A 905,247-nucleotide genomic window follows, 5' to 3' on the forward strand; every position below is an offset into this window, starting at 1 on the left:
TGTTCGATCTGGGCGTCTCGTCGCTGCAGCTCGACGTCGCCGACCGCGGGTTCGCGTACGCGCAGGACGCACCGCTCGACATGCGCATGGACCAGTCGGCGGGCACGACGGCCGCGGACATCCTCGCGACGTACGGCGAGGGCGACCTCCGCCGCATCTTCGAGCGCTACGGCGAGGAGAAGCTCGCGGGCCGCTACGCCCGCGCGATCATCGCGGCCCGCGCCCAGGCGCCGATCGAGCGGTCCGGCCGGCTCGTCGAGATCCTGCAGGCGGCGACTCCGGCCGCCGCCCAGCGTACCGGCCACCCCGCCAAGCGCGTGTTCCAGGCGCTGCGCATCGAGGTCAACCGCGAGCTGTCGGTGCTCGAGCGTGCGGTGCCGTCCGCGCTCAGCATCCTTCCCGTGGGCGGCCGCATCGTGGTGCTCTCGTATCAGTCGCTCGAAGACAGGCTCGTCAAGCGCGCCCTCGCGGACGCCTCGGCGTCGACCGCACCGAAGGGGCTGCCGGTCGAGCTGCCCGAGCATGCCCCCAAGTTCCGGCTGCTCGTCAAAGGTGCCGAGCTCGCCACCGACGAGGAGCGCGCGGTCAACCCGCGCGCCACGCCGGTGCGCCTCCGAGCCGCGGAGCGCGTGCGGCCCGAGCACGCGGAGGGAGCCTGATGAGCACGATCGTGAACACCACCACCGCTCGCCTGAGAGGTGCCGCGGCCCCGGATCGATCGGATGCTGCGCGCCGCCGCCTGCGGGTGCTCGACGCGCCGGCCCGCCGGCGTCGCCCGAAGCTCTTCTACGGCATCGTCGCCGTGATGGGGGCGTTCCTCATCGCCGCCGCCCAGATGTCGCTGTCGATCATGACGACGCAGGGCACATACGAGATCGCGGCCCTGACGAAGGAGCAGCGAGACCTCACCTATGAGAAGCAGATCCTCTACGACGACGTCGCGGGGCTCAGCTCGCCGCAGTATCTGGCCGCGAACGCGGCGGCGCTCGGCATGGTCATCAACGAGGCGCCCAGCTACCTGCGGCTGAGCGACGGCGCGATCCTCGGTCCGTCCGAGGTCGCGATGGGCACGTCGTCGGTCGATGCGATCGGCCGCGGATCCGTGCCCAACGCGCTCATCACGAACACGCCCCTGGTCACGGTGCCCGACGCGACCATCGACGGACTGCCGGTGGAGGTCGCCCAGACGCCGGACGGCGGAGTCGGCAACACTCCGCCGCCGCTCACGGACGGACTGCCCACCCCGAGCACACACTGAAGCGACGACGCCGAGCCGAGAACCGATCGAGACGCCCCACTGCCCGAGGCGCAGAGCACGAGACGCAGATGACGACACGAAGCACGAGAAGTCCCCGCCGCCGAACCGTCGTGGCCCTGGCCGTCGTCCTCGCGGTGCTCGCGGGGTTCATCGTCCGCCTCGTCGACATCCAGGTCGTGAACGCCGACGACCACATCAAGGACTCGCTCGACGTCGCCTTCGCAGGAGGCCAGACGCTCTACGGCACGCGCGGTGCGATCGTCGACACCAACGGGCAGACGCTGGCGGGCAGCATCCTTCGCTACGACTGCCAGCTGTCTCCGCTCCTCATCACCCAGATCGACGAGCAGGTGCTCGCCGGAGAATCCGACGACCGGCTGTGGGCGGACGTGTCGAACGACGTCGCCGAGATCACGGGTCAGACGCCCGAGGAGGTCCGCGCCATCGTCGGCACCGCTCTCGCCGAGGATCCGAACTCGCAGTACGCGGTGCTGAAGAAGGGCGTGTCGACAGAGCAGTTCCGGGCGCTGGCCGACCTCAAGACGCCGTACATCGCGTGCGTCTCGCACCCCGCGCGCACCTACCCCGACGGAGCGGTCGCCGGCAACCTCATCGGCTTCCTCGGCTCCGACGGCACCCCGCTCGAGAGCCTCGAAGCATCGCAGAACGCCTGTCTCGCCGCGACGAACGGCGAGCGCACATACGAGCAGGGCAAGGACGGCGTCGTCATCCCCGGCACCGAACGGGAGACACCCGCGACGGACGGCGGCACGTTGCAGCTGACCATCGATCGCGACCTGCAGTGGTACATGCAGCAGCTCATCGCCGAGCAGACGCAGAGCATGGCCGCGCAGCGCGGCGGGATCCTCGTCTACGAAGTGAAGACGGGCAAGGTGCGCGCGGCCGCGGAGTATCCGACCGTCGACCCCAATGACTTCGCCAGCGCCGAGGTGAAGGATCGCACGAGCAGCATCTTCCTCGGCACCTTCGAGCCAGGCTCGACCTTCAAGGGCCTGACGGCCGCGACGGTCATCGATGCCGCGGGGCAGACGCCGAACTCCACCGTCGTGGCGTCGAGCCTGGAGAACTTCGACGGCGGCGCGCGGGTGCGCGACTCGTTCCAGCACCCGGCGTACACGTACACGCTCACCGGCGTGCTGATCGATTCGTCGAACGCCGGCATCTCGAAGTTCAGCCAGAAGGTCGACAAGCAGACGCGCTACGACTACTTCACGCGGTTCGGGATCGGCGAGGGCACGGCTTCGGGGTACCCCGGCGAGGGCCAGGGGCTCCTCTACCCGGCGGACCAGTGGGGCGCGCAGACGACTCTCAACACGTCGTTCGGGCAGGGTGTCACCACGACCATGCCCGAACTCGCGCGCGCGTACGGCGCGATCGTGAACGGCGGCGTCAAGATGCCGCTGCAGATCATCGAGTCGTGCACCAAGCCCGATGGCACGGTCGTCGAGCCCGAGGTGGACGAGCCGGTGCGGGTCATCAGCGAGGGCACGTCGGCGCAGATGCGCGAGATGCTCGAGAACGTGTTCCTGCAGGCGCCCTACGCCAAGACCGTCGCGATCCCCGGCTACCGCCTCGGCGGCAAGACGGGTACGGGTGAGAAGAGCGACGGCCAGGGCAACTACAAGCAGGGCGTGTACTACACGACGATGGTCGGCTTCGCGCCCGCCGACGACCCCGAGTACGTCGTCGTCGTCACCCTCGACGAGCCGACGAAGGTAACATCGTCTGCGGCCAACGCGACCGCGTTCCAGAAGGCCATGACCCAGGTTCTCAAGACCTATCGCGTCATGCCCTCGACGACGTCGCCGGAGCTGCTGCCCAAGTTCGGGTAGTGACCCGAGCTTCCGGAGTTCCCCACATGATCGCGCTCAACATCGCCCAGATCGCCCGTGCCGTTTCTGGCGACATCCACCTCGAGAACGGCGACACCCTCGACACCGTCGTGTCGGGGACGGTCGACACCGACTCCCGCCTGATCGAGCCCGGCGGCATCTTCGTCGCCAAGCCCGGAGAAGAGACCGACGGGCACCTGTTCGTCGACGCGGCCGTAGAGAAGGGTGCCGCCCTCGCGCTCGTCGAGCGGCGGGTCGCAGCATCCGTGTCCCAGATCGTCGTGGCCGACGTCGTCGAGGCGATCGCGGCGCTCGCGCGCGAGGTCGTGAAGACGGTTCGGGATGCTGGGGACCTGCGCGTCGTCGGGATCACCGGGTCGAACGGCAAGACGACGACGAAGAACCTTCTCGCCCGCATCCTCGAGGGGGAGGGCGAGACCGTCTCGCCGAAGGCGTCGTTCAACAACGAGGTCGGTGCGCCGCTGACGATGCTGCGCGTGACCGACACCACGAAGTACCTCGTGAGCGAGTTCGGGGCGAGCGCGCCGGGCGAGATCGCCCGACTCGCGGGGCTCGTCGACCCCGACGTCGGCGTGGTCCTCATGGTCGGCATGGCCCACGCGGGCGGCTTCGGCGGCATCGAGGCGACGTTCCACGCCAAGTCCGAGCTCGTTCGCGCGCTGAGCGCCGGGGGAACGGCCGTGCTCAACGCCGACGACGCGCGTGTGGCCGCGATGGCGCCCATCGCCACCGAGCAGGGCGCGAGCGTGCGCTGGTTCGGCCGCGGCCCCGCGGCCACCGATGTGCGTGCCGACGACGTCGTGGTCACGGCAGCCGGAACCTCGTTCACCGTGACCGCGGACGGCGTCTCGCTGCCGCTGCGCCTGCGGGTGCTGGGCGAGCACCACGTCATGAACGCGCTGGCGGCGATCGCCGCCGCGACGACGCTCGGAGTCTCACTCGCCGACGCCGTGGCGCGCCTCGAGACCGTCGAGATCGCGGAGCGGTGGCGGATGCAGCCCCTGGGATCGGAGCGCGTGCGCATCATCAACGACGCGTACAACGCGAGCCCGGACTCGATGGCGGCGGCGCTGCGCACCCTCGCCCAGATCACGGGGCCCGGAGAGCGCACCGTCGCCGTGCTCGGCGCGATGAGCGAGCTCGGCGAGTACGCCGAGGAGGAGCACGACCGCGTCGGCCTCTTGGCCGTGAGGCTCGGCATCCAGCGCATCGTCGTCGTGGGCGACCCCGCCCGGCGCATGTTCCTCGAGGCCGTCGCGCAGGGCTCGTGGGACAACGAGGCCGTCTTCTTCTCGACCGCCGACGAGGCGTTCGACTATCTGCAGGGCGAGCTGCGCGACGGCGACCGCGTGCTGGTGAAGTCGTCGAACTCCGCCGGGCTCCGGTTCCTCGGCGATCGTCTGGGAGAATCGTTCTCGTGAGATCACTCCTTACCGCGGCGGCGATCTCGCTGGCATTCACCCTCTTCCTCACTCCCGTGTTCCTGCGGCTCTTCCGCAAGTGGGGCTGGGGCCAGGTGATCCGTACTCCCGAAGACATCCGAAACCCCAACCACCAGACCAAGCGCGGCACGCCCACGATGGGCGGCACGATCTTCATCGTCGGCACGATCGTCGGGTACCTGGTCGGGTGCTACGTCGGCAACAACCCGCCGACGGTCTCGGGCCTGCTGGTGATCTGGATGATGGTCGGTCTCGGTGCGGTCGGCTTCATCGACGACTACATGAAGGTGCGTCAGCAGAAGTTCATGGGTCTGAGCGGCTGGCGCAAGGTCGCCGGACAGGTCGCCGTCACCGTGCCGTTCGGCATCGTCGCGCTGAACTTCCCCAACCAGTTCGACCAGACGCCGGCGTCGCCGTTCATCTCGGTCTTCAGGGACGTGCCGGCACTGGGGTTCATGACCCTCGGGCTCATCGCCGGCTGGATACTGTACCTCGCGTGGATCACGTTCATCGGCGTCGCGTTCTCCAACAGCACGAACGTGACCGACGGCCTCGACGGCATGGCCGCGGGTGCGGCGATCTTCGTCGTCGGCGCGTACAGCCTCATCGCGTTCTGGCAGTTCAACCAGGCCTGCTGGGGAGGCGACACGCTGTCGGCGGCGGCGAAGGCCGCGTGCTACCCGACGCGTGACCCGTTCGACCTCGCGATCATCTCGGCGTCCTTCGTCGGCGCGCTGGTCGGCTTCCTCTGGTGGAACGCGCCCAAGGCCAAGGTCTTCATGGGCGACGTGGGCTCGATGGCCATCGGCGGCGTCATCGCCGCGATGGCGATCCTCACCCGCACCGAGCTGCTCGCGGTTCTGGTCGCCGGCGTCTTCATCATCGGCCCGGGCTCGGTGATCCTGCAGCGCCTCTACTTCAAGATCACGCGCGGCAAACGCCTCTTCCTCATGAGTCCGTTCCACCACCACCTCGAGCTGCGGGGCTGGTCGGAGGTCACGATCGTCGTGCGCATGTGGATCATCGCGGGCCTCCTGGCGGTGTCGGGCGTCGGATTCTTCTACGTCGAATGGCTCTCTCGCACATGACCTCGGATCGCCTCCGCGCCCTCACCAGCTGGAACGCCGACTGGAAGGGCCTGCGGGTCGCCGTGCTCGGCCTGTCGGTCACCGGCTTCTCCGTCGCCGACACGCTCGCCGAGCTCGGCGCCGACGTCCTCGTCGTGACCGAGAAGGCCGACGAAGAGTACGAGCGCCTGCTGCCCGTCATCGGCGCACGCCTGTGGACGGGATCGCTCGAGTCGGTGCCCGCCGAGCTCATCGAGTTCGCGCCCGAGGTCGTCGTGGCGTCGCCGGGCTTCGCGCCGCAGCATCCGCTCATCTCCTGGGCGCGGGAGAACGGCATCGCGCTGTGGGGCGACATCGAGCTCGCGTGGCGCGTGCGCGACAAGGTGGTCCGGGCGGACGGCACCCCCGCCGACTGGATCCTCATCACCGGCACCAACGGCAAGACCACGACCACGCGCCTCACGGCCACGATGCTCGTCGCGGGCGGCCTGCGCTCGGCGCCCGTCGGCAACATCGGCACCCCGGTTCTCGACGCGGTGCGCGACCCCTCGGGGTTCGACGCGCTCGTGGTCGAGCTGTCGAGCCACCAGCTCTGGTACCTCGGGCTGCAGGACTCGCCCGATCCCGTGTCGCCGCACGCCGCGGTGTGCCTGAACCTCGCCGACGACCACCTCGAGTGGCACGGGTCCTTCGAGGAGTACCGCGCGGCGAAGGCGCACGTGTACGACAACACGCGCGTCGCCTGCGTCTACAACAAGGCGGATGCGGCGACCCAGGCGATGGTCGAGGACGCCGAGGTCGTCGAGGGCGCCCGCGCCATCGGCTTCGACCTGGGTGTGCCGGGCCCGAGCGACCTGGGCGTCGTCGAGGGCATCGTCGTCGACCGCGCGTTCCTCGAGGACCGGCACAAGAGCGCGCTCGAGCTGACCACGGTCGAGGAGCTCGCCTCCCTCGGGCTCGCGGCTCCGCACATCGTCGCGAACATCCTGGCCGCATCGGCGCTCGCGCGATCGCTGGATGTCGCGCCCGCGGCGATCCGCGACGCGCTGCGCGGGTTCCGTCTCGACCCGCACCGCATCGAGGTCGTCGCGCGCCACGACGGCGTCACATGGGTCGACGACTCCAAGGCCACCAACCCGCACGCCGCGGCCTCGTCGCTCGCGGCCTACCCGGGGGCCGTGTGGGTCGTCGGGGGACTCCTCAAGGGCGTCGACATCGCCGAACTCGTCTCGGGCCGCGGCGCCGGGGCGAAGGCGGCGATCGTCATCGGCCTCGACCGTACGGCGGTCGTCGCCGCGTTCGAGCGACACGCGCCGGCGGTGCCCGTGTTCGAGGTGGACGCCGATGAGACTGAAGAGGTCATGGCGCAGGTCGTCGAACTGGCGGCAGGGGTGGCGCGTGACGGGGACGTGGTTCTGCTCGCTCCCGCTGCCGCATCCTTCGACCAGTTCGCGTCGTACGCGGACCGCGGCCGCAGATTCGCTGCGGCGGTGAGGGAACGGATCGGAACGGGGGACCCGGGTGACCACGACGCAGCCGCCTCGGGCCCGACCGACGCGCCCCGCCGCGACGACAGTGGCGACGACGAGCGAGGCTGACAAGCCCGCGCGCCGCGGCCTCGCCGCCCGTGTATCGCTCGGGCGTGTGTTCGCGCCCGTGCCGAGCGAGTTCCTGCTCATCGCCTCGACGGCGCTGCTGCTGACGGTCTTCGGGCTCGTCATGGTGCTGTCGGCGACCTCCGCGACGGCGACGGCCGCGGGCGAGGCGCCGTGGGAGATGGTGCTCAAGCAGGTGGTCTTCGCGGTCATCGGCATCCCGCTGATGTTCATCGCCAGCCGCCTGCCGGTCGCCTTCTGGAAGAGGGTCGCGTGGCCCGCGCTGATCTTCGGCGTCGCCTTCCAGCTGCTGGTCTTCACGCCCCTCGGCCACGGCGCCGACGGCAACCGCAATTGGATCACGATCGCGGGCTTCCAGGCGCAGCCGTCCGAGTTCCTCAAGCTCGGCCTCGCGCTCTGGGTCGCGTTCGTGCTGTTCCGCAAGCGGACCCTGCTCACCAAGTGGCAGCACGTGTTCATCCCGCTCGTGCCCGTGGCGGGCCTCGCGATCGCGACGGTGCTCGCCGGGGACGACCTCGGAACGGCGATGATCCTCGTGCTCATCGTGCTGGGCGCGCTGTTCTTCTCCGGCGTCAAGCTGCGCATCTTCGTGCTGCCCGCGATCCTCGCCGCGGGCGCCGTGGCGTTCCTCGCGGTGACGAGCCCCGACCGCATGCGCCGGTTCATGAGCTTCCTGAACCCGAACTGCCTCGACGACTACTTCAACGACTGCTATCAGCCGCTGCACGGTATCTGGGGTCTCGCAAGCGGCGGGATCTTCGGCCTCGGTCTCGGCAATTCGCGCGAGAAGTACGACTGGCTCCCCGCCGCCGCGAACGACTACATCTTCGCGATCGTGGGGGAGGAGCTCGGGCTCATCGGCTGCGCGGTCGTGCTGGCGCTGTTCGCCCTCTTCGCGGTCGGCGCATTCCACGTCATCCGCAAGACCGACGACCCGTTCGTGCGCATCGCCGCCGGCGGCATCACGGTGTGGATCGTCGGCCAGGCGCTCATCAACATCGGCGTCGTGCTGCGGGTGTTCCCGGTGCTCGGCGTGCCCCTGCCCTTCATGTCGCAGGGCGGTACCTCGCTGCTCTCGGTGCTGCTGGCGTGCGGGGTGCTGCTCGCGTTCGCGCGTTCGCTGCCCGCGTCCGTGGCCCGTCGCGAGGCGGCCATCGCGTCGGCCCGCGCCGCGCGCGAGCGCGCGAAGCTCCGCGCCGTCCGCTGAGACGGGGTTCGCCGTCAGGGGAACCCGGGTTTGGGGCGCGATTTCTTCATTGGGGCGGAGTTTCTGCGCCCCGACGGACGAAACGCGCCCCAAGCCCGAATGACCCGGGCTTTGGGGCGCGTCCCGTGCGGTCGTGGTGCGCCCCGAACTTGGTGGGCGACCCCGGGTAGGCTCGGGGAGTGACGACGTACCTTCTCGCCGGCGGTGGCACCGCCGGCCACGTCAACCCGCTCCTTGCCGTCGCTGACGCGTTGCGCGCGCGCGACCCCGAGGCCGAGGTGCTCGTGCTCGGCACCCGTGAGGGGCTCGAAGCGCGGCTCGTTCCCGAGCGCGGCTACGAGCTGCTGTTCGTCGACAAGGTGCCGTTCCCGCGCCGCCCGAACAAGGCGGCGGCCGCGTTCCCCGCACGCTTCCCGCGGGCGATCTCGCAGGTGCGGGCGCACATCGCGCAGCGCGGCGTCGACGTCCTCGTCGGCTTCGGCGGCTATGCGTCGGCACCGGCCTACGTCGCGGCCCGGCGCGAGAACGTGCCGTTCGTCGTGCACGAGGCGAACGCCCGCCCGGGACTCGCGAATGTGCTCGGCGCCCGCAGGGCGGCCGGTGTGGGCGTGGCGTTTGAGGGGACTCCGCTCAAGCGCTCGAAGGTCGTGGGAATGCCGCTGCGCCGCGAGATCGTGGCGCTCGACCGCGACGCGCTCCGCGAGGAGGCCGCCGCGTACTTCGGGCTCGATCCGGCGAAGCCGGTGCTCCTGGTCTTCGGCGGCTCGCTCGGCGCCCAGCGCCTGAACGCCGCCTTCGGCGAAGGTCACGACGAGGGCTGGCGCGCGGTCGTCGACGCCGGGTGGCAGCTGCTCCACGTCACCGGCGAGCGCTCCGAGCTCGTCGATCCCGACGCGCCCGGGTACGCCGTGCGCCGCTACGTCGACCGCATGGACCTCGCGTTCGCCCTCGCCGACTTCATCGTGTCGCGCGCGGGCTCGGCCACCGTCAGCGAGATCAGCGCCCTGGGCATTCCAACCGCCTACGTGCCCTACGCAGTGGGCAACGGCGAGCAGGCGCTGAACGCCTCCTCCGCGGTCCGTGCGGGCGCGGCGATCCTGATCCCGGATGCCGAGTTCACGGGCGACCGTGTGCGGTCGGAGGTCGTGCCGCTCCTGACCGACGAGACCCGCCGCGCGGCGATGGCGGCGGCGGCAGCATCCGTCGGCACCCGCACCGGAACCGAGAACGTCGTCGCCATGATCGACGACGCGCTGCGCGCCTGAGACGATCTCACTCACGACCGCAGGGGACCGGGGGGACGGATGGCGGGTGCGACGAGGTGGGCGACGGCGGTGCTGTTGGCGGGCATCAGCGCGCTCGCGCTGAGCGGCTGCGTCACGTTCGGTCCGGGCGAGCCGAAGGGCGGCCCGACCCCGGCAGCGTTCCTCGATCGGGAGGAGCTGCCGTCGTGCGGCGCCGTCGAACTCGATCAGGGCGAGGAGATCCCGACCGGCGACATCGCGTGCCTCGAGGAGGCGACGCTCGCCGGCGCGGAGCTGGCGGTGACCCGACCGACCACGGAGGGCGACCCGTTCACGGCGTACTACCGCGTCCTTCCGGGCGGCGGCTGGGAGATCTACACCGACATGACGAAGGATCGCTACGGCGAGGGCTGGTGGCTCGACGAGTGCCCCGACGCCCTGTCGATGACACAGCTGGGGGAGTGCACGAACACGCGGCTGTGATCGGGCTCAGGCCGTCGTGGCCCCTGGGGCGCGCAGCGCGGCGGTGACGACGGCGAGGGCCTCCTCGGCGTCGAGGTGCAGGTCGCGCACCTGTGCGGCGAACGCCGCGGCGGCACGCTGCAGCTGCTGACGGGCGGGGTCGGCGTCGAAGGCGACGAACGTGCCGTTGCGGCCCCGCGTCTCGATGATCCCGGATGCCTCGAGCTCGCGGTACGCGCGGGCGACTGTGCCGGGCGCGACCCCCAGGTCCTCGGCGAGGCGGCGAACCGTGGGCAGTCGCGCGCCCGCGGCGAGCTCGCCGGACGCGACCGCGTCGACGAGGCCGGTGCGCAGCTGCTCGAACGGCGGGACGGCGGAGGACGGGTCGACGACGATCATGCGGGTGCTCCTCCCGTGGACGCGGGCGCGGGTTCGGGCGCACCGCGAAGATACTCCGGATACAGCCTCGCGGGCAGCCTCCCCGAGGCGAGGGTGTAGGCGACCTGGATGAACGGGATGCCGAACCAGGGGAACGTCTGCAGAACGCGCGACACGCCGGGGTCGGCGAAGCCGAGCGCGGCGAGGAACAGGGCGCACACCGCGAGCCCCAGCGGGAGCCACGCCGCCATCGCCGCGCTCATCCGCAACGCGCCCAGCGCGTCCGCACGGAAGAGGTCGTCCCAGCCGAGCTCGAGCGTGTTCGTCGCCGGCTGGGGCTGCGCCAGCACGCGCCGCTCCGCCACGCGGCAGACGACGGCGACGACCAGTGCGAAGGCCAGAGCGACGACCGTCGTCGCGGCGGTGGTGGGGGAGATCGCGCCGGTGAGCGAGACCGCGGTGACGACCGCGCCGCCTGCGGCTCCTGCGCCGAGCAACCACCGCGGGAGCTGCGAGGCCCACCCCGGAAGATAGTCGCGGGTCGCCAGTGCCGAAGGACGCGCGATACGCACGGCCGTCGGCGCCGGCGAGAAGAGGCGCTCGCGAACGCCGACGATCGCCGACGCGACGCCGAGGACGCCGATGACGAGCGTGAGCGTCAGGATCCACAGGGCGAACGGCGACGACCCGAGGGGCGTCCAGACGAGCAGGGCCGCCATGAGGGCGACGCTCACCAGCAGGCCCCACATGTTCGCGCCGACCAGTGCGCGCGACCGATCGCGGATGCTGCGCCACATGTCCCACGACTCGATCGGGAGCTTCGCGCGCACCGACATCCGGTAGACCACGGTGGTGCCCCAGGATTCGCGGCGGACGACGAACAGCATCACGATCGGCACTCCGGCGAACAGCGCGAGCAGGACGGCATTGAACGCTTCGAACGACATCTCGAACCCTCCGGCCATATGCCCGATTGTGTCGCCATCTGTATCAATGTGTCAACACAAAGCAGCGCTCCCGCGCCGAGCCGGCCCAGCGCGCCGGGGGCGCAGCATCCGTCGCCCAACTTAGACTTGACCGGTCATGATCAGACCCGATCTCAGTCTTCCCATTCCCGACGACATCACCGCCGCCCACTTCATCGGAATCGGCGGGTCCGGCATGTCGGGACTCGCCCGCATGTACCTGGAGCGCGGGATCCGCGTCTCGGGCTCCGACCGCGCCGACAGCAAGGCGCTGCGCGAGCTCGCCGAGCTCGGCGCGACCGTCTTCGTCGGGCACGACGCCGCGAACCTCGCCGACGACGTCGACACCGTCGTGCACACCGGCGCGATCTGGCCCGAGAACCCTGAGTTCGTGCTCGCCAAGGAGCGCGGCGTCCACGTGATCCACCGGTCCCAGGCGCTGTACTGGCTGATCGGCAGCCGCCGGCTGGTCTCCGTGGCCGGCGCCCACGGCAAGACCACGTCGACGGGAATGATCGTCACCGCGCTGCGCGACCTCGGCGTCCAGCCGACTTTCGTCAACGGCGGTGTGATCGCGCAGCTCGGCGTCTCCAGCGGCAGCGGCGATGACGACCTCTTCGTCATCGAGGCTGACGAGTCGGACGGCACCTTCCTCCTCTACGACACGTCGATCGCGCTCATCACCAACGTCGACCCCGACCACCTCGACCACTGGGGCACGCGCGACGCGTTCTACGCCGCATTCGCCCGGTTCGCGAACGAGGCGCGCGAAGCCGTCGTCATCTCGTCCGACGACGCGGGCGCGCAGCTCGTGACCGCGCAGCTGACCCACCCGAACGTCGTCACGTTCGGCGAGGCCGAGGGCGCCATGGTGCGGGTCACCGACATCGTGACCGATGGACCCGTCTCGTTCCGCCTTACGCACCAGGGCGACGCGGTCGACGCGCAGCTGCCGGTGCCCGGCGCCCACAACGCGATCAACGCCGCCGGCGCGGTCGCCGTGCTGCTCACGCTCGGCCACGACCTCGAGCCCGCGGTCCGCGCGGTCGAGGGCTTCGCCGGCACCGTGCGCCGCTTCGAGCTGCACGGCGTCGAGCGGGGCGTCAGCGTCTTCGACGACTACGCCCACCACCCGACCGAGGTCGCCGCCGCCCTTGCGGCCGCGCGTTCGGTCGTCGGCGACGGACGCCTCATCGCGATCCAGCAGCCGCACACCTACTCGCGCACGCAGGAGATGTACCGCGAGTTCGCCGAGGTGCTCGAGCGGTACGCCGACCACACGGTCATGCTCGACGTCTACGGCGCCCGCGAAGACCCGGTGCCGGGAGTGACGGGCGAGCTCGTGAGCGGCGCCTTCGCCGACCCGTCTCACGTGCACTACGTGCCCGACTGGCAGGAGGCCGCCGACTACACGGCGACGGTCGCCCGTGACGGCGACTACGTCATCACGCTCGGCTGCGGCAACGTGTACCTGATCATCCCGCAGGTGCTCGAGGCCCTCGGCCGCGAGGACGCCGGAGCCTAGGCCCGCATGCGCCGCCCGTCGCCGTTGCCGCAGTCGCCGGTCGCCTCGCGCGGCGCGGCGGAGAAGGCCGCGCCGGCGCGCCCCTCCCGTCCCACTGAGGCGGCCGCTCTGCGCGCCACGGAGCGCGAGCCCGTCGAAGCGACGCCCGCTGAGAACCCCACCGCGCCCGTCATTCCGCTGGCGTCGCCGACACCGCTGCCCGACGCGAAGCCCGCGTCCGACGATGCGACCACGGGGGACGGAACGGATGCTGCGGACGTGGGTTTCCGCGACGTCTGGAAAGCCGCCCGTGCCCGGCGCAAAGCGCTCCGTGCCGAGATCCGCCGCTTCACCGTGCGCCAGCGACGCCGGCGTGCAATGTGGCTCGGGGCGGCAGCATGCGTTCTCCTGCTCGCCCTCGGCACGCTCGGCGCCGCGTACAGTCCGCTCTTCGGCGTGGAGAAGATCACCGTGGTCGGCGCGCAGCAGCTCGCCGAGGCCGACGTCGCCGCCGCCCTGTCAGGGCAGCTCGGCAAGCCGCTGCCGCTCGTCGACGAGAGCGCGGTCAAGGCGGCGCTCGTCGCCTTCCCGCTCATCGAGACCTACGCCCTCGAGGCGCGTCCGCCTCACGAGCTCGTGGTGCGGCTGGTCGAGCGCACGCCGATCGGCCTCATCGAGACCCGCGCCGGCTACACCCTCGTCGACGCGGCCGGCGTCGCACTGTCGACGTCCGCCACGCCCAGCCCCGGCACTCCGGTGCTCACGATCACGGGCGGTGTCGACTCGGACGCGTTCACGGCCGCCGGGCAGGTGATGCGGTCGCTGCCGGACGACATCCGCGCGCAGGTGACCGGCGTGACCGCGTCCACCTCCGACGACGTCACCCTCGACCTCGGGGGTACGAACACCCAGGTCGTGTGGGGGAGCGCCGACGACTCGGCCGACAAGGCGCTCAACCTCGCCAAGACGATGGCTGCCCGGCCGCCGTCCGAGGTGTCCACGTACGACGTGTCTTCGCCCGATGTCGTCGTCGTCCGCTGACTCGTCGACGGCTTCCGACACGACTTCCTGTACGAGATGCGGCGACACGCCGACTCGGTCCGAGCGCGCGCGCGGCATCCGCCTACTTTCGTGACAAAGGAATTGCATACCGGGCAATTCTTTATACCTCTACTAGAGGTTGAAGGTTTAGACAGGTCCAGGGCTACGGAGGCCGGCATGAGCCAGAACCAGAACTACCTCGCCGTCATCAAGGTGGTCGGCGTCGGCGGCGGCGGAGTGAACGCGGTCAACCGCATGATCGAGCTCGGCCTGCGGGGCGTCGAGTTCATCGCCATCAACACCGATGCCCAGGCGCTGCTCATGAGCGACGCCGACGTCAAGCTCGACGTGGGGCGCGAGCTGACCCGAGGGCTCGGCGCGGGCGCCGACCCCGAAGTGGGTCGCCGTGCCGCCGAGGACCACGCCGAGGAGATCGAGGAGGCGCTGCGCGGCGCCGACATGGTCTTCGTCACCGCGGGCGAGGGCGGCGGCACCGGCACCGGCGGGGCTCCGGTCGTCGCGAAGATCGCGAAGTCGATAGGAGCACTCACGATCGGTGTCGTGACGAAGCCCTTCTCCTTCGAGGGTCGTCGTCGCCAGCAGCAGGCCGAGTCGGGCGTCGCACGGCTGAAGGAAGAGGTCGACACCCTCATCGTGGTGCCGAACGACCGCCTGCTCGAGATCAGCGACCGCGGCATCTCGATGATCGAGGCGTTCGCCACGGCCGACCAGGTGCTCCTCGCCGGTGTGCAGGGCATCACCGACCTCATCACGACCCCCGGTCTCATCAACCTCGACTTCGCCGACGTCAAGTCGGTCATGCAGGGAGCGGGGTCGGCGCTCATGGGCATCGGCTCGGCGCGGGGAGCGGACCGCGCCATCAAGGCCGCCGAGCTCGCCGTCGAATCGCCCCTGCTCGAGGCCTCGATCGAGGGTGCGCACGGCGTGCTGCTGTCGATCCAGGGCGGCTCGAACCTCGGCATCTTCGAGATCAACGACGCGGCGCAGCTCGTCAAGGAGGCCGCCCACCCCGAGGCGAACATCATCTTCGGCACCGTCATCGACGACACGCTCGGCGACGAGGTGCGCGTGACCGTCATCGCGGCGGGATTCGATGGCGGCGAGCCGCAGGCCCGCATCGAGCCGATCACGGCCGCCCGCGTCGTCTCGACTCCCGCGCTGCCGGTGACGCCCGCCGACGAGGCCGCCAAGGACCGCGACGTCGTCGAGACGCCCGTCGCTGTTCCGGTGGCGGTCGGCGCGGTCACCGAATCGTCGTACGACACCGCCTTCGGCGACGACGACCTCGACATCCCCGACTTCCTCAAGTAAGTGGGCGACCTCGCCGACCGTCTTGCGGCGATCGATGAGCGGATCGCGGATGCTGCGCGCGCGGCGCACCGCGATCCGTCCGAGCTCACCCGCATCGTCGTGACGAAGTTCCACCCCGCGTCGCTCGTGGAGGAGCTCTACGGGCTCGGCGTGCGGGACGTGGGGGAGAACCGGCAGCAGGAGTTCACCCGCAAAGCCGCCGAAGTCGGACACCTCGAAGGTCTGCGCTGGCACTTCATCGGGCAGGCGCAGACCAACAAGGCTCGAGCGATCCGGGCCGCAGCATCCGTCGTCCATTCCCTCGATCGCGCCCGGCTCGCGGATGCGCTCGACGCCGCCGCCGAGCCGGGCGACGCCGTCCTCGACGTGCTGCTGCAAGTGAACCTCACCGACGACCCGGGTCGGGGCGGTGTCGCGCCGGACGACCTCGAGGCCCTCGCCGTCCGTGCGGCGGGGCTGCCTTCGCTGCGCGTACGAGGGGTGATGGCGGTCGCGCCGCTGGACGAGCCGCCTGCGCCCGCCTTCGAGCGTCTGAGCGGTCTGTCGGGGGTCGTGCGCTCGGTCGTCCGCGACGCGGACTGGATCTCCGCGGGCATGACGGCAGACTTCGCCGAGGCCATCGCGGCCGGCGCGACACACCTACGCATCGGTTCGGCAATCACCGGACCCAGACCAGAACGCGGTTAGCCTCGGAACAGATGAGCACTACGGAGGATCAGATGTCGAACCCGCTCAAGAAGACCATGGTGTACCTCGGACTCGCGGACGAGGAAGAGGTCTACGAAGAGCCGGCCCCTCAGCCGCGTGCTCGCACCTCCGAGAAGGTGGTCGACAAGCCGGCAGCGCCGGTGACGCCGATCCACCGCCCCGCGGTCGTCCGTCAGCCGGCGCCCGCGGCGATCAACGAGATCCTCACGGTGCACCCGAAGCAGTACCGCGATGCCCAGATCATCGCCGAGAACTTCCGTGACGGCATCCCCGTCATCATCAACCTCTCGCAGATGAGCGACGCCGACGCGCGGCGCCTCATCGACTTCGCGAGCGGCCTGTCGCTCGGCCTCTACGGACGCATCGAGCGGGTCACCAGCAAGGTGTTCCTGCTCTCGCCCGAGAACGTCGCCGTGTCGGGCGACGGAGCCGTCGCGCAGGCGGATCCGGAGTCGGTTCCGTTCGCGCAGCCGTAGTCTGGCTACGTGGCAGTCGTCCAACTCATCGCAGCGATCCTCAACCTCGCGCTGCTCCTGTATGTCTTCGTATTGCTCTCGCGGCTGGTCCTCGACTGGATCCCGTTCTTCAACCGCGAGTGGCGCCCGCGGGGCGCCGGCCTCGTCGCCGCGGAGATCATCTACACCGTCACCGACCCGCCGATCCGGCTGTTCCGGCGCTTCATCCCGCCGCTGCGCGTGGGTGCCATCGCGATCGACTTCGGGTTCGCACTGACGATGCTGCTGTGCTTCATCCTGCTGAGCATCACCCGCACCATCGCGGGCTGAACCGAGTCACTCCGACTCGGTCGCCGGCTTCGACACTCTCAGAACCGATGACTATGCTTTGCTGATACGAACGGCCGCCAGCCGGCGGCCGCCCCGACATCGGCCAGCGACCAGACGCTCGAAAGAGGAATCACCATGGCATTGTCCCCCGATGACGTCGTCACCAAGCAGTTCCAGCACGTCCGCTTCAAGGAGGGTTTCGACCCGGATGAGGTGGATGACTTCCTCGACGAGATCGTCGTGGAGTGGCGCAAGGCCCTCACCGAGAACGAGGAGCTGAAGGCCAAGCTGGCGGCGTACGAGTCGGGTGCTGCCGCGCCTGCTCCCGCTGCGCCCGCCCCGGCGCCCGCCGCCGAGGCCGCCCCGGCCGCGGGTGCCGCCCCCGCCGCGAGCGCCGGCATCATCGAGCTGGCTCAGCGCCTGCACGACGAGCACGTCGCCGAGGGCATCGCGCAGCGCGATCAGCTCATCTCCGACGCCAAGGCGCAGGCTGCGTCGATCGTGTCCGAGGCCGAGACCCGCGGTCGCGAGGAGCTCTCGAAGCTCGAGCGCGAGCGCACGACGCTCGAAGGTCGCATCTCCGAGCTCCGCAACTTCGAGCGCGACTACCGCGCGCAGCTGCGCTCCTACATCGAGGGCAAACTGCGCGACCTCGAGACCACGGCGACGGCGTCCGGCGCACAGCCGGTCTCCGCGCTGGGCCTCTAGGCCTTGTCGCGCCGACCTCCCCTTCGTCAGGCGGCGGCCGGCACCATCATCGCGGTTCTCGCGGTGCTGGTGCTGGCCGCCGACCAGTTGGCGAAGTATCTCGCACTCGAGAACCTGCCGTACCAGGAGCCGGTCGAGGTCCTCGGTGACTTCCTGAGCTTCTACCTGACCCGCAACCCCGGTGCCGCCTTCTCGCTCGGCGAAGAGGTGACCTGGATCTTCACGATCGCGCTGGCCGCCGTCGCCGTCGTCATCGCGTGGCTCGCCGCGACGCGGGTGCGTTCGCGCCTGTGGGCGGTCGCCCTCGGGCTCCTCCTCGGCGGCGTCCTGGGCAACCTGACCGACCGGCTGTTCCGTGACCCCGGGTTCGGTGTCGGGCACGTCGTCGACTTCATCAACACGCCGTGGATGTGGTTCTTTCCCGGCATGTCGCCGGCGATCTACAACGTCGCCGACATCTTCATCGTGTGCGACATGATCGCGATCGCACTCTTGGTACTCGTGGGGGTTCACATGGACGGTACGCGCGACCACGGCCGCAAGGACGAGAACGAGAATGAGGGCGACGAGACGCTCCTCGGCGCCGAGGGCGACCAGTTCGCCTCGGGCGGCACAGTAGAGGGCTTCGGTGATGAGTTCCCCGTCGCCGACCCGGATGCCGGCATCCCGGCCGCCGAGCGCGGCCTGCCGCCGCTCAGCGATGCCGAGCAGCGCGAGGTCGAGGAAGAAGCCGAGCGCGAGGCGGAGGAGTACGAAGCAGAGCACGAGGAGGGCCACGATCCGAAGCGGCCCGAGTCCGGCGCCCAGCTCTGACGTGGACTCGCGCAGCCTTCCCGTTCCCGACGGCCTCGACGGCACCCGCGTCGACGCGGCCCTGGCCAAGATGCTCGGCTTCTCCCGCACGTTCGCGGCCGAGGTCGCCGAGGCCGGCGGCGTGACGATGGACGGGCGCACGCTCGCGAAGTCCGACAAGCTGCGCGGCGGTGCGTGGCTCGACGTGTCGTGGGCGCCCAAGGAGGAGCCGCGGGTCGTGCCCGTGGAGGTTCCCGATCTCGGGATCGTCTACGACGACGACGACATCGTGGTGGTCGACAAGCCCTCGGGTGTCGCGGCGCACCCGTCCCTCGGATGGGAGGGGCCGACCGTGCTCGGCGCCCTCGCCGCCGGCGGCTACCGCATCGCGACGACCGGCGCCGCCGAGCGCCAGGGCGTCGTGCATCGACTCGACGTCGGCACGAGCGGTCTCATGGTCGTCGCCAAGACCGAAAGCGCGTACGTCGCGCTCAAGCGCGCCTTCAAGGAGCGCGAGGTCGACAAGATCTACCACGCCGTCGTACAGGGGCACCCCGACCCGCTCGCGGGCACGATCGACGCCCCGATCGGGCGGCATCCGTCCCATTCGTGGAAGTTCGCGGTGACCCCGGAGGGCAAGGACTCGGTCACGCACTACGAGACCCTCGAGGCGTTCCCCGGTGCGTCGCTGCTCGAGATCCATCTCGAGACCGGCCGCACCCACCAGATCCGCGTGCACATGGCCGCGCACCGGCACCCGTGCGTCGGCGATCCGCTCTACGGCGCCGACCCGACGATGTCGGCGCGGCTGGGCCTCACGCGCCAATGGCTGCACGCGCACGAGCTCTCGTTCGCGCACCCCGCGACGGGGGACTGGGTCACCTTCACGTCGGACTATCCGGCCGACCTGGCCCACGCACTGAGCGTGCTGCGCGGCGACTGACCCCTGAAACTGTCAGCGGCCGCCTTCGAACCGCGCGGGCTCGTCCTGCAGGGCCGACGCGATCCGGCGGTGCATGTCCGGCTGCTCGAGTTCGGGCAGAGCCTGGAGGTCGTACCAGCCGACCTCGGTCATCTCGCCGTCGACCGGGTAAGGCTCGCCCGACACCCAGCTGCAGCGGAACGTGAGGTCGAGGTAGTCGCTCTGGTCGCCGTTCGGGTAGGTGACCCGCGGGATCTGGTGCACCCAGGCGAGGCGGTCGACGTGGCACACGACGCCTGCCTCTTCGAGTGTCTCGCGCACCGCGGCGTCGGCGGGCTCCTCGCCGGGATCGACGATGCCGGTGATGGGCGTGAGGTGACCGTTGTCGCTGCGGCGGCCGAGCAGCACGCGGCCGTCGTGCACGACGACCGCCGTCACGCCGACCAGCGGCAGCGGGTGCGTGCCGACCATCTCACGCAGCTCCAGGATGAAGTCCGGGGTGGGCATGCTCACACCCTATGCGGCAGGCCGGCTCTCGATCGCAACCGCCTGGACGATGTCGGATGTCCCGGGCAGAGTGTGGCCATGTCGATCGAGGTGAGACCCGCGACGGTGTACGAAGACGTCGCGACCATGGTGGGTCCGAAGAATCCGGCGTCCAACGTCTGCTTCTGCCTGAGTTACCGCATCCCTTCGAAGGAGAATCTCGCGCTCAAGGGTCCGGAGCGTGGTGAGCGGGTCCGGCGGCTCATCGACGAGGAGGGGCCGATCGGCGTGCTCGCCTACGACGGCGACGAAGTCGTGGGGTGGGCGGGGGTGGCGCCCCGCGAGCGCACGCACTTCGCGACCTTCCGCAAGATCCCGCACGTCGACGATCAGGCTGCCTGGTCGGTGTGGTGCTTCCGTGTGCGGCCGGGTCATCGCAAGAAGGGCGTGATGCACGCGCTCATCGACGGCGCCGTCGAGTTCGCGCGCGACCGGGGCGCCCCGGTGCTCGAGGGCTACCCCGTCGACAACGGCGGCGAGAAGGTCGATCTGACGATGGCGTACGTCGGCACGCGCCGCCTCTTCGAGCAGGCGGGGTTCGTCAAGGCGGCCGACACCGAGTCGGTGCTGTCGGGGTTTCCCCGCGTGCTCATGCGACTCGACCTCTAGCGTGGACGCGTGAACGAACTCCTGCGCCGTCGCCTCTCCCGCGCCAACACCCTCTACCTCGACTTCGTCGACGCGGTGTCGTCGGAACAGCTGGCCTCGCACCTCGCCGACCTGCCGTCCGACACGGTCGGCCACCAGCTCTGGTGCGTCCTCGGAGCGCGCGAGAGCTATCCGCGCGCGGCGCGCGCGGGCCAGTGGCAGGGCTTCACGAGTCCCGTCACGGGCGCGCAGGCGACGGATGCCGTCGCCCTGCGTGCGGCCTTCGCGCAGACCGCTTCGGATGTCGACGACTGGATCGCGGGGCTCGACGCGGCGGACGAGGCATCCTTCACCTATGCACTCGCCCTGCTCGAACACGAGACCCAGCACCACGGCCAGCTGATCCGCTACCTCTACGGCCTCGGCATCGAACGCCCCGAGTCGTGGCAGCAGCAGTACGCCCTCGACGAGGAGTTCTGAGCGCCGGACCTTCACGCTCGAGTCGAGGGTGAAGGGACCTCGCGGCGGGAGTCCGCGACTCACGACGGATCCCGCGGCCGGTGTCGGCGGCCGAACCTAGACTCGATGCGTGGCATCCGATTCCTTCGTCCATCTGCACGTGCACAGCGAGTACTCGATGCTCGACGGGGCGGCCAAGATCAGTGCGATGACGCAGGCGGCGGCCGAGTACGGCATGCCGGCCATCGCCGTCACCGACCACGGCAACACGTTCGCGGCGTTCGAGTTCTACCGGGCGGCACAGGCCGCCGGCATCAACCCGATCATCGGACTCGAGGCGTACGTCACGCCCGGCACACACCGCAGCGACAAGTCGCGCGTCGCATGGGGCACGCCCGAGCAGAAGAGCGACGACGTCTCGGGCTCCGGTGCGTACACGCACACCACACTGTGGAGCGAGACCACCGAGGGCATGCACAACCTGTTCCGGCTGAGCTCGCTGTCGAGCATGGAGGGCTACTACTTCAAGCCGCGCATGGATCGCGAGCTGCTCCAGACGTACGGCAAGGGACTCATCGCGACGACCGGCTGCCCTTCGGGCGAGGTGCAGACGCGCCTGCGGCTGGGCCAGTACGACGCGGCCCGCGCGGCGGCCGCGGAATTCCAGGACATCTACGGCAAAGAGAACTACTTCGCCGAGATCATGGACCACGGCCTCTCCATCGAGCGGCGGATCATGACGGACCTTCTGCGGCTCGCGAAGGATCTCAGCATCCCGCTGGTGGCCACCAACGACTCCCACTACACCCACCAGCACGAGGCCGACGCCCACGCCGCCCTGCTGTGCGTGCAGTCGGGGTCGACGCTCGACGACCCGAACCGGTTCAAGTTCGACGGCGACGGGTACTACATCAAGACCGCGCAGGAGATGCGCCAGCTGTTCCGCGACCACCCCGAAGCGTGCGACAACACGCTGCTGATCGCCGAGCGGTGCAAGGTCGAGTTCAACACCGCGGCGAACTACATGCCGCGCTTCCCGGTGCCCGACGGCGAGACCGAAGACAGCTGGCTCATCAAGGAGGTCGAGCGCGGCCTCCACTACCGGTACCCGGGCGGCATCCCCGACAAGGTGCGCAAGCAGGCGGAGTACGAGACGGGCATCATCCTGCAGATGGGATTCCCCGGCTACTTCCTCGTGGTCGCCGACTTCATCAACTGGGCGAAGGACCACGGCATCCGCGTCGGTCCCGGCCGAGGCTCCGGTGCGGGCTCAATGGTCGCCTACGCGATGAAGATCACCGACCTCGACCCGCTCGAGCACGGCCTCATCTTCGAGCGCTTCCTCAACCCCGACCGCGTCTCGATGCCCGACTTCGACGTCGACTTCGACGACCGTCGCCGCGGCGAGGTGATCGACTACGTCACCGAGAAGTACGGCTCCGAGCGCGTCGCGCAGATCGTCACGTACGGCACGATCAAGTCCAAGCAGGCCCTGAAGGACGCGGGACGCGTCCTCGGGTTCCCGTTCAGCATGGGGGAGCGCCTGACGAAGGCGATGCCGCCGCCCGTCATGGGCAAGGACATGCCTCTCGACGGAATGTTCGACCCGCAGCATCCGCGGTACAAGGAGGCTGTCGAGTTCCGCACGCTGATCGAGACCGACCCTGAGGCGAAGACGGTGTTCGACCGTGCGCTCGGGCTCGAGGGACTCAAGCGGCAGTGGGGCGTGCACGCGGCCGGCGTGATCATGTCGTCGGAGCCCCTGCTCGACATCATCCCGATCATGCGCCGCGAGCAGGACGGCCAGATCGTCACGCAGTTCGACTACCCGTCGTGCGAGACCCTCGGCCTCATCAAGATGGACTTCCTCGGGCTGCGCAACCTCACGATCATCTCGGACGCGCTCGACAACATCCGCCTCAACCGCGGGGAGGAGCTCGACCTCGAGCACCTGACGCTCGACGACCGTCCCGCCTACGACCTGCTGACCCGCGGCGACACGCTGGGTGTCTTCCAGCTCGACGGTGGGCCGATGCGCTCTCTGCTTCGGCTCATGAAGCCCGACAACTTCGAAGACATCTCGGCCGTCATCGCCCTCTACCGCCCAGGCCCCATGGGCGCGAACTCGCACACGAACTACGCGCTGCGCAAGAACGGGCTGCAGGACATCACGCCGATCCACCCTGAGCTCGAAGAGCCCCTGAAAGACATCCTCGACACGACCTACGGCCTGATCATCTATCAGGAGCAGGTCATGGCCATCGCGCAGAAGGTCGCCGGGTTCTCGCTCGGCCAAGCAGACATCCTGCGCCGCGCGATGGGCAAGAAGAAGAAGTCCGAACTCGACAAGCAGTACGAGGGCTTCTCCGGCGGCATGAAGGAGCGCGGGTTCGGTGAGGCGGCGGTCCAGGCGCTGTGGGACATCCTGCTTCCCTTCTCGGACTACGCCTTCAACAAGGCCCACTCCGCGGCGTACGGACTGGTGTCGTATTGGACGGCCTATCTCAAGGCCCACTATCCCGCCGAGTACATGGCTGCGCTCCTCACGAGCGTCGGCGACTCGAAGGACAAGATGGCGGTGTACCTCAACGAGTGCCGTCGCATGGGCATCAAAGTGCTCCCACCGGACGTCGGGCAGTCGATCCGCTACTTCGCGGCTGTCGGTGAAGACATCCGCTTCGGCCTGGGCGCCGTGCGCAACGTCGGCGCCAACGTGGTCGACGGCATCGTCGCCGCCCGCGCCGATGCGACCTACACGAGCTTCCACGACTTCCTCTCGAAGGTGCCGGTCCACGTCGCGAACAAGCGGACGGTCGAGTCGCTCATCAAGGCCGGCGCTTTCGACACGATGGGCTCGACACGTCGCGCGCTGATGGAGATCCATGAGGACGCGACCGAGGCCGCGGTGCTCGACAAACGTCGCGAGGCCAACGGCGAAGTCGGCTTCGACTTCGACTCGCTCTGGGGAGACGACGAGCCCCAGCAGGCGGCCAAGGTCCCCGAGCGACCCGAGTGGACCAAGAAGGACAAGCTCGCGTTCGAGCGCGAGATGCTCGGTCTCTATGTGTCGGATCACCCGCTGGCGGGCCTCGAGATCCCGCTCGCGAAGCACGCGTCGACCAGCATCCACGACCTGCTCGCCTCGGAGGACATCGGCGACGGCGACCAGGTGACGATCGCGGGCCTCGTCACGAGCGTCCAGCACCGCGTGGCCAAGCAGAGCGGCAATCCCTACGGCATGATCACCGTCGAGGACTTCGACGGCGAGATCACGGTCATGTTCATGGGCAAGACGTACACCGAGTTCCAGCACATGCTTCAGGCCGACTCGATCCTCGTGGTGCGGGGCAGGGTCTCACGGCGGGACGACGGCATGAACCTGCACGCGCAGTCCGCGTTCTCGCCCGATCTCGGCAGTATGGACGAGTCCAGCTCACTGGTGCTGATCATCCCCGAGCGCCGCGCGAGCGAGGCGCTCGTCGGTGAGCTCCTGCAGACGCTGAACCGCCACGCCGGCGACACAGAGGTGTCGCTCAAGCTCCACAGCGGCACCGTCGCCAAGGTCTTCGAGGTGCCGCACACCGTGCGGATCACTCCGGATCTGTACGGCGAGCTCAAGGGCCTTCTCGGGCCGCAGTGCCTGGGATGAAAGCGGGGCGCGCGAGCGCGGACGCATGTCGCCGCGCGTCGCGCCGTCTCATCGGCGTCTCATACGCCGTGGGTAATATCGGGTCGACGCGAGCCTCGGGAGCTCGCCGGAAGGAAACATCGTGACGGACGAGAAGCAGGACACCGGCATCGACGGGGCGGTCGTGGCCGAAGAGCAGCCGCAGTACGGTGTCGGACCGTTCTCCATCCGCGAGGTCGCCCTCGCGGGCACCTGGATCGTCGCCTTCGTCGTGTCGTTCTTCCCGATCTACGGCCCGTTCGAGTCGGCCCCCTCGGTCTGGACCAGCGGCATCGACTGGGTCCTCACGATCGGCGTCCCCACTGTCGCGGTGTTCCTGATCGCGCTGCGCCGTCTCTCGCCGCAGGGCATCCGTCGCGTCGGATCCCTCGGGATCGACCAGTTCGCGTCGGTCGCCTTCTCGGTCTCCACCGTTCTGTGGCTGTCCATCCTGTGGAACTCGTTCGTCCGCCTCTCCGTCGGGCAGGGCTTCCTCGCCTCGTGGGTCGTCTGGGTGGAGTTCTTCCTCATGCTCGCGGGCGTCGTGCTCACGGTCGGCGCGCCGTTGATCGCGCCGTTCGCGCAGGACTTCCGCGATCGTCCGGAGATCCCGGCGCACCGCAGCGCCCGCCCGGTGCGGCGTGTGTCGCCCCGTCCCGCCCCCGTCCGCCCCGAGCCCGAGCCGGAGCCCGAGCCCGAATACACGCCGTACGCGGTCGCCGAGGCGGGCGCCGAGGCTGCGGCGTCGCCCGAGCCCGTGGCGACCGACGAGTTCGCCACCACCGTGATCCCGCTCGAGGAACAGCTCGCCCCGGCGGAGGAACCGGCACCCGCCGCCGCGAACGAGCCCGCTCAGGCTCGCGAGTCCTTCGAGCACGTCGAGAACCCGACGTCGACCGTCGAACCCGCGGCCGCCACCGCGCCGCAGCACCAGGCCTTCTGGGCGCTCGTGCCGGAGGAGCGCGACATCGTCGACGAGATCGGCATCCCGGTGTTCCGCATCGGCCCGGGCGCGTGGGCTCTCGTGATCGAGGACCGCGGCGAGGTGTTCGTGGTGCGTCACGAGGACGGCCGCATCGGCTACCTGCACGACGTCTCGGGCGTCACGCGCGGCTGACGCCGACACCGCTCGCGGTACCGTAGACGGATGCTCCGGACGATCGACCTGCGCGGGCGCACGCTCTCACCCGCAGAACTCCTCGCGACCGTTCCCCGTGCCGAGGCGGCACGCGAAGAGGCACTGGCCACCGCCGCGCACATCGTGGACGACGTCGCCGCGCGCGGCGAGGCCGCCCTCCGCGAGCAGGCGGAGCGGTTCGACGGCGTGGCGGGACACGACATCCGCGTTCCCGCCGCGCACCTCGACCAGGCACTCGAGGCGCTCGACCCCGCCGTGCGCGCAGCGCTCGAGCAGGCGATCGAACGCGTGCGCGAGGCATCCGCCGCTCAGGTGCCCGCGCCGACGGTGACCGAGCTCGGTCCCGGTGCCCGGGTGACGCAGCGGTGGCAGCCGGTGCGCCGCGTCGGCCTGTACGTGCCCGGCGGCAAGGCCGTCTACCCCTCGAGCGTCGTGATGAACGTCGTGCCCGCGCAGGTCGCGGGAGTGTCCGAGATCGCCGTGGCCTCCCCGCCGCAGCGCGAGTTCGGCGGCCGCGTGCACCCCGTGATCCTCGGCGCCGCGAAGCTCCTCGGGGTGACCGAGGTGTACGCGATGGGCGGCGCCGGCGCGATCGGCGCCCTCGCCCACGGTGTCGCGTCGCTCGGGCTCCAGCCGGTCGATGTGGTGACCGGTCCCGGTAACAACTTCGTCGCGGCCGCCAAGCGCGCCGTGGCGGGTCTCGTCGGAACGGATGCCGAAGCCGGCGCGACCGAGATCCTCGTGGTCGCCGACGACAGTGCCGACGCGCGCCTCGTGGCCGTCGACCTCATCAGCCAGGCCGAGCACGACGAGCAGGCGTCCGCCGTGCTCGTCACGACGTCGGAGCGGCTCGCCGCCGACGTACAGGAGGCCCTCGCGCCGCGCGCGGCCGCGACGCGGCACGCCGAGCGCGTCGCCGCCGCTCTTGCCGGGCCGCAGTCCGCGATCGTGCTGGTCGACGACCTCGCGGCGGCGACCGCGTTCAGCAACGCCTACGCGCCCGAGCACCTCGAGCTTCACCTCGCCGACCCGCGGCCGGAGGAGTTCGTGCACGCGGGCGCCGTGTTCGTCGGCGCCGACTCGCCCGTGAGCCTCGGCGACTACCTCGCCGGCAGCAACCACGTGCTGCCGACCGGGGGACAGGCCCGCTACTCGGCCGGCCTCTCCGCGGCGACGTTCCTGCGCCCGCAGCAGATCATCGAGTACGACCGCGACGCCCTCGCCGCCGTCCACGACGCCATCGTGACGCTGGCCGAGGCCGAAGCGCTCCCCGCCCACGGCGAGGCCATCACGGCCCGCTTCGAGGACTGAGTCCGGATTCCCGGCGTAGGCTGTCTCTGCCATGCACTGCCCGTTCTGCCGCCACGCCGATTCGCGCGTCATCGACTCGCGCACCAGCGACGACGGTCTCAGCATCCGTCGCCGTCGTCAGTGCCCCCAGTGCGGAGGCCGCTTCACGACCATCGAGACGGCGAGCCTCAACGTCATCAAGCGCTCCGGCGTGATCGAGCCGTTCAGCCGTGAGAAGGTCATGTCGGGCGTGCGCAAGGCGTGCCAGGGGCGGCCGGTGACCGAGGCCGACCTCGCGGTGCTCGCGCAGACCGTCGAGGAGAGCATCCGCCAGACCGGCGCGTCGCAGCTCGACGCGAATGAGATCGGCCTCGCGATCCTCGGCCCGCTGCGCGACCTCGACGAGGTCGCCTACCTCCGCTTCGCGAGCGTCTACCAGGCCTTCGACTCGCTCGAGGACTTCGAAGCCGCGATCGATCAGCTGCGCGCGGACCACGGCCGCGCGCCCGCGCGTGACGAGCCCGCGACAGCCGCCTCGGAGTGACCGGATAGCCTAGGAGGGATGTATCCCCTCCTCTTCCGCACCGTCCTGTCGCGCATGGACCCCGAGTCCGCCCACCATTCGGCGATGGTCGTGATACGGATGCTGGGGGTCCCGCCGTTCTCGTGGGCCGCGCGTGCGCTCACCCGCCCTGCACCGGAGCTCGCGACCACCGCGCTGGGGCTGTCGTTCGAGTCGCCGTTCGGCGTGGCGGCGGGATTCGACAAGGACGTGAAGGGGGCATCCGGGCTCCACGCTCTCGGCTTCGGTCACGTCGAGGTCGGAACCGTCACCGCGATCCCGCAGGACGGCAACCCCCGCCCGAGGCTGTTCCGGCTGATCCCGGACCGCGCCGTCGTGAACCGCATGGGCTTCAACAACCACGGTGCCGAAGCCGCGGCCACGCGCCTGCGCGCGCTCCGCAAGCGCTCGCGTCGCACGGTGCTGGGCGTCAACATCGGCAAGAGCAGGGTGGTCGACGTCGCGGACGCGACCGCCGACTACGTCCGCAGCGCGACGTTGCTCGCGCCGCTCGCCGACTACCTCGTGGTGAACGTCTCGTCGCCCAACACGCCGGGGCTGCGCGGTCTGCAGGCGGTCGAGACCCTGCGCCCGCTGCTCGACGCGGTGCGCGACGCCGCGGGCGCGACGCCGTTGCTGGTGAAGATCGCCCCCGACCTCCCCGACGACGAGATCGTGGCGATCGCGCAGCTCGCGGTCGACGCCGGCCTCGCCGGCATCATCGCAACCAACACCACGATCTCGCGCGAAGGACTCGTCACCGATTCAGCGACGATCGCCGCGGCCGGCGACGGCGGGCTGTCGGGCGCGCCACTGAAGGCGCGCGCTCTCGAAGTGCTGCGGCTGCTGCGCCGGGCGGTGCCCGCCGAGTTCGCGGTGATCTCCGTCGGCGGCGTCGAGACGGCCGCCGACGTCGAGGAGCGGTTGGATGCCGGAGCCACGCTGGTGCAGGGCTACACGGCCTTCCTCTACCGCGGCCCGCTGTGGGCGCGGCAGATCAACCGGGGTCTGGCGAAGCGGGGCTGAGGCCGGCTCAGGCGGGCTTGTGGCCGCGCTTGACCTGCGGCTTCGGAAGACGGAGGAAGCGCATCTGCACGGTGCGCATGGCGGCGTACCAGCCGAGGCCCTTCTCGACCTTGCCCTCGCCGAACTTCTTCTTGACGGCGCGCTTGACGGTGATCGACGTGAGGACCATGTCGCCGATGACGAAGAAGATGAAGATCCAGAGGCCCACGAACGCGTAGTACTGCAGCGCCGCGATCGGCAGGAACGTCGCGAGGATGACGAGCACCATCGCGGGCATGACCGCCTCGCCGAGGTGCCAGCCGGCGTCGACCCAATCGCGCACGAACTTGCGCTGCGGACCCTGGTCGCGGGCCGGAAGGTAGCGCTGGTCGCCGTTGGCCATGCCGACGCGGGCCTTCTCGCGCTGCGCGGCGAGATCCGCCTTGGCGCGCGCCTTCGCCTCCTTCGTGTCGGGCACGAGGGGACGCTTGCGGGCGGCCTCCTGCTCGGCCCGCGAGGGCGTGGCTCGGCCCTTGCCGGCGGGGGTGCCGTTCAGGACGGTGCCCTCGGAAGGGGCGTCGTTCGGCACGGGGTCGGTGTTCTTGGCCACGGGTGATCCTCAAGTGCGGAGAAGGGGTGCACTTAAGATTACCCGCATGACCTCTGACCTCTCCCGACAGGATGCTGTGCGCGAAGCTGCGGCCTCCGGCATCCCTTCCGCCCTCGCCGATCTCGGCACTCTCGTGCGCATCCCGTCCGTCGCCTTCCCCGGATTCGACCCCGCACACGTGCAGCGCAGCGCCGACGCCGTCGCCGAGCTCGTGCGCGAGACCGGGCTGTTCGAGACGGTGGAGATCCGCACGGCGATGATCCCGGAGACGGGGGAGCGGGGCAACCCCGCCGTGCTCGCCACACGCCCCGCACGCAACGGCCGCCCCACGATCCTGCTCTACGCGCACCACGACGTGCAGCCGGCGGGCGACGAGTCGCTCTGGGAGTCGTCGCCGTTCGAGCCCACCGTCCGCGGCGGCCGGCTGTACGGCCGGGGCGCCGCCGACGACAAGGCCGGCATCATGGCCCACCTGGCGGCGCTGCGCGCGCTGAAGGAGGGCATCGGCGACGACTTCGACCTCGGTGTCGCGCTGTTCTTCGAGGGAGAGGAGGAGGCGGGCTCGCGGTCGTTCGCGCAGTTCCTCTCCGACAACGCCGACGCGCTGCGTGCCGACGTGATCGTCGTCGCCGACTCGGGCAACTGGGACGACAAGACCCCCGCCCTGACGGTGTCGCTGCGCGGCAACACGCGCTTCACGCTCCGCGTGCGCACGCTCGAGCACGCCTCGCACTCCGGCATGTTCGGGGGAGCGGTGCCCGATGCCATGATGGCGACCGTCAAGCTGCTGTCGACGCTGTGGGACGACGACGGCGCCGTCGCGGTGGCCGGGCTGACGGAACGGGATGCCGAAACCCCGGCGTACAGCGAGGAGACGCTGCGCGACGAGGCCGGGCTGCCGGCGGATGTCTCGCCGATCGGCCGCGGCACGATCCTCAGTCGCATCTGGAACAAGCCGTCGATCACCGTGACGGGCATCGACGCCCCGAGCGTCGTGAACGCCTCGAACACGCTGAGCCCCGAGATCGCGGTCGTCATCAGCGCCCGCATCGCGCCGGGACAGCCGGCTCGCGAGGCGTACGCGGCCATCGAGGCCCACCTGCGCGAGCACGCGCCGTTCGGGGCGCAGCTGACCTTCACCGACCAGGACTACGGCGACGCCTTCCTCGTCGACACGTCGGGCTGGGCCGTCGAGGCGGCGCGGGAGGCGCTGCGGGAGGGCTATGGCGTCGAGTCCGTCGACATCGGCGTCGGCGGGTCGATCCCGTTCATCGCCGACCTCGTCCGCGAGTTCCCGGGCGCCCAGATCCTGGTGACCGGCGTCGAGGACCCGCATGCCAAGGCACACAGCCCGAACGAGTCGCTGCACCTCGAGACGTTCCGAAACGCCGTGCTGTCCGAGGCACTGCTGCTCGAGAAGCTCGACGCGCGCGCGTCGCAGGGGTGACCTCGTGATTCCGGGATCGGTGCGAATGCGCCGGTCCCGGAGCCTTCTGCCAGCGGGCACGCGTAGAATCGACGCGACCCGCCGCACGTGGATGATCGATCCGGGGCGGCCCTTCCGGAGGAGTGCCATGACCGACACCGCACTGACGACCGAGCAGACCGCCCGCGAACACGGTGTGCTGCTGACCGACGCCGCCGCCGGCAAGGTCAAGAACCTGCTCGAGCAGGAGGGACGCGACGACCTGCGCCTGCGCGTCGCCGTGCAGCCCGGCGGGTGCAGCGGCCTGATCTACCAGCTCTACTTCGACGAGCGCTACCTCGACGGCGACAAGACTGTCGACTTCGACGGCGTCGAGGTGATCGTCGACGACATGAGCGTGCCGTACCTCGACGGCGCCACGATCGACTTCAAGGACACCATCTCGGAGCAGGGCTTCACGATCGACAACCCCAACGCGGCCGGCTCGTGCGCGTGCGGCGACAGCTTCCACTGATCGCTAACGATCCGATACTTTTCCGGCGGGTCCGGTGCGCTCCGATTAGCGCCCGGGCCCGCCTTTTTCTGTCCCTGCGACACGATCCAACCTGAGCAGATGGCCTGAATCGCCTGGGCGGTTGCCCTAGACTTACGAGAGTCCTGTTCGTGATCGGAAAGGTGCACCGTGCCTTCGAAACGCCGTATCCGCTGGGCCGTTCTCCCACTCGGGATCGCAGCGGCTGCAGTCCTCGCCGGATGCACCCCGACCGAGCTGCACGGCTTCCTCCCCGGGTTCACCGAAGACGGCCAGCCGGCCACGAACCACGTCGACATGGTCGCCGGTCTCTGGGTCAACTCGTGGATCGTGCTGCTCGTCGTCGGTGTCATCACGTGGGGCCTGATGGGATGGGCGGCGATCGCCTACCGGCGTCGCAAGGGCCAGATGGGTCTTCCCGTCCAGCTGCGCTACAACATGCCGATCGAGATCTTCTACACGATCGTCCCGCTCATCCTCGTGGTCGGCTTCTTCGCCTTCACCGCGCGCGACCAGGCGATCCTCGAGACGCAGACCGAGAACCCGGACGTGTCGATCACGGCGATCGGCAAGCAGTGGTCGTGGGACTTCCAGTACGACGGCGCCAGCGACGACGAGACCGTCTGGACGATGGGCGTCCAGGCGCAGACCGACGAGCGCGGCGACGTCATCAGCGAGCTGCCGACGCTCGTCCTCCCGGTCAACGAATCGGTGAAGATCAAGCTGCAGTCGCGTGACGTCATCCACTCGTTCTGGATCATCGACTTCCTTTACAAGAAGGACATGTACATCGGCAAGGACAACTACTGGTCCTTCACGCCGACGCGCGAGGGCGAGTACGCCGGCAAGTGCGCCGAGCTCTGCGGCGAGTATCACTCGATGATGCTGTTCAATGTCAAGGTCGTCAGTGCGGCGGAGTACGAGGAGTATCTCGACACCCTGCGCGAGGCCGGGCAGACCGGCGACATCAATGACGCTTACGACCGACTTCAGAACCTTCCCGGCACGGGCGGGTCGATCGATGAGAACGTGGAAGAGGTGGACCACTGATGGCGACGACGCTCCCTCTGCAGGAGACGTCCCAGGGGCGTCCGACGACCCTGCCGCCGCGGCAGGCGGCCCTGCTCAGCGCTACGCGCGTCGAGCAGAAGGGCAACATCATCGTCAAGTGGATCACCTCCACCGACCACAAGACGATCGGCTACCTGTACCTCATCTCGTCCGTCATCTTCTTCCTTCTGGGTGGAGTGATGGCGCTGATCATCCGTGCGGAGCTCTTCGAGCCCGGGATGCAGATCATCCCGACCAAGGAGCAGTACAACCAGCTGTTCACGATGCACGGCACGATCATGCTGCTGATGTTCGCGACGCCACTGTTCGCGGGCTTCGCGAACGCGATCCTGCCGCTGCAGATCGGTGCGCCTGACGTCGCGTTCCCGCGTCTGAACGCGTTCGCCTTCTGGCTCTTCCTGTTCGGCTCGACGATCGCCGTCGCGGGCTTCCTCACCCCGCAGGGTGCAGCGTCGTTCGGCTGGTTCGCGTATCAGCCGCTCGCCAACGCCAGCTTCTCGCCGGGTGCCGGTGGCAATCTCTGGATGCTCGGCCTCGGCATGAGCGGTTTCGGCACGATCATGGGTGCCGTCAACTTCATCACGACGATCATCACCATGCGCGCTCCGGGCATGACCATGTGGCGCATGCCGATCTTCTCGTGGAACACGCTGGTCACCAGCATCCTGATCCTGATGGCCTTCCCGGTGCTGGCCGCCGCGATCCTCGCGGCCGCGGCAGACCGCATCCTCGGCGCCCACATCTACGACCCGGCCAACGGCGGCGTGCTCCTGTGGCAGCACCTGTTCTGGTTCTTCGGCCACCCCGAGGTGTACATCATCGCGCTGCCGTTCTTCGGCATCGTCTCCGAGATCTTCCCCGTGTTCAGCCGCAAGCCGATCTTCGGGTACAAGACGCTCGTCTACGCCACGATCGCGATCGCCGCGCTGTCGGTGGCCGTGTGGGCCCACCACATGTACGTCACGGGCGCCGTCCTGCTGCCGTTCTTCGCTCTCATGACGATGCTCATCGCGGTGCCCACGGGCGTGAAGATCTTCAACTGGATCGGCACGATGTGGCGAGGGTCCGTGACCTTCGAGACCCCGATGGTCTTCGCCCTCGGCTTCCTGGTGTCCTTCGTGTTCGGTGGTCTCACCGGTGTGATCCTCGCGTCGCCGCCTCTCGACTTCGCCCTGTCGGACTCGTACTTCGTCGTAGCGCACTTCCACTACGTGGTGTTCGGCACGGTCGTGTTCGCGATGTTCGCCGGCTTCTACTTCTGGTGGCCGAAGTGGACCGGGCGCATGCTCAACGAGCGCCTCGGCTACGTCCACTTCTGGATGCTGTTCATCGGCTTCCACATGACGTTCCTCATCCAGCACTGGCTGGGCGTCGACGGCATGGTGCGCCGCTACGCGGACTACTCCGAGGCCGACGGCTGGACCTGGCAGAACCAGGTGTCGACGATCGGTGCCATCATCCTCGGTGCGTCGATGATCCCGTTCCTGTTCAACGTGTGGATCACGTCGCGCAAGGCGCCCAAGGTGACCGTCAACGACCCGTGGGGCTACGGCGCGTCGCTCGAGTGGGCGACCTCCTGCCCGCCGCCGCGTCACAACTTCACGTCGATCCCGCGCATCCGCAGCGAGCGGCCCGCATTCGACCTGAACCACCCCGAGGCTGGTATCCCGGTCGGTGTCGGTCCCGCGAAGGACGCCCCCGAAGCCCCGGTCTCCGACCTCGCCGATGGAGAGGTGAAGTAAGGTGCGTACGAACACCGGACTCTGGTGGCTGCTGGCCGCCTTCTTCCTGCTGGTCGCGATCATCTACACCGGCTGGAGCATCATCGCCCACCCCGACCTGCCGTGGTACAACGGCATCGAGTGGGTCGGCAGCGTGGCGCTGCTCTTCACGGCGCTGATGGGTGCGCTCATCGCGTTTTACATCGGCAAGGTGCACAAGGCACAGGGCGGGGAGCTTCCCGAGGACGTCCTCACCTCCGACATCGACGACGGGGACCCCGAGCTCGGTGAGTTCAGCCCGTGGTCGTGGTGGCCTATCGTCCTGGCATTCTCGGCCTCGCTCGCCATGATCGGCCTCGCGGTCGGCGCATGGCTCATGCCCATCGGCATCGCCGTCTTCGTCGTCGCGATCGTCGGCTGGGTCTACGAGTACTACCGCGGCTACTTCGCCCGCTGATCCGGCACTGCCGGCTCGCATTGCTCATTGCCTGACGCGCACGGGGACCCGTCTGTGACGGGGCCCCGTGCGCTTCTGCGTGCGGCCGCGTGCTCCGACATCGGCCCGCACCGCGCGACCAACCAGGACGCCGCGTTCACGGCCGCGTCGGGCGCCGCTGTGGCGGACGGCGCCGGAGGAGGACCCGCCGGCGACTTCGCCTCGGCGGCATTCATCCACCGGTGCAGGCGCTCGTCGATAGAGCGATCGTATCGATCACGGATGCTGCGTCCCACCCGCGTCGCAACCTCATCACCGCGTCGCTCAGCGGGGCGGAGCGCGATGCCGCTGCGGTGACCGCGTTCGACGCGCAGTTCGGCGACCGGTGGCTGCTGTGCAGGGACGGCCTCACGGACTACGTCCCGGATGACGAGATCCGCGCGCTCCTTCTGGAGTTCCCGCACGCAGGGACAGCGGTCGAGGCGTGTGCGGCGGTGGCTTTGGAGGCCGGTTCCCGAGACAACGTCACCGTGGTCGTGGCCGACGTCGTCGACGCGGCCGACGCGATCGGCGGCGGACCCACGCAGACGTCGTTCTACGGGGCCGCCGCCGAGCGGTTCATGGAAGGGCTGGAGTCGGCCTGAGGTCTGCCGCTCAGCCGGCGACAGGAGCGCGGACGACCGTCACCTGGGCGTCGAAGACGCGGGGGAGCTCGCCCTCGTCGTTCTCAGTGGGCTGCCCCTCACGCACCCAGTACTCGTATCCGCCGATCATCTCCTTGACGGCGTAGCCGAGCTTGGCGAACTCGACCGCGCCCTTCGCACCGGCGTTGCAGCCCGGGCTCCAGCAGTAGACGACGACGGGGATCGAGGGGTCGATCTCGCGTGGGGCGCGATCGGCGATCTCGCGGTACGGCATGTGGATCGCGCCGCGGATGCGCCCCTGACCCCACGCCTCGCCGCCGCGGACGTCGACGAGGACGAACCTCTCGCCGGCCTTCTGGGCGGCGTACACGTCCGAGGAATCGGTCTCGAGGGCGAGCTTGGCGGAGAAGTACGAAAGCGCATCTGTCATGCCTCCACGCTACGTCGATGGGGGAGCCCCGAAGGCCGGGTGCGCGGTCAGACCTCGTCCGATTACTGCCTATCCGGGGGAGCGGCGCGGGCGCGTTTGCGCCCGAACGACGGATGCCCCGGCGCGATCGTGAGGATCGTGCCGGGGCATCCGTCTGCGAAGTGCGGTGACCTACTGGTCGGACTCCTTCTCGCGGTTGCGCGGGGCCTTCGTTCCGGGCTCGGGCTCGGGCACGATGACGTTCGACGGGCGCACGGGCACCTCGCCGTGCTTGCCGTCGTCGATCGGCTTGTGCGGAGCGTCGGGCACACCGGCGCGCTCGTGAGCCGCCTGGATCTCGAGGTCCTCCTCGGCCGCGATGTGGTCCAGGTCGTGGTGCTGGTGGGCCAGCGCCGCGTCGAGCTCGGACTGGGTCACAGCGGTGAGGCGGTCCTCGAAGAACCAGCGCGAGATCGACGCGCGGAGGTTCTCGTGCCAAGGAATCTGACCCTTGGCGTTCGGGCGCACCACGAGCGGCTCGTAGGTCTCGAAGTAGGCCAGCTTGAAGCGCTCGTAGTCGTCGACGGGCTGGTGCACCTCGATGTACTCGCCGCCGGGCAGGCGGACGATGCGACCCGACTCGTAGCCGTGCAGCGCGATCTCGCGGTCCTTCTTCTGCAGCGCGATGCAGATGCGCTTCGTGACGAAGTAGGCGATCACCGGGCCCAGGACCAGCAGCGCCTGGAGCGTGTGGATCACACCCTCCATCGTCAGCCAGAAGTGCGTCGCGATGATGTCGGAGGCTGCCGCCGCCCACAGCACCGCGTAGAACGTGACGCCGGCGGCGCCGATCGCCGTGCGCGTCGCCGCGTTGCGCGGACGCTGGGCGATGTGGTGCTCGCGCTTGTCGCCGGTGACCCACGACTCGATGAACGGGTAGATCAAGACGAGGACGATGAACAGACCGAGCACGACGAGCGGCACGATGATGTTGAACGACCAGGTGCGGTCCAGGAACACGAACTCCCAACCCGGCGGAACCAGACGCAGGGCGCCGTCCGCGAAGCCGATGTACCAGTCAGGCTGGGTACCGGCGGAGACGGGCGACGGGTCGTAGGGGCCGTAGTTCCAGATCGGGTTGATCGTGAACAAGGAAGCGATCAGCACGATCACGCCGAACGTGATGAACAGGAAGCCGCCCATCTTCGACATGTAGACCGGCATCATCGGGTAGCCGACCACGACGCTGTTCGTGCGGCCGGCGCCGGCGAACTGGGTGTGCTTGTTGATCACCATCAGCATGAGGTGGACGACGAGCAGACCGACGAGGATCGCGGGCAGCAGCAGGATGTGCAGCGTGTAGAGGCGGCCGACGATGGCGTCGCCCGGGAACTGTCCGCCGAACAGCAGGAACGAGGTCCAGGTTCCGATGATCGGAATGCCCTTGACCATGCCGTCGATGATGCGGAGGCCGTTGCCTGAGAGCACGTCGTCGGGGAGCGAGTAACCGGTGAAGCCTTCGCCCATCGCGAGGATGAACAGGATGAAGCCGATCACCCAGTTGAGCTCGCGCGGCTTGCGGAACGCACCCGTGAAGAACACGCGCAGCATGTGCACGCCGATGCCGGCGACGAACACGAGGGCGGCCCAGTGGTGCATCTGGCGGACGAGGAGACCGCCGCGCAGATCGAACGAGATCTCGAGGGTCGACGCCATGGCGGCCGACATCTCGATGCCTCGCATCGGCAGGTACGCGCCGTTGTAATGCGTCTCGGTCATCGACGCCTGGAAGAAGAACGTCAGGAACGTGCCCGAGAGGAGCACGACGACGAACGCCCACATCGCGATCTCGCCCAGCATGAACGACCAGTGGTCGGGGAAGATCTTGCGGCCGAGCTCCTTGACGAAGCCCGACAGGCTCGTGCGCTCGTCGATGTAGTTGGCGGTGGCGCCGATGAAGCGCCCGCCGAGCGGGCGGTCACCGTTGCGTGAGACGGGAGCCGCCGGAGCCGCAGGCTGCTCAGTGACGGTTGAGGTGCTCAATGACGCTCCCAGAAGCTCGGGCCGACGGGTTCGAGGAAGTCGCTGCGGGCGATGAGATAGCCCTCGTCGTCGACGGTGATGGGCAGCTGCGGCAGCGGACGGGCCGCCGGGCCGAAGATGACCTTCGCGTGGTCGGTCACATCGAACTGCGACTGGTGGCACGGGCACAGCAGGTGGTGCGTCTGCTGCTCGTACAGCGCCACCGGGCAGCCGACGTGCGTGCACACCTTGGAGTACGCGACGATGCCGTTGTACGACCACTCCTTGCGCTCCTCGGACTCCGTGAGCTGCTCGGGGAGCATACGGATGAGGAGGACGATCGCCTTGGCCTTCTCGTCGAGATAGCCCTCGCTGTGAGAGACGTCGGCGAGTGCTTCGGGGATGACGTGCACGGCGGAGCCGAGCGTGAGGTCGGCCGCCTTGATGGGCTCGCCCGACGGGTCGTGCGCCAGGCGCATGCCCTCTTTCCACATGGTGTGCTCGAGGAGGTACACCGGGTCGCCGGCGTGCGGCTTCTCCGGCGAGTTGAAAGGCGCGAGACCACGGAAGAGGACGACGCCGGGCACGACCGACGCCACGAGGGCGGCGATCAGCGAGTTGCGGACCATCGCGCGACGACCGAAGCCCGAGTCGGCGTCGGCGTCGGCGAAGGCCTTGATGGCGGCCTCACGCGTCGAGTCGCGACCACGGGTGGCGTGGCGGGGCTCGACGAACTCCTTGTCGGACATGACGGCCTTCGACCAGTGGATCGCGCCGATGCCGATGGCGAGCAGCGCGAAGGCGATGCCGAGTCCGATGAAGAGGTTGTTGTTGCGGATGTCGACGATCCGCCCGCTCTCGATCGGGAACAGCATGTAGGCGGCGATCGCCCAGATGCTGCCGGCGATCGACAGGTAGAAGAGCGTGTAGATCCCCCGGACCGCCCGCTTCATGGCAGCGGGGTCCTTGTCGGTCATCCGCTCGCGGTGCGGGGGGAGGCCAGGGTTGCTCACCGGGTCGGTGACCGCGACGGCGAGCCCGGGGGAGGGCTTCCAGGAAGCCCTCTCGTGCTCTAGCGGGTCGTCCTCGTGGGCCATGCTGCTCCTCGTCAAGTGTTGCGTGTGTCGTGCGTCGATCAGTTGGACTTCGCCGTGATCCACACGGTGATGGCGATCAGCGAGCCGATGCCGAAGATCCAGATGAAGAGGCCCTCGGAGACGGGGCCGAGCGAGCCGAGCGAGAATCCGCCCGCGGACTCGTTGTCCTGCAGGTAGAGCAGGTAGGTGATGATGTCGCGCTTCTCTTCGGTGGTCAGCGTCATGTCGTTGAACACCGGCATGTTCTGCGGGCCCGTGACCATCGCCGCGTACATGTTGAGCGGGGTGGTGGTGTGCAGGGCCGGGGCGTACTTGCCCTCGGTCAGCGCACCACCGGCGCCGGCGACGTTGTGGCACATCGCGCAGTTGATGCGGAAGAGCTCGCCGCCCTCGGACGCGCTGCCTTCACCGTCGAGGACTTCGTCGTCGGGGTAGGTCGGACCGGGCGCGATCGACTGGATGTAGGCGCCGATCGCGGTGATCTGCTCCTCGGTGAACTGCGCCGGCTTCTGCGGAGCCTGCGGCCCCTGCATCTGCAGCGGCATGCGTCCGGTGCTCATCTGGAAGTGCACCGCCAGCTCGCCCACACCGTAGAGCGAGGGGCCGTCCTCGGTGCCCTGCACGTCGAGGCCGTGGCAGGTGGCGCAGTTGGCCTGGAACAGCTTCTTGCCGTCCTCGACGGTGAGCGCGGAGTTGGTGACCGTGGTCTCGGGCGTCGTGGCCGCCATCGCCGCGGAGGCGCCGGCGTAGACACCGCCCGTGATGAGCAGGCCGATGCCGATCAGTGCGGCTGCGGCCCAGGGGCTCCGGCGGCCTTTCGAGCGGCGCGTGGTCTCTCGTGCCATTTCGGGTTTCAGCTCCGCTCTCACTTGAGGAAGTAGATGACGAGGAAGAGGGCGATCCAGACGACGTCGACGAAGTGCCAGTAGTACGACACGACGATGGAGGAGGTCATCTCTTTGCGCCCGAAGTTCTTGACGGCGTACGCGCGTCCGATGACGAGGAGGAAGGCGATGAGGCCTCCCGTCACGTGGAGGGCGTGGAAGCCGGTGGTGAGGTAGAAGGCCGACGCGTAAGAGTTCGCGCTGATCGGCAAGCCCTCGGCGACGAGCTGGGCGTACTCCCACACCTGGCCCGACACGAAGATCGCGCCGAGCGCGAACGTCAGCCAGAACCACTCGACCATGCCCCAGCCGAGCCAGCCGCGCTTCTTCGTCGAGTAGGGCTGGAAGCGCTCGGCGGCGAACACGCCCATCTGGCACGTGACCGAGGACAGCACGAGGATGATCGTGTTGACGGTCGCGTACGGGATGTTCAGCAGCTGCGTCTCCTGCGCCCACAGTTCGGGCGAGGTGTTGCGCAGGGTGAAGTAGATCGCGAAGAGGCCCGCGAAGAACATCACCTCGCTGCCGAGCCACACGATGGTTCCGACAGCGACCGGATCCGGCCGCTTGACGGACCGCATGGCCTGGGAGTAGGTCGCTGTGGAGGTCGTCACGCTCCCCATTATGGCCGATTCGAAGCCGCGATTTTCGCATCGGAGGCCATGTCTTGGCCTCGATGCTGACTTAGGGGAACCTAAAAGGACCCTGCGACTCTGCCGTGAACACGTGGTGAAGACGCAGAATCCCACGAACCGGTCCCTCGTGTCACGAAACGGTTCCGATTCCCGCGCCCGGCTAGGCTTCTCGGTTATGGCGGAGCTGTACACCTGGCCGGGGATCCTCACCACGCTGCTCGAGCGGCGCGACCTCAGCGTCTCGGAGTCCACGTGGGCGATGCGGCAGATCATGTCGGGCAGCGCCACCCCCTCTCAGCTGGCGGGGTTCCTGGTCGCGCTCCGCTCGAAGGGTGAGACCGTCGACGAGATCGTCGGCTTTCGTGACGCGATCCTCGAGGCCGCGCTGCCGCTTCCCGTCGACGCCGCGGTCCTCGACATCGTGGGCACCGGCGGCGACCGCTTCGGCACCGTCAACGTCTCGACGATGTCGGCGCTCGTGGCCGCAGCATCCGGGATCCCGGTCGTCAAGCACGGCAACAAGGCCGCCAGCTCCTCGTCGGGTTCGTCCGACGTGCTGGGCGCGCTCGGCGTCGACCTGGCGCTTTCGCCGGACGCCGTGGCCGAGACACTGTCCCGTGCGGGCATCACCTTCGCGTTCGCGGGCGCGTTCCACCCCGGCTTCAAGAACGCCGCGGCGACGCGCAGCGAGCTGGGCGTGCCGACCGTCTTCAACTTCCTCGGGCCGCTGTGCAACCCCGCACGAGCCGAGGCGAACGCGGTCGGCGTCGCCCACCTCGACCGCGTGCCGCTCATCACCGGCGTGTTCCGCACGCGCGGCGCGACGGCACTGGTGTTCCGCGGCGACGACGGGCTCGACGAGCTCACCACGACCGGGCACAGCCGGCTCTGGGAGGTCAGCCGCGGCGACATCCACGAGCATGACCTCGACCCGCGCGACCTCGGCATCCCGCTGGCAGACATCGACGACCTCCTCGGCGGTGACCCCGCCCACAATGCGGACGTGGTGCGCCGTGTGCTCGACGGCGAAACGGGTGCGGTGCGCGACATCGTGCTGCTGAACGCGGCGGCGGGAATCGTCGCCTACCGGCTGTTCCGCGACGCCGGCCAGGTGCAGCGGCCGATCCTGGAGCGCCTCGCCGAGGCGCGCGACGCCGCCGCCGCCGCGATCGATAGCGGGGCGGCGACCGCCACGCTGGATCGCTGGGTCGAGACCACGCGCGCACTCGCGTCCTGAGGCGCGCGACGCGCCGGGTCTTCTCCGGCGCGCGCTCTTCCGCGGCGCCGCGCGGCGCCGCTAGCGTGTGGCTCAACGACCCGCATCCGAGGAGGACGCATGAGCGAGGAAGAGCCCCGCACCACCGACGTGATCGAGCCCCCCGAGAAGAAGGTCGGCCTGGTGAAGGCGGTCGGGATCCTCGGGATCATCGGCGGCGTGCTGCTGATCGTCGTCGGCATCATCGCGTGGATCGGCGTGACCACCCAGCTCACGGCCGAGAACATCACCATCCCCGACGACGCCGCGGCGTTCCAGGGTCAGCAGGTGACCGGACCCTTCACCGCCTACGTGCAGGCCGACATCATCAACACCCACGCGCTCGAGGCGTCGGGCGGCAAGACGTATGCCGAGCTCGACCAGGACGACCCGGTGCGGGCGACCGTGATGCAGGCGTCCTTCCTGCGTGCCTCGCTCTTCACCTCGGTCGTGGCCTACGGCGTCGCGCTCTTCGCGGCGGGCATGGGCGTGCTGGCGATCCTGTTCGGCTGGGCGATACACCGCCTGGCGAGCGTGCCCGTGGTGATCAGGCGGTCGAACGTCTACTGATCCGGCGGCCTCTTCGCCCGTGAACCCCTACGACGCGCTCACCGAGATCGCCACGCTCCTGGAGCGTGAGCGCTCGTCACGGTACAAGTCGAAGGCGTTCCGTGCGGCGGCCGACGCGATCGAAGGCCTGAGCGACGCCGAGCTGCGGGACACCGCGGCTCTGCGTCGCCGCAAGGGGATCGGCGATTCCACTCTCTCCGTGATCCAGCAGGCGCTGGCGGGGGAGGTGCCCGGCTACCTCGTCGACCTGCGCGAGCGCGCCGGCGTGCAGCGCACGTCGACGCTGCGGCCGCTGCTGCGCGGCGACCTCCACTCGCACAGCGACTGGTCGGACGGCCTCACCTCGATCGACCTCATGGTCGACGCGGCCCGAGCCCTCGGCCACGAGTATCTCGCCCTCACCGACCACTCGCCGCGGCTGCGGGTCGCGAACGGCCTCTCGCCCGAGCGCCTGCGCTCGCAGCTCGAGGTCGTCGCGGGCATGAGCGGCGACGGATTCACCCTGCTGTCGGGCATCGAGGTCGACATTCTCGAGGACGGCGCGCTCGATCAGGAGCCCGACCTGCTCGCCGAGCTCGATGTCGTGGTCGCTTCCGCGCATTCCAAGCTCCGCATGGAGCGCGGCCCGATGACGCGGCGCCTGGTCGCTGCGGTGTCGAACCCCCACATCGACGTGCTCGGCCATGTCACCGGCCGGCTCGTCGAGGGTTCGCGCGGAACCCGGCCGCCGTCGACCTTCGACGCGCGGGCGGTGTTCGAGGCGTGCGAGGCCCACGGCGTCGCGGTCGAGATCAACTCCCGGCCCGAGCGGCAGGATCCGCCCGACGAGCTGATGGCGCTCGCGCTGGAGATCGGATGCCTCTTCTCCATCGATTCGGATGCTCATGCGCCGGGCCAGCTCTCGCTGCTCGACTACGGCGCCGAGCGTGCCGAGCGCATCGGGGTGCCGGCTGAGCGCATCGTCACCACGTGGCCGCTGGACACGCTGCGCGCGTGGACCGGACGCGACCGCGACGCCTGAGCCCGCGCTGACGGCCCGGCGCCGCAGCTGGGTCGGCGGCCCTTACTGAGCGGCGTTGGCGCGCAGCACCTCGAGTCTCGCGCGGTACTCGGTCTCGTCGATGTCGCCCTTCGCGAAGCGCTCGGCGAGGGTGGTCTCGGCCTGGCGGGCGGGGTTGCGGCCGTACGGTCCATAGCCGTTCTCCGCGGCTGCGCGCCGCCACCGTCGTCCGAAGATCGCGAAGAGGATCGCGAACAGCGCGATCCAGAACAGCGGGATCAGCAGGAACCACCAGCCGAACCCCCAGGGCCCTGCGAAGTGAGCGGCCACGATTCCCGTGGCCAGTGCAGCGGACATGCGGAATCCTCTCTCGGAACCGGCCGCGCCGGGACGGGCGACCGGATGCCTCGAGTCAACGCGGGTGGCAGCATCCGTGAATCCGACCGTCGGAGTGATCTCGACTGCTCTCAGCGGAGTAGGCCGGAGCGGACCGGGCTAGACCGGTCGCGAGCCGACGAGCCCGGATTCGTACGCGATGATGACGAGACGCACGCGATCGCGGGCGTGGAGCTTCTGCATGATGCGCGACACGTGCGTCTTCGCGGTGAGGGGCGACAGGTGCAGCCGGGCGCCGATCTCGTCGTTCGTGAGCCCATCCGCGACGAGGCGCAGCACGTCGACCTCGCGCTCGGTGAGCGTCTCGAGGAGCCGCGGATCGGGCACCGCGCGCAGGCCTGACGCGGCGCGATCGAGCAGTGTGCGGGTGACGCCGGGGGAGAGGAGCGCGTCGCCGGCGGCCACGGCGCGGACCGCGCGAATGAGGTCGGCGGGCTCGGTGTCTTTCACGAGGAACCCGCTGGCGCCGGCGAGCACCGCGCGGATCACGTACTCGTCGAGTTCGAACGTCGTCACGATCACGACGCGCACGCCCGCCAAGGTGGGGTCGGCGGCGATCTGCTCGGCGGCCCAGAGTCCGTCGCCGTCGGGCATGCGGATGTCGACGAGGGCGACGTCCACGTCGGTCTCGCGCAGGGCGCGCAGCAGCTCCTGGCCGCCGGATGCCTCGGCGACGACGTCGATGTCGGGCTCGGAGTCGAGCAGCGCCCGGAATCCGGCCCGCACCAGCTGGTGGTCGTCGGCGAGGGCGACGCGGATCATGCCGCGCCCCGCCAGGGCAGGCGCGCGACCACCGCGGTGCCGCGGGTGCCGCTGTCGACGCTCAGCGCGCCGCCGGCCAGCTCTGCGCGCTCCCGCATGCCGCGCAGGCCCCCGCGCTCGGACGCCGTCGCGGGGATGCCGGCGCCGTCGTCCGCGACCGTGAGGACGAGGTCGTCGGCGTCGTGCTCGACGGTGACGGTGGCGTGCGAGGCCGCGGAGTGGCGCACCACGTTCGTGAGGGCCTCCTGCGCGATGCGGTAGGCCGTGGTCTGCACGGCGCTCGGCGGGACGTCGCCGGCGAGGCGGTCGTCGAGGGCGACGGTGAGCCCGAGCCCCGTGCGTCCGGCGACGAGGCCCGGCAGCTGCGCGAGCTGCGGCTGCGGGGTGAGCGGCGCCGTGGCGGGCGCGCCGACCTCGTCGCCGCGCAGGAACGCCAGCACGCCGCGCACCTCGTCGAGGCCCGTGGCGCTGAGCGTCCGGATGTTCGCGAGGGCCTCCCGCGCCCGCTCCGGCTCACGGTCGAAGAGGTGCAGCCCCACGCCGGACTGCACCGCGATCTGGCTCAGCGAGTGCGCGAGCACGTCGTGCAGCTCGCGGGCGATGCGGGAGCGCTCCTCCTGCTCGGCCGCGCGGCGTCGCGCCGCCAGTTCGGCTCTGCGCTCTTCGGCGCCGCGGATGCGCGCGCGGATGCCTTCGCCGACCACGAAGCACAATGCGAGGCCCAGGGTCCCGAACGCGATGCGGGCCGGGTGCCAGTCCACGCCCACGAAGTCGGCGCCGACGACGACGCCGAGCCACGCGATCCCCACCGACACGAGCGCCCAGATGCGCGCGCCGCGCACGACGGCGCCGATGATCGCGAAGACCAGCGCGACGGGCGGCGGCCCGCCCACGGGCGGGATCAGCAGGTCGACGGCGCAGAGCGCGGCGACGACGGCGACGGTCGGGCCCGGCAGTCGGCGAGCCGCGAGCAGGACGAGAGCGGATGCTGCGGCCAGCACCAGGCTCGTCACTGCGGCGGCGAGGGGCGCCCGCTGCCACCACGACAGCGCGATCGTGCCCGGCACCTGCACGAGGAGCGAGACGAACACCGGGACGAGGAGCACGACGGCCGCCGGGGGACGGAAGCGCGGTCCGAACTCGTCGGCGGCGGGGGTGCGCGGCCGGAGGCGGCTCGCGCTCGAGTCGTCACGCATGGGCCCGGGCATGCGCACGATCGTACGCCGCGCCCCTCTGTGAGGAATCTGACCGCGGGAGCCCGTCGCGTACTCCCGGGGGAGTAGTCGACGCCTGCGCCGCACGTCGACGAGTGCGCGGCGACGAGTGCGCGGATCAGACGGTGTCGAGGGCGTCGATGATGCGGTTCATCGACGCACCGAGCGCCCACTGCTCGGCGAGGGCCGCAGCATCCGTCTTCCCCTGCTCGGTGAGGGGGCGCAGGCGCGGGTCGGGCACGTCGAGCGGGAGGTCCCGGACGACTGCCACCACCTGCGGCGCGACGGCGAGGTACGGGAGACCGGCGAGCACCTTGGCGCGCACGCCCGCGGACATGCCCTCGCCGAGCTCGGCCGCGGCGACGATCCCGAGGAGATCGCCGTGGGTCGCCAGGAGCCCTGCGGCGGTCTTCTCGCCGATGCCGGCGACGCCCGGGAGGCCGTCGGACGAGTCGCCGCGGAGAGTGGCGAAGTCGGCGTACTGCGACGGCAGCACGCCGTACTTGGCGACCACCGACGCATCGGTGAGCACCTCGAGGTTGCTCATGCCCCGCGCGGTGTAGACGACGCGGACGTCGCGCGCGTCGTCGACCAGCTGGAAGAGGTCGCGGTCGCCGGTGACGATGTCGACCGGCATGGTCGCGGTCGTGGCGAGGGTGCCGATGACGTCGTCGGCTTCGTGGGCGGCGGCGCTGACGACGCGGATGCCGAGGGCGTCGAGCACGTCGCGGATGACGGGCACCTGCACCTCGAGCGGATCCGGCACCACCTCGACGTCGGGCCCGCCGGCGACGACCTCGGCGACGCGATGCGTCTTATAGGTCGGGATGAGGTCGACCCGCCATTGCGGGCGCCAGTCGTCGTCCCAGCACGCCACGAGATGCGTCGGGCGATAGGTGGTGACGAGCCTGGTGATGATGTCGAGGAACCCGCGGACCGCGTTGACGGGCGTGCCGTCCGGGGCGCGCACGGTGTCGGGCACCCCGTAGAACGCGCGGAAGTACAGGGACGCGGAGTCGAGCAGCATCAGGCGGTCGGTCACGCGTTCATCCTGGCATGCACCGCCGACGCGCACCCCGGGCATGTGAACGCCTCAGCTCATCGCGTGCGCGTCGCGCCGCGGCATCCGGCGTCTCGCAACCCGCCGTTCACCTGCCGGACCGGCGCCGGTCTCACGGCGGGACCCATCGCGTTCACGTCCGGCGCCCACCGTGGGGAGACAGCCCCGGGCCCGATCGTGAGCCCGGCCGAGAGGAGGCGCCGCATGGGTCGCGAGGATGTGCTGGCGTGGGTCGAGTCGCCGCTGCAGCTCGTCGGCGCCGCGGAGTGGGCGGCCGCCCACCGGACGACCGTTCCCGTCGCCGGCCGGCTGACTCCGCAGATCTCGGCCACCGCCGACGAGCTGCTGTCGCGCGGCGCACGCTTCGGCGAGCTCGCGCCCTATCTCGGCATCCCCTGGAGCCTGCTGGCGCGCCACGGCCACTGGCTCGTCGGCGACGGCTTCTCGGGCCAGTTCCGGCTCGCGGCCGCGGTGCTGCGCCCGCATCGCATCACCTTCCTCGATGACGGCGCGCACGCGATCGCGTACGCCGACACGCTCCTGGGCCGGCGCCTGTACGCCCGTCCGAACATCGACGAGCGCGGACTCACGACCGTCGTCGCCCCGTTCGCCGCCGAACTCGTCCACCGTCGCGCGACCGCACGGCGTGCCGGGATGTTCACGGCGTTCGACCTCGGCGCCGACCGCCTGGACGCCCTCGCCGACCACGGGTTCGGCATCCGTCGCCACGACTTCTCCTGGACGCGGCAGAGCGCGCCCGCCGCGCCGGAGCTCGGTCGCCGTGTCGTCCTCGGCAGCGCCCTGCCGGTCGACGGACGGATGCTGCTGCTCGACTACGTCCGGTGGGTGCGGGATGCCGCGGCCGGCGGCGCCGTGTACCTCCCTCACCGTCGCGAGACAGCGCAGCAGCTGGACGCCGTCGCGACGGCGCCCGAGCTGCGGATCCACGAGACCGGGCTGCCCGTCGAGCTCGTGCTCGCCGGCGCCCGGGGTCCGCTGGACGTGCACACCCTGCCTTCGAGCACTACGACGACCCTCCCGCTGGTGCTCGCGGGCACCGGTGCGACCGTCCACACCGGCCGCGTGCGCCGCTCGGCCCGGACGGCGGCGGCATGAGCGAGGTCGTCGCCATCATCCCCGCGCGCGGCGGCTCCAAGGGCGTGCCGCGCAAGAACCTGCAGCGCGTCGGCGGCGTGCCGCTGATCGCGCGCGCGGTCGAGGCGGCCCGGCGCTGCCCGGCGATCGACCGCGTCGTCGTGACCACCGATGACGTCGACATCGCCGCCGTCGCCGCCGAATGGGGTGCGGAGGTCGTCGAGCGGCCCGCAGACCTCTCCGGCGACCTGGCGAGCAGCGAGAGCGCGCTCGTGCACGCCCTCGAGACGCTCGAGGCGCGCAAGGTCGACGTGGGCGTCCTCGCGTTCCTGCAGGCGACCTCCCCGTTCATCGACGTCGACGCGCTCACCGCTGCCGTGCAGCTCGTTCGCTCCCGCCGGAGGGACAGCGTCTTCTCGGCCGTCGAGACGTACGGGTTCCTGTGGGAGAAGGGCGTCGGCAGCGCGGCCGAGCCCGTCAACCACGAGATCGACGTGCGCCCGCGCCGGCAGGACCGCGAACCGCACTACCTCGAGACCGGCGGCTTCTACGTGATGCGGGCGGCGGGCTTCCGCGCGGCGAACCACCGCTTCTTCGGCAGCGTCGGCATCGCCGAGGTCGCCCCGCGCACCGCGATCGAGATCGACACCCTCGACGAGCTGGAGCTCGCGCGCGCGCTCGCGCCCCTCGTCGACCGCGCCGCGTTCGGCGCCCACGCGGGCACGATCCCCGTCGACGCGGTCGTGACCGACTTCGACGGCGTGCACACCGACGACACCGTGCACGTCGACCAGAACGGCGTCGAGTCCGTCACCGTGAGCCGATCGGACGGCATGGGGGTCGGGATGCTGCGAGCCGCCGGCATCCCCTTCCTCATCCTCTCGACCGAAGCGAACCCGGTGGTGGCGGCCCGCGCGCGCAAGCTCGGCGTCGACGTGCGGCAGGCCGCGGTCGACAAGGCGGCGGTGCTGCGCGAGTGGGCGCGGGAGCAGGGCATCCCGCTCTCGCGCATCGCGTACCTCGGCAACGACGTCAACGACCTCGGCTGCCTCGAGCTGGTCGGCTGGCCCATCGCGGTGCCTGACGCCCACCCCCTCGTCCTCTCCACCGCGCGCGTCGTGCTCGACCGCTCCGGCGGAGCCGGCGCCGTGCGCGACCTCGCCGAGCGCGTGCTCAGCGGCAGGTCCGCCACGGCCGCCGCCGATGCGCTCCGGCCGGCCGTGACGCCGGTGCGAGCCGCAGCATCCGATCACCCCACTGCACCACAGGAGGCCTCATGACCGTCACCATCGGATCCCGCGTCGTCGGGGGCGGACGCCCCGCGTACGTCATCGCCGAGATCGGCCTGAACCACAACGGCGACGTCGACATCGCCAAGCGCCTCATCGACGTGGCGGCCGACGCCGGCGCGGACGCCGTCAAGTTCCAGAAGCGCACCCCCGAGATCGCCACGCCCGAACACATGCGCGACATGCCGCGCGACACCCCGTGGGGACGCGTGACGTACCTCGACTACCGGCGCCGCGTCGAGTTCGACCGCGAGCAGTACATCGAGATCTCGGACCACGCGCTGCTCCGCGGCCTCGAGTGGTTCGCGTCGCCATGGGACGTGCCGAGCGTGGCGTTCCTCGAGGATCTCGGCGTCGTCGCGCACAAGGTGGCATCCGCGTCGCTCACCGACGTGGAGCTGCTCCACGCGCTCCGCGACACGGGGAGGCCGGTGATCCTGTCGACCGGCATGTCGACGATCGAGCAGATCGACGCCGCGATCGACATCCTCGGCACCGACCACCTCGTGCTGATGCACGCCACGTCGACGTACCCGATGGAGCCGGAGGAGGCCAACCTCCGCATGATCCCGGCGCTGCGCGACCGCTACCCGGGTGTGCCGGTCGGCTACTCGGGCCACGAGCGCGGCCTGCAGATCTCGCTCGCGGCCGTCGCCCTCGGCGCGGTCGCGGTGGAGCGGCACATCACGCTCGACCGCACGATGTGGGGTTCCGACCACGCCGCGTCGCTCGAGCCGGCCGGTCTGCAGCACCTGGTGCGCGACATCCGCGTCATCGAGGCGGCGCTCGGCGACGGCGTGAAGCGCGTCTATCCTGGCGAGCTCGCCCCCATGGCGAAGCTGCGCCGCGTCCCCGCGTGAGTCCCCGCGGGACGGACGGCGGGCGGCCGCGGGTCGTCGCCATCGCCGACACCGACTCCTACGTGAAGTGGGCGGCGGCACTCCTCGGCGGCGTCGGAGAGCGATGGGATGCCTCGCTCCTGGTGCTCGAGACTCCGCTCGTGGTCAGCGACACCCAGCTCGCCTCCGCGTTGAGCGGGAGCGGGCTGGAGCCGGACCGCGTCGAGCGGATCGCGTACGGCGCGCTGGCGGCCCGGCTCGCCGAGCTGCACGCGGACGCCGTCGTGATCGGTGCTCGCGGACCGCTCGTGCGCGTTCTCGCGCGCGACCTCGCGGCGCTGGAGCCGCGGCCGGTCGTGGTGACGGGGCTTCCGGGCATCTCGATCCCCGCGACCCGCAAGGCTGTCGTGTACCGGCTGCAGTCCGACCTGTTCGTCGTGCACTCGCGCCGCGAGGTGCGCGAGTTCGGCGCCTTGTCGGTCCGCACCGGGTATGCGCACCGCTACGCCCTCGCCAGGCTGCCGTTCGCGCGCGGGGCGGTCACCGCCGGGGGAGGAGCGCGCCCGGACGCCGAGGGCACCGACCTCGTGTTCGCGACGCAGGCCAAGGTCCCCGCGGAGCGGGAGGACCGGCTCCGCGTCGCGCGCATGCTCGTACGGGCCGCCGAGGCGGACCCGTCGCGGCGCGTCGTGGTGAAGCTGCGGGCCGCATCGGGCGAGCATCAGACGCACGCCGAGGTCGACGGCTACCCCGAGCTGCTCGCCTCGCTCGGGCCACTTCCGGCGAACCTCGTGACCTCGACCGCGTCGATGGGCACCGCGCTCGACACGGCGGAGGGGCTCGTCACAGTGAGCTCCACGGCGGCGATCGAGGCGATCGCGCGCGGCATCCCCGTGATCGCGCTCGACACGTTCGGCGTCTCGCCGCGCCTCATCAACGAGACGCTCGCCGACGCCGACCTGATCGCGGGCGAGGACGATGTCGTCGCACGCCGGTTCCGGCATCCGGATCCCGAATGGCTCGACGAGAACTACTTCCACGCCCCTGAGGCCGACGACTGGACCGCCCACGTCGAGGCGCTGCTCGCGCAGCGGTCGGCAGGGCGGCTTCCAGCGCGCGCCTCGGTGGCACGCCGGGGCGGGGCGCTGCGCGACGCATGGGAGCGCAAGGTCGCCCTCGGACGCAGCGACACCTCCGCGTCAGGTGCTGTGGCTTACGCCGTCGGCGTGCCGCTGCGCTCGGTGGTGCGGCTCACCAAGCGCGCGCGCCGGTCGCTCGTCGGCGCGGTTCAGCAGCCGGGCCCGGTCGGATCCTCCACGCAGGTGCGGTCCACGAGCGCGGTGCGCACCTCGACGACGCGCACGCCGTAGCCGGCCGCCTCGGCCCGGACCACGCCGGGCACCGGCCGCCACGTGCCGCTGCCGAAATCGACGGATGCCTCGTACTCGACGGTCACCGAGACCGGATACGTTCCGCGGGCTCGGTACGCGTGGCTCGTCGCGGTCGGCGTGAACTGCCCCTGTCCGAGGGCCGCCCACGAAGCCCCGCCGGTGGCGGCGCGCGTGGTCGTGCCGTCGCCGTTGTCGAACACGTACGCGACCGGCACGAACCGCACGGTCACGTCCCATCCGAGGACCGTTCCAGGGATGCGCTGCTCGGATGCCGAGGCCAGCAGGTTCGTCGGCATGCCGACGACCCCGAAGCCGGCCGGCTCCCCGGCGAGCGTCGGCTGCGCGGGTCGGAACGACGCGATGTCGGCGAGCGTCACGTCGGGGACCCCGATGACGCTGTAGTCGATGCAGCGGTTGAGCGGCCCGCAGTCTTCCGCGCTTGGGGCGGAGTTCGGTTGCGTTTGCAGGGCTGGTGGGCCACCATCTTTCGGTTCGGAGCTTGAATTCGCCCCTCGGTCGCTCAGAGAAACATCGACCTGCGTTTTCTGATTCGATACTTCGCAGTTCCCGGTCCAACCACCTGCGTCGCACTCCGCGGCGAAGCTACTGGGCCCGCTGACCAGCACGACCACCAGTCCCACCACTGCGGCCGCACTAGCCACCACTAGCTTGCGCATTCGGCTCCGTCGTCGCGTCCATCAATCTCAGCAATTGCGAAACCCGTGGTCGTCGTCGTGGACGGCTCGATGGTGACGCGCATCGACTGAATATCGCGCCGATCCTCGGCCACCACCGAGACTCCTTGAGAGTCAATGACCGTGACTTGAGAGACGTTGAGACAAACGTCTAGTGTCACGTTTCCCGGGCTTGATTGAACCGCGCTCTTCTCCAACAAGTCCACGGTCGTGGGGCCGTCGACGACCAAATCATCTGCGTGCATCTGGGTGAAGGTCTTCCGCGCGCCAGCGTTCGCGTCACCCGTCGTCCAGCCGTACACGGCCTCGAACGTCTCCGGGTCGCTCAGATCCACCTGGTTCAGCGCATCCACGTAGGCCCGGTACGTCTCCTCCGCCGCCGCGAACGCCTCTTCCTCGCTCGAGAATCCGGGCGTCGGCGTGGGTACCGGCGCCGGGGTGGTGCACCCGGCGAGCGCGAGCACGAGCAGTCCGCTGAGCGCCGCCGCTGTCACCCGAGTCCTCACGCCCCCACGCTAGCCGCCGGCGTCGACGCCCGACGGAGTTATCCACAGCGTGCACGCGAAGAAGCCGGCGATCGCGTCCGGGGGGTGTCGCAGATCGCCGGCTCCGGGCGGGTCGGTGAGACCGCCCCTCGTGCCCTCCGGGGTCGGGCACGAGGGGTGGTCCCGGGCGACGCATCGCCTGCAGGGGTTTCGCGGAGGGGATCGGGATTCCCGTCACCGCGATGCCTCCAGGCTTCCAACCCGACCTGGGAGATCCCTATCGCCCCACCACACGAACGCCGGGCGCTGGCCGTGCAGCCGCTGTGCTGTCATCATGACGCCATGCGCATCGTCGGACCGACCGTCTCGCTCGTACTCGTCGCCTCGATCGCCGCGCTGAGCGGCTGTGCGTCGTCTCAGCCCGTGATCGCACCGGTCACCCGTGACGTGGGCGACCTTCAGGGTGAGACCGTCGAGCTCGAGGTCGGGCAGGTGCTCAACATCGACACCGGTGACCTCGCCGTGGACAGCTACAGCGGCGTCGTCTCCGATCCGTCCGTCGCGAAGTTCACGGCGGGTCGCGAAGAGGGCGGCGCGACGTACAACCCCGGGGTCGAGGGGCTCGCCGAGGGAACGACGAAGGTCGTGCTGTCGAACGACGACGGCGGCATCCAGGACGTCACCTTCACCGTGGACGTCTCGGGCTGATCCGGCACGGTGCGGCCGGGATGCCGCTTCCGGGCGTAGTCTCATGCGATGACCTCAGCGGCGAGCCGGACAGAGCTGCGAGCGCTCCTCGACGAGCTGCACGACGCCGCTACCGTGCGCATCGCGGCGATGGACGAGACCCTCGAAGAGCTCCGCGCGGATCGCGGCTCCGACGTCGCCGACGACGAGCACGACCCCGAGGGCGTCACGCTGTCGGGGGAGTGGTCCCGGGCGGTGGCCCTCGAAGAGGCCGCCCGCCGCGAGATCGCCGAGATCGACGAGGCCGTCAAGCGCTGGGAGGCCGGCACCTACGGCGTCTGCGTCGACTGCGGCCGCGGCATCCCGATCGCGCGTCTTCGCGTGCGTCCCTTCGCGACGCGGTGCGTGTCGTGCGCCGAGAAGGCCGGCGCCTGACGTGTCGTTCGGCGACGCCGCATCCCGTGCCGCCCGCGACGGCTTCCCGCGTGTCGCGGACGCGGATCCGTGCCCGTGCGGCAGCGGTGAGCGCTTCGACGGATGCTGCGCCCCCGCGCTGCGCGGAACCCCGGCGCCGACCGCCGAGCGCCTGATGCGCTCGCGGTACACGGCGTTCGTGATCGGCGACGCGGTGTATCTCCACGACACGTGGCATCCGGGCACGCGGCCCTCGGAGCTGACGCTGGACCCCGAACAGCGATGGACCGGGCTCGAGATCGCCGACGTCGAGGACGGCGGCGAGGGCGCCACGCGGGGCGTCGTCGAGTTCCGTGCCGCCTGGCGCCACGGCCGCGATCACGGCGTCCTGCACGAGCGCAGCCGTTTCGTGCAGCGGGGCGGCCGCTGGTGGTACCTCGACGGCCAGATCGATCCGCGCTGACCGGTCCACACTGCTCCGAGCGCCGATAGCGTGGCAGACATGACCACTCAGGCAGAGAAAGCACAGACCCTCGCCCGACTGCACGCCGCCCCCGAGATCCTGCGCGTGGTGAACGTGTGGGACGCGGTATCGGCCCGCACCGTCGCCGCCCTCCCCGAGACGCGCGCCATCGCGACGGCGGGCCACTCGATCGCCGCGACCTTCGGCTACCCCGACGGCGAGATCCCGCTCGAGACCACGCTCGACATGGTCGGCCGGATCGTCGAGGCCGTGGGCGACCTGCCGGTGAGCACCGACCTCGACGCCGGCTACGGCGACCCGGCCGAGACCGTGCGTCGCGCGATCGGCAAGGGTGTCGTCGGCGCCAACATCGAAGACCGCCTCGTGCCGCTCGCAGAGGCCGTGGCCAATGTCGAAGCGATCGTCGCGGCCGGAGCGGCCGAGGGCGTGCCCATCGTCCTCAACGCGCGCACCGACGCGTTCGTGCGCGCCGGCAAGCGCCCCCTCGAGGAGTCGATCGCCGACGCGATCGAGCGCGGCCGCGCCTACCTCGCCGCCGGCGCCGACCTCGTGTTCGTGCCCGGCATCCTGAACGCCGACATCACCCGGCAGCTGGTCGAGGGGATCGGCGAGCGCAAGATCAGCGTGATCGGCCTGCCGGGCGCGTTGTCGGCGGGGGAGTACGAGGCGCTGGGCGTCGCCCGCATCTCGTACGGCCCCATGACGCAGCGCGTCGCGCTGACGGCGCTCCAGGATCTCGCCGCCGACCTCTACGCGGACGGCGTCATCCCCGCCTCCACACGCAGCCTCAATTGAGGACGCGACGCGTGACGGCGGACGCCGCCGTCACGTGTCGTGCTCGAGCGGCGCGTGATCCTCGCGGTGATCGTCGACGGCGCCGGAGGGATAGTGGTCGACCTCGGGCCGGCGGCGGAGCAGGAGCACGCTGGCGATGAGTCCTCCCCAGACGATGACGATCGCCAGGATGAGGAATATGACGGCGATCGGGGTCATGACCGCTCCTTCCCCTCGCTCGCCGGCACCGGGCTGCCGGACTGGGCATATTCCGGCCACGCGGTGAAGTCGTCCGGCGACGCCCGCCAGCGCAGCAGTGTCATGACGACGGCCGCGACCACGAGGAAGGCGATCGTGCCCCATCCGAAGACCATCAAGTACCACCCCGGCATATCCGCATACCCGTCGACCAGCAGTGTCACGATCCGCGAGACGAGCATGTAGCCCAGCACGATCGGCGCGAGCACGCCGACGAGGGCGATCCACAGCCTTCCGACCTTGAACGTCGAGACCGCGTTGAGATGGAACCGCAGTTCGGGGCCGCGCCGGAGCACCCAGATGACGAGGATCGTCATCATCACCGCCGATGCCACGATCCCGATGTTGTTCGCCCACTGATCCGTCACATCGAGCGCGAGAAGGCCCGTCGTCGTCGAGAAGAACAGAATGGACAGCACCGCGGAGATCACGCCGAGGCCCACCGCCGCGGCGCGCGTCGACAGTCCGAACTTCTCCTGGATCGCCGCCGACACCACCTGCAGCACGGAGATCAGCGACGTGAATCCCGCGAGGGCGAGCGATCCGAAGAACAGACAGCCGAAGAGGGGGCCGCCGGGCATCTGCGACACGATCGCGGGGAACGTGATGAACGACAGTCCCACGCCGGTGAGGCCCTCGAGCTCCGCGACGGCGACGCCCTGCTGGAAGGCGAAGAAGCCGAGGGTTGCGAAGACACCGATGCCGGCGAGGATCTCGAACGACGAGTTCGCGAAGGCGACGACCAGACCCGGCGTCGTGAGGTTGGACCGCCGCCGGCGGTACGAAGCGTAGGTGATCATGATGCCGAAGGCGATCGAGAGTGAGAAGAAGATCTGGCTGTAGGCGGCGATCCACACGTCGGGATTCGCCAGCGCTCCCCAGTCGGGGGTGAACAGCGCGGTGAGGCCCGCCGCTGCACCGTCGAGGAACAGCGCACGGACGACGAGGATCAGGAAGGCGATCACGAGAAGCGGGAGGAACACGACGTTCACCCGCTGGAGCCCCTTGACCACACCGGCGGCCAGCACGGTGATCGCGGCGATCCAGACGATGGCCAGCGGGATCAAGACGCCGGGCACGAACTCGAAACTGACCCCGGGGTCGCCGACCTGCAGGTACTCGCCGGTGAGGAAGTCGGCGGGATCCTCACCCCAGCGCAGATCGAACGAGAAGACGAAGAAGCTCAGTGCCCACGCGATCACCGCCGTGTAGTAGAGCGCGATCACGAACGCGATCGCGACCTGGAACCACCCGAGCGACTCCGTCCAGCGACCCCACGCGCGACCGACGCGGCGGAACGCGGTCGGCGCGGCTCCGCGGAAGCGATGACCGAGTGCGTAGTCGAGGAACAGGATCGGGATGCCGGCGGTGAGCAGGGCGACGAGGTATGGGATGAGGAAAGCCCCGCCGCCGTTCTCGTACGCAACCCCGGGAAAGCGCCAGATGTTGCCGAGGCCGACGGCCGAGCCGATCGCCGAGAGTATGAAGCCGATCTGGCCGGTCCACTCCTCGCGCGGCCTCGGCTGCGTCGTCGAGCCTCCCGTGTTCGGTGCGGTCACGTCGTCGTCCCTTCGCCGGTTCTGCACGGTATCAGTCCTCGCGCGCGGCGACCAGCGGGCGGGCGGGAATCCGGGTGACGAGGGTGACGTTGCACGTGTGCATGGAGCCCGCACCCGTCGACGTCGTCGTGATCGGCGCCGGCCAGGCGGGCCTCTCGGCCGCCTATCACCTCCAGCGGCGCGGATTCGTCCCGCTTCATCGTGCGACCGGCGCGGACCAGACGTTCCTCGTCGTCGATGCGAATCCCGTGCCCGGGGGAGCCTGGCAGCACCGCTGGGCGTCGCTGCGGATGGCGACGGTGAACGGCATCCACGAGCTGCCCGGGTTCGCGGTGCCGCCGGCCGATCCTGCCGCGGCGAGCCGCGACATCCTTCCCGCGTATTTCGCCGACTATGAGGACCGCTTCGCCCTCGACGTGCTCCGGCCCGTGCAGGTGAAAGCCGTGCGCCGCGCCGACGACGACCCGCGCGGCCGGCTCGCGGTCGAGACCGATCGCGGCACGTGGGCCGCGCGCTTCGTGATCAACGCGACCGGCACGTGGACGCGTCCGTTCTGGCCGAGGTATCCGGGGCAGGAGCGCTTCCGCGGGCGCCAGCTGCACGTCGGCGACTACGTCTCGGCCGAGGAGTTCCGCGGCAAGCGCGTCGTCATCGTCGGCGCCGGGATCTCGGCGGTGCAGCTCCTCGATGAGATCTCGCACGTGGCCGACACGTTCTGGGTGACGCGGCGCGCGCCGGAGTGGGTCGAGGACGATTTCGACATCCCGGCGCGCGTCGCCGCCATCGCCGGCGTCGAAGACCGTGTGCGCCGCGGCCTGCCGCCCGGCAGCGTGATCTCGGTGACCGGCATGCACTGGACGCCGTGGGCGCGGGCCGCCGAGGCACGGGGCGTGCTGGTGCGGCACCCGATGTTCGCCTCGATCGAGGAGGAGGGCGTGCGCATGCCCGACGGAACGCTCGAGCGCGCCGACGTCATCCTGTGGGCCACCGGCTTCCGGCCCGCGCTCGACCACCTCGCGCCGTTGCGCCTGCGCACGCCCGAGGGCGGGTTCCGGGTGGAGAACGGGCGCTCGATCGACGAGCCGCGACTGTTCCTCATCGGCTACGGCCCGTCGCAGTCGACGGTCGGCGCGAACCGAGCCGGCCGCGACGCTGTCCGCGCCATCGTCGCCGACCCCGTCGCGCTCGCCGCCTGACATCTCACGAGGGCGTGAGCGCGTCCAGCAGCAGGTCGAGCGCCCCGTGCGCCGCCCCGCGGGCCCGTGCGTCGCCCGGCCGGTCGGCGAGCCACAGCGCCGCCTCGTTCATCGCCCCACTCAGCTGCTGGGTCACGGCCTCGACGAGGTCGCCGGGAACCGTCCCGAGCGCCGCGACCGCCTCGCGCAGCTCCCTGCCCGAGGCGGCCGCGTCGAGCTCGCGCCAGCGGCTCCAGCCGAGCGCCGCGGGCGCGTCGACCAGCAGGATGCGCGCGGCCCGGTCGTCGGTGATCGCGTCGAGGAACGCGTGGCTTCCGGCGCGCAGCTGGGACGCAGCATCCGTCTCCTCCTCCGCCGCGGTGACGACGCGCGCCGCGATCTCGGTCTGCAGCTGCTCGGCGACCGCCGAGAACAGTCCGAGCTTGCCGTCGTAGTGGTGGTACACCGCGCCGCGCGTGACGCCCGCCTGCCGGGCGATGTCGTCGACGGATGCTGCGGCGAAGCCGTCCGTCGCGAAGCGATCACGCGCGACCTCCCACACGCGGCGGGCGGTCTCGGCGGCGACGGCGGCGCTGGTTCGAGGCATGGCGTTCCTTTACGTGCGCGATGTATGTATAGTGAGGTTTACAGACACAGTGTACGTAAAGAGGGGGATGAGATGGAGAGCCTCACGAGCTTCTACCCCGTGGTGATGACGACGGATGCCGCCGCCTCCGCCCGCTTCTTCGAAGACCACTTCGGCTTCGCGCGGACGTTCGCCGCAGAGTGGTACGTGAGTCTCGTGCGCGACGGATCGGAGCTGGCGTTCCTGGCGAGCGACCACGAGACGATCCCTGCCGGCTTCGGCGCGCCCGCGCGCGGCGTGCTGCTCAACGTCGAGGTCGACGACGCCCGCGCGGCCCACGAACGCCTTGTGGTGGACGGCGGTCTGGAGTGCGTGCTGCCGCTGCGGGACGAGTCGTTCGGTCAGCGCCACTTCATCCTCGTGGCGCCCGGGGGCGTCCTCGTCGACGTCATCGAGCCGATCGAGCCGTCCGCGGAGTTCGCCGCGGCCTTCGCGTGATGCGCGAGTCCTCGAGCGCGGCGTAGCGTGGAGGGCACGACGAAGGGGGACCCATGGCCCGCATCCTGATCTTCGGCGGCCACGGCAAGGTCGCGCTGCTGCTCGAGCCGCTGCTCGTCGCGCAGGGGCACACCGTGACCGCGGTGATCCGCAACGCGGACCACGAGGCCGAGGTCGCGGCGACGGGCGCGCAGCCGCTCGTCGCGGATGTCGAGGCGCTCGACCTCGACCAGCTTGCGAACATCGTCGCCGGCAACGACGTCGTGGTGTGGTCGGCCGGCGCCGGCGGCGGGAACCCGGCGCGCACGTACGCGGTCGATCGCGATGCCGCGATCCGCTCGATGGACGCGGCTGCGGCCGCCGACGTGCTGCGCTACGTGATGGTGTCGTGGGTGGGATCGCGTGCAGACCACGGCATCGCGCCCGACGCCTCGTTCTTCCCGTACGCCGATGCGAAGTGGGCCGCCGACGCCCACCTGGCCGCGAGCGCGCTCGACTGGACGATCCTCGCGCCCGGCACGCTCACGCTCGATCCGCCGACCGGCCGCATCGCCCTCGATCCGGACGACGCAGGCGCCGTCGCCCGGGCCGATGTGGCCGCGGCGATCGCGGCGACCATCGCGGACGACACCACGATCGGGCGGACCATCCGGTTCGGCGGCGGCGACGAGGTCATCGGCCACGCGATCGCGGGCTGAGCCTCAGTCCTCGCTGGAATGCAGGCCGCGGCGCGCCGACAGCAGCGTCACCTCGGGGTGATCGGCGACCAGGCGCTCGGCGTGGTCGAGCACGTCGCGCACGTGCGACGACCCCGACGCCACGATCGAGACGCCGATCCTCGCGCGGCGGTGCAGGTCGTGCTCGCCGACCTCCGCGGCGGCCGCCTCGGTGCGCCGGCTCAGGTCGGCGATGAGCGGACGCAGCACGCTGCGCTTCTCTTTCAGCGAGCGGACGTCGCCGAGCAGCAGGTCGAACTCGATCCACCCGATCCACATGGCTCCATCGTGCCAGCGGCCGCCGGCGCCCGCGGGCGCGCCTAGGCTCGTGTCATGCTCGCCACCGTCATCCATGCCGCCCGCGACATCCGCGTCGAGAACGTCCCCGATCCCGTGCTGTCCACCGGCGCCGACGCGATCGTGCGCGTGGTCGCCGCCTGCGTGTGCGGTTCCGACCTCTGGCCCTACCGCGGCGTCACGCCCACGCACGAACCGCACCGTATCGGTCACGAGTTCGTCGGCATCGTCGAGGAGGTGGGCGTCGACGTCGAGATCGTGCGCCCCGGTGACTTCGTGATCGCGCCGTTCTACGTGTGCGACGGCACCTGCGCGAACTGCCGCAACGGCGTCAGCACGTCGTGCCTGACTGGCGGCTGGTGGGGCAGCGATGACCGCTTCGGCGGCTTCGCGGACGGCGGTCAGGGCGAGCGCGTGCGCGTGCCGCTCGCCGACGGCACCCTCGCCGTCGTGCCCGGACCGGTCGCGGATGACGAGATCCCTGGCCTGCTCACCCTCAGCGACGTCATGGGCACGGGCCACCACGCCGCGGTCTCCGCCGGCGTGGGCCCGGGCGATTCCGTCGCCGTGGTGGGCGACGGCGCGGTCGGGCTGTGCGCCATCATCGCGGCGAAGCGCCTCGGCGCCACCACGATCATCGCGATGTCGCGTCACCCGCAGCGCCAGGCGCTCGCGCGCGAGTTCGGCGCCACAGACGTCGTCGAGGAGCGCGGCGATGCCGGCGTCGACGCGGTGCGCGCGCTGACCGGCGGCATCGGTGCGGACCGCGTGCTCGAGTGCGTCGGCACGAAGGAGTCGATGGACCAGGCGCTGCGCTCGACACGTCCCGGCGGCATGGTCGGCTACGTCGGGGTTCCCAACGGCGGGCCGGAGCTGCCCGTGCGGCAGATGTTCAACCGCAACGTCGGCGTCAACGGCGGCGTCGCGCCGGTGCGCGGCTACATCGAGGAGCTCCTGCCCGACGTGCGCTCGGGTGCGATCCAGCCCGGCCGCGTGTTCGACCTCGAGCTCCCGCTCGAAGACGCCGCCGAGGCGTACGCTGCGATGGACGAGAGGCGCGCGACGAAGGTGCTGCTGCGGCCGTGAGCTCGCCGCACGGCGCGCCCGAACCCCGGCTCCGCGATTCGCGACGCGCCGCGCGCCTGCGCGCGACGGGGTGTTCGTGGGGTAGAACAGCAGGAAGTCGAAGGGAACCCGAACCGTGAAGCTCGTCAAGCGCATCGTCGTGGTGCTCATCATCGCGTTCGCGGCGTTCTACCTCATCACCCGGCCGCAGGACGCGGCGAACGCCGTGCAGGGCGCCGTCGGCGCCGTGTGGGGCGCCGGGGTCGCCGTCGTCGACTTCTTCATGGCGCTCGTCCAGGGCTAGGACCGAGATGTTCGATCCGCGGATCGAGAAGCACCTGATCTCGGATCAGGGGGAGCACATCGTCGACGAGGTCCGAAAGCACTGGGCCGCCACGGTCTCGGCGGTGCTCGAGCTCTTCGGCGGCATCGTCGTCGTCCTCCTCACGTTCTTCGTTCCGCCGCAGGCATGGTGGGTGCCGGCGCTCCTGGGGGCCGCGGTGACCGTGCACGCGATCTGGCGGATCTTCGAGCAGCACACCGACCGCTTCGTCATCACCAACATGCGCGTCTTCCGGGTGCACGGCATCCTCTCGCAGCGCATCGCGACCATGCCGCTCGCGCGCATCCTCGACATCTCCGTCTACAAGCCGCTCGTCGGCCGCATCTTCGGCTACGGGCACTTCGTGTTCGAGTCGGCCGCACAGGAGCAGGGCCTCCGCGAGATCCGGTACGTCGGCGATCCCGACCGGCGCGGCCTCACGATCCAGCGCGTCATCCAGCAGGCCGGCCTCCGCGGTGCGGCCGGGCGCTCGGGGGTGGATCCGTTCGCCGGGGCACCCTTCGCACACCCGCCGCAGCCGCAGCCGGAGGCCGCAGCATCCGTCACCGTCGCCCCTGCCGCCGACGACCGCCACGCGACCGCCCCGGTTCCGGACGTGCGACGCGGCTCGACGTCGGGGTGGGACTGGCTCGCCGACGCGCAACGGCGCGAGGACGAGCGGCTGGCGCAGCTGCGCGGCGAGGCGGCGCCGTCGCCGGCGCCCTTCGATCCCGACCGTACGAACACCGCGCCGATCGAGCTTCCTCGCTGACCGGAACGGCTGACCGGAACGGATGCCGCACCCCTCGATGACGGGAGATTTCGGGTCCGCCGGGAACATCGCAGGCGACCCGGCCGTTCTGTTACCCTGGAGTGTCACTCGTGTGGCTGTTTCGCCACGCCTGTGTTCCGGTTCGCGCCGGTGATCGGTCTCCCGTCAGGGTCCGAGTGACATCGCTGGAAAATCCGCTTCGCCTCGGTTCGAGGCATCCGTTCGCCCTCGTGCGGCGGAAGCCGCTGAAAGCCGGGGCCCGACACCAAACCCCAACAAGGACAACCCACTACATGACTACCGCAACGACCGCCCCGGCCACCAAGCAGGTCGCGATCAACGACATCGGATCTGCCGAGGACTTCCTGGCCGCGGTCGAGAAGACTCTGAAGTTCTTCAACGACGGCGACCTCATCGAGGGCACCGTGGTGAAGATCGACCGCGACGAGGTGCTCCTCGACGTCGGTTACAAGACCGAGGGCGTCATCCCCTCGCGTGAGCTTTCCATCAAGCACGACGTCGACCCCAACGAGGTCGTCAAGGTCGGCGACGAGGTCGAAGCCCTCGTTCTCCAGAAGGAGGACAAGGAAGGCCGCCTCATCCTCTCGAAGAAGCGCGCACAGTACGAGCGTGCGTGGGGCGACGTCGAGAAGATCAAGGAGAACGACGGTGTGGTCACCGGCTCCGTGATCGAGGTCGTCAAGGGCGGTCTGATCGTCGACATCGGCCTGCGTGGCTTCCTCCCCGCATCGCTCATCGAGCTCCGCCGCGTCCGCGACCTCACGCCGTACCTCGGGCAGGAGATCGAGGCGAAGATCCTCGAGCTCGACAAGAACCGCAACAACGTCGTGCTGTCGCGCCGCGCCCTGCTCGAGCAGACGCAGTCCGAGTCGCGCACCACGTTCCTCAACAACCTCCACAAGGGCCAGGTCCGCAAGGGCACGGTCTCGTCGATCGTCAACTTCGGTGCGTTCGTCGACCTCGGTGGCGTCGACGGTCTCGTCCACGTCTCGGAGCTCTCGTGGAAGCACATCGAGCACGCGTCCGAGGTCGTCGAGGTCGGCCAGGAGGTCACCGTCGAGATCCTCGAGGTGGACCTCGACCGTGAGCGCGTCTCGCTGTCGCTCAAGGCGACGCAGGAGGACCCGTGGCAGGTCTTCGCCCGCACCCACGCGATCGGCCAGGTCGCGCCGGGCAAGGTCACCAAGCTGGTTCCGTTCGGTGCGTTCGTGCGCGTCGCGGACGGCATCGAGGGCCTCGTGCACATCTCGGAGCTGTCGGGCAAGCACGTCGAGCTCGCTGAGCAGGTCGTGTCGGTCGGCGAAGAGGTCTTCGTCAAGATCATCGACATCGACCTCGAGCGTCGCCGCATCTCGCTCTCGCTCAAGCAGGCGAACGAGTCGGTCGACCCGCACGGCACCGAGTTCGACCCGGCCCTCTACGGCATGGTCACGGAGTACGACGAGCACGGCGAGTACAAGTACCCCGAGGGCTTCGACCCCGAGACCAACGCATGGCTCGAGGGCTTCGACGAGCAGCGCGAGAAGTGGGAGCAGGAGTACGCCGCCGCCCACGCTCGCTGGGAGGCCCACAAGGCTGCCGTCACCAAGGCTCTCGAGGCCGAGGCGAACGCGCCCGTCGAGACCGGCTCGTCCAGCTTCTCGTCCGACAGCAGCCCCCTGGGCACGCTGGCCGACGACGAGGCACTCGCAGCTCTGCGCGAGAAGCTCTCGGGTCGCTGATCCTGAGCTGAGCCGCCCGGTTCGCTGAACCGCCTGGTTCGAGAGGCCGTCACCACCGCTTCGGCGGGGTGGCGGCCTCTCGCGTACCCGGCACGTCGGAGGTCGCCGGTACCGTCGCCCTGTGCCAGTGTTTCCTCCCGCCGCGCGATGTCTTGTGGACGATGACCGATGCCGCGGCCCCGTGCCGGCTGACGCTCCGGTCGCGCTCTGCGAGGCGCATCTCGCCGTCGCGGGGGAGTGGGCGGACGCCCAGTACGGTGTCACCGACGCTCTGCCCTCGCCGTGCCGGCTGTGCGGTTCGCGGCTCGGTGTCCGTTATCCGTCGGGCTGGCTGTGCGCGGCGTGCGAGTGGCGCTACGGCGATCTGCCCGACGACGACATCGCTCCACCGCGGGTCGACGTCGTGTACTACCTGCGCTACGACGATCGCGTGAAGATCGGCACGAGCGCGAATCCGCGGCAGCGCTTCGGGGCCATCTGGCACGACGAGCTGCTGGCGTTCGAGCGCGGCGGGCGCACGCTCGAGCAGCGGCGGCACGCGCAGTTCGCCGCCGATCGCTTCCCGGGCACGGAGTGGTTCCGCCGCTCCGACGTCCTCACCGCGCACATCGCCGTGCTCGCCGCCGGTGTCGACGACCCGTGGCAGCTCCACGCCCGCTGGCTGAGCGAGGCGCTCGCGGCGCGCGGGTGAGTCCGTACGCTCTGCGAGAACGGCCGCGGATCCTCCAGCAGCTTCCGAGGAAACACGCCTAGTTTGAGGTTCGACCCGCCCACGCAGACGACGGAGCAGCACATGGGATTCCTCGACCGACTGTTCGGAGGCACGGATGACGCGCGCCAGGCGCCGCCCGTTCCGCAGAACCGCTACGGCGCCCAGGGGCCGGGCATGCAGCCGCCCCGGAGCGAGGACGAGATCGCGATCGAGCGCTACCGGTACCTGTTGAAGACCGCGCCGCCCGAGACCATCGAGCAGGTCCATGCCGAGGCCTTCGCGAAGCTCACGGAGCCGCAGCGGCAGCAGGTGCTCGCCGAGCTCTCGGCGGGGCTCCCGCCGCAGGAGCAGCCGCGCTCGACCGATCCGCAGGCGATGGCCCGTGCGGCGACCCGCGCCGAGTACACCAACCCCGGGTTCATGGAGCGCACCCTCGGGCCGCAGCGCCAGGGTCCCTCGTTCGGCTCGATGCTCGGGTCGTCGATCCTCGGCACCGTGGTCGGCTACGTCATCGGCTCGGCACTGGTGAGCTCGTTCATGGCGCCCGGCCTCGCGTACGACCAGGGCTACGAGGACGGCTCCGCCGCCGACAACGGCTCCGGCGAGAGCGGGGCCTCCGGCGAGACCGGCGCTGCGGAGGCCGGCGCCGACTCGGGGGCGGGGTGGGGCGGCGACCCGGGCTCGGGCTGGGGCGGCGATGCCGCGGCCGGAGACATGGGCGGATTCGGGGACTTCGGCGACTTCGGGTTCTGATCCGAGGTCCGACCCCACCGAGCCGCTGACAATCCCGGATCGCGGCGGGACACCGCTCGGCGCGTGGTTTCTTCCCGTCGACGGGGTTTCTCGGCGCAGGCGGGCTCGGCGGCCCGGGAGGGCGGCGGCGAGCGCGCCGTTCGGGCACGGGGCCGCAGCATCCGTTATTTTCGCGGTATGACCGCCGCGACACCGGGCGAGCCGGGCAGACCCGCGGCGCGTGCCCGCACGGGCGGGACCGCGCCGGACGGCGCCGATCGCACGCGCGGTCGTACGGCGACGCTGAACCAGCTGCTGCTGGCCGCGGTGGTGTTCGTGCTCGGCGTCCTCGTGGCGGTCGGGCCGTTCGGCGGCGAGCCGGTGCTCTTCTTCCTCGGCGTCGTCATCGTGGTCGCGGTGACCGCCGTCACGCTCGTCGTGCCCTGGGGCCGCTTGCCGTACGGGTGGGTCGCGGTGGTGCCCGCGATCGACGTCGTCGCGATCACGCTGATGCAGATCGCGGCCCCCGACACCGCGCTCGGGCTCCTGTGGATCTTCCCCGCGACGTGGCTCGCGGGCGGCTTCGGGCTGCTCGGCCTGTTCGGCGTGATCGTCGCGATCGCGGGCATCGTGAGCGTGCTCACCGCGCTCAGCGCCACCGAGGTCACGTACCGGACCTTGCTGCTGCCGCTCGTGATCATCGCCGTCGCCGTCACCAGCCACCTCAACGCCCGCAGGTCGGACGCCCAGCGCATGCTGCTGGCGAAGCAGTCGCAGCTGCTCGCGAGCGTGCTCGCGCGCTCCAGACGCCAGGAGCAGGTCGTCACGGAGGTTCTCGACGCCGTCGACTTCGGCGTCGTGCGCATGGGTGCGAGCGGCCGCGTCGCGGTCACCAACGAGGCCCACGGCAAGCTCCTGCAGGGATTCGAGCTCGAATCCGACGGCACCGGGGTGCCGGCGTTCCGCGACGACGGCACCTCGCCACTGCCCCTCGACGAACTGCCGCTGGAACGTGCGCGCCGCGGCGAGGCGTTCGATGACCAGGTGGTGTGGTTCGGGGACGAACCCGGACCCCGCCGAGCACTCACGGTCACGGCGCGTCGTCTCACCGACCCCGACGGCGGCGACGCCGGCGCGGTGGTCGTCTCGCGGGACGTGACGGCCGAGCTCAACGCCCTCCGCGCCCGCGACGACCTGGTGGCCTCGGTGTCGCACGAGCTGCGCACCCCGCTCACCTCGATCCTGGGCTACCTCGACCTCGCCATCGAGGACCCCGACACACCCGACGCGGTGCGGGCGAGCCTCGACGTCGCCGAGCGCAACGCGGAGCGCCTGCTGCGCATCGTGGCCGACATCCTCGCGGCGTCGAGCTCGTCGCCGTCGGCGGTCGAGTCATCTCTCGCCCCGCAGCTCCTCGATGCACGCGACCTCGTGCGCGCCGCCGCGGCCGACGCGCTGCCGAGGGCCGCCGCCCGTGCGATCATCATCGACGAGACGGGCCTCGAGCCGGCGACCGCGTGGGCCGACCCGCTGCGGCTGCGGCAGGTCGTCGACAACCTCGTGTCGAACGCCATCGCCTACAACAAGGACGGCGGCACCGTGTTCGTCGGCACCACGACCGACGGCACGTCGAGCTGGATCCTGGTGCGCGACACCGGCGTCGGCATCTCGGACGCCGACCGCTCGCGCCTCTTCCAGCGGTACTACAAGGCGGGCGGCGAACGCCGCGCAGGAACCGGCCTCGGCCTCGCGATCACCCGTGACATCGTGCGCGCCCACGGCGGCGACCTCGCCCTGCACAGCGCCCCCGGCGTCGGGTCGACCTTCATCGTGAAGCTGCCCGCGATCGGCCCAGATGGAGAAGAAGGATGAACCTCGATCTGCCGAGCGTGCTCATCATGACCGCGCTGGTCGTCAACGTCAGCGGCGTGCTGTTCATCCTCGAGACCCTGCTGCGTCGGGACGAAGGCGCAGGGCGGATCTGGTCGGTCGCGTTCCTCGCGGCGATGCTCACCACCCTCGCCTACACGATCTGGGCGCAGTCGGACGGCGCCTGGTGGGCGATCGCCGTCGGCAACGCGGCGTTCGTCGCGGGCACCGGATGCATGTGGCTGGGATGCCGCCGCTTCAACCGGCGCGACATGCGCTGGTCGTCGGTCCTCGTCGCCGGTGCCGTGGCGATGGCGGTCATCGCGGTCGCCGTCGACCGCGAGGCCGGCGACTGGGCGGGTGCGCTGTGGATGTTCGTGCCGCTGCTGTGCTTCGCCGGCGCGGGCGCCGTGGAGTGCCTCCGCGGCGACATGCGGGAGTCGCGGACGGCGTGGGTGCTCGGGGCCGTCCTCGGATTCCAGTCGCTGTACTACGTCTCACGCACCACCGCCTTCGTGACCTCCGGCCCCGACAGTGCATTGTTCCAGACCGCCTTCGGGACGATCAGCACCAGCTATCTCACCGTGACGCTGACGATCGTGGCCGTCGTCGTGACGTCGGTGCTGCGGGCGAGCCGCGCGCCGATGCGCGGCTACCTGCGTGAGGCCCGCGCCGTCGACGACGAGCAGGGCATCCTCAGCGACGCGTCGTTCGCCGCGGTTCTCGAGGGCCTCTGCCGGCGCGCCGAGCGGCGCTTCGAGCCGATCGCGGTGACGGCCGTCCGCCTCGACGACCTCGACCAGATCTCGACCGCGTTCGGAAGCGATGTCGCGGGAGCGGTGGCGGCGGCCTGGCGGACCGGGGTGCGTCATCACGCGCCCACGAACGCCGTCGTCGGCCAGGACGGGCACACCGGGCTCGTGATCGGCCTCGCGGTCGCGTCCCCGCAGGAGGCGCGGCGGCAGGCGGGCGCGATCTACCGCGGCCTCTTCGACGACCTGGGCAAGGTCGGCGGGGGCGTGATCCCCGTGGTCGGGGTCGGCGTGGCGCTGAGCGAGTCGGCGGGGTATGAGCCGGCGGAGCTCATGCGCGTCGCCCGTGAGGCCGCGAGCCGTGCCGCGGCGAACGTCGAGACGTCGGTCCTCGTCGACGAGGGCGAGTAGCGGCATCCGTCCGCCCTCGCGCAGCGCGCGTCAGGCGGTGAGCCGGTAGCCGACGCCGCGCACGGTCTCGATCCACCGCGGCTGCGCGGGCGACTCGCCGAGCTTGCGCCGGAGGTTCGCCATGTGCACCTCGATCGCGCGCGCATCGCTGTCGGAGACGAAGTCGCTGACCGCATACTGATCGCCGCGCAGCATGAGGGCGAGGTCCGACTTCGCCCGCACCCGCCGGCCCGCCACGAGCAGGTCGGCGAGGATGTCGAACTCGCTGCGCGTCAGCTCGACGTCCTGGTCGTCCACGGTGACGAGGTGGGTCGAGGCGTTGAGGCGCAGGCCATGGTGCTCGAGCCAGACGTCGTCGGACGACCCGTTCTCGCCCACGTTGTCGGGGTCGGCCGGCGCCACGTGCCGCGGCCGACGCAGCATGGCATCGATGCGGGCGCGCAGCTCGCGCGGGCGGAAGGGCTTGGCGACGTAGTCGTCGGCCCCCGCCTCGAGACCCTGCAGTGCGTCGATCTCCTCGGTGCGGGCGCTGAGCATCACGATGTACGTCGAGCTGATGGCCCGGATGCGCTTGGCGGTCTCGAAGCCGTCCATGCCGGGCATGTTGACGTCGAGCGTCGTGACGAGCGGGCTGTGCTCCCGCACCAATTCCACGCCGTCGGCGCCGTTGGCCGCGCCGTGCACCTCGAAGCCTGCCTGGGCGAGCACGGTCGACAGGAGAGAACGGATGTCTTCCTCGTCCTCGATCACGACCGCGACGCGCGCTTCTTCCACCGGTGCACCCTCCGGGTCCGGTGCTGTCGACGGACCCTGGACGTCGGTCATGATATCCCAGAACGCGACGCGGAACTGGTGCGGCAAGCCGTCTATCACAGGATGCGACCGTATGCGAGGCGGGCCGTGGAGCACTGCTCGCGTGCGTCCGCCACCCCGCCGGTGCGGCGGGCCGCGCGGAGGGCGGGAGCTGTCCCCACATCCCGCCCTGCGCGCGTCCTCCGTGCACGGACCGTCACCGCTGTCGTCCCCACGCGTGCGGCTGTCCGTACCCCCGGACGATTCGGCTGGTGCAGCGGGGCGGTGTCGCGTCGGTGGCCACGATCTCGGGTCCGGCGTGCATCTCCCGCCCTCCCCAGTGCTACACGGGTGAATCTGTCCTTCGGGTGCCCCGAGGCTACCTCCGGTGCCTCAATGCCCGCTCAGGCCCGCCTCAGGAACCGCGCAAGGCTTGCGGGCGTCCGCGGCGACCCGGTCGGTCGCGGCGTGGCATGCTCGAACCATGCCGCTCGTCGCCCTCACCGGAGGCATCGCCTCGGGAAAGTCCACGATCGCCCGTCGCCTCGCCGAGCATGGCGCGATCGTCGTCGACGCCGATCAGCTCGTCCGCGAGGTGCAGCAGCCCGGCGCGCCGGTGCTGGCCGCGATCGCCGAGACCTTCGGGGAACGGATGCTGCGTCCCGACGGATCCCTGGACCGCGCCGCCCTCGGCAGCCGAGTGTTCGGCGACGACGCCGCGATCGCGCAGCTCAACGCGATCGTCCACCCCGCCGTCCGCGCCGAATCCGCGCGCCGGTTCGAGGAGGCCTTCGCGGCGGATCCCGACGCGGTGGTCGTCTACGACGTGCCGCTGCTCGTCGAGGCGCGCGTCGACGACCCCTGGCAGCTCATCGTGGTGGCGCACGCCCCCGAACACGTCCGCCTCCGGCGTCTCGTCGAGCTGCGGGGGATGACCGAGACGGATGCTGCGGCTCGCCTCGCGTCTCAGGTGCCCGACGAGGCCCGCCTGCGGATCGCCGATGTGGTCATCGACACCGCGGGCTCGCTCGAGAGCACCGAGCGCCAGGCCGACGAGCTCTGGGCCTCGCTCGACGAGCACGTCGCGCAGCGCGCTGCGCGAACGTAATCTGGAAGCGGAGCGAGGAGGTCCCTCATGGCCGTGTTCTCGAGGTTCCGCCGGCGCAGGACGCCGTACGGTGCGACGACCGAGGAGGAGCGCATCGCGCGCTACGTCTACCTCCTCAACACCCTGCCCGCGTCGGTGATCGAGAGCGCGCACGCCACGGCGTTCGCGGACCTCCCGCCGGAGCGCCGGCGCGAGATGTTCGAGCAGCTGCGGCCGTTCCTCGCCGACTCGGAGCGCGACGCGGCCGCCGAAGACCCGACGGTGATCGCGCGGCTGGTCCGGCGCGCCGAGGAGCACAAGGCACGGCGCGCCGCGGAGGCGGATGCGGCGGCACAGGCGGCGGCGGACCCCGCCCGGACCGCCGTCGACGATCGCGACCCGCGCGACGGCGTCGACGCACGCGCGATGCTGATGAACGTCGGCGTGATGACGATCGTGGCGAACCAGTTCCTGGTGTCGAGCTCCATCGCCGCGTACTTCACGGTGGGCGCCGGATCCCTGCAACTCGGCGACAGCCCCGCGTGGATCGGCGAGACCTACGACCCCGGTTCCGGCGGGTACGACGGCGGCGCAGGCGGCGGATACGACGGCGGGGGCGGCTTCGACGGGGGAGGCTTCGGCGGCGGGTTCGACGCCGGGGGCTTCGGCGGCGGGTTCGACGGAGGCGGGGGATTCGGCGGCTGAACCGCGCACGGGCACAGGGCCGCAGCATCCGCTGATCGCGAACGCCGCCCCGATGTCGGGGGCCGCGCCTACGCTGGATTGGTGCAGACCACTCGATCCGTGCGGCCGTTCGAGGTCGTGAGCGAATTCGCGCCGTCGGGCGACCAGCCGCAGGCGATCGCCGAGCTGGCGGCGCGCATCAACGCCGGTGAGACCGACGTCGTCCTGCTCGGCGCCACCGGTACCGGCAAGTCGGCGACGACCGCCTGGCTCGTCGAGGCCGTGCAGCGACCGACGCTCGTGCTCGCGCACAACAAGACCCTCGCCGCGCAGCTGGCGAACGAGTTCCGCGAGCTCATGCCGCACAACGCGGTGGAGTACTTCGTCAGCTACTACGACTACTACCAGCCCGAGGCGTACGTCCCGCAGACCGATACGTTCATCGAGAAGGACTCGTCGGTCAACGCCGAGGTCGAGCGGCTGCGCCACTCGACGACGAACTCGCTGCTCAGCCGACGCGACGTGATCGTCGTCAGCACCGTGTCGTGCATCTACGGCCTCGGTGCGCCCGACGAGTACCTGCGTGCCATGGTGGCGCTGCAGGTGGGCGAGGTCTACGACCGCGACGCGCTCATCCGCAAGTTCATCGCGATGCAGTACAACCGCAACGACGTCGACTTCTCGCGCGGCAACTTCCGCGTTCGCGGCGACACCATCGAGATCATCCCGGTGTACGAGGAGTACGCGATCCGCATCGAGATGTTCGGCGACGAGATCGAGGCGCTGTTCATGCTCCACCCGCTCACGGGCGACGTGGTGCAGCGGCTCGACGCCGTGCCGATCTTCCCCGCGTCGCACTACGTCGCCGGCACCGAGACGGTGCAGCACGCCATCGGCACGATCGAAGACGAGCTCGCCGACCGCCTGAAGGAGCTCGAGTCGCAGAACAAGCTGCTCGAGGCGCAGCGCCTGCGCATGCGCACGACGTTCGACCTCGAGATGCTGCAGCAGCTCGGGTTCTGCTCGGGCATCGAGAACTACTCGCGTCACATGGACGGCCGCGCCCCGGGCGAGCCGCCGCACACGCTCCTCGACTTCTTCCCCGACGACTTCCTCATGGTGATCGACGAGTCCCACGTCACCGTCCCGCAGATCGGCGCGATGTACGAGGGGGACGCCTCGCGCAAGCGCACGCTCGTCGAACACGGGTTCCGGCTGCCGAGCGCTCTCGACAACCGCCCGCTCCGCTGGGACGAGTTCAAGGACCGCGTCGGCCAGACCGTGTACCTGTCGGCGACACCCGGCCGGTACGAGATGGGCATCGCCGACGGCGTGGTCGAGCAGATCATCCGCCCGACGGGCCTCGTCGACCCCGAGATCGTCGTGAAGCCGTCGAAGGGCCAGATCGACGATCTGCTCGAAGAGATCCGCATCCGCGTCGAGCGCGACGAGCGCGTGCTCGTGACGACGCTCACCAAGAAGATGGCCGAAGAGCTCACCGACTTCCTCGGCGAGCACGGCGTGCGCGTGCGCTACCTGCACTCCGACGTCGACACGCTGCGCCGAGTCGAGCTCCTCAGCGAGCTGCGCGCCGGCGTGTACGACGTGCTCGTGGGCATCAACCTCCTGCGTGAGGGCCTCGACCTGCCCGAGGTCTCGCTGGTGTCGATCCTCGACGCCGACAAGGAGGGATTCCTCCGCAGCGGCACATCCCTCATCCAGACGATCGGTCGCGCGGCCCGCAACGTGTCGGGTCAGGTGCACATGTACGCCGACACCGTGACCGACTCGATGGCCAAGGCGATCGAAGAGACCGACCGGCGTCGCGAGAAGCAGATCGCCTACAACACCGCCAACGGCATCGAACCTCAGGCGCTGCGCAAGCGCATCGCCGACATCACCGAGGTGCTCGCCCGTGAGGCATCCGACACCGATCGGATGCTGCGAGGCAAGGCCGCGGCGAAGACCAAGTCCGGCGTCGGCAAGAGCCCGACCCCGCAACTGCGGCGCGAGGGCATCGCGGCCGAGGGGGCTGAGCAGCTCGAGGCGACCATCGCCGACCTGAGCCAGCAGATGCTCGCGGCGGCGGGCGAGCTGAAGTTCGAGCTCGCCGCGCGGCTGCGCGACGAAGTCCAGGACCTCAAGAAAGAGCTGCGCGCCATGGAGCGCGCGGGCCACGCCTGAGCCGGCCGCCCCGCGACATCTCTCGGTGCCCGCCAGGGCTAGGGGCAGTGCATGAGGGGCTTCGGTCCCGAGCGGTCGAACGTGTGCTGCGAGATCGGTGCGCCGCACAGCGGGCACGCGCGCTCGGCCCGCTCCGCCTGGCTCGGCGGGGGAGTCGTCTCGTAGGGTCCGACGGCGGCGGGGCCGGCGACGCGGATGAGGTGGGAGTTGAGGAACGCGTACCAGCCGCCGGCTTCGCGCACGCGCTCGCGGAGCGGACGACGGTCGGGGGCGGAGGCATCCGTGTCTGGCATGTTCATTAGTGTACTAACGATTAGTGCGCGATAGGATCGTCGCGTGTCAGATGCCGAACTCAGCCCCGACGACCTGCTCAAGCTGGACAACCAGGTCTGCTTCGCGCTGGTGACCGCGGCGCGCAACGTCGTCGGACTGTACCGGCCGATCCTCGAGCCTCTCGGCCTCACGCACCCGCAGTACCTCGTGATGCTCGCGCTGTGGGAGAGGTCCCCGCGGTCGCTGCGCGAGCTGGCCGCCGAGCTCGCCTTGGAGCCCGCCACGCTCTCCCCGCTCGTGAAGCGCCTCGAGGCGCAGGATCTCGTCACCCGCTCGCGCCGCGACGACGACGAGCGGGTGCTCGACGTCCGTCTCACGCAGGCCGGAACGCGTCTCCGCACGCAGGCGCTCGAGGTGCCGGGCAAGGTGATGGCGAGCGTGGGGACGGATGCCGCCGCGCTCCTGGCGCTCCGCGACGCGCTGCAGCCCTTCGCCGGCGCCCGCTGATCCCGGGCGCACGGTATGCCTCGTCTTCGCGCACGGCGAACGGCTCCCAGCCCCCGTGTCGGAGGCCCCACCTAGACTTGTCGGGTGCCCATCGTCCCTGTCGCCCTGCCCGGAAATCTGACCGGAAACTCTGTCGGCGGTACCAGCGGAAAGCTCAGCGTCCGCGGTGCCCGCGTGCACAACCTCAAGGACGTCGACCTCGACATCCCGCGCGATTCGCTCGTCGTGTTCACGGGCCTCTCGGGCTCGGGCAAGTCGAGCCTCGCGTTCGACACGATCTTCGCCGAGGGCCAGCGCCGCTACGTCGAGTCGCTGAGCGCGTACGCCCGGCAGTTCCTCGGTCAGGTCGACCGCCCCGACGTCGACTTCATCGAGGGGCTGAGTCCCGCCGTGTCGATCGACCAGAAGTCTACGAACCGCAACCCGCGGTCGACCGTCGGCACGATCACCGAGATCCACGACTACATGCGCCTGCTGTGGGCCCGCATCGGCGTGCCGCACTGTCCCGAGTGCGGCGAGATCATCCAGCGGCAGACCGTGCAGCAGATCGCCGACCAGCTCATGGAGCTGCCCGAGCGCACGCGGTACCAGGTCGTCGCTCCCGTCGTCACGCAGAAGAAGGGCGAGTTCGTCGACCTCTTCAAGGAGCTCGGCGCGAAGGGCTACGCCCGTGCGATCGTCGACGGTGAGCTCATCCAGCTCGCCGAGCCGCCGACCCTCAAGAAGAGTTACAAGCACGACATCGCGGTCGTGGTAGACCGACTCGTCGCGGCCCCCGGCATCCTCGATCGCGTCACCGACTCGGTCGAGACCGCGCTCTCGCTCGCCGGCGGTGTCGTGCAGGTGAACTTCGTCGACGAGGAGGGCGACGCTGCGTGGCAGTCCTTCTCCGAGAAGCTCGCGTGCCCGAACGGCCACCCGCTCCAGCTGACAGAGATCGAACCGCGGACGTTCTCATTCAACGCGCCGTTCGGCGCCTGCCCCGCGTGCTCGGGTCTCGGCACCCGCATGTCGGTGGACGTCGAGCTCATGCTGGGCGACGAAGACCTCTCGATCCGCGAAGGCGTCCTCATCCCGTGGACGACGCAGGGCAAGGGGCTGTTCCAGTACTACGAGCGACTGCTCGAGGGGCTCGCCAACGACCTCGCCTTCTCGCTCGACACGCCGTGGAAGAGGCTTCCGTCCGAGGTCCGCGAGGCGGTGCTGCGCGGCGAGAACTACAAGGTCACCGTGCGGTGGAAGAACCGCTACGGCCGCGAGATGCGATACTCGTCCGGCTTCGAGGGCGTCGTGCCCTACATCGAGCGCCAGTACACGCAAGCCGAGTCCGACACGCAGCGCCAGCGCTGGGCCGAGTATCTCCGCGAGGTGCCGTGCCCGGTCTGCGACGGCGCCCGGCTCAAGCCCGAGGTGCTGGCCGTGCAGGTGCACGGGCATTCCATCGCGGATGCCTCGCGCCTGAGCCTCGGCGAGGCGCGCGAGTACTTCGCCAAGCTGACGCTCACCGATCGCGAGGCGACGATCGCCGCACAGGTGCTGCGCGAGATCCGCCTGCGACTGGACTTCCTCATCCGCGTCGGCCTCGACTACCTCAGCCTCAGCCGCGCCGCGGCGACACTGTCGGGCGGTGAGGCGCAGCGCATCCGGCTCGCGACCCAGATCGGCTCCGGCCTCACCGGCGTGCTGTACGTGCTCGACGAGCCGTCGATCGGCCTGCACCAGCGTGACAACCGCCGCCTCATCGAGACCCTCGTGGCGCTGCGCGACCTCGGCAACACGCTCATCGTGGTCGAGCACGACGAGGAGACGATCCACGCCGCCGACTGGGTCGTCGACATCGGACCCGGCGCCGGCGTCAACGGCGGAGAGGTCGTGCACTCGGGGCCGATCGGCGAGCTCCTCGCCGACCCCGACTCGATCACCGGCGACTACCTGTCGGGTCGGCGCTCCATCCCCACCCCGAAGAAGCGCCGCAAGATCGACAAGAAGCGACAGGTGACGGTCGTCGGCGCGCGCGAGAACAACCTCAAGAACGTCACGGTCGACTTCCCGCTCGGTGTGCTCACCTCGGTCACCGGGGTCAGCGGTTCGGGCAAGTCCTCGCTGGTCAACGGCATCCTGTACCAGGTCCTCGCGACGCGCCTCAACGGCGCACGCCGGGTCGCCGGCAAGCACACGCGCGTGACCGGACTCGACAACCTCGACAAGGTCGTGCACGTCGACCAGGCGCCGATCGGCCGCACGCCGCGGTCGAACCCGGCGACGTACACGGGCGTGTTCGACCGCATCCGCACGCTGTTCAGCGAGACGCCGGAGGCGAAGGTGCGCGGCTACCAGCCGGGCCGGTTCAGCTTCAACGTCAAGGGTGGCCGCTGCGAGGCGTGCTCGGGCGACGGCACGATCAAGATCGAGATGAACTTCCTGCCCGACGTGTACGTCGACTGCGAGGTCTGCCACGGCAAGCGGTACAACCGCGACACGCTCGCGGTGCACTACAAGGGCAAGAACATCGCAGAGGTGCTCGAGATGCCGATCGCCGAGGCGGCGGAGTTCTTCGAGCCGATCCAGGCCATCCACCGCTACCTGAAGACGCTCGTCGACGTCGGCCTCGGCTACGTGCGACTCGGGCAGTCGGCCACGACGCTCTCGGGCGGCGAGGCGCAGCGCGTGAAGCTCGCCACCGAGCTGCAGCGGCGCACCAACGGCCGATCGATCTACGTGCTCGATGAGCCGACCACGGGTCTGCACTTCGAAGACGTCCGCAAGCTGCTCGAGGTGCTGAACGGCCTGGTCGACAAGGGCAACACCGTCATCGTCATCGAGCACAACCTCGACGTGATCAAGTCCTCGGACTGGGTGATCGACCTCGGTCCCGAGGGCGGGTCGGGCGGCGGCCAGGTCATCGCGACAGGCACACCCGAGCAGGTCGCCCGCGTGGAAGACAGCCACACGGGCACGTTCCTCGCCGAGGTCCTCGGGCTGCGCGCCCCCACGCACGCGGTCACCGAGCTCGTCGAGGCCCGCAAGGCCGGCTGAGCCGCATGGCGCGCTCCGCTCCCACCGTCCCGTACAAGCCGAAGCCGGGCGAGATCCCGACGAATCCCGGGGTCTACCGGTTCCGTGACCGCGACGGGCGTGTGCTGTACGTCGGCAAGGCGAAGAACCTCCGCGCGCGCCTGTCGAACTACTTCGCGCCGCTGCACACACTGCACGAGCGCACGCGGCGCATGGTGACGACCGCGGCCTCGGTGGAATGGACGGTCGTCGCGACCGATGTCGACTCCCTGCAGCTCGAATACCAGTGGATCAAGGAGTTCGATCCGCCGTTCAACGTCCGCTACAAGGACGACAAGTCCTACCCCTTCATGGCGATCACGCTGGCTGACGAGGCGCCGCGCGTCATCGTGACGCGCAATCGGCGCATCCCTGGAGCCAAGTACTTCGGCCCGTACCCGAAGGTGTGGGCCGTGCACGACACGATCGATCTGATGATCAAGGTGTTCCCGATCCGCACCTGCAGCGACTCGTCGTACAAGAAGGCGATGGCGACCGGGAGGCCGTGCTTCCCCGGGCAGATCGGACGCTGCGGGGGCCCGTGCTCGATGAAGGTCACGATCGAGGAGCACCGCGCCATCGTCGACGACTTCATCGCGTTCATGTCGGGCGGCGATCAGCGCTTCACGCGGGAGCTCACCGCACGCATGCGCGAGGCCTCGGCCGCGATGGACTACGAGGCGGCCGCCGTCTACCGCGACCGGCTGCAATCCATCGACGCGGTGCTGAACCGCAGTGCCCTGGTGCTCGCCCCCGACACCGACGCCGATCTCTTCGGCATCGCCGAAGACGAACTGGCCGCCACGGTGCAGCACTTCGTGATCCGCGGCGGCCGCGTGCGCGGCGTGCGGGCGACCACGATCGAGAAGGAGCTCGACATCACCGGCGGTGAGCTCGTCGACCAGGTGCTGCAGCGCACCTACGGCAACGCCGCGGGCGTCGACATCCCGAAGCAGGTGCTGGTGCCGGCCATGCCCGACGATGCGGCCGACCTCGAGGAGTGGCTGCGCGGGCGCCGCGGCAAGGCCGTGACGATCCAGATCGCCCAGCGCGGCCGCAAGGCCGACCTCATGCGCACCGCGACCCTCAACGCGCAGCAGGCGCTGATGCTCCACAAGACCCGTCGCACCAGTGACTACGTCGCGCGCAGCCAGGCCCTCACGGATCTGCAGGAGGCGCTAGACCTCGCCGAGGCACCGCTGCGCATCGAGTGCTTCGACGTGTCGCACCTGAGCGGCACCAACGTCGTGGCCTCGATGGTGGTGTTCGAGGACGGGCTGCCCCGCAAGGACCAGTACCGCTCGTTCGGCGTCGCCGAGACCACCGACGACACCGACTCGCTCTACCAGGTGCTCACGCGCCGGCTCGCGTACCTCGATCGTCCGGAGGAGAACGAGCCGGATGCCGCGCCCGACCCCACCGCGGACGGGGAGGTCGTGACCGAGCGGCGCCGCCCGCGCTTCGCGTACCGGCCGCAGCTGCTGGTCGTCGACGGCGGCCAGCCCCAGGTCGAGGCCGCGGCGCGGGCGCTGCGCGACGCGGGACACGAGGAGATCGCGCTGTGCGGCATCGCCAAGCGCCTCGAGGAGGTGTGGCTGCCGGGGGAGGAGTACCCCGTCATCCTGCCGCGCACGTCGGAGGCGCTGTACCTGCTGCAGCGGCTGCGCGACGAGGCCCACCGCTTCGCGATCACGCACCAGCGCAAGCGCCGCCGCCGCGACATCCAGAGCGTGCTGGCGGAGGTGCCGGGCCTCGGCGACGCCCGCATCAAAGCGCTGCTGCGGCACTTCGGCTCGGTGTCGGCGCTGAAGAAGGCGACGCCCGAAGAGATCGCCGAGCTCCCCGGAGTCGGCCCGAAGCTCGCCTCGGCCATCCACACCCACCTCGCCGAGCCCGCCGTCCTCTCCGACGCGCCATAGCGCCCGTCGCGCCGACGAGCGGCCGTCCGGTATGACTAGGCTTGTCAGGACGGGGGTGGTCATGGGCGAGGCGACGCGTCACGACGTCGGAGAAGTGCTGATCGTCACGGGTATGTCGGGTGCCGGGCGGTCGACGGCGGCGAACGCGCTGGAGGATCTCGACTGGTACGTCGTCGACAACCTCCCTCCGCAGATGCTCAAGCCGCTGCTCGATCTCACCGAGCTCGCCGGCGGAGTGCTGCCCCGGGTGGCCGTGGTGGTCGACGTACGCGGACGCGACCTCTTCTCAGACCTCCCCGACGCGATGCGCGCGCTCCGCGAGCGCCGGCAGATCCGGCTGCTGTTCCTGGATGCCTCGGATGAGGTGCTCGTCCGGCGCTTCGAGGCGGTGCGGCGCCCGCACCCGCTGCAGGGGGACGGCACGATCCTCGACGGCATCCGTCGCGAGCGTGCGCGCCTGGCGGCCGTCCGCGAGAGCGCCGACGTCATCATCGACACGTCGTCGTACAACATCCACCAGCTGGCCACCAAGGTCGCCGACCTCTTCAGCGAGGAGGGTGCGGCACGGCACACGCTGACGCTTCAGAGCTTCGGCTTCAAGTACGGTCTGCCGCCCGACGCCGACATCGTCGCCGACATGCGGTTCCTCCCGAACCCGTTCTGGGACGAACGGCTGCGTCCGTTCACGGGGGAGGACGAGGAGGTCCGCGAGTACGTGCTCGGCCAGGAGGGCGCGGAGGAGTTCCTCGACGCGTACAGTGCGGCGCTGCGTCCGGTGCTCGAGGGCTACCAGCGGGAGAACAAGAGCCACTCCGTCGTCGCGATCGGCTGCACGGGCGGGAAGCACCGCTCGGTCGTGATGGTCCGCGAGCTCGCGCAGCGCCTCGCGAGCGTGCCCGGCGTCGCGGTCCGCGTGACGCACCGCGATCTCGGGCGCGAGTGACGGGGCCGCCCGGCCGGAGCGGCCGGGTAGGCTTGACGGTCGTTCCCGCAAGACCCATGAAGGAGACCCGTGTCGCTGACCGCTGACGTGAAGGCCGAGCTGATCACCGTGCGAGACCCGCGCCCTACGGCACGGGTGGCCGAGCTCACGTCGCTGCTGCGATTCTCGGGAGGCCTGCACTCGATCGCCAACCGCGTCGCTGTCGAGGCCGAGCTGGACTCCGACACCCTCGCGCGCCGCACCGCTCGCGACCTCGTCGAGCTCTACGGCGTGCGACCCGAGCTCGTCCACGTGCAGGGCTCCGGAGCCCGGACCGGCAGCCACTACGCCGTCCGCGTGATCGAGGGCGGCGAGACGCTCGCCCGGCAGACCGGCCTCCTCGACCAGCGCCGCCGCCCGGTCCGCGGTCTCCCCAACAAGCTCACCACCGGCTCGCGCGGCGACCTCGCCGCCATCTGGCGCGGCGCGTTCCTTGCTGCCGGCACGCTCAGCGATCCGGGCCGCTCGGCCGCGCTCGAGATCACCTGCCCCTCATCCGAGGCCGCGATGGCGCTCGTCGGCGCCGCGCACCGCCTCGGCATCGCCGGCAAGGCACGCGAGGTGCGCGGCATCCCGCGCGTCGTCGTGCGCGAGGGTGAGGCGATCCGCGCCGCCCTCGCAGCGATGGGGGCCGTGCGCGCCGCCGCCGAATGGGACCAGATGCGTCAGCGCCGCGAGGTGCGCGCCGGCGTCAACCGGCTCGTCAACTTCGACGACGCGAACCTCCGCCGCTCGGCCCAGGCCGCCGTCGCCGCCTGCGCGCGCGTCGAGCGCGCGCTCGAGATCCTCGGCGACGAGGTGCCCGACCACCTCCGTCAGGCCGGCGACCTCCGCCTCGCGCACCGCGACGCGAGCCTCGACGAACTCGGTCACCACGCCGACCCGCCGCTCACCAAGGACGCCGTCGCCGGCCGCATCCGCCGCCTGCTCGCGATGGCGGACAAGAAGGCCGATGCCGAGGGCCTTCCCGGCACCGAATCGGCCGTCCCCGCCGGCATCGAAGACTGAGAGGCGTGTCCGGACGCTGCGGGCCGCAGCATCCGTCTTCCACACGTCACAGACGGAAGCAACCCCGCCGCGCGTGCGTTGCCGCTCAGTAGGATGAATCCGTCACCCTCGCTGCGCCGGGGATTTCGGCGCGCGCCGACAGGAAGAAGAGAACATGGCGAAGTACACCTTGCCCGACCTCCCTTACGACTACGCCGCACTCGAGCCGCACATCAGCGGCAAGATCATGGAGCTGCATCACAGCAAGCACCACCAGGCGTACGTGACCGGTGCGAACACCGCACTGGAGCAGCTGGCCGAGGCGCGCGAATCCGGCAACCTCGCGAACGTGAACAAGCTCGAGAAGGACCTCGCGTTCCACCTCGGTGGCCACGTCAACCACTCGATCTTCTGGACCAACCTGTCGCCCGAGGGCGGCGGCGAGCCCGAGGGTGAGCTGAAGGCCGCCATCGACGAGTTCTTCGGCGGCTTCGACAAGTTCCAGGCGCACTTCACCGCCGCGGCCAACGGGATCCAGGGCTCGGGCTGGGCCGTCCTCAGCTGGGACCCGATCGGCGAGCAGCTCATCATCCAGCAGCTGTTCGACCAGCAGGGCAACACCGCACAGGGCACGATCCCGATCTTCCAGCTCGACATGTGGGAGCACGCCTTCTACCTCGACTACCTCAACGTCAAGGCCGACTACGTCAAGGCGGTCTGGAACATCGCGAACTGGCAGAACGTCGCGCAGCGCCTCGATGCCGCCCGTCAGAAGACCTCTGGCCTGCTGGTACTGTCCTAGTTAGCGCGGCCGTCCCGGCGGGACAGCCCGCCGGGACGCCGTTGTCCTCGTTCGCATCGCAACAACCGCGCATTCGCGCACGACACATCTCAGGAGAAACTCCGTGACTGTCAAGATCGGCATCAACGGCTTCGGCCGAATCGGACGCAACTTCCTTCGCGCAGCCCTCGCGCAGGGTGCGGACCTCGACATCGTGGCGGTGAACGACCTCACCGACAACAAGACGCTTGCGCACCTGCTCAAGTACGACTCGGTGGGCGGCCGTCTCGACGCCGACGTCTCGTACGACGAGGACTCGATCACCGTCAACGGCAAGGCCATCAAGGTCTTCGAGGAGCGTGACCCCGCCAACCTGCCCTGGGGCGAGCTCGGTGTCGACGTCGTCATCGAGTCGACCGGCCGCTTCACCAAGGCCGTCGACGCCAAGAAGCACCTCGATGGCGGGGCCAAGAAGGTCATCATCTCGGCCCCCGGCACCGACGTCGACGGCACGTTCGTCATGGGCGTGAACGAGGACACCTACGACCCGGCGACGATGAACATCATCTCGAACGCGTCGTGCACCACGAACTGCCTGGCGCCGCTGGCGAAGGTCTTCAACGACGCGTTCGGCATCGAGCGCGGCTTCATGATGACCGCGCATGCGTACACGGCCGACCAGAACCTGCAGGACGGCCCGCACAGCGACCTGCACCGCGCCCGCGCAGCGGCGATCAACATCGTCCCGGCCTCGACCGGCGCGGCCAAGGCGATCGGCCTCGTGCTGCCCGAGCTCAACGGCAAGCTGAGCGGCTCGTCGTACCGTGTGCCGGTTCCCACCGGCTCCATCGTCGACCTCACGATCGTCACCAACACCGAGGGGCTCACAAAGGAGGCGGTCAACGCCGCGTACGAGGCCGCCGCCGCGGACGGACGCCTGGTGGGCTACCTCAAGTACAACGCCGACCCGATCGTTTCCAGCGACATCCAGCTCGACCCGCACTCGTCGGTCTTCGACGCCGAGCTCACGAACGTCAGCGGCAACCTGGTGAAGGTCTCGGCCTGGTACGACAACGAGTGGGGTTACTCGAACCGCCTGGTCGACCTCACCGAGTACGTCGCCGAGAGCCTGTAAGTCGCAGCCATGGCCCTGCGCACCCTCGATTCGCTGGGTTCGCTGGCCGGCAAGCGCGTCATCGTCCGTGCTGATCTCAACGTCCCTCTCCAGGGCGGGATCATCACGGACGATGGCCGTGTGCGGGCCACGCTCCCTACGCTCAACGCCCTGATCAACCAGGGCGCCCGCGTCGTCGTCTGCTCGCACCTCGGCCGGCCCGACGGTGCCCCCGATGCGAAGTACAGCCTCGAGCCGGTCGCCCAGCGACTCTCGGAGCTCCTCGGCAAGCCCGTCGCGTTCGCGCGCGACACGGTGGGGGAGTCGGCCCGCGAAGCGGTCGCCGCCCTCGAGGACGGCGACGTCGCGATCATCGAGAACCTCCGGTTCAACCCTGGTGAGACCGCGAAGGACGACGCGACCCGTCGCGCGTTCGCGGAGGAACTCGCCACGCTCGGCGACGTGCTCGTCTCCGACGGGTTCGGCGTCGTGCACCGCAAGCAGGCGTCGGTCTACGACCTCGCCGAGATCCTGCCGTCGGCCGCCGGGTTCCTCATCGAGAAGGAGGTCGACGTCCTCGACCGCCTGACCGAGAACCCCGAGCGCCCGTACACGGTCGTGCTCGGCGGCTCGAAGGTCAGTGACAAGCTGGGCGTCATCGACCATCTGCTGCCGCGCGTCGACCGCCTCCTCATCGGCGGCGGCATGCTGTTCACCTTCCTCGCCGCGCAGGGCCACAAGGTCGGCTCGAGCCTCCTCGAGGCCGACCAGCTCGACACGGTCCGCGAGTACATGCGGCGCGCCGAGGAGTCGGGTGTCGAGCTCGTGCTCCCGACCGACGTCGTCGTCGCCTCCAAGTTCGGCGCCGACGCGGAGCACGTGGTGACCAGCGCCGACGCGATCGAAGACACCGCTTTCGGCGCCTCCGGCCTCGGACTCGACATCGGCCCCGACACCGCCGAGCGCTTCGCCGCTCTCGTGCGCGACTCCCAGACGGTGTTCTGGAACGGCCCGATGGGTGTGTTCGAGCTCGCACCGTTCGCCGCGGGCACCAAGGCGGTCGCCGAGGCCCTCACCGAGGTCGACGGCCTGTCGGTCGTCGGCGGCGGCGACTCCGCCGCGGCGGTCCGCCAGCTCGGATTCGCCGACGACGCCTTCGGTCACATCTCGACCGGCGGCGGCGCCAGCCTCGAGTTCCTCGAGGGCAAGAAGCTCCCCGGACTGGAGGTCCTCGGATGGCACTGAGCAGCCGCACCCCGCTCATCGCGGGCAACTGGAAGATGAACCTCGACCACCTGCAGGCGGTCGCCTTCGTGCAGAAGCTGCACTGGACCCTCAAGGACGCCAAGCACGAGGACGGCTCGGTCGAGGTCGCGGTCTTCCCGCCCTTCACCGACCTGCGCACGGTGCAGACGCTGCTCGATGCCGACAAGATCCCGTTCGCCCTCGGCGCGCAGGATCTGTCGGCGCACGACTCCGGCGCCTACACCGGCGAGATCTCGGGCGCGTTCCTGGCCAGGCTCGACGTGAAGTACGTCATCATCGGCCACTCCGAGCGCCGGCAGTACCACGACGAGACGGACGAGATCGTGGGCTCGAAGGTCAAGGCGGCGCTCAAGCACGGCCTCGTGCCCGTGATCTGCGTCGGCGAGACCAGCGAAGACCTGGAGAAGTTCGGCGCGAGCGCCGTGCCCGTCAGCCAGCTCTCCGTCGCGCTGGAGGGTCTGAAGGCCGACGCCGACATCGTCGTCGCCTACGAGCCCGTCTGGGCGATCGGCTCCGGCCAGGCCGCGACGCCCGAGCAGGCGCAGGACGTCTGCGCGAAGCTCCGCGAGGTCATCGGCGAGAAGCTCGGCGCGGACGCGGCAGCGCGCACGCGTGTGCTCTACGGCGGGTCGGTGAAGTCCGCGAACATCGCGAGCTTCATGCGCGAGCCCGACGTGGACGGCGCCCTGGTCGGCGGTGCGAGCCTCGTCGTCGACGAGTTCGCGGCGATCATCCGCTACCAGAAGCACGTCGGGGTCTGACCCCGCGGCCGGCGGGCGGTGAGGATTCCTCACTGCCCGCCGGCCTACACGTATACTTGACCCTTGTGCGATCGGCGAACGATCGCAGCGAAAGGCTTCAACGACTGTGCAGATCCTCGAGTTCGTCCTGCAGGTGCTTCTCGGCATCACGAGTCTCCTGCTGACTCTCCTCATCCTGCTCCACAAGGGGCGCGGCGGCGGGCTGTCCGACATGTTCGGCGGCGGTATGACGTCGGCGCTCGGCTCCTCGGGCCTCGCCGAGCGCAACCTCAACCGGTTCACCGTGGTCCTCGCCCTGGTGTGGTTCGCCTCGATCGTCGCCCTCGGCCTGATCACGAAGTTCCAGGCCCTCTGATGGCCACCGGAGGCAACGCGATCCGCGGTACCCGCGTCGGTGCGGGCCCGATGGGCGAGCAGGACCACGGCTTCCACGCCGAGCGCGTGGCCGTCTCGTACTGGGACGCCCTGGGCAACGAGACCGTCCGCTACTTCGCGGCGGGCATCCCCGAGGAAGAGATCCCCGACACGATCGACTCCCCGCATTCGGGTCTGCCGGCCGGCCGTGACAAGGAGAATCCTCCCGCCGTCGCGAAGACCGAGCCGTACAAGACGCACCTCGCCTACGTGAAGGAGCGTCGCACCGAGGAAGAGGCCGAGACCCTCCTCGACGACGCCCTCAAGCAGCTGCGCGAGCGTCGCGGCCAGGACTGAGTCCACCACAGACAGACGAGAAGAGCGGATGCTGCAGCATCCGCTCTTCTCGTCTGTCAGAGGTCCGTCGGCCGAGCCGCGTCAATACTCCCGGTCGATGAGGTCCGGCGGCACCTGGGCGGCGGCGGCCTGGTCGACGAAGAACGTCGTGCGCGTGCGGCCCTTCGCGCCGGCAGCCGGCACGCTCGCGTAGCTCGCGCCGGCGAGGGCGAGCCCCAGCGCGGCCGCCTTGTCGGTGCCGGCGAGGACGAGCCACAGCCGCTTCGAGCTGTTGATCACCGGGCGCGTCATGGTGATGCGCTCCGGCGGCGGCTTGGGGGCGTCGCGCACCGGGACCACCGAGCGGTCCGTGATCTGGATCTCGGGGCGGTCGGGGAACAGCGACGCGATGTGCCCGTCGGGTCCGACGCCGAGGAAGCAGACGTCGAACGACGGCCATGCGCCCTCGTCGCTCGGGAAGCGCGCCAGGTCCTGGGCGTAGGCGGCGGCCGCGGCATCCAGGTCGACGCCGTCGCCGGGCCCGAGGGCGGCGTGGACGTTCTCCGTCGGGATGTCGAGACCGTCGATGAACGCCTCGCGCGCCTGGCGATCGTTGCGGTCGGCGTGGCCGAGTGGCACGAACCGCTCGTCGCACCACCAGAAGTGCACGCGCGACCAGTCGATGCGCTCCGCGCGAGGGTTGCGTGCCGCGGCGCCGAGCACGGCGGCGGTCATCCAGCCACCGGTCAGCGCGACGTGGGCGAGCTTGCCCTCGTCGACCCGCGTGGCGACGCGACGCAGGAAGCGCGGGGCGACCGACTCGGCGAGGGCGGCGGGATCGGGATGGATGATGACGCGTTTCTCTGCCCAGCCTTCAGGCATCCTGCGTCCTGTCCGTCACCCGCGCACCGCTCATCAGGCCTGCGTCTCCTTCGTCACCGGGGGGTCGAGCAGATCCCAACCCTCGGTGATGACTCGACCATACAGGACGTCCGGGTCGAGCCGACGGAGCTCCTCCGCGAGGCATTCGCGGAGCGTCCGGCGGGGGAACGCGAGGTCGTGGGTCGGCTGGCCGGGCTGCGTGAGGATGGCGACGCCGGGCGTCGGGCGCTCCAGCAGAACCTCGCCGCTCGGGCGCACCAGCGCGACGGACTTGATGCCGTGCGGCCACTCGTCCGCGTCGAGGTACGCCCAGTCGACCGGCACGTCGAGCGTGAGACGCAGCCACGCGGCCAGAAGCGCCGTGGAGGGCGAGTCGGAGGCCCCGCGCACGCGGACGCCCACGACGGGCTCGTACGGGGGCTGGTCGAGGATCGCGGCCAGCTGCTCGCGCCAGCGTGTCAGGCGCGTCCACGCGAGGTCGGTGTCGCCCGGCGCGTACTGCTCGCCGAGGCCGGCGACCCAGGCCGACGGGTCGGACTTGGTCGCGGCATCCGTGATCCGGCGCTGCGCGATGCGGCCGATCGACGTCCGCGAGATGTGTTCGGGAGTCCGATTGGGCCACCACACCACGACGGGGGCGTCGGGGAGGAGGAGGCCGGTCACGAGGCTCTCGAGGTTCGAACGGCCGGCGTCGCCGAACGCGCGCAGCGTGACGACCTCGCTCGCGCCGGCGTCGCCGCCGACACGGATCTGCGCATCGAGGCGGGACTCGCCGTCGCCGGAGTCGGGGATCATGAGCACGATGACGCGCATCGGGTGCTCGCGGGACGCGTCGTTCGCGGCCTCGATCACCTCTTCGACAGCGCCCTCGCGCGTCAGGATGACGAGTGTCAGCACGCGGCCGAGCGCGACCGCTCCGCCCTCCTCGCGCACGTTGACGAGTGCACGCGAGATCTTGCTGACGGTGGTGTCGGGAAGGTCGACGATCACGGGCGCCTCCAGGTGCGACCATCGCGGGAGAGCATCTCGTCCGCGGAATCCGGGCCCCACGACCCGGGCGAGTACTGTTCGAGCGGTCCGCCCTGGGCTTCCCAGAACTTCTCGATCGGGTCGAGGATCTTCCACGACAGTTCGACCTCTTCGTGCCGCGGGAACAGCGGCGGGTCGCCGAGGAGCACGTCGAGGATGAGGCGCTCGTAGGCCTCCGGGCTCGCCTCGGTGAACGCGTGGCCGTAGCCGAAGTCCATCGTGACGTCGCGCACCTGGGCGCCGGCCCCGGGCACCTTGGAGCCGAAGCGGATCGTCACGCCCTCATCGGGCTGGACGCGGATCACGAGGGCGTTCTGGCCCTGACCCGAGGTCTGGCTGCGCGAGAACAGCAGCTCGGGGGCGCGCTTGAACACCACGGCGATCTCGGTGACGCGGCGGCCGAGGCGCTTGCCGGTGCGCAGATAGAACGGAACGCCGGCCCAGCGGCGCGTGTTCACCTCGAGAGTGACGGCGGCATACGTCTCGGTCGTGGACTGCGGGTTCATGCCGTCCTCCTCGAGGAAGCCCAGCACCTTCTCGCCGCCCTGCCATCCGCCGGCGTACTGACCGCGGGCGGTCGAACGCGCGAGATCCGCCGGGAGGGTGACCGCAGCGAGCACCTTCTCCTTCTCGGCGCGGAGGTCCTTCGCGTCGAACGAGATCGGCTCCTCCATCGCGGTGAGCGCCATCAGCTGCAGAAGGTGGTTCTGGATGACGTCGCGAGCGGCGCCGACACCGTCGTAGTAGCCGGCGCGGCCGCCCACCCCGATGTCTTCCGCCATCGTGATCTGCACGTGGTCGACGTAGTTGCGGTTCCAGATCGGCTCGTACAGCTCGTTCGCGAAGCGCAGCGCCAGGATGTTCTGGACCGTCTCCTTGCCGAGATAGTGGTCGATGCGGAAGATCGAGTCCGTCGGGAACGCCGATCGCAGCACGTCGTTGAGAGCGCGTGCCGACTCCTGGTCGTGGCCGAACGGCTTCTCGATGACGACGCGGCGCCAGCGGTCCGGCTGGTCGGCGGTGTCGTCGACGAGGCCCGACGCCTTCAGCTGCTCCGCGACGAGGGGGAACGCCTTCGGCGGGATCGACAGGTAGTACGCGTGGTTGCCCATCGTGCCGCGCTCGGTGTCGAGCTTGTCGACGGTCTCCTTCAGGCGGCGGAAGGCCTCCGGGTCGTCGAACTCGCCCGAGACGAAGCGGATGCCCTGGAGCAGCTGCTGCCACGTCTCGTCGCGGAACTCGGTGCGCGCGTGCTGGCGCACCGCGTCGTAGACGACCTTGGCGAAGTCCTGGTCCTCCCAGTCGCGCCGCGCGAAGCCGACGAGCGCGAAGCCGGGAGGCAGCAGCCCTCGGTTGGCGAGGTCGTAGACGGCGGGCATGAGCTTCTTGCGGGAGAGGTCTCCCGTGACGCCGAAGATGACGAGCGCGCTCGGGCCGGCGATGCGGTTGAGGCGACGGTCTTCGGGGTCGCGCAGCGGGTTGTGCCCGCGCGAGATCTCGACGGTCATGTGGGGATCGAACTCCTACTGTGCCGCTTCGAAGAGCGAGAGCACTTCGATCTGGGGGTCGGTGAGGGTCAGGGTCACGACCGGACGGCCGTGGACTTCGGCGAGCACGGCCGCGTCGCCCGCGGCCTGCGCCTGGATCAGCTGGCCGAACGTGAACGGCCGGCCGGGGATCTCGAGGTCGGTGTCGGTCTGCTCGAGGATCTGCAGGAACACGCCGTTCGCGGGGCCGCCCTTGTGGAACTGCCCCGTCGAGTGGAGGAAGCGGGGTCCCCAGCCGAACGTGGCAGGGCGACCGGAGTCCGCCGCGACGAGTTCGCGGAGGCCCGCGAGCTGGCCGAGCTCGAGGCGGTTGACGTACGCCTGGATCGCGACGTAGCCGTCGCCGGGAAGTCGAGCCCAGAGCGCGTCGAGCACGCCTGCCACGGTTCCGGATGCGGCGAGCTCCGGGTCCGAGACCCGCACTTCGACGCCCTCCACGGCGAACGCCGGAGCGGTGGGCTCGGGACGCGCGTCGAGCAGACCACGGGCCGCGACCTTGGCGGATTCGACGTCGGGCTGGTCGAACGGGTTGATTCCCAGCATCCGTCCCGCGATCGCCGTCGCGTACTCCCAGACCACGAACTGCGCACCGAGCGAGCCGCTCACGAGGATCTCGCCCTCGTGGTGCTCGAACAGGTGGAACTTCTTGGCCTCGTCGACGAAGCGGACGATCTGCAGATCGGCAGGCTTCGCGTCGACCTCGGGGGAGACGGGAAGCAGGACGACGGGCAGGATCCCGGTTCCCTCCTTGCCCGTCGACTCGGCGACGAGCTGCTCGATCCAGTCGGGGAGCCCGACGATGTGGGTGCCGTCGGTGATGAGGCCGAGCTTGTCCTTGCGGGGCTCACCGCCGGCGATCGCCGCGGCGAGCACGAGCGCGGGGTTGTCGGGGCTGTCGATCGAGACCTCGAGCAGTGACGCCTCGGCCTCGTCGAGGAGCTCCGAGATGTCGGCGCCGGCGAGTCCGGCCGGCACGAGCCCGAACGCCGTGAGCGCGGAGTAGCGGCCTCCCACGGTCGGGTCGGCGTTGAACACGGTGTACCCGTCGGCGCGGGCCTCCGCGTCCAGCGGCGAGCCCGGATCGGTCACGACGATGATCCGCTCGGAGGGGTCGATGCCGAGGTCGCGGAAGGCGGCCTCGAACGCGCGCTTGGCCGAGTCCGTCTCGACCGTCGACCCCGACTTCGACGACACCACGAGCGCGGTGCGCGTGAGGTCGCCGGCCTGCGCGTCGCCGTCGATGGCGGCCAGCACCTGGCCCGGCGCGGTCGAGTCGAGGATCACGAGCGGCGCACCCGACGTCTGCGCGATGACCTCGGGCGCGAGCGACGAGCCGCCCATGCCCGCGAGCACGATTCGGGTCACGTTGCGGGCGCGCAGGCGCTCGCGCAGCGCGAGGATCTCGGGGACCAGGGGGCGCGAGACGCTCACGGCCTCGGTCCACCCGAGCCGACGGGATGCCTCGTCCTCCGCCTCGGGACCCCACAGCGACGAGTCGCCGCCGGTGATCCCCGACGCCACCAGGCTCGCGACGAGCCCGGGGAGCGTCGCCTCGACGACCGACTTGACGTGCCCCGACAGGTGGATGTCGAAGCTCATCGGGTGGCCTGGAGTGCGTCCTCGAGGGCCGTCTTCACGGTGCCCTGCAGGTCGTGCCAGGAGGCGATGAACTTGCTGACGCCCTCGTCCTCGAGCACCTGGGTGACGTCGGCGAAGTCGACGCCGACGGCGGCGAGGCGGTCGAAGACCTGGTGCGCGGCCTCGTAGGTGCCGGTCACGGTGTCGCCGGCGACCTGGCCGTGGTCGAACGTCGCCTCGAGCGTCTTCTCCGGCATGGTGTTGACGGTGCCGGGGGCGACGAGCTCGGTGACGTACAGCGTGTCGGGGAGGTTGGGGTCCTTGACGCCGGTCGAGGCCCAGAGCGGACGCTGGGGGTGGGCGCCGGCCTCCGTCAGCGCCGTGGCGCGGTCGGTGGCGAACTCCTTCTCGTACAGCTCGTACGCGAGGCGGGCGTTCGCGACGCCGGCGAGCGACTTCAGGCCCTCGGCCTCGTCGGTGCCGATCGTGGCGAGACGCCTGTCGACCTCGGTGTCCACGCGCGAGACGAAGAACGACGCCACGGAGTGGATCTGCGAGATGTCGTGGCCGTTCGCCTGCGCCCGCTCGAGACCGGCGAGGAAGGCCTCGATGACCTCGGCGTAGCGCTCGAGGCTGAAGATCAGCGTGACGTTGACCGAGATGCCCTCGGCCAGCACCGCCGTGATGGCCGGCAGGCCGGCCTTCGTGGCGGGGATCTTGATGTGCACGTTGGGGCGGTCGACCTTCGCCCACAGCTCCTTGGCCTGCGCGATCGTCGCGTCGGTGTCGTGCGCGAGGTCGGGGGAGACCTCGATCGACACGCGGCCGTCCACGCCGCCCGTGGCGTCGTAGACGGGACGGAAGATGTCGGCCGCGTCGCGCACGTCGTCGGTCGTCGCCGCGAAGATCGCGTCGTCGACCGACGCGCCCGCCTTCGCGAGCTCGGCGAGCTGGTCGGCGTACGCGTGTCCGCCGCCGCCGATCGCGCCCTGGAAGATCGTCGGGTTCGTCGTGACGCCTGAGACGTTGCGCGTCGAGATGAGCTCGGTCAGGTTGCCCGACGTGATGCGCTCGCGCGACAGGTCGTCGAGCCAGATGCTCACGCCTTCAGCGACCAGCTTCTCGGTGGGGGTGCTCATTCTGCCTTCTCCTCGTGCTTACTTCGCCGCGGTGAGTTCGAGTGCTGCCGTGGCCGCGAGGGACTCGCGGGCGGCCTCGACGACGGCGTCGGCGGTGATGCCGAACTTCTGGAACAGGGTCTTGTAGTCGGCCGACGCGCCGAAGTGGTCGATCGCGACGGAGCGGCCGGCGTCCCCCACGATGCCGCGCCAGGTGAGCGCGGAGCCGGCCTCGACCGACACGCGCGCCTTGACGGCGGCGGGGAGGACCTTCTCGCGGTACGCGGCGTCCTGCTCGTCGAACCACTCCAGCGACGGGGCCGACACGACGCGGGCGTTGATGCCCTCGGCGGCGAGGGTCTCGCGGGCGGCGACCGCCAGCTGGACCTCGGAGCCGGTCGCGATGAGGATCACGTCGGGGGTGCCGCCAGGCGCCTCGGCGAGGATGTACGCGCCCTTGGCGACGCCGTCGGTCGACGCGAACACGTCACCCGATGCCTCGCCGGTGCCGCGGGCGAACACCGGGATGTTCTGTCGAGTCAGCGCGAGACCTGCGGGCCCGCCCTGGCGGCGGACGATCTCGAGCCACGCGGCCGAGGTCTCGTTCGCGTCGGCCGGGCGCACCACTGTGAAGTTCGGGATGGCGCGCAGCGTCGCGAGCTGTTCGACCGGCTGGTGGGTGGGGCCGTCTTCACCGAGCGCGACGGAGTCGTGCGTCCACACGAAGATCGACGGGATGTCCATCAGCGCGGCCAGACGCACCGACGGGCGCATGTAGTCGCTGAAGATGAGGAACGTGCCGCCGAACGGACGCGTCGGGCCGTGCAGCTTGATGCCGTTGACGATCGCGCCCATGGCGTGCTCGCGGATGCCGAAGTGCAGCACGCGGCCGTACGGGTCGCCCGACCACTCGTGGGTGGACCACTCGGCGGGGATGAACGACTTCGCGTCCTTGATGGTGGTGAGGTTCGACTCCGCGAGGTCGGCCGAGCCGCCCCACAGCTCGGGCAGCACCGCGGCCAGCGCGTTGATGACGGTGCCCGATGCGGCACGGGTCGAGACGTCCTTGCCGGCCTCGAACGAGGGGAGCGCGGATGCCACATCCGCGGGCAGCTCGCCGGCCTCGAGCCGGTCGAACAGCGCCTTGCGCTCGGGGTTGGCGGCGGCCCACGCGTCGAACGACTCCTGCCACACCGCGCGCTCCTCGGCGGCGCGGTCGGCGAGGGCCCGGGTGTGCGCGATGACGTCGTCGGCGACGACGAAGGACTGCGCGGGGTCGAAGCCGAGGACCTTCTTGGTGGCGGCGAGCTCGTCGGCGCCGAGCGCGGAGCCGTGGATCTTGCCCGTGTTCTGCTTGCCGGGCGACGGCCAGCCGATGATGGTGCGCAGGATGATGAGCGACGGCTTCGCGGTCTCGCCCTTCGCGGCCTCGAGCGCGCCGTACAGCTCGGCGACGTCTTCGACGTACTCGCCGGTCTTCTTCCAGTCCACGACCTGCACGTGCCAGCCGTAGGACTCGTAGCGCTTGGCGACGTCCTCGGTGAACGCGACGTTGGTGTCGTCCTCGATGGAGATCTGGTTCGAGTCGTAGATCGCGATCAGGTTGCCGAGCTCCTGGTGGCCGGCGAGCGACGACGCCTCGCTGGTGACGCCCTCCTGCAGGTCGCCGTCACCGGCGATCACATAGGTGTAGTGGTCGAACGGCGACGTGCCCGCGGGGGCCTCGGGGTCGAACAGGCCGCGCTCGTAGCGGGCCGCATACGCGAAGCCCACCGCCGACGCGAGACCCTGGCCCAGCGGGCCGGTGGTGATCTCGACACCCTTGGTGTGGCCGTACTCGGGGTGACCCGGGGTCAGCGAGCCCCACGTGCGCAGCGCCTTGAGGTCGTCGAGCTCGAGCCCGAATCCGCCCAGGTACAGCTGCACGTACTGGGTGAGCGACGAGTGGCCGGCCGACAGGATGAACCGGTCGCGTCCGACCCAGTGGGTGTCCGTGGGATCGTGGCGCAGCACGCGCTGGTACAGCAAGTAGGCCGCGGGCGCCAGGCTCATCGCCGTGCCGGGGTGGCCGTTGCCGACCTTCTCCACGGCGTCCGCTGCCAGGACGCGGGCGGTGTCCACCGCGCGCCGATCGATCTCATCCCAAGCAAGTTCCGACACCGGGCCGCCTTTCGTTGGAGGTGCGCCCAGGAATGTGGCCGGCTCGCGGCCCTTGTCCGGACGGAGAAGGGGGAATCGGCGACGGGCGCGCGTGTTTCTCAGCATAGCGAAGGGGTATGCCACCCAGGCCATGCGAGCCGTCTATGTGACAGAGTCTTGCGAACCTCAGGTCGCCGCCGGTGACGTCCCGGTGTCGCGGGAGTCACGTTCTGCTCACGCCCGCGGATCGCGCGATGTGATCAGCCGGGCACCGCTGCACGTGCCCGGCGGGCAGGGTGCGACACGCCGATGCCCTAGACTTGGGAGGATTCTGCAGGCAGCGATTGCGGGGGCCATGGACAGCACGAAGACGGCCGGGACCGTCGCATCCGTCGACGGATCGAGCCGGGCTCCGCAGACCTTCGGTCGCACCGTCCGCGCGTACATCGCGCTGATGAAGCCGCGCGTGCTCGAGCTGCTGCTGGTGACCACCGTCCCGGTCATGATCCTCGCGCAGGGCGGCTTCCCCGACGTGTGGCTGGTCGTCGCGACCGTCATCGGCGGCACCGCGAGCGCCGGATCGGCCGCGGCGTTCAACATGTACCTGGACCGCGACATCGACGCGCACATGCAGCGCACGGTGAACCGCCCGCTCGTCACCGGCGAGGTCTCGCCGCGCGGCGCACTGATCTTCGCGTGGACGCTCGCGGTGTTCTCGACCGTGTGGCTGTGGCTCACCACGAACTGGCTGGCCGCGACGCTGTCGGCCGCCGCCATCTTCTTCTACGTCGTGATCTACACGATGATCCTCAAGCGCCGCACCGAGCAGAACATCGTGTGGGGCGGCATCGCGGGCTGCTTCCCGGTGGTGATCGGCTGGACCGCGGTGACCGGGTCCCTCGCCTGGCCGCCCGTCATCCTGTTCGCGCTCGTGTTCCTGTGGACGCCGCCGCACTACTGGCCGCTGTCGATGAAGTACAAGGATCAGTACGAGGAGGTCGACGTCCCCATGCTCGGCGCGACGCGTGCCGGCTCGCAGGTCGGCCTCCAGGTGATCCTCTACGCGTGGGCGACGGTCGTGTGCTCGCTGCTGCTGATCCCCGTCGCCGACATGGGTCTCGTCTACACGGTGTCGTCCCTCGTCTTCGGCGGCTGGTTCATCTACGAGTCGCACGTGCTCTACAACCGCGCCGTGCGGGGGACGGAGCCCCGCCCGATGCGCGTGTTCCACGCGTCGATCACGTACCTCACGCTGCTGTTCGTCGCGATCGCGGTCGACCCGCTGCTGCCGTTCTGATCTGACTCGACCCACGAAAGAGGCCGCCCGGCGAACCGGGCGGCCTCTTACGTTCGTGCGTGGGGCGCGTCAGCGGGCGACGGATGCCTCGACCTCGGCGTCGACCGGCTCCGCGGTCTCGGCGGGGGTGGCGTCGGCCTTCGGGGCCTCGGGCTCGTCGGCCGCGGTCTCGGCCTCCGAGGTCCAGTCGATGGGCTCGACGACCTCGACGGCCGGATACGGGCGGAGCGTCGAGACGGCGGCGACGCCGAGCGCGAGCAGGACGCCGATGACGCCGGCGCCGATGAGGATCGAGCCGAGCTGCGCGATCGACTGGCCGACGTACACGTCGACGCCGGTCGCGGTGCCGTCGGTCAGGGTCGTGGTCATCGAGCCGAGCTTGTCGGTGGTGATGTACCAGCCGCCGGCGATCGTCGCCACGGAGACGACGACGAGGCCCCAGAAGGGGATGCTGCGGACGAGACGGGGGCGGGTGGGCATGTGTCGATCACTCCTCGGGATGCGCGACCCGGGTGGTCGCGGCATCCCACCCTCGCAAAGGAGTCCGTGCGACGCCAATCCGGTTGCTATGGATCAGCTGTGCGCGACCTCTGCCCCCGGCGCCTTCAGGTGCAGGACGACGACCGTCATCGTCGCCGCCGCGAGCGCGGCGAGGACCATGTGCACGCCCACCGCGAGCTCGGGCAGGCCGTTGCGGGCCTGGTACAGGCCCACGGCGATCTGGACGAGTTCGACGCCGAGCAGGACCACCGTCCAGCGCATCAGCGCCGGGGCGGTGGTGCGCGCCCGCCATGCGGCGAACACGAGCGCGACGGTCAGGCCGAACAGCGCATAGCCCGGCCACGCGTGGACGTGCTCCAGAAGCTCGGCGTTGAAGCCGTTGCGGCCGGCGTCCGCGTCACCCGAGTGCGGGCCGGCTCCCGTCGTCAGCACACCGAACGCGATCGTGAGCGCCATCGCCACCGTCGTGACGTGCACCAGCACCGCGTGCCACCGGGGAACGAGGAGCGTGCGGGGTCCGGCGGGCTGCGACATCCGCACCAGGAATGCCGCGGTGACGCAGACCAGCGCCAGCGACGAGACGTAGTGGAACCCGACGATGAACGGATTGAGGCCGGTCAGGACCGTGATGCCGCCGACGATCGCCTGCGCCGCGACCCCGCCGAGCACGACGACGGCGAGCACGTAGAGGTCGCGCCGCTCCTTGCGGATCTTCAGCACGAGGATCCAGACGGCCAGGGCGATGAGACCCACCACACCGGTCATGAGCCGGTTGCCGAACTCGATGAGGGAGTGGATGCCCTCGTCGATGCCCGGGGTCGGCACGAGCGACTCCGGGGTGCAGAGCGGCCACGTGGGGCAGCCGAGGCCTGAGCCGGTGAGGCGGACCGCGCCGCCCGTGCCGATGATCGTCACCTCGGCGATGAACGACAGCCACGCGAACACGCGGATCCGCTTGTCGACGCGATTGGGGAGCCATGCCCAGAAGCGCTGCCGGATTCCCGGGGCGGTGGTCGTGGACTGTGGCACGGACATGCGGGGGTCGCCTCCTGGGGCAAGGCTCCCGCGCGGTGCGTATGACGTCACGGGCGCGTCCGCGGTGGGGTGGAGCCTGTAGAATCGAGGGGTCGGTTGCGCACGTGCTTCACAGCACCGCGCACCACTGACAGTCTAGGCGCGATGGTCGGCGCCGCTGAGAGGGCCCGAGAAGCGGCATCCCTTTCCGGTATCTCCACCGGGGAGCACGGATGCCGGGACGGATCACACCGCCAGGACCCGGAGGAGAACGACAATGTCTGATGTGCTGATCGATCGCCCTGAGCTGGAAGGCCTGGGTGTCTACGAGTTCGGCTGGCACGATGCCGACGCCGCGGGAGCAAGCGCCAGGCGAGGCCTGAGCGACCTCGTGGTGCGCGACATCTCGGCGCTGAAAGCCGAGCCGGAGTGGATGCTCAAGACCCGCCTCAAGGGTCTGCAGCTCTTCGAGCGCAAGCCGATGCCCACGTGGGGTGCGGATCTCAGCGAGATCGACTTCGACAACATCAAGTACTTCGTGCGGTCGACGGAGAAGCAGGCCGGCTCCTGGGAGGAGCTGCCCGAGGACATCCGCAACACGTACGAGAAGCTCGGCATCCCCGAGGCGGAGCGTCAGCGCCTCGTCGCGGGCGTGGCCGCCCAGTACGAGTCCGAGGTCGTGTACCACCAGATCCGCGAGGACCTGGAGCAGCAGGGCGTCATCTTCATGGACACCGACACGGCGCTGCGGGAGCACCCCGAGTTCTTCGAGGAGTACTTCGGCACCGTCATCCCCGCCGGCGACAACAAGTTCGCCGCACTGAACACCGCGGTGTGGTCGGGCGGCTCGTTCGTCTACGTGCCCCCCGGCGTGCACGTCGAGATCCCGCTGCAGGCGTACTTCCGCATCAACACCGAGAACATGGGCCAGTTCGAGCGGACCCTGATCATCGCGGACGAGGGCTCGTACGTGCACTACATCGAGGGCTGCACGGCCCCGATCTACAAGAGCGACTCGCTGCACTCGGCCGTCGTCGAGATCATCGTGAAGAAGAACGCCCGCGTGCGCTACACGACGATCCAGAACTGGTCGAACAACGTCTACAACCTCGTCACCAAGCGCGCCGTGGCGCACGAGGGCGCGACGATGGAGTGGATCGACGGCAACATCGGGTCCAAGGTCACGATGAAGTACCCGTCGATCTTCCTGATGGGCGAGCACGCCAAGGGCGAGACCCTGTCGGTCGCCTTCGCGGGTCCCGGTCAGCACCAGGACGCCGGCGCCAAGATGATCCACATGGCGCCGTACACCCAGTCGTCGATCGTCTCGAAGTCGATCGCCCGGGGCGGCGGCCGCGCCGGCTATCGCGGCGAGGTGCGCGTCGATGCGAACGCACACCACTCGGCGAACACGGTGCGCTGCGACGCGCTCCTGGTCGACACGATCTCGCGCTCCGACACGTACCCCGCGATCGACATCCGCGTCGACGACGTGCAGCTCGGCCACGAGGCCACGGTCTCGAAGGTCAGCGAGGAGCAGCTCTTCTACCTGATGAGCCGCGGCATGCCCGAAGACGAGGCCATGGCCATGATCGTGCGCGGCTTCATCGAGCCGATCGCCCGTGAGCTGCCCATGGAGTACGCGCTCGAACTCAACAAGCTCATCGAGATGGGCATGGAAGGATCCGTCGGCTAGATGAGCCCCACCACCGAGGCCCCCACCGTTCCCGGCGCGAAGGGCCACACCGATGGCGCCGGTGCTTTCGTGCCCGTCCAGACCCGCTCCGAGCGACCCTGGTCGTTCGACCCGAACGCCTTCGAGGCGCCGACGGGCCGCGAGGTCAACTGGAAGCACACGCCGATCGCCCAGCTGAAGCCGTTGTTCACCGATGAGGCCGGACCCCACGGCGTCATGGAGGTCGACGTCGCCGGACCCGAGGCGCTCGTCCAGGATCGCCTCGACGTCGGCAGCGCTCCCCGTGGGGAGATCTTCCAGCCTGAGGACCTGCCCAGCGCGATCGCGTGGAAGCAGGAGTCCGAGGCGCCGCTGCTGCGCATCCCGGCCGGCGCGGAGTTCTCCGAGCCGATCGTCGTGTCGCTGAAGGGCACCGGCGGCCTGGCGCACGCCCACGTCGTGGTCGAGGCGCAGGCGAACTCTCACGCGACGGTGGTCTTCCACCACACCGGCACCGCGCACCACGCGCAGAACATCGAGATCATCGTCCGCGACGGCGCCCACCTCGAGCTGGTGACCGTCCAGCGCTGGGACGACGACGCCGTGCATGTGGCGTCGCACCAGGCCCGTGTCGAGCGCGACGCGACCCTGCGCCACGTCGTCGTGAGCTTCGGCGGCGGCGTCGTGCGCGTCAACCCGAGCGTCGAGCTCGCGGGCACCGGCTCACGCGCCGAGCTCTACGGCCTCAGCTACTCCGACTCGGGGCAGCACCTCGAGAGCCAGGTGTACCTGCACCATAAGGGCGCCGAGACCTCCGGAGACGTGCTGTACAAGAGCGCCCTGCAGGGCGCCGCGGCGCGCACCGTCTGGATCGGCGACGTCCTCATCGGGGCGGATGCCGTGGGCACCGACTCCTACGAGGCCAACCGCAACCTCGTCCTCACCGAGGGCGCGCGCGCCGAGTCGATCCCCAACCTCGAGATCGAGACGGGCGACATCCGCGGCGCGGGCCACGCGAGCGCCACCGGGCGATTCGACGACGAGCAGCTGTTCTATCTGCAGGCCCGCGGCATCACCGAGGACGAAGCGCGACGCCTCGTCGTGCTCGGCTTCCTCGCCGAGATCGTGCAGAAGATCGGTGTCGAAGACCTCGAGGCGGAGCTGTTCGCCGCGATCGAGGAAGAACTCGCCAAGGAGGCCGGCCTGTGACCGCTCAGCGCGTGTGCGCCCTCAGCGACCTCGTCCAGGACGAGGCCCGCCGCGTCGAGGTGGACGGCGTCGCGATCGCCCTCGTGCTCGACTCCAACGGCGAGGTCCACGCGATCGGCGACGTCTGCACCCACGGCGACATCTCGCTGTCGGAGGGCTTCGTCGACGGCGAATCGCTCGAGTGCTGGGCCCACGGTTCGGCGTTCTCGCTGCGCACCGGCAAGCCCCTCAATCTCCCCGCGTACGAGCCGGTCCCGGTCTTCGCGGTCACCGTCGACGGCGATGACGTGCTCATCGACGCGACCGTCAAGCTCGAAGTGAACTGAAGAAGGTACTGAAGAATGTCTGTTCTCGAGATCCGCGACCTCCACGTGACGGTCGAGACGGATGCCGGCACCACGCCGATCCTCAACGGCGTGAGCCTCACGATCCGCAAGGGCGAGACCCACGCGATCATGGGCCCCAACGGCTCCGGCAAGTCGACGCTCGCCTACACGATCGCCGGACACCCCAAGTACACCGTCACGAGCGGCTCGATCTCGCTCGACGGCGAGGACGTCCTCGCGATGTCGGTCGACGAGCGTGCGCGCGCGGGACTGTTCCTGGCGATGCAGTACCCGGTCGAGATCCCGGGCGTGACCGTCACCAACTTCCTGCGCACCGCGAAGACGGCGATCGACGGCGAGGCGCCCTCGATCCGCACGTGGACGAAGGACGTCAAGGCGTCGATGAAGAACCTGCGCATGGACCCGAAGTTCGCGTCGCGCAACGTCAACGAGGGCTTCTCGGGCGGCGAGAAGAAGCGCCACGAGATCCTCCAGCTCGAGCTGCTCAAGCCGCAGATCGCCGTGCTCGACGAGACCGACTCCGGCCTCGATGTCGACGCACTGAAGATCGTGTCGGAGGGCGTCAACCGCGCCAAGGCCGAGACGGACCTCGGTGTGCTGCTGATCACGCACTACACCCGGATCCTGCGCTACATCGCTCCTGATTTCGTGCACGTCATGGTGAACGGGCGCATCGTCGAGGAGGGCGGTCCGGAGCTGGCCGACCGCCTCGAGGACGAGGGCTACGACCGCTTCCTGCCCGCGGGCGAAGTGGAGCCGGCCGAGGCCCCCGTCGGCAGCGAAGCGTAGGATCGATCTTATGACGGCGACGCTCACCCCCGAGAAGTACGACGAGGTGACCGAGGCTCTCAAAGACGTGATGGACCCCGAACTGGGCATCAACGTCGTCGACCTCGGCCTCATCTACGATCTCGCGTGGGACGACGAGAACGACGCGCTGGTCATCCACATGACCCTCACGTCGGCCGGCTGCCCGCTCACCGACGTGCTCGAGGAGCAGACGGCCCAGGCGCTCGACGACATCGTCGAGCGGTTCCGCATCAACTGGGTGTGGATGCCGCCGTGGGGCCCCGAGCGGATCACCGACGACGGGCGCGACATGATGCGCGCGCTCGGCTTCGCGATCTGAGGCTTCATACGAGGACGCACAACGGCGGCGGTCCGCCCGTGCTCGTTACGCTTTTCGGGTGAGCGTCACCGTCACCCCCCTCCGAGCCCTGCCCATCGACGAGCTGCGTCAGCGCACGAGCACGAAGTGGCGCAAGTACGGCGCAGAGGTGCTGCCGTTCTTCGTCGCCGAGACGGACTACGCCCTCGCCCCGGCCATCACCGAGGTGCTGACGCGTGCCGTGCAGCTCGGCGACACCGGCTACACCCCGCCGGAGCCCGGCGTGCGCGAGGCCTTCGTGGGCTTCGCCGAGCGGCGCTGGGGCTGGAACGTCGACCCGTCCCATGTGTTCTGGACCGGCGACGTGATGATGGGCGTGGTCGAGATCCTGCGTCGCGTCATCGAGCCCGGTGACCGTGTCGTGGTCATGCCGCCGGTGTACCCGCCGTTCTACGACACCGTGGAGGAGGCGGGCGGCGTCGTCGAGCGCGTTCCGCTGGTCGCCGGCGACACCGGGTGGGTGATCGACCTGCTCGGCGTCGAGGCCGCTCTCGCGGGCGGCGCGCGGGCCGTGCTGCTGTGCAACCCCCACAATCCGACCGGCACGGTGCACGCACCCGAGACGCTGGCGGCACTGGCCGACATCGCGGAGGGCTTCGGCGCGACCGTGATCAGCGATGAAATCCACGGCCCCCTGACTTACGCGCAGAAGCCGTTCACGCCGTTCCTCGCCGCATCCGATTCCGCGCGGCGCGTCGGCTACGCCGTGACGAGCGCGAGCAAGACGTTCAACCTGGCCGGTCTCAAGTGCGCCGTCATGGTCGGCGGCGGCGACGTCCAGGCGAAGCAGCTCCGCGCCCTGCCGTGGGAGGTGGAGTGGCGCACGGGTCTGTTCGGGGCGCTCTCGAACGTCGCCGCGTACTCGGCCGAGAGCGACGAGTGGCTCGAGAGCCTGCTGGCAGCCCTCGACGCCAACCGGCTCCTCCTGGCCGAGCTGCTCGCGGAGCATGTGCCGCAGGCGCGGTACCTGCCCCCCGACGCCGGCTTCCTCGCGTGGGTCGATCTCTCGGCGTACGGCTGGGGTGACAATCCCGCCGTGAAGGTGCTCCGTGAGGCGAAGGTCGCCCTGCACCATGGGCCTCTCTTCGGCACCGAGGGCAAGGGGTACGTGCGCATCAACTTCGGCTGCGATCCCGACCTGCTTCGCGAAGCGGTGCAGCGGATCGGGGTGCTGGCCCGCGGCTGACCGCACGTCGGCCGCTCGGCCCCGGTCCGTCCGCCGAAGGGGTTAGCCTGGCCGGATGACCTCTCCGGCCGCCGTCGACGCAGAAGCCTCCGGCATCTGGGGCGCGCGGTTCCTCTGGGTGACCGTCGGCGCCGTCGCGCTGATCTTCCTGGCGGCGATGCAGTCGCTCGCCGTCACCACGGTGATGCCGGTGGTCAGCGCCGACCTCGAGGGTGAGCGCCTCTACGCCGTGGCGTTCGCCGGAACGCTGGCGACGAGCGTCATCGGCATGGTGGCGGTGGGCGCCTGGTGCGATCGCGGCGGAGTGCTCGCCCCGCTCACCACTGCGGTCGTGCTCTTCGTCGTCGGGCTGCTCATCGCCGGCCTCGCCCTCACCATGCCGGTCCTCGTCGCCGGCCGGCTGGTGCAGGGTCTCGGCACCGGCGGGCAGACCGTGGCCCTCTACGTCGTCGTGGCCCGGGTGTACCCCGCAGCGTTGCACGGCCGCGTCTTCGCCGCGTTCTCGGCGGCGTGGGTCGTGCCGTCGCTCATCGGCCCCTTCCTCGCCGGCGCGGTGACGGAGTTCCTGCACTGGCGGTGGGTGTTCCTCGGCGTGGCGGCGCTGACGGTCGTCGCGTTCGTCCTCGTGGTGGCACGTCTGCACGGGCTTGCACTGCACACCGACGAGCCCGCGACCGAGCGCATCGCACCGCGCCTCGCGTGCGCGGTCGCGGTGGCCGTCGGCGCCCTCGGGCTCAGCCTGGCGGGCGAGCTCGGTGCGTGGGCGTGGGCGGCGGTGGCAGCATCCGTCGTCGTCATCGGGCTGGCGTCGCGACCGCTGCTGCCACGCGCCACGCTCGTCGCCGCGAGAGGCCTGCCGAGCGTCGTGCTGATGCGCGGACTCATCGCGGGCGCCCTGTTCGGCGCCGAGATCTACGTGCCGTACCTGCTGATCGACGGCTACGGCTTCTCGCCGACGTGGGCAGGACTCGGGCTCACGGCCGCCGCGCTGGCGTGGGCGGTTGCCGCCGACGTGCAGGGGCGCGTCGGCGATCGCATGGGGAACACCCGCATCACCCTCGTCGGCACCGCGCTCCTCGTGACCGCGCTGCTGATCGCTGCCGCGACGGCGTTCCTCGGTCTGCCGGCGGCGGTCCTCATCGCCGGGTGGGGCCTCGCGGGCGGCGGCATGGGGCTCATGTACCCGCGCCTGACCGTGCTGACCCTGGCGTACTCGACGCCGCAGAATCAGGGATTCAACTCGTCGGCGCTGTCGATCTCGGACGCCGTCGGCTCGGCGTCGTCGATCGCGGTGATGGGTCTCGTCTTCACCGCGCTGGTGGGGACGGATGCCGGCTTCCCGGCCGTCTTCGCGATCGCCGTCGTGCTCGCGCTCGGCGCGCTGGTGCCGGGCCTCCGGCTCGGCCATGCGCATGAGGCGCCACGACGGGCCTGAAGCTGCCGGAGCGCGTCAGTTCTCGGCTCGTCCGAGGCGCCAGTAGCCCATGAACGCGACGGCGCGACGGTCCACGCCGCGCTCGGCCACGAGGTGGCGGCGCAGGGCCTTGATCGCGCCGGCCTCGCCGGCGAGCCATGCGTAGACGCGGGCGCTCTTCAGCGCCGCACCGCCCTTGGCTGTACGCGGCACCTCCCAGAGGATGTCGGTGTCGATGTCGACCTCCTCGACGTCCGCGCCGGCGCCCGCAGGCACCAGGCGGGCCGCAGCATCCGTCACCGACTCCACGAGGTGCGCGTGACGCTCGCCGTCCGCGCGTGCCCCGATGCAGTACTCGAACCCGGGGTGCTGCGGGAAGTAGGCGGCATCGTCGGCGTGCGGCAGCTCGACCGCGACCACTCCGCTGGCGTCGCGGGGGAGCTGCTCGAGGATCGCGGCGATCGCGGGCGCGGCGGTCTCGTCACCGGCGAGCAGGATCGAGTCGACGCGGGCCGGCGGCACGAAGTCGATGCCGAAGCTGACGCCGCTGTGGGCCGTGGTCGGCGCGAAGATGAGCACCTCGTCGCCCACCTGGGCGCGATCGATCCAGTCGGAGGCGGGCCCGATCACGTCGTGCGCGACCATGTCGACGTCGACCTCGCTGAGGTGGTTGCGGACGTAGCGCGTGGTGTACGTGCGGAACGGCAGGCGCTGCTCTTCGGGCAAATCGCGCCACTGCGTGTACCAGTCGTCGCCGAGAGGCATCGCATCGAGGCCGAGCGTGCGCGTGGGGAACACGATCTTGATGCGCTGGTCGAGCCCCGGGTCGCCGTAGTCGGCGAGGTCGTCGCCGCCGAAGGTGAAGCGGCGGAAGCTGGGCGTCACGTCGGCGATCGCCGTGACGTGCGCACGGAAGAAGCGGGAGGGCACGTCGGCATCGGTCATCTTCAGGCTCCTGTCGGCTGGGGGGTGGGGGTCGCCGCGAGCGGAGCCGCGGCGACGGGACCCTGGGGCGACACGTGGTGCCGGCCGCGGGGAAGGACGATGGGAGAGCCCGACACGGGGTCGGGCACGACGAGCGCGTCGAGGTCGAAGACCTCGCGGATGAGCTCGCCGGTCATGACGTCGCCGGGGGCACCGCTCGCGACGACGCGGCCGGACCGCAGCGCGAAGAGGTGGTCGGCGTAACGCGCAGCGAGGTTCATGTCGTGCAGCACCATCACGATCGTGGTGCCGCGGTCGCGGTTGAGGTCGGTGAGGAGGTCGAGCACCTCGACCTGGTGCGCGACGTCGAGGAAGGTGGTCGGCTCGTCGAGCAGCAGGATGTCCGTCTCCTGCGCGAGCGCCATCGCGATCCACGCCCGCTGGCGCTGCCCGCCCGACAGCTCGTCGACCGACCGGTCGGCCAGCTCCTCGATGCCGGTCGAGGCGAGGGCCTGCGCGACGACCTCGTAGTCGTGCGAGCTCCAGCGCGCCAGCAGCTTCTGATGCGGGTGGCGTCCGCGGCCGACGAGATCGGCGACGGCGATGCCCTCCGGCGCGATGGGGCTCTGGGGGAGAAGTCCGAGCGTGCGCGCGATCTCCTTCGTCGAGCGTCCGTGCAGCGCCTTGCCGTCGAGGATCACCTGGCCCTCACGCGGCGAGATGAGACGCGCGAGCGCGCGCAGGAGGGTGGACTTGCCGCATCCGTTGGCTCCCACGATCGCAGTGATGCGGCCGGGCGGGATGACGAGGTCGAGGCCCTCGACGATGGTGCGATCGCCGTACGACAGCGTCAGGCCCCGCGCCGACAGTCTGTGGGATTCGGTCATAGCGAGCCTCCGGAGCGGTTCGTCCTGATGAGGAGGTAGATGAGGAACGGGGCACCGAGCACGCCGGTGACGACTCCGACCGGGTATCGGCTGTCGAACGCGAACTGACCGAGGAGGTCGGACAGCTGCACCAGAAGTGCGCCGACGAGAGCCGACGGCAGCAGCAGCGAGCCGCCGGGCCCGACGATGCGCGCCGCGATGGGGCCGGCCATGAACGCGACGAACGCGATCGGTCCGGTGGCCGCCGTCGCGAAGGCCAGCAGGGCGACGGCCGCGACGATCACGATCACGCGGGTGCCCGGCAGACGGATGCCGAGACTCGCAGCCGCGTCGTCGCCGAGGCGCATGACATCCAGGTCGCGACCCTTCGCCAGCAGCGCCGGCACGAGCACGACGCTCGCGATCGCGAGCGGGAGCACGGTGGACCACGTCGCGCCGTTGAGGCTGCCGGTGAGCCAGCGCATCGCGGCCTGCAGATCGTACGCCGGGGCCTTCGACAGCACGTAGGTGACCGCCGCGTCGAGCATGGCGGCGACGCCGATGCCGATGAGGATCAGCCGTGTCCCGGCGAAGCCGCCCTTGTTCGAGAGCAGGTAGATGGCGAGCGCGGTCGCGAGGCCGCCCACGACGGCGAGGACGGATACGGCGGTCTCGCTGAGCGACAGGATGACGATGCCGAACACCGCCGCCGCACTCGCACCGGCGGTGATGCCGATGATGTCGGGCGACGCGAGCGGGTTTCGCAGCATCGTCTGGAAGGTCACGCCCGCGATGCCGAACGCGAATCCGGCCAGGATGGCGAGCACCGCGCGTGGAAGGCGCAGCTCGCCGACGGTGAACGAGGCGCCGGGCACCGTCTCGCCGAGGATGACGCGGACGACCTCGTCGACGCCGTAGAACGTCTGCCCGATCATGAGCGACGCGACGAAGACCAGCACCACGCCGACGGCGAGGGCGATGGTCACGACGGTGCGTCGACGGCTGCGGCGCCGTCGTCCGGCGACGACGGTCTGCGCCGTGGGACGGAGGACGGTGGCGGCGCTCACAGTTCGCGCACCTTCTGCCTGCGGACGATCCAGATGAAGAACGGGGCGCCGATGAGCGCGGTGAGGATGCCGACCTCGATCTCGTCCGGGCGCGCGATGAGGCGCCCGACGATGTCCGCCGCGACGAGCAGCACCGCCCCCGCGACCGCGGAGAACGGGAGCAGCCATCGGTGGTCGGTGCCGACCAGCAGGCGGCACAGGTGCGGGATGATCAGACCCACGAAGGCGATGGGGCCGGCGATCGCCACCGCCGCCCCGCACAGGATCACGGCGCCCGCCGACGCGATGAGCCGCGTGCGCAAGACGTGCTCGCCGAGGCCGGTCGCGACGTCGTCGCCTAGTGCGAGCGAGTTCATGCCGCGCGCGCACACGAGGGTGATCACGGCGCCCACCGCCAGGATCGGGAGGATCGTGGCGATGCGATCCCAGGTCGCGCCGCCGACGCCGCCGATCTGCCAGAACCGGAAGGTCTCGAGCAGGTCGACGCGGGGGAGGAGCACCGCGCTCACGAGCGACATGAACGCAGCCGAGGTCGCCGCGCCGGCGAGCGCGAGTTTCAACGGGGTCGCACCACCACGACCGAGGGAGCCGACCGTGTAGACGAACACCGCCGCACCGCCCGCGCCGATGATCGAGGCGGCGATGAAGGCGTACGGGTCCGACATCCCGAAGAACGCGATGCCGATGACGACTGCGAGCGCGGCGCCGCCCGAGATCCCGAGGATGCCGGGGTCTGCCAGGGGATTGCGGGTGACCGCCTGCATCGCCGCGCCCGACATCGCCAGCGACGCCCCGACGAGGATCGCGAGCACGGTGCGCGGCACCCGCTGCACCACGGCCGCTTGCGCGACTCCGCCGGTATCGCCGCCGAGGCCGGCGAGGATGTCGCTCAGCGCCACGTCGCGCACGCCGAACGCGACGCTCGCGACGCACAGTGCGGCGAGCACCGCGAAAGACACCGCGAGCCACGCCAGCCGCACCGCCGCCGGACGCCGCAGGGTTGCGGCATCCGGCAGCGGCATACGCGTCTCGGTGACAGTCACCCGATCCAGCTCCTGGACTCCGTCAGTCGGCGAGGGCGTCGTTGAGCAGCGCGAAGTACTGGTCCACGCCCCAGCCGATCGACAGCGGCGAGGGGTTGGCGGACGCCGCAAGCGGAGTCGACTCCTCGAGGATCGCGATGCGGCCCTCGGCGATCGCGGGGATCTGCGACAGCAGCGGGTCGGCCTGCAGCTGCGCGATGATCGAGCCGCTGGCGTCGCCGTAGGTGACGAACACGTCGACGTCGGCGAAGCGGTCGGCCTGCTCCGCGCTCACCGAGGTGTAGAACTGGACGCCGTCCGACTCCTCCTCGACGACGGCCGGCACCGGGAAGCCGAGGCCCTCGAGGAACCCGGGGCGGGTGTCGAGGCTCGTGTAGAAGCCCACCTGGCTGAAGTCCGACGGGTCGATGTACGAGAAGAGCACCTTCGAGTCGGCGAGCTCGGGGTAGTCGGCGAGCGCCGCGTCGACCTCGCCGTGCAGCTCCTCGATGAGGGCGTCGCCCTCCGCCGCGAGGCCGAGGGCCTGCGAGTTGAGGCGGATCATGTCCTCGTAGGAGGTGCCCCACGCGACCTCGGGGTAGGCGACGACCGGGGCGATCTTCGACAGCGTGTCGTACTCCTCCTGCGTGAGGCCGGAGTACGCGGCGAGGATGACATCGGGCTGCGTGTCGGCGACCGCCTCGAAGTCGATGCCATCGGTCTCGTCGAAGAGCACGGGCGTCTCGGCGCCGAGCTCCTCGAGCGCGTCCTCGACCCACGGCAGCACGCCATCGCCGTCGTCGTCGCCCCACGTGACCTCGGCCATGCCGACCGGCACGACGCCGAGGGCGATCGGCACCTCCTGGTTGGACCAGGCGACGGTCGCCACACGCTCGGGCTGGGACTCGATGACGGTCTCGCCGTAGGCGTGCTCGATCGTGACGGGGAAGCCGGCGCCCGACGAAGCGGCGGCTGCGGTGTCGTCGGTGTTGTCGGCGGCCGCGCTCGCGCAACCGGCGAGGGTGATCGCAGCGACGGCGAGCATCGTGGTGGCGGCGGCAGGACGGTTGAGACGCACGGAATCCTCCGAGGAAGTGTTAGGTAAGGATGCCCTTAGCAACGGCTAGGTAAGGCCAACCTTACCCAGCCGTTTCCCAGAGTGCGAATCCGCCGCGTCATCGTTCCGCGGGAGTGGTCGCAGGAGACCGGGCCGTATACTGGGAGGCTGGCCGTTCGGCCACCTCCCCATCTCCATCGACGGATCGGACTTCCGCTGTGCTCGCCGTGCACGACCTCGAGATCCGCGTGGGCGCCCGCGTGCTCATGTCAGACGTCTCCTTCCGCGTGTCGGACGGCGACAAGATCGGTCTCGTCGGCCGCAACGGCGCCGGCAAGACGACGCTGACCAAGGTGCTCGCGGGCGACCTCATCCCTGCCGACGGCAAGGTCGAGCGCTCCGGCGAGCTGGGGTACCTGCCCCAGGACCCGCGGTCGGGGGACCCCGAGATGCTGGCGCGCACGCGGATCCTCGACGCCCGCGGGCTCGGCACGCTCGCGATCGGCATGCACGAGGCATCCCTCGCGATGGGCGATGCCGACGAGGCGGTCGCCGCGAAGGCGATGCGCAAGTACGCGAACCTCACCGAGCGCTTCGAGGCGCTCGGCGGCTATGCAGCCGAGGCTGAGGCGGCGTCGATCGCGCACAACCTGTCGCTGCCGGACCGCATCCTCGACCAGCCGCTCAAGACCCTCTCGGGCGGTCAGCGCCGACGCATCGAGCTCGCGCGCATCCTCTTCTCGGATGCGCAGACGATGATCCTCGACGAGCCCACCAACCACCTCGACGCCGACAGCGTCGTGTGGCTGCGCGAGTTCCTCAAGGGCTACAAGGGCGGGCTCATCGTCATCTCGCACGACGTCGAGCTCGTCGGCGAGACCGTGAACCGCGTCTTCTATCTCGACGCGAACCGCCAGGTCATCGACGTCTACAACATGAACTGGAAGAACTACCTGCGCCAGCGGGTGGCCGACGAGGAGCGCCGCAAGAAGGAGCGCGCGAACGTCGAGAAGAAGGCCACCGTGCTGCAGCAGCAGGCGGCCCGGTTCGGCGCCAAAGCCTCCAAGGCGGCCGCCGCGCACCAGATGGTGGCGCGCGCCGAGAAGATGCTGGCAGGCCTGGACGAGGTGCGCCAGGAGGAGCGCGTCGCGAAGCTGCGCTTCCCGAAGCCCGCACCCTGCGGCAAGACGCCGCTCATGGCGTCAGGCCTGTCGAAGTCGTACGGCTCGCTCGAGATCTTCACCGACGTGGACCTCGCGATCGACCGCGGTTCCAAGGTCGTGATCCTCGGCCTGAACGGTGCCGGAAAGACCACCCTGCTGCGCATCCTCGCCGGCGTCGACCAGCCCGACACAGGGCAGCTCGAGCCTGGCCACGGCCTCAAGATCGGCTACTACGCGCAGGAGCACGAGAACCTCGACGTCTCGCGCTCGGTGCTCGACAACATGATGTCGGCGGCGCCGAACATCACGGCGACCGAGGCGCGCAAGGTGCTCGGCTCGTTCCTGTTCACCGGTGACGACGTGCTGAAGCCCGCCGGCGTCCTCTCCGGCGGCGAGAAGACGCGACTGTCGCTCGCGACACTCGTCGTGTCGTCGGCGAACATGCTGCTGCTCGACGAGCCCACCAACAACCTCGACCCTGCCTCCCGCGAAGAGATCCTCGGCGCGCTCGCGCACTACGAGGGCGCCGTCGTGCTCGTGTCGCACGACGAGGGGGCCGTCGAGGCTCTCAACCCCGAGCGCGTGCTCATCCTCCCCGACGGCGTCGAAGACATCTGGGGCCGCGACTACGCCGACTTGGTCACGCTTGCGTGACCAAGAAGTACGGTGGTTGAGTAACCGCGGCTTCAGCCGCGGCGTATCGAAACCCGTCTCGCTCGCGTAGGCGGGTTCCGACGGCGTGTCAGCGGCCGGCGGCGTCGAGCAGCGCGTCTTCGTCCTCGGCGTCGCGATCGCGGCGACGGCGCGGTGCCGGCGGCGCAGGGGTGGCAGCATCCGTTCCGCCGTCCTCCGAGCGCGCATCCTCGGCGTCCTCGCGGCGATGACGGCGCTCGGTGCGGATGACGTAGCCGATGAAGACGAACCCCATCACGGCGAACAGGATCCACTGGATCGCGTACGAGAGGTGGGGTCCGGGGTCTTCCGAGGGCGGCTCGAGGGCCGTCGGCGCGGTCGCCGGCGCCGGGTCCTCCGACATCATGACGCCGTAGGCGCTCTGCTCGAGGGCGTCGCCCGCGGCGGGGGAGAGCGTGTCGGCGACGAGACCGAGGTTGATCGTGGGCACCTGACCCTCGGGCGCCGAGCGGCCTGACGACGGCAGGGCCTCTCCCGGTCGCAGCCGCACGATCACGGTCGCCTCGCCGGTCGGGGGCGCGGGGACCGCGTCGGGAACGGGCTGATCCTGGCCCGGGGGGACCCAGCCGCGGTCGACGAGCAGCACGCGGCCGTCGTCGAGGCGGAAGGGCACGAGCACCTCGAAGGCCGAGGTGCCGCCGTGGGGGCGGTTGCGCACCAGGAGCTGCTCGCCAGCGAGGTACGTCCCGGTGAGGATTACCGGGTGCCATTCGTCCTCCGGCGAGAACTCGCCGTCGGCGGGGATGAGGTCGGCCAGGGGCACCGGCGTGGCGTCGTAGTTCTCGGCGACGAGCGCGAGTTGCCCCGAGCGCTCCTGGTTGCGCGTGAACTGCCAGTTCGACAGGAAGGCGCACGCGATGGCGAAGACCGCGGCGAGGGCGATGTAGATCGCCCATCGGCCCGCGCGCGGCAGGTTCTGCATGCTGACGGCGCGGGGGCTCATCGTGCGGCCTCCGTCGAGGTGAGCGGGGCGACGGTCACCGGGAAGTCGCGCGCAGCCAGGAACTCTCGGAGATACCCCACGTGCTCGTCGCACGCGACCCACGTCTTGCGGCGATCCTCCGAGTGGATGCGAGGATTGCGCCAATCGATGCGCCAGCTCGCCGTGGCGCGGCATCCTGCGCGCGAGCAGACCGCGTCGGCGACCTGGTCGGGTCCGGCGTCGCTCATACGGTGGGATCCGCCTCGTCGTCGGTTCCCGGTCGCTTCTCGTCCGTGCGCTTCTCGTCGGCCGGGAGCGCGCGGGTCTCCTCGATGCGGATCACCCGGGTGTCGGTCGCGGCCGAGACCGACGCAGCGGCGGGAAGCGCAGGCTCCGGGTCCTCGCGACGGTTGCGCCGTGCCTCCTGCCCGACGTTCGCGGAGACGACCGCGATGTAGGGGAGGAAGATCGCCGCCGCGCCAAAGACCCAGGTGTACCAGCCGTACGGCGTGATGACGACCATGAGGATGAAGCACACGACGCGGATGCCCATCGTGACGAGATACCGGGTCGAACGCGCGTCGATCTCGTCGCGCGGTGAACGCGGCAGGGATGTCGCCGACGGGGCGTGGCTGGAACTCTTCACGGTACTTCCAGGGTACGCCGGTTGCGCCGCCGGATCGCCCCGGGAACGGGTCCCGGGGCGGAGCGGCTCAGGAGTATGTGCCGTACTGCTGGTACATCGAGGCGAAGAAGGCGAAGAACGCGATCGCCGCGATGATGCCGAGGATCGAGAGCCCGAGTCCGACCCACCCGACGATGGTGCCGGCGAGCGCCATGCCGCGCCCCTGCTCACCGCTCGTCTTGAGCTGGTTCAGCGACATGTGGCCGGTGATGACGCCCACGATCGAGCCGATGAACGGGAGGATCACGAAGCTCGAGATCGATGCGATGAGCGACACGATCGCGAGGGTGTTGGTCTTCGCCGGCGCGCCGTACCCGTAGCCGGGTGCGGCGCCGTACGCCGGGGCCGCGCCGTACGCGGGAGCGCTGCCGTACGCGGGGGCCGCGGGGGCGCCGTAGGCCGGCGGGGGATAGGCGCCCTGAGCGGGCGGCGGATACGCGCCGGCGGCCGGCTGGGCGGGCTGATCCGCCGACGGAGCGGGCGGAACCGGCGGGTATGCGCCGGGCTCCGGGGCGGGGTTCTGCGAGGTGTTGTCGCTCACGGCGAGGCCTTTCTTCGGTGTCTCGGACCAGAGTCCCAGCGGCGTGGCGGGGGTGTCAAACAGGCGGGCCCGACGGGACCGCGCCGGTAGGCTGGTGCGGATCCGCCACAACCCCGGGAGTGCCACCATGTCCACCGATCGCGTCGTCCTCGTCACCGGCGGAAACCGCGGCATCGGCCGCGCCATCGCGGAGCGCTTCGTCGCCGAGGGGTACAGGGTCGCCGTCACCGCACGCTCCGGCGAAGGCCCCGAGGGCACTCTCACCGTGCGAGCGGACGTGACGGATGCTGCCGCCGTCGACGCCGCGTTCACCGAGGTCGAGAACACCCTGGGCCCGGTCGAGATCGTCGTCGCGAACGCCGGCATCACGAAGGACACCCTCCTGCTGCGCATGACCGAGGACGACTTCGACAGCGTCGTCTCGACCAACCTCGGCGGTGCGTTCCGCGTCGTCAAGCGCGCCTCCAAGGGGATGCTGCGCGCCCGTTGGGGCCGCGTCGTGCTGATCTCGAGCGTGGTCGGGCTCTACGGCTCGGCAGGCCAGATCAACTACGCCGCCTCCAAGAGTGCGCTGGTCGGATTCGCCCGCTCGCTCACCCGTGAGCTCGGCGCCCGTGGCATCACGGCGAACGTCGTGGCGCCCGGCTTCATCGAGACCGACATGACGGCTGAGCTCTCGGACGAGACGCAGGCCGAGTACAAGAAGAGCATCCCCGCCGGGCGCTTCGCTTCCCCCGCCGAGGTGGCGGGTGTCGTGACGTGGATCTCGTCGGACGACGCGGCCTACATCTCCGGCGCTGTGATCCCCGTCGACGGCGGCCTCGGCATGGGGCACTGACCCCGCGGCCGTCCGTTTCGACAGGCTCAGCCCGCTCCGACAGGCTCAGCGACCGGTCCGGCCGCTGAGCCTGTCGGCGTTCAGCCGATCGCCTGGAGGATCGCCTCGGCGACGGCGCCAGGCCGCGAGAACTGCGGCCAGTGGCCGGTGGGGTCTCCGGGTGCACCGAGCTCGATGATGTCGAGGTGCTCGAGCGCCGCGAGCTCGGCCGCCCACGGCGGCGCCGCCGCGATGATCTCGCGGACCTGCGCCGCCGGCACCGTTCCGGTGATCATCGTCGCCGGCACCGTGCGCCGCTTCTCGTCGGTGAGCCGGATCGGATCGGTCGGTACCTTGGCCGGCACCGACTTCGCCCGGGCCGCGGCATCCGCCCGCGTCTGCGGATCGAGATCGGCGACGTCGGAATCGTCGAAGAAGTCCCACCCGGGGAAGGGGATCACGCCGTCGACGACGGGGAACTCGGAGATCGAGCCGCCGTCGCCGGGCGGGAACGTGTCGAGGAACACGACGTGCGCGACCCGGTCGGGTCGGGCATCCACGGCGCCATAGACGACGTTGCCGCCGCCGGAGTGCCCGACGAGCACGACCGGCCCGTCGAGACGGTCGATCTGGGCGACGGTCGTCGCCACCCAGTCCGCGATGCCGATGCCGGCGGATTCGGTGCCGGGCGCGCCGACGCCCGGCATGGTGAGCGCGTGCGTGCGATGGCCGGCGGACTCGAGAGCGGGGTCGACGTCGCGCCAGGACGACGCGTCGAGCCACAGCCCGGGAACGAGGATGATGTGCATGCTCCGACGCTATCGACGGCGCCCGACATCGGAACACCCCGTGCGCGGAGCGGGGGAGCCCTCTACGGCAGCAGCGGGATGACCTCGGCGAGGTCGACCGGGCCGACGACCAGGTCGGCGCGCTCGCGCACCGCGGGCTTCGCGTTGAAGGCGACGCCGAGCCCGGCGACGGCCATCATCTCGAGGTCGTTCGCGCCGTCGCCGATCGCCAGCGTTCGGCTGAGGGGCACGCCGCGCTCATCGGCCCATTCCCGGAGGGCGGCGGCTTTGCCCGCAGCATCCACGATCCCGCCGTCGACGGTGCCGCTCAGCACGCCGTCGCTCGTCGCGAGCCGGTTGGCACGCCACACGTCCACGCCGAGGTCGGGGGCGACGGTGTCGAGGATCTCGTGGAACCCGCCCGACACCACGCCGACGGCGCCGCCGCGCTCGTGCACGGCCGCGACCAGCTCACGCACGCCCGGCGTCGGCTCGATGCGCGCGAGCACGCGCGCGAACGCGGTCACCGGCACGCCCTCGAGCGCCTCGACACGCGAGCGCAGGCTCGTCGCGAAGTCGACCTCGCCGCGCATCGCGGCCTCGGTCGCCGCGGCGACCTCGGCGCCGCGTCCGGCCTCGTCGGCGATCAGCTCGATGACCTCGTTGCGGATCAGCGTGGAGTCGGCGTCGAGCACGACGAGGAAGCGGGCGGGGGCGACAGGCATGCTCCCACGCTAGCGGGAGCCGGATGCCGCCCCCGCCGTGTGTCAGCGCTCGACGCGGAACCCCTTGCCGACGACGGTGATGCCGCTGTCGGTGATCGTGAAGCCGCGCGCGAGGTCCTTGTCGCGGTCGACGCCCACGGTCGCGCCGTCTTCGAGGACCACGTTCTTGTCGAGGATCGCGCGGTGCACGCGGGCGCCCGCGCCGACCTGCACGTGGTCGAACAGCACCGAGTCGGTGATCGTCGACCCGCCGCCGGCCAGCGTCCACGGGCCCACCACGCTGCGCTCGAGATGCGTGCCCGACAGCACCGAACCGAGCGACACGATCGAGTCGATCGCGTTGCCGATGCGGCCGACCGAATCGCGCACGAACTTCGCCGGCGGGGAGTTGACCGACTGCGAGTGGATCGGCCAGTCCATGTTGTACAGGTTGAACACCGGCAGCGTCGAGATGAGATCGCGGTGCGCGTCGAAGAACGAGTCGATGGTTCCCACGTCGCGCCAGTAGTAACGGTCGCGGTCGGTCGACCCCGGCACGTCGTTGCGGTTCATGTCGTAGACGCCCGCCTCGCCGCGGTCGACGAAGTAGGGGATGATGTCGCCGCCCATGTCGTGGTTCGACGTCGGGAGCTCCCCGTCGGACTCGACGGCCTCGATGAGCGCGTCGGTGTCGAAGATGTAGTTGCCCATCGAGGCGAGCACCTGGTCGGGCGCATCGGTCAGGCCGACGGCGTTCTGCGGCTTCTCGAGGAACTCGCGGATGCGCACCGGGTCCTCGGAGTCGACGTCGATGACGCCGAACTGGTTCGCGAGCGAGATCGGCTGACGGATGCCGGCGACCGTCGCCCGAGCGCCCGATTCGATGTGGGCGGAGAGCATCTGCCGGAAGTCCATGCGGTAGACGTGGTCGGCGCCGATCACGACGACGATGTCGGGCTGCTCGTCGTTGATGAGGTTGAGGCTCTGCAGGATCGCGTCCGCCGATCCCGAGAACCAGCGCTTGCCGAGGCGCTGCTGCGCGGGGACCGAGGTGACGTAGGAGTCCAGGAGCGCCGACATCCGCCAGGTCTGCGAGATGTGGCGGTCGAGGCTGTGGGACTTGTACTGCGTCAGCACCACGATCTGCCTGAGACCTGAGTTGATCAGGTTCGAGATGGCGAAGTCGATGAGCCGGTACTGCCCCCCGAAAGGGACGGCGGGCTTGGCGCGATCCGCGGTCAACGGCATCAGCCGCTTCCCTTCGCCGCCGGCGAGGATGATTCCGAAGACCTTGGGTGCAGCTGGCATGCGACCCACACTATGACGCGTTCCGGCCCGTGTACTAGCGTTCGACACATGCGAGTCGACATCGTCACCAAGGAGTACCCGCCGGAGATCTACGGCGGCGCCGGTGTCCACGTGACGGAGCTCGTCAAGGCGCTCCGCTCGAGCATCGATGTCCGGGTGCGCGCGTTCGGCGCCTCCCGCGACGAGGAGGGCACCGCGTCGTACGGCGTGCCCGCGGAGCTGTCCGCCGCGAACGCCGCGGTGCAGACGCTCGGCACGGATCTCGAGATCGTGACCGATGTCGCCGGCGCCGACGTCGTGCACAGCCACACCTGGTACGCCAACTTCGCCGGGCACCTCGCGTCGCTGCTGCACGGGATCCCGCACATCGTGACGGCCCACAGCCTCGAGCCGCTGCGGCCGTGGAAGGCCGAGCAGCTCGGCGGCGGGTACGCGGTCTCGAGCTGGATCGAGAAGTCGGCGTACGAGAGCGCCGCGGCCATCGTCGCGGTGAGCAACGGCATGCGGGAGGACATCCTCCGCAGCTACCCGTCGCTCGACCCCGACCGTGTGCGGGTGATCTACAACGGCATCGACGTCGAGGCGTGGCACCCCGTCGAGGATCCGGCGCTCCTGGCGGAGCTCGGGATCGACCCGGCGAAGCCGTCGGTCGTCTTCGTCGGACGCATCACGCGGCAGAAGGGCCTGCCCTACTTCCTCCGCGCCGCAGAGCGCCTTCCCGCCGACGTGCAGGTGATCCTCGCCGCCGGTGCACCCGACACACCGCAGATCATGGCGGAGGTCGAGGGGCTCGTCCGCGGTCTGCAGGAGACCCGCGAGGGCGTGGTGTGGCTGGATCGGATGCTGTCGCGGCACGAGCTGTGCACCATCCTGAGTGCGGCGACGACCTTCGTCTGCCCGTCGGTCTACGAGCCGCTCGGCATCGTGAACCTCGAGGCCATGGCGTGCGGCGCCGCCGTCGTCGGGACGGCGACCGGCGGCATCCCCGAGGTCGTCGTCGACGGCGTCACCGGCCGTCTGGTGCCGATCGAGCAGGTGCAGGACGGCACGGGCACCCCGACCGACCCCGAGCAGTACGTGTCGGATCTCGCCCGGGTGCTGACCGAGGTCGTGAGCGATCCGGACCGCGCGCGCGAGTACGGCGTCGCCGGTCGCAAGCGCGCGACCGAGGACTTCAGCTGGCAGCGCATCGCCGATCAGACGGCCGCCCTGTACGCGGAGGTGGTCGCCGGCGGCCGATAGGCTGTCAGCATGCCCCAGGTGCTCGAGTTCTCCGACGTCGTCGTCCGCCGAAACGCCCGGAACATCGTCGATCACCTGAACTGGACCATCAACGACGACCAGCGCTGGGTGGTGCTCGGGCCCAACGGCGCCGGCAAGACGACCGTGCTGCAGATGGCCGACACGCTGCTGCACCCCACGTCGGGTGTCGTGAGCGTCCTCGGTGAGCGCCTCGGCCGCACCGACGTCTTCGAACTGCGGCCCCGGATCGGGTTCGCCTCCTCGGCGATGGCGCGTCGCGTGCCGCCGGAGGAGACCGTGCTCAACGTCGTCCTGACGGCGGCGTACTCGGTGCTCGGCCGCTGGCGCGAGGACTACGAAGACATCGACGAGCGGCGCGCGCTGCGCGTGCTCGCGGAGTGGAAGCTCGACCATCTCGCCGACCGCACGTTCGGCACGCTCAGCGACGGCGAGCAGAAGCGCGTCCAGATCGCCCGCGCCGTGATGACCGACCCCGAACTGCTGCTCCTCGACGAGCCGACGGCCAGCCTGGACCTGGGTGCCCGCGAAGAGCTCCTCATCCTGCTGGGCGGCTACGCGCAGGCGCCCACGACGCCGGCGATGATCATGGTCACCCACCACGTCGAAGAGATCCCCATCGGATTCACGCACGTGCTGCTGCTTCGCGACGGGCAGGCGGTGGCGGCCGGTCCCATCCGCGAGACCCTCACCGCCGAGGCCCTGACCGACACCTTCGGCGTTCCGATCCGCCTCAGCGAAGAGGGTGGCCGCTACGCCGCGCGCGCCGCGCACTGAGCCGCGAGCCGGTCGGTTCGGCGTCCGCGCCGGAGACTGGTAGAATTTCTCTTTGGTGCATTCGCACCGCAGACTTTGACCGCCCTGGCAAAATCCAGGGCACCATCCTCAAAGGACCATCATGAAGACTGACCTCCACCCGGACTACCAGGCCGTCGTGTTCCGTGACCTCGGCTCGGGCGAGACCTTCCTCACCCGCTCGACGGTGACCAGCGACAAGACGATCGAGCTCGACGGCGTCGAGTACCCCGTCATCGACGTCGAGATCTCGTCGGCCTCGCACCCTTTCTACACGGGCAAGCAGCGCATCATGGACTCGGCCGGTCGTGTCGAGAAGTTCAACCAGCGCTTCAAGAACTTCGGCGGCTCCAAGTAAGCAGCCGCCCGGAAGGCCCCGCTTCGGCGGGGCCTTCTGCGTTTCCGGGACGAGTGGGGACGCCCGTCAGCGGATCGGCCAGCGCCCGTCGAGACGGTCGTCGGGGTCGATCCGCCCGATGCGGATGAAGTACTCGGTGAGGCTCTCGGCCTGCGCCCGGGCCCAGCCGATCTGGCGCGTGTGCAGCTCGTGCACGGTCTCGGGCAGCCACGGCGCGAAGCGCTCGGCGAGCGCCTGGGCGACGCGGCCGGCCGCGACCGCGTCGGCCGACGCCTCGTGCGCGGCGTCCAGCCGAACGGCGTAGTGGGCCGCGACCACTTCGAGGGTGCGTTTGCCCTTGCGCCACCGGTCGTACGCCTTGTCGACCACGAGGGGATCGATGACGGGCGACGGGTTCTCGATCGGCGTGACGCCGTGCCGCAGCGACTCGTACTTCAGCAGCGAGAAGTCGAACGGCGCGTTGTACGCGACCACCGGGATGCCGGCGTCCAGAAGTGCGCGCACGGCCGCGACGACTTCCCCCACGACCTCGGCGGCGGGCCGGCCGTTCGCCCGTGCGTGCTCCGTCGAGATGCCGTGGATCGCACTCGCGCCCTCGGGGATCTCGACGCCGGGGTCGGCGAGCCAGTCGCGGGCACGGATGACGCGGCCGGCGGCATCGAGAAGGCCCACGTGCGCCGTCACGATGCGGTCGGCGGTGACGTCGATACCGGTGGTCTCGAGGTCGAACACGCCGACCATGCGCACCCAGTCCGGCACATCCCACAGCGGAAGCTGTTCGGGATGCGGGTGACTCATGCCGTTCACGGTATGCGTCGCCTCCGACATCGGACCGGAGGCGCTCCGCGCACAGCCGAGCCCCGGGGAACGCCTCGTAGACTCGACGGGTGACTACGCCGAACCCGTACGCTCCGCTCCTCGACGAGATCCCCGTCGAGCGGCGCGAGGTCGATGTGCTCGGCGGCACGACCGCGTACTGGGTATACGGGCCCGCCGACGCGCACACGACCATCGTCGCGGTGCACGGCTTCCGCGGTGAGCACCATGGGCTCGAGCCCGTCGTCGCGCACCTGCCGAGCGTGCGGGTCATCTCGCCCGACCTTCCCGGCTTCGGCGAGACAGCGCCCGTCCCCGGGCGCACGCACGACCTCGACCTCTACGCCGACTGGCTGCGTGCGTTCGCCGCGGCGGTCGCCCCCGCCGCGGTGATCCTCGGCCACTCGTTCGGCTCCATCGTGGTCTCAGCCGCCGTCGCGGGCGGCCTCGAGACGCCCCGGGTGATCCTCGTGAACCCGATCGGCGCGCCCGCGCTCGAGGGCCCGCGGGGCATCCTCACTCGGCTCGCGGTGTTCTACTACTGGGCCGGCGCGAAGCTCCCGAAGAGTCTGGGCGAGGCGCTGCTGCGCAACGGCCTCATCGTGCGGGTCATGAGCGTCTCGATGGCGAAGACCAAGGATTCCGGCATCCGTCGATTCGTGCACGATCAGCACGACACCTACTTCTCGCGCTTCGCGGACCGTGACGTGCTGCGCGACGCGTTCGTCGCGTCCGTGTCGAACGACGTGCGCGCGTTCGCTCCTCGGATCGCGCAGCCGGCGCTGCTGGTCGCCGCCGTGAGGGACGACATCACTCCGATCGAGGCCGAACGGAAGCTCGCGACGATGTTCCCCGCCGCGGAGCTGGTGGAGATCCCCGACGTCGGGCACCTCATCCACTACGAGACGCCGGCGGCCGCCGCCGACGCGATCACGCGGTTTCTCGCGCCTTCCGACGCCGATACGCGTTGACGTTCATGCGGTTGCCGCAGTTGCCGGTGTCGCAGTAGCGCTTGGAGCCGTTCTTCGAGAAGTCGACGTACACCCCGTCGCAGTCGTCGGCGGCGCACACGCGCACCCGGTCGTACTCGTCGGCGCGGATCACGTCCACGAACGCCAGCGCCGCCTCCACCAGAATGCGGGTCGCGAGCGGCGCGTCGTCGCTGGTGGCGTGGATGTGCCAGTCGAAGTCGTCGTGGATCACGAGGCGGGGGAGCGCGTGCCCGTCGCGGAGCATCTCGTTCACCAGCGGGACGGCGCCCTCGCGGTCGACCTCCCACAGCTGGCGCAGTCGCGGGCGGACGGCGCGGACGGCTGCCAGCTCGGCGTCGTCGCGGCGGATGGTGCCGGTATAGGGGTTGACCCGGAGGTAGTCCTCGAAGTCCGAGAGCGTCGCCAGAGTGTCTTCGCCGTCGAATCCGGCCATGGTGTTGACGAGGTACGACGCGGCGCGCAGATTCTGCTCCGTGTCATGAATGAAAACCACGTTGACTCCTGACATTCCGGTCCGCTACTGTCACCAGTGTAAGCACTCTTCACTCCTGACAGTCGGATGCCGCCCATGACCGCCTCGACCGCGTCCCTCTCCATGATCGCCCCGGGCAGCGCCTTCGCGTCCAGCGCGCGGATGCGCACCTCCGGACTGATCATGGGCGTCGCATCGGCCCTGGCGTTCTCGTCGAGCGGGCCCTTCGTGAAGCCGCTCCTCGAGGCCGGCTGGTCACTGGGTGCCGCGCTGCTCGTGCGCATGGGGATCGCGGGTCTGGTGCTCTCGCCGGCGCTGTTCCTGGCGATGAGGCGACAGCGTGGGTTCCTCACGCGGCACTGGCGGCTCATCGTCGGCTTCGGCCTGATGCCGGTGCTCGGCTGCCAGCTCTTCTTCTTCTCGGCCATGCAGCGGATGCCGGTGGCCGTGGCTCTGCTGATCCAGTACCTCGCGCCGGTCATGCTCGTGGCGGCGGTGTGGGTGCGCACGCGCAAAGCGCCGTCGGCGCTCGTGCTGTGGGGCTCCGCGGTCGCGATGGTGGGCCTCGTGCTCGTCGTCGACATCTCGGGTGCCTCGTTCGACCTGATCGGAACGCTGCTCGCCCTCGCCGCGGCCGTGTGCGTGTGCGCCTACTTCGTGATCTCGGAGCGAGCCGGCGACGACCTGCCTCCGCTCGCGCTGGCCGCGAGCGGCCTGCTGACCGGTGCGATCGTGATGGGGGTCCTGTGCCTCACCGGCATCATGCCCTTCCAGGCGCCGGCGGTCGACGTGGTGCTCGCGGGCGTGGCCGTGCCGTGGTGGATGCCGCTTCTCTGGGTCGCCGCGATCGCGACGACGCTCGGCTACGCGCTGGGCGTGATGGCGGTGCCGCGCATCGGCTCGCGTGTGGCGTCGTTCGTCGGGCTCTCGGAGGTGCTGTTCGCCCTCATGTTCGCGTGGATCTTCCTCGCCGAGGTGCCCGCGCCCATCCAGTTCGTCGGCGGAGCGCTGATCCTCGCGGGCGTGGTGCTCGTGCGCGCGGACGCATCGTCGACGGCCAAGCCCAAGGGGCAGGAGGTTACGACTCCCGCCGTGCCAGCTCCATAAGTGGTGTCACGCGGTGGGCGATGACCTCGCCCATGACGAGCGAGGTCTCGGTGCGCTCGACGCCCTCGATCGCGAGGATGCGGGCGTCGGTGTCGAAGAGGTGCTGGGTGTCGCGGCATGCGACCCGCACCAGCAGATCGACCTGACCCGACAGTCCATGGGCCTGAACGACCTCGGGGACGCGGGCGAGTTCGACGGCGATGCGGGGCAGGTCCGCCTGCCGAACGATGACGCTGATGAAGGCCTCGATCGGGAACCCGAGGGAGGCGGACGAGATGGCTCGCTCGTACGACAGGAAGACGCCCGCCTTCTCCAGCCGCGACATGCGCGCCTGGACGGTGTTGCGCGAGAGGCCGAGTCGTTCGGCGAGTGCGACGACGGTCGCGCGCGGGTCGGCGGAGAGCGCTGCGAGCAGCTCCAGGTCGACGTGATCGAGTGCACTCATAGTGCGCAACGTTAGCACGGCATTCCTGTGCTTGAGTTGTCAACATGCTCAAGAAGTCTTCGAATGCTTGAGCGAGGTGCGACGCAGACGTACCGTTGAAACAGTCGACGAAGAGGCCGGCGCACGCCAAGCGGTCCCTCACGAGGGGGCCGGCAAGAGGAGTGATGACGATGACGCACACCCTGACACCCACAGCGGATCTCGCCACCGACATCGAGGATGTCGCGCGACTGCTGACCCCCGACGGCGAGCGCATCGCCGACCCCGAGCTCGATCGCTGGGTGGCCGACGTCGACGCCGCGACACTGCGCGGCCTGTACCGCGACATGGTGCTCCTGCGGCGCATCGACACCGAGGGCGTCGCCCTGCAGCGGCAGGGTCAGCTGGGCCTGTGGCCGCCGTGCCAGGGCCAGGAGGCGACCCAGATCGGCACCGCTCGCGCCCTGCGCGCCGACGACTTCGCCTTCCCGAGTTACCGCGAGACCGGCGTGGTCTACGCTCGCGGCGGCAAGCCCGCGGACTTCGTGCTCGCGTGGCGCGGCGAGGAGCACTCGACCTACAACCCTTACGACATCAACACCGCTACGCAGCAGATCATCATCGGCGCGCAGGCGCTGCATGCGGTCGGCTACGCGATGGGCGTGCAGCGCGACGGCACCGACCAGGTGTCGGTCGCCTACTTCGGCGACGGCGCGTCCAGCCAGGGCGACGTCAACGAGGCGATGGTGTTCGCCTCGTCCTTCCGTGCTCCCGTGGTGTTCGTGTGCACCAACAACCAGTGGGCGATCTCGGAGCCCGTCACGGTGCAGGCGAAGTTCCCGATCGCCGGGCGCGCGCCGGGCTTCGGCATCCCGAGCATGCGCGTCGACGGCAACGACGTGCTGGCGTGCTTCGCGGCGATGCGCTGGGCGCTCGACAACGCGCGTCGCGGCAACGGCCCCGCCTTCATCGAGGCGGTCACCTACCGCATGGGTCCTCACACCACCTCCGACGACCCGACCCGCTACCGCGACAAGGAAGAGGTCGAGAAGTGGCGCCGCCGTGACCCGATCGCACGCGTCGAGGCGCTGCTGCGATCGCGCGGCGAGTTCGACGACGCTTTCGTGGCGAGCGTCGAGGCGGACGCCGACGCCCTTGCGGCGTCCGTGCGCGAGGCGGCGATGACCGCCCGGACCCGCGACCCGCTGACCGTGCTCGACAATGTCTACGCCGAGCCCCACTCGGGCCTCGCCGAGCAGCGCGAGTGGTTCGGCGCCTACCTCGACGGGTTCGCCCCGACGGCCGAGGGGGTGTGACGATGGCGCAGCTGACGATGGCGAAGGCCATCAACGAAGGACTCCGCCGCGCGATGGCGGACGACGACAAGGTCCTCGTGATGGGCGAGGACATCGGCAAGCTCGGCGGCGTGTTCCGCATCACCGACGGTCTGCTGGACCAGTTCGGCGCGCAGCGTGTGATCGACACCCCGCTCGCGGAGGCCGGCATCATGGGCACGGCGGTCGGGCTCGCGTTCCGCGGCTACCGGCCCGTCGTCGAGATCCAGTTCGACGGCTTCGTGTACCCCGCGTTCGACCAGATCGTGTGCCAGGTCGCCAAGCTCCACTACCGCACGCGCGGCAACGTGAAGATGCCGATCACGATCCGCATCCCGTGGGCGGGTGGCGTCGGCGCCGCGGAGCACCACTCGGAGTCGCCTGAGGCGTACTTCGTCCACACGTCGGGTCTGCGCGTGATCGCGGTGTCGAACCCGCAGGACGCGTACGTCATGCTGCGGCAGGCGATCGCGTCCGACGACCCGGTGGTCTACTTCGAGCCGAAGCGGCTGTACCACACCAAGGGCGAGGTCGATCTCGACGTCCAGCTCGCGGACGCCCCGCCGATGGGGCTCGCCCGCGTGGCTCGAGAGGGCAGCGACGTGACGCTGCTCACCTACGGCTCGCAGGTGCTGACGGCGCTGGATGCCGCGACCGCCGCCGAGGACGACGGCGTCTCGATCGAGGTCATCGACCTCCGCTCGATCTCGCCCGTGGACTACCGCACGGTCACCGCGTCGGTGCGCAAGACCGGCCGGGTCGTCGTCACCCACGAGGCCGCGCGCGAGGCGGGCGTCGGCGCCGAGCTCATCGCGAGCGTCACGGAGCGCTGCTTCAACTATCTCGAGGCGGCGCCGCAGCGCGTCACCGGGCACGACATCCCCTACCCGCCCGCCAAGCTCGAGAAGCACCACCTGCCCGACCTCGACCGGATCCTCGACGCCGTCGACCGCGTGATGGACCGGCCCAACAGCCTGAGCGGGGTGCTGGATTCATGACGCAGGACTTCACACTCCCCGACCTCGGTGAGGGCCTTCCCGAGGCCGAGCTCGTGCAGTGGCTCGTCGCCGTCGGCGACACGGTGAAGCTCAACCAGACGATCGCCGAGGTCGAGACCGCGAAGGCCGTCGTCGAGCTGCCGTCGCCGTATGCCGGCACCATCACGGCGCTCCACGCCGAAGCGGGCGACATCGTCGCGGTCGGCTCGGTGCTGATCTCCTTCGACATCGGGGACACGGATGCTGCGCCCCCGGCGCCCTCGACGCAGGCCCAGGCTTCCGCCCCCGAGGCCGTCCAGAGCGTCCCCGCAGAGCCGGCGAAGTCCGAGCCCAACCTCGTGGGCTACGGCGCCGCGCCGAAGGGGGCCGGGCGCCCGCAGCGCCGCGCGCGTGTCGCGGGCGCGGTGGCCGCAGCATCCGATACCGCCGTCCTCGAGGCGGCGCCGCACGACGCGATCCACCTCGCGGACGTCGTGGAGCGTCCCGTCGAGCGCCCGCGCTCGACGCCGCCGGTGCGGCTGTTCGCGAAGCAGCTGGGCATCGACCTCGCGCTCGTCGAGGCGAGCGGGGCGTCGGGCGTCATCACCCGAGCCGACGTCGAGGCGTACGCGACCCGCGTGGGTGCGACGGCGGGCGCACCTGCGGCGGCCGAGCCGGCCGAGACGTTCGAGATGCCGATGCCGGCCGCGGCGGGGGAGCGCGCGACGCGCACGCCCATTCGCGGGGTGCGGCGCATGACGGCCGATGCGATGGTGCGCAGCGCTTTCACCGCGCCGCACGTCACGACGTTCCTGACCGTCGACGTCACGGCGACGAGCGAGCTCATCGCCTCGCTGAAGGGCGACCGCGACCTGCAGGAGCACAGGATCGGGATCATGGCCGTCGCCGCGAAGGCCGTGTGCCTGGCGCTGGGTCGCCACCCGGGCCTCAACTCGAAGTGGGACGACGCCGCAGGCGAGATCGTCGAGCACCACTACGTCAACCTCGGCATCGCGGCGGCGACCGGGCGCGGGCTCGTGGTGCCGAACATCCGCGACGCCCAGGAGCTGACGCTGGTCGAGCTGGCCGACGCCATCCGCGGGCTCGCCGAGACCGCGCGCGCGGGCAAGACGTCGCCGGCCGACATGATGGGCGGCACGTTCTCGATCACGAACGTCGGCGTGTTCGGCGTGGACGCCGGGACGCCGATCATCAATCCCGGGGAGGCGGGCATCCTCGCGCTCGGCGCGGTGCGGCGCCAGCCGTGGGAGCACCGCGGCGAGATCGCGCTGCGCGACGTCATGACGCTCGCGCTGTCGTTCGACCACCGCCTGGTCGACGGCGAGCAGGGGTCGCGGTTCCTCGTGGACGTGGCGGACATCCTCCGCGAGCCCGGACGGGCGATGCTGCTGCGCTGAGAGGCCGCTGATCGGCCGGCACCTTCGGGGCCGGCCGGTCAGTCCTTCTTCGGGTAGAACAGCCCGAGACCGTGCTTCTGCAGCACGTCGTACGCCTCGGCGTAAGTCTCGGGCTCCGTCGAGCCGGCGGCCGCGTACCGGGCGAGCAGCAGCCCCAGCAGGCCGCGGCCGGGCGGGCTGAGCGGCTTGTTCCGGTGCGGGCCGTCCTTGAGGTCGGTCAGTTCGTCCTCGGCGGGGTTGGGCGGCACGTACATCGGGTGCACCACGGGCCACGTCGCCGGATCGCGGGGCGTGTCGAGGTTCACGACCGAGAACAGGTCGCGCGCCTCGGCGTCGCGCCGGGTCAGCGGACGCAGCCCGTGCAGACGCGCGAGCGTCGCGGCCACCGCCGCGTGATGCATCTCGTCGTGCACGATGGTGCCGGCGCGGGTGTACGCCGACACCGCGATCGCCGGCACGCGCACACCGAGGCGGTCGAACGCGAACCCCATCTCGCCCGGCTCGTCGTCGGCGACGGGCGGTGTCGCCGCCGGCGGCGGCACGTGGTCGTACGTCCCGCCGTGCTCGTCGAACGTGATGAGCAGCAGTGTGTTCATCGCGTTCGAGCCGTCCGGCGTCGCACTCGACTTGATCGCGTCGTAGACGTCGGCCACGAGCTTCTCGCCGGCGCGCACGTCCGACACGGCCGAGTCCGCCACCACCGAGCCGTCGACCGCGCTCTCGCGGAGCGCGCCGAACGGCGGGTGGAAGTCGTTGTGGTTGTACACCAGCCGCGGCTCGATGAACGCATAGGCCGGGAGCGTGCCCGCCTTCGCGTCGTCGAAGAACTCCGTCATGTGCCCGAAGCGCCCGGTTCGCCAGTACTTCTCCAGCACCGGCGCATGCAGGATGCCGGTGAGCGACACCAGCTGCATCTCGTCGAAGTAGACCTTCCACGGGATGCCGGCCTCTTCCAGTCGGTTGAAGATCGTGGGTGTCGGCGCCGCGTCGAGCCACTTGTCGTAGCCGCCGCCGTGCTTGTTCGTGACGAAGCCGTGGGATGTCGAGGCATGGAAGAACGACCGGTTGCAGTAGGTCTGCGACGGCACCGCGGCGAACCACGCGTCGAAGACCGCGAAGCCCTTCGCCAGGGTCGACAGCACCGGAAGCTGCTCGGGGGAGAAGCCGCCCATGATGTGCGACGCCTCGTCGATCGTCGGCTCCTTGCCGTGGCGCAGCCGCGTGATGTTGTTCCAGTAGTCGTGGAGGAATCCCTCCATCGTCGGCGCGGTGCCGGGCGGCGGGGCGTTGAACGGTGCGCTCATGTCGCCCACCTGGCTCGCCGCGTTGACCCGCGGGTCGACGACGCCGAACAGCTGGGTGTTGACGTGCGGGAACTCCTCGCCGGGATCCGGGTCCGGCCGCGCCATCACGTCGTCGGTGGGGCCTGAGTAGGCGTGGACCGCGACGCGCTCGCCGGAGGGGGCGGTGTTGGCGTAGTCGCCGAACGCGAGCCCGTCGAACGTGGCGCCGTCGGGCAGGTTCTCGGGCGTGTACAGCCAGCCCAGGAGGTTGTCGAACGAGCGGTTCTCGCCCATGAGGACGACGACGTGGTCGAAGCCGGGCTCGGATCGCGGTGGTACTGCGCCGAAGTCGACCGATCCTTCGCGGTAGCCGATCGTGCGGCCGATGGACGCGCCGGCGGCGGCGCCCACCGCACCGCCCACGACGAGGCCGGCGGCGGCCATCCCGCCGAGCTTGAGGAAGTCCCGACGCGAGCTCGCGTCGACCGGTGCGGGCGCAGAGGAGTCACCGGACGTATCGGTGCCGTCGACGCGCCCCGCCCCGGCGTCGTCCTGCAGGCCATGCCCCGTCATGGTCCGTCCAGACTAGGCCCTCGCCCGGGTCACGCGGTCAGCGATGCGCGGGCCATCGTGCGGAGGATGCCGCGCACATCGCGCTCCCCGGGACGTGACCGCGAGGCCCGCACGGTGTGGGGGGTCGAGTTGATGAGACCGAAGCATGCGTGCGCACGCACGCGGAGGTCGTCGGCGTCGCGCTCGGGATGGACGGTGGAGAGGATGCCGATCCACACCTCCACGTACTCGCGCTGCAGGCGCCTCACCGTGTGGCGGTCGTCGTCGCTGAGGCTCGCGAGGTCGCGGTCCTGCACGCGGATGACGTCGGCGTCGCGCAGCGCGAACTCCACGTGGAAGGCGATGATCGCGTCCAGCTGCTCGTCCGCATCCTGGTGGGTCGCCAGCACCGCGCGGCCCCCCGCGAGGAGTCGCTCGCTCACCTCGACGAGGATGGCGCCGAGCAGCGCCTGCTTGTTGGCGAAGTGACGGTAGAGGGCGGGGCCGCTGACCCCGACCGCTCCGCCGATGTCTTCGAGGCTGACACCGCTGAAGCCGCGCTCGGCGAAGAGGGCGGCCGCCTCGTGGAGGATCGCCGCGTGGCGGTCGGCCTTCGCACGATCGCGGTCGGTGACACCGTTCGTCATCTGATGCTCCGCTTGTAAATCCAGTTAAGGCTCGCTAACCTGAACCTCAGTTAGTGAACACTAACCAATCCGATCGCGTCCAGACAACGGACGTGATCCGATCGTGACGTCGAGGAAGATGCGCGGGAGATCCGGATGAGCGTGCTGAGCACCGCCGCAGTGCACGACGAGGCCTTCGCGCGCTCGCGCGACGCCCAGCGGGAACTGGCCGAGAGGCTGCGCGAACGGCTCGCCGCAGCATCCGTCGGCGGACCGGCCGCGTCGCGCGAACGGCATGTCGCCCGCGGCAAGCTGCTGCCGCGCGACCGGGTCACGCGCCTGCTCGACGAGGGGAGCCCGTTCCTCGAGGTCGCGCCCCTCGCCGCCGAGGGTCTCTACGACGGCGACGCTCCCGCCGCGGGCGTGATCGCGGGGATCGGACTGGTGCACGGCCGCCACGTGATGGTGGTGTGCAACGACGCGACGGTCAAAGGCGGGACGTACTACCCGCTGACCGTCAAGAAGCACCTGCGGGCGCAGGAGATCGCCCTCGAGAACCGTCTGCCCTGCGTCTACCTCGTCGATTCGGGCGGCGCCTTCCTGCCGATGCAGGACGAGGTCTTCCCCGACCGCGACCACTTCGGCCGCATCTTCTTCAACCAGGCGCGTCTCTCCGCCGCGGGTATCCCGCAGATCGCGGCGGTGCTCGGCTCCTGCACCGCGGGCGGCGCCTACGTGCCGGCCATGAGCGATGAAACGGTGATCGTCAGGAACCAGGGCACGATCTTCCTCGGCGGCCCGCCCCTGGTCAAGGCGGCGATCGGCGAGGTCGTCACGGCCGAGGAGCTCGGCGGGGGAGAGCTGCACGCCCGGCGCTCGGGCGTCGTCGACCACCTCGCGGAGGACGACGAGCACGCCCTCGAGATCGTGCGGGACATCGTCGCGACCCTGCCCGCGCCTGCCGAGCCCGCGTGGGATGTCGTGCCGGTCGTCGCCCCCGTGGTCCCGGCATCCGATCTGTACGGAGTCGTGCCGGTCGACGTCAACCAGCCCTACGACGTCCGCGAGGTGATCGCGCGCCTGGTCGACGGCAGCGAGCTGCACGAGTTCAAGCGCGAGTACGGCGACACGCTCGTCACCGGGTTCGCGCGCATCCACGGGCACCCGGTCGGCATCATCGCCAACAACGGCGTGCTGTTCAGCGAGTCTGCTCAGAAGGGCGCCCACTTCATCGAGCTGTGCGACCAGCGCGGGGTGCCGCTGGTTTTCCTGCAGAACATCTCGGGCTTCATGGTCGGACGCGATGCCGAGGCCGGCGGCATCGCGAAGGACGGGGCCAAGATGGTCACCGCCGTCGCCACCACGCGCGTGCCGAAGCTCACCGTCGTCATCGGCGGGTCGTTCGGCGCCGGCAACTACTCGATGTGCGGTCGCGCGTACTCGCCGCGGTTCCTGTGGACGTGGCCGGCGAGTCGCATCTCCGTCATGGGCGGCAACCAGGCGGCGTCGGTGCTCTCCACCGTCAAGCGCGACCAGCTCGAGGCGCGCGGCGAGGAATGGTCGGCCGACGACCAGTCGGCGTTCGAGGCCCCGATCCGCGCGCGGTACGAGGAGCAGGGCGACCCGTACTACGCGACGGCCCGCCTGTGGGACGACGGCGTCGTCGATCCGCTCGACACCCGCGACCTCCTCGGCCTCGCGCTCGACGTCGTCTCGCGCACCCCTCTGCCCGAACCGCGCTTCGGCGTCTTCCGGATGTGAGGGGGAGGAGTGCGAAGCATGCCCCCGGTCATTGAGCGAGCGAAGCGAGACGACATGCCTCTGCCCGATCCCGCCGAAGGGTTCGACACCGTCCTCGTCGCCAACCGCGGTGAGATCGCCCGCCGGGTGATCCGCACGCTCCGGCGCCTCGGCATCCGCTCGATCGCGGTCTACAGCGACGCGGACGCCGACGCGCCGCACGTCCGCGAGGCCGACGAGGCGGTGCGCATCGGGCCCGCCTCGGCCGCGCAGTCGTACCTCGACATCGACGCCGTCGTCGCCGCCGCCGTCGGCGCCGGCGCGCAAGCGGTGCACCCGGGCTACGGCTTCCTCTCGGAGAACGTCGCCTTCGCCCGCGCCTGCGCGGAGGCGGGCATCGTCTTCATCGGCCCCGGCGAGCGCGCCCTCGAGGTGATGGGAGACAAGATCCGTGCGAAGGAGCACGTCTCGTCGTACGGCGTGCCGACGGTGCCCGGCTTCAGTGCGGCCGGAATGACGGATGCTGAGATCTCCGCGTCCGCGGAGAGCACCGGCTTCCCCTTCCTGGTGAAGCCGTCGGCCGGCGGCGGCGGCAAGGGCATGCAGGTGGTGCGCTCGGCCGCGGAGCTGCCGGACGCCCTCGCGACGGCACGCCGCATCGCCGCGGCGGCGTTCGGCGACGACACCCTCCTGCTCGAGCGACTCATCGAGCGGCCGCGTCACATCGAGGTGCAGGTGCTCGCCGACGCGCACGGCACCGTGGTGCACCTCGGCGAGCGCGAGTGCACGCTCCAGCGCCGGCACCAGAAGGTGATCGAGGAGGCACCGTCGCCGGCGGTCGACGCCGACACCCGCGCGCGCCTGGGCGCGGCCGCGTGCGCGGCGGCGGCGTCCGTGGACTACCGCGGTGCCGGCACGGTCGAGTTCCTCGTCGCGGCCGCTCGGCCGGACGAGTTCTTCTTCATCGAGATGAACACCCGCCTCCAGGTGGAGCACCCGGTCACGGAGCTCGTGACCGGCTTCGACCTCGTCGAACAGCAGTTGCGGATCGCCGCGGGGGAGCCGCTCGCGTTCTCGCAGCACGACGTGCGCCTGGACGGCCACGCGATCGAGGCGCGGGTGTACGCGGAGTCGCCCGAGCGCGGGTTCCTGCCCGCGACGGGGGAGGTGCTGGCGTGGCGGGCCGCCGCCGGCGTGCGCACCGATTCGGCCGTCGAGACCGCGAGCGTCGTGACCGCGGACTACGACCCGATGATCGCGAAGGTCATCGCGCACGGCGCGGATCGCGCGGAGGCGCTCGCGCGTCTGGACGGCGCGCTCGCCGAGACGGTGGTTCTCGGGATCGACACCAACATCGGCTTCCTTCGCGCCCTCCTCGCCGAGGACGGCGTGCAGACCGGGGACATGGACACCGGACTCATCGATCGCATGCCGCCGTACGCGGCGGGGGAGCCGAGGCCGGCCGTGCTGCGGGCCGCCGCGTCGCTGGACTCGCGCCGCATCGGTGCCCGGCGCCCCGTACGCAGCGGTGCGGTCTGGCGCGAGCTCGAGGGGTGGCGCGCGGGCGCGCCCGCCGTGCCGGCGGTGGTGCAGATGCTCGACGAATCCGGTGTCGTGCACGCGACCACGCCTGGCGGAGGGGGCGCTTCCGGACGCCTCGGCGCGCCCTCCGCGGCCACACCGGCCACCTCGATCACCGCCTCACCGGCGCGGATGGCGGTCGACGCCGACGGCTGGGTCTGGGTGCACGCCGACGGCGCGACGCATCGCCTCCGCCCGCTCACCCGCCGCGCCGCGATGGAGCGGCGCCTGGCCGCCCGCCAACGCGAGGTCGCGGCATCCGATCCGGAACTCCGCGCCCCGATGCCGGGGGCGGTCGTCGCCGTGCACGTGACCGACGGCGCGCCCGTCACCGCGGGCGACCGCATCGTCACCATCGAGGCGATGAAGATGGAGCACCCTGTCCTCGCCCCGCACGACGGCGTCGTGCGGGTCGACGTCGCCGTCGGCGAGCAGGTGCGCCGCGACCAGGTGCTCGCGCACGTCTCGCTCGCCGACGCGGCGGCCGCAGCATCCGATTCTCCCGACGACTCCACCGTGGACGCCCACGAGGCGCCCGCGCCGACCTCCTGACACCCGAGGAGCAGCAATGGACAGCTACGACACCTACGACCTCTCGGGCGACGAGCGCGAGCTCGCCGCGCTGGTGCGCCAGTTCGCCGACGAGGTCGTCGCGCCCGTCTCGTACGAGGCCGACCGCACGCACACCCTGCCGATGCACGTCGTCGCGCAGATGGGGGAGCTGGGGCTGTTCGGCCTGCCGTTCCCCGAGGAGTACGGCGGGCAGGGCGGCGACTACTTCGCGCTGTGCCTCGCCATCGAGGCGCTCGGCCGCGTCGACCAGTCGCTCGCGATCACGCTGGAGGCGGGCGTCAGCCTCGGCGCGATGCCGGTGTTCCGCTTCGGGACCGAGGAGCAGAAGCAGGAGCTCCTGCCCGACCTGCTGGCCGGCACCGCGCTCGCCGCGTTCGGGCTCACCGAGCCGGAGGCGGGATCGGATGCCGGGGCCACCCGCACCACCGCGCGCCGGGACGGCGACGAGTGGGTCATCAACGGCTCGAAGCAGTTCATCACCAACTCGGGCACCGACATCACGCGCTTCGTCACTGTCACCGCAGTGACGGGTGAGACCGACGGGCGCAAGGAGATCTCGACCATCGTCGTGCCCCACGGGACGCCCGGCTTCACCGTCGAACCCGGCTACGACAAGGTCGGCTGGCGCGCCTCCGACACGCACCCGCTCACCTTCCAGGATGTGCGCGTGCCCGCGGGCAACCTGCTCGGCACCGAGGGGCGCGGGTTCGCGAACTTCCTCCACATCCTCGATGAGGGACGCATCGCGATCGCCGCGCTCGCCACGGGAGCGGCCGAGGGATGCCTCGACGCCGCCGTCGACTACGCCAAGAAGCGGACGGTGTTCGGCGACGCGCTGTCGACGCGGCAGGGGATCCAGTTCCTCCTGGCCCGCATGCAGCAGCGCGTGCACGTCGCGCGGCTCGCGTGGCACCACGCGGCGCGCCTGCGGGACGCCGGCAAGCCCTTCAAGACGCAGGCGGCCATGGCGAAGCTCACCGCGAGCGACGCCGCCATGGACAACGCCCGCGACGCGACCCAGATCTTCGGCGGCAACGGCTTCATGAACGAGTACCCCGTCGCGCGGCACTACCGCGACTCGAAGATCCTCGAGATCGGCGAGGGCACGAACGAGGTGCAGCTCCTGGTGATCGCGCGGGCGCTCGGCGTGGCGTGAGGGTAGCGTGACAGACGTGACTCCCGACGCCTCCGAGAACGCGGCTGTGGCCGACGTGCGCGAGATCGTGCAGCGCGGACTGTACTACGACGAGCTCGAGGTCGGCGGGCGGTACCTGCACCGCCCCGGCCGCACGGCGACCGAGGCCGACAACGTGCTGTTCTCGTCGATCACGATGAACACGCAGGCGCTGCACCTGGATGCCGCGTTCTCCGGGTCGCAGCCGTTCGGCCAGCGCCTCATGAACTCGATGTGGACGCTCGCCACGATGGTCGGGGCCTCCGTCTCGCAGATCACGCAGGGCACGCTCGTCGCCCAGCTCGGTCTCACCGACGTCTCGTTCCCGGCGCCGCTGTTCCACGGCGACACGCTGTACACCGAGACCGAGGTGCTCGACAAGCGCCTCTCGGCGTCGCGCCCTGGTCAGGGGATCGTGACCCTGCGCCACACCGGCCGCAACCAGCACGGCGATGTCGTCGCGCTCGCCACACGGACCGCGCTCATGTGGTGCGCGCCGGAGACCCCGGAGGAGACGTCGTGAGCTTCGACCTCGGCCCCGCGCTGCTGTTCTGCCCGGCCGACCGCCCCGAGCGGTACGCGAAGGCGTTCGATCGCGCCGACGCGGTGATCCTCGACCTCGAGGACGCGGTGGCACCCGCCGACAAGACGGCGGCGCGCGGGCACCTCATCGAGTCCGAACTCGACCCGGCGCGGGTCATCGTGCGCGTGAACTCGCCCGAGACCGACGCGTTCACCGCCGACCTCGCGACGCTGTCGCAGACGGACTACCGGCGCATCATGGTCGCGAAGTCCGACTCGCCCAAGCGCATCCGTCGCATCGACGCCCGCTTCGAGGTGGTCGCGCTGTGCGAGACGGCGAAGGGCGTCGCGCAGGCCGACCGCATCGCCGCCCTCGACAACGTCGTCGCGCTGATGTGGGGCGCGGAAGACCTCGTCGCGAGCATCGGCGGCACCTCGAGCCGCAAGCCGAACGGCCGCTACCGCGACATCGCGCGCTATGCGCGGTCCCGCGTGCTGCTGGCCGCCGGTGCGCGCGGCAAGGCCGCGATCGACGCCGTGCACCTCGACATCGAGGACGCGAAGAGACTGGCGATCGAGGCGGCGGATGCCGCGGCATCCGGTTTCCGTGCCACCGCCTGCATCCACCCGAGCCAGGTGGCCGCCATCCGCGCCGCCTACCGCCCCGACGAGAAGACCGTGGCGTGGGCGCGCGCCGTGCTCGCGGCCGCCGACGGCGAGCGCGGCGTGTTCTCGTTCGAAGGACGGATGGTCGACGAGCCGGTGCTGCGCCACGCGCGCGGCGTGCTGGCGCGAGCGGACGGCTGAGCGGAACCCGGCCGGCGCTTCAGCCCGCCGAGTGGCGCACCCGCTCGTCCGCGATCTCGCGCGCGACGCGGCCGATGAGCGCGTACGGAACGTCCTTCGCGTGGGGGAAGACGACGGAGTCCTTCTCAGCGCGGTAGGGCGCGATCTCCGCCTCCAGCGGCTCGGGCAGCGTCGGCACGGGGTAGAGCCCGATGTGCTTCTTCCAGCCCGCGAAGTGGAGCGCGTATCGCCCGCCGAGCATGACGGCCGCGATGCCGTAGCGCACCTTCTCGTCCGGCCTCGTCCCGGAGGCTGCGGTGACGGCGTCGACGATCTCCGTGCGGACCCGGGTGAGTCGCTCGGCGACCTCGGGCGGGAACCCCGCGATGTACTCGTCGACGGTGGCGGGTGCGGCCATGGCGCCGAGCCTAGGCCACCAGGCCCGCGTAGGTCACGAGCCGCAGGTGATCGCGCTCGTAGACGAAGTCGTGCGTGGCGCCGTTGGCGAGGCGCTCGCCCTCGAGCGGCAGCTCGCCGGCGGTCGCGTGGCGCATCACCTCGCGGATGAGCGCGCCGTGGCTCACGACGATGAGCGAGGCCGCGGCGGGGGCGGTCGCGCGGCGGTGCTCGCGCACGACGCCGCCGAGGGCCGCGATGGCGCGGCCGCGCACATCGGCCCACGGCTCGGCCCCGGGTACCTCCGCCGTGTACCAGTCGCCCCAGCGGGTGCGGAACTCCTCGATGCCGATACCCTCGGCCTCGCCGTACGCGCGCTCGCGCAGCCCGGCGTACGTGCGGGGGGCGGCGAGACCGAGCTCGTCGGCGATGATCTCCGCCGTCTCGCGGGCGCGGGCGAGGTCGCTCGACACGATCGTCACGGGCACGGCGACGTCGAGGCGCTCGCGCAGCGCCTGCGCCGTGGCTCGCGCCTGCGCGCGTCCGGTGTCGTTGAGGGGGATGTCGGTCGTACCCTGGATGCGCCGGTCGCGGTTCCAATCGGTCTCGCCGTGGCGGATCAGGGTGAGCGCGGTCATGCTCTCGACCCTACCCGCGCCTCCTGGACGTCAGCCGCTCAGGCGAGGGCCGGAAGTCCGTCGGCGAGCGCCCGCAGCACCTCGCTGGTGCCGGCGTCGATCTTGACCGTCGCGCGGGCGTCGGCACGCGTCACGCCGCGATTCACGATCACGACGGGCAGGCGGCGGCGGCGCGCCCGCTCGAGCAGCCGGATGCCGGAGTTCACCACGAGCGACGACCCCGCCACGATGAGTGCTTCGCTCGTGTGCACGAGCTGCTCGGCCTCGCGGAACTTCTCGGCGGGGATGAACTCGCCGAAGAACACGACGTCGGGCTTGAGCATCCCGCCGCACACGCTGCAGTCCGGGATCGTGAAGCCCTCCGTGCTCTCGGGGAGCACATCGCCATCGGGGCCGAGCGCGACGTTCTCGGGCACGCGGATCCACGGGTTGTCGTCCTCGACGCGCCGCGCGAGGTCGCGACGGTCGAAGACCTGGCCGCACTGGGTGCAGAAGATGCGGCGCATCGTCCCGTGCAGCTCCACGACGCGGCGGCTGCCGGCGCGCACATGAAGCCCGTCGACGTTCTGGGTGACGACCCCGGTCGCAAGGCCGCGCGCCTCGAGGTCCGCGAGGGCGCGGTGCCCCGGGTTCGGTTCGGCCGACGCGAACGCGCGCCACCCCAAGTGGCTTCCCACCCAGTAGCGGCGCCGCGACGCATCGCTCGAGAGGAACTGCTCGACGGTCATCGGGGTTCGCACCGGGGCGCCCGCGCCGCGATAGTCGGGGATGCCCGAGTCGGTCGAGACGCCCGCACCCGTCAGCACGGCGATGCGTCGGCCCGAGAGTGTGGCGATGGCCTGGGCCACTGCATCCGTCGTCCGGGCGTCCATTCCGGTCGCGATCGTCGTCACGGCGCACCCCCTTCGCGTCGAGTGTAGGCCCCGTGGTTTTCAGGGATGTTACGGCGCAGTCAGGCGTGCCAGGATGACCCCGTGGGCAGCTTCGGTGGTGTCAGCGCGGAAGCGTATGCGCGCTTCATGGGCCGCTTCTCGACCCCGCTGGCGTTCGAGTTCGCGACCGTCGGCCTCGAGGGCGTCGCCGCGGACGCTCGGGTCCTCGACGTCGGCTGCGGACCCGGGATGCTGACGCTCGAGCTCGTGGAACGTCGCGGACCTGCGGCGGTCAGCGCCGCGGACCCGGAACCGGCATTCGTCGAAGCGACCGAGGAGCTGTGTCCCGGCGTGGACGTCCGGGTCGCAGAGGCCGAGCACCTGCCGTTCGCCGACCGGGAGTTCGGAGCGACGCTCGCCCAGCTCGTCGTTCACTTCATGTCGGACCCGGTGCGCGGAGTGACGCAGATGGGCCGTGTGACCGCGCCGGGCGGCCGCGTCTCGGCGTGCGTGTGGGACCACGCGGGCGACGGCGGACCGCTCTCCACTTTCTGGCGCGTGGCGCGCCGACTCGACGACGGGGTGCGTGGCGAGGCCGGGCTCAGTGGCGCCGCCCCTGGCCAGCTCGTCGACATCTTCCGGCGCGCGGGCCTCGCCGACGTCGCGCAGACGGTGGTCGAATGCACCGTCTCGTTCCGTGACTTCGCGGACTGGTGGGACCCGTTCCTCCTGGGCGTCGGGCCGGCCGGCCGCTACATCGCCACACTCGAGGGGCAGGACGCCGCACGCCTCGAGGCGGCGCTGCGCGACGAGCTCGGCGACGGGGCCTTCACGGTGACGGCGCGCGCCTGGACGGCGGTCGGCACTCCGGCCTGAGCGCCGTGCGACGATGGGACGCGATGCACGCGATCCAGATCACCGACGCCTCCGACGAGCGGCTCACGGATTACCGCGATCTCACCGATGTCGCCCTGCGGCGCGTGATCGAGCCCGAGGGCGGCCTGTACATCGCCGAGTCGGCGAAGGTCATCGGACGCGCGATCGCCGCCGGCCATCGCCCTCGATCGGTCCTCGTGCAGGACAAGTGGCTCCCCGACATCGAGGAATTGGTGACGGATGCTGCGGTCCCGACGTACGTCGTCACCCCGGAGATCGCCGAGTCCCTGACCGGGTACGCCGTGCACCGCGGTGCGCTGGCGTCGATGCACCGGCCCGAGCTCCCGCCCGTCGCCGAGGTCGTCGCGGACGCGGGGCTCGTCGTCGTGCTCGAGGACATCGTCGACCACACCAACGTGGGGGCGATCTTCCGCGCTGCGGCCGGTCTCGGGGCCGACGCGGTGCTGATCAGTCCGAGGTGCGCCGACCCGCTCTACCGGCGCAGCGTGCGGGTGAGCATGGGCACGGTGTTCCAGGTGCCGTGGACGCGGCTGCCCGAGTGGGGCGAGGCGCGCGGGGTGCTGCGCGACGCGGGCTTCGAACTCGCGGCGCTCGCCCTGTCGGACGAGGCCGTCTCGCTCGCCGACTACAGCGCACGCCGCCCGGAGCGGGTCGCGCTCATGCTCGGCGCCGAGGGCGACGGGCTGTCGCGCCGGGCGCTCGAGGCGGCCGACACCGTCGTCACGATCCCCATGGCGGGCGGCGTCGACTCGCTCAACGTCGCCGCGGCGAGCGCCGTCGCACTGTGGGAGCTGCGGGCGCGCTGATCCCCGGGAACGATCGATCGGGCGTCAGGCGCCGGGGCGGACCATCATCTCGGTGAGGTCCGCGTCGCGGGGCAGGTCGAGGGCCGCCAGGATCGCGGTGGCGACCGATGCCGGATCGATCCACTGCGACGCGTCGTAGTCCGCGCCCTCCTGCTGGTGCACCTTCTCCTGCATCGGCGTCGCCGTCCGGCCGGGGTACACCGTCGTCACGCGCACGCCGTTCGCCCGCTCCTCCTCGCGGAGGGCGTCGGCGACGGCCCGCACGGCGAACTTGCTCGCACCGTAGGACCCCCATTCGGGGCTCACGCGCAGGCCGGCGCCGGAGTTCACGAAGACGACGCGTCCGCGCGCGGTGCGCAGGGCCGGAAGCATCAGGCGGGTGAGCTCCGCCGGCGCGACGGCGTTGACGTTGAGCTGGTGCTGCCACGTCGCGACCGGCGTCTCGCCGATCGCGCCGAGCTCCACGACGCCCGCCACGTGGATGAGCGAATCGAGCTGCGGCGGCACGCTCTGATGGCTGAACGCCCACGACAGGCGGGCAGGGTCGGCGAGGTCGCCGACGAGCGTCTGCGCGCCGGGGAAGCGCTCGCGCAGCTGCGCGGCGCGGCCGGCGTCCCGCACGAGGAGCCAGAGGTCGTCGCCGCGCGCGACGAGCCGCTCGGTCAGCGCGGCGCCGATTCCGGAGCCCGCGCCGGTCACGAGGTGCGTCGCCACGTCAGACCTCCTCGCCGCGCTGTGCCGAAGCATCCGTTCCCGGGGCGATCGTGATCACCGGCAGCGGGTCGGGCCGCTTGGCCGTGACGTGGTCGCCGGAGGACTGGTGGCGCACGCGGCGCAGCACCCACGGCACGAGGTATTCGCGTGCCCACACGATGTCGACGGCGCGGGCCTGGCGCCAGGTGCGCAGGGGAAGCGGGTCGGGCTGCATCGGCTGCAGCTCGTTCGGCACGTTCAGCGCGCGCAGCACCATGCGTGCGACTTCGTGGTGGCCGAGCGCGTTGTAGTGCAGGCGGTCGTCGTCGAAGAAGCGCATGTCCTGCACCTCCTTGAGCGCCCACTGGTCGGCGACGATGCAGTCGTACTTGTCGGCGATCGCCCGGATGTTCTCGTTGTAGATGGCGACCTTGCCGCGTATGCCGCGGAACACCGGGGTGAATGCCGTGTCGATGCCGGTGAACACGACCACGGTCGCGCCGTCGCGTGAGAGTCGCACGACGGCGTCCTCGAAGAGCTGGGCGACGTGGTCGGGGTCGCCGCTGGGACGGATGACGTCGTTGCCGCCGGCCGAGAAGGTCACGAGGTCGGGCTTGAGCGCGATGGCCGGCGCCACCTGCTCGTCGACGATCTGGCCGATGAGGCGCCCGCGGATCGCGAGGTTCGCGTAGGCGAAGTCGTCGACCTGCTCCGAGAGCACCTCGGCGACGCGGTCGGCCCACCCGCGGAACCCGTTCGGCGCGGACGGCTCCGGGTCGCCCACACCCTCCGTGAAGGAGTCGCCGATCGCGACGTAGCGGCGCCAGGGGTGCGGCCCGGCGTTCGCGACGTAGGGGCTGCGGGGATCTTCTCTCGTGGACATCCGTCTTTCCCTTCGTCGGCTCGTGACCGACAGTCAGGCTATCGCGGCGAGGGACATCACCGGATGCCGCAACCCGGCGACGCCTCGGCCCGCCGATGTCGTGCGGGTCGTCTATCGTGGTGACTCGTTGTCTACGGGGGAGGTGTGATCGGTGACGGACGAAACCACGATCGAATCGCGGCCCGCCCCACCCGAAAGCCTCCTCACCGAGTCGTCCGCAGGCCGGCTCGCCACCGGCCCGCACGGCGCCGAGCCGCACATCGGCAGCTTCGCTGCCGAGCACCTGTCGCCGACCTACCCGCAGCGCGCGCCGTGGGGAACCGCCCAGCGCCTGCGCGCGTGGCAGGCCGAGGCGCTCGACCTCTACTTCGGGCTGGACGGCCCCGACGGCCCCGGCGGCGGACCCCGCGACTTCCTCGCCGCGGCGACCCCGGGCGCCGGCAAGACGACGTTCGCCCTCCGCCTCGCCAGCGAGCTGCTGCGGCGCCGGGTCGTCAACCGCATCGTCGTCGTCGCTCCGACCGAGCACCTCAAGACGCAGTGGGCCGACGCGGCCGCGCGGGTGGGCATCCGCCTCGACCCGGCGTTCAGCAACCGCCACTTCGCGCCCGCGCGCCAGTACCACGGCGTCGCCGTCACCTACGCGCAGGTCGCGGTCAAGGCATCCGTCCATCAGCGACTGACGATGGATGCGCGCACGCTGGTGATCCTCGACGAGGTGCACCACGGCGGCGACGCGCTCAGCTGGGGTGACGCGCTCCGCGAGGCGTATGCGCGGGCGACCCGCCGGCTGCTGCTCAGCGGAACGCCGTTCCGCAGCGACACGGCGCCCATCCCGTTCGTCGAGTACCACCCGGATGCCAAGGGCATCCGTGTCTCCCGCACCGATTACGCCTACGGCTACCGTCGTGCACTCGAGGACGGCGTCGTGCGCCCGGTGCTCTTCATGGTCTACGCCGGCCAGATGCGCTGGCGCACCAAGACCGGCGAGGAGATGGAGGCGCAGCTCGGCCAGGACAACACGAAGGACATCACCTCGCAGGCGTGGCGTACCGCGCTCGACCCCGAAGGCGACTGGATCCCCGCCGTCCTGCGGTCGGCCGACCGTCGGCTCACCGAGGTGCGAGAGCATGTTCCGGATGCCGGCGGCCTGGTGATCGCGACGGACCAGACCGCTGCGCGCGCCTACGCCGCGATCCTGCACGACATCAGCGGCGAGGCCCCGACCGTCGTGCTGTCGGACGAGGCGGAGGCCTCGAGCCGCATCGAGGAGTTCTCGAAGGCGACGACCCGCTGGATGGTGGCGGTGCGCATGGTGTCAGAGGGTGTGGACGTGCCGCGCCTCGCTGTCGGCGTGTACGCGACGAGCGCGTCGACGCCGCTGTTCTTCGCCCAGGCCATCGGACGCTTCGTGCGCGCCCGCCGCCGCGGCGAAACCGCGAGCGTGTTCCTGCCGAACGTGCCGCAGCTGCTCGCCCTCGCCAACGAGATGGAGCGGCAGCGCGACCACGCGCTCGACCGCGACTCCGACGGCGAGGACGAGTGGAACGCCGAAGAAGACCTGATGAACGCGGCAGAGCGTGAGGACAAGGCGTCCGATGCGCTCGAGGAGGAGTTCTCCTACCAGGCCCTCGGCTCGCTCGCCCACTTCGACCGTGTGCTCTTCGACGGCCAGGAGTTCGGCCAGCTCGCCGTGCCGGGCACTCCCGAGGAGGAGGAGTTCCTCGGGATCCCGGGCCTGCTCGAACCCGACCAGGTGCACGACGTGCTCATGTCGCGGGTCTCGCGGCAGTCGCGACACCGGAGCGCCCGCGAGGCACAGGAGTCGACGGCGCCCGAGGAGGAGCCCGCGCTGCCCCAGGCGCTGCACCGCACGCTCAAAGAGCAGCGCCAGCTGCTCAACAGCCTCGTCGGCCTCTACGCCCGCCAGACGGGCGAGGCGCACGGCCTCGTGCACGCCGAGCTGCGGCGCATCTGCGGCGGCCCCGCCGTGTCGCACGCGACGGTCACGCAGCTGCAGTCCCGCATCGACGTCCTGCGCAAGCGCGTGCGCTCCTGACACGAGCCGGCGGAGGCTCCTGCTGCCGCCAGAAGGCCGGTGAGGTTCGGAAACCCGAAATGCTGGCAATCCTTGGTTTTCGCGCTTCCCGGCTCGCGGCGGTGGCTAGCGTTGACGGGTCCCGCACCCCTGACTGGAGGCCCGAGTGAGCACGCCCGCCGCACCGACCGACCGCGATCGACGCCGCTGGGCGCAGTACCTCGTGAACGAGCGCGCGGAGGCGCACGTGTACCGCGAGCTCGCCGGACGGCGCACGGGGGAGGAGCGCGAGATCCTTCTGGCCCTCGCGGAGGCCGAGGGGCGCCACGAGGCCCACTGGCTGCAGCTGCTTCGAAGCGAGCCCGCGCGACTTCCGCAGGCCGACGTCCGCACGCGCATGCTCGGCTGGATGGCCACGCGTTTCGGCTCGATCTTCGTGCTCGCCCTCGCCCAGAACGCCGAGGCCCGCTCGCCCTACGACGACGAGCCCTTCGCGACCCCGACGATGGCGGCCGACGAGCGGATCCACCACGAAGTCGTGCGCGGGCTCGCCGCCCGCGGACGCCGTCGCCTGTCGGGCACGTTCCGTGCCGCGGTCTTCGGTGCGAACGACGGCCTCGTCTCGAACCTCGCGCTCGTCATGGGCATCGGCGCAACCGGCGTCTCGAGCCAGTTCGTCCTCTTCAGCGGCATCGCGGGCCTGCTCGCGGGCGCGTTGTCGATGGGGGCCGGCGAGTTCGTGTCGGTCCGCTCGCAACGCGAACTCCTGGCGGCCACCGAGCCGAGCGACTACGCCGACGGTGCGATCCCGCACCTCGACATCGACGCCAACGAGCTGGCACTGGTCTACCGGACCCGGGGGATGCCCGAGGCTGAGGCATCAGCGCGCGCCCGCCGCGTCGTCGAAGCCGCACACGCGCTCGGTCAGGGACGCGCCGACACCGGCCCGATCTCGGTCGCCGACCACGGGGAGGTCGTGGGAAGCGCCTGGGCTGCGGCGCTGTCGAGCTTCCTGTTCTTCGCGTCCGGCGCGATCATCCCCGTGCTGCCCTGGATGTTGGGCCTGTCCGGCCTCACCGCCGTCGTCGTTGCCCTCGTGCTGGTCGGTATCGCGCTGATGTCGACCGGTGCCGCTGTCGGCCTGCTGTCCGGCGCTCCGCCGCTCAAGCGCGCCCTGCGTCAGCTCGCGATCGGCTTCGGCGCCGCCGCCGTGACCTACGTCCTGGGCCTGTTGTTCGGGGTTTCGATGGGATGACGCGCCCGGGCGTCCGTCGATTCGTTGAACCTCCGGTGACGTGGTAATGTCATTCCTCGGTTGCGAAACCGAAAACCACCTGCGCGGGTGGCGGAATAGGTAGACGCGCTAGCTTGAGGTGCTAGTGCCCGTATAGGGCGTGGGGGTTCAAGTCCCCCCTCGCGCACAGTGAAGAAGGCCCCCGAAAGGGGGCCTTCTTCGTTGCGAGTTCTCGCGGGTCGACCACGGCATTCGGAAACGGACGGGAAACCAGTGACGGCTAGGTTGGAACGCGTGCCCTCATCCGATGCCGAACTGCCCGAAGTCGCCGCGCTCGCGCGGGATCTCATCCGCTTCGACACGACGAACCACGGCGGCGGCCGCGCCGCCGGAGAGCGGGAGGCCGCGGAGTACGTCGGCGCGTACCTCGAGACGCTCGGCGTGACGCCCGAGTTCTACGAGCCGCTCCCGCGCCGTACGAACGTCATGGCACGCGTTCCGGGCCGCAAGCGCGACAAGCCCGCGCTCGTGCTGCACGGCCACCTCGACGTCGTCCCGGCCATCGCCGAGGACTGGAGCGTCGACCCGTTCGAGGGCGTGGTGAAAGACGGGATGCTGTGGGGCCGCGGCGCGGTCGACATGAAGGACATGGACGCCATGATCCTGACGTCGGTCGCCGACATCCTGCGCGCCGGCGAGCAGCCCGAGCGCGACCTGGTCCTGACGTTCTTCGCCGACGAGGAGAACGGCGGTGTCGAGGGGTCCGCGCTGGTGGTCCGCGACCGTCCGGAGTGGTTCGCGGGCGCCACCGAGGCGATCAGCGAGGTCGGCGGGTACTCGATCCCGATCGGCGACCGCCACGCGTACCTCCTGCAGGTGGGGGAGAAGGCACTCATCTGGATCCGTCTCGTCGCGCGCGGACGCGCCGCGCACGGCTCCAAGCTGCACGACGACAACGCCGTGACGCGGCTCGCCGAGGCCGTCGCGGCGCTCGGCCGCACCGCCTGGCCGGTGACCCTCACCGACACCTCGCGCGAGATGAGCGAGCGGCTCGCCGCGCTCACCGGCCAGGGCGCCGCCGACCCCGACGCCGTCGCGGCGGCCACGGGCGCAGCATCCGGATTCCTCCGCTCCACGCTGCGGACGACGACCAATCCCACCGGTCTCGTGGCCGGGTACAAGCACAACGTCATCCCCGACCGGGCCGAGGCGCTCATCGACGTGCGGGCGCTCCCCGGCACCGAGGAAGCCGCCCTGGCCGACATCCGCCGCATCGTGGGCGACGACGTTGAGGTCGAAGTCGTCCACCAGGACATCGGCCTCGAGGTCCCCTTCTCGGGCGACCTCGTCGACGCGATGGTCGCGGCGCTGGGCCGCCACGACCCGGGCGCGCCCGTCGTGCCGTACCTCATGGGCGGCGGCACCGACAACAAGGCGCTGGCCACCCTCGGCATCGCCGGCTACGGCTTCGCTCCGCTGCGCCTGCCGTCCGACCTCGACTTCACGGGCATGTTCCACGGCGTCGACGAGCGCGTCCCGATCGACGCGCTCGTGTTCGGCCAGTCCGTCCTCACCGATCTGCTCCGCACCTACTGAGAACCGAGCGGATGCCGCGCCCCGCGGCATCCGTCATGGCACGGCTGAAAGGCGCCCATGCTTCTCGAAGCGATCATCCTCGGCTTCGTCCAGGGACTGACCGAGTTCCTCCCGATCTCGTCGAGCGCGCACCTGCGCATCCTCGGTGAGTTCCTGCCGTCGGCCGAGGATCCGGGCGCGGCCTTCACCGCGATCACCCAGATCGGCACCGAGGCTGCCGTCGTGGTCTTCTTCTGGCGCGACATCGTGCGCATCATCGGGCACTGGTTCCGGGCGCTGTTCGGTCGCATCCCGCCGGGCGACCCCGACGCGAAGCTCGGCTGGCTCATCATCGTCGGGTCGATCCCCATCGTGGTGCTCGGCCTGCTGTTCCAGGACCAGATCGAGACGGTGCTGCGGTCGCTCTGGATCACCGCCGGCATGCTGATCTTCTTCGGCGTGCTGCTCGGCATCGCCGACCACGTCGGCGCCAAGAAGCGCAAGCTGCAGGACATCACGATCGGCCACGGCGTGATCTACGGCTTCGCGCAGTCGCTCGCGCTCATCCCGGGCGTGTCGCGCTCAGGCGGAACCATCACCGCCGGCCTCTTCATGGGCTACGAGCGGGCGGCCGCCGCCCGCTATGCGTTCCTGCTCGCGATCCCCGCCGTCTTCGGCAGCGGCTTCTTCCAGCTGTTCAAGAGCCTCGACGAGCCCGGGGTGTTCACCCTCGGCGAGACCGCGGTGGCGACCGCCGTCGCGTTCATCGTCGCCCTCGGAGTGATCGCGTTCTTCATGAACTGGATCTCCAAGCACAGCTTCCTGCCGTTCGTGGTCTACCGCGTGGCGCTGGGGTCACTGCTGCTGGTGCTGCTCAGCATGGGCGTCATCAACCCGTAGGACCCGCGGCCGGTCCGCAATGCGCCCGGCGGGTGGCTGAGCCTGTCGACGGGCGCTCAGCGGCGCGGGTCGTCGCGGCCGGGCTTGCTCGGCCCGTCGCCCGGCTTGCCGTCCGTACGGCGCAGGTACCGCTCGAACTCCTGCGCGATCGCGTCGCCCGAAGCCTCGGGGGAGTCCCACGTGTCGCGGGTGCGCTCGAGCTGGTGGATGTACTCGGTCATCTCCTCGTCGTCGGCCGCGGCCGCGTCGATGGAGGCCTCCCACGCCGCCGCCTCCGTGGCGAGGTCGCCGCGCGGGACGGGAGCGCCGGTGATGTCTTCGAGCCGGTCGAGGAGCGCCAGCGTCGCCTTGGGCGAGGGCGTGTGACCCGCGACGTAGTGCGGCACGCTCGCCCACAGGCTCGCCGTCGGGATGCCTGCGCGCTCGGCGGCGTCGCCCAGCACGCTGAGGATGCCGACCGGGCCCTCGTAGGTGCTGCGCTCGAGCTCGAGCGCCGTCCGCAGGTTTTCGTTGTCGCTGCCGGAGAAGACCGAGATCGGCCGGGTGTGCGGCACGTCCGACATCATCGAGCCGATCGCGACGAACCCCGTGATGTCTTCGCGGAGCGCGACGTCGATGAACTCCGACGAGAACGCCTGCCAGGCGCGGGCGGGCTCGACGCCGGTGAGCAGCCACAGCTGCGTCCCCCGGGTCGCCTGCGCGGGGCGCAGGAGCGTGGCCTCGGGCCAGCGCAGGGTGCGGCTTCCGTCGCCGTCCGCGCCGATGTGCGGACGCGTGTACTGGTAGTCGAAGTACAGCTCGGGATCGACCGAGAACACCGTCTCGTACGAGCCGCCTTCGCGCAGCTGCGTGATCGCGGACGACGCGGCTTCGCCCGCGTCGTTCCAGCCGTCGAACGCTGCGACGAGAACACGACGACCCAGTCCGTCCACGAGACCCCCTTCGCCCGCATCGGCTGCGGGTTCCTTCCAGGATAGGCCCCCGCCCCAGGGGAGGGCCGGAGCCCCCTCGGTAGGATTGCACGGTGAATGCGCCCCGACTCGCCGCCGTCCTGTGGGACATGGACGGCACCCTCGTCGACACCGAGCCGTACTGGATGGCGGCGGAGACGCCTCTCATCGAGAGCTTCGGAGGGACGTGGTCCCATGAGCAGGCCCTCGGCCTGGTCGGCCTCGGACTCGAGGACTCGGCTCGCATCCTGCAGGGCACGGGTGTGCGCATGAACACCGACGCGATCATCGACCACCTCACCGACGACGTCATGCGCCAGCTGTCGGCGACCGGCGTGCCGTTCCGGCCCGGCGCCCGCGAGCTGCTCGCGAGCCTGCGCGAGGCCGGCATCAAGACCGGGCTCGTGACGATGTCGATGCGCCGCATGGCGCAGACCGTCGTCGATCTCATCGACTTCGACGCCTTCGACGTCGTCGTCGCGGGCGACGACGTCACCCGCCCGAAGCCCTTCCCCGACCCGTACCTGCAGGCGTGCGAGGCGCTCGGCGTCGCGCCCGACGAGACCGTCGCCATCGAGGACTCGCCCAACGGGCTGCGCTCGGCGGTCGCCTCGGGCGCGTCGGTCATCGGCGTGCCGCTCATGGTGTCGCTCACCGGCGCCGGCGCCCACACGATCTGGGAGAGCCTCGAAGGACGCACCGCCGCCGACGTCGCCGAGTTCCACGCGGCGCACCGCGCCCGCGTCCACGCCCCCCACCCCGCCGAGGAGACCGCCCGATGACCGACGACAACCTGGAAACCGCGGGCGCGCGCCCGAGCGGCCCCTTCCGCCTCGGCGACCGCGTGCAGCTCACCGGTCCCAAGGGTCGCCTCCACACCATCACGCTGCGTGAGGGCGGCGAGCTGCACACCCATCACGGCGTGCTGCGGCACTCGCAGCTCGTCGGGCAGCCCGACGGGTCCGTCGTCGCGAACAGCGGCGGGCACGAGTACCTGGCGCTGCGCCCGCTGCTGCGCGACTTCGTGATGTCGATGCCGCGTGGAGCGGCGATCGTGTACCCGAAGGACGCCGCGCAGATCCTTGCGGAGGCCGACATCTTCCCCGGCGCCACGGTCGTCGAGGCCGGCGTGGGCTCGGGGGCGCTGTCGCTGTGGCTGCTCCGCGCGATCGGCAGCGAAGGGCGGCTCGTCTCCTTCGAGCGCCGGGACGACTTCGCCGCGGTCGCACGGGCGAACGTCGAGACCTTCACGGGGCATGTCCCGGCGAACTGGGACGTGGTCGTGGGCGACCTCGCCGAGGAGCTGAACGACACGGTGGCCGAGGCATCCGTCGATCGTGTCGTGCTCGACATGCTCGCGCCCTGGGAGTGCATCGACGCGGTGGCCGAGGCGCTCACGCCCGGCGGAGTCGTCGTCTGCTACGTCGCGACCGCGACCCAGCTGAGCCGTGTCGCGGAGTACATCCGCGGCACGGGGCTCTTCACCGAGCCCGACGCCAACGAGACCATGGTGCGCGGCTGGCACGTCGAGGGCCTCGCGGTGCGCCCCGATCATCGCATGGTCGCGCACACCGGCTTCCTGGTGTGGGCACGCCGGCTCGCTCCGGGCGCGATCCCGCCCGAGGTCAAGCGCCGCGCGTCGAAGTCGAGCTACGGCGACGAGGACGTGGAGCTGTGGACCCCGGGCGCCGTCGGCGACCGGCAGATCACCGACAAGAACCTGCGCAAGCGGGTCCGTGAGGCCGAGCGCGCGGCCGAGGGCGCACGCCGGGCGGCCGGACGGTCCGGCGCGCCCGACGAGTCCGCCTAAACTAGCCCGGTGCGCAAGATCCCCGCTGCCCTGGTTGTCCTGGGACTGGTGACCGTCGGCCTGGCCGGATGCTCGCTGCCCGGCTCGTCCACCTCCGACTGCTCGCGTCCCGACGTGTCGAACCCCGACGTGATGGACCTCATCACCGTCACCGGCGATGTCGAAGACGAGCCCGAAGTCGACCTGTACACGCCGGTGAAGGCCCCGGAGCTCGCCTACCAGGACGTCGTGACGGGTGAGGGCACCGCCATCACCTCCGTCAACCAGCCCCTCGTGCTGGACGTCGCACTGTTCAGCGGCACGACCGGTGAGCTGCTCGCCGCGACGCCGTACGACGGCGACCTGTCGCGGGTCGGCTCGGTCGCGCAGTTCGCCAACTTCCCCGGCTTCGAGGATGCACTGCACTGCGCCACCGAAGGATCCCGCGTGGCCATCGCGCTGTCGCCCGACGACCTCGGCGACGGCGTCGCCGAGCAGGCGGGCCTCGATGACGGAGACGCCCTCGTCGCCGTCATCGACCTCCGCAAGGTGTACCTCGCGGCCGCCGACGGCCAGAACCAGTTCAACAGCGGCTTCGGGCTGCCGAGCGTCGTGCGTGCGCCCGACGGACGCCCGGGCCTCATCATCCCCGACGGCGCGGCGCCGAGCGAGCTGACGATCCAGACGCTCAAGAAGGGGGACGGCGAGGAGGTCACCGGCGAGCAGCCGGTGCGCGTCCACTACACCGGCGTCGTCTGGGGGGCAGACGAGACCTTCGACACGACGTGGGACGGCGAGCCCGCATCGCTCACGCTCGACGGCGTGGTCCCGGGCTTCGCGCAGGCGCTCGAGGGTCAGACCGTCGGTTCTCAGGTGCTCGTCGTCGTGCCGCCCGACCAGGGCTACGGCGACCAGGCGCAGGGCGGCATCCCGGCCGGTTCGACCCTGGTCTTCGTGATCGACATCCTGGGTCTCGACGCGGTGGCGGCGGAGTAGCCCGAGGTCCGGCGACCCTGACGCGGGCGGCCATAGGATAGGCGGGTGCCTGCCACTCCCGCCGCGAAGATCCCGCCCGAGGAGCGCCTGGTGAACCTCGTGGTGGCGCTCATCGCGACGGATCAGGGTCTCACCAAGGACACCATCCTGACCTCGGTCGCGGGCTACCGCGAGCAGAGCGAGGCCGGCGCGTCGAAGGACGCGCTCGAGAAGATGTTCGAGCGCGACAAGGAATCGTTGCGCGGGCTCGGCGTGCCGATCGAGACGATCGGCGACTGGGCCGACCCCGACGACCTTCGCGAGGCGCGGTACCGGGTCCCGAGCGCCGAGTACGAGCTTCCGGAGGACATCGAGTTCACGCCGGCCGAACTGGCGCTGCTGACCCTCGCCGGCGGAGTGTGGAGCGAAAGCTCCCTGTCGGACGACGCCCGCAGCGGCCTGCGCAAGATCCGTGCTCTGGGCGATCTCGTCGACGAGCCCATCATCGGGTTCTCACCGCGCCTGAGCCTCCGCGATCCCGCGTTCCCGGCGCTGCAGCAGGCGATCGAGTCGAGCCGCGTCGTGACCTTCCCGTACCTCAAGCCGGGCGAAGCCGCACCCCGCACCCGACGCGTGCAGCCCCTTGCGCTCGTCGAGTACGAGGGGCGGTGGCACGTGTTCGGCATCGACCTCGACGTCCAGGCGGACCGCACATTCCTGCTCGCGCGTATCGTCGGGCCGGTCGCCGTCACCCGCGCGTCCTTCGACCCGGCGCTGCGTGAGGGAGCGGGCGAGCGCGCTCTGGCCGGCCTCGACGAGGTCGCCGCGCGCAATTCGGCGCTGCTCGAGGTGAACCCCGGCACCGAGGCGGCACTGCGCCTCGCGCGGCGAGCGCAGCCGGCCGAGCAGGGGATCCGCGTGCCGTACGTCGACGCGCACATCTTCGCCGACGAGCTCGCCTCCTATGGTCCCGAGGTGCGGGTCGTCGAGCCGGCCGATCTGCGCGATCGCGTCATCGAGCGGCTCGCGGCGACCCGCGACCTCCACGGGGGGATCTCATGAGCGTCCGGCGCCAGCTCGTCGCGACCGATCGCGCGGCCCTCATGCTCCAGCTGGTTCCCTATCTGATCGGCAAGGGCGAGGTCTCGCTGGCCGAGGCGGCCGACGAGTTCGACGTCTCGCCCGAGCAGATGCGATCGATGGTGGAGAAGCTCACCGTGATCGGCCTTCCCGGTGACCGCGGCTACTGGCAGATGGCGAACGATCTGTTCGACATCGACTGGGACCTGCTCGACGAGCGCGACCTCATCGTCATCACCAACTCGGTGGGCCTGGAGCGCGCCCCCAAGCTCACGGCCCGCGAGGCGGCGGCGCTGCTCGCGGGCCTGCAGCTGGCGCGGTCGATCCCCGGTGTCGGCGACACCGCGCTCTACGCGGGTCTGCTCGCGAAGCTCGCCCGGGGCGCGTCCGGCATCCCGGCCGAGGTGATCCTGGCCACGGAGCCCGTCGACGTCGTGCGCGACCTCGTGTCCGATGCGCTTCGGCGCGGCGTCGCCGTGTCGTTCACGTACAAGGCGCCGGATGCGGCGCCCACGACGCGCACGGTCGACCCGGTGAAGGTCCACATCGCGAGCGGGCAGTGGTACCTGCAGGGGTGGTGCCACCTTCGCGAGGCGATGCGCACGTTCCATCTCGACCGCGTGAGCGACCTCGAGCTCACCGGCATCCCGAGCACGCACGCCGGCGAGCAGGCACCGGACTGGTTCGACACCGACGCGGGCGACGTGGTCGCGCGCATCCGCTTCGCGGAGGACGTCGCGCCGCTCTTGGGCGACTACCTCGACCGCGCGTCGCTAGAGACCTCCGACGGCCTGACGGTCGCGACCATGCGCGTCGCCGACGAACTCAGCCTCCGCCGCCTCGCGGCACGCCGGGGCGGTCTGGTCGAGGTGCTCGAGCCCCCGGCAGCCCGCCGTGCCGTGGCCGATTGGGCCGAAGCGGGGTTGGCGCAATACCGGTGACGGCCGTTCCGGGCCCTCGTCGTCAGGTTAGACTGTTCGCACATCCCGCACCGACAAGGAGATTCCGCATGGGCGCATTCGGATGGCCGCACCTTCTGATCATCCTCGCGGTGATCCTGCTCCTTTTCGGGGCTGCGAAACTGCCGGCTCTGGCCAAGAGCCTCGGTCAGTCCGCCCGGGTCTTCAAGGGAGAGATGAAGGCGATGAAGGAGGACGACTCCACGGCGAAGCCGAAGGCCGAGAACGTGGCGTCCGAGACCCCCAAGGCCGACACCCCCGCGAGCTCGAGCAGCACCGCAGACCCGTCATCCTGACCCACCGTGGTCACCACGGATCCACCGCGCATCGAGGAGCCTGAGCAGCCTCGGCGCGACAAGCGCATGTCCCTCGGCGGGCATCTGCGCGAGCTGCGTCGGCGATTCTTCATCGCCGCGGCCGGCCTGGTGGTCGGCATGGTCGTCGCGTTCATCATCAGCGGCTGGGTCATCGACCTGCTGGCGCAGCCGATCGTGCAGATCGCGACCGAGCGGGGCGACCAGTACATCGCGCTCAACTTCACGACGGTCTCCAGCGGTTTCGACCTGCACATGCGGATCGCGTTCGCGATCGGCGTGCTGATCTCGGCGCCCATCTGGCTCTGGCAGATCTGGGCGTTCATCATGCCCGGGCTCACGCGCAAAGAGATCAGCTACACCGTCGGCTTCCTCGCCGCGGCGATCCCGCTGTTCGTCGCGGGACTGTACGTCGGCTGGCTGATCATGCCCCACATGGTCGTGCTCATGGCGAACTTCGTGCCGAACGACCAGGGCGTCGCGCAGTTCTACGACTACGCCACCTACTACGACTTCGTCTTCAAGCTGCTTCTGGTGATCGGCGTCTCGTTCGTGACGCCGGTGTTCCTGGTGGCGCTGAACCTGGCCGGCGTCGTCTCGGGGCGCGGCATCCTCAAGGGCTGGCGTGTCGCCATCATCGTGATCACCGTGTTCGCGGCCGCCGCGACGCCCGCGGCCGACGTCACGTCGATGCTGCTGCTCGCGGGCATCCTGTGCGTGCTCTATTTCGCCGCCGTCGGTCTCTCGATGCTGTTCGACCGTCGCAAGGCCAAACGGGACCGCGCGGCCGGCCTTCTGCCGCCTGAGGTGTCGTGAGCGAGTCCGCTCCCGCCGACCGCTACGCCCGGGCGACAGCGTCGGCACGCCTCGATCGGACCCACCCGATCACGGCCGCGTTCGCCGCCTCCCAGCGGTTCACGCTCGATCCGTTCCAGATCGAAGGATGCCGCGCCCTCGAGGAGGGCCGGAGCGTCCTGGTCGCCGCGCCCACCGGGGCGGGCAAGACGATCGTCGGCGAGTTCGCGGTGCACCTGGCGATGCGCGAACCAGGCGACAAGGCGTTCTACACCACGCCGATGAAGGCGCTCTCGAACCAGAAGTTCCGCGAGCTGCAGGACGTCTACGGCGAGGGCGAGGTGGGCCTTCTCACCGGCGACACCAACATCAACGGCAACGCGCGCATCGTCGTGATGACGACCGAGGTGCTGCGCAACATGCTGTACGCCGACTCGCCGGCGCTGCGGGGCCTCCGGTATGTGGTCATGGACGAGGTGCATTACCTCGCCGACCGCTTCCGCGGCGCCGTGTGGGAGGAGGTCATCATCCACCTCGCACCCAGCGTGCGGCTGATCTCGCTGTCGGCCACCGTCTCGAACGCCGAGGAGTTCGGCGACTGGCTCGACACCGTGCGCGGCGGAGGCGCCAAGGGGGGTGAACCTGCGGTAGAGGTCATCGTGTCGGAGACCCGCCCGGTGCCCCTCGAGCAGCACGTGCTCGTGCGCGGTGACCTGCTGCCGCTCTTCGACGACCGCGCCGGCATCGCGACCGCACAGGTCAACCAGGAGCTCATGCGCATCCGCTCCTTCAAGGGCCAGAACTTCGAGCGCAACCATCGGGTGCAGGCGTCGAACAGTGCGCGGCAGGCGGGGTACGAGGCATCCGGTCGCCGTCCGAACCGCGGGGGCAAACGACCCGTGCGGTCGGCGAACGTGCAGCGGATCGAACGTCTCGACCGCCCCGATGTCGTCGAGCTGCTGTCGCGGGCCAACCTGCTTCCGGCGATCTTCTTCATCTTCAGTCGCGCGGGCTGCGACGCCGCGGTGCAGCAGGTGCGCCGCGCGGGCGTGCGGCTCACCTCGCAGGAGGAACGCCACGAGATCCGTGCCGTGATCGAGGAGCGCACGCGCACCCTCCTCGAAGAGGACCTCGCCGTGCTGGGCTTCTGGGAGTGGCGCGAGAACCTCGAGCGCGGTGTGGCCTCGCATCACGCCGGCCTGCTGCCGGCGTTCAAAGAGGTCGTCGAAGAGCTGTTCCAGCGCAAGCTGGTCAAGGTCGTGTTCGCCACCGAGACCCTCGCTCTCGGCATCAACATGCCCGCGCGCACCGTGGTGCTCGAGAAGCTCGAGAAGTTCAACGGCGAAGCCCGTGTCGCCATCACGTCGGGGGAGTACACCCAGCTCACCGGGCGTGCCGGCCGGCGCGGCATCGACGTCGAGGGGCACGCGGTCATCCAGTGGACCGAGGGTCTCGACCCGCAGGCCGTCGCCGCCCTCGCCTCTCGGCGCACGTACCCGCTCAACTCGAGCTTCCGGCCGACGTACAACATGGCGGTCAACCTCATCGACCAGTTCGGCCGGGCCAAGGCGCGCGAGATCCTCGAGTCGTCGTTCGCCCAGTTCCAGGCCGACCGCGCGGTCGTGGGGCTCGCCCGGCAGGTCAAGGAGCAGGAGGAGTCGCTCGCCGGCTACGCGAAGGCGATGTCGTGCGATCGCGGCGACTTCGCCGAGTACTCGCGCATCCGTCGTGAGCTGAGCGACGTCGAGAAGCTGAACCGCAAGGACGCGAACGCCTCGCGGCGCACCCGCGACGAACGGCTGCGCCACATCGCGAGTCTGCGCACGCAGATGCAGCGCCACGCGTGCCACCAATGCCCCGATCGCGAGCACCACGCCCGGTGGGCCGAGAGGTACTGGAAGCTCAAGCGCGACGTCGACAAGCTGCGGCGGCAGATCGAGACCCGCACCGGCACGGTCGCCCGCATCTTCGACCGCGTCGTCGATGTGCTGGGCGCGCTCGAGTACGTCTCGATCCAGGACGACGGCTCGACGACGCTGACGCCCGCGGGTCGTACGATGCGCCGCATCTACGGCGAGCGTGACCTCCTCGTCGCCGAGGCGCTGCGCCGCGGCATCTGGACGGACCTGGATGCCGCGTCCCTCGCCGCGCTCGCCTGCTCGCTCGTGTACGAGCCGAGGCGGGACGACGGCGGCCCGGGTGAGCGGGGACTGCCGCGCGGCGCGTTCCGGCCGGCGTTCGAGGCGACGCTCACGCTCTGGCAGGAGCTCGACGACCTCGAGCAAGCGCACCGGCTCCCCGGCACCGAGCGGGTCGCGGCCGGCCTCGCGCAGGCGATGCACACGTGGGCGCGCGGCGGCATGCTCGACCGCGTGCTGATCGAGGCCGACATGGCGGCCGGCGACTTCGTGCGCTGGTCGAAGCAGACGATCGACCTGCTCGACCAGCTGTCGATCGTCGCCGACCAGCCGATCGCGGGCACAGCCCGTAAGGCGTTGGATGCTGTGCGCCGCGGCATCGTCGCGTACTCCGGCGTCTAGCGGCGCCGACGCGGCGAGGGAACGCCGCTCTGCTCGCCTAGGCTGAATCCGTGCCAGCTCGCCCGATCCTGCCGCTCTGGGCGGCGGTTCCGCTCTCAGTCCTGGCCGGAGTGCTGTTCGACCTGGCCTTCCCCTCGGTGGCGTGGTGGCCGATGGCTTTCGTGTCGGTCGCGCTGGCGCTCGTGACGCTCATCGGGCGCAGGATCGGCAGCGCCTTCCTCACCGGGCTCGCCTACGGTCTCGCCTTCTATCTGCTCAACGTCGACTTCACCGCCGAGTGGGTCGGGCCGCTTCCGTGGCTCGCGCTCTCCCTGCTGGAGGCGCTGTTCGTCGCGGGCGGCGCGGTGCTGATCTCGCTGGCATACCGGTGGGTGCCCGTGGTGGTGCCGCGTCGGGGTCGGATCCTGCTCACCTCGGCGCTCGTCGCAGGGCTGTGGACCGCGAAAGAGGCGGTGATCGGCGGTTTCCCGTATGGCGGCTTTCCCTGGGGGCGGGTCGGAACGTCACAGGTGAACGGACCGTTCGCCGAGGTGGTCTCGTGGACGGGAACCGCCGGACTCACGTTCCTGATCGTCGCGCTCGTCGCCGCATCGGTGGAGCTCGTCCGGGCTCCGCGACGCGCGCGGGGGAGCAGCATCCGTCCGCTTCTCCCGGTCGGGGTGCTCGTCCTCCTCGCGACGGCCCTTCTTCTCGTCCCGGCGTGGGCGACGACGCCCTCGGGCACGATGCGCGTCGCGAGCGTGCAGGGCAACGGCCCCGCCGGCTACTTCGACGCGCGGGAGCCGGGAGACATCCTCGCGTCCCAGTACGAGGCCACGAAGCCGCTGTTCGGCGCGGAGGGCGTCGATGTGGTGCTGTGGCCCGAAGGGAGCGTCGACGTCGACCCCGACGCGTCGCCGGTCGTCGCGGCCGCCCTCGATCGTGTGGCGCGGCAGGTGGGCGCACCGCTCGTCGCCAACCGCATCGACAAGCGGGGCGACGAGTACTTCAACATGTCGTTCCTCTGGCGCGAGGGCGCCGGCATCGAGCAGACCTACGACAAGCGCAACCCGGTGCCGTTCGGCGAGTACGTGCCCGACCGGGAGTTCTACGCGTCGATCGCACCTGACCTGATCGGCATGATCGGCCGGGATTACACGCCCGGCACCACCCCGCCGGTGTTCGACATCGACGGCACGATCGCCGGTCTCGCGATCTGCTTCGACGTCATCTACGACGCACTGATCTGGGAAGGCGCGCGCGACGGTGCGGAGATCTACCTCTTCCAGACCAACAACGCCGACTTCCGGGGCACCGACGAGAACCTGCAGCAGCTCGCCGTCGCCCGATTGCGTGCGATCGAGACCGGGCGCTCCGTCGTCAACCTCTCGACGGTGGGCACGAGTCAGGTGATCGCGCCCGACGGGTCCACCATCGACGGGCTTCCGGCCGACGAACCGGGCCACATGCTCACCGACGTGCCGCTGCGGACCGGCCTGACACCGGCCGTCATCATCGGGCCGTGGGTGAACGCGCTCGTGGCGTGGGGAAGCGTCATCGTGCTCGCCGGGCTCGGGATCGCGGTGCGCCGTCGCTCGCGCGGGAACGCGAAAACGCCGGCCCCGTAGGGCCGGCGTCGCGCGGAGCGCGGGTCAGGCGCTGAGCTTGTCCACCGTCACGGCCTCGCCGGCGCCGCGGCGGGCGCGGACGTACGCGAGGCGCTCCTCGAGCAGCTCTTCGAGCTCGGGGATGCTGCGGCGCTCGAGGAGCATGTCCCAGTGGCTGCGAGGCGTCTTGTCACCGGAGTGGTCGACGGTCGCGGTGCCGTCGCCCACCCGCAGCAGCGCCTCGGCACCGCACGTGCGGCACTCCCAGGCGGGCGGAACCTCGGCGTCGGCCGCGAAGGTCAAAGTCGTGTCACGTCCACACGACGTGCACGAGTAGATGTGCTGTGCGCGCTCATGGAACACGACGCCCTCTTCGCTCTGTAGGCTCTGGGCGCCGAGTCGGATGCCGCGCAGGCTGCGGTCTGCCATTTTGTGGTCCTCTCGTCGCTGTACAGGTATAACGAAGTGACCTGAGCGGATCATCCGAAGGGGCCCTGTTCATCGACCTTTCACAGTGGATGCACAGCGGAGGGTGGGACCGGCCACCGTCGGGTGCTAGCGGAGCGCGGCGAGCGCGACGTCGGCGCGGTCGGTGACGAGGCCGTCGACGCCCATCTCGACCAGGCGGACCATGTCGTCGGGGGCGTTGACGGTCCACACGTGCACCTCGACGCCGTGCCGGTGCGCGGCCGCGATGAGCCGGGGCGTGACGATCCGTAGGCGGCCCTGCCGCTCCGGCACCTGAAGCGCGTCCACGCCGGCGAGAGCCCGCGCGACCAGGCGATCCGAGCGCGCCGCCACCGCCGCCAGCACGCGCGCGATGGTGCTGCGACCCCCTGATGTCGCGGGACGGATGCGGCGTCCCGATGCCTCGCTCACGACCTGAGCAGCGATCAGTGCAGCGCGCCGTCGTTCGTCGGAGAAGCTCGTCAGCAGCACCCGGTCGGCGAACGGGGCGATCGCGGTGCCGACGGCGGACGCGGCATCCGTCGCCTTCACGTCGAGGTTGAACCTCACGGTGGGAAACGACGACAGGGCCTGCGCGAGCGTGATGAGGCCGCCCCGCGCGGCCATGAGGTGCTCGAGCTCGCGCACGGTCACGTCGGCGATCTTGCGGGGATCGCCGGTCACGCGCGACAGGTCGTCGTCGTGGAACAGCACCACGACGCCGTCGGCGGTGCGGTGGCAGTCCGACTCGACGTAGTGCGCACCCGCCGAGTGCGCGGCGGCGACGGCGGCGAAGGAGTTCTCGACGATGCCGCTGCGCTCGGCGTCGGGCGTGACGAGACCGCGGTGTGCGAGCACGCGGGGTGTCGCGGCGCCCTCGAACCAGGGGTGGGTCACGGGGTGGGCGGGGTGACCGCGGGAGGCGGACCGCCGATCGCGGGCCCGCCGGTGACCGGGCCGCTCGATGAGGCGCCGCCGGTGGTGATGCCGCCTGCCGCGGGCGTGCGACCCTTTGCCGCAGCATCCGCCATCACGCCCGCGAAGGAGCCCGTCAGGCCCTTGAGCGCCTCGGTGAACTCGCTGGGGATGATCCAGAGCTTGCTCGAGGCGCTGTCGGCGATCTTCGGCAGGGTCTGCAGGTACTGGTAGGCCAGCAGCTTGTCGTCGGGGTTGCCCGAGTGGATCGCGTCGAAGACCGTCTGGATCGCCTCGGCCTCGCCCTGTGCCCGCAGCACAGCCGCCTGCTTGTCACCCTCGGCCTTGAGGATCTCGGCCTGCCGGCGGCCCTCGGCCTCGAGGATCTGCGACTGCTTCGAGCCCTCGGCGGTGAGGATCGTGGCGCGACGCTCGCGCTCGGCGCGCATCTGCTTCTCCATCGAGTCCTGGATCGAGTGCGGCGGATCGATCGCCTTCAGCTCGACGCGGGAGACGCGCAGGCCCCACTTGCCGGTCGCCTCGTCGAGGACGACGCGCAGCTGGCCGTTGATCTCGTCGCGGCTCGTGAGCGCCTCTTCGAGGTTCAGGCCGCCGACGACGTTGCGGAGCGTGGTGGTGGTCAGCTGCTCCACGGCGCTGAGGTAATTGGCGATCTCATACGTCGCCGCGCGCGCGTCGGTGACCTGGAAGTACACGACCGTGTCGATGGACACGACGAGGTTGTCCTCGGTGATCACCGGCTGCGGCGGGAACGAGACGACCTGCTCGCGCATGTCCATGAGCGGCCGCAGCCGGTCGATGAAGGGCACCAGGAGGTTCAGGCCGGGGCTGAGCGTCTTGTGATACCGCCCGAGGCGCTCGACGATCCCCGCGGTCGCCTGAGGAATGATCCGGATGGACCGGAAGATGACGACCAGCACGAAGATGAAGACCGCGATCGCGAGGATCCACCCGATCGCCGTCGGGATGGCCGAGGTGAAGTCGTTCATGCGAGCGGGTCCTCCGGTGCGGGGGCAAGGAGTTCGGGGGAGTCGGAGCGCACCACCGCGGTCGCGCCCTCGATGCGGCTGACGCGCACGCGCATGCCCGGCTGAAGGTCGCCGGACTCGGTGCGCGCGGTCCAGATGTCGCCGTTGGCGAGCTTGACCTGGCCGCCGTGCGCACCGACCGACGAGACGACGGTGCCGCCCAGGCCGATGAGGGCGTCGACGTTCGACGGCGTCGGGTCTTCGCCGCGGCGAAGGCGTCTCAGCAGCGGTGGCCGGAGCAGGAGCACGAGGGCGGCGGCGACGCCGGCGGCGATGATCACCTGGAGCCAGATCGGCGCGCCGAGGAGGTCGGTCACCAGGCCGGCGAGACCGCCGATGCTGAGCATCAGGAACGTGAAGTCGAGAGTCAGCATCTCGATCACGAGGAACACCAGGATCAGCACCAGCCAGCCGATCCATGCCCACTGTTCGACGACCTCGATGAGCTCCACGGTGCGCCTCCTCAGCTCGAACCTAGCAGGTAGGGTCTACACGTGACTCAGACTCTGAACCCGCTTCCCGAGAGCTCGCTGAGCGGCAAGACCGCACTCGTGACGGGCTCGTCCCGCGGCATCGGCGCCGACACGGCCCGCTACCTCGCGCAGGCCGGAGCGAACGTCGTCATCAACTACCGCAACAAGGCTCCGCGCGCCGAGAAGCTCGCCACCGAGCTGCGCGAGCTGGGCGTCCAGGTGCTCGTGGTCGGCGCCGACCTCACCGACCCCGCATCGGTGCAGGCGATGTTCGATGAGGTCGCGCGCACGTTCGGCTCGCTCGACATCCTCGTCCTCAACGCGTCGGGCGGCATGGAGTCCGGCATGGCCGAGGACTATGCGCTCCTTCTCAACCGCGATGCGCAGGTGAACGTGCTCGAGACCGCGCTCCCGATCCTCGGCGAGGGCTCGCGCGTCGTCTTCGTCACGAGCCACCAGGCGCACTTCATCCGCACCACCCCGACGATGCCGGAGTACGAGCCGGTCGCGCTGTCGAAGCGCGCGGGCGAGGACGCCCTTCGCGAGCGCATCCCCGCGCTCACCGAGCGCGGCGTCGAGTTCGTCGTCGTGTCGGGCGACATGATCGAGGGCACGATCACCGCCACGCTGCTCGAGCGGGCCAACCCGGGCGCGATCGCCGCGCGCCGCGAGGACGCGGGCAAGCTCTACAACGTGTCGGAGTTCGCCGCCGAGGTCGCGCAGGCGGCGCTCGACCCGGTGCCGGCCGACAACACCCGCCTGGTGGGCGACGTCTCGTCGTTCGGCGCGGAGTGACCCGATGAAGGCGAACGACATCGAGACCCTCGTCTCGGTCGGGCGCCCCGAGATCGCCGCCGACGGCTCGTTCGCCGTCTTCGCGACCTCGCGCCCCGATCTCACGGCCAATCGCGGCGTCGGCCAGGTGTGGCGCGTCGACCTCCCCGACGCCGCGCCGCGCCGCCTCACCCGCGGCACCGCCGACGGCGCACCCAAGCTCTCACCCGACGACACCCGCATCGCATTCGTGCGCGGCGACGCCAAGGGCAAGCCGCAGGTGCATGTCGTCGCCGCGGCCGGCGGCGAGCCGGTGCAGGCGACCGACGCGGTGCTGGGTGTCGAGGACTTCGCCTGGTCGCCCGACGGCGCGACCATCGCGTTCATCGCCCGCGTGCCCGAGAAGGGGCGCTACGGCAGCGTGGAGGGATTGGATGCTGCGGCCGAGGCGCCGCGGCACATCACCGGTGTGCGCTGGCACGCGAACGGCCTCGGCTACATCGGCGACCGCCCGGCCCACGTCTTCGTGATCGCCGTGCCCGAGGTCGACGCGGAGCCGTTCTACGAGCCGGCCGCAGCGGTGCGCCCCGACGACGAGGCGCCGCCCAAGAAGACGCTCGTCGCCGCCGACGCACGCCAGCTCACCGAGGGAACGGCATCGCACGGCGGGGTCGTCTTCACCGCGGACGGGCGCGAGGTCCTCACCGTGCCCGACGAGATCGAGTCGGACCGCCGAGACCTGCGCGACCGCATCGTCGCCGTGGCGGTCGACGGCTCCGGGCAGCGTGAGGTGCTCGGCACCGATGCGGGCATCGCGGTCTACGAGGCGGTCGCCGCTCCCGACGGCACGATCGCCCTCCTCGCGCACGAGGTCGGCGACGGCGTCGACTTCATCGCCCCCGGCGTCGGCCTGTGGCTCGTGGAGGGCGGCAGCGCCCGCCGCATCACCGACGCCGACGAGCTGAACCTCGGCGAAGGACACCTGCGCGCGGACGGCGACGGGTTCGTCGTGCAGGACGCCGCGCGCGGTCGCGTGCGGCTGCTGCGCGTCGCGCGCGACGGTGCGGTCACCGAGCTCCTCGGCGGAGATGTCGAGGTCGGCGGCCACGCGACCGGCGGCGGTCGCGTCGTGGCCTCGGTGTCCCGGCCCGACTCATTCGGCGAGCTCGTCCTCATCGAGGACGGTACCGCGCGGACCCTCACCTCGTTCGGGGCCCGGGCCGCGGCATCCGGGATCGTCCTTCCTCGCGAGCTCACGGTCACGGGCCGCGACGGCTACCCGGTGCACGGGTGGGTCGCGACGCCGGAGGGCGAGGGCCCGTTCCCGGTCATCCTGCAGATCCATGGCGGTCCCTTCGCCTCGTACGGCGTGCACCTCTTCGACGAGACGCAGGTGCTCGTCGACGCGGGCTACGCGGTGGTCTACTCGAATCCGCGCGGCTCAGCGGGGTACGGGCGGGCGCATGGGCGCAGCATCCGTCAGCAGATGGGCACGGTCGACTTCGCCGACGTCATCGACTTCCTCGAGGGCGCGATCGCAGACGACGCCCGCCTGGACCCAGACCGGGTCGGCGTGCAGGGCGGGTCGTACGGCGGCTACCTCACGGCATGGGTCATCGCGCACGACCACCGGTTCGCCGGCGCGATCGTGGAGCGCGGCTTCCTCGAGCCGCTCTCCTTCCAGGGCACGAGCGACATCGGCTCGTTCTTCGGCGACGAGTACGTCGGCGTCTCGGCCGAAGACATCGCGCGCCAGAGCCCGATGGCCGTCGTCGGCCAGGTGAGGACCCCGACGCTCGTGATGCACTCCGAGCTCGACTTCCGCTGCCCGCTCGAGCAGGCGACGCGCTACTACGCGGCGCTCAAGCGCCAGGGCACCGAGGCCGAGCTGCTGGTGTTCCCCGGCGAGAACCACGAGCTCACGCGCGCCGGTCAGCCGCGCCACCGCGTCCAGCGCTTCGACGCGGTGCTCGACTGGTGGAGCCGGCACCTTCCCGTCGGCTGATCGGACGGCAGACATGAGTCGGCCCCGGAAGCATTCGCTCCCGGGGCCGACTCTTCTTCAGGTGCGGATCAGAGGTCGCCCTTGAAGGTGAAGGCGCGCACGATGTTGATGATGCCGAGCACGACGAGCGCGATGCCGAGGATCCACCAGAGGATCGCGACGCCCCACACCGGTGCGAACAGCACGACGATACCGGCGATGATGCTCAGGATGGCGAAGAAGATCGACCAGCCCTTCGACGCGGCGTCACCGAGCGTCGACAGCGCCACGATGCCTTCGACGATCCACATGATTCCGATGAGGATGCCGAGGAACAGCGCGAGCCACGCCGTCGTCTGGCCGAGGTTGAACAGCGCCACCACGCCGGCGATGATGAACAGGATGCCGAGCGCGATGTGGCCGACGCGGGCCCAGCCGCCCTTGGTCTTCGAGAAGATCCCGAGACCGGCGTAGACGAGTCCGGCGGCGATCGCGTAGATCGCGATGATCGCCGTGATCACCGCGGCGGTCTTGCCCGGCCAGACCAGGATCAGGATGCCGACGATGACAGCGAGGACACCGCCGACGCCCAGCGCCGTGCGGATTCCGTTGACGGCCGACTTCTCGGCTTCGGATGCAGTGGACATGAGGGGCCTTTCTGAGAATTCCCTGTACGTGGTGCGGCTAAAGCTTAGACCCCAGATCGAACATGCACGCGACCGACAACGTGTGTTGCCCGATGCCCATCGCTTCGAGGGGCCGTGCCGCGCTAGCGTGTGCGTGTCCGTACCCGCGACGTGCGCGCCTCCAGGCGGCGTGCAAGAGGAGGTTTCGATGGCCGTCGTGTCGAGAGGGTTCGGAGCGCGTCGCCGCGAGAGCGATCCGCGGCTCCCGCCCGGGCAGTACCTGACGGAGGACTTCCCGGTGCTGTCGGCTGGACCGACGCCGCGGATCGAGCAGGACGACTGGCGATTCGGCATCCGCACCGAGGGCGGCGACGCGGTGTCGTGGACGTGGGACGAGTTCATGGCGCTGCCCATCGAAGACGTGCACACCGACATCCACTGCGTGACGCGGTGGTCCAAGCTCGGGACGTCGTGGCGTGGCGTGTCGCTCGACACCCTGCTCGAGACGGTCGAGACCGACGCCGAGTACGCGATGGCCCACTCCTACGGCGGTTACACGACCAACGTGCCGATGGAGGATCTGCTCGGAGGCCAGGCGTGGGTCGCCTTCGAATTCGAGGGCGAACCACTCGACCCCGAGCACGGTGGACCGGCGCGCCTGCTGATTCCTCACCTGTACTTCTGGAAGAGCGCGAAATGGGTGCGCGGACTCACCCTCATGCAGGACGACGAGCCCGGCTTCTGGGAGCAGAACGGGTACAACATGCACGGCGACCCCTGGACCGAGGAGCGGTATTGGTGACCGTCGGGGGCTGGCGGCCCGGGCGGGTCGTCGAGGCCGTGCCTGCGTCGCCGTCGGCGCGCATCCTGCGACTACAGGTTCCGGGCTGGCCGGGCAACGACGCCGGCCAGCACGTCGACATCCGGCTGACGGCCGAGGACGGCTACCAGGCGGTGCGCTCGTACTCGCTCGGCTCCTACGGCCCCGCGGACACCATCGAGCTCGCGATCGACGAGATTCCTGACGGCGAGGTCTCGCCGTACCTCGTCGAAGACGTGCTCCCCGGCGATGAGCTCGAGGTCAAGGGTCCGCTCGGCGGCTATTTCGTCTGGCGGCCCGGGGGAGCGGCGCCCGTGCAGCTGATCGCCGGCGGGTCGGGAATCGTGCCCCTGATGGCGATGGTGCGGGCCGCGACGGATGCCGGGGCGGCAGCATCCGTCCGCCTGCTCTACTCCGTCCGCACCGCGGAGGACGCGATATATCGCGATGAGCTCGCGCAGCTGACCGGAGGCGGGGGAGTGGGGCTCACCTGGCGGTACACCCGCGCGGCGCCCGACGGCTGGCCGGGATCCGTCGGACGAGTCGACGACGAGGCGCTGCGCGCGGCCACGTGGGAGCCCGGCCACGAGCCGATCGTGTACGTGTGCGGACCCACGGGGTTCGTCGAACACGTCGCCGACGCGCTCGTCGGGTTGGGGCATGAGCCTGCCCGGATCAGGACCGAACGGTTCGGAGGTGCATGATGCGTGCTGAGAACGCCGCGAGCGTCGTCGACGGCAATGCGGCAGCGGGGATGCTGTGGGACGTGTTCGGCGCGGACGTCACCGCGCTGGTCGGCGTGTGCGGCGGATGCGGCGACGCTTCGCCCGTCGCCGAGGCGGTCGTCGAACTCGACGAGACCGCGGCGATCGTCCGCTGCCGTTCCTGCACCCATACGCTGTTCACGGTGCTGCGCGAGGGGGAGCAGGTGCGGCTCGTGCTGGGCATGCTGCACGAGATCGTGCGGCCATGACCGCGTGACCCGCGTCAGCCCAGCAGCAGCGTGACGAGGATCAGCACGGGGACGCAGCCGATCGTCGTGAGGAACACGGTGTCGCGGGAGATCGTCTCGCCGACGTCGTAGCGCTGCGAGTAGTTGAAGACGTTCTGAGCCGTGGGCAGGGCGGCGAGCACAGTGACGATGAGCACGTCGTGCGCCGAGAGGCCGAACACGAACTCGGCGACCGCCCAGGCGATCACTGGCATGGCGACGAGCTTCAGCGTCGTGGCGAGGACGATGTCGCGCCGGCGACCCGACGCGCCCAGGACGCGCTGCCCGTGCAGGGAGATGCCGTACGCGATCAGGAGGATCGGCACGCACGCGTTCGCGATGAGCATCGCCGGCTCCATCACGATGGGCGGGAGTTCGATTCCCAGCACCGAGACGAGCGTGCCGAGCACCGAGCCGACCACGATCGGGTTGGTCGCGACCCGGGCCACGGCGCGCCAGAGCGATGCGCGGGCGGTGGTGACAGCATCCAGGATCGCCATCGTGATGGGGGTGAACACCAGCAGCTGCATGAGAATCACCGGCGCGGGATACGCCGCGCTGCCGAGCAGATACAGCGACAGCGGGATGCCGATGTTGTTCGAGTTGACCTGACCCGCGCTGAGGGCGCCGATCACGGTCTCGCCGGCGGAGCGCCTCCAGATGAGGCGTGCGACCAGCGCGTAGACGAGGATCACCGCCACCGCGGCGATGGCCGACACCGGCAACAGCGCCGAGAAGAGGGTCTGGACGTCGGCCTGCGCCAGGACGACGAACAGCAGGAACGGCGAGAGCACGAAGAACGTGAGGCGTGCGAGCACGGGCCGCGCGTGCTCGCCGAGGAGGTCGATGCGCCCGAGGATCCAGCCCACGAGGATCGCCACGCCCACCACGACGAACCCGGTGAGCGACTCCAGCATGCCTCGAGCCTAGGAAATCGTTCTCTGGGGAGCGAATCGCGCGGCGTCGGGTGACAGACTGGCACGCGCCCAACCAAAGGAGTAGCGGATGCCTGAACCCCGTGACCGCGCAACCCGCAAGGCGGATCTGCACTCGGCGCTGACGTCTCCGGCGGCCGACGTGTGGGTGGCGACCGCCTCGCCGGCGGCGGCGCCGCACCTCGTGCCCTTGTCGCTCGCCTGGATCGGCGACCGGATCGTCATCGCGTTGGAGGACCGATCGGTGACCGCCCGCAACATCAGCGCGTCCGGGGTCGCGCGCCTCGCTGTCGGCCCGACTCGCGACGTGGCGATGATCGATGTCGTGCTCGAGCGGTCTGCGGGCGTGGACGACGACGCGCCGCTCGGCGAGGCGTACGCGGCACAGGCCGACTGGGACCCGCGCGGGCTTGCCGGGTATGTGTTCTTGGTGCTGCGGCCGACGCGGATCCAGGCGTGGCGCGAATCGAACGAGCTGGCCGGCCGGGTGCTCATGCGGGACGGCGACTGGATCGTCTGAACGACAGCGGTGTCACACGAGCAGGGAAAGTCATCCGGTTGACTTCGTCGGATCTTCGTCGGATCGCGTCGTGTCGGAGGATGCGGGCGCCGGCCGACGTGTGAATTCGGACTTCTCTGGGGGACCCCTTCCAGGCGCCCCTTCCGGAGAGCGGCCCACAGAAGGGGCTCGATCAGGTGGTTCGGCTTCGCGCCGATAATGCACATTATGTCAGCTCGAACACGACATCTTCGCGTCTGATGCGAATCGGCCTCTCCCCTCGACCTCCCTTATGTGGCGCCGAACGAGCCCACTCATCGGTGACTACTCCCGCAGCGTGCGGTCGCTGTGGACGGCCGAGGATCGGACCAGGTCGATGTGAAACGAGCCATCGGGTGCGATCGCGACGGCCTCAATGGGAACGATCGGTTCGAAGCTCCGCGCCCCATTGGCGTCGAGTCCTAGCTCCGAACTGGGAAGCGATCCCGACCCCACGCGCATGCGAAGCGTGCCCTCCCGGGTGAGGTAGTCCACTCCAGATTCGGTGAACACCGACATGCCGTCGGACGCCTCCTGATCGGCACTGGCCGGGCGGTCTCGAGATGGGAATCCAAGACAGCAGCCTGCGCCTCGCTCGCCTTGTCGCAATCGGCTCCGGCATCCACAGCCGCCTTCCTGGACGCGGTTACGTGCTCACGATGTGACCATCGACCATAGCAAGACGTCCACCTGGTGCCCGTGGTTCATGGCCGGAGTTCCCGACCTGAGTGCACGGGGTCGGCGATGAGAATCGGCTCGCCTGGGATCCGAATCCGGGATCAATGTGGATAGTGCGTTCGGAAATAGTCGATGATTCACTTGCTAATAATCGAAGAAATCTACTACCATGGATCCATGGAACCCGTCTCGCCTACCCTCGAACGCGTCGGTGACGAGTTCGTTCTCAGAGAGATGTTCTGGGATGCCGAGTCAGCGCAGTTCGAGATGAATCGCCGCGCGGCCCGGCAGGGCGAGTATCTCGCTGACGTGCTTGACTTTGCGCGCGCCCACGCCGAGCTCTATGTGAACGTGGACTTCGATCCGCGCCTGGCCCGACAAGGACCACCTCTCGGTGGGGATGCGGCGCTCGCAGAGCGGTGTGCGGTTCTGGAGGCGTCTTCGCGGCTGCGGCTGACCGAGGGTGAAGTGCGGTCGTCTGCGGCGGTGGCACAGCAGGCGCGCGCCGAACTCCCCCACGTGTGGCAGGCGGCGCGCGATGGGCTCATATCGATCGCACACGTGAAAGCCGTGCTTGCCCAGTTGCCCCTCTTCGGAGGTGTTCCCGATGTCATCGGCGGCTTTGATGAGCTGATGCGCGATGTCGCACGGGCGTCCACCGTCGCAGGCACTCGCCGCCAGGCTCGCCTGGTCGCCGACCGACTGACCGCGTCCACGCGAACCCAGAGGCATGCCGCTGCCTTCGCTCGTCGCACGGTGTACGTCGAGGACGTCGCCGATGGCATGTCATGGGTGTACGCGATGGTCACGACAGATCGCGCACACGCGTTCGATCGTGAACTCTCGCTCACGGCGAAGCAGATGACCGCGGAGCAGCGCGACGGTCGCACGACAGGCCAGATCCGTGCCGACCTGTTCGCCGACGTGCTGCGCGGCCGCGACGTCAACCGGGTGAAGGCGAAGGTGCTGGTGACCGTTCCGCTCGACCGGCTCGCCCCTGAGGCGCGGGCGAGCGTGCGGGACGCGCGTGCGGGCACGCCGATGGCTGGCCTGGATCTGAACAGCGACTGCCTGATTCCCGGCGTCGGGCCGATCGACGATGCCACGGCCCGGCAAATGCTGCTGGATGCCGGCGCATTCACGAGGGTGATCACCGACCCTGTCACCGGCGTCATCCTGGACATGGAGCGGCGAGCCCGCAAAGCCACTCGCGCGCAACGCGAGTGGCTGGTCTTGGTGCACGGCACCTGCGCGCGAGACGGCTGCGACCGCCTCGCGATCGATGGTGACATCGATCACCACTGCGCTTATCACGGCCCCGGACGCGGCCAAACCGACATCGCGAACCTCGATCCCCTGTGCGACCCCGACCACGCCGTCAAAGACACCACGCTGCTCCGATATCAGAGGCGAGAGGACGGGAGTATCGAGGTTGAGTTCCCGAGTGGGCATCGCACGACGGACCCATTCGCGGGTCTGCGCGAACGGGTTCGTGCGCTTCTCGACCAGATTGCGGAACCACCGGAGGACCCGCCCTTCTGACATTCGTACGGCACGATCGATTCGAACCGCGATAGTCGGGTGCGCGCGTTCGCGGCCGACGAGACTCGATGTCGAAGGAGGAACCGTGATCGCGATTCTCAACCGGGTCATCGAGCTCGTCGAGCTCGACCTGTCGGACGACGTCGACCTTGCCTCTGTCGCGGTAAACGTGGGCACGACCGAATATCACGTGCGTCGGATGTTCTCGTCGCTCGCGGGTATGCCGTTGTCCGAGTACGTCCGACGTCGCCGGATGACGGTTGCCGCCGCCGACCTGCTCGGGGACGGAGTGCTGCTCGAGATCGCCGTGCGTCATGGCTACGGCTCGACGGAGGCTTTCAGTCGTGCGTTCCGGACGGTGCACGGCGTCAGTCCTGCTGACGTGCGCCGCGATGGTGGTCCCCTTCGCTCGCAACCACAGCTCAGGTTCCGCCTGACCGTAGAAGGGAACACACCCTTGGACACCCGCATCACCGACCGACCGGCATTCCAGCTCGCCGGCCACGCCGCGAGAGTGCCCCTCATCCACGAGGGCGTCAATCCGCACATCCAGGCGCATATCGCCGCACTGCCCGTGAGCGAGCACGAAAGGCTGAAGGAGCTGAGCAGCATCGAGCCGGCCGGACTCCTTCAGGTGAGCGCCGACGTCGACCCCGACTACACGGAGGGCAGCGAGCTGACCTATCTCCACGGCGTCGCAGTCGGTGAGGACGCGTCAGTTCCCGACGATCTTGACGTGATCGCGGTTCCGGCCGGCACGTGGGCGGTGTTCCGCACGCAAGGTCCCTACCCCGCCGCGCTCCAGTCGACCTGGGCGGCGACGGCGAGCGACTGGTTCCCGTCGAACCCCTGGCGGCTGCGGCCGGGACCGTCGATCGTGGCGGTGCTCGACCGCGCTGAGGACTTCAGCACCGCGACCTGTGAGCTGTGGCTGCCAGTGGAACGCGAATGACAGAAATGCCGCTCCCCACGGGTCAGAGGGACGCCGCGAGGATCGACTGGACGAACTCCTCCACCGTGTCCTGATCCGGAAGGGCGCCCGCCCCGCCGGCAGACAGCAGATAAGCACTTCCGGTGAGGGCCAATGCCAGAACCGGGACATCGGCGTCCCTCCGGATCCACCCCACCTCACCCCCGGCGGCCAAGACGTCGGCGACCGCCGTCGTCGCATCGCCGAGCAGCGGAATGCCACAAGAGCCGTCGCTCACTCTGCGTCGCACGCCGTCGCGGCCGATCGCCAGGCTCACGAGCCCGAGCATCGTCGGGGTGAACACCTGCTCGATCACGTCCGCGACTGCCGCCGACGCGGAATCCGCCGCGCGCGGCTCGATCTCACGGATGCGGACGACCTCACCCACAACGAGCGCCGCGATGTAGGCATCGAAGTCCTCGAAGTGGCGATGCAGGACGCCTTTCGCGACACCGGACGCCTCGGTCACCGACCGGCTCGTCAGCGCGCGCGCCCCGTCCTCGGCGAGAATGCGACGGCCCGCCTCCAGCAAGAGCCCGCGGGCATCGTCGAGTGCGCGTCCGGTAGGCATCGATCCTCCAAATGGGCAGTCGCCCATTGAAAGTGGGCGCGCGGTCACTCTACCCCGCGATCGCCGCGTCTGGCAGACTTCCGGGATGCCGCACACCGACGCGCTCGCCCGCCTCTGGCCCGCCTCCGCTGTGTCGGTGAAGGCGGGCGACCTCGAACTGCGCTGGATCGACGACGAAGTGCTGGTGCATCTGGCGGAACTGGCGGGTCGAGGCATCCATGATCCCGAGGTCATGCCGTTCGAACACCCGTGGTCGCGCGGCACGGCGGAGGAAGTCGCGCGGAGGGTCCTGACGTACCAGTGGGGCATCCGCAGCCGCGTCTCCCCCGACGCGTTCGCGCTCGAGTTCGCCGTTCTGCACGATGGCATCCCGGCCGGCGTTCAGGGGCTCACGGCGAACGAGTGGCCGGTGCTGGGCCGCGTCACCACCGGCTCGTGGCTGGGCCGCGCTCATCAGGGACGCGGGATCGGCACCCGCATGCGGATGCTCGCGCTGCACCTCGCATTCGAGGGTCTCGGTGCCCGTGAGGCGACGTCGGGCGCTTTCGTCGACAACGGCCCGTCGAACGCCGTGTCACGCCGAGTGGGCTACGAGCCCGACGGTGCGTTCCATGTCGCCCGCGAGGGCGTTGCGGTGCTGCACAACCGCTTCGTGATGTCGCGAGACCGCTGGGAGTCGCTCCGGGGTGACCATGCCACGGCGCTCGGCGCCCCGATCGAGATGCGCGGGGTCGGCGGCTTCTCCGCGACGATCAGCTCCACGCCCAGGGACAACTGAACTACGACCGCGAGAGCCGCAGCTCCCGCGGTCGCAGGGTCCTTCAGAGTCCGGCGGCGTCGTCCGTCGAGCTCGAGCTCCGGCGCGTGACCTGCTCGTTGACGTTCGGGTCGACCGCGGTCCGCGTGACGGACTCCGACCGGCGGCGGCGCGCCAGCAGAACGATCCCGACCAGGAAGATGAGGGCTCCGGCACCCATCAGGATGTAGCCGATCATGTCAAGATTCACCCACTCGACCTCCACGTTCACCGCGAACGCGAGGATCGCTCCGATGGCGAAGAGGGCGATGCCTGCTCCGATACTCATGCGAGGTGTCCTTTCCGGGGCACGGCGATGGGCCCTCCCCTGTCGTGGGACATGCCGTCCCGCTCATACGTTGCCGGTCTGGCCATCGTCGCGGGAGGGGCTTGACATGGTCCATCGCGGTGTCTTCGTGGTGATGAGCCAGCTGAGGCCGTAGGCGAGGATGTGTGTCGCGTCGATCCTCTGTGCCTCGGCCACGTATGCCATCGCGACCGCGCGCTTGCCGCGTGCCCACTGCAACCAGGCGATGGCGCACAGCAACGGCGGCCGCGCAGTGTCGGGCACGAGCGCGAGAACACTTCGCAGCAGTGCGACACCCCGGGTCATTCGGTCCGGATCCGGGATCCGTCGCGTCTCACCATGGAAGAGCCGGACGAGCTTGCCGCGCGGCAGTTCGCCTGCGACGTCGAGTTCGGCCACATAGTCGTCGACGGTCACGCCGCGACGCGCTGCCCGAGAGAACAACCGGGCGATGTCGCGGATCTGTTCCTCTCCGATGCTCCTGCCGAAACCCACCTGCATGGCGATCGTCTCGGGAACCGACGGGAACATCGAGAGGAACGCCAGCTGTGCAGCGAGAGCCGGTGCGAGGTCGACGCTTTCGAGGCAGGCTTCGATCAACGGGACGATGAGGATGAAAGCCTCGCCATGACTCACGACGTCGTCGGCGTCGAACAGCGCGGCCTCGTCGGCGGAGCGGGCGCCGTCGAAGTCCGGCAGCTGGTCGAGCAGACTCAGCAGGTGCGCCAGGGTGGCGACGCGCATGTCGGGATCTGCGGGAGCGAACTGCAGGCCCTCGCTGGAACGGGCTGAGATGGATCCGATCACCTGGTGCATCCCGCGAGTCTGCTGTGTCGCACGGATGCGCGAAGACCGCTCGCGTCAACATGTGAGCAGCTCGCGGCGGCTCCATTGTGTGGAGGAGAGGATGCCGCAGGCCGAGGCATCCGTCGCGGTGACTACTGTGGAATGGTGCCCAGCCTGTCCCGCCCCCGCGCGACGGGGCCGGGAGCATACGCCTGGGTGATCTGGACGGTGGGCGTCGCCGGATACGTCCTCGCGATCACGAACCGCTCGTCGTTGAGTGCGGTGGGCGTCGACGCGGCGGCACGGTTCGACGCCGACGCTGCCACGCTGTCGCTCTTCGCGGTGGTGCAGCTCGCGGTGTACGGCGGCATGCAGATCCCGATCGGCGTGCTGCTCGACCGTTACGGTGCACGGCCGATCATGACGGTCGGGATGCTGCTGATGGCGGTGGGGCAGCTCACCATGGCGGTCTCCCCCAGCGTCGGCGTCGCGATCCTCGCCCGCATGCTGCTCGGCGCCGGCGACGCGGCGATCTTCCCGGGCGTGCTGCGACTCATCGCGACGTGGTTCCCCGCGCAGCGCGGTCCGATCATGGTGCAGCTCACCGGGATCGTCGGACAGGCCGGCCAGCTCGTCGCCCTGATCCCCCTCGCGGCGCTGCTGCACGCCACGTCCTGGTCGATCACCTTCGGCAGCATCGCCGGACTCGGCGTGCTGTTCGCCATCCTCGTGTTCCTCTTGATCCGCAACCACCCGGCAGACCGCGACGAGGACGTGTCGGTCGACACCGACACCGGCGCGATCCGCGTCGTGACCTCTTCGGTCGACACCGGCGTCGGCATCCGCGCGGCGTGGGCGCATCCAGGGACGCGGCTCGCGTTCTGGTCGCACTTCACGACGCCGTTCGCGGGAACCGCGTTCGTGCTGCTGTGGGGCATGCCGTTCCTCACCGCCGGAGAGGGCCTCAGCACGGCCGGAGCCGCGTCTGTCATGTCGCTGTACGTCGTCGTGGGCATGGCGCTCGGCCCGATCATGGGTGAGCTGTCGCGGCGCAATCCGCACCTGCGGTCACGGGCGCTCGTGCTGCCGACCGTCGCCGTGCAGGCGGTCGCGTGGCTCGCCGTGATCGCCTACCCCGGCCCCGCACCCCTGTGGCTGCTGATCGCGCTCGCCGTCGCCCTCGCGACCGGCGGACCCGCGTCGATGATCGCCTTCGACCACGCCCGCACGCACAACCCCTCGCACCGCCTCAGCACCGCGACGGGGGTGACGAACGCCGGCGGGTTCCTCGCGGCGCTGGTCGCGATCCTGCTCATCGGCCTGGCGCTCGACCTGCAGGGCGCCGGCACGCCCGCGACGTACAACCTCGACGCGTTCCGCCTGGCGTTCCTCATGCAGGTGCCGCTGTGGGCGCTCGGCAGCGCGTTCATCGTCATCGAGCGCAAACGCACGCGCATCCGCCTGGGGATGGACCCGCCCAGGGCGCCGCGTCGCCCGCGCCGCTGAGCGCCGGCAGCGCACGGCTCGAGCCCGCGCGTCGGGCGGGGCGGCAGCATCCGCTCGATACTGTGTCCCTATCCGGGCCGGATGAGGTGCTCGGATCGAAAGGATGCCCGTGTCCGATCCCCTCGTCATCGCCCCGGAGGTGCGCGAAGCCATCGCCGCGGGCGATCCCGTGCTCGCGCTGGAGTCCACGATCTTCACGCACGGCCTGCCCCGACCGCGGAACGTCGCGGTCGCGCTCGAAGCGGAGGCCCGCGTGCGCGCGCTGGGAGTCGTGCCCGCGACGATCGGCATCGTGGGGGGCCGACCCGTCGTGGGCCTGTCGCCCGACGAGATCGAGCGCCTCTCGACGACGGACGGCGTCGTGAAGGCGAGCGTGCGCGACGTGCCCGTCGCGGTGGTCAAACGGCTCAGCGCGGGCACCACCGTCGCGGCCACGGCGCACCTCGCGGCGCGAGCGGGCGTGCGGGTCTTCTCCACCGGTGGACTCGGCGGTGTGCATCGAGGTGCCGCGCAGACCTTCGACGAGTCCGCCGATCTGCCGACCCTCGCCGGACTCCCGCTCGTGGTGGTGAGCGCGGGCGTCAAGTCGATCCTCGACATCGCGCTGACCCTCGAGCGCCTCGAGACCTTGAACCTCACCGTGGTCGGCTACCGCACCACCGACTACCCCGGGTTCTACGTCGGCGACTCCGGCCACGACGTCGAGTACTCGGTGGACTCCCCCGCGGAGATCGCCGCGATCGCCCGCACCCGCGATGCCCTGGGGATCTCGTCGACGCTGCTCGTCGCGAATCCCGTGGCCGCGGATCGCCAGCTCGACCCTGCACTGCACGATGACGTGCTCGCGCGGGCGCTCGCTGCGGCCGACGCCGCGGGAGTCTCGGGGCACGACACGACGCCGTTCCTGCTCGACTTCTTCCAGCGCGAGACGGGCGGACGCAGTCTCGACGTGAACGTCGCCGTGTACCGCGGCAACGTCGACCTCGGCGCGCGCATCGCCCAGGCTCTCGCCGGCGACGCCTGATGCTCGTCGTGATCGGCGACCTCGTGGCCGACCTCATCGTCCTCCGCGGCGCGGCGCTGGAGCGTGGCACCGACAACCCTGCGGAGGTGCGCCTCACGCGGGGCGGAAGCGCCGCGAACGTGGCGGTAGCGGCGGCGGCGCAGCATCCGTCCCGCTTCATCGGCCGTGTCGGCGACGACACCCTCGCCCGCGCGCTCGTCGGAGAGCTCGAGGCCGCCGGCGTCGACGCGAAGGTGCAGCGGCGCGGCCGCACCGGCTCGATCGTGGTGCTCGTCGACGCCGTGGGCGAGCGCACCATGATCACCGATCGGGGCGCGGCAGCCGAGCTCGACGACATCGATCCGGCGTGGCTCGCCGGCGCCGACTGGGTGCACGCGCCGCTGTACGGCTTCGCGTCGGCGCGCTCCGCGCAGGCGGTGACGGATGCTGCGACCCGGGCCGCTGCGCAGGGCGCCCGGGTGAGTCTCGACCTGTCGAGCGTGGCGACGATGCGCGCGCTCGGCGGTGAAGGGCTGCGACGCGTGCTCGCCGAGCTGAGGCCGCACGTCGTGTTCGCCAACGAGGACGAGGCGCGGACGGCGGCCGCGCTCGGCGTCGGACCCTTCGCGGTGTACGTGGTCAAGCGCGGCGCCGAACCCGTGCTGGTCACCGCGGACGGCCGGACGAGCGAGGTGCCGGTCGAGAAGGTGGACGACGTGCTCGACTCGACCGGTGCGGGCGACGCGTTCGCCGCGGGATTCATCGTGGCGGCGCTGGAGGGCGCCGACGCGCGTCAAAGCGCCCGGGCGGGCAGCGTTCTCGCGATGAGTGCGCTGCGCCGCCCGGGCGCTCTGTGACGGCGTTCAGGCGGTCCGGAGGCTCTCCAGCACGCGCTCGATGTCATCGATGAACGAGTTGTAGCCGGCGATCGTCGCGGCCACCTGCTCGTCGGTGAAGTCGCTGCGGTCCTGACGGATCGTGAGCACGGTGCCGTCGCCGGAATCCTCGAGGTCGAACAGCACGGGAAGCCCCTCGTCGTCGCCGGGCTGGTCGGTCAGCGTCATCGCGAGGTGCGACGGCGGCTCGACGGCCTTGTACTCGCCCGCCCAATCGATTCGGTTGCCGTCGGGCAGCAGCATGACGGCGCGGAACGCACCCCCTGGCCGCACATCCATCGTGAGGCTGTCCTGCGGCACCTCGACGGCCGCGGTGCCGAACCACACGGCGAAATGCTCGGGCTTCGTCAGGGCCTCGAACACCAGCTCACGGGGAGCCTGCAGGGTGCGCGTGATGGTGAAGTACTCAGTCATGGTCGTTCTCCTTCTCGGTGGGTGCGGCGGGGCCGCCGGTCGGTGTGGTGCGGGGCGCCCCGAGCTGCTGCAGGGCGTGGAGGTACTGATCAAGGGCGCCGAGGCTGTCTTCCCAGAACTGCGCGTAACCGCCGATCCAGTCGGATGCCGCCGCCAGGGGTCGCGCGTCGAGCCGGGCGGGGCGGTATTGGGCGTTGCGGCCCCGGGTGACGAGCCCCGCTCCCTCGAGGACGCGCAGGTGCTTCGACACGGCGGCGAACGTCATGTCGAACGGCGCGGCAAGCTCCCCCACCGTCGCCTCGCCTTCGCTCAGCCGCGCGAGCATCGCGCGACGCGTCGGGTCGGCGAGTGCCGCGAACGTGCGGCTCAGTGCGTCGGTCATCTCGCCTCCTGTATTCAACTGATCAGTACAGTACTACTTGGTTGAATAACCCGTCAAGACTTTGTCCGAAGTGCGCGCTACCGTGACCGCATGCCCCGCGTCGTCTTCTACACCGCCACCACGCTCAACGGCTTCCTCGCCGACGACCACGACTCTCTGGAATGGCTGTTCGCCGCTCCGGGCGGCGAGGGTGGCGACGAGGACTTCCAGCGCTTCCTCTCGGGCATCGGCGTGCTCGTGCAAGGCTCGTCGACGTACCGATGGGTGCTCGAGCACGAAGATCTGCTCGCCCATCCAGAGAAGTGGCCGTCGTACTACGGTGACCGTCCCACCTGGGTGTTCACGAGCAAGGACCAGCCGGTCGTGCCCGGCGTCGACATCCGCTTCGCCTCCGGCGACGTCCGCGAAGCGTGGCCGCAGATCCGCGACGCGGCGGGCGACCGCGACGTGTGGATCGTCGGCGGTGGCGACCTTGCGGGTCAATTCGCCGATGCGGGACTTCTGAACGAGATCCGCGTGTCGATCGCTCCCGCCACGCTGCCGTCGGGCAAGCCGCTCCTCCCCCGCAGCCTGGGAGCCGATCGGCTCGAGCTGAGGGCCGTACGACAGGCGGGCGCGTTCGCCGAGCTGACCTATGCGGTCACCGGCGGCGCCGCGTGAGTCGGCGGTGACGGCCGCTCAGCGGGCCGTCGGGGCGATCTCGCTCCACTGACCGAACTTCGGCTCGCGGCCGTCGCCCGATGACGTGCCCGTGAGGCGACGCCTCACCCACGGGCCGACGTGCTCGCGATAGTACGCCGCGCCGCGCGGTCCCATCGGCGGAAGAGGCGGCTGCGACCACCACTCCGGCACCGGCTCGACGCCGAGTGCGCTGAGCACGCGGGCAGCGACGCGGTGGTGTCCGCGGGAGTTCATGTGCAGGCGGTCCTCCGACCAGTACGGCGGCGTCGCCAGCTCCTCGTCGAACCAGTTGTAGGCCTGCACCACGTCGGTGCGGGCGGCCAGACGCGCCTCGACGGCGTACGACAGCAGGTCGCCGCGTCGCTGGATCACCCGCTTCAGCGGCAGCTGCGCCGTCGGATTCGCCCCAGAGAGCACGATGAGCCGGACGCCCTCCTCGTCACAGCGGCGCAGCACCGTCTCGAACGCCGCGAGCACGTGTGCGACGCTCGTGCGCGGGCGCAGCATGTCGTTGCCACCGCCGTTGAAAGACAGGTGCGTCGGCTTCAGAGCGAGCGCCGGCTCGAGCTGCTGCTCGACGATCGGCCACACGAGCTTTCCGCGGATCGCGAGATTCGCGTACTCGACGCCCTCACCGGTGGCGTTCGCCCACCCCTGCGCGACGAGGTCGGCCCAGCCGCGCACGTGTCCGTCGGGGAGCTCGTCGCCCACGCCCTCGGTGAAGGAGTCGCCGATCGCGACGTATCGAACGGATGCCACGAGCTCAAGCCTACGACCGGTGCGCAGGGCGTCCGGCCACCGCTCAGCGGTCGTCGAGGGCGACACCCCGGCGATCGACGAGTCCCCACGCGGCGGCCGCGGCGACGGCGAAGAAGGCCGCGAACACGACGAACAGCACGGGCGCGCCGCCGGCGACGAGGAGCGCCGGCACGACCAGGGGTGCCACGATCGACGCGATGCGCCCCACTCCCGCCGCCCAGCCCGAGCCGGTGGCGCGCAGAGACGTCGGGTACATCTCGGGAGTCACGGCATACAGCGCACCCCAGGCGCCCAGGTTGAAGAACGAGAGCGCCATGCCGGCGGCGATGATCCCGCCGGGGCCGGACGCTGTGCCGAAGAAGATCGCCGACACCGCCGAGCCGAGGAGGAAGACCGAGAGCGTCGCGCGGCGCCCCCACACCTCGATGAGCCAGGCCGCCACCGCGTACCCGGGCAGCTGCGCCAGCGTGATGATCAGGGTGAAGCCGAAGGACCGCACGAGGTCGTACCCCTGGGCGACGAGGATCGAGGGGATCCAGATGAACGCGCCGTAGTACGAGAAGTTGACGCAGAACCACACCAGCCACAGGCACGCGGTGCGGACGCGGAACTCGGCCGACCACAGCGTGCCGAGCCGCTGCCCCAGCGACGTCGCGGCGGCCGGCGGCGCCGTGTGCCGCCCGGCGGCGGGCGCCGCGGGTACACGGGCGGCGTCTTCGAACGAGCGCACGACGGACTCCGCCTGGCTGAACCGCCCCCGTCGCTCGAGCCAGCGCGCCGACTCGGGCAGGCCCCAGCGCACGATGAGCGCGTACAGTGCGGGGATCGCGCCCAGCGCGAACGCCCAGCGCCAGCCGTCCTCGGAGGCCGGGATCACGAAGTACCCGATGAGCGCCGCGAGGGTCCAGCCGACGGCCCAGAAGGCCTCGAGGATCACGATCAGACGCCCCCGCATGCGCGCGGGAGCGAACTCGCTCACGTAGGTGCTCGCGACCGGCAGTTCGGCGCCCAGTCCCAGACCCACGAGGAACCTCAGCACGAGGAGCACCGCGAGCCCGCCGACGAGCGCGCTCGCACCGGTCGCGAGCCCGTACACGAGGAGTGTCAGGGCGAACACCTGGCGGCGTCCGAACCGATCGGCGAGCAGGCCGCCGACGCTCGCGCCGATCGCCATGCCGACGAAGCCGACCGAGGCGATCCAGCTCGCCTCGGTCGGGGTGAGACTCCACTGCGCCGCCAGCGCCGCGATGATGAACGAGATGAGCCCGACGTCCATCGCGTCCAGCGCCCACCCGATCCCCGAGCCGGTCAGCACGCGCAGGTGCTTGCGGGTGAAGGGCAGGCGGTCGAGACGCTCCGAGAGCGTCGACGACGCGCGGGTGGCGGCATCCGTCATAGCGTCATGCTACGGATGCTGCAGCCGTCGCGGGTCTCACGACAGCATGTCGCGCACGCGAGGGGCCACGTCGGTGCCGAACAGCTCGATCGAGCGCATCATCTTCTCGTGCGAGAGCGTGCCGGTCGAGAACTTCATGTCGAAGCGGGAGGCACCCAGCGTCTGCGCGGTCGCGGCGATCTTGCGGGCGACCGTCTCAGGCGAGCCGACATACAGCGCGCCCTCGGGTCCGACGTCGTGCTGGAAGCGGAGCCGGTTGTAGGTCGGCCAGCCGCGCTCGCGGCCGATCGAGTTGTTCATCGCCTCGAAGCCCCCGTACGCCTCATCCCAGGCCTGCTGGTCGGTCTCGGCGACATGTCCCGGCGAGTGCACCCCGACCGGCAACTGCGGCTGCTCGAACGTGTCGAGCGAGCGACGGTACAGCTCGGCGAACGGCGCGAATCGCCCGGCGGGCCCGCCGATGATCGCGAGCATGAGCCCGTAGCCGTATCGCGCTGCGCGCACCGCCGACTCGGGTGTGCCGCCTACGCCGACCCAGGCTCGTAGACCGTTCTCGGTCTTCGGGAACACGTCGGCCTCGTCGAGGGACGCACGGAGCGTCCCGCTCCAGGTGACGGGCTTCTCGGTCAGCAGCTGCGAGAAGAGATCGAGCTTCTCGTCGAACAGCGCCTCGTAGTCGCGCAGGTCATACCCGAACAGGGGGAACGACTCGATGAAGGACCCGCGGCCGAGGATGACTTCGGCGCGCCCGTTCGAGACCGCGTCGAGGGTCGAGAACCGCTCGAAGACGCGCACGGGATCGTCGCTCGAGAGCACCGTCACCGCGGTTCCGAGGTGGATGCGCTCCGTGCGCGCCGCTGCGGCGGCGAGCACGATCTCGGGGCTCGACACCGCGAACTCGCGGCGGTGGTGCTCCCCCACCCCGAAGAACGACAGGCCGACCCGGTCGGCCAGCACCGCCTGTTCGACGACGTTGCGGATGGTCTGGGCGCCGCTGATCAGCTCGCCGGAGGCGTCGCGCGTCACGTCGCCGAAGGTGTCGAGTCCGAGTTCGATCGTCGAGGGGTCGACAGAGGTCATGTGCGTCTCCTTCTATGCATCTGCATGAACCGGTGGCGCAGCGACGGCATTCCCGAGACGGCCACGCCACGCGAGCGTAGCGTGGAGGCATGATCCCGTTCGCGGATCGCCGGTCCGCCGGGCGCGAGCTCGCCGCAGAGCTCGAACGATGGCGGGGAACGGATGCCGTGGTCCTCGGCATTCCGAGAGGCGGCGTCGTCGTGGCCGCGGCGGTCGCCGAAGCGCTCGGGCTCGAGCTCGACGCGGTCGTCGTGCGCAAGCTGGGCGCGTCGGGCCACAAGGAGTACGCGGTCGGTGCGATCGCGGAGGGCGTGCGCATCGTCACGCCGGGCGCGATGCGGTGGGCGGGCATGTCGCCGGAAGATCTCGAGCGCGTCGAGGCGGCGGAGCGCGACGAGCTGGCACGGCGGACGGATGCCTTCGGCTCGGCGTCCGTGGAGCTGTCGGGGCGCACGGCCATCGTGGTCGATGACGGCGTCGCGACCGGCGCGACCGCCATCGCCGCGTGCCGGGCGCTGCGCGCCCGCGACCCCGAGCAGGTCGTGCTGGCCGTGCCCGTCGCGCCGGAGCAGTGGGAACCGCCGGCCGACGCCGTCGATGCCTTCGTGTGCCCCTATCGTGAAGCCGACTTCTGGGCCGTGGGCCAGTTCTACGACGACTTCCGGCAGACGACGGACGCCGAGGTCGTGGCGCTGTTGCGCCACGACCTCGGCGATTGATCAGCGCGTGAGCGCGGACCGCAGGGTGTCGAGGCCGACACCACCGAGGTCGAGTGCGCGCTTGTGGAACTGCTTGATCGAGAACGCGTCGCCCTCGCGCTCGGCGACCTCGTCGCGCAGCTGCTCCCAGATGCGCTGGCCGACCTTGTACGACGGCGCCTGGCCCGGCCAGCCGAGGTAGCGGTTGACCTCGAACTTCACGAACTCGTCGGGCATGTTGACGTTGCGCAGCATGAACTCGAGTGCGAAGTCGGCGTCCCACGCGCCCTGACCGTCGGGACGCGGCTTCTCGAGGTGCACGCCGATGTCGAGCACGACGCGGGCGGCGCGCATGCGCTGGCCGTCGAGCATGCCCAGCCGGTCGGCGGGGTCGGACAGGTAGCCCAGCTGCTCCATCAGGCGCTCGGCGTAGAGCGCCCACCCCTCGGCGTGACCCGACGTACCGCCGAGGAGGCGGCGGTACGTGTTCAGCTGTGCGCGGTTGTACACGGCCTGCGCGATCTGGAGGTGGTGGCCGGGGACCCCCTCGTGGTAGACGGTCGTGAGCTCGCGCCAGGTGTCGAAGTCCTCGACGCCCTCGGGCACCGACCACCACATGCGGCCGGGACGCGAGAAGTCGTCGGTCGGTCCCGTGTAGTAGATCCCGCCTTCCTTGGTGGGCGCGATCATGCACTCGAGCTTGCGGATCGGCTCTGCGATGTCGAAGTGCGTCTTGCCGAGCTCGGCGACGGCGCGGTCGCTGGTCTCCTGCATCCACTTCTGCAGCGCGTCGGTGCCGTACAGCTTGCGTTTCGTGTCCTGCTCGAGGAACGCGACCGCCTCCTCGACCGAGGCGCCGGCTTTGATCTCGTTCGCGATCGCCTCCTGCTCGGCGACCATGCGCGCAAGCTCCTCGACGCCCCACTCGTAGGTCTCGTCGAGGTCGATCGTTGCGCCCAGGAAGCGCCGCGAGTGCAACGCGTACAGCTCGCGGCCGACGGCGTCCTTCTCGAGGGCGACGGGGGCGAGCTCATTCGAGAGGAACGCGGCGAGCTCGTCGTAGGCGACGCGCGCGGCGTTCGCGTTGTCGGCGAGGTCGCGGGCGAGGGAGGCGGGGAGCTGGCCTTCGTCGGGGGCGGCCTCGGCAGCGAACGTCGCGAAGAAGCCGCCGTCGGCGGTGTAGCGGGCGACCTGCGTCGCCACCTCGGTGACCTGCCGGCGAGCCGGCACCACGCCCTGCGAGATGCCCTCGCGGAGCGTCTCCATGTAGCCGCCGACCGCGCCTGAGACGGCGCCGAGACGCTTCGCGATGACGGACCAGTCGTCGCTCGTCGCGGTGGGCATGAGGTCGAAAGCGGACCGGATGTTCTGCGCGTGCGAGGCGATGACGTTGAGATCGCGAAGGTGCCACTTGGCGTCGTGCAGGTCGATCTCCAGCTGGATCTCGCGAGAGAGATCCTCCTTCGTCACGACGTCGACGTCGTCGTCGGCGGTCGCGGCGTCGAGCGCGGCGAGTGTCTTGCGGCCCTCCTCGACCAGCCGCTCCTGGCCGGCCGGACTGTAGTCGCCGAACCGGTCGTTGTACTCGGAACGACCAATGTAGGTCGCGAGCGTCGGCTCGAGTTCGGCGAGGGTGTCGACCCACGCATCAGCGATCTTGTCGATCTGCGTGGGCGTGCGGGTTTCGTCTGTCATAGCACCGAGCCTAGGCATGGGACGCGGTGCCGACAAACAAGGATCCCGGTGCCGAAGGTGCCGTTCGGGCGTACGCCGATCAGTGGCCGGCGACGTCCCAGTTGTCACCGCGACCGATCTGCACGTCGAGGGGCACCGACAGCTGTGCGGCATCGCCCATGCGGGTGCGCACGATGTGCTCGGCGGCATCCCACTCTCCCGGCGCCACTTCGATCACGAGCTCGTCGTGGATCTGCAGCAGCACGCGCGACCCCAGTTGCTGCGCGGCGAAGTCGTCGTGGATGTGGAAGAGGGCGATCTTCATGATGTCGGCCGCACTGCCCTGGATCGGCGCGTTGAGGGCGGCTCGCTCGGCGTTCTCACGCAGAACCCGGTTAGGGCTGGCGAGGTCGGGGAACGGGCGCCGCCGGCCGAAGATCGTCTCGGTGTAGCCGTCGATCCGCGCCTGCTCGACCGACGAGCGCAGGTAGTCGCGCACCGCACCGAAGCGCGCGAAGTACTCCATCATGAGCTGCTTCGCCTCGGACTGCTCGATGCGCAGCTGCTTCGACAGGCCGAACGCCGAGAGCCCGTAGACGAGGCCGTACGACATCGCCTTGACCTTCGTGCGCATCGCCGCGGTCACGTCTTCCGGGGCGACGCCGAAGACGCGTGAGCCGACGAAGCGGTGCGTGTCTTCTCCGGAGTTGAAGGCCTCGATGAGGCCCGGATCCTCGGAGAGATGCGCCATGATGCGCATCTCGATCTGCGAGTAGTCGGCGGTGAGCAGCGTCTCGTAGCCCTCGCCGACGGTGAAGGCCGAGCGGATGCGGCGGCTCTCCTCTGTGCGGATCGGGATGTTCTGCAGGTTCGGGTCGGTGCTCGAGAGTCGGCCGGTCTGGCTTCCGGTCTGCACGTAGGTGGTGTGGATGCGGCCGTCGGCGCCGCTCGTGCGGTCGCCGCCGATGGCGCTGTCGAGCGACTCGATGATCTGCCGCAGCTTCGTCGCCTCGCGGTGCTGGAGCAGCAGGTCGAGGAACGGATGAGGGTTCGTCTCCTGCAGATCGGCGAGGACCGCGGCATCCGTCGAGTAGCCGGTCTTGGTCTTGCGCGTCTTCGGCAGCTGCAGCTCTTCGAAGAGCACCTCCTGCAGCTGCTTCGGCGAGCCGAGGTTCACCTCACGGCCGATCGCGGCGTACGCCTCCTGCGCGAGTGCGTCGGCGCGGGCGCCGAGCTCGCCGGAGAACTGCGACAGCGTCGCGTGAGACACGGCGACGCCCGCGAGCTCCATGTCGGCGAGGGTGTGCAGTGTCGGCAGCTCGATGTCGGTGAGGACGGCGCCCACGCTCTCGGGGAGCTCGGCGCGGACGGCGGTCACGACGCGCATCAGGTACCACGACAGCTGACCCGTCGTCGCGCCCTCGGTCTCGGGCACGAGCTGCGTCGGGTCGGACTCGGGCAGCTTCTCGTCGAGGTAGCGGTCGACGAGATCGGCCAGCGTCTTGTCGGGGAAGCTCGGGCGCAAGAGCCACCCGGCGAGGATCACGTCGAACGCGAGTCCGCCGAGGCGCAGGCCGGCCCGTCGCAGGGCCTTCACCTGCGGCTTCGCGTCCGCGAGGACCTTGGGGGCGTCGGAGGTGATCCACGGCCCGATGGCCGTCGCCAGTTCGGTGGTCCACGAGGCCTCGGCCGCCGCATCTTTCGTGGCGACGCCGATGCGCGCCGGGAGGCCGCCCTCGACCGTGATCGTCACGCCGAGCTCACCGGTCGCGCCCTCGAGCCACGCGGCGAATTCCGCGGGCGCGAGCTCCTTGGCGACGGGTGCGAGCTCGGCGGCCGCCGACGTGACCGCGGCCATCTGCTGCTCGATGCCGGCGAGCTCCGCCACGCGTGGGATGAGGGTCTTGAACTCGAGGCGGGAGAAGATGTCGCGCACCGCCTGCGCGTCCATCGGCTGCACCTCGAGGTCGTCGGGGCCGAGCGGCAGGTCGACGTCGGTCAGGAGGCGATTGAGCCGTCGGTTGCGACGGACGTCCTCGATGTGTTCGCGCAGGTTGCCCCCGACGACGCCCTTGATCGAGTCGGCGCCCTCGAGCAGCGCATCGAGCGAGCCGAACTGAGTGAGCCACTTCACGGCGGTCTTCTCGCCGACCTTCGGGACGCCGGGCAGGTTGTCGCTCGTCTCGCCCACGAGCGCCGCGATGTCGGGGTACTGCTCGGGCGGCACGCCGTAGCGCTCGATGACGGCGTCGCGGTCGTACCGCTTGAGCTGCGAGACCCCCTGCACGTTCGGATACAGGAGCGTGATGTCATCGTTCACCAGCTGGATCGTGTCGCGGTCGCCCGAGCACACGAGCACCCGGAACCCCTGCGACGCGCCCTGCGTGGCGAGCGTCGCGAGGATGTCGTCGGCCTCGATGTCTTCCTGCTGGAGCACCTGGATGCTCATCGCCGCGAGGCAGTCCTGCAGGAGCGGGATCTGCCCCTTGAACTCGGACGGCGTCTCGGAGCGGTTGGCCTTGTACTCGGTGTACTCGCGGGTGCGGAAGGACTGCCGCGAGGTGTCGAAAGCCACCGCGAGGTGCGTCGGCTTCTCCGCCTTGATCAGGTTGATCAGCATCGCGAGGAACCCGTAGATCCCGTTCGTGTGCTGGCCGTCCTTCGTCGAGAAGTTGTCGACGGGAAGGGCGTAGAAGGCCCGATATGCCAGCGAATGGCCGTCGACGACGAGAAGGGTAGGCTTTGCGGAGTCCGTCACCCTGCAAGCCTAGTCAGGGCCGGCGACACCCGATCTCCCGCCCCGCACCCCCGAAGGCGACGCATGCCCGAGCACTCCCCCTCCCCCGTCGACGGCCTCGCGTGGGCGGCGAATCGCGGCATGGGCGCCCTCGCCGAGAAGATGGGCATCGTCTTCACCGAGTTCTCCGTCGAGCGCGCCGTGGCCACGATGCCGGTCGAGGGCAACACCCAGCCGGTGGGGCTGCTGCACGGCGGCGCGTACGTCGTGCTGGGCGAATCACTGGGCTCGATGGCGGCGAACCTCTACGCGGGCCCCGGCCGCCTCGCGGTCGGCGTCGACATCAACGCCACGCACACGCGCTCCGCGACGACGGGCATCGTCACGGGCGTCTGCACGCCCGTGCACCTCGGTCGCACGCTCGCGGTCCACGAGATCGTCGTCACCGACGAGGACGGCCGCCGGTGCTCGACCGTGCGCATCACGAACCACATCAAGGACCTGCCGCCCGTCTGAATCCGGGCGGGAATGAGAGAAGCGGATGCCTCGTGACGAGGCATCCGCTTCCGACGTGGGTCGTTGCGCTTGTCGAAACGGTCAGCCCTTCTTGGGCGCCAACTGCTCGATGATCGCCTTCGCGACGTCCTGCATGGTGAGCCGGCGGTCCATCGACGCCTTCTGGATCCAGCGGAACGCCTCGGGCTCGCTGAGGCCCATCTTCTCGTTGAGGAGACCCTTCGCGCGGTCGACCAGCTTGCGGGTCTCGAAGCGCTCGACCATGTCGGCGACCTCGGCCTCGAGCGTGATGATCTGCTCGTAGCGCGCCAGTGCGATCTCGATGGCGGGCAGCAGGTCGTTCGGGGTGAAGGGCTTCACGACGTACGCGAGAGCGCCGGCCTCGCTCGCACGCTCGACGAGCTCCTTCTGGCTGAAGGCGGTCAGCAGCACGACCGGGGCGATGTGGTTCTTGCTGAGCTTCTCGGCGGCCGAGATGCCGTCCAGCTGCGGCATCTTGACGTCCATGATCACGAGGTCGGGACGCAGCTCGGTGGCCAGGGCCACCGCGGTCTCTCCGTCTCCGGCTTCTCCGACGACGTCGAATCCGTTGTCGCGGAGGATCTCGACGATGTCGAGCCGGATGAGCGACTCGTCTTCGGCGACCACGACGCGGCGGGGGGTGGATGCCGTCGATGCGGCGGTCTGCTCCTGCTCAGTCACCATTGAATCCTACGGTATCGTCAAACGCGGACGCGCGGCACGGCGCGCGGGCCGGTGTGGCGGAATGGCAGACGCGACCGACTCAAACTCGGTTGCCCGCAAGGGCGTGTGGGTTCGACTCCCACCACCGGCACTCCCCGACTTCTCTCAGAGCGGATGCCTCGATTCGAGGCATCCGCTCTTCTCGTTCTCCGCTCCCCCGAAGAATTTTGGTATTCGGTGTTGCTAAGTACTGGTACCTAGTGTTACTTTCTACTGGTAGTCAACAACACTGAGTAGTCAGAAGGAGGTGCGCCATGGGCAAGCAGGAGACCGAGATGCTCAAGGGCACGCTCGAGGGAATCGTGCTCGCGATCCTCTCCGGCCGTCCCGCCTACGGGTACGAGATCACCTCGTGGCTGCGGGACCAGGGCTTCTCCGACATCGCCGAGGGCACGGTCTACGCCCTGCTGGTCAGGGTCGAGCAGCGCGGCCTCGTCGACGTCGAGAAGGTCCCGTCGGAGAAGGGGCCGCCGCGCAAGGTGTACTCCCTCAACGCGCAGGGCCGCGAGCAGCTCGCGGAGTTCTGGAGGACCTGGAGCTTCCTCGCAGAACGCATCGAACAGCTCCACCGCGAACACGCAGACAGCACCGCCAACCCCCAGGAAGAGGACTGATCATGGCCGCCAAGTGGTACGAAGTCGTCACCGGCTCGCTCGAGCAGAAGAAGCAGTACCGCCAGTACAAGGCGCGCATCGAAGCGCTGCCCGAGCCCTACCGCGGCGCCGCCAAGGCGCTGGACCGGTACTTCATGACCGTCGGCGGAATGACCGACGGCGTCACGATGATGCAGATGCTCGGCGACTCCGCCGATCTCTGGGAGCGCGCGGCAGCCGACGGCACCCCCGTGCGCGACATCGTCGGCGAGGACGCCTCGGCGTTCGCCGAGGAGTTCACCGCCGCCTACTCCGGCAAGCAGTGGATCGACAAGGAGCGCGCCCGCCTCAACAAGGCGATCGACGACGCAGAACGAGGAGACCAGAAATGACCACCGACACCGCCATCCAGGTCCAGGGGCTCGAGAAGTCCTATAAGGACCTGCATGTGCTGCGCGGCGTCGACTTCGACGTGGCACGGGGCAGCATCTTCGCGCTGCTCGGCTCGAACGGCGCGGGCAAGACCACGGTCGTCCGCATCCTTTCGACGCTGCTGAAGCCGGATGCCGGCACCGCCGCGATCGCGGGGTTCGACGTCACCGCCCAGGCCCAGAAGGTGCGCCAGACGATCAGCCTCACCGGCCAGTTCGCCGCGGTGGACGAGGTGCTGAGCGGGCGCGAGAACCTCGTGCTCATCTCGCGGCTGCGCCACCTGCCCGATCCGGGTGGGATCGCCGACGCCCTCCTCGACCGCTTCTCGCTGACGGATGCCGGCTCCCGCAAGGTGTCGACGTACTCCGGCGGCATGCGGCGTCGGCTCGACATCGCGATGAGCCTCATCGGCGACCCGCCGGTGATCTTCCTCGACGAGCCCACGACCGGCCTCGACCCCGCGGCGCGCCTCGAGGTCTGGGACGCCGTCCGGGAGCTGGCGCGGGGCGGCACGACCGTGCTGCTGACCACGCAGTACCTCGAAGAGGCGGAGCAGCTCGCCGACCGCATCGCGATCCTCCACAAGGGCCGGATCATCGTCGACGGGACCCTCGAGGAGCTCAAGAAGCTCCTGCCGCCGGCGGAGGTGGAGTACGTCGAGAAGCAGCCGAGCCTCGAGGACGTCTTCTTCGCCCTCACCGGCGAGGAGCAGACCGCAGAACCCGGCGACGCCGCCGACGCCTCCGGGCGAAAGGGCCCCGCCACGACACGGAAGGAAGGACGATGACCACGCACATCATCGGCGACACCGCCGTTCTCACCAGCCGGTCGCTGCGGCACATCCTCCGCAGCCCCGACACCATCATCACCACGGCGGTCACCCCGATCGCGCTGATGCTGCTGTTCGTCTATGTGTTCAGCGGGGCGATCGACACCGGCGGGGCGAAGGGGTCGTACATCGACTACATGCTCCCCGGGATCCTGCTCATCACGATCGCGTCGGGCATCGCCTACACCGCGTACCGGCTGTTCCTGGACATGCAGAGCGGCATCTTCGAGCGGTTCCAGTCGCTGCCGATCGCGCGGTCGGGAGTGCTGTGGGCGCACGTGCTGACGTCGCTCGTCTCGATCCTCGTCTCGCTGGCCCTCGTCATCGGCGTGGCTCTGCTGATGGGGTTCCGCACCGGCGCGAGCTTCGGGGCCTGGATGGGGGTGATCGGCATGCTGGTGCTGTTCACGCTCGCGCTCACATGGCTCGCGGTGATCCCGGGCCTCACCGCGAAGACGGTGGACGGAGCGAGCGCGTTCTCGTACCCGCTCATCTTCCTGCCGTTCATCAGCTCGGCGTTCGTCCCGACCGAGAGCATGCCGGGCCCGGTGCAGTGGTTCGCCGAGAACCAGCCGGTGACCTCGATCGTCGACTCGATGCGGGCGCTGTTCGCCGGCGACCCGGTCGGCACCGACATCTGGGTCGCCATGGCATGGCTGGTCGGCATCCTCGTCGTCGCGTACATCGCGTCGATGGCGATCTACCGCAAGAAGATCAGCTGACGCCGACACACCGATACACAGCGCAAGAGCGGATGCCTCGAATTCGAGGCATCCGCTCTTGCGCTGTGCATGGGCTAAGCGCCGAAGTACTGGTTGCCGAGCGCCTTGCTCTTGAGGGCGTCGAACTCGCCCTGCGAGATCGCTCCGGCGTCGAGGAGCGCCTTCGCCTGTGCGATGTCCTCTGCGGGACTCGACGACGCAGACGGACGGTAGTCGTCCGACTCGGCCACCACTCCCCCGCGCGCGGCCTGTGCTCGCGTGGCCATGCCCTTTCCGCGGGCGATGATGTAGATCAGGGCAGTGAGGAACGGCACGAAGACGAGGGCGATGATCCACAGCGCCTTGAGCCAGCCGTTGAGGTCGTCATCGCGGAACAGGTCCGTGATGATCACGATCACCACGTACAGGTACGCGATGAAGTAGAAGCTCCACAGCAGGAACCACCAGAAGTCACCGAAGAACATCGGCGTCACACCTTTCTCGAAAAAGCCGTACGGCTGCGACCACAGTAGTGGTCGCAGCCGTACGGATGAGGGACATGTCAGTCCCGTGTCTTGTAGATCGGCGCCTTGCCGTGCACCGCGTCGCCCACCTTGTGGATGCGGATGTCGTTCGTGGAGCCGATGATTCCGGGAGGGGATCCCGAGATCACGACGACCTTGTCGCCGACCTTCGCGAGCTCGTTCGACAGCAGGTAGTCGTCGACCTGGATGAACATCAGGTCGGTGTGCGCGACGTGCTCGACCAGCGTCGACTGCACGCCCCAGGTGAGGGCCATGCGGCGACGGATCGCCGGCTCGGGGGCGAACCCGATCATGGGGATGCGGGGGCGCAGCCGAGACATGCGGCGCGCGGTGTCGCCCGACTCCGTGAAGATGCAGAGGAACTTGGCGTCGACGAACTCGGCGACCTCCATGGCCGCCAGCGTGATCGCGCCACCCTGCGTGCGGGGCTTGGTCGTGAGCGGCTGGATGCGGTCCAGGCCGTGCTCCTCGGTCGAGTCCACGATGCGCGCCATGGTCTCGACGACCACGACCGGGTACTTGCCGACGCTGGTCTCGCCCGAGAGCATGACCGCGTCCGCGCCGTCGAGGACGGCATTGGCGACGTCGCTCGTCTCGGCGCGCGTCGGCACCGGGTTCTCGATCATCGACTCGAGCATCTGCGTCGCGACGATGACGGGCTTCGCCATGCGGCGGCAGAGCTCGACCGCGCGCTTCTGCACGATCGGCACCGCTTCGAGGGGCAGCTCGACGCCGAGGTCGCCGCGGGCGACCATGATGCCGTCGAACGCGTCGATGATCTCCTCGAGGTTGTCGACGGCCTGCGGCTTCTCGATCTTGGCGATGACGGGCACGTGGCGCCCCTCCTCCGCCATGATGACGTGCACGCGCTGCACGTCCTTCGCGTCGCGCACGAACGACAGGGCGATGATGTCGGCCCCGGCGCGCAGACCCCAGCGGAGGTCGGCCTCGTCCTTCTCGGACAGCGCGGGGACGTTGACCGCGACGCCGGGCAGGTTGATGCCCTTGTTGTTCGAGACCGGGCCCGCGACGATCACCTTGGTGGTGACCACGGTGCCGTCGGTCTCGACGACCTCGACGCGGACCTTGCCGTCGTCGATGAGGAGGAAGTCACCGGGCTTGACGTCGTTCGGGAGGCCCTTGAACGTCGTGCCCACGATCTCTTTGGTGCCGAGGATGTCTTCGGTGGTGATCTTGAAGATGTCGCCGACCGCCAGCTCGTGCGGTCCGTTCTCGAATTTGCCGAGACGGATCTTCGGACCCTGGAGGTCGACGAGGATCGCGACCGCCCGTCCGGCGTCGTCGGCGGCCTTGCGCACGTTGGCGAAGTTGTTGTCGTGGACCGAATAGTCCCCGTGGCTCAGATTGAAGCGGGCGACGTCGACGCCGGCATCGATGATCGCGCGGACCATCTCATACGACGACGTGGCGGGCCCCAGGGTGGCGACGATCTTGGCGCGTCTCATCCGTGGTTTTCTCCGGGTGGGTTGAAGGTGGCGAGTGCCTCGGCCAGCCTACGCGGGCTGCAGGCCGATGGCGACATCGGTGGGGCGGACCGGAGCGGGCAGCTGGGTCTCACCCATGAGGAAACGGTCGACGCTGGCTGCGGCGGCGCGTCCTTCGGCGATCGCCCACACGATGAGCGACTGGCCGCGGCCGGCGTCGCCGGCCACGAACACGCCCGGGGCGGTCGTCTGGTAGTCGTCCTCGCGGCGGACGTTCCCCCGCTCGGTGAAGCGGGCGCCGAGCTGGTCCTCGAGCAGAGCCCGCTCCGGGCCGGTGAAACCCATCGCGATCAGCACGAGATCGGCGGGGATCTCGCGCTCGGTGCCGCTCTTGGGCACACGGCGGCCGTCGACGAACTCGGTCTCGGCGACGCGCAGGGCACGCACCTCTCCGGCGTCGTTTCCGAGGAACTCGACGGTCGAGGCGAGGTAGGCACGCTCGCCGCCCTCTTCGTGCGCGGACTGCACTTCGAACACCGTGGCGTCCATCGGCCATGGCTGGTGCTCGGGACGCTCGCCCGGAGGGCGGCGGCCGATCGCGAGGTTGGTCACGCTCAGCGCACCGTGACGGTGCGCCGTGCCGATGCAGTCGGCACCGGTGTCGCCGCCGCCGATGACGACGACGTGCTTGCCCTCGGCCGTGATCTGGTTGGCCACCGCGTCGCCCGCGACGGCCTTGTTCGACTCGACGAGGTACTCCATCGCGAAGTGCACGCCGGCGAGATCGCGTCCGGGGATCGCGAGCTCGCGCGGCACGGTGGCGCCGGTGGCGATGACGACCGCGTCGTACCGCGCGCGGAGGTCGGCCCAGGAGATGTCCTTGCCGATCTCCACCCCTGCGCGGAAGCGGGTGCCCTCGTCCTGCATCTGGCGCAGACGCGACTCGAGGTGCTTCTTCTCCATCTTGAAGTCCGGGATGCCGTAGCGCAGGAGGCCGCCGATGCGGTCGTCGCGCTCGAACACGGCGACCGTGTGGCCGGCGCGCGTGAGCTGCTGCGCGGCCGCGAGGCCGGCGGGCCCCGAGCCGACGACGGCGACCGTCTTGCCGGTGAGGCGTCCCGGGGGCTCCGGCTCGATCCAGCCGTTCGCGAACGCCTCGTCGACGATGGAGACCTCGACCTGCTTGATCGTCACGGCCGGCTGGTTGATGCCGAGCACGCAGGAGCTCTCGCACGGCGCGGGGCACAGCCGCCCGGTGAACTCCGGGAAGTTGTTCGTCGCGTGCAGACGCTCGCTGGCGGCGCGGCCCTCGCCGCGCCACGTCAGGTCGTTCCACTCCGGGATCAGGTTGCCGAGCGGGCAGCCCTTATGGCAGAACGGCACACCGCAGTCCATGCAGCGCCCGGCCTGCCGGCGCAGCACCGCCGCGTCGCCCGGCTCATAGACCTCTTTCCAGTCCATGATGCGCACCGGCACCGGCCGCCGCGGGGGCAGCTCGCGCTCGGTGACCTTCAGAAAGCCCTTCGGGTCAGCCACCCGTCACCTCCAGGATGCGGTTCCAGACGACGTCGCCGTCGGGGTCGAGCCCCTCGGCGACAGCCTCCTGGCGGGTCTGCAGCACCGCGGCGTAGTCGCGCGGCAGGACCCGGACGAAGTTCGCCAGCTCGGCCTCGAAGTCGTCGAGGAGAGCCTGGGCGAGAGTCGATTCGGTTTCGGCGACGTGCTGTTCGAGCAGGTCGCGGAGGATCTCGGCGTCGCCGGAACCCAGCTCGCCGAGCTCGAGCTCGCCGGACGCGAGCGCCTCGCGGTTCACGAGCTTGCGGTCGAGCCTGTACACGTAGGCGGTACCGCCCGACATGCCCGCGCCGAGGTTGCGCCCGGTCGCACCGAGGATGACCGCGAGACCGCCGGTCATGTACTCGAGCGCGTGGTCGCCCACGCCCTCGACCACCGCGGTGGCGCCGGAGTTGCGGACGAAGAAGCGCTCGCCCACGACGCCGCGCAGGAACATGGTCCCGAGCGTCGCGCCGTAGCCGATCACGTTGCCCGCGATGACGTTCTTCGACGCGTCGAACGTGGCGCCGCGCGGCGGGCGGACGACGATCTGCCCGCCCGAGAGGCCCTTGCCGACGTAGTCGTTGGAGTCGCCCTCGAGGCGCAGCGTGATGCCCGCGGGCATGAACGCGCCGAAGGACTGGCCCGCCGAACCCGTGAGGTTGACGACGATGCTCCCCGACCGCAGGCCGTTCTCGCCCCGTGCCCGGGTCACGTGGTGACCCAGGAGCGTCCCGACGGCGCGCTCGGTGTTGCGGATCGGCAGATCGATCGTGACCTCGCCGCCGTTCGCGATGACGTCCTGCGCGCGCTCGATGAGGCCGACGTCGAAGTGCTCGTCGAGCTCGTGCAGCTGCGCGGTGGTGTTGCGGCGCGGCTCGTCCTCGGCGAAGACCGGACCGTCGAGCACCGGGCCGAGGTCCAGGCCGTTCGCCTTCCAGTGCGAGACCGCCCCGTCGACGTCGAGCAGGTCGCTGCGGCCGATCGCCTCGTCGAGCGAGCGGAGGCCGAGCGCCGCGAGGTACTCGCGCACCTCTTCGGCGATGAACTCCATGAAGTTCACGACGAACTCGGGCTTTCCGTTGAAGCGCTCCCGCAGGACCGGGTTCTGCGTCGCGACGCCCACGGGGCACGTGTCGAGGTGGCAGACCCGCATCATGATGCAGCCCGAGACCACGAGCGGCGCCGTGGCGAAGCCGAATTCCTCTGCGCCCAGCAGCGCGCCGATGATGACGTCGCGGCCGGTCTTGAGCTGGCCGTCGACCTGCACGACGACGCGGTCGCGCATGCCGTTGAGCATGAGCGTCTGCTGCGTCTCGGCGAGTCCGAGCTCCCACGGGGTGCCCGCATGCTTCAGCGAGTTCAGGGGGCTCGCGCCGGTGCCGCCGTCGTGGCCCGACACCAGGATGACGTCGGCCAGCGCCTTGGCGGTGCCGGCGGCGACTGCGCCGATGCCCGACTGGCTCACGAGCTTCACGTGCACCCGCGCACCGGGGTTGGCGCGCTTGAGGTCGAAGATCAGCTGCTTGAGGTCTTCGATCGAGTAGATGTCGTGGTGCGGCGGCGGCGAGATGAGGCCCACGCCGGCGGTGGCGTGACGCGTGCGCGCGACCCACGGGTACACCTTGGTCGGCGGCAGCTGACCGCCCTCGCCGGGCTTGGCGCCCTGCGCGAGCTTGATCTGGATGTCGTCGGCCTCGGTCAGGTACAGGCTCGTGACACCGAAGCGGCCCGATGCGACCTGCTTGATGGAGCTGCGCCGCTCGGGGTCGAGCAGGCGGTCGACGTCCTCACCGCCCTCACCCGTGTTCGACTTGCCGCCGATGCGGTTCATCGCGATGGCGAGCGTCTCGTGGGCCTCGCGCGAGATCGAGCCGTAGCTCATGGCGCCCGTCGAGAAGCGCTTGACGATCGACGCGACCGACTCGACCTCGTCGATCGGCACGGGCGTGCGGCCCTCGGTCTTGAGCGCGAACAGGCCGCGCAGCGTCTTCAGCTCGTTCGCCTGGTCGTCGACGAGCTTCGTGTACTCGCGGAAGATGTCGTAACGGCGCGTGCGCGTCGAGTGCTGCAGGCGGAACACCGTGTCGGGGTTGAACAGGTGCGGCGACCCGTCGCGGCGCCACTGGTATTCGCCACCCGTCCAGAGCCGCTCGTGCGCCCGGACCGCGGCATCCTCCGGGTACGCGTACGCGTGCCGGGCGGCGTTCTCGGCGGCGATGACGTCGAGTCCGACGCCCCCGAGCTTCGACTCGGTGCCGGTGAAGTAGGTGTCGACGAAGTCCTGCGACAGGCCCACGGCCTCGAACACCTGCGCGCCCGCGTACGACGACACCGTCGAGATGCCCATCTTCGACATGATCTTGAGCACGCCCTTGCCGAGCGCATAGATCAGGTTCTTGACGGCCTTCTCGGGCGCGATGCCGGTGATGAAGCCGGCGCGCACCAGATACTCGACGGTCTCCATCGCCAGGTACGGATTGACGGCGGATGCCCCGTACCCGATGAGCGTCGCGATGTGGTGCACCTCGCGCACGTCGCCGGCCTCGACCACGAGACCGCACTTCATGCGGGTCTGCTTGCGGATGAGGTGGTGGTGCACGGCCGCGAGCATGAGCAGCGACGGGATCGGCGCGAGGTCCTTGTTGGAGTCGCGGTCCGACAGCACGATGAACTCGGCGCCGTCCTCGATCGCCTGGTCGACCTCCTGGCACATCTGCTCGAGGCGCTTCTTCATGCCCTTGTGGCCGGCCTCGACGCGGTACAGGCCGCGGATCGTGACCGACGTGCGACCCGGGAGCGCCGTGTCGATGTGCTGGATCTTCGCGAGCTCGTCGTTGTCGATCACCGGGAAGTCGAGCGTCACGACGCGCGTGTGCTCGGGTCCCCACTCGAGGAGGTTGCGCTCGGGGCCGAGACCCAGGCCGAGCGACGTGACGACCTCTTCGCGGATGGAGTCCAGCGGCGGGTTGGTCACCTGCGCGAACTGCTGCGTGAAGTAGTCGAACAGCAGGCGCGGGCGCTCGCTCAGGACGGCGACGGGCGTGTCGGAGCCCATCGCGCCGAGCGGCTCGGCGCCGGTCTGGCCCATCGGCGTGAGGAGGATCTTGACCTCTTCCTCGGTGTAGCCGAACGTGCGCTGACGCCGGGTGATCGAGGCGATGGGGTGCACGATGTGCTCGCGCTCCGGGAGGTCGGCGAGGCGCACGCGGCCCGCGTCGAGCCACTCCTGCCACGGCTCCTGGTCTGCGAGCTGGGCCTTGATCTCGTCGTCCTCGATGATGCGGCGCTCGGCCGTGTCGACGAGGAACATGCGGCCGGGGCGCAGGCGGCCGCGGCGCTTGATGCGCTCGGGCTCGAAGTCGAGCACACCGGTCTCGCTGCCGATCACGATGAGGCCGTCGGTGGTCTCGGTCCAGCGACCGGGGCGCAGACCGTTGCGGTCGAGCGTGGCGCCGACGAGCGTGCCGTCGGTGAAGATCAGCGCGGCGGGGCCGTCCCACGGCTCCATCTGCATCGAGTGGAACTCGTAGAACGCCCGCAGCTTCGGGTCGATGTCGGCCTGCTTCTCGTAGGCCTCGGGGACCATCATCATGATGGCGTGCGGGAGGCTCCGGCCCGTGAGCGTGAGGAGCTCGAGCACCTCGTCGAACGAGGCCGAGTCGCTGGCGCCGGTGGTGCAGATCGGCAGCAGCGGCTGGATGTCGCCCAGCAGCTCGGACTCGAGCTGCGACTGGCGCGCGCGCATCCAGTTGCGATTGCCGTTGACGGTGTTGATCTCGCCGTTGTGCGCGAGCATGCGCAGCGGCTGCGCGAGAGGCCACGACGGGAACGTGTTGGTCGAGTAGCGCGAGTGCACGACCGCGAGCTCGGAGGCGAAGCGCTCGTCCTGCAGGTCGGGGTAGAACGGCTCGAGCTGGAGCGTCGTGACCATGCCCTTGTAGCCGAGCGTGCGCGACGACAGCGAGACGAAGTACGCGTCGAGCTCGGTCCGCGCGCGAGCCCGCAGTCGGTACGCGCGGCGGTCGAGGGCGATGCCCGACAGCGCGGCGCGCTCGCCCGACGCGGGGTGCGAGATGAAGAGCTGCTCGAAGACCGGGCGCGCCTCGAAGGCCAGCTTGCCCAGGTTCTCGTCGGAGGTCGGGACGTCGCGCCACCCGAGAACTGTCAGACCCTCGGATGCTGCGATCCGCTCGATCCCGCTCTTCTGGGTCTCGCGGGCCTCGGCGTCGCGCGGCAGGAACACGAGGCCTGCGGCGTACTCCCCCACGGGCGGAAGGTCGAAGCCGGCCACGGCGCGCAGGAACGCGTCGGGCATCTGCGTCAGGATGCCCGCGCCGTCGCCGGTGCCGGCGTCGGAGCCGATGGCACCGCGGTGCTCGAGGTTGCGCAGGGCGGTGAGGGCCAGATCGATGATGTCGTGGCCGGCCTCACCCCGGAGCGTGGCCACCATGGCCAGGCCGCAGGCGTCCTTCTCGAAGGCAGGGTTGTACATCCCCTGCTTCTGAGGGAATCCGGCGCGGCCGGACGAAGCGGGGAAGTTCGCCTCCGCAGAGGCGACGGAACGGGGGCTCGAAGCCATACCTACCGTCCTCACGTTGATAGTCAAGATGGGACGACGTCGGCCCTGGGCGCGCTCTTCGGGGGGAGAGCAGCGTTACTTGTTGGCAGGAGTGCTTGTGGCGCTGGCCCCTTCGGCCTCGGACGTCGGGGGTTCGCTGACGTCGACGAAGTCGTCGGTGTCCTGCGATTGTACAGCCTGTCCGGCCTTCCACTCGCGGCCGGACACATAGGGCGACGGCTCGAGGCCGGGGTGACGGCGCTTCTGCACGAAGAAGATGGCGAGACCGATCACGACGCCGAAGATGGCCGCCCAGACGTTGGTGCGCAGGCCCAGGAAGATGTCGCTCGGGTCGATGCGGATCGATTCCCACACGATGCGGCCGGCGCTGTACCAGACGAGGTACAGGCCGAAGAGGCGTCCCCACTGCAGGGTGAAGCGGCGCCCCACCCACACGAGGAAGAGCACGCCGAGCGTGTTCCAGATGACCTCGTACAGGAACGTCGGGTGGAAGAGCGTGCCCTCGGGCAGGCCTATCGGCCACGCCGGGTTCGGGTAATCGATCTCCAGGCCCCACGGCACGTCGGTGGGCAGGCCGAACAGCTCCTGGTTGAACCAGTTGCCGAGACGGCCGATCGCCTGCGCGAGGAGGAGACCGGGGGCCAGGGCGTCGGCGAACGTCCAGAAGCGGATGCCGGTCCACCGGCAGCCGAGCCACGCACCGACGGCGCCGCCGATGAGCGCGCCGTAGATGGCGATGCCCCCCTCCCAGATGAACAGCGCCGACCAGGGGTTCGCGCCCTCGCCGAAGTAGAAGTTCCAATGCGTGAGCACGTGGTAGATGCGCGCCGTGATGATCGCGAGCGGCACGGCGAGGAGGGCGATGTCGATGACGACCCACGGCTCGGCGCCGCGCTTGGTGAGGCGGGCGTTGGTCCACAGCACCGCGACGATGATGCCCGTGATGATGCACAGCGCGTAGATGTGGATCCGCAGGGGGCCGATGTCGAAGTAGCTGATCGACGGGCTCGGGATGCTGGCGACGACGCTCGCGGCGGCGTTGATCATGGGAGAACCGTGTCCTTGCTGGATCCGTGCTGGGGGTCGCGGCGGTGGCCGCCGACCTCAGAAGTCTAGTTCGCGCCGCGGGCGGTGCCCGCGGCGAGGCTGCGCGCGGTCTCGGCGAGACCGTCGAGGCCGCCGTCGCGCAGCGCGCGCACGAGCGCGGTGCCGACGATCGCGCCGTCGGCGTACTCGAGCACACCTGCGACCTGCTCGGCGTTCGAGATGCCGATGCCGACGCACGCGTGCTCGACCCCGTGCTCGCGCAGGCGGGCGACGAGCGTGCGGGCCGCAGCATCCAACTGCGCGCGCTCGCCCGTGATGCCCATGGTCGAGACCGTGTAGACGAAGCCGGTGGAGTTCCGGGCGATGAGCTCGAGACGCTCGTCGGTGGAGGTCGGCGCGGCGAGGAACACGCGGTCGAGGCCGGTGCGCTCGCTGGCGGCGATCCACTCGGGTGCCGCCTCGGGCGTGATGTCGGGCGTGATGAGCCCTGCTCCCCCGGCGGCGAGCAGGTCGTCGGCGTAGCGGTCGACGCCGTACTGGAGCACCGGGTTCCAGTACGTCATGACGAGCACGGGGATGTCGACGCGACGCGTGATCTCGCGCACGGCCGTGAATGTGTCGCGCAGTCGGAAACCGCCGGCCAGAGCCGCCTGCGTCGCCTCCTGGATGACCGTGCCGTCCATCACCGGGTCGGAGTACGGCGGGCCGAGCTCGAGGATGTCGGCGCCGTTCTCAGCCAGTGCGACGGCGGCGTCGATGCTCGCCTTCAGGTCGGGGAAACCCAGCGGGAGATAGCCGACGAACGCACCGCGACCCTCCGCGCGAGCGGCGTCGATCGCGGCGGCGACGCGCGAGGTCATAGCTTCTCCCCTTCGCCGTGGGCGGCGTCGTCGTGCGGCGCGGAGGCGGCGGCCGCGGCATCCGTGCCCTTGTCGTACAGGTCGAAGTACCGCGCGGCGGTGTCCATGTCCTTGTCGCCGCGGCCCGACAGGCACACCGCGAGGATGGCGTCCGGTCCGAGTTCGCGGCCGATGCGCAGCGCCCCGGCGAGGGCGTGGGCCGATTCGATCGCCGGGATGATGCCCTCGGTCTCGGAGAGCAGGCGCAGCGCCTGCATCGCCTCGTCGTCGGTCGCGGGGATGTACTCGGCGCGGCCGATCGATGCGAGCCACGCGTGCTCGGGGCCGACGCCCGGGTAGTCGAGGCCAGCCGAGATCGAGTGCGACTCGATGGTCTGGCCGTCCTCGTCCTGCAGCACGAAGGTCTTCGCGCCGTGCAGCACGCCGGGGCGTCCGCGCTCGATCGAGGCGGCGTGACGCGGCGTGTCCACGCCGTCACCGGCGGCTTCGACGCCGTAGAGCTTGACGCCGTCGTCGTCGAGGAACGCGTCGAACATGCCGATGGCGTTCGAGCCGCCGCCGACGCACGCGAGGACGGCGTCCGGCAGGCGACCGGCCTCGTCGAGGAGCTGTGCGCGCGCCTCTTCGGAGATGACCTTCTGGAAGTCGCGGACCATCGCGGGGAACGGGTGCGGACCCGCCGCGGTGCCGAAGATGTAGTTCGTCGTCTCGACGCTCGCGACCCAGTCGCGGTAGGCGTCGTTGATCGCATCCTTGAGAGTGCGCGAGCCGGTCGTGACGGGGATCACCTCGGCGCCGAGCAGGCGCATGCGGGCGACGTTGAGCGCCTGGCGCTCGGTGTCGACCTCGCCCATGTAGATCGTGCACTCGAAGCCGAAGAGCGCTGCGGCAGTGGCCGTCGCGACGCCGTGCTGGCCGGCGCCGGTCTCGGCGATGACGCGCGTCTTGCCGAGGCGCTTCGTGAGCAGCGCCTGGCCGAGCACGTTGTTGATCTTGTGCGAGCCGGTGTGGTTGAGGTCCTCGCGCTTGAGGAAGACGCGTGCCCCGCCGGCGTGTTCGGCGAACCGGGCGACCTCGGTGATCGGCGACGGGCGACCGGCGTACGAGTGCAGCAGCCGCACGAACTCGGCCTGGAACGCCGGATCGGCCTTCGCGGCCTCGTACTCCGTCGTCAGCTCGTCGATCGCGGCGATGAGGGACTCGGGCATGTATCGCCCGCCGAACTCGCCGAACAGGGGCCCGGGAGCCTCACGAAGACTCATGCGCCTGCCTCCAGGAATGCGCGCAGGGTGGACACGGGATCGTTCGTGACGAGGGCCTCGCCCACGAGCACGACGTCCGCGCCGTCACGACGGTAGTGGGCGACGTCCTCGGGTGCGAGCACGGCCGACTCGGCGATCTTGATCGCCCCGGCCGGGATGCGCTCGGCGAGTCGGCCGAAGAGGTCGCGGTCGAGCTGGAAGGTCGACAGATCGCGGGCGTTGACCCCGATGAGCTGCGCCCCGAGGTCGACGGCGCGGTCGACCTCGTCGGCGGAGTGGGTCTCGACGAGGGCCGTCATGCCCAGCTCGCGCGTGAACGCGTAGAGGCGGGCGAGCACGTCCTGCTCGAGCGCGGCGACGATCAGGAGCGCCAGGTCGGCACCAGCCGCACGGGCCTCGAGCAGCTGGTACTCGGTCGCGATGAAGTCCTTCCGCAGCACGGGGAGAGACACCGCGGCCTTCACCGCCTCGAGGTCGGCGAGGCTGCCCTTGAACTTGCGTCCCTCCGTGAGGACCGAGATCGCCGACGCGCCGCCCTCTTCGTAGCGACGGGCCTGGAGGGCCGGATCGGGGATGGTGGCGAGGTCGCCGCGCGACGGGCTCGCGCGCTTGACCTCGGCGATGATCTTCACGCGGTCGGAAGGAGCGAGCGAGGCGAGGACGTCGAGAGCGGGACGCTGCGCGAGAGCAGCGGACTCCACCTGTGCCAGGGGACGCACCGAGGCGCGTGCCTCGGCATCCTCCACCGCGCCGGCCGTGAGGTCGGCGAGCATGCTCAGTGCTCTTTCGCCGCGACCTTGGAGCCGCCGACGCCGTAGCCGGCGCGCTTCATGATCCAGCCGACGAGAAGGCCGATCACCAGGAGGACCGCCGACGCCCACACGAAGATCGGCATGTCGAGGAAGAAGAAGAAGGTGCCGATCGAGACCGCGATGAGCATGATCACGACGGCCGTCCAGGCTGCGGGCGAGTGTCCGTGGCCGGGGTCGCCGATGTTGTTGCTCATGGATATCTCCTCGTGGAACCTGGGCGGGATGCCGCCAGTCTAGCGGTCAGGCGGTCGGATCCTCGCCACGCGACAGGTCGTCCCAGTCGTCGATGGCGCGCGATCCGGCGGCGTCGTGGGGGCGTGAGCCGTCGCCGGCGCGCGCGGGTGATCCGGAGGCAGAAGGGGCCTTCGCCGCCTCGTCGGTGCGGTAGCGCCGGCCCGTGCGCGACCAGGAGTGCGCCGTGGCGAGCACGAAGACGCCCGCCGCGATGAGCACCGCCCACACCACCAGGGTGACCGCGGGCCATGCGGTCGCATCGATCGAGGCGACGAGCTTCGCGACCGACTCCTCGCCCGCGATGCCCGTCGACTCGGTGACGACCGACGCGACGGCGGAGACCGGATGCTCGAACACGACGCGGGCGGTCAGCCAGGCGAGCACGGCACCGACGAAGAACGCCAGCACGCCGAAGACATAGCGCAGCACCAGCCCGACGATCGACAGCGCGGCGCCGAGCGCGAGCACGGCGAGGCTCAGCGGCGCCAGCACCGGCACCGCCGAGGCGCCCGGCACATCGAGGACGTGCTGGGCGGCGTCCTGGAGTTCCACCGTGAGCCAGGTCTGCGTCGACGAGATCACGCCGAGCGCGCCGCACAGCACGATGACGACGACGGAGAGCAGTCGCGCCCTGCGGATCACGCGACCGGCTCCGGGCCGCGGACGGCGCCGAGATCGCGCCCGTCGAAGCACGTGCGGGTGCCGGTGTGGCAGGCGGCGCCGATCTGATCGACCTCGACGAGGATCGTGTCGCCGTCGCAGTCGAGGCTCGCTCCGCGCACGAGCTGGATGTGGCCGGAGGTGTCGCCCTTGCGCCAGTACTCCTGCCGCGAGCGCGACCAGAACGTGACGCGGCCCTCCGTGAGCGTGCGGCGGAGGGCCTCGGCATCCATCCATCCGAGCATCAGGACCTCGCGCGTGTCCCATTGCTGGATGACGGCGGCGACGAGGCCGTCGCTGTTGAAGGTGACGCGCGCGATGCGCTCGTCGAGCGTCTCGGTCATACCGTCACCTCCCGCACGGCGATGCCCTGGGCCCGCATGGCGGCCTTCACGTCGCCGACCGTGAGCTGGCCGGAGTGGAAGACGGATGCGGCGAGCACGGCGTCCGCGCCGGCCTCGATCGCGGGGCCGAAATCCTCGGCACGGCCCGCGCCGCCCGACGCGATCACGGGCACGCTGGCCACCTCGCGCATCAGGGAGACGAGCTCGAGATCGAAGCCCTGCTTGGTGCCGTCGGCGTCGATGGAGTTCACGAGGAGCTCCCCCGCGCCGCGTTCGATCGCCTCGCGCGCCCATTCGAGCGCATCAAGGGTCGTCTCGGTGCGGCCGCCGTGCGTGGTGACGACGAAGCCGGAGTCGGTCGCGGGCGAACGCTTGACGTCGAGCGACAGCACGAGCACCTGTGCCCCGAAGCGGTCCGCGATCTCGTCCAGCAGGGGCGGACGCGCGATCGCGGCGGAGTTCACGCCGATCTTGTCGGCGCCCACCGACAGCAGCCGGGCGACGTCGTCGGCCGAGCGCACTCCCCCGCCCACCGTGAGCGGGATGAAGACCTCTTCGGCCGTGCGCCGGACGACGTCGTACGTCGTCGAGCGTTCGTCGACCGTCGCGGTGACGTCGAGGAAGGTGATCTCGTCAGCGCCCTGGCGGAAGTACTCCCGCGCGAGCTCGACCGGGTCGCCCATGTCGCGCAGGTTCTGGAAGTTCACGCCCTTGACGACGCGGCCGGCGGCGACGTCGAGGCACGGGATGACGCGGCAGACCAGGCTCATCAGAGTCTCGCGTTGTGGATCGCGGTCACGAGGATCGCGCGGGCGCCGATCGCGTACAGCGCGTCCATGACCTGGTTCACGCCCTTGCGGGCGACCATCACGCGCACCGCGACCCACGCCGGGTCGCGCAGCGGCGCGATCGTCGGCGACTCGATGCCCGGAGCGATCTTGACCGCGTCGTCGACGAGGTCGGCGGGCAGGTCGTAGTCCACCATGACGTAGCGTCGGGCGACCATGACGCCGCGCAGGCGCCGCAGCAGCGTGTCGGTGCCCTCCGCCTGGGTCGGCGAGGTGATCAGCACGGCCTCGGACTGCAGCAGCACGGGGCCGAAGATCTCCAGGCCCGCCTGGCGCAGCGTCGTGCCGGTCGACACGACGTCGGCGACGGCATCCGCCACTCCCAGGCGCACGGCCGATTCCACGGCGCCGTCGAGCGGCACCAGGTCGACGGCCACGCCGTGCTCGTCGAGGAACGCGTCGACCAGGCCCGGATAGGCGGTCGCGACGCGCGATCCGTTGAGGTCCTGCACGGACGTGAAGCGGCCGGGTGGGCCCGCGAAGCGGAACGTGGAGTCGCCGAAGCCGAGCGCCTCGATCTCGCGCGCGCCCGGCATGCGGGCGTCCAGCAGCAGATCGCGGCCGGTGATGCCGACGTCGAGTGCGCCCGAGCCGACGTACGTGGCGATGTCTTTCGGACGGAGGTAGAAGAACTCGACCTCGTTCTGGGGGTCGATGACGTGGAGGTCCTTGGGGTCGCGACGACCGATGTAGCCCGCCTCGTGGAGCATCTCGGAGGCGGTCTCGGCGAGCGAGCCCTTGTTCGGCACGGCGATTCGCAGCATGGCAGAGGGGCTTTCGGGTTCGAGGACGGGTGGCAGCGCGCGCTCAGAGATGTCGGTAGACGTCCTCGAGGCTCAGCCCCTTCGCGAGCATCAGCACCTGCAGGTGGTACAGCAGCTGCGAGATCTCCTCGGCTGCGGCATCCGTCGATTCGTACTCCGCCGCCATCCAGACCTCGGCGGCCTCCTCCACGATCTTCTTGCCGATCGCGTGGACGCCCGCGTCCAGCTGCGCGACGGTTCCCGATCCCTCGGGGCGCTCAACCGCTTTCGCGGCGAGCTCGGCGTACAGCGTGTCGAACGTCTTCACCATGCCAGGGTATCGAACCGAACGGATGCCTCGGCGCCGCGTGACGAGAGGCTCAGTGCCCGTGGTGCTCGGCGGCGGTGGCGCGCAGGCCCGCGATGGCGTTCGCGGGGTCGCTCGCGCCGAACACGGCGGAGCCGGCGACGAACGTGTCGGCGCCGGCCTCGGCGGCCTGCAGGATGGTCGACTCGCCGATGCCGCCGTCGACCTGCAGCCAGACCGACGATCCGCGACGGCGGGCCTCGTCGGCCAGGCGGCTGAGCTTCGGCAAGGTCTCGGGCATGAACGACTGGCCGCCGAAGCCAGGCTCGACGGTCATCACGAGGATCTGGTCGAAGTCGTCGAGGAGGTCGAACAGGCCCTCCACGGGGGTCGCGGGCTTGACCGCCACGCCGGCGCGCGCCCCGATGTCGCGGAGGCGGCGCGCGAGTGCCACCGGCTCCTTCGCGGCTTCGAGGTGGAAGGTGACAGACGCCGCCCCGAGCTCGGCGTAGCCGGGTGCCCAGCGATCAGGATTCGTGATCATGAGGTGCACGTCGAGGGGCACGGGGCTCGTCGCCTGGATGCGCTCGACCATCTGCGGGCCGAACGTCAGGTTGGGCACGAAGTGGTTGTCCATGACGTCGACGTGGACGAAGTCCGCCGACGCGATGCGTGCGAGTTCCGACTGCATGTTGACGAAGTCGGCGGCCAGGATGCTGGGGTTGATGCGGATGCCGGTCTGGCGGGCGGTGTCGTCGATCGGTGGCACGCGTCCATTATGGTCGAGCCGTGGATCCGATCACGGCGCTGCTGCACGACGTCCTCGAAGACATCCGCCCGCTCGACGGCGGCGCGCCGGCGGGCTACATCCCCGAACTCGCCGCCGCGGATCCCGAAAGGCTCGCGCTCGCGGTCGTCGGCCCACGCGGACGGGTTCGCGCCGTCGGCGACGTCACGCACGAGTTCACGATCCAGTCGATCTCGAAGCCGTTCGTGCTCGCGCTGGCCCTCGCGGACCGTGGCCGTGACGCGGTGCTGCGGAAGGTCGGCGTCGAGCCGAGCGGCGAGCCGTTCAATGCGATCAGCCTCGAACCCGGCACCGGGCGGCCGGCGAACCCGATGGTCAACGCCGGGGCGATCGCGACCTCCGCCCTCATCCCGGGCGACGGCGTCGACGACCGCATGACGCGTATCGTCGAGGGACTCTCCGCGTTCGCCGGGCGGTCGCTGTGGGTCGACGAGCAGGTGTACGCCTCGGAGTCGGCGACCGGCGATCGCAACCGCGCGCTGGCGCACCTGCTGCGCTCGCACGGGGTCATCGAGGGTTCGGTCGAGATCGCCGTCGAGACGTACTTCCGGCAGTGCTCGCTGCTCGTGACGGTGCGCGACCTCGCGGTCATGTCGGCCACCCTCGCGTTCGGCGGGCTCAACCCCGTCACCGGCGAGCGGGTCGTCTCCGAGGCGGTGGCCCGCGACGTGCTGTCGATCATGGCGAGCTGCGGAATGTACGACTACTCCGGCGAATGGCTGCTGCGCGTCGGCCTGCCGGCGAAGAGCGGCGTGAGCGGCGGTCTTCTCGCCGTCGCCCCGTCGCAGTTCGGCATCGCGGCCTTCAGTCCCCGGTTGGACGAGCACGGCAACTCGGTGCGCGCCATCGCCCTCCTCGAGACGCTCGGCGAGCGGTTCGGCATGCACCTGCTCGAGTCGCACGAGAGCGTCGCGGTGCCCGCGTTCACGGTCGAGGACACCGACCAGGGGCGCGTGCTGCGCCTGGCGGGCGAGCTCGGGCTCGCCGGCACCGAGCGTGTCGTCGCGGTGCTCCGAGAGATCGCCGAGGCTCTGCCAGAGGGCGCCGAGGTCATCGTCGACGCCCGAGACCTCGCGCGCGCCCACAGCGCCGCGCTGGTCGCGCTGCGGGTCGAGTTCGAGCAGATGCCCCACGGCATCCGTCTGCGGGAATGAGCTCGCGAGCGGGGAAGGATGCTGCGGCCCCGCCCGATTCGGCAGCTCAGACGCGCCGCAGCAGCGAGATCGACATCGCGTCGGTGTTGTGACGGTGCGGCCACAGCTGCGCGCGGCCGCTGCCGTCGGCTTGCGGCGGCAGGCCGGGGTCGGCGTCCGACAGTGACGTGATGACATCCCGGGCGGAGATCTCCTCGAGCGCCGCACCCCACTCGCGGCGGATGTCAGCGACGACGCCCGACGTCTCGGCGAGGTGCGGCGAGCACGTCACGTACGCCACCACGCCGCCGGGCTTGAGGGCGCCCACCGCCTCGGTGAGAAGCTCCCGCTGCAGCTCGGTGAGCGCCGGCACATCGCTGGGCGCCTTGCGCCAGCGCGCCTCGGGACGCCGGCGCAGCGCGCCGAGCCCGGTGCACGGAGCGTCGACGAGGATACGGTCGTACGTCTCGGGCGCCTCCTGCGCGCGGACGCGGCCGTCCTCCTCCGACACCGGCACCTCGAGCGGGACGCCTGCGAGAGCCTGACGGACGAGCCCGGCGCGCGCCGGCGAGATCTCGTTGGCCTCGAGCACGGCCCCGCCCACCCGCGCCTCGGCGGCGAGCACGGCGGTCTTGCCGCCGGGGCCGGCGCACAGGTCGAGCCAGCGCTCGCCCTCGGCGATCGGCAGCGCGCGGGTGAGTGCCAGGGCGGCGAGCTGCGAGCCCTCGTCCTGGACGCGGAGGCGGCCGCGCGAGGTGCGCACCAGCGAATCGGGGTCACCACCGCCCAGGCGGAAGCCGATCGGCGAGAACGGCGTACGGCGCGCGTCGTCGGGGACGCCCGCGAGGTCGGGCAGGGCCGCCATCGTGACGCGGGGCGAGGCGTTGTCGGCGGTGAGGAGCGCCTCGAGCTCTTCGACGCGGCCTTCCGCCGCCAGCGCCCGCCGGAAGGCGCGCACCACCCACACGGGGTGGGAGAACAACAGGCCGAGCTGCTCGTCGTCGGAGCGCGCGCTCGCGGCGACGTGAGTCATCCAGTCGCCGGGGGTGTCACGCGAGACCCGTCGCAGCACGGCGTTGGCGAACCCCGCGGCGCCGCGTCCGCCCGCCCCGCGGGCGAGCTCGACGGACTCGTTCACCGCGGCATGGGAGGCGACCCGCGTCGACAGGAGCTGGTGCACGCCCAGCCGCAGCGCGTCGAGCACGGCGGGATCGATCTCGGAGACCGGGCGGTCGGCGGCGATCGCGATCACCGCGTCGTACGTGCCCTGGCGCCGGAGCGTGCCGTACGTGAGCTCGGTCGCGAGCGCGGCGTCGGCGGTGGTCAGCCCGGCGCGGGAGATCGCCGTCGGCAGCAGCAGGTTGGCGTACGCGTCCGACTCGTGGACGGCCCGCAGCGTGTCGTAGGCGACGCGGCGCGCCGCGACCGTGCGGCTCACGATCCCGCCACCAGGGTCGTCTCGCGGAGTCCTCGCCACCAGTCGGCGGCACGCATCGCGCCTTTGCCGGCGGGCTGCACCGTCTGGAGGACGATCGGCGAGGAGGCCGTGCCGGCGATCACCTGCTTGCCATGCAGGGCGAGCGCCCCCGGCGCGAGCGAGGGGGCGTCGCCGGGAGCGGGGGCGGCGGCGAGCACCTTGAAGCGGGCGCGGTCGATCGTGGTGTGCGCACCGGGCTCGGGCGTGACGCCGCGGATGCGGCCCAGCACGACGTGGGCGGGTTCGTCCCAGCGGATGCGGCCGTCCTCGTCGCCGAGCTTCGACGCGTAGGTGGTCTCACCCTGCTGGGCGCGCGCGACCGCCGTGCCGGCGGCGATCGCGTCGACCACGTCGCACAGCAGTCCGGCGCCTTCGTCGGAGAGCGAGGCGAGGAGGTCGCCGGCAGTGGCGTTCGCGGGGATCTCGACCGCGAGCTCTCCGAACACGTCGCCCGCGTCGAGCTCGGGCACGAGCTGGAACACGCTCGCCCCGGTGCGTGCGTCGCCGGCGATGAGCGCGTGCTGCACCGGGGCGGCGCCGCGCCAGCGCGGCAGCAGCGAGAAGTGCAGGTTGATCCAGCCGTGGGCCGGCGTCGACAGCAGCGGCTCGCGCACGAGTCCGCCGTAGGCGACGATCACGCCGAGGTCGGGCTCGAGGGCCGCGATCTCGGCCGAGACCGCCGCATCGAGACGGTCGGCGCGGATCACCGGGAGTCCGAGCTCCTCGGCGGCTGCCGCGACGGGCGACGGCGTCAGCACCCGCTTGCGCCCGAGCGGGGCGTCCTGGCGGGTGACGACCGCGGCGATGTCATGAGCGGATGCCGCAAGCCGGCGCAGCGACGGCACAGCCGGCGCGGGTGTGCCGGCGAAGACGAGACGCATGACTCTCCCGGAAGTCGAGGGTCAGAGATCGAGGTCGGGAACGTCGACCCGAACCTTCAGTGTATGGGCGGGTCCGGGTGTGCGACCCTTCGCCGGGCGGCGTCCCTTCACCGCGTGGCCGACGACCGACGCGCGCAGACTCTCGGTCACGCGGGCGCCGAGGCCGTAGTCGAACCGCACCAGCGCACGCACCGACTCGTCGTGCGCGATCGGACCGAGGACGGCGTCCGCATCGAGTTCGGGGACGGCGGTGCGCAGTTCGGCGATCGCGGTGTCGACCGCTCGGCGGGGTCCGTCGACGGAGGCCACGCGGACGGTCGGCGGCATGCGCAGCGGGGCGCGGTCGGCCAGCTCGGCACGGGCGTAGGCGGCCTGCGTCCACGTTGCGAGCGCGCGGGCGACCTCTCCCCCGACGCCGACGAGGTGCACGGGGGCCCCGGGCGCCGCGAGGGCCGCCGCATTCGACCACCAGCGCAGACACGATTCGCCGATGCGCAGGTCGTCGGCCATCAGCATCCGATCCCCGTCCAGCAGGATCACCGCGCGGAAGCCCCCGGCCGCGAGCGGCTCGGCGCCGCGCGTCGCCACCACGAGCGCCGGGCGCGCGTCGACCTCGGCGACCGGATGATCGCCGTCGGCGACGATCACGCGCGTGCCCGGGAATGCGCGTCCGAGTTCGTCGGCGGTGCGCTCGCTGCCGGACGAGGCCATCCGCAGCATGGTCGAGCGGCACTCGGGGCACGCCCACGCGTTCGCGGCGCGACCGCACCACGTGCACGTCGGCACGGCGCCCTGTCGGGCGGCATGGAGCGGGCCGCCGCAGTGCGCGCAGCGCGCGGGGTGCCGGCATTTCGCACACACGAGCACGGGGGCGTACCCGGGGCGCGCCACCTGGACCAGCACCGGACCTTCGGTGAGCGCCTCGCGTGCGGCGGCGAACGCCGACGACGGCACGCGGGCGGCGCGCGACTCCCCCTCGCGGTTCGCGCTCAGCACCACCCGCGGGCTCACACGACGCGCTGCGGGGAGATCGCGCACCCAGCCGACGGCGACGAGACGCTCGACGTCGGTGGTGCGGGTGTGCCCCGCGAAGACGAGGGATCCGCCGTGCAGCTCCTGCCGGAGCAGCGCGGCGTCGCGGGCGTGCACGCCGGGGCTGAGGGGCTCGCCCAGCAGCGGGTCGCCGTCGTCCCACAGCGCGACCAGTCCGAGCTCGGACACCGGCGCGTACACCGTGGAGCGGTTGCCGATCACGACGCACGGCGCCTCGGCGAGGGTGCGCAGGAACGCGGTGTACCGGGTCGGGCCGCTCTGCTTCGCGTCGTCGCGGACGAGGGCGTCGGCGGGGATGCGGGTCGCCAGCGCCGCTTCGAGCTGGGCGCGGTCGCGGTGGTCGGGCACGGCGATCACGGCGCTCCGCCCCGAAGCCAGCGTGTGCGTGGCGGCGGCGGCGAGGAGGATCGCCCACGACCCGACGACGGTGCCGTCGTCGAGGGTCGCGGGCACAGGCGGTGCGTCCAGCGCGAGACGTTCGCCACTGTCGAGCGCCTCGGCGAGCCCGGGGTACACGCCGAGCACGCCGTCGGCCCACGCGCGATCCGGATCGTCGATCACCGGCCGCTCCGGGGGGTCGGCCGCGAGCCACGCCTTCTCGGCGCGCACCATGCGCTTCGGGATCGCGAGACGAAGGATGTCGCCCGCCGATCCCGCGGCACGGTCGGCGGCGCGCCGCGCCAGCGCGTAGAGCGGCGGCGTCAGCACCGGCACCGGCGACACGACCGCCTCCAGCTGCGAGAGCGGGCGGTCCGAGGCATCCGGCTCCCCCACTTCGACGAGGAGCGCGTCGACCACCCGCCCGGCGCTGCGCAGGGGCACACGCACGCGCACACCGGGCACGGCGTCGGCGGCGAGCTCTGTCGGGATCTCGTAGTCGAAGAGACGGTCGAGCTGCGGCAGTGGTGAGTCGATCAGCACGCGCGCGACGCGGTGGGAGCGCCGCGGCCGATCGCCCAGGTCGGGTTCGTCGTCGTGCACCGCGGTCACGCGGCCGGCGTCAGAGCCCGGCTGCCGCGCGCAGCGCGTCGGCGCGGTCGGTGCGCTCCCACGTGAAGTCGGGCAGCTCGCGGCCGAAGTGGCCGTATGCCGCGGTCTGCGCGTAGATGGGCCGGAGCAGATCGAGCTGGTCGATGATCGCCTTCGGGCGCAGGTCGAACACGTCGAGGATCGCCTGGGTGATCACGTCGTCGGCCACGCGCCCCGTGCCGAACGTCTCGACGTAGAGCCCGACGGGCTTGGCCTTGCCGATCGCGTACGCGACCTGCACCTCGAGGCGGTCGGCCAGCCCTGCGGCGACGGCGTTCTTCGCCACCCAGCGCATCGCGTACGCGGCCGAGCGGTCGACCTTCGACGGGTCCTTGCCGCTGAACGCGCCGCCGCCGTGGCGCGACGCCCCGCCGTACGTGTCGATGATGATCTTGCGGCCGGTGAGGCCGGCGTCGCCCTTGGGGCCGCCGATGACGAACGGCCCGGCCGGGTTGATGTAGAAGTTCACGTCGGGCAGCTCGAGTCCGGTCGCCTCGAGCACCGGGTCGATGACCTCGGCGCGGACGGCCGCGCGCAGCGCCTTCTGCGAGATGTCGGGGTGGTGCTGTGTCGAGAGAACGACGGACTCGACGGTCTTCGGCGTCGCACCGTCGTACCCGAGGGTGACCTGGGTCTTGCCGTCGGGGCGCAGGAACGGCAGTTCGCCCGAGCGTCGCACCTCCGCGAGGCGCTCGGCCATGCGGTGCGCCGTCCACGCGGCCATCGGCATGAGCTGCGGCGTCTCGGTCGTCGCGTAGCCGAACATGATGCCCTGATCGCCCGCGCCCTGCAGATCGTGCGGGTCCTCGGAGCCGTCCTCACGGCGCTCGAACGCCTTGTCGACGCCCGCGGCGATGTCGGAGGACTGCGCGCCGATCGAGACGCTCACGCCGCAGGAGTCGCCATCGAAGCCGGTCTCGCTCGAGGTGTAGCCGATGCGGTTGACGACGTCGCGGACGATCGCCGGGATCTCGACGTACGCCGAGGTCGACACCTCGCCGGCGACATGGACGAGACCGGTGGTGACGAGGGTCTCGACCGCCACGCGCCCGTTCGGGTCGGCGTCCAGGATCGCGTCGAGGATCGAATCCGAGATCTGGTCGCAGATCTTGTCGGGGTGGCCCTCGGTGACGGATTCGGACGTGAACAGACGCAGGTCGGTCATCGGTACTCCAGTTGTCGTGGCTCCGGTCGTCGAGGCGTCCGGCCGCCGAGGGGGCGGACACCAGTATGCCCCCGAGGACGGACAGGGCCGTCCTCGGGGGCATCGAGGCTGTGTCGGATTACTCCGCGCGACGAAGGCGCAGCTTGTCCTCGTGGATCTCGTGCATCGCGATGGTGAGCGGCTTGTCCTCGACGGTCGAGTCGACGAGCGGACCCACGTTGTCGAACAGGTTGCCCTCGTGGAGGTCGGAGTAGTAGTCGTTGATCTGACGCGCTCGCTTGGACGCGAAGATCACGAGCTGGTACTTCGAGTCGACCTTCTCGAGCAGGCTGTCGATGGGGGGCTCGATGATGCCCTGGTTCGTTCCGGCCATGGCGAAACCTCCTGGATCGGATGGAAAAGAGAGTCTGCGGAGCCTCGGGGTGCCGAGGCATCCCACCATTCTACGTGACGGGACGGCGTCAGCGCGCGAGGCGGGCGACCTCGTCCGCCGCGCGGGCGACGTCGTCGTTCACGACGCGGTAGTCGAACTCGCCCTGCGAGGCGAGTTCGGTCTTCGCGGTGCGCAGGCGCCGGGCGCGCTCGGCGGCGTCTTCGGTGCCGCGGCCGACGAGACGCTGCACGAGCTCATCCCAGCTGGGCGGCAGCAGGAACACGAGCGTCGCCGACGGGTCGGCGTCCCGCACCTGGCGGGCGCCCTGCAGGTCGATCTCGAGGAGCACCGTGCGCCCTTCGGCGAGGGCCTTCTCGATCGGACCACGCGGAGTGCCGTAGCGGTACGCGTTGTGGACGGTGGCGTGCTCGAGCAGCTCGCCGTCCCGGACCATGCGGTCGAACTCGGCGTCGTCGACGAAGAAGTAGTGCTCGCCGTCGACCTCGCCCGGCCGCGGCGCGCGCGTCGTCGCCGACACCGACAGCAGGATCTCGGGGTGGTGCTCCTTGATGTGCGCGGCGACGGTGCCCTTGCCCACCGCGGTGGGACCGGCGAGCACGACGAGGCGGCTCCGGCCGGCGCGGGGCTCGGCCTCGGGCCACCGCGTGTCGAGGAAGTTGCGAAGGTCCTCCCGCTGGCGCGAGCCGAGGCCGCCCAGACGCTTGACCGGCGAGATCTCGAGGTCCTGCAGGATGCGGTCCCGCTTGCCCTCGCCGATCGCGGGGATCGCGGTGAGGAACTCGGGCACGCGCATCGCGCCGGCCGGTGACGTGGGCTCGGCGAGGGCACGGCGCAGCAGCTCCTGCGGCGTGATCACCCGCATCGCGACGTCCTTCTTGAGGGCGGCGCGTTCACGACGGGCGGCGACGGCGCGACGAGAGGCGGCGACACGGTCGACCTCAGGGGGCCTCCCCTGCGTGCCGGGGGCGTGGGGCGGGGCCTCATCAGGGGTTTCCTGAAATGGTCGCGCCTGCGCGCCGGGGGCGTGGGGCGGAGCCCCATCAGGCAGGGTTCGCGAATCGGGCATTTCAATCACCACGGTAGAGAAGGGCGCGCTCCGAGATGCGCGCGGCGAGCCGGTCGGGTCCGGCAGCCAGGATGCTGCGGCTCTCAGACGCTACCACCGCTTCCTGCAGGACGCCGAAGCGCTCACCGAGATGATGCGGTTCCGCGCCCTGGTGGCCGAAGCCCGGGCCGAGGATCGGCGCCACCGGAGAGAACTCCTGGAGGCCCGCATCTCTCCAGTCCACGGTGCCGCCGATGACGAAGCCGAGGCTCCCCCACTCGCCGTCGGTAGTGGTGCGCGCGTTGCGTTCCGAGACCTCGCGCACGATCCCGGCCGAGACCGTGTCGCCGTCCGCGTGGTGTGCGCGCTGCAGCCCGAGCGCCTCGGGGTTGCTCGTCGCGGCGAGCACGAACACGCCCTTGCCGTGGCGCAGCGCGAGCTCGAACGTGCCGTCGAGCGCGCCGACGCCGAGGAAGGGGCTGACGGTGAGCGCATCGGCTTCGAGCGACGAGCCGGGCGTGAGCCAGGCCTGCGCGTACGCATCCATCGTGGTGCCGATGTCGCCCCGCTTGGCGTCGGCGATCACGAGGAGGCCGGCGTCGCGGGCCGCCGCCAGCACGTCTTCCAGGGCGGCGAAGCCCGCGGACCCGTACACCTCGAAGAACGAGACCTGCGGCTTGACGACGGCGACCCGGCCGGAGGCCGCCTCGACCACGCGCAGGCCGAACTCGCGCGCACCCGCGGCCGAGGCATCCAATCCCCACTCCGCGAGGAGATGGGCGTGCGGATCGATGCCGACGCACAGCTGGCCGTGCGTCGCCATCCCCGCGCGGATGCGCTCACCGAATGAGGTCATGCGCCCACCCGGTCGGCCGCGTACTCCTGCAGGCTCTTGACGTCGAAGCCGTTGCGCAGCACCGGCAGCGCGCTCACCGCGGCACCCAGGACCGCCATCGTGGTGAACAGCGCCTTGTCGCCGGCGACGGCCGCGGCGCGGATCTCGTAGCCGTCGGCGCGGGTGGCGCCGCCGGACGGCGTGTTCACGACGATGTCGATCTCGCCGGCGTTGATGAGGTCGACGATGTTGGTGTCCCCCGAGCCCTGCGTCTCGGAGTACTTGCCCACGACGCGCACGTCGATGCCGTTGCGCGAGAGGATCTCGGCGGTGCCCTCGGTCGCGACGAGGTCGAAGCCGAGCTCCTGCAGGCGGTGGGCCGGGAGGATCACGGCGCGCTTGTCGGCATCGGCGACCGAGATGAACACGGTGCCCGACTGCGGCATGCCGCCGTACGCGGCCTCCTGCGACTTCGCGAACGCGGTCGGGAAGTCCCGGTCGATGCCCATGACCTCGCCGGTCGAGCGCATCTCGGGACCGAGCACCGAGTCGACGGTCTGGCCGTCGCGCGTGCGGAACCGCTTGAAGGGCAGCACCGCCTCCTTGACGGCGACGGGGGCGTCGAGCGGCACGCGCGAGCCGTCCTGCTCGGGCAGCAGCCCTTCGGCCTTCAGTTCGGCGATCGTGGCGCCGGCCATGATCCGCGAGGCCGCCTTCGCGAGCGGGATGCCGAGCGCCTTCGACACGAACGGCACCGTGCGGCTCGCGCGGGGGTTCGCCTCGATGACGTAGAGCACGCCGGCCGAGATCGCGAACTGCACGTTGAGCAGGCCCCGTACGCCCACGCCCTCGGCGATGGCGCGCGTCGCCTCGCGCACGCGGTCGATGTCGGTGCGGCCGAGGCTCACCGGCGGCAGCGTGCACGACGAGTCACCGGAGTGGATGCCGGCCTCCTCGAGGTGCTCCATGACGCCGCCGATGTAGAGCTCGTCGCCGTCGTACAGCGCGTCCACGTCGAGCTCGATGGCGTCGTCGAGGAAGCGGTCGACCAGCAGCGGGAGTCCCGGGCCGATGATCGCCTCGCCCGCGACGCGTACGAAGTAGTCGCGCAGCGCCTCGGTCGAGTACACGATCTCCATGCCCCGGCCGCCGAGCACGAAGCTCGGGCGGACCAGCACCGGGTAGCCGATCTCTTCGGCGACCGCGACGGCGCCCTCGACGTCGATCGCGGTGCCGTTGCGCGGCGCGACGAGACCGGCGTCGTCGAGCAGCCGCGAGAAGAGCTCGCGCTCCTCGGCGAGGTCGATCGCCGCGGGCTTGGTGCCCAGGATCGTGTACCCGGCCTCCTCGATGCCCTTGGCGAGCGCGAGCGGCGTCTGGCCGCCGAGCTGGCAGATGACGCCGAGGATCTTCCCCGACTGCGCCTCCGCGTGCAGCACCTCGAGGACGTCCTCGAGGGTCAGCGGCTCGAAGTACAGGCGGTCGGACGTGTCGTAGTCGGTCGACACGGTCTCGGGGTTGCAGTTGACCATGACCGTCTCGTAGCCCGCGTCCGACAGCGCGAACGACGCGTGCACGCACGAGTAGTCGAACTCGACGCCCTGTCCGATGCGGTTCGGGCCCGAGCCGATGATGACGACCTTCGTGCGCTCCGACGGCGTGACCTCGGTCTCGACGTCGTAGCTCGAGTAGTGGTAGGGCGTCAGCGCCGGGAACTCCCCTGCGCACGTGTCGACCGTCTTGTAGACGGGACGGATGCCGAGACCGTGACGGATGCCGCGCACCTGCGTCTCGCTGTCACCGCGCAGCTGCGCCACCTGGGCGTCGCTGAAGCCGTGCTCCTTCGCGATGCGCAGGGTGGCGGCATCCAGCTCCCCCGCCGTGGCGACGAAGTCGGCGACCTCGTTGATGAGGACGATCTGGTCGAGGAACCACGGGTCGATCTTGGTGGCCTCGAACGCCTGCTCGACCGTGGCGCCCTTGCGAAGCGCCTGCTGCAGCACGACGATGCGGCCGTCGGTCGGGGTCTTCGCGATCTCGAGGAGCTCCTCCACCGAACGGGGCTCGTCGCCCCAGTGGAAGCTCGAGCCGCGCTTCTCGAGCGAGCGCAGCGCCTTCTGCAGCGCGGTCGCGTAGTTGCGGCCGATCGCCATCGCCTCGCCCACGGACTTCATGGTGGTGGTGAGGGTGGTGTCGGCGGCCGGGAACTTCTCGAAGTTGAAGCGCGGCACCTTGACGACGACGTAGTCGAGCGTCGGCTCGAAGCTCGCCGGCGTCACCTTGGTGATGTCGTTGGGGATCTCGTCGAGGCGGTAGCCGATGGCGAGCTTCGCGGCGATCTTCGCGATCGGGAAGCCGGTGGCCTTCGACGCGAGCGCCGACGAGCGCGACACGCGCGGGTTCATCTCGATGACGATGATGCGCCCGTTGGTCGGGTCGACCGCGAACTGGATGTTGCAGCCGCCGGTGTCGACGCCGACGGCGCGGATGATGTCGATCCCGATGTCGCGCAGCTTCTGGTACTCGCGGTCGGTGAGGGTGAGCGCCGGGGCGACCGTGATGGAGTCGCCGGTGTGCACGCCGACCGGGTCGACGTTCTCGATCGAGCAGACGACGACCGTGTTGTCGGCGGTGTCGCGCATGAGCTCGAGCTCGTACTCCTTCCACCCGAGGATGGACTCCTCGAGCAGCACCTCGTTCGTCGGCGAGTCGTGCAGGCCCGCGCCGCCGATGCGGCGCAGGTCCTCCTCGTCGTACGCGAAGCCGGAGCCGAGGCCGCCCATCGTGAACGACGGGCGCACGACGAGCGGGTAGCCCAGCTTCTCGGCGCCGGCGAGCAGTTCGTCCATGGTGTGGCAGATGACGGATGCCGCGACATCGGCGCCCGCTGCGAGCACGAGCTCCTTGAAGATCTGGCGGTCCTCGCCCTTGTTGATCGCCTCGAAGTCGGCGCCGATGAGCTCGACGCCGTACTTCTCGAGGATGCCGTGCTTGTGCAGGTCGATCGCCGCGTTGAGGGCTGTCTGACCGCCGAGCGTCGGCAGGATCGCGTCGGGCTTCTCCTTCGCGATGATCGTCTCGATCACGCGCCAGTTGATGGGCTCGATGTAGGTCGCGTCGGCGAAGTCCGGGTCGGTCATGATCGTCGCCGGGTTCGAGTTCACGAGGATGACGCGTACGCCCTCCTCGCGGAGCACGCGGCAGGCCTGGGTGCCCGAGTAGTCGAACTCGCACGCCTGACCGATGACGATCGGGCCGGAGCCGATGACCAGGACGGAGTTGATGTCGTCGCGCTTGGGCATTACTTCGCGTCCTTCGTGGAGTGGTGGGCGACGACCAGGTCGCGGAACCGGTCGAACAGGTAGTTGGCGTCGTGGGGGCCGGCAGCCGCCTCGGGGTGGTATTGCACCGAGAACGCCGGGATGTCGAGCGCCCGCAGGCCTTCGACGACCTGGTCGTTCAGGCCGACGTGGCTGACCTCGACCTTGCCGTAGCCGTTCGGGCTGTCGAACGAGCCCTCGACGGGTGCGTCGACCGCGAAGCCGTGGTTGTGCGCGGTGATCTCGACGCGGCCCGTGGCCTTGTCGAGCACGGGCTGGTTGATGCCGCGGTGGCCGAACGGCAGCTTGTACGTGCCGAGGCCGAGGGCGCGGCCCAGCAGCTGGTTGCCGAAGCAGATGCCGAAGAAGGGCAGGCCCGCGTCGAGGACGCCGCGCAGCAGCTCGACGTGGGCGCCCGATGCGGCGGGATCGCCGGGGCCGTTCGAGTAGAACACCGCGACCGGGTCGATCGCGCGGATGCCGTCGATGGTGACGTCCTGCGGGAGCACGTGCACCTCGAAGCCGCGGGCGGCGAGGTTGTCGACCGTCGCCTGCTTCACGCCCAGGTCGAGCACCGCGAGGTTGCCGATGCGCTCGCCCAGGGCCGGCGTGATCTCCGCGGCGGCCACCGAGACCCGGGCCGAGAGGTTCTGGCCCGCCATCTCGGGCGCCTCGCGCACGAGGCGCAGCTGCTCCTCGGGGTCGATCCGTGCGGCCTCGCCCGAGAAGATCGCGCCGCGCATGCTGCCGGCCGAGCGGATGTGGCGCGTGACCGCGCGCGTGTCGATGCCGCTGATGCCGACCACCCCGTCGTTCACGAGCGCGTCGTCGAGTGACTCGTCGGCGCGCCAGTTCGAGACCACGCGCGAGGGATCGCGAACGATGTAGCCCGACACCCAGATGCGCCGGGACTCGGGGTCCTCGTCGTTCATGCCGGTGTTGCCGATGTGCGGTGCCGTCTGCAGCACGATCTGGCCCGCGTACGACGGATCGGTCAGCGTCTCCTGGTAGCCGGTCATGCCGGTGGCGAAGACGACTTCGCCGATGGTGGTGCCGAGGGCGCCGTAGGCGCGTCCGACGTGGCGGGTCCCGTCCTCGAGCACGAGGACGGCCGGGTCGGTCTGGAACAGGGAGGTCATGCGTCGGTTCCCGTCTGGGTCGGGGGAAGGATGCCGGCCACGGCGTCCGCGAGGGCGCGGGCCGAGGCATCCTGGGGTCGGAGATAGGAGTCGACGACGGTGCCGTCGTCGAGGCGCCACGCGAGGCGCACGAGGCCGTCGGGCTCGACCACGCGGTCGATCGCCACCGTCGCCTGCGCGACGTCCTCGATCCGGTCGGCCGCGAGGAACACCCGCGGCTTGCCCGTCAGGTCGAGTGCGAGCCCGGCGTCGGTGACCGTCACGTCCGAGCGCGAGCGGAAGGCGAGGCCGCCGATGGCGAGCCGCTCGAGCGGGTCGCCGTGGCGCGTGGTCGCGACGTAGAGCGTCGGGAACGCCGAGAGCGTCGCCGCCCCGGCGGGGATCTCGCCGACGGGCGCGACCAGTGCCGCGTCGCGCCGGGTTCGTCGCCACCAGGCCCACACCAGCACCCCGAGGAGCGCGATCGTGACCGCGACGATCACGCCGAGCGCGCCCTCGCGGGTCATGCGTGCGCTCCCGGCGTGTCGAGGAGCGTGCCGTCGGCGACCGTGACGGTGCCCTGGTGCAGCGTCCAGCGGACGTCACCCGGGAGTTCGCGGCCGAGATACGGCGAGTTCACGCTGCGGCCGCGCAGGTCGTCGGTCGTGAAGGTGCGGCGCGGTGACGGATCGTAGAACGCGAGGGATGCCGGCTGGCCCTCCGTGAGAGGGGTGCCGTGGCCGGCGAGGCGCCCGATGCGGGCGGGCTCGCGCGACATCACCCGCGCGACGTCGCCCCACGTGATGAGGCCGGTGTCGATCATCGACTGCTGCACGACCCGCAGGGCGCTCTCGAGTCCGACCATGCCGTTGGCGGCCGCGTGCCACTCGCACGCCTTCGCCTCCGTGGGGTGCGGCGCGTGGTCTGTGGCGACGATGTCGATCGTGCCGTCGGCGAGGCCCTCGCGCACGGCGAGCACGTCCTCCTCGCGGCGCAGCGGCGGGTTGACCTTGAAGCGGGCGTCGTAGTCTCGCACCAGCTCGTCGGTGAGGAGCAGGTGGTGCGGCGTGACCTCCGCGGTGACGTTCACGCCGCGGCGCTTGGCCCACCGGATGATCTCGACCGATCCCGCAGTGGAGAGGTGGCAGACATGCAGGCGCGAGCCGACGTGCTCGGCGAGGAGAACGTCGCGGGCGATGATCGACTCCTCGGCGACCGCGGGCCAGCCGGCGAGACCGAGCTCGGCCGACACGGCGCCCTCGTTCATCTGCGCGCCCTCGGTGAGGCGCGGGTCCTGTGCGTGCTGCGCGATGACGCCGTCGAACGCCTTCACGTACTCGAGCGCTCGCCGCATGATGAGCGGATCCCACACGCAGAAGCCGTCGTCGCTGAACACGCGGACCCGGGCGCGCGAGTCGGCCATGGCGCCGAGCTCGGCGAGACGCTCGCCCTTCTGGCCCACCGTGACGGCGCCGATCGGCTGCACGGTGACGTAGCCGGCGGCCTCGCCCAGGGCGAGCTCCTGCTCGACGACGCCCGCGGTGTCGGCGACCGGGGACGTGTTGGGCATCGCGAACACGGCGGTGTACCCGCCGGCCGCGGCGGCGCGCGATCCGGTGAGGATGGTCTCGGATGCCTCGTACCCGGGCTCGCGCAGGTGCGTGTGGAGGTCGACCAGGCCGGGCAGCAGCACGAGTCCGTCGACGTCGATCTCGGTCGCGCCGGCGCGGCTGACGCCCGTGCCGATGGCGGCGATGATGCCGTCTGCGACGAGGACGTCGGCGGCCGTGGATCCTTCGACCAGTGCGCCGCGGAAGAGAAGGGTCTCGCTCATCGGGTGTTCTCCTTCTCTGTGGCGTCCGGGGCGTCCGCCGCCGTCGGGTTCTCGGCCGGGGTGCGCTCCGCGCCCGCCAGCAGCAGGTACAGCGCGGCCATGCGCACCGAGACACCGTTGGTCACCTGCTCGAGGACGGTCGAGCGCGGCGAGTCAGCGGCCTCTGCGGAGATCTCCAGGCCCCGGTTCATGGGTCCGGGGTGCATGACAATGCTATCCGCTCCGAGTGCCTGAAGTCGGCGGGCGTCCAGGCCCCAGCGGCGTGAATACTCCCGTTCAGTGGGGAAATACGCCGCGTTCATCCGCTCCAGCTGGATGCGCAGCATCATCAGTGCGTCGGGGCCCTCGGCGATCGCCTCGTCGAGGCCGTACCGCACGTCGACCGGCCAGTTCGTCATGTCCTGGGGCACGAGCGTGGGCGGCGACACCAGCGTCACGCGCGCGCCGAGGGTGTTCAGCAGCCACACGTTCGAGCGTGCGACCCGTGAGTGCAGCACGTCGCCGACGATCGTGACCTTGACGCCGGCGAGGTCACGACCGCGGCTGTCGCCGGCGAACCGGCGCTTGCGGATCGTGAACGCGTCGAGCAGCGCCTGGGTCGGGTGTTCGTGCGTCCCATCGCCGGCGTTGACGACGCCCGCGCTGATCCAGCCGCTGGTGGCCAGGGTTCTCGGAGCACCGGACGCGCCGTGGCGGATGACGACGGCATCCGCGCCCATCGCCTCGAGCGTCTGCGCGGTGTCCTGCAGGGACTCGCCCTTCGAGACGCTCGAGCCCTTTGCGGAGAAGTTGATGACGTCGGCCGAGAGCCGCTTCGCGGCCGCCTCGAACGAGATGCGGGTGCGCGTGGAGTCCTCGAAGAAGAGGTTGACGACCGTCTTGCCGCGCAGCGTCGGGAGCTTCTTGACCTCGCGCTGCTGCGTGTCGGCCATGTCCTCCGCGACGTCGAGGATGCGCAGCGCGTCCTCGCGGGAGAGGGTCTGGGTATCGAGCAGGTGCCTCATGACTCGATCGTCACCTCCTCGACGCCGTCGGTCTCGGCGAGGCGCACGTTCACGCGCTCGTCGCGGGCGCTCGGCAGGTTCTTGCCGACGAAGTCCGGCCGGATGGGCAGCTCGCGGTGCCCGCGGTCGACCAGCGTCGCCAGCCGCACGGCGGCGGGACGGCCGATGTCCTGCAGGGCGTCGAGAGCGGCGCGGATGCTGCGACCCGAGAAGAGCACGTCATCCACGAGGACGACGACCTTGCCGTCGATGCCGCCGGCCGGGATCTGCGTCGGCTGCGGCGCGCGGGTCGGATTGCGGTGCAGGTCGTCGCGGTACATCGTGACGTCGAGCGATCCGACCGGGACGGGGGCGCCGCCGAACTGGGCGACGAGCGCGCCGACGCGGTGGGCGAGGGTGACGCCGCGAGTGGGGATGCCGAGGAGGACCAGTCCTTCAGGGCCCTTGTTGGACTCCAGGATCTCGTGGGAGATCCGAGTCAGGGCCCGGGCGATGTCGGCCTCGTGCAGCACGGTGCGCGTGCTCATCCGCCGCTCCCTTCTCCGCCTCACGGGACGGTGTTAAAGGTTGCTGTGATCGTCGTCCAGTCTACGACACGGCGAAGGCCGGACCCGAACCGGGTCCGGCCTTCGCCGTGTCGTGCGCCGCCGGTCAGCGGCGCACGGGTCCGCGCAGCACGCGGGACGCCACGACGAGCGCCGCTGCGATCAGCACCGCGTTCTTGAAGATGTACTGACCGGTGAGCGTCGGACCGACCGGACCGAACACCTCGGCCGGCAGCAGCACGACCGGTGACAGGATGCCGACGAACGCGAGCGCGAGCACCGCGAGGCCGATGCGGGCGAAGGCGCCGCCGGCGATGAGCAGCGCACCCGCGGCGACCTCGATCACCGCGGTGGCCACGAGTGCGACGTGACCGCTGACGAGTCCGAGGGTGAGCTTCTCCCACGTGCGGCTGACGAGCTCCTCGACCGGGCTCACGCCGGGGAAGAACTTCAGGGCGCCGAAGACGAGGAAGACGGCGCCGAGCGAGACCCGCAGCGCGGGGATGCTCCAGCGCTGCAGCGAGGCCTTCACCGCGGCCTCGGCGCGCGTCTCCCACGCGAGCAGGGTGGTGAGCGGGGCAGGGCGACCGGTGGACGCGGGGACGACGCCGCCGGCGCCGTGGACGGGAACGGTGGTCATGGCGTGATTCCTTCGGTTCTGATCGCCCGCGATCGCGGGCACGGTGATCAGGACTCGCAGGGGCCGCAAGATGATACGAAGCGGCGCAGATCAGCGTCGACCCTACAGAGCACCCGACCACGGAACGCCGGCTTGTTGTGGATGATCCACAACAAGCGGGCGTTCCGTGGTCGTCAGGCCGCGGGGGTCGTCGCCGCGCGGTACAGGTCGTCCTCGACCTGAGACGCCCGGATCGGGTGCCCCTGGCTCGTGAGGCACTTCCCGCTCGCGAGGTCCCACTTCCAGTCGTGCAGCGAGCACGTGAGGACGCCGTCCTCGATCTTCCCGGTCTTCGTGAGGTCGGCACGCAGATGCGGGCAGCGGCGCTGAACGATCCAGTCGCCGAGCTGGGCGTCCTCGGTCTGGTCGGTCTGCTCGGCGTACCAGTTCTCGACGTACTCGATGCGGTCGCGCGACAGGCACTTGAGGAAGGTCGTGAGGAACTCGTTGAACTTGCCGCTGCGGCCGACCTCGAACTGCATCGAGAGGAAGATCGAGTTCGACCAGTCGATCTCGTGGTCGGCGATGTTGGTCGAGACGAGGTCCGCGGGGATCGTGTACCAGTAGATGCACTCGTCGCCGTCGGCGTACTCGCGCACCTTGGCCTTCGGGAAGTCCACGACCATGTCGAGCTCGCCGATGCGGAAGCGCACGACGCCGCCCACGCCGTTTCGGATGGTGCGGGCGCGGCGCAGCAGCGGCTCCCACCACTCCTTGATCGCAGCGAGCATCTCGTCGGGCGGCAGCACGGCGGCGCGGGTCGCCTCCTCGGCGCGCACCTCGTCCTGGCGCGAGTCGCGCTGCTCGGCGAGGTACGCCCACTTGTCGTCGAAGATGCGGTCGATCTCGGCCTGGGTGTAGAGCGTCTGCGTCACCGCGATCTCGCCGCCGTTCAGCTCCACGACCGTGCCAGGCACGAACTCGTAGCCCTTCTGCTCGGGACGCAGCTGCGCCATGTGCGCGAGGAACTGGCGCTGATCGGTGAAGATCGAGTCGTCGTCGATGCCGTAGCCGTTGAACTTGAAGAGCTCTTCGCGGAGGAACATCGGCGGTCCCGCCATCGGGAAGACGTGTTCGGCGTCGACCTTCTCGATGTAGTACATGGCGCGCTTGTTCTGCGCGTCGCGCTTGAGCTTCGCGAAATTCTGCTTGGCGTCCTGGGGCAGGTCGTAGACCATCGGCCACCAGATCGCGCCCGACACCTGTGTGAAGTACGCCTCGGGCTTCGAGAATGACATCAGCTTCTCGAGGTCGAGCGGGTGCGAGTCGTTCTGGTTCAGGATGCTCGCGGTGCCGTCGTCGACGCTCAGCGACGAGTCGCCGATCGGTCCGTCGCTGGGGGCGCGCAGCGGCGTCACCATGATCTTGAGGTCGCCGAACTCCAGCGGCACGCCGGCCTGCGTGTAGACGATGTTGTCGTACCCGAGCCCCCGCAGATCCTGCTCGAGGTCGTCGGTCGGGTAGTCCGGCAGCAGCACCTTGATGCTCTTCGGCACGTGCTTGTGCATGAGCGCCGGGTCGAAGTGGTCGCGGTGCCGGTGGGAGATGTACAGGAAGTCGGCCTTGCCGTACCTCTCCCAGTCGAGCGCACGGTTGTCGGGGAACGGGAACCACGACCCGAAGAAGGTCGGCCCGATCACCGGGTCGCAGAGGATGCTTCCTCCCGCCGTCTCGATGAACATTCCGGCGTGGCCGAGGCCCGTGATGCGCATGGGGTTGCCCTCCTGTCGAACCAGACGAGTCTAGGCGAGGCCCGGCGGGTGGACCGGCCCGCCCGCCGTGCAAAACCCGATTCGCTCGACCGGGACGGGGCGTCACTCCTCGAACAGCCCACGGATGTCGTCGGCGGTGAGCGCCTGCCCGAACAGCGCGTCGTCGTCCATCACCGAACGGAAGAGCCGCGCTTTGCGCTGCTGCAGCGCCATGACCTTCTCCTCGATCGTGCCGTTCGCGATGAGGCGGTAGACCATCACGCTGCGGTGCTGACCGATGCGGTGCGCGCGGTCGACCGCCTGCGCTTCCGCGGCGGGGTTCCACCACGGGTCGAGCAGGAACACGTAGTCCGCCTCGGTCAGCGTCAGGCCGAACCCGCCGGCCTTGAGGCTGACCAGGAACACGGGTGCCTCTCCCCCGCGGAAGGCGGCGACGGCGGCATCGCGGTCGCGCGTCGATCCGTCGAGGTACGCGTAAGGGATGCCGCGTGGCTCGAGCTGCTTCGCGACCAGACCCAGGAATGACGTGAACTGGCTGAACACGAGCGCGCGGTGCCCCTCGGCCAGCGACTCGTCGAGCTGCTCGAAGAGTGCGGCGAGCTTGCTGGGAGCGATGCTCGCGTGCGCGGGGTCGACGAGCTCCGGGGCCAGGCTCAGCATGCGCAGCAACGTGAGTGAGCGGAACACGATGAACCGGTTGCGGTCGAGGTCGTCGAGGAGTCCCAGCACCTTCTGCCGCTCGCGCTGCAGCACGGTGTCGTACAGGGCGCGATGTGCGGCACCCAGCTCGATGCGCACTTCCTGCTCCTGCTTGGCAGGCAGGTCGGCTGCCACCAGCTCCTTGGTGCGCCGCAGCACCAGTGGGCGGATGCGGCGTCGCAGCCGCGCGAGACGGCCGGCGCGGTACGCCCCGCCCTCCCGGTTGTCGGGCACCTTGCCCTTCTCGATCGGGCCGACGTACTCCTCGCGGAATCTCCGGCTCGAGGCGAACAGCCCGGGCGCCGTCAGCGACAGCAGCGCCCACAATTCGGTGAGGCTGTTCTCGAGGGGCGTGCCGGTGACGGCGAACACCACGTCCGCCGACAGGTCGCGCGCCGCCCGGTAGGCCTTGGTCTGGCTGTTCTTCACGAACTGCGCCTCGTCGAGGATCAGGCCCGCCCAGGCCACGGCACCGAACTCGCGCTCGTCGAGGCGCAGCAGCGTATACGACGTGACGACGATGTCGGCCGTGGCCGCAGCATCCGTCACCGTCGTTCCGCGCTTCGCGCGCGTCGCGTCGATCACGGCGACCCGCAGATCGGGCGTGAACCGGGCCGCTTCGCTCCGCCACGTCGACAGCACCGAGGTCGGCGCCACCACGAGGAACGGCCGCCCCTCGCCGTGCTCGCGCGCGTGGGCGACGAGCGCGAGCAGCTGCAGCGTCTTGCCGAGACCCATGTCGTCGGCGAGGATGCCGCCGAGGCGGTGCTGCCACAGGAAGGCGAGCCAGTCGTAGCCGACGCGCTGGTAGGGCCTGAGGTCCGCGTGGAGCGCCGACGGCAACGGGGCGGACGGCACGCCGTCGGCGTCGCGCAGGGCTTCGACGGTCGCGCGCCACGACACCGCGGGCTGCGCCTCGTCGGCGAGGTCCTCGAAGTCTGCCCAGAGCGCTGTCTGGTAGCGGCTGATGCGGGGCCCCGTCTCCCACTCGTCGAGCTCTCCGGCTTCGTCGATCAGGTCGCGCAGGCGCTGCAGCGACGGATGCGACAGCGTGAAGTAGGCGCCGTCGCTCAGGAGGATCTTCTTACGGCCGCGCGACAGCGCGGTGAAGAGCGTGCCGAACGGGATGCGGCGGCCGTCGATCGTCACGACGACGCCGAGGTCGAACCAGTCCGGATCGTTCGTCTCGACCGTGGTGATGTCGATGCGCGGATCGCCGGCGAGCTCGCGGTACTGCGGGCGCTCCCCCGAGATCTCGACGCTCACGTCGGTGTCGGCTTCGAGAAGGGGCAGCAGCCGCGACGCGAACTCGGCGGCGTCGAGGCCCGACAGCGTGTCGGCGGAGGCGAAGTCGACGGGGGCGTGGTCGCGCCACAGCGACTCGACGCGACCGCGGATGGCCGACTCCCCCGCCGCATCACGGTCCTCGCCGGTCGAGTCGAGTCCCAGGAGGTCACCGTCGCCGTAGCGCCACGACAGCGTGTACACGAGACGGTGATTCGGCTCGAAGTGCACGAGCACGACGAGCTGCGGCCGCGGCGGCGGGGCGAGGTCGAGTCCGGGGGCGTCGACCTCGACCCGGCGGGCGATCCGGGGCAGATGATCGCGGACGAACTCCTCGGCCTCAGCGCCTGGGACGACGACGACCTCGCGCGCCGTGAGGAGCGCGGGAACCGGGTCGGGCAGGACGACGGCGGCGAGCACGAGGTCGATGCGCTCGCGCTCGACCGTGAAGCGGTACACGCCGGTGCGTCCGACGGGGCGGAGGGACGCGGCATCCGCTCGCTCGCCGTCGATCGTGACGAGGGGCACGATCTCGAGCCCACGACCGGTGCGATGCGCGCCCACCGAGACGGTCGCCGAGGACGCCAGGGCGACGGTCGCGGTGCGTTTGGTCGGGACGAACGGGATGCCGCGATCCGCCGCGGCTGCGAGGTGCGGCCAGAGCAGGCTCGACTCGATGTCGTCGAGCGTCAGCCACTCCGAGACATCGGAGAAGGCGCCGAACGAGCGGACGTCACGGCCGATGCTGTGCAGCTCCGCGAACCAGCGCGCCTGCGCGGGGTCGTAGGCGGTGGTGGGCCGCCGCAGCGCGTCCCACGAGACGCCGCCCTTGATCCAGGCGTCCGAACGGGCCGAACGTTCGAGGGGGCGCAGGCCCACGAGGACGTCGGCTCCGTACTGGTGCAGACCGCGCGGTGTCGCGGACTCGACGCGAGCGGGCGCCCACGTCGATGCTCCGCGCCGGATCCGCTGCCGGAGCTCGACGCCGAGGGCGAGCGGCGTCCGGGCGCGCTCCGCCGGCGCGGCCGGTGTGAAGACGTCGCGCCACGAGGAGCGGTGGTCTGTCGCGGGCGTGGCGGCGGCGAGCCGGTTGCTCGCGAGCAGAGTCGCGACCGTGTGCTTGCAGTCGAACTGCACGGGGCACGTGCAGGAGGTCGCCGCGATGGGGTGATCGACGCGCTGCGGGTCGAGTCGCACGCGACAGCGGTACGCGCGTCCGCCGCTGCCGGCGACGACCGCCTCGATGACGGAGGTGAGCGGGTCCCATTCGACGCGTTCGACGGCGCCGTCGGCGAAGTACCCGACACCGCGCTCGTACGTGCCGCTGTCGGCGAACCGGCGGATGTGCCCCGGGTCGACGAGCGGAGGGGGTCCGGCGGACGGCGGGGTCACGGGATCCATCCTGCCCGCTCCCGCCGACACCCGGACGGGCGCCCGCTCGTCGTCAGCTCGCGCGGGCGATGCGGGCGAGGACGCCGTGGACGAAGGGCCCCGACTCGTCGGACGAGAACTCCTTGACCAGCTCGACCGCCTCGTCGATCGCGACCGCGGTGGGGACCTCGTCGTTGAAGAGGATCTCCCACGTGCCGATGCGCAGCACCGCACGGTCGACCGCGGGCATACGGGCGAGCGTCCAGTCCTTCGCGAACGTCGTGATCTGCTCGTCGATGGCGTCCTGGTTGTCGATCACGCCGTCGACGATCTCGCGCGCGTACAGCCACGAGGCCTGACGCGCCGGCTCGCCCGCCGCACGCTTGGCCTCGGCCGCCAGAACCGTCGCGGGCTCGTCGCCGCGCACGTCCGCCTGGAACAGGATGTCGAGCGCGCGCTTGCGCGCCTTCGTACGGGCACTCATCGGTCAGCTGCCCCGGGCGTCAGTTGACGCGGCCGAGGTAGTCGCCCGTGCGCGTGTCGACCTTGACCTTGGTGCCGGTCTCGACGAAGAGCGGAACCTGGATCTCGTAGCCGGTCTCGACGGTGGCGGCCTTGGTGCCCGCCGACGAGCGGTCGCCCTGGAGGCCCGGCTCGGTGTAGGTGATCTCGAGGACGACGGATGCCGGCAGCTCGACGTAGAGCGGGTTGCCGTTGTTGAGCGCGATCTGCACCTGCTGGTTCTCGAGCAGGAAGTGCGCCGCGTCGCCGACGGTGGCGGCGCCGACGTTGATCTGGTCGTAGTCCTCGACGTCCATGAACACGAAGTTGTCGCCGTCGTTGTACAGGTACGTGAAGTCGCGGCGGTCGACGTTCTCGATGTCGATCTTCGCGCCGGCGTTGTAGGTGCGGTCGACGACCTTGCCCGAGACGACGTTCTTCAGCTTCGTGCGGACGAAGGCCCCGCCCTTGCCCGGCTTGACGTGCTGGAACTCGATGACGTTCCAGAGCTGGCCGTCGATGCTGAGGACGACGCCGTTCTTGATGTCTGCGGTGGAAGCCATGGGGTACGAATCCGTTTCGTTGAAGTGCGTGGAGGCGGACGCTCCCCCGTGAACCAGCTCAGGGGTCGGACCTGCCGACGTTCGATTCTACGGGATGCCTGGTCCCCGGCCGATTCGTCAGCCCTCGGCTTGCCCGGTGATGATGTCGATGAGGCGCGCGACAGCCGTCTCGTACCCGGGGACGCCCTCGCCGATCACATGGACGACGGCGACGTCGGCGACATAGGAGTGGTGACGGAAGTCCTCGCGCGCCATCACGTCCGAGATGTGCACCTCGGCCACCGGCAGTCCGACGCCCGAGAGCGCGTCACGGAGCACGACGGACGTGTGTGTCAGGCCGCCGGGGTTGATGACGATGCCGGCGCAGTCCTGACGGGCGTCGTGGATCGCGTCGAGGAGGACTCCCTCGTGATTGCTCTGCACGGCCCGCACCTCGAAGCCGCGCCGGGCGGCAGCATCCGTCGCCAGGCGCACGACGTCCGCCAGCGTCGCGGTGCCGTAGATCTCAGGCTCGCGGGTGCCCAGGAGGTTCAGGTTGGGGCCGTTGACGAGCAGCAGGCGACGAGGGGCGGTCATGCTCGCACGATATCAGCGCGCGCGTCGCCGGCTCGCTGCGCCGAGAGCCTGACGGGCGCGTTCCCGGCGCCGTACCCGTCGTACCGGCCGCGGCGCTCGACGAACTCGCAGAACAGATCGCCGACCGTCGCGGTGTAGAAATGCAGGTACTCGCCCTGCGCGTCGCGATCGAAGACGAGGTCGAGCTCCCGGAGGGTCGTGAGGAAGTCGTCGTCGAGGTCGAACCGCGCCGCGAGGTCCTCGTAGTAGTTGCGCGGGATCGCGAGCGGCCGGAGCCCCTTCGCCCGCGCGGCACGCGCGAGCGCGACGATGTCGTCGCACGCGAAGGCGACGTGCTGGGGCGAGGCCCCGGGGCGGCCCGACAGGATCGGCGGCGACACGTTGAGCGGGATGCGGATCGCGCCGTCCGGCGACTGGATGACACGGCTCTGCACGAGGCCCTGCGGGCTCGCCACCTCGGTCGAGCTCGCGGTCGGGAGCTGGAGCACCGAGGAGAAGAACAGGATCGCCTCGTCGACGACCTGCCACGGCTGGCCGAGGCTCACGTGATCGACGGCGATGATGGGGCTCTCCCGCAGAGGTTCGCCGTGCTCGAACTCGGCGGCCCACTCCGGTTCGACGCCGGTGCCGCGCGACGACCAGAAGACCTCGGTGCCGTCGGGTGCGGTCGCGCCGTCGAGCAGCTGCTCCCCCGCGTACGTGCGTCGGTAAGCGAACGGCGTTCCCAGCTCGGCGGCGCGTGCGGTGAGCGCGGCGGCATCCGGAACGTCGAGCCCGACCGCCGCGATGTGCGGATCGAGGTCGCGGGCGTGCTGCTCGTTGAGCACGACGCGGGCGTCGCCGGCCGTCCACAGCGTCACGGGCTTCGTGCGGTGCTTGCCGCGCGGAGTGAACCCGACTGTCGCGAGGAGCGCCTCGATGCTCGAGGTGTCCTCGGCCCTGATCTCGACGAAGTCGAACCCGAGCGGCGTCCCGCTGTCGGCGAGCGTCTCGAAGCCGGCGGGCGCGGCGGGCCCGAACTCCCGGGCGACGGCGTCCTCGAGCCAGCGCAGAGACCGGCGCGCGTGGACAGCGGTCCCTCGCACGTCGACCTGCCGGAAGGTGTCGTTGAACACCTCGAGCGAGACCGGGCCGTCGTAGCCTGCGCGCACGACATGGGTGAGGAAACGTGTGAGATCGAAGCTCCCCTCGCCGGGAAAGAGCCGGTGGTGGCGGCTCCACGAGAGGACGTCCATCGAGAGCGCGGGCGCATCGGCGAGCTGCAGGAAGAAGATGCGGTCGCCGGGGATGTCTTCGATCGCTCGCGGATCGTGGCCCCGCGACAAGATGTGGAACGAATCGAGGCAGACGCCGACCGCGGGATGGTCCGCGAGCTGCACGATCCGCCATGCGCGGCGGTAGTCGTCGACGTACTTCCCCCAGGCCAGCGCCTCGAAGGCGATCCGCACGCCGTACTCCTGCGCGAGATCGCCGAGCCGGCGCAGCTGGGATGCCGACACCGCGTCGTCGTCGATCGTGGCGGTCGCGACGTTGCTGCAGCACAGCACGACGTCGATGTCCATCCGCCGCATGAGGGAGAACTTCGCCTTCGCGCGCCGCAGGACGTCCTGGAATGCCTCCTCGTCGACGCCCTCGACGTCGCGCATCGGCTGGTAGAGGTCCAGCGTCAGCCCGAGGCGCCCCGCGAGCGCGCGGATCTCCTCGGGGCTCTCCGGCGCCGACACGAGGTCGGGCTCGAAGATCTCGACGCCGTCGAAACCCGCCGCGGCTGCCGCGTGGAGCTTCTCGACGAGGGTTCCGCTCATGCACACCGTCGCGATGGAGGTCCTCATGGCGTCACAATGTACCAGTTGGTACATTGTGACGCACCCCCTGCCTCGCCGGCGGCTCGAGCAGCGCCGACTATTCTGACGATCGTGCCTCCCGTATCGCGCGACGCGGAGCGGACGCGAGCAGAACTCCTCGCGGTCGCCACCGAGGTGTTCGCCGAGGAAGGGTATTCCGGTGCCCGCGTCGACGACATCGCCGAGCGCACGCGCACGACGAAGCGGATGATCTACTACTACTTCGGCGGCAAGGAGCAGCTCTACCTCGCGGTGCTCGAGAACGCGTATCAGGGCATCCGGGAAGCCGAGCGGGCGATCGACGTCGACCACACGGATCCCGTCGCGGCGATCCGCCAGCTGGCCGAGCTCACGTTCGACCACCATGTGACGCACGACGCCTTCATCCGGCTCGTGGCCATCGAGAACATCCACCGCGGCGAATTCATCCGGCGGATCGACTCGCTCCGCACGCTCGCCCAGCCCGCCAAGACCCTCCTCGACGAGATCCTCGAGCGAGGACGCGACACGGGCGCCTTCCGCGCCGACGTCGACGCGATCGACGTCCACCTCGTCATCAGCGCCTACTGCGTGTTCCAGATCGCCAATCAGTACACGTTCGGCTACCTCTTCGACGTGTCGTTCACCGACCCCGATCGCCGCCGCCACCTGCGATCCCTCATCGGCGACGTCGTCGTCGGCTGGCTCACGAACACCCCGCGATAGCGGGCGCCTTCGGCGTGGCTCCGCTCGGTCGGGCGAGCCGTTGTGGGGCGCCGGCCGGTGGTCGCGGCATCCTTTCGTGCTTGACATCGACGATCTGTCGTGGTTTTCTCTGAACGTACCAGTTAGTACATTGACGTACCGGTCGGACGAAGGAGTGCCATGGACCAGACCTCGCCGTTTCTCGTCGGGCTCGTGGGCACGGGCGTGACCCCTTCGCTCACGCCGGCGCTGCACATGGCCGAAGCCCGCTCTCTCGGCATCGACTACGTCTACCGCACGATCGATCTCACCGAGCTCGGCCTCGCTCCCGATCAGCTGCCCGACATCCTGGCGTGGGCGCGCCGGCTCGGCTTCGACGCCCTCAACGTCACGCACCCCTGCAAGCGCCTCGTCGTCGAATACCTCGACCGGATCGACCCGCTCGCCCATGCTCTCGGCTCCGTGAACACGGTGCTCTTCACCGAAGACGGACTCGCCGGCTACAACACCGACACGACCGGGTTCGAGACCGCCTTCCGCACAGGTCTGCCGGGCGCGGCCGTCGACGACGTCACCCTGCTCGGCGCGGGCGGCGCAGGCTCGGCGGTCGCCGACGCCCTGCTCCGGGTGGGGACGAGGCACCTGACGGTCGTCGACATCGACGCCGAGCGCGCCGAGGAGCTCGCGGACGACCTCGCCCGACGCCACGGCGTCGAGGTCGGGCACGCCACTACGGACGAGCTCCCGAGTCTGCTCGCGTCGGCGTCCGGACTCGTGCACTGCACGCCCACCGGCATGAAGGAGCACCCGGGCACGCCGTTCGCCCCCGAGCTGCTGCGACGGGAGATGTGGGTCGCCGACATCGTCTACCGGCCCCTCGACACCGCGCTCCTGCGCGCCGCCCGAGATGCCGGGTGCGCGACGCTCGACGGCGGTCGGATGGCGGTCCACCAGGCCGTCGACGCCTTCCGCCTGATCACGGGCCACGAGCCCGACCCTGCCCGCATGACCCGCCATTTCCACGACCTTGTTGCGCCGGACCACGTTCCGGCATGACACTCACCAGAGAAGGACGACCGATGACATCCACCGCAACGACGCGGAAGACCCCCGTGAAGGCGGCTGTCGCCAGCTTCATGGGCAGCGCCGTCGAGTACTACGACTTCTTCCTGTTCGGCTCCGCCGCCGCGCTCATCTTCCCCACCGTCTTCTTCCCCTCCGACAACCAGGCGGCACTCGTGATGTCGTTCGCGACATTCGGCTTCGCCTACATCGCGCGACCCGTCGGCGCGGTCATCCTCGGGCACTTCGGCGATCGGATCGGTCGTCAGAAGGTGCTCATGTTCACGCTGCTGCTCATGGGCATCTCGACCTTCACGATCGGGTGCCTTCCCGGGTACGAGCAGATCGGCTGGGCCGCTCCGGCGCTCCTCGTCCTGTGCCGCCTCATGCAGGGCCTCTCGGCAGCGGGCGAGCAGGCCGGCGCTTCCTCGCTCACGCTCGAACACGCACCGGACGACCGCAGATCGTTCTTCACCTCGTGGACGCTCACGGGCACGCAGGGCGGCCAGATCCTCGCCGCGCTCATCTTCATCCCGGTCGTGGCACTCCCCGACGAGATCAAGTACACGTGGGGCTGGCGCGTGCCGTTCTGGCTGAGCGCGATCGTGGTTCTCGTCGCCTTCTTCATCCGGCGGACGCTGCATGAGACCCCCGAATTCGAGCAGGCGAAGGCGGACGGACGCATCGCACGGATGCCCCTCATTCCGCTCCTGCGGGACCACTGGCGTGACGTGCTCCGGGTGATCTGCTGCGCGTTCATCGCCGCGGTCTCCACGGTGTTCGGCAATCTCGCCATCGCCTACGGCGTGGAGGTGGGACTCAACGCCGCGATCACACTCTGGCTGGTGGTCGTCGCGAACTTCGTCGCCCTCGGCACGCAGCCGCTGTTCGGCGCACTCGCGGACCGCATCGGCCGCAAGCCGGTGTTCATCTACGGCGCGCTGTCGTCGGCGGTCTTCATGCCCTTCTACATGCTGTCGATGGGCGCGGGGAACGAGTTCGTGACGTTCTTGCTCGCCGTGCTCACGTTCTCGTGCGGGTACGCGGCCGCCAACGCCGTGTGGCCCTCGTTCTACGGCGAGATGTTCAGCACGCGCGTGCGGTTCTCGGGCATGGCGATCGGCACGCAGCTCGGATTCCTCATGGCGGGCTTCGCGCCGTCCATCGTCACGGCGCTCGGCGGCGTGCAGGAGGGCGGCTGGGTTGTCATCAGCGTCTTCACCGCGGTCATCTCGCTCATCGCGACGGTGAGCGCCCTCACGGCACGCGAGTCGAAGAGCATTCCGACGGCAGAGCTCGGACTGCAGTCCGAGAAGCGGGAAGAGCTCGCGCCGGCTGTCTGACGAGCGCGGTCATCGCCAGACCCCGTCCCGCTGTGCGGGGCGGGGTCGTCGCGTTCACGGCAACGGGCGTGCCATCACGATCTCCGGGCCGATCACGCTCGTGAACGTCTCACCCGTCGGCGTGAACCCGGCCCTTCGATACGCCGCCTGGGCGCGGAGGTTCTCCCGGTGCACGTCGAGGCTGAGCCGGGTGAGCCCGAGGGCGCTCACCCACTCCGCGGCGGCGGCGAGCAGGAGGTCGATCGCCCCCGTTCCGCGATGCGCGGGGTTGACGTAGACCCCGACGACATCCGCACGGCGGTCGTCGACGAAGCGGCCCAGGTGATCGGTCTGACCGGTCGCACGGACGAGCACGGAGAGGCTTCCCACCCAGACGTCGTCGACCAGCGCCACGAACTGCGCGGCGGTCTCGCTCTCGGCGGCGAGTTCGGCGCGGTCGCGCCAGAACTGCTCGGGACGGGCCGCGACCTGCTCCGGCGTCTCGAGGAAGGCGATGTTCGCGTCGGGATCGCTCGTCGACTCGAGCCGCAGCTCGCGCACCGCCGCCCACTCGTCTGAGCGGATGCGGCGCACGGCCACGGTGCTCACCCGGCGACCTCCTGGTACGCCGCGAACAGGAGTGACTCGTCGGGTGCCTGCAGCACGGTGGGCTTGGCGATGTCGTCGAGCACGATGAATCGCAGCATTCCGCCGCGGCTCTTCTTGTCGCGCTGCATCGTCGACAGCAGCTGCGGCCACGCGCCGGGGCGGTAGCTCGTCGGCAGGCCGAGCGTCTCGAGGATCTCGCGGTGGCGCTGGGCGGCGGCATCCGGAAGCCGGCCCGCGAGGCGCGAGAGCTCGGCGGCGAACACCATGCCCACCGAGATCGCGGCGCCGTGGCGCCAGCGGTAGCGCTCGGCGTGCTCGATGGCGTGCCCGAGGGTGTGCCCGTAGTTCAGGATCTCGCGGAGGCCCGCCTCGCGGAGGTCCTCCCCCACGACGCGCGCCTTCATCCCGATGGCGAGCTCGATGGTGCGGCGGAACGCCGCGCTCTGCGGGTCGACGGCGTTCTCGGGATCGGCCTCGATCAGGTCGAGGATCTCAGGTGCCCAGATGAAGCCGGCCTTGACGACCTCGGCGTATCCTGCGACGCGCTCGTTGCGCGACAGCGTGTCGAGCAGGTCGAGGTCGCAGATCACGGCACGCGGGGCCCAGAACGCGCCGACGAGGTTCTTGCCCTCGGCGGTGTTGACCCCGGTCTTGCCGCCGACGGCGGCGTCGACCATGCCCAGCACCGTCGTCGGCACCTGCACGACCTCGACGCCGCGCAGCCACGTCGCGGCCACGAAGCCGGCGAGGTCTGTCACCGCTCCCCCGCCGAAGCCGACGACGGCGTCGGTGCGGGTGAAGTCCGCCTTGCCCATGACCTGCCAGCAGAACGCGGCGACCTCGATGCGCTTGCCCGCCTCGGCGTCGGGGATCTCGGCGAGCAGCACCTCGCGGTCGGCCATGAGCTGCGCGCGGAGGCGCTCCGCCTCGGTCGCGAGGGTCGGCGGGTGGATCACGAGCACCTTGCGGGCGGCGGGCGGAAGCGCCTCGCCGACGGACGACAGGATGCCGCGTCCCACGGTGATGCCGTAGCTCGCATCTCCGCTCACGGTGATGGTCGTGGCATCGGTCACTTCGACTCGCTCCGCTCGCTCAGTACGTCGCATGCCGTGTGCTCCTTGTGCTCGTGGCCGGCGGAAGCCGGCGGATCGACGACGCCGCCGCGCACCCAGGCGACCAGCGCATCGACGACGTCCTGCACCGGACCGGTGGAGGTGTCGAAGGTGATGTCGGCGAGTTCCTCATAGATGGGCCGGCGCTCTTCGAAGATCGCCGTCCATCGCTCGATCGCATCTTCGCCGCCCTGCAGCAGCGGCCGATTCGAGTCGCGGACACGGCCCGCGACGACCCGCGGCGAGACGGTGAGCAGCACGACGCGATGACCGGCGAGGTCGGCGCGCGTCTCAGGGTTCAGCACGGCCCCGCCGCCCAGCGAGACGACGCCGCCGGTGGCGAGCCCCTCGACCACGGCGGCGCGCTCCGCGGCGCGGAAATGCGCTTCGCCGCGTTCGACGAACAGCTGATCGATCGGTCCGTGGTCGCGGACGACCGCGGCGTCCGTGTCGAAGAACGGCAGGTCGAGCGCGCGCGCGACCTTCTTGCCGATGCTCGTCTTGCCGGCCCCCATGGGACCGATGAGCACGACGGCGTCAGAGGGCGAGGTCATGGTCGGCGAGACCGGAGTCGCTCTCCGCCGCACTGCGCAGCGCGTCGGGGATCGCCGCGAGGTAGCCCTCCAGGTTGCGGCGGGTCTCGGCGACGCTGTCGCCGCCGAACTTCTCGAGCACGACGTCGGCGAGCACGACCGCCACCATGGCCTCGGCCACGACACCCGCAGCGGGAACGGCGCAGACGTCGGAGCGCTGGTGGTGCGCGGACGCGGCGTCGCCGGTCGCGACGTCGACCGTGCGGAGGGCCTTCGGCACGGTCGCGATCGGCTTCATGCCGGCGCGCACGCGCAGCACGGTGCCGGTCGACATGCCGCCCTCGGTGCCGCCCGCCTTGTCGCTCGAGCGCGTGATCCCGTCGCCGGCGACGAACAGCTCGTCGTGGGCGGCGGAGCCGCGCCGGCGCGTGGTCTCGAAGCCGTCGCCGACCTCGACGCCCTTGATCGCCTGGATGCTCATGAGCGCCTGCGCGAGTTTCGCGTCGAGGCGGCGGTCCCAGTGCACGTGCGAGCCGAGCCCGGGCGGCAGTCCGTAGGCGAGCACCTCGACGATGCCGCCCAGCGTGTCGCCGTCCTTGCGGGCGTCGTCGACCTCGGCGACCATCGCCGCACTCGTGGCGGGGTCGAAGCAGCGCAGCGGGTCGGCGTCGAGCGTGTCGACGTCGTCGGGCGTGGGGAGCGCCGAGCCCTCGGGGACCTGCACGGGTCCGATCGACAGGGTGTGGCTGACGAGACGGATGCCGAGCTCGGCGAGGAAGGCGCGTGCGAGCGCGCCGAGGGCGACGCGGGCGGCCGTCTCGCGGGCGCTCGCGCGCTCGAGGATCGGACGGGCCTCGTCGAAGCCGTACTTCTGCATGCCGACGAGGTCGGCGTGGCCCGGGCGGGGACGGGTGAGCGCCGCACCGCGGCCGCGGGACTTCTCGGTGAGATCCACGGGCTCGGCGCTCATGACCTCGACCCACTTCGGCCATTCGGTGTTGCCGATGCGCAGCGCGATCGGGCTGCCGAGGGTCGTGCCGTGCACGACGCCGGACGAGATCGTGAGCTCGTCCTCCTCGAATTTCATGCGCGAACCGCGGCCATAGCCGAGCTTGCGGCGCGCGAGGTCGGCCTGGATCGCGGCGCGGGAGACGGGGACGCCCGCAGGCAGGCCCTCCATGACGGCGACGAGTTCGGGGCCGTGCGATTCGCCGGCCGTGAGCACGCGGAGCATTGGTCCAGTCTCCCATGCCCCGGGAGGCCGTTACGCCGTCGCGGGCTCCTCGAGCACGCGACGCATCGTCTCCAGCGCCTCCGTCTCGCGATCGAGCGGTGTGTCGGCGTCGCCGTGCTGGAAGATGCGGATCTGCAGGAGAGCCTGGTGCAGCAGCATCCCGAGTCCCGACCGCGCGGTTCCGCCGACGCGCTCCCACCCCGCCGACAGCGCCGTCGGCCAGTGGCCGTAGACGACGTCGAGGAGGAATCCGCCGGAGCGGGCGAGGGCGTCGGCCGCGGCATCCGGGACCGGCGCGTCACCGGGAAGGGTCGCGATCGTGAGCGGAACCTGGTCGTGGACGGATGCTGCGAACGACATCGTCGTCACCGTGATGCCGATCCGGTCGCCGAGGGCGGCGAGCGGCACGACTGCTTCGGGGCGGCGGGCGACCACATCGACGTCGCGCGCGCCGAGCTCGGACAGGGCGACCATCGCCGAGGTCGCGGTGGCGCCGGCGCCGACGATGCGCGCCCGCGGCACGTGCGTGACGCCGTCGTCGGCGAGTGAGCGGACGATCCCGCCGACGTCGGTGTTGAAACCGCGTGCGCCCGCGGGATCCAGCAGCAGCGTATTGACGGCGCCGGTCAACTCCGCCCGGCGGTCGAGCGACGAGGCCGCCGCGAAGGCGACGCCCTTGAGCGGCATGGTGAGCGACAGGCCGCGCCAGATGTCGTCCAGCCCGGCGAGCTCGCTCCCGAATGTCGCCTCGTTCACCTGGCGGCGCCCGTAGGTCCAGTCGAACCCGAGCACCTCGTACGCCGCGGCATGCAGTTGCGGTGAACGGCTGTGTGCGATCGGGTCGCCCCAGACCTCCAGACGCGACGCGGAGGGGCTCAGCACCCCGAGTCCGCGGTGTCGCGACACCACTGCTGCCACTGTGCGACGGCGCGGTTGTGGTCGGCGAGGTTGCTGGTGAATGTGGTCTCACCGGTGTGGAGGTTGACGGTCACGAAGTACAGCCAGTCGCCGTCGGCGGGGTGCATCGCGGCGTCGATCGCCACGTCGCCGGGGTTGGCGATCGGCCCGACCGGCAACCCGGCGTGCACGTAGGTGTTCCAGGGGTTGTCGTCGGCGAGAGCCTCGGCTGACGAGCTCACGGTGCCGTCGTGCATCTCGCCGTACCCGTACTGGGCCGTCGAGTCCATCTGCAGCAAGCCGAACGTCTCCTGATTGCTCGGGTTGAGACGGTTCTGGATGACTCGCGAGACCTTCTGCATGTCGGCCTCGTAGCGCGCCTCGCGCTGGATGATCGAGGCCGTCGTGAGGATCTCCTGGCGCCGCTCCTCCGGCACACCGGCCGCGTCGAGCGACTGCTTCGTGCGATCCACGAGCGTCTGGATGGCCGACTGCGCTGTGACGCTCGGGTCGAACGTGTAGGTCGCCGGGAACAGCCAGCCTTCGAGCGGCTGCCCGCCCGCCGCGACGATCGCCGGATCGGCGGTGACACCGTAGGCAGCCGAGTCGGCCGCGGCGGCAGTGAGCTCCTCGAGCGGGATGCCCGTGCCCTCGGAGACGCGCTGCAGCGTCCCCTCGACGGTGAAGCCCTCGGGGATCTGGGCGGTGAACTCCTGCTTGTTGGCGGGATCCAGGAGCATGGCCAGAGCAGCCTCGCTGGTCATCTTCGTCTGCAGCCGGTAGACGCCCGGCTGGAATGTGGGGTTCTGCCCGCTCGTGATGAGGTAGTCGTAGAAGGCATCGGGCGTCTTCGTCACGCCCGCGTCGTAGAGCGACTGCGAGATCGGAGAACCGGTGTCGCCCTGCGCGATCGTGACGAACGCTTCGCCGGTCGCAAGGCCGGCTTCGTAGTCCTTGGGCTCTTCCCAGCCCATGACCTCGCGGATCTTGTCTTCGTACGTGTTCCACACGTAGAGGCCGCCGGCGGCGATCCCGCCGAGGATCAGCAGCACGACACCGAGGGCGATCCAGCCGCCGATGCGCCGGCGCTTCTTGTTCGGGGCCGGGGGCACGTATCCGATGTCCTCCGTGGACGAGGAGCCGCTGAAGAGATCGTCGAGCGTGGGCGTCGTCGGACGCCCCTTGCTCTGCTCCGGCATCTCGGTCAGCGTCGCCGTACGAGTCGCGCTGGCGGCCACCGTCGCGGTCGCGCCGGTGTTGCCCCGACTGTAGGGCATCGCGGGCGCGGTGTCTCCCGAGAACAGCCATGGGTCGTTCTCGGGGGTGGAGTCGACATCGGTGCGCGTCGGGCGGGGAGCGCGAAGCGGCACGGGCTGGAATCCGCTTCCCGGGGTCTCGGCCTGCGGCGTGTCGGCATCCGCAGCGGGCGCGGTGGGAACGCTCTCTACGATCGGCGTGGACCCGGTGATGAGCGAATCCCAGGTGGCCGCAGGGGCTGCGGGCGCGTTCGCCGCTCCCGGCCCCGGCGCGGCAGCAGCGGCGGGCGTCGTCGGCGTCTCCCCCGTCGCCGCCTGTCGCGCGGCGGCCTCGCGGGCGGCGCGGCGCGACTGGGGAACGGCTTCGCCGTCGGGCGATGAGTCGGGCATCAGGCGGGCTCCTGGGGGACGGGGGTTCCGGGAGGTCGTCCGGTGTTCTTCTCGACGTCGAGCGCTTGCTGAAGCAGGACGACCGCGGCGACCTGGTCCACGATGTTACGCGACGAACGCTGGGTTCTGCCCGAACTGCGCAGCGCCGCGTGTGCCGAGACGGTGGAGAGACGCTCGTCGACGAGGCGCACCGGGAGCCCGGACGCCGCCGCCAGGGCCGCGGCGAAGTCCCGGGCGTCCTGGGTCGACGCGGTGTCCTCGCCGCGCATGTTCAGCGGCAGCCCGACGTACAGCTCGACCGCCGAGTACTCGTCCGAGAGCGCCACGATGCGCGTCACCGACGCGTCGTCGCGCGTCACGGTCTCGACCGGTGTGGCGAGCAGGCCGTCGGGGTCGCACGTGGCGACCCCGACCCGGGCCTTGCCCACATCGATGCCGAGCCGCGTGCCGCGCCGGAAGCCGCTCACGCGCCGAGCGCGTCCTTCACCGCGGTCAGCGCCGCGGGCAGGGCTGCGGCATCCGTTCCTCCGCCCTGCGCGACGTCGTCGCGGCCACCGCCACCGCCGCCGAGCACGCCGGCGGCGCCCTTCGCGAGGACGCCCGCCTTGGCGCCCGCGGCGCGGGCCGCGTCGTTGGTGGCGACGATCACGACCGGACGGTCGTTCACGACCGCGCCGAGCGCGACGACCGCGGCCTCGGAGCCGAGGCGCTCGCGCACCTGCAGCGCCAGCGAGCGGACGTCGTCGGCGGATGCGGCGCTGCCGAGCGATTCGGCCACGACGACCGTGTCGCCGACCCGGGTGGCCGTCGCGGCGAGGGCGGGGAGGCGGTCGCCGAGGGCCTTGGCCTCGAACGCGGCGATCTTCTTCTCTGCGGCCTTGAGGCTCGCCTGCAGCTCCGCGATGCGCGCGGGCAGCTGCTCGCGCGGCGCCTTGAGTGAGGTCGTCAGCTGCGACACGAGGGCACGCTCAGCCGCCAGCGAGCGGAAGGCGTCGAGACCGACCAGCGCCTCGACGCGGCGGTTCGACGCGCCCACCGAGGACTCGCCGACGAGGTTGATGAGCCCGATCTCAGCGCTGGTGGAGACGTGCGTGCCGGCGCAGAGCTCGCGCGACCAGGGGCCGCCGATGTCGACCATGCGCACGGTGTCGCCGTACTTCTCGCCGAACAGCGCCATCGCGCCGAGCGAGCGCGCCTCGTCGAGCGGCAGCACGCGCGTGGTCACCTCGAGGTTGTCGCGCACCGCGTTGTTGGCGATCTCCTCGATCTCGGTCTTGGTCTCGTCCGACAGCGACTGGCCCCACGAGAAGTCGAAGCGCATGTAGCCGGCGCGGTTGAGCGACCCGGCCTGCGTGGCGGTCTTGCCGAGCGTGTCGCGGAGCGCGGCGTGCACCAGGTGCGTCGCGGAGTGCGCCTGACGGGCGGCGCGGCGGTTCGCGGCATCCACCACCGTCGTCGCGGCCTGACCGACACCCACCTCGCCCGTCGACACCTCGACGGTGTGGCTGATGAGCCCCGGCACCGGCTTCTGCACGTCGAGCACCTCGAGCTCGTAGCCCGGGCCGACGATGACGCCCTTGTCGGCGACCTGGCCGCCGGACTCGGCGTACAGCGCGGTCTCGGCGAGGATCACCTCGGCGATCTGGCCGACGCTCGCGCGGTCGACCGAGACACCGTCGACGAGGATGCCGAGCACCTGCGACTCCGCCTCGAGGTCGGTGTAGCCGGTGAAGACGGTCTCACCCTGCGCCCGCAGATCGCGGTACACGCTGGTGTCGGCGAGCTGGCGCTTACGTGCCCGCGCGTCGGCCTTGGCACGTGCGCGCTGCTCCTGCATGAGGCCGTCGAACGCGGCGCGGTCGACGCTGAGCCCCGCCTCTTCGGCGATCTCGAGCGTCAGGTCGATCGGGAACCCGTACGTGTCGTGCAGCAGGAACGCCTCGGCGCCGGTCAGCGTCGTGCCGCCCGCGGCCTTGGTCTCGGTGAGCGACTCGTCGAGGATCGACTCCCCCGCCGCGAGGGTGCGCAGGAACGTCGCCTCCTCCGCGAGGGCGTACTGCGAGATACGGGCCCAGTCGGTCTGGACGACCGGGTAGGCGTCCTTCATGGCGTCGCGCGAGGCCGTGAACAGCACCTCGAACGTCGGCCCGTCGACGCCGAGCAGGCGCATCGAGCGGATCACACGGCGCATGAGGCGGCGCAGGATGTAGCCGCGGCCGTCGTTGGAGGGCGTGACGCCGTCCGACATGAGCATGAGCGACGAGCGCACGTGGTCCGCGACGACGCGGAAACGCACATCGTCGTCGTGGTTGGCGCCGTACGTGCGGCCCGAGAGCTCGACCGCCTTGTCGAGCACCGGGCGCACCTGGTCGGTCTCGTACATGTTGTCGACGCCCTGCTTGATGAACGCGATGCGCTCCAGGCCCATGCCGGTGTCAATGTTCTTGTTCGGCAGCTCGCCGACGATGTCGAAGTCGTACTTCGAGCGCACGTTCGTGATCTCGTACTGCATGAATACGAGGTTCCAGATCTCGACGTAGCGATCGTCGTCGGTCGCGGGACCGCCGTCGATGCCGTACGCAGGTCCTCGGTCGAAGAAGATCTCCGAGCAGGGGCCGGCGGGGCCGGGAAGACCGGTGCTCCAGTAGTTGGTGTCCTTGCCGAGGCGCTGGATGCGCTCCTCGGGCAGGTCGGTCAGCTTCAGCCAGAGGTCGTGCGCCTCGTCGTCCTCTTCGTAGACCGTGACCCACAGGTCCTTCTGGTCGAAGCCGAGACCACCCTCGGACTCGGGGCTGGTCAGCAGATCCCACGCGTAGCGGATCGCGCCTTCCTTGAAGTAGTCGCCGAACGACCAGTTGCCGAGCATCTGGAAGAAGGTGCCGTGGCGCGGCGTCTTGCCGACCTCTTCGATGTCGTTGGTGCGGATGCACTTCTGGTTGTCGGCCGCGCGCGGATACGGCGCGGGCACGTCGCCCGACAGGTACGGGATGAAGGGCACCATGCCGGCCACCGTGAACAGCAGCGCCGGGTCGTCGGTCACCAGCGATGCCGAGGGGACGATGGTGTGGCCGTTCTTCTCGAAGTAATCGAGGAAGCGCTGTGCGATCTCGGCGGTCTTCATGCGGGTCCTTGCGTGTGCGTGCGAATGCGTGTCGGGGCACGCCGACTCCCCGGCGCTGCCGGTGAGCGGTGTGCGTCTGTCAGTCGCCGAGCGTGTCGGCCGCGCTCTTGGCGGCGTCCGCGACGGCGTCGGCGGCGTTGGATGCTGCGGCCTTGGCGGTGCCGGCGACTTCGGCAGCGGCATCCCGCACGTCGTCGACGATGCCGGCGAAACGGGCCTCCTGCTCGCGGTAGGCGTCGCCGATGCGGTCGGTGAACTCGGTGATGCGCGCGTCGACATCGGCGAGGATCTCGTGACCGCGCGGGTCTTTGTTCATGAAGTGCGCCGCGACGAATCCTCCGGCGATGCCGAGCAGGAACCACACCAGGTTCTTCATGTCACCACTTCCTCGCGGGCCGCGGGGCGCGGCATCCCTCCATCGTAAGGGGAAACGACGAAGGGCGTCGGGTGACCCCGACGCCCTTCGCGTGTTCGCTGAGTTTACCGCGCGGCGTAATACTCGACGACGAGCTGGACGTCGCCGACCACGGGGACCTCGGCGCGCTTGGGGCGACGCACGAGACGGGCCTGGAGCTTGTCGAGCTCGACCTCGAGGTAGCCCGGAACGGGCGGCAGGACCTCGGCGTGACCGCCGAGCGCTGCGACCTGGAAAGGCTCGAGGGCCTCGCTCTTGGCCTTGACGTGGATGAGCTGACCCGGCTTCACACGGAACGACGGGCGGTCGACGAGCTGGCCGTCCACGAGGATGTGGCGGTGCACGACGAGCTGACGCGCCTGTGCGGTGGTGCGGGCGAAGCCGGCGCGGAGCACGAGGGCGTCCAGACGCATCTCGAGGAGCTCGACGAGGTTCTCACCCGTCAGGCCCTGGGTGCGGCGGGCCTCGTTGAACGTGTTGCGCATCTGCTTCTCGCGGATGCCGTACTGCTCGCGCAGGCGCTGCTTCTCGCGGAGACGGACGGCGAAGTCGCTGTCCTGCTTGCGCTTGGTACGACCGTGCTCGCCGGGCGCGTAGGGACGCTTCTCGAGGTACTTGGCTGCCTTCGGGGTGAGGGCCACGCCGAGAGCGCGGGAGAGACGGACCTTGCGGCGGTCCTGGGACTTCGTTGCCACGAAGTATTCCTTTCGATGACGCGGCCGTGTGCTTCACGGCTCGCGGACGTATCGCCCTGTCTTCGCCCTGTCCGGACTGCACGCCGGGGCATGCCGGAAGGTAGGTCAGGAAGAAAGGGGATGCCCGAAAACTGCGTTTCGAGCCGCTCAAGTCTACCAGACGCGCGGCGGGGCCTTCATGAGAGGGCGATGACCAGCGTCGCGGCGCCGAGCACCACGCACACCGGGGTCATCGTGAGGCGCTCGGCGCGACTGCGCGAGATCGCGTTCATGACGATCCCGAAGGCGAAGTACGCGACGAGCAGCCACGTCAGGATGCGGATGAGAAGGCTGTCACCGCCGGGCAGGATTCCTGCGCGGCTGAGCAGCAGTGCGGCGAAGCCGGCGTAGAGCAGGACGGAGGCCGCGCTGGCGATGCGCAGCCGCCGGGGCAGTACGCGATGCGCCCCGCCCCAGACGAACCGCCCCCATGGCGCGCCGGCCGCGACGCAGATCTGCAGCACGGCGAGGGCGCCGAGCACGAGGCACGCGACGGTGGCGGCGACAGGAGCGAGAGTCACCGACGCTACCTCCACAGGAACACGGCGATGAGGAAGACGGCGTACGAGACCCCCGCGGCGATCGCCACCCCATTCGACAGCCGGCTCCACCGCGCCCGCACGGCGGCGATCGCGAACGCGATCGTCAGCAGCACCCACACCAGCGTGTGGCCGCCCTCGATCACCACGGCGCGCAGTCCTGTCGCCTCGGCGACTTCGACCCCGTCGCCGACGGTCGCGAAGACGACGGCCACCAGGAGCGTGACGGCCGTAGCCGCACCGTACAGCGCGCGCACCCGGGCCGCCTGCTGCTTCTCGCTCATCCCCGCTCCTGCACTTCCTCGATCCACTCGCTCATCAGGGCGTGCGAGCGCAGCCCGTAATCGAGGGTCGCGCGCTGGAACGCGAAGATCCGCCGCGACGCATCGTCGAGGTGGGCCGCCTGCGCATCCACCTGAGTCGCCAGCAGTTCCAGCACCCCGCGCGAAGCTTCGACGTGCTCGCGGATGCTGCGGATCGCGTCCTTGCGGTCCTCCCGTGCGCCGAGCCGGCCGAGCAGATAGACCTTCGCGAGCACGATGGTCTCCGCATCCGTTCCTGCGGGGATCGGAGCCCGCATCCACGCGCGCCAGCGTTCGCGCCCCTGGTCGGTGATCCGGTGCACCTTGCGGCCGCGGCGGTTGCGGTCGGCATCGGCGACGATCACGGAACCGTCGTCCACGAGATGCTGCAAGGCGCGCTGAATGCTGCCGGAGCTGGCGCTGTAGAACAGCGATATGCCGGCGGCGAACCGCTTCTGCAGGTCGTAGAGCGACAGCGGCCCGTCGAGCAGCAGGCCGAGGATCACGAACTGCATGGGCACCCCCCGGCGTGACGGGGATTGATATCCCTCTGAGGGATATCAATCTACCTCGGAGGGATATGCGCGTCAACGGTCGCGGTCAGCCGCCGTCGAGGATGCGCCTGATCTTCTCGAGTCGGGCCTGGACGTCGCGCTCGGCGCCGAGCGCCTTGGGCTCGTAGTACCGCCGGCCGCGCAGTTCGTCTGGCAGGTACTGCTGCGGGGCGATGCCGATCTCGGCGTCGTGGGGGTACACGTACCCCTTGCCGTGACCCAGGCGCCTGGCCCCCGGATAGTGCGCGTCGCGCAGGTGGATCGGCACGCGGCCGAAGCCGCCCGCGCGCACGTCGGCGATCGCCGCGTCGATCGCCAGGTAGGCGGCATTCGACTTCGCTGTGGTCGCGAGGTAGGCGGTCGCCTCCGCGAGCGGGATGCGGCCTTCGGGCATGCCGATGAACTGCACCGCATCGGCCGCGGCCACGGCGATCGGGAGCGCCTGCGGATCGGCCAGGCCGATGTCTTCCGCGGCCGAGATGATCAGGCGCCGCGCGATGAAGCGCGGGTCCTCGCCTGCCTCGATCATGCGGGCGAGGTAGTGGATCGCGGCGTCCACGTCCGAGCCGCGGATCGACTTGATGAACGCGCTGATGACGTCGTAGTGCTCGTCGCCCTGGCGGTCATAGCGCAGCAGCGCCCGATCGACCGCCTGTGAGACGTTATCGGCCGAGATCTCGGGGATCGCCGCGTCGTCGTCGTCCTCATCTTCGGGAAGGGCGAGGGATGCTGCGGCTTCGAGTGCGGTGAGAGCTCGCCGCGCATCTCCCGAGGCGAGTCGCACGAGGGCGGCGCGCGCCTCGTCGCCGAGCACGACGCTGCCCGACAGCCCACGGGCGTCGGACACGGCACGGTCGAGGAGCATGCCGAGGTCGTCGTCGGTGAGCGGCTTGAGCGTCAGCAGCAGTGATCGGGACAGGAGCGGCGAGATCACCGAGAACGACGGATTCTCCGTCGTCGCCGCGATGAGCACGACCCAGCCGTTCTCGACGCCGGGCAGCAGGGCGTCCTGCTGGGCCTTCGTGAAGCGGTGGATCTCGTCGAGGAAGAGGATCGTGGACTGGCCGTAGAGATCGCGCTGGGTCAATGCCTCCTGCATGACCTCGCGCACGTCGCGCACGCCGGCGGTCACCGCCGAGAGTTCGACGAACCGACGCCCGGACGAGCGGGCGATCGCCTGCGCGAGCGTCGTCTTGCCCGTGCCGGGAGGGCCCCACAAGATCACTGACGTCGCAGCACGGGCCGCGGCATCCGGATTGGCGAGTGTCACCAGCGGCGAGCCCGCACGCAGCAGGTGCGATTGCCCGGCGACCTCGTCCAGCGATGTCGGTCGCATGCGCACGGCGAGAGGCGTCAGCCCCTGGAAGAGCGCAGCAGGACCGGTCACCACACCAGGCTATCCCGGGCCGGCGACACGGGATCCGTCGTGGTTTGGCGGGCGGGGTGCGGGCCCGTAGGATCAACCCGCCCGGGCGCTGCCTGGCACCAGGCGGACGAGCCTGACACGAACGGAACGGGGAGGTCACGTGGCGACCGGTGGCAAAGACCGCGACGCGCGCGCTGCGCGGGAGCGCACGCGGCTGTACGAGGCGCGACGTCAGTTCCACGAAAGCCAGGCGCACCGTCGCACGCGAGACAACCTGATCGCCGGCATCGTCGGCGGCGTGCTCGTGCTCGGTCTGATCGGCGCGCAGACGCTGTACTTCGTGGCCGGCCCCGGCGCGCCCGAGCCGTCGCCGTCGTCGACACCGACCCCGACCGCGACGCCGCAGCCGACGCCGTCGGCGACGACGACGCCGGATCCGAGCGCGACGCCCACGCCGACGCCCTGACATCCGGCCTCTCGCGCCGGAACAGCACCTCTGGCGAGGCATCCGCCGTACTAGGCTGTGAGCCGTCCTACTCCCTACAGACGGCGCGAGCCGCGATGAGGTGCAACCCGTGACTGCCGCAGCAGACTTCCAGCCCGAGACCGACGCCCCCGAGACCACCGGGGCCGACGACAACGAGACCGCGGCCGTCGCCGACGACGCCGCCGCCCCTGCCGATGACACGACGGACGCGGATGCCGCGACCGCCGTGGACGACACCGCAGAGGCCGAATCGGCCGAGCCCGCGGAGGACGGCCCCGCCGGTGACGCGGCGTCCGAGCAGACGCCGGACGAGGGCGCCTCGGGAGGATCCGACGCCGCGGACGTGGAGGTCGACGTCGTCGAGATCGACGTCGTGGAAGTCGTCGAGGATTCCGAGGTCGTCGCCGCCGAGGTGATCGGCGTCGCCGAGGTCGTCGAAGACGGCGACGTCGTCGCGGTGGAGGTCGTGGACGTCGTCGTCGAGGCCGCGCCCTCCGCCGACGAGCCGTGGGGCCGCGTCGACGAGGACGGCACCGTTTCGGTCCGCGAGGCCGACGGCTGGCGCGTGGTCGGTCAGTACCCCGACGGTTCCGCCGAGGAGGCGCTCGCCTACTTCGAGCGCAAGTACAACGACCTTGCGAGCGAGGTGACGCTCCTCGAGGTGCGCCATCGTCGCGGCGGCGCATCCGCGTCCGATCTGCGCTCGACCGCGCGCACCATCAACGGAAAGCTCGACGGAGCGGCCGCCGTCGGCGACCTCGCGAGCCTCGTGGCCCGCGTCGCCGCTCTCACCGAGACGCTCGCCGCCGAGTCCGCGACCGAGGCCGTCGCGGCGCGCGAAGCCGTCGACGACGCGGTCAAGGCGCGCACCCAGCTGGTCGAGAAGGCCGAGGCGCTGGCGGCACGCGACCCCCGCACCGTCCAGTGGAAGCAGGCCACGGCCGACCTCAACGCGTTGTTCGACCAGTGGCAGTCGCAGCAGCAGAACGGCCCGCGCCTGCCGAAGTCGACGGCCCAGCAGCTCTGGAAGCGATTCCGCGACGCGCGCGCCACCGTCGACAAGCACCGCCGCGCGTTCTACGCCGAGCTCGACGAAGCCCACAAGGGCGTCCGCGACCGCAAGACGCGCCTGGTCGAGAAGGCCGAGGCCCTCGCCCCCAAGGGCGAGGACGGCATCCCCGCGTACCGCGAGCTGCTCGATCAGTGGAAGACCGCGGGACGCGCCGGCAAGAAGGTCGACGACGCCCTGTGGGCCCGGTTCAAGGCCGCCGGCGACGCCCTCTACGGTGCGCGGATCGAGCGCGAGGCGGCGGATGCCGAAGCCTCGCGCGAGAAGATCGACCTCAAGCGCGCACTGCTCGAGGAGGCGAAGGCGGTCGGCGACGAGCGCGACATCGCGAAGGCCCGCTCGGTCCTCACCGGCATCCAGCGCCGCTGGGAGGAGATCGGCCGCATCTTCCCGCGCGACACCGAGCGGTCGCTCGACGACGAGCTGCGTCGTGTGGAGAACGCCCTGCGCTCGCGCGAGGACGCCGACTGGAAGCGCAACGACCCCGAGCAGAAGGCGCGCGCGAACGACATGACGCGCCAGCTGAACGACGCGATCCAGAAGCTCGAGGACGAGCTCGAGGCCGCGAAGAAGTCGGGCGACAAGAAGGCGATCGCGAACGCGACCGACGCCCTCGAAGCCCGTCGCACCTGGCTCAAGGCGCTCGGCGGCTGATCGGCCGCGCCTGAGCAGTGTCGAACCCGGTCGTCGCATCTGCGGCGGCCGGGTTCTCCACAGTGGGCGGGCCGCAGCATCCGTGCACTGTCTGGAGTGCGGCAGACTGCCCCCGTGGGATCGCCCTTCCTCTATTTCGCCGATGAACGTCTCTCGCGCGCCGAGCTCACGGCCGCGTGCCTCGATGGCGACCTCGTCGCCCTCGGCGACGCTTACATCCCGGCCGACGCCGTCGAGACGGCGGCGCTGCGCGCGGGTTCGCTCACCGAGACCCTGGGCGACACGCTCGCGGCGACTCACCTGTCTGCGGCGTGGGTGCACGGCGGCCTGCCGGTGCCGCCCTCGCGGCACACCGTGCAGCGCGCGGTTCCGCGACGCCTGCACGTCCGGCCGGACCGCCGCGTGGTGTACCGCGACCTGCAGGTGCCTCCCGACGACCTCCAGGTCGTCGGCGGCGTGCTCGTGACGACTCCCGAGCGCACGCTCGCCGATCTCGCACGCGTAGGCGACGCCGAGCACATGGCGGCGGCAGGCCTCCTCGCGGACGTCGACACGGATGCTGCGGACCGGGCGATCGCGCGGCTCGAGGCGGGGGCGCTCCCCCACAAGCGCTCGGCGCTCGCGTGTCTCCGGGCGATCGTCGCCGGGCGTCAGGACGACGTGACGCGGTAGACGTCGTAGACGGCGTCGATGCGCCGCACGGCGTTGAGCACACGGTCGAGGTGGACGATGTCGCCCATCTCGAAGACGAAGCGGCTGAGCGCCAGGCGGTCGTTGGAGGTCGAGACCGTCGCCGACAGGATGTTGACGTGGTGCTCGCTGAGCACGCGCGTGACGTCGCTCAGCAGGCCGGAGCGGTCGAGCGCCTCGACCTGGATCTGGACCAGAAAGACGCTCTTCGTCGTGGGCGCCCACTCGACCTCGATGAGGCGCTCCGGGTCCTCCATGAGCGACTTCACGTTCGTGCAGTCGGCGCGGTGCACCGAGACGCCGCTGCCGCGCGTGACGAACCCGACGATCTGGTCGCCCGGCACCGGGGTGCAGCACTTCGCGAGCTTGACGAGGATGTCGGGGGCGCCGCGCACCAGGATGCCGGAATCGCCGTTGCGCGGCGCGCGGGCCCGGCCGACGACCGGCAGGTCGATCGGGCCGGTGGTCGTGTCGTTGGCTGCGACGAGCGCGGTGACCTTCTCGAGGACCGACTGGGTCGAGACGTGCCCCTCGCCGACGGCGGCATACAGCGCCGAGACGTCCTCGTAACGGAGCTGGTGGGCGACCTCGGTGAACGAATCCTGGCTCATCAGGCGCTGCAGCGGCAGATTCTGCCGGCGCATCGCGCGGGCGATCGACTCCTTGCCCTGCTCGATCGCCTCTTCGCGGCGCTCCTTGGTGAACCAGCCGCGGATCTTGTTGCGGGCCCTCGTGCTGCGCACGAAACCGAGCCAGTCCTGGCTCGGGCCGGCGTCGGGGTTCTTCGAGGTGAACACCTCGACGACATCGCCGCTCTTGAGCTCGGACTCGAGCGGTACGAGCCGTCCGTTGACCTTGGCGCCCATCGTGCGGTGGCCGACCTCGGTGTGCACGGCGTACGCGAAATCGACGGGCGTCGCTCCCGAGGGAAGGCCGATGACGCGGCCCTTCGGGGTGAAGACGTAGACCTCTTTGGCGCCGATCTCGAACCGGAGCGAGTCGAGGAATTCGCCAGGGTCCGCGGTCTCGGCCTGCCAGTCGGAGATGTGGGCGAGCCACGCCATGTCGGTGTCGACGGACTTGGAGTCCGTCTTGCCGCCGTTCATCTGCTCTTTGTACTTCCAGTGGGCCGCCACGCCGTACTCGGCCTGCTGGTGCATCTCGTGCGTGCGGATCTGGATCTCGACGGTGCGGCCGCCCGGGCCGATCACCGTCGTGTGCAGCGACTGGTAGAGGTTGAACTTCGGGGTCGCGATGTAGTCCTTGAAGCGCCCGGGCAGCGGCGTCCACCGAGCGTGGATCGCGCCGAGGACGGCGTAGCAGTCGCGCACGCTGCCCACGAGCACGCGGATGCCGATGAGGTCGTAGATGTCGTCGAACTCGCGGCCGCGGACGACCATCTTCTGGTAGACGGAGTAGAGCTGCTTGGGCCGCCCCATCACCCTGCCGCGGATGCGGAGCTCCCGCAGGTCGCTGTCGACCGCGTCGATGACGTTCTGCACGTACTGCTCGCGCTGGGGCGTGCGCTGCTTGACGAGACTGTCGATCTCGGCGTACAGCTTCGGGTGCAGCACAGCGAACGACAGATCCTCGAGTTCGGACTTGATCGCCTGGATGCCGAGACGGTGTGCGAGCGGCGCGTAGATCTCGAGCGTCTCGGTCGCCTTCTTGCGCGATTTCTCCGGCGGGACGAAACCCCACGTGCGGGCGTTGTGCAGGCGGTCGGCGAGCTTGATGAGCAGGACGCGGATGTCGCGCGACATCGCGACGATCATCTTGCGGACCGTCTCGGCCTGCGCGCTCTCGCCGTACTTGACCTTGTCGAGCTTGGTCACGCCGTCCACGAGCATGGCGACCTCGTCGCCGAACTCGCTCGTGAGCATCTCGAGTGAGTAGTCGGTGTCCTCCACGGTGTCGTGGAGGAGCGCCGCCGCGATCGCGCGAGGCCCGAGTCCCAGATCCGCGAGGATCTGCGCCACCGCGAGCGGGTGCGTGATGTACGGCTCGCCGCTCTGGCGCAGCTGCCCGGTGTGCGCGGTCTCGGCGACCGAGTAGGCGCGCTCGACGATCGACAGGTCGCCCTTGGGATGGTGCGTGCGCACCGTCCGAAGGAGCTGCTCGACGTCGTCGCGGCGGGCTGACCTCGAGAAGATCCGAGGGACCAGGCGCCGCAGCGAGGAGGATTGCGCGGCAGGGACGGTCTCGGTCACTCGATCCCCTCCCCTCCGCTGGACCTCACAATCCTACGCCCGCGCGACGGACGCTCAGGCCGGGGTGCCCGCCAGCTCGCGTGCCGCCACGACACGCGCATCACGCGACTTGATGGCCGGCTCGTTCTCGCGCAGGAGCGAGTAGAGCGGCGCCGCGACGAAGATCGTCGAGTACGCGGCCACGATCGTTCCGACGAAGATCGACAGCGACAGATCGGTGAGTGTCTGCGCGCCGGCCCACACGAGGCCGATGAACAGGATCGCGCCGGTCGGCAGGATCGCGACGACGGTCGTGTTGATCGAGCGCACGAGCGTCTGGTTCACCGCGAGGTTCACCGACTCGCCGAACGTGCGCCCCGACACCTCGCCGTCCTCGCTGGTGTTCTCCCTGATCTTGTCGAAGACGACCGTGGTGTCGTACAACGCATACGAGAGGATCGTCAGGAAGCCGATGACGGCAGCGGGCGAGATCTCGAAGCCGAACAGCGCGTAGATGCCGATCGTGATGATGAGCACGTCCACGAGGCCGATGATCGCCGAGAGGGACATCTTCCAGGTGCGGAAGTACAGCGCCAGGATGATCGCTGTCAGCGCCAGGAAGATCGCGAGACCCCAGAGGGACTGGCGTGTGACGTCCGCTCCCCAGCTGGGACCGATGAACGCGTAGCTGACTTCGCTCTCGGGCACGTCGTACGCCTCGGCGAGGGCGGCCGAGACCTCACGGCTCTCGGCATCCGTCATCTGGTCGGTCTGGACGCGCACCGCGTCCTCGCCGATCGTGACGACCTTCGTCGTGGCTTCCGGGACCACCGAGTGAACGGCGTCGGTCGCGAGCGACTGGTCGACTGGCGCGGTCACACCGCTCACCGTGAACTGCGAGCCGCCCGTGAACTCGATCGAGAACTGGATGGGGCGAAACAGCGGCACCAGGGCCGATCCGAGGACGAGGATCGCTGCGATGAGGAACCACAGGCGGCGACGGCTGACGAAGGGGAACGACGTCTTGCCCGTGTAGAGGTCGTTGCCGAACTGGCTCATGGAGCGCATCAGTCGTCTCCCTCCTTGGCGGTCGTGCCGGGTTTCGTGCTGTCGGCGGCGGCCAGCTCGGCCTGCTTGCGCTCGGCGATGGTCTGGCGACGCGCGGCCTCACCGCGTGCCTTGGCGGTGCGGCGACCCGCGGCGCCGGTCGCGAGCACCGGCTCGCGGAACTGCGCGCGGCCGCGATAGACGGCGCCCAGCGCGGTGGGGTCGAGTCCGGACAGCGGATGCCCCGACCCGAAGAAGCGCGTGCGTGCCAGGAGCTGGAGCACCGGGTGCGTGAACAGGATGAAGATCAGGACGTCGATGGCGGTCGTGAGCCCGAGCGTGAACGCGAAGCCCTTCACCGTCGAGTCCGCGAGGATGTACAGCACCACGGCGGCGAGGATGTTGATCGACTTCGAGATGTAGATCGTGCGCTTCGCGCGGCCCCAGCCGTCCTCGACGGCGGCGGTGATCGACTTGCCGTCGCGCAGCTCGTCTCGGATGCGTTCGAAGTAGACGATGAACGAGTCGGCCGTGAAGCCGATCGTCACGATCAGACCCGCGACACCGGCGAGCGACAGGCGGAAGCCCATGCGCCACGCGAGGATGCAGAGCGTGACGTAGGTCAGCACCGCCATCACCGCGAGCGAGGCGATGATGATGAACCCCAGCGCGCGATACACGATGAGCGAGTAGATCGCGACCAGGAGCAGACCGATGAGACCCGCGATGAGGCCGATCTGCAGCTGCTGCGAACCGAGCGTGGCGGAGATCGAGTTGGAGCTCTCGACGGTGAAGCTGAGCGGCAGCGCGCCGTACTTCAGCTGGTCGGCCAGCACCTTGGCGGTCTCCTGCGTGAAGCTGCCCGTGATGCTCGGCCTTCCGTCGAGGATCTGGGCGTTCATCGACGGCGCGGACAGCACGTAGCCGTCGAGTACGAATGCGAACTGGTTCAGCGGAGGCTGCGCGCCGAACAGGCGCTGGCTGATCTCACCGAAGGTCTGGGTTCCCTCGGCGTCGAACGCCAGATTGACCGCCCACAGGCCGTTGTTCTGCTGTACGCCGAAGGTCGCGTCGTCGATGGACGAGCCGTCGAGCTCGACGGGGCCGAGGATGTACTTCACCGTGCCGTCGGCGTCACAGGTGATGAGCGGCTCGTCGGCGGGGGCGTTGGCGGGGTCGTTCGCCGGGTCGGCGCAGTCGTAGGCGAGGAACTCGGCCTGGAGCGCCGGCGTGATCCACGCCGGGTCGCTGCCGTTGGTCGGCGCGGTCGTCGGGGTCGCCTGGAGCGTCGGGTCGGGCGTGGGGTACGGCGTCTCGTTCCCGTCCTCGCCGACGAAGGTGTTGGCCGGCGCGCCCGTGTAGAGCACGGCGCGCAGCTGGAGCTGCGCGGATGCCTCGATGCGGTTGCGGGTCTCCCCGTCGGCCTGTCCCGGGATCTGCACGACGATCTGGTTACCGGCCTGCGTGGTGACCTCGGCCTCGCCGACACCCGAGGCGTCGACGCGCTGACGGATGATCGTCACGGCCTGCTGCATCTGCTCGGCCGACGGGTCGGCGCCGTCCTCGGTCTGCGCCTCGAGGACGATCTGCGTGCCGCCCTGGAGGTCGAGCGCGAGCGCGGGGGTCCACGAGCTCTGCCCGAACACGTACACGCCGAGCGCGTTGATGCCGAACAGGAGCGCCGTGATCGCGAGGAGTCCGGTCAGCGCGCGCCATGCATGCCGGACGGGGGTGGATGTCGCCACGTCTTTGCTTTCTTGAGAGCCCGAACGGGCGAACGGAGGGCGTCAGCCCTGCGACTTGGTGCCGGCCTCGGTGTCGGGGTCGGTCTTGTCCTTGCCCGCAGCGGTGCCCTGGTCGTCGCTGATCGAGGTGATGTCGCCGTTCGCGACGCCCTCGGCATACTCGGCGTGGCTCTCTTCGGCGGCGAGGTACTCGTCCTCGGTGACCGAGTGCTCGCCCGGGTTGACGACGCGCAGGATGGCCTGGCTGTGGACCTTGATCTCGACGCCGGGCGCCAGCTCGACGATGGCGGGCTGGTCGAGGTTGTCGGCGTCGTAGGAGACGATCGTGCCGTACAGGCCGCCCTGAAGGAGAACCTCCGAGCCGGGCACCGTCTGACGCGCCTTCTGCTCCTGCTCCGCCTTCTGCTTCTGCATACGGCGGCGGGAGCTCCAGAACATGAAGACGAGGAGCACGACCAGCAGGATGATGAGGCCGTAGTTGCTCAGGAAGGCAGCGAAGTCCATGGAGCGGGAAGCACCTTTCAGGTGAGGCACGCGCCGAAGGGCGGCGCTGCCTTGCAGGAGGGGGTGGGTGTAAACCTCCAGCGATTATAGGACATCGATTCCCAGCACCGAGTCGGCGACCGGCACGCCCAGGTGGGCGTACGCCTCGGGCATCGCGATGCGTCCGCGCGGCGTGCGCCCCATGAAGCCGATGCGCACGAGGTACGGCTCGACGACCGACTCGATGGTGTCGGGCTCCTCGCCGACCGCGACGGCGAGTGTGCTGAGGCCCACCGGGCCGCCGCGGAACCGCCTCACCAGCATGTCGAGCACCGCGCGGTCGAGCCGATCGAGCCCGATCCGGTCGACGTCGTAGAGGTCGAGCGCCGCGTCGACCGCCGCGATGTCGGCTCCGGTGCGGCCGTGGACGACGAGGTAGTCGCGCACGCGCCGCAACAGCCGGTTCGCGATGCGGGGCGTGCCCCGCGAGCGTCGTGCGATCTCGGCGCGGGCGGCGGGCGGCAGCGACACCCCGAGCATCACGGCGGAGCGCTCAATCACCCGCTCGAGCTCTTCGGGCTCGTAGTACTCGAGGTGGGCGGTGAAGCCGAAGCGATCGCGCAGCGGGTTGGGCAGCAGACCGGACCGGGTCGTTGCGCCGACCAGGGTGAACGGCGACAGGTCGAGCGGGATGCTCGTCGCGCCGGCGCCCTTGCCCACCATGATGTCGATGCGGAAGTCCTCCATCGCGAGGTAGAGCATCTCTTCGGCGGAACGCGCCATGCGGTGCACCTCGTCGATGAACAGGACCTCGCCGGGGGTGAGGCTCGACAGCAGCGCGGCGAGGTCGCCGGCGTGCTGGATCGCGGGGCCGCTGGACAGCCGCAACGGGCGCCCGCTCTCATAGGCGACGATCATCGCGAGCGTGGTCTTGCCGAGTCCCGGGGGCCCGGAGAGCAGGATGTGATCGGCAGGCCGCTGCTGGATGCGGGCCGCGTCGAGCAGCAGCTGCATCTGACCGCGCACCTTCTGCTGGCCGACGAACTCCGCCAGTGACGTCGGGCGCAGCGCACCCTCGATCGCGAGCTCGGACTCGTCGACGGGCTCTTCGGCTTCGCGCACGTCAGCCACTCACGGTCTCCTTCCGGGCGGGGCCGAGGGTTGTGAGTGTGAGGCGCAGCAGCGCCGGCACCGACGATCGATCGGACTCGGGCGCGTCGGCCGCCACGTTCTCGACGGCTTCGACCGCCACCCGCTCGGACCAGCCGAGGCCGACCAGGGCCTGCACGACCTGTGCCGGGATCGCGGCCGAGGGTGCGGCATCCGCTCCCCCGGACCCGGAGGGGCGCGTCACCGCGATCTTGCCCGCGAGCTGCACCACGATGAGCTTCGCCGTCTTCGGGCCGATGCCCGAGACGCGGCGGAACGGGGCGTCGTCGTCGGCGGAGACGGCATCGGCGATCTGCGGGACGGTCAGCGTCGCGAGCACGCCCAGCGCCGACTTGGGGCCGACGCCGGTGACGCCGAGCAGCTGGCCGAAGACGACCAGCTCCTCGCGTGACGCGAAGCCGAACAGCGACAGCGCGTCTTCGCGGACGATCAGCGAGGTGTGGAGGGTGACGGTGTCGCCCGGGTGCGTGGTGCGTGCGATCTGCGGCGTCACGGCGACGTGGAGACCGACTCCCCCGACCTCGACGACGACCGCATCCGCATCGACATGCACGGCCGTGCCGCGGACTGAGGAGATCATGCGTCGAGCCTACGGGGCGGTTCGGACGTTTGTTCGAGCGACACGCACGGCGACGCGCGGGATCATCGTCGGGCGAGTCGCTCCGCGTCGGCCCAGGCGCGCTGAGCCGGAGTGAGCGGACCGGATGCCGTGGCCTGGGCGGGCGCGCCGCGCCACGCGTGGCACAGCGCCAGGGCGAGGGCGTCCGCCGCGTCGGCCGGCTTCGGCAGCTCGTCGAGGCGGAGTACGCGCGCCACCATCGTCTGCACCTGCCGCTTGTCGGCGTTGCCGTACCCGGTGATGGCGGCTTTGACCTCGGACGGGGTGTGGGTGGCCGCAGCCAGGCCCCGCTCGCCGGCGACGAGCAGGGCGATGCCGCTCGCCTGCGCGGTCCCCATCACCGTCGCACGGTTGTGCTGGGCGAAGACGCGCTCCACCGCGACGACGTCGGGCTCGTGGGCGTCCAGCACGGCGCGCAGCCCGGCGGCGATCACCGCGAGCCGCTCCTCGATCGGGGCCCCGGGCTCGGACCGCACGACTCCCACGTGGACCAGCACGGCGGATCGGTCGGGGGCGACGTCGACGACGCCGACACCGCAGCGCGTCAGGCCCGGATCGATTCCGAGCACGCGCAGTCGACCGCGGGAGGATGCCACTCCCCCACGCTAAGCGAGGAGGACGGATGCTGCGGCCAGGCGCGCGCCGGGCCGCAGCATCCGTTCATGCCGTCAGTCCTCGTCGTTCTCGAGCTCGGCCTGCACCTCGGCGGTGAGGTCGAAGTTGCTGTAGACGTTCTGGACGTCGTCGCTGTCTTCGAGGGCGTCGATGAGGCGGAAGACCTTGCGCGCCGTGTCTGCGTCGACCTCGACCTTGAGGTTCGGGACGAACTCGACGTCCGCCGACTCGTACTCGATGCCCGCGTCCTGCAGGGCGGAGCGGACGGTCACGAGGTCGGTCGCCTCGGTGATGACCTCGAAGCCCTGCGCGTGCGGCTCGACCTCTTCGGCCCCGGCCTCGAGCACGGCGAGCATCACGTCGTCCTCGCTGGTGCCCTCGCCTGCGACGACGATGACGCCCTTGCGGGTGAAGTTGTACGCGACGCTGCCCGGGTCGGCGAGCGTGCCGCCGTTGCGGGTGAGCGCGGTGCGCACCTCGGCCGCGGCACGGTTCTTGTTGTCGGTCAGACACTCGATCATGAGGGCCACGCCGTTGGGGCCGTACCCCTCGTACATGATCGAGGCGTACTCGACCGACTCGCCGCCGATGCCGGCTCCGCGCTTGATCGCGCGGTCGATGTTGTCTTTCGGGACGGACGTCTTCTTCGCCTTGAGCACGGCGTCGAACAGGGTCGGGTTGCCCTGCAGGTCGGGTCCGCCGAGCTTGGCGGCCACTTCGATGTTCTTGATGAGCTTGGCCCACGACTTCGCACGGCGCGCGTCGATGACGGCCTTCTTGTGCTTGGTCGTCGCCCACTTGGAATGCCCGGACATGGTCCTCCTGAATTCACGCTCGTCGGGTGCGGGCGTGTGAACGCCTCGCCCGACGGACTAGTTTATCCCCGCGCTACAGCGCGAACTCGAAGCCGAACCGCGACGACAGCAGCGCGACGAGGTCGCGCGGCACCTTCGTGAGGTACGCGGGCGCGGGGGCGAGCGTCTCGGCCGAGCCGATGAAGGGGAAGTAGACGGGGCCCTCGGTGAGCCCTTCCACGCGGTCGCGCACGGTGACGATCTCGCTGCCCACGCGGCGAAGGCTCGGCAGGGTGATCGGCGACGCGAGCCGCAGTGTGTCGCTGATCGGCATGCGCCAGTGGGGCAGTTCGTCGCCGCGGCGGTCCCGGGTCTCCTCGCCGAGCGGGCCGAGCACGCGGCCCCACGCGGCGATGCCGGGCACCGGCAGGGTCCGGTCCCACACGAACAGCGTGTCGCCGGGCTCGGTGAAGCCGACGAGCTCATGGGACCACTCGAACCGGCGCTCGTCCTGGGCCTTCGGCGCCGAGAGGGCGTCGCCGACGATGCCGCGCGACGGGGCGATCATCCAGTAGCGCTCCTCGGGGTGCTCGCGCCACCAGTCGTTGATCGTCATGATCCAGAATCTACCCCGACGCATGGCGTCTGCCCCGTCACCGCACCCGCTCGCGGACCATGTCGAGGAACAGTGCGTGGAAGCGGTGCTCGCCGGTGACCTCGGGATGGAACGAGGTGCCCAGGAGCGCGCCCTGCCGCACGGCGACGACGCGGCCGTCGTCGAGGGTCGCGAGCCGTTCGACACCTTCGCCCGACTTTTCGACGAGCGGCGCACGGATGAACACCGCATGGACGGGCGGCGCGCCGAGCGCCGGGATGTCGAGGTCGACCTCGAACGAGTCCACCTGGCTGCCGAACGCGTTGCGGCGAACCGTGACGTCGAGGCCGCCGAAGGTCTGCTGCCCCTCGATGCCGTCGGTGATGCGGTCGGCGAGGAGGATGAGGCCGGCGCACGTCCCGTACACCGGCATCCCCGCCGCGATCGCGTCGCGCACGGGTTCGCGCATGCCGAAGGCGCGGGAGAGCTTGTCGATGACACTGGATTCGCCGCCCGGGAGCACGAGCCCGTCCACCTCGGCGAGCTCCTCCGGGCGGCGGACCGTCGTCACCTCGGCGCCGAGGTCCGTGAGCACGCGCACGTGCTCACGGACGTCACCCTGCAGCGCCAGGACGCCGACGCGTGGCGGTGTCGTCACCAGCCGCGCTCGGCGAGGCGGTGCGGCGCGGGCAGATCGGCGACGTTGATGCCGACCATGGCCTCGCCGAGGCCGCGCGACACGTCGGCGATGACCTTGGGGTCGTCGTAGAAGGTCGTCGCCTTGACGATGGCCGCGGCCCGCTCGGCGGGGTTGCCCGACTTGAAGATGCCGGAGCCGACGAACACGCCGTCGGCGCCCATCTGCATCATCATCGCGGCATCCGCGGGGGTGGCCACACCGCCGGCGACGAAGAGCACGACCGGGAGCTTGCCGGTCTCGGCGATCTCGGCGACGAGGTCGTACGGCGCCTGCAGCTCCTTCGCGGCGACGTAGAGCTCGTCCTTGGTCATCGAGCGCAGCACGTTGATCTCGCTCGTGATCTTGCGGATGTGCTTGGTGGCCTCCGACACGTCGCCGGTGCCCGCCTCGCCCTTGGAGCGGATCATCGCCGCGCCCTCGTTGATGCGGCGCAGCGCCTCGCCCAGGTTGGTCGCGCCGCAGACGAACGGCACGGTGAAGTTCCACTTGTCGATGTGGTTGACGTAGTCGGCGGGCGAGAGCACCTCGGACTCGTCGATGTAGTCGACGCCGAGCTCCTGCAGCACCTGCGCCTCGACGAAATGGCCGATGCGCGCCTTCGCCATCACCGGGATCGAGACGGCCTCGATGATGCCGTCGATCATGTCGGGGTCGCTCATGCGCGACACGCCGCCCTGCGCGCGGATGTCGGCGGGGACGCGCTCGAGGGCCATGACGGCCACGGCGCCGGCATCCTCGGCGATCTTCGCCTGGTCGGGCGTGACGACGTCCATGATGACGCCGCCCTTCAGCATCTCGGCGAGGCCGCGCTTGACGCGGTCCGTTCCCGTGTCGGCAATGGTCACGAGCTTTCCCTTCGTTCTGAGCGCGGACGCGCAACGGGTGAGGACAATGCGGGTATTGGCCTAGGCCAAAAGATAGCATGGGCTGAGCCCCGCACTCGGCGGGGCAGGACTTCACGGAAGGGCGGGCATGGATCTCGACATCAGCGGCCGATCCGCCTCCGAGATCGCCGACAGTCTGCGGGCGCGCATCGAGCGCGGCGATCTGCATCCCGGCGACATCCTGCCGCCCGTGCGCTCCCTCGCCGACGATCTCGGCGTGAACCGCAACACCGTGGTCGCCGCGTATCGCCAGCTCACGCAGGCGGGCGTGATCGTCACGCGGGGCCGGGGCGGCACGCGCGTCGCCGACCTCTCCCCCGTCGCCCAGGAGGGCTTCGCGGCCGGCAGCGTGCTGCGCGACGTCGGCACCGGCAACCCCGACCCCGAGCTGATCCCCGACCTCTCCGGCGCGCTCGCGGCGATCGCCGGGCGGCCCGTCCTCTACGGCGAACCGGTGATCGATCCCGGCCTCGAGCGCTGGGCGCACGAGTGGATGCGCGACGGGCTCGCTCCTGCCGACGCGGACATGCGCCTCACGATCACGAGTGGCGCCGCGGATGCCGTCGAGCGGCTGCTCGCTCAGGCGCTCACGCGCGACGACGCCGTCGCGCTCGAGGACCCCTGCTTCCTCACCAGCATCCACACGGTGCGGATCGGCGGCTACCGCCCTGTGCCCGTGCCGGTCGACGACGAGGGCATGACGGTCGAAGGACTGCGTGCCGCCCTCGACCAGGGGGTCCGCGCGGTCGTCCACACGCCCCGCGCCCAGAACCCGACCGGAGCGAGCCTGTCCGCGCGCCGCGCCGGAGAGCTTCGGGCGGTGCTCAGCGATCACCCGTACGTGCTCGTCATCGAGGACGACCACTTCTCGCTCCTCTCGCGGCGGCCGTTCCACTCCCTCATCGCCCCCGCGCATCGCCGCTGGGCGCTCGTGCGGTCGGTGTCGAAGTTCCTCGGACCCGACATGTGCCTCGCGGTCACGGCATCCGACCCCGAGACGGCCGAGCGGCTCGCGATGCGCCTCACCCCCGGCACCACCTGGGTGAGCCACCTGCTGCAGCGGCTCACCCTGGCACTGGTGACGGATGCCGCGACCATGGCCGCGATCGAACGCGCCGGTGCGCACTATGCTGCGCGCAACGCCGCCTTCATCGAGCGGCTGACCGCCCAGGGCGTGCCGGCGGACGCCGGGGACGGGCTGAACCTGTGGATTCCGCTCCCGGTCCCCGCGAGAGCGGTGTCGGAGCAGCTCATGCGGCGCGGCTGGCTGGCGCGCGCGGGCGACGACTTCGTCCTCGGCGACGGCGGGCCCTCGCGCCGCCTGCGCCTCACGGTTCACGACCTCGACGACGCCGACGCCGAACGGCTCGCGGTCGATGTGGCGGCGGCCGTGGCTGCGGCCGGTGGACGGCTCGTCGCGCGCGAAGTGGCATGATCGAGCGGTGAAGATCCTCTCGATCCAGTCCGCGGTCGCCTACGGCCACGTCGGCAACTCCGCCGCCGTCTTCCCGCTGCAGCGCATCGGCGTCGAGGTCATGCCGGTGTACACCGTGAACTTCTCGAACCACACCGGCTACGGCGCGTGGCGCGGCCCGATGATCAGCCCCGACGACGTCCGCGACGTCGTCGCCGGCATCGAGGACCGGGGTGTCTTCCCGCAGATCGACGTGGTGCTCTCGGGCTATCAGGGCGGTGACGGCATCGCGGACGTCATCCTCGACACGGTCGCGCGTGTCAAGCAGGCCAACTCCGCCGCGATCTACGCGTGCGACCCCGTGATGGGCAACGCGAAGTCGGGCTGCTTCGTGGCCCCCGCGATCCCGGTGCTGCTGCGCGACCGCGTGGTGCCCGCCGCCGACATCATCACGCCCAACCAGTTCGAGCTGGGCTTCCTCACCGAGACCGACCCGTCGGACCTCGACTCGACGCTCGCGTCGGCCGACGCCGCCCGCGCCATGGGTCCGAGCACCGTGCTCGTGACGAGCGTCGAGCGCCCCGATCGCGCCGAGGGCACGATCGAGATGCTCGCGGTCACCGACGACGGCGCGTGGATCGTTCAGACCCCGCACATCCCGATGAAGGCCAACGGCTCGGGCGACGTCACGGCGGCGCTCTTCACGGCGCACTACCGCCGCACGGGCGATGCCGCCGACGCGCTCGCCCGCACGACGTCGAGCGTCTACGACCTCCTCGAGCGCACCCACTCCTCGGGTGAGCGCGAGCTGCAGCTCGTCGAGTCGCAGGACGCCTACGCGAACCCGCGCCTGCAGTTCGAGGTCACCCAGGTGCGCTGACGGATGAAAGAAGACGGATGCTGCGGGCCGCAGCGTCCGTCTCCCTCAGGTCATGCGCGCCAGGCGTCGGAGATCGCGCGGCGCACGTCGCCGAGCAGCTGCGGCAGAGCCTTCGTCTTCGCGATGATCGGAAAGAAGTTCGCGTCGGAACCCCACCGCGGCACGATGTGCTGGTGCAGGTGCTCGTCGACGCCCGCGCCGGCGACATGACCCTGGTTCATGCCGATGTTGAAGCCGTCGCAGCGCGAGACCTGGCGGAGCACCCGCATGCCCTGCTGGGTGAGCAGCCCGATCTCGGAGACCTCTTCGTCGGTCGCCTGGTCGTAGGTCGCGATGTGGCGGTACGGGCACACGAGCAGGTGTCCGGAGTTGTACGGGAAGAGGTTCAGCAGCGCATACGCGGTTCGGCCGCGGAAGACGATGAGGCCGTCCTCGTCGGACTTGCGCGGCGCCTCGCAGAACGGGCACTCCTTGCGCAGCACCTCGGGTCCGGCCTGGATGTACGCCATGCGGTGCGGCGTCCAGAGACGCTGGAACTCGTCGGGGACCCCCGCCAGCGTCGCCGCGTCGACGAGCGCCGGGTCTGCAGCATCCGTCTCCGGAGTGCCCGACCCGGCCTCGTCGACGGGAGTCAAGAGAAGTCCTCCGCCGTGTTGACCAGCGCGTGCGAGCCGATCGCGTTGCGGACCCGCCGCACCGCGTCGGCGATCGGCACGCCGTTCTCCTGCGAGCCGTCGCGGAAGCGGAACGACACGGTACCGGCGGCCTGGTCCTGCGCGCCCGCGATGAGCTGCAGCGGGACCTTCTGCGTGGTGTGCGTGCGGATCTTCTTCTGCATGCGGTCGTCGGAGTGGTCGAGCTCGGCCCGCACGCCCTCGGCCTTCAGCTGGTCGATGACCTCGCCGAGGTAGTCCGCGAAGTCCTCGGCGACCGGGATCCCGACCACCTGGACGGGCGACAGCCACACCGGGAACGCGCCCGCGTAGTGCTCGAGCAGGATCGCGAAGAAGCGCTCGATCGAGCCGAACAGCGCGCGGTGGATCATGATCGGCCGCTTCTTCTGGCCGTCGCGGTCCGTGTACTCGAGCTCGAAGCGCTCGGGAAGGTTCGGGTCGACCTGGACGGTCGACAGCTGCCAGGTGCGGCCGATCGCGTCACGGGTCTTGAGGTCGATCTTCGGGCCGTAGAACGCGGCCTCGCCGGGCACCTCGGTGAGCTTCAGGCCGCTCGCGACCGCGACGTTGCGCAGGGCGTTGGTGGAGTAGTCCCAGAACTCGTCCGAGCCGATCCACTTGTCCTTCTCGTCGTCGCGCATCGACAGCTCGAGCTCGAAGTCGTCGAGGCCGAAGTCGCGCAGCATCGAGATGACGAACTCGAGGACGCGGGTCGCCTCTTCCTCCAGCTGCTCGGGCGTGACGAAGAGGTGCGAGTCGTCCTGCGTGAAGCCGCGCACGCGGGTGAGGCCGTGCAGTGCGCCCGAGAGCTCGTTGCGGTACACCGTGCCGTTCTCGGCGATCCGCATCGGCAGGTCGCGGTAGCTGCGCGCGCGCTCCTTGTAGATCAGGATGTGCATCGGGCAGTTCATCGGCTTCAGGTAGTAGTCCTGGCCGTGCTTGACGATCTCGCCGTGCTCGTCGCGCTCCTCGTCCATCACGATGGGCGGGAACATGCCCTCCTTGTACGTGACGAGGTGGTTCGAGGTGAGGAACAGGTCCTCCTTCGAGATGTGCGGCGTGTACACGTAGGTGTAGCCGCCCGCGATGTGGCGGCGACGCGCGTGCTGCTCCATCTCGCCGCGGACGATGCCGCCGCGCGGGTGCCACACCGACAGGCCCGAGCCGATCTCGTCGGGGAAGGAGAACAGGTCGAGGTCCTTGCCGAGCTTGCGATGGTCGCGCTTGGCGGCCTCCTCGAGGCGGGTCTGGTAGGCGCGCAGCTCGTCTTTGGTCGGCCATGCGGTCCCGTAGATGCGCTGGAGCTGCGGGTTCTTCTCGCTGCCGCGCCAGTAGGCACCGGCGATGCGCTGCAGCGCCCAGCCGTTGCCGATCATGCGGGTGTTCGGAAGGTGCGGCCCGCGGCAGAGGTCCTTCCAGACCGTCTGGCCGTCGCGGTCGACGTTGTCGTAGATCGTGAGCTCGCCGGCGCCGACCTCGACCGAGGCGCCCTCGGTCTTCTCCGCTCCGCCGCCCTTCAGGCCGATGAGCTCGAGCTTGAACGGCTCGTCGACGAGCTCGACGCGCGCCTCCTCGTCGCTCACGACGCGGCGGACGAAGCGCTGGCCCTCACGGATGATGCGCGCCATCTCCTTGTCGATGGCCTTGAGGTCCTCGGGGGTGAAGGGCTGCTCCACGCCGAAGTCGTAATAGAAGCCGTCGGTGATGGGCGGACCGATGCCGAGGTTGGCCTGCGGGTTGATGCGCTGGACGGCCTGGGCCAGGACGTGCGCCGTGGAGTGACGCAGGATCGCCAGACCGTCGGGGCTGTCGATGGTGACGGGCTCCACAGCATCCGTCTCCTCCACCACCGTCGCGAGATCTTTCAGCTCGCCGTTGACGCGAAGCGCGACCACGGAGCGGTCGGGGAACAGGGCGAAGCCGTCGGCGGGATAGGGCACAGCGTCAGTCACGGAAACTCTCCTGGGAATGGCTCGGATTCAAGGCTACTCAGCTTCGGGCGCACGACGCGCCCCGCCCGCTCAGGCGCCGAGCGTTCGCGTGTCGGCCTGCACTGCCGTTGCGGCGGTCGACCAGACGAGTTCCACGCGACGAGTCTAGCCAGTGGTTCTCGGACGCCGGGTATCAGGGGTGCCCGATGCGGCTCCTGAAGTTCGTGACGAGAGCGCATGCCGGGCAATATGCTGACTCCGTCGTCGCCCGTGGGCCCGTCCCGCCTCGCCGCGACGCTCTCCGTACGGCTGACGCTGGGGGGTCGAGATGAGCGAGCACCAGACCGCTTCGACGGCGATGGATGACTCGGAGGAACGCGTTCGACGGCCACTGCGCTGCGGCGAGCCGACGATCCATGAGTTCCCCACCGAAGACGGGGTGACGCTGAGGCTCACGCGGTTCGAGGGCGGGACCAAGGGGCCGGTCATCCTGACACCCGGGTTCGGCACGTCGGCGTTCGCCTACACGATCGACACGACCGACACGAACTTCCCCGAGTACCTCTACGAGCACGGCTACGACGTGTGGGTGCTCGACTACCGCGCGAGCCCGGCTCTGCCGTCCGGCGGCACGCAGTTCACCCTCGACGACATCGCCCGATACGACTACCCGGCCGCGGTCGCGAAGGTGCGCGAGCTGTCGGGAGCGGAGTCGGTGCAGATCGTGGCGCACTGCGTCGGGTCGCTCACGATGCTGATGGCGCTCGGGCTCGGCCTCCCGGGTGTGCGGTCGGCGGTGGCCTCGCAGGTGACCCTCCACCCGCGCGGCGGCACGCTCAACGAGCTGCGCGCCGGCATCTACGCCGGGAACATCCTGCAGGCACTGGGCTTCGACACCCTCACCACCGAGTTCGACGACGATCCCTCGTGGGGCGAGACGCTGTACGACAAGGCGCTCGCGCTCTACCCCGCCGGGGACGAGCCCTGCGACCGCCCCTTCTGCCGCCGGGTGATGTTCATGTACGGCGAGGTGTACGACCATGCGCAGCTGAACGAGGCGACGCACGACCATCTCGAGGAGGCGTTCGGCGTCGCGAACATGACGACGCTGCGTCACATCACCAAGATCCTCCGGGAGGACCATGCCGTGAGCGCCGACGGCGAGCACGACTACCTCGACGACGTGTCGGGACTGGCGCTGCCGATCGCCTTCCTGCACGGGGCCGACAACCGCCTGTTCGTCCCCGAGGGCAGCGAGATCACCTACGACGTGCTCCGCCGACGCAACGGCGACGAGTACTACACGCGGGACGTCATCCCCGGGTACGCCCACATGGACTGCTTCATCGGGAAGGATGCCGCGCGCGACGTCTATCCCGTGATCACCGCCCGGCTCGACCGGCACAACTGATACGAGAACGAGGAGAGCGCCATGACATCGATCGACCCGTCCCCGGCCACCGACGCCACGGCGACTGCCGTGCACCCGGCCCTCGCCGATCTCGCGGCGTACCCGTTCCTGTCGGCGCTCACCGAACGGCGCACGAGGCGCATCCCCCGGGGCTTCTCGGTGAACGCCGGCCCGCTCAGCCACGAGAGCCACAACGCACCCGCGCCGCTGAGCAAGCTCGAGGAGGCGATCCTCATCACGTGCGTGACGGGGATCACCGGCATCACGACCCACGACGGGCCGCTCGTCGAGAACAACGGGCTCAACGAGCTCGGCACGCCGTTCCTCAACATCATGGCCCGCACCGGCAGCAGCGCCGACAACGCGCAGGCCACGCACTTCTTCATGATCAACGACGACGGCATCTTCCTGCTGCGCAGCCCCCGCGGCGAGCGCGCGCTCGAGCTGCTGAAGGACCTCCCGCCGAAGTGGGGCGACTGGACGGAGGCCGACTGGATCGGCGCCGCCGACGAATGCCTCGTGCGGGTGTCCGACCGTCGCCTCGACTTCCCGCGAGAGTGGCCCTACTACCTCGGATGGAACAACCAGGCCTCCAACACCCCGGGCACGACGGTCTTCTTCCCCGTCGTCGACTGCACGTGGCAGTACATCAACGCGATCCTCATCCTCCTCACCGAGCCGGGCGGCATGCGACCGCTCTTCCTGGACGACTGGCGCACGTTCCACCCGAAGAACGCCGTCGAGTGGATCGCCAAGATCGGCAGCGGCCTCGGGATCGGGCCGAAGATCCCGTACCACCCGATCGGCGGGCTCGACCGCGTGCGCAGCGGCTACCTCAACAAGGCGAGCCAGGCGCCCCTCGGCTTCGGCAACACGCTGCGCACCGATTACGAGGCGTTCTTCTACTTCCAGAACCTGATGCTCCTCGGCCAGGCGATGGGTCTCGGGGGCTGGATCCACGGGTCGGTGTTCCCGCCGTACATCTGGCAGCAGGATGACGCGAAGGGCTGGCACGGGCTCGGCTTCCGGCTCCAGGAGCCGAAGAAGCACCACAAGTGGCCGCCGGTGCCCGCGTCGCAGCCGAACCCCGTCGGGATCGACGGGATCCTCGAGGGCCTCACTCCCCCGTATGTGTCGTCGATGGACGAAGCAGTGGACCGGGTGGTGGAGTCCAAGTACAGCGCCACCGGACCGGCCTACGGCAACGAGAAGGTCTTCTCGAGCCCCTACCGCAACTCCGACGACGCGCGCGCCTTCCTCGAGAAGGGCACGCGATTCGGCCCCGAGGAGATCGCGTACACCAAGGAGATCTGCAACTACATCTGGGACACCTACGGCCGGTTCCCCGCCCACGTGGACGCGTTCTATACGCCGGGCATGTGGCTGCAGTTCTCCCACCTCGAGCTCGAGTACTACGACCGCTTCTTCGACCCGCGCCAGTACACGCGCCAGGCCGCCCACGACGGGCTCTGGCACCCCTGACCCGGTGATCGGGTGGCCGCGAACGGATGCTGCGGCCGCCCGCTCCCGCTCGTCAGAGGTGCGCCGTGAAGAAGCCGACGACGTCGTCGACCTCGTTGCTCACGTACTGGTACCCCTCGTAGCGTCCCGTCGACGGGTAGCGGACGACCCCGAGCGAGTGGGGCGTGACCGACGAGAACTCCTCGACGACGCCCATCTCACCCCACGGATCGCCGGTGCCCTGCACGTACTGCACGACGGTGTCGCCGAGCGCGCGTGCCGGCACCCCGGGATCGTGACGGCTCGGCAGCGGGGCGCGCAGCAGCACGTAGACGAGATCCGTGCTGGCCGCCTCAGCCGGGCCGAGCGGACCCAGCACGTCGCGCGCGAAGTTGCGGTTGAACACCGGCAGACGGGTCGGCTGAACGGCCAGGAGCGCCTTGACGGGCGGCCCGTCGGGGATCGCGTACATGACCGTGTTCGCGCCTGCCGAGGTGCCGAGCGCGCCGATGCGGGCGGCGTCGACGTCGGATCGGGTTCGCAGGAACCCCACCGCGCCGTTGAAGTCGCGCGCCTCCCATCGCCCCATCGTGAGCGGGGGTCGCCTGCCGCTCTGGCCGTGGTTGGACAGGTCGAACAGCAGCACGTGGTATCCGGCGTCGTGGAGCGCCTTCGTCGCAGGCAGGAAGTCGACATCACGGTCGGTGAACGGCACGCGCCCCGCGGCGTTTCCGGTGCGGTTCCACAGCCAGCCGTGCACGAACACGACCACGGGGCCCTTCTGCGCGCCGGACGGGACGAACCATCCCTCGAGCGGCACGCCGTCGGTCGCCGCGAAGGCGACCTCCTCGAAGGCCAGCCCGTGGTCGGCCGGAGTCCGGGTGAGGGGCTGGCGGTCGCCGAGCACCATCAGCCGCGTCAGGTGCATGAGCTTCTTGAAGCCCCGCTCCTGCGTGACGTCCGTGACCTCAGTGCGCGATCGGGACATGCTGCCGGAAGTCCACGCGCAGTCCGCTCGCCGGCAGCGGGAACAGCTCGTTGGTGAGGGTGAGGTCCTGCTCGGGGATGGACCACTCGGCCTTGCGCAGCAGCAGCGTGAGGTACACCTTCACGGCCACCGTCACGATGTTCTCGCCCGGGCACCGGTGGTGCGTGCTCTGGCCGTCCCCGTGCGGTACGTAGCTTCCCGGTGGGAGCGCGGCCTCCCGCTTCGGCTCGAAGCGGTCGGGGTCGAAGCGGTCGGGGTCGGGGAAGACATCGGGGTTGCGCATGTTGATGTGGATGCCGCCCATCGCCCCCCAGCCCTGGGGGATGCGGTAGCCGCCCACCTCCATATCGGCCTGGACGCGGCCGAAGAACGTCGCCGAGTTCATGGCGAAGTAGCGACGCACCTCCTTCGAGATCTGCTCGAGGTACTCCATCCGCTCGATCTGCCCCATCGTGATGGGCCCGTCGGGAGAGACGGCGAGCACCTCCGCGCGGGCGCGCTCCATGATGTCGGGGTGCTGGCCGACGATCATCGTGGTGAGCGTGAGCGGGACGAAGTAGCCACCCTGTCCGGCGAAGATCAGGTGGCGGATGTCACCGCGCAGTGCGTCGACGGGCAGGTCGGCGTCGTGGGCAGCGTCGATCATGCGAGACACGATGTCGTCGTAGCCGCCCTGCTGATGTCTCTCGAGCGCTTCGCCGATGATCTCGTCCATGCGTTTGCGGCCCGCGATCGCCTTGCCGTACTTCGTCCCGGGGATCGGCACGGGCAGCGTCATGAAGGCATCGCGCATGTTCGCGAGGTGGCGGTCGAGTTCGGCCGCATGCTCCTCGCTGCGGTCGCCGGTGTAGAGGGCGCCGGTGAGCCGCGCGGCGAAACGCTGCAGCTCGGCCCGGACGTCGCCGCCCGTGCCGCTGGTGAGCCACGGGTCGATCGTCTGCTCGAGCAGCTCCTGCATCGTCGGCAGGTAGGACGCGATGGCCGACCGGAAGCCGACGGCCCGCAGCATGACCGCCTTGCGGGTGTGGTGCTCCACGCCGTCGATCAGGGCGAGCGAGTTCATGAAGATCTGCTCCGCCGAGATCGGGTCCGCGTCGCCCCGCACGATCCGCTCGTCGATCGCGAAGGTGTGGAACGCCTCGTGTCCGGAGAAGACCACGAAACTGTTGCCGAAGAGCCGCGTCTTGAAGATCGGTCCGTACTTCTCGATGCGGTCCTGGTAGAACCCATGGTTGTTTCGCAGGATCGAGAGGGTCTCGCCCAGCCAGGGCAGCCCGAATCTTCCGGGCGGGAGCGGCTTCTGCTTGTGCGTCGACTTCGCCATCGTCAGGTCGTCTTCTTCAGCTTCTGGGGAAGCAGCTTCATCGTCCAGCCGAACCAGCGCGACGAGCGGAAGACCCAGTTGATCATCTGCTGGTTCCACTCGTGGAGCCAGTACTCCTTGATGAGATGGTTCTCGTCCAGGATGAAGATCCCCGTCGCGCGCCCGTGGAGCGTCTTGATCGGCATCCGGATCTCGTATTTCAGGATGACGGTGGTGAAGGTCTCACCGGCGGTGATGTCGAGGACCTCCCCCACGAACATGCCGTCCTTGATGAACTGCGTCAGCCGGGTGTAGAGCCCGACGATGTCGTCGGTGGTCGTGTAGTCGCCGGACATGTGGTTCTGGCCGGGATAGTGGATGACGGCGTCCGGGGCGAGGAGCCTGCGGAACGCCACCATGTCCGCAGCCATGAGCACGTCCCAGTACGTGCGGATCAGGGTGAACCGCGCTTCGCGGTCCGCCTCGGTGACCGTCATGATGCTCCTCCCTGTCCCGCGGCGCTCGCCGCGGCCGATGCCGTCGTGGTGGAGCGCGCGGCATCGGGGCCCACGACGTTCCACGGCGCGAACGCGTTCTTGACCCCGTCGAGCGACGGCGCCAGCTGCGGGTAGTGGCGAAGGAGCACCGAGGCCATCGTGTTGTCGGCGATCCACTGCATCCCGGTCTTCGTGTAGTACTCCTCGGTGTAGCAGTCGGTGATGAACCGGTCGCTCTTGAGACGCCGGCTGGCCATCAGGATGAACACGCGGAAGGCGGTGTCGCTGAAGCCGAATCCCGGCGGCGGCGTCTCGGCGTGCATGCCGACCTGCAGATCCACCTTCTCGACGTCGCCGTACATCGCCTCGAGCTCCCGGGCCCACGTCGGGTTGTCGGTGAGCTCGTCGAACGTCGCGGCGGGCTTCAGATGCAGCTGGCGCCGGAACTCGTTGTACCGCGGCACGCCGCGCTCGCGGTCGCGCATGACGTCGAGGGCTGCGAGGTCGAGGCGCAGCCCGTCGGGCAGGGTGATGTCCTGCATCCAGCGCGGGAAGTTGTGCAGCTGCACGGCACCCGGATGCTGCACCCCGAACGAGTACCAGAGGTCTTGGACCTTCGCGCCAGAGGTGAGCACGCGGTGCGCGTTGAGGAGGATGATCTCCGGGAAGTCCATGCTGTCCACGAGCGTGCCGTCGTCGAGCGAGTGGACCTCGAGCGTGTCGGGCAGGAGTGGGTGCAGACGGTAAACCGCCGCGAACTCCTCGGTCAGCTGGTACGGCGACCCGTGGTGGTCGAACGCGGACCCCGGGATGCCGCTGATGACCTCGCTCCTGCTCAGGCGCCCGAACATGCGGTGGAGCTTCTCCTCGGCGAGTCCCCACCAATTGGCGCGCATGGCGACCTTGAGGACCGGGTGCGCGATGATCGCGGGCGTCCATTCCACCGTGTGGATCTTGGCGAGGAGTGCCGAGACGACCAGCTGGGCGGTGCCGAAGAGCTCGTCCTCGGTCATCCCCGGATAGTCCTTCTTCAGCCGATCGCAGATCGCGTTGTGCTCGAGGGTGAAGAGGGTGTGCAGCAGGCCGAGGCCCACCCACCAGTTCTCGCTGAAGCCGGTGAGCGCGACGCCCGTCGCCGGGTCGAGAGGCAGGTTCCCGTCCTTGAGTACGAGCTTGCCGTCCACGTGACTTCGCACCTGCTCGCGCCGCTCGGGGGTGCTGCCGTAGATCGACGACGCGTCCCACCAGTGCGAGTTGCTGTTGAGGAACGTCGGCGGCAGGTCGCGGTCCGCGTCGGTGCGGGTGTTGTCGACCTTGGTGCGCGGAATCCTCATGGGCTTCTCGAACCAGTCGTCGCCGTCTTCGATGTCGATCTCGAGGACGTCGACGGGCTCCCGGCCGTGCGCGAACCAGTCGTGCGTCTGGAACTGGATCCACGCGGCGGCGAGGAGGTTGATCGACGTCGCCGGAGTGAACGTCTCGCGCCGCATCAGCGTGCGGCTGATCTCGCGTGGGTTGGGCGTCATCAGTTCGTCGCCTTCGGCTGGCCACGCGTGCGCCAGCGGCACGTTGCGCGCGAACCGTGTGCCGGCGCGACCCATGTCGGGGTCGCCCAGATCGTTGTACGAGCCGTCCGCGGTGCGGAACCGCCGGCGCTCGTCGCCGGCCGTGGCAGGCGTCACGCCCGGCGTCCGGCTCGCGCCGCCAGGCGTGCGGGTGTCGACGAGGTTGTCCTCTCGCAGCTGCTCACGCAGCGCTATGAGGTTGAACAGACCGAGCAGGAACGGAAGCCGATACCACGGCCTCGTGCGGTTGATCCGTGCATAGAAGCGTCTGAGCACCGTTGGTCTCCTCGTAGCCGGCGGTTAACGCGGGAGGGCAGGTCCGTGGATCTGCCCGAATCATAGTGAAGAGAGCATGCACGGGCCATCCTTCGTACATGCGACGCGCAGATGTTCCGGACGACGTGCTGCGCGGCTCTGCAGAGAGGTGCGGCATCCGTTGCGGCGTCGCCGGCGGGATCACTAGTTTGAGTGCCGAGGGGGTGGTTCCGGGGCGACGTATCTTCTGCGGCGCGCGGGACTCCTCCGGTGTACGACCGTCTCCACCGAGTGTGTCGCCGAGCCCCGCAGAGAGGGAGTCGATGATCCGTACGCAACACGAGAACGACCCGAGGTACGCCGCTTTCCGCCGGGAGGTGGCGTGAGATGCCGGCTGCAGAGCACGTCGACGCGGTCGTCGTGGGTTCCGGATTCGGGGCATCCGTCAGCGCCTACCGTCTCGCTGAGGCGGGCCGCTCCGTAGTACTGCTCGAGCGCGGTCGCGCGTACCCGCCGGGAAGCTTCGCGCGCAATCCGTACGAGATGAGCAGGGCGTTCTGGGAGCCGAAGGACGAACTGCTGGGCCTGTTCGACGTGCGGTCGTTCCGCAAGCTCGAAGGCATCGTGTCGGCAGGGCTCGGCGGCGGCTCGCTCATCTACGCCAACGTGCTGCTGCGCAAGGACGAGCGCTGGTTCGTGCACGATTCTCCGTTGCCGGGCGGCGGCTACGAGCACTGGCCGATCGGCCGGGGCGACCTGGACCGACACTACGACGCGGTCGAGGCGATGATGACACCGGTGCCGAACCCCTACCCCGACCTCCCCAAGGCGCGCGCCTTGCGCGACGCCGCCGACACGCTGGGGCTGCAGGCCTTCTCTCCCCCGCTCGCGGTGTCGTTCTCCTCGCGGCCGGGAGCCGAGGCGATCCCGAAGCAGGTCGTCGACCTGCCGTCGTACGGAAACCTCCACAACGCGACACGGCTCACGTGCCGCCTGTGCGGCGAGTGCGACATCGGCTGCAACGAAGGCTCGAAGAACACGCTCGACCACAACTACCTGTCCGCGGCGGCCGCCCACGGCGCCGACTTGCGCACGCTGTGCGAGGTGACCGGTGTCACGCCGCTCGACGGCGGCGGGTATGAGGTGCGCTACGTGCGCTACGGCGACCCCGATGCGAGCGGCCGTCACGAGCGGACGCACCTGCGCATCACGTGCGACCAGCTGTTCCTCGGCGCCGGCACCTTCGGCACGACCGCGCTGCTGCTGCGCAACCGCGTGGCCCTGCCCGCACTCGGACGCGCCCTGGGCACCCGCTTCAGCGGCAACGGCGACCTGCTGACCTTCTGCTTCGGTGCGCAGTCGACGACCGAGGCGGGGCATACGCGCATGATCGACCCGGCCTACGGCCCGGTGATCACGACGGCCATCCGCAGGCCCGACGGATTGGACGAGGAGGGCCAGGGGCGCGGCTACTACGTGCAGGAGGCCGGCTTCCCCGAGTTCACCAGCTGGCTCGTCGAGACCGCTCAGGTCACCGCGTCGATGCGGCGCGCGGCGAGCGTCGTCTCTCAGATCGTCGCCCATCGGCTGACGAACAAGAACGAGTCCACGATCTCGGCCGAGGTGGCCAAGCTCGTCGGGCAGGGCCGGCTCACCTCGAGCTCGCTCCCGCTGCTCGGCATGGGCCGGGACACCCCGGACGGGCGGATCACGCTGGTCGACGGCGAGATCGAGGTGGAGTGGACCACCGCCACGAGCAAGGCGTACTTCGACGCCATGCGCGAGACGATGCGGGGCATCACCGAGGCGCTGGGCGGCACGTTCCGTGACAACCCGCTCTGGTGGACGAAGCGCGTCGTCACGGTGCATCCGCTGGGCGGCACCCCGATGGGGCGTGCGCCGCAGGAGGGAGTGGTCGACAGCTGGAACGAGTCGTTCGGCCACCCCGGACTCTTCGTCGTCGACGGCTCGGCGGTTCCGGGGCCCGTCGGCCCCAACCCGTCGCTCACGATCGCGGCGATGGCCGATCGCGCCGTCGAGCACGTGCTCGAGAAGCCGAAGCCCAAGCGGCGGCGCAGGGCGACGGAGTCCGCCCCGGCGATCGTCATCGAGACGCCTGCTGATCCCGTCGCAGGCCGCGGCATGGAGTTCACCGAGAAGATGAAGGGGCATCTCGCACTCGGCGAGACGGATCCTCTCGCGGGCTGGGAGCTCGGGCGCCAGCTCGCCCAGCGCTTCATGTTCCGACTCACGATCACCGCACCCGATGTGGAGCGCTTCGTGGCCGGCGACGACCACACCGCGACCGCCGAGGGCTACGTCGACTGCGACCTGCTCGGCGGAACCCTGCCCGTGCAGCGCGGGTGGGCGAACCTCTTCGTGGCCGCCGATTCCGCCCTCACCCGCGAGATGCGCTACCGGCTCTGGTTCAGCGACATGTCGGGTCAGCCGCTCACGATGTACGGCTACAAGATCGTGCGCAACGATCGCGGTTTCGACATGTGGACCGACACCTCGACGCTCTACATCACGCTCATGCTCGGGCATGTCCCGCCCGGAGAGAACGGCGCTCAGGATGCCCCCGCCGACGTGGTCGGCGCCGGCATCCTGCGGATCCTCCCGCTCGACTTCGCGCGTCAGCTGACGACGTTCCGCGGGTCGGGTTCGGGTCCGCTCAGCTCCATCGCCCGGTTCGGCGCCTTCTTCGCCGGTTCGATGAAGGACGTCTACCTGCGCCCCGGGCCGCCCCCGCCGGACGCCGCCCCGGCGTCGTCGTCGGCGGCGCCGCGGGAGGAGGGATCGTGAGGGCCGCGGCACGATGGCGTCACCATGACGAGGTCTACTTCCTCGACGCCGGCGACGGCGTCACGATCACGCTGATCCGGGTGCGCACCGACACCGAACCCACGAAGGGGCCGGTGCTCCTGCTGCACGGCGTGGCGATGCGGGCGGAGTCGTTCCGACCACCTGTCGCACGAACGCTCGTCGATGTGCTCCTCGACGACGGCTGGGACGTGTGGATGCTCAACTGGCGGGGCTCGACCGACCTCGACCCGCGGCCCTGGACGCTCGACGACGTCGCGCTCCTCGACATCCCTGTCGCCGTCCGCCACGTGCTCGCACAGACGGGTGCATCTTCGCTGAGGGCCGTGGCGCACTGTCAGGGGTCGACGGCCCTCAGCATGGCCGCGGTGAGCGGGCTCCTTCCCGAGGTGGACGTGATCGTGTCGAACGGCGTATCGCTGCATCCGGTGATGCCCCCGTTCGCGCGCGTGAAGCTGCACGCGCTGCGACCGCTCGTACAGCGCACGCAGTCGTTCGTCGACGTCCCCTGGCGCGACGGACCGGAGGGGGTGCTCCCCCGCGTGACCCGCAACGCCGTGCGCATGTGGCACGCCGAATGCGGCAACGCGAGCTGCAACATGGCGAGCTTCGCGCTCGGGTCGGGGCACCCCGCACTCTGGCGGCACGCGAATCTGGATGCCGCGACCCACGACTGGGTCGCGACGGAGTTCGGCCGCGTGCCGATGAGCTTCTACGCGCAGCTCGCCGCCTCCGACCGTGCCGGGCAGATCGTACCGATCCGGGCGAAGGGCGGTCTGCCCGCCAGGATCACGGCGGCGGCGCCGCAGACGCAGGCGAGGTTCGCGCTGTTCGCAGGTGCGGAGAATCGTGCGTTCCTGCCGGAGAGCCAGAAGCAGACCTACGCTTACCTCGAACGGCATCAGCCCGGTCGTCACTCGCTCACCCTGCTCCGCGGATACGGTCACGCCGACGTCTTCCTCGGGGCGCGCGCCCACATCGATGTCTATCCGAGGGTCCTCGCCGAGCTGAACGCGTGATTGCGGCGCGGCGTAGCCTGAAGCCGTGCGACGACACCGTATCGATTCCGCTGCGATCGCGTCGGCGGGGTACGACGCCGACACCGCCGTTCTCGAACTCGAGTTCACGTCGGGCGACGTGTATCGCTACTTCGCGGTGCCGCCGTCGGTCCACCGCGCACTCCGCGAGGCCGACAGCGCCGGGAGGTTCTTCCAGGAGAGGATCAGGGAGGTGTATCCCTCGGAGCACATCCGCTGACGTGCACCAGAATGCGAAAACCCCCGCCGAGGCGGGGGTTTCAGGTGGTGCGCGATACTGGGATCGAACCAGTGACCTCTTCCGTGTCAGGGAAGCGCGCTACCGCTGCGCCAATCGCGCCCGTGAAGGGCTATTCAGTTCGAGTGGAGGTGGCGACGGGATTCGAACCCGTGTAAACGGCTTTGCAGGCCGGTGCCTAGCCGCTCGGCCACGCCACCGCGTGTGGTTTGACCCCACGTGCCGTGATCCCTGGAAGGGATCCCTGCACTCGAGCGGATGACGAGACTCGAACTCGCGACCCTCACCTTGGCAAGGTGATGCGCTACCAACTGCGCTACATCCGCATTTCGTTCCCGGCTTGTTCACCCGGGCACTTGAAAGACTCTAACCGATCCTGGGCGTCCTGCAAAACCGAGTGCACCCCGCGCGTGTCACGTCGATGTGGTTCGAGGCACGCTCCCGCATCCGGTAAGGTTGTTACTCGTCCCCCTCGGGGAACGGGCGATTGGCGCAGTTGGTAGCGCGCTTCCTTCACACGGAAGAGGTCATCAGTTCGAGTCTGGTATCGCCCACCATCACCGAAGGCCCGGTCACGAAAGTGATCGGGCCTTCTTGGCTCAGTTGCCGACCTCCCAGCCGTAGCGGCGGTGGAGGGCGTCGGCAACGCGCACGAACCGTTCCAGGTCGAGAGCGGATGCCTCGCGCCGCATGCCGTCGCGATGCACGCTGTAGAGCTGGTCGATGTCGAGCCACGAGGGTCGGCCCTGCGAGTCCCACTCCCCCGTGCCCAGGGCGAGGAAGTCGCGGTCGCCGTCGTGGGACTTGCTCGTGAGGCGGACGGCATACACCCGCTCGGCGCTCTGGCGCGCGATCACGAGGAGCGGGCGATCCTTGCCGCGCCCGTCGTTCTCCTCGTACGGCACCCACGTCCAGACGATCTCGCCCGCATCGGGATCGCCGTCGTGATCGGGGGCGTAGGTGATCCGCAGCGCTCCTCTGCCGGGCGGCGCCACCTCCCCGGTGGCCGTCGGCCCGCTGCGGCCGTCCTCGGGCGCATTGTCGAAGGAGGGGCCCGTGGTTCGGCGGGGCCGGAGAATGCTGTTCAGGATGCCGCGCAGCCCGCTTCGCTGTGTCACAGTCGCCATCCTAGGATCGCCGGGGGTCGGCGCCAGGAACGCCGAAGGGGCACCGCGGTTGGGGGGAAGACCGCGACGCCCCTTCGGAGCAGATGCCGTGTGTCAGGCGCGAGTGCCCTCGAGCACGTAGCCCTCCTCGCCGTGGACGACGGTGTCGATGCCGGCGACCTCGTCCTCGTTCTTCACGCGGAAGCCGATCGTCTTCTGGATGACCCAGCCGATGGCGTAGGCCAGGACGAACGAGTAGATCAGGACGGCGAAGGCGGCGATGGCCTGCACCAGCAGCTGCGTCCCGTTACCGGTCCAGAAGAGACCGGTGGTCGACGCGAAGAAGCCGAGGTAGAGCGTACCGATCAGACCACCGACGAGGTGGATGCCCACAACGTCCAGCGAGTCGTCGAAGCCCCACTTGTACTTGAGCTCGATCGCGAGGGCGCACACGGCGCCGGCGATGAGGCCGAGCACGATCGCCCAGATGGGGTCGAGCGAGGCGCAGGCCGGGGTGATCGCGACGAGACCGGCCACCGCGCCCGAGGCGGCGCCGACAGAGGTCGGCTTGCCGTCCTTGAACTTCTCGACGACGAGCCAGGCCAGCAGGGCTGCGGCGGGAGCGGCGATGGTGTTGACGAACGCGAGTGCGGCGGTGCCGTCGGCGGCGAGTTCCGAGCCGGCGTTGAAGCCGAACCAGCCGAACCACAGCAGGCCGGCACCGAGCAGCACGAACGGCGGGTTGTGCGGGACGTGGACGCCCTTCTGGAAGCCGACGCGCTTGCCCAGCACCAGCGCGAGCGCGAGCGCCGCAGCACCTGCGTTGATGTGAACGGCCGTGCCACCGGCGAAGTCGATAGCGCCGACGCCGAACCACTCCTGCATGCCGTAGGTGATCCAGCCCCCGTACGCGAAGCTGCCGTCCTCGGCGAGGCCGAAGTTGAACACCCAGCTCGCGACCGGGAAGTACACGATCGTCGCCCAGATGGCGGCGAAGATCATCCAGGACCCGAACTTGGCGCGGTCGGCGATGGCACCCGAGACCAGCGCGACGGTGATGATTGCGAACGTCGCCTGGAACGCGACGAACGCGAGCGGCGGGTAGGCGGCGCCCTCGGGCGTCTCGAGCAAGCTCTGCAGGCCGATGGCCGACCAATCGATCGCCCACGGCGCGACGAGTCCTTCAGCACTGGGGAACGCGATCGCATAGCCGTACAGAACCCAGAGCACGCCGACGAGGCCCAGGGCGCCGAAGCTCAGCATCATCATGCTGATGACGCTCTTCGCCTTGACGAGACCGCCGTAGAAGAAAGCGAGTCCGGGAGTCATCAGCAGCACGAGCGCTGCGCATATGAGCATGAATGCGGTGTTGCCTTGATCCATCTCTATGGAGAACCTCTCTGCGGGGACGCAGGTATAGCGTCGGGTCCACTCAGTGTGTCGACGCTCCGTTTCCGGAGCGGGACGACCCGTGTTTCCCGTTCGTTACGCGAGGTGTGCGCACGTAAACATCGTGTTTCGGCGGGCCGAGGGCGCGCCGCGAATCGGCGGCCACGCCGGCTCGTCGTCACGCGAGCGTCGAGGCCACCAGGCGCGAGATGGCGCGGAGGTACTTCTTGCGGTAGCCGCCCGCCAGCATCTCTTCGGGGAAGACGAGGTCCAGCGACGTGCCCGTCGCACGGATGGGCAGCTGCGCGTCGTAGACGCGGTCGATGAAGGCGACGAAACGCAGTGCGGCCGACTGATCCGAGAACGGCTCCACGTCGCGAAGTCCCACCACCGCCAGATCCTCGATGAGGCGGATGTAGCGGGACGGGTGCACGTGGGCGAGGTGCCCGACGAGGGCGTCGAACGTGTCGTCCGACGCGAGTCCTGTGGCCGCGGCATCCGCGATCGCAGCCTCGTACTGCGGCTCCTCGAGCACAACGGCATGCCCGTCGACCGCCCGGTGGCGGAAGTCGGTGCCGTCGATGCGGATCGTCTGGAAGCTCGAGGCCATCGCGTGGATCTCGCGGAGGAAGTCCTGCGCCGCGAAGCGTCCCTCGCCGAGGGCGTTGGGAGGGGTGTTGGATGTCGCGGCCAGCCGTGTTCCGGAGTTCACGAGTTCGCCGAGAAGACGCGTCATGACCATGGTGTCGCCCGGGTCGTCGAGTTCGAACTCGTCGATGCAGAGCAGATCCGCGCCGCGGAACAGCTCGACGGTGTTCTGGTAGCCGAGTGCGCCGACCAGCGCCGTGTACTCGATGAAGGAGCCGAAGTACTTCCGGCGTGCCGGCATCGCGTGGTACACGGAGGCGAGCAGGTGGGTCTTGCCGACGCCGAAGCCGCCGTCGAGGTAGACGCCGGGTTTGAGCTCCGGGCGCTTCGAGCGGCGGAATAGCCCGCCCTTGGCGGGCGCCGCGGCGCCGCAGAACGCCTGGAGCAGATCCTTCGCCTCCTGCTGCGACGGATAGGCCGGGTCGGCGCGGTATGTGTCGAACGTCGCGTCGGCGAACTGGGGCGGCGGGACCAGCGCGGCGACCATCTCGGCGCCGGCGAGCTGCGGAGCGCGCTCCACGAGGTGGACGACGCCGGTGCGGGTGGCGGAGACGGTCATGCGGATCCTGTGTCGGTGTCTTACGGAGGGGCTGTGGTGCCCCGCCCGGGAATCTAGGGTGGAAGACGACGGTTCAACCCTAACCGTCAGCCGCGTGCGCCTGCCCTCGCTTGGCACCGCATGACAGCCGCTCGACCTCGCCCCCGAATCCAGGAGACGCCATGACCGTCGCGACCGACACCTCGTCCCAGAAGTTCGCCGAGTACTCCGAGCCCGGGCGGCTCGTGACGGGCGACTGGCTGCAGGCGCACCTGGGCGAGCCGGGGCTGGTCGTCGTCGAGTCCGACGAGGACGTGCTGCTGTACGAGACCGGCCATATCCCCGGTGCCGTCAAGGTGGACTGGCACACCGAGCTCAACGACCCCGTCGTGCGCGACTACATCGACGGCGCGGGCTTCGCCGAGCTCCTCGGCCGCAAGGGCATCTCCCGCGACGACACCGTCGTGATCTACGGCGACAAGAACAACTGGTGGGCCGCGTACGCGCTGTGGGTGTTCTCGCTGTTCGGTCACGAGGACGTCCGCCTCCTCGACGGCGGTCGTGACAAGTGGATCGCCGAGGGGCGGCCGATTACGACGGAGGCCTCGACTCCGGCGCCGACCGACTACCCGGTGATCGAGCGCGACGACTCCGTGCTGCGCGCGTACAAGGACGACGTGCTCGCGCACCTCGGCCAGGGGCCGCTCATCGACGTGCGCTCCCCCGAGGAGTACGACGGGTCGCGCACGTCGGCCCCCGCGTACCCCGAGGAAGGCGCGCTGCGCGGCGGGCACATCCCCTCGGCGCAGAGCGTGCCGTGGGCGCGCGCCGTCGCCGAGGACGGCGGCTTCAAGCCCCGCGCCGAGCTGGACGCGATCTACCGCGGCGAGGTCGGGCTCGACGACGGCGACGCGATCGTCGCCTACTGCCGTATCGGCGAGCGGTCGAGCCATACGTGGTTCGTGCTCAAGCACCTCCTCGGCTTCGAGGACGTCCGCAACTACGACGGGTCGTGGACCGAGTGGGGCAGCGCTGTGCGTGTGCCGATCGTGGCGGGTGCCGAGCCCGGCGAGGCGCCGCAGCGCTGAGCCGCAGCATCCATCACGTGGGAAAATGGCGGAGATGACTGAAGCCGTCCTGCCTTACCGTCTCGCCGAGATCCGCGACGAGTTCCTCGAGCTGCCCGAGCCGGACCGGCTGCAGCTCCTGCTGGAGTATTCCTACGAGCTGCCGCCGGTGCCTGCGGAGTACGAGGGGCACCCCGAGCTGTACGAGCGGGTGGTCGAGTGCCAGTCGCCGGTGTTCATCGTCGTCGACGTCGATGCCGACGGCACCGTTGCGATGCATGCGACGGCCCCGCCCGAGGCTCCGACGACCCGTGGGTTCGCGAGCATCCTCGCGCAGGGCCTCACCGGCCTCACGGTCGCCGAGGTGCTGGCGGTGCCGGGCGACTTCCCGCAGACGCTGGGTCTCACGCGGGTGGTGTCGCCCTTGCGCATCTCCGGGATGACCGGGATGCTGCTGCGCGCCCAGCGTCAAGTGCACGCCAAGTCTGCCGTGTGATCCTCCCGGGAGCCATCAGTCGGCGATGATCCCGTGCGCGGCGAGCCACGTGCCGATGCTGGCGCTCCAGCGCTCCTGGTCGTAGTTCCACAGCTTCGTGTGGCGTGCGACCTCGAACACCTGCATCTCCACGAGGTCCGGACGCGCGGCGACGAGGTCGTGCGAGGCGTCCGACGGGACGAATCCGTCGTCGTCGCTGTGGAGGATGAGGATCGGATGCCTGAGCTCCGCGGCCCGTGCGACGACGTCCAGCTGGTCGAGACGGATCGCGGCGCCGGTGCGGGTGAGAGGCGAGGCCCACTCGGCTTGCAGCGCCTCGATCGCGAGACGGCTGACCGCGCCGGGCACGCGCTCCGCCCGGGCCTGGTAGTCGAGCACGATGCGCCAGTCGACGACGGGCGATTCGAGGACGAGCCCGGCGATGACATCGCCGTGCGCCGAGTTGAGCGCGAGCTGCAGCGCGATCGCGCCGCCCATCGACCAGCCCATGACGATGATCCGGCGCGCTCCGCGCCGCCGCGCGAATCCGACGGCCGCGTCGACGTCGCGCCACTCGGTGGCGCCCAGCGCGTAGGTGCCGTTCCGGCTGCGGGGCGCCTCGCCGTCGTTGCGGTACGACACGACGAGCGACGTGATGCCGAGGGCATGGAACACGGGCACCGCCCGAAGGCACTCCGCCCGGGTGGTGCCGCGCCCGTGCACCTGGATGACCCAGGTGTCGCCGTCTCCGGCAGCGAACTGCCATGCCGGGCACGGGCCGACGGTGGAGCCGATGAGCTCCGGCGTGAACGGCAGGTGCAGTTGCTCGGGATGGTCGTAGTACCACCCGCTGAACGCCGCCTCGGGGGCGAGGCTCGCATCCGCCGGGATGTGCGTGAGGAGCTTGCGCTTGACGCTCGAGGCGTCCTCCGAGAGCACCGAGCCGAGCTTGATGTAATCGGACGTGCCCGACGTGAACAGCCCGTAGCGACCGGGGAGCTCCGTGTCGGCCGTGCGCGACAGGGTGATCGTCTGCGCGGCGGTGTCGAGCGCGAGGATGCGGGTGTCGGCCTGTCGGCGGGCGGGGGTGACGACTTTTCGGGCCATCACCACGGAGCTCGCCGTGAGAGCGCCGAGCACAGCGGCCAGCGCCACGCTCAGCACCGTGAGCGCGGCCTTCACCCCGGCGACGAGGGCGGGCGTCCTGCGCCTGCGACGAGGAGCGAGAGCCTTCGGCCCTCCCGGGTAACTGCGTGCGCCGTCCCATGCGGCGCGCCTGGAGGCGACCATCGAGGCATCAGCCTAGTCTGTCCGCGTGACTGACCAGCGTCCCCCGGCGGCACCGGGCTCTTTCGAGCAGGCCGCCGAGGCGGTGCGTGCGATCTCCTTCCGCGACGACCTCACGGTCCGCGAGATCGCCGCCCCGCAGGGCCTCGCACCGAACGCCTTTGCGATCGCGGGCGACGTGCGTCCCGAGCCTGACGCCACCGACTCCCCCTACGGCACGGGCCGGCTGGTCCTGCTGCACGATCCGGAGGAGCCCGCGCCCTGGAACGGTCCATGGCGGATCGTGTGCTTCGCGCAGGCTCCGCTCGAGCCCGAGATCGGGGTCGATCCGCTCCTCGCGGACGTCGCGTGGACCTGGCTCACCGATGCGCTCGAGTCACGACGCGCCGCCTTCCACTCGGCATCCGGAACCGCGACGAAGACCCTCTCCAAGGGGTTCGGCGCGCTGGCCGCGGAGGGCGACGGAGCGCAGATCGAACTGCGGGCTTCATGGTCTCCGGAGGGCGCGATCGCTCCGCACGTGGAAGCATGGGCGGAGTTGGTATGCATGCTGGCGGGTCTCCCGCCCGGCTCGGAAGGGATCGCGATGCTCGGTTCGCACAGGTCGCCACGTGGCTGAATACGACGTGATCGACGAGGTCGCACGCGTCGGAGAAGCCGCGCGGCGCCTGGCAGACGGGGAGGGCCCCGTCGCCGTCGACGTCGAGCGCGCCTCAGGATTCCGCTACTCGCAGCGGGCCTATCTGGTGCAGGTCTACCGGCGCGGTGCGGGCGTGTTCCTCTTCGATCCCCCGCCGATCGGAGACTTCAGCGCGCTCGAGGATGCGATCGGCGCCGAGGAGTGGGTGCTGCATGCCGCGAGCCAGGACCTGCCGTCCTTGCGCGAGATCGGGCTCGAGCCGGCCTCGATCTTCGACACCGAGCTCGCCGCGCGCCTCCTCGGTCATGAGCGGGTGGGCCTTGGCGCCGTCGTCGAGGACACGCTGGGCATCACCCTCGCCAAGGCGCACTCCGCGTCGGACTGGTCGACGCGGCCTCTCCCGCAGTCGTGGCTCGAATACGCCGCACTCGACGTCGAGCACCTCGTCGACGTCCGCGACAAGCTGGTCGCCGAGCTCGAGGAGCAGGGCAAGACCGAGTTCGCGGCGGAGGAGTTCCGCGCCGTGCTCGAACGCGAGCCCAAGCCTCCCCGGGAAGAGCCGTGGCGCCGCCTGTCGGGCCTGCACACCGTGCGCGGCCGCAAGGCGCTGGCCGTCGCCCGCGAGCTCTGGACCGCCCGCGAGGAGTACGCGAGGGAGGAGGACGTCGCCCCCGGGCGCCTCGTCCCCGACCGCGCTCTGGTCGCCGCGGTGCTGGCGGACCCCAAGACGAAGAGCGCCCTCGCCGCGGTCAAGGACTTCACCGGCCGCGCGAGCCGGTCGCAGCTGGACCGCTGGTGGGCGGCGATCGAGAGCGGACGTGCCGTCACGCAGCTCCCGATGGAACGTGCGACCGGCGGCGACACGCTGCCGCCGCCGCGGGCGTGGGCCGATCGCAACCCCGAGGCCGACGCCCGTCTGAAGGCGGCTCGCCCCGTCGTCGAGCAGCGGGCCGAGGAGCTGCGCATGCCGACCGAGAACCTCCTCACGCCCGAGTCGCTGCGACGCGTCGCCTGGAATCCCCCGCAGCCGCTGACCGCAGAATCCGTCGGCGAAGCGCTGTCGGCGCTGGGCGCCCGATCCTGGCAGATTGCGCAGACCGCACAGCTGATCGCCGATGCCTTTGTGGGATCCGTGCAAGCCGTGTCGGAAGCGTCGGAACCGGCTTCGTAGGTTTCCCCCACCCGATTCCGACCGCTCCATGCGCCCTCCTAGGCTGGCGACATCCCTACTTTTGGAGGCAGAGTGGCCGAGATTTCGGACGTCTTCTTCGTCGATGGAATGCGCACCCCGTTCGGGCGCGCCGGCGAGAAAGGCATGTACTGGAACACCCGCGCGGACGACCTGGCCGTCAAGGCGACGATCGGGCTCATGGAGCGCAACCCCGGCGTTCCCAAGGACCGCATCGACGACGTCGCCATCGCCGCGACCAGCCAGACCGGTGACCAGGGGCTGACCCTCGGCCGCAGCGTCGCGATCCTCTCCGGGCTCCCCCAGACGGTTCCGGGCTTCGCGATCGACCGCATGTGCGCGGGCGCGATGACGAGCGTCACGACGATGGCAGGGTCCATCGGCGTCGGCATGTACGACCTCGCCCTCGCGGGCGGGGTCGAGCACATGGGCCACCACCCGATCGGCGGCAACGCCGACCCGAACCCGCGTTTCGTGGCGGAGAAGATGGTCGACCCCGGCGCGCTCAACATGGGCGTGACCGCCGAGCGCATCTTCGACCGGTTCCCGCACCTCACCAAGGAGCGTTCGGACCGCTACGGCATGCTGAGCCAGCACAAGGCGCAGGCGGCGTACGACGCCGGGAAGATCCAGCCCGACCTCGTCTCGGTCGCCACCAAGGACGCCGACGGCTCCTGGGGCCTCGCCACCGAGGACGAGGGCCGCCGACCGCAGACCACGATGGAAGACCTCGCCGGTCTGAAGACGCCCTTCCGCCCGCACGGTCGGGTGTCCGCGGGCACCTCGTCGCCCCTCACCGACGGCGCGACGATGTCGCTGCTCGCCGGCGGCGGCGCCGTCAAGGAGCTCGGCCTGAAGCCCAAGATGAAGCTCGTCTCGTTCGCCTTCGCCGGCGTGCAGCCGGAGATCATGGGCATCGGCCCGATCCCGTCGACCGAGAAGGCGCTGAAGAAGGCCGGCCTCGCCATCGACGACATCGGCCTGTTCGAGCTGAACGAGGCGTTCGCCATCCAGGTGATCTCGCTGCTCGACCACTTCGGCATCGCCGACGACGACCCCCGGGTCAACCAGTGGGGCGGCGCCATCGCGCTCGGCCACCCGCTCGCCGCCTCCGGCGTGCGGCTCATGATCCAGCTCGCGGCCCAGTTCGCCGAGCGCCCCGACGTGCGTTACGGCCTGACCGCGATGTGTGTCGGCCTCGGCCAGGGCGGCTCGGTCATCTGGGAGAACCCCCACTTCGACGGCAAGAAGAAGCGCTGAGGCATCGACGAATGACGAACTACGACGACATCGACTTCTCCCCCATCCTCGCCGTGACGGAGGGCGAGGTGATCACGCACTCGCGGGTGCGCGACATCCGTCTCGCCTCCGGCAAGGTGCTTGCTCTCGTCACGCTCGACAACGGCCGCGACCACACGCGCCCGAACACGCTGGGTCCCGCGACGATGTTCCAGCTCGGCGAGACGCTGGACGCGCTGAAGGCGCGCGCGGCCGCCGGTGAGATCCAGGCGGTCGGCATCACCGGCAAGCAGTACATCCTCGCCGCCGGCGCCGACCTCAGCGACATCAGCAAGGTCGGCTCGAAGGACAACGCGCGCATGGTGGCCCAGCTCGGCCACAAGGTGTTCGGAAAGCTCTCCGATCTGGGAGTTCCCACGTTCGCCTTCGTGAACGGGCTCGCGCTCGGCGGCGGGCTCGAGATCGCGCTGAACAGCACGTACCGGACGGTGGATGCCTCGGCCGCCGCGATCGCGCTGCCCGAGGTATTCCTCGGCATCATCCCCGGCTGGGGCGGCGCGTACCTGCTGCCGAACCTCATCGGCATCGAGAACGCGCTCGAGGTCGTGATCTCGAACCCGCTGAAGCAGAACCGCATGCTCAAGCCGCAGCAGGCGTTCGATTACGGCATCGTCGACGCGATCTTCCCCGCCGCGAACTACCTCGAGGACTCGCTGGCCTGGGCCGACGGCGTCCTCGGCGGAAAGATCAAGGTCGACCGCAAGAACGAGCCGGGCAAGATCGAGCGTCTCACCAAGTGGCCGATCGCCATCAAGATGGCGCGCGGCATGCTCGAGTCGAAGATCGGCACCGTGCCGAAGTCGCCGTATGTGGCGCTGGACCTGCTCGACAAGGCGCGCAACGGCTCGAGGGCCGAGGGCTTCGCGCGTGAGGACGAGGCTCTCGCCGAGCTCGTCACGGGCGACCAGTTCGCGGCATCCATGTATGCCTTCGATCTGGTGCAGAAGCGCGCCAAGCGTCCGGTCGGCGCTCCCGACAAGGAGCTCGCGAAGAAGGTGACCAAGGTCGGCATCATCGGCGCAGGCCTCATGGCGAGTCAGTTCGCGCTGCTGTTCGTGCGGAAGCTGCAGGTGCCGGTGCTCATCACCGACCTCGACCAGGCGCGTGTCGACAAGGGTGTGGCGTACATCCACGACGAGATCGGCAAGCTCGAGGCGAAGGGGCGCCTCGACGGCGACTCCGCGAACAAGCTGCGCGCGCTCGTCACGGGCACGACCGACAAGAGCCTGTACGCGGACTGTGACTTCGTCATCGAGGCCGTCTTCGAAGAGGTCGGCGTCAAGCAGCAGGTGTTCGGCGAGATCGAGCAGATCATCGCCGAGGACGCGATCCTCGCCACCAACACCTCGTCGCTGTCGGTCGAGGAGATCGGCGCGAAGCTCGCCCACCCCGAGCGTCTCGTCGGTTTCCACTTCTTCAACCCGGTCGCGGTGATGCCGCTCATCGAGATCGTGAAGACGCCGCAGACATCCCAGGCCGCGCTCTCGACGGCGTTCGTCGTCGCGAAGAACCTCGGCAAGAACGCGGTCCTCACCGCCGACGCGCCAGGATTCGTCGTGAATCGTCTGCTGGCGAAGGTCATGGGCGAGGCGGCGCGTGCCGTGTACGAGGGCACGCCGGTCGCCGACGTCGAGAAGGCGTTCGCCCCCCTCGGTCTGCCGATGGGGCCGTTCCAGCTCATCGACCTGGTCGGCTGGAAGGTCGCCGCGCACGTGCAGGACACCATGGTGCGCGCCTTCCCCGAGCGGTTCTACGCGAACGAGAACTTCCACGCGCTCGCTGAGCTCCCCGAGGTCGTCGAGAAGGACAAGGGCGGCCGCGTGACCGGCTGGACCAAGGCCGCGGAGAAGGTGCTGAAGCCCGCCGTGGGCTCGTCGCCGGCTTCTGCCGACGACATCCTGCGGCGCGTTCAGGACGGGCTCGCACAGGAGATCAGGATCATGCTCGACGAGGGTGTCGTCCCCGAGGTCGAGGACATCGACCTCTGCCTCATCCTCGGCGCGGGCTGGCCGTTCATCGACGGTGGCGCATCGCCGTATCTCGACCGCGAGGGCGCGTCCGAGCGCGTCTTCGGCGACACCTTCCACCACCCGGTGATCAAGGGCATCGCCGGCTGACGCGCGAACACCGAAAGGGCGCATTCTCAGCTGAGGATGCGCCCTTTCGCCGTGGGTGCGTCGCGAGGCCGCAGGTCTAGCGGCGCTCTTCGCGCGACAGCGTCGGGATCACCGGGATCTCGCGGGTCTCCGCGCCCCGCGCGACGGGGATGCGCGTGCCGAGCACCTGCGCGACGACATCTTGAGCGATCTTCGCCGGGGTGAGGCCGGCGTCCTCGAGGATCTGCTCGCGGCTCGCGTGGTCGATGAACTCGTCGGGCACGCCCAGCTCGTCGACCGCCGTGTCGACGCCCGCCTCGCGCAGCACCTGGCGCACGCGTGTGCCGATGCCGCCGACACGGATGCCGTCCTCGATCGTGATGACCAGGCGATGGGATGCTGCGAGCTCGACGATCGACGGCTGCACCGGCACGACCCACCGCGGGTCGACGACGGTGGCGCCGATGCCCTGCGCACGCAGGCGCTCGGCGACGTCGACGGCGATGTGCGCCATCGGGCCGATGCCGACGAGCAGCACATCCTGGGCGTCGGAGCGCACGAGGACGTCCACGCCGTCCTCGAGGCGCTCCAGCGCAGGGATCTCGGGGCTCACGCCGCCCTTCGGGAAGCGGATGACGGTGGGCGCGTCGTCGACGGCCACGGCCTCGTGCAGCTCCTCGCGGAGGCGCGTCTCGTCGCGCGGCACGGCGATGCGGATGTGCGGCACGATCTGCAGCATCGCGAGGTCCCAGATGCCGTGGTGGCTCGGGCCGTCGGGGCCTGTCACGCCGGCGCGATCGAGCACGAAGGTGACGCCGGCGCGGTGGAGCGCGACATCCATCAGCACCTGATCGAACGCGCGGTTCATGAACGTCGCGTAGATCGCGACGACCGGGTGCAGGCCGCCGAACGACAGGCCCGCCGCGGAGGCGACGGCGTGCTGCTCCGCGATGCCGACGTCGTAGACGCGGTCGGGGAAGCGCTGCGCGAACGGCAGGAGCCCGGTGGGGCGCAGCATGGCCGCGGTCATGGCGATGATGTCGTCGCGCTGCTCGCCCACGTGCACGAGCTCGTCGGCGAAGACGTCGGTCCACGCGGTGCCGCCGGCCGAGCCGAGGGACTCTCCCGTGATCGGGTCGATCTTGCCCACGGCGTGGAACTGGTCGGCCTCGTCCTCGAGGGCGGGCGCATAGCCCCGGCCCTTCTCGGTGATCGCGTGGACGATGACGGGCGCGCCGTACTCCTTGGCGAGCTCGAGCGTCTCGATGAGCGTCGGCAGGTCGTGGCCGTCCACCGGTCCGAGGTACTTGATGTCGAGGTTCGAGTACAGCGCGGCGTTGTTCGTGAAGCGCGACAGGAACCCGTGCGTGCCGCCGCGCACGCCGCGGTACACGGCGCGGGCGGCGGGGCCGAGCTTGCGGAAGAGCGTGTCGGAGCCGCGGTGAAGGTTGCGGTAGGAATCCGCCGTGCGGACACGGTTGAGGTAGCGCGCCATCCCGCCGATGGTCGGGGCGTACGAGCGCCCGTTGTCGTTGACGACGATGACGAGGTTGCGGTCGTTGTCGTCGGAGATGTTGTTGAGCGCCTCCCACGTCATGCCGCCGGTGAGCGCGCCGTCGCCGACGACGGCGATCACGTGCCGATCCTTGCGGCCGGTGCGGGTCAGAGCTCGCGAGACGCCGTCCGCCCAGCTCAGCGAGCTCGAGGCGTGGGACGACTCGACGACGTCGTGCGGGCTCTCGGACCGCTGCGGGTAGCCGGCGAGCCCTTCGCGTGCGCGCAGCTTGGTGAAGTCCTGACGCCCGGTGAGGAGCTTGTGCACGTACGACTGGTGCCCGGTGTCGAAGATCATGGGATCGTTCGGCGAGTCGAACACGCGGTGCAGCGCGATCGTCAGTTCGACGACACCGAGGTTGGGGCCCAGGTGGCCGCCTGTGCGTGCGACGTTCTCGACGAGGAATCCGCGGATCTCTTCCGCGAGCTGATCGAGCTGATCGAGGCTCAGTGCGTCGAGGTCGCGGGGTCCGGTGATGGACGACAGCAGCGACATCCCCGCTCCTTTCCAGCCCCGGAAGGGCTCTGCAAGTCTACCCGGGCATGAAGGGGGGACCGGATGCCGCAGCATCCGGTCCCCGTGAATCAGCTGTCAGACCAGCGAACGCAGCACGTACTGCAGGATGCCGCCGTTGCGGTAGTAGTCGGCCTCACCGGGCGTGTCGATGCGGACGACCGCGTCGAACTCGACCGTCTGCTTGCCCTCGGGCGAGAACTCGCTCGGCTCGGCGGTAACGCGCACCGTCTTCGGCGTGACGCCCTCGTTGAGCTGCTCGAGACCCGAGATCGAAACGATCTCGGTGCCGTCGAGGCCCAGCGACTTCCAGCTCTCGCCGGCCGGGAACTGCAGCGGGACGACGCCCATGCCGATGAGGTTCGAGCGGTGGATGCGCTCGAAGCTCTCGGTGATGACCGCCTTCACGCCCAGCAGGCTCGTGCCCTTCGCCGCCCAGTCGCGCGACGAGCCGGAGCCGTACTCCTTGCCGCCGAAGATCACGAGCGGGGTGCCGGCCGCCTGGTAGTTCTGGCTGGCGTCGTAGATGAAGGACTGGGGTCCGCCGGCCTGCGTGAAGTCGCGCGTGAATCCACCCTCGACCTCGGCGCCGTCGTTGACCTCGCGGACGAGCTGGTTCTTCAGGCGGATGTTCGCGAACGTGCCGCGGATCATCACCTCGTGGTTGCCACGGCGCGAGCCGTAAGAGTTGAAGTCCTTACGGTCCACGCCGTGGGCGGCCAGGTACTGACCGGCCGGGCTGTCGGCCTTGATGTTGCCGGCAGGGCTGATGTGGTCGGTCGTGACCGAGTCCAGCAGCGTCGCCAGGACACGCGCACCCGAGATATCGCCGACCGGAGTCAGCTCCATCGTCATGCCGTCGAAGTACGGGGGCTTGCGCACGTACGTCGAGGCCTCGTCCCACTCGAACACGTCGCCGGTCGGCGTCGGGAGGGTCCGCCACCGCTCGTCGCCCTCGAAGACGCTCGCGTACTGGTGGGTGAACATCTCCTTGTTGATCGACGAGTCGATCGTGGCCTGCACCTCGGCCGAGTCCGGCCAGATGTCGCGCAGGAACACGTCGTTGCCGTCCTGGTCGGTGCCGAGGGCGTCGACCTCGAAGTCGAAGTTCATCGAACCGGCGAGCGAGTACGCGATCACGAGGGGCGGGCTCGCGAGGTAGTTCATCTTCACATCGGGGTTGATGCGCCCCTCGAAGTTGCGGTTCCCCGACAGCACCGCGGTGACCGCGAGATCGTTCTCGTTGATCGCCGCGGAGACCTCCTCGATGAGGGGACCGGAGTTGCCGATGCACGTGGTGCATCCGTAGCCGACGGTGAAGAAGCCCAGGTCTTCGAGGTCCTTGGTGAGACCAGCCTTCTCGTAGTAGTCGGTGACGACCTTCGAGCCGGGTGCGAGGGTGGTCTTCACCCACGGCTTGGCCTTGAGGCCCTTCCTGACCGCGTTGCGGGCGAGGAGGCCGGCGGCGAGCATGACCGACGGGTTCGACGTGTTGGTGCACGACGTGATCGCGGCGATCGTCACGGCACCGTGGTCGAGCACGAACTTCTCGCCACCCTCGAGGGTCACCGGGGTGGGCTTCGAAGCCGTCGCCGGCGCGTGGCTGTGGTGGTGATGCTCGTGGAGGCTGTACTCGTCCTCCGGCGAGTTCCCGGGCGGGTCGGACGCCGGGAACGACTCCGAGCCCTCGAGATCGACGAGATCGTGGTCGATCTCGGCGTAGTTGGTGAGGTCGCTCTCGAACTGCTGCTTCGCCTGCGAGAGGACGATGCGGTCCTGCGGGCGCTTGGGCCCGGCGATCGAGGGGACCACCGTTGAGAGGTCCAGCTCCATGTACTCGCTGAACACCGGCTCCCGCGTGGCGTCGTGCCAGAGCGTCTGCTCCTTGGCGTACGCCTCGACCAGCGCGAGCTGCTGCTCGTCACGACCAGTGAGGCGCAGGTAGTCGATGGTCACGCTGTCGATCGGGAACATCGCGGCGGTCGAGCCGAACTCCGGGCTCATGTTGCCGATGGTCGCCCGGTTCGCGAGCGGGACCGATGCCACGCCCTCGCCGTAGAACTCGACGAACTTGCCGACCACGCCGTGCTTGCGCAGCATGTCGGTGATGGTCAGCACGACGTCGGTCGCGGTGACGCCGGTCGGGATCGCGCCGGAGAGCTTGAAGCCCACGACCTTGGGGATGAGCATCGAGACAGGCTGGCCGAGCATGGCCGCCTCGGCCTCGATACCGCCGACGCCCCAGCCCAGCACACCGAGCCCGTTGACCATGGTGGTGTGCGAGTCCGTGCCCACGCAGGTGTCGGGGTAGGCGCGGAGCACGCCGCCGACGGTGCGGTCGTAGATGACCTTCGCGAGGTGCTCGATGTTGACCTGGTGGACGATGCCGGTGCCCGGCGGGACGACCTTGAAGTCGTTGAACGCCGTCTGGCCCCAGCGCAGGAACTGGTACCGCTCGCCGTTGCGCTCGTACTCGATCTCGACGTTGCGCTCGAGGGCGTTCTCGGTGCCGAAGAGGTCCGCGATGACGGAGTGGTCGATGACCATCTCGGCCGGAGAGAGCGGGTTGATCTTGGTGGCGTCGCCACCCAGTGCGGCGACCGCCTCGCGCATGGTGGCGAGGTCGACGATGCAGGGAACGCCGGTGAAGTCCTGCATCACGACGCGAGCCGGCGTGAACTGGATCTCGGTGTTCGGCTCGGCCGCGGCATCCCACGATCCGAGAGCCTCGATCTGCTCCTTGGTGACGTTCGCGCCGTCCTCGGTGCGCAGCAGGTTCTCGAGCAGCACCTTGAGGCTGAACGGGAGCTTCTCGTAGCCCGCGACCGTGTCGATGCGGAAGATCTCGTAGTCGGTGCTGCCGACCGTCAGGGTGCTCTTCGCACCGAAGCTGTCAACCGTGGACACGTCTGTCTCCTTCGTCGGCGGCGGGGATCGTGCCGGAGTCCGGCATCCCCATCTTCCCCCGCACCGAAGCCCTCGGCTAGTGAGGTCGCCCTAACGGTTCGGAGGAAATTTATCTTGATGTCGAGATAAATGTATCACTTCGGCGCGCGCGGATAGAGCGCGCGCACGGCGAGCCATGTGACCGCGACCATGGGCGCGAACAGCGGCAGCCCCATGATCAGCTTCACGGTGCCGAGCGCTGCGACGTCGCCCGCGAAGTAGAGCGGCACCTGCACGAGCAGGCGGAGCGCGAACAGCCCCGCCCACGCGATCGACAGCCAGAAGAAGACGCGCCGCTTGCGCTTGTCGGCGCGCCACGCCGTGCCCTCCCCCATGAGGAAGCCGACGGCCAGGCCGATGAGCGGCCACCCGACGAGCGCCGAGACGAGGAACGCGGTGCCGTACAGCGTGTTGGTGAGGAAGCCAGGGATGAAGCTGTCCTCTCCCCTGCCGGTCCACAGCGACAGGCCCGCCGCCGCGGCCGCCGCGATCAGGCCGCCGATGGCGGCGCTTGCGGATTGCCGCTGAATGAGGCGGACGACGGTGAAGACGGCGGCGAGGCCGACCGAGAGCCCGAGGCTCAGCAGAAGGTTGCCGGAGCGGACATCCGGGTCGGGGTTATACGTCGCCGTCCACGCGACGAGGAACACGACGCCCGGAAGGACGGACTCGAGGATGCCGCGCCAGCCGCCCATCGCGGCCCACACGACGTGACCCGTGCTCTTGCCCTCGGCCGGGTCGAGTCCGGCGCGGCGCGCGGCGCCGCCCAACGCGGCACCGAGCACCTCGGAGGCCGAGGGCGCGGCCTGTGTGGTCCCGTCCGTGTCGCCGGCGGGAGAGTTCGCGGCGGGCTCGGCCGCCGCGTCATCGGGGCGCGAGGAGTCGCTCACGCCGAGCCCGGCGTGGCCGGCATCTTCAGCGGGATGAGGTCGCGGGGTGGCATCGGCGAGCCGCCGCGGACGACCACGATCGACCGGAAGAGGTCCTCGACGGACGCCGCCGCCTCGACATCGGCCGTCGCGGCGCCGCCGATGACGCCGCGCAGGAACCAGCGGGGTCCGTCGACACCGACGAAGCGCGCGAGGCGCTTCCCGGCCGCGCCGTCGGGCCCGGCGATGACGGGGACCTCGGCGAGGAGCTCAGGACCCAGCGGTCCCTCCCGCTCCTCGACGCGGCCGCCCTGCTGACGGATCTGCTGGCGGATCTGCTCGCGCGTCTCCTCCCAGAGCCCCGCTGAGCGCGGCGCCGCGAAAGGCTGCACCTGGAGGGTCGAGCCGGCGTAGTCCAGACCGACGGCCACGATGCGCTTGGTCTGCTCCTCGACCTCGAGTCGCAGGTTCAAGCCCTCGCGGGGCAGGATCTTGATCCCGCCGAGGTCGATGTACGGGCGGACCGGGTTGGCCTCGGACTCGTCGAACGGGCCGGTGGTGGCGCGGTCGTCGGGTGCGACCTTGCGCAGGCCGTCGACGGATGAGGGATCGGTCATGCGAGGACTCCATCCTTTTCGTCTTGGTCGCGGGGAGCCCCCCGCGAGAACTCGCCGTCGCTCGTCGGCGGCTCCGCCGCGCCCCCGTGATAGCCCGTGGACCCGAAGCCGCCCTCGCCGCGCACGCTGTCGGGCAGGGTTTCCACGGGGATGAATACGGCACGCGGGACCGGCATCACGATGAGCTGGGCGATGCGGTCGCCGACGGCGATGTCGTGCGCCTTCGTCGCATCGGTGTTCAGCAGGATCACCTTGATCTCGCCGCGGTAGCCGGCGTCGATGGTGCCCGGCGCGTTGACGACCGTGATCCCGTGCTTGGCGGCCAGGCCGCTGCGCGGCACCACGAACGCGACGTGGCCTGCGGGCAGTGCGATTCGCACGCCGGTGCCGACGAGGGCGCGCTCACCGGGTTCGAGACGCACCGCCTCGGCGGCGACGAGGTCGGCTCCGGCGTCCCCCGGGTGCGCGTACACCGGGACGTCGGGGGCGATAATGGGGACGTCCACCGTTTCAGTCACCCAACGAGGGTAATGCAGAACTCAACGCCTCACGCCGGTGCCCGGACCGGCCGTGCCGACGGCTATCGCGAGCGGCTCGCCCCTTCACTGTGGATCCTGGTCGCGGCAGGGATGGCCGCGCCGATGGCGGCGCTCGTCGTCACGCCGATCGACACGACGGTCGCGCTCGTCGTGGGCGCCGTCGTCGGCATCCTGCTGATCGCATTGCTGATCCTGGCGGCGCCTGTCGTCGAGGTCCGGGACGGCGAGCTGCGAGCGGGACGCGCGCACATCGGCGTCGAGTTCCTCGGTGACGGGGAGGTTCACCTCGGAGACGATGCGCGCCACGCGCGCGGTGCGGGACTCGACCCGCGTTCGTGGCATCTCATCCGGGGCGGGATCGACGGAGTCGTCGTATTCGCCGTGACGGATGCCGATGATCCGACGACCGCGTGGGTCATCTCCTCGCGGACGCCGGACCGGCTGGCCGCCGCTGTGCGGCGGGCTCAGATCACGCGGCGCACTCAGTACAGATAGGGCCGTCGGCGGTCTCGTGATCGAGCTGCGAGCGGTGCTTCACGAGGAAGCAGTTCGAACAGGTGAACTCGTCCTCCTGTGCGGGGAGAACGACGACGTCGAGCTCGAGGTCCGACAGGTCGGCGCCGGGCAGCTCGAAGCCCGACGGGTTGTCGGCGTCCTCCACATCGACCGAGCCCGAGAGCTTGTCGGGAACGCGCTCCTTGAGCGCCTCGATCGACTCGCTGTCGTCCTCGGTCTTGCGGGGGGCGTCGTAATCGGTGGCCATGCGTGAAGATCTCAACTTCCGGGTATTCGCGGTTGCGCTCGCCCTTGCGGGCGGCGATAGTTTGCACGACCATTCCCCTTTTCGCAAATGCGATCGGGCGCCGTCCTGACCGTGCGTTCGCGTGAAACTCGCGGCACGCGCGGGATATTCCCGGCCCTCGTGGTGCCCTATGACACGATGGGGCGGACAGGCGGGCTCTGAAGCCGTGAAGTCCGCCGGACCAGCGCAGCCAAGAGCCGGCACGAGAAGCAGGGAGCGTCCGCATGGAACAGCTCAAGGTCATCGGAACCGAGGACGACAAGCTCATCCTGGCGACGGAGTCCGGCGAGAGATTCACGCTCGACGTGGACGACGTGCTGCGCGGCGAGTTGCGCAAGGCGCGTCGTGACCGCGAGGCCGACGCGCAGACCCCGCGCCCCAGCCCCCGCGAGATCCAGGCCCACATCCGCTCAGGCCTTTCCGCGCGCGAGGTGGCCGAGCTCCTCGGCGCCCGTGTAGAAGACATCGTGCGGTTCGAAGGGCCTGTGCTGGCCGAGCGCGAGCACATCGTCGGCCAGGCGCTGGCCGTCCCCGTGCTGCTCGGGGGCGACTTCGAGGGTGACGGGCAGACGACCTTCGGCTCGGCGGTGCGCGCCAAGCTCACCGAGGCGGGTGCGATCGGCGAACGCTGGACCAGCTGGAAGGAGCCGACCGGCTGGACCGTCAAGCTGGAGTTCACCTCGAACGACATCGGCCACGACGCCCGCTGGGGGTTCGATCCCCGACGCAGCACGCTGTCGCCGCTGAACGCCGACGCCATCCAGCTCTCTCGTCAGGGGTCGCTTCCCGAGGGGCTGATCCCCCGGTTGCGCGCCCTCGACGCGGTCGCCCCGAAGGATGACTCCCGCTTCGACAGCGGGGCGTTCGGCCCGCGCCGCCTCCCCGACGCGGACATCGAGTCGCCCGAGATCCCGGGCCCCGCAGCCCCCGCGGTCCAGGAGGCCGCCATCAAGCGCGCCAGCGAGCCCGCCGTGGTGACCTCGGCCGAGACCGCCGACCTGCTCGAGGCGCTGCGTCGTCGTCGCGGTCAGCGCGAGCCGCTCCCGGGTGCCGAAGAGGTCGCGTCGGCTCCCCGCTCGCCCGCGCCCGTCGCGCTCTTCGACGCGCTGGAGCCGGGCTACGAAGAGTCGTCGTCCGAAGACGAGCCGCCCGCATCCGACTATCAGGCGCCGACTCCGGCCGCGGTCGCCGAGGCAGGACGTCGCAAGGGACGCACGTCGATGCCGTCGTGGGACGAGATCGTGTTCGGCGCGCGCTCCGACGACTGACCCCTCAGGCTCCGGCGAACGCGCCGAGCCGGATGAGCGGGACGATCCGCTCCTCGTCGGTCAGCGAGCCGTGCTGGCCGATCATCTTCTGCGGCGCCTTGTCGGCGAGCCGGTCGTCGTAGTACGCGATGCCCGCGCGCGCCGCGACGACCACGTCGCCGAGGCGCGCATGCACGTCGGGGTCGACGCGGCCCACCAGGCCCGACGCCTCGAGCTCGGCGCGGGAGAAGACCCACGAACGGGATGCCTCGGCCTCGCGCCACCGCGCGAGCACCGCATCCGCCGCACCCGGCTCCGCGTACAGGTGGAGCATCCGCGGCTCGCCGCCGATGAGCCGGACGCCGTCCAGAAGGTCGTCGCCCGCCTCCAGAAGAAGATGGCGATGCCGCGGCACGTCGATCATGCCGTGGTCGGACGTCACCACGACGCCGGTGCCGCGGTCGAGAGATGTCGAGAGCATGCGGGCCGCAGCATCCACCCTCTCCAGCCCGGCGACCCATTCGTCCGACTCCCAGCCGCGCTTGTGACCGATCGCGTCGAGATCGGGGGCGTAGAGATAGATGAGGGAACCCGGATGCTGCGCCGCCAGGTCGGCGGCGAGGCTCACGCGCTCGTCGAGGTCGTCGGCGCCGTGGAACTCGGCGTCGCCGAGGGTGGCCGCCGTGAAGCCGGTGCCCGCGTACTCGTTTCGCGAGACGGCGAAGAACGGTCTGCCGAGCGTCGCGGACAGCGGGGCGGCGCGCTGGAACTCCAGCGGGAGGCCGTCGGTGTCCCAGCCGCGGAGCAGATTGATCACGTCGTCGGTGCCGGGCACGCGGGCCCGATACCCGACGATGCCGTGCTCCCCCGGCAGCGTGCCAGTGAGAAGACTGGTCAGCGCGGCGGCGGTGGTCGACGGGAACACCGTGCGCGCGACATCCTTCTTCGTCCGAGCCTCGCTGAGGAAGCGGGCGTGTCCGGCTCGGGCGGAGAGGTTGGAGACGCCGAGCCCGTCGAGCACCCAGACGATGCCGCTGCGTGCCGGGGCGAACCACTCCGAGCCGCCGTCCAGCGCCGCCGACATCTCGGTCACGACACGGGTGAGGCTCCGGGCGCGGGGCGGGTCCACGGGTAGGCTGAGGGTCATCGGGGCCAGTCTCGCACACGCGGCCGCGCCCCCTCGCTCCCCGCCGTCACCCGAGGCTTCATCGACACATGCCCGCTTCCCGCACCGATTCCTCCCCCGCTGACCACGGACGCATCGAGGACGTCGACGTCTCTTCGGAGATGCAGACGTCGTTCCTGGAGTACGCGTACTCGGTCATCTACTCGCGCGCACTTCCCGACGCGCGCGACGGGCTCAAGCCGGTGCAGCGGCGCATCCTCTTCCAGATGGCCGACATGGGCCTGCGGCCCGACCGCGGCCACGTCAAGAGCGCGCGCGTCGTCGGCGAGGTGATGGGAAAGCTGCACCCCCACGGTGACGCCCCCATCTACGACGCCCTCGTCCGTCTTGCACAGCCGTTCTCACTGCGCGTGCCCCTCGTCGACGGGCACGGCAACTTCGGCTCGCTCGACGACGGTCCCGCCGCCCCCCGGTACACCGAGGCGCGGCTCGCGCCGCCCGCGCTGGCGCTGACGGAGAACCTCGACGAGGACGTCGTCGACTTCATCCCCAACTACGACGGTCAGTTCCAGCAGCCCGAGGTGCTGCCGGCCGCCTTCCCCAACCTGCTCGTGAACGGCACGACCGGCATCGCGGTCGGCATGGCGACCAACATGGCGCCGCACAACCTCATCGAGGTCGTCGGCGCGGCGACCCATCTGCTCGAGAACCCCGAGGCGACGGTCGACGAGCTCATGGAGTTCGTGCCCGGCCCGGACCTTCCCGGCGGCGGCATCATCGTGGGTCTCGACGGCATCAAGGACGCCTACACGAACGGCCGCGGCAGCTTCCGCACGCGCGCGAAGGTGTCGATCGAATCGCTCGGCCCGCGCCGCACCGGGCTCATCGTGACCGAGCTGCCGTACCTCGTCGGTCCCGAGCGCGTGATCGAGAAGATCAAGGACGCCGTAAACGCGAAGAAGCTGCAGGGCATCGCCGACGTCACCGACCTGACCGACCGTCACCATGGCCTGCGCCTGGTCATCGGCATCAAGACCGGCTTCGACCCGCAGGCGGTGCTCGAGCACCTCTACCGGCTGACGCCGCTCGAGGACTCGTTCAGCATCAACAACGTCGCCCTCGTCGACGGGCAGCCGCAGACCCTGGGCCTGCGCGAGCTCCTGCGCGTGTACCTCGACCACCGCATCAGCGTGGTCACACGCCGCAGCCGCTACCGCCTGGAGCGCCGCAAGGAACGCCTGCACCTCGTCGAGGGCCTGCTCATCGCGATCCTCGACATCGACGAGGTCATCCAGGTCATCCGCACGTCCGACGACAGCGAGCAGGCCCGCACACGCCTGATGAGCGTGTTCGACCTGTCCGAGGCGCAGTCCGAGTACATCCTCGAGCTGCGACTGCGTCGCCTCACGAAGTTCTCGCGCATCGAGCTCGAGACCGAGCGCGACAACCTCAAGAAGGAGATCGCGCAGCTCGAGGAGCTGCTCGGCAGCGACGTGCTGCTGCGCGCGCAGGTGGCGCACGAACTGGATGCCGCCGCCGAGGCGTTCGGCACCCCCCGGCGCACGCTCCTGCTCAACGGCGGCCCGGTCCAACCCCGCTCGCGTGCGGCTGCGGCGACCGCCGACCTGCAGATCGCGGATGCGCCGTGCCGCGTCTTCCTGTCCGCCACCGGGCGCATGGTGCGCGCCGAGCTCGTGGCCGACGCGCCCGGCGGAGGCATCGTCGCCCCGGCACGACGCTCGAAGCACGACGCCGTCCGCTCGGCGGTGGACGCCACCACGCGCGGCGACCTCGGCGCCGTGACCAACCTCGGCCGACTGGTGCGCTTCTCCCCCGTCGACCTGCCCTCCGTTCCCGCCAACTCGGTCCAGCTGGCGGCCGGCACGCGTGGTGACCAGTACCTGGGTCTCAGTGGCGGCGAGCACATCGTCGCGCTCGTGCCGCTCACCGACGCCCCGCCGATCGCGATCGGCACCGCGCAGGGCATCGTCAAGCGCGTGGCCGCCAGCGAGATCGCGAACAAGCACGATATCGAGATCATCGCCCTGAAGGACGGCGACAGGGTCGTCGGTGCGGCACTCGCCTCGGATGGCGCCGAACTGGTGTTCGTGGCGAGCGACGCGCAGCTGCTGCGCTTCGATGCCTCGTCGGTGCGTCCGCAGGGCCGCTCGGCGGGGGGCATGGCGGGCATCCGTCTCACCGACGGCGCACAGGTCATCGCGTTCGACGTCGTCGGGCCGTCGGAGTTCGACGCCGTGGTGGTGACGATCGCCGGTTCGACCACGGCGCTGGCCGGCACCGACGCCGGCAGCGCCAAGGTGTCGCTGTTCAGTGAGTTCCCCGCCAAGGGCCGCGCGACCGGCGGCGTCCGCGCTCAGCGCTTCCTGCGCGGCGAGGACGCGCTCACGATCGCCTGGGTGGGCACCGACCCGCGCGCCATCGGCTCCGACGGCGCTACCCGCGCGCTGCCCGCCGCGGGCGCGAAGCGCGACGCGTCGGGCACGGCTCTCGACGGCGTCATCGGCGCCGTCGGCACCGGCATCCGCTGAGTTCCCTGACCGGTTCGCCTCGCCGTCGCGGCGGGGCGAACTCGCAGGTCGGCGGTCAGGCGTCGATGCGCTCGCGCACCAGCCGGTCGCTGGAGTCGATGATGAACTCCTTGCGAGGCGCCACATCGTTGCCCATGAGCAGTTCGAAGACGGATGCCGCGGCCTCGGCATCCTGCATGCGCACGCGTCGGAGGGTGCGGCCACTGCGGTCCATGGTGGTCGTCGCCAGCTGGTCCGCGTCCATCTCGCCGAGACCCTTGTAACGCTGAACGGGTTCCTGCCAGCGTTTGCCCGCCTTGGTGAGCTTCGTGAGGAGTCCGTGGAGCTCTGCCTCGGAGTACGTGTAGATGGTCTCGTTCGGCTTCGACCCCGGGTTCATCACGACGACCCGATGCAGCGGCGGGACGGCGGCGTAGACGCGACCCTCGTCGATCAGCGGCCGCATGTAGCGGAAGAACAGCGTCAGCAGCAGCGTGCGGATGTGGGCGCCGTCGACATCGGCGTCGCTCATCAGGATGATCTTGCCGTAACGAGCGGTGTCGAGGTCGAACGAGCGGCCGGAGCCGGCTCCGATCACCTGGATGATGGCGGCGCACTCGGCGTTCGACAGCATGTCGCTGATCGACGCCTTCTGGACGTTGAGGATCTTGCCGCGGATCGGCAGCAGCGCCTGGAACTCGCTGTTGCGAGCGAGTTTGGCTGTTCCGAGCGCCGAATCGCCCTCGACGATGAACAGCTCGGACTCGGCGACGTCGTTCGACCGGCAGTCGGCGAGCTTCGCCGGCAGCGACGAGGATTCCAGGGCGTTCTTGCGGCGCTGGGTCTCTTTGTGCGTGCGCGCGGAGATGCGCGCCTTCATCTCGGAGACCACCTTGTCGAGCAGCAGCGACGTCTGCGCCTTGTCGTCGCGCTTCGGCGAGGTGAACCGCGCGGTGAGCTCGCGGGTGACGACGTTCGACACGATCTGGCGGACCGCCGGGGTGCCGAGGACCTCCTTGGTCTGGCCCTCGAACTGCGGCTCGGGAAGACGCACCGTCAGCACGGCCGTGAGCCCGGCGAGGATGTCGTCCTTCTCGAGCTTGTCGTTTCCGACCTTGAGGCGACGCGCGTTCTGCGCGACCTGGTCGCGCAGCACCTTCATGAGGCCCTGCTCGAACCCCTGCTGGTGGGTGCCGCCCTTGGGAGTGGCGATGATGTTGACGAACGAGCGCGACACCGTCTCGTAGCCGGTACCCCACCTGACTGCGATGTCGACGTGGCACTCGCGCTCGACCTCGGTCGGGACCATCGCTCCCGAAGGCTGCAGCACCGGTACGGTCTCGGTGAACTTCCCCTCGCCGCTCAGACGCCACGTGTCGGTGACACCGGAGTCGGGCGCGAGGAAGTCGGCGAACTCCGAGATGCCGCCGTCGAACCGGTAGCTCGTCTCGACGGGCTCGCCCGACTCGGTGCCGGGGCGCTCGTCGCGGATGACGATCTCGAGGCCCGGGACCAGGAACGCGGTCTGGCGGGCGCGCTGCTCGAGCTCCTGCAGGTTGAACGCGGCGTCCTTCGTGAAGATCTGCCGGTCGGCCCAGTACCTGATGCGGGTGCCGGTGACGCCTTTCGCGGCGCGGCCCGCGACGCGCAGTTCGCTGCGGTCCTCGAAGGGCGTGAACGCCGAGTCGGGGCTGCCGTTCGAGAAGACGCCGGGCTCGCCCCGGTGGAACGACATCGCCCACGTCTTGCCGCCGCGGTCGACCTCGACGTCGAGGCGCTCCGAGAGCGCGTTGACGACGGATGCCCCGACGCCATGCAGACCGCCGGACGCGGCGTACGAGCCGCCGCCGAACTTGCCGCCGGCGTGGAGCTTCGTGAAGACGACCTCGACGCCCGACAGCCCCGTGCGCGGCTCGATGTCGACGGGGATGCCGCGGGCGCGGTCTCGCACCTCGACGCTGCCGTCGGCGTGGAGGACGATGTCGATGCGCGAGCCGTGGCCGGCGAGGGCTTCATCGACGGAGTTGTCGATGATCTCCCACAGGCAGTGCATGAGGCCGCGCGAGTCGGTCGAGCCGATGTACATGCCGGGGCGCTTGCGGACCGCTTCGAGCCCTTCGAGCACCTGGAGATGATGGGCGGAGTACTCGGCGGTCACAATCTCCCATCGTAATCGGGGCACCCGACAGCCCCGCACAGACACGCTTCAGGGCCGGGAAGGGTACGCGCTCAGCGAAATGTCGTCAATTCGCGGCATTCTCGAAACATGGGCGTGGTTGTATTTCATGACCGCCAGAGAGTTCTACCAGTACGAGGAGGCACCGAGATGAACACGCTATCGACACCGACCGAGACCGGCGCCGTCCTCGAGCACCGCCTCACCGCCATGGATCGCTGCGATTCGTGCGGCGCACAGGCGTACATCGCGGCCGAGGTCAACGGCAGCGAACTCCTCTTCTGCGCCCACCACGGTCGCAAGTACGAAGAGAAGCTCCGCGCCATCGCGACCTCTTGGCACGACGAGACCGCTCGCCTCGCCGAGTAGGCGCCCGGCTCGGCAGACTCGCACCCGTCGCTCTCAGCGGCGGGTGTATCTGCGTTCCACAAGTGGTGAAACGCGCAGCGCGATCTCTTCGCCGATCGTGCCGATGAGCTCGGCGAGATCCGTCGCGCTGACTTCCCCCGCGGCGCCGGGACCGTAGATCGTGACAGTGTCCCCGGCAACTGCTCCCGGCCAGGCAGCGACCAGCAAGTCGGAGTCCCCCACGGCGACGAGCTGCCGGCTCCCGGCGGGCGTGCCGACCGTCGCGCGCGCACGCAGCGACGAAGGGATCCCGTCGAGTGCCCCGAGGCCGATCCGAACGGCTTCCTCGCCGACATCGATGACGTCAGCCTCGAGCGTTCCGATCGGCGTGAGGCCGAGGTCGTCGGCGGAGGGGCCGCCCGCTGAGCGGATGCCGTAGCAGAAGGCTCCGACCCGAACCATGTCGTAGCGGAACTCCGGGCGCGCGAAAGAGGCGGCGCTAGCGGCCAGATGGCGCATGACCGGGCGGAGGCTGACGGCCGCGGCCTGCTCCAGCGCCCACTCGTACACGCCGCGGGCGTCGTCGTCCTCGGCGTCCGACGCCTCCGCGATGTGGCTCCAGACCCCGACCACGTCGATCACGCCCTCCGCCTGGAGCGCCGCCGCGCGCGACACGAACGCCGGCCACTGCTCGGGCCGCACGCCGTTGCGGTGCAGGCCGGTGTCGATCTTGAGGTGCACGCGCATCGCTGCGCCGTCCGCGCGGGCGGCCTCCGCGAGCTCCTCCAGCAGGTCGGCGTCGCCGACGCCCAGGTCGATCCGCGCAGCGACGGCGGCGTCGAGGTCGTCGCGTGACGCGGCGATCCAGGCGAAGATGCGGGCGTCGTCGCCCACGGCCTCGCGCACCGCGCAGCCCGTCCGCACATCGAAGGCGCCGAACCAGGTAACCCCGGCGGCGGAGGCGGCCCGAACGACGGGCTCCAGTCCGTGGCCGTAGGCGTCGTCCTTGACCACGAGCATCAGGGCGGCGGGAGACACCGTGTCGCGCACGCGCGAGATGTTGGCCGCGAGGGCACCGAGGTCGACGTTCAGGCGCGCGGTCACCGTGCCTCCTGGCGGATGGCGCGGAGCCCGACCATGGTGACGAGCTCCCCGGCGGTCAGTCCCGTCGCGCGCACCCACTCGTCGAGAGACGGCTCGTCTTGCGCCGGGTCGCCGAGGAACAGGACCTCCTCGCCGCGCCGGACCGCGGCATCCGTGATGTCCATCACGCACACGTCCATCGCGACGCGCCCCACGACAGGATGCCGCTCGCCCGCGATCGCCACGTCGACCGCGCCACCGAGTGCGCGCACGATGCCCTGTGCGTAGCCTCCCGTGACGAGCGCGACGCGGGTGTCGGCGGACGCCCGGTACGCGTAACCGTACGACACGCCCTCGCCCGCGCGAAGGTCCTTCACCGAGAGAACGGTGCCCGTGAGCCGCAGGGCGGGCACGGCAGGATGCTCGGCATCCGGCAGTCCGAAGAAGTCGGCAGGAGACAGCAGCACCGGATGCCCGTCCCGCGGGCTGCTCGGGCTGGCATTCCGCGGCTCGAGTCCCTCTGCCGCGAGCACGGCGCGCACGAGCGCCTCGCCGTGACCGTACGCGTCCGCGTCGAGCAGCGAAGGATCGTAGGAACGGATGCCGCGTTCCCACGCGGTCCGGGCGTTCGAGGTCAGCGCGGCCTGCGAGATGCGTGCGACCGGAGCGCTGCGGGGGCCTGATCCCGGCGCGACGTGGTCGTGCCCAGGGATCGCGGAACTCACGCCTCTAGACTATCGGGGTCCCCGAACCGAACCCGGAGCACGCATGTCTTCTCAGGGCCTCGCCCTCTCGAACCGCCTTCGCTACCTCGCCTGGCGTGTCCGTCGCATCGATGTCGGCTCCGTGCTGGAGCGCGCGAAAGAGACCGCGCACGCGCACGGCAAGTGGACCCCCGCCGTCGTCGTCGACATGCTCTGGTCGGCCGGGTTCAAGCAGGTCGGCTTCCAGGACTACGTCGACTACGACTTCGCGATCCTCAGCCGCGCCGAGCGCGCGACCTACATGACCCACCCGGTCTCGAACGAGCTGTCGCAGAAGTACGACGACCCTGCCTACCGTGGCCAGTTCCAGGACAAGGTCGAGTTCGACCGCACTTTCAGCGACTTTCTGCGCCGCGACTGGATGGTCGTCGAGGAAGGCAACGCCGACGCGGTGCGCGCCTTCGCCGAGAAGCACGGGACGATCGTCACGAAGGAGCCGGTGGGCCAGGCGGGCACGGGTGTGCACCGTTACCACGCGGCGGACATCTCCGATTGGGACGACTTCCACCGCGGTCTGCTCTCGCGCGGCGAGCTGCTCATCGAGGAGGTCATCCGCCAGCACGCCGACCTCGCGGCGGTGTGCCCCGGAACCGTGAACACCACGCGCGTCACCGCGTTCTTCGACGGCGAGAAGACCCACATCCTGGCGATGGCGCAGAAGTTCGGCCGCGGCGCCGTGAGCGATCAGATGACCTTCGGCGGCTTCTACACGATGCTCGACGAGAACGGCCATTCGGTCGGCCCGGGCTACGACTCCCACGCCCACGTTCACGAGAAGCACCCGGACAGCGGGTTCGTCATCGCCGACTTCCAGCTGCCGATGGTCGACGAGGTCAAGGCGTTCGTCGACCAGGTCGCGCGGGTCGTGCCCCAGATCCAGTACGTCGGCTGGGACATCGTGGTCTCTCCGGACGGCCCGGTGCTCGTCGAAGGCAACTGGGGCGCCGGCGTGTACGAGAACAAGCCGAGCGTCACCGGCATCCGCACCGGCCACAAGCCCCGCTACCGCGAGGCGATCGGGTTCTGAAACGACGCCCCCGCCTACGCGAAAGGCGCGGCATCCGCGAAGGATGCCGCGCCTTTCTGCGTCGGAGGGTTCAGATCGTCCGGACGATGCCGAGCGGCGTCGACTGGTGGCCCTGACCGAGCGGGTTGTCCTTGAGGATCGAGACGAGGCGCTTCTCCCCCGCCTTGTCGAGCGTCGAGCCGAGGATGTTTCCGCCCAGGTCATTGATGTCGACCACCGCCACCTCGGGCACGCCGCCGAGCAGCGCCTTGAGATGCGTCGCGACTTCGCGCGGGCGCTCGGGTCCGAGCACGACGGCCTTGTTGTACGGCGGGATCGTGCCCGACGTCGGTCCGTCGATCGCCCGGGCCTTGTCGCCGGCGATGCGGTAGAAGTCGCCCTTGCGGCCGAACAGCTTGGTCACGGCCGAGACGGCGGCCGCGAACAGGATGCGGATCGTGCCGCACTCGCGGAGGGCCATCTCCATCGTCTCGGGCATGCCGAGTCCGATGCCGTACGGCGTGCGGGTGACGTACTTCGAGAGGAAGAGCGCGAGCTTGCGGGGCTTGATGTCCTCCACGAGGTACGAACGGCCCTGCGTGATCGCCACGATCTTCTCTGTGACGAAGAGCAGGTCGCCCTCGCGGACGACGTCCGCCGCGTACTCCTTCACGAACGAGTCGAGGTCGTCGCCCGGCATGACGACCCGCGTGCGGATCGGGATGCGGGCGAACGAGGAGCCCTCGACCTGGACGGTGAGCGCCTTGCCGGCGTTGGCCTCGGTCACTCGAGGTAGTCCCGCAGCGACTGCGAACGCGACGGGTGCCGCAGCTTCGCCATCGTCTTGGACTCGATCTGACGGATCCGCTCGCGCGTGACGCCGAACGTGTCGCCGATCTGGTCGAGGGTCTTCGGCTGGCCGTCGCCGAGGCCGAAGCGCATGCGGATCACACCTGCCTCCCGCTCGGAGAGCGAGTCGAGGAGCGACTCGAGCTGACGCTGCAGCATCGTGAAGCCAACGGCGTCGGCGGGGACCACGGCCTCGGTGTCCTCGATCAGGTCACCGAACTCGCTGTCGCCGTCCTCACCGAGCGGCGTGTGCAGCGAGATCGGCTCGCGGCCGTACTTCTGCACCTCGATGACCTTCTCGGGGGTCATGTCGAGCTCGCGGCTGAGCTCCTCGGGCGTGGGTTCGCGACCGAGGTCCTGCAGCATCTGGCGCTGGACGCGCGCGAGCTTGTTGATGACCTCGACCATGTGCACGGGGATGCGGATGGTGCGCGCCTGGTCGGCCATGGCGCGGGTGATGGCCTGACGGATCCACCACGTCGCGTACGTCGAGAACTTGAAGCCCTTGGTGTAGTCGAACTTCTCCACCGCGCGGATGAGACCGAGGTTGCCCTCCTGGATGAGATCCAGGAACTGCATGCCGCGGCCGGTGTAGCGCTTGGCGAGCGAGACCACGAGGCGCAGGTTGGCGCCGAGGAGGTGGCTCTTCGCGCGCTGACCGTCGCGGGCGACCCACTGCAGGTCGAGCCCCAACTGCGAGGTCTTCTCGGCCGCCGACATGTGCGACAGCTTCTCTTCGGCGAACAGACCCGCCTCGATGCGCATCGCGAGCTCGACCTCTTCGGCCGCGTTCAGGAGCGGCACCTTGCCGATCTGCTTGAGGTAGTCCTTGACCGGGTCGGCGGTCGCGCCCGTGATCTGGGTCGAGTAGACGGGGACGTCGTCCTCATCGCTCGACGAGATGACGATCGCGCCGGTGGGGAGAGGCTCGGTGAACGCCGGCTTGGTGCTCTCCTCCTCTTCCTCCTCGTCCTCGGTGGCGTTGGCGTCCTCACCGGAGGCCTTCGCACCCTTGGCCGGCTCGCCGGCGTCTGCTGCGTCGCCGTCGGCGTCGTCGCTGTCGTCCTCGAGTTCGACGTCGTCGTCGAGCTCCTCGACGTCGTCCTCGAACTCGTCGTCCGACTTCTTCGCGCGCTTTGACGCGGTCTTCGGTGCGGCCTTGGTCTTGGCGGCGCCCTTGGCTGCGGGAGCCTTCTTGGCGGCCGCCGTCTTCGTCTCGTCCGTCTCGGTGTCCTTCGCGGCCGAGCGAGCCTTGGTGTTCGTGCCTGGAGTCACGTTTCGCCTTTCACCGGTCGAAGCGCCGTGCGCCTCTCCGGTCGGTTTCGGACACTAGTAAGACCCTTGTCAAGTCCACATCTTCGAGGAGATGCCCCACGAAGACGGTTGACAACGGGTCAGAGCGTCTAGTATCTCATACTTGCCGTGCGCCGCCAGCATCGCCCTGCCGGGATCGGCGCACCTCCATCTGCTGATGTCAACACCCCGCTCGGGCGCGGAATTCCGCCGACGCGCGGGTGGTGCGATCAGGAGCCGCGCTTGTCGTCCTCCGCGGGACGCGTCGCCAGGAAGCGCTCGAGTTCCGCCGCCAGCTCGTCGGCACTGGGCAGGTCGCCGGTGTGGATCATCGGGGTCGCCAGCGTGGATCCCGCCATGTACGCGTCGTAGCGCTCTTCGAGGCCCTGCACCATGCGCGCGAGCTCGTCACTGCCCTCGATCTGCTCGGTGACCTTCTCGAGGTACTCGCGGTTCTCCTCGCGCAGCTCGTCGCCCGCGAACACGAGTCCGGTCGCGACGGTGAGGCTGTCGAGCGCTGCCAGAGCGGCGGCGGGGTACTCGGTGTCGCCGAGATAGTGCGGGATCAGCAGCACGAAGCCGGCGACGCGCACGCCCGCCGCGGCGAGGCGGTATTCGAGGAGGTGACCCGCCGTGGCCGGCACCTGCGTGTGGGGCTGCCACACCGAGTGCGCTTCGGTGAGCTCCGACCGCGTTCCGCTGACCGTCGTGCCGATCGGCCGCGTGTGCGGAACGGGCATCGGGATCGCGTGGACCCACGTCACCGTCGACACGCCGTACAGCTCGGTGAATTCGAGGACCGCCTCGGTGAAGGCGTCCCACGCGAAGTCCGGTTCGTAGCCTGCCAGCAGCAGGAACGGCTGCCCGAGGGCGTCGTGGGCGAACGAGAGCTCCAGACGTGACGGACGGTAGTCGGTGAGATGGTCCTTCTCGAACGACACGATCGGGCGGCGTGCCCGGTAGTCGAGCAGCGTGTCGTTGGAGAACACGGCGAGCGGCGAGGGCGAGAGATCGTCGCGGAAGTAGTCGATCACACGGCTCACGGCGCTGCCGGCATCGGTGAACCCGGTCAGGGCGATCACCAGCGGCAGCCCGCGCGGCACGGGCGGCGCTGACGCCGCACGCTCGAACAGCGGGCCGGGAAAAGGCATGCACCCATGCTACGAGCCGACCGCGGGGGTCGGGTCGTGACGGTCGCGCTCAGAGCGAACAGCCGTCGTCCCTAGGATGGAGACCATGTCGTTCCCCGACCTCGAGTACCGCACTGCACCCGTCCGAGAGTCCGACGCCGACCTTCTCCTCCTCGCGCTCCCCCCGCTCGACGCCGAGGGATCCCCGGATCTCTCCGACTGGCCGGGCCTGCGTGAGGCGCTGTCGGGGGTGGGTTTCACCGGTGCCGCCGGCGCCTGGGTCCGCGTGTACGCGCCGGAGGCGACGAACCTTCCGCTGGCCGTCGTGGGGACCGGTTCGGCTCCGGATGCCGCGGCCCTGCGCGATGCGGTCGGTGGGGCGATCCGCGCTATCACGGGATTCGAGGCCGTGGCCGTGGCCGCGCCGTTCGCCGAACCTTCGCTGTGGACCGCCGCGGCGGAAGGTGCCGCGCTCGGCGGCTATCGCTTCGAGGGGTACAAGACGGAGGCGCCGAAGCCCCGCGCACAGCGCGTGGTCGTCCACGGCACCGCCGAGCCGGACGACGCGGCGCTGAAGCTGATCGTCGAGACCGCGGCATCCGTCGCCCTCGTCAAGGATCTCGTCAACACCCCGGCGGAATGGCTCGGACCGGCCGATGTCGCCGCGCGTGCCACCGAGTCCGTCGCGGACCTGCCCGTCACCGTCGAGGTGCTCGACGAGGAGGCGCTGCGCGAGCAGGGCTTCGGCGGGATCCTCGGCGTGGGGCAGGGCTCGGATCGGCCGCCGCGCCTCATCCGTCTCGAGTACGCGCCAGAAGGTGCCGCCAGGCACGTCGCGCTGGTGGGCAAGGGCATCACCTTCGACACCGGCGGCCTGTCGCTGAAGCCCGCCGCCTCGATGGTGGGGATGAAGTACGACATGGCCGGCGCCGCCACGGTGCTCGGCGTGCTGCGGGCCGTGGCATCCGTGGGCGCTCCCGTCAAGGTGACGGCGTGGCTCTGTGTCGCCGACAACATGCCGTCCGGCCGCGCCACGCGCCCCGGCGACGTGCTGCGCCTGCTCGACGGCACCACGGTCGAGGTCCTCAACACCGACGCCGAGGGACGCCTCGTGCTCGCCGACGGCCTCGTCGCCGCCAGTCGCGAGAACCCCGACGTGATCGTGGACGTCGCCACCCTCACCGGTGCGATCCTCATCGCCCTCGGCACGCGCCACACCGGCGTGATGGGCGACGACGACGCCGTGGCCGCCTATCTCGCCGCGGCCGCCGAGACCGGCGAGCCCGCGTGGCAACTGCCGCTCCCCGCCCACATGGTGGAGGAGCTCGACTCCCCCATCGCCGACCTGCAGAACGCCAAGATCGGCGACCCCGCGGGTGGCTCGCTCTTCGCAGGACTCTTCCTGCGTCACTTCGTCGGCCGCAGCGCCGGCGAAACCGATGCACCCCGAATCCCCTGGGTGCATCTCGACATCGCCGGCAGCGGGACCCACAAGGGCGCGCCGTACGGCATCACCGACAAGGGACCGACTGCCGCTACCGTGCGCAGCCTGATCCGCTTCGTCATGACTGACCTCGATGAGGAGGCACGATGACCGACCACTCCTTCGATCTCGTCGTTCTCGGCGGCGGAAGCGGCGGCTATGCGGCCGCGCTCCGCGCTGCGGAACTCGGCAAGACCGTCGCCCTCGTGGAGAGGGACAAGGTGGGCGGGACGTGCCTGCACCGCGGCTGCATCCCGACGAAGGCCCTCCTGCACACGGCCGAGGTGGCCGACACGGCACGGGATGCTGCGGCCATCGGCATCCGCGCGACCTTCGAGGGCGTCGACCCGGCGGGCGTGCGCGCGTACCGCGAGGGCATCGTGGCGAAGAAGTACAAGGGACTCGAGGGTCTGGTCAAGGCTCGCGGAATCACCGTCGTGAACGGGGAAGGACGCCTCGAGGCGGGCCCGGCCGTCCGCGTCGGAGACGACCTCTACCGTGGCACCGACGTCGTGCTGGCCACCGGCTCGTACAGCCGGACGCTGCCGGGGCTCGAGATCGGCGGCCGCATCCTCACCAGTGAGCACGCACTCGAGCTCGACGAGATCCCGGGCAGCGTCGTGATCCTCGGGGGCGGCGTCATCGGCGTCGAGTTCGCCAGCGTGTGGCGTTCGTTCGGCGCCGAGGTGACCATCGTCGAGGCGCTCGACCACCTCGTGCCCAACGAGGATCTGGCGCTGAGCAAGGGCCTGGAGCGCGCGTTCCGGCGCCGCGGCATCCAGTACTCCCTCGGCGTGCGGTTCCAGAGTGCATCGCAGACGGCGGATGCGGTGACCGTGACGCTCGAGGACGGCAAGACCTTCACAGCCGACCACCTGCTCGTCGCCGTCGGGCGCGGACCGGCGACCGCGGGCCTCGGCTACGAGGAGGCGGGCGTGACGATCGATCGCGGTTTCGTCATCACCGACGAGCGGCTGCGCACCGGCGTCGACCACGTGTGGGCGGTCGGCGACATCGTTCCGGGTCTCCAGCTCGCGCACCGCGGGTTCCAGCAGGGCATCTTCGTCGCCGAGGAGATCTCCGGGCTCTCGCCCGTCGTCATCCCTGACGTCCACATCCCCAAGGTCACGTACAGCCACCCGGAGGTCGCGTCCGTGGGCCTCACCGAGGCGCAGGCGGCCGACGCGCACGGTGCGGACGGCATCGTGGCGTACGAGTACAACCTCGCAGGCAACGGCAAGAGCGAGATCCTCGGCACGAGCGGGATCGTCAAGGTGGTCCGCGTGAAGGAGGGGCCGGTGCTCGGCGTCCACCTCATCGGCGACCGCGTCGGCGAGCTCATCACCGAGGGGCAGCTCGTCGTGGGCTGGGAAGCCCACCCCGAAGACATCGCGCCGTTCATCCACGCGCACCCGACACAGTCCGAAGCGCTCGGCGAGGCTTTCCTCGCCCTCGCAGGCAAGCCGCTGCACGCCCTGTGACCCTTCGGGCCGCGCCCCATCACTAAGCTAGATCCGATATTTCTTCAGAAGGAGACATCCTCATGAGCACATCCGTGGTCCTCCCCGCTCTCGGCGAGAGCGTGACCGAGGGAACGGTCACCCGCTGGCTCAAGAACGTCGGCGACACGGTCCAGGCGGACGAGGGCCTGCTCGAGATCTCCACGGACAAGGTGGACACGGAGATCCCCTCGCCGGTCAGCGGCGTGATCGAGGAGATCCTCGTGCAGGAGGACGAGACCGTCGAGGTCGGCGCCGTGCTGGCGAAGATCGGTGACGGCTCGGGCGCCCCCGCTGCCGCTCCGGTCCCCGAGGCCGCGGCCGCCGAGGCCGCGCCTGCCGCGCCCGCCGAAGCTCCGGCCGCAGAGGCCCCCGCCGCCCCGGCCGAGGCCGCCCCGGCCGAGGCTGCCCCGGCGCCCGCCGCCGAGCAGCCGGCCGCGCCCGCAGGCGGCGGCAAGGACGTCGTCCTTCCCGAGCTCGGCGAGAGCGTCACCGAGGGCACCGTCACCCGCTGGCTCAAGCAGATCGGCGACGAGGTCGCCGTGGACGAGCCGCTCCTCGAGATCTCGACCGACAAGGTCGACACCGAGATCCCGTCGCCGTTCGCCGGTGTGCTCACCGAGATCCTGGTCGCCGAGGACGAGACCGTCGCCGTCGGCTCGCCGCTCGCCCGCATCGGCGAGGCCGGTGCGGCGCCCGCCGCGGCGCCCGCGCCCGCTGAGGCTCCGGCCGCGGCGCCCGCACCCGCTGAGGCTCCGGCCGCTGCGCCCGCTCCGGCCGCTGCGCCCGCTCCGGCCGCTGCGCCCGCTCCAGCGGCGGAGCCGGCTCCGGCGGCTGCAGCTCCTGCGCCCACTGCCGCGCCTGCCCCGGCCGCCGCGCCTGCCCCGGCCGCCGCGCCTGCCCCGGCCGCCGCGCCTGCCCCGGCCGCCGCGGCGCTGGTCGCGGAGGAGGACGGGATCACCTACGTCACGCCCCTGGTGCGGCGTCTCGCTCAGCAGCAGGGCGTCGACCTCGGTTCCGTGAAGGGAACGGGCGTCGGCGGTCGCATCCGCAAGGAGGACGTGCTCAAGGCCGCGGAGGCCGCCTCGTCGGCGCCCGCCGCTCCCCCCGCTGCGGCCGCACCCGCGCCGCTCGAGGTGTCGCCGCTGCGCGGCACCACCCAGCCGATGTCGCGTCTGCGCAAGGTGCTCGCCTCGCGTGCCGTGGAGTCGATGCAGTCGACCGCGCAGCTCACCACGGTGGTCGAGGTCGACGTCACGAAGCTCGCGACATTCCGCGACAAGGTGAAGAACGACTTCCTCGCCAAGACGGGGGACAAGCTGTCGTTCCTGCCGTTCTTCGCGTTGGCCGCCGCTGAGGCGCTCCAGGCGTACCCCGTCGTCAACTCGACCGTGGACGGCGACCAGATCGTCTACCCGGCGACCGAGAACCTCTCCATCGCGGTCGACACGGAGCGGGGCCTGCTGACCCCGGTGCTGCGTGATGCGGCGAGCAAGAACCTCGCCCAGATCGCGCACGAGATCGCCGACCTCGCCGCGCGCACGCGCGACAACAAGCTGAAGCCCGACGAGCTCGCCGGCGGCACGTTCACGCTGACCAACACCGGTTCGCGCGGCGCGCTGTTCGACACCCCCGTCGTGTTCCTGCCGCAGACCGCGATCCTCGGGACCGGCGTGGTCGTCAAGCGTCCTGGCGTCGTGACGGTCGACGGCAAGGACGCGATCTCGGTGCGCTCGTACGTGTACCTCGCGCTGTCGTACGACCACCGCGTGATCGACGGTGCGGACGCCGCGCGCTTCCTCGGCGCCGTGAAGACGCGTCTCGAGGCCGCCGCGTTCGAGGGCAACCTGGGCATCTGATCAGGGGCGGCTCCCGCTCCTAGGGCTGCTGCGCGACGTCGGAGACGTCGCGCAGCAGCCATTTCTCGTCTCTGCGCAGGATCACGACCATCTGCGACGGGGTGGACGCGTCGCTCGCGTCGACCCGGAGCACCGCGATGTCGCCGAAATCGTCGAGGAGCGTCACCGTGCGTCCGGTGGCGCGTCTGTCGACCGCGCCACCGGTCAACGGCGCCGCATCCACGACCACGGTCGCGAGGCAGGCGGCGTCCCCCGCGCAGGCGATCCGGGCGTCGAGCAGCTCGCCCGTGATGCGAGCCAGGTCGGCCGGCTCCCCCGCCGCCGCCCCGCTCTCGGGCGTCTCGGCACCCGCCGGAATGGATGCTGTGGGCCCCGGCTTCGCCGTCGGCGTCGCGCCCGCTGCGTCATCGGTTGCGACGCCGCTCGCGGTCGGCCACAGCGCACCGCCCGCGAAGACGGCGACCGCGATGGCTCCGCCGACGAGCCACGGCGCACGACGGGATCGGGTCTGGGGAGGCTCCTGCGTACGTCGCAGCCGCCGCCACACCGCCGTCGTCGCGCGCGACACGGTGTCGGCGAGGTCGTCGTCCACGCCAGCGACGAGCGTGTGCCACATCGACCGCGGAGCAGGTTCGTGCGGCACGTCGAGCGCGCGGCGTGTCTCCTCATGCGTGCGGGCGACGCCCTGGGTGGCGCTCCGCGGGCTCAGGCTGACCGTGCTGAGCGGCTCCGCCTCGGCGACCGCGAACAGCGCCTCCTCGGCCGCCTCGAGCTCGTGGACCGAGATGCGCTGTGCGGTGACGGCGCGCAGCGCGGTCTGCCACGTGCGCTGCGCGGACGCGTCGACGCCCACCTGCTCGAGCACGGCCGCCGACGCCTCGAAGGCGCGCCGGGACGCGGCATCCGTCGCCAGCACCGGCCTGCCGGCGTCGTCGAGCCACCAGTCGCCCGCGGCGTCGGGCTCGCGCGCGATCTGGACGCAGCCGCGCAGCACGCTCACGCCGAGCGTGACGGCCTCACCGAGGCTGAGCGGCATCCGCGCCGCTCGACGGCGCACGAAGTCCTCGAGGCGCTCGGCGCACACCGGCAGCACCACGTCGTGTCCGTCGACGCGACGCACGATGTCGACGGGAGCCAGCACATGGCCGTCGGGTGGGGCATCCCATCCCCGCCAATCCGGGCCGAGGACAGCGGCGTCGACGAGCACCCACCTGTCGCCCTCGGCGGTGCGGACCAGAGTGCCCGGCCACGGTCCGTCATCCCGCGCCCGCACCGCCCGGATGGCGCGGTACGGGCTGCGGAGCGAGCCATCGGCGGTCGTCATGACGCCAGTCTCCGGCGGCGCGCCCCGTCGTCGCCGCGCCCCGGTGGCGTCTGTGGACGGATGGCGTCCGCCCTCGACTGTGGAGGAGCCGAGCAGGAGCGCGCGAAAAGGTACGCTGGAGGGTATGGCCGCGCGCAGTTCCGCCCCCGAAAAGGGCCCGGGATTCTTCTCCCAGATCCGTACCCTCTACACCTTCACCCAGAAGGAGTTCCGCTGGCTGCCGTTCCTGCTGATCGGCCTCGTCGTCCTCGGCATCGCCGTGGGTGTGGGCATCGGGTTCCTCATTCCGCCGGTCGCCGTCTGGAGCGTCATCCTGTGGGGCGTCACCGGTCTCATGCTGGGTGTCCTCGCGTCGATGATGACGATGACCCGGCTGTCGACCCGCGCGATGTACAAGAAGATCGACGGGATGCCAGGGGCCACCGGCCACGTCCTCTCGACGTCGCTCGGCCGCAAGTGGCAGGCCAGCGAGATGCCGGTGGGCATCAACCCCAAGACGCAGGAGGCCGTCTACCGCGCGATCGGTCGCGGCGGCGTCGTGATCGTGGGCGAGGGCGCCCGGGGCCGTCTCACCCGCCTCGTGAACGATGAGCGCTCCAAGGTCCAGCGCGTGGCCGCGGGTGTTCCCCTCACCGTCCTGTATGTCGGTCATGGCGAGGGTGAGACGCCGATCTCGAAGCTCGCGCCCACCATCAAGGCGCTGCCCACGAAGATCGACCGCGCCACGATGTCCGCGGTCATCAAGCGCATCGAGTCGGTCTCGCAGTCGCTCACCTCGCTGCCTATCCCGAAGGGCATCGACCCCACGAAGGTCCGCGCGCCGCGACCGCGCTGAGCAAGAGCACCCGAACCCGGTCGGCGGAGACGCCGGCCGGGTTCGTCGTCTCAGGAGCGGATGAGCACCGTGCCCGCGGCCTTGTCATGGAGGCCCCGCTGGTCGGCGTCCCAGATGACCGCCGGGATCGCGAGGATCAGGAGCGCGGTCCGGAGGACGGGGCGCCACAGGCCCACCCACGCGCCGTCCAGGCGCACGAGCCGCAGGCCGAAGATGCGATGGCCGGGGCTCCCCTGGAGGGTGGGCAGGAACACGATCTGGATGGCAGCGAAGATCGCCAGGATCGCGAGCGGATCCCATCCGAAGAACCCCGAGATGAGGTACGCGGCACCGTAATCGAGAAAGAGAGCACCGACGCGGCGGCCCAGACGGCCGATGGATCCGGTGCCCTCGCGGGGCAGTCCGAGGCGTTCGCCGGGATAGTCCTGGGTGCTCTGCGTCACTTCCCCAGCGTACCCAGGTCGCCGTAACATCCCTGAAACACAGGTGATACTGGAGGGCAATGCCCTGCGGGTACCTTGCCAAAGTGCCCGGCCCGTACGGGCGCATCCGAATGCCCTACCTCTGGAGTCTTCATGTTCAAAGATTCATCCGAGGTGCTGAAGTTCATCAAGGACGAGGACGTCAAGTTCCTCGACATCCGTTTCACGGATCTTCCTGGCGTGCAGCAGCACTTCAACATCCCGGCCTCCACCGTCGACGAAGAGTTCTTCACGGTCGGCCAGCTGTTCGACGGCTCCTCCATCCGGGGCTTCGCGAACATCCACGAATCGGACATGCAGCTGATCCCGGACGTCTCGACGGGCTACCTCGACCCGTTCCGCGAGGCCAAGACGCTCGTCATGGTCTTCGACATCTACAACCCGCGCAACGGCGAGATCTACTCGAAGGACCCCCGCCAGGTCGCCAAGAAGGCCGAGAAGTACCTGGCGTCGACCGGTATCGCCGACACCGCGTTCTTCGCGCCCGAGGCCGAGTTCTACATCTTCGACGACGTCCGCTACGAGGTGAAGCAGAACTCGAGCTTCTACTCGGTCGACTCCGAAGAGGGCGCGTGGAACACCGGCCGCGCCGAAGAGGGCGGCAACCTCGCCAACAAGACCCCCTTCAAGGGCGGCTACTTCCCGGTCTCGCCGGTCGACAAGACGGCCGACCTGCGCGACGACATCAGCCTGCGCCTGATCGAGTCGGGTCTGCACCTCGAGCGCGCCCACCACGAGGTGGGAACCGGCGGCCAGCAGGAGATCAACTACCGCTTCGACACCATGGTCCACGCGGCAGACGACATCCTGAAGTTCAAGTACATCGTCAAGAACGTGGCGAACGAGTGGGGCAAGGTCGCGACCTTCATGCCCAAGCCGCTCTTCGGCGACAACGGCTCGGGCATGCACACGCACCAGTCGCTGTGGCTCGACGGCAAGCCCCTGTTCTACGACGAGAAGGGCTACGCTCAGCTCTCCGACGTCGCCCGCTGGTACATCGGCGGCATCCTGGCGCACGCGCCGGCGCTCCTCGCGTTCACCAACCCGACGCTCAACTCGTACAAGCGCCTCGTCAAGGGCTACGAGGCGCCGGTCAACCTGGTGTACTCGGCCGGTAACCGTTCGGCGGCCATCCGCATCCCGATCACGGGCTCGAACCCGAAGGCCAAGCGCATCGAGTTCCGCGCCCCGGACGCCTCGGGCAACCCGTACCTCGCCTTCGCCGCCCAGCTGATGGCGGGCCTCGACGGCATCCAGAACCGCATCGAGCCGCACGAGCCGGTCGACAAGGACCTGTACGAGCTTCCCCCCGAGGAGGCGAAGAACATCCCCCAGGTGCCGAACTCGCTGCTCGACTCGCTCGAGGCGCTGCGTGCCGACCACGAGTTCCTGCTCAAGGGCGGCGTGTTCACGCCCGAGCTGATCGAGACGTGGATCGAGTACAAGATCGAGAACGAGATCCAGCCGCTGAACGCGCGTCCGCACCCGTTCGAGTACGAGCTGTACTTCGGCGTCTGACGTTCCAGCACCGCAGGCGGGCCCCGGGAGACCGGGGCCCGCTTCTGTGTTCGCTGGGAGTCGGATGCTGCGGCCCGAGGCGCGGCCTAGGCTGAACGAGCGAATCCGCGCCCGCTCCGACAGAAGGCGAAGACCATGCCCACCCGCACCAGCGCGACGACACGACGGCGCTCCACGCGCCGGTCGCCGGCGGCGCGCAGGCGTCGGTCGCAGCATCGACACGCCCGTCGGCGTGGAGGGCGTACGGGCGTCGCGCTGGCGATCGCCGTGCCGGTGATCCTCTTCGCCGCCTTCCTGATGGGTGCCGGGGTCCTCGCGGGGAGCTTCCGCATCTCGTGGGCGGACGACCTCGCACTCGCCCCGGACGATCGCGGACCTGTCCCGCCGCCGATCATCGAGCCCGCCGTCGCGGGGTACCGGTTCGAGCAGCTCACGAACGCCTGCACGATCCTCGCCGCGGGCAGGGACCTCGGATTCGATGCGCGGGACCAGACGATCGCGGTGATGACGGCGATGGGCGAATCGTCGCTGCGCAACATCGACTACGGCGACTGGGAGACGAGCGGCGTCACCAACCCCGACGGCTCACGCACCACCTCGATCGGTCTGTTCCAGCAGCAGGACTCCTGGGGCACGCGGGAAGCGCGCCTCGATCCGTACACGGCCGCGACGGTGTTCTACCAGGCCATGGCGGAACGCGTCCCCGACCGCGCGGCTCTGGAGCCGACCCTCGTCGCGCACCGCACGCAGGTGAACGCCGACCCGAACCACTACGCCCGCTACTGGGATCGCGCGGTCCGCGTCGTGGCCGCCGTCACCGGAAGCCCGCTGGAGGGCGACCGCATCGACGGGATCCCGCGCTGCCCGAGCGTGTGAGCGGCGGCGGGCCGCAGCATCCGGTTCAGCCGTAGAAGAGCTTCTCGAACACGCGACGCGCGCGGCGAGTGGTCCCGAGGTAGTCCTCCTCGACCTGCGTCGCCGATCGCGGCGGGTACTCGAGGAGCCGGCCGATGCCGTCGAGCTTCTTGCGGTCGACCGGAAGCACGTCGCTGGTCTGGCCCGACAGCAGCGTGTTGGCCGAGCGCAGACGGCTCGCGAGGCGCCAGGCCTCAGCGAGGCGGTCCGCGGCGCTCGCGGGGATGAGTCCGGCGCTCTCGGCGGCGCGGAGCGCCCCCAGCGTGGACGTCGTCCGCATCTCGGGTACGGCGTGGGCGTGCTGCAGCTGCAGGAGCTGCACGAGCCACTCGACGTCGCTGAGCGACCCGGGACCGAGCTTGAGGTGCCGCGACGGGTCGACGCCCTGCGGCAGCCGCTCGCTCTCGACGCGGGCCTTGATGCGCTTGATCTCGCGTGTCGCTGCGAGGTCGACGGTCGAGGGATACCGCACGCGATCGGCGAGAGTCATGAAGTCGCCGATGAGCTTGACGCTACCGGCGACGCCGCGGGCCCGCAGCAGCGCTTGCGCTTCCCAGGACAGCGCCCAACGGCGGTAATACTCCTCGTACGCCTCGAGCGAGCGTGCGAGCGGGCCGTTGCGGCCTTCGGGGCGCAGGTCGGCGTCGAGCTCGAGCGGGACGCGGTGGTCCTCGGAGTGGGTGCGCAGGGCGGCGACCAGCTTCAGGGCGAGCTGGTGGGCGCGCTGGGGGTCGACCCCGTTCGGGCGGTAGACGTACATGACGTCCGCGTCGGAGCCGAAACCGAGCTCTGCGCCGCCGAAGCGTCCCATCGCGATGACCGAGAAGTCGAGGGCGGCGTCCTCGGCGGGCACCACTTCACGCCGCACGGCGCGCAGGGTGGCCTGGATCGTGACCTCTGTGATGGTCGTGAGCGCGTCCGCGACCTCCTCGATCGTGACGCTCCCGAGAATCGCGCCCATCGCGATGCGCAGCTGCTCGCGGCGCCGCAGCGCCCGCACCGCGCGCATCGCATCGAGCACCGTGCTGTGGCGGGTCTGGATCGCTCGGGCCTCCTGCTGCAGCGCCCGGCCCGACCGGGGGCGCAGCAGTTCGGGGTCGTCCAGCCACGCGGCGGACTCGGGGATCCACTCGATGAGCTCCCCCACGTAGCGGGAGCCCGAGAGCACGTGGGAGAGGCTCTCCGCGGCGCCGGATGAGTCCCGCAGCATGCGCAGGAACCAGTGCGTGTCGCCCAGCCGCTCGCTGAGCCGGCGGAAGGCCAGCAGGCCGTAGTCCGGATCGACGCCGTCGGCGAACCAGCGGATCATGACCGGCATCAGATGCCGCTGGATCGTCGCCTTGCGACTCAGGCCGGTGGTGAGCGCGGCGATGTGGCGCAGGGCTCCGGCGGGGTCGGCGAAGCCGATGGCCGCGAGCCGGTCGTGGGCCTGCGCCGTCGACAGCACGCGCTCATCGGCCGGCAGCGCCGCCACTGCCGACAGCAGCGGCCGGTAGAAGAGCCGGACATGGATGTCGCGCACCTCGCGCTTGACAGACTCCCACAGCTGCCAGATCCCGTCGCCGGTGTCGGCGAGGCCCGTCGCGCGCGCGAGGACGCGGAGCTCCTCCGGACGCGAGGGCATGAGATGCGTACGGCGCAGCTGACGCAGCTGCACGCGGTGCTCGAGGAGCCTCAGGACGCGGTAGTCCCGAGAGAAGGCGGACGCCTCGGCCCGGCCGATGTATCCCTCGGCGACGAGCGCATCCAGCGCTTCGAGAGTGCCCCGCTGCCGGATGCGGTCGTCCGAGAGGCCGTGCACGAGCTGCAGGAGCTGGACGGTGAACTCGATGTCACGGATGCCGCCAGGACCGAGCTTGAGCTGATACGGCACGTCTGCGGGCGGGATGTGCTCAGTGACGCGCTCGCGCATGCGCTGCACGCTGTCGACGAAGTTCTCGCGAGCGGCGCTCGTCCACACCTTCGGCTGGACGGCCTCGATGTACGCCTGTGCGAGTCCCTCGTCACCGGCGATGGGCCGCGCTTTCAGCAGCGCCTGGAATTCCCAGCTCTTCGCCCAGCGGTCGTAGTACGCCAGGTGCGAATCGAGCGTGCGCACCAGCGCACCCTGTTTGCCTTCGGGGCGCAGGTTGGCGTCGACCTCCCACAGCGGAGGCTCGATCTCGACGCCGGAGATGCCGCGCATCGTCTGGACCGCCAGCCTGGTCGCGATGTCGACGATGCGGCTCTCTCCGAGCTCTTCGACGGCGTCGTCGTCGCCGCCTCCCACGAAGATGACATCCACGTCGCTGACGTAGTTGAGCTCGCGGGCGCCGGTCTTGCCCATGCCGATGATCGCGAGCTTCGTGCGCGCCACCTGTTCGTGCGGGAACAGCCCCGCTCCGACCGCACCTCCCGACACGCGGGTGCGGGCGACCGCGAGGGATGCCTCCAGCGCCGCGCCCGCGGCATCCGCGAGCCGCGCCGATACGGCGGCCACCTCGTCGACCGGTGCCGGGCTCAGGAGGTCGTACGCGGCGATCCGCGCGAGCATCCGGCGGTAGCGCACGCGCAGGGCGACCCAGGCGCTCTCGCCGCCGTCCGCGGCGAACCCGTCGACGGCGTCGATCGACGCCAGCAGCTCCGAGCGCAGCTCCTCCGGCGTGGGCAGCTGCTCCCCCGCGTCGGCGAGATGGTCGACCTCTGCGGGGTGCCGGAAGAAGAACTCGCCGAAGCCGGTGGACGCGCCGAGCAGCGCCCACAGAGCGCGCCAGGCGGCGGGCCGTTCGCCGGCGCGGCGCACGGGTGCGGCGTCCCGCCGCGCGAGACGCGCCAGGGCGTGCAGCGCCTCATCGGGATCGGCCGCGTCGACGGCTCCCGCGAGGAGTGCCTGACGGGGCGCGTCGAGGAGAGCGGAGAGCTCGTCGAGCAGCGCCTCGGCGTCGGTCAGGCGGCTGAAGCCCAGGCGGGCGAGCGGGGTGAGGGAACCCAGCCGGTCGCTCGCAGACATGCGTCAGCCGGTCTCAGAGCAGCTCGATGTTGCTCTTGAGCTCGAACGGCGTGACCTGGGAGCGGTACTCCTGCCACTCGCGGCGCTTGTTGAGGAGCACGTGGTTGAAGACCTGCTCCCCCAGCGTCTCGGCGACGAGCTCGGACTCCTCCATGAACTCCAGCGCATGGTCGAGGCTTGCGGGCAGCGGGGCGTAGCCCAGAGCCCGGCGCTCAGCATCCGTCAGCGACCAGACGTTGTCCTCCGCCTCCGGCGGGAGCTCGTACTCGCTCTCGATGCCCTTGAGGCCCGCGGCCAGCATCAGCGCGTACGCCAGGTAGGGGTTGGCGGCCGAGTCGAGGGCACGGTACTCGACTCGGGACGACTGGCCCTTGCTGGGCTTGTACAGCGGCACGCGCACGAGCGCCGAGCGGTTGTTGTGGCCCCAGCAGATGAAGCTGGGCGCCTCATCGCCGCCCCAGAGCCGCTTGTACGAGTTGACGAACTGGTTCGTCACGGCGGAGATCTCGTTCGCGTGGCGCAGCAGGCCGGCGATGAACTGACGGCCGACCTTCGAGAGCTGGTACTGCGCGCCCTCTTCGTAGAACGCGTTGACGTCGCCCTCGAACAGCGACATGTGCGTGTGCATGCCGCTGCCGGGCTTGCCGGTCATCGGCTTCGGCATGAACGTCGCGTAGACGCCCTGCTCGATCGCGACCTCTTTGATGACCGTGCGGAACGTCATGATGTTGTCGGCGGTGGTGAGGGCGTCCGCGTAGCGCAGGTCGATCTCGTTCTGACCCGGGCCGCCCTCGTGGTGGCTGAACTCCACCGAGATGCCGAGGTCTTCGAGCATGCGCACCGACCGGCGGCGGAAGTCGTGGGCGGTGCCGCCGGGGACGTTGTCGAAGTAGCCGGCCGAGTCGACCGGTTCGGGACCCTCGGTGCCGAACGACGAGGACTTCAGCAGGTAGAACTCGATCTCGGGGTGCGTGTAGAACGTGAACCCCGCGTCGGCGGCCTTCGCGAGCGTCCGCTTGAGGACGTGGCGCGGGTCGGCGACGGCCGGCTGCCCGTCGGGCGTGGTGATGTCGCAGAACATGCGCGCGGTCGGGTCGATCTCGCCGCGCCAGGGCAGGGTCTGGAACGTGGTCGGGTCGGGGTGCGCCAGCAGGTCCGACTCGTACGAGCGCGTCAGACCCTCGATCGCGGAGCCGTCGAATCCGAGGCCCTCGCTGAAGGCACCCTCGACCTCGGCGGGGGCGATGGCGACGGACTTCAGCGTGCCGATCACGTCTGTGAACCACAGCCGTACGAACTTCACGCCTCGTTCTTCGATGGTCCTCAGAACGAAGTCACGCTGCTTGTCCATCGCGTCCTCTCCGGTGCCGGATCGCCCGAGGTGTCAATACGACCGCGGTGAAAGCCAGACTACTGGTCGTCGCCGCCATCGCCGGACACCGTGTCGGCGCCCCACGAGTCCTCACGCGCTTCCTCCGCGGCCCATGCCCGCGAGCGCTCCTTGATCACCTCGGGAGCCTTGGCCGCCTCCTCGGGAGTGTCGAAGGGGCCGGCACGGTCGGGCGCGGGCGATTCGAAGCCCTTCTCGACCTCGCCGGTCTTGAGGTTGTACCAGTACTTCTCGCTGCCGCTCGTCATCGTGCACCCTCCTCGCATCGCGGGCTGGTCGCCCTCAGCTCGATCCTACTGACGCCCGCCTCGGCGACGGCGTCGGCGTCGATAGGCTGTCGACATGGCATCTGACGCGGCACGCGCCGTCGGCGTGGACATCGGCGGCACCGGCATCAAGGCGGGGATCGTCGATCTCGATAAGGGCGAACTCGTCAGCGATCGGGTGAAGGTCGCGACTCCGGCCGGGGCGCACCCGCCGGACGTGCTGGCCGCGGTCACCGAGGTGCTCTCGACTCTCGGCGTCGCCGACGACCCGTCGGTGCCGCTCGGCGTGGCATTCCCCGCGATCGTGAAGAACGGCTTCACGCTGTCGGCGGCGAACGTGTCGGAGGAGTGGATCGACTTCGCCGCCGAGAAGTTCTTCGAGGATGGCCTGGGCCGCGAGATCCACTTCGCGAACGATGCGGACGTCGCGGGCGTCGCGGAGGTCCGCTACGGCGCCGCGAAGGACAAGCCCGGGCTCACGATCCTCACCACGCTGGGCACCGGGATCGGCTCGGCGCTGCTGTACAACGGCGTGCTGGTGCCGAACTCGGAGCTCGGTCACGTGCAGCGCGCGCGGCACGGGAAGGACGCGGAGGCCTACGCCGCGTACTCCGCGATGGAGCGCCATCACCTGTCGTGGGAGCAGTGGGCGAAACGGCTGCAGTGGTACTACAGCCACATCGAGTTCCTGTTCAGCCCCGACCTGTTCGTCGTCGGCGGGGGCGTGTCGAAGCATTCGGACAAGTTCCTGCACCTGCTCGACCTCAAGACGCCGATCGTGCCGGCGGTGCATCGCAACAACGCGGGGATCATCGGCGCCGCCGCGCTCTCGCGGGGCTGACGCGCCCGGCCCGCGCTTCGCGGCGTGGTGCCTCGGCGCCCGGTGGCGCGGCGGAGAGGGCGAATGGGCCGGCCTGTACGCCGGGTTCTGTCCGGGGGCGTGAGCCCCGTGGACGGTCATCTCTCTCGGCGACACGTTGCCGTGCCGCTCCAGCGGCCTACCCGGGGACTCGGCGGGCCGCGTCGTCATCCCCTGTCTGGCCTTGCTCCGGGCGAGGTTTACCGTGCGGGTCGTGTCACCACGACCCCGGTGGTCTCTTACACCACCCTTTCACCCTTACCCGGCCGAAGCCGGGCGGTCTGCTCTCTGTGGCACTGTCTCGCGGATCGCTCCGGGTGGGTGTTACCCACCGCCCTGCCCTGTGGAGCCCGGACGTTCCTCGGCGCGGGGCGGCGAACCGTCCGCGACGCGACCGTCCAGCCGACCCATTCGCAACGGCCAGTTTATCGCCGGCTGCCGGGTGCAGCCGCGCGGTCAGTCCTTGAGGGCCGTCTCGGCGATGCGCACGTCGAGCCGGAAGTCGAGCGGGAAGCCGCCGAACAGGAGGCGCCCCGCGCTGGCCGCGGCTTCCGCGATCGCCTCGGCCGCAGCATCCGCATGCTCCTCCGGGGTGTGCACGATCACCTCGTCGTGGAGGAAGAAGGCGAGATGCGGTCGGCGGGCGAAGGCCGGCCCCGAACGCGGCGCCCCGCGCTCGGGAGCCACCGGCGCGAGCGCGGCGAGGCGCCCGCGCAGATCGGCGAGCCACGCGAGCGCCCACTCGGCGGCGGTGCCCTGCACGACGAAGTTGCGGGTGAAGCGTCCGCGATCGCGCGCCCAGCGCCGGGCGCGGTTCTCCTCGGCTCCGGATGCCTCCGCCTCGGTCGCGCGCGACTGCGCGGCCGACCACTCCGGCGACGGGGCGGGCGACGTGCGGCCGAGCCACGTGGAGACGACGCCGCCGTCCTCGCCGGTGCGCGCCGCGTCGTCGACGAGCCCCATCGCCCGCGGGTACGCGCGTCGCAGGCGCGGTACCAGCCGCCCTGACTCGCCCGTCGTGGCGCCGTACATCGCGCCGAGCATCGCGATCTTCGCCTCCTGCCGGGTGGCCACCGCGCCGCTGTCGACGATCCCCGTGTAGAGGTCGCGGCCGCGTGCTGCCGCGGCGAGGGCGGTGTCGCCCGACATCGCCGCGAGCACACGCGGCTCGAGCTGCGCGACGTCGGCGACGACGAGCCGCCACCCCGGGTCGGCGCGGACCGCCTCGCGGAGCTGACGAGGCAGCTGCAGCGCTCCCCCGCCGGACGACGCCCAGCGCCCCGTGACCACGCCGCCTGGAACGTAGACCGGGCGGAACCGGCCATCGGCCACCCACTCCGACAGCCACGTCCAGCCGTTCGTCGACAGCAGTCGCGACAGCTTCTTGTACTCGAGGAGCGGCTCGATGACGGGATGCCGCTGCTCGGCGAGCTCCCACCGGCTGGTGGACTCGACCAGCACTCCGACGCGGTGGAGAGAGCGGAGCAGCTTCGGCTGCGAGTCGAGGCTCGCGGACGGATCGCCGAGCGCGGCCCGGACCCGCTCCGCCGCCGCCGCCAGCTTCACGGGCTGCGCGCCGCCGGGGCGGCGCTCCCCGAGCGTCTCGACGAGGATCCGGTCATGTGCCTCGGCGTCCCACGGGAGCCCTGCCGCGCGCAGCTCGGCGGCCACGAGCGCGCCTGCCGACTCCGCGGCCGTCAGCAGCCGCAGGCGACCGGGCTCGGTGCTGCCTGCGACCGCGTCCCGCTGACGAGCGAACTCGGCGAGCGCCGCGGCGACGTCGGCGGGCGGACCGGAGCCTCGCGTGACGGCGTCCAGCTCGAACAGCGTGGGCGCGGTGTCCTCGGGGTCGATGTGCGGTCCAGCGTCCCATTCCCGTGCCCGCCGGACTGCCGCCGTCCCGGCGACCAGCGCGGAGTCGCGCAGGATCGCGTGGCAGAGGCGCAGGTCGTGGCACCGGGCGACGCGGACCCCGTCGGCGAGCAGTGCGGCGTACCACTGCGGCGTGTCATGCCATACCCATCGCGGCGCCCATCGGGCCTCCGCGTCCGAGATCCACGACGACAGTGCGGCATCGTCGACCTCGTCGCGGTCGACCTCGTCGGCGTTCGCGTCGAGAAGGATGGCGGCGGCACCGTGCGCGGTCCGTCCGAGGACGATCCAGCCGGGGGCGTCAGCCACGCCCGCCACGGCACTGCCGGGCCGCGGTCACAGCCCGGATTCGTCGTCGCGCACGAGGATGCAGCCGCACTCGGGGCACGTCACGACGTCGTTCTCGCCTGCCTGGCGGAGCACCTGCAGGTCGGTGCCGGCGAGCACCATGTGACAGCCCTCGCACGTGCGACGGCGCAGGAACGCGGCGCCGGCGCTGCGGACCGCGAGGCGGTCGTAGAGGGCGAGCAGGTCGGCGGGAACGCCGCCCGCGATGGCCGCGCGGTCACGGGTGGCTCCATCGAACGCGGCCGTCGCCTCGGCGACGGCACGCTTGCCTTCGGCGCTCAGCTCAGCGCCTTCGGCGTTGATCGCCGCGATGAGGGCCTCCTGCTCGGCGACGGCGGCGTCGGCGAGCTCCAGGCGCTCCATGACGGCGAGCTCCGCGTCTTCGAGGTCGCTCTTGCGGCGCGCGAGCGCGCCCAGCTCGCTCTCGAGTCCCTGGGCCTCCTTCGAGTTCGTCGAGGCGGCGAGGCGGCCCGCGTCACGTGCCGCGCGCGCGTCGACGACGGCGACATCGGACTCGATGCGCGACAGCTCGGTACGCAGATCGTCCCGAGTGCCCAGGCGCGTCGCCAGCTCTTGCGAGAGCTCCTGACGCCGGCCCAGCAGCTCCTGCACGCGAGCCGCCTGGGGCGGGTTCTTGCGGGCGTTGTCGGCCTGGCGGATGCGGGCGTCGAGCTGGGCGACCTCGACGAGGCGGCGCTGGTCTGCGGGGCTGGCGTTCACGTCACCAACCTACCGTGGGGCATCGACGGCGCGAGCGGCGCAGAGGGGGTACCAGGAGTTCGCGCTGCCGTATGTCGTCTCGCACCAGCGCGACGACGGCGATCAGCACGGCGACGGGTATGCGCGGGCAGAGCGGCCCTGAACGACTTCGGTGGGCCCTGCCGGGATCGAACCGACGACATCCACGGTGGAATCAGGACGGTTGGCGCCCGTTACGCCCCTCTTCGAGGCGACTCCCGCGCACGAGGCTAACGACGTCGACGCCCGTCCCGAGGTCGCCGCGCCGGCTCCCCGTCACCTCTACGCGGTCGGAGCGGGACGATGACTATCGCGACGACCGTCACCCCGTTCGACCACCAGCACGGCGGCGACTTCCCCGGTAGCCGCGGCGTCGTGATGGACACCGAGCGCCCCGGCCCGGGGTTCGCGTACTCGACGTCGCTCCCGAGTCTCTTCATCAGCGACAACGACGAGGTCTCGCTCGACGAGTACCGCGTGCCCGCTGACGACATGCTCGCGTGGTTCGAAGCAGCCGCCGAAGCCATCCGCTCTCGCCGCGAGATCGCGTCCTCAGCTTCGCGCTGATGAGACCCGCGGTTTCGTAGATATGCCACGAGAGCATGTTCGATTTCTCATCGACGCTCGTGGGGCGTCAATATATCGCTGACGCGGTAAACAGGCCGCGCCACGCCGAGGGTGTTGCAGCTTGGATGCTCCCAATCTCCCTCCCATTTCCTCGCGGTGTCATGCTCGGCGGTTCCCACCATGGGTAGCGTCGTCCCCTTCGAACGGCGCTATTCGTCGCGCCCTGAAAGCACCGCTTCCATGCCAGATATCCACAGCCTGGATCTGTTCGCCGCCTACCAGAGAGGAAAGAACCTCGCCGACAACACCATCCGCAACCGACACAGCATCCTGACAACGCTCCGCGCGACGACAGGTAAGACCCTGTTCGAGGTGACGACCCTCGACCTCCGCCTGTTCGTCGGCCGGCAGGGTCTCAAAGCGGGAAGCCGCCGCACGTGTCGGCAGGCTCTCGTCGCCTACTTCAGGTTCGCGCTCGAGGAGGGGTTCCGGGACGACGACCCGGCCGCTCGGCTCGCGAGCGTGCAGGTGCCCAAAGGTGAGCCGCGCCCGTTCTCCCCTGAACAGGTGGATGCGATGCTGCTTAGCGGCGCCTACCGGAAGACGCGCGCGATGATCCTGCTCGGGTATTACCAGGGGTTCCGGGTCTCGTCGATCGCACCCGTGCACGGTCGCGACATCGACCTTCTCGCGCACCGGATTCGCACCGTCGGGAAGGGTGGCAAGATCCGGTCCCTGCCGCTGCACCCGGTGATCGCCGAGCTCGCCGAGACGATGCCGAAGGACGACTACTGGTTCCCCGCTAGGAAGGGACAGACCGGGCACATCAAGCCGGCCGCGGTGACGAACCTCATCACGAAAGCCAAGAAGCGGGCAGGTATCACCGACCCGGAGCTGACCCCCCACAGCCTCCGGCACGCATTCGGCACCGATCTGGTCGAGGCCGACGTCGACATCCGTGTCGTGCAGGAGCTGATGATGCACGAGTCGCTGTCGACGACGCAGATCTACACGAGGGTGAGCGAACGCAGGCAGCGTGAGGGGATCCGCGCGCTGCAGCCTCGCGAGATCCCGCAACACTCCGGCCGTCACGCCTCCCCCCAGGGCTCAGCGGCGTAGCGAGAGAGACCCTCCACCATGTCGGCCAGGGAACGCGCAGAGCGCGAGGTCGACGCCGAGATCGGGCAGAGGGTGCGCGCGCTGATGTGGGATCAGCACGTGACCCAGGCGGATCTCGGAGCGCAGCTCGGAGTCGGCCAGTCAGGACTGGCTCGCCGGCTCCGGGGCGAACGCGGGTGGAGCGCGTGGCAGTTGCGCACCGCAAGCCGTGCTTTGGGAGTCACGGTCGGATACCTCTTCGGAGAGAGCGCGCTGCCACAACGCAGGAAAGACCCTCCTCCCAGGCGTGGTCCTGGGAGGAGGGTCTAACCTGTCGACGTGAACGTGACGCCGGCCTACGACATGTGGGTCGCCCGGATCCGCGACGAGGGCGCGGTGCACATGCCCCTCGACGAGGTGCCGGGCGAGCTTGTCACGTTCCGTCGCGAGCTGCGACGGGCGGTGAACGCGGCAGGGATGAAGCTTCGGACGTCGACGCAGCACGGGAGGTTCGTCGCGTGGGATCCGGATCACGTCGTCAGCGAGACGCGGATGCGGAACGCGCTCGAAGCGCTCTCGCTCGACCTGCCCGCGACGGATCCCGACTGCCCGAACTGCGGCACCCGCACCACGCCCCGAGGCCGCGCATGGTGGTGCCACCACTGCGACATCGCAGTGCTCGGCGTCGGCGGCGTCGTCGACAGTGCATGACGTCGTGCCTTCGGCGTAGCCTGAAGTCCTCGGCCGGAGGAAGGATCCCGGCCAGACATGACCAAGAATCGCCGATACGAGGCGCGCTACGACGCGATGAACGACCGCAGGATCGCGGAGGCATCGCCACCGCCGACGACGCTTCCATCGAGTGCGTACGGTCCTCAGCCGCTCGAGTGGGTTCCGCGCGGGCAGTCGAAGCCGGCGGTCTGGGCGTGGATCTCTTGGCGCGACCGACCCGCCGAACGCATCGCCGCGTTCGCGAAGGCGTGGAACGATCGGGTCGTCATCGTCACATGGGACGGCGTCGGCGGTGCGATCGACACCGTCGTCTGGCGTAACGCCGTCACACGGCGAGCACCGGCGAGACCCGGCGCTTAGGGTGGCCCAAGCAGCGACCTTCGGGACTACCCCTCCCCCGTCCCGGGGGTCGCTGCCCGTTCGCCCCCGTAACGCAGGAAACGCCCCGCATCCCACCCGAAGGTGAGACGCGGGGCGTCCGGGGTTAACTGAGGTCTATAGGTGCAGGTCAGGCGTTGGAAGATACCCGGTCGTACTCGGCGTCACGGGGAATTGTCAGGCGATCAGGTCAGATAGCCTGAGCGCATGTCCCCGACGATCGACCGGAGCACGGTCCTCAAATGGGCCGCGCTAGTCGGCATCGCGGTAGCCACGGTCATCGGCATGAACGGCCTCTTCGACATGTGGCAAGGGTGGGTGATCATCCTTGGCGGGATCGCCCTTGGAGCCCTCGTTGGTGCGATCGTCGAACTCGTTCGACTGTCGCGAGGGTCGGACAAATGACGCACTCGCGCTGCGGTGATCTATGAGCGCCACACCTCTCGGACTGATCTTCCTCGCCCTGACCGCCGTCGTGCTCTTTCGGCGTGCGTGGATTCCGTGGCTGCTCGCCGCCACGATGCCATTCGTTCAGACGAGCGGCCTCATCTTCGGCGGGAACGACGTATCCCCGTTCTTTATCGCCGCCGTGCCCGCACTGATCTGGTGCATCGGTGACGCGCTCAGCGGGAAGCGCCTCCGCTACGCCGGTTTCTCACTGTTCGTCACTGCCGTGTTCGTTCTGTCGGCGGTCACGCTGCCCGTCATTTTCGAGGGCACGCCTGTCCTCGTCCCACGGGGCGGGATCGACGATCAGGTGATGGCACCGGGTGCGCTCGAATTCAGCATCTCCAACCTGGCGCAGGCCGGATACTTCGTGTTGTCCGTCGCGGTGATCCTGTACATCGCGAACAACCCGCCGAAACGCCCGCACTTCCTCGCCCTCGGGTTCGGGATCGGAACCGTGCTTAGCGTGTGGGCACTCGCGGCGACCTATCTCGGCGTGTTCTTCCCGCAGGCATTCTTCCGTCCCACGACTGCCGAGACGTTCGATAGCTACTACGGAGGTGCGCAGCGGCTGCGAGGGATCTTCGCGGAGCCGTCCTATCTTGCGACGTTCTCCGTCGCGGCGCTGGCGTTCTTCGTGTTCCTATTCCTGCGAGTGAAGAAGCGCCGGCTACTGGTCGGGGCGGCGATTGTCGCCAACGCGGCGGCTGCGTACTTCTCGTTCTCCGGGACCGCGATCGCTGGGCTCGTGGCGCTGGGCATCGTCGTAGCCCTGGTCTACGGGGCCCGGTTCCTGGTCATGGGAGGGAAGGTGCCGCCGCTCGCGGCCGTCGCCGGGTGCCTCGCCGCCGTGCCGCTCATCCTCATCTCGCCGCGGATCATCGCGTACGTGAGCGACTTCGTCGCCGGCAAGCTGGGATCGAGTTCCGGGTCCAACCGCGACGCGTCCAACGTCTTCTCTCTCGATATCCTCGGCGACACTTACTTCCTCGGCGTCGGCCTCGGAAGCAGCCGACCGTCGAGCTTCCTCTTCATGATGCTGTCGACGGTCGGTGTCATCGGTTTGGCGCTTTATGTGATCTGGATCGTGCGTCTACTCCGACCAGCCGCACGCAATCCGGAGTACCACCCCGAACTGTGGGCGACGATCGCAGTCATCATCTGCAAGGTGATAGCCGAACCGAACCCGTCGAACCCCGTGATGATCCTGTGTCTCGCCGCGGCGGCTGCCGCCCCGGCGATAGTCGGTGGTGACGCGAAACGACAGTCGCCGTCGCGCGTCACCACCGCTGCCTAAGCGGCAATCGTGCCGTAGCTCTTCCACGTTCCCGGCGTGCCGCCGGCGGTGCAGATCCACCCGAGGTTTCCCGACGCGGCCGGCGACCCCTGCTCGACAGTCTGCCCCTTCGCCCACTGCCCCTGGGTCGGGGCCGCGGTCGACAGCAACGGGTGGCTGAAATCGAACGTCGGGCGCACGTCGGCGTACGGCGCGACGAACAGCCAGATCCCCTCGAACGTCAGATCCAGCCCCGATGCCGCAGCACCGTAGTTGTGCCAGAGCCGCAGCGTCGGCGGGTTGTTGAACGCGTCGGCCGCGTCGTACGCGGCGATCGAGTGAATCCACCGCTGCTGACCAGCCTGGTAGTCCCGCGCGCTGTGGAACTCGTTGATCCCGATCCGCCGGTTCGTGAGTCCCGCGATCGCCCACGAGAAAAGGTTCGCCGGCGCGTCAGCCTTCGCCAGCATCAGCAGATGAGCAACCCCACCCTTGGCGAGCGCAACCTCCCGGCTGAGCGGGATACTCAGCCCGCCGAACGAGTTCGTTGTGGCCGTGATCCGGTAGCGGGACGGCGCGACCAAACCCCCGGCCTCGACCGTGGCCGTGGTGTCGGTGGCCGTGAGGCGCGGATTCAGCGCGCCGTCAGGGCCTGCGATGTTCCAGCCCCGGATGGTGTTGATCATGGGCGCGTTGGCGGGGAACTTGCTCGGCGACCGCTCGGTGACGACGGCCGGCGCATACGTCGCATTCCCGCGTGTCACGGTCGGCACGCGCGCCGCATCGCGGAATCGCGCCTCGACGGTGCGAGCGCTCCACCCGCTGTCTGAGGTGTCCACGTAGACGTCGCTCGTGTCGTTGGTGCCGAACGACACCCGCCCGGTGAACTGCACGTCGATCGCGTTGAGCAGCGCGATCGCGTACCCGCCCGTGCTCCACCCGCCCGAGATCGCCGGCTGGATGGTCGAGTCGATCGCGAGGCCACCATCAAGGTCCAGCTCACCGAACTTGCCATCCGACGACGACACCGTGAGGCACGCGTTCGTCACGACCCGCGTCGGGGTGCCCTGGTCGTATCCGACGATCGTCCCGTCAGGCAGTCGCCCGGGCTTGCGGACGTACACCTTGTCGAACGTGAAGCGCCGGTTGTGGGGGTTGATGAACACACCACGGTAGGCGCTGGACTGCACGACGAGCTCGCGGCAGTAGAAGTCCTCGCTCGCTTCGAGATACGGGCCAGCGATCACCGCCTCGAGCTGGAACGCGTCGTACCGCAGGGTGCCGAGGACTTCCAGCCGCCCCTCGATCCGAGTGCGGCGGTGCACGCCGAACAAGTGGGGACCGGCGGTGAGGTTCGGGCCGACCTTGCTGTCTCCGATGATCCGGAAGTCCTCGGTGGTGTCGGTGCTGCTCGACTCGTTCGCGACGACCGAGATCGTCTCGGAGACGCCGTCCATGTCGACGCCGCCATTGAGGGTGAATCCCTTCGAGCGGTAGTCGCGGAAGCCGCAGATGCCGTTGTTCGTCGCGAGCGACGACATCGACCCGCGGACGTGCAGCTTCCCGAGGATGCCCGCGCCGTGCGCACGCTCGGCGAGGAACAGCACGCGGAGGCTCGTGCCCGATCCGTCTCGCTCGCCCCAGAACTTCACGCCCGGCGACAGGCGCAGCTCGACCCCCGCGGGGATCTTGATCGCGACGCCGCCTGTGCTGCCCTCGGTGGTGGTGCTCGGCACCAGCACGCGGAAGAACTTGCCCGCGTCCTCCGGCGCGCTGATACGAACGGCCTTGATCCCGAGCGACGCCGCTGTGTTCAGTGCATTCTGGATCGCGGAACGGTTGTCGGTGCCGCTGCCGTTGGTGCCGTCGCTGTCCGCGACCGCCCCAAAGCTCGCAGCGTTCAGCTCGGAGGTCCCTGCAACCACACCCGCATCAATCGTGCCTCTAAGGTGCCCTGCGAATGCGGAGTCCTCGTCGGCGGCGACCGTGGTCATGACGGTGTCGTTGGTCGTCCCGACCGCCTCGGCCGCGGCCTGCGCTGCGAGAGCCGCATCACGCGCAGCCTCGGCGGCGGGAGCTGCAGCGATCGCGAGGGCGATCTCGTCGGGGTCGAACCCGGCATCCTTGAACACGCCGAGACGCGACGTGAGCTTGGTCACGAACGCGCCCGACTTCAGGATCACCTGCTGCGGCTCGCCGGCCACACGGAAGTCGGGCAGCACACCGATGTTGCTCGACTGCAGGGTGGTGATTGCGGCTCCCGACACAGGGTCGGTGAGCGGCAGCGGCGTCGAGTACGAGGCGTCGTCGACGGCGTACACCTGGAACGCGGCGCCCGCGACCAGCTCCTCGTTGTCGGGGTTGTAGGCGATGAGCGAGTCGAAGTAATCCTGGACGGCCATCTCGGCTCCTTTCGGGGGAGGACGGTCAGACGTTGTGGGCGCCGAGGTGCTTCGGCTCGGGAGGCAGGGAGGAGACGTCGTGCACCTCGTCGTCGCCCTCGGCGTAGATCGCGGCGATGGGAGGAGTCGGGTCGTTCGGGAGGGTCGCCAGAATCAGTCGCAGCAGGGACACGAGAGCGGCGAGAGCAGATGCCTGCAGGACAACGCCCCACTCGACGTCAGTCAGGAGGACGGCGCCGAGCAGACCGGCAGCGAGGGCCTGTCCGAACGTCTTCACGACACGCTCGACTGCGGCGAGCCACCACGGCAGGTCCACGCCCTCGACCTCGGGCAGGCCGGCGACGGACGTCGCGAGGGAGGCGACAGCGCCGAGCGCGCCGGCCGAGATGACGGTGAGCCACGACACCTCGGCGACGAGCTGCGTTGCGGCGAGGTACGGGAGCGCGATCGCGACGGCGGAGTACAGGGCGCGGAGGCCGGCGTCCTTCCACCAGAGCGCGGAGGCGAGGTTCGAGAGCGCGAGCTTCGCGCGAAGTGAGATCTTCATGATGTGTGAGGCCTTTCGGGTTGTGTGAGGGTCAGTCCTCGAGGTCTGCTTCGGGGTCGGTGCGGTCGAGCGCTTCCCATATCGACTCGTCTTCGCGCGCCAGAGCGGTCAGCTGACGGTCGACGTCATCGACGCGACCATGCAGACCGACGACGCCCTCCTCGAGGCGTTCGGTGGTCTTCTCGACCCGGTCGACGGCGTCCTTGATGGACGACCCGTCGTTCTTGTGTGTCTCGTGGTGGATCGACGCGACCTGGTCCTTCATCGCGGCGACCTGCTTGAGCAGGGCGGGCAGCTGCACGAGCGCGTCGACGATCGCCACAGCGTTCTTGATGAACGGCCACAGCTTGATCGCGATGCCGATCAGCAGCGCGACCGCGACGAACCAGAGCACCGCCTGCAGGAGTGTCACGTCGGGAACGATCTGTGTCCAGTCCGGCATCAGCGCCCCCCGAGGAGCGGGAGCGCCCATGACAGCTCCCACGCGAGGAAGCCCATCCCGGTGAGGAGCAGGATCGTCGGAGGCCACGGCCCGCGCCACCACGACCGGGTGGGGTGCAGGCCGAAGGCCCGGCGCGCCTCCGTCTGGCGGGCGCGCCGGGCCTCCGACTCGTTCACAGAGCGGCCCAGTTCTCGGTGTCGGCCTTGCTCAGCGCCGCACGCATCACGGGACCGGGGACGTCGTTCCCGCTGTACCGCTTCGTCTCGCGGAGCCACCGCGCGATCGCCGCCCACATGACCGGCCCGAGCACGTCGTTGCCGACGTACCCGTACTTCCGGCGCAGGAACTGCGAGAACCCGTGCATCGACGTCGGCCCGAAGTTCTGATCGAGCGCCGTCTTGCCGAACCCACCATGCGGGAGGTAGAGGTTCGCGACCTTCTGCAGACCGCCCGTGTATGGGATGCCGAACGGGTTCGGCCCGAGCACGCCGGCCACCGATCCCCCGGCATCCGTCACGGCCGGAGCCGGAGCCGGAGCGGGCGCGGGTGCCGGAGCAGCCTCAGTGAGGCGACCGGCCGCAACGCGCTTGATCTCCGGGAGCGGATCGAGGAAGCCGCCCCCGACGCGCTGCTGCTCGATGTGCACGCACGAGCCCGACGTCGCGCCGGAGTTGCCCTCGTGGAGGATGATCTTCCCCTGTGGGATCCACTCGCCGACGACCTGCTGCGACGCCCACGGTCCGTGTGCGTAGGTGAAGTCGAACTCCATCCCGTCGAGGACGGAGCGGACGATGATCCCGTAGCCGAAGCCGTGGGTCTTCGACGGCGCGAGCTTGCCGACAACGCGGCCGGCGTGCAGCGCGGGGACCGGGACTGTGCCCGGCTTCGTCGAGTGCGAGATGTCCTGGCCGCGGTGCTGCCGCTTGCCGCCGTCACGCGGCGCTCCGAACTGCCCGCCGTTGGTGTTGATCCCGCCGGAGTAGTAGTCGCTCTGCGCGCTCACGAGGGCACCTCCTCGGGGTCGTCGTTGCGGGTCGGGTTCTTGGCGTCGCCGAGGGAGTCGTCGCCCTCGAGCTGCCACTCCTCGTCGTCCGGCGAGATCTCGTCGGGGACGGGGTTCGTGTTCTTCTGGTCGGTCATGGGTAGGGCCCTTCATGACGAGAGCCCCGGCGGGATGCCGAGGCTCGAGGTGATGCGGAGGCGCGCCGAGGCGAGAGGCCGCGACGCGACGCGCCCGTGACGGACGCGTGCGAGATCAGGTGGGAGGACCGAACGAACCGGACTTGCCGACGCTGATCGTTGGGATGCTGAACGCGTTGCTCTTGCCGGCGCGCAGCTCGGCGACGGGGAACGCTCCGGCTTTGCCTGCGCGGATGCCGGACAGGGTGCGCGCAGTGACGTAGCCGGAGAATGGCCCCCAGCCAGCGCTGTTGTGAGATCTCACGCGCACGCGGTATTCGACGCCAGGGGTCAGCGCGAGGCCGACGCCAGCGGGTGACGAAAGTCCGTTCGGGTTGCCGGCCGGGCCGACGCCGAAAGGTGCGTCATCCCACACCACGACACCGTCCGAGACGCGCGACCACTCGGCGTGGTCCTGGTCGATCGCCGCACCGTTGTTCGCGCCCCGGCTGTATGACACCGCGAACGACGTCAGTGTGATGTTGCTGACCGTGAGGCTGTGTGGCGCGGCGGGTGGCGTCGCGGGCGGCGGCGGCGCTTCACGGGTGATCGTCATCGTGAGCGTCGTCGGTCCGCCGAGGCCGCTCGTGCCGGTCGCGTTCAGGGTGAACGAAACGGTCTGTGTGCCGTAGTTCGCCGTCCACGCGCCGAAGAGGAGGCCGGGCGCAGGCTTCGAGCCGGTCGACCACGGCTGAGAGCCGCCGACAGCGGCACCGTTCACAACGCCGCTCCACCCGAGCCCGCCGGAGTTGGTCGTCGAGTAGCCGCCGTAGACGTAGAAGCGGACCGTCGTCCCGTCGAAGTCGATCCGCAGCGCGCCGGCCTGGCCGGTCGCCTTGTCGACGAAAGCCATTACGGCTTCACCCAGAGCAGATTCTCGGCGTAGGGCGGTGCGGTCGAGCCGACGTACACCGAGTCAGGGACCCATGTCGGGAGTCCGAGCGAGTTGAACCCGAGAACCCACGTGATGCCCTGGATCCACACGCGCGTGCCGATGCGAGTCAAGAAGTCCCGGACGAGGAGATCCTTCGCCGCCACTCCCCCGTCACCGTGCCAGCAGCGGAGGTCGACGACCTCCTGCGGCGCGGTCTGCCCGGCCGCAAATCGCACGAGCGCGAGCGGCTGGTCGTCGGTCGACCCGGGCTCGTCCTCACGTGTCGCGGGGATCGCCTTCGTCGCTGCTCCCTGGATGAGCACCGGCACGGTCTCCGATGTGGTCCAGTCGCGCCGCAGCGCGATCAGGTCCCACCGCGAACCAGATCCCACGCTCGCGCCGACCAGCGACACCGGAGCATCGGAGGTGTCGAGGATGCCCTGACCCGCGGCGCGACCGGGCGCGACGATCACCTCACGGTCGGCCGCGCCGAACGAGACTCCGAACGAGTCCGCGCCGAAGACCGAGTACTGCGCGCCGAGATGGCTCGTCAGCAGCGCCCAGTCGGCGTAGTTGACGGTCCCCTCATAGCCCTTCGAGACGATGGTCACGGTTACCTCTTTTCCAGACCGCGGACGGCGGTCGCGACGTTCTTCACGAATCCGACGAGACGCTCTGTCGGGTCCTCGGTTGCGAGCCCGACCTTCGGCACGACGACGAACCCGCCGTTCGTGTCGTGCGTGATGTCGACCTGAGAGATGACGTCCTCGACGTCGAGCGCACCGACCTGTACGCGGACCTTGTCGCCCAGCTCGTAGCCGTCGGCGAACCGGAACCATGACGTCTCGCGGAGCGTCGCCGTCAGGCCGGCCTTCCCGCGATGCTTCGCCAGCTCGGCCCACCCGTACGGCGCCAGGTCCGCGCCCTCCTCGGCGTTGCGCGCGTCGACGTAGATCTCGAGCGCAACGCCGAGCTCCGCCTCAAGAGCCGTGTCGACGACGAGCGCGAACTGCCGCGCCGTGCCTTCGCCACGTCCGCCGACGACGGCGCGCGTCGCGGTCGGGGGTTGCTTGACCCACGACCAGCGCGACAGCACGCCGGACTGCGGAGTGATCGGACGCGGGAACACCTCGCCCTCGCGGACGTCGACGAGCGAGCGGCCCGTCAGATCGTCGTGCTCGAGGGTGAGCTGCAGTCGGTCCGCGATGAGCGGCTCGACCACCGACTCGCCGAGCGTGTGCATCCGCAGCTCGAGCGGAGCCGTGTCCGGGTTCCCCCGGCCGAGCGACGGCGCGACATCCCACGGACGCCCGAGGCGCGCGACGTTCGCGGCGATTGCCGCCTTCGCGTTGTCCTCAGACGTGCCCGTGTATCGCGCATACTCCGCGCCGCTCTGCGACCCGATAGCGGAGCCCGGCACCTGCCAGCCGAGGAGCGTCGCGAGATCCCCCCAGTCGTCGACGACCGGGACCCGGACGGCCCCGTACGGTGCGTCCTCGCCGGCGAGCGTGCCGACACGGCCGCGCAGGAGCCGCCGCTTCGTGAGCGTGCCGCCGTCGATGGTAACCATCCACACGGCGCAGCGCACGCCCTCCTCGCCCGCGAGAGTCGGGATGATCGCGTGGTTGTCCGGAAGGGTGAGATACGCCGACGAGGCGGCGTTCCATCGGAGCGTCGCCTGCGTCTTGGCGGGCGCGACCTGGCGGATGAACCCGTTCTCCGCGTCGAGGAACTGCGACACGATGAACCGACGGCGGACCACTAGAACGCCCTCCAATACAGCGGCACCAGCTCCGCGCGCACCCGGCCCGCGCCAGCCGCGGAGATGACCAGCGGCGACGTGCCCCGAGCGGGAACCGGCGCGAACATCTGGAACCCGAGCTCGCGGGTGACGTCGATCCCGTCGAGGGTCGCGTACTGCCCGGCCGGATCCGTGTCGATGATGAGCGTCGAGCCCTCTGGGATCGGGAACGGAACCTCGATGATCGCGCCGCCGACGCCGAGCTGCACCTCCGACGCGGGACCCTGCACCGTCCACACGAGATATGCGGGCTCGTTGCCAGGGTTCGAGATCTCGGCCGACTGGAACGTCGCCGATGGTGAGACATAGAAGTCGGGAGCGCCGGTCGGCGGGATGAAGTCCTGTCCCTCGTCGGCGCCGAACTCCTGCGCCACCGGACGCCCCCGCCACAGCGGCCGAGGAGCCTCGAGGGTGATTCCGATCTTCGCCCATCCGGTGATGAAGGGATCGTTCGCGAACGAGTACGCCCCGTCGAATCGTCCGGTCAGCGGGAGGGTCCGCGCGGCGCGTCCCTCGCCGACCGTCCACACGCCGGTCTCGACCGGATGGAACGAATCGAAGAACGCGGCGTGATCCGCCTCCCACTCGTCGATCGTCGACGCGCGGAACAGCAGCGGCCAGTACACCTCCCGCTCGGGGAGCGAGTAGCCCATCAGCTCGACGCCCGCGACGAGCGGGCTCGACGATTTCTGCACGTCCATGCGCGGCATGTGCAGGCCCTGCACACCCGGCGCAAGCCGAGGATTCTCGGCCTGCGGCCGGGTGAGCGGCCACACCGAACCGTCGAACCCCGTCCACGTCATCCGCCGGGGACGACGGATGCCGGCGATGTCGTCGGGCGACGCGCCGGGAGCGGCGAAAACGATCGGCATGTGGGAACCCCCTAGCTCGGCGGCAGAGCGTCGAGCGCACGGGTGAGCCCGAGCCGCTGCTCACGCTCGATGTCCCGCGGGTCGTACGCGTAGTTGTCGCCGTTGTGGATGACTTGAATCGGCGGCATGCCTGACGGCCCAGGACCGGTCGGCGCGGCGGCTCCGGCGAGCCCCTCGGGACCGCCCGGCATCCGCCGGATCGCCTCGAGGATCAGCGCCCAGGAGCGCGCCGAGCCATCGAGCGGCGCGTACAGCTCGGGGACGTCCCCGCGATCACCGACCACGCGCCATGTGTTCGCGGGGACGATGTCCGCGAGCGACGACATCGGCGTCAGCCCGGGGATGCCGCCGTTCGCCATGAACTCGAGGACGCCGCCCTGAGCGTTGAATCGAACGTTGCTCCCCTGCACCTGATAGGTGCGGCCCCCGACCGCATCGACGTACACATTGATGCGCCGGCCGTTCGCGCCCATGATGAAGCCCTCGAGACCCGCTCGCGCCGGACCCGTGTCCGCGTCGATCGTCACCGTCCCGTCCGGGAGGGTGATGATCCGATCTGCGAGAGACTGCACCTTGCCCTGCTCGGCCTGCGCGTTCGACGAGAACTCCGTCGTCGCGGACTCCGGGGTCTGCAGGACGGTGTCGATGAGCGCGCGCGCCTGGTCCTCGGTGAGGCCCATCTGCGTGAGCTGCGAGACGAGCGCCGACGTCGCCGTGTTGTACCGGCCCGCGAGCTCCTCCTGCGATTCGCCCGCCGCCGACGCCGCCGAGATCTCGTCGCCGAGAGCGGCGACCGCCGAGCGCACCTGATCCTCAAGGAGACGCCCCGACTCAGACGCGCGGATGTTCGCGAGGTCAATCCCCTCGAGCCCGATCCGCGACCCGTCGGCCGCGTACCCGACCCCGGCGACAGCGTCCGCGAGACGCAGGCTTGCGTCGTTCAGGAACCCCATCGCGACCGCAGGCTCGCCGAACTGGTTCAGCTTCTCCCGCGCGATGTCGAGCGCGTTCCCCATCTCGGTACGCATGGTGTCCGCCGCCGACTGCGCGGTGTCATCGAACCCGCGCATCTGCTCAACCGCCTGGTCGAGCCCTTCGCCGGCCTCCTTGTCGAAGAACCCGACGAACCCGGCGAGCCCCTTCGTGAGATCGGCGAGCGGACCGGCGACGAAATCGCCGACCCCCTCGGTCCCGGTAGCGAGCGACTCGACGACGGCCTCTCCGAAATCGAGAGCCCCGTTCGCGAGATCGAGGAAGAACTGCAGGACTGGCCCCCGGTTCTGGGAGATCCAGTCCGCAGCCTCCCCGAGAGGATCCGCGAACGCCGACGCGAGAGCACCCTTGATGCCGTCCGCCGCGACCTCGATGTTCCGCTGAGCCCGCTCGATCCGGTTCGAGTCGTTGTCCGCGAGCGTGTCGAACATGCGACGCGCTGCGCCCTCGACACCGTTCAGCTCGTCGACGGCCGTCGAGAGATCCATCGCGAACAGCGCCTCGCCGAGATCCTCGGCCTGCGTGCCGAACAGCGCGACGGCGGCGGCGTTCCGTGCGACGGGGTCCTCCATCGACCGCAGCCGGTCGAGGACGACGTCGAGACCCTCGCGGGCGGACTCCCCGCCGGCGGCGATGCGTGCCGTCATCTCCTCGGCGTTGAGGCCGAGCATCTCGAACCCCTGCGCCGACAGCTCCGACGCGTCGGTCGCGCGGATCTGGAACTCCTTCAGCGCGTCGGCTGCGATGTCGCTGTTCCGCGCCCCGGCCGTCAGCCCCTGGTTGATGAGGCCGAGCATCTCCTTGCCGGAGATCCCGAGCCGCTGCAGGACGGACGGGTACTCAGTGAAGGTGTCGAGCATGTCCTCCGACCGGTTCACACCCTCACGGGCGCCGGTCGCGAGGATGTCGAACGCCTCATCGGCCGATGCCGCCATGCCGGTCTTGAGTAGCGTCGTGACCGTCGTCGCCGCCCGTGAGACGTCCTCCTCGAGCACGTCCGCGATCCCGCCGAGATTCTCGACGACCCGCTGCGTGTCGCGCGCGGTCGCGTCCGGGTCGATGATCCGGAACTGCAGGGCGAGCCGCGTCGTGTTCATGTTCGACTCGATGGACTCGCCGAAGTTGTTCGCGTACGCCTCGCCGGCCGCGCGCGCGAACCGGGACGCCGACGCCTCGTCGATGCCGGTCAGCGCCTGCAGTCGGTCCTGCCGGACCTCGACCTGCAGCGCCGACTGGAACTCAGACACGAGGTTGTCGGCGATGGTCTCTCCGACCTTCGCGATCGCGCCCACGATGGGGATCGACGCGAGGCCCGCGACGATGCCGGTCACGAGTGCCTTACCGGACCGCTTGCCGCCGTCGTCGCCCGCGTTCTCGGCGTCGTCCGCCAGGTCGTCGAGCGCGTTCTCAGCGGCCGATGTATCGGCGTCGATCTCGACCTGAGTCCGCGCCGACCGGAGCCCGCTCAGCGTCCCCTCGAGGCGGCGGATCTGAGCCTCGGCGCGACGCACATCGGCGTCGACGTTCAGCCCGCCCTCGGCGCGGAGCGACAGATCCTCGAGCCGGTTCTTCGTCGACTCGAGCCGCTTCTCGGCGGACTCGATGTCGGCGTCGAGCTTGAGCACGGCGCGCTCGGAGACGAGCCGCTTCGCGGACTCCTCGACGCGGTCCATGCCCGCGACGGCGTCCTTCGTGTCGGCGTCGACCTTCTTGGTGATCGGGTTCTTCTCGATCCGCTCACCGCGCGCCTTGATGTCCTTCTCAGCCCGCGCCGCGTCCTTGTCGTCGACGGTCAGCAGAACCTCGACCTCGCCAGCGCGATACGCCATGAAGAATCACCTCCGGATGATGAGCGCCTTCCGCAGCCGGGAATCAGACCCGGCCTCGAGCAGCGTGAAGATCAGCGTCCGGATGCCCGGCCACGGACGAGCCCGGACAGCCGGGTCCCACAGGTCGATCCCGTGGTCGAGCAGATCGGCGACGACGAGCCGCCAATTCGTGAGGATGCCGAGCCACGACGTGTCGATCTCCGGCGGCGGCGTCGACTCGACGTCAGCGACCGGCGTCGGCGGCGCGAGCAGCTCCTGCGGGACCGGGCGGTAGTCGGCATAGATCGGGACCCCGTCCTCGTCGAACTCGACCGGCTCCCCGATGCCGTAGGGAGCCCAGTCCGCGAGGGTCTCTAGCCTTTTGGGCGCGTCTCACCACCGCCTGCGGGAGCGTCCGCGACCGGCTCGCGCTCTGCCCACAGCAGGGTCGCGAGGTTGTCGGCGTACTCCTTGCCGCGGGCCCAGTAGAAGATCGCGTAGTACGCGGCCCGGTCGATGGTCGCGGCCGAGATCCCGGCGTCGCGCATCTCGTAGAACGTCGCGCCGAGCGCCGGGTGCGCGTCGGGACCGATGGACTCGATGACCTCGAGCATCTCGGCCGGGAGCCGTGTCCCCTTCGGGACGACGCCGAGGTTCACCTCGCCGCGCGCCGCGAGAGCGAGCACCTTCGCCGAGTCCCCGACCGACGGGGGACGCACGCTGAACGTGCGCCCCCCGCGGCCCTCGGCGTCTGCCCCGAGGTTGCGGAACACGAGATCCGGCGCCGCCCACTCCGTGAAGTCGACAGCGCTCACGGTCAGGCCCCGCGCGTGTAGGTGAACGCCGGGGACGGACCGCCCGGCGTGGTGACGATGATCGCCACGTCGCCAGCGTCGCCGGTCGGCATCTGCGCGATGACCGTCGCACCGTTGACCGGCACGAACTCGACGGACGTCCCGCCGATGGTGACGCCGGTCGCGTCGAGCAGACCCTCGCCCACGATGGTGATCAGCTCGCCGTCCCCCGCCGCGACCTCAATCACGGCCGAGACCTTCGGAGCCGTCGCGGACCAGCCCGTGAACGGGTTCGCGATCTCCTCGTATGCACCCTTGCCCGAGAGCGAGAAGCCGAACATCTCGATCTCGCCACCGGGACCGATGTTCTGACGGGTCTTGGCGACGGTCGCAAGACCGCGGCCCGCGTCGTTCGGGTTCGGCGTGCCCTCCGCAGGCTTGTGATACCAGCGGACGTCCGCGACCGCGAGCTCGCCGACCGAGTGCGGGCGGGTGCGGTCGAGGAGGTACTCAACCTCCGGCAGGAACAGACCGGTGTTGAGGAACCGGTGCACCTGCACGTTGAACGCCAGACCCCAGCCCCATCCGGTGACGTCGTTGTTCGGTGCGCCCTGGTCGTCGTAGGTCTGCGCGTCCTGCGTGGTCGGCGTGTCGGTCGGCTGGTAGCCGAGCAGACGACGGATCGACTGCCACAGCGGGTCGGCGTACGTGCCGAGGTTGACGTCCACGCCGTACTCGAAGCTCTTTCCGAGCGTCGTGCCGGCGGGGAGGATGACCTTGTTCATTGGATTGCCTCCGGGTTGTCGAGGATTATCTGGTAGTTGTCGGACCGCTCCTCACGGCCCTTGCTGTCGGCCCCGAGAGGCCCACCTGAGATGCGACGGATGTCGCTGATCCCTCCCACCCGGGAGAGTTCGTGCAGCACCGTGAACGCGATCCCCGCCATCCGGTCGGCGTCGTCGATCAAGCGCTGTCGGCCGCGGCTTCGGAGCTGCACACGGCGTACGAGAAGGTCGGTGTCGGAGATCGGCCCGTAGACGCGGACGCCGATCGCGCGGTCGGGTCCGTCCTGGATCGGCCCGTACCAGATCGCGGTCGAGTCCTTCGGGTACGGCGGCGACTCGGGATCCGGCCACCACTCCCACCCCGGGATGCCGCCGAGGATCTCGCAGATCGTCCGCGTGAGCTGAGCGTCATCCACCGCCGAGCCTCGCCTTCACGTGATTGGCGACCGGCTCCGCGAGCGGGTACTCGATGGCGGCGTTCTCGAGGTAGTGAGCTTCGCCCCCGTTCGGGTGCTGGTACTCCTCTTTCTCGTGCTGTAGCCACGCGTGCGGTGCGGTGAAGCGCACGATCGCCTCAAGCTCGTTCTGCGAGTACCCGCCCGAGTTGCGGAGCTCGGCGTCGTCGACGGGGACCCGCCGCTTCGCGTCTCGCGTGACCTCGCGTGCGCCCTCGCGCAGACCAGCCGCCGCCGCCTCGGCGATGGGATCCCGGATCGGATAGAGCTTCATCTCGCCCTCCTCACTCGAGCGACAGCACGAGCTGAGACCCGAGCCCGTCGCCGTTGTCCTGATACGCCGTCGCGATGACGGCCGCCGTGCGCTCGACGCCGGCGCGACCCGGCCACAGCGTGACCTCGGATCCGAGCGGCGCGACCGTGTCGAGCGGGACGGTCACCCGCGCCGACGACATCACCTGCACCGAGTCGGCATCGCGGATCATCCGCTGCGAGTCGTCGACCTCCGCGTCGGCCTCGGTCGTCGACGTCGCGAGCCGCGGGCCCATCCCGCCGCCGGCGAGGAGCGGACGGATCAGCACCTTGTGCGGCCACCAGAACGGATCGCCCCAGCTCACGTCGGATACCTCTCCGGCCACACGCCCGACAGCGGACGCTCCTCCGGGAAGCTCCCGACCGGCGTCGGCGTCGCGGGCGCCGAGCCGCAGAGCGCACGGAGCGCGGCGCGGTCCTCGAGGGTGAACGCCGACTCGTACGCATCGAGCGACCGTGAGGTTCCGTTCCGCGACTGCGACCGCACACGCCGCGACCCAGGCTCGGGAAGCTCGAGCGCCGCCGCCTGCAGGATCGCGATCGCGTTCGCCTTCTCCTCCCCCGTGAGGGAGTCGAGGCATGGCACGAACGTGCGCGCGATCTGCAGGATCCGCCGCGCTTTGAACTCCGTGATCCCCGGGATCTGGTTCGGCCCGACGCCGACGATATCCGCGAACACAATCGCCATGAGCGACCCCCTGCTCTCTGAGCGTGCAAAATGTCATGCCCGTAGGACAGGCTGTACGCCCCGTAGAGCGACGACACCCCCGTTTGGTCATCGCCATATCGGGGAGGTCGAATTCGTCGATCCTGCGAGATCGGGTCTGCGCCGCGCCTCACGCCCCCTAGGAGCGACGCAGACCCCATCCAGCAGTCCGACAGCCACCCGCGCATTTCGACGCGCGAGCGAGGCGCACAGCGTTTGCGCGCCTGGATGGAGCGACCGGCCCCCGACGCTGCAAGAGCAGTCGGGAGCCGGTCGATCTATGTCCGATCCGAGCGGATCAGGACTGCTTGGCGTCGTCCGCGACGAGCGCGGCGACGATCTCGGCGCGGTTGCCGGGAGCGGCGGGGACGATCTTGTCGGCCTCCGCGCGGTCGGCGTTCCGCTTCTCGATCTCGGCGTTCAGCTCCGGGATCGTGACGCCCTTGTACGGCTCCTCGCCGGAGGCGGGCGCGCTGCCCGAGTCGGAGTCCTCGTCGGACTCGGACTCGCCGGTCTCGACCTCCTCGATGAAGCCGCGCTTCACGAGGTCGGCGAGCTGCTCCTCCGACACGCCCTCGGGGACGATGTCCCCACGGCGCAGGAGAGACGCGACCTTGTTCCCGGCGGCACCTCCGATGGACACCTTCGCGGCGTTCCGGATGACGACGTGAGTCATGATCACGCCGCCGTTCCGGTCAGACGCCACGCCGCCTGCGGGTTCACCACGAGCGGCACGTGCGGGTTGCGAGCCTGCAGGATCGTCGCGTCCTTCCGCTCACGGAACGAGGCGACCTCGACGCCCGTGTCGCCGCCGACGGGACGGTACTCCGGCGAGGGGATGTTCTCGCGAGCGATGCCGCCGAGGCGACGACGGTCGAGGAACAGCGGGTCGGTGAACTCGTCGTCGTCCGACGCAACCCACGTGATGCCCGAGATCGTCGGGAACGAGCCGGTCAGCGCGACGTCGCTGTCCTTCGGGAGGACGTCGAGCAGCTCGGGGAGAACCTCCGCGTACTGCTCGCCGTTCATGACGACGGTGTCGAGGTTGAACCCGAGCTTCAGCTTCCGCGCCGCCGCCTGCACACGCAGTGCGTCGCGGAAGATCTGCTTCCCGTTCGACCAGACACCGCCAGCCGCGAGCGACTGCGTCACGGCCGAGTCGATGACGCCGAGCGCGAGCTCGTTCGCCGAGAACACCAGCTCGGTCTGCAGGAACAGCATCGCGTCGTCGAGCGGCGCACGCAGACGACGACCGACCGACTCGTCGGTGACCTCCGTCGCGATGCCGTCCTTCGCGGCCGTGTACACCTCGTACACGCCCTCGTCGATCGCCGTCAGCTTGTACTCGGCGCCGGGCGCGACCGTCTCCGACCGGCGGTCGGTGCGGATGATCTCGGACGCGGGGACCGCGATCGAGCCGCCCTGGATGTCGTACCGCCCCGAGAGGAGGAAGTACCCGAGGAACTGCTGCGCGTTGAGGATCTCGCCGAGACGACGCGCGATCAGCGTCGGCGACTTGAGGAACGCGATGATCTCCGTCGCGCTCGCGGCCGAGATCTGGCTCGGCGTCAGGGGATAGGTGAGCATCTGTCGGATCTCCTTGTCAGATCTGCAGAGCCTCGACGGAGGCACCGTCGGCGGCGGACGTGAGAGCGATGTACACGGCGGTACCCGCCGCGAGGGTGCGGACCGCGCCGGCCGCAGCCGTCTCGAGCCGCTGACCGCGGGTGATGGCACCCGACGCCTTGAGGAGGTGCACCGGCTTGCCGACCTCGACGGTCGCCTTGTCGCCGATACCGGCGTCGTGACCGACGACGCCGACCACCTTCGCCGAGGCGGCGGCGGCGGGCGCGATCGAGCGGTCGGCCGTGCCGACCTCGACGACCTGGCCTGCGGTGACGGCGGTCGTCACGTTGAACGTGACCTTGTCGCCGGGACGGAAGAGGGGAAGGTACGACTTGGCCATGATCAGGCTCCTGCCTTCTCAGCCGTCGGGTAGACCGACGAGTACGTGGACGCCTCGGCCGTGTCGACCGGGTCGCCCGCGTTGCCGATCTCCTCGACGGGGATCTTGTTCTTCGGCATCCCCTCGAGGATCGCGGTCGCCCGCTGCTCGCTCTCGGAGAGGTTCTCGATCCACAGATCGCGCGACGCAGCGGTGATCCGCCCGTCGGCGACTGCGGCGTCGACGATGCGCTCGCGGCGCGTCTGGTCCTGCTCTGCGCGCGCCTGAGCGCCGAGAGCAGCGTCGCGACGCAGATCCGCGAGGGTCGCCTCGTCGACGACGACGGCGCCCTTCGGGAGAGCGTCGGTCGGTGCGCCGGCGGGTGCCGTCGCGGTTGTGTCGGCCTGCTCCTCGAGCGTCTCGTCGAGAGCGCTCAGCAGCGTCTCGTCCGAGGCGTCGGCATCGGTCACACCGAGCCGCTTCGCGAGTCCAGCCTTGAGGTCGCTGTAAGCCACAGCTTCGTCCTTTCGGTGGGGTTCACCCGGCCCGGTCGAGCTCGGGAGCTTGGAGACCGCGCGCGCAGTGGGTGCTGCGGACGCGATGATGACGAGGCGCGCGGCCGAGTTGGTCGGCTCGTCCTCGTCGGGGATCAGGAGCGTCTCGTCGTCGGCGCCGACCGTCGACGGCTCGCCCGCGTCGGGGATGACGGCCTCGCGGTCGACGAGGCCGATGTCGACCGCTTCCTTCGCGGTGAGCCAGGTCTCGTCGGCGAGGAGCTGCGCCCAGTCCTTCTCCCCCGCCTTCGCTGTGTAGATGTCGATCAGCGACCGCTCGATCGTGTCGAGCACCTCGGCCTGCTTCCGGAGGTACGTCGCATTCCCCCAGGCGATGACAGACGGTGAGTGAATCATCATCTGCGTGCCGGGAGACATCACGGTCTCGTCGGCGCCCGACGCGATGACGGATGCCGCCGACGCGGCGAGCCCGTCGACGACGGCCGTCACCGTCGCCTTGTGCGCCCGGAGCATGTTCAGGATCGACACGCCCTCGAACACCTCGCCGCCCGGCGAATTGATCCGGAGGATGATCTGGTCGACCGAGTCCGGGAGTGCGTCGAGAACGGTCCCCATGTCCTTAGCCGATACGCCCCAGAACCCACCCCACGAGTCGATCGGCCCGTACAGGCGAATCGTCGCGATCGAGCCGTCGCCGGTCGGCGCCGGGGTCGTTACGGCGTTGAAGAACTCGGCCTTCGACTCGGGGACGGGGAGCTTCCCCCAGTACCGACTGTCGCGCTTCGTCATGCTGCTGCCTCCTCGGCCGGGTTGTCGGATGCGGGGTCGAGCGTCATCCCCGCGTCGCGGAGGAGATCGCGCGCCTCGCGGCGGGTGAGCGGCGGCGCGTCTGCCGCGAGATAGACCTTCTGTGCGGTCTCGGCCGCGAACCTTGCCGCCTCGCGCGCGGCCTCGACCGGGACGCCCTTCGCGGCCAGCTCTGCCGCGAGCGAGGGGAGTCCCCACAGCTCGCGCAGGTGCGCCTCGAGCCCGGGGTCCTTCGACAGCGCGCCGCAGTCGATCAGCGCCTTGATCGCCTCGGCCGTGACCGGGTGCTCGGCGCCGATGGGAGCGGGGACGAGACGCGGCGCGCGCTCATTCGGCCCGTAGTTCAGATCGACGAGATCCTCGATCACGTGCTGCTGAGTGACGTCGGCGATGTGCTGCGCGACGGCGTTCAGCGACTCGGTGAAGAAATTCGCGAACGTCGAGCCGAGCGCCCACGAGCCCGTCTCGGTGCCGAGGTTCAGGAAGTGCGCCAGGACCGCGCGCGCGATCTGCTCGTCGTAGTACCTGATTGGAGCGTCCGTGTCGGGGAGCTTCCCGGACACGCCGAGGAGCTGCAGGGTCGCGCCGTGCGGGAGCGATGCGCCCGCCGCCTCGCCGGCCTTGAAGTCCTTCGCGAGCTTGAGTCCGGCCTCCTGCTCCGACTTCTCCCACGCCTCGCGGTCCGTGCCGGTCACGCCCTCGGGGACCTCGGCACCGGTGTACACCGGGACGCCGAGACCGTTCCGCTCGATGGTCAGCGCCTGCGCGCGCAGCACCCGATCCTTGAGGAGCCACATCTTGTACGCCTGCCGCAGGAGCGAGCGCCCGGTCCAGTTGGCACCCTCGCGCTCGTTGACGTACATCACGAGCCTGTCGACCGGGATCCGGACTGTCGTCTGCCCGCCGATGCCGTACTGCTTGAGCGCGACGAGCCCGCCGTCGCGGGCGACCTCGATGTCGGAGATCGAGCGGGGCGGACGCCACGCGAGCTTGTGCAGTCGGTTGAGGTTCCCCTCGACGCGGTACACCTGCTCGAACGGCGAGTGACCGTAGCGCAGCTCGAGGAGCGCGAGACGCAGGTGATCAGTCCACGAGAACCGGCCCTTCATCCGCAGCGGCGCGACCGGGTCCTTCCCCTTCTCGGGGAGACCGAGGTCCGCCGCGACGTGCTCGACGACGTTCGGCCGGCATCCGGTCCCGTCGATCATCCACGTGGTCCGGAGGATCGGGAGCGTCACCGCACGGAGCACCGAGCCCACCTGCGGATCCTCGTTCGCCATCCGGTCGTAGACCTCGAGCGACTTCGGCCACAGAAGGTCCGGGTTCGTCTCGTTCGCCTCGGCGGCGATGGTCCCCCACGAGGAGAGTCCCCCGGACTGGTAGCCGATCTCGGACATCTGTCCTCCGTTCAGAATGCAGCGGTCGCGAGGTTCACGTCCTCGGCGACGGAGTAGTCGGTGCGCGCGACCGACGCGGCCTGCGGCGGCGGCGCGGGAGGCGGCGGCTTCTCTGCGGGGACGAACGCCTCGAGCGCGACGAGCGCGTTCGTGACAGCGACGGCCGGCGAGATGTCGACAGGTGCGCCGAACCGATCCCAGACCGGCATCCCGGCGAGATCCTTCGCCGTGCCGTTCGCGATGGCGAGGTTCAGCGGACCCTGCGACCGGTGCCGGATCTGGTCGGCCGCGATCCGCTTCCGCAGCCGGTCGGCCGAGGTGAGCAAGATCGACCCGGAGATCGACACGATGTCGAACCCGGCCTCCTTGAGCGGCTCGACGAGATCCGCCGCGGCGCATCCCTTCGTCTGCAGAGCCACCTGATTGATGCCCGTCTTCTCCCGGACAGCGATCGCGTACTTCACGACCCAGGACATGCCCGTGCGCTGCGCGATCAGCTCGAGGTGTCGACGGCCGTCGGCGCGGTAGCCAGCGACGCCGATCACGCTCGACGTCGTGCGCGCCGACGAGTACACGTCGATGCCCATCGTCATCCGAGACGAGTCGGCGATGGTCGAGCCGAACTCGATCACGTTGTCGTCGTCGTCGAGCACGGGACCGTCTGCGGAGTCCGCCCAGCCCTCGCCCTGCAGGAACGGCTCCGCGCGGGAGACGACCCAGTCGCAGAGGATCTCGGTCCGCTTCGTCGCCTCCGGCTCGTCGCCGAGAAGGTCCGACCAGATCGAGTCGAAGAACATCGGCTTGTAGCCGACCGACGGGTTTGCCTGCAGGATCCCCTCGATGTCCATCAGGGGGCGCCCCGGCGTTGCCGACCACTCGAACAGAGCGGTCGCGACGTCGTGCGTGTTCGCGAACTCCTCGAGGGTCTGCAGGCCCGTCTCGACGTACTGCTCGTACTCGCGGATCGTCTTGATCGCGCCATCGCGCAGCGTCGCCAGGACGACCGACTTCGCGTCGCCCGCCGACGAGATCCCCCAGAGCTGGGAGTTGAAGATCGCGTTCTTCGTCTTCGACACCGAGCCCCAGATGTCCCACGTCTGCTGCTCGCGCATCTCGTCCATCACGACGCGCGCGGCCGACTTGCCTCGACCGCCCATGCGCGACGCGGCGCGCGGCTCGTACTTCGCGTTGTTGCGGAGCCGCAGCGACTTCTTGCCGTTCGTCTTGACCGGCTTCCGCGTCTCGGCCGCCAGATCCGCGACGACGTACTCCTCGTCGTCCTCGTCCGGGTTCGGGTCGCACCGCTTGAGCGCACCGTTCCATGCATCCTCGGCGATGTCGAGGTTCTGCGCCGTGCCGAGGATCAGGAAGTCCTTCGCCGGCAGATGCTCCGGGAACGAGTCAGCGTCGACGAACAGCCACCACAGCGCCAGCACCGTGAGGAGCGTCGTCTTCCCGTTCTGCCGACCGACGAGGACGAACACCTTCCGGAACCGGTAGGTCCCGTCCTCGTTCAGCTCGAGCGCCCGGATCAGCAGCGCCTTCTGCCACGGGTACAGCCGCACCCCGAGCACCTCGAGCGCGAACTCGATCACCGAGTACCCGTGTGACGTCTCCGGCGTCAGCGGCCGGAGAGGCTGAGTGCGGAGACGCGGCTCCGTGATCCCGACGTGCTTCCCGTACCGCTTCGCGTCGGCGTACACCGTCTCGGTGTAGATCTCCGGCTCATCCAGTCGCGCGAGCTGCGGCCTCGGCCTTTCGTCGACGGATACGGTCAAGAGGCTTCTCCTCCACGATCGCGAGCGACGGCGGCGACGTCGGCTCGACCGACTCGCTCGCCTCGCTCTCGCCCCCACCTCGACCCGATCTCGGAACCGGCTTCGGAGCCGCCGCACGCTCGAGCTTCGTCAACGCCGAGTCGTACAGCCGGAGGAGGTTCAGCGGCGCATCCTCAGCGCCGACCTTGTCCACCCGACGCGCGAGATTCCGCGCCATGTCGATGAGCGCAGCGTGAACACCGTCCTCCTCAAGCCCCGCGGCCCGGATCGTGCGATTCACCGCCACCAGGCACTGTCGAGACGCCATCGCACCTCCTCGGAGTGACGGGAACCGCGCGACATGCCCGGGGGGAGAGGACTCGTCCCCCGGTGGTGGTCCGCCCCCGTGGCCGGGTGGCTGGATTTTTCAGCGGATCGCGTCGGGGCGGATCATGCTCTGCGGCTGGATCTGCGGCGCGAGCTCGAGCGGCATGTCTTCGCAGGCGATGGTCGTCCCGGTCTCCGGGTGCACCCATGCGTGCCGGAGTCCGTCGTGCTGGTAGTCAGGCGACATCGGCGGTCTCCTCCCCGACTGGCTCCGCGTCGGGGACGCTCGGCTCCTCTGTCTCCGTCCCCCCGCGTTCGACGGCGCGGAGTGCGTTGATCCCCTCGGTGAGCTGGTCGACCTTCCCCTGCAGGAAGTCCCGGCGGGACTGCAGCATGCTGCGCCGCTCATCGAGTGAGGCGATCTCGGCATCCGTCGCGGCGAGGTCGTTCGTCGCCTTCGTGCGTTCCCCCTGCAGTGAGAGGCGGGATGCGCTCAGACCCTCGCTCATGCGTGCACTACCTCCGTGCCTTCGACCGTCAGGCGGGTGAGCGCGTCCGGGTGGACGTGCGCGTATCGCTGCAGGTACACGGCGTCGAGCCGGATCCGCGACAGCCGGAGGCGGGTCTCCCCCGCCGACAGGAAGAGGATCGTCCCGCCGTTCTGCGTGCGGATCGCCTCGAGCCCGTTACGCCGGACGACGCGGAGGTCGAGTGCGTCGACCCCCTCGTCCTCTCCGACGAACGTCGCGGCCGACTGCAGGACGCCGTCGAGCGTCGGCACGACCTCGGCGCGCTCCTGCGTCACCACGGCGATGAGCTTCCCGTCGAGCGCCTCGGCGAGGAGGCCGAGCGCTGCGAACCGGTTCACGGTCACGCGCCCGCACCGTACGTCGAGGACCACACGTGCGCCCCGCCGTCGGCGTGCTCGATGGTCTCCCCCGGCCAGCCGGCCATCGTCGCGCCGCATCCCGGCTCCGCACAGCGCAGCAGGACCGCGCCGGGCGCGAGATCCCCCGCGAGGTCGACCGGCTCAGGGTCGGGCATCGCGGGATCGAAGCGGTCAGCGATGCCGCGCAGCGCCCCCGCGATGGCGGCACCGAACGCGTCCGGAGCGACCTCGAGCACGGCGCGCAGCTCTCCCGGTGCTGAGCCCTCGACGCGCGCGGCGACGGGGACCTCGACGGAGCCGACCTCCTGCGCCGGAGCCGCGCCCACGGCGAGCGAGAGCGTGACCGTGACGGCACCCACCGAGGCGGTCATGCGCGCGCCGGCCACTGGAAGCGGCGCTCACCGTCGCCGACCGAGACCGACGTCACCCAGAGCGTGTCGTTCCCGTCGAGCAGCACCTGCCCGTTGACCGACGACGTCGGGGTCGTGCCCCACACGCGGACGATGACCATCGGGTACACCTCGCCCGCGTTGACGCGGTTCCCGATGTGCACCTGCTTGCCGGTCGCCTCGGGGTTGAGCTTGTTCCGGTGCGCGGTCTCGACCGCGTCGTCGCGGCGCTTGTTGATGCGCGCGGCGTCGTCCTCGGAGAGCGTGTAGTGAACGATGCGGCCCAGCGTGGGGACCGGTGCGGTCGCGTTGATGTCGGACATGACGCCTCCTCGGCGGTTGATGCGGTGTTACCCAACCCGTGCGATGGCGCCGGGAAGCTCTGTGTCGGTCACGCCCACTGGCGCGACGGGATGCCGAGGTCGACGACCGGTGCGCCGTTCCCTCGCTCCCGGTTACAGCCGGCGTGTGACGGCCGCTTGTTCTCCGGGTCCTCCTGCAGGTGCGGATGCGTCGAGACCGGCCAGAAGTGGTCCTCCTGAAACCGGTCGTCGTTCCCGTAGTCGTCGTACGCCGCCGCGTAGTCGATGGGGAGGTCGCAGATCCAGCACGGGCGCCCGACCGAGCCGTCCGGCTGGATCTCGCTCTCGCACTCGGCGCGGAAGTCTTTCCGCTGCGTGTGCTGACGGCGCGTGTTCGTTCTGACGCCCATCGGCACCCCCTCGGGAAGTGTGCGGCCGGTCGGCACGACGGCGTCCTGAAGGGAAGGGAGGACGCGGCATCAGCCGACCGGCCGGGAGTGCGATTCTGTGGACTCCCCCGAGACACTGATCGCAATGATCAACCTAGGGAGTGACAGCACTCGCTCGTCAAAGAGCCCGAGGTGATATCACCTGCGCGGCGGGTTCGATCCGGCGAGCCCGTAGTCCTCCGGGCCGAGCTCCCACGCCTCCCCGGTGCGGCGGTCGAGGACGGAGTCGTGCCCGCACCCCGTGCAGCGGAACGCGACGAGATCCCGGATGCCGCGGCGCTTCCCCCAGCACATCGGAGCCGCGATCGACGACCGGCCGCAGCCGGCGCAGATCGACTCCCACACCCGGCGACGCGGGGAGCGGTCGCAGATGATCAGCGGGATCGACGGCTCCCACAGCCCCCAGTCGACCGGCTCGCCATCCCACGAGACCGGGAGCGGTCCGAACACCTCGCCGACGTTCACGAGCGCGCCGCCGCGTCTGCTCGTGCCGCCGCGATGCAGTCGGAGCACGTCACGGCTTGCGGCTCCTTCCGCGGGTCGACGCGCTTCGCCTTGCTCCGGCCGCAGTATGAGCGCCCCTCGCCGGCCGGACCGCCCGACGCGCAGACCCGAGCCGCGTCCGTCGTCGACACCCGCACCGGAGCGTGCGACTTCCACCACTGCGAGATCGGTCCGTTGCTCATCGGCGGTACCACCGGATCCGCTGCGTGCGCTCGCGCGGCGGCTCGTCAGGAGCCATTACGCGCGCCGAGAAGTGCTGACGGCCGCGATGCTTGCCGCGCTCTTGCACTCGCACCGTGAGCACGTCGTACCGGCGCCCCGCCTCGGTTTCGACGACGTCGCCGACCTCGAGCTGCTGGCGCGAGTCGATGTACAGCTTCACGACAGCCCCGATCGGCGCGCTCACGGCTTGCATCCCTCGTGCACCACGAACCCGTCGACGGTCTCGACGAAATCGGCCTCGCCGATCGGCTGACCGCAGCCGGCGCAGTGCCGCGGGCTCACCACTCCCCCTCGTCGGCCAGCTTCGTCCCCGGGCGTGCCCACCGCCGCCCGCGGTGTAGCCCCCGCTTGTAGCAGATCCCCGCCGTGAACCCCGGGTAGTCCGGATCGGTCGGGTCGTCATAGACGCAGTCGTGCCCGAACCCGAGGCGGCACCGGATGTCGTGCCAGCCGTTCGCGACCTCGAGACGACGGAAGTAGAGCCAGCGCCCCGCGTCCCACCGCAAGAGGCGACGGAACGGCCGCTCGAGGTGCACGCGGAGTCGGAGCCACGCGACCGCGAACTCGTCGCACGTCCAGTCCGGCGCCGTGACGACCGGGATCCCGGTCACGGTCTGGATGTCGACCCCCGTCGGTCGTGTGAGCTGCGCTCTCGCGTAGTCGCGCATCACGGCGTAGTCGGACTCCGACACGACGATGCACCGTGCCGAGGTGCTTCTCGATCTGATCCCAGTCACGCATCGCGCGTCTCCTCTCGCGGCGGGATCAGCGCGTCGAGCGGCGACGGCTTCCCCCTCTGCGCCTCGAGCTGCTCGATGTGAGCCCGGATGATCGCGCCGAGGTCGACGATGCGCCCCGGCTTCCCCTCGGCGTCCGCGCGTCTCTGACGCTCTGCTCGTTCACTGCTCGACATCGGTCGACTCCTCTTCGGTCTCGGTCTCGCAGGACGGGCACCCGCGCATCACGCGGCCGTCCGGGTGGATGTGCAGCACCGTCTCGGCCCAGCCGCACGAGCACGGGTCGTCCGTGATCGCGGCGACGATGCCGGTCTCCTCGTCGCGATGCGTGACGTACAGAACGGTCATGATGCGTCCCTTGCGGCTTCGAGAGCGGCGCGCATGTCCGCCTGGTGTTCCTCGGCATAGTCGTCAAGGTTGTCGGTCGCGAATCGTGGGTCGTATGCGTTCAGCGCAGCGAGCAACTGTGCGTCGGTGATCGGTCCCTGTCGGCGGAGCATGGCAACCACCACACGGCAGTCCTCGTGGTGATCGCGCAGTCCCGGGAGAGGGTTGGTCACCATCGCAACCCACTGAGACAGCCGATCCAGCGCCTCGCGCTCGTCGTCGGTGGGAGGGGCGGCGTTGCGGATTCGGTGCAGTTCCGCCTCGTCCGCGCGGAGCAAGCGCACCTGGTCTGCCCAAGTCTCGTGCTCAGCGATCAGGGCGTCGAACGCGGCCCGAGCCTCCTGCAGCGCCAGGACGTCGCGATCCATCTCCCGGTGCATCGACACGCCGAGGCGAGGCAGGGCGCACCGTGCGTCCACCTTCGCCCGAGCCGCGCGGGCGACCTCTACCACCGTCTTGCCTTCGTTCTCGCTCATCCCTGAATCCCTTCTCGTTGCTTCCTCATCCGGTACTGATGCGCCGGATCTGCCCTGAGTCGCTCCCGGAACCATCCGAGGAGCACCGTCTCGTCGACGACGCGCATCCGCTGTCCGTCGCGGGTCTCCCACCCCATCGGCATCCCGCCGCGCCGCCACCGCTTGATCGTGCGGATCGACCGGCGCACCCGCGCCCCGGCCTCCCGATACGTCAGACCCACGTCGACCCCCTCGCCCGCAGGATGTGCACCGGCACGCCCACCGAGTAGAGCGACGTCGTGCGGTCGTCGTGGCAGTCGCACCTGCAGAGCAGCGACTCGCACGAGGAGTGCGCGGCCTCGGCGCACGGCTCCGACCTCGGCGGGTTCGACGTCGAGCGGTGCTCGGAGTGCCCGCAGTACCCGCACTCCGCGACCTCCTCCGTGAGGGAGAGCCACTCGACCGCGACCGACGGTGCGCCGCAGAGCGTGCACGCCCGGACGGCTCGCGGCTTCACCCGGTCGGAGGTGTACCGGCCACGCAGGCGCCGGATCTCGGCGAACAGCGACCCCTCGAGGTCGTCGAGGTCTGAGTGCTGCGCGACGTCGGCGACGTGCTCGACGAGCCACACGACGATCTCGTACGCCTGCAGTCGGGCGGTCTCGGGATCCGTGCCGGAGCGGAGCCCGCCGGCCGCACCGCGCGTCCAGAGCGCGTCGAGAGCCGCGGGTCCGCCGCCGATCCGGGAAGCGACAGCCCGGCCGTACTCGACGAGCTCGCGCCAGAGCCCGTCGGCGTCGTCGACGACCTCCTCGCGGAACGGGAGCGGCACGCCCTCGCGGGACGAGTCGACCCGGTCCCGGTCGTACACGACGGCGCGGATCCCGGATGCCGACTCGCGCATCGCCTCGAGCAGCCCCGGCGCCTGGTCGAGATGCCAGGTGAAGCGGCCGATCCAGCGCTTCCACTCCTGCGCCGAGATCTCCTCTGCCGTGATCTCCCCGTTCACGCGGGCACCGCCGCGCCGGTCAGGAACTCAGCGACCGAGAATCCGAGATCACGAGCTGCGGGCGGAGTGACGGCGTTCCCGGCCTGCTTGACCTTGTCGCGCTTCGACCCGAGCAGCAGATAGTCGCGAGCGAACCCCATCCCGGCCTGGATCTCGTGCGGCTCGAGCATCCGGAATCCGGCGTCGTCGACGTCGAGCGAGACCGGCGCCGACGGGGCGATGAGCGACTGATGCCCGTGCGTCGTGAGCGCCCGCATCGGCTCGACGACCGGCGTCGACATCTCGGCGCCGCCCTCGTTGTTCCGCATGAGTAGCGCGTGATGGTTGCCCTCGGCGCTGACCGTGTCGATCGGGTCCGTGACCGGCTTCGCGACGCCGTGATTGCGGAGCGGGACGACGAGCGCAGTCTCGGCGCGGGTCGACTGCGTCCGCATCGGGTCGAGCGCGGATGCCGCGACCTTCCCCTCGCGACCTTCGACCGGGACGAGCAGCGACGCGTGCGTGCCGCCGGCGACGAGCGACGGGAGCACCTCGTCGACGAGCGTCGTCCGTGAGGCATCCGCACCGCTGACGTTGTTCACGATGAGCGGCGGGATCGCGAGACCGTGCTCGGCCGACGTGGACTGCGTCGGGAGCACCTCGACGAGCTCGGAGACCCGCAGGTAGTTGCCCGGCTTCCCGGATGCCGAGTCGTACGTGTTCCCCGCGGCTTTGACGACCAGCGGCGACCAGTGCCGCTCGATCCCCTTCCGGATCCGCTCGCGCGTCTTGTCAGCGAGAGGCTTCGAGCGGTCGCCGATGCGCTGCGCCGGGAGCGCCCAGTCGATGATGGACAGCGCAGGGAGCCATGCCGGCTCGATCGCGATCCCGCACTTCGGGCACCGGTACACGTACTGCGCCCGGTAGCGGCCCCAGCGCTCCGACTTCTTGAACGACTGCGTCGCGCGGACCTCCCCATGCTCGGCGCACATCGCGAGCGGGCGCGTCCACCGCTCGAGGTTCGGCCGGCCCTTCTGCTCCTTGCGCCAGAACACGATGTACATGCGGTCGCGGGACTGCGGCGCGGGGAGCCCGCCCTGCTGCGCGTGCATGCTGTTCAGCCACACGATCTCGTGCCGGTATCCGAGGAGCTCCATCGCCTGCAGCCACGCCGGGAACATGATCCACCGGTACGCGTCGACGACGTTCTCGATGATGATCGCCCGGTACTGATGCACCTCGGCGAACCGAGGGACGTCCCACATCGTCGCCCGCGAGCGGTTCGCCGCGGCGTCGTCGAGCGGGCGGGTGCCGTCGAGCTCGAACAGCGCCTCGTTCAGCGCACGCTGCCGCTTCACGCCCTTTGCGATCGAGTGGTTCGTGCACTCCGGAGACGCCCACAGCACGTCGGTGCGCGGGAAGTACCGCGGGTCGACCTGCGAGATGTCGGCCTGCGAGTGATCCGTCTCCGGGTGATTCACCTGATGCGACTCGATCGCGAGCGCCCAGTGATTCGCCGCCATCATCACGCGGTAGCCCGCCTCCACGAGTCCCGACGACGAGCCGCCGGCGCCGCAGAAGAGGTCCGTCACCGTGAGCCCGTTCCACGGGACGGTCGGCTGCTGGTATCCGATCGGGGTCGTCATGAGTCCTCTTCCTCACATCCGCATGCGCCGTTCAGCGCGATCTGCATGAAGCACGTCGGGCAGACCGGGCGCGGCTCCTCGCGCTTCCAGCACGCCCGGTGCACGAGCGCTCCGTCGTCGTACTGCACGACGTCGCCCGGCCGGATCGTGTCGAACCCGAGCGGGCACGTCCCGTGCCAGTGGGTCGCGGTGAACACGACCGGTGCAGGTGCCGCCGCGCTCACGACGTCGTCCTATCGAGGAGGAGTGCGACCGGCTCGAGCCCGCACCCCGGCTCGTGCGGCCCGCCGACGCCCGACTGCCCGCACGTGCAGCGGTCGGTCGTCTCGACGAGCCACTTCCCCGCGATGTCGAACGACGTCTTCCGGAGGCCGAGGTTCCCTCGGTACGGGATCGGCTCGTCGAGCGCGCGCGGGTTCGCGAACACGTGGTGATGCTCGAGCCACTCGGCCCACGGCGAGCACGGCTTGCCCTCGTCGTCGTCGTGCACGTCGGTGAGGTCGGCGACGCCGAGGATCACACCGAGCGGGAGCTGCGAGTGCGCGTCCTGCCGGAGCGCGAGAGCGTCGCGGAGCGCCGGCCAGGATGCACGGTCGCGCGCCTCCTCGTCGAACGCCTTAGCCGCGTGGATGAGCACCGGCCCGCGGTAGTGACCGAGCGACCGCGAGCGGTTCTCGACGTCCTTCCCGCCGTGGATCAGCGCCCACGCCCACGGCTGACGCACAGTCAGGATCGGGATCACGCGATGACCTCCCCTCGAGTGCGCGCATCGCGGAGGATGTTCCGGACCGTCTGGTAGTGCACGCCGAACGTGTCCGCGATCTGCTGATGCGTGAGGTTCTCCTTGGAGCGGAGACGCACGACCTCGAGCCGCTGCTCGTCGGTCAGCTGTACCGATGCCTTGCGGGCGCGGGTCGGCTTCTGCGGCGATGGAATCGGCTCGGGGTCCGCGGGTGCCTCGACGGGTTCCGGAGCGCTCACAGCGGGCGCAGGCGGGCGGACCACGGCGGCATCCGCGAGACGCGACAGCATCTCGCCGACCGTCGTCCCCGACCGCTTCGCCTGACGCTCGAACACCTGGAACGTCGACGGGCGCAGGAGTGACCGGATCGGGACGGCCGGGTCGTCGCCGATCCGGAACCCGATCTCGTGCGGCTTCTCGCTGCAGGTGTGGCAGAGCCCACGCGAGTGGTGCATGACCGTGCCGGGGAACTGCTCGAGCGACGTCCCGTGCGCGCGCATCGGACGCTCGCACCGGCCGCACTTCAGCTCGGTCTCCTCGACCACTGCGACGCTCACGACCGACCCCCTGCAGGCAGGACGGCCTCGGCACGCATCGCGCCGGCCGCGATGATGCACAGCGCGCCGACGAACTCCTCGACCTCGTCACGCGAGCGGACGGCCGCGAGGATCCCGAGCTGCCCCGGGGCGTCCTCGTTCATCTGCATGGTGATGAGCTGACCGGCGTCGCGGACCACCTGCTCGACGTCGTCGTGGTGAACCGGCGACCAGACGATCTCCTCGTCGTCGCCCAGCTCGGCGCGCGTGACCCGCTCGAAAGCCGTCGCCGCCATCGACGCGACCGTGAGTGCCAGGTCGTCCCACGCCGCGTCATCGACGCCGACGTGGTCGATGACCCACATAGCGATGCCGAGCTGGTCGGCATCGATGATGTCGTGCATCAGCTCGACGAGCTGCTCCTCTGACCACCTCACAGCACGCCCTCCCCACGGAGAACGGCCTCGGCCTGCATGACCCGCGCGAACACCTGCGCGTCACCGCCGACGATGTCCGGGTGCGCGATCCGCTTCGCCCGGCGCACGGCCGCGGGCACGTCGAGCATCCCGCCCGCGATGAAGTGCGGCTCGATCAGCGAGTAGATCCACGACTTCGCGGCATCCGCCGACTCGAACGCGGTCGGCGCCGATGCGGGAGCCTCGATGGCGAGGAACCCTCGATACTGCTCGCCGCGCTTCGTCACGCCGTAGCGGTCGACGCGGCGCAGCGACTCGAGCGACAGCGCAACAGCGCGGAGGTTCGCCTGCCACGTGGAGAACGTGTCGCACGGGTACGAGAGATGCCCGACCGAGGAGTCGAACGAGAGGATCACTCCCGGGTGCTCCTGCTTCGCGTTCGCGCGGGGACGGCCGTCGAGGCGGAAGTCCTCCGGGCGGACCGCGACGAGCAGCTCGGCGTCCTTCGCGAGGAGGTGCGCGAGCTCCCGGCGCAGCAGCCCGAGGGTATCGGACCACGACGCCGAGAACGGCGACCGCGTTCGCTGACGCTCAGGAGTGAGGACGCCCGGCCACTCGCCGATGGGCGCCACGGTGAGACCTGCAGGCCAGTCGCTCATGCGTCCGCTCCAATCACGACGTGGTCGACCCGGGAGCAGCCGCACGGCAGCTCGAGGAGAAGGTTCGGGTGCGCCGGGTTCGAGCCGTCGAGGAGCGCGATACCCGTGCACGCGGTGTGCTTCCGCTCCTGGCACTCCCGGCAGATCGGCGCGACGTCGAACCCGTGCGACGCGCGCACCTCGGCGACGGTGTCCGGATCGAGGATCGGATAGTCCTCCTCGAGCATCCGGCGCGCGTCGTCGAGAGCGTCCTGCAGCTCAGCGATCAGAGCCTCGGTCTGCGAGTGCGTGAACGGCGTGTCGAGATCCGTCACGGTCAGCAGCACTCGATAGTCCTCGGCGACCTCGACGGTCGCGAGGGTGATGATCTGCTCCTCTTCGATGCTCACAGCCCGAGCCCCTCTCGGATGTCTTCCCGCAGGGCGACCGACGAGAGCCCTGTCGCCGTGGCGACTGCGTGCTGTGCGAGGCGCGATCCGTCCGCGTTCTTGTACATGCCGAGCGCGATGAGGTTCGCGATCCTCTGCTGCTCGACGAGCGCGAGCGTCGCGTGCGCCTGCGCCGCGGCGATCAGCCGAGCCGCCGTCGCTGGCTGTGTCAGGTCGTACGCGCTCGCGTCGATGAGAAGCTCCTGCGCCCGCTCCTCCCGGTCGATGCGTGCCTCAGCCATTGCTCTGCTCCTGATTCATGTCGAACTGCCCCCTCTTGATGCGATCGGCGAGCCCCGCGTAAATCGCCTTCGTGAGCGGGTTCTTCATCCGCTCGATTCGCTCCGCGCAGAACGCGAGAACCGCGTCCCCGTCGATCGGCTTTGCCATCGGTTCCCCCTCGTTCACAGCGTCTTTTCCCACGGCCAGAGCTGGCCCTGCGCGAGCTTCGTCGGCCACGCGCGCAGCTCTCGGTCTCCTCGCCAGCGGACGAGGCTCGTCACCTTCCGCCCGTGGTTCTCGGCCTCTTTCCGCAGACCGAACCCGAACTCCGGCCAGCCGAGGAGAGCCGACGAGCCACGCGGACGGAGGTCCCGCTCGCCGCCCTTCCCCGACGTCGTGTGCCCGGCGTGCGCCTCGATCAGGAGCGCGACGTTCCGCTCCCGCAGGTTGTCCAGCGCGGCCAGCACGGGCGCCGCGTCGTCGTCGTCCTTGATCGCGCGAGGAACGAGCTTGTACAGCGGCCCGATCAGGAGCACGTCCGGCTCGGCCTCGTCGATGAACTCGTGGATCTTCCCGAGATCCCCGGCGCGGGTGATGTCGAGCTGCTTCTCGATGCACTCGAGCGCGATCTGCGACCGAGGGTCGGCTGATCCCCGCAGTCGCGCGTTGTCGGCCATCGTGCGGACCGCGCGCCGCCACTGCCGCTCGCTGTTCTCGACGTCGACGACGAGCACCTTTACGGGCGGCATCGGGTAGAAGCTGAACGGGTGGATCCCCGCCGACGACAGGACCGCGATCTGCCGGAGGAACGTCGACTTGCCGCCGCCCTCCGTGCCCGTCAGGAGGAGCCGGTCGCGCTTCTCGATGAGGTCCGGGACGACCCACTCGTACGAGTCCTCGTCCTCTGGAACGTCGAGCACCTCGCCGAGCCACTTCACGCCGCGCGACATCGACACGCTCTCCCGGTCCCGGAGATCCTTGAGCGCCTCGAGCCCGGTCGTCAGCGCGAGCGCGGGCTCCGTGCTCTCGGCGAGCGAGCGGCCGATCTCACGCAGTCTCCGAGCGACTGCGGCGTCTCGGACGATCCCGGCGTGGAACGGCGCTGAGCGCGGCGCGTGCGCCTCGTCGACCCACCGCGAGAGATCCGTCAGATCGACGTTGCGGACGTTCCACCCGTCGAGGTGCTGCCAGACCGTGACGTAGTCGATCTCCTTCCCCTCGGCCGCGAGCCGGACGATCCCGGCGTAGATGTCCCCGAGCCGCCCGTCGGCGAAATCGCGAGGGATCAGACCCTCCTCCTGCACCGGCCGGACCATGCGCGGGTCGGCGAGCATCGCCCCGATCACGTACCGCTCGGCGACCGTCGACGGGGACGGACCCTCGGCGTACGGATCCGCCGGCGGGACCTCGTCGTACATGACGTCGCTCACGAGCCCGCTCCGATCGCCAGGAGCCCGCGCACCTCGAGCCGACGCTGAGCCGCGAGAGCCCGCACGTCCGCGCCGAGCGCGTTCCCGAACGCGTCCCGAGGATCCGCGACGGCCGCGACGATCCGCTCAGCCGCCGAGATGATGTCGGCCGGGTAGATCCACCGGGGAGACTCCGACCGGTGCAGGGTGAGCGCCTCGTCGGCGACCCCATACGACAGGTGCCCGATGTACAGGTGCCACTCGCGGATCACCTCCTCGTCGACACGACGCCCGTCGACGAGCTGGATCCGCGCGAGCAGAGTCGCGACCTCGCTGTACGACATCACGACGCACGCCCCGCGGTCTGGTCGAGGCGGCGCCCGATGTCGACGACCGACGCGGCACGCGCAGCCGGTGCGGTCCGCTGACGCTTCGCGGCGTCCCTCTTCGCGTTCGCCACGAGCTGCGAGAACTTCTCCCGGAGCGTCGACATCGAGCGGATGTTCGCCGACCAGAACTCGTCGGCCGTGGCCCACCGGATCATCCACTCGATCTGCTCGACCGTGTACCCGTCGATCCGGATCAGCCGGTCGCAGGACTGCCGCCACCGGAGACCGACAGTCTCGACCTTGTGACCATTCGCTCGCACGAGCTCGGCGAGGAGATCACACAGACGACCGATTTCGTCGTCGTCGTCGCTTGCGACGTTCGACGTATCTACGTCACTTACGTCTATACGTATAAGAGAGGTGTGCTCGTCGGGTTTGACACCGAATCCGGTCGCGTTTGACACCGAATCTTCGCCGGATGACACCTCATTTTCGTTCGGTGTCAGATTGACACCGGATTTCTGAGACCACGGAACGAGGACCCGGAACTCGTTCGGCTTCCCCTTGACGCCCTTCGCCTGCTCGATGAGACCCGCATCCCGCAGACCCGAGATCAACCGGATCAGCGTCGACCGCGAGACCCGAGCCTTATCCGCGAGCGACTCGTACGTCAGGTCGTCATCGTCGGCGAGGTACCGGCACCGGCCGTTGTCGTCCGCGACGTCGGCCAGCGCCAGGAGGAGGATCATCGCGTTACCCGCGAGCCCCGCCGTCTCCTCGCCGTGCCAGACCCAGCTACTTACCTTGACGCTCATCGCGTCGCCGTCCTTCCACTCAGCCCGGGGAGCGGTCCGCCTGAGCGCCGCTCGAGCTCGTCGACCCACCGGTCCCACTCGGACCCGTAAGCCCGGCGCATTGCCTGATGTGCGTCCCGCGTCTGCAGGATCCGCACGCCGCCGTCTGCCGTGAGCTGCGCCCAGAGTCGGAGCGGCCTGTTGAACACCGGCACCGCGCCGGCGTCGGAGATCCAGCGGCGGACCTTCCAGCCGTAGGCGAGCGCCTCGGTCTGCCCGGCGTGCTCGAATCCCTCGTTGCACCAGAGGCACGCGGCGACGCCGTCGACGAACGTCGGGACCGTGCGCGACCCGCCCATGCCGTCGGCCTGCCGGTGCTGGTACGTGATGCTGTTCTTCCCGCAGCGGATGCACCGCCACTGCTCACGGCGGTACGTGCCCTGACGCACCTCGTCGGTCGGCTTCGTCATGACGGCCTCCTCTCCTCGAATCCGTCGCAGTGCGCGCTGTGCACGCACCCCTCGTTGCATGGCTCGCCCTCGTCGTGACGGTGCGAGCAGTAGATGAACCGGATCGCGCTCGGCGCGTAGGCGACGCCCATCAGAACGGCCCCCGCTTCGTCCCCGGCGTCGTGCTGTACGTCAGCTCGACTTGCTTCCCGATGGACTGCACGCGGCCCGTGTAGTCGGACAGGAGATTCCCGATCCGACGCGCGTACTCGAACGCCGCGACCGCGACGTCGTACTCGTCCTGCTCCTCGACCGTCGCGAGGACGATCTGCGCCGTCTGCTGCGTGCTCGGGAGCTTCGCGTGATCGAGCCGCGCCTGAGCCTTCGCCCGCGCGAGCTTCGTCGCCGCCTGACGCTTGAGCGTCTCGGCGTTCATGATGACCTTCACCATCCGCGACGCATGCCGGGAGACGAGCGCCAGCTCCGTGATCACCCAGTCGGGAGTGCGGATCTGGTCGTCCTCGAACAGCGCCGCCGCGACGAGCCGAGACTCCTCCGCGAACGCCTCGACGGATGCCGCGTCGACGACCTCACCGTTCGGCCACGTCGCCACCTCGACGACGTCGACCTCCTGCTGCTCGCTCATCCGAACGCCCCCGCCTCGACGACGTGCACGAGGTCGTCACGGTGCATCTCGTGCACGACCTCCGCGCCGCCGGCGGTCTGCACCGTGAAGTGCATCACCCCGGGGAACAGCGACTCGCGCGGCTTCGCCTGCACGGTGCCGCGCAGACCGCGCACCTGCACGACGTCGCCCGGCTCGACCGCCGACACGGGGACCGCCCCCGGGACGACGACGCCAGCCGCCGCCATCCCGGGGACACGGCGCCAGTCGACGCCGAGGATCGCGCCGTGGCGGTCGCGCACGAGCGGAGCCTGATCCGTGGTGCTCATGACTCGGCGACCTCCGGCCAGATCCGCCGGCCCGACGTCACGTCCTGCGGCCGGATGTATCCGCCGTCGCGGCCGTCGAGGATGTCGAAATGACCCGATGCGACCTTGACGGCCGCGATCTCCCCGATCCCATCGCGCTCCGCAGCGACGACCCAGACCTCGCCGAGCTTCGCCTCGGTCCACGGCTTCGGACAGTGCTCGGGATGCGCCTCGAAGAACGCCCACGCCGCCCGCTTGTACGCCGCCGCCTTGTCGCTGAGCACGTCGCCGTGGTTGCGCGCGTCGCGGAAGTGGAACTGGTTGAACGTCCCCTGCCTGCCGACGCTCTGCCAGAACTCGGTCTCGTGCACGACGACGACCATGTGCTCGCCGATGTACTTGACCAGCCACTCCGGGTTTGCCGGCCACCGCCACCGGCCGAGGTTCGCGTCGCGCTCGTCCCGGAAGAACTCGCGCAGCGCGTCGACGTGCTCACCGGCCGCAACCGTCGCCGGGTACGTGTGGTCCGCGTTCTCGACGATGAGTCGTCCGTCGGCCGTCAGCGTGACGGGGATCCCGTTCGACGCAGTGAAGCCGCTCACGACGTCGCCTCCGATCCGGGGATCGGCGCGACAGCCCAGCCGGAGACGTCCTCGCCGACGACCGGGTCGTCGGGGTCCGGCTCGTCGTAGACCTCCGGCTCGTCGATCTCGGCGACGACGACCGTCTCCGGCTCGTCGACGACCGGCGCCTGCGGCTCGGGAACGGGCGCGAGTTGTGCCACGCGAGACCGTGCACCGGCCGGAGCGTTCCCCGACTCCTGCACCTCGAGCACCTCGCCCGAGATCCCGCCGCGCATCTCGTCGTCCGTGTACAGACCCGACAGATCCTGCGGGAATGCCTTCCGCATCGCGAGCGACTCCGCGCACTTCGCGAGCTGACCCGGTCCGCGCTGCTCCCACATCGAGGTCGGCGACCCGTCGCGTTTCGTCTGCACGTACTCGTCCCACGTCGCGATCCCGGTCATCGGCCGATCCCAGTCGTGCCGGTAGACGCGGACCCGAGCGGCGAGCGGGTGCGCCCCGTGCTTCGCCTTCACGAACGCCTGCACCCACTCGCCCGACTCCGTCAGCCACTCCGGGTCGTCCTGCCCGGCGTAGAGCTTCGACCGCTCCGCGATGACACGGAACCCGTCGATACCGGTCTGGATCGACCACTCGATCCCGTCCCGACCCGCACGGCCGATGCAGTAGATCTGCCGTGCCAGCGGGTCGAGCCCGGTCCGCTCGCACGTGTGGAAGAACCGCGCGATCACCGGCCGAGGAGCGAGGACGCGCGCGCCCTTGCTCTCCCCGTACTGATGGATGAACACGAGCCCCGCCGCCTCGATAACGGCGCGCTCCTCCTCCGACCAGTCCTCCCGGTTCGTCGACGTCGGCAGACCCGCGACCGGTGCCTTCTCGATGACGTCACCCATCAGGCACCCACCAGCTCGAGCTCGGCGCGCTCGTTCTCGGCCGCGTACCACGACGGCGCGGGGAGATCGAGGATCCCCTCGTCGCCGACGCCCGGCCACACACCCGACGTCGTGCACTCTGCGAACATCCGGATCGCCTCGCGCATCTTGCGCCAGCCGCCGTCCTGCCACTCCTCCGTCAGGCGGACCACGCGCACGTCGTACGGCGGCTCCTTCTCGACGCAGATCAGCACCGCCGGCTGCGCGACCGTCCCGGTCGTCAGCTCGTACAGGAACCGGTAGTTCTCCATCGACAGGTCGTACGAGTACGAGTTCACGTCGCGGATGATCGCCCGGAGGCTGATGTCCCGCAGCCACTTGAGGTCGAGGATCTCCCCGTCCTCCGTGACCGCGTCGGCACGACCCCGCAGGCGGACGCCGGTCTCCGGGTCGGTGCCGAACATCGACACCTCACGGTGCCCAGCCTTCGCGAGCAGCGGTCCCGCGGTCGGATGCTTGAGCACGGCATCCGACGCGTCGACGACCTTCCGGTACTCGGCAGGCTTGAGCGGCGTCTTACCCTCCGCCTTCTGCTTCGCGACCCAGTCCTTCGCCTCCTGCTTCGAGATCGCGACCACACCATCGGCACGCACCGTCAGGAGGTGCGACGGGATCTGCACCGCCTCCTGACCGACGCCAAAGATCCGCGCATGGATCGCGTGACCCATCTCGTAGACCCGCTTCTCGACGCGAGGCGCGAGCTGGAAATGCTTCGGCGAGTGGAGGATCAGCTTCATCTGCGACGCCGACAGCGCCGAGTGCGAGAAGTAGTCCGCCTCCGGCATCCCGAGGAGGTACTTCGGAGCATCCGTCGTCGGCGTCATGACTGCGCCGCCTTCGCCGCCGCCGCGCGAGCACGGAGCTGCACCTCGCGACGCTCCTCGAAGATCTCCCGCGCCGACATCCCGTACTGCGCCAGGATCCGGAGACGGTCGGTCTGCACCGCAGGCGACGGGCGACCCTTGAAGATCCCGCGCGCCATCAGTCGGCGTCCCCGAGGTCGAGGGTCTCCGCACCCGTACGCGCCGAGTACGCCCGCTCGAGGATGGCCTGCGCCGCCTCGACGTCCTCCGCCGCGACCGGCTCGATACGCGCGAACCGCACGACCGGATACCCATCCTTGTCGTCCGGGAGGACCCGCTTCGCCCGACGAACCACGACGACCGCGATCACGTCCTCGGCGTCCGCCTTCATGAACGCGTCGTGCAGATCCTCGAGCCCGTTCAGCTCCTCCGACGGACGCTGACCGCTGAAAGTAACAGCCATGATGAATCCCCTCATCCCTTCCGGACGGGCACGAGCCCGCCCATCTCCGGCCACGAGACGTTCTCGTGCGCCGAAACCTGAGCGGCCGTGTAGTCGGCCGGCATGCCGAGCGCGTGCGCCCCGGCGTAAGTGAGAGCCACCGCATCGGCGACGTTGTGATCCGCGATCCGCGCAGCGGGGACCATCGCCCGCACCGCCGCCAGGACCGGAGCCTTCGCCTGATCGGACGTCTCGCCCTTCTTGCGTCGAGGCATCCCCTTGCCCCACGCGAGCACCGCGCGCGTCTGCGGGTCGACGATGACCACAGGACCGCGGGCGCAAAGCTGATTGATGAGCATCCACCGGAGACCCGACCGCTCGTCGGCCTTCCCCGAGTGCTTCGCCCGAGTCGCCGGACCCTCGATCACCGAGAGGTCGACCCGACGCGGCACGTGAGCGAGAGTGCGCGAGATCATCTGCACGAGGCGACGGTTCTCCCTGGCGACCGACGTCGGCGCCGGACCCTTCACGATCGCGCGAGCCGTGAACCACTCGACCGCCTGCAGGACACCCTCGGCGTCACGCTCGAGGTCGACCCGGGAGACACCGGTCGTCGACAGCGACGTGTCGAACCCCATGACGACGATCACGCGATCACCGCCAGCCCGACCGCCAGCTCGACGAGCCCGGCCAGGACCAGCGCGACGGCCGCGACGTGAGCGATCCACGTCCGCGACTGCGGCGCGTACTCGATGACGTCGTGCAGACCGACGGCGCGACGCGTCGACAGCGGACGGCGCGCGGAGAGGTGCGTTCCCCGGACGCGGGGACGACGACGGATCACGGGCGGACGCCCATCTGACGGAGCGCACGGAGCGCGAGAGCGTGACCCTCGTTCGAGAAGCGGAGCGCGTACATCCAGAACCCGAGCACCGGGTACGCCTCACGCAGGATTCGGAAGTTGCCCTCGTCGGCACGCTGGAACGCCTGCATCAGCGCACCCGTGAAATGACCCGGCTCCTCGGCACCCGCGAGCCCGTACTGCCAGAGCACGTGACGGACGACGTCCTCGCGGAGCATCGCGGTCGGGATGCCAGCCTGCGCGACCGGCGCGAGGCGCGGCGTCATCGCCGACGTCGACTCGGCGCGGACCGGCCCGAGGTAGTCCTCGATCTGCGCGATGTTCTGCTCGCCGCTCATCGGGTCGCCTGCTTCACCGCGAGGCGGTACCCGCCGTAGATGATCACGAGCGCAGCGAGCACACCAAGGAGCGAGACCCCGTCGAACCGGCCGAGCTGGTACGAACGGATCAACGCGCCGATGATCGCGGCGAACACGAGGGAGACCACGACCGCGCCCACGACGGCGAGGCGGATCAGCGACCGGCGCGGCATCAGCGCACGCCCCCGGCGCGGGCACGCTCAGCCTCGGCGACGAGCCGAGAGGCGCGGATCTTGAGGAGCCGGGCGGTCGCGTCCAGCTCGGCGAGGTCGAAAGGGACCTCACCCGAGAGGCGGCGCGCGACGGCCGGCTGTGACAGGTGGAGTGCTTTCGCCAGCTCTGCCTGCGTGATGCGCTGGCGAGCCATCTCGGCTCGGACTGCGTCGGCGACGCTCAGATTGAACTTCATGCGAGACAGTTTGCACGCTGAGCGAGCAAACGCCGAACGACACGCACCGAGTTCTTTTCTCGCTGAGCGAGTGAATCCCATGTATCAGCGGGTAAAAACGCCGCTCAAAGGATGACATGAGAGCGAATAACCGATACGGTGACCGTATGGCAATCCAACACATTCCGACACCCGCTGGGGACTCCGGCGGAAACCGTGCACGTGTGGCTGCTGAAGTACGAGCAGCGCTCGCCCGGGTCCGGATTCCCGTCTACAAGATCGCCGAACTCATCGACGGCACGAGCCGCGCCTACTGGTCGCGCCGTGTGAACGGAGAGATCTCATTCGACATCGACGACCTCTCGATCATCTCGTCCCTCACAGGGACGCCTATCACCGACCTTGTGCGGACGACCGAGGTCGCCCCGCCCCCGACCCCTGCGCCTCGTGCAGGCGGCGGCGCTGGTCGACGGAACATCGTCTTCATCGACACCTTCCGAGTGGGCCCTGCCGGGATCGAACCGACGACATCCACGGTGTAAACGTGGCGCTCTACCAGCTGAGCTAAAGGCCCTCGCGGCCAGTCTACGAGGTGCGTCCGGAGCGTCTCGAACTCGCTAGGCTGGCAGTCGGTGCGTTTGTGCAGGGCAGACAACGCCCGCGCCGCTCCCGTAGCGATTACCTGGCACGATCTGCCAGACGACGAAAGGTCTTCTGTGACTGTCAACGATCAGGATCCGTACTCGCAGGAACCCCTCGACAGCGATCCCGATGAGACCTCCGAGTGGCAGGAGTCCCTCCAGCAGCTCGTGCAGGCGAAGGGCCACGGACGTGGCCGCGAGATCATGCTGAGCCTGCTGCAGACCTCCCACGAACTGCAGCTGAACGTTCCGCAGGTTCCCACGACGGACTACATCAACACGATCGCCCCCGAGAACGAGCCCGAGTTCCCCGGCGATGAGGAGCTCGAGCGCCGGTACCGCCGATGGATCCGCTGGAACGCCGCCATCACCGTGCACCGCGCGCAGCGGCCCGGCATCGGCGTCGGCGGCCACATCTCGACGTACGCCTCCTCGGCGTCGCTGTACGAGGTCGGCTTCAACCACTTCTTCCGCGGCCTCGACGACCCGACCGGCGGCGACCAGATCTTCATCCAGGGCCACGCCTCCCCCGGCATCTACGCCCGCTCGTTCCTCGAGGGGCGCCTGAGCTCCGAGCAGCTCGACGGCTTCCGCCAGGAGAAGTCGAAGGCGCCGAACGCGCTGCCGTCGTACCCGCACCCGCGCCTCATGCCCGAGTACTGGCAGTTCCCGACGGTGTCGATGGGCCTCGGCCCGATCAACGCCATCTACCAGGCGATGTCGAACAAGTACCTGACCAACCGCGGGATCAAGGATCTCTCGAACTCGCGCGTGTGGGCGTTCCTCGGCGACGGCGAGATGGACGAGGTCGAGAGCCGCGGTCAGCTGCAGGTCGCGGCGAACGAGGGCCTCGACAACCTCACGTTCGTCGTCAACTGCAACCTGCAGCGACTCGACGGCCCGGTGCGCGGCAACGGCAAGATCATCCAGGAGCTCGAGAGCTTCTTCCGCGGGGCCGGCTGGAACGTCATCAAGGTGGTCTGGGGCTCGGGCTGGGACGAGCTGCTCGCGAAGGATACCGACGGTGCCCTCGTCCACCTCATGAACACCACGCCGGACGGTGACTTCCAGACCTACCGTGCCGAGGACGGCGCGTTCATCCGCGAGCACTTCTTCGGGCGCGACGAGCGCACGGCCGCTCTCGTGAAGGACTGGTCCGACGACGACATCTGGGGCAAGCTCCGCCGCGGCGGCCTGGACTACCGCAAGGTCTACGGCGCCTACAAAGCCGCGACCGAGCACAAGGGCCAGCCCACCGTGATCCTCGCCAAGACGATCAAGGGCTACGGCCTCGGGCATCACTTCGAGGGCCGCAATGCGACCCACCAGATGAAGAAGATGACGCTCCAGGACCTCAAGTACTTCCGCGACTCGATGCGGATCCCGGTCTCGGACGCGCAGCTCGAAGAGAACCCCTACCTGCCGCCGTACTACAACCCGGGTCCGAACGACGAGACGATCCAGTACATGCTGGAGCGCCGCCGCGACCTGGGCGGCTTCCTCCCGGAGCGCCGTTCGCACCACGTCGGCCTGCAGCTGCCCGGCGACGAGGCGTACGCGCTCCCGAAGAAGGGGTCCGGCACGCAGGAGATCGCCACGACGATGGCGTTCGTCCGCCTGCTCAAGGACCTCCTCCGCGCGAAGGACTTCGGCCACCGCATCGTCCCGATCATCCCCGACGAGGCGCGCACGTTCGGCATGGACGCCTTCTTCCCCTCGGCGAAGATCTACAACCCGCACGGCCAGAACTACACGTCGGTCGACCGCGAGCTGCTCCTGGCCTACAAGGAGAGCCCGCAGGGCCAGATCGTCCACGTCGGCATCAACGAGGCCGGCGCCGTCGCCGCATTCACCGCAGCGGGCACCTCGTACGCCACGCACGGCGAGCCGCTCATCCCGGTCTACGTCTTCTACTCGATGTTCGGCTTCCAGCGCACCGGCGACGCGCAGTGGGCGGCCGGCGACCAGATGGCACGCGGCTTCATCATCGGCGCCACCGCCGGACGCACCACGCTGACCGGTGAGGGCCTCCAGCACGCCGACGGCCACTCGCTGCTGCTGGCGTCGACCAACCCGGCGACCCTGTCGTACGACCCCGCCTACGGCTACGAGATCGCGCACATCGTCCGCTCGGGCATCGAGCGCATGTACGGCGGGAACCACCCGGACCCGAACGTCATGTACTACCTCACGGTGTACAACGAGCCGCTGGTGCAGCCGGCCGAGCCCGAGGGCGTGGACGTCGACGGCATCGTGCGCGGCCTCCACCGCGTCTCGACCGCCGAGGGCGACGGCCCCAAGGCCCAGCTCCTGGCGTCGGGCGTGGGCGTTCCGTGGGCGCTCGAGGCGCAGCAGCTGCTGCGCGACGACTGGGGTGTGCAGGCCGACGTCTGGTCGGTCACCTCGTGGAGCGAGCTGCGCCGCGACGGCCTCGCTGCCGACGAGCACAACTTCCTCCACCCTGAGGAGGAGCCGCACACCGCCTATCTGACCGAGAAGCTGAAGGACGCCGCCGGCCCCGTGGTCGCGGTCAGCGACTTCATGCACGCGGTGCAGGACCAGATCCGTCCGTGGGTGCCGAACCGCTTCGCGACGCTCGGTGCGGACGGCTTCGGCTTCTCCGACACGCGCGCCGCGGCCCGTCGCTTCTTCAAGATCGACGGCCCGTCGGTCGCGGTCCGCACGCTGCAGGCTCTGGCCGAAGAGGGTGCGGTCGACCGCAGCCTCGCCGCCCAGGCCATCCAGAAGTACCGCCTGCATGACGTGACCGCCGGTACGAGCGGGAACGCGGGCGGCGAGAGCTGACCTGCGAATGGGCAAGTCCACCGAGGTGATGGACAAGGTCGAGACGCTCGCCTGGCTGCGACGCATCTCGGGTGATCTCGCGACCGTCACCATCAAGCGCCTCGAAGAGACGCTGCCCTGGTATGCCGAGATGCCGCCGGCCCGACGCTCCGCTGTCGGGCTGGTGGCTCAGGCCGGCATCACGTCGTTCATCTCGTGGTACGACGAACCCGGCTCCACGCCGTGGATCGCATCCGACATCTTCGCCGCGGCTCCGCGCGAGCTTCTCCGCAGCGTCAGCCTGCAGCAGACGCTGCAGCTCATCCGCGTCACGGTCGAGGTGACCGAGGAACGTGTGGCAGGCAAGGGCGAGCACCTGCGCGAGGCGATCCTGCTGTACTCGCGCGAGGTGGCCTTCGCCGCGGCGGACGTGTACGCCCGCGCCGCCGAGGCACGGGGCCTCTGGGACGCACGCCTCGAGGCGCTCGTCGTCGACTCTATCCTCACGGGCGAGGCCGACGAGGAGCTGCCCAGCCGCATCGCAGCGCTCGGCTGGCACGGTCACGGTGAGGTCGCGGTGCTCGTCGGCACGACTCCCCCGCAGTTCGACGTCGATCAGCTCCGGCGTACGGCTCGCAAGCTCGGCGTCGACGTGCTGATCGGCGTACAGGGCTCTCGTCTCGTGCTGGTGGTCGGGCGTGCCGAGCCGTCGGCCGTCGCCGACGACGCGGTGACCGACCTTCCCTTCGGCGAGATCGCGCGTCGCCTCGAGCCGGGATTCGGTGGGGGGTACCTGGTGCTCGGCCCGACGGTGCCGGCACTCGTCGACGCCAGCCAGAGCGCCCGCGCCGCGCTCGCCGGGTTCGCCGTCGCGCGCGCCTGGCGCCACGCGCCCCGGCCGGTGGAGGCCGACGACCTCCTCCCCGAGCGCGCCCTCGCCGGGGATCCTCTCGCCAAGCTCACGCTGGTCGAGAGGATCTACCGACCGCTCCAGTCGCACAGCGCCGACCTCGTGTCGACGCTGTGGGCCTACCTCGACAACGGCCGTTCGCTCGAGGCCACCGCCCGCGAGCTGTTCGTGCACCCGAACACGGTGCGCTACCGCCTGAAGCGCGTGTCGGAGGTCATCGGCTGGGACGCCACCGGTCCCCGTGAGGCGCTGATCCTGCAAACGGCGCTGATCCTCGGATCGATCGGGACGGATGCCTCGCGTCGCCGTCCGCCCGCACGGCGCAACCCGGCTTGATCCCCCTGTCAGTGTGGGCTCCGCACAAAGCAGCGCGTGATTCTTGTGACGGTGTCGCCAGAACGACCTTTCTGATCCTTGACAGGATGGAACGGTGAGAATCGCGGTCTTCCCCGGGCAGGGCTCCCAGTCCCCCGGCTTCCTGACTCCCTGGCTCGAATCGGACGGCGCGGCGGACCGCCTCGCTCGGTACTCCGAGTGGTCCGGCGTCGACCTCGTCGCGGCCGGCACCGAATGGGACGCCGACCAGATCCGCGACACCCAGGTGGCGCAGCCGCTCATCGTCGCGGCCAGCCTGCTGTCGTGGAACGCGCTGCCTGACCGTGAGCACATCACCGGCGTCGCCGGGCACTCCGTCGGCGAGTTCGCCGCCGCCGCCGCGGCGGGTGTCCTTTCCGAAGAGTCGGCGCTCACGCTCGTCGGCATCCGCGGCCGCGCGATGGCGGAGGCCGCAGCGGCGGCCGAGACCGGCATGAGCGCCGTGATCGGCGGGGACGAAGCATCCGTCCTCGCCCGCCTCGAAGAGCTCGGCCTCTCTCCCGCGAACTACAACGGCGGCGGGCAGCTCGTCGTCGCCGGCGCGCTCGACGCCCTCCAGGCCCTCGCGGCCGCGCCGGTCGCCGGCACCCGCGTGGTCCCGCTGCAGGTCGCGGGCGCCTTCCACACGCGCTACATGGCGCCGGCGGTCGAGGCCCTGCGTGCCGCCGCGACCGATCACGACGTCTCGGACCCCGGGGTGACGCTGTGGACCAACCGCGACGGCTCCACGGTGACGTCGGGTCAGGGGTTCGTCGACCTCCTCGTCGCTCAGGTCGCGTCGCCGGTGCGCTGGGACCTCTGCATGGCGTCTTTCGCGGACGCCGGTGTTTCCGGCATCGTGGAGCTGTCCCCCGCGGGCACGCTCGTCGGGCTCGCGAAGCGAGCGCTCCGCGGAGTCCCCGCCGTCGCCGTCAAAACGCCCACCGACCTGGAGGCCGCCACCGCGCTGGTGGCCGCCGACGCCTGACCGGAGTACCCCGCATGACCCGCAGCCTCATCCAGCCCACCGGTGCCGCCCACACGCGCATCTATTCGTTCGGCGCCGCACGCGGCGAGATCGCGGTTCCCAACGAGGATCTCATCGGCCCGATCGACTCCAGCGACGAATGGATCCGCCAGCGCACCGGCATCGTGACCCGCACGCGTGCGGTGCCCGAGACCGACGCCATCGACCTCGCGACGGACGCCGCCCGCGAGGCGATCGAGCGCTCCGGGGTGGACGCGTCGCAGGTGGACGCCGTCATCGTGGCGACGATCAGCAACCCGAAGCAGAGCCCGTCGGTCTCGGCGATCGTCGCCGACCGCGTCGGCGCGAACCCCGCCGCCGCGTACGACGTCAACGCCGCGTGCGCGGGCTTCGCCTACGGCGTGGCCCAGGCCGACGCGCTCATCCGGGCCGGTGCGGCACACTACGCCGTGGTGATCGGAGCGGAGAAGCTCAGCGATATCGTCGATCCCGCCGATCGCAGCATCTCGTTCCTGCTCGGCGACGGCGCGGGAGCGGTCGTGATCGGCCCGAGCGACACTCCGGGCATCGGTCCCACTGTCTGGGGCTCCGACGGCTCGAAGTCCGACGCCGTCGGCATGAACCACACCCTGAACGAGTTCCGCGACGGCGTCGCGCCGTGGCCGACGCTTCGCCAGGAGGGCCCCACCGTCTTCCGCTGGGCTGTCTGGGAGATGGTGAAGGTCGCGCGCCAGGCACTCGAGGCCGCGGGGGTCGAGGCATCCGATCTCGCCGCGTTCGTCCCCCACCAGGCGAACATGCGCATCATCGACGAGTTCGCGAAGCAGCTCGGCCTCCCCGACACCGTACTGATCGGCCGCGACATCGAGACCACCGGGAACACCTCGGCCGCCTCCATCCCGCTGGCCGCGCACCGTCTGCTCGAGGAGCACCCGGAGCTCAGCGGCGGACTCGCGCTCCAGATCGGCTTCGGCGCCGGACTGGTTTTCGGCGCGCAGGTGGTCGTCCTTCCCTGACGCGGCGAACCGCGACCCTAGACTGATTCCCGGCCCGCTCGGGCACGCCTACCCCTAACAAACAGGAGAATCCCATGGCATTCACCAACGACGAGGTCCTCGCGGGACTCGCGGAGCTCATCACCGACGAGACCGGTATCTCGGCCGACGAGGTCGCGCTCGAGAAGTCGTTCACCGACGACCTGGACATCGACTCGATCTCGATGATGACGATCGTCGTCAACGCCGAGGAGAAGTTCGGCGTCACCATCCCGGACGACGAGGTCAAGAACCTCAAGACCGTCGGCGACGCCGTCACCTTCATCACGTCGAACCAGGCGTAGGACCATCCCGGTGGGGGCCGCGGCCCCCACCGGCCAGCACGCGAGGACTCTGATCCATGAGCACACCCCGTATCGTCGTCACCGGCATCGGCGCGTCGACCCCCATCGGCGGCACCGCGCCCGAGAGCTGGTCGGCGCTGCTGAGCGGCGCGTCCGGCACGCACAGCATCGAGCAGGACTGGGTGCAGGAGTTCCAGCTCCCCGTCACCTTCGCCGCCGAGGCGCTCGTCCGGCCCGACACCGTGCTGGAGCGCCCCGTCGCCAACCGCCTCGACCCGTCGGCGCAGTTCGCGCTCGTGGCCGCGTTCGAGGCATGGGAGGACGCGGGCAAGCCGGAGGTCGAACCGGAGCGGTTCGCCGTGGACTTCGCGACCGGCATCGGGGGTCTGCAGACGACCCTCGCGGGCTGGGACACGCTCAAGACCAAGGGTCCGCGCCGGGTCATGCCCATGAGCGTCCCGATGCTCATGCCGAACGCCCCCGCCGCGGCCGTCTCGATGCACCTGAACGCCCGCGCCTACGCGCGCACGGTCGCGTCGGCGTGCGCGTCGAGCACCGAGTCGCTCGTCAACGCCTTCGAGAGCCTTCGCGAGGGTCGCGCCGACGTCGTCATCGCGGGCGGCGCCGAGGCGGTCATCCACCCGCTCACGATCGCCGCGTTCGCCGCCATGCAGGCGCTGTCCAAGCGCAACGACTCCCCCGAGACGGCGTCACGGCCGTACAGCGTCGACCGTGACGGCTTCGTCATGGGCGAGGGCGCGGCCGCCCTGGTCCTCGAGACCGAGGAGCACGCCAAGGCGCGTGGCGCCAAGATCTACGGCGAGATCGTGGGCGGCGGCGTGACTGCTGACTCGTACCACATCACGGCTCCCGAGCCCGAGGGACTCGGCGCGTCGCGCGCCGTCCGCCTGGCGCTCGAGCAGGCCGGCGCCACGCCCGACGAGGTCACGCACATCAATGCGCACGCCACGTCGACCCCGACCGGCGACATCGCCGAGTACAAAGCGCTCCTGAGCGTCTTCGGCGACCGCGTCCACGAGATCCCCGTCTCGGCGACGAAGGGCGCGACCGGTCACCTGCTGGGCGGCACCGGCGCGCTCGAGGCGATCTTCACGCTGCTCGCCTTGCGCGAGCGTCAGGCGCCGCCCACCATCAACGTCACCACGCAGGACCCCGACATCCCGCTGCGCATCTCAGACGCGCCCATCGCCCTCGGCGACGGCGACCAGCTCGCGATCAGCAACTCGTTCGGCTTCGGCGGCCACAACGCCGTCGTCGCCTTCCGCTCGGTCTGACGATACGAAGACGCCCCCGGTGAAGCCGACCGGGGGCGTCTGTCGTGTCAGGCGGCGGTTCGCGGTCCCGCGACCCGGGATTCATGGCCTCCGAGCCTCGGTAGTGGCGCCTCGCGCCGCCTGCGTCTGTGGGATTGTTCAGCCGACCTTGTGCAGCCAGACCACCGGGGCGTCGTCGCTCGCGTGCCGGAACGGCTCGAGCTCCTCGTCCCACGCGGCGCCCAGCGCGACGTCGAGCTCGCGCTGCAGCTCGAATGCGTCGCCACCGGCGATCTCCATCGCGTAGCGGATGCGGTCCTCGCCGATCACGACGTTGCCCGCAGTGTCGGTCTGGGCGTAATGGATGCCGAGTCCCGGCGTGTGCAGCCAACGACCGCCGTCGCTGCGCGGGGTGGGATCCTCGGTGACCTCGAAGCGCAGGTGCTCCCAGCCGCGGATCGCCGTCGCCAGCGCGGAGCCAGTCCCGGCGGCGCCCTCCCAGTAGAACTCGGAGCGCCGGCTGCCGGTGAGCACCGGCTGATCCGCCCAGTCGAAGCTGACGGCGCGGCCGAGGGCCCGCCCGACTGCCCACTCGAGGTGGGGGCACAACGCCCGTGGCGCGGAGTGAATGAAGATCACCCCACGCGCCTTTTGTGTCGCCATGATCTCTCCGTTCGTCAGGTGCGTCTTCCCCTACGACCTGTGACGGTGTCATGACGTGCTGTTCGGTTGTGCTGCCGCCATTATCGCCGAGAGGGCCCGAAAATCACAAGACTGTGATTCCCGGGCCCTCTCCGATCAGCTGGGCGGTGCTCAGGCCTCGCTCATGGCCTGGACCTCGGCCTTGCCCTTCGCGGCGTAGTACGCGGCGCGCGCGGCGTCGCGGCGGGCCTGCTCGGCCTGACCGGCGTCGAGCACCTCCTGCGCGACCTCGAACTGCGGCGCCGTCGGCACCGCGTTGTACTTCTCCATGTAGGCGTCGAGTTCGGGGCCGGACTCCCACGACGTGATGAGGCAGTACCGCGGCTCGGTGCCGTCGTGGTGCACGGCGTGCCACAGGCGCTGCGTGTCGACGATGAGCTGGGCACCGGCGGGAAGCGCGACGCGGTACTCGATGCTCGGGTCGGTGCGGTTCTCACGCAGCACGAAGTAGCTGGTCTTGTCGTCGGTGAGGTTGAAGAAGCCGCGCACGACCCACCCGGTGCCGTCGGGGTTGAGGCGGTTGTTGTCGTCCTGGTGGAGGTTGTACAGCGCGTCGGCGTACGTGTTCGGCTGCAGCTCGATGATGCGGCAGCGGCCGACGTTGGCACCCGGCTCCTGCGCGCGACGGGTCAGGGTCGGCGCCTTCTCGGTCTGCTCGGGGATCCAGACGCCGTCCTTGTCGGTGCGCGGGGGCGTGTGGTTCCAGAACCCGTTGCACTCGATCTCGCCCTTGGCGGACGCGAGCGGCGCGAAGCGGGTGTCGCCGGACGACTTCCAGTCGACGTACTCGATCGAGAGCCACTCCTGCGGGTCGACCTCCTCACCGTAGGAGTCGAGCACCACGAAGCCGGTCTCGTCGAGAGCGGCGGACTTGATGTAACCCATGACGAATCATGCCTTTCGGTCAGTGAGCCAGCACGTTTTAACAGGCTCAACTTAGGTAAGCCTACCTCGGGGGTCTGAGGGGCTCCGGAGACGGCGCCGTGAATAACCGGCGGCGTCGTGCGCCCGCTCCGCGGCGAGGCGCCCGGCCTAGACTGGACGGGCCATGGTCACTGCCACGAACGTCGATGCCACTGCTGTCAACACCATCGGCTGGCTCTCCGCCGCGGACTGGACGATCGTCGTCCCCGTGTATCAGCGGCAGTACCGGTGGGACATCGGCGGGTGCGAGCAGCTCCTCTCCGACATCCGCGCAGTCGCGGATCTTGACGATCACCGGATGCACTTCATCGGCTCCATCCTCTCCTCCGCGAGCGGCGAGGGCTCCGACGCCGAACTCGTGCTGATCGACGGCCAGCAGCGGACCACGACGCTCATGCTGCTCGTCGCGGCCCTGCACCACACCGTGCGCGAAGCGGATCCCGACCTCGCCGATCAGCTCCAGCGCGTGCTCGTGCACTCGCACGACGCCGCGCGCACGAAGCTGCGTCCGCACCGGGCGTGGGCGTCGGTGTTCGAACGCGTCGTGCTCGACCTCCCCCTCGCGCAGGGCGAGCACCGCGACTCGCGGTTCGACGACAACTACGCGTTCTTCCGCAGCCAGATCAGCCTCGACGAGGCGCCGCACATCTGGCGGGGGCTCCAGAAGCTCGAGCACGTCGCGATCACGCTCGGCACCGGCGCCAACGCGCAGCAGATCTTCGAGAGCCTGAACTCGACCGGCGAGCCGCTGCGCGACCACGAGCTCATCCACAACTACGTGCTGATGGGACTCAACCACTCCGAGCAGCTCGAGATCGAGGCCGAGTACTGGCAGGCGATCGAGCAGAACACCGGCGATTCGATCGCGGAGTTCTGGCGGCAGTATCTCGTCATGCGGACCGGGCGCGAGGTCACCGTCGTCGGCGGTCGCGGTGTGTACGACGCGTTCCGTCATGAGTTCCCGCGGCTCGACTTCGACGACCTGGTGCGTCACGCCGACGAGTGGCGCGAGCTCTCCCGCGTGTACCGCATCCTCCTCCGGCCGAGCGAGGCCCCGGATGCCGAGATCGCGCGTCACCTCGCCTACCTCGGCACGTTCGGCACCGGCATGTACCCGCTCGTGATGCGGGCGTACCGCGACTTCGAGCAGGGCTCGCTCGGCCGCGACGAGCTGATCGACACGCTCGAGATGGTGCAGTCGCTGCTCGTGCGGCGCGCCGTCGTCGGCACCGGCGTCGACCGTCTGGTCGCGCGGCTGTGCCGCGCGCGCGAAGAGGGAGCGGAAGCGCTCGTCACGGCGATCTCGCGCATCACGCCGTCCGACGAGCGCATCGCCGTGGCCCTCAAATACTCCGAGCTCCCGCACGCGGCCTATGTCCTCGGCCGCATCTCGGGGGTCGACGGCGTCGGCGGCCTCGACGTCGAGCACATCTTCCCGCTCGCCCCCGGCGACGGATGGTCGGGCGACGGCATCCGCGAGTGGGCGTCGTACAGCGACGATGAGCAGAACAGCCATCGTGCCCTCGCGAACACGATCGGAAACCTCACCGTCCTCGAAGAGGATCTCGCTCTCCGCGCCTTCGACCGGTCGTTCCCCGAGAAGCGGGCGCTCTATGCCCGCAGCGCCGTGGCGACCACGGCCGAGCTCGCGGACCTGCCCTCGTGGGGCACGGCGGCGATCGCCGAGCGATCGATGCGGCTCACCGATCGGTTCGTCCAGGTCTGGAAGCGTCCGGGTGGTCCCGCGATCGACGACGACGGCCTGACCCCGATCCTCGACGCCGTTCGGCGCCGCGGATGGCCGCCGGGCTGGCACCGGGAGTGGGCGTACGTCGAGTACTGCGGCGAGCACTGGGAGGTGCCCGACGTCAAGTACCTCTTCAATCGCATCTTCAAGCGGCTCTGGGCGGACTCCCGCGAGTCGGTCGTCGCATACAGCGCGCGCCGTGGCGGCCCGGTCTACACGGCGCAGTCTTGGAACGGCCAGTGGGACCGCCTCGACGACGAGCACTCGCTCTACATGGGCTGGGACTCCAGCTACATGCTGAGCGCCGTGCAGGGCGTCCTCGAAGAGGCGGGGCTCGCCCCCGAGGTCTTCGTCAAGTACTCGTACATCGGCAACGCGATGTGAGAGCGGGACGGATGCCTCGGCCCCGAGGCATCCGTCCCGTTCATCGTGGCCGGGAGGCGGGCGTCACTCGAAGGTGACGGTGGCGTTCTCGTTGTTGAGCACGATCACCGGGGTGATCGAGGGGTGGCCGGCGGCCCGGATCCTCGCGAGGTCGAAGCGCAGGAGCGGCGTGCCCGCCGTGACCTTCTGGCCCTTCTCGACGAGAGTGTCGAAGCCGTCGCCCTTCATGCCGACCGTGTCGATGCCGACATGGATGAGCAGCTCGGTGCCGTCGTCGAGGACGAGCGCTACCGCGTGGCTGCTGTCGAACGTGGCGCCGATCGTGCCGTCGGCCGGCGCGACGACCGTGTCGCCGGTCGGTTCGATCGCGATGCCCGGGCCCATGATCCCCTGCGCGAACGTGGGGTCCGGAACCTCCGACAGCGGCACCACCTTGCCCTCGAGCGGCTGGCGGAGCCGGACGGCCGTCGCCGGCGGGGTGTCGGTCAGGACCGCCGTGCCGGTCGCCGCCGGCGCGATGGCCGGCTCCGGTGCGGCGGGCGTCGGCGCCTCGGCCTGCCCCGACATGATCTGCTCCATCGCGTCCTTCACGAACTGCACGTTGGTGCCGTAGATCACCTGCACCGACTTGCCGCCCGGCTTCATCGTGCCGGCCGCACCGGCCCGCTTGAGCGCGGTCTCGTCGACCTTGCTCGGGTCGTCGATCTCCATGCGCAGCCGCGTGGCGCAATTCTCCAGTTCGAGGATGTTGGATTTGCCTCCGAGCGCCTCGATGAAGCGGCCGCCGGTCACGAGGTACTTGTCGTCGGCAGCGTGGGTGTCGTACTCGGTGCCTTCGCCGAGGATGTCGTCGTCCTCGCGCCCCGGCGTCTTCAGGTTGAACCGCTTGATGAAGAAGTAGAACACCGCGAAGTAGATGAAGAACCAGAAGACGCCCATGACGGGGATCAGCCACGGGTTCTGCGCCATCGGGTTCATCCAGCCGAGGACCAGGTCGACGAAGCCACCGGAGAAGCCGAAGCCCATGCGCACCGGCAGGATCTGGCTGATCGCCATCGAGATGCCCGTGAAGACCGCGTGGACCAGGTACAGCACCGGCGCCAGGAACATGAACGCGAACTCGAGCGGTTCGGTGACTCCGACGAAGAACGACGAGATCGCACCACCGAGCAGGATGCCGTATGCGAGCTTCTTGCGCGTCGTCTTGGCCGTCAGGTACATCGCGAGGGCCGCGCCCGGCAGGCCGAACATCATGATCGGGAAGAACCCGGTCATGTACTGACCCGTGACACCGTACGTGCCGGTGCCGTCCAGGAAGTTGTTCAGGTCGTTGATGCCGGCGACGTCGAACCAGAACACCGAGTTCAGGGCGTGGTGCAGGCCCACCGGGATCAGGAGGCGGTTGAGGAAGCCGTAGATGCCGGTGCCGAACGCGCCGAGCGTCACGATCCACTCGCCGAACCCGACGAGCCCGGTGTACACGAACGGCCACACGAAGAACAGGATGATCGCGAGCACCAGCGAGATGCCGGCCGTCACGATCGCGACCGACCGCTTGCCCGAGAAGAAGGACAGCGCGTCAGGGAGCTTCGTGTCCTTGAACCGGTTGTAGCAGAACGCTCCGATCAGGCCGCAGACGATGCCGACGAAGACGTTCTGGACGCGCAGGAAGGCGGGGTCCACCTCGTTGACGTTGTCGACGCCGGTGAACAGCAGCACGGTCTCGGGCTTGAGCAGCGTCGTGACGACGAGCCACGAGACGAGACCCGCGAGCGCGGAGGTGCCGTCCGGCTTGTTCGCCATTCCGATCGAGACGCCGACCGCGAACAGCAGGGCGATGTTGCCGAGGAGCGAGCCGCCCGCCGCGTCGAGGAAGATCGATACGAGGTTGGGGCTCTTTCCGCCGTTGCTGATCCAGAAACCGATGCCGGACAGGATCGCAGCCACCGGCAGCACAGCCACCGGGAGCATGATCGACCTGCCGAGCCTCTGCAGGAACTTCATTGTTCGCCTCCATCAGGAGCCAGGGGACAGTTGATGTGGCTGACGCTACAGCCAAATCGAGTCGCGCGTCACGGGGTCCCCCTCCGAAAGTTAGGGGTATGAACGAATTTCTCATCCGTCCGTGATCAAAGGCCGGGACGAGGAGAGGTCCGTCGCAACCGCGGGGTTGCGACGGACCTCGATCCGTAGGGCGGGTGGGACTTGAACCCACGATCGTCGGGTTATGAGCCCGCTGCCTTGACCAGCTTGGCCACCGCCCCCTGCGCGTGGCGCGCGCTGACGAGCCTACCTGCCCGTCCTGCCTTCGGACCCGTCGGCGGGGTCCTTCACTGGCGGCTCGGGCCACACCTTGGCGACGGCCTCGGTCACCTTGATGGACGCGGTGTGCGGGTGCGCGGCATCCGGCTCCCGTCCGCTGCTGCCCCGCTGGATCGGGAGCTCCTGGCTCTCGCTGAGCACCTGGGGATGGTGCCTGGCGAGCTGGAACACGCCCCACACCGCGACGGCGCCGACCACCGCGAAGGTGATGTAGACCCAGAGCGGCGCGCCGGCGGCCTCTTGCAGCACCGTCAGGCCGATGAAGATGGCGACGATGGGGTCGATGACGGTGAGGCCCGCGACGACGAGGTCGGGCGGCCCGGAGGCGTACGCGTTCTGCACGAAGTACGCGCCGACGATGGCTCCCGCGATGAGAGCGGCGAGGCACGTGAAGGTGAGCCAGTTGAAGTCGCTCGCCTGGATGCGAACGATCACCACCTTGGCGAGGGTCGCGACGAAGCCGTAGATGACTCCCGCGGCGATGATGTAGAACAGCGCCCCCATGCGCGAGCGCAACCAGATCCACAGACCCGCGAAGACGACGGTGACGACACCGAGCAGCACCAGGATCGTGATGAGCTGTCCGTTCGACACCGGCTTCTCTGTCGCGAAGAGCGCCGCGATCGTGACGAAGACGAAGATACCGCCCACGCACGCCGCGATCGCGATGAGGGAGCGCTTCGTCGGCTTGTGCCCGCTGATCTGGGCGTTCAGCAGCGTCGTGATCACGAGGGCGATCGCTCCGAGGGGCTGAACCACGATGAGCGGGGCGAAGGCGAGTGCCCACAGCTGGCACACGATGGCGAGCCCCAGCATGACGGTGCCGATCACCCACGACGGTCGTGCGAGGAGCTTCAGCAGGTGGTTCGCGCCCAGCCCGCCGTTGGTCTGGGAGCCGTAGAGACGCTCGACCTTCGTCACGCCGCGGTGCTGGTACTGTGCGCCGAACGACATGAACACGGCGCCGAGGAGTGCCAGGGGAATGCCGATGAGGATGTTCGGGTTCTGGAACACGCCGACCAGCTGATCGCCGATGTCCTCGAGTTCCACCGCAGTCCACACCACGTATCGACACTAGCCGCAGGTGCCTGTCGATAGGCTCAAGGGCGTGGCTGTTCTCCCGATTCGCATCATGGGCGATCCCGTCCTGCACTCCCCCGCGTCCGTCGTTGAAGAGATCACCGACGAGATCCGCACGCTGGTCGCCGACATGTTCGAGACGATGGATGCCGCGCCCGGCGTGGGTCTCGCGGCCCCGCAGGTGGGTGTGCCGCTGCGCATCTACACGTACACCTACGCCGACGACGACGGCGAGCCCTGGCGCGGCGTCATCATCAACCCCGTGCTGTGGATGAAGCCCCTCGAGCCCGGTGCACCCGACCCCGACGAGGAGTCGGAGGGCTGCCTGTCGTTCCCCGGCGAGCGCTTCGCGCTGCGTCGATCCGACGAGGTGCTGGTGACCGGCACGGACCTCGCGGGCGAGCCCGTCCGCATCCAGGTCGACGGCTGGCGCGCGCGCATCATGCAGCACGAGTTCGACCACCTCGACGGCATCCTCTACGTCGACCGCCTGGACGACGGTGACTGGAAGACCGTGCAGAAGATCGCGCGCAAGCGCGGCTGGGGCCGGCCGGGCAGCTCCTGGACCCCGGGCGTCGACGACCTCGACGCCTGAGCGGGCGCTGATTACCGCTATACCCTCGGGGGGTATCGCGGTAGACTCGTCGAGACGCTGACAGGCGTCCCGACGTCGAGGAGGTGCACGGATGCCGCCGCTGCAGCGCGAACCCCGCTCGACGCGCGTCGGGCTCGGTGTGCACGCTGTCATGATCGCGGTGATCGTACTGGGGCTTCTCGGCATGCACGTGCTCGTTTCGCCGGGATCGCATGCCGCGCACGGATCGTCGATGACCGTGGCGTCGGTCGAGTCCGGCACGGCGCAGCATCACGAGCACCAGGGCTCGATGACCGAGAGCGCCATCACGCCGGCGGAGCCTTCCCATCCCAGCGTCTGGACGGTGGTCTGCGTCCTCGCGCTCCTCCTCGCTGCACTGTTCGTCGCACCGTCCGGCTCGTCGTGGTTGCTCGGGCGGCGCGAGCTGTTCTGGAGCGCCGCCACCGTCGGCGTGCCCGTCGACGGTGCGCCGCAGCATCCACCCTCTCTCACTGTTCTCTCCGTCAGCCGGACGTGAGCGGTCCAGCGCCCGCCTGGTCGGGCGCTTCACCGCCACCCCAACGACAGAGAGAAGAAGAAATGAACCACCACCGCACGCGCGCACTCGTCGCCCTCCTCCCCCTCGCCGTCGCCCTCGGGCTGGCCGGGTGTGCGAACGGGGCCGCCGGGCCGGGTTCGATGCCCGGGATGGACCACGGGTCGCAGAGGCCCTCGAGCTCGGCGTCATCCGTCGTCATGGCTGACCAGATGTTCGTCGTCATGATGATCCCCCACCATGAGCAGGCGATCGAGATGTCCGACGCGGTCCTCGCGAAGGAAGGGGTGGATCCCCGCGTCGTCGAGCTGGCGGAGCGGATCAAGGCCGCCCAGGGGCCGGAGATCGAGCTCATGGAAGGCTGGCTCGACGACTGGGGTGTCCCTCACGACCCCGACGCCTCGAGAGGCATGGACCACGGCGACGGGATGATGTCGGAGGCCGACATGACTGCGCTGCGCGAAGCCGACGGGTCCGAGGCGAGCCGCCTCTTCCTCGAGCAGATGATCGTGCACCACGAGGGTGCCGTCGAGATGACGCAGGCGGCCCTCGCCAACGGGCAGGACGCGGACGTGCTCGCTCTCGCCCAGCGCGTGATCGACGACCAGACGGCCGAGATCGCCGAGATGCAGCAGCTGCTGACGACGCTCTGAACTCGCGTCGCCCGAGCCGCGGGCCGGGTCGTCCATACGATCCGGCCCACGGCTACGGCCGTGGTCAAGCCGGGGTCGGAGCGCTCCGGCGGTTCTGGCGTTCGACCCAGCGGCGGAGCTCCGCGTCGGCTCCGGGCGGTGCCTGTGCGATGACGTTCATCCCCTGGCGCACAAAGGTGGTCCCCGTGCTCATCGGGCCCCAGACCCGGGCCGTCGAGAGCTCGCCGGTGTCGATGTCGCGCACCTGCACCTGCGTCGTGTCGGTGGTCTTGCGCGCCCGCGCCTTGCCCGCCACGTTCTGCACGACCAGAACGGGAAGCCCGTGCGCTGCAGCCGTGGCGATCACGGAGTCGAGATCGTGGGCCGCCCACTGACTGCGGATGCCGCGCACGGTCCACAGCGCGACGAGCACGACCGCGATCGTCGCGATGCCTGTCGGAACGAGCCATACGCTCACCAGGGAGAAGGCGAGCGACCACAGCGCAATGCCGCGGACGGCGAGCAGGATCGCGACGACGGACGGGACGAGCGCGAGGAAGAGCCACGGCGCCGGCGCGGAGATCGGGAACATCCACGGTTCGCCGCCGACGAGGACGACGAGCCCGACCCACAGAACGGTGACGCCGAACACTCCCAGCGTGAGCAGGAGCGCCACGGAACGGTAGATGGGCGCCGGGGCGGGGACGCCGCCCGCGACGGCGAGACGCGGCGAAGGCTTCGCTCGAGCCGCCATGTGCACTCCTCGATGTGGTCCCCGGAGACGAAGAAAGCCTCGGGGGTGGAGCCCCGAGGCTTTCGCTCCCCCACTTGGACTCGAACCAAGAACCTATCGGTTAACAGCCGATTGCTCTGCCAATTGAGCTATGGAGGAATGTTCCGCACTCTCGTGCGGGCAACCAGACCATACTAGCAAAGCTCAACCCGTGCTCATGACCACGGAGGCTCCTCAGGAGTTGACGACGCGTCGATCAGCCTGGCCATCCGGCGTCCACAGCAGATCCTGCGTGCCGTGTCCGAAGGCGACGGCGTGGCCTGCCCGCAGGACGAGGACGTCCGCGTCGAGCTCGCGCACGACCTCCGGCTCGTTGGTCACGACGAGGGCGGCCATGTCGAGCTCGTGCCGCCGGCGGAGCACCGCCTCACGTGCCGCCTTGCGCACCTCGACGTCCATGTTGGCGAAGGGCTCGTCTGCGATCAGCACGCGGGGCTGGAGCACCAGCGCCCTGGCCAGCGCCACGCGCTGGCGCATGCCGGCGCTGAGCTCGTACGGGTATTTCGCCGCGGCGCCGAGGGGCAGCATCAACTCGTCGAGGAGCGATGCCACGCGCACCGCGAGTGCGCGCGGACTGACGCGACGGTCGCGACTTGTGATCGGCTCTCCGATCACCTCGGCGACGGTGAGGCGCGCCGGCAGGTGCGCGCCGGCGGACTGCGGGACATAGCCGGCGTAGTACGTGAGGTAGCGATGGGCGCGACCGGGACGTCGCACCGGGACGCCTTCGACGAGACCGCGGCCCCCCACGACGGCGAGGCCAGGTTCGTCCGCGCCCGCCAACACCGCCGCGAGCGAGGACTTGCCGGAGCCGGTCGGCCCCATCACCGCGAGGATGCCGCCGTGCGGCAGCCGGAACGACACGCCGTCGACCACACGCTGGGCGGGGCCCCCGCGGCCGGATCGGGCGATCGACAGATCGGAGCAGTCGATCGCGACATCCGCATCTCGTCGGCGAGCCATGTCCTCATCCTGCCTGCTGACCGGCGCCGACGCCAGCCGACGGGACCCGATCAGGATCCCTCGTCGGCCAGCGCCTGCCGCTGGGCATCGAGCTCGCGCAGGCGCAGCCGGATCGTCCGGCCCTCTTCCGAGTCCGCGGGCACCCGCTGGATCGCGCCGAGCAGCTCCGCCTTCTCACGGTCGAATCCGCGCATCACCAGGCGGCGGGCGAGGTCGCTCGCCGAAGAGACCGCCTCGTCGTCGCTCAGAGCGGGGAAGTCGGCGGCGAGCAGCTCGGCCGCGAGCGACCGGTAGGGCTCGCGGACGGTGGCGACGGCATCAACCGCCCACCCCGGACGCTGCATGCCCGGAGCGTCGCGCACGGCGACGCGCACGGCGTCGAGAGCCGGATGCCGGAAGGGCAGGTCGAGCGCGCGCGCGACGAGCGACGGGTCCATGCGGTGCCCGAACTGCAGCACGCCCATCAACGCGCCGCGCTCGATCCCGACGTCGGGCGTGCGCGGTAGGGTCGCGAGCGTGACGCGCAGGGCACCGTCGTCGAGGGGCGGCTCCGCCGGCTCGGCGGTGCTGGGCGCGGTGTCGCGCCGCCCGCCCCCGTTGCTCCGGCCCGCGCGCTCGACCTCACGGCGGACATCCTCGGTGTCCATGCCGAGTCGCCGAGCGAGCACGCGGACATACTCCGGCTGCAGGAGCGGGTCGCGAAGCTCCGCGACGACCGGGGCCGCCGTCCGAAGCGCGCCGACGCGCCCTTCGACGCTGCGCAGGTCGTAGCCCGAGATGCGCTGGTCGAGCACGAACTCGACCATGGGCACCTTCGTCTCGAGGAGCGCCCGGACGGCGCCGTCGCCGCGGGCGAGGCGCAGGTCGCACGGATCGAGGCCCTCGGGGCCGGTGGCGACGTACGTCTGCGCGTTGAATCGCTTGGCATCGGCGAAGGCGCGCAGCGCCGCCTTCTGCCCCGCGGCATCCGGGTCGAAGGTGAAGACGACCTCGCCGGCGGTCGAGTCGTCGCCCATCACACGCCGGAGCACCGTGATGTGGTCGGAGCCGAACGCCGTGCCGCACGTCGCGATCGCGGTCGTGATCCCTGCGAGGTGGCACGCCATGACGTCGGTGTAGCCCTCGACCACGACGACCTGGTGCTGCCGGGAGACCTCGCGCTTGGCGAGGTCGAGCCCGTAGAGCACCTGCGCCTTCTTGTAGATCGTCGTCTCGGGCGTGTTCAGGTACTTGGGACCGTTGTCGTCGTCGAAGAGCTTCCGCGCCCCGAAGCCGATCACCTGCCCTGTCACATCGCGGATCGGCCAGACCACGCGTCCGCGGAAGCGGTCGTAGACCCCGCGCTGCCCCTGCGACACGAGTCCGGCGGACGACAGCTCCTCGTCGGTGAAACCCTTGGCGCGGAGCGCATGGGTCATGCCCTCCCAGCCCTTCGGGGCGAATCCGACGCCGAAATGGGCAGCGGCGCCGGCGTCGAAGCCACGCTGGCCGAGGAAGCGCCGCGCGATGTCGGCCTCGGGCGTCATGAGCTGCGCGCGGAAGAACTCCGCGGCCGCCGCGTTCGCGGCGTACAGGCGGGCACGGCCGGTGTGCTCCGGAGCGGCGCCGCCGTCCTCGTAGTGCAGCGCGTAGCCGATGCGGCCGGCGAGCCGCTCGACGGCCTCCGTGAAGGTCACGTGGTCCATCGCGCGCAGGAACGAGTAGACATCGCCGGACTCGCCGCAGCCGAAGCAGTGGTAGAAGCCGGCCTGCGGGCGCACGTTGAAGCTCGGGCTGCGCTCGTCGTGGAACGGGCACAGGCCCTTCATCGAGCCCACGCCCGCGGACTTGAGGGCGACCCGCTCCCCGATGATGTCGGCGATGTTCGTGCGCGCCTTGACCTCGTCCACGTCCGCCTGGCGGATGCGCCCCGCCATCAGCGCGCCTCGGAGGCGCGGAAGGCGCGGGAGGCCGTGTCCATGGGGCGCCCGCCCGGTGCCCACACGCCGACGGATGCGGCATCCACCGGCCCGACGAGCGAGGTGTGCCACGCGATCGCCAGCTGGTCGGTGAGGCTGGCGACCTGGTCGACGACGACACGGCGGCGCGCGGCATCCGTCTGGGCGCCGGCGAAGTCCTCTGCGTGGAGCGGATCGAGCGACTCGGGGTGCTCCCACAGGGCCGTGGCGAGGCGCTTGAGGACGCGACGCTGTTCCTTGTAGAGGTCCTTGCGTCCTTCGATCGAGACGACCGCAGCGCCGATGATGCCCTTGAGCACCGCCATCTCTGCCTCGACGATGCGGGGCACCACGAGGTGCCCGCGATAGCGCGTCAGCACGGAGGTCGGATACGCCTCGCGTGTCGCGGTGGTGGCGGCCCTGGCGAAGCGGCCGATGAGGTCGGAGGTGAGGTTCTTGAGCCGTGCCAGCGCCGCTCGCGTGCCGTCGAAGGAATCGATCCACTCGGGCATGCGGGTGAGCCGGAACAGCGCGTCTTCGAGCTCGTCGCGGGCGAAGTCGAACCCGACCCAGGACTGGATCGCGGTGAGGAGCCATTCGTGCTCTCGCGGGTCGACCAGGCGGGCCGGGTCCAGGTAGCCGTTGACGATCGCGTCCTCGAAGTCGTGGACCGAGTAGGCGATGTCGTCGGAGAGGTCCATGACCTCGGCCTCGATGCAGCGCAGCCGCCCGGGCGCACCGGCGCGGACCCAGCGGAACACGTCTTCGTCCTCGGGGTAGACGCCGAACTTGAGCCGGCCGCCGGGGTCGGGCAATGGGTGGTCGGCCGTCCAGGGGTACTTGCAGGCGGCGTCGAGGCTCGCCCGGGTGAGATTCAGCCCGAAGCTGTGCCCGTCGGCGTCGATGACCTTGGGCTCGAGCCGCGTGAGGATGCGCAGGGTCTGCGCGTTGCCCTCGAACCCGCCGAAGTCCTCGGCCCATTCGTTGAGCGCCCGTTCGCCGTTGTGGCCGAACGGCGGGTGCCCGAGGTCATGGCTGAGGCAGGCGGTATCGACGACGTCGGCAGCGAGGTCGAGTGCGGTCGCCAGCTCGCGGCCGACCTGGGCGACCTCGAGGGAGTGGGTCAGGCGGTTCCGAGCGAAGTCCGCGGGGCTTGCGGGGCTCAGCACCTGGGTCTTGGCGGCCAGGCGGCGCAGGGCGGCCGAGTGCAGCACGCGGGCGCGGTCGCGCGCGAAGTCGTCGCGCTGCGATCGGTGGCGTTCGGCGTGGAAGCGGGCGGCGTCGGCATCGTCGTACCCCACCGGGCGCTCCGATGCGCCGGCCAGGTCACCCGCCACTGTGGTCGAGTTCCGCTTCGGCGATGGCGGTGGATGCCTCGGCACTGAGCTCGCGGGATTCCAGCCAGCGGTCGGGCAATGCGGGGCGCTTCGGGGTGCCGGCACGACCGCGCTGGCCTTCGGCCGCCGCGCCCGGATAGGGGGCGTCGGCGTCGAGGGTGGCGAGGAGATCGTCGATCTCGGCGAGGCTCGATGCGGTGGCAAGGCTCGCGCGGAGCTCACCGCCCACCGGGTAGCCCTTGAAGTACCAGGCGACGTGCTTGCGGATGTCGCGGCAGCCGCGGTCCTCGTCCTCGAAGAACTCCACGAGCAGCTCCGCATGACGGCGGAACGCGCGGGAGACGAAGCCGAGGGTCGCGTCGACGGGCTCGGCCGGTGCGGCACCGGGCCCGCCGAGCGCGCGGGCGAGGTCGCCGAACAGCCACGGGCGCCCGAGGCATCCGCGTCCGACGACGACGCCGTCGCAGCCGGTCTCGGCCATCATGCGCACGGCGTCGTCGGCCGACCAGATGTCGCCGTTGCCGAGCACCGGAACGCTGGTGACGGCCTCTTTGAGCGCGGCGATCGCCGACCAGTCCGCCTCGCCCGAGTAGAACTCGGAGGCGGTGCGCGCGTGCAGCGCGACCGCGGCGACGCCGGCATCCTCGGCGATACGGCCCGCATCGAGGAAGGTGAGATGGTCGGCATCGATGCCCTTGCGCATCTTGACGGTGAGCGGGATGTCGCCGGCAGCGCGGGCCGCGCGCGTCACGATGTCGCGGAACAGACCGAGCTTCCACGGGAGTGCCGCTCCGCCGCCCTTGCGGGTGACCTTGGGGACGGGGCATCCGAAATTCAGATCGATGTGATCGGCGCGATCCTCCTCGACGAGGAGGCGTACGGCCGCCTCGGTCGTCGCCGGGTCGACGCCGTACAGCTGGATCGAGCGCGGCGTCTCGGATTCGTGGTGCGTGATCAGGCGCATCGTCGTGGCGTTGCGCTCCACGAGAGCGCGCGTCGTGATCATCTCGCTGACGTAGAGACCCGCTCCGTATTCGCGGCAGAGGCGTCGGAAAGCCGTGTTGGTGATGCCCGCCATCGGCGCGAGCACCACGGGGGCGTCGAGTTCGATGGGCCCGATGCGCAGCGTCGGCGCGGGGGCGAGGGCAGTCGTCACGCCTTCCATTCTCTTACAGGAATCCGTTCCTTGGCTGAACGGCCGCTCCCCTGTGCAGAGGGCTTAGCCTGGGACGATGACCGAGGCCACGCTCACCGACCTGCGCGAGATCCCCTTCGACACCGCCGACGGCGGCACCGCCACCCTCTCTGATTACGGTGACCAGGTTGTCCTCGTGGTCAATGTCGCCTCGAAGTGCGGCCTGACCCCGCAGTACGAGCAGCTCGAGCAGCTGCAGCGTGCCTACGCCGACCGTGGCTTCACGGTCCTGGGCTTCCCGTGCAATCAGTTCATGGGCCAGGAGCCGGGGTCGATGGACGAGATCCTCGAGTACTGCTCCGTCACGTGGGGGGTGACGTTCCCGGTCTTCGACAAGGTCAAGGTGAACGGCCCGGGCGCCGCCCCGGTGTACAAGGCACTGAAGAAGTCGCGCGATGCCGAGGGCAAGAAGGGCCCGATCGTCTGGAACTTCGAGAAGTTCGTGCTGACGCCGGGAGGCGACATCCATCGCTTCCGTCCGAACGTCAAGCCCGACGACCCGGCGATCGTCGAGGTCATCGAGGCGAACCTGCCCCGCTGATCCCACAGACACCTGGGCCCGCCGCGATTCCTCGCGACGGGCCTGTTCTCGTTCAGGTCTCAGGCGTCGACGTCGGCGGGTTCGCGGTGCTCGGACCACACCTGCCGCACGATCTGCGCGAAGGCCTCGGCGGGCTGCGCCCCCGATACGCCGTACTTGCCGTCGATCACGAAGAAGGGCACCCCGTTGATGCCGTAGGCCGCGGCCTGCGCCTGGTCGGCGCGCACCGCGTCGAGGTAGCGGCCGCTCTGCAGGGCCTCGCGCGCGGCGTCGGCGTCGAGTCCGGCGTCCGTCGCCAGGTCGACGAGCTCGTCCTCGCGACCGAGGTGGCGCCCCTCGCTGAAGTACGCGGACATCAGGCGCTCCGCGAGCTCGAGCTGTCGCCCCTGCTCCTTCGCGAAGTGCAGGAGCTCGTGAGCCTTCACGGTGTTGGTGTGCTTGAGGAGGTCGAAGCGGTACTCGAGGCCCGCGTCGGCGGCGACACCGGTCACGCGCTCGAGCATCTGCTGCACCTGGGCGCGCGGCATGCCCTTGTGCTTCGCGAGGAAGTCGAGCTCATCGCCTTCGAAGTCGACGGGCGTATCGGGCGACAGCTCGAAGGAGTGGTACGTCACCTCCACGGCGGGGGCGTCGTCGTCCGCGGATGCCGCGGCCAGCCCGTTCTCGAGATTCCGCTTGCCGATGTAGCACCAGGGGCAGGCGATGTCGCTCCACACGTCGATCTTGATGGCGTCCGTCATGCTCAGGACAACCGCGCGTGTCCGCGCATCTATTCCGTCGAATGCGTCGGCGCGGTGCGGATCCTCAGGGAGTCGGCGGGTCGGCGTCGGGCACGAAGCGGAACCGCACCCGGACGTCGTCGTACGGCACGACCAGGGTCGAGGCATCCGGCGACCACGAATCGGGCACGAGGTACAGGCGTCCGCCGCCCTGTGCGAGCAGTCGAAGGCCGAAGTAGCGGTACCCGAACGTCTGCGGCGCGGCGGCAGGATCTTCGACGGATGCCTCGTCCCCGAGTTGCTGGAACGTGATGTCGTCGTTGCCCGGGTAGAGCCGCTCGCGCGTGTCGAGCACGACGGCGGGAAGCGTCGTCAGGTCGGCGGCGAGGGAGCGCGCTTGCCCGAGCCCCCACCACTGCGCGATGGTCGCGGTCGACCAGAACGTGCCGGCGATCATCACGAGCACGAGCAGGACGACGACGCCGCGCCCGCCGCTCGAGGGGTCGAGCGCGCGCACCGTGGCGGAGGCGTAGGCGGCGAGCCCGGCGCCGATCGCGAGGAACAGCGGGGTGAGGAGCTGCCCGTACGTCCAGCCCGGGAGGAACGGCACGAGGAAGGCCAGGACGAGGCCGGCGAGGATGAAGCCGATCCCCGTCCACGCGAGGATGCCGATCACCCGGCGCTGCGCCGGGCGCTGCTGCGCGAGCAGCCACTTGCGGAGGGCGCGATGACCGAGGATGGCAGCGGCCGCGAGCAGGGTGAGCACCATGACCGGGATGAAGAGCGCGCCGGGACTGCGCATCACGAACTCCTGCGAGCTCAGGCCGATGATGTCGACGTCGACCCCGAAGTACCGGAAGAACTCTCGGGTCGAGACGTAGCCGAAGTAGAAGAGCAGGGCGGTGACCAGCGTGAGCGGAGCCACGAACGAGGAGAGGAAGCCCATCCACTTCTCGAAGCCCAGGCCGGGCTCGATCGGGCGCGGCTCGACGCGCGGCGGCGTCTCATGCTCGGGCGCCGACGGCTCGGAAGGCGTGATCGCCGGGCGATCGGTCATCCGCTCTCCTCCCCTGGCGGCGGCGACTGTCCTGTATCGGGCGACTCGGTCGGCTGCTCCTCGTCCGGTTGCTCCTCTTCCTGCTGCTGCGGCTGCTCCTGTTCGGCGGACGGCTCCGGGTCGTTGACGATGATCGGCGGGCCCGGTGCGACCTCGCGCGCCGCGACCTGGTCGCAGATCTCGGCGGTCGGGCACTCGAGCGTGCCGCGGAACGTGATCGCGGTGCCGTCCTGGAACTCGCTGCCGGGGCGCAGGAGGAGACTGCAGAAGATGCCGGACTCGTTCGCCCGGACCAGCATGCCGAGGCACGAGCGATCCGCACCGCGGGTGCCGCAGACGCCGCCATCCACCTGGAGGCCGGGCCGATCGGGCACGGCGTTCTCGAACGTGAAGCCGACCCCCTCGGGTATGGGCTCGGTGCCGCCCCAGAACACTGCGATCGTCTTGCACCAGAGCCCGGCCTCCAGGACTTCGGCCGTGCCCTGATCGCCGTAGGCGGGACCCCCGTACTGGGCGACGGGGCCCGTGCGGACGCGGTCCTGGGCGGGATCCTCGCCGCCGTCGGAGTCGATCTGCCGCGGGTCGTCGGCGTCGCGGTCGGTCTCGCCGTCGGGGGCGCCCTCGTTCGTCTCCTCCGCGGGCGGTGACGGGCTCGCCGTCGTGGTGCGTCCCGCCTCCTCCGCGGTCACGGTCGTCCCGCATCCCGCGAGGGCGAGGACGACGACAAGGCTCAGGATCGCGGTGAGGCCCACCCGGGGCCCTGACAGCGCCATGATGCGCCTCCTGACCGGCCGCATGCGCGGCTCACGTCAATGATGAGGGCGCGAACGCTCGCTGGATACCCCGCCGGCCGCGGGTGCGGTTCAGGACGTCGAGGCGTCGGGGGCGTCCACGGCGCCGCCGAACCGGCGATCACGACCGAGGTACGTGTCGATGCCGTGCCACAGGTCTTCGCGCGTGAAGTCGGGCCACAGCGTGTCGAGGAACACGAACTCCGCATACGCGGACTCCCACAGCAGGAAGTTCGACGTGCGCTGCTCGCCGCTCGACCGGAGGAACAGATCGACATCCGGCATGTCGGGCCGGTACAGCCGGCGCTGGATGAGCTTCTCCGACACGGCCGACGGCTTGAGCCGCCCCGCGGCGACGTCGTCGGCGATCGAGCGCATCGCGTCGACGAGTTCGATGCGGCCGCCGTAGTTCACGCACATCGTCAGCGTCAGCACGTCGTTGCCGGTGGTGAGCTGCTCGGCGAACTGGAGCTCCTTGATGACGCTCCCCCACAGCCGCGGCTTGCGGCCGGCCCACTGGATGCGCACGCCCCACTCGTTGAGCTGGTCGCGGCGCCGGTGCAGCACATCGCGGTTGTAGCCCATGAGGAAGCGGACCTCGTCGGGTGAGCGCGACCAGTTCTCGGTCGAGAAGGCATAGACGGAGAGGTGCTTCACACCGGCCTGGATCGCGCCGGCGACGACATCGAGCAGCGCCGCCTCCCCCGCCTTGTGCCCCTCGATGCGGGTGAGACCCCGGCGGTTCGCCCAGCGGCCGTTGCCGTCCATGACGATCGCGACGTGGTTCGGCACGGCGCCGCGGGGGTACTCCGGGGGGTAGACCCCGGTCCAGTCGAGCGGGCGGTACGGCACCGCGTCGCGGTGCGTGTAGGGCTTCGGAGTCACCTGGGGCCTTCCTGCGGGGCTGCCGAGACGTGGGAGAGCGAACGGATGCCGCGCTCGAGGTGCCACTGCGCGTAGGCGGCGATGAGACCCGACGCGGCTGCCGTAGACCCCGGGGACGCAGCATCCACCACGTCCCATTCCCCCGCCATCAGCGACTGCAGGAGCGACACGGTGGCGGCGTCGACGCGGGCGGCGCCGGTCGGAGCGCAGTCACGGCAGACGATGCCGCCCTGCTGGGCGACGAAGGCGTCGTGGGGGCCGCGGCGCCCGCACAGCGCGCACTCGCCGAGACCGGGCGCCCAGCCCGACAGCGCCATCGCACGGAGCAGGTAGGAATCCAGCACGCTGCGCGCGGCATGCTCGCCGCGCGACAGGGCACGCAGCCCTCCGACGAGGAGCAGGTACTGCTGGGGAGTCGCCTCGGCCTCGTTGAGCCGGTCGGCCGCCTCGACCATCGCATGCGCGGAGGTGTACCGGTCGTAGTGGGCCACGATCTCGGCGCCGTACGAGCCGAGGGATTCGGCCTGTTGCACGATGTCGAGCGATCGGCCCTGGTACAACTGCACGTCCGCGACCATGAACGGCTCGAGGCGGGCGCCGAAGCGCGACGACGTGCGACGCACGCCCTTGGCGACGGCGCGCAGCTTGCCGTGGCGGCGGCTGAGCATCGTGACGATCCTGTCGGCCTCCCCCAGCTTGTGGGTGCGCAGGACCACGACTTCATCGCGGTAGGTGGGCACGCGTCAATTATCCCTGTGCTCCCGTGCGATCGGGCGGCGCGGCGCCGCGGGTGACGCCGCGCCGGCCGGTGGCACTCCTGCATCACTGCCGGCAGGGTGACGGTGTCGTGTAGTATATTCACTATGTCCGGTACTCAGATTCTCGACACGCTGCTCGCGCTGTCCGGCGTGCTGGGGGCCGATCAGGAGCGCGAGCTCGACCGCCGGGGCCTCACCCCCGCCCGCACCCACGTGCTGTGGCTCGTCTTCCACGAGGGCCCGCGCACCCAGGCCGAGCTTGCGGCCGCGCTCGGGGTCACGCCGCGCAACGTCACCACCCTCGTCGACGGGCTCGAGGCCACCGGCTTCGCGCGCCGCGCGCCGCACCCGCATGATCGCCGGGCGGTGCTCGTCACCCTGACGCCACGCGGTGAGGAGGCCATGCACGTCATGGACGCCGAGCACACCGAACTCGGCGCGCAGCTCATCGACGGCCTCGACGAGGCCACGGCGCAGGCGACTCTGCGGGGACTGACGCACGTCCTCGACCGCCTGAACCGGCTCATCGCCGAGCACGAGGCGCGCACGCACGAGGGCGACCCGTCGTGAGCGCCGTCGACACGCCACGCGGACGTCAGCCCCGACCGGAACCCACGCCCGACGTACCCGCACCGCCCGCGTGGCGGGCGAAGCTGGTCACGTTCGCCCGGCGCGCGTGGATCATGGAGCTCGGCGTCTACCAGAGCATCTACCGCTTCGTCTTCCGCCGCCCGCGGGTCCCCGCGGGTGCCAGTGCGTTCCGCTACCACTCCCCCGTGCTGACCCTGCTGGTGATCTTCATCGTGCTGTCGGCGATCGAGATCCCCATCGTGGATCTCATCGTCCACCGCTGGGTCTGGGTGCGCATCCCGCTCCTCCTCCTCGGCATCTGGGGCGTGACGTGGATGCTCGGCCTCCTGTTCGGCTACCTCACCCGACCCCACGCGGTCGGGCCGGCCGGCATCCGCGTGCGACAGGGCGCAGAGCTCGATCTCGATCTGCCGTGGGACGTCGTGGAATCCGTCGAGCGCTCCCCCCACCGGGTCGAGAAGGCGCCCGCCGTCGTGGACGAACCGGGGGGCCGCACGTTCGCCGCGCGCATCGCCGGCGAGACGAACGTGCTCATCCGCCTCGAGCACCCGCTCGACGTGAGACTTCCGCAGGGTCGCGACCGCATCGAAGCGGTGCGGCTGTGGACCGACGACCTCGACGGATTCCTGACGGCGGTGCGCGCCCACATCCCCTGATCCCCCGTCGACAATGGAGGGGTGAACGCGTCGGTCTTCGTGATCCCCCTGTGGGCGGATCTCATCGCCGTGGGTCTGGGCGGCATCCAAGGCGCCCTGTTCGCCTCCGGCTTCCGCGGCGAACGCCGGCTCGACCTGCTCGGAGTCGCGATCATCGGCATCGTCATGGGCATGGGCGGCGGTCTCATCCGCGACCTGCTTCTCAACGTCGCGCCGACCACCCTGCAGAGCAACTGGTACCTGCTCACCGCTGCCGGCGCTGCCCTGTTCGGGATGCTGCTGGCCGGCCTCTTCCAGCGACTCAACGCCGTCATCGTCGGCTTGGACGCCCTCGTCATCGGCCTGTTCGGCGCGTTCGGCACGAGCAAGGCGCTCGTGCTCGGTCTTCCGCTCGTGCCCGCCGTGTTCGTCGGTGTCTGCGCGGCCGTCGGCGGCGGCATCCTCCGCGACGTGATCATGGGGCTGCCGGTGGCGATCCTGCACGTCAGCTCGCTGTACGCGGCAGCGGCGGGCATCGGATGCCTCGTCCTCGCGATCTTCGAGCAGCTCGGCGCGAGCGTGGTCGTGGCGGCGGTGATCGGCGTCGGTGTGACGACGGTGATCCGCCTGCTCGCGGTCATCTTCGACATCTCACTGCCGGAGCAGCGCGCGCTCTACCGGCGCAAGGTCGCCGTGGAGACGTCGACGATCCCGATCGTCAAGCCCTGAGGCGTTCCGTTTCGACTCGCGGAGACCCGCACTGAGCGAGCGCCAGCGAGCCGAAGTGTCGCTCAACGACCGGCGGCGGTGAACACCGACGGGTGCGCGCGGGATCAGCCGCGCACACCCGTCGACGGTTCGCGTTCAGACGCCCGCGAGGGCTCCGGAGCGCTGCCGCGTGCGGATGGCGCGGTTGACGCCCGACACGATCGCTTTGAGCGATGCGGTCGAGATGTCCGAGTCGATGCCGACACCCCAGAGGCGCTCGCCATCGACCTGGAGTTCGATGTAGGCGGCCGCCTGCGCGTCGCCGCCTGCGCTCAGGGCGTGCTCGACGTAGTCGTAGAGCGTCACGTCGAATCCCTGTGCGCGGATGATCTCGAGGAATGCGGCCACCGGGCCGTTGCCGCGACCGGATGCCTCGAAGCGGTCGTCGCCGTCGCGCAGGGTGATGTCGAGCGCGACGTCGCCCGACAGGTCGCTGCGGGTGCTGGTGGCCAGCAGTTCGAAGCGACCCCACCGCTCGTCGGCGACCTCAGACGGCAGGTACTCGTCGGTGAAGATCTTCCAGATCTGGTCGCTCGTCACCTCGCCGCCCTCGGCGTCGGTCTTTGCCTGCACGACGCCCGAGAAGTCGATCTGCAGCTTGCGCGGCAGATCCAGCGAGTGGTCGGTCTTCAGCAGGTACGCGACACCGCCCTTGCCCGACTGCGAGTTGACGCGGATGACCGCCTCGTACGAGCGACCCAGGTCCTTCGGGTCGATGGGCAGGTACGGCACGGCCCAGTCGATCTCGTCGACCGTGACGCCGTCGGCTGCGGCGCGGGCCTCCATCGCCTCGAAGCCCTTCTTGATGGCGTCCTGATGCGAGCCGCTGAATGCGGTGAACACCAGGTCGCCCGCCCACGGGCTGCGCTCGTGCACCGGCAGCTGGTTGCAGTACTCGACCGTGCGCTTGACCTGGTCGATGTCGCTGAAGTCGATCTGCGGGTCGATGCCCTGCGTGAAGAGGTTGATCCCCAGGGCCACCAGGTCGACGTTGCCCGTCCGCTCGCCGTTGCCGAACAGGCAGCCCTCGATGCGGTCGGCACCGGCCATGTAGCCGAGCTCGGCCGCGGCGATCGCCGTGCCGCGGTCGTTGTGGGGGTGCAGCGAGAGGATGACGTTCTCGCGGTGGGCCAGGCGACGGCTCATCCACTCGATGGAGTCGGCGTACACGTTCGGCGTCGCCATCTCGACAGTGGCGGGCAGGTTGATGATGACCTTGCGCTCGGGGGTCGGCTCGAAGATCTCGATGACCTGGTTGCACACGTTCAGCGCGAACTCGAGCTCGGTGCCGGTGTAGCTCTCGGGCGAATACTCGTAGAAGACCTTGGTCTCGGGGATGCGCTTCTCGAACTCGCGGCACAGGCGCGCGCCCTCGAGGGCGATGTCGATGATGCCCTGCTCGTCGGTGCGGAAGACCACCTCGCGCTGCAACGTGCTCGTCGAGTTGTACAGGTGCACGATCGCCTGCTTCGCGCCCGCGATCGACTCGTAGGTGCGCTCGATGAGGTGCTCACGGGCCTGCGTCAGCACCTGGATCGTGACGTCGTCCGGGATGAGGTCCTCTTCGATCAGCTGACGCACGAAGTCGAAGTCGGTCTGGCTCGCCGAGGGGAAGCCGACTTCGATCTCCTTGTAGCCCATCTTCACGAGCAGGTCGAACATGATGCGCTTGCGCTCGGGGCTCATCGGGTCGATGAGCGCCTGATTGCCGTCGCGCAGGTCGACGGCGCACCAGCGAGGGGCGGTCGTGATGCGCTGGTCGGGCCAGGTGCGGTCGGGCAGATGCACGGTGATCTGCTCGTGGAACGGCCGATACTTGTGGGTCGGCATGCCCGAGGGCTTCTGGGTGTTCTCCATGATGTCGTCGCTTCTCTCGTGTGGTCCGAGCCTCAGCCCGATCGGGGCGGCTCAGTGCCTGATGATGCGGGCCAACACAAAGCTCCGCGACGAGGAAGGCCCTAGAACGAGGTCTCGTCGCGGCGGCTAAGAAGGAGAAGCCCGCCGAAGCGCATGTCATCAGGCTACACCCCGTTTCGGGCGGAGAGCGCACAGATGACGAACGGATGCTGCGGCACGAGGTGTCTGAGACGATCGGGGTCGATGCGACACCATCGGGATATGAGAGGTCTCCGTCGCTGGCTCGGCATCGCGGCCACCGCCATCGTCGTCCTGCTCGCCGCCGCCGCGTGCGCGAGCGCGAATCCCGCCGTGACGCCCGCGCCGGCATCGTTGGGGGCGTTGACCCCGGTCCCTCCCGACGGCGAGGTCGTCGCCACCGGCACGGTGCTCGACACCGCAGGCGTGGTGGAGCTGTGCCTGGGTGCGGTGGCGGAGTCGTATCCCCCGCAGTGCTCCGGCGTCCCGCTGGAAGGCTGGACGTGGGACGGGATCGAGGGCGCCGAGTCCTCGGGAGACGTCACGTGGGGCGCCTATGCCGTCCGCGGCACTTACGACGGCGAGACGTTCACCTCGAGCCGGCCGCCGATCCTCCTCGCGCTGTACGACCCCATCCGGCCGGAGGATCCCACGGGCGGGCAGCCCGGCGCGGGCGACGAGGCGACGCTCGCGGCCATCCAGGACGAGCTGCCCGACAGGCTGGGCGACGCGTACCTCGGCTCGGGTGCGCAGGACGGCTGGCTGTGGGTGGACGTGGTGTGGGACGACGGGAGCTTGCAGGAGGCCGCGAACGCGGAGTACGGCGCCGACACGGTCGTCATCCGCTCGGCGATCACCGAGATCGACGGCTGAGCCGCGTCAGAATCCCAGGCGACCGAGCTGCTTGGGGTCGCGCTGCCATTCCTTGGCGATGCGCACGTGCAGCTTGAGGAACACCTTGGTGCCCACGAGGGGTTCGATCTGCGCGCGGGCGCGGGCGCCGACGTCGCGCAGCCGGGAGCCCTTGTGCCCGATGATGATGCCCTTCTGGCTGTCGCGCTCGACGACGATGTCGGCGTAGATGTCGGTGAGGTCGGAGTCCTCGCGAGGCGTCACGTCCTGCACGACCACTGCGATCGAGTGCGGCAGCTCGTCGCGCACGCCGTCGAGGGCGGCCTCGCGGATGATCTCGGCGATGCGGTCCTCGGTCGACTCGTCGGTGACGACGCCCTCGGGGTACAGCGCGGGTCCTTCCGGCATGAGGGTGAGCAGCTCGTCGCTCAGCACGTCGAGCTGGTCGCGCGTGAAGGCGGACAGCGGGATGACAGCGGCCCAGTCGTCCCGGAGCTGGTCGACCTCGATGAGCCTCTCGGTGATCTGCTCGCGGGTGGCGGCATCGGTCTTGGTCACGATCGCGACCTTCTTTGCACGCCCGTAGCCGTTGAGCGACTCGGCGATGCGGCGGTCGCCGGGGCCCACCTTCTCGGTCGCGGGCACGCAGAAGCCGATGACGTCGACATCGCCGAGCACCTGTTCGACGAGGTCGTTGAGGCGCTGCCCGAGGAGCGTCCGGGGCTTGTGGAGTCCCGGGGTGTCGACGATCACGAGCTGGCCGCCGGGGCGGTTCAGGATGCCGCGGATCGCGCGGCGCGTCGTCTGCGGCTTGTCGCTCGTGATCGCGACCTTCTCGCCGACGAGTGCGTTGGTCAGGGTCGATTTGCCGACGTTCGGCCGGCCGACGAACGTGACGAAGCCGGAGCGCCCTTCGACGGGCTCCGGGACCTGGGAGGGCGCGGAGCCGGGCTCGGCTCCCGGCGTGGGCTCGTGCTCGGTCATGACGTCTCTTCCTTCCGAGGCAGCCGGATCTCGCCGGTGCGGGGGCTCACGATGCGGATCTCGCCGGTGCGTGGCGAACGCCCGACGTCCGCTGCGGGGTCGCCGCGCTCGACGAACACCGTCGAGATGCCGCGCCCGCGCCCGCGGGAGGCTCCGCCGGTGAGCACGAGGCCGGCGTACTCGGCGGTCGCGCCCGGCTGCGGGACGCGGCCGAGGGCCTTGCCGAGGAGTCCGCCGATGGAGTCGACGTCCTCATCCTCGAGCTCGAGGCCGAACAGGTCTCCGACCTCGTCGAGGCCGAGGCGGGCGCTCACGCGGTAGTGGCCGGGCTCGAGCTCCGTGACCTCTTCGCCGCGCGGGTCGTACTCGTCCGAGATGTCGCCGACGAGTTCCTCGATGAGGTCCTCCAGTGTCACGAGGCCCGAGACCCCGCCGTACTCGTCGACGACGAGGCACACGTGCACGGCGTCGCGCTTCATCTGCTGGAGCAGAGTCTCGGCCTTCATCGACTCGGGCACGAACACCGCGGGGCGCGCGATGCGGCTGATCGGGGCGTCCCGCCAGCCGGTCTCGTCGAGGAAGCCGAACTGCACGAGGTCCTTGAGGTACAGCACGCCGACGACGTCGTCGGCGTCGTCGTCGACGATCGGCACGCGCGAGACGCCCTTCTCGAGGAAGATCCTCATCGCTTCACGCGTCGAGGTGGAGGCATCCACCGTCACCATGTCGGTGCGCGGCACCATCACGGCGCGCACGAACGTGTCGGTGAAGTCGAACACCGAGTGGATCAGCTCGCGATCGTCCTCCTCGATGAGCTCGTTCTCGGCTGCCTCGTCGATGATGCTGAGCAGCTGCTCCTCGGACGCGAACGACGATCCGCGGGAGGCCCCCGGAGTGATGCGCGTACCGAGGGCGACGAGGCCGTGGGCGAGCGGCCCGAGGATGATGCGCACCCCGCGGATGACGGGGGCGGCGCCGCGCAGCAGGCCCTTCGCGTGGAGCCGGCCCACCGTGCGGGGGCTCGCTCCCACGACGACGTACGAGATGCCGGTCATGAGCACGGCGGCGGCGAGCATGGCCCACCAGATGCTGTTGAAGAGGTCCACGAACGCGACGGTCACGAGCACCGCGGCGGTCGTCTCGGCGAGCACCCGAATGAAGATCACGGCGTTGGCGTGCGCATCGGGGTCGGCGGCGATCTTGCGCAGCGACGCCGCGTTGCGACCGCCGGCTCCGAGCTCGGCGAGGTCTGCGCGGGAGGTCACGCTGAGCGCCGCGTCGATCGCGACCATGAGGGCGCCGAAAGCGAGCAGGAGCGCCGCGGCGACGAGGAGGAGGGCGGCGGTCATGCGCGAGGTCGTCGGCGTTCGGACGCCTGGAACGAGGTGATGAGCTCGCGCTGCAGTCCGAACATCTCCCGCTCCTCCTCCGGCTCGGCGTGGTCGAAGCCGAGGAGATGCAGCAGGCCGTGCGTGGTGAGGAGGATGAGCTCGTCGAGGGTCGAGTGCTTGGCGGCGACCGCCTGCGCCTCGGCGACTTGCGGGCACAGCACGATGTCGCCCAGGAGCCCCGCCGGCGTCGGGGCGTCCTCGGTGCCCGGGCGCAGCTCGTCCATGGGGAAGCTCAGCACGTCCGTCGGGCCGGGCTCGTCCATCCACTGGACGTGCAATGCCTCCATCGCGCCTTCGTCGACGAGGAGGATCGCCACGTCGGCGTCGGGGCTGACGTGCAGCTCTGCGAGGTTGTGCTCCATGAGGCGCAGCAGGACCGTCTCGTCGACGGCGATCCCCGATTCGTTGCCGATCTCGATGGTCATGGGCGTCCTCGCTTCGGAAGGTGGTCACGGGGGCCGCCGCCGCGCACGGTGGCGGCGCGGCGCTCGGCGCGGTTGGCGAACTCGGATGCCTCGTCCCGCTCGCGCCGCGCGGCGATCCGGCGCTCGTCGTACTCGCTGTAGGCGTCGACGATGCGGCCGACGAGGGTGTGCCGCACCACGTCGTCGCTCGTCAGGTACGAGAAGTGGATGTCGTCGATGTCGCCGAGTACCCGGGTCACGAGCCGCAGGCCCGACGCGCCCTGCGGCAGGTCGATCTGCGTGATGTCGCCGGTGACCACCATGCGCGTGCCGAAGCCGAGGCGTGTGAGGAACATCTTCATCTGCTCGGGCGTGGTGTTCTGCGCCTCGTCCAGCACGACGAACGAGTCGTTCAGGGTGCGGCCGCGCATGTACGCCAGCGGAGCGACCTCGATCGTGCCGGTCGCCATGAGCTTGGGGACGAGCTCCGGGTCCATCATCTCGTTGAGCGCGTCGTACAGCGGCCGCAGGTAGGGGTCGATCTTGTCGGTGAGCGTGCCGGGGAGGAAGCCGAGCCGCTCCCCCGCCTCGACCGCCGGCCGCGTCAGGATGATGCGGCTGACCTCCTTGCGCTGCAGCGCCTGGACGGCCTTCGCCATCGCGAGGTACGTCTTGCCGGTGCCGGCGGGGCCGATGCCGAACACGATCGTGTTCTCCTCGATCGCGTCGACATACGCCTTCTGGCCGAGGGTCTTCGGGCGGATGACCTTGCCGCGCGACGAGAGGATCGCCTCTCCCAGCACCTCCGACGGGCGGGGTCCGCCCTCGCTGCGCAGGATGCGATTCGACGAGGCGACGTCGTCTTCGCCGAGCGACTGGCCCGATCTCGTCATCGCGACGAGCTCGTCGACCAGCGTCCGCGCCGCCGCGACGTCAGGCGCCTCGCCCGTGAGGGTGATCTCGTTGCCGCGCACGTGCACGTCGACACCCGGATGCTCCTTCTCGACGACCCGCAACAGGCGGTCCTGCGGACCGAGCAGCTGCACCATCGCGACGCCGTCGACCTCGACGTGGTCGCTCACGGTCTCATGGGAAGGTTGATCAGGCACCGAGACTCTTCTCTTCGAGGCCTCCCGCGAGCACGTGGGCGTGAACGTGGAAGATGGTCTGGCCCGCGTGGGGGCCGGTGTTGAAGACGAGGCGGAAATCCCCGTCGGAGTGCTCGGCGGCCACCGTGTTCGCGAGGCCCACGAGCTCCGCCATGAGGTCCGGGTCGCCGGCGGCGAGCTCGACGACGTTGCGGTACTCCCCGGTCTTGGGGATCACCAGGAGGTGCACGGGTGCTTTCGGGGCGATGTCGCGGATGGCGAATGCGTTCTCGGTCTCTGCGATGATCTCGGACGGGATCTCGCCGTCCAGGATGCGCGTGAAGATCGACGGTTCACTCATGTCGCAAGTCTACCGACGGGGGTGCGCGCGGGGACGGCTGCGGCCCGCCGCCCCGCCGCCAGGCTCACCAACGGCCGAGGGCGGTGCTGACGACGGCCAGCGCCGCGGGACCGGCCGTAGAGGTGCGCAGCACGGTCTCGCCGAGACGCACGAGCCGCGCGCCCGCGGCTCCGAGGGCGTCGAGCTCCTCCGGGGCGATGCCGCCCTCGGGTCCGACGACCAGCACGATGTCGCGGTCCTCACCCGGGTCCACGCTGAGAGCGCTGAGCCGCTCGGACGCCGTCGGCTCCAGAATCAGGACGACGGATGCTGCCGCCCGGCGCGCGAGCGCCGCGGTCGTGGTCAGCTCCGCCACCTCGGGCACCCACGTGCGGTGCGCCTGCTTCGCGGCTTCGCGGACGATGGTCGCCCAGCGCGCCCTGCCCTTCGCCGCCTTCGCCGCGTCCCAACGCGAGACGCTGCGGGCGGCCTGCCACGGCACGATCTCGTCGACGCCGAGCTCGGTCGCCGCTTGGACGGCGAGCTCGTCGCGGTCCCCCTTGGCCAGCGCCTGCACCAGCACGATGCGGGGGCGCGGGGGCGCAGCATCCGTCCGTCCGTCGATGCGTACGACGACCTCGCGCGGCGCGACCGACTCGACGCTCCCAGTGAGCCAGACGCCCCGGCCGTCGCCGACCGTGACCTCCTCGCCGACCCGCACGCGCCGCACGGTCGCGGCGTGGTGCGCCTCGGTGCCGCTGAGCGTCACCGTCTCACCGGGAACGGCGTCGACGGGCGGGTCGAGGAGGAAGTGCAGGGCCACGGGTCAGACGTTCCGGAAGCGGTCGCGGAGCTTGGCGAACAGACCCTGGTGGAACTCCGCGAGCTTGGGCGAGGGCGCCTTGGTGCGCTTGGCGAACTCCTCGATGAGGGCGCGTTCCTTGTGATCGAGGCGCGTGGGCGTGACCACGTGCACGCCGACCTTGAGGTCGCCGCGCTGCGAGCCGCGCAGCGGCGTGATGCCGCGGCCCTTGATCGTCAGGATGTCGCCGGCCTGCACGCCCGCCCGCACCTCGAGGTCGACGGGGCCGTCGAGCGACTGGATCGTCGTCGTCGTGCCGAGGATGGCGTCGGGCATCGACACCTCGAGCGTCGCGAGCAGGTCGTCGCCGTCGCGGCTGAAGACCTCGTGGGGCTGCACCGTGACCTCGATGTACAGATCGCCGTTGGGGCCGCCCGCCGGGCCGACCTCGCCCGAGCCGGGAAGCTGCAGGCGCAGTCCGGTCTCGACGCCGGCGGGGATGTCGAGCGACACGGTGCGGCGTGCGCGCACCCGGCCCTGACCCTGGCACGTGGCGCACGGGTACGGGATCGTCGTGCCGTAGCCCTGGCAGACGTTGCACGGCTGCGTCGTGACGACGTTGCCGAGAAGGCTCCGCACCTGGAGCTGGACGTTGCCGGTGCCGTGGCAGATGTCGCACGTGACCGGGCTCGTGCCCGGCTGGCAGCACGATCCCTCACAGGTCTCGCACACCACGGCGGTGTCGACCTCGATGTCGCGATGCGTGCCGAACACGACATCGCCGAGCTCGAGCGTGACGCGCACGAGCGCGTCCTGGCCGCGTTCGCGGCGCGACCGCGGACGCCCGCCGCGCGAGCCGCCCGCGGCGCCGAAGAACGTCTCGAAGATGTCGTTGAACCCGCCGAAGCCGCCCGCGCCGCCGCCGAAGGGCGAGTCGCCGCCACCCATGTCGTAGCGGGCACGCTGCTCGGGATCGCTCAGCACGTCGTAGGCGTGGGTCACGAGCTTGAAGCGCTCGGACGCCTCCTCGCCCGGGTTCACGTCCGGGTGCAGCTGTCGGGCCAGCTTGCGGTACGCCTTCTTGATCTCGTCGGTGGTGGCGTCGCGTGAGACGCCGAGGACCTCGTAGTGGTCAGCCACATTCGCCTTCCTGCCGCGGCGATGCCGCGGGATCGTGGGTGCACGCGTGCGTCAGCGGGAGCTGTCGTCCTGCTCGAGCATGCGCGTGAGATAGCGCGCGACGGCTCGGACCGTCGCGAGGTTCGTGGGGTAGTCCATGCGCGTCGGGCCGAGCACGCCGACACGGGCGAGCGAGCCCGTCGCGTCGTAGTCGCTGGCGACGACGGATGCCTCGGCCAGGCCGAACGCCTCGTTCTCGCGGCCGATGCTCGCCGAGAGGCCGTGTTCGTCGGCGACCATCTCGCCCATCAGCCGCAGCAGGGTCACCTGCTCCTCGATCGCCTCGAGGAGCGGGTAGATGCTGCCGCGGAAGTCGGACTCGCGGCGGGCGAGATTGGCGCTGCCGGCCATCACGAGCCTGTCCTGGCGGAACTCCTCGAGTTCCTCCGCGACGGCGCGGACGATCTCGTCGGTCGCGCGCTCGTGCGCCGGAGCCTGCGCGTCGGGATCCTCGAGCCGGTCCGCGATGCGCTGCAGCCCCTCGCGCACGGGGCGGCCGACCAGAAGGGTGCCGAGTCGGGCGCGGATGTGCGCGAGGTCGGAGTCGTCGAAGTCCTCGCCGACGAAGGTGAGGCGCTGCGATACGCGGCCGGTGTCGGTCACGAGGATCACCAGCATGCGTCCGCCACCCAGCTGCACCAGCTCCACGTGGGTGATGGTCGCGCGGGCGAACGAGGGATACTGCACGATGGCGACCTGGCCGGTCAGCTGGGTGAGCGCCCGGACGGTGCGCACGAGCACATCGTCGAGATCGCCCGAGCCGTCGAGGAACGTCGCGATGGCGGCGCGCTGAGCCGGCGAGAGTGGTCGCAGCTCGGCGAGGTGATCGACGAAGACGCGATAGCCCTTGTCGGTCGGCACCCGCCCCGACGAGGTGTGCGGCGCCACGATGAGCTCTTCGTCCTCGAGCAGCGCCATATCGTTGCGGATCGTCGCCGCGGACACGCCGAACGCGTGGCGCTCGACGATCGCCTTGCTGCCGACAGGCTCGCGCGTGTCGACGTAGTCCTGAACGATCGCGCGCAGTACCTGCAGTCCTCGCTCGCTGACCATCCCGCCTCCTCACGCCGCAGCTGGCACTCGCATGACTGGAGTGCCAATTCTATCCGATGCCTCTGTCCGCATCGTCGAGCGACGCAGGTCGGGTTGCCGTCGCGGCCGGGCGCGCGTGCGGCCGGCCTCAGTCGGTGAGGGCGCGGACCACGGCGTCGGCGAGGAGGCGGCCACGGCGCGTGAGCACGACCCTCCCCCGCAGGGCGGCGTGCCCCTCGATGAGACCGTCCGCGATGAGCGCGGCGACCGCGTGACGGCCCTCGCCGAGGAGCTCCTCGACGGGCAGCCCCTCGCGGATGCGCGTGCGCAGCAGCACGGCCTCGAGGGTGAGGGCCGCAGCATCCGGGATCTCGCGTCCTGCAGCCGGCGACTCACCCGCCGCGAGCCGCTGCGCGTACGCCGCGGGATGCTTGACGTTCCAGAACCGCACGCCCGCGACATGGCTGTGCGCGCCGGGGCCGAACCCCCACCAGTCCGCCCCGACCCAGTACGCGAGATTGTGTCGCGAGCGGTGCGCGTCCCCGCGCGCCCAGTTCGACACCTCGTACCATTCGAACCCGGCGGCAGCGAGCGTGTCGTCGGCCAGTTCGTACATATCGGCCTGCAGATCGTCGTCGGGCGCGGCGACCTCTCCTCGGCGTATCTGACGCGCGAGCTTCGTGCCGTCCTCGATGATGAGCGCGTACGCCGAGACGTGATCGGGTTCGAGTGCCACCGCGGCCTCGAGCGATGTGCGCCAGTCGTCCAGCGACTCGCCCGGGGCGCCGTAGATCAGGTCGACGCTCACGTCGAGTCCGGCGCCACGCGCCGCCGCGACCGCAGTGCGTACGTTGTCGGGGTCGTGGGTGCGATCGAGCGCGGCGAGGACGTGCGGGACCGCCGACTGCATGCCGACCGAGAGACGCGTGACACCGGATGCTGCGAGCTCGGCCGCGACCGCGGGGGTGACCGTGTCGGGGTTGGCCTCGACCGTGATCTCGGCGCCCTCGGCGATGCCGAACGTGTCACGGACACCTGCCAGCATGCGCCCGAGGTCGCCCGGCGGCAGGAGCGTGGGCGTGCCGCCGCCGAAGAACACCGTCGACGCGGGACGGATGCCCCCGGCGCGTTCGAGCACGGGTGCGGCCAGCGCGAGCTCGCGCAGCAGCGTGTCGGCGTACTCGTCCTGGCGGGCGCCACGGAGCTCGGACGACGTGTAGGTGTTGAAGTCGCAGTAGCCGCAGCGGACGCGGCAGAACGGGACGTGCAGATACACGCTGAAGTCGGTGGCCGGATCGATGCGCGTGCCCGAAGGCAGCGAGCCGTCCGAGGGAACGGGCTCGCCGAGCGGAAGAGCGGAGCCCATCAGCGCCTCACGCGGGGGTCGTGTACAGCGGCGAGATCGCGCGCAGGTAGCGCGTGAACAGTTCGCGCCGACGGCGCCTCGTGAGGCCGGGAAGCATCCGGTAGAGCACCGCGCGCGGCGCGTCGAACGCGCGGACAGTGAACCAGACCTCGTCGTTGTCGTACCAGTCGAGCATGAACGACTCCTCGCCGCTCACGACCGAGTCGCTCACGGTGCCCAGCGCGAAGCCCACGCGGCGAGGCTCCTCCACCGCGAAGATGACGCGGAGCTCCGCATCGGCGCGCAGCCCCTTGATGCGGCCGTTGACGCGGATCGTGGTGCCGGGGCCGACGAAGGGGGTGCCGTCGGCATCGAACCGCTGCTCGGCCTCCGATCGACTCGGCGCGACCGGGTGGCCTTCGGCGTCGAAACTCACACCCGAGTACATGGGGCCGGACGCGGGACGCACGTCGGTGAGCTCGAGCCCCGCACCGCGCTGCGCCGTCCACGACATGAGCGCCTCGCTCGCGGCACGGAAGCGGGCCTCGCCGCTGCCGATGCGCCAGGACTGCTCCGCCGGGATGCTGCGCTCCGGCGGGTACTGCATCAGATCCGGCGCCTGGGTCGCCCCGACAGCGGCATAGTCGACGGTGTCGTCCCGGAAGGTTCCTCGACGCATGGATTCCAGCCTACTTCGCGAGTCGGGTCACTTCTTGGCAGGACCCTCGACGTCCCCTGAGAGCGCGGCGATGAACGCCTCCTGGGGGACCTCGACGCGACCGACCATCTTCATGCGCTTCTTGCCCTCCTTCTGCTTCTCGAGGAGCTTGCGCTTGCGCGAGATGTCGCCGCCGTAGCACTTCGCCAGGACGTCCTTGCGCATCGCCCGGATGTTCTCGCGCGCGATGATGCGGGCACCGATGGCGGCCTGGATCGGCACCTCGAACTGCTGGCGCGGGATGAGCTTTCGCAGGCGCTCGGTCATCATCGTGCCGTAGGCGTAGGCCTTCTCGCGGTGCACGATCGAGCTGAACGCGTCGACCTTGTCTCCCTGCAGCAGGATGTCGACCTTCACGAGGTCGGCGGTCTGCGACCCGGCGGGCTCGTAGTCGAGGCTCGCGTAGCCCTGGGTCTTGGACTTCAGCTGGTCGAAGAAGTCGAACACGATCTCGCCGAGGGGCATGTGGTAGCGCAGCTCGACGCGGTCCTCGCTGAGGTAGTCCATGCCCAGGAGCGATCCGCGGCGGGACTGGCAGAGTTCCATCACGGTGCCGACATAGTCCTTGGGCAGCAGGATGCCCACCTTCACCACCGGCTCGGACACCTCGGCGACACGGCCGTCGGGGTACTCGCTCGGGTTGGTGACGACGACGGTCTCGCCGGTGTCGGTCGTGACCTCGTAGGTCACCGAGGGCGCCGTCGTGATGAGATCCAGGTCGAACTCGCGCGAGAGACGCTCGGTGATGATCTCGAGGTGCAAGAGGCCCAGGAACCCGCAGCGGAAGCCGAAGCCGAGCGCCACCGAGGTCTCGGGCTCGTACTGCAGCGACGCGTCCGACAGCTTGAGCTTGTCGAGCGCCTCGCGAAGGTCGGCGTAGTCGCTCTGGTCGATCGGGTAGATCCCCGAGAAGACCATGGGCTTGGGGTCGGTGTAGCCGGCGAGCGGCTCGGTCGCGGGCTTGCGCTGATTGGTGATCGTATCGCCGACCTTGGACTGGCGAACGTCCTTCACGCCGGTGATGAGGTAGCCCACCTCGCCGACGCCGAGTCCCTTCGTGGGCACCGGCTCAGGGCTCGACACGCCGATCTCGAGGAGATCGTGGGTCGCCTTGGTCGACATCATCTGGATGCGCTCGCGCGGCTCCAGCTTGCCGTCGACCATGCGGACGTAGGTCACCACGCCGCGGTAGGAGTCGTACACCGAGTCGAAGATCATGGCGCGGGCCGGGGCGTCCGGGTTCCCCTTCGGCGCCGGGATCTGCTCGACGATGCGGTCGAGAAGGGTCTCGACGCCCATGCCGGTCTTGCCGCTCACGCGCAGCACGTCGTCGGGCGAGCCGCCGATGAGGCCGGCAAGCTCCGCGGCGTACTTCTCGGGGTCGGCCGCCGGCAGATCGATCTTGTTGAGCACGGGGATGATGTGCAGGTCGTTCTCGAGCGCGAGATAGAGGTTCGCGAGGGTCTGCGCCTCGATACCCTGCGCGGCGTCGACCAGGAGGATCGCCCCCTCGCAGGCGGCGAGCGAACGTGAGACCTCGTACGTGAAGTCCACGTGACCGGGGGTGTCGATCATGTTGAGCGCGAAGGTCTGGTCGGCGGTCGCCCAAGGCATGCGCACGGCCTGCGACTTGATCGTGATGCCGCGCTCGCGCTCGATGTCCATGCGGTCGAGGTACTGCGCGCGCATGTCGCGGTCGGCGACGACGCCGGTGATCTGCAGCATCCGGTCGGCCAACGTCGACTTGCCGTGGTCGATGTGGGCGATGATGCAGAAGTTGCGGATCAGCTCGGGCGGCGTGGCAGAGGGCTCGAGGGGCTTCAGGGCGCGCGGTGACATGTCCAGACGATTGTACGGGTGCGCGCCGCTCGACGAGCCCCGGCGAAGGCGCCGGGGTCAGGCAGGTGCGGGGATGCGGCCGAGCCCTTCGAGCAGCTCGCCGCGGTCGCTGGCCACGCACACGCGGATCCAGCCCTCGCCCGAAGCGCCGAAGGCGCTCCCCGGAGCCACGGCCACGCCCTCCTCGTCGAGGAACCGCTCGCACCACGCCACGACGTCGCCTGCGGACACGTGCGACACGTCGATCCAGAGGTAGAAGGCGCCGGTCGGGTCGAGGTAACGCAGACCCTGGGCGTCGAGGAGTGCCGTCGCCGCGGCGAGGTTGTCGCGGTAATGCGCCGCGCTGTGCGCGACCGCGCGCTGGTCGCCGGTGAGCGCCTCGGCGGCCGCCCGCTGCGACGGCTCGTCGACGCAGCTGACCACCGATTCCTGGACGCGCAGCATCGTCTGCCGCCACCCCGGAGGGGTGATGAGCCAGCCCACCCGGGCTCCGGTCATCGCGTACGTCTTCGACATCGAGAACACCGACAGCACGCGGCCGTCGGTATCGAGCGTCGCGGGGCTCACGTGCGGCTCGCCCCAGGTGAAGCGCTCGTACACCTCGTCGCTGATGAGCCACAGATCGTGCCGGCGTGCCAGAGCGATGAGCGCCTCCAGCGTCGCCCGGTCGAACGTCGAGCCCAGCGGGTTGGAGGGCGTGTTGACGATGATCGCGCGCGTGCGCGGCGTGACCAGCGCCTCGAGCTCGCCGAGCTCCGGCTGGAAGGCGCGCTCGGGACGCAGCGCGTAGGGCACCGGCGTCGCCTGCAGGAGGTGGGCGTTCATCGTGAAGGTGGTGTAGCCGGGGTCGGGCACGAGCACCTCGTCGCCCTCCGACAGCGTGAGCGCCATCGCGAGATGCAGCGCCTGGGTCGCGCCGACCGTCACCCAGATCTGCTCGAGGTCGACGTCGAGGGCGTTCTGGCGCGCGAGCTTGTCGCGGATCGCTTCGCGCAGGGCCGGGATGCCGCCGTTGGGCGTGTACCGGATCGCGCCGTCGTGCCACGCCCGGGACGCAGCATCCCGGATCCGCTCTCCCGCGACCTCACCCGGCTCGCCCACCGCGAGGATGATCGTGCCGGGGCGGCGCAGCGCGCGCTCGAGGATGTGGCGCACGCCGGAACCGGGCATGCGCGCGATGTGCGAGGCGATCTCGGGCATGCCGCCATGCTAAGCGGGCACGCGCCGCTACCCTGGCGTCATGGTCGTCCAGGTCGTGCTCGTGCACGGCATCCGGACGTCCGCGACGATGTGGCGCGCGCAGGTCGAGTACCTGACGAACCGCGGCAACCCCGTCACCGCCGTCGACCTGCCCGGCCACGGCTCGCGGATGACCGAGGACTTCACGCTCGAGGGGGCGTTCGCGACGATCGACTCGGCGGTGCGCGGCGCCGCGGAGCGAGGCCCTGTGCTGCTGTCGGGGCACTCCATGGGCGGCCTGCTGTGCATCGAGTACGCGGGGGCGGAGGAACCGCCGCCCGTCGCGGGATTCATCGCGGCATCCTGCACCGCGATCCCTCGCGGGGTGGGGCTCGCGACCTACCGGGTGCTCGCCCGCGGGTTCGACTCGTTGCCGGATCGCGGGATGTGGCTGACCGACCGCATGCTCGATCGCATCCTCCCCGACGAGACCCGCGCCGACTTCGGCGCCGGCGGCTACGCACTGGACGCGCAGGACGTCGCATTGCGCAGCCTCTCGGTGCTCGATCTGCTCGCCGCCCTGCACCGCATCGAGGTGCCGCTGTGGTTCGTCAACGGGCAGTGGGACCAGCTTCGCGTGAACGAGAAGCTGTTCATGCGGGTCGCCCAGCACGCCGAGCTGATCGTCGTGCCGCGGACGACACATCACGTGACGGTGATGCGGCCGCGCGTGTTCGACGCGCTCCTCGAGGTCGCCCTCACGACGCTGGAGGCGTCACACCGCTGAGGACGCGCGCTCGCGGCTGCGGATCGCGTAGGTCATGAAGCCGCCCGCGATCGACAGGACGCCCCCGACGAGGAACAGCAGCCAGAAGCCCCCCACGAGCGCGACCAGGCCCGCGCCGAGGAGCGGGCCGATCAGCTGGCCGAGGCTCGCGGACACGTTCACGAAGCCGAGGTCGCGCGCGTGGTCCTCCGGATGCGGCAGCAGGTCCGTGCCGAGCGCGAGGCCCACCGACATATACGCGCCGTAGCCGACGCCGAGGAGCGCGGCCGCGATCATCGCGGTCGTGAGTGACGGCGCCACCACGAGGAGGATCGACGCGAGCCCCTGGACGACTGCCGACCACACGACGAAGGGGATGCGTCGTCCGGTGCGGTCCGAGATCCACCCCGACGCGATCGAGGACACGACGACGAACAGCGTGTACACGAGGATCAGCAGGAGCAGCTCGTCCTCCGCCGTCGCGGGATCGCGGTGCAGCCCGTAGAGCAAGAAGAACAGCAGCAGCCCGGTGCCGAGCGCGTTGCCGACGTTCACCGTGAGGCGTCCCGCGAGCAGCCACGCGAAGTCGCGGTCGCGAAGGGCTGCGAGCCGCTCGCCGAGCGTGCGCACCTCGCGCGCGACCGCCACCTCGGCGCGCGCCGGCGGGTCGGGCAGGAGGAGCGCCGCAGCGGTGCCGACCACCGCGAGGAAGCCGGCGAGCACGAGGTAGCCGACCACGACGCCGAGTTCGAGCAGCACGATGACGCCGACACCCACGACGATCCCGAGTGCCTGAGACGAAGAGACGGCGGCGGATGCTGCGCCCCGCTGCGTCGTGAGCTGATCGGCGATGAGCGCGGTGAAGGCGGCGGAGGCCACGGCGATGCCGACCGAGACGCCCACCCAGGCGAGCCCCACGCCCCACGGACCGGACGCGAGGGCGATCGCGGCGAGGGACGCGGTGGCGAGCCACACTCCCCCGAGCGCCCAGGGGCGCCGGCGTCCCATCCTGCCTCCCGTGCGGTCGGACAGTCCGCCGGCGACCGGGGCCGCGATCACCCCGGCCATGCCGCCGATCGCGAGCACGAGGCCCGACGACACGACTCCCGACACCCACCCGTCCGCGTCGTCGGGAGTGTTCAGCTGCAGCGGGATGAGCAGCTGCAGCGGCGTCAGCTGCACCGTCCACAGCGCGAGCCACGCGAGCGTGAAGAGGGTGAACCAGCCCGCGCCGACCTTGGCGCCCCGCTGGGCGGTCACGCGCGTGCCTCCGCGATGAGGGTGCGGTACCAGTCGAACGACGCCTTGGGCGTGCGAGCGGCCGTGTCGAAGTCGACGTGGACGAGCCCGAACCGCTGGGACCAGCCGTCGGCCCATTCGAAGTTGTCCAGGAGGGACCACACCGTGTACTCGCGCACGTCGACACCGGCGCGCGCCGCCGCACCGACCGCGTCGATGTGGCCCGCGAGGTACGAGATCCGGTCCGCATCGGCGACGGGGCCCGCGACCTGGTCGGGCTCGGGGAACGACGCGCCGTTCTCGCCGATCACGAGCGGGGGCAGGCGGTCGCCGTAGCGCTCCCGGAAGTCCAGAAGGAGGCCGGTGAGCGCCGTCGGCACGATCGGCCACTCCGACCCGAAACCGGTGACGGGCGCGCCGGGAGTGAGCACGATCTCGAACGGCACCGGGCTGCCCTGGGGCGCGGCGGCCACGGTCGTCGGGTTGTAGAAGTTGATGCCGTAGAAGTCTCCGGGCGCCGAGATCAGCTCGAGATCGCCGTCCTCGACCGGCATCGGCGGGATGCCGAACCGTTCGAGGTCGGGGTAGGCGCCCGTGAGCACGGGGTCGGCGAAGACCCGGTTGTGGAGCAGGTCGTACACCGCTGCGGCGCCGAGGTCGGCATCCGTCTCCCCTGCCGGCAGGACGAGCGTGTGGTTGTTGACGATCCCCACCTCCTCGGCGCCGGCGGCGCGGAGCGTTCGCAGCGCGAGGCCGTGCGCGAGCAGCTGGTGGTGAACGGTCGGCAGGGCGCCGAAGAGGAGCTGTCTGCCCGGCGCCAGGGTGCCGACGGCATAGCCCTGGAGCGAGGTCGAGACGGGCTCGTTGAGGGTGTACCAGTGACGGATGCTGTCGCCCAGCGCCTGCGCGACGATCTCGGCGTACTCGCCGAAGCGCAGCGCGGTGTCGCGGTCGAGCCAGCCGCCGCGCTCTTCGAGGACGCTCGGGAGGTCCCAGTGATACAGCGTCGCGAAGGGGGTGACGCCCGCGTCGCGCAGGTCGTCGGCGAGGCGCCGGTAGTAGTCGAGGCCGGCTTGCAGGACCGGACCGCCGGGTTCGGGCTGCACGCGCACCCACGAGATCGAGAAGCGGTAGCGATCGACCCCGAGCCGGGCGAGCAGCGCCACGTCCTCGCGGTGCCGGCGGTAGCTGTCGGGGCCGGGGTCCGCCGTCGCCCCGTCGCGCACCGCGCCGGGAGTGCCGACGAAGTCGTCCCAGATCGACCGACCGCGTCCGTCCACGGCGCGCGAGCCCTCCACCTGGAACGCCGCGGTCGCCGCCGACCACCGGAAGCCCGGCGGGAACGGTGAGAGATCGACGGACGGATGCTGCGGCACGGCGGACTCCTTCGTCAGTGAGCGCGCGTCCCCAGCGACGCGCGCACCCACGCGTAGATCATGCATCATGGGAGGGCCACGCCGTGCACGCCGGCGCGTGTCCAGGGCCCATCGGTTCACCTGATAGAATCCTTGTTTGGCTTGCGTGTGGGTTCGCCCTCACGACCGCCGCGAAGCGCCCCTCTCTCGCTGACCGGCACATCAATCCGATTCACCTTCGAACGAAAGAACGTCGACACGTGGCGAACATCAAGTCGCAGATCAAGCGCAACAAGACCAACGAGAAGGCGCGCGAGCGCAACAAGGCCGTCAAGAGCGAGCTGAAGACGCACGTCCGTCGCACCCGCGAGGCGATCGCGGCCGGCGACAAGGCTGCTGCCGAGAAGGCGCTGGGCACGGCGACCAAGAAGCTCGACAAGGCCGTCAGCAAGGGCGTCATCCACAAGAACCAGGCGGCGAACCGCAAGTCGGCCATCGCCAAGCAGGTCGCCGCTCTCTGAGCCTCTGAAACGCTCCGCGACCCCGCGTCGCGCGAAGGCCCGTCCCGCGAGGGGCGGGCCTTTCGCATGGGGTTGAGGGCGACGTGTCAGGCGCCGTACGGCGCGCGCGTGGCGATCACCGTGATCATGCGCTCGAGGGCGAAGACCGCGTCGCGCGAGCCGCCCTTGACCTCGGCGTCCGCCCGTGCCGTCGCCTGGATCGCGCGGCCCAGGCTCTCCTCGTTCCAGCCGACCAGATCACGGCGGGCGCGGTCGACCTGCCAGTCCTTCATGCCGAGGCGTGACGCCAGGGCCGCGGCCGGCTCGCGATTGCCCGCGACGCGCGCCATCGTGCGCAGCTTCATCGCGACCGCGGCGACCAGAGGCACCGGGTCGGCGCCGGACGCCAGCGCGTGGCGCAGCGCGATGAGCGCTTCACCGTAGCGCCCCGCGATCGCCGTGTCGGCGACCGTGAAGGCCGACGTCTCGACGCGGCCGCCGTAATACCGCTCGACGACGTCATCGGTGACGTCGCCGGGGACGTCGGCGATGAGCTGCTGGCACGCCGCGGCGAGTTCGGTGAGGTCGTCCGCGAAGGCGGAGACGAGCGCGCGCAGCGCCGTGGGGACGATGCGCTTCTTGGCCGCCTGGAACTCCCCCGCGGCGAAGTCGAAGCGGTCGGAGTCGCGCTTGACGGCGGGGCACGCGATCTCGACGCCCGACCCCTCGCCGGCGCGGATCGCATCGAGCAGCTTCTTGCCGCGCACGCTCGCACCGGTGTGGCGGAGCACGACGGTCGCGCCGTCCTGCGGGGCGGCGAGATAGGCCACGGCCTCCGCGAGGAACGTGTCGGAGCACTTCTCGACGCCGCTCACGCGGACCAGCCGCGGCTCGCCGAACAGCGACGGCGACGTGACGCCCAAGAGCGTCCCGGCGGCGTAGTCGTCGGCACGGATGTCGGACACCTCGAGCGTCGGGTCCTCGGCGCGGAGGTAGTCGCGTACGCCGGCGATCGCCCGCTCGGCGCAGACCTCCTCCGGTCCGGAGACGAGCACGATCGGCGCCGGCTGCGGCGCCCGCCACGAGAGCTGGGGAATGGCGCTGCGCGCGGCCTTCGCGGGTGCTCGGCGTGCGGGGGAAGCCATTCCCCCAGCCTACCGACGACCACCGACGGCGGTCGTTCGCCTTCACCCGCCGCGGTCGCGCCACAGCGACACTGTGCCCGCGTCCGACCACAGGGCGATCGCGCCGTCGCGGTCGGTGCGCACGATCCGCGCGCCGACCTCATCCAGGATCGCGAGGGCCTCGTCGCGCGGATGCCCGTAGTCGTTGTCGGCGCCGACCGTGACGAGAGCGATCGACGGTCGTGCGGCGATGTAGAGCCCCGCATCCTGGTCGGCGCTGCCGTGGTGCGCGGTCTTGACGATCACGTACGGCGGGTCCAGCACGCCGGATGCCGTCAGCGCCCGCTGCGGGGAGGCCGACAAGTCGCCGAGGAGCAGCATCGGCGGGATGCCCCCGCCCCGCATATCGAGGACGACGCTGGCGTCGTTGCCCGGCTCGAAGGCGCGGCTGCCGGGCTTCGGCCACAGCACCCGCCATCGCGCGCCCCCGAGTGAGCCGGTGAGCCCCACGGCCGCCTCCGTGGCCCGTGCTCCCTGCGCCGTCAACGAGGCGATCGCCGTCTGCGCCGAAGCGTCGCCGGGCCCGTGCAGCACCGTTCCGACACGTCCGCGAACCGCGTCGAGCCCGCCGACGTGGTCGAGGTCGAAGTGGGTGAGGACGAGCAGGTCGATCCGGTCGAGCCCCGCACGGGTGAGACAGGAAGCGAGCGGTTCGGGGTCGGGCCCGGTGTCGATCAGCGCGACGGCACCCTCCGACCGCAGCAGGACGGCGTCGCCCTGACCAACGTCGCACGCCAGCACCGACCAGTCGGTGGGCAGGGTCCACCGGCCGGCGACCGTGGTCAGGGCCGCCGTGCCGAAGCCTGCGCCCACCAGCACGGCGACGACGGCGACCGACACGCCGCGTGTGAGGCGCCGCGCCCGGGATCCGCCGCGGTCGAGGGCGATCGCGCACCCGATCGACACCCCGACCCCGGCGAGGGCCAGCGTGCCCGGCACGCCCTCGAGCCAGGGCAGCGCGTTCGCGGGGAGCGCGGCAGCGGTGGTCGCGGTCCCCGCGATCCACGACGCCGGCAGCCAGGCGAGCGCCGCGAGACCCGATTGCAGCCACGGCAGCGGCGCACTGAGACAGGCCGCGAGTCCGAGCACGGTCGCGGCCGGTGCGGCGGGGCCCGCAAGGAGGTTCGCGAGCACACCGTACACGGGCACGGTCGGCTCGATGAGGATCAGGAGCGGCCCGCACGCGAGCTGGGCGGCGAGCGGCACCGCGAGGGCGAGAGCCAGCGGCCGCGGCAGGATCCGGCCGAGGCCGGCGGCGAGCGGACGCACCCACAGCAGCAGCGATCCCGTCGCGACGACCGACAGTGCGAACCCGAGCGAGGCCGCGAGCCACGGGTCGAGGACGAGCAGCAGGGCCACGGCGAACGACAGGAGCGCCATCCCGGCGCCGGCGCGACCGAGCAGCACGGCGAGCATCGCGATCGCTGCCATCGCCGCGGCGCGCACGACGCTCGGCTCGGGCGTGACGAGCAGCACGAAGCCCCCGAGCACCGCCAGTCCGACGCCGACCCGGAGGCCTCGCGAGGCGCCGAGCGCCGCGGCGAGGGCGAACGCGATGCCGACGACGAGCGCACAGTTGGCACCTGACACGGCGGTGAGGTGCGAGAGCGAGGATTCCTTCATCGCCGCGTCGAGCGACGGCGACACGACCGACGTGTCGCCGACTGCGAGACCGGGGACGAGCCCCGCGCCGTCGCCGGGCAGACCCTCGACCGCCGCGACGAGGCCGCGGCGCAAGTCGCCGGCGCCCGCGGCAGCGCCGGCCGGCGGGTTCAGGACCTCGACACCGCGCGAGGCCCAGAGCTCGAGCACCGCCCGCTCCCCCGGCCGTCCGGGCTTCGCGGTGCCGTGGGCGACGACGGTCGCGCCGACGTCCAGCAGCCACGGGCTGTCGACCTCGGCGGATGAGACGCGCACGGTGATCTCCACATCCGCCGTGTGACTCTCGCTGCCGATCGAGACCCGCGCCGCCCGGGCATCGAACGCGAGCGCCCCGTCGGCGCGACGCTCGATCTTGCCGACGACGTCGGCACGGACGGCGACGGCCCGGCCGCCGTCGAGGGCGAGATCGGCGACCGCGGTCCGTGCCGGCTGCGCCAGGGCGACGTGAGACGCCGCGGCCGCCGCGACCGCGCCCGCGAGCACCACGACCACGAGCGTGGGGCGCACCGCGTGCCGGGGCATCCGGAATCGGGTCCGTGAGGTGGTGCGCCGCGACGGAGGGCCTGCGGACCGGCTCACGGCCCGCGCGACGACGGTCAGGGAGATCACGAGCGCCCACAGCGTCAGGGCGATCCAGGGCGCCGCCGCGGGCGCGAGGATCGCTGTGGCGGCGACGGCCCAGCACGTCCCGGCCACGGGGACCAGCCGCAGGCCGCGTCGGCGTCGCACGTCACACCGTCACGAGGTCGCGAAGGGACTCGAGCATCTTGTCACCGATTCCGGGGACGGCGAGGAGGTCCTCGATGCTCGTGAACCCGCCGTTGTCGTCGCGCCACGTGATGATCCGCTCCGCCAGCGCGGGTCCGATGCGCGGAAGGGTCTCGAGCAGTGTCGCGTCGGCCGTGTTGAGGTCCACGCGCCCGTCGCGGGACGACGCGGAGCCGGTGCCGGCCGCCGCCGCGGGCGGCACCTCGCCCTCGCGTGGGACGGGCAGCTGCTCGCCGTCGTCGAGGGTGCGGGCCAGGTTGACAGCGTCACGGTCGGCGTCGCCGGCGAAGCCGCCCGCGGCCGCGACGGCGTCGACGACGCGCGAGCCGGCGGGAAGCACGTAGAGGCCGGGCGTCTGCACCGCACCGGAGACGTGGACGTACAGCTCGCCCGCCGACGTCGGCGTTGCCGCGGGCGTCTGGTCGACGACGACCTCATCGACCGGGGCCACCGCACCGCGGAGGATGCCGATGCCGACGGTGATCGCGAGCGCGGCGATCACGAGTACGACGACGGCGCCGATCCCGAGACGGCGGCGCGCGGCCGGTGGCTCGGCCGATGTGCCATCGGAGCGGTCGCCGGCTGTCACCACCCCACGCTAGGAGGTGCGTGGCGCCGCAGATGCGGCGGGTCCCGAGGATGTGCATACCCCCGGGACCCGGACTTCCTGTGGAGGAGGGTCAGTGCGTGCTGAAGCTCACGACTTTCGGCGGGCGGACGACCACGCGCGTGATCTCGCGGCCCGCGAGCGAGCGGACGACCTTCTCGTCGGCGCGGGCGAGGCGCTCGAGCTCGGCGGCGTCGATGCGCGCAGGCACCCGCAGAGTGCCGCGCACCTTGCCGTCGATCTGCACGACCGCCGTCACGCTCTCCTCGACGAGGAGGGTCGGGTCGGCGTTGCGCCACGGCACCAGGCCGACGAAGCCGTCGTACCCGAGAACCTCCCACATCTCCTCCGCGAGGTGCGGAGCGAACAGATCGAGGATCATCGCGGTGGCTTCGGCGGATTCGCGCACGGCGGGGTCGGCGGGGCCCGCGCCCGTGTCGATCACCTTGCGCGTCGCGTTGACCAGCTCCATGAGGCGGGCGACGACCACATTGAACTTCGTCTGCTCGACCAGCCCCGGTGCGTCCGCGAGGAGGCGGTGCGTCACGCGGCGCAGCGACGCGTCGCCCTCGGCCCACACCACATCGGGGTCGCTCGCGACGTCCGTCGCGACGCGCCAGGCGCGCGCGAGGAACTTCTGGGCGCCGGTGGTCGACACGTCCTCCCAGTTGATGTCGTCCTCGACCGGGCCCGCGAACGCGATGGCGGTGCGCACCGCGTCGGCGCCGGGGTCGATCATGCTCGACGCGAACTCGACGAGGTTGCCCTTCGACTTCGACATCTTCGAGCCGTCGAGGAGCACCATGCCCTGGTTGATCAGGCTCGAGAACGGCTCCGTGAAGTCGATGAGCCCCATGTCGAAGAGGACCTTCGTGATGAAGCGCGCGTAGAGCAGGTGCAGGATCGCGTGCTCCACACCGCCGATGTACGAGTCGACGGGCGCCCAGCGGTCGGCCTCGCGCGACGGGAACGCCTCGTTCGGGTCGTTCGGCGCCAGGAACCGCAGGAAGTACCACGAGCTGTCGACGAACGTGTCCATCGTGTCGGCGTCGCGCTGGGCCGGCTCGCCCGTCTCGGGGTCGGTCGTCTTCATCCACTCGGTCGCGCCGCCCAGTGGCGACGTGCCCTTGGGCGCGAGATCGAGACCGTGCGCGTCGGGCAGACGCAGCGGCAGCTGGTCCTCCGGGACGGGCACGATGCGGCCGTCCTCGGTGTGGATCATCGGGATCGGCGTGCCCCAGAACCGCTGGCGCGAGATGAGCCAGTCGCGCAGGCGGTACGACTTCGCCGCGCGCCCGGTGCCGGCGGCCTCGAGCTGCTCGATGATGCGCGCGATCGCGTTGCGCTTGGACAGGCCGTCGAGCGAGCCGGAGTTGATGACACGGCCGTCTCCGGTCAGCGCGATGCCGGTGGTCGCGGGATCGAGGTCGGCCAGGGTCTCGACGGGGCCGGGATCGATCGGCACCCCCTCCTCGTCGAGCTCGATGACGGGGATCGCACCGGTGATCGGGGCTGTGGTGTCGACGACGACCTTGACGGGCAGGTCGAAGGCGCGCGCGAAGTCGAGGTCGCGCTGGTCGTGCGCGGGCACCGCCATGACGGCGCCGTGCCCGTAGTCGGCCAGCACGTAGTCCGCGGCCCAGATGGGCAGGCGCTCGCCGTTGACGGGGTTGATCGCGAACCGGTCGAGGAACACGCCCGTCTTCGGGCGGTCGGTGCTCTGACGCTCGATCTCGGTCTCGCGCTGCACGCTCTCGAGGTAGTCCTGGAAGCGCATGCGCACGTCGGCCGACGAGCCGGCGGCGAGCTCCGCGGCCAGGTCGCTGTCGGGCGCGACGACCATGAAGGTCGCGCCGTGCAGCGTGTCGGGACGAGTCGAGAACACGGTGACCTTCTCGTCCCGGCCCTCGATCTCGAAGTCGATGTCGGCGCCCACCGAGCGGCCGATCCAGTTCCGCTGCATGCGGATGACCTTCTGCGGCCAGAAGCCCTCGAGCTGGTTGAGGTCGTCGAGCAGCCGGTCGGCGTACTCGGTGATCTTGAAGTACCACTGCGTGAGCTTCTTCTTGATCACCTCGGCGCCGCAGCGCTCGCAGTGTCCGTCGATGACCTGCTCGTTCGCGAGCACCGTCTGGTCGACGGGGCACCAGTTGACCGGGCTCTCCTTGCGGTAGGCCAGGCCGCGCTCGTAGAGACGCTGGAACAGCCACTGGTTCCAGTGGTAGTACTCCGGGTCGCTCGTGTGGAGGATGCGGCTCCAGTCGTACGACGAGCCGTACTCGCGGAAGCTCTTCTTGTGCTGCTCGATGTTCGCGTACGTCCACTCGCGCGGGTCGGCCCCGCGCTGGATCGCCGCGTTCTCGGCGGGCAGGCCGAACGAGTCCCACCCGATCGGGTTCAGGACGTTGTAGCCGCGGTGGCGCCAGAACCGCGCCACGATGTCGACGTACGCGTAGCTCTCGGCGTGGCCCATGTGGAGGTCGCCGGAAGGGTACGGGAACATGCCGAGCACGTACTTTCGAGGGCGCGTGTCGTCGGCGCCGCCGGCGCGGAACGGGTCGGCCTCGGCCCAGCGCGCCTGCCACTTCTGCTGGATCGAGTAGGCGTCGTAGCCCTCTGTGGGCGCAGAGGTGTCGGGGGTTTCGGTCTGACTCACGTGGAAAGTGCCAATCATGGAAGCCGGAAAGCGCGCGCAGCGCGCGAAGCGCGTCTTCCAGGTTAGCGGAACGGGCGGTTCACCAGCCCGGCGGCAGTGCGGCGCCCAGCGCGGCGAGGGGCCCGCGGGCCTTGATGCCCACCTCGGCGACCTCGGCCGCGGCATCCGATCGCCACGTGATCCCGCCCCCCGCGCCCACGTACGCGCTGTCGGGGCGGACGACGATCGAGCGGATCACCATCGCGAGATCGAGCGCGCCGTCATCGCCGACCCATCCGAAGCAGCCGGAGAAGACGCCGCGCGGTGCGCGTTCGAGGCCGTGGAGGATCGTCATCGCCGAGAGCTTCGGCGCGCCCGTCATCGAGCCCGCGGGAAAGGTCGCCGCCAGCAGGTCGTCGACGGTCGTTCCGGCGGCGAGCCGGCCTGACACCGTGCTCACCAGCTGGTGCACCGCGGGATACGACTCGACCTCGAGCAGGGCATCGACGCCCACGGTGCCATCCGCGCACACGCGCGAGAGGTCGTTGCGCATGAGATCGACGATCATCACGTTCTCGGCGCGCTCCTTCTCGCTCGCGCGCAGCTCGGCCGCCAGGGCGGCATCGGCGGTCGGGTCCGTGCCGCGCGGCCGGGTGCCCTTGATCGGCCGCGTGCGCACGACCGCGCCGCCGTCCGAGCCGTGGTCGACGTGCAGGAACTGCTCCGGGCTCGCGCTGAGCAGAGCGATGCCGCCCGACCGCACGAATCCCCCGTGGTGTGCGGGCGTCGCCGCGCGCAGGCGGGCATAGACCTCGACAGGATCGACGGATGCCTCGACCTCGAAGCGCGTCGTCAAGCACAGCTGGTACGCGTCGCCCTCGCGGATCGCTCCGCGACAGCTTTCGATGAGCGCGGCGTACTCGTCCGGGCGGTGGCGAGCGTGCGCGGCGCCGAGAGCTTCGGCGGGTGAGGGGTGCGCGGGCGGGGCGGTCGCCGCGGCGGCCGCGGTGACGAGCGCGTGAAGCTCATCGGCAGGCGCGTACACGCGGACGAGACGCCGCGCGTGGTCGAACGCGACGAAGCGGTCGACACGCAGCCAGAGGTCCGGCGGGACGCCATCGGCCTCGCCGTACGCGGGCGCCCCCGCGCGCGCGGCGGCATCGTCGTACCCCGTCCAGCCGACCCAGCCGCCTCGGAACGGGCTCCCTCCGTCGGGCCGCGATGCGGCGATGCACGCCGTCATCTTCACGCGCGCCGGGTCGTCGGGAGTCCCCGCGCCGATCCAGCTCCACCCTTCGCGCGCGTCGGGTCCGGCATCGAGCCAGAAGCAGTGCGGCTCGCTCTGGAAGACGGCGGCGAAGACGAATGCCGGATCCACCCAGTGCGCGACGTCCGCGGCGGCGAGGGGCTCCGTCATCTTCCCAGGTTAGAGGGGACCGCGGACCTCTAGGCTCATGGCGTGAACGAGTTCCTGACGTGGCTGCTCGACGCCGTCCAGAGCGTCGACCCCATCGTCAGGACGCTTCTCGCCGGCTTCGCGATCATGCTCGAGACCAGCGTGCTGATCGGACTGGTGGTGCCCGGCGACACGATCGTGATCGTCGCCGGAACCGCGGTCTCGTCTGTGCTCGAGGGTGTGATCCTCGGGATCGCGGTGGTCATCGGCGCCCTCATCGGCGAGAGCATCGGCTTCTGGCTCGGACGCTACCTCGGCCCGCACATCCAGCACTCGAGGCTGGGCCGGCGCATCGGCGAGGAGAACTGGGCACGCTCGGAGCGGTACCTGCGCCGACGCGGCGGCCCGGCCATCTTCATCTCGCGCTTCCTCCCGGTGCTCCACTCGCTCGTTCCGCTCACCGTCGGGATGAGCGGCTACCCCTACCGCCGGTTCCTCGCCTGGACGATCCCGGCGTGCGTGATCTGGTCGACGCTCTACATCTCGGTCGCCGCCGTCGCGGCAGGCACCTACCGCGAGCTCGCCGACCAGCTGCACTACGCCGGCTACATCTTCGTAGGCGTCATCGTGCTGTTCCTGGTGCTCGTGTTCGTGAGCAAGAAGATCATCGAGCGCGCCGAGCGCAAGCACCTGGAGCACGAGGGCCCGGACGAGTCGTCGGTGGCGGACGTGAAAGACTGAAGGGGTGCCCCACACCGATCCCCAGAATGTGCGCGCAAAGGTCCTGTGGTTCGCGCGCCTGGAGTACCGGTTCCACTCGTGGCGCGAACGGCGTGCGCGACGCCGCGGCCAGACGCCCACCGTCGCTCCGTTCCCCGGCTACGGCGGCCCTGACTGGGTGCGCGTCCTCGGCCGGGTGATGATCGTCCCGCCGGTCAAGGAGACGACCTCGGGCGAATACGCCGGCGTGCGCGGCTGGCGCAGCTTCGCGGCCGTTCCCATCGGCTACGCGCAGGTCACCGTGACGGTCGCGGGCGTCGACCACGAGGTGGTCGCCGACCGGGGCGGAGTGATCGACACCCGGCTCCCCGCGGACCTCGAGCCCGGCTGGCAGACCTTCACGATGTCGGTGGAAGGCGGCTCGCCGGTCGAGACGCGGGCGTACATCGTCGCACCGGACGTGCGGTTCGGGATCGTCTCGGACGTCGACGACACCGTGATGGTCACGGCCATCCCTCGCCCTCTCCTCGCCGCCTGGAACTCGTTCGTGGTGAACGAGCACGCACGCCAGCCGGTGCCCGGCATGGCGGTTCTCATGGAGCGCGTCGTGCGCGAGAACCCCGGCGCCCCGCTCATCTACCTCTCCACCGGCGCATGGAACATCGCGCCGACGCTGATCCGGTTCCTCAGCCGCCACGTCTTCCCGCCGGGTGCGCTCCTGCTCACCGACTGGGGCCCCACCCACGATCGCTGGTTCCGCAGCGGCAGAGCGCACAAGCTGTCCAACCTGCGCCGCCTCGCCGAGGAGTTCCCGCACGTGCGGTGGCTGCTGATCGGCGACGACGGCCAGCACGACGACGCGATCTACACGACCTTCACGGACGAGCACCCGTCTCGAGTGGTGGCCGTCGCGATCCGACGCCTCTCCCCCGCGGAGGCGGTGCTCGCGGGCGGGCGCACGGCGGTCAACGACCACGCGGCCGCCGAGGTGCCGTGGGTGAGCGACAGCGACGGAGCGGGGCTCTTGGAGCGGCTGGAGGATGTCGGCGTCCTCGGTGCCGCCGGCGCGCTCGAAGCCTGACCGATCCCGCCTGCACCGGTGTCCGCGCCCCCGCGTAGGCTGGCCGCATGTGCGGACGCTTCGTAGTGGCCAGTGCCGGCTCCGACCTCGTCGGGGTGCTGCGCGTCGATGTCGAGGGCGACGACCTTCCCGAGCCGTCCTACAACGTGGCTCCCACCAGCAGCGCCGCCATCGTGCTCGACTCGGCGAAGACCGAGCCGCCGACGCGCCGGCTCGAGGCGGCCCGCTGGGGCCTCATCCCGTCGTGGGCGAAAGACACCAAGATCGGTGCGCGCGCGTTCAATGCGCGGGCGGAAGAGCTCGAAGACAAGCCGATGTTCCGCAGCGCGCTCGAAAAGCGGCGCGCCGTGGTGCCCGTGTCGGGGTACTACGAGTGGAAGAACGTCGACGGCACGAAGATCCCTCACTACATCCACCCCGCCGACGGCGAGCCGCTGTTCCTCGCCGGATTGTACGAATGGTGGCGCGACAAGACGAAGGGCGAGGATGACCCCGAGCGGTGGCTGCTGAGCTTCACGATCCTCACCCGTGACTCGATCGGGCACCTCGGCTCGATCCACGACCGCATGCCCCTCTTCCTCGACCCCGACCACGCCGACGCGTGGCTCGACCCCACGACCGACAACGTGCGCGATGTGCTCGACGCGGCCATCGACGCGGCCCCGGCCCTCGCCGACACCCTTGCCGACTATGAGGTGTCGACGGCGGTGGGCAACGTGCGCAACAACTCGCCGGAGCTCATCGAACCCGTCGAGTCCTGATTCTTGCCCAGAGTGCGGCGGCGCCCCGCGTATCCTCGAACGGTGACGATCGCGCCTCCTGAAGCCCAGGTTCTGGCCGGCGGTGTCTGGCGCGAGCGTGAGTCCGCCCACGAGGAGCGCGCCCGAGCCCTCACGGCGGCGCATCGCGCGCGAGCCGCGCGCCGCGAGACGCACCCCGTCGAGGATTTCCTCTTCACGTACTACTCGTACAAGCCGGCGGTGCTGCACCGCTGGCATCCGGGCGCTGGGGTGGAGCTGGCGGATGCGGCCACCGACGCCCGCGCCGAATGGCGCTGGTACCGGCCGGGCAGGGTGCCCGGCGCGATCGCCGTCGATGGCGAAGGCTTCCGTGCCGAGCGGGGCGCGCTCGTCACGAACGTCGCGCGGATCCTCCGAGCCACCGCCGGCCGTGCTGCCGGTTTCGGGTGCTTCGGCCTTCACGAGTGGGCCATGGTGTACCGGAAGCCGGAGCACCGCCATCCCGTTCCGCTCCGGCTGGCGCAGGACGCGACCGACGCGGTGGTCGAGGCCCACGACCTCCGCTGCACGCACTTCGACGCATTCCGGTTCTTCACGCCAGCTGCCGTTCCTCGCAACCGGGACACGCCCACTCGCGAGAGTCAGGCCGAGTTGGAGCAGCCCGGCTGCCTCCACGCCGGCATGGACCTGTACAAGTGGGCGGTCAAGCTCGGGCCGCTCGTGCCGGGCGAAGTCCTGCTCGATGCCTTCGAGTTGGCGCGTGACATCCGCGTGCTCGACATGCGCGCGTCGCCGTACGACCTCGCGGAGTGGGGCTACGACGCCGTCCGGATAGAGACCGCCGAGGGCAAGGCCGCCTACGTGCGCGAGCAGCGCGGCTTCGCCGAGCGCGGACAGGTCGTCCGCGCCCGGCTCATCGAGATCGCCGGCGGCTGACTCACTCGGCAGGATCCGCGCACGTCGTGCACGGGAGCTCGCCGTCTCCGGCCTCGGCGACGGCCAGGCGCAGCTCCATCACGCGGGTCGCCGCCTCCTCCAGTCGTTCCGCGGGCACCGCGCCCGACTCCACCGCGCTGACGATGCCGTCGACGATCTGCGGCGCCGTCTCGGGTGTCGAATACACCACGGTCAGCACCATGTCGTTGCCGGCCGCGAGGGCGTCGACGGCGTTCGCGACAGGGTCGGCGTACTCGGGCAGGCCCGAGCCCTCCAGCATGCCGAGATCGTCTGTGATGGTGACGCCGTCGAAGCCGAGCTCTTCGCGCGCGATGCGGTGCCACTCCGGTGAGAGGCTCGCGGGCGCAGGGTCGACGGCGGTGTACGCCAGGTGACCGAACATGAGCAGCTCGGCGCCCGCGTCGACCCCCGCCTGGAACGGCAGCGCGTCGGTGGTGCGCCACTGGTCGAGCGGCATCGGCGTCGACGGGACCGACGAGTGGGAGTCCCCGGGCGCCGCCCCGTGGCCCGGGAAGTGCTTGAGCGTCGAGAACACGTTCCCCCTCTCGCCGCCGACCGCCGCCGCCACGTGCCCGGCGGCCGTGTCGGGCGTCGTGCCGAGGATCCGGCGATGGATGAACGAGTTCGGGTCGGCGGTGACGTCCGCGACGATGCCGAAGTTCACGGGGATGCCGGCCTGGCGGACGAGCGCCCCGCGGCCGGCGTACGCGGCCTCCACGGTGGCGGCATCGGCCTGCTGCAGGTCGAGTGGGGACGGGAAGTCGTCCCACGGCAGCCGGGACACGTCGCCGCCCTCCTGGTCGATGGCGATCAGCGGCGGCTGTGCCGGGTCGACCGTGAGCGCGGCGGTGAGCTCCTCGAGCGCCGCCTCGTCGGCGGGGATGTTCGCGCCCATCAGAATGAAGCCGCCGGCATCGGTGGACTCCATGTACGAGCGCAGGGCCGCAGCATCCGTCGTCGGAATGTGGCCCATCACGACGCTCGCCGCGCGCTCCCGCAGCGTCATCGCGGAGACGGCCTGCTCAGCCGGCGTGAGCCCCGCGGCGGCGGGCGTCGGGGTCGCCGCGGCCGACGGTGACGAGGTCGGCGACGGCTTCGCGGTGGGGGTCGCCGCGCACGACGCAGAGGCGATCGCCGCGGCTGCGACGACCGCGGCGAACAGGAGGGAACGTCGCGCCGCAGTCACTCAGACAGCCTAAGCGCGGTGGCGGTCAGTGGCGGCCGACGATGGCCGCGGCATCCGTCCCCGAAGGCAGCACGCCGTACTGTGCGCCGCGATCCTCGCCCAGCCGGGCCGTGATGAACGTATCGGCGTCGAGCCCCGGCGCGTGACGGAGCATGAGGGACGCCTGGAACGCCAGGGCGAGGTCCTCACTGAGGCGGCGGGCCTGAGCCGAAGCCTCGTCCGGATCGGCCACGAGGCGCTGCAGGAGGGAGAGGGTGCGCTCCACGTGCCGGTCGAGCACCGCCGAGACGCCGGCCGTGGTCGCGAGCTCGTCGGCGAAGGCCTCACCCGACGCGCGGTCGCGGGTGAGCGCGCGCAGCACGTCGAGGGCGATGACGTTGCCCGAGCCCTCCCAGATCGCCATGACGGGCTGCTCACGGTAGCGCCGGGCGAGCGGGAAGGTCTCGGTGTAGCCGTTGCCGCCGAGGCACTCGAGCGCCTCGTACGCGTGGTGGGGACCCCGCTTGCACACCCAGTACTTCGACACCGGTGTGGCGAGACGGCGGAGGGCGATATCGCGATCGGATGCCTCGGCCTCGAAGAGCTGCGCGAGGCGCAGGCCGGTGAGCATCGCCGCCTCGTACTCGAGGGCGAGGTCGGCGAGCACGCCGGTCATCGCGGGCTGGTCGACCAGGAGTGCACCGAACGCCTCGCGACCGCGCGCGTGCCACACTGCCTCGGCGACCGACTGCCTCATGCCCGCGGCCGTGCCCAGGACGCAGTCGAGACGCGTGCGCTGCACCATCTCGATGATCGCGCGCACGCCGCGGCCGGGCTCGCCGACGAGGAAGCCGACGGTGCCGTCGAACTCGACCTCCGCCGACGCGTTCGAGCGGTTGCCGAGCTTGTCCTTCAGTCGCTGGATGCGGAACACGTTGCGCATGTCGTGCGGGAGCATCCGGGGCACGAACACGCACGTGAGGCCCTCGTCGACGCCCCCGCTGCGCGTGTGGGCGAGCACGAGGAATCCGTCCGACATCGGCGCGGAGCAGAACCACTTGTGGCCGGTGAGCTGGTAGGCGTGCCCACCCATCGCCTCGCCGAGCGTCGTGCCCGCGCGGACGTCGGAGCCGCCCTGCTTCTCGGTCATCGCCATACCGATGAGGGCGCTGCCCTTGCCGCCGTCGACGATGAGCCGGGGGTCGTAGTCGCGGGAGTACATGCGTGGGATCCACTCCTCCGCCACCCACGGGGATCCTTCGATCGAGGCTACGGCGGCGTGCGTCATCGACACCGGGCACGCGTGCCCGGGCTCCACCTGCGCGAACAGCATGAACATCGCCGCCCGGCCGACGTGCGCCCCCGGGCGGGGGTCCGCCCATGCGGAGGTGTGCGCCCCGCGCGCGACGGCGTCCGCGATCACGCGGTGATACGACGGGTCGTACTCGACCTCGTCGAGGCGATATCCCCAGCGGTCGTGGGCGTGCGCGACGGGCGTGTGCACGTTCGCGAGATGCGCGTCACGCTGGAACGATCCCGATCCGACGAGCACGCCGGCCTCGCGGAGTCCGTCCTCGGCCCATTCCGCTCCGAACGCGCGGACCGCCGCGCCGAGCGGGACGTTGAGCGTGTACTCGTCGAGGTCGACGCGCCAGGGCGGCTGGTTCTCCACGTAGTGCGTCGCCGCACCGATCACCCGCTGCCCCCGCGCGAACGACGTCATGACGTCTCGGTCTCCCTTGCTCCGGCTCCCGCCATGGCCAGCGTGTACTGCTCACCCGGGCTGAGCGGCGCACGCGTCACGATGTCGTGGACGAATGCGAGCTTGTGTCTTACCGGCGTGACGATCGTGAACGGGTACAGGTCGCCGAAGCCCATCGACCGGTTGATGCGGTTGAACGCCTGCGACAACCACTCCCAGTCGGTGAGGAGGCGCTGAATCGGCTCGTTCTCGTACGACTCGAGTGGCACGACATCCGTGTCGCGGAGGTTGGTCACCGTCGCGTCGAGATGGATGCCGATGACCGCGGCGGTCTGCAGCGTTCCGGTGATGTGGAGGTAATGGGCGAACGTCTCGGCGAAGTCCTCCCAGGGGTGCATGGTCGCGTACTCCGAGATGAACGCCTCGTGCCAGTTCGAAGGCGCGCCGAACGTGTAGTGACGCTTGAGTGCGTCCCGGTAGCTGGTGCGTTCGTCGCCGAAGAGCTCGCGGCACCGTGCCCAGAGCTCGTCATCGGCGAGCAGGACGTTCTGGTAGTAGTGCCCGACCTCGTGGCGCAGGTGCCCGAGGATCGTGCGGTACGGCTCGCCGAGCCGGACCCGCAGCGTCTCCCGCCGGTCGTCGAGACTCTCCGCCAGGTCGATCGTGATGATGCCGTTGGCGTGCCCGATGGTGACCGGCTTGCCGTCGGAGAGGCTCGAGATCAGGTCGAAGCCGAGCCCGCCCTTCTCGACGTCCCACCCGACGATCGGCAGGCCGAGGTCGGCGAGCTGCAGGAGCAGCCGGCGCTTCGCCTCTTCGGTCTTGGCCAGCTTCTCGAGGGCTACTGTGTCGTCGGCCGCGGGGCGGCGCCGCGTGAGCCGGCACGAGAAGCAGCGGCCGGCCGGCGCGTTCTCCCACACCAGCCAGTTGCACGCCCACTCGCGGTTCGAGCAGGTGTACCAGGTCTCGCCGTCGATGACGGCCTGGCCATGGCGGACTCCGAAGAACTCACGGGTCGGGATGTGGTAGCCGATCTCGGCTTCGCAGTTCGGACACTGCAGCGTGTCCAGGTAGACGAAGTGGCGACAATGCGGACAGCGGGGCTGCGAGGTCACGGTCTCACCGTAGCGTGCCGCGGCGGCGCGGACGCGCGGTCACGGCACGGGGACGAGCTCCACCCGGAGCAGCACATCGTCGACCGCCCGCGGCGAGCCGCGGCCGTCAGTGTTGCTGGTCAGCAGCCACAGCGACCCGTCGCGCAGCGTGACCGCGTCTCGCAGTCGCCCGTGCTCACCGACGAACGCGGCGACGGGTTCGCCGCGCATCTCGCCCGCGTCGGTGTCGATCTGCCACAGCCGTTCGCCGCGGAGCCCCGCCATGAACACCGTGTCGCCGCGGGCGGCGATGCCGCTGGGGCTCGCGTCGCTCGTCGGCCACTGGGCCACCGGATCGGTGAACCCGTCGCGCCCGGCGATCCCCTCGACCACGGGCCAGCCGTAGTTCGCCCCCGGTTCGATGCGGTTGAGCTCGTCCCACGCGTTCTGACCGAACTCGCTCGCCCACATCGTGCCGTCGGCCGTCCACGCGATCCCCTGAACGTTCCGATGCCCCATCGACCACACGCGGGTGTCCCACGGATTGCCGGGGGCGGGATCGCCGTCGGCGGTCACGCGCAGGATCTTCCCGTTGAGGGCGTCGGGGTCCTGCGCGGCATCGCGCTGCTGCGCGTCCCCCGTCGTGACGTACAGGTACCCGTCCGGTCCGAAGGCGAGACGGCCGCCGTCGTGCGTGCTCGCCCGCGCGATGCCCTCGATGATCACCTCAGGCGCGCCCAGCGCGAAGGATCCCGGCTCGCCGATCAGCGGCATCCGTGCCACGCGATTGTCGTCGGCCGCGCCGAAGTACGCGTAGAGCATGGGTGCGTCGTCGGTCCCGCGGATGGCGAGTCCGTGGAGGCCGGATTCGCCGCCCGACACCACGCCTTCGATCACGCCGACCGTCCGGACCTCGCCGTCCGCGGTGAGCTCGAGCACCCTGCCGTCTCCGCGTTCAGAGATGAGTGCTCCCCCGGCCTCGAGGGGCACGACCGACCACGGGGCCACGAGTTCCGAGGCGAGCGTGCCGGTGACCTCGCCGGCCCGCCACCAGGTCTGAGCCGCCGGGCCGGCCGTGCTCGGGCCGATCGTGGGCGCCTGCGACGAGGGCGCCGGCCGCGTCGCCGGGGCGCTGCACCCGGATGCCGCGGTCAGCGCCAGGACGAGGCATCCGACCGCCGCCCACCGGGGTTCGCGTCTCATCCGTCCGCCACGGCCGCCTCGAGAGCCGCGAGGTCGATGCGCCGCATCCTGAGCATCGCCTGCACGGCGCGGTGGGCGACATCGGGGTCGGGGTGCCGGATCAGCTCCACGAGCCGGTCGGGGATGATCTGCCACGACAGCCCCCAGCGGTCCTTGAGCCAGCCGCAGGGCTGCTCCTGACCGCCGTCCGCCGTCAGGGCGTCCCAGTAGCGGTCGACCTCCGCCTGGTTGCGACACGCGACGTAGAGCGAGACGGCCTCCGTGAACGGGAACTGCGGGCCGGCATCCATCCCGTAGTAGTCGCGGCCGCCGAGCCGGAAATGCACGTGCATGACCTTCCCGCCCATGCCCGGCACTTCGTCGGGGTACCGGTCGATCGTCACGAGCTCGGAGTCGGGTATCAGGCCGGTGTAGAACGTGACGGCCTCCTCAGCGGCGTCGTCGAACCAGAGGAACGGGGTCACTGCGCTCATGCGTTCCACCCTTGTCGACGTGTCGCACCCGCGCAATGGTCGGGATCACGGATGCTGCGCCCCCAGCCGCACCGTGACGCGCAGGCCCCCTTCCGCCCTCGCTGCGAGAACGAGAGCCCCGGCGTGGGCGTCCGTGATGCTGCGGACGATCGCCAGGCCCAGCCCCACGCCGGCGTGGTCGCCGGTGCGGGCGCGCTCGCTCCCGCGCTGGAACGGCTCGGTCAGCGTCGCCACGCGCTCGGGGCTGATCACCGCGCCGGTGTTCTCGACGACGAGCGCCACCGTGGCGCCGTCTGCGGACGTGACCACGTCGACGGTGCCGTGCGCGGGGATGTTGTGGACGATGGCGTTGTGCAGCAGGTTCGACGCCAGCTGGAGCAGAAGGGCGTCCGAGCCGGTGGTCCAGGCGATGTCGCCGCTTGTGCGGACGGTCACACCTCGGGCCTCGGCCAGAGGCATCAGGGTCTCGGCCGCTTGCTCGGCGACGAGGGACAGGTCGACCGGCTCAGGGGTGAACGACCCCTGCTCCGCGCGGCTCAGCACCAGCAGCGCCTCGGTGAGGTCGATCGCGCGCGCGTTGACGGCGCGCAGGCGTTCGATGAGCTCGTCGACGTCGCGGTCGGGATCCCTTCGGGCGACGTCGAGCAGCGTCTGCGTGATCGCCAGGGGTGTCCGCAGCTCGTGCGAGGCGTTGGCAGCGAAGCGCCGCTGCTCGACGACGTGAGCTTCGAGGCGCGCCAGCATCGCGTCGAAGCTGTCCGCGAGCTCGCGGAACTCGTCCTGGCGGCCCGGGAGCGCGATCCGGTGCGACAGCGATCCGCTCGTGGCGCGGCGCGTTGCCTCGGTGATCCGCGCCAGCGGCGCCAACATCCGTCCCGCGAGGATCCAGCCGCCGAGCAGGCCGAACACCAGGAGGAAGAGCAGCGCCCAGGAGACGGCCGGTGTGAACGCGCGGATGAGGTCCGCGCGGTTCGGGACGAAGGGTCCGGGAACGGTGATCTGCCCGTCCGGCACATACCTGAGGAGGAACAGCCACACCACGGCGAGCAGGAGCGTGCCCGCCACCACGAGGAAGCCGGCGTAGCTGAGGGTGAGCTTGAGCCGTACGCTGATGCCGGGCGCCCTAGTCACGGCCGAGGCCGTCCCCGGTGTCGATCCGGTATCCGACACCCGCTACGGTGGCGATCGCCCACGGCTCGCCCAGCCGCTTGCGCAGCGCCGAGACCGTGATGCGCACTGCGTTGGTGAACGGATCGGCGTTCTCGTCCCACGCCCGCTGCAGCAGCTCCTCGGCGCTCACGACGCCGCCCTCCGCGCTCATGAGCACCTCGAGGACGGCGAACTGCTTGCGCGTCAGCGCGACGTAGCGGTCGTCGCGGTACACCTCGCGGCGGAACGGGTCCAGCCGTAGCCCCGCGAGGTGCCGCACCGGCGGCCGCCTGTGCGCACGACGGCGATCCAGCGCCCGCAGCCGCAGCACGAGCTCCTGCAGGTCGAACGGCTTCGTCAGGTAGTCGTCGGCGCCCAGCTCGAATCCGGTCGCCTTGTCGTCGATGCGGTCCGCCGCGGTGAGCATCAGGATCGGGATGTCGCTTCCCGAGCGTACGATGTGCGCGGCGACCTCGTCGCCCGAGGGGCCGGGGATGTCGCGATCGAGCACGGCGATGTCGTAGGCGTTGATGCTCAGCAGCTCCAGGGCGGTATCGCCGTCGCCGGCGATGTCGGCCGCGATCGCGTCGAGGCGCAGTCCGTCGCGGATCGCCGCCGCCATGAGGGGCTCGTCCTCGACCACCAGCACGCGCATGACCTCGATGCTACGAGCCGGCGCATATCGTCCGCGTATCCGAAAGCCGATACGCCCTCGCAACACGCGCGTGTGTCGACTGGTGGCATGATCCCCACAGCAACCGCCCCGTCGAGATCCCGGCGCGTGCTCCGGCTCGCCCTCATGACCCTCATCATCGTCGCCATCGTGATCGTCGGGGTGGCCGTGTACCGATCGGCTTCGGCGGCGATCCCGCGCGCGGACACCATCGGCCGGTCGCCCGCCGGGGTGCCGGCCGAGGGCGACGGAATGGTCACGGCGGAGGACGGACTCCTCCCCGACGGCGCGACCGCGTTCGACGAGGGGTACCCCGGGGTGGCACGACTGTCGCCCGGGCTGCTCGATGCGCTGCAGCGCGCGGCGCACGACGCGGCGGCCGGCGACATCGTGATCCGGGTGAACAGCGGCTGGCGCTCGGCCGAGTACCAGGACCGCCTCGTCCAGGAGGCGGTCGAGCAGTACGGCTCAGCGGATGAGGCCGCGCGCTGGGTGGCATCCTCCACGACGTCGGCGCACGTCGCGGGCGATGCGGTGGACGTGGGGTCGTACGACGCGGTGGAGTGGCTGGCCGACCATGGTGCCGCCTACGGGCTCTGCCAGACCTATGGGAACGAGGCGTGGCACCTCGAGCTTCGCGCGGAGGCGGTCGAACAGGGCTGCCCGCCTCCCTACACCGATCCCACCGAGGATCCGCGTCTGCACGGGTGACGCCGGGTGCCGCGGCGGTCGGGCACAGCAAAAGGCCGCCCTCATCGGGCGGCCTTTTCGGTGGACCTGAGGGGACTCGAACCCCTGACCCCCTGCATGCCATGCAGGTGCGCTACCAGCTGCGCCACAGGCCCGGACGTTGTTCCCGCTCTCGCGGGGCAACTCGTCTAGCTTACAACACTCCGAGGGGTGCTCCGTACCAGGATCACTCCTCGACGGTCGCTCGCGCGGGCAGCGTGATCGGAACCACGGGGCAGTCCTTCCACAGCCTCTCGAGGCCGTAGTAGACACGCTCCTGCTCGTGGAACACGTGCACCACCAGGTCGCCGAAGTCGATGAGGATCCACCGCGACTCCTCACGGCCTTCGCGACGCAGGCGCTTGTGGCCCGCTTCGAGCAGCTTGTCCTCGATCTCGTCGGCGATCGCCGCCACGTTGCGCTCGCTGCGCCCGGTGACCAGGAGGAAGATGTCGACGAGCGGAAGCGGCTCCGAAACGTCGAGGGCGACGAGATCCTCGCCACCCTTCGCGTCGGCCGCGGCCGCAGCGATCTGGAGCATGTCGTGGGACTGCGCACTCGCCACCATCAGAAGACTCCCGTCACGAAGGCGAGGATCAGAACGCCCACAAGGGCGAGGGCCAGCACGCCCGCGGTGATCGCGAGAGACATCATGAGCTTGCCGCCCTTCTCGGGCACTGGCGGCTTGATGACGTCGCCGGGCGCCTTCGCAGTGCTGACGGCCGCGCTGGCGGCGATCGGCGTCGGCGACGAGTGCGACGGCAGCTCGCCGTCGACCAGCGTCGCATCGATCTCCTTGCCGTCGGCGGTGCCCTTCGCGTGGCCGGTCGAGCCGAGCCCCTCCGGCAGGTTGAACGTGCCGGTGACGATGACCTCGCCGGTCGCCGTCACCGGCGCCACCAGCGGAGCGACTTCGGGCGCCTGCGACACGATGAGCGCGTTGGGGATCGCGATCGCGCCGGTGGTGCGCGTCAGGAGCTGGTCGAACGAGGGCGGGAAGTCGACAGCCGCGGGCTGGCCCGCGACCGGTGCCTCGTCGAGCAGGCTGGCGCCGAGGAGCGGGTTGACCGCCTTGGGCGCGGCGACCGGATCGTCGGCTTCGTCGTCCTCAGCAGCCTCCAGCACATCGTCGAACGAGTGGTCCTCGACCTCGGGCGCCGATGGCTGCGCCGCGAAAGCGGGAACCGCGATCGGTGCCGCGGGCGCGGCCTGCTGCCAGCTCGGCACGGGGGCCGGCGTGGTCTCGGTCTCGCGCGGGATGCCGAACAGGGCGTGCACGCCGCTGTCGGTCGACACCTGCGTGTCGTCCTGAGCGGGCGTGAAGAGCGAGGGCGCGGGCTCGTCGAACGGCGCCACGGGAGGCGGAGCGACGGGGAACGCGAAGGTCGGGGCGCCTCCGCCGGTGGCGGCGGCGTGCGCAGCGACGACCTCCGGCGTGATCACAGGCACCGACGCGGTGCGAATGCGCTCCTGCTGGCGCGCCTGGCGCCGCGTGAGCGGAGACACGCCCAGGTCGACGGCGGAGTCGGGAACCGGCGCCGGGGCCACGGCGGTGGGCTCGGACGGGCGCGGGAACGGCGCGGAGGCCGCCACCGGCGGAGTCGACGCCGCGGCATCGACCGGGGGCGCCGCGACGGCCTCGGCGGGAGACTCGGGGGCCTCGTCGGCGGCGGGGGTCGCGGTGATGACGGGAGTCGATCCCGTGTTCCGCAGTTCGCGGATCTGCTTACGTGTGAGGGCTGGCGTCGCCGGGTGCTCGGGTGTACTCATTCCTTGCTCCGGTAGAGATGGTGCTTCGCAATGTATTGGACGACCCCGTCGGGTACGAGGTACCACACGGGGTGTCCTCGCTGAACTCGGTCACGGCAATCCGTCGATGAGATCGCGAGGGCGGGGATCTCGAGCTGGCTGACGTCGTCGCTGGGCAGACCGTCGGTGTTCAGAACATGACCCGGCCTGGACACCGCGACGAAGTGGGCGAGGTCCCACAACTCATCATGGTCCCTCCAACTGAGAATTTGCGCTATGGCGTCGGCACCGGTGATGAAGAACAGCTCCGCGTCCGGCCGCTGGGCCTTCAGATCGCGGAGCGTGTCGATGGTGTAGGTGGGCCCATCGCGGTCGATGTCGACGCGGCTGACCGTGAATCGGGGATTGGATGCTGTGGCGATGACGGTCATGAGATAGCGATGCTCGCTCGGCGAGACGTCTGCCTTCTGCCAGGGCTCGCCGGTCGGCACGAAGACGACCTCATCGAGGTCGAACCACTGTGCCACCTCGCTGGCGGCGACCAGGTGCCCATGATGGATCGGGTCGAACGTGCCGCCCATGACCCCGACTCTCGGGGCTGTCGCCAAGGACATTCAGCCGCCTCAGTGGCCGTGCCCCGCTCGCTGAACGTCGTTCGCGTGAGCCTTGGCATACGCCTCGGCCTTGTGCGAGTGGCGGTTGGCCACATTGCGGTACGAGAGCGTCACGATCGCCAGAGCGGCGAAGACCACGATCGCGGTGATCCCGTACCCGACGGTCTCGAGGGCGACGTTGCCGTGGTGCTCCGACTCTTCGGCGGCAAAGGCGATGATCGTGGCGATTGTCATTCGGGCTCCGTTCGGGTTCGCCTCTGGGGCGCAGGACTGCTCAAGTCTATTCCGTTACGCGCGGACCTGCCCGGCACCCCGCGCGAGCCACTTCGAACTCGTGAGCTCAGCGAGTCCCATGGGGCCACGGGCGTGCAGTTTCTGCGTGGAGATGCCGACCTCGGCGCCGAAGCCGAACTCACCGCCGTCGGTGAACCGCGTCGACGTGTTGGCCATCACCACGGCCGAATCCACCTCGGCGAGGAATCGGGCCTCGTTGGCGGCATCCTGGGTCACGATCGACTCGGTGTGGTGGGTCGAGTATCGGCGGATGTGCTCGAGCGCGTCGTCCAGGTCGTCGACGACGCGCATCGCGAGGTCGAGGCTCAAGTACTCGGTCGCCCAGTCCTCGTCGGTCGCGGGGGTGACGCCCGCCGCGAGACGCTCGACGGTCTGGTCGCCGTGGACCGTGACGCCGCTCTGTTGCAAGGCGGCCACGACGGGACCGACGAGGCGGTCGGCGGCGCCGCGGTGCACCAGGACGGTCTCGACCGCGTTGCACACGCTCGGCCGCTGGGTCTTGGCGTTGACCACGATGTCGCGGGCCCAGTCGAGGGGTGCGGTCTCGTCGAGGACGATGTGCACGACGCCCGCGCCGGTCTCGATGACGGGGACCGAGGACTCGGTCACCACCGTCTCGATCAGCTGCGCGCTGCCGCGGGGAACGAGCACATCGACGATGCCGCGTGCGTGCATCAGTTCGCGGGCTCCCTCGCGGCCGAACTCGTCCACGGTCTGGATGGCCTCCGGGTCGATGCCCCGCTCGACCAGTGCGCCCCGCATCGCGCGCACCAGGGCCGCGTTGGTGTGCTCGGCGGCCGTCCCGCCCCGGAGGACGACAGCGTTGCCCGAGCGGAGGGCGAGGGCGGCGATGTCGACGGTGACATTGGGCCGAGCTTCGTAGATGGAGCCCACCACACCGAACGGGACGGCGACCTTGGTGAGCGATACGCCGTTCGCCAGCGTCCTCTCGTCGAGGACCCGGCCGACCGGATCAGGCAGGGCTGCGATCTCGCGCACCGCCGCGGCGAGGGATGCGACCCGCGGCTCGTCGAGGCGCAGGCGGTCCTGCAGCGCGGTCGAGAGTCCGCTCTCGGTACCGCGACGGAGGTCATCCGCGTTGGCCGCCACGATCTCCGGTGTCGCGGCCTCGATGGCGTCCGCGATCGCGAGGAGCGCTTCGCGCTTCGCGTCATCGCCGAGGAGGCCGATGCTGCGCGCAGCGTCCTTGGCGAGCAGCATCCGTTCGCGTGCCGTCGTGGCGGTGGTGGTCATCCGCCCAGTGTATCGACCGCGGTGCGCACCGGACCCGTCGCGGCGGGCGCCGTGGGCTCGGGGTTGGGCTGGAACCACGTGCCGATCTCTTCGCCGGACAGCGCTTCGCCGACGAGGTCCGCGCTCGTGACGAGCACCCCGATTCCGGATGCCGCGGCCAGCCGCGCGGCCGAGACCTTGGTGGCCGCTCCCCCGGTGCCGACGCTGTTGACCACGACCGAGCCGAACTCGAAGCCGTGCAGGTCCTCGCCGTACATGACACGCGGGATCGGCAGCGCGCCTGGCTCGTCCGGCGGACGCGTGTACAGGCACTCGATGTCGCTCAGCAGTACGAGGGCGTCCGCCCCGATCAGCTGAGCGACGAGGGCGGCGAGCCGGTCGTTGTCACCGAAGCGGATCTCGTGCGTCGCGACGGTGTCGTTCTCGTTGACGATCGGGAGGATGCGCAGGCCCAGGAGCCGCTCCATGGCGCGGCGCGCGTTGGAGCGGTGCGTCGCGTTCTCGAGGTCGCCCGCGGTCAGGAGCACCTGGCCGGCGACGATGCGGAACGGCCGCAGCGACTCCTGATACCGGTAGATGAGCACGTTCTGGCCGACCGCCGCCGCGGCCTGCTGTGTCGCGAGGTCGCTCGGGCGCTCGTCGAGGAGCAGGTAGGGCATCCCCGTCGCGATGGCGCCGGAGGAGACGAGCACGACCTCGGTGCCGCGTCCGTGGGCGGCGGCGAGGGCATCGACGATCGGCTTGATCTTGTGGGCGTTGTCGCCGCTGATCGAAGAGGACCCGACTTTGACGACGACGCGGCGGGCGAACGGGAGGTCGCTGCGCTCCCGCGCGCTCACTCGTCGTCCTCCCCGACGCGGTAGCGCTCGGCGATCCGCTCCGCCTCCAGCTCGGCGCGTGCCTCGGCCTTGGCGTCCATCATGTCGTGATACCGCTCGCGACGCTCCGACGTCGTGCGGCGGTTGTCGCGCAGGAGGCGCGGGTCGGTTCCGCGGGGCGCGGTCATCAGCTCGGCGTGGGAAGCGATCGAGGGCTCCCAGTCGAAGACGATGCCGTCACCCTCGCCGATGACGACGGTGGCGCCGGGCGTGGCACCCGCGCGGAACAGCTCGTCCTCGACGCCGAGCTTCTCGAGACGGTCGCCGAGGTACCCGACGGCCTCCTCGTTCTGGAAGTCGGTCTGCTGCACCCACTTGAGCGGCTTGTCGCCCAGGATGCGGTAGATGTTGCCGTAGGTGCCACCTTCGACGCGGACCGAGAACTCCTTCTCCGAGCCCTTCGGCCGGATGACGATGCGCTCTGGTGCGGGCGCGGCAGCCTGCTCGGAGCGGTGCTTCGCGACGATGTCGCCCAGCGCGAACGTGAGCTGCCGGAGTCCTTCGTGACTCACGGTCGAGATCTCGAACACCCGGAAGCCGCGCGCCTCGAGATCGGGACGCACGAGGTCGGCGAGATCCTTCGCCTCCGGGACGTCGACCTTGTTGAGCGCCACCAGCTGGGGACGCTCGAGCAGCGGGAGCTGCCCGTCGGGCACGGGGTAGGCGGCGAGCTCGGCGAGGATGACGTCGAGGTCGCTGAGCGGGTCACGGCCCGGCTCGAGCGTCGCGCAGTCGAGGACGTGGACCAGTGCCGTGCAGCGCTCGACGTGGCGGAGGAACTCCAGACCCAGGCCCTTGCCCTCGCTCGCGCCCTCGATGAGGCCGGGCACGTCGGCGACGGTGAAGCGCTGCTCCCCCGCCTGAACGACGCCGAGGTTCGGGTGGAGCGTGGTGAACGGGTACTCGGCGATCTTGGGTCGCGCGGCGGAGATCGCGGCGATGAGGCTCGACTTGCCCGCCGAGGGGAAGCCGACGAGCGCGACGTCGGCGACGGTCTTCAGCTCGAGGAGGACGTCGCCCTCCCAGCCGGGTGTGCCGAGCAGCGCGAAGCCCGGCGCCTTGCGCTTGGGGTTCGCGAGGGCGGCGTTGCCGAGCCCGCCGAGACCACCGGGGGCGGCGACGAAGCGCATGCCCGGCTCGATCATGTCGACGAGGACCTCGCCCGAGGCGTCCTTCACGACGGTGCCGACGGGGACGGGCAGCTCGAGCGGCTCGCCCGCTGCGCCCGACCGGTGATCGCCCATGCCGAAGCCGCCGTTGCCGCTGGAGCGGTGCGGCGAGTGGTGGTACGACAGCAGCGTCGTGACCTGCGGGTCGGCGACGAGCACGACGTCGCCGCCGTGACCGCCGTTGCCGCCGTCGGGTCCGGCGAGCGGCTTGAACTTCTCGCGCTTGACCGACACGCAGCCGTTGCCACCCTTGCCGGCGCGCAGGTGAAGCGTCACCCGATCGACGAACGTGACCATGCGGTCCCCCTCAGGTCTTCAGGTCTCCCGGCGTGCCGGGAGAGGGATAAAGGGAAGGGGCGAGCCGAAGCCCGCCCCTTCCGGAAGTCCGTGCGACTCGCTGGATTACTCCGCGACCGCCACGACGTTGACGACCTTGCGGCCGCCCTTGTGGCCGAACTCGACAGCGCCCGCGGCCAGCGCGAACAGCGTGTCGTCGCCACCGCGGCCGACGTTGGCGCCGGGGTGGAAGTGCGTGCCACGCTGGCGGACGAGGATCTCGCCGGCGTTGACGGCCTGGCCGCCGAAACGCTTCACGCCGAGGCGCTGAGCGTTGGAGTCACGACCGTTGCGGGTGGAGCTTGCGCCCTTTTTGTGTGCCATCTCTGCGTCTCCTGTGGCTTACTTGATGCCGGTGACCTTGACGCGCGTGAGGTCCTGACGGTGCCCCTGGCGCTTCTTGTAGCCGGTCTTGTTCTTGAACTTCTGGATCACGATCTTCGGGCCGCGCTCCTCACCGAGCACCTCGGCGGTCACGGTGACCTTCGCGAGCTTGTCGGCATCGGTCGTGACGGTGTCACCGTCGACGAAGAGCACCGCGGGGAGCTCGATCTTGTCGCCGATCTTCGCCGCCTGGCGGTCGAGGACGACGATCGTGCCGACCTCGACCTTCTCCTGCCGGCCGCCGGCGCGCACAACTGCGTAAACCACTTCACACCTGTTTCTTCTGGGAGCGCGCGCACGCACTCGGGGACGTCAACCAAGACTTGGTGCGGATATCTCGACGCACCAAGGGTCTACTTTACCAGATGCCGGAACGCTCCGCGAAAGCGCGCCGGGCCGTGTCGCGCCACCAGTGCGTAGGATCTGCACGTGGCGATCCTGATCGACGATCCTCTCTGGCCGGCGCACGGTCGGCTGTGGGCGCACCTGGTGACCGACACCGATCTCGAGGAGCTTCACGCGTTCGCCGCCGCGAACGGCATCCCCGCGCGCGGATTCGACCTCGATCACTACGACGTCCCCGAAGAGGCGCACGCGCGCCTGGTCGCCGCCGGCGCCCTCCACGTGAGCGGGCACGAGCTGGTGCGGCGACTCATCGCCTCCGGACTCCGGGTGCGAGGTCGCGACCGCCACTGATTCAGGAGCCGACTACAGCTCGAGCACATCGGGCGCGCGGCCCGGCCCTTCGAACGCGCGGATGGCGTGGCTCACCCGCGTGAGCGCGGCAGCCGACAGAGACTGCGCCGCCCGGGCCGGAGCCGGGGCGGCGCAGCACGCTCAGTCCTCCGAGGGCGTGTGGGGCACCGGGGTGCCCGTGAGCGCCGCGGTGGTCACGCGACGACGGGACCGACCCTGTCCCGGCGCCTTGGGCTCGGGTAGGGCGTTCAGCACCGAGTCGAGGAGGAGATCCTTCTCGGTGCGGGTCTCCTTCTTCGCGTTCTTGGCGCCGGAATCCTGCCGCTTCTTGCGCGGCTTCTTCGGACGCTCGACGGGAGCCTGCTCGACGGTGGGCTCCGGCTCGACGTGCGGCGCATCTTCGCTGTGGTGGATGGTGGATGCCGCGATCTGCGCGAGCGCCGACTTCACACCCTCTGTGATCACGTGCGTGCCGTTCGAGCCGCTCCCGGTCGCGGGCGCCGGGGTGCCGCCGCGCGGGCGGCGACCGGACGAGGGCGCGCCGCCGGCGGCGGGCACCCGGTGCTTGACGACCGGGTCGTGGTGCACGATCAAGCCGCGACCCGCGCAGACCTCGCAGGCCTCGCTGAAGGTCTCCAAGAGGCCCAGTCCGAGCTTCTTGCGTGTCATCTGGACCAGACCGAGCGAGGTGACCTCGGCGACCTGGTGCTTCGTCCGGTCGCGGCTCAGGCATTCGACGAGACGCCGCAGCACGAGGTCGCGGTTCGACTCGAGCACCATGTCGATGAAGTCGACGACGATGATGCCCCCGATGTCGCGCAGGCGCAGCTGGCGGACGATCTCCTCGGCGGCCTCGAGATTGTTCTTCGTGACGGTCTCTTCGAGGTTGCCGCCCGAGCCGACGAACTTCCCGGTGTTGACGTCGACCACGGTCATCGCCTCGGTGCGGTCGATGACCAGCGAGCCGCCCGAGGGCAGCCACACCTTGCGGTCGAGGGCCTTCTCGATCTGCTCGGTGACGCGGAAGACGTCGAACGGGTCGTGCTCGCCTTCGTAGCGCTCGACGCGCTCGAGGAGGTCGGGCGCGACGGACTCGAGGTACTTCGAGATCGTGTGATGCGCGTCGTCGCCCTGGATGAGCATCTTCGAGAAGTCCTCGTTGAACACGTCGCGGACGATCTTGACCAGGAGGTCGGGCTCCGAGTGCAGCAGCGCGGGCGCCTGGATGGTCTCGATCTGCTTCGAGATGTGCTCCCACTGATTCGTGAGGCGCTGCACATCGCGCGTCAGCTGGTCCTCGGTGGCGCCTTCGGCGGCCGTGCGGACGATGACGCCGGACGACTCGGGCAGCACCTCCTTGAGGATCTTCTTGAGGCGGGCGCGCTCGGTGTCGGGAAGCTTGCGCGAGATGCCGTTCATGTTGCCGCCCGGCACGTATACGAGGTATCGACCGGGGAGCGAGATCTGGCTTGTGAGGCGCGCGCCCTTGTGCCCGACCGGATCCTTCGTGACCTGAACGAGCACGCGGTCACCGGTCTTGAGGGCGAGCTCGATCCGCCGGGGCTGGTTGCCGGTCTCGACGACGTCCCAATCGACCTCGCCCGAGTACAGCACCGCGTTGCGGCCCCGGCCGATGTCGACGAAGGCGGCCTCCATGCTCGGCAGGACGTTCTGGACGCGGCCGAGGTAGACGTTGCCGATGAGCGACGCGTCCTGGTTGCGGGCGACGTAGTGCTCGACGAGCACGTTGTCTTCGAGCACCGCGATCTGGATGCGGCCGTTGCGCGAGCGCACGATCATGTCGCGGTCGACAGCCTCACGACGGGCGAGGAACTCCGCCTCGGTCACCACCGCACGGCGGCGGCCGGCCTCGCGACCATCGCGGCGGCGCTGCTTCTTGGCCTCGAGCCGGGTCGAGCCCTTGATGCGCTGCGGCTCGGTGATGAGCTCGACGGCACGCTGACGGGGCTGCGACGGCTCGGACGGAGCGGATGCCTCGTCCCGGCCTTCGCCGCGGCGACGGCTGCGGCGGCGCGAGGTGGTGGACGGCGCCGCGGCCTCGGGCTCCGCCTCCGGCTGTGGGCGGCCCGGGCGCGCGGGAAGCGGCGTGATCTCGGGCGCGTAGAACATCAGCTGCGTCGACACCGCCGACACGAAGACCTCGGGCAGCAGCCCCAGGGTCACCGCGGTCACGGCCTCGGGCTCTGCAGGGGCCTCGGGCTCTGCAGGGGCCTCGGGCTCTGCAGGGGCCTCGGGCTCTGCAGGGGCCTCGGGCGACGCTTCGGCCGGGGCGGCCTCTTCGGCGGGCTCGGGAGTCGCCTCGGCGCCGGGTTGCGCCGGGGCCTCTGCCGTGGTGGCTGCCGAGGGGGCCTCGACGGCGCCCTCGGCCGGGCTCTCCTCAGCGTGCGCGGAGGCCTCGGCGGCCTCCTGCGGCTCCTCGACCGGCGAATCCGCGTGATCCGCGGGCGTCGCTTCGTCGCCCGCGGGCGTCAGCGCTGCGTCCTGTTCGGTCTGAGGGGTGAATTCTGCATCGGTTCCATCAGCCATCACTGGCGTACTCCTAGCGGGGCGACACCGCGCGTCGCCCGGCGAAATCTCGTGCAGCGCCGCCCATGCCCCATTGGACGGGGCGTTGCCGCGAACTCACTCGGTCTGCAGCGGTCGTCCGGCGCTAGGCGGATGCTCGCGCTGCCAAGGGCATTCGTCGCCCTGAAGTCTTCTGGTGATGATCGCCACGGCGCGGCCGTGAGTCATCGACCCCCATTATCGCACTTCCCCCGCCAGAATGCCCATTCGCCCCGTGACCGCGCCTTCCCCACGCCGCGCATCGGCGATTTGCCACGGCGCGGGGGTGCGGCATCCGTGCAGATCTCGGTGCCATAATCCGAGGCATGCCCGAGCAGCAGACCCACACCCGGCCGTCCGGACTCGCCGTATGGCTCGTGATCGCGGGCGTGATCGGGTGGTGGGCGGCCTTCTCGCTCACGGTCGAGAAGATCGAGAAGCTGGCGAACCCCGACGCGATCGCGTCGTGCGATCTGAGCGTGCTGGTGCAGTGCAGCGCGAACCTCGATTCATGGCAGGGCAGCGTGTTCGGCTTCCCCAACCCGATCCTCGGCCTCACGGGATGGGCTGCGCCCATCGTCGTCGGCATGGCGATCCTGGCTCGCGCCCGCTTCGCCCGCTGGTTCTGGTGGTGCTTCTGGGCCGGCATCGCGTTCGCGTTCGGTTTCGTGATCTGGCTCATCAGCCAGAGCATCTACGCACCGAACCTGCACACGCTGTGCCCGTGGTGCATGGTGACGTGGGCCGTCACGATTCCGACCTTCTACGCGGTGACGTTGCACATGCTCCGGGCCGGGTTGGTCCCGGCATCCGATCGGGTCCGTGACGTGGCCGACCGCCTGATGGTCTGGGTGCCGCTGGCGGCGATCGTCAGCTACGCGATCATCCTGCTGCTGGCGCAGCTCGAGATGAACGCGGTCGTCAACATCTGGCAGACACTGTTCGGCTGACCTCGGGATCGGCCCGACGGACGTTCCCGAGGTCAGCCGACGGAGCGCTCAGCCGAACCAGATCTCGAGTTCGCGCGCGGCGGACTCGGGGCTGTCGGAGCCGTGCACCAGGTTCTGCTGCACCTTCAGACCCCAGTCGCGGCCGTAGTCGCCTCGGACCGTTCCCGGGGCGGCGGTCGTGGGGTCGGTCGTGCCCGCGAGCGAGCGGAACCCCTCGATCACGCGGTTGCCGGCGAGACGGATCGCGACCGACGGGCCCGACATCATGAACTCGAGCAGCGGTTCGTAGAACGGCTTGCCCTCGTGCTCCGCGTAGTGGCGCTCGAGGGTCTCGCGGTCGGGCTCCACGAGGCGGATGTCGACGAGGGCGTATCCCTTCGCCTCGATGCGGGCGAGGATCGCGCCGGTGAGGCCGCGGGCGACACCGTCGGGCTTGACGAGGACGAGGGTCTCTTCGATGGGCATGCGGGACCTTTCGTTACGGATCAGGCGTGGGGAGGAGTCAGTGCTCTTCGGGAGATTGGGCTGCGAGGCGCGCGTTGCGCCGGTCGAGAGCGGCCCCCTTGATCGTCGCATACCCGTACATGCCGCCGAAAATGAGCGCGACGACCGCGAGCGCGGGTACGAGGAATGCGCCGAGCAGGACGATCGCCTGCAGCGCCCAGCCGAGCACGATCCCCCAGCGGTAGCGCACCACGCGAGTCGTGAGGATCATCAGCAGCGCCACCACGGCGCCGGCGACGATGCCCCACCACGGCGCGATCGAGGCGGGCAGCGCCTTGAGCCCGTATACGACGAGGCCCCCGAGGAAGACGACGATCGACTCGAAGCCGAGCACGATCGTGGCCAGCGACTCCGCCGCACCGCGCGGGCGACGGGGCTTCGGCGGCTTCGCGTCGGTCACGCGTTTCACCCCGCCTTCCAGTCCTCGTCGGCCGCGAGGGCGAGGGCCTCGCCCGCGAGCACGACCGATCCCGCGATCACGACGGCGCGCCGATCGGATGCTGCGGCCCACGCGCGCGCCGCCTCCGCGGCGTCGGCGAGGTCGCGGTGCACGGAGACCCGCAGATCGTGCGCCTCGGCGAGGTCGGCGATCGCGTCCGCGTCCTCCGCGCGATCGGAGTCGGGAGCGGTGGCGAACACGTGCGCCGCCACGGGGGCGAGCTCCGCGACGATCCCGGCGGCGTCCTTGTCGGAGAGCACTCCGAGCACGACGCCCCACTCGTCGAAGTCGAACGCCTCCCGCAGGGCGGTCACGAGGGCTCGGGCGCCGTGCGGGTTGTGGGCCGCGTCGACGAGCACGGTCGGCGCGGCGCCGACGAGCTGGAGGCGTCCGGGCGAGGTCACCCCGCCAAGGCCGTCCGCCAGCACGTCTCCGGCGATCGGCTGGGATGCACCGCCCACGAGCGACTCGACCGCGGCGATCGCGAGAGCCGCGTTGAAGCCCTGGTGCGCCCCGTAGAGCGGCAGGTACTCGCCTTCATACGTGCCGGCGAGGCCGCGCACGGTGATCTGCTGTCCGCCGACGGCGAGTCGCTGCTCGGCGAGCGCGAACTCGGCGCCCTCGAAGGCGATCGAGGCGCCCCGCGCGGCGGCGGCGTCGCGGAGCACCGCCTCGGCGGCGGCATCCTGCCGTGCCGAGACGACCGCGGCCCCGTCCTTGATGATGCCCGCCTTGACGCTCGCGATCTCGGCGATCGTGTCGCCGAGACGGTCCGCGTGGTCGAGGTCGATCGGGGCGAACACCGCCACGTCGCCGTCGGCGGTGTTCGTGGAGTCCCACGACCCGCCCATGCCGACCTCGAGCACGAGCACGTCGATCGGCGCGTCGGCGAAGGCGACGAACGCGAGCACCGTGAGCAGCTCGAAGAACGTGAGAGCGGCATCGTCGCTCGCGGCGAGTTCGGCGTCGACCAGATCGACGACGGGTGCGATCTCGTCCCACGCGTCGGCGACCGCGGCATCGTCGATCGGCTCGCCGTCGACCATGATCCGCTCGGTGAACCGCTCGAGGTGGGGACTGGTGAACAGGCCGGTGCGCAGCCCGTGCGCGCGCACGAGGCTCTCGATCATGCGGCTGGTCGACGTCTTCCCGTTGGTGCCCGTCACATGGACGACGCGGTACGTCTTCTGCGGGTCGTCCAGCAGCTCGAGCACCCGCTTCGTGCGCTCCACGCGGGGCTGCACCCACCGCTCCCCCTGGCGCTCGAGGAGTGCCTCGTAGACGGCGTCGGCGCGCTGCCGGTCGCGATCGCTCATGCCTGGACTCCCGTCCTGCCGACCGAGACGGTGAAGGCTCCGCGGTTGGCATAGGTTCCCGCGTCGACCACCGCCTCGTATTCGATTGCGGTCTCGGAATCACCGGATGCTGCGAGCTCGGCCGCTCGGGTCCGCACGGTGTGTGCGAGGGCGAGCGTCTCGCCCGCCACATCGGCGACGTCGAAGGCGGCGGCGACGGCCTCGCCGTCGGCGTCGTCATCGAAGAGGAGGCCGAGGCGGATGCGGTCGCTGACGTCGAAACCGGCGGATTTGCGGGTGTCCTGGACGGCGCGGATCACGTCACGAGCCAGGCCCTCCGCCTCGAGCTCAGGCGTCGTGGTGGTGTCGAGCAGCACGAAGCCTTCGCCTGCCAGGAGCGAGATCGCCGTGCCCTCGGCGACGCCGCCTGCCTCGAGCGTGAGATCGTACTCCCCCGGCTCCAGGGCGAGGCCGTCGACGACCACGACACCGTCGCGCTGCTCCCACACGCCCGCCTTGGCGCCCGCGATCACATGCTGGACCTGCTTGCCCAGGCGCGGTCCCGCGGCGCGCGCGTTCACGGTGAGGCGCTTGCTGATGCCGTAGCGCTCCGAGACGTCGTCGCCCAGTTCGATGAGCTCGACCGACTTCACGTTGAGCTCGTCGCGCAGGATGCCCTCGAACTGCGCGAGGGACGCAGCATCCGGAACCGCCACCGTCAGGGTGGGAAGCGGCAGGCGCACGCGACGGCCCTCCTTCTTGCGCAGCGCGTTGGCCACGCTGGATGCCTCGCGGACGGCGTCCATCGCGGCGCGGATGTCGTCGGCAGCCGGGAAGGCGTCGGCGTCGGGCCAGTCCTGGAGGTGGACGCTGCGTCCGCCGGTGAGGCCCTGCCAGACCTTCTCGGAGACCAGCGGGATGAGGGGCGCTGACACGCGGGTGAGGGTCTCGAGCACCGTGTACAGCGTGTCGAAGGCCTCGCGGCTCTTCGGATCCTCGGACACGCCGACCCAGAACCGGTCGCGTGAACGGCGGATGTACCAGTTGGTCAGCGCCTCCGCGAAGTCACGCAGCTTCGCCGCCGCCAGCGTCGAGTCGAGCGCCTCGAGGTCGGCGGCCACGTCGCGCACCAGGTCGCCCGTGAGCGCCAGGATGTAGCGGTCGAGCACGTCGGTCGAGTCGGTGCGCCACGACGCCTGGTAGCCCTCGCCACCGGCGCCGCCTGCGGCGTTGGCGTAGGTCGCGAAGAAGTACCACGCGTTCCAGACCGGCAGCAGGAACTCGCGGACGCCCGCGCGGATGCCCTCCTCGGTGACGATGAGGTTGCCGCCGCGCAGCACCGAGCTCGACATCAGGAACCAGCGCATCGCATCTGATCCGTCGCGGTCGAAGACCTCGCTGACGTCGGGGTAATTGCGCAGCGACTTGGACATCTTCAAGCCGTCGCTGCCCAGAACGATGCCGTGGCACGACACCCCGGTGAAGGCGGGGCGATCGAACAGCGCCGTCGAGAGCACGTGCATGACGTAGAACCAGCCGCGCGTCTGCCCGATGTACTCGACGATGAAGTCCGCCGGCGAGTGCTCGTCGAACCACTGCTGGTTCTCGAACGGGTAGTGCACCTGCGCGTACGGCATCGAGCCCGAGTCGAACCACACGTCGAAGACGTCCTCGATGCGGCGCATCGTGCTCTTGCCCGTCGGGTCGTCCGGGTTCGGGCGGGTGAGGTCGTCGATGTACGGGCGGTGGAGGTCGACCTCGCCCTCCGCGTTGCGGGGAAGGCGCCCGAAGTCGCGCTCGAGCTCCTCGAGGGAGCCGTAGACGTCGACACGGGGGTGCTCCGGGTCGTCGCTCTTCCACACCGGGATCGGCGAGCCCCAGTAGCGGTTGCGGCTGATCGACCAGTCGCGCGCGCCCTCGAGCCACTTGCCGAACTGGCCGTGCTTGACGTTCTCGGGCACCCAGGTGATCTGCTCGTTGCCCGCGAGCATGCGGTCCTTGATGTCGGTGACGCGCACGAACCAGCTCGAGACGGCGCGGTAGATGAGGGGGTTCCGGCAACGCCAGCAGTGCGGGTACGAGTGCTCGTAGCTCGCCTCCCGCAGGAGGCGCCCGTCCTGTTTCAGCAGGCGGATGAGCGGACGGTTCGCATCCATCCAGAGCTCGCCGGCGACGTCCGTCACCTGCGGGAGGAAGCGCCCGCCGTCGTCGAGGCTCATGATGAGCGGGATGCCCGCGGCCTCGGTCACCCGCTGGTCGTCCTCACCGAAGGCCGGAGCCTGGTGGACGATGCCGGTGCCGTCGCCGGTCGTGACGTAGTCGTCGACGAGGATGCGCCAGGCGTTCTGCGTGCGCCAGATCGAGGCATCCGCGTAATAGTCGAACAGGCGGTCGTAGGCGACGTCCTCGAGCTCGGAGCCGACGATCGTCTGTTCGACGGCCTCACGCGCGGCCTCAGCGGAGGCGTAGCCGAGGTCCTTGGCGTAGCCGGCGAGCAGCTCCTCGGCGAGGAGGTAGCGGTGCGACTCGGCTTCCGCATGCTCGTCGTCGCGGTGCACGTCCGCGGCGCCGTTCGGCCCGCCCGGCACCACGACGTAGCGGATGTCGGGGCCGACGGCGAGGGCGAGGTTGGTCGGCAGGGTCCACGGGGTGGTCGTCCACGCGAGGGCGCGTACCGCGGTGAGACCGAGCGCCTCTGCCTTGGCGCCCACCAGCGGGAATGTGACGGTGACCGAAGGGTCCTGGCGCATCTTGTAGACGTCGTCGTCCATGCGCAGCTCGTGCGCCGACAGCGGCGTCTCGTCGCGCCAGCAGTACGGCAGCACGCGGTGACCCTCGTACGCGAGACCCTTGTCGTGGATCGTCTTGAACGCCCACAGCACGGATTCCATGTACGTGAGGTCGAGCGTCTTGTAGCCGCGCTCGAAGTCGACCCACCGCGCCTGACGCGTGACGTAGTCCTCCCACTCACGCGTGTAGGCCAGCACCGACTCCCGCGACTTCGCGTTGAACGTGGCGATGCCCATCGCCTCGATCTCGCTCTTCTCGGTGATGCCAAGCTGCTTCATGGCCTCGAGCTCGGCGGGAAGGCCGTGCGTGTCCCAGCCGAAGACGCGGTCGACCTTCTTGCCGCGCATCGTCTGGAAGCGCGGGAAGACGTCCTTCGCGTAGCCGGTGAGGAGGTGACCGTAGTGCGGGAGGCCGTTCGCGAAGGGCGGGCCGTCGTAGAACACCCACTCCTCGGCGCCCTCGCGCTGATCGATCGACGCACGGAACGTGCGGTCGGCCTCCCAGAACGCGAGCGTCTCCTGCTCGATCTCGGGGAAGCGGGGGCTCGGAACGACGGGGGCCGGCGCGGTGTCGGCCGCGGGCCCGAAGGCGGAGGGGCGGGGGTAGGTCATCTTCTCTCGCAGGTGCTCGCTCGTGTGCTTCCTGCGGGGACGACACTGCCTGGATCCGTGACCAGACGTACCGCGGTACCACCCTGCATTGACGGCGCCGAGGCGACCGCCCGCTTTCACTGCGGCTGTGACGGGCCTGCCCCGCTCGGTTCTAGTGGGAACGCCGCGTGCGTGGCGTCCTGTTCTTCCGAGAGCTCCCCGGTGATGGCCGGATCCGCGCTGGTCCCACGATTCTACCGTGGGAGTGCAAGGGGGAATGCGGAGACGACCGCGGGGGTTTCTGGACTCGTGCCAAGATCGACTCCCGTGACCGCAGCAGCACCCGACACCGCGCTCGCCCTCGAATCCGCCCCCACCCGCCGCGTGGCGTGGGCCTCGATGGTGGGCACCTCCCTCGAATCCTTCGACTTCTACCTGTTCGCGTACTTCTCGGCGTTCTTCGTCGGGCCGCTCTTCTTCGACCCGCTGGGTGAGTTCGGCGCGACCAGCGCGGCGTTCCTCACCATCGCCCTCGCGTTCGTCGTCCGCCCGATCGGCGCCGTGATCTTCGGCTACATGGGCGACCGGCTCGGCCGGCGCGCAACGCTCCTGTGGACCGTCGCCATCATGGGCGTCGCGACCGGCCTCATCGGCGTTCTTCCCACCTATGCCCAGGCGGGGTGGCTCGGAGCGATCCTGCTGATCCTCCTCCGCATCGTGCAGGGCCTGTCGCTCGGCGGCGAGTGGGGCGGCTCGATCCTCATCGCGACCGAGAACTCCGGACCGGTCAAGCGCGCCTTCTACGCTGCGGTCCCCCAGCTCGGCTCCCCCGTGGGCTCGATCCTCTCCGCCACCGTGTTCATCGTGCTGACGGCCGTCCTGCCTGCCGAGCAGATCGCCGCGTGGGGATGGCGCATCCCGTTCCTCCTCGCGGTCCCGCTCCTGCTCGTGTCGTTGTACCTGCGGTGGTCGATCACCGAGACGCCGGTGTTCGAGCGCATCGTCGCCGAGGGGCGCCGTGACCGCGTCCCGTTCCTCACGATGTTCGCGAGGCGCCCCGGAGCCATGGCGATCGCCATCGGCGCGGCTCTGCTCGGCATCGGGTCGTACTCGCTGATGAACACCTACACGGTCAACTACGGCGTGGAGCAGCTCGGCTTCAGCTTCCAGGACCTGCTCATCGCGACCACGATCGGCGGCCTGCTGCAGCTCGTCACCATCCCGCTGTTCGGCGCCTGGGCGAGCCGGGTCGGCTCCGCGAACGTCGTGGTGTGGGGCGCGCTGGGCACCCTCCTCATCACGTTCCCGATGTACTTCCTGCTCCAGTTCGCGAGCTTCCCGATCCTCGTGGCGACCATGCTCGTGGGCGGCATCCTGCCGACGATGGCGTGGGCCGCACTCGGTGGCCTCATGAACGACCTCTTCCCGGACCGATTCCGCTACTCGGCGCTGTCGCTCGCCTATGCCCTGGCCGCGACGATCAGCGGGTTCGTGCCCTACCTGACGTTCGAGCTCGGCGTGGCGACGGGCTTCGCGTGGTGGCACCCCGGCGTCATCCTCGCGATCATGTCCGTCATCACGCTCGTCTCCGCGTGGTTCGCATCACGCCGCGCCGTCGAACCGGAGCTCGCGACCGAACCCGCCACCGCGACCGCGACCGCGTGATCGGGGGACGGATGCTGCGGCCCGCAGCATCCGTCCCGCGATCCGGGTGCATCGCACCCGGGTAGAATCGAGCGACATCCCACACTCAGGCACGCTCACACAGTGCCGCACATATCGCCTCGAGGAGACGCCATGACCGACGCCCGCCCCGCACAGGGTCAGATCCCGGACAAGCCCGCGCTCGAGGGACTCGAAGAGAAGTGGGACGCCGCGTGGTCCGGTCAGGGCACGTATCTGTTCGACCGCGCCCGCGCCGTCGAGGTCGGCCGTGAGGGCGTGTACTCGGTCGACACTCCCCCGCCCACCGCGTCGGGGAGCCTGCACATCGGGCACGTCTTCTCGTTCACGCACACCGACCTCAAGGTGCGCTACGAGCGCATGCGCGGCAAGACGGTGTTCTATCCGATGGGCTGGGACGACAACGGCCTTCCCACCGAGCGCCGCGTGCAGAACTACTACGGCGTGCGCTGCGACCCGTCGCTGCCGTACGACGCCGACTTCACCCCGCCGTTCGAGGGCGGCGACAACAAGTCCAGCCGCGCCGCAGACCAGGTGCCGGTCAGCCGTCGCAACTTCATCGAGCTCTGCGAGAAGCTCACCGTCGAGGACGAGAAGCACTTCGAGGCGCTCTTCCGCCAGCTGGGGCTCAGTGTCGACTGGACCCAGACCTACCGCACCATCTCCGACGACACGATCCGCACCAGCCAGCGCGCGTTCCTGCGGAACCTCGAGCGCGGCGAGGCGTACCAGGACCTCGCGCCGACGATGTGGGACATCGACTTCCGCACCGCGATCGCGCAGGCCGAGCTCGAGGAGCGCGACCAGCCCGCCGCGTACCACCGCGTGGCGTTCCACCGCACCGATGGCGCGGGCGACGTGCACATCGAGACGACGCGCCCCGAGCTGCTGCCCGCGTGCGTGGCGCTGGTCGCCCACCCCGACGACGAGCGCTACCAGCCCCTCTTCGGCACCACGGTGCGCACGCCGCTCTTCGACGTCGAGGTGCCGGTGCTCGCGCACCCGCTGGCCCAGCCCGACAAGGGCTCGGGCGTCGCGATGATCTGCACCTTCGGCGACGTCACCGACGTCGTGTGGTGGCGTGAGCTGCAGCTGCCCAACCGCACGATCCTGGGTCTCGACGGACGCGTGCTGGCTGATGCCCCGCAGGCGATCGAGACGGATGCCGGCAAGGCGGCGTACGCGGAGCTCGCGGGCAAGACGGTGTTCAGCGCCAAGAAGCGCGTCGTGGAACTGCTGCAGGAATCCGGCGAGCTGATCGGCGACCCGAAGCCCTTCACGCACGTCGTGAAGTTCTACGAGAAGGGCGATCGTCCGATGGAGATCGTCTCGACGCGCCAGTGGTACATCCGCAACGGCGCGCGCGACGAGGCGCTGCGCGACAAGCTCATCGCGCTCGGCAAGGACATGTCGTGGCACCCCGACTTCATGCGGGTGCGCTTCGAGAACTGGACCAACGGCCTCACCGGCGACTGGCTCGTCTCGCGCCAGCGCTTCTTCGGCGTGCCGATCCCCGTCTGGTACGCGCTCGACGAGAACGGCGAGCGGGACTACGACCGCGTGCTCACGCCCGACCACGCCTCGCTGCCGATCGACCCGTCCATCGACGTCCCCGCCGGCTACACGGCCGACCAGCGCGGCGTGCCCGGCGGCTTCGAGGGTGAGAACGACATCTTCGACACCTGGGCGACCTCGTCGCTGACCCCGCAGCTCGCGGGCGGCTGGGAGCGCGACCCGGAACTCTGGGACCTCGTCGCCCCGTTCGACCTGCGCCCGCAGGGCCAGGACATCATCCGCACGTGGCTGTTCTCGACGCTGCTGCGCAGCGCCCTCGAGGACGATCGTGCGCCGTGGACGGATGCAGCCATCTCCGGCTTCATCGTGGACCCCGACCGCAAGAAGATGTCGAAGTCGAAGGGCAACGTCGTCACGCCCGCCGACATCCTCGCGCAGCACGGCTCGGACGCGGTGCGGTATTGGGCCGCCTCGAGCCGTCTCGGCACCGACGCGGCGTTCGACCCGCAGAACCCCACGCAGGTGAAGATCGGCCGTCGCCTCGCGATCAAGGTGCTCAACGCTGCCAAGTTCGTGCTGTCGTTCCCGGTGCCCGAGGGCGCCGAGGTGACCCACGCGCTCGACGCGTCGATGCTCGCCACCCTGCACGGCGTGGTGCGCGAGGCCACGAAGGCTCTCGACAACTACGACCACGCGCGTGCTCTCGAGGTGACCGAGTCGTTCTTCTGGACGTTCTGCGACGACTACCTCGAGCTCGTCAAGGAGCGTGCCTACAACCAGACCGACGCGGGGCAGGCTTCCGCCGCACTCGCGCTGCGTCTGGCGATGTCGGCACTGCTGCGGCTTCTGGCTCCGGTGCTCGCGTTCGCGACGGAAGAAGCCTGGTCGTGGTTCAACGACGGATCGGTGCACACGGCGGACTGGCCGGTCGCGCCGGAGCAGGAGTGGGGCGACCCCGCCGTTCTCGCGGCGGTGAGTGCGGCGCTGATCGGCATCCGCCGCGCGAAGACCGAGGCGAAGGCCTCGCAGAAGACCCCGGTGGCATCGCTCACCATTCGTGCCGAAGATCACACGATCGCGAACCTGCGGCTCGCGGAGGGCGACCTGCGGGCTGTCGGTCGCATCGAGAAGCTGGAACTCCTCGACGGGTGGAGCGAGCTCGTCATCGACAGCGTGGAACTCGCTCCTCAGGAGGTCTGACATGCAGCTCGGAACACGCTGGACCTCGGGAGACGAACCGCCCAAGGCCGTCCCCGCCGCGCTGGTGCGTGGCATCCGTTCCGTCGACGAGACGATCCCCGGCGACCAGCTCGGTCAGCCGCGTCCGCGCTGGACGCTCACGTGGCTGGAGGGGAAGCCGATCGCCGAGCTCGACACGGGGGTCATCGTGTCGCTGGACGCCGACGGCGAAGCCGTCGTCCGGCACGATCCGGACGACGGCTTCGCGTAAGACTCGGGCTCATTCCTCCGGCGCGTCGTGCTGCGACGCCGAGAGGAGCAGCCGCACAGCGAACAGGGTCGCGACGAGCGTCAGACCTGCGGCGATGAGGAACGGCAGTCGCAGGTCGATGCGGGCGACCCATCCGCCCAGGAGCGTCGCGAACGGGAAGATGCCCCACGTGAAGGTGCGGCTGATCCCCAGCACGCGGCCGAACATGTGGCCGGGCACGATCGTCTGACGCAGCGCGCCCCACGGCACGTTCCACACCGACACGGCGGCGGCCATGAGGCCGTAGGCGATCGTCCCCGTGATCGCCTCGGGTGCCGCCCACACCGCGGCGAGGCTGAGCGCCGCGACGACGTTCGCCGCGAGCATCACCGGGCCACGGCCGAAGGTCGCGACGAGCGAGGGTGCCACCAGCGATCCGCCGAGCGCGCCGAGCCCGATTCCGGCGGTGACCACGCCGATGGCTGCGGCGGGCACGTGCTGCACGTCGAGGAAGTACAGGTACACGGGCGCCTGGGCGAACGCGAACGCCGACCCGACGATCGAGGTGAAGATCACCATCGAGCGCAGGAACCGGTGGTTCCAGAGGTACGCGAAGGCGTCACCCGCCGAGACGTTCGGACGCGCCGCGGTCGCAGCATCCGTCTCCGCGGTCTTCTCGGCTGCTTCCTCGGAAGCGGCCAGCGGGTCACCGGCGGCCACTGCCGCCTCGGCCCGCACCGATGTGGCGTGCACATCGTGGAGGGGACGGGCCGCGGACAGCGGAAGCATCACCGCGAGCACGATCGGGATGAGGTAGCCGGCTGCGCCCACCCAGAGCGGGAGCGCGAGGGAGATCGCGAACAGCACACCGCCGATCGGCGACGAGATGAAGCTGTCGATGGTGATCTGAGCGGCCTGGAGCCAGCCGTTCGCGCGGTCGAGGGCAGGGCGCTTCACCACGCTCGGGACGATCGCGTTGGTCGCGTTGTCGAACAAGGTCTCACCGAGGCCGAACACCAGAACGCCGGCGAACAGCCACCAGATGTCGAGCGCCCCCGTGACGGTGAGGAGGGCCAGTCCGACGGCCGCGAGGCCGCGGATGCCGTTCGCGATCGCCATGATCCATCGGCGGTCGAAGCGGTCGACGATCATGCCCGTGGGCAGGCCGAAGACGAGCCAGGGCAGGAACGCCAGCGCCCCGATCGCCGCGATCGCGAGCGGATCGCGGGTGAGCGTGGTGGCGATGAGCGGCACCGCCACCCGCCCGAGGCCGTCGGCCAGGTTGCTGAAGGCGGCCGCGGTCCACAGCTTGCCGAAATCGCGGCCGAGCGGGACCCTGCGTGCCCGCCCGACCGGCGATCCGGCCCGCTGCGCCGTGTCGACGCTTTCGCTCATCGCGGCAGCATCCCCATCGCGGCGCGCGCCTCGGCTTCGCGCCGAGCGCCGCTCGCGGCGGCCTGCGCGCTCAGTGCGCGACGCTCCTGGGCGTCGTCTCGCTTCTCGACGCGTGCGACGACGTACGCGTCGAGGGCGGATGCGGCGCGCAGCAGCGCGCGGTCGAATCGGGTGGCGGATGCCCGGAACCCACGTGCCGCGAGTTCGTCTGCCGTGATGGCGGTCATGACTGTCCTCCTATTTGCGGGAGCGGGAAGAGGTCGGCCCGGATGGTGACGGGGCGGACGTTCTCGCCGGTCTGATTGCGATAGTTGTCGACGGTCTCGTCGATGAGCGCCATGATCTTCAGCGCCAGGTCTTTGCTCTGCTCGGGCGTGAGGCGAGCGGTGGCGGTGGATATCAGCGTGCCCTCCTGCCACATCGCGTCCTCGCCGCCGATCCCCCGGTTGACGAAGTCGAGCAGCTGGTCGTTGCGGTTGCGCAGGAACTCGTTCATCACGACCTGCGTCGCGGCCCGGCCCGCGGGCGTCGCCATCGCGTCGGGGTTGGCGAACGACACGCCCCCGACGGGGCGCTCCCACCAGCGCTCACGGCCGGTGCCGCGGTCCTCGGCTTCGCGGATGAGGTCCTGCTTGGCGAGAGCGCGAAGGTGGTAGCTCGTCGAGCCGCTGGACTCCCCCAGGCGCTCCGCGAGCGAGCTCGCCGTCTGCGGACCGTACTGGCTGAGGATGTCGTAGATCTTCACGCGGAGCGGGTGCGCCAGGGCCCGGAGGGCGCCGGAGTCCAGGACGCGGTCCTGGTTGTGGCGCTCCTCCGTACGGGCGGCTGCGTCGTCCGTCTGCGGTGTCTCGTTCTCTGCCATGACTCGAGATTAGCGATGCAAAGCATTCTTTGCAAGAAGTTCTTTGCAACGCGCACTTTGCAATCATGTCTTTGCAAACGTCTCTCGGCATGCCCCGCCGCGTGACTAGGCTGGACGCCATGCCGAACGACAACCCGCTCCTGTCCCCCAGCACGCTGCCGTACGGGCTTCCCGAGTATGCGGCCATTCGCCCCGAGCACTATCTGCCGGCGTTCGAGCAGGCGTTCGCGGATCACACGCGAGAGGTGTCGGCGATCACGCGCGTGCGATCGATGCCGACTTTCGAGAACACCCTGGTGCCGCTGGAAGAGAGCGGACGACTCCTGGGCGACATCGCGCGGACGTTCTACACGGTGTCTTCGGCCGACGCGACACCCGAGATCCAGGAGATCGAAGAGCAGCTGGCGCCGCTCATGTCGGCGCACCAGGATTCGATCCAGCTGGACTCCGCGCTGTTCTGGCGCATCAAGACGATCCACGATCAGCTCGACGAGCTCGGCCTGACACCCGAGCAGCGCTACCTCGTGGAGCGCCACCACACCGAGATGGCCCATGCCGGCGCCGGGCTCGACGATGAGGCGAAGAAGCGCCTCACGGAGCTCAACCAGCGACTCTCCACCCTGACGACGCAGTTCGAGAAGAACCTCCTCGCCGACACCAACGACCTGGCCGTCGTGTTCGACGATGCCTCCGAGCTCGATGGGCTCGCGGAGGGCGAGCTCTCCGCGGCCGCGCGGGCCGCCGCGGATCGCGGGCTGGAGGGCAAGTGGGTCGTCTCCCTCACCCTGTTCACCGGCCACCCCTACCTGGCGAGCCTGACCGATCGGGAGTCGCGTGCTCGCCTGCTCGCGGCATCCCGCTCCCGTGGATCGCGCGGCAACGACAACGACAACCGTGCGACGCTGCTCGAGATCGTGCGCCTGCGTGCCGAGCGGGCCGCCCTGCTCGGCTACGACTCGCACGCCGCGTACATCACGTCCGACGAGACCGCCGGCTCGCCTGCGGCTGTCCACGACCTGCTGCGCCAGCTCGCCACTCCGGCGGCACGGAACGCCCGTCGCGAGCAGGCGAAGCTGCAGGCCATCGTCGACGCCGGTCCCGCGCCCTTCGCTCTGAAGGCACACGACTGGGCGTTCTACACCGAGAAGGTGCGGGCCGCCGAGTACGATCTCGACCGCTCTGCGCTCCGGCCTTGGTTCGAAGCTGAGCGGGTGCTCCAGAACGGCGTGTTCCGCGCCGCGACGGACCTGTACGGCATCACGTTCACCGAGCGCCCCGATCTCGGCGGCTACCACCCCGACACACGCGTCTTCGAGATCCACAACCCGGACGGGTCGGCTCTCGGGCTCTACATCCTCGACCTCTACACACGCGACACGAAGCGCGGGGGCGCGTGGATGAATTCGATCGTGCTCCAGTCGGGTTTGCGCGGCACCCAGCCGATCGTGGTCAACAACCTCAACGTCCCGAAGCCGGCCGAGGGACGCCCGACGCTGCTCAGTCTCGACGAGGTGACCACGCTGTTCCACGAGTTCGGCCACGCCCTGCACGGCCTGTTCGCGACGGTCACGTATCCGCACTTCGCGGGCACCAACGTCTACCGCGATTTCGTCGAGTTCCCGAGCCAGGTCAACGAGATGTGGATCTACTGGCCCGAGATCCTCGCGTCGTACGCCCGCCACATCGACACCGACGAGCCGCTCCCCGCCGAGATCGTCGAGAAGCTCCACGCGTCAGAGGCTTTCAACCAGGGCTTCGCGACGAGCGAGTACCTCGCTGCGGCATGGCTCGACCAGGCATGGCACTCCCTGTCGGTGGACGCCGCCGCGGCAGACATCGATGTCGCGGACTTCGAGGCGCGGGCTCTCGCCGACATCGGCCTCGACAGCCCGGTCGTTCCCCCCCGGTATTCGTCGACGTACTTCGCCCACGTGTTCTCGGGCGGCTACAGCGCCGGGTACTACTCGTACATCTGGAGCGAGGTACTCGACGCCGATACGGTGGAGTGGTTCCGCGAGAACGGCGGGTTGCGCCGCGAGAATGGCGACCGGTTCCGCGCGAGGCTGCTCGGCGTGGGCGGATCGAAGGATCCGCTCGAGGCCTACCGCGACTTCCGCGGGCGGGACGCCGAGATCGAGCCCCTCCTGGCGCGGCGCGGCTTGGCGGACTAACCGATCCTCACAGCAGGTCGATCTCGCGCGCGAACGCGCGCACCCGCTCGGCCATGACGGCGGGCACTTCGGCGATCGCGAAGTGCCCGCCCTCGTCGAGTCGCTCGAACACACGCAGGTCGAGGTAGAACCGTCGAGCAAGCGATTCGGGGTAGTCGCCTTCATGACGCTGAATATGGACGGATGCGGGAACCTCGACCTGCGGCATCTCGCCGGGTTGGTCGGCGCCCTCGTAGTACGGGCGGAACGATGTGCCGATGCTCTGGGTCGTCCAGTAGATCATGGCTTCGGTCAGGATGCGGTCCCGCGAGATCCTGCGCTCGACGGCCTCCGGGTCGCCTTCGGGCGTGTCGCTCCACTCCACGAGCTTCTCCGCCAGCCACGCGAGCAGCCCTGCCGGCGAGTCGTTCAGGGCGGCTGCGAGCGTATCGGGGCGCGTCGCCTGCACGTGCCCGTACGCGCCGTTGGCACCTCCCCACCGATCGAGGCGCGCAAAGAAGGCGACCTCGTCGGGAGCGGTGAGCCCGGGACGTTCCGCGATCGACGGGAAGTGCGAGTGGGTGACCACGACTCCCGCTACCGCCTCCGGGTGCGATCCCGCGATCAGATCGTTGACGTTCGCGGAGACGTCCTCGCCGTAGGTGAGGTAGGCGGTGTAGCCGAGTATCTCGGTCATGAGGGCATGCATCGTTGCGGCCAACCGGGTCTCTGTCATCGGGCCGTCGGCATAGGGAGTCGAGTACCCGAAGCCGGGGAAGCTCGGCACGACCACGTGGAAGTCGGGCAGCAGATCGGCGAAGTCGAGCTGCAGCGCGAAGGTGTGCGGCCAGCCGTGCATCACGAGAAGCGCCGGGGCGTCGGCGCGCGCCGAGCGAAGATGCGCGAAGTGGACCGTGGTGTCGCCGATGTCGGCGAGGAACTGCGGGTGGGTGTTCAGCCACTCCTCACGTGCGCGCCAATCCCATGCGCGCCAGGTCTCGACGAGTTCCCCGAGGTACTGCGCGCTCATGCCCGAGGTCGGCCGCCGTGGTGAGTCCGGGAGCGGTCGGAACCGGACGAGACGCTCCCGCAGATCGGCGAGGTCGGCCTCGGGCACGTGGATCGAGAAGGGAAGGACCGTGGGCATGGCCCGAAAACTACTCGGCGGCTACGACACGGTTCCTCTTGACCGCGCGCATCAGCTCGCGGACGCGGGCGAAGGTCGGCACCTCGACGTTCGCGAGACCGGTGACCGTGGTCGCGGTCGGCGGGTGATGCCGGCTGGCCGCCACGACGCCGTGGTCGCCACCCACGATGATGAGGTCATCGTCATCGAGCCACACCCCTCGGCCGTAGCCGAGTCCGTCTCCGGCGTCGTCGGTGACACGCTCGGTGAGCAGTGCCACCAGCGAGGGATCGACGATGCGGCCGTTCAGGAGCGCCCGCCAGAAGCGGTGCAGGTCGCCGACGGTGGAGTGCGCTCCTCCGTCCCCCGACCCGACGACCGGGAGCTCGAACACGTTGGTGCGGCCGTCCTCCTTGTAGCCGGTTGCGGTACCGGGCGGAAGCCGGTCGGAGCGCGGGAAGCCGGAAGCGCCCATGCCCGCCGGCTCGAAGACGCGTGCCCGCACCAGGTCGGCGAACGGGATGCCCGCCACGCGTTCGGCGATGACCGCGAGCACGACGTAGCCCCCGTTGCAGTACGAGAACCGCTCCCCCGCCGGGAACTTCGTCGGGAACCCCTCCAGCGTCGGCAGGTAGGCGGGCGTGGAGTCGAGCTGCTGCACGGGCACGCTCAGGGGCGCCAGCGCGTCGATCTCTTCGTCGAGGTAGTCCCCGATGCCGGAGGTGTGGCTCAACAGGTGGTCGATGGTGACATCGTCGGCGATCAGCGGCAGGTCGCGCTCGAGGAGCTCTCGCGCGCGGGTGTCGAGACGCAGGACGCCGTCGCCGATGAGGGAGAGCGTCGTGAGGGCTGTGAAGGTCTTCGTGCCGCTCGCCAGTCCGAAGCGCGTCTCGGAGGTGTTCGGCGCACCCGATGTGCGGTCGGCAAGACCGACCGCCCAATCGCCGAGCACCTGGTCGCCGCGCCGGGCGCTGACGACACCGCAGAAACCCTCGAGATCGGGGACGACGTCGCTCACGCCTGAGCTCCCGCGGCGGTGGAACCCGGATCAGGCGCTCTTGCGCTTCTCCCGAAGCACGAGCGTCGGGGGCGCGCCCTCGTCGACGGCCGCTCGCGTGACGATGACCTTGTCGACGTCGTCGGTCGAGGGGATCTCGAACATGATCGGGCCGAGGACGTCCTCGAGGATCGCGCGAAGGCCGCGCGCACCGGTCTTGCGTGCCACCGCGAGGTCGGCGATCGCCTCGAGCGCCTCACGGTCGAACTCGAGCGCGACGCCGTCGAGCTCGAACATCCGGTGGTATTGCTTCACCAGCGCGTTCTTCGGCTCGGTGAGGATCTCCATGAGCGCCTCGCGGTCGAGCGGCGAGACCGAGGCGACGACCGGGAGACGGCCGATGAACTCGGGGATCAGGCCGAACTTGTGCAGGTCTTCCGGCTGCACGTCGCCGAAGAGGTTGAGGTCTTCGTCTTTGCGGTGCAGCGAGGCGCCGAAGCCGACGCCGTGCTTGCCGACGCGCGAGGAGATGATGTCTTCCAGACCGGCGAACGCGCCCGCCACGATGAACAGCACGTTCGTCGTGTCGATCTGGATGAACTCCTGATGGGGGTGCTTGCGGCCGCCCTGCGGAGGAACCGAGGCGACGGTGCCCTCGAGGATCTTCAGCAGCGCCTGCTGCACGCCCTCCCCCGAGACGTCGCGTGTGATCGACGGGTTCTCGGCCTTGCGCGCGATCTTGTCGACCTCGTCGATGTAGATGATGCCGGTCTCGGCGCGCTTCGTGTCGAAGTCGGCCGCCTGCAGCAGCTTGAGGAGGATGTTCTCGACGTCTTCGCCGACGTAGCCGGCCTCTGTCAGCGCCGTGGCGTCGGCGACGGCGAACGGCACGTTGAGTCGCTTTGCGAGCGTCTGCGCCAGGTAGGTCTTGCCGCAGCCCGTCGGGCCGAGGAGCAGGATGTTGCTCTTGGCGATCTCGATCTCGTCGGCGCGCTGTTCGGCCGACTGGATCGTTCCGTGCGCGCGCACTCGCTTGTAGTGGTTGTACACGGCGACCGAGAGCGCGCGCTTGGCGTCGGTCTGCCCGACGACGTACTCCTCGAGGAAGGCGAAGATCTCGCGGGGCTTCGGCAGATCGAAGTCGGCGACGACGCCGGACGACGACTCGGCCATGCGCTCTTCGATGATCTCGTTGCACAGTTCGACGCACTCGTCACAGATGTAGACGCCGGGGCCGGCGATCAACTGCTGCACCTGCTTCTGGCTCTTGCCGCAGAAGGAGCACTTGAACAAGTCGGCGCTCTCACCGATGCGTGCCATGCCGCTCCTCCTCGTACGTCGGGGGCAAGCCCCCCAGCTGTCCTCCGAGCCTAATAGCTGACGCCGACATGCGCGGGCATTGCGACGCACGTTGTGGACGACACGGAGTTCGCGGACAGAGAACCCGCGCCCCGCACGCAAGCGCCCCGCCACCCGGCTGGCCGGGCGGCGGGGCGCTCATCTGTGCCCACGGGGTGCGGAAGGCCTACTTCGTCAGAGCCTGCTGACCCCGCTTGCGCGTGGTGAGCACCTGGTCGACGAGGCCGTAGGTGACCGCCTCCTCCGCGGAGAGGATCTTGTCACGGTCGATGTCCTTGTTGACCTCGGCCTGCGTCTTGTTCGAGTGCTTCGCGAGCGTCTCCTCGAGCCACGTCCGCATGCGCAGGATCTCGGCCGCCTGGATCTCAATGTCGGACGCCTGACCGTGTCCGGCCTCGCCGACGGCGGGCTGGTGGATCAGGATGCGCGCGTTCGGCAGCGCGAGGCGCTTGCCGGGCGCGCCGGCAGCCAGCAGCACGGCGGCGGCCGATGCGGCCTGGCCGAGCACGACCGTCTGGATCTGCGGCGACACGTACTGCATGGTGTCGTAGATCGCCGTCATCGCCGTGAACGAGCCGCCGGGCGAGTTGATGTACATGATGATGTCGCGGTCGGGGTCCTGCGACTCGAGCACGAGCAGCTGGGCCATGACGTCGTCTGCCGACGCATCGTCGACCTGGACGCCCAGGAAGATGACGCGGTCCTCGAACAGCTTGTTGTACGGGTCCTGGCGCTTGTAGCCGTAGGCCGTGCGCTCCTCGAACTGCGGCAGGATGTAGCGGCTGCCGGGCATCTGGAGCGCCTGGGGCGCTGCCGCTCCGAAGGTGGGGGTCTGCATTCCGGGTTCTCTCTCTTTCGCCTTCGGGCTCAGCTGTCGGTGGCGGTGCCGCCGCCGCCGATGACGTCGGTCGCGGATTCGCGGATGTGGTCGACGAAGCCGTACTCGAGCGCCTCCTCGGCACCGAACCAGCGGTCGCGGTCGCCGTCGGCGTTGATCTGCTCGACGGTCTTGCCGGTCTGCTTCGCCGTGATCTCGGCGAGACGCTTCTTCATGTCGAGGATGAGTTGCGCCTGCGTCTGGATGTCGCTCGCGGTGCCACCGAAGCCGCCGTGCGGCTGGTGAAGGAGCACGCGGGCGTTGGGCGTGATGTAGCGCTTGCCCTTGGTGCCCGCGGTCAGCAGCAGCTGGCCCATCGAGGCCGCCATGCCGATGCCGACGGTGACGATGTCGTTGGGCACGAACTGCATGGTGTCGTAGATCGCCATGCCGGCCGTGATCGAGCCACCCGGTGAGTTGATGTAGAGGTAGATGTCCTTCTCGGAGTCCTCGGCGGCGAGAAGCAGGATCTTCGCGCAGATCTCGTTGGCGTTGTCGTCACGCACCTCCGACCCCAGCCAGATGATGCGGTCCTTCAGCAGCCGGTCGAAGACGCTGGTCGCGACAAGTGGTTCGGCCATGTGTACTCCTGTTTCCTTGGGTCGCCATCGAATCTACCGGCGCCCCGCGAACGACCCGCCCGTGTTCGCCCTGGGCAGAGCGGACGCATGACAGAAGAGGACGGATGCCGCGGCATCCGTCCTCTTCCATCAGTCGGTCAGTCGACCGAGACGAGCGTCACTTGGCGTCGGCGGCCTTCTTGGCCGGAGCCTTCTTGGCGGCCGGCTTCTTGGCCGGAGCCTTCTCGGCAGCGGGCTCACCCTCGGCGGCGGCCTTCTTCGCTGCGGGCTTGCGCGCGGGAGCCTTCTTGGCGGGCTTCTCCGCAGCCTCGGCCTCTTCGGCCTCGATCACGGCGTCGGCGTCGGCCGCGGCATCCGCGATCTCCTCCGCCTCCGCAACGACCTCTTCCTCGTCCTCCGTCGCGACGAAGCCGCTGAGGTCGACGGGCTTGCCGTTCGTGTCGACGACGTTGACCTTGCCGAGGGCGACCGCGAGGGCCTTGTTGCGGGCGACCTCGCCGATGATGGCGGGAAGCTGGTTGCCCTCCTGCAGGGCGTTCACGAAGTCCTGCGGAGCCATGCCGTACTGCGCCGCCGACTGCACCAGGTACTGCGTGAGCTCGTCCTGCGAGACCTGGACGTTGACGGTCTCGGCGATCTTGTCGAGCAGCATCTGGGTCTTGAACTGCTTCTCGCTGGCCTCGGCGACCTCGGCGCGGTGGACGTCGTCCTCGAGACGGCCCTCGCCCTCGAGGTGGTTGTGCACCTCGTCCTCGATGAGCTGCGGCGGCACGGGGATCTCGACCTGCTCGAGGAGCGTCTCGATGAGCTTGTCGCGCGCGGCGGAGCCCTGCGTGAACGCGCCCTGCTGGCCGACGCGCTCCTTCAGGCTGTCGCGCAGCTCGGCGATGGTGTCGAACTCGCTGGCGATCTGAGCGAAGTCATCGTCGGCCTCGGGCAGCTCGCGCTCCTTGACGGCCTTGACGGTCACCGAGACCTCGGCCTCCTCGCCGGCGTGGTCGCCGCCGACGAGCTTCGAGCGGAACGTGGTGTCCTCACCGGCGGTGAGCGAGTCGATGGCCTCGTCGATGCCCTCGAGCAGCTCGCCCGAGCCGACCTCGTAGGAGACGCCTTCGGCGCGGTCGATCTCGGCCCCGTCGATGGCGGCCACGAGGTCCAGCTCGACGAAGTCGCCGCCGGCGGCCGGACGGTCGACCGTCACGAGCGTGCCGAAGCGGCCGCGGAGGCGGTCGAGCTCCTCGTCGATCGCGGCCTCGTCGACCTCGACGGCGTCGACCTCGACGGTCGTGCCCTCGAAGGACGGCAGGTCGAACTCGGGGCGCACGTCGACCTCGACGGTGACCTCGAGGTCACCCGAGAAGTCCTTCTCGTTCGGCCACTCGGTGACCTCGGCAGACGGGCGGCCGAGCACACGCAGCTCGTGAGCGGCGGCGGCCTCGCGGTAGAAGGTGTCGAGGCCTTCGCTGACGGCGTGCTCGAGCACCGCGACACGGCCGATGCGCTGGTCGATGATCGGCGCGGGCACCTTGCCCTTGCGGAAGCCGGGGATCTGCACGTCCTGCGCGATGTGCTCGTACGCGTGCTTGATCGACGGCTTGAGCTCGTCGGGGCTGACCGTGATGTGCAGCTTCACCCGGGTCGGGCTGAGCTTCTCGACGGTGCTGTTCACCATGCCTGTACTTCTCCTCTATCGGACCGCGCGAGGCCGCGGCGGTTGAAGGTCTGGGTTCGGAATTCCGAATGTCGGGGCGACAGGATTTGAACCTGCGGCCTCCCGCTCCCAAAGCGGGCGCTCTACCAAGCTGAGCTACGCCCCGGGCGGGTTCGCACGCGTGCGTGCGCCTTTCGGCCCCGAGAAGTCTAGCCGACCTGCCAGAGACGTTCCTGCGCCGCCCTATATCTGCTCGACCCAGCCCGCCCGCCACTCGGGCGCCGGGAACGGCTTCGTCCAGTACGCGGTCTCCCTGGCGATGAGTCCGTCGCGCAGCTCGAAGACGAAGACCGTCTGGTACGGATCGCCGTCGCCGTAGTCGAGATCAGCCTCGAGCACCCACAGATCGCCGTCACCGGTGAGGCGCCGCGGCGAGATCGCAGGAAGCTGCGGGAACGCGCCGTAGATCGCGCGCCGGTTCTCGGCGCCGACGATGCGCTCCCCCGACTGGGGCCATTCGATGACGGCATCGGCGTGGAACACGTCGTCCATGCCCGCGACTTCGCCCGCGTTGAGTGTGGCGACGAGCGCCTCGACGACCTGCCTGCCCGTGCGTTCCATGACCGGCCCTTCGCTCGGCCGCGCGTCTGAGGGCGGGTCGGAACGGGAAGACCTTCGCGATGTAATAGGATTGGTCGGTGCCCGTCCGCGGGCGCACGGGGATGTAGCTCAATGGTAGAGCCTCAGTCTTCCAAACTGATGGTGCGGGTTCGATTCCCGTCATCCCCTCCATAGAGGAAATCTCCGATGATTCGGGGCTTCCTTCATGTCTGAGAGCCGACGCATCGCCACGCCTACGATCGAGGGGTGACCGAATCGCTTCTCGTACTCGTGGCCAATGCCGGAGATGGCAGCATCAGCACGTTCCGACTCTCGGACGGTTCACTTGAACGGCTCGCGGTGACGGAAGGACTGAACGGATGCTCCACCTTCGCGGTGGATGCGGGGCGCGACCTCGTCTACGCCGGCGTCAAGGGTGAACCTGCCGGGATCGTGACGCTCCGGCTCGATCGCGCGACGGGCCGGCTTTCTGAGGTCTCCCGCGCGGATCTGGTCGGCGGCGGCATGAACTACCTGGCGCTCACGCGCGACGGCTCCGGCCTTCTCGGGGTGTCGTACGGCGGGGGATACGGGATCGTCGCACCGGTGACCGACGGGGTCGTCGGCGAGCCGGTGTCGCGGATCGAGTTCCCCAACCTGCACTCGGTGCTGCCGAGCGCCGACGGCCGGTTCGCGTACTTCGTCTCGCTCGGCGCCGACCTGGTGGCGCAGTACGCCATCGGCGACGACTTCTCACTGCAGCCGCTCGAGCCGGCAACGGTCGCCGCGCCACAGGGCAGCGGTCCTCGCCACCTCGTGCTCAACGAGGCGCAGGACGCGGTGTACGTCCTGACGGAGTTCTCGGGCGAAGTCCTTCACTTCGCCCGTGACACCGCTGATGGAACGCTCGAGCTCGCGGGCGCAGCATCCGTGTTCGATCCGTCGAAGGGGCTCACGCACAGCCGGTTCGGCGCCGATCCGCGGGCAGAGCACCTCATCTGGGGCGCAGACCTGCACTTCGGCGCCGGCGGCCGATGGCTGTGGGCGACGGAACGCACGGAGAGCACCCTGGGCGCGGCATCCGTGTCGGCCGATGGGTCGGTGTCGGCAGCGGCGAGCTTCACGGTGACCGAGGCCCAGCCGCGCGGCTTCGCGATCAGTCCCGACGGCGCCTACTTGGTCGCGGCGGGCGAGCGCTCGACCCACGTCGCTCTCTACGCGGTGGACGAGGATCGTCTCGAGCTGCTCCAGCGGATCGAGACGGGCGGCGGGGCCAACTGGGTGCGGTTCGTCTGAGCCCAGGGCGCCTCCGCAAGCGCGGTTTCGTTCAGATCGCACGACGCGCTCCTGCGCGCCCTACTGTTCCCCGATCGCTCTGTCGCGGCAGACTGAGGGTGGAACTGTTCCATGCCCTCCAGGAGCCGCCATGAGCAGCCGTAAGCCGATCCCCGAGCCGGGCGAGCGCAAGCTCCCGCGGCGACCCGCGTCGGCACTCGCCGAGAAGTGGACGCGCATCGACGGCGTGGACGTCTTCTACCGCGAGTCGCCGAATCCGACCAAGGACGAGCGCGTCATGGCGCACGTGCACGGATTCGGACTCTCGGGCCGCTACCTCCTGCCGACGGCGGAGCGGCTCGCCGACGAGTTCCACACGTACGTCCCCGACCTTCCCGGGTTCGGGCGCAGCGGCAAGCGTCGGGACATGCTCGACATCCCCGATCTCGCGCGCGCCGCGGTCGACTTCTTCGACGACCGCGGCGTCGAGAAGGCGACGCTCGTGGGCAACTCGATGGGCTGCCCCGTCATCATCGAGTTCGCGCATCGCTTCCCGGAGCGCATCGACCGTGCGGTGCTGGTCTCCCCGGCGGGCGGGCTCTTCAACCAGCCGCTGCGCCGTGCCATCAAGCAGCTCTCACAGGATGCGCCACGCGAGCCGGTGAAGATGGCGCGCGTCGCCGTGCCCGACTATGTGCGGTTCGGCGTGCCGAGCACGATGCGGATGTTCCGCTCGCTCACCCAGTACCCGTCACTGCAGCGGCTGCTCGAGATGCGCATCCCCACGCTGGTCGTGCTGGGCCAGCGCGACCCGCTCCTCCCCCACGCGCACCGCGTCGACGAGATCGCCAGCCAGACCGACAGTCACGTGCTGGTCGTGATGCTCGAGGGCGCCGCCCACGCGATCAACTTCAGTCACCCGGGTCAGCTGGCCCACGTCATCCGTCACTTCATGGACGATCTGCCGATCGAGAACGACCCTGCCTGGCCGGGCCACGTGCGCCTGTACGAGGTGCACCGCGGCAAGCACCACCCGACCGCGCGTCCGAAGGACTGACGAGCCGTCAGGTGAGGGGCGCCGCGTCGCGGTGCTCCTCGATGTGCGCCAGGTAGTGCTCGGCGTTGCGCAGCAGCCCCGCGCGCTCTTCGTCGCTGAGCTCGCGGCGCACTTTCGCGGGCACGCCTGCGACCAGTGAGCCGTCCGGGATGTCGGAACCCTCGAGCACGACCGCACCGCCGGCGACGAGGCATCCGGATCCGATCTTCGCGCCGTTGAGCACGACCGCGCCCATTCCGATGAGCGAGCCGTCGCCGATCGTGCAGCCGTGCACGACGGCGTTGTGGCCGACCGACACGTTGTCGCCGATGACGACGGGGCTTCCCGCATCGACGTGGACCGAGACGTTGTCCTGCAGGTTGCTGTTGGCTCCCACTGTGATCGTGTCGCCGTCGGCACGGAGCACCGCGTTGTACCAGACGCTCGCGCCGGGGCCGAGGGTCACTCCCCCGACGACGCGTGCACCGGCGGCGATGAACGACGTCGGGTCGAGCGAGGGCGTCCTGCCTGCTGCGACGAGGACCGATGCTCCGGATGCGACTGTCATGGTCCGACCCTATTGGCCAGCGCCGCCTCGATGGCCTCGGTGTACCAGGGGGCGAGCGTGTCGGCGAAGGTGACCGTCAGGTGGTCCTGGTCGCGGTAGATGTTCGCCCCGCCCACGACGGGCGCACACGTCTCGGCGCCGCAGAACACGTCGGTGAAGTCGAGCAGCGTGACGGAGTCGGCACCGGATGCTGCGGCCCGCAGCGGATCGTCCTCCACCAGCACGTCCGACCGGGCGCCGTCGCACTCCGACGCGTCGCGAGTGCGCAGGCACTTGTTCGGGTCGGTCTCCCACACCGGGTTGTCGACGACGGTGACGACCGGGATGCCGCGATCGGTGACCGTGCTCCACGCATCGCGGTAGCCGGCGACGGCGGCGTCGTACGATGAGTCGTACCCCGACGACGAGTACGGGGTCGTGGCGATCGCGGCGGTGAAGACGGCGTCGAGGTCGGCGTCGTCGATCGCGTTCTGCGCGCGGTCGCGCCACTCGGTGCAGGCGGCGCCGAACGCCCCCGGCGTCGACAGCGGCGTCGTGTTCCAGGGGCAGGCGCCCTTGAACCAGGTCACGAGCTGCCAGCCGTTCTCGTCGGCCATCCGCTGGAACGTCGACAGCAGCTGGTAGGCGTGACTGTCACCGATGAGCGCGACGCGCGGGGCGTCGGGATCGTCGGAGCCGAAGGTGCACGAGACGGGGCGCGAGTCGGTGAGCTGTACGAAGCAGTCGGGGTTCTCGGGCCGGTCGATGCCGGCGAACCCCGGTGCCGGCAGGATCGTGCCGCCGAAGTCGGCGCCGGCGCACGATTCGTCGAGGACGGAAGCCGCGCCGAAGCACTCCGGCGGGTCCTGCTGCAACTCGGCGATGTCGCGCGTCCCCTGGTTGTAGAGCGGCGCGTTGACGAACCACGCGGAAGCGGCCACGAGCCCCACCACGACCATCGCGGCGAGCGACGACCACAGCGTCACACGCGCAGGGCGCGAGGTGAGCACCTTCCAGCCGCGGGCCGGGTCTTCGACGAACCGCTTCGTGAGCCAGGCGAGCACGAAGCACAGCACGAGGAGCGCGACGCGGTGGTAGATCGTCAGGCCCCAGAATGGGACCGACGGCGCGATGATGATCAGCGGCCAATGCCAGAGGTACAGCGAGTAGGAGATGTCGCCGACGAACTGCGCCGGGCGGATCGCGAGGATGCGGGTCGGGTACCACCACCGCTCGGTGTTCGACGCCGCGATGACCGCTGCCGCTCCCAGCGTCGGCAGCGCCGCCATGTAGCCGGGGAACGGCGTCTGCCCGTCGAACGTGAACGCGACGTACAGGAGCAGCAGGATGCCGCCCCAGCCGAGCACGAAGCTGCCGATCGCGTTTCTCACCCGCAGCATGGGGACCAGCGCGATGAGAGCGCCGACGCCGAACTGCCACATGCGGCCGAACGTCACGAAGTAGGCGGGCGCCGGGTTCGTGATTGTGAACACGACGCAGAACACGAACGAGACCACGGTCACGATGCCGAGCGCCCCGATGATCGCGCGCCGCCGCGCGCCGCGGAAGAACCTCACGCCGATCCATGCGGCCAGCAGCATGATGAGCGGCCACATCACGTAGAACTGCTCTTCCAGCGACAGCGACCAGTAATGCTGCACCGTGGTGGGCGAACCGGAGTGGTTGAGGTAGTCGGCGGAGTTGAGCGCCAGGTACCAGTTCTCGACGTAGAACGTCGACGCGAGGATCTCGCGAACCTCGTTCGGCAGGGCCGACGTCGGCATGAGATACGGCGACATCACGACGACCGCGCAGAAGAGCAGAACGAGCAGGGATGCCGGGAGGAGGCGTCGTGCGCGGCGCGCCCAGAACTGGCCGAGCCTGACTGTGCCGGTCGCGGTGAGCTCGCGCATGAGGTGCGCCGTGATGAGGAAGCCCGAGATCACGAAGAAGATGTCGACGCCGATGTAGCCGCCGGTGAGCCGACCGGGCCAGAAGTGGTAGAGCACCACGGCCAGGACGGCGATGGCACGCAGTCCCTGCACGTGCGGGATGAACCGCGAGGGCTCGGCGTGTTCGGGCGAGCGGTCGCGAGGCTCGCGGGTCACGGTCTGGGCGGGAGCGCCCAGATGCTGCGGTCCGAGGTCGTGATCGGCGGAAGGCACGCATCGACGTTAGCCGCTGTCGCATGGCTGGCCCGCACCGACGGCACGGATTCCCCGGTTTAGCCCAGCCTTCTCTTGCTTGCGGAATGACTCCTCGTGAGTAGCGTTGCAGTCACTGGAGGCCGAACGATGGAGACGAGAGACATGACGAACACCCAGACCACCCCCGCAACCGCAGCGAACCCCGACGTCGCCGCCGCGACGGCGCAGTTCCTCACCCCGCTCGTCCTCGGCCTGCAGGCCCTGGCCGTGAACGGAAAGCAGGCGCACTGGAACGTGCGCGGCGCGAACTTCATCGCGATCCACGAGCTGCTCGACTCCGTGGTCCTCCACGCACAGGCAGGCGCCGATCAGGCCGCCGAGCGCATCGTGGCCCTCGGACTGCCGATCGACGCCCGCGTCGGCACCGTCGCCCAGAAGACGTCGAGCGCCGTGCCCGCCGGCTTCACGCAGTGGGACGCCCTGATCCGCACCGTGATCTCCGACATGGACACGGTCATCGCCGACACCCAGGCCGCGATCGACGGACTCGACGAGTTCGACCTCACGAGCCAGGACATCGCGATCGGCATCAAGGAGTCGCTCGAGAAGGACCGCTGGTTCCTCTTCGCGCACCTCGCCGAGTGACCGGAACGTCATGACGAAAGCCCCCGGTTCTCCGGGGGCTTTCGTCATGTCACGGATGCTGCAGAAAGGCGAGCACCGCAAGGACCCGGCGGTGCTCGGTACCCGACTCCTCGAGACCGAGCTTCGCGAAGATCGCGCTGATGTTCTTCTCCACCGCTCCGACGCCGATGAACAGCCGCTGCGCGATGCTCGCGTTGCTGCGCCCCTCGGCCATGAGCGTCAGCACATCCTTCTCGCGCGGCGTGAGCGTCGCGAGCGGATCGGGCCTCGCCGAGAGGAGGCCCTGCACCACGAGCGGATCGAGCACCGTCCCGCGCTCGCGCACGCGGCGGACGGCATCCGTGAATTCGTCGAGGGAGGTGACGCGATCCTTCAGGAGGTAGCCGACGCCGCCCTCGCCGCCGGCGAGGAGCTCCTTCGCGTAGACGCCCTCGACGTACTGGCTGAGCACCAGGATGCCGACGGTCGGAACGGCCGCGCGCAGGGCCAGCGCCGCGCGGATGCCCTCGTCACGGAAGGCGGGAGGCAGACGGACGTCGAGGATCGCGACATCGGCCCGTGCCTCGCGGACGCGGGCCACGACGTCCTCGGCGTCGCCCCAGGCGCCGGCGGCGATATACCCGGCCTCGTCGAACAGCCGGACGAGGCCCTCGCGCAGCAGGACGGAGTCCTCGAACAGGACGACGCGCAGGGGCGCGGAGTCGGGCGGGGCGACCATCCCCCCAGGATAGGCATCGGTCATGGCAGGACCGTCAGCGGGATGTGCGCCCCGACCGAGGTCGGTCCACCCACCGGGCTCGTCACGACGAGCACGCCGCGCAGGCCGGCGACCCGCTCGTGCAGGCCCTCGAGCCCGTGGCCGGACGTGATGACCGCGCCGCCGCGGCCGTTGTCCACGACCCACACGTCGAGGTGCGTAGGTGCCCCGGCCGCGTTGCGTCGCAACGAGGCTCGCAGCGTCACCCCGGAGGCTCCGGAGTGCTTGACCACGTTCGTCATCAGCTCGGCGACGACGAAGTAGACGGTGCGGGCGACCTCCTGGCTGACGGCGCGGTCGATCGCGGGGTCGACGTCGACCTGCACCCACAGCGGCGACGCGGTCGCGACGGCGTCCAGGGCGGCTGCGAGTCCGCGGTCCTGCAGGAGCGGCGGGGCGACGCCGCTCGACAGCGCGCGCAGTTCGTCCAGCGCCGCCTTCGCATGACCTCGTGCCTCGCGCGCGAGGTCGGCGGCAGCATCCGTGTCTCCTGATTCGGCCCGGCGCTCCAGCGCGGCGAGGTCCATCTGCAGCCGAACCAGGCGCTGCTGCGGGCCGTCGTGGATGTCGCGCTCGAGGCGGCGGAGGGCGACGTCCTCGGCGTGCACCGCGGCGCCGCGCGCGGCAGCTTCAGCGCGCACCTCGGCGGCGAGCTCGTCCGACTCCCACCGGCCGAGCATGCCCTTCGCGACGGCGTGGTGGCCGCGCGCGAGTCCGCCGAGCACCCACGGCATCGTGAACGCGAAGAGGATGCCGGCGATCAGGTAGAGCGTGACCTCGACGGCCCAGCTCGACCAGCCGCCGAAGAGCCACGGCATCACGTCGGCGACGTAGTGCCCCCATTCCCCGCCGGAGCCGTCGGCGTCCCAGCTGCGAGGGAGGAAGAGTCCCCAGAACCAGTACGTGAGACCGCCGAGGCCGACGCTCAGCCACACCACCGTGAGGGTGAACGAGATGGTGCTGATGATCGGGTTCACGATCATGCCGTGCACGAGGTACAGCCAGTAGTGCGCGTTGCGGATGGGGCGGGTCAGCGTCATCCAGAAGCCCGTCGTGTCGGGCTTGTCGCGGTTCCACTCGGGCTCGGCGATCTCGGGCTGTCCGGTCAGCAGCAGGAGGAACCTGTCCGCGACGCCGAAGCCTCGCGCGATCAGCAGCGTGAGCACGATGAGCGGCAGCCCGATCACGAGGATCAGCAGCCCGACGCCTGTCCAGAACAGGGAGGCGAGCAGGCTCACCGAGATCATCGCGAGCACGAAGACCGCGAGCAGGTACAGCGCGCTGCCTGGGGTGCGCACCCACGACTGTCCGTAGGACCCCCAGAAGCCGGAGGCGGCGCGCGACGCTACTGGCTGGAGGGGAGCAGATTCAGTGGTGGCGGTCATCGGTGTCTCCCTCGGAACTCATGCTCCCAGCTTCAGGGCGGCGCCGGTGCCGCGGCATCCGATGTGCTCCCGAAGGGGTACGGGGGCAGACCCCCGCACCGGCGGCGGCTCACGCCACGTGGGTGAGGCGTCCGCCCAGCAGCGTCGCCGCGATCCGCATGCCGCGCAGCGTCGGCTCGTCGACGGCCAGGGGGTCGTGCTCGCAGATGGCGAGGTCGGCGATGTCCCCTGGATCGATGCGCGCGGGCTCGGCGGAGCCGCCCCGCGTCGAGGCAGCCAGCGCCGTCGCAGCGTCGACGCGCTGCGCCGGCTGCCACGGATCGCGGCCTCCGTGCGTGCGGAACACCGCGGCCGACATCGCCGCCCACGGATCGAGCGGCGAGACCGGCGCATCGGAGCCGAACAGCAGGTTCGCGCCCGTGTCGGCGAGGGCGCGCAACGGGTAGGGCTGCGCCGTCTGGCCCGCCCACACCGTGTCGGTCAGGTCGCGGTCGTCGAGCGCGTGCTCGGGCTGGACGCTCGCGCCGACCCCCAGCCGCGCGAACCGCGGGATGTCGGCGTGCGCGACGAGCTGCGCATGCTCGATCGTCCCCCATGCCCCCGTCGCCGCGAAGGCATCGAGCGCGTGCGAGTTCGCGACGTCGCCGATCGCGTGTATCGCCGACGCGATCCCCGCGGCCGTGGCGCGCGTCATGAGATCGACGAGCGTCGCGAGATCGACCGTGATCATGCCGTGGTTGTGCGGGTCATCCGGATACGCGTGGGAGCACGCGGCGGTGCGGGTGCCGAGCGAACCGTCGGTGATCACCTTGAGAGGGCCGACACGGACCAGATCGGATGCTGCGCCCCGGGCGGCGTCTCCGGTCTGGAGCCCGTCGGCGATCGCCCGGTCGAGGAACTGGGGGTAGATCCCGAACGAGACCCTCAGCGCGTCGAACCCGGCGGCCAGCCGCCGGGACCACGCGTCCTCGTTCCACGACATGTCGAGATCGACGAGCCCGACGACACCGCGGGAGGCGGCATCCTGCGCCATCCGCGCGACGAGCGGGTCGGACACCGACGCGTCGACGGCGTTGAGCCGACGCGAGATCTCGAACGCGGGCTCCTCACGGAGGAGACCGGACCCGTCCGGCTCGAACCCCTCGCGGCGGAGCGCAGCCGAGTTGAGCCACACACTGTGCACATCGGCGTTGATGAGATACGTGGGGACCTCGCCCGTCGCCGCATCGAGCAGCGCGAGGTCGAGCGTGTCGGCCCAGAACGCGTCGCGGAAGCCGCTGCCCACACGCCGCCCATCGGAGAGCGCCTCCGCGGCGCCCATGAGCGCCGCCGCGTGCGCTGCAGACGATGCCTCTCCGAGCGCCACCCGCTGGGCGGAGAGCGCCCACTGCACCGTGTGCACGTGGTGGTCCCAGAGGCCCGGGATCAGCCAGGCGCCGTCGGCATCCAGCACGCGCCCGCCGCGCGGCAACGCCCCTGCGGGCGCGATGTCGACGACGAGCCCCTCGGCCAGGTGCACATCCACCGCGTCGGCGCCGAACGGATCGGTGCGGTCGGCCCCGGTCAGACGCGCGTTCGCGATGACGTCGAGGGCTTCGCCGCGGGCCGCCGTCACCGGGCGGCCTTGCGGGTGTCGAGGTCGCGGCGCATCTCCGCCGGCAGCCGCGGGTCGGCGTACGGGCTCGCGCCGGACTCGAGCTCCACGATCACGGTCTCGACCGTCTCGTCGGGCTTGTTCTGGCTCAGCTTGCGCTTGCCGACGACCTTCGTCGGCGTGAGCCGGAAGCCCACGGTGCCCTTCTCGAGCCGCCGCACGAACTCCGGGTCGTTCGGCGGCTCCCACATCAGGCGGGGTTGCGGCAAGCCGCTCTCGAAGCGCGCGACGAGACGCTCGAGCACCTCGAGATTCTCCTCGGGCGTCAGCAGCTCGGGGGTGCCGGTGAGGTGCGCCGACACGAAGTTCCAGGTGGGGACACTCTGGACGTCGCCGTACCAGCCGGGCGAGATGTACCCGTGCGGGCCCTGCACGACCACGAGCAGCTCGTGCTCCCCGAGGCCGTGGATGAGGTCGTCGGGCTTGCCGACGTGGCCCACGATCGTGAGATCCTCGCTGTCGGCGTCGAGCAGCACGGCGTAGTGCGAGGCGACCAATCCGGACTCCGTCGACGAGACGATCGTCACCCAGGGATTCTGCTCGATGAGCCGGCGGATCTCGCCGACATCCGACATCGCGAAGCTCGGGTTCTGGCGCATGCGCCCAGCCTATTCGCGCGCCAGCTCCCCGGCCGCGCTCAGGCCTGGCAGGACGGACACCAGTAGAGCTTGCGGCCCGCGGCTTCCTCGACCACGATCGACGTGCCGCATACCCGGCACGGCAGACCCGCGCGATGGTAGACCCAGTGGCGGTCGTCGCGGCTCGCCATCGCCGCCCGGTACGCCTCGGGGTCGAGGTCGTCCATCGTCATCATCTGGCCGGTCTCGACGCCGATCGCGAGGAGCCTCACCCAGTCCCGCCAGAGGTCCCGCACGACCTCCTCGGGGACGTCTCGTCCCGGAGTGTGCGGGTTCTGACGTGCCCGGAACAGCAGTTCGGCGCGGTACACGTTGCCGATGCCGCTGACGACGTTCTGGTCCATGAGCAGCAGGCCGATGGAGGTCGGCTTGCGGCGCACGACCGAGGTGAACCGCTCTTCGCCCTCGGCGACGTCGTCGACGAGCGGGTCGGGGCCCAGCTTGGCGATGGTCGCGGCGACCTCGTCGGGCGTCTGGAGCTCGCAGGCGGTCGGGCCGCGCAGGTCGGCGCACGTCACGTCCGTGAGCAGGCGCAGGCGCACCTGGCCCACGACGGGCGGCGGCCATTCGTCGCCCTCGGCGGCGAGCCCGGTGGTCTGCTCCGACATGCGCACGTGCACGCGCGTGCGGCGCGGCGCGCCGATCGAGGTCAGCGAGTTCTCCCCCGCGCTGTCGAGGATCGGATCGTCGAGGTCGGTGCCGCGCTGGTTCGTCTGGCCCATTCGCCCGTTGGCCGACGCGATGGTCGGATCCACGAGGATCTCGCCCGCGAAATCCCAGGCGCCGTACATGCCCAGGTGCACCCGCAGCCAGAGGTCGTCGTCGAACTCGAGGAACATCTGCTTGCCGACGGCCCGCACCGAGGTCGCGATGCGCCCGCTCAGGATCTCCGCGCCTTCGACGAAGCGGCCCTGCGGGCTCGACGCGGCGACAGCACGGCCGACGAAGTTGCGGTCGAACTGGCGAGCGATGCGATGGACGGAATGTCCCTCGGGCACGGCTCAGCCGGCTTCGGGGTCGAACGAGCTGTCGTCGGCGGCGAGGACGTCGGGATGCCCGGCGGTGGCACGCGGGTCGGGCTCGAGGGTGCCGTTCTCCTCGTAGGCGGCGAGCTGCGCGATGCGCCGGGCGTGGCGCTCCTCGCCCGAGAACGGCGTGGCGATGAAGCGGTCGATGAAGGTCGCCGCCTCGTCGAACGTGTGCTGGCGTGCGCCGATCGCGATGACGTTGGCGTCGTTGTGCTCGCGGGCGAGCTCCGCCGTGGCGATGCTCCAGGCGAGGGCGGCGCGGACACCCACGACCTTGTTCGCGGCGATCTGCTCGCCGTTGCCCGAGCCTCCGAACACGACGCCGAGCGCGTCGATGCCGGCGGCCTGGTCGCGCACGACCGCCTGTGCGGCACGGATGCAGAACGCAGGGTAGTCGTCGAGCGGGTCGTACTCGATCGGGCCGTGGTCGACGACCTCGTGACCGGCGGCCGCGAGGTGGTGCTGCAGCTGCGTCGAGAACTCGAGGCCGGCGTGGTCGGTCGCGATGTGGATGCGCATGGGCTCAATCCTAGAGAGGGGGTGACGGACGGAGGAGGACGGATGCTGCGCCCGCGGCGCGCGTCGATTCAGACCGGTCGCGGGTTCACGGGGCGATGCCGGCGGCAGCAGGCTTGAAGCCGGCGCGCACGTTCTCGCAGCAGGCGGGCCGGCAGACGTCGAACCACGGTCCGAGATCGGTCGCGTGCGGCCGCTCCCCCGCGGGCGTGCCGTTAAGCCGCTCCTCGACCAGGTCGACGAGCCCCGAGACGAAGACCGGGTCGACCCCGGGCGTCGGCGTGCGCACCGCGCGGATGCCCACCTCGGCCGCGGCATCCATCGCCTCCGTGTCGAGGTCCCACAGGACCTCCATGTGGTCGCTCATGAAGCCGACCGGCACGATCGCGACGGCCTCGACGCCGGCGCCGGGAAGCTCCGCGATGGCGTCGTTGATGTCGGGTTCGAGCCACGGCTGCGTGGGCGGGCCGGAACGCGACTGGTAGACGAGGTCCCACGCGACGCGGTCGGCACCGGAGACCTCCACGGCGACGGTCGCCATGACGACCTCGGCGACGGCGAGGTGCTGCGCGGCGTAGGCGCCGCCCTCACCCAGATCGCGGTGCAGCTCGTCGCCCTCGCGCGGGCCGGAGCGCTCGGCATCCGCCGTCGGAATGCTGTGGGTCGAGAACAGCACCCGCACGGCCTCGGGTGCGATCCCGTCGGCGAGGAAGCCCGCCACCGCGTCGCGCACGCCGTCGACGAAGGGCTGCACGAAACCGGGGTGGTCGAAGAACTGGCGCACCTTGTCGATCGTGACGCGATCCTGAAGTTCCGTCTCGGTGAGCACGCGCGCGAAGTCCTCGCGGTACTGGCGGCAGCTCGAGAAGGACGAGTACGCGCTGGTCGCGAGAGCAAGGAGGTTCGTGTGACCGGCGGCTGCGGCATCCGTCACCGCCTCGGCGAGGTAGGGCGCCCAGTTGCGGTTCCCCCAGTACACCGGCAGCTCGACACCTCGTCGGGCGAGCTCAGCCTCGAGGGCGGCCTTCAGTGCGCGGTTCTGTGCGTTGATCGGGCTCACGCCGCCGAAGTGACGGTAGTGGTGGGCAACCTCTTCGAGGCGCTCGTCCGGGATGCCGCGGCCGCGCGTGACGTTGCGGAGGAACGGGATGACGTCGTCCTGCCCCTCGGGACCGCCGAAGCCCGCGAGGAGGAGGCCGTCGTACGCGACGGGCTCCTCGACGTACGGGGCGCCGGACGCGACGGCGGGAGAGGCGAACGGGACGACGTGCTGCTCGGGAGAGGTCACCCCTCCATCCTGACACCGCGCCGCCGCCGGATCCGGCGATATGATGATTTGATCATGCCACTAACACGAGCGCAGCGACCGCTGTACGAAGTCAAGGCCGGACTCTTCAAGGGCCTTTCGCATCCGTTCCGGATCCGCATGCTCGAGCTCCTCTCGGCCTCCGAAGAGCTCAGCGTGGCCGAACTCCAGGCCGAGACCGGACTCGAGGCATCCCATCTCTCCCAGCACCTCGCGGTGCTGCGCCGGCACCGCCTGGTGGCATCCGAGCGGCGCGCGAGCCATGTGTACTACCGGCTCGCCGACCCCAAGGTGGCTGAGCTGCTCGCGGTGGCACGCGCCCTGCTGCTGGACGTCCTGTCGTCTGATCGCGACCTCCTCGCCGACGCGCACGCGCTCCCGGCCCTCCCTTCGCGATGAGCAGGACGGATGCCGCGTCCCGCGCGAGCCGAACGGGGCGTGCGGCCGCGTACGCGCGAAGTCTGCTCCCCTCCTCCGAGGACTACCGCGGACTGCGCCGGACGTGGCGCGGCGACCTCGTCGCCGGCGTCACGGTCGGCATCGTGGCCCTCCCGCTCGCCCTGGGATTCGGGGTCAGCTCGGGGCTGACCGCGGAAGCAGGGCTCGTGACCGCCATCGTCGCGGGGGTGCTCGCGGCCGTCTTCGGCGGATCGCAGGTGCAGGTGTCGGGGCCGACCGGCGCGATGGTCGTCGTCCTGGTGCCCATTGTCGCGTCGCAGGGGCCGGGGGCGGTCGCGACGGTCAGCCTGCTCGCGGGCGTCCTCGTGCTCGTCGCGGGGCTGCTGCGTCTCGGCCGCGCAGTGTCGTTCATCCCGTGGCCGGTCATCGAGGGATTCACCCTCGGCATCGCCGTGATCATCTTCCTGCAGCAGGTGCCGCTGCTCGTCTCGCCGACCCTCAGCCCCGCGGGCGAACACAGCTCGAACGCGGTCGTGGCCGCGACACAGGCGATCGCGCACGCCGACTGGGTTTATGTGCCGTGGGCACTCGGCGCCGCGGCCGCGGTGGTCGCCTGCATGCTCTTCGCTCCGCGCATCCATCCCGCGATCCCCGGATCGCTGATCGGGATCGGCGTGGTCACGGTGCTGGCGGCAGTGGTGCCCGATCCCCTCGCGGTGATCGGTCCCCTCCCCTCGACGCTGCCCGCACCTGCGCTGCCGACTCTCGATCCGGCCGAGCTCGGGCATCTCGTGCTCCCCGCGGTGACGGTGGCCGCGCTGGCCGCCATCGAGTCTCTGCTGTCGGCGCGCGTCGCCGCCTCGCTCGCTGACACCGGCAGCTACGACCCCGATCGCGAGCTGGTCGGTCAAGGCATCGCCTCGATCGGCTCCGGGCTGTTCGCCGGCATGCCTGCCACCGGCGCGATCGCCAGGACGGCGGTGAACGTGCGCTCGGGCGGACGCTCGCGGCTGGCGGCCATGGTGCACGCCGCCGTGCTCCTCGGGTTCGTCCTGATCGCTGCGGGTCCGGTGAGCGCGATCCCGCTGGCGGCGCTCGCCGGCGTGCTGATGCTCACCGCGGTGCGCATGGTCCACACCGCGACCGTGCGCTCGATCCTGCGCTCCACGCGGTCGGACGCCCTCGCGTTCATCCTCACCGCGGTCGTGACGGTGTCGTTCGACCTGATCGTCGCCGTCGTGATCGGGGTCGCCTGCGCGGGCTTCTTCGCGCTGCGCAACCTCTCCCGCGCGACGTCGGTCCACCGAGAGCAGCCCTCGGGGGCCCCCGCGCCGGAGGACGTGCACATCGCGATCGTGCGCCTGGACGGCCCGCTCTTCTTCGCGGCGGCAGACCGGGTGTTCGACGCGGTGACCGGACTCACCGGCATCTCAGTGGTGATCCTGCGCATGTCCCGGCTCGAACTCGTGGACGCGACAGGTGCGCGCGTGCTCACCGAGATCGTGCAGACACTGGAGCGTCGAGGCGTCACCGTGCTCATCAAGGGCGTTCAGCCCGGGCACGAGGAGCTCTTCCGGACCGTCGGCGTGCTCGACTCGCTCCGGCACCAGAACCACCTGTTCGCCGACCTCCCGGCGGCGCTGGAGCACGCCCGCAGCCATGTCAGACGACAATCCGGCAGCCTCAGCACATAGGGTTGAACGGTTGTCATCGGTGCCAGCAGCGCTGGTGACGGCCTCCGGATCGAGCGCTCGCGCGACGAGCCGATCGACCACCTCCGTCATCCTCACCCATGGGAGCCACAGCAGTGCCTGGAGAGAACCTCACCCGCATCGAGGCGCAGGAGCGCCGCGCGATCGTCGACACGCAGTCGTACGAGATCGCGCTCGACCTGACGAAGGGCGCCGAGGTCTTCGGATCCCGCTCCGTCGTCCGCTTCACCGCGACGCCCGGTGCCGCGACGTTCATCGACCTGATCGCGCGCGACGTGCGCGAGATCACCCTCAACGGCCGCTCGATCGACCCCGCGACGGCGTTCGCCGACTCGCGCGTCGCGCTCGACGACCTGGCCGCCGACAACGAGCTCGTGATCGACGCGGACTGCCTGTACACGAACACCGGCGAGGGTCTGCATCGCTTCGTCGACCCGGTCGACGGCGAGGTGTACCTGTACTCGCAGTTCGAGGTGCCCGACTCGCGCCGCGTGTTCGCGGTGTTCGAGCAGCCGGACCTCAAGGCGACGTTCGCGTTCACGGTCACGGCTCCCGAGCCATGGAAGGTCGTCTCGAACTCCCCCACCCCCGAGCCGAAGAAGCACGGCGACGGCACCGCCACCTGGACGTTCGACGCCACGCCGCGCATCTCGTCGTACATCACGGCGCTCATCGCGGGTCCCTACGAGGCGACCTTCTCGGAGCTGACCAGCGCGTCGGGTCGCGTCATCCCGCTCGGCGTCTACGGCCGCAAGAGCCTCTGGCAGTTCCTCGACGCCGACTACATCTTCGACAAGACGCGCCAGGGCTTCTCGTACTTCGAGGAGAAGTTCGACTACGCCTACCCGTTCGCCAAGTACGACCAGCTCTTCGTCCCCGAGTTCAACGCGGGAGCTATGGAGAACGCGGGCGCGGTCACCTTCACCGAGACCTACGTCTTCCGCTCGAAGGTGACGGACGCCGTCAAGGAGCGCCGGGTCGTCACGATCCTGCACGAGCTCGCCCACATGTGGTTCGGCGACCTCGTCACCATGAAGTGGTGGAACGACCTGTGGCTCAACGAGTCGTTCGCCGAGTGGGCGTCGACGATCGCCACCGCCGAGGCCACCGAATGGACCGAGGCGTGGACCACGTTCAACGCGATGGAGAAGACCTGGGCGTACCGCCAGGACCAGCTCCCTTCGACGCACCCGGTCGTCGCACAGATCAACGACCTCGAGGACGTGCAGGTCAACTTCGACGGCATCACGTACGCCAAGGGCGGATCGGTGCTCAAGCAGCTCGCCGCGTGGGTGGGTATCGAGGCGTTCTTCGCCGGCGTCGCCGCGTACTTCAAGAAGCACGAGTGGTCCAACACCGAGGTGGGTGACCTGCTCGCCGAGCTCGAGGCCACCAGCGGCCGTGAGCTGTCGACGTGGTCGAAGAAGTGGCTCGAGACCGCGGGCGTCAACACGCTGTCGCCTGAGATCGTCACCGACGTCGATGGCACCATCACGCGATTCGCCATCGTGCAGACGGCACCGGCCGACTACCCGACGATCCGTCCGCACCGCCTCGGCGTCGGCTTCTACGAGCTCGACGGCGACGAGCTCGTGCGCGTGCACCACGTAGAGCTCGACGTCGACGGCGACCTCACCGAGGTGCCCGAGCTCAAGGGACTGAAGCGCCCGGCACTCGTGCTCCTGAACGACGAAGACCTCGCGTACGCGAAGATCCGCCTCGACGACCGGTCGCTCGAGACCGCGATCGACCACCTCGGCAAGATCAGCGACCCGCTCGCCCGCTCGCTGGTGTGGGGCGCCGCGTGGGATCAGACGCGCGATGCCGAGGCATCCGCTTCCGACTACGTGGACCTGGTGCTGCGCAACATCGGCGACGAGACGGAGTCGACCACGGTCCGCACGACCCTCGCACAGCTGCAGCTCGCCGCGAACTCGTACGTCGCGCCCGAGAAGCGCGATGTCACGCGCGCCAAGGTCGCCGACGCGCTGTGGGGGCTCGCCGAGGGCGCCCAGGCCGGAAGCGACAGCCAGCTGCAGTTCGTCACCGCGTTCGCGTCGGCCGCGGCGACCCCCGGCCAGTGGGAGAAGGTCCGTCAGGTGCGCGACGGCGAGGTGGCCTTCGACGGCCTCGCCATCGACACCGACCTCTCGTGGCAGCTGCTCGTGTCGCTCGCCGCGGGCGGTGTCGTCACGGCGGCCGACATCGACGAGGCCCTCGAGGCCGACAACACCGCGAAGGGCGGCGAATTCGCCGCACAGGCCAAGGCGGCGCTGCCGTCGGCCGAGGCGAAGGCGGCGGCCTGGTCGTCACTCGTCGACAGCGACGACCAGCCGAACACGATCGTCCGCGCCGCCGCGCTCGGATTCGTGCACCCGGCCGGGCGCCGTCTGCTCGACGGCTTCGTCGCGCGCTACTTCGAGTCGCTGCTGCCGATCTGGAACTCGCGCACGTACCAGATCGCGCAGTACCTGATCGTGGGCCTCTACCCGGCCCCGCTTGCCGATGTCGCCCTGCGCGACGCGACGCGCTCATGGCTCGAAGCGAACGCCGACGCGGCTCCGGCCCTGCGGCGCCTCGTCGCCGAGAACCTCGCCGGCGTCGAGCGCGCACTCTTGGTGCAGGACCGCGACGCCCAGTAACCCGTCACGGATCGACCGGATGCCTCGACCCTGCCTGGATCGAGGCATCCGGCGTCTTCGGCACCGTGGTACCACTCCGTCGCCCATTGTTCATCCCGAGGGCTGACGCGCACGGGCACAGCCGACTCATAGCGTGGTGGGCATGATCGTTGCAGAACAGCTCACGAAGCGCTTCGGAGACAAGACCGCGGTGTCCAACGTGTCGTTCACCGTGCAGCCGGGGAAGGTCACCGGGTTCCTCGGTCCGAACGGCGCCGGCAAGTCGACCACCATGCGGATGATCGTCGGCCTCGACCGGCCGACGTCCGGCACGGTGACCGTCGCCGGCCAGAACTACGCGCACCTGCGCTCCCCGCTGACCGAGGTCGGCGTCCTGCTCGATGCGAAGGCCGTGCACACCGGTCGCTCGGCACGCAGCCACCTGCGCGCGATGGCCGCGACCCACGGCATCGGTCGGTCGCGCGTCGACGAGGTGATCGAGCTCACCGGCATCCAGTCGGTCGCGGGCAAGCGGGCGGGCAAGTTCTCGCTCGGCATGGGCCAGCGGCTCGGCATCGCCGCGGCTCTGCTCGGCGACCCGCGCACCCTCATCCTGGACGAGCCGGTGAACGGTCTCGACCCCGAGGGCGTGAGGTGGGTGCGCCAGTGCGTGCGGCATCTCGCTGCCGAGGGGCGCACCGTGCTCCTCTCCAGCCACCTCATGAGCGAGATGGCGCAGACCGCCGACCACGTGATCGTGCTCGGTCGCGGCCAGGTCCTCGCGGACGCCGAGCTGTCGGAGCTCGTCCAGGCCTGGACGACGAACAACGTCGTCGTGCGCTCGCCCCGCCTGTCGGAGCTCGTCGCCGCCCTCGCGGGCCCGGACGTCGCCGTCACCGCGTCGTCTCCCGGCGTCGCCGAGATCTCGGGCGTCACCGCCGCAACGATCGGCGACCTCGCCGCCTCGCTCGGCATCCCCGTCCATGAGCTCACCTCCCGCACCGGATCGCTGGAAGACGCCTATCTCGCCCTCACCGGCGACGCTGTCGAGTACACCTCCAAGGAGATCGCATGACCGCCCTCGCCCCCGCCACGCGTGCCGACGCCGGCCTTCGCTCCGCCTCGCCCTACCGACTGAGCTTCGCCCACCTTCTCCACAGCGAGTGGATCAAGCTCACGACGCTCCGCTCGACCTGGTGGTCGCTGGGGATCACCGCCCTGCTGTCGATCGGCATCTCGATGATGATCGCGTCGGCGTCCGCCCAGTTCGGCGGTGGGTTCCCCGCCGTCAGCGCGATCCTCTCGCCGACGCAGTTCACGATGCTCGTCGCCGGCATCCTCGGCGCGATCGTCATCACCGGCGAGTACTCGACGGGCATGATCCGCTCCACCCTGACAGCCGAGCCGCTCCGCGGCGCGGTGGTGGTGGCGAAGGCGGTCGTGGTGAGCGTGCTCATCGCGCTGACGACCGTGGTGACCTACGCGCTCGCGATCGCGGCGACCGCCCCGTTCCTCGCGGAGGGGATCGACTGGTCGGAACCGGCGCAGTCCGTCGTCCCGCTCGCGCTGGGCGTGCTGTCGATGGTGGTCTTCACCCTCATCGGCCTCGGGTTCGGGTTCATCCTGCGCAACGGCGCCGGAGCCATCGCCGTGACCGTCGGCGTGCTGTTCGTGCTGCCCATCGTGTTCAGCCTCTTCGCGATGTTCGGCGAGAGCTGGAGCTGGATCGCCGACCTCGCCGAGTATCTCCCGATGAATGCCGCGTCCGCGGTGACCGCTCCGGGCGCTCAGGACCTCACCGTGCCGCTCCTCACGCTGGCCGCGTGGGGTCTCGTGCCGCTCGTGGGGGGCTGGGCGGTGCTGCGCAGCCGCGACGCGTAGAGTCGACCGAATGCCGCGATCCGCCAGCCAGGCCGTCGTCGGTGCCGCTCCCGGCGCCGACGACGGCCTCCTGCTGCCGAGACCACCCGGCGTCCTCCGGCGCTTCTGGGCACGGCATCCGCGATTCGCCGACGTGATCGTGGCGGTGGTCGCCTTCCTCCTGTCGGCGCCCACCGCGGCGATCCGCTCCGAGTACCCGATTCCCCCAACGCTTCCACAGACGGTGTTCGCGATCGTCGTGGTCGTCGGTGCGTGCGTCGCCCTGCTGCTCCGGCGCTCGCGGCCCCTCCTCGTCTTCGCCCTGGCCGCGCTGCCGCTGGTGATCCTGCCCCCGAGCCTCGTCCCGGCCTCCCACCTCGTCCCCGCCCTGGCGATCTACGCAGTCGCGGTGTACCGCTCCGTGCGCGCCTGCTGGATCGTCTTCGCCGCGACGACCGCGGCGATGGCGGTCTACGCGGCCGTGGCAGGCCTGGCGGCGCCCGCGACCTGGAACTATGTCCTCACCTCGCTCGTGTCGGGCACGATCGCGCTCCTGATCGGCGCGCTGATCGGGATCAACGTCGGCAACCGCCGCCGCTATCTTGAGGCGCTCATCGACCGCTCGCGCCAGCTGCTCGTCGAGCGGGACCAGCAGGCGCGACTGGGCGCTGCCGCCGAGCGCACGCGCATCGCGCGCGAGATGCACGACATCGTCTCGCACAACCTGACCGTCATCGTGGCCCTCGCCGAGGGGGCGACAGCGACGCACGACGCCGCGCGGGCCCGCATCGCCACCGCGCAGATCGCCGGCACGGCGCGCGGGGCGCTCACCGAGATGCGCGCGATGCTCGGCGTGCTGCGCGATCCCGACCTCTCCTCCGATGCGCCCCTCGCGCCGATCGAGTCGGCGTCCGTCGCCGACGCGGTCGAGTCCGCGCAGCGGGCGGGGTTCCCGGTCGTGCTGCACGTGGAGGGCCGTCTCGACGACGTGCCTGCCGAGGTGCGGTTCGCGGTGGCGCGCATCGTGCAGGAGTCGCTCACCAACGCGATGCGGCACGCGCCACTGGCCACCGCGATCGACGTGCGGATCGCCGTTCGGGCGGAAGCCGTCGAGCTCGGCATCGTCAACGACGGGGTGCGCCCGCGGACGGATGCTGCTGAACCTCCGGCACGCGCCGGGTTCGGCCTCCCCGGGCTCCGCGAGCGCGCGGCGCACGTGGGAGGGACGCTCGAGGCCGGAGCGGTCGAGGGCAGGCGATGGGCGGTGCGGGCCGCGCTGCCCCTGCCGGCGCACGCGAGCGCGAAGGCCGAACAGGAGGAGAACCCACGATGACGCCACCCATCCGCGTGCTGCTGGTCGACGACCAGGAGCTGATCCGGCTCGGCTTCCGCCTCGTTCTCGAGGCCGAGGCGGACGTCTCGGTCGTCGGCGAAGCGGCCGACGGCGACGAGGCCGTGCGTGCCGTCGCCGCGCACGCCCCGGATGTCGTCCTCATGGACATACGGATGCCGCGCACCGACGGCATCGCCGCCACCCGGTCGATCGTCGCCGCGTACCCGGCGACGCGTGTCCTCGTCCTCACCACCTTCGACCTCGACGAGTATGCGGTGGGCGCGCTCGACGCGGGGGCGAGCGGATTCCTCCTCAAGGATGCGCAGCGCTCCGAGCTGACCGCCGCGATCCGCGCCGTCCATCGCGGCGACGCCGTGCTGGCGCCCTCGGTCACGCGGCGCCTCATCGACCGGCTCCACGCGGCACCGCCGGCCGCGCCCCATCCCTCGTCGTCCGACGACCCGACGACGGAGCTCACCGACCGCGAACGCGAGGTGTTCGTCGCGATCGCCCAGGGGATGAACAACGCCGAGATCGCGCACCACCTGTACCTGAGCGAGTCGACGGTCAAGACCCACGTCGGACGCGTGCTCGCGAAGATCGGAGCGCGCGACCGCGTGCATGCCGTGATCCTCGCCCACCGTCATCGGCTCGTCGACGCTTCAGCGCCGCTGCCCTCCGACGGTGACGGGTGGTCCGCAATCTGAATGGCGTCCAGGCCGAGCGTGCCCCGACCTCGTTAGGATCGTGACGATGATGAGCGTCCCCTTCGACACCACGCCTTCCGACGAGCCGACCATCGCAGACGTTGAATTCTGGCAGGGGGTCGGCGAGTTCTTCGTCCGGGCAGGCTGGAATCTCCTCACCGTCGCCGGCATCATCGTCGGCGCGGTGCTCGTGGTGTGGATCCTGCGATTCGTGATCCACCGTGTCGTCGGCCGCATCGTCAACGGCGCCAAGAACAAGGCGAACGTCGACGACACTCAGGCCCTCGAGCGGTCGCCGCTCGCATCGGTGCGACTCGTCCAGCGCACGCGCACCCTCGGGTCGATCCTCAGCAACATCGTCAACGTGACCGTTGTGATCATCGCTCTGCTGCTGATCATCAACGTGCTCGCGCCGACCGCGCTCGGCTCGCTCACGCTCCTCACCGCGGCCATCGGCGCAGGCCTCGGCTTCGGCGCGCAGAACATCGTCAAGGACGTGCTCAACGGCATCTTCATCGTCGCGGAGGATCAGGTGGGGATCGGCGACGTCGTCGACCTCGGCCTGGCGACCGGCATCGTCGAGTACGTGAGCGTCCGGGTGACGCACGTGCGCGATGTCAACGGAACCCTCTGGTACGTCCGCAACGGCGAGATCACCCGCATCGGCAACCTGTCGCAGGGCTGGTCGCGGGTCATCCTCGATCTCTCGGTGGCGACGGATTCCGACATCGGCGAGGTCGAGAAGGCGATGCTCGACACCGCCAAGGCGCTCGCGAAGGACCCGAAGTGGCGCACGCGCATCCTCGAGCAGCCCGAGGTATGGGGCCTCGAGTCCATCTCAGGCGATGCGCTCGTCATCCGTCTCGTCATGAAGACGCGCGCGAACGCGAAGGACGACGTCGCCCGCGAGCTGCGGATGCGCCTCAAGCACACGATCGACGAGATGGGAATCACGCTCCCGGCGCTCACCGCGGTCATGCCGAGCGGCCTCGAGGGCGCCCAGCGGGTGCGCGGCGCGAACCCGCCCAAGACCAAGCCCACGCCGGTCCCCGCCACGCCCGAGCGTGCGGTGTGGAAGCCGAAGCGCACCCCCAAGAAGCCGCCGACTGCGCCCGAGGGCGACGAATCCGGCACGACCAGCGGAGGAACCCCATGAGCGACCCGGCCACCCCCCTGAGCTTCTACGACGAGGTCGGCGGTCACGACACGTTCGTGCGGCTCGTCGACGTGTTCTACCGCGGCGTCGCCGAGGATGAGGTGCTCCGTCCCATGTATCCCGAGGAGGACCTCGGACCGGCGCAGGAGCGGCTCACGCTCTTCCTCGAGCAGTATTGGGGCGGTCCGACGACGTACAGTCAGGAACGCGGCCACCCTCGGCTGCGAATGCGCCACGCGGCGTTCCACGTGGATCCCGACGCCCGCGACCGCTGGCTCGCGCATATGCGGGTCGCCGTCGACGAGCTCCACCTGCCGCCGCTCCACGAGGCGACCCTCTGGGATTACCTCCAGCGCGCCGCATATGCCATGGTGAACACGTTCGAGCCCTCGGGCATCGGACCCGCTGCCGGACCCCGGGCGGCAGCATCCTTCCCCGTCATCGCGGCGCCCCCGGCGGACGCCGACCCCGCGCGCTGAGTCGCCGACTCGGCTTCATCCCCTGCCGACGAAGGAGTCGACATGCCCTCCCACCACACCGACATCCTGGTCATCGGATGGGGACTCGCGGGTCTCGTGGCCACCGCCGAGGCGGTCGCCGCGGGCAAGCGCGTGACGATCGTCGACCAGGAGCCGCGGTCGAACCTCGGCGGCCAGGCGTGGTGGTCGTTCGGCGGTCTCTTCTTCATCGATTCGCCCGAGCAGCGCCGGCTGGGCATTCACGACTCGCTCGAGCTGGCCCGCCAGGATTGGTTCGGCAACGCCGGGTTCGACCGCGACGAAGACCTGTGGCCGCGCCGATGGGCGGAGGCCTACCTGCAGTTCGCGCACGAGGAGAAGCGCGCGTGGCTGCGCGAGAAGGGCGTCGGGTTCTTCCCGATCGTCGGGTGGGCGGAGCGGGGCGGCTACACCGCGACGGGGCCGGGCAACTCCGTGCCGCGCTTCCACATCACGTGGGGAACCGGGCCGGGGATCGTCGCGCCGTTCCAGGCGGCGGTCGAGGCCGGCGAGGCTGACGGCCGCGTGACGGTCCTGCCCCGCCACCGGGTCACGTCGCTGACCGTCGACGGCGGCGTCGTCACCGGCGCGGCCGGCGATGTGCTGGCGCCTTCCGGCGCGGCGCGGGGTGTCGCGAGCTCGCGTGAGGCCGTCGACACCTTCACCGTCACGGCGGCCGCGACGATCGTGTCATCGGGTGGCATCGGCGGCAACCACGACCTCGTGCGCCAGTGGTGGCCCGAGCGCCTCGGCACTCCCCCGGCGACGATGGTGACCGGAGTTCCCGCATACGTGGACGGCTCCATGCAGCCGGTCTCAGCGGCGGCCGGCGCACGGCTAATTAACGGCGACCGCATGTGGCACTACGTCGAGGGCATCCAGAACTGGGATCCGATCTGGCCGGATCACGGCATCCGCATCCTCCCCGGCCCCTCGTCGGTCTGGCTCGACGCGACCGGCAACCGTCTGCCGGTGCCGCTCTTCCCCGGCTTCGACACGCTCGGCACACTCGCACACCTGCGCTCGACCGGCCACGACCACTCGTGGTTCGTGCTGTCGCAGAAGATCATCGAGAAGGAGTTCACCCTCTCGGGCAGCGAGCAGAACCCCGACCTCACCGGCAAGGACGTCAGGCTCCTCGCGAAGTCCCGACTAGGCAAGGGCGCCGCCGGTCCCGTGCAGGCCTTCATGGATCGCGGCGCCGACTTCGTCGTGCGCGACAGCCTCGACGACCTCATCGCAGGCATGCAGGCGCTTCCCGGCGGTGACGTGCTCGACGGCGACCGCGTGCGGACCGAGGTCGAAGCCCGCGACCGCGAGATCGACAACGACTTCACCAAGGACGCCCAGATCGCCATGCTGCGCTCTGCGCGCGCGTTCCGCGGCGACCGGCTGATCCGCACCGCGAGCCCGCACCGGATCCTTGACCCGAAGTCGGGTCCTCTCATCGCAGTGAAGCTGCACGTGCTCACCCGCAAGTCCCTCGGTGGCATCGAGACCGACCTGTCGGCCCGCGCCCTCGGCGCCGGCGGCGAGCCCGTCCCGGGCCTGTACGCGGCGGGCGAGGCGAGCGGCTTCGGCGGGGGCGGCGTCCACGGCTATCGTGCTCTCGAGGGCACGTTCGTGGGCGGATGCCTCTTCTCGGGGCGCGTCGCCGGTCGCGCGGCTGCCGCGGCGGTATGAACGGGGGCTCGCGTCAGCTCGCCGAGCCCGTCCGCCGCACCGGGGTGAGGCCGGTGGCCACCGGCCCGCGCACCAGCACATGGCCGCGAGTGAGGCTCACACGTGTCCACGGACCGCTTGCGAACACCCGGGCGGTCTCACCACCGCTGATGAACCCGAGGCTCAGTGCCGCGAACGCGACGCCCAGAGGGAGGCCGCCCAAGTCCTCGTCGGGTGCGCCCCACACGGCTGCGCGGACGGTGCGCACGACGTCCTCACCGGCATCCGTCGGCACGGTGTCGGCGACGCGCGCGATCCCGCCCTGCGCCTTCGCCGCGAGCGTCGCGGCCTCGATGCCCGGCCGCGCGTCCCAGCCGCTGCGTGGTGGGGTGATGCCGGCCCACGCGGGCGAGAGAGCGGTCTCGGGGAGCATGAGGGCTCGCGGATCGTCGGTCGTGGCGGAAAGGGCGGATGCCTCGACGACGAGGTCGCATACGAGTTCGGGATCCGCGCCGAGTGAGCGCAGCGCGAGGACGGTGGGGGTCGGATCGCCGAAGCCCCGGGGCGCCAGCGGCGCGGCGGTCATCGCCAGAACCCCGCCGGACGCCTGCAGGCGGACGCCTTCGACAGTGAAGCGCGCAGCCCGACCCGCGAAGGTGAGGGCGTCGGCGGCGGACTCGGGATCGGCGAGCAACAGGCGCGGTGACATCGCCCTCTAAGCTACCAAGCGGACCTACGGGCGGCCGCCGCCCCGGAGAGGAGCACCCGTGGATGCCGAGCCGACCGCAGAGAGCGCGCCCGAGAAGGATCCGGTCGCGTCGATGCTGTCGGTCATCGATCTGAGCGCGTCTGACGCGCGCACCACGGAAGACATCTTCACCGGCGCATCGCAGTCGATGCCGCTCGGCCGCGTGTACGGCGGCCAGGTGCTGGCGCAGTCCATCGTCGCCGCGTCGCGGACGATCCCGGAAGAGCGGATCGTGCACTCGATGCACGGGTACTTCCTGCGCCCGGGAGATTCGGCGAAGGGGATCACGTTCGCTGTGGACCGTATCCACGACGGGCGGTCCTTCTCGACGCGGCGGACGCAGGCGTTTCAGGAGGGGGTCCCGATCTTCTCGATGATCGCGTCCTTCCAGGACGAGGATCCCGGGCTCGATCACCAGGAGCCGATGCCGGAAGGAATCCCCGCGCCGGATGAGCTCCCCGACATCGAGTCCCACCTCAGCGGCCTGCATCCGATGTCGAAGCGGCTCTTCACCGACCGACCGGTGGATCTGCGCCACATCCCAGCGCCGATCTACGTCACGGCCGACGCCGAGCAGTCGCCGCGTCAGGCGGTCTGGATGCGCATCCGACGGCCGATCCCCGACGACCCCGCGGTCCACCGGGCAGCGCTCGCGTACCTCAGCGACCTGACGATCCAGGAGTCCATCCTGCGCGCGCACGGCGTCTCCTGGGCGACGCCGGGGCTGAAGGTCGCGAGCCTCGACCATGCGATGTGGTGGCATCGCTTCGGACGGGTCGACGAGTGGATGCTGTACGTCCAGGAATCGCCGAGCGCCCGCGGTGGCCGCGGCCTCGCGTCAGGACGGATCTACGCCGCCGACGGCACGCTGATGGCCAGTGTCGCGCAGGAGATCATGGTCCGCGTCCCCGGGGCCGGAAACCTCGACGGCTGAGTCGGTGCCGGTGGGGCGCGTCAACGCCGGTGCGAGTAGGAGATCGGCTCACCGACGTACGGGCCCCACGCCTCACGCTCTTCGCGTGTGAGGCGGAGCGGGCGCCCGGTCTCGGCATCCACCTTCACGATCACCGTGGTGGCGCGTGCGTAGAGCGTCTGCCCCGCGTCGCCCGTTTCGACCGGGCTGTAGACCTCATAGCAGACCTCGATGCTCGAGCCGCCCAGCTTGCCGAACCACATCTGCACGTCGAGCGGATGCCGCTGGTACGGCACCGGGGCCAGGTACTCGATCTCCTGCCGGGCGATGAGCGTCAGCATGCCGCTGAAGATGCTCGAGTCGAGCACGGCGGTCGCGGGCGCGTCCTCGCCGGGCTCGGGCAACCAGAACGCCCGCACACGCGCCTCTTCGAGGAGCTTCAGCATCGACGTGTTGTTCACGTGGTTGAACGCGTCGAGGTCGCCCCATCTCAGGTGGACGGGGATGTGCAGGCGGCGGTCGCCTCCGGTGGCTGCGACCGCCGCATCGCCGGTGTCAGTCACGCGTGAGCTTGCGGTACGCGGTGCGGTGCGGGCGGGCCGCCTCCGCCCCGAGCCGCTCGATCTTGTTCGCCTCGTACGCCTCGAAGTTGCCCTCGAACCAATACCACTGGTCGGGGTTCTCCTCGGTGCCCTCGTAGGCGAGGATGTGGGTCGCGATGCGGTCGAGGAACCAGCGGTCGTGCGTGATGACCACGGCGCAGCCGGGGAACTCGAGCAGCGCGTTCTCCAGCGATTGGAGCGTCTCGACATCGAGGTCGTTGGTCGGCTCGTCGAGGAGCAGCAGGTTGCCGCCCTCCTTGAGTGTCAGCGCCAGGTTGAGGCGGTTGCGCTCACCGCCCGAGAGCACGCCGGCCTTCTTCTGCTGGTCGGGGCCCTTGAAGCCGAACTTCGACACGTACGCGCGGGAGGGGATCTCGGTCTTGCCGACCGTGATGATGTCGAGCCCGTCCGAGACGACCTCCCACAGGCTCTTCTGCGGGTCGATGTTCGCGCGCGACTGGTCGACGTAGCTGATCTTGACCGTCTCGCCGATCTTGAGATCGCCGCCGTCGAGGGATTCGAGGCCGACGATCGTCTTGAAGAGCGTGGTCTTGCCCACACCGTTCGGGCCGATCACGCCGACGATGCCGTTCGGCGGAAGCGTGAAGCTGAGCCCGTCGATCAGCGAGCGGCCGTCGAAGCCCTTCTGCAGCTTCTTCGCCTCGATCACGACGCTGCCCAGGCGCGGCCCCGGCGGGATGGTGATCTCTTCGAAATCGAGCTTCCGGGTGCGATCGGCCTCAGCCGCCATCTCCTCGTAACGGGCGAGGCGAGCCTTCGACTTGGCCTGGCGCCCCTTCTGGTTCGAGCGGACCCAGTCCAGTTCCTCGGCGAGGCGCTTGGCGAGCTTGGCGTCCTTCTTGCCCTGGATGGCCAGACGCTCCGCCTTCTTCTCGAGGTAGGTCGAGTAGTTGCCCTCGTAGCCGATGAGGCGCCCGCGGTCGACCTCGGCGATCCACTCTGCCACGTTGTCGAGGAAGTATCGGTCGTGCGTGATGGCGATCACGGCGCCGGGGTACTTCTGCAGGTGCTGCTCGAGCCAGAGCACGCTCTCCGCGTCGAGGTGGTTGGTGGGCTCATCGAGGAGCAGCAGGTCGGGCTTCTGCAGCAGGAGCTTCGTGAGGGCGACGCGGCGCTTCTCACCACCCGAGAGCGGGCCGATCTCCGCGTCCCCCGGCGGGGTGCGCAAGGCATCCATCGCCTGCTCGAGCTGGGAGTCGAGGTCCCAGGCATCGGCGGCGTCGATCTCCTCCTGGAGGACGCCCATCTCCGCGAGCAGCGCGTCGAAGTCGGCGTCGGGGTCGGCCATGAGACCCGAGATCTCGTTGAACCGGTCGACCTTGGCCTTGATGGCGATGCCGTCCTGGATGTTCTCGAGCACCGTCTTGGTCTCGTCCAGCTCCGGCTCCTGCATGAGGATGCCGACCGTGAAGCCTGGGCTGAGCTTCGCCTCGCCGTTCGACGGAGTGTCGAGGCCGGCCATGATCTTGAGGATCGTCGACTTTCCGGCGCCGTTCGGGCCGACCATGCCGATCTTCGCGCCCGGGAGGAACGCCATCGTGACGTCGTCGAGGATCAGCTTCTCGCCGACGGCCTTACGGGCGCGGACCATCGAGTAGATGTACTCTGCCATGCGGGTTTCTGCTCTCCTTGGACTTCAGACGTCAGCGTCCCAGCCTACCGGGCGACGCGGCGAGCGGCGTGAGCGCGACGCGCATCAGCCACCGCGCGCCCTGCGGACCGGTTCACCAGTCGATGGGGCGGGTCTGCCCGACGAGGCAGTTCCCCTCGGCGAGCACCGGGACCACGACCGTGACGGGATCTCCCGTCGCGGGACCGACCTGGCCGATGAGGCACTGGTCGTTCCAGCGCACCGAGAATTGGATGCTCTCGGCGGGATTGCCCACGGTCGACATGTCCTCGGTGACCTGCATCGCGGCCTTGTCGAACCCTGCCGCCGTGAGCGCATCGACGTACGCTCGCCCGGTCACCCGGGCATCCGTCGCCCAGACCGCCGCAGTGACCGACGCGAACAGCGGGAGGTTGTCCTCCGCTGTGCCGTCGGGCACGAGCGTGGGCGCGGCCGGTGCGGTCGGCGTAGTGCTCGGGCTCGGCGCACCGTCGGACGTCGTGGCGGTGGGCGTCGGGGTCGGCTCCGGTTCGCCAGGGCTGCAGGCCGTCAGCGCCCCGACGACCAGCACGGCGGCGATCACCCGCGGGGCGCGCGGCGAACGGATATCGAAGCGAGCGCGGGGCGGGAGGTCTCGGGCCACGGGGAGAGTTTAGGGCCGCCGGCCCCGCGCACGCTGAACGCGTCAGAAGGGCGTCTCCACATCGTCGCCTGCGGAGCCGGCACGCGATCCGACGGCCAGGAGCATGGGCTTCATGGTCTCTTCCCCCTCTCCGGCCTGGTGCGCTCCCTCGACTCCGGGGGCCGCCCACTCGTCGCCGGCGGGCGCCGTCGCCCAATTCTGCGACGTGTCGATCGTCGCGGTCCGGGAATCCTTCTCGAATGTCGTCGTTCCCCATCGCAGATCGTGGCCGATGGCGTCGGCGTCGATCTCGATCGCCGTGCCGCGACGGGTGCCGTTGTCCCACTCGCGCAACCGCAGACGACCGGTGAGGATCACGCGATCACCCTTCTGGAGCGATCGATGGGCGTGCTCCGCCAACGTGCGGAACACCGAGACGGTGTACCAGTTCGTCCCCGCATCGGTCCATCCCCCAGCCTCTCGGCTGTACCGTCGCTGACCGCTCGCCACCCGGAACGTGGTGATCGCGACTCCGGCCGGCGTCTGCTTCAGCTCCGGCGGTGTCGCGACGTTGCCGGTGATCGTGATCGTGTCGCCTGTGTCGCTCATCTCTCATCCTCTCTGTCGATCCGAGGACTGTCCTCGGTCCTGCCGGCGCCCCGTGCCCGAGGACGCCGGCAGTGGACCAAGCTTCGCTCTGCGGAAATCCTCGGACCGTCCCGGGGGACGGATCTGTGGACAGCAGCGACGCCCACGAGGTTGGGGAGGAAACGCCGGGAGATCTCGAAAACCGGAATGTCAGAACCCGTAGCTATGTTCGATGGTGAAGGAGGCAACATGTCAGCTGTCGTCGAAACACGCACCTCTCGGACCCCGCTTCTCTCACCACGGACCCGCATGCGACTCGTGGCCGCGGCGCCGTCCCTCTGGCGGGTGCTCGAGCCGGGTGGGCGCGTGATCGGTCATCTGCAGGAAGTCGCCCAGGCGGGCGGTATCCGCTTCCGTGCGCGGCGCTACAACCCCACCGCCCATGCGTTCCGCGATCTGGGCGACTTCTGGAGCGCCGACGACGCGGTCGAGTGCCTGGTGTTCGCCCGCTGACCCACGCGACGCGCCCGAGGAACCGCGGTGGACCTCAGATGACCGCGCCGACCTGCTCGACGATCGTCGACGGCGCCCCGGCCCGCACCGACGCCCAGGCGTCCGCGAGCACATCCGCAGCGCGCACCATCTCCTCGGGCGGCGCGGTGAAAGGCACCCGGAGGTGACGCTCATGCCCGCCGTCGACGGAGAACCGGGGCCCGGCGCTCAGCAGCACGCCGCGCGATCGCGCCTCGATGACCAGTGCCGAGCTGAGGGGGGCGCCGAGCTCGATCCACAGAGAGACCCCGCCGTGCACGTCGGGCAGGTGCCAGGAGGGCAGCCGCTGGCCCAGAGCCCGCACCAGCGCGTCGCGACCGGATCGCAGCAGGTCCGAGCGCTGCGCGACGACGTCGTCGAACTGCGAGAGGAGGCGGGTGGCGATCGCCTGCTCGAACTCGGGCGTGCCGAGATCGTGCGCCGGCCGCGCCGCGACGAGCCGACGGATGAGGTCGCCATCGGCGCGCACCCACCCGAGCCTCAGCCCGCCCCAGACCGTCTTTCCGAGCGAGCCGATGCGTACGATCGTGCCCGGCTCGGACGCCCCGAAACCGGGCGCGAGCGATCCACGGTCGATGTCGAGATCCGCCGTCGTCTCGTCGAGGACCAGCACCGCTCCCGATCGCTCCCCCGCCGCGAGCATCGTCTGACGCGCCTCGACACTCATGCTCCGGCCCGTCGGGTTCTGGAAGTCGGGCATCAGGTAGGCCATCACGGGGAGGGTTCGGGCGAACGCCTGCTCAGCCCGATCCAGATCCCAGCCGTCCTCGGTGGTCACCGGCACCCCCACCAGGCGGGCACCCGCGCGACGCAGCGCGTCCGCCGCGTGCGGATAGGTGGGCGTTTCCACGAGTACGCGGTCTCCTCGCCCGATGAGCACCGTCGACACGAGGTGGATCGCGCTCTGCGCGCCGGTCGTGACGAGCACCTCGTCCGGACGCGTCGGAATCCCCCGTTCGGTGTAGCGATCGGCGATCGCTTCGCGCAGATCGATGCGACCGAGCACGTCGTACCCCACGCGCGACACCAGCGCAGATGCGACGCCGGCAGTCTCGGCCATGATCCCCGCCAGTCCCGGCCAGGCGGGCGGACTGGCCTGCTGAAGGTCGATCATCCCGTCGGCGACGTCGGCGCGGCCCGGATCCCGGCGCCCGAGCGGCAGCGTGACGCTGCCCGATCCGCGCAGGCTCGCGATGTGGCTGGTCTCGCGAAGGCTCCGATAGGCCGCGGCGACGGTGCTGCGACTCACATGCAGCGCGGCGGCGAGCTCTCGCTCAGCCGGCAGTGCGGTCCGCGGCGCGAGCCGATTGTCCAGACAGAGCAGACGGATGCCGTCGGCAAGCGCCTCGTATGCGGGCTCACGCGTACGCCAGCCACCGAGTGCGGCGGCGAGGGCACGCGCGGACATGCGGGAGTCCATGAGGCCAGCCTACCTGTATTGGACTGCAGGCAACGATCCAATCATGAGATTGGATGGACCTCATGCCACGCCGAATCGTCCAACTGCTCGTCGGTCTCTTCCTCTACGGAGCCGGTTGCGCGCTCACCGTCGAAGCTGGACTGGGCGTCGACCCCTGGACCGTGTTCGCCCAGGGACTGTCAGTGCGCACGGGGATCGGCATCGGCTGGATCACCAACATCGTCGGCTTCTTCGTGCTGCTGCTGTGGATCCCGCTCCGCCAGAAGCCGGGCGTCGGAACGATCGCCAACATCCTGCTGGTCGGAACGAGCATGCAGATCGTGCTCGGCGTCGTTCCGCCCGTGTCGGGGTTCGCCCCCCAGCTCGCGACGCTCCTCGGCGGCATCGTCCTCGTGGCCGTCGCGTCCGGGCTCTACATCGGCGCGCACTTCGGCCCGGGTCCGCGCGACGGGCTCATGACGGGCATGAACGCCCGCCTCGGCTGGCCGATCTGGGTGTGCCGCGCGCTCGTCGAGGTCTCGGTGCTGCTGGTGGGCTGGCTGCTCGGTGGCACGGTCGGCATCGGCACGGTTCTCTTCGCCGTCCTCATCGGCCCGCTGGTGCACATCGCACTGCCCCTGCTGGATACGCGCCGGACGCAGGCGCGCGCCGCCGCCGAACGATCGGCGTGACGCGCGCTGCCCCATGACCGCCCGAAGCCGGCGGGCCGCGCGAATCAGTGCTCGCGGAACATGGGCCAGTCGCTGCCCGGCGTCATGTGTGCGTGGAGCGCGCTCTTCGCGATCTCCATCGTCGGATACGTGCCCGTTGCTTCGCTCGCACCGGCCATGGTGACCGTGTAGCCGTCGTCGTCCTTGCGGATGCTTCCGGCGACGCCGGATGCTCCGTAGGCGACCCAGAGAGGGTGGTGCGTCTCCGTGGTGCTCATCGGTGAACTCCTTTCGATGCCTCCGGTGCTGACGCTACGCCGAGATCCGGTCATCCGCCAGCGTCCGCGACGGCGTGGTGCGACCCGGTAGTGTGGAAGAACCCTTCCCTCCGTAGCTCAGGGGACAGAGCGAGCGGTTTCTACCCGCCAGGTCGGGGGTTCGAATCCTCCCGGAGGGGCGAACGGGTCCGGCGTGGGAGTCGGAACCCGAGTCCAGGCCCGTGGGATGTCTGGACTTGCGATAAGGATGGAGCACATGGTGGGTGCATCCGAGAACGACCGTCTGGTGTGGATCGACTGTGAGATGACCGGGCTCGACCTCGGCGTGGACGAGTTGGTGGAGATCGCTGTGGTGGTCACCGACTTCGAGCTGCGCACGCTCGATCCCGGGTTCTCCGTCGTGATCAAGCCCGACGACTCGGCACTGGCGAACATGAACGAGTTCGTCACCAACATGCATCGCACTTCCGGGCTCCTCGACGAGATCCCGCAGGGCGTGAGCCTGGCGGACGCCGAGTTCCAGGTGCTGGAGTACATCCAGCGGTTCGTCCCGCTCGAGGGCAAGGCTCCCCTCGCCGGGAACACCATCGGCACCGACCGCATGTTCCTTGCGAAGTACATGCCACGCGTCGACCGCTGGCTGCACTACCGCAACGTCGACGTGTCCAGCATCAAGGAGCTCTCACGCCGCTGGTACCCGCGCGCGTACATCCACGCCCCCGCGAAGGACGGCGGTCACCGCGCCCTGGCCGACATCCTCGAGTCGATCCGCGAACTCGCGTACTACCGCCAGGCGGTGTTCGTTCCGGAGCCCGGACCCACGAGCGACGGCGCGCGCGCAGCTGCTGCCGCCGTCGTGTCGTCGTTTGCTCCGGAGGTGTGAGAGAATCGTCTGGTTGCCCGCGCGAGCGGGAGACATGGTGGGTATAGCTCAGTTGGTAGAGCACCTGGTTGTGGTCCAGGGGGTCGCGGGTTCAAGTCCCGTTACTCACCCCAAATCGATCGAATGGGGCGCGTCTTACGCGCCCCATTCGCGTAGAAGCGGGGCATCATGATGGAGATGGATGCCGCGACCTTCGAGACGCTCGTGATCGACGAGCTGGACGCCCTCCCCGACGACATGGTCGAGGGCCTCGACAACGTCGTGTTCGTCGTCGAGGACCGACCGGAGGACGGCAGCCTCGATCTGCTGGGACTCTACGACGGCTGGGCGCTCACCGAGCGGGAACGCTACGGGATCGGGGAGCTGCCCGATCGCATCATCGTGTACCGCGAACCGCATCTGGCGGTGTGCGACGACGAGGATGAACTGCGGGACGAGGTGCACACGACGCTGGTGCACGAGATCGCTCACTTCTACGGAATCGACGACAAGCGCCTGCACGAGCTGGGGTGGGCATGATGGCCCCGCTCGCCACGCCATCGGTCGAGGAGGACATCGACCTCGCTGAGCACGTCGATCCCGCGCGCCCCTGGCAGACGGTCGTCTGGGACGACCCCGTCAACCTCATGAGCTACGTCACCCACGTCTTCCGCGAGTACTTCGGCCTCATGCGGGCCGACGCGGAACGGCTCATGCTCGCCGTGCACAACGACGGCCACGCCGTGGTCTCGCAAGGCCCCCGCGAGCAGATGGAGATGCATGCCCAGGCGATGCACGACTACGGCCTGTGGGCGACCGTGAGGCAGGAGCCCCGATGAGCGACCGGATCGTCGTGCTCGAGGTCGCCCGCCTCGAGGCGGCGCACCTCGCGGGGCTCGTCGGTCAGTTCGCCGAGTTGCTGCGCGAGTCCGCGCCCGACGAAGGCGACCCGGCGATCGCCCGGTTGGTGCCCTCGGCGTACGCGGACGACGAGGAGGCGGCGCGGGAGTTCCGCGCGCTGACGCAGGCCGACCTGCTCGGTCGACGGGAGTCGGACGCGGGCCTCGTGCTGGCGTCTCTCCAGGAAGCGGCTCAGATCTCCGAAGACCCCGACGACCCGGCGCTGCGGGAAGAGGTCGAGATCAGGCTCGATCCCCAGACGGCGCAGGCGTGGCTGCGCACCCTCGCCGCGGTCCGTCTGGTGCTGGCGACGCGACTGGGCGTTGTCGAAGAGGACGACCACGAGCACGACGATCCGCGCTTCGGCGTCTACGACTGGATCGGTTACCGGCTCGACGGCCTCGTGACGGCTCTCGACCGCGGGGACTGATCCGCGCTCACGGCACGGGGATCACGAGGGTCGCGAGGTTCATCGGATCATCACGAGTGACGTGCCGGTGCTCTTGGCGAGCCCACCGTTCCCAGTGAGGCCGGTACGTCTCGCCGTCACGGGCCAGCGCCCGCTGCTTGCGCGACGCCGGTGGCGACTCGAGCCAGACGCGGACGTCGGCGAGGCGCGCCGTCGTGGGCGTGAGGACTCCCGAGCCCTCGACGATGAGCGGCAGGGACGGGTCGATGGCGTGCGCCTCGGCGGGCTCGCCGACGGTCCAGTCCCACCGCTGCCACACCCCCACGAGCCCTTTGGCGTGCGGGGTGAGGATCAGGTCCTTCGCGAGCGCGACGCCGTCGTCCAGGCCGTCCCAGCCCGGGTAGATCGAATCGAGCGCCACGAGCTGCACCCGGCCGCGCAGCGGCCATCGTGCGACCAGAGTGCGCGCCAGCGACGTCTTGCCGGCACCGCTGCGTCCGTCGATGAGGACGACCGGATTCGAGGCCGCGACCTGCGCGATCGCCGAGATGATCTGGTCGACCGCGATACGGAGCGAGTTGCCGACGGCGTCCGGGTTACTTCTTGAGGGCGCGGATGACACGGCTGAGCGCGCGACCGGCGAAGAAGACGAACGGAATCGCGACCGTCAGGAGCGCGACGATGTTCGGCTCGAACCGCAGCCCGTCGCCCTGCCGGATGTATGCGCCGACCGGGATGGCCCAGCCGCCTCCGCCGCCACCGCCGTTGCCGGCCTCGTCCGAGCCCCCGCCGAAGCCTGACCACGTCAGCGCCACGGGGATGATGCGGACGCCGTCGACATCCTGCTGCTCGCCGTATGCGCTCTTCACGCCGAGGGAGGCGGACTGCTTGCCGAGTTCGAGTGCGATGTTGGGCATGCGTCCAACGTACCCGGCGCCGCGCCGCTGGCACAGCGCACGGGCGAACACCGGCAACCCACGATGCGCCTGATGTCTGGAGTCAGCCCTGGTCGAGTCGTGGCGCCGGCGGGCTCGAGGGAAGAGTGCCGCCGCCGCGGGTGCCGAGCAGGGTCGCGCGGGTGACCGCTCCGCGTCCGAACTTCGCGGTCGCGCCGTCCAGCGCGTCCTCGATCCGTCGCCATCCCTCGTCGTCGTCCCACAGCGTCGGCATCGCCGCGCCGGCAGGGCGCAGCTTCTCCGCCCGGACGCCGATGAGCCGCACGGGCAGGGCGCGATCCACCGACGCGAACAGCTCGTGGGCGGCGTCGCCGATGCGCTGCCCGACCGCGGTCGGCTCGGGGAGCGTCTGCGAGCGCGAGATGGTGGTGAAGTCCGCATACCGCACCTTGATCGCGACGGTGGACGCCTCCCACCCGCTGCTGCGCAGTCTCGCGCCGACCCGGTCGGCGAGGCGCCGCAGCTCGGATCGCAGGATCGCGGTGTCGTCGATGTCTTCGTGGAAGGTCTCTTCGTGCCCAACGCTCTTCTCCACGCGACCCGTGTCGACCTCGCGCGCGTCGATCCCGCGAGCCAGGTGCCAGATGCGGTCGCCCATTGCGGAGCCGAGAGCGCGATCGAGCAGTTCGCGGGGCGTGTCGATCACGTCGGCGATGGTGCGGATGCCGCGTGCCTCGAGCGCCTCGGAGGTCTTGGGTCCGACGCCCCACAGCGCGCGCACCGACCGTGGGGCGAGGAACGCGGCGGTGTCTGCCTCTGCGACGATCAGGAGGCCGTCGGGCTTGCTCAAGGTCGAGGCCATCTTCGCGACGTGCTTCGTCGCGGCGACGCCGACGCTGCAGGTGAGGCCGGTCTCGTCGAGGACGCGGCGGCGCAGCATCCGTGCGATCTCTCCGGGACTCCCCCAGAGCCGCCGCGCTCCGCGGACGTCGAGGAACGCCTCGTCGATCGACAGCGGCTCGACGAGCGGCGTCACGTCGCGGAAGATGCGCATGACCTGGGACGACATCTCGAGATACCGATCGAAGTGCGGGAGGACGATGATCGCATGCGGGCACAGTCGCAGCGCCTGGCTGACCGGCATCGCCGAGCGCACTCCGAAGCGACGGGCCTCGTACGATGCGCTCGAGACGACGGAGCGGCTCTCGGGCGCGCCGATGATGATCGCCTTGCCGCGCAGCGAGGGGTCGTCGAGCTGTTCTACCGACGCGTAGAACGCGTCCATGTCGACATGCAGGATGCCGGCGCCGGTGTCGTCGGCATCCGCCGGGGAGACGACCCGGCCGGTTCCGTCACCACGCCCCATGCGTCGATCCTCTCAGCAACCGCGGACATCGTCACGAGAGGGCGGATCCCGGTCGGGATCCGCCCTCTCGTCGAGTTCGAGCGGTCGCCCGCGTCGTCCGCTCAGGCGCCTGTCGAGCCGGCGCGCTCGAGCACGAGCTCGCGCACGCGTGCGGCATCCGCCTGGCCCTTCATCGCCTTCATGACCGCACCGATGACCGCGCCCGCGGCCTGCACCTTGCCGTCGCGGATCTTCTCGAGCACGTCGGGCTGTGCGGCCAGCGCCTCGTCGATCGCTGCGATGAGCGCACCGTCGTCCGAGACGACCGCGAGCCCACGGGCGTCGACGATCTCCTGAGGCGTACCCTCCCCAGCGATCATGCCCTCGAGGACCTGGCGCGCGAGCTTGTCGGTCAGGGTCCCGGCGTCGACGAGCGCCTGCAGCGCGGCCACGTCCGCGGGGGTCGCCAGCTCGGCCGGTTCGCGACCCTCGGCGTTCGCGATGCGCAGGAGCTCGCCCGTCCACCACTTGCGCGCCGAGGCGGGCGACGTGCCGGCAGCGATCGTGGCTTCGACCTCGGCGAGCAGTCCCGCGTTCACGACGCCCTGGAAGTCGATGTCTGCGAAGCCCCAGTCGGCCTTGAGGCGACGCCGGCGAGCCGCAGGCGGCTCAGGCAGCGCGGCGCGGAGCTGCTCGATCAGCTCGAGGGACGGCGCCACCGGCAGCAGGTCCGGCTCCGGGAAGTAGCGGTAGTCGTCGGCGTCCGACTTGGGGCGACCAGGGGACGTGGTGCCGGTGTCCTCGTGCCAGTGACGCGTCTCCTGCGTGATCGTCCCGCCGGCGGCGAGGATCGCCGCCTGGCGCTGGATCTCGTAACGTACCGCACGCTCGACCGAGCGCATCGAGTTGACGTTCTTCGTCTCGGTGCGCGTGCCGAGCTTCTCCTGGCCGCGCGGGCGCAGCGACACATTGGCGTCGCAGCGGAGGTTGCCGCGCTCCATGCGCGCCTCCGAGATGCCGAGCGCGATCACGATGTCGCGGATCGTCGCGACGTACGCCTTCGCGATCTCCGGCGCGCGGTGCTCGGCGCCGAAGATCGGCTTGGTGACGATCTCGACGAGCGGGACGCCCGCGCGGTTGTAGTCGACCAGCGAGTACTCGGCGCCCTGGATGCGTCCGGTCGAGCCGCCGACGTGAGTGAGCTTGCCGGCATCCTCTTCCATGTGCGCGCGCTCGATCGGCACGGTGACGATCTCACCGTCGGTCAGCTCGATGTCGACCGAGCCCTCGAACGCGATGGGCTCGTCGTATTGCGAGATCTGATAGTTCTTGCCGAGGTCGGGGTAGAAGTAGTTCTTCCGCGCGAACCGGCTCGACGGCGCGATCGAGCAGCCGAGCGCGAGGCCCAGACTGATCGAGTAGCGGACCGCGGTCTCGTTCACGACGGGCAACGCACCCGGCAGGCCCATGTCGACCGGCGCGACGAGCGTGTTCGCCTCGGCGCCGTGGTTCGCGGAGTTCGCGGGGTTCGCCGCCGCCGAGAACATCTTGGTCTCGGTGTTGAGCTCGACGTGCACCTCGAAGCCGAGCACCGGCTCGTAGAGCTCGAGCGCCTTGTCGAAGTCCATCAGCTTGTCCTTCGCCATCAGCGGGCACCTCCGTTCGCACCGAGGGCCGGCGCCCTGTCGAGGAGCGGGCCGCCCCACGAGTCGACGAGCAGGGACTCCAGCGCCGCACCGACGCGGTACAGACGCGCGTCCTCGTGCGCGGGGGCGAGGAACTGGATGCCGACGGGCAGGCCGTCCTCCGACGCCAGACCCGACGGGATCGAGATCCCCGGCACGCCGGCGAGGTTCGCCGGGATCGTCGTCACGTCATTGAGGTACATCTGCAGCGGGTCGTCGATCTTCTCTCCGAGCTTGAACGCGGTGGTCGGTGCCGAGGGTGTCGCGATGACATCCACCTGCGAGAACGCGTCCGCGAAGTCGCGCTGGATGAGCGTGCGCACCTTCTGGGCCGAACCGTAGTAGGCGTCGTAGTAGCCCGCCGACAGCGCGTAGGTGCCGAGGATGATGCGGCGCTTCACCTCGTCGCCGAAGCCGGCGTCGCGGGTCTTGGCCATGACGTCCTCGACGGTGCCGCCGGGGACATCGACGCGCAGGCCGAAGCGGACCGAGTCGAACTTGGCGAGATTGCTGGACGCCTCAGCCGGGAGGATCAGGTAGTAGGCGGCGACGCCGTACTCGAAGTGCGGTGCGCTGATCTCGACGATCTCGGCGCCTTGCGCCTCCATCGCGGCCAGCGCCGCGCGGAACGACTCCGACACACCGGCCTGGAAGCCGCTGTCGGGGAGCTCGCGGATGACGCCCACCTTGAGACCCCGGAGCACCTCGCCGGTCGCCCCCTCGCGGGCGGCGCCGGCGAACGACGGCCACTCGTGGGCGAGCGACGTGGAGTCGTGCGGGTCGTGCCCGCCGATGATGTCGTGGAGGAGCCCGGCGTCGAGCACCGTACGGGTCACGGGGCCGACCTGGTCGAGGCTCGATGCGAGAGCGATCGCGCCGTAGCGGCTCACGCCGCCGTAGGTCGGCTTGATACCGACCGTTCCGGTGACGTGCGCCGGCTGGCGGATCGAGCCGCCGGTGTCGGAGCCGAGGGCCAGCGGCGCCTCGAACGCGGCGACCGCGGCGGCCGAACCGCCGCCCGAGCCGCCGGGGATGCGGGAGAGGTCCCACGGGTTCCGGGTCGGACCGTAGGCCGAGTGCTCGGTCGACGAGCCCATCGCGAACTCGTCCATGTTGGTCTTGCCGAGTGGCACCAGACCCGCGGCGCGCGAGCGCGCGACCACGGTCGCGTCGTACGGCGACATGTAGCCCTCGAGGATCTTCGAGCCACTGGTCGACGGCATGTCGGTCGTGACCAGCACGTCCTTGATCGCGAGGGGCACCCCGGCGAGGGGACCCAGGTCTTCGCCGGCCGCGCGGCGGCGGTCGATGTCGGCGGCCACGTCGAGCGCATGCTCGCTGACGTGGAGGAAGGCGTGCACGTCGGCATCCACCGCGGCGATGCGGTCGAGGTGGGCCTGCGTGGCCTCCACGCTCGACACCTCGCCGGCGGAGAGCTTGTCTGCGAGCGCGGCGGCGCTCAGCTTCGTGAGATCGGTCACGTCGGGGTCCCTTACTGCTCTTCGCCGAGGATGGCCGTCACGCGGAACCGCCCGTCCGCGGAATCCGGGGCGTTCTGCAGCACCTGCGCGGGCGTCAGCAGATCACCGGGAACGTCCGAGCGGAACACGTTCTCGAGGGCGATCGGGTGGCTGGTGGCGGGGACGTCAGGCGTGGCGACCTCGGAGACCTTGGCGATGTTGTCGACGATCGCGTCGAGCTGGCCGGTGAGGCGCTCGACCTCTCCGTCGCTTAGCTGGATCCGGGCGAGCACACCGAGATGGCGCACGAGATCGGGGGTGATTTCAGACACCAGACAAGACTACCGGGGCCGCACCGCTGGCCCGTGGCATGCCCGGCGTAGGCTGTGGCCGTGACGACCTACGACCCGCCTCGCCCCTGGATCGCCAGTTACGCCGAAGGCGTCCCGGAGGACCTCACCCCCGTGACCGGCTCCCTCGTCGACATCGTCGACGCGTCGGCAGGCGATTACCCGGATGCCGCGGCACTGCAGTTCTTCGGACGCGAGACGTCGTACCGTTCGCTGCAGGAGCAGATCGAGCGCGCGGCGGCTGGGCTGCGCGACCTCGGTGTGAAGGCAGGCGACCCCGTCGCGATCGTGCTGCCGAACTGCCCGCAGCACATCGTCGCGTTCTATGCGATCCTGCGACTGGGCGCCGTCGTGATCGAGCACAACCCGCTGTACACGCCGCGCGAGCTTCGCAAGCAGTTCGAGGATCACGGCGCAAAGCACGCGATCGTGTGGACCAAGGTCGTCTCGACGGTGCAGGCCTTCCCCGCCGACCTCGCGGTGACGAACCTCATCTCGGTCGACGTTATCAAGGCGATGCCGTTCAGCACCCGCCTCGCCCTCAAGCTCCCCGTCGCGAAGGCCCGCGAGGCGCGCGAGGCGCTCTCCGAGCGCGTCTCCGGAACGGTGACGTGGGAGCAGATCGTCAGGTCGTCGCCCCTGCCTGCGTCGCACCCGCGCCCGGACACCGACGACCTCGCGCTCATCCAGTACACGAGCGGCACGACCGGCACCCCGAAGGGTGCGTCACTCACGCATCGCAACCTGCTCTCGAACGCGGCGCAGGCACGCGCGTGGGTGCCGTCGATCGTGCGCGGAGACGGATGCGTCGTCTACGCCGTGCTGCCGATGTTCCACGCCTACGGGCTCACACTGTGCCTGACCTTCGCCATGTCGATGGGCGCGCGCCTGGTGCTCTTTCCGCGGTTCGACCCCGACATGGTGCTGGACGTCACGAAGAAGCACCCGGCCACATTCCTCCCGCTCGTCCCGCCGATCGCCGACCGCCTCCTCAAGGCGGCACGCGAGAAGGGCGTGTCGCTTGCGGGCACCGAGGTCGCGATCTCGGGCGCCATGGCGCTCCCGCACGAGCTCGTGGTGCCCTTCGAGGCCGCCTCTGGCGGGTTCCTCGTCGAGGGCTACGGGCTCAGCGAGTGCTCGCCGGTGCTGATGGCGAACCCGGTCGCCGACAACCGCGTCCCGGGCACCGTCGGCCTGCCCCTGCCCGGCACGGAGTGCCGCGTCGTCGATCCCGACGACCCCACGCACGACGTGCCGGCGGGTGAGCGTGGCGAACTCGTCGTGCGCGGACCGCAGGTCTTCGGCGGCTACTACGGCAAGCCCGAGGAGACCGAGGCGGTCTTCACCGAGGGGTGGTTCCGCACCGGCGACATCGTCACGATCGACGACGCCGGGTTCGTCCGCATCGTCGATCGGATCAAGGAGCTCATCATCACGGGTGGATTCAATGTCGCCCCGACGGAGGTCGAGAACGCACTCCGCCAGCACCCGCAGGTCGATGATGCTGCTGTCGTCGGGCTGCCGAGCGAGCATTCCGGGGAGGAGGTCGTCGCGGCGATCGTCGTGTCTCCGGGTCAGGAGATCGACGTCGAAGCCGTCCGCGAGTTCGCCCGCGGCATCCTCACGCCGTACAAGGTTCCTCGGCGCCTCTACGTCGTCGACGAGCTGCCGAAGTCCCTGATCGGCAAGGTGCTGCGCCGCCAGGTGCGCGACCGCCTTCTCGCGCTGAACACCGGAGCCTGACGACTCAGTCGTCGAGCCCGTCCCGCGCCACCGCGATGCGGTAGGGGTGCAGCGACGCGACGAACACCCCTGCCGCGACCGCGGGGTCGGCATCCATGACCGCACGAGCGGCCGCCTCGTCGTCGGCCTCGAAGATGGTGATGCCGAACGTGCCCTGGGCCTCCTGGGTGCGCCCGGCGAGGATCAAGGTGCCGCGGTCGCGGAGATCGACGAGGTAATCGAAGTGGGCGCCGACGATGCGCTGCTCGTCGGGCGTGGCGTCGACGACCATCTCGGGCCGCGCGGGGACGATGCGGTAGAGCCACTGCGTCATGCGGTCATCATCCCAGGAGCTCCACCATCCGTGCACCGCTTCCGCGGGGCACGGGTCAACCCGCGTCGGGAACGAGGGCGTCGAGCGCCTCGGGACCCTGGGTGACCAGGATGTGGAACTGGGCAGCGTCGAGGATGCGGATCCCGAGCTCCTCAGCCTTCGCGAGCTTCGAACCGGCACCCGGCCCCGCCGCGACGAAGTCGGTCTTCTTCGACACACTCGAAGCCGCCTTGCCGCCGGCCTTGAGGATCGCCTCCTGCGCGCCTTCGCGGCTGTAGCCGTCGAGGGAGCCGGTCGCGACGACGGTGAGGCCGTCGAGCACGCCCCCGGTGCTGAGCGCGGCGCCCGGTCCGGGGTGTCCGGGGGTGGCGAGCTGAGCGCCGGCGGCGGCCCAACGATCGACGATCTCGCGGTGCCAGTCCACCTCGAACCACTCCCGGAGCGAGTCGGCGATGATGCCGCCGACGCCCTCGACCGCGGCGAGGTCGTCGCGCGACGCTCCATGGATCGCCTCGACCGAGCCGAACCACTGAGCAAGCGCTCGCGCCGCCACCGGGCCGACATGGCGGATGTTGAGGGCCACCAGGAACCGCCACAGCTCCTTGCGCTTCGCGCGCTCCAGCTGATCGATCAGCGTGAGCGCCTGTGCGGAGGGCTGCGCCTCGGTGATCCCCGCCTTCTTCTCCGCCGGCGTGGGGTTGCGCCGGAACGGCGCCCGACGCACGACCTCGCCCGTCTTCTCGTCGATTCGGGGCTCCCCGGTCTCGGCGTCGCGCACGACGACCTCGATCGGCACGAGCTGATCGACCGTGAGTTCGAAGAGCCTCGCCTCGGTCTCGAGCGGCGGCACCTCGGGCACGGACGGCTGCGTGAGGGCGGCCGCTGTGACCTCGCCCAGCGCCTCGATGTCGAGGGCACCGCGCGAGCCGATGTGCTCGACGCGACCGCGCACCTGCGCCGGGCACGCTCGCGTGTTCGGGCAGCGGAGGTCGATGTCGCCTTCCTTCGCCGGCGCGAGCGGGAAGCCGCACTCGGGGCAGTCAGCGGGCATGACGAACTCGCGCTCGGTGCCGTCGCGGAGTTCGACCACCGGACCCAGGATCTCGGGGATCACATCGCCCGCCTTGCGGAGCACGACCGTGTCGCCGATCAGCACACCCTTCGCGCGAACGACGTCCTGGTTGTGCAGCGTCGCCTGACGGACCACCGATCCGGCGACGCGCGCGGGAGCCATCACGGCGAACGGCGTGGCGCGACCCGTGCGCCCCACCGAGACGACGATGTCGAGGAGCTTCGTGTTCACCTGTTCAGGCGGGTACTTGTACGCGATCGCCCAGCGCGGGGCTCTGCTCGTCGCGCCGAGCTCGTCGTGGAGCGCGAGCTCGTCGACCTTGACGACGACGCCGTCGATCTCGTGCTCGACGTCGTGGCGGTGCTCGCCGTAGTGGGCGACGAACTCCAGCACGCCCTCGATGTCGTCCGCCGTGCGGAAGTAGGGGCTGGCGGGGAGGCCCCATTCTGCGAGCAGCCCGTAGGTCTCGCTCTGCGACGCCACGGGCGGATTGCGCCACGCGCCGATTCCGTGGACGAACAGGCGGAGGGAATCGAGCCGGGCATGGCCCGCCTCCCGCTCGAGGCCGTCCTTCTTGTCGAGCTGCTGACGGAGGCCGCCCGAGGCCGCGTTCCGCGGGTTGGCGAACGACGGGAACCGCCGCTCCGCGCTCAGTCGCGCCTTGGCCTCGTCGAAGGCCCGGCTGCGGGCGCGCGTCTCTTCGACGGCCCGACCGCGCATGTCGGCCTGCAGTGCGTTGAGCGCTTCGAACGCCGCCACCGGGATGAACACCTCTCCACGCACCTCGACGAGGTCGGGGTGCCCGGTGCCCTCGAGCCGCTGCGGGATGCCCGCGACGCGGACCGCGTTGATCGTGACGTCCTCGCCGGTGCGACCGTCGCCGCGCGTCGCCGCGGACGTCAGCACGCCACGCTCGTACCGCAGGCTGATCGCGAGTCCGTCGATCTTGAGCTCCGTGAGCCACCGGACCTTGCGGCCGGCCGCCGACTCGGTCTTGACGCACCAGTCGCGCAGCTCATCGAGGCTGAAGACGTTGTCGAGGCTCAGCATGCGCTCGGCGTGCTCGACCGGCGCGAACATCGAGCTCTCGGCGGCGCCGACGGTCTGCGTGGGCGAGTCCTGGCCCTGGAGTTCGGGGTGGAGACGCTCGAGCTCTTCGAGCCGATGCATCCACCCGTCGTAGGTCGCGTCGTCGACGAGTTCGGCGTTGCGCCCGTAGTACGCGTCGCGGGCGTCGATGATGCGATCCGTCAACTCCTGCGCTTCGGTGCGCGAGGCCTCCAGACCGGCGTCGGCGGGAAGGGCGTCCGCCGCATCGAGCGGCGCGGAGGCTGTCGTACCGAAGTCTTCCGTCACCGCACCAGTCTAGGAGCGGCGTCCGACACCACCAGGGCGTCGGGGCGTCCGCGGCACCCGCCGGCGCAGCATCCGTCCGCCGATTACGCGTCGATCGGAACCGCCGAGACCGTGCGATCGATCGTGAACTGCCCGATCACGCGCGTGCCGTCGTAGAGCACGGCCGTCTGGCCCGGTGCGACTCCGTCGAACGGCTCCGCCGGGACGACCGTCAGCACGCCGTCGGCGAGCGTCGCGGCCGCCGGGACGGGCTCGGCGTGCGCGCGGATCTGCACGTGGCAGGCGAACGGGCCCGCCGGCTGCGGGCGCCCGGCCCACGAGTACCGCTCCCCCGCGATCTCCGCGGTGGCGAGTGCCTCTTTCGGGCCCACGACGACGGTGTTGGACACGGGCCGCACCTCGAGCACGAACCGGGGCTTGCCGTCGGGGGCCGGAACGCCGAGCTGCAGGCCGCGGCGCTGTCCGACGGTGAAGGCGTGGGCGCCGTCGTGCGCGCCCACCACAGCGCCGGTCCGGTCGACGATGTCGCCGCGTTCGGCGCCGACCTTCTCGGCGAGCCAGCCGCGCGTGTCGCCGTCGGGGATGAAGCAGATGTCGTGGCTGTCCGGCTTGTGCGCGACGGTCAGGCCGCGCTCCTCGGCTTCGGCGCGCACGAGCGCCTTGGACGGCGTCGAACCGAGCGGGAAATACGTGTGCGCAAGCTGTTCGGCGTTCAGGACGCCGAGCACATAGGACTGGTCCTTCGCCGCATCCGACGCCCGGTGCAGCTCGAGGCCCTCCGGCCCGTCGACGAGCGTCGCGTAGTGCCCGGTGCACACCGCGTCGAAGCCGAGCTCGAGCGCGCGCTCCAGGAGCGCGGCGAACTTGATCTTCTCGTTGCACCGCATGCAGGGGTTCGGGGTGCGGCCCGCACGGTACTCGGCCACGAAGTCCTCGATGACGTCGTCGCGGAACCGCTCGGAGAAGTCCCACACGTAGAACGGGATGCCGAGCCGGTCGGCGGCTCGCCGCGCGTCCATGGCGTCCTCGATGGTGCAGCAGCCGCGGCTGCCCGTGCGCAACGTGCCACCCGCTCGCGAGAGCGCCAGGTGGACGCCGACGACGTCGTGGCCCGCCTCGACGGCCCGGGCGGCCGCGACGGCGGAGTCCACTCCACCGCTCATGGCCGCAAGGATCCTCATGGGTCCAGTCTACGAACCCCTGCCTGACCGTGGCCCGGATGCAACCCTCGCGCGCTCGACGACATCGGAAAGCACTGCGAGCACGGCGTCGACGTCGGAGTCGGCCGTGGTGCGACCGAGCGTGAACCGCAGAACCTGGCGGGCTTCGGCATCCGTCCGCCCCGTCGCCAGCACGACGTGCGACGGCTCGGGCACGCCCGCCTGGCACGCCGACCCGGTGGAGACCTGGATGCCGGCCATGTCGAGGAGGAACAGCAGCGTCTCGCCCGATGCCCCCGGGAACAGCAGGTGTGCGTTGCCGGGGACGCGGTCGATCGGGTCTCCGAGGAGTTCGGCACCGGGGATGGAGCTGCGGATACCGCGCACCAGCCGCTCCCGCAGGGCAGTGAGTCGTTCCGCCTCGGTCGCGCGCTCCGCCACCGCGAGCTCTGCGGCGACCGCGAAGGCGACCGCCCCGGGCACGTCCTGTGTACCGGCGCGCAGGCGCCGCTGCTGACCACCGCCGTGCAGGAGCGCGGTGAGCTCGGCGCCGCGCGCGACCACGAGCGCGCCCACGCCGGTCGGCCCGCCGATCTTGTGCGCCGAGATGCTCATCGCTGCGAGACCCGCGCGGCCGCGGGCATCGCCCCGCCAGTCGCGGAACGACACCGGCACGTGGCCGAAGGCCGCGACCGCGTCCAGGTGAAGCGGCACGCCGGCCCCAGCGGCGGACGCCGCCAGCGCGGCCGCGTCGTTCACGGTGCCGGCTTCGTTGTTCGCGACGAGCGCAGTGGCCAGCGCGGCACCGGGCAGGGCGGCGGCGAAGTCGTCCACCCGGATGCGGGCACGGCCGTCGATGCCGACGTGCCGCACGAGCGCGCCCTGCGCGTCGAGCCATCCGACCGCGTCGAGGGTCGCGTGGTGTTCGCCGTCCGGCAGCACCACGGCATCGGCGTCCGGTCGCCGTGCCCACCACAGGCCCTTCACGGCGAGGTTCACGGCCTCGGTGCCGCCCGACGTGAACACGACTTCGATCGGGTCGGCGTCGACCACCGCGGCGAGGCGCTCGCGCGCCTCCTCGAGCACCCGGCGCGCATGCTGGCCCGCCCCGTGGATCGATGAGGCGTTGCCCACCGCCGACGCGGCGTCGATCCACGCGTCACGTGCCTCGGGGCGCAGCGGCGCTGTCGCGGCGTGATCGAGATAGATCCGTGCATCACTCATGACCGGTCCGCCTCCTGCGCGATCGGAAGCGGCGGGCTGCGGCATCCGAGATCCGTGTCCGGTGGGACCCGGTGCCGTAACACCGTCGACTCGGACCATGGTTATGGTAGTCCGCATGATCAGCCCGGTCTCCGTCATCTCGCCCCCTGACGCGGGTCTGCTCGACCCCGCACTCGACGGACTGGGGGTCGTGCTCCTCGACGGGCAGGCACGCCTGCGCGTGTGGTCCGACTCGGCGGACGCGATCGACCTCGTCGTGTTCGACGACACAGACCTCGACTGGATCACCGCCACCGAGCCGCTCGTCGCCATCGGCGGCGGCGTGTGGGAGATCACGACGCCGCTTCTGCGCCCCGGCACGCGCTACGCCATCCGCGTCGACGGGCCGCACGGCCCGGGCAACACCTTCAACCGCGGAACGCTCCTGCTCGAGCCCTACTCACGGGGACTCGTCCGCACCGGGTACGACGGCTGGCGCTCGGCGGTCGTCGAGGGATCGTTCGACTGGGGCGGCGTCGCCAAGCCCGCCATCCCGATGGACCGGACGGTGCTCTACGAGGGCCATCTGAAGGGCATGTCGAAGCGGCATCCCGATGTCCCCGGCGCCCTTCGCGGCACCTACGCGGGCCTCGCCCACCCGGCGATGGTGCGGCATTTCCTCGATCTCGGCGTCACGAGCATCGAGCTGCTGCCGGTGCATGCGTTCACGACCGAACCGCGTCTGCTCCAGCACGGACTCGCCAACTACTGGGGTTACAACTCGCTGAACTTCTTCACCCCGCATGCCGCGTACGCGACCGAGGAGGCCCGTCGGCAGGGTCCCGAGGCGGTCCTGCGTGAGTTCAAGGGCATGGTGAAGCTGCTGCACGAGGCCGGGCTCGAGGTCATCCTCGACGTCGTCTACAACCACACGGCCGAGGAGGGCATCGGCGGTCCGCGCTCGAGCCTGCGCGGCATCGACAACCGCGCCTACTACCGCCAGCAGGAGGACGGCGCGTATATCGACGTCACGGGCTGCGGCAACGCGGTGGACACGTCGACGGATGCTGCGGCCCGCCTGGTGCTGGATTCCCTGCGCTACTGGGCGAACGACGTGCAGATCGACGGCTTCCGGTTCGACCTCGCCGCGACGCTCGGACGGGACGCGGGGCACGTGTTCACACCCGAGCACCCCCTGCTGCGTGCCATTCTCGACGATCCCGCGCTCGCGGGCGTGAAGATGATCGCGGAGCCGTGGGACGTCGGCATGGGCGGGTGGCAGACGGGCAACTTCGGCGACGGCTGGAGCGAGTGGAACGACCGCTATCGCGATCGCGTCCGCAACTTCTGGCTGAGCGACGTGGACTACGCACGTCGCGCGTCGACCTCGCCGGTCGGCATCGGCGGCTTCGCGAACCGCCTCGCGGGATCCGCGAACACCTTCGCCGACGCCCGCGGTCCGCTCGCGAGCGTCAACTTCGTGACCGCCCACGACGGTTTCACGCTGCGCGATCTGGTGTCGTACGACGTCAAGCACAACCTCGGCAACGGCGAGCAGAACCGCGACGGAGCCGACACCAACCGCTCGTTCAACCACGGCGCAGAGGGCCCGACCGACGACGAGCGCATCCTCGCGACGCGGCGCAAGGCCATGCGCAACCTCCTGGGCACGCTGCTCCTGTCGGCGGGTGTGCCCATGCTGACCGCCGGTGACGAATTCGCCCGCACGCAGCGCGGAAACAACAACGCGTACTGCCACGACTCGGTCCTGACGTGGCTGTCGTGGGAGCACGCGCCGTGGCAGCAGGATCTGTACGCCCACGTGCGCCACCTGCTGCGCCTGCGTCGTGAGAACCCGGCGCTGCGACCCAGCCGCTTCGCGCGGCTGGGTGAACGCACGCCCTCGGCGTCCGTCATGGAGTGGTACGACGAGCACGGCGAGACCATGTCGATCGAGCGGTGGACCGATCCGTCCCATCGCACGCTGCAGTACGTGGCCGCATCCACGCCCGAGTTCGAGGGCTTCAACCGGGTGCTGCTCATGGTGCACGGCACCGAGCGGCCGATCGAGGTCACGCTTCCCGACGTGGAGGGCGTGACGCGCTTCGTCTCGCTCTGGTCGAGCGCCGACGAGACGCCGTCCGCGACCGCGGAGTCCTTCGCCCCCGGAGACACCGTCTCCCTCGCCGGCACCTCGATGCGTCTCTTCCGTGCCGAGTGACCCGGAGCCGCCGATGAAATGGCGGCACCGCGGGACGTCGCTGTCATCCCGGTCGGACGCGCGATAGGTTCGAGTCGTGGTCACGAAGACGCGCTCCGTGCGCTCCCGTCCGTGGCGGAGCGCCTCGGCCCTCCCTGTCCGCAAGGTCCGCGCCTGGCAGGCGGAGGCCGACACCGCAGCGCGGCGCATCCCGCTCGCCCAGCCCTCACCCGCCGTTCCGTGGGGTGATTACCGGCCCAAGGCGTTCGTCGGAGAGGTCGTGCCGTTCGGCGTGACGTCGTTCCGGGAAGGGCACGACCGCATCGGCGTGCAGGTGCGGCTGGTCTCGCCCTCGGGCGACGAATCGCTGCATCGCCTGGAGCCTCTCGAGGACGGCCTGGACCGGTGGCGCACCGAGGTGGCGCTGCTCGAGCAGGGCATCTGGCGCTTCCGCTTCGAGTCGTTCGGCGATGACTTCGCCACGTGGGAGCACGCCGCGTCACTCAAGATCGCAGCAGGAGTGGATGCCCCTCTCATGCGCGAGATGGGCGCCCGCCTGTTCGAGCGGGCCGCTGCCGAGAGGGGCCGTCCCGCAGCCGAGCGCCAGGCGCTCGCCGACGCCGCCGCTTCTCTCCGCGACGCCCAGGTCGACGACGCCGCGGCGCTGTCGATCGTCGAGGATCCGGCGATTGCTCGATACTTCCGGCAGCGACCGCTGATGTCGCTCGTGACAGTCGGCGACGACATGGAACTGCTCGTCGAACGCGAGCGAGCCGGCGTCGGGGCATGGTACGAGTTCTTCCCGCGCTCCGAGGGCGCCCGCCGACTCAAGGACGGCACGGTCAAGAGCGGAACGTTCCGCACGGCCGCCAAGCGCCTGCCCGCGGTTGCGGAGATGGGGTTCGACGTCGCCTATCTGCCGCCCATCCATCCGATCGGAGTGACGAACCGGAAGGGTCGCAACAACACACTGGACGCGGGCCCCGGCGATCCCGGATCGCCGTATGCGATCGGAGCACCGGAAGGGGGGCACGACGCCATCCATCCCGAGCTCGGCTCGCCCGCCGACTTCCGTGCGTTCGTCCGTGCCGCACAGCGACACGGCCTCGAGGTCGCCCTCGATCTCGCCCTCCAGGCATCGCCCGATCACCCCTGGGTGACGGAGCACCCGGAGTGGTTCACGACACTTCCCGACGGCTCTATCGCCTACGCGGAGAACCCGCCGAAGAAATACCAGGACATCTACCCGATCAACTTCGACATCGATCCGGCGGGAATCTACGCCGAAGTGCTTCGGGTGGTCCGCCACTGGATCTCGCAGGGTGTCAAGATCTTCCGCGTCGACAACCCGCACACCAAGCCTCTGCAGTTCTGGGAGTGGCTCATCACGACCGTGAACGCCGAGCATCCCGACGCGATCTTCCTCTCGGAGGCGTTCACTCGACCGGCCGTCATGCAGAGTCTCGCGGCTGTCGGGTTCCAGCAGAGCTACTCGTACTTCACGTGGCGCAACACCAAGCGCGAACTGGAGGAGTTCCTCTCGTCGGTGGCGCATGACACCGCGGACTTCATGCGGCCGAACCTCTTCGTCAACACCCACGACATCCTCACCGAGTTCCTGCAGTTCGGGGGTCGGCCGGCGTATGTCATCCGGGCGGCGATCGCCGCGACGGCGGCCCCGACCTACGGCGTGTACGCCGGATACGAGTTGTTCGAGAACGTGGCTCGGCCCGGTTCCGAAGAGAACATCGACAACGAGAAGTACGAGTACAAGTTCCGTGACTGGGCCGGCGCGATCGAGCGAGGCGATTCCCTCGCCCCGTTCCTGACCCGCCTGAACGAGATCCGGCGCACGCATGCGGCGCTGCGGCAGCTCCGCAACCTCAGCGTCCACTGGAGCGACGACGACGCGATCCTGGTGTACGCCAAGCATCTCGACGCCGCACTGTCGCCCGACGGCCGCAGCGACACGATCATCGTGGTCGTCAACACCGATCCCCACTCCGTGCGTCAGACGATGGTGCACCTCGACACCCGCGTGTGGGGCGTCGAGCCGGGTACGCCGTACGAGGTCGAGGACCTCGTCACCGGTGCGCGGTGGACATGGTCGGATCACAACTACGTGATGCTCGACGCGTTCACCGAGCCCGTCCACATCCTCCATGTGAAGGAGTCCCGATGACGCCCGCCGACCAGATCCTCGATGCCGTCGCGACGGGCTCGCACCACGATCCCCACGCCGTGCTCGGCATCCATCCCGACACGGATGCCGAGGGCACCGCGACCTGGATCGTGCGCGCCCGGCGACCGCTCGCGCGCAGCGTCACCGCCGTCTTCGCCGACGGCACGCGGGTGCCGCTCGAGCACGTGCGCGGGGGGATCTGGGAGGGCACGCGCGCCGGAGGCCTGACCCGGTACGAGCTGCTGACCACCTACCCCGACGGTCCGGACTTCACCGCGGACGACCCGTACCGCCACTCCCCCACGATCGGCGAGCTCGACCTCCACCTGATCGGCGAGGGGCGCCACGAGGAGCTGTGGCGTGTGCTGGGCGCACACGAACGCGAGCACGATGGCTCGATGGGCACCGCATTCACGGTGTGGGCGCCCAACGCCCGCGCCGTGCGCGTGGTGGGCGACTTCAACGGCTGGGACGGTCAGGGCCATGCGATGCGCTCGATGGGCGCGACCGGCGTGTGGGAGCTCTTCATCCCCGGCCTCGGCCAGGGCACGGCCTACAAGTTCGAGCTCCGCGGGCGCAACGGAGACTGGGTGCTCAAGGCGGACCCGATGGCCCGGTTCGCCGAGGTGCCGCCGGCGACGGCATCCGTGGTCGTGCGTTCCTCGTACTCGTGGGGGGATGCCGCCTGGCTCGCGGAGCGCGCCAAGTCCACCCCCGTGTCGCGGCCGATGTCGGTGTACGAGCTGCATCTCGGCTCGTGGCGTCAGGGCCTGTCGTACCGCGACGCCGCCGACCAGATCATCGACTACGTGAGCGCTCAGGGTTTCACGCACGTCGAGTTCCTGCCCCTCGCCGAGCATCCGTTCGGCGGGTCGTGGGGGTATCAGGTCACCGGGTACTACGCCCCGACCAGTCGCTTCGGACACCCCGACGACCTCCGGTACCTCATCGACCGGCTCCACCAGGCCGGCATCGGCGTCATCATGGACTGGGTTCCGGGGCACTTCCCGAAGGACTCGTTCGCCCTCGCCCGCTTCGACGGCGAGCCGCTGTACGAGCATGCCGACCCCCGGCGTGGCGAGCATCGCGATTGGGGCACGTACATCTTCGACTACGGTCGCAACGAAGTGCGCAACTTCCTCGTCGCGAACGCGCTGTACTGGTTCGAGGAGTTCCACGTCGACGGTCTCCGCGTGGACGCCGTGGCATCGATGCTGTACCTCGATTACTCCCGCGAGGACGGGGAGTGGGCGCCGAACGTGCACGGCGGACGCGAGAACCTCGAGGCGATCCGCTTCCTGCAGGAGGTCAACGCGACCGCGTACAAGCGCTACCCCGGCATCGCGATGATCGCCGAGGAGTCCACGAGCTTCCCCGGGGTCACGGCCCCGACGAACCAGGCCGGCCTCGGGTTCGGGTTCAAGTGGAACATGGGCTGGATGAACGACTCGCTCCAGTACATCAAGCGCGATCCGATCTATCGCTCGCATCACGAAGGCGAGCTGTCGTTCTCCTTCGTCTACGCGTTCAGCGAGAACTATGTGCTGCCGATCAGCCACGACGAAGTCGTCCACGGAAAGGGCAGCCTCTTCTCCCGTATGCCCGGCGACCACTGGCAGAAGCTCGCGAACATGCGCGCGTTCCTCGCCTACATGTGGGGGCACCCGGGCAAGCAGCTGCTGTTCATGGGCCAGGAGTTCGGGCAGCTCTCGGAGTGGTCGGAGGGCCGTTCGCTCGACTGGTGGCTGCTCGATCAGCCCACGCACGCACAGCTCCAGCAGTTCGTCGGGGCGCTCAACCGCGTCTACCGTCAGGAGTCCGCACTCTGGGCGCGCGACAGCGACGGAGCGGCGTTCACGCGACTGGGCGCCCCAAAGTGGAACCCGAACGTGATCGCGTTCGCGCGACGGGACTGGCACGGAAACACGATCGTCGTCGCCGCGAACTTCTCCGGGAACCCGATCTCGTCTTACGAGCTCGACCTGCCCGAGACGGGCGTCTGGGACGAGATCCTCAACACGGACGCTCAGGTGTATGGCGGGTCGGGCGTCGGCAACCTCGGCGTCGTCCATGCGGGGGCCGGAGGGCGCGCGTCGCTCGTGCTGCCGCCGCTCGGCGTGCTGTGGCTGCGCCATCGGACGGACGCGCACATCCCCTCGCCGACGCACGGCTGAACGTCGTCAGACGTGAACGAGGGCTCCAGGTGCACCCGGAGCCCTCGTTCACGAGACGGCCGTGCCGCCGTCCGCTGTGCGGGTCGCTCAGAACAGCAGCGAAGCGAGGCGGCCGCGGGCCGCGATGACGCGGGGGTCGGCATCGCCGACGAGAGCGAACAGCTCAAGAAGCCGCTCGCGCACCGGGGTGCGCTCGTCCGCGGGAAGCTGGGCGAACAGGTCCAGCAGGCGCCCGTAGGCGTCCTCGACGTGCCCGCCCGCGAGGTCGAGATCGGCGACGGTGAACTGCGCGGCGACATCCTGAGGAGCGGATGCTGCGGCCGCACGCGCCGCCTGCAGATCGACGCCCTGCACGCGGTCGAGCAAGCGCACCTGGCCCAGACCGGCGCGGGCCTCGGCGTCGCGGGGGTTCTCGGCAAGGGCCTTCTCGTACGCCGTGATCGCACGGGCGTAGTCGCCTTCTTCGATGGCCGCGAACGCCTCAGCGTGGAGCGGCGGAAGCGGCGGCTCGGCCGGCTCCTCCTGGGGGGCATCACCGTCGACGGCGGCGGAGCCGGTCACGCCGTTCTGGGCCGCCAGCTGCAGGAGCTGGGCGAACACCTCGCGCACCTGCTGTTCGGGCACGGCGCCGGTGAACATCGGCACCGGCTGGCCCGCCACCAGCGCGACGACCATCGGAATGGACTGCGCGCGGAACGCCTGCGACAGCTGGGGGTTCGCATCGACGTCGACCTTGGCCAGCACGACGCGTCCGCCGAGCTCGACCACGACCTTCTCGAGGATCGGACTCAGCTGCTTGCAGGGTCCGCACCACTCAGCCCAGAGGTCGACGACCACAGGAACCGTGCGAGACAGCTCGAGCACTTGAGGGAACGTCTCGTCGGTGACGTCGAGGACGAGCGACGGGACGGCCACGCCGGCGCCGGCCGGCTCTTCCTCACCCGGAGCGGCGGGCGCCGGACGGTTGCGGAGGGAGGACAGGTCGACGGCACCGCGAAGCGAGGCGCCCAGAGTGGGATCGGTCACTACAGAATCTTCGCATCGAGGATGTCGGACGAGTAACCGAGCAGACGGATCTTCTCGTTCGATCCGGGACCCGGCACGTAGAAGAACACCTGGTCACTGAACGTGGTCGCGAAGCCGGTCTGCGACTGGTCGACGCCGGCCAGCGTCTTCACCGTCTGATTGCCGTCGACCTTGATCACGGCATCCGCGTTGGTGGGCTTCACGGTGTCGATCTCGTTGATGTTCACCGCGACGATCGCGCCGCTCTCGACCGTCTGCAGGGCGAACGGCGCCTGGACACCGGCTGCTGAGCTGAACTCCAGGCTTCCGGTCGACGAGGCGGTCTTGTTGAATTCTTCGAGTCGGCGCTGGCGGTCGGCCGCGATACTGGCTCGGAGCTGGTCGCCGTCGGCCTCGAAGAGGTCGTAGTAATCGCTCTCCTCACCCTTGTTGACGACGTCGGCATATGCGGCGGCGACCTCGTTCGGCGGCAGGAGAAGGAACGGCGAGTCCGGCTCGACCTGCGGCGCGCCGATGTAGGCAGGCGCGAGGTCGGGAAGCGAGGTCGAGGCCTCGAGGCTTCCGACGTATGACAGCTTGTAGTCGGACCACTGATCCTGCTGGGTCAGCACCATGATGCTCGACGTCTTCGATTCGTCATCGTCCGCGACGGCGATGACCGAACGCGGCCAGCCGTCGTAGGCCTGCGGCAGGATGATCTCGAGCGGCTTGGCCAGGATCGGCGCCGGCGCGGGGTAGTCGGCGACTGCCGCGCGGAGCTTGTAGTTCGTGTCGCGCGCCGCGAGCGCCGCACCCTCGAGGCGGGTGTCGGCGAGGTCTCCGTCCATCGCCGCGTCAGCGTCTGCCACCGTCGAGGCGATGCGGGTGAGGATCCGCTCAGCTTGCGCCTTCGTCACGGCCGGTGCCTGCTGGCCGTCGGGTGCGATGACGGTCGCGGTGGGCGACGGGGTCGGCGAGGAGCCGAGCTGCGGCCACGCGTCGGCCGAACAGCCCGAGAACAGCAGCGCCGAGACGGCCACCACCGGCACCACGGCGAACGCGCGGCGCCCGCCGGCGGCGACGGCCCGGCGCGTCGACGTAGAGCTGCTGATCACGCCCTTGTCGTCGTCGTGGTCGATCGCGATGTCGATCGGCTCGGTGACCGGCAGCGGGAGGCCCTTGCGGCGCGGACCGCGCTTGCGGCGCACATGGCGGATACCCAGGATGTACAGGAACACACCGACGGCCATCAGGATGCCGCCGCCGACGATGAGCGGACCCGCCCACGGCGTCGAGGTCTGCAGCGGCCAGGACACCGTCACCGTGCTCGGAGCGGGGGCGGTGCCGTCGGCGGCGACGAGCACGCTCATGCCCTCGGGAAGCTGCAGCGGCGCGATCAGGAGATCGGTCTGCTGGTACTCGTCGAGCCACAGGTCGGATCCGACCGGGCTGCGACCTGCGGTCTCGGCGGCGGCCTCTGCGGTGGCGTCATCCGCTGCGTCGTCGGCCGGCGCTTCCGCGGTGGCGTCATCTGGTGCGGCGTCATCTGCCGGCGCTTCCGCGGTGGGATCGACGGTCGCATCGACCTCGGGTTCGACGACCGCCGTCTCCAGTGCGCCTTCGTCGTCCAGAGTGACGTGGGTGTACGTGGAGTCGGAGAGCCATGCCTCCAGGTCGGCCGTGCGGCCGTAGGAGGCGAAGATGTCGCCTTCGGTCTGGGCGCGCAGCGTCTGCGTGCCGGGCATCTGGTTGAGCACGGCGCCGTCGATGAGGAGATACGGAGTCTGCTCTTCGACCGAGATCGCCGTGGTCTCGGTCTTGGGTCCCTGGAAGATCGTCCGCTGGGCGATGCCCGCACCGATCATCACGGTAGCGAGCACGAACGCCGCCACGGCCCACACGAAGCGCACGAAGAACACCTTTCCCGGGGCGCGCGGACACGGCGCGTCCCTTCGATTCGACAGTTCAGACTAGCGAACACGACCTGGGAGGCGCGTGGGAGGCTCCATTCCCGAGGCTGGACGTCGCCGATGCGTATCCTGGGCGAACGATGCATCGACGCCACGTCGATCCGAGGAGGAACTCGATGAAGCTGCACAACCCGTTCCGCACAGCGCTGCTCGCGACGCTGGGTGTCGGCCTCGGGCTGCTCCTCATCGGAAGCATCCAGAACCTCCAGACGATCCTGCTGTACGTCGGCACCGCCCTGTTCCTGTCTCTCGGCCTCGACCCGATCGTCGCGTGGCTCGAGCGGCGCAAACTGCCGCGCTGGGCGGCAGTGCTCATCACGATCCTGGGCGTGCTCGCGGTCTTCGCCGGCATCATCCTCATGATCGTGCCGATCATCGTCCAGCAGATCGGCCAGCTCGTCGCGACGATCCAGGATCTCGCCGAGAAGGGCGAGTTCGACGATCCCGTGGGTGCCATCCAGGACTGGCTGCACGCGGTCTTCCCCGCGCTCAACGTCGACGAGGTGTGGGGCTACATCGAAGACTGGTACGCCTCGCTCGATGTCGGCGCGATCGGCTCCGAGGTCGGGGGCAGCATCATCGCGATCATCGGCGCCCTCATCGCCGGGTTCGCCGGCGCCTTCATCGTGCTGATCCTCACCATCTACTTCACCGCCTCGACACCGAACCTGAAGCGCGCCGTCTACCAGCTGGTGCCGGCATCCAAGCGTGCACGGTTCATGGATCTCGGCGAGCAGATCACCGACTCCGTCGGCTATTACGTCATCGGCCAGGTCACGCTCGGTCTCATCAACGGCGTGCTGAGCGCGATCTTCCTCACGATCATCAAGGCGCCGTTTCCCGCGGTGCTCGCGGTGATCGCCTTCTTCTTCTCGCTGATCCCTCTCGTGGGAACGCTCACCGGCTCCATCATCATCGTGTTCACGTGCCTCGTGGTGGGTTCCCCCACCACGGCACTGATCGCCGCGATCTACTACCTGATCTACATGCAGATCGAGGCGTACGTGATCTCGCCGCGCATCATGGGACGCGCGGTGGCGGTCCCCGGGGCCGTGGTCGTGATCGCGGCCCTCGCCGGCGGCTCGCTGCTGGGCCTGCTGGGCGCACTGGTCGCGATCCCGGTGGCGGCCAGCATCCTGATCATCTACCGCCAGGTCGTGATCCCGCGCCAGAACGAACGGTGACGCTCAGCCCTGCACGGCGGATCCGTGCCACTCCAGCGGCAGCGGAAGAGCGTCGGGGTTGACGGCCGCCACGATCTCGGTCAGCACGCGGCGGGTCTGGTTCTCCCCCACCCACAGGTGCTTGCCCCCCTCGACCGGGATCAGGACGGCCTCCGGCACGCTCGAGAAGCGCTGGATCGCGGCATCCGGTCGGAGGTAGTCGTCGAATTCCGGGACGAGGACGACCAGACGGCGCTCATCGCCCGCCCACGCCGCAACCTCTTCGTCTGTCGCCCGGTGCAGCGGCGGCGACAGGAGCACGGCGCCTTCGACGCCGTGGTCGCGACCGTACTTGAGGGCGAGCTCCGTCCCGAACGACCAGCCCACGAACCACGGCCGCGGGAGGCCGCGCTCGCGTACGAAGTCCATTGCCGCCGCGACGTCGAACGCCTCGGCGCGGCCACCGTCGAAGGAGCCTTCGCTGGTGCCACGCGGCGACGTGGTGCCTCGCGTGTTGAACCGCAGCACCGCGAGGTCGGCGAGTGCGGGCAGGCGGCCCGCGGCCTTGCGGAGGATGTGCGAGTCCATGAATCCACCGGCGGTGGGCAGCGGATGCAGCGTCACGAGCGTCGCGACCGGGTCACGGGTCTCCGGCAAGGCGAGCTCGCCGACGAGGGTCAGCCCGTCGAGCGTCTCGAGCTCGATGTCCTCCCGTCGCGCCGGCAGCTGCATCGGTCCGCGGATCTCCATGTCAGGCCACCTTCCAGCAGTGCTGATGCCAATGCCGGCGTGCGGCGAGGTCTGCCGCGTCGCCCAGCACCCCATCCGCGCGCCACGCCACGAGATGCGCGACCCCGATGTCGATCTGACGACCGCATCCGGGGCATGTGTACGGCTTCTGCGCCTGTGCCGCGGAGACCGGCTGCACCGTCCATTCGATACCACGACGCACTTCGGTGCGCTTCCAGCCGGCGAGCAGGCGCTCGAATGAGTCGTCGCCGCTCGAGTCGTGACGGCGGCGGTTCGACCGCGGCACGGGTCAGTACCAGCCTGTGCGCTGCGAGTGGTCCCACGCACCGCACGGCGTGCCGTAGCGGCCACCGATGTAGCCGAGGCCCCACGTGATCTGCGTCGCGGGGTTCGTCTCCCAGTCGGCACCGGCGGTGGCCATCTTGCTGCCCGGCAGCGCCTGCGGGATCCCGTATGCGCCGCTGCTGGCGTTGTACGCGTTGACGCGCCAGCCGGACTCCTTCTTCCAGAGCGCGACGAGGCAGGCGAACTGGTCGTCGCCCCAGCCCCGAGCCAGCACCATGTCGTAGGCGATCGCCTGCGCGCTGCCCGGGTCGGGCGTCACGAACGGAGGACGCCATCCGCCCGATGACGTCGACGTCGAGGCCTGGACGGTCGGGGTGGGCTTCGGCTTCACGTAGACCGTGTAGTTGCCGCGATCGAGCGCGGCAGGCTCCGGATCGACCGCGGTCTCGTCGCCGGCGCGGGACTGGACGTCACCGAGCCCGCTGGCGTAGAGCGAGACCTGAGACTCGTCCTCGGGGGTCGCCTGCGCCAGTGCGAGTCCGGTCGGACCGATGTAGGCGACGACGAAGCCGAGCACCGCGAAGGCGGCGAACGCGCCGACCACACCACGCCTGCGCGACCAGCGCGGAGCCGGCTTGGGGGCGGGTGCGGAGGGCGCCGACGGAATGGATCCCGTCACGGCGACCGGCCTCGCAGACCGCGCCGCCACCTCGTGACGTCGGGCGCGTCTGGTCGGATACAGCTCGTTTCCAGAAGTCACAGTGTCCCGATTCTCGCATACCGGCGGGAGGACGTGCCATCCACGGACCCGCGCGTCTCACTTGACGGCGAGCATCACCTCGACGACGGCATCGAGCACGGCGTCGACCTGCGTCTCGCGGTACCCTCCGCGCTGCATGCGGAACGCGACAGCGCGAACCTGCTCGACGGTGACCGAGTCGCCGGTCTCGAGGAACCGGGCGAGCTTGTCGGTGACGAGATCGACCTCCGCGATGCGATAGCCGTAGCGCAGCGGCGACACGCGGTCGAAACGACCCTTCGCAGGCCGGGAGAGACGATCCAGGACCTCCTGTGCGAGCTCGCGAGTGTGGCCGACCCATGCCTTGGCGCCCGTCGCCGCCACCGCCGACGAGCGCTCGCGAGCGGCGAAGGCGTCCTCGATGCGGCCGAGAGCCGCATCCACGGACGCGATCGCGTAGCCGTGCCGCACGAGCGGGAACGCCACCTGCCGGATGTCGGCCGACGTGAGGGCGTCCGTCCCGCCCTCGAACGACGAGCGTGCCCGCGCGAGGAAATCGTCGACGGGCTGCTTGTCGTACCCCTTCTCGCGTCCTCGCGCTTCGGGGAAGGACGCTCGGGCGGTCGCCTGCGATGCCGTCATGATGCCACCAACGGAGTGAAGAGGTAGTAGAGGGTCAGCGCGGCGACGACCGACAGCAGGATCGAGTCCAGTCGATCCAGCACGCCGCCATGACCGGGCAGCCACGAGCTCATGTCCTTGATCCCGAGATCGCGCTTGATCATCGATTCTCCCAGATCGCCCACGGTGGCCGTGGCAAGGATCAGGATGCCGAACACGGCGCCCATCCACCACTCGAGGCCGAGCATGAAGAGCCCGACGAGAACGCCGGCGAGGATCGCGGCGGCCGCAGCACCCGCGAAGCCCTCCCACGTCTTCTTCGGGCTGATGCGGGGCGCCATGGGGTGCTTGCCCAGAGTGATGCCCGCCGCGTAAGCGCCCGTGTCGACCGCGACGGCGACGATGATGAACGACAGGACCCACCACTCCCCGCCGTCCTTCGCGAGCAGCACGAGGGTGAGGCTGCCGAGGAAGGCGACGTAGAGCTGGAGGAACGTCGCGATGAGCACGTCGCCGAGGACCAGACTGTACGTGCGGGCGTCATGGGACGCCATCTGTCCGACCAGTCGCCACACCACGACGAATGCCAGTGCGACGAACAGAAGAACCCAGTGCAGCCACGAGTCGACGAAGTACGCCGACAGCATCACCACCGCACCGGCGATCAGCTGCGGGACCAGATCGACCCTGCGGCCGCTCGCGATCAGAGCCCGCGAGAACTCGAAGATCGCGAGCAGGGCGGCAGCCAGCGCGAACGGAACGAACGCCCACTTCACAAACAGCAGCGACCCGAGCAGGACGGAACCGATCGCGAGTCCGATGAGGATCGCGACGATGAGATCGCGACCCGTGCGCTCCTTGATGCGCTCGTTCGCCTCCTCGAAGTCCGCGCGCGCCTGGGCGACGTGGCCCTCCAGCTCGCTGCGCGCCGCACGCAGGTGCGACTGCCGGGCGGGGCCGGCCTCGTGAGGCTCGGCGGCACGCCGAGCCTCACCCGCCTGGCGCCGCGTCTGCGGGGAGGCGGGTTCGTCGCTCCGCGGCGGGTCGGATGCGTCCGTCATGGGCAGACCTCAGACCTCGAGGAGCTCGGCCTCTTTGCGCTTGAGCGCCTCGTCGATCGCGTCGACGTGCGCGCGCGTGAGCGCGTCGAGCTCCTTCTCGCCGCGAGCGAGCTCGTCCTCGCCGACCTCGCCCTTCAGCGCGTCGATGTCGTCCTTCGCCTTACGGCGGATGCCGCGCACGTGGACCTTGGCGTCCTCGCCCTTGGTGCGCGTGAGCTTCACGTACTCCTTGCGGCGCTCCTCGGTGAGCTCGGGCATCGTGACGCGTACGAGGTTGCCGTCGTTGGTCGGGTTGACACCGAGGTTCGGGATGTCGCGGATCGCCTGCTCGATCGCCTTCAGCGCCGACTTGTCGTACGGCGTGATGAGGAGCGTGCGCGCTTCGGGGTTGTTGATCGACGCGAGCTGTGCGAGCGGCGTCGGGCTGCCGTAGTAGTCGACGAGGACCTTCTGGAACAGCTGCGGGTTCGCGCGCCCGGTGCGCACCGTGGCGAAGTCCTCCTTCGCTGCCTCGACGGCGCGGTCCATGCGCACTCCGGCATCGGCCAAGACGTCCGCGATCACAGTGTCTCCTTCGCGTAGATGGGGCTGGTCAAGTCTATCGACGCGGGGCCGGTCACGCCGTGACCAGCGTGCCGATGGTCTCGCCCAGGAGAGCCTTCGTCACGTTGCCCGCGGGCTCCATGCCGAACACGCGCATGTCCATGCGGTTGTCCATGCAGAGGCTGAAGGCGGTCGAGTCGACGACCTTGAGACCGCGCTGGAGCGCGTCGAGGTAGGTGATGCGATCGATCAGCGTGGCCGAGGCATCCTTCTTCGGATCCGCGGTGTACACGCCGTCGACCCCGTTCTTCGCAACCAGAACCTCCTGCGCGTCGATCTCGAGCGCACGCTGCGCGGCGACGGTGTCGGTGGAGAAGTACGGGAGCCCGGCGCCGGCGCCGAAGATGACCACGCGGCCCTTCTCCATATGGCGCTCCGCACGGCGCGGGATGTACGGCTCGGCGACCTGCGTCATCGAGATCGCCGACTGCACGCGCGTGGCGGCACCGGCCTGCTCGAGGAAGTCCTGAAGGGCGAGGGCGTTCATGACGGTGCCGAGCATGCCCATGTAGTCGGCCCGGCCGCGATCCATGCCGCGCTGGCTCAGCTCGGCGCCGCGGAAGAAGTTGCCGCCGCCGACGACCACCGCGATCTCCACACGGTCGACCGCTGCCGCGATCTCCTGGGCGATCTGGCTGACCACGTCAGGGTTCACACCCAGCTGGCCTCCGCCGAACGCTTCGCCGGACAGCTTCAGAAGGACGCGGCGGCGCCCGGTGTTCTCGTTGATCACTGTGGTCCTCTCGTCTACGACAAACTACCGAAGGGCATGAGAAAAGGCCCGCATCGGATTGCCGATGCGGGCCTTCTCAGAAGGTCAGGCGCCGACCTTGTAGCGGGCGAAGCCCGTCAGGGTCAGACCGGCGTCCTTCGCGACCTGCGCGACCGACTGCTTGTTGTCCTTCGCGTAGTCCTGGTCGAGGAGCGAGACCTGCTTGAAGAACGCGTTGACGCGACCCTCGACGATCTTCGGAAGGGCGGCCTCGGGCTTGCCCTCGTTGCGGGAGATCTCGGTGACGATCTCGCGCTCCTTCTCGACCTCGGCCTCGGGCACCTCGTCGCGCGACAGGTACGACGGGTTCGCGAACGAGATGTGCTGGGCGAGGCTGCGAGCCGTCTCGGCGTCGTCGCCCGAGTAGGCGAGGACGACACCGACCTGCGGCGGCAGGTCCTTGCTGGTCTTGTGGAGGTAGATCTCGAACTTGTCGCCCGAGAGCGTGTTCACGCGACGCAGCTCGACCTTCTCGCCGATGATCGCGGCCTCGTCCGAGATGAGCTCGGCGACCGTCTGGCTGCCGGCCGGAGCGGCGAGGGCGGCCTCGGCTGAGTCGGCGTGCGCTGCCGCGGCGGCGTCGAGCACCTTCTCCGCGAGGGCGATGAAGCGGTCGTTCTTGGCGACGAAGTCGGTCTCGGTGTTGAGCTCGATGATCGTGACCTGGCCGTCGACCTCCTTGGCCGCGACCAGGCCCTCGCTCGTGGAGCGGTCGGCGCGCTTGGCGTTGCCCTTCGCGCCCTTGAGGCGCAGGATCTCAACGGCCTTCTCGAGGTCGCCGTCGGCCTCCTCGAGCGCCTTCTTGGTGTCGACCATGCCCGTGCCGAGCTGCTCGCGCAGCGCCTTGATGTCGGCGATCGTGAAGTTTGCCATGGGTGGCGGCTCCTTGATTGTGTGAATTCTCGTGGATGCCTCGGCGGGACCGTCCGGACCGTTCGATCAGGGCGATCCCGCCGGGGCGGAGTATGTGTGAGCCTTACTCGGCGGGGGTCGCCTCGGCCTCGGCGACCTCGGCGACCTCAGCCGCCTCGGCACCGGCCTCGTCGGCGGCCGACTCGGTCGCGACGGTCTCGACCTCGGCGACGTCGGTCACGACGGGGGCACCCTGCTCGAGCAGCTCGCGCTCCCAGTCGGCGAGGGGCTCCGCGTCAGCGGTCTCGTCGGTGGGCTGGTGGCGCTGGATGAGGCCCTCCGCGGCGGCGTCGGCGATGATGCGGGTGAGCAGGCCCACCGAGCGGATCGCGTCGTCGTTGCCGGGGATCGGGTACTGGAACTCGTCCGGGTCGGCGTTGGTGTCGAGGATGCCGATCACCGGGATGCCGAGCTTCGACGCCTCGTCGATCGCGAGGTGCTCGCGCTTGGCGTCGACGACCCAGATGGCCGACGGGGTCTTCTGGAGGTTGCGAATGCCGCCGAGCGACTTGTGGAGCTTGTCGAGCTCGCGCTTCTTGAGGAGCAGCTCCTTCTTGGTGAAGCCGCTCGCGGCCGGGTCCTCGAAGTCGAGCTCCTCGAGCTCCTTCATTCGGGCAAGACGCTTCGACACGGTCGAGAAGTTGGTCAGCAGGCCACCCAGCCAGCGCTGGTTGACGTAGGGCTGGCCGACGCGGGTCGCCTGCTCGGCGATGACTTCCTGCGCCTGCTTCTTGGTGCCGACGAAAAGGATGGTGCCGCCGTGCGCGACGGTCTCCTTGACGAACTCGTACGCCTTGTCGATGTACGTCAGCGACTGCTGCAGGTCGATGATGTGGATGCCGCTGCGCTCCGTGAGGATGAAGCGCTTGACCTTCGGGTTCCACCGGCGGGTCTGGTGTCCGAAGTGGACGCCGCTGTCGAGCAGCTGGCGAATGGTGACGACGGCCATGGCCGTTCTCCTGTTCCGGCGCATGCGCGCCTGTTGCGGTTGTTCTCGCGCCGGCTCGTGGCCGGCGTGGCCTGGTGCCCGGCTCAATCCCGCCCCGCGCTCGCTCGAAAGCGATCGCCGGGACCGGTGGGAATGGATGCCGCGCCGCACCCTTCGTCAGACTCGGGGCTTGCGGCGCTGTGGGCACGCGGAGTCACCCCGACATGCGGAGTGCGCACCCAGTGTATCAGCAGCCGCCGGGCCGCTCCTCCTCCCCCGCCTGCCGATGGCGACGCTTGTCCACGGGAATCCGTCGCTTCGATCCACACCTCCTTCAGGCGGGGCAGGGTGTTGCCATGTCGAAGCCGGCACCGATCCCGCATCTCCGATCTCGCCGGTCACCCGCGCACCTCGCGGCCGTCGTCGCCGTGGGTGTCCTCGTCGCGCTGTCGCCTGCGGCGGCGCACGCGCAGGTCACTGAGCCGGGCCCCGACGGCGGAACCGTGTCGCTCGCGCGGGACTGGCGATGGCCTGTGCACCCGTTCCGCCTGATTCACCCATTCGTCGCACCGCCGCACGAGTATGGGCCAGGACATCGCGGTATCGACCTCCTGCCGGTCGACGACGGCGACGTCCGCGCCCCCGCGGGCGGCGTGGTCGCGTTCTCGGGTCATGTCGCGGGGCGCGGCGTGATCACCGTGGACCACGGCGACGGTCTCGTCTCGACGCTCGAGCCGGTGGACTCCCCTCTCAGCGCCGGGACACCGGTCGACGTGGGCACGACCTTGGGAACGGTGTCTGCCGGCGGCCATGCCGAGGCGGAGACGGTGCACTTCGGGGTCCGACTCGACGGTGTCTACATCAATCCGCTCGTCCTCCTGGGCGGGGTGCCGCGCGCAGTGCTGCTCCCCTGCTGCTGACGGGCTCAGGCGCGTGGGTGCGCAAGACGGTACGACGCCGTCAGCCGCTCGCTGGAGACGTGCGTGTAGATCTGCGTCGTGCCGAGGCTCGCGTGGCCGAGCATCTCCTGGACGGTGCGGAGGTCGGCGCCGCCGTCGAGGAGATGGGTCGCGGCCGAGTGGCGCAGCGCGTGCGGACCCACCTGGGCGCCGAGCTCGGGGCCCAGCCGGCGCGACACGAGGTCGTACACGGCGCGCGGCCCGATACGCCCGCCCCGGGCACCGAGGAAGAGCGCGGGATTCGGCGGGCCGTCCGCTCGCCGGGCGAGGAGCACCGGCCGGCCTCGCACGACGTAGGCGTCGATCGCGCGCAGCGCCGGGAGCCCGAACGGCACGACCCGCTCTTTCGATCCCTTACCCAGTACCCGAGCCGTGCGGCGGTCGTGATCCAGGTCGTCGACGTCGAGCCCGCACAGCTCGGAGACGCGCACGGCCGCCCCGTACAGCAGCTCGAGCATCGCATGGTCACGCAGCGCGACGGGATCGCCGTCCGCGGCCGCCGCCGCCAGGGCATCGAGCATCCCGCTCAGCGTGTCGGCAGTGGCGACCTTGGGCAGCGTCTTCCCACGCTTCGGGGCGACCAGGCGAAGGCTCGGGTCTGCGGGGATCGCACCGGTCTCGGTCGCCCACGCGAAGAAGCCCCGGACGGCCGCCGTGCGGCGCGCGATCGTGGCGCGGCTGTCGCCGCGCTGGACGGCGTGCCACAGCCAGTCTCGAAGGTGCTCGAGGTCGACGGCCGTGAGTTCGACGTCGCCGCAGGCGGCCGCCAGTCCCTCGAGGTCGGAACGGTACGCCCTCACCGTGGCCGGCGACAGGCGGCGCACTTCCGCGAGATGTCGCAGATACGCTGCGGCTCCCTCGGGGATGTCCATGCCTCCAGCATGGGCCAGGCGACGCGTCCTACCGCCGTGCGACGCACCGTGCGCCGCCTCGCCGCCGGCCCCTCACCCTCCGATCCGAGACAGCCGCCAGCCCTCGAGGCCGGATTCGACCACTCCATCGAGCGCCAGCAGACCGAGAATGCCCTCCACGGCATCGGCTGCCATGCCCGCCCGTCGCGCGATCTCGCGGGCGTCCCTCCAGACGCGGGTGCTCATGGCGTCCTTCACCCGGGTGGCGTCCCCGATGTAGGTACCGCGCGCGGCGGTGGCGGCATCCATCCCCGCAGCCATGCCCAGCAGCTCTCGAACATCGTCGGCGCTGGTGATGCACTGCGCGCCGTACTCGCGGATGAGCCGGTGCGTGCCCGCCGATGTCGCCGACGTGATCTGGCCGGGCACGGCGCCGAGCGGGCGCGACAACGCGGCCGCGTGCCCGGCGGTGTTGAGCGACCCGCTGCGCCACCCCGCCTCGACGACGACGGTGGCCGCCGACAGCGCGGCGATCAGCCGATTGCGCTGCAGGAACCGCCACTTCGTCGGCGCGGAGCCGCACGCCACCTCGCTCACGACGACACCCCGTCGCGCGACGTCGTCGATCAGCTGGGTGTGACCCACCGGATACGCGCGGTCCGCGCCGCCCGCGAGCAGTGCGACGGTGAGGCCGCCCGCCAGAAGCGCCGCTCGGTGCGCGGACCCGTCGATCCCGTAGGCGCCGCCGGATACGACGGCGATGCCGCTGCCGGCCAGTTCGGCCGCGAGCTCCCGCGCCACGTGATCTCCGTATTGGGACGCCGCCCGGGCCCCGACGATGGCGACGGATGCCTGGAGCCTCGGCAGCGCCGCGGCATCGCCCCGCACCCACAGGCACAGCGGCGCATGCATGCCGAGGTCGTCCAGCTGCGTCGGCCACTCGGGATCCGCCCGCGTCACCAGCCTGACTCCGCGTGCCGCCGCCGTCGCCAGGGAGTCGGCGACGGCGCCCGCAGACAGTCGCGGCAGCCACCGCTTGCGCCCCTCGGCCGCCTCCTTGGGCAAGAGTTCGGCCAGATCGCCACCGGCCACGACCGCTTCGAGGCTCGCGACCGGACCGCGGACGGCGATGAGGCGCCCCGCGACCGAGTCCCCCGGTTCGATGAGCTGACACCAGACTGCTGTGGCGTACCGTTCCTGCGCCGCTTCCGGGTCATGGTCGACCCCCGCGGGCGCCAACGCGCGGCGCGCCGCATCGGCGCTCAGGTCGAACGCGATCACAGCGCGATCCCCTTCTTCAGGTAGAGCGCGCGGCCGACGTGCTCCGCCCCGAGCTGGCCGCGCCCCTCGATGTCGGCCAGCGACCATGCGACCCGCAGCACCCTGTCGTACCCGCGCAGCGTGAGCGCGCCGCGGTGGAGGGCGGCGTCGAGCGGGCGTCGGACGACCGGGGACGGCGCCGCCGGTCCCTCGCGCAGCCAGGTGCCGGGTACGTCGGCGTTCACTGTCCACGGGGTCCCGGCGAGGCGGTGGCGCGCGCGTTCCCGCGCCTCGGCGACACGTGCCTTCGCAGCCGCGGTCGAGATCGTCGGCCCGGCGCCGCGCTGGGCGACCGCGACGCGGGTGAGCGTCAACTCGATGTCCATGCGGTCCAGGAGCGGCCCTGACAACCGGCCGAGGTAGCGGCGGATCGCCGCCGGTGGGCACGTGCAGGTGCCGCCCCGGATGCCGTAGTCGCCGCACGGACAGGGGTTCGTGGCGAGCACGAGCTGGAACCGCGCCGGAAACTGCGCGTGAGCGCCGGCGCGGTCGATCGTGATGGAGCCGGACTCGAGCGGCTGCCTCAGCGCATCGAGCGCGCTGGCGGCGAACTCGCCGGCCTCGTCGAGGAAGAGCACGCCCTCGCTCGCGCGCGCGATCGCCCCAGGCCGCACCACGCGTGTGCCGCCGCCCACCAGGGCGGCCACGCTCGCGCTGTGATGCGGCGCGACGAAGGGCGGAGTCCGCGACAGTTCGACGACCCGGGAACCGGCGAGGCTGCGGATCGATGCCGCCGCCAGCGCCGCGCGGTCGTCGAGCTCGGGAAGGATGCCGGGCAGGCGCCGGGCGAGCATCGTCTTCCCCGCCCCCGGCGGCCCGCACATCAGCAGATGGTGCCCGCCGGCGGCGGCGACGACGAGCGCCTCGACGGCATCGCGCTGTCCGATCACCTCCGCGAGATCGAGTGCGGGTTGGGGGGCATCCTCATCGTCCGGCAGTCCCACCGGATCGACATCGGCGACCTCGACCTCGCCGCCATGCCACGCGATCACCTGCGCGAGGTTGACCGCGGCGAGCACCTCGATGCCCTCGACGAGCGACGCCTCAGGACCGTTCGCATGCGGCACGACGACCCGTCGATGCCCCGCCCGCCGCGCCGCGACCACCGCCGGAAGGATCCCCGGCACAGGCCGGAGGCGACCGTCGAGGCCCAGCTCGCCGATGTGGACCGCGGACGCCAGAGACGCCGAGTCCATGGAGGTCTCGGTCGCGAGGGAAGCGACCGCGATGGCGACGTCGAATCCGGATCCCTGTTTGGGCAGGCTCGCGGGCGACAGGTTCACGGTGAGGCGTCGCCTCGTGAGCGGTGTGCCGCTGTTGGCACAGGCGTTGTGCACGCGCTGGACCGACTCGCCGAGCGCTTTGTCGGGAAGCCCGATGATGCGGAAGTCCGGCTGCTGGTTCGAGAGGTCCGCCTCGACCTCGACGCACTCGCCCTCGGCGCCGACGAGGGCGACCGCCCAGGTGCGCGCAACGTTCACGGCACCTCCACGTCGACGAGGTGCTCCAGGCGGGCCGTGCTCGGGTCGGGGCCGACGATGCCGACGGCATCGATGCGGAGCCGGCGCCCTTGCAGCTGCTCGCGGTGGGCGCTCGCCCACGCGATCGACAGCCGCCAGAGTCTGCCGCGCTTGCGGGCGTCGATCGCCTCGAACGGGTGTCCGAAGCGCTCGCCCCGGCGGGTCTTGACCTCGACGACGACGACCGCGGCCCGGTCGGCGACCACCAGATCGATCTCGCCGTCCCGGCATCGCCAGTTGCGGGCGAGGACGGTGAAACCCTGCGCCTCGAAGTACCGGGCGGCGCGTTCCTCGCCCGCGCGCCCCAGGACGTCTTTATCTGCCATTCCGGCATCGTCGCGCGCGGGGGCCTCCGCGCGGACGCGGGGGCGCGGCATCCGTTCAGAACTCGGTCATCGTCCCGGAACAGGCGGTCTGGGGAGGAGGCGTCGCGCCTGCTCAGGTGTCGAGCGAGAGCTCTTCGGGGAGGTGGAAATCGCGGCGCGAGAGCTCTTCGACGTTGACGTCCTTGAACGTCAGCACCCGCACCGCCTTCACGAAGCGGTCGGCGCGGTAGATGTCCCAGACCCAGACATCGGACATCGAGATCTCGAAGTAGAAATCGTGCTCGGTGTCGCGGCGCACGACGTTGACCTCGTTCGCGAGGTAGAAGCGCCGCTCCGTCTCGATCACGTACTGGAACTGCGAGACGACATCGCGGTACTCGCGGTACAGAGCGAGCTCGAGCTCGCGGTCGTAGTCTTCGAAGACCTCGTCATCCATGGTGCATCCATCCTATGGGCGCGCGCGGCCCCGGCGACCCCCGTGCGCGTGTGGCGAACGCTCAGAAGAGCGTCGGCGCCTCCGCGATCGACCAGGACGCCCGATGGTGCCGGCTGATCCCGTGCGTGCGGATCGCCTCGCGATGGTCGGGACTGGCGTAGCCCTTGTTGCGAGCCCAGTTGTACGCGGGCAGCTCGTCGTGGAGTTCGGTCATGAGGCGGTCGCGCGCGACCTTCGCGATGACGGATGCCGCCGCCGCCGACGCGCAGTCGCGGTCGGCCTTGATCACCGGCCGCACCGTGAGTCCCCACTCGCCGGCAGGCCGGATGTAGTCGTAGTTGCCGTCGAGGATGACGATGGCGTTCTCCGGCACGACGCCGTGCGCCCGCAGGTCGGCGATCGCCCGGATCGACGCGAGGCCGAGGGCGCGCATGATGCCGATCTCGTCGATCTCCTCGGAGCTCGCCCACCCGACGGCGCTCGCGGCGACCCATGACGCGGCGCGTGCGGCGACATCGGCGCGCTTGAGCTCAGGGACGAGCTTCGAGTCCCGCAGCCCCTGCGGGATCCGCTTGCGCGATCTCGGGGCGTCCACGACCGCTGCGCCGACCGCGACGGGCCCGGCCAGCGCCCCTCGCCCCACCTCGTCGCACGCGATGACGAGCGTGTGCTCCCGCAGGAGACGGCGCTCGAGCGTGAGGCGGGGCTCGGCGACGGTCACTGCCCGCCGCCCTCCAGCTCCGCGTCGGGAACCCCGGCGAACACGTCGTGATGGAAGTCGAGGAGCCCGAACCGGTCCAGCGGCCACGTCACGAGGAACGCGCGTCCGACGAGGTTGTCGATCGGGACGAAGCCCTTGCCGGGCTGATCGGTGTTGTACCGCGAGTCCTTCGAGCGATAGCGGTTGTCTCCGAGCACCCAGAGGCTTCCCGCGGGGACGGTGACGTCGAAGGGATCGCCCGAGGCCGCGGTCTCGCCCCCGGGGAGCTTGAGATAGGCGGTCTCGTCGATCGGCACGTCGTTGACGGTGATCTGGCCGATGGCGTTGCAGCACACGACGTGGTCACCGGGGAGGCCGATGATGCGCTTGACGAGGTGGTCGTCGCTGTCGGGCGCGGCCAGCCCGACGAGCGACAGCACCCACTCCACGCCCTCGACGACCGGCGGGCGCGGGGGCTCGGTGCTGGGGGGAAGCCAGCCGCCGGGATCCTGGAAGACGACGATGTCGCCGCGCTCGTAGCTGCCGAACCGCGGCGTGATCTCGTCGACGAGGATGCGGTCCTTGACGTGGAGGGTGTCCTCCATCGATCCCGACGGGATGTAGAACGACCGAACCAGGAACGTCTTGACGACGAGGGAGACCAGCACCGCGATCAGGATGATCACGACCACGTCGCGCAGGAACACCAGCCAGCCCCGACGACGCGGCTGAATGGCCGCGGCGGGCTCGGCCCCGGGCGCCGGCTCGGCCGGAGCCGACTTCTCGGTCGTCATGAGTTCCTTCACGGGTGCCGACGGTCGCAGCCACCCCGCCTTCAAGGGTCGCACACTCCGGCCCTTCCGGAGTACGACGAAGCCCCGGACCTCGCGGGTCCGGGGCTTCGTGAGAACGCTGCGGGAGGAGCGTCAGTTGCTCTCGCGCTTCTCCTTGATCTTGGCCTTCTTGCCACGGAGGTTGCGCAGGTAGTACAGCTTCGCGCGACGCACGTCACCGCGGGTCACGACCTCGATGTGGTCGATGACCGGGGAGTGCACCGGGAAGGTGCGCTCGACGCCGACCTGGAAGCTGATCTTGCGGACCGTGAAGGTCTCGCGCACGCCGTCGCCGGAGCGGCCGATGACGACGCCCTGGAAGACCTGGATACGCGAGCGGTTGCCCTCGGTGATGTTGACGTGCACCTTCACGGTGTCGCCGGCGTTGAACGCGGGGATGTCGGAACGGAGCGAAGCCGCGTCGACGGCGTCGAGGATCTGCATGATCGTCTCTCTCTGCGGCCGCCACAGGTCGACCGCGGGAAGGATGGTAAAGGACTGAGCGTGCCGCAGGCCTCCGGCGTGACGCCGGCCAGCTGGTTCCCCTGAGGCAGAACCGGTCAGGGCACAAAGATCCATTCTGCCATGGATGCCGCACCCGGCCAAACCGCGTCAGCTCGCGGGCGGAGCCTGTCTCTCCGTGATGACGATGACCTCGCGCGCAGCGGCCTCCGGCGCGTCCGTCTGCGCAGGGATGTACGCCACCCCCTCGGAGGTGTGCAGCACGAACCGCGAGGGCCGCGCCTCGCTCCACAGCTGCCACAGCTCGAGCCAGAAGAGGCCCACGCCGGTGAGGATCGCGACGACCATCACGGGCGCCCACCACGCTTCGTCGAAGAAGCCGAGCGAGATCACGAGTCCGTGCCACACCGTGAATCCGAGCACATCCCACCAGGAGACGGCACGGTGCGCCCGCACCGTACCGCGGGCTCGCACCAGCAGCGTGAGCAGGAGCTGCCAGAGGAACACGCCCGGGATGGCGAGGAAGAGCACCCAGAGGAACGCCCACCCGCCGGCGTTGAACACGGCCCATCCGACGAGGAGCCACAGCGGCAGCAGGAAGGCGGCCGGGATCAGCCAGCCGAAGAATGCGCGACGCAGCCACATGCCACCGATGGTACGCCCGTGGGCGACCACGATGGTCCGCTTCCGCGTGCCGCGGGGCATCCTCACAGCCCCGCGCCGACGGGTCAGACAGAATGGAGGGGAACGAGAGGATCCACCACATGATCGAGTTGCGCACGCCTGCCGAGATCGAGGCGATGAAGCCCGCCGGGCGATTCGTCGCCGAGACCCTCGCGACGCTGCGCGACGAGACCAAGGTGGGCACGAACCTCCTCGCGATCGACCGTCGCGCGCACGATCTCATCCGCCGCGCCGGGGCGGAGTCGTGCTACATCGACTACCACCCGTCGTTCGGCGCCCGTCCCTTCGGGAAGGTCATCTGCACCTCCGTGAACGATGCGGTCCTGCACGGGCTCCCCTTCGACTACGCCCTGCGCGACGGCGACCTCATCTCGCTCGACTTCGCCGTGGCGGTCGACGGCTGGGTCGCGGACTCCGCGGTCTCGTTCGTCGTGGGCACCCCGCGCGACGAGGACCTCGCACTCATCGACACGACCGAGCGCGCGCTGGCGGCCGCCATCGGCGCGGCGACCGTGGGCAACCGCATCGGCGACATCTCCGCCTCCATCGCCGCGGTCGCACACGCCGACGGCTACTCGATCAACACCGACTTCGGCGGTCACGGCGTGGGCCGTGAGATGCACGGCGATCCGCACGTCGCGAATGACGGCAAGGCCGGCCGCGGCTACCCGCTTCGCGCGGGCCTGGTGCTCGCACTCGAGCCCTGGTTCCTCCAGACGACCGACGAGCTCGTCACCGACCCCGACGGCTGGACGCTGCGCTCGACCGACGGCTCGCGCGGCGCGCACTCCGAGCACACCGTCGCGATCACCGAGGCCGGCCCGATCGTCCTCACCGACCGCTCCTGGCTCGGCGTCGCCTGACTTCGCTGCGCACCTGACCGGACGGCTCAGGTGCGCAGCTCCGCGCGGGGTGCGTGCGCAGGTGTCGCGGCGGCGGCGACAGCCGCGAGCGACGCCGCCACCGAGTGATCGACCTCGCGCTCGACCCGCGGGTGCTCGCTCAGCACGACGAGCGACTTCGCGGCCAGCCCGAGCGTGTCGCCGGGCTTGATGAGCGCCGAGTCGGCCCGCTCCCCCGCCGTGTCGATGACGACCTCCCAGTCGGGGCTGAACTCGACCACCGGGATCCGGAAGTCGATGACGTCGTCGCCGGCGTTGAAGAGGACGATGAAGTGTCGATCCCGGATCGGTTCGCCTCGCCGGTCCTTCTCGCGGATGCCCTGACCATTGAGGAACACGCCGACGGCGCGGCCGAAGCCGGACTCCCAGTCATCGGGCTGCATGAGCGTCCCGTCGGGGCGCAGCCAGGCGATGTCCTGGATCGGAACGCCGACGTCACGCCGCACCGGGCGACCCTCGAAGAAGCGCCGGCGGCGGAACGTCGGATGGTCGCGTCGCAGCCGGCTCATCGCTGCCGTGAATTCGAGCAGCGGGCGGTCCGCAGCATCCCAATCGATCCAGGTGATCTCGTTGTCCTGCGCGTAGCCGTTGTTGTTCCCCTGCTGGGTGCGGCCGAGCTCGTCGCCGTGCAGCAGCATCGGCACTCCCTGACTGAGCATGAGCGTCGCGATGAAGTTTCGCTGCTGACGGGCGCGCATCGTCAGCACGGCGGGGTCGTCGGTCGGCCCCTCGACGCCGAAGTTGTCGGAGCGGTTGTCGTCGGCGCCGTCACGCCCGTCCTCGCCATTGGCCTCGTTGTGCTTCTCGTTGTACGACACGAGATCGCGCAGCGTGAACCCGTCGTGGGCCGTGACGAAATTGACGGATGCTACGGGCCGGCGCCCGGAGTGCTCGTACAGGTCGCTCGACCCGGTGAGGCGTGACGCGAACTCGCCCAGCGCCTGCGGCTCGCCGCGCCAGAAGTCGCGGACGGTGTCGCGGTACTTGCCGTTCCACTCGGTCCACTGGGGCGGGAAGTTGCCGACCTGGTACCCGCCGGGACCGACGTCCCACGGCTCGGCGATCAGCTTGACCTGCGACACGACCGGGTCCTGCTGAACGAGCTCGAAGAAGGTCGAGAGCCGGTCGACGTCGTAGAACTCGCGCGCGAGGGCCGAGGCGAGGTCGAACCGGAACCCGTCGACGTGCATCTCGAGCACCCAGTAGCGCAGGGAGTCCATGATGAGCTGCAGCGAGTGGGGGTTGCGCACATTGAGGCTGTTGCCGGTGCCGGTGTAGTCGGTGTAGTAGCGCTTGTCGTCGTCGAGCTTGTAGTACGCGGCGTTGTCGATGCCCCGCATCGAGAGCGTGGGCCCGAGGTGGTTGCCCTCGGCGGTGTGGTTGTAGACGACGTCGAGGATCACCTCGATGCCCGCGGCGTGGAGTGCGCGCACCATCCCCTTGAACTCCTGCACCTGCTGGCCGCGGTCGCCGGTCGCGGCGTAGCGGTTGTGCGGCGCGAAGTACGAGATGGAGTTGTAGCCCCAGTAGTTCGAGAGACCCTTGTCCTGCAGCACTGCGTCGTCGACGAACTGGTGCACCGGCATGAGCTCGATCGCCGTGACGCCGAGCTTCGTCAGGTGCTCGATGATCGCGGGGTGCGCGACGGCGCTGTAGGTGCCCCGCATGTCGTCCGGGATCGCCGGATGCCGCTCGGTGAGCCCGCGCACGTGCGCCTCGTAGATGAGCGTCTCGGAGTACGGCGTCCCGGGGCGGCGGTCGCCCGCCCAATCGAAGAACGGATTGACGACGACGCCCTTGATCATGTCGGCGGCGGAGTCCTCGTCATTGCGCGAGTCAGGGTCGCCGAAGGTGTACCCGTACACGGGCTGGCCCCACGTGACCGCGCCTTCGACCGCCTTCGCATAGGGGTCCAGGAGGAGCTTGGCGGGGTTGAAGCGCAGACCGTTCGCGGGGTCGTACGGGCCGTGCACGCGGTAGCCGTACCGCTGCCCGGGCTGGATGTTCGGCACGTACGTGTGCCACACGAACGCGTCGACCTCCACCAGATCGAGGCGGGTCTCGGCGCCGCGCTCGCCGAACAGGCAGAGTTCGACACGCTCGGCTCCCTCGCTGAACAATGCGAAGTTCGTTCCGCTCCCGTCGAACGTCGCTCCGAGCGGATATGCCGATCCCGGCCAGGTGTGCACGAATCTCCTCCTCGCCGTCGGGTCGGTACACCTTATCGGAGCGGGGTGGCCGAGCCGCGGAGCTCAGACCCGCCCGGCGATGTCCTCGACCGGACGCGGGGCGTCCCTGAGCGTGGCGGCGGCGATGAACCGCTCCGGGGTGTCGACGGCCTGCCGGACGGCATCGACCACGCGATCGACGTCTTCGGAGGTGTTGTAGACAGCGAAGCTCACCCGGCAGCTCGCGGGCGGGTCGATGCCGAGATCGTGGTGCGCGAGCGTCGCACAGTGGCACCCGGCCCGCGACTCGACGCCCTGGGTGTTGAGCGCCCGGGCGATGTCGAACGGCGAGTGCCCGTCGACGTTGAACGCCACGAGCGGCGTCCGCTCCCTCCCCCGTGGCACTCCGTAGACGTGGAGGCCGCCGACGTCCGCGAGCCCTTCCATGGCGCGCTGGGTGAGGGATGCCACGTGCTCGGCGACGATCCCCATCGCGGCGTCGACGGCCGACGAGCTCAGCGAGTCGTCCGTGCGGAACCATGCGCGTTCCGGATCCGCGCCGACCATGTCGACCAGGAGGCGGAGCGTCTGCGCCGACGCGATGACGCCGAGGATGTTGGGAGTGCCCGCGGAGAACTTCCACGGCAGCTCGTTGTACTCCACGCGGTCCGGGAAGACCCGGCCCTCGGCGATCATGTCGCCGCCGTACAGGAACGGCGGAAGGCTCTCGCGCAGGGTCTCTTTCGCGTGGAGGACTCCCACCCCGAAGGGCGCCAGCAGCTTGTGGAACGAGAACGCGACGAAGTCGGCGTCCATCGCCTGCACATCCACGCGGCCGCTCGCGAACCGCTGGGCGGCATCGACGAGGAGCAGGGCACCACGGCGGCCGTCCGGCTGGGAGTACCCGCCCGCGTCGGCGATCGCGCGCACCGCGTCCAGCGGCGGCTTCGTCCCGAGGAAGTTCGACCCGCCCGTGCAGCACACGAGCTTCGTGCGCGCATCGACAAGGCTCGCCAGGTGCTCGAGGTCGAGCTCCCCGGTCCCGTGGTCGAACCGTGCGAGCCGGCACTCCACCCGGCGGCCGAACCGCGGCAGGATCTCACGGCACAGCGCGTGCCACGGCACGTAGTTCGAGTTGTGCTCCATCAGCGTCGTGACGACGTTGTCGCCGTCGCGGAAGTCGGCCATCAGCGAGTACATCGCCGCGTTGATCGCCTCGGTCGTGCTGCGGTGCATCGAGAGGGTGTTCCGCGACGGCGCGTTGATCCACGTCGCGATGGTGTCGAAGGATGCCTCGAACATCTCGGTGGTGCGGATCGAGGCGTCGGACTGCCCGCGGTGGACGTTCTCGTAGGTCTCCGACAGATCGCGCAGCAGCTCGAACACGGCGAGCGGTGGCTGCGTGCTCGCCGCGTTGTTCGTCACGGTGCGGTCGCGGAGCGGGAACGCGAACTGAGAGCGGATCAGCTGGAGCTCGCGCGAAGCGAGGTTCCCCATGCAGCAGAGAATCCTCCCCTTCAGACCACACGGCAAGGGCATGGGCCCGCACGGGCGTGCTCCGCGCATGCGGCAGGGGCGCAGCATCCGTCCCGTTCTTCTCACTTCCCTGCCGCCGGCGGTGTGATCGAAACGTTCGCTCGGGGTAACCACCGGCGGTCGGGGCGTGAAACACCGCGCTCGTAGCGTCAGCATCACCGAGTCGTCCGCCCCGAGGAGGAGCCATGGCCCACCGCGACCGTGTCAACAGCCGGAAACACGACGCTGACGCTGACGCAACATCACCCGCGTACCGTGACGACATGAACGACGCCCCTGCCCTCGGCACCCACGTGGTGATCGTCGGCGCGGGCATGGTCGCGCACCGCTTCGTGGAGAGCCTGCTCAGCCGGGCCGGCGAGGAGTGGCGCATCACGCTCATCGGCGAGGAGGAACGCCACCCCTATGACCGGGTGGGGCTGACCGGCTTCTTCGCCGGCGCGTCGCCGGAAGACCTCGAACTCGAGCGCGCGGTGCTCGACGACGAGCGCGTGCGGTTCCTGCGTGGCGAGGCCGTCACCCGCATCGACCGCACTGCGCGCCGCGTCACGACCCGCAGCGGCACGAGCGTGGCGTACGACCGGCTCATCCTCGCGACGGGCTCGTACGCCGCGAAGCTCTCGGTCGACGGGTTCGGCCTCGAAGGCTGCTTCGTCTACCGCACGCTCGACGACGTCGAGAAGCTCGAGCAGTTCGTCCAGCAGCGTTCAGCGGAACTCGGGCGTCCGCTCGTGGGCACGGTCATCGGCGGCGGTCTCCTCGGCCTCGAGGCCGCGGGCGCGCTGCAGGGCCTCGACGTCGACTGCACCGTGGTGCAGTCCTCCGACCGGCTGATGTCGGCGCAGCTGGATCTGCCCGCGGGCAACGCACTGCGGCGCCTCATCGAGTCGCGCGGCATCGCGGTGAAGACGGAAGCCGTCACCACGCGTCTGGACCCCGACCGGTCGGGACAAGTCACCGGTCTCGAGTTCCGCGACGGCACGTACGCGCGCACCGACGTCGTGGTGTTCACCGTCGGCGTGCGACCGCGCGACGAGCTGGCGCGCAGCGCCGGCCTCGACGTCCACCCTCGCGGCGGTGTGCTGATCGACGCCGGCTGCCAGACCTCCGACCCCCGCGTGCTGGCGATCGGCGAGGTCGCGAACTTCGACGGAATGTGCGTCGGCCTCGTCGCCCCCGGATACGCCATGGCGGAGGTTGCGGCCACGCGTCTCCTCGGGGGCGAGGCATCCTTCCCCGGTTACGACCTGTCGACCAAGCTCAAGCTGTCGGGCGTCGATGTGGCCAGCTTCGGCGACGCGTTCGCCGAGACCCCCGGCGCACTCGACATCACCTATGCCGACCCGGTGGCCGGCGTCTACAAGAAGCTCGTGCTCTCGGACGACGCGAAGACGCTGCTCGGCGGCATCCTCGTCGGCGACGCTTCGGCATACGGCTCGCTCCGGCCGCTCGTCGGCGGCGCGCTGGGCGGCGACCCGGCGGCCTACCTCATGCCCGAGGGCGGCGTCGCCGCGCCGACCGGCGACCTCCCCGACGAGGCGCTCGTGTGCTCCTGCAACAGCGTCACCGCCGGGGCGATCCGCACCGCCGTCCACGAAGAGGGCTGCACGGATGTCGCGGCCGTCAAGTCCTGCACGAAGGCCGGTGCCGCGTGCGGCTCGTGCGTGATGATGGTCAAGAAGATCGTCGGCACCGAGCTCGCCAAGTCCGGTGCGGCGCTCAGCAACGCGATCTGCGAGCACTTCGACATGTCCCGTCGTCAGCTGTTCGACGCGGTCCGCGTGTCGGGCCTTGAGACCTTCAGCGCCGTCATCGAGCGCTTCGGAAACGGCCGCGGCTGCGACATCTGCAAGCCGGCCCTCGCCAGCATCCTGTCGACGCTCGTGCGCCGCCACGTGCTCGAGGGCGAGAACGCCACACTGCAGGACACCAACGACCACGTGATGGCGAACCTCCAGAAGGATGGCAGCTACTCGGTCGTCCCCCGCATCCCCGGCGGCGAGATCACGCCCGAAGGACTGCTCGTGATCGGCCGGGTCGCGAAGGACTTCGGCCTGTACACGAAGATCACCGGCGGCCAGCGCATCGACATGTTCGGCGCCCGCCTCGAGCAGCTGCCCGAGATCTGGAAGCAGCTCGTGGACGCCGGCTTCGAGTCGGGTCACGCGTACGGCAAGTCGCTGCGCACGGTGAAATCGTGCGTCGGCTCCACGTGGTGCCGCTACGGCGTGCAGGACTCGGTCGGCATGGCGGTGCAGCTCGAGCTGCGCTATCGCGGTCTGCGCTCACCGCACAAGATCAAGCTCGGCGTCTCGGGCTGCGCACGCGAGTGCGCGGAGGCGCGGGGCAAGGACGTCGGAGTGATCGCCACCGAGGCCGGCTGGAACATGTACGTCGGCGGCAACGGCGGGTTCACGCCTCGCCACGCGGTGCTCCTCGCCGAGGGCCTCAGCGACGACGAGCTGCTCACGGCGATCGACCGCTTCCTGATGTACTACATCTTCACGGCCGACCGGCTGCAGCGGACCGCACCGTGGTTCGAGGACCTCGACGGCGGCATCGAGGGTCTGCGCGAAGTGATCTTCGAAGACAGCCTGGGCATCTGCGCCGACCTCGACGCCGCGATGGCCGCCCACCTCGACTCGTACGAGGACGAGTGGAAGGCGACTCTCGAAGACCCCGAGAAGCTCCGCCGGTTCGCGTCGTTCGTCAACGCCCCGACCACGCCCGACCCCTCGCTGGCCTACACGGCCGAGCGGGGCCAGCCCCGACCCGCCACCGAGGACGAGCGCGCCGACTCGCGCGTGCTCATCGCCGGAACGACCCTGGAGGTGCGCCGATGACCCTCGTCGACCCGCAGACGGCCGAGTACACCGCCCCCGACGGCTGGGTGCGCGTGTGCGCGCTCGACGACCTCGAGGTCGAACGAGGCCGTGCCGCCCTCCTGGGCGGCACGCAGATCGCGCTGTTCCTGCTCCACGGCCCCGACGGCTCGGCGGGCCGCGTCCACGCCGTCTCGAACCTCGATCCCTACAGCCGCGCGCACGTCATCTCGCGCGGCATCGTCGGCACCCGCCAGGACGTCCCCACGGTCGCCTCGCCGATGTACAAGCAGGTCTTCGATCTGCGCACCGGCGTCTGCCTCGACACACAGGGCAAGGAGCCGAAGAGCCTCCACGTCTGGCCCGTGGCGATCGACGACGGCCACGTCCTGGTCCGCTGGGAGGGCGAACGATGACCGGGCGGGCGAACCAGCCTATCGGGCGCGTCGACCTCATCGGCGGCGGTCCCGGGCCCATCGACCTGCTCACGCTGCGGGCGTGGCGCCTCCTGACGAGGGCGGAGGTCGTCGTGATGGACCGTCTCGGTCCGACCGACATCCGCGACCACGTCGGCCCGGACGTCGAAATCATCGACGTCGGCAAGCTCCCCGGCCACCACCCGGTGCCGCAGGACGAGATCAACGAGATCCTCGTCGCCCGCGCCCGCGCCGGCAAGCGCGTGGTGCGTCTCAAGGGCGGCGACCCCTTCGTGTTCGGCCGCGGCGGCGAAGAGGTCGCCGCCTGCCTGGCCGCCGGCATCCCGGTCGACGTCGTTCCCGGAATCTCCAGCGCTGTCGCGGTGCCCCAGGCGGCCGGCATCCCGATCACCCATCGCGGTGTCGCGGGAGCGGTGCACATCATGAACGGCCCCTCGGAAGTGACCGAGGCCACGCTCGCCGCTCTCCGCGACGACTCCGTGACGACGGTCATCCTCATGGGCGTCGGCGCTCTGCCCCGCATCGTCTCGGACGCCCTGCACGCCGGGGTGCCGGCCGACCGACCCGTCGCGATCGTCGAGCGCGGCCACCACCGCGATCAGCGCACCACCCGCAGTACTCTAGGGTCGGTCGTGGTCGACGCGGGCCTCGCCGGTGTGCGCAACCCCGCGGTCATCGTGGTCGGCGAGGTCGCTCGCGCCGGGCTGCTGCTTCCCGACCCCCAACTGGCAGGTGACATCGTCCTTTGAGCTCCACCCCACGCCCCACCCTCTCGGCCGCTCTCGACGGCTGCACGATCGTCATCGCCGTCGATCGCCGCTCGTCCGAGCTCGCCGCAGCGCTCGAGCGTCACGGCGCGCAGGTGCGCCACGCCCCCGCGCTGACGATCGTGCCCCACATCGACGACGACGCCCTGATCGCGGCGACGCGCGAACTCATCGAGCAGCAGCCTGACGTCGTCGTCGCCACGACCGGCGTGGGCTTCCGCGGCTGGATGGAGGCCGCCGACGAAGCCGGATTGCTCGACGACCTCCACGCCGCGCTCTCCCGCGCCCAGATCGTCGCGCGGGGGCCGAAGGCGCGGGGAGCGATCCAGCAGGCCGGCCTCACGGCCGACTGGGTGGCGGAGTCGGAGACCTCCGCGGAGCTGGGCGAGTTCCTCCTCGCCGAAGGCGTCGCGGGCAAGCGCGTGGCGGTCCAGCACCACGGCTCGGGGGCCGACGGCCTCGACGAGCTGTTCGAGGGCGCGGGCGCCGACGTGGTGAGCCTCACCGTGTACCGGTGGGGTCCTCCCCCCGACCCTGCCGCGGTCTCGCGCTCCGTCGTCGCGGCGGCGCAGGGCGAGGTCGACGCGGTGCTGTTCACGTCCGCTCCGGGCGCGGCGGAGTGGATCGCCGCGGGGCGGAACGAGGGCGTGCTCGACGACATCGTCGATCGCGAGGCGGAAGGACGCCTGCTCATGGCGGCGGTCGGACCGATCACCGCCGGCCCGCTGCAGGATGCGGGCCTTCGGCCGCTCATCGCCGAGCGCGGGCGCCTCGGCTCACTCGTGCGGGCCGTCGTCACGCACTACGGCGGGGGCGGCGCGGCGTCGCTGCCGACCTCGGCGGGGCGTCTCGAGCTGCGCAGCACGGGCATCGTGCTCGACGGCCGCCACATCCCGCTGTCGCGCAGCGCCACCGACATCATCGCGGCGCTGTTCGACGCTCACGGCGGGGTCGTGTCGCGGCCTCGCCTGCAGGCGGCGCTTCCGCGATCGGGCGAGAACACGCACGCCGTGGAGATGGCCGTGGCGCGGCTCCGCGAGTCGCTGGGCGTGCCCGACCTCGTGAAGACCGTGGTCAAGCGCGGCTACCGGCTCAACGTCATCGACCCCGCCTGACCCCCCGAGAAGGATGACACCGTCTCACACCGCGCGAGGCATCGTGCGACGGGCGCGCGGCATCCGTCCGCGTTCAGGCCGCCGGATCCGGCTCCTGCAGCAGGTCGGGCCGGTGCGCCCGGGTGCGCTCCAGGCTCTGCTCGTGCCGCCACGCGGCGATCGCACCGTGGTTGCCGCTGAGCAGCACCGGCGGCACTTCGTGCCCGCGCCAGTCGGCGGGCTTCGTGTAGCTCGGGTACTCGAGCAGACCCAGCTCGTGCGACTCCTCGACGAGGCTCTCGGGGTTTCCGACGACACCGGGGATCAGCCGCGACACCGCCTCGATCACCGCCATCGCGGCGACCTCTCCCCCGTTGAGCACGTAGTCGCCGAGGCTCACCAGCCGCACGCGCCCGCGCGCCGAGTAGTGGTCCACGACGCGCTGGTCGATGCCCTCGTAGCGCCCGCAGGCGAACACGAGGTGCTTCTCATCGGCGAGCTCGCGGGCCATCGGCTGCGAGAACAGCTCGCCGGCGGGCGACGGCACCAGCAGCACGGCGTCGTCGCTCAGCATCTCGTCGAGCGCCTCACCCCAGGGCTCGGGCTTCATGACCATGCCCGCGCCGCCTCCGTAGGGGGTGTCGTCGACGGTGCGGTGGCGATCGTGGGTCCAGTCCCGCAGATCGTGGACATGCATGTCGAGGATGCCGCGATCCCGCGCCTTCCCGATCAGCGAGACGCCGAGCACGTCGAAGAACGTCGGGAAGATCGTGACGATGTCGACGCGCATGCCTTCGAGTGTAGAAGCCCCGCGTGTTTCCGACGTGTGACGGCGCGTCCACCTCGGCCCGCGGCATCCGTGATCGAGAAGTGACGGAGAGGTAACCGGGTGGGCAGACGGGCCGAAACACCGCGTCCCTAACGTGGAGACACACTCACCCCCAAGTGTCCGCTCACCTCAGGGAGGCGCCATGACCACGACCGATACACCGTCGATGACGGATACCGCTGCTCCATCCCGCACCATCGCCCCGGCCGACACGCCGGTCACCCTCACCCATCGCCCCGGCCGCTGGATCGACGGCTGGAACGCCGAGAACCCGACATTCTGGGCGGCTTCGGGCCGCGCGATCGCCCGCCGCAACCTCGGCTGGTCCATCTTCGCCGAGTTCCTCGGGTTCATCATCTGGCAGCTCTGGAGCATCGTCGTCGTGATGCTGCCGGCCGCAGGATTCCAGCTCACCAGCTCGGAGTCGTTCTGGCTCATCTCGCTGCCGAGCCTCGTCGGCGCCACGCTGCGCTTCCCGTACACGTTCATGGTCGCGATCTTCGGCGGCCGCAACTGGACGATCGTGTCGGCGGGCCTGCTGCTCATCCCGGCGGTGCTCCTCGGCATCGTCGTCGCGAACCCCGAGACCCCGTTCGGCGTGCTGCTGCTCGTCGCCGCCCTCGGCGGGGTCGGCGGCGGCAACTTCGCGAGCTCGATGGCCAACATCACCTACTTCTTCCCGCAGAAGGAGAAGGGCTGGGCCCTCGGACTGAACGCCGCCGGCGGCAACCTCGGCACGTCGGTCGCGCAGTTCGCCGTGCCGATCGCGGTGACCATCGGTGCCGGCGCGACCCTCAACATCTCGCTCGCCGGCTGGATGTGGATCCCGCTCATCCTCGTCGCGATGTGGGGCGCATGGCGCTACATGGACAACCTGTCGTCGGCCAAGGCGGACTTCGGCAGCTCCGCCGCGGCGCTGCGCGAACCTCACCTGTGGATCATGGCGGTGCTCTACATCGGCACCTTCGGCTCGTTCATCGGATTCGCGAGCGTCTTCCCGAAGCTCATCGCCGACCAGTTCCCCGAGTTCTCGACGATCCAGGTCGGACAGGCGGCCGTCTCGCTGGCCTTCCTCGGCGCGCTCGTCGGCTCGCTCGCACGCCCGTACGGCGGCAAGCTCGCCGATCGGTTCGGCGGCGCACGCGTCACCGTCGGCGCCTTCTCGGTCATGGCTCTCGGCGCGCTGGCGCTCGTCTGGACGCTGCCGATGCACAACTTCGTGGTGTTCCTCGGGTGCTTCCTCGTGCTGTTCGCGGCCACCGGAATGGGCAACGGCTCGACCTACCGCATGATCCCGAGCATCTTCGCCGCCCGCTCGCAGGCGCGGGGCTACGAGCCCGGCACGCCGGACGCCACGAAGATGATCCGCAAGGCGGCCGCGGCGCTCGGGCTGATCTCGGCGATCGGCGCCTACGGCGGGTTCCTCGTGCCGCAGGTGCTCAACGCGTCCCAGCTCGCCACGGGCGGCTACCAGGCAGCGTTCTACGGCTTCGTCGCCGCGTACGTCGGGCTCCTGCTGCTCACGGTGTTCGTGTACGTGATCCCGCGGAAGTCGCTCGCGAAGCAGCGCATCTGACCGCACCTGCTCTGACGGAGAGCGGATGCCTCGACCCCGAGGCATCCGCTCTTCTGCGTGTCCGCCGGCATCGTCGTAGATGGAGTTCGTCCGTCACAGATGCACGCGACCGTCGCTGATCGGCGTACATCTGTGGCGAACGAGCGGGGGGTGAGGGCGGTCGCGAAGCGACAGTCGGTCGAGGACGCAAGGAAGAGCCGGATCTCACGCAGCGTCGGCGAGGGCTGAGCTCAGTAGACGTCGCGGACGTAGCGCTCGTCGGCGGCGAGGCCTCGCACGTACTCGGCGGCGGCCTCCTCGGAGAGCTTGCCGTGCTGCTGCGCGATCGCGACGAGGGTCGCGTCGACGTCCTTTGCCATGCGCATCGCGTCGCCGCACACGTACACGTGCGCGCCGTCGTCCTGGAGCCAGCGCCACAGGTGCGCGCCGTGCTCGACCATGCGGTCCTGCACGTAGATCTTCTGCCGCTGGTCGCGCGAGAACGCGACGTCGAGGCGCGTGAGGAACCCGTCCTCGCGCATCTCATCGAGTTCGTCGCGGTAGTAGAAGTCGCTCGCTGCGTGCTGCTCGCCGAAGAACAGCCAGTTGCGGCCGGTGTGGCCGTCGGCGCGGCGGTCGTGCAGGAACGCGCGGAACGGCGCGATCCCCGTGCCGGGACCGATCATGATCATCGGCGTGTCGCCGGCCGCCGGCGGGCGGAACGCGGGCGAGCGCTGCAGGTAAACGGGCGCCGCCGGCGCGTCGCCATCCGCGAGGAACGTCGAGCACACGCCGCCGCGCGCGCGTCCGGAGTCGGTCTCGAATCGCACCACCGAGACGGTGAGCTCCACCGTGTCGGGGTCGGCCTTGGGGCTCGATGAGATCGAGTACTGGCGGGGCTGCAGGCGCTTCAGCACGCGGGCCCAGTCGGACGCGGTGGCCCGCACCGGGAAATCGCGCACGAGGTCGACCGCCTGCTGGCTCCACAGGAACTGCTCGAGACGGCCCTTGTTCTCACGGCGCAGGAGCCCGGTGAGCATGCTGTCGCCGCTGCGCTCCGCGATGAAGCGCACCAGGTCTACGGGGGTCTTCGTGATGTCGAGCCGTGTCCGCAGGGCGTCGGCGAAGGTGCGCTCCTCGCCGTCGATCTCCACGATCTCCAGCGGGGCGATGCCGGTCGCGTCGAGCCACTCCGCGACGACGGACGGCGCGTTGGCGCAGACGACGCCGAGCGAGTCGCCGGCCTCGTACGTCGCGCCCGAGTCCGAGAGGTCGAACGCGAAGCGCCGCACCTCCTTCTGCGACCCCGGCCCGCTCAGCAGCTCGTTGCGTACGAGGGGCGCCTGCACCGGGTTGCCCCGGCTGAACAGCCGCTTCGCCGGCGGCGCCTGCACGGAGACGGATGCCGCACCCGTCGTCCCCTCCGCGGCCAGCGTGTCGAGGATCTGGGCCAGCCACGCCTCGCGCGGTTCGTCGGCGTCGGGCTCGAGGTCGACCCGGTCGAGGAGCGCCGTCGCGCCGAGCTCACCCAGACGCGTGTCGAACCGGCGGCCGTGGCCGCAGAAGTCGTCGTAGTTCGAATCGCCGAGCGCGAGAACCGCGTAGCGGAGCCCCGACAGCTCCGGCGCGCCATCGGCGTTGAGCTCGTGCCAGAGGGCGGCCGCGTTGTCGGGCGGCCCGCCGTCGCCGAACGTGGAGGTGACCACGAGCAGGCGTTTCACCGCTGTCAGGTCCGTGGCGCGCAGTTCCGCCATGCTCCGAGCACGCGCGGGGATGCCGCGGGCACCGAGCGCCGCGGTCGCCGCCGTGGCGAACTGCTCGGCGTTGCCCGTCTGCGAGCCCCACAGCACCACGACCTCGTCCAGGGCCTCGGCCGTGGCCATCCCGACGGACGTGCGCGAGAACGCCCCCGCGAGCACGCCGTCGAACCATGCGCGCGCGAGCGCGCCGAGAGGCGCCTCGGCCGGCAGTACCGGCACCTCGCCGGGCGCCAGGACCACCGACCGCACCGTCGAGAGGAATCCCGCGAGGTAGGCGCCCTCGAGATCGTTCAGCTCCGGCGGCGCGAGGGCGACGCCGGCGCTCGCCAGTGCCTGGTCGGCGGACAAGGTCGACGATCCCGGTCCCCCGACGGCCGGGCCGACCCGGCGAAGCGTGACCGCGGCGAATTTGAACTCGGGCTGCGACGACAGGGGGTCGACCGCGTCGCTGGTCACGGCATTGACGGTGACGTATTCGCCGTGCTCATCGTTCCAGTGGAAGGGCGCGAACAGTCCGCCGGGCTGCACGCGGTCGGTGAGCACCGCGGGCACGACGAACCGCCCGCGGCGCGACGCGACCTCGACCTGGTCGCCTTCCGCGATCCCGAGCCTCTCCGCATCGGACGGGTGCACTTCCACGAACGGGCCGGGGTGCAGCTTCGCGAGCTTGGCGACCCGGCCGGTCTTCGTGAGCGTGTGCCAGTGGTGCGGCAGCCGCCCGGTGTTGAGGACCCAGGGGTAGTCGTCGTCCGGCAGCTCCGCCGGGGCGACGTGCGGTCGCGCGAGGAACTGGGCGCGCCGTGAGGGCGTCGCGAAGGCGAGGCGGGGCACCGTGCCGTCGTCCTCGACGTGCAGCGACTGGCTCACCCCGTCATTGATGTACCGGATCGGATGCCGCGTCTGAGCGTCGTCCGGAGGCGCGGGCCACTGCACCGGCGTCTCGCGCAGGCGTTCGTAGGTCACCCCCCGCAGGTCCCAGCCGGTCTGCGGGTTCCAGAAGCGGCGGATCTCGTCGAACACCTCGGCGCTCGAGGCGAAGTCGAACCCGTCGAAGCCCATGGCCCGGGCGATCTGGCAGATCGTCAGCCAGTCCGGCTGCGCTTCGCCGGGGGCGGGGACGACGTCGCGCACGAGCGTCAGGGTGCGGTCGCTGTTGACCATGACGCCGTCGGCTTCCACCCACAGCGTGGCCGGCAGCAGGATGTCGGCGTACGCGGTGGTGGCGGTCTCGGTGTAGACGTCCTGCGCGATGACGAGCTCGGCGGTCTCGAGCGCCTCGATCACCGTCTTGCGGTTGGCGACGGAGGCGACCGGGTTGCTGCAGATGATCCAGACGGCCTTGATCTCGCCATCCGCCGCGCGGCGGAACATGTCGATCGTGCCCGAGCCCGACTCCGCGCGGATCGCGCCGGGTTCGAGGTCCCAGATCTCCTCCGCGAACGCGCGGTCCGGTGCACTGAACACGGCGCGCTGTCCGGGAAGCCCGGGGCCCATGTACCCCATCTCGCGCCCGCCCATCGCGTTCGGCTGGCCGGTGAGCGAGAACGGACCGCTGCCGGGCCTGCAGATCGCGCCGGTCGCGAGGTGCAGGTTGCAGATGGCGTTCGTCGACCATGTGCCGTGCGTGGACTGATTGAGGCCCATCGTCCACAGCGTCATCCACTCGCCGGCCTCGCCGATCCAGCGGGCGGCGGTGCGGATGTCGTCTTCGGCGAGTCCGGTGAGCTCTGCGACGTGCGCCGGCGGGTACTCGGCGAGGAGCTCGGCCATGTGCTCCCAGCCCTCGGTGTGAGCGGCGATGAACTCCTCGTCGATGTCGCGGGCCTCCACCAGCAGGTGGAGGAGACCGTTCAGGAGCGCGAGATCTGTGCCGGGCTGGATCTGCAGGAACAGGTCGGCGCGCTCGGCGGTGGTCGTGCGACGCGGATCGACGACGATGAGCTTCGCGCCCTGCTTCAGACGGTCGGCCATGCGCAGGAACAGGATCGGGTGGCAGTCGGCCGTGTTCGAGCCGATCACGAAGAACAGGTCGGCGCGGTCGAAATCCTCGTACGACCCGGGCGGGCCGTCGGCTCCAAGAGACTGCTTGTAGCCGGTTCCGGCCGACGCCATGCACAGCCGCGAGTTCGACTCGATGTGGATCCCGCGCAGGTACCCCTTGACGAGCTTGTTCGAGAGGTACTGCGCCTCCATGCTCATCTGCCCCGACACGTACAGCGCGATCGCATCGGGTCCGTGCTCGTCGAGGATCGCGCGGAGGCGGGCGGCAGCATCCGTCACCGCATCAGCGACCGGTACCGGCGCCGCCGGCTCGCCGCGAGAGGCCCGCACGTGGGCGGACGTCATGCGACCCGGAGCCTGCATGAGCTCGGCGTGGGTCGCGCCCTTGGTGCACAGTCGGCCGGCGTTCGTGGGGTGCGCGCGGTCGCCCGCCACCTTCGCGATGGCGAGAGGATTCCCCGCTCCCCCGTCCGCGGTCGTCACCGAGATACCGCAGCCGACGCCGCAGTAGGAGCACACGGTGCGGACTTCGACCATGCCTTCGATGGTCCCGGATGGAGATTCCGGCGCGTTTCCCGCCGTGTTTCCCCCAGATCACATCTGCCGCACGCTCACCGGGAGCCCGTAGTGAAGAGTCGTCAGTCGGTGGAGTCGTCAGGGTCGGCCGCGGAGTCCGACTGCGCCTCGTCGGCCTCGTCGGGGATCTCTTCGAAGAGTCCTGCCGGCGGCGTCACGATGACGCGTCCGCCCGCGATGTCGACCTCAGGCACGATCGCCTTGACGAACGGGACGAGGATCTCTTCGTCCCGCACCTTCACGATGAGAAGGTCCTGCGAGGGGAAGTGATCGACACGTGCGACCTTGCCGACGGTCTGACCGTCGCGCACGACGTCCAGCCCGACGAGCTGGTGATCGAACCAGGCATCCTCCTCGGCGGGCGAGGCCTGGATGTCCTCGTCGACCCAGAGGATCGCGCGGATGAGCCCCTCGGCGGCGTCGCGGTCATCGACGCCCTCGAAGAAGGCCACCGGGTGGCTGTTCATCCACTTGAACTCGCGCACCGTGAGCGGCTTGCCGTGCCACGGCGACGACTCGGGCACCTGGAGGGTGAACGTCGCACCGGGGACGAAACGGCCCTCGGGGTCGTCGGTGTACAGCTCGAGCTTGATCGCGCCCTTCAGGCCGTGCGCCTTCACGAGGCGGCCGACCCGGAGCTGCGTCTTGCCCGCGGGCGGAATTGCGTTCACGGGCTTGCGGGCGTCAGCGCCCGATCCCGTGGTGTCGCCGGCGGACACCTCAGTCGTCCGCGACGTCGACGCGCACGCGGCGGCCGTCGGCGAGGGCAGCGATGAGGGTGCGCAGGGCTTTGGCCGTGCGGCCGCCGCGCCCGATCACGCGACCCCGGTCGTCGGGGTGGACGTGCACCTCGAGCACGTCGCCTCGCGGCGAGGTGGACGAGTCGATGCGGACGTCGTCCGGGTGATCGACGATCCCCTTGACGACGTGTTCGAGCGCGGCGGCGAGCAACGGATTACTCGGCGGACTCGGCGGCCTCGTCGGCCGCGTCGGTCGCCTCGTCGGCGGGAGCCTCAGCGGGCTCCTCGGCCTTCTTCTCAGCCTTCGGCTTGATGACCGACTTCTTCGAGGCGTCGACCTCGTATGCGGTCTTGTCCTCGCGGGTCTTCACGGTCGAGACCGCGTTCTTGTCGCCCTTGAACTGACCCCAGTCGCCGGTCAGCTTGAGGATGGCGAGCACCTGCTCGGTCGGCTGGGCGCCGACCGACAGCCAGTACTGCGCGCGCTCCGAGTCGACCTCGATGAACGAGGGCTCCTCGGTGGGGTGGTACTTGCCGATCTCCTCGATGACACGACCGTCGCGCTTGGTGCGCGAGTCGGCCACGACGATGCGGTAGTAGGGCGCACGGATCTTGCCGAGGCGCTTGAGACGAATCTTGACAGCCACGATTCTCCTGAATGTGTGGAAAGTGATTGAACCGGTCGCCTGGAGAGTGGGGTGCACACCCGGCGGAAGCTCTGAAGGAGGATCTCCGCGCTGGATAGAGGGTCGAGCGGGTGATCCAGCCCACAATTCTTCCATATCGCAGGAGCTCCCGCGAACACCCCGCCCGCCAGAACGCAGGAGCTCCCGCGAACACCCCGCCCGCCAGAACGCAGGAGCCCCCCGCGAACACCCCGCCCGCCAGAACGCAGGAGCCCCCGCGAACACCCCGCCCGCCAGATGTCTTCCTGTGCCGTGAACCGAGCGGGCCCGGCGGGTCATCGTGTCAGACTGTGCCCATGACGGTGCCCTTCGCGACATCCGCCCGATCGTCCGTCGGCCTGGAATGGGAGCTGATGCTCGCCGACGCCGCGACAGGAGACCTCATCCCGCGCGGCCCCGAGCTGCTCGCCGCCCTCGAAGAGGACTCCGCCCTCGAGCGCTACACCGTGACCGGCGAACTGCTGACGAACACCGTCGAGGTCACGAGCGGGGTCGGCGACACCGTGGCCGCGGCCACCGACGACATCGCCGACGCGATCGCGAAAGTGCGCACGTTCACCGACCCGCACGGCATCGACCTGCTCTGCGCCGGCAGTCACCCGTTCGCGCAGTGGTACGACCAGAGCGTCACCGACAAGACTCGCTACCACAAGCTCATCGAGCGCACCCAATGGTGGGGCCGCAACATGATGATCTGGGGAATCCACGTGCACGTCGGCGTCGAAGACGTCCGCAAGGTGTTCCCGATCATCAACGCCCTCGCCGTGTATCTCCCGCACCTGCAAGCACTGTCGGCCTCCAGCCCGTTCTGGGCAGGCGAGCGCACGGGATACGCCTCGAACCGCGCCCTGGTCTTCCAGCAGCTGCCCACCGCCGGGCTTCCGTGGCCGCTCAAGAGCTGGGACGAGTTCGAGGGCTACCTGAAGGACATGGTCAGCACGGGTGTCATGGAGGACGCCACCGAGGTGCGGTGGGACATCCGCCCCGCACCCCGCTGGGGCACCATCGAAGTGCGCGCGTGCGACGGGATGTCGACCCTGCCGGAGCTGGCGGCCATCGCGGCGCTCGTGCAGGTGCTCGTCGAGCACTTCTCGCGCCGCCTCGACGAAGGCCTGCCGCTCGAGACGATCCAGCCCTGGTTCCTCCGCGAGAACAAGTGGCGCGCGGCCCGCTACGGTCTCGACGCCCGCGTGGTCGTCGACCACCTCGGCACGCAGCGCCCAGTCATCGACCACCTGCGCGAGACTCTGGACGAGATCGGCGACATCGCCGTCGATCTCAGATGCGCCCGGGAGCTCGCGGGAATCCAGACGATCCTCACCGACGGGGCCAGCTACTCGCGCCAGCTCGCGGTCGCCGACGCGTCCGACGGCGACCTCCGCGAGGTCGTGCGCCACCTCGTCGGCGAGTTCCGCTCGGGTCCGACCCTGCGCGAGCACCTCGCCGCGCTCGGCCACTGATCCCGCGCGGACGCGTGATGGAGACGGATGCTGCGGCGCGCAGCATCCGTGAATCCCGACGTCAGCCGCGGCCGAGCATCTTCTGCAGCTCGGCGAGGTCGGCCTCGGTCGGCGCGCCCTTCGCGCCACCGCCGAGCCCGAAGCCGGAACCCGTCGGTGCCTCTGCGGCCTGAGCCGCGATGCCGGCGTTCTCGGCGGCGCGCTTGGCCGGGTTGCCCGAACGCGAACCCTTGGCCTTCTGCTGCTTGCCGCGCTTCGCCGACGCGCCCGGACGCCCCGCGCCCGGGATCGGGCCCATGCCGGGGATGTTGGGCACGCCGCCGCGGGCGACGGTCTTCATCATCTTCGCGGCCTGGTCGAAACGCTGCACAAGCTGGTTGACGTCGGTCACGGTCATGCCCGAGCCGCGCGCGATGCGCAGGCGGCGCGAGCCATTGAGCAGCTTCGTGTTGCGGCGCTCGGCCGGAGTCATGGAGCGGATGATCGCCTCGGTGCGGTCGATCTCCCGCTCGTCGAAGTTGTCGAGCTGGTCCTTCATCTGGCCCATGCCCGGGAGCATCCCGAGCATCTTCTTCATCGAGCCCATCTTGCGCATCTGCTGCATCTGCTCGAGGAAGTCCTCGAGCGTGAACTGCTCGGTCGCGAGCTTCTCGGCGACCTTCAGCGCCTCGGCCTCGTCGAACGCCTGCTGCGCCTGCTCGATGAGGGTGAGGATGTCACCGAGGTCGAGGATGCGCGACGCCATGCGGTCGGGGTGGAACGCCTCGAGGTCGTCGAGACCCTCACCCGTCGACGCGAAGATGATCGGGCGCCCGGTCACGGACGCCACGGAGAGCGCGGCACCGCCGCGCGCGTCGCCGTCGAGCTTCGAGAGCACCACGCCGGTGAAGTCGACGCCGTCCTGGAACGCCTTCGCCGTGTTGACGGCATCCTGTCCGATCATCGCGTCGATGACGAACAGCACCTCGTCGGGGTCCGTCGCCGTGCGGATGTCGGCGGCCTGCTTCATGAGCTCGGCGTCGACGCCGAGACGGCCGGCGGTGTCGATGATGACGATGTCGTGCTGCTGGCGGCGGGCGACCTCGACGCCGTCCCTCGCGACCTTGACCGGGTCCCCGATGCCGTTGCCCGGCTCGGGCGCGTAGATCGCGGCACCGGCGCGCTCGGCGACGACCTGCAGCTGGTTGACGGCGTTGGGGCGCTGGAGGTCGGCGGCGATGAGCAGGGGCGTGTGGCCGTCCTTCTCGAGCATCTTCGCGAGCTTGCCGGCGAACGTGGTCTTGCCGGAGCCCTGGAGGCCCGCGAGCATGATGACGGTCGGCGGGTTCTTCGCGAACTGCAGCCGGCGCTGCTCGCCGCCGAGGATCGCGATGAGCTCCTCGTTGACGATCTGCACGACCTGCTGCGCCGGGTTCAGCGCCTTGTTGACCTCGTCGCCGAGGGCGCGCTCGCGCACCTTGGCGGTGAACTCCTTGACGACGGGCAGCGCCACGTCGGCGTCGAGCAGGGCGCGCCGGATCTCGCGGACCGTGCCGTCGACGTCCGCGGGCGTGAGCTTGCCCTTGGTGCGGAGGTTGCGGAAGGTCTCGGTGAGCCGGTCGGAGAGGGTGCCGAAAGTCGCCATGATCCCCCGATTCTAGCGTCGAGCGCGTAGCGTGCTTCGCCGTGGGCCATCGCCTCGGCTTCACGCCCGGGCACCCTCCGGCGCCCGCTCGTAGCCGTAAGGGGTGAGCGTCAGCTCCGCCTGGCCACCGGTGAGTGCACGCAGGTCGAGGACGTACCGTGCGAGCTCCGCATCAGGGACGGTCGCGATGACGCGGGTGCGCCCATCCGCGTCGGTCTCCGTCCCGACCACACGGCCGCGTCTTCCCGACAGATCTGTCAGCACCTGCCCCTGACCCGCGGCCGGCACGATCACAACGACGGTGGAGACCGGTTCGAGCAGCACCGCTCCTGCTTGCGCCAGCGCGGTCTTGACCCCCATCGCCGCGGCCGTGCGGAAGGCCATCTCCGACGAGTCGACCGAGTGCGACTTGCCGTCGTACAGCTCGACGCGAACGTCGACCACCGGATGCCCGAGCGTCCCCCCGGCAGCGAGGGCGTCGCGCACCCCCTTCTCTACGGCTGGGATGTACGAGCGCGGCACGGCACCGCCGACGACGGAGTCGACGAACTCGAAGCCTCCACCCGCGGGAAGCGGAGCGACCCGCAGCATGACGACGGCGAACTGCCCGTGTCCGCCCGACTGCTTCTTGAGCTTTCCCTCTGCGGCCGCGCCGTGCGCGATCGTCTCGCGGTAGGCGACCGGTGCGGGGCCCGTCGTGACGTGCACGCCGAGCACCCGAGCGAGGCGCTCGACGGCGACCGCCACGTGCGTGTCGCCCAGGCCGCGCAGGATCGTGTCGGGGCCCGCCCGATCGACGACGAGCGTGGGGTCCTCGGCGACGAGGCGGCCCAGCGCCGTGGTGAGCTTCGTGTCGTCCGACTGCGACACAGGCTGCAGACTCATCGCGAAGACGGGCGGCCGGGAAGGCAGCCTCGCTGGACGGGCGTTCGTCTGCGCCCGACTCCACAGCAGCGAGCCGGACGGCGTGCCGGCCAGCTTGGCGACGGCGCCGATCTCGCCGGCCCGCAACGCGTCCACCGGCAGGTGATCGGCACCCCGCAGTCGGAACAGTCCCGGCATCCGCTCCTCGACGCCGGTCGTCGCGTTGCGCAGGCGGTCTCCTGGCCGCAGGACACCCGAGAGCACCTTCAGCATCGCGATCTGACCCACGAACGGGTCGGCGACCGTACGGAACACGTGAACCAGCTTGTCGCCCCCGGGGTCGGGCGCCACGTGGTGCTCGCTGCCTCCCCCGCCGTCTGGGTCCACGCCGAGGACGATGCTGCTGTCACGGCCGGACACGGCCGGCGCGAGCTCGCACAGGAGATCGAGAACACGGTCGACGCCGGTTCCGGTCGTGGCGGAGCACACGACGACGGGCACGCCCTCTCCCGCGGCGACCGTGCGAGCGAGGGTGCGCCCGAGTTCGGCCGCCGGCGGCTCGTGCCCCTCGAGGTACGCCTCGAGCTGTTCGTCGTCGCGGGAGACGATCTCCTCGGTGACCGCCTGGTGCAGGCGGTGCTCCTCCTCGGCGAGGTCGGCGGGCACGGGCTCCTCGTGGTGACCGCCGTCGGCATCGTAGAGGACGGCCTGCTCAGTCAGCACGTCGGCGACCCCCTGAAAGGACTGCGCCTCCCCCACCGGCAGTTCGAGCGCCCAGATGCCGTCGCCGAACTCTCCGCGAAGCTGATCGAGCACGACGCGGAACGACGCACGCGCGCGGTCCTCCTGGGTCACGACGACGACCCGCGCGACACCGGCCGCCTCGGCAGCAGACCACGCGGCGCGGGCGCCGGCTGTCACCCCGTCGATCGCGCTGATCACGAGCACCGCCACATCGGCCACCGCGAGCGCCGCGTCCACGGCGCCGACGAAGTCGGGGTGTCCCGGGGTGTCCAGGAGTGTGAGGCCGACGTCCGCATCATCGGCACGCCAGGACAGCCATGCGGGCGTCAGTCCGAGCGTCGTGTGGCGCGCGATCGCCTCGGGTTCGTGATCGCACACGGTCGTGCCCTGCTCGATCGAACCCCGCCGCGAAATCGAGCCCGCGCGGTGCAGCATCGCCTCCGCCAGCATCGTCTTTCCCGAACCCGTCGCACCGATCAGGGCGACGGAGCAATGCATGGCGAGTGCGGATGCCGTTTCCACGGTGACCTCCCACGACGATGTGCGCTGGGCACCATCGTGCACCGTCTCGGAGGCGGCTGCCAGAGGATCGTGCGGAATGGTCAGTCCGCAGGGCCGAGCTCCTGGAAGAGCGTGAGCTGCAATCCGGCGGGGCCGCGCAGGCGGGCGTTGATCGAGCGCCAGGGCGTTTCGCGAGCGGATGCCTCGACCTCGGCGCCCGCGTCCGACAGCCGCGACACCGCCGCCGCCGTGTCGGCGACCTCGAGCCCCAGACGGATCCGGTCACTCGGGGCGTCGCCGTCGGTCTCGACGCGGTCGATGAACTCCACTTGTGCGGGATTGGCGATCTCGAGCGTCGCGCGCCCCGCGGCGAGGATCGCGACGCGCGCGCCACCGTCGGCTTCGTAGGCCTCGGCCTGGGGCATCCCGACCACGTCGCGATAGAAGGCGAGGGTCTGCTCGAAGGCGGAGGCCTGCACGACGACGCGGAGCTGTGCGACTTCTCCCACCAGGGGCAGGGACGACACCGGCTCTGCCGCGTCGGCGGCGAGCGAGAGGAATCGCGCGAGTGACGTGCGCCCGGCGCCGTCGTGGGCCCACGCTTCGATGGCGGCCAGGACCGCACCGCCCCACGCCGCTCCCGCCACGTCGGCGCGCACGCGGTCGGCTCCGCCGTGCAGAAGGCGGGCGGCGACCGCCCGCGCCACGCGCGCCCGTCGCAGCGCGGCGTCGCGCTCGTATTCCGCCTCGAGGCCCATCGCGGTCGCATTCACGATGCCGAGGGCGAGGCTGTCGGGTGCGAAGGAGTCGGCGATGGCCAGCGTTGCCGAGCGGACGGCGGTCGCAGCATCCATTCCGTCGTCCACTTCGAGACGCTGCTCGAACGCCGCCAGCCGCCCGTCGAGTCCTGCCCAGAGCACGTCGGACTTCGACGAGAAGTAGTTGAAGAAGCTCGACCGGCTGACCCCCGAGCGTCGGGCGATGTCGACGATCGACGTCTGCTCGTACCCCTGCTCGAGGAACAGCTCGCAGGCCGCCTCGGCGATCGTCTCGCGCGACGACGCCTTGGGCCGTCCCGCGCGCGGTTCGGTGGACATGAAGCCCACCCTATTGGCCGCCTCCCGCGTGTGGCCCGGGGGCACCACGGCTGACCGGACTCGTTCTCGCTCGATGTATTGTTGGACGCAATCCATCAATCGCCACAAGCGAATCCTGCGAAGGAGCACGATGCTCGACATCCAGACGGTCGGCCTCTCCCCCGACTGCGTGCCGTACCTCGACGGATGGGCGCTGCAGCGCAGCATCCACGCCGATGTCGTCGCCGGGACCCGCGCCGACACGCTCCTGCTGATGGAGCATGAGCCGGTGTACACCGCAGGGGCCCGCACCGCGCGCCACGAGCGGCCGACCGACGGCACGCCTGTGGTCGACGTCGACCGCGGCGGCAAGATCACCTGGCACGGCCCCGGTCAGCTGGTCGGCTACCCGATCGTCCGCCTCGCCGAGCCCGTGGATGTGGTCGCGCACGTGCGCCGCCTCGAGCAGCTGCTGATCGACGCGCTGCACGAGTTCGACATCGACGGCTATCGCGTCGAGGGCCGCAGCGGCGTGTGGGTGCGCCGCCCGCTCGGCGAGGACAAGGTCGCGGCCATCGGCGTGCGCGTGCAGCGCGGCGTCACGATGCACGGCTTCGCACTGAACTGCGACAACACCCTCGCGGGATTCCGCGGCATCATCCCGTGCGGGATCACGGATGCCGGCGTCACGACGATGAGCGAGATCGCCGGAGCCGACATCTCGCCGAGCGACGTGGTCGACACCGTCTCGCGGATCTTCGCTCTCGACTTCGCGGGGGTGCCGGCATGAGCGCCTGCAGCACGCCGGGTGCAGCATCCGCGCCGTCCTCCGCCCCCGACGGCCGCAAGCTGCTGAGGCTCGAGGTCCGCAACGCGCAGACGCCGATCGAGCGCAAGCCCGAGTGGATCAAGACCCGGGCCAAGATGGGGCCGGAGTACCAGGCGCTGCACTCGCTCGTGAAGACCGAGGAACTGCACACGGTCTGCCAGGAGGCCGGCTGCCCCAACATCTACGAGTGCTGGGAGGACCGCGAGGCGACGTTCCTCATCGGCGGCTCGCAGTGCACGCGCCGCTGCGACTTCTGCCAGATCGACACCGGCAAGCCCGCCGACTACGACACCGACGAGCCCCGGCGCGTCGCCGAGAGCGTCGTGCGCATGAACCTCCGGTACGCCACCATCACGGGCGTCGCCCGCGACGACCTGCCCGACGGCGGAGCGTGGCTGCACGCCGAGACGGTCCGCGCGATCCACGCGGCGAATCCGAACACGGGCGTCGAAATCCTCGCGACCGACTTCAACGGAGACCCCGCGCTGCTCGATGAGGTCTTCGACAGCCGCCCGGAAGTCTTCGCGCACAATGTGGAGACGGTGCCCCGCATCTTCAAGCGGATCCGTCCGGCGTTCCGATACGAGCGCTCGCTCGACGTGCTGACCCAGGCGCGCGACGCCGGCCTCATCACCAAGTCGAACCTCATCCTCGGCATGGGCGAGGAGCCCGAGGAGGTCGTGCAGGCGCTCGAGGACCTGCACGGGGCGGGCACCGACATCATCACCATCACGCAGTACCTGCGCCCCTCGCCGCGCCACCTGCCGGTCGCGCGCTGGGTGAAGCCGCAGGAGTTCGTCGAGTTCAAGGAGGAGGCGGAGCGGATCGGGTTCCTCGGTGTGCTCGCGGGCCCGCTCGTGCGCTCGTCGTACCGCGCCGGGCGCCTGTGGGCGCAGTCGATGATCTCGAAGGGGCGCGAGATCCCGCCGCACCTCGCGCACATCGCCGAGGACGTGCACGTCGAGCGCGGGTTCGCGCAGGCGGTCTGAGCCCTCCGGGTGCTAGTCGGCGCTCGTCACCGACAGCACGCCGCCGTCGGAGTCGAGGTTCACCAGCAGCACGTCGTCGGTGGCGTCGGGATCGAGCGCGTACTCGAGCACGGCGAAGGGGTCGGAGCCCCCGTGCTCGTCGGCGAGGATCGTCATGCTCATCAGCTGCAGCGAGCGGATCACGTCGATGTGCACGTCGCCCGAGATGTCGACGAGCGTGTCTTCGAGGGCCTCGCCGAGAGCCTCCTGCTGCTGCAGGATGTACTCGGTCACCTCGCTGGTGCGATCGCTCAGCTCGTTGACCATCGCGTTGCGGGCGCTGCGGTCGATGTCCTCGATCGACGAGATGAGCGCGGCGGCCACATCGAGGGCTGCTTCCGACACGTCGTCCTGGTCGGGGGCCGTGAGGTCCACCGTGACGGACTGGTCTCCCAGTTCGACGTTCTCCGACCAGAAGATCGATCCGTCAGGCCCCGATTCGAGGAGTCCGAAGTAGTCGTGCTCGATCGCCATGACCCCATGAAACCGCAACGCGGGCGTCGGCGATAGCCCGAACACGGCATGGCGCGGATTCGGTCGGATCCGGCGGCGTGTTCAGTCGACGAGCGACGCCGCGAACACGTGCGGAGTGAAGCCCGTGAGGTCTCCGATGCCCTCGCCCTGGCCCAGCAGCTTCACCGGGATCCCGGTGCGCTCCTGCACGGCGAGGACGAACCCGCCCTTGGCCGAACCGTCGAGCTTCGTGAGGACGAGGCCGGTGACGCCGGCGTGCTCGAGGAACGCCTGCGCCTGCATCACGCCGTTCTGTCCGGTCGTGGCGTCGAGCACGAGCAGCACCTCGCTGATGGGCGCCTGCTTCTCGATGACGCGACGGATCTTGGTGAGCTCGTCCATGAGGCCGCCCTTGGTGTGCAGGCGTCCTGCGGTGTCGACGAGCACGATCTCGGTGCCGGTGTTCTTCGCGTACTCGATGGTCTGGAAGGCGACGGATGCCGGATCCTGGCCTTCCTGCTGCGGCCGGACGATCGTCGCCCCGCCGCGCTCCGCCCAGGTCGCGAGCTGGTCGACGGCCGCGGCGCGGAACGTGTCGGCCGCGCCGACGACGACCGAGCGGCCGTACCGCTGGAGGAACTTCGCGAACTTGCCGATCGTCGTGGTCTTGCCGACGCCGTTGACGCCGACGACCAGCACGACCGCCGGGCGCTCGGTGAGGCGGAGCGTCGTGTCGAACTTCGCGAAGTGCTCCTCGAGCGTCTCCTTCAGCATGCGCTGCAGGTCCCGGGGGTCGGTGGTGCGGTAGCGCTCCACCTTCTCCCGCAGTTCGTCGACGATGCGCTCGGTGATGTCCGGCCCGAAGTCTGCGGTGAGCAGCGCCGTCTCCAGGTCGTCCCACGTCGTCTCGTCGATCGTGGGCTTGACGAACATTCCGCGCAGCGCGCGTCCGAGCGACCAGGAGCTCTCTGCCATGCCTCTAAGCCTAGGGGCGGGTCAGGAGGCGACGCGTTCGGCGATGCGCTGACCGACGACGGCCGAGACGCCGTCCTGCCGCATCGACACCCCGTACAGCGCGTCGGCGATCTCCATCGTGCGCTTCTGATGCGTGATCACGATGAGCTGGCTCGAGGCGCGCAGCTGCTCGAAGACGCCGAGCAGGCGTCCCAGGTTGGCGTCGTCGAGAGCGGCTTCGACCTCGTCGAGGATGTAGAAGGGGCTGGGGCGCGCCTTGAAGATCGCGGTCAGCAGGGCCACCGCCGCAAGCGAGCGCTCCCCGCCCGACAGCAGCGAGAGCCGCTCGATCTTCTTCCCGACCGGCCGCACCGCCACGTCGATGCCGGTGGTGAGCGGTGAGTCGGGGTCCGTCAACGCGATCGAGCCCGTGCCGCCCGGGAACAGGATCGGGAACACCTCCCCGAACGCGACCTTCGTATCCTCGAACGCCGCCAGGAAGATCGTCTGCATGCGCTCGTCGAGCTCCTCGATGATCGTGAGCAGGTCCCTGCGGGTCTGCGTGAGATCGGCGAGCTGCTCGGTCATGAACTTGTGACGCTGCTCAAGCGCCTCGAATTCCTCGAGAGCGAGCGGGTTCACCCGGCCGAGCTGCGCCAGCTTGCGTTCGGCTTCCTGCAGACGTCTGCGCTGCTGCGGGCGATCATATGCGACGGATGCTGCCGCCCCGGCGTCACCGCTGTCCTCAGGCGCGGGTCCCGCCATCGGATCCAACGGAACAGGCTGATCCGGCCCATATTCCGAAACGAGAATGTTTTCGTCGAGCCCGAGCTCGGACTGCACCCGCTCCAGCAGTCCGGTCACGTGGAGACGCTTCTCGTGGATCTGGAGCTCCAGGCTGTGGACGCTCTCGGTGAGCCCGGCGAGCCGCTCCCGGACCGCGTTCTCCTGCGTCCGCAGCTCGGCGAGCTCGGCGGTGACAGCGGTGCGCTCGGACTCCGCGGCCGCGAGGTCGGCGCGGGCCTGCGCCAGCGAGCGGTCGACGGAGTCGATCACGGCGGGCAGCTGACCGGCGACGCCGGCCGCGATCTCCCGCTGCGCGCGGCGGACGACGGCGCGGCGCGCCGCCTCGGCCGCGGCATCGCGCTCGCGCTCGCGCTGGCGTTCGAGCCCGACGACACGCGCTTCCGCCGCCCGGATGCGCTCCCGGAGCGTCTCGACGTCGAGACGGGAGCGCATCTCGAGGTCGCGCGCCTCCTCGAGCGCGGCGAGCATGCCCTCGCGTGCGGAGGCGTCGAGGATCGGGCGGGGAGCCTCGAGCGCAGACGTGAGCTGGTCCTCGGCGGATCGCGCCGATCCCTCGGCCTCCTCGACGGCTGCGGCGGCCTGGGCAAGCCCGGCGGCGAGCCGCTCGCACTCGGCGACCGCGGCCTCGTGCCGCACCATCGCCCGGTTCACCTGCTCGGCGTGGGCGGCCAGCGCCGCGTCATGCTCACGGAGGGTCGCGAGCGTGGTCTTGGTGCGCAGGCGAGCCGACTCGAGCTCACGGGTCGCGTCGGACAGCGCTTGGCGCAGCGAGTCCGCCACGACGGCGATCTCGTCGCGACGCTCGGCGGCAGCATCCCGTTCCGCCGCGAGCTCCAGCCGCGACCGCGATGATCCCGCACCCGCACGGAGGGAGTACTCGGTGTACACCTCGCCGCGGCGTGTGACGAGCGTGAGGGGACCGCCGAGCTCGGCGTTCGCCAGCGTGGGGCCGGCTTCGCGTGCCGTGGCGAGGTCGTCGGCGACGACGACGTACGACAGCAGGCCGAGCACGCCCTCGGGAGCCGTGACGACCTCGCGGGCCGGCACCACGCCAGGCATCGCGGGAAACAACGGGTGCATCATGCCGGCCGAGGCGATCACGATGTCGACGACACCCGCTTCGGCGTCGCGCGCGGCGTCGGCCACGGCGAACGCGCTGTCGCGGTCTTCGACGAGCACGCCCTCGGCGATGGGTCCGAGCACCGCGGCGATCGCGGCCTCGAATCCAGGCTTCACCTGCACCGCGTCGCCGACGAGGCCCCGGACGCCGTCGCGTCCCTCCGAGATCAGCGTCGACGCGCCGTTCTTCACATCGAGCGCCCGGCTCAGCGCGGCCGTCTGCGCGGTCAGAGCCTCGCGTTCGCGCTCCGCAGCGTGCAGGCGCTCCCGGAGCGAGGAGACCGAGGACTCGGTCTCGGCGGCATCGCGCTGCGCGCGCTCGTAGGCCGCGGCATGATCGGCTGAAGACTCCTCGGGGACGAGGTCGGGGTCGACGCCGGCGAGGATCTCTTCGGCCTCCGCGCGGCGCGCGAGCGCGGCGTCCAGCGCCTTCTGCTGGCGTTCGACAGCGGCCTGCACGGCGGCGAGGGCGGAGGCTGCGGCCTCGGCGGTGCCGCGCAAAGCGGTGATGCGCATGTCATGCTCGGAGACCAGCGCGCTCTGCGCGGCGATGTCGACGTCGAGGGCGTCGAGCTCGGCGCGGGCGCGCACGACGCCGCGCGCCGCTTCGGCGGCGGCGTCCTGTGCGGCACCCAGTCCATCCGAGACGTCGTCGATCTCTGCGCGAGCCTCGTCGATCATCGCCTGCGAGACCGTAGTCAGCTCGATGCGGTCCTCGTCCTCCGCGTCGCCGAGGAGTGCGAGCCGCTGGCCCGCCAGAGCGTAGAGCCCCCGCAGCCGTTCCTGCACCCGCTCGAGCCCGAACGCGACGCGGCGGGCGCGATCCACGCTCTCGGAGCGCTGGGCGCCCTCGAGCTGCTCGATGCGCACGCGGGCGTTGTCGAGACGCTCCTGCAGCACCATGCGCTCGGCGTGCCGTTCCTGCTCGCTCTGCGCGTGGGAGGCGAGCTCGGCACGCAGGCCGACGATCTCGTCGGCGAAGAGGCGGGCCTTCGCATCGCGCACGACCGCCGCGATGGTCGCCGCCTCGCGGGCGATCTCCGCCTGACGGCCCAGCGGCTTCAGCTGCCGGCGCAGTTCGCCGGCCAGGTCGCTGAGACGCGTGAGGTTCGCCTCCATCGCGTCGAGCTTTCGGAGGGTCTTCTCCTTGCGACGGCGGTGCTTGAGGATGCCGGCCGCCTCTTCGATGAATCCTCGGCGATCCTCCGGCGTCGCCTGCAGGACGCTGTCGAGACGCCCCTGGCCGACGATCACGTGCATCTCGCGACCCAGGCCGGAATCGCTCAACAGCTCCTGTACATCGAGCAGGCGGCACGACTCCCCGTTGATCGCGTACTCGCTCGAGCCGTTGCGGAACAGCGTCCGGCTGATCGTCACCTCGGAGTACTCGATCGGCAGTGCGCCGTCGCTGTTATCGATCGTGAGCTGGACCTCGGCGCGCCCGAGCGGCCCGCGCGTCGCAGTGCCGGCGAAGATGACGTCCTCCATCTTGCCGCCGCGGAGGGTCTTGGCCCCCTGCTCCCCCATCACCCACGCGAGCGCGTCGACGACGTTGGACTTGCCGGAGCCGTTCGGACCGACGATGCATGTCACGCCGGGTTCGAGGGCGAACGTCGTCGGCTGGGCGAACGACTTGAACCCTTTGAGCGTCACGCTCTTCAGGTGCATGGATACGCCTTCCACCCCGGCCGTTTACCCGCCTACGCTACCGGAGCGCAGCACACGCGCTCGGAAGACCGGCCGTGGCGCGCGGATCCGGCGACACGCCATGAGATCACCGAATCTGCAAGAAAGCTTGACGCGGGTATCCCGCACCCGCTAACGTCACTCTCTGCGTCTGAAGTCGAGAAAGGAGGTCCCCCGATGATGCTGATGACTCCAACCGGAATCGCCGCCCGTGATGGCGGAGCGATTCGTGCCGTCGCGTCGGGGACCGTCTCCTTCGGCGCTGTGCTGAGCGGCCGCTTCCCCGCCGCCATCTGATCCCCGCAGGGGACGAGTCTGCCCGTTTCCGGGCGTGAACCGTCTGTTGCGCCGCACCCGCTTCGTGGTGCTGAGCGCGCTCCCCCTGCGATCTCGTCCCGTCGTGCTGCGGCACGGCATCCCCGCCTCCCGGCGCCTGCCCGAGGCGACACTTCATCTGGAAAGAGCAATCATGAACACTCTCCTTGCGCCGCAGCGCCCCTCGGGCCTTCCCGATACGCTGCGGCTCCCGAGCCGCGACACCCGGACTTCGCTCCTGGACCGCCTCGCCCTCCAGCTGGGCCTGTGGCTGCTGCTGTGGAGCACCCGCGCCCCGCGGCTCGCGGACGACCGCCGCCGGCACGCCCAGGCGTACCGGCACCAGGAGGCCAACACAGCGCGCGAACGCGCCTACCTCCGCGAGGCCAGCCTCGCACCCCGGCCGTGACGGCCACCGGGTCCGCCGCCCGCACCCGGGCGGCGGACCCCACCCCTGAACCACACCCATCGACACCGCAAGGACGCACCGACATGACCACCATCACGGGGCTGGAGTTCCGCCCCCTCGTCGTACCCGCCTCCATCGACGCACCCGACGCCGCCGACTTCGTCGAGATGGTGCGCGTGCGCAACCTCATCTACCGCGAGATCTCGGGGCACGACGACCACCGGATCACCGCCGACGAACTGCTTCCGCACTATCAGCCCTCGGAGTACGAGACCCGCCTCAGCTGGGTGATCGTCGACGACGGCGCCATCATCGGCCGCATCGGCATCGACATCCCCCACGAAGAGGGTTCGACCGCCGCGTTCTGGCTCATCGAGCTGCTCCGCGAGTCGTGGGGTCGCGGCATAGGCTCTGCGGCATACGAACTCGTCGAGCGCACGGCGCGCGCGCACGGGCGCACGGTGCTGCAGTCGTGGGCCGAGCACCCCGCCGCGCCGGGCCCGCAGCTCGCTCCTCCGACGGGCTTCGGCGAGATCCCCGAGGATCACGTCGCGCGGTTCTATCTCCGGCACGGGTACACGCTCGAGCAGGTCGAGCGCAACAGCGCCTTCGACCTCACCGGCTCGTTCGACGGCGTCGAGCGGCTTCTCGCCGAGGCGCGGGCCGCATCGCCTGCCTATCGCCTCGTCCAGTGGTCCGCACCGACCCCCGACGAGTACGTCGCCGGCTACGCGTGGATGAAGTCCCGCATGTCGACCGACGCACCCGCTGCCGCGCTCGAGTTCGACGAAGAGACGTGGGATGCCGCGCGGATCGCCGAGCACGACGCGCGGTACACGTCATCGGGGCGCACCATCCAGGTCACGGCCGCCCAGCACATCGAGACCGGTGAGCTGTGCGCATTCAACGAGCTGGTGATCGGCAAGGACCGCACCGAGGCATCCCATCAGGAGGACACGCTCGTCCTCAAAGAGCACCGCGGCCACAAACTCGGAACGCTCGTGAAGTGCGCCGGACTCCTGTCCTGGCGCGGGATCGCGCCGGAATCGGCGCGCGTCATCACCTACAACGCAGAGGAGAACCGGCCCATGCTCGACATCAACGAGGCGATCGGCTTCGCACCGATCGCGTACGAGGGTGCATGGAAGAAGGTGCTCGATGACTGACCTGGCCGAAACCACCGTCGTGACCGTCCAGCGCATCGCCGTCCCTGAGACGGCGGATGCCGCCGACGCCCGCGTGTTCCTCGAGATGGTGCGGATCGCCAACGCGGTCTGCCTCGAGGACGCCGGACACGACTACCTGCGCGAGGAGCCTGACGAGATGCTCGGGTTCTGGCAGGACCAGACCGACTGGACCCAGCTCGGGTTCGCTGCGCTCCGCGGCGACGAGGTGCTCGGGGCGGTGAAGCTCATGATCTCGAATGAGGCGGACGTCAGTACCGTCGAGTTCGACCTCATGGTCGATCCACCGCACCGCGGTCGTGGTCTCGAGGAGCTGCTGCTCGCCGAGGTCGAGCGCGAGGCGCGCGAGCGCGGACTCGCCACGATCCAGACATGGACGCTTCATCGACCGGATGCTGCCGGCCCGCGCCTTCAGCCCTCCACGGGCTGGGGGGCGATCCCTGCCGAGGACGCGCAGACGAAGTTCCAGCTGGCGAGCGGCTTCACGCTCGAGCAGGTGGAGCGCAACAGCGTTTTCGACCTGACGGGCGACTTCGCCCTCGTGACGCGGATGCTCGCGGAGGCCGTCGCCGTCGCGGGCGACGAGTACCGGCCGATCCAGTGGACGTCTCCGACGCCGCCGGAGTACGTCGACGGCTTCGCCTACGCGCTGTCGCGCATGTCGACCGACGTGCCGGCCGGTGGCCTCGTCATCGACGAGCAGCACTGGGACGCCGCCCGGGTCGAGCGACGCGATGCCCGTTTGAAGGCACAGGGGCTCACCGTCTCGGTGGCGGCCGTGCTCCATGTGCCGACGGGCCGGGTCGCCGCGTACAACGAGCTCGTGATCGGCGAGGAGCGTTCCGGCGCGACACAGCAGTACGGCACGCTGGTCGTCAAGGAGCACCGCGGTCACCGCCTCGGCACGATCGTCAAGTGCGCGAACCTGCTGCGCTGGCACGACCTCGTGCCGGAGTCGCCGCGCGTCTCGACGTTCAATGCCGAGGAGAACCGGCACATGCTCGACATCAACGAAGCCATCGGCTTCGTGCCGGCCTCGTACGCCGGGGCGTGGAAGAAGGTTCTCGAACTCTGATCTCCGGGCACGCCGGAGACCACTCAGACGTGTGCCGCGCTCGGTCCGTCCACACCCGAGCGCGGCACCCGCTGGCAGTGCGCGCAGAAGTGACTCGAGCGATTCGTGAACGACACGCGCACGATCGGACGGCCGCATCGGGGGCACGGCTCCCCGGTGCGGCCGTACGCGTTGAGGGAGTGCGCGAAGTAGCCGGCCTGGCCGTTGACGTTCACGTACTGTGCGTCGAAGCTCGTGCCGCCTTCGGCCAGCGCCTTGTCGAGCACGTGGCGCACCTCGCCGAGCAGGCGGTTCACCGCCCGGGTCGACAGGGCGCGAGCGGATGTCTCGGGGTGGATCCGCGCGGCCCACAGCGACTCGTCCGCGTAGATGTTGCCCACACCGCTGACGACCGTCTGATCGAGCAGCACGCGCTTGATCGCCGAGTCCTTGCGGGCGAGCGCACGACGCAAGCCCGCATCAGAGAACGCCGGATCGAGCGGGTCCCGCGCGATGTGCGCCACTTGCGCGGGCACGGATGCCTCGTCCCACCCGTGACCGCCGGGTGCACCGTCGGCCGTGGCGATCAGGTCGTCGATCGCGAGCGAGCCGAAGGTGCGCTGATCGGCGAAGACGACGGAGAGCTCACCGTGCACCGGATGCGCCAGGTCGATGCGCACCCGCTCATGCCGCTCGGGCGCCGCTCCTGACGCGCGCAGGAGCATCTGCCCGCTCATGCCGAGGTGACCGATCACCGCCTCATCGGACGGCGTGCCGTCGGAGCCCGACCGCAGCGGGAGCCACAGGAACTTGCCGCGCCGGGCGGCCGCGCTCACGACGCGTCCGGTCAGGCGCGCCTCGAAGTCGGCAGCACCACCGGCGTGTCGCGTCAACGCACGCTCGTCGAGGACGGTGACGCCGATGACGAGGGCGCCGGTGACAGCGGGGGCGAGGCCGGCGCGGACGACCTCGACCTCGGGAAGCTCAGGCACGCCCGCTGAGCGCGCGCCAGGCCGTGAGCGCGGCGGCCATCTCGGCGTGCTTCTTGCTGGTGCCTCCGCCCTCCGCCGTCAGTTCGCCCACTGTGACGGTCGCCGTGAAGCGCCGGTCGTGGTCGGGTCCGGTCGAGGTCACCTCATAGGCGGGAGGCAGCAGACCGGCGTGCGCGGCCAGTTCCTGCAGCGCCGTCTTCGGGTCCATCGCCGCCCCGTAGCGTTCGGGGTCGGCGAGGAGGGGCTCGACGAGTCGCAGCACCAGGCCGGTCGCGGCATCCGATCCCGCCGACAGGTATGCCGCTCCGAAGATCGCCTCCATGGTGTCGGCGAGGATCGAGTCCTTGTCGCGTCCGCCGGTGAGGATCTCCCCGCGGCCGAGTTTGAGGTGCGCACCGAGTCCGATGCCCCGGGCGATCTCGGCGAGGGCCACCGTCGAGACGACGCTGGCGCGCCGCTTCGCGAGGGCTCCCTCTTCGAGCTCCGGATGACCGGTGAACAGACGAACCGTCACGGCGAGGCCGAGCACGGAGTCGCCGAGGAACTCGAGGCGCTCGTTGTGCGGAACCTGTCCGTTCTCGTACGCCCACGAGCGATGCGTCAGCGCCAGCGACAGAAGCTCGGGGTCGATATCGACTCCGAGCTTCTGTGTGAGGTCTGAGAGCGTGGTGCGCTCCGCTGCGACGTCTGTCACGTCAGACCGTGCGCGACGATCAGACGTCGGCGACCTTGCGGCCCTTGTACTCGAGGAACAGCTCGGTGCCCTGCGAGTCGGTGACGACCTTCGCCTGGTGCGGGCGGCTGTAGACGGTCTTGCCGTTCTCGACGGTCTTGACGAGCGTGGGGGCCTCGGCCTTCCACTGCGCGCGACGCGAGCGAGTGTTGGAGCGGGAGACCTTCCGCTTCGGGGGGTTACCTGCCATGGCTAGCTCTCTTCTGTGTTCTCGACGCCGCTGTCAACCGCGGGGGCGCGGTGCTTCGTCGTCGTGGCTCGTGGTGAAGTCCTGGAGCGCGGCCCATCGTGGATCGAGAGGCTCGCTCTGCGGCGTTCCGGCGTTCTCGGCCAGTCGCTCGCCCGTGATCGGATCGAGTCCGGGGCAATCCGGCTGGCACACCGGCTGAAAAGGAAGCGACAGGACGACCGCTTCCCTGACCAGAGTTTCAAGATCCACGTGGTCGTCTTGAACCTCGAAGTCAGTTTCTTCCTCCCCAGGATACGCGAAAAGCTCCTGAAACTCGACTTTGAGCCCTTCGGCGATGTCGATGAGGCACCGACTGCAGATGCCGGTGTACTCGGTGTCGACCTCTCCGGAGACAAGAATGCCCTCGTGCACCGACTCGAGTCGCACGTCCAGGACGAGGGGCTCCCCCTCGGCGACGGCGACGAGACCCTCGCCCCACTTCTCCGGGGCCGGGACCTCGAGGGTATGCTCGCGCATCTCTCCCGAGCGGTGGGCGATGTCGCGGACCGGGAGGACGAACGGTCCCGTCACATGCTTTCTGACCACGACTCCAGCCTAGCCGCGGTTTCCGGTCAGATGCCGCGCGCGCCGGTGTCGAGGAACCGCGCCACGGCGGGCGGGACGAACGGGGAGACATCGCCCCCCAGCGACGCGACCTGACGCACCAGCGAGCTCGAGACGAGCGCGTGGGCAGGGTCTGGCAGCAGGAATACCGTCTCGACGTGAGCGAGGTGGCGGTTCACGATCGCCATCGGCGTCTCGTACGCCACATCGACCTGCGAGCGGATGCCCTTCACCAGCACGCCGGCGCCGACATCCGTCGCGTAGTCCACCAGCAGACCCATGCTCCACGACGCGACGATCACATCGCCCTCGATCTCGGCCTCGGCGATCGACTGCTCCAGGAGCGACTGGCGCTGCGCGATGGGCAGCATCGCCTCTTTGCCGGGGTTGTGCACGACCAGCACATGGAGCTGGTCGTACAGCGAGGCGGCACGGTGGATCACGTCCAGATGACCGAGGGTCGGCGGATCGAACGATCCCGGGACGACGGCGATCCGGCTGCTCATGCGATCCAGCCTAGTGGGCTGTCCGAAGGCCCTCCGACGCCGTCAGTTCTTGGCGAGGGCCGCGCGCTCGGCCATTCCGACGCTGCGCTCGAGGGCGGCCGCGAGCCCGGGATGCCGCAGCAGCGCCGGGTCGTCGGCGAGCAGCTGCTCGGCCGCCACCCGCGCCTCGGAGATGATGTCGGCGTCCTTCACGACGCGCAGCAGTCGAAGCGACGACCGCGCCCCGGACTGCGCGTCGCCGAGCACGTCGCCCTCGCCGCGGAGCTCGAGGTCGACCTCCGCCAGCGCGAATCCGTCGAGGGTGGAGGCCACGGCGTCCACGCGCTCGCGCGCGGGCGTTCCGAGCGGCGCCTCGGTCACCAGCAGGCACAGACCGGGGATCCCGCCACGACCGACGCGTCCGCGCAGCTGGTGCAGCTGCGACACACCGAACCGGTCGGCCTCGAGGATCGCCATCGTCGACGCGTTCGGGACGTCGACGCCCACCTCGACCACGGTGGTCGCCACGAGCACGTCGACGTCCCCGCGGGCGAAGGCCTGCATGACGGCGTCCTTCTCATCAGACGGCATCTTGCCGTGCAGGATCTCGACCCGGATGTTCTCGAATGACGGATGCCGCGACAGCAGGTCGGCGACCTGCACGACGCCCCAGCGGGTGCGGGTCGCCTCGCCGCCGGTGTCGCCGGCGGGCTCATCGGCGGTGTCGTCCTTGGTGCGCTTCTCCGCGTCGATGGCGGCGCAGACCACGAACGCCTGACGCCCCTGGGCGACCTCTTCGGCGATGCGCTCCCAGACGCGCGCGAACCAGCTCGAACGCTCGGCCAGCGGCGCGACGTAGGTCTCGATGCCCGCGCGGCCGGCCGGCATCGTGCGGATCGTCGAGACGTCGAGGTCGCCGAAGACGGTCATCGCCACCGTGCGCGGGATGGGCGTCGCGGTCAGCACCAGAGCGTGCGGCGAGGAACCCTTGGCGCGCAGCGACTCCCGCTGCTCGACGCCGAAGCGGTGCTGCTCGTCGACCACCACGAGGCCGAGGTCGGCGAAGGTCGTGCTCTCGCTCAAGAGCGCGTGGGTGCCGACGACGATGAGGGCCTGCCCCGACGCGGCGCGCAGTGCGGCCTTCCGGCGCTCGGCTGCGGGGAGCTGCCCGGTGAGGAGCGTGGGCATGAGCTCGGGGGCGAGCTTCGGGCCCAGCATCCGTGCGATCGACCGCACGTGCTGCGCCGCAAGGACTTCGGTCGGCGCGATGAGGGCGGACTGACCGCCGGACTGGGCGACCTGGAGCATCGCACGCAACGCGACCAGCGTCTTGCCCGAGCCGACCTCGCCCTGAACGAGGCGGTTCATGGGCCAGTCGCCCATGAGGTCGCGCGCGACGTCGTCGCCGACCGTGATCTGGTCGGGCGTCCGCGGGAACGGCAGCGCCGCGTCGAACCGCTCGAGAAGGGCTCCGGGCGCGCGTCTGGTGGCCGAGAGCGCGCGCACGAACTGCCGCTGCTGCAGGAGCGCGACCTGGAGGACGAAGGCCTCCTGCATGCGCAGCGTCGCGCGCGCCGGCTCGATCTGGTCGAAATCGTCGGGGCGGTGGATGCGCTCGATCGCGCTCCGGGCCGTGATGAGGCCGTGGCGTGCGCGAAGCTCCTCGGTGAGCGGCTCCGGGACATCGCCGAGACCGTCGAGGACGAGCTCCACGGTCTTCTGTATCTGCCAGCTGGCGACCGTGCTGGTGGCCGGATAGATCGGGATCGGCAGGTTGGCGTTGGCCTGCACCTTCATCCGTGCCGTGTCGGCATCTTCGAAGAGCTCGTAGTCCGGGTGGGCGAGCTGCTGTACGCCCTTGTAGATGCCCACCTTGCCCGCGAAAATGCCCTGCCTGCCGGGCTGCAGGTCGCGCACCCGCCACGACTGGTTGAAGAAGGTCAGCGACATCTCGCCATTGCCGTCGCTGATCACGACCTCGAGCAGCGAGCCGTTGCGGTTCTTCATGCGTCGTTCGCTGACGCGGCGCACCTCGGCGACGATCGTCACCGGCTCGCCGAGCGGCAACGTCGAGATCGGGGTCAGCTCGCCGTGGCGGGCATAGCGGCGGGGATAGTGGACGAGCAGGTCGCCGACCGTGGTCATGCCGAACGCGCGCTCGAGGGCCGCCGCGGTCTTTCCGCCGATCGCGCCGCCGAGGCTCGAGTCGAGGGTGAAGGGGGCCACGCCACGAGTCTAGGAGCGACCGGCGACGTCGCGTGCGCTAGCCGAAAATGGACTCCACGATCTCCGAGAGGAAAGCGCGCCCGTTGCGGTTCACCGTGGAGAGGTAGATCCACACCCCGTCGCGGGCGACGATCATCTCCTCGGTGTCGGTCCCCTGTCCGGGCAGCACACAGAAGTCGGCGCCGAAGTCGTCCGACACCTGGCATGTGTAGCCCTGCGCCGGAAGATCTCCGACCGCGGCGCTGACGGCCTCCGGGGTCGCGGTGCTGACGAGCAGCAGCATCCCGGTGGCATCGCCGACGATCCAGTCGCAGCCCAGCGCGAGGACGGCACCCGTGGGAGCCGGCCGTACGAAGCCCTCGCCGTTGCTCTGCAGCGTCATGTCGCCGACCGCGGCCTGCCACGTCGCGGGAGTCGCGAGGTTGTTGCAGTCCGTCGGCAGCGTGACCGATGCGGACTCGGTGGGTGTCGGTGTCGGCGACGGGCTCGGAGACTCCGAGGGCGATGCCGATGTCGTCGGCGAGGTCGTCGGAGACCCCCCGCCGCTCGCGCAACCCGCGAACACGAATACGGCCGCGACGAACGCGGCCACCGCCGATGAAACCATGATGCCGCTGCGATTCATCTCGACCCCCATCGATTCCGGGCTCCCCCACCCGCGATCATAGGGGTGGCGGCGATCGGGCCGTACCGAGGCGGGCCGATATCGTGGGAGAGTGACGCGCATCATCGCCGGCCGTGCGGGCTCGCTCAATCTCGATGTACCGGACGCCGGCACCCGGCCCACAAGCGATCGCGTGCGCGAGTCCCTGTTCGGCGCGCTGGAGTCCGCGGACGCCCTGCGCGGCACCGCCGTGCTCGACCTCTACGCCGGCTCGGGCGCCCTCGGCCTCGAGGCGGTGAGCCGGGGCGCGGCATCCGCGGACCTCGTCGAGAAGTCGCCGCGCGCAGCGACCATCGTGCAGCGCAACGCGAGCCGCGTGGCCAAGGCCGTGGGGACGGACGCCGCGATCCGCGTGCACCGCTCGTCAGCCGACGCGTTCCTGCGATCGGCGCGGGGGCCGTTCGACCTGGTCTTCCTCGACCCGCCGTACGACGTCGGCGAGACGGAACTGTCATCGACCCTCGCGCTGCTCGTCCCGCTTCTCTCGGTCGGAGCGGACGTCGTGATCGAACGCGCGTCGCGTTCTCCGGAACCGAGCCTGCCCGATGGGCTCGTCGCGACGCGCTCGAAGCGCTATGGCGACACGGCGATGTGGTGGGCGACCACGGCCGAGTGATGGACGGCGCGGTCGGAGGATCGGGCGGATCAGCCCGTGCCGGCGTCCCAGTCGCGGTAGGGGTCCCAGCCGCCCCGACCGTCGTGGGGCCGGCCGTCGACGAGCACCGCGTCGTCACCGCGCGGCTGGACCATCCCCACGCGGACGAACCCGTGCGGAAGTGGCCGGTCCGCTGGGAAGGTCGCGAGCAGCGCATGATCCTCGCCGCCCGCAAGGGCGGATGCGACATCGGATCCGAGCGCCGCCGACTCAAGAGCGATCGTGACGTCGGATGCTGCGGCCATGCGCGATGCGTCGAGCACGAGGCCGTCCGAAACGTCCATCATCGCCGTGGCACCCGCGTCGGCCGCCTCGGGTCCCAGCCACACGGGTGGAGAAGGACGCAGCTGCGCCACGAGATCGGAGAGCTCCGCCGGGTCGAGATGACTCTCGTCGATGGGAATCGGGTGGCCCGCGGCATCCGTGAATCGCTCGAAGAGGATTCCGAGCCCCCGCGCCGCTCGTCCCAGCTCGCCGGCCACCGCTACCAGGTCGCCGGGTTCGGCGCCCGAGCGCAGCACGGGATCGCGGCCGGCCAGCGCGCCCAGCGCGGTGACGGCGATCGTGAGCGTGTCGGAGACGGTGAGGTCGCCGCCCTCGACGCGGCAGCCGGGCGCAAGGTCGCGGCAGGCGGCGCGCAGGCCGTCGGCGATCCCGGTGACGAACGAGAGCCGCGTCGCATCGGGCATCGCGAGGGCGACGAGCAGGGCCGTGGGCGTGGCGCCCATCGCCGCCACGTCCGCGAGGTTCACGGCCGCCGCCTTGTACCCGAGGTCGAAGGCGCTCGACCACGCGAGGCGGAAGTCGGGGCCGTGGACCAACGTGTCGACGGTCGCCACCACCCGGCCGTCCGCGGCGGCGATCACCGCCGCGTCGTCGCCCGGCCCGACGAGGGCGTTCGACTCGCCCAGCCGCTCGAGGATCCGGCGCAGGATGCGCCCCTCGCTGAGCTCGCCCACCGTCGGATCCATGCGCTCGTCGACCACGCGTCCACGCTACCGGTGCGGACGATGCGGACCGTGCCGCCGGGTTAGCCTGGAATGGTGCGTGCTCTCCCCTCCCTGGCTGCGTTCGGCCTCACGTTGGTGGCCGCTGTCGGGCTGACGGGGTGCACCACGACGGTCGACCTCGATCCCGCGGAGGCGGCGAACGACCCGTTGTGCGCGGAGGTCACCTCGAACCTTCCGGGAACGGTGAGCGGCCAGGCACGGCTGTGGACCGACGCACAGGCGACCGGCGCGTGGGGCGAACCCGGCGACTCGAAGGTTCTGCTGACGTGCGGCGTGGAGCCGCCGGGGCCGACCACGCTCCCCTGCCAGGATGTCGCGGGCGTCGACTGGATCATCGACGACTCCGATGCGCCGCGCTTCCGTGTGACCACGTTCGGCCGCACCCCTGCGGTGGAGATCTACCTCGACACGACCGCCGACGAGAACGGCGACGGCGTGTCCAGCCGCGACGTGCTCGACGCGCTGTCGCCGATCGTGAGCGTGCTCCCGGTCGACGGTCAGTGCCTCGATCGGGGCGAGGCGACGCCCGCGCCCTGAGGCTCGCGAGCCGGGGTCAGTGCGCCGCCTTCACCCGCTCGACCGCGCCCGCACGCTCCAGCGCCGTGTCGATGAGCTCCGTGATCAGCTCGGGGTACGACATGCCCGACGCGATCCAGCATTTCGGGAACATCGAGATCGGCGTGAACCCGGGCATCGTGTTGAGCTCGTTGACGTACAGCCCGTCGGCGGCGAGGAAGAAGTCGACCCGCGCGAGGCCCTTGCCGTCGACGGCCTGGAAGGCACGGACGCCGAGCTCCTGGATCGCCGCGATCTCGCTGTCGGCCAGATCGGCGGGGCAGACCACCTCGGCACCCTCGCCGCCCAGGTACTTGCCCTCGAAGTCGTAGAACTCGCGCGTCGTGAGCACGATCTCGCCGGGCAGTGATGCCCTCGGGGCGGCGCCGCCGCGTCCCTCGAGGATCGCGACCTCGACCTCGCGACCGACGATCGCCGACTCGATGAGCACCTTGTCGTCCTCGGCGAACGCCAGTGCGAGTGCCGCGTCGAGCTCAGACGCGTCGTGGACCTTCGAGACGCCGACGCTCGATCCCGCGCGCGCAGGCTTCACGAAGGAGGGCTCACCGAGGGCCGCAGCATCCGCTCGCACTCCCTCCGGGTCGCGCTCCCAGCGTTCCTCGGTCACCGTGACCCAGGGCGATACCGGTACGCCGGCGGCCTGCAGCACGATCTTCATGAAGTGCTTGTCCATGCACAGCGCCGAATCGAGCACACCGCCGCCCGCGTACGGGATCTCGAGCGTGTCGAAGAAGCCCTGGATGGTGCCGTCCTCGCCGTGCACCCCGTGCAGGATCGGCAGCACGACATCGAGGGCGCCCAGGTCGTCGATCGTGCCGTCGGCGCGGCGCACACGGAGCTCTCGCTCGCCCACCTCGGGCCACAGGATGCGGGTGCCGTTGTCGACGACCTCAGGCAGCCGCTCGGCGTCGAGCGCGAACTTGCCGGGGTCGTCGTCCTCGAGGACGAACACGCCGTCTCGCGTGATCCCCACCGGGATCACGCGATAGCTGTCACGGTCGATCGCCCGTAGCACCCCGCCCGCCGTTGCGGAACTGATCGAGTGCTCGCTGGATCGACCGCCAAAGAGCACCGCCACCGCCGGCTTGTCCATTCGTCGTCCTCTCGCCCTGGGGGGTGTCATCATCGGTCGTGAGATGCGGCGCGATGTCGCGCGGGTTCATGGTGCCGTCCAGCACCATCTTCACCTGCTCGACGATGGGCATCTGGACGCCCACCTCCCGCGCCAGCTGGAGGATGGGCGCAACGGATGCGAGCCCCTCCGCCGTCTGGTTCATCTGCTTGACGACGTCGTCGAAGCGGTAGCCCTGTCCGAGCAGTCGCCCGGCGGTGTTGTTGCGGCTGAGCGGCGACTGGCACGTCGCGATGAGGTCGCCGAGCCCGGCGAGACCCTGCAGGGTCTCGTGCTGCGCCCCGAACGCGACGGCGAAGTCCGTCATCTCGACGAGGCCGCGCGTGATGATCGACGCCTTCGTGTTCTCGCCGTAGCCGACACCATCGACGATGCCGATCGCCACGGCGATGAGGTTCTTGAGCACGCCGCCGAACTCGGTGCCGATCACGTCGGTGTTGACGAACGTGCGGAAGTACGAGTTGCGCGCACGGCGCGCCACCGCCTCGGCGGTCTCCTGGCTCGTCGACGAGATGACGGCCGCCGTGGGCTGCTCGCGCGCGATCTCGAGGGCGAGGTTGGGACCGGACGCCACCGCGATGCGCGCGGGGTCGCAGTGCAGCTCCTGCTCGATAACCTGGCTCATGCGCAGGCCCGTGCGCCGCTCGACCCCCTTCATGAGCGACACGATGGGGGCGTCGCTCTGCGAGATCAGCGGCCGGACTGCTTTGAGGTTCTGACGCACCGCCTGACTCGGGATCGACAGGTAGATCTGCTCAGCGCCCTCGAGCGCCTCCGAGAGGTGGTGGGTCGCGTGCATGTCGCGCGGCAGGTTGATCCCGGGGAGGTACTCGCTGTTGCGCTTGCCCTCCTGGATCTCGCTCGCGAGTTCCGGGCGACGCGCCCACATGGTGACGTGCGCCCCGCCGTCGGCGAGGATCTTGCCGAACGTCGTGCCCCAGCTTCCCGCGCCGACGACGGCGACGCGCGGGCGCGCAGCATCCTGCCTACGGCTCAAGGCGCCCCGTCTCCTTCTGGCCGTGATCGGCCGGGTTCCACCGCTGGGCGGGAGCGGGCTCGCCGCGCAGCTGCGAGAGCAGGCCCGAGATGTCGGCCATCACCGCGTCCGTCGCCTCGACGAGGGCGGTCTGCGATGTCGCGGACCCGGCGAACGCCGAGAGATCGACCGGATCGCCGACGATCACGCGCACGCGGCGGCGCAGCGGCCAGAGCTTGAGCTTGCCGTAGCGCGGGAGCACCTGCTGGGCGCCCCACTGCGCCATCGGGATGACCGGGATGCCGCCGGCCAGCGCCAGACGGACCGCGCCGGTCTTGCCGCGCATGGGCCAGAGGTCGGGCTCGCGAGTCAGCGAGCCCTCCGGGTAGACGATCACACCCCGCCCGTGCTGCACGAGCGTCTCGGATGCCTCGAGGGTCGCCCGTGCCGCGGCTGCCGACGTCGCGCGTGCGACCGGCACCATGCCGGTGGCGCGCAGCACCCAGCCGAGCACCGGCACCCGGAACAGGCTCTCCTTCGCCATGAACCGGGGCGCCCGACCCAGTCGCCACACGGCGAGGGCTACGACCAGCGGGTCGATCTCGCTCATGTGGTTCGGCGCGAGCACGTAGGCGCCGTCGCGTGGGAGCTTTCGGCCATCCTCGATCTCGAGCTTGAAGAGCAGGCTCAGGAGCGGCACGAGGAGCCCGGCCAGGGGCCAGAAGACGCTCGGTCGTGTCTTCTCCGCCGAGGCGCGCGGACGATCGGTGGCCACCGGGCTATCCGATGACGTCGAAGTCGGCGCCGAGCTGGTCGAGCTTCGCGAAGAACTTCTCGTAACCGCGACGGATGATCCCGACGTTGCGGACGACCGACTCCCCCTCGGCGGCCAGCGCCGCGATCACGTAGCTGTACCCGCCACGCAGGTCGGGGACGACGACGTCGGCGCCGTGCAGCGGCGTGGGGCCGTTGATCACGGCAGCCTGCTCGAGGGCCCGGCGGGGAACGCGCCGGCCGGGTGCGTCGATGCCGTCACGGTGCACGACGATGTCGGCGCCCATGAGGTTGAGCGCCTCGGTGAAGCCGAGCCGGTTCTCGTATACCGTCTCGTGCACGGTCGACTCCCCCTCGGCCTGCGTGAGGGCGACGATGAGCGGCTGCTGCCAGTCGGTCATGAAGCCGGGGTGCACGTCGGTCTCGACGACGACGGGCTTCAGCGCCCCGCCGCGGCGGAACTGAATGCCGTCCTCGCGGACGTCGAACCAGCCGCCGGCCTTGCGGAACACGTTGAGGAAGGTCAGCATCTCCTGCTGGCGCGCTCCGCCGACGAAGATGTCGCCGTCGGTGGCCAGCGCGGCGCACGCCCACGAGGCGGCCTCGTTGCGGTCGAAGATCGCCCGGTGATCGTAGCCGCGCAGCGAGTCGACCCCCTCGATGAAGATGACGCGGTTCGGCTCGTAGGAGATGATCGCACCCATCTTCTGGAGCACTGCGATGAGGTCCATGATCTCGGGCTCGATGGCGGCGTTGCGCAGCTCCGTCACGCCCTTCGCCCGCACCGCGGTCAGGAGCACCTGCTCGGTCGCACCCACGCTCGGGTACGGCAGCTCGATGTTCGCGCCGTGGAGCCCGTTGGGCGCGGTGATCCGGATGCCCTCGTAGCTCTTGTCGACGACGGCGCCGAAGGCACGCAGCGCGTCCATGTGGAAGTTGATCGGGCGGTCGCCGATGCGGCAGCCGCCGAGGTCGGGGATGAGCGCCTCGCCGAGCAGGTGCAGCAGCGGCCCGCAGAACAGGATCGGGATGCGGGATGCCCCGGCGTGCGCGTCGATCTCCTCGAAGTGCGCCGCCACGGCTCCGCTCGGGTCGAGGTGGATCGTGCCCTCTTCCTCGCCGTCGACGACGCGCACGCCGTGGACCTCGAGGAGGGAGCGGACCACCTGGACGTCGCTGATGTCGGGGACGTCGCGCAGCGTGCTGGCCGTCTCGCCGAGGAGAGCCGCCACCATCGCCTTGGTGACGAGGTTCTTGGCGCCCTTGACCTCGACGCGACCGGTCAGCGGTCGCCCGCCACGGATCGCCAGGACTTCACCGGTCAGTTCCTGCTCTCCCGCTTCGGCAGTGGTGCTTTCGCCGGCGGCGACGTTCAGGAGCGGCTTCATCCGGTGGTCCTCACTTGGTGTGCAGAGGGGGCTTGCGACGGTCGGGCGCCCGGGTTCTGGGCGCCCGGCCCGGCTTACGGAACGGGAAGTGTCCGCGGCCGCCACGCCTCTCGGCGAGCCTCGAACTGCGCGATCTTGTCTGCGTCGCGCAGTGTGAGCCCGATGTCATCGAGCCCTTCGAGAAGCCGCCACCTAGTGTAATCGTCGATCTCGAAAGGGAGCTCCAGCGCGCCGATGCGCGCCGTTCGGGCCTCGAGATCGACCGTCATCGAGACGCCTGGATCCGCCTCGATGGCGGCCCACGCGGCCTCGAGGTCCGCTTCGGAGATCACTCCTGCGACCAGGCCCTGCTTGCCCGCGTTCCCGCGGAAGATGTCGGCGAAGCGTGGGCTCAGCACGACCTTGAACCCGAAGTCGCGCAGTGCCCATACCGCGTGCTCGCGGCTCGAGCCGGTGCCGAAGTCCGGGCCCGCGACGAGGATGCTCGCGCCCGCGTACGCCGGCTGGTTGAGCACGAACTCGGGGTCCTGGCGCCAGCTGGCGAACAGCGCATCCTCGAAGCCCGTCTTGGTGACGCGCTTCAGGTAGACGGCCGGGATGATCTGGTCGGTGTCGACGGCGGAGCGCTTCAGCGGCGCGGCGATACCGGTGTGCGTCGTGAACTTCTCCATCTCAGACCTCCGTGCCCTCAGCTGCGGCCCCGACGGGCGCGGGAAGATCGCCCGGGCTCGCGAGGCGGCCCATGACGGCGGTGGCCGCGGCGACGAGCGGCGAGACCAGGTGCGTGCGTCCGCCCTTGCCCTGGCGGCCTTCGAAGTTGCGGTTGCTCGTGGAGGCGCAGCGCTCCCCCGGCGCGAGCTGATCGGGGTTCATGCCGAGGCACATCGAGCAGCCCGCGAAACGCCATTCGGCGCCGAACTCCTCGAAGACCTTGTCGAGGCCCTCGGCCTCGGCCTCGAGGCGCACCCGAGCTGAGCCCGGGACGACCATGACGCGTACGCCGTCGGCCTTCTTGCGGCCCTCGATGACGGACGCGAATGCGCGGAGGTCCTCGATGCGGCTGTTCGTGCACGAACCCATGAACACGGCGTCGACGGGCACCTCCTTGAGCGGAGTGCCCGGCACGAGATCCATGTACTCGAGCGCGCGCTCGGCGGCAGCTCGCTCGTTGGGGTCGGCGAAGTCGTCGGGGGACGGGACGGACGCGCTCAGCGACACGCCCTGACCCGGGTTGGTGCCCCACGTCACGAACGGCTCGAGCTCGGCGGCGTCGAGGAACACCTCGGCGTCGTAGACGGCGCCCTCGTCGCTGGGAAGCGTCCGCCAGTAAGCGACGGCGTCCTCCCAATCCTGTCCGGTCGGCGCATGCGCGCGGCCTTGCACGTACGCGAAGGTGGTCTCGTCGGGCGCGACCATGCCGGCGCGGGCGCCGGCCTCGATCGACATGTTGCAGATCGTCATGCGGCCCTCCATCGAGAGGGACCGGATCGCGCTGCCGCGGAACTCGAGGACGTAGCCCTGCCCGCCGTTCGCACCGATCTTGGCGATGATCGCCAGCACGATGTCCTTGGCGGTGACGCCGGGCTTCAGCTCACCTTCGACCGTGATGGCCATCGTCTTGAAGGGCTTCAGCGGCAGGGTCTGCGTCGCGAGCACGTGCTCGACCTCGCTGGTGCCGATGCCGAAGGCCATCGCGCCGAAGGCGCCGTGAGTCGAGGTGTGCGAGTCGCCGCACACCACAGTGATGCCCGGCATCGTGAGGCCGAGCTGCGGCCCCACCACGTGGACGATGCCCTGCTCCTTGTCGCCGAGCGAGTGCAGGCGCACACCGAACTCGGCGGCGTTGCGGCGAAGGGTCTCGATCTGCGTGCGGCTGGTGAGGTCGGCGATCGGCTTGTCGATGTCGAGCGTCGGGGTGTTGTGGTCCTCGGTCGCGATCGTCAGGTCGAGGCGCCGCACCGGACGGCCCTCGGCGCGCAGACCGTCGAAGGCCTGAGGGCTCGTGACCTCGTGCACCAGGTGCAGGTCGATGTAGATCAGGTCCGGCTGGCCGTCTTGGCCGCGGACGACGACGTGGTCGTCCCACACCTTCTCGGCGAGGGTCCGGGGACGGTCGGGAATGCCGGATGCATCGGTCGTGCTCATTGCTAGTCGTTCTCCTCTATGGGACTGCGCCCGCATGGGGTGGGGCCCGCGACGAAACTCCGCGACGAGGGAGGCCTGGGACTAGGACTCGTCGCGGCCGCTAAGGAGAAGGCGAGCGATCCGCACGTGCCCAGGCTACCACCGCCGAAACCGCCGCCCGCGCCGGCACCGTCATCTCCCGTCGCCGTGGCCGCCCGAGAGCGGCTCGACACGACGCGTCGGGTCGCCGGCGACTGCCGGCGACCCGAGGACGCTCAGGGGATCGGGATCAGCGACCCTCGTCCGAACGGGGGTGATCGACCGTGGGAGGCGTGCCCTTCTCGTCTGCCACGACGGCGGCCGCAGCATCCGCGGTCGGCATCTTCTTGTCGCGCGCCGAGGCGATGAGGCTCGCGACGGTCGCCACCGCCATCGAGATCACGATGACGCCGAGCGACATCCACGTGGAGATCTCCGGGGCCCACTCGATCGGCTCGCCGTTGTTGATGAACGGGAGCTCGTTCACGTGCATGGCGTGGAAGACGAGCTTCAGGCCGATGAACGCGAGGATGAACGCGATGCCGTAGTGCAGGTAGCGAAGGCGATCCAGCAGGTCGCCGAGCAGGAAGTAGAGCTGGCGCAGGCCCATGAGGGCGAAGATGTTCGCCGTGAAGACGATGAACGCGCTCTGCGTGATGCCGAAGATCGCGGGGATGGAGTCGATCGCGAAGAGCAGGTCGGTGACGCCGATCGCCGCGAAGACGATGATCATCGGCGTCCACATCTTCTTGCCGTCCACGACGGTGCGGATCTTGGCGCCGTCGTAGTGGTCGCTGATGTCGATCGTGCGTCGGAGCATGCGTACGACGAACGCCTCCTGCTTGACGTCGTCGTCGTGGTCGCCACCGGGGAACGCCTGGCGCCACGCGGTCCACACCAGGAACGCGCCGAAGATGTAGAACACCCAGCTGAACTGCTCGATCACCGCGGCGCCGACCAGGATGAAGATGCCGCGCAGCACGAGGGCGATGATGATGCCCACCATCAGCACCTCCTGCTGATAGCGCCGCGGAACCGCGAACTGCGACATGATCAGCACGAAGACGAAGAGGTTGTCGATCGACAGGCTGTACTCGGTGAGCCAGCCGGCGACGAATTGGCCGGCGTACTCGGGCCCGGCGACGATCCACATGATTCCCGCGAAGATGAGCGCGAGGGTCACGTAGAACACGACCCACAGCGTCGACTCACGCGTCGAGGGGATGTGGGGCCGCTTCAGGATGAGCAGCAGATCCGCGATCAGGATCAGGGTGAGGATCACGAGCGATCCGATTTCGAACCACAGCGGGAGTTCGAGGTCCATGGAGGGCCTTTCGAAGGGGACGTAGGAGGGGTCGGTGGAATCCGAAAGTCTCTCCCCCGCCGGCGATCGGCCTGCGGCGCGCACCCGGGGTCGCTCTGTCGGGACCCGTGATGACGGATGCGCGAGTCGGGATACTCCCTCTCGCTCGCAACAGGATACAGGCTCGGCACGGTCCGGCCGTCGCCCGTGAGACGATCCGGCCGGTGCGGACACTGACACGGTGAGAGACAATTCGGAGGATGGGGATGACAGGCGAGGACCTGCCGGGCGACGCCGAGCTCGTGGTGCTGGCTGCGGGCGGGAGCGAGCACGCCTTCCGCACCTTGTACCGGGCGTACGTGCGGCCGGTGTACTGGCTGGCGCACGGACTGGTCGGCAATCCGGCGGACGCCGAGGAGGTCACGCAGGAGACGTTCCTCGTCGCCTGGCGCAAGCTCCCCGGCCTCGACCTCGCCGGCGATTCGCTGCTGCCCTGGCTCGCGACGATCTGCCGGTTCCAGTGCGCGAACCGGATCCGCCGTCAGCGGCGCGACCGCGAGCACACCGGGGCGGCCGCCGACGAGACGCTGCCTTCGACGGTCGACGTCGAGCAGCAGGTGATCGACGATCGGCTCGCCGAGGCGATCCTCAACGAGGTCGCGGGGCTGGGCGAGCTCGATCGCGCGATCTTCCGGCTGTGCGCGACCGAGGGCTACGCCTATCAGGCGGCCGCCGATGAGCTGGGCGTCGCCCACGGGGTCGTCCGCAACCGTCTCTCCCGCATCCGCACCCGTCTGCGGACCGTTGTGAAGGAGAGCACATGAGCACGCAGCCCCCGGTCCCCGAGACCCCGGAATCCCTGCCCGAACTCAGCACCGAGCGAATCGACGAGATCGAGGAGGCGCTGTTCGCCGACATCGCGCGCGAGCGCACCCGTCAATCCGCTCGACGCACGCGTCGAGGCCGCTTCTGGATCGCCGGCGGCGCCGCCGCGGCGGTGATCGCCGTGGCCGCCGTGATCGCGCCGTCGGTGGGATCGCTGGTCGGCACGTCGGGCGGTGCGAGCGAGCAGTCCGCTGTCGCGCCGGTCGCGCCCGCAGACTCCGGGGCCGGCTCATCCAGCGACTCGTCGGGCGCCGACTCGCGCGAATCCGCGCCGCTCACGGTTGCGCCCGACGCAGCCGCCGGCGATACTGCCACGGGCGCCGAGGCCGCGGACCGCGACATCATCACCACCGCCTCGGCGACGGTCACCGCCGACGAGGTCGACGCGGCCGCGCGCGCCATCGCGAACTCTGCGGTCGCGCACGGCGGCTACGTCGAATCGATGAGCGTCGGCAGCGACGGCGTCGTGTACCCGGTCAGCCCCTCCGAGGGCGGCATCGTCTACGACACCATGCCCTACCCGTATCCGACCGACGGCGCGTGGATCACGGTCCGCGTTCCCGCCGACCAGCTGCAGAGCATCGTCGACGAGCTCGACGATGTCGGCGAGGTGACGGCGACCAGCCTGTCCCGTCAGGATGTCACCGAGCAGACCGTGGACCTCGAAGCCCGCATCGACGCTGCGCAGGCGTCCGTGGACCGCCTCACCGAGCTCATGGCCCAGGCCGGGAGCGTCGCAGATCTCATCGCCGCAGAAGCGGCACTGTCGGAGCGCCAGGCCACGCTGGAGTCCTATCAGCAGCAGCTCGAGATGCTCGACGACCTGGTCGCCATGTCGACGCTGTCGGTGACGGTCGTGCCCGACGTCGAGCCCGTGACCGCCGACCCCGCCGGGTTCGGCGACGGCCTCGCCGCGGGCTGGAACGGCCTCGTCGCGACGTTGAACGGCATCGTCGTGGCGCTCGGGTTCCTCCTTCCCTGGCTCGCCGTGGCCGCCGTCGCCGCCTTGATCGTCTGGGGCGTCGTTCGGCTCGTCCGCACTCGTCGGCGTGGACGGACGGATGCTGCGACCCCGCGCACGTCGCCGGGCGACGCCGACCGCACCCCCGGATCGTCCACATGATCGTCGCGCCTTACGCCGGCATCGCCCGCTGAGCACTTCCGCGCCTACCAGCGGCAGAACGACGAAGAGCCCCCGGGTCCTGAAGGACTCGGGGGCTCTGTCGCGTGTGTGACCCCAGCGGGATTCGAACCCGCGTTACCGCCGTGAGAGGGCGGCGTACTAGGCCGCTATACGATGGGGCCGTACAGCGCGCCGCAACCGAGATTGCGACGTTGTTGCCTGACTGGTGACCCCAGCGGGATTCGAACCCGCGTTACCGCCGTGAGAGGGCGGCGTACTAGGCCGCTATACGATGGGGCCGTTCAGGCAACCGTTCGATTATGCCACGGGCCTCATGCCCTCTCCAAATCGACACGGGTATCGGCGCGCCGCCGCTGTTCGCTTGCCTCGGCGACGCCGGAACGCTTGACTCGACGCATGCGAGTCACGAAGTTCGAGCACGCCACCCTGACCCTCGTCGACAGCGGCCGCACGCTGATCATCGATCCGGGCTCGTTCACCGCTCCGCTGGGCGAGCTCGAGGGCGTCGTCGCGATCGTCATCACGCACGAGCACGCCGACCACTGGACGCCCGACCACCTGGACCGCATCCTCGGGACGTTCCCGGGAACACCGATCTTCGCCCCGGAGGGCGTGTCCAAGGCCGCCGCGGGCTTCAACATCACCATCGTCCGCCCCGGCGACGTCGTCGAGGTCGAGCCGTTCCGCCTCGAGTTCTTCGGCGGCCGGCACGCGGTGATCCATGAGTCGATCCCGGTCGTCGACAACGTCGGGGTGCTCGTGAACGACGAGTTCTACTACCCCGGTGACTCCTACGCCGTGCCGAAGGGCCGTGCGGTGAAGCTGCTGGCATCGCCGGTCGGCGCCCCGTGGCTCAAGATCGGCGAGGCGATGGACTTCGTGCTCGCCGTCGCGCCGCGGCGCGTGTTCGGCACGCACGACATGACGCTGTCGGTCGCCGGCCGCGACATGGGGCGCGCGCGCCTGGGCTGGGCCGCCGAGCAGGACGGCGGGGAGCTCGTGGTGCTGAACCCCGGAGACAGCACCGACATCTGATCGCGGGCGCCGGAGAGCCCGCAGAACGCGGACGACGGATGCCGCAGCAGCTTCGACCCGCGGCATCCGTCGCTCGTGTGCGGTCTGCGACCGCACGCATCTGTTCCGTTACTGCGCGTCGAGGTCCGTCTCGAGCAGCGCGACCAGGGTGTCGAGCGCCTCTTCGGCGCCGTCGCCGTCGGCCTTGAGGGTCACAACGGTCCCCTGCGAGGCGCCGAGGCCCATCAGCGACAGGATGCTGCCGGCGTTGAGGTCGGCACCGCCCTCGACGGCGATCGTGACCGGGACGGGCTGCGCCTGCACGGCCTGCACGAAGAGCTTTGCGGGGCGGGCGTGGAGTCCCGAGCTGCTGGCGATGGTGGCCTGACGTTCTGCCATGGTTCTCTCCTGTCTGTGTCGGACCTCGGCGGTCGACGATTCCGATTCTGGCGGACGACGGCCTCAGGCCGCCACGGGCACGCGCGCTTCGGCCTCGGCGAGCTCCTTCGGGGCGATCCACTTCTTGAGTGCGATCACCGTGAGCGCCGAGACGACCGTTCCGGCCGCGAGGGCGATGAGGAAGCCCCAGATCGGGTTGATCGCGAAGAGGACGAAGATGCCGCCGTGGGGCGCGAGGGACTCGACGGCGAACGCCATGCTCAGCGCGCCGGTGACGGCACCGCCCAGCATCATCGAGGGGATGACGCGCAGCGGGTCGGCGGCCGCGAACGGGATCGCACCCTCGCTGATGAACGCCGCACCGAGCAGCCACGCCGCCTTGCCGTTCTCGCGCTCGACCGGCGGGAACATGTTGCGCGCGAGCACGGTCGACGCGAGCGCCATGGCGAGCGGCGGCACCATGCCGGCGGCCATGACAGCGGCCATGATCAGGTACGGCGTCGTGTTCTCCGCCGAGGCGGACGCGAGGCCCGCGACCGCGAATGCATAAGCGACCTTGTTCACCGGTCCACCGAGGTCGAAGCACATCATGAGGCCGAGGATGACGCCCACGAGGATGATCGCGTCGGTCGCCGCGAGACCTGTCAGCCACGCGTTCAGACCCTCCATGAGCGTCGCGATCGGGCGGCCCAGGAACAGGATCATGAGCCCCGACGCGACGATCGACGCCGCGAGCGGGATGATCACGACCGGCATCAGGCCCCGCAGCCAGCGCGGGGCGTTGAGCCGACCGATCCACCAGGCCACGAAGCCCGCGAGCAGACCGCCGATGATGCCGCCGATGAAGCCGGCGTTCATGATCACAGCGACGGCGCCCGCGACGAATCCCGGCGCGATGCCGGGGCGATCGGCGATCGCGAACGCGATGTAGCCCGCCAGCGCCGAGACCAGGAAGCCCATCGAGGTCACGCCGATCACGAACAGCACGGAGCCCAGGTACTGCGCGAGTCCGCCCGCCGGGAGCGCCCACAGGGCGTTGTCGACGATGACGCTGAACGCCTCGTCGCCGACGTTCACGCCGCCGATGAGGAAGCCGAGGGCGATCAGCAGACCGCCGCCCGCGACGAACGGGATCATGTAGCTGACGCCGGTGAGGAGGATGCGCTGGATGCGCGCGCCCCACGACAGGGTCTCGGCCGGAGCCGCCGTCGCGGCGGTCGCCTCGCCGCCCACGCGGGTGGCGGCCGGGTCGTTCGCCGCGGCCACGGCCTCCGCGATGAGCTGGTCGGGCTGCTCGATACCCCGCTTGACGCCCGAGCGCACGACGGGCTTGCCGGCGAACCGCTGCTGCTCCCGCACGTCGACGTCGGTCGCGAAGATGACGGCGTCGGCGTTGCGGATGACGTCGGCGGGAAGCGCCTGGTACCCGCTTGAGCCCTGAGGCTCGACCACCAGGTCGATCCCGGCCTTCTTGCCTGCGGCGGTGAGTGCGTCGGCCGCCATGAACGTGTGCGCGATGCCGGTCGCGCACGAGGTCACCGCGACCACGCGGGCGGGCCGCCCGTCGACGTCCAGTCCGGCGTCAGCCGGCGCGGCCGCGGCAGCCGGGGTTGCGGCCTCGGTGGCCGCGGCCTCCCGCTCGCCGATCGCCGCCTGCACGATCGCGACCACGTCGTCGTCGGACTTCGCGGCACGCAGACCCGAGGTGAAGTCCTCCTGCATGAGGCTCCGTGCGAGCTTCGAGAGCACCGCGAGGTGCGCCTCGGCGGCGTCCGCCGGCGCGGCGATGAGGAACACGAGGTCGGCGGCGCCGTCCGGCGCGCCGAAGTCGACCCCGGGCGTCAGGCGTGCGAAGGCGAGAGACGGCGTCGTGACCGCGGCGCTCTTGGCGTGCGGGATCGCGATGCCGCCGGGAAGCCCGGTCTCGTCCTTCTCCTCACGCGCCCACGCGTCGGCGTAGAGCGCTTCGGCGTCGGTCGCGCGACCCTGCGCGACCACGCGTGCGGCGAGGGACCGGATGACGGCGGCCTTGTCGGCGCCCAGTGGGACGTCGAGGCTCACCAGGCCTGGGGTGATGGTGTCGGACACGGTGACCTCCTGCGGTCGTGGGGTGGGTGGGTGTTAGGCGAGACGCGTGACGGGCACGTCGCCGGTGGGAAGGTCTGCGGGAGTCGGCGCTTTCGTGCCGGGAAGGGATGCTGCGGCAGCGCCGTAGCGGACGGCCTGGCGCAGCCGCTCGCCCTGGTCGGCACCGCGTGTCGCGGCGAGCACATAGCCGGCGAGCGAACTGTCGCCTGCTCCGACGGTGCTCACCACCTGGATCGGCGGCGGAGTGGCTGCCCAGGCACCGTCGGCGTCGACGAGCAGCGCGCCGCGCGAACCGAGCGTGACGAGTGCGGCGCGCACCTTGGTGGGGACGAGCGCCCGGGCGACGTGGAGCACCGACTGCGGGTCCGTGCCGTCGATGGCCACGCCCACGAGCTCGGCGAGCTCATCGTCGTTCGGCTTGATGAGGTCGGCCGCGCCGGCGGCGACGACCGCAGCCAGCGCGGGGCCGGACGTGTCGACGGCGATGAGCGGCGCGTCGGCGCCGTGCGCCGCGCGCACGGCGGCGATCACCTGCACGTAGAAGTCATCGGCGACGCCGGGAGGCAGCGAGCCCGCCAGCACCAGCCAACGGGCGTCGACGGATGCTGCGACCACCGCGTCGACGACCGCGGAGACCTCGTCCGTCGACAGCTCGGCGCCCGGCAGGTTCAGCTTCGTCGTGACGCCGGCAGGGTCGGTGATCGCGATGTTCGCGCGGACGTTCCCCCGGATCGGCACTCGACGCGCGTCGACCTCGGCCGCGCGCAGCGCGGCGTCGAACGGATCACCCGGTGCGAGCGGCAGCACCGCTGCGCAGTCCTCGCCGGCCGCCGTGATCGCGCGGGCGACGTTGATGCCCTTGCCGCCCGCGTCCTCGCGCGTGGAAGCCGCGCTCTGCACATCGCCGATCTGCAGCGGTGCGGGGAGCATCACCGTGCGGTCGAGGGACGGATTGGCGGTGAGCGTCACGATCATGCGAGCCAGACCTCCACGTCGGCGTCCGCGAGGGCGGACGCGAGCTCTGCGTCGGGTGCGGCATCCGTCACCAGCACGTCGATGTCGGCCAGCGGCGCGAAGCCGACGAGCAGCTCCGCGCCGAGTTTCTCGGCGTCGGCCACGACGACCACGCGCCGCGCCGACGCGACGATCGCGCGCTTGACCGCGGCCTCGTCGGGGTCGGGCGTGCTGAGGCCGAACCTCGCCGAGACGCCGTTGGTGCCGATGAAAGCGACGTCGGGACGCAGGGCGCCGATCGCGCGGACGGTGTCGGCGCCGACGGCCGCGGCGGTGAGGCCGCGCACCCGCCCGCCGACCAGCGAGAGCGAGGCGCCGGGAACGCCGGCGAGCGAGTTGCCGAGCGCCAGCGAGTGCGTGACGACCTCGATCCGCGCGCTGGAGAGGCGCGGAACGAGCGCCGAGGCGACGGCCGCAGTGGTCGTGCCTGCGTCGAGGAAGACCGACCCGGCGAAGTCGGCGCCGAGGGCATCGAGAGCCCTCAGGCCGATGGCGGCCTTGGCGCCGCCGTGGTGCTCGAGGCGCTCGGCGAGCGAAGGCTCTCGCGTGCTGGCGCGCTCCCGGCTGACTGCTCCCCCGTGCACGCGGCGCAGTGCTCCCGCCGACTCGAGGTGGTCGAGGTCGCGGCGGATGGTCTCGGTGGTGACGTCGAACCGATCGGCGAGCTCGACGACGCTCACCCGGCTGCGTTCAGACAGCAGGAGCTCGATCTGCTCGTGGCGCTCCGTCGCGTACATGTGGGACAACCTCCGTTGGATTCCCACACAATACAACATGTTCCCACATGATCACAACAGGGTATCTTCGGACAGTGCCCGACAAGCCCGCCGCCGAGGTCACGATCGACGCGCACCTCATCCGTGCTCTGCTCGCCGGTCAGGCCGCCGCGATTCCCGGAGCGACCGAACTGCCGCTCGAGAAGGTCGCCGAGGGGTGGGACAGCGAGGTGTGGCGATTGGGCGATCAGTACGCCGTGCGACTGCCCCGCCGGGCGGTCGCCGCGCCGCTCCTGCTGCACGAGCAGTCGGTGCTCCCGGGCATCGCCGACCGACTCGAACCTCTCGGCGTACGGGTGCCCGCGCCCGTCGTCGACGGCGTCGCGGGTGCCGGCTACCCCTGGGCCTGGTCGCTCGTGCCATGGATCGACGGGGTCACCGCGCTCGATCAGTCACCCTCCGAGCGCGGCGCGTGGGCCCCCACCCTCGCGCGCGCGCTGATCGCGCTGCACACCGAGGCCCCGGCCGCCCACCCGGTCAACCCCTTCCGTGGAGTCCCACTCGCCTCCCGCACAGGCACCGTCGAGGACCGGCTGCGGACGCTGCGCGCCGCCGGCGTGCTCGATGCCTCCTCAGCGGACGTCGTGCACGCGCTGTGGCAGGCGGGCCTGGTCGCCCCGGCGTGGGATCGAACCCCGCTGTGGATCCACGGCGACCTCCACCCGGGCAATCTGGTCGCACACGACGGCGCCCTCGCCGGGATCATCGACTTCGGAGACGTCACCGCCGGTGACCCTGCGTACGACCTCGCCGTCGCGTGGCTCGCGTTCGACACGGCGGGGCGCGACGCGTTCATCGCGGCGACAGGCTTGCACTACGACGCCGGCACCTGGGTGCGCGCACGCGCGTGGGCCGCCGCCGTCGTGCTCATGCTGCTGGCTCACAGCGACGACAACCCTGCGTACTTCGCGCTGGGACGGGATGCCGCCGCCACGGTGATCGCGGACGCCGCGGGCTGAGGCATCCGTTCCAGAAGACTGACCGGTCATGGCACGGCTGGCGGCTCTCGGCTCGACATGAGCTCGCCCGCGACTCGCGAGCGGGCACCGCCGCGATCACCTGGCCAGTTGCTCTGTCAGGCCGTGGCCCCGGTCGCGGGCGCGCTCCAGCTGGCCGGACGCAACGGGACTTTCGTAGCGTTCCACAGGAAAGCTGGCCGACTCGATCACGCCGAATCCGAGCTTCCTCGTTCAGCGCGTCGCGGCGTGCGGAGCAGCGCCGGGCAGCAGCGGATGTCCACACGATTGTCGAATGCGACGGACGCGCAATCGTTTGGCGCGCTCGTCACGGTGTGCAGCGTGACGGCTGGCCGGTAGGGACGTGGCTACGCATGCGCCCTCGCGGCCCGGAGAGCATCGGCGATCGACATGCCCCACGCGTCGATCGCCTCCCATTCACGGAAGTCGCCACTCGGCATGATGCCGCGGATGGCCGGCATCCAGGCGATGAACAGCCAGACCGGATGCGTCGCAAGCTCGGCCTGGTTGCGCTCCACGAACCTCCTGGCGTCCTTGAGCCAGTTGAACTCGTACGTAGCCGATCCGACGACGTACGCGTCGTCGTCCGGCTCGCTTCATCGCGGGGTGCGAAGTCCGCTCTGCCCCACGCCGAGGAGCACCCCACCGGCGATGACAGCCGCCACGCCCAACAAGAAGAGTGTCCATCCGAGCACTGTGAGGAAGTTCGCGGCGGGGGCGATGAGACCACTTCGCGCAGCGATGTTCATCTCGACGTCAACGCCGGCCCCGCCGTCGGCGTTCATGACGACCATGCCCCACTCGCCGGGAGTCAGCGACCATTGCATCTCCTGAGGCGCCGACCCTGTGGCTTCAGCGACCCAGATGTCCAATTCGCCTGGGGGGAGCGTCGGGGCACCGCCGTCAACATGCCGATACTCCGCGGAGGAAGAGAACGTGTTGAGTCCCTCGACCTCGCTATGCTCGACGCCCCCGAGGTAGCGGTCGATGTCGCGCTGAGCACCGATCCCCATGAACACCGGCTTGTCGGTCGACGTCACTGTCACGCGCAGAGTCACGAATTCGAACGGTACAGCGGGTGTGCCGCCGGGCAACTCCAGGGGGTCCCCCGCCGGGGAGGAGAGCGCGTATCCGTCGGTGGAGAGGGCCAACGATCCGGCGGCAAGAAAGCCGTCCTTGTCCTGGATCCGTTCGATGCCCCGGACAACTGTCCCTGGGATGAGAATGGCGCCGCCGCCGCCTGCGAAGAGCACTCCGATGATGATCAGCACGATGCCGATGATCGTCGGGACCGTACCCGTGCGCGGGGAGGCTTGGCGGGCGCCCATAGTCGAGGAGGTCATGACGGGAGCATCGCCGACAGAGAACAAGGCGACCGGGCCGAAGGTCCCACGGTCAGCCTGAAGACAGATCCACCATCTTCATCTGTTGTGCCCAACTGACGGCTGCCCACACGCTCAGCCCCACGACCACGGTCACCGCTATGAGCGGAATCAGCCCGCTCGTGTCACCGCTCACCAGCATGAAGCCAGTGGCGGCGATGATGCTCGAGCCCATGAGCACGGAGAACATGAGTACCGGCAGCACGAAAGCGGTCGCCTGCTCGAGCCCTCGCAGGGCCGCCACGCCGACGACGATCATCCCGGGCAGGACGACGGCGAGGTCGATGACATAGATCGGGTTCGTCGCCAAGCCCGCGGCCTCGAGACTGCGTGGCGGCTCACCGGACACCGTCGCGGGAACCAACTCGCTGAGCCAGAGCAAGGCGAACAGAGCGCCCGTCCCGATGAGAACACATGCCGCGAACGTCCGAGCGCGGCCTGCAGGGGATGCAAGAGGGCGAGGCCGGCCAGAGAGAGCCGCGACGAGCGTCCAGAACACGAGACCCAGCACGGCCACGTACGCCGCGAACAGCCGGCTGAAGTGAACCGCGAAGGCATACACGGCAAAGGCGTAGAGGAAGTAGAACAGCGTGCCGATCCACAGCTGCCGCGCGCGGACCGCGCCGCGCCACGATCCCACCGCGCTCGTCACCAGCACAACCGCAGCGAGGATATTTCCGACATCCTGTCCCCAGGCCTGTAGCTTCCAGTTCTCCGTCTCCCGTTCATACGGCCCCGGCGCGAAGAGCCCGAGCAGGCTGGTGAGCGTGACAAGAGCCGCGATGATGACGGATGCCACCACCGCCCACGTTCGCCGTGCGGCGCCTGTCTCGGCCGCAGTGTCGCTCGGAGCGCGTTCCCGCGCACCCAGAGCCGTTGGGTCGTCGGTGTTCCTCATGATCCCAATCCCTTCTCCAACTCACGCGGCCGAGGACGGCCGCGATTCACAGACGTGGAGCGACGAGGCGAGGAAGCCGGCGACTCTGGACCTCCACTGCTCGGGGGCGCTTCGGATCGCCTGAGAGTGATCGGCGCCTTCTGCTACCCACACCGATACGCGGCCGGGGGCGATCTGCTCGAGCCGTTCAGCCACGAGCTGCTCGTCACGCACCTCGCCTGCCGCAATAAGCAGGAACGACGTGTCGGGGGCGGCATCGATCGAGTCGGCGAGGGTGGCGGGCGGTACGGCGGGCGTCAGCATGTCGATCACGCCGTATGTCACGACGTCGAGCGCACTCTGCACCGCTCCCGCGACGCCGTACTCCTCCACCAGCCAGGCCTTGTCCGCCGCGGTCCGTCCTGTCGCGCCTTCCGCCACAACGGCGCAGATCCGCTCGTCCACCCCCGCGGCGCCGATCGCCTCCTCACCGCCCATCGAGAGCCCGACCACAGCGATGCGCTCCGGATCCACATCCGCGCGGCTCCCCAGGAAGTCAACCGCGGCCCGCGTGTCGACCTCGCCGTACCAGCCGAGATCCATGCCCTGACCGCCGCTGGCCCCGTGTCCACGGGCGTCCGTCGCGAGCACGCCGTAGCCCTCGTCGTGAAGCGCGCGCGCCTGCAGGACGGCATCGGCCGTCCGCGAGCCCGCGCCGTGGCGAAGGACGACCGCCGCGCCGTTCTGCGTGGGCAGATACCAGCCCGCCAACTCCACGCCGTCGGACGCTGTCATCGACACCGGCACCGCCCCACTCGGTACTTCACCCGCCTGGGGATGCCGGGGATACACCGCGGCGAACGCGATCGACAGCGCGTACACGGCGACGAGCACGATGGCAATCCACGGCAGCAGGACGAGCCTCCCCCACCGTCGCGTCGCTCGGATGAGAAGCCACGCCGCCACCCCGAGCAGGAGGATCGCCGAGACCACACCCACGAGTGCGGACAGCGCCGCCGCACCTGCTCCCGCCGCACGAGGCAACGCGATCCCGAGCGCGGCTGATGCGGCGAGGCATCCCGCGATCGTCGCCCCTCCTGCGATCACCGCCCCCGCACGGAGGGGCGTGCGGACCTCGCTATCCGCGCATGCGGGCATGGGACCCTACGCCCCCGCCGCGTCTCGTCGCGACGCCCACGACCGGCGCACCTCGACTGCCAGTGCCACGAACTGCACGATGACGCTGATGACGCAGCCGACAGCCGCGAAGACCAGCACCACTCGCGTGACCAGAGTCCAGTCGATCAAGGCAGCATCGAACGTGAACGGGAAGACACGCCACGTGGCGACGATGAACACGAACGACACGCACGAAGAGAAGATCTCGGTGACGGCTCGCATCCATCGGCGATCGACAACGATGTTGACGCTGTTTCCTGCGATCCCGACGGCAAGCGCCGCGTTGAAGAGGGGCACGACCTGGGCCGTGCCCGCGCTCAGGAACGGCACCGATTCCCAACCTGGGGCGACATTCACCAGGTAGATCAGCACCGAGTTCACAATGACGGCGATCGCATACCCCAGTGCCCTCGTCGCGCGACTGCGCCGGCGGCGCGGGCCGGAAAGGGCAGCAGTCGTGGTCGTATCGCTCATAGGCCTACGATCTCGCGCGCTGCACGTCGCCGGGCGTGCCAAAGGTCCCGTGCTCGTTGCGGCCCCGCCCTCCTCGAGTGGCCGGCATTCACGGCCCGGCGCCCCGCCGACCGACGGGACCAATGACCCAGCGTCGACAGCGTGCTCGCCGCAGGCTGATCGCGCAGGACCGGGCTCAGCACGACGACATCGGCGAGTGGATAGGTCCGCATCGATTTGCCGAGGAGTTGGAATGACCGCCGACGTCGAAGTTGTGAACCGGACCGCCACGCTTACCGCAGGCATCCGCAATACGGTGCCGATGGAGGGATTGTCCGAGTTCTTCTCGCACGCCTTCTCCGAGACGATGCGGGTCCTCGGTGCGCAGGGGCTCCATCCCGCAGGACCACCGTTCGGCAAGTACTACGGGATGCCGGGCGCGACCGTGGACGTCGAGGCAGGGTTCCCCGTCACCACGCCGGTGACCCCGGACGGCGAAGTCGCGCCGGGAACGTTGCCTGGTGGTGAGGTGGTCGAGGCCATCCACCTCGGCCCTTACGACACCATGGCGCAGACGTACGCCGTCATCGAGCAGTTCTTCGCTGCGACGGGCCGAACGCCGGGCGGTGTCATGTGGGAGAGCTACCTGAGCGATCCGAGCGACGAACCCGATCCTGCGACATGGCGCACGCTCATATCGTGGCCTGCCGCCGACGCCGACACACCCAGCCGGCCCGGTTGATCAGAGCCACTGCTTCGCGCAGGCCCGAACCTCCACTCGGGACCACCACGCCACGGCCGATAGCGACGAGACTTTCGACCCGTTCACGAAATCTTCGACACCGCATCGTGTGGTCTGACGAAGGAGGCAGACATGACCACGAACACAGTCCCACCGGAACGGCCGACGAGTCTCGGTGGGGTCCAGTCCACGGTGGCGTCGGACAGGTCCCGACTTCGAACTGAGGCGGTCGTCGCGGCCAGCGGGTTCGGCCTCATTGCTCCCCTCGACTGAAGCGAGCGAACCTTTGCCGGCCCGATTCGCTCCCTCGCGCTGTCCCCATTCGTTCGCCGGTGTCCCTCATGTCCGCCGCCTCCGCTCCGACAAATCCGTGGAGCGCGCTCCGCGTGGGCAGATCGACCCACAGTCGGATGCTTCCGGTCTTCACCCCGACACCGTTGACGATTGCGGCGCCTCCGATCCGGTCGAGGAACGGCCGCATCTCCTCCGCCACATCCGTCGGCAGATAGCCGACACCGCGCCCGTTGGAGAACACGGCGATGTTGACCGATCCGCGCCCGTTGTCAGGCTCGCGCCGAAGGACGTAGGCGCGACGCTCACGCCCCTGACGCTCGCGATCGTCCACGAGGTAGTGCGTCCGCTCCAATGCGACCGAGCGCGACGACAACTGCCGCAGGTCTGGCAGGTCATCATGACGCCGGACACGCCCCGTCACCGCATGGACCAGCTCTTCCCACCACACGGGCATGACTCCCCCTTTCGGTTCGGTTGTGTCAACAGCGAGCGGGAAGGCGCGCTGACGCGCACGGGGTCGGTTCAGGCGTGGATTCGGCCGTCGTCAGCGACGAGATTCATGACCGTATGCGGATGCGCTTGCGTGCTTTCCGTGGTCCTGAACGCCACCGATGCCGCCAGTGCTGTCACCGCCGTCGCGCGTTCGTGTTCGCTGGCGGCCGCATCGGCGAACCGGGCAGCAGCCGTCTCCCGCGTCGTGCGAACGACCGCGCTGATCTCGGCGAGCCGATTAGCGAGCACACTCGCCAGCCCGTCCCGCAGCTCTTCCAGGTTCGTGTTCGCGATCTCCAAGCGGCGATCGGAGACCGTTACTTCGACGGTCGGGTACCCCGACTTCGTGAGACGGTCTCGAGTCTCTTCGCCCAGGATCGCTGTCACCTCTTCCCGCTCGGGACGGCGACTGAATACCGCCTCAACTGTGTAACGATCGGGAGCATCCTCAGTCATCAGCGCTACAGGCAACGAGCCCACCAGCACCGATCCCAGGCCCAGCGTCGCGGCGTTTGCACCGCTCGTTCGTGTCTGCGTCTCCATGACCTGACGGTACGCCCCCAGCATGTGCGCCTCACAGGTTCCGCGAACGTCGCGCGCGTCGCCGGCCGCGACGGGTGCGGCCGCGGCGATCCAGCGTCTCCCAGCTGCTCCCCCCCCGGCGTCAGCGATCCCGCCGCATGTCGCCTTCCTGTGCGTTCACCCTGACCCCGCGAGGGCAACGCGTCTCAGGGATACTCTGAGAACAGATGGCCCAGACTTCGTCATTGATGCGACACGATCTATGCGCGCTTCACATGACAGGAGCACAAGATGGCCGTCTCTCCTTCCGGATCGATCGCACCGCCCGTGCGGTCGGCGACGCCGAAGGCGTCGAATCGCTACACCGAACTGTCGCAGATGGTGAACCGAAGCGGCCTCATGCGGCGCCGTTACGGCTATTACTGGACGAAGCTCGTCGCGGCCCCGCTCGCGATCGCGGTCGTGCTCACCGGCTTCATCCTCATCGGCGACACGTGGTGGCAGCTGGTGACGGCGGCCGTGCTGGCCGTCGTTCTCACGCAGGTTGCCATGCTGGGACACGACGCCGCCCACCGGCAGATCTTCCGCTCCGGGCGGTGGAACGACTGGACCACGCTCGTGATCGGAAATCTGCTCGTCGGAATGAGCTACGGGTGGTGGCAGCACAAGCACACGCGACATCACGCGAACCCGAACAAGATCGGCAGCGATCCCGACATCGAACTCCCCGTCATCGCGTTCACGCCGGAGCAGGCGGACCGTCGGCGCGCCAGCCGCAGCGGACCATTGCGCTGGCTCATCGCACACCAGGGGGTGCTGTTCTTCCCGATCTTGCTGCTGGAAGGTCTCTCGCTGCACGCATCGAGCGTGCGTCGCGTGTTCTCACGGGAACCGCTGCGTCGCCGTCCGATCGAGATCGCCTTTCTCTCCGTCCGGATCGTCGGGTTCGTCGTGCTGGCGTTCTGGGTGCTGTCGCCAGGGATCGCGTTCGCCTTCCTCGGAGTTCAACTCGGAGTGTTCGGCGTGTACATGGGTATGGTGTTCGCACCGAATCATAAGGGAATGCCACTCGTCCCGGCCGACCAGAAGGTGGACTTCCTCCGTCGTCAGGTTCTGATGAGCCGGAACATTCGAGGAACTCGGTTGCTGGACACGGTCATGGGAGGGCTCAACTACCAGATCGAGCATCACCTGTTTCCGTCGATGCCCCGACCGCACCTCCGCCGGGCGTCGGCGACAATCCGCGCTTACTGCGGGGAGCACGGCGTTGCGTACACCGAGACGGGTCTCTGGCAGTCGTACGGAATCGTCGTCCGCTATATCAACAGGGTCGGGCTCGGCGAACGCGACCCCTTCGAGTGTCCGCTGCTCCAGCAGCGGCAGACCCTATAGCCGGATCACAGCGAGCGGGCGGTGCGCGGGCGCGGTCAGAGGAGCAGTCGCCCGGCGATGATATCGGCGGCGATGACGCCGATTCGAGCCTGCGTCGAGCGGGCGTGACCCCGGATCCGCGCGAACGCCTCATCCATGTCGATGTTCTGGCGCTGAGCGAGATACCCCTTGGCCTGCTCGATCACCACCCGGCTGTCCAGCGCCCGCTGGAGCTGCGCCTGCGCGAGTTCGGACTCCTCGACCAGCCGCTGCTGCAGGATGCTGATGGTTGCGATGTCTGCCAGCGCCCGGGCCGCGGCAGCATCGGCTGCATTGAGCGCGCCCGGCTCATCCCGGAGGAGGTTCAGCGATCCGAGGGTCGAGTCGCGCAATCGCAACGGAATCGCGTGAATCGACAAGAATCCGGAGGCGCGGGCATCGGCCGCGAAAGCCGGCCAGCGGTCAGCGATCGCGTCGATGTCGCCGACGGAGACCACCTCGCCGGTCGTCGCCGCCTCAACGCATGGACCCGACCCCACCTTCAGCTGCATGAGCTCCACGAGTTCGCTCCGCTCGCTCGTCGAGACGATCACTTCGAGCTCATCCGACGGACCGAGCAGGAGGATGCCGGCTGCCGCGGCATCGAAGAGCGAGATGCACTCGTCGACGAGTCGCTGGAGGAGGTCGACGACCTCGAAGTCGTCGACAAGGGAGTCTGCCAGGGCGACGAAGGTTCCCAGCAGCTGAAGCTCGCGGGTCGGCGCCGTCATGTCGTCATCCTAAGCGCTGTCCTGTCACAGGCCGAGGTCGAGAACGCGGGCGATCACGTCCGCAGCGACGTCGCGGACGGGGCGGCCCGTCGCGTACGCGTGGCCCTGTAAGAGCATGAGGGCGTCGTCCACGTCGATCTCGCTTCTGGCCGCGATCATGCCCGTCGCCTGGTGCACCTCCCGGCGCGAGTAAGGCTCGTCTGACGCCTCAGCGCCCTCGACGTCGAGACGATCCAACCCCCGGCGCAGGAGAGTGCCCGAAACGATCGCGGCGAGCCGGCTCATGCCTGCCAGGTCGTCGCCGGACAGCTCGCGCACGGCCGCCGAGTAGAGCGCGATCGACCCGATGCTCAGTTTCCCGACGAAGAGGGGGAAGGCGTATAGCGACGTCACCTCCAGCTCTCGGAGTGCCGCCCAGGCTCCTGGCCAGCGCGCCCCGCCGTTGGCTCGCAGATCGGCTGCCGCGACCGGGTGCCGGGTACGAAGCGCCTCCCACGAGGGACCCTCGCCGAGGTCGATCTGGATCTCGTCGATCCGGGCGCCGAGCCTGGAGCTGGCGCACACCGTCTGCGAACCCATCGGCGGGCCCAGGGTGGAGACCACGGCGCCAGGCATCGCGACGGCCGCTCGCAGCGGGGAGCAGAGATCATCGCTTCCCCCGGCGGCGAGTGCGGCAGCTGCCAGCGAGAAGGCATCGCGCGGTCGTTCGTAGCCGGCTGTCATGGACATCGGTTCCCGCCGTTCGCATCGGAATGAGCGGGCGCTGGGTCCGGGTGCCCTCGTGGTGATCGTACACGCCGTGCTTCGACGTGGGTGGGAACTTGGTCGCCCCGTTGGCTGCGGCGAACCGCAACCGCCGACTGACCGTCGATACGGTTGCCCCGTGCTGGAGCCGTAGCGCTTGCGGGTTTCGCTTGCGGTTGTACACCTGGCACTGATCGCGGACGGGCCCGGCGCACGCTATCGCTGCGAGAGCTCATGGTGCGGATGTTTGCTGCGCGGAGTAGGGTCGTTCCTGCCACCGGCCCCCTGGGGATGCCGGCAGGCGTAACGGGGAGCCGGGATCCCAAATGGGGACGATCCCGCCGTTCCTCCGCACCGCGGCCCCTCGGGCCGACAGGCGCCGAGGGGTCGTAGCATCCCAGCACTCATGGCCGCTTGCACCGGTCCTGCACCCGGGGGTCCGACTGGTGTCCGGGGGTGCGGTGCAATGATCTAGAGGCGTCTCACATAGACTGCAACGCCCGCCTCATTCTCGATGTCGAGACGGTATTCCTCGCCGCGGAACCACGCGGCGGTGGGGATCGATCCGTCGGACTCCCGGTCGCGGATTTCAACGCCGACAGTGACGCGGCGATGGCCGCCGGTAACCACCTCGTCGAATCTGGCCTTGCACACGTTCGGCGGTTCCATGCATCGAGCGTACGCCGCAGTCGTAGGGCCAGCCACAGGCGAGAACGTCCACGGCGATCGCCGACCTACACAGGTGGCGACCCCGCTTCCTGAGAGCGTGCACATGCGGACGGCGTACGGTCACAAGATGACCAGCGGATCCGATCAGCCGAATGACCAGGCGCCGGACCAACGGCGTGCTGCTCGAGACAAGCGGTGGGCGGAGGCCAGAGCGGAGGACTGGCACGTGGAGAGACCCGTGCCTCCAGCCCCGCTACAGCCCCGTGCCAAGGAGCGCCTGCGCTCGCTGAAACCAACCGATATCCCGTCGCGCGCGCCCGGCGATGATCCACAGAATCCAACCGAGTCCGCATAGCCGGACACTCTCGCAGCGGAGCTGTCAGCCCCGCGGTGTTGTCGTCGACGACGCTACGCAGCAACCGTTCGTCGTTACCACGCTCATCGGCCGACCCGTCTTCGCGGGGAGGAGGCAGGCGGCCTCCCGTGGCCCTGCGAGAGCCTGCACGTGAGGTGCGCCGGTGTCGTCCGTGGCGACCCGTACAGCGTGTATCCGGAGCGTGGGAACCCGGACACCAATCCCGCGCGCAGAGGCGCACACGCGTACTTGGTCCTGTTTCTGGTCCCGCACCGATCAGACGGATCGAGACGCCTCGAAACGAGGGTGGATCCTGCTGCGGAATCCTGCGAAAACTACTGCTGGGGTACCTGGACTCGAACCAAGAACAACTGAACCAGAATCAGCCGTGTTGCCAATTACACCATACCCCAAGGCTGTCAGCCGAAGCCGTGCCGAGGAATGAGTCTACGCGACGCCGGCACGTGCTCCAAACCGAGCCGTCACCCGCGCGCGTCGAGCAGTGCTCTGAGTCGGCGGATCGACTCGGACTTGCCGAGCAGCTCCATCGACTCGAAGAGCGGCGGCGACACGCGGCGGCCGCTCAGCGCGACGCGGAGCGGGCCATAGGCGACGCGGGGCTTGAGGCCGAGTCCGCCCTCCTCCACCGGCGAGATGAGCGCAGCGGCGAGGGCGTCCTGGACGGCGGCGGCGGTGAACTCGGTGTCGGGCACCAGCTCGAGCGCGCCGACCGATGCGACCAGCACCTCGTTCGTGTTCGCAGGCAGCGACGCGAGGGCGTCGTCCTGGTAAGCGACCGTGTCGGAGAACAGGAAGCCGAGCAGTCCCGGCGCGTCTCCGAGCAGCTGCATGCGCTCCTGCACGAGCGGTGCGGCCGCGACGAGCATGGCCTGCTGCGCCGGGGTGGGATCCTCGTCGACCACTCCGGCAGCGGCCAGATACGGCACCAGACGGGCGGCGAAGTCGCCGGGCCGCAGCATCCGGATGTGGTCACCGTTGATCGACTCGGCCTTCTTCTGGTCGAAGCGCGCCGGGTTCGGGTTGACGTCGACGATGTCGAACGCCGCCACGAGCTCCTCGAGCGAGAAGACGTCGCGGTCGGGGCCGATCGACCAGCCGAGGAGCGCGAGGTAGTTGAGCAGGCCCTCGTGGATGAAGCCCTTGTCGCGCTGCAGGAAGAGGTCGGCCTTCGGGTCGCGCTTGGAGAGCTTCTTGTTGCCCTCCTCGCCCAGCACGAGCGGCATGTGCGCGAAGCGCGGGATGAACGTCGTGACGCCGGCATCGACCAGCGCGCTGTACAGCGCCAGCTGGCGGGCGGTCGAGGGCATGAGGTCCTCACCGCGAATGACGTGTGTGATGCCCATCAGCGCGTCGTCGACGGGGTTCACGAACGGGTACAGCGGCACGCCGCCCGCGCGCACCAGCACGAAGTCGGGGAAAGAGCCCGCCGGGAAGGTCACCTCGCCGCGGATGAGGTCGACGTAGGTGAGGTCCTCGTCGGGAACGCGGAGGCGCCACGCAGGCTCGCGACCCTCACCGCGGAACGCGGCCTTCTGCTCGGCGGTCAGGTCGCGGTCGAAGTTGTCGTACCCGAGCTGCTTCGCGCGGCCGTTGGCCTCGTTGCGGGCATCGATCTCTTCGGGCGTCGAGTAGCTCTCGTACACGGCACCGGAGGCGACGAGCTTGTCGAGCACCTCGCGGTAGATGTGGTGGCGCTGCGACTGCCGGTAGGGGGTGTGCGGACCGCCGACCTCCACGCCCTCGTCCCAGTCGATCCTGAGCCAGCGCAGGGCGTCGAGCAGCTGGTGGTAGCTCTCCTCGCTGTCGCGCGCCGCGTCGGTGTCTTCGATGCGGAACACCAGCTTGCCGCCGGTGTGACGCGCGTACGCCCAGTTGAACAGCACCGTGCGGATGAGTCCGACGTGCGGAAGACCGGTCGGCGAGGGGCAGAAGCGGACGCGGACGTCGGTGCCGGTGGCGGTGGTGGTGCGAGGATCAGGCGAAGAAGACATCGCCCCCAAGTCTAGTTGCGGGATGCTGCCCCGCCGGGCTGGTAGGAAGGCCCCGCGATGAGCCGCGCTAGCGCGTCCAGCGTCGCGCGCACCGCGGGAACGCGGTCCGCGCCGCGCGCCGTCACGGTGTGGATGCGGCGCTGCTCCCCCGCCGGCAACGGCACTACCGCGACCCCCGGCAGCTGCGGGAACGACTCGACCGCCATCCGGGGCAGCGTCGCCACGCCGATCCCCTGCGCGACGAGCCCCTCGACCGCCACGAAGTTGTCGGTCTCGAACGCGATACGGGGCGCGAACCCGGCGCGCCCGCACAGTTCGAGCAGATGGCCGCGGCAGCGCGGACAGCCGGCGATCCAGTCGTCGTCGGCGAGGGTCGCGACGTCGATGATGTCGGCGGTCGCGGCGGGGTGCCCGGTGGGCAGCACCGCGAGCAGCTCGTCGGCGCCGACCGTATGAACCGCCAGCCCACGGGCGCTCGAGCCGTGCGGGTCGTCGCGGTCGCCGGGGTAGCTGAAGGTCAGGGCGATGTCGGTGCGATCCTCGCGCACCGCCTCGACGGCCTCGGGCGGCTCGGCTTCGACGTAAGTGAGGGAGATTCCCGGATGCCGCTGCGCGAGGTCCGCGAGAAGCCTCGGCACGATCGTGGGTGAGGCGGAGGGGAAGCCGACGAGACGCACGCGCGCGGAGCGCAGGCCGCGGAGCTCGGCGAGCTCGCCGGCGGCAGCATCCAATGCCGTCGTCACCGCCGTGGCGTGCCGCGCGAGGATGCGGCCCGCGTCGGTGAGGCGGACGCTCCGACCGACACGCTCGACGATCGCCACCCCGAGGCGCTGCTCGAGCCGCTTGAGCTGCTGGCTCACCGCGGGCTGGCTGTACCCGAGGGCGCGCGCGGCGCCTGTGATGGACCCTTCGTCGGCGATCGCCTTCACGACACGGAGTTCCCGCGCGTCGAAGCCCGGGTCGTCGTCCCACGCATCGCTCATGACTGAATCATAAGCGACGGTTATGTCCAGCATGGAACACCTGTCGTAGACATGAGCAATCGCGACCGTCCACCCTGGATGCATGCCTGCGATCGCCCCTTCCTCCGCTCTCGAGGCCGCCCGGCGCGAGTTCACCGGCGGCCGTGACTACCTCGCGGCGTGCACGGTGGGCCTGCCGAGCCGCGCCACCCGTCGCGCGATGCTGGCCGACCTCGACGCCTCCGCGGCCGGGCGCCCCGACCTCGCGGCGTACTGTGCGGCAGTGGAACGCTCGCGGGCGCTGTTCGCGTCGCTCGTCGGAGTCGGCGCAGAGCGGGTCGCGATCGGCTCGCAGACCTCGGTCGCCGCGGGGATGGTGGCTTCCGCGCTCTCTCACGGCGCCGAGGTGCTGGTTCCCGAGGGCGAGTTCTCGTCGCTCGTGCTGCCGTTCGTCCACTCCGGCCGCGGGCTCGTCGTGCGCACGGCGCCGCTCGCCGACCTGGCGGCGCACGTGCGTCCGACCACGGCGCTCGTCGCGTTCTCCGTCGTGCAGTCGGCGACGGGCGAGGTGGCGGATGCTGCGGCCATCGTGGCGGCGGCCGCAGCGCACGACGCGCTCACGCTGTGCGACGCGACCCAAGCCGTCGGATGGCTGCGGGTCGAGGCATCCGTCTTCGATGCCGTCGTGTGCCATGCGTACAAGTGGCTGTGCGCGCCGCGGGGCGTGTCGTTCCTCACCGTGTCGGACCGGCTGGCGGCCCGAATGACGCCGCTCAACGCGGGCTGGTACGCCGGCGACGCCCCGTGGTCCTCGTGCTACGGCTCGGAGGTCGAGCTCGCCTCCGACGCCCGCCGCTTCGATGTGTCGCCGGCGTGGCAGGCGTTCGTCGGCGCCGCACCCGCGCTCGAGCTGTTCGCCTCGCTGGACCCCGAAGAGCTCTACACGCACGCCACCGGGCTGGCCGCAACATTCCGTGCCGGGCTCGGTCTCTCACAGCCCGAGCGCGCGTCCGCGATCGTCACGTGGGACGACCCCGAGGGGCGCGACCTCGCGCGGCTCACCGCCGCAGAGATCACCGCATCGGGTCGGTCGGGACGCGCGCGCGTGGCGTTCCACCTCTTCAACGACCAGGGCGACGTCGACCTCGCGCTCGCGGCACTGGGCCACTGACGGTCACGCGCTGGGCGCGGACCTCTTCACCGAGCCGGCCGACGCGCGCCAACCGAGGGGCGACAGCAGCACCGAGGCGGCGACGAGCACAAGGACGACGAGGGCGAGTCCGCCATAGCCGATCCAGCCGAGCAGCGCGCCGGCCGCGATCGCGCCGACGCCGCCGACGACGCTCATCGTGAAGTCGCTGAACCCCTGACGGCGGGTGCGCAAGTCCTCCGACGAGGACTCGGTGAGCAACGTGGACCCGGCGACCGTGGTGGCGCTCCAGCCCAGCCCGAGGAGGATGAGGGCGACCGTCACCGCCGTGGTCGACGCTTGACCGAAGGACGCCGTCAGCAGCGCTGCCGCGAGCAGCGCCTGTCCGACGAGGATCGTCGGAACGCGCCCCACCTTGTCGGCGAGGATGCCGAAGACCGGTGAGAGCACGTACATGCCGGCGATGTGCAGGCTGATCGTGAGGCCGATGATCGACAGCGTCGCCGCCTCCGACGCGTCGTGCGTCAGGTGCGTCAGGTGCACGGGCGTCATCGCCATGACCGACACCATCGTGCCGTGGGCGGCCGCCACCGCGAAGATCGCGTAGCGCGCGGCCACGGGCCTATCGGCTTTCGCGATCGCGCGGCTGCCCGCCCTCGCGGAAGCCACGACGCGCTGCGCGAGCAGCAGTGGATCGGGCCGCATCGCGACCAGGTACAGGACGATGGCGAGCCCCTGCGCGACGACCGTGAACAGATACGCGCCCGTCAGCGGCGGCATCCCGATCGCCCCGCCGATCAGCTCGCCGGGTCCGGTGAGGTTCGGGCCGAGGACGGCGCCGACGGTGGTGGCCCACACGACGATCGACAGGTCGCGTCCGCGCGACGCGTCGGTCGCCAGGTCCGCCGCGGCGAAGCGGGACTGCAGGTTCGCAGCCTGCCCCGCACCGATGATGAGGAAGCCGGCCAGCAGTACCGGGAACGATCGCAGTGCGACGGCGAGGATGACGAGGGCGACGCCGACGAGGGCGACGGCCATGCCCGTGGTGAGCGACTGCCGGCGGCCTCGACGGCGCGCGATCGCCGCAAGCGGCACCGCGGTCAGCGCGGTGCCGAAGGTGACGGCCGCAGCCGCCAGTCCCGACAAGGCGTCTTGGCCCGACAGTTCGGCCGCCAGCACGGCGCCGAGCGACAGCGTCGCACCGAACGCGAGCCCGCCGAGCACCTGCCCGCCCGACAGCACCCAGACGGTGCGCCGCTGGACGCGGGCGATCTCGTCAGCGGTCGGCGCGAGGTCGACCGCCGACGAGGAGCCGGTCTCAGGCATCGCGAGCCGGATTGCGCAGCGTCCCGAGCCCGGTGATCTCGACCTCGACGGTGTCGCCCGCGCTGATCTGACCGACCCCGGCGGGGGTGCCCGTGAGGATGACGTCGCCCGGGAGCAGCGTGAAGGCTGCCGACGCGAAGGCGATGACGTCGGCGAGCGAGAAGATCATGTCGCTGATCGGCCCCTGCTGGCGGACCTCGCCGTTGAGCCGCGTGGTGATGACGGCGGGGCCGTTGACGTCGAAGTCGGTCTCGATCGCGGGGCCCAGTGGGCACGACGTGTCGAAGCCCTTGGCACGTGCCCACTGGCCGTCGGAGCGCTGCCAGTCGCGCGCCGTGAGGTCGTTGGCGATCGTGTAGCCGAAGACGTAGTCGAGCGCGTCATCTGCCGAGACGTTCTTGGCGATGCGCCCGATGACGGCGGCGAGTTCGCCCTCGAAGCTGATGAAGTCGGACCCCTTCGGCAGCACCACGGCGTCACCGGGGCCGATCACCGAGGTGTTCGGCTTGAAGAACAGCATCGGCGACGTCGGCACGTCGTTGCCCAGCTCAGCGGCGTGGTCGCGGTAGTTGCGGCCGACCGCCACGATCTTCGACCGGGGGATCACCGGCGCCAGCAGCGCGACGTCGGCGAGCGGCACGCGCTCCCCCGTGGTCTCGTAGCCGGCGAACATCGGGTCGCCCGCAAGGACGACCAGCTCGCCCTCGTCGACGATCCCGAATCTGATGGCGTCGTTGTGGCTGAAGCGCGCGATCCTCACCCGCTCAGCCTAGCGAGTGGCGCCGACGCCGGCCCGGTGTGCGCGCGCCGCCGGCGACGAAGCGGACGGATGCCGCAGCATCCGTCCGCTCCAGAAGTCGCGGTGTGAGCCGGTCAGGCGTCGAGGCGCAGGAGCCAGCCGTGCTTGTCCTCACGGCGGCCGTACTGGATGTCGGTGAGCTCCTCGCGCAGCGACAGCGCGAGCGAACCGGTCGGCTGCTCGTCGAGGAAGTCCTTGCCCTTGAGCACGCCGATGGGGGTCACCACCGCCGCGGTGCCGCACGCGAACACCTCGACGATGTCGCCGGAGGCGACGCCCTGACGCCACTCGTCGAACGACACGGCACGTCCCTCGACCTTGTGGCCGCGGTCGGCCGCGAGCTGCAGGATCGAGTCGCGCGTGATGCCCTCGAGGATCGAGTCCGACTGCGGGGTGACGATTGTGCCGTCCTTGTAGACGAACACGACGTTCATGCCGCCGAGCTCCTCGACGTTGCGATCCTGGTCGAGGAACACGACCTGATCGCACTCGTTCTCATACGCCTCGGACTGCGGCAGCAGGCTCGCCGCGTAGTTGCCGCCGGTCTTGGCCGCACCCGTGCCGCCCTTGCCGGCCCGCGCGTAGTCCTCGCTCAGCCAGATCGACACCGGCTGGACGCCGCCCTTGAAGTAGGCGCCGGCGGGCGAGGCGATCACGTAGTAGCCGACCTTGTGCGCGGGACGCACGCCCAGGAACGCCTCTTTGGCGAACATGAACGGGCGCAGGTACAGGCTCTGGTCGTCACCGGACGGCACCCAGGCGCCGTCGACGGCGACGAGCTCGCGCAGCGACTGGATGAAGTACGAGACCGGCAGTTCAGGGAGCGCCAGGCGGCGCGCGGAGCGCTGCAGGCGACGGCCGTTCTGGTCGGGACGGAACGTGTGGATCGAGCCGTCCGCGTGGCGGTACGCCTTGATGCCCTCGAAGATCTCCTGGCCGTAATGCAGGACCGCAGCGGCGGGGTCGAGCGACAGCGGGCCGTACGGCTGGACGCGCGGACGGTGCCACCCGCCGTTCACGGACCAGCAGATGTCGACCATGTGGTCGGTGAAGCTGGTGCCGAAGCCGGGATTCGCGAGGATCTCCTCGCGCTGCTGGGCAGTCTTCGCCTGGAGGTTGCGGTTGACGGTGAACTCGAGAGGCGCGAGTCCGGTGTCGGGATCGGAGTCGATGAGGGTCATGACGAGCCTGTGCTTTCGTGCGGTCGAGCCGCGAGAGTGGACGGCGCTTGCCGGTTCCAGGTTACGCCTGGAGTCGTGCGGCGATGGCGTCGCCGATCTGCGCCGTCGTACGGGATGCCGTGCTCCGGGTCGCGATGTCGTCCTCGACAGCCGTGGTGACGCGCTGTGCCTCGTCGGTGAGCCCGAGGTGATCGAGCAGCAGCGAGACGGAGAGGATCGCGGCCGTGGGATCGGCCTTCTGCTGTCCTGCGATGTCGGGCGCCGATCCGTGCACGGGCTCGAACATCGAGGGGAACGCGCCGTCGGGGTTGATGTTGCCCGAGGCGGCGAGGCCGATGCCACCGGTGACGGCGCCGGCCAGGTCGGTCAGGATGTCGCCGAAGAGGTTGTCGGTGACGATCACGTCGAACCGGCCCGGGTTCGTGACCAGGAAGATGGTGGCCGCGTCGACGTGGAGATAGTCTACGGCGACGTCGGGGTGCTCCCGCGCCACCTCGTCGACCAGACGCTTGTAGATGCCGCCGGCGTGCACGAGCACGTTCGTCTTGTGCACGAGAGTCACGCGCTTCGAGCGGCGCTCCGCCAGGTCGAACGCGTAGCGCACGACGCGCTCCACGCCGAAGGCGGTGTTCACCGATGTCTCGTTCGCGACCTCGTGCGGCGTGCCCGTGCGGATCGAGCCACCATTGCCGACGTACGGCCCCTCCGTGCCCTCGCGCACGACGACGAAATCGATGTCACCCGGCTCTGCGAGCGGGCCGGGAACGCCCGGGTACAGCTTCGAGGGACGCAGGTTGACGTAGTGGTCGAGCTCGAAGCGCAGCTTCAGCAGCAGCCCGCGTTCGATGTTCGCGTTCTTCAGCCGCGGGTCGCCCGGCACTCCCCCGACGGCGCCGAGCAGGATCGCATCGTGGTCCCTGATCGCCTCGAGGTCTTCGTCGGTCAGCGTGTCGCCGGTCTCGAGGAAGCGCCCGGCGCCCAGCGAGTACCGCGTCTTCTCGAATCGGATGCCGCTGCCCGCGGTTGCGGCGTCGAGCACCTTCTCCGCTTCGGCGATGACCTCCGGACCGATGCCGTCACCCGGGATGACGGCCAGCTTCACGACACGCGACATGGTGCTCCTACGACTTCTGGCGGGACCCTCCCAGGGTAGTGGCCGCGATGACCCCCGCGACGACCACGAGGGCCGCCCCGATGAGCGCCGTGACCGTCACCCCTGCGTCGAATGCGGTCGCCGCCGCCTCGAACAGCGCCTCGCCGGTCGCTCCACCGATCTGGTCGGCTGCGTGGACCGCGCCCGCCAGGGTCTCGGACGCGGCTGCCGCCGCAGCATCCGTCACACCGTCCGGCACGACCAGATTCGAGCGGTAGAGAGCCGTCAGGATGCCGCCCAGCACGGTCGTGCCGAGCACCGCACCGAGCTCGTACGCCGTCTCGGAGACGGCGCTCGCAGCACCCGCCTTCGCCGGCGGTGCGCTCGAGAGGACCAGCTCGTTCGACACGGTCTCGGCCGCGCCGATGCCGATCCCGAGCGAGACGAAGGCGGCGACGAGCGTGCCCACGCTGTCGGGACCGGTCGCGAAGGCCACCGCGACGTAGCCCGCGACCGAGAACACGAGCGCTGTCGGCACCACCACGCGGGCAGGCCACTTCTTCGAGATCGGCACGACCGCGAGGCCGGCCAGGATCATCATCGCAAGTCCGGGGACGAGTGCCAGCCCCGCCTGCATCGGCGACAGCCCGACGATGAGCTGCAGGTGCTGAGCGACGAAGAACAGGAAGCCGACGAGCGCGATGACGCTCAGCAGGTTCACGAGCAGGGCACCGCTGAAGGTGCCCAGGCCGAACAGCCGCATGTCGAGCATGGGGGTCTTCGCGCGCAGCTGGCGGCGGACGAACAGCACGCCGAAGCCGAGACCGACGAGCATCGGCAGCCACGCGGCGACCGCGAACCCGTGCACGGCGAGCTCCTTGATGCCGTAGACGATCGGGATCATCGTCGCCATCGACAGCGCGATGCTGAGCGGATCGATGCGGCCGGGCTTCGGGTCGCGGCTCTCGGGCACGAGCAGCGGCGCGAGCACCAGAAGCGGGATCAGGACAGGCACCGACAGGAGGAACACCGAGCCCCACGAGAAGTGCTCGAGCAGCAGTCCGCCGACGATCGGGCCGAGCGCCGCACCAGCGGAGAACATGGACGCCCACACGGCGATCGCCAGGCGACGCTGGTCGCGGTCGGTGAAGATGCTGCGCAGCAGCGACAGCGTCGAGGGCATGAGCATCGCGCCGAACACGCCCATCGCGGCGCGGGCGGCGATGAGCCACGCGGCGCTCGGCGCGAAGGCCGCGAGCACCGAGACGGCAGCGAAGCCGGTCGCGCCGATGAGCAGCATCCGTCTCCGTCCGAACCGGTCGCCGAGCGTACCCATCGTGACGAGCAGACCCGCCAGCACGAGCGGGTACGCGTCGATGATCCACAGCTGCTGAGCGCTCGACGGGCCCAGTTCGAGGGCGATCGACGGCAGCGCGAAGCTCAGCACCGTGTTGTCGACCGACACGAGCAGCACCGGCAGCATGAGCACGACGAGTGCCGCCCAGCCGCGCCAGCCGACCTTCCGGCTCTGGGCGTCGGCGAGCGAGAGTTCTTGAGTGAGGGTCATCATCATTTCTATACCGTCCAGCCGGTATAGTAACAGAATGCCCGAACGCCCGTCGATACCATCGAGGCCATGAGTCGCCCTCCCCTGGCCCGCGAGAAGGTGCTCGACGCCTTCGAGCAGATCCTCATCGAAGAGGGCGAGCGCGCGGCCACGATGGACGCCACCGCGAAGGCCGCGGGCGTGTCGAAGGGCGGCCTGCTCTACCACTTCGGCACGAAGGAGGCGCTTGAGGCGGCACTGATCGAGCGGCTCCGCATACTCGTGCAGGAGGACGTCGACCTGATGGCCGCAGCACCAGAGGGGCCGATCGCCTACTTCCTGCACACGTCGGTCATGGCGAACGACCCGATCGACCGCGCGATCCTCGCGACCTCACGCCTCGCACAAGGCGGAGATGCGACCGCCAGCGATGCGCTGCGGCACATCCGCGACGACTGGGCGGCCGTGCTCGAGCCCCACACCAAGGACGCGACGGCGCTCGACCTGGTGATGCTCGTGAGCGACGGCCTCTACTTCAACAACGCGCTGTCGGGCGGGTCGATCCCCGGCCCGGTCCCCCGCGGTGAGGCGCTCGACGCGCTGATCGCTCTGGTCGAGCGCGCCGCGCGCAGCTGAGCCGCCTCGCCGATTCTGCCCGACCAGCCGATCACCGGCGGATGAAGACGACGGATGCTGCAACCCGGCCCGCTGCGGGGGCTCAGGGGCGCAGCATCCGTCGCGGAATCAGGACTCGGTGATCTCGATCTGGCGGAAGAGATCGGCCTGGATCGCGGTGCTCACCTCGTCGAGCAGGGCGTCGGGCACCGGCGAATCGACGGTGAGCACCGACAGGGCCTGGCCGCCGGCGGTCTCGCGCGCGATCTGCATGCCGGCGATGTTGATGCCCGCCTCGCCGAACTTCTGGCCGTAGATGGCGACGATGCCGGGGCGATCGGTGTAGAGCATGACGACATGGTTGGTCTCGATCGGCAGCTCGATCGCGTAGTCGTTGATGCCGACCAGCTTCTCGACCTGCTTCGGGCCGGTGAGCGTGCCCGAGATCGCGAGCTGCGAGCCGTCCGACAGGGCGCCGCGCAGCGTGATGACGTTGCGGTACTCGGGGCTGTCGTCGTCGACGAGCAGGCGCACCTCGACGCCCCGCTGCTCCGCGAGCAGCGGCGCGTTCACGTACGACACGCTCTCGCTGACGATGTTCGTGAAGACGCCCTTGAGCGCGGCGAGCTTGAGCACGCTGACGTCGTACGCCTGCAGCTCGCCGTGCACCTCGACATCGAGGCTCGTGAGCGGCGACCGCGCGAGCGCGGAGAAGATCTGGCCGAGCTTCTCGACGAGCGGGATGCCGGGGCGCACATACGGGTCGATCACACCGCCGGCGACGTTCACGGCGTCAGGAACGAGCTCGCCGCCGAGCGCGAGGCGCACCGACTTCGCGACCGAGACGCCGGCCTTCTCCTGCGCCTCTTCGGTCGAGGCGCCGAGGTGCGGCGTGACGACCACGTTCGGGAGGTCGAGGAGGGCCGCCGCGGTGCCGCCCTCGGCAGGGGGCTCGGACGTGAAGACGTCGAGACCCGCGCCGGCGATCTCGCCCGCGGTGAGTGCGGCGTGCAGCGCCTCCTCGTCGATGAGACCACCGCGGGCGACGTTCACGACGAACGCGGTGGGCTTCATGATCTTGAACTGCTCGGCGCCGATCATGCCCGTGGTCTCGGGGGTCTTCGGCATGTGGATGGTGACGAAGTCGCTCTGCTCGAGCAGCTCGTCGAGCGTGACCAGCTGCACGCCGAGCTGCTGCGCGCGGGCGCTCGTGACGTAGGGGTCGTACGCGATCACGCGGACGTCGAACGCCTGCAGGCGAGCGGTGATCAGGGCGCCGATGCGGCCGAGGCCGATGATGCCGACCGTCTTCTCGAAGAGCTCGGTGCCGGTGTACGAGCTGCGCTTCCACGCGCCGCCAGCGAGCGACGCGTGCGCGGCCGGGATGCGGCGCGCGAGGCTGAGGATGTGGCCGACGGTGAGCTCGGCCGCCGAGATGATGTTCGAGGTCGGCGCGTTCACGACCATGACGCCGGCTGTGGTGGCGGTCTTGATGTCGACATTGTCGAGGCCGACGCCGGCGCGGGCGACGACTTTGAGGACGGGCGCCGCGGCGATCGCCTCGGCGTCGATCTTCGTCGCCGAGCGGATCAGCACCGCGTTGGCGTCGGCGAGGGCCTCCAGCAGCGCGGGACGGTCGGTGCCGTCGACATTGCGCACGTCGAAGTCGGGACCCAGGGCATCGATCGTTGCGGGAGAGAGCTCTTCGGCGATCAGGACGACAGGCTTCGGCACGGGTGTTCCTTAGTGGGGCGGTGCGCGAACGCGCGGAGCAGAACCGGATGCCGCGCCGCACGCCGTCGGGGGGCGAGGCCTGTGCCAGCCTACCGCGCGCGCGGCTGCGCGCCCGACCGTGTGACGGCTGCCGGCAGGCTCAGCCCAGGAACGATGCGGAGTTGAGCGTCGTGTACGCGACGACGTTCAGCCAGAAGACGGCCACCACCGCGAGGCCCGTGAGCATCACGAGGAGCAGCTCGTGGGGCGCACGGCGGTACCCGATGGCGAACGCTCCACCCCACACCAGCAGGGGGAAGACCGCGGCGAAGATCCAGATGAACCACCCGAGAGCGTTGAGCGTCAGGCCGGCGTCGCCGAACACGCCGAGGGTCGCCACGAGATTGCCGATGGCGTTCCAGACGGCGTAGGCGTAGAACAGCCCGGTGACACCCGAGATCGCGGCCACGAGCCAGGTGGGCGTCTTGCCGCGCTTCGCGGCCGGGGTCGCAGCATCCATCGTCTCGTCGCTCATTGTCCGATCGCCCCGATCATCACGAACGGCCAGGGCAGCAGCAGCACGACTCCCGCGCCGAGCCATGCGAAGCGCACCCACGTGCGCGAGACGCGGGTCAGCAGCAGAGTGGTGGCGAACCACAGGAGCGGTGCCAGCACCGCGAGCCACAGGCTTCCCTGGTACATGACGTCGAGCACGAGGTACTGCGCCCTGCCCTGCAGGCGCAGGCCCCCGATGAGCCAGCCGATCGCATAGAGGGCGTACACGCCGCCGAGCACGCCGAACGCGATCAGCGCGCCGTTGCCCATCGGCCGGCGCTCGTCGACGGACGTCTCGGGTGCGGTGCTCGCATCGGATGCTGCGGACTGCGGCGCATCCGCGGAGGCCAGCGCGTCGCTGCCCTTGCCGACGGCGGTGAATCCCTTCGGCAGCTCGGCGGGCGTCGACGCCGCCGGGGTCTCGGGCTCCTCGTCAGGCTCGCCGGTCTCGCCGCGGTCGAGCGTGGGGTCGTCGTCGCCGTCCCAGGTGAGGGCGTCGTCGTCGCGTCCGGTCGTCACGTTCTCAGCGTAGTGCCGGGGCCGCGCCGGCCCGGGCGCCACCCGCAGAGGGCACGTCACCCGGGCCCGCGGCGCTCACTCGAACTTCCGCAGCATCAGGGAGTGCCAGGTGACCGGACCCACGATGCCGTCGACCGGCGGGGCGAACAGCTGCTGGAACTCACGGACGGCGGCGTCGGTCGCCGGACCGAAGTCGCCGTCGACGACGAGCCCGGCCAGGAGCGTCTGCACGGCACGCACGGCCTCGCCCTTCGGTGCCGCGGGTCCGTCGCCCTGCTTCACGGTGATGATGAGGCTCGGCCAGTCGAGCTGCCCGAGCGTCGTCGAGATCTCTACCGCGCGGAGCGTCTGCTGGAAGGTCTTCACTGCCTGGCCGCTCAACGGGCCGAACGCGCCGTCGGCGGCGATCGTCGCACCGTGCGCGCGCAGCAGGTGCTGCGCGGCGAGGACGCGCCAGTTCGTGGCCTGCGTCGACCCCTGCTTCACCAGTGGCCACGGCCGGTCGCCCGGCAGGAACGTGCTGAAGAACGACCAGGTCTCCCGACCGGCGATGCCGTCGATGGTGAGGCCCCACGACTCCTGGAAGAACTCGACCCGCTCCTTCGTGATCGGGCCGAAGCTCCCGTCCACGACCAGTGGGTCTTCCCCGGGCGATCGCACGAGTCCGAACTGCTGCACGGCCCGCACCGCGTCGCCGGTCGACCCCTGCTGCACCGCGATGACGAGCTTCGGCCAGGTCACAGGTCCGACGATGCCGTCGGCCGGCACGCCCTGGGCGGTCTGGACGGCGGTGACCGCCGCGGTGGTCGCGGGGTCGTACATCCCGGTGACGGGCACGGCCTGGCCGTGCGCTCGCAGAAGGTATTGGATGCCGGGGACGATCGCTGCCGATGACCCCGGTCCGACAGTGCTCCACGGTTCGACGTTCATGACGGCTCCTCTGCTCTGGGTGGAATGCGGGGCGTGCGACCCCTCATGCTGCCGAGGCCGCGCCCGCGTGCCCTGATACCTCACTCGTGGGCGAGGGTGACGGCATCCGTCTCCACTGCCTTGGCGTACTGCAGCGCCAGCGGCACGGCGAACGCGTCGTCCTTCTCGGTGTAGCGGTGCTGCAGGCCCTGCGCAAGGATCCGCCACGGCCGTTCGTTCGACGGGGTCGCCGCGTCGCCGTCGTCGGGAAGGAACTGCGAGTAGTCGTACGGATGGCTGGCGGTTGCACCGAGCGGCACCGAGAAGGTGTCGACCGCCAGCACGCCGGCGGCGAGATCGACCTGGAGCAGTCGCTGGAACCCCGTGGCCCGCTCCCCCGTCGGCGTGCGGAACTCCTGGTAGTCCGCGAGCGCCTCGAGGACGGTGTGCCCGGGGATGCCTCCGGCGTTCTCGGTGACGATCGCGCCGAGGCCGTGGAAGTGCCCCGACAGCACGAGCACGACGTTGCGGTTCGGCGCCACGACCCGTTCCCACAGCAGATCGCCGTGCGACACCCACCGCGACGTGGTCGAACGCTCCGCGTCGCCCTCGGCGGTCGCCGGCGTGAGGTGCTCGTGCGTCGAGATGACGATGTTCGCGTCCCGATGAGAGGCGACGACGTCTTCGGCCCACGCGATCTCGCGCTCGCCGTACGCGTAGGGCAGCGAGATCATCACGAACCGCGCGCCGCCCGCCTCGAACGCCGACCAGTTCGCGCTGTTGTCGTCGGGCGTGACTGATCCGCCGAACCACGGCTGGTCCCGGTACCGCTCGGGACCGAAGTACTCGTTGAACAGGTCGTTGCTCACCCCGCGCTTGTTGTCATGGTTGCCCGGAAGCACGCTGTTGGCGATGCCGTTCGCATCCAGCGCGCCCTGCAGCCGCGACGCGACGTCGTACTCGCGGCGCGCACGCTCCTCCGTCTGACCGGGATCGACCCAGTTCTGGATGAGGTCGCCCGTGTGCGTGACGAACGCGAGCTTGCGCGCGTCGGCGTTCGCGGCCAGCCACGCCACCTCGCCCGCATACACCTCGGGGTACGCCTCGGAGTAGTACTGCGTGTCGGTGAGGTGGCCGAGGGCGAGGTCGTAGTCCGCGGGGTCGGCGAGTCCGTCCGCGTACGCGGCGGTCGACTCCCCACGTGGGACGACCTGCACCAGCAGGTCGGCCGCGCCGTCGACGACCTCCTCCTCGCGCACGACGCCCTCGAGCCTCACGGCTGCGGTGGCGGCAGCATCCGTCGCCGTCGTCCCGCCCGTGGCGTCGTCGAGCGTGCGCCATCCCGCCTGCCGACCCGTTCCGGACGCCGGAGCCCATACCGAGAGACGCACCTCGGCGCGACCGACCGTGCGCCCGCTCCACGAGACCGTGCCGCCGTCGGCGGGGAGGCGGACGCGCATCCGCACATAGGGCAGGTCGTACGCATCGTCGCGCGCGCTCAGCTCCGCTGCCGAGACCTCCCACTCGCCCGGTGCGGTGCGACCCGTGAGGGGCGAGAGTGAAGACCCGGCATGCGCCGCGATCACCTCCACCGGCGCACCCTCCCTGCCCCCCGGACGGGCTGCGGATGCTGCCGCCTGGCCGATCGCGGAATCGACCGCGACCGATCGGGCCCGGTCGAGCGCGCGCCCGACGATGTCGTCCGCGGATACCGCGCGGGGACCGGCGAGCACGCCGGGGGTCGCGGCGGCGGGCACGAAGTCGCTCGCGTCGTCGCCGGTGAACGCGGCGCGCTGCAGCGTCTCGCCCCGCACCCGGTCGACGGCGAACGTCGACAGCGCGAGCCCCTTCGTGCACGGGCTCTCGCGATCCACGCTGCTGTCCATCTCGTTGCGGTGATAGACACCGACGCTGTCGACGCGGCGTCCGTCGGCGTCCGCCACCCACACGCCTGCGCCCGCAAGCTCGAGCGGGTCGTCGTAGGCGGCATCGGCACTCTCGGCGGCAGGTGTGCCCGCGAGCGCGGCGGTCCAGGTGTCGTCGGGACCGAGTACCGTGCCCGGCGCCACCACCGCGAGGTCGTCGAACCCGCGGAAGCCATCGGCGCCGCACGCCACCAGCGTCCACCCCGAGATGTCGACCTGGCGCGCGCCGAAGTTCGCGAGCTCGACGAAGTTGCGTCGCGGCATCCCTTCGATCTCCGGGTCCGTCGCGATCTCGCTCACCGCGACACCCGGCCGGTCGCCGTAGGCGAACGCCCCCGCAACGGATGCGGCGACCGCGACCGAGTCCACCGCGTTCGGTTCGCCCGGAGTGCGACCCGCTACCGCGAAGCCGCCGTCGACCTGCCGCTGCCAGCTCTGCCCGGTGCGGTAGTCCAGCGTCGAGGGCAGCTTGTCGCGTCCCGTCTGGCAGGCGGTGTCCTCCCACGATGACACTCCGACCCCGTCGACCCGGCGCCCGTCCGCCGTGATGAGGAGGGCGCCGTACGCGGTGTCCGCGAGTGAGGTGTCGACGCGGACGTCAGGCTCTTCCGTGAAGGCGGGACCGCCGATGATCATCCGCTCGCCCGGCACCAGCGCGGCGTCCGCTCCGAAAACGTGCTGGAGCGCCTCCGTCGGCGCGGTCCCGCTCGCCGTGCAGCGATACAGCCGCCAGCCCGCGAGGTCCACGTCGGTTGTGCCGTCGTTCACGAGCTCGACGAAGTCGTCGCCGTGCCCGGCCGGACCCGCCGCCGCGATCTCCGACACCCGCACTCGCGCATCGGAGACCTCCGCGAGGCGGTTCGCCTCGCCCGGTGTCGCGACGGCGCGCACCCATCGCGCGTCCGAGGACGACCCGGCGCGCTGCCAGCTCTCCCCGAGAGCGGCGGCCGTGGTCACGGGAAGCTCGACGCCCCCTGCGCACTCCGACGTCGTCGGCCCCGGGTCATCCGTGTAGACCGCCACCGCGTCGGCCGTCGCGCCCGACGGCGCGATGACGATGAGGCCGTACCCGCGCTCCGCCAGGCGCGGGGTGGGGAACGCGCGTCGCTCCCCCGCGGCGAGGGTGATGCCGGCGAGGTCCGCCTCGGGATCCGTCGGGCGGGTGCGCAGCCCCTCTTCGTCGCAGCGGAAGACCGCGTACCCGGTGAGGTCGACCGGGCGATCTCCGGGATTCGCGAGCTCGAAGAATCCGGAAGCGCGCCCTCGAACTCCCGCAGGCGACACCTCGTCGATCGTCACGGTGCCCGTCGACGCCACCTCCCGGCGTCCCTCCGCCGCACCGGCGTGGCCGCCCATCGAGGCCGCGATCCCGAAGAGGAGAACGGAGGCCGCAAGGAATGTGGTCACACGGTTCGTGGCGCGCACGAGGCGACCGTGACCCGGCGAGGTGAACCGGCGCAGGCGCCCCGGCGATCATCCGGTGTACGGCTGCGGGACGGTTGCCTCAGCCTGCGGCGGCGACGGCCTCCGCCACGAGCGCGGGATCGGTGACATCATGCCCGGCCGAGCCGCCACCCGGGCCGGACGGCGCATCGTGGCCCGCGCGCGACCGCGCGGACAGGTGCACCGCGTCGACCCCGGCTGCGAACAGCGCCGGGATGTCGGCCGGCTGTACGCCGCCGCCTGCCATCACCTCGACGTCGCCCGAACGCTCGGCGAAGGCCGCCAACGTCGCGAGGCCGTCGATCGAGCGCGGCGCTCCGCCCGAGGTGAGCACACGGTCGACGCCTTCGGCCACCAGCGCATCGAAGACGGCCGACGGGTCGGCGGCGGCGTCGACGGCGCGGTGGAATACGAGGGTCGCCGGGCCCGCAGCATCCCGCCATCTGCGGAGCGTCTCGACATCGAGACCGCCCGCGGGCGTCAGTGCGCCGACCACCACGCCACCCGCGCCGCGATCGACGCAGGCGCGGATGTCGGCCGACACGAGGCCGATCTCGTCGGCGTCGTAGACGAACCCACCGCCGCGCGGGCGGACGAGCACGTTCACGGTCGCGGGGTCGACGGCGGCCAGCACGGCCTCGAGCGTCGCGAGCGACGGCGTCAGACCGCCGACGTCCAGGGCCTGGCACAGCTCGAGGCGAGCAGCTCCCGCGGCGATCGCGGCGCGGGCTCCGGCGGGGTCTTGGACGGCGATCTCGACGCGGCGCGGTGCAAGCATGTCGTGAGCCTAGCCGTGGCGCGCGCCCTGCCGCAGACATGGCGAGACCCGCCGCGCTCCCGGGCGGCGGGTCTCGACGGATTCAAGAGAATCGCAGCTGCCGCGGCCTCGTGAAGAGGTTGCGGAACCACAAGCCGAGGCCTGCTGAGACGCGTGACGCCGGGCTCTCAGGCGTGACCGTCGCGCCGCGGTCGGCGATGCTGCGGAGAATCTCGTTCTCGCGATCCAGGGCGGCCGCCCGCTCGCGATCGAGCCGGTCGGCCGTGAAGGTCAGGGTGCTCCCGTCCATGGCCGTTCCTTTCCTCATGCTCGCCCGGGTTGGCGAGGCTGTGTGATGTGAGTCGCGGTCGCGGTGCGGTGATACGACACGGACAGCAACGGCTTCCTGGTCCCGGGACTCCACCACGTTCCGCGGCGATCAGGCGCGAGCGGCGGCCACCGCCTCCGCCACGATCGCCGGATCGGTCACGTCGTGCCCGTCCGTTCCTCCACCAGGCCCGGCCGAGGCGTCGAGCCCGGCGCGCCGGCGCGCTGACAGGTGCACGGCGCCCACGCCGGCGTGCACCAGGTGAGGGATGTCGACCGGCGCCACGCCGCCGCCCGCCGTGACCTCGAGCGCCGGCCCCGCGAGTCGGGCGTACGCTTCGAGGCGATCGATGCCCCGGATGCTGCGCGCCGCCCCGCCCGAGGTCAGCACGCGGTCGACGCCGTCGATGAGCAGTGCCTCGAACACCTCAGCACTGCGCGGCGATGCGTCGATCGCACGGTGGAAGACGAGCGCGGCCGGGCCCGCGGCATCCGTCCACCGGCGAAGCGCCTCGCGGTCCGCGCGGCCGCTCGTATCGAGCGCGCCGACCACGACGCCGCCGACCCCGCGCGCGACGCAGGCGCGGATGTCCGCTGTGACGACCGCGACCTCGTCGGCGTCGTAGACGAATCCGCCACCACGCGGACGCACCAGCACGTTCACCTTCTCGGCGCCGACCGCGTCACAGACGGCCTCGATCGTACCGATCGACGGCGTGAGACCGCCGACGACAAGCGCCTGGCAGAGCTCGAGCCGGTCGGCCCCGGCCGCGATCGCCGCACGGGCGCCCGCGGCGTCCTGCACGGCGATCTCGACGACCGTCGCCGTCACAGTGCGACCCGCAGCGCGACCGCCGGCTCAGAGCGGAGGGCATCGGGCACACCCACGCGCACGGGGCCGCCGGCCGCACGCTCGAGCAGCGCCTCGGTCCCGTCCGCCCAGCGCGCCGGCCGATCGGAGAGTTCCTCGGGCAGCTCGAGGTCGCCGGCAGCGGGGTCGAGCGCGATCACGTTCACGACCCCGTCGCCCGACGTGTAGGCGCGCGGCGCCCCGGTCTCCTCGAACGCACGCACCCACGGGCGGGTGCCGTAGATCACGTCGCCGTCGCGGCGCAGCCACGCACCCAGCTCGCGCATGGCGCGGTGCTGCAGCTCGGGGATAGAGCCGTCGGCGCGGGGGCCGACGTTGATCAGGAGGTTGCCGTTCTTGCTCACGACGTCCGCGAGGAGACGGATGAGCGCGGCGCCCGACAGCGAGTGGCCCGCATCCTCCGCCTGGTTGTACCCGAAGGAGTACCCCAGCCCGCGCGTCGACTCCCACGGCTCGGCGACGATCTCGGCGACGTGGGTGTATTCGCGCGTGAGGAAACCGTGCCGGGGTACGCCCCAGCGGTCGTTCACGGCGCCATGGGGCACGGCGGCGAGGTAGCGGCGCAGGAGTGCGGCGACCGCGTAGTCCTCCCGCCCCTTTCCGCCGTCCGGCCACTCGATGTCGTTCCAGAGCAGGTCTGGGTGGAATCGCTCGACGAGTTCATCGAGCTGCGCCGCCGCGTAGCGCGAAAACCAGTCGTCGGCGCGCCGGAACCGGAAGAGGTCCGTGTCGGACTCGATCGGCGGGTAGTCGCTCACGTGCCAGTCCAGGGCGCCCGAGAAGTAGACGCCGAAGCGCGCATCTGCTCGGCGGGTCGCATCATGGAGCTCGGCGATCAGGTCGCGGCGCGGACCGCGACGCGCCGCGTTGAACGTCGTGGTCGCGGTGTCCCAGAGGCAGAAGCCGTCGTGGTGCTTGGTCGTCGGGACGACGTAGCGGGCCCCCGCGTCGACGAGCGCGCCGACGAAGGCATCCGCGTCGAACGCCCCGGCATCCCAGTGCTCCGCGAGGTCCTCGTAGCTCGTGCCGGTGCCGTACAGCTCCTGATGGCGCTCCCACGTCGGGCTCCCCGCGATGCGCACCGTGTTCGCGTACCACTCGGCGTACTGGTGGTGGGCGTAGGCGTCCTCAGTGGGCACGCCCCCGGGAGGATGCGCCGGCGCCCACGCGGGCACCGAGTACAGGCCCCAGTGCACGAAGAAACCCAGTTTCGCGTCGCGGTACCAGTCGGGCACCGACGTCTCGGGGTACTCCGGCGCATCTGCGCCGAGGTCGGGTCCGGTGCGGGTCTCGAAGTTCATGCGCGTGCCTCCGTGCCGCGGCGTCGGGTGACGAGCGCCGTGAGGTCGGGCTCGTCGTCGGTCGTGGCGAACGGGTAGGTGCCGGGCCCCAGGCGCGAGTGGCCGAGACGCAGCAGGTCCTGGTCGACGCCGCCCGGGGTGAGGGCGAGCGTCCATCCCGCGGCGAGGTCGTACAGCTCGGGCTCGAGGTACCCGATCTTCACGATGACGACATCGGCCGTCTCAGGGTCGAGCCCCAGCATCCGGAAGTCGTCGAGGTGGTGGAAGGGCTTGCGCCGCTCGGTCACGATCGCGTGCACCGCGCCTCGGCGCAGCACGACCTGTGTTCCCGCGACCGGATCGCCGTCGGTGATCGAGAACACCTCGCCCGTGAGCTCGACCGGACCGCGCGGTCCGGGGTCGACCCGTCCGCCGACGTGCACCGTCACGGTGGCGCCGACTCCCGCCGCCTCGGCGGCGCGCACCGCCTCCGGATCGAACACGGATGCTGCGAGCACCGTGCGCGACGCATCCTCGAGGTCGCCGCGCTCGAGCAGGCGACCGAGCGTCCACGAGACGTCTCCGGCGCCACCGGCCGTCGGGTTGTCCCCCGAATCGGAGATCACGTAAGGGCGCGGCGCGTCGTCCGCCAGCGCCTCGTCGAGCGCCTCGTCGAGGCTCGCCGTCGGGCCCACGAACACGAAGTCGGCGCGGGCGTCCCAGTAGCGCTGCCCGAGCCGCTCCGCCTCCCGGGCGATCACGGCCGGATCGTCGCCGGCCACGATGACGGTGGCGTGGCAGCGGGGCTCGTCCGCCCACGCGTAGCCCACCCACACCGCGGCGTCGACGACGCCCTCGAGCTCCTCGACCTCCGGGATGGTGCCATACAGCCCCTTCGCCGGCTCGAGGCGCGTGCTCGTCATCTCGCCGGGCAGCAGCACCGGCACGCGCACCCACGCCTTGTACGGGCGCCGCGCATCCGGGTCGGCGCCCGCGTCACCGCGCAGCCGCTCGAGCAGGTTGTGCACCGCGCGCTGCTTCGTGTTCATCCAGTCTTCGTGCGGCGCCATCCGGTAGCAGGTGAGGAGGTCGACGGCGTCGAAGAGCGCGTCCGACACGTTGCCGTGCAGGTCCATCGACGCCGACACCAGCGTGTCGGGACCGAGGGCTTCGCGCACCGCGGTCGCAAGGTCCCCCTCGGCGTCATCCATGCCGACGACGCTCATCGCCCCGTGAATGTCGAAGAAGAACGCGTCGAACGGACCCTCGGCACGGATCCCGTCGACGATCGCCTGCTTCATGCGCACGTACGTCTCCGGGGCGACCGCTCCGCCGGGAAGGGAGCGCCCGTGCGTCAGCGGCACCCACTCCGCAGCATCCCTCAGCTCCTCCCCCTCGGCGAGGAACGGATAGTACGCGAGCAGCTCGTCGCCGGTGCGGATCGTGAACGCGTCCTCGCCGGAGATGTGCGGCGAGAACGTGCTCGACTCGATCGAGATGCCGCCGATCCCGACGCGCGGCCGCGCGAGGCCCGCCGGGTGGAGCGGGCGCAGCGGCCCCTTCCAGATCTGGTCGTGGTCAGGACGCGACGTCACGGAGGAGCTCACCTTCTGAGAACTGCGGGGAGGGGAAGGAACGATCGGATGCTGCGACCAGCGCCGCAGCGCCCAGCACCACCGCGTCACCGCGGAGCGTCCCGGGAACGATGCGCAACGGAGCACCCGACACGGGTGGATCCGTGAGGAGGGTGGCGTCGACCGCCGGCGCGAGGAGATCCCACGCGGAGGCGACCCCGCCGCCGACCACTGCGAGCGGCACGTCGACGAGGGTCGCGGCGGAGATGCACGCGAGGGCGACCGCGCGTCCGGCGTCGCGGAACACGGCCTTGGCGACGTCGTCGCCGGCGCGCGCCCGGTCGGCGACGACACGCGCCGATGCGACGTCGCCGCGGGTCGCGGCGGCATAGCGCCGGGCGATCGAGGTGCCCGACGCCAGGGTCTCGAGGTGTCCGGTGCGGCCGCACGTGCAGACCAGCTCGCTGTACCCCGGGGTGTGACCGATCTCGCCGGCCGCTCCGTGCGGACCGTGGCGGAGGCTGCCGTCGAGCACGAGAGCACCCCCGACGCCGGTCCCGAGCATCACGCCCAGCACGTCGCTCCCGCGCCCCGAGCCCCAGGCGGCCTCGCCGAGGAGGAACGCGTTGACGTCGTTCTCGACGCGCACCTCGATGGCGAGACGCTCGCCGAGCCGCTCGCCGAGCGGAAAGCCGGCCCAGTCGACGAACATGTCCGACGCCGCCCGGATCGCGCCGCTGCGCGGATCGACGACCCCGGCGGCGCCGACCCCGACCGCGTCGGGACGCACGCCCGCCGTGTCGGCGAGCTCCTCGACGAGGAGCGCCGCGGTCTCGGCCATGGCGGCGCCGCCGGTGCGAGCCGGGGTGTCGCACGTCGCCCGCGCCAGCACCGTGCCGTCCGCGGCGACGAGCGCGCCGGCGGTCTTGGTGCCCCCGATGTCGATGCCGGCGACGACGGCGAGGGCCTGTGCGCACCCGCTCATCGGCCGCCCAGCCCGGCCATCGCGATGCCCTTCACGAGGTGCTTCTGCAGCACGATCACGAGGATCGTGGTGGGGATCATCGAGATGATCGCCGCCGCCATCTGCAGGTCCCAGCGCGTGCCGGTCAGGCCCGAGAAGCTCGCGAGACCCACGGGAAGCGTGCCCAGCGTCGCGTAGTCGACGGTCACGATGAGCGGCCAGAGGTAGCTGTTCCAGAACGAGAGGAACGTGAACACCGCCAGCACCGCCACCGCCGACTTCGACAACGGGAGGATGATCTGCAGGAACGTGCGCACGGGACCGGAGCCGTCGACGCGCCCCGCCTCCTCGAGTTCGAACGGGATACCGCGGAAGAACTGGCGCATGAGGAACGTGCCGAACGCGGTGAAGGCGAACGGGAAGATGAGCGCCTGGTAGGTGTTGACCCACCCGAACCACTGCATGACCTGGAACATCGGGATGACGAGCACCTCGGCCGGCACCATCAGGGTGGCCAGGAACAGCACGAACACCGCGTCACGGCCCTTCCAGCGCAGGCGGCCGAACGCGTAGCCCGCCGTCGTCGAGACGATGAGCACCACAAGTGTGCCGGCCACCGCGACGAACAGCGAGTTGCCGATGTAGGTGAGGAACGGCCCGTAGGCGAAGACCTCGGCGAAGTTGCTCCACTTGATCTGCGAGCCGACGAGCGTCGGCGGCATCGAGAACATCTCTTCATTGGGCTTGAGCGCCGAGAAGAAGGCGTAGACGAGCGGTGCGACGAAGATGAGCGCCGCGAGGTAGACGCAGAGGTGCGCGAGCACCAGCCGGATGCGCTCGCCGGGCGTGCGTGCCGCCGTGCGGCGGCGCGCGGGCGGCTCCTCGACGAACTCGTCCTCCGAGGTCATCAGCAGCGTCTGTTCGATGGCCGACGCTTCCTTGTCGGTCTCGGTCTCGGTGTCAGTGCTCATAGTGCACCCACTTCCGCTGCGCGGCGAACTGCATGCCGGTGATGACGATGATGATCGCGAACAGGATCCACGCCGCGGCCGCCGCGAGCCCCAGGTCGCCGAACGTGAAGCCCTGCTCCCAGATGAACATGACGAGCGGCTTCGTCGCGTTGCCGGGACCGCCGCCGGTGAGCAGCTGAGGCTGCGCGAAGACCTGCAGCGCGGTGATCATCGTCATGATCGTCGCGAAGAAGATCGAGGGCGAGATCATCGGGATCATGACACTCCAGATGAGGCGGAAGCCCCGGGCGCCGTCGATGCTGGCCGCCTCGAGCACGCTCTCGGGAAGCTGCTCGAGCGCCGCCGAGAAGATCAGCATGTTGTAGCCGAGCCCCTGCCACACGCTCATGGCGACCACCATGACCATCGCCCACGAGGGATCGGCGAGGAAGTTCGGCAGGGTGATCCCGAACCAGCTCTGCGCCAGTCCGTTGAACAGGCCCTGCGGCTGGAGCATCATCTTCCATACCAGGACGTTGGCCACCATGGGCACGACGACCGGGATGAAGAAGAGCACGCGGAGGGCCCCCCGGCCGCGGATGCGCGGCCCGAGCCCGATCGCGAGCGCGAGCGAGAGGGCGATGCTGAGCGGCACGTACAGCAGCGTGTACACCGCGGAGTTGCGCAGCGCCGGCCAGAAGTCCGGGCTGCTGGTGAACAGCTTGGCGTAGTTCTCGACCCCGTTGAAGGTGCGGTCGCCGAACGTCGGCCAGTCGTAGACGCTCATCACGATCGAGAGCCCGACGGGCACGATCGTGAACAGGGCGAGCCCCACCAGGGCCGGGCTTGCGAAGCCCAGCGCCTGGCGGGCCTCGGCCCTGGCGAGCGACCCGCGACGTATCGTCGTCGTGGTCGTCATTGCTCTGCTCTCTTGCTCACGTGCGAGGGTTCGACATCGAACCCGGGTCAGTTGCCGAACTGCGCCTGTGCGCTCTCCAGCAGGTCCGACATCTCCATCTGGCCGTTGTAGACGCTGACGAGGTTCGGCTGGATGTAGCTGTCGAGCTTCTCCCAGTTCTTCGTCATGTACAGGGGCACAGTGGTGGCGAACGCGGACTCGAAGACCGTCTGGACCTGCTCGCGGTACTCCTCGTCGATCGAGTCGAAGTACAGCGGCTGCGACGCGGTGCGCGCCGGGTACGAGCGGCCCGACGAAGCGATGTAGTCCTGCGCGTCCTTGCCGAGCAGCGACCCCATGACCTTGAGCGCCGCCTCGGGGTTGTCGCAGGTCTTCGAGATGCCGTAGCCCGACCCGAGGATCGGTCCGGAGTTGCCGTGGTCTCCCGCCGGGAGCGGCGCCATGCCGGCGGCGAAGCCGGACTCGTTGTTGAGGTAGCTCACGGCGTTCCACGTGCCGTCGACCGCCATGGCGGCGTTGCCGCCGGTGTACTGGTTCTCGCCCCAGCCCGTGTCCGAAGCCGACGCGACCGGCGACGCGACGCCGAGATCGGTGACGAGACCCGAGTACCACGAGGCCGCCTCGACGAAGTCGGGATCGTCGATGTGGAGCGTGCCGTCCTCGGACGCCGGCTGCTTGCCCGACAGCGCGATGGGCATCGACATCCACTGGTAGCCGCCCATGCCCATGCCGAAGCCGTACTTTCCGTCGGCGGTCGCCGCCGTGGCGATGTCCTCGAAGTCGTCGAAGGTCCAGCCGATCTCGGGCGTGGGCGCGCCGGACGCCGTCAGCATGTCCTGGTTGTAGTAGACGAGCATCGTCGCGACGTCGAAGGGAACGCCGTACAGGCCGCCCTCGAAGCTCAGGATGCCCTCGGCGCCCGGGTTGAAGTCGGCGAAGTCGAGACCCGCCGTCTCGAGGTCGTCCGCCGTCAGCTCGCGGAATCCGTCGGTGAACCCGCCGAGCTGCGCGCCGCTCATGCCCGTGACGCACGCCATGTTGCCGCTGGCCATGTTGGTGGTGAGCTTCGTGAAGAAGTCGTTCCACGGCGCGGTCTGCAGCTTGATCGTCACATCGGGGTTCTCCTCTTGTGCGATCGCGACCTGCTTCTCCAGCGCCGTGGTGTCGTCCTCACTGCCCGCCCACATGTCGACGACGATCGTGGGCTTGCCATCGGTGGAGCTCTCGCCACCGGAACCGCTCGCACATCCCGTCAGGACCACCGCTACGCCGGTGGCCGCGGCCACCGCGCCGACGCGCAACTTCTTCATCGAATGCCTCCTATGGCAGCCAGTTCAGTTCAGGTTATTTCGATTCTCGAAGCAACCTTGTACTCTTGTGTCGCAAGTCACCTTCTCAGGTTTCGATCGGTGACGCAACTCGAACATCGGATGTTTATCGGCGTGTGATACTTCGTCACGACTCGGAAACACGACCCGGCAATCACCCGCGAAAGGGACCATGACCCCCGACACCGACCGCTCTTCCGCCGACGAGGACCTGTCCCGGCGGATCATCGATCTGATCGCGCGTGGTCGGGCGAGCTCACGCAGCGAGCTCGCGGCAGCGCTCGGCCTCGCGCCGTCGACCGTCAGCCTCAGGGTGCAGACGCTGATCGACGCCGGGCTCGTGACCGAGCGCGGCGACGGCACCTCGCGCGGCGGCCGGCGCCCCCGGCTGCTCGGCATCGACGAGGGCTCGGGCATCGTGCTGACGGTCGACCTCGGCGGCGGCCACGCCCGCGTCGGCGCGCACTCGCTCAGCGGCGAGCTGCGCGAGACGCGATCCATCCCGGTCGTGCTCGCCGACGGGCCCGAGACGACGCTCGACGCGGTGTGCGATGTCTTCGATGAGCTCGCACGAGACACCGCGATCCACGCCATGGGCATCAGCCTCCCCGGTCCCGTCGACATCGACCGGGGCACCGTCACGCAGCCGTCGCGCATGCCGGGCTGGCCCGGCTTCCGCGTCGCGGAGTACGTGCGGGGGCGCTACGGCGTCCCCGTCGCCGTCGACAACGACGCGAACCTCGCCGCTCTCGGCGAGCACCGCGCGCAGTTCGGCGCGAACGGTCACAGCATCACCGTCAAGGCCGGCACAGCCATCGGCAGCGGCATCATCGTCGACGGCCACATCCACCGCGGCGCCACCGGCGCGGCAGGCGACATCACGCACACCCGTATCGACGGCAGCGGCGACATCCCGTGCTCCTGCGGCAATACCGGCTGCCTCGAGACGGTGGCCAGCGGCGCGAGTCTCGTGCGGCAGATGCGGGCGCGCGGACGGACGGATGTCGAGACCACTGCGGACGTCCTGGCCCTCGCGCGCGACGCCGAGCCGGAGGCGACCACCATCGTCCGCACCGCAGGCACCCACCTCGGTCAGGCGCTCTCAGGCGTGGTGAACTTCTTCAATCCCCACGCGGTGTTCCTGACCGGCAGCATGAGCGCGTCGGAGCCGTTCATCGCGGCAGTCCGCAGCCGCGTCTACGAGGCATGCCACCCGCTGGCGACCCAGCAGCTGCGCATCGAGGCGGCGCAGACGGGCGCCGACGCCATCCTGCACGGCGCCGCGCGGTGGGCACTCGACAACCTCGAGCTGCCCACCGCCTGAGCCACCTCAGTCGGCGGCGAGCGTCAGCTCGACGACGGGGACGAGCACGTCGGGGCGCCGCACCGGGAGGTGCACCGTGAGCGTCCCCTCCGCCTCCCCCGCCGGCGTCATGTTGACCGCCTTCTGCGTCGGATCGGCGGCCGTCGTGCGCAGCCACGAGCCGTCGTCGAGCAGCCGCGCGTAGGTCACCTTGCCGGCGAGCCCGGGCAGGTGCACGAAGCCGAGCGGCCACGACAGCAGGTGCAGATAGAGCTTGCGCCCCCGGCGTGTGTAGACGCCCTCACGAGGTGGCGCGAAGCCCGCATGGCCCGCGCCGACGATCGCACCGCGGTGCAGCCGCATCCACTCGCCGATCTCCGCCAGAATGCGCTCATCCCGAGGCGCGATCGCGCCGCGCCCGTCAGGGCCGATGTTGAGCAGCATGTTGCCGTCCATCGACACCGAGTCCGCGAGCATCTGCACGAGAAGGGACGCGGGCTTCTGCTCGGTGTTGTCGCGGTGGTAGCCCCACGAGCCGTTCATCGTCTGGCAGGCCTCCCACACCTGCGGCTCGCCATCGAGCATCAGCGGCGATGTCGGCTGGTACTGCTCAGGGGTGACGAAGTCGCCGGGGATGCCCAGCCGGTCGTTGACGAGCATCTCGGGCTGCAGCTCGCGGCACATCGCCAGAAGCCTCTCAGCGTCCCAGTCCTCCGGGCCCTTTCCGGCGAGCCCGCCCGTCGCCTCGGGGTAGGTGAAGTCGAAGAACAGGTAGTCGATCTGCCCGTAGCCGGTCAGCAGCTCGCGCACCTGGGCGTGCAGGAACTCGCGGTAGCGCGCCATCTCGCGGCCCTCGTTGAGCGCCGTGACATCCTCGTCGGCGCGGCGCGGGTGGTTCCCGTCCACCGTGAAATCGGGGTGATGCCAGTCGATCAGCGAGTGGTAGAGGCCGACCCGCAGTCCCTCGGCACGGAGCGCATCGACGTACTCCCGCACGAGGTCCCGTCCGCACGCCGCGACCGCGTTGAAGTCGCTCACCGCGGTGTCCCAGAGGGCGAAGCCGTCGTGGTGCTTCGTCGTGAGGACGACGTAGCCCATGCCGGTCTCCTTCGCGCGGCGCGCCAGAGCGCGTGCGTCGAACAGATCGGGGTCGAAGTTCTCGAAGTACTGCCGGTAGTCGTCGTCGGTCAGGAACTCGTAGTTCTGCACCCACTCGTGCCGTGCCGCACCGCTGTACAGGCCGAAGTGCACGAACATCCCGAACCGCGCCTCGTCGAACCACTGCTGTCGCATCCTCGCCCCACTCGCCTTCCGTCTGTGTGTGGCTCCTATCCTGACACAGACATCCGATGTCTCCCCGCGTCAACGCCTTCGGTGCCCCGCAACGCCGAAGGCCCGGCCCCGCGAGCGGGAACCGGGCCTTCGGGTGAAACGAGGATCAGCGCGCGGCGCTTCCCTCGACGTAGTCCGCGTCCTGCTGCTTCCACGCGAAGAGCGAGCGCAGGTCCTTGCCGACCGACTCGATCGGGTGGGCGGCGGCCTTCTCGCGGAGCGCGAGGAACTCGACGGCGCCGTTGTCCTGATCGTCGATGAAGCGCTTGGCGAACGCGCCCGACTGGATGTCGGCGAGCACGGCCTGCATGTTCTCCTTGACGTGCGGGTCGATGACGCGCGGGCCAGAGACGTAGTCGCCGTACTCGGCCGTGTCGGAGACCGACCAGCGCTGCTTGGCGATGCCGCCCTCCCACATGAGGTCGACGATGAGCTTCAGCTCGTGCAGCACCTCGAAGTAGGCGATCTGCGGCTGGTAGCCCGCTTCGGTCAGGGTCTCGAAGCCGTACTGGACGAGCTGCGACACGCCACCGCAGAGGACGGCCTGCTCGCCGAAGAGGTCGGTCTCGGTCTCCTCGGTGAAGGTCGTCTTGATGACGCCGGCGCGCGTGCCGCCGATCGCCTTCGCGTACGACAGGGCGGTCGCCCAGGCGTTGCCCGTCGCGTCACGCTCGACGGCGATGATGTCGGGGATGCCGCGGCCCGCGACGTACTCGCGACGCACCGTGTGGCCCGGGGCCTTCGGCGCCACGAGGATGACGTCGACGCCCTCGGGCGCGTCGATGTAGCCGAAGCGGATGTTGAAGCCGTGCGCGAACGCGAGCGTCTTGCCGGGGGTCAGCTTGTCCTTGATGCTGTCGTTGTAGATCCCGCGCTGGTGCTGGTCCGGCGCGAGGATCATGATGACGTCCGCCCACTCGGCCGCGTCGGCGACGGACTTGACCTCGAAGCCCTCGTCCTGCGCCTTCTCGATCGACTTCGAGCCGTCCTTGAGCGCGATGACGACCTCGACACCCGAGTCGCGAAGGTTCTGGGCGTGCGCGTGACCCTGCGAGCCGTAGCCCACGATCGCCACCTTCTTGCCCTGGATGATGCTCAGATCGGCATCGGCGTCGTAGAAGATCTCAGCCATCTTCGTGTTTCTCCTTGATTGATCGGTTCTGGAAGTAGTGGATGCTGGGGACTCAGCCGCGCAGCACGCGCTCGGTGATGCTCTTGCCGCCGCGGCCGATGGCCACGAGGCCCGACTGCGCCAGCTCCTTGATGCCGAAGGGCTCGAGCGCGCGCAGGAACGCGTCGACCTTGCCCTTGTCGCCGGTGACCTCGACCACGAGCGCGTCCGGCGCGTAGTCGACGATCTGGCCGCGGAACAGGTTCACGACCTCGAGCACGTTCGAACGGGTCTGATTGTCGGCGCGTACCTTCACGAGCATGTGCTCGCGCTGGACGGATGCCGCGGGGTCGAGCTCGACGATCTTGATGACGTTGATGAGCTTGTTGAGCTGCTTGGTGACCTGCTCGAGGGGCAGCTCGTCGACGTCCACGACGACCGTGATGCGCGAGAGGCCGGGCACCTCGGTGACGCCCACCGCGAGCGACTCGATGTTGAAGCCGCGCCGGGCGAACAGTCCCGCGACGCGCGTCAGCAGACCGGGCTTGTCCTCCACGAGGAGGCTCAGCACGTGACTCGTCATGTCTCAGTCCTCCTGCTCGTCGAAAGCGGGCGAGTGGTCCCGCGCGTACTGGACGAAGCTGTTGCTCACGCCCTGCGGCACCATCGGCCACACCATCGCGTCTGCGCTCACCACGAAGTCGATGACCACGGGACGGTCGTTCGTCTCGAGCGCCGTCTGGATCGCAGCATCCACGTCCTCTTCCTTCTCGACGCGGATCGCGAGGCAGCCGTAAGCCTCCGCCAGCTTCACGAAGTCGGGGATGCGCACCGTGCCGTGGCCGGTGTTGAGGTCGGTGTGCGAGTGGCGGCCGTCGTAGAACAGCGTCTGCCACTGGCGCACCATGCCCAGCGAGGAGTTGTTGATGATCGCGACCTTGATCGGGATGTTGTTGATCGCGCAGGTCGCGAGCTCCTGATTGGTCATCTGGAAGCAGCCGTCGCCATCGATCGCCCACACGACGCGGTCGGGCTCGGCGACCTTGGCGCCCATCGCCGCGGGGACCGAGTAGCCCATCGTGCCCGCACCGCCGGAGTTGAGCCAGGCGTTCGGGCGCTCGTACTTGATGAACTGCGCCGCCCACATCTGGTGCTGGCCGACGCCCGCGGCGTAGACGCCCTCGGGGCCGGTGAGCTCGCCGATGCGCTGGATCACGTACTGCGGCGCCATGAGCCCGTCAGTGGGCTGCGTGTAGCCCAGGGGGAACTCGTCGCGCAGACCGTCGAGGAACGACCACCACTCGGTGATGTCGGGCGCGGTGCCGCCGCTGACCGCGCGGAACGCGACGTCGAGGTCGACCAGCACGTCCTTGAGGTCGCCCACGATCGGCACGTCCGCGGTGCGGATCTTCGAGATCTCCGCGGGGTCGATGTCGACGTGCACGACCTTCGCGTTCGGCGCGAACAGCGCGGCCTTGCCGGTCACGCGATCGTCGAAGCGCGCGCCGAGGGCGACGATGAGGTCGGCTTCCTGCAGCGCAAGCACCGCCGGCACCGTGCCGTGCATGCCCGGCATGCCCAGGTGCTGCGGGTGCGAGTCGGGGAACGCCCCGCGCGCCATGAGGGTGGTCACCAGCGGAGCGCCGGTGGTCTCGGCGAGCGAGCGGAGCTCCTCCGAGGCGCGGGCGCGCACCACACCGCCGCCGACGTAGAGCACGGGCTTCTTGGCGTCGGCGATGAGCTGCGCCGCGGCCTGGATCTGCTTGCCGTGCGCCTTGGTCACCGGCCGGTAGCCCGGAAGGTCGATGCTCGGCGGCCACACGAAGGGCACCTCGGCCTGCTGCGCATCCTTGGTGATGTCGACAAGGACGGGGCCGGGGCGACCGGTCGACGCGATCTCGAACGCAGCGGCGATCGCGCCGGGAATGTCCTCCGCGCGCTTCACCAGGAACGAGTGCTTGGTGATCGGCATCGTGATGCCCACGATGTCGGCCTCCTGGAACGCGTCGGTCCCCATGAGGGTGGAGAAGACCTGGCCGGTGATGCACACGATCGGCACGGAGTCCATGTACGCGTCGGCGATCGCCGTGACGAGGTTCGTGGCGCCGGGTCCCGACGTCGCGAGTGCGACGCCGACGCGACCGGATGCCGCCGCGTAGCCCTCGGCGGCGTGGCCGGCGCCCTGCTCGTGGCGGACGAGGATGTGGCGGACGGACTCGTCGTCCATGAGCGGGTCGTAGACGGGCATGATCGCCCCGCCGGGAAGACCGAAGACGTCGGTCACCCCGAGCAGGTCGAGCGAACGGACGACCGCTTCCGCGCCCGTGAGCACGGGCGTCGAGGCGGTGCGGGCTGGCGGCCGGGGAACGGCCGCGGCGGTGTCGGCTGACATGGGTGTCTTCCTCTGAAGTGGGTCGGAGGGGATGTCGGAAGCCAGGCTCAACCGGTGGTCGCGCCCTCCGCAGCGGAGCGCACGAGTCGGGAGTACTTGGCAAGGACGCCACGGGTATAGCGCGGGGGAAGCGGCTCCCAGCCAGACCGGCGGGAGTCAAGCTCAGCCTCGTCGACGAGTAGGTCGAGAGTGCGAGCCGCGATATCGACCCGTATCAGATCACCATCGCGCACGAAGGCGATGGGACCTGCGTCCACCGCTTCGGGTGCTATGTGGCCGATGCACAGGCCGGTTGTGCCGCCTGAGAATCTGCCGTCCGTCAAGAGTAGTACATCTTTTCCGAGCCCAGCGCCCTTGATGGCGGCGGTGATGGCGAGCATCTCGCGCATGCCCGGTCCGCCCTTGGGGCCCTCGTACCTGATGACGACGACGTCGCCCGCGGCGATCTCGCCGGCCTCGAGTGCGTCCATCGCGGCGCGCTCACGCTCGAACACGCGGGCAGGGCCTTCGAAGACGTCGGCGTCGAACCCGGCCGACTTGACGACCGCACCCTCGGGCGCGATCGAGCCGTGCAGGATCGTGATGCCGCCCTTGGCGTGGATCGGGTCGTCGAAGGAGTGGATGACCGTGCCGTCCACGGGGTCGGGGTTCAGATCGGCGAGGTTCTCGGCGAGCGTCTTGCCGGTGACGGTGAGGGCGTCGCCGTGCAGGAGTCCCTCGTCGAGCATCGCCTTCATGATCACCGGGATGCCGCCGTGGCGATCGACGTCGTTCATGACGTACTTGCCGAACGGCTTCATGTCGGCCACGTGCGGCACCTTGTCGCCGATGCGGTTGAAGTCGTGCAGGCTCAGGTCGACGTCGGCCTCGCGGGCGATCGCGAGAAGGTGCAGCACCACATTGGTCGAGCCGCCGAGCGCCATCGCGAGGGCGATCGCGTTCTCGAACGCCTCCTTGGTGAGGATGTCGCGCGTCGTGATGCCCTGACGCAGCAGGTTGACGACCGCCTCGCCCGAGCGGTGCGCGAAGTAGTCGCGGCGGCGGTCAGCCGAGGGCGGCGCCGCCGAGCCCGGCAGGCTGAGCCCCAGCGCCTCGGCCACGGACGCCATGGTGTTGGCGGTGTACATGCCGCCGCACGCGCCCTCGCCCGGGGCGATCGCGCACTCGATGCGCTTGAGGTCGGCCTCGCTCATCTTGCCCGCGAGGCACGCGCCCACGGCCTCGAACGAGTCGATGATGGTTACGTCCTTCTCGGTGCCGTCCGAGAGCTTGACCCACCCGGGCGCGATCGAGCCGGCGTAGAGGAAGACGCTCGACAGGTCGAGGCGGGCCGAGGCCATGAGCATGCCCGGGATCGACTTGTCACAGCCGGCGAGGAGCACCGAGCCGTCCAGGCGCTCCGCCATGATGACGGTCTCCACCGAGTCGGCGATGACCTCGCGCGAGACCAGCGAGAAGTGCATGCCCTCGTGGCCCATGGAGATGCCGTCCGAGACGGAGATGGTGCCGAACTGCAGCGGGTAGCCGCCGCCGGCGTGCACGCCCTCCTTGGCGCCCTGCGCGAGCCGGTCGAGGCTCAGGTTGCAGGGGGTGATCTCGTTCCAGCTCGACGCGATGCCGATCTGCGGCTTGTCCCAGTCCGCGTCGCCCATGCCGACGGCACGGAGCATGCCGCGGGACGTCGTGGCTTCGATGCCGTCGGTGACGACGCGACTGCGGGGCTTGATGTCGATGGAGTTGTCAGCGAGCGAATCGGGCTGGGCCATTGGTTCAGTGTATTCCCGCACGGCGACTCGCTCGCCCCGAGTGACGGCGGCGGCCCCTCGAACCTACGCGCGGCTCCGCGAACGCGTCTCGGCGAGCTGCTGCAGCAGCGCCGCGAGAGCCGCGATGTCGGCGACACGCACGGTGGCGGACGTCTGCCCCTCCCCCACGCGCACGCCGAGATCCTCCTCGCCGAGGCTCGCCAGGGCGTCCTCGTCGGTGACGTCGTCGCCGGCGAACAGCACGGCCGATGCTCCGACGCGCTCACGCAGCTCGGCGATCGCGGAGTCCTTGCCCTCGTGCCGGAACGCGAACTCGACGATGTTGTGGCCGGTGCGCCGACGCCAGTGCGGCGCCTCCGCGGCGACGATCTCGTCGACGAGGCGGTTCGCCTCCGCCGCGGCCGCCGCGGTCGCCCGTCGCGTGTGAACGCCGAATCCGAAGGTCTTGGGCTCGATCCAGACGCCGTCGAGGTGCGCGGTCGCATCCTCCGCGTGACCTCGCAGCGCGTCGCGCAGCGCGATGTCGGCCTCGTCCTCGCCGTGGCTCGCGATGCCCTCGCCGGGGATCCAGAACTCCGCGCCGTGCGATCCTGCGAGCAGCTCTCTCGACGAGTCGTCGTGCTCGGCGATGACACGCAGGTCGACCAGGCTGCGCCCTGACACGAACGCGACGATCGTGTCAGGCGTCGCGACCAGCGCGTCCACCGCGTCGCGGGCGGCGGGCAGCATCCGTGCGTCCATCGGCTCGTCCTCGAGGGGCGACAGCGTGCCGTCGAAATCGAGGGCGACGAGAAGACGATCGGATGCTGCGAGCCGGGCGATCGCGTCGGCCGCGGCCGTCATGCGCCTGTCTTCTTCGCGCGCTTGGCTTCACGGGCGGCCTCGAGGGCCTCGAGGAACGACCGCGACCAGCTGGCGACGTCGTTCTCGACGACCTTCTTGCGCAGCGCGCGCATGCGGCGGCCCTGCTCGGCGGGCGGCATCTCGATCGCGCGCATGATGGCCTCCTTCATCCCGTGGATGTCGTGAGGGTTGATGCGGATCGCGCTCGGGAGCTCGTCGGCGGCGCCGGCGAACTCGCTCAGGACCAGGACGCCGCGGTTGTCGGTGCGCGTCGCCACGTACTCTTTCGCCACGAGGTTCATGCCGTCGCGGAGGGCGGTGACGAGCATGACGTCGGCGGCGCGGAACAGCGCGACCATCTCGTCGCGCGGATACGCCTGGTGGAGGTAGCGGATCGCGGTGTGCCCCATCGTGTCGTGGTCGCCGTTGATGCGCCCGACGGTGAGCTCGATCTCGTCGCGCAGCTGCATATAGGCCTCGACGCGTTCGCGACTGGGACTCGCGACCTGCACGAGGGTGACGTCCTCGACGTCGATGCGCCCATCCTCGAGGAGCTCGCCGAACGCCTTCAGGCGGTGGCGGATGCCCTTCGTGTAATCGAGCCGGTCGACGCCCAGCAGGATCTTCTTCGGGTTGCCCAAGCTCTCGCGGATCTCCGCCGCGCGCGCCTGGATGTCGGGGCGGGCGGCGAGCTCGATGTACGAACCGGTGTCGATCGAGATGGGGAACGCCTTGGCGAGCGCGTTGCGCGTCGAGCCGTCCGCCTCGGGGACCGTGATGCCACTCGCCTTCGTCTGGTAGCGCAGCTGCCGGCGCACGGCGCGGGCGAAGTTCCCCGCATCGGCCACCCGCTGGAAGCCGATGACGTCGGCGCCGAGAAGTCCCTCGAGCACCTGGCGACGCCAGGGCAGCTGGGAATAGAGCCCGTATGCCGGGAAGGGAATGTGGTGGAAGTACCCGATCGTGAGGTCGGGTCGCGCCTCGCGCAGCATCTGGGGGACGAGCTGCAGCTGATAGTCCTGCACCCACACCGTGCCGCCCTGTGCGGCAACGCCGGCGGCCGCCTCGGCGAAGCGGCGGTTGACCTTCACGTACGCGTCCCACCACACGCGGCGATATCTGGGCGCCGCGATGACGTCGTGGTACAGCGGCCAGAAGGTGTCGTTCGACATGCCCTCGTAGTAGAGCTCGACCTCTTCAGCGCTCAGCGCGACGGGCACGAGGTGGGTGCCCTCGAACTCGAAGGGCTCGACGTCGATGTCGGGCTGGCCGGGCCAGCCGACCCACGCGCCGTCGGCGCGTCGCATCACCGGCTCGAGGGCCGTCACCAGCCCTCCGGGCGAACGGCGCCACTCAGACCCGTCCGCGGCGTCGACGACCCGGTCGACGGGCAGGCGGTTGGCGACGACGACGAGTTCGGCGGCGGGGGCGGTGGGCTCTGTCACGCGGTCTCCTGACGGTTTCGTGGACTCGGCACGCTCAGGCTAACAGCGCGGCCGATCCCGCCGAGTCCCCTTGACGCACCGGAAGACGCCATGTCAAGGGGCGCGGCGTCTGTGTGCGCCGCGCTAACGTGGCCCCATGCGCAAGTACCTCTTCGGCACCGGCCTGCTCACCGCGATCACGGGCGGGCTGACGCTGCTGAGGGGGCTCCGCGAGAACGAGCCGTTCACGTGGCGCATGGCACTCGCATGGCTCAGCTGGGGCATCTCCTTGGCGCTCGCGATCGGCGCGATCGTCGACGTCCGCCGCGCGTCGCGCGGCGAGCTCATCGCGAACGACTCCCCCATCCACGGCCGTGAGAAGAAGCTCCTCAGGCGCCGCATCGACTCCTGACGAACGCCGAAGCGCCACGAGACGCGAGTGGGCTCGTGGCGCTTCGTGTGCCTCCGTCTTCAGGGATCAGCGCGTGAGGATGAGTGCGTCGCCCTGACCGCCGCCGCCGCACAGCGCCACCGCCGCCGTGCCGCCACCGCGGCGCACGAGTTCGTGCACCGCGTGGACGACGAGACGGTTGCCGGATGCGCCGATCGGGTGCCCGATCGCGATCCCGCCGCCGTGCGGGTTCACCACGTCGTCCGAGAGGCCGAGCTCGGCCTGCGACCGAACGACGACCGCTCCGAACGCCTCGTTGATCTCGACGATGTCGAGGTCGCTCGCGGCGATCCCCTGCTTGGCGAGCGCCTTCTCGATCGCGCGCGCGGGCTGCGAGTGCAGCGAATTGTCGGGGCCGGCGACCTGGCCCGAGGCGCCGACGACCGCGAGCACGTTCCAGCCGTTCTCGTCGGCGTGCGAGCGCGTGGTCAGCACGACCGCCGACGCGCCGTCCGAGATCTGCGACGAGTTGCCCGCCGTGATCGACCCGCTCGATGCGAAGGCGGGACGCAGACCCGCGAGAGTCTCGACAGTGGTCTCGGGCCGGACGCCCTCGTCCTTCGTGACGACGACCGGGTCGCCCTTGCGCTGCGGGATCTCGACCGGCACGATCTCCGCGTCGAAGACACCCGCGGCCTGCGCGGCGGCCGCACGCTGATGCGACCTCGCTGCCACAGCATCCTGCGCCGCTCGCGTCACCTCGAGGCGTTCGTTGTGCCGCTCCGTCGACGCCCCCATGCTCTCGCGGTCGTACGCGTCGGTCAGCCCGTCGAACGCCATGTGATCAAGGACCTCGATCGAGCCGTACGCCCAGCCGTCTCGCGAGCCCATCAGCAGGTGCGGGGCGCGGGTCATCGACTCCATGCCGGCGGCGACGACGACGGTGGCGTCTCCCACGGCGAGCATGCGCGCGCCGTCGATGATGGCGGTGAGCCCGGAGAGGCACACCTTGTTCACGGACCCGGAGTGGACGTCCCACCCGATGCCGGCGCCCACCGCCGCCTGACGCGCGGGGTTCTGGCCGCTCCCTGCTGCGAGCACCTGGCCGACGAGGACCGCATCGACCGCATCGGCGGGGATGCCGCCCTGCTCGAGCGCGCCCTTGATCGCGGCGCTGCCCAGCTGCACCGCGGTGAGCGGCGCCAGCTGGCCCTTCAGTCGCCCCTGCGGTGTGCGCGCAGCGGCGACGATGACGACGTCGTCGTGGTTCATGCTTCGATTCTCTCTCCGACGGCGACCGTCAGCTCCGGTTCGGTGGCCGCGATGACCTCTTCCACGGTGACGCCGGGGGCCGTCTCGACCAGCACGAGTCCGGTCTCGGTCACGTCGATGACCGCAAGGTCCGTGATGATGCGGTCGACGACTCCGCGTCCGGTGAGGGGCAGCGAGCATTCGTTCACGATCTTCGCCGAGCCGTCCTTGGCAACGTGCTCCATGAGGACGATGACCTTCGCGGCGCCGTGAACGAGGTCCATCGCGCCGCCGGGGCCCTTGACCATCTTCCCCGGGATCATCCAGTTCGCGAGGTCGCCGGCCGCCGACACCTGCATCGCCCCGAGGATCGCGGCGTCGATCTTGCCGCCGCGGATCATCCCGAAGCTCGTCGCCGAGTCGAAGAACGCCGCTCCCGGCAGCGTGGTCACCGTCTCCTTGCCGGCGTTGATGAGATCCGGGTCGACGTTCTCCTCGGTCGGGTACGGTCCGACCCCGAGGATGCCGTTCTCGGACTGCAGCACGACGGTGACGCCGTCGGGCACGAAGTTCGGCACGAGGGTCGGCAGGCCGATGCCCAGGTTGACGTATGCGCCGTCGGCGAGCTCCTCGGCCGCGCGGGCGGCCATCTCGTTGCGGGTGAGCGGCATGTCAGGCTCCTTCCGGCATCTCGCGCGCGGCGGCCTGTGCGACCGAGACCGTGCGCCGTTCGATGCGCTTCTCGATGTCGGATCCGACTTCCACGATGCGGTGCACGTAGATGCCGGGGAGGTGGATGCTGTCGGCCTCGAGTTCGCCCGGTTCCACGAGCTCCTCGACCTGGGCGATGCAGACGCGGCCCGCCATCGCGGCGAGCGGGTTGAAGTTGCGCGCCGCCTTGTTGAAGACGAGGTTGCCGTGGCGGTCGCCCTTGAGCGCGTGGACGAGGGCGAAGTCGGTGACGATGGCCTCTTCCAGCACGTAGTCGCGCGAACTGCCCGAGACGTCGAAGCTGCGGACGTCCTTGACGGGGGACGCCACCGCGATGCTGCCGTCGGCGGCGTAGCGGCGCGGCAGCCCGCCCTCGGCCACCTGCGTGCCCACACCGGTCTGCGTGTAGAACGCGGCGATGCCCGAGCCGCCTGCGCGGAGCTTCTCGGCGAGCGTGCCCTGCGGCGTCAGTTCGAGCTCGAGCTCGCCGGAGAGGAACTGCCGCTCGAACTCCTTGTTCTCGCCGACGTAGGAGGAGGTCATCTTCCGGATGCGCTTCGCATTCAGCAGGATGCCGAGTCCCCAGTCGTCGACGCCGCAGTTGTTGCTGACGATGCTGAGGTCGCTCGTGCCCTGCGCGAGCAGCGCCTCGATGAGTGCGATGGGGTTGCCGGAGAGCCCGAACCCTCCCACCGCGAGGGACGCCCCGTCGGGGATGTCGGCGACGGCCTCGGCCGCCGATCCCCAGGTCTTGTCGATCATTCTGCTCCTTTGCAATCCGGTCGCTCGGTGACCATCCTGCGACTCCGCGGTCGGCCGCACCACCTTCCCGCTTGCCATGTGGCCACCCGGCGTCGTAGCGTCCATATTGTGGACAGCCCCTCCCATCGCAGCGTTCCCGGAGCCCAGTCGATCGCGCGCGCGGCCCAGCTCCTGCGCCTGGTGACGTCGGGGGGCGACGGAGGCATGCCGGTGGCCGAACTCGCCCGCCGCGCCGACCTCACCCGCCCGACGACGCACCGTCTCCTCACGGCCCTGCGCCACGAGGGGCTCGTCGATCAGGACGAGCGCACCGGGCGTTGGATGCCAGGACCCGAGCTCTTCCTGATGGGCACGGTCGCAGCATCCCGATACGACATCACCGCCGTCGCGCGCGACATCGTGCGCTCGCTGGCCGTCCGCACCGAAGAGAGCGCGTTCCTCTCGGTGCGCCGAGGCGACGAGACCGTGTGCCTGCTGCGCGAGGAGGGCAGCTTCCCGATCCGCTCGTTCGTGCTCTCGGAGGGCGTGCGGTTTCCTCTCGGCGTCGCGTCAGCAGGCCTCGCGATCCTGTCGTTCCTGCCGCCCCACGATGTGGACGCCTACTTCGAGCGCCATCCCGAGCTCTCGGCTCGCTGGGGCGCGTCGCACAGCGAGCAGCGGCTGCGCATGCGCCTGCGCGACACCCAGGAGCGCGGCTACGCCGTGAACCCCGGCCTCATCGTCGAGGGCTCGTACGGCATCGGGGCCGCCGTCTTCACCCGCGAGGGTCACCCGCAGTGGGCGCTGAGCCTCACCGGCGTCGAGTTCCGCTTCGGCCCCGACCGCCTCCCTGAGCTCGGCCGCACGCTGCTCGCGCACGCGCATCAGCTCACGACCCGCATCGCCGCCTCCCGCTGACCGCCCCGACCCTTGGGACCTCGAGGGCGTCCTTCGCTCACCTGTCACGGAGTGCCGCGCGAGGCGACACACCGTGACAGGTGAGCATCACCGGGTCGGAACCGCAGAGAGCTCCTCGCGGACCGCGGCCGACACCACATCGGCACCCGCGGGCGACATGACGATCGTGTAGTGGTTGAAGCCGTCGACCCGCTCGTGCTCCACGCCCGGGTAGTCCCCCAGCAGCCGCTCGAGGTGCTCGGGGGCATAGAGGCCGGGCGGCTCGTTCTGCAGGCCGCGCGGCACGGTGATCAGGCGGGTCGGATGCTGCAGCCCGGCCAGCGCCGCCGGCAGGGCCGTGCCCGTGTTCATGTCGACGGTGTCGTCTGCGGTCGTGGCGTAGCTCGTCGCCGGGCGGAACGCTCCCGCGCCGTCGTCGACGAGGTCGTAGGCGAGATAGCGCTCCAGCTCGGGGGTCCATGCTCCGGTGAAGGCCGGATGCTGCCGCCAGAAGTCGAGGTACTCCCCGGTTCCCGCGAACCTCATCGAGAGGCGCGCGGCGGTCGGGCCGAGGATTCCGGCGACGAGCTCGTCGGTGGTGAGCCCGGCGGGGACGTCGAGCGGCAGCCCACCGTCGACGAGCAGCAGCCGAGAGACGCGTTCGGGATACCGGTGCGCGAAGACGACGCACACGAACCCGCCCATCGAGTGCCCGACGACCACCGTGCGGTCGATGCCGAGCGCGTCCAGCAGCGCCGCGAGGTCGGCGGCGTGGGCGGCCATCCCCGCCGCCCCTTCGATGCCGTTGCTGCGCCCGCGTCCCCGCAGATCGGGAGCGACGACGCGCACTCCCGGCAGACGGTGCACGACGAACGGCCAGGCCAGGTGCGAGGCTGTGACCCCGTGCACCAGCAGCACGGTCGGCGTCTCGGGACCCGCATCCGCCGGCTCCCACACGCCCGCGCGCAGCGCGCCGCCGTCGACGGGAACGTCGATCGTCCGATACTCGTGACTCACCGCGCCGTCCATCCGCCGTCCATCGTGTACGAGGCGCCGGTGACCATTCCGGACTTGTCCGACACGAGCCATCCCGCCAGAGAGGCGACCTCGTCGGCCTCGACGAGCCGCTTCACGGCGCTCTCCGTGAGCATGATCTTCTCGACGACCTCGCTCTCGGGGATCCCGTGCACCTTGGCCTGGTCAGCGATCTGCTTCTCGACGAGCGGGGTGCGCACGTAGGCCGGGTTGATGCAGTTGCTCGTCACCCCGTGCGGTGCTCCTTCGAGGGCGGTCACCTTCGACAGCCCCTCGAGTCCGTGCTTGGCCGAGACGTACGCCGACTTGAAGGCGCTCGCGCGCAGGCCATGCGCGCTCGAGATGTTGACGACGCGTCCCCAGCCCCGCTCGTACATCGCCGGCAGCGCCGCACGGATGAGCAGGAACGGCGACTCGAGCATGAGCCGCACGATGAGCCGGAAGGCCTCGGGGTCGAAGTCCGTGATCGGCGACACGCGCTGGATGCCCGCGTTGTTCACGAGGATGTCGACGTCCAGGGTCAGGTCGTCGAGGGCGGCGGTGTCGGCGAGGTCGACGACCCAGGGCTCACCGCCGACGGCGGCGGCAGCATCCGTCGCGGCATCCGCGTTCAGGTCCGCGATGACGACGTGCGCGCCGCGCGACGCGAATTCGTGCGCGCACGCGAGGCCGATGCCGCTCGCGCCACCGGTGATCAGCGCGCGCTTGCCCGTGAGATCCTGCTCTGCCATCAGGCGTCCTTCCCGCCGGCTCGCGGCGCGAGGGCGTTGTCGATGAACCGGGTCATCCCGGCGAACACCGCCGGGTCGAGCTGTGCGGGCGGCTTGCCGTCGGCGTCGCGCTCCCACAGCAGGAACCGCATGCCGATCAGCTCACCCATGCCCATCAGCGCCCAGGCGGCGACAGCCGGGTCCAGGAGCGGGTCGACGTCGCCGGCGGTCTGGGCGGCCCGGAGCCCCGCCTCGTAGCCCTCGACGATGCGCGTGTAGTGCATGCGCAGCACCTCGGGTGAGACGAACTCCGCTTCGCGCACCACGCGGTACAGCGCCGGATGCTCTGCCGTGAACCGGAAGAACCCGGCGAAGCCCGCGCGCTCCGCCTCCAGGCGACCGGAGGCCCCCTCCATCGCCTCCGACATGGAGTGGCGCACCCGGCGGTTGAGGTCGAGCACGAGCGCCTCGAAGACCGCCTGCTTGCTGTCGAAGTAGAGGTAGAACGTGCCGAGTCCGATGCCGGCGCGCTCGGTGATCTTGACGATGGAAGCCTCGTGGTAGCCCTGCTCGGCGAACACGAGCTCTGCCGCCTCGAGCAGGCGACGTCGGGTCGCCTCGCCCCGCTTCGTGAGCGGGCGTCCGGTGGCGGACGACACCAGCTCCTCTTCCCGGTCGACGAGTTCGTCGGACATGCTCATCGGGATTCCCCCTTCGTACGACCGTGCACGACTCCGTGCGCGGGCTCCCCAGCACGATCTTCCTGCTCCTGGCGTGGTTCGACCCGCAACCTGGCCTCCTCACGGAGACGCGATCGTGCGAGCTTCTCGATCGTCGAGCGCGGCAGCGTGTCGACGAACTCGACATGGACCGGGATCTTGAACGCCGCGAGGTTGCGACGTGCGTGTGCGAGCACCTCATCGACCGACAGTCGGGCCCCGGGCACCGGCACGACGAATGCGACTCCCCGCTCGCCCCACACCGCGTCGGGGACACCCACCACCGCGGCCGCCTCCACGAGCGGGTGCAGGCACAGCGCGTACTCGACCTCCGCAGGAGCGACGTTCTCACCCCCCGAGATGAAGATGTCCTTCAGTCGATCGACGATCCGGTACACGCCCGACGCGTCGCGCGACACCAGATCGCCGGTACGCAGCCAGTCGCCGCTCATCGCCCGGGCGGTCGCGTCGTCGTCGCCCAGGTAGCCGGCGAAGACGCTCGGACCCCGCACCCACAGCTCGCCGGTGGCCTCGCCCTCGAGCGGGAGCCCCGACGCCGGGTCGACGATCCGCACCGCCACATGCGGGTACGGCCGGCCGACAGCGCCCGGCGCCCCAGCGGCCTCTGCCGCGGGCAGGTGCAGCACGTTCGGCGCCGCCTCGGTGAGCCCGTAGCCCTGCGTCAGCGGGATGCCCCGAGCCGTCCACGCCTCCTGCAGCGACACCGGCATCGTCGCACCGCCGACCAGCGCGAGGCGCAGGGAGGCAGCATCCGTCATGGTCCACTCGCGATCACCCGCCAGTAGCGCGTACTGCGTCGGCACGCCCATCATCGCGGTGACCTTCCGGTCGGCGATGAGCTGCAGCACGCGCGCCGGCTGGAACGAGCGCTCGAGCACGACCGTCGCGCCGACCCACCACGCGAGCAGCGGCTGGCAGTTCCACGCCGCCACGTGGAACTGCGGGAGCATCGCGAGAACGACGTCGTCCTGGGTGAGCGGCAGCGCCTGCGAGAGCGCGAGGTTGTTCCAGAAGCAGTTCGCGTGCGTCAGCACGACGCCTTTCGGCGTCGCCTCGCTGCCCGACGTGAAGATCACGAGCAGGGGGTCGTCGTCGTGCACCGGCCGGCGCGTGCGCGGCTGCGCGGAGCGAGGGACGGATGCCTCGATCCCGGTCGTTCCGAGCATGCCGACGGGCGGGGCCACGGGAGCGACGCGCAGCGCCTCGCCGGCGAGCGCCGCGTGCTCATCCTCGATCAGCACCAGCGCCGGAGCGGAGCGGGAGAGCACGTCGGCGAGCTCGCGGGGTGTGAGCCGCCACGACAGCGGCACGAAGGCGATCCCCGCGATCGCGCATGCGAAGAACGCCACGACGTGGTCGGTCGAGTTCCCCGACACCGTCGCGATGCGGTCACCGGGCCCGTAGCCCGCCTGCCGCAGTGCGTCTGCGAGCTCGGTGGCGCGGGCCGCGAGCGTCGCGTAGTCGGTCGTCACGCCGCGGTCGTCGATGGCGACGCGCTCGGGCGAGCGCGTCGCGCGGTCGACGATCCACCGGCCGAGCGTGTGAGGCCCGTCGTCGATGTCGGAGTCGGCGGTCCAGCTCATGCGCGCACCTCTGCCGGCGCGTCGGCGGTCTCGGGCGCCTGCTCGGCGTCGTCGAGCTGCCGGAGCGACCCGCGCACCTTCTCGCCGCGGCGCCGGCGGACGGCCGCATCGATCGTGCCCGCGATGCCGCCGGGGAGGAACATCACCACGACGATGAACAGCACGCCGAGGAGGAACAGCGGCTCCGACAGCGGAATCCGCAGGACGTCGGGCAGCCCGGCGATGGCCTCGGAGCCGGCCAGAACGGTGAGCCGCTGATCGAGCAGCGTGTAGAGCACACCGCCCACGATGGCACCCCAGCGGAAGCCGACGCCACCCAGCACCACCATCACCAGGACGGTGATCGTGAGGTCGGCCGAGACCGACCGCGGCACGGTGCCCGACTGCAGCAGCATGTACGCCACGCCGGCGAGGCTGGCGAGCCCGGCGGCGATGACGAACACGATCAGTCGCACGCGGTACGGCGAGAGGCCGAGCACCCGCACGCGCTGCTCGTTCTCGCGCGTCGCGCGGGCGAGGTGCCCCAGACGGGAGGTGTCGACCCACAGCACCACGAGATACACCACCACGAGCACGACCAGCGTGAACCAGTACAGGTTGCGCGTGTTCACGACCCCGATGAGGAAGTCGGGCACCTGCACCGTGTTGAGGCTGAGCCCCTCCTCGCCGCCGGTGACCTGCGAGTTGCGCCGCACGAGCACCGATCCGGCCTGCGCGAACGCCAGCGTCACCATCGCGAACGGGATCCCCGAGACCCGCATCGACACGGCACCCGTCACGAGCGCGATCACCATGCCGCCGACCAGCGCGATGAACACGCCCGGCCACAGCGGCACGCCGAAGTGCTCGAGGGCGATGCCGAGTCCGTACGCGCCGGCACCGAAGTACAGGGCGTGCCCGAACGAGAGCATGCCGCCGGATCCGAGCAGCAGGTTGTACGACAGCGCGAGCGCGGCGAACACCATGCACAGCGACAGCAGCGCGAGCGTGCCTGGCAGGTAGGTCGGCGTGGGCAGGATGCCCGGCAGCGAGAGGTTGAGCAGCGGCAGCATCGCCATGAACGCGACGAGCACGACACCGACCCCGGCGGGAATGAACGGACGGATGCTGCGCCCCGAGGCCTCTCCCGGCCCCTGAGCCTGTCGAAGGGTCATGCCTTCCTCCCCAGGAGTCCGGTCGGGCGCACCAGCAGCACGAGGGCCAGCAGGATCACGACGATGAAGTCACCGGTGCCGCCGAGGTAGAAGTTCGCGAACTGCTGCAGCACCGCGACGAGCACGGATGCCACGGCGGCACCGGTGAGCGAGCCGAGGCCGCCGACCACGGTGACGATGAACGCGAAGATGAGCAGGGTCTGCCCGAGGTGCGCCGACACGAAGGTGGAGTAGTGCATCGCCAGCACGCCCCCGATTCCGGCCGCCGCGCCGCCGATGGCGAAGACGAGCGTGAACGAGCGCCGCACGTCGATGCCGAGCGCGGTCACCATCGAGCGGTTCTCGACGCCGGCCCGGATGATCATGCCGTAACGCGTCTTCTGCAGGAACAGCACGAGGGCCGCGAGCACGAGGACCGCCGCGATCATCAGGACCCAGTACGTGTTGGGGATGCGGGCGCCGAGGACTTCGGTGGTCTGCTTGAGCCACGGAGGGCCGCCGATGTGGATGGGGTCGGTGCCCCAGATCCCCTCGAACAACGCGACGGCGGCGAACGACAGACCGACCGTCACCAGCACCTGCTCGATGTGTCGCTCGTACAGCGGCCGGATCAGGACGAGTTCGGTGAGGGTCGCGAACACGGCGCCCACGCCCGCACCGACGAGCACCGAGAGCAAGAAAGATCCCCAGGACTCGGTGCCGAGCGCCTGCGCGACCATCCAGCCCATGAACGCGCTCAGCGTGAGGAATGCACCGTGCGCGAAGTTGAGCACGTGCATGAGGCCGTAGATGAGGCTCAGCCCACTGGCGACGAGGAAGTAGAGCGCGCCCAGACCGACGCCGGTGATAAGGGTGAGGATCAACGTACTCATGCGGCCTGCTCCACGTGGACGCCGAGGAGGCGGCGGGTGAGGTCTTCGTCGTCGAGGATGTCGCGGGCCTTGCCGACGTGCGCGACGCGGCCGCCGGCGATGACGACGGCGTCGTCCGCGAGACGGCGTACGACCTCGAGGTTCTGCTCGACGAGGAGGATGGGGACGGTCTTGGACGCCTCCTGCAGTGCGTCGGCGACCTCGGTCACGATCTTCGGCGCGAGGCCCTTCGTCGGCTCGTCGACGAGGAGCAGCCGGTTGTCGTTGAGGAGAGCGCGAGCGACCGAGACCATCTGCTGCTGACCCCCCGAAAGAGTGCCGGCCGGCTGGTCGCGACGGGCGACCAGGTCGGGGAAGAGCTCCGCGACGAACTCGCGGCGCGGGTTGCGCTGGCGTTCGGCCAGCGCGAGGTTCTCGGCGACGGTGAGCTTCGAGAAGACCTCCCGGTCCTCCGGCACGTACCCGACGCCCCGTCGCACGATGCGGTGTGTAGGCAGGCCGTCGATGCGCTCGCCCGCGAGCATCACCTCGCCGCGCCGCGAGATGAGCCCGAGGATGCCGCGGAGCGACGACGTCTTGCCGACGCCGTTGCGGCCGAGCACCGCGGTGATGCCGGTGGCGGGCACGTCGAACGAGACGTCCTCCACGACCTGCTGGCCCGCGATCGTGCAGCGGAGATTGCGGACGGTGAGGATCGGAGCGGGGGTCTCGGGGGCGCCGCCCCCGGCGACGAAAGTACCGTTCATGCTGCCTCCCCCGCGGATCCCGTGCCGAGGTATGCGCTCTGCACCAGCGGGTTCTCCATGATCCGCTGCGGAGTGTCGTAGGCGATGATCGTCCCGAAGTACATGACCGCGACTTTGTCGACCAGCCCCATGAGCACGTCGATGTGGTGCTCGACCATCAGCAGCGTGCAGCCCTTCTCACGCTGCATCTCGCGGATGTTCGCCACGAGCCCGGGGACGTCGCCGGAGGCGACGCCCGCCATGGGCTCGTCGAGCAGCACGATGCTCGCCTCGGCCGCCAGCAGCACCGCGATCTCGAGCTTGCGCTTGTCGCCGTGCGAGATGTCACCCGCGAGCGCGTCGCGCTTGTGGCTGAGCCCGACGGCCTCGAGCTTCTCCAGCGCGAGCCGGGTCGCAGCATCCGTCCGCCGCGGGAAGTGCAGGAGCGAGCCCGAGCCGCCGAGCGACACCTGGGCCGCCAGGCGCACGTTCTCGAGCACCGACAGCTTGGGGAAGAGGCTCGAGGTCTGGAAGGTGCGCCCCAGTCCCGCCCGCGCCCGCGCCGGCACCGACGCCGTCGTGATGTCGCGGTCGTCCAGCACGACGCGACCGGCGGTGGGCTTCATGAGGCCCGAGATCACGTTGAAGAGCGTGGTCTTGCCGGCGCCGTTCGGACCGATGACACCCACGAGGGAGCCGGCGGCGACGTCGAGCTCGACGTCCTTGAGGATCGTCGCGCCGCCGATCCGCAGGCCGAGGCCTTCGATCTTCAGCGGAGAGCCGCGGCGTGCGGTCTCCGCGACGGGCGCGGACGGGACAGTGGTGCTCATGGTTGCGCGAAACCCCGGATCACTCGGCTTCGGCGGGAGCGACGTCGTCGGCCGAGACCGTGTCGACGAGTTCGGGCACGAAGGTGCCGCCGTCGGCGACGAGCTTCACCTGGTACATCTCCTGGATGAGGGCGTGGTCGCCCGCGCGCACCGTCATGGTGCCCTTCGGGCCCTCGAACTCGAAACCCTCGAGCGCCGAGACCATGGCGTCGACGTCTCCCTGGCCCTCCTGGATCGCGTGGACGATCATGATCGCCGCGTTGAAGCCGTCCGGGCTGAACAGGTCGGGCGCGCCGCCGGCCTCTTCGATCGCCTCGACCATCGCCGTGTTGACGTCGTTGTCGGGAGCCTCGGGGAAGTAGTGGTTCAGGAAGTTGATCTTCTCGGAGGCCTCGCCGTAGGCGCCGAACGTCGCCGCGTCGCCGAGACCGGTCACGACGGGGATCTCGTCGAGCACTCCCTGCTGGCTCATGGCCTGCCACATCGCACCCGAAGTCGCGCCGGCCCAGGCCACGAACACGAGGTCGGGAGCACCGGCGAGCACCTGCTGCGCGAACGGAGTGAACTCGGTCGCATCCTCCGCGACGAGCACGGAGTTCACCGTCGCACCCTGGCCGCCGAGGATCGCGTCGACCGCTGCGACGTTGCCCTGGCCGAACGCGTTGTCCTGCGCGAACACCGTCACGGTCTTGCCCTCGAGGTCGTCGAGGAACGTGCCCGCGGTCGCGACGTCCTGCGCGCTCTGCCGTCCGGAGCGGAACGTGTAGTCGTTGATGCCCGTGATCGCGTCCGCGGCGGCAGGACCCGAGATGTAGAGCACCTTGTTCTGCTCGGCCTGCTCGGCGACGGCCAGCGCCACGCCCGACGAGGCGGTGCCGGCGATGATGTTGACGCCCGAGCCGATGAGCTCCTTGACGGCGGTGACGGCCTTGTCGGGGTCGCCGGCGTCGTCGCGGTACTCCACGTCGATCGTCGTGCCGTCGATCTCACCGGTGCCGTCGGTGGCGTAGTCGAGCCCTGCCTTGAACGCGTCGAGATACTGCTTGCCGTAGCCGGCGAGCGGCCCGGACTCACTCGTGACGATGCCGACGGTGACCTCGGACAGTCCGCCGTCGGTCGCCTCGCCGGAGGGCGTCTCGGTGGTCGGCGCGCAGGCCGCCAGGGCGAGCGCTGCCGTGACGACCACGGAGCCCAGGAGCAACTTCTTCGTAACCCGCATGTGCGTGCCTTTCCCCATTGGAAGGATCTGGTGCGTGAACCGGTGCTTCGATCTCAAACATGAGATCCGATTCAGGTTCTTGCAATCTAGGAAACGGAAGCCGTCGAGGTCAAGTGGGCAGGGCCCTTCCCCCGCCGTCGTTACCGAATCGGGACGATGGGACGTGGCATCCATCCTTTTCATACCCTTGGTATATATCAGCGGTATGCTTTCTCCGTGACCCACGATCAGGACATCGAGACCCTCATCGTCGCCGCCCACGCGCTGACCCGCGTCGCGGCGCTCGAGACTGCCAACGAGACCCCCGCCGCCCAGTGGCGGACGCTCACGATCCTGCGCGACCACGGTGCGCTGCGCGTCGGCGAGCTCGCCCGTCTCAGCCGCGTGACCCAGCCCGGCATGACACGGCTGGTCGGCCAGATGGCGGATCACGGACTGGTGGTGAAGACGACGGATGCCGCCGACTCGCGCGCGACCGTCGTCGAGGTCACCCCGCTCGGCCTCGATGCCCTCCAGACGTGGATGCTGCAGCTGACGGCGGCACTCGCCCCGCACTTCGAGGACCTGGAACCCGAGGAGTGGGATGCGCTGCGGACAACAGCATCCGTCCTCACGCGCAAGCTCGACCACACGCGCACCGCCTCGGCCCCCGAGACGACGGAGGCCGTCCGATGAGCGCGCACGGCAGCACCGGATCGGTGTGGCGCCAGCCCGCGCAGGTGTGGGCGGTCGCTTTCGCGTGCGTCGTCGCGTTCATGGGCATCGGGCTCGTCGACCCGATCCTCCCCGCCATCGCCGAGTCGCTGCAGGCGAGCCCGGTGCAGACCGAACTCCTCTTCACGAGCTACCTGCTGGTCACCGGGCTCGCGATGCTCGTCACGAGCTGGATCTCGAGCCGCATCGGCGCGAAGGCGACCCTGCTGATCGGCCTCGCGCTCATCGTGGTGTTCGCACTCCTCTGCTCGCTGAGCGGCAGCGTCGACGCGATCACCGGCTTCCGCGCCGGCTGGGGCCTCGGCAACGCGCTCTTCATCTCGACCGCGCTCGCGACGATCGTCGGCGCCGCGTCCGGCGGCAGCGGGGCGGCGATCGTGCTCTACGAGGCCGCACTGGGCCTCGGCATCGCGGTCGGTCCGCTCCTGGGAGGCGTGCTCGGCGAGATCAGCTGGCGCGGGCCGTTCTTCGGCGTCGTGGTGCTCATGGCGATCGCATTCGTCGCCGTGCTCGTGCTCCTTCGCGGGCCGAGCGAGAAGCCCGTGCCGGTGCCCCTGTCGGCGCCCTTCACGGCGTTGCGCATCCCGTCGCTCGCCGTGCTCGCCGTCGCGGCACTGTTCTACAACATCGGGTTCTTCGTGCTGCTCGCGTTCTCGCCGTTCCCGCTCGGTTTCGGCGCCATGGGCATCGGCTTCACGTTCTTCGGCTGGGGCGTCGCCCTCGCGATCACCAGCGTCTGGGTGGCGCCGCTGCTGCTGCGCTTCATGGCACGCACGACCGTGATGCTGCTGACCCTCCCGCTGCTTGCGATCGACCTGGTCATCGCCGGAATCCTCGTCGACGATGCCGCGGCCCTGGTCGCCGCGATCATCGTAGGCGGGCTGCTTCTCGGCGTGATGAACACCGTGCTCACCGAGTCGGTGATGGAGGCGACCGATCTCCCCCGCTCCGTCGCGTCGTCGTCGTACTCGGCGGTCCGGTTCCTCGGCGGCGCCGCCGCTCCCCCGCTCGCCGCGCTCCTGTGGCACCTGTACGGGCCGACGGTTCCGTATCTCTTCGCCGCAGCATCCGTCCTCCTCGCCACCGCCACGGTCCTGTTCGGCCGGCGCGCGCTCGCCCGCATCGACGAGCGCGAAGCGGATGCTGCGGACGAGGCTGCCGCTGTGCTCGTGGGCGACGCCGCCTGAGCCGCCGGAAACAGCAGAAGCGCGGTCCTTTCGGACCGCCCTTCTCGGTGGTGCACCCCCTGGGACTCGAACCCAGAACCCACTGATTAAGAGTCAGTTGCCGTCCGCTCAACGTCTCGACGCAGAATTCCGCGTATTTTCGCGGACGTGGGCGCCAATCGTCATTGCGACATACGGGTAGATACGGGGAGTTACGCGGACAGATTCGCGCGATCTTGGGGGCCGCTGGCTGGGGTGCGCCCGATTAGTGGCCGGTTTCGTGGACGACGACGCACGTGCCTGCAGTGAGGCAACCACGCGCCAGGAAACACCACTCACGCGCCTGCCGCGCTGAGCATCTCCTGCAATCCCGGGTAGCCGGCATCTTCGGCGAGAACCCGCTCGTAGTCCTTGCGAGCCATCGCCTTCTTACCCTCGGCGAAGTACGTGTGGCCGCGCGCGACGAGCGCGAGGTGACGAAGCTCGGCGGGCCGTGACCGGATCCGCAGCGCCTCCTTCAGCGCCTCGCGCGCTGCCTCGAAGTACCCCTGTTCCCGCAGCGCCGTGCCCCGCTGGATGAGGAGGAATGTCGCCGCCTCGTCCTCGTTCGTGAGCCCGTTCGTCAGGTCCACGACCTCCGGCCATCGCTCCTCCTCGGAGTACAGCTCTGCGAGCGATACGGCGGCCACGGTCGTGGGCTCCAGCTGCTCGACAATGCCGATCGCACGGGGGTGATTGCCGGCCTCCTGCTCGAGCTCGGCCAGGAGCAGTCCGAGAGCCTGCCGGTCCCACGGCATCTGCGCGACGATGCCCGTCGCGATCGGGACCGTCAGGTCCGACGTCTCGACGTACTTGCCGATGAACGTGTCGGCGGCCGGGTCGTACCCGGTGTCGAACAGCCAGCCGAGCAGGGCGCGCGTGCGGTCGGTATCCCTGTTCGGCGCTGACACACGTAGCACTTCGACCATCGTCACCGTCGGCACCGCCTGAGGGTGTGCCTGCCCAACCGCGTGGATGGCGGCCGCGTCGGGCGTGCCCTCCAACTGCTTGAACAGTTGCTTCTCCCACGCCGGTGCCGTCAGGCTGGGCTTCACCTTCTTCGGCTTGGGCGGCTTCACCATCTTCGGCGGCTGCTGCGGCGCAGGCCGTGCGCTCGCGCGGCCCCCGCCGACACGGGTGCTGGTGGAGTGGGAGATGCCGGTTCCCGCGATCCCGACAGTGCGTGTCACCCGTCCGCTGCTGTTGACGCTCACCCTCGCCCCACGCACGCCCGCGGACATGCCGATGCTCTTGCTCGACACGTTCAGACGCACACCCGGCGCGATCTTGATCGACTTGCGGACCTTGAACCCCATAGCTGCTCCCCATCGTTGAACGCCGAAAGCCTATCGACGGCAATGACCGCACACTCGCCGCCTCTATGGCGCGTTATGGACTGATCGATGCACTCGGCTCCGCGTGACATTCTTTCGCTCAGTGCGAAATCCGCAGCGGGCGCGTCGAGACGCAGCCCGAGACTCACTCGGAACTCGCCCTGCCGGCACAGGGATGAATGCGGGTCGACCTCAACACAGGTGTGTCGATGCAGGGAAGCGCCGTTTCGACCTGCACGATGGTCGCATTTCAGCTTGCCGGTCACCCCGGACAATCTCGAACAGAGAAGCAAGTCGCCAGTCCGATATGGGATGCCCGATCGGAGGGGATCACTTGGCGCGCCCCTAATCAAGCGCTTTGTCCTGCCCAGGTTCAAATCGATCCCGGCGTGGATCGCATGGGTGCCGCAGCGGCACCGGTACCGTCCGAGCCAGAGGCCGTGAACACGCGGCTGGTCAGTCAGTTTCGCCGGAGGGGCGAGCGGAGGCGAAAGCAGGGCGTGGCGGTGGACGTGCTGATCAACGGAGAGCGTGTCACGATCGACCGAGCTGTCTTCAAGGAACTGCTCGAGAACTCTGTCGTGAATGGCCGGGCGCCGTATCAGCACGCGCTCGAGCGGGACGTGATCCATTACTTGGAGCTCGTGGAGCTCGCCCGGAAGGCCGAGGTGCCGCACCCGCTGTTCTTCGCCCCGCACGCGCTCGTGCAGGCGCAGGTCCGCGCGAAGACGGAGAAGCTGCTGCAGGGGGTCGCCCCGGACACGTTCACCGTCAACACGAGGACCACGATCAAGCTCCGCGACGTCGAGCTCATCATCAAGGACCTCCTCCGCAAGCAGTCGCTCGCGAAGAAGCACGACCCGTCGCTCGTGAAGAACAAGGTCGTCGGGCTCCTGCGCCGGCCCGGCGGGGCCGTGCACGAGGATGCGGGGAAGCTCGTCGCGGCCCTTGGGCTTGATCTCGACGCGATCCGTCGCGCAAGGACGAAGGAGATCGCGCTCGAGATGCTCATCGAGCGCCTCGAAGCGAACCAAGTCCTAGTGTCTCGCAGCGTGCGCGGCTACATGCCCCAAGTCCTCGACGGCGTGCACTTCAGCGGTATGACGGTTCGGGACTCGAAGGTTCCATACGTCTTCCTCACCGGCGGAGACCACGGCGACTTCCAGGAACCACCAGGACGACAGATCTTTACCCTGATGCTTATGGCCGTGCTCGTCGCACGCGGCATCTTCGCACCTGTCACGTATGACGCGAACAGCGCCGCGCCAGACGCCGGTCGCGAGCACGACATCGTCGGCGAGATCCTCATGCCCGCAACCGAACTCCAGGACATCACCCTCGACGGCCTCGATGCGGTGAAGAGCGCGGCAGACGCCTTCAAGGTCACCCCGAGCGCCATGGTGGTCCGCGGCATGCGGCTCGGCATGCTGAGCGTCGAGGGCGCCGTTGAGTATCTCGGCGAACTCGAGACCGAGTTCAGGGGCCGTCCGAAGCCTGGGCCGCGCAGCCAGCCGAAGCCCGTCAACGCGATCCGGAAGTACAGCGGACGAGCGCTCACCGCGCGGATGCTCCGCGCCGTCGACGAACGGCGGCTCTCGGAGCGGGAGTTCTGCCGCGTCGTTTGCCTGAACCGCCTCTCCCCCGGCGACCTCGGCGACCTGAAGGCGGCACTCCGATGAACGAAGAGCTGTACCTGCTCGACAACAACGCCCTCTCGCACCTCACCCGGGCACAGCGCGCGAGCACGTTCTTTCACGAACGCTGCGCACTCCCCTCCGAGATCATCCACGAGGCAGACGGGTATCCCGACGCCGCGACGTTTAGGGACGTCGAGTACCCGACCACCGCGAATGTCCTGACGCATCTCCGAACCGTGATGGCTACAGTCCCGGCCAACGACACCAGGCTGGTGAACCTCTACGCGAACAAAGGCGCCGCCGACCCAATGCTCGTCGCGTGCGCGCTCGACGGCATGGATGAGGCAGCCGCGCTTCTCTGGGGACCGACCTGGGTGGTCGTCTCGAACGACAACGCGGTACGCGCCAAAGCTGCGGAGCTCGGCGTCGAGTCGTGCACGCGAGAGGAGTTCCTCGCCAGGACGGCGGGTGAATGGTAAGGGTCCCCGGCGTCCATCGATCGGTCATCCGAGGAACACACCCGTTCACTGAGCACCGGCCACTGATCCAGTACGGTCAGTCCATGAGGCTACTGACCGAGGGATGGTGCGAGCGCGGGCCGTCGATCTCCGAAGCCGTCGCGGGGTTACCCGTGCCGGAGTCCGCGTGGTGGGAGTCACCCGAGTTTCAGACGGCTCCGAGCGATGACCTTCGTGCCGCGATGAACCTCTGGTTCCTCACCGGCCTCGTACCGCAGCGGCGGGACGTGAAGGGAGCCGGTGATGGTCTGGTCGATCTCCTCCTCTCCCCGGCCGACGCCGCTCCCCAGCCGGTCGAAATCCTCTCGACGCTCGATTGGAGCTATCAGGCCGCGCTGCCTCGCGCGGCAAACCTGATGGCCGAGCTGAACGGTGATGAGCCTCCCTCTCTCTCGTTCCCAGTGCATCTCGAACGCGGATGGGAACCGCCCCTCACCAAGGGGCGTGGAGCGCGAGACGTGGGCGAACGCTGGCGCACTGCCGTCGAGCGGGTGCGAAGAGAAGCAACAGCCGGAGCCATCAGCGCGGACGCCACGGCCGCGATTCAGGAGGTGTTCCCCGGCATCCAGTTCGGCGCGCCGGTCGATGACCCAAGCAGAGCGGGCTTTCGGCTCACCTCGTGGAACGCTGCTGCGCTTGACTCAGGCGACGTTCCGTATCTCGAGCGACTATCAAGGTATCTCGCGACTGGGGAGCGCCCGGTCCACCACCTGGCGCAGCTGGAGCGTGAGGCTCAAGTTCTCGGTTCGCAACGCCGGCACCTGTACCTCCTCGTCGCAACAGCGGGTCGGTGGGGCAATCTGCTTCCCACTTCGCCGAGCTGGTTCACGGATGGCGTCTTCGCCCCGCCCGGCGGCCTCGCCGACCTCTGGATGGATGGCGGCACTGGCTTCATCATGCGGTGGCGGCGTGAAAGCGGATGGACCTATCACGAGCAGAACTGACGGTCCCTTACAGAGCACGGTGTCCTCCGACGAACGCGAGGCCCCGGGGCAACCCGGGGGACGTCGCTCCGGAGCCCTGCCCCCGTTGCGAGGTCTGCTTTTCCAGTCGAGGACCAGAGCTAGCGCCATTTGCTCGACGGTACGGCGCGGCGCCCGATGCGGTCCTCGAGCTCAGGTAGCTCGTCCATCACATCCTGCGCGAGCCAGACACGGTTGCGGGTGTGGCCCGTGAGCTCAGTGAGCACGCCGGCGTCGACTAGCTGAGCAAGTGCGTCGTACGTCCGGTTGGGGACGGCGCCGGTGATCCGGGCTGCCTTCTCCGCATCCAGGATCGGTGTCTGCAGCAGTGCATCCAGGAGTTTCCCCGCTGAAGACCCCTTGCGGGGCTTGACCTTGTCCGCCCATTCGACAGGGAGCGCCGCCAGCCGGTCTGCGGACACCATCGCAGCGTCCGATGCGGTGGTAGCTGACTCGGAGAGGTAGACGATCATGCCCTGTGCGTCACCATCTCGGCAGGCCGTGAGCCGTTCGAAGTAGGTGTCCACGTCGGCGAGCATGACGGCAGCGATGGGGACGGTGGCGCTGCGGGTGATGCCGCGGGTGCGGAGGATGGAGCCGATGATGGCGCGGCCGACGCGGCCGTTGCCGTCGGTGAACGGGTGGATGGCTTCGAACTGTGCGTGCGCGAGAGCGGACTGTGCGATCGCGCTGATGTCGGTGCGCCCGGCGAACGCGACCAGGTCGTCCATGAGCCCTTGGACGAGAGCTGCCGGCGGTGGGATGTGGATGGCGGCGGCGGGGCTGAAGTCGCTGCCGCCGATCCAGTTCTGCTGCTGGCGGTACCTCCCGGCCCAGTCTCCTTCGAGCAGGTCCCCGTCCATCAGCTCGGCGTGTGCGGCGAGGATCGAATCGTTGGTGACACCCTTGTGGACAAGCGACTGCATCGCTGTGGCGGCCGCGACGGTCCGCCGCGCCTGCTCCCCCGCGTCGGCGCCGATGGACGCGCGGGCGATGTCGGTGACGTCGGCGTAGATGTGCTCGACCTTGGAGGACGCGACGGTCTCACTTCGGACGAGAAGGTCGCTGAGTCCGCTCAGGCTGACTGCGCGACCGTCAAGGAGGGCGATCGAGTGCGCGGCCTCTTCGCTGGCTCGGGCTGCCTCTTGGCTCAGCGGCAACGGTGCGGCTGCGATGTGGTGCGGGATCTCCACCGTGATCTCGGTGAGCATCCGATCCTTCTGCGACGGCCGCCGCCCGGCGGCGTTGCGCTGGTCGGGGTTCGTCGCCCACGCGACGGTCTGGGTGTCGACGGCAGGCCAAGATACGGCAAGCTGGCCTTCCAGCCCGCTGAGTCCTGACTGCGGCATTTCTCCTCCTCAAAACCGCTAATACATCGAGCCATATTAGCGCTTATTTCCAGAACCAGAAATAAGCGATCCGCTACTAGCGGTTACCGCACAACCACCGCGTGGGCTGTCCCCTCGTTCGTGGTGACCTCGATATGAGCCGGGAACGCGTCGCGGAGGGCGTCGACGTGGCTAAGGTTCGATCTTGACCCCGCTCATCTAAATCCAACGTAATCAGCCGATCGAGAGAGTCTGGTAGACGCCCAGCTTGTCCTCGGGAATGGTGTGGATGCCGCGGAACTCGTTGCCCACGTCGATCGAGTAGAACTTCTCGCCCAGTGGGACGTCGGGAACGACGAACGGGAACGTGCAGTCGTTGCCAGTGCCGGGCTTTCCCTCCCCCAGTTCGCCGATCGCCACGATCGTCCCCTCCGGGTCGAGGACGGCGACCTGACCGCCCTTGCGAACGTCGTCGTAGCCCGGCGCCGACTCGCACGTGGGTTCGACGACGATGGTGTTACCGACCACCTCATGCACGGTCGGAACTGTCAGGGCACCGCGGATCTCGGTGGTCTCCGTTGCCTCAGGCTCGCTCGCCCCGGCGCATCCGGCAAGAAGCAGTCCGCCGGTGAGCAGGGCCAGGGTGCAGACGACTCCGCGCGGCAAGGGGTTGAGCATGTTGCTCACCCTATCCATGGTCACGGACGTGCCCGAGGCTCAGGTCACGGGCGACGTCGAGTGCTAGATGACGAACGCGAAGCCCGGGATGAACGCCACGCAGAGGTAGGTCACGATCGGTGCGGCGACGAGGATCCCGGTTCCGATCTTGGCGGCAAGGCGCCAGCGGTCGCCGGCGCACGCGGCGACGACGGTGGCGGCGTAGATGAGGGCGACCACGATGCTGGCGATCGCCGCGACGCCCGTGCGGTAATCGGGAATGCAGTACTTCGGCACCGGGTAGATCGCAGGGCAGACCAGCGGCCCCCATGGCACGGCAGCCAGCCAGATGATGGCGATGGTTGCGGCCGTGAAGAGGGTTGCCGTGATGAGGATTCCCCACGGGACGCGCCGCGTCGTTCTGGGGCTGGTTGCGAGCTGATTGCTCATTGGTGGGCCTCCAATCCGGCCGTGGCAACTCGGCTTCTGCCACACCACAGGATGTCCGGCTGAGGTGCGTCGGTTCCATCTACGTGAGCGTCGGTCAGGGGCGCTCCTCATCGCCGGGCCGGTAGAGGACCCGGAGGTCCCCGCCGAAGGCGTGCACCTGGTTGGCAGTGAACGGGAACTCTCCGTCGAACGGGTCGGCCGGGTCCATCTCGGTGAACTTCCCACCGCCGTCGGCGGTGAACAGCGTGTCCAGCTTGCCCTGCCGGGTGATGGCGATGACTGCGCCCCGAGCGAGCTGGTCGAGACTGGTGTGCGCGATCTCGTCGCCGTCGCCAAGGACGAGTGCGACGCCGGGTGTGGTCCCGCGTCTGCCAAAGCCGGTGAGCAGGTTCGCAAGGTACCCGCCGGGCTTCGTGGTCGCACCGTTGTCGCGGTCACTCGGGTCGAGGTTGACCCACTCGCGGCCGAACTTCCGCCAGATGGTTCGGCGGCGCCAGTGCGGGATGGTCGGGTCGATGATCTCGATGGCGGTGAGGACGGTGTCATCCGGGAGCGCGTCGAACTCGACGTCGGTGCGAACGAGGTTCTTGGGCTGATCGTGATCGGTCACTCCTGTCTTATGCGCAGTGACCTTCCGCTGCCTCCCAACCTGGCACATTTCCTGTACTGCCGGGCCTTTGTCGGCGTCGACCGCTCGGGCATTGTCGGGAAGAGGCAGCGAGTCTCATCGCTTGGGCTCGCGGCACTCACAACGAATGGAGTCATCGGTGAATCGCACCCAACGACGAGTAGCCCTCATTGCGGGGGTGGCGGCCCTCTGTATCTCGACCCTGGCAGCCCCTGCGTACGCCGCACCATTACAGGGCGAGGACCCCATCGGTCTCATCCCGTGGGACGGCCCCCTGCCCAAGGGAATCACTCTGTCCGAGAGCAAGCCTGTTCACGGTGAGATGTCAGAGAGCACCTCCAACGGCATCTGGAACATGGAGATGGCCGGTCTCGGAGCTGCGGTCAACACGTACGAATGGGACGCCAAGGCCGAGACGCTCATCGTCTACTCCACGGAGAGCGAGACGTACTGGGAGCCCATTCTGGCCAAATACCTGCCAGAGCAGAAGGTGAAGCTCGTCGAGGCAGTCAACTCGAAAGCATCCATCGACGCAGTCATGAACTCGATCGTGGAAAGCGGTGGGCAGCTCGCAGGCGGCGACCGCATCGTCACCGCGATCCCGGCGAAGGACGGCAGTTCGATCACCGTCGGACTGGAGAGCGCCGAAGGTGGCGTGAGCGCGTTCTCGGAGAGTCGCCTGTCGTCAGCACTGGGGACCAGCATCGACCTGGTCGTCGAGGAAGCGCCCGATGTTCAGCCGGCCACGAGAAACGCATCCGGCGCGTCTGAATACTGGCTCGGCGGGAACATCATGCGTACCAACGTAGACGCGACGGGAGGCGATTACTGGAGCTGCTCGACGGGGTTCAAGATCGGTAACCTCACCACCTCGGCGCCCGGCATGCTATCAGCGGAGCACTGCGGAAGGGACAAGACCTACACCGCCTGGCAGTACTCGCGTACCAACAACGTTACCCAGAATCACATCGGCGATTTCCAGGGATTCCTTTCGACGGCTGGGTTCAATTCGGACACTGCGCTGTGGACGGGCGGGCGCCTGTCGAAGATGATCCCTGCCATCTACACGGGCAACTACACCGACATCTCAACGGGTGAGTTCGTCCGCGGTGGGAACTACCCCGCCGTCGGCACCGATGTCTGCTACACCGGGTCTCGGTCTGGGAACGTGTGCAGCAACGAGGTCCTCTTCACCGGACTGACAATCTGCTACTCCGTCACACAGTGCTACGCGGGCATCACTTGGACCAGTCAGCGGTCGAGCATCGAAGCCGCCGGCAACGGCGACAGCGGCGGCCCGGTGTACCAGATGGTCGCCGGCAAGGCGATGGCGTCGGGCGTGATCAGCGGCATCGTCGGAGGATCTCAGACGTGCACCGGCGACCCCGGCACGGCGACCCGCAACTGCAGTCCCGTCGCACTGTTCGCGCCTGTAGTCGCAGCCATTGGCAGCGGCGGGAACTGGGGCCTCTCGTACATCCCGTAGGACCAGCCAGATGCACGGTGCCCCGGGACCTATAAAGGTCCCGGGGCACAGCCGCATCAGGTCGGGCCGACGCCTCGCTGCGGGTCGTCACCCCATCCAGGCGACGAACAAGTACGCCGCGATCGGGCTTACCGCGAGGACGGTCACGCCGGCGATGACGACGGAACGGCGCCGGAGCGAACCGACAAGCGCGAAGAGCATCGTCACGACGTAGACGCCGGCTACCGCCACGGTGGCGATAGTCGCGTTATCTACCCGATGGCCCTGTTGGCAGTGGCGTGGCGCCGGATCGATCGCTGGGCACACAATCGGGCCAAACGGGACTGCCACAAGCCAGATCAGCGCGATCGTTCCCGCAGCGAGAAGCGTTGCCGCGATCATCAGTCCCACGGAAACGTTCTCACGTCGGCGAACGGCCTGAGACTCCATGCGCTCAACCCTACGGTGGGTGACTCGCCGCGGATTGGCCCCGCGCGCCCTAGACATGTGTGCTCGAGGTGAAGCCGACCAGGAGCCCGCCTGTGACCTTGACGGCGAGGTTGTAGATGCCGGCGAGGATCGCGCCGAGGACAGTGAAGACGACGAGATTCAGGATGGCGACGACCGCGGCGAAGGAGAGCACCTGCGGCAGTCCCAGGAACTGTGACAGCACGATGCTGCCGTCGGAGAATCCCGCCATGACGCCGTCGATTTCAGCGATGACGTTCGTTGCCCGCACGACGAGGTAGAGCAGCACGAACCCGACGAAGGTGACGACAGCGATGGCGATGGCGGCGAGGAAGGACAGCTTCACCGCGGACCAGAAGTCGATGTAGACCAGTCGCAGACGAACCTGCTTCACACCGGTCGTGTGACTGGACTTCTTGGCGAGCTGGTCGGCGATCGAACTCATGGTCAGCTACCTCTCTTCGGCCCCGTAGGCGGGACGGCACGTTCGGCTACGGCACCCGCAGTTCCCGGATCGGTTCTCGTGTGCTTGCGACCGCGGCGGGTAGCAGGGACGCGACCGCGGCGGTGGTGAGGGTGAGGATCGCGAGGGCCCCGGTGAACTCGACTCCCGGGAAGGGGTCGCCTGTCGCGGCCAGCGCGATTGCGGATGCAGCGAGGCCGGCGGCTACCCCGACGATGGCGAGGAGGAGTGTCTGTGTGAGTAGGAGTCCGATGATGAGGCCGCGGGTGGCGCCGAGGGCGCGGCGGCGGCCGAAGTCTTTGCGGCGCATCATGACGAGTGCGTACAGGATGACGGCGACGAGGACACCGGTGACCGCGAGGGTGACGAGGACCAGTCCGCGGGAGAAGGTCCCGAGCTGGGTTTGCACGATCGCCCGGAGGTCGGCGAGTGCCTGGGACGTCTGCACGGAGATCTTGGAGGGGTCATCGACGGCGAGGACGGAGAACACCGCGTTGGAGACGGGCGTGACAAGGTCGGGGCGGTCGGCGATGACGAGGAGCACGTTGACGGTCTCGTCGCCTGCGGCGTCTGGTTGCGGGGCGAGGACCACGGGTTCGAAGCCGGTGAGGAAGTCGGGGGTGGTGATGGCGCCGGCCATGGCGTAGTTGCTGCCGGTAGTCGTAGTGATGGACCCGGCGATGTCAGGGAGGCCGAGCTGCTCGAGGGCTTGTGGTGAGGCGTAGGCGAGGTCGCCGGGCAGTGGTGAGGTGGCGGGGATGCCGAGCCGGCTGAGATGCGTGCCGTATGCGAGACGGACGGGGACCCTGGTTCCGTCCGGTACCGCAGCGTTGGTGGCGTCCACGGCAGAGGAGAACGCGGCAGCCCACTCGATGCCTTCGATCGTCGCGATCCGATTGAGGACGTCGCTGGTGAGGCCCGCACCGGTTTCGGCACGCACTTGGATGGTGCGGGTCCCAGCATCGTCGATGGAACCGAGCACCCGCTGCTCCGCGCCGACGGTGCGGCCGGTGGTGAGCATGACGGTGAGCACCATCCCGACCACCACGAGCATGGTGACCACGGATGCGACGGGTTGCGACAGCGCGGATGCCCACGCTTCCCGCACCACCGCCGTGGGCCGGGCGGTCACAGTTCGATCCTCCGGTCGCAGGCGACCGCGACGTCGGGTGAGTGGGTGACGATGATGACCGCGGCTCCCGCGGCCGCGTGCTCCTGCAACGCGTCCACGACCACGGCGGTTGTGGCGGGGTCGAGATTCCCGGTGGGCTCATCGGCCAGCAGGATGCGGGGTTCGCTGAGCAGGGCCCGGCACAACGCAATCCGCTGCGCCTGACCGCCGGACACCTGACCGGGCTTGCGGTCGGCGGGGACATCCACACCGAACCGGTCGAGGAGCTCCTTCCCGCGGCGGGCGGCGATGTCCCGGCGGGCACCGCGGTACAGCGCGGTCTCGGTGACGTTGTCGATGACGGTTCTGGTTTGATCGAGTGCGGCGTCCTGGAACACGAACCCGAACCGGTCCGCGCGCAGGCGTGCTTTCGCGGCATCCTTCACGGTGGACACCGGTGTGCCGTCGATGAGGATCTCCCCTGCGGTCGGCTGCAGCATCAGCCCGAGCAGGTACAGCAGCGTCGATTTGCCGCGCCCGGATGGTCCGGTCAGAGCGGTCGTGGTGCCCTCGGGGAACTCCGCCGACCAGCGGTCGATGACCGGTGCGGTGCCGTGCCCGTACGAGAAGGACAGGTCGTGGGCGTGCAGCAAGGTCAGGTTCCCTCGCCGGGGATGCGGACACGAGTGCCGTCGCCGACACCTTCAACGACGCTCATGCCCTTGGCGGCGGCGACCACGGTGACCGGCACCCGCCCACCGTCCTCGTCGATGACCGCGACCTGCCCGTCCGCGCCGGTGACGAGCGCGGCGGACGGCACCACGAGACCGGCGACCGTCTCCTGCGTCACGATCCGAGACTTGAGGATCGCCTCGCCGGAGACCGGCACCTGGCCGCACTGATCGGCGCAGATCACCGCGCCACCGTCCCCCGAAAGCGCGACGATGACATTCCCGGTGTCGGGTTCCGGCTTCTGCTCCACCACGAACCCCGCCCACTCGCTCCCCTCGGGGGACGAGATTTGCACGCGGGTGCCTGCCGGCATCATCGTGGCCTGCGCTTCGGTGACCGGCACCTCGAACGCTGGCGCGGCCGGCAGCCCCTGCACGGCCTCCTCACCGCCGGTCAGCGTCGCGCCACGGAAGATCAGCTCCTCGTCGAGGGCGACCCGGGTAGGCAGCGTCGGCACGTAGATGACGTCGCCGGCGTCGACGGTCCCGGTCTGCGGCACCCCCAAGCTCTTCTGCCACGCCTTGATGGCACGGATCGTGCCCGCCTTGGCCTTGCCGTCCACCGTCCCGGTGTAGAACCCGCGCGCCACGAGCATCGTCTGCAGCTGGGCAACATCGGCGCCCTCGGCGTCCTGCCCGATCGCACGGAACGCGGGAACGTCGCCCTGGGCGACGACGACCGGCTTCAAGTCCACGGAGTACAGCGTCGACCCCTGCACGACCTCGTCTCCGGCCGCCACGGTGACCCCGGTGACCACCCCGGATGCCCGGTTCGCTCCCACAGGCACGGGAGTCCATTCGGCCACAGTGTTCAGCTGGATACTCGCCCCGACCTCACCGGGCTCCACCGAGACGTACGTGTACGGCGTCGACTCGAGCACGTCCTCCGCCGGTGTGAGCACGGTCGTGACCGCCCAACCTGCCGCCGCACCAACACCGACAAGCGCGGCCGCTCCCAGGAGAACCCACGGCCAGCGCCCCCTGCCCCGGTCAGCCGCGGTCACGGGACCTACCCGGGGTGAGACCGCCGCGCCCGTCTACCGCCCTCGTCATTGCGTCAACCTAACCGATCCGCCAGCCGGGCCATGGGCGATCAGAGGGCCAGGCCGCAACCATGTCCCAGATTGTGGAGTGACGCGAAGCCGCTGATCCGCGAAGCTTCACACGCCTCCCTGATGTCGGGACGGCAGGGTCAGCGTTCCATCTGGGGTTCAAGGAGTGAAGATGCGCACACGAAAGCAGAAACTGGTGGCGGCTGTCACCGCAGTGGTCTTGGGAGCGGGGCTGTCGCTCGTCGCGTCGCCGGCGTTCGCAGAGAGCTGGTCGAAGCCGCATTACGCCGGCACGAACAACCGGCTTCAGATGTCGTCGAACGCGACGTCGACACAGATCTACTACGTCGACGGGGTGACCAAGATCAGCAGTATCGCGGGGCCGCTCAGCTGGAACCAGGCCATCTCGGCGGGATCGCACACCACGATCATGACCACTCCCGGACTCTTCTCCTCGAAGTCCGCGTACGTGTACTGCCCCTCCGGAGCCACGTGCGCTGGATAGCGAAACTCGCGGCGGCCGCGGCGGTGTGCACTCTCACCGCCACGGCCGTCGCCGCGTGCTCCCCGACCGCGCCGGAACCGTCGGAAACGATCGATGCGGCGAAAGACTGGACCACCACATCCGACCAGTGGATGACGCTCTACCGGGCCATGCTCAAGTCCCGCGCGGAAGGCTCAGGCATTACCGACCCGCCGGACGTGGAAATCGTCCGCATCGTGCCCATCGAAGAGTGGCCCGAGGCCCAGGTGAACTGCCTCGCCGAGGAGGGGTTCGCTGCCTCTGTCTACTCTGGCGGCGCCGTTCGGTATGCCGACGTGCCCCCGGAGCAGGGGCCACTGCTGAACGTTGCCGCCTACGTGTGCGAGGCGAAGTACCCGTACGACGTCCGACGGAACGAGAAGCTCCCCGAAAAGCAGGCGATCGCGCAGTACGAGTTCTTCACGTCCACCGTTGCGCCGTGTGTTGAGTCGCTCGGGTATGAGGTGAGCGACCCACCATCGCTGGCAACCTGGCTCAGCGACTACTACGCAACGGGGTTCGCGTGGGACCCGATCGCCGACGCGTGGGAAGCCGCCGGCAACAACCATGACGTGCTCATGGAGATCCAAGCCGAGTGCCCGCGGGAAGCTCCCGGACTGTACCCGGAGGTCGGCGGACTGCAGTACTAACACCCGATGAACGGTGGAGAAGATGCTGGATACGAGTTGCGGTTCACTCTCCCCAGCTCCCCCGCGCATGTCCGAAGCGCTCATTCCCACCACGCAGAATGGAGTGGGGCAGCAACGGCTCGGAGACGAGCCGCAAGGACGTTCGGATGGGGTTTCGTCGTGTCGAGTCAGGGTGAGCGGGAGAGCGCCGGCGACGGCGAGCTGCTGTTCAGGCTCGCTCGCGGCGATGAACGCGCGTACCGCCAACTCCACGACCGGCATGCCGCACCCGTCTACCGGGTCGCACTGGTGCTCGTGCAGAAACCCTGGGATGCCGAAGAAGTGGCGGCGACCGTGTTCTTCGAGCTGTGGCGCAAACGCGACAAGGTCAGAATTGTCGACGATTCGATCCTCCCCTGGCTCCTCACCGTCACCTCCTTTGTGGCGAAGAACCAGCTGCGCACGACCCGCCGGTACAGCAGGTTGCTCGGCCGCATCCCCCACGACGGTCCGACACCCGATCACGCCGACGACGTGGCCAGGGCACTGGACACGGTCCGAATCTCCGAGGACATCCGAACCGTGTTGCAGCGGTTGAACCCGCGGGATGCGAGCATCCTCCTGCTGAGCGTGGTCCAGGAACTGCCTGTGAAAGACACGGCGCTGGCACTCGGGATCCCGGAAGGGACCGTCAAGTCACGGCTGTCCCGTGTCAAGGCGCGGCTGCGGACCACCCTGCGCCACTATGCTCCCCCTGCAAAGGAAGCGGACGCATGAGCACCGACAACGGCCGGATGCCGCACCACGACGCGGTCCAGGACCTCCTCATCGAGAAGATGCGGAGCGATCTGTCGCGCCCGAAGTGGTGGCAGACGCTGTGGGGCCGGTTGTCAATCGGCGCGGGTGCACTCCTCGTGGCTGGCACCGCAGTGGCTGGTGTCGTCCTCCTCGAGAACCGACCTATCAGCGAGACCCTCGTCGTGCACTGTCTCGACAGTCCTCACCGCGCGGCAGATGGGTCGCTGCCTGGAGCTGCGGTCAGTATCGCCGCGCCGGACGGTGTGGTCCCTATCGAGGACGCCGAAGCCGTCTGCGAGCAGATGTGGCAGTCCGGTGCGTTCGCCGAGCAGGACGCCTTGAACCCAACACCCGCGCCGGGCGATGCGCCCGAAGAGTTCACAACCTGTGTCACCGAGAATGGCGAAGCCGCTGTGGTCCCCGGGCGCATCGAGTGCTCAGTACTGCACCTGCACCCCTATCAGCCGAACGTGCCCGCCGGGCCGTAGACGTTCGACGAGCTGCGGCCCATTGAACTGCTCGGCTTCGGCCACGTCCGCAAGCTAGGGGACGAGGGGTGCGACGAGTGTGGCATCGGCTGCCCGGCGCAACCTGCGACCCCACCGTCGGTGCAGGACCGCGAGCGTCCCCACGAGCGACGGGAGATAGACATCGAATACGGAACCATTCTCGTTCACTGGACATGACTGAGTGAAGACCGATTCGCGGCCTTCCTAAGCTCCAAGGGAGTTCCCGATGTCGCCCAGTACCAGCATCCTTCTCACCAACAGGAGCCCCCGGACACCTCACATCCAACGGGCCATCACTTGGTATGGTCGGCCCATGGGTATGCACAGGACGGCGCTGGCAACCGCCTCACTTCTGCTGGCGGCCGTGAGCCTGTCTGGATGCTCAACGTCTCCGTGGGCAGACCTGGAATCGCATGTCGACAGTTCGGGTGAAACTCTCCCGTCAACCCTGGACGAGAGCGTGCTCGAGGCCGTCGACGCAACGCCGGCGGCGACTCTCGGATCGCTTGACGAGACGACCTTCTACGCTGCGCGATCCAAGAGCGACCCGGAAACGATGTGCCTCGTCATAGACGGCCCCGCCAGTGCGGAAGTCGCGTGTGGGACACAGTCACCAATCGTTGTGACAACCGACGGGGGATCATTCGCGATGGGCGATAGGGCGCCTGAGGCAGACGGATGGATGCCGTTGGGCGACTTTCTCTGGTCCGAGGCCCAGTAGGCCGGTGGCCACCACAGTGGCCACCGGCCCCGGCTCGACCAGGCTCTACCTATTCGAAGCGCAGTAGAGCAGCACCTTAACCTCTTTGCCATGTCTGCATGCAACTGATGCATACGAAGAAGACCAAGTCAAAGAGATGTAGTTGTGTCCTCCGTAGATCGTCGAGGACTCGCTCTTGATCGCATATACCTCGGCGGAGGTGTTCTGCGCTTCTACGTACGCGCCAGTGCTGGTGTGGTGCCCACTCCACTTCCAGATGTTGGCCGCGACGAGAGCCTGATGCCAGGCGACCCATGCCGCATTCGCCGGCGTGGCGACGATGCTGCTGATGACGAGTCCGAGGACAACCGCGATGGCGACGCGAGTGACGTGGCGACCACCAGCGCTGCCCTCGCGTGGGGTGTCGACATTCTTCATCTCCCGACCTTTTCGACACCCCGTAGCTGAACTGCCGATTCGCCCACCCCGATCGTTGTTTCCGGGACCCCACCGTTGGCATCCCGACGTTCGAGTACAGAGGTTCCGATCTTTTCGAAGCCTGTGGGGACATCGGCCCGGGTCGCAGCAGCGGGAAGCAGGAACGCCGCGAACGACTTCGCGGGATCGGCCGGATCCTGAACGGACAGGACCAAGCCGTGCTTCACAAAAGCGTCTTCTGAACTACAAGAGCCGACGATGACGTCGTCCGCTGTAGGCGCCACGATGAGGCACAGGCGGCCGTCAGCGTGGAGTACGGACCAATAACCGGCCGCATCTGACCGCCCCAAGTGGCGCGACGTGTCCGTCTGCAGATCACCGGCGTTGCCGCTGGCAAGCAGCACGTCCGGTAGCTCGTCCACCGCCGTCGCAACCGATTTCTGGGCAGTGTGCAGGGTCGTGAAGTCCGGCCTCTCTGATGCTCCTGCCGCGGACGAGATCGCTGTCACGGTGAGAGCCGCCACTAGTGTCGTCGAGGCGGCTGCGATTACGATGCCGAGTTTCTTGTTCATCTTCATTGGTGCGCCTCTCCTAGTTGGTGTACTTGCAGACCTGAAGTGCGGTGGTGCCGGGTTGCGCAAGTGGGCTGTACCAAGTGCATTTGCTCACCGTGAAGGTCCGACTGTGGCTGGTGAAGATGTACTCGTACCCCTGCACCTGGGCGAAGCCGTCGTTCTGGAGATACATCGGCTGGGCGTAGTTGACCCCGTACGCTTTCGCGCCCGTCATGTTCTGATGGCCGCTCCACTTCCAGGTCGACATAGGCAGCTGGCCGTTGAAGTACGTGTAGTCCACGGCGTGTGCGGCCGCGGGTACGCCCACCAAGGTTGCTACAACTGCTGCACCGAGGATGAGGCCTCGCCACTTCGTTCTTTTTATCTGCTCGGACACCCTTGCTCCGTTCAGGCGGAAGATTCCGCACCTCGATATGTCCGGGAGGCTGGTGCAGGTTCCATATCGATGTCGAATGGGACTCCATCCACCAACACCCATGGCTTGGCAATTCAGCTTCCGCTCCCGGGCGTATGGAGAGCTCGGCGCTGCACCCTGCACCGCTATCAGCCGAACGTGCCTACTGGCCGGTAGACGATCGATGAGCTGCGTGACGCCATGAAGCCGAGCGTGGCGCAGTACGGCGCGCACGTCAGGACGTCGCCGCCGTAGCTGGTGGTGTCGTAGTGCGAGGCCCAGCAGTTGCTATACCCCTCGGCGGACAGGATGTTGTTGTTCCATCCGCTGGCTAAGGTCGGGAAGCCGTAGGTCACGCCGTAGCATCCGCTTCCCGTGCCCCAATGGATGAGGACCGAACCGGAACGTGAGGTGCCGGTCCAGACCTTCCCGATCGTGACGGTGCTCGCCGCGACCGCCGCGCCACGGGCGGCAGGTCCCGTTTCGAGGAGCTGCTCGATGTCGCCCGGAGCTCCGTCTTCGATGAATTGCTCGGCCTCGACCACGCTATCGAAGCAGGAGATGACCGTCGGGATCTCCTCCGGCACCGGCTGGCCTTCGGGCACGGCGACGCCGCCGACCGTGCAAGCGGATGGCGCCTCGGGCTCCGCGGCGACCGCAGTCGTCGAGCTGAACATGGACAGGGCGATGAATATGGCGGACACGGCCGCCAGAGTGCGCTTTGACACAGAACTCCTCCTTGGGGGATTCGTTCTGTATGTCCGGCACCCGGCTAGGGGTTCCGTCTCCGGCTACCTCACGGTCGGCGGATTGTGGCGCGTGTGGTCGAGGTCTATCCCAGGTCGTACACGTGTTCAGGCAGCTCTGGGCATGTCGTCGCGAGCTCATAGATCTGATCCATCAACAGACCCGAGTCGGCGACGTCCAGGTAGGGCGACCACTGCTCGGCTGTCTGCCATGTCTGCTCGAAGACCTCCAGGCTGGGGGCGGCGGACACCTCCACCCCGGCCTCCTGCAGGCATGACGTCAGGGTCGTGGTCTGGTACTCGTAGAGCGCTTTCAGCTGCGCGTCATCGAACGGGCGCGTGTATTTCTCCTCCAGCGGGTACCTCACCATGCAGGACCATTGGGCGACATCGCTGGCCATTCCCTGCGCGTCGTCCTGATTGACGGCGAGCATCCCGTTCGGCTGCGCTTCCGCCTCGAACCCGGACTCTGCCATGCAGTCGGCGATGACGCCTGCCCACTCGAAACGATCCACGTATCGCACCATGGTGACGCTTGGCCGTTCCGCATCCGGGTACTTCGCCGCCACCTGCTCCCACAGCTGATCCGATATCTGCGATGAGGACGTTGCTGCCGGAGTCGGCGTTGGGGTGGGATTAGCGGCTGGGGTCGGCGCGCAACTCGTGACCATGGCGCACAGCGCGGCGATACAGGCGATCGTCGTCGACCGCTGCGGAAATGAAGGACGGTCGTTCATCGTGGCTCCTGGTGGGTGTGAATTCTTGCCGGGCTCGTGGCCGGTCGCGCGCGACCGGCCACGAGATTCATCCGTAGGACTTGCAGGAGGGGGTTCCGGACGCGCTTGTCGTCCCTTCGACGCCCCACGCTCCCCCACCCGGCTTAGGCTGGCCGTTGGTGTACGTTGCGACGAGGGTGTAGGTGCCACCTGTGGTCGACACGAACTTCGTCTGGCTTCCGGGCGGCACGTGCGAGGAGTACACGTACGCGGTGGCGGTGAGCCACCCGTAATTCGAGCCGCACCCCAGTGTGCCGGTCCGGATGGCCGCAGAAGCCGGCGCGGCCACGCCGAGGCTCAGTACGATTCCGGCGGCCGCGGCGAGAACCGCGATTCTCTGCCATCGACCACGCTGCTGCCTTGGTGTCCGTTTGAGAACTGTCATGTTCTTCCTCTCTGCCGCCCACGGTGGCGGCTTCTACCCCGGAATGTCCGCACTGGGGATTCAGTTCCATCTCCGGAACCGCGTGAGGTACTTCGAACGAATCCGGAACCGACCTGGTGCGTTCGGACATGACGGTCTGTGGAGCACGAATCTCTGGCACCCCTGCGCAAACGTTGCCTAAGGCTCATCGAGGAACACTTCACCGAGCCACACGCCGATCACGCCTGGTTTGCGCGGCGCCTTCACGTGTCGCGCCGTCACCTGGCGCGGGCCTTCGAAGGGGGTGGCAGCGTGGCTGAACGTCTTGCGCGCCGGCGCCTCGCGCAATTCGTGGTTACTGCCGCGCTGGAGCCGAACACCCCGCTCCCAACGATCTCGGCACGTTGCGGATATGCGAGCTACGAGACGCTTCGGGCGCAATGCCACCGCCACCTCGCCCGTTCGCCCCGAAAGGTGAGGCAGTTTGGCGCGTCCGACGGCGAGATCGTCGGCTGTGCGTTCATCGCGGACCCGCAGCTTCAGGACGTTGCCGCCTGACGCTGACACCAATACGCGCGACGTCCCGCGTAACGGACGACCAAGGCCGTTTATGGGTGAGCCCGACGGCGCTGCAACGAGGGAAGAGGAATAGATGAAGATGTCCCGCCTGACCATCGCCGCCCTGACGATCGCAGGGTGCCTGACCGCCCTGTCGGCCGCGGGGGCCAACGCTGCACCAACAGAGGACAGGGTCGAGCCGTCGTTGCCGAGCTTCCTAGCGCCCATCGACCCTGCGGACGTGCCGGCCGAGCTACGCACCGACGCACCCGACCCGGAGTTCCAGACCCCGGCATCGGTGCCGCCGGGCGTCTCCGATGCGCTCATCACGATGGAACTCGAGAATCCTGAGCTCGGCATCGCTGGCACCGAATGGGACCCGGTGACGCAGACGACACTGCTGTACGCGACGGCACCGGCGCAGGCGGTTGTCTCAGTCCTCGAGAAGCATGGCATCGCCCACCAGGTCGCGTATCGCGCTGCGAGGTACGACGCCGCCAGTATGCGCGGGATCATTCGCGAAGTAATCGGAGGGGAGGACGGCCGCCTACCCTCTGGTCACTCCGTTGTGATGGCCGCACCCGCGCTTGACGGGTCGCGCATCGATCTCGTACTGGAGGACTCATCGCAGATGCTCAGGGCAGCTCCTGCTATTCCCGACGTCGGCATCCCTGTGGCGGTCGAGTACGGTGCGGCACTGACCCCTACGCTCCGTAACCACGAGCCGTCTATCTCTCCCGGTCAGCGTTACTCCGGCGCTTACATGCACAACGGCAGCACTGCCTGCACGACGGGCTTCCGAGTAACGCAGCCCTCATCGAGCACGCCGGGGATGGCGTCGGCAGAGCATTGCAGCACGACCGCTGCAATCGGCACACAGTGGTACTACAACTCCACCCTTGGCCACTTCATCGGCCAGGCACAAGGGCAGATGATGCCGCCGGGGCCCGGTTACAGGCCTGACCTCGCTTCCTGGACAGGCGGTGGAGCGGGCGCGCTCGTCCCGGGCATCTTCATCGGCGACAACACTGTCGCAGGTTCGGGGGTCTACGCCATCAAGGGCGCTGCCAGCACCCCGGTCGGGGCGTACGTGTGCTACTCGGGCAGTAGGTCGGGAACGATCTGCGGCAACACTGTGACCAACATCAATGTCACTGCTTGTTATGGCGCTCCGTACGGTTGCTACGACAACATCACCGTCACCAGTCAGGTCAGCGGCACGCCGTCGGCCGGCCAAGGAGACAGCGGAGGGCCTGCCTACAACACGAACTCGGGCAACATCTACGCCGCAGGCTTCATCAGCGGTATCAGCAACGGAACGACCACCTGCTCTGGCGACGCGGGTGGTCGTCTCTGCAGCTCGGTGGTCCTGTTCAGCGTCATCAACGATGTGTTCGTCGCAGGTTGGGCGCTGAACGTGATCCCGTAGTCACTGGTCCTGCTGACTCGTGACCTCGACGGTGAAACCGTCGAGGTCACGAGTGGTCGGGAGTTCAAACGTCCGTGCAGCGTCATCCGCCGTACACTCGCCCTCTGCTCCCGGGGCACTGATGGTCACAAACACGGTCCGGGTCTCATCATCCACCTCGCCGAGCTCCGGGATCCAAGGGCAACTGCCCGATCCGTGAGTGGTCAGGATGAGAATGTCCGGCTGCGACCATGCCTCCACAATGGAGGCGGCGTCTCCGCTCACCGTTAGAGACACACCAGAGGCAGTCGGAGTCCCGGGGTACCCGGGTTGCGGAGATGGGCTCTCGCTTGCGCACGACGCAAGACTGGCAACAAGGAGACCTACCAGTAGTAGCAATCCCCCGCCTCGATGAACAGCGAGCAGCGGGCTGCGTGCAAGGGTCTCGGCGCTGGCCATGTCGTCACCATACCTACCGCTCTCAGATCGGCCATTGGCTTGGCTCATTCCGTGTACATGCGCGGTCCGCGGCCAGCCCAATACGATGCACTCGTGTTCCTGCCTCACCCTCGCGGCTTCCGTGACCCGTCGCTCGTGGCCGAGCGGCTCGCGATGCTCGAGACGGACCAGTCCGTTCAGCCGCTGCGTGTCGTGATGGTCGACGGTGCGGCCGTCGTAGCAGTAGCTGTCATGGAGCCTCTATGCGCGGTGTCCGCGAAACTCACGTACCACCCGGTAGTACACCGTAAGGCAAACTGTCAGCAGTATTGAAACAACAGGCAAGACGAGCATTCGCGGTCGTTTCACGGACGAACTGATCCCTGATCCGGTGCTTTCGGGGGGCGCAGGAGAACAAAAAGGAGCCGCCTCCCGCATGATTCTGCGGGAGGCGGCTCCTTCTACTGGTGCACCCCCTGGGACTCGAACCCAGAACCCACTGATTAAGAGTCAGTTGCTCTGCCGATTGAGCTAGAGGTGCGTTGTTCACAAACGAGGCGAACGAGGATCAACATTAGCATCACGATCGCGTCTCGTGAAATCGAGGCGGGAACGCCCCGGCTATCCTTGATCCCGTGACCTCCCCCTCCCCCGTTTCGACGTTCGACACGCCGTTCGAGGGAGATCTCCGGGCCGATCTCGATCTCGCTCTGCGGCTGGCGGACGCGGCGGACGCGGCCTCCATGTCGCGCTTCGATGCAGCGGATCTCGATGTGCGGCTGAAGGCCGACGCGAGCCACGTCACCGAGGCCGATCTGGCCACGGAGCGCGCCCTGCGCGACCTTCTGGAGACCGAGCGCCCGGGCGACGGCGTGTTCGGCGAGGAGTACGGCGTCACGGGCGATTCGGCGCGGCAGTGGATCATCGACCCGATCGACGGAACCGCGAACTACCTCAAGGGCATCCCGATGTGGACGACCCTCATCGCCCTCACGATCGACGGCGTGCCGCGCGTCGGCGTGGCGAGCCAGCCCGCGATCGGCCGGCGCTGGTGGGCGGCGACCGGACTCGGTGCCTGGACCAACACGCCCACGGGCCAGGCGAAGCGACTCACGGTGTCGACAGTGGATGCGATCGCCGACTCGAGCGTGAGCTTCCAGAGCATCGCGCAGTGGCGCGACGCCGGCAAGCTCGACGCGCTGGAGCGCCTGACCTCGTCGGTGTGGCGTGATCGCGGCTACGGCGACGCGTGGCCGTACATGCTCCTGGCCGAGGGGCGTCTCGAATTCGTCGCCGAGTTCGGCGTCAAGGAGTACGACGTCGCCGCGCTCGTGCCGATCGTGACCGAGGCCGGCGGCAAGTTCACGTCGTTCGACGGCAACGACTCGCTCTCGGAGCGCTCCTCGCTCGCGACCAACCGCGTGCTCCACTCGGCCTATCTCGGCCTGCTCCACTCAGCCTGATCCCGCACCGCCTGACACCGACCGCCTCCCATCCCCCACGGAGACTCTCTGATGCCTGCCACCCGCATCCTCGGCGCCGCAGCCGCCCTCGCCCTCTCCGCCGTCCTCCTGTCGGCCTGCGCCGGCACGCCCGAGGCCGCACCCGAAGAGACGGGCAATGCGCAGACGCCCACCGCGGCCGCACCCGAGCCCTCGACGACGCCCGAGTCCGCGCCGGCCTCGACCGAGGACCCGACCTGCATCACCATCATCGGAGAGTCGGTCGTGGCGAACTTCGAGAGCCTCGGGTGGAGCTCTCAGGCGTCGCCGCTGTACATCGGCAGCACCGAAATCGAGGACGGCCTGCAGTGCATGTGGGCGGACTTCGAGGGTCCCGCCGGCGACCACGGACAGATGTTCGGCTGGGCACCGCTCGCCGATGACCAGGCCGCCGATCTGCAGGAGGAGCTCGAGGCCCAGGGCTGGGTGCGTGAAGAGGACTCCGCCGGCGTCTACATCACCGAGAGCGCCGACACCGCGATCGCGACCGACGCCGACGGCTACGGCATGACGTACCTCTTCTCGTCCGGCCAGGTGAAGGTGGCCGACACGAAGCAGGGCCTCCTGCTGATCGAGTGGCCCCCCAGCTGATTCCGCCTGCCGGCGTGGGTCACCCCGGCAGGGCCTGCTCCGCGCGCGCCCGCGCGGCCTCCTCGAGGAGCATCCGGCCGCTGCGCTCGTAGAGCTCCATCGCGCGCTCGGGCGTGTCGCCGACCGCCGTCATGCCCAGGCGCCCCTGTTCGGTGATCGAGCTGATCATGTGGAACACGATGCCCTCCTGCCGCGAGCGGTCGAAGTGGAGGTGGTGGCGCGCCACGGCGTCGAAGAGATCTCCCACCGAGAGGGCCCTGAGGTCGTCGCCCTCGAGATGATCCGTCGCGACGAGGTGCTTGTGCACGCCCTCCGGCGTGACGAACGCTCCTTCGTCCCCGTCGTAGCGGCCGTCGGTGAGGAACTGCAGTGTCAGGAACGGGTGCGTCGTCCCGCCCTTGCGGAGATTCAGCTCGATCGCCCACGACGACCATTCGCCCGCGGCATCCCTCACGACCACGAAGTCCAGCGCGAAGCGCCCCCGTACGCCCAGCTCTGCGAGGCGCCGGGCGACCGCCAGCGCCGGCTCGCTGATGAGGCGCGAGTATGCGGGGTCCGCGGGGAACACGCACCCCAGGTAGCTCTGTCCGCTCGGACCGCCGAGCAGCTGGTCGTGCGTCGAAAGCAGCTCGATCGTGCGATCGGGCAGCACCCTGAGCTGCACGCTGGGGCTCAGGATCTCTTCGCCGACGATGCGCTCTTCAACGATCCCGTGGCGGGAGGCCAGCGCGTCGAGCATGTCGGCGGGGGTCAGCGTCTCGACCTCGGGCTGCATCGTTTCGAGGCTCCGGACGATGGCGGCCCTTCGGGCGACGCCGTCGAGCTCGCCGACCCCGGCGAGCTCGACGAGCGCGTTTCCCGAGCCCGACACGCCCTCGTCGAGCTTGAAGATCATCTGCCGCACCGTGGGCTTCTCGTCCAGCACCGTCTCGATCGCCCGCACGGCATCGTCGCGGCTGCGCAGGTCCTCGACGCCGAGCGGGTGCTGCACGCCGACGTCACGGAAGAGTCGCCGGCAGCCCGTCTTGGTGCCGAGCGGGGCGAGCCGGTGGTCCGCGCCGTACATCGGGATGCCGAGTGTCAACGCCAGGTCTCGCTCGCGCTCGGTCGTGTTGTACGGAATGAGGTGGCATCGCTCGCGATCCGGGATGCTGCGGGCGATGCGGGCCAGCACCCGCGGACGCTCCAGCACCTTCTCGCTCAGCGTGCGGTGGGTGCCGTCGCCCACCGAGATCAGGGTCAGCCGCGCGAGCGCATGGCTCGGGATCACCCCCGGCAGGAGCGCGAGGTAGTACTCGACGATGCGCGGGTCGATGGGCTGCGACGTGACGTAGGTCATCCGCAGCAGGGGCTGGCGCAGCAGCAGGAGGAGGAACAGGAAGCGCTCCTCGTACGCCTGCACCATCGCCGCCGAGGTCGCACGGCTCCCGACGGTGAGCGACGGCAAGACGACGACGGACTCGCCTTCGACGTTGTGCTGCATGGCCTCCCAGACCCGCGGCATCCCTTCCTGCAGGCGATCGAAGCGCTGATCGCGTTCGGCGTCGGTGAGGGACGAGAGCGTCGCCGGCGGCGCGGTGTGTGTGACGGTCATGGTGCGGCTCGATTCTCGGGATCACGGATGCCGTCCACGGCGTACGCACGGACGGCCCGGCTGAATCCGCGCACGTCGATCTCCCCCACCGGATTCGCGGCGATGTGTTCTTCGACGGCGGTGAACGCGCGCTGCGCGACGAGGATCTGCCCCGCGGCGGCCGCGGCGCAGAGGCGTGCGGCGAGATTGGTGACGCTGCCGATGGCGGCGTAGTCGAAGCGCCCTTCGAAGCCGATGCGGCCGAGCGTCGCGTAGCCCTGCGCGACGCCGATCCCGATGCCGAGGTCGATCGCCCGCCGATGCCACTGCGCGGTGAGATCGCCCACCCGGTCGCGGATCTCGATCGACATCTCGATCGCTCGACGAGCGGGCTCGTCGAGCGGCAGCGGGTCGTTGAAGAACACCATGACGCCGTCGCCGGTGAAGCGCTCGAGCGTGCCCTCGTAGCGATCGATGAGCTCGCCGAGCACCGCGTGGTATTCCGACAGCACGCCCATGACCTCTTCGGGCTCGCTCGACTCGGCGAAGGGGGTGAAGCCCCGGAGGTCGCAGAACACCACCACGATGTCTCGCCGGTGACTGGCCAGCACCGTCTCGTCGCCGTTGTCGAGCACGACCTCGACGACCTGCCGCGACAGGAATCGCCGCAGCCGGTTCACTCTCTCGAGCTCGTCGACCTGGCTCGCGACGCGGGCTTCGAGCTCGACGTTCCAGCGCGCGAGCTCAGCGGCTTGGCGCTCGATCGTGTCGTGGTAGCGCTTCAGGCGCGCAAGCGACGCGACGCGCGCGACCAGCTCGGCCTGATCGAACGGCTTGCTCACGAAGTCGTCGGCGCCGGCTTCTAGCGCGTGCCGCTTCTCCTGATCCCCGCTCGCCGTGATCATCACGACAGGCAGGAACCGCCACTGCGGGACGCTGCGGATGCGACGGCAGACCTCGTACCCGTCGATGCCGGGCATCATGATGTCGAGCAGCACGAGGTCGACGTCATGCCGCGCGAGCTGCTCGAGAGCCTCCTCGCCCGACGACGCGGTGACGACGCTGAAGCCGCGCGGGCTCAGCACCGCATCGAGCAGCCGCAGGTTCTGCTCGAGGTCGTCGACGGCGAGCACGACGATCGGCTCATCGGGCATCGGCGTGTCCCCTGCCGATGAACGCGGCCACCTGACCCGGCAGGTCGCGGATGCTGATCGGCTTCTCGAGGTAGCCGTCGAACCCGGACGCGTTGGCCCGCTCATGGTCCTCGCGCATCGCGAACGCGGTGACCGCGACGACCGGCACGGCCTGCAGCGCCGGATCCTCCCGCAGCCGGCGCAGCGCCTCGTACCCGTCGAAGTCGGGCAGCTGCAGATCCATGAGCACGAGATCGGGCTCGCACGTGGCCGCGAGCGTGACGGCCTCTTCGCCCGTGACCGCGGGCAGCACCTCGTAGCCCGACGCCGTGAGCACGTCGCGCACGAGCTTGAGGTTGAGCGGGTTGTCCTCGACCACGAGCACCCGGCGGCCGCCGTTCACGGCGCCTCCCCTCCTCGCGGAGCCGCCGCGACGGCACCGGTGAGCGCTCCGACCTCGCGCAGCGCGCCGACCAGCGCGTCGCGGTGGACGGGCTTGACGAGGTAGGCCGACGCGCCCATCGCGAGGCCCCGCGCCCGCTCGTCCACGATCGACACCACGATGACGGGCACCGCGACGGTGGCAGGATCCGTTCGCACGCGCCGCAGCACTTCCCAGCCGTCGGTCCGCGGCAGACGGATGTCGAGCAGTACGGCGGCCGGAATGTGTCGTCGGATCGCCGACAGCCCCTCGTCGCCGTCGCGCGCGATGACGACATCGACCGCGAATCCGTCGAGATACGCGGAGATGAGGTCGAGCGAGGCGCGGTCATCCTCCACGACCACGACCGTCTGCCGCCCCGTCTCGTCGTCCGTCGCAGGCGTCGCGAGCGGCGCACGACGCGGGATCGTGAACCCGAAGGTGCTGCCGACGCCGACCTCGCTCTCGAGCCACATCGATCCGCCGAGGATCGCCACGATCCGCCGGCACAGCGTGAGGCCGAGGCCCGTGCCCTCCTCGCTCTGCAGCCCGCGTCGGCCCTGCTGGAACGACTCGAAGATGCGCTCCTGGTCCGCGGGCGCGATGCCGATGCCCGTGTCGGCCACCGCCACCGCGATCTCGTGCTCGCTTGCGCGCGCGGTCACCGTGATGCTGCCGCCGTCGGGCGTGAACTTCACGGCGTTGCTCAAGAGGTTCACAAGCACCTGCTTCACGCGCAGCTCGTCGGATTCGACGGTGTCGAGCTCGTCTTCGACGTCGATGGAGAGACGGATGCTGTGCCTCGCTGCCCGCTCGCGCACCATCGACGCGCCGTACTCGAGGGCGGACCGCAGCGAGAATGTCGAAGGCTCGAGTTCCATGCGCCCGGCCTCCACCTTGGACAGGTCGAGGATGTCGTTGAGCAGCTGCAGCAGGTGGCGGCCGGATCCGAGGATGTCGCGCAGATACTCGTCCTGCCGGTCGTTGAGCTCGCCGAACATGCGCTCGAGGAGCACCTCCGAGAATCCGATCACGGCGTTGAGCGGTGTGCGCAGCTCGTGCGACATGCTCGCGAGGAACTCCGACTTGTGGCGGCTCACGACCTCGAGCTCGGCGGACTTCGTCTCGAGCTCGCGGAACAGCTGCGCGTTCCACACTGCGAGCGCCGACTGGCCCGCGAAGTTCTCGAGGAAGTCGATGGTGTCGGCAGAGAAGTCTCCGGGCGTACGCCGGCGCACCACGAGCGCGCCGACGATCCGGTCGCCCCGCAGCACGGGCACCGCGACCATCGAGCGCCAGCCGTCTTCGTGCAGCAGCCGGAGATGGGTGTCGAGCTCCACCTCATCGAGGTCGGGAACCGCGATCGGATGCCTCTCCTGGGCCGCGCGGCCCACCAGGGTGGTGTCGAGGTCGACCTTGATGGTGCGCAGCCGCTCGAGGAGGCGATCGCTCGCGTAGGCGCTCCGGACCGTGAACGCACGCTCGTGCTCGACGTACTCCATGATGGAGCCGCCGTCGCAGCCGGCGAATCGCACGGCGTTCATGATGATCGTGCTGAGCACCTCGTCGAGCACGAGACTCGAGCTCACCGCCTCGCCGACCTCGCTGAGCGCTTCGAGCTGATCGACCTTGCGTGCGAGTTCGGCGCTGCGGTCCTCGAGGGCGCGCACCAGGTGCACCTGCCGCACGACGACGGCCGCCTGCGTGGCGAAGGCCTCGAGGGCAGTGCGCGCGTGCTCGTCGAACGGCGCGACCTCGGTGCGCCACAGGGAGATGACGCCGACGACCTCGTCATCGAGCAGCATCGGTGCGGAGATGACGCTGCGATAGTGACCGACCTTCTGCGCGTCCTGGCGCCCGTACTCGGCATCGGCCAGGACGTCGTCGATCTGCTGGGACTCCCGGTCCGTGGCGACTCGTCCGACGAGGCTGGCGCGGTCGATCCGGAGGGGGTGCGCGGCGATGTAAGTCACCATCTCGTCCGACACCCCGACCCACGACGACAACGCGAAGTAGTCCCCGTCGACGAGATAGACCTGCGCGGCGTCCGACCGGCAGAGCCTGCGCGCGCTCTCGACGATCGTGTCGAGAGCCGCATCGGGATCGGAGGCCGATCGCCCGAGTGCGAGGAGAACCTCGTTCATCGCGACGAACTGCTCCGTGGCGTCGGTGTAGCCACGTGGCAGGGTTTCGGATGCCCCGCCGCCGGCTCCATCCGAACGCGCCATGGGTGGCCTCCTCCCAGTGAGACCGTGCGTTCGCCGCGATGACAGGCCACATTGTCCTCGCGCGCGGGACCGCATTCAAGACAGGCGTCGTAGGCTCGATTCCCATGGCGATCGGCGTGACGATGTACACCTTCGATATCCAGCTGGCCGACGTCGATCGGAGCGTCTACGAGGAGCTCTCCGTGCGCGTGGCGCGGCATCCGTCCGAGACCGACGCGTTCATGCTGACGCGCGTGCTCGCTTACGCGCTCGAGTACGAGGAGGGCATCGCGTTCAGCGAGGGCATCTCCGCGACCGACGACCCCGCGGTGCTCGTGCGTGATCTCACCGGCGCGCTCGTCGCCTGGATCGAAGTGGGAGCACCGGATGCTGCACGCCTGCACACGGGCGGGCTTGCCGGTGCCCGCGTCGCCGTGTACACGCACCGCGATCCCGTGAAGGTGGCCGCGCCGTGGGCGGGCAAGAAGATCCACCGCGCCGACGAGGTGAAGCTCCACAGCTTCGACGCCGGCTTCTTCGACTCGGCCACCGCCGCGCTCGAACGCCGCAACACGATGACCGTCTCGGTCACCGAGCGGCGCCTCTACCTCGACCTCAACGGCTCGTCGTTCGAGTCCGAGATCCACACGGTCACTGCCGGCTGAGCCGGATCAGCCCGGCAGGAAGTTCTCCCGCGCGAGCGGGGCGATCTCCAGACTCTGTGCATCGGCGCGCGAGACCCACCGCAGCTCTTCGATCTCCGCGTCGGTCACCGGCACCTGATCGCCGATGTCGGCCACGAACACGTCAGCCACCACGAGGAAACCCGGCTCGTTCGCCGCGGCGGCCGTGAACAGGCCCCGCGAATCCAGCTGATCGGGCTCGACCGAGAGCCCCAGCTCCTCGAAGAGCTCGCGGCTCAGCGTCTCGGCCGGCGTCTCGCCGGGTTCGGGTTTGCCACCCGGCTGCATGAACGCCGTCGTCCCCGCCTTCCGCACCAGCAGGAGCTCGTCACGGTCGTTCAGGATGACCGCGGCCGACACACGGATGCTGCGCGTCGACGTCGGTGCCGGGTTCGAGGTGCTCACGAAGGCACGCTAACAGGAACAGCCAAACCGGCCCGGCGTAGAATCACGTGTGCTTCCCGATTCCCCCGCGCCCTCCGACCTGCCGCCGAGCGGCATCGACCCGGACGATCTGGCGACCACCCTGCGGGTGCTCGCGATCATGCCGGGTGTCGACGAGTCGCACCCCGATTACGTGGCCGTCCGCCGCGCCACCGCCGCGATGTTCAAAGCCGTCAAGAAGGTGCGGCGCCGCGAGATCCGCGAGGCGATCGCCTCCGCCGACCGCGCCGTCGTCGCCGCCACGGCCACCGGAGCGCCCGACCGGATCGACGACGAGACCCGCGGCATCCCGATCAGCTCATCCACGACCGCACCCACCGCGGGCACGCTTCTCAAGCCGCGCGCCTGCTACATCTGCAAGCAGCCGTACACGATCGTCGACGCCTTCTACCACCAGCTCTGCCCGACGTGCGCGGCGATGAGCCACGCGAAGCGCAACGCGCGCACCGACCTCACCGGCAGGCGCGCGCTGCTGACCGGCGGTCGCGCCAAGATCGGCATGTACATCGCGCTGCGCCTCCTGCGCGACGGTGCGCACACCACGATCACGACGCGCTTCCCCCGCGACGCCGTGCGCCGTTTCAGCAGCCTGCCCGACGCGCCCGAGTGGATCGGCCGCCTCAAGGTCGTCGGCATCGACCTGCGCGATCCCGCCCAGGTGATCGGGCTGGCGGAGGATGTCGCGGCCGCCGGTCCGCTCGACATCCTGATCAACAACGCGACCCAGACCGTCCGGCGCTCGCCCGGCGCGTACCAGCCGCTCGTCGACGCCGAGCTCGCCCCGCTGCCCGACGGCCCACTTCCCGAGCTCGTCACGTTCGGCCACACCAACGACCGTCACCCGCAGGCGCTGGAGCGCTCGGTCACCGCCCACCCCATCCTCGCCGCGGCCGCCGCGCGTGCCGACGAGCTGACCGAACAGGCCATGGCGGCGGGTTCCAGTTCGCTCGAGCGCCTCGCCGCCGGCACCGCGATCGATGCCGGCGGTCTGATCCCCGACCTCGACCACACCAACTCGTGGGTGCAGAGCGTCGAGGAGGTCGACCCTCTCGAGATGCTCGAGGTGCAGCTCGCGAACACGACGGCACCGTTCCTCCTCGTCTCGAAGCTGCGCGCGTCGCTGGCCTCGAGTCCCGCGCGCCGCACGTACGTGGTCAACGTCAGCGCGATGGAAGGCGTGTTCAATCGCGGATACAAGGGGCCGGGGCATCCGCACACCAACATGGCCAAGGCCGCGGTCAACATGCTGACGCGCACGAGCGCGCGCGAGCTGTTCGAGACCGACCGCATCCTCATGACGAGCGTCGACACCGGCTGGATCACCGACGAGCGCCCGCATCCGACGAAGGTGCGGCTCGCCGAAGAGGGCTTCCACGCTCCGCTGGACCTCGTCGACGGTGCCGCCCGCGTCTACGACCCGATCGTGCGCGGCGAAGCGGGCGAGGACCTGTTCGGCGTCTTCCTCAAGGACTACGCGCCCGGCCAATGGTGAACCTGCCTGCGCCTGGCCATCGGGTGGTCGTGCGCTACATCCTGCCCACGGGCCAGGCGACGGACGCCCTCGGCGAACTCCTGAGCACAGATGCCGATTCTGTCGTGGTCGACGGCAAACGCGGTGTCGAGCGCATCCCGCGCGGTGCGATCATCGCCGCGAAGGAGGTGCCGCCGCCGCCCGTGGCGCGCGCGCCGCGGCGCCCGCGTCCGCCGATCGAATAAGTGGTGATCGGAAGGCCCCGGGAGGCCGCGCCGTGATCGGCGCGACCTCCCCGCGAGCCCTCAGAAGCGCAGCAGCACCTTGCCGTCCCGCCCGGGCACGGCGCTCGCTGCCGCGGCCTCGCGCGCCTGCTCGAAGGGGAACACCGCATCCACCGGCAGCGCCACCGCGCCCGAGCCGATACGCTGCACCAGTTCGGCGAACAGCGCACCGCGGGTCGCAGCATCCATCGTCTGACTGACCTTGCTGCCCCAGAAGCCCTTCACGGTCGCCTGCTTGAAGATGAGGTCGCCGGCCGACAGCTGCAGTGTGCTCGAGCCCATCGATCCGAACGACACGAGGGTGCCGCCCTCGCCGAGCAGCGACAGCAGGTCGCCGGCCGCCTCACCGCCGACGGAGTCCACGGCCGCGCGCGGCGCGTTCCCGCCGAGGATCTCCGCGGCGCGCTCACGCCAGTCGGCCGACTCGGTCGACACGACACCACGGATGCCGAGTGCGGCCAGCTCTTCGACGCCGGCATCGCGGCGCACCAGGCCGAGAACGTGCACGCCGCGCGCCGCGGCGAACTGGGCGACGAGCCTGCCGACCGCGCCGTTGGCGGTGTTCTGCACGATCCAGTCGCCCGGGTGCACGTCGAGGAAGTCGAGCAGGCTCAGGGCACTGAACGGCATCGAGATCAGCTGAGCGGCTGTCTCGTCGCTCACCGCGTCCGGCACGGGCACGAGCCCCGCAGCCTTCGCGACGAAGTACTCGCTCCACACGCCGAACGTTCCGCCGGTGGCCACACGCTGCCCGACCTTCAGCGTGTCGACGCCCTCGCCGACAGCGTCAACGACGCCCACAGCCTCGGTGCCGGATGCCGCCGGCAGCTCGGGCTTGTAGCCGTAGGTGCCGCGGATGGTCCAGAGGTCGTGGTTGTGGATGGGCGAGAACAGCGTCCGCACCCGCACCTGCCCAGGACTCGGCTCGGGCAGCGGTCGCTCCGCGACCTCGAGGACCTCGCTCGGGTCGCCGAATGCAGAGTGGATGAGTGCGCGCACGGTAGTGCTCCTTGGTGGATCCGGGCCGCGGGATGTGCGACCACCCGAATACAGCCGCGGCGGGTGCTCCCGCATTCCCCGGCGGATACGTCGCGATCGAAGACGGGGTTCTGGAACAGCGCCGTCCTTGTTCCGCTTTGTGCCAGTAAACTGGAATAGTGAGCTCTGAATCCCCCTCCTTGCCGTCGGGCGCCAAATGGCCGGCACACGGCACCGACCGGCGCGAATGGCGCCAGTCGGTGCGGGGCGGCAGCCGTGACGATCGGATGCTGCGTCACATCGATGCATCGATCCCGCCCCGCATCGCGGATCTCACGTTCGAGGCGCCACCCGGCTTCCTCGCCGAGACCGAGCGCGCCGTCATCGAGATCGCGACGACCGACGCCGAGGCTCGCGCACAGTCGCACGCCCTGGGCCGGTTTCTCCTGCGGACCGAGTCGGCGGCGTCGTCGAAGATCGAGCGCGTCTCGGCGAGCGTCGGGGATTATGCACGCGCACTGGCCGGCAGCCGCGCCAACACCAGCGCCGTGAGCATGGTGGCGGCCTCCGCTGCTCTGCATCGCATGGTGCAGCGAGCGGGTGAGGGCGGCACCATCCGACTCGAAGATCTGCTCGCGGCTCACCGCGTGCTCATGACCGACGATCCCGCCGAGTCACACTACGCCGGACGACTGCGCGACATGCAGAACTGGATCGGCGGAAGCAGCCACAGTCCTCGGGGCGCGCTGTTCGTCCCCCCGCCACCCGAGCTCGTCCCGCTTCTTCTCGAAGACCTCCTCGCGTGGGCGGCCCGCGACGACGTGCCGGCCGTCGTCCATGCGTCGATCGCACACGCGCAGTTCGAGTCGATCCACCCGTTCACCGACGGCAACGGGCGCATCGGCCGAGCGCTGATCAGCGCGATCCTGCGGCGGCGGGGGGTTGCCCGCAACGTCGTGATCCCGCTCGCCAGTGGCATTCTCGCCGTGCGGGAGGAGTACTTTGCGGCGCTGACGTCATATCGCGAGGGCGATCCCGTGCCGGTGATCGGGATCGTCTGCCGGTCGGCGCAGGCCGCCGCCGTAGAGAGCAGGGCGTCGATGGATGAGCTGCGCGCACTGCCCGACGAATGGAGGCGTCAGTTGACGGGGCGCAAGAGCCCCGCGGCCGATCGGATCATCGACGCGCTCTTCGACAACCCCGTGATGGCGGCGGAGGAGATGGTCGCCGCTTCCGGATCGACCACCGCCGCGTACGCGGCCATTGACCGGCTCGTGGATGCCGGCATCCTGACTGAGATCACCGGCCGCAAGCGCGATCGGGTGTGGGCCGCGACGGATGCGCTCGGCGAGCTGGAGGAGCTCGACCGACGGATCCAGGCCGCCATGACTGCGTGACCGGCGTACCGCGCGCGGAGGGGTCCGCGCGCCCTCGGGGCGCACGGACCCCTCCACATCCGCCGATCAGCTGCGGGGAGGGTTCGCCGGCAGCCATTCCTCCAACGTCGTCTCGAACACCTGCACCCCGGTCACGGGCATGAGCGTGCGCTCTTCCATGAGCGCGCCGAAATAGGGCGCCTCGGGGTCGGTGACGACCTCGCGTGCATCGCCGCGGAACGTCAGCCCACGGCGCACCATCTCATCCAGTCCCATGACCTCGGGACCGGCGATCTCGACGTCGGCGTTCAGCGGGGCGCCCGCGGCCGTGCGCGCGACGGCGGTCGCGACGTCCTCCGCGGCGATCGGCTGCACGAGGTTGCCCGGCAGGTGGATCGCGTCGCCGTTCCCCGACACTTGCGCGATGCCCGTGATGAACTCGAAGAACTGCGTCGCGTGAAGAATCGAGTACGGGATGCCCGAATCGCGGATCAACTCCTCCTGAGCGGTCTTCGCGGCGAAGTACGAGATCGCATTCGGACGGTTCGTGCCCACCACGGTGAGCGCGACGAAGTGCCCGACGCCTTCTTCGCGCGCACCGGCGATGAGGTTCCGCGTCGACGTCGTGAAGAACTCCATCACGTCCGCCGGCGCGAACGACGGCGAGTTCGAGACGTCGACCACGACGTCCGCCCCCTTCAGCGCGTCGGCGAGGCCCTCGCCGGTGATCGTGTTGACGCCCGAGTTCGGAGAGGCCGGAACGGCCTCGTGGCCGTGCGCGGTGAGCTTCGCGACGACTTTCGATCCGATGAGCCCGGAGCCTCCGATGACGACGATCTTTGCCATGATGTGCCTTTCGTTCGAGGAGCGCGTGGGGCGGCGCTCACCAGCTATGACCGGGTCGACGCCGGATGTGTGACAGCCTGGCGTCAGCTGTTCCAGTGCGTCAGCTTCTCCGGGTTGAGGACGAGCCACGCCTCGAGAATCAGCCGGCCACGAACACGGACGCTGAACACCCCTGTCACGTGTCCTGCTCGACACAGAACGACGCCCGGCAGGCCGTTCACCGACTCCACCCGCAGCGACTCGACTGCCGCGATCAGCATCTCGCCGAGGTACTCCCCGACGATCGACGCGCCCTCCAGAGCCCGGGGCGGCGCTGCCACGACCCCGCCACCATCGACTGTCAGGACGACCTCGGGGTGCAGCATCCGTTCCAGCACGCGGGAATCACCTGCCGCCGCAGCGGCGACCAGCCCACGAACGACACGTTCGTGGTGCGCAGCGCTCGCGGTCGAGTTCCGCGCAGAGCAGCATAGCCGGGCGCCGGGTCGCCTGGTCACGCCCCGACCTGGGCGACGTGTCCGAGCTTGTCGGGGCTCATGACCCAGAGCAGGCGACGGATGCCGTCTTCCGCAGCCGTGATCGTGACGAGGGTCGTGACCTCACCGTCCTCCGAGAGGGTGGCCGCGGGTTGGCCGTTGACCTCGACCCAGTCGATCTGCTTGCCCGTCCAGAAGTGGCTGGAGAACGCGGCCACGAACTCGGCGACGCGACTTCGGCCGGCGACCGGGATGCGGGCGGCGAGCTTGACCCCGTTGCCGTCGGTGTAGCTCACGACGTCCTCGGCGAACAGCCGCTCGAGATCGCTCACGTCGCCCTTCTGCGCGGCGACGAGGAACGCCTCGAGCAGCCGTCGCTGCTCAGCGGCGACCACCTCCGCCTTGCGTGCCGACTCCAGGTGCTTGCGGGCGCGGCTGACGAGCTGGCGAGCGCTCGGGACGGTGGCTCCGACGATGTCGGCGATCTGCTCGTACGGGTAGTCGAGCGCTTCGCGGAGGATGTACGCGGCACGTTCGGTGGGCGTCAGCTTCTCGAGCATCAACAGGATCGCGTACTGCAGGGCCTCACCGCGCTCCGCACCGAGCGCGGGGTCGGCGTCGGTGTTCACCGGCTCGGGCAGCCACGGCCCGATGTACGTCTCGCGGCGCGCGTGCGCCGTCTGCGTGGCGTTGATCGAGAGCCGTGTCGCGACCGTCGCGAGGAACGCTCCCGGTTCCCGGATGTCGGAGCGGTCGGCGTTCTGCCAGCGGATCCAGGTCTCCTGCACGATGTCTTCCGCATCGGCAACGGTGCCGAGCATCCGATACGCGATGCCGAAGATGCGCCGCCGGTGCTCGTCGAAGACCGCGACCGCGAGCGCGATGTCGTCATGATCGTTCATGCGCTGCGTGGTCTCCCCCATCGTGCGTCCGCCGCTCCCATCGCCGCGCTCAGCGTAAGCCTGCTTTGGCGTTTCCAGCTGAGACCGGACACGACAGCGATCTGTGACAGATCCGCGGAAAGTCGGAGAGCTCAGCCGCCTTGTGGCTGCGGAGGGTTGTACATGAACTCGATGCGGATGCCGTTGTCGTCCTCGACGAACGACGCGTAATAGCGCTCGTTGAACCGCGGGTACGGCTTGGGCGCGCGCACCATGCTCCATCCCGCGGCGAGCGCGATGGCGTGGAGCCGATCGACCTCTTCGCGCGAGTCCACCGCGAACGCCAGGTGCTGCCAGCCGACAGTTCCGTGTCGATGGGGGCTGGTCCCGGGATCCCGCGCGGGGAAGAGGATCAGCTCGGTCTCGTCCTCGACGTACCACGCGACCCCGGTGTCGCCGTCGGTGCGCTCCATTCCGAGTGCGGTGAGCACGGGGTCGAACTGCGCGGCGGCGCGGGGCAGGTCTTCGACGGTGATGCCGAGGTGATCGAAGAGGGGCATCCCGTCAGTGTCTTGGACGACGCGCCACCGATCGCTTCGACGCGCCGTCGACCGACCTGTGGGGCAAACTTGACGGGTGCCTCGGCAAGCGGAAGGGTGCCTGTGAAGATCAGCGAACTGCAGCGGTTCGTCGCCATCGTCGACGAGGGAATGCACGTGCCACGTGCGGCGGACGCGCTCGGCGTGCCGCTGGCGTCGCTCTACTCCACGATCGACAAGCTCGAAACCGAGGTCGGGCACCCGCTCTTCACGCGCAGCAAGCCGAACTGGTCCCTCACCCCGGCAGGCGTGCTGCTGCTGGAAGAGGCCAGGACGCGGATCACCGAAGCCCCGGCCCCGGCCGCGAAGCCGAAGGCCCCCTCGGGCGGCAAGGCCAAGGCCTCCAAGGGCAAGGGACGCGCGCCGATCGTGAAGGGTCAGCCGAAGCCGTACAAGAAGCGTCAGGGACGCTAGGCGTCCCCCGGTTTCGCGAGGCTACAGCTCGGTGACGCGCCCCGCGTCGACGCGCCAGTGACGGTCGAGCTGCACGGCGTCGAGCATCCGCCGATCGTGGGTCACCAGCAGAAGCGTCCCCCGATAGGACTCGAGTGCCTGCTCGAGCTGCTCGATCGCCGGAAGATCGAGGTGGTTGGTCGGCTCGTCGAGCACCAGCACGTTCACCCCACGCGCCTGCAGCAAGGCGAGGGCGGCCCGGGTACGCTCGCCCGGCGACAGCTCGTCGACTGGTCGGCTCACGTGATCGGCCTTGAGGCCGAACTTGGCGAGAAGGGTGCGCACCTCGCCGGACTCCATCGAGGGGACGAGGTCACCGAACGCGGAGGCGAGCGCCTGCGATCCTACGAGCAGCGAACGAGCCTGATCGATCTCGCCGATCTCGACGTTGGCCCCGACGCCCGCTGTGCCCGCGGTCGGTGCCAGGCGGCCGAGCAGTGCGCGCAGCAGCGTGGACTTGCCGGCGCCGTTGTGCCCCGTGATGCCGATCCGCTCCCCCGCGTTGACCTGCAGCGACACCGGTCCGAGCGTGAACGATCCCTGTTCGAACACGGCGGAGCTGAGCGTCGAGACGACGGTGCTCGACCGCGGCGCCGCGCCGATCGTGAACTCGAGCTGCCACTCCTTGCGCGGTTCCTCGACCTCCTCCAGCCGCGCGATGCGGCTCTCCATCTGCCGCACCTTCTGCGCCTGCTTCTCGCTCGACTCGGTGTTGGCCTTGCGCCGGATCTTGTCGTTGTCGGGCGACTTCTTCATCGCGTTGCGCACGCCCTGGCTCGACCATTCCCGCTGCGTGCGCGCCCGCGCCACCAGGTCGGCCTTCTTCTCCGCGAACTCGTCGTACTTCTCCCGCGCGTGCCGGCGAAGTGTCGCGCGTTCCTCGAGGTACGCGTCGTACCCGCCGCCGTAGACGCGGTTCGAGTGCTGCGCGAGGTCGAGTTCGAGCACACGGGTCACGCAGCGAGCGAGGAACTCGCGGTCGTGGCTGACCAGCACAACACCGCCACGGATGCCGCGCACGAAGGTCTCGAGCCGATCGAGGCCATCGAGATCGAGGTCGTTGGTGGGTTCGTCGAGCAGCACCACGTCGAACCGCGAGAGCAGGAGCGCCGCGAGCCCGACGCGGGCGGCCTGGCCGCCCGACAGCGCGGTCATCCTCACCTCGTCGGCGGGCGCACCGCCCAGGTCGAGCCCCAGGTCGGCGAGCACGGCCGGCATCCGGTCCTCGAGGTCGGCGGCGCCGCTCGCGAGCCAACGATCGAGCGCGGTCGAGTACGCGTCGGCGGGGTCGGCACCGAGCGGAGCGAGCGTGGCGTCGCCGAGTGCGGCGGCCGCAGCATCCATGTCCCTCGTCGCCTGTGCGCACCCCGTGCGACGTGCGATGTACCCGGCGACCGTCTCGCCCGCGACGCGTTCGTGCTCCTGGGGCAGCCAGCCGACGAACGCGTCGGCGGGTGAAAGGCTGATCGTGCCGGCCTGCGGCTCGCCGATGCCGGCGAGGAGGCGCAGGAGCGTGGACTTGCCGGCGCCGTTCGCGCCGACGACGCCCACGACATCACCCGGGGCGACGGTCAGGTCGAGCGCGTCGAACAGCGTGCGGTGGCCGTATCCGCCGGCCACGCCGCGCGCCACGAGTGTTGCGGTCATCAGACAATCCTCTCAGGGCGCGCCCGGAGCGCTGACCCGATGGACGCTCGTGACGCCCACCGCCGGCTCACACCGGGGAGTTCAGCCCGATCCTGTTCCCCTCACTGTCCTCGACGTAGGCGTAGACACCGCGGCCGCCGTGGGCCGCTGAGAGCGGCTCAACCGGCCACGACGAACCGGGGCAGATCGAGAAGGCCCGTGCGCGCCGCCTCGACCGCAGCGCGCACAGCGCCGACCGACACGATGTCGGCGCCCAGCGTCGAAGCGACGATCTCCGGCGCCGGGAGGTCGAGCTCCTCGGGAAGCGCGTCCAGCGCGGCCGAGATCACCGGGCCCGCACCCGCTGCCACGGCGCCCGAGACGACGATGAGGCGCGAGTCGAAGAGGCTGCCGAACACACCGGCGACGATCGCCAGCGTCTGCCCCACCTGACCCGCGATCTCGCGTGCGCCCTCGTCACCAGCCGCAGCCAGCGAGAGCACGGTCTTTCCGTCCACCTCGGCAGCGTCGAGCCCGCGAAGCCCACTGGTGGCCGGCAACGAACCATCCGCCAGTGCTCGCCGAGCAAGCGCCGCCGCTCGATGGCCGAGGCCCCACGCCCCGTCCACCCCGCGGACGTGGTCGAAGGCGACCGTCTCAGCCGCCCCGCCATGCGCACCGCGCAGCAGCCGCCCATCGGTCCACACGCCGGCACCGAGCCGGTCGCCCGCGAGAAGCGTCACGAAGTCGTCGTACCCGACCGCTGCACCGACGGCCCGCTCCGCCACCGCGGCGAGCGACGCGTCGTTCTCGACCCGCACGATCGGCGCCCACGCGCCGAAGAGCTCGGCGAAGTCCGGGTTCATCCGGCGCCAGAAGTCGTCGCGGTGCGGCGGCGAGATCCCGTTCCGGTCGACGGGCGCGGGCACGCCGACGACCACCGCCACGACGTCAGCGCGCGTGAGCTGGGCCTCGGCGAGGGTCTCGTCGACCACGCGCGACGCCGCCTCACGGCGAACGTCCGGCGCGTCCATCGTCGGGTCGAGCAGGAGATGGCGCACCGCGCGGTTCTCGCCGCGCAGGTCCGCCACGGTGGCGGTGAGGCGCGACTGCCCCGCGTCGACCCCGATCAGGAATCCGGCATCGGGCCGGAACCCGAACCGGCGCGCCGGCCGTCCCTTGCGGTAGTCGCCCGCCGCACGTGCATTCGGTAGTTCGGCCAGCATCCTCCGAGCGACGAGCTCGTCGATGACGTCGATCGCCGTCGTCCTCGTCAGGCCCACCACATCGAGCACATCCGACGCAGTGAACGCCTCGGCATCCCAGGCGAACCTGAGTACGGCGTCGAGGCTCGCTCGGCGCAGTGCCGTGGGGGTCGGCAGCGATTGTGACATCAAGCCCCTTGCCTCTCGCGGGTTCCTCCGTCATTATGGTGGACAACGAGTTGATTTGGGTGCTAAATCTAATACCCGAAGCAACGTGTCACCTCACGCTCCACGGAAAAGGACAACGTCGTGCCTGCAGCATCCGTCACCCGCCGCGCCTGCGCAGCGGCCGCCTCCCTCCTGATCGTCGGGAGCTCGCTCGTCGCGTGCGCCGGCGCGTCGTCCGGGCCCGCCGAGGTGAGATTCCACCTCAGCAAGCCCGAGGCGATCCCTTACTTCCGCGAACTCATCAAGGAGTACAACGCCAGCCAGGACGAGGTCGAGGTCGTCTTCGACACCTCGTCGAACCTGCAGGCCGGCTTCCTCCGCGGAAACCCGCCCGACCTCGGGCTGCTCAACTACAACATGGAGATGGCGCGCTTCATGGAGCGCGGCGCGCTCAGCGACCTGAGCGACATGCCCGAGGCCGACCGCATCCTCCCCGAGGTGCAGGATCTCGTCGACCAGTACGCGACCTACCCCGGACGCACCAGCGTGCTGCCGTACTCCGTGATGGCGGCATCCGTCATCTACAACAAGCGCATCTTCGAAGAGCAGGGGCTCGAGGTGCCGACCACGTGGGACGAGCTCATCCAGGTGTGCGAGGCGCTCAAGGCGGCAGACATCACGCCGTTCTACGCCACTTTCAAGGACCCGTGGACCGTCGGCCAGGGCTGGTTCGACTACACCGTCGGCGGCGAGGTCGACGTCGCCGCCTTCTACGACGAGATGAACGAGCTCGGCACCGAGGTCGGCCCGAGCTCGCCGGTGTCGTTCCAGAAGACGATGGCCGACCCGGTCGACCGCATGGTCGAGCTCACGGAGGACTACACGAATCCGGATGCCGCCAGCCGAGGCTACGGCGACGGCAATCTCGCCTTCGCCAAGGAAGAAGCGGCGATGTACCTGCAGGGGCCGTGGGCGTTCGGCGAGATCGACAAGACGAACCCCGACCTCGACCTCGGCACGTTCCCGCTGCCGATGACCGACGACCCCGATGACAACAAGGTGCGGGTCAACATCGACCTGGCTGCCTGGATCCCCGAGGCGTCGGATCAGAAAGAGGGGGCGCGCGACTTCCTGAGCTACCTCTTCCAGAAGGACGTGATGGACGAGTACAACGCCGCGTTCCTGGGGTATGGCACCACGACAGACGCGGCTCCCGTCACCGACGAGCGCATCCTCGGCATGAAGGAGTACTACGACTCCGCGAAGTTCTACCAGGGCGCCTCGAAGGCGATCCCGCTGACCATCCCCACCGACAACTACATGCAGGGCATCGTGACCGGCGAAGACCCCGAGCGCACGCTCGCGAGGCTCGACGCCGACTGGGCCCGACTGGCGCTGCGCCAATAGCGCGATACGAGAGGAAACGCACTCATGGCAACCACCACGGCCGCCGTCACGGCGCCGAAGACGGGCCGGCGCACCGGCGCGGCGACGATGCCGCAGACGCGCCGACGGGTAGACGGGGTCTACTACCTCTACCTTCTGCCCGCACTGATCCTGTTCACGCTGGCGATCACGATCCCCGCGGTCATCGGCATCTTCTTCAGCTTCACCAACTCCATCGGGTTCGGCGACTGGGAGTTCGTCGGGCTCATCAACTACATCGCCGTCTTCACCGACCCCGCGATCCTGCAGAGCTACCTCTTCACCTTCTGGCTGGCCTTCGTCGTGGTGATCGTGGTCAACGTGCTCGCCTTCTTGCTGGCCGTGGGCCTGGTGTCCCGGGTACGCCTGAAGACGGGGCTGCGAACGATCTTCGTGATCCCGATGGTGATCTCGGGCATCATCATCGCGTACGTCTTCAACTTCCTCTTCTCCAACTCCGTGCCGGCGCTGGGACAGCTCTGGGGCGTGGGATGGATGAGCGAGAGCATCCTCGCCAACCCCGACCTCGCCTGGGTCGCGATCGCGATCGTCACCGCATGGCAGGCGATCCCCGGAACGCTCCTGATCTACATCGCCGGCCTCCTGTCGATCCCCGGCGAAGTGTACGAGGCGGCCGACATCGACGGTGCGGGCAAGCTGCAACAGCTGACGCGCATCACACTGCCGCTCGTCTCGGGCTACGTGGTGATCAACGTGATCATCGGCTTCAAGGACTATCTCAACGCCTACGACATCATCGTCGGCCTCACCAACGGCGGGCCCGGTACCGCTACCCGCTCCATCGCCATGACGATCTTCACCGGATTCTCTGGCGGCGACTACGCCTACCAGATGGCGAACGCGACGATCTTCTTCCTCATCGCGCTCACCCTCGCCCTGCTCCAACTCCGTCTCACTCGCGGAAGGAACGTGTTCTGATGACCACCCAGCCCGCCCTCGCTGTCGAGGACATGACCGCCGAGCGCGTGCTCGCCGGTGACAACGCGCTCAGGCCTGCACGCTCGCGCTTCGCCATGGAGCGGGTCAACTGGCCGGGCACGATCGTGCTCGCCCTCTGCACGCTCACGGTGCTGGTGCCGCTGTACGTCACCGTCACGATGGCGTTCAAGACCCAGTCGCAGGCCGTCGACGGCAACGCCTTCACCTGGCCCACTCCGTGGAGCATCGAGGGATTCACGGCGGCGTGGGAGCTGACGAACTTCCCGCGGGCCTTCACGGTCTCGCTGCTGATCACCGTCTTCACCGTCGCCGGCACCATCGTGCTTGCGGCGCTCGCGGCCTTCGCGATCTCCCGCAACTGGGACCGGAAGCTCTTCCGCTACTCGTTCTACTACCTGCTCGCGGCGCTGTTCCTGCCGTTCCCGGTGGTGGCCCTGCCGCAGATCCAGCTGACGGGTCTCACCGGACTCGACAACCCCGCCGGCGTGATCATCCTCAAGATCATGTTCGGGCTGAGCTTCAGCATCTTGCTGTTCACCGCCTTCCTGCGATCGATCCCCCACGAGCTGGAGGAGAGCGCGCGGATCGACGGCGCGAGTACCAACCAGACGTTCTGGCGGCTCATCTTCCCGCTCCTCGCGCCGATGAGCGCCACGGTCGGCATCTTCGCCTTCCTCGCCTCGTGGAACGACTTCATGATGCCGTCGCTGATCATCTCCGACCCGGCGCTGCAGACGCTGCCGGTGGTGCAGAACATCTTCCAGACGCAGTTCAGCAACAACTACAACGTGTCGTTCGCCTCGTACCTCATGGCGATGGCACCGGCGATCATCGTCTACCTCTTCACCCAGCGATGGGTCGTGGAAGGCGTCACCCAGGGAGCCGTGAAGGGCTGAGGCCCGCGGCATCCCATTCCTCCACCGAAAAGAACCACCTCGAAAGGAAACGCGTCCCCGTGACGACTGTGCACTCCGCACCCCTGACCAACAAGCTCAACGACCTCGAACTGCCTGCCTGGTGGCGGCAGGCCGTGGTCTACCAGGTGTATCCGCGGAGCTTCGCGGATGCCGACGGCGATGGCATCGGCGACATCCGAGGCGTGACCTCACGTGTGCCGTATCTGAAGGCGCTCGGCGTCGACGCGGTCTGGCTGAGCCCGTTCTACCCGTCCGCCCTGGCGGACGGAGGGTACGACGTCGCGGACTACCGCAACGTCGACCCGCGCCTCGGCACCCTCGACGACTTCGACGAGATGCTCGCGGCACTGCACCGCGAGGGCATCAAGGTGGTCGTCGACATCGTGCCGAACCACACGTCCGATCAGCACGCCTGGTTCCAGGAGGCGCTGGCGGCGGGCCCAGGCTCCGCGGCTCGCGCGCGGTACATCTTCCGCGACGGCAGCGGGCCCGACGGCTCACAGCCGCCCGCGGACTGGGTGTCGGTCTTCGGCGGGTCGGCGTGGGAACGCGTCGCCGACGGCCAGTGGTACTTCCACAACTTCGCGGTGGAGCAGCCCGACCTCGACTGGTCGAACCCCGAAGTGCGCGCCGACTTCGTCAAGACGCTGCGCTTCTGGTCGGACCGGGGCGTCGACGGCTTCCGCATCGACGTGGCGCACATGCTCACGAAGGATTTCGTCGACCCGCTCCCCTCGCAGGCCGAGCTCGACGCCATGCCCCGTGACGGCAACCACCCGATGATCGACCGGGACGACGTGCACGAGGTGTACTCCGAGTGGCGCGAGGTGTTCGACTCGTACGATCCCCCGCGCACCGCCGTCGCCGAGGCGTGGGTCGAGCCGTCGCGCATCCCGCTGTACGCGCGGGCCGAGAGCCTCGGCCAAGCGTTCAACTTCGACCTGCTCGAGGCCGACTTCGACGCGGCGCAGTTCCGCCGGATCGTCGGCGACAACCTCGCGCTCGCCGGCAAGTCGGGCTCGTCGACGACGTGGGTGCTGTCCAACCACGACGTCGTGCGCCACGCCACACGGTACGGCCTGCCCGACGCCGAGCGCGACGAGAAGGGCCGCCCGACCCGCAAGCACGGCAACGAGTGGCTGCTCTCGGGCGGCACCACGCCGGTGCTCGATCGCGAGCGCGGGCTGCGGCGGGCCCGCGCCGCGACCCTGTTCGTTCTCGGGCTGCCGGGCTCGGCATACGTGTACCAGGGCGAGGAGCTCGGCCTGCACGAGGTCGCGTCGATCCCCGACTCCGAGCGCCAGGACCCGACCTTCTTCCGCAGCCCCGGTGAGGACATCGGACGAGACGGATGCCGCGTTCCGCTGCCGTGGTCGACGGAAGGATCTTCGTTCGGCTTCGGTGACGGCGGGTCGCACCTGCCGCAGCCGTCGTGGTTCGCGGAGTGCGCGGTGTCGGTCGAGGACGGCGACCCGAGGTCGACGCTCGCACTGTACCGACAGGCGCTGGCGCTGCGCCGGCTGCTGCAGACCGGCGAGTCCCTGGACTGGATCGAGACCGGGCGCGACGACGTCCTGGGATTCCGCCGCCCGAACGGGTGGACGGTCTTCACCAACTTCGGTGAGGAGCCGTACGAGCTGCCGGAGGGCGGCGCAAGGTCGCTCTCGAGTCAGCACTTCGAGGGGACCGAGTTGCCGGGCGAGACGACCGTCTGGATCTCGGGGGCCTGAGGGACCTGCCCGGATGGACGGACGACGGATGCCGCGACCTGCGAAGGACGCGGCATCCGTTCCCACCCAACAGGCAGTGACAGCAGAGCCCCGGTCCTCGCGATTTCTCGCGGGGAGCGGGGCTCCGACTCTGTGGTGACAGCGGTTCGTGGAGATGGGGGGAATCGAACCCCCGTCCATCGCTGGGATACTGCGGTTTCTCCGGGCGCAGTCTGTGCGAGCGTTTTCATCGGCTCCGACCTTTGTCACAGACACCTAAGTCGACAAGCCCATCCTGATAAGAGTCCCGCGTGACGCTCAGGCGACGTCACGCAGCAAGATCCCTAGATGACGCCAATACCCGTGACGGGATCAGTCACGGATTGACGGACTCGGGCTCGCTGCTCAGGCAGCGAGGGCGAAGTCGGACTGCTTCTTTTCGGCAGTTATTGGTTTGCAGGGAGCGTTCACGAGATAACCCTGCATCCTCGGCCCGCTTCTCGCAGATTCACAGGCGATGTCGAAACCGATCATCCCCATGGCCTCTTTCGAGGTGTCCTTCTCGCGAAGGGCCGCTGTCACACTGTGGAGTTGTCACCCTCGGGTGGATTGCACCCGAGCACATCAGGATACAACGGATGCTGCGTCCCCGCCATTCCAGGCGGACCTTGACTCGACCGACATCTCGCGCTCGGCAGTGCTCAGCGCGGTGCGGCGCTCAGCCCGGCCCTCGGCGAGGAACGCGAGTCGATGCAGCGTCTCCTCGTTGCGCCAGTGACCCGGGTGCGCGTCGGGCGAGCGTATGGCACACCGGCCGGGGACGCGGCATCCGTTGCCTACCATGTAAGGGTGACCTCACCTCGTGCAGCGCGCCCGCAGACCACCCTGTTCGTGACCGGGAGCACCTGGCTATCGGCCGACCTCGTGCGCGTGACGCTCGCGGGAGAGGAGTTCGCCGACTTCGCCGACCGGCCCGAGACCGACAAGTACGCCAAGCTGTACTTCCCGCCGGCCGGCAGCACGCTCGAGCCTCCGTACGACCTCGCGGCGCTCCGTGAGACGGTGCCGTTCGACGAGCTGCCGACGATCCGCACGTACACGATCCGGCGAGTGGACGCGGCCGCGGGCACGATCGACATCGACTTCGTGGTGCACGGCGACACAGGTGTCGCGGGACCCTGGGCCGCGAACGCGAAGCCGGGCGACCGGCTCACCATGTCGTCGCCCGGTGCCGGATACTCCCCCGACCTCACCGCGGACCACCACGTGCTGATCGGTGACGAATCGGCGATCCCGGCGATCTGGTCGGCGCTCGAGGCGCTGCCCGCGGGGACCCCGGTCACGACGATCATCGAGACGCGTTCGCCCGCGCACCGTGTGGAGGTGCCGTCGGGCGCGGTCGTGCAGTGGGTCGACGAGGACCACGACGCCCCCGGAACCCGCCTCGTCGAGACGGTGGATGCTGCGGCCTGGCCGGCCGGCCGCGTGCAGGTGTTCGCGCACGGTGAGCGTGGCGCGATGAAGGCGCTGCGGCCGCTCCTGCTCGCGCGCGGCGTCGCGCGTGCGGATCTGTCACTGTCGGCGTACTGGGCGTACGGGCGGACTGAGGATGCGTTCCAGGCGGAGAAGCGGCTGCCGGTGGGGCAGATCTTCCCGGATTGACGGCCGGGCGACGGGTTAGGGTCTGAGCATGAGCGACGTCGTCATCACCGTCCGCGGGGAGCACGAGACCCGCATCGCCCCCGAGCGCGCGATCGCGCACATGACCATCCGCGCAGAAGGACCCGAGCGCGGCGCCGTGGTCGAGCGCATGGCGGCGCTCACTGAGCCGGTGCGCGACGACCTCGCCTCGCGGAAGTCGGCGGGCACCGTCGCCGAATGGACGAGCCAGCGCGTGTCGGTGTGGTCGGAGCGACCCTGGAACAACGAGGGCAAGCGCCTCGCACCGGTCCACTACGCCACCGTCGACTTCTCGGTCACATTCACCGATTTCGCCGTGCTGTCGTGGTGGGCCGGCGAGGTCGCCGAGCGCGAGGGCGTGCAGCTCGGCTGGATCGAATGGAAGCTCACGCCCGAGACGAGAGCCTCGGTGGAGCGGGAGGTCGCGACCGAGGCGGTAGGGGTGGCCGTCATCCGCGCCACGGCCTACGCCGCGGCGCTGGGCCTGGGGAACGTCACGCCCGTCGAGCTCGCCGATGTCGGGCTGCTCACGCAGCCGGCCTCTCCCGAGATGGCGCCGGCGCCGCGCATGCTGATGGCGAAGGCGTCGTTCGCCTCGGACTCCGGCGGCGGCCCCGCGGTGCAGCTGCAACCGGAGGACATCGTGATCTCGTCGGCCGTCGAGGCCCGGTTCGCCGCCCGATGAGCGGCGAACCCACGTCCACGGGTGCCGCCGTCGCCCCCGCCGTCCGAGAGGGCATCGCCGACCGCCTGGCGCGCATGATCCAGCTGCCTACCGTCTCGGCCGAGCGTGCCGAGCGTGGACAGGGGCCGTTCGATGCCTTCGCCGACCTCCTGGTCGAGCTCTACCCGCTCGTCCATGCGCACCTCGAACGCGAGCGCATCGGCGAACTGGGGATCCTGTACCGGTGGCGTGGGCGTGATGCCGCTCAGCCGATGGTGCTGATGGCGCATTTCGATGTCGTGCCCGTCGACGAGAGCGACGCGTGGACCCATCCGCCGTTCGAGGGGCGCGTCGAGAGCGGCTGGGTGTACGGCCGCGGCGCACTCGACGACAAGGGACCGCTCGTCGTGGTGATGGACGCCGTCGAGAACCTGCTCGCGACGGGCTTCACCCCCGCCCGCGACGTGTACCTGTCGTTCGGCGGCGACGAGGAGACCTTCGGCGGAGCGGCGCGCCGCATCGCCGAGACGCTCAACGATCGCGGCGTCGAGCCGTGGCTCGTGCTCGACGAAGGCGGCGCGGTCGTCGACGCACCCCTGCCCTTCGTCCGCGGAAGCGCCGCGATGGTCGGCGTCGGCGAGAAAGGCGTGCTGACGCTCCGCCTGAGCGCCCGCGGCGAGGGAGGGCACGCGTCGGCTCCCCCGGCCCGCACCGCCGTCCGGCGCATCGCGCGCGCGCTCGAGCGACTGTCGCCCGAGACGTTCCCCGCCCGCACACCGGCAGCGGTCACGCGCATGCTCGAGCTCTTCGCGACGCGCGCCGACGGCATCCCTCGCGCTCTGTATCGCCTGCTGTCACGGACTCCTTGGCTCACCGCACGCGTGTTCACGGCGATGGGCGGCGAACCTGCGGCGCTCGTGCGCACAACCGTCGCCGCCACCATGCAATCCGGTGGCACCGCCGCGAATGTCCTGCCCTCGCGGGCGTCCGCGACCCTCAACCTGCGCATCGCGCTGGGCGAGTCGGTGGAGAGCACCGTGAAGCGCGTCCGCAAGCGGGTCGCCGACCGGCACGTGAAGGTCGAGGTTCTCGAGGGCGACGGACCGTCGCCGGAGTCGTCGACCCGGAATGCCCAGTTCGCGCTCATCGCCGAGGCCGTGAAGACATCGCACCCGGACGCCGCGACCGTGCCGTACGTGATGATGGCGGCCACCGACTCGCGGCACTTCCACCGCTTCTCGCCGGCGGTCTACCGCTTCGCACCGCTCGAGATGAGCAAGGCGCAGCGCGCGTCGATCCACGGGGTCGACGAGCGCGTCGAGATCTCGGCGCTGGAGCGGGGCGAACTGTTCCATCGCACCCTCCTGCAGCGCTTAGAGTGATTCGCACCTGCCCTCGAGCATGCTCGGGGACCCCGGCGAAGCAGTGACCGGGTCTGGGCCCGAGCGAAGGAGCACCGATGACGCGCAGCGCCGTGTCCTCACGCGTCACGATCGGCGCGCTCGCGGGAGTCGTCGGCTTCCTCGCGTTCGTGGAGTTCACGAGCGGCGTGCTCCAGGGCTTCTACACGCCGATGCTCACCGACATCGCCCGCCACCTCGGGGTGCACGACGCCGACGTGAACTGGCTCGAGGGCACGCAGCTCATGCTGTCGGCGCTCGTCGTCCCGGCCTTCGCGAAGCTCGGCGACATGGTCGGGCACAAGCGGATGCTGGTGATCTCGACGGCGATCACCGCCGCGGCGTCCCTCGTCCTGCCGTTCACCGATTCGTTCGGCGTCTTCCTTGCGGCGTGGGCCATCCAGGGGTTCTACGTCGTGTGGCTGCCACTCGAGATCGCCCTGATCTGGTCACGGTCGCGCCGCATGGAGGGCCGGGCGACGATCACGGCGCGTGCCGCCGGCTTCCTGGTGGCGGCGCTCGAGACCGGTGCAATCGCGGGTGCTCTCGTGGGCGGCATGCTGATCGACAGCCTGCCGCTGTGGATCGTTCTTCTGGTGCCGGCACTGCTCGTGGTCGCCTGCTTCTTCGTGATCCTGTTCGGGGTGCAGGAGTCGCCTGAGCCGACCGGCGGCCGCCTCGACAACGTCGGCCTTGTGCTCATCTCGCTCGCGCTCGTCGCCTTCACCGGCGGCCTCAGCCTGCTGCGCCTCAACGGCCCGGCCGATCCCGTCGCGTGGCTCGTCACGGCGCTCGGCGTGCTGCTCGTGGTGCCGTTCGTGCTCTGGGAGCTGCGCCACGACGACCCTCTCATCGACGTGCGGATGTTCCGCTCCCCTGCCCTCGGCCCGGTGTTCCTCACCGCGGGCCTGTTCGGCGTGAGCGTGCTCGGCGCGCAGGCGCCGCTGTCGACCTTCGCCCGCACCGACCCGTCGGTGTACGGCTACGGCCTGGGTACGACCGGCTTCCAGACCTCGCTCATCATCGGCGTCTACCTCATCGCGATGATCACGGGGGCCCTGCTGTTCCCGCTGATCGCGCGACTGACCGCACCGCGACTCACGCTCATCGGCGCGGCGACGCTCGTCGGCATCGGATTCCTGATGTTCCTGCCGTTCCACGACAGCTACACGCAGGTCATCGTGAACATGGTCGTCGTCGGCCTGGGCTCGGGAGCCCTGGTCGCGGCGCTGCCCGCGGCGGCAGCATCCGCCGCTCCTCCGACCCAGACGGGTGTCGCGACCGGCCTCACGAACTCGGTCAAGACCGTCGGTGGCGCGATCGCGTCGTGCATCTTCGGCATCGCGCTGCTGCACGGGGCGACGGGCGCAGCAGCCGAGGGCACGGCGGGATCCTTCTCGGGCAACATCACCGTGTGGGTGGTGTGCGGCGTGACCGCGCTGGCGGCCGCGGTGCTCCTGTTCTTCGTCCCCAAGACCGCGTTCAGCGACCGTGCCGCGCATGACGCGGCCGATGCTGCCGAGCCGCTCGTGCCGTAGCGCCCGAGGTCACTCGCCGAGACGGTTGCGGGAGCGCATCGCGCGCTCGGCCTCGCGCTTGTCTTCGCGCTCGCGGATCGTCTGGCGCTTCTCGAACTCGCGCTTGCCCTTCGCGACGGCGATCTCGACCTTGGCACGACCGTCCGAGAAGTAGAGCTTCAGCGGGATCAGCGTGTAGCCGCCCGCCGAGATGGCGTGCGAGAGCTTGACGATCTCCTCCTTGTGGAGGAGCAGCTTGCGCGTGCGCTTCGACGAGTGGTTCGTCCAATGGCCCTGCGAGTACTCCGGGATGTGCACCGCGTCGAGGTACGCCTCGCCGTTGTCGATGTACGCGTAGCCGTCCGAGAGGTTCGCGCGGCCTTCGCGCAGCGACTTCACCTCGGTGCCGGTCAGCACGAGGCCGGCCTCGTACGTCTTCTCGATCGCGTACTCGTGGCGCGCGCGACGATTGGTCGCCACGACCTTCTCCCCGCGTTCCCTGGGCATGATGTCTCCTCGCTGATGCCGGTCTGCTGGTCCCTGAACCTGTCGAAGGGCGGACGGCAGCCTGTCAGTCTACCCCTGCGGCGGGGCCGGCGATCACGCGCGCAGCCATCTCCGGATCGCGAAGCTCGCCGACAGGGCCGCGAGGACCACCCCGACGAGGATCAGGACGGGCACCACGATCCACGCATCGGCCATGCCGACCCAGGTGGTGACGAAGTCGACCCGGTTGCGCAGATAGTTGTTGACGCCGAAGTGCACGCCCGCGATCACGGCCGCGCTGGCGAGGAGCGATCCGAGCAGCGCCGCGATCACGCCCTCGAGGATGAACGGCGTCTGGATGAAGCGGTTGGATGCCCCGACCAGGCGCATGATGCCCAGTTCCCGTCTTCGCGCGAAGGCCGAGAGCCGGATCGTGGTGGCGATCAGCAGCACCGCGGCGATGAGCATCAGCACCGCGATCCCGACGGCGATGTAGGTGGCGATGGTGAGCGCCGAGAACAGCGGGTCGAGGTACTGCATCTGGTCCTTGACCAGCTCGACCCCCTGCATGCCGCTGAACGCCTCGATGATGACGTCGGACTGCTCCGGATCGACCAGCGTGATGCGGAACGTCTCGTTCACCTGCTCAGGCGTGATGAGGCTCGCGTTCTCTTCGCCGGCGATCTGCAGAAGCTCATCGTAAGCGGCCTGATGGTCGAGGAACGTCAGATCCCGGATGAGTGGCGCGAGCGCACTGCCTTCGAGCTTGGCGCGCACCTCCTCGACCTGCTCCGGCGACGCCTCACCGTTCGAGCACGTCGCCGGCGTCGAGATGCTCGTGCACATGTACACGGCGACCTGCGCACGCTCGACCCAGAAGTCGCGCATCGTGCCGATCTGCATCTGCATCAAGATCGCGGCGCCGACGAACGTCAGCGACACGAACGTGACGAGCACCACCGACACGACCATCGAGACGTTGCGCCTGAGGCCCGTGAAGGCCTCCGACATGATGAGACCGAACCTCATGAGGTGGGCCCCACTTCGTCGTCGCGGTTCGGGTCGTCCAACCCGAGGCGGTCTGCGAGACCGAGCTCCTCGACCTGCAGCTCGACGGCGTCGACGAGCGGAATCGGCTGCGTGTGGGTCGGCTTTGCGGGAGCGGATGCCTCGGGCGCGGCTTCGGCGACGGGCTCCTCGAGCGCCTGTGCGAGCCCCTCCGCCTGCTGTGCCTCCGCGGCGGTGACGGCGACCGCCGCTGCCGCAGCTGCCGCAGCGGCGGCGACGCCGGCGGAAGGCGACGCGGCCGGGGACGCAGCATCCGTGTCCAGTCCGACGAGTTCGTCGTCGTCGTCCTGCACCGCTGTCGGGTCGAGGCCCGCGGCGGCCGCGATGGCGGCCTCGCGCTGCACCTCGAGCACCGCGGTGAGGGCGGCGACCGCTGCGGCACCCCGCTCCGGCTCGGGAGCCAGGCTCGGCAGGCTCGACCGGTCGCCGTAGCCGCCGTGACGCTCGTCGCGGATGATCTCGCCGTGACGCAGCTCGATGACGCGCCGCTGCATCTGGTCGACGAAGCCGGCCTCGTGCGTGGCCATCACGACGGTGGTGCCACCGGCGTTGATGCGCGCGAGCAGCTGCATGATGTCGATGGATGTCGCGGGGTCGAGGTTTCCGGTGGGCTCGTCGGCAAGCAGGATCTGGGGACGATTCACGAGCGCGCGGGCGATCGCGACGCGCTGCTGCTCACCGCCCGACAGCTCGTGCGGGAATCGCTTCTCCTTGCCGGCGAGGCCGACGAGGGCGAGCACTTCAGGCACCGCCTGCTGGATGAATCCGCGCGACGATCCGATGACCTGCAGCGTGAACGCGACGTTCTGGAACACGGTCTTGGTCGGCAGCAGCCGGAAATCCTGGAACACCGCGCCGACGTGCCGACGGAAATACGGCACCTTGCGGTTCGACAGCGTGCGCAGGTCGCGGCCGAGGACGACGACTCGCCCTTCGGACGGCGTCTCCTCTCGGAGGATCAGGCGCAGGCAGGAGGACTTGCCGGATCCCGACGCGCCGACGAGGAAGACGAATTCCCCGCGCAGCACCTCGAAATCGACATCGCTCAGGGCGGGTTTGGAAGTGCCGCGAAAGCGCTTCGTGACGTTCTCGAACCGGATCATGGCCTAACGAGCCTATGCGGAGGCCCCGGGGCACAGTCCAGCGACACTCGACGTTTGCGCATCGGTTCGCCGAGTGCCGTCCGAATCAGTCGTCGTCGTCCTTGCGCTTGCGCCAGCGGATGCCCGCCGAGATGAAGCCGTCGAGGTCGCCGTCGAAGACGATCGCGGGGTTGCCCACCTCGTGGCCGGTGCGGAGGTCCTTGACGAGCTGCTGGCCGTAGAGGAAGTACGAGCGCATCTGGTCGCCCCAGCTCGCGGTGATCGTGCCGGCGAGCTCCTTCTTCTTCGCCGCCTCTTCCTCGCGCTTGAGTAGGAGCAGGCGGGTCTGGAGCACACGCATGGCGGCCGCACGGTTCTGGATCTGCGACTTCTCGTTCTGCATCGACACGACGATGCCGGTCGGGATGTGCGTGAGGCGCACGGCGGAGTCCGTCGTGTTGACGGACTGGCCGCCGGGGCCCGACGAGCGGAAGACGTCGACGCGCAGGTCGTTCTCGGGGATGTCGACCTCGACGGCCTCCTCCATCACCGGGATGACCTCGACCGCGGCGAACGAGGTCTGGCGCTTGTCGGCCGAGCCGAACGGGCTGATGCGCGCCAGGCGATGGGTGCCCGCCTCGACCGAAAGCGTGCCGTAGGCGTAGGGAGCGTCGATCTCGAACGTCGCGGATTTGATGCCGGCGCCCTCCGCGTAGGAGGTGTCCATGACCTTCACCGGATACTTGTGGCGCTCGGCCCAGCGCAGGTACATGCGCAGCAGCATCTCGGCGAAGTCGGTGGCGTCGTCGCCGCCCGCGCCCGAGCGGATCGTGACGACGGCCGAGCGCTCGTCGTACTCGCCGTCGAGGAGCGTCTGCACCTCGAGCTGGCTGACGATGTCCTCCAGCTCCGCGATCTCGTGACGCGCCTCTTCGGCGGAGTCCTCGTCGTCCATCTCGTTGGCGAGCTCGACGAGCACATCGAGATCGTCGAGGCGCTGCTCGACGTCGGTGATGCGCTTGAGCTCGGCCTGTCGGTGGCTCAGGGCGCTGGTGACCTTCTGCGCCTTCTCGACGTCATCCCAGAGATTGGGAGCGCCGGCTTCCTCACTGAGGCGGGCGATGTCGGCGTTGAGTGCCTCGACGTCGACCACGGCCTTGATGTCGGCGAACGTGGAACGCAGGGCCTGGATATCGGCGGAGGGATCGAAGTCGAGCATGACACTCCAGACTAACGTGGAAGCGATGACCGATCACACAGGCTCCCCCACCGCTCGTGACGTGCTGTGGCGGTTCGGCCCGATGGTCTACGGCCCCACCGTGCTGTTCGCGCTCGGTGAGGGCGCCGTCATCCCGCTGATCCCCGTCATCGCCGCGCAGCTCGGAGCGGATGTCGCCACCGCCGCGCTCGTCGCCTCGGCGCTCGTCGTGGGCCAGCTCTGCGGCAACATCCCGGCCGGCTGGGCGGTCGCCCGCATCGGCGAGCGCGTGACGATGGCGATCGCGGGCGTCATCTCGCTCGGAGGCGTGGTGGGCATGGCGCTCGCGCCGTCCCTCGGCATCTTCGCGATCGCGGTGTTCCTCATCGGCTTCTGCGCCGCGGCCTTCGGCCTCGCCCGCCACTCGTTCATGACGACGCGCGTGCCGCTGTCGTTCCGCGCCCGCGCGCTGTCGCTGCTCGGCGGAACGTTCCGCCTCGGGATGTTCGTCGGACCGTTCGTCGCCGCCGGCCTCCTCGCACTGTTCGGTGACGAGCACGCCGCGATCTGGTTCTTCGGCGGATGCCTCGTGGCCACGGTGCTGCTCGTTCTCCTCGGCCCCGACCCCGAGCGGCAGTTCTTCGCGCCGACGTCTTCGACGTCGCGCGAGGACGCGGTCGACACGGAGGATACGGGCGAGCCGGTCACGGGCTCCATCCCCGTCCACCGCAGCCGCCCGGCGGCCGACGGCTCGGGATCGGGGCCGGGCACCGGCGTGATCCGCACCATGTGGCGGCACCGCCGCGTGCTCTCGACGCTCGGCCTGGCCGCAGCATCCCTCTCCGCCGTCCGTTCCGCGCGCCAGGTCGTGCTGCCGCTCTGGGGTGTGTCGATCGGCCTCGACGCGCAGACGATCGCCCTCGTCGTCGGCATCTCGGGGGCGATCGACTTCGCGCTCTTCTACGCGAGCGGGCAGGTCATGGACCGCTTCGGTCGACTGTGGGCAGCGCTGCCGGCCATGATCCTGATGGGCGCGGGCTTCGTCGCGCTCGCATTGACGCACGACCTTCCGCAGGCGGCGATGTGGTTCGCGATGTTCGCCGCGGTGCTGGGCGTCGGCAACGGCCTGTCGAGCGGCATCCTCCTCACCCTCGGAGCCGACGTGGCGCCGAAGGCGGACCCGGCGCCGTTCCTCGGGTCGTGGCGCACGCTCACCGACGCCGGCGGGGCGGTCGCACCGCTGCTGGTGTCGGGCATCGCCGCCGTCGCCTCCCTCTCCGTCGCCACCGGGATCATGGGCGCAGTCGGCCTCGTCGGCGCAGTCGCCTTCGTGCGGTGGGTGCCCCGCTATGTGCCGCGGGGCCGTCCGTGAGCGGGGTCATGCAGTTCTGCCGCAGCCGCAGCGGCGGCAGGCGCTGCACGCGCCCCCTCGGGCACGCCGGTCTGCACCGCCACCGCACGATCATGTGGGCGGACGCCGGCGCCGATCCCGCGCACTGCCCTGGATCGGACGAGCCGGGCGAGCCCGCCGTGAGACTGGCCGACGGCTTCCCCGACGGCCGCGCGCTGTGCCCGGTGTGCCTGCGGTTCATCCCGCTCGACGACGGCAGGCTCGTGGCGCATGACAGGTCGGACGCGGACGAGACGGATGCGGAGACCCGGCGTCGCCGCGAATGGTTCAACGCCTACGGCTGGTAGCCGGCGCGTCAGACCCAGTTCCGTCGAACGGCCTCCGCACCCAGCTGCATGCGGGTCGTCACGCCGGCCGTCTCCATCAGCTCGGCGACACGACGCTGGACGGTGCGCAGTGAGATGCCGAGCTGCGCGGCGGCCGCAGCATCCGTCACCCCCAGCAGAAGCAGACGGAGCAGATCGCCGTCCACGTCGTCGGAGGTCGGCACGGCGGCGATCGGCAGGAACTCTGCGGCCGTCCGCCAGTACTCCTCGAAGATCGAGGTGACGAGATCGAGCAGGCCGCTCGGGTGGATGAGCAGGGCGCCGAAGCCTTCGTCCTCGCCCTGCGAGTGCATGGGCAGCAGTGCCATCTGGTCGTCCGCGATGAACATGCGCGTGGGCAGCGTGGGCAGCACCCGGATCTCCTCGCCGATCTGGGCCATTTCGCGCGCCGCGGCAAGGAAGCCTGGACGCTCGAGCACCGCGTTCTCGACGATCACGCGGTAGCGCACGCCGCGGGCGAGCGCGCGGTCTTCCTCGATGTTCTCCTCGCCGCTGAGCAGCGCGACCTCGTGCAGCACGAGCACGCGCACCTGCTCGACGGACGCGGCCTGCAGCTGCGCGACGCGCTGGCGCACGGCGTCGTCGCCGATGACGACGTCCACCACGTCCGCGACGCTGCGCTGCTCGGCGGAACGCCGGTACAGATCGCTCAGCTCGACCAGCGCCTCGTGCGCGCGGGTGAGTCCCCGTTCGCGCTCGAGCAGCAGGGGGCGCAGCGAGATCGACGGTGGGGACGCCACGTACCGGTCGCTGCGTGCCGCCTGACGCGCGAGCAGGCCGAGCCGCTCGAGCTCGGCGACGATCGGTCGTGTGCGCGGCAGCGACATGCTGAGCGCCGACGCGATCTCGGCCGTCGAGGCGGACGGCTGCTGCAGCACGCAGCGGTAGACCGCGGTGTGGGCCTCATCGAGACCGAGCGCATCGAGCACGGCGACCTTCTCCATGTCGTCCATCGTGACCCGCCCACGTTGGCGGATGCATGCCATGGCATTTCTCCGCCATCCACTTTATGCACTGCGCACAGGAAGGTGGGGGTACACGGATCCCCACACCGAGAGGCTCGCGCAATGTCACGACCCAAGCCCTTCGGCCCTCGCCTCCGTCCGATCGTCGCCGCCACAAGCGGCCTCGCGATCGGCATCGCAGGCATCGGCCTCACCACTCTGCCGGCGGCCGCCACCTCCGCCCCAGACGACTCCCCCACCTCGCGGGCGACCGCCCGCAGTTCCCACTCCGTCACCCTCATCACCGGCGACCGCGTCACCGTCACCGACCTGAGAGACGGCACCCACGCCGTCTCGATCGATACCGCCGTCGAGGGCGCCGGCGCCCGCACGTACGAGGCGTCGGGCGACCTCCACGTCGTTCCCGACAGTGCACTGCCGTACCTCGCATCGGGCGCGCTCGACGCGGACCTCTTCAACGTGTCGCTGCTCATCGGGTACGGCTACGACGACGCGACCGTCGATGCGACGCCGGTCATCGTGCAGCAGGACGCCGCAGCCGCGCGGTCCTTCTCGGCGCCGGTCCCCGGTCTCGAGGTGCAGACACCTCTCGAGAGCATCGGCGGTGCCGCGGCCACGCTCGGCCACAGCGACGCGGCGTCCGCCTGGCAGTCGCTCACTGCCCCGACCGCCCGGAGCTTCTCGGCGACGCCCTCGCTCGGCGGTGGCATCGAGGCGATCCACCTCGACGGCAAGGTGCGCGCGACCCTCGACTCGAGCGTGCCCTACATCGACGCCCCCGAGGCGTGGGCCCAGGGTCATACCGGCGAAGGGGTCACCGTCGCCGTGCTCGACACCGGCTACGACGACACCCACCCCGACCTGCAGGGCCACGTGCTCGCCGACTCGAAGAGCTTCGTGCCCGGCGAGGAGGTCGACAGCGACCCGAACGGTCACGGCACGCACGTGGCCTCGACCATCGCCGGGACCGGCGCGGCCAGCGGCGGCACGCACCGCGGCGTCGCCCACGGCGCCCAGCTGCTCGTCGGCAAGGTGCTCGGCGCCGACGGCTGGGGCCAGGACTCGTGGATCATCGACGCGATGGAGTGGGCGGGCCAGAACGCCCCGATCGTCTCGATGAGCCTCGGCTCGACGCAGGCCTCCGACGGCACGGACCTCATGGCCGAGTCGCTCAACCGGATCTCGAAGGAGACCGGGGCACTCTTCGTCGTCGCGGCCGGCAACGCCGGCGCCCCCGAGACGATCGGCGCACCCGGCTCGGCGGAGCAGGCACTCACCGTCGGCTCGGTCGACGACCCGTCCGGCGCACTGTCGTGGTTCACGAGCCAGGGCCCGCTCGCACGCTCGGGCGCGCTCAAGCCCGACGTCACCGGCCCCGGCAACGACGTCACTGCCGCACGCTCCGCCGACAGCGGCGGCGACGGCGCCTACATCGCCATGAGCGGCACGTCGATGGCGACGCCGCACGTGGCGGGCGAGGCCGCGATCCTGCTGAGCGCCTACCCCGGCTACACGAAGGAGCAGCTGAAGGCCGCGATCGCGAGCACCACGACCGACGTCGGCTATACCGCCTACCAGGGCGGCACGGGCGTGGTGAACGTCGCGGCTGCGCTCGACGCGCCGGTGATCGCCGCCGGTTCGGGCGACTTCGGCATGTTGATGTGGGGCGAGGCCCCGACTCCGGTCCAGCGGACGGTCGAATACACGAACCGCACGGATGCCGAGATCACCGTCGCCCTCTCGGCGAACCTCGGCGACACCACGCCAGGAGCCGGCGGAGGCGAGCCGGGGCCGCTGGCGGCGGGCATCGCGTTCGACGCGCTCACCATGGACGTCGACACGCTGACCATCCCCGCGGGCGAGAGCCGGTCGGCCACGCTGACGGTGGATCCGGCAAAGGTCCCGGCCGGCACCCAGCTGTCGGGCATGCTCGTGGCGTCTGTCGACGGCGAGCCGGTCACCCGCACCGCACTCGGAACAATCGCCGAGGCCGAACGGTACGACCTCACGCTCACCGCGACGGACTTCGACGGCGACCCCACGACGACCTACGCGTTCTTGTGGGACCCGGCGACACAGTGGGCAGAGCCGGTGCTCGTCGAGGGCGAGACCACGCTGCGTCTCCTGAAGGGCGAGTACACGGTGATGTCGTTCATGGAGCTGAACCGCACGCCCGACACGATCGCCAGCGTGCTCGTCGGCGAGCCGACTCTCGAGCTCGACCAGGACCGTACGGTCGCCCTCGACGCACGCACCACAGAGCAGGTCACGGTCGACGTCGGCCAGAAAGGGCTCGACCAGGTCTTCCGCCGAATGGACGTGATCGTCGACGACTTCGCGGCGAGCGCGATGATGCCGGTGTGGACCGACGAGATGTGGGCGCAGCCGATGAAGGTCGACGACGCCGAGTTCTCCTGGGCGACCCGCTGGCGGCTGCAGACGCCGATGCTGACCGTCTCGGCGGGCAAGACTCCGCTCGACCTGATCGTGCAGATCGGCTCGACGTTCCTCGACGGCTCGTTCAAAGCGGCCGCCGTGGACGCCGGAAAGGGCAGCGTCGAGGAGTTCGCCGCCGCGAATGTCAAGGACAAGATCGCGGTGGTCACCCGGTCGGCGGAGGTCTCAGCATCCGCTCGCACCGCGAACGCGGCCGCGGCGGGAGCGAAGCTGCTGATCGTCGTCAACGACGGCGACGGCGAGCTCAGCGAATGGGTCGGATCGGAGGACTACACGACGAGCGTCTCGATCCCGGTCGCGGCCGTCAGCGGCGTGGAGGGGCGTGAGCTGCTGGCGCAACTCGGCGGCCACAAGAAGGTCACGCTCTCGGCGGTCGGCGAGCCGACCTCCGAGGTCACCTACGACATCGCCCACTTCGGCGAGGGCGAGATCCCGGCCGACCTGGCCTACCGGCACAGCGCCGAGGACCTCGCCCGCATCGACACGCGATACATCGGGCAGACGGAGGAGATCGGCGAGTTCCGGTACGACTTCGTGCCGGGCGCGGAGTACGGCAGCGGCTTCCCGCTGCGCACCCAGAGGGGCATCGAGCGCGAGGAGTGGGTGAACACCGACGGGCTGCGCTGGTACCAGGGGGCATTCATCACCTCGGTCGGCTGGGAGATGCGCGATGTCAAGCGCACCTACGACCGCGGCGAGCGCACCGAGGCCGACTACTACGGCGGCATCGTGCGGCCGTACGTCGGCACGGGCTACTGGGTGCCGTACCTCGCGTCGGACTACGCCCAGATCAACATCCCGAGCTGGGCGGATGGCGGCGACGGCGAGCACACCGGCGCTTTCGACACCTGGATGGAACCCTCCACGGTGCAGCAGCTGACCGACATCTACATCGACGGCGAACTGTTCGCCCAGAAGGAGCACCAGGGCGCGAATGTCTTCGACCTGCCCGACGGCGAGCACGACTGGCGGGTGGTCAGCGCTGCGACGCACGACGGCTCACACCTCGCCGGGTCGACGAAGACGGTCAGCGACTGGACCTTCCGCGCGACGGGCAAGCTCGGCGACTGGGACTACCGACTGCTGCCGATGATCCAGGCGTACTACGACGTCGACGTGAACGACGAGAACCGTGTCGGCGAAGGCCGCCGCAAGGGCTCGCCGATCCCGCTCGGTCTCGAGCTCGGTCATGTCGCCGGCACCGCTCCGGCCGGCGCGATCACCGACGCGACGCTCGAAGCCCGCACCGCGGGTGGCGGGTGGGTGCCGGTCACGATGAAGAGCGCGAAGACGGATGCCCCGACCGGCGCGGTCGAGGGCGACGGGTACATCTTCGCGGCGTCGCGTGCGTGGGTCAGCGGCTACGCGGCCGAGATCCCGGTGCCCGACAAGGGCGGCTGGGTCGACCTCCGCGTCACCGCGAGGGACGCCGAGGGCAACACCTTCACACAGGAGATCGAGAAGGCGTTCGAGGCGACCCCGGCCAAGGGCGTCCGCTAACCCTGAGTACAGAGACCCCGGCGCACGTGCGCCGGGGTCTCTGGCGTTCGCCGCGGGTCGGCGTGCATCACCAGAGCATCGCTACGAGGTGGGCGAACACGTCCTCGGGATCGTTGTCGAGACCCCGCCGGGTGAACCAAGTCGAGACGTTGACGACGTCCCGGTAGAGGAAGTCGAGCCCCTGCGGGTTCGCAGCGACGTCCACGATCTGCGGCAGATCGATGACGACGACGCGGCCGTCGTGGTCGAGCAGGTTGTACGGCGAGAGGTCGCCGTGCGCGAACCCCGCGTGCGCGAACGCCTCGAGGATGCCGACGACCTGATCGAAGGCGTCCCGCAGCTGGTCGCCGTGCAGGCGGCTCTGCGCCAGGCGCGGCGCGGCGACGCGTCCGTCGCCGACGAACTCCATGAGCACCTCGGTGTCGCTCACCTGCACGGGGTACGGCACGGGAACCCCGGCGCGCCACGCGCGGCACAGCGCGTCGAACTCGCTGGCGGCCCAATGCCCCGCGGCCACCGACCGTCCGTACGCCGACTTGCGGTTGACGGCGCGCGCGTCGCGGGTGTTGCGCATCGTGCGGCCCTCTTCGTAGCTGCCCGAGCGGTGGAAATCGCTGTGGTGCGCGTTGCGGTAGCGCTTGGCTGCGAGGAGCACGCCGGCGGCGCCGGGCACTGCGCGCTCTATGAGGTGCACGTCGGCTTCCTTGCCGGTCTTGACGACGCCCAGCTCGGTGTCGAACGCGCCGGACGCGGTGACGACCCAGTCCGGATGCGGCAGCGGGCCGCGTTGGGTGGGCGGAGAGGCCGGCCACGTGGACCAGCGCTGATCGGGGCCGGGTTCGAGTTCCGGCGAGAGAACGGATGCGGTCGCGTCGAGGCGTTCGGATGACATCGGTGGGACACTCCAGGACTGGAGGCCGCCGACGGATCAACGTGTTGGGGCGACCTCGCGGAAGGGATTGCGGATGCGAGGCATGACGAAGACAGCCATCGTTCTTCCTCCCTCCGGTCCAGGGTGCGGTGCGTGAGCCGGCACCGACTGCGCGCAACTCTAGCCCACGCGCGCGCTGCGCGTCACTGGGGTGATCTGCGCCCGCATGGGCCGCAGCATCCATCTGTTGAGGACCCATCGGCGCCCACATGCAGAACCTGCTCGGCAGGCTCGGTGTGCACTCGCGGATGGAGGCGGTGGCGCTCGCCGCACGCGCCGCGGCCACCGAGGCCTGACGCCCGCGCGTCAGCGTAGAGCGGTCCGGCTTGTGGCGGTCGCCTCGAGAGCGACGCCTTCGGGAACGAACATCGTGACGACGGGCGGATGCCACTCCCCCGCAACCGTCACCCGCGCAGAGACACCGTCGGGGGTCGACGCCGCAACCAGACGCGCGTCAGGACCGACGGCGCCCATCATGGCCTCCGCCTCCCGACGCACGCCCGCGTCGGTGAGCGTCGCGACGGGCTCACCGCCGACCACCGACAGGTCGAAGCCGTCCGCGGCCGCCAGGGCTGCGGCATCCGCGACCGCATCGAGCTGCTTCTGCGCGAGATACAGGCTCGTCGCGGCGGTGCAGACCAGGATCACGGCGATCGCGAGGACGGCGTATCCAAGGGTGAGGATGAGGACGCTCCCCTCGTCGTCCGCCTCGCGCGCCTCGAAGCGCGCGGCGAGCGTGCGACGCACGTGCGCGATCACCGTTCGCTCCAGAACCGCGAGACCTTGTGCGCCGCCGACGCCTCGATCGGGACCGCGGCGACGCGGTCGAGTCCGAGCACCGGCGGCACGAGCGGCAGCGTGACGGCCGTGCGAACGCTCACCTGGAGGGTGGCACCGGCTCGCGGACACGCGGCGCCCGATGGCACGCACTCGATGGAGAGGACGACGTCATCGAGTGCGTATTCCTCCGTCACGGACGCCAGCACGGCGTCCGCGCGGGCGCGCGCGTCGTCGACGTCGCTCGCCGTCGACACGGCACGTGCGACATGGCGCGCCGCGGCCTCGGCACCGAGGCCCTGCCCCTGGACCATGCCGAGTGCGACGACCAGGTAGACGAGGGGAACCAGCAGGAGCAGGCCGACGAGGATGAACTCGAGCGCCGCGGAGCCGCGGTCGTCGCCGAGCAGGCCGGCGGTCGGAGTGTCAGTCGAACGATTCCACGGGGGCATGCGCCGTCACCTCCAGCCCGCGAGGTGTGCCGAGCAGTCCCACCAGCGGCAGCGTCGCCTGAACGCGCACTTCGACCGTCTGCTGGCCGAGCGCCGCCGTCTCGTGAACGATGACGTCGGTCGCGTACTCGGCGCCGATCGTACGGCCCACGATGTCACGCGTGCGCTGGGCGCCCTCGGCGAGCGTCGTGTCGGCGAGCGCCGCGTGGTACGCGCCCTCGACGGCGGCATCGTGGACGACGTTGCGGACGTACACCGCGAGCCCGAATTGGAGCACTCCCAGCGTCAGGAAGGTGAGCAGTGTGCCGACGAGGACGAACTCCACCGGACTCGCCCCGGCGTCGTCGCGGAGGTCCGCGAGGAGTCGGGCGCGCACGCCCGACGTCGCGCGGGCGAGGACGACGCGCACGGCGTCAGAGTCCGGAGACGCGGCTGATCGCCTGCTCGAACAGGTCGGCGAGAGCCGGGCCGGCCATCGCCCAGATCACGACCACCAAGCCCGCGGTCATGAGTGTGATGAGGACCCACCCCGGTACGTCTCCCCGGTCGTCGTCGGCGAGGTCGCGCGCCGCCGCGTGAAGTCGAGCCGTGAGGCGCAGCATCCGTGCTTTCATCATTTCTCCTTCCGGCCGTCAGCCGAGTCCGAGTCGAAGCATGAAGATCCCCGGGAACACCGCGAACAGCACGCTGAGCGGCAGGATCAAGAACACGAGCGGGAAGAGCATGTAGATCTCTTTGCGTCCCGCGCGCTCGATGAGCGTGCGTTTGGCGTCCTCGCGTGCGTCGATCGCCTGCGCCTGCAGCACGTGTGCGAGCGGGGCGCCGCGCTCGATGGCCGCCACCAGCTGATCGATCGCGCGGGTGAGGGCAGGAATCTCAAGACCTGCGGCGAGGCGCGTGAGCGACTCCGACAGCGGCGAGCCGGTGCCGACCGCGACCACGACGCCGCGCAGCTCGGCGGTGAGCTCTCCCGCACCGACGTCGCTGACGCGCCGCAGCGAGTCGAGGATCCCCTCGCCTGCCGACAGGCACAGCGCGAGGAACTCGAGCACCGTCGGCAGCTCCTCCTCGATGCGTGCGGCTCGCGTCCGCGCCGCGCGCGTGAGCCATGCGTCGTACGCAAATGCTGCCGCAACGGCGGCGACCGGGGGCAACAGCCCGAGAACGGGCGATCCGCGGCCGACGAGCACGAGGCCGACCACAACGCCGCCGCCGATCGCGAGGCCCGCGATCGCCCACGCGAGCTGTCGCCCGCGGAAGCGCGCCGCGTCGATCGTCCACGCCGCCTGATGCAGGCGCCGGGTGAGCACCGCGTCGCCACCGGCGAACCGCGCGAGGCGCCGATGCGCGAACGCCGACAGCGCGAACGGCGAGCTCCCGCCCGCCGGCGCGGCCACGTCGAGGCCGCGTGGGTCGGTGACATCTCGGATGTAGGGCGCGATCCGCCGTGCCAGGCTGGGGGCGCCCCACCGTGGCGCGAGCGAGATCAGCAGACAGACCCCGACACCCAGCGCGGTGCCGAGAACGACGGCGTAGGCGACGTCGCCGAGCGCGAACCCGATCACCCGAACCACCGCCGCGGCTCGCGAAGACGGCCGAGCCGGATCATGAGCCGGTATGCGACGAGCGACACCGCCGCGCCGACGAGGATGAGCGCGATACCGCCCGGGCTGCCGTAAGCGCGGGCTCCCTCCGGACGCATCGCAAGCATCGCGAGGATCACCCACGGCGCGATCACGCCCAGCACCGCCGCGCCGCGGATCCACGACTGACGCGACTCGACCTCGGCCCGCAGCGCAGCATCCGCGCGCACCGACGAGGCGAGGGCACGCAGCACCGTTGTGAGTTCCGTGCCGCCGACCTGTCTCGCCATGCGCAGCGTCTCGACGATGCGGTCGGCGACCGGGTCGGCCAGGGTGGTCTTCAGCCGCTGGATGCTCGAGTCGAAGTGCCCCGACGCCGCCATGTCGCGGGCGAAGGCCGCGAACGCCGGTCGCAGCTCGGCGGGTGCGGAGTCGGCGAGACTCGCCACAGCATCGGGCAGCGACATCCCGGCGCGCACGGAGGCGATGAGCAGATCGCAGACGTCCGGCCAGAGTGCGCGCCGCGTGCGCAGCAGCTGGGAACGGCGCGCCCGCAGCCAGGTGAACGGCGCGAGCGCACCGGCGACGGCGGCGACGAGCGCGAGGGCCGCGACCGGAGCGATGAGCCAGGCCACCGCCGCCGCCATCGCGCCGCTCACACCGGCGGCCACGACGATCGACGGCACCGACACCCGCGCCATGCCCGCGTCTTCGAGCAGGCGCGCGACCCGCCCGCGCCGCGTCGCAGCGGTGCGGGGGCGTGACCCCCCGGGCCAGAGCCACGGCGATAGTGTCAACAGGAGTCCGGCGGCGAGCACCGCGCCCCAGACGAAGGTCACGCGGCGACCGCCCGGTACAGGGTGTGCGCGGTGATGACGCCGTCTGCGACGCCGGTCGGCGCGACGATCTCGACGACCCGCCGCGCTCCGCTCGCGTCGCGCTCGCAATGCGCGACGAGATGGACGGATGCCGCCACCGCCGGCTGCACGAAGCTCGAGTCGATGTTGCGTCCCGCCAGCAGCGGGAGCGCCGCCAGCTTGCCGAGCGCCTCGCGTGCAGAGTTGGCGTGGATGGTCGCCGCGCCGGGGACGCCGGTGTTGAGCGCAAGCAGCAGGTCGAGCGCTTCGGCATCGCGCACCTCGCCGACGACGAGGCGATCGGGGCGCATGCGCAGCGCCTCCTTCACCAGACGGCGGAGGGTCACCTCGCCGGTGCCCTCGAGGCTCGGCTGCCGGCCCTGCAAGGCGACGAGATCGGACGCCGCGACGGCGAGTTCGAAGGTCTCCTCCACCGTCACGATCCGGTGTTCGGGCGGGCACGCCGCGATGAGCGCGCCGAGCACCGTCGTCTTACCGGCGTGCGTGGCCCCCGAGACCAGCACCGACTGCCCCGCGATCATCGCGTCGCGCAGCAGCGTCGCGGCCTCCGGAGCGATGGAGCCCGCGGCGACCAGTCTCCCGAGATCGCGGTACGCCGGAAGGAACTTGCGGATGTTGACCGCCCAGTGACGGCGCGTGATGTCGGGGATGACGACGTGAAGCCGGCTGCCGTCCGGGAGCGATGCATCGACGAAGGGCTGACTCAGGTCGACCCGACGGCCGCTGGACTGCAGCATCCGTTCCACCAGATCGCGCACCGCGGTATCGGTGAGCATGAGCGGCGTGCGCTCGGGCACTCCCCCGCGGGCCACGAAGATGCGGTCGGGGGCGTTGATCCACACCTCCTCGACCGTCGGATCATCGAGATACGCCTGCAGCGGCCCGAAGCCGGACACCGCGGCCAGCACCTCTCGCACGCACGCGGTCTCGTCGTCGACAGGCGCGAGTCCGCGCGCCAGCGCGAAGTCGTTGTGACGGCGCACCTCGGCGCGTGCGATCTGCGCCGCGAACTCAGGATCGCGGGTCGGATCGGAGCGCTCTGCCCGGAGACGCTCGCGCACGCGCTCCGCCACGACGGTCGCGACGGGGGCGGCGGGGGAGGTCACGTCAGCATCCTCCCAATTCGCCGCGGAGCCAGCCGAAAGTTATCCACAGATGCGCGGCACGCGCCCGAGCGGCAGGATGGAGTCACCGACGAAAGGGACGATGATGACGAAGACGGAGATGACCCCGGCGGCGAAGGCGGGACTCGGCGTGGTCGGCATCGTGCAGGTCGTGTTCGCGTTCCTCGCGTTCTGGGATCTGGCGCACCGCGACGCCGACGAAGTCCGCGGACCCAAGGTCGCGTGGATCCCCGCGATCCTCGTGAACTGGATCGGCCCCGCGAGCTACTTCCTGTTCGGCATCCGCCGCTGATCGCCCGGTCGGGACGGGGGTCAGCCCCACAGCCGGCCCTCCGTCGCGTCAGTAGACTGAGAGCCTCGCGGGAGTGGTGAAATTGGCAGACACGCAGGATTTAGGTTCCTGTGCCTCCGGGCGTGTGGGTTCAAGTCCCACCTTCCGCACGCGAGTTCTCGCATCCTCCGCCGACTGACGACGGGACGACCATCGTGCATGCTGTTCCCACCGCCCTGATCCCTTGGCTGGATCCCGCCGCGATCATCGGATGGGCCGGCCCCTGGGCCCTCGTCGTGGTGTGCTTCATCGTGTTCGCCGAGACCGGCCTGCTCGTCGGCTTCCTGCTGCCGGGCGACACGCTGCTCGTCATCTCAGGACTGCTGTCTCACCCCCAGTCGTACGCCCCGCACGGCGTGTTCGGACTCAGCGTCTGGTGGGTGGCGCTCCTCATCGGGCTCGCCGCGTTCATCGGCGGCGAAGTCGGCTACTACATCGGCCACAAGGGCGGTCCGGCGGTCTTCGAGAAGAAGGAATCCGGGGTGTTCAGCGTCAAGAACGTCGAGCGCACCAACGCGTTCTTCGAGCGCTTCGGCGGCCTGACGATCATCCTCGCCCGCTTCGTCCCGATTGTCCGCACGTTCGCGCCCGTCGCGGCCGGCGTCGGCCACATGAACAAGTGGAAGTACACGCTCTACAACTTCCTGGGCGCCGTCTTGTGGGGCTTCGGCCTCACGATGTTCGGCTACGCCATCGGCTTCATCCCGCCCGTCGCGGAGTTCGTCGAGAACTACATCGACCTGATCCTGCTCGCCGCGGTGGGCGGCACCGCCGTGGTGACGCTGTGGCACTATCTCCGCGAGCGCAGCAAGGCCAAGAAGGCCGCGGCGGCCGGCGAGGACGTCGTCACCGACCACAACGAGGCCGAGGCGCTCGTGCTCGATCCCGAGGTGTTCGAACGCGGACCTGAGCACGGCGACGCGCCCAAGGCCTGAGCCGAGAAGCATTCAGTCGATCAGGACGCCTTCTTCTTCTTCGCGGCGGGCTTCTGGGTGGATGCCTTGGCCTCGGTCTTCGCCGGGGCGGCAGCATCCGTCTTCGTCGATGCCGCCTTCGAGCCGCCTTCACGCGCGGCACGGGACTTCTCGACGCTGGCGCGGAGGGCGGCCATCAGGTCGATGACCTCGCCGCCGGCCTCCTCTTCCTCCTGCTCGCCGAAGGTCTCAGAGGTGTCGAGCGCGTCGCCCTTCTCCAGCTTCGCCTCGATGAGGGTTCGCAGCTCCTCCTGGTACTCGTCTTTGAACTCCTCCGGATCGAAGTCGCTCGAGAAGCTCTCGACCAGCGACGCCGACAGTTCGAGCTCCTTCGCCGAGATGCGCACGGTCTCGTCCAGCGAAGGGAACGCGGCCTCTCGCACCTCGTCGGACCACAGCAGTGTCTGCAGCACCAGCACGTCGTCGCGCACCCGCAGCGCCGCGAGCCGGGTCTTCTGCCGCAGGGAGAAGCGCACGATCGCTGTGCGGTCGGTCTGCTCGAGCGTCTTGCGCAGCAGGACGTAGGCCTTCGGTGAGCTCGAGTCGGGTTCGAGGTAGTACGCGCGGTCGAGGGTGAGCAGATCGATCTGCTCACTCGGCACGAACTCCACGACATCGATCTCACGACTGCGCTCCGCCGGGAGCGACTCGAGGTCCTCCTTGGTCAGGACGACCGTCTTCTCGCCGTCGTCGTAGGCCTTGTCGATATCGGAGTACGGGACGACCTCACCGTCGATCTCGCAGATCCTCTGATAGCGGATGCGCCCGCCGTCTTTGTTGTGCACCTGATGCAGCGAGACGTCGTGGTCTTCGGTCGCCGAGTACACCTTCACCGGCACGTTGACGAGCCCGAACGTCAGTGCACCCTTCCAGATCGCTCTCACCCCACCAGTGAACACCAGGGCGCCGACACGCGGCCACCCCTTGCGCGCCGCGGCGCCGATACTCTGAGCCCATGGCGGGCGACGAGCAGCTGGTGCGCATCAGCGGCCGACGCCTGCGCATCACGAACCTCGAGAAGGTGCTCTACCCCGAGACGGGCACCACCAAGGGCGAGGTCATCGACTACTACTCGCGCATCGCCGACGTGCTGATCCCCCATGTGGTCGGGCGTCCGGTCACCCGCAAGCGCTGGCCCGACGGTGTCGGCACGGAGGACGACCCTGGCATGGTCTTCTTCGCGAAGGACCTCGAGCGGGGGGCGCCTTCGTGGGTGCGGCGGATGCCGATCCCCCATTCCACCGGAACCAAGGAGTATCCCCTCGTCGGCGACGTGCCGACGCTCGTCTATCTCGCGCAGGTCGCGAGCCTCGAACTGCACGTGCCGCAGTGGCGCTTCGACGCGCGAGGCGGGCGCGGCCCCGCCGACCGGCTGGTGCTCGATCTCGACCCGGGTCCGGGTGCGGGCCTCGCCGAGTGCGCGGTGGTGGCCGGCTGGGCGCGCGAGATCCTGCTCGACATGGGACTGGAGCCCTACCCGGTCACCAGCGGCAGCAAAGGGATCCACCTCTACGCGGCGCTGCCGCCGGCGCAGTCGACCGAGCAGGCGTCGGCGCTCGCGAACGAGCTCGCGCGCGCGATCGAGGCCGACCACAAGGATCTCGTGGTCAGCAGCATGAAGAAGGCCGAGCGACACGGCAAGGTGCTCATCGACTGGAGCCAGAACAACGGAGCGAAGACGACGATCGCGCCCTACTCGTTGCGCGGTCGTCCACATCCGACGGTCGCCGCGCCGCGCACGTGGGACGAGCTCGACGATCCGGCGCTGCGCCACCTCGAGTTCACCGAGGTGCTCGACCGCGTCGAGACCATGGGCGATCCGATGGCCGCACTCGGTTTCCACTCAGGCGGTCGAGACGCAGAGTCCGGCCCGCTGTCGGCGTACATCTCCAAGCGCAGCGCCGACCGCACCCCCGAGCCGGTGCCGGCGAACCCCCTGGGCGCCACGCCCCACGGCGAACTGCCCCGGTTCGTGATTCAAGAGCACCATGCGACGGCTCTCCACTGGGACTTCCGCCTCGAGCACGACGGCGTGCTGGTGAGCTGGGCCGTGCCACGGGGCGTTCCCCACTCGTACAAGCGCAACAACCTCGCGATCATGACCGAGGACCATCCCATGGAGTACGCCACCTTCGAGGGCACGATCCCCGCGGGCGAGTACGGCGGCGGCACCGTGACCATCTGGGACGACGGCCGCTACGAGCTGGAGAAGTGGCGCGACGACGAGGTCATCGCGACGCTCGAGGGCCGGCCCGGCGGGCCGCTCGGGCGCGTGCGCCTTGCACTCATCCGCACGGCTGGCGAGGGCGAGAAATCCAGCTGGCTCCTGCATCGCATGAAAACGGATGCTGCGGGCCGCCCGCAGCCGGAAGGCATGGTCGTCGAGCCCACCCCGCAGGCCGATGAGCCCCGCGGAGCAGGCGCCCGAGGCGGACGAGGTCGGCGCGGAGCGCGCGACGGGGCTGAGGAGCCGCATCCGAATTCTCTCGAAGCAGGAGATCTGGCAGAGACAGGAGTTTCCGAGCCAGAGCATCCTGCCTCCGTCAGATCTCCTGTTTTCGAGAGGGCCGCGGCGCCGGCGGCGCACTCCCTGCCGAGCCTCGAGGCGCTGCGGCCGATGCTGGCGACCTCGGCCGACCCGGCGCGCGCCCGCCGGGACGCGCGGCGCTGGGGCGAGCCGGCGTGGGTCGAGATGAAGTGGGACGGAATCCGCGCGGTCGGCGCGTGGGACGGTGAGCGCCTGCGCCTCTTCGCCCGCAGCGGCAACGAGATCACGCATCGCTACCCCGAGCTGACCGCGGTCGACGCGGGGCTCGGCGCACAGTCCTGCGTCGTCGACGGCGAGCTCGTGGCGCTCGAGCCCGACGGCCGGCCCAGCTTCCCGCTCCTGCAGACGCGGATGAACCTCGAGCACGCCGGCGACATCGCCCGCGTGGCGCGGCGGACGCCCGTGCGCTACTACCTGTTCGACGCGCTCTCCCGCGACGGCGACGACCTCACCGGCCTGCCCCTGAGTGAACGCCGTGATGTGCTGGAAGCGGTGGCCGCAGCATCCGTCGATGCGATCACCGTGCCGCCGGTCTTCGACGATGTCGATGCGGCGCTCGACACGAGCGTGCAGCTGCGACTGGAAGGGATCGTGGTCAAGGATCCCGCCTCGCGCTACCTGCGAGGCACACGGTCGGAGTCCTGGCTCAAGGTGAAGAACACGCGCACCCAGGAGGTCGTGATCGCGGGCATCCGCCCCGGCAAGGGCGGGCGCAGCAGCACCTTCGGCTCGCTCCTGCTCGGCATCCCCGGAAACGGGGGGCTGCTGTACGCCGGCCGCGTGGGCAGCGGCTTCAGCGACTCCATGCTCGCCGCGCTGCTGAAGAAGCTGACGCCCCTGCGCACCGACGAGAACCCCCTGGTCGGTGTGCCGGCGCTCGACGCGCGCGACGCGCTCTGGGTTCGGCCGGAGCTCGTCGGCGAGGTCGAGTACGGCGAGTTCACGCCGGGCGGCATCCTGCGCCACCCCCGCTGGCGAGGGCTGCGCCCCGACAAGTCCCCGGCCGAGGTGCGTCGGGAAGACTGACGCCGCGCTAGGCGTGGGCTTCGTGCTCGACGTGTCCGGCGGGCTCGAGCTGAAACGTGGAGTGCTCCACGTCGAAGTGCTCCGACAGGCAGGTCTGCAGGGTGCTCAGGATGCCCGCCGCCCGGCCGTTTGCGAGCGCCGCGCCGTCGACCACGACGTGCGCGGTGAATACCGGCGCACCGCGCGTGAGCTGCCACACGTGCACGTCGTGCACGTCGACGACCCCGGGCGTCGTGAGGATGTGCTCGCGGATCTCCTTCACGTGCGTGCCCTGGGGTGCCGACTCCGCCAGCACCGACACGACCTCGCGCAGCAGGCCGACCGCCCGCGGGATGATCATCGCCGCGATGAACAGCGACGCGATCGCGTCCGCCTGGTACCACCCCGTGGTGACGATCACGATCGCGGCCACGATCACCGCCGCTGAGCCGATGAGATCGCCCAGCACCTCGAGATAGGCGCCGCGCACGTTGATGCTGTGGCGCTGCGCTGAACTCAGCAGCCACATCGCGACGCCGTTGGCCACGAGTCCGACGATCGCGACGACGAGCATGAGCCCGCCCGCGACTTCGGTCTCTCCCGGATTCAGCAGGCGCGAGATGCCTTCGACCGCCACCCATGCCGACAGCGCGATGAGGATGACGCCGTTGATCAACGCACCGAAGACCTCGGCCCGCTGATACCCGAAGGTGCGGCGGTCGTTCGCGGGCCTGGCCGCGACGGTGCTCGCGATGAGGGCGATCACGAGGGCCGCGGCATCCGTGAACATATGCGCCGCGTCGGCGAGCAGCGCGAGGGATCCCGACAGCACCGCGCCGGCGATCTGCACCACCATGACGGTGGAGGTGATCGCGAGCGAGATGGCGAGCAGCCGGCGGTTGCCGGCGCCTCGGATCCCGGTCGGCGCGTGGTCGTGCATGAGCCCAGGCTAAGCCCGGCACCGCGCTCGGAAGAGCCTCTTCGCCCAGTCGGGAATGAGTGTGATTCTCACTGTCGGCTGGTGGTGACGAGCCTCCGTCGGCTCGGGCTGATAGCGTCGCGCCGTGAAGGACCGTGCCGTTGGCAGCGATCGCCCCTGGCGCCGCCCCGGCGCGTTCGCCTACGCCCGCCAGCGCGTGGCGCGGGCGGTGCGTCCGCCGGTCGTCGTCGCGCCGATCGGCGCCGACGTGCAGATCCGGCGCGATGTCGAAGTCGCGATGCGCGACGGCACACTCCTGCGGGCGAACGTGTACCTGCCGGTGGCAGGCACCGTGCCGGCGATCCTCTGCGCGCACCCGTACGGCAAAGACGCGCTTCCGCGGCGCGCGGGCCGCGGATACCGGATCAATCCCCAGTTCCGCATCCTGCGCCAGACCGCGGCCGTGCACATCTCGGATGAGACCAGCTGGGAGGCACCGGATCCGGCGTGGTGGGTGCCGCAGGGGTACGCCGTGGTCAACCTCGACCTGCGCGGTGCCGGCCGTTCGGACGGCGAGGGTTCGCTGATGAGCGACGCCGAGGCGGAGGACGTCTACGACGCGATCGAGTGGATCGCCGCCCAGGAATGGTGCGACGGCGGGGTCGCGATGCTCGGGGTGTCGTACCTGGCGATCTCGCAGTACAAGGCCGCCGCGCTGCGCCCGCCGCATCTGCGTGCGATCGTTCCGTGGGAGGGCTTCACCGACGCGTATCGCGACTTCTTCTATCCCGGCGGGGTTCGCGAGATCGGATTCTCGCGGCTGTGGACGGCCCTCGTCCGCCGAGGTGCGCGAATGTCGCCGGATCTGGGCAGACAGGCGGCGGCGCGTCAGGACGACGATGCGTGGTGGCGCTCGCTGGCGCCGGACCTGGGAGGGATCGAGACGCCGATGCTCGTCTGCGGCAGCTTCTCCGACGCCAACCTCCACTCACGCGGCAGCTTCCGCGCCTTCGCCCTGGCCGGGTCGCCCGACCGTCACCTCTACACCCACCGCACCGGCAAATGGGCGGCGTTCTACGGCGAAGAGGCCAGGGCGGTGCAGTGCGCCTTCCTCGACACGCACCTGAAGGATGCCCCCGTCGCGCTGCCCCGAGTGCGGTTGGAGGTGCGTGAGCGCGGCGACCTCGTGCACGCCGTCCGGGATGAGGAGCGCTGGCCGCCCGCGGCGCGGCCGCTGCGGCTCCACCTCGCCGGCGCAGGTCGCCTGTCGCCGTCGCCGGCGGTGGCCGCCGGTTCCGTCCGGGTGGCAGGAAGACGTCGTGCCGCGCGGTTCTCGTGGGTGTTCACGGACGACACGGAGGTCACCGGCGAGGCGCGCGTGCGGCTGCGGGTGAGCGCCGCGGTCGCCGGCCCGGTCTCGATCTTCGTCGGCCTCTCGAAATGGAGTGGCGGGCGCTTCGTCCCGTTCGAGGGCTCGTACGGGTTCGGTCGCGATCTCGTCACGACGGGGCTTCGCCGGCTCGACGCGCGCACCACCGCCACGGAGGTCGAGATCGACTTCGCCCCGTCGGCGACGTTCTTCCGCGCCGGCGACGAACTGCGGCTCCATGTCGCCGGCCGCCAGCTCTCCCCCCGGAACCCGCTGACCGGCGCGTTCCCCGCGCTCTACCGCTCCAGCGGGCGGGCCGGCTTCTCGCTGCATTCCGACCCCACCGGTCCACAGGTGCTGGAACTGCCCGTCGTGGAACGGCGCTGAGCCCCCGCGTCAGAGGTCGGCGAGAAGCGTCGCGAGCGCGACGAACGCACGCGAGCGATGGGATGCCGCGTTCTTCTCGTCCGCCGTCCACTCGCCGACCGTCCGCTCGGCGCCGGTCACCTGCCCGTCGGGCACGAAGATCGGGTCGTAGCCGAAGCCGCCGGCGCCCGAGGGGACCGTCGCGAGCCGCCCGGGCCAGATCCCCTCCACCACGTGCTCGACGTTCTCCCCCTCGGCCACCGGCACCACGAGCGCGATCGTCGAGACGAACTGCGCGGTGCGGTGCGGGTCGCCGATGTCGGAGAGCTGGTCGAGCAGCAGGTTCAGGTTGGCCGAGGCATCCTTCGCGTGTCCGGCCCAGTAAGCCGAGAAGACACCGGGCGACCCGCCGAGCACGTCGACGCAGACGCCGGAATCGTCGGCGAGGGCGGGCAGCCCGGTGTGCTCAGCGGCGGCGCGCGCCTTGATGAGCGCGTTCTCTGCGAACGTGACGCCGTCCTCGATCGGCTCGGGCCCGTCGTACCCGACGACCTCGAAGTCGGGGCGCGTCGCGGCGACGATCGCCTGGAACTCCTCGACCTTGTGCGGGTTGTGGGTCGCGAGGACGATCTGGGGCATCCGTCACTCCCCCGCGGGCTGCAGGGCCGCGAGCTGGTGCGTGCGCAGGTCGGCGCAGCCGTTCACGCCGAGCTCGAGGAGGGCGTCGAGCTCGCGCTTGTCGAACGGCGCTCCTTCGGCGGTGCCCTGCACTTCCACGAACAGGCCGCGTCCGGTGACGACGACGTTCATGTCGGTCTCGGCGCGCACGTCCTCGACGTACGCGAGGTCGAGCATGGGCTCGCCGTCGATGATGCCGACCGAGACGGCCGCCACCGAGTCGAACAGCACCTGTGACTTCTGGCCGATGAACTTCTTGCCGCGGCCCCACTCGATCGCGTCCGCGAGCGCGACGTAGGCGCCGGTGATCGCCGCGGTGCGCGTGCCGCCGTCGGCCTGCAGCACGTCGCAGTCGATCACGATGGTGTTCTCGCCCAGCGCTTTGGTGTCGACGACGGCGCGGAGCGCCCGGCCGATGAGGCGCGAGATCTCATGCGTGCGGCCGCCGATCTTGCCCTTGACGCTCTCGCGGTCGTTGCGCTCGTTTGTGGCGCGCGGCAGCATCGCGTACTCGGCGGTGATCCACCCCTTGCCCTTGCCGGTCAGCCAGCGCGGCACGCCGTTCGTGAACGACGCCGTGCACAGCACCTTCGTGTTCCCGAAGGAGATGAGGGCGGACCCCTCGGCCTGACTCGACCAGCCCCGCTCGATCGTGATGGGCCGCAGCTGGTCGACGGAACGGCCGTCGGCACGGGTGATGTCGGTCATTCGGTTCTCCTCCGGAGGGGGACGGATGCCTCAGCCGAGGCGCCGGGCAGGGTTCGAGGCGGTGGGCAGATCGATGGCGCCGGTCTGCACGAGGCGCACGGAGGTGACCTCGCGGCCCATGAGCCGGTGCGCGAGACGCAGGAACTCGTCGGCGGAGGCGCCGGTGGCCTCGTAGACATGGCGGGGCTCGGCATCCGGCCCCGCGAGCAGATCGCGCGAGACCAGCTGACGGTAGACGTCCTTCGCGGTCTCGGTGTCGCTGGACACGAGACTGACGTCGGGCCCCATGACGTAGCTGATCGCACCCTCGAGGAACGGATAGTGCGTACAGCCGAGTACGAGCGTGTCGACCTCGGCGGCGCGCAGCGGCGCGAGGTACTCCTCCGCGACCGCGAGCACTTCGGGCGAGCCGGTCACTCCGGCCTCGACGAACTCGACGAAGCGCGGGCAGGCCTGTGCGAAGACGGTGAGACGCTCGTTGACCCCGAGCATGTCCTGGTACGCACCGGAGCCGATGGTGCCGGCCGTGCCGATGACGCCGACGCGCCCGTTGCGCGTCGTCGACATCGCCGTGCGCACCGCGGGGTTGATGACCTCGACCACCGGGACGTCGTAGCGCTCGCGTGCGTCGCGCAGCATCGCCGAGGACGCCGTGTTGCACGCGATCACGAGCATCTTCACACCCTGGGCCACGAGATCGTCGAGCACCTCGAGCGCGTAGCGGCGGACGTCGGCGATCGGCTTGGGCCCGTACGGCGAGCGCGCGGTGTCGCCGATGTAGAGGATGGACTCGCGCGGCAGCAGCGCCGAGACGGCCCGCGCGACGGTGAGCCCGCCGACCCCGGAGTCGAAGATTCCGATCGGCGCGTCGTTCACGAGAATCCACCCTACGCCAGCGGGTCGCCAGGGGCGCGGCGAACCCACCGGCGCGCAGAGCGAGCCGTCGAGGAGAACCCCCGCGTCCGGAAAGCTAGGCTGACCCGCATGGCCGCCTCGACCGCCCTGCTGACGGACCGCTACGAACTCACGATGGTCGACGCCGCGCTCCGCGACGGCACCGCCCACCGCCGATGCGTGTTCGAGCTGTTCGGCCGGCGCCTCCCCGGCGCGCGTCGGTTCGGCGTCGTGGGGGGAACCGGCCGGCTGCTGTCGCTGATCCGCGACTTCCGCTTCGCCGATGAGGAGCTGCGATTCCTCCGCGACGAGAAGGTGGTGGATGCTGCGACCCTCGACTTCCTGGAGGGTTACAAGTTCACCGGCTCGGTGACCGGCTACCGCGAGGGGGAGCTGTACTTCCCGGGCTCCCCCATCCTCACCGTCGAGGGGACGTTCGCCGAAGCGGTCGTGCTCGAGACTCTCGCGCTGAGCGTGCTCAACCATGACTCCGCCATCGCGACCGCCGCCGCCCGCATGAGCATCGCCGCCGGAGACCGTCCGCTCGCGGAGATGGGCTCGCGGCGGGCGGGTGAGTCGTCCGCCGTCGCGGCGGCGCGCGCCGCGTACATCACCGGGTTCAGCGCCACGTCGAACCTGGAAGCCGGCCGTCGCTGGGGCATCCCGACGATGGGGACCGCCGCGCACGCGTGGACGCTGCTGCACGACACCGAGGAAGACGCGTTCCGCGCGCAGATCGAGGCCCTCGGCATCGAGACGACTCTGCTCGTGGACACCTATGACATCCGTCAGGGCGTGGAGACGGCGATCCGTGTGGCCGGAACCGGGCTCGGCGGGGTCCGCATCGACTCCGGAGACCTGCCGACGGTGGCGGCTGAGGTGCGTGCCCAACTCGACGAGCTGGGCGCCACAGGCACGCGCATCACCGTGACGAGCGACCTCGATGAGTATGCGATCGCCGCGCTCGCGGCATCCCCCGTCGACGCGTACGGCGTGGGCACGTCCGTGGTCACGGGGTCCGGCACACCGACCGCCGGCATGGTGTACAAGCTCGTGGCCCGACAGGATTCGGACGGCGGCTGGGTCGGCGTGGCGAAGGCGTCGACAGACAAGGCGTCGAAGGGCGGCCGCAAGGCGGCCTTCCGCACACTCGACGCGGGCACCGCGATGAGCGAGCTCATCGTCGTGTCGGACGGCTTCGAGGCCTTGGAGTCCGCGTCGGCGCACCCCGACTCCCGCGCATTGCAGGTGCCGCTGGTCATCGACGGCGAACCGGATGCCGCGCATGAAGGACCCGAGGGGGTCGAAGCCGCGCGGGCCCACCACGGGCGCGTGCGCGAGGAGCTTCCGGTGCGCGCACTCGCGCTCAGCCGCTCCGACCCGGCGATCCCGACCGTCTACACCGACGCCGAGTGATCAGCCCTGGAGCGATTCGTAGATCTCTTTGCAGGTGGGGCACACGGGGAACTTCTCCGGGTCGCGGCCGGGCGTCCACTTCTTGCCGCACAGCGCGCGCACCGGCTTGCCGGTGATGGCGGACTCGAGGATCTTGTCCTTCTTCACGTAATGGGAGAAGCGCTCGTGGTCACCCGGCTCGATGTTCTCTTCTTTGAGGAGCTCTTCGAGCTCGCGATCGAGGGTCGCGATGCCGCCCTGGTCGGGGCTGTCCAGCGGGGTGCTCATGGTCTGCCAGTGTAGTCGGGGCGCGCCGGCATGGGGTCGGCCGGCCGGAGTCAGGTGGACTCGGCGAACTCCATGAGACGACCGCCGCGACGCTCGAAGGCGATGGCTCCGATGCCGACCCCGACGACGAGCACGCCGAGCCCGATCGCGAGGCCGCCCCACAGCGCGGTGTTCGCAGCATCCGTGTCTCCCTGCAGGGCGAGCCAGCCGCACCACAGCACCGGCGCCGACACCACGAGCGCGCCGGCCATGACGCTGCCCTGTGCGATCGCGCCGCTCGCGCTGGTGCGCTGCGGCTGCTGGAACGGGCTCTCGCCCGGGCGCGAGACCGCGTAGGGTGCGACCGCCGACGAGATGCTGGAGAGCCCGAGGCCCGAGAGGAACAGCGCAGCGCACACGCCGGTGAGCGCCGGCAGCACCGCCCAGCGCCCGTGGAGCAGGGTCGCCACGGGGATCGCGAGGGCGAGGAGCGGCACGCCCACCAGCAGTACCGGCACGAGCCGGCCGAGCCGGTCGGAGACGCCGCGCACGCCGCTGGCGATGTGCATCCAGACAGCCGTGGAGTCGTAGGCGAGGTCGTCGTGCGGCAGCCAGCCGAGGAAGAGCGCCGCGAACGGCACGGGCACGAGCGCGACGAGCTCCGGCGGAACCCCCGCGATGAGGAGGGGCACTACCGTGATCGCGGCGGCGAAGGGGATCACGAGGCCGTTCACCACGTAGCGCCGGTCGCCGAACCAGTAGACGAGGCTGCGCGCCGCGATCGCCCCGCCGGGTGTGCCGGGCGCGACGCCGAACCAGCCCAGGCCGCCGCGCTCACGGCCGGTTCCCGGACGCTCGGTCGTGGTGAGCAGTCGTTTCACGGTCCACGCCCAGAGCATGCCCAGCACGACCACGGTGCCGATCGCGACCAGCGCCGCGAGCCACGCGTCGCCGCCCGTGACCACCATGCCGGGCAGCGCCCACGCGGCTCCGAACGGGGTGAGCGCGAGCCAGTCCACGGCCTCGAGCAGCTGAGGGGGCACGCTCCCCTCCCACTCCAGCGAGGCGAGGAAGACGCCGACCGGGACCACGACCACGAGCACCACGAGAACGAACACGCCGGAGAGCTCGCGCGAGCGCCGCTCGCGCAGGAACAGCGAGGCCACGGCCGTGCATACGCGCGCCAGCAGGACGCACGTCAGCACCCCGAGCACGACGCTCGCGATCCCCACGATCACCGGCACGCCATGGGCCTCCCAGACGATCGCCGAGCACACCGCGACGGCGAGCAGCACGAGGATCGGCACGCTGAGGAAGCCCGCGACCGCGAGCACGAGGGCGAGCCTGCCCCTCGGAAGACCGAAGAGGGCGAAGCGCCGCGGATCCAGGGGATCTTCGACGGAGCCGAACAGCGGCGCGAGCGCGAAGCCGAGGGTCACGGCGGATCCGCCCAGCACGGTGACCGCGAGAGCTTCCTCGGTGGAGGCGTCCCGCAGCGTCAGCAGCGCCCAGCAGGCCGCCGCGGTGGCGGCGACGAGGATCACGAGGCCGCTGACCACGCGCGCGACGTGTCCCGAGTGACCACGGAAGGTGCCGAGCAGCAGCGCGAGCCTCAGTCGGAGAATGTGTGCAGCCACTCGAGGCCCTCCACGTCGCTGAGCCCTCCGGCCAGTTCGACGAAGCGCTGCTCGAGCGTCAGCTCGCCGCGCACCTCGTCGACGGTGCCCTCCGCGAGCACCTGGCCGGCCACGATGACCGCGACGCGCGTGCAGACGCGCTCGACCAGGTCCATACCGTGGCTGGAGAGGATCACCGTGCCGCCGTGCGCGACATAGGTGGAGAGGATGTCGAGGATGATCGCGCTCGAGACGGGATCGACCGCTTCGAACGGCTCGTCGAGCACAAGAAGTCGCGGTGAGTGGATGAGCGCTCCCGCGAGCATGACCTTCTTGAGCATGCCCGCCGAGTAGTCCGAGACGCTGCGGCCCAGCGCGTCCTCGAGATCGAACGCGCGCGCGAGGTCGGCGGTGCGGCTCTCGACGATCGCGGGCGGGAGCTTGCGCAGCACACCGTAGTAATAGAGGAGCTGACGGCCCGTGAGACGGTCGAACGTGCGAAGCCGATCGGGCAGGACGCCCATGAGCTTCTTGGCCGCGAGCGGCTTGGCGGCAGCATCCACTCCTCCGACATGGATGGTGCCGCGATCCGGCTCGAGCAGCCCCGCGATCATCGAGAGCGTGGTCGTCTTGCCGGCGCCGTTCGGGCCGACGAGGCCGTAGAACGTGCCGGCCGGGATCGTGAGGTCGATGCCGTCGACGGCGTGCGTGCTCCCGAAGCGTTTGGTGACACCGCGCAGCACGAGGGCGTTGCCTGATCCGGCGACCGCCGATGCGGCGGCATCCGGGGAGACGGCCGCGGCCAGAGCCTCGGGGTCGAGGGTCGTCGCAGGCTCCAGGGCGGAGCAAGGCACGGGCACGGGTTCGGCGGACGCAGCGGAGGGCGCGACCGCGGGCGTGGGCTCGACCACCTCCGCGGGCTCGGCCACGGGCGCGGACTCGACCACGGGCTCAGCATCGACCACCGCCACGGTTTCGGCAAGAGTCGCGTTCTCGGCGCCGAAATCGGGCTCGCTGAGCAGCTCAGGCTCGGGAGCGGGTTCGGGCTCGATCTCAGGCTCCGGCTCGATCGCCGGCTCGGCTGCGACCACGGCGTCGGAATCGGCCGCGGCCAGGGGCGCGACCGCGGCGTCGAGGGTCGCCGCCTCGTCGTCGGCGGGCGCAGAGTCTTCGATCGGAGTCGGCTCCGCAGCATCCGTCGGCGCGGCGTCGTCGGAGCCGGGAAGCGGCGGGCGCGGCGGCACGACGATGCGCGCGGCGGCACTGGCCGCGAGTTCGAGATCGCTCGGGAGCGGAGGCGGAGGCCCCGGATCCGGGACGGGCGCCGACGTCGCCTTGGATGCGGCCGGCGTACGTTTCTTGCGCGGCGTGCGGCGGGGCTTCTCGGGAGCCGGTGAGACCGTGTCGGCGAGGCGTACGACGCGCGCGCTGGAGTGACGGTCCGGCTCTTCCGGATCGATGTCATTCGGCACCGGGAGGGAGGCTGTCACTTAACCAACGTATCAAGTGGGCCTGATGGCGAGGCGGTTCGTCTCGCCGCGTCGCGGCATTCACGTTATGTCACAACTCTGCAACGGGAGCCGCTCATTATGCGCCTTCCCAGGCCTCATCGCTACCATGGTCGAGGCACGAAGGGGTGTCCCGCCGGTGAACCGGCAGTGAATCACGCACTTCAGGAGCAGATTTTGACCCTTCAGACCGTCATCCTCGCAGCCGGAATGGGCTCGCGTCTCGGCCGCAGCCTGCCCAAGCCCCTCACGGAGCTCGGCGACGGCCGCAGCATCATGCAGCAGCAGCACGACAACATCCGTGCCGCCTTCGGCCGCGAGGCCAAGATCACCACTGTCGTCGGCTACCGTGCCGAGACCATCGTCGAGGCCTTCCCCGACGTCGACTACGTCTACAACGACCGTTATGACCAGACCAACACCTCCAAGAGCCTGCTGCGCGCCCTGTCGAAGACGGGCAAGGGCGGCGTCCTCTGGATGAACGGCGATGTCGTCTTCGACCCGCGTGTGCTCGGCCGCGCCATCGAGCTCATCGAGCGCGACCAGTCGTTCGTCACCGTCAACACGTCCAAGGTGAGCGATGAAGAGGTCAAGTACACGGTGACCTCGGAGGGCTTCATCGACGAGCTCTCGAAGACCGTCAAGGGCGGCATCGGCGAGGCCGTGGGCATCAACTACATCTCGAGCCGCGACAAGAAGGCGTTCATGCGCCACCTGACGCGCGTCGACGACCAGGACTACTTCGAGCGCGGCCTCGAGCTCGCGATCGCCGAGGACGGCGTCCTGCTCGAGCCGCTCGACATCTCGGACCTGTACGCCGTCGAGGTGGACTTCGCCGAGGACCTCGAGCGCGCCAACCTCTTCGTCTGACCGATCACGCCGACGCTGTCAACCCCGAGCCTGTGCTCAGACTCGGGCGCATAGACTCGGCGCGATGACCGACAAGGTTCACCAGATCCACTCGCTGCCCGGCGACGCGCCATGGCAGGGAGGACTGCCGCCCGCAGGGTCCGACGAGCATCCCTTCACGATCCGTGCGCTCGACCGCGTGCTCGCGATCCAGCGGCCCGTCGTGCTCGCGCATCTGCGCAGCATCCGTCTGCGTCATCCGGACTCCTCCCCCGCCGACATCGTCCGCATCCTGGAACGGCGCTATCTCGCTGCGGTGACCACCGGCGGGGCCGCGGTCGGCGCGACCGCCGTCGTTCCCGGGATCGGAACGGGCGTGACGCTGGCGCTCAGCGGCGTGGAGACGGTGGCATTCCTCGAGGCGACGACGCTCTTCGCACAGTCGGTCACCGAGGTGCACGGCATCCCGGTGTCGGATCCCGACCGAGCACGGGCGCTCGTGCTCACCCTCATGCTCGGCAAGGAAGGCGTCGACCTCGTCGCGCAGCTCGCCGGACAGGCCGCGGGGCGAGGTCCGTCCCGTTCCGGCTACTGGGGCGAGCTGATCACGAAGTCGCTCCCCCGGGCCGCGGTCGGGCCACTCGTGGACCGACTGAAGACGACGTTCATCCGCCAGTTCGCCGCGCGGGGCGGCGCGTCCTGGATCGGCAAGGCCCTGCCGTTCGGCATCGGCGCAGCGATCGGCGGCGCCGGCAACAACATCCTGGGGCGCCGCGTGCTCACCGGCTCCCGACGCGCCTTCGGGGCACCTCCGCTCCTGCTGCCCCCCGAGCTCGAACCGCGCCCGGGCGCCGACCGGATCGAACGGCTCGCCGGACGAAGCATCCGCCGCGCCGGGGAGGCCGTCGTCGGCGGGGTGACCCGCGGGGCGTCCGGTGCGCGCCGCATCACCGCGCGCGTGATCCGGCGAACGCCGGACGCGCTCGAAGCTCCGACAGAGAAGAGCAAGCACTCCTGATGTGGTCCCTTCGGCGCGCGGCGGGGTGACAATGGCGATATGGGTCTGTTCAGCAAGCTTCCCGACGAGCCCGTCGAGTGGGCAGGGCTGCCCTCCGAGCCGACGCGTGCCGAGACGCAGGCGGAGCGATTGACGGATGCCGCAACCGTCGACCTCGGCGGACTCGGCCTGGGCGACCTCGCCGGGGGCGGCGGAGAGGCGGTCGAATCGATCGTCGTCCCAGTAGCCCCGGTCATCGAGATCGTGCAGTCGCAGGAGTTGGGCGAGGACAAGGAGAGCGCGATTCCTCCCGCCTGATTGCAAGCGCTTACAGCGTGTTCTCGACACACGTACGATCGCGGGCATACGCTCACAGGTATGGACAGCACGTTGGCGTGCCTTGCGGCGTGGATGCCGCGGCAGCGGTGGTACGCCGCGAAAGGGCGCCCGCCCAGCCTGCGGCTGCTCTCGTGGTGGGATCTGAACGCAGGGTCAGGCGACCACGACGACGCAGACGCGGGGGCGCGAATCCGTACTTTCCTCGTCGCGGACGAGGGGGCCTTGCCCGCCGTGCTGTACCAGATCCCGGTCGTCGAACGCGCGACCGAGACCGTGGACGCCGACCCCGACCACGTCATCGGCAGTCCGGTGCCGGGGACGACCTTCATCGATGGGCCGTTCGATCCCGCCTATGCACAGGCGCTGCTGAGCCTGATCTCGCTCGGCGGCACCGCCCACGGTCCGCAGACGACCGCGATCGGGCGGGCTGCCTCGACCGGCGGCGCTCCCGCACGAGCCACGTCACGGGTGATCAGCGGAGAGCAGTCGAACACGTCCCTCATCTACGAGGGCGACGGCGCCCCGGTGATCTGCAAGGTCTATCGCCAGCTGCACGCGGGCCTCAACCCCGACATCGAACTGCAGGAGGCGCTTGCCGGAGCCGGATCGCCGCATGTGCCGCGCCCGGTCGGCTCGATCGAAGGCACCTGGCCCGACCTCGCCACCGCCCACGGCACCGTGCACGGATCCCTCGCCTGCGCGCAGGAGTTCCTGCCGGGCGTCGAGGACGCGTGGCGCGTCGCGCTCCAGGCCGCTGCCAAAGGCGACGACTTCCGCGATGGGGCGCGCGCCCTCGGCACCGCGACGGCGGAGGTTCATCTCGCCCTCGCCGAGTGCTTCCCGACCCGTGCAGCGACCGCTGCCGATCGCGAGGCGACGGCCGCGACGTGGGAGCGGCGGTTCGCGATCGCGATGGCGGAGGTCCCCGACATCGCCGGTCAGCGGGATGCCGCGGCCGAGGTGTACCGCCGCGCCCTCGACGTGCCGTGGCCGCCGCTGCAGCGGATCCACGGCGACTTCCACCTCGGGCAGGTGCTGCACTCCCCCGACCGGGGCTGGATCATGGTCGACTTCGAGGGTGAGCCGCTCCGCCCGATGGCGGAGCGCACGCAACCCGATCTGGCGCTCAGGGATGTCGCGGGAATGCTCCGCTCGTTCGACTACGTCGCGGGCTCGCTCCGCCTCGACGATCCCGATCGCTCCGCCGACGCGGTGCGCTCCTGGGCGCGCGACGCCCGCAGGGCCTTCGTGGAGGGGTACGCGGTGTCTGCCGGCGGGCTCGATCCCCGGCATCCGCTCCTCGCCGCCCTCGAGCTCGACAAGGCTGTGTACGAGGCGATATACGAGGCCCGCAACCGGCCGACGTGGGTGGCGATCCCGCTGCGTGCGATCGCGCGGCTCGTCGAGCGTCCGGCTCCGGTGGCGTGAGCCGCGCCTGTGCTCCCGCCGCGCGGTGGCTCAGCCCTCGTCGTCGAGTTCTGCTTCGTCCTCCGGCTCGTCGTCCTCGGTGTCGGCGACCGACCGGGCGTACCAGGTGTCCCAGTCGTCCATGAGGCGCTGCACCGCCCCCTGGAAGCGCGCCGTCGCCGCGCCCGGGGCGGTGTCGCCGAAGTAGTGCGCGACCCACTCCTCGAGCCGGGCGACCGCCTCGGGGTCCCCGAGCACCCGCTCGGTGTGGGCGACGATGTCGGGGGCGTCCGCCGCGGCGAGCCACTCGCACGCCGACAGGTAGCCGTGCGTGTCGATCGCGGCGGCGGGGTCGGCCGGGCGCGTGATCATGAGCGGCTTGTCGGCCGCAAGCCGGTCGTAGACCATCGCCGAGATGTCGACGATGGCGACGTCGGCGGCGGCGAGCTGCCAGCCCAGCTCGGGCCCGTCGTCGAAGACGTGCTGAGCCGTGGGATCCGACGCGTTCGCCGCGGCGAGCGCCGAGATGATGCGCTTGTTGGCGGCGCCGTAATCGTGGTTCACGACGCCCGAGCGCGGATGAGGGCGATAGATCACGCGGTGGCGGCCCGTGGACAGCAGCGCGGTCACGAGCGCCTCGCCGTGGGTGGCGATCGATCCGTAGTGGGCGGACGGGCGGTCGCCCTCCCACGTCGGCGCATAGAGCACCACCGTGCGCTCGTCGGGCGTGTAGGGCAGGGTGCCCGAGTAGTGGTCCGCCTGGGGACGGCCGATCTCGATCGTGCGCCGCTCGATGTCGTAGTCCCACAGCACTCGCGAGAGCCGCTCGCGCGCGGCGTCGCCCGCGATCATCGCGTAGTCGTACGCCTTGTACTGGTTCGTGGTCATGTACATCTTGTCGGACTCGCCATGGTTGATGAACACATGCCAGCGGCGGCCGTACCGGAACATCTGGAAATTGCGCGTGTTCTGATTCACGTACAGCACGACCCGGATGTCCTGCTTGGCGATGAAGCGCTCGAGATCGCGCACCGTCGGCACGAACGCCACCGGAAGCGCCCCGTCGGACAGCAGTGCTTCGGCGCCCGTCGCCGCACGGCTCAGCACCACGACGGGCCAGGTCTTGGCGAGGTCGGCGAGCGGCTTGTACCACTGCCGCATCTGGTACATGTTGACGGCGCCGTCGGCGAAGTAGACGGCCACCCGGTACTGGAACGGCGGGTGCGGAGGGCGAGCGGCGAGCGTGCGCCGCACGTCGATCACGGCCGAACGATTGCGCACCGCCTTGCGGACGAGCGCGACCGCCTTCTTTCCATCCGAGACCAGACCCACGCATCCAGCCTACCCAGGGCACCCATGACATGATCGACGCGTGCATGTCGAGCAACACGGGCGCAGGGACGCTCCGGTCCCTCCTCCCGACGCCGGCGTGAGCTTCGTCATGCCGGTGCTCAATGAGCACGACTATCTCGGCCGCGCGGTCGAGACCGTGCTCGCTCAGGACGTCCCGGGCCCCACCGAGCTGATCCTGGCGCTCGGGCCGTCGACGGACGGCACGAGCGCGCTGGCCGCCGAGCTCGCCGCCCGCGACGACCGCATCGTGCTGGTCGACAACCCCGGCGCCGACATCCCCATCGGCCTGAATCTCGCGATCCGCGCCGCCCGCCACCCCACCGTCGTGCGCGTGGACGCGCACTCCGAGCTCGACGCGACGTACGCACGACGCGCGCTGGCGACCCTCGACCGCGTGCGTGCGGCGAACGTCGGCGGCGTCATGCGCGCCGACGGCCGCACCCCGTTCCAGCGGGCCGTCGCCCGCGCCTACAACTCGCCCATCGGCCTCGGCGGCGGCGCCTATCACGGCGGCACGCAAGAGGGCGAGGCGGAGTCGGCCTACCTCGGCGTCATGCGGCGAGAGGTGCTCGAAGAGGTGGGGCTGTTCGATGAGAGCATCCGCCGCGGCGAGGACTGGGAGCTGAACCTGCGCATCCGCCGCGCCGGGTATCGCGTCTGGTTCGACCCGACGCTCGCCGTGACGTACTGGCCGCGGGAGAGCTGGACGCGCCTGGTGCGCCAGTTCTCCGCGACAGGGCGGTGGCGCGGTGAGCTCGTCCGCCGGTTCGGGCGCGGCAACTCCCTCCGCTTCTTCGCCCCGCCTGCGCTCGTGCTGACGATCCTGCTCGGGATCGTCGTCGGCGTGCTGCAGCTCACCGGCGTGCTGCAGGGGTGGTGGTCGGTGGCGGCATCCGTCGTCTACCTCCCCATCATCGCGTACGCACTCCTCATCGTCGCCGTGGCCCTCGGCCCCGGCGGAGGGCGGGGCTGGCGCGACAAGCTGTGGACCGCGGCCGTGCTGCCGTCGATGCACCTCGCCTGGGGCTGGGGGTTCCTCCTCGGCGTGGTCGGTGGCGCGCACGACACGGTCGACACGTCGCGTCTCGGGAGCCGCAACACGCCTCTGCCCTGACGGCCGGAGCCGTCAGCGCGTCACACGTCGATGAAGCCCTGGTCCAGGATGCGGGCGACGACCCGTTCGGCGGCGTGTCCGTCGTCGCGGGCGTTGAACTTGTCACGCCACTGCGCGTAGCGGCCGGCGTAGGTCTCCGTGTCATCGGCGGCGAGCGCTGCGACCAGCTCGTCCTGCGTGCGCACCATGGGCCCCGGCGCGTGCGCGGCCAGATCGAAGTAGAACCCGCGCAGCTCGCCGCGGTAGTGCTCCATGTCGGGCACGAGGAAGTACATCGGCTTGCCCGTCACCGAGTAGTCGAACATGACGGACGAGTAGTCGGTGATGAGCGCGTCGGCGACGAGCAGCAGCAGGGATGTGTCGGGGAAGCCCGTGACGTCGATCACGCGCGGGCCTTCGGCGTCGCGTCCCGGCAGCAGCGTGCGCGAGTGGCCGCGGACCAGCACCACCGCATCGGTGGCCGCGGCGAGCGAGACCGGATCGACGAAGTCGACGATCTGGTCGCGGTCGTCGCGCCACGTCGGCGCGTAGAGCAGCACCCGTTCCCCGGGACGGATCCCGAGCGCGGCGCGCGTCGCCGCGCCGTCGCCCATGGTCAGCACGTCGTTGCGCGGATACCCCTCGACCCAGATCGGGCGCGTGAGGAAGGCGTACGCCTTGCCCAGGATGCGTGCGGCGTAGGGATTCTGCGCCAGCAGGATGTTCCACCGCAGCGACTCGCGCACCACCGCCGCCGTGCGGCGCGGGTCGAACCCGGGCCGGTGGAGTGCGAGGCGCTTGAGGGGTGTGCCGTGCCAGGTCTGCAGGACGACCTGGCCCTTGCGGCGCGAGAACCGGCGGCGCAGCCAGTCGTTGACCACGAGCAGCCGTGCGGCGCCGCGGGCGCGCCACCACTCGGGACTCCCCTCGACCACCGGGATCGCGCCCTCCGGCACGGCGACCGACAGGTCGACCACGCTCCAGTAGCGCGTCACGCCGGGCGCGCGGCGCGCGAGTTCCCGGTCGATCGCGAGCGGGTTGCAGCTGGCGTTGCGGCCGTAGAAGCTCTCGAAGAACACCGCGTTCTCGAACCCCGTGGCCGGCCGGGTCGCGTAGCGGCGCTCGAGGGCGTCCTGCCCTTCGCCCGAGTCGTAGGCGGGGTCGATCGGCGGCCCGACGCGCAGCGTCCACCCCTCGAGGCTTGCGCGGAGCGTGCCCAGCTGCGTGAGCGGAACGGGTTCGGGGACACGGATGCTGCGGTCCGAAGCAGCGGTGATCCGCACCTCGTACGACCCCGCGGGCAGCGGAAGCTCGGTACCGCCCCAGCGCGCGGCACGCAGCGGCAGCGTCGCCGTCCACGTCTTGCCCCGACCGGTGAGGCGGGCGGCCACGCGGGCGCGGGCGCCGACGATCTCGACGGAATCGGGTCGTTCCCCCTCGCCCGAGAGCACGAGAGCCGGGCTCGGCTCCGTCGTGAAGCGCGCGTCGGTCATCCGGTTCCTTCCCTCGGGCCGTCGTGGACGGTTCCGGCCAGAATCGCACGGTACACCCTCTCGGCGTTGCGCCCGTCCCGGAACGCGTGCACCCGCGCGTCGAGCGCGATCGCCCGTTCGATGCGGCGCGCGCGCTCGTCCTCGGACCCGAGTACCGCCTCCAGCTGCGCCGCCGCCTGGGTCCAGTCGACCGCCCAGTCGTCGCCCGCCACGTCGGCGTACGTGCCGTAGAAGCCGCGCGTGCGCGCATACTCCTCGACGTCGGGCGCGAGGAACAGCGTGGGCAGCGGGACCAGCGAGGCGTCGAACGCGAGGGACGAGTAGTCGGTGACGAGGGCGTCGAGACCGGGCAGCAGGGGCGTCACATCCGCGACGAGGTCGCTGCCGAGCGAGTGCACGCGGTCGGTCGGGAACGGCGGGACGTAGTCGCCGGCTCCGAGCGGGTGCGACCGGACCAGGAGCGTCGCATCATGGCGCCTCAGCACCTCGACGATCTGCGACCACTCCTCGGCGGTCGGCACCGCGGGGTCGCCCGCACCGTCGCGCCATGTGGGCGCGTAGAGCACGTAACGGCTCGACGGCTCCACGCGCGGCACCGCGCGCCCGATCGCTGCACGCGCGCCGACACGGCGATCGTTGGCGGTGCCGCGGGAGAGCACGTCGACGCGAGGCTCGCCGGTCACCGGCACGCTCGCATCGGGAAGCGCGAAGGCGGACTCGAGACGGCCGCGCACAAGATGCGAAGCGGCCGGCAGCACCCGGATGCGGCGTGCGGCGCCGCGGTACATCGTGCGCAGCAGCGCCCGCACGGCGCCGGCGGCGGGAGTGGCGGCGACGGCGCCGGGAACCCGCAGCGTCTCGGGCGAGTCGACGCCGATCCGCTTGAGCGGGATGCCGTGCCACAGCTGCACGACGAACGCACCCGACACGGCGTAGCGGTTGACGTCGCCGAACCCGTGCGTGACGACGACCACACGAGCGCGCGCGGTGCGCCAGAGCCCGTGCAGGGAGCGCTTCGGAACGACACGGATGCCGCGGGCCGCAGCATCCGTCGCCTCCCGCTTCGACGCGACCAGCCAGACGGGACTGCGTCCGTCGGCGGCCGCCACCTCCCAGAGCGCCAGAGCCCCGTCGCCGATGCCGACCGCAGAGCCGATCACCCACTCGTCGCGGGAGCGCGGCACCAGGAGAGTCAGGAGGCGTCCGGCGGCGTAGAGCGGGATCGTCGCGATCTTCCGGGCATTCCCCGCGCCGAACGAGAAGGACGCCATTCCGCGAGCCTACCTGCGAGCCCGCGCGGCGGGCCTGCACACTCGCGGAATGGCGTCCTTGACGGTGTGGATTACTGGAGCGACCCGAGTGTGACCTCGACGGTCTGCGTCTTGCCGTCGCGCACGAACGTGACCTCGGCGTCGCTGCCGGCCGCCGCGGCGCGCACCTGCGCGGTGAGGTCGGTCGCGTCGGTGACGGGCACGCCGTTGAATGCGGTGACGATGTCGCCCTCCTGCAAGCCCGCGGCCGCCGCTGCGCCGCCGTCGGTCACGCCGGCGATGTAGGCGCCCGTGATGGTGGAGCCCTCGACGGATGCTGCGGCCTGCACGTTGGCGCCGAGCAGACCGTGCGTCGCCTCGCCGTTCTCGATGATCTCGTCGGTGATGCGCTGGACGATGTCGGACGGGATGGAGAAGCCGACGCCGATCGAGCCCGAGCCGTCGGACGACGAGCCGCCGGCGGTCGCGATGGCGACGTTGATGCCGATCAGCTTGCCGTCGGAGTCGACCAGCGCGCCGCCGGAGTTGCCCGGGTTGATGGCCGCGTCGGTCTGGATCACCGAGATCGAGATGCTCTCGGTGGCCGTCGACTGCTGGTCGCCCTGACCGAAGTCGAACCGGAACGGGCCCTCCTGGCTGTTCTGGTCCTGCTGGTCCTCCTCCTCGCCGTCGCCGCTGTCCGGCGCCGCCGACGATGCGATCGAGATCGAGCGGTTGAGCGCGCTCACGATGCCTTCCGTGACGGAGTTCGCGAGGCCCAGCGGCGCGCCGACCGCGACCGTCGTGTCGCCGACGTTGAGCTTGCTCGAGTCTGCGATCTCGATCGGGGTGAGGTCCTCGGCGTCCTGCAGTTTGATGACGGCGAGGTCGTACGTCGGATCGGTGCCGACGACTTCGGCGTCGTAGACGCGGCCGTCCGAGGTGGTCACGCGGATCGCCGCGTCCCCTGTCGCGCCGTCCAGGGTCACGACGTGGGTGTTCGTGACGACGTAGCCGTCCTCCGTGAGCACGACCCCCGAACCGGTGCCGGCGCCCGACGAGCCGGTCGCCTCGATCGTGACGACGCTCGGCACGACCTTCGCCGCGATCGCGGTGGTCTGGTTGACCGAGTCGGTGTCGTTGACGGTGACCGTGCTCGGCCCGGCGGCGGGCGAGGCGCTCACGGGGGCGAACCAGGTGACGCCGGCGTACGCGCCGCCGAGGCCTGCGGCCCCGCCGACGATGGCGGCGGCGACGATGAGGCCGACGACCTTGCCCGCACCCGAGGACTTCTTGGGCGCCTTGGTCGCGGTCGGCACCGCACCGGTCGAGCCGGCGATCGGCAGTGTCGGCTGGGCATCCGCAGGGTTCACTCCGAACGCGGCACCGGGGGCACCCGGTCCGGGCTGACCCGCGTAGGAATGGGGATAGGGCGCGGGCTGACCGGCGTAGCCCTGCGGACGTGCGTACGCATGCCCGCCGACCGGGTAGCCGGCGGGTGGCACGGGCTGCGTCGGCGCCGTCGGCTGCGCCGAGGCCGCGGGCTGTGCAGCCGGGGCGGCCGGCGGAACCGGGGGCAGCGCGGCAGCGGAGGCGGCCGGGGTTGCGGGCGTCGCGGGCTGAGCGGGCGCGGCGGGCTGCGCAGGCTCGACGGCTTCCGGCGCGGCAGCGGCGGGGGCCGGGGTCTCGGGCTGGGCGGGCGCCTGCGCGGCGGCATCCGCGGCCGACTGCGAGGGGACGGCGGGGGTCTGGTCTTCCGGGCGGTCGCCCTGGATGTCGCTCATGGTTGCTCCTTCTGCCAAGCACTCACCACTGTGCCCACCGATGCTGTGCGTTTCTTATGTCGCGAATGGGACTCGCCTATGCAACGGGGATGAGCCCGCCCGGTATTACGGTGAAGCGATGCGACAGATCCCCGGAGCATGGCGCCGCACAGCCGCGGGCGCCGGACTCGTCGGTTCCGACGGGTCGATCCACCCCACCATCTTCGCCGAGATGTCGGCCCTCGCGGCGAGAACCGGCGCGATCAATCTCGGGCAGGGCTTCCCCGATGAGGACGGCCCCGCCGAGGTGCTGGACGCCGCCCGCTCGGCCATCGCGAACGGCGTGAACCAGTACCCGCCGGGTCGCGGCATCCCTGATCTCCTCTCCGCCGTGGCCGAGCATCAGGAGCGGTTCTACGGCGTGAACCTGGATCCCGCGCGCGAGGTGCTCGTGACCGCGGGCGCGACCGAGGCGCTCGCCGCGGCGCTCCTCGCGCTGATCGACGACCCCGACGACGAAGTCGTCGTCTTCGAGCCGTACTACGACTCGTATGCGGCGGTCGTCGCGCTCGCCGGCGCGCGACTCGTGACGGTGCCGCTGCGGTGGCCGGACTTCCAGCCGGACCTCGACGAGCTGCGCGCCGCGGTGGGCGACCGCACCCGCATCATCCTCGTGAACGACCCGCACAACCCGACGGGTGCGGTCTTCACCGCCGACGTGCACGAGGAGATCGTTCGCCTCGCCGAGCACCACGACGCCGTGATCGTGACCGACGAGGTGTATGAGCATCTCGTGTTCGACGCGCCGCATGCGCCGATCGCCACCCTCCCCGGCGCCTGGGACCGCACGCTCACCATCTCGTCGGGCGGGAAGACCTTCTCGACGACCGGTTGGAAGATCGGCTGGATCTCGGGCCCCGCCCCACTCGTGGATGCGGTGCTGGCGGTCAAGCAGTTCCTCACGTACGTCAACGGCAGCCCGTTCCAGCCCGCGATGGCGATCGGGCTCCGCCTCGGTGACGACTTCTTCCGCGGCATCGCCGACACCCTGCGGGCGAAGCGCGACCTGCTCGGCGCCGGGCTGCGCGCCGCCGGCTTCGATGTGTCGACCCCCGCCGGCTCGTATTTCACGGTCGTCGACGCCGCACCGTTGGGCGCGACGGACGCTGGGGCGTTCTGCCGGGCCCTTCCCGAGCGGGCCGGGGTCGTCGCCATCCCCCTCACGGCCTTCGCGACGCCGGACCGGCGTGCGCAGTACGCGACGCTCGTGCGTTTCGCGGCGTGCAAGCGTGTCGAGGTGCTCGAGGACGCGGCGTTGCGCCTCGCCCGTCTCGGGTGAGAGCGCGGGTCATCGCGGCCCGACGCCGAAACGCCGGAGCCTCAGCGACGGATTGACGCGGCGCACACGCTCGATCGCGCCGACGTCGAGGTGAGCGACCGCGACGTCCGTCGACGTTCCGACGGCGGCGAGCTCGACGCCCTGCGGGTCGACGACGAGCGAGTTGCCCACGCCGAGGGGCGGCGGGTGATCGGCCGCGGCCACGAACACCGTGTTCTCGATCGCGCGGGCGTGCAGCAGCGTGCGCCAGTGGTGCTCTTTGAGCGGCCCGCGCACCCATTCCGCCGGCACGACGAACACATCGGCGCCAGCGTCGACGAGCAGCCGCCCGACCTCCGGGAACCGCAGGTCGTAACAGGTCATCAGTCCGAACCGCAGCCCTCCGAGCTCGAATGTCTGCGGCTCCTGCGCGTCGCCCGGCTCGACCCAGTCCGACTCCCGCTGCCCGAACGCGTCGTACAGGTGCAGCTTGCGGTAGTGCGCGATCAGACCCGTCGCGTCGACCGCGACCGCCGTGTTGCGCACGCGCTCGCCGTCGCTCGCGCGCTCCAGCAGCCCCGCGACGATCGTCACGTCGTGCTGTGCGGCGAGACGTGTCAGCGCCTCGACGAACGGGCCGTCCAGCTCCTGCGCGTTCTCGGCGAGCGACTCGTCGAACGGGTCGACGAAGTAGCTCGAGTACTCGGGGAACACCACGATGCGGGCTCCGCGGACGGATGCCGTGGCCACGAGCTGCGTGATGGACTCGAGGTTCACCGCGGTGTCGGCCGTCGGGGCGAACTGAGCCACCGCGATGGGCAGCGTGTCGGTCATCGTCGTGCTCCATTCGTCCGGCGGCGCGCGCGGAGGATCGCGGGCACGACCAGCCACAGCACGCAGAGGAGCAGGCCGAGCGGAATGAGCGCCCACCAGAACGCGGACCCGCCGAGCACGACGTCGAACACGAACCCCACCACGCCGACGAGGAGCACGGCGACGGTCGCGAGCGCGGTGACGAGCGCGAAGTGCCCGAAGCGGACGACCTCGGCTTTGGCCCGCTGCTGGAACAGTGCCCGATGAAGCGCCACGGGAGCGAGCGCGATGATCGAGCTGAGCGCCGAAAGGACGACGAGCCCCAGATAGAACGCCTGCTGGGAATCGGTCAGGTCGCCGAACGCCGGCTGGAAGGCCAGGGCGAGCAGGAAGCCGGTCAGGATCTGCGTGCCGGTCTGCAGGACGCGCACTTCCTGCAGCACCTCGTTCCAGTTGCGGTCGGCGCGCTCCTCCGGCGTCTCGTCGCGACCGTCGACGCGATCGTCCTGCGGGTCGGTGTCACGCGCGGTGGACATGCGTTCATCCTTGCCCGCGGCGTGCGATCGGGGCAAGCCGACCGGCCTGTGTCACGACCACCCCAAAGCCCGTGCTAGGCTATTCCTTGTGCCGCGGGGTGGAGCAGCTCGGTAGCTCGCTGGGCTCATAACCCAGAGGTCGCAGGTTCAAATCCTGTCCCCGCAACAGAAGACACAGAAGAGGGCGTCCCGAAAGGGCCGCCCTCTTCTGCATTCCCCGTTGGCTCGTGTGTTCAGTCCTCCGGGTCCATGGCGCCGCACAGGTCGTCGAGGAAGCGCGCGATCACCGCGAGTTCGGCCTCGTCGTACTCCATCGCGACGGACCTCATCGCCCGCAGGCGATCGCCGAAGACGCGGAAGAACGCGCTGCGCGCCCCCTCCGTGAGCACGACCACGCGTCCCCGCCCGTCGCTCGGGTGCGGCCGCCTCTCGGCGTGCCCGGATTCGACCAGCCGGTCGAGCAGCTTCGTGGTAGACGCGGTCGAGATGCGCAGATGGCGCGCGATGTCGCGCGGACTGACCGAGCGCCCCTGCCGCTCGCGGATGATGAGCAGACGAAGCGCCGCGACATCGGACGCGTTCATGTCCATGTCGCCCTTCATGCCGCTGTGCATGCGCTCCATGGCATCGCTGACGGCACGGATGGACTGCAGCACGCGCATCACCGCGTGCTCGTGATCCGTCTGTGGCAACCAGCGTTCGGACATCGTGGACGTTTCCCTCCGACCCGTTGTAGCATCGCACAAGACGTATTGCTAGTTTAACTAGCAATCTGAGAGGAGTGATCGGATGCCCGACACCGACCACGTCGTCCTGCTGGACGATGACGGCCGCGCCATCGGCACGGCACCGAAATCCAGCGTGCACGGTCCCGACACCGCCCTGCACCTCGCATTCTCCTGCCACGTGCTCAACGGCGATGGGCAGGTGCTCATCACCCGCCGGGCCCTCACGAAGCGCACGTGGCCTGGCGTCTGGACCAACTCGTTCTGCGGGCACCCCCGTCCCGCTGAGCCCGTGCTCTCGGCGGTCCGCCGTCACGCGGACTTCGAACTCGGGCTGACGCTGAGTGAACTGAGCGTAGCCCTCCCCCTGTTCCGGTACCGCGCCACCGACGCGAACGGCATCGTCGAGCACGAGGTGTGCCCGGTGTACACGGCCTACACCGACGACGAGCCCGTGCTCAACCCGCTCGAGGTCGTCGATGCGCGGTGGGTCGAGCCCGAGGCGCTCGCCGTCTCGCTTGAAGCGACGCCGTGGGCGTTCAGCCCGTGGCTCGTGCTCCAGGCCCAGCAGCTGCACCTGTTCGAGACGCCGTCGCGCGAGAGACGCGCGTCATGATCCCCGCGGCGGCCGACCCCGATCTCCGGATCGCGATCGACGGCGCACTCGCGCGCATCCGTGAGCGCGCCGCCGAACTGGGACCGGCTTTCGGCGCACTGGGCGAAGCGATCACCCGGGCGGCGCAGGGCGGCAAGCGCCTGCGTCCCGCGCTGGTCACAGCCTCCTTCGACGCGTTCCGCACCGACGACGCCAACGCGTCGGCCGCCCTCTCGGTCGCGGCGGCCTTCGAGCTGCTGCACACCGCGTTCGTCGTGCACGACGATGTGATCGACCACGACACGATGCGGCGCGGGGTGCCCAACATCGGCGGAGAATTCCGGCGACGGGCGCAGGACGAGGGCGCCGACACCGACGGCGCGGCCTTGGTGGGCGACGCCGCGGCGATCCTCGCCGGCGACATCCTGCTCCACGAGGCCTTCCGTCTTGTCGCGATGGCCCACACCGACGCCGCCACCCGGGATCGTCTGCTGACGCTGCTCGACGACGCGGTCCTGATCTCCGCGGCCGGCGAACTCGCCGACGTGGAGAACAGCGTCGCGGCGCGGCATCCGTCCCGCACCTCCACACTCGACACGGCGTTCAACAAGACCGCGGTCTACACGTTCCGCGCGCCGCTGCAGGCGGGCGCGCTGCTCGGCGGCGCCGACGGCGACGCGCTGCGTGTGCTCGGCGAAGCCGGCGGGCGGCTCGGACTCGCGTTCCAGCTGGTCGATGACCTCATCGGTGCGTTCGGGACCACGTCGCAGACGGGCCGCGACACCGGACCGGACCTCCGCGAGAACAAGCGCACCCCGCTCGTCGCGCTCGCCCGCGAGTCCGGCGCCGCGCCCCGCGTCGACGAAGCGCTCGCCCTTGCGCGCACCGGTCCCGTCGCGGTCCGCGAGGCGCAAGTCATGCTGGAGAAGACCGGCGCCCGGGAGCGCCTGGTGCGGCTCGTCGAGGACACGCTGGCGGCGGTGCGGGAGGCCTCGCACGACCCTGCACTCCCCGATCGCGCCGGGGCCCTTCTGCGCACTCTCGCCGACGGCATCGAAGGGCGGATCCCATGAGCACCGTGCGCGCCGCGTCCCCCACCGGCCTCGCGCTCTACGACCAGGCGGCAGCGGATGCCGCGGCCACCGTGATCGCGCGCTACTCGACCTCGTTCGGGCTCGCGTGCCGGCTGCTCGGCCCGCGCCCGCGGCCGCACGTGCGGAACGTGTACGCCCTGGTGCGGATCGCGGACGAGATCGTCGACGGCCCCGCCGAGGAGGCCGGACTGTCGTCGGAGGTCGCGGGCGAGATCCTCGACCAACTCGAGCACGAGACCCTGTCGGCGATCGAGCGCGGCTTCAGCTCCAACCTCGTGGTGCACGCGTTCGCGGGCACCGCTCGTGCGTGCGGCATCGGCGAGGATCTCGTGCGTCCGTTCTTCACGTCGATGCGGACCGACCTCGACACACTCCGCCACGATGCCGCTTCGCACGACGCATACGTCTACGGCTCGGCCGAGGTCGTCGGCCTGATGTGCCTGCAGGTTTTCGTCAACGCGGGGGCGCAGCATCCGGTCTCACCCTCTCCTGAGCTCGTCGACGGGGCTCGCCGTCTCGGGGCTGCCTTCCAGGACGTGAACTTCCTGCGCGATCTCCGTCACGACGAGACGGTGCTCGGCCGCGACTACCTCGGCCTGTCGACCGCCGGCGGCGAGCGCGCTGCCGTGCTGGATCGCATCGACCGGGACCTCGCCGTGGCGGCAAGCGCGATCCCGGCGCTTCCGGCCGACTGCCGGCGCGCGGTGACCGCCGCGCACGACCTCTTCGCGGAGCTGGCCGTGCGTCTGCGCGCGTGCGACGGGGGCGAGGAGAGGGTGCGGGTGCCCGACGCCGTGAAGGCGCGTCTCGCGGCGCGCGCGCTGCTCGGCTTCGCCCCGCGGGAGGTGCGCGCATGACCCTCGTCGACGGACCGCGCCGCGCGGTCGTCATCGGCGGCGGCGTCGGCGGGCTGGGCGCGGCGGCCCTGCTGGCGACCGAGGGCTGGGACACGACGCTCTTCGAGGCGCGCGACGAACTCGGCGGGCGCGCCGGGTCCTGGGAGCAGGGCGGGTTCCGCTTCGACACCGGCCCCAGCTGGTACCTCATGCCCGAGGTCTTCGATCATTTCTTCCGGCTCCTCGGAACGACCGCGGAGCGCGAACTCGACCTCGTGCCCCTCGACCCGGCATATCGCGTCTACTCGGATCCGTCGACCGGGCTGTCCCCCCTCGACGTGCGGTCCGGACGCACCGAGGCCGCCGCGCTGTTCGAGAGCGTCGAACCCGGCGCCGGCGCCCGCCTCGAGGCCTACCTCGACTCCGCCGCCGACGCGTACGACCTCGCCGTCACACGCTTCCTCTACGACACGTACGAGACCACCGCCGGCCTCAGGGACCCGGCATTGCTGCGACGGATGCCCCGCCTCGCCCCCCTCCTCACCCGCAGCCTCGCCCGCCACGTCGAGCGGCGGTTCACCGACCCGAGGCTGCGGCAGATCCTCGAGTACCCCGCGGTCTTCCTGGGTGGATCTCCGTACGGCGTGCCGAGCCTCTACCACCTCATGAGCCACCTCGACCTGGGCGATCGCGTGCTCTACCCGCGCGGCGGGTTCACCGAGCTCGTGCAGGCGATCGTGCGCCTGGCCGAGGCATCCGGAGTCGCGATCGAAACGGGGGCGCGGGTCGCCGCGATCACGACCGAAGCGGGGGTCGCGACCGGCGTGGAGCTCGCCGGCGGCCACCGCGTGCCCGCCGACCTCGTCGTGTCGGGTGCGGACCTGCACCACACCGAGACGCGGCTGCTCCCGCGCGCCGACCAGACCTACCCCGAGGAGTGGTGGCGCTCGCGCACGCCCAGCCCCGGCGCACTTCTCGTGATGCTGGGCGTCGAGGGCCGGCTGCCGCAGCTCGCCCATCACACGCTGCTCTTCGCACGGAACTGGCGCGAGAACTTCACCGACATCTTCGGCACCCGCCCGCGGATCCCCGACCCGGCGTCGCTCTACATCTGCCGTCCCAGCGCCACGGACCCGAGCGTCGCGCCCCCGGATCACGAGAATCTCTTCGTGCTCGTCCCCGTGCCCGCAGATCCCCGGCTGGGTCACGGAGGCACCGACGGCGATGGCGACCCGGCGATCGAGACCGCGGCCGACCGGGTGATCGCCCAGGTCGCCCAGTGGTGCGGCATCCCGGATCTGAAGCAGCGCATCGTGGTGCGACGCACCGTCGCCCCCGGCGACTTCGCCGACGACCTCGGCGCGTGGCGCGGGAACGCGCTCGGCCTCGCCCACACGCTCGGGCAGAGCGCGGTCTTCCGCCCACGGAACACCTCGCGCGAAGTCGAGGGCCTGTCGTACGTCGGGGCCTCCACGCTCCCGGGCATCGGCCTGCCGATGTGCCTCATCTCGGCGGAGCTCGTCGTCAAGCGTCTGCGAGGGGACCGCTCCCCCGGTCCCCTCGCGGAACCGGCGAGGGTGTGACGGTGCCAGGGCTCTACCTCGCCGCCATCCTCGCCGCCGCCGCAGGCATTCTGCTGATCGACCGGCGCTGGCGCCTCGCCGCGTGGCAGTCGCCCGGGGGCACGGCGCTCGCGGTGGGCATCGGCACGGCGTTCTTCCTCGCGTGGGACGCCGTCGGCATCGCCACCGGGGTCTTCGTGAAGGGCGACAGCACCCTGCTGCTGGGCGTCGATCTCGCGCCGCACCTCCCCCTCGAGGAGCCGGTGTTCCTGGCGTTCCTGAGCTACCTGGCGCTCGTCGCATGGTCCGCGGCGATGCGCCTGATGGCACGCCGCCGGACGACGGATGCTGCGCGTGGCCGTTCGGAGGCGGCACGATGACGTACGCGCTCATCGTCGTGCCGTTCGTGGTGATCACGGCGATCGTCGTGCTGCTGACGGTGCGTCGACCCGGCTTCGGACCCAGGATGACAGCATCCGTCATCGCTGCCGGCGTCCTGATCGCGCTGACCGCCGTCTTCGACAACGTGATGATCGCCGCAGGGCTGTTCACGTACCCGGAGACGCTGATCTCGGGGGTGCGGATCGGTCTCGCGCCGATCGAGGACTTCGCCTACCCGGTGTGCGCGGCGTTCCTCGTGCCCGCCGTCTTCACACTGCTCACGCCGTCGCGGGCTCGTCACGAGGAGGCGACGGCGTGACCTCCGCCCCACCCCTGCGGGCCGGCGCCGTCGCGCGCCAGCTGCTGATCGCCTCGCGGCCGGTCAGCTGGATCAACACCGCCTACCCGTTCGCAGCCGCATACGTCCTGACCGTTCGCGAAGTGGACCTGACCCTGGTGATCGGCACGCTGTTCTTCCTCGTGCCGTACAACCTCGCGATGTACGGCATCAACGACGTGTTCGACTACGAGTCCGATCTGCGCAACCCGCGCAAGGGCGGCGCCCACGGGGCCGTGCTCGACCGTCGGATGCACCGTGTGACGCTGTGGGCCTCCGCACTGCTGTGCGTGCCGTTCGTCGCCTATCTCCTGGTGGTCGGGTCCGTCGTCTCCTGGCTCGTGCTCGCCGCGAGCCTGTTCTTCGTCGTCTTCTACAGCGCGCCGCCGCTGCGGCTGAAGGAGCGGCCGTTCCTCGACTCCGTGACCAGCAGCATCCACTTCTTCTCGCCTGCCGTCTACGGTCTCGTGCTGGCGGGCGCGACCTGGACACCGCCGCTCGGGGCACTCATCGGCGCCTTCGCGCTGTGGGGCGTGGCCTCGCACGCGTTCGGAGCGGTGCAGGACGTCGTCGCCGACCGCGAAGCGGGTATCGCGTCGATCGCCACCGCGCGCGGAGCGAGATGGACGGTCCGCTTCGCCCTCGCCTGCTACACGGCCGCCGGCGTCGCGATGCTCGCGACCACGTGGCCGGGGCCGATCGCGGCCCTGCTCGTGCTGCCGTACCTGGTGACCGTGTGGCCCTACCGCTCGATCACCGACGCGGATGCGGCCGCCGCGACGACCGGCTGGCGTCGGTTCCTCTGGCTCAACCAGTTCACGGGCTTCGCGGTCACGCTGCTGCTCATCTGGTACGCGATCCTCACGGCCTGACCCGGGAACGCCGAAGGCCGGTCCCGAGCGGGACCGGCCTTCTTCGCGTACTGCTTACTGGCCGCCGCCGAGCTCAATGAGCGTCTCGACCGCCGCGGTGAGCCGCTCATCGGCCTCGCCGTACGCGGCCCAGTCTCCGGCTTCGAGCGCCGTCTGCCGGTCGATCATGGCCTGCTGGGCGTCCTGCAGCGCGGCCTCGTACGCGTCGGCAGGCGGGGCGGGCTCCGTCGGCTCGGCGGGCTGGGTCGGCTCGGGCGTCGGCTGCGGCGTCGCCCCAGGTGTCGGCTCGACATCCGTGTCGCCGGCATCGGCGCCCGAGTCGCCGCCGAAGATCACGTCGAGCGCCTCGTTGAGCGTGTCCTCGAACGCCACCTCATCACCGAACGCGACGAGCACCTTCTGGAGCTTCGGAAGCTTCGTGCCGCCCGAGGACTGCACGAACACCGGCTGGACGTACAGCAGACCGCCGCCGACGGGAAGCGTGAGCAGATTGCCGTTGAGCACCTCGGACTGGCCCTGCTGCAGGATGTTCACGAACGACGAGACGCTCGGCTCGGCGTCGAACGTGTTCTGCACCTGACCGGGGCCGGGCACCGTCGTGTCCGAGTCGATCACGAGCATTCGCAGCTTCCCGTAGTCCTCGGCCTTCACCCCCTCTTCGCCGCCCGCGTTCGAGTCGACGGCGAGGTAGCCCATCAGCACGTTGCGTGCGTTGCCTGTCGTGGACGACGGGATGAACGAGGTGAACATCGAGTACGTCGGCGCCTCCTGCCCCGGCATCTGCATCGTCAGGTAGTAAGGCGGCTGCAGCTGCGTGTCGACCTGCGGGTCGTTCGGCGTCTGCCACCTGTTATCGCTCTGATAGAACGACCGCGCGTCGTCGACGTGGTAAACGCCGAGGATCGTGCGCTGCACCTTGAACAGATCGGTGGGGTAACGCACGTGGGCCATCAGGTCACCCGACATCTCGCTGATCGGCTTGATCGTCGACGGGTACACCTTCTGCCACGACGCAAGGACCGGATCGGTCTCGTCCCACGCGTAGAGCGTGACCGAACCGTCGTAGGCATCGACCGTCGCCTTGACCGAGTTGCGGATGTAGTTGATGTCGTCCAGCGCGAAGCGCGGCGCCGGGTTCGACGAGTCCGAGATGGCGGACGTGAGGCTCACCGTTGACGAGTAAGGGTAGTTCGCACTCAGCGTGTAGCCGTCGATGATCCACACGATGCGGCCGTCGACGACGCTCGGATAGGCGTCGTTGTCGAGCGTCAGGTACGGCGCCACCTTCTGCACTCGCTCGCGCGGGTTGCGGTCGTAGAGGATCTGGGAATCCTCGTTGACGTAGTCCGAGAACAGGATCTGCTCGGCTTGGAACTTCAGCGCGTAGATCAGGCGGTTGAAGACATTTCCGAGGCTCGGTCCGCCGTCGCCGTCGAAGGTCGTCTTCGTCTCGCCCGATCCGTCCTCGCCGGACGGGTAATCGAGCTCCACCGGGTCGGCCCCCTCAGGGGCACCGACGATCGAGTACGTGGGTGAGTACTCGCCGAAGTACACGCGCGGCTGGAAGTCCTCCTCGTTGGAGAGGAATCCGGCGGCGGGGATGCCGCGCTCGAGGAAGACCGGGTCGCCCTCGTTCGTGCGGTCGTTGCCCTTGGCCGCTACGAGTCCGTACCCGTGCGTGTACACGACCGCGGAGTTCTGCCAGTCCGCAGCGTTGCCCAGCTGGGCGAGGTTCAACTCACGAACCGAGACCACGGTGTCCTGCGAGACGCCGTCGATGTCATAGCGGTCGACGTCGAGGGGGTCGGCGAACTGGTAGTAGGAGCGGTACTGCTCGAGCTGGCGAACGTTCGGCGAGATGATCGCCGGGTCCATGATGCGCACCTGGGCGGTCGTGGCCGCGTCGTCGCGCAACTGGCCGGCCTCGACGTCCGTCACGGCGGTGAAGTCCTGCTGCTCGAGACCGTCGACGCCGTAAGCCTCGTGCGTCATGTCGACGTTGCGCTGGTAGTACTCCTCTTCCAGCGCGAACCGGTTCGGCTGCACCTGGAACGTGTTGACGACCCACGGGTAGCCGACGCCGACGACGATCGCTGACACCACGAGCAGGGCGGTCGCGATGAGCGGGTAGCGCCAGCGACCGATGATCGCGGTCACGAAGAAGAGGATCGCGACGATGACGGCCGCGAACGCGAGGATCGTCTGGCCGGGGATGATCGCATTCACCCCGGTGTAGCCGGGGCCGGTGATGCGATCGCCGGGCTCGACGAGCGTCTTGTACCGGTCGAGCCACAGGCTTGCGCCCTGCACCAGCAGGTAGAGGCCCGCGATGACCGCGAGCTGGATGCGCGCCGACTTGGAGATGCGCAGCTCACGCTGGCCGATGCGCACCGAGCCGTAGAGGTACGACACCAGCGCCGTGACGAGCAGGCAGATCAGCAGCACGGCCGACGCGAAGCCGACGAGCGAGCTCCAGAACGGCATCGCGAACATGTAGAAGCCGGTGTCGAGCCCGAACTCGGGGTCGGTCGTGTCGGTGGCGACGCCGTTGAACCACAGCCACGTGGTCTCCCACTGGGCCGAGGCGGCGAAGCCGGCGAAGAAGCCGAAGAAGATCGGGATGCCCCACATCGCCAGGCGGCGCAGCGGCTCGACGACCTCCTGGTACCGGTCGAGCTGGGAGCTGAGCCGCGCGTAGACGGGGCGCAGCCGGTACGCGAGCTGGATGGAGAGCCACACGGGCACCGCCATGCCCAGGAAGCCGACCACGAACATCACGATGCGCGCGATCCACTGGGTCAGCAGCACCTCCGAGAACCCGAGCTGGTCGTACCAGAGCCAGTCCGCGTAGAGGCTGGCGAAGATGAAGAACGCCACGACGAGCGCGGCGATGACCGCGAGGGTGATGGCGATGACGCGTCGGGTGCGAGAGGGTGTGGCCGGGGTCGGCGCGGAGGTCGTGGTCACGTTCCCATCCTAGGCGCGCGATTCTCGGCGCCCGCCTTGTCCTCCCTGGGCGAACTCTAAGAAACTCGCAACGTTTCGGGCACGATCCGCCTCACTGCACCGTGCAGGTCGGGAGCGAATCGAGGTCGCCGCCCTCGCTCACTGCGTCCAGCACGGCCAGCGCATCGTCGAGGTCCTCGACCGAGAACACGCGCAGATCGCCGGGGATGTGGCCCACGACCTCATCGCAGTTCGCTTCGGGCGCGAGGAACCACTGGGCCCCGGCATCCAGCGCGCCCCACATCTTCTGGCGGATGCCGCCGATCGGCCCGACCTCGCCGTCCGCGGTGATCGTGCCCGTGCCCGCGACCTGCTGGCCGCCGTTGAGCTCACCCGGAGTCAGCGTGTCGATGATCCCGAGCGCGAACATCATGCCCGCACTCGGGCCGCCGACGTTGTTGAGCTGGATGGTGACGTCGATCGGGAAGTCGTAGTCGGTCGTGAGGCTGACGCCCAGCATCCAGCTCGTCTCGCCGTCGTCGTTCGTGGTCTCCTTCGGGGTGACCTCGACGGTCTGCTGCTCGCCGTCGCGCTCGATGAGCAGTTCGACGGGAGCTCCCTCCCCCTCGTTGATGACCGAGCGCAGGGTGGCGACATCCGTGAGTTCCTCGCCGTTCGCCTCCAGGATCAGATCGCCCTGCTCGAGAATCCCGGCGGCGGCGGCGTCGTCGATGACCGAGAACACCGCCAGGGTCGCGCCGACGTCGTAGCCGAGCTCTGTGAGCGCTGCGGCGGTCGCCTCGTGCTGCGAGTCCACCATCATCTGGGCGCTCTCCTCGTTGCGCTCCTCGGTGGTCTGGTCCTCGGGGAAGATCGCGTCGATCGGCATGACGGCCCGGCTCGGATCGAACCACGCCATCGCGAGCTCGAACCACGAGGGGGTGTGCTCGCGGTTGCCCTGCACCTGCACGGTGAGCAGGTCGAGGGATCCGTCGGTCGGGTAGGTCTCCGCGCCCTCGACCGAGATCAGCGGCACTTCCTCGCCGTCGGCGTTCTGAGCGCTGCCGAGGGTGTTGTAGACGGGCCCGGGGCGCTGGATCACGTACGACGTCGGCAGGAACGTGATGACGAGCAGCACCACCATCGCGACGGCGAGCGCCCACACACCCACCAGCGTGCGGCGGGACATCCGCGGCCGCGGTGCGGGCTCGATCGTCGTGTTCTCGTCGAACAGGGCCACGCGGGACCTCTCTTCCGTGCCTTGTCGTTGATGCGCCTGGTCGTTCGCGACCGGCGTAAGGCGTAAGGGGTCCCTGCCGGGGAGTGCGACGGATGCTGCGACTAGCGTAGAACGCAACCTCATCGACCGGCTGAAAGGCGGCTGAAGTGGCAGACGACGTCACTGGCGGGGGCGACCCCAGCCCCGAGGACGACTTCCAGGAGCTCATCCGCCAGCTGTTCGGCGGCGCGGCGGGCGACTTCGACCCCGAGCAGCTCTCGCGACTATCGGGCATGAACATCGACCCCGCCATGATGCAGGCGGTCATGCGCCAGCTGCAGGGAGCGTTCGAGGGCGCAGACGAGACCGGCATCTCGTGGGACATGGCCGAACGCCAGGCGCTGCACATCGCGAACCAGGAGGGCCTCGGTGTCACGGCCGGCCAGCGCACCGACCTCGACCAGGCGTTCGCCCTCGCGACGCTGTGGCTGAGCGAGGCGACCACCATCTCGGAGCTGTCCGCTCCCCCGGCGACGCTCACGCGCGGCGCGTGGGTCGAGGCGACGCTGCCGGTGTGGCAGGAGCTCGCGGCACCGGTCGCGACGAGCATCGCAGACGCCCTCACGACGGCGCTGAGCGAGCAGGCGCCCGAAGACATGCAGGGACTGGTGCAGGGCGCAGGGCGCCTCATGCGCACGGTCGGCGGGTCGCTGTTCGCGTCGCAGCTCGGCCAGGTCGTCGGCAACCTGTCGAAAGAGGTCGTGAGCGGCGGCGACGTCGGCATCCCGCTGATGCCCGACGGGCAGGCCGCGATCCTCCCGCAGAACTTCGCGGACTTCGGCCGCGATCTCGAGGTGCCCGAGGACCAGCTCGCCCTGTACGTCGCCACGCGCGAGCTCGCGCACGCGCGCCTGTTCCGGCACGCGCGCTGGCTGCGCCTGCACGTCATCTCGCAGGTCACCGACTTCGCCCGCGGCGTGCACGTCGACACCGAGGCCCTCGAAGACCTCGCCACCCGCTTCGACCCGTCCGAGCCCGAGGAGCTCCGCCGGGCGATCGAGAGCGGCGCGCTTCTGCCCGCCCGCTCTGAGGCGCAGGACGCGGCGCTCGCACGCCTCGAGAACCTGCTGGCCACCGTCGAGGGCTGGGTCGAGGTCGTCACGGAGGACGCGACGTCGCGGCTCCCCTCGGCGCAGCGCATCTCGGAGGCCGTGCGCCGCCGCCGCGCCGTCGGCGGTCCGGCCGAGCGCGCGCTCGGCTCCCTCGTCGGCCTCGAGATCCGCCCGCGCCGTATGCGCGAAGCCGCCGCGATGTGGCGCGCCGTGACGGAGGCCGTCGGCCCGGCCGCGCGCGACGCCCTGTGGGACTACCCCGACCTCATGCCGAACGCGTCCGATATCGACGATCCCGCGTCACTCGTCGCCCGCCTGGAGGCCCGCGCGCGCGGCGACGAGCCGGTGCGCGACGAGATGGACGACGCTCTGGCACGCCTCCTCGCCGGCGAGGAGCCCGGCGGAGCGGCCGCGGACGAGGCATCCGATCCCCCGTCCGAGTCCGACGGTGCGGGCGACGAGGGTGAGAGCGGCGCGCCGGACGACCACCGGCCCGTGTAGGCGGCCGGCGGGGCCGGCTCGTCGGTTCCTCCCCAGGTCCGCAGGATCCGGCGATTCGCGATCTCGGCCTGTGGATACCGGCCGTGCGCCCGGCGGGTGCGACAGGATCGGCGCATGCTGCGACTCGACCCCTCGTATCCCCCGGTGTGGCGGACCGACTCGACGATCCAGTTCGGCGCCGAGCCGGTCGCCGTGCTCGACGACCCCCAGCCGTGGCAGCAGCGGCTGCTGCGCGAGCTCGAGCGCGGCATCCCCGACGGCGCGGCGGTGCCGTTCGCGCAGGCGCTCGGCGCACCCGACGCCAGGGCGGCGGCGCGGTTCCTCTCGCGCATCCGCAGGGCTCTGATGACGGATGCCCCGCCCCGCCCCCGCGTCCTGGTCCAGTGCGCCCAGGACGTGCCCGACGAGCATCGCGACACCGTCGCCGCGGGACTGTCCGCCGAGGGGCTCGACGTCGAAACCGCGCACCGCTTCGATGCCGTCGGAAGCATCGCAACGGATGCTGCCGCCGTCGTCTTCATCGTGCATCGTGTGGTGGCTCCCGGCTCGGCCGCGGCTCTCATGAGCGCCGACGTCGACCATGTGCCGGTGGTGCTCACCGGTTCAGGCGCAGAAGTGGGCCCGTTCGTCGAACCGGGCCGGAGCGCGTGCCTCGCCTGCGTTGCCGCCCACCGCCGCGACAGCGACCCGTCGTGGCCGGTGGTCGCGGCTCAGCTGCTGGGGCGCGCCGTGGCGAGCGAGCCCTCGGTGCTGTGGGAGGCGGGGATCGTGGCAGGGCGGCTCATCGCGGAGCGCGCGCGGCACCCCTCGGCCGGCCGGACCCGCTCGGTGATCCTCCGCGCCGGCTCGCTGCACCGGCACGTGCGGTCGCACCGCCCGCACGCAGAGTGCCGTTGCCGATCTCTCGCAGAAACCGTGACGGCTGTCGCTCCCGGACGCCGCGCGCCCACGACAGCGACAGCGTTCGCCCGGCCCGCGTGATGCCGACATACGCCAGGCGCCGTTCCTCGTCGACCTGCTCGAACGTGGTCGCGAACGAGATGGGGAGCAATCCCTCCGCGACGCCGACCAGGTGCACGTGCTCCCACTCCAGGCCCTTGGCCGCATGCAGCGTCGCGAGCGTCACGGTGCGCATCGCGGGCTCGTCGTGGGCCTTGGCGCGCGCGGTGAGCTCGTCCGCGAAGGCGCGGAGGGTCGTGCCAGCGGGAGCCTCCTGCGCGAGGCGCAGCAGCGCGGCGCGCGCCTCCCAGGCGTCGCGGAGGGCTCCGCCCGCCTCCGGCGGCTCGTCTGTCAGACCCCGCGAGCGCAGGATGTCGCGCACGGTATCGACGAAGCCGCTCTCGATCGGGGCCACCGAGGCCGCGCGAAGCTCCATCACCGCCTGCCGCACCTCGGGCATGTCGAAGAAGCGGCGGCCGCCGAGCACCGTCGTCGCGATCCCCGCGTCGGAGAGCGCGGCGACGAGCTCGGCCGATTGCGCGTGCGCGCGGTAGAGCACCGCGATGTGGCCCGGGTCCGCGCCGTCGGCGATGTGGGCGGCGATCCGCGCGGCGACGGCGCGGGCCTCGTCCCGGTCGTCCTCGAAGGCGGTGACCGTGGGGACCGGGGCCGACGCGGAGTCGTGGCCGGCGGCGGCGGAGAGGTGCAGCGCGCCGGGGCGCCCGCGCATCAGTTCGTTCGCGACCGCCAGGATCGGGGCATCCGATCGATAGTTCGTCTCGAGGCGCACGACGCGAGCGCCCTCGTACCGCGACGGGAAGTCGAGGAGGTATGCGGCGTCGGCACCCGCGAAGGAGTAGATGGTCTGGCTCGCGTCGCCGACGACGCACAGGTCGCGGCGGTCGCCCAGCCACAGCTCGAGCAGGCGGTTCTGCAGCGGCGACACGTCCTGGAACTCGTCGACGGTGAAATGGCGGTACTGCTCGCGCACGGCCTTGGCGACCTGGGGCTCGGCCTCGAGCATGCCTGCGCAGGCGAGCAGCACGTCTTCGAAGTCGAGCTGGCGGCGCTCGTCCTTGAGCTTCTCATACGCGTGCTGCAGCGCGATCACGCGGTCGACCCCGAGGCGACCCACGCCGTTCGGACGGGCCGCGGCGTAAGCGTCGACGCTCAACATCGAGACCTTCCGCCACTCGATCTCAGATGCGACGTCGCGCAGGGTCGCCACGTCGGGCGCGAGCCCGATGCCGTCGGCGGCATGGGCGAGCATGCGCACCTTGTTGTCGATGATCCCCGGTGCGGTGTCGCCCGCGAGGGTCGGCCAGAAGAAGTTGAGCTGTGCGAGGGCGGCCGCGTGGAAGGTACGGGCCGACACTCCGCCCACGCCCATCGCGCGCAGGCGACCGCGCATCTCGCCGGCGGCCTTGGTGGTGAAGGTGACCGCCATGACGCGTCCGGGCGAGTACGCGCCGGTGTCGACGCCGTGCGCGATGCGATGCGTGATGACGCGGGTCTTGCCCGTGCCGGCACCGGCCAGCACTGCCACGGGTCCGCGCAATGCGGTCGCCGCCTCGAGCTGATGCTCGTCCAGCCCGGCCAGGGCGCCGGCGCTCACGCGCGCTCCGCGTACCAGTCGGCGATGAGCCGGTGCGCGATGGACGCCCGCCCCGGCAGCACGACATCACCCTCGCCGGCGAGCGCCTGGCCGATCTCGTCACGCGTGAACCAGCGGATCGCCGCGATCTCTTCGCCGTCGGCACGCGCCGCCGCGTCGTCGCGGGACTCGGCGAGATATCCGACCATGAGCGAGCGGGGATACGGCCATGCCTGAGACCCGCGATACGTCACCGTGGCCACATCGACACCGGACTCTTCGGCGACCTCCCGGCGCACGGCCGCCTCGAGCGACTCGCCGGCTTCGACGAACCCGGCGAAGCACGAGAACCGGTCGGCGCCCCACAACGCGTTCGAGCCGAGAAGCAGCAGGTCGGCGTCGTGGGCGCTCGTGATGGCGACGATCACCGCCGGGTCGGTGCGCGGGAAGTGCTGCCGCCCGCAGTTCGGGCAGCGGCGCGACCAGCCGGCATCGCCCAGGACTGTCAGCGTGCCGCACGCCGGGCAGAACGGGGCGTCGATCAACCAGCGCCCGAGACTGAGCGCCTCCACGAACGCGCCCGCATCACGCGGCGACAGCAGCGCTCCGATGGTGCGCAGACCCGCCCAGCCCGCCGGTGCGACGAACAGCTCCTCGTCCTGGGACGCGAACACGGCGGCGAGCAGCGCGACCCCGTCGTCGTCGCGTCCGAGAAACGCCCACTCGGCTCCGCCGGGAACCTCCGATGGCGCGAGCCAGAGCAGCGCGTCGGGTGTGGTCAGCGGCGCGGAGTCGCCGACGATGACGAGGACGCGGGAGGCAGCATCCGTCTTCGCCGTCCCGAGCAGATCGGGAATCAGCCGCTCATCCGCCGCGCGGTCGAGCCCGGGCTGCGCCAGCGGATTCAGGCTCGTGCTGTCGGGCGCCGTCATCGAACATGCTCCGCTTCGTCGTTCAGGGCCGGGCGTGGCGCGGGGACGGACGAGCGCGACCGACCTACCCTGGGCACATGGCACGCTCACCCCTCACTCTAGCCGCGTCGGTCACGTCGGCTCTCCCGCGGGTCGGCGTCGTCGGAGTCGGCGCTCTCACCGAGGGAGCGACCGGCCGCTACGACGCAGCGGTCGCCGACCTCGACGACGGGCGCCGTGTGGTCGTGCGGGTGCCTGCCGACCCATCGTCCGCCCCCGAGCTCGCCGCGGAGGTGCGCGCGCTGCGCGCGCTCACCCCGGGTGTGCGAGGTCTCCTCCCCTTCCGCGCTCCCGAGCTGCTCGGCGAGGCGGGCCTCGGCGACACGCGGGTGGTCGTCGTGGACTTCCTTCCCGGGTATCGCGTCGACGCGGCCCACCTTCCGCCCGGACGCGGCGCAGCGACTTCGCTGGGTGCGGCGCTGGCGGCGCTCCACGCGCTGCCGCACTCGATCGTCAAAGGCGAGGGTCTGCCCGCGCGCACCCCGCAGCAGGTTCGTGCCGACGTCACCCGCCTGATCGAACGTGCTGTCGCGACCCGGCGGCTGCCGGTGAGCCTGGCGGAGCGGTGGCACCGCGCCGTCGACGCCGACGAACTGTGGCGCTTCGAGTCGGCGGTCGTGCTCGGCGGTGCCGGAGCCGCCTCGTTCCTGTTCGAGGACCTCGACGGCGTCCCGACCGTGACCGGATTGCTCGAGTGGCACGGACTGTCGATCGGCGACCCGGCGACCGACCTGCAATGGCTCGCGTCCGCCCCCGACGCCGCCGAAGACGTCTACGCCGCCTACGTCGCCGGCAGCGGCCGCGCCCCCGATGCGCGAGCGCGCGAGCGTTCCCGCCTGTACGCCGAGCTCGAATTCGCGAAGTGGCTCGTGCACGGCCACGACGCCGACCGCGACGACATCGTCGCCGACGCCGTGGAGCTGCTCGAGTCGCTCGCCGCGGGCGTGGCGGGCGACGACATCCTGGCGGCGGCCGCGCTCGACGTCGACGACGCGATCGCCCTCCTCGAGCGCACGCCCGGAGCGGGCGCACCGACGATCGACACGTCGATGCAGACCGACGCGTACGACCCCGAAGAGCTGGCGCAGTGGGTCGCGGACGAGGAGGACACCCGGCGGGATACCGGACCGGTCTCCGCCGCGCCGGAGTCCTTCGACACGCAGGAGATCTCCGCCGAGGACCTCGCCGCGTTCCGGCCCGTCGACCTCGACCCGGCGGCGGTGGCACTTCCCGTGCGGCACCCGGACGACGACCTCTCCACCGCGCCCATCACGCTGCCAGGCGCGACGACGCAGGGCGCCGCACCCTCACGCGAGGACGAGGGCGGGCTGGATGCCGCGGCCGAGGCCGAGCGTGCGTCCGAGGCGGCTCTGCGCCGCTGGCTCGCCGACTGACGGCACCGCGACGGCTGACCCTTTCGGGGCCGGGCGATCTCAGCTGCGCAGGATGACGTCCTCCGCCACGTAGTAGAGCGCGACGTCGATCTCGTCGAGCGGTACGCCGTGCTTCGAATGATAGGCCTGGCGATAGAGCTCGAGCTGGAGCATCCGCTCGTCCTTCTCGGCGGATGTGCGCGGCGCGACGCCGGTCTTCCAGTCGACGATCTCGATGCGTCCGCCGCGGTCCTCGCGCCGGTACACGGCGTCGAGCTTGCAGATGACGATGTGCGGCAGGCCATCGGGGCCGATGGTGGTGAAGTCGATCTCGGTCTCGACCTCGATCGGCTGCAGCGGTGCCCACTCCGACGCGAGGAAGCGCTCGCGCAGCGCCGCGAGCGCGGCGGCATCCTCGACGGATGCCTCCGTGCCCGGCACGTCTTCGTCCGTCTCCCACAGCGCGTCGTCGAGCGAGCCGCCGAGGCCGGAACGCCCGGAGCGCTGCTCGACCCAGGCGTGGAAGAGCGTGCCGAGGCGCGTCTGCCGGAAGGGGCGCTCGGGCATCGGCCGTGCGATGCCGGCGAGCGTGCCCTCGAGGTCGGCGACGTACTCCTTGTAGCGGGACGCCGCGATGCGGGTCGGCGCCGTGTGCACCGGGCGCGCGCGGCGCGCATCGCGCTCGGCGAGCAGCAGCGCGGCCTGGGGATCGACCTCGCCCCGTGGGGCGTCGAGCGCTGCCTCGACGGTCGCCGCCGCGCCGGTGACGGCCGCTCGGCGGGCGCCCAGCGGATCGATCGGCCACTGCAGCACACGCCGCTCGCCCTGATACGGGTCGTCGCCGGGCTCGTCGTCGGGCAGCGCGACGTCCAGCGCCTCGGCGATCTCGGTGAAGAACGTGCTGCGCGCGCGGGGGCGCTTGGTGCCCGACCACGTCGCCCCGGTCAGCAGCAGATGGTCGCGGGCGCGCGTGACCGCGACGTACGCCAGGCGGCGGTCTTCTTCGAGCTGCCGGGCGCGGTTCGCCTCGACGAACGTCTCGATCGCCTCCTTGAGCTCCTGCTGGGTGGTCGCGGACTGCCAGCCGAGCGCGGGCAGCCAGGCGGAGTCGCCGCGGAACGCGTACGGCAGAACGCCGAACCCGAGCCACGCCTTCGTGTCGCGCGGTGCGCTCGGCAGCTCGTCCTTGACGAGGCGCACGACGGCGACGGCGTCCCACTCGAGGCCCTTCGACCCGTGGATCGTCAGCAGCTGCACGACGTCGTCCTCGGGCGGCTCGGTACGCGGCGCGAACTCGTCGAGCTGCTCGGCGTGGTCGAGCCACGCGAGCAGGCTCGACAGCGACCCGGTCTCGTCGGCGGCGAGGAAGGCGTGCACCTCGTCGACGAACGCCCGCAGCTGCGCCGATGCGATGCGCGCGGGACCTCGCGACTCGTTCGCGGCGAGCTCGATGTCGAGCCGCAGCTCCAGTTCGATGAGCCGCACCAGCTCCGGGATCGGCATCCCGCTCGCCTGACGGAGTCCCGCGAAGACGGATGCCGCGTCCCGCAGCCGCTCGCGCGCCCCGGGCGTGAAGCCCTCCAGCCAGCCATGGTCAGGCTTCTGGCGCAGCACGAAGTCGAGCGCGTCGACGAGTGAGCCGTCGTCGTCGCCCGCGCTCCCCCGGATGCGCTCGACGACCTCGGGCGCGAGGGGCTGCAGAGCGGTGTCGTGGCGGGCGAGGCGGCGGGACAGCGCCGCGAGCTCGCGCAGGTCGGGCAGGCCGATCGCCCATCGCGGTCCCGACAGCAGACGGATGAGCGCCGAGCCCGCCGAGGGATCACTGATGACTCGCAGCGTGCAGACGACGTCCACCACCTCAGGCGTCGAGAGCAGGCCGCCGAGTCCGAGGATGCGGTGCGGGATGCCGCGGCGTCCGAGCGCGTCGCCGAAACGGACCATGTGCTTCTTGCTACGGAAGAGGATCGCCCCGGTGGTGGAACGACCGCCGTCGGCGCGCTCGGCACGGACGCGCGCGAACCACTCCGCAACGCGGTCGGCCTCGGTGTCGAGGTCGGCATCGAAGCCGAGCTCGACCACGCCTGCTGGGGCCTCCGGCCGCGGCTGCAGCTCGCCGACCGCGACCGAGGCGGACGCCGCCAGCGGTGCGAGCACGGCATTCGCCGCCGTCAGCACGGAGGCGCTGTTGCGCCAGCTTGTGAGAAGTGAATACTCCGCGCATGCCGCGCCGGGCGCGAAGGCCGCCGCGAAGCCGCCGAGGTTGCCCGCGCTCGCGCCGCGCCAGCCGTAGATCGCCTGATGCGGATCGCCGACCGCCATCACACCGGTGCCGGCGAAGAGGGCGGCCAGCAGGTCGGTCTGGACGACGGACGTGTCCTGGTACTCGTCGAGCAGCACGACGCGGTAGCGGTCGCGCAGTTCGTCGGCGACCGCGCGGTGGCTCGCGACCACCTCCAGCGCGCCGGCGACCTGGTCGGAGAAGTCGATGACTCCGAGGCGGAGCTTCTCGGCGCCGTACTCGCGCGCGAGGTCGGCCAGCAGCGCGAGAGCGTCGACCCTGTCCGCAGCGTCGGCGACATCGGCGTAGACCGTGGTGCGTCGATTGGTCGACGGCAGCTCGCGCACGGTGCCGAAGCGCTCGGGGAACGCGGCGAGCGCATCGAAGTCGACGAGGTTGTCGACGCCGTCGCGCGCGATCCGCAGGGCCGCGTCGACGATCGTGCGCACGGCCTCGCCGCGCTGCTCCAGCCGCGGGTCGTCGGACGCGAACACGACGCGACGCATGAGGAGCCACGCCGCGGACTCCGACAGGACGGCGGCCTCGGCATCCCGTCCGATCCGCAGGGCGTGCTCGCGCACGATCTGGTCGGCGAAGCTGTTGTAGGTCGCCACACTCGGCCGGTGCAGGAGCGCATCGTCGACGGAGTCCTGCGCGATGGCGTCGATGCGTCGCGCGAGCGCATCGAGCAGCCGGTGACGTTCGGCGGCCGCCCGCGCGCCGTCGACGCCGGATCGCTCGAGCTCCCCGAACACGTCGAGCCGTCCCTCCTCCGCGAGCGACGTCAGCGCCGGCAGCAGGCCGCGCCGCTCGAACTCGGCCAGGCGCGCGAGTCGCATCTGGATGCGCTCCGCGAGCTCGCCGGCGGCTTTGCGTGTGAACGTGAGGCCGAGCACCTCGTCGCGGCGGACGATGCCGTTCGCGACCAGCCACACCACACGGGCCGCCATCGTCTCGGTCTTGCCGCTGCCGGCGCCGGCGACGACGAGCGCCGGTGCCAGCGGCGCCTCGATGACGGCGACCTGCTCGTCGGTCGGCGGGAACTGCCCGAGCGCGGACGCGATCACGCGCGCCGACAGGATCGGGGTCGGGGCCACGGCCTGCGTGTCCACGGGCTGAACGATGGTCACGAGGCGCTCACCGCGCCCACGGTGTGGATCCGGCAGAGCCCGTAGGAGTGCTCATCGCGGCAGTGCTCCTCGTACGGCGCGGTGAAGCTCACGCCGCGCATGACCGCGACGGCCGTGCGGATGCGGTCGACGAACGCGTCGCGCCGCTCGTCGTCGAACGGCGGCTGCCACGGCGTGACGTAGTCGGACTTCGTCGCCGTCGGCCGCAGCACGAGGAGCTTCGCCCCGCCGGGCGCATGGCCGTTCGCCTCGGGGATCGCTCCCGACTCGAAGGCGAGCTGGTATGCACCCAGCTGCGGGTTGTCGAGCACCTTGGCGTCGGTCTGCGGCTCGCGCTTGCCGGTCTTGAGGTCCATGATGACGACGGTTCCCTCCGGGGTCAGCTCGACACGGTCGATATACCCCGACAGGATCACGCGGTGCTTCGTCGCCTCGGCATCGGGGTCGAGGTCGGGGCCGGCCGGCGCCCCGCCGGTCGCGGTGTCGTCCTCCAGGGGGATCACGACCTCGAAGTGCGGTTCGGCGCCGATGAGGGTGCCTCCGGCGTCGTCGAAGCGGCGCAAGTACAGGTGCAGGCGCCGCACCAGATCGCGTGCCCGGGTCTGCTCGGCGCGATCGCGCCACTCCGCCTCGAACGTCAGCTCTCCCCACCGCGACTCGACCTCGGCCCAGAGCGCCGCCTCGTCGTGACCCGCAGCGTGCTCGAGGGCCGCGTGGATGATCGTGCCGAGGCCGGCGGTGGTGCCGCCCGGATCGCCGCCGAGATCGGCGATCACCCAGTTGAGCTCGCATTCCTCCAGGGCGTGCAGGCGCGAGGGCGAGACCCGCACGTCCTCCCGGGCGAGATCGCGCAGCGGCCCGGTCGATGTCGGCGCCGCGACGCCGTACCACTCGCGCGGCGAGGCCCCGGGCACCGCGGCGTCGGCCAGCAGCGCGAGCTGCTCGGCTGCGCGCGCCGCCGGCGCGGCGAGGGAGCCCGTCGCGGGGACCGAACGTGGACCCGCGGCGGTGAGGGTGCGCCGATGCCGCGCGACGAGCCCGCGCAGCGACACCGGGTGATCGAGTTCGAAGGGCTCAGGATCGGGCAGCAGTTCGAAGAAGACGCTCGGACCGGTGTCGTCGTCGTCGACGGCCGTGACGATCACCTGGGCGGTCGCGCGCGACAGTGCCCGCGCGAGAAGGCGCAGCTCGTCGTGCATCGCTGCGCGGCGGCGGTCGAACGCACCGAGCGTCTCGCCGTCGGCGCGGGTCGCGGCATCCGTCAGGCGCCACGTGTCGAGGAGGCTGCCGCGCAACCGGGTGTTGGGCCAGACAGCGTCCTGCAGGCCCGCCACGACGACGGTGTCGAACTCGAGTCCGAGGGCGCCGGCCGGGGTCATGATGCGCACGCTGTCGTCGCGCGTCGGCGCCTCGAGGCGGTCCTCGGCCACACCGCTGTCGAGGATCGAACGCACGAACACGCGCGGATCGGCGTCGAGAGACCGTTCGACGAAGCGCTTGGCCGCCTGGAACAGCGCCACGAGGGCGTCGAGGTCGCGGTTCGCCTGCTCGGCCAGCGGACCGTTGGCACGCGCGAGCTCGCCCCACGCGCGCTCGAGACCGCTGCGGTCCCACGCGGTCCAGAGCAGCTCGTGCGCCGTCGCCCCGCGGTCGAGGTCGTCGCGCAGCACCGCGAGCGTGCGCGCCAGTGACGCCGCACGCCGGGCCTCGCGCGTGTCGAGCAGGTCGAACTCCAGAGGCCGGCGCATCGCCGAGAGCACGAGGTCGCGACCGGAGCGTTCGGCGACCTCGCCGCTCTGCGCACCCGGGACGCTGTCGGCGTCCTGTGCTCCGCTCGTGAAGACCCGCCGCAACTCGGCGTGGCGCAGCGCCGACCTCAGCCGGCGGAGCTCGATGACGTCGAGGCGTCCGTAGGTGCCGACGAGGGCCGCAGAGACCTCGTCGAACGTCCACTCGTCGCGCGAGGCGAGCTCGACGAGCCGCAGCAGGTCGGCGACCGGCCGCACCGCGCCCAGCGCGCGCCCGGGCCCGCTCGAGCGCGCCGGCACTTCGCGCGCCGACAGCTCGGCCTCGAGCGCGGCGACCTGGCGCGTGTCGTGCGCGATCACGGCGCAGGCGCGCCACGGAACGCCGTCGTGCACATGCCGCTCGCGCAGCACGCGCGCGATCGCGTCGTACTCCTCGGCCGCCGAGCGCAGCGTCAGCACCCGCACGGAGTCGTCGGCCTCGGCACCCGAGGCCGCCCCGCGATGCGCCACCACGCCGACCGCACCGATCCGCTCTGTGACGCGGCCCACGAGCTCGCGCTGCCACGCGGTGCCGCGATGCCCGACGGACAGCACGTGCACCGCGCCGAGCGACGCGGCCAGCCGGGCGAAGTTCTCCGGCGTCGCGCCGCGGAACGACCCCGACCCGACGTCGGGATCCCCGAAGGCGAGTACAGCCGCGCCCCGGGCGCGCACGGCCTCGAGGAGCTCGACCCCGCCGAGCGTCAGCTCCTGCGCGTCGTCGACCAGGACGACACGCACGCGATCGATGGCCGGGCTTCCCGCCGGGGCGGCGCGGACGAGGCCGACGGCCTCGCGGACCAGGCCCGCGGCATCCCGGTGGGCGCCGCGCATGCCGTCACGCACCTGCAGGTACTCGCCGAAGAAGGACGACAGCGCGACCCATGCCGGCAGCTCGTGACGCTCACCCAGTTCGCGGAGGCGCCGCGGCTCGATGCCGAGCGTCGTGCACTCCGCGAGGAATGCGCGCACCTCGGTGCGGAATCCGGCGGTGCCCCGGATCGTCGGGCCGAGCCAGTCCGGCCAGCGCACCGCACCGGACGCTTCGTCTTCATCGTCGCCTTCGAGGAGGTCGCGGATGATCTGGTCCTCGTCGCCGCCGGTGAGAAGCTGCGGCGGATCGGCATCCGCGGCGACGGCGTGCGCCCGCACGATCTGGAATGCGTACGAGGCGACCGACCGGGCGAGCGGCCCCGTCGTCGCCACGCGCACCGCAAGGCCGAGCCGGTCGCGCAGGGTCGTCGCGGTCTGCCGCGACGGCGTGAGCACCAGGATCGAATCGGGATCGATGCCGCCGTCGGTCAGCGCGGCGACGCGCGCGATCAGCGTCTCGGTCTTTCCGGTGCCCGGCGCGCCCACCACCACGCCCGATGCGTCCGACGGCAGTTCCTGCACGGCCTGCTGCGGCGCGTCGAGGCGGTACGCCGCGTGGTCTGCCCTGCCCGAAGTCACCCTTCGACGCTAGCGCGAAGGGGCGACATCGGCCGTTCGCCCAGAGCGTTCCGGAGACGGGCGGATGCCCCGGCGCGGTGTCGTAGAGTTGCCATGCGTCCGGGGAGGCCTCAGGCATTCAGCCAGCAGGAGCCCTCAGCCATCCGGCAGGAAACCATCACCCCGCGCAGGAGGACAGTCACGTGGAGATCCGCATCGGCATCGCGAACACCGGCCGCGAGCTCAACTTCGAGACGAACGAGCCCGCTGCCGACGTCAAGAAGTCCATCGCCGCCGCCCTCGACGCCGGCGCCACGCACGTGACGTTCGCCGACGCGAAGGGCAACTCGTACATCGTCCCGACCGCGGGCCTGGCCTACGTCGAGCTCGGCTCCGAGGAGTCGCGCCGCGTCGGCTTCGTCGCCTGAGCGGAACCGGACCCATGCAGATCCTCATCGCGTTCATCGTCGGCGCGGTCGTCGGCATCGGCATCCACTTCCAGCTGCACCAGCGTCTGACGCGCGGAGTCGTCCTCGCGCCGATGATCGGCGCCGTGTCGGCCGGTGCGGCGTGGTCGATCCTGACGTGGCTCGGCGTGGGCATCGACACCCCGTGGCCGTGGCTCGCGGCGCTGATCGTCCCGATGGTGGTCACCTACCCGGCGATCACCCTCATCTCGCGTGCCCGCGTCTCGCACGACGCGCGCGAGAAGGCCCGCCTCGGCATCGGCTGATCCGGCTCGGCTGCGCCCACCGCGGGTGCCGGCGGCGACGCGCGGCGGCAGCATCCGTCCCCCGCGACCGCAGCATCCGTCCCGTGCGTGTCAGGCGGCCAGGCCCATGGCATCCATACGTCGCGAGTGCGCGGCCATGAGCTCGGTGAAGACCGGCTCGACCTTCTGTTCGGCCGCCGGTCCGAGGTCGGTCGGCCGCAGCGCGGCCCGCGCGATGAGCAGGGTGTCGCCGACCAGGCGGCGCCCCCAGAGGGCCAGCAGCGACTTCCACTCGGGGTCGCTCGCGATGGCCTGGGAGATCAGTTCGACGATGGCCTGGCGATCGTCGTCGGCCTGCAGGATGCGCGCGACGCGGTCGCCGGTCTCGCCATAGCTCGCCGACAGGGCGAGGTAGAAGTCGTCGAGCATGCCGGCCGTGATGTGCACCGACAGCATCGTCTCCTGCGGGCGCACGCCGTGCGTGGCCGCGCGGAACGCGTCCAGCGGCTCGCGGAACGGCCGCATGATCTCGGTCGGATCGTCGCCGCGCTCGCGGATCAGCGCGACGAGTGCCTCGTGCTTGGTGAGTGCCGCCCCGGCCGCGCGCGAGACCGCCTCCTTCTCACCGAGCTCCGGGATCGACTGGATCAGCTCGGTGAGCGTCTCGAAGAAGCCGAGCTGCAGGTACGCGGCCTGACCGAGGAAGGTGTCGATGTCGGGAGCGAGCTCCTCGAAGTCGACACGATTGCCTCCGCTCAGCTCATCACGCGAGCGCAGCTGCAGCTTGCGTCCCGTGTCGCGACGCTGCCAGAACCACTTCACCATGCACGAAAGCCTACGAGGGGACGCCGCCTCCATGCTCGCACCGGGGTCCTCCGGTATCGTGGGTGTCGGCCCCGGCGTCGGATCGGGGCGCCCGCGCCTGTGGGAAAGAAGGGCGTGGATCGCTTTTCCGCCCGCGCGGCGACCTCAGAAGAGGCCGGATCACGCGCCCGGGCATGAACCCAGGCAGCATCCCACTGCCGGACAGGCACATATCGTGACGACCTTCGCCGAACTCGGCGTTGATCAGGACATCGTCGACGCGCTCTCCGCGAAGGGGATCGTCGACGCGTTCCCCATCCAGGAGCAGACCATCCCCCTCGGCCTTCCAGGCCAGGACATCATCGGCCAGGCCAAGACCGGCACCGGCAAGACGTTCGGCTTCGGCATCCCCGTGGTCCAGCGTCTTGGACAGGATCCCGCCCCCGGTGTCAAGGCACTCATCGTGGTCCCCACGCGCGAGCTCGCCGTGCAGGTCTACGAAGACATGGACATGCTGACCTCGAACCGCTCGACGAGCGTCGTCGCCATCTACGGCGGCAAGGCGTACGAGGGCCAGATCGACCAGCTCAAGGCCGGCGCGCAGATCGTCGTCGGCACGCCGGGCCGCCTCATCGACCTCAACAACCAGCGCCTGCTCGACCTGTCGAACGCGACCGAGGTCGTGCTCGACGAGGCCGACAAGATGCTCGACCTCGGGTTCCTCCCCGACATCGAGAAGATCTTCTCCAAGGTCCCGGCGATCCGGCACACCCAGCTCTTCTCGGCGACCATGCCCGGCCCGATCGTCGCGCTCGCCCGCCGGTTCATGTCGAACCCGATCCACATCCGGGCGACCGACCCCGACGAGGGCCTCACGCAGGCGAACATCCGTCATCTCGTGTACCGGGCGCACTCGCTCGACAAGGAAGAAGTCATCGCCCGCATCCTGCAGGCCGAGGCTCGCGGCAAGACCGTGATCTTCACTCGCACCAAGCGCGCCGCGCAGAAGCTGGTCGACGAGCTGAACGACCGCGGCTTCAACGCGGGCGCCGTCCACGGCGACATGAGCCAGGAGTCGCGCGAGCGCTCGATGGCCGGGTTCAAGGCCGGCAAGAAGGACGTCCTCATCGCGACCGACGTCGCCGCGCGCGGCATCGACGTCGACGACGTCACCCACGTCATCAACCACACGATCCCCGACGACGAGAAGACGTACCTGCACCGCGCCGGCCGCACCGGCCGCGCCGGCAAGACCGGCATCGCGGTCACGTTCGTCGACTGGGAGGACCTGCACAAGTGGGCCCTCATCAACCGCGCCCTCGAGTTCGGCCAGCCCGAGCCCGTCGAGACCTACTCGTCGAGCCCGCACCTGTTCTCCGACCTCGACATCCCCGCGGGCACGAAGGGCCGTATCGTGACGGCACCGAAGACCCAGGCCATCCGCGTCCAGCCCGAGAGGGCGGCGGATGCTGCGGCCGAGGCCGAGACGAACGGACAGGCTCCGCGAAGCCGGCGTCGCCGTCGCCGGTCGGGCTCGTCCGAGCGGGTGGGCTCCACCTTCGAGACCGCGGACGGGAACGGCACCGCCGCCGTGCAGGGGCACGGCGCCGCGGCGAGCACCGACGGCGATCGCTCCACGGACGGCGGCGGCACCCACGACGGCGGGGGCAAGGAGCACCACGACGGCAAGCCCGCTCCGCGGCGTCGTCGCCGTCGCCGCGGGGGCAGCGGCGGCGGGTCGGCTCCCGCGGGCGGCGCCACCGTCGGCGCCTGAATCCGTCCTCTTCTGTCGCGGCGCCGTCATACGGCGCCGCGACAGCGCTATGGTGAGCGCAGGCGGCGCACTGGGCGCCGGTACCTCGCATTCACGAAAGGCACACGATGCGTATCATCGAGGCCGTCACCACCGGCTACGAGTACCAGGGTTTCTGGGGATCCTTCTGGGACATCATCTGGTGGTTCCTCTGGATCTTCTTCTTCATGGCGTACCTGTTCGCGCTGTTCGCCGTGATCGCCGACCTGTTCCGCGACCACAAGCTGAACGGCTGGTGGAAGGCCGTCTGGATCATCTTCCTGATCTTCGTGCCCTTCCTGACGCTGCTCGTCTACCTGATCGCGCGCGGAAACGGCATGGCCAAGCGCAGCGCGAAGGAGGCCTCCGAGCTGCAGAGCGCGCAGGACGCGTACATCAAGTCCGTCGCGGGCTCCGGCGCCAGCCCGGCCGAAGAGATCGCGAAGGCGAAGGGCCTGCTCGACGCCGGCACGATCACGCAGGCCGAGTACGACGCGCTGAAGGCCAAGGCCCTGAGCTGATCGGCAACTCGCCGACCGTCATGATCTGACCCGCGGAGTCCGCGGTCACGGAGCGCCCTCGTCCACCCTCACGGGTAGACGGGGGCGCTTCCGCTCGCCAGGGCGATGATGCGCGACACCATCTCGTCGGTCGTGGTGTTCTCACCCGGCTGGTTCGGCTTGCCCAGGCCGTGGTAGTCGCTGGAGCCGGTCACGACGAGGTCGCGTTCGCGGCACAGGTCCCGCAGGGTCGTGAGCGCCGGGTCGCGGTTCTCGCGATGACCCAGTTCGAAGCCGGCGAGGCCGGCGTCCAGCATCCGTTCCATCAGTCGCATCGGAAGCAGGCCCGCGCGCCCGGCGGGATGCGCGATGACCGGCACTCCCCCCGCGCCCGTGACGAGTCCCACCGCGGTGACCGGGTCCGGCGCGTAGAGCGCCACGTAGTAGTCGCCGCGGGGGCTCAGGATGCCGGCGAACGCCTCGGCCCGATCGCGGACCAGCCCCCGCGCCACCAGCGCGTCGGCGATGTGCGGGCGGCCGACGGTCGCGCCGTCGGAGGTCTGCTCGAGGATGTCGTCCCACACCAGGTCGTAGTCGCGTGCGATGCGGTCGGCCATCAGCCGCGCGCGATCCAGCCGCGACGAGCGGATGCGCGCGGTCTCGGCGCGCAACGCCGGCTCGTCGGGGTCGGGAAGGTACGCCAGCACGTGGACGCTGCGCCACTCGTGCCGCGCCGACAGCTCCATCCCCGGCACGAAGGTCATGCCGAGGGAGGTCGCAGCCTCGGCCGCCTCGGCCCAGCCCGAGGTGGTGTCGTGGTCCGTGAGGGCGGCGGTGCGGACGCCGTGCCGGTGCGCCGACGCCATCACCTCGGCGGGAGGCTGCGTGCCGTCGGAGTTCGCCGAGTGCAGATGCAGGTCGCTCGGTCCTTCGAACCGCTGCAGTCTGGGCATCCTCCGAGCGTAGCGCGGCGGTACCACGCGGCACGCCCGGTCCGCTGACGGATCTCACAGCCTGCTCGCATAGAGTCGCCGACGTGCTTCGCCTGCTCGGGATCCTCATCACCGTGCTGTGCGCGATCGCTGCGGCGGTGCTGACGTTCCCCGGCTTCTTCCGCGTCGAGCGCTTCTTTCCCATCGCCCAGATCGTCTCTTTCCGAGGCATCCTCGCGCTCGCGCTCGCCGCCGCGGCGCTGCTGGCCCTCCTCCTGGCGATCGCCCGCCCCATCCGCGCGTTCGCGTTCTCGCTCGCGGTGGTCGCGGGGCTCGCGACCGTCGCGAACATCGCGGTGCTGTCATCCCGCGGGGGCCTGGGCAGCGACCCGCTGCCCGCCAAGACCGACGCGTCCATCCGCGTGATGACGTGGAACACCGCCGGGCCGGCGACGCCGCCCGAGACGATCGCCAAGATCGCGGTCGCGATGGACGCCGACATCGTCGCGCTCCCCGAGACGACCATCGAGACTGGCGAGAGCGTCGCCATCGCGATGCGCGACCTGGGCCACCGCATGTGGGCGCACCACGCCTCGGACCCGTCGACGGAATGGGATGCCGGCTCCACGACACTCCTGATCTCGCCCGAGCTCGGCGACTACGCCGTGATCGAGTCCTCGCTCGACGGCAGCAGCAACACCTCGACCGTGCCGAGCGCCGTCGCGATGCCCGTCTCCGGCGAGGGACCCACCGTCGTCGCCGTCCACGCCGTCGCGCCGCGCCCGAGCTACATGCAGAACTGGCGGGACGACCTGCAGTGGCTGGCCGATCAATGCGGCGACGGCAACGTGATCATGGCCGGCGACTTCAACGCGACGGTCGACCACATGTCAGGGCTCGGGCTCGACGGCGCCACGCTCGGCCACTGCAGCGACGCCGCCGCGGAGACGGGCAACGCCGCGCTGGGCACCTGGTCGGCCGAGATGCCGGCCATCCTCGGCGCCCCGATCGACCACGTGATGGCGACCCAGCAATGGCGGGCGACCGGCTCTCTGGTGCTGCGCTCGCTCGACGGTTCCGGCTCGGACCATCGACCGCTCATCGTCCAGTACGACCCGGCCGGCTGAACTGTCCGCGCTCCTACGCCCGTGCGAGACTGGGAGGCATGAGCAGCGCAGCCAGCGAGCAGTCCCCCGGCGCCACGAGCACCACCGAGACCTCGACCCCGACCTCGACCAGCACGAACCGCCGACAGCCTTACGGCCAGGGCTTCCTCGACACGATCTCGACCGGCTGGGCCGAGCGCCCTGAGTCGACTCCCCCGGCTCGCGCGCAGGCTGCGTTCACCGCCGCGCGCCGCGATGCGGTGTCAGCGGCCTTCCCCGGCAAGCGCCTCGTGATCCCCGCCGGCGAGCTCCAGCAGCGCAGCAACGACACCGACTATCCGTTCCGCGCGCACTCCGCCTTCTCACACCTGACAGGCTGGGCGTCCGACGCCGAGCCCGGCGCGGTGCTCGTGTTCGAGCCCCGCTCCGCCGGCGGCCACGACGTCACGCTCTACTTCCGCGAGCGCGCCGATCGCACGACGAGCGAGTTCTACTCGGATGCCTCGATCGGTGAGTTCTGGATCGGCCCGCGGCCCGCGCTCGCCGGCGTCGCGTCCGATCTCGGCCTCGCGACGGCGCACATCGACGACTTCGAAGCCGGTGACGGGGATGTCGTGCTCGACGAGGACGACGACCTCACGCGGTTCGTGTCGGAACTGCGCCTCGTGAAGGACGCGTACGAGATCGGCCAGATGGAGCTCGCCGTCCAGGTCACGGCCGCCGGCTTCGACGACATCGTCGCGAACCTGCCCGCGATCGTCGACCACCCGCGCGGCGAGCGCGTCGTGGAGGGCGTGTTCCACCAGCGCGCTCGCAGCGACGGCAACGCGGTCGGCTACGACACGATCGCGGCATCCGGTCCTCACGCCTGCTACCTGCACTGGACACGCAACGACGGCGCGGTCGTGCCGGGCGACCTGATCCTCATCGACGCGGGCGTCGAGGTCGACAGCCTCTACACCGCCGACATCACGCGCACGCTGCCGGTCAGCGGCCGTTTCAGCGACGTGCAGCGCAAGGTCTACGAGACCGTGCGCGAGGCGGCGGACGCCGCGTTCGCGGTGGCGAAGCCGGGCGTGAAGTTCCGCTCGATCCATGAGGCGGCGATGCAGGTCATCGCGACGCGCGTGGCCGAGTGGGGGCTGCTGCCGGTCACCGCAGAGGAAGCCCTCGACGCCGACGCAGGGGGCCACCACCGCCGCTACATGGTCCACGGCACGAGCCACCACCTCGGCATCGACGTGCACGACTGCGCGCAGGCGCGTCGCGACATGTACTACGACGGCGTCCTGGAAGCCGGCATGGTCTTCACGATCGAACCGGGCCTGTACTTCCAGATCGACGACATCACCGTCCCCGAGGAGTATCGCGGCATCGGCGTGCGCATCGAGGACGACATCCTCATGACCGCCGACGGACCCGTGAACCTCTCGGCCGCGATCCCGCGCACCGCCGACGAGGTCGAGGCCTGGATGGCCCGCGGCGGCCGCTGACGCTCTCATCGGCTCTTGAGCGTGTCGAAATACACCGCACCGGCGTCCTTCACGACGCGCCCGACGCTGACCGGCACGTTCGGCATGGCCGCGTCCACCCACTGGATCGCGACCGCGACGGCTCAGGCCGTGCTCGAGCGCGGCGGCAACGCCTTCGACGCCTCGGTCGCCGCGGCCTTCGTGCTGCACGTCGTCGAACCCCACCTCAACGGACCCGGCGGCGACCTCGTCGCCATCTTCCAGGAGACGGATGCTGCGACCCCGACCGTGCTGATGGGCCAGGGGCCCGCGCCTGCGGGCGCCACGATCGAGCACCACCGGGATCAGGGTCTCGACCTCGCCCCGGGCGCCGGCGGCCTCGCGGCCGCGGTGCCCGGCGCGGTCGACGCGTGGCTCCTCCTGCTGCGCGACCACGGCACGTGGGAGCTCGCCGACGTCCTCGCGTACGCCATCGGCTACGCGCGCGACGGGCACCCGCTCGTGGCCGGCGCCGCCGCCACGATCGCCCGCGTCGCCGAGCTCTTCCGCGACGACTGGGCGACATCGGCCGACCTGTGGCTGCCCGACGGCGAGGTTCCGGTCGCCGGGCGGATCATGCGCAACCCGGCGTACGCGGCCGTGCTCGATTCGCTCGTGCATGCGTCGTGCACCGTGCGCGACGACGGGCCGGTCGGCCGCGCCGCCCGCATCGACGCCGCGCGGCGCGAATGGAAGACGGGGATCGTCGCGCACGAAGCATCCGCGTTCCTGTCGCAGCCGCACCGGCACTCCGGTGGCGGTGCGCACGCGGCGGTCATCACCGCGGATGACTTCGCCGGCTTCGACGCGGGGTATGAACCCGCCGTCACCCGGGAGTTCCGCGGCCGCACGATCGCGAAGGCGGGTGCGTGGACGCAGGGGCCGGCACTGCTGCAGACGCTGGGCCTGCTCGAACCGCTCGCCGACGATCTGCTCGATCCGTCGCAGGAGGCTGGCGCGCACACGATCCTCGAAGCGCAGAAGCTGGCGTACGCCGACCGCGACGCGTGGTTCGGCGACGACGATGTCGACCTCGACGCCTTGCTGTCCGCCGCCTACCTCGATGAGCGGCGGTCGCTGATCACGTCGCAGGCCTCGGCAGAGTTCCGCCCAGGCTCTCTGCCCGGGCGCACGCCGTTCCGCCCGCCGCTGCGCACGACGTACGATGCGCCTGCCGTCGGCACCGGTGAACCCACCGTCGCGAAGACCGGCGAGACGAAGGGCGACACCTGCCACCTCGACGTCATCGACCGGTGGGGAAACATTGTCTCGGCGACACCGTCGGGCGGCTGGCTGCAGTCGTCGCCGACCATCCCCGCTCTCGGTTTCTGCCTCGGCACCCGCCTGCAGATGACGTGGCTGGAGCCGGGGCATCCGTCCTCCCTCGTCCCGGGCAGGCGCCCGCGCACCACGCTCACGCCCACGCTGGTGCTGCGTGACGGCGCGCCCGAGTTCGCGATCGGCTCCCCCGGCGGCGACCAGCAGGACCAGTGGCAGCTGCTGGCGCTGCTGCGCATCATCGTCGGCGGGTATACGCCGCAGCAGGCGATCGATGCCCCCGCGCTGCACACGACGTCGATGCCCGAATCGTTCTGGCCGCGCACCTGGACGCCCGCAGGCGCCGTGGTCGAGAACCGGCTCGGCGACGCGGTGATCGAGGGGCTCGAGCGCCGCGGACACCGCGTCACGCGCGCGGGTGACTGGGCGCTCGGCCGCGTGTCGGCCGTCGGACGCGATGCGGCCACCGGCGTGCTGTGGGGTGCGGCGAACCCGCGCGGGATGCAGGGGTACGCCGCCGGGCGGTGACCGCGCTCACGCCGCCGCCACGCGGACCGATGGCCCCACATACCGCGCCGACGGGCGGATGATCTTCGGGTCGCGCGCCTGTTCGAGGATGTGCGCGGTCCACCCGATCGTGCGGGCGACGGCGAACGTCGGCGTGAACATCGAGCGCGGGATCCCGCACTGCTCCATCACGAGCGCGGCCCAGAACTCGACGTTCGCGTGCAGCTCGCGGCCTGGCTTCGCCTCCGCGAGCAGCCGCTCGGCGCTCTCCTGGAACCGCAGCGCGAGCTCGACGCGCGGCCCGCCCGTGCGCTCGGCGACCCGCTTCATCAGCTCGGCGCGTGGATCGGCGGTGCGGTACACGGCATGGCCGAACCCCATCAGTCGCCGCCCGGAAGCGAGCTCGCCGCGGATCCACGGCTCGATGCGATCCGCGGAGCCGACGGCGTCGAGACCGTCGAGAGCTCGCGACGGCGCCCCGCCGTGCAGGGGTCCTGTCAGAGCGCCGAGGGCACCGACGAGGCAGGCCGCAGCATCCGCCCCCGTCGAGGCGATGACCCGCGCGGTGAAGGTGGAGGCGTTGAAGCCGTGGTCCATGACGGCGATGAGATACGCGGTCAGCGCGCTCTCGGTCGCCTCGTCCGGGACCACGCCGGTGACCTGGCGGAGGTAGTTCGCGACGACGCCGCGGTCCTTCAGCACGGTCAGGCCGCCGTCGCCGCGGTCGCGCCGCCACAGCGCACCGACGAGCGCCGGCGTCGCCGCCGCCAGTGCGATCGCGTCGGCGAGACGCTCGTCCTCGTCGAGATCGTAGAGCGGACGGATGCTGCGCCGCGCGCCGAGCAGCGGCCAGGCGGCCGCGAGCCCGGCCAGCACGTCCGGCGTCGCCGACGACACCGCGTCGACGACGACGTCGAGGTCGGCCTTCCGCACGATGGTGGCTTCGGCGATGCGGGCGGCGAACGCCGGGCGCGAGGCATCCGTCGCGGTCTCACCCGTCACGAGCAGCTGCCAGGCGTCCTCGAAGCTCACCGTCTCGGCCAGCTCGATCGCCGATCGGTCACGGTACTGATAGAACCCTTCCGCTCCGCGGACGTCGCTCACGGCGGTATCGGCGACGATCACGCCGGCGAGGCCCCGCGGCGCGGCGATCTGTGTGGTGCGTGTCGTCGTGGTCATGTCGGCTCCTTGCTCGGGGATCGCGGGACGTCGGCCGCCCCGGGCGGTCGTTCCCGCTACAGTCAGTGTCGGAACTTGATCACGCTTTCGTCAATCTTGATCGGATCAACCTCATGGGAGACCTTCCCCGACTGACCGCGGCAGAGACGGCCGCTCGCCTCGGCGTCAAGCCGGAGTCGCTGTACGCCTACGTGTCACGAGGACTGCTGACGAGGGAGCGCGACGCGGCGGGTTCGTCCTTCGACCCGCTGGAAGTCGAGGCGTTCGCGCGCCGGCGCCGGCGCTCCCCCAGCGCCGTGCCCGGGTCCTCTGCTCCGGGCACCCCGCTCATGGTGCTCGACACGAAGCTCGCCCACATCGACGACGATGAGCTGCACTATCGCGAGCGGTCGGCGGAGCAGCTCGCGCGCGACTCATCGTTCGAGGAGGTCGTGATCTGGCTGTGGGACGTGCCGTCGCTGCGCATCCCGGCTCCCTCCGACCTGGCGGTCGCCCGGCGCACCATCGACGCGCTGGGTGAGGCCGCCGCCCCCCTCGATCGTCTGCTCGTGGCCGTGACGGCCCTCGCCGCCACGGATCCCCTGCGCGACGACCCGGACCCGTCACAGCTCGTGCGGGTCGGTGCTCGGCTCGTGACGGGTCTGCCCGCCGCGCTCGCCGGCACCCTCGAACCCGCCGGCGTCGCAGAGACGCTGTGGCACGCACTCGCCGCGCGGGATCGGCCGGGCGGATCCCGGCTCATTGACGCGGCGCTGGTGCTCGTCATCGACCACGATCTCGCCGTCTCGACGCTCGCGGCGCGCGTGGCCGGCTCGGCGCGCGCGTCGGGGTACGCCGTCGTCACCGCAGCGCTCGGCGCCTTCGACGCGCCGCTGCACGGCACCGCGAGCCGCGCGGCCGCACACCTGCTCCGGGCCGTGCGCGACGGTGAAGCGCCGACGACCGCGATCTCGCGCGCTGTGCGCGACGGTGGTCGAGGCATCCCCGGATTCGGCCAGCCCCTGTATGCCGGCGGCGACATGCGGGCGGCGGTGCTCCTCGACATGCTGCGGCAGGCACCCGACAGCGCGGACGTGCTCGCCGCGGTCGACGCGGTCGCCGCCGAGGTGGGGCGCCGCGCCGGCGCGCTGCCGAATCTCGATCTGGCGCTGGCCGCGCTCACGCTGTGGGCGGACATGTCCGACGACGCCGGGGCAGTGATCTTCGCGATCGGCCGTATCGCAGGCTGGATCTCGCACGCGGTCGACGAGTACGACGAACGGCCGATGCGCCTGCGACCGCGTGGGCGCTACGTCGGTCCCGCCCCGGAATGAGCCCGACGCAGCCACCCCGCGACCGGCGGCGCGAGCTCGGCCGCGATCTCGGCCGCCGGGCGCTTGCGTCCTTTGACCTCGAACGAGTGCCCCCCGCCGTCGATCCAGGCGATTTCGGCGACCCGGCACGACGCGACGGCCTCCTCCAGCTGCGCGTGGGGCTCGATGAAGGGGTCTTTGGTGCCTTCGACGAAGAGCTGGGGCTGCGGCACGTCGGGCAGGTGAGCGGTGCGGGCCTTGTCGGGGCTGCCCGGGGGGTGAAGCGGATAGCCGAGGTACACCAGGCCGGCCGGGTCGATCGCCCCCTCCGCGGCGGCCATCGACGCCATGCGCCCGCCGTACGACTTGCCCATCGCGAACACCGGTGCGCCCGCCGCGCGCTCGACCAGCTCGGCATGGACCGCCGCCCACGTCGCGATCGCGTGCGCCGCGGGTCCCGGCATCCGTCGACCCGCCTCGACGTACGGGAAGTTGAAGCGAAGCGTGGCGACGCCCTGTTGCGCGAGCGCGTCTGAGAAGCCGGCGAGGAACGGATGCCGATACCCCGTGCCTGCGCCGTGTGCCACCGCGGCGAAGGCCCATGCCGACGAGGGCATGACGACGTCGGCCGATACCTCGGCGCTCCCGTTCGGGAGCGCGACGGCGATCCGCGAGGAATCCCCGTCTGCGCTCATGCGCGCTCGCTGTCGTCGGCGCGCGGGGCGTTGGACGCTCCGTCGCCTCCGTCGGTCGCCGACTCGGCGTTCGCGGGGACGGCGTCCTGCTCGGCCGCGGACCCGGCGCCTGCGGGCTGCGCGGGCGCCGCCGGGATGTCGGGCGCGGCAGAGGCTTCATTGTCGGCCGGGACCTCGGCGTCGGTCATGGGTGCGACACGCTCGCCGTACTTGGGCGGCTCAGAGGGCAGCGGCGCCGGACCAGAGCCCACGCCCGACGCCGGGGTGACCGGAACCGCCGGTGCGACCACGGCCTGCGGGCCGAGCACCTGACGCGCGCGGCCGACGCTGTTGTCGGTGACGGTCACCTCGTAGTGGTCCGCCACGACCTGCATCACCGAGGCGTAGTCGCGGCGGCGACGCACGAACGAGTACGCCACGATGCTCAGCAGCATGCCGATCGCGATGCCGACGAAGAGGACGCCGACGAATGCCTGGATCGGCACGGACGGCGAGCCGATCACGAGGATCGCCGAGAAGAGGAGGCCGAGGAGGAGTCCGTTCACCGCGCCGGACCGCGCGGCCGACGCGTAGCCCAGGCGGCCGGTGATGCGCTCGATCGAGCGGAGGCCCTGCCCCACGATCGCGATGTCGCGCGCCGGGATGTCGGCCGCGATGAGGGACGACACCGCCTTCTGCGCCGCCTCGTACGTCGGGAAGCTCGCCACGGTCGGTCCGACCGCGTCGGAACTCTGCGGAGAGCGCCCTCCCATCATGGTCATCTCCCCATCCTCCCACGGCACGCGGACTACGCTGGGACGTGTGAGCACGCAGAGGGTTTTCGTCGCGCGCCTTTCCGGGTGCTCGGTCTTCGACCCCGCCGGCGACCGTCTCGGCAAGGTCCGCGACGTCGTCGTCATCTACCGCAAAGACGATCCGCCCCGCGTGGTCGGTCTCATGGTCGAGATTCCCGGCCGACGCAATGTCTTCGTGTCGATCGGCCGCGTCACCTCCATCGCGACCGGCCAGGTCATCACCACCGGCCTCATCAACGTCCGCCGCTTCCAGCAGCGCGGTGGCGAGGTGCGGGTCATGGCCGAGCTGCTCGGCCGCAAGGTGTTCTTCGCCGACGGCTCCGGCACCGCGGTGATCGAGGACGTCGCCATCGAGCGCAACCGCCTCGGCGAGTGGGACGTCGGCCAGCTGTTCCTGCGAAAGCCGAAGACCAGCGCCTCCCCGTTCGCCAAAGGACCGACGACGTTCGCCAACTGGGACGCCGTGCGGGAGAGCCAGGTGCCCGGCGAGGCGCAGTCCGCCGAGCAGCTGGTGGCGACCTACTCCGAGCTGCGTCCCGCCGACCTCGCGAACACGCTGCTCGACCTCCCCGAGGAGCGACTGCTCGAGGTCGTGGAGGAGCTCCCCGACGACCGCCTCGCCGACGCCCTCGAAGAGATGCCCGAAGAGGAGCAGGTCCACATCCTCGAGGCGCTGGACGACGAGCGCGCCGCCGACATCCTCGACGCCATGGAGCCCGACGATGCCGCCGACGTGCTCGGACAGCTCCCGGAAGACCAGCGCGAGGAGCTCCTCGAGCTCATGGAGCCCGAAGAGGCCGAGGACGTCCGCGCCCTCCTCAAGTACGGCCCCGACACCGCCGGCGGCCTCATGACCAGTGAGCCCATCGTGCTCTCCGCCGACGCGACGATCGCCGAGGCCCTCGCACTCATCCGCCGTCACGAGCTTCACCCCGCACTCGCCGCCGCGGTCTTCGTGACCCTCCCTCCGTACGAGACGCCCACCGGCCGTCTTCTCGGAACCGTGCACTTCCAGCGGATGCTGAGGTATCCGCCGCACGAACGCCTGGGTGCGATCATCGACGACACGCTCGACCCGGTGCCGGCGACCGCCTCGGCCGCCGAGGTTGCGCGACTGCTCGCCTCGTACAACCTCGTCTCGCTCCCCGTCGTCGATCCCGCCCATCGACTGGTCGGCGCGGTCAGCGTCGACGACGTGCTCGACTATCTCCTCCCCGAGGACTGGAGATCGCACGATGCCGAGGAGGATGAACGCCCGGCACCCGTCCCGACCACGACAGCCAGTACGTCCACCCTGGGCAAGCCGTCCGGCGCAGGCCGGAGGCGCTGATGGCACGCAACACCCGCCAGCCGTCACTCGACGCGCCCCGTGGCCGCTCGGGCATGCTGCAGCGCTCCCCGCAGCCCTCCAGCGACCGTTTCGGCCGGTTCTCCGAGGCGTTCGCCCGTGCGATGGGCACGTCGGGCTTCCTGATCGGGATGACGATCTTCGTCGCCGTATGGCTGACGTGGAACATCTTCATGCCGCCGCAGCTCCAGTTCGACCCGGCGGCGACCAACTTCACACTGCTGACTCTGATCCTGTCGCTGCAGGCGTCGTATGCCGCGCCCCTCATCCTGCTGGCACAGAACCGGCAGGACGACCGTGACCGCGTGCAGATCGAGCAGGACCGGCAGCGCGCGGAGCGCAACCTCGCCGACACCGAGTTCCTCGCCCGAGAGGTCGTCGCCCTGCGGATGGCCGTCAACGACTTCGCCGACCAGGTGCTGACGCGCGACGTCCTGCGCACCGAGTTGCGCGCGATGCTCGAGAAGCTCGAGAGCACGCCCGAGGTCGAAGACGGCGCTGCACGATGAGCCCGGTCTCCGCCGACGCCGTCCGCGCCGCCGTCGGTGCCGTCTCCGACCCTGAGCTGCGGCGCCCGATCGGCGAGCTCGACATGGTCCGCGAGGTCTCCGTGGACGGCGACATCGCGCACGTCGCGATCGCCCTGACCATCGTGGGGTGCCCCGCGGCGGACCGGATCGCGTCCGACGTGCGCGCGGCCGCAGCATCCGTTCCGGGGATCACGGATGTCGCGCTCGAGGTGGGCGTCATGACTCCTGCCGAGCGGCACGCACTCACGGAGCGGCTGCGCGGCGGGCGGCCCCGCGAGATGCCCTTCGGTCCCGGCACGCTCACGCGTGTCATCGCCGTCACGAGCGGCAAAGGCGGCGTCGGCAAGTCGACGGTGACCGCGAACCTCGCCGCGGCGCTCGCCGCACGCGGGCTCGCCATCGGGCTCATCGACGCCGACGTGCACGGGTTCTCGATCCCCGGCCAGCTGGGGCTCGTCGCGGCCGACGGCACCGTGCCCCAGCCGACGCGCGTCGACGATCTCATGCTCCCGCCGGTCGCGCACGGCGTGAAAGTGATCTCGATCGGCATGTTCCTGCGCCGTGCCGAGGGCGACGCGCCGGTCGGCGCCGTGGCGTGGCGCGGGCCGATGCTGCACCGCACGGTGCAGCAGTTCCTCACGGACGTGTACTTCGGCGACCTCGACGTGCTCCTGCTCGACATGCCGCCCGGCACCGGCGACGTCGCGATCTCGGTCGGGCAGCTGCTGCCCAACGCCGAAGTGCTCGTCGTGACGACTCCGCAGGCCGCGGCCGCCGACGTCGCGGTACGCAGCGGCGTCGTCGCGCGTCAGACCGGGCAGCGCGTCATCGGCGTGGTCGAGAACATGGCCGCCATGACCCTTCCCGACGGCACGACCATCGACGTGTTCGGCGCCGGCGGCGGCGCCGCGGTCGCCGAGTCGCTGTCACAGCCCGACGCCGAGGTCCCCCTGCTGGCTTCGGTGCCGCTCAGCCCGACGTTGCGGACCGACGCGGATGCCGGCACGCCGGCGGTCATCGCACACCCCGACGATCTCGCGGCCCGCGCCATCGCCGACCTCGCCGAGACGCTGGCACAGACTCCGCGCGGGCTGTCGGGGCGTTCGCTCCCGTTCCGCCCGCGCTGACCCCGGCGGGGTCAGGTCGCTTCGCTGTCGTAAGGCGTCGGGCCGTCGATCGGGACCCGGTACGGCGTCCGCACCGGCGTTGTCGGGGGCACGGGGGCGGACGGCGCCTGGGTCGCGGCGATGCTCGCGACCGGAGCGTCGTCGAGCAGAGCCTCACGGATGATGCGCCGCGGGTCGTACTGACGCGGGTCGAGCGTGCGCCAGTCGACGTCGTCGAAATCCTCGCCCATCTCGTCCCGCACGCGCGTCCGTGCGGTCGTCACCCATGCCCTTGCCCGCTTGGTCAGCCCCGCAAGGGCCTCCGCGTAGCGGGGCAGCCGCTCGGGTCCGAGGATGAGTGCCGCGACGAGTCCGATCAGCAGGAGCTTCTCGATCGTGAGGCCGAAGATCATGCCTTCAGATTACCGCCGTGCCTGTGCGGCCAGCGCCGCGCGGCCGCGTAGGCTGGCGGGCGGAGGATTCCGATGGGAGAGCAGAACGCGAACCAGCGGTTCGTCGACGAGGCGACGAGCGAGCCGGAGCACATCGCGCGTGCCCGCGCGCATGCGCTCGAGCTCGGCGCCGCGCCGATCAGCCCGGCGATCGGCGCCCAGTGCGCGGTCATCGCCGCGGTGTCGCAGGCGCTCAACATCGTCGAGATCGGCACCGGGGCGGGGGTCTCGGGACTGTGGCTGCTGCACGGCTCCCCCCGCGCGACCCTCACCACCATCGACAAGGAGCCCGAGCACCTCGGCGCCGCCCGTCAGGCCTTCGCCGAGGCCCGGATCCCTCCGGCCCGTGCCCGCTTCATCACGGGCCGCGCCTCCGAGGTGCTGCCGCGCATGAACGAGGCGTCCTATGACATCGTGCTCGTCGACGCCGACCCCGAGGGCGTCATCGAGTACGTCGAGCACGGCCTCCGCCTCGTGCGCGCCGGCGGGACGGTGCTCGTCCCCCGCGTGCTCTCCGGTGGCGCGGTCGCCGATCCGGTGCGCCGCGACCCGGTCACGACGGCTTACCGCTCGCTCATCCAGGAGACGCAGGCCTCCCCCGCGGTGATCGGCGCTCTGTCGATCACGGGCGAGGGTCTGCTGCAGCTCACCACCGTCGCCACGTCCTGAGTCTTGAACGCGAACGGCCGGTCCGCTCGGACCGGCCGTTCGCGCAACGAGCGACTACGCGGCGTTGACGACGCCCCCCAGGACGTCGTAGAGCTCCTTGGCCTCAGCGTCGTTCACCGAGACGACGAGGCGACCGCCTCCCTCGAGCGGCACGCGCACGATGATCAGTCGACCCTCCTTCACGGCCTCCATCGGCCCGTCTCCGGTTCTCGGCTTCATGGCTGCCATTGCGGCTCCTTTTCATCGATGGTCTGCACGTCGAGTTTATCGTGAGGGCCGACGCCCCGGGCACGCCTGGGGAAAGCGGCATCCGTCATCCGGCGTCACGGGACCTGCCAGTTCGTGCTGCCGAGCGCATACATGTTGTAGATCCACCACCACTGACCGAGGAGGCACGCGACGAGCACGCCGACACGCCACGCCCGCGAGCGCGGAACCGCGAACGCGCCCCACAGCGGTGACAACGGCACCAGCAGCCGGAAGATGCTCGACTGCGGGAAGAACACCAGCAGGAGGTAGACGAGGTAGCTGGCACTCCACAGGCGGATCTCGATGCCGAGCCGTCGCACCTGCGGCAGCGCGATCAGCGCGACCGCGACGAGGAGCAGTCCCCCGGCCACGAGGGCGTACCCGAGCACGAGCGGGAGGTGCCACATGGTCTCGAACCAGTACGAGATTCCCGCGAGGAAGGGCTCGAAGGGCGTGAACGTCGCGTCACCGAGGATCCAGTTGCGCCGCCAGGCCATCTCCGTGACGAGATATGCATCCGGGTTCCCCGTCACCCATCCGGCGATGAACTGCCACGCGAACCCCGCGACCGCAGCGAGCAGGCCCGCGGCGATGATGTGCGCGATCTCCGGTGCCCGCAGCGGTTCGCGCGCGCGGGTGAACCAGCGCCAGATGCCGAAGAGTGCGAGGAAAAGCGCGAACGCCAGCACGCCGGGACGCGTGAACGCCATCAGGGGGATCAGGGCGTACAGCCACACATACCGCCGGCGTGCGACGGCCAGCAGGGCGCAGAACAGCCAGAACAGGTTGAGCGCCTCTGCGTATCCGACGTGGAAGAGCGCCGCGAGGGGCCCGCTGGCGAAGAACGCCACCGCCCAGAGCGTCGCGGATTCGTCCAGCCGCATCCGCAGCAGATAGTAGAGGGCGACGGATGCCCCGTACCCGGCGACGAGCGAGACGATGAGGGCACCGATCTGCCAGAGGCCGAAAGGCGTCGACACCGCCTGCGCGAGCCACGGGTAGAGCGGGAGGAACGCCCACGCGTTCTCCGCGACCTGCCCGGAGTCGGTGAGGGGCAGCCTGCTCGGGTAGCCCGATGCGGCGACCGTCCAGTACCACATGCCGTCCCACGCGACGACGGTGTCGCCGAGGCGGGCATCCGCGCCCATCCGCGACGTGAAGCCCGAGAGCTCGGTCGCGGCGAAGAGGAACAGCGTGGTGACGATCCGGGCGGCGACGTAGATCGCCGCCACGCGCAAGGCGGTCCGCGCGGCCGACGGGCGCGTCACCGGCGGCAGGATCAGCTGCTCGCCAGCCACGCGCGCAGACCCCGCTCGACCGCTTCGATCTGGGAGATCGGCACCCGCTCCTCGTCGTGGTGGGCCAGGTGCGGGTCGCCGGGGCCGTAGTTCACCGCGGGCACGCCCAGCGCGCTGAAGCGTGCGACGTCGGTCCAGCCGTACTTCGGCCGGGGCTCGGCGCCGACGGCCGCCAGGAACTCCTGAGCGAGCGGCGCGTCCAGCCCGGGTCGCGCGCCGGCTGCGGCGTCGACGACATCCACCTCGAAGCCGGCGAACACGTCGCGGACGTGACTCTCGGCCTCGGCGACATCGCGGCTCGGGGCGAAGCGATAGTTGACTTCCACCTCGCACAGATCGGGGATCACGTTGCCGGCCACGCCACCGTTGATGCGCACGGCATTGAGGCCCTCACGGTAGACGAGGCCCTCGACCGCGACGTCGCGCGGGACATAGGCGTGGAGTCGTTCGAGGATGGGAGCAGCCTTGTGGATCGCGTTCTCGCCGATCCACGCTCGGGCGCTGTGCGCTCGCACGCCGTTCGTGCGGACGATCGCACGCAGGTTGCCGTTGCAGCCGCCTTCGACCTCGCCGTTGGACGGCTCCCCGAGGATCGCGAAGTCGCCGGCGAACAGGTCCGGCCGGGTGCGCGCGAGGCGGGTGAGACCGTTGAGGTCCGCGTCGACCTCCTCGTGGTCGTACCACATCCAGGTGATGTCGACCCGGGGAGCTGCGAGTTCGGCGGCGAGCTTCAGCTGCACCGCGACGCCCGCCTTCATGTCGACGGTGCCACGGCCCCAGATGTAGGGCGCCCCCTCGAGCTCGATGTCCTTCGTCGGCACGTTGCCGTTGATGGGAACCGTGTCGATGTGGCCGGCGATGACGACACGCTGCGCCCGACCCAGGTGGGTGCGGGCGACGATCGTGTCGCCGTCGCGGTACACGTCGAGGTGGTCACGGGCGGAGATCTCGTCGAAGATGGCGTCGGCGAGGGCCTTCTCTTCGCCGGAGACGCTCGGAATGTCGCAGATGATGCGAGTGAGTTCGTCAGAGGGAAGAGTCAGGTCGAGCGCCGGCATCCCTCGAGTCTACCGAGCGGGGTATGGGGTGGTTAACGCGAAATGGCCACCCGTCTGTGGGTGGCCATTTCGTGAATGGGTGTCCGGCGGTGTCCTACTCTCCCACAGGGTCCCCCCTGCAGTACCATCGGCGCTGAGAGGCTTAGCTTCCGGGTTCGGAATGGGACCGGGCGTTTCCCTCTCGCTATGGCCGCCGAAACTCTGTCGATGTTTCAGGTGTTCACAACGTGAAAAGTTCTGTGTTCAGTTGCGGTATCCCGACCGTACATCGGGAACCACTCAGTGGACGCGAGCAACCAACCCACCCGGGGGTGGGGGAATGTTATCAAGTCATCGGCTTATTAGTACCAGTCAGCTGCACACGTTGCCGTGCTTCCACATCTGGCCTATCAACCCAGTAGTCTGGCTGGGAGCCTCTCACCCCGAAGGGTATGGAAGTCTCATCTTGAGGCCGGCTTCCCGCTTAGATGCTTTCAGCGGTTATCCATCCCGAACGTAGCTAACCAGCGGTGCACTTGGCAGTACAACTGGCACACCAGAGGTTCGTCCAACCCGGTCCTCTCGTACTAGGGTCAGATCCTCTCAAACTTCCTACGCGCGCAGCGGATAGGGACCGAACTGTCTCACGACGTTCTAAACCCAGCTCGCGTACCGCTTTAATGGGCGAACAGCCCAACCCTTGGGACCTACTCCAGCCCCAGGATGCGACGAGCCGACATCGAGGTGCCAAACCATGCCGTCGATATGGACTCTTGGGCAAGATCAGCCTGTTATCCCCGAGGTACCTTTTATCCGTTGAGCGACAGCGCTTCCACAAGCCACTGCCGGATCACTAGTCCCGACTTTCGTCCCTGCTCGACCTGTCAGTCTCACAGTCAAGCTCCCTTGTGCACTTACACTCGCCACCTGATTGCCAACCAGGTTGAGGGAACCTTTGGGCGCCTCCGTTACTTTTTGGGAGGCAACCGCCCCAGTTAAACTACCCACCAGGCACTGTCCCTGAACCGGATTACGGTTCGAAGTTAGACATCCAGAGTGACCAGAGTGGTATTTCAACAACGACTCCACCATAACTGGCGTCATGGTTTCACAGTCTCCCACCTATCCTACACAAGCCACACCGAACACCAATACCAAGCTGTAGTAAAGGTCACGGGGTCTTTCCGTCCTGCTGCGCGTAACGAGCATCTTTACTCGTATTGCAATTTCGCCGAGTTCGCGGTTGAGACAGTTGGGAAGTCGTTACGCCATTCGTGCAGGTCGGAACTTACCCGACAAGGAATTTCGCTACCTTAGGATGGTTATAGTTACCACCGCCGTTTACTGGGGCTTAAATTCTGAGCTTCGCCTTGCGGCTAACCCGTCCTCTTAACCTTCCAGCACCGGGCAGGCGTCAGTCCTATACATCGTCTTGCGACTTGGCACGGACCTGTGTTTTTAGTAAACAGTCGCTACCCACTAGTCTCTGCGGCCACCACACCCTTTTCCACGCAAGGTGGTATAAGTGGATGGCCCCCCTTCTCCCGAAGTTACGGGGGCATTTTGCCGAGTTCCTTAACCACGATTCTCTCGATCTCCTCGGTATTCTCTACCTGACCACCTGAGTCGGTTTGGGGTACGGGCGGCTAGAACCTCGCGTCGATGCTTTTCTCGGCAGCATAGGATCACCCACTTTTCATCCGCATCGTGTCTCAGCCTGTATGAGTCACGGATTTGCCTATGACTCGGCCTACGCACTTGCCCCGGGACAACCATCGCCCGGGATGGGCTACCTTCCTGCGTCACACCTGTTAATACGCTAACCGCACCAGCATGGGGTCGTACGCTAGGCCCCACGCCATCACCCGAAGGATCCGGTCATGGGGATTCAGATACTTAGCACTACTGGATTGATTGGGGCGGTTCTTCGCCGGTACGGGAATATCAACCCGTTGTCCATCGACTACGCCTGTCGGCCTCGCCTTAGGTCCCGACTTACCCAGGGAAGATTAGCTTGACCCTGGAACCCTTGGTCTTTCGGAGGACGTGTTTCTCACACGTCTTTCGCTACTCATGCCTGCATTCTCACTCGTGTAGCGTCCACGGCTGGGTCACCCCGCCGCTTCACTCGCCACACGACGCTCTCCTACCCATCAACACGGCTGGACCACGAAGGCCTACCAATAATGTCAATGCCACAACTTCGGTGGCGTGCTTGAGCCCCGTTACATTGTCGGCGCGGAATCACTTGACCAGTGAGCTATTACGCACTCTTTCAAGGGTGGCTGCTTCTAAGCCAACCTCCTGGTTGTCTAAGCAACTCCACATCCTTTCCCACTTAGCACGCGCTTAGGGACCTTAGATGGTGGTCTGGGTTGTTTCCCTCTCGACTATGAAGCTTATCCCCCACAGTCTCACTGCTGCGCTCTCACTTACCGGCATTCGGAGTTTGGCTGACGTCAGTAACCTTGTAGGGCCCATCGGCCATCCAGTAGCTCTACCTCCGGCAAGAAACACGCAACGCTGCACCTAAATGCATTTCGGAGAGAACCAGCTATCACGAAGTTTGATTGGCCTTTCACCCCTATCCACAGCTCATCCCCTCAGTTTTCAACCTAAGTGGGTTCGGCCCTCCACGACGTCTTACCGTCGCTTCAGCCTGGCCATGGATAGATCACTTCGCTTCGGGTCTAGGACATGCGACTAAAATCGCCCTATTCAGACTCGCTTTCGCTACGGCTACCCCACCCGGGTTAACCTCGCCACATATCGCTAACTCGCAGGCTCATTCTTCAAAAGGCACGCTGTCACACCTACCAGGGGTGCTCCAACGGTTTGTAAGCAAACGGTTTCAGGTACTATTTCACTCCCCTCCCGGGGTACTTTTCACCTTTCCCTCACGGTACTTGTCCGCTATCGGTCATCTGGGAGTATTTAGGCTTATCAGGTGGTCCTGACAGATTCACACGGGATTTCTCGGGCCCCGTGCTACTTGGGATACTCTCCACGCTGCGTCCGACATTTCGATTACGGGGCTGGCACCCACTCTGGCCGGCCTTTCAAGACCGTTCATCTATATCGACGCATCACGTCCACCACTCGGCAGAATGGTATGGAAAGTCCCGCAACCCCGAATGCGCAACTCCTGCCGGATATCACACGCACTCGGTTTAGCCTCATCCGATTTCGCTCGCCACTACTCACGGAATCACGGTTGTTTTCTCTTCCTGTGGGTACTGAGATGTTTCACTTCCCCACGTTCCCTCTACCCGCCCTATATATTCAGGCGGGAGTCACTGGGTCAGCACGCCGCCCAGCGGGGTTTCCCCATTCGGACACCCTCGGATCAAAACTTGCTTATCAGTTCCCCGAGGCTTATCGCAGATTGCTACGTCCTTCTTCGGCTCCAGATGCCAAGGCATCCACCGTTTGCTCTTAAAGACTTGAAAACATGAGAATCAAAACTCAGCCACACACCCCAAAAGGATGTGCGACAGAAATTGACTAATGATCTTTAAGATCATCAACACAAAACAACCCCAAAGGGTCATCTTGCAAAGATGCTCGCGTCCACTGTGTAGTTCTCAAAGTACGGGCGGCACTTCCCCCACCCACCAACAAAAGCCGGCAGCAGAAAAAGCCCAGAGAGTCAGTCACCCGCACCCACCCCCAAAAGAGGCGACATGCGGCGTCCGGTCCCTCAGGACCCAACAGCGTGCAGGCACCCCGCTCCCCAACCCCCACCCTCCAACCGGCTCCGAAGAACCGGCGTACTAATGAGAATCAGCCGCGCTGATGCCATGTCAAATGTTCCACCCACGAGCCCCCGCAGAGACATTCGCTCTGCTGAGGTTCCTACAGCCCCGAAAGACTGAGGTGCTCCTTAGAAAGGAGGTGATCCAGCCGCACCTTCCGGTACGGCTACCTTGTTACGACTTAGTCCTAATTACCGATCCCACCTTCGACGGCTCCCTCCACAAGGGTTGGGCCACCGGCTTCAGGTGTTACCGACTTTCATGACTTGACGGGCGGTGTGTACAAGACCCGGGAACGTATTCACCGCAGCGTTGCTGATCTGCGATTACTAGCGACTCCGACTTCATGAGGTCGAGTTGCAGACCTCAATCCGAACTGGGACCGGCTTTTTGGGATTCGCTCCACCTCACGGTATTGCAGCCCTTTGTACCGGCCATTGTAGCATGCGTGAAGCCCAAGACATAAGGGGCATGATGATTTGACGTCATCCCCACCTTCCTCCGAGTTGACCCCGGCAGTATCCCATGAGTTCCCACCATTACGTGCTGGCAACATAGAACGAGGGTTGCGCTCGTTGCGGGACTTAACCCAACATCTCACGACACGAGCTGACGACAACCATGCACCACCTGTTCACGAGTGTCCAAAGAGTCCCCCATTTCTGGGATGTTCTCGTGTATGTCAAGCCTTGGTAAGGTTCTTCGCGTTGCATCGAATTAATCCGCATGCTCCGCCGCTTGTGCGGGTCCCCGTCAATTCCTTTGAGTTTTAGCCTTGCGGCCGTACTCCCCAGGCGGGGAACTTAATGCGTTAGCTGCGTCACGGAATCCGTGGAAAGGACCCCACAACTAGTTCCCAACGTTTACGGGGTGGACTACCAGGGTATCTAAGCCTGTTTGCTCCCCACCCTTTCGCTCCTCAGCGTCAGTTACGGCCCAGAGATCTGCCTTCGCCATCGGTGTTCCTCCTGATATCTGCGCATTCCACCGCTACACCAGGAATTCCAATCTCCCCTACCGCACTCTAGTCTGCCCGTACCCACTGCAGGCCCGAGGTTGAGCCTCGGGATTTCACAGCAGACGCGACAAACCGCCTACGAGCTCTTTACGCCCAATAATTCCGGATAACGCTTGCGCCCTACGTATTACCGCGGCTGCTGGCACGTAGTTAGCCGGCGCTTTTTCTGCAAGTACCGTCACAAAAGCTTCTTCCTTGCTAAAAGAGGTTTACAACCCGAAGGCCGTCATCCCTCACGCGGCGTTGCTGCATCAGGCTTCCGCCCATTGTGCAATATTCCCCACTGCTGCCTCCCGTAGGAGTCTGGGCCGTGTCTCAGTCCCAGTGTGGCCGGTCACCCTCTCAGGCCGGCTACCCGTCGACGCCTTGGTGAGCCATTACCTCACCAACAAGCTGATAGGCCGCGAGCCCATCCCAGACCAAAAAATCTTTCCAACCCCCACCATGCGATGAGAGCTCATATCCAGTATTAGACGCCGTTTCCAGCGCTTATCCCAGAGTCCAGGGCAGGTTGCTCACGTGTTACTCACCCGTTCGCCACTGATCCACCAAGCAAGCTTGGCTTCACCGTTCGACTTGCATGTGTTAAGCACGCCGCCAGCGTTCATCCTGAGCCAGGATCAAACTCTCCATAAAAAAATGATGCCACCACCCACCGGGAAAACGATGAGACAGCAGCGAGTTCAACCATGACCAAAAACGAATATCAAACTGACATCCATGAATTGATCCAAAAAAGACCCCCACCAACCAAAAAATGGTCGACAGAGAAAAAAATTGGCATTTGACAAGTGCACGCTGTTGAGTTCTCAAAGATCGGACGCACCAACCCGCAACGAATCCCACGACCCGCGCCCCGGCTGGGCAACTTCACAATCCTACCTCGCCGAAGCCACCCGGTCAAACCGACCAGACCCCTCCGAACAAGGCCCCCACCACCCCCGCAAGCGGAGCGACCCGACAAGCAGACCAAGAGTGATGGAGATCGTCCGCTACTTGAGGGGAGCCAGACCTTCCGGCCATCTGCTCTACCCTTTGGGGCGAACAACAACAACTCTACGCCCAACCCACCCCACCGTCGAATCCACGCCACCCCCCGGGCGTGTCGCCCGCTCAAAACCGCGGAAACACGCGGTTCCTCGGCCGTGCCCTCGCGCTAGCGTGGAAGACATGACCGAAGAACGATGGGTGTGGGGCGTCGGCCTCGCCACGACCGCCGAAGACGGAACCGTGCTCGACACGTGGTTCCCCTCCCCCGCTGCCGGACGCATCCCGCTGGGGTACGACCCTCAGATGCCGCCGGACGAACTCGACCGCCTCGCGGTCGCCGACGCACGCCGGGCCGTCACCGTGGACGTTGTGGCGATCGAGGCCGACCTCGATGCCGCTCCGACCTCGACGCCGGACGCCTACCTGCGCCTGCATGCGCTGTCGCACCTGCTCGTGCGCCCCAACGAGGTGAACCTCGACGGGATCTTCGCGCATCTCCCGAACGTGGCCTGGACCAACGCGGGGCCTATTCATCCTGACGCGCTCACGCGCCTGCGCCCTTTCCTCGCACGCGAGGGCATCCAGGTGCAGGGGCTCGACAAGTTCCCGCGCCTGCTCGACTACGTCACCCCTGCCGGCGTCCGCATCGCCGACGCGTCCCGCGTGCGGCTGGGGGCGTACCTGTCACCCGGTACCACCGTCATGCACGAAGGCTTCGTGAACTTCAACGCCGGCACCCTCGGCCAGAGCATGGTCGAAGGTCGCATCTCGCAGGGCGTGGTCGTAGGCGACGGCAGCGACATCGGCGGCGGCGCCTCGATCATGGGCACGCTCTCGGGCGGCGGCACCCACAAGGTGTCGGTCGGCGCGCGGACCCTGCTCGGCGCGAACGCCGGCATCGGCATCTCGCTCGGCGACGACTGCATCGTCGAGGCCGGGCTCTACGTCACCGCCGGCACCAAGATCGTCCTCGCGGACGAGCCCCGTCGAGCCGACGGCGCGCTTCCCACCGCGAAGGGCGCCGACCTGTCCGGCAGCGCCGGACTGCTCTTCCGCCGGAACTCGCTCACCGGAGCGGTCGAGGCCGTGCGCCGCGCGGGCGTGGGCGTCACGCTCAACGAGGCTCTCCACGCCTGAGCCCTGCTCACCGAGGCCGCTCCGTCACCGACGCCGGGGCGGTCTCGTCGTTTCACCGACGCGCTCGCGCCCGTGAGTCCGTGGCGCCCGGATCAGCGGCGGATCGCGTTGATCGCCAGATTGAGTACGCGCTGGCGCTGCACCTCGTCGTCGAACGAGGCGACGGCAGCCACTCCCGATACCAGCTTGACCACGTCGCCGATGGAGATGTCGGGGTCGACGTCGCCTGACGCCTGCGCCCGCTCGAGCAGGGGCTCCCCCGCCGAAAGCATGATCGTGCGACACTCCGCCAGCACGGGTGAGCGCCGGTTCAGCCCATCGAGGAGCGCGTGCTTGGTCCCGACGTAGGTGACGAACCGGTCGAGCCACGCGCGCAGCGCGTCCCACGGCTCGAGATCGGAGACCTCGTCCGCGGCGCGCGCCAGCGCGTCGACCTCCCCCAGGTAGAGCGTCTCGATGAGGTCGTCGCGGGTGGGGAAGTTGCGGTACAGCGTCCCGATCCCGACACCCGCGCGGCGCGCGATGTCCTCGAGGGAGGCTGTGGATCCCTCCTCCGCGAATGCCTCTCGGCCGGCGGCGACGAGCGCGTCGAAGTTCCGCGCGGCATCGGCGCGTTGCGGCCGACGTGCATCCAGTGCAGACACCCGCTCGACGACCGCCATGACCGAACCTTCCTCATGTACCCGAGCCGTGCCCTGCGGCGACGGCGAAACCCGTGGTTGCAAAACGGAGGGCCCCTCCGCTAATCTTCAAAGCGGAGGCATCCTCCGTTCGGAGACCTCCCTCCACTTTATCCCGCATTCATCGGATCCGCACCCATCGGAAGGCCCGTCGATGCCCACCGTCCCTTTCACACCCCGCGCTGCGTTCGCGGCGATCGCGCTCAGCGTCGCCTCACTCGCGCTTCTGCAGAATCTCGTCATCCCCGTCATCCCCCTCATCGCCGCGGACTTCGGCGTGACGGCGGATGCCGCATCCTGGACCAACACGTCCTGGCTCATCGCCGCGGCTGTCGCCACTCCGCTCCTCGGGCGCATCGGCGACCTCCGCGGCCGGCGCAACACCTTCCTCGCGGTGCTCGCCGTCGTCGCGATCGGCGACGTGGTCGCATCGTTCGCGCCGAACCTCGAGGTGCTCATCCTCGCCCGCGTGCTGCAGGGCGTCGGCGGGGCGCTCTTCCCGCTGGCGTTCGGCCTGCTCCGCGATGTCATGCCCCGCCACCAGCTCACCGGCGCCATCGGCGCCACCAGCGCGATCATCGGCATCGGCGGTGCGGCAGGAAGCGTGCTCGCAGGTCCGCTCGCGGAGCTGCTCGGCTGGCACGGGATCTTCGCGGTCCCGTTCGTCGCCGCCGTTGCGGGCATCGTGCTCACGATGATGCTCGTCCCGCCGGCGGGTCTGCGTGCGGTCGGCCGTGTGAACGTGCTCTCGGCCGTTCTCCTGTCGGGGTGGCTCATCGCACTGCTCGTGCCACTCAGCTCCGGGGCGCGCTGGGGCTGGACCTCCCCGCTCGCGCTCGCGCTGTTCGCCGCCGCCGTGATGCTCATGGTCGCGTGGGTGGTGTCCGAGCTCCGCTCGTCGGAGCCGCTCGTCGACCTCCGCCTGATGGCCTCGCGGGCGATCTGGCCCGTGAACGCCGCCGCGCTCCTCATCGGAGCCGCCGCGTTCGGTTTCTGGGGCTACCTCCCCCAGTTCCTCGAGACGCCCGCGAGCTCGGGATGGGGTCTGGGCCTCGGCGTGCAGACCGCCGGCCTGGCACTTCTCCCCCTCCTCATCGGCATGTCGAGCGTCGGCTTCGCGACGGGCGCGATCGCCCGCGTCATCCCGCTGCGGCTCATGATGGCGCTCGGCGCGCTGCTCATGGCGGGCGGCGTCGTGTTCGCGGTGTTCGACCACGAGACGCTCGTCTCCCTCGCCATCGCGGGCGGCGTGTTCGGGCTCGGCATCGGACTCGCCTACGCGTCGACCGCGAGCATCATCGTCGAGAGCGTGCCGGCCGACCGCACCGGCATCGCGACCGGCGTCAACGCCAACCTGCGCACCATCGGGTCGGCCGTCGGCTCCGCCTTCACGACGGCCGTCGTGTTCGGTGCGGTCGAGCCAGGTGCCACCCCCGCGCTCGACGGCTACGCGGTCGCCTGGCTGACGCTCGCCGCCGGGGCGGTCGCGGCTGCGATCCTCGTGCTCACCGTGCGCCCTCGGGGGCGGACGGATGCTGCGACCCCGCGGTCGCTGGAGGACGCCGACGAGGCGGCCCTGGCGGAGGTCGGCTGACTCACCCGCGCAGGCACAGCCCTCCGCAACACGACGATGCCGCGCTCCCACTCGGGGGGCGCGGCATCCGTCATTCCGGCAGAGTCAGGACAGACCGGGGTAGTTGCGCTCTTCGGCGCCGATGTACAGCTGCTGCGGGCGGCCGATCTTGGTCTGCGGGTCGCTGGCGGCCTCACGCCACTGCGCGAGCCAGCCGGGCAGGCGCCCGATGGCGAAGAGCACCGTGAACATACGGGTCGGGAAGCCCATCGCCTTGTAGATCACGCCGGTGTAGAAGTCGACGTTCGGGTACAGGCGGCGGTCCTGGAAGTACGCGTCGTTGAGGGCGATCTCTTCCAGCTCCTTCGCGAGGTCGAGCAGCGGGTCGCTCACGCCGAGGGCCGACAGAACCTCGTCGGCCGACTCCTTGACGAGCTTCGCGCGCGGGTCGTAGTTCTTGTAGACGCGGTGCCCGAAGCCCATGAGCTTCACGCCGTCTTCCTTGTTCTTGACCCGCTCGACGAAACGCTGCACGCTCTCGCCGGAGTCGCGGATGCGCGCCAGCATGTCGAGCACGGCCTCGTTCGCGCCGCCGTGCAGCGGGCCGTAGAGCGCATTGATGCCGGCCGAGATCGACGAGAACTGGTTCGCGCCGGTCGAGCCCACCAGGCGGACGGTCGAGGTGGACGCGTTCTGCTCGTGATCCTCGTGGAGGATGAGCAGGCGCTCGAGGGCCCGCGACATGACGGGATCCACCTGATAGACCTCCGACAGCACGCCGAAGTTGAGCTTGAGGAAGTTGTCGACGAACCCGAGCGAGTTGTCGGGGTACAGGAATGCCTGGCCGATGCTCTTCTTGTGCGCGTACGCCGCGATCACCGGCAGCTTCGCGAGCATGCGGATCGTGTTCAGCTCGACGTGCTCGGGGTTGTTGGGGTCGGACTGGTGCTCGTAGTACGTCGAGAGCGCCGAGACGGCCGACGACAGCACCGACATCGGGTGCGCGGTGTGCGGCAGCGCCGAGAAGAAGCGCTTGAGATCTTCGTGCAGCAACGTGTGCCGGCGGATCTTCTCGTCGAATTCAGCCAGCTGGTCGGCACTCGGCAGCTCGCCGTAGATGAGGAGCCACGCGACCTCGAGGTAGGTGCTGTTCTTCGCGAGCTGCTCGATCGGATAACCGCGGTAGCGCAGCACTCCCTGGTCGCCGTCGATGTACGTGATCGCGGACTTGGTCGCCGCGGTGTTCACGAAACCGTAGTCGAGAGCCGTGTAGCCGGTCTGGCGGGTGAGGGTGGAGAGGTCCACGCTCGGTGTGCCGTCCGTGCCCCGCAGGAGCGGGAACTCGGCGGTGCTGCCACCGATCGTGAGGGTGGCCTTCTCCTGCTGGGTGCCCGCGTCGCTCACGGCGCCTCCTCGCGATTTCTGGTCGTACCGGGGGTGTCGTCCAGTCCTGTGCGGCGCCCGGGAGAGGGCAGCAGCAGAACGGAGGGGCGGGACGGGGGATGCCGCGTCGCCGCGTTCTTACAGCCTAGTGCGCCGCCGCGCCTACTGTTGACACAGCCAAAGGGCCGCAGCATCCGATAGAGGAATCCTCAGATCGAGATGTCTGATGCCGCGCGCAGCCGTTCGGCCCCCGCCGCGATGCGCTCGTCGGTCGCGGTGAGCGACAGCCGGATGTGCTGCGGGAAGTGCGCGCCGTAGAAGTGACCGGGGCCCGCAAGGATCCCGAGATCGGCCAAGCGGCCCAGGCTCTCCCACGCGTCGCGCCCCTCGGTCGCCCACAGGTACAGACCGGCCTCACTGGAGTCGATGCGGAATCCCGCGGCCTCGACGGCGGGGCGCAGCACCTCGCGGCGGCGGCGGTACAGCTCCTTCTGGGCGGCGACATGGACGTCGTCTTCGAGCGCGGCGGTCATCGCCGCCTGGACCGGAAGCGGGAGCATGAGGCCGAGGTGCTTGCGCGCCGTCAGCAGGCGCGCGATAACGGCGGGATCGCCGGCGAGGAACGCGGCGCGGTAGCCCGCGAGGTTCGACTGCTTGCTCAGCGAGTAGACCGAGAGGACGCCGGTGAGGTCGCCTCCGGTGACGCGGGGATCGAGCGCCGAGGGCACCGGCGCGGTGTCCCACGGGGCATCCCATCCCAGCTCCGCGTAGCACTCGTCGGACGCCAGCACGGCGCCGAGCCCTCGGGCGCGTCCGACCGCGGCGCGCAGCGCGTCGACGTCGAGCACGCGGCCGTCGGGATTGCCCGGGGAGTTGACCCAGACGAGGCGCGTGCCCTCGGGCCACTCCGCGGGATCGTCGGCGGCGACGGGCGTGGCGCCCACCAGGCGCGCCCCGACCTCGTAGGTCGGATAAGCGGCACGGGGATGCACGACGACGTCGCCGGGCCCGAGGCCCAGCAGCAGCGGGAGGAGCGCGACGAGCTCCTTCGACCCCACGGTCGGGAGCACGTTGTCGGGAGTCAGCCCCGGAACACCACGGCGCCGGTCGTACCAGCTCGCGATGGCCGCGCGCAGACTCGGGGTGCCGACGGTCTGCGGGTACGCGTGGGCGTCGGTCGCGGCGCGGAGCGCCTCGGCGACGACCGCGGGCGTGGCGTCGACGGGCGAGCCGATCGACAGGTCGACGAGCCCGTCAGGGTGGGAGCGTGCGCGCGCGGCGTACGGCGCGACGGCATCCCAGGGGTAGTCGGCGAGGTCGGCGACCCCCACGTCAGTGTTCCTGCGGCGGGAGCGCCTCGATGATCGGGTGGTCCTTGTGGATGACGCCGACCTTGGCGGCACCGCCCGGGGAGCCGATGTCGTCGAAGAACTCGACGTTGGCCTTGTAGTAGTCCTGCCACTCGTCGGGCAGGTCGTCTTCGTAGTAGATCGCCTCGACGGGGCAGACCGGCTCGCAAGCGCCGCAGTCCACGCACTCGTCGGGGTGGATGTACAGCGACCGGTCGCCCTCGTAGATGCAGTCCACGGGACACTCGTCGATGCAGGCGCGGTCCTTGACGTCCACACAGGGAAGGGCGATCACGTACGTCACGCCCTCAGTCTAGCCGCGACCTCCGATGGCCGACCGCCGTGCGACGCGCTCACTCCGTTCGGGGGATGCGATCGGGCCAGGCCACCGCCAGCGCCACGAGGATCGGCACGGCGATGGTCCACACGACGCCGAGTTCCGACTGGGGCACGACCACGGAGCCGCCGGGGCCGCTCCCCGAGAACACGAGGGTCGAGACCATCATCCCGATGCCGGTCGCGAGGGTCGCCCAGCGGTCGGAGGTGAGAAGCCTCACGGCGAGGAGCAGCGCGCCCGAGCCGATCAGAGCGAGGATCAGGCCCAGCGGGAACCAGCCGATCGCGTACGCGTGGGCGACCGTACCGGCGACCCCGTAGACGAGTCCCACCAGCAGGGCGATGATCCAGCTGCCGATGCGGGCGGGAACGGAAGGGCGCATGCCTCGATGGTACCGAGCGGCGCCTGGACGCTCCTCGCCCACCCCTCTGCCGAGATCGCCCGGGCTACGCCGCCCAGCCCCACAGTCGCAGGAGGGCGGCCACGAGCGCCGCGGCGATCACCACGACGAGGAACGGTGCGCGCACCATCAGCAGGCCCGCGGCGACGAGCACCGCGGGAACCCGCGCGTCGACCACCACCGCCTGCCCCGCGCTGAGGGTCTGCACGGCGACGAGGGCGGCGAGCAGCGCGACCGTGAGGAGGTCCGCGATGCGCATCGGGGTCGGTGCCTCGACCCACTTCGACGGGATGAGGTAGCCCACGGTCTTGAGCGCGACGCAGATGATCGAGGCCACGAGGATGGCGGTCCACATCGTCACGGCAGCCCCTCCCTCTCGGCGACGTCGTCGGGCTCGGCCTCCACCCGCTCGTCCTCGCCGAGCCAGTTCGTCCAGCCGACGACGATGGCGACGAGCGCGGCGATGATGACCGGCAGCCCCGGCATAAGGACCGGCGTCAGCACCGTCGCGACGACCGCGGCGGCCACGCCCACTACGATGGGCTGTCGTGCCCGCAGACGCGGCCACAGCAGAGCGAGGAACGCCGCGGCGGCCGCGGCGTCGAGCCCGTACGCGCGGACGTCGCCGAGCACGTCTCCGAGCAGGGCGCCCGCGAGGGTCGAGATGTTCCACCCGACGTAGATGCCGATGCCCGTCACCCAGAAGCCCAGCGTGCGCGCATGCGGTGACCGCTGCGCGAGCGAGACGGCCGTCGATTCGTCGATCGTGAACTGCGCCGCGGCCGCGCGGCGCCAGAACCCGGCGCCGATCACCGGCGACATGCGGATGCCATAGGCGACGTTGCGCACCCCGAGGAGGGCGGCCGAGGCGATCGCGGCAGGGACAGCGGCCAGTCCCCCGGCGCCCACGATGCCGACGAACGCGAACTGCGACCCGCCGGTGAACATCACGAGACTCAGCACGCAGGTCTGCCAGACGTCGAGCCCGGCGGCGACCGCGAGAGCGCCGAAAGAGATGCCGTACGCGCTGGTCGCCAGCGCGACCCCGAGTCCTTCGCGCACGGCCCTGCGGCCTTCGCCGGCGCTGTGCGCATCGTCGAAGTGCGGGTCGAGGGTCACCTCGTCATGCTACTGACGGCCCCGACATCCGACGCCGGGCCGCGCGGCGGTCGGTGGCCTCTTCCGATACGACGGATGCCGCGACCCCGTGCCCTGCGAAGGGCGCAGGGGGCGCGGCATCCGTTCCAGAATCACGCGTTGGCGTCCTGGCGCTTGAGGCGCGAGGCGGCGCGGCCGCGCTCGGTGGCGTCGAGGATCACCTTGCGGATGCGCACCTTCTCGGGGGTCACCTCGACGCATTCGTCGTCACGGGCGAACTCGAGGCTCTCCTCGAGCGAGAGCAGGCGCGGCGGGGTCATCGACTCGAACGCGTCCGCCGTCGAGGACCGCATGTTCGTGAGCTTCTTCTCCTTGGTGATGTTCACGTCCATGTCGTCGGCGCGCGAGTTCTCGCCGACGACCATGCCCTCGTAGACCTCTTCGGTGGGTTGCACGAAGAAGCTCATGCGCTCCTGCAGCGCGATCATGGCGAACGGGGTGACGACACCCGCGCGGTCGGCCACGATCGAGCCGTTCTGGCGGGCGACGATGTGGCCCGCCCAGTCGTCGTAGCCGTGCGAGATCGCGTTGGCGATACCGGTGCCGCGCGTCATCGAGAGGAACTCGGTGCGGAAGCCGATGAGGCCGCGCGAGGGCACGATGAACTCCATGCGCACCCAGCCGGTGCCGTGATTGACCATCGTCTCCATGCGGCCCTTGCGCGAGGCCATCAGCTGCGTGATCGCGCCGAGGTACTCCTCCGGGGCATCGATCGTCAGGTGCTCGAAGGGCTCCTTGACCTTGCCGTCCTCGCCCTTGCGCGTGACGACCTGGGGCTTGCCGACGGTGAGCTCGAAGCCCTCGCGACGCATGTTCTCGACGAGGATCGCGAGCGCGAGCTCGCCGCGGCCCTGGACCTCCCACGCGTCGGGGCGTCCGATGTCGACGACCTTGAGCGACACGTTGCCGATGAGCTCGCGGTCGAGGCGGTCCTTCACCATGCGCGCGGTGACCTTGTGGCCCTTGACCTTGCCGACGAGCGGCGACGTGTTCGTGCCGATCGTCATCGAGATCGCGGGATCGTCGACCGTGATCGCGGGGAGCGGGCGCACGTCTTCCGGGTCGGCGATCGTCTCGCCGATCGTGATCTCCTCGATGCCGGCGATGGCGACGATGTCGCCGGGACCGGCCTCTTCGGCCGGGTAGCGCTCCAGGGCGCGGGTCTTCAGCAGCTCGGTGATGCGGGCGTTGGAATGCGAGCCGTCGTGGCGCACCCACGCGACCGTCTGGCCCTTCTTGAGCGTGCCGTTGAAGACGCGCAGCAGGGCGAGGCGACCCAGGAACGGGCTGGAGTCGAGGTTCGTGACCCAGGCCTGCAGCGGCGCCTCGTCGTCGTATGCCGGTGCCGGCACGTGCTCGAGGATCGCCTCGAACAGCGGCTCGAGGTCAGCGTTGTCGGGCAGATCGCCGTTGGCGGGACGGGTACGGGATGCTGCGCCCGCGCGTCCGCTGGCGTACACGACGGGGACGTCGAGCAGCGCGTCGATGTCGAGGTCGGGCACGTCCTCGTGGAGGTCGGAAGCGAGGCCGAGGAGCAGGTCGTGCGCCTCTTCCTCGACCTCGGCGATGCGTGCGTCGGGGCGGTCGGTCTTGTTGACCAGGAGGATCACGGGCAGCTTCGCCTCGAGCGCCTTGCGGAGCACGAAACGCGTCTGCGGGAGCGGGCCCTCGCTCGCGTCGACGAGCAGGACGACGCCGTCGACCATGGACAGGCCGCGCTCGACCTCGCCGCCGAAGTCGGCGTGGCCGGGGGTGTCGATGACGTTGATCGTGACGGGAACATCGGTGTGGGCACCGTTGTACGTGATCGCGGTGTTCTTCGCGAGGATCGTGATGCCCTTTTCGCGCTCGAGGTCGTTCGAGTCCATCGCGCGCTCCTCGACGTGAGCGTGCTCGCCGAACGAGCCGGTCTGGCGGAGCATCGCATCGACGAGGGTGGTCTTGCCGTGGTCGACGTGAGCGACGATAGCCACGTTGCGGAGGTCCGGACGGAGGGCGCGCGCCATGAGGGAATCCTTGAAAGAGAATGGGGATGCCGGAATGCCGGCATCCCCATTCTATTGGGCGCTGCTGTGTATCGCCTTTCGGCGGCGGATCAGCCCTCCAGCCCCGCTTCGAGCAGGGCCGCACGCGCCTCGCGGCGCACGCGCTGCTCCTCGGGGTCGGGCACCGGGATGGCGGCGATGAGACGACGCGTGTAGTCCTCCTTGGGCGCGCGCAGGATCTGGCCCGTCGCGCCCTGCTCGACGATCTTGCCGTGGTGCATCACGATGATGCGGTCGGCCAGCGAGTCGACGACCGCGAGGTCGTGGCTGATGAAGAGGCATGCGAAGCCCATGTCGGCCTGCAGCTGACGCAGCAGCTGCAGGACGGTGGCCTGCACCGACACGTCCAGCGCCGAGGTCGGCTCATCCGCGATCAGCAGCTTGGGCTGCAGCGACAGGGCGCGCGCGATGCCGACACGCTGCTTCTGACCGCCCGACAGCTCGTGCGGATAGCGGTTGCGGTACGAGCGCGGCAGCTCGACGGCATCCAGCAGCTCCTGCACCTTCACGTCGAGCCCACGGCCCTTCGCGATGCCCGCCAGGAGCATCGGCTCGCCGATGGACTGACCGATGGGCAGACGCGGATTCAGCGACGACGACGGGTCCTGGAAGACGATGCCGACATCCTTGTGCACCTTGTGCAGGAGGCGCCGGTCGGCCTTCGAGATGTCGTAGCCGACGACCTCGGCCTTGCCGTCCGCGATCGGCAGGAGGCCGATGGCGGCGCGGCCGACTGTGGTCTTGCCCGAGCCGGACTCGCCCACGAGGCCCGTGACCTCACCCGGGTAGATGGTGAAGTTCGCGTGCTCCACCGCGCGGAACGCGGGCACGCGTCCCTTCTTCGGATAGTCGATCGCGACGTCGGTGAAGTCGAGCACCGGGGCGCCCAGACCCTTGCGGCGCTCCTCGTCCGCGCGGGCGGCGACATCGGCCAGGCGGATCACCGAGGTGTCGCCGGCGAGGGCCGCCGTCGTGTCGATCGACTCGCCCTGCGCATCGCCGATGCGCGGCACCGCCGCGAGGAGCTGCTGCGTATACGGGTGCGTTGGGCGGTTGAACACCGCGTCGACCGTGCCGCGCTCGACGATCTCGCCCTTGCGCATCACCACGATGTCGTCGGCGATGTCGGCCACCACGCCCATGTCGTGCGTGATGATCAGGATCGCCGAGTCGAGGCGGTGCCGGAGATCGCGCATGAGGTCGAGGATCTCGGCCTGCACCGTCACGTCAAGCGCCGTGGTCGGCTCGTCGGCGATGAGCAGCTGGGGGTCGCACGAGATCGACTGCGCGATCATGGCGCGCTGACGCTGACCGCCCGACAACTGGTGCGGGTATGAGTTGAACGCCTTGAGCGGATCGGGAAGCTCCACCATGTCGAGCAGCTCGAGAGCGCGCGTGCGCGCCGCGCTCGGCGTCATGCCCTGATGGACGCGCAGCGTCTCGATGATCTGGAAGCCCACCGTGAACACGGGGTTCAGCGCCGTCATCGGCTCCTGGAAGATCACCGCGATCTCGCGGCCGCGGACGCGACGCAGGTCGTCCTTGCGGAGGCCGAGGATCTCGCGGCCGCCGAGCTTGACGCTGCCGGTCACGCGGGCGTTCGACGGCAGGAGTCCGAGCATCGCCATGGAGCTCGCGCTCTTGCCCGAGCCGGACTCGCCGACGATCGCGAGGGCCTTGCCCGACTCGACCGAGTAGTTCAGCTTCTTCGCTGCCGGCACCCAGTAGTTGTCGACGGCGAAGTCCACGGACAGACCGCTCACTTCCAGCAGCGGACTGCCGGTGGAGACGGGAGTGGGGGACGCGTTCATTTCATGGTCCTTGTGGGATCGATTGAGAGAATGAGGAGGTGACCGACCGTGCGATCCACATCGACTCCCGCTTCAACCGCATTGCTGCCGTCATCGTCTGGAGTCTTGCGGCGCTCGCAGTCATCACCGCCGTATGGAGCGCGGACCCGCGGCTGACGTGGGTATACGCCGCCGCCCCGCTGGCCGCCCTCCTGGGCTGGATGGCGCTGTGGCGCCCCAGCGTGGTCGTGTCGGATCACGGTGTGCGCATCGAGAACGTGAGCCACGACGTCGAGGTGCCCTGGGAGGCCCTCGTGCACGTCGACACGGCGCGCGCCCTGACGCTGCACACGCCGTCCGGCAGCTTCACGGCCTGGTCGGCGCCGGCGCCCGGCTTCTTCACCACGATGATGGGGAACGCCAAGGCCCGCCGCGAGGCGAGCGCCGCCGGTGGCCACGCCCGCCCGAGCGACCGCATGGGCACCGACTCGGGCAACGCGGCTCTCGTGGTACGAGAGACGTGGCGCCGCCGCCTCGATGCCGGTCAGGTGGAGCTCGGCGTGGCCGACGAGACGCCGGTCAAGCGCCACTGGCACGTCCCGTTCCTCGTCGCGTCGATCGTGCTCGCTGCGGTGTCGGTCGCGCTGATCGTCGCCACCGGCTGAGAGCCTGCGGCGCATCATCCGCGACGATCCGGGTCGGGCGCGATCTCGTCGTCCAGGACGTCGTCCGGACGATCGCTCGTGACGCCCTCGACGACCGCCGCACCGCCCGCGGTGACGAGCGCGCCCTCGGGCACGTCGGCCGTCGTGCCGGCCACGATGACCGCGTCCTCCGGGAGCTCCTTCACCTTGCGGAAGATGACGCGCTTCTGACGCGGGTCGAAGGCGTCGCGCAGGCCGTCGCCGACGAAGTTGACCAGGAGCGAGAGCACCACGATGAACACCGCGGGCCACCAGAACAGCCACGGGCGGGTCTGGAACGCCGACTCGTTGGCGGAGATCAGGAGACCCAGCGACACGTCGGGCGAGCGGACGCCGTAGCCGAGGAACGACAGCGACGTCTCGAGGATGACGGCCGCCGCGATGAGCAGCGTCGTCGCCACGATGACCACGCCGATCGCGTTGGGCAGGATGTGCTTGAAGATGATGCGCGCGTCCGATGCTCCGGCGACGCGAGCCGCCTCGACGAACTCCCGCTCACGCAGCGTCAGGAACTCGGCACGCACGAGGCGGGCGATGCCCGTCCATGCGACGAAACCGAGGAACAGCGCCAGCAGCACGGGCCCGAGACCGCCGACCGCGGAACCGACGACCGCCCCGATGACGATGACGGGGATCACGATCACGACGTCGGTGATCCGCATCAGCACCGAGTCGACCCAGCCGCGGTAGTACCCCGCGAGGGCGCCGACCACGATGCCGATGATCGCGCCGATGATGCCGATCACGAACATGATGTAGGACGAGTTCACGAGGCCGCGCATGGTCATCGCGAAGTAGTCCTTGCCCACCGTGTTCTGGCCGAACGGGTGCTCGCCGAGCGAGAAGGGCCAGAGCGTCAGGGTCGGCTTGCCGCCGTTCGTGATGGGCAGGAGCTGCTCGTAGTTCCAGATCCACCACCCAGGGATCGGGCCGATGCCCGTCGCCGAGACCGCGAACCCGACGACCAGGATGAACAGGATCGCACTGACGACCGCGGGCTTGTGGGCGAGGAAGCGACGGAACGTCAGACGCCCCTGGCTGACACCGCGCTCGTCAGCGGTCTGGACGTGCACTCCGCCGTCGGACGGCGCGGTGGGCGGCTCGAGGGCCGGATCGATGGGGATCGACATTACTTGACCCTCACTCTCGGGTCGATCGCCGAGTACGCGAGATCGGCGAGGAAGTTGAACGTGATGGCGAAGATCGCGATGACCACGAAGTAGGCCATCACCGGGTTCGGGTCGGCGTGCTGCAGGCCCTGGTTGAAGAGGGCGCCCATGCCGCTGAACGCGAAGATGCGCTCGGTGATGATCGCACCACCGATGAGGGCGCCCACGTCCGCCGCCACGATCGTCGTGATCGGGATGAGCGAGTTGCGGAACGCGTGGCGCACCACGACCGTGCGCTCGGGAAGACCCTTCGCGCGCGCGGTGCGGATGTAGTCCTGGTTCAGCGTCTCGAGCATGCCGCCGCGCGCGTAGCGCGTGTACGCCGCGAAAGAGATCAGCATGAGGCTGATGGTCGGCAGCAGCAGGTGGGTGAACGTGTCGATGCTCTGGATCCACCAGTCGCCCTGCAGGTTGGGCGTCTGCGAGCCGATGGTCGCGATCGGACGCCCGTTCACCTTCGGGTTGTTGACATAGGAGTTCCAGTTCTGCATGAACTGGTCGAGGACGATCACGCCCATGCCGAGCACACCCGCGAGCACGCCGATGCGGATCGCCTGACCCTTGTCGTACTCGCCGAGGAACCACCCCGCCGCGGCGCCGACCAGTGCAGCGGCGACGAAGAGCGCGAACACTCCCCAGCCGTTGAACGACTTGAGGAAGGGCTGCAGCACGAAGTACGCGGCGATGAGGACGACGGTCGTCACGCCCGCGGTGCGCCACGCATACCGGGCGCGCGGGCCGGCGATGATGAGCACCATGCCGGCGGCGAACGCGGCGATGAGCAGCGGCGTGAGGATCGGGCCGAGAGACGGATTGAGGAACCACGCCGTCACGCTCATGCCGTACAGCATCGCTCCGGTGGTCACCACCGAGGCGGCGAAGACGATCAGGCGACGCTGCCTGGGACCGCCGATGATCGCCTGCCAGAAGATGCCGGAGATCAGACTCAACGCGATGATCCACGGCCACGTGAACACCGGACTGTCGAGCCAGTCGTTGAACCCGAGGGCAACGAACACCTTGAGCAGAACACCCATGACGAACGAGGGCAGCGAGTAGAAGAGGAAGCTGGCGAACGTGAACGAGTAGTCGATCGCGCTGTACTGGCGCAGGGCCGAGACGATGCCGACGAGGACACCGAGGACGATGGCGAGGATCGTCGATGCCGTGACGAGCTGGAGGGTCGCGCCCATGGCGCGGGCGAGGACGATCGTCACCGGCTGGTTCTGGATGGTGACTCCGAGGTCGCAGCCGCCGAACGGGATCACACACCGTGCGGCACCGAGGAGCCAGTTGAACCAGCGGACGGGGATGGGCTGGTCGAGGTTCAGCCACGCGATGCGCTGTGCGATCAGCGCATCGCGGTTCGGGCTGTTGGAGGCGTACAGGTCCTCGAGTGGGTCTCTTGCCAGAGCCACGAGGGTGTACATCAGGAAGGATGCGGCGATGAGGATCAGGATCGAGACCCCGATGCGCCGCAGAACGAAGCTAAGCACTGGGCTGGCCCTTCATGCAGAAAAGGTAGCAGGCACGCGACGACGGCAGCAGAGGCCGGGCGTCGGGTTCGCCGGCTGTGGACGGGAAGACACACGCACGGGGCGCCGGGCTGCAAGCACCCGACGCCCCATGGCGTGGTGTTTCAGTGAGTCACCGAATTACTCGGCGACCGTCCACTCCCAGAAGTTCCAGAACACACCGGTCTGGTTGCCCATGAAGGTGATGCCCTCGATGTTGTCGGCGTGCGCCTCGAGGCCGGGGCCCTGGAAGAGCGGCAGACCGTAGGCGTCCGCGAACAGCTCGCCGTCCGCCTCGATCGTCAGCTCGTCGATCGTGTCGAGGTCGAGCGTCGTCGGGATCTCACGGGCGATCTCGTCGACACGGTCGTTGGCGTACTTGTTGAAGTTGCTGCCACCGAAGCTCGCGAAGATCTGCGGGATGGTGCCGTTGCCGACACCGGGCGAGATCCACCCGAAGATGACTGCGTCGTAGATGTCGGAACCGAGCTGGGCGCTCCAGTCCTCGCGGCCCACATCCTCGATCACGAAGCCGGCCTCAGCCGCCGAAGCCTGGATGGCCTCGAACGCCGCAACGCGGTTCGGGTTGTTGATGTTGTACATGAGGCGGATCGTCGGGGTCGCACCGGCGAGGAGCTCCTTGGCGCCCTCGATGTCGACCTCGGCGTACGCGTCGGAGCCGTTGCTGGCGACGGCGTCCTCGTACGGAGCCTGCGCCGGGATGAACAGCTGCGAGTTGAGGACCTCGGCCTCGGGGTTGACCGGCTTGATCAGCGTGTCGACGAGCTGCTGACGCGGGATCGTCTTGAGGAACGCCTCACGCACGTTCTGCTCGGCGAACGGGCCGGCGAACGTCAGGTCGAGGTGGTCGTAGTTCAGCGCGTCGCCCTGGAGGACCTCCACGCCGTCGATGCCCTGGAGCGCGGTGAGGGTGTCGCCGCTCGCCTGCGGGGCGATGATGTCGACCTCGCCGTTCTGGAGGGCCGTGACCTGCGCCTGAGCGTCACCGATGAAGCGGATGACCATCTCGGAGAACTGCGGCTTGAGGTCACCGGTGTACTTGTCGTTGAGCTTCAGCGTCATCGACTGCGTGGGCTCGTAGGAGTCGATGATCCACGGACCGCTCGACAGGTACAGCGACGGGTCGTCCGGCAGCGACGTCATGTCGAAGCCCGAGTTCCAGAAGTCGGCCGCGGCCTTGAGCGTCTCGTTGACCGGAGCCGGGGCCGCGGCGTCGCCGCGGGGGCTGGTCAGGATCGTGTCGACGAGCTCGGCCTGGTCGACGCCCGCCTTCTCAGCGACGACGTGGACCGGCTGGTCCATGAGGTCCTGGATGTTCCAGTCGACGAAGGGCTCGTCGTACTCGAGGACGAGCGAGAGCTTGTCGTCGGCGACCTCGGTGATCGTCGAGGTCTTGAGGCCCTCGGTGCTGCCCGCGTACGCGAAGTACTTGGTGCCGCTGGTGGGCTCGCCCGTCTCGGGGTCGAGCGTCGCGTCGTCGAAGACGCCCGAGGTGGCGGCCCAGCCGAACACCAGGTCGTCAGTCGTGATGGGCTCGCCGTCCGACCACACCAGGCCGTCGTTGAGCGTGTACTTGACCTGGAGGGGGTCTTCGCTGACGACCTCCATCGTGCCGAACGACTCGTCCGGAACGACCTCGTAGCTGTCGCTGACGTAGTAGAAGGTCGACTTGGTGAGGTAGTCGATCTTGCCGTTGATGTCGAGGTTGCCGTTGTCGCTGTTCGAGTTCGTGCCCGTGAACTCGTTCGTTTCGGCAACCGTCACTGCGGTGTCGGTGGCCGTGGGCTCCTCCGCCTCCGGCGGGGTCGTCGAGCAGCCGGCGAGGACCAGTGCGGTCACGCCGACGCCCGCCGCGACTCCGAGTGCGCGCATGCGCCACGTCGTCTTGTCAGACACTTGTGTCTCCTCTGTGCAGGGTAATGCGCGCGAATCCAGCCGGAAGCCGGACCTGCGCGCGGATGGGAAAACGATAAGCACCGGTGGTGAGATGGTCAAAACGATCGGCGAAAACGTTACAGAGCCTTAACTCAATCGACGCTGAGTGTGACAATCTGACAAGATGACCCCGCCGAACCGGCCCACAGACCAGAGGGATTCCACTACTCTTTCCCCCCTGGCGCCGTACGACCGCCGACGCCTCACGTGGGAGGTCTGGATCGTCCTCGCGATCACGGTCGGCCAGTCGGCTCTGTACTCGGTGCTGTCGCTCGTGCGCAAGCTCCTCGCACCCGTTCCGCTCGGCCAGCAGCAGACCCAAGTGAACCCTTCGCGGGACGCGCAGGCGGTCTGGGATGTCGTCTACCAGGTGCTCGCGGTCTTCTTCGCGCTGGCCCTGGTGGCGCTCGTCGTCTACCTTCTCTGGGAGCCCGGGAGCAACGCGCTGCGCCGCATCGGACTGGACTTCTCGAGGTTCGGCGGAGACCTCGGCCGCGGCATCCTTCTCGCCGCCGTCATCGGTGTGCCGGGTCTGGCGCTCTATGCCGCGGGCCGCGCGCTGGGTGTCACCGTAGCCGTGGTCGCATCCCCCCTCGACGCGGCGTGGTGGACAGTCCCCCTGCTGGTGCTGTCTGCCCTGCGCGCCAGCCTCACCGAGGAGGTCATCTTCATCGGCTACCTGTTCGACCGGTTGCGCCGGTTCGGCTGGAACGACTGGGCCATCATCCTGACCTCGGCGGGCCTGCGCGGCGCCTACCACGCCTACCAGGGCATCGGCGCGATCGTCGGCAACGTCGTGATGGGCGTGGTCTTCGGCTGGTGCTACCGCCGGTGGGGTCGCGTCATGCCCCTCGTCATCGCGCACACGCTGCTCGACATCGTCGCGTTCGTCGGCTATCCCTTGGCGGCCGCCCTGTGGCCCGGCGTCTTCGCCCCCATCCCCACGCCGACTCCCACGCCCACCCCGCCCCCGACCCCCGCCCCCGCGGCCTGACGGGTCGCGGGCGCCCAGGGCCGCGGCATCCGTCGAGTCCGCTCGCCCTATCGTCCGCCCCGTCCTCGCCCTCCGCCCCGCGTAGCCGAAGGCGCGACCTGCGCCCACCGTTGACTGCCCTGCCGCGCGGCCGCGCCGGGCCATCAGCGAGAGTGCAGCTGGTCGCCGAGATGCTGGTTGCTTCCCTACCTCTCGTCCACCCGTTGCACTCTCGCCCTATCGGGGGCGGAGATGCGGCAGGGAACCCGATCGGACTGGACTCGCCGGCGCCTCCTCCACAGCGGCTTCAAGAGGCGTGAGGTCCACAGAAAGCCGGGCCCACGGCACTGCATCGGAGCTCCTCGAGGATGGTGGACGGATGCCGCTGGTCACTGTCGCGCGACCCATCAAGCCGAGTCCGTTGGCGTTGCTGCGCCACTCCGACGCACCCCATCCGGAACGGGGCGTGTCCAAGGGGGAGCTCGTCAAGGTCCGTCATGGCGTCTACGCCTCTGCCGCTCTGTGGAAGTCGTTGCCGCCGTGGGAAAGGTATCTCGCACGCGTCTACTCCGCAGCGCTCGCCTACCCCGACGCGATCTTCTGCCTGGAGTCCGCCGCGGCACTCCTGGGGCTCCCGATCTTCGGCGATCCGGGTGACGTGCATGTGCTCGTGCCGACGGCGCGCTCCTCGAGGCTCGTCGCTGGCGTCCGCACGCACCGGTCGAGCGATGACCGGACGATCCTCAAGATCGGTGGACTCGCGATGACCAGTCCGGAAGACACCGCCGTGGATCTCGCCCGTCTTCGGCACCCGGCGATCGGACTTGCTGCCGCGGACGCGGCGCTGAGACTTGCACCCGGCTCCTCCGCGGACGCTCTGACGCTCATCAACGAAGCGCGCATCAGCAGCCGCGGTCGCGATGCCGCACGCTGGCCCCTCGCGCGCGCGACAGCTTTGTCCGAGACCGCCATCGAAGCCGTCAGCCGCGCGGTGATCGAGTGGCTCGGCTTTCCCGCGCCCGAACTCCAGGTCGTGTTCCGTTCGTCGGGAAAGGAGGATCGTGCCGACTTCGTCTGGACCCACGTCAAGCTCGGCGGCGAAGCCGACGGCGACCTCAAGTACGACGGACGCTACGGCGACGCCCGTGACGTGTTGCGCCGTCAGACCCTCCGCGACAGAAGACTGCGAACCCACCTCCGCGCCGTCGCTCACTGGGGATGGACGGATGCGACCACGGTGACGCCCTTGCGCGACATCCTCGCCGGGGCAGGTCTGCGGGCGACAGCACCCGAACAGACCGCGCACCTCCACTCGCTCCAGCGCCTGCTGGCCGCGCACGCGCCTCACCTGATCGGCTCATCGTCCGAGGGTCGGGTCCGCTGACACCGCGAGAGTGCAGCTGGTCGCCGAGGTGCTGGTTGCTTCCCTACCCCTCGTCGACCAGTTGCACTCTCGCGGATCTGGGGCGGGAGCCAAGGCACGAACGCGGTCGGCGGGTCGGGCGAGCCCGACGCCGACGCCGACCCGCGCCGACGACAGACCGACGGGATGCCGCGGGGTGCGGCACCCCGTCGCTCAGAGGTGCGTCAGGCGAAGGCCTCGATGGGCGGGCAGGCGCACACGAGGTTACGGTCGCCGTAGGCCTGATCGATGCGGCGGACCGGCGGCCAGTACTTCGTGCGCACCAGGGTGTGCACCGGGTACACGGCGAGCGCGCGCGAGTAGGGGTGCTCCCACGAGCCCGCGATCACGGACTCGGCGGTGTGCGGGGCGTTCGCAAGCGGATTGTCGGCCGCGGGCCACTCCCCCGCGGCGACGCGGTCGGCTTCGGCCTTGATCGCGATCATGGCCTCGATGAAGCGCTCGATCTCGGAGAGGTCCTCGGACTCCGTCGGCTCGACCATGAGCGTGCCCGCGACCGGGAACGACATCGTCGGGGCGTGGAAGCCGTAGTCGATGAGGCGCTTGGCGACGTCGTCGACCGAGACGCCCGTCGCCTCCTTCAGCGGACGCAGGTCGAGGATGCACTCGTGGGCGACGAGTCCGTCCTCGCCGGTGTACAGCACCGGGTAGTGGTCCCGCAGGCGCACCGCGATGTAGTTCGCGGCGAGCACCGCGGCGGCGGTGGCCGACCGCAGCCCCTCGGCGCCCATCATGCGCACGTACGCCCACGAGATCGGCAGGATTCCGGCCGATCCGTGCGGTGCGGCCGAGATGGGTCCGCCGTCGAACACGCCGCCCGCGTGGTCCTTGCGCTGCGACAGCGGGTGCGACGGGAGGTAGGGCGCGAGGTGCGCCTTCGCCGCCACGGGGCCGACGCCGGGGCCGCCACCGCCGTGCGGGATCGCGAACGTCTTGTGGAGGTTCAGGTGAGAGACGTCGCCACCGAGGTCGCCGAAGCGCGCGTAGCCGAGGAGCGCGTTGAGGTTCGCGCCGTCGACGTACACCTGGCCACCGGCGTCGTGCACGGCCTGGGTGATGTCGAGCACGTCGTGCTCGTACACGCCATGGGTCGAGGGATACGTGATCATCAGCGCCGCGAGCTCGCCGGCGTGCGCCGCGATCTTGGCGCGCAGGTCGTCGAGGTCGACGTTGCCGGCCTCGTCGCAGGCGACCACGACGACGCGCATGCCCGCGAGCACGGCGGATGCCGCGTTGGTGCCGTGCGCCGACGACGGGATGAGGCACACCGTGCGGGCGAGGTCGCCGTTGGCACGGTGGTAGCCGCGGATCGCCATGAGGCCCGCGAGCTCGCCCTGCGAGCCCGCGTTGGGCTGCAGCGACACCGCGTCGTACCCGGTGACCTCGGCGAGCCACACCTCGAGCTGCTCGATCATCGCGAGGTAGCCGTGCACGTCGTCCTCTGGCGCGAACGGGTGCACGCGCGAGAACTCCGGCCAGGACACGGCGGCCATCTCGGTGGCCGCGTTGAGCTTCATCGTGCACGAGCCCAGCGGGATCATGCCGCGGTCCAGCGCGTAGTCGCGGTCGGACAGCTGCTTGAGGTAGCGCATCATCGCCGTCTCGGACCGGTGCGAGTTGAACACCGGGTGCGTGAGGAACTCCGAGGCTCGGTGCAGTCCGGACGGCACGCCCGCCAGGGGCGCAGCATCCGTGAATGCAAGCACGCGCTCACCCTGCTCGCCCGCGCCGAGGAACTCGTTCTCGGGCAGTCCGAAGGCCCACGCGACGGCAGCGAGGTCATCCGCCGTCGTCGTCTCGTCGACCGAGACGCCGACGGTCGCGTCGTCGGCCCAGAACAACTGGAATCCCCGCGAGCGGGCGCGCTCGATGACACGGCGCGACGAACCGGGGGTCGCCACCCGCAGCGTGTCGAAGAACGAGTCCGAGCGCAGCGACAGACCGTACGAGCGCAGGCGGGCGGCGAGCGCCTCGGCCTTCTTCGCGACGTCGGTCGCGATCGCGCGGAGGCCGTCCGGTCCGTGGTAGACCGCGTACATCGATGCCATCACCGCCAGCAGCACCTGCGACGTGCAGATGTTCGACGTGGCCTTCTCGCGGCGGATGTGCTGCTCGCGCGTCTGGAGGGCGAGGCGGTAGGCGGGGTGGCCCGCGGCATCCTGAGAGACGCCGACGAGGCGCCCCGGGAGCTGCCGCTCGAGGCCCTGGCGCACCGCCATGTACCCGGCGTGCGGGCCGCCGAAGCCGAGCGGGACCCCGAAGCGCTGCGTCGTGCCCACCGCGACGTCGGCCCCGAACGACCCCGGCGAGCGCAGCAGCGTGAGCGCGAGGAGGTCGGCGGCCGCCACGACGAGCGCGCCCGCGACGTGCGCGGCGTCGACGACGCCGGACGGATCCCAGACGTTTCCCGATGCGCCCGGGTACTGCACGAGCACTCCGAACAACTCGTCGGGAAGCACTGCACCCCGCGCGAGGTCGAGTTCGACGAGCGAGATTCCGACGGCGGCCGCGCGGTGCGCGAGCAGCGCCTTCGTCTGCGGAAGCGCGTCGGCGTCGACCACGAACACGTTCGACGCCGACTTCGAGGCGCGCCGGGCCACCAGCATGCCCTCGACGACGGCGGTCGCCTCGTCGAGCATCGACGCGTTCGCGGTAGCGAGCCCGGTGAGGTCGGTCACCATCGTCTGGAAGTTGATGAGCGCCTCCAGGCGCCCCTGCGAGATCTCGGGCTGGTACGGCGTGTACGCCGTGTACCAGGACGGGTTCTCGAGCACGTTGCGGGCGATCACCGACGGCGTGAGCGTGTCGTAGTAACCCAGTCCGATCATCGGCCGCGCCGAGCGGTTCTGCGACGCCAGCACGCGCAGCTCGGCGAGCGCCTCAGCCTCGGTCGCGGCGGGCGGGATGTCGCTCGTGGAACGAGGCTTGGCATGGATGGATGCCGGGACCGCCGCCTCCACGAGCGCGTCGACGCTGTCGTAGCCCAGCGCGTCGAGCATCGTGCGCTGGGCCGCAGCATCCGTCCCGATGTGACGATCGGCGAACAGACCCGTCATTCGGCGCCGCCCGTGAGCGAGATGTACGCATCGCGGTCGAGGAGATCGGCCACGGCGGCCGGGTCGACCGTGATCTTGACGAGCCAGCCGGCGCCGAACGGGTCGGCGTTCACGAGCGACGGGTCGTCGACCACGGCGTCGTTGACCTCGACGACCTCGCCGGTGAGCGGCGCGTAGAGCTCGCCGACCGACTTCGTGGACTCGATCTCGCCGACGACGGTGGCCGCAGTCACCGAGCTTCCCACCGCGGGCAGCTCGACGAACACGACGTCACCGAGCTTGTCGGCGGCGTACGAGGTGATGCCGACAGTGGCGACGTCACCGTCGAGGGCGACCCACTCGTGCTCGGCGGTGTACTTGAGGGCGGTGAGATCGGTCATTTGTTCCTCCGGTAGAAGGGCAGGTCGGTCACGGTGGCGGGGATGCGGGTACCCCGCACGTCGATGAAGAGCTCGGTTCCGGGGGCGCTTGCGGCAGGCGAGACGAACGCCATGGCGATGGGATGCCCCAGGGTCGGGCTGAGCGCGCCGCTCGTGACCTCGCCGACCGGCGCCGCAGCGTCGGCGCCGTCGAACACGGCATAGCCGGCACGGCCGGCGCGGCGGCCCTCACCGGTGAGGCCCACGAGCACCGGGGCGTCGGATGCGACCACCGCGCCGAGCCCCGCCTTGCCGACGAAGTCGTCCTTGCCGGCCGCCACGACGCGGCCGAGCCCTGCCTGCGCGGGGACGATGTCGAGCGACAGTTCGTGGCCGTACAGCGGCATCCCGGCCTCGAGGCGCAGCGTGTCCCGTGCGGCGAGACCGGCGGGCACGAGACCGCGCGGCTCCCCCGCGGCGAGAAGGGCGTCCCACAGGGCCGCGGCGACGTGGTTCGGCACGAGCAACTCGAAGCCGTCCTCGCCGGTGTAGCCCGTGCGGGCGATGAACAGGGGCTCGCCGTCGAACGCTCCGGCCGACCACGCGTAGTACCCGAGGTCGGCGAACGCGGGGGCGACGCCGGCGATGCCCGCCGTCGCCTCGACGATCTCGCGCGCCGCAGGACCCTGCACGGCGACGAGCGACGTGTCGTCCGTCTGGTCCTCGAGCACGGTCTCGAAGCCGCCGATGCGCTCGGCGAACGCCGTGGCGACGGCATCCCGGTTCCCGGCGTTCGCGATCACGAGGAAGCGGTCGTCGGCCATGCGGTAGACGATGACGTCGTCGACGATGCCGCCGGACTCGGCGAGCACGAGCGAGTACTTCGCCTTGCCGACGCGCATCGGCGAGATCGCGCCGGCGAGCGCGTAGTCGAGGAAGGCCGACGCGTCGGGGCCGGTGATGAGGAACTCGGCCATATGCGAGATGTCGAAGAGGCCGGCGCCGCTGCGCACGGCGTGGTGCTCGGCGAGGTCGGAGCTGTAGCGCACCGGCATGAGCCAGCCGCCGAAGTCGGTGAAGGAGGCGCCGAGCGCCTCGTGGCGGTCGTGCAGAGCAGTCGTACGGAGTTCTGTCATCGAGTTCTCCCGGTCGCGGACGGGCAGACGCCGGACGGCGCCTGTGAACTCCCCCTCTGTCATGGACCTGAGAGCTTCACCCGCGAGGAGCGGGCTTTCACCGTCGGCGGATACTCGCTGCGCGAGGATCGCTTTCCAGAGTCGGCCTGCCCGAACGGTACGCGTACCTGAGAGATTGGCGGGGAGGCTTGCTCCTTCGGTGCTCGGCGATCGCGCTGCCGAGGCTCTCCCGCCCGGGTGATGGGCCGATATTGACTTGCGCAGCAAGCATACCGGTCGGTGCCGTCAGCCGACGCAGTCGCCCGTCGACACACGATCGGTCGCGGCGCCGGCGAGCTCGGCGACGGGCTCGAGCTCCTTCATCGTCATCGCGTAACCGAGGTCCTCGTCGTTCTCGGCGCGCGCGAACACGACACCGGCGACTTCCCCGCCGCCGGTCAGCAGCGGACCGCCCGAGTTACCTGGGCGCACGACGGCTTGCAGCGAGTAGATCTCGCGCGGGGTGGACGTTTCGTCATAGATGTCGGGGATCATCGCCGTACCTGTCGAGCGCACGGAGGCGGCGGTCATCGTGAACGGCCCGCCGAGGGGATAGCCCTGCACGGCCGCGGAGCTGCCTGCCGTCAACGTCGATGCGCGCCGCAGCGGGCTCGCGCCGAGGTCATCCACGGCGATCACGGCGAGGTCGTCGACGGGGTCGAAGTAGACGATGCGCCCTTCGCGTGCCGGCCGGCCGGGCAGTTCGACCAGCGGGAGGTCGACTCCCGCCACCACGTGGGCGTTCGTCACCACTCGGTCGGCCGCGATGACGAATCCGGATCCGGTCGCGCCCCGCCCGCACGCGTAAGCGGTGCCCGAGACGCGGGCGACGGACGCCGCAGCCGCCGCAAGCTCAGGATCGTCGAGGGCGACAGGCGGCTGGGTCGGCGTCACACTCGAGGGGCCGAGAAGCTCGCCGAGGCGCGGGATGCCCTCGTCGAGAAACGCCGATCGGAGCTCCGCCATCGCCGCCTCGACGGGTGGCGGGACCGCTGTCTTGATGCCATTGACGATGTACGACGAGCCGACCGCCGCCGAGATGCCGGGGATGCCCGCGGCCACGAGCGGGGGCGCGACGAGTGCGAGGGCCAGTCCCCCGGCGATGACGGCCGCCACGCCGCCGAGGAAGCGCTCCACCCAGCGGAGCTTGAGTCGATCGGCGCCGGATCGCAGCAGGGACCCGATCCAGGCGCCCAGGGCACCGCCCGCGAAGAGGAGTCCGACGACGGTCGCGATCACTGCGACCGTGCGCCATGCGGGCGAGGGCACCACACTGCTGACGAGAGGCGCCAGCCACGATGCCGCGAAGGCTCCGGCCGCGAGGCCCGCAAGGGTGCCGATGCTCGCGAAGAAACCGCGGCGGAGTCCCGCCACCAGCGCGAGGACGAGGAGCAGCACGATGATGACGTCGACGACGATCATTCCCGTGCCCTCCGGTCGGCCATTCCACGCTCCGCCAGAGTACGCACCGTGCCTGTGAACGCACCCGGACGACGCGCCGCGCTCTCGCCCGGCCAACCCACCCTGTTACAGCGGGGGTTTGGCTTCTGGTCAGAGTGACACTATGATCGAACCCGACAGTTAGAGTCACTATGACCAGAACAGCATCCGACACCCACTCCCCCGGCGCAGCCGCCGACACCGACACGATCCGCGTCGCGGTGTCGACGGTGATCTTCACGCTCCGGCGACTCCCCGGCAGCGACGCCGTCCAGGTCGTGCTCCCGCTCGTGCGCCGCACGCGCGATCCGCACGAGGGCCAGTGGGCGCTTCCTGGCGGATGGCTCGACGTGACGGAAGGACTGGATGCCGCGGCATCCCGCACCCTCGCAGAGACGACCGGGCTGGCACCGAGCTATCTCGAGCAGCTGTACGCATTCGGGGCCGTCGACCGCTCCCCGACCCGTGTCGTCTCGATCGTGTACTGGGCGCTCCTGCGCGCCGACGAGATCACCGACGCCACGGTCGAGAACGTGCAGTGGTTCGATGCGGCAGCACTCCCCGAGCTCGCCTTCGACCACAACGAGATCGTCGACTACGCACTCTGGCGCCTGCGCAACAAGGTCGGCTACAGCCGCATCGCCCACGGGCTCCTCGCCGACGAGTTCACCCTCGCCGACCTGCGCGAGGTGTACGAGGCGATCCTCGCTCGGCGCCTCGACCCGGCGAACTTCCGCAGGCAGGTCGAGAACTCCGGCACCCTCATCCCCACCGACCGCTTCCGCACCGGAAGCCACCGCCCCGCGCGGCTCTACCGCTACAACCAGGACGTCGAGCTCGCCGACCGCGGCCCGCTCGACGCCCGCCACTGACCCACCGAACGGAGCACCCGACATGCCTGCCGTGAACATCACCCTCCACCCCCGGCCCGAGCTCGACCCCTCGGTCGACCACGAGATCCAGGCGATCGTCGCGGGTGTGCTGCAGGGCGAGACCTGCAACACCGATCTCGCCGCCGGGCCGTGGGACTTCGACACGCGCCCCGGATACGGTCCCGGCTCGTCGATGGGCGACGTGATCCCCACGGGCTCACCGCGCCAGGGCGAGCTGCCCCGCGAGTATCGCGAGGCCTCCGAGGCCGAGCTCGACGAGCGCATCCGCGCCGCGAAGGCGACGCTGGGCGACCGCGTCGTCGTGCTCGGGCACTTCTATCAGCGCGAAGAGGTCGTCGTGCACGCCGACTACGTCGGCGACTCGTTCCAGCTCGCGAACGCGGCCCTCGAGCACCCCGACGCGGAAGCCATCGTGTTCTGCGGTGTGCATTTCATGGCCGAGACCGCGGACCTGCTGTCGCGTCCCGAGCAGGCCGTGATCCTCCCGAACCTCGCCGCCGGCTGCTCGATGGCCGACATGGCCGACATCGACCAGGTCGAGGAGTGCTGGGAGCAGCTCGCCGAGATCTACGGCGACATGGACGAGACGGATGCTGAGGGCCTGGTGCCCGTCATCCCCGTGACGTATATGAACTCCTCTGCCGCGATCAAGGGCTTCGTCGGACGCCACGGCGGCATCGTGTGCACGTCGTCCAACGCGCGGACGGTGCTGGAGTGGGCGTTCCAGCGCGGGCGCCGCGTGCTGTTCTTCCCCGACCAGCACCTCGGCCGCAACACCGCGAAGGCGATGGGCGTGCCGCTCGAGCAGATGCCGATGTGGAATCCGCGCAAGCCGCTCGGCGGCTCCGACGCCGGCACGCTCGCCGATGCCCGCGTCATCCTGTGGCACGGGTTCTGCTCGGTGCACCGCCGCTTCTCGGTCGACCAGATCGACAAGGCCCGCGCCGAGCACCCGGGCGTGCGGGTGATCGTGCACCCCGAATGCCCGATGGAGGTCGTCGACGCCGCCGACGAGGCGGGCTCGACGGACTACATCCGCAAGGCGATCGAGGCCGCGTCCGAACCCACCACGTTCGCCATCGGCACCGAGGTGAACCTGGTGCAGCGCCTCGCTGCCGACCACCCGCAGCACACGATCTTCTGCCTCGACCCGGTCGTCTGCCCCTGCTCGACGATGTACCGCATCCACCCCGGCTACCTCGCCTGGGTGCTCGAGGGGCTCGTGGCGGGCGAAGTCCGCAACCGCATCACCGTGCCGGACGCGGTCGCGGCGCCGGCTCGTGTGGCCCTGGAGCGGATGCTGGCGGCCAAGCCTCCGGCAGCGCCCGCGGCCGCGTGGGAGAACGCCTCATGACCAGCGCCATCGTGGTCGGCTCGGGCATCGCGGGGCTGCTCACGGCGCTGCACGCCGTCGAGCACGGCTGCCGTGTGACGCTCGTCACGAAGGACGTGCTCGAGCACGCCAACACCCGCTACGCGCAGGGCGGCATCGCCGGCGTGATGTTCGACGAGGACAGTGCCGACGACCACGTGCGCGACACGCTGGTCGCCGGCGCGGGACTCGGCGACCCAGAGGCGGTCCGGGTGCTCGTCGAGGAAGGTCCCGTACGCATCCGCGAGCTCATCGCCCTCGGCGTCGCGTTCGACCGCGACGACTCCGGCGGCTTCGTGAAGGGCCTCGAGGCCGCGCACTCGTACCCGCGCATCCTCCACGCCGGCGGCGACGCCACCGGCACGGCGATCGAGAAGGCGCTCGTCGCCCGCCTGCGCGCGAGCGACGTCGCCGTGATCGAGCACGCGTTCCTCGCGGGTCTGCAGCTGACGGACGGTCGCGTCACGGGTGTCGAGCTGCTCATCGGGGAGACGGATGCTGCCGCCGGCCGCCGCGAGATCATCACCGCCGACGCGGTCGTGCTCGCAACGGGCGGCGCGGGCGAGCTGTACGCGCACTCCACCAACCCCGAGGTGGCCACCGGCGACGGCATCGCCGCAGCCATCCGCGCCGGTGCAGAGGTGCGCGACCTCGAGTTCTTCCAGTTCCACCCGACGATCATCGGCACCGGCGACGCGTTCCTCGTGTCGGAGGCGGTGCGAGGCGAGGGCGCCACGCTGATCGACGAGGTCGGGCGCCGGTTCGCGTTCGATGCGCACCCCGACGGCGAGCTGGCTCCCCGCGACGTGGTTGCCCGCGCGATCGCCCGGCAGATGGAACTTCAGGACGGGCGGCCCGTCTTCCTCGACGCGACGCACATCCACTCGGAGGACGCCGCCGAGCGCGCGGCGTTCCTCGCCCGCCGCTTCCCGACGATCGACCGCGCCGTGCGCGAGCGGGGCCTGGACTGGGCGCGCGAGCCGATCCCCGTGACGCCGGCCGCGCACTACCTGATGGGCGGCGTCCGCACCGACCTGTTCGGCCGCACCACCCTCCCCGGGCTGTACGCCGTGGGCGAGGTCGCGCGCACCGGAGTCCATGGTGCCAACCGCCTGGCCTCGAACTCGCTGCTCGAGGGCGCCGTGTTCGGCGCGCGTGCGGGTGACGTCATCGCCGGGGACGCGACATCCGGATCCTGGCCCGCCTTCGCGACTCCCGTCTCCCCCGCCGACAGAGACCACCGCTCACCTGTCGCGAAGCGCCGTTCCGCGAGGCAAGTCGTGACAGGTGAGCAGCAGAGCATCGGGATGCCAGGGCCCGCGGTGGGCGTCGAGGCGCCGGCGTTCTCGCGGCCGGCGCTGCAGGAGCTGCTCTGGGATGACGCGGGACTCGTGCGGGATGAAGCGGGTCTCGAGCACGCGGCATCCGTCGTCGCGGTCTGGCGCGCGCAGCAGCGCACCCCCGTGACCGAGCACGACTTCGAGGATGAGAACCTGCTGCTCGTGGCCGAGCACCTCGTCGCGGCCGCCCGCGCTCGGCGGGAGTCGGTCGGCGCGCACTTCCGGTCGGACGGCACGCCCGCGGAAGCGCCCGCCCTGCTCGCCACGGCGCGGGGCGCCACCGCTGCGCGCGCCCACGCCGCTGACCTCTCGAAGGAGCCCGTCGCATGCTGACCCGCGCCGTGATCGACCGTGCCGTGGCCGCCGCCCTCGAAGAGGACGCGCCGTGGGGCGACCTCACCAGCGAGGCGCTGATCCCCGAGAACGCCGTCGCCCGCGCGGACCTCGTCGCGCGCGAGCGGGGCGTGTTCTCGGGTGGCGAGGTCTTCGAGGCGGCATTCCGGCTCACCGACCCCACCATCGAGGTCGAGCTCGTCGTCGAGGACGGCGAGTGGTTCGAGCCCGGCGCCGTGCTCGCGGTCGTGACGGGCCCGGCGCGCGGGGTGCTCACGGCCGAGCGGATCGGCCTCAACTTCGTGCAGCGGATGTCGGGGATCGCGACGCTCACCGGCACGTACGTGGCCGAGGTCGCCCACACCGGCGCGCGCATCGCCGACACGCGCAAGACCACCCCCGGCCTCCGCGCCTTCGAGCGCAAGGCCGTGCGCGACGGCGGCGGCCGCAACCACCGCCAGTCGCTGTCGGACGCCGTCATGGCGAAGGACAACCACCTCGCGGTGCTCGCGCAGAAGGGCGTCTCGCCCACGGCTGCGCTCGTCGCCGCCAAGGACCTCCTCCCCCACACGACGCACATCGAGGTCGAGGTCGACCGGCTCGAGCAGATCGAGCCCGTGCTCGCGGCAGGCATCGGCACGATCATGCTCGACAACTTCTCGCTCGACGACCTCCGCACGGGCGTGGCACAGGTGGCGGGCCGCGCGACGGTCGAGGCGTCGGGCGGGGTCAACCTCGACACCGTGCGCGCGATCGCCGAGACCGGCGTCGACGTCATCTCGGTCGGCGCGCTCACGCACTCGGCACGCGCACTCGATCTCGGGCTCGACGTGCGGATCGACGCCGCCTGACCCTCCCCGGGAGCACCCCCATGAGCATGCTCTACCTCGACAACGCGGCGACCACGCCGGTGCGACCCGAGGTGCTCGAGGCGATGATGCCGTATCTCACCCGCTGGTACGGCAACGCATCGAGCCACCACACCGTGGGTGAGGCGGCGGCCGACGCCCTCGCCGACGCCCGCGCACGCGTGGCCCGCGTTCTCGGCCTCCGCGCCGGCGACATCGTGTTCACCTCCGGCGGCACCGAGGCGAACAACCTCGCGATCAAGGGCATCGCGATCGCCGGGGCGCTGCGCCGCGAGGACCGTCGCGCGCACGTCGTGACCACGCCAATCGAGCACGAGTCGGTGCTCGAGTCCGTCGATTACCTGGAGCGTGTGCACGGGTTCGCCACGACGCGCGTGCACGTCGACGAGCACGCACGCGTGTCGACGGATGACGTCGCCCGGGGCCTTCGCGACGACACCGTGCTCGTGAGCATCGGCTACGCGAACAACGAGGTCGGGACGGTTCAGGATGCCGCGGCCCTGGCCTCCGTCGCCCGCGAACGGCGGATCCCGCTCCACCTCGACGGCGTGCAGGCCGCAGGGTGGCTGTCGCTGTCGGCCGACGAGCTCGGGTACGACGCGATCTCGCTCGCCGGACACAAGCTCGGCGCCCCCAAGGGCACCGGCGTGCTCGGCGTCCGCGGCCGGATCCCCCTCGAGCCGCTGCTGCACGGCGGCGGGCAGGAGCGCGGCCGCCGCAGCGGCACCGAAGACGTGGCGGGCGCCGTCGGCTTCGCCACGGCCCTGGAGCTCGCCGAAGCCGAGCGGGTCGAGGCATCCGCTCGCGTGTCGGCCATCCGCGACCGCTTCATCGCCCGTGTGCTCGAGCGTGTGCCGTCGGCACGGCTGACCGGCGACCCGGTGCACCGCCTCGCCGGCACGGCGAGCTTCACGTTCGCCGGCACGAGCGGCGAGGCCGTGCTCCTCGAGCTCGAACGGCGCGGCATCGTGTCGTCCAGTGGCTCGGCGTGCGCGGCGGGCAGCGACGAGCCCTCGCATGTGCTGCTCGCGATGGGCATCGCCCCGGCCCTCGCGCAGACCGCGGTGCGCTTCACCTTCCCTCGCTGGCTGAACGCGCCGCTGGATGCGGTCGCCGACGCGGTCGAGGCATCCGTCTCGGCGGTGTCCGAAGCGGGGCGCTGAGGCGCGGGCGAGACGCGACGTCACACCTGCTGCGGGCGGATCCCGGACCTTCCGAGCGACCGTAGGATCGGGACGTGCCCCCCGCCGTGACCGTCATCGTCCCTGGCTACGACGTGGCCCTCTATGCCACCGAGGCGATCGACTCCCTGCGCGCGCAGACGCGCGACGACTGGGTCGCGATCCTCGTCGACGACGCCTCGACCGACGAGACCGGTGCACTGTTCGACGCGGCGGCGGCGGCGGACGGGCGGTTCCAGGTCGTGCATCATCGCGAGCGGAGCGGGCTCGGCGCGGCGCGCAACTCCGCGCTCGACCTCGTCCGCACCCCGTTCGTCGGCTTCCTCGACGCCGACGACCGGCTCACGCCGACCGCGCTCGAACGCCTCGTGGGCACGGTGGCCGCCAGCGGCAGCGATTTCGCGCTCGGCGCCTACGTGCGGCTGCGCCCCGACAGCGCCGGCGGATACGAAGCCGGCAGCGTGCAGCCGTGGGTCGCGGCGGCGACAGCCCCTGCGCGTGTCGGCACCACCCTCGAGCAGCACCCCGAGGCATCCGGCAACATCGTCGCGTGGTCGAAGGTGAGCCGCACCGACCTGTGGCGGCGCACCGGCCTGCGGTTCCCCGAAGGCAAGGCGTACGAGGACCAGATCGTCGCGCAGCAGATGTACACACGCGCCCGCGCGTTCGATGTCATCCCCGACGTCGTCGTGGAATGGCGCGAGCGCGCGGACGGCTCCTCGATCACCCAGCACAAGGGCGAGCTCCCCGTGCTCCGCGATTACCTCGAAGCGCTCACCGGGGGCATCGCGGTGCTGGATGCGGCGGGCCAGCCGCGGGCCGCAGCATCCCGTGTCCGTCTCATCCTCGCGATGGACCTGCCGCCGCTCGTCGACCTCGCCCGCGATCACGTCGACGACGCCTACCGGCGCGAGCTCGGCGAATTCGCGCGCACCCTGTGGTCGCGCAGCGACGGGGCCGTGCTGTCGGACCCGGCCGCCACGGCACTCGCTGCCGCACGTCTCTGGTGAGGACGACGCGCCGCGGGGTGCGGGAGCTCAGTCCTCCCGCCACTCCGGATCGCCGACGCTGCCGCGACCGGCGGCGAGCACCTCTTCCGGGGTGACCACCGGCGCGTCGGGCGCGGTGTCCGCCCGGCGATCGGGGTGGTCGGCGGGGGGCTCGGAGTCCTCGGCCTCGAGGATCCTGGTGGTCGCGAGCTGCTGCGCCGCGAGCTCGGCGTACAGCCCGCCCTGGGCCAGGAGCGAGGCGTGCGTGCCCGACTCGACGATGCGCCCGGCCTCGACCACATGGATGACGTCGGCCGCGATCACCGTCGACAGGCGGTGCGCGATCGACAGCGTCGTGCGGCCGCGCGCCGCGGCATCCAGCGCCTCCTGCACGACCCGCTCCGAGACGGTGTCGAGCGCCGACGTCGCCTCGTCGAGAAGCAGCACCGGCGGGTCTTTCAGGAGCACCCGCGCGATCGCGATGCGCTGCTTCTCCCCGCCCGACAGCCGGTACCCGCGCTCGCCCACGACAGTGTCGTAGCCCTTCTCGAAGCGCTCGATCACGTGATGGATGTTCGCCGCGCGGCAGGCGGCCTCGACCTCGGCATCGGTCGCCTCCGGCTTCGCGTACCGCAGGTTCTCGCGGATCGTGGCATGAAAGAGGTACGTCTCCTGCGACACGATGCCCACGTTGTCGATGATCGACTCCTGCGTGAGGCGCCGGACGTCTTCACCGGCGAACAGGACGGAGCCGCCGGATGCCTCGTACAGGCGCGGCGTCAGGTACAGCACGGTCGTCTTGCCCGCGCCGGACGGCCCGACGAACGCGACGTGCTGGCCGGGCTCGGCCGTGAACGAGACGCCCTGGAGCGTCGCGCGGGCGTCGGCTGCGGCATCCGGATATCGGAACTCCACATCGCGGAACTCGATGCGCCCGATCGGCCCGGGGGCGTCGGCGACGTCAATGGCGTCGGGGGCGTCGCGGATGGCCGGCACGAGATCGAGGTACTCGAAGATGCGGGCGAACAGCGCCGACGACGTCTGGAGGTCGAGCGAGACGCGCATGAGCCCCATGAGGGGCATGAGGAGTCGCGCCTGCACCGTGGTGAACGCGACGATCGTGCCCGCCGTGATGGCGTCGGTGCCGCCGCCGATGAGGTAGCCCGACACGAGGTAGATGATCGCGGGCACGCTCGCCATGATCACCTGGACCACGGCGAAGAAGCCCTGGCCGCTCATCGCACGCCGCACCTGCAGGCGCACCTGGTTCACGTTCTCGTCGGCGTACCGCGTCGACTCGGTGCGCTGACGGTTGAACGACTTCGACAGCAGGATGCCCGAGACGCTCAGGGTCTCCTGCGTGATGGCGGTCAGCTCCGAGAGCGACTCCTGGGTCTCGCCGGCGATCCGGGCCCGGACCTGGCCGACCCGGCGCTGCACCAGGATGAGGAACGGCATGAGCACGACGGCGATGATCGTCAGCCGCCAGTCGATGAGGATCATCGCGACGAGCGAGGCGACGACCGTGACGGTGTTGCCGAGGATGCTGGTCACGGTGTTCGTGAGCACACCCGAGACGCCGCCCACGTCGTTCTGGAGTCGCGATTGGATGACGCCGGTCTTGGTGCGCGTGAAGAAGCCGAGCTCCATCGACTGCAGGTGGTCGAACAGCTTCACCCGCAGGTCGCCGGTGACCCGGTTGCCGACCGTCGAGGTGAGCCATGTCTGCACGACGCCCACCGCCGCCGACAGCAGGAAGAGCGCGATCATCGCGAGCACGAGCTTGAACAGCAGCGGGAGGTCGGGCGGCGAGCCGTCGACGGGGAACAGCGCGTCGTCGAACACGCGCTGCACGAGCAGCGGCGGGATGACCGCGATGCCGGCGCCCGCGACGACGAGCACGCCTGTGATGAGGATCGACCACTTGTACGGCCGGAAGAGCGCGACGACGCGCCGACCCAGATTCGGGATCTCGGGCGCTTCGGCGTTGGCGCGCCGTTGCGCCTCGGTGTCTACCGGCCGGAAGCCCGGGTGCCCTCCCCCGCCTCCACCGCCGCGCATGCTCACGTAGCCAGCCTAATGAGCGCCGCCGACGCTAGGCTCGAGCCATGACCTCGACTCCGGACCGGCCCGAACACGACGGCAGCGACCTCGCGGAACTCCGCGAAGAGATCGACGCCCTGAAGGCGATCCCGCACGAGGAGATCGTGAACCCGCTTCCGAAGAACCTCGAGGAGCGCGAGCCCGAGGCCGAGCCGACCGACGCGATCGGCTCCGAGAAGTGGGACGACGCGGAGCCCGGGCGCTCGGACAGCTGACCCGGCGGATCGCCTGATCGCCGACATCCCATCCCCCGGAGCGGGAATGGGATGTCGGAACCTGTGGTTATCTTGAGGGCTTGCCATCCTCGGGTGGCACATCGCTGTCCATCCGAGCCTCGAGGAGACCCATGGCCGCCATCGAAACGACACCCGGAACCGGCAGCATCCCCGCTGTTCCGAGCAGCGCCGCCGGTGCGGCGCCGAAGCTGCGCCCCGAAGAGAGCCGCGTCATCTGGCTGCTGCTCGCCGCGGCGTTCGTCGCCATCCTCAACGAGACGACGATGGGCGTCGCGATCCCGCACCTCATCACCGATCTCGGGATCACCGCGCTCGCCGCGCAGTGGCTGACGACCGCATTCATGCTGACGATGGCCGTGATCATCCCGATCACCGGCTTCCTGCTGCGCCGCTTCACGACGCGCACGATGTTCGTCGCCGCGATGAGCCTCTTCTCGGCCGGAACCCTCATCGCATTCCTGTCGCCCGGGTTCCCGATGCTGCTCGTCGCACGCGTCGTGCAGGCGTCCGGGACCGCGATCATGATGCCGCTGCTCATGACGACGCTCATGACCGTGGTTCCCGCCGCCATCCGCGGTCGCATGATGGGGCGCGTCAGCATCGTGATCTCGCTCGCTCCTGCGATCGGGCCGACCCTCGCGGGCGCGATCCTCAACAACTTCGAGTGGCGCTGGATCTTCGGCATCGTCCTGCCGATCGCGATCGTGGCACTCGTCGTCGGCGCGCGCTGGATCCACAACCTCGGCGAGACGACCCACGCCCCCATCGACGTGCTCTCGGTCATCTTGTCGGCGCTCGGCTTCGGCGGTCTCGTCTTCGGCCTGAGCCAGCTCGGTGCCGGCGGGCACGGCGGCGGGGCGGATGCCGCGGCTGCGGCCGCCGCCTCGACCACGACGCTCATCGTCTCGCTCGCCGTCGGCGTCGTGGCGCTCGGCCTGTTCGGCTGGCGCCAGGTCGTGCTCCAGCGCAAGGACGACGCGCTGCTCGACCTGCGGGTCTTCCGCAGCGCCAACTTCTCCCTGTCGATGGGACAGATGGTGATCATGTCGATGGCGTTCTTCGGCGCGATCACGGTCGTGCCGCTCTACCTGCAGGACGTTCTCGGCGTGGACCCGCTCACGACCGGTCTCGTCGTGCTGCCCGGCGCCCTCGCCATGGGTCTCGCCGGTCCGGTCATCGGTCGCATCTACGACCGCTGGGGCACGACCGTGCTGCTCGTGCCCGGCGCCGTGATCACGAGCGCGATGCTGTGGTTCTACACGACGTTCGGCACCGAGACCCCGGTGTGGCTCGTCGCCGTGACGCAGACGATCCTGTCCCTCGGTCTCGCGCTGTCCTTCACGCCCCTCTTCACCGCTTCCCTCGCATCGCTCCAGCCGAAGTTCTACTCGTACGGCTCGGCGGTCGTCGGCACCGCCCAGCAGGTCGCCGGCGCCGCCGGCATCGCGCTCATGTTCGGCGTGATGGCTTCGGCGTCGGCCGGCGCCACAGCGTCGGGTGCGGACGAGGTTGCGGCGGGCGCCGCCGGGACGCACGCCGCGTTCCTCACCGCTGCGATCCTCTCGCTCCCGCTGCTGGTCGGCGCGTTCCTCATCCGCAAGCCTGCCGATGCGCCGATGGGCGCGCCCGCCGGCCACTGACCGAGGTATCACACGGAAGCCCCACCCCTCGACAAGGGGTGGGGCTTCCGCGATTCTGGATGCGCCCGAGACCCGATGGGAAGGCAGCACCATGATCGTCAGCACTCCGGACCTCGACGGCGCGACCGGCCATGTCGCCGAGATGTACGACGGGGACCTCCGCGGAGACGGCTTCGTCTTCGGTCACACGCGTGCGATGGCGATCAACCCCGAGGCCCACCAGGCGTTCGAGGCGCTGATCCGGACCATCGTGCCCTCGATCGGCCTGCGCAACTACGAGCTCGCCACACTCGGTGCCGCGCGCGCGATCGGCTCGGACCACTGCCTCCTCGCCCACGGCCGCAAGAGCCTGCGGGCCGGCATCCTCGATGAGGACCAGCTCGCCCGACTCGCGCGCGAGGGCGCGGACGCCGACCTCGACGAGACAGACCTGGCAGTGGTCGCCTACGCCGAGAAGCTCTCGACGGATGCCGCCACCATGACCGACGCCGACACCCAGCGTCTGCGCGACCTCGGGTTCACCGATCGACAGATCGTCGACATCACGCTCGCCGCTGCCGTGCGCAACTACTTCAGTCGTGCACTGCTGGCCCTGGCCGTGCCCGTCGACGACGTGCCGGGTCTCAGCCCCGAGCTGGTCGCGGCGCTGCTCGCGCCGGCACAGGCCGCGCGCGGCGACGTCAGTGGTGGATGACGGCCTTCAAGAGGATGAGCACTCCGCCGAAAGCGGCGGTGATGAGGGCGCTGAGGATGCGCGGAACCCAGTGTGTGCTCCAGCGCGCGACGGCGATCCAGCCCAGCGCGCCGAGCATGACCGTGTTGGCGATGAGAGCGATCCAGAGCGCGGTGGTGTCTTCGACGACGCGCGTCGCCCCGAGCAGCAGGATGATGAGCGGCGGCACAGACGCGAGCAGCATGCCACCCGATTGGCGCGCAGACGCACGGAGGCTGGCGCGCAGTCCGGCCTGACCATCGGTGGCGGCCAGGCGACCGAGCGTGCCGGCGAAGACGTGAGCGGCGAAGAACACGATCACCGTGACGGCGACGGTGACCAGAGCCTCCCACGAGGTGCCCTTCGCAGAGACGACGATCATGCCCGACACGAGGATCAGTCCGTAGATCGCCTCCTCCGACATGAGGATGCGGCCGACCCGCGGGGTGATGTGAAGCTGTTCGTCGGTCATCGCCGGCGCGTCGAGGTGTGAGCCGAGCGTCAGGTCAGTCGATGCTGCAGCTGCCGCCGCCGCAGCACGAACCGGCGGACTCGACCACGGTGAGGAGGTTCTTCTCGTCGGGGACGGGAGCGAGGGTGATCGGGGCGGGCTGCTGCGAAGTCGTCATAGCGACCATGCTACCTATGGGAACGGCGTCCTCGGCCGCCGAAGCCTGCGGACCGGCCGTCGCTCAGAGCGGCACTCCCCCGTTCTGGCAGGTCGGGCAGTACTGCGCAGACGTTCCTGAGAACGTCAGGTCGCGGATGGTGTCATTGCACACCGGGCAGGCATCGCCGGTGCGCCCGTGGACGCGCATCGCGGCCACCTTGTGGGCTTTGAGCTGGTCGATGGGCACCCCGATCCGGGCATCGATCGCCCCGCGGACGGTCATCAGGGTCGCCTCGAACAGCCTGTCTGCCTCGCCCTCGTCGAGCGATGCTGCGTGGGTCACCGGAGACATCTTCGCGAGGTGCAGGATCTCGTCGGAGTAGGCGTTGCCGATACCCGCGAGCGATTCCTGCTCCTGCAGGATCGCCTTGATCTGCTTGCGGCGCCTGCCCAGCGCGGCGTCGAACTGGTCGCGCGTGAAGGCGGGGTCGGCGGGATCGGGCCCGAGCTTCGCGATCGCGGGCACCTCTCCAGCGTCGCCGACGACGAAGAGCCCGAGCGACACCCAGCTGCCGGCGTCCGTCACCTCCAGGCCGCGGTCCCCCGAGAGGACGAAGGTGGCAAGCGCCGGCGGCGCATCTGCGGCGAGCTCCGCGGGATCAGCATCCGGCGCGGCGCCGAGCCACCGCATCCATCCATGACGACCGAGTGATACCACGAGGCTCGACTCATCGAGCACGAGCTCCACATGCTTGCCGTGGCGCCGCGAGCCGGTGATCGTGCGCCCGGTGATGGTCGCCGGGGGTGCGGCACGCGTCTTGACGGTGCGGAATTCGAGCACATCGACTCCGCGGATCTCTCGACCGGATGCCTCGTCAGCGAGGAACCGCGCGAGAGCCTCGACCTCCGGCGACTCAGGCATGGCCCCATCCTGCCACCGGGCCCCGACACCCGGTCGAGATCACGCGTGGGCGGGCGGTGCGGGATCAGGCGCGCGCGTCATGCGCGCGCCCTCACCGCGTCGAGCAGGCCGCCGCGCGAGCGGGCGAGGAAGTCGTCCTGGTCCTGGCCGACCCCGTGGAGGAACAGCTCGTCGGCCCCGGCCACCACGAGGGCGGCCAGGCGCTCGGCCGCCTTCTCCTCGTCGGACGAGATGAGCACGCCGTGCTCGAGTGCGTCGACATCGCTGAGGTCGGCGAGGCGGTCGAAATCCTCGGGTTGCATGAGATCCCACATGAGCTCCGCGGGCACGGTCGCATGGCGCCACTGATCGGCGGCGATGCGACGGGCCTCGGCGTCCGAGTCGGCCAGGCTCACGTGCACCTGCACCGCGCACCGGCCGCGGCCGCCGGCATCCCGGTATGCGGCGATGATCGCGCGGATCTGATCCGCGTCGTGCCCCACCGTGATGAGGCCGTCAGCCCAAGAGGCCGCCCACGCGGCCGTGGGCTCCGATGCCGCAGCGGCTCGGAGCCGCGGTGGATCGGCGGGGCGCGACCAGATGCGGGCGTCGTGCACCCTGACGAGCCCGTCGTGGTCGACACGTTCGCCGGCGTGCAGACGGCGGATGACGTCGACGACCTCCAAGAGGCGATCCTCGCGCTGCGGCTTCGGCGGCCAGGCGTCGCCCGTCACATGCTCATTGAGGGCCTCACCGCTGCCGAGCGCGCACCAGAACCGTCCCGGGAACATCTCCCCGAGCGTCGCCATCGCCTGAGCCGAGATCGCCGGGTGATACCGCTGACCGGGCGCACTGACCACACCCATCGGAAGGGCGGTGGTCGCCATCGCCGCGCCGAGCCAGCTCCACGCGTGCGCCGATTCGCCTTGCGCAAGACCCCACGGAGCGAAGTGGTCGGAGCACATCGCACCGTCGAAGCCGGAGCGTTCCGCCTCCTGCACGGCGGCCAGCAGGCGCGACGGCGGGAGCTGTTCGTGTGAGGCGTGGTAGCCGAGGAAGACCATGCACCCCAGCCTGCGCGGCGGTCGGCGAACCGCCCACGTCGTTGCGGGCGCAGGATCGACGTGCTAGCGGATGCCGCTCCACCGCGCTGCGCGGTTCGCCCCGGTGTTCGCCTAGCGGGATGTTCAAGAAACTAACCTTCGCCCGCTGAGTATTTCGCTTCCGAGAGTTTTGTGGTCGAATGAAACCCATCCCTCCACCTCATCGTCTGGCGGGACGGACGAGGGAGATCACTCGTGACAGAGAGCGCTGCGCCGTCGGCAGCACCAACCGAGGGGCGTCGACCCGACGTGGCGGGCATTCTCGAGCAACTGCGGCTCGCCGAGGCGAGGCTCGCCCGGCGGCGCGAGCAGCAGACCGGCATGAACGAGACGGACCGCGCAGCCATGCGCTATCTGCTCGAGCGTGTCGACTCCGAGGAGGTCACGCCTTCCATGATCGTGAAGGCCCTGCACCTCTCTCCCGCTTCGGGCACCGCCCTCATCGACCGCCTCGTCGCACGCGGACTCGTCGTCGTCGAAGCTCACGCGTACGACCGGCGCAAGAAGGTCATCCGATCGTTCGACCGGAACATCGGCCCGGACCACTTCGACCCGCTCACGACGCAGCTGCGCAGCCTCGCGTCGGAACTGCCCCCGGACGACGCCCGCGTCGTCGCGAGCTTCCTCGAGGACGTTCTCGCGTTGATCTCGGGGACCGCGATCTCCGCCACCTGAGGACGCTGGTCAGCACCAGAGATGCTCGCCGCAGGACGCCGCGCAGAGGGGTTTGACGCCCGGCGCGCGATCTGCGTGCGCGACCCGCCGCCGAGGGCGTCCTAGGGTGATCGGATGCGGGAGTTCATCGGAGGGGTCGGTCTGCTCGGCCGCGGCTTCACGCAATGGCGACGCCGGCCGGGTCTCATGGCTCTCGGCCTCGTGCCCGCCGCGATCGTCGGTCTGCTGATCCTCGGCGGGCTCGTCGCACTGAGCGCCTCCCTCCCGGCGCTCACCGAGGCGATGACGCCGTTCGCCGACGCATGGCCGGGCGTGTGGGCCACCGTCTTCCGCATCGCGGTCGGCACAGCGCTCCTCGGCGCTGCCCTCGTGCTGGTGGCCGTCACGTTCACCGCGCTGACGCTGCTGGTGGGCGAGCCCTTCTACGAGCGGATCTGGAAGGCGGTGGAGACGGATGCCGGCGTCCCGGCGTTCGAGGCCGGCTACGGATTCTGGCGCACCGTCGCGGACGGCCTTTCGCTCATCGCCCGCGGTGTCGGCATCGCACTCGTGGCCGCGCTGATCGGCCTGGTCCCGGTCGTCGGCGGGGTGGTGAGCACCGTCTTCGCGGTGCTCTTCACGGGGTGGCTGCTCGCCGACGAGCTGAGCTCACGCGCGCTCACCGCACGCGGGCTGACGAGGCGCGCGCGCAAGGAGCTGCTGCGCCACCGTCGCGCCCGCGTCCTGGGATTCGGTGTCGCGACGCAGCTGTGCTTCCTGGTCCCGCTCGGCGCGGTCGCGACGATGCCGGCTGCGGTGGCCGGAGCCACGCTGCTCGCCCGGTCGCTGCTCGAGTCTGCCCCGCCGACGGCGCAGGCTCGGCCGTGACCTGAAGGCCGGCGTCGCAGCATCGGTCACTCGGTCTTGGCGCCTTCCACGGCGACCTCGACGAGATGCGGGATCGCCCGGTCGATCGTGGTCATGGTCGCCGTCAGCGAGATCCGGAAGTGATGCGGCTGCTCGAACAGGGAGCCCGGCATCACGTACACGCCCCGCTCCTCGAGCGCGTCGCAGAACGCCTGGGCGTCGCCGCCCGGCGCCTTGCCCCACAGGTAGAAGGTGCCCTCCGGCCGGGTGAGCTCGTAGCCGGCATCCGTGAGCGCGCCGTACATGCGATCGCGCTTGCGCGCCAACTCTGCCATGTCGATCGAGAGGTGCTCGAGCTCGGGCACCGAGTACTGCATGACCGCGTCGGGGAAGCCCCAGCCGATGGCGAGGCCCAGGGGGAAGAGTGCGGCGCGCAGCTCCTCCCGTTCCACTGCCGGGATGAGCGGCGACAGTGCGAGATAACCGAGCCGCGCGCCAGGCGCGAGCAGCACCTTGCCGTAGCTGTAGTCGATCACCGTCCACGGGTAGAACGCGGCGGGGCTCGTGAATTCGACGCCATCGAAGCGGATGCGGCGGTACGGCTCATCCGACAGCAGCCAGATGCGGCGGCCCTGCGCGCGCGATGCCTCGTCGAGCACTGCGGCGAGCGCCTCCCACGTCGACCGCGGATAGACGCGACCGGTCGGGTTGGCGGGTGAGTTGACGACGACGATCCTCGTGCGAGGAGTGATCGCGCGCGCGATCGCGTCGATATCGAGGTCGAACGTCCCCGGGGCGAGCTCCACGCCGACCGGGACGAGGTCCGCGGCGCGCAGCATCGGCGGATAGCAGAACCACCCGGGCACCGGGATCACGACCTCATCGCCCGCGTCGGCCAGCAGTGCGAACGCGAGCGACATCGCGCCGAAGGCGCCCTGCGTCATGGCGATGTCGTCAGGGTCGAAATCGAGTCCCAGCTCGCCGGACAGGGCAGCGGCCACGACCTCCTGCGCCGATCGCTCACTGCTCTTGTACGCGTACCAGTCGACGGACTGGGGCTCCGCGTGCAGCCGGATGGCGGCCGGCAGTCCGGGCAGAGCCATCTCGTGCGGGTTGCCGAAGGTGAAGACCAGCGCCTCCGGGTCGGACGCGACGACCTGCATGCGCGAGAAGTAGGACGCGACGACGTCCACCGCCGCCTTCGCCGCCGTCGCCCGTGTCGACATCGCCATAGCTGTCACCTCTCGCCCCAGTGCCGATCCGTGATCCCGCCCAGGATCCCAAGTGGCGGGTGACGCGTCAATCACCCCTGGCGTCGACCCCATGCACAGTTGTTCCCCACCTGCCGGATGCTACCGTCGCCCGGGCGGGACGAGCGGAGGACGAATGATCGACGACCCTGAGCTGGGGCTCGTACTCGGAGGCGGTGGTGCATTCGGCGCCGCCCACGTCGGCGTTCTGCAGGTGCTGGCCGAGCGAGGCATCCGTCCCGGCATCGCAACCGGCACGAGCTCGGGCGCCCTGGTCGCCGCCGCCTACGCCGCGGGTCTGGAGCCGCACGCCATCGAGCGCGCCGCACGCACGTTCCGCTGGAGCGCGATCGCGCGCTGGTCGCTGACTCCGCGCTGGGGTCTGCTCGACACCACCGCGATCGTCGATGCCGTTGCGCGCACCCTCGGCGAGGATCCGCACATCGAGCACCTGCCCCGCCGATTCGCCGCCTACGCCACCGATCTGCGCACGCGGCGAGGGATCATCCTCGACGAGGGTCCGTTGAGCGCCGCCCTCCGCGCGACGGTCGCGGTGCCCGGACTCCTCCCTCCGGTCCGCCGCGGCGATGCGCTGCTCGCGGACGGCGGCATGATCGACAACGTCCCGGTCGCCGCGGCGCGCGCCCTCGGCGCCACGCGCGTGATCGTGGTGCGGCTGCACGCGAAGTGGGAGAACGTGCGCATGATGCGCACCGTCACCCGCACCGCGGATCTCGTCGCCGACCCGTCGGTCGTGCTGATCCAGCCCGAGATGGAGGGCATGGCGCAGTGGCGGATGACCGACGTGCCGCGACTCATCGAGGAGGGGCGCCGCGCGGCGACGACGGCATTGGATGCTGCGGCACCGCGCGACCCCGCATTCCGCTCCGCTGCGGAGCTCGTGGCCGAGTAGCCCCGAGGCGCCGGAGCCTCGTCTTCACATCCGCGCGTACCGCGCGCGGGCGAAGCAGAAGACGCCGTAGATGATCAGGCCCACGGCGACCACCCAGAGGATCGCAGGTCCGAAGGGCAGACCGGCGAGCGTGTGGAGCGCAGCATCCAACCCGCCGGCTGTCTGCGGATCGTGGGCGACGGCCGCCACGACGAACAGCGCGCCCGCAACCGCCACGGCGATGCCCTTCGCGACGTAGCCGACCACGCCGAACGTCACGATCCCCTTGCGTGCGACCCCCGTCGGCAGATCGAGGTGCTTCTCGAACGCGCGCGTGAACCCCCGGACGACGAAGGCCGCGCCGATGGCGAAGATGATGAGCCCGACCAGCACCAGGAGGAAGATGCCGCCGGGAGTGCTCATGAGCTGCGCGCTGAAGGTCTGCGACGACTGCGACGAGTCGGAGCTGCCACCGAGCGCGTAGACGAGCGCTGTGAACGCGATCGCGAGGTACACGACGGCGGTGCCGATGTACTTCACGCGGTAGCCCCACTTCTTCTTCGTGTCCGGGTTCCGCTCCAGGAACGCCTGCGCCACCTGCCACACAGCGAGCGCCGCGAGCCCGACGACGATCGCCCAGAGCAGGAACACCCCGAGAGGCGTGCTGCGGATCGCCTCCATGGCGCCGCCCTGATCGGCCTCTCCTCCGCCGCCGGTGGCGACCGAGATGGCGATGAAGCCGATGACGATGTGCACGACGCCCAGCACGACATAGCCGATGCGGGCGATGGTCCGGAATGCGGGCGACTCCGTCGCTGCCCGCGCCGCGTTCTTCGCAGTGGTCATTCGCGAAGCGTATCGCCGCGGATTCCCGCAGGATTGGGGGTTGAAATCCGCGCGAGAACCGTACTCAGGCGTCCGGCTCCGCGGAGGACGCCCGCGACGACATCGCCCTCCGGACGCGGTAGGCCTGCATCGCACTCCACACCAGGCAGGCCACCGCGATGCCCTCCAGCAGACCCGCGAGCACGTCGCTCGCCCAGTGGGCGTGGAGGTAGGTGCGGCTCCACATCATGTAGACGACCCAGACCACCCCGAGCGTCCACACGTACCAGCGACGCAGCAGCAGTCCCAGTGTCACGGCGATGGTCGTCGCCACGGCAGTGTGACCCGATGGGAACGAGGTGTCGACGCTCTCGGCGAGCGACTCCGACGGCCGCACCCGCGCGATGATGGCGGCCATCGGGGCGCCGATCGCGGTCACCGTGACGATGGCGACCGCGAGGGTCGCAGCCTCCCACCGTCGTCGCCGCCAGAGGAAGATCACGATGATGAGGAGCCCGACGACGGGGGCGCCGATCACGCCGCCGACGATCGCAGGCACCCAGGCCATCACCACGCCCACGTCGCTCAGCCCGGCGAGCATGACGTCGTCCCACCACACGTCGACGGGAAGGGGGTCGTGTCCGCCCAGGCCCACGGCGAAGCGGAGCACAACGAACAGGACGGTGGCCACCACGCCGATCACCAGGACGGTCGCACGGTGGGGATCGGGGTGCGGAAGCGGCTCCTCGGGCGCCGCAGCGATCGGCGCGCCACCGCCCTGGGGTTCTTCGTTCTCGCCCACGCGACCATTGTGGACGCGGGCGAGCCCTCCGCGCGTCCTCTTGCCGTCGACGGTCTCCGTGTCGTAAGGGGCATTGACGAGCGGCACGCGCACTGCTCTGATGAGCGCATGGAGGCGATCGTCGACGTCGACTACGTCGTCGTCGGGGCGGGGGCGATGGGGATGGCGTTCGCGGACGCCCTCACCACAGCCGCCGACGACGTGTCGGTCGCCATCGTCGAACGCCGCCACGGCGCCGGGGGCCATTGGCTCGACGCGTACGGATTCGTGCGGCTGCATCAGGCGTCGGCCTTCTACGGCGTCGCCTCGACGCTGCTCGGCGGCGGACGGCTGCAGGACGACGGCCCCGAGCGAGGGCTTCACGAGCGCGCGAGTGCCGCGGAGGTGTCGGAGTACTACGCCCGCGTGCTCGCTCGGCTCGTCCGGTCGGGCCGCGTCGCCTTCCACGGGCGCTGCGAGTATCTGGGCGACCGCCGGTTCGTATCGCTGCTGAGCGGCGCGCGGTTCCACGCACCGCGTGCCCGCGTGGTGGACGCGCGATACCTGTCGCCCGACATCCCGCTGCTCACGCCCCCGCCGTTCGCCATCGAGGATGGCGCCCATGTAGTGGCGGTGAACGAGCTCGTCCGCATCCCGGAGGCGCCTGGTCATTACGTCATCGTGGGTGCGGGCAAGACCGCGACCGACACGTGCGTGTGGCTGCTGCAGAACGGCGTCGCACCGCACGCGATCACGTGGGTGCGCCCTCGCGACCCGTGGCTGCTCAACCGCGCCGTCGTGCAGCCCGATCCGGCGATCTTCCTCGGAATGGCCGCGGACACGATGGCCGCTGCGGCCGCAGCATCCGATGCCGACGATGCCTTCCTCCGCATGGAGGACGCCGGGATCATGCTGCGCTTCGATCCCGCGGTCACCCCGACGATGGCGAAGACGCCGACCCTCGCCGCGTGGGAGCTCGACCTCGTCCGCACGATCGACGACGTCATCCGCCGCGGGCACGTGCAGTCCGTCGGCCGGGGGCGGCTGTCGTTCGCCGACGGCGACGTGCACGTACCCGCCGACGCGATCGTCGTGCACTGCGCCGCCGAGGGGCTGAAGTACCCGGGGCTCACGCCGATCTGGACGCCGGAGGCGATCATCCTGCAGCCGGTCCGGGTCGGCTTCCCCTGTTACGGCGCGGCGCTCACCGGCTATGTCGAGGCGACGCGAGACGACGACGCCGAGAAGAACCGCGTCTGCCGCCCGTCGCCGTACTCCGACACCCCTGCGGACTGGGCGAGGATGCAGACGATCGGCGGCGACGCGTCGCTCGCGATGTCGAGGGAGGCCGACCTGCGCGCGTGGTCGAACACGACCTCGCTGAATCCGGCGCGCGTCCCTCCGGAGCGGGCTGACGACCCGGCCGTGCTCGCGGCCGCGGCGCGGTTCAAGGAGAACATCGGCCCGGGACGCGCGCGCCTGGCGGAGTTCGCCGGGATCGCGTAGCGGGTGGACGGCCCCGGCCCGGACTCAGTCCCAGTCGAGGTACTCCTCGACGATGACCGCGGTCTCGACCGGGTGCGTGAGCGGGAACAGATGGCCCGCCCCGTCGAGTGTCTTGACGCTCGCCCGCTCGGGCGCCGTCGACTGCAGGCGCTCGCCGTTGGCGGGCGGGGTCACCTCGTCGTCGGCGCCCTGCACGATCAGCACCGGGATCACCGGAGCCAGCGCGATGTCCTCGTCCTCCACGCCCAGCAGCAGCAGCCCGTTGACGCGCTCCGGGTGCGCGGCGACCAGCGCCCGCGCGACCGTGCCGCCGCGGCCGTGCCCGCCGACCCAGGTGCGCGCCAGGCCCAGCTCGTCGATGACGGCGACGACGTCATCGGCCTGATCGGCGGTCGTCGAGGCGTCGACGTTGGTGCGGTAGCCGACGCGGATGATGTGGAACCCCGCCTCCTCGGCGAGGTAGTGCCCCACGACGCCCAGGGCGTCCTGCCCGGGTTCGGCGATCAGCACCAGGCCGATGGGCCCGTCGCCCTCGACGATGTAGGGGATCGCGCGTCCGTCGGGCTCGAAGATCTGCGTGGTGTCGGTCATGGGAAGCCTTTCCGGGGAGCAGTCGTCAGACGTTGAAGCGGAACTCGACGACGTCGCCGTCCTGCATGACGTAGTCCTTGCCCTCGAGGCGGGCCTTGCCCTTCGAGCGGGCCTCCACCACCGATCCGGTCTCGACGAGGTCGTCGAATGAGATGACCTCTGCCTTGATGAAGCCCTTCTCGAAGTCGGTGTGGATCACGCCGGCGGCCTGCGGGGCCTTCCAGCCCTTGCCGATCGTCCAGGCGCGGGCCTCCTTGGGGCCGGCCGTGAGGTACGTCTGCAGCCCCAGCGTGTCGAACCCGATGCGTGCGAGCTGGTCCAGACCCGACTCGTCCTGGCCCGTCGACGCGAGCAGCTCCGCCGCGTCCTCCGGGTCGAGGTCGATCAGCTCGGACTCGATCTTCGCGTCGAGGAAGACCGCCTTGGCCGGAGCGACCAGAGCCTCGAGCGACGCCTTCTTCGCAGCATCCGTCAACACCGCCTCATCGACGTTGAAGACGAAGATGAACGGCTTCGCGGTCAAGAGGCCCAGTTCCTTGATCGGCGAGAGGTCGATGCCCGAGGCCGACAGCAGCACGCCGCGCTCGAGGGCGTCCTTCGCCTCGACCGCCGCAGCGAGCACGGACGGGTCGAGCTTCTTGCCCTTGACCTCCTTCTCGTACCGCGTGATCGCCTTCTCGAGGGTCTCGAGATCGGCGAGCTGCAGCTCGGCGTTGATCGTCTCCATGTCGCCCTGCGGGTTGACCGCGCCGTCGACGTGCACCACGTCGTCGTCGTCGAAGCCGCGCACGACCTGGGCGATGGCGTCGGCCTCGCGGATGTTCGCGAGGAACTTGTTGCCGAGGCCCTCGCCCTCGCTCGCGCCGCGCACGATGCCGGCGATGTCGACGAACGACACCGCGGCGGGCAGGATCCGCTCGGAGTGGAAGATCTCGGCCAGCTTGTCGAGCCGCGGGTCGGGCAGGTTGACCACGCCGATGTTGGGCTCGATCGTCGCGAACGGGTAGTTCGCCGCGAGAACCTGGTTCTTGGTCAGGGCGTTGAAGAGGGTCGACTTGCCGACGTTCGGGAGACCGACGATTCCGATGGTGAGAGCCACGGGCATCCAGTCTAGATGGCGGCGTTGCCCGCCCCGACGCCGGGGGCGATACTGAGCGCGTGGACGAGTGCTGTGCACCGCACGTGCCGGAAGGCTACGACCGGGAGTTCAATGCCCGGTTCGCCCGGCGGCTCGCGCACCGGTATCGACGCGACGGTCTCACGCCGAGCGCGGCGCTCGTGCTCGAGTTCGCGGACTCGATCGGCCTGGCGGGTGCCTCGCTGCTGGAGATCGGCGGCGGGATCGGCGAGATACAGCTCGAGGCGCTCCAGCGCGGCGCTTCCCACACCACGAACGTCGAGCTGTCCACCGCCTACGAACCCGAGGCCGCGCGGCTGCTCGACGAGGCCGGCTTGCGCGACCGGGTGACACGGATGCTGGGGGTCGACCTCGCGAGCACGCCCGAGGCCGTCGAACGCGCCGACATCGTGGTGCTGCATCGGGTGGTGTGCTGCTATCCCGACTACGAGCGACTGCTGGGCGCGGCCGCCGGCCGCGCCAAGCAGGCCGTCGTGTTCAGCCACCCGCCGCGCACGCTGTTCGCCCGGTTCTCGGCACGCGCGATCAACGCGTGGTACACCCTGACCGGCAACCCGTATCGTGCATACGCCCACGTGCCCGACGCGATGATCGCCGTGCTGACCGGGCGCGGGTTGGAGCCGCGCTACCGCGAAGTCAGCGGGCCGTGGCACGTCGTGGGTGCCGTCCGCGCGTAGCCCGCCGGAGCGTTCAGCGGCGGATGGCGCGATATGCGTGCGTCACGTACGGGAGGTCGACGACCTCGACGCCGGTGGCCTCGGTGAGGCTGCGCTCGTCGAACAGTGCGCTCACGGCCGCGAGGATCGCCGCTCTGTCGACCTCGGAGGCGGTGATGACATAGCTGCGCGAGGCGACCATGTCGAGCAGCGCCGCCCGTGTGAGGGAGCGGGTCCACGTCCACGCCCGGTGTTCGAGCCCGTCGAAAGGATCCGCCGCACGGGGGCCCTCGCCGGCGAGCATCTCCTCGGCGTGACTGCCGTGCATCGCCCCGGTGAGGCGCGCCACCCAAGGATCGGAGTCATCCCGGATGTTCCAGACCAGCCCGAGCACGCCACCTTGACGGAGAGTCCGACCGGCCTCGGCGGAGGCGGTGACCGGGTCGACCCAGTGCCACGCCTGGCCGAGCAGCACCGCGTCGACGGAGGCGTCGGGAAGCGGCATCCGCTCCGCCGTCCCCACGAAGGTGGGCACGCCGTGGACGTGCTCGCGGAGCGCTGAGAGCATGTCGGCGTCGGGGTCGATGGCGACGACCTCCGCCCCCGCCTCGACGATCGTGCGGGTGAGCTTGCCCGTGCCTGCGCCGACGTCGGCGACGCGGACCGCGCGGCCCTGCTCGCGCACCGGTGCGAGCATCCAGTCCACGGCCTCGCGCGGATAGTCCGGCCGGCCCGACTCGTACGCGCCCGCGGCGGCCCCGAACGACAGCGACATCTCTTCGCGACTGGCCATGCTCCGACCCTATGACGACCGGGGGCGCTCGGCGCGCCTTCCGTCCGCGCAGGCGCGCTGGGGTGAGTCTGGGGGTGTGCCTCTGGACTTCACCGCTATCGACTTCGAGACGGCGAACTCCAGCAACGCCTCGGCCTGCGCGGTCGGACTCGTGCGGGTGCGGGGCGGCGAGATCGTCGACAGGACGGGTTGGCTGATCCGTCCGCCGGCCGGGCACGACGTGTTCTTCGAGCTCAACGTGCGCATCCACGGCATCACCCCCGACGACGTCGCCGACGCGGCGCCGTGGAGTCGCCAGCTCGCCGACATCGTCGCCTTCGCCGGTTCCGACGTCCTCGTCGCCCACAACGCCGGCTTCGACATGGCCGTGCTCAAGCGGGCGTGCGACGCGACCGGTGACGAGTGCCCGCCGTACCGCTACGCCTGCAGCCTGCAGGTCGCGCGCCGGGTCTACCGGCTCGAGTCCTACCGGCTCCCCTTCGTCGCCGCCGAAGCCGGCTTCGCCGACTTCCCGCACCACAACGCCACGGCCGACGCGATGGCGTGCGCACACGTCATGATCGACGCGGCACGGCGTGTCGGCGCCGACGACATCGAGGGCCTCACCGAGGCGGTCGGCGTGCGGGTGTCGCAGATCGCGGTCGCCGACGCCCCTGCGGTCTCGTTCGCCGTCGCATAACGCGGACACCGGATGCTGCGGCCCGCCGCCGCGGCGATGTCCGAGGCATCGGGCACCCTGGAGCCATGGACGCAGTCGTGATCAGTGTGGTGGCAATCGTCTGTCTCCTCGTCGGTGCGGTGGCGGGCTGGGCGGCGGGTCTGGCCCGTGGTGCGGCGCGGGCCGCGCGCGAGCAGGCCGACCTCACCGCGCGGCTCGCGGGGTCGGAGGCCGCGCGGCAGGGCGTGCAGGCGCAGCTCGAGCACCAGCAGCTGCTCTACCGCGAGCTCGCGAGCCAGGCGCGCCACGACCAGGCCGCGCGCGAGGAGCGCGAGCGGCGCGAGCAGTCGGTGCTGCGCGCGCTCGCCCCCGTGCAGGAGACGCTGGCGGCGATGCACACCAAGGTCGACGATCTCGAGCGCGACCGCCATCTGCAGTTCGGCACGCTCGCGGAGCAGCTGCGACGCGCCCACGAGTCCGACGAGGCGCTGCGCGCGACCACGGAGTCGCTGGCGAGCGCCCTGCGCTCGGGCAGCACCCGAGGCGTGTGGGGCGAGACCCAGCTGCGCCGTGTCGTCGAGGCCGCCGGGCTCACGCGTCACGTCGATTTCGACCTGCAGGCTTCGATCACCTCCGACGCGGGCGCCGGTCGCCCCGACATGGTCATCCGCCTCCCCGGCGACAAGGCGATCGCCGTCGATGCCAAGGTGCCGCTCGACGCGTTCCTCGAGGCGAGCGCGATCCCGCTGACCGCGCAGGGCGCCGAGGCGGCCCGGCGGCGGAGCCTGCTCGACAAGCACGTCAAGGCGATGCGGGCGCACGTCGACGCTCTCGCCCGCAAGACGTACTGGGCCGGACTGTCGTCGAGCCCCGAGTTCGTGGTCTGCTTCGTGCCGAGTGAGTCGCTGCTCGCGGCCGCCCTCGAAGAAGACCCCTCGCTTCTCGACTACGCCTTCGGCAAGCGCGTCGCGCTCGCGTCGCCGGTGAACCTCTGGGCCGTGCTCAAGACCGTCGCGTACACGTGGACCCAGCAGGACGTCTCCCAAGAGGCCCGCGCCCTCTTCGACCTCGGCAACCAGCTCTACGAGCGGCTCGGGTCGCTGGCGTCGCACGCCGACGACCTGCGCCGGGCGATCGAGCGCACGGTCGACAGCTACAACCGGTTCGCGGGCTCGCTCGAGACACGCGTGCTGGTCAGCGCGCGCAAGTTCCCCGGCATCGACGCCACCAAGCTCGACGCGGTGAACGAGCCCGCGCCGATCGAGAAGAGCCCGCGTCGCCTGACGGCGCCGGAGCTGCTCGATGAGACGCTTCCCGGACTGGAAGAGGCCACCGCTGCGGGTGCCGGCAGCGACGCCGAGGCGACGCCGCTCGCCGCCACCGCGGAGCTCGGCGAGGTGCGCGCGCGCATCGCGTCGCCGAGCGAGTGAGGCTCAGGCGCCGCCGGGAACGAAGCTCAGCAGCACGATGACCGCGGCGGAGACCCCGACGAACGCGCCGATCATCCACCACGCACTGATCTCGTGACCTTCGTCACGGCGGACGCGCAGCAGCACGTCAGGCCGGCGGGCCGGATCGATCGCGTTGGCGACCACCGCCTGCGCGCCCGTCTGGGGCGACGACGGATCGGCTGAGTGCGCAGACATCGTCAACTCCTCGAGTAGGAAACACGAACGTGTCTCCATCGACACCACACAAGATTCTGCCAGAGTTCCCCGTCGCGGCGGTCACGAAAGGGTCACGGCAGCATCACGTGTCGCGTGCGCGACGCACCCGAGCCAGACGGGTCAGAGCCACTTCGAGACGAGATGCTCGGACGAGATCCGGCGCAGCGTGCCCGACGCCCCGCGGAGCACGACGCTCTCGGTGTAGACATACCCGCCCTCACGTCGGACCCCGGCGACGAGCGCGCCGTCGGTGACGCCGGTGGCGACGAAGATCGTGTTGTTGCCCTTCACGAGATCATCGGCCTCGTAAACGTATCCGTCGAGATTGAGACCCGCGTCGATGCCGCGCTGCTTCTCGTCGTCATCGCGTGGCCACAGGCGGCCCTGGATGTGGCCGCCGAGCGCCTTGATCGCACACGCGGTGACGATGCCCTCGGGGCTGCCGCCGATGCCGACGCACATGTCGGTGCGGGCATTGTGGCGCGCGGCGTTGATGCCGCCGGCGACGTCGCCGTCGCTCATCAGGCGCGTGCCGGCGCCGGCCTCGCGGATCTCCTCGATGAGGCGCTCGTGCCGCGGACGGTGCAGCACCGAGACGACGAGCTCGTCCACGGGCTTGTCCAGCGCCTTGGCGAGCCGGCGGATGTTCTCGCCGATCGGGAGGCGGATGTCGACGACGCCCACGCCGGCGGGGCCGGTGACGAGCTTGTCCATGTAGAAGACGCTGGAGGCGTCGAGCATCGTCCCGTGGTCGGAGACGGCGATCACCGACAGCGCGTTGTTCCGGCCGGCTGCGGTCAGCGACGTGCCGTCGATCGGGTCGACCGCGACGTCGGCCTGCGGGCCGCGGCCGTTGCCGACGCGTTCGCCGTTGTAGAGCATGGGCGCTTCGTCTTTCTCGCCCTCGCCGATGACGATGGTCCCGTCGAAGTTGACGGTGGTGAAGAACGCGCGCATCGCGTCGACGGCGGCCCCGTCGGCCGCTTCCTTGGCGCCGCGGCCGATGAACGGCACCGCCCGGATCGCCGCCGCTTCAGTCGCACGCACGAGTTCGAGTGCGAGGTTGCGGTCGGGGTGGAGGGGACTCATATCCGCGGTCAGGCTCACCATGCGGTCAGCCTATGCCAGCATCCCGCCCGATTCACGGGAATTTCACGCAACGGCAAGCGAAGGAATCGCGTTTCTTTCCGATAGTGCAGGGACGCGGGTTTCCCGAGCGAGGCCGGGCCGCGGCATCCGTTCCCTCGTCCAGCGCTTGGGTAGAGTTTGCGGTGAACCCCACTCGATCAAAGGGAGCACTCATGCCCGTCGCCACCCCCGAGCAGTACGCCGACATGCTGGACCGCGCGAAGGCCGGTGGCTTCGCGTATCCCGCCATCAACGTCGCCAGCTCGCAGTCGATCAACGCCGTGCTGCAGGGCCTCACCGAGGCCGGTTCCGACGGCATCATCCAGGTGACGACGGGTGGCGCCGACTACTTCGCCGGCCACACCGTCAAGGCTCGCGCCACCGGTGCTCTCGCCTTCGCGAAGTTCGCCACCGAGGTCGCCAAGAGCTACCCGATCACGGTCGCGCTCCACACCGACCACTGCCCCAAGCCCGCGCTCGCCGACTTCGTGCTGCCGCTCATCGAGGCGTCGGAGGAAGAGGTCAAGGCCGGCCGCAACCCGATCTTCCAGTCCCACATGTGGGACGGCTCGGCCGTGCCCCTCGACGAGAACATCGAGATCGCGAAGGAACTCCTGCCCCGCCTCAAGAACATCAACGCGATCCTCGAGGTCGAGATCGGCGTCGTCGGCGGCGAAGAGGACGGCGTGCAGCACGAGGGATCCAACGAGGCGCTCTACACGACGGTCGCCGACGTGACCAAGGCCGTCGAGGCCCTCGGCCTCGGCGAGAACGGCCGCTACATCTCGGCCCTCACCTTCGGCAACGTCCACGGCGTCTACAAGCCGGGCAACGTCAAGCTCCGCCCCGAGCTCCTCGGCGAGATCCAGGAGGGCATCGCGTCCAAGTTCGGCACCGGCCCGAAGCCCCTCGACCTCGTCTTCCACGGCGGCAGCGGCTCGACCGACGAGGAGATCGCCCTCGCGGTCGCGAACGGTGTCGTGAAGATGAACATCGACACCGACACGCAGTACGCGTTCACGCGCTCCGTCGCCGGCTTCATGTTCAAGAACTACGACGGCGTCCTGAAGGTCGACGGCGAGGTGGGCAACAAGAAGGCCTACGACCCGCGCGCGTGGGGCAAGATCGCGGAGTCGGCGATGGCCGCCCGTGTGGTGGAGGCCACGCAGCAGCTCGGCTCCGCCGGCAAGAGCCTCGCGGCCTGAGCAGCAGATTCGACGGATGCCTCGGCACCGGCCTCGCGGCCCGGCGCCGGGGCTTTCGTCTACTCGGGGTCGGTATAGCGGTCGAGAAGACCGGGTGCGCCCTCGGGGCGATGGACGACGACGATCTCGTCGCCGGCCTGCACGCGGCCGCCCTGCACGACCCGCAGGTAAGGGCCGAGGCGGCGCTCGCTCGAGAACCGCTTGACCCACCCGCGCGCGTCGTCGCCGCCGACCCATCGCGCGAACGTCTGGCAGGGGGTGCGCGGCATCGTGACCTCGACCTCGACACGGTCGCCGATCCGCCACCGCTCGCCGATGAGCGCGTCGTTGACGTCGATCCCCTCGACCCGCAGGTTCTCGCCGAACCAGCCGGGTGGAAGCTCCCGACCGAGCTCGGACTCCCAGAACGCGGCGTCTTCCGCGGCGTACGCGTAGAGCGCCTTGTCGAAGCCGCCGTGGTGCTTGCGGCTCGCCTGTACGTCGCCGCGCACGCCGTACGGCCCGACCCGCACCGATCCTTCGATCGGTCCCTTGTCGATCGCGGTCACACCGACCGGCCCGGAGTCGGGACGCAGTTGTCGGACGGCGCAGACGGCGACCAGGCGAGGCATCCGCTCATCCTAGCCACGGCCCCGCGCCCAGCGCTCACTCCCCCGGCGACGCCGCCGGCTCGCCGCGCAGCAGCACGCGGCCGTCGGAGACGGCGCGCACCTCGATCGAGGCGATGTCGTCGCGGTCGAGGGCCGTGCCGGCGTCGAGGTGAGCCGTCGTCCCCGGGCCGGCGCGCCAGGACGACAGCTCGCTGGTCGTGCCGTCGGTCGAGGTGACCACCAGTACGTAGGGCCACTCCTGGTCGGCCGTGTACGGATCACGGCTGGGCGGGTAGTGGCAGGTCATCGCGATGCGCGTGCCCCACGCGACGTCGGTGAGCTCGACCTTCGCGGTCAGCGGCACATCGGTCACGGCCTGCAGCGCCACGACCTCCTCGGGACCGCTCGCAGGGGTGACCGCCGTCGTCACGGCGAAGGCGACCACGACGGCGACCGCTGCCGCGGCCGCGAGGCCACTCCCCCACGCGATCACGCGGCGCCGGCGGGAGTCGCGCGTGCCGCGGACGACCATACGCTCCCGCGCCGCAGGGTCGGGGCCGCCCTGGTCGGACGGATCGAGGAGCGCCTCGGCGCGCTCGGGCGCGACGCGCGCGAGCAGGCCCATCGTCGGTGCGAGGTCGGCGATGGCGTCGCGGCACACCGGACAACCGTCGAGGTGCGCCTCGTACCGACGCCGATCGTCCACGCTCAGCGCGCGCACGACGTACGCGGCATCCCAGTCGGCGAAGCGGGCGTGATCCGTGGTCATCGCGTCACCCCCTTCTCCTGCAGGGTGAGCCGGAGGGCGCGCAGCCCGTAGTGGAGGCGTGACTTGACGGTGCCCTCCGGGATGTCGAGCTCGTCGGCCATCTCGGCGACCGAGAGGCCGCGGTAGTACGCGCGCACGACGACGGCGCGATGGTCCATCGAGAGCGCCGCCAGCGCCTCCTCGACGAGGATCGCCTCGAACAGCGCGTCGGTGGCATCCGGCGCGCTGCGCTCGGGGACCTCCGCGACGTCGATCTCGCGGCGGCGCCGCGCGCTGCGCGCCTCGTCGATCACGAGGTGGCGCGCCACCGTGAACATCCACGAGCGCGTGGTCGCGGGATCCTGCGCGAGGATCTTGGGCGTTCGCCACGCCCGCAGCAGCGTCTCCTGCACGATGTCGTCGGCACCGGCGCGATCGCCGGTGAGATGCACGACATAGCGCCACACCGGCGCCGCGTGTGCGTCGAACAGAGCAGCCAGGCGCGCGGCATCGCGTCCGGCGGCGCTGTCTCGACGCTCCACGCTGTCGTGCGGCATCCATCACCTCCCGCAGGAGACACGAGACACACCACCCGCGGGTTCACGTGAATCCGCGGCGCGCCCGCGCCGTCACCTGTGAGTATGGACCCGGCGCGCCGGGACCGCACGGGACGAACGCCGCGAGCCGCTCGAACTCAGAGCCGCGTGCTGTCGAGGAGCGCCTGCCAGACGGCGGGGTCGTTCATCAGCGGAGCGACCATCAGCGCGCCGGCCGTCATCGAGAAGACGACGCCGCCCGCCAGCGGGATCCACCACGACACCCGCGAGCGGCGCATGTTCCAGACCGACAGCGCCGTCGTGACGCACCAGCCGACGGCGAGGACGATGACGGCCGCGATCGCCCACGGCTCCCCGGCGGCAGGGTCCGAGAGCTGCGCGTCGACGCCCATCACCCCGAGCATCGTTTCGGCGTAGGCGCCGTAGTCGAGGAAGGCCGGGATCGACGCGATCACGTTGACCAGGCCGTACGCGAGCAGCGCGAACGTGATGATGCGGTCGATCGGGTGCTGACGCTTCTCGGCGACGACGGGAGCGGATGGGATGCCGTCGACCGGCGCATCCGTCATGATCGGCGCGGCCGGTTCCCGCTGCCACGGGGCCGGCTCCTGGATGCGCGCGCGCTGCTCCTCGGGCGTCGCGTACTCGCCGTACTGGGGGCGGGGACGCGAGCGCGGATCGGGTTCGGTGTTCGCGACGTCGCTCATGAGCGACTCCGGCCACCCAGGGCGCGGTCGTCGCGCTTGCCCGCGAGGTCCTGTCGCAGCTCCTTCGGGAGCGAGAACATCAGGTCCTCCTCCGCGGTGCGCACCTCTTCCACCTCGCCGTAGCCGGCCGCGGCGAGGTCCTCGAGCACCTGCTGGACGAGCACCTCCGGCACCGATGCGCCGCTGGTGACTCCGACGGTCTCAACCCCGTCGAGCCACGCCTGCTCGATCTCGTCCGCGTAGTCCACGCGGTACGCCGCCTTGGCGCCGTACTCGAGCGCGACCTCGACGAGCCGCACGCTGTTCGAGGAGTTCGCCGACCCGACGACGATCACGAGATCGGCGTCCTTCGCGACCTTCTTGATGGCGACCTGGCGGTTCTGGGTCGCGTAGCAGATGTCGTCCGACGGCGGATCCTGCAGTTCCGGGAAGCGCACACGCAGGCGGCGCACCGTCTCCATCGTCTCGTCGACCGACAGCGTCGTCTGCGACAGCCAGACGACCTTCGACGGATCGCGCACCTCGATGGTGTCGGCTTCCTCAGGCGAGTTGACGATGGTGACGTGGTCGGGCGCCTCACCCGCCGTGCCCTCGACCTCTTCGTGCCCCTCGTGGCCGATCAGCAGGATCTCGAAGTCGTCGCGTGCGAAGCGGACGGCCTCGCGGTGCACCTTCGTGACGAGAGGGCAGGTCGCGTCGATGGCACGCAGACCCCGATCGGATGCCGCGTTCACGACCGCGGGCGACACCCCGTGAGCGCTGAACACGACGTGGGCCCCGGCGGGAACCTCGTCGACCTCTTCGACGAAGATCGCTCCCTGCTTCTCGAGCTCGGTCACGACGTGGATGTTGTGCACGATCTGCTTGCGCACGTACACCGGCGCGCCGAAGCGCTCGAGCGCCTTCTCGACGGCGATGACGGCGCGGTCGACACCCGCGCAGTAGCCGCGCGGCGATGCCAGGAGTACCCGCTTCTGTCCGACCCCGGCGATATCCTTGAGCGGTTCACGCCGCCGCGGGATCCGCGGGACGGGCATGCTCACAGGGGCCTGACTCGGTCGGGTCTGTCCCGGGGTGCTGATGCTCACCCGTCGATTCTACGGGCGGGGTCCTGAGCGGGGCCTCCGACGGGAAGCCCCGCCCGGGCACGAAAGGACCGCATGACGAGTTTCCAGCCTGCCGCCGTCCCCGGCGAGCCGCCGCCGCCCGACTCGGTGCCGCCGCGCGACTCGACGGCGCAGGCGCCGACGTCCGTGGCGCGGCTGAACGACACCATCCGCGGGTTCGTACAGACGTGGGGCTCCGTGTGGGTCGAGGGCGAGATCACCGGGTGGAACCAGCGGGGCGGCAACGTGTTCGGCCGCCTGAAAGACCTGGTGACCGATGCCACGATCTCGTTCCGGATCTGGTCCTCGACGCGCGATCGGCTGCCCGGCGACCTCAAGGTGGGCGACCACGTCATCGCCTGCGTCAAGGCCGACTACTTCGTCAAGAACGGCGACTTCAGCTTCGGAGTCTCCGCGATGCGTCATGTCGGGCTCGGGGATCAGCTCGAGAAGCTGGAGCGCCTGCGCGTGCAGCTGCGTTCCGAAGGGCTCTTCGATCCGTCTCGCAAGAAGACGCTCCCCTTCCTGCCGCGCCTGATCGGCCTCATCACCGGGGAGAACTCGGACGCCGAGAACGACGTCCACCGCAACGCCGAGCTGCGCTGGCCGCAGGTGCGGTTCCAGACCAAGTACGCCGCCGTACAGGGCGACCGGTGCGTTCCTGAGACGATCGCCGCGTTGAAGGCGCTGGATGCCGCACCCGACGTGGACGTCATCATCATCGCCCGCGGCGGCGGCGACCCGCAGACCCTGCTGGGCTTCAGCGATGAGCGGCTCGTCCGCGCGGTGGCCGCGGCATCCACTCCCGTCGTCAGCGCCATCGGCCATGAGAACGACCATCCGCTCCTCGACGACGTCGCCGACCTGCGGGCGTCGACCCCGACCGACGCGGCGAAGCGCGTCGTACCCGACGTCGCCGAGCAGCGCGCGCTGGTCGGGCAGCTGCGCGCCCGCATGAACACGCGGCTCACGCAGCGCATCTCGCACGACATCGCCCAGCTCGAGCAGCTGCGCTCGCGCCCGGTGCTGCGCGCCCCCGAGACACTCCTCACCACACGCGCCCACGAGGTGGAACTGCTCGCCGCGCGCGGGCGCGACAGGATCGACCGGTCGCTGCGGGTCCAGGAGCAGCGCACGGCCGAGCTCCGGGCGACGCTGCGCGCTCTCTCCCCCGCGTCGACGCTCGCCCGCGGCTACGCCATCGCGCACCTCGCCGACGGCGTCATCGTGCGCGACGCGGCGCAGGCTCCGGCCGCCACCCCGATCGTCGTCACCGTGGGGCGCGGATCGTTCGCCGCCCGCTCCGACGGGGAGGTCGCCGAGGGCGACGGGTGGGGCGTCACCGCGGCGGGCGACGTCGCCGAGCCGAACCGGGCGGGGAGCGGGGCGGGCCTCGCACCCGAGTAGTGCGGGGCGTGGGGCAAGGCCCCGCACCCGAACAGGGCGGGGCGTGGGCAGGCCCCGCACCCGAATAGACTGTACGCATGACTGAGACGAGCGGCGCCCTCGCGGACGTCGCGACCCTCTCGTTCGAACAGGCGCGCGATGAACTCGTCCGCGTCGTCGCCGAACTCGAGCAGGGCGCCCCGACCCTCGAGCACTCCCTCGCCCTGTGGGAGCGCGGCGAAGCCCTCGCCGCCCGCTGCGAGGAGTGGCTGCTCGGCGCCAAGCGCCGACTCGAGGCCGCCCGCGCTTCCGCTGATCGCGCACAGGGCGAGGCACTCTGATGTCACGCGAGCCGCGCATCGTCGCCGAACTCGGCCGACCCGAGACGCCGCAGGAGACCGCCGACCGCAAGGCCGAGTCGTCGCGGGTCTACCGCTCGAGCCAGAACGTCCGCAATCTCATCGCGGCGCTGCTCGCCACGCTCGCGGTCGTCATCGTGATCATCGCCGCTGTGCCCCGCGGCACGCCGCCGCCGCGCGACGCGATCGATGTCCCCAGCGCCGCCGAGGGCGTCGCAGCCTCCGAGGGACGCACCGTCATCGCGCCGGAGATGTCCGACGCCTGGATCGTCAACCGCGCCGGCATCGAGGGCAACGGAGGGGTGCGCGCGTTCACCGTCGTCTACGCCCCTGCCGACGAGAACGAGCGCGGATTCCTGCGCGTCGCGCAGGGGTTCGATGCCGACGAGGCGTGGGAGGCCCGCGTGCTTTCGGGCTCCGCCCCTCAGGACACCGTCACGATCGACGGGATCACGTGGGAGCGTTACGAGCTCGACCCCGACCGCACCGGGAACATCTCGGTCGCGCTCGCCACGGACGCCGGCGCCGACACCGTGCTCATCTACGGCGCCGCGGGCGAGGATGCCCTGGAAGAGACGGCCCGCTCCGTCACGGAACAGATCACCGCACTGCGCGAGGAGGCCGAGTGACCGACCAGCCCACACCCGCGAAGGCCTGGCGGGAGATGCAGCGCGGCAACGCGCGCTTCGTCGCCGGCGAACCCCGGCACCCCCGGCAGGACGTCGACACCCGGCATGAACTCGCGGGAGGGCAGCGACCCCGTGCGGCGCTCTTCGGCTGTGCGGACTCGCGCTTGGCGGCGGAGATCATCTTCGACAAGGGCCTCGGCGACCTGTTCGTCGTGCGCAACGCCGGGCAGGTCGTCTCCGATTCGGTCGTCGGCAGCCTCGAGTACGCCGTCGCGGTGCTCGAAGTGCCCCTCATCGTCGTGCTGGGCCACGACGCGTGCGGCGCCGTCCGCGCGGCGATCGACAGCACCAGCCCCGACGCCGATCCGCTCCCCCCGCACATCTGGCGGCTGATCTCGCCGATCGTCCCCGCGGTGCGCCGCGTCCAGCGGGCGTCCGCCGTGGACGGCGTGTACCCCGACGAGATCGACGCCGAAGAGGTGGGCCGCGAGCACCTTCGCGACACCGTGGGCGAACTGCTGAACTCGTCCGAGCTCATCAGCTCCGCCGTCGCGGAAGGGCGGCTCGCGATCGTCGGCGCCAACTACCGCCTCGGCGAAGGCACTGCGGTGCCCGACGTCGTGGTCGGGATCACCGACGCCGACTGAGCAACCCCACTCCCCGACACCCCAGTACCGACACGTGAGGAACAACGACGTGACCGACATCGAGTACCGCATCGAGCACGACACCATGGGCGAAGTGCGCGTGCCCAAGAACGCGCTCTACGCCGCGCAGACGCAGCGCGCGGTGGAGAACTTCCCGATCTCGGGCGACCGGCTGGAGCCCGCCCAGATCGTCGCTCTCGCGCGCATCAAGAAGGCCGCTGCCCTCGCGAACAAGGAGCTCGGCACCCTCGATGGAGCCATCGCCGACGCCATCGCGGGCGCGGCCGACCGCATCATCGCCGGCGATTACGCCGACCAGTTCCCGATCGACGTGTACCAGACCGGCAGCGGCACGTCGTCGAACATGAACATGAACGAGGTCCTCGCGACCCTCGCCACGCGGGCGCTCGGCGCGACCGTGCACCCGAACGACCACGTCAACGCCTCGCAGTCGTCGAACGATGTGTTCCCCACCTCCGTGCACATCGCGGTGACGCAGGAGCTCATCGACGACCTGATCCCCGCGCTCGACCACCTGGCCGTCGCCCTCGAGGCCAAGGCGGATCTGTGGAAGGCGGTCGTGAAGTCGGGTCGCACCCACCTCATGGACGCGACGCCCGTCACCCTCGGCCAGGAGTTCGGCGGTTACGCCCGCCAGATCCGCCTCGGCATCGAGCGCGTGCAGGCCGTCCTCCCCCGCGTCGCGGAGGTCCCGCTGGGCGGCACCGCCGTCGGAACCGGCATCAACACGCCGCTCGGCTTCCCGCAGCGCGTCATCGAGCTCATCGTGTCCGACACCGAACTGCCGATCACCGAGGCCAAGGACCACTTCGAGGCCCAGGCCAACCGCGACGGCCTGGTCGAGGCATCCGGCGCCCTCCGCACCATCGCGGTGTCGCTGACCAAGATCAACAACGACCTCCGCTGGATGGGCTCGGGCCCGAACACCGGTCTCGGCGAGCTGCACATCCCCGACCTGCAGCCCGGATCGTCGATCATGCCCGGCAAGGTCAACCCGGTGATCCCCGAGGCGACGCTCATGGTGTGCGCCCGCGTCATCGGCAATGATGCGACCGTCGCATGGGCCGGCGCGTCCGGCGCCTTCGAGCTCAACGTCGCCATCCCGATCATGGGCAGCGCCGTTCTCGAGTCGATCGAGCTGCTCGCGAACACATCGCGCGTGCTCGCCGACAAGACCATCGACGGCCTCGAGGCGAACGTCGAGCGCGCCGCCGCGTACGCCGGCATGTCGCCGTCGATCGTCACGCCGCTCAACAAGCTCATCGGCTACGAGGCCGCCGCCAAGATCGCCAAGCACTCCGTCGCGAAGGGCATCACGGTGCGCGAGGCCGTGATCGACCTCGGCTACGTGGAGCGCGGCGAGCTCACTCTCGAGCAGCTCGACGAGAAGCTCGACCTTCTCTCGATGACGCACCCGGGCTGATCCGCCCGCCCCATGCCGCAAGCCGTGCGTCGGCGGGATAATCGGGTCATGGCACGCACGCCCCGCCCGGTTCCCGCGCGCGTCAGGATCCTCGCCGCGATCCTCGCTGTCGCCTGCATCGGTTTGGCGATCGTGGGCAGCGTGACGTTCCTCGTGCAGCGCGAGCAGGCGCTCAACAGCATCGACGAGCGCCTGAAGAATCAGATCAAGGTGCTGGAATCCGTCGCCGGCGCCACCACCGTCGACGCACCGGGCGGCGCGTCAGCGGCGACCGAGGACCTCGACAAGAACGAGTTCCAGAGTGTCGACGAGTACCTGAAGGCCGTGGTTGCGCGGCTGGTGCCGGCACGGAATGAAGGGTCGCTGGCCCTGATCGACGGCGCGCCGCGATGGGTGCCCACGACCCTTTCGGGGAACGACATCTCGAAGAACACGCAGCTCATCGATCGAGTCGTGGCCGAGACCGCAGGGGGCGACACCAAGTGGGGCACGGCCGTGACCGACCAGGGACCGCTGCGCTACATCGCGATTCCGGTGCGGATGGACGGGGACCCACGGCAGGGCCTGTACATCCGCGCTGTCGACCTCGGCGCGGAGCTGCAGCCCGTCACATTCGCCATGACGACGTACGTGATCGCCGCGGTCGCGGTGCTGATCGCCATCGGGGTCGTCGGCTGGTTCGTCACCGGCCGGCTGCTGTCGCCGATCCGCCGTCTCCGCGAAACCGCCGATGCCATCTCGATCACGGATCTGTCGCACCGGCTCGAGCCGCAGGGCAACGACGACATCGCCGACCTGTCGCGCACTGTGAACTCCATGCTCGACCGCATCGAGGACTCCGTCGACGGGCAGCGACAGCTGCTCGACGACGTGCGTCACGAGCTGAAGACGCCGATCACTATCGTGCGCGGCCACCTCGAGCTGATGAACCCGAAGGATGCTGCGGACGTGGCGTCCGCCCGCGACATCGGCATCGCCGAACTCGACCGGCTGACGCGCCTCGTCGAAGACATCGACCTGCTCGCCACCGCGGAAGCCGACTCGTACACGCGCGATGTGGTCGACCTCGCGGCGCTCACGGCGCGAGTGGGCGAACTCGTCGCCGTCATCCCCGGGCACGACTGGGCGATCCAGGCGCGTGCCGAAAGCACCACGATTGGCGACCAGGACCGCCTTCTGCAGGCGTGGCTGCAGCTCGCCGACAACGCCGCAAAATACACACCCGAAGGCAGCCCCATCGAGATCGGCAGTGCCCACTCCGACGACGGCTCCCGGCTGTGGGTGCGCGACCACGGTCCTGGCATCCCGCCCGGTGCGCGGGCCCGTATCTTCCGCCGGTTCGACCGGGCCCATGTGAAACGCTCGGTCGGCGGGTCGGGCCTCGGCCTCGCCATCGTCGACGCGATCGCGAAGGGCCACGGCGGGCACTGCGTGGTCACCGATACGCCGGGCGGCGGGGCCACGTTCACCATTCACCTGCCTCCGACGGAGGCCGAACTGCCGGCACCGGTGCGTGCCGGAGACGTGCTGCAACGGGAGGCCGCCGGATGACCAGGATCCTCATCGTCGAGGACGAACCGCGCATCGCCGCGTTCGTGAGTCGTGGCCTCGAGGCTGCCGGCTACGAGACGCTGGTCTTCGAGGACGGCGCCGAAGGGTTGGAGTCGGCGCTGCGTGGCGATGCGGACCTCGTGCTGCTCGACGTCGGCCTGCCGACGATGGACGGCTTCGAGGTGCTGCGCGAGCTGCGGGCCCGCGGCTCTGCGGTGCCCGTCATCATGCTCACCGCACGATCCAGCACGCGCGACACCGTCACCGGACTGGATGCCGGAGCCAACGACTACGTGCCCAAGCCGTTCACGTTCGAGGAGCTCCTCGCCCGCGTGCGTTCACGCCTGCGCGAGAGCGTGCCGCAGGCGGGCGTCTCGATCTCGCACGGCGACGTGATGCTCGACATCCTCGCGCGCCGCGCCACCGTCGGCGGTCGCGAGGTCGATCTGTCGGCGCGCGAGTTCTCCCTCGCCGAGCAGTTCCTGCGCAACCCGGGCCGTGTGCTCAGCCGCGAGCAGCTCCTCAGTCGCGTGTGGGGCCTCGACTTCGATCCCGGCTCGAACGTGGTCGACGTGTATGTGCGGTACCTGCGCGGCAAACTCGGTGCCGATCACATCGTCACGGTTCGCGGCGCCGGCTACCGCTGGGAGTGAACCCTTCGGGGCGCCCCATCCCGTGGTGTGCCAAAGGCAGGAAGAAGCCCCCGGTGCTGGGGGACACCGGGGGCTGTGAAAGGCCGGACTGGGGGATCCGACCGTTGTCAGTCGCGCTTGTCTGGGGAATTGCGCGACTGGTCTTTCTTCTCGCCGTTTCCGGCTCCGTTGCCGTGTCCGACGTTCGAGCCCGCGTGAGCGGGACGCTGGGGGGCGGTCGATCGCTGACCGGACTGCTTGTGCTCCTCCACAGGAGCCTGGACGTTCACGTGACGCTGGGCAGGTGCCGACGCGGGCGCCTGAACGATGCCCTGACGCTGGGTGTCCGCACCGCTCGACTCGAGGGAGCTGCTCGAGTCGGATTGCTTGTTCTGGCCGGCGGTCTCGCGCTCGAGACGCGCGATCAGGGCGTCAAGGCGACCGCTCGACCAGCCCTGCGCAGCCGCCCAACTGCGCAGCGAGTCCCAGCTTCCTGCCGCCTGGGCGGCAGCGATGGCGGCGTCGACGTCGGCGGACGCCTCCGGGGCGGTGGGCGCGACCACTTCGGGGGTCGAGGGCGCCGTGTACCCGCGCGCGCCGGTCGATTCGGACGGCACGACCTCGACAGGTGCAGGCGCCTGGACGACTTCCGGCTCGGCCGAGGGGACGAGGGAGTCGGAGGTCGCCGCAGGCATGGACTGCGGCGTCGCGGACGGGGATGCCGCGGCAGGGACGACGACGCGCTCTGAGGCGACGGTCGTACCCGGCGAGTCCGCCAGGGCCGCGGTATTCGCGAGAGCGACAGCGGTCACGACAGCGACGCTCGCCGCGACAGCGGTCATGCCGCCGATCACGAGCCCCATGCGTGCGTCCACGTCTCGCCTGCCTTCCGTGTGCGCGGAATCGTTTCCCCTCATCCATGGTGACAGACCGATCGAGCTGCATGCGCCGTGAGCGATGAGACTTTCCTCATGGTGACGCGGCGCAGCGGGCCGGGCTGCAGCATCCCGACCCGCTGCGTCGTCAGCGCACTCCGGTGCCGCTCAGGCGAGCTCTCCGGCCTCCAGGAGGTCGGTGACGAGGGCGGCGATCGCCGAACGCTCCGACCTCACGAGCGTCACGTGGCCGAACAGCGAGTGACCCTTGAGCGTCTCGATGACCGACGCGACACCGTCGTGCCGACCGACCCGCAGATTGTCGCGCTGGCCGACATCGTGGGTGAGCACGACCCGCGAGTTCTGCCCGATGCGACTGAGCACTGTCAGCAGCACGTTGCGCTCCAGCGACTGCGCCTCGTCGACGATCACGAACGCGTCGTGCAGCGACCGGCCGCGGATGTGCGTGAGCGGCAGCACCTCGAGCAGTCCCCGTTCGACCACCTCGTCGAGGACGTTGGTCGAGACCACCGAGCCGAGCGTGTCGAACACCGCCTGGCCCCAGGGGTTCATCTTCTCCTGCTGGTCTCCCGGCAGATACCCGAGCTCCTGGCCGCCGACGGCGAACAGCGGCCGGAACACGATGATCTTGCGCTGCTGCTGCCGTTCGAGCACCGCCTCCAGCGCGGCGCACAGGGCGAGCGCCGACTTTCCGGTGCCGGCGCGGCCGCCGAGCGACACGATGCCCACCTCGGGATCGAGGAGCAGGTCGATCGCGATGCGCTGCTCGGCCGAGCGACCGTGGAGGCCGAACACCTCCCGGTCCCCGCGGACCAGCCGGTATTCGCCGTCGCCCACGACGCGACCCAGCGCCGAGCCCCGCTCCGAGTGGATGATGAGCCCGGTGTTCACGGGCAGCCCCTGCACGTCCTCGCTCGAGGCGACCTCGCTCTCGTACAGGTCGCTGATGTCGTCGCCCGACACGTCGATCTCGGAGATGCCGGTCCAGCCGGAGTCGACCGCCTGCTCGGCGAGGTACTCCTCCGCGGTGATGCCGAGCGACGCCGCCTTGACCCGCATCGGCAGGTCCTTCGAGACGACGGTGACCTCCTGCCCGTCCCGGGCGAGGTTCATCGCGATCGCGAGGATGCGGCTGTCGTTGTCGCCGAGCCGCATGCCTGACGGCAGCACCGTCGCGTCGGTGTTGTTCAGCTCGACGCGGAGCGTGCCGCCCTCGCCGACCGGGACGGGGAAGTCGAGGCGTCCGTGCTCGACGCGCAACTCGTCGAGGTGGCGCAGCGCCTGCCGGGCGAAGTAGCCGATCTCGGGATCGTGCCGCTTGCCTTCGAGCTCCGTGATCACCACGACGGGGATCACGACGCTGTGCTCGGCGAAGCGGAAGAACGCCCGCGGATCGCTGAGCAGCACCGACGTGTCGAGTACATAGGTGCGCAGGTCCTCATCGGATGCTGCGACCTGCTCGAGGTCCTGACTGCGCTGCTCGTGTGGTGCTCGTGTGGTCACAACCCACTCCCGCCCCGGGTGGTTCACCCGGCAGTCACGAGTCGACCGGAGTCACGAGTCGCGATCCTGAGGCCGACTCGACCGGGCTCCTTGCCCGATGCGCTCACGCTACGGCCGACACGGACCTCGGACGCGCCCGACACGCAAGAATCTCGTTACGTGTTGATGAACGGATGCTGCACCCGCAGCAGCTCGATCACCAGACCCGTGCCGACGAGAAGGCGGCGAGCGCGTCGCCGAACAGACGCAGCGTGTCGGCACCGGTGCCGACGTGAGGTGCGACTCGGATGCGCCCGGCCCTGGTGGTGACGGTGAGGCCGTGGTTCGCGAGCGAGGCGGCGAGCGGCGCGGCATCCTGCGCGGCGGGCTCGAGCGTCACGATGCCCGCGCGGCGCTCGGGTTCGCGCGGCGTGACCACCGGAACTTCGTAGCGGTCCGCGAAGAACATGACGTCGGCCGCCCGTGCGGCCAGCAGCGACTCGATGTCGGCGACGCCCACGTCGACGATCTCGCGCAGCGCCGTCGCGAGGCGCGCCGCGGCGAGGGTGTCGATCCCCGAGACCGAGAACGCCTGCGCCGATGCGGCCGGCGCCGGCACCGCGTCGACCGGCAAGTCGCCGTCGACGCCGGCGAAGCCCGAGAGCACGGGCGCGATGCGCTCGAGCGCACGCTCGCCGAACCACGCGAAGCCGGTCCCCCGGCCGGCGCGCAGCCACTTGTACCCGTGCCCGCACACGACGTCGGCGGCGAGGTAGTCGGCCTCGACCATCCCGAAGCCCTGGATGGCGTCGACGATGAGCAGGCGATCGCCGATCACCTCGCGGATCGCCGACAGGTCGGCGCGGTAGCCGGTGCGGAAGTCGACGAGGCTGACCGCGATGGCGCGGGTTTCGTCGGAGAGCGCGGAGCGGATCGCGTCGGGAGTCATGAAGCCGTCGGCGGGCTCGACCCACTGCAGCTGCAGCGAGCCGAATGCCTCCGACGCGCGCGTGGCCGCGACGGTGAGACTCGGGAACTCTCCGCGGCCGAGCATGAGCCCGCCCGCCAGTCCGTAGATCGCGTGCATCAGGCCGTAGGTGGTGGACGGCTGCAGCGCGACGTGCGATGCGTCCGTGCCGATCAGCTCCGCGACGAGTTCGCGGGCCTCACGCGCGTGGTCGGCGACGAGCTCGATGCTCGTGCGGCGGCCCGAGCCCAGCAGCTCGGTGTCGCCCTGCGCCTCGCTGCGGACCGCCGGCGAGAGCGGCCCGAACGCCGCCCAGTCCAGATACCCCGGTTCCCCATCGAACGACGCCAGATATGAATCCAGATCCGTCACGCGGATCATTCTGGCAGAGGGGCGAGCAACGCTGCGAAAGGCCGGCTAACCGCCGTACCGGCGGTCGCGCGAGGCGAAGTCGCGGATGGCGCGGAGAAAGTCCACCTCGCGCAGATCCGGGCCGAGCGCCTCGACGAAATAGAACTCCGAGTGGGCCGATTGCCACAGCAGGAAGTCGCTCAGCCGCTGCTCCCCCGACGTGCGGATGACGAGGTCCGGGTCGGGCTGCCCGCCCGTGTACAGATGCTCGCCGATCTGCTCGGGTGTGAGGCTCGCGGCGAGCTCCTCGAGCGAGCCCCCGCGCTCGTCGTGCTGGGCGATGATGCTGCGCACGGCGTCCACGATCTCGCCCCGGCCGCCGTAGCCGACGGCGAGGTTGACGTGCATCCCCGCGTTGCCCTTCGTGCGGGCCTCGACGTCCGCGAGCACGCGCCTGAGGTCCTCCGGCAGCGCGTCGGCGCGGCCCACGTGCTTCACGCGCCAGTCGCGCTCGTGCGAGAGCTCGTCGGCGAGCTCGGCGATGATCTCGATGAGGTCCGACAGCTCGCGCGAATCGCGTTTGCGCAGATTGTCGTTCGACAGCAGGTACAGCGACACGACGCGGATGCCCACGTCGTCGCACCAGCGGAGGAACTCCTTCATCTTGGCTGCGCCCGCGCGGTGGCCGTGCGCGGCGGAGTCGTATCCGAGCTGCTTGGCCCACCGGCGGTTGCCGTCGATCATCATCGCGAGGTGTCGCGGGACGGATGCCGGATCCAGGCGGCGGCGCAGGCGATTGATGTAGAGCCGATAGAGGGGACCTCTGCCCTCGTTCGTCTCGCCGCGCGCCACACGCCTACGCTACCCCGCGCGCGACCACGCCCCTAGCGCGGGACTCGGTACCACTTTCCGTGGGACTGAGCATGTTCCCTCACCGGCATGCGACCCCCTCTACGCTTAGGACATGAGCCGCCGTCGCAGTCTCCCCCGGGCCCCCGAGGTCCCCGTGCTGCCGCTGATGGACGCCGCGGCGGTCGACGCGGCGACGCCCGACCTCAAGCCGACCTGGCGCGGCTGGATCCACGCGGCGACCTTCCCCATCGCGATCGCGGCCGGCATCGTGCTCATCGTGCTCGCGGAGGGTGCGCCGGCGAAATGGGCATCGGCCGTGTTCATGGCCACCTCACTGCTCCTGTTCGGCAATTCCGCGCTGTACCACCGGTTCAACTGGAAGCCGAAGACCAAGGCGATCCTCAAGCGCATCGACCACGCGAACATCCTGCTGCTGATCGCGGGCACCTACACCCCTGTCGCAGTGCTGGCGCTGCCGCCAGAGCAGGGCGCCCTGCTGCTGATCCTCGTCTGGAGCGGCGCGCTGCTGGGCATCCTGTTCCGCGTCTTCTGGATCAACGCGCCGCGCTGGCTCTATGTCGCGCTCTATCTGCTGCTGGGCTGGGCGGCCGTCATGTACATCGTGCCGCTGTTCCAGGCCAGCGCCGCCATGATGGTCCTCATCGCCATCGGAGGCCTGCTCTACACGGGCGGCGCGGTCGTGTACGCGCTCAAACGCCCGAACCCCTGGCCGGGGCACTTCGGCTTCCACGAGATCTTCCACGTGTGCACCGTGCTGGCGTTCCTCTGCCACTGGACGGCGTGCCTCATCATCGCGCTGCAGCCGTACTCCCCGTCGCTGGGGCTGCCTGGCTGATGGTGGTGACGGATGCCGCGGCCCGCAGCATCCGTCACCGTCACGCTCGAGAGGCTCAGGCCTTGGGCTTCTCACCGCGGTCGTCGTCGTCAGCCGCGTCGATGCGCTGGTCGTCGACATCCGTCGCCTCGGTCGCTCGCGCGGCCTGCTCCTCGGCGTCCAGCTGCTCCTGGATGTCGGCCCGCACGCGGCCGCGGCGGATGCGGCGCATCATGTCCCACACCAGGAAGATCACGGCGATCGCGATGAGCGCGGTGAAGAGGAATCCGACCACTCCGGGGCTCACGAGGTTCGGGTCGACCGCGGGCGTCGGAGTCGGCGTCGGAGTCGTCGCGGTGGGAAGGATCCCGGCGATCGCGTGCTGCATGGGGTCCTCGCTCTGCCCGCGGGGCGGGCGGTGTCGTCGGGGCTGCGCGCGAGCGCATAGCCTGGAGTTCCAGCCTAATCTTCCGATCCGACCCGACGAGCCCGAAGGAGCGGCGTGACCACGCAGGACATGCTCGACGAGCGCTACGGCCGTCGCCGCTCCCCCGCGCGCGGCTGGATCATCGGTGTCGCCATCGTGGTCGCCGTCGGCCTCGTGGCGCTGTTCGGCTGGTTCACGGTGCAGGGCTCCCTCGACTCCGTCGACTCCGACACGACGTCGTTCGAGGTGGTCGACGAGCACTCCGTGATGCTGGGATTCCAGATCAGCAGTCCGCCCGGCGCCGCGGTCGCGTGCGCGATCGAGGCGCAGGACCAGGAGCACGGTGTGGTGGGCTGGCGGGTGGTCGAGCTCCCGGCATCCGAGCTCCATGCCCGCGCCTTCCGCGAGTCGATCCCGACGACCGCGCTCGCCACCACCGGCTTCGTGAATTCGTGCTGGGTGCTGCCCGGGTGAGTTTGTCCCCACAGGCGCCGTGACGTAGTCTGGCGGGACATCAGCACAATCGCGCCCCGGCCGTGAGCCGGGGCGTTCGGTTTATGCCCGCACCGCTCCGGTCGGCAGCGGGCCCAACGAAGGAGTCAGCCGTGTCCACCGACGCCCCCGTGACCTTCCTCACCCAGGACGCCTACGATCGCCTGGCCGCCGAGCTCGAGCACCTCTCGACCACCGGCCGCGAGGAGATCGCCAAGCGCATCGAGGCCGCGCGCGAAGAAGGCGACCTCAAGGAGAACGGCGGCTACCACGCTGCCAAGGACGAGCAGGGCAAGCAGGAGGCGCGCATCCGCACGCTCCAGCACCTGCTCAAGACCGCGACCGTCAGCGAGGCGCCCGAGAGCAGCGGGGTCGTCGAACCCGGCACCGTCATCACCGCGATCGTGGCGGGCGGCGAAGAGGTCTTCCTGCTCGGCAACCGCGAGATCGCCGTCGGCTCCGAGCTCGACGTCTACAGCGAGGCCTCGCCCCTGGGCGTGGCGATCCTCGGCCGCAAGGAGGGCGAGAAGACCTCGTACACCGCCCCCAACGGCCGCGAGATCGCCGTCGAGATCGTCAAGGTCGAGACCTACAACGGTCAGTGACCCGGAGCGGCCTCAGGGACTCCCCTGAGGCCGCCGGGCACTGCCTCGCTAGTCCGGAACGACCGTGGGCGCGTAGCCCGCATCCTCGAGCACCGAGATGACGTGAGCGCGGTGCTCCTCGCCGCGCGTCTCGACACTCAGCTGCAGGATCACCTCGCTGATCTGGATCCCCTGCCCGTGCCGGGTGTGCAGCACCTCGATCACGTTCGCGCCGGCGATGGCCAGCAGTTCCGACACGCGCGCGAGCTGGCCGGGACGATCCGGCAGCGGGATGCGCAGCGTCATGTACCGGCCGGAAGCCGCGAGCCCGTGCGCGACGACGCGCTGCAGCAGCAGCGGGTCGATGTTGCCGCCCGAGAGAACCGTCACGGTCGGGCCGGTCGCGACGATCTTCCCGGCCAGGATCGCCGCAACGCCGACGGCGCCCGCCGGCTCCACGACCTGCTTGGCGCGCTCGAGCAGCACGAGCAGGGCGCGGGCGATGTCGTCCTCGGTCACCGTCACGACCTCGTCGACGAGGTCGCGGATCATCTCGAAGGGCAGGTCTCCCGGCCGGGCGACCGCGATGCCGTCCGCGATCGTCGGCGAGGTCCGGATCTCGAGCGGATGCCCCGCCTCGAGCGAGGGCGGATACGCCGCCGAGTTCGCGGCCTGCACGCCGATGACGCGCACCGTACGGCCCTCTGCCGCGGCGCGCGCCTTGACAGCCGCCGCGACACCGGCGACGAGTCCGCCCCCGCCGATGCCGAGGACGACCGTGTCGAGGTCGGGCAGCTCGTCCATGAGCTCGAGGCCCAGGGTGCCCTGACCGGCGATGATGTCGTGGTGGTCGAACGGGTGGATGAAGACGGCTCCCGTGCGCTCGGCGAACTCCGCCGCGAGGCGCAGCGGCGTCTCGACCGTGGCGCCCTCCAGCACGACGTCCGCGCCGTACCCGCGGGTGGCGAGGAGCTTCGGCACCGGCACCCCGAGGGGCATGAAGATCGTCGCGTGGATGCCGAGCGCCTTCGCCGCGAGCGCCACGCCCTGGGCGTGGTTGCCGGCGGAGGCCGCCACGACGCCGCGCGCGCGCTCCTCGGCGGTCAGTCGCGAGAGGCGGTAGGTCGCACCGCGGATCTTGAACGACCCGGTGCGCTGCAGATTCTCGAGCTTGAGGTGCACCGGCACCCCGAGGACGTCCGACAGGTGCTGCGAGACGTCGAGGGGCGTGTGGGCGATGACGCCCTCGAGCGTGGCCGCGGCATCCTCGAAGTCGGCGAGCGTCGGCACGGCCGACGCAAGCGACGCCGGGGCGGTCTCGGTCTCGGTCTCGGTCTCGGAAGCCTGGTCGGCGGATGACATGGCGGTGGTCACGAACGGACTCTCCTCGGCCGGGGAACGGTACTCCAGATGAGGTCCCCGGTGGGTCTGGCGCCGGTCTCCCATGCGCGTTCGGCAAGGTACACCGCGACGACGTTCACGAACGCGGCGAGCGGCACGGCGAAGAGGGCGCCCGGGATGCCGGCGATCATGGCGCCGCCGGCGACCACGAGCACCACCGCGAGCGGGTGGACCTTGACGGCCGAGCCCATGAGGAGCGGCTGGAGCACGTGTCCTTCGAGCTGCTGCACGCCGAGGACGACCACGAGCATCCACAGCGCGATCCACGGACCGTTGTAGACGAGCGCGAGGAAGACCGCGACGGTGCCGGTGACGACGGCACCGACGATCGGGACGAACGCACCCAGGAAGACGAGCACGGCGACGGGGATCGCGAGCGGCACCCCGAGCAGGGCGGCGCCGAGACCGATGCCGACGGCGTCGATGGTCGCGACCAGCAACTGCGTGCGCGCGTAGTTGACGACGGTGACCCACCCGGCGCGGCCGGCGCCGTCGGCGGCGGGACGGGCCTTCTTGGGGAACAGACGCAGGGTCCAGCGCCAGATGCCCGCGCCGTCGGCGAGCAGGCACAGCAGGATGAAGAACGCGAGCACCGCGCCGGTGACGACGTGCCCGATCGTGGAGCCGATGGCCAGCGCCCCGGACCAGAGCAGTTCGGCCTGCTCCTGCAGGAAGGCCCATCCCTGGTCGAGCAGGTCGTCGATCTGCTCCTCGCTCAGGTGCAGCGGGCCGTCGATGAGGTACTGCCGGAACTGCTCGACCGCAGCGACCGTGCTCGCCTGCACCGAATCCCACTGCCGCATGATCTGCCACACGACGAGCCAGAGGAGCCCCGTGACGATCGCGATGGTGCCTACGACGGAGATGACGATGGCCAGCCAACGGGGCACGCGGCGCCGCAGCATCCAGGTGAATGCGGGCCACAGCAGAGCGGTGATGAGGATCGCGATCAGGAGCGGGATGACCAGCAGCTTCAGCTGGATCACGAGCCACACGCCGACCCCGATCGCCGCGGCGACGACGATCAGCCGCCACGAGTAGGCGGTCGCGACACGGAGGCCACGCGGCACCGCGGCGGACGTCTCGGTCGAGACGATCCGGCTGCGGTCGCGGACGGCGTCGAAGAGGGAGCCGCGGGGCTTTTCGTCGGAGCCGCTCATTGGCCCAGTCTAGGCGGGTCGCATTCCGTACCGGTCATGAACGGCGGGCGGCGCGATGTCGGAGCCTCGGGCTACGCTGACGCGCGTGAAGTCCTCCCTCAGCGCCGCAGAGGCGCGTCGCGTGGCCCTCGCCGCCCAGGGTTTCGGGCGGTCCCGCCCCTCCGCCGCCGGCACCCGGCAGCTGAACGGCGCGCTGGCGCGCATGGCGACGCTGCAGATCGACTCGGTCAACGTCTTCGCCCGCTCCCACTACATGCCGCTGTTCTCGCGGGTCGGCGCCTACGACACCGCTGCGCTCGACCGCCTGCTGTTCGCGCGGCGTCCCCCGTACGTCGAGTACTGGGCGCACGTGGCTGCGTTCATCCCCGCCGACGACTGGGGACTGTTCGACTTCCGCATGCAGGCGATGCGTGCGAAGTACGGGAGCAAGCCGGGCGGCTGGTTCCACGCGAACCGCGACATCGTCGACTGGGTGCGCGCCGAGCTCGCCGAGCGCGGGCCCCTGCGCCCGGCGCAGATCGAGCACGACGCCAAGGAGAGCGCTCGCGGTCCGTGGTGGGACTGGGACGTCGTCAAGCGGGCCCTCGAGTACCTGTGGATGTTCGGCGAGGTGGCGATTGCGGGGCGCCGCGGCTTCGAACGGCGATACGGGCTCGCCGAGCAGGTGATCCCGCGGCAGGTGCTGGACGCACCGGTCCCCCGCGACGACGCCGTGCGCGAGCTCGTCCGGCGCGCGTCGCGCGCGTACGGGGTCGCGACCGCCGCCGACATCGCCGACTACTGGCGCATCGCCGACCGCAAGGCTGTGACGACCGCTCTCGGCGACCTCGTCGACACGGGCGAACTGCATCCTGTGACGGTCGAAGGGTGGAGCACCGCCGGGCGCCCGGCGAAGGCATGGCTGCACGCCGATGCCGCCGTGCCCCGCAAGGTCGACGCCGCCGCGGTCCTGACGCCGTTCGATCCGGTCGTGTGGTTCCGTGACCGCGCCGAGCGGCTCTTCGACTTCGAGTACCGCATCGAGATCTACACCCCGGCGCCGCGACGGCGGTACGGCTACTACTCGCTGCCGGTGCTCATCGGCGACGACATCGTCGGCCGCGTCGATCTCAAGGCCGATCGCGCCGCCTCCCGGCTGCTCGTCCAATCGGCGTGGTGGGAGCACGGCAGACCCGCTGACGCCGCGCCACGGCTCGCCGACGAACTCCGGCTCGCCGCCGCCTGGCAGAGCCTCGAGTCGATCTCGATCTCCCGCTGGGGCGATGCCACCGACGACCTCGCACGGGTCATGCCCGAGGCCGCGCGTCACGACGCGGGTCCGGCGGAGCCCGTGCCGCTGGCCGACGACGAGCCCGGGGCCGATACGCGCGACCTCGACGTCGCGGAGCTGGCGGGCTGACCGCCCGCCCGCCGGGTCAGGCGGCCGGGCCGGCCACCTCGAGCCCGAGCCAGCGGGCGAGGTCCTGGATCTCGGCATCCACCGACTCCCTGACCTCGTCCGTGAACGGCTCATCCTCGTGGACGGCGTGCACGCGGAGCAGGCCCGCCTTGCGATCGGCCTTGGCGTCGAGCTTGCCGACGAAGCGGTCGCCGTGCAGGATCGGCAGCGCGAAGTACCCCCACCGGCGCTTCGCCGCGGGCTTGTACATCTCGAGCAGGTACTCGTAGCCGAACAGCTCCTCGAGCCGGCGCCGATCGAAGACGAGGCGGTCGAAGGGCGACAGCAGCGCCGTGCGCCCGACGAAGCCGTCGGCGGCGGCCGGTGCGCCGGGATCGACGCGCCACACACCGTCGACACCGTCGACGATCGCCTCCTCCCCGATCTCGCCGACGTCGATCGGCTCGAAAGGCTGTGCCACGCTCTTCACCCTCGCGATCCCCAGCGACGCGAGCCGGCGCTCGGCGCGCTCGCGCCCGGCCTCCTCGTCCGACAGCTGGGGCACGTCGGAGGGGTACACCCGTTCGGCGATGTCGAACAGACGGCCGCCAGCATCCCGTGACGAGACAGCGGCATCGCCGCACAGCACGAGCATCTCGAGGAGCTGGATCGAGTTGCGGTTGTTCGTCCATCCCGACGACCGCCACGACACCTGCGCCGCATCGGGGATATCTGCGGCCCGCAGCGGGCCCTCGGCGCGCAACCGCGCCAGCACTTCGCGACGGAAGACGTCGTTGGCGGCCAGCCATTCCCGCGCCTGCACCGACTCGGGCCGGCGCCGCATCTCGGGGATGAGCAGGGCGAGGTCGGTCGTGGCGCGGTAGAAGCCGCCCCACTCGAACACCGCGCGATCCTTCTCGACGAGACGCACGAGGTCGGCCGGCTGATAGGGCCACCCGAGCCGGCTCCACAGGATGAGATCGGCGCTCGGAGCGACGGCCGCGGTGGGCTCGATGTTGACGATCGTGAGCGCGTCGATCGTCTCGACGATGCCCGCGGGCCGCTCCGCCGCCAGCAGCTGCCCGCGCACCGCGATGCGGCGCGCCTGCTCGCGGGTCAGCCGGTGGACCATTCCCCGACGCTACCGCCGGCTCACGACACGGGTCACGTCACAGGAGGGTCAGAACTGCACGCGCGGTGGCTCCGAGATCGCCGCGCCGTCGATGACCTCGAAGAACTCGCGCTCGTGGAAGCCGAGGTTGCGGGCGAACAGGTTGTTCGGGAAGACCTTGATCTTCGTGTTGAGCTCGCGCACGCCGCCGTTGTAGAACCGGCGCGAGGCCTGGATCTTGTCTTCGGTGTCGACGATCGACTGCTGCAGCTGCAGGAAGTTCTGGCTCGCCTGCAGCTGCGGGTAGGCCTCGGCGACAGCGAACAGCGACTTCAGCGCCTGCTGCAGGTGCCCCTCGGCGACACCGGCCTCAGCCGGCCCCGACGCCGACAGCGTCTCGGCCCGCGCCCTCGTCACGTTCTCGAACACGGCCTTCTCGTGCGCGGCGTAGCCCTTCACGGCCTCGATGAGGTTCGGCAGCAGATCGGCCCGACGCTTGAGCTGCACCGTGATGTCGCTCCACGCCTCATCCACCCGCACGTTCAGCTGGACGAGGGAGTTGTAGGTCGCCCAGAGATAGATGCCGACGATGACGACGAGCGCCACCACGATGAGGACTGGGATCAGCCATTCCATTGCCGAGGCTCCGTTCGGTAGTGCCCTCATCCTACCGACGCGAAACCCCGTCGCATGTGGGGTATTCCCCGACTCTCAGCCGTTACCCACCGAGCACGCGATCGAGGTACGGGTTGCGGAAGAGCCGCTCCGGGTCGAGTCGGTCGCGCAGGGCGACGAAGTCGTCGAAGCGGGGGTAGCGCGACCTCAGGGCGTCGGCGCCGAGCGTGTGCATCTTGCCCCAGTGCGGACGACCGTCGAACCCGAGCATGATCTCCTCGACCGCCTCGAAGTACTCCGACGGGTCCTCGCGCCAATACCGGTGCACCGCGATGTACCCGGAGTCGCGGCCGTACGCCGTCGACAGCCAGCGGTCGTCAGCGGCCGCGACCCTCACCTCGACGGGGAACCCGATCCGCCAGCCCCGGTCGTCGATGAGTGCGCGCATCGCCTCGAAGGCGGGCCGCAGGTTCTCGACCGGCACCGCGTACTCCATCTCGCGGAACCGCACCGACCGGTCCGTCGCGAAGACGCGGGCCGAGGCATCCGTGAACTCCCGATTGCCCCAGATCCTCGCCGACAGGCGGTTGATCGGGGGCACGAGCGCCGGGATCGCCGCGCCGGCCGCACACGCGACCTGGTGCGCCCCGGTGCCGATGAGCCTGTCGTCGATCCACTTGCCGACTCTGGGAAGCGGATGCCGCGGCGCGCTCTCGGGAAGCCGCGTGTTGGTCTTCGTCATGCCACGGTCGGTGTGCGGGAACCAGTAGAACTCGAAGTGGTCGGCCGCCGCCGCGCGTTCGTCCAGCGCGCCGAGGACCTCATCGAGATCCTCGGACTGCTCGACCGCGTGCAGGACGAACGCCGGCACGCACTGCAGCGTGACCTCGACGAGGATGCCGAAGGCCCCGAGCCCGAGCGCGACCGCCGGAACCAGCTCGGGGTGCTCATCCTCACTCACGGTGAAGAGCTCGCCGGACGCGGTCACCAGCGTCGCGCCGACGACCTGGCCCGCGATGCCCGTGAACCGCTCCCCCGTGCCGTGCGTGCCCGTGGAGATCGCGCCTGCGATGGACTGGCGGTCGATGTCGCCGAGGTTCTCCATCGCGAGCCCGTACGGGGCGAGGAGGGCCGGGATCTCGTGCAGGCGGGTCCCCGCGAGCAGCGTCGCCCGAGCGCGGTCGACATCGACCGAAACGACCCCGCTGAGGTCACGCAGCTCCAGAAGCGCGCCGGGCGCGACCGCGATGCCGGTGAAGCTGTGCCCGGCGCCGACCGCCTTGATCGGCATGTGCTGCGCCGCCGCCGCGACGACCGCGCGCTGCACCGCAGCGACGGTGCGGGGGAACTCGATGCGCTGCGGGCGCACCGACTCGGTGCGCGCCCAGTTGCGCCACGCGGCTCCGGGACGGGTCACAGGAACGCCTTGCCTTCGCCGCGGTAGGTCGCCACCTCCCCCACGCGGGCGTCGCCGTCCACCAGGTGGTAGCGATCGACGCGCTCGGCGAGTTCGCCGCTCTTCGAGTGGCGGAACCAGACGCGGTCACCCACCCGCAGGTCGCGGGCCGCGTCGCCGCGCAGCGGCGTCTGCACCTCACCGGCTCCCTCGCGGGGAGCCATGCGCAGCCCGGCGGGCCACACGGCACGGGGTTGGCGCGACTCGAGCGCAGGCCCGGAGGCGATCCATCCGCCGCCCAGCACCGTCGCCACGTCGGGGGCGGGCCTGCGCACGACCTCCAGCGCGAACGCAGCGGCGGGCGCGGGGTCGAAGGCGCGGTAGCCGTCGAAGAGGTGGCCGGCGAGCAGACCGCTGCCGGCAGTGACCTCGGTGACGGCCTGATCGGATGCCGTGAGCTCGAGGGATCCGGTCCCGCCGCCGTTCACGAACTCGAGCGGGGCGATGTCGCGCAGCGACGCCACGATGGCGCCACGGCGGTCGAGAAGCTCGGCCGCGGAGCGGCGCTGCATCCAGCGGATGACGGAGTCGCCCGACCCGGTCGCGTCACCCTGGCCCGCGATCTGGGCCTCGTACATCATGAGGCCCACCAGGCGGAAACCGGGGCGGGCAGCGATCGAACGCGCGAGCGCGGCCACCTCGGCCGCCTCGTGCACCGGAGAGCGGAGCACGCCGATGTGGCCCAAGCCGGGTGCCCGCCACGAGGCGTCGGCGTCGATGGCCACGCGGATCTCGGGTCGCGCGCCGGGTGCGGCGACGGCGTCGACGAGGTCGAGCTGGGTCAGGTCGTCGACCATCAGGGTGATGCGCGACGCCGCGGTCTCGTCGGCGGCCAGCGCCGCGATCGCGGCGCGGTCGGCCGTCGGGTAGCCGAGGACGATGTCGTCCATCGTCTGCGCCAGCCACAGCGCCTCGGGAAGCGTGAACGCCAGGATGCCCTGGTAGCCGGGCAGCGCCAGGACGGCGTCGAGAACCTCGCGCACGCGGACCGATTTGCTGGCGATGCGGATCGGCACGCCGCCGGCGCGCACGACGAGGTCGAGGGCGTTGTACCGCAGCGCTTCGGCGTTGATCGCGGCGACCGGGCCGCTCGCGTCCGCCAGGGCCCGACTCATGGCGGCCCAGTAGGACGCGGGGTGATCCCACGGCTTCGTCGCCGCGGACGTGGACAGCAGATCGAGACTCATACGGCTCGCTCCGGGTGCGTGCGCATCGCCCCAGCCTAGAACGGCGGGAGCGGTACCGATGACCGGCTGTGGACGGCGATTCGCACCCGACGCTGCGGGAGTACCCCCGGTGGGATTCGAACCCACACTGGAGCGAGTTTAAGTCGCCTGCCTCTGCCGTTGGGCTACGGGGGCGGGTCGCGTGCCGCCGGGAACGCGAATGCCGCAGGCTCATCTTCTCAGACGGGCCTGCGGCATCCGGCGTACGACGTCAGTTCGCGGCGACCTTCTCGGCGTCGGCCGCGGGCTTCGCCGGAGCCTTGCGCGCCGGAGCCTTCTTGGCGGGCGCGACCGCCGGAGCAGCCTTCTCGGCGGGCGCCTCGACCGGCTGCGGCGGCCGCGGGCGCGCGGCGAACTCTTCGAACACGTAACGCGGGTTCTGCACCGTCGACAGGTTCACCATGTCGCGGCCGAGCCAGAAGTTGTTCCACCAGCCCCACAGCACACGCCACTTGCGCTCCCACGACGGCATCGCCAGGCCGTGGTAGCCGCGGTGGGCGAGCCACGCGATCCAGCCCTTGAGGGCGATGTTTCCCGACTGGAACACGCCGACCCAGAGGCCGAGGCCCGCGACCGCACCCAGGTTCTTGTGGATGTACTCGCGCGGCACCTCGCCGCGGAGCACCGCGACCAGGTTCTTCGCGAGGAGCTTCGCCTGACGCACCGCGTGCTGGGCGTTGGGCACGCAGTAGCCGCCCACGCCGCCACCGGTGAGGTCGGGCACGGCCGACACGTCGCCGGCGGCCCAGGCGCCCTCGACGACCTCGTCCTCGGTGCCGACACGAAGGTCGGCGCGGGTGCGGATGCGGCCGCGCTCCTCGACGGGGAGGTCACCGCCGCGCACCACCGTGGGGTTCGCCATGACACCGGCGGTCCAGATGATGAGGTCGCTCGGGATGGTCTCGCCGGTCGACAGCTCGATGTTGCCGCCGACGGCGCCGGTGACCTGCGTGTCGAGGTGCACCGAGGCGCCCCGCTTTGCGAGGTTCTTCAGCACCCACTCGCTCGTCTTCAGCGAGACCTCGGGCATGATGCGGCCCATCGCCTCGATGAGGTGGAAGTGCGTGTCGTCGAACGTGAGCTGCGGGTAGCTCTTGACCAGCGAGGAGGCGAGCGAGCGCAGCTCGGCGAACACCTCGATGCCGGCGAAGCCGCCGCCGACCACGACGACGGTGAGCAGGCGGTCGCGCTCGGGACCCGCGGGCAACGTCGACGCCTTGTCGAAGTTCGACATCAGCTTGTCGCGGATCGCGACGGCTTCTTCGATCGTCTTCAGGCCGATCGCGTTGTCGGCGATGCCGGGGATCGGGAAGGTGCGCGAGACGGCGCCCGCGGTCACCACGATCTGGTCGTAGGCGAGCTCGTACGGCTCGCCCGCGATCGGCGTGATCGTGGCCACCTTGTTCGCGTGGTTGATGCCGGTCACCTTGGCGGCCACGACGTTCGTCTTCTTGAGGTGACGGCGCAGTGCCACGACCGAGTGGCGGGCCTCGATCGAGCCGGCGGCGACCTCGGGGAGGAACGGCTGGTACGTCATGTAGGGCAGCGGGTCGACGATGGTCACGTCCGCCTCGCCCTTGCGCAGATGCTTCTCGAGCTTCCAGGCCGTGTAGAAGCCTGCGTATCCGCCACCGACGATGAGGATCTTGGGCACGGTGTTGGTCACGGTTTGGAGTACTCCTCCTGTGTCAGCGGCTCGGCGCGCGGGACGCCAATCGGATGCGTCGGACAGCAGCGGTGACGCCGAGCGCCACCAGTATAGCCGTCGCCGTGACGAGCAGGAGCGGGAGGGTGCCGTAGATGACCGTGTCCCGATCGGGAAGGAGAGGCGATGCCGCGCGGGTCATCGGCTCGGTGTCCGGCAGCGGCGGAACCTCCACGGGCGCGGCCGGCTCCTCGGGCATCGGCGCGACCGGCGCGCGACGATACAGGCGCACCCAGTCCGCGAGGCTGCCCATCGGGTTCGCGGTGACGCTCGGGATGCTCGACGAGACGGCGGCCGCAGCATCCACCAGTCCATAGCCGTAGAGCAGATCCGGCACGTCCGTCGCGCCCGCCGCGGGGCGGGCGGTCTTGATGATGCGGTTGATGACGTTGTTCGCGTCGAGCTCGGGGTGCGCCGCCCTCACGAGGGCCGCGATGCCGGCGACGATGGGAGCCGCGCCGCTCGTGCCGTCCCACGAGACCAGGGTCGAGTCGGCCGAGACGCCGACGAGCTCCTCACTCGGCGCCGAGACGCCGATGGTGATGCCCTGCGTCGACGCGTCGACGCTGGCCTTGCCGGAGCGGTCGACGCCGCCCACCGTCAGCACGCCCGGGATCGTCGCGGGAGCGCCGACGCGCGTGGTCCCGCTCCCCCGGTTGCCCGCGGCCACCACGATGACCACGTCGTGCTCGAAGGCGTACAGGAAGGCGTCGTCCCAGCTCTCGGGCCAGTCCGGCACGTTCGTCGTGAGCGACATGTTGATGACGTCCGCGCCGTTGTCGACCGACCAGCGGATCGCGTCGGCGATCTGGTCGGAGAACGGGCGCTGCGCAGACGACCCGAATGCGACCGACACCGACAGCAGCTGCGCCTCGGGCGCGACGCCGACCATGCCGGTGCCGGGGCCGGTGCCCCGGCCCGCGGCGAGGGAGGCGACCCAGCTGCCGTGATCCTTGTCGACGGCGCCGACGGGCGTGCGCCCGTCGGACGAGCCGGCCCCCGAGACATCCGTCCCCCCGGCGACCGCGCCGTCGAACTCGACGGGTCCGCGACCGATCCCGGTGTCGATGACCGCGATCTTCACCCCGGCGCCGCGCGTGGTCTCCCACGCTTTCTCGACGCCGTAGTCGGTCAGCCAGTACTCGGCGTCGCGCACCGGATCTCCCGCGGGGGCGGCCTGCGCCGCCGCGGGAGCGGCCGCGACGAGGGTCATCGCGACGGCGGCCGCGGCGACCCCGGCGACGAGGCGCCGGATCATCCGCCCGATCCCGGCTGCGCGCACACGCAGCGCTCCGGCGACCACGACGACATCGCCAGCGCGCGGTCGCCGATCGGGTTGACGCCCGGGCCTGCGGCCAACGCGTGACCGGCGAGCGCGTGCAGGCACTTCACCCGCGTCGGCATGCCGCCGGCGGAGATGCCCGCGATCTCGTCGACCTCGCCGAACTCGGTGCGGTCGCGCAGATAGGCCTCGTGCGCGCGCTGGTAGGCGGCGGCGACCTCCTCGTCGGCGGCGAGCTCATCCTGGAGACCGCGCATCGCGTGGTCGGCTTCGAGCACCGACATCGCCGCCGTCGCGGCGGGGTGCGTGAGGTAGTAGAACGTCGGGAACGGCGTGCCGTCGGGGAGCCTCGGCGACGTCGCGACCACGGTGGGGTTGCCGCACACGCAGCGTGCGGCGATGCCGACGACGCCGCGCGCGGGACGACCGAGCTGTTCGCGGAGCACGGCCAGGTCGGCGTCGCTGACAGGGGGGTACGGCGGGGTCGTCACAGAGGTGCTCCTTGGTCGGGCTCAGATTACCGGCGCCACCTGGGACGCTCCTGGGCCGCGCGCCGGGCGTACGCGCCGCCGTCGTCCCGGCGGCCGGCATCGCTCACGGCGTGGGGGTGGGCGAGGGTTCGGGGTCGGGCACGCCCACGGTCACGGGCGCCACGGTCTGCGCGAGCCCGGCCTCGGTGACCGAGCGCACGAGCTTCGACATCCAGTCCGCGTCGGCGGCCTGGAGCTCGTCGCTCACCGGCTCCTGCTCCTGCGGCGCGAGTTCGGGCGGAAGATCGTCATCGACGAGGTACACGACCTCGCCGGGCTTCACGTAGTACAGCCGTTCACGAGCCTGCGTGGTGATGTAGGCGGGGTCCTGCCAGCGGTCGCGCTGCGACTCGAGCTCGGCGACCTCGTCTTGGCTGAGCTGCACGGCCGCCTCCAGCGCGGCCACCTGCTGGCGCTGGTCGACGTAGGTGCCGATCGTCGGCACGAGCACGAAGGCCGCGAGCACGACCAGGCCCATCATGATCACCATGAAGCCGGAGAGACGGATGCCGCCGAGCCACGCCCGCACGTCGACCGGGCGTCGTGCGCTCACGGGGCGGCGACGGGGCGCACCGGCGCCGGCGCCCGTCCCCGGGGTACGAGAAGGGGGAGCCGTCTTGACCACGACTCCCCCTCTCGTCTCAGAACTTCGTCAGCGCATCAGCCCTTGAAACGGGGGAAGGCTCCGCGGCCCGCGAACACCGCGGCCTCGCCGAGCTCCTCTTCGATGCGCAGAAGCTGATTGTATTTCGCGACGCGCTCGCTGCGGGCGGGCGCGCCGGTCTTGATCTGACCCGCGTTGACGGCCACCGCGAGGTCGGCGATGGTGGTGTCCTCGGTCTCGCCCGAGCGGTGCGACAGCATCGAGCGGTAGCCGTTCTGGGTGGCGAGGGCGATCGCGTCGAGCGTCTCGGACAGCGTGCCGATCTGGTTCACCTTGACCAGCAGCGCGTTGCCGACGCCCAGGTCGATGCCGCGCTGCAGGCGCTCGGGGTTCGTGACGAACAGGTCGTCGCCGACGAGCTGGACCTTCTTGCCGATCTTGTCGGTGAGGTCCTTCCAGGCGTCCCAGTCGTCCTCGGCGAGGGCGTCCTCGATCGTGACGACGGGGTAGTTCGCCACCAGGTCGGCGTAGTAGTCGGTCAGCTGCTCGGCCGACCAGGCCTTGCCCTCGACCGTGTACACGCCGTCCTTGAAGAACTCGGTCGCCGCGACGTCGAGGCCGACGCCGATGTCCTTGCCCGGGGTGAACCCGGCCTTCTCGATCGCCTTGATGAGGAAGTCGAGGCCCTCGCGGTTGCTGGGGAGGTCGGGCGCGAAGCCGCCCTCGTCGCCGAGTCCGGTCGAGAAGCCGGCCGCCTTCAGCTCGCCCTTGAGGACGTGGTAGACCTCGGTGCCCCAGCGCAGCGACTCGGCGTACGTGTCGGCGCCGATCGGGGCGAGGAAGTACTCCTGGAAGTCGATGCCGTTGTCGGCGTGCTCGCCGCCGTTGATGACGTTGAACAGCGGCACGGGCAGGACGTGCGCGTTGGGGCCGCCCAGGTAGCGGAACAGCGGCAGGTCGGCCGAGTCGGCGGCCGCCTTGGCGACCGCGAGCGAGACGCCGAGGATGGCGTTCGCGCCGGTGCGCGACTTGTTCTCGGTGCCGTCGGTGGCGATGAGGATCTCGTCGACGAGACGCTGCTCGCTCGCCTCGACGCCCTCGATCGCGGGGCCCAGCTCGTCGATGACGGCCGCAACCGCCTTCAGCACGCCCTTGCCGCCGTAGCGGCTCTTGTCGCCGTCGCGCAGCTCGTACGCCTCGAAAGCGCCGGTCGACGCGCCGGAGGGGACGGCAGCGCGCTGGACGATCCCGTCGTCGAGCAGCACCTCCACCTCGACGGTCGGGTTTCCGCGCGAGTCGAGGATCTCGCGGGCGCCTACAGCCTCGATCTGTGCCACAGGGGGTCTCCTTGCTTGGTGGAGGGTGGTTCGTCGGAGCGTCGTCGGTCCGCCCACGAGTCTAGTGATGACGGATGCCGCGGCCAGAGGTTTGCGTCATACGACGAGCGCGATCGCGATCCCGTCGTAGCCCTTGGCGTCGAGCGTCTGGATGGCGGTCGCGTCGAACCGCGGGTCGCGGCCGAGCATCTCGAGCCCGCGCTGTACGCCGATGATCTGGGGATTCTCGGTCGCGGGGTTCGCGACCTCGCCGCCACGGACGGTGTTGTCGACCATCACCACCGTTCCCGGGCGGCCGAGTCGGGCGGCCCAGTCGATGTAGATCGTGTTGGACTCTTTGTCGGCGTCGATGAAGACCAGGTCGAACGGCGCCCCGCCGTCCAGGGTGGGCAGCACGTCGGCGGCGCGCCCGACCTTGATCTCGACCTTGTCGCCCACGCCGGCGCGATCGAGGTTCGCGCGCGCGAGGTCGGCGTTGCGCGGCTCGGCTTCGATGGTCACGACGTGGCCGTCATCGGGCACGCCACGAGCGAGCCAGATCGTGGAATAGGCGCCGAGCGTGCCGATCTCGAGGACGCGGCGCGCCCCCGACATCCGCGTGAGCAGGTGGAGGAACTTGCCGTTGACCGGCGCGACCTCGATGGCCGGCAGCCCCGCGTCGTTCTGGTCGGCGACCGCCTGGTCGAGTCCCGGATCGTGTCCGACCAGCAGTTCGGTGAGGTACGCGTCGACTCGCTGCCACTTCTGCGGAGTGGGCCAGGTGTCGCCAGTGGGATCGGCCATGCCCACAGCCAATCCTCGACCGCCACCGGGCGTCAAGACCTGACAGCGGACCGCTCGACGAGCGCCTCGAGAAGCGCCGCCCCGGTGCCGGCGTCGTCGACGGTCACGACGAACCGCTTGCCGCTGCGGCGGAGCACCTCGATGGCCTCGCCCGTGCGCAGCACGACCCCGAAACGGCGCCCGGTGCTGAGACGGAGGCCCCAGCCGCCGAACTCCCCCATCGGGTTCACCTCGACGCGCGCAGCCGAGACCACGTCGGTGAGCGGCACGTGGAACCGCGGGACGCCGAGCACGGAGTCGACGTGCAGACCGGTGTCGTCCACGCGCACGTGGAAGGCGAGCGTCGTCGCCGCGAACACGAGGAGCAGCAGCGCGATCCCGGTGAGGAGCCAGGCCAGGAGCGGCTCCGCGTCGGTCACCCAGCTGGCGACGGCCGCGACGGCCACCGAGAGCACGGCGACGACGATGGCGATCGCTCCCCCGAGGGTCATCGCGGCCGCCCGCACCCACACCGCGCGCTCGCCCGCGGCGAGCGCGAGCGGCGTCGCCGGCGCCCGGGTGTCGTGTGCTGCCTGCTGGTGGGGCTGCAGGTACCACGCACCCACGCCCACCAGCGCGGCGGCCGCGACCGCAGCCGCGAGCGCGACCCAGACGGTGGGCGCGTCGCCCGCGCCATCGAGTCCCGCCTGCATCACGAAGCTCACGGTGAACGCGACCGTCGTCAACGCCGACGTCGCCGCCGCCGTGGCGCCCATGAGACGGTACGTGGCACCCCGCTCTCCGCGGCGCAGCCCCGGCAGGCTGGTCAGCGCGATGAGGAGCGGGATGCCGAGCCCGAACACCGCGGTCATCAGCGGCTGCGTCCACGCGGGGGCGAATCGGTCGGCCTCCCCCGCTGCAGTCCAGTGCACCGCGACGGTCGACGGCACCTGGGGAAGCAGCGCGAGCTGCACGGCGACGCCGACGGCGACGAGCAGGACGGGCAGCCACACCGCGACGAGCACGAAGCGGCGGACGACCCGGTCGGAGCGGTCAGTGGTGGTGGCGTTCGTCATGGGCGGCGATCTCCTTCACGAGAGCGGCGAGTGCGTCGGACGGGAGCCCCGCCGCGCGCGCCCGCGCGACGAGGTCGTGGATGTCGTGATGGAGGGCCTCGAGGGTCGCCGCCTGCGCAGTGATGACCGCGCCCCGCCCGCGGCGGAGCTCGACGAGCCCCTCGTCGCGGAGGTCCTGGTAGGCGTGCAGCACCGTGTGGACGTTGACGCCGAGCGCGGCAGCGATCTCGCGGGCGGCGGGGAGCCTGTCACCCGGCTGCACACGGCCTGCCGCGGCATCCGCTCGCACCGATGCGGCGATCTGCGCGAATAGCGGCGCATCGCTCTCGGGATCGATCCTCACCAACACACATTTATTCTATGACAACTAGAACAACTCTATGGCCGGTTTGTCGAGATCGACCAAGCGAATGCGACCCGCGGGGCCATAGCGGCCATGCTGAGGCCCATGCGCGTGACCCCTCGACGCCTCGCCGTCGGCATGAGCCTGTGGATCCCCAACCTGTTCAGCGGCATCCGCGTGCGGAGGTTCGCCGACGACTGGACGAGTGCCACGGTCGAGCTGCACGTCAACGTCTTCACCCGCAACTACGTGAAGACGGCGTTCGGCGGCTCGATGTCGGCGATGACGGACCCCTACTACTTCATGCTGGTGATGCACCAGCTCGGCCGCGACTACGTCGTGTGGGACACCCGCGGCGAGATCGAGTTCCTGAAGCCCGGTCGCGGCGTGCTCACCGCACACTTCGCGGTCCCACGGGAGAAGGCGGAGGACCTCCGCGAGCGCGCACGCGGAGGCGCGAAGGTGCGCGAGTGGTTCGAGACCGACATCACGGATGCCTCGGGGGACGTCGTCGCGCGCGTGCGCCGCGAGGTCTACGTGCGTGAGAAGAAGCGGGTGACCACGGCTTCGGCGGCCGGCGCGTAGCGGCCCGCCTCACAGGTCCGCGCGGTCGTCCGTGGCCGTGAACCCCGAGCACCGCACGGAAGCCGTTGGCCAGGTGCGCCCGATTCGCGGAGCCGAGCTCGGCCGCGATGTCGCCGAGCGGCGCCTCCGCGTCGTCCTCGCCGGCGGCCGATCATGACGGGCGTGGACGACCTGTCGGACGACGAGAGCGCCGCGCGCGTCGCGGAATGGGGCGCGTCGGTCAGCGCGGGCTGACGGCGTCCTCCCGCGCGGCGGCGAGCTCGGCCACGAGCGCGGGCAGCAGCGCCTCAGCGGTGCGTCGGTAGCCCAGCGCGCTGGGGTGGAACCGGTCGAGGCTGAACATCTCGTCGGGCTGGGTGACGAAGAACGGCCCGACGGCCCGGCCGAGCGACACGGCGCGCGCGCCGGTGCGGGCGGCGGCGCCGGCCTGCGCATCGGCGAGCTGGCGCGACAGGCGAGAGCCGAGTGCGCGCAGCGGCTGCGGCACCGGACGGAGCGCCCCGAGGTCGGGGCAGGTGCCCACCACGACGACGGCGCCGCGCGCCCGCAGCCGCACGATCGCCTCCTCGAGGTGGCCGATCGATGTCGACACCGGCACGCGGTGCGTGATGTCGTTGCCGCCCACCACGATGACGGCGGCGTCGGGGCGATAAGCGGCGGGCAGCGCGTCGACCTGCGCGGCGAGCACCGACGACTCCGAACCGACGATGGCCGCCGTGCGCAGACGCACGGGCCGGCGCTCGGCGCGCGCGAGCCCCTTCGCCAGGCGGCCGCCGAGGGTGTCCTTGCGCCGCTCTGCTCCGAGCCCGGCCGCGATCGAATCGCCCAGCACGACGAGCTCGACCGGCGGACCGTCGAAGCGGCGCGCCCACACGCGGTCGGCGTCGAGTGCCTCCTCGCCGAGCGGCTTGCCGATCCGGCGCCGCGCGACCGCCGCCTGGCGCTTCAGCACGGCTCGACCGCCGAGCAGAACGAGCCCCGCCCCCAGCGCGGTTCCGGCAGCGCCGATGACGACCGAACAGCGCAACGCGCCCCGTGTCGACGACATGGCTCTCATGCCACCTCATCCGTATGAACGGATGAGGTCACCCGGATGACGCGCCGGGTGCGGCGCCGCACGCGCTGAGCTTCTTGGCGACTCGCCATGAACCGGGCTCACAACGGCGACTCCTGGCGAGTCGCCAAGAAGATGCCGCGGCGGCCGCATTGGACGTTTCGGCGAGTCGCCAGGATCTGCCGTCGACACCGCGCACTTCTGGCGAGTCGCCAGAATGCGACGTCGACACGGCGCACTCCTCGCGAGCCGCCGCGTCCGACGTCAGGACGCGCCGGACACCTCGTCCACCGCGGCGGCGACGCGGCGCTCGCGGGTCTCGGGGCGCTTGGCGTCGCTCACGCCGCGAGCCAGCTCCTTGCGGCGGGTGAACGTCAGCGCGTCGAACGCGGCCCGTGAGCCGGCGGCCTCGAGCGCCGCGGCGAGGTCGTCGGGAACCTCCACCTCGCGTTCGGCGGTGTCGAGCTCGATCGTGGCATCGACCTCGTCGCCGATCTCGACGCCGAGCTCGGCACGCACGGCCTTCGAGAAGCCGATGAGGTTGCGCCCGCCCATCACGCCGAGGCGCACCCGCGCGGTGCGCCCACCGATCTTGACCACGACGGCGGCCCTCTTGCCGCCGCCGAGCTCGGCGACCTGCTCGTCGGTGAGTTCGATCGCGGTGGCGGGGCCCATCGGCGCGAGCACGGTGTGGATCTGCAGCGTCATCGCCCCATCCTGGCGGGCGCAGGCGCCGGGCGGAAACCCCGAATCCGCCCGTTCCGCGCCGCAGGCTAGAGTTCGCCCGTGACCTCCCCCGCGCTCCAGCGGCGCCTCGGACTCGGCGACGCCGTCTTCATCGGGCTCGGCTCGATGATCGGCGCGGGCGTCTTCGCGGTGTGGGCACCGGCAGCGGATGCTGCGGGCACGGGCCTGCTCATCGGCCTCGCGATCGCCGCCATCGTGGCGTTCGGCAATGCGACCTCGTCGGCGCAGCTGGCCGCCGCCTACCCCACGTCGGGTGGAACGTACGCCTACGGACGCGCGGAACTCGGCCCCTGGTGGGGGTTCGTCGCAGGCTGGGGCTTCGTCATCGGCAAGATCGCGAGCTGCGCCGCGATGGCCCTCACGTTCGCCGCGTACGCCGCCCCCGCGGGATGGGAACGACCCGTCGCGATCGCGGCCGTCGTCCTGCTGACCGCTGTCAACTGGTTCGGCGTCACCCGCACCGCCGGTGCCGCGCGGGTGATCGTCGTGATCTCGCTCGGCGCGCTCGCCGCAGCTCTCACGGCCGCCTTCTCGGCGGGCTCGGCACCGGACGGGTTCACGTCCGAGACACTGTGGGCGGGCGGCGGCTACGGCATCCTGCAGTCCGCCGGGCTGCTGTTCTTCGCGTTCGCCGGGTACGCGCGCATCGCCACGATGGGCGAGGAGGTGCGCGACCCGCGGCGCGTGATCCCGCGCGCGATCGTGATCGCGTTCGCCGTCGCCCTCGCGGTGTACGCCGTCGTCGCCATCGCGGTGCTGAGCGCGCTCGGCCCCGACACCGTCGCCTCGTCGACCGAGCCCGTCGCCGATGCGGCGGCGCAGTCGGGCTGGGCGTGGATCGACGTGGTCGTGCGCGTCGGCGCCGCGGCGGCCTCGCTCGGTGCGCTGCTCGCGCTGATCGCCGGGGTGAGCCGCACGGCCTTCGCGATGTCGCGCGAGCGCGACCTGCCCCGATTCTTCGACGCCGTGCACCCGCGCTGGCATGTGCCGCACCGCGCCGAGCTCGCGGCGGCCGTCATCGTCGTGCTGCTCGTGGCGCTCGTCGATCTCGGCGGCGCGATCGGCTTCTCGTCGTTCGGCGTGCTGCTGTACTACTTCGTCGCGAACGTCGCCGCCTTCCGCCAGCGCGGCGACGCGCGACGCTACCCGGTCGCGCTGCAGGTGATCGGCGGGATCGGATGCCTCGTCCTGGCCGTGACGCTCCCGTGGCAGTCCGTCGTGGCCGGCGTGATCGTCGTCGCGGTCGGGGTGGCGTACCGGGCCCTGCGCCTGCGCCGCGCCGCCTCGCGCTGATTCCTCGCGTGCCGCCGCCGACTGTCGTCTCACGGCGGCGGCGAGACGACGGTGGGGCGGGATCAGGCGAGAGGCTTGACCTCGAGGGCGTCGGCCGTCGTGCCGGCGGACACCGTCGCGAAGGCGGTGTAGCCGTCGGATGCTGCGCGCTCGAGGAGCGCCTTGAGGTTCTTGGTCCGCTGCTCCAGGCGCACGCGCGAGCCCTGCCGCACGAGCGCGGCCTTGAGCGCGAGGAGGTCGGCCTCGGCGACGTCCCGGTCGTGGACGAGGACGACGGCCGGGGGCGCAGCATCCGTCCGCTCCGCCACCAGGTCGACGATGCGCTCGAAGCCGATCGAGAACCCGACGGCGGGAGCGTCCTGCCCGAGGAAGCGGCCGATCATGCCGTCGTAGCGGCCGCCGCCGCCGAGCGAGTAGTCGACCGAGGGGTGCGCGAGCTCGAAGATCGTGCCGGTGTAGTAGCCCATGCCGCGCACCAGGAACGGGTCGAACACGAGCGGGATGTCGCCCTCGAGCTCGGTCTGCGAGCCACGGGCGGCTGCCACGGCCGCCCCGATGCCGACGAGGTGCGCGACGACCTCGTCGGGGGCGCCCTCGGGCAGCGCCTTGCGGATCTGCCGCTCGCCGTACGGGTTGTACTCGAGGGTCATCGGGCGGCGCAGGAACGCGTCGAACGCGTCGACGGCGGCGCGGGTCGCACCCCGCTCCCGCAGTTCCGCGACGATGCCGTCGGGGCCGATCTTGTCGAGCTTGTCGATCGTGATGAGGACGCCCGGGCGCTCGTCGGTGGTGAAGCCGAAGCTGTCGAGCATCCAGTCGAGCGCTCGCCGATCGTTGATGCGGACGCTCGCGCCCTCGAGCCCGAGGGCGTCGGCGGTGTCGAGCGTCGCGACGACGAGCTCCGCCTCGGCGCGGGCCGACCCATCGCCGATGATGTCGATGTCGCACTGCAGGAACTGGCGGTAGCGGCCCTTCTGCGGACGCTCGGCGCGCCAGACCGGTGCGATCTGGATCGCGCGGAACACCGCCGGCAGCTGGCCGCGGTTGGTCGCATAGAAGCGGGCGAGGGGCACGGTGAGGTCGTACCGCAGCCCCAGATCGGTGAGCCCTGCGGGGTCGTCGGCCGCGGCGCGGATCGCCTCGGCGTCGAGACCGCGCTTGAGCACGTTGTAGGCGAGCTTCTCGTTGTCGCCGCCGATGCCCGCGTGCAGCCGCGAGTACTCCTCCATGACCGGAGTCTCGATCTCGTCGAACCCGTGCGCGCGGTAGCGCTCGCGGATGACGGCGAGCACGCTCTCGCGACGGGCCTTTTCAGCGGGGAGGAAGTCGCGCATGCCGCGCGGCGGATTGACGGATGCCACGCACCTATCCTTCCAGGTCCGCCGGGTTCCCTTCCGCGGCGCGGATGTCGCGCTCGAGCCGGCGCAAGCGCTCGCGCAGCGCGCGCTCCGCGTCCCACCCGTTCGCCCGGGCAGCGGCGACGAGTCCGAGGAGCGCGTCACCGAGCTCGGCCTCCGTCGCGGGTCGGTCCGCGCCAGTCCCGCGAGAGTGCAGCTGGTCGCCGAGAGGTGGGGAACCAACCGCACTTTCGTCCAGGAGCTGGACTCTCGCGGGTTCGAGGCCGACCTGGGTGGCCTTCGACAGGAGCTTCTGGGCGAGGGCGAGGCTCGGCATCCGCTCGCTCACGCCGTCGAGGACCGAGCGGCGCTGGTGCTTCTCGGCCGCCTTCGCGGCGTTCCAGTGGACGAGCACCTCCTCGGGCGTCGTCGCGACCGCGTCCCCGAAGACATGGGGATGCCGCCGCACCATCTTGTCGGTCAGGCCGCGTGCGACGTCATCGATGTCGAAGGGGTCGTCCTCGTCGCGCGACGCGATCTCGGAGTGGAACAGCACCTGCCACAGCAGGTCGCCGAGCTCTTCGCGGAGTTCGTCGCGCGAGCCGTCCTCGACGGCGTCGATCAGCTCGGCGCTCTCCTCCACGAGGTAGGGCACCAGGGCACGGTGGTCGATCTGCTGCGTCCACACGCATCGGTCGCGCACTGCGTGCATGACGTCGGCGGCCTCCCGGAGCGGGTCGGGGGCTCCGGGCGGACTAGCGCCGTTCACGTCGTCACGGATGCTGCCGCCGTCCGGCGTCGATAGTGCCATGCCCGCCACGATACGAGCCCTCCGGCCAGCAGGAGCGAAATCACGGAACCTGCGAGCACACCGAGAGTCGCCTGGTCGCGGAGGGCGGCCGCATCGGAGAACGCGAGCTCGGACAGCAGCAGCGAGACGGTGAACCCGATACCGCCGAGGGCGCCGGCGGCGAGCAGGTCCCCGAACGCGAGCGGCGGCGCACCCCCCTGACGTCCGATGCGCAGCGAGATCCACCCGAGCAACGAGATGCCGACGACCTTGCCGACCGGCAGCGCGACCAGCACGCCCCAGAAGGCGGGCGACAGCTGCGACAGCGGCACCGCCGGGATCGGCACGAGCGCCGCCGAGAAGGCGAAGACCGGGAGCACGATGACGTTCACCCACGGCTCGAGCTCGTGCCGTGCGCGCAGCGCCGGCCGCTGCGCCATCGCGAGCCCGAGCGCGACACCCGCGATCGTCGCGTGCACGCCCGAGAGATAGACCAGCACCCACGTCGTGATCGCCAGCAGCACCAGCACGACGGCGATCGGCACGCGGGCGCGCGTGTCGAGCTGCCGGCTCAGGATGCCGAAGGCCACCACCGCGACCGCGGCCCCGGCGAGCGCCGCGACGTTCACCCCGGTGGTGAAGAGCACCGCGATGAACACGATGCCGACGATGTCGTCGAGGATCGCGAGCGCGAGCAGGAACACCCGGAGTGCGGACGGCAGGCCGCGGCCGAAGACCGCGAGCACGCCGAGCGCGAAGGCGATGTCGGTCGCCGTCGGGATCGGCCAGCCCGCGGTGGCGTCCGATCCCCACGCCGTGACGGCGTAGATGGCGATCGGCACCACGACGCCACCGGCCGCGGCGATCGCGGGCTGCAGGGCCTTGCGCGCCGAGTTGAGCTGACCGGACGTGAGCTCGTACTGCAGCTCCACGGCCACGACGAAGAAGAAGACGGCGAGGAGCCCGTCCTTGATCCAGTGCGAGAGGCTGAGCTCGAACACGCCCGGGATGCCGAGGTACGTGTGCATCGCGTGGTC

General features: G+C 70.1%; 881 protein-coding genes, 21 tRNA genes, 3 rRNA genes, 2 other RNA genes, 1 pseudogene and 2 riboswitches (2 of these 910 running past the window's edge). Of the genes and pseudogenes, 347 read left to right on the plus strand and 561 right to left on the minus strand.

What is annotated here, in order from left to right; genetic code table 11:
• The 9 genes from rsmH to ACEYYH_RS08800 all read left to right on the plus strand — a co-directional run.
• Positions 1–659 carry the 3' portion of a 16S rRNA (cytosine(1402)-N(4))-methyltransferase RsmH gene (rsmH, locus tag ACEYYH_RS08760; RefSeq protein WP_374978193.1) on the plus strand. The gene continues 307 nt to the left of window position 1, outside the view, so only the last 659 of its 966 coding nucleotides appear in the window; the start codon falls outside the window, past its left edge; the stop codon is at positions 657–659.
• The gene (locus ACEYYH_RS08765) at positions 659–1,258 is read left to right on the plus strand and encodes a hypothetical protein (RefSeq protein WP_374977806.1); all 600 of its coding nucleotides are present in this window, start codon (positions 659–661) and stop codon (positions 1,256–1,258) included. The genes rsmH and ACEYYH_RS08765 overlap by 1 nt, the downstream gene beginning before the upstream one ends.
• 68 nt (positions 1,259–1,326) lie before the next feature.
• Complete coding sequence (locus tag ACEYYH_RS08770; protein ID WP_374977807.1) at positions 1,327–3,111, plus strand: peptidoglycan D,D-transpeptidase FtsI family protein; 1,785 nt, start codon at positions 1,327–1,329, stop codon at positions 3,109–3,111.
• 26 nt (positions 3,112–3,137) lie between these two features.
• Positions 3,138–4,553, plus strand: a complete 1,416-nt coding sequence (murF, locus tag ACEYYH_RS08775; RefSeq protein ID WP_374977808.1) for a UDP-N-acetylmuramoyl-tripeptide--D-alanyl-D-alanine ligase — start codon at positions 3,138–3,140, stop codon at positions 4,551–4,553.
• On the plus strand, positions 4,550–5,662 hold the full coding sequence (mraY, locus tag ACEYYH_RS08780; protein ID WP_374977809.1) for a phospho-N-acetylmuramoyl-pentapeptide-transferase: 1,113 nt from the start codon (positions 4,550–4,552) through the stop codon (positions 5,660–5,662). The genes murF and mraY overlap by 4 nt, the downstream gene beginning before the upstream one ends.
• Positions 5,659–7,239, plus strand: coding sequence for a UDP-N-acetylmuramoyl-L-alanine--D-glutamate ligase (gene murD, locus ACEYYH_RS08785; RefSeq protein WP_374977810.1), 1,581 nt, complete (start codon positions 5,659–5,661; stop codon positions 7,237–7,239). Before mraY ends, murD begins: the two co-directional genes overlap by 4 nt.
• Positions 7,217–8,464, plus strand: coding sequence for a putative lipid II flippase FtsW (ftsW, locus tag ACEYYH_RS08790; RefSeq protein ID WP_374977811.1), 1,248 nt, complete (start codon positions 7,217–7,219; stop codon positions 8,462–8,464). The genes murD and ftsW overlap by 23 nt, the downstream gene beginning before the upstream one ends.
• A gap of 179 nt (positions 8,465–8,643) precedes the next feature.
• Positions 8,644–9,729: a glycosyltransferase gene (locus tag ACEYYH_RS08795; RefSeq protein WP_374977812.1), complete on the plus strand. Its 1,086-nt coding sequence runs from the start codon at positions 8,644–8,646 to the stop codon at positions 9,727–9,729.
• 39 nt (positions 9,730–9,768) lie between these two features.
• Positions 9,769–10,191 (plus strand): hypothetical protein, encoded by a 423-nt coding sequence (locus ACEYYH_RS08800; RefSeq protein ID WP_374977813.1) that lies wholly within the window; start codon positions 9,769–9,771, stop codon positions 10,189–10,191.
• A 6-nt stretch (positions 10,192–10,197) separates the two neighbouring features.
• Here ACEYYH_RS08800 and ACEYYH_RS08805 read toward each other — a convergent pair whose 3' ends face one another.
• Both ACEYYH_RS08805 and ACEYYH_RS08810 read right to left on the minus strand, forming a co-directional pair.
• Positions 10,198–10,569: a GntR family transcriptional regulator gene (locus ACEYYH_RS08805; protein ID WP_374977814.1), complete on the minus strand. Its 372-nt coding sequence runs from the start codon at positions 10,567–10,569 to the stop codon at positions 10,198–10,200.
• A complete protein-coding gene (locus tag ACEYYH_RS08810; RefSeq protein ID WP_374977815.1) occupies positions 10,566–11,513 on the minus strand; it encodes a hypothetical protein in 948 nt (315 codons plus the stop codon). The genes ACEYYH_RS08805 and ACEYYH_RS08810 overlap by 4 nt, the downstream gene beginning before the upstream one ends.
• A 118-nt stretch (positions 11,514–11,631) precedes the next feature.
• Here ACEYYH_RS08810 and murC point away from each other — a divergent pair, with 118 nt between their 5' ends.
• The 9 genes from murC (at position 11,632) to ACEYYH_RS08855 (ending at position 19,326) form a co-directional block, all read left to right on the plus strand.
• Entirely contained in the window at positions 11,632–13,038 is a 1,407-nt protein-coding gene (murC, locus tag ACEYYH_RS08815) for a UDP-N-acetylmuramate--L-alanine ligase (RefSeq protein ID WP_374977816.1), read from the plus strand.
• Positions 13,039–13,044: 6 nt separating this feature from the next.
• Positions 13,045–14,058, plus strand: coding sequence for an FtsQ-type POTRA domain-containing protein (locus ACEYYH_RS08820; RefSeq protein ID WP_374977817.1), 1,014 nt, complete (start codon positions 13,045–13,047; stop codon positions 14,056–14,058).
• A 177-nt stretch (positions 14,059–14,235) separates the two neighbouring features.
• Positions 14,236–15,390: a cell division protein FtsZ gene (gene ftsZ, locus ACEYYH_RS08825; RefSeq protein ID WP_374977818.1), complete on the plus strand. Its 1,155-nt coding sequence runs from the start codon at positions 14,236–14,238 to the stop codon at positions 15,388–15,390.
• A complete protein-coding gene (locus ACEYYH_RS08830) occupies positions 15,391–16,077 on the plus strand; it encodes a YggS family pyridoxal phosphate-dependent enzyme (protein ID WP_374977819.1) in 687 nt (228 codons plus the stop codon). It abuts the gene before it with no gap.
• Positions 16,078–16,109: 32 nt separating this feature from the next.
• Positions 16,110–16,574 carry a cell division protein SepF gene (locus ACEYYH_RS08835; RefSeq protein WP_220289416.1) on the plus strand — a complete coding sequence of 155 codons (465 nt, stop codon included), beginning with the start codon at positions 16,110–16,112 and terminating at the stop codon, positions 16,572–16,574.
• Between the two features lie 9 nt (positions 16,575–16,583).
• Complete coding sequence (locus ACEYYH_RS08840) at positions 16,584–16,883, plus strand: YggT family protein (RefSeq protein ID WP_056367105.1); 300 nt, start codon at positions 16,584–16,586, stop codon at positions 16,881–16,883.
• Positions 16,884–17,018: 135 nt separating this feature from the next.
• Positions 17,019–17,591: a DivIVA domain-containing protein gene (locus ACEYYH_RS08845; protein WP_374977820.1), complete on the plus strand. Its 573-nt coding sequence runs from the start codon at positions 17,019–17,021 to the stop codon at positions 17,589–17,591.
• 3 nt (positions 17,592–17,594) lie between these two features.
• On the plus strand, positions 17,595–18,404 hold the full coding sequence (gene lspA, locus ACEYYH_RS08850; RefSeq protein ID WP_374977821.1) for a signal peptidase II: 810 nt from the start codon (positions 17,595–17,597) through the stop codon (positions 18,402–18,404).
• A 1-nt stretch (position 18,405) separates the two neighbouring features.
• Positions 18,406–19,326, plus strand: a complete 921-nt coding sequence (locus ACEYYH_RS08855) for an RluA family pseudouridine synthase (RefSeq protein ID WP_374977822.1) — start codon at positions 18,406–18,408, stop codon at positions 19,324–19,326.
• Between the two features lie 12 nt (positions 19,327–19,338).
• On the opposite strand, the gene ACEYYH_RS08860 is transcribed toward ACEYYH_RS08855, so the two are convergent.
• Positions 19,339–19,812, minus strand: coding sequence for an NUDIX domain-containing protein (locus ACEYYH_RS08860; protein ID WP_374977823.1), 474 nt, complete (start codon positions 19,810–19,812; stop codon positions 19,339–19,341).
• A gap of 78 nt (positions 19,813–19,890) precedes the next feature.
• On the opposite strand from ACEYYH_RS08860, the gene ACEYYH_RS08865 reads away from it, so the two are divergent.
• From ACEYYH_RS08865 to ACEYYH_RS08895, 7 genes are all read left to right on the plus strand, one after another.
• Positions 19,891–20,460, plus strand: a complete 570-nt coding sequence (locus ACEYYH_RS08865; RefSeq protein WP_374977824.1) for a GNAT family N-acetyltransferase — start codon at positions 19,891–19,893, stop codon at positions 20,458–20,460.
• A 9-nt stretch (positions 20,461–20,469) separates the two neighbouring features.
• A complete protein-coding gene (locus tag ACEYYH_RS08870; protein ID WP_374977825.1) occupies positions 20,470–20,919 on the plus strand; it encodes a DinB family protein in 450 nt (149 codons plus the stop codon).
• Between the two features lie 157 nt (positions 20,920–21,076).
• The gene (gene dnaE / locus ACEYYH_RS08875; protein ID WP_374978194.1) at positions 21,077–24,547 is read left to right on the plus strand and encodes a DNA polymerase III subunit alpha; all 3,471 of its coding nucleotides are present in this window, start codon (positions 21,077–21,079) and stop codon (positions 24,545–24,547) included.
• A 121-nt stretch (positions 24,548–24,668) separates the two neighbouring features.
• Positions 24,669–25,682, plus strand: a complete 1,014-nt coding sequence (locus ACEYYH_RS08880; RefSeq protein WP_374977826.1) for a hypothetical protein — start codon at positions 24,669–24,671, stop codon at positions 25,680–25,682.
• Between the two features lie 30 nt (positions 25,683–25,712).
• On the plus strand, positions 25,713–27,014 hold the full coding sequence (gene hisD, locus ACEYYH_RS08885) for a histidinol dehydrogenase (protein ID WP_374977827.1): 1,302 nt from the start codon (positions 25,713–25,715) through the stop codon (positions 27,012–27,014).
• 31 nt (positions 27,015–27,045) lie between these two features.
• Positions 27,046–27,537 carry a transcriptional regulator NrdR gene (gene nrdR, locus ACEYYH_RS08890; RefSeq protein ID WP_374977828.1) on the plus strand — a complete coding sequence of 164 codons (492 nt, stop codon included), beginning with the start codon at positions 27,046–27,048 and terminating at the stop codon, positions 27,535–27,537.
• A gap of 18 nt (positions 27,538–27,555) precedes the next feature.
• Positions 27,556–28,581 (plus strand): quinone-dependent dihydroorotate dehydrogenase, encoded by a 1,026-nt coding sequence (locus ACEYYH_RS08895; RefSeq protein ID WP_374977829.1) that lies wholly within the window; start codon positions 27,556–27,558, stop codon positions 28,579–28,581.
• 7 nt (positions 28,582–28,588) lie between these two features.
• On the opposite strand, the gene ACEYYH_RS08900 is transcribed toward ACEYYH_RS08895, so the two are convergent.
• The gene (locus tag ACEYYH_RS08900; RefSeq protein WP_374977830.1) at positions 28,589–29,170 is read right to left on the minus strand and encodes a DUF3043 domain-containing protein; all 582 of its coding nucleotides are present in this window, start codon (positions 29,168–29,170) and stop codon (positions 28,589–28,591) included.
• Between the two features lie 46 nt (positions 29,171–29,216).
• Between ACEYYH_RS08900 and ACEYYH_RS08905 the strand changes: the two genes are divergently transcribed.
• The 6 genes from ACEYYH_RS08905 (at position 29,217) to ACEYYH_RS08930 (ending at position 35,000) form a co-directional block, all read left to right on the plus strand.
• A complete protein-coding gene (locus tag ACEYYH_RS08905; RefSeq protein WP_374977831.1) occupies positions 29,217–30,617 on the plus strand; it encodes a dipeptidase in 1,401 nt (466 codons plus the stop codon).
• A 127-nt stretch (positions 30,618–30,744) separates the two neighbouring features.
• A complete protein-coding gene (erpA, locus tag ACEYYH_RS08910) occupies positions 30,745–31,110 on the plus strand; it encodes an iron-sulfur cluster insertion protein ErpA (protein ID WP_045298933.1) in 366 nt (121 codons plus the stop codon).
• Between the two features lie 168 nt (positions 31,111–31,278).
• A complete protein-coding gene (coxB, locus tag ACEYYH_RS08915; RefSeq protein WP_374977832.1) occupies positions 31,279–32,178 on the plus strand; it encodes a cytochrome c oxidase subunit II in 900 nt (299 codons plus the stop codon).
• Positions 32,178–33,941: a cytochrome c oxidase subunit I gene (gene ctaD, locus ACEYYH_RS08920; protein WP_116193670.1), complete on the plus strand. Its 1,764-nt coding sequence runs from the start codon at positions 32,178–32,180 to the stop codon at positions 33,939–33,941. Before coxB ends, ctaD begins: the two co-directional genes overlap by 1 nt.
• 1 nt (position 33,942) lies before the next feature.
• Positions 33,943–34,377: a cytochrome c oxidase subunit 4 gene (locus ACEYYH_RS08925; protein WP_116193669.1), complete on the plus strand. Its 435-nt coding sequence runs from the start codon at positions 33,943–33,945 to the stop codon at positions 34,375–34,377.
• 221 nt (positions 34,378–34,598) lie between these two features.
• Positions 34,599–35,000 carry a PP2C family protein-serine/threonine phosphatase gene (locus ACEYYH_RS08930; RefSeq protein ID WP_374977833.1) on the plus strand — a complete coding sequence of 134 codons (402 nt, stop codon included), beginning with the start codon at positions 34,599–34,601 and terminating at the stop codon, positions 34,998–35,000.
• Between the two features lie 10 nt (positions 35,001–35,010).
• Here the strand turns inward: ACEYYH_RS08930 and ACEYYH_RS08935 are convergent, their stop codons facing one another.
• From ACEYYH_RS08935 to ACEYYH_RS08955, 5 genes are all read right to left on the minus strand, one after another.
• The gene (locus ACEYYH_RS08935) at positions 35,011–35,430 is read right to left on the minus strand and encodes a rhodanese-like domain-containing protein (RefSeq protein ID WP_374977834.1); all 420 of its coding nucleotides are present in this window, start codon (positions 35,428–35,430) and stop codon (positions 35,011–35,013) included.
• 171 nt (positions 35,431–35,601) lie between these two features.
• The gene (locus ACEYYH_RS08940; protein ID WP_374977835.1) at positions 35,602–37,452 is read right to left on the minus strand and encodes a cytochrome bc complex cytochrome b subunit; all 1,851 of its coding nucleotides are present in this window, start codon (positions 37,450–37,452) and stop codon (positions 35,602–35,604) included.
• Positions 37,449–38,528: a Rieske 2Fe-2S domain-containing protein gene (locus ACEYYH_RS08945; protein WP_374977836.1), complete on the minus strand. Its 1,080-nt coding sequence runs from the start codon at positions 38,526–38,528 to the stop codon at positions 37,449–37,451. The genes ACEYYH_RS08940 and ACEYYH_RS08945 overlap by 4 nt, the downstream gene beginning before the upstream one ends.
• 38 nt (positions 38,529–38,566) lie before the next feature.
• The gene (locus ACEYYH_RS08950; RefSeq protein WP_374977837.1) at positions 38,567–39,373 is read right to left on the minus strand and encodes a c-type cytochrome; all 807 of its coding nucleotides are present in this window, start codon (positions 39,371–39,373) and stop codon (positions 38,567–38,569) included.
• Between the two features lie 20 nt (positions 39,374–39,393).
• Positions 39,394–40,035 carry a heme-copper oxidase subunit III gene (locus ACEYYH_RS08955; RefSeq protein ID WP_374977838.1) on the minus strand — a complete coding sequence of 214 codons (642 nt, stop codon included), beginning with the start codon at positions 40,033–40,035 and terminating at the stop codon, positions 39,394–39,396.
• Between the two features lie 187 nt (positions 40,036–40,222).
• On the opposite strand from ACEYYH_RS08955, the gene trpD reads away from it, so the two are divergent.
• From trpD to ACEYYH_RS08970, 3 genes are all read left to right on the plus strand, one after another.
• A complete protein-coding gene (trpD, locus tag ACEYYH_RS08960) occupies positions 40,223–41,284 on the plus strand; it encodes an anthranilate phosphoribosyltransferase (RefSeq protein WP_374977839.1) in 1,062 nt (353 codons plus the stop codon).
• A 99-nt stretch (positions 41,285–41,383) separates the two neighbouring features.
• Entirely contained in the window at positions 41,384–41,872 is a 489-nt protein-coding gene (locus ACEYYH_RS08965) for an aromatic ring-opening dioxygenase LigA (RefSeq protein WP_116193663.1), read from the plus strand.
• Between the two features lie 19 nt (positions 41,873–41,891).
• The gene (locus ACEYYH_RS08970) at positions 41,892–42,893 is read left to right on the plus strand and encodes a PHP domain-containing protein (RefSeq protein ID WP_374977840.1); all 1,002 of its coding nucleotides are present in this window, start codon (positions 41,892–41,894) and stop codon (positions 42,891–42,893) included.
• A gap of 42 nt (positions 42,894–42,935) precedes the next feature.
• Here the strand turns inward: ACEYYH_RS08970 and ACEYYH_RS08975 are convergent, their stop codons facing one another.
• The 4 genes from ACEYYH_RS08975 to ACEYYH_RS08990 all read right to left on the minus strand — a co-directional run bounded on the left by ACEYYH_RS08975 (position 42,936) and on the right by ACEYYH_RS08990 (position 46,286).
• Positions 42,936–43,229, minus strand: coding sequence for an SHOCT domain-containing protein (locus ACEYYH_RS08975; protein WP_374977841.1), 294 nt, complete (start codon positions 43,227–43,229; stop codon positions 42,936–42,938).
• A 138-nt stretch (positions 43,230–43,367) separates the two neighbouring features.
• Complete coding sequence (locus ACEYYH_RS08980) at positions 43,368–44,030, minus strand: response regulator (RefSeq protein ID WP_374977842.1); 663 nt, start codon at positions 44,028–44,030, stop codon at positions 43,368–43,370.
• A complete protein-coding gene (locus ACEYYH_RS08985) occupies positions 44,027–45,238 on the minus strand; it encodes a sensor histidine kinase (protein WP_374977843.1) in 1,212 nt (403 codons plus the stop codon). Before ACEYYH_RS08985 ends, ACEYYH_RS08980 begins: the two co-directional genes overlap by 4 nt.
• Positions 45,239–45,362: 124 nt before the next feature.
• A complete protein-coding gene (locus tag ACEYYH_RS08990) occupies positions 45,363–46,286 on the minus strand; it encodes a 5'-3' exonuclease H3TH domain-containing protein (protein WP_374977844.1) in 924 nt (307 codons plus the stop codon).
• Between the two features lie 222 nt (positions 46,287–46,508).
• Between ACEYYH_RS08990 and ACEYYH_RS08995 the strand changes: the two genes are divergently transcribed.
• From ACEYYH_RS08995 to ACEYYH_RS09010, 4 genes are read left to right on the plus strand one after another with little or no spacing between them, the layout of a single operon-like run.
• Positions 46,509–47,420 carry a hypothetical protein gene (locus ACEYYH_RS08995; RefSeq protein ID WP_374977845.1) on the plus strand — a complete coding sequence of 304 codons (912 nt, stop codon included), beginning with the start codon at positions 46,509–46,511 and terminating at the stop codon, positions 47,418–47,420.
• Positions 47,417–48,679, plus strand: coding sequence for a cytidylyltransferase domain-containing protein (locus tag ACEYYH_RS09000; RefSeq protein WP_374977846.1), 1,263 nt, complete (start codon positions 47,417–47,419; stop codon positions 48,677–48,679). Before ACEYYH_RS08995 ends, ACEYYH_RS09000 begins: the two co-directional genes overlap by 4 nt.
• Positions 48,676–49,548, plus strand: a complete 873-nt coding sequence (locus ACEYYH_RS09005; protein WP_374977847.1) for an N-acetylneuraminate synthase family protein — start codon at positions 48,676–48,678, stop codon at positions 49,546–49,548. Before ACEYYH_RS09000 ends, ACEYYH_RS09005 begins: the two co-directional genes overlap by 4 nt.
• Complete coding sequence (locus tag ACEYYH_RS09010) at positions 49,545–50,897, plus strand: DUF6716 putative glycosyltransferase (RefSeq protein ID WP_374977848.1); 1,353 nt, start codon at positions 49,545–49,547, stop codon at positions 50,895–50,897. Before ACEYYH_RS09005 ends, ACEYYH_RS09010 begins: the two co-directional genes overlap by 4 nt.
• On the opposite strand, the gene ACEYYH_RS09015 is transcribed toward ACEYYH_RS09010, so the two are convergent.
• Both ACEYYH_RS09015 and ACEYYH_RS09020 read right to left on the minus strand, forming a co-directional pair.
• Complete coding sequence (locus tag ACEYYH_RS09015) at positions 50,816–51,295, minus strand: hypothetical protein (RefSeq protein WP_374977849.1); 480 nt, start codon at positions 51,293–51,295, stop codon at positions 50,816–50,818. The genes ACEYYH_RS09010 and ACEYYH_RS09015 overlap by 82 nt on opposite strands.
• Before the next feature lie 287 nt (positions 51,296–51,582).
• A complete protein-coding gene (locus ACEYYH_RS09020; protein ID WP_374977850.1) occupies positions 51,583–52,119 on the minus strand; it encodes a hypothetical protein in 537 nt (178 codons plus the stop codon).
• Positions 52,120–52,440: 321 nt separating this feature from the next.
• On the opposite strand from ACEYYH_RS09020, the gene ACEYYH_RS09025 reads away from it, so the two are divergent.
• Genes ACEYYH_RS09025 through ACEYYH_RS09040 form a run of 4 tightly spaced genes read left to right on the plus strand, consistent with a single transcriptional unit; the run spans position 52,441 to position 54,478 of the window.
• Complete coding sequence (locus ACEYYH_RS09025; RefSeq protein ID WP_374977851.1) at positions 52,441–52,806, plus strand: hypothetical protein; 366 nt, start codon at positions 52,441–52,443, stop codon at positions 52,804–52,806.
• 48 nt (positions 52,807–52,854) lie between these two features.
• On the plus strand, positions 52,855–53,220 hold the full coding sequence (locus ACEYYH_RS09030; RefSeq protein ID WP_374977852.1) for a TraR/DksA family transcriptional regulator: 366 nt from the start codon (positions 52,855–52,857) through the stop codon (positions 53,218–53,220).
• A 1-nt stretch (position 53,221) separates the two neighbouring features.
• Positions 53,222–53,662: a YchJ family protein gene (locus ACEYYH_RS09035; protein ID WP_374977853.1), complete on the plus strand. Its 441-nt coding sequence runs from the start codon at positions 53,222–53,224 to the stop codon at positions 53,660–53,662.
• 39 nt (positions 53,663–53,701) lie between these two features.
• Entirely contained in the window at positions 53,702–54,478 is a 777-nt protein-coding gene (locus tag ACEYYH_RS09040) for an isocitrate lyase/phosphoenolpyruvate mutase family protein (protein ID WP_374977854.1), read from the plus strand.
• A gap of 30 nt (positions 54,479–54,508) precedes the next feature.
• Here the strand turns inward: ACEYYH_RS09040 and ACEYYH_RS09045 are convergent, their stop codons facing one another.
• Both ACEYYH_RS09045 and ACEYYH_RS09050 read right to left on the minus strand, forming a co-directional pair.
• On the minus strand, positions 54,509–54,676 hold the full coding sequence (locus tag ACEYYH_RS09045) for a methionine/alanine import family NSS transporter small subunit (RefSeq protein ID WP_374977855.1): 168 nt from the start codon (positions 54,674–54,676) through the stop codon (positions 54,509–54,511).
• Complete coding sequence (locus ACEYYH_RS09050) at positions 54,673–56,274, minus strand: sodium-dependent transporter (RefSeq protein ID WP_374977856.1); 1,602 nt, start codon at positions 56,272–56,274, stop codon at positions 54,673–54,675. The genes ACEYYH_RS09045 and ACEYYH_RS09050 overlap by 4 nt, the downstream gene beginning before the upstream one ends.
• A 101-nt stretch (positions 56,275–56,375) precedes the next feature.
• Here ACEYYH_RS09050 and ACEYYH_RS09055 point away from each other — a divergent pair, with 101 nt between their 5' ends.
• Positions 56,376–57,470 carry an NAD(P)-binding domain-containing protein gene (locus tag ACEYYH_RS09055; RefSeq protein WP_374977857.1) on the plus strand — a complete coding sequence of 365 codons (1,095 nt, stop codon included), beginning with the start codon at positions 56,376–56,378 and terminating at the stop codon, positions 57,468–57,470.
• 4 nt (positions 57,471–57,474) lie between these two features.
• On the opposite strand, the gene ACEYYH_RS09060 is transcribed toward ACEYYH_RS09055, so the two are convergent.
• Positions 57,475–58,056 carry a TetR/AcrR family transcriptional regulator gene (locus ACEYYH_RS09060; protein WP_374977858.1) on the minus strand — a complete coding sequence of 194 codons (582 nt, stop codon included), beginning with the start codon at positions 58,054–58,056 and terminating at the stop codon, positions 57,475–57,477.
• 72 nt (positions 58,057–58,128) lie between these two features.
• On the opposite strand from ACEYYH_RS09060, the gene ACEYYH_RS09065 reads away from it, so the two are divergent.
• Together ACEYYH_RS09065 and ACEYYH_RS09070 are read left to right on the plus strand one after the other, a co-directional pair.
• On the plus strand, positions 58,129–58,533 hold the full coding sequence (locus tag ACEYYH_RS09065; RefSeq protein WP_374977859.1) for a VOC family protein: 405 nt from the start codon (positions 58,129–58,131) through the stop codon (positions 58,531–58,533).
• Between the two features lie 53 nt (positions 58,534–58,586).
• Positions 58,587–59,231 (plus strand): NAD(P)H-binding protein, encoded by a 645-nt coding sequence (locus ACEYYH_RS09070; protein ID WP_374977860.1) that lies wholly within the window; start codon positions 58,587–58,589, stop codon positions 59,229–59,231.
• Between the two features lie 3 nt (positions 59,232–59,234).
• On the opposite strand, the gene ACEYYH_RS09075 is transcribed toward ACEYYH_RS09070, so the two are convergent.
• Complete coding sequence (locus tag ACEYYH_RS09075) at positions 59,235–59,528, minus strand: DUF503 domain-containing protein (RefSeq protein WP_310290420.1); 294 nt, start codon at positions 59,526–59,528, stop codon at positions 59,235–59,237.
• A gap of 54 nt (positions 59,529–59,582) precedes the next feature.
• Between ACEYYH_RS09075 and ACEYYH_RS09080 the strand changes: the two genes are divergently transcribed.
• The 8 genes from ACEYYH_RS09080 (at position 59,583) to ACEYYH_RS09115 (ending at position 67,923) form a co-directional block, all read left to right on the plus strand.
• Positions 59,583–60,632, plus strand: coding sequence for a zinc-dependent alcohol dehydrogenase family protein (locus tag ACEYYH_RS09080; protein ID WP_374977861.1), 1,050 nt, complete (start codon positions 59,583–59,585; stop codon positions 60,630–60,632).
• A gap of 115 nt (positions 60,633–60,747) precedes the next feature.
• On the plus strand, positions 60,748–60,915 hold the full coding sequence (locus ACEYYH_RS09085) for a hypothetical protein (protein ID WP_374977862.1): 168 nt from the start codon (positions 60,748–60,750) through the stop codon (positions 60,913–60,915).
• Between the two features lie 7 nt (positions 60,916–60,922).
• On the plus strand, positions 60,923–61,705 hold the full coding sequence (locus tag ACEYYH_RS09090) for a PH domain-containing protein (protein WP_374977863.1): 783 nt from the start codon (positions 60,923–60,925) through the stop codon (positions 61,703–61,705).
• A gap of 293 nt (positions 61,706–61,998) precedes the next feature.
• On the plus strand, positions 61,999–63,447 hold the full coding sequence (rpsA, locus tag ACEYYH_RS09095) for a 30S ribosomal protein S1 (protein WP_374977864.1): 1,449 nt from the start codon (positions 61,999–62,001) through the stop codon (positions 63,445–63,447).
• Between the two features lie 181 nt (positions 63,448–63,628).
• The gene (locus ACEYYH_RS09100; protein ID WP_374977865.1) at positions 63,629–64,138 is read left to right on the plus strand and encodes a GIY-YIG nuclease family protein; all 510 of its coding nucleotides are present in this window, start codon (positions 63,629–63,631) and stop codon (positions 64,136–64,138) included.
• A 102-nt stretch (positions 64,139–64,240) separates the two neighbouring features.
• On the plus strand, positions 64,241–64,912 hold the full coding sequence (locus ACEYYH_RS09105) for a hypothetical protein (RefSeq protein ID WP_374977866.1): 672 nt from the start codon (positions 64,241–64,243) through the stop codon (positions 64,910–64,912).
• Positions 64,913–65,089: 177 nt separating this feature from the next.
• On the plus strand, positions 65,090–66,763 hold the full coding sequence (locus ACEYYH_RS09110) for a sensor histidine kinase (RefSeq protein WP_374977867.1): 1,674 nt from the start codon (positions 65,090–65,092) through the stop codon (positions 66,761–66,763).
• Positions 66,760–67,923, plus strand: coding sequence for a hypothetical protein (locus ACEYYH_RS09115; RefSeq protein ID WP_374977868.1), 1,164 nt, complete (start codon positions 66,760–66,762; stop codon positions 67,921–67,923). Before ACEYYH_RS09110 ends, ACEYYH_RS09115 begins: the two co-directional genes overlap by 4 nt.
• Positions 67,924–67,953: 30 nt before the next feature.
• Here ACEYYH_RS09115 and ACEYYH_RS09120 read toward each other — a convergent pair whose 3' ends face one another.
• The gene (locus ACEYYH_RS09120) at positions 67,954–68,748 is read right to left on the minus strand and encodes a response regulator transcription factor (protein WP_374977869.1); all 795 of its coding nucleotides are present in this window, start codon (positions 68,746–68,748) and stop codon (positions 67,954–67,956) included.
• Positions 68,749–69,199: 451 nt separating this feature from the next.
• Here ACEYYH_RS09120 and coaE point away from each other — a divergent pair, with 451 nt between their 5' ends.
• From coaE to uvrB, 3 genes are all read left to right on the plus strand, one after another.
• Positions 69,200–69,823: a dephospho-CoA kinase gene (coaE, locus tag ACEYYH_RS09125; protein ID WP_374977870.1), complete on the plus strand. Its 624-nt coding sequence runs from the start codon at positions 69,200–69,202 to the stop codon at positions 69,821–69,823.
• A 27-nt stretch (positions 69,824–69,850) separates the two neighbouring features.
• Positions 69,851–70,507 carry a hypothetical protein gene (locus tag ACEYYH_RS09130; protein ID WP_374977871.1) on the plus strand — a complete coding sequence of 219 codons (657 nt, stop codon included), beginning with the start codon at positions 69,851–69,853 and terminating at the stop codon, positions 70,505–70,507.
• 81 nt (positions 70,508–70,588) lie between these two features.
• Positions 70,589–72,670: an excinuclease ABC subunit UvrB gene (gene uvrB, locus ACEYYH_RS09135; RefSeq protein WP_374977872.1), complete on the plus strand. Its 2,082-nt coding sequence runs from the start codon at positions 70,589–70,591 to the stop codon at positions 72,668–72,670.
• A gap of 38 nt (positions 72,671–72,708) precedes the next feature.
• Here uvrB and ACEYYH_RS09140 read toward each other — a convergent pair whose 3' ends face one another.
• Positions 72,709–72,963, minus strand: coding sequence for a hypothetical protein (locus tag ACEYYH_RS09140; RefSeq protein WP_374977873.1), 255 nt, complete (start codon positions 72,961–72,963; stop codon positions 72,709–72,711).
• A gap of 43 nt (positions 72,964–73,006) precedes the next feature.
• Between ACEYYH_RS09140 and ACEYYH_RS09145 the strand changes: the two genes are divergently transcribed.
• The 11 genes from ACEYYH_RS09145 (at position 73,007) to ACEYYH_RS09195 (ending at position 85,025) form a co-directional block, all read left to right on the plus strand.
• Positions 73,007–73,450, plus strand: a complete 444-nt coding sequence (locus ACEYYH_RS09145; protein ID WP_374977874.1) for a MarR family winged helix-turn-helix transcriptional regulator — start codon at positions 73,007–73,009, stop codon at positions 73,448–73,450.
• An 84-nt stretch (positions 73,451–73,534) separates the two neighbouring features.
• Complete coding sequence (gene uvrA / locus ACEYYH_RS09150; protein ID WP_374977875.1) at positions 73,535–76,486, plus strand: excinuclease ABC subunit UvrA; 2,952 nt, start codon at positions 73,535–73,537, stop codon at positions 76,484–76,486.
• Positions 76,487–76,491: 5 nt separating this feature from the next.
• The gene (uvrC, locus tag ACEYYH_RS09155) at positions 76,492–78,423 is read left to right on the plus strand and encodes an excinuclease ABC subunit UvrC (protein ID WP_374977876.1); all 1,932 of its coding nucleotides are present in this window, start codon (positions 76,492–76,494) and stop codon (positions 78,421–78,423) included.
• Between the two features lie 61 nt (positions 78,424–78,484).
• Positions 78,485–79,366, plus strand: a complete 882-nt coding sequence (rapZ, locus tag ACEYYH_RS09160; protein ID WP_374977877.1) for an RNase adapter RapZ — start codon at positions 78,485–78,487, stop codon at positions 79,364–79,366.
• Between the two features lie 69 nt (positions 79,367–79,435).
• Positions 79,436–80,413 carry a DNA-binding protein WhiA gene (gene whiA, locus ACEYYH_RS09165; protein ID WP_374977878.1) on the plus strand — a complete coding sequence of 326 codons (978 nt, stop codon included), beginning with the start codon at positions 79,436–79,438 and terminating at the stop codon, positions 80,411–80,413.
• Positions 80,414–80,567: 154 nt separating this feature from the next.
• Positions 80,568–81,194 (plus strand): Fe-Mn family superoxide dismutase, encoded by a 627-nt coding sequence (locus tag ACEYYH_RS09170; protein WP_116193634.1) that lies wholly within the window; start codon positions 80,568–80,570, stop codon positions 81,192–81,194.
• A 103-nt stretch (positions 81,195–81,297) separates the two neighbouring features.
• Positions 81,298–82,308 (plus strand): type I glyceraldehyde-3-phosphate dehydrogenase, encoded by a 1,011-nt coding sequence (gene gap, locus ACEYYH_RS09175; RefSeq protein ID WP_374977879.1) that lies wholly within the window; start codon positions 81,298–81,300, stop codon positions 82,306–82,308.
• A gap of 9 nt (positions 82,309–82,317) precedes the next feature.
• Positions 82,318–83,532 carry a phosphoglycerate kinase gene (locus ACEYYH_RS09180; protein WP_374977880.1) on the plus strand — a complete coding sequence of 405 codons (1,215 nt, stop codon included), beginning with the start codon at positions 82,318–82,320 and terminating at the stop codon, positions 83,530–83,532.
• Complete coding sequence (gene tpiA, locus ACEYYH_RS09185) at positions 83,523–84,314, plus strand: triose-phosphate isomerase (RefSeq protein ID WP_374977881.1); 792 nt, start codon at positions 83,523–83,525, stop codon at positions 84,312–84,314. Before ACEYYH_RS09180 ends, tpiA begins: the two co-directional genes overlap by 10 nt.
• Before the next feature lie 106 nt (positions 84,315–84,420).
• A complete protein-coding gene (secG, locus tag ACEYYH_RS09190; protein ID WP_045298839.1) occupies positions 84,421–84,669 on the plus strand; it encodes a preprotein translocase subunit SecG in 249 nt (82 codons plus the stop codon).
• Positions 84,669–85,025 carry an RNA polymerase-binding protein RbpA gene (locus ACEYYH_RS09195; protein ID WP_056367156.1) on the plus strand — a complete coding sequence of 119 codons (357 nt, stop codon included), beginning with the start codon at positions 84,669–84,671 and terminating at the stop codon, positions 85,023–85,025. Before secG ends, ACEYYH_RS09195 begins: the two co-directional genes overlap by 1 nt.
• 81 nt (positions 85,026–85,106) lie before the next feature.
• Here ACEYYH_RS09195 and pgl read toward each other — a convergent pair whose 3' ends face one another.
• Genes pgl through tkt form a run of 6 tightly spaced genes read right to left on the minus strand, consistent with a single transcriptional unit; the run spans position 85,107 to position 93,318 of the window.
• The gene (gene pgl, locus ACEYYH_RS09200; RefSeq protein WP_374977882.1) at positions 85,107–85,886 is read right to left on the minus strand and encodes a 6-phosphogluconolactonase; all 780 of its coding nucleotides are present in this window, start codon (positions 85,884–85,886) and stop codon (positions 85,107–85,109) included.
• Positions 85,887–85,919: 33 nt separating this feature from the next.
• Positions 85,920–86,876: a glucose-6-phosphate dehydrogenase assembly protein OpcA gene (locus ACEYYH_RS09205; RefSeq protein ID WP_374977883.1), complete on the minus strand. Its 957-nt coding sequence runs from the start codon at positions 86,874–86,876 to the stop codon at positions 85,920–85,922.
• Positions 86,873–88,423 carry a glucose-6-phosphate dehydrogenase gene (zwf, locus tag ACEYYH_RS09210; RefSeq protein WP_116193628.1) on the minus strand — a complete coding sequence of 517 codons (1,551 nt, stop codon included), beginning with the start codon at positions 88,421–88,423 and terminating at the stop codon, positions 86,873–86,875. The genes ACEYYH_RS09205 and zwf overlap by 4 nt, the downstream gene beginning before the upstream one ends.
• A 15-nt stretch (positions 88,424–88,438) precedes the next feature.
• Positions 88,439–90,061, minus strand: a complete 1,623-nt coding sequence (locus ACEYYH_RS09215) for a glucose-6-phosphate isomerase (RefSeq protein WP_374977884.1) — start codon at positions 90,059–90,061, stop codon at positions 88,439–88,441.
• On the minus strand, positions 90,058–91,179 hold the full coding sequence (gene tal, locus ACEYYH_RS09220) for a transaldolase (protein WP_374977885.1): 1,122 nt from the start codon (positions 91,177–91,179) through the stop codon (positions 90,058–90,060). Before tal ends, ACEYYH_RS09215 begins: the two co-directional genes overlap by 4 nt.
• Positions 91,180–91,197: 18 nt before the next feature.
• Positions 91,198–93,318, minus strand: a complete 2,121-nt coding sequence (gene tkt / locus ACEYYH_RS09225; RefSeq protein WP_374977886.1) for a transketolase — start codon at positions 93,316–93,318, stop codon at positions 91,198–91,200.
• A gap of 334 nt (positions 93,319–93,652) precedes the next feature.
• On the opposite strand from tkt, the gene ACEYYH_RS09230 reads away from it, so the two are divergent.
• Positions 93,653–94,594, plus strand: coding sequence for a heme o synthase (locus tag ACEYYH_RS09230; protein ID WP_374977887.1), 942 nt, complete (start codon positions 93,653–93,655; stop codon positions 94,592–94,594).
• 69 nt (positions 94,595–94,663) lie between these two features.
• On the opposite strand, the gene ACEYYH_RS09235 is transcribed toward ACEYYH_RS09230, so the two are convergent.
• Positions 94,664–95,074, minus strand: a complete 411-nt coding sequence (locus tag ACEYYH_RS09235) for a dinucleotide-utilizing enzyme (RefSeq protein ID WP_374977888.1) — start codon at positions 95,072–95,074, stop codon at positions 94,664–94,666.
• Positions 95,075–95,167: 93 nt separating this feature from the next.
• Positions 95,168–96,130 carry a heme A synthase gene (locus ACEYYH_RS09240; RefSeq protein WP_374977889.1) on the minus strand — a complete coding sequence of 321 codons (963 nt, stop codon included), beginning with the start codon at positions 96,128–96,130 and terminating at the stop codon, positions 95,168–95,170.
• 256 nt (positions 96,131–96,386) lie between these two features.
• Here ACEYYH_RS09240 and sufB point away from each other — a divergent pair, with 256 nt between their 5' ends.
• Genes sufB through ACEYYH_RS09275 form a run of 7 tightly spaced genes read left to right on the plus strand, consistent with a single transcriptional unit; the run spans position 96,387 to position 103,129 of the window.
• Positions 96,387–97,805: a Fe-S cluster assembly protein SufB gene (gene sufB, locus ACEYYH_RS09245; protein ID WP_116193622.1), complete on the plus strand. Its 1,419-nt coding sequence runs from the start codon at positions 96,387–96,389 to the stop codon at positions 97,803–97,805.
• The gene (gene sufD, locus ACEYYH_RS09250) at positions 97,806–98,993 is read left to right on the plus strand and encodes a Fe-S cluster assembly protein SufD (RefSeq protein WP_374977890.1); all 1,188 of its coding nucleotides are present in this window, start codon (positions 97,806–97,808) and stop codon (positions 98,991–98,993) included.
• Positions 98,990–99,319 carry a non-heme iron oxygenase ferredoxin subunit gene (locus ACEYYH_RS09255; protein WP_116193620.1) on the plus strand — a complete coding sequence of 110 codons (330 nt, stop codon included), beginning with the start codon at positions 98,990–98,992 and terminating at the stop codon, positions 99,317–99,319. The genes sufD and ACEYYH_RS09255 overlap by 4 nt, the downstream gene beginning before the upstream one ends.
• Positions 99,320–99,334: 15 nt before the next feature.
• Positions 99,335–100,129, plus strand: coding sequence for a Fe-S cluster assembly ATPase SufC (gene sufC / locus ACEYYH_RS09260; protein WP_374977891.1), 795 nt, complete (start codon positions 99,335–99,337; stop codon positions 100,127–100,129).
• A 10-nt stretch (positions 100,130–100,139) separates the two neighbouring features.
• Positions 100,140–100,469, plus strand: coding sequence for a metal-sulfur cluster assembly factor (locus tag ACEYYH_RS09265; protein ID WP_045298811.1), 330 nt, complete (start codon positions 100,140–100,142; stop codon positions 100,467–100,469).
• Between the two features lie 58 nt (positions 100,470–100,527).
• Positions 100,528–101,694 (plus strand): MalY/PatB family protein, encoded by a 1,167-nt coding sequence (locus ACEYYH_RS09270; protein WP_374977892.1) that lies wholly within the window; start codon positions 100,528–100,530, stop codon positions 101,692–101,694.
• A 55-nt stretch (positions 101,695–101,749) separates the two neighbouring features.
• Positions 101,750–103,129 (plus strand): MFS transporter, encoded by a 1,380-nt coding sequence (locus ACEYYH_RS09275; protein WP_374977893.1) that lies wholly within the window; start codon positions 101,750–101,752, stop codon positions 103,127–103,129.
• Between the two features lie 15 nt (positions 103,130–103,144).
• On the opposite strand, the gene ACEYYH_RS09280 is transcribed toward ACEYYH_RS09275, so the two are convergent.
• From ACEYYH_RS09280 to ACEYYH_RS09300, 5 genes are read right to left on the minus strand one after another with little or no spacing between them, the layout of a single operon-like run.
• Positions 103,145–104,053 (minus strand): siderophore-interacting protein, encoded by a 909-nt coding sequence (locus tag ACEYYH_RS09280; RefSeq protein ID WP_374977894.1) that lies wholly within the window; start codon positions 104,051–104,053, stop codon positions 103,145–103,147.
• A 2-nt stretch (positions 104,054–104,055) separates the two neighbouring features.
• Complete coding sequence (locus ACEYYH_RS09285) at positions 104,056–104,919, minus strand: ABC transporter ATP-binding protein (protein WP_374977895.1); 864 nt, start codon at positions 104,917–104,919, stop codon at positions 104,056–104,058.
• Positions 104,916–105,965: a FecCD family ABC transporter permease gene (locus tag ACEYYH_RS09290; protein ID WP_374977896.1), complete on the minus strand. Its 1,050-nt coding sequence runs from the start codon at positions 105,963–105,965 to the stop codon at positions 104,916–104,918. The genes ACEYYH_RS09285 and ACEYYH_RS09290 overlap by 4 nt, the downstream gene beginning before the upstream one ends.
• The gene (locus ACEYYH_RS09295) at positions 105,962–106,987 is read right to left on the minus strand and encodes a FecCD family ABC transporter permease (protein WP_374978195.1); all 1,026 of its coding nucleotides are present in this window, start codon (positions 106,985–106,987) and stop codon (positions 105,962–105,964) included. The genes ACEYYH_RS09290 and ACEYYH_RS09295 overlap by 4 nt, the downstream gene beginning before the upstream one ends.
• Positions 106,988–107,030: 43 nt before the next feature.
• Positions 107,031–108,065: an iron-siderophore ABC transporter substrate-binding protein gene (locus tag ACEYYH_RS09300; protein WP_374977897.1), complete on the minus strand. Its 1,035-nt coding sequence runs from the start codon at positions 108,063–108,065 to the stop codon at positions 107,031–107,033.
• A 197-nt stretch (positions 108,066–108,262) separates the two neighbouring features.
• Between ACEYYH_RS09300 and ACEYYH_RS09305 the strand changes: the two genes are divergently transcribed.
• Positions 108,263–109,861, plus strand: a complete 1,599-nt coding sequence (locus tag ACEYYH_RS09305; RefSeq protein WP_374977898.1) for an ABC-F family ATP-binding cassette domain-containing protein — start codon at positions 108,263–108,265, stop codon at positions 109,859–109,861.
• Positions 109,862–109,949: 88 nt separating this feature from the next.
• Here the strand turns inward: ACEYYH_RS09305 and ACEYYH_RS09310 are convergent, their stop codons facing one another.
• From ACEYYH_RS09310 to ACEYYH_RS09325, 4 genes are all read right to left on the minus strand, one after another.
• Entirely contained in the window at positions 109,950–110,843 is an 894-nt protein-coding gene (locus tag ACEYYH_RS09310; RefSeq protein ID WP_374977899.1) for an SURF1 family protein, read from the minus strand.
• Positions 110,840–111,070 (minus strand): hypothetical protein, encoded by a 231-nt coding sequence (locus ACEYYH_RS09315; protein WP_374977900.1) that lies wholly within the window; start codon positions 111,068–111,070, stop codon positions 110,840–110,842. Before ACEYYH_RS09315 ends, ACEYYH_RS09310 begins: the two co-directional genes overlap by 4 nt.
• A complete protein-coding gene (locus ACEYYH_RS09320; RefSeq protein ID WP_374977901.1) occupies positions 111,067–111,468 on the minus strand; it encodes a DUF3099 domain-containing protein in 402 nt (133 codons plus the stop codon). Before ACEYYH_RS09320 ends, ACEYYH_RS09315 begins: the two co-directional genes overlap by 4 nt.
• A gap of 67 nt (positions 111,469–111,535) precedes the next feature.
• The gene (locus ACEYYH_RS09325) at positions 111,536–112,048 is read right to left on the minus strand and encodes a DUF4190 domain-containing protein (RefSeq protein WP_374977902.1); all 513 of its coding nucleotides are present in this window, start codon (positions 112,046–112,048) and stop codon (positions 111,536–111,538) included.
• 127 nt (positions 112,049–112,175) lie between these two features.
• On the opposite strand from ACEYYH_RS09325, the gene fabG reads away from it, so the two are divergent.
• Positions 112,176–112,886, plus strand: a complete 711-nt coding sequence (gene fabG, locus ACEYYH_RS09330; RefSeq protein WP_374977903.1) for a 3-oxoacyl-ACP reductase FabG — start codon at positions 112,176–112,178, stop codon at positions 112,884–112,886.
• An 80-nt stretch (positions 112,887–112,966) separates the two neighbouring features.
• Here fabG and ACEYYH_RS09335 read toward each other — a convergent pair whose 3' ends face one another.
• The 3 genes from ACEYYH_RS09335 to ACEYYH_RS09345 form a co-directional block, all read right to left on the minus strand.
• Positions 112,967–113,674 (minus strand): alpha/beta fold hydrolase, encoded by a 708-nt coding sequence (locus ACEYYH_RS09335; RefSeq protein ID WP_374977904.1) that lies wholly within the window; start codon positions 113,672–113,674, stop codon positions 112,967–112,969.
• 62 nt (positions 113,675–113,736) lie between these two features.
• The gene (serB, locus tag ACEYYH_RS09340; protein WP_374977905.1) at positions 113,737–114,378 is read right to left on the minus strand and encodes a phosphoserine phosphatase SerB; all 642 of its coding nucleotides are present in this window, start codon (positions 114,376–114,378) and stop codon (positions 113,737–113,739) included.
• Between the two features lie 42 nt (positions 114,379–114,420).
• The gene (locus tag ACEYYH_RS09345) at positions 114,421–115,665 is read right to left on the minus strand and encodes a glucose-1-phosphate adenylyltransferase (protein ID WP_374977906.1); all 1,245 of its coding nucleotides are present in this window, start codon (positions 115,663–115,665) and stop codon (positions 114,421–114,423) included.
• Between the two features lie 48 nt (positions 115,666–115,713).
• On the opposite strand from ACEYYH_RS09345, the gene glgA reads away from it, so the two are divergent.
• The 3 genes from glgA to ACEYYH_RS09360 all read left to right on the plus strand — a co-directional run bounded on the left by glgA (position 115,714) and on the right by ACEYYH_RS09360 (position 118,078).
• Positions 115,714–116,907 (plus strand): glycogen synthase, encoded by a 1,194-nt coding sequence (glgA, locus tag ACEYYH_RS09350; protein ID WP_374977907.1) that lies wholly within the window; start codon positions 115,714–115,716, stop codon positions 116,905–116,907.
• 9 nt (positions 116,908–116,916) lie between these two features.
• Positions 116,917–117,702, plus strand: coding sequence for an ABC transporter ATP-binding protein (locus ACEYYH_RS09355; RefSeq protein WP_374977908.1), 786 nt, complete (start codon positions 116,917–116,919; stop codon positions 117,700–117,702).
• A 121-nt stretch (positions 117,703–117,823) separates the two neighbouring features.
• Positions 117,824–118,078: a type B 50S ribosomal protein L31 gene (locus ACEYYH_RS09360; RefSeq protein WP_045302322.1), complete on the plus strand. Its 255-nt coding sequence runs from the start codon at positions 117,824–117,826 to the stop codon at positions 118,076–118,078.
• A 66-nt stretch (positions 118,079–118,144) separates the two neighbouring features.
• On the opposite strand, the gene ACEYYH_RS09365 is transcribed toward ACEYYH_RS09360, so the two are convergent.
• Positions 118,145–118,876, minus strand: a complete 732-nt coding sequence (locus tag ACEYYH_RS09365; RefSeq protein ID WP_374977909.1) for an exonuclease domain-containing protein — start codon at positions 118,874–118,876, stop codon at positions 118,145–118,147.
• 89 nt (positions 118,877–118,965) lie between these two features.
• Between ACEYYH_RS09365 and ACEYYH_RS09370 the strand changes: the two genes are divergently transcribed.
• Entirely contained in the window at positions 118,966–119,865 is a 900-nt protein-coding gene (locus tag ACEYYH_RS09370; protein ID WP_374977910.1) for an alpha/beta fold hydrolase, read from the plus strand.
• Here ACEYYH_RS09370 and ACEYYH_RS09375 read toward each other — a convergent pair.
• On the minus strand, positions 119,825–120,379 hold the full coding sequence (locus tag ACEYYH_RS09375; RefSeq protein ID WP_374977911.1) for a CGNR zinc finger domain-containing protein: 555 nt from the start codon (positions 120,377–120,379) through the stop codon (positions 119,825–119,827). The two genes, ACEYYH_RS09370 and ACEYYH_RS09375, sit on opposite strands and share 41 nt — an antisense overlap.
• 75 nt (positions 120,380–120,454) lie before the next feature.
• Here ACEYYH_RS09375 and ACEYYH_RS09380 point away from each other — a divergent pair, with 75 nt between their 5' ends.
• Positions 120,455–121,465 carry a DMT family transporter gene (locus ACEYYH_RS09380; RefSeq protein ID WP_374977912.1) on the plus strand — a complete coding sequence of 337 codons (1,011 nt, stop codon included), beginning with the start codon at positions 120,455–120,457 and terminating at the stop codon, positions 121,463–121,465.
• On the opposite strand, the gene ACEYYH_RS09385 is transcribed toward ACEYYH_RS09380, so the two are convergent.
• A complete protein-coding gene (locus ACEYYH_RS09385; protein WP_045302332.1) occupies positions 121,437–121,910 on the minus strand; it encodes an Lrp/AsnC family transcriptional regulator in 474 nt (157 codons plus the stop codon). The genes ACEYYH_RS09380 and ACEYYH_RS09385 overlap by 29 nt on opposite strands.
• A gap of 164 nt (positions 121,911–122,074) precedes the next feature.
• On the opposite strand from ACEYYH_RS09385, the gene pdhA reads away from it, so the two are divergent.
• From pdhA to ACEYYH_RS09400, 3 genes are read left to right on the plus strand one after another with little or no spacing between them, the layout of a single operon-like run.
• Positions 122,075–123,205 carry a pyruvate dehydrogenase (acetyl-transferring) E1 component subunit alpha gene (gene pdhA, locus ACEYYH_RS09390; RefSeq protein ID WP_374977913.1) on the plus strand — a complete coding sequence of 377 codons (1,131 nt, stop codon included), beginning with the start codon at positions 122,075–122,077 and terminating at the stop codon, positions 123,203–123,205.
• Between the two features lie 2 nt (positions 123,206–123,207).
• The gene (locus ACEYYH_RS09395) at positions 123,208–124,221 is read left to right on the plus strand and encodes an alpha-ketoacid dehydrogenase subunit beta (protein ID WP_374977914.1); all 1,014 of its coding nucleotides are present in this window, start codon (positions 123,208–123,210) and stop codon (positions 124,219–124,221) included.
• Positions 124,218–125,618: a dihydrolipoamide acetyltransferase family protein gene (locus ACEYYH_RS09400; RefSeq protein WP_374977915.1), complete on the plus strand. Its 1,401-nt coding sequence runs from the start codon at positions 124,218–124,220 to the stop codon at positions 125,616–125,618. Before ACEYYH_RS09395 ends, ACEYYH_RS09400 begins: the two co-directional genes overlap by 4 nt.
• A gap of 38 nt (positions 125,619–125,656) precedes the next feature.
• Here the strand turns inward: ACEYYH_RS09400 and ACEYYH_RS09405 are convergent, their stop codons facing one another.
• Positions 125,657–127,474: an alkaline phosphatase family protein gene (locus tag ACEYYH_RS09405; RefSeq protein ID WP_374977916.1), complete on the minus strand. Its 1,818-nt coding sequence runs from the start codon at positions 127,472–127,474 to the stop codon at positions 125,657–125,659.
• Positions 127,475–127,503: 29 nt separating this feature from the next.
• Complete coding sequence (locus tag ACEYYH_RS09410) at positions 127,504–128,100, minus strand: TetR/AcrR family transcriptional regulator (RefSeq protein WP_374977917.1); 597 nt, start codon at positions 128,098–128,100, stop codon at positions 127,504–127,506.
• 135 nt (positions 128,101–128,235) lie between these two features.
• Between ACEYYH_RS09410 and ACEYYH_RS09415 the strand changes: the two genes are divergently transcribed.
• From ACEYYH_RS09415 to ACEYYH_RS09435, 5 genes are read left to right on the plus strand one after another with little or no spacing between them, the layout of a single operon-like run.
• Complete coding sequence (locus ACEYYH_RS09415; RefSeq protein WP_374977918.1) at positions 128,236–129,840, plus strand: carboxyl transferase domain-containing protein; 1,605 nt, start codon at positions 128,236–128,238, stop codon at positions 129,838–129,840.
• Positions 129,841–129,894: 54 nt separating this feature from the next.
• Positions 129,895–131,952 carry a biotin carboxylase N-terminal domain-containing protein gene (locus ACEYYH_RS09420; RefSeq protein WP_374977919.1) on the plus strand — a complete coding sequence of 686 codons (2,058 nt, stop codon included), beginning with the start codon at positions 129,895–129,897 and terminating at the stop codon, positions 131,950–131,952.
• A gap of 16 nt (positions 131,953–131,968) precedes the next feature.
• Positions 131,969–133,129 (plus strand): acyl-CoA dehydrogenase family protein, encoded by a 1,161-nt coding sequence (locus ACEYYH_RS09425; RefSeq protein WP_374977920.1) that lies wholly within the window; start codon positions 131,969–131,971, stop codon positions 133,127–133,129.
• Positions 133,130–133,145: 16 nt separating this feature from the next.
• Positions 133,146–133,670 carry a MaoC family dehydratase gene (locus ACEYYH_RS09430; RefSeq protein WP_374977921.1) on the plus strand — a complete coding sequence of 175 codons (525 nt, stop codon included), beginning with the start codon at positions 133,146–133,148 and terminating at the stop codon, positions 133,668–133,670.
• The gene (locus tag ACEYYH_RS09435) at positions 133,667–134,476 is read left to right on the plus strand and encodes an HpcH/HpaI aldolase/citrate lyase family protein (protein WP_374977922.1); all 810 of its coding nucleotides are present in this window, start codon (positions 133,667–133,669) and stop codon (positions 134,474–134,476) included. The genes ACEYYH_RS09430 and ACEYYH_RS09435 overlap by 4 nt, the downstream gene beginning before the upstream one ends.
• A 19-nt stretch (positions 134,477–134,495) precedes the next feature.
• On the opposite strand, the gene ACEYYH_RS09440 is transcribed toward ACEYYH_RS09435, so the two are convergent.
• Genes ACEYYH_RS09440 through ACEYYH_RS09450 form a run of 3 tightly spaced genes read right to left on the minus strand, consistent with a single transcriptional unit; the run spans position 134,496 to position 136,361 of the window.
• Complete coding sequence (locus tag ACEYYH_RS09440) at positions 134,496–134,873, minus strand: iron chaperone (RefSeq protein ID WP_374977923.1); 378 nt, start codon at positions 134,871–134,873, stop codon at positions 134,496–134,498.
• 10 nt (positions 134,874–134,883) lie between these two features.
• Entirely contained in the window at positions 134,884–135,489 is a 606-nt protein-coding gene (locus ACEYYH_RS09445) for a histidine phosphatase family protein (protein WP_374977924.1), read from the minus strand.
• A gap of 38 nt (positions 135,490–135,527) precedes the next feature.
• Positions 135,528–136,361 carry a Sir2 family NAD-dependent protein deacetylase gene (locus ACEYYH_RS09450; RefSeq protein WP_374978196.1) on the minus strand — a complete coding sequence of 278 codons (834 nt, stop codon included), beginning with the start codon at positions 136,359–136,361 and terminating at the stop codon, positions 135,528–135,530.
• A gap of 102 nt (positions 136,362–136,463) precedes the next feature.
• Here ACEYYH_RS09450 and ACEYYH_RS09455 point away from each other — a divergent pair, with 102 nt between their 5' ends.
• A complete protein-coding gene (locus tag ACEYYH_RS09455) occupies positions 136,464–137,237 on the plus strand; it encodes a class I SAM-dependent methyltransferase (RefSeq protein ID WP_374977925.1) in 774 nt (257 codons plus the stop codon).
• A 23-nt stretch (positions 137,238–137,260) separates the two neighbouring features.
• Complete coding sequence (locus tag ACEYYH_RS09460) at positions 137,261–138,064, plus strand: TrmH family RNA methyltransferase (protein WP_374977926.1); 804 nt, start codon at positions 137,261–137,263, stop codon at positions 138,062–138,064.
• 24 nt (positions 138,065–138,088) lie between these two features.
• Here the strand turns inward: ACEYYH_RS09460 and ACEYYH_RS09465 are convergent, their stop codons facing one another.
• Both ACEYYH_RS09465 and ACEYYH_RS09470 read right to left on the minus strand, forming a co-directional pair.
• A complete protein-coding gene (locus tag ACEYYH_RS09465; RefSeq protein WP_374977927.1) occupies positions 138,089–138,778 on the minus strand; it encodes an SDR family oxidoreductase in 690 nt (229 codons plus the stop codon).
• Between the two features lies 1 nt (position 138,779).
• Positions 138,780–139,640: an SGNH/GDSL hydrolase family protein gene (locus tag ACEYYH_RS09470; protein ID WP_374977928.1), complete on the minus strand. Its 861-nt coding sequence runs from the start codon at positions 139,638–139,640 to the stop codon at positions 138,780–138,782.
• A gap of 259 nt (positions 139,641–139,899) precedes the next feature.
• Here ACEYYH_RS09470 and ACEYYH_RS09475 point away from each other — a divergent pair, with 259 nt between their 5' ends.
• The 5 genes from ACEYYH_RS09475 to ACEYYH_RS09495 all read left to right on the plus strand — a co-directional run bounded on the left by ACEYYH_RS09475 (position 139,900) and on the right by ACEYYH_RS09495 (position 145,387).
• Entirely contained in the window at positions 139,900–141,699 is a 1,800-nt protein-coding gene (locus ACEYYH_RS09475; protein WP_374978197.1) for a DEAD/DEAH box helicase, read from the plus strand.
• Positions 141,700–141,844: 145 nt separating this feature from the next.
• The gene (locus tag ACEYYH_RS09480; protein ID WP_374977929.1) at positions 141,845–142,933 is read left to right on the plus strand and encodes a VIT1/CCC1 family protein; all 1,089 of its coding nucleotides are present in this window, start codon (positions 141,845–141,847) and stop codon (positions 142,931–142,933) included.
• An 81-nt stretch (positions 142,934–143,014) separates the two neighbouring features.
• A tRNA-Leu gene (locus ACEYYH_RS09485) sits at positions 143,015–143,099 on the plus strand.
• A gap of 107 nt (positions 143,100–143,206) precedes the next feature.
• Positions 143,207–144,508: a M20/M25/M40 family metallo-hydrolase gene (locus tag ACEYYH_RS09490; RefSeq protein WP_374977930.1), complete on the plus strand. Its 1,302-nt coding sequence runs from the start codon at positions 143,207–143,209 to the stop codon at positions 144,506–144,508.
• A 57-nt stretch (positions 144,509–144,565) separates the two neighbouring features.
• A complete protein-coding gene (locus tag ACEYYH_RS09495) occupies positions 144,566–145,387 on the plus strand; it encodes an undecaprenyl-diphosphate phosphatase (protein ID WP_374977931.1) in 822 nt (273 codons plus the stop codon).
• A gap of 56 nt (positions 145,388–145,443) precedes the next feature.
• On the opposite strand, the gene ACEYYH_RS09500 is transcribed toward ACEYYH_RS09495, so the two are convergent.
• Positions 145,444–146,319: a PAC2 family protein gene (locus ACEYYH_RS09500; RefSeq protein ID WP_374977932.1), complete on the minus strand. Its 876-nt coding sequence runs from the start codon at positions 146,317–146,319 to the stop codon at positions 145,444–145,446.
• Between the two features lie 92 nt (positions 146,320–146,411).
• Between ACEYYH_RS09500 and ACEYYH_RS09505 the strand changes: the two genes are divergently transcribed.
• From ACEYYH_RS09505 to lnt, 9 genes are all read left to right on the plus strand, one after another.
• The gene (locus ACEYYH_RS09505) at positions 146,412–147,119 is read left to right on the plus strand and encodes an HAD family hydrolase (protein WP_374977933.1); all 708 of its coding nucleotides are present in this window, start codon (positions 146,412–146,414) and stop codon (positions 147,117–147,119) included.
• Complete coding sequence (locus tag ACEYYH_RS09510) at positions 147,116–148,147, plus strand: tRNA (adenine-N1)-methyltransferase (RefSeq protein WP_374977934.1); 1,032 nt, start codon at positions 147,116–147,118, stop codon at positions 148,145–148,147. The genes ACEYYH_RS09505 and ACEYYH_RS09510 overlap by 4 nt, the downstream gene beginning before the upstream one ends.
• Before the next feature lie 9 nt (positions 148,148–148,156).
• Positions 148,157–149,122, plus strand: a complete 966-nt coding sequence (locus ACEYYH_RS09515; protein WP_374977935.1) for an FKBP-type peptidyl-prolyl cis-trans isomerase — start codon at positions 148,157–148,159, stop codon at positions 149,120–149,122.
• Positions 149,123–149,167: 45 nt separating this feature from the next.
• Complete coding sequence (locus ACEYYH_RS09520) at positions 149,168–150,163, plus strand: helix-turn-helix transcriptional regulator (protein WP_374977936.1); 996 nt, start codon at positions 149,168–149,170, stop codon at positions 150,161–150,163.
• Complete coding sequence (locus tag ACEYYH_RS09525) at positions 150,160–151,122, plus strand: helix-turn-helix transcriptional regulator (RefSeq protein ID WP_374977937.1); 963 nt, start codon at positions 150,160–150,162, stop codon at positions 151,120–151,122. The genes ACEYYH_RS09520 and ACEYYH_RS09525 overlap by 4 nt, the downstream gene beginning before the upstream one ends.
• Positions 151,123–151,190: 68 nt before the next feature.
• A complete protein-coding gene (tatA, locus tag ACEYYH_RS09530; protein ID WP_116193575.1) occupies positions 151,191–151,436 on the plus strand; it encodes a Sec-independent protein translocase subunit TatA in 246 nt (81 codons plus the stop codon).
• A gap of 66 nt (positions 151,437–151,502) precedes the next feature.
• The gene (gene tatC, locus ACEYYH_RS09535; RefSeq protein WP_374978198.1) at positions 151,503–152,270 is read left to right on the plus strand and encodes a twin-arginine translocase subunit TatC; all 768 of its coding nucleotides are present in this window, start codon (positions 151,503–151,505) and stop codon (positions 152,268–152,270) included.
• Positions 152,267–154,789: a DEAD/DEAH box helicase gene (locus ACEYYH_RS09540; protein ID WP_374977938.1), complete on the plus strand. Its 2,523-nt coding sequence runs from the start codon at positions 152,267–152,269 to the stop codon at positions 154,787–154,789. The genes tatC and ACEYYH_RS09540 overlap by 4 nt, the downstream gene beginning before the upstream one ends.
• 50 nt (positions 154,790–154,839) lie before the next feature.
• Positions 154,840–156,396, plus strand: a complete 1,557-nt coding sequence (gene lnt / locus ACEYYH_RS09545; RefSeq protein ID WP_374977939.1) for an apolipoprotein N-acyltransferase — start codon at positions 154,840–154,842, stop codon at positions 156,394–156,396.
• Between the two features lie 24 nt (positions 156,397–156,420).
• Here lnt and ACEYYH_RS09550 read toward each other — a convergent pair whose 3' ends face one another.
• From ACEYYH_RS09550 to ACEYYH_RS09565, 4 genes are all read right to left on the minus strand, one after another.
• Positions 156,421–156,804, minus strand: coding sequence for an RNA polymerase-binding protein RbpA (locus tag ACEYYH_RS09550; protein ID WP_374977940.1), 384 nt, complete (start codon positions 156,802–156,804; stop codon positions 156,421–156,423).
• A 126-nt stretch (positions 156,805–156,930) separates the two neighbouring features.
• Positions 156,931–157,719: a glycerophosphodiester phosphodiesterase family protein gene (locus ACEYYH_RS09555; RefSeq protein WP_374977941.1), complete on the minus strand. Its 789-nt coding sequence runs from the start codon at positions 157,717–157,719 to the stop codon at positions 156,931–156,933.
• Complete coding sequence (locus tag ACEYYH_RS09560) at positions 157,716–158,747, minus strand: SPFH domain-containing protein (protein WP_374977942.1); 1,032 nt, start codon at positions 158,745–158,747, stop codon at positions 157,716–157,718. The genes ACEYYH_RS09555 and ACEYYH_RS09560 overlap by 4 nt, the downstream gene beginning before the upstream one ends.
• The gene (locus tag ACEYYH_RS09565; RefSeq protein ID WP_374977943.1) at positions 158,744–159,238 is read right to left on the minus strand and encodes an NfeD family protein; all 495 of its coding nucleotides are present in this window, start codon (positions 159,236–159,238) and stop codon (positions 158,744–158,746) included. Before ACEYYH_RS09565 ends, ACEYYH_RS09560 begins: the two co-directional genes overlap by 4 nt.
• Positions 159,239–159,280: 42 nt before the next feature.
• Here ACEYYH_RS09565 and ACEYYH_RS09570 point away from each other — a divergent pair, with 42 nt between their 5' ends.
• Together ACEYYH_RS09570 and ACEYYH_RS09575 are read left to right on the plus strand one after the other, a co-directional pair.
• Positions 159,281–160,054, plus strand: a complete 774-nt coding sequence (locus ACEYYH_RS09570) for an SDR family oxidoreductase (protein WP_374977944.1) — start codon at positions 159,281–159,283, stop codon at positions 160,052–160,054.
• A 4-nt stretch (positions 160,055–160,058) separates the two neighbouring features.
• Entirely contained in the window at positions 160,059–162,038 is a 1,980-nt protein-coding gene (locus ACEYYH_RS09575; RefSeq protein ID WP_374977945.1) for a S9 family peptidase, read from the plus strand.
• A gap of 68 nt (positions 162,039–162,106) precedes the next feature.
• Here the strand turns inward: ACEYYH_RS09575 and ACEYYH_RS09580 are convergent, their stop codons facing one another.
• The gene (locus ACEYYH_RS09580; protein WP_374977946.1) at positions 162,107–162,664 is read right to left on the minus strand and encodes an HdeD family acid-resistance protein; all 558 of its coding nucleotides are present in this window, start codon (positions 162,662–162,664) and stop codon (positions 162,107–162,109) included.
• Between the two features lie 187 nt (positions 162,665–162,851).
• Between ACEYYH_RS09580 and ACEYYH_RS09585 the strand changes: the two genes are divergently transcribed.
• From ACEYYH_RS09585 to ACEYYH_RS09595, 3 genes are read left to right on the plus strand one after another with little or no spacing between them, the layout of a single operon-like run.
• On the plus strand, positions 162,852–163,445 hold the full coding sequence (locus tag ACEYYH_RS09585) for a sulfite oxidase-like oxidoreductase (RefSeq protein WP_374977947.1): 594 nt from the start codon (positions 162,852–162,854) through the stop codon (positions 163,443–163,445).
• Positions 163,442–164,167 carry a ferredoxin reductase gene (locus ACEYYH_RS09590; RefSeq protein WP_374977948.1) on the plus strand — a complete coding sequence of 242 codons (726 nt, stop codon included), beginning with the start codon at positions 163,442–163,444 and terminating at the stop codon, positions 164,165–164,167. The genes ACEYYH_RS09585 and ACEYYH_RS09590 overlap by 4 nt, the downstream gene beginning before the upstream one ends.
• Positions 164,164–164,436, plus strand: coding sequence for a DUF6510 family protein (locus ACEYYH_RS09595; protein ID WP_374977949.1), 273 nt, complete (start codon positions 164,164–164,166; stop codon positions 164,434–164,436). Before ACEYYH_RS09590 ends, ACEYYH_RS09595 begins: the two co-directional genes overlap by 4 nt.
• A 14-nt stretch (positions 164,437–164,450) precedes the next feature.
• On the opposite strand, the gene ACEYYH_RS09600 is transcribed toward ACEYYH_RS09595, so the two are convergent.
• On the minus strand, positions 164,451–165,371 hold the full coding sequence (locus ACEYYH_RS09600; protein WP_374977950.1) for an AEC family transporter: 921 nt from the start codon (positions 165,369–165,371) through the stop codon (positions 164,451–164,453).
• Positions 165,372–165,459: 88 nt separating this feature from the next.
• Between ACEYYH_RS09600 and ACEYYH_RS09605 the strand changes: the two genes are divergently transcribed.
• Positions 165,460–165,909 (plus strand): pyridoxamine 5'-phosphate oxidase family protein, encoded by a 450-nt coding sequence (locus ACEYYH_RS09605; RefSeq protein ID WP_374977951.1) that lies wholly within the window; start codon positions 165,460–165,462, stop codon positions 165,907–165,909.
• A 303-nt stretch (positions 165,910–166,212) separates the two neighbouring features.
• On the opposite strand, the gene ACEYYH_RS09610 is transcribed toward ACEYYH_RS09605, so the two are convergent.
• Positions 166,213–166,446, minus strand: a complete 234-nt coding sequence (locus ACEYYH_RS09610) for a hypothetical protein (protein WP_374977952.1) — start codon at positions 166,444–166,446, stop codon at positions 166,213–166,215.
• Between the two features lie 336 nt (positions 166,447–166,782).
• Between ACEYYH_RS09610 and ACEYYH_RS09615 the strand changes: the two genes are divergently transcribed.
• Positions 166,783–168,147 (plus strand): DUF222 domain-containing protein, encoded by a 1,365-nt coding sequence (locus ACEYYH_RS09615; protein ID WP_374977953.1) that lies wholly within the window; start codon positions 166,783–166,785, stop codon positions 168,145–168,147.
• Positions 168,148–168,232: 85 nt separating this feature from the next.
• Complete coding sequence (locus tag ACEYYH_RS09620; protein WP_374977954.1) at positions 168,233–169,099, plus strand: GyrI-like domain-containing protein; 867 nt, start codon at positions 168,233–168,235, stop codon at positions 169,097–169,099.
• A 22-nt stretch (positions 169,100–169,121) separates the two neighbouring features.
• Here ACEYYH_RS09620 and ACEYYH_RS09625 read toward each other — a convergent pair whose 3' ends face one another.
• Positions 169,122–169,688, minus strand: coding sequence for a TetR/AcrR family transcriptional regulator (locus ACEYYH_RS09625; RefSeq protein WP_374977955.1), 567 nt, complete (start codon positions 169,686–169,688; stop codon positions 169,122–169,124).
• Positions 169,689–169,773: 85 nt separating this feature from the next.
• On the opposite strand from ACEYYH_RS09625, the gene ACEYYH_RS09630 reads away from it, so the two are divergent.
• Complete coding sequence (locus ACEYYH_RS09630; RefSeq protein WP_374977956.1) at positions 169,774–170,466, plus strand: GNAT family N-acetyltransferase; 693 nt, start codon at positions 169,774–169,776, stop codon at positions 170,464–170,466.
• Between the two features lie 43 nt (positions 170,467–170,509).
• Here the strand turns inward: ACEYYH_RS09630 and ACEYYH_RS09635 are convergent, their stop codons facing one another.
• Both ACEYYH_RS09635 and ACEYYH_RS09640 read right to left on the minus strand, forming a co-directional pair.
• Positions 170,510–170,773, minus strand: a complete 264-nt coding sequence (locus tag ACEYYH_RS09635; RefSeq protein WP_374977957.1) for a DUF6458 family protein — start codon at positions 170,771–170,773, stop codon at positions 170,510–170,512.
• 63 nt (positions 170,774–170,836) lie between these two features.
• The gene (locus ACEYYH_RS09640; protein WP_374977958.1) at positions 170,837–171,607 is read right to left on the minus strand and encodes a hypothetical protein; all 771 of its coding nucleotides are present in this window, start codon (positions 171,605–171,607) and stop codon (positions 170,837–170,839) included.
• Between the two features lie 135 nt (positions 171,608–171,742).
• Here ACEYYH_RS09640 and ACEYYH_RS09645 point away from each other — a divergent pair, with 135 nt between their 5' ends.
• From ACEYYH_RS09645 to ACEYYH_RS09655, 3 genes are all read left to right on the plus strand, one after another.
• Positions 171,743–173,083: a nitrate/nitrite transporter gene (locus ACEYYH_RS09645; protein WP_374977959.1), complete on the plus strand. Its 1,341-nt coding sequence runs from the start codon at positions 171,743–171,745 to the stop codon at positions 173,081–173,083.
• A gap of 103 nt (positions 173,084–173,186) precedes the next feature.
• Positions 173,187–174,107: a pseudouridine-5'-phosphate glycosidase gene (locus tag ACEYYH_RS09650; RefSeq protein WP_374977960.1), complete on the plus strand. Its 921-nt coding sequence runs from the start codon at positions 173,187–173,189 to the stop codon at positions 174,105–174,107.
• Complete coding sequence (locus ACEYYH_RS09655) at positions 174,107–174,943, plus strand: carbohydrate kinase family protein (protein ID WP_374977961.1); 837 nt, start codon at positions 174,107–174,109, stop codon at positions 174,941–174,943. Before ACEYYH_RS09650 ends, ACEYYH_RS09655 begins: the two co-directional genes overlap by 1 nt.
• A gap of 6 nt (positions 174,944–174,949) precedes the next feature.
• Here ACEYYH_RS09655 and ACEYYH_RS09660 read toward each other — a convergent pair whose 3' ends face one another.
• A complete protein-coding gene (locus tag ACEYYH_RS09660) occupies positions 174,950–175,396 on the minus strand; it encodes an SRPBCC domain-containing protein (protein WP_374977962.1) in 447 nt (148 codons plus the stop codon).
• Positions 175,389–175,778 (minus strand): ArsR/SmtB family transcription factor, encoded by a 390-nt coding sequence (locus ACEYYH_RS09665; protein WP_374977963.1) that lies wholly within the window; start codon positions 175,776–175,778, stop codon positions 175,389–175,391. Before ACEYYH_RS09665 ends, ACEYYH_RS09660 begins: the two co-directional genes overlap by 8 nt.
• Positions 175,779–175,868: 90 nt before the next feature.
• Between ACEYYH_RS09665 and ACEYYH_RS09670 the strand changes: the two genes are divergently transcribed.
• Complete coding sequence (locus ACEYYH_RS09670) at positions 175,869–176,438, plus strand: dihydrofolate reductase family protein (protein WP_374977964.1); 570 nt, start codon at positions 175,869–175,871, stop codon at positions 176,436–176,438.
• Positions 176,439–176,456: 18 nt separating this feature from the next.
• On the opposite strand, the gene ACEYYH_RS09675 is transcribed toward ACEYYH_RS09670, so the two are convergent.
• The 3 genes from ACEYYH_RS09675 to ACEYYH_RS09685 are packed head-to-tail and all read right to left on the minus strand — an operon-like array spanning position 176,457 to position 179,694.
• On the minus strand, positions 176,457–177,218 hold the full coding sequence (locus ACEYYH_RS09675; RefSeq protein WP_374977965.1) for an SGNH/GDSL hydrolase family protein: 762 nt from the start codon (positions 177,216–177,218) through the stop codon (positions 176,457–176,459).
• Positions 177,219–177,261: 43 nt separating this feature from the next.
• Positions 177,262–178,614, minus strand: coding sequence for an MFS transporter (locus ACEYYH_RS09680; protein WP_374977966.1), 1,353 nt, complete (start codon positions 178,612–178,614; stop codon positions 177,262–177,264).
• 36 nt (positions 178,615–178,650) lie between these two features.
• Positions 178,651–179,694, minus strand: a complete 1,044-nt coding sequence (locus tag ACEYYH_RS09685) for an LLM class flavin-dependent oxidoreductase (protein ID WP_374977967.1) — start codon at positions 179,692–179,694, stop codon at positions 178,651–178,653.
• An 89-nt stretch (positions 179,695–179,783) separates the two neighbouring features.
• Here ACEYYH_RS09685 and ACEYYH_RS09690 point away from each other — a divergent pair, with 89 nt between their 5' ends.
• Positions 179,784–180,413 (plus strand): phosphoribosyltransferase, encoded by a 630-nt coding sequence (locus tag ACEYYH_RS09690; RefSeq protein ID WP_374977968.1) that lies wholly within the window; start codon positions 179,784–179,786, stop codon positions 180,411–180,413.
• Here the strand turns inward: ACEYYH_RS09690 and ACEYYH_RS09695 are convergent, their stop codons facing one another.
• Together ACEYYH_RS09695 and polA are read right to left on the minus strand one after the other, a co-directional pair.
• On the minus strand, positions 180,414–182,087 hold the full coding sequence (locus tag ACEYYH_RS09695; RefSeq protein ID WP_374977969.1) for a DUF885 domain-containing protein: 1,674 nt from the start codon (positions 182,085–182,087) through the stop codon (positions 180,414–180,416).
• 79 nt (positions 182,088–182,166) lie between these two features.
• A complete protein-coding gene (polA, locus tag ACEYYH_RS09700) occupies positions 182,167–184,824 on the minus strand; it encodes a DNA polymerase I (RefSeq protein ID WP_374977970.1) in 2,658 nt (885 codons plus the stop codon).
• Between the two features lie 63 nt (positions 184,825–184,887).
• Between polA and ACEYYH_RS09705 the strand changes: the two genes are divergently transcribed.
• Positions 184,888–185,319 carry a hotdog fold thioesterase gene (locus ACEYYH_RS09705; RefSeq protein ID WP_116193539.1) on the plus strand — a complete coding sequence of 144 codons (432 nt, stop codon included), beginning with the start codon at positions 184,888–184,890 and terminating at the stop codon, positions 185,317–185,319.
• Positions 185,320–185,400: 81 nt separating this feature from the next.
• Here ACEYYH_RS09705 and ACEYYH_RS09710 read toward each other — a convergent pair whose 3' ends face one another.
• Complete coding sequence (locus ACEYYH_RS09710) at positions 185,401–186,024, minus strand: ANTAR domain-containing response regulator (protein WP_109209425.1); 624 nt, start codon at positions 186,022–186,024, stop codon at positions 185,401–185,403.
• Between the two features lie 47 nt (positions 186,025–186,071).
• Between ACEYYH_RS09710 and ACEYYH_RS09715 the strand changes: the two genes are divergently transcribed.
• The 5 genes from ACEYYH_RS09715 to ACEYYH_RS09735 all read left to right on the plus strand — a co-directional run bounded on the left by ACEYYH_RS09715 (position 186,072) and on the right by ACEYYH_RS09735 (position 188,639).
• Positions 186,072–186,154: transfer RNA gene (locus tag ACEYYH_RS09715), tRNA-Leu, on the plus strand.
• Positions 186,155–186,317: 163 nt separating this feature from the next.
• A complete protein-coding gene (locus ACEYYH_RS09720) occupies positions 186,318–186,677 on the plus strand; it encodes a PadR family transcriptional regulator (RefSeq protein WP_374977971.1) in 360 nt (119 codons plus the stop codon).
• Positions 186,678–186,679: 2 nt separating this feature from the next.
• Complete coding sequence (locus ACEYYH_RS09725) at positions 186,680–187,048, plus strand: DUF1048 domain-containing protein (RefSeq protein ID WP_159844286.1); 369 nt, start codon at positions 186,680–186,682, stop codon at positions 187,046–187,048.
• Positions 187,045–187,875, plus strand: a complete 831-nt coding sequence (locus ACEYYH_RS09730; RefSeq protein ID WP_374977972.1) for an ABC transporter ATP-binding protein — start codon at positions 187,045–187,047, stop codon at positions 187,873–187,875. The genes ACEYYH_RS09725 and ACEYYH_RS09730 overlap by 4 nt, the downstream gene beginning before the upstream one ends.
• Entirely contained in the window at positions 187,872–188,639 is a 768-nt protein-coding gene (locus ACEYYH_RS09735; protein ID WP_116193536.1) for an ABC transporter permease, read from the plus strand. Before ACEYYH_RS09730 ends, ACEYYH_RS09735 begins: the two co-directional genes overlap by 4 nt.
• 74 nt (positions 188,640–188,713) lie before the next feature.
• Here the strand turns inward: ACEYYH_RS09735 and ACEYYH_RS09740 are convergent, their stop codons facing one another.
• The 15 genes from ACEYYH_RS09740 to rpe form a co-directional block, all read right to left on the minus strand.
• The gene (locus ACEYYH_RS09740; RefSeq protein ID WP_374977973.1) at positions 188,714–189,103 is read right to left on the minus strand and encodes an SHOCT domain-containing protein; all 390 of its coding nucleotides are present in this window, start codon (positions 189,101–189,103) and stop codon (positions 188,714–188,716) included.
• 77 nt (positions 189,104–189,180) lie between these two features.
• On the minus strand, positions 189,181–190,629 hold the full coding sequence (gene pyk / locus ACEYYH_RS09745) for a pyruvate kinase (protein ID WP_374977974.1): 1,449 nt from the start codon (positions 190,627–190,629) through the stop codon (positions 189,181–189,183).
• A 48-nt stretch (positions 190,630–190,677) separates the two neighbouring features.
• On the minus strand, positions 190,678–192,144 hold the full coding sequence (locus ACEYYH_RS09750) for a glutamate synthase subunit beta (protein ID WP_374977975.1): 1,467 nt from the start codon (positions 192,142–192,144) through the stop codon (positions 190,678–190,680).
• Complete coding sequence (gene gltB / locus ACEYYH_RS09755) at positions 192,137–196,744, minus strand: glutamate synthase large subunit (RefSeq protein ID WP_374977976.1); 4,608 nt, start codon at positions 196,742–196,744, stop codon at positions 192,137–192,139. Before gltB ends, ACEYYH_RS09750 begins: the two co-directional genes overlap by 8 nt.
• Positions 196,745–196,819: 75 nt before the next feature.
• The gene (lgt, locus tag ACEYYH_RS09760; protein WP_374977977.1) at positions 196,820–197,791 is read right to left on the minus strand and encodes a prolipoprotein diacylglyceryl transferase; all 972 of its coding nucleotides are present in this window, start codon (positions 197,789–197,791) and stop codon (positions 196,820–196,822) included.
• A 65-nt stretch (positions 197,792–197,856) separates the two neighbouring features.
• On the minus strand, positions 197,857–198,651 hold the full coding sequence (gene trpA, locus ACEYYH_RS09765; RefSeq protein ID WP_116193531.1) for a tryptophan synthase subunit alpha: 795 nt from the start codon (positions 198,649–198,651) through the stop codon (positions 197,857–197,859).
• Positions 198,648–199,913: a tryptophan synthase subunit beta gene (gene trpB, locus ACEYYH_RS09770; protein WP_374977978.1), complete on the minus strand. Its 1,266-nt coding sequence runs from the start codon at positions 199,911–199,913 to the stop codon at positions 198,648–198,650. The genes trpA and trpB overlap by 4 nt, the downstream gene beginning before the upstream one ends.
• Entirely contained in the window at positions 199,910–200,686 is a 777-nt protein-coding gene (trpC, locus tag ACEYYH_RS09775) for an indole-3-glycerol phosphate synthase TrpC (protein ID WP_116193529.1), read from the minus strand. The genes trpB and trpC overlap by 4 nt, the downstream gene beginning before the upstream one ends.
• A 2-nt stretch (positions 200,687–200,688) precedes the next feature.
• Positions 200,689–200,919, minus strand: a complete 231-nt coding sequence (locus tag ACEYYH_RS09780) for a DUF6704 family protein (protein WP_116193528.1) — start codon at positions 200,917–200,919, stop codon at positions 200,689–200,691.
• 46 nt (positions 200,920–200,965) lie between these two features.
• Entirely contained in the window at positions 200,966–201,601 is a 636-nt protein-coding gene (locus ACEYYH_RS09785) for a Trp biosynthesis-associated membrane protein (protein ID WP_374977979.1), read from the minus strand.
• Positions 201,598–201,963, minus strand: a complete 366-nt coding sequence (gene hisI / locus ACEYYH_RS09790) for a phosphoribosyl-AMP cyclohydrolase (protein WP_374977980.1) — start codon at positions 201,961–201,963, stop codon at positions 201,598–201,600. The genes ACEYYH_RS09785 and hisI overlap by 4 nt, the downstream gene beginning before the upstream one ends.
• A complete protein-coding gene (gene hisF, locus ACEYYH_RS09795) occupies positions 201,960–202,733 on the minus strand; it encodes an imidazole glycerol phosphate synthase subunit HisF (RefSeq protein ID WP_374977981.1) in 774 nt (257 codons plus the stop codon). Before hisF ends, hisI begins: the two co-directional genes overlap by 4 nt.
• Positions 202,733–203,575, minus strand: coding sequence for an ATP phosphoribosyltransferase (hisG, locus tag ACEYYH_RS09800; RefSeq protein ID WP_116193524.1), 843 nt, complete (start codon positions 203,573–203,575; stop codon positions 202,733–202,735). Before hisG ends, hisF begins: the two co-directional genes overlap by 1 nt.
• Positions 203,576–203,618: 43 nt before the next feature.
• Positions 203,619–203,882 (minus strand): phosphoribosyl-ATP diphosphatase, encoded by a 264-nt coding sequence (locus ACEYYH_RS09805; RefSeq protein WP_374977982.1) that lies wholly within the window; start codon positions 203,880–203,882, stop codon positions 203,619–203,621.
• A 52-nt stretch (positions 203,883–203,934) separates the two neighbouring features.
• Positions 203,935–204,630, minus strand: coding sequence for a ribulose-phosphate 3-epimerase (gene rpe, locus ACEYYH_RS09810; RefSeq protein WP_374977983.1), 696 nt, complete (start codon positions 204,628–204,630; stop codon positions 203,935–203,937).
• Positions 204,631–204,650: 20 nt separating this feature from the next.
• Between rpe and glsA the strand changes: the two genes are divergently transcribed.
• On the plus strand, positions 204,651–205,823 hold the full coding sequence (glsA, locus tag ACEYYH_RS09815; protein WP_374977984.1) for a glutaminase A: 1,173 nt from the start codon (positions 204,651–204,653) through the stop codon (positions 205,821–205,823).
• Positions 205,824–205,869: 46 nt separating this feature from the next.
• Here glsA and ACEYYH_RS09820 read toward each other — a convergent pair whose 3' ends face one another.
• The 20 genes from ACEYYH_RS09820 to ACEYYH_RS09915 all read right to left on the minus strand — a co-directional run bounded on the left by ACEYYH_RS09820 (position 205,870) and on the right by ACEYYH_RS09915 (position 230,719).
• The gene (locus ACEYYH_RS09820) at positions 205,870–207,240 is read right to left on the minus strand and encodes an RsmB/NOP family class I SAM-dependent RNA methyltransferase (RefSeq protein WP_374977985.1); all 1,371 of its coding nucleotides are present in this window, start codon (positions 207,238–207,240) and stop codon (positions 205,870–205,872) included.
• The gene (gene fmt / locus ACEYYH_RS09825; RefSeq protein WP_374977986.1) at positions 207,237–208,160 is read right to left on the minus strand and encodes a methionyl-tRNA formyltransferase; all 924 of its coding nucleotides are present in this window, start codon (positions 208,158–208,160) and stop codon (positions 207,237–207,239) included. The genes ACEYYH_RS09820 and fmt overlap by 4 nt, the downstream gene beginning before the upstream one ends.
• A 21-nt stretch (positions 208,161–208,181) precedes the next feature.
• Entirely contained in the window at positions 208,182–210,203 is a 2,022-nt protein-coding gene (locus tag ACEYYH_RS09830; RefSeq protein ID WP_374977987.1) for a primosomal protein N', read from the minus strand.
• Between the two features lie 10 nt (positions 210,204–210,213).
• The gene (metK, locus tag ACEYYH_RS09835) at positions 210,214–211,407 is read right to left on the minus strand and encodes a methionine adenosyltransferase (RefSeq protein ID WP_374977988.1); all 1,194 of its coding nucleotides are present in this window, start codon (positions 211,405–211,407) and stop codon (positions 210,214–210,216) included.
• 118 nt (positions 211,408–211,525) lie between these two features.
• The gene (gene rpoZ, locus ACEYYH_RS09840; RefSeq protein WP_018170775.1) at positions 211,526–211,780 is read right to left on the minus strand and encodes a DNA-directed RNA polymerase subunit omega; all 255 of its coding nucleotides are present in this window, start codon (positions 211,778–211,780) and stop codon (positions 211,526–211,528) included.
• An 88-nt stretch (positions 211,781–211,868) separates the two neighbouring features.
• The gene (gene gmk, locus ACEYYH_RS09845; RefSeq protein ID WP_374978199.1) at positions 211,869–212,849 is read right to left on the minus strand and encodes a guanylate kinase; all 981 of its coding nucleotides are present in this window, start codon (positions 212,847–212,849) and stop codon (positions 211,869–211,871) included.
• Between the two features lie 19 nt (positions 212,850–212,868).
• Positions 212,869–213,702 (minus strand): orotidine-5'-phosphate decarboxylase, encoded by an 834-nt coding sequence (gene pyrF, locus ACEYYH_RS09850; protein WP_374977989.1) that lies wholly within the window; start codon positions 213,700–213,702, stop codon positions 212,869–212,871.
• Entirely contained in the window at positions 213,699–216,983 is a 3,285-nt protein-coding gene (gene carB / locus ACEYYH_RS09855) for a carbamoyl-phosphate synthase large subunit (RefSeq protein WP_374977990.1), read from the minus strand. Before carB ends, pyrF begins: the two co-directional genes overlap by 4 nt.
• Entirely contained in the window at positions 216,983–218,140 is a 1,158-nt protein-coding gene (carA, locus tag ACEYYH_RS09860) for a glutamine-hydrolyzing carbamoyl-phosphate synthase small subunit (RefSeq protein ID WP_374977991.1), read from the minus strand. Before carA ends, carB begins: the two co-directional genes overlap by 1 nt.
• A complete protein-coding gene (locus ACEYYH_RS09865; RefSeq protein WP_374977992.1) occupies positions 218,137–218,646 on the minus strand; it encodes a hypothetical protein in 510 nt (169 codons plus the stop codon). The genes carA and ACEYYH_RS09865 overlap by 4 nt, the downstream gene beginning before the upstream one ends.
• Positions 218,643–219,953, minus strand: coding sequence for a dihydroorotase (locus tag ACEYYH_RS09870; protein WP_374977993.1), 1,311 nt, complete (start codon positions 219,951–219,953; stop codon positions 218,643–218,645). Before ACEYYH_RS09870 ends, ACEYYH_RS09865 begins: the two co-directional genes overlap by 4 nt.
• A complete protein-coding gene (locus ACEYYH_RS09875) occupies positions 219,950–220,957 on the minus strand; it encodes an aspartate carbamoyltransferase catalytic subunit (protein WP_374977994.1) in 1,008 nt (335 codons plus the stop codon). The genes ACEYYH_RS09870 and ACEYYH_RS09875 overlap by 4 nt, the downstream gene beginning before the upstream one ends.
• On the minus strand, positions 220,954–221,484 hold the full coding sequence (gene pyrR / locus ACEYYH_RS09880; RefSeq protein WP_116193512.1) for a bifunctional pyr operon transcriptional regulator/uracil phosphoribosyltransferase PyrR: 531 nt from the start codon (positions 221,482–221,484) through the stop codon (positions 220,954–220,956). Before pyrR ends, ACEYYH_RS09875 begins: the two co-directional genes overlap by 4 nt.
• A gap of 124 nt (positions 221,485–221,608) precedes the next feature.
• Entirely contained in the window at positions 221,609–222,142 is a 534-nt protein-coding gene (locus ACEYYH_RS09885) for a DoxX family protein (RefSeq protein ID WP_374977995.1), read from the minus strand.
• Positions 222,143–222,315: 173 nt separating this feature from the next.
• Positions 222,316–223,893, minus strand: a complete 1,578-nt coding sequence (locus tag ACEYYH_RS09890; protein WP_374977996.1) for a Rieske 2Fe-2S domain-containing protein — start codon at positions 223,891–223,893, stop codon at positions 222,316–222,318.
• 102 nt (positions 223,894–223,995) lie between these two features.
• Positions 223,996–227,268 carry an SNF2-related protein gene (locus ACEYYH_RS09895; protein WP_374977997.1) on the minus strand — a complete coding sequence of 1,091 codons (3,273 nt, stop codon included), beginning with the start codon at positions 227,266–227,268 and terminating at the stop codon, positions 223,996–223,998.
• A gap of 52 nt (positions 227,269–227,320) precedes the next feature.
• A complete protein-coding gene (gene nusB / locus ACEYYH_RS09900; RefSeq protein ID WP_374977998.1) occupies positions 227,321–227,731 on the minus strand; it encodes a transcription antitermination factor NusB in 411 nt (136 codons plus the stop codon).
• A gap of 19 nt (positions 227,732–227,750) precedes the next feature.
• Positions 227,751–228,311: an elongation factor P gene (gene efp / locus ACEYYH_RS09905; protein ID WP_045302503.1), complete on the minus strand. Its 561-nt coding sequence runs from the start codon at positions 228,309–228,311 to the stop codon at positions 227,751–227,753.
• Positions 228,312–228,428: 117 nt separating this feature from the next.
• Positions 228,429–228,887, minus strand: coding sequence for a type II 3-dehydroquinate dehydratase (gene aroQ, locus ACEYYH_RS09910; protein ID WP_116193507.1), 459 nt, complete (start codon positions 228,885–228,887; stop codon positions 228,429–228,431).
• Positions 228,884–230,719, minus strand: a complete 1,836-nt coding sequence (locus tag ACEYYH_RS09915; RefSeq protein WP_374977999.1) for a bifunctional sugar phosphate isomerase/epimerase/4-hydroxyphenylpyruvate dioxygenase family protein — start codon at positions 230,717–230,719, stop codon at positions 228,884–228,886. The genes aroQ and ACEYYH_RS09915 overlap by 4 nt, the downstream gene beginning before the upstream one ends.
• A gap of 84 nt (positions 230,720–230,803) precedes the next feature.
• On the opposite strand from ACEYYH_RS09915, the gene ACEYYH_RS09920 reads away from it, so the two are divergent.
• The 3 genes from ACEYYH_RS09920 to ACEYYH_RS09930 all read left to right on the plus strand — a co-directional run bounded on the left by ACEYYH_RS09920 (position 230,804) and on the right by ACEYYH_RS09930 (position 233,820).
• Positions 230,804–231,436: a TetR/AcrR family transcriptional regulator gene (locus ACEYYH_RS09920; RefSeq protein WP_374978000.1), complete on the plus strand. Its 633-nt coding sequence runs from the start codon at positions 230,804–230,806 to the stop codon at positions 231,434–231,436.
• A 159-nt stretch (positions 231,437–231,595) separates the two neighbouring features.
• Positions 231,596–232,471 carry a shikimate dehydrogenase gene (locus tag ACEYYH_RS09925; RefSeq protein WP_374978001.1) on the plus strand — a complete coding sequence of 292 codons (876 nt, stop codon included), beginning with the start codon at positions 231,596–231,598 and terminating at the stop codon, positions 232,469–232,471.
• Between the two features lie 23 nt (positions 232,472–232,494).
• Positions 232,495–233,820, plus strand: a complete 1,326-nt coding sequence (locus tag ACEYYH_RS09930) for an MFS transporter (RefSeq protein ID WP_374978002.1) — start codon at positions 232,495–232,497, stop codon at positions 233,818–233,820.
• A gap of 54 nt (positions 233,821–233,874) precedes the next feature.
• Here the strand turns inward: ACEYYH_RS09930 and ACEYYH_RS09935 are convergent, their stop codons facing one another.
• The 14 genes from ACEYYH_RS09935 to ACEYYH_RS10000 all read right to left on the minus strand — a co-directional run bounded on the left by ACEYYH_RS09935 (position 233,875) and on the right by ACEYYH_RS10000 (position 246,831).
• Entirely contained in the window at positions 233,875–234,408 is a 534-nt protein-coding gene (locus ACEYYH_RS09935) for a GNAT family N-acetyltransferase (RefSeq protein WP_374978003.1), read from the minus strand.
• Positions 234,405–235,481, minus strand: a complete 1,077-nt coding sequence (gene aroB, locus ACEYYH_RS09940; protein WP_374978004.1) for a 3-dehydroquinate synthase — start codon at positions 235,479–235,481, stop codon at positions 234,405–234,407. Before aroB ends, ACEYYH_RS09935 begins: the two co-directional genes overlap by 4 nt.
• The gene (locus tag ACEYYH_RS09945) at positions 235,478–236,074 is read right to left on the minus strand and encodes a shikimate kinase (protein ID WP_374978005.1); all 597 of its coding nucleotides are present in this window, start codon (positions 236,072–236,074) and stop codon (positions 235,478–235,480) included. Before ACEYYH_RS09945 ends, aroB begins: the two co-directional genes overlap by 4 nt.
• Positions 236,058–237,287, minus strand: coding sequence for a chorismate synthase (gene aroC / locus ACEYYH_RS09950; RefSeq protein WP_116193499.1), 1,230 nt, complete (start codon positions 237,285–237,287; stop codon positions 236,058–236,060). The genes ACEYYH_RS09945 and aroC overlap by 17 nt, the downstream gene beginning before the upstream one ends.
• A gap of 30 nt (positions 237,288–237,317) precedes the next feature.
• Positions 237,318–238,196, minus strand: a complete 879-nt coding sequence (locus ACEYYH_RS09955) for a shikimate dehydrogenase family protein (protein WP_374978006.1) — start codon at positions 238,194–238,196, stop codon at positions 237,318–237,320.
• Positions 238,163–239,830, minus strand: coding sequence for an endolytic transglycosylase MltG (gene mltG / locus ACEYYH_RS09960; protein WP_374978007.1), 1,668 nt, complete (start codon positions 239,828–239,830; stop codon positions 238,163–238,165). Before mltG ends, ACEYYH_RS09955 begins: the two co-directional genes overlap by 34 nt.
• Positions 239,830–240,297: a Holliday junction resolvase RuvX gene (ruvX, locus tag ACEYYH_RS09965; protein ID WP_374978008.1), complete on the minus strand. Its 468-nt coding sequence runs from the start codon at positions 240,295–240,297 to the stop codon at positions 239,830–239,832. Before ruvX ends, mltG begins: the two co-directional genes overlap by 1 nt.
• Positions 240,294–242,951 (minus strand): alanine--tRNA ligase, encoded by a 2,658-nt coding sequence (gene alaS, locus ACEYYH_RS09970; RefSeq protein ID WP_374978009.1) that lies wholly within the window; start codon positions 242,949–242,951, stop codon positions 240,294–240,296. The genes ruvX and alaS overlap by 4 nt, the downstream gene beginning before the upstream one ends.
• Positions 242,952–243,030: 79 nt before the next feature.
• Positions 243,031–243,327 carry an ATPase gene (locus ACEYYH_RS09975; protein ID WP_116193495.1) on the minus strand — a complete coding sequence of 99 codons (297 nt, stop codon included), beginning with the start codon at positions 243,325–243,327 and terminating at the stop codon, positions 243,031–243,033.
• Between the two features lie 104 nt (positions 243,328–243,431).
• On the minus strand, positions 243,432–244,061 hold the full coding sequence (gene rpsD / locus ACEYYH_RS09980; RefSeq protein WP_374978010.1) for a 30S ribosomal protein S4: 630 nt from the start codon (positions 244,059–244,061) through the stop codon (positions 243,432–243,434).
• 176 nt (positions 244,062–244,237) lie between these two features.
• A complete protein-coding gene (locus ACEYYH_RS09985) occupies positions 244,238–244,621 on the minus strand; it encodes a hypothetical protein (protein ID WP_374978011.1) in 384 nt (127 codons plus the stop codon).
• Between the two features lie 5 nt (positions 244,622–244,626).
• The gene (locus tag ACEYYH_RS09990; RefSeq protein WP_374978012.1) at positions 244,627–244,923 is read right to left on the minus strand and encodes a hypothetical protein; all 297 of its coding nucleotides are present in this window, start codon (positions 244,921–244,923) and stop codon (positions 244,627–244,629) included.
• On the minus strand, positions 244,920–245,447 hold the full coding sequence (locus ACEYYH_RS09995; RefSeq protein ID WP_374978013.1) for a PadR family transcriptional regulator: 528 nt from the start codon (positions 245,445–245,447) through the stop codon (positions 244,920–244,922). Before ACEYYH_RS09995 ends, ACEYYH_RS09990 begins: the two co-directional genes overlap by 4 nt.
• A 94-nt stretch (positions 245,448–245,541) precedes the next feature.
• Positions 245,542–246,831, minus strand: coding sequence for a replication-associated recombination protein A (locus ACEYYH_RS10000; RefSeq protein ID WP_374978200.1), 1,290 nt, complete (start codon positions 246,829–246,831; stop codon positions 245,542–245,544).
• 190 nt (positions 246,832–247,021) lie between these two features.
• On the opposite strand from ACEYYH_RS10000, the gene ACEYYH_RS10005 reads away from it, so the two are divergent.
• From ACEYYH_RS10005 to ACEYYH_RS10015, 3 genes are all read left to right on the plus strand, one after another.
• Positions 247,022–247,327: a dioxygenase gene (locus ACEYYH_RS10005; RefSeq protein WP_374978014.1), complete on the plus strand. Its 306-nt coding sequence runs from the start codon at positions 247,022–247,024 to the stop codon at positions 247,325–247,327.
• Between the two features lie 109 nt (positions 247,328–247,436).
• Positions 247,437–249,071, plus strand: a complete 1,635-nt coding sequence (locus tag ACEYYH_RS10010; RefSeq protein ID WP_374978015.1) for a DUF349 domain-containing protein — start codon at positions 247,437–247,439, stop codon at positions 249,069–249,071.
• Positions 249,072–249,185: 114 nt separating this feature from the next.
• Complete coding sequence (locus tag ACEYYH_RS10015) at positions 249,186–249,743, plus strand: hypothetical protein (protein ID WP_374978016.1); 558 nt, start codon at positions 249,186–249,188, stop codon at positions 249,741–249,743.
• Here ACEYYH_RS10015 and ACEYYH_RS10020 read toward each other — a convergent pair.
• From ACEYYH_RS10020 to pdxS, 11 genes are all read right to left on the minus strand, one after another.
• A complete protein-coding gene (locus ACEYYH_RS10020) occupies positions 249,722–251,971 on the minus strand; it encodes a RelA/SpoT family protein (protein ID WP_374978017.1) in 2,250 nt (749 codons plus the stop codon). The two genes, ACEYYH_RS10015 and ACEYYH_RS10020, sit on opposite strands and share 22 nt — an antisense overlap.
• A gap of 54 nt (positions 251,972–252,025) precedes the next feature.
• The gene (gene secF, locus ACEYYH_RS10025; protein ID WP_374978018.1) at positions 252,026–253,018 is read right to left on the minus strand and encodes a protein translocase subunit SecF; all 993 of its coding nucleotides are present in this window, start codon (positions 253,016–253,018) and stop codon (positions 252,026–252,028) included.
• Entirely contained in the window at positions 253,018–254,742 is a 1,725-nt protein-coding gene (secD, locus tag ACEYYH_RS10030) for a protein translocase subunit SecD (protein ID WP_374978019.1), read from the minus strand. Before secD ends, secF begins: the two co-directional genes overlap by 1 nt.
• 42 nt (positions 254,743–254,784) lie before the next feature.
• Positions 254,785–255,246: a preprotein translocase subunit YajC gene (gene yajC / locus ACEYYH_RS10035; protein WP_374978020.1), complete on the minus strand. Its 462-nt coding sequence runs from the start codon at positions 255,244–255,246 to the stop codon at positions 254,785–254,787.
• Between the two features lie 84 nt (positions 255,247–255,330).
• Positions 255,331–256,356, minus strand: coding sequence for a Holliday junction branch migration DNA helicase RuvB (gene ruvB / locus ACEYYH_RS10040; protein WP_116193484.1), 1,026 nt, complete (start codon positions 256,354–256,356; stop codon positions 255,331–255,333).
• On the minus strand, positions 256,349–256,975 hold the full coding sequence (gene ruvA / locus ACEYYH_RS10045) for a Holliday junction branch migration protein RuvA (RefSeq protein WP_374978021.1): 627 nt from the start codon (positions 256,973–256,975) through the stop codon (positions 256,349–256,351). Before ruvA ends, ruvB begins: the two co-directional genes overlap by 8 nt.
• Before the next feature lie 62 nt (positions 256,976–257,037).
• On the minus strand, positions 257,038–257,610 hold the full coding sequence (gene ruvC, locus ACEYYH_RS10050) for a crossover junction endodeoxyribonuclease RuvC (RefSeq protein WP_374978022.1): 573 nt from the start codon (positions 257,608–257,610) through the stop codon (positions 257,038–257,040).
• A gap of 72 nt (positions 257,611–257,682) precedes the next feature.
• A complete protein-coding gene (locus ACEYYH_RS10055; RefSeq protein ID WP_374978023.1) occupies positions 257,683–258,444 on the minus strand; it encodes a YebC/PmpR family DNA-binding transcriptional regulator in 762 nt (253 codons plus the stop codon).
• Between the two features lie 73 nt (positions 258,445–258,517).
• Complete coding sequence (locus tag ACEYYH_RS10060) at positions 258,518–259,039, minus strand: hypothetical protein (protein ID WP_116193481.1); 522 nt, start codon at positions 259,037–259,039, stop codon at positions 258,518–258,520.
• Between the two features lie 37 nt (positions 259,040–259,076).
• Positions 259,077–259,679 carry a pyridoxal 5'-phosphate synthase glutaminase subunit PdxT gene (gene pdxT, locus ACEYYH_RS10065; RefSeq protein ID WP_374978201.1) on the minus strand — a complete coding sequence of 201 codons (603 nt, stop codon included), beginning with the start codon at positions 259,677–259,679 and terminating at the stop codon, positions 259,077–259,079.
• A complete protein-coding gene (gene pdxS, locus ACEYYH_RS10070) occupies positions 259,673–260,563 on the minus strand; it encodes a pyridoxal 5'-phosphate synthase lyase subunit PdxS (RefSeq protein WP_374978024.1) in 891 nt (296 codons plus the stop codon). The genes pdxT and pdxS overlap by 7 nt, the downstream gene beginning before the upstream one ends.
• A 127-nt stretch (positions 260,564–260,690) precedes the next feature.
• Here pdxS and ACEYYH_RS10075 point away from each other — a divergent pair, with 127 nt between their 5' ends.
• Together ACEYYH_RS10075 and pdxY are read left to right on the plus strand one after the other, a co-directional pair.
• Positions 260,691–262,037 carry an aminotransferase class I/II-fold pyridoxal phosphate-dependent enzyme gene (locus tag ACEYYH_RS10075; protein ID WP_374978025.1) on the plus strand — a complete coding sequence of 449 codons (1,347 nt, stop codon included), beginning with the start codon at positions 260,691–260,693 and terminating at the stop codon, positions 262,035–262,037.
• A gap of 7 nt (positions 262,038–262,044) precedes the next feature.
• Entirely contained in the window at positions 262,045–262,896 is an 852-nt protein-coding gene (gene pdxY / locus ACEYYH_RS10080; RefSeq protein WP_374978026.1) for a pyridoxal kinase PdxY, read from the plus strand.
• Positions 262,897–262,946: 50 nt separating this feature from the next.
• Here pdxY and ACEYYH_RS10085 read toward each other — a convergent pair whose 3' ends face one another.
• Both ACEYYH_RS10085 and thrS read right to left on the minus strand, forming a co-directional pair.
• Positions 262,947–263,531: an HIT domain-containing protein gene (locus ACEYYH_RS10085; RefSeq protein WP_374978027.1), complete on the minus strand. Its 585-nt coding sequence runs from the start codon at positions 263,529–263,531 to the stop codon at positions 262,947–262,949.
• Positions 263,528–265,522, minus strand: coding sequence for a threonine--tRNA ligase (gene thrS, locus ACEYYH_RS10090; protein ID WP_374978028.1), 1,995 nt, complete (start codon positions 265,520–265,522; stop codon positions 263,528–263,530). The genes ACEYYH_RS10085 and thrS overlap by 4 nt, the downstream gene beginning before the upstream one ends.
• Before the next feature lie 307 nt (positions 265,523–265,829).
• Between thrS and ACEYYH_RS10095 the strand changes: the two genes are divergently transcribed.
• Together ACEYYH_RS10095 and ACEYYH_RS10100 are read left to right on the plus strand one after the other, a co-directional pair.
• Positions 265,830–266,912, plus strand: coding sequence for an alpha/beta fold hydrolase (locus ACEYYH_RS10095; RefSeq protein WP_374978029.1), 1,083 nt, complete (start codon positions 265,830–265,832; stop codon positions 266,910–266,912).
• Positions 266,913–266,933: 21 nt separating this feature from the next.
• A complete protein-coding gene (locus ACEYYH_RS10100) occupies positions 266,934–268,394 on the plus strand; it encodes a hypothetical protein (protein WP_374978030.1) in 1,461 nt (486 codons plus the stop codon).
• Positions 268,395–268,446: 52 nt separating this feature from the next.
• On the opposite strand, the gene ACEYYH_RS10105 is transcribed toward ACEYYH_RS10100, so the two are convergent.
• Genes ACEYYH_RS10105 through ACEYYH_RS10120 form a run of 4 tightly spaced genes read right to left on the minus strand, consistent with a single transcriptional unit; the run spans position 268,447 to position 273,002 of the window.
• On the minus strand, positions 268,447–269,361 hold the full coding sequence (locus tag ACEYYH_RS10105) for an alpha/beta hydrolase (RefSeq protein ID WP_374978031.1): 915 nt from the start codon (positions 269,359–269,361) through the stop codon (positions 268,447–268,449).
• Positions 269,342–270,685, minus strand: a complete 1,344-nt coding sequence (locus ACEYYH_RS10110; RefSeq protein WP_374978032.1) for a cytochrome P450 — start codon at positions 270,683–270,685, stop codon at positions 269,342–269,344. Before ACEYYH_RS10110 ends, ACEYYH_RS10105 begins: the two co-directional genes overlap by 20 nt.
• A 2-nt stretch (positions 270,686–270,687) precedes the next feature.
• Positions 270,688–271,161 carry a nuclear transport factor 2 family protein gene (locus tag ACEYYH_RS10115; RefSeq protein ID WP_374978033.1) on the minus strand — a complete coding sequence of 158 codons (474 nt, stop codon included), beginning with the start codon at positions 271,159–271,161 and terminating at the stop codon, positions 270,688–270,690.
• Entirely contained in the window at positions 271,158–273,002 is a 1,845-nt protein-coding gene (locus ACEYYH_RS10120) for a peroxidase family protein (RefSeq protein ID WP_374978034.1), read from the minus strand. The genes ACEYYH_RS10115 and ACEYYH_RS10120 overlap by 4 nt, the downstream gene beginning before the upstream one ends.
• Positions 273,003–273,368: 366 nt before the next feature.
• Here ACEYYH_RS10120 and ACEYYH_RS10125 point away from each other — a divergent pair, with 366 nt between their 5' ends.
• The 3 genes from ACEYYH_RS10125 to ACEYYH_RS10135 are packed head-to-tail and all read left to right on the plus strand — an operon-like array spanning position 273,369 to position 277,061.
• Positions 273,369–275,786 carry a GMC oxidoreductase gene (locus ACEYYH_RS10125; protein ID WP_374978035.1) on the plus strand — a complete coding sequence of 806 codons (2,418 nt, stop codon included), beginning with the start codon at positions 273,369–273,371 and terminating at the stop codon, positions 275,784–275,786.
• Positions 275,783–276,823 carry an alpha/beta fold hydrolase gene (locus tag ACEYYH_RS10130; protein ID WP_374978036.1) on the plus strand — a complete coding sequence of 347 codons (1,041 nt, stop codon included), beginning with the start codon at positions 275,783–275,785 and terminating at the stop codon, positions 276,821–276,823. Before ACEYYH_RS10125 ends, ACEYYH_RS10130 begins: the two co-directional genes overlap by 4 nt.
• Before the next feature lie 25 nt (positions 276,824–276,848).
• A complete protein-coding gene (locus ACEYYH_RS10135; protein ID WP_374978037.1) occupies positions 276,849–277,061 on the plus strand; it encodes a KTSC domain-containing protein in 213 nt (70 codons plus the stop codon).
• 45 nt (positions 277,062–277,106) lie between these two features.
• Here the strand turns inward: ACEYYH_RS10135 and ACEYYH_RS10140 are convergent.
• From ACEYYH_RS10140 to ACEYYH_RS10150, 3 genes are all read right to left on the minus strand, one after another.
• A tRNA-Val gene (locus ACEYYH_RS10140) sits at positions 277,107–277,181 on the minus strand.
• Between the two features lie 24 nt (positions 277,182–277,205).
• Positions 277,206–277,279: transfer RNA gene (locus tag ACEYYH_RS10145), tRNA-Cys, on the minus strand.
• Positions 277,280–277,332: 53 nt separating this feature from the next.
• Positions 277,333–277,405, minus strand: a tRNA-Gly gene (locus ACEYYH_RS10150).
• Between the two features lie 155 nt (positions 277,406–277,560).
• Between ACEYYH_RS10150 and ACEYYH_RS10155 the strand changes: the two genes are divergently transcribed.
• A tRNA-Val gene (locus tag ACEYYH_RS10155) sits at positions 277,561–277,636 on the plus strand.
• A 42-nt stretch (positions 277,637–277,678) separates the two neighbouring features.
• Here the strand turns inward: ACEYYH_RS10155 and ACEYYH_RS10160 are convergent.
• From ACEYYH_RS10160 to zapE, 3 genes are all read right to left on the minus strand, one after another.
• Positions 277,679–278,197: a type II toxin-antitoxin system PemK/MazF family toxin gene (locus tag ACEYYH_RS10160; protein WP_374978038.1), complete on the minus strand. Its 519-nt coding sequence runs from the start codon at positions 278,195–278,197 to the stop codon at positions 277,679–277,681.
• A 102-nt stretch (positions 278,198–278,299) separates the two neighbouring features.
• Positions 278,300–279,568, minus strand: a complete 1,269-nt coding sequence (locus ACEYYH_RS10165) for an ammonium transporter (RefSeq protein ID WP_374978039.1) — start codon at positions 279,566–279,568, stop codon at positions 278,300–278,302.
• Positions 279,569–279,752: 184 nt separating this feature from the next.
• Positions 279,753–280,781, minus strand: a complete 1,029-nt coding sequence (gene zapE, locus ACEYYH_RS10170; protein ID WP_374978040.1) for a cell division protein ZapE — start codon at positions 280,779–280,781, stop codon at positions 279,753–279,755.
• Positions 280,782–280,942: 161 nt separating this feature from the next.
• Between zapE and ACEYYH_RS10175 the strand changes: the two genes are divergently transcribed.
• Both ACEYYH_RS10175 and ACEYYH_RS10180 read left to right on the plus strand, forming a co-directional pair.
• Entirely contained in the window at positions 280,943–281,848 is a 906-nt protein-coding gene (locus ACEYYH_RS10175; protein WP_374978041.1) for a sulfurtransferase, read from the plus strand.
• A 34-nt stretch (positions 281,849–281,882) separates the two neighbouring features.
• A complete protein-coding gene (locus tag ACEYYH_RS10180) occupies positions 281,883–282,323 on the plus strand; it encodes a SufE family protein (protein WP_374978042.1) in 441 nt (146 codons plus the stop codon).
• A 15-nt stretch (positions 282,324–282,338) separates the two neighbouring features.
• Here the strand turns inward: ACEYYH_RS10180 and ACEYYH_RS10185 are convergent, their stop codons facing one another.
• On the minus strand, positions 282,339–283,592 hold the full coding sequence (locus ACEYYH_RS10185; protein WP_374978043.1) for an alpha/beta hydrolase family protein: 1,254 nt from the start codon (positions 283,590–283,592) through the stop codon (positions 282,339–282,341).
• A gap of 25 nt (positions 283,593–283,617) precedes the next feature.
• Here ACEYYH_RS10185 and ACEYYH_RS10190 point away from each other — a divergent pair, with 25 nt between their 5' ends.
• From ACEYYH_RS10190 to ACEYYH_RS10205, 4 genes are all read left to right on the plus strand, one after another.
• Complete coding sequence (locus ACEYYH_RS10190; protein WP_374978044.1) at positions 283,618–284,208, plus strand: DUF3000 domain-containing protein; 591 nt, start codon at positions 283,618–283,620, stop codon at positions 284,206–284,208.
• Positions 284,201–285,400 (plus strand): ribonuclease D, encoded by a 1,200-nt coding sequence (locus tag ACEYYH_RS10195; protein ID WP_374978045.1) that lies wholly within the window; start codon positions 284,201–284,203, stop codon positions 285,398–285,400. Before ACEYYH_RS10190 ends, ACEYYH_RS10195 begins: the two co-directional genes overlap by 8 nt.
• 72 nt (positions 285,401–285,472) lie before the next feature.
• Positions 285,473–286,678 carry a thiolase family protein gene (locus ACEYYH_RS10200; protein ID WP_374978046.1) on the plus strand — a complete coding sequence of 402 codons (1,206 nt, stop codon included), beginning with the start codon at positions 285,473–285,475 and terminating at the stop codon, positions 286,676–286,678.
• Between the two features lie 11 nt (positions 286,679–286,689).
• A complete protein-coding gene (locus tag ACEYYH_RS10205) occupies positions 286,690–288,834 on the plus strand; it encodes a 3-hydroxyacyl-CoA dehydrogenase NAD-binding domain-containing protein (protein WP_374978047.1) in 2,145 nt (714 codons plus the stop codon).
• A gap of 76 nt (positions 288,835–288,910) precedes the next feature.
• On the opposite strand, the gene dxs is transcribed toward ACEYYH_RS10205, so the two are convergent.
• From dxs to dut, 5 genes are all read right to left on the minus strand, one after another.
• A complete protein-coding gene (gene dxs / locus ACEYYH_RS10210) occupies positions 288,911–290,863 on the minus strand; it encodes a 1-deoxy-D-xylulose-5-phosphate synthase (protein WP_374978048.1) in 1,953 nt (650 codons plus the stop codon).
• Positions 290,864–290,959: 96 nt separating this feature from the next.
• A complete protein-coding gene (gene acnA / locus ACEYYH_RS10215; protein WP_374978049.1) occupies positions 290,960–293,788 on the minus strand; it encodes an aconitate hydratase AcnA in 2,829 nt (942 codons plus the stop codon).
• Between the two features lie 134 nt (positions 293,789–293,922).
• On the minus strand, positions 293,923–294,717 hold the full coding sequence (locus ACEYYH_RS10220; RefSeq protein WP_374978050.1) for a DUF3159 domain-containing protein: 795 nt from the start codon (positions 294,715–294,717) through the stop codon (positions 293,923–293,925).
• Complete coding sequence (locus tag ACEYYH_RS10225; RefSeq protein ID WP_374978051.1) at positions 294,714–295,313, minus strand: DUF3710 domain-containing protein; 600 nt, start codon at positions 295,311–295,313, stop codon at positions 294,714–294,716. Before ACEYYH_RS10225 ends, ACEYYH_RS10220 begins: the two co-directional genes overlap by 4 nt.
• Entirely contained in the window at positions 295,310–295,831 is a 522-nt protein-coding gene (gene dut, locus ACEYYH_RS10230) for a dUTP diphosphatase (protein ID WP_374978052.1), read from the minus strand. Before dut ends, ACEYYH_RS10225 begins: the two co-directional genes overlap by 4 nt.
• A 12-nt stretch (positions 295,832–295,843) precedes the next feature.
• Here dut and ACEYYH_RS10235 point away from each other — a divergent pair, with 12 nt between their 5' ends.
• Positions 295,844–296,347, plus strand: coding sequence for a DUF3093 domain-containing protein (locus tag ACEYYH_RS10235; protein ID WP_374978053.1), 504 nt, complete (start codon positions 295,844–295,846; stop codon positions 296,345–296,347).
• Here ACEYYH_RS10235 and ACEYYH_RS10240 read toward each other — a convergent pair.
• Positions 296,322–296,615, minus strand: a complete 294-nt coding sequence (locus ACEYYH_RS10240; protein WP_045302586.1) for a DUF4193 domain-containing protein — start codon at positions 296,613–296,615, stop codon at positions 296,322–296,324. The two genes, ACEYYH_RS10235 and ACEYYH_RS10240, sit on opposite strands and share 26 nt — an antisense overlap.
• 263 nt (positions 296,616–296,878) lie before the next feature.
• On the opposite strand from ACEYYH_RS10240, the gene sepH reads away from it, so the two are divergent.
• The gene (gene sepH, locus ACEYYH_RS10245; RefSeq protein ID WP_374978054.1) at positions 296,879–297,922 is read left to right on the plus strand and encodes a septation protein SepH; all 1,044 of its coding nucleotides are present in this window, start codon (positions 296,879–296,881) and stop codon (positions 297,920–297,922) included.
• A 4-nt stretch (positions 297,923–297,926) separates the two neighbouring features.
• Here sepH and ACEYYH_RS10250 read toward each other — a convergent pair whose 3' ends face one another.
• Positions 297,927–299,048, minus strand: coding sequence for an alkaline phosphatase family protein (locus ACEYYH_RS10250; protein ID WP_374978055.1), 1,122 nt, complete (start codon positions 299,046–299,048; stop codon positions 297,927–297,929).
• Positions 299,049–299,116: 68 nt separating this feature from the next.
• Between ACEYYH_RS10250 and ACEYYH_RS10255 the strand changes: the two genes are divergently transcribed.
• Entirely contained in the window at positions 299,117–301,576 is a 2,460-nt protein-coding gene (locus ACEYYH_RS10255; protein ID WP_374978056.1) for a DNA topoisomerase (ATP-hydrolyzing) subunit A, read from the plus strand.
• A 55-nt stretch (positions 301,577–301,631) separates the two neighbouring features.
• Here ACEYYH_RS10255 and ACEYYH_RS10260 read toward each other — a convergent pair whose 3' ends face one another.
• On the minus strand, positions 301,632–303,713 hold the full coding sequence (locus ACEYYH_RS10260; RefSeq protein WP_374978057.1) for a type IIA DNA topoisomerase subunit B: 2,082 nt from the start codon (positions 303,711–303,713) through the stop codon (positions 301,632–301,634).
• A 168-nt stretch (positions 303,714–303,881) separates the two neighbouring features.
• Here ACEYYH_RS10260 and ACEYYH_RS10265 point away from each other — a divergent pair, with 168 nt between their 5' ends.
• Complete coding sequence (locus ACEYYH_RS10265; RefSeq protein WP_056367331.1) at positions 303,882–304,100, plus strand: hypothetical protein; 219 nt, start codon at positions 303,882–303,884, stop codon at positions 304,098–304,100.
• Positions 304,101–304,133: 33 nt separating this feature from the next.
• Here ACEYYH_RS10265 and ACEYYH_RS10270 read toward each other — a convergent pair whose 3' ends face one another.
• Positions 304,134–305,183 carry an alanine racemase gene (locus ACEYYH_RS10270; protein ID WP_374978058.1) on the minus strand — a complete coding sequence of 350 codons (1,050 nt, stop codon included), beginning with the start codon at positions 305,181–305,183 and terminating at the stop codon, positions 304,134–304,136.
• Positions 305,180–305,887, minus strand: coding sequence for an alanine racemase C-terminal domain-containing protein (locus tag ACEYYH_RS10275; RefSeq protein WP_374978059.1), 708 nt, complete (start codon positions 305,885–305,887; stop codon positions 305,180–305,182). The genes ACEYYH_RS10270 and ACEYYH_RS10275 overlap by 4 nt, the downstream gene beginning before the upstream one ends.
• Positions 305,888–305,930: 43 nt before the next feature.
• On the opposite strand from ACEYYH_RS10275, the gene ACEYYH_RS10280 reads away from it, so the two are divergent.
• Positions 305,931–306,953, plus strand: a complete 1,023-nt coding sequence (locus ACEYYH_RS10280) for a sugar-transfer associated ATP-grasp domain-containing protein (protein WP_374978060.1) — start codon at positions 305,931–305,933, stop codon at positions 306,951–306,953.
• A 70-nt stretch (positions 306,954–307,023) separates the two neighbouring features.
• Here ACEYYH_RS10280 and ACEYYH_RS10285 read toward each other — a convergent pair whose 3' ends face one another.
• From ACEYYH_RS10285 to ACEYYH_RS10295, 3 genes are all read right to left on the minus strand, one after another.
• Positions 307,024–307,719: a coenzyme F420-0:L-glutamate ligase gene (locus tag ACEYYH_RS10285; RefSeq protein WP_374978061.1), complete on the minus strand. Its 696-nt coding sequence runs from the start codon at positions 307,717–307,719 to the stop codon at positions 307,024–307,026.
• Positions 307,716–309,056, minus strand: coding sequence for an RNA polymerase sigma factor (locus ACEYYH_RS10290; RefSeq protein WP_374978062.1), 1,341 nt, complete (start codon positions 309,054–309,056; stop codon positions 307,716–307,718). The genes ACEYYH_RS10285 and ACEYYH_RS10290 overlap by 4 nt, the downstream gene beginning before the upstream one ends.
• A 248-nt stretch (positions 309,057–309,304) precedes the next feature.
• A complete protein-coding gene (locus ACEYYH_RS10295) occupies positions 309,305–310,225 on the minus strand; it encodes a proteasome assembly chaperone family protein (RefSeq protein WP_374978063.1) in 921 nt (306 codons plus the stop codon).
• An 85-nt stretch (positions 310,226–310,310) separates the two neighbouring features.
• On the opposite strand from ACEYYH_RS10295, the gene ACEYYH_RS10300 reads away from it, so the two are divergent.
• The 3 genes from ACEYYH_RS10300 to sucB all read left to right on the plus strand — a co-directional run bounded on the left by ACEYYH_RS10300 (position 310,311) and on the right by sucB (position 315,045).
• On the plus strand, positions 310,311–311,798 hold the full coding sequence (locus tag ACEYYH_RS10300; RefSeq protein WP_374978064.1) for a leucyl aminopeptidase: 1,488 nt from the start codon (positions 310,311–310,313) through the stop codon (positions 311,796–311,798).
• The gene (gene lpdA / locus ACEYYH_RS10305; RefSeq protein ID WP_374978065.1) at positions 311,795–313,168 is read left to right on the plus strand and encodes a dihydrolipoyl dehydrogenase; all 1,374 of its coding nucleotides are present in this window, start codon (positions 311,795–311,797) and stop codon (positions 313,166–313,168) included. The genes ACEYYH_RS10300 and lpdA overlap by 4 nt, the downstream gene beginning before the upstream one ends.
• A 62-nt stretch (positions 313,169–313,230) precedes the next feature.
• Positions 313,231–315,045, plus strand: a complete 1,815-nt coding sequence (gene sucB / locus ACEYYH_RS10310) for a 2-oxoglutarate dehydrogenase, E2 component, dihydrolipoamide succinyltransferase (protein WP_374978066.1) — start codon at positions 313,231–313,233, stop codon at positions 315,043–315,045.
• A 19-nt stretch (positions 315,046–315,064) separates the two neighbouring features.
• Here the strand turns inward: sucB and ACEYYH_RS10315 are convergent, their stop codons facing one another.
• A complete protein-coding gene (locus tag ACEYYH_RS10315) occupies positions 315,065–316,369 on the minus strand; it encodes a hypothetical protein (RefSeq protein WP_374978067.1) in 1,305 nt (434 codons plus the stop codon).
• A gap of 124 nt (positions 316,370–316,493) precedes the next feature.
• Here ACEYYH_RS10315 and ACEYYH_RS10320 point away from each other — a divergent pair, with 124 nt between their 5' ends.
• Positions 316,494–317,204, plus strand: coding sequence for a DUF4191 domain-containing protein (locus ACEYYH_RS10320; RefSeq protein ID WP_374978068.1), 711 nt, complete (start codon positions 316,494–316,496; stop codon positions 317,202–317,204).
• 50 nt (positions 317,205–317,254) lie between these two features.
• Here ACEYYH_RS10320 and ACEYYH_RS10325 read toward each other — a convergent pair whose 3' ends face one another.
• A complete protein-coding gene (locus tag ACEYYH_RS10325) occupies positions 317,255–317,647 on the minus strand; it encodes an RDD family protein (protein WP_374978069.1) in 393 nt (130 codons plus the stop codon).
• 132 nt (positions 317,648–317,779) lie between these two features.
• On the opposite strand from ACEYYH_RS10325, the gene glnA (ACEYYH_RS10330) reads away from it, so the two are divergent.
• Together glnA (ACEYYH_RS10330) and ACEYYH_RS10335 are read left to right on the plus strand one after the other, a co-directional pair.
• Entirely contained in the window at positions 317,780–319,204 is a 1,425-nt protein-coding gene (gene glnA, locus ACEYYH_RS10330; protein WP_116193440.1) for a type I glutamate--ammonia ligase, read from the plus strand.
• A 135-nt stretch (positions 319,205–319,339) separates the two neighbouring features.
• A complete protein-coding gene (locus ACEYYH_RS10335) occupies positions 319,340–320,080 on the plus strand; it encodes a peptidase M23 (protein ID WP_374978070.1) in 741 nt (246 codons plus the stop codon).
• Between the two features lie 25 nt (positions 320,081–320,105).
• Here the strand turns inward: ACEYYH_RS10335 and ACEYYH_RS10340 are convergent, their stop codons facing one another.
• From ACEYYH_RS10340 to ACEYYH_RS10350, 3 genes are read right to left on the minus strand one after another with little or no spacing between them, the layout of a single operon-like run.
• Positions 320,106–323,108: a bifunctional [glutamine synthetase] adenylyltransferase/[glutamine synthetase]-adenylyl-L-tyrosine phosphorylase gene (locus ACEYYH_RS10340; RefSeq protein WP_374978071.1), complete on the minus strand. Its 3,003-nt coding sequence runs from the start codon at positions 323,106–323,108 to the stop codon at positions 320,106–320,108.
• Positions 323,109–323,121: 13 nt separating this feature from the next.
• Positions 323,122–324,459 (minus strand): type I glutamate--ammonia ligase, encoded by a 1,338-nt coding sequence (gene glnA / locus ACEYYH_RS10345; protein WP_374978072.1) that lies wholly within the window; start codon positions 324,457–324,459, stop codon positions 323,122–323,124.
• 59 nt (positions 324,460–324,518) lie between these two features.
• A complete protein-coding gene (locus tag ACEYYH_RS10350; protein ID WP_374978073.1) occupies positions 324,519–324,746 on the minus strand; it encodes an SPOR domain-containing protein in 228 nt (75 codons plus the stop codon).
• A 94-nt stretch (positions 324,747–324,840) separates the two neighbouring features.
• On the opposite strand from ACEYYH_RS10350, the gene ppgK reads away from it, so the two are divergent.
• Positions 324,841–325,605 carry a polyphosphate--glucose phosphotransferase gene (gene ppgK / locus ACEYYH_RS10355; RefSeq protein ID WP_374978074.1) on the plus strand — a complete coding sequence of 255 codons (765 nt, stop codon included), beginning with the start codon at positions 324,841–324,843 and terminating at the stop codon, positions 325,603–325,605.
• Between the two features lie 60 nt (positions 325,606–325,665).
• Here the strand turns inward: ppgK and rnpB are convergent.
• The 3 genes from rnpB to ACEYYH_RS10370 all read right to left on the minus strand — a co-directional run bounded on the left by rnpB (position 325,666) and on the right by ACEYYH_RS10370 (position 328,563).
• Positions 325,666–326,033: RNase P RNA component class A (gene rnpB, locus ACEYYH_RS10360), an RNA gene on the minus strand.
• Positions 326,034–326,079: 46 nt separating this feature from the next.
• Positions 326,080–327,804: a bifunctional 3'-5' exonuclease/DNA polymerase gene (locus ACEYYH_RS10365; protein ID WP_374978075.1), complete on the minus strand. Its 1,725-nt coding sequence runs from the start codon at positions 327,802–327,804 to the stop codon at positions 326,080–326,082.
• Between the two features lie 27 nt (positions 327,805–327,831).
• Positions 327,832–328,563, minus strand: coding sequence for a zinc ribbon domain-containing protein (locus tag ACEYYH_RS10370; protein WP_374978076.1), 732 nt, complete (start codon positions 328,561–328,563; stop codon positions 327,832–327,834).
• Positions 328,564–328,884: 321 nt separating this feature from the next.
• On the opposite strand from ACEYYH_RS10370, the gene ACEYYH_RS10375 reads away from it, so the two are divergent.
• The 6 genes from ACEYYH_RS10375 (at position 328,885) to ACEYYH_RS10400 (ending at position 333,100) form a co-directional block, all read left to right on the plus strand.
• Positions 328,885–329,148, plus strand: coding sequence for a hypothetical protein (locus tag ACEYYH_RS10375; protein ID WP_374978077.1), 264 nt, complete (start codon positions 328,885–328,887; stop codon positions 329,146–329,148).
• A 240-nt stretch (positions 329,149–329,388) separates the two neighbouring features.
• The gene (locus ACEYYH_RS10380) at positions 329,389–330,267 is read left to right on the plus strand and encodes a tyrosine-type recombinase/integrase (RefSeq protein WP_374978078.1); all 879 of its coding nucleotides are present in this window, start codon (positions 329,389–329,391) and stop codon (positions 330,265–330,267) included.
• Between the two features lie 318 nt (positions 330,268–330,585).
• Positions 330,586–330,957, plus strand: a complete 372-nt coding sequence (locus tag ACEYYH_RS10385; RefSeq protein ID WP_374978079.1) for a hypothetical protein — start codon at positions 330,586–330,588, stop codon at positions 330,955–330,957.
• A gap of 57 nt (positions 330,958–331,014) precedes the next feature.
• Positions 331,015–331,338, plus strand: coding sequence for a hypothetical protein (locus tag ACEYYH_RS10390; protein WP_374978080.1), 324 nt, complete (start codon positions 331,015–331,017; stop codon positions 331,336–331,338).
• A 225-nt stretch (positions 331,339–331,563) separates the two neighbouring features.
• Complete coding sequence (locus ACEYYH_RS10395) at positions 331,564–331,761, plus strand: hypothetical protein (protein ID WP_374978081.1); 198 nt, start codon at positions 331,564–331,566, stop codon at positions 331,759–331,761.
• A gap of 22 nt (positions 331,762–331,783) precedes the next feature.
• Complete coding sequence (locus tag ACEYYH_RS10400) at positions 331,784–333,100, plus strand: O-antigen ligase family protein (RefSeq protein ID WP_374978082.1); 1,317 nt, start codon at positions 331,784–331,786, stop codon at positions 333,098–333,100.
• Here ACEYYH_RS10400 and ACEYYH_RS10405 read toward each other — a convergent pair.
• The 11 genes from ACEYYH_RS10405 to ACEYYH_RS10455 form a co-directional block, all read right to left on the minus strand.
• The gene (locus ACEYYH_RS10405; RefSeq protein ID WP_374978083.1) at positions 333,097–335,481 is read right to left on the minus strand and encodes a hypothetical protein; all 2,385 of its coding nucleotides are present in this window, start codon (positions 335,479–335,481) and stop codon (positions 333,097–333,099) included. The genes ACEYYH_RS10400 and ACEYYH_RS10405 overlap by 4 nt on opposite strands.
• 25 nt (positions 335,482–335,506) lie before the next feature.
• Positions 335,507–336,028 carry a holin gene (locus ACEYYH_RS10410; RefSeq protein WP_374978084.1) on the minus strand — a complete coding sequence of 174 codons (522 nt, stop codon included), beginning with the start codon at positions 336,026–336,028 and terminating at the stop codon, positions 335,507–335,509.
• Between the two features lie 31 nt (positions 336,029–336,059).
• Entirely contained in the window at positions 336,060–336,470 is a 411-nt protein-coding gene (locus tag ACEYYH_RS10415) for a hypothetical protein (RefSeq protein ID WP_374978085.1), read from the minus strand.
• The gene (locus tag ACEYYH_RS10420) at positions 336,470–336,646 is read right to left on the minus strand and encodes a hypothetical protein (protein WP_374978086.1); all 177 of its coding nucleotides are present in this window, start codon (positions 336,644–336,646) and stop codon (positions 336,470–336,472) included. Before ACEYYH_RS10420 ends, ACEYYH_RS10415 begins: the two co-directional genes overlap by 1 nt.
• Entirely contained in the window at positions 336,643–337,473 is an 831-nt protein-coding gene (locus ACEYYH_RS10425) for a M23 family metallopeptidase (protein ID WP_374978087.1), read from the minus strand. The genes ACEYYH_RS10420 and ACEYYH_RS10425 overlap by 4 nt, the downstream gene beginning before the upstream one ends.
• Positions 337,470–337,610: a hypothetical protein gene (locus ACEYYH_RS10430; RefSeq protein WP_374978088.1), complete on the minus strand. Its 141-nt coding sequence runs from the start codon at positions 337,608–337,610 to the stop codon at positions 337,470–337,472. The genes ACEYYH_RS10425 and ACEYYH_RS10430 overlap by 4 nt, the downstream gene beginning before the upstream one ends.
• 115 nt (positions 337,611–337,725) lie before the next feature.
• Complete coding sequence (locus ACEYYH_RS10435; RefSeq protein WP_374978089.1) at positions 337,726–338,502, minus strand: fibronectin type III domain-containing protein; 777 nt, start codon at positions 338,500–338,502, stop codon at positions 337,726–337,728.
• Positions 338,502–339,134 carry a hypothetical protein gene (locus ACEYYH_RS10440; protein ID WP_374978090.1) on the minus strand — a complete coding sequence of 211 codons (633 nt, stop codon included), beginning with the start codon at positions 339,132–339,134 and terminating at the stop codon, positions 338,502–338,504. The genes ACEYYH_RS10435 and ACEYYH_RS10440 overlap by 1 nt, the downstream gene beginning before the upstream one ends.
• A 2-nt stretch (positions 339,135–339,136) precedes the next feature.
• Positions 339,137–340,285, minus strand: coding sequence for a hypothetical protein (locus tag ACEYYH_RS10445; protein ID WP_374978091.1), 1,149 nt, complete (start codon positions 340,283–340,285; stop codon positions 339,137–339,139).
• On the minus strand, positions 340,285–341,196 hold the full coding sequence (locus ACEYYH_RS10450; protein ID WP_374978092.1) for a hypothetical protein: 912 nt from the start codon (positions 341,194–341,196) through the stop codon (positions 340,285–340,287). Before ACEYYH_RS10450 ends, ACEYYH_RS10445 begins: the two co-directional genes overlap by 1 nt.
• A gap of 11 nt (positions 341,197–341,207) precedes the next feature.
• Positions 341,208–344,018 carry a phage tail tape measure protein gene (locus tag ACEYYH_RS10455; RefSeq protein WP_374978093.1) on the minus strand — a complete coding sequence of 937 codons (2,811 nt, stop codon included), beginning with the start codon at positions 344,016–344,018 and terminating at the stop codon, positions 341,208–341,210.
• 132 nt (positions 344,019–344,150) lie between these two features.
• On the opposite strand from ACEYYH_RS10455, the gene ACEYYH_RS10460 reads away from it, so the two are divergent.
• Positions 344,151–344,375 carry a hypothetical protein gene (locus ACEYYH_RS10460; protein ID WP_374978094.1) on the plus strand — a complete coding sequence of 75 codons (225 nt, stop codon included), beginning with the start codon at positions 344,151–344,153 and terminating at the stop codon, positions 344,373–344,375.
• Here the strand turns inward: ACEYYH_RS10460 and ACEYYH_RS10465 are convergent.
• The 52 genes from ACEYYH_RS10465 to ACEYYH_RS10720 all read right to left on the minus strand — a co-directional run bounded on the left by ACEYYH_RS10465 (position 344,372) and on the right by ACEYYH_RS10720 (position 372,626).
• A complete protein-coding gene (locus tag ACEYYH_RS10465; RefSeq protein WP_374978095.1) occupies positions 344,372–344,812 on the minus strand; it encodes a hypothetical protein in 441 nt (146 codons plus the stop codon). The genes ACEYYH_RS10460 and ACEYYH_RS10465 overlap by 4 nt on opposite strands.
• Positions 344,813–344,814: 2 nt before the next feature.
• Positions 344,815–345,576, minus strand: a complete 762-nt coding sequence (locus tag ACEYYH_RS10470) for a phage tail tube protein (RefSeq protein WP_374978096.1) — start codon at positions 345,574–345,576, stop codon at positions 344,815–344,817.
• Positions 345,573–345,992 carry a minor capsid protein gene (locus ACEYYH_RS10475; RefSeq protein ID WP_374978097.1) on the minus strand — a complete coding sequence of 140 codons (420 nt, stop codon included), beginning with the start codon at positions 345,990–345,992 and terminating at the stop codon, positions 345,573–345,575. The genes ACEYYH_RS10470 and ACEYYH_RS10475 overlap by 4 nt, the downstream gene beginning before the upstream one ends.
• Positions 345,985–346,305, minus strand: a complete 321-nt coding sequence (locus tag ACEYYH_RS10480; RefSeq protein ID WP_374978098.1) for an HK97 gp10 family phage protein — start codon at positions 346,303–346,305, stop codon at positions 345,985–345,987. Before ACEYYH_RS10480 ends, ACEYYH_RS10475 begins: the two co-directional genes overlap by 8 nt.
• A gap of 10 nt (positions 346,306–346,315) precedes the next feature.
• Positions 346,316–346,648 carry a hypothetical protein gene (locus tag ACEYYH_RS10485; protein WP_374978099.1) on the minus strand — a complete coding sequence of 111 codons (333 nt, stop codon included), beginning with the start codon at positions 346,646–346,648 and terminating at the stop codon, positions 346,316–346,318.
• Complete coding sequence (locus ACEYYH_RS10490; RefSeq protein ID WP_374978100.1) at positions 346,645–347,031, minus strand: hypothetical protein; 387 nt, start codon at positions 347,029–347,031, stop codon at positions 346,645–346,647. Before ACEYYH_RS10490 ends, ACEYYH_RS10485 begins: the two co-directional genes overlap by 4 nt.
• Positions 347,032–347,347: 316 nt before the next feature.
• The gene (locus ACEYYH_RS10495; protein ID WP_374978101.1) at positions 347,348–347,725 is read right to left on the minus strand and encodes a hypothetical protein; all 378 of its coding nucleotides are present in this window, start codon (positions 347,723–347,725) and stop codon (positions 347,348–347,350) included.
• 2 nt (positions 347,726–347,727) lie between these two features.
• Entirely contained in the window at positions 347,728–348,636 is a 909-nt protein-coding gene (locus ACEYYH_RS10500; RefSeq protein ID WP_374978102.1) for a hypothetical protein, read from the minus strand.
• 16 nt (positions 348,637–348,652) lie between these two features.
• Positions 348,653–349,015 (minus strand): capsid cement protein, encoded by a 363-nt coding sequence (locus tag ACEYYH_RS10505; protein WP_374978103.1) that lies wholly within the window; start codon positions 349,013–349,015, stop codon positions 348,653–348,655.
• 2 nt (positions 349,016–349,017) lie between these two features.
• The gene (locus tag ACEYYH_RS10510; protein WP_374978104.1) at positions 349,018–350,298 is read right to left on the minus strand and encodes a head maturation protease, ClpP-related; all 1,281 of its coding nucleotides are present in this window, start codon (positions 350,296–350,298) and stop codon (positions 349,018–349,020) included.
• Complete coding sequence (locus tag ACEYYH_RS10515) at positions 350,295–351,713, minus strand: hypothetical protein (RefSeq protein WP_374978105.1); 1,419 nt, start codon at positions 351,711–351,713, stop codon at positions 350,295–350,297. Before ACEYYH_RS10515 ends, ACEYYH_RS10510 begins: the two co-directional genes overlap by 4 nt.
• A gap of 11 nt (positions 351,714–351,724) precedes the next feature.
• Positions 351,725–353,491, minus strand: a complete 1,767-nt coding sequence (locus tag ACEYYH_RS10520; RefSeq protein WP_374978106.1) for a hypothetical protein — start codon at positions 353,489–353,491, stop codon at positions 351,725–351,727.
• On the minus strand, positions 353,439–353,798 hold the full coding sequence (locus ACEYYH_RS10525; protein WP_374978107.1) for a hypothetical protein: 360 nt from the start codon (positions 353,796–353,798) through the stop codon (positions 353,439–353,441). Before ACEYYH_RS10525 ends, ACEYYH_RS10520 begins: the two co-directional genes overlap by 53 nt.
• 99 nt (positions 353,799–353,897) lie before the next feature.
• On the minus strand, positions 353,898–354,044 hold the full coding sequence (locus ACEYYH_RS10530; protein ID WP_374978108.1) for a hypothetical protein: 147 nt from the start codon (positions 354,042–354,044) through the stop codon (positions 353,898–353,900).
• Entirely contained in the window at positions 354,034–354,306 is a 273-nt protein-coding gene (locus tag ACEYYH_RS10535) for a hypothetical protein (protein WP_374978109.1), read from the minus strand. Before ACEYYH_RS10535 ends, ACEYYH_RS10530 begins: the two co-directional genes overlap by 11 nt.
• Positions 354,303–354,671, minus strand: coding sequence for a hypothetical protein (locus ACEYYH_RS10540; protein ID WP_374978110.1), 369 nt, complete (start codon positions 354,669–354,671; stop codon positions 354,303–354,305). Before ACEYYH_RS10540 ends, ACEYYH_RS10535 begins: the two co-directional genes overlap by 4 nt.
• Positions 354,668–355,057: a hypothetical protein gene (locus tag ACEYYH_RS10545; protein WP_374978111.1), complete on the minus strand. Its 390-nt coding sequence runs from the start codon at positions 355,055–355,057 to the stop codon at positions 354,668–354,670. Before ACEYYH_RS10545 ends, ACEYYH_RS10540 begins: the two co-directional genes overlap by 4 nt.
• Positions 355,054–355,398 carry a hypothetical protein gene (locus tag ACEYYH_RS10550; protein ID WP_374978112.1) on the minus strand — a complete coding sequence of 115 codons (345 nt, stop codon included), beginning with the start codon at positions 355,396–355,398 and terminating at the stop codon, positions 355,054–355,056. The genes ACEYYH_RS10545 and ACEYYH_RS10550 overlap by 4 nt, the downstream gene beginning before the upstream one ends.
• Before the next feature lie 68 nt (positions 355,399–355,466).
• Positions 355,467–355,787, minus strand: coding sequence for a hypothetical protein (locus ACEYYH_RS10555; RefSeq protein ID WP_374978113.1), 321 nt, complete (start codon positions 355,785–355,787; stop codon positions 355,467–355,469).
• Positions 355,788–355,964: 177 nt separating this feature from the next.
• Entirely contained in the window at positions 355,965–356,339 is a 375-nt protein-coding gene (locus tag ACEYYH_RS10560; RefSeq protein ID WP_374978114.1) for a hypothetical protein, read from the minus strand.
• 169 nt (positions 356,340–356,508) lie between these two features.
• Positions 356,509–356,736, minus strand: coding sequence for a hypothetical protein (locus ACEYYH_RS10565; RefSeq protein ID WP_374978115.1), 228 nt, complete (start codon positions 356,734–356,736; stop codon positions 356,509–356,511).
• A gap of 94 nt (positions 356,737–356,830) precedes the next feature.
• The gene (locus ACEYYH_RS10570; protein ID WP_374978116.1) at positions 356,831–357,244 is read right to left on the minus strand and encodes a hypothetical protein; all 414 of its coding nucleotides are present in this window, start codon (positions 357,242–357,244) and stop codon (positions 356,831–356,833) included.
• 41 nt (positions 357,245–357,285) lie between these two features.
• The gene (locus ACEYYH_RS10575; RefSeq protein ID WP_374978117.1) at positions 357,286–357,465 is read right to left on the minus strand and encodes a hypothetical protein; all 180 of its coding nucleotides are present in this window, start codon (positions 357,463–357,465) and stop codon (positions 357,286–357,288) included.
• Positions 357,452–357,637 (minus strand): hypothetical protein, encoded by a 186-nt coding sequence (locus ACEYYH_RS10580; RefSeq protein WP_374978118.1) that lies wholly within the window; start codon positions 357,635–357,637, stop codon positions 357,452–357,454. Before ACEYYH_RS10580 ends, ACEYYH_RS10575 begins: the two co-directional genes overlap by 14 nt.
• Positions 357,634–358,152: a hypothetical protein gene (locus ACEYYH_RS10585; protein WP_374978119.1), complete on the minus strand. Its 519-nt coding sequence runs from the start codon at positions 358,150–358,152 to the stop codon at positions 357,634–357,636. Before ACEYYH_RS10585 ends, ACEYYH_RS10580 begins: the two co-directional genes overlap by 4 nt.
• A 211-nt stretch (positions 358,153–358,363) precedes the next feature.
• On the minus strand, positions 358,364–359,140 hold the full coding sequence (locus ACEYYH_RS10590; RefSeq protein ID WP_374978120.1) for a hypothetical protein: 777 nt from the start codon (positions 359,138–359,140) through the stop codon (positions 358,364–358,366).
• Complete coding sequence (locus ACEYYH_RS10595; RefSeq protein ID WP_374978121.1) at positions 359,137–360,765, minus strand: DNA cytosine methyltransferase; 1,629 nt, start codon at positions 360,763–360,765, stop codon at positions 359,137–359,139. Before ACEYYH_RS10595 ends, ACEYYH_RS10590 begins: the two co-directional genes overlap by 4 nt.
• Positions 360,762–360,989: a hypothetical protein gene (locus ACEYYH_RS10600; RefSeq protein WP_374978122.1), complete on the minus strand. Its 228-nt coding sequence runs from the start codon at positions 360,987–360,989 to the stop codon at positions 360,762–360,764. Before ACEYYH_RS10600 ends, ACEYYH_RS10595 begins: the two co-directional genes overlap by 4 nt.
• A complete protein-coding gene (locus ACEYYH_RS10605; protein WP_374978123.1) occupies positions 360,986–361,507 on the minus strand; it encodes a hypothetical protein in 522 nt (173 codons plus the stop codon). Before ACEYYH_RS10605 ends, ACEYYH_RS10600 begins: the two co-directional genes overlap by 4 nt.
• Positions 361,504–362,064, minus strand: a complete 561-nt coding sequence (locus tag ACEYYH_RS10610; RefSeq protein WP_374978124.1) for an RNA polymerase sigma factor — start codon at positions 362,062–362,064, stop codon at positions 361,504–361,506. Before ACEYYH_RS10610 ends, ACEYYH_RS10605 begins: the two co-directional genes overlap by 4 nt.
• A complete protein-coding gene (locus tag ACEYYH_RS10615) occupies positions 362,061–362,480 on the minus strand; it encodes a hypothetical protein (protein ID WP_374978125.1) in 420 nt (139 codons plus the stop codon). The genes ACEYYH_RS10610 and ACEYYH_RS10615 overlap by 4 nt, the downstream gene beginning before the upstream one ends.
• The gene (locus ACEYYH_RS10620) at positions 362,477–363,118 is read right to left on the minus strand and encodes a hypothetical protein (RefSeq protein WP_374978126.1); all 642 of its coding nucleotides are present in this window, start codon (positions 363,116–363,118) and stop codon (positions 362,477–362,479) included. Before ACEYYH_RS10620 ends, ACEYYH_RS10615 begins: the two co-directional genes overlap by 4 nt.
• On the minus strand, positions 363,115–363,507 hold the full coding sequence (locus ACEYYH_RS10625) for a hypothetical protein (protein WP_374978127.1): 393 nt from the start codon (positions 363,505–363,507) through the stop codon (positions 363,115–363,117). Before ACEYYH_RS10625 ends, ACEYYH_RS10620 begins: the two co-directional genes overlap by 4 nt.
• Positions 363,504–363,788, minus strand: coding sequence for a hypothetical protein (locus ACEYYH_RS10630; RefSeq protein ID WP_374978128.1), 285 nt, complete (start codon positions 363,786–363,788; stop codon positions 363,504–363,506). Before ACEYYH_RS10630 ends, ACEYYH_RS10625 begins: the two co-directional genes overlap by 4 nt.
• Positions 363,781–363,936 carry a hypothetical protein gene (locus tag ACEYYH_RS10635; RefSeq protein ID WP_374978129.1) on the minus strand — a complete coding sequence of 52 codons (156 nt, stop codon included), beginning with the start codon at positions 363,934–363,936 and terminating at the stop codon, positions 363,781–363,783. The genes ACEYYH_RS10630 and ACEYYH_RS10635 overlap by 8 nt, the downstream gene beginning before the upstream one ends.
• A gap of 14 nt (positions 363,937–363,950) precedes the next feature.
• A complete protein-coding gene (locus ACEYYH_RS10640) occupies positions 363,951–365,198 on the minus strand; it encodes an AAA family ATPase (protein ID WP_374978130.1) in 1,248 nt (415 codons plus the stop codon).
• On the minus strand, positions 365,195–365,524 hold the full coding sequence (locus ACEYYH_RS10645; protein WP_374978131.1) for a hypothetical protein: 330 nt from the start codon (positions 365,522–365,524) through the stop codon (positions 365,195–365,197). Before ACEYYH_RS10645 ends, ACEYYH_RS10640 begins: the two co-directional genes overlap by 4 nt.
• Complete coding sequence (locus ACEYYH_RS10650) at positions 365,521–366,321, minus strand: helix-turn-helix domain-containing protein (RefSeq protein WP_374978132.1); 801 nt, start codon at positions 366,319–366,321, stop codon at positions 365,521–365,523. The genes ACEYYH_RS10645 and ACEYYH_RS10650 overlap by 4 nt, the downstream gene beginning before the upstream one ends.
• Positions 366,318–366,770: a hypothetical protein gene (locus ACEYYH_RS10655; RefSeq protein ID WP_374978133.1), complete on the minus strand. Its 453-nt coding sequence runs from the start codon at positions 366,768–366,770 to the stop codon at positions 366,318–366,320. The genes ACEYYH_RS10650 and ACEYYH_RS10655 overlap by 4 nt, the downstream gene beginning before the upstream one ends.
• Positions 366,771–366,900: 130 nt before the next feature.
• Positions 366,901–367,395, minus strand: a complete 495-nt coding sequence (locus tag ACEYYH_RS10660; protein ID WP_374978134.1) for a hypothetical protein — start codon at positions 367,393–367,395, stop codon at positions 366,901–366,903.
• The gene (locus tag ACEYYH_RS10665; protein ID WP_374978135.1) at positions 367,392–367,703 is read right to left on the minus strand and encodes a hypothetical protein; all 312 of its coding nucleotides are present in this window, start codon (positions 367,701–367,703) and stop codon (positions 367,392–367,394) included. Before ACEYYH_RS10665 ends, ACEYYH_RS10660 begins: the two co-directional genes overlap by 4 nt.
• Positions 367,700–368,284, minus strand: a complete 585-nt coding sequence (locus ACEYYH_RS10670) for a hypothetical protein (protein WP_374978136.1) — start codon at positions 368,282–368,284, stop codon at positions 367,700–367,702. Before ACEYYH_RS10670 ends, ACEYYH_RS10665 begins: the two co-directional genes overlap by 4 nt.
• Complete coding sequence (bet, locus tag ACEYYH_RS10675) at positions 368,281–369,159, minus strand: phage recombination protein Bet (RefSeq protein ID WP_374978137.1); 879 nt, start codon at positions 369,157–369,159, stop codon at positions 368,281–368,283. The genes ACEYYH_RS10670 and bet overlap by 4 nt, the downstream gene beginning before the upstream one ends.
• Positions 369,159–370,022, minus strand: coding sequence for a PD-(D/E)XK nuclease-like domain-containing protein (locus ACEYYH_RS10680; RefSeq protein ID WP_374978138.1), 864 nt, complete (start codon positions 370,020–370,022; stop codon positions 369,159–369,161). The genes bet and ACEYYH_RS10680 overlap by 1 nt, the downstream gene beginning before the upstream one ends.
• A complete protein-coding gene (locus ACEYYH_RS10685; protein ID WP_374978139.1) occupies positions 370,019–370,180 on the minus strand; it encodes a hypothetical protein in 162 nt (53 codons plus the stop codon). Before ACEYYH_RS10685 ends, ACEYYH_RS10680 begins: the two co-directional genes overlap by 4 nt.
• Entirely contained in the window at positions 370,180–370,464 is a 285-nt protein-coding gene (locus tag ACEYYH_RS10690) for a hypothetical protein (protein WP_374978140.1), read from the minus strand. The genes ACEYYH_RS10685 and ACEYYH_RS10690 overlap by 1 nt, the downstream gene beginning before the upstream one ends.
• Before the next feature lie 11 nt (positions 370,465–370,475).
• Positions 370,476–371,093 (minus strand): hypothetical protein, encoded by a 618-nt coding sequence (locus ACEYYH_RS10695; protein WP_374978141.1) that lies wholly within the window; start codon positions 371,091–371,093, stop codon positions 370,476–370,478.
• Entirely contained in the window at positions 371,090–371,287 is a 198-nt protein-coding gene (locus ACEYYH_RS10700; protein WP_374978142.1) for a hypothetical protein, read from the minus strand. Before ACEYYH_RS10700 ends, ACEYYH_RS10695 begins: the two co-directional genes overlap by 4 nt.
• On the minus strand, positions 371,284–371,643 hold the full coding sequence (locus ACEYYH_RS10705) for a hypothetical protein (protein ID WP_374978143.1): 360 nt from the start codon (positions 371,641–371,643) through the stop codon (positions 371,284–371,286). Before ACEYYH_RS10705 ends, ACEYYH_RS10700 begins: the two co-directional genes overlap by 4 nt.
• On the minus strand, positions 371,640–371,837 hold the full coding sequence (locus ACEYYH_RS10710; RefSeq protein ID WP_374978144.1) for a hypothetical protein: 198 nt from the start codon (positions 371,835–371,837) through the stop codon (positions 371,640–371,642). Before ACEYYH_RS10710 ends, ACEYYH_RS10705 begins: the two co-directional genes overlap by 4 nt.
• Entirely contained in the window at positions 371,837–372,073 is a 237-nt protein-coding gene (locus ACEYYH_RS10715; RefSeq protein ID WP_374978145.1) for a helix-turn-helix domain-containing protein, read from the minus strand. The genes ACEYYH_RS10710 and ACEYYH_RS10715 overlap by 1 nt, the downstream gene beginning before the upstream one ends.
• Before the next feature lie 480 nt (positions 372,074–372,553).
• Positions 372,554–372,626, minus strand: a tRNA-Val gene (locus tag ACEYYH_RS10720).
• Between the two features lie 142 nt (positions 372,627–372,768).
• Between ACEYYH_RS10720 and aceE the strand changes: the two genes are divergently transcribed.
• The 6 genes from aceE to ACEYYH_RS10750 all read left to right on the plus strand — a co-directional run bounded on the left by aceE (position 372,769) and on the right by ACEYYH_RS10750 (position 380,363).
• Positions 372,769–375,498: a pyruvate dehydrogenase (acetyl-transferring), homodimeric type gene (aceE, locus tag ACEYYH_RS10725; RefSeq protein ID WP_374978146.1), complete on the plus strand. Its 2,730-nt coding sequence runs from the start codon at positions 372,769–372,771 to the stop codon at positions 375,496–375,498.
• A gap of 7 nt (positions 375,499–375,505) precedes the next feature.
• Positions 375,506–376,723 carry a PucR family transcriptional regulator gene (locus ACEYYH_RS10730; protein ID WP_374978147.1) on the plus strand — a complete coding sequence of 406 codons (1,218 nt, stop codon included), beginning with the start codon at positions 375,506–375,508 and terminating at the stop codon, positions 376,721–376,723.
• A 94-nt stretch (positions 376,724–376,817) separates the two neighbouring features.
• A complete protein-coding gene (locus ACEYYH_RS10735; RefSeq protein ID WP_374978148.1) occupies positions 376,818–377,729 on the plus strand; it encodes an ACP S-malonyltransferase in 912 nt (303 codons plus the stop codon).
• 14 nt (positions 377,730–377,743) lie between these two features.
• Positions 377,744–378,745: a beta-ketoacyl-ACP synthase III gene (locus tag ACEYYH_RS10740; protein ID WP_374978149.1), complete on the plus strand. Its 1,002-nt coding sequence runs from the start codon at positions 377,744–377,746 to the stop codon at positions 378,743–378,745.
• 74 nt (positions 378,746–378,819) lie between these two features.
• The gene (locus ACEYYH_RS10745) at positions 378,820–379,068 is read left to right on the plus strand and encodes an acyl carrier protein (RefSeq protein WP_013586517.1); all 249 of its coding nucleotides are present in this window, start codon (positions 378,820–378,822) and stop codon (positions 379,066–379,068) included.
• Between the two features lie 56 nt (positions 379,069–379,124).
• Positions 379,125–380,363, plus strand: coding sequence for a beta-ketoacyl-[acyl-carrier-protein] synthase family protein (locus tag ACEYYH_RS10750; protein ID WP_374978150.1), 1,239 nt, complete (start codon positions 379,125–379,127; stop codon positions 380,361–380,363).
• A gap of 138 nt (positions 380,364–380,501) precedes the next feature.
• Here ACEYYH_RS10750 and ACEYYH_RS10755 read toward each other — a convergent pair whose 3' ends face one another.
• Together ACEYYH_RS10755 and ACEYYH_RS10760 are read right to left on the minus strand one after the other, a co-directional pair.
• Positions 380,502–381,005: a DUF3145 domain-containing protein gene (locus tag ACEYYH_RS10755; protein ID WP_116193332.1), complete on the minus strand. Its 504-nt coding sequence runs from the start codon at positions 381,003–381,005 to the stop codon at positions 380,502–380,504.
• A gap of 150 nt (positions 381,006–381,155) precedes the next feature.
• Positions 381,156–381,929 (minus strand): hypothetical protein, encoded by a 774-nt coding sequence (locus tag ACEYYH_RS10760; protein ID WP_374978151.1) that lies wholly within the window; start codon positions 381,927–381,929, stop codon positions 381,156–381,158.
• 163 nt (positions 381,930–382,092) lie between these two features.
• Between ACEYYH_RS10760 and ACEYYH_RS10765 the strand changes: the two genes are divergently transcribed.
• Positions 382,093–384,099: a DUF262 domain-containing protein gene (locus ACEYYH_RS10765; RefSeq protein WP_374974425.1), complete on the plus strand. Its 2,007-nt coding sequence runs from the start codon at positions 382,093–382,095 to the stop codon at positions 384,097–384,099.
• Between the two features lie 63 nt (positions 384,100–384,162).
• On the opposite strand, the gene nagE is transcribed toward ACEYYH_RS10765, so the two are convergent.
• The 3 genes from nagE to ACEYYH_RS10780 all read right to left on the minus strand — a co-directional run bounded on the left by nagE (position 384,163) and on the right by ACEYYH_RS10780 (position 387,486).
• Complete coding sequence (gene nagE / locus ACEYYH_RS10770; RefSeq protein ID WP_374974426.1) at positions 384,163–386,103, minus strand: N-acetylglucosamine-specific PTS transporter subunit IIBC; 1,941 nt, start codon at positions 386,101–386,103, stop codon at positions 384,163–384,165.
• Positions 386,104–386,289: 186 nt separating this feature from the next.
• Positions 386,290–386,363, minus strand: a tRNA-Ile gene (locus ACEYYH_RS10775).
• Between the two features lie 25 nt (positions 386,364–386,388).
• The gene (locus tag ACEYYH_RS10780; protein WP_374974427.1) at positions 386,389–387,486 is read right to left on the minus strand and encodes a DMT family transporter; all 1,098 of its coding nucleotides are present in this window, start codon (positions 387,484–387,486) and stop codon (positions 386,389–386,391) included.
• A gap of 43 nt (positions 387,487–387,529) precedes the next feature.
• Here ACEYYH_RS10780 and def point away from each other — a divergent pair, with 43 nt between their 5' ends.
• The 3 genes from def (at position 387,530) to ACEYYH_RS10795 (ending at position 389,284) form a co-directional block, all read left to right on the plus strand.
• On the plus strand, positions 387,530–388,096 hold the full coding sequence (gene def / locus ACEYYH_RS10785) for a peptide deformylase (protein ID WP_374974428.1): 567 nt from the start codon (positions 387,530–387,532) through the stop codon (positions 388,094–388,096).
• 91 nt (positions 388,097–388,187) lie between these two features.
• Positions 388,188–388,613 (plus strand): DUF6153 family protein, encoded by a 426-nt coding sequence (locus ACEYYH_RS10790; protein WP_374974429.1) that lies wholly within the window; start codon positions 388,188–388,190, stop codon positions 388,611–388,613.
• 62 nt (positions 388,614–388,675) lie between these two features.
• Positions 388,676–389,284, plus strand: a complete 609-nt coding sequence (locus tag ACEYYH_RS10795) for a DUF305 domain-containing protein (RefSeq protein WP_374974430.1) — start codon at positions 388,676–388,678, stop codon at positions 389,282–389,284.
• Positions 389,285–389,348: 64 nt separating this feature from the next.
• On the opposite strand, the gene ACEYYH_RS10800 is transcribed toward ACEYYH_RS10795, so the two are convergent.
• The 6 genes from ACEYYH_RS10800 to dusB form a co-directional block, all read right to left on the minus strand.
• Positions 389,349–390,017 (minus strand): hypothetical protein, encoded by a 669-nt coding sequence (locus ACEYYH_RS10800; protein WP_374974431.1) that lies wholly within the window; start codon positions 390,015–390,017, stop codon positions 389,349–389,351.
• Positions 390,018–390,082: 65 nt separating this feature from the next.
• A tRNA-Asn gene (locus tag ACEYYH_RS10805) sits at positions 390,083–390,155 on the minus strand.
• A 75-nt stretch (positions 390,156–390,230) separates the two neighbouring features.
• Positions 390,231–391,019: an ATP-binding cassette domain-containing protein gene (locus ACEYYH_RS10810; protein WP_374974432.1), complete on the minus strand. Its 789-nt coding sequence runs from the start codon at positions 391,017–391,019 to the stop codon at positions 390,231–390,233.
• Positions 391,020–391,069: 50 nt separating this feature from the next.
• Positions 391,070–392,935, minus strand: coding sequence for a DNA primase (gene dnaG, locus ACEYYH_RS10815; RefSeq protein ID WP_374974433.1), 1,866 nt, complete (start codon positions 392,933–392,935; stop codon positions 391,070–391,072).
• Positions 392,935–394,293: a deoxyguanosinetriphosphate triphosphohydrolase gene (locus tag ACEYYH_RS10820; RefSeq protein ID WP_374974434.1), complete on the minus strand. Its 1,359-nt coding sequence runs from the start codon at positions 394,291–394,293 to the stop codon at positions 392,935–392,937. The genes dnaG and ACEYYH_RS10820 overlap by 1 nt, the downstream gene beginning before the upstream one ends.
• Positions 394,283–395,458: a tRNA dihydrouridine synthase DusB gene (gene dusB, locus ACEYYH_RS10825; RefSeq protein WP_374974435.1), complete on the minus strand. Its 1,176-nt coding sequence runs from the start codon at positions 395,456–395,458 to the stop codon at positions 394,283–394,285. The genes ACEYYH_RS10820 and dusB overlap by 11 nt, the downstream gene beginning before the upstream one ends.
• 67 nt (positions 395,459–395,525) lie before the next feature.
• Between dusB and ACEYYH_RS10830 the strand changes: the two genes are divergently transcribed.
• Entirely contained in the window at positions 395,526–396,029 is a 504-nt protein-coding gene (locus tag ACEYYH_RS10830; RefSeq protein ID WP_374974436.1) for a glutathione peroxidase, read from the plus strand.
• A 59-nt stretch (positions 396,030–396,088) separates the two neighbouring features.
• On the opposite strand, the gene ACEYYH_RS10835 is transcribed toward ACEYYH_RS10830, so the two are convergent.
• The 5 genes from ACEYYH_RS10835 to recO form a co-directional block, all read right to left on the minus strand.
• Positions 396,089–396,769 carry a DsbA family protein gene (locus tag ACEYYH_RS10835; protein WP_374974437.1) on the minus strand — a complete coding sequence of 227 codons (681 nt, stop codon included), beginning with the start codon at positions 396,767–396,769 and terminating at the stop codon, positions 396,089–396,091.
• A gap of 64 nt (positions 396,770–396,833) precedes the next feature.
• Complete coding sequence (locus ACEYYH_RS10840) at positions 396,834–397,805, minus strand: hypothetical protein (RefSeq protein WP_374974438.1); 972 nt, start codon at positions 397,803–397,805, stop codon at positions 396,834–396,836.
• Positions 397,802–398,578 carry a hypothetical protein gene (locus ACEYYH_RS10845; RefSeq protein WP_374974439.1) on the minus strand — a complete coding sequence of 259 codons (777 nt, stop codon included), beginning with the start codon at positions 398,576–398,578 and terminating at the stop codon, positions 397,802–397,804. The genes ACEYYH_RS10840 and ACEYYH_RS10845 overlap by 4 nt, the downstream gene beginning before the upstream one ends.
• Before the next feature lie 90 nt (positions 398,579–398,668).
• Complete coding sequence (locus ACEYYH_RS10850; protein WP_374974440.1) at positions 398,669–399,481, minus strand: isoprenyl transferase; 813 nt, start codon at positions 399,479–399,481, stop codon at positions 398,669–398,671.
• Entirely contained in the window at positions 399,478–400,221 is a 744-nt protein-coding gene (gene recO, locus ACEYYH_RS10855; RefSeq protein WP_374974441.1) for a DNA repair protein RecO, read from the minus strand. Before recO ends, ACEYYH_RS10850 begins: the two co-directional genes overlap by 4 nt.
• A 123-nt stretch (positions 400,222–400,344) precedes the next feature.
• Between recO and ACEYYH_RS10860 the strand changes: the two genes are divergently transcribed.
• From ACEYYH_RS10860 to ACEYYH_RS10870, 3 genes are read left to right on the plus strand one after another with little or no spacing between them, the layout of a single operon-like run.
• Positions 400,345–400,809: a MarR family winged helix-turn-helix transcriptional regulator gene (locus ACEYYH_RS10860; protein ID WP_374974442.1), complete on the plus strand. Its 465-nt coding sequence runs from the start codon at positions 400,345–400,347 to the stop codon at positions 400,807–400,809.
• Entirely contained in the window at positions 400,806–401,486 is a 681-nt protein-coding gene (locus ACEYYH_RS10865; protein WP_374974443.1) for a hypothetical protein, read from the plus strand. The genes ACEYYH_RS10860 and ACEYYH_RS10865 overlap by 4 nt, the downstream gene beginning before the upstream one ends.
• A 21-nt stretch (positions 401,487–401,507) precedes the next feature.
• Positions 401,508–402,194, plus strand: coding sequence for a trimeric intracellular cation channel family protein (locus ACEYYH_RS10870; RefSeq protein WP_374974444.1), 687 nt, complete (start codon positions 401,508–401,510; stop codon positions 402,192–402,194).
• Between the two features lie 135 nt (positions 402,195–402,329).
• Here ACEYYH_RS10870 and leuA read toward each other — a convergent pair whose 3' ends face one another.
• Positions 402,330–404,090, minus strand: coding sequence for a 2-isopropylmalate synthase (gene leuA / locus ACEYYH_RS10875; protein WP_374974445.1), 1,761 nt, complete (start codon positions 404,088–404,090; stop codon positions 402,330–402,332).
• Positions 404,091–404,351: 261 nt separating this feature from the next.
• Between leuA and ACEYYH_RS10880 the strand changes: the two genes are divergently transcribed.
• Positions 404,352–404,981, plus strand: a complete 630-nt coding sequence (locus ACEYYH_RS10880; protein ID WP_374974446.1) for a hypothetical protein — start codon at positions 404,352–404,354, stop codon at positions 404,979–404,981.
• Between the two features lie 6 nt (positions 404,982–404,987).
• Here ACEYYH_RS10880 and era read toward each other — a convergent pair whose 3' ends face one another.
• The 12 genes from era to ACEYYH_RS10940 form a co-directional block, all read right to left on the minus strand.
• A complete protein-coding gene (era, locus tag ACEYYH_RS10885) occupies positions 404,988–405,944 on the minus strand; it encodes a GTPase Era (protein ID WP_374974447.1) in 957 nt (318 codons plus the stop codon).
• Positions 405,941–407,293, minus strand: a complete 1,353-nt coding sequence (locus ACEYYH_RS10890) for a hemolysin family protein (protein WP_374974448.1) — start codon at positions 407,291–407,293, stop codon at positions 405,941–405,943. Before ACEYYH_RS10890 ends, era begins: the two co-directional genes overlap by 4 nt.
• The gene (gene ybeY, locus ACEYYH_RS10895) at positions 407,290–407,760 is read right to left on the minus strand and encodes an rRNA maturation RNase YbeY (protein ID WP_116193311.1); all 471 of its coding nucleotides are present in this window, start codon (positions 407,758–407,760) and stop codon (positions 407,290–407,292) included. The genes ACEYYH_RS10890 and ybeY overlap by 4 nt, the downstream gene beginning before the upstream one ends.
• Positions 407,757–408,788 carry a PhoH family protein gene (locus ACEYYH_RS10900; protein ID WP_374978202.1) on the minus strand — a complete coding sequence of 344 codons (1,032 nt, stop codon included), beginning with the start codon at positions 408,786–408,788 and terminating at the stop codon, positions 407,757–407,759. Before ACEYYH_RS10900 ends, ybeY begins: the two co-directional genes overlap by 4 nt.
• A 52-nt stretch (positions 408,789–408,840) precedes the next feature.
• Positions 408,841–409,188, minus strand: coding sequence for an HIT domain-containing protein (locus ACEYYH_RS10905; RefSeq protein WP_116193309.1), 348 nt, complete (start codon positions 409,186–409,188; stop codon positions 408,841–408,843).
• Between the two features lie 64 nt (positions 409,189–409,252).
• Complete coding sequence (locus ACEYYH_RS10910; RefSeq protein WP_374974449.1) at positions 409,253–409,990, minus strand: 16S rRNA (uracil(1498)-N(3))-methyltransferase; 738 nt, start codon at positions 409,988–409,990, stop codon at positions 409,253–409,255.
• Positions 409,991–409,993: 3 nt separating this feature from the next.
• On the minus strand, positions 409,994–411,109 hold the full coding sequence (dnaJ, locus tag ACEYYH_RS10915; protein WP_374974450.1) for a molecular chaperone DnaJ: 1,116 nt from the start codon (positions 411,107–411,109) through the stop codon (positions 409,994–409,996).
• Between the two features lie 51 nt (positions 411,110–411,160).
• Positions 411,161–412,201 (minus strand): heat-inducible transcriptional repressor HrcA, encoded by a 1,041-nt coding sequence (gene hrcA, locus ACEYYH_RS10920; RefSeq protein WP_374974451.1) that lies wholly within the window; start codon positions 412,199–412,201, stop codon positions 411,161–411,163.
• A gap of 127 nt (positions 412,202–412,328) precedes the next feature.
• Positions 412,329–413,546, minus strand: coding sequence for a radical SAM family heme chaperone HemW (gene hemW, locus ACEYYH_RS10925; protein ID WP_374974452.1), 1,218 nt, complete (start codon positions 413,544–413,546; stop codon positions 412,329–412,331).
• Between the two features lie 7 nt (positions 413,547–413,553).
• Positions 413,554–414,204, minus strand: coding sequence for a DUF1990 family protein (locus tag ACEYYH_RS10930; protein WP_374974453.1), 651 nt, complete (start codon positions 414,202–414,204; stop codon positions 413,554–413,556).
• Between the two features lie 27 nt (positions 414,205–414,231).
• The gene (lepA, locus tag ACEYYH_RS10935; protein ID WP_116193303.1) at positions 414,232–416,082 is read right to left on the minus strand and encodes a translation elongation factor 4; all 1,851 of its coding nucleotides are present in this window, start codon (positions 416,080–416,082) and stop codon (positions 414,232–414,234) included.
• Between the two features lie 57 nt (positions 416,083–416,139).
• On the minus strand, positions 416,140–417,282 hold the full coding sequence (locus ACEYYH_RS10940) for a pyridoxal phosphate-dependent aminotransferase (RefSeq protein WP_374974454.1): 1,143 nt from the start codon (positions 417,280–417,282) through the stop codon (positions 416,140–416,142).
• A 40-nt stretch (positions 417,283–417,322) separates the two neighbouring features.
• Here ACEYYH_RS10940 and ACEYYH_RS10945 point away from each other — a divergent pair, with 40 nt between their 5' ends.
• Positions 417,323–418,048 (plus strand): alpha/beta fold hydrolase, encoded by a 726-nt coding sequence (locus tag ACEYYH_RS10945; RefSeq protein ID WP_374974455.1) that lies wholly within the window; start codon positions 417,323–417,325, stop codon positions 418,046–418,048.
• Here ACEYYH_RS10945 and ACEYYH_RS10950 read toward each other — a convergent pair.
• Together ACEYYH_RS10950 and ACEYYH_RS10955 are read right to left on the minus strand one after the other, a co-directional pair.
• Positions 418,037–419,287: an MFS transporter gene (locus ACEYYH_RS10950; RefSeq protein ID WP_374974456.1), complete on the minus strand. Its 1,251-nt coding sequence runs from the start codon at positions 419,285–419,287 to the stop codon at positions 418,037–418,039. The two genes, ACEYYH_RS10945 and ACEYYH_RS10950, sit on opposite strands and share 12 nt — an antisense overlap.
• Positions 419,284–420,642, minus strand: a complete 1,359-nt coding sequence (locus ACEYYH_RS10955) for a GH1 family beta-glucosidase (protein ID WP_374974457.1) — start codon at positions 420,640–420,642, stop codon at positions 419,284–419,286. Before ACEYYH_RS10955 ends, ACEYYH_RS10950 begins: the two co-directional genes overlap by 4 nt.
• Before the next feature lie 239 nt (positions 420,643–420,881).
• On the opposite strand from ACEYYH_RS10955, the gene rpsT reads away from it, so the two are divergent.
• Positions 420,882–421,142: a 30S ribosomal protein S20 gene (gene rpsT / locus ACEYYH_RS10960; protein WP_045302706.1), complete on the plus strand. Its 261-nt coding sequence runs from the start codon at positions 420,882–420,884 to the stop codon at positions 421,140–421,142.
• An 86-nt stretch (positions 421,143–421,228) separates the two neighbouring features.
• Here rpsT and holA read toward each other — a convergent pair whose 3' ends face one another.
• The 5 genes from holA to ACEYYH_RS10985 all read right to left on the minus strand — a co-directional run bounded on the left by holA (position 421,229) and on the right by ACEYYH_RS10985 (position 429,394).
• Positions 421,229–422,266, minus strand: coding sequence for a DNA polymerase III subunit delta (gene holA / locus ACEYYH_RS10965; protein ID WP_374974458.1), 1,038 nt, complete (start codon positions 422,264–422,266; stop codon positions 421,229–421,231).
• A 42-nt stretch (positions 422,267–422,308) separates the two neighbouring features.
• On the minus strand, positions 422,309–424,696 hold the full coding sequence (locus ACEYYH_RS10970; protein ID WP_374974459.1) for a ComEC/Rec2 family competence protein: 2,388 nt from the start codon (positions 424,694–424,696) through the stop codon (positions 422,309–422,311).
• Position 424,697: 1 nt separating this feature from the next.
• Complete coding sequence (locus ACEYYH_RS10975; protein ID WP_374978203.1) at positions 424,698–425,258, minus strand: ComEA family DNA-binding protein; 561 nt, start codon at positions 425,256–425,258, stop codon at positions 424,698–424,700.
• 157 nt (positions 425,259–425,415) lie between these two features.
• Positions 425,416–428,016, minus strand: coding sequence for a leucine--tRNA ligase (gene leuS / locus ACEYYH_RS10980; protein WP_374974460.1), 2,601 nt, complete (start codon positions 428,014–428,016; stop codon positions 425,416–425,418).
• A gap of 61 nt (positions 428,017–428,077) precedes the next feature.
• Positions 428,078–429,394 carry an anthranilate synthase component I family protein gene (locus ACEYYH_RS10985; RefSeq protein ID WP_374974461.1) on the minus strand — a complete coding sequence of 439 codons (1,317 nt, stop codon included), beginning with the start codon at positions 429,392–429,394 and terminating at the stop codon, positions 428,078–428,080.
• A 42-nt stretch (positions 429,395–429,436) separates the two neighbouring features.
• Between ACEYYH_RS10985 and ACEYYH_RS10990 the strand changes: the two genes are divergently transcribed.
• From ACEYYH_RS10990 to ACEYYH_RS11005, 4 genes are read left to right on the plus strand one after another with little or no spacing between them, the layout of a single operon-like run.
• On the plus strand, positions 429,437–430,114 hold the full coding sequence (locus ACEYYH_RS10990; protein ID WP_374974462.1) for a DedA family protein: 678 nt from the start codon (positions 429,437–429,439) through the stop codon (positions 430,112–430,114).
• A gap of 4 nt (positions 430,115–430,118) precedes the next feature.
• Entirely contained in the window at positions 430,119–431,174 is a 1,056-nt protein-coding gene (locus tag ACEYYH_RS10995) for an App1 family protein (protein WP_374974463.1), read from the plus strand.
• Positions 431,175–431,221: 47 nt separating this feature from the next.
• Positions 431,222–431,935 (plus strand): SOS response-associated peptidase, encoded by a 714-nt coding sequence (locus ACEYYH_RS11000; protein ID WP_374974464.1) that lies wholly within the window; start codon positions 431,222–431,224, stop codon positions 431,933–431,935.
• A gap of 42 nt (positions 431,936–431,977) precedes the next feature.
• Complete coding sequence (locus tag ACEYYH_RS11005; protein WP_374974465.1) at positions 431,978–432,850, plus strand: 3-methyladenine DNA glycosylase; 873 nt, start codon at positions 431,978–431,980, stop codon at positions 432,848–432,850.
• A 1-nt stretch (position 432,851) separates the two neighbouring features.
• Here the strand turns inward: ACEYYH_RS11005 and ACEYYH_RS11010 are convergent, their stop codons facing one another.
• From ACEYYH_RS11010 to ACEYYH_RS11040, 7 genes are read right to left on the minus strand one after another with little or no spacing between them, the layout of a single operon-like run.
• Complete coding sequence (locus tag ACEYYH_RS11010; RefSeq protein WP_374974466.1) at positions 432,852–434,057, minus strand: glycoside hydrolase family 3 N-terminal domain-containing protein; 1,206 nt, start codon at positions 434,055–434,057, stop codon at positions 432,852–432,854.
• Positions 434,058–434,082: 25 nt separating this feature from the next.
• Complete coding sequence (locus tag ACEYYH_RS11015) at positions 434,083–435,759, minus strand: acyl-CoA dehydrogenase family protein (RefSeq protein WP_374974467.1); 1,677 nt, start codon at positions 435,757–435,759, stop codon at positions 434,083–434,085.
• The gene (locus tag ACEYYH_RS11020; protein WP_374974468.1) at positions 435,756–436,853 is read right to left on the minus strand and encodes a putative zinc-binding metallopeptidase; all 1,098 of its coding nucleotides are present in this window, start codon (positions 436,851–436,853) and stop codon (positions 435,756–435,758) included. The genes ACEYYH_RS11015 and ACEYYH_RS11020 overlap by 4 nt, the downstream gene beginning before the upstream one ends.
• A 39-nt stretch (positions 436,854–436,892) precedes the next feature.
• Entirely contained in the window at positions 436,893–438,035 is a 1,143-nt protein-coding gene (locus ACEYYH_RS11025; protein ID WP_374974469.1) for a PQQ-dependent sugar dehydrogenase, read from the minus strand.
• Positions 438,032–438,508, minus strand: a complete 477-nt coding sequence (locus ACEYYH_RS11030) for a VOC family protein (protein ID WP_374974470.1) — start codon at positions 438,506–438,508, stop codon at positions 438,032–438,034. Before ACEYYH_RS11030 ends, ACEYYH_RS11025 begins: the two co-directional genes overlap by 4 nt.
• A 45-nt stretch (positions 438,509–438,553) precedes the next feature.
• Positions 438,554–439,639 carry a sensor histidine kinase gene (locus ACEYYH_RS11035; RefSeq protein ID WP_374974471.1) on the minus strand — a complete coding sequence of 362 codons (1,086 nt, stop codon included), beginning with the start codon at positions 439,637–439,639 and terminating at the stop codon, positions 438,554–438,556.
• Positions 439,632–440,312 (minus strand): response regulator transcription factor, encoded by a 681-nt coding sequence (locus ACEYYH_RS11040; protein WP_374974472.1) that lies wholly within the window; start codon positions 440,310–440,312, stop codon positions 439,632–439,634. Before ACEYYH_RS11040 ends, ACEYYH_RS11035 begins: the two co-directional genes overlap by 8 nt.
• An 87-nt stretch (positions 440,313–440,399) precedes the next feature.
• Here ACEYYH_RS11040 and ACEYYH_RS11045 point away from each other — a divergent pair, with 87 nt between their 5' ends.
• Positions 440,400–441,041, plus strand: coding sequence for a M15 family metallopeptidase (locus ACEYYH_RS11045; protein ID WP_374974473.1), 642 nt, complete (start codon positions 440,400–440,402; stop codon positions 441,039–441,041).
• Between the two features lie 61 nt (positions 441,042–441,102).
• Here ACEYYH_RS11045 and ACEYYH_RS11050 read toward each other — a convergent pair.
• The 10 genes from ACEYYH_RS11050 to rplU form a co-directional block, all read right to left on the minus strand.
• Positions 441,103–441,175 (minus strand) — tRNA-Ala (locus ACEYYH_RS11050).
• Positions 441,176–441,246: 71 nt separating this feature from the next.
• Positions 441,247–441,627 carry a ribosome silencing factor gene (gene rsfS, locus ACEYYH_RS11055; RefSeq protein WP_374974474.1) on the minus strand — a complete coding sequence of 127 codons (381 nt, stop codon included), beginning with the start codon at positions 441,625–441,627 and terminating at the stop codon, positions 441,247–441,249.
• A complete protein-coding gene (locus tag ACEYYH_RS11060) occupies positions 441,627–442,829 on the minus strand; it encodes a hypothetical protein (protein ID WP_374974475.1) in 1,203 nt (400 codons plus the stop codon). The genes rsfS and ACEYYH_RS11060 overlap by 1 nt, the downstream gene beginning before the upstream one ends.
• Entirely contained in the window at positions 442,826–443,422 is a 597-nt protein-coding gene (nadD, locus tag ACEYYH_RS11065) for a nicotinate-nucleotide adenylyltransferase (protein WP_116193242.1), read from the minus strand. The genes ACEYYH_RS11060 and nadD overlap by 4 nt, the downstream gene beginning before the upstream one ends.
• A gap of 9 nt (positions 443,423–443,431) precedes the next feature.
• Positions 443,432–443,656 carry a hypothetical protein gene (locus ACEYYH_RS11070; protein ID WP_116193241.1) on the minus strand — a complete coding sequence of 75 codons (225 nt, stop codon included), beginning with the start codon at positions 443,654–443,656 and terminating at the stop codon, positions 443,432–443,434.
• Positions 443,657–443,710: 54 nt separating this feature from the next.
• The gene (locus tag ACEYYH_RS11075) at positions 443,711–444,970 is read right to left on the minus strand and encodes a glutamate-5-semialdehyde dehydrogenase (protein ID WP_374974476.1); all 1,260 of its coding nucleotides are present in this window, start codon (positions 444,968–444,970) and stop codon (positions 443,711–443,713) included.
• The gene (gene proB / locus ACEYYH_RS11080) at positions 444,967–445,809 is read right to left on the minus strand and encodes a glutamate 5-kinase (protein WP_374974477.1); all 843 of its coding nucleotides are present in this window, start codon (positions 445,807–445,809) and stop codon (positions 444,967–444,969) included. Before proB ends, ACEYYH_RS11075 begins: the two co-directional genes overlap by 4 nt.
• On the minus strand, positions 445,806–447,314 hold the full coding sequence (gene obgE, locus ACEYYH_RS11085) for a GTPase ObgE (protein WP_374974478.1): 1,509 nt from the start codon (positions 447,312–447,314) through the stop codon (positions 445,806–445,808). The genes proB and obgE overlap by 4 nt, the downstream gene beginning before the upstream one ends.
• 105 nt (positions 447,315–447,419) lie before the next feature.
• Positions 447,420–447,677, minus strand: coding sequence for a 50S ribosomal protein L27 (rpmA, locus tag ACEYYH_RS11090; protein ID WP_109211194.1), 258 nt, complete (start codon positions 447,675–447,677; stop codon positions 447,420–447,422).
• Positions 447,678–447,695: 18 nt separating this feature from the next.
• Positions 447,696–448,004: a 50S ribosomal protein L21 gene (rplU, locus tag ACEYYH_RS11095; protein WP_026059456.1), complete on the minus strand. Its 309-nt coding sequence runs from the start codon at positions 448,002–448,004 to the stop codon at positions 447,696–447,698.
• Between the two features lie 162 nt (positions 448,005–448,166).
• Here rplU and ACEYYH_RS11100 point away from each other — a divergent pair, with 162 nt between their 5' ends.
• Entirely contained in the window at positions 448,167–448,433 is a 267-nt protein-coding gene (locus ACEYYH_RS11100) for a DUF4031 domain-containing protein (RefSeq protein ID WP_374974479.1), read from the plus strand.
• Positions 448,434–448,574: 141 nt separating this feature from the next.
• Here the strand turns inward: ACEYYH_RS11100 and ACEYYH_RS11105 are convergent, their stop codons facing one another.
• Entirely contained in the window at positions 448,575–450,980 is a 2,406-nt protein-coding gene (locus ACEYYH_RS11105) for an Rne/Rng family ribonuclease (protein ID WP_374974480.1), read from the minus strand.
• Between the two features lie 344 nt (positions 450,981–451,324).
• On the opposite strand from ACEYYH_RS11105, the gene ACEYYH_RS11110 reads away from it, so the two are divergent.
• The gene (locus tag ACEYYH_RS11110) at positions 451,325–451,948 is read left to right on the plus strand and encodes a vitamin K epoxide reductase family protein (protein WP_374974481.1); all 624 of its coding nucleotides are present in this window, start codon (positions 451,325–451,327) and stop codon (positions 451,946–451,948) included.
• 48 nt (positions 451,949–451,996) lie between these two features.
• Here ACEYYH_RS11110 and ndk read toward each other — a convergent pair whose 3' ends face one another.
• Genes ndk through ileS form a run of 4 tightly spaced genes read right to left on the minus strand, consistent with a single transcriptional unit; the run spans position 451,997 to position 457,587 of the window.
• Entirely contained in the window at positions 451,997–452,413 is a 417-nt protein-coding gene (gene ndk, locus ACEYYH_RS11115) for a nucleoside-diphosphate kinase (RefSeq protein WP_116193233.1), read from the minus strand.
• A gap of 37 nt (positions 452,414–452,450) precedes the next feature.
• On the minus strand, positions 452,451–452,852 hold the full coding sequence (locus tag ACEYYH_RS11120) for a DUF4233 domain-containing protein (protein ID WP_374974482.1): 402 nt from the start codon (positions 452,850–452,852) through the stop codon (positions 452,451–452,453).
• A gap of 5 nt (positions 452,853–452,857) precedes the next feature.
• Positions 452,858–454,207 carry a bifunctional folylpolyglutamate synthase/dihydrofolate synthase gene (locus tag ACEYYH_RS11125; RefSeq protein ID WP_374974483.1) on the minus strand — a complete coding sequence of 450 codons (1,350 nt, stop codon included), beginning with the start codon at positions 454,205–454,207 and terminating at the stop codon, positions 452,858–452,860.
• Positions 454,204–457,587, minus strand: a complete 3,384-nt coding sequence (ileS, locus tag ACEYYH_RS11130; RefSeq protein ID WP_374974484.1) for an isoleucine--tRNA ligase — start codon at positions 457,585–457,587, stop codon at positions 454,204–454,206. The genes ACEYYH_RS11125 and ileS overlap by 4 nt, the downstream gene beginning before the upstream one ends.
• Before the next feature lie 306 nt (positions 457,588–457,893).
• On the opposite strand from ileS, the gene ACEYYH_RS11135 reads away from it, so the two are divergent.
• The 3 genes from ACEYYH_RS11135 to ACEYYH_RS11145 all read left to right on the plus strand — a co-directional run bounded on the left by ACEYYH_RS11135 (position 457,894) and on the right by ACEYYH_RS11145 (position 462,214).
• The gene (locus ACEYYH_RS11135) at positions 457,894–459,231 is read left to right on the plus strand and encodes an MFS transporter (protein WP_374974485.1); all 1,338 of its coding nucleotides are present in this window, start codon (positions 457,894–457,896) and stop codon (positions 459,229–459,231) included.
• A 132-nt stretch (positions 459,232–459,363) separates the two neighbouring features.
• On the plus strand, positions 459,364–461,964 hold the full coding sequence (gene valS / locus ACEYYH_RS11140; protein WP_374974486.1) for a valine--tRNA ligase: 2,601 nt from the start codon (positions 459,364–459,366) through the stop codon (positions 461,962–461,964).
• Between the two features lies 1 nt (position 461,965).
• Complete coding sequence (locus ACEYYH_RS11145; RefSeq protein WP_116193228.1) at positions 461,966–462,214, plus strand: hypothetical protein; 249 nt, start codon at positions 461,966–461,968, stop codon at positions 462,212–462,214.
• Positions 462,215–462,223: 9 nt separating this feature from the next.
• Here the strand turns inward: ACEYYH_RS11145 and ACEYYH_RS11150 are convergent, their stop codons facing one another.
• From ACEYYH_RS11150 to ACEYYH_RS11160, 3 genes are read right to left on the minus strand one after another with little or no spacing between them, the layout of a single operon-like run.
• On the minus strand, positions 462,224–463,588 hold the full coding sequence (locus ACEYYH_RS11150) for an MFS transporter (RefSeq protein ID WP_374974487.1): 1,365 nt from the start codon (positions 463,586–463,588) through the stop codon (positions 462,224–462,226).
• Complete coding sequence (locus ACEYYH_RS11155; protein WP_374974488.1) at positions 463,585–463,815, minus strand: hypothetical protein; 231 nt, start codon at positions 463,813–463,815, stop codon at positions 463,585–463,587. The genes ACEYYH_RS11150 and ACEYYH_RS11155 overlap by 4 nt, the downstream gene beginning before the upstream one ends.
• Positions 463,812–464,450, minus strand: a complete 639-nt coding sequence (locus tag ACEYYH_RS11160) for an ArsR/SmtB family transcription factor (protein ID WP_374974489.1) — start codon at positions 464,448–464,450, stop codon at positions 463,812–463,814. Before ACEYYH_RS11160 ends, ACEYYH_RS11155 begins: the two co-directional genes overlap by 4 nt.
• 119 nt (positions 464,451–464,569) lie before the next feature.
• Here ACEYYH_RS11160 and ACEYYH_RS11165 point away from each other — a divergent pair, with 119 nt between their 5' ends.
• Positions 464,570–466,621, plus strand: a complete 2,052-nt coding sequence (locus tag ACEYYH_RS11165) for a M3 family metallopeptidase (RefSeq protein ID WP_374974490.1) — start codon at positions 464,570–464,572, stop codon at positions 466,619–466,621.
• Between the two features lie 7 nt (positions 466,622–466,628).
• Here the strand turns inward: ACEYYH_RS11165 and ACEYYH_RS11170 are convergent, their stop codons facing one another.
• From ACEYYH_RS11170 to ACEYYH_RS11205, 8 genes are all read right to left on the minus strand, one after another.
• On the minus strand, positions 466,629–467,747 hold the full coding sequence (locus ACEYYH_RS11170; protein ID WP_374974491.1) for an epoxide hydrolase family protein: 1,119 nt from the start codon (positions 467,745–467,747) through the stop codon (positions 466,629–466,631).
• A gap of 10 nt (positions 467,748–467,757) precedes the next feature.
• Entirely contained in the window at positions 467,758–468,744 is a 987-nt protein-coding gene (locus ACEYYH_RS11175; protein WP_374974492.1) for a serine hydrolase domain-containing protein, read from the minus strand.
• Between the two features lie 30 nt (positions 468,745–468,774).
• A complete protein-coding gene (gene clpX / locus ACEYYH_RS11180) occupies positions 468,775–470,043 on the minus strand; it encodes an ATP-dependent Clp protease ATP-binding subunit ClpX (RefSeq protein ID WP_374974493.1) in 1,269 nt (422 codons plus the stop codon).
• A gap of 205 nt (positions 470,044–470,248) precedes the next feature.
• The gene (locus ACEYYH_RS11185; protein WP_310291089.1) at positions 470,249–470,920 is read right to left on the minus strand and encodes an ATP-dependent Clp protease proteolytic subunit; all 672 of its coding nucleotides are present in this window, start codon (positions 470,918–470,920) and stop codon (positions 470,249–470,251) included.
• A gap of 29 nt (positions 470,921–470,949) precedes the next feature.
• The gene (locus tag ACEYYH_RS11190) at positions 470,950–471,540 is read right to left on the minus strand and encodes an ATP-dependent Clp protease proteolytic subunit (protein WP_374974494.1); all 591 of its coding nucleotides are present in this window, start codon (positions 471,538–471,540) and stop codon (positions 470,950–470,952) included.
• 157 nt (positions 471,541–471,697) lie between these two features.
• The gene (gene tig, locus ACEYYH_RS11195; protein WP_374974495.1) at positions 471,698–473,212 is read right to left on the minus strand and encodes a trigger factor; all 1,515 of its coding nucleotides are present in this window, start codon (positions 473,210–473,212) and stop codon (positions 471,698–471,700) included.
• A gap of 71 nt (positions 473,213–473,283) precedes the next feature.
• A tRNA-Pro gene (locus tag ACEYYH_RS11200) sits at positions 473,284–473,357 on the minus strand.
• Between the two features lie 77 nt (positions 473,358–473,434).
• Positions 473,435–473,812 carry a nuclear transport factor 2 family protein gene (locus ACEYYH_RS11205; protein WP_374974496.1) on the minus strand — a complete coding sequence of 126 codons (378 nt, stop codon included), beginning with the start codon at positions 473,810–473,812 and terminating at the stop codon, positions 473,435–473,437.
• 97 nt (positions 473,813–473,909) lie between these two features.
• Between ACEYYH_RS11205 and ACEYYH_RS11210 the strand changes: the two genes are divergently transcribed.
• From ACEYYH_RS11210 to ACEYYH_RS11220, 3 genes are all read left to right on the plus strand, one after another.
• Positions 473,910–473,983: transfer RNA gene (locus tag ACEYYH_RS11210), tRNA-Gly, on the plus strand.
• A 75-nt stretch (positions 473,984–474,058) separates the two neighbouring features.
• The gene (locus ACEYYH_RS11215) at positions 474,059–475,087 is read left to right on the plus strand and encodes a lactonase family protein (RefSeq protein WP_374974497.1); all 1,029 of its coding nucleotides are present in this window, start codon (positions 474,059–474,061) and stop codon (positions 475,085–475,087) included.
• Positions 475,088–475,217: 130 nt separating this feature from the next.
• Complete coding sequence (locus tag ACEYYH_RS11220; protein ID WP_116193214.1) at positions 475,218–476,123, plus strand: alpha/beta fold hydrolase; 906 nt, start codon at positions 475,218–475,220, stop codon at positions 476,121–476,123.
• A gap of 7 nt (positions 476,124–476,130) precedes the next feature.
• Here the strand turns inward: ACEYYH_RS11220 and ACEYYH_RS11225 are convergent, their stop codons facing one another.
• Positions 476,131–476,670 carry a gamma carbonic anhydrase family protein gene (locus ACEYYH_RS11225; protein ID WP_374974498.1) on the minus strand — a complete coding sequence of 180 codons (540 nt, stop codon included), beginning with the start codon at positions 476,668–476,670 and terminating at the stop codon, positions 476,131–476,133.
• Positions 476,667–478,814 (minus strand): acyltransferase family protein, encoded by a 2,148-nt coding sequence (locus tag ACEYYH_RS11230; RefSeq protein WP_374974499.1) that lies wholly within the window; start codon positions 478,812–478,814, stop codon positions 476,667–476,669. The genes ACEYYH_RS11225 and ACEYYH_RS11230 overlap by 4 nt, the downstream gene beginning before the upstream one ends.
• Positions 478,815–478,958: 144 nt before the next feature.
• Between ACEYYH_RS11230 and ACEYYH_RS11235 the strand changes: the two genes are divergently transcribed.
• Complete coding sequence (locus ACEYYH_RS11235) at positions 478,959–479,441, plus strand: Dps family protein (RefSeq protein ID WP_374974500.1); 483 nt, start codon at positions 478,959–478,961, stop codon at positions 479,439–479,441.
• A 49-nt stretch (positions 479,442–479,490) separates the two neighbouring features.
• Here ACEYYH_RS11235 and ACEYYH_RS11240 read toward each other — a convergent pair whose 3' ends face one another.
• The 7 genes from ACEYYH_RS11240 to ACEYYH_RS11270 form a co-directional block, all read right to left on the minus strand.
• Positions 479,491–480,159, minus strand: a complete 669-nt coding sequence (locus tag ACEYYH_RS11240) for a response regulator transcription factor (RefSeq protein WP_374974501.1) — start codon at positions 480,157–480,159, stop codon at positions 479,491–479,493.
• A gap of 20 nt (positions 480,160–480,179) precedes the next feature.
• On the minus strand, positions 480,180–481,583 hold the full coding sequence (locus tag ACEYYH_RS11245) for a sensor histidine kinase (protein ID WP_374974502.1): 1,404 nt from the start codon (positions 481,581–481,583) through the stop codon (positions 480,180–480,182).
• A 109-nt stretch (positions 481,584–481,692) separates the two neighbouring features.
• Entirely contained in the window at positions 481,693–483,198 is a 1,506-nt protein-coding gene (locus ACEYYH_RS11250; RefSeq protein WP_374974503.1) for an amidohydrolase, read from the minus strand.
• Complete coding sequence (locus ACEYYH_RS11255; RefSeq protein ID WP_159843881.1) at positions 483,195–483,836, minus strand: FMN-binding negative transcriptional regulator; 642 nt, start codon at positions 483,834–483,836, stop codon at positions 483,195–483,197. The genes ACEYYH_RS11250 and ACEYYH_RS11255 overlap by 4 nt, the downstream gene beginning before the upstream one ends.
• Before the next feature lie 38 nt (positions 483,837–483,874).
• Positions 483,875–484,873, minus strand: coding sequence for an Fpg/Nei family DNA glycosylase (locus ACEYYH_RS11260; RefSeq protein ID WP_374974504.1), 999 nt, complete (start codon positions 484,871–484,873; stop codon positions 483,875–483,877).
• 3 nt (positions 484,874–484,876) lie between these two features.
• Positions 484,877–485,422, minus strand: coding sequence for a ribose-5-phosphate isomerase (locus tag ACEYYH_RS11265; RefSeq protein ID WP_374974505.1), 546 nt, complete (start codon positions 485,420–485,422; stop codon positions 484,877–484,879).
• A gap of 85 nt (positions 485,423–485,507) precedes the next feature.
• Positions 485,508–486,707, minus strand: coding sequence for a ferrochelatase (locus ACEYYH_RS11270; RefSeq protein WP_374974506.1), 1,200 nt, complete (start codon positions 486,705–486,707; stop codon positions 485,508–485,510).
• 54 nt (positions 486,708–486,761) lie between these two features.
• Here ACEYYH_RS11270 and ACEYYH_RS11275 point away from each other — a divergent pair, with 54 nt between their 5' ends.
• The 10 genes from ACEYYH_RS11275 (at position 486,762) to ACEYYH_RS11320 (ending at position 498,693) form a co-directional block, all read left to right on the plus strand.
• A complete protein-coding gene (locus tag ACEYYH_RS11275; protein WP_374974507.1) occupies positions 486,762–487,124 on the plus strand; it encodes an ArsR/SmtB family transcription factor in 363 nt (120 codons plus the stop codon).
• Positions 487,121–488,818: a SulP family inorganic anion transporter gene (locus ACEYYH_RS11280; protein WP_374974508.1), complete on the plus strand. Its 1,698-nt coding sequence runs from the start codon at positions 487,121–487,123 to the stop codon at positions 488,816–488,818. The genes ACEYYH_RS11275 and ACEYYH_RS11280 overlap by 4 nt, the downstream gene beginning before the upstream one ends.
• A 113-nt stretch (positions 488,819–488,931) precedes the next feature.
• Entirely contained in the window at positions 488,932–491,478 is a 2,547-nt protein-coding gene (gene pepN, locus ACEYYH_RS11285) for an aminopeptidase N (protein WP_374978204.1), read from the plus strand.
• 142 nt (positions 491,479–491,620) lie between these two features.
• The gene (locus tag ACEYYH_RS11290; protein WP_374974509.1) at positions 491,621–492,532 is read left to right on the plus strand and encodes an ABC transporter ATP-binding protein; all 912 of its coding nucleotides are present in this window, start codon (positions 491,621–491,623) and stop codon (positions 492,530–492,532) included.
• Positions 492,529–493,338, plus strand: coding sequence for an ABC transporter permease subunit (locus ACEYYH_RS11295; protein WP_374974510.1), 810 nt, complete (start codon positions 492,529–492,531; stop codon positions 493,336–493,338). Before ACEYYH_RS11290 ends, ACEYYH_RS11295 begins: the two co-directional genes overlap by 4 nt.
• A gap of 10 nt (positions 493,339–493,348) precedes the next feature.
• Complete coding sequence (locus tag ACEYYH_RS11300) at positions 493,349–494,650, plus strand: sensor histidine kinase (RefSeq protein ID WP_374974511.1); 1,302 nt, start codon at positions 493,349–493,351, stop codon at positions 494,648–494,650.
• Positions 494,647–495,357 carry a response regulator gene (locus ACEYYH_RS11305; protein ID WP_374974512.1) on the plus strand — a complete coding sequence of 237 codons (711 nt, stop codon included), beginning with the start codon at positions 494,647–494,649 and terminating at the stop codon, positions 495,355–495,357. The genes ACEYYH_RS11300 and ACEYYH_RS11305 overlap by 4 nt, the downstream gene beginning before the upstream one ends.
• A gap of 49 nt (positions 495,358–495,406) precedes the next feature.
• A complete protein-coding gene (locus ACEYYH_RS11310) occupies positions 495,407–496,513 on the plus strand; it encodes a mechanosensitive ion channel family protein (RefSeq protein ID WP_374978205.1) in 1,107 nt (368 codons plus the stop codon).
• Positions 496,510–496,992 (plus strand): globin, encoded by a 483-nt coding sequence (locus tag ACEYYH_RS11315; RefSeq protein WP_374974513.1) that lies wholly within the window; start codon positions 496,510–496,512, stop codon positions 496,990–496,992. Before ACEYYH_RS11310 ends, ACEYYH_RS11315 begins: the two co-directional genes overlap by 4 nt.
• Before the next feature lie 42 nt (positions 496,993–497,034).
• Positions 497,035–498,693 carry an FAD-binding dehydrogenase gene (locus ACEYYH_RS11320; RefSeq protein ID WP_374974514.1) on the plus strand — a complete coding sequence of 553 codons (1,659 nt, stop codon included), beginning with the start codon at positions 497,035–497,037 and terminating at the stop codon, positions 498,691–498,693.
• Between the two features lie 13 nt (positions 498,694–498,706).
• Here the strand turns inward: ACEYYH_RS11320 and ACEYYH_RS11325 are convergent, their stop codons facing one another.
• On the minus strand, positions 498,707–499,381 hold the full coding sequence (locus ACEYYH_RS11325; RefSeq protein WP_374974515.1) for a hypothetical protein: 675 nt from the start codon (positions 499,379–499,381) through the stop codon (positions 498,707–498,709).
• A 112-nt stretch (positions 499,382–499,493) separates the two neighbouring features.
• On the opposite strand from ACEYYH_RS11325, the gene ACEYYH_RS11330 reads away from it, so the two are divergent.
• On the plus strand, positions 499,494–500,354 hold the full coding sequence (locus ACEYYH_RS11330) for an acyl-CoA thioesterase (protein ID WP_374978206.1): 861 nt from the start codon (positions 499,494–499,496) through the stop codon (positions 500,352–500,354).
• Positions 500,355–500,374: 20 nt separating this feature from the next.
• On the opposite strand, the gene ACEYYH_RS11335 is transcribed toward ACEYYH_RS11330, so the two are convergent.
• The 4 genes from ACEYYH_RS11335 to ACEYYH_RS11350 form a co-directional block, all read right to left on the minus strand.
• Positions 500,375–500,896, minus strand: coding sequence for an acyl-CoA thioesterase (locus tag ACEYYH_RS11335; protein ID WP_374974516.1), 522 nt, complete (start codon positions 500,894–500,896; stop codon positions 500,375–500,377).
• Positions 500,889–502,568 (minus strand): energy-dependent translational throttle protein EttA, encoded by a 1,680-nt coding sequence (gene ettA, locus ACEYYH_RS11340; RefSeq protein WP_116193193.1) that lies wholly within the window; start codon positions 502,566–502,568, stop codon positions 500,889–500,891. Before ettA ends, ACEYYH_RS11335 begins: the two co-directional genes overlap by 8 nt.
• Positions 502,569–502,680: 112 nt before the next feature.
• Positions 502,681–503,208: a hypothetical protein gene (locus ACEYYH_RS11345; RefSeq protein ID WP_374974517.1), complete on the minus strand. Its 528-nt coding sequence runs from the start codon at positions 503,206–503,208 to the stop codon at positions 502,681–502,683.
• Between the two features lie 42 nt (positions 503,209–503,250).
• The gene (locus ACEYYH_RS11350; protein ID WP_374974518.1) at positions 503,251–503,796 is read right to left on the minus strand and encodes a single-stranded DNA-binding protein; all 546 of its coding nucleotides are present in this window, start codon (positions 503,794–503,796) and stop codon (positions 503,251–503,253) included.
• A gap of 288 nt (positions 503,797–504,084) precedes the next feature.
• Between ACEYYH_RS11350 and ACEYYH_RS11355 the strand changes: the two genes are divergently transcribed.
• Positions 504,085–504,288: a hypothetical protein gene (locus tag ACEYYH_RS11355; RefSeq protein ID WP_374974519.1), complete on the plus strand. Its 204-nt coding sequence runs from the start codon at positions 504,085–504,087 to the stop codon at positions 504,286–504,288.
• Positions 504,289–504,322: 34 nt separating this feature from the next.
• Here ACEYYH_RS11355 and ACEYYH_RS11360 read toward each other — a convergent pair whose 3' ends face one another.
• Positions 504,323–505,747, minus strand: a complete 1,425-nt coding sequence (locus tag ACEYYH_RS11360; protein ID WP_374974520.1) for a PLP-dependent aminotransferase family protein — start codon at positions 505,745–505,747, stop codon at positions 504,323–504,325.
• Positions 505,748–505,809: 62 nt separating this feature from the next.
• Here ACEYYH_RS11360 and ACEYYH_RS11365 point away from each other — a divergent pair, with 62 nt between their 5' ends.
• Positions 505,810–506,418, plus strand: coding sequence for a YitT family protein (locus ACEYYH_RS11365; protein WP_374974521.1), 609 nt, complete (start codon positions 505,810–505,812; stop codon positions 506,416–506,418).
• Between the two features lie 44 nt (positions 506,419–506,462).
• On the opposite strand, the gene ACEYYH_RS11370 is transcribed toward ACEYYH_RS11365, so the two are convergent.
• A complete protein-coding gene (locus tag ACEYYH_RS11370; protein WP_116193189.1) occupies positions 506,463–506,675 on the minus strand; it encodes a methyltransferase in 213 nt (70 codons plus the stop codon).
• Positions 506,676–506,781: 106 nt separating this feature from the next.
• On the opposite strand from ACEYYH_RS11370, the gene ACEYYH_RS11375 reads away from it, so the two are divergent.
• From ACEYYH_RS11375 to ACEYYH_RS11400, 6 genes are all read left to right on the plus strand, one after another.
• Positions 506,782–506,854 (plus strand) — tRNA-Arg (locus tag ACEYYH_RS11375).
• Between the two features lie 77 nt (positions 506,855–506,931).
• Entirely contained in the window at positions 506,932–507,558 is a 627-nt protein-coding gene (orn, locus tag ACEYYH_RS11380; protein WP_159843840.1) for an oligoribonuclease, read from the plus strand.
• Between the two features lie 37 nt (positions 507,559–507,595).
• Positions 507,596–507,671 (plus strand) — tRNA-His (locus tag ACEYYH_RS11385).
• A 58-nt stretch (positions 507,672–507,729) separates the two neighbouring features.
• Entirely contained in the window at positions 507,730–508,077 is a 348-nt protein-coding gene (locus tag ACEYYH_RS11390) for a metallopeptidase family protein (RefSeq protein ID WP_374978207.1), read from the plus strand.
• Entirely contained in the window at positions 508,077–508,376 is a 300-nt protein-coding gene (clpS, locus tag ACEYYH_RS11395) for an ATP-dependent Clp protease adapter ClpS (protein WP_374974522.1), read from the plus strand. Before ACEYYH_RS11390 ends, clpS begins: the two co-directional genes overlap by 1 nt.
• Positions 508,373–508,867 carry a DUF2017 family protein gene (locus ACEYYH_RS11400; protein WP_374974523.1) on the plus strand — a complete coding sequence of 165 codons (495 nt, stop codon included), beginning with the start codon at positions 508,373–508,375 and terminating at the stop codon, positions 508,865–508,867. The genes clpS and ACEYYH_RS11400 overlap by 4 nt, the downstream gene beginning before the upstream one ends.
• Before the next feature lie 7 nt (positions 508,868–508,874).
• Here the strand turns inward: ACEYYH_RS11400 and ACEYYH_RS11405 are convergent, their stop codons facing one another.
• The 6 genes from ACEYYH_RS11405 to gatC all read right to left on the minus strand — a co-directional run bounded on the left by ACEYYH_RS11405 (position 508,875) and on the right by gatC (position 514,564).
• Positions 508,875–509,468 (minus strand): hypothetical protein, encoded by a 594-nt coding sequence (locus ACEYYH_RS11405; protein ID WP_374974524.1) that lies wholly within the window; start codon positions 509,466–509,468, stop codon positions 508,875–508,877.
• The gene (locus ACEYYH_RS11410; protein ID WP_116193186.1) at positions 509,443–509,763 is read right to left on the minus strand and encodes a hypothetical protein; all 321 of its coding nucleotides are present in this window, start codon (positions 509,761–509,763) and stop codon (positions 509,443–509,445) included. Before ACEYYH_RS11410 ends, ACEYYH_RS11405 begins: the two co-directional genes overlap by 26 nt.
• 82 nt (positions 509,764–509,845) lie before the next feature.
• A complete protein-coding gene (locus ACEYYH_RS11415) occupies positions 509,846–511,108 on the minus strand; it encodes a DNA polymerase IV (protein WP_374974525.1) in 1,263 nt (420 codons plus the stop codon).
• Positions 511,109–511,209: 101 nt separating this feature from the next.
• On the minus strand, positions 511,210–512,733 hold the full coding sequence (gatB, locus tag ACEYYH_RS11420; RefSeq protein WP_374974526.1) for an Asp-tRNA(Asn)/Glu-tRNA(Gln) amidotransferase subunit GatB: 1,524 nt from the start codon (positions 512,731–512,733) through the stop codon (positions 511,210–511,212).
• Positions 512,733–514,253: an Asp-tRNA(Asn)/Glu-tRNA(Gln) amidotransferase subunit GatA gene (gene gatA / locus ACEYYH_RS11425; RefSeq protein WP_374974527.1), complete on the minus strand. Its 1,521-nt coding sequence runs from the start codon at positions 514,251–514,253 to the stop codon at positions 512,733–512,735. Before gatA ends, gatB begins: the two co-directional genes overlap by 1 nt.
• Before the next feature lie 11 nt (positions 514,254–514,264).
• Positions 514,265–514,564, minus strand: coding sequence for an Asp-tRNA(Asn)/Glu-tRNA(Gln) amidotransferase subunit GatC (gene gatC / locus ACEYYH_RS11430; protein WP_116196676.1), 300 nt, complete (start codon positions 514,562–514,564; stop codon positions 514,265–514,267).
• A gap of 60 nt (positions 514,565–514,624) precedes the next feature.
• Here gatC and ACEYYH_RS11435 point away from each other — a divergent pair, with 60 nt between their 5' ends.
• The gene (locus tag ACEYYH_RS11435; protein WP_374974528.1) at positions 514,625–516,325 is read left to right on the plus strand and encodes a long-chain-fatty-acid--CoA ligase; all 1,701 of its coding nucleotides are present in this window, start codon (positions 514,625–514,627) and stop codon (positions 516,323–516,325) included.
• A gap of 4 nt (positions 516,326–516,329) precedes the next feature.
• Here the strand turns inward: ACEYYH_RS11435 and ACEYYH_RS11440 are convergent, their stop codons facing one another.
• The 4 genes from ACEYYH_RS11440 to ACEYYH_RS11455 all read right to left on the minus strand — a co-directional run bounded on the left by ACEYYH_RS11440 (position 516,330) and on the right by ACEYYH_RS11455 (position 521,450).
• Positions 516,330–516,638 carry a YciI family protein gene (locus ACEYYH_RS11440; protein WP_374974529.1) on the minus strand — a complete coding sequence of 103 codons (309 nt, stop codon included), beginning with the start codon at positions 516,636–516,638 and terminating at the stop codon, positions 516,330–516,332.
• A 55-nt stretch (positions 516,639–516,693) separates the two neighbouring features.
• The gene (gene ligA, locus ACEYYH_RS11445; RefSeq protein WP_374974530.1) at positions 516,694–519,066 is read right to left on the minus strand and encodes an NAD-dependent DNA ligase LigA; all 2,373 of its coding nucleotides are present in this window, start codon (positions 519,064–519,066) and stop codon (positions 516,694–516,696) included.
• A gap of 83 nt (positions 519,067–519,149) precedes the next feature.
• Positions 519,150–520,247 (minus strand): tRNA 2-thiouridine(34) synthase MnmA, encoded by a 1,098-nt coding sequence (mnmA, locus tag ACEYYH_RS11450; RefSeq protein WP_374974531.1) that lies wholly within the window; start codon positions 520,245–520,247, stop codon positions 519,150–519,152.
• Positions 520,248–520,256: 9 nt separating this feature from the next.
• Entirely contained in the window at positions 520,257–521,450 is a 1,194-nt protein-coding gene (locus tag ACEYYH_RS11455; protein WP_374974532.1) for a cysteine desulfurase family protein, read from the minus strand.
• 115 nt (positions 521,451–521,565) lie between these two features.
• On the opposite strand from ACEYYH_RS11455, the gene glgX (ACEYYH_RS11460) reads away from it, so the two are divergent.
• The 3 genes from glgX (ACEYYH_RS11460) (at position 521,566) to glgB (ending at position 527,985) form a co-directional block, all read left to right on the plus strand.
• Positions 521,566–523,650, plus strand: a complete 2,085-nt coding sequence (glgX, locus tag ACEYYH_RS11460) for a glycogen debranching protein GlgX (protein ID WP_374974533.1) — start codon at positions 521,566–521,568, stop codon at positions 523,648–523,650.
• A gap of 187 nt (positions 523,651–523,837) precedes the next feature.
• A complete protein-coding gene (locus ACEYYH_RS11465; RefSeq protein WP_374978208.1) occupies positions 523,838–525,811 on the plus strand; it encodes an alpha-1,4-glucan--maltose-1-phosphate maltosyltransferase in 1,974 nt (657 codons plus the stop codon).
• Positions 525,808–527,985 (plus strand): 1,4-alpha-glucan branching protein GlgB, encoded by a 2,178-nt coding sequence (glgB, locus tag ACEYYH_RS11470; protein WP_374974534.1) that lies wholly within the window; start codon positions 525,808–525,810, stop codon positions 527,983–527,985. The genes ACEYYH_RS11465 and glgB overlap by 4 nt, the downstream gene beginning before the upstream one ends.
• An 87-nt stretch (positions 527,986–528,072) precedes the next feature.
• Here glgB and ACEYYH_RS11475 read toward each other — a convergent pair whose 3' ends face one another.
• Positions 528,073–529,011: a tetratricopeptide repeat protein gene (locus ACEYYH_RS11475; protein ID WP_374974535.1), complete on the minus strand. Its 939-nt coding sequence runs from the start codon at positions 529,009–529,011 to the stop codon at positions 528,073–528,075.
• Positions 529,011–530,900 (minus strand): glycosyl transferase, encoded by a 1,890-nt coding sequence (locus tag ACEYYH_RS11480; RefSeq protein ID WP_374974536.1) that lies wholly within the window; start codon positions 530,898–530,900, stop codon positions 529,011–529,013. The genes ACEYYH_RS11475 and ACEYYH_RS11480 overlap by 1 nt, the downstream gene beginning before the upstream one ends.
• Before the next feature lie 176 nt (positions 530,901–531,076).
• Between ACEYYH_RS11480 and ACEYYH_RS11485 the strand changes: the two genes are divergently transcribed.
• Positions 531,077–532,144: an AI-2E family transporter gene (locus tag ACEYYH_RS11485; RefSeq protein ID WP_374974537.1), complete on the plus strand. Its 1,068-nt coding sequence runs from the start codon at positions 531,077–531,079 to the stop codon at positions 532,142–532,144.
• A gap of 3 nt (positions 532,145–532,147) precedes the next feature.
• Here the strand turns inward: ACEYYH_RS11485 and ACEYYH_RS11490 are convergent, their stop codons facing one another.
• The 9 genes from ACEYYH_RS11490 to rpsB form a co-directional block, all read right to left on the minus strand.
• The gene (locus tag ACEYYH_RS11490; RefSeq protein WP_374974538.1) at positions 532,148–532,873 is read right to left on the minus strand and encodes an alpha/beta hydrolase; all 726 of its coding nucleotides are present in this window, start codon (positions 532,871–532,873) and stop codon (positions 532,148–532,150) included.
• Position 532,874: 1 nt separating this feature from the next.
• The gene (locus ACEYYH_RS11495; RefSeq protein ID WP_374974539.1) at positions 532,875–533,159 is read right to left on the minus strand and encodes a hypothetical protein; all 285 of its coding nucleotides are present in this window, start codon (positions 533,157–533,159) and stop codon (positions 532,875–532,877) included.
• A 3-nt stretch (positions 533,160–533,162) separates the two neighbouring features.
• A complete protein-coding gene (locus ACEYYH_RS11500; RefSeq protein ID WP_374974540.1) occupies positions 533,163–533,837 on the minus strand; it encodes a lytic transglycosylase domain-containing protein in 675 nt (224 codons plus the stop codon).
• 138 nt (positions 533,838–533,975) lie between these two features.
• Positions 533,976–534,539 (minus strand): DivIVA domain-containing protein, encoded by a 564-nt coding sequence (locus ACEYYH_RS11505; RefSeq protein WP_374974541.1) that lies wholly within the window; start codon positions 534,537–534,539, stop codon positions 533,976–533,978.
• Positions 534,536–535,579 carry a phosphatidate cytidylyltransferase gene (locus ACEYYH_RS11510; RefSeq protein WP_374974542.1) on the minus strand — a complete coding sequence of 348 codons (1,044 nt, stop codon included), beginning with the start codon at positions 535,577–535,579 and terminating at the stop codon, positions 534,536–534,538. The genes ACEYYH_RS11505 and ACEYYH_RS11510 overlap by 4 nt, the downstream gene beginning before the upstream one ends.
• A gap of 9 nt (positions 535,580–535,588) precedes the next feature.
• Entirely contained in the window at positions 535,589–536,143 is a 555-nt protein-coding gene (gene frr / locus ACEYYH_RS11515) for a ribosome recycling factor (RefSeq protein ID WP_045297881.1), read from the minus strand.
• 52 nt (positions 536,144–536,195) lie between these two features.
• Entirely contained in the window at positions 536,196–536,915 is a 720-nt protein-coding gene (gene pyrH / locus ACEYYH_RS11520) for a UMP kinase (protein WP_363432763.1), read from the minus strand.
• A gap of 84 nt (positions 536,916–536,999) precedes the next feature.
• Complete coding sequence (tsf, locus tag ACEYYH_RS11525; RefSeq protein WP_203579638.1) at positions 537,000–537,827, minus strand: translation elongation factor Ts; 828 nt, start codon at positions 537,825–537,827, stop codon at positions 537,000–537,002.
• A gap of 103 nt (positions 537,828–537,930) precedes the next feature.
• Positions 537,931–538,815 (minus strand): 30S ribosomal protein S2, encoded by an 885-nt coding sequence (gene rpsB, locus ACEYYH_RS11530; protein WP_374974543.1) that lies wholly within the window; start codon positions 538,813–538,815, stop codon positions 537,931–537,933.
• Between the two features lie 335 nt (positions 538,816–539,150).
• On the opposite strand from rpsB, the gene ACEYYH_RS11535 reads away from it, so the two are divergent.
• Positions 539,151–539,714, plus strand: coding sequence for a murein hydrolase activator EnvC family protein (locus ACEYYH_RS11535; protein WP_374974544.1), 564 nt, complete (start codon positions 539,151–539,153; stop codon positions 539,712–539,714).
• Positions 539,715–539,719: 5 nt separating this feature from the next.
• Here the strand turns inward: ACEYYH_RS11535 and ACEYYH_RS11540 are convergent, their stop codons facing one another.
• The 9 genes from ACEYYH_RS11540 to ACEYYH_RS11580 form a co-directional block, all read right to left on the minus strand.
• Positions 539,720–540,625, minus strand: coding sequence for a tyrosine recombinase XerC (locus ACEYYH_RS11540; RefSeq protein WP_374974545.1), 906 nt, complete (start codon positions 540,623–540,625; stop codon positions 539,720–539,722).
• A 72-nt stretch (positions 540,626–540,697) separates the two neighbouring features.
• Positions 540,698–541,885, minus strand: coding sequence for a DNA-processing protein DprA (gene dprA / locus ACEYYH_RS11545; RefSeq protein ID WP_374974546.1), 1,188 nt, complete (start codon positions 541,883–541,885; stop codon positions 540,698–540,700).
• Positions 541,882–543,405, minus strand: a complete 1,524-nt coding sequence (locus ACEYYH_RS11550) for a YifB family Mg chelatase-like AAA ATPase (protein WP_374974547.1) — start codon at positions 543,403–543,405, stop codon at positions 541,882–541,884. Before ACEYYH_RS11550 ends, dprA begins: the two co-directional genes overlap by 4 nt.
• Positions 543,402–543,770: a YraN family protein gene (locus tag ACEYYH_RS11555; RefSeq protein ID WP_374974548.1), complete on the minus strand. Its 369-nt coding sequence runs from the start codon at positions 543,768–543,770 to the stop codon at positions 543,402–543,404. Before ACEYYH_RS11555 ends, ACEYYH_RS11550 begins: the two co-directional genes overlap by 4 nt.
• Before the next feature lie 112 nt (positions 543,771–543,882).
• The gene (locus ACEYYH_RS11560; RefSeq protein WP_045297888.1) at positions 543,883–544,206 is read right to left on the minus strand and encodes a DUF2469 family protein; all 324 of its coding nucleotides are present in this window, start codon (positions 544,204–544,206) and stop codon (positions 543,883–543,885) included.
• Between the two features lie 61 nt (positions 544,207–544,267).
• Positions 544,268–544,927 carry a ribonuclease HII gene (locus ACEYYH_RS11565; protein ID WP_116193148.1) on the minus strand — a complete coding sequence of 220 codons (660 nt, stop codon included), beginning with the start codon at positions 544,925–544,927 and terminating at the stop codon, positions 544,268–544,270.
• The gene (gene lepB / locus ACEYYH_RS11570; protein WP_374974549.1) at positions 544,924–545,700 is read right to left on the minus strand and encodes a signal peptidase I; all 777 of its coding nucleotides are present in this window, start codon (positions 545,698–545,700) and stop codon (positions 544,924–544,926) included. The genes ACEYYH_RS11565 and lepB overlap by 4 nt, the downstream gene beginning before the upstream one ends.
• A gap of 132 nt (positions 545,701–545,832) precedes the next feature.
• Entirely contained in the window at positions 545,833–546,183 is a 351-nt protein-coding gene (gene rplS, locus ACEYYH_RS11575; protein WP_045297891.1) for a 50S ribosomal protein L19, read from the minus strand.
• Positions 546,184–546,351: 168 nt separating this feature from the next.
• Complete coding sequence (locus ACEYYH_RS11580; protein WP_374974550.1) at positions 546,352–546,846, minus strand: MFS transporter permease; 495 nt, start codon at positions 546,844–546,846, stop codon at positions 546,352–546,354.
• Between the two features lie 119 nt (positions 546,847–546,965).
• Here ACEYYH_RS11580 and map point away from each other — a divergent pair, with 119 nt between their 5' ends.
• On the plus strand, positions 546,966–547,748 hold the full coding sequence (gene map / locus ACEYYH_RS11585) for a type I methionyl aminopeptidase (protein WP_374974551.1): 783 nt from the start codon (positions 546,966–546,968) through the stop codon (positions 547,746–547,748).
• A 26-nt stretch (positions 547,749–547,774) separates the two neighbouring features.
• On the opposite strand, the gene glgX (ACEYYH_RS11590) is transcribed toward map, so the two are convergent.
• Positions 547,775–549,976: a glycogen debranching protein GlgX gene (gene glgX / locus ACEYYH_RS11590; RefSeq protein ID WP_374974552.1), complete on the minus strand. Its 2,202-nt coding sequence runs from the start codon at positions 549,974–549,976 to the stop codon at positions 547,775–547,777.
• Between the two features lie 63 nt (positions 549,977–550,039).
• Positions 550,040–551,452: an aminotransferase class V-fold PLP-dependent enzyme gene (locus ACEYYH_RS11595; RefSeq protein ID WP_374974553.1), complete on the minus strand. Its 1,413-nt coding sequence runs from the start codon at positions 551,450–551,452 to the stop codon at positions 550,040–550,042.
• A gap of 302 nt (positions 551,453–551,754) precedes the next feature.
• Here ACEYYH_RS11595 and nirB point away from each other — a divergent pair, with 302 nt between their 5' ends.
• From nirB to ACEYYH_RS11615, 4 genes are read left to right on the plus strand one after another with little or no spacing between them, the layout of a single operon-like run.
• Complete coding sequence (gene nirB / locus ACEYYH_RS11600) at positions 551,755–554,334, plus strand: nitrite reductase large subunit NirB (protein WP_374974554.1); 2,580 nt, start codon at positions 551,755–551,757, stop codon at positions 554,332–554,334.
• Positions 554,331–554,729 (plus strand): nitrite reductase small subunit NirD, encoded by a 399-nt coding sequence (nirD, locus tag ACEYYH_RS11605; RefSeq protein ID WP_374974555.1) that lies wholly within the window; start codon positions 554,331–554,333, stop codon positions 554,727–554,729. Before nirB ends, nirD begins: the two co-directional genes overlap by 4 nt.
• The gene (gene cobA / locus ACEYYH_RS11610; protein WP_374974556.1) at positions 554,726–555,499 is read left to right on the plus strand and encodes a uroporphyrinogen-III C-methyltransferase; all 774 of its coding nucleotides are present in this window, start codon (positions 554,726–554,728) and stop codon (positions 555,497–555,499) included. The genes nirD and cobA overlap by 4 nt, the downstream gene beginning before the upstream one ends.
• Positions 555,496–556,632 (plus strand): uroporphyrinogen-III synthase, encoded by a 1,137-nt coding sequence (locus ACEYYH_RS11615; protein ID WP_374974557.1) that lies wholly within the window; start codon positions 555,496–555,498, stop codon positions 556,630–556,632. The genes cobA and ACEYYH_RS11615 overlap by 4 nt, the downstream gene beginning before the upstream one ends.
• Before the next feature lie 73 nt (positions 556,633–556,705).
• Here the strand turns inward: ACEYYH_RS11615 and trmD are convergent, their stop codons facing one another.
• The gene (trmD, locus tag ACEYYH_RS11620) at positions 556,706–557,401 is read right to left on the minus strand and encodes a tRNA (guanosine(37)-N1)-methyltransferase TrmD (RefSeq protein WP_374974558.1); all 696 of its coding nucleotides are present in this window, start codon (positions 557,399–557,401) and stop codon (positions 556,706–556,708) included.
• Between the two features lie 181 nt (positions 557,402–557,582).
• On the opposite strand from trmD, the gene ACEYYH_RS11625 reads away from it, so the two are divergent.
• Complete coding sequence (locus ACEYYH_RS11625) at positions 557,583–559,016, plus strand: MFS transporter (protein ID WP_374974559.1); 1,434 nt, start codon at positions 557,583–557,585, stop codon at positions 559,014–559,016.
• 230 nt (positions 559,017–559,246) lie between these two features.
• Here ACEYYH_RS11625 and ACEYYH_RS11630 read toward each other — a convergent pair whose 3' ends face one another.
• The 4 genes from ACEYYH_RS11630 to rpsP all read right to left on the minus strand — a co-directional run bounded on the left by ACEYYH_RS11630 (position 559,247) and on the right by rpsP (position 564,719).
• The gene (locus ACEYYH_RS11630; protein WP_374974560.1) at positions 559,247–563,293 is read right to left on the minus strand and encodes a molybdopterin-dependent oxidoreductase; all 4,047 of its coding nucleotides are present in this window, start codon (positions 563,291–563,293) and stop codon (positions 559,247–559,249) included.
• 101 nt (positions 563,294–563,394) lie between these two features.
• Positions 563,395–564,051 (minus strand): ribosome maturation factor RimM, encoded by a 657-nt coding sequence (rimM, locus tag ACEYYH_RS11635; protein WP_374974561.1) that lies wholly within the window; start codon positions 564,049–564,051, stop codon positions 563,395–563,397.
• A gap of 1 nt (position 564,052) precedes the next feature.
• Positions 564,053–564,283, minus strand: a complete 231-nt coding sequence (locus ACEYYH_RS11640; RefSeq protein WP_374974562.1) for an RNA-binding protein — start codon at positions 564,281–564,283, stop codon at positions 564,053–564,055.
• Between the two features lie 4 nt (positions 564,284–564,287).
• On the minus strand, positions 564,288–564,719 hold the full coding sequence (rpsP, locus tag ACEYYH_RS11645; RefSeq protein WP_374974563.1) for a 30S ribosomal protein S16: 432 nt from the start codon (positions 564,717–564,719) through the stop codon (positions 564,288–564,290).
• Between the two features lie 335 nt (positions 564,720–565,054).
• Here rpsP and ACEYYH_RS11650 point away from each other — a divergent pair, with 335 nt between their 5' ends.
• Positions 565,055–566,218, plus strand: a complete 1,164-nt coding sequence (locus ACEYYH_RS11650; protein ID WP_374974564.1) for a glutamate--cysteine ligase — start codon at positions 565,055–565,057, stop codon at positions 566,216–566,218.
• Between the two features lie 61 nt (positions 566,219–566,279).
• Here ACEYYH_RS11650 and ffh read toward each other — a convergent pair whose 3' ends face one another.
• The 3 genes from ffh to ACEYYH_RS11665 all read right to left on the minus strand — a co-directional run bounded on the left by ffh (position 566,280) and on the right by ACEYYH_RS11665 (position 571,048).
• On the minus strand, positions 566,280–567,842 hold the full coding sequence (gene ffh / locus ACEYYH_RS11655; RefSeq protein WP_374974565.1) for a signal recognition particle protein: 1,563 nt from the start codon (positions 567,840–567,842) through the stop codon (positions 566,280–566,282).
• Positions 567,843–567,902: 60 nt separating this feature from the next.
• Positions 567,903–569,972: an elongation factor G gene (locus ACEYYH_RS11660; RefSeq protein ID WP_374974566.1), complete on the minus strand. Its 2,070-nt coding sequence runs from the start codon at positions 569,970–569,972 to the stop codon at positions 567,903–567,905.
• An 80-nt stretch (positions 569,973–570,052) separates the two neighbouring features.
• On the minus strand, positions 570,053–571,048 hold the full coding sequence (locus ACEYYH_RS11665; RefSeq protein ID WP_374974567.1) for a TetR family transcriptional regulator: 996 nt from the start codon (positions 571,046–571,048) through the stop codon (positions 570,053–570,055).
• Positions 571,049–571,178: 130 nt separating this feature from the next.
• On the opposite strand from ACEYYH_RS11665, the gene lipB reads away from it, so the two are divergent.
• Positions 571,179–571,817, plus strand: a complete 639-nt coding sequence (gene lipB, locus ACEYYH_RS11670) for a lipoyl(octanoyl) transferase LipB (RefSeq protein ID WP_374974568.1) — start codon at positions 571,179–571,181, stop codon at positions 571,815–571,817.
• On the plus strand, positions 571,814–572,845 hold the full coding sequence (gene lipA, locus ACEYYH_RS11675; protein WP_374974569.1) for a lipoyl synthase: 1,032 nt from the start codon (positions 571,814–571,816) through the stop codon (positions 572,843–572,845). The genes lipB and lipA overlap by 4 nt, the downstream gene beginning before the upstream one ends.
• A 12-nt stretch (positions 572,846–572,857) precedes the next feature.
• Here lipA and ACEYYH_RS11680 read toward each other — a convergent pair whose 3' ends face one another.
• The 3 genes from ACEYYH_RS11680 to smc form a co-directional block, all read right to left on the minus strand.
• A complete protein-coding gene (locus tag ACEYYH_RS11680) occupies positions 572,858–573,358 on the minus strand; it encodes a DUF2004 domain-containing protein (protein WP_374974570.1) in 501 nt (166 codons plus the stop codon).
• A gap of 81 nt (positions 573,359–573,439) precedes the next feature.
• Complete coding sequence (ftsY, locus tag ACEYYH_RS11685; protein ID WP_341998986.1) at positions 573,440–574,312, minus strand: signal recognition particle-docking protein FtsY; 873 nt, start codon at positions 574,310–574,312, stop codon at positions 573,440–573,442.
• Positions 574,313–574,333: 21 nt separating this feature from the next.
• Complete coding sequence (gene smc / locus ACEYYH_RS11690; protein ID WP_374974571.1) at positions 574,334–577,885, minus strand: chromosome segregation protein SMC; 3,552 nt, start codon at positions 577,883–577,885, stop codon at positions 574,334–574,336.
• 487 nt (positions 577,886–578,372) lie between these two features.
• Between smc and ACEYYH_RS11695 the strand changes: the two genes are divergently transcribed.
• The 3 genes from ACEYYH_RS11695 to ACEYYH_RS11705 all read left to right on the plus strand — a co-directional run bounded on the left by ACEYYH_RS11695 (position 578,373) and on the right by ACEYYH_RS11705 (position 580,886).
• A complete protein-coding gene (locus ACEYYH_RS11695) occupies positions 578,373–578,627 on the plus strand; it encodes a hypothetical protein (protein WP_374974572.1) in 255 nt (84 codons plus the stop codon).
• A gap of 83 nt (positions 578,628–578,710) precedes the next feature.
• Positions 578,711–579,793 (plus strand): GNAT family N-acetyltransferase, encoded by a 1,083-nt coding sequence (locus ACEYYH_RS11700; protein ID WP_374974573.1) that lies wholly within the window; start codon positions 578,711–578,713, stop codon positions 579,791–579,793.
• Entirely contained in the window at positions 579,786–580,886 is a 1,101-nt protein-coding gene (locus ACEYYH_RS11705; RefSeq protein WP_374974574.1) for a GNAT family N-acetyltransferase, read from the plus strand. The genes ACEYYH_RS11700 and ACEYYH_RS11705 overlap by 8 nt, the downstream gene beginning before the upstream one ends.
• Before the next feature lie 23 nt (positions 580,887–580,909).
• Here the strand turns inward: ACEYYH_RS11705 and mutM are convergent, their stop codons facing one another.
• The 7 genes from mutM to ACEYYH_RS11740 are packed head-to-tail and all read right to left on the minus strand — an operon-like array spanning position 580,910 to position 586,719.
• Positions 580,910–581,857, minus strand: a complete 948-nt coding sequence (gene mutM / locus ACEYYH_RS11710; protein ID WP_374974575.1) for a bifunctional DNA-formamidopyrimidine glycosylase/DNA-(apurinic or apyrimidinic site) lyase — start codon at positions 581,855–581,857, stop codon at positions 580,910–580,912.
• Positions 581,850–582,551, minus strand: a complete 702-nt coding sequence (gene rnc, locus ACEYYH_RS11715; protein WP_374974576.1) for a ribonuclease III — start codon at positions 582,549–582,551, stop codon at positions 581,850–581,852. Before rnc ends, mutM begins: the two co-directional genes overlap by 8 nt.
• A gap of 19 nt (positions 582,552–582,570) precedes the next feature.
• Positions 582,571–582,780, minus strand: a complete 210-nt coding sequence (rpmF, locus tag ACEYYH_RS11720; protein WP_045297913.1) for a 50S ribosomal protein L32 — start codon at positions 582,778–582,780, stop codon at positions 582,571–582,573.
• Between the two features lie 33 nt (positions 582,781–582,813).
• A complete protein-coding gene (locus ACEYYH_RS11725; RefSeq protein WP_374978209.1) occupies positions 582,814–583,350 on the minus strand; it encodes a DUF177 domain-containing protein in 537 nt (178 codons plus the stop codon).
• Positions 583,351–583,391: 41 nt separating this feature from the next.
• Positions 583,392–583,889, minus strand: a complete 498-nt coding sequence (coaD, locus tag ACEYYH_RS11730) for a pantetheine-phosphate adenylyltransferase (protein WP_374974577.1) — start codon at positions 583,887–583,889, stop codon at positions 583,392–583,394.
• A gap of 42 nt (positions 583,890–583,931) precedes the next feature.
• The gene (locus ACEYYH_RS11735; RefSeq protein WP_374974578.1) at positions 583,932–586,094 is read right to left on the minus strand and encodes an ATP-dependent DNA helicase RecG; all 2,163 of its coding nucleotides are present in this window, start codon (positions 586,092–586,094) and stop codon (positions 583,932–583,934) included.
• A 37-nt stretch (positions 586,095–586,131) separates the two neighbouring features.
• The gene (locus ACEYYH_RS11740) at positions 586,132–586,719 is read right to left on the minus strand and encodes a hypothetical protein (RefSeq protein WP_374974579.1); all 588 of its coding nucleotides are present in this window, start codon (positions 586,717–586,719) and stop codon (positions 586,132–586,134) included.
• Positions 586,720–586,810: 91 nt separating this feature from the next.
• Between ACEYYH_RS11740 and rsmD the strand changes: the two genes are divergently transcribed.
• Positions 586,811–587,374 (plus strand): 16S rRNA (guanine(966)-N(2))-methyltransferase RsmD, encoded by a 564-nt coding sequence (gene rsmD / locus ACEYYH_RS11745; protein ID WP_374974580.1) that lies wholly within the window; start codon positions 586,811–586,813, stop codon positions 587,372–587,374.
• Positions 587,375–587,403: 29 nt separating this feature from the next.
• Here the strand turns inward: rsmD and thiL are convergent, their stop codons facing one another.
• The gene (thiL, locus tag ACEYYH_RS11750) at positions 587,404–588,384 is read right to left on the minus strand and encodes a thiamine-phosphate kinase (protein WP_374978210.1); all 981 of its coding nucleotides are present in this window, start codon (positions 588,382–588,384) and stop codon (positions 587,404–587,406) included.
• Between the two features lie 72 nt (positions 588,385–588,456).
• Between thiL and ACEYYH_RS11755 the strand changes: the two genes are divergently transcribed.
• The gene (locus tag ACEYYH_RS11755; RefSeq protein WP_374974581.1) at positions 588,457–588,960 is read left to right on the plus strand and encodes a DUF3515 family protein; all 504 of its coding nucleotides are present in this window, start codon (positions 588,457–588,459) and stop codon (positions 588,958–588,960) included.
• A gap of 16 nt (positions 588,961–588,976) precedes the next feature.
• Here the strand turns inward: ACEYYH_RS11755 and ACEYYH_RS11760 are convergent, their stop codons facing one another.
• The 7 genes from ACEYYH_RS11760 to ACEYYH_RS11790 all read right to left on the minus strand — a co-directional run bounded on the left by ACEYYH_RS11760 (position 588,977) and on the right by ACEYYH_RS11790 (position 596,756).
• Positions 588,977–590,092, minus strand: coding sequence for a D-alanine--D-alanine ligase family protein (locus ACEYYH_RS11760; RefSeq protein WP_374974582.1), 1,116 nt, complete (start codon positions 590,090–590,092; stop codon positions 588,977–588,979).
• Positions 589,992–591,128: an NAD(P)H-dependent glycerol-3-phosphate dehydrogenase gene (locus ACEYYH_RS11765; RefSeq protein ID WP_374974583.1), complete on the minus strand. Its 1,137-nt coding sequence runs from the start codon at positions 591,126–591,128 to the stop codon at positions 589,992–589,994. The genes ACEYYH_RS11760 and ACEYYH_RS11765 overlap by 101 nt, the downstream gene beginning before the upstream one ends.
• Positions 591,118–591,882 (minus strand): lysophospholipid acyltransferase family protein, encoded by a 765-nt coding sequence (locus tag ACEYYH_RS11770; RefSeq protein WP_374974584.1) that lies wholly within the window; start codon positions 591,880–591,882, stop codon positions 591,118–591,120. Before ACEYYH_RS11770 ends, ACEYYH_RS11765 begins: the two co-directional genes overlap by 11 nt.
• 4 nt (positions 591,883–591,886) lie before the next feature.
• A complete protein-coding gene (murA, locus tag ACEYYH_RS11775; RefSeq protein WP_374974585.1) occupies positions 591,887–593,269 on the minus strand; it encodes a UDP-N-acetylglucosamine 1-carboxyvinyltransferase in 1,383 nt (460 codons plus the stop codon).
• Between the two features lie 74 nt (positions 593,270–593,343).
• Positions 593,344–593,940 (minus strand): 3-isopropylmalate dehydratase small subunit, encoded by a 597-nt coding sequence (leuD, locus tag ACEYYH_RS11780; RefSeq protein WP_116193114.1) that lies wholly within the window; start codon positions 593,938–593,940, stop codon positions 593,344–593,346.
• Position 593,941: 1 nt separating this feature from the next.
• The gene (gene leuC, locus ACEYYH_RS11785; RefSeq protein WP_374974586.1) at positions 593,942–595,414 is read right to left on the minus strand and encodes a 3-isopropylmalate dehydratase large subunit; all 1,473 of its coding nucleotides are present in this window, start codon (positions 595,412–595,414) and stop codon (positions 593,942–593,944) included.
• A gap of 268 nt (positions 595,415–595,682) precedes the next feature.
• Complete coding sequence (locus ACEYYH_RS11790; RefSeq protein ID WP_374974587.1) at positions 595,683–596,756, minus strand: TerC family protein; 1,074 nt, start codon at positions 596,754–596,756, stop codon at positions 595,683–595,685.
• Between the two features lie 245 nt (positions 596,757–597,001).
• On the opposite strand from ACEYYH_RS11790, the gene ACEYYH_RS11795 reads away from it, so the two are divergent.
• Complete coding sequence (locus tag ACEYYH_RS11795) at positions 597,002–597,559, plus strand: RNA polymerase sigma factor (protein ID WP_374974588.1); 558 nt, start codon at positions 597,002–597,004, stop codon at positions 597,557–597,559.
• Positions 597,556–598,743: a DUF4349 domain-containing protein gene (locus tag ACEYYH_RS11800; RefSeq protein ID WP_374974589.1), complete on the plus strand. Its 1,188-nt coding sequence runs from the start codon at positions 597,556–597,558 to the stop codon at positions 598,741–598,743. Before ACEYYH_RS11795 ends, ACEYYH_RS11800 begins: the two co-directional genes overlap by 4 nt.
• A 109-nt stretch (positions 598,744–598,852) precedes the next feature.
• On the opposite strand, the gene ACEYYH_RS11805 is transcribed toward ACEYYH_RS11800, so the two are convergent.
• Positions 598,853–598,925 (minus strand) — tRNA-Glu (locus ACEYYH_RS11805).
• Positions 598,926–598,967: 42 nt separating this feature from the next.
• Positions 598,968–599,043 (minus strand) — tRNA-Glu (locus ACEYYH_RS11810).
• Positions 599,044–599,160: 117 nt separating this feature from the next.
• Between ACEYYH_RS11810 and ACEYYH_RS11815 the strand changes: the two genes are divergently transcribed.
• Positions 599,161–599,799 carry an MBL fold metallo-hydrolase gene (locus tag ACEYYH_RS11815; RefSeq protein ID WP_374974590.1) on the plus strand — a complete coding sequence of 213 codons (639 nt, stop codon included), beginning with the start codon at positions 599,161–599,163 and terminating at the stop codon, positions 599,797–599,799.
• Positions 599,800–599,907: 108 nt separating this feature from the next.
• Here the strand turns inward: ACEYYH_RS11815 and ACEYYH_RS11820 are convergent, their stop codons facing one another.
• The 4 genes from ACEYYH_RS11820 to ACEYYH_RS11835 form a co-directional block, all read right to left on the minus strand.
• Entirely contained in the window at positions 599,908–600,177 is a 270-nt protein-coding gene (locus ACEYYH_RS11820; RefSeq protein ID WP_374974591.1) for an HPr family phosphocarrier protein, read from the minus strand.
• Positions 600,178–600,240: 63 nt separating this feature from the next.
• A complete protein-coding gene (locus tag ACEYYH_RS11825; protein WP_374974592.1) occupies positions 600,241–602,265 on the minus strand; it encodes a fructose-specific PTS transporter subunit EIIC in 2,025 nt (674 codons plus the stop codon).
• Between the two features lie 33 nt (positions 602,266–602,298).
• Positions 602,299–603,240, minus strand: a complete 942-nt coding sequence (pfkB, locus tag ACEYYH_RS11830) for a 1-phosphofructokinase (RefSeq protein WP_374974593.1) — start codon at positions 603,238–603,240, stop codon at positions 602,299–602,301.
• Positions 603,237–604,016, minus strand: a complete 780-nt coding sequence (locus tag ACEYYH_RS11835) for a DeoR/GlpR family DNA-binding transcription regulator (protein ID WP_374974594.1) — start codon at positions 604,014–604,016, stop codon at positions 603,237–603,239. The genes pfkB and ACEYYH_RS11835 overlap by 4 nt, the downstream gene beginning before the upstream one ends.
• Positions 604,017–604,090: 74 nt before the next feature.
• Here ACEYYH_RS11835 and ACEYYH_RS11840 point away from each other — a divergent pair, with 74 nt between their 5' ends.
• Entirely contained in the window at positions 604,091–605,014 is a 924-nt protein-coding gene (locus ACEYYH_RS11840) for an aminoglycoside phosphotransferase family protein (RefSeq protein WP_374974595.1), read from the plus strand.
• 365 nt (positions 605,015–605,379) lie between these two features.
• Here the strand turns inward: ACEYYH_RS11840 and ACEYYH_RS11845 are convergent, their stop codons facing one another.
• The 5 genes from ACEYYH_RS11845 to ACEYYH_RS11865 form a co-directional block, all read right to left on the minus strand.
• Entirely contained in the window at positions 605,380–605,550 is a 171-nt protein-coding gene (locus tag ACEYYH_RS11845; protein WP_374974596.1) for a hypothetical protein, read from the minus strand.
• A 78-nt stretch (positions 605,551–605,628) separates the two neighbouring features.
• On the minus strand, positions 605,629–606,303 hold the full coding sequence (locus ACEYYH_RS11850; RefSeq protein ID WP_374974597.1) for a hypothetical protein: 675 nt from the start codon (positions 606,301–606,303) through the stop codon (positions 605,629–605,631).
• Between the two features lie 124 nt (positions 606,304–606,427).
• Positions 606,428–607,213: a hypothetical protein gene (locus tag ACEYYH_RS11855; RefSeq protein WP_374974598.1), complete on the minus strand. Its 786-nt coding sequence runs from the start codon at positions 607,211–607,213 to the stop codon at positions 606,428–606,430.
• A gap of 120 nt (positions 607,214–607,333) precedes the next feature.
• Entirely contained in the window at positions 607,334–608,398 is a 1,065-nt protein-coding gene (locus ACEYYH_RS11860) for an alpha/beta hydrolase (RefSeq protein ID WP_374974599.1), read from the minus strand.
• A gap of 57 nt (positions 608,399–608,455) precedes the next feature.
• Positions 608,456–608,944, minus strand: coding sequence for a hypothetical protein (locus ACEYYH_RS11865; protein WP_374974600.1), 489 nt, complete (start codon positions 608,942–608,944; stop codon positions 608,456–608,458).
• Positions 608,945–609,176: 232 nt separating this feature from the next.
• Between ACEYYH_RS11865 and ACEYYH_RS11870 the strand changes: the two genes are divergently transcribed.
• Positions 609,177–609,665, plus strand: coding sequence for a GyrI-like domain-containing protein (locus ACEYYH_RS11870; RefSeq protein ID WP_374974601.1), 489 nt, complete (start codon positions 609,177–609,179; stop codon positions 609,663–609,665).
• Positions 609,666–609,918: 253 nt separating this feature from the next.
• On the opposite strand, the gene ACEYYH_RS11875 is transcribed toward ACEYYH_RS11870, so the two are convergent.
• On the minus strand, positions 609,919–610,413 hold the full coding sequence (locus ACEYYH_RS11875; RefSeq protein WP_374974602.1) for an HIRAN domain-containing protein: 495 nt from the start codon (positions 610,411–610,413) through the stop codon (positions 609,919–609,921).
• Between the two features lie 68 nt (positions 610,414–610,481).
• Positions 610,482–610,994, minus strand: coding sequence for a hypothetical protein (locus ACEYYH_RS11880; protein ID WP_374974603.1), 513 nt, complete (start codon positions 610,992–610,994; stop codon positions 610,482–610,484).
• 270 nt (positions 610,995–611,264) lie between these two features.
• Here ACEYYH_RS11880 and ACEYYH_RS11885 point away from each other — a divergent pair, with 270 nt between their 5' ends.
• Positions 611,265–612,365: a fatty acid desaturase family protein gene (locus ACEYYH_RS11885; protein ID WP_374974604.1), complete on the plus strand. Its 1,101-nt coding sequence runs from the start codon at positions 611,265–611,267 to the stop codon at positions 612,363–612,365.
• Between the two features lie 35 nt (positions 612,366–612,400).
• Here the strand turns inward: ACEYYH_RS11885 and ACEYYH_RS11890 are convergent, their stop codons facing one another.
• The 6 genes from ACEYYH_RS11890 to ACEYYH_RS11915 all read right to left on the minus strand — a co-directional run bounded on the left by ACEYYH_RS11890 (position 612,401) and on the right by ACEYYH_RS11915 (position 617,877).
• Positions 612,401–613,114 carry a GAF and ANTAR domain-containing protein gene (locus ACEYYH_RS11890; protein WP_374974605.1) on the minus strand — a complete coding sequence of 238 codons (714 nt, stop codon included), beginning with the start codon at positions 613,112–613,114 and terminating at the stop codon, positions 612,401–612,403.
• A 24-nt stretch (positions 613,115–613,138) separates the two neighbouring features.
• Entirely contained in the window at positions 613,139–613,843 is a 705-nt protein-coding gene (locus tag ACEYYH_RS11895; protein ID WP_374974606.1) for a GAF and ANTAR domain-containing protein, read from the minus strand.
• Positions 613,844–614,329: 486 nt separating this feature from the next.
• Entirely contained in the window at positions 614,330–614,527 is a 198-nt protein-coding gene (locus tag ACEYYH_RS11900; RefSeq protein WP_374974607.1) for a hypothetical protein, read from the minus strand.
• A gap of 696 nt (positions 614,528–615,223) precedes the next feature.
• Positions 615,224–615,295: transfer RNA gene (locus ACEYYH_RS11905), tRNA-Gln, on the minus strand.
• 69 nt (positions 615,296–615,364) lie between these two features.
• Positions 615,365–616,894 (minus strand): glutamate--tRNA ligase, encoded by a 1,530-nt coding sequence (gene gltX, locus ACEYYH_RS11910; RefSeq protein WP_374974608.1) that lies wholly within the window; start codon positions 616,892–616,894, stop codon positions 615,365–615,367.
• Positions 616,895–616,905: 11 nt separating this feature from the next.
• Positions 616,906–617,877 carry a LysR family transcriptional regulator gene (locus ACEYYH_RS11915; RefSeq protein WP_374974609.1) on the minus strand — a complete coding sequence of 324 codons (972 nt, stop codon included), beginning with the start codon at positions 617,875–617,877 and terminating at the stop codon, positions 616,906–616,908.
• 82 nt (positions 617,878–617,959) lie between these two features.
• Between ACEYYH_RS11915 and ACEYYH_RS11920 the strand changes: the two genes are divergently transcribed.
• The gene (locus ACEYYH_RS11920) at positions 617,960–619,027 is read left to right on the plus strand and encodes an aminotransferase class V-fold PLP-dependent enzyme (protein ID WP_374974610.1); all 1,068 of its coding nucleotides are present in this window, start codon (positions 617,960–617,962) and stop codon (positions 619,025–619,027) included.
• A gap of 3 nt (positions 619,028–619,030) precedes the next feature.
• On the opposite strand, the gene ACEYYH_RS11925 is transcribed toward ACEYYH_RS11920, so the two are convergent.
• The 5 genes from ACEYYH_RS11925 to ACEYYH_RS11945 all read right to left on the minus strand — a co-directional run bounded on the left by ACEYYH_RS11925 (position 619,031) and on the right by ACEYYH_RS11945 (position 624,975).
• Complete coding sequence (locus ACEYYH_RS11925) at positions 619,031–620,332, minus strand: MFS transporter (RefSeq protein ID WP_374974611.1); 1,302 nt, start codon at positions 620,330–620,332, stop codon at positions 619,031–619,033.
• Positions 620,325–621,092: a fumarylacetoacetate hydrolase family protein gene (locus ACEYYH_RS11930; protein ID WP_374974612.1), complete on the minus strand. Its 768-nt coding sequence runs from the start codon at positions 621,090–621,092 to the stop codon at positions 620,325–620,327. The genes ACEYYH_RS11925 and ACEYYH_RS11930 overlap by 8 nt, the downstream gene beginning before the upstream one ends.
• Before the next feature lie 113 nt (positions 621,093–621,205).
• Positions 621,206–622,312 (minus strand): branched-chain amino acid aminotransferase, encoded by a 1,107-nt coding sequence (locus ACEYYH_RS11935; RefSeq protein ID WP_374974613.1) that lies wholly within the window; start codon positions 622,310–622,312, stop codon positions 621,206–621,208.
• A gap of 61 nt (positions 622,313–622,373) precedes the next feature.
• On the minus strand, positions 622,374–623,426 hold the full coding sequence (locus ACEYYH_RS11940) for a 3-isopropylmalate dehydrogenase (protein WP_374974614.1): 1,053 nt from the start codon (positions 623,424–623,426) through the stop codon (positions 622,374–622,376).
• A 7-nt stretch (positions 623,427–623,433) separates the two neighbouring features.
• The gene (locus ACEYYH_RS11945; RefSeq protein WP_374978211.1) at positions 623,434–624,975 is read right to left on the minus strand and encodes an MFS transporter; all 1,542 of its coding nucleotides are present in this window, start codon (positions 624,973–624,975) and stop codon (positions 623,434–623,436) included.
• Between the two features lie 66 nt (positions 624,976–625,041).
• On the opposite strand from ACEYYH_RS11945, the gene ACEYYH_RS11950 reads away from it, so the two are divergent.
• Positions 625,042–625,587, plus strand: a complete 546-nt coding sequence (locus ACEYYH_RS11950) for a TetR/AcrR family transcriptional regulator (RefSeq protein ID WP_374974615.1) — start codon at positions 625,042–625,044, stop codon at positions 625,585–625,587.
• A 108-nt stretch (positions 625,588–625,695) separates the two neighbouring features.
• On the opposite strand, the gene serA is transcribed toward ACEYYH_RS11950, so the two are convergent.
• The 14 genes from serA to ACEYYH_RS12020 all read right to left on the minus strand — a co-directional run bounded on the left by serA (position 625,696) and on the right by ACEYYH_RS12020 (position 641,582).
• A complete protein-coding gene (gene serA / locus ACEYYH_RS11955; protein ID WP_374974616.1) occupies positions 625,696–627,300 on the minus strand; it encodes a phosphoglycerate dehydrogenase in 1,605 nt (534 codons plus the stop codon).
• Positions 627,301–627,439: 139 nt separating this feature from the next.
• Entirely contained in the window at positions 627,440–627,814 is a 375-nt protein-coding gene (locus ACEYYH_RS11960) for a bacitracin resistance protein (RefSeq protein WP_374974617.1), read from the minus strand.
• A complete protein-coding gene (locus tag ACEYYH_RS11965; RefSeq protein WP_374974618.1) occupies positions 627,811–628,353 on the minus strand; it encodes a DNA polymerase III subunit gamma/tau in 543 nt (180 codons plus the stop codon). The genes ACEYYH_RS11960 and ACEYYH_RS11965 overlap by 4 nt, the downstream gene beginning before the upstream one ends.
• Positions 628,354–628,428: 75 nt before the next feature.
• Complete coding sequence (locus ACEYYH_RS11970; protein ID WP_374974619.1) at positions 628,429–629,283, minus strand: peptidoglycan-binding protein; 855 nt, start codon at positions 629,281–629,283, stop codon at positions 628,429–628,431.
• Positions 629,284–629,363: 80 nt separating this feature from the next.
• Entirely contained in the window at positions 629,364–632,612 is a 3,249-nt protein-coding gene (locus ACEYYH_RS11975) for a lamin tail domain-containing protein (RefSeq protein ID WP_374974620.1), read from the minus strand.
• Positions 632,613–632,691: 79 nt separating this feature from the next.
• Entirely contained in the window at positions 632,692–633,408 is a 717-nt protein-coding gene (locus tag ACEYYH_RS11980) for a copper homeostasis protein CutC (protein WP_374974621.1), read from the minus strand.
• Between the two features lie 82 nt (positions 633,409–633,490).
• The gene (locus tag ACEYYH_RS11985; protein WP_374974622.1) at positions 633,491–633,697 is read right to left on the minus strand and encodes a hypothetical protein; all 207 of its coding nucleotides are present in this window, start codon (positions 633,695–633,697) and stop codon (positions 633,491–633,493) included.
• A 129-nt stretch (positions 633,698–633,826) separates the two neighbouring features.
• Entirely contained in the window at positions 633,827–634,546 is a 720-nt protein-coding gene (locus ACEYYH_RS11990; protein WP_374974623.1) for a copper homeostasis protein CutC, read from the minus strand.
• Entirely contained in the window at positions 634,543–635,886 is a 1,344-nt protein-coding gene (locus ACEYYH_RS11995) for an alpha-L-fucosidase (protein ID WP_374974624.1), read from the minus strand. Before ACEYYH_RS11995 ends, ACEYYH_RS11990 begins: the two co-directional genes overlap by 4 nt.
• A complete protein-coding gene (locus ACEYYH_RS12000; RefSeq protein WP_374978212.1) occupies positions 635,883–637,433 on the minus strand; it encodes a M81 family metallopeptidase in 1,551 nt (516 codons plus the stop codon). Before ACEYYH_RS12000 ends, ACEYYH_RS11995 begins: the two co-directional genes overlap by 4 nt.
• A gap of 10 nt (positions 637,434–637,443) precedes the next feature.
• Positions 637,444–638,424 (minus strand): ROK family protein, encoded by a 981-nt coding sequence (locus ACEYYH_RS12005; protein ID WP_374974625.1) that lies wholly within the window; start codon positions 638,422–638,424, stop codon positions 637,444–637,446.
• Positions 638,421–639,374, minus strand: coding sequence for a carbohydrate ABC transporter permease (locus tag ACEYYH_RS12010; protein ID WP_374974626.1), 954 nt, complete (start codon positions 639,372–639,374; stop codon positions 638,421–638,423). Before ACEYYH_RS12010 ends, ACEYYH_RS12005 begins: the two co-directional genes overlap by 4 nt.
• On the minus strand, positions 639,364–640,272 hold the full coding sequence (locus ACEYYH_RS12015; protein WP_374974627.1) for a carbohydrate ABC transporter permease: 909 nt from the start codon (positions 640,270–640,272) through the stop codon (positions 639,364–639,366). Before ACEYYH_RS12015 ends, ACEYYH_RS12010 begins: the two co-directional genes overlap by 11 nt.
• Before the next feature lie 47 nt (positions 640,273–640,319).
• Complete coding sequence (locus tag ACEYYH_RS12020; RefSeq protein WP_374974628.1) at positions 640,320–641,582, minus strand: ABC transporter substrate-binding protein; 1,263 nt, start codon at positions 641,580–641,582, stop codon at positions 640,320–640,322.
• A 190-nt stretch (positions 641,583–641,772) separates the two neighbouring features.
• Here ACEYYH_RS12020 and ACEYYH_RS12025 point away from each other — a divergent pair, with 190 nt between their 5' ends.
• Complete coding sequence (locus tag ACEYYH_RS12025) at positions 641,773–642,924, plus strand: ROK family protein (RefSeq protein WP_374974629.1); 1,152 nt, start codon at positions 641,773–641,775, stop codon at positions 642,922–642,924.
• Between the two features lie 6 nt (positions 642,925–642,930).
• Here ACEYYH_RS12025 and ACEYYH_RS12030 read toward each other — a convergent pair whose 3' ends face one another.
• From ACEYYH_RS12030 to ACEYYH_RS12060, 7 genes and pseudogenes are all read right to left on the minus strand, one after another.
• A complete protein-coding gene (locus tag ACEYYH_RS12030) occupies positions 642,931–644,196 on the minus strand; it encodes an alpha-L-fucosidase (protein ID WP_374974630.1) in 1,266 nt (421 codons plus the stop codon).
• A gap of 145 nt (positions 644,197–644,341) precedes the next feature.
• Positions 644,342–645,379, minus strand: a pseudogene (gene ilvC / locus ACEYYH_RS12035) (ketol-acid reductoisomerase); the annotation flags it as partial.
• 40 nt (positions 645,380–645,419) lie between these two features.
• Complete coding sequence (gene ilvN / locus ACEYYH_RS12040) at positions 645,420–645,929, minus strand: acetolactate synthase small subunit (RefSeq protein ID WP_045297961.1); 510 nt, start codon at positions 645,927–645,929, stop codon at positions 645,420–645,422.
• Between the two features lie 3 nt (positions 645,930–645,932).
• The gene (locus ACEYYH_RS12045) at positions 645,933–647,738 is read right to left on the minus strand and encodes an acetolactate synthase large subunit (protein ID WP_374974631.1); all 1,806 of its coding nucleotides are present in this window, start codon (positions 647,736–647,738) and stop codon (positions 645,933–645,935) included.
• Positions 647,739–647,785: 47 nt separating this feature from the next.
• Complete coding sequence (gene ilvD, locus ACEYYH_RS12050; protein ID WP_374974632.1) at positions 647,786–649,504, minus strand: dihydroxy-acid dehydratase; 1,719 nt, start codon at positions 649,502–649,504, stop codon at positions 647,786–647,788.
• A 63-nt stretch (positions 649,505–649,567) separates the two neighbouring features.
• Positions 649,568–650,347, minus strand: a complete 780-nt coding sequence (gene otsB, locus ACEYYH_RS12055; RefSeq protein ID WP_374974633.1) for a trehalose-phosphatase — start codon at positions 650,345–650,347, stop codon at positions 649,568–649,570.
• Entirely contained in the window at positions 650,344–651,792 is a 1,449-nt protein-coding gene (locus ACEYYH_RS12060) for a trehalose-6-phosphate synthase (protein ID WP_374974634.1), read from the minus strand. The genes otsB and ACEYYH_RS12060 overlap by 4 nt, the downstream gene beginning before the upstream one ends.
• A gap of 136 nt (positions 651,793–651,928) precedes the next feature.
• On the opposite strand from ACEYYH_RS12060, the gene ACEYYH_RS12065 reads away from it, so the two are divergent.
• On the plus strand, positions 651,929–652,183 hold the full coding sequence (locus ACEYYH_RS12065; RefSeq protein WP_374974635.1) for a hypothetical protein: 255 nt from the start codon (positions 651,929–651,931) through the stop codon (positions 652,181–652,183).
• A 66-nt stretch (positions 652,184–652,249) separates the two neighbouring features.
• On the opposite strand, the gene ACEYYH_RS12070 is transcribed toward ACEYYH_RS12065, so the two are convergent.
• The 3 genes from ACEYYH_RS12070 to ACEYYH_RS12080 are packed head-to-tail and all read right to left on the minus strand — an operon-like array spanning position 652,250 to position 654,886.
• A complete protein-coding gene (locus ACEYYH_RS12070) occupies positions 652,250–653,434 on the minus strand; it encodes an acetyl-CoA C-acetyltransferase (protein ID WP_374974636.1) in 1,185 nt (394 codons plus the stop codon).
• Complete coding sequence (locus ACEYYH_RS12075) at positions 653,431–654,084, minus strand: CoA transferase subunit B (protein WP_374974637.1); 654 nt, start codon at positions 654,082–654,084, stop codon at positions 653,431–653,433. Before ACEYYH_RS12075 ends, ACEYYH_RS12070 begins: the two co-directional genes overlap by 4 nt.
• 1 nt (position 654,085) lies before the next feature.
• Positions 654,086–654,886: a CoA transferase subunit A gene (locus tag ACEYYH_RS12080; RefSeq protein WP_374974638.1), complete on the minus strand. Its 801-nt coding sequence runs from the start codon at positions 654,884–654,886 to the stop codon at positions 654,086–654,088.
• A gap of 108 nt (positions 654,887–654,994) precedes the next feature.
• Here ACEYYH_RS12080 and ACEYYH_RS12085 point away from each other — a divergent pair, with 108 nt between their 5' ends.
• The gene (locus ACEYYH_RS12085) at positions 654,995–655,783 is read left to right on the plus strand and encodes an IclR family transcriptional regulator (RefSeq protein WP_374974639.1); all 789 of its coding nucleotides are present in this window, start codon (positions 654,995–654,997) and stop codon (positions 655,781–655,783) included.
• An 87-nt stretch (positions 655,784–655,870) separates the two neighbouring features.
• Here ACEYYH_RS12085 and ACEYYH_RS12090 read toward each other — a convergent pair whose 3' ends face one another.
• From ACEYYH_RS12090 to ACEYYH_RS12130, 9 genes are all read right to left on the minus strand, one after another.
• The gene (locus ACEYYH_RS12090) at positions 655,871–656,779 is read right to left on the minus strand and encodes an alpha/beta fold hydrolase (RefSeq protein WP_374974640.1); all 909 of its coding nucleotides are present in this window, start codon (positions 656,777–656,779) and stop codon (positions 655,871–655,873) included.
• Entirely contained in the window at positions 656,776–657,528 is a 753-nt protein-coding gene (locus ACEYYH_RS12095; protein WP_374974641.1) for a 3-hydroxybutyrate dehydrogenase, read from the minus strand. The genes ACEYYH_RS12090 and ACEYYH_RS12095 overlap by 4 nt, the downstream gene beginning before the upstream one ends.
• Complete coding sequence (locus ACEYYH_RS12100) at positions 657,528–658,208, minus strand: TetR/AcrR family transcriptional regulator (protein WP_374974642.1); 681 nt, start codon at positions 658,206–658,208, stop codon at positions 657,528–657,530. Before ACEYYH_RS12100 ends, ACEYYH_RS12095 begins: the two co-directional genes overlap by 1 nt.
• Entirely contained in the window at positions 658,205–659,830 is a 1,626-nt protein-coding gene (locus ACEYYH_RS12105) for a class I adenylate-forming enzyme family protein (RefSeq protein WP_374974643.1), read from the minus strand. Before ACEYYH_RS12105 ends, ACEYYH_RS12100 begins: the two co-directional genes overlap by 4 nt.
• Positions 659,827–660,888 (minus strand): branched-chain amino acid ABC transporter permease, encoded by a 1,062-nt coding sequence (locus tag ACEYYH_RS12110; RefSeq protein WP_374978213.1) that lies wholly within the window; start codon positions 660,886–660,888, stop codon positions 659,827–659,829. The genes ACEYYH_RS12105 and ACEYYH_RS12110 overlap by 4 nt, the downstream gene beginning before the upstream one ends.
• A gap of 92 nt (positions 660,889–660,980) precedes the next feature.
• On the minus strand, positions 660,981–661,856 hold the full coding sequence (locus ACEYYH_RS12115; RefSeq protein WP_374974644.1) for a branched-chain amino acid ABC transporter permease: 876 nt from the start codon (positions 661,854–661,856) through the stop codon (positions 660,981–660,983).
• A complete protein-coding gene (locus ACEYYH_RS12120) occupies positions 661,853–662,602 on the minus strand; it encodes an ABC transporter ATP-binding protein (RefSeq protein ID WP_374974645.1) in 750 nt (249 codons plus the stop codon). Before ACEYYH_RS12120 ends, ACEYYH_RS12115 begins: the two co-directional genes overlap by 4 nt.
• A complete protein-coding gene (locus ACEYYH_RS12125; protein WP_374974646.1) occupies positions 662,599–663,411 on the minus strand; it encodes an ABC transporter ATP-binding protein in 813 nt (270 codons plus the stop codon). The genes ACEYYH_RS12120 and ACEYYH_RS12125 overlap by 4 nt, the downstream gene beginning before the upstream one ends.
• Before the next feature lie 19 nt (positions 663,412–663,430).
• A complete protein-coding gene (locus tag ACEYYH_RS12130; RefSeq protein ID WP_374974647.1) occupies positions 663,431–664,630 on the minus strand; it encodes a substrate-binding domain-containing protein in 1,200 nt (399 codons plus the stop codon).
• A gap of 216 nt (positions 664,631–664,846) precedes the next feature.
• Between ACEYYH_RS12130 and ACEYYH_RS12135 the strand changes: the two genes are divergently transcribed.
• Both ACEYYH_RS12135 and ACEYYH_RS12140 read left to right on the plus strand, forming a co-directional pair.
• A complete protein-coding gene (locus ACEYYH_RS12135; protein WP_374974648.1) occupies positions 664,847–665,305 on the plus strand; it encodes a MarR family winged helix-turn-helix transcriptional regulator in 459 nt (152 codons plus the stop codon).
• Complete coding sequence (locus ACEYYH_RS12140) at positions 665,302–666,531, plus strand: MFS transporter (RefSeq protein WP_374974649.1); 1,230 nt, start codon at positions 665,302–665,304, stop codon at positions 666,529–666,531. Before ACEYYH_RS12135 ends, ACEYYH_RS12140 begins: the two co-directional genes overlap by 4 nt.
• 314 nt (positions 666,532–666,845) lie before the next feature.
• Here ACEYYH_RS12140 and ACEYYH_RS12145 read toward each other — a convergent pair whose 3' ends face one another.
• Positions 666,846–667,865 carry a DUF4236 domain-containing protein gene (locus tag ACEYYH_RS12145; protein WP_374974650.1) on the minus strand — a complete coding sequence of 340 codons (1,020 nt, stop codon included), beginning with the start codon at positions 667,863–667,865 and terminating at the stop codon, positions 666,846–666,848.
• Positions 667,866–668,389: 524 nt separating this feature from the next.
• Here ACEYYH_RS12145 and ACEYYH_RS12150 point away from each other — a divergent pair.
• The 3 genes from ACEYYH_RS12150 to ACEYYH_RS12160 all read left to right on the plus strand — a co-directional run bounded on the left by ACEYYH_RS12150 (position 668,390) and on the right by ACEYYH_RS12160 (position 670,982).
• On the plus strand, positions 668,390–669,562 hold the full coding sequence (locus ACEYYH_RS12150; protein WP_374974651.1) for a hypothetical protein: 1,173 nt from the start codon (positions 668,390–668,392) through the stop codon (positions 669,560–669,562).
• Positions 669,559–669,999, plus strand: a complete 441-nt coding sequence (locus ACEYYH_RS12155) for a hypothetical protein (RefSeq protein ID WP_374974652.1) — start codon at positions 669,559–669,561, stop codon at positions 669,997–669,999. Before ACEYYH_RS12150 ends, ACEYYH_RS12155 begins: the two co-directional genes overlap by 4 nt.
• A gap of 83 nt (positions 670,000–670,082) precedes the next feature.
• Positions 670,083–670,982: a hypothetical protein gene (locus ACEYYH_RS12160; RefSeq protein WP_374974653.1), complete on the plus strand. Its 900-nt coding sequence runs from the start codon at positions 670,083–670,085 to the stop codon at positions 670,980–670,982.
• A gap of 119 nt (positions 670,983–671,101) precedes the next feature.
• Here ACEYYH_RS12160 and ACEYYH_RS12165 read toward each other — a convergent pair whose 3' ends face one another.
• The 4 genes from ACEYYH_RS12165 to ACEYYH_RS12180 form a co-directional block, all read right to left on the minus strand.
• Positions 671,102–672,349 carry a Fic family protein gene (locus ACEYYH_RS12165; RefSeq protein ID WP_374974654.1) on the minus strand — a complete coding sequence of 416 codons (1,248 nt, stop codon included), beginning with the start codon at positions 672,347–672,349 and terminating at the stop codon, positions 671,102–671,104.
• Positions 672,350–672,562: 213 nt separating this feature from the next.
• Positions 672,563–673,015, minus strand: coding sequence for a hypothetical protein (locus ACEYYH_RS12170; RefSeq protein WP_374974655.1), 453 nt, complete (start codon positions 673,013–673,015; stop codon positions 672,563–672,565).
• Positions 673,016–673,069: 54 nt separating this feature from the next.
• Positions 673,070–673,435 (minus strand): hypothetical protein, encoded by a 366-nt coding sequence (locus ACEYYH_RS12175; RefSeq protein WP_374974656.1) that lies wholly within the window; start codon positions 673,433–673,435, stop codon positions 673,070–673,072.
• 94 nt (positions 673,436–673,529) lie between these two features.
• Positions 673,530–674,045 (minus strand): hypothetical protein, encoded by a 516-nt coding sequence (locus ACEYYH_RS12180; RefSeq protein ID WP_374974657.1) that lies wholly within the window; start codon positions 674,043–674,045, stop codon positions 673,530–673,532.
• A gap of 157 nt (positions 674,046–674,202) precedes the next feature.
• On the opposite strand from ACEYYH_RS12180, the gene ACEYYH_RS12185 reads away from it, so the two are divergent.
• Positions 674,203–675,549, plus strand: a complete 1,347-nt coding sequence (locus ACEYYH_RS12185) for a hypothetical protein (protein ID WP_374974658.1) — start codon at positions 674,203–674,205, stop codon at positions 675,547–675,549.
• Positions 675,550–675,636: 87 nt separating this feature from the next.
• On the opposite strand, the gene ACEYYH_RS12190 is transcribed toward ACEYYH_RS12185, so the two are convergent.
• Genes ACEYYH_RS12190 through ACEYYH_RS12210 form a run of 5 tightly spaced genes read right to left on the minus strand, consistent with a single transcriptional unit; the run spans position 675,637 to position 679,305 of the window.
• Positions 675,637–675,978 carry a hypothetical protein gene (locus ACEYYH_RS12190; protein ID WP_374974659.1) on the minus strand — a complete coding sequence of 114 codons (342 nt, stop codon included), beginning with the start codon at positions 675,976–675,978 and terminating at the stop codon, positions 675,637–675,639.
• Between the two features lie 49 nt (positions 675,979–676,027).
• Complete coding sequence (locus tag ACEYYH_RS12195) at positions 676,028–676,441, minus strand: DUF3566 domain-containing protein (RefSeq protein WP_374974660.1); 414 nt, start codon at positions 676,439–676,441, stop codon at positions 676,028–676,030.
• Between the two features lie 46 nt (positions 676,442–676,487).
• On the minus strand, positions 676,488–677,591 hold the full coding sequence (locus tag ACEYYH_RS12200) for an ABC transporter permease (RefSeq protein ID WP_374974661.1): 1,104 nt from the start codon (positions 677,589–677,591) through the stop codon (positions 676,488–676,490).
• Complete coding sequence (locus tag ACEYYH_RS12205) at positions 677,588–678,223, minus strand: ABC transporter ATP-binding protein (protein WP_374974662.1); 636 nt, start codon at positions 678,221–678,223, stop codon at positions 677,588–677,590. Before ACEYYH_RS12205 ends, ACEYYH_RS12200 begins: the two co-directional genes overlap by 4 nt.
• A 2-nt stretch (positions 678,224–678,225) precedes the next feature.
• Positions 678,226–679,305 carry a peptidoglycan-binding protein gene (locus ACEYYH_RS12210; protein ID WP_374974663.1) on the minus strand — a complete coding sequence of 360 codons (1,080 nt, stop codon included), beginning with the start codon at positions 679,303–679,305 and terminating at the stop codon, positions 678,226–678,228.
• Between the two features lie 220 nt (positions 679,306–679,525).
• On the opposite strand from ACEYYH_RS12210, the gene ACEYYH_RS12215 reads away from it, so the two are divergent.
• The 4 genes from ACEYYH_RS12215 (at position 679,526) to ACEYYH_RS12230 (ending at position 681,791) form a co-directional block, all read left to right on the plus strand.
• Positions 679,526–679,858, plus strand: a complete 333-nt coding sequence (locus ACEYYH_RS12215; protein ID WP_374974664.1) for a hypothetical protein — start codon at positions 679,526–679,528, stop codon at positions 679,856–679,858.
• Entirely contained in the window at positions 679,846–680,526 is a 681-nt protein-coding gene (locus tag ACEYYH_RS12220; protein ID WP_374974665.1) for a hypothetical protein, read from the plus strand. The genes ACEYYH_RS12215 and ACEYYH_RS12220 overlap by 13 nt, the downstream gene beginning before the upstream one ends.
• A 159-nt stretch (positions 680,527–680,685) precedes the next feature.
• A complete protein-coding gene (locus ACEYYH_RS12225; RefSeq protein ID WP_374974666.1) occupies positions 680,686–681,282 on the plus strand; it encodes an RNA polymerase sigma factor in 597 nt (198 codons plus the stop codon).
• On the plus strand, positions 681,279–681,791 hold the full coding sequence (locus tag ACEYYH_RS12230) for a hypothetical protein (RefSeq protein WP_374974667.1): 513 nt from the start codon (positions 681,279–681,281) through the stop codon (positions 681,789–681,791). Before ACEYYH_RS12225 ends, ACEYYH_RS12230 begins: the two co-directional genes overlap by 4 nt.
• 787 nt (positions 681,792–682,578) lie before the next feature.
• Here ACEYYH_RS12230 and ACEYYH_RS12235 read toward each other — a convergent pair.
• The 5 genes from ACEYYH_RS12235 to ACEYYH_RS12255 form a co-directional block, all read right to left on the minus strand.
• Entirely contained in the window at positions 682,579–682,950 is a 372-nt protein-coding gene (locus ACEYYH_RS12235; RefSeq protein ID WP_374974668.1) for a hypothetical protein, read from the minus strand.
• Positions 682,947–683,528, minus strand: a complete 582-nt coding sequence (locus ACEYYH_RS12240; protein WP_374974669.1) for a hypothetical protein — start codon at positions 683,526–683,528, stop codon at positions 682,947–682,949. Before ACEYYH_RS12240 ends, ACEYYH_RS12235 begins: the two co-directional genes overlap by 4 nt.
• Before the next feature lie 13 nt (positions 683,529–683,541).
• A complete protein-coding gene (locus ACEYYH_RS12245; protein WP_374974670.1) occupies positions 683,542–683,901 on the minus strand; it encodes a hypothetical protein in 360 nt (119 codons plus the stop codon).
• 167 nt (positions 683,902–684,068) lie between these two features.
• A complete protein-coding gene (locus ACEYYH_RS12250; protein ID WP_374974671.1) occupies positions 684,069–684,647 on the minus strand; it encodes a hypothetical protein in 579 nt (192 codons plus the stop codon).
• Positions 684,648–684,751: 104 nt separating this feature from the next.
• On the minus strand, positions 684,752–685,402 hold the full coding sequence (locus tag ACEYYH_RS12255) for a hypothetical protein (RefSeq protein ID WP_374974672.1): 651 nt from the start codon (positions 685,400–685,402) through the stop codon (positions 684,752–684,754).
• 562 nt (positions 685,403–685,964) lie between these two features.
• On the opposite strand from ACEYYH_RS12255, the gene ACEYYH_RS12260 reads away from it, so the two are divergent.
• A complete protein-coding gene (locus ACEYYH_RS12260) occupies positions 685,965–686,363 on the plus strand; it encodes a helix-turn-helix domain-containing protein (RefSeq protein WP_374974673.1) in 399 nt (132 codons plus the stop codon).
• Between the two features lie 94 nt (positions 686,364–686,457).
• Positions 686,458–687,792, plus strand: a complete 1,335-nt coding sequence (locus ACEYYH_RS12265) for a hypothetical protein (RefSeq protein ID WP_374974674.1) — start codon at positions 686,458–686,460, stop codon at positions 687,790–687,792.
• Between the two features lie 882 nt (positions 687,793–688,674).
• Here the strand turns inward: ACEYYH_RS12265 and ACEYYH_RS12270 are convergent.
• A tRNA-Lys gene (locus ACEYYH_RS12270) sits at positions 688,675–688,750 on the minus strand.
• Positions 688,751–688,844: 94 nt separating this feature from the next.
• On the opposite strand from ACEYYH_RS12270, the gene ACEYYH_RS12275 reads away from it, so the two are divergent.
• Positions 688,845–689,672: an inositol monophosphatase family protein gene (locus ACEYYH_RS12275; protein WP_374974675.1), complete on the plus strand. Its 828-nt coding sequence runs from the start codon at positions 688,845–688,847 to the stop codon at positions 689,670–689,672.
• 51 nt (positions 689,673–689,723) lie between these two features.
• Complete coding sequence (locus tag ACEYYH_RS12280) at positions 689,724–690,302, plus strand: hypothetical protein (RefSeq protein ID WP_374974676.1); 579 nt, start codon at positions 689,724–689,726, stop codon at positions 690,300–690,302.
• Positions 690,303–690,321: 19 nt separating this feature from the next.
• Here the strand turns inward: ACEYYH_RS12280 and ACEYYH_RS12285 are convergent, their stop codons facing one another.
• Genes ACEYYH_RS12285 through ACEYYH_RS12300 form a run of 4 tightly spaced genes read right to left on the minus strand, consistent with a single transcriptional unit; the run spans position 690,322 to position 695,657 of the window.
• Positions 690,322–691,896 carry a peptide ligase PGM1-related protein gene (locus ACEYYH_RS12285; protein WP_374974677.1) on the minus strand — a complete coding sequence of 525 codons (1,575 nt, stop codon included), beginning with the start codon at positions 691,894–691,896 and terminating at the stop codon, positions 690,322–690,324.
• Positions 691,893–693,029 carry a response regulator gene (locus ACEYYH_RS12290; protein ID WP_374974678.1) on the minus strand — a complete coding sequence of 379 codons (1,137 nt, stop codon included), beginning with the start codon at positions 693,027–693,029 and terminating at the stop codon, positions 691,893–691,895. The genes ACEYYH_RS12285 and ACEYYH_RS12290 overlap by 4 nt, the downstream gene beginning before the upstream one ends.
• Positions 693,019–693,411 carry a response regulator gene (locus ACEYYH_RS12295; RefSeq protein ID WP_374974679.1) on the minus strand — a complete coding sequence of 131 codons (393 nt, stop codon included), beginning with the start codon at positions 693,409–693,411 and terminating at the stop codon, positions 693,019–693,021. The genes ACEYYH_RS12290 and ACEYYH_RS12295 overlap by 11 nt, the downstream gene beginning before the upstream one ends.
• Positions 693,408–695,657, minus strand: a complete 2,250-nt coding sequence (locus ACEYYH_RS12300) for a GAF domain-containing protein (RefSeq protein ID WP_374974680.1) — start codon at positions 695,655–695,657, stop codon at positions 693,408–693,410. Before ACEYYH_RS12300 ends, ACEYYH_RS12295 begins: the two co-directional genes overlap by 4 nt.
• Positions 695,658–695,761: 104 nt before the next feature.
• Between ACEYYH_RS12300 and ACEYYH_RS12305 the strand changes: the two genes are divergently transcribed.
• On the plus strand, positions 695,762–696,301 hold the full coding sequence (locus ACEYYH_RS12305; protein WP_374974681.1) for a YaeQ family protein: 540 nt from the start codon (positions 695,762–695,764) through the stop codon (positions 696,299–696,301).
• Positions 696,302–696,307: 6 nt separating this feature from the next.
• Here the strand turns inward: ACEYYH_RS12305 and ACEYYH_RS12310 are convergent, their stop codons facing one another.
• Entirely contained in the window at positions 696,308–696,724 is a 417-nt protein-coding gene (locus ACEYYH_RS12310; RefSeq protein ID WP_374974682.1) for an NUDIX domain-containing protein, read from the minus strand.
• A 49-nt stretch (positions 696,725–696,773) separates the two neighbouring features.
• Here ACEYYH_RS12310 and ACEYYH_RS12315 point away from each other — a divergent pair, with 49 nt between their 5' ends.
• Positions 696,774–698,255, plus strand: coding sequence for an SDR family NAD(P)-dependent oxidoreductase (locus tag ACEYYH_RS12315; RefSeq protein ID WP_374974683.1), 1,482 nt, complete (start codon positions 696,774–696,776; stop codon positions 698,253–698,255).
• Positions 698,249–698,479 carry a hypothetical protein gene (locus ACEYYH_RS12320; protein ID WP_374974684.1) on the plus strand — a complete coding sequence of 77 codons (231 nt, stop codon included), beginning with the start codon at positions 698,249–698,251 and terminating at the stop codon, positions 698,477–698,479. Before ACEYYH_RS12315 ends, ACEYYH_RS12320 begins: the two co-directional genes overlap by 7 nt.
• Before the next feature lie 60 nt (positions 698,480–698,539).
• Here the strand turns inward: ACEYYH_RS12320 and ACEYYH_RS12325 are convergent, their stop codons facing one another.
• Positions 698,540–699,517 carry a zinc-binding dehydrogenase gene (locus ACEYYH_RS12325; RefSeq protein ID WP_374974685.1) on the minus strand — a complete coding sequence of 326 codons (978 nt, stop codon included), beginning with the start codon at positions 699,515–699,517 and terminating at the stop codon, positions 698,540–698,542.
• 158 nt (positions 699,518–699,675) lie between these two features.
• On the opposite strand from ACEYYH_RS12325, the gene ACEYYH_RS12330 reads away from it, so the two are divergent.
• Positions 699,676–700,893, plus strand: a complete 1,218-nt coding sequence (locus ACEYYH_RS12330; RefSeq protein WP_374974686.1) for a Fic family protein — start codon at positions 699,676–699,678, stop codon at positions 700,891–700,893.
• Between the two features lie 66 nt (positions 700,894–700,959).
• On the opposite strand, the gene ACEYYH_RS12335 is transcribed toward ACEYYH_RS12330, so the two are convergent.
• The 4 genes from ACEYYH_RS12335 to ACEYYH_RS12350 all read right to left on the minus strand — a co-directional run bounded on the left by ACEYYH_RS12335 (position 700,960) and on the right by ACEYYH_RS12350 (position 703,635).
• The gene (locus ACEYYH_RS12335) at positions 700,960–701,718 is read right to left on the minus strand and encodes an SDR family oxidoreductase (RefSeq protein WP_374974687.1); all 759 of its coding nucleotides are present in this window, start codon (positions 701,716–701,718) and stop codon (positions 700,960–700,962) included.
• An 83-nt stretch (positions 701,719–701,801) separates the two neighbouring features.
• On the minus strand, positions 701,802–702,095 hold the full coding sequence (locus ACEYYH_RS12340) for a hypothetical protein (protein ID WP_374974688.1): 294 nt from the start codon (positions 702,093–702,095) through the stop codon (positions 701,802–701,804).
• Between the two features lie 116 nt (positions 702,096–702,211).
• Positions 702,212–703,096 carry an RNA polymerase sigma-70 factor gene (locus ACEYYH_RS12345; protein WP_374974689.1) on the minus strand — a complete coding sequence of 295 codons (885 nt, stop codon included), beginning with the start codon at positions 703,094–703,096 and terminating at the stop codon, positions 702,212–702,214.
• 131 nt (positions 703,097–703,227) lie between these two features.
• Complete coding sequence (locus ACEYYH_RS12350) at positions 703,228–703,635, minus strand: VOC family protein (RefSeq protein ID WP_374974690.1); 408 nt, start codon at positions 703,633–703,635, stop codon at positions 703,228–703,230.
• Between the two features lie 102 nt (positions 703,636–703,737).
• Between ACEYYH_RS12350 and ACEYYH_RS12355 the strand changes: the two genes are divergently transcribed.
• Positions 703,738–704,088 carry a LysR family transcriptional regulator gene (locus tag ACEYYH_RS12355; RefSeq protein ID WP_374974691.1) on the plus strand — a complete coding sequence of 117 codons (351 nt, stop codon included), beginning with the start codon at positions 703,738–703,740 and terminating at the stop codon, positions 704,086–704,088.
• 21 nt (positions 704,089–704,109) lie between these two features.
• Here the strand turns inward: ACEYYH_RS12355 and ACEYYH_RS12360 are convergent, their stop codons facing one another.
• Together ACEYYH_RS12360 and ACEYYH_RS12365 are read right to left on the minus strand one after the other, a co-directional pair.
• On the minus strand, positions 704,110–705,774 hold the full coding sequence (locus tag ACEYYH_RS12360; protein ID WP_374974692.1) for an ABC-F family ATP-binding cassette domain-containing protein: 1,665 nt from the start codon (positions 705,772–705,774) through the stop codon (positions 704,110–704,112).
• Between the two features lie 158 nt (positions 705,775–705,932).
• Positions 705,933–707,147, minus strand: coding sequence for an ROK family protein (locus ACEYYH_RS12365; protein WP_374974693.1), 1,215 nt, complete (start codon positions 707,145–707,147; stop codon positions 705,933–705,935).
• 120 nt (positions 707,148–707,267) lie between these two features.
• Here ACEYYH_RS12365 and ACEYYH_RS12370 point away from each other — a divergent pair, with 120 nt between their 5' ends.
• The 4 genes from ACEYYH_RS12370 (at position 707,268) to ACEYYH_RS12385 (ending at position 712,158) form a co-directional block, all read left to right on the plus strand.
• On the plus strand, positions 707,268–708,533 hold the full coding sequence (locus tag ACEYYH_RS12370; protein ID WP_374974694.1) for an ABC transporter substrate-binding protein: 1,266 nt from the start codon (positions 707,268–707,270) through the stop codon (positions 708,531–708,533).
• 24 nt (positions 708,534–708,557) lie between these two features.
• Positions 708,558–709,490, plus strand: a complete 933-nt coding sequence (locus ACEYYH_RS12375; RefSeq protein ID WP_374974695.1) for a carbohydrate ABC transporter permease — start codon at positions 708,558–708,560, stop codon at positions 709,488–709,490.
• 95 nt (positions 709,491–709,585) lie between these two features.
• Entirely contained in the window at positions 709,586–710,407 is an 822-nt protein-coding gene (locus ACEYYH_RS12380) for a carbohydrate ABC transporter permease (RefSeq protein ID WP_374978214.1), read from the plus strand.
• A 68-nt stretch (positions 710,408–710,475) separates the two neighbouring features.
• Entirely contained in the window at positions 710,476–712,158 is a 1,683-nt protein-coding gene (locus tag ACEYYH_RS12385) for a glycoside hydrolase family 13 protein (protein WP_374978215.1), read from the plus strand.
• A gap of 146 nt (positions 712,159–712,304) precedes the next feature.
• Here the strand turns inward: ACEYYH_RS12385 and ssrA are convergent.
• Positions 712,305–712,675, minus strand: a transfer-messenger RNA (tmRNA) gene (gene ssrA, locus ACEYYH_RS12390).
• A 311-nt stretch (positions 712,676–712,986) separates the two neighbouring features.
• On the opposite strand from ssrA, the gene ACEYYH_RS12395 reads away from it, so the two are divergent.
• From ACEYYH_RS12395 to ACEYYH_RS12410, 4 genes are all read left to right on the plus strand, one after another.
• Complete coding sequence (locus ACEYYH_RS12395; RefSeq protein ID WP_374974696.1) at positions 712,987–713,799, plus strand: siderophore-interacting protein; 813 nt, start codon at positions 712,987–712,989, stop codon at positions 713,797–713,799.
• A gap of 28 nt (positions 713,800–713,827) precedes the next feature.
• Positions 713,828–714,502: an SIMPL domain-containing protein gene (locus tag ACEYYH_RS12400; RefSeq protein WP_374974697.1), complete on the plus strand. Its 675-nt coding sequence runs from the start codon at positions 713,828–713,830 to the stop codon at positions 714,500–714,502.
• Positions 714,499–715,863, plus strand: coding sequence for a M20/M25/M40 family metallo-hydrolase (locus ACEYYH_RS12405; protein WP_374974698.1), 1,365 nt, complete (start codon positions 714,499–714,501; stop codon positions 715,861–715,863). The genes ACEYYH_RS12400 and ACEYYH_RS12405 overlap by 4 nt, the downstream gene beginning before the upstream one ends.
• 77 nt (positions 715,864–715,940) lie before the next feature.
• A complete protein-coding gene (locus ACEYYH_RS12410) occupies positions 715,941–717,419 on the plus strand; it encodes an MFS transporter (RefSeq protein ID WP_374974699.1) in 1,479 nt (492 codons plus the stop codon).
• A gap of 9 nt (positions 717,420–717,428) precedes the next feature.
• Here ACEYYH_RS12410 and smpB read toward each other — a convergent pair whose 3' ends face one another.
• The 4 genes from smpB to prfB form a co-directional block, all read right to left on the minus strand.
• Complete coding sequence (gene smpB / locus ACEYYH_RS12415; protein WP_045296901.1) at positions 717,429–717,905, minus strand: SsrA-binding protein SmpB; 477 nt, start codon at positions 717,903–717,905, stop codon at positions 717,429–717,431.
• 93 nt (positions 717,906–717,998) lie between these two features.
• The gene (ftsX, locus tag ACEYYH_RS12420; RefSeq protein ID WP_116193016.1) at positions 717,999–718,913 is read right to left on the minus strand and encodes a permease-like cell division protein FtsX; all 915 of its coding nucleotides are present in this window, start codon (positions 718,911–718,913) and stop codon (positions 717,999–718,001) included.
• Entirely contained in the window at positions 718,910–720,055 is a 1,146-nt protein-coding gene (gene ftsE / locus ACEYYH_RS12425) for a cell division ATP-binding protein FtsE (protein ID WP_374974700.1), read from the minus strand. The genes ftsX and ftsE overlap by 4 nt, the downstream gene beginning before the upstream one ends.
• Positions 720,056–720,140: 85 nt before the next feature.
• A complete protein-coding gene (gene prfB / locus ACEYYH_RS12430) occupies positions 720,141–721,253 on the minus strand; it encodes a peptide chain release factor 2 (protein ID WP_116193014.1) in 1,113 nt (370 codons plus the stop codon).
• A gap of 25 nt (positions 721,254–721,278) precedes the next feature.
• Here prfB and ACEYYH_RS12435 point away from each other — a divergent pair, with 25 nt between their 5' ends.
• Together ACEYYH_RS12435 and ACEYYH_RS12440 are read left to right on the plus strand one after the other, a co-directional pair.
• Positions 721,279–722,604, plus strand: coding sequence for an MFS transporter (locus ACEYYH_RS12435; protein WP_374974701.1), 1,326 nt, complete (start codon positions 721,279–721,281; stop codon positions 722,602–722,604).
• Entirely contained in the window at positions 722,601–722,930 is a 330-nt protein-coding gene (locus ACEYYH_RS12440; protein WP_374974702.1) for a hypothetical protein, read from the plus strand. The genes ACEYYH_RS12435 and ACEYYH_RS12440 overlap by 4 nt, the downstream gene beginning before the upstream one ends.
• A gap of 8 nt (positions 722,931–722,938) precedes the next feature.
• Here the strand turns inward: ACEYYH_RS12440 and ACEYYH_RS12445 are convergent, their stop codons facing one another.
• On the minus strand, positions 722,939–723,913 hold the full coding sequence (locus ACEYYH_RS12445; RefSeq protein ID WP_374974703.1) for a transcriptional regulator TrmB: 975 nt from the start codon (positions 723,911–723,913) through the stop codon (positions 722,939–722,941).
• A gap of 123 nt (positions 723,914–724,036) precedes the next feature.
• On the opposite strand from ACEYYH_RS12445, the gene ACEYYH_RS12450 reads away from it, so the two are divergent.
• A complete protein-coding gene (locus ACEYYH_RS12450; RefSeq protein WP_374974704.1) occupies positions 724,037–727,891 on the plus strand; it encodes a S8 family serine peptidase in 3,855 nt (1,284 codons plus the stop codon).
• Positions 727,892–727,958: 67 nt separating this feature from the next.
• Here ACEYYH_RS12450 and ACEYYH_RS12455 read toward each other — a convergent pair whose 3' ends face one another.
• The 8 genes from ACEYYH_RS12455 to ACEYYH_RS12490 form a co-directional block, all read right to left on the minus strand.
• Positions 727,959–728,783: a serine protein kinase RIO gene (locus ACEYYH_RS12455; protein ID WP_374974705.1), complete on the minus strand. Its 825-nt coding sequence runs from the start codon at positions 728,781–728,783 to the stop codon at positions 727,959–727,961.
• Between the two features lie 345 nt (positions 728,784–729,128).
• Entirely contained in the window at positions 729,129–729,581 is a 453-nt protein-coding gene (locus ACEYYH_RS12460) for a pilus assembly protein TadG-related protein (RefSeq protein WP_374974706.1), read from the minus strand.
• On the minus strand, positions 729,578–730,051 hold the full coding sequence (locus ACEYYH_RS12465; RefSeq protein ID WP_374974707.1) for a TadE family protein: 474 nt from the start codon (positions 730,049–730,051) through the stop codon (positions 729,578–729,580). The genes ACEYYH_RS12460 and ACEYYH_RS12465 overlap by 4 nt, the downstream gene beginning before the upstream one ends.
• The gene (locus tag ACEYYH_RS12470; RefSeq protein WP_374974708.1) at positions 730,026–730,460 is read right to left on the minus strand and encodes a TadE family protein; all 435 of its coding nucleotides are present in this window, start codon (positions 730,458–730,460) and stop codon (positions 730,026–730,028) included. Before ACEYYH_RS12470 ends, ACEYYH_RS12465 begins: the two co-directional genes overlap by 26 nt.
• Positions 730,461–730,464: 4 nt before the next feature.
• Positions 730,465–730,653 carry a hypothetical protein gene (locus ACEYYH_RS12475; RefSeq protein ID WP_374978216.1) on the minus strand — a complete coding sequence of 63 codons (189 nt, stop codon included), beginning with the start codon at positions 730,651–730,653 and terminating at the stop codon, positions 730,465–730,467.
• 30 nt (positions 730,654–730,683) lie between these two features.
• Entirely contained in the window at positions 730,684–731,625 is a 942-nt protein-coding gene (locus ACEYYH_RS12480; protein ID WP_374974709.1) for a type II secretion system F family protein, read from the minus strand.
• A complete protein-coding gene (locus ACEYYH_RS12485) occupies positions 731,613–732,473 on the minus strand; it encodes a type II secretion system F family protein (protein WP_374974710.1) in 861 nt (286 codons plus the stop codon). The genes ACEYYH_RS12480 and ACEYYH_RS12485 overlap by 13 nt, the downstream gene beginning before the upstream one ends.
• Entirely contained in the window at positions 732,470–733,618 is a 1,149-nt protein-coding gene (locus ACEYYH_RS12490; protein WP_374974711.1) for a CpaF family protein, read from the minus strand. Before ACEYYH_RS12490 ends, ACEYYH_RS12485 begins: the two co-directional genes overlap by 4 nt.
• A gap of 103 nt (positions 733,619–733,721) precedes the next feature.
• Between ACEYYH_RS12490 and ACEYYH_RS12495 the strand changes: the two genes are divergently transcribed.
• The 3 genes from ACEYYH_RS12495 to ACEYYH_RS12505 all read left to right on the plus strand — a co-directional run bounded on the left by ACEYYH_RS12495 (position 733,722) and on the right by ACEYYH_RS12505 (position 734,902).
• Positions 733,722–733,928 carry a PLDc N-terminal domain-containing protein gene (locus ACEYYH_RS12495; RefSeq protein ID WP_374974712.1) on the plus strand — a complete coding sequence of 69 codons (207 nt, stop codon included), beginning with the start codon at positions 733,722–733,724 and terminating at the stop codon, positions 733,926–733,928.
• A gap of 67 nt (positions 733,929–733,995) precedes the next feature.
• Positions 733,996–734,077: transfer RNA gene (locus ACEYYH_RS12500), tRNA-Leu, on the plus strand.
• A gap of 45 nt (positions 734,078–734,122) precedes the next feature.
• A complete protein-coding gene (locus ACEYYH_RS12505) occupies positions 734,123–734,902 on the plus strand; it encodes a VTT domain-containing protein (protein WP_116196647.1) in 780 nt (259 codons plus the stop codon).
• A gap of 20 nt (positions 734,903–734,922) precedes the next feature.
• On the opposite strand, the gene ACEYYH_RS12510 is transcribed toward ACEYYH_RS12505, so the two are convergent.
• Positions 734,923–735,825 (minus strand): Ku protein, encoded by a 903-nt coding sequence (locus ACEYYH_RS12510; protein ID WP_374974713.1) that lies wholly within the window; start codon positions 735,823–735,825, stop codon positions 734,923–734,925.
• A gap of 71 nt (positions 735,826–735,896) precedes the next feature.
• On the opposite strand from ACEYYH_RS12510, the gene ACEYYH_RS12515 reads away from it, so the two are divergent.
• Complete coding sequence (locus ACEYYH_RS12515; protein WP_374974714.1) at positions 735,897–738,515, plus strand: ATP-dependent DNA ligase; 2,619 nt, start codon at positions 735,897–735,899, stop codon at positions 738,513–738,515.
• 7 nt (positions 738,516–738,522) lie between these two features.
• Here ACEYYH_RS12515 and ACEYYH_RS12520 read toward each other — a convergent pair whose 3' ends face one another.
• A complete protein-coding gene (locus ACEYYH_RS12520; RefSeq protein WP_374974715.1) occupies positions 738,523–739,434 on the minus strand; it encodes a cation diffusion facilitator family transporter in 912 nt (303 codons plus the stop codon).
• A 124-nt stretch (positions 739,435–739,558) separates the two neighbouring features.
• Between ACEYYH_RS12520 and ACEYYH_RS12525 the strand changes: the two genes are divergently transcribed.
• Positions 739,559–741,169, plus strand: coding sequence for a CocE/NonD family hydrolase (locus tag ACEYYH_RS12525; protein WP_374974716.1), 1,611 nt, complete (start codon positions 739,559–739,561; stop codon positions 741,167–741,169).
• Positions 741,170–741,178: 9 nt separating this feature from the next.
• Here the strand turns inward: ACEYYH_RS12525 and rdgB are convergent, their stop codons facing one another.
• From rdgB to murI, 3 genes are read right to left on the minus strand one after another with little or no spacing between them, the layout of a single operon-like run.
• Positions 741,179–741,787: an RdgB/HAM1 family non-canonical purine NTP pyrophosphatase gene (gene rdgB / locus ACEYYH_RS12530; RefSeq protein ID WP_374974717.1), complete on the minus strand. Its 609-nt coding sequence runs from the start codon at positions 741,785–741,787 to the stop codon at positions 741,179–741,181.
• A gap of 3 nt (positions 741,788–741,790) precedes the next feature.
• A complete protein-coding gene (gene rph / locus ACEYYH_RS12535; protein ID WP_116192994.1) occupies positions 741,791–742,534 on the minus strand; it encodes a ribonuclease PH in 744 nt (247 codons plus the stop codon).
• A 30-nt stretch (positions 742,535–742,564) separates the two neighbouring features.
• The gene (gene murI / locus ACEYYH_RS12540) at positions 742,565–743,410 is read right to left on the minus strand and encodes a glutamate racemase (RefSeq protein ID WP_116192993.1); all 846 of its coding nucleotides are present in this window, start codon (positions 743,408–743,410) and stop codon (positions 742,565–742,567) included.
• Between the two features lie 108 nt (positions 743,411–743,518).
• Between murI and ACEYYH_RS12545 the strand changes: the two genes are divergently transcribed.
• A complete protein-coding gene (locus ACEYYH_RS12545; protein ID WP_374974718.1) occupies positions 743,519–744,844 on the plus strand; it encodes a nicotinate phosphoribosyltransferase in 1,326 nt (441 codons plus the stop codon).
• On the opposite strand, the gene ACEYYH_RS12550 is transcribed toward ACEYYH_RS12545, so the two are convergent.
• From ACEYYH_RS12550 to ACEYYH_RS12560, 3 genes are read right to left on the minus strand one after another with little or no spacing between them, the layout of a single operon-like run.
• Complete coding sequence (locus tag ACEYYH_RS12550) at positions 744,845–745,111, minus strand: DUF3039 domain-containing protein (protein ID WP_045296870.1); 267 nt, start codon at positions 745,109–745,111, stop codon at positions 744,845–744,847. It abuts the gene before it with no gap.
• Positions 745,112–745,161: 50 nt separating this feature from the next.
• Entirely contained in the window at positions 745,162–746,727 is a 1,566-nt protein-coding gene (locus tag ACEYYH_RS12555) for a hypothetical protein (RefSeq protein ID WP_374974719.1), read from the minus strand.
• Complete coding sequence (locus ACEYYH_RS12560; protein ID WP_374974720.1) at positions 746,703–748,196, minus strand: ATP-binding cassette domain-containing protein; 1,494 nt, start codon at positions 748,194–748,196, stop codon at positions 746,703–746,705. Before ACEYYH_RS12560 ends, ACEYYH_RS12555 begins: the two co-directional genes overlap by 25 nt.
• Positions 748,197–748,391: 195 nt before the next feature.
• On the opposite strand from ACEYYH_RS12560, the gene ACEYYH_RS12565 reads away from it, so the two are divergent.
• The 4 genes from ACEYYH_RS12565 to ACEYYH_RS12580 all read left to right on the plus strand — a co-directional run bounded on the left by ACEYYH_RS12565 (position 748,392) and on the right by ACEYYH_RS12580 (position 751,827).
• Positions 748,392–749,084, plus strand: coding sequence for an NTP transferase domain-containing protein (locus ACEYYH_RS12565; protein ID WP_374974721.1), 693 nt, complete (start codon positions 748,392–748,394; stop codon positions 749,082–749,084).
• Between the two features lie 64 nt (positions 749,085–749,148).
• On the plus strand, positions 749,149–750,081 hold the full coding sequence (locus tag ACEYYH_RS12570; protein ID WP_374974722.1) for a hypothetical protein: 933 nt from the start codon (positions 749,149–749,151) through the stop codon (positions 750,079–750,081).
• Between the two features lie 39 nt (positions 750,082–750,120).
• Positions 750,121–750,378, plus strand: a complete 258-nt coding sequence (locus ACEYYH_RS12575; RefSeq protein ID WP_374974723.1) for a hypothetical protein — start codon at positions 750,121–750,123, stop codon at positions 750,376–750,378.
• A 60-nt stretch (positions 750,379–750,438) separates the two neighbouring features.
• A complete protein-coding gene (locus ACEYYH_RS12580; RefSeq protein WP_374974724.1) occupies positions 750,439–751,827 on the plus strand; it encodes a phosphotransferase in 1,389 nt (462 codons plus the stop codon).
• A 30-nt stretch (positions 751,828–751,857) separates the two neighbouring features.
• On the opposite strand, the gene ACEYYH_RS12585 is transcribed toward ACEYYH_RS12580, so the two are convergent.
• Positions 751,858–753,138, minus strand: coding sequence for a CDP-glycerol glycerophosphotransferase family protein (locus ACEYYH_RS12585; protein WP_374974725.1), 1,281 nt, complete (start codon positions 753,136–753,138; stop codon positions 751,858–751,860).
• 109 nt (positions 753,139–753,247) lie between these two features.
• Between ACEYYH_RS12585 and ACEYYH_RS12590 the strand changes: the two genes are divergently transcribed.
• Positions 753,248–754,273, plus strand: a complete 1,026-nt coding sequence (locus ACEYYH_RS12590) for a glycosyltransferase family 2 protein (RefSeq protein WP_374978217.1) — start codon at positions 753,248–753,250, stop codon at positions 754,271–754,273.
• A gap of 20 nt (positions 754,274–754,293) precedes the next feature.
• On the opposite strand, the gene ACEYYH_RS12595 is transcribed toward ACEYYH_RS12590, so the two are convergent.
• The 3 genes from ACEYYH_RS12595 to ACEYYH_RS12605 form a co-directional block, all read right to left on the minus strand.
• Positions 754,294–755,745 carry a CDP-glycerol glycerophosphotransferase family protein gene (locus ACEYYH_RS12595; protein WP_374974726.1) on the minus strand — a complete coding sequence of 484 codons (1,452 nt, stop codon included), beginning with the start codon at positions 755,743–755,745 and terminating at the stop codon, positions 754,294–754,296.
• The gene (locus tag ACEYYH_RS12600; protein WP_374974727.1) at positions 755,742–757,016 is read right to left on the minus strand and encodes a CDP-glycerol glycerophosphotransferase family protein; all 1,275 of its coding nucleotides are present in this window, start codon (positions 757,014–757,016) and stop codon (positions 755,742–755,744) included. The genes ACEYYH_RS12595 and ACEYYH_RS12600 overlap by 4 nt, the downstream gene beginning before the upstream one ends.
• Before the next feature lie 71 nt (positions 757,017–757,087).
• Positions 757,088–758,779, minus strand: a complete 1,692-nt coding sequence (locus ACEYYH_RS12605) for a trypsin-like peptidase domain-containing protein (RefSeq protein WP_374974728.1) — start codon at positions 758,777–758,779, stop codon at positions 757,088–757,090.
• Positions 758,780–758,897: 118 nt separating this feature from the next.
• On the opposite strand from ACEYYH_RS12605, the gene ACEYYH_RS12610 reads away from it, so the two are divergent.
• The gene (locus ACEYYH_RS12610; RefSeq protein WP_374974729.1) at positions 758,898–760,097 is read left to right on the plus strand and encodes an aminotransferase class I/II-fold pyridoxal phosphate-dependent enzyme; all 1,200 of its coding nucleotides are present in this window, start codon (positions 758,898–758,900) and stop codon (positions 760,095–760,097) included.
• Positions 760,098–760,106: 9 nt separating this feature from the next.
• Here the strand turns inward: ACEYYH_RS12610 and ACEYYH_RS12615 are convergent, their stop codons facing one another.
• Together ACEYYH_RS12615 and ACEYYH_RS12620 are read right to left on the minus strand one after the other, a co-directional pair.
• The gene (locus ACEYYH_RS12615; protein ID WP_374974730.1) at positions 760,107–760,910 is read right to left on the minus strand and encodes a carbon-nitrogen hydrolase family protein; all 804 of its coding nucleotides are present in this window, start codon (positions 760,908–760,910) and stop codon (positions 760,107–760,109) included.
• Positions 760,907–761,425, minus strand: coding sequence for a DUF6328 family protein (locus ACEYYH_RS12620; RefSeq protein ID WP_374974731.1), 519 nt, complete (start codon positions 761,423–761,425; stop codon positions 760,907–760,909). The genes ACEYYH_RS12615 and ACEYYH_RS12620 overlap by 4 nt, the downstream gene beginning before the upstream one ends.
• A 92-nt stretch (positions 761,426–761,517) precedes the next feature.
• Here ACEYYH_RS12620 and ACEYYH_RS12625 point away from each other — a divergent pair.
• Positions 761,518–761,591: transfer RNA gene (locus ACEYYH_RS12625), tRNA-Met, on the plus strand.
• A 67-nt stretch (positions 761,592–761,658) separates the two neighbouring features.
• On the opposite strand, the gene ACEYYH_RS12630 is transcribed toward ACEYYH_RS12625, so the two are convergent.
• Positions 761,659–762,132, minus strand: coding sequence for a MarR family winged helix-turn-helix transcriptional regulator (locus ACEYYH_RS12630; protein ID WP_374974732.1), 474 nt, complete (start codon positions 762,130–762,132; stop codon positions 761,659–761,661).
• 82 nt (positions 762,133–762,214) lie between these two features.
• Between ACEYYH_RS12630 and idi the strand changes: the two genes are divergently transcribed.
• The 7 genes from idi to ACEYYH_RS12665 are packed head-to-tail and all read left to right on the plus strand — an operon-like array spanning position 762,215 to position 767,827.
• Positions 762,215–762,766, plus strand: a complete 552-nt coding sequence (gene idi / locus ACEYYH_RS12635) for an isopentenyl-diphosphate Delta-isomerase (RefSeq protein WP_116192978.1) — start codon at positions 762,215–762,217, stop codon at positions 762,764–762,766.
• Positions 762,763–763,818 carry a polyprenyl synthetase family protein gene (locus ACEYYH_RS12640; protein ID WP_374974733.1) on the plus strand — a complete coding sequence of 352 codons (1,056 nt, stop codon included), beginning with the start codon at positions 762,763–762,765 and terminating at the stop codon, positions 763,816–763,818. Before idi ends, ACEYYH_RS12640 begins: the two co-directional genes overlap by 4 nt.
• Complete coding sequence (locus ACEYYH_RS12645; protein WP_374974734.1) at positions 763,815–764,696, plus strand: phytoene/squalene synthase family protein; 882 nt, start codon at positions 763,815–763,817, stop codon at positions 764,694–764,696. Before ACEYYH_RS12640 ends, ACEYYH_RS12645 begins: the two co-directional genes overlap by 4 nt.
• Positions 764,693–766,258, plus strand: a complete 1,566-nt coding sequence (gene crtI, locus ACEYYH_RS12650) for a phytoene desaturase family protein (RefSeq protein ID WP_374974735.1) — start codon at positions 764,693–764,695, stop codon at positions 766,256–766,258. Before ACEYYH_RS12645 ends, crtI begins: the two co-directional genes overlap by 4 nt.
• Positions 766,259–766,260: 2 nt before the next feature.
• Positions 766,261–766,617 (plus strand): lycopene cyclase domain-containing protein, encoded by a 357-nt coding sequence (locus ACEYYH_RS12655; protein WP_374974736.1) that lies wholly within the window; start codon positions 766,261–766,263, stop codon positions 766,615–766,617.
• Positions 766,614–766,937, plus strand: a complete 324-nt coding sequence (locus ACEYYH_RS12660) for a lycopene cyclase domain-containing protein (RefSeq protein ID WP_374974737.1) — start codon at positions 766,614–766,616, stop codon at positions 766,935–766,937. Before ACEYYH_RS12655 ends, ACEYYH_RS12660 begins: the two co-directional genes overlap by 4 nt.
• Complete coding sequence (locus ACEYYH_RS12665; RefSeq protein ID WP_374974738.1) at positions 766,934–767,827, plus strand: prenyltransferase; 894 nt, start codon at positions 766,934–766,936, stop codon at positions 767,825–767,827. The genes ACEYYH_RS12660 and ACEYYH_RS12665 overlap by 4 nt, the downstream gene beginning before the upstream one ends.
• A gap of 54 nt (positions 767,828–767,881) precedes the next feature.
• Here ACEYYH_RS12665 and ACEYYH_RS12670 read toward each other — a convergent pair whose 3' ends face one another.
• Positions 767,882–770,794, minus strand: a complete 2,913-nt coding sequence (locus ACEYYH_RS12670; RefSeq protein ID WP_374974739.1) for a UPF0182 family protein — start codon at positions 770,792–770,794, stop codon at positions 767,882–767,884.
• Between the two features lie 91 nt (positions 770,795–770,885).
• Entirely contained in the window at positions 770,886–772,013 is a 1,128-nt protein-coding gene (locus ACEYYH_RS12675; protein WP_374974740.1) for a PDZ domain-containing protein, read from the minus strand.
• A 146-nt stretch (positions 772,014–772,159) separates the two neighbouring features.
• Here ACEYYH_RS12675 and ACEYYH_RS12680 point away from each other — a divergent pair, with 146 nt between their 5' ends.
• Complete coding sequence (locus ACEYYH_RS12680; protein ID WP_374974741.1) at positions 772,160–773,605, plus strand: zinc-dependent metalloprotease; 1,446 nt, start codon at positions 772,160–772,162, stop codon at positions 773,603–773,605.
• Between the two features lie 781 nt (positions 773,606–774,386).
• Here ACEYYH_RS12680 and ACEYYH_RS12685 read toward each other — a convergent pair.
• Together ACEYYH_RS12685 and nudC are read right to left on the minus strand one after the other, a co-directional pair.
• On the minus strand, positions 774,387–776,159 hold the full coding sequence (locus ACEYYH_RS12685) for an ATP-dependent helicase (RefSeq protein WP_374974742.1): 1,773 nt from the start codon (positions 776,157–776,159) through the stop codon (positions 774,387–774,389).
• On the minus strand, positions 776,156–777,070 hold the full coding sequence (nudC, locus tag ACEYYH_RS12690) for an NAD(+) diphosphatase (protein ID WP_374974743.1): 915 nt from the start codon (positions 777,068–777,070) through the stop codon (positions 776,156–776,158). The genes ACEYYH_RS12685 and nudC overlap by 4 nt, the downstream gene beginning before the upstream one ends.
• Positions 777,071–777,147: 77 nt before the next feature.
• Here nudC and ACEYYH_RS12695 point away from each other — a divergent pair, with 77 nt between their 5' ends.
• Positions 777,148–778,503, plus strand: coding sequence for a phosphotransferase (locus ACEYYH_RS12695; RefSeq protein ID WP_374974744.1), 1,356 nt, complete (start codon positions 777,148–777,150; stop codon positions 778,501–778,503).
• A gap of 39 nt (positions 778,504–778,542) precedes the next feature.
• Here ACEYYH_RS12695 and ACEYYH_RS12700 read toward each other — a convergent pair whose 3' ends face one another.
• A complete protein-coding gene (locus ACEYYH_RS12700; protein ID WP_374974745.1) occupies positions 778,543–781,890 on the minus strand; it encodes an ATP-dependent DNA helicase in 3,348 nt (1,115 codons plus the stop codon).
• A complete protein-coding gene (locus ACEYYH_RS12705; RefSeq protein ID WP_374974746.1) occupies positions 781,887–785,129 on the minus strand; it encodes an ATP-dependent helicase in 3,243 nt (1,080 codons plus the stop codon). Before ACEYYH_RS12705 ends, ACEYYH_RS12700 begins: the two co-directional genes overlap by 4 nt.
• Before the next feature lie 182 nt (positions 785,130–785,311).
• Here ACEYYH_RS12705 and ACEYYH_RS12710 point away from each other — a divergent pair, with 182 nt between their 5' ends.
• Entirely contained in the window at positions 785,312–785,536 is a 225-nt protein-coding gene (locus ACEYYH_RS12710; protein ID WP_018171265.1) for a DUF3107 domain-containing protein, read from the plus strand.
• Between the two features lie 14 nt (positions 785,537–785,550).
• The gene (locus ACEYYH_RS12715) at positions 785,551–785,841 is read left to right on the plus strand and encodes a hypothetical protein (RefSeq protein WP_374974747.1); all 291 of its coding nucleotides are present in this window, start codon (positions 785,551–785,553) and stop codon (positions 785,839–785,841) included.
• Between the two features lie 90 nt (positions 785,842–785,931).
• Here the strand turns inward: ACEYYH_RS12715 and ACEYYH_RS12720 are convergent, their stop codons facing one another.
• On the minus strand, positions 785,932–786,645 hold the full coding sequence (locus ACEYYH_RS12720) for a ferritin-like fold-containing protein (RefSeq protein ID WP_374974748.1): 714 nt from the start codon (positions 786,643–786,645) through the stop codon (positions 785,932–785,934).
• A 214-nt stretch (positions 786,646–786,859) separates the two neighbouring features.
• Between ACEYYH_RS12720 and ACEYYH_RS12725 the strand changes: the two genes are divergently transcribed.
• Both ACEYYH_RS12725 and ACEYYH_RS12730 read left to right on the plus strand, forming a co-directional pair.
• On the plus strand, positions 786,860–788,398 hold the full coding sequence (locus ACEYYH_RS12725) for a DEAD/DEAH box helicase (protein WP_374974749.1): 1,539 nt from the start codon (positions 786,860–786,862) through the stop codon (positions 788,396–788,398).
• A 107-nt stretch (positions 788,399–788,505) separates the two neighbouring features.
• Positions 788,506–788,937 (plus strand): SHOCT domain-containing protein, encoded by a 432-nt coding sequence (locus ACEYYH_RS12730; RefSeq protein WP_116192963.1) that lies wholly within the window; start codon positions 788,506–788,508, stop codon positions 788,935–788,937.
• Between the two features lie 68 nt (positions 788,938–789,005).
• Here ACEYYH_RS12730 and ACEYYH_RS12735 read toward each other — a convergent pair whose 3' ends face one another.
• Positions 789,006–789,869 (minus strand): PHP domain-containing protein, encoded by an 864-nt coding sequence (locus tag ACEYYH_RS12735; protein ID WP_374974750.1) that lies wholly within the window; start codon positions 789,867–789,869, stop codon positions 789,006–789,008.
• Between the two features lie 83 nt (positions 789,870–789,952).
• On the opposite strand from ACEYYH_RS12735, the gene ACEYYH_RS12740 reads away from it, so the two are divergent.
• The 3 genes from ACEYYH_RS12740 (at position 789,953) to ACEYYH_RS12750 (ending at position 794,271) form a co-directional block, all read left to right on the plus strand.
• A complete protein-coding gene (locus ACEYYH_RS12740) occupies positions 789,953–790,975 on the plus strand; it encodes an endonuclease/exonuclease/phosphatase family protein (protein WP_374974751.1) in 1,023 nt (340 codons plus the stop codon).
• Between the two features lie 38 nt (positions 790,976–791,013).
• The gene (locus ACEYYH_RS12745) at positions 791,014–792,447 is read left to right on the plus strand and encodes an aminopeptidase P family protein (RefSeq protein WP_374974752.1); all 1,434 of its coding nucleotides are present in this window, start codon (positions 791,014–791,016) and stop codon (positions 792,445–792,447) included.
• 84 nt (positions 792,448–792,531) lie between these two features.
• Entirely contained in the window at positions 792,532–794,271 is a 1,740-nt protein-coding gene (locus ACEYYH_RS12750) for a gamma-glutamyltransferase family protein (protein WP_374978218.1), read from the plus strand.
• A gap of 6 nt (positions 794,272–794,277) precedes the next feature.
• Here ACEYYH_RS12750 and ACEYYH_RS12755 read toward each other — a convergent pair whose 3' ends face one another.
• Complete coding sequence (locus ACEYYH_RS12755; protein WP_374974753.1) at positions 794,278–795,429, minus strand: citrate/2-methylcitrate synthase; 1,152 nt, start codon at positions 795,427–795,429, stop codon at positions 794,278–794,280.
• A 113-nt stretch (positions 795,430–795,542) separates the two neighbouring features.
• On the opposite strand from ACEYYH_RS12755, the gene ACEYYH_RS12760 reads away from it, so the two are divergent.
• Entirely contained in the window at positions 795,543–796,742 is a 1,200-nt protein-coding gene (locus ACEYYH_RS12760) for a citrate/2-methylcitrate synthase (RefSeq protein ID WP_374974754.1), read from the plus strand.
• On the opposite strand, the gene ACEYYH_RS12765 is transcribed toward ACEYYH_RS12760, so the two are convergent.
• Together ACEYYH_RS12765 and ACEYYH_RS12770 are read right to left on the minus strand one after the other, a co-directional pair.
• Positions 796,718–797,416, minus strand: a complete 699-nt coding sequence (locus ACEYYH_RS12765; RefSeq protein WP_374974755.1) for an alpha/beta family hydrolase — start codon at positions 797,414–797,416, stop codon at positions 796,718–796,720. The genes ACEYYH_RS12760 and ACEYYH_RS12765 overlap by 25 nt on opposite strands.
• Positions 797,413–798,177 carry a general stress protein gene (locus ACEYYH_RS12770; protein WP_374974756.1) on the minus strand — a complete coding sequence of 255 codons (765 nt, stop codon included), beginning with the start codon at positions 798,175–798,177 and terminating at the stop codon, positions 797,413–797,415. The genes ACEYYH_RS12765 and ACEYYH_RS12770 overlap by 4 nt, the downstream gene beginning before the upstream one ends.
• Before the next feature lie 40 nt (positions 798,178–798,217).
• Here ACEYYH_RS12770 and ACEYYH_RS12775 point away from each other — a divergent pair, with 40 nt between their 5' ends.
• From ACEYYH_RS12775 to ACEYYH_RS12785, 3 genes are read left to right on the plus strand one after another with little or no spacing between them, the layout of a single operon-like run.
• Positions 798,218–799,540 carry a magnesium transporter MgtE N-terminal domain-containing protein gene (locus ACEYYH_RS12775; RefSeq protein ID WP_374974757.1) on the plus strand — a complete coding sequence of 441 codons (1,323 nt, stop codon included), beginning with the start codon at positions 798,218–798,220 and terminating at the stop codon, positions 799,538–799,540.
• Positions 799,540–800,067: a DUF1003 domain-containing protein gene (locus tag ACEYYH_RS12780; RefSeq protein ID WP_374974758.1), complete on the plus strand. Its 528-nt coding sequence runs from the start codon at positions 799,540–799,542 to the stop codon at positions 800,065–800,067. The genes ACEYYH_RS12775 and ACEYYH_RS12780 overlap by 1 nt, the downstream gene beginning before the upstream one ends.
• The gene (locus tag ACEYYH_RS12785; protein WP_374974759.1) at positions 800,064–801,215 is read left to right on the plus strand and encodes a P-loop NTPase; all 1,152 of its coding nucleotides are present in this window, start codon (positions 800,064–800,066) and stop codon (positions 801,213–801,215) included. Before ACEYYH_RS12780 ends, ACEYYH_RS12785 begins: the two co-directional genes overlap by 4 nt.
• Positions 801,216–801,226: 11 nt before the next feature.
• Here ACEYYH_RS12785 and ACEYYH_RS12790 read toward each other — a convergent pair whose 3' ends face one another.
• Complete coding sequence (locus ACEYYH_RS12790; RefSeq protein ID WP_116192953.1) at positions 801,227–801,607, minus strand: Sec-independent protein translocase TatB; 381 nt, start codon at positions 801,605–801,607, stop codon at positions 801,227–801,229.
• 72 nt (positions 801,608–801,679) lie between these two features.
• Between ACEYYH_RS12790 and ACEYYH_RS12795 the strand changes: the two genes are divergently transcribed.
• Positions 801,680–802,315 (plus strand): class I SAM-dependent methyltransferase, encoded by a 636-nt coding sequence (locus ACEYYH_RS12795; protein WP_116192952.1) that lies wholly within the window; start codon positions 801,680–801,682, stop codon positions 802,313–802,315.
• A gap of 54 nt (positions 802,316–802,369) precedes the next feature.
• On the opposite strand, the gene ACEYYH_RS12800 is transcribed toward ACEYYH_RS12795, so the two are convergent.
• The 6 genes from ACEYYH_RS12800 to ACEYYH_RS12825 form a co-directional block, all read right to left on the minus strand.
• On the minus strand, positions 802,370–802,543 hold the full coding sequence (locus ACEYYH_RS12800) for a DUF3117 domain-containing protein (RefSeq protein WP_019179788.1): 174 nt from the start codon (positions 802,541–802,543) through the stop codon (positions 802,370–802,372).
• A gap of 95 nt (positions 802,544–802,638) precedes the next feature.
• Positions 802,639–803,862 (minus strand): hypothetical protein, encoded by a 1,224-nt coding sequence (locus tag ACEYYH_RS12805; protein ID WP_374974760.1) that lies wholly within the window; start codon positions 803,860–803,862, stop codon positions 802,639–802,641.
• The gene (gene dapE, locus ACEYYH_RS12810; RefSeq protein ID WP_374974761.1) at positions 803,844–804,920 is read right to left on the minus strand and encodes a succinyl-diaminopimelate desuccinylase; all 1,077 of its coding nucleotides are present in this window, start codon (positions 804,918–804,920) and stop codon (positions 803,844–803,846) included. Before dapE ends, ACEYYH_RS12805 begins: the two co-directional genes overlap by 19 nt.
• 81 nt (positions 804,921–805,001) lie before the next feature.
• A 5S ribosomal RNA gene (gene rrf, locus ACEYYH_RS12815) occupies positions 805,002–805,118 on the minus strand.
• A 123-nt stretch (positions 805,119–805,241) separates the two neighbouring features.
• Positions 805,242–808,348 (minus strand): 23S ribosomal RNA (locus ACEYYH_RS12820).
• 438 nt (positions 808,349–808,786) lie between these two features.
• Positions 808,787–810,308 (minus strand): 16S ribosomal RNA (locus ACEYYH_RS12825).
• The 16S, 23S and 5S rRNA genes sit together here, the layout of an rRNA operon.
• Before the next feature lie 534 nt (positions 810,309–810,842).
• Between ACEYYH_RS12825 and dapD the strand changes: the two genes are divergently transcribed.
• On the plus strand, positions 810,843–811,799 hold the full coding sequence (gene dapD, locus ACEYYH_RS12830; protein WP_374974762.1) for a 2,3,4,5-tetrahydropyridine-2,6-dicarboxylate N-succinyltransferase: 957 nt from the start codon (positions 810,843–810,845) through the stop codon (positions 811,797–811,799).
• Positions 811,800–811,891: 92 nt separating this feature from the next.
• Here dapD and ACEYYH_RS12835 read toward each other — a convergent pair whose 3' ends face one another.
• Positions 811,892–812,461, minus strand: coding sequence for a TetR/AcrR family transcriptional regulator (locus tag ACEYYH_RS12835; RefSeq protein WP_374974763.1), 570 nt, complete (start codon positions 812,459–812,461; stop codon positions 811,892–811,894).
• Positions 812,462–812,633: 172 nt separating this feature from the next.
• Between ACEYYH_RS12835 and ACEYYH_RS12840 the strand changes: the two genes are divergently transcribed.
• The gene (locus ACEYYH_RS12840; RefSeq protein WP_374974764.1) at positions 812,634–814,073 is read left to right on the plus strand and encodes an MFS transporter; all 1,440 of its coding nucleotides are present in this window, start codon (positions 812,634–812,636) and stop codon (positions 814,071–814,073) included.
• Between the two features lie 84 nt (positions 814,074–814,157).
• Here ACEYYH_RS12840 and ACEYYH_RS12845 read toward each other — a convergent pair whose 3' ends face one another.
• From ACEYYH_RS12845 to ACEYYH_RS12880, 8 genes are all read right to left on the minus strand, one after another.
• Positions 814,158–815,456: a citrate synthase gene (locus ACEYYH_RS12845; protein ID WP_374974765.1), complete on the minus strand. Its 1,299-nt coding sequence runs from the start codon at positions 815,454–815,456 to the stop codon at positions 814,158–814,160.
• 188 nt (positions 815,457–815,644) lie between these two features.
• Entirely contained in the window at positions 815,645–816,766 is a 1,122-nt protein-coding gene (gene dapC / locus ACEYYH_RS12850) for a succinyldiaminopimelate transaminase (RefSeq protein ID WP_374974766.1), read from the minus strand.
• A 1-nt stretch (position 816,767) separates the two neighbouring features.
• Positions 816,768–817,088 (minus strand): ferredoxin, encoded by a 321-nt coding sequence (fdxA, locus tag ACEYYH_RS12855; protein WP_018170155.1) that lies wholly within the window; start codon positions 817,086–817,088, stop codon positions 816,768–816,770.
• A 49-nt stretch (positions 817,089–817,137) separates the two neighbouring features.
• Complete coding sequence (locus ACEYYH_RS12860) at positions 817,138–817,503, minus strand: DUF6113 family protein (protein WP_374974767.1); 366 nt, start codon at positions 817,501–817,503, stop codon at positions 817,138–817,140.
• Positions 817,504–817,567: 64 nt separating this feature from the next.
• A complete protein-coding gene (locus ACEYYH_RS12865) occupies positions 817,568–817,882 on the minus strand; it encodes an AzlD domain-containing protein (RefSeq protein WP_374974768.1) in 315 nt (104 codons plus the stop codon).
• Positions 817,879–818,640: an AzlC family ABC transporter permease gene (locus ACEYYH_RS12870; RefSeq protein WP_374974769.1), complete on the minus strand. Its 762-nt coding sequence runs from the start codon at positions 818,638–818,640 to the stop codon at positions 817,879–817,881. The genes ACEYYH_RS12865 and ACEYYH_RS12870 overlap by 4 nt, the downstream gene beginning before the upstream one ends.
• A gap of 131 nt (positions 818,641–818,771) precedes the next feature.
• Positions 818,772–820,685: a translational GTPase TypA gene (gene typA / locus ACEYYH_RS12875; RefSeq protein ID WP_116196630.1), complete on the minus strand. Its 1,914-nt coding sequence runs from the start codon at positions 820,683–820,685 to the stop codon at positions 818,772–818,774.
• A gap of 89 nt (positions 820,686–820,774) precedes the next feature.
• Positions 820,775–822,535, minus strand: coding sequence for an ABC transporter ATP-binding protein (locus tag ACEYYH_RS12880; protein WP_374974770.1), 1,761 nt, complete (start codon positions 822,533–822,535; stop codon positions 820,775–820,777).
• 38 nt (positions 822,536–822,573) lie between these two features.
• Between ACEYYH_RS12880 and ACEYYH_RS12885 the strand changes: the two genes are divergently transcribed.
• Positions 822,574–823,179 carry a PH domain-containing protein gene (locus tag ACEYYH_RS12885; RefSeq protein ID WP_374974771.1) on the plus strand — a complete coding sequence of 202 codons (606 nt, stop codon included), beginning with the start codon at positions 822,574–822,576 and terminating at the stop codon, positions 823,177–823,179.
• Between the two features lie 14 nt (positions 823,180–823,193).
• Here ACEYYH_RS12885 and ACEYYH_RS12890 read toward each other — a convergent pair whose 3' ends face one another.
• The 3 genes from ACEYYH_RS12890 to ACEYYH_RS12900 form a co-directional block, all read right to left on the minus strand.
• Complete coding sequence (locus tag ACEYYH_RS12890) at positions 823,194–824,348, minus strand: ABC transporter permease (RefSeq protein ID WP_374974772.1); 1,155 nt, start codon at positions 824,346–824,348, stop codon at positions 823,194–823,196.
• Positions 824,348–825,883: an ABC transporter permease gene (locus ACEYYH_RS12895; RefSeq protein ID WP_374974773.1), complete on the minus strand. Its 1,536-nt coding sequence runs from the start codon at positions 825,881–825,883 to the stop codon at positions 824,348–824,350. The genes ACEYYH_RS12890 and ACEYYH_RS12895 overlap by 1 nt, the downstream gene beginning before the upstream one ends.
• Before the next feature lie 159 nt (positions 825,884–826,042).
• Entirely contained in the window at positions 826,043–827,818 is a 1,776-nt protein-coding gene (locus tag ACEYYH_RS12900; protein WP_374974774.1) for an ABC transporter family substrate-binding protein, read from the minus strand.
• A 163-nt stretch (positions 827,819–827,981) separates the two neighbouring features.
• On the opposite strand from ACEYYH_RS12900, the gene ACEYYH_RS12905 reads away from it, so the two are divergent.
• Together ACEYYH_RS12905 and ACEYYH_RS12910 are read left to right on the plus strand one after the other, a co-directional pair.
• Positions 827,982–828,851, plus strand: a complete 870-nt coding sequence (locus ACEYYH_RS12905) for a CPBP family intramembrane glutamic endopeptidase (RefSeq protein ID WP_374974775.1) — start codon at positions 827,982–827,984, stop codon at positions 828,849–828,851.
• Positions 828,852–829,209: 358 nt separating this feature from the next.
• Entirely contained in the window at positions 829,210–830,214 is a 1,005-nt protein-coding gene (locus tag ACEYYH_RS12910) for a hypothetical protein (protein WP_374974776.1), read from the plus strand.
• A 203-nt stretch (positions 830,215–830,417) separates the two neighbouring features.
• Here the strand turns inward: ACEYYH_RS12910 and gcvP are convergent, their stop codons facing one another.
• The 4 genes from gcvP to ACEYYH_RS12930 all read right to left on the minus strand — a co-directional run bounded on the left by gcvP (position 830,418) and on the right by ACEYYH_RS12930 (position 836,265).
• Complete coding sequence (gcvP, locus tag ACEYYH_RS12915; protein ID WP_374974777.1) at positions 830,418–833,309, minus strand: aminomethyl-transferring glycine dehydrogenase; 2,892 nt, start codon at positions 833,307–833,309, stop codon at positions 830,418–830,420.
• A complete protein-coding gene (gcvH, locus tag ACEYYH_RS12920) occupies positions 833,306–833,689 on the minus strand; it encodes a glycine cleavage system protein GcvH (RefSeq protein WP_374974778.1) in 384 nt (127 codons plus the stop codon). The genes gcvP and gcvH overlap by 4 nt, the downstream gene beginning before the upstream one ends.
• Positions 833,686–834,804 carry a glycine cleavage system aminomethyltransferase GcvT gene (gene gcvT, locus ACEYYH_RS12925; protein ID WP_374974779.1) on the minus strand — a complete coding sequence of 373 codons (1,119 nt, stop codon included), beginning with the start codon at positions 834,802–834,804 and terminating at the stop codon, positions 833,686–833,688. The genes gcvH and gcvT overlap by 4 nt, the downstream gene beginning before the upstream one ends.
• Positions 834,805–834,850: 46 nt before the next feature.
• Positions 834,851–834,949, minus strand: a riboswitch (glycine riboswitch).
• Positions 834,950–835,046: riboswitch (glycine riboswitch) on the minus strand.
• Between the two features lie 43 nt (positions 835,047–835,089).
• Positions 835,090–836,265, minus strand: a complete 1,176-nt coding sequence (locus ACEYYH_RS12930; RefSeq protein WP_374974780.1) for a MarP family serine protease — start codon at positions 836,263–836,265, stop codon at positions 835,090–835,092.
• Positions 836,266–836,435: 170 nt separating this feature from the next.
• Between ACEYYH_RS12930 and ACEYYH_RS12935 the strand changes: the two genes are divergently transcribed.
• From ACEYYH_RS12935 to ACEYYH_RS12960, 6 genes are all read left to right on the plus strand, one after another.
• Positions 836,436–837,155 carry an NUDIX domain-containing protein gene (locus ACEYYH_RS12935; RefSeq protein ID WP_374974781.1) on the plus strand — a complete coding sequence of 240 codons (720 nt, stop codon included), beginning with the start codon at positions 836,436–836,438 and terminating at the stop codon, positions 837,153–837,155.
• A gap of 22 nt (positions 837,156–837,177) precedes the next feature.
• A complete protein-coding gene (gene nadA / locus ACEYYH_RS12940; protein WP_374974782.1) occupies positions 837,178–838,530 on the plus strand; it encodes a quinolinate synthase NadA in 1,353 nt (450 codons plus the stop codon).
• Positions 838,527–840,221: an L-aspartate oxidase gene (gene nadB / locus ACEYYH_RS12945; protein WP_374974783.1), complete on the plus strand. Its 1,695-nt coding sequence runs from the start codon at positions 838,527–838,529 to the stop codon at positions 840,219–840,221. Before nadA ends, nadB begins: the two co-directional genes overlap by 4 nt.
• A complete protein-coding gene (gene nadC / locus ACEYYH_RS12950; protein WP_374974784.1) occupies positions 840,215–841,072 on the plus strand; it encodes a carboxylating nicotinate-nucleotide diphosphorylase in 858 nt (285 codons plus the stop codon). The genes nadB and nadC overlap by 7 nt, the downstream gene beginning before the upstream one ends.
• Before the next feature lie 26 nt (positions 841,073–841,098).
• Positions 841,099–842,253, plus strand: a complete 1,155-nt coding sequence (locus tag ACEYYH_RS12955; protein ID WP_374978219.1) for a cysteine desulfurase family protein — start codon at positions 841,099–841,101, stop codon at positions 842,251–842,253.
• 74 nt (positions 842,254–842,327) lie between these two features.
• Positions 842,328–843,281 carry a glycosyltransferase family 2 protein gene (locus ACEYYH_RS12960; RefSeq protein WP_374974785.1) on the plus strand — a complete coding sequence of 318 codons (954 nt, stop codon included), beginning with the start codon at positions 842,328–842,330 and terminating at the stop codon, positions 843,279–843,281.
• Between the two features lie 27 nt (positions 843,282–843,308).
• Here the strand turns inward: ACEYYH_RS12960 and ACEYYH_RS12965 are convergent, their stop codons facing one another.
• Positions 843,309–845,321, minus strand: coding sequence for an ABC transporter ATP-binding protein (locus ACEYYH_RS12965; protein ID WP_374978220.1), 2,013 nt, complete (start codon positions 845,319–845,321; stop codon positions 843,309–843,311).
• 47 nt (positions 845,322–845,368) lie between these two features.
• Between ACEYYH_RS12965 and ACEYYH_RS12970 the strand changes: the two genes are divergently transcribed.
• From ACEYYH_RS12970 to ACEYYH_RS12980, 3 genes are all read left to right on the plus strand, one after another.
• Entirely contained in the window at positions 845,369–845,578 is a 210-nt protein-coding gene (locus ACEYYH_RS12970; protein WP_374974786.1) for a hypothetical protein, read from the plus strand.
• A gap of 131 nt (positions 845,579–845,709) precedes the next feature.
• On the plus strand, positions 845,710–847,239 hold the full coding sequence (locus tag ACEYYH_RS12975) for a DHA2 family efflux MFS transporter permease subunit (RefSeq protein ID WP_116196616.1): 1,530 nt from the start codon (positions 845,710–845,712) through the stop codon (positions 847,237–847,239).
• 91 nt (positions 847,240–847,330) lie between these two features.
• Positions 847,331–847,933, plus strand: coding sequence for a carboxymuconolactone decarboxylase family protein (locus tag ACEYYH_RS12980; protein ID WP_374974787.1), 603 nt, complete (start codon positions 847,331–847,333; stop codon positions 847,931–847,933).
• Here ACEYYH_RS12980 and ACEYYH_RS12985 read toward each other — a convergent pair.
• From ACEYYH_RS12985 to ACEYYH_RS13000, 4 genes are all read right to left on the minus strand, one after another.
• Entirely contained in the window at positions 847,920–848,423 is a 504-nt protein-coding gene (locus ACEYYH_RS12985) for a hypothetical protein (RefSeq protein WP_116196614.1), read from the minus strand. The genes ACEYYH_RS12980 and ACEYYH_RS12985 overlap by 14 nt on opposite strands.
• A gap of 34 nt (positions 848,424–848,457) precedes the next feature.
• Entirely contained in the window at positions 848,458–848,580 is a 123-nt protein-coding gene (locus tag ACEYYH_RS12990) for a hypothetical protein (protein ID WP_275426024.1), read from the minus strand.
• Between the two features lie 63 nt (positions 848,581–848,643).
• Positions 848,644–849,483 carry a DNA-formamidopyrimidine glycosylase family protein gene (locus ACEYYH_RS12995; RefSeq protein WP_374974788.1) on the minus strand — a complete coding sequence of 280 codons (840 nt, stop codon included), beginning with the start codon at positions 849,481–849,483 and terminating at the stop codon, positions 848,644–848,646.
• 77 nt (positions 849,484–849,560) lie between these two features.
• Positions 849,561–850,526: a TIGR03885 family FMN-dependent LLM class oxidoreductase gene (locus tag ACEYYH_RS13000; protein ID WP_374974789.1), complete on the minus strand. Its 966-nt coding sequence runs from the start codon at positions 850,524–850,526 to the stop codon at positions 849,561–849,563.
• A 234-nt stretch (positions 850,527–850,760) separates the two neighbouring features.
• Here ACEYYH_RS13000 and ACEYYH_RS13005 point away from each other — a divergent pair, with 234 nt between their 5' ends.
• The gene (locus ACEYYH_RS13005) at positions 850,761–851,240 is read left to right on the plus strand and encodes a MarR family winged helix-turn-helix transcriptional regulator (RefSeq protein WP_374974790.1); all 480 of its coding nucleotides are present in this window, start codon (positions 850,761–850,763) and stop codon (positions 851,238–851,240) included.
• Between the two features lie 114 nt (positions 851,241–851,354).
• Positions 851,355–852,107, plus strand: coding sequence for an EI24 domain-containing protein (locus tag ACEYYH_RS13010; protein WP_374974791.1), 753 nt, complete (start codon positions 851,355–851,357; stop codon positions 852,105–852,107).
• 26 nt (positions 852,108–852,133) lie between these two features.
• Here ACEYYH_RS13010 and ACEYYH_RS13015 read toward each other — a convergent pair whose 3' ends face one another.
• Positions 852,134–853,318 carry an aminotransferase class I/II-fold pyridoxal phosphate-dependent enzyme gene (locus ACEYYH_RS13015; protein ID WP_374974792.1) on the minus strand — a complete coding sequence of 395 codons (1,185 nt, stop codon included), beginning with the start codon at positions 853,316–853,318 and terminating at the stop codon, positions 852,134–852,136.
• Positions 853,319–853,472: 154 nt separating this feature from the next.
• On the opposite strand from ACEYYH_RS13015, the gene ACEYYH_RS13020 reads away from it, so the two are divergent.
• Positions 853,473–854,249, plus strand: coding sequence for a patatin-like phospholipase family protein (locus ACEYYH_RS13020; RefSeq protein WP_374974793.1), 777 nt, complete (start codon positions 853,473–853,475; stop codon positions 854,247–854,249).
• A gap of 24 nt (positions 854,250–854,273) precedes the next feature.
• Here the strand turns inward: ACEYYH_RS13020 and ACEYYH_RS13025 are convergent, their stop codons facing one another.
• Together ACEYYH_RS13025 and ACEYYH_RS13030 are read right to left on the minus strand one after the other, a co-directional pair.
• On the minus strand, positions 854,274–855,074 hold the full coding sequence (locus ACEYYH_RS13025; protein ID WP_374974794.1) for a DUF1206 domain-containing protein: 801 nt from the start codon (positions 855,072–855,074) through the stop codon (positions 854,274–854,276).
• 64 nt (positions 855,075–855,138) lie between these two features.
• Complete coding sequence (locus ACEYYH_RS13030) at positions 855,139–855,855, minus strand: phosphatase PAP2 family protein (protein ID WP_374974795.1); 717 nt, start codon at positions 855,853–855,855, stop codon at positions 855,139–855,141.
• A gap of 108 nt (positions 855,856–855,963) precedes the next feature.
• Between ACEYYH_RS13030 and ACEYYH_RS13035 the strand changes: the two genes are divergently transcribed.
• Positions 855,964–857,340, plus strand: coding sequence for an NAD(P)-binding protein (locus ACEYYH_RS13035; RefSeq protein ID WP_374974796.1), 1,377 nt, complete (start codon positions 855,964–855,966; stop codon positions 857,338–857,340).
• A 24-nt stretch (positions 857,341–857,364) separates the two neighbouring features.
• Here ACEYYH_RS13035 and ACEYYH_RS13040 read toward each other — a convergent pair whose 3' ends face one another.
• Positions 857,365–857,931, minus strand: coding sequence for an alpha/beta fold hydrolase (locus tag ACEYYH_RS13040; protein WP_374974797.1), 567 nt, complete (start codon positions 857,929–857,931; stop codon positions 857,365–857,367).
• Between the two features lie 25 nt (positions 857,932–857,956).
• Positions 857,957–859,030: a redox-regulated ATPase YchF gene (ychF, locus tag ACEYYH_RS13045; RefSeq protein WP_374974798.1), complete on the minus strand. Its 1,074-nt coding sequence runs from the start codon at positions 859,028–859,030 to the stop codon at positions 857,957–857,959.
• A gap of 59 nt (positions 859,031–859,089) precedes the next feature.
• Between ychF and ACEYYH_RS13050 the strand changes: the two genes are divergently transcribed.
• Entirely contained in the window at positions 859,090–859,746 is a 657-nt protein-coding gene (locus ACEYYH_RS13050) for a methyltransferase domain-containing protein (protein WP_374974799.1), read from the plus strand.
• A 13-nt stretch (positions 859,747–859,759) separates the two neighbouring features.
• Here the strand turns inward: ACEYYH_RS13050 and ACEYYH_RS13055 are convergent, their stop codons facing one another.
• Positions 859,760–860,518 (minus strand): class I SAM-dependent methyltransferase, encoded by a 759-nt coding sequence (locus ACEYYH_RS13055; protein WP_374974800.1) that lies wholly within the window; start codon positions 860,516–860,518, stop codon positions 859,760–859,762.
• 76 nt (positions 860,519–860,594) lie between these two features.
• On the opposite strand from ACEYYH_RS13055, the gene ACEYYH_RS13060 reads away from it, so the two are divergent.
• Both ACEYYH_RS13060 and ACEYYH_RS13065 read left to right on the plus strand, forming a co-directional pair.
• The gene (locus ACEYYH_RS13060; RefSeq protein ID WP_374974801.1) at positions 860,595–861,197 is read left to right on the plus strand and encodes a 3'-5' exonuclease; all 603 of its coding nucleotides are present in this window, start codon (positions 860,595–860,597) and stop codon (positions 861,195–861,197) included.
• 65 nt (positions 861,198–861,262) lie between these two features.
• Positions 861,263–862,606: a DNA recombination protein RmuC gene (locus tag ACEYYH_RS13065; protein ID WP_374974802.1), complete on the plus strand. Its 1,344-nt coding sequence runs from the start codon at positions 861,263–861,265 to the stop codon at positions 862,604–862,606.
• 3 nt (positions 862,607–862,609) lie between these two features.
• On the opposite strand, the gene ACEYYH_RS13070 is transcribed toward ACEYYH_RS13065, so the two are convergent.
• Together ACEYYH_RS13070 and glpX are read right to left on the minus strand one after the other, a co-directional pair.
• Complete coding sequence (locus ACEYYH_RS13070) at positions 862,610–862,822, minus strand: UDP-N-acetylmuramyl pentapeptide phosphotransferase (RefSeq protein ID WP_082496936.1); 213 nt, start codon at positions 862,820–862,822, stop codon at positions 862,610–862,612.
• 141 nt (positions 862,823–862,963) lie between these two features.
• Complete coding sequence (gene glpX / locus ACEYYH_RS13075) at positions 862,964–863,953, minus strand: class II fructose-bisphosphatase (protein ID WP_374974803.1); 990 nt, start codon at positions 863,951–863,953, stop codon at positions 862,964–862,966.
• Between the two features lie 191 nt (positions 863,954–864,144).
• Here glpX and fbaA point away from each other — a divergent pair, with 191 nt between their 5' ends.
• On the plus strand, positions 864,145–865,176 hold the full coding sequence (gene fbaA / locus ACEYYH_RS13080) for a class II fructose-bisphosphate aldolase (RefSeq protein WP_374974804.1): 1,032 nt from the start codon (positions 864,145–864,147) through the stop codon (positions 865,174–865,176).
• 59 nt (positions 865,177–865,235) lie between these two features.
• Here the strand turns inward: fbaA and ACEYYH_RS13085 are convergent, their stop codons facing one another.
• The 5 genes from ACEYYH_RS13085 to ACEYYH_RS13105 all read right to left on the minus strand — a co-directional run bounded on the left by ACEYYH_RS13085 (position 865,236) and on the right by ACEYYH_RS13105 (position 868,815).
• Positions 865,236–865,787, minus strand: coding sequence for an MOSC domain-containing protein (locus ACEYYH_RS13085; RefSeq protein WP_374974805.1), 552 nt, complete (start codon positions 865,785–865,787; stop codon positions 865,236–865,238).
• 34 nt (positions 865,788–865,821) lie between these two features.
• Positions 865,822–866,535, minus strand: a complete 714-nt coding sequence (locus tag ACEYYH_RS13090; protein ID WP_374974806.1) for a zf-HC2 domain-containing protein — start codon at positions 866,533–866,535, stop codon at positions 865,822–865,824.
• Positions 866,532–867,071 carry a sigma-70 family RNA polymerase sigma factor gene (locus ACEYYH_RS13095; protein WP_374974807.1) on the minus strand — a complete coding sequence of 180 codons (540 nt, stop codon included), beginning with the start codon at positions 867,069–867,071 and terminating at the stop codon, positions 866,532–866,534. Before ACEYYH_RS13095 ends, ACEYYH_RS13090 begins: the two co-directional genes overlap by 4 nt.
• A gap of 137 nt (positions 867,072–867,208) precedes the next feature.
• Entirely contained in the window at positions 867,209–867,778 is a 570-nt protein-coding gene (locus tag ACEYYH_RS13100) for a DUF6264 family protein (protein ID WP_374974808.1), read from the minus strand.
• Positions 867,775–868,815 (minus strand): 4-hydroxy-3-methylbut-2-enyl diphosphate reductase, encoded by a 1,041-nt coding sequence (locus ACEYYH_RS13105; protein WP_374978221.1) that lies wholly within the window; start codon positions 868,813–868,815, stop codon positions 867,775–867,777. Before ACEYYH_RS13105 ends, ACEYYH_RS13100 begins: the two co-directional genes overlap by 4 nt.
• A gap of 123 nt (positions 868,816–868,938) precedes the next feature.
• Between ACEYYH_RS13105 and xseA the strand changes: the two genes are divergently transcribed.
• The 7 genes from xseA to ACEYYH_RS13140 all read left to right on the plus strand — a co-directional run bounded on the left by xseA (position 868,939) and on the right by ACEYYH_RS13140 (position 875,553).
• Positions 868,939–870,291: an exodeoxyribonuclease VII large subunit gene (gene xseA / locus ACEYYH_RS13110; RefSeq protein WP_374974809.1), complete on the plus strand. Its 1,353-nt coding sequence runs from the start codon at positions 868,939–868,941 to the stop codon at positions 870,289–870,291.
• Positions 870,292–870,368: 77 nt separating this feature from the next.
• The gene (locus ACEYYH_RS13115; RefSeq protein ID WP_374974810.1) at positions 870,369–870,611 is read left to right on the plus strand and encodes an exodeoxyribonuclease VII small subunit; all 243 of its coding nucleotides are present in this window, start codon (positions 870,369–870,371) and stop codon (positions 870,609–870,611) included.
• Positions 870,611–871,258, plus strand: a complete 648-nt coding sequence (locus ACEYYH_RS13120) for a DUF4245 family protein (RefSeq protein ID WP_374974811.1) — start codon at positions 870,611–870,613, stop codon at positions 871,256–871,258. The genes ACEYYH_RS13115 and ACEYYH_RS13120 overlap by 1 nt, the downstream gene beginning before the upstream one ends.
• 35 nt (positions 871,259–871,293) lie before the next feature.
• A complete protein-coding gene (locus tag ACEYYH_RS13125) occupies positions 871,294–871,905 on the plus strand; it encodes a carbonic anhydrase (protein WP_116197117.1) in 612 nt (203 codons plus the stop codon).
• 49 nt (positions 871,906–871,954) lie between these two features.
• Entirely contained in the window at positions 871,955–873,349 is a 1,395-nt protein-coding gene (locus ACEYYH_RS13130; protein WP_374974812.1) for a class II fumarate hydratase, read from the plus strand.
• Positions 873,350–873,397: 48 nt separating this feature from the next.
• Positions 873,398–874,900, plus strand: coding sequence for an ATP-binding protein (locus tag ACEYYH_RS13135; RefSeq protein ID WP_374974813.1), 1,503 nt, complete (start codon positions 873,398–873,400; stop codon positions 874,898–874,900).
• Positions 874,897–875,553 (plus strand): response regulator transcription factor, encoded by a 657-nt coding sequence (locus ACEYYH_RS13140; RefSeq protein ID WP_374974814.1) that lies wholly within the window; start codon positions 874,897–874,899, stop codon positions 875,551–875,553. The genes ACEYYH_RS13135 and ACEYYH_RS13140 overlap by 4 nt, the downstream gene beginning before the upstream one ends.
• Before the next feature lie 107 nt (positions 875,554–875,660).
• Here ACEYYH_RS13140 and ACEYYH_RS13145 read toward each other — a convergent pair whose 3' ends face one another.
• The 4 genes from ACEYYH_RS13145 to ACEYYH_RS13160 form a co-directional block, all read right to left on the minus strand.
• Complete coding sequence (locus ACEYYH_RS13145; RefSeq protein ID WP_374974815.1) at positions 875,661–876,407, minus strand: hypothetical protein; 747 nt, start codon at positions 876,405–876,407, stop codon at positions 875,661–875,663.
• A gap of 168 nt (positions 876,408–876,575) precedes the next feature.
• The gene (locus ACEYYH_RS13150) at positions 876,576–877,931 is read right to left on the minus strand and encodes a PhoH family protein (protein WP_374974816.1); all 1,356 of its coding nucleotides are present in this window, start codon (positions 877,929–877,931) and stop codon (positions 876,576–876,578) included.
• A gap of 196 nt (positions 877,932–878,127) precedes the next feature.
• Positions 878,128–879,249 carry an aminotransferase class V-fold PLP-dependent enzyme gene (locus ACEYYH_RS13155; RefSeq protein ID WP_374974817.1) on the minus strand — a complete coding sequence of 374 codons (1,122 nt, stop codon included), beginning with the start codon at positions 879,247–879,249 and terminating at the stop codon, positions 878,128–878,130.
• Between the two features lie 45 nt (positions 879,250–879,294).
• Positions 879,295–880,080, minus strand: coding sequence for an isoprenyl transferase (locus tag ACEYYH_RS13160; protein WP_374974818.1), 786 nt, complete (start codon positions 880,078–880,080; stop codon positions 879,295–879,297).
• 112 nt (positions 880,081–880,192) lie between these two features.
• Between ACEYYH_RS13160 and ACEYYH_RS13165 the strand changes: the two genes are divergently transcribed.
• Positions 880,193–880,936 (plus strand): hemolysin III family protein, encoded by a 744-nt coding sequence (locus ACEYYH_RS13165; RefSeq protein ID WP_374974819.1) that lies wholly within the window; start codon positions 880,193–880,195, stop codon positions 880,934–880,936.
• 55 nt (positions 880,937–880,991) lie between these two features.
• On the opposite strand, the gene ACEYYH_RS13170 is transcribed toward ACEYYH_RS13165, so the two are convergent.
• Positions 880,992–881,303, minus strand: a complete 312-nt coding sequence (locus ACEYYH_RS13170) for a hypothetical protein (RefSeq protein WP_374974820.1) — start codon at positions 881,301–881,303, stop codon at positions 880,992–880,994.
• 114 nt (positions 881,304–881,417) lie between these two features.
• On the opposite strand from ACEYYH_RS13170, the gene ACEYYH_RS13175 reads away from it, so the two are divergent.
• Positions 881,418–881,816 carry a DUF4307 domain-containing protein gene (locus ACEYYH_RS13175; RefSeq protein WP_374974821.1) on the plus strand — a complete coding sequence of 133 codons (399 nt, stop codon included), beginning with the start codon at positions 881,418–881,420 and terminating at the stop codon, positions 881,814–881,816.
• Positions 881,817–881,947: 131 nt separating this feature from the next.
• Positions 881,948–882,439, plus strand: coding sequence for a transcription elongation factor GreA (greA, locus tag ACEYYH_RS13180; RefSeq protein WP_116196585.1), 492 nt, complete (start codon positions 881,948–881,950; stop codon positions 882,437–882,439).
• A 48-nt stretch (positions 882,440–882,487) separates the two neighbouring features.
• Here the strand turns inward: greA and ilvA are convergent, their stop codons facing one another.
• Together ilvA and ACEYYH_RS13190 are read right to left on the minus strand one after the other, a co-directional pair.
• The gene (gene ilvA, locus ACEYYH_RS13185) at positions 882,488–883,792 is read right to left on the minus strand and encodes a threonine ammonia-lyase (RefSeq protein ID WP_374974822.1); all 1,305 of its coding nucleotides are present in this window, start codon (positions 883,790–883,792) and stop codon (positions 882,488–882,490) included.
• Positions 883,789–884,979 carry an AI-2E family transporter gene (locus tag ACEYYH_RS13190; protein WP_374974823.1) on the minus strand — a complete coding sequence of 397 codons (1,191 nt, stop codon included), beginning with the start codon at positions 884,977–884,979 and terminating at the stop codon, positions 883,789–883,791. The genes ilvA and ACEYYH_RS13190 overlap by 4 nt, the downstream gene beginning before the upstream one ends.
• Before the next feature lie 85 nt (positions 884,980–885,064).
• Here ACEYYH_RS13190 and ACEYYH_RS13195 point away from each other — a divergent pair, with 85 nt between their 5' ends.
• Positions 885,065–886,378, plus strand: a complete 1,314-nt coding sequence (locus tag ACEYYH_RS13195) for a winged helix-turn-helix domain-containing protein (protein ID WP_374974824.1) — start codon at positions 885,065–885,067, stop codon at positions 886,376–886,378.
• 16 nt (positions 886,379–886,394) lie between these two features.
• Here the strand turns inward: ACEYYH_RS13195 and ACEYYH_RS13200 are convergent, their stop codons facing one another.
• The 13 genes from ACEYYH_RS13200 to ACEYYH_RS13260 all read right to left on the minus strand — a co-directional run bounded on the left by ACEYYH_RS13200 (position 886,395) and on the right by ACEYYH_RS13260 (position 898,410).
• Positions 886,395–887,489 (minus strand): DNA glycosylase AlkZ-like family protein, encoded by a 1,095-nt coding sequence (locus tag ACEYYH_RS13200; RefSeq protein ID WP_374974825.1) that lies wholly within the window; start codon positions 887,487–887,489, stop codon positions 886,395–886,397.
• 48 nt (positions 887,490–887,537) lie between these two features.
• Complete coding sequence (locus ACEYYH_RS13205; protein WP_056368027.1) at positions 887,538–888,104, minus strand: LemA family protein; 567 nt, start codon at positions 888,102–888,104, stop codon at positions 887,538–887,540.
• Positions 888,105–888,186: 82 nt separating this feature from the next.
• Positions 888,187–889,500 (minus strand): D-arabinono-1,4-lactone oxidase, encoded by a 1,314-nt coding sequence (locus ACEYYH_RS13210; protein WP_374974826.1) that lies wholly within the window; start codon positions 889,498–889,500, stop codon positions 888,187–888,189.
• Positions 889,497–890,726: an alanine racemase gene (locus ACEYYH_RS13215; RefSeq protein ID WP_374974827.1), complete on the minus strand. Its 1,230-nt coding sequence runs from the start codon at positions 890,724–890,726 to the stop codon at positions 889,497–889,499. The genes ACEYYH_RS13210 and ACEYYH_RS13215 overlap by 4 nt, the downstream gene beginning before the upstream one ends.
• A gap of 101 nt (positions 890,727–890,827) precedes the next feature.
• Positions 890,828–890,900 (minus strand) — tRNA-Leu (locus ACEYYH_RS13220).
• 76 nt (positions 890,901–890,976) lie between these two features.
• On the minus strand, positions 890,977–892,419 hold the full coding sequence (locus ACEYYH_RS13225) for an NAD(P)/FAD-dependent oxidoreductase (RefSeq protein ID WP_374978222.1): 1,443 nt from the start codon (positions 892,417–892,419) through the stop codon (positions 890,977–890,979).
• Positions 892,420–892,453: 34 nt separating this feature from the next.
• Positions 892,454–893,728 carry a S8 family serine peptidase gene (locus ACEYYH_RS13230; protein WP_374974828.1) on the minus strand — a complete coding sequence of 425 codons (1,275 nt, stop codon included), beginning with the start codon at positions 893,726–893,728 and terminating at the stop codon, positions 892,454–892,456.
• On the minus strand, positions 893,725–894,243 hold the full coding sequence (locus ACEYYH_RS13235) for a DUF501 domain-containing protein (protein ID WP_374974829.1): 519 nt from the start codon (positions 894,241–894,243) through the stop codon (positions 893,725–893,727). The genes ACEYYH_RS13230 and ACEYYH_RS13235 overlap by 4 nt, the downstream gene beginning before the upstream one ends.
• Before the next feature lie 103 nt (positions 894,244–894,346).
• Entirely contained in the window at positions 894,347–894,835 is a 489-nt protein-coding gene (locus ACEYYH_RS13240) for a septum formation initiator family protein (RefSeq protein ID WP_374974830.1), read from the minus strand.
• 107 nt (positions 894,836–894,942) lie between these two features.
• On the minus strand, positions 894,943–896,223 hold the full coding sequence (gene eno, locus ACEYYH_RS13245; RefSeq protein WP_116196577.1) for a phosphopyruvate hydratase: 1,281 nt from the start codon (positions 896,221–896,223) through the stop codon (positions 894,943–894,945).
• Positions 896,224–896,319: 96 nt separating this feature from the next.
• Complete coding sequence (locus ACEYYH_RS13250) at positions 896,320–897,006, minus strand: O-methyltransferase (protein WP_374974831.1); 687 nt, start codon at positions 897,004–897,006, stop codon at positions 896,320–896,322.
• A gap of 32 nt (positions 897,007–897,038) precedes the next feature.
• Positions 897,039–898,061, minus strand: coding sequence for a DUF1648 domain-containing protein (locus ACEYYH_RS13255; protein ID WP_374974832.1), 1,023 nt, complete (start codon positions 898,059–898,061; stop codon positions 897,039–897,041).
• Positions 898,039–898,410, minus strand: a complete 372-nt coding sequence (locus ACEYYH_RS13260) for a GntR family transcriptional regulator (protein WP_116196575.1) — start codon at positions 898,408–898,410, stop codon at positions 898,039–898,041. The genes ACEYYH_RS13255 and ACEYYH_RS13260 overlap by 23 nt, the downstream gene beginning before the upstream one ends.
• 99 nt (positions 898,411–898,509) lie before the next feature.
• On the opposite strand from ACEYYH_RS13260, the gene ACEYYH_RS13265 reads away from it, so the two are divergent.
• Positions 898,510–898,989, plus strand: coding sequence for a DUF4442 domain-containing protein (locus ACEYYH_RS13265; RefSeq protein ID WP_374974833.1), 480 nt, complete (start codon positions 898,510–898,512; stop codon positions 898,987–898,989).
• Between the two features lie 220 nt (positions 898,990–899,209).
• Here ACEYYH_RS13265 and ACEYYH_RS13270 read toward each other — a convergent pair whose 3' ends face one another.
• Together ACEYYH_RS13270 and ACEYYH_RS13275 are read right to left on the minus strand one after the other, a co-directional pair.
• Positions 899,210–900,037: an SGNH/GDSL hydrolase family protein gene (locus tag ACEYYH_RS13270; protein ID WP_374974834.1), complete on the minus strand. Its 828-nt coding sequence runs from the start codon at positions 900,035–900,037 to the stop codon at positions 899,210–899,212.
• A gap of 270 nt (positions 900,038–900,307) precedes the next feature.
• Complete coding sequence (locus ACEYYH_RS13275) at positions 900,308–900,751, minus strand: YdeI/OmpD-associated family protein (RefSeq protein WP_374974835.1); 444 nt, start codon at positions 900,749–900,751, stop codon at positions 900,308–900,310.
• 78 nt (positions 900,752–900,829) lie between these two features.
• Here ACEYYH_RS13275 and ACEYYH_RS13280 point away from each other — a divergent pair, with 78 nt between their 5' ends.
• On the plus strand, positions 900,830–902,083 hold the full coding sequence (locus ACEYYH_RS13280) for an APC family permease (RefSeq protein ID WP_374974836.1): 1,254 nt from the start codon (positions 900,830–900,832) through the stop codon (positions 902,081–902,083).
• A gap of 62 nt (positions 902,084–902,145) precedes the next feature.
• Here ACEYYH_RS13280 and hisS read toward each other — a convergent pair whose 3' ends face one another.
• The 3 genes in view from hisS to nhaA are tightly spaced (at most 31 nt apart) and all read right to left on the minus strand, a layout consistent with a single transcriptional unit that may run on beyond the window.
• Positions 902,146–903,417, minus strand: a complete 1,272-nt coding sequence (gene hisS, locus ACEYYH_RS13285; protein WP_374978223.1) for a histidine--tRNA ligase — start codon at positions 903,415–903,417, stop codon at positions 902,146–902,148.
• Between the two features lie 31 nt (positions 903,418–903,448).
• Positions 903,449–904,231, minus strand: coding sequence for a MazG family protein (locus tag ACEYYH_RS13290; protein ID WP_374974837.1), 783 nt, complete (start codon positions 904,229–904,231; stop codon positions 903,449–903,451).
• A protein-coding gene (gene nhaA / locus ACEYYH_RS13295) for a Na+/H+ antiporter NhaA (protein WP_374974838.1) crosses the window boundary here: on the minus strand, positions 904,186–905,247 show its 3' portion. Its footprint extends 99 nt past the window's final position; 1,062 of the gene's 1,161 nt are visible here — the last part of the coding sequence; its start codon lies beyond the right edge, outside the window — the gene reads right to left on this strand; the stop codon is at positions 904,186–904,188. Before nhaA ends, ACEYYH_RS13290 begins: the two co-directional genes overlap by 46 nt.

It is taken from the genome of Microbacterium trichothecenolyticum, assembly GCF_041938625.1.
Lineage (GTDB): Bacteria > Actinomycetota > Actinomycetes > Actinomycetales > Microbacteriaceae > Microbacterium > Microbacterium trichothecenolyticum_D.

Coding starts and splice junctions, on each gene's coding strand:
- ACEYYH_RS08765 (WP_374977806.1), top strand. CDS start 659: ATGAGCACGATCGTGAACACCACCACCGCTCGCCTGAGAGGTGCCGCG.
- ACEYYH_RS08770 (WP_374977807.1), top strand. CDS start 1,327: ATGACGACACGAAGCACGAGAAGTCCCCGCCGCCGAACCGTCGTGGCC.
- murF (WP_374977808.1), top strand. CDS start 3,138: ATGATCGCGCTCAACATCGCCCAGATCGCCCGTGCCGTTTCTGGCGAC.
- murD (WP_374977810.1), top strand. CDS start 5,659: ATGACCTCGGATCGCCTCCGCGCCCTCACCAGCTGGAACGCCGACTGG.
- ACEYYH_RS08800 (WP_374977813.1), top strand. CDS start 9,769: ATGGCGGGTGCGACGAGGTGGGCGACGGCGGTGCTGTTGGCGGGCATC.
- ACEYYH_RS08805 (WP_374977814.1), bottom strand. CDS start 10,569: ATGATCGTCGTCGACCCGTCCTCCGCCGTCCCGCCGTTCGAGCAGCTG.
- ACEYYH_RS08810 (WP_374977815.1), bottom strand. CDS start 11,513: ATGGCCGGAGGGTTCGAGATGTCGTTCGAAGCGTTCAATGCCGTCCTG.
- murC (WP_374977816.1), top strand. CDS start 11,632: ATGATCAGACCCGATCTCAGTCTTCCCATTCCCGACGACATCACCGCC.
- ACEYYH_RS08820 (WP_374977817.1), top strand. CDS start 13,045: ATGCGCCGCCCGTCGCCGTTGCCGCAGTCGCCGGTCGCCTCGCGCGGC.
- ftsZ (WP_374977818.1), top strand. CDS start 14,236: ATGAGCCAGAACCAGAACTACCTCGCCGTCATCAAGGTGGTCGGCGTC.
- ACEYYH_RS08835 (WP_220289416.1), top strand. CDS start 16,110: ATGTCGAACCCGCTCAAGAAGACCATGGTGTACCTCGGACTCGCGGAC.
- ACEYYH_RS08845 (WP_374977820.1), top strand. CDS start 17,019: ATGGCATTGTCCCCCGATGACGTCGTCACCAAGCAGTTCCAGCACGTC.
- ACEYYH_RS08860 (WP_374977823.1), bottom strand. CDS start 19,812: ATGCCCACCCCGGACTTCATCCTGGAGCTGCGTGAGATGGTCGGCACG.
- ACEYYH_RS08865 (WP_374977824.1), top strand. CDS start 19,891: ATGTCGATCGAGGTGAGACCCGCGACGGTGTACGAAGACGTCGCGACC.
- dnaE (WP_374978194.1), top strand. CDS start 21,077: ATGCTCGACGGGGCGGCCAAGATCAGTGCGATGACGCAGGCGGCGGCC.
- hisD (WP_374977827.1), top strand. CDS start 25,713: ATGCTCCGGACGATCGACCTGCGCGGGCGCACGCTCTCACCCGCAGAA.
- nrdR (WP_374977828.1), top strand. CDS start 27,046: ATGCACTGCCCGTTCTGCCGCCACGCCGATTCGCGCGTCATCGACTCG.
- ACEYYH_RS08895 (WP_374977829.1), top strand. CDS start 27,556: ATGTATCCCCTCCTCTTCCGCACCGTCCTGTCGCGCATGGACCCCGAG.
- ACEYYH_RS08905 (WP_374977831.1), top strand. CDS start 29,217: ATGACCTCTGACCTCTCCCGACAGGATGCTGTGCGCGAAGCTGCGGCC.
- erpA (WP_045298933.1), top strand. CDS start 30,745: ATGACCGACACCGCACTGACGACCGAGCAGACCGCCCGCGAACACGGT.
- ctaD (WP_116193670.1), top strand. CDS start 32,178: ATGGCGACGACGCTCCCTCTGCAGGAGACGTCCCAGGGGCGTCCGACG.
- ACEYYH_RS08935 (WP_374977834.1), bottom strand. CDS start 35,430: ATGACAGATGCGCTTTCGTACTTCTCCGCCAAGCTCGCCCTCGAGACC.
- ACEYYH_RS08945 (WP_374977836.1), bottom strand. CDS start 38,528: ATGGCCCACGAGGACGACCCGCTAGAGCACGAGAGGGCTTCCTGGAAG.
- ACEYYH_RS08950 (WP_374977837.1), bottom strand. CDS start 39,373: ATGGCACGAGAGACCACGCGCCGCTCGAAAGGCCGCCGGAGCCCCTGG.
- ACEYYH_RS08955 (WP_374977838.1), bottom strand. CDS start 40,035: ATGGGGAGCGTGACGACCTCCACAGCGACCTACTCCCAGGCCATGCGG.
- trpD (WP_374977839.1), top strand. CDS start 40,223: ATGGCGGAGCTGTACACCTGGCCGGGGATCCTCACCACGCTGCTCGAG.
- ACEYYH_RS08965 (WP_116193663.1), top strand. CDS start 41,384: ATGAGCGAGGAAGAGCCCCGCACCACCGACGTGATCGAGCCCCCCGAG.
- ACEYYH_RS08975 (WP_374977841.1), bottom strand. CDS start 43,229: ATGTCCGCTGCACTGGCCACGGGAATCGTGGCCGCTCACTTCGCAGGG.
- ACEYYH_RS08980 (WP_374977842.1), bottom strand. CDS start 44,030: ATGATCCGCGTCGCCCTCGCCGACGACCACCAGCTGGTGCGGGCCGGA.
- ACEYYH_RS08985 (WP_374977843.1), bottom strand. CDS start 45,238: ATGCCCGGGCCCATGCGTGACGACTCGAGCGCGAGCCGCCTCCGGCCG.
- ACEYYH_RS08995 (WP_374977845.1), top strand. CDS start 46,509: ATGGGTCGCGAGGATGTGCTGGCGTGGGTCGAGTCGCCGCTGCAGCTC.
- ACEYYH_RS09000 (WP_374977846.1), top strand. CDS start 47,417: ATGAGCGAGGTCGTCGCCATCATCCCCGCGCGCGGCGGCTCCAAGGGC.
- ACEYYH_RS09005 (WP_374977847.1), top strand. CDS start 48,676: ATGACCGTCACCATCGGATCCCGCGTCGTCGGGGGCGGACGCCCCGCG.
- ACEYYH_RS09025 (WP_374977851.1), top strand. CDS start 52,441: ATGCGCATCGTCGGACCGACCGTCTCGCTCGTACTCGTCGCCTCGATC.
- ACEYYH_RS09030 (WP_374977852.1), top strand. CDS start 52,855: ATGACCTCAGCGGCGAGCCGGACAGAGCTGCGAGCGCTCCTCGACGAG.
- ACEYYH_RS09040 (WP_374977854.1), top strand. CDS start 53,702: ATGACCACTCAGGCAGAGAAAGCACAGACCCTCGCCCGACTGCACGCC.
- ACEYYH_RS09045 (WP_374977855.1), bottom strand. CDS start 54,676: ATGACCCCGATCGCCGTCATATTCCTCATCCTGGCGATCGTCATCGTC.
- ACEYYH_RS09055 (WP_374977857.1), top strand. CDS start 56,376: ATGGAGCCCGCACCCGTCGACGTCGTCGTGATCGGCGCCGGCCAGGCG.
- ACEYYH_RS09060 (WP_374977858.1), bottom strand. CDS start 58,056: ATGCCTCGAACCAGCGCCGCCGTCGCCGCCGAGACCGCCCGCCGCGTG.
- ACEYYH_RS09065 (WP_374977859.1), top strand. CDS start 58,129: ATGGAGAGCCTCACGAGCTTCTACCCCGTGGTGATGACGACGGATGCC.
- ACEYYH_RS09070 (WP_374977860.1), top strand. CDS start 58,587: ATGGCCCGCATCCTGATCTTCGGCGGCCACGGCAAGGTCGCGCTGCTG.
- ACEYYH_RS09075 (WP_310290420.1), bottom strand. CDS start 59,528: ATGTGGATCGGGTGGATCGAGTTCGACCTGCTGCTCGGCGACGTCCGC.
- ACEYYH_RS09080 (WP_374977861.1), top strand. CDS start 59,583: ATGCTCGCCACCGTCATCCATGCCGCCCGCGACATCCGCGTCGAGAAC.
- ACEYYH_RS09090 (WP_374977863.1), top strand. CDS start 60,923: ATGTTCGATCCGCGGATCGAGAAGCACCTGATCTCGGATCAGGGGGAG.
- rpsA (WP_374977864.1), top strand. CDS start 61,999: ATGACTACCGCAACGACCGCCCCGGCCACCAAGCAGGTCGCGATCAAC.
- ACEYYH_RS09105 (WP_374977866.1), top strand. CDS start 64,241: ATGGGATTCCTCGACCGACTGTTCGGAGGCACGGATGACGCGCGCCAG.
- ACEYYH_RS09110 (WP_374977867.1), top strand. CDS start 65,090: ATGACCGCCGCGACACCGGGCGAGCCGGGCAGACCCGCGGCGCGTGCC.
- ACEYYH_RS09115 (WP_374977868.1), top strand. CDS start 66,760: ATGAACCTCGATCTGCCGAGCGTGCTCATCATGACCGCGCTGGTCGTC.
- ACEYYH_RS09120 (WP_374977869.1), bottom strand. CDS start 68,748: ATGACCGACGTCCAGGGTCCGTCGACAGCACCGGACCCGGAGGGTGCA.
- coaE (WP_374977870.1), top strand. CDS start 69,200: ATGCCGCTCGTCGCCCTCACCGGAGGCATCGCCTCGGGAAAGTCCACG.
- ACEYYH_RS09130 (WP_374977871.1), top strand. CDS start 69,851: ATGGCCGTGTTCTCGAGGTTCCGCCGGCGCAGGACGCCGTACGGTGCG.
- ACEYYH_RS09140 (WP_374977873.1), bottom strand. CDS start 72,963: ATGCCAGACACGGATGCCTCCGCCCCCGACCGTCGTCCGCTCCGCGAG.
- uvrC (WP_374977876.1), top strand. CDS start 76,492: ATGGCGCGCTCCGCTCCCACCGTCCCGTACAAGCCGAAGCCGGGCGAG.
- rapZ (WP_374977877.1), top strand. CDS start 78,485: ATGGGCGAGGCGACGCGTCACGACGTCGGAGAAGTGCTGATCGTCACG.
- ACEYYH_RS09170 (WP_116193634.1), top strand. CDS start 80,568: ATGGCGAAGTACACCTTGCCCGACCTCCCTTACGACTACGCCGCACTC.
- ACEYYH_RS09180 (WP_374977880.1), top strand. CDS start 82,318: ATGGCCCTGCGCACCCTCGATTCGCTGGGTTCGCTGGCCGGCAAGCGC.
- tpiA (WP_374977881.1), top strand. CDS start 83,523: ATGGCACTGAGCAGCCGCACCCCGCTCATCGCGGGCAACTGGAAGATG.
- ACEYYH_RS09195 (WP_056367156.1), top strand. CDS start 84,669: ATGGCCACCGGAGGCAACGCGATCCGCGGTACCCGCGTCGGTGCGGGC.
- pgl (WP_374977882.1), bottom strand. CDS start 85,886: ATGCCTGAAGGCTGGGCAGAGAAACGCGTCATCATCCATCCCGATCCC.
- zwf (WP_116193628.1), bottom strand. CDS start 88,423: ATGACCGTCGAGATCTCGCGCGGGCACAACCCGCTGCGCGACCCCGAA.
- ACEYYH_RS09215 (WP_374977884.1), bottom strand. CDS start 90,061: ATGAGCTTCGACATCCACCTGTCGGGGCACGTCAAGTCGGTCGTCGAG.
- tal (WP_374977885.1), bottom strand. CDS start 91,179: ATGAGCACCCCCACCGAGAAGCTGGTCGCTGAAGGCGTGAGCATCTGG.
- ACEYYH_RS09230 (WP_374977887.1), top strand. CDS start 93,653: ATGGACAGCACGAAGACGGCCGGGACCGTCGCATCCGTCGACGGATCG.
- ACEYYH_RS09235 (WP_374977888.1), bottom strand. CDS start 95,074: ATGCCCACCCGCCCCCGTCTCGTCCGCAGCATCCCCTTCTGGGGCCTC.
- ACEYYH_RS09240 (WP_374977889.1), bottom strand. CDS start 96,130: ATGTCCGTGCCACAGTCCACGACCACCGCCCCGGGAATCCGGCAGCGC.
- sufB (WP_116193622.1), top strand. CDS start 96,387: ATGTCTGATGTGCTGATCGATCGCCCTGAGCTGGAAGGCCTGGGTGTC.
- sufD (WP_374977890.1), top strand. CDS start 97,806: ATGAGCCCCACCACCGAGGCCCCCACCGTTCCCGGCGCGAAGGGCCAC.
- sufC (WP_374977891.1), top strand. CDS start 99,335: ATGTCTGTTCTCGAGATCCGCGACCTCCACGTGACGGTCGAGACGGAT.
- ACEYYH_RS09265 (WP_045298811.1), top strand. CDS start 100,140: ATGACGGCGACGCTCACCCCCGAGAAGTACGACGAGGTGACCGAGGCT.
- ACEYYH_RS09275 (WP_374977893.1), top strand. CDS start 101,750: ATGACCTCTCCGGCCGCCGTCGACGCAGAAGCCTCCGGCATCTGGGGC.
- ACEYYH_RS09280 (WP_374977894.1), bottom strand. CDS start 104,053: ATGACCGATGCCGACGTGCCCTCCCGCTTCTTCCGTGCGCACGTCACG.
- ACEYYH_RS09285 (WP_374977895.1), bottom strand. CDS start 104,919: ATGACCGAATCCCACAGACTGTCGGCGCGGGGCCTGACGCTGTCGTAC.
- ACEYYH_RS09295 (WP_374978195.1), bottom strand. CDS start 106,987: ATGCCGCTGCCGGATGCCGCAACCCTGCGGCGTCCGGCGGCGGTGCGG.
- ACEYYH_RS09310 (WP_374977899.1), bottom strand. CDS start 110,843: ATGAGCCCCCGCGCCGTCAGCATGCAGAACCTGCCGCGCGCGGGCCGA.
- ACEYYH_RS09315 (WP_374977900.1), bottom strand. CDS start 111,070: ATGAGCGACGCCGGACCCGACCAGGTCGCCGACGCGGTCTGCTCGCGC.
- fabG (WP_374977903.1), top strand. CDS start 112,176: ATGTCCACCGATCGCGTCGTCCTCGTCACCGGCGGAAACCGCGGCATC.
- ACEYYH_RS09335 (WP_374977904.1), bottom strand. CDS start 113,674: ATGCACATCATCCTCGTTCCCGGGCTGTGGCTCGACGCGTCGTCCTGG.
- serB (WP_374977905.1), bottom strand. CDS start 114,378: ATGCCTGTCGCCCCCGCCCGCTTCCTCGTCGTGCTCGACGCCGACTCC.
- ACEYYH_RS09345 (WP_374977906.1), bottom strand. CDS start 115,665: ATGCCAGCTGCACCCAAGGTCTTCGGAATCATCCTCGCCGGCGGCGAA.
- glgA (WP_374977907.1), top strand. CDS start 115,714: ATGCGAGTCGACATCGTCACCAAGGAGTACCCGCCGGAGATCTACGGC.
- ACEYYH_RS09355 (WP_374977908.1), top strand. CDS start 116,917: ATGCCCCAGGTGCTCGAGTTCTCCGACGTCGTCGTCCGCCGAAACGCC.
- ACEYYH_RS09360 (WP_045302322.1), top strand. CDS start 117,824: ATGAAGACTGACCTCCACCCGGACTACCAGGCCGTCGTGTTCCGTGAC.
- ACEYYH_RS09365 (WP_374977909.1), bottom strand. CDS start 118,876: ATGAGTCACCCGCATCCCGAACAGCTTCCGCTGTGGGATGTGCCGGAC.
- ACEYYH_RS09380 (WP_374977912.1), top strand. CDS start 120,455: ATGACCGCCTCGACCGCGTCCCTCTCCATGATCGCCCCGGGCAGCGCC.
- ACEYYH_RS09385 (WP_045302332.1), bottom strand. CDS start 121,910: ATGAGTGCACTCGATCACGTCGACCTGGAGCTGCTCGCAGCGCTCTCC.
- pdhA (WP_374977913.1), top strand. CDS start 122,075: ATGACGATGACGCACACCCTGACACCCACAGCGGATCTCGCCACCGAC.
- ACEYYH_RS09395 (WP_374977914.1), top strand. CDS start 123,208: ATGGCGCAGCTGACGATGGCGAAGGCCATCAACGAAGGACTCCGCCGC.
- ACEYYH_RS09400 (WP_374977915.1), top strand. CDS start 124,218: ATGACGCAGGACTTCACACTCCCCGACCTCGGTGAGGGCCTTCCCGAG.
- ACEYYH_RS09405 (WP_374977916.1), bottom strand. CDS start 127,474: ATGACGGGGCATGGCCTGCAGGACGACGCCGGGGCGGGGCGCGTCGAC.
- ACEYYH_RS09410 (WP_374977917.1), bottom strand. CDS start 128,100: ATGACGAACGGTGTCACCGACCGCGATCGTGCGAAGGCCGACCGCCAC.
- ACEYYH_RS09415 (WP_374977918.1), top strand. CDS start 128,236: ATGAGCGTGCTGAGCACCGCCGCAGTGCACGACGAGGCCTTCGCGCGC.
- ACEYYH_RS09420 (WP_374977919.1), top strand. CDS start 129,895: ATGCCTCTGCCCGATCCCGCCGAAGGGTTCGACACCGTCCTCGTCGCC.
- ACEYYH_RS09425 (WP_374977920.1), top strand. CDS start 131,969: ATGGACAGCTACGACACCTACGACCTCTCGGGCGACGAGCGCGAGCTC.
- ACEYYH_RS09440 (WP_374977923.1), bottom strand. CDS start 134,873: ATGGCCGCACCCGCCACCGTCGACGAGTACATCGCGGGGTTCCCGCCC.
- ACEYYH_RS09445 (WP_374977924.1), bottom strand. CDS start 135,489: ATGACCGCGCTCACCCTGATCCGCCACGGCGAGACCGATTGGAACCGC.
- ACEYYH_RS09450 (WP_374978196.1), bottom strand. CDS start 136,361: ATGGACGCCCGGACGACGGATGCAGTGGCCCAGGCCATCGCCACACTC.
- ACEYYH_RS09460 (WP_374977926.1), top strand. CDS start 137,261: ATGCACGCGATCCAGATCACCGACGCCTCCGACGAGCGGCTCACGGAT.
- ACEYYH_RS09470 (WP_374977928.1), bottom strand. CDS start 139,640: ATGTCCACGAGAGAAGATCCCCGCAGCCCCTACGTCGCGAACGCCGGG.
- ACEYYH_RS09495 (WP_374977931.1), top strand. CDS start 144,566: ATGCTTCTCGAAGCGATCATCCTCGGCTTCGTCCAGGGACTGACCGAG.
- ACEYYH_RS09510 (WP_374977934.1), top strand. CDS start 147,116: ATGACCGACGACAACCTGGAAACCGCGGGCGCGCGCCCGAGCGGCCCC.
- ACEYYH_RS09525 (WP_374977937.1), top strand. CDS start 150,160: ATGAGCGTCCGGCGCCAGCTCGTCGCGACCGATCGCGCGGCCCTCATG.
- tatA (WP_116193575.1), top strand. CDS start 151,191: ATGGGCGCATTCGGATGGCCGCACCTTCTGATCATCCTCGCGGTGATC.
- tatC (WP_374978198.1), top strand. CDS start 151,503: ATGTCCCTCGGCGGGCATCTGCGCGAGCTGCGTCGGCGATTCTTCATC.
- ACEYYH_RS09550 (WP_374977940.1), bottom strand. CDS start 156,804: ATGGCAGACCGCAGCCTGCGCGGCATCCGACTCGGCGCCCAGAGCCTA.
- ACEYYH_RS09560 (WP_374977942.1), bottom strand. CDS start 158,747: ATGAACGACTTCACCTCGGCCATCCCGACGGCGATCGGGTGGATCCTC.
- ACEYYH_RS09575 (WP_374977945.1), top strand. CDS start 160,059: ATGAAGGCGAACGACATCGAGACCCTCGTCTCGGTCGGGCGCCCCGAG.
- ACEYYH_RS09580 (WP_374977946.1), bottom strand. CDS start 162,664: ATGTCCACTGCATCCGAAGCCGAGAAGTCGGCCGTCAACGGAATCCGC.
- ACEYYH_RS09585 (WP_374977947.1), top strand. CDS start 162,852: ATGGCCGTCGTGTCGAGAGGGTTCGGAGCGCGTCGCCGCGAGAGCGAT.
- ACEYYH_RS09595 (WP_374977949.1), top strand. CDS start 164,164: ATGATGCGTGCTGAGAACGCCGCGAGCGTCGTCGACGGCAATGCGGCA.
- ACEYYH_RS09600 (WP_374977950.1), bottom strand. CDS start 165,371: ATGCTGGAGTCGCTCACCGGGTTCGTCGTGGTGGGCGTGGCGATCCTC.
- ACEYYH_RS09605 (WP_374977951.1), top strand. CDS start 165,460: ATGCCTGAACCCCGTGACCGCGCAACCCGCAAGGCGGATCTGCACTCG.
- ACEYYH_RS09610 (WP_374977952.1), bottom strand. CDS start 166,446: ATGTCGGTGTTCACCGAATCTGGAGTGGACTACCTCACCCGGGAGGGC.
- ACEYYH_RS09615 (WP_374977953.1), top strand. CDS start 166,783: ATGGAACCCGTCTCGCCTACCCTCGAACGCGTCGGTGACGAGTTCGTT.
- ACEYYH_RS09625 (WP_374977955.1), bottom strand. CDS start 169,688: ATGCCTACCGGACGCGCACTCGACGATGCCCGCGGGCTCTTGCTGGAG.
- ACEYYH_RS09630 (WP_374977956.1), top strand. CDS start 169,774: ATGCCGCACACCGACGCGCTCGCCCGCCTCTGGCCCGCCTCCGCTGTG.
- ACEYYH_RS09635 (WP_374977957.1), bottom strand. CDS start 170,773: ATGAGTATCGGAGCAGGCATCGCCCTCTTCGCCATCGGAGCGATCCTC.
- ACEYYH_RS09640 (WP_374977958.1), bottom strand. CDS start 171,607: ATGCACCAGGTGATCGGATCCATCTCAGCCCGTTCCAGCGAGGGCCTG.
- ACEYYH_RS09650 (WP_374977960.1), top strand. CDS start 173,187: ATGCCCGTGTCCGATCCCCTCGTCATCGCCCCGGAGGTGCGCGAAGCC.
- ACEYYH_RS09655 (WP_374977961.1), top strand. CDS start 174,107: ATGCTCGTCGTGATCGGCGACCTCGTGGCCGACCTCATCGTCCTCCGC.
- ACEYYH_RS09660 (WP_374977962.1), bottom strand. CDS start 175,396: ATGACTGAGTACTTCACCATCACGCGCACCCTGCAGGCTCCCCGTGAG.
- ACEYYH_RS09665 (WP_374977963.1), bottom strand. CDS start 175,778: ATGACCGACGCACTGAGCCGCACGTTCGCGGCACTCGCCGACCCGACG.
- ACEYYH_RS09670 (WP_374977964.1), top strand. CDS start 175,869: ATGCCCCGCGTCGTCTTCTACACCGCCACCACGCTCAACGGCTTCCTC.
- ACEYYH_RS09680 (WP_374977966.1), bottom strand. CDS start 178,614: ATGACGGATGCCGCCACCCGCGCGTCGTCGACGCTCTCGGAGCGTCTC.
- ACEYYH_RS09685 (WP_374977967.1), bottom strand. CDS start 179,694: ATGACCTCTGTCGACCCCTCGACGATCGAACTCGGACTCGACACCTTC.
- ACEYYH_RS09690 (WP_374977968.1), top strand. CDS start 179,784: ATGATCCCGTTCGCGGATCGCCGGTCCGCCGGGCGCGAGCTCGCCGCA.
- ACEYYH_RS09695 (WP_374977969.1), bottom strand. CDS start 182,087: ATGACAGACGAAACCCGCACGCCCACGCAGATCGACAAGATCGCTGAT.
- ACEYYH_RS09705 (WP_116193539.1), top strand. CDS start 184,888: ATGCCCGAGCACTCCCCCTCCCCCGTCGACGGCCTCGCGTGGGCGGCG.
- ACEYYH_RS09710 (WP_109209425.1), bottom strand. CDS start 186,024: ATGGTGACTGAGCAGGAGCAGACCGCCGCATCGACGGCATCCACCCCC.
- ACEYYH_RS09720 (WP_374977971.1), top strand. CDS start 186,318: ATGGGCAAGCAGGAGACCGAGATGCTCAAGGGCACGCTCGAGGGAATC.
- ACEYYH_RS09725 (WP_159844286.1), top strand. CDS start 186,680: ATGGCCGCCAAGTGGTACGAAGTCGTCACCGGCTCGCTCGAGCAGAAG.
- ACEYYH_RS09730 (WP_374977972.1), top strand. CDS start 187,045: ATGACCACCGACACCGCCATCCAGGTCCAGGGGCTCGAGAAGTCCTAT.
- ACEYYH_RS09735 (WP_116193536.1), top strand. CDS start 187,872: ATGACCACGCACATCATCGGCGACACCGCCGTTCTCACCAGCCGGTCG.
- ACEYYH_RS09740 (WP_374977973.1), bottom strand. CDS start 189,103: ATGTTCTTCGGTGACTTCTGGTGGTTCCTGCTGTGGAGCTTCTACTTC.
- pyk (WP_374977974.1), bottom strand. CDS start 190,629: ATGAGACGCGCCAAGATCGTCGCCACCCTGGGGCCCGCCACGTCGTCG.
- gltB (WP_374977976.1), bottom strand. CDS start 196,744: ATGGCTTCGAGCCCCCGTTCCGTCGCCTCTGCGGAGGCGAACTTCCCC.
- lgt (WP_374977977.1), bottom strand. CDS start 197,791: ATGATCAACGCCGCCGCGAGCGTCGTCGCCAGCATCCCGAGCCCGTCG.
- trpA (WP_116193531.1), bottom strand. CDS start 198,651: ATGACCTCGCGCGTCGCCGCCGCGATCGACGCCGCTCGCGCGGAGGGT.
- trpB (WP_374977978.1), bottom strand. CDS start 199,913: ATGAGTCTTCGTGAGGCTCCCGGGCCCCTGTTCGGCGAGTTCGGCGGG.
- trpC (WP_116193529.1), bottom strand. CDS start 200,686: ATGCTCGCCGACCTCACGGCCGGCGCGGTGGAGGATGCCGAGGCACGC.
- ACEYYH_RS09780 (WP_116193528.1), bottom strand. CDS start 200,919: ATGAGCAACAACATCGGCGACCCCGGCCACGGACACTCGCCCGCAGCC.
- hisI (WP_374977980.1), bottom strand. CDS start 201,963: ATGACCGAGACGCTCGACGAGCGCATCGCGCGCGTCACCTTCAACAGC.
- hisF (WP_374977981.1), bottom strand. CDS start 202,733: ATGAGCCTGGTCTGCCGCGTCATCCCGTGCCTCGACGTCGCCGCCGGC.
- hisG (WP_116193524.1), bottom strand. CDS start 203,575: ATGCTGCGAATCGCCGTGCCGAACAAGGGCTCGCTCGCCGAGACCGCC.
- fmt (WP_374977986.1), bottom strand. CDS start 208,160: ATGCGTCTCGTCTTCGCCGGCACACCCGCGCCGGCTGTGCCGTCGCTG.
- metK (WP_374977988.1), bottom strand. CDS start 211,407: ATGACCGACCTGCGTCTGTTCACGTCCGAATCCGTCACCGAGGGCCAC.
- rpoZ (WP_018170775.1), bottom strand. CDS start 211,780: ATGGCCGGAACGAACCAGGGCATCATCGAGCCCCCCATCGACAGCCTG.
- pyrF (WP_374977989.1), bottom strand. CDS start 213,702: ATGACCTCATTCGGTGAGCGCATCCGCGCGGGGATGGCGACGCACGGC.
- carB (WP_374977990.1), bottom strand. CDS start 216,983: ATGCCCAAGCGCGACGACATCAACTCCGTCCTGGTCATCGGCTCCGGC.
- carA (WP_374977991.1), bottom strand. CDS start 218,140: ATGACCTCCCTGTTCCAGACCGACCCGGCCGTCCTCGTGCTCGAGGAC.
- ACEYYH_RS09865 (WP_374977992.1), bottom strand. CDS start 218,646: ATGACCCGCGAGGGCGCGCTCGGCGTGATCGTCGCGGTCACGATCGCG.
- ACEYYH_RS09870 (WP_374977993.1), bottom strand. CDS start 219,953: ATGAGCGAGACCCTTCTCTTCCGCGGCGCACTGGTCGAAGGATCCACG.
- ACEYYH_RS09875 (WP_374977994.1), bottom strand. CDS start 220,957: ATGAGGCACCTGCTCGATACCCAGACCCTCTCCCGCGAGGACGCGCTG.
- pyrR (WP_116193512.1), bottom strand. CDS start 221,484: ATGAGCACGCGCACCGTGCTGCACGAGGCCGACATCGCCCGGGCCCTG.
- ACEYYH_RS09885 (WP_374977995.1), bottom strand. CDS start 222,142: ATGACCACCGTTCCCGTCCACGGCGCCGGCGGCGTCGTCCCCGCGTCC.
- ACEYYH_RS09890 (WP_374977996.1), bottom strand. CDS start 223,893: ATGCGCATCACGGGCCTCGGCCACGCCGGAATGTTCATCGAGACGGCG.
- nusB (WP_374977998.1), bottom strand. CDS start 227,731: ATGAGTGCCCGTACGAAGGCGCGCAAGCGCGCGCTCGACATCCTGTTC.
- efp (WP_045302503.1), bottom strand. CDS start 228,311: ATGGCTTCCACCGCAGACATCAAGAACGGCGTCGTCCTCAGCATCGAC.
- aroQ (WP_116193507.1), bottom strand. CDS start 228,887: ATGACCGCCCCTCGTCGCCTGCTGCTCGTCAACGGCCCCAACCTGAAC.
- ACEYYH_RS09915 (WP_374977999.1), bottom strand. CDS start 230,719: ATGAGGACCTCCATCGCGACGGTGTGCATGAGCGGAACCCTCGTCGAG.
- ACEYYH_RS09925 (WP_374978001.1), top strand. CDS start 231,596: ATGGACCAGACCTCGCCGTTTCTCGTCGGGCTCGTGGGCACGGGCGTG.
- ACEYYH_RS09930 (WP_374978002.1), top strand. CDS start 232,495: ATGACATCCACCGCAACGACGCGGAAGACCCCCGTGAAGGCGGCTGTC.
- ACEYYH_RS09945 (WP_374978005.1), bottom strand. CDS start 236,074: ATGACCTCGCCCTCTGACGCCGTCGTGCTCATCGGTCCCATGGGGGCC.
- aroC (WP_116193499.1), bottom strand. CDS start 237,287: ATGCTCCGCGTGCTCACGGCCGGCGAATCGCACGGCCCCGAACTCGTC.
- mltG (WP_374978007.1), bottom strand. CDS start 239,830: ATGCCCGACTCATCGCCCGACGGCGAAGCCGTTCCCCAGTCGCGCCGC.
- alaS (WP_374978009.1), bottom strand. CDS start 242,951: ATGAAGACCGCCGAGATCGCACAGCGCTTCCTCGATTACTTCGAGAAG.
- ACEYYH_RS09975 (WP_116193495.1), bottom strand. CDS start 243,327: ATGAAGAACCTGGTGTGGTTCCTGCTCGGCATCGCCGGAGGATTCGTC.
- ACEYYH_RS09990 (WP_374978012.1), bottom strand. CDS start 244,923: ATGAGCGAGAAGCAGCAGGCGGCCCGGGTGCGCGCGCTGTACGGTGCG.
- ACEYYH_RS10000 (WP_374978200.1), bottom strand. CDS start 246,831: ATGCGACCGACATCGCTGGACGAGGTCGCCGGGCAATCGCACCTGCTG.
- secF (WP_374978018.1), bottom strand. CDS start 253,018: ATGCGCTCCATGAGCCAGTTCGGCAACGACCTCTACACGGGCAAGACG.
- yajC (WP_374978020.1), bottom strand. CDS start 255,246: ATGGACTTCGCTGCCTTCCTGAGCAACTACGGCCTCATCATCCTGCTG.
- ruvA (WP_374978021.1), bottom strand. CDS start 256,975: ATGATCTCCTCAGTCCGCGGCACGGCCGTGCATGTCGATGCGGATGCG.
- ACEYYH_RS10055 (WP_374978023.1), bottom strand. CDS start 258,444: ATGTCCGGGCATTCCAAGTGGGCGACGACCAAGCACAAGAAGGCCGTC.
- ACEYYH_RS10060 (WP_116193481.1), bottom strand. CDS start 259,039: ATGACGATCAACGACTGGTGGCGCGAGCACCCCGAGGAGCGCTACTGG.
- ACEYYH_RS10075 (WP_374978025.1), top strand. CDS start 260,691: ATGGATCTCGACATCAGCGGCCGATCCGCCTCCGAGATCGCCGACAGT.
- ACEYYH_RS10095 (WP_374978029.1), top strand. CDS start 265,830: ATGAGCGAGCACCAGACCGCTTCGACGGCGATGGATGACTCGGAGGAA.
- ACEYYH_RS10100 (WP_374978030.1), top strand. CDS start 266,934: ATGACATCGATCGACCCGTCCCCGGCCACCGACGCCACGGCGACTGCC.
- ACEYYH_RS10105 (WP_374978031.1), bottom strand. CDS start 269,361: ATGTCCCGATCGCGCACTGAGGTCACGGACGTCACGCAGGAGCGGGGC.
- ACEYYH_RS10110 (WP_374978032.1), bottom strand. CDS start 270,685: ATGGCGAAGTCGACGCACAAGCAGAAGCCGCTCCCGCCCGGAAGATTC.
- ACEYYH_RS10115 (WP_374978033.1), bottom strand. CDS start 271,161: ATGACGGTCACCGAGGCGGACCGCGAAGCGCGGTTCACCCTGATCCGC.
- ACEYYH_RS10125 (WP_374978035.1), top strand. CDS start 273,369: ATGCCGGCTGCAGAGCACGTCGACGCGGTCGTCGTGGGTTCCGGATTC.
- ACEYYH_RS10165 (WP_374978039.1), bottom strand. CDS start 279,568: ATGGATCAAGGCAACACCGCATTCATGCTCATATGCGCAGCGCTCGTG.
- zapE (WP_374978040.1), bottom strand. CDS start 280,781: ATGACCGTCTCCGCCACCCGCACCGGCGTCGTCCACCTCGTGGAGCGC.
- ACEYYH_RS10175 (WP_374978041.1), top strand. CDS start 280,943: ATGACCGTCGCGACCGACACCTCGTCCCAGAAGTTCGCCGAGTACTCC.
- ACEYYH_RS10180 (WP_374978042.1), top strand. CDS start 281,883: ATGACTGAAGCCGTCCTGCCTTACCGTCTCGCCGAGATCCGCGACGAG.
- ACEYYH_RS10185 (WP_374978043.1), bottom strand. CDS start 283,592: ATGGTCGCCTCCAGGCGCGCCGCATGGGACGGCGCACGCAGTTACCCG.
- ACEYYH_RS10205 (WP_374978047.1), top strand. CDS start 286,690: ATGACGAACTACGACGACATCGACTTCTCCCCCATCCTCGCCGTGACG.
- dxs (WP_374978048.1), bottom strand. CDS start 290,863: ATGTCGCTGCTGTCGTCCATCACCGGACCCCGCGACCTCGACGCACTG.
- ACEYYH_RS10225 (WP_374978051.1), bottom strand. CDS start 295,313: ATGACCGATCCCTCATCCGTCGACGGCCTGCGCAAGGTCGCACCCGAC.
- ACEYYH_RS10235 (WP_374978053.1), top strand. CDS start 295,844: ATGCAGAACTCAACGCCTCACGCCGGTGCCCGGACCGGCCGTGCCGAC.
- ACEYYH_RS10240 (WP_045302586.1), bottom strand. CDS start 296,615: ATGGCCACCGATTACGACGCCCCCCGCAAGACCGAGGACGACAGCGAG.
- sepH (WP_374978054.1), top strand. CDS start 296,879: ATGGAACAGCTCAAGGTCATCGGAACCGAGGACGACAAGCTCATCCTG.
- ACEYYH_RS10250 (WP_374978055.1), bottom strand. CDS start 299,048: ATGACCCTCAGCCTACCCGTGGACCCGCCCCGCGCCCGGAGCCTCACC.
- ACEYYH_RS10255 (WP_374978056.1), top strand. CDS start 299,117: ATGCCCGCTTCCCGCACCGATTCCTCCCCCGCTGACCACGGACGCATC.
- ACEYYH_RS10265 (WP_056367331.1), top strand. CDS start 303,882: ATGAACACGCTATCGACACCGACCGAGACCGGCGCCGTCCTCGAGCAC.
- ACEYYH_RS10280 (WP_374978060.1), top strand. CDS start 305,931: ATGTCTTCTCAGGGCCTCGCCCTCTCGAACCGCCTTCGCTACCTCGCC.
- ACEYYH_RS10295 (WP_374978063.1), bottom strand. CDS start 310,225: ATGCCTTTTCCCGGCCCGCTGTTCGAGCGTGCGGCGTCAGCGCCGCCC.
- ACEYYH_RS10300 (WP_374978064.1), top strand. CDS start 310,311: ATGTCGTTCCCCGACCTCGAGTACCGCACTGCACCCGTCCGAGAGTCC.
- lpdA (WP_374978065.1), top strand. CDS start 311,795: ATGACCGACCACTCCTTCGATCTCGTCGTTCTCGGCGGCGGAAGCGGC.
- sucB (WP_374978066.1), top strand. CDS start 313,231: ATGAGCACATCCGTGGTCCTCCCCGCTCTCGGCGAGAGCGTGACCGAG.
- ACEYYH_RS10315 (WP_374978067.1), bottom strand. CDS start 316,369: ATGACGACCGCCGATGGCTCGCTCCGCAGCCCGTACCGCGCCATCCGG.
- ACEYYH_RS10320 (WP_374978068.1), top strand. CDS start 316,494: ATGGCCGCGCGCAGTTCCGCCCCCGAAAAGGGCCCGGGATTCTTCTCC.
- glnA (WP_116193440.1), top strand. CDS start 317,780: ATGTTCAAAGATTCATCCGAGGTGCTGAAGTTCATCAAGGACGAGGAC.
- ACEYYH_RS10335 (WP_374978070.1), top strand. CDS start 319,340: ATGCCCACCCGCACCAGCGCGACGACACGACGGCGCTCCACGCGCCGG.
- ACEYYH_RS10340 (WP_374978071.1), bottom strand. CDS start 323,108: ATGTCTGCGAGCGACCGGCTGGGTTCCCTCACCCCGCTCGCCCGCCTG.
- glnA (WP_374978072.1), bottom strand. CDS start 324,459: ATGGACAAGCAGCGTGACTTCGTTCTGAGGACCATCGAAGAACGAGGC.
- ACEYYH_RS10350 (WP_374978073.1), bottom strand. CDS start 324,746: ATGACGAGCGGCAGCGAGAAGTACTGGTACAACCTCAAGACCGGCGAG.
- ppgK (WP_374978074.1), top strand. CDS start 324,841: ATGGCATCTGACGCGGCACGCGCCGTCGGCGTGGACATCGGCGGCACC.
- ACEYYH_RS10375 (WP_374978077.1), top strand. CDS start 328,885: ATGACTATCGCGACGACCGTCACCCCGTTCGACCACCAGCACGGCGGC.
- ACEYYH_RS10380 (WP_374978078.1), top strand. CDS start 329,389: ATGCCAGATATCCACAGCCTGGATCTGTTCGCCGCCTACCAGAGAGGA.
- ACEYYH_RS10390 (WP_374978080.1), top strand. CDS start 331,015: ATGACCAAGAATCGCCGATACGAGGCGCGCTACGACGCGATGAACGAC.
- ACEYYH_RS10395 (WP_374978081.1), top strand. CDS start 331,564: ATGTCCCCGACGATCGACCGGAGCACGGTCCTCAAATGGGCCGCGCTA.
- ACEYYH_RS10400 (WP_374978082.1), top strand. CDS start 331,784: ATGAGCGCCACACCTCTCGGACTGATCTTCCTCGCCCTGACCGCCGTC.
- ACEYYH_RS10405 (WP_374978083.1), bottom strand. CDS start 335,481: ATGGCCGTCCAGGATTACTTCGACTCGCTCATCGCCTACAACCCCGAC.
- ACEYYH_RS10410 (WP_374978084.1), bottom strand. CDS start 336,028: ATGAAGATCTCACTTCGCGCGAAGCTCGCGCTCTCGAACCTCGCCTCC.
- ACEYYH_RS10415 (WP_374978085.1), bottom strand. CDS start 336,470: ATGCCGGACTGGACACAGATCGTTCCCGACGTGACACTCCTGCAGGCG.
- ACEYYH_RS10430 (WP_374978088.1), bottom strand. CDS start 337,610: ATGACCGACCAGAAGAACACGAACCCCGTCCCCGACGAGATCTCGCCG.
- ACEYYH_RS10435 (WP_374978089.1), bottom strand. CDS start 338,502: ATGGCTTTCGTCGACAAGGCGACCGGCCAGGCCGGCGCGCTGCGGATC.
- ACEYYH_RS10450 (WP_374978092.1), bottom strand. CDS start 341,196: ATGCCGATCGTTTTCGCCGCTCCCGGCGCGTCGCCCGACGACATCGCC.
- ACEYYH_RS10455 (WP_374978093.1), bottom strand. CDS start 344,018: ATGGCGTATCGCGCTGGCGAGGTCGAGGTTCTGCTGACCGTCGACGAC.
- ACEYYH_RS10470 (WP_374978096.1), bottom strand. CDS start 345,576: ATGAACAAGGTCATCCTCCCCGCCGGCACGACGCTCGGAAAGAGCTTC.
- ACEYYH_RS10480 (WP_374978098.1), bottom strand. CDS start 346,305: ATGAAGCTCTATCCGATCCGGGATCCCATCGCCGAGGCGGCGGCGGCT.
- ACEYYH_RS10490 (WP_374978100.1), bottom strand. CDS start 347,031: ATGGCGATTGTGTTCGCGGATATCGTCGGCGTCGGGCCGAACCAGATC.
- ACEYYH_RS10495 (WP_374978101.1), bottom strand. CDS start 347,725: ATGACTCACGTCGTCATCCGGAACGCCGCGAAGGTGTCCATCGGAGGT.
- ACEYYH_RS10500 (WP_374978102.1), bottom strand. CDS start 348,636: ATGCTCACCTATCCCCTGACGCCGAGCCAGATCTCGGCCGCGAGCGCG.
- ACEYYH_RS10505 (WP_374978103.1), bottom strand. CDS start 349,015: ATGGCCAAGTCGTACCTTCCCCTCTTCCGTCCCGGCGACAAGGTCACG.
- ACEYYH_RS10510 (WP_374978104.1), bottom strand. CDS start 350,298: ATGACGAAGCGCGACAGTCGGTACTGGGGGAAGCTCCCCGTCCCCGAG.
- ACEYYH_RS10515 (WP_374978105.1), bottom strand. CDS start 351,713: ATGTCCGAGATCGGCTACCAGTCCGGGGGACTCTCCTCGTGGGGGACC.
- ACEYYH_RS10525 (WP_374978107.1), bottom strand. CDS start 353,798: ATGGCGTCTCGACAGTGCCTGGTGGCGGTGAATCGCACGATCCGGGCC.
- ACEYYH_RS10530 (WP_374978108.1), bottom strand. CDS start 354,044: ATGTCGCCTGACTACCAGCACGACGGACTCCGGCACGCATGGGTGCAC.
- ACEYYH_RS10535 (WP_374978109.1), bottom strand. CDS start 354,306: ATGAGCGAGGGTCTGAGCGCATCCCGCCTCTCACTGCAGGGGGAACGC.
- ACEYYH_RS10545 (WP_374978111.1), bottom strand. CDS start 355,057: ATGACCGCCTCGGTGGGTGCCGTCACGGTCACGCTCTCGCTCGCCGTG.
- ACEYYH_RS10550 (WP_374978112.1), bottom strand. CDS start 355,398: ATGTCCGACATCAACGCGACCGCACCGGTCCCCACGCTGGGCCGCATC.
- ACEYYH_RS10555 (WP_374978113.1), bottom strand. CDS start 355,787: ATGGGCGTCAGAACGAACACGCGCCGTCAGCACACGCAGCGGAAAGAC.
- ACEYYH_RS10575 (WP_374978117.1), bottom strand. CDS start 357,465: ATGTCGAGCAGTGAACGAGCAGAGCGTCAGAGACGCGCGGACGCCGAG.
- ACEYYH_RS10580 (WP_374978118.1), bottom strand. CDS start 357,637: ATGACCGTTCTGTACGTCACGCATCGCGACGAGGAGACCGGCATCGTC.
- ACEYYH_RS10585 (WP_374978119.1), bottom strand. CDS start 358,152: ATGAGCGAGAACGAAGGCAAGACGGTGGTAGAGGTCGCCCGCGCGGCT.
- ACEYYH_RS10595 (WP_374978121.1), bottom strand. CDS start 360,765: ATGACGACCCCGATCGGATACCAGCAGCCGACCGTCCCGTGGAACGGG.
- ACEYYH_RS10620 (WP_374978126.1), bottom strand. CDS start 363,118: ATGAGCGACTGGCCTGCAGGTCTCACCGTGGCGCCCATCGGCGAGTGG.
- ACEYYH_RS10630 (WP_374978128.1), bottom strand. CDS start 363,788: ATGGCTGAGGCACGCATCGACCGGGAGGAGCGGGCGCAGGAGCTTCTC.
- ACEYYH_RS10635 (WP_374978129.1), bottom strand. CDS start 363,936: ATGGCAAAGCCGATCGACGGGGACGCGGTTCTCGCGTTCTGCGCGGAG.
- ACEYYH_RS10650 (WP_374978132.1), bottom strand. CDS start 366,321: ATGAGCGTCAAGGTAAGTAGCTGGGTCTGGCACGGCGAGGAGACGGCG.
- ACEYYH_RS10655 (WP_374978133.1), bottom strand. CDS start 366,770: ATGACGAAGCCGACCGACGAGGTGCGTCAGGGCACGTACCGCCGTGAG.
- ACEYYH_RS10660 (WP_374978134.1), bottom strand. CDS start 367,395: ATGAGCGAGCAGCAGGAGGTCGACGTCGTCGAGGTGGCGACGTGGCCG.
- ACEYYH_RS10665 (WP_374978135.1), bottom strand. CDS start 367,703: ATGAGCACCACGGATCAGGCTCCGCTCGTGCGCGACCGCCACGGCGCG.
- bet (WP_374978137.1), bottom strand. CDS start 369,159: ATGGGTGACGTCATCGAGAAGGCACCGGTCGCGGGTCTGCCGACGTCG.
- ACEYYH_RS10680 (WP_374978138.1), bottom strand. CDS start 370,022: ATGACGCCGACGACGGATGCTCCGAAGTACCTCCTCGGGATGCCGGAG.
- ACEYYH_RS10685 (WP_374978139.1), bottom strand. CDS start 370,180: ATGGCGCGCGGGATCTTCAAGGGTCGCCCGTCGCCTGCGGTGCAGACC.
- ACEYYH_RS10690 (WP_374978140.1), bottom strand. CDS start 370,464: ATGGCTGTTACTTTCAGCGGTCAGCGTCCGTCGGAGGAGCTGAACGGG.
- ACEYYH_RS10705 (WP_374978143.1), bottom strand. CDS start 371,643: ATGAGCGGCGAGCAGAACATCGCGCAGATCGAGGACTACCTCGGGCCG.
- ACEYYH_RS10710 (WP_374978144.1), bottom strand. CDS start 371,837: ATGCCGCGCCGGTCGCTGATCCGCCTCGCCGTCGTGGGCGCGGTCGTG.
- ACEYYH_RS10715 (WP_374978145.1), bottom strand. CDS start 372,073: ATGAAGTTCAATCTGAGCGTCGCCGACGCAGTCCGAGCCGAGATGGCT.
- ACEYYH_RS10730 (WP_374978147.1), top strand. CDS start 375,506: ATGGGCAAGTCCACCGAGGTGATGGACAAGGTCGAGACGCTCGCCTGG.
- ACEYYH_RS10740 (WP_374978149.1), top strand. CDS start 377,744: ATGACCCGCAGCCTCATCCAGCCCACCGGTGCCGCCCACACGCGCATC.
- ACEYYH_RS10745 (WP_013586517.1), top strand. CDS start 378,820: ATGGCATTCACCAACGACGAGGTCCTCGCGGGACTCGCGGAGCTCATC.
- ACEYYH_RS10750 (WP_374978150.1), top strand. CDS start 379,125: ATGAGCACACCCCGTATCGTCGTCACCGGCATCGGCGCGTCGACCCCC.
- ACEYYH_RS10755 (WP_116193332.1), bottom strand. CDS start 381,005: ATGGCGACACAAAAGGCGCGTGGGGTGATCTTCATTCACTCCGCGCCA.
- ACEYYH_RS10760 (WP_374978151.1), bottom strand. CDS start 381,929: ATGGGTTACATCAAGTCCGCCGCTCTCGACGAGACCGGCTTCGTGGTG.
- ACEYYH_RS10765 (WP_374974425.1), top strand. CDS start 382,093: ATGGTCACTGCCACGAACGTCGATGCCACTGCTGTCAACACCATCGGC.
- nagE (WP_374974426.1), bottom strand. CDS start 386,103: ATGAAGTTCCTGCAGAGGCTCGGCAGGTCGATCATGCTCCCGGTGGCT.
- ACEYYH_RS10790 (WP_374974429.1), top strand. CDS start 388,188: ATGCCGCCGCTGCAGCGCGAACCCCGCTCGACGCGCGTCGGGCTCGGT.
- ACEYYH_RS10795 (WP_374974430.1), top strand. CDS start 388,676: ATGAACCACCACCGCACGCGCGCACTCGTCGCCCTCCTCCCCCTCGCC.
- ACEYYH_RS10800 (WP_374974431.1), bottom strand. CDS start 390,017: ATGGCGGCTCGAGCGAAGCCTTCGCCGCGTCTCGCCGTCGCGGGCGGC.
- ACEYYH_RS10810 (WP_374974432.1), bottom strand. CDS start 391,019: ATGGCTCGCCGACGAGATGCGGATGTCGCGATCGACTGCTCCGATCTG.
- dnaG (WP_374974433.1), bottom strand. CDS start 392,935: ATGGCGGGGCGCATCCGCCAGGCGGACGTGGACGAGGTCAAGGCGCGC.
- dusB (WP_374974435.1), bottom strand. CDS start 395,458: ATGGAAGGCGTGACGACTGCCCTCGCCCCCGCGCCGACGCTGCGCATC.
- ACEYYH_RS10830 (WP_374974436.1), top strand. CDS start 395,526: ATGACCGAGGCCACGCTCACCGACCTGCGCGAGATCCCCTTCGACACC.
- ACEYYH_RS10835 (WP_374974437.1), bottom strand. CDS start 396,769: ATGACGGACGCCATCAAGATCGACGTGTGGAGCGACATCGCCTGCCCC.
- ACEYYH_RS10840 (WP_374974438.1), bottom strand. CDS start 397,805: ATGACCGATCGCCCGGCGATCACGCCTTCCGAGCCGTCGGCGCCCGAG.
- ACEYYH_RS10845 (WP_374974439.1), bottom strand. CDS start 398,578: ATGGCGCTGTCAGGGCCCCGGGTGGGCCTCACCGCGATCCTGAGCCTT.
- ACEYYH_RS10860 (WP_374974442.1), top strand. CDS start 400,345: ATGTCCGGTACTCAGATTCTCGACACGCTGCTCGCGCTGTCCGGCGTG.
- leuA (WP_374974445.1), bottom strand. CDS start 404,090: ATGGAGAACACCCAGAAGCCCTCGGGCATGCCGACCCACAAGTATCGG.
- ACEYYH_RS10880 (WP_374974446.1), top strand. CDS start 404,352: ATGAGAGGTCTCCGTCGCTGGCTCGGCATCGCGGCCACCGCCATCGTC.
- era (WP_374974447.1), bottom strand. CDS start 405,944: ATGACCGAGCACGAGCCCACGCCGGGAGCCGAGCCCGGCTCCGCGCCC.
- ACEYYH_RS10890 (WP_374974448.1), bottom strand. CDS start 407,293: ATGACCGCCGCCCTCCTCCTCGTCGCCGCGGCGCTCCTGCTCGCTTTC.
- ybeY (WP_116193311.1), bottom strand. CDS start 407,760: ATGACCATCGAGATCGGCAACGAATCGGGGATCGCCGTCGACGAGACG.
- ACEYYH_RS10900 (WP_374978202.1), bottom strand. CDS start 408,788: ATGGTGCAGCTGCTCGGTCCGCAGGACCGCCTGTTGCGGGTCGTCGAG.
- ACEYYH_RS10905 (WP_116193309.1), bottom strand. CDS start 409,188: ATGAGTGAACCGTCGATCTTCACGCGCATCCTGGACGGCGAGATCCCG.
- hrcA (WP_374974451.1), bottom strand. CDS start 412,201: ATGGTCAGCGAGCGAGGACTGCAGGTACTGCGCGCGATCGTTCAGGAC.
- hemW (WP_374974452.1), bottom strand. CDS start 413,546: ATGGGCTCCGCTCTTCCGCTCGGCGAGCCCGTTCCCTCGGACGGCTCG.
- ACEYYH_RS10930 (WP_374974453.1), bottom strand. CDS start 414,204: ATGCGTCGAGGAACCTTCCGGGACGACACCGTCGACTATGCCGCTGTC.
- lepA (WP_116193303.1), bottom strand. CDS start 416,082: ATGTCACCGCGCGCCCTGAAGCCCCTCGAGCCCTCTGCCACGCCGCCC.
- ACEYYH_RS10940 (WP_374974454.1), bottom strand. CDS start 417,282: ATGCCCGAGATCGCCTCGCACATCGCGCGCATGCCCGGTTCCGGCGTG.
- ACEYYH_RS10945 (WP_374974455.1), top strand. CDS start 417,323: ATGGTCGTCCAGGTCGTGCTCGTGCACGGCATCCGGACGTCCGCGACG.
- holA (WP_374974458.1), bottom strand. CDS start 422,266: ATGGCTTCCCCCGCACGCCGAGCACCCGCGAAGGCCGCGCGCAGCGCC.
- leuS (WP_374974460.1), bottom strand. CDS start 428,016: ATGATTGGCACTTTCCACGTGAGTCAGACCGAAACCCCCGACACCTCT.
- ACEYYH_RS10985 (WP_374974461.1), bottom strand. CDS start 429,394: ATGACGGAGCCCCTCGCCGCCGCGGACGTCGCGCACTGGGTGGATCCG.
- ACEYYH_RS11000 (WP_374974464.1), top strand. CDS start 431,222: ATGTGCGGACGCTTCGTAGTGGCCAGTGCCGGCTCCGACCTCGTCGGG.
- ACEYYH_RS11015 (WP_374974467.1), bottom strand. CDS start 435,759: ATGACGTCGTTCGCGCGGGGGCAGCGGGTGATCGGTGCGGCGACGCAC.
- ACEYYH_RS11025 (WP_374974469.1), bottom strand. CDS start 438,035: ATGAGACGCGAACCCCGGTGGGCGGCGGTCGGATGCCTCGTCCTGGCG.
- ACEYYH_RS11030 (WP_374974470.1), bottom strand. CDS start 438,508: ATGAGCGCAGTGACCCCGTTCCTCTGGTTCGACGACGCCGCTGAGGAG.
- ACEYYH_RS11040 (WP_374974472.1), bottom strand. CDS start 440,312: ATGCGCGTGCTGGTGGTCGAGGACGAGCCCCTCATGGCGGCGGCGATC.
- ACEYYH_RS11045 (WP_374974473.1), top strand. CDS start 440,400: ATGATCCCCACAGCAACCGCCCCGTCGAGATCCCGGCGCGTGCTCCGG.
- rsfS (WP_374974474.1), bottom strand. CDS start 441,627: ATGGTGGCGAGTGCGCAGTCCCACGACATGCTCCAGATCGCTGCGGCC.
- ACEYYH_RS11060 (WP_374974475.1), bottom strand. CDS start 442,829: ATGAGTACACCCGAGCACCCGGCGACGCCAGCCCTCACACGTAAGCAG.
- nadD (WP_116193242.1), bottom strand. CDS start 443,422: ATGTCCTTGGCGACAGCCCCGAGAGTCGGGGTCATGGGCGGCACGTTC.
- ACEYYH_RS11070 (WP_116193241.1), bottom strand. CDS start 443,656: ATGACAATCGCCACGATCATCGCCTTTGCCGCCGAAGAGTCGGAGCAC.
- ACEYYH_RS11075 (WP_374974476.1), bottom strand. CDS start 444,970: ATGACCACCACCGCCACGACGGCACGCGAACGGATGCTGCTCGCCAAG.
- obgE (WP_374974478.1), bottom strand. CDS start 447,314: ATGGTCACGTTCGTCGATCGGGTGACGCTTCACCTGCGCGCCGGCAAG.
- rpmA (WP_109211194.1), bottom strand. CDS start 447,677: ATGGCACACAAAAAGGGCGCAAGCTCCACCCGCAACGGTCGTGACTCC.
- ACEYYH_RS11105 (WP_374974480.1), bottom strand. CDS start 450,980: ATGGCTGATGGAACCGATGCAGAATTCACCCCTCAGACCGAACAGGAC.
- ACEYYH_RS11110 (WP_374974481.1), top strand. CDS start 451,325: ATGCCCGAGCAGCAGACCCACACCCGGCCGTCCGGACTCGCCGTATGG.
- ndk (WP_116193233.1), bottom strand. CDS start 452,413: ATGCCCATCGAAGAGACCCTCGTCCTCGTCAAGCCCGACGGTGTCGCC.
- ACEYYH_RS11125 (WP_374974483.1), bottom strand. CDS start 454,207: ATGAGCGATCGCGACCGGCAGCGCGCCGACGCCGTCTACGAGGCACTC.
- ileS (WP_374974484.1), bottom strand. CDS start 457,587: ATGACCTACCCCCGCCCCTCCGCCTTCGGGCCCGCGGCCGACACCGCG.
- valS (WP_374974486.1), top strand. CDS start 459,364: ATGACCGACGCCCGCCCCGCACAGGGTCAGATCCCGGACAAGCCCGCG.
- ACEYYH_RS11145 (WP_116193228.1), top strand. CDS start 461,966: ATGCAGCTCGGAACACGCTGGACCTCGGGAGACGAACCGCCCAAGGCC.
- ACEYYH_RS11150 (WP_374974487.1), bottom strand. CDS start 463,588: ATGAGCGAAAGCGTCGACACGGCGCAGCGGGCCGGATCGCCGGTCGGG.
- ACEYYH_RS11155 (WP_374974488.1), bottom strand. CDS start 463,815: ATGACCGCCATCACGGCAGACGAACTCGCGGCACGTGGGTTCCGGGCA.
- ACEYYH_RS11160 (WP_374974489.1), bottom strand. CDS start 464,450: ATGGCAGAGAACGAGACACCGCAGACGGACGACGCAGCCGCCCGTACG.
- ACEYYH_RS11165 (WP_374974490.1), top strand. CDS start 464,570: ATGCCGAACGACAACCCGCTCCTGTCCCCCAGCACGCTGCCGTACGGG.
- ACEYYH_RS11170 (WP_374974491.1), bottom strand. CDS start 467,747: ATGCCCACGGTCCTTCCCTTCTCGATCCACGTGCCCGAGGCCGACCTC.
- clpX (WP_374974493.1), bottom strand. CDS start 470,043: ATGGCACGCATCGGTGAGAGCGCCGACTTGTTCAAGTGCTCCTTCTGC.
- ACEYYH_RS11185 (WP_310291089.1), bottom strand. CDS start 470,920: ATGCAGACCCCCACCTTCGGAGCGGCAGCGCCCCAGGCGCTCCAGATG.
- ACEYYH_RS11190 (WP_374974494.1), bottom strand. CDS start 471,540: ATGGCCGAACCACTTGTCGCGACCAGCGTCTTCGACCGGCTGCTGAAG.
- tig (WP_374974495.1), bottom strand. CDS start 473,212: ATGGTGAACAGCACCGTCGAGAAGCTCAGCCCGACCCGGGTGAAGCTG.
- ACEYYH_RS11205 (WP_374974496.1), bottom strand. CDS start 473,812: ATGGAACGCACGGGCAGGCAGGTCGTCGAGGCGCTCGTCGCCACACTC.
- ACEYYH_RS11220 (WP_116193214.1), top strand. CDS start 475,218: ATGAGCAGCCGTAAGCCGATCCCCGAGCCGGGCGAGCGCAAGCTCCCG.
- ACEYYH_RS11225 (WP_374974498.1), bottom strand. CDS start 476,670: ATGACAGTCGCATCCGGAGCATCGGTCCTCGTCGCAGCAGGCAGGACG.
- ACEYYH_RS11235 (WP_374974500.1), top strand. CDS start 478,959: ATGACGAACACCCAGACCACCCCCGCAACCGCAGCGAACCCCGACGTC.
- ACEYYH_RS11240 (WP_374974501.1), bottom strand. CDS start 480,159: ATGGTCGCCCCGCCCGACTCCGCGCCCCTGCGCGTCGTCCTGTTCGAG.
- ACEYYH_RS11245 (WP_374974502.1), bottom strand. CDS start 481,583: ATGACCGCCACCACTGAATCTGCTCCCCTCCAGCCAGTAGCGTCGCGC.
- ACEYYH_RS11255 (WP_159843881.1), bottom strand. CDS start 483,836: ATGCGCCAGAACCCGAGCTTCGCGATGTCGGATGTCGGCGAGATCCGC.
- ACEYYH_RS11265 (WP_374974505.1), bottom strand. CDS start 485,422: ATGCGCATCCACATCGCGACCGACCACGCCGGCCTCGAGTTCTCGACG.
- ACEYYH_RS11275 (WP_374974507.1), top strand. CDS start 486,762: ATGCCACTAACACGAGCGCAGCGACCGCTGTACGAAGTCAAGGCCGGA.
- ACEYYH_RS11280 (WP_374974508.1), top strand. CDS start 487,121: ATGAGCAGGACGGATGCCGCGTCCCGCGCGAGCCGAACGGGGCGTGCG.
- ACEYYH_RS11290 (WP_374974509.1), top strand. CDS start 491,621: ATGATCGTTGCAGAACAGCTCACGAAGCGCTTCGGAGACAAGACCGCG.
- ACEYYH_RS11295 (WP_374974510.1), top strand. CDS start 492,529: ATGACCGCCCTCGCCCCCGCCACGCGTGCCGACGCCGGCCTTCGCTCC.
- ACEYYH_RS11300 (WP_374974511.1), top strand. CDS start 493,349: ATGCCGCGATCCGCCAGCCAGGCCGTCGTCGGTGCCGCTCCCGGCGCC.
- ACEYYH_RS11305 (WP_374974512.1), top strand. CDS start 494,647: ATGACGCCACCCATCCGCGTGCTGCTGGTCGACGACCAGGAGCTGATC.
- ACEYYH_RS11310 (WP_374978205.1), top strand. CDS start 495,407: ATGAGCGTCCCCTTCGACACCACGCCTTCCGACGAGCCGACCATCGCA.
- ACEYYH_RS11315 (WP_374974513.1), top strand. CDS start 496,510: ATGAGCGACCCGGCCACCCCCCTGAGCTTCTACGACGAGGTCGGCGGT.
- ACEYYH_RS11320 (WP_374974514.1), top strand. CDS start 497,035: ATGCCCTCCCACCACACCGACATCCTGGTCATCGGATGGGGACTCGCG.
- ACEYYH_RS11325 (WP_374974515.1), bottom strand. CDS start 499,381: ATGTCACCGCGCCTGTTGCTCGCCGATCCCGAGTCCGCCGCCGACGCC.
- ACEYYH_RS11330 (WP_374978206.1), top strand. CDS start 499,494: ATGCTGTCGGTCATCGATCTGAGCGCGTCTGACGCGCGCACCACGGAA.
- ettA (WP_116193193.1), bottom strand. CDS start 502,568: ATGGCAGAGTACATCTACTCGATGGTCCGCGCCCGTAAGGCCGTCGGC.
- ACEYYH_RS11350 (WP_374974518.1), bottom strand. CDS start 503,796: ATGAGCGACACAGGCGACACGATCACGATCACCGGCAACGTCGCGACA.
- ACEYYH_RS11355 (WP_374974519.1), top strand. CDS start 504,085: ATGCGACTCGTGGCCGCGGCGCCGTCCCTCTGGCGGGTGCTCGAGCCG.
- ACEYYH_RS11360 (WP_374974520.1), bottom strand. CDS start 505,747: ATGGACTCCCGCATGTCCGCGCGTGCCCTCGCCGCCGCACTCGGTGGC.
- ACEYYH_RS11365 (WP_374974521.1), top strand. CDS start 505,810: ATGCCACGCCGAATCGTCCAACTGCTCGTCGGTCTCTTCCTCTACGGA.
- ACEYYH_RS11370 (WP_116193189.1), bottom strand. CDS start 506,675: ATGAGCACCACGGAGACGCACCACCCTCTCTGGGTCGCCTACGGAGCA.
- orn (WP_159843840.1), top strand. CDS start 506,932: ATGGTGGGTGCATCCGAGAACGACCGTCTGGTGTGGATCGACTGTGAG.
- ACEYYH_RS11390 (WP_374978207.1), top strand. CDS start 507,730: ATGGAGATGGATGCCGCGACCTTCGAGACGCTCGTGATCGACGAGCTG.
- clpS (WP_374974522.1), top strand. CDS start 508,077: ATGGCCCCGCTCGCCACGCCATCGGTCGAGGAGGACATCGACCTCGCT.
- ACEYYH_RS11400 (WP_374974523.1), top strand. CDS start 508,373: ATGAGCGACCGGATCGTCGTGCTCGAGGTCGCCCGCCTCGAGGCGGCG.
- ACEYYH_RS11410 (WP_116193186.1), bottom strand. CDS start 509,763: ATGCCCAACATCGCACTCGAACTCGGCAAGCAGTCCGCCTCCCTCGGC.
- ACEYYH_RS11415 (WP_374974525.1), bottom strand. CDS start 511,108: ATGGGGCGTGGTGACGGAACCGGCCGGGTCGTCTCCCCGGCGGATGCC.
- gatB (WP_374974526.1), bottom strand. CDS start 512,733: ATGGCGAAGGACAAGCTGATGGACTTCGACAAGGCGCTCGAGCTCTAC.
- ACEYYH_RS11440 (WP_374974529.1), bottom strand. CDS start 516,638: ATGACGCAGTGGCTCTACCGCATCGTCCCCGCGCGGCCCGAGATGGTC.
- mnmA (WP_374974531.1), bottom strand. CDS start 520,247: ATGAGGATCCTTGCGGCCATGAGCGGTGGAGTGGACTCCGCCGTCGCG.
- ACEYYH_RS11455 (WP_374974532.1), bottom strand. CDS start 521,450: ATGAGTGATGCACGGATCTATCTCGATCACGCCGCGACAGCGCCGCTG.
- glgX (WP_374974533.1), top strand. CDS start 521,566: ATGATCAGCCCGGTCTCCGTCATCTCGCCCCCTGACGCGGGTCTGCTC.
- glgB (WP_374974534.1), top strand. CDS start 525,808: ATGACGCCCGCCGACCAGATCCTCGATGCCGTCGCGACGGGCTCGCAC.
- ACEYYH_RS11485 (WP_374974537.1), top strand. CDS start 531,077: ATGAAGCTGCACAACCCGTTCCGCACAGCGCTGCTCGCGACGCTGGGT.
- ACEYYH_RS11490 (WP_374974538.1), bottom strand. CDS start 532,873: ATGGAGATCCGCGGACCGATGCAGCTGCCGGCGCGACGGGAGGACATC.
- ACEYYH_RS11505 (WP_374974541.1), bottom strand. CDS start 534,539: ATGACGGCATCGCAGGCGACCGCCCGAGCGTCCTTCCCCGAAGCGCGA.
- ACEYYH_RS11510 (WP_374974542.1), bottom strand. CDS start 535,579: ATGACGGACGCATCCGACCCGCCGCGGAGCGACGAACCCGCCTCCCCG.
- tsf (WP_203579638.1), bottom strand. CDS start 537,827: ATGGCAAACTTCACGATCGCCGACATCAAGGCGCTGCGCGAGCAGCTC.
- rpsB (WP_374974543.1), bottom strand. CDS start 538,815: ATGGCCGTCGTCACCATTCGCCAGCTGCTCGACAGCGGCGTCCACTTC.
- ACEYYH_RS11535 (WP_374974544.1), top strand. CDS start 539,151: ATGTCGAAGCCGGCACCGATCCCGCATCTCCGATCTCGCCGGTCACCC.
- ACEYYH_RS11540 (WP_374974545.1), bottom strand. CDS start 540,625: ATGGACATCCCCGAGGGAGCCGCAGCGTATCTGCGACATCTCGCGGAA.
- ACEYYH_RS11555 (WP_374974548.1), bottom strand. CDS start 543,770: ATGGCAGATAAAGACGTCCTGGGGCGCGCGGGCGAGGAACGCGCCGCC.
- ACEYYH_RS11560 (WP_045297888.1), bottom strand. CDS start 544,206: ATGGATGACGAGGTCTTCGAAGACTACGACCGCGAGCTCGAGCTCGCT.
- lepB (WP_374974549.1), bottom strand. CDS start 545,700: ATGACGACCGAGAAGTCGGCTCCGGCCGAGCCGGCGCCCGGGGCCGAG.
- rplS (WP_045297891.1), bottom strand. CDS start 546,183: ATGCAGATCCTCGACGCCGTCGACGCGGCTTCGCTCCGTTCCGACATC.
- ACEYYH_RS11580 (WP_374974550.1), bottom strand. CDS start 546,846: ATGTGGCTGCGTCGCGCATTCTTCGGCTGGCTGATCCCGGCCGCCTTC.
- map (WP_374974551.1), top strand. CDS start 546,966: ATGATCGAGTTGCGCACGCCTGCCGAGATCGAGGCGATGAAGCCCGCC.
- ACEYYH_RS11595 (WP_374974553.1), bottom strand. CDS start 551,452: ATGGGGAACCTCGCTTCGCGCGAGCTCCAGCTGATCCGCTCTCAGTTC.
- nirB (WP_374974554.1), top strand. CDS start 551,755: ATGAACGACGCCCCTGCCCTCGGCACCCACGTGGTGATCGTCGGCGCG.
- nirD (WP_374974555.1), top strand. CDS start 554,331: ATGACCCTCGTCGACCCGCAGACGGCCGAGTACACCGCCCCCGACGGC.
- cobA (WP_374974556.1), top strand. CDS start 554,726: ATGACCGGGCGGGCGAACCAGCCTATCGGGCGCGTCGACCTCATCGGC.
- trmD (WP_374974558.1), bottom strand. CDS start 557,401: ATGCGCGTCGACATCGTCACGATCTTCCCGACGTTCTTCGACGTGCTC.
- ACEYYH_RS11625 (WP_374974559.1), top strand. CDS start 557,583: ATGACCACGACCGATACACCGTCGATGACGGATACCGCTGCTCCATCC.
- ACEYYH_RS11630 (WP_374974560.1), bottom strand. CDS start 563,293: ATGGTCGAAGTCCGCACCGTGTGCTCCTACTGCGGCGTCGGCTGCGGT.
- ACEYYH_RS11650 (WP_374974564.1), top strand. CDS start 565,055: ATGACGGTGCCCTTCGCGACATCCGCCCGATCGTCCGTCGGCCTGGAA.
- ffh (WP_374974565.1), bottom strand. CDS start 567,842: ATGGCGACTTTCGGCACCCTCTCCGACCGGCTCACCGAGACCTTCCGC.
- ACEYYH_RS11665 (WP_374974567.1), bottom strand. CDS start 571,048: ATGTCCACCGAACCGCGCGCGGGACGGCCCAAGGCGTCGTCGCGCGAG.
- lipB (WP_374974568.1), top strand. CDS start 571,179: ATGCTCGACATCCAGACGGTCGGCCTCTCCCCCGACTGCGTGCCGTAC.
- lipA (WP_374974569.1), top strand. CDS start 571,814: ATGAGCGCCTGCAGCACGCCGGGTGCAGCATCCGCGCCGTCCTCCGCC.
- ACEYYH_RS11680 (WP_374974570.1), bottom strand. CDS start 573,358: ATGGCGATCGAGCACGACTACTTCGGACTCCTCGAATCGGGGCCTGAC.
- ftsY (WP_341998986.1), bottom strand. CDS start 574,312: ATGGCAGAGAGCTCCTGGTCGCTCGGACGCGCGCTGCGCGGAATGTTC.
- smc (WP_374974571.1), bottom strand. CDS start 577,885: ATGCACCTGAAGAGCGTGACGCTCAAAGGGTTCAAGTCGTTCGCCCAG.
- ACEYYH_RS11695 (WP_374974572.1), top strand. CDS start 578,373: ATGAACACTCTCCTTGCGCCGCAGCGCCCCTCGGGCCTTCCCGATACG.
- ACEYYH_RS11700 (WP_374974573.1), top strand. CDS start 578,711: ATGACCACCATCACGGGGCTGGAGTTCCGCCCCCTCGTCGTACCCGCC.
- ACEYYH_RS11705 (WP_374974574.1), top strand. CDS start 579,786: ATGACTGACCTGGCCGAAACCACCGTCGTGACCGTCCAGCGCATCGCC.
- rpmF (WP_045297913.1), bottom strand. CDS start 582,780: ATGGCAGGTAACCCCCCGAAGCGGAAGGTCTCCCGCTCCAACACTCGC.
- coaD (WP_374974577.1), bottom strand. CDS start 583,889: ATGAGCAGCCGGATCGCCGTCGTCCCGGGATCGTTCGATCCGCCGACC.
- ACEYYH_RS11740 (WP_374974579.1), bottom strand. CDS start 586,719: ATGAATCGCAGCGGCATCATGGTTTCATCGGCGGTGGCCGCGTTCGTC.
- thiL (WP_374978210.1), bottom strand. CDS start 588,384: ATGGATCCGACGGTGGGCGAGCTCAGCGAGGGGCGCATCCTGCGCCGG.
- ACEYYH_RS11760 (WP_374974582.1), bottom strand. CDS start 590,092: ATGGACAAGCCGGCGGTGGCGGTGCTCTTTGGCGGTCGATCCAGCGAG.
- murA (WP_374974585.1), bottom strand. CDS start 593,269: ATGAAGCCGCTCCTGAACGTCGCCGCCGGCGAAAGCACCACTGCCGAA.
- leuD (WP_116193114.1), bottom strand. CDS start 593,940: ATGGAGAAGTTCACGACGCACACCGGTATCGCCGCGCCGCTGAAGCGC.
- leuC (WP_374974586.1), bottom strand. CDS start 595,414: ATGAGCACGACCGATGCATCCGGCATTCCCGACCGTCCCCGGACCCTC.
- ACEYYH_RS11790 (WP_374974587.1), bottom strand. CDS start 596,756: ATGGACCTCGAACTCCCGCTGTGGTTCGAAATCGGATCGCTCGTGATC.
- ACEYYH_RS11795 (WP_374974588.1), top strand. CDS start 597,002: ATGACAGGCGAGGACCTGCCGGGCGACGCCGAGCTCGTGGTGCTGGCT.
- ACEYYH_RS11800 (WP_374974589.1), top strand. CDS start 597,556: ATGAGCACGCAGCCCCCGGTCCCCGAGACCCCGGAATCCCTGCCCGAA.
- ACEYYH_RS11815 (WP_374974590.1), top strand. CDS start 599,161: ATGCGAGTCACGAAGTTCGAGCACGCCACCCTGACCCTCGTCGACAGC.
- ACEYYH_RS11820 (WP_374974591.1), bottom strand. CDS start 600,177: ATGGCAGAACGTCAGGCCACCATCGCCAGCAGCTCGGGACTCCACGCC.
- pfkB (WP_374974593.1), bottom strand. CDS start 603,240: ATGATCGTGACGCTCACCGCCAATCCGTCCCTCGACCGCACGGTGATG.
- ACEYYH_RS11835 (WP_374974594.1), bottom strand. CDS start 604,016: ATGTACGCGACGGAGCGCCACGAGCAGATCGAGCTCCTGCTGTCTGAA.
- ACEYYH_RS11865 (WP_374974600.1), bottom strand. CDS start 608,944: ATGAGCGATACGACCACGACTGCTGCCCTTTCCGGCCCGCGCCGCCGG.
- ACEYYH_RS11870 (WP_374974601.1), top strand. CDS start 609,177: ATGACCGCCGACGTCGAAGTTGTGAACCGGACCGCCACGCTTACCGCA.
- ACEYYH_RS11875 (WP_374974602.1), bottom strand. CDS start 610,413: ATGCCCGTGTGGTGGGAAGAGCTGGTCCATGCGGTGACGGGGCGTGTC.
- ACEYYH_RS11880 (WP_374974603.1), bottom strand. CDS start 610,994: ATGGAGACGCAGACACGAACGAGCGGTGCAAACGCCGCGACGCTGGGC.
- ACEYYH_RS11885 (WP_374974604.1), top strand. CDS start 611,265: ATGGCCGTCTCTCCTTCCGGATCGATCGCACCGCCCGTGCGGTCGGCG.
- ACEYYH_RS11890 (WP_374974605.1), bottom strand. CDS start 613,114: ATGACGGCGCCGACCCGCGAGCTTCAGCTGCTGGGAACCTTCGTCGCC.
- ACEYYH_RS11895 (WP_374974606.1), bottom strand. CDS start 613,843: ATGTCCATGACAGCCGGCTACGAACGACCGCGCGATGCCTTCTCGCTG.
- ACEYYH_RS11900 (WP_374974607.1), bottom strand. CDS start 614,527: ATGGAACCGCCGAACGTGTGCAAGGCCAGATTCGACGAGGTGGTTACC.
- gltX (WP_374974608.1), bottom strand. CDS start 616,894: ATGTCTTCTTCGCCTGATCCTCGCACCACCACCGCCACCGGCACCGAC.
- ACEYYH_RS11915 (WP_374974609.1), bottom strand. CDS start 617,877: ATGAGCGATGCGTGGGACGACGACCCGGGCTTCGACGCGCGGGAACTC.
- ACEYYH_RS11920 (WP_374974610.1), top strand. CDS start 617,960: ATGCCTGCGATCGCCCCTTCCTCCGCTCTCGAGGCCGCCCGGCGCGAG.
- ACEYYH_RS11925 (WP_374974611.1), bottom strand. CDS start 620,332: ATGCCTGAGACCGGCTCCTCGTCGGCGGTCGACCTCGCGCCGACCGCT.
- ACEYYH_RS11935 (WP_374974613.1), bottom strand. CDS start 622,312: ATGACCCTCATCGACTCCGATCCCGACACCGGACTCGCGCCTCTCGAG.
- ACEYYH_RS11940 (WP_374974614.1), bottom strand. CDS start 623,426: ATGTCGCGTGTCGTGAAGCTGGCCGTCATCCCGGGTGACGGCATCGGT.
- ACEYYH_RS11945 (WP_374978211.1), bottom strand. CDS start 624,975: ATGATGACCCTCACTCAAGAACTCTCGCTCGCCGACGCCCAGAGCCGG.
- ACEYYH_RS11950 (WP_374974615.1), top strand. CDS start 625,042: ATGAGTCGCCCTCCCCTGGCCCGCGAGAAGGTGCTCGACGCCTTCGAG.
- ACEYYH_RS11960 (WP_374974617.1), bottom strand. CDS start 627,814: ATGAGCGACGAGACGATGGATGCTGCGACCCCGGCCGCGAAGCGCGGC.
- ACEYYH_RS11970 (WP_374974619.1), bottom strand. CDS start 629,283: ATGAACGTCGAACCGTGGAGCACTGTCGGACCGGGGTCATCGGCAGCG.
- ACEYYH_RS11980 (WP_374974621.1), bottom strand. CDS start 633,408: ATGCTTGCACCGCGCCGCGTCGAGATCGCCGTCCAAGACCCCGCCGGA.
- ACEYYH_RS11985 (WP_374974622.1), bottom strand. CDS start 633,697: ATGGACGGGAGCACCCTGACCTTCACGGCCGACCGGCTCGATCGCGAG.
- ACEYYH_RS11995 (WP_374974624.1), bottom strand. CDS start 635,886: ATGAACTTCGAGACCCGCACCGGACCCGACCTCGGCGCAGATGCGCCG.
- ACEYYH_RS12005 (WP_374974625.1), bottom strand. CDS start 638,424: ATGAGCGGGTGCGCACAGGCCCTCGCCGTCGTCGCCGGCATCGACATC.
- ACEYYH_RS12010 (WP_374974626.1), bottom strand. CDS start 639,374: ATGAGCACTGACACCGAGACCGAGACCGACAAGGAAGCGTCGGCCATC.
- ACEYYH_RS12015 (WP_374974627.1), bottom strand. CDS start 640,272: ATGACGACCACGACGACGATACGTCGCGGGTCGCTCGCCAGGGCCGAG.
- ACEYYH_RS12020 (WP_374974628.1), bottom strand. CDS start 641,582: ATGAAGAAGTTGCGCGTCGGCGCGGTGGCCGCGGCCACCGGCGTAGCG.
- ACEYYH_RS12025 (WP_374974629.1), top strand. CDS start 641,773: ATGACCCCCGACACCGACCGCTCTTCCGCCGACGAGGACCTGTCCCGG.
- ACEYYH_RS12030 (WP_374974630.1), bottom strand. CDS start 644,196: ATGCGACAGCAGTGGTTCGACGAGGCGCGGTTCGGGATGTTCGTGCAC.
- ilvN (WP_045297961.1), bottom strand. CDS start 645,929: ATGACGAGTCACGTGCTGAGCCTCCTCGTGGAGGACAAGCCCGGTCTG.
- ACEYYH_RS12045 (WP_374974631.1), bottom strand. CDS start 647,738: ATGTCAGCCGACACCGCCGCGGCCGTTCCCCGGCCGCCAGCCCGCACC.
- ilvD (WP_374974632.1), bottom strand. CDS start 649,504: ATGGCCCAGCCCGATTCGCTCGCTGACAACTCCATCGACATCAAGCCC.
- otsB (WP_374974633.1), bottom strand. CDS start 650,347: ATGACGGCCGCGGCCGACGCGATCGCCCGGCTCGCAGCATCCGATCGT.
- ACEYYH_RS12065 (WP_374974635.1), top strand. CDS start 651,929: ATGCGCAAGTACCTCTTCGGCACCGGCCTGCTCACCGCGATCACGGGC.
- ACEYYH_RS12070 (WP_374974636.1), bottom strand. CDS start 653,434: ATGAACCACGACGACGTCGTCATCGTCGCCGCTGCGCGCACACCGCAG.
- ACEYYH_RS12075 (WP_374974637.1), bottom strand. CDS start 654,084: ATGCCGCTCACCCGCAACGAGATGGCCGCCCGCGCGGCCGAGGAGCTC.
- ACEYYH_RS12080 (WP_374974638.1), bottom strand. CDS start 654,886: ATGATCGACAAGACCTGGGGATCGGCGGCCGAGGCCGTCGCCGACATC.
- ACEYYH_RS12095 (WP_374974641.1), bottom strand. CDS start 657,528: ATGGCAGAGCAGGATCTCACGGGCAAGCGCGCGCTGATCACCGGTGGC.
- ACEYYH_RS12100 (WP_374974642.1), bottom strand. CDS start 658,208: ATGAGCATGTCCGACGAACTCGTCGACCGGGAAGAGGAGCTGGTGTCG.
- ACEYYH_RS12105 (WP_374974643.1), bottom strand. CDS start 659,830: ATGAGCTGGACCGCCGACTCCGACATCGACGACGGGCCTCACACGCTC.
- ACEYYH_RS12110 (WP_374978213.1), bottom strand. CDS start 660,888: ATGGCGATGCTGCCGCTGCTCAACCTCTCGCTGCCGGGCATCCTGCCC.
- ACEYYH_RS12115 (WP_374974644.1), bottom strand. CDS start 661,856: ATGAGTACGTTGATCCTCACCCTTATCACCGGCGTCGGTCTGGGCGCG.
- ACEYYH_RS12120 (WP_374974645.1), bottom strand. CDS start 662,602: ATGAACGGTACTTTCGTCGCCGGGGGCGGCGCCCCCGAGACCCCCGCT.
- ACEYYH_RS12125 (WP_374974646.1), bottom strand. CDS start 663,411: ATGAGCACCACTGTCCCGTCCGCGCCCGTCGCGGAGACCGCACGCCGC.
- ACEYYH_RS12130 (WP_374974647.1), bottom strand. CDS start 664,630: ATGCGGGTTACGAAGAAGTTGCTCCTGGGCTCCGTGGTCGTCACGGCA.
- ACEYYH_RS12140 (WP_374974649.1), top strand. CDS start 665,302: ATGAGCGCGCACGGCAGCACCGGATCGGTGTGGCGCCAGCCCGCGCAG.
- ACEYYH_RS12145 (WP_374974650.1), bottom strand. CDS start 667,865: ATGGGGTTCAAGGTCCGCAAGTCGATCAAGATCGCGCCGGGTGTGCGT.
- ACEYYH_RS12155 (WP_374974652.1), top strand. CDS start 669,559: ATGAACGAAGAGCTGTACCTGCTCGACAACAACGCCCTCTCGCACCTC.
- ACEYYH_RS12160 (WP_374974653.1), top strand. CDS start 670,083: ATGAGGCTACTGACCGAGGGATGGTGCGAGCGCGGGCCGTCGATCTCC.
- ACEYYH_RS12165 (WP_374974654.1), bottom strand. CDS start 672,349: ATGCCGCAGTCAGGACTCAGCGGGCTGGAAGGCCAGCTTGCCGTATCT.
- ACEYYH_RS12175 (WP_374974656.1), bottom strand. CDS start 673,435: ATGAGCAATCAGCTCGCAACCAGCCCCAGAACGACGCGGCGCGTCCCG.
- ACEYYH_RS12190 (WP_374974659.1), bottom strand. CDS start 675,978: ATGGAGTCTCAGGCCGTTCGCCGACGTGAGAACGTTTCCGTGGGACTG.
- ACEYYH_RS12195 (WP_374974660.1), bottom strand. CDS start 676,441: ATGAGTTCGATCGCCGACCAGCTCGCCAAGAAGTCCAGTCACACGACC.
- ACEYYH_RS12215 (WP_374974664.1), top strand. CDS start 679,526: ATGCGCACACGAAAGCAGAAACTGGTGGCGGCTGTCACCGCAGTGGTC.
- ACEYYH_RS12230 (WP_374974667.1), top strand. CDS start 681,279: ATGAGCACCGACAACGGCCGGATGCCGCACCACGACGCGGTCCAGGAC.
- ACEYYH_RS12235 (WP_374974668.1), bottom strand. CDS start 682,950: ATGAAGAATGTCGACACCCCACGCGAGGGCAGCGCTGGTGGTCGCCAC.
- ACEYYH_RS12240 (WP_374974669.1), bottom strand. CDS start 683,528: ATGAAGATGAACAAGAAACTCGGCATCGTAATCGCAGCCGCCTCGACG.
- ACEYYH_RS12255 (WP_374974672.1), bottom strand. CDS start 685,402: ATGAACGACCGTCCTTCATTTCCGCAGCGGTCGACGACGATCGCCTGT.
- ACEYYH_RS12265 (WP_374974674.1), top strand. CDS start 686,458: ATGAAGATGTCCCGCCTGACCATCGCCGCCCTGACGATCGCAGGGTGC.
- ACEYYH_RS12280 (WP_374974676.1), top strand. CDS start 689,724: ATGCCTGCCACCCGCATCCTCGGCGCCGCAGCCGCCCTCGCCCTCTCC.
- ACEYYH_RS12285 (WP_374974677.1), bottom strand. CDS start 691,896: ATGACCGTCACACACACCGCGCCGCCGGCGACGCTCTCGTCCCTCACC.
- ACEYYH_RS12290 (WP_374974678.1), bottom strand. CDS start 693,029: ATGCCCGATGAGCCGATCGTCGTGCTCGCCGTCGACGACCTCGAGCAG.
- ACEYYH_RS12300 (WP_374974680.1), bottom strand. CDS start 695,657: ATGGCGCGTTCGGATGGAGCCGGCGGCGGGGCATCCGAAACCCTGCCA.
- ACEYYH_RS12305 (WP_374974681.1), top strand. CDS start 695,762: ATGGCGATCGGCGTGACGATGTACACCTTCGATATCCAGCTGGCCGAC.
- ACEYYH_RS12320 (WP_374974684.1), top strand. CDS start 698,249: ATGGTGAACCTGCCTGCGCCTGGCCATCGGGTGGTCGTGCGCTACATC.
- ACEYYH_RS12335 (WP_374974687.1), bottom strand. CDS start 701,718: ATGGCAAAGATCGTCGTCATCGGAGGCTCCGGGCTCATCGGATCGAAA.
- ACEYYH_RS12345 (WP_374974689.1), bottom strand. CDS start 703,096: ATGAACGATCATGACGACATCGCGCTCGCGGTCGCGGTCTTCGACGAG.
- ACEYYH_RS12350 (WP_374974690.1), bottom strand. CDS start 703,635: ATGCCCCTCTTCGATCACCTCGGCATCACCGTCGAAGACCTGCCCCGC.
- ACEYYH_RS12360 (WP_374974692.1), bottom strand. CDS start 705,774: ATGACCGCAACACTCGTGGCGCGCGGCGTGGCCGGCGGATACGGCCAC.
- ACEYYH_RS12365 (WP_374974693.1), bottom strand. CDS start 707,147: ATGTCACAATCGCTGCCGACCCCCACGGCACTGCGCCGAGCGAGCCTC.
- ACEYYH_RS12375 (WP_374974695.1), top strand. CDS start 708,558: ATGGCAACCACCACGGCCGCCGTCACGGCGCCGAAGACGGGCCGGCGC.
- ACEYYH_RS12380 (WP_374978214.1), top strand. CDS start 709,586: ATGGAGCGGGTCAACTGGCCGGGCACGATCGTGCTCGCCCTCTGCACG.
- ACEYYH_RS12400 (WP_374974697.1), top strand. CDS start 713,828: ATGAGCGACGTCGTCATCACCGTCCGCGGGGAGCACGAGACCCGCATC.
- ACEYYH_RS12405 (WP_374974698.1), top strand. CDS start 714,499: ATGAGCGGCGAACCCACGTCCACGGGTGCCGCCGTCGCCCCCGCCGTC.
- ACEYYH_RS12410 (WP_374974699.1), top strand. CDS start 715,941: ATGACGCGCAGCGCCGTGTCCTCACGCGTCACGATCGGCGCGCTCGCG.
- smpB (WP_045296901.1), bottom strand. CDS start 717,905: ATGCCCAGGGAACGCGGGGAGAAGGTCGTGGCGACCAATCGTCGCGCG.
- ftsX (WP_116193016.1), bottom strand. CDS start 718,913: ATGAGGTTCGGTCTCATCATGTCGGAGGCCTTCACGGGCCTCAGGCGC.
- ftsE (WP_374974700.1), bottom strand. CDS start 720,055: ATGATCCGGTTCGAGAACGTCACGAAGCGCTTTCGCGGCACTTCCAAA.
- prfB (WP_116193014.1), bottom strand. CDS start 721,253: ATGCTCGACTTCGATCCCTCCGCCGATATCCAGGCCCTGCGTTCCACG.
- ACEYYH_RS12435 (WP_374974701.1), top strand. CDS start 721,279: ATGACCGATCACACAGGCTCCCCCACCGCTCGTGACGTGCTGTGGCGG.
- ACEYYH_RS12445 (WP_374974703.1), bottom strand. CDS start 723,913: ATGGAGAAGGTCGCCGTGCTCGATGCGCTCGGTCTCGATGAGGCCCAC.
- ACEYYH_RS12450 (WP_374974704.1), top strand. CDS start 724,037: ATGTCACGACCCAAGCCCTTCGGCCCTCGCCTCCGTCCGATCGTCGCC.
- ACEYYH_RS12455 (WP_374974705.1), bottom strand. CDS start 728,783: ATGTCATCCGAACGCCTCGACGCGACCGCATCCGTTCTCTCGCCGGAA.
- ACEYYH_RS12465 (WP_374974707.1), bottom strand. CDS start 730,051: ATGCCCCCGTGGAATCGTTCGACTGACACTCCGACCGCCGGCCTGCTC.
- ACEYYH_RS12475 (WP_374978216.1), bottom strand. CDS start 730,653: ATGCTGCGCCTCACGGCTCGACTTCACGCGGCGGCGCGCGACCTCGCC.
- ACEYYH_RS12495 (WP_374974712.1), top strand. CDS start 733,722: ATGACGAAGACGGAGATGACCCCGGCGGCGAAGGCGGGACTCGGCGTG.
- ACEYYH_RS12515 (WP_374974714.1), top strand. CDS start 735,897: ATGGCGGGCGACGAGCAGCTGGTGCGCATCAGCGGCCGACGCCTGCGC.
- ACEYYH_RS12520 (WP_374974715.1), bottom strand. CDS start 739,434: ATGCACGACCACGCGCCGACCGGGATCCGAGGCGCCGGCAACCGCCGG.
- rdgB (WP_374974717.1), bottom strand. CDS start 741,787: ATGCCCCAGATCGTCCTCGCGACCCACAACCCGCACAAGGTCGAGGAG.
- rph (WP_116192994.1), bottom strand. CDS start 742,534: ATGACCGACATCACCCGTGCCGACGGCCGTTCCGTCGACCAGCTGCGG.
- ACEYYH_RS12545 (WP_374974718.1), top strand. CDS start 743,519: ATGGCCGCCTCGACCGCCCTGCTGACGGACCGCTACGAACTCACGATG.
- ACEYYH_RS12550 (WP_045296870.1), bottom strand. CDS start 745,111: ATGAGCACCCCGCTGGACAGCCCCGACCAGGGCGGCATCGCGACCCTC.
- ACEYYH_RS12570 (WP_374974722.1), top strand. CDS start 749,149: ATGACCGACAAGGTTCACCAGATCCACTCGCTGCCCGGCGACGCGCCA.
- ACEYYH_RS12575 (WP_374974723.1), top strand. CDS start 750,121: ATGGGTCTGTTCAGCAAGCTTCCCGACGAGCCCGTCGAGTGGGCAGGG.
- ACEYYH_RS12580 (WP_374974724.1), top strand. CDS start 750,439: ATGGACAGCACGTTGGCGTGCCTTGCGGCGTGGATGCCGCGGCAGCGG.
- ACEYYH_RS12590 (WP_374978217.1), top strand. CDS start 753,248: ATGCCGGTGCTCAATGAGCACGACTATCTCGGCCGCGCGGTCGAGACC.
- ACEYYH_RS12595 (WP_374974726.1), bottom strand. CDS start 755,745: ATGACCGACGCGCGCTTCACGACGGAGCCGAGCCCGGCTCTCGTGCTC.
- ACEYYH_RS12600 (WP_374974727.1), bottom strand. CDS start 757,016: ATGGCGTCCTTCTCGTTCGGCGCGGGGAATGCCCGGAAGATCGCGACG.
- ACEYYH_RS12605 (WP_374974728.1), bottom strand. CDS start 758,779: ATGAGCGACATCCAGGGCGACCGCCCGGAAGACCAGACCCCCGCCGTC.
- ACEYYH_RS12610 (WP_374974729.1), top strand. CDS start 758,898: ATGCGACAGATCCCCGGAGCATGGCGCCGCACAGCCGCGGGCGCCGGA.
- ACEYYH_RS12615 (WP_374974730.1), bottom strand. CDS start 760,910: ATGACCGACACGCTGCCCATCGCGGTGGCTCAGTTCGCCCCGACGGCC.
- ACEYYH_RS12620 (WP_374974731.1), bottom strand. CDS start 761,425: ATGTCCACCGCGCGTGACACCGACCCGCAGGACGATCGCGTCGACGGT.
- ACEYYH_RS12630 (WP_374974732.1), bottom strand. CDS start 762,132: ATGTCCGAACGCTGGTTGCCACAGACGGATCACGAGCACGCGGTGATG.
- idi (WP_116192978.1), top strand. CDS start 762,215: ATGCCCGACACCGACCACGTCGTCCTGCTGGACGATGACGGCCGCGCC.
- ACEYYH_RS12640 (WP_374974733.1), top strand. CDS start 762,763: ATGATCCCCGCGGCGGCCGACCCCGATCTCCGGATCGCGATCGACGGC.
- ACEYYH_RS12645 (WP_374974734.1), top strand. CDS start 763,815: ATGAGCACCGTGCGCGCCGCGTCCCCCACCGGCCTCGCGCTCTACGAC.
- crtI (WP_374974735.1), top strand. CDS start 764,693: ATGACCCTCGTCGACGGACCGCGCCGCGCGGTCGTCATCGGCGGCGGC.
- ACEYYH_RS12660 (WP_374974737.1), top strand. CDS start 766,614: ATGACGTACGCGCTCATCGTCGTGCCGTTCGTGGTGATCACGGCGATC.
- nudC (WP_374974743.1), bottom strand. CDS start 777,070: ATGACGGCGCCCGACAGCACGAGCCTGAATCCGCTGGCGCAGCCCGGG.
- ACEYYH_RS12695 (WP_374974744.1), top strand. CDS start 777,148: ATGGCACGCTCACCCCTCACTCTAGCCGCGTCGGTCACGTCGGCTCTC.
- ACEYYH_RS12715 (WP_374974747.1), top strand. CDS start 785,551: ATGCAGATCCTCATCGCGTTCATCGTCGGCGCGGTCGTCGGCATCGGC.
- ACEYYH_RS12720 (WP_374974748.1), bottom strand. CDS start 786,645: ATGGTGAAGTGGTTCTGGCAGCGTCGCGACACGGGACGCAAGCTGCAG.
- ACEYYH_RS12730 (WP_116192963.1), top strand. CDS start 788,506: ATGCGTATCATCGAGGCCGTCACCACCGGCTACGAGTACCAGGGTTTC.
- ACEYYH_RS12735 (WP_374974750.1), bottom strand. CDS start 789,869: ATGCCCAGACTGCAGCGGTTCGAAGGACCGAGCGACCTGCATCTGCAC.
- ACEYYH_RS12745 (WP_374974752.1), top strand. CDS start 791,014: ATGAGCAGCGCAGCCAGCGAGCAGTCCCCCGGCGCCACGAGCACCACC.
- ACEYYH_RS12750 (WP_374978218.1), top strand. CDS start 792,532: ATGGCCGCGTCCACCCACTGGATCGCGACCGCGACGGCTCAGGCCGTG.
- ACEYYH_RS12755 (WP_374974753.1), bottom strand. CDS start 795,429: ATGACCACGACGACACGCACCACACAGATCGCCGCGCCGCGGGGCCTC.
- ACEYYH_RS12760 (WP_374974754.1), top strand. CDS start 795,543: ATGGGAGACCTTCCCCGACTGACCGCGGCAGAGACGGCCGCTCGCCTC.
- ACEYYH_RS12765 (WP_374974755.1), bottom strand. CDS start 797,416: ATGAGCGCAGACGGGGATTCCTCGCGGATCGCCGTCGCGCTCCCGAAC.
- ACEYYH_RS12770 (WP_374974756.1), bottom strand. CDS start 798,177: ATGACCATGATGGGAGGGCGCTCTCCGCAGAGTTCCGACGCGGTCGGA.
- ACEYYH_RS12780 (WP_374974758.1), top strand. CDS start 799,540: ATGGCACGCAACACCCGCCAGCCGTCACTCGACGCGCCCCGTGGCCGC.
- ACEYYH_RS12785 (WP_374974759.1), top strand. CDS start 800,064: ATGAGCCCGGTCTCCGCCGACGCCGTCCGCGCCGCCGTCGGTGCCGTC.
- ACEYYH_RS12790 (WP_116192953.1), bottom strand. CDS start 801,607: ATGATCTTCGGCCTCACGATCGAGAAGCTCCTGCTGATCGGACTCGTC.
- ACEYYH_RS12795 (WP_116192952.1), top strand. CDS start 801,680: ATGGGAGAGCAGAACGCGAACCAGCGGTTCGTCGACGAGGCGACGAGC.
- ACEYYH_RS12800 (WP_019179788.1), bottom strand. CDS start 802,543: ATGGCAGCCATGAAGCCGAGAACCGGAGACGGGCCGATGGAGGCCGTG.
- dapE (WP_374974761.1), bottom strand. CDS start 804,920: ATGCCGGCGCTCGACCTGACTCTTCCCTCTGACGAACTCACTCGCATC.
- dapD (WP_374974762.1), top strand. CDS start 810,843: ATGACCGAAGAACGATGGGTGTGGGGCGTCGGCCTCGCCACGACCGCC.
- ACEYYH_RS12835 (WP_374974763.1), bottom strand. CDS start 812,461: ATGGCGGTCGTCGAGCGGGTGTCTGCACTGGATGCACGTCGGCCGCAA.
- ACEYYH_RS12840 (WP_374974764.1), top strand. CDS start 812,634: ATGCCCACCGTCCCTTTCACACCCCGCGCTGCGTTCGCGGCGATCGCG.
- ACEYYH_RS12860 (WP_374974767.1), bottom strand. CDS start 817,503: ATGCGCCCTTCCGTTCCCGCCCGCATCGGCAGCTGGATCATCGCCCTG.
- typA (WP_116196630.1), bottom strand. CDS start 820,685: ATGGCGCGCGCCCTCCGTCCGGACCTCCGCAACGTGGCTATCGTCGCT.
- ACEYYH_RS12880 (WP_374974770.1), bottom strand. CDS start 822,535: ATGAACGCGTCCCCCACTCCCGTCTCCACCGGCAGTCCGCTGCTGGAA.
- ACEYYH_RS12890 (WP_374974772.1), bottom strand. CDS start 824,348: ATGTCGATCCCCATCGATCCGGCCCTCGAGCCGCCCACCGCGCCGTCC.
- ACEYYH_RS12905 (WP_374974775.1), top strand. CDS start 827,982: ATGACCCCGCCGAACCGGCCCACAGACCAGAGGGATTCCACTACTCTT.
- ACEYYH_RS12910 (WP_374974776.1), top strand. CDS start 829,210: ATGCCGCTGGTCACTGTCGCGCGACCCATCAAGCCGAGTCCGTTGGCG.
- gcvP (WP_374974777.1), bottom strand. CDS start 833,309: ATGACGGGTCTGTTCGCCGATCGTCACATCGGGACGGATGCTGCGGCC.
- gcvH (WP_374974778.1), bottom strand. CDS start 833,689: ATGACCGATCTCACCGCCCTCAAGTACACCGCCGAGCACGAGTGGGTC.
- gcvT (WP_374974779.1), bottom strand. CDS start 834,804: ATGACAGAACTCCGTACGACTGCTCTGCACGACCGCCACGAGGCGCTC.
- ACEYYH_RS12930 (WP_374974780.1), bottom strand. CDS start 836,265: ATGATCGTCGTCGACGTCATCATCGTGCTGCTCCTCGTCCTCGCGCTG.
- ACEYYH_RS12935 (WP_374974781.1), top strand. CDS start 836,436: ATGACCAGAACAGCATCCGACACCCACTCCCCCGGCGCAGCCGCCGAC.
- nadA (WP_374974782.1), top strand. CDS start 837,178: ATGCCTGCCGTGAACATCACCCTCCACCCCCGGCCCGAGCTCGACCCC.
- nadB (WP_374974783.1), top strand. CDS start 838,527: ATGACCAGCGCCATCGTGGTCGGCTCGGGCATCGCGGGGCTGCTCACG.
- nadC (WP_374974784.1), top strand. CDS start 840,215: ATGCTGACCCGCGCCGTGATCGACCGTGCCGTGGCCGCCGCCCTCGAA.
- ACEYYH_RS12955 (WP_374978219.1), top strand. CDS start 841,099: ATGCTCTACCTCGACAACGCGGCGACCACGCCGGTGCGACCCGAGGTG.
- ACEYYH_RS12965 (WP_374978220.1), bottom strand. CDS start 845,321: ATGCGCGGCGGTGGAGGCGGGGGAGGGCACCCGGGCTTCCGGCCGGTA.
- ACEYYH_RS12970 (WP_374974786.1), top strand. CDS start 845,369: ATGACCTCGACTCCGGACCGGCCCGAACACGACGGCAGCGACCTCGCG.
- ACEYYH_RS12975 (WP_116196616.1), top strand. CDS start 845,710: ATGGCCGCCATCGAAACGACACCCGGAACCGGCAGCATCCCCGCTGTT.
- ACEYYH_RS12980 (WP_374974787.1), top strand. CDS start 847,331: ATGATCGTCAGCACTCCGGACCTCGACGGCGCGACCGGCCATGTCGCC.
- ACEYYH_RS12985 (WP_116196614.1), bottom strand. CDS start 848,423: ATGACCGACGAACAGCTTCACATCACCCCGCGGGTCGGCCGCATCCTC.
- ACEYYH_RS12990 (WP_275426024.1), bottom strand. CDS start 848,580: ATGACGACTTCGCAGCAGCCCGCCCCGATCACCCTCGCTCCCGTCCCC.
- ACEYYH_RS12995 (WP_374974788.1), bottom strand. CDS start 849,483: ATGCCTGAGTCGCCGGAGGTCGAGGCTCTCGCGCGGTTCCTCGCTGAC.
- ACEYYH_RS13000 (WP_374974789.1), bottom strand. CDS start 850,526: ATGGTCTTCCTCGGCTACCACGCCTCACACGAACAGCTCCCGCCGTCG.
- ACEYYH_RS13010 (WP_374974791.1), top strand. CDS start 851,355: ATGCGGGAGTTCATCGGAGGGGTCGGTCTGCTCGGCCGCGGCTTCACG.
- ACEYYH_RS13015 (WP_374974792.1), bottom strand. CDS start 853,318: ATGGCGATGTCGACACGGGCGACGGCGGCGAAGGCGGCGGTGGACGTC.
- ACEYYH_RS13020 (WP_374974793.1), top strand. CDS start 853,473: ATGATCGACGACCCTGAGCTGGGGCTCGTACTCGGAGGCGGTGGTGCA.
- ACEYYH_RS13025 (WP_374974794.1), bottom strand. CDS start 855,074: ATGACCACTGCGAAGAACGCGGCGCGGGCAGCGACGGAGTCGCCCGCA.
- ACEYYH_RS13035 (WP_374974796.1), top strand. CDS start 855,964: ATGGAGGCGATCGTCGACGTCGACTACGTCGTCGTCGGGGCGGGGGCG.
- ACEYYH_RS13040 (WP_374974797.1), bottom strand. CDS start 857,931: ATGACCGACACCACGCAGATCTTCGAGCCCGACGGACGCGCGATCCCC.
- ACEYYH_RS13055 (WP_374974800.1), bottom strand. CDS start 860,518: ATGGCCAGTCGCGAAGAGATGTCGCTGTCGTTCGGGGCCGCCGCGGGC.
- ACEYYH_RS13065 (WP_374974802.1), top strand. CDS start 861,263: ATGGACGCAGTCGTGATCAGTGTGGTGGCAATCGTCTGTCTCCTCGTC.
- ACEYYH_RS13070 (WP_082496936.1), bottom strand. CDS start 862,822: ATGTCTGCGCACTCAGCCGATCCGTCGTCGCCCCAGACGGGCGCGCAG.
- glpX (WP_374974803.1), bottom strand. CDS start 863,953: ATGGTGAGCCTGACCGCGGATATGAGTCCCCTCCACCCCGACCGCAAC.
- fbaA (WP_374974804.1), top strand. CDS start 864,145: ATGCCCGTCGCCACCCCCGAGCAGTACGCCGACATGCTGGACCGCGCG.
- ACEYYH_RS13085 (WP_374974805.1), bottom strand. CDS start 865,787: ATGCCTCGCCTGGTCGCCGTCTGCGCCGTCCGACAACTGCGTCCCGAC.
- ACEYYH_RS13090 (WP_374974806.1), bottom strand. CDS start 866,535: ATGACCACGGATCACGCCCGCTTCGCCGACTGGGATGCCGCGTACGTC.
- ACEYYH_RS13095 (WP_374974807.1), bottom strand. CDS start 867,071: ATGCCGCACGACAGCGTGGAGCGTCGAGACAGCGCCGCCGGACGCGAT.
- ACEYYH_RS13100 (WP_374974808.1), bottom strand. CDS start 867,778: ATGAGCGACGTCGCGAACACCGAACCCGATCCGCGCTCGCGTCCCCGC.
- ACEYYH_RS13105 (WP_374978221.1), bottom strand. CDS start 868,815: ATGCCCGTCCCGCGGATCCCGCGGCGGCGTGAACCGCTCAAGGATATC.
- xseA (WP_374974809.1), top strand. CDS start 868,939: ATGACGAGTTTCCAGCCTGCCGCCGTCCCCGGCGAGCCGCCGCCGCCC.
- ACEYYH_RS13115 (WP_374974810.1), top strand. CDS start 870,369: ATGACTGAGACGAGCGGCGCCCTCGCGGACGTCGCGACCCTCTCGTTC.
- ACEYYH_RS13120 (WP_374974811.1), top strand. CDS start 870,611: ATGTCACGCGAGCCGCGCATCGTCGCCGAACTCGGCCGACCCGAGACG.
- ACEYYH_RS13125 (WP_116197117.1), top strand. CDS start 871,294: ATGCAGCGCGGCAACGCGCGCTTCGTCGCCGGCGAACCCCGGCACCCC.
- ACEYYH_RS13135 (WP_374974813.1), top strand. CDS start 873,398: ATGGCACGCACGCCCCGCCCGGTTCCCGCGCGCGTCAGGATCCTCGCC.
- ACEYYH_RS13140 (WP_374974814.1), top strand. CDS start 874,897: ATGACCAGGATCCTCATCGTCGAGGACGAACCGCGCATCGCCGCGTTC.
- ACEYYH_RS13165 (WP_374974819.1), top strand. CDS start 880,193: ATGAGCCGCCGTCGCAGTCTCCCCCGGGCCCCCGAGGTCCCCGTGCTG.
- ACEYYH_RS13170 (WP_374974820.1), bottom strand. CDS start 881,303: ATGCAGCACGCGATCGCCGGGATCCTTCCCACCGCGACGACTCCGACG.
- ACEYYH_RS13190 (WP_374974823.1), bottom strand. CDS start 884,979: ATGAGCGGCTCCGACGAAAAGCCCCGCGGCTCCCTCTTCGACGCCGTC.
- ACEYYH_RS13200 (WP_374974825.1), bottom strand. CDS start 887,489: ATGGTCCACCGGCTGACCCGCGAGCAGGCGCGCCGCATCGCGGTGCGC.
- ACEYYH_RS13205 (WP_056368027.1), bottom strand. CDS start 888,104: ATGGAATGGCTGATCCCAGTCCTCATCGTGGTGGCGCTCGTCGTCATC.
- ACEYYH_RS13215 (WP_374974827.1), bottom strand. CDS start 890,726: ATGAGTCTCGATCTGCTGTCCACGTCCGCGGCGACGAAGCCGTGGGAT.
- ACEYYH_RS13230 (WP_374974828.1), bottom strand. CDS start 893,728: ATGATCCGGCGCCTCGTCGCCGGGGTCGCCGCGGCCGCCGTCGCGATG.
- ACEYYH_RS13250 (WP_374974831.1), bottom strand. CDS start 897,006: ATGGCCGATCCCACTGGCGACACCTGGCCCACTCCGCAGAAGTGGCAG.
- ACEYYH_RS13255 (WP_374974832.1), bottom strand. CDS start 898,061: ATGACGAACGCCACCACCACTGACCGCTCCGACCGGGTCGTCCGCCGC.
- ACEYYH_RS13265 (WP_374974833.1), top strand. CDS start 898,510: ATGCGCGTGACCCCTCGACGCCTCGCCGTCGGCATGAGCCTGTGGATC.
- ACEYYH_RS13270 (WP_374974834.1), bottom strand. CDS start 900,037: ATGTCGTCGACACGGGGCGCGTTGCGCTGTTCGGTCGTCATCGGCGCT.
- ACEYYH_RS13275 (WP_374974835.1), bottom strand. CDS start 900,751: ATGACGCTGCAGATCCACACCGTGCTCGCGCCGATGGGCCCCGCCACC.
- hisS (WP_374978223.1), bottom strand. CDS start 903,417: ATGCGCGACTTCCTCCCCGCTGAAAAGGCCCGTCGCGAGAGCGTGCTC.
- ACEYYH_RS13290 (WP_374974837.1), bottom strand. CDS start 904,231: ATGGCACTATCGACGCCGGACGGCGGCAGCATCCGTGACGACGTGAAC.